Source organism: Paenibacillus sp. FSL R10-2199, assembly GCF_038000235.1.
Taxonomy (GTDB): Bacteria; Bacillota; Bacilli; order Paenibacillales; family Paenibacillaceae; genus Paenibacillus_AQ; species Paenibacillus_AQ phytohabitans.
On the sequence record NZ_JBBOBO010000002.1, the window covers coordinates 346,029 to 1,268,774 of the forward strand.

724 protein-coding genes, 2 tRNA genes, 12 pseudogenes, 4 riboswitches and 1 other annotated feature (2 of these 743 running past the window's edge) are annotated in these 922,746 nt (G+C 51.5%); of the genes and pseudogenes, 187 read left to right on the plus strand and 551 right to left on the minus strand.

All coding sequences use genetic code 11. The features are described from left to right. Nucleotides 1-17 carry the final stretch of a carbohydrate ABC transporter permease gene (locus tag NYE33_RS29610; protein ID WP_042135351.1) on the plus strand. Its footprint begins 874 nt before the window's first position, so the window shows 17 of its 891 coding nt (coding positions 875-891); the start codon falls outside the window, past its left edge; the stop codon is at nt 15-17. Beyond that, entirely contained in the window at nt 17-853 is an 837-nt protein-coding gene (locus NYE33_RS29615) for a carbohydrate ABC transporter permease (RefSeq protein WP_042135350.1), read from the plus strand. The genes NYE33_RS29610 and NYE33_RS29615 overlap by 1 nt, the downstream gene beginning before the upstream one ends. Nucleotides 854-2,502: 1,649 nt before the next feature. Here the strand turns inward: NYE33_RS29615 and NYE33_RS29620 are convergent. From NYE33_RS29620 to NYE33_RS29675, 12 genes are all read right to left on the minus strand, one after another. Next, nucleotides 2,503-4,866, minus strand: a complete 2,364-nt coding sequence (locus NYE33_RS29620) for a beta-galactosidase (RefSeq protein WP_341068935.1) — start codon at nt 4,864-4,866, stop codon at nt 2,503-2,505. Between the two features lie 118 nt (nt 4,867-4,984). Beyond that, complete coding sequence (locus NYE33_RS29625) at nt 4,985-6,565, minus strand: ABC transporter substrate-binding protein (protein ID WP_042140943.1); 1,581 nt, start codon at nt 6,563-6,565, stop codon at nt 4,985-4,987. A gap of 67 nt (nt 6,566-6,632) precedes the next feature. After that, entirely contained in the window at nt 6,633-7,496 is an 864-nt protein-coding gene (locus NYE33_RS29630; protein ID WP_371916259.1) for a carbohydrate ABC transporter permease, read from the minus strand. 85 nt (nt 7,497-7,581) lie between these two features. Continuing rightward, on the minus strand, nt 7,582-8,508 hold the full coding sequence (locus NYE33_RS29635) for an ABC transporter permease (protein ID WP_042135342.1): 927 nt from the start codon (nt 8,506-8,508) through the stop codon (nt 7,582-7,584). 187 nt (nt 8,509-8,695) lie between these two features. Next, nucleotides 8,696-10,255: a response regulator gene (locus NYE33_RS29640; protein WP_042135340.1), complete on the minus strand. Its 1,560-nt coding sequence runs from the start codon at nt 10,253-10,255 to the stop codon at nt 8,696-8,698. Between the two features lie 63 nt (nt 10,256-10,318). Beyond that, entirely contained in the window at nt 10,319-12,040 is a 1,722-nt protein-coding gene (locus tag NYE33_RS29645; protein ID WP_042135338.1) for a sensor histidine kinase, read from the minus strand. 99 nt (nt 12,041-12,139) lie between these two features. Next, nucleotides 12,140-14,518, minus strand: coding sequence for a beta-galactosidase GalA (gene galA, locus NYE33_RS29650; RefSeq protein WP_341068938.1), 2,379 nt, complete (start codon nt 14,516-14,518; stop codon nt 12,140-12,142). Nucleotides 14,519-14,701: 183 nt separating this feature from the next. Next, nucleotides 14,702-15,706, minus strand: a complete 1,005-nt coding sequence (locus NYE33_RS29655) for a CapA family protein (protein ID WP_042140942.1) — start codon at nt 15,704-15,706, stop codon at nt 14,702-14,704. Between the two features lie 58 nt (nt 15,707-15,764). Then, complete coding sequence (locus NYE33_RS29660; RefSeq protein WP_042135335.1) at nt 15,765-16,232, minus strand: YfbM family protein; 468 nt, start codon at nt 16,230-16,232, stop codon at nt 15,765-15,767. 100 nt (nt 16,233-16,332) lie between these two features. Continuing rightward, nucleotides 16,333-16,992, minus strand: a complete 660-nt coding sequence (locus tag NYE33_RS29665) for a class I SAM-dependent methyltransferase (RefSeq protein ID WP_341068941.1) — start codon at nt 16,990-16,992, stop codon at nt 16,333-16,335. A gap of 177 nt (nt 16,993-17,169) precedes the next feature. Next, complete coding sequence (locus NYE33_RS29670; protein ID WP_042135331.1) at nt 17,170-18,192, minus strand: SDR family oxidoreductase; 1,023 nt, start codon at nt 18,190-18,192, stop codon at nt 17,170-17,172. A 29-nt stretch (nt 18,193-18,221) separates the two neighbouring features. After that, complete coding sequence (locus NYE33_RS29675) at nt 18,222-19,160, minus strand: aldo/keto reductase family protein (RefSeq protein WP_042140941.1); 939 nt, start codon at nt 19,158-19,160, stop codon at nt 18,222-18,224. A gap of 168 nt (nt 19,161-19,328) precedes the next feature. Between NYE33_RS29675 and NYE33_RS29680 the strand changes: the two genes are divergently transcribed. Then, nucleotides 19,329-19,673 (plus strand): winged helix-turn-helix transcriptional regulator, encoded by a 345-nt coding sequence (locus NYE33_RS29680; RefSeq protein WP_042135329.1) that lies wholly within the window; start codon nt 19,329-19,331, stop codon nt 19,671-19,673. A gap of 13 nt (nt 19,674-19,686) precedes the next feature. On the opposite strand, the gene NYE33_RS29685 is transcribed toward NYE33_RS29680, so the two are convergent. From NYE33_RS29685 to NYE33_RS29700, 4 genes are all read right to left on the minus strand, one after another. Next, nucleotides 19,687-20,814, minus strand: coding sequence for a response regulator (locus tag NYE33_RS29685; protein ID WP_341068943.1), 1,128 nt, complete (start codon nt 20,812-20,814; stop codon nt 19,687-19,689). Between the two features lie 338 nt (nt 20,815-21,152). Then, on the minus strand, nt 21,153-22,865 hold the full coding sequence (gene ptsP, locus NYE33_RS29690) for a phosphoenolpyruvate--protein phosphotransferase (protein ID WP_341068945.1): 1,713 nt from the start codon (nt 22,863-22,865) through the stop codon (nt 21,153-21,155). Beyond that, nucleotides 22,858-23,133 (minus strand): HPr family phosphocarrier protein, encoded by a 276-nt coding sequence (locus tag NYE33_RS29695; RefSeq protein WP_039307843.1) that lies wholly within the window; start codon nt 23,131-23,133, stop codon nt 22,858-22,860. Before NYE33_RS29695 ends, ptsP (NYE33_RS29690) begins: the two co-directional genes overlap by 8 nt. Before the next feature lie 168 nt (nt 23,134-23,301). Beyond that, the gene (locus tag NYE33_RS29700; protein ID WP_341068946.1) at nt 23,302-23,901 is read right to left on the minus strand and encodes a TetR/AcrR family transcriptional regulator; all 600 of its coding nucleotides are present in this window, start codon (nt 23,899-23,901) and stop codon (nt 23,302-23,304) included. Between the two features lie 118 nt (nt 23,902-24,019). Between NYE33_RS29700 and NYE33_RS29705 the strand changes: the two genes are divergently transcribed. Next, nucleotides 24,020-24,568: a hypothetical protein gene (locus NYE33_RS29705; RefSeq protein ID WP_340947273.1), complete on the plus strand. Its 549-nt coding sequence runs from the start codon at nt 24,020-24,022 to the stop codon at nt 24,566-24,568. Nucleotides 24,569-24,605: 37 nt separating this feature from the next. Here NYE33_RS29705 and NYE33_RS29710 read toward each other — a convergent pair whose 3' ends face one another. The 6 genes from NYE33_RS29710 to NYE33_RS29735 form a co-directional block, all read right to left on the minus strand. Beyond that, on the minus strand, nt 24,606-25,211 hold the full coding sequence (locus NYE33_RS29710) for a DUF1349 domain-containing protein (RefSeq protein ID WP_340947275.1): 606 nt from the start codon (nt 25,209-25,211) through the stop codon (nt 24,606-24,608). A 245-nt stretch (nt 25,212-25,456) separates the two neighbouring features. After that, on the minus strand, nt 25,457-33,157 hold the full coding sequence (locus NYE33_RS29715; protein WP_341068948.1) for a calcium-binding protein: 7,701 nt from the start codon (nt 33,155-33,157) through the stop codon (nt 25,457-25,459). Between the two features lie 13 nt (nt 33,158-33,170). Beyond that, on the minus strand, nt 33,171-33,908 hold the full coding sequence (locus tag NYE33_RS29720) for a hypothetical protein (protein WP_340947278.1): 738 nt from the start codon (nt 33,906-33,908) through the stop codon (nt 33,171-33,173). Between the two features lie 45 nt (nt 33,909-33,953). Continuing rightward, nucleotides 33,954-36,803: a hypothetical protein gene (locus NYE33_RS29725; RefSeq protein ID WP_341068950.1), complete on the minus strand. Its 2,850-nt coding sequence runs from the start codon at nt 36,801-36,803 to the stop codon at nt 33,954-33,956. A gap of 18 nt (nt 36,804-36,821) precedes the next feature. After that, complete coding sequence (locus tag NYE33_RS29730; protein WP_341068952.1) at nt 36,822-38,159, minus strand: HlyD family type I secretion periplasmic adaptor subunit; 1,338 nt, start codon at nt 38,157-38,159, stop codon at nt 36,822-36,824. Nucleotides 38,160-38,161: 2 nt separating this feature from the next. Next, a complete protein-coding gene (locus NYE33_RS29735) occupies nt 38,162-40,330 on the minus strand; it encodes a type I secretion system permease/ATPase (protein ID WP_341068953.1) in 2,169 nt (722 codons plus the stop codon). Between the two features lie 589 nt (nt 40,331-40,919). On the opposite strand from NYE33_RS29735, the gene NYE33_RS29740 reads away from it, so the two are divergent. The 3 genes from NYE33_RS29740 (at nt 40,920) to NYE33_RS29750 (ending at nt 42,440) form a co-directional block, all read left to right on the plus strand. After that, nucleotides 40,920-41,285, plus strand: coding sequence for a MerR family transcriptional regulator (locus NYE33_RS29740; RefSeq protein WP_076242715.1), 366 nt, complete (start codon nt 40,920-40,922; stop codon nt 41,283-41,285). 17 nt (nt 41,286-41,302) lie between these two features. Continuing rightward, a complete protein-coding gene (locus tag NYE33_RS29745) occupies nt 41,303-42,064 on the plus strand; it encodes an SDR family oxidoreductase (RefSeq protein ID WP_076242714.1) in 762 nt (253 codons plus the stop codon). Between the two features lie 163 nt (nt 42,065-42,227). Then, entirely contained in the window at nt 42,228-42,440 is a 213-nt protein-coding gene (locus NYE33_RS29750; RefSeq protein WP_336101263.1) for a hypothetical protein, read from the plus strand. 78 nt (nt 42,441-42,518) lie between these two features. Here the strand turns inward: NYE33_RS29750 and NYE33_RS29755 are convergent, their stop codons facing one another. The 12 genes and pseudogenes from NYE33_RS29755 to NYE33_RS29810 form a co-directional block, all read right to left on the minus strand. Then, the gene (locus NYE33_RS29755) at nt 42,519-43,337 is read right to left on the minus strand and encodes a serine/threonine protein kinase (RefSeq protein WP_336101264.1); all 819 of its coding nucleotides are present in this window, start codon (nt 43,335-43,337) and stop codon (nt 42,519-42,521) included. A 377-nt stretch (nt 43,338-43,714) separates the two neighbouring features. Beyond that, a complete protein-coding gene (locus NYE33_RS29760) occupies nt 43,715-44,284 on the minus strand; it encodes a manganese catalase family protein (RefSeq protein ID WP_039306375.1) in 570 nt (189 codons plus the stop codon). Nucleotides 44,285-44,331: 47 nt separating this feature from the next. Beyond that, on the minus strand, nt 44,332-44,598 hold the full coding sequence (locus NYE33_RS29765) for a spore coat protein CotJB (RefSeq protein WP_076242711.1): 267 nt from the start codon (nt 44,596-44,598) through the stop codon (nt 44,332-44,334). A gap of 3 nt (nt 44,599-44,601) precedes the next feature. Beyond that, nucleotides 44,602-44,817, minus strand: a complete 216-nt coding sequence (locus tag NYE33_RS29770) for a spore coat associated protein CotJA (protein WP_042135306.1) — start codon at nt 44,815-44,817, stop codon at nt 44,602-44,604. Nucleotides 44,818-45,183: 366 nt separating this feature from the next. Further along, nucleotides 45,184-46,620, minus strand: a complete 1,437-nt coding sequence (locus tag NYE33_RS29775) for a hypothetical protein (RefSeq protein WP_336101265.1) — start codon at nt 46,618-46,620, stop codon at nt 45,184-45,186. Nucleotides 46,621-46,719: 99 nt separating this feature from the next. After that, the gene (locus tag NYE33_RS29780) at nt 46,720-47,004 is read right to left on the minus strand and encodes an ArsR/SmtB family transcription factor (protein WP_042135303.1); all 285 of its coding nucleotides are present in this window, start codon (nt 47,002-47,004) and stop codon (nt 46,720-46,722) included. A gap of 451 nt (nt 47,005-47,455) precedes the next feature. Continuing rightward, a pseudogene (locus tag NYE33_RS29785) lies at nt 47,456-47,716 on the minus strand (DUF1989 domain-containing protein); the annotation flags it as partial. Between the two features lie 69 nt (nt 47,717-47,785). Next, nucleotides 47,786-49,144: a hemolysin family protein gene (locus NYE33_RS29790; RefSeq protein WP_042135299.1), complete on the minus strand. Its 1,359-nt coding sequence runs from the start codon at nt 49,142-49,144 to the stop codon at nt 47,786-47,788. 18 nt (nt 49,145-49,162) lie between these two features. Beyond that, nucleotides 49,163-50,305, minus strand: coding sequence for a radical SAM/CxCxxxxC motif protein YfkAB (gene yfkAB / locus NYE33_RS29795; RefSeq protein WP_076242709.1), 1,143 nt, complete (start codon nt 50,303-50,305; stop codon nt 49,163-49,165). Nucleotides 50,306-50,514: 209 nt separating this feature from the next. Further along, entirely contained in the window at nt 50,515-51,618 is a 1,104-nt protein-coding gene (locus NYE33_RS29800) for an HD-GYP domain-containing protein (protein WP_042135295.1), read from the minus strand. Nucleotides 51,619-51,770: 152 nt separating this feature from the next. Then, entirely contained in the window at nt 51,771-52,598 is an 828-nt protein-coding gene (locus NYE33_RS29805; protein ID WP_042211663.1) for an undecaprenyl-diphosphate phosphatase, read from the minus strand. Between the two features lie 74 nt (nt 52,599-52,672). Then, nucleotides 52,673-54,112, minus strand: coding sequence for a bifunctional metallophosphatase/5'-nucleotidase (locus NYE33_RS29810; protein WP_340988189.1), 1,440 nt, complete (start codon nt 54,110-54,112; stop codon nt 52,673-52,675). 152 nt (nt 54,113-54,264) lie between these two features. Between NYE33_RS29810 and NYE33_RS29815 the strand changes: the two genes are divergently transcribed. Beyond that, a complete protein-coding gene (locus tag NYE33_RS29815) occupies nt 54,265-54,990 on the plus strand; it encodes a molybdenum cofactor biosynthesis protein (protein WP_341068955.1) in 726 nt (241 codons plus the stop codon). Nucleotides 54,991-55,056: 66 nt separating this feature from the next. After that, entirely contained in the window at nt 55,057-56,097 is a 1,041-nt protein-coding gene (locus NYE33_RS29820) for an HD-GYP domain-containing protein (protein WP_039300202.1), read from the plus strand. Nucleotides 56,098-56,180: 83 nt separating this feature from the next. Here NYE33_RS29820 and NYE33_RS29825 read toward each other — a convergent pair whose 3' ends face one another. From NYE33_RS29825 to licT (NYE33_RS29835), 3 genes are all read right to left on the minus strand, one after another. After that, entirely contained in the window at nt 56,181-57,638 is a 1,458-nt protein-coding gene (locus tag NYE33_RS29825) for a glycoside hydrolase family 1 protein (RefSeq protein ID WP_039300205.1), read from the minus strand. A 51-nt stretch (nt 57,639-57,689) separates the two neighbouring features. Continuing rightward, entirely contained in the window at nt 57,690-59,552 is a 1,863-nt protein-coding gene (locus NYE33_RS29830) for a beta-glucoside-specific PTS transporter subunit IIABC (protein ID WP_076242706.1), read from the minus strand. A gap of 225 nt (nt 59,553-59,777) precedes the next feature. Then, the gene (licT, locus tag NYE33_RS29835; protein ID WP_042135285.1) at nt 59,778-60,626 is read right to left on the minus strand and encodes a BglG family transcription antiterminator LicT; all 849 of its coding nucleotides are present in this window, start codon (nt 60,624-60,626) and stop codon (nt 59,778-59,780) included. 236 nt (nt 60,627-60,862) lie between these two features. Here licT (NYE33_RS29835) and NYE33_RS29840 point away from each other — a divergent pair, with 236 nt between their 5' ends. Continuing rightward, on the plus strand, nt 60,863-61,111 hold the full coding sequence (locus tag NYE33_RS29840; RefSeq protein ID WP_039300213.1) for a DUF7667 family protein: 249 nt from the start codon (nt 60,863-60,865) through the stop codon (nt 61,109-61,111). A 73-nt stretch (nt 61,112-61,184) separates the two neighbouring features. On the opposite strand, the gene NYE33_RS29845 is transcribed toward NYE33_RS29840, so the two are convergent. From NYE33_RS29845 to NYE33_RS29885, 9 genes are all read right to left on the minus strand, one after another. After that, nucleotides 61,185-63,053: an ABC transporter ATP-binding protein gene (locus tag NYE33_RS29845; RefSeq protein WP_081969908.1), complete on the minus strand. Its 1,869-nt coding sequence runs from the start codon at nt 63,051-63,053 to the stop codon at nt 61,185-61,187. Further along, nucleotides 63,050-64,819, minus strand: a complete 1,770-nt coding sequence (locus NYE33_RS29850; protein WP_039300219.1) for an ABC transporter ATP-binding protein — start codon at nt 64,817-64,819, stop codon at nt 63,050-63,052. The genes NYE33_RS29845 and NYE33_RS29850 overlap by 4 nt, the downstream gene beginning before the upstream one ends. Nucleotides 64,820-65,560: 741 nt before the next feature. Next, nucleotides 65,561-66,109 carry a dihydrofolate reductase family protein gene (locus NYE33_RS29855; protein ID WP_042135283.1) on the minus strand — a complete coding sequence of 183 codons (549 nt, stop codon included), beginning with the start codon at nt 66,107-66,109 and terminating at the stop codon, nt 65,561-65,563. A 185-nt stretch (nt 66,110-66,294) separates the two neighbouring features. Next, a complete protein-coding gene (gene sufB / locus NYE33_RS29860) occupies nt 66,295-67,692 on the minus strand; it encodes a Fe-S cluster assembly protein SufB (protein WP_042135281.1) in 1,398 nt (465 codons plus the stop codon). A gap of 19 nt (nt 67,693-67,711) precedes the next feature. Then, the gene (gene sufU / locus NYE33_RS29865; RefSeq protein WP_042135279.1) at nt 67,712-68,149 is read right to left on the minus strand and encodes a Fe-S cluster assembly sulfur transfer protein SufU; all 438 of its coding nucleotides are present in this window, start codon (nt 68,147-68,149) and stop codon (nt 67,712-67,714) included. Further along, on the minus strand, nt 68,136-69,362 hold the full coding sequence (locus tag NYE33_RS29870; protein ID WP_076242704.1) for a cysteine desulfurase: 1,227 nt from the start codon (nt 69,360-69,362) through the stop codon (nt 68,136-68,138). Before NYE33_RS29870 ends, sufU begins: the two co-directional genes overlap by 14 nt. Continuing rightward, nucleotides 69,359-70,660 (minus strand): Fe-S cluster assembly protein SufD, encoded by a 1,302-nt coding sequence (sufD, locus tag NYE33_RS29875; protein ID WP_336101268.1) that lies wholly within the window; start codon nt 70,658-70,660, stop codon nt 69,359-69,361. Before sufD ends, NYE33_RS29870 begins: the two co-directional genes overlap by 4 nt. 25 nt (nt 70,661-70,685) lie before the next feature. Continuing rightward, nucleotides 70,686-71,468: a Fe-S cluster assembly ATPase SufC gene (gene sufC / locus NYE33_RS29880; protein ID WP_042135273.1), complete on the minus strand. Its 783-nt coding sequence runs from the start codon at nt 71,466-71,468 to the stop codon at nt 70,686-70,688. Between the two features lie 228 nt (nt 71,469-71,696). Next, nucleotides 71,697-72,737 (minus strand): nitroreductase family protein, encoded by a 1,041-nt coding sequence (locus tag NYE33_RS29885; RefSeq protein WP_341068958.1) that lies wholly within the window; start codon nt 72,735-72,737, stop codon nt 71,697-71,699. A 210-nt stretch (nt 72,738-72,947) separates the two neighbouring features. Between NYE33_RS29885 and NYE33_RS29890 the strand changes: the two genes are divergently transcribed. Then, nucleotides 72,948-73,451: a MarR family transcriptional regulator gene (locus NYE33_RS29890; RefSeq protein WP_042135268.1), complete on the plus strand. Its 504-nt coding sequence runs from the start codon at nt 72,948-72,950 to the stop codon at nt 73,449-73,451. Nucleotides 73,452-73,970: 519 nt separating this feature from the next. Here NYE33_RS29890 and NYE33_RS29895 read toward each other — a convergent pair. Beyond that, nucleotides 73,971-74,432, minus strand: a complete 462-nt coding sequence (locus tag NYE33_RS29895) for a Dps family protein (protein ID WP_039307503.1) — start codon at nt 74,430-74,432, stop codon at nt 73,971-73,973. 296 nt (nt 74,433-74,728) lie between these two features. Beyond that, a complete protein-coding gene (locus NYE33_RS29900) occupies nt 74,729-75,031 on the minus strand; it encodes a YunC family protein (RefSeq protein ID WP_039307501.1) in 303 nt (100 codons plus the stop codon). A 215-nt stretch (nt 75,032-75,246) separates the two neighbouring features. Between NYE33_RS29900 and NYE33_RS29905 the strand changes: the two genes are divergently transcribed. Then, nucleotides 75,247-75,771, plus strand: coding sequence for a hypothetical protein (locus NYE33_RS29905; RefSeq protein ID WP_042135266.1), 525 nt, complete (start codon nt 75,247-75,249; stop codon nt 75,769-75,771). Nucleotides 75,772-75,822: 51 nt separating this feature from the next. Here NYE33_RS29905 and NYE33_RS29910 read toward each other — a convergent pair whose 3' ends face one another. Beyond that, on the minus strand, nt 75,823-76,200 hold the full coding sequence (locus NYE33_RS29910; RefSeq protein WP_076242700.1) for a DUF423 domain-containing protein: 378 nt from the start codon (nt 76,198-76,200) through the stop codon (nt 75,823-75,825). 164 nt (nt 76,201-76,364) lie between these two features. Between NYE33_RS29910 and NYE33_RS29915 the strand changes: the two genes are divergently transcribed. Beyond that, on the plus strand, nt 76,365-76,826 hold the full coding sequence (locus NYE33_RS29915; protein ID WP_341068960.1) for a hypothetical protein: 462 nt from the start codon (nt 76,365-76,367) through the stop codon (nt 76,824-76,826). Between the two features lie 102 nt (nt 76,827-76,928). Here the strand turns inward: NYE33_RS29915 and NYE33_RS29920 are convergent, their stop codons facing one another. Further along, entirely contained in the window at nt 76,929-79,586 is a 2,658-nt protein-coding gene (locus tag NYE33_RS29920; RefSeq protein WP_052421757.1) for a copper amine oxidase N-terminal domain-containing protein, read from the minus strand. A 260-nt stretch (nt 79,587-79,846) separates the two neighbouring features. Next, on the minus strand, nt 79,847-80,758 hold the full coding sequence (locus NYE33_RS29925) for a hypothetical protein (RefSeq protein ID WP_042135264.1): 912 nt from the start codon (nt 80,756-80,758) through the stop codon (nt 79,847-79,849). Nucleotides 80,759-81,017: 259 nt separating this feature from the next. On the opposite strand from NYE33_RS29925, the gene NYE33_RS29930 reads away from it, so the two are divergent. From NYE33_RS29930 to NYE33_RS29960, 7 genes are all read left to right on the plus strand, one after another. Further along, nucleotides 81,018-81,581, plus strand: coding sequence for a class I SAM-dependent methyltransferase (locus tag NYE33_RS29930; RefSeq protein ID WP_256703750.1), 564 nt, complete (start codon nt 81,018-81,020; stop codon nt 81,579-81,581). A gap of 150 nt (nt 81,582-81,731) precedes the next feature. Beyond that, nucleotides 81,732-88,451, plus strand: coding sequence for a DUF7507 domain-containing protein (locus tag NYE33_RS29935; protein ID WP_341068962.1), 6,720 nt, complete (start codon nt 81,732-81,734; stop codon nt 88,449-88,451). Continuing rightward, a complete protein-coding gene (locus tag NYE33_RS29940; RefSeq protein ID WP_341068964.1) occupies nt 88,448-90,133 on the plus strand; it encodes a hypothetical protein in 1,686 nt (561 codons plus the stop codon). Before NYE33_RS29935 ends, NYE33_RS29940 begins: the two co-directional genes overlap by 4 nt. A 110-nt stretch (nt 90,134-90,243) precedes the next feature. Further along, a complete protein-coding gene (gene yhbH, locus NYE33_RS29945) occupies nt 90,244-91,404 on the plus strand; it encodes a sporulation protein YhbH (protein ID WP_042135257.1) in 1,161 nt (386 codons plus the stop codon). 318 nt (nt 91,405-91,722) lie between these two features. Continuing rightward, on the plus strand, nt 91,723-92,052 hold the full coding sequence (locus tag NYE33_RS29950; RefSeq protein WP_341068965.1) for a PadR family transcriptional regulator: 330 nt from the start codon (nt 91,723-91,725) through the stop codon (nt 92,050-92,052). Further along, nucleotides 92,049-92,630 (plus strand): DUF2812 domain-containing protein, encoded by a 582-nt coding sequence (locus NYE33_RS29955; RefSeq protein ID WP_076242695.1) that lies wholly within the window; start codon nt 92,049-92,051, stop codon nt 92,628-92,630. The genes NYE33_RS29950 and NYE33_RS29955 overlap by 4 nt, the downstream gene beginning before the upstream one ends. Nucleotides 92,631-92,636: 6 nt before the next feature. Beyond that, nucleotides 92,637-92,954, plus strand: coding sequence for a hypothetical protein (locus NYE33_RS29960; protein ID WP_341068969.1), 318 nt, complete (start codon nt 92,637-92,639; stop codon nt 92,952-92,954). Nucleotides 92,955-93,066: 112 nt separating this feature from the next. On the opposite strand, the gene NYE33_RS29965 is transcribed toward NYE33_RS29960, so the two are convergent. From NYE33_RS29965 to NYE33_RS29995, 7 genes are all read right to left on the minus strand, one after another. Then, nucleotides 93,067-94,572, minus strand: coding sequence for an alpha-glucosidase/alpha-galactosidase (locus NYE33_RS29965; protein ID WP_341068972.1), 1,506 nt, complete (start codon nt 94,570-94,572; stop codon nt 93,067-93,069). A 134-nt stretch (nt 94,573-94,706) separates the two neighbouring features. Then, entirely contained in the window at nt 94,707-95,603 is an 897-nt protein-coding gene (locus NYE33_RS29970) for an AraC family transcriptional regulator (protein ID WP_341070062.1), read from the minus strand. 525 nt (nt 95,604-96,128) lie between these two features. Continuing rightward, a complete protein-coding gene (locus NYE33_RS29975; RefSeq protein ID WP_042135252.1) occupies nt 96,129-96,791 on the minus strand; it encodes a Type 1 glutamine amidotransferase-like domain-containing protein in 663 nt (220 codons plus the stop codon). A gap of 87 nt (nt 96,792-96,878) precedes the next feature. Next, nucleotides 96,879-98,933: a methyl-accepting chemotaxis protein gene (locus NYE33_RS29980; protein ID WP_341068975.1), complete on the minus strand. Its 2,055-nt coding sequence runs from the start codon at nt 98,931-98,933 to the stop codon at nt 96,879-96,881. A gap of 122 nt (nt 98,934-99,055) precedes the next feature. Then, the gene (locus NYE33_RS29985; RefSeq protein ID WP_042135249.1) at nt 99,056-99,904 is read right to left on the minus strand and encodes a sugar ABC transporter permease; all 849 of its coding nucleotides are present in this window, start codon (nt 99,902-99,904) and stop codon (nt 99,056-99,058) included. Continuing rightward, nucleotides 99,901-101,214, minus strand: coding sequence for a carbohydrate ABC transporter permease (locus NYE33_RS29990; RefSeq protein WP_042135247.1), 1,314 nt, complete (start codon nt 101,212-101,214; stop codon nt 99,901-99,903). Before NYE33_RS29990 ends, NYE33_RS29985 begins: the two co-directional genes overlap by 4 nt. Before the next feature lie 142 nt (nt 101,215-101,356). After that, entirely contained in the window at nt 101,357-102,691 is a 1,335-nt protein-coding gene (locus NYE33_RS29995; protein ID WP_042135245.1) for a sugar ABC transporter substrate-binding protein, read from the minus strand. Between the two features lie 737 nt (nt 102,692-103,428). On the opposite strand from NYE33_RS29995, the gene NYE33_RS30000 reads away from it, so the two are divergent. Beyond that, nucleotides 103,429-105,177, plus strand: a complete 1,749-nt coding sequence (locus NYE33_RS30000; RefSeq protein WP_341068978.1) for an alpha-glycosidase — start codon at nt 103,429-103,431, stop codon at nt 105,175-105,177. Between the two features lie 125 nt (nt 105,178-105,302). On the opposite strand, the gene NYE33_RS30005 is transcribed toward NYE33_RS30000, so the two are convergent. After that, entirely contained in the window at nt 105,303-112,979 is a 7,677-nt protein-coding gene (locus NYE33_RS30005; protein WP_341068981.1) for a pullulanase, read from the minus strand. Nucleotides 112,980-113,788: 809 nt separating this feature from the next. On the opposite strand from NYE33_RS30005, the gene NYE33_RS30010 reads away from it, so the two are divergent. The 7 genes from NYE33_RS30010 (at nt 113,789) to NYE33_RS30040 (ending at nt 124,157) form a co-directional block, all read left to right on the plus strand. Continuing rightward, nucleotides 113,789-114,826 (plus strand): LacI family DNA-binding transcriptional regulator, encoded by a 1,038-nt coding sequence (locus tag NYE33_RS30010; RefSeq protein WP_039307469.1) that lies wholly within the window; start codon nt 113,789-113,791, stop codon nt 114,824-114,826. 999 nt (nt 114,827-115,825) lie between these two features. Next, nucleotides 115,826-116,488 carry a beta-phosphoglucomutase gene (pgmB, locus tag NYE33_RS30015; RefSeq protein WP_341068983.1) on the plus strand — a complete coding sequence of 221 codons (663 nt, stop codon included), beginning with the start codon at nt 115,826-115,828 and terminating at the stop codon, nt 116,486-116,488. A gap of 315 nt (nt 116,489-116,803) precedes the next feature. After that, a complete protein-coding gene (locus tag NYE33_RS30020) occupies nt 116,804-119,122 on the plus strand; it encodes a glycoside hydrolase family 65 protein (protein WP_042135238.1) in 2,319 nt (772 codons plus the stop codon). A gap of 326 nt (nt 119,123-119,448) precedes the next feature. Then, nucleotides 119,449-121,134, plus strand: coding sequence for a glycoside hydrolase family 13 protein (locus NYE33_RS30025; protein ID WP_341068986.1), 1,686 nt, complete (start codon nt 119,449-119,451; stop codon nt 121,132-121,134). 150 nt (nt 121,135-121,284) lie between these two features. Further along, nucleotides 121,285-122,145 (plus strand): AraC family transcriptional regulator, encoded by an 861-nt coding sequence (locus NYE33_RS30030; protein ID WP_179093424.1) that lies wholly within the window; start codon nt 121,285-121,287, stop codon nt 122,143-122,145. A 228-nt stretch (nt 122,146-122,373) separates the two neighbouring features. After that, nucleotides 122,374-123,219: a DegV family protein gene (locus NYE33_RS30035; RefSeq protein WP_336102669.1), complete on the plus strand. Its 846-nt coding sequence runs from the start codon at nt 122,374-122,376 to the stop codon at nt 123,217-123,219. A 137-nt stretch (nt 123,220-123,356) separates the two neighbouring features. Beyond that, a complete protein-coding gene (locus tag NYE33_RS30040; RefSeq protein ID WP_336102670.1) occupies nt 123,357-124,157 on the plus strand; it encodes a class I SAM-dependent methyltransferase in 801 nt (266 codons plus the stop codon). 58 nt (nt 124,158-124,215) lie between these two features. On the opposite strand, the gene NYE33_RS30045 is transcribed toward NYE33_RS30040, so the two are convergent. From NYE33_RS30045 to NYE33_RS30070, 6 genes are all read right to left on the minus strand, one after another. After that, nucleotides 124,216-125,895 (minus strand): ATP-binding protein, encoded by a 1,680-nt coding sequence (locus NYE33_RS30045; protein WP_336102671.1) that lies wholly within the window; start codon nt 125,893-125,895, stop codon nt 124,216-124,218. A gap of 228 nt (nt 125,896-126,123) precedes the next feature. Continuing rightward, on the minus strand, nt 126,124-126,816 hold the full coding sequence (locus NYE33_RS30050) for an ABC transporter permease (RefSeq protein ID WP_042135230.1): 693 nt from the start codon (nt 126,814-126,816) through the stop codon (nt 126,124-126,126). Continuing rightward, a complete protein-coding gene (locus tag NYE33_RS30055; RefSeq protein ID WP_336102672.1) occupies nt 126,809-127,726 on the minus strand; it encodes an ABC transporter ATP-binding protein in 918 nt (305 codons plus the stop codon). Before NYE33_RS30055 ends, NYE33_RS30050 begins: the two co-directional genes overlap by 8 nt. Before the next feature lie 142 nt (nt 127,727-127,868). Then, nucleotides 127,869-128,804 (minus strand): sensor histidine kinase, encoded by a 936-nt coding sequence (locus NYE33_RS30060; protein ID WP_042135226.1) that lies wholly within the window; start codon nt 128,802-128,804, stop codon nt 127,869-127,871. Further along, the gene (locus NYE33_RS30065; RefSeq protein ID WP_076242851.1) at nt 128,801-129,544 is read right to left on the minus strand and encodes a response regulator transcription factor; all 744 of its coding nucleotides are present in this window, start codon (nt 129,542-129,544) and stop codon (nt 128,801-128,803) included. The genes NYE33_RS30060 and NYE33_RS30065 overlap by 4 nt, the downstream gene beginning before the upstream one ends. Nucleotides 129,545-129,565: 21 nt before the next feature. After that, entirely contained in the window at nt 129,566-130,465 is a 900-nt protein-coding gene (locus NYE33_RS30070; protein ID WP_076242694.1) for a DUF4362 domain-containing protein, read from the minus strand. Between the two features lie 429 nt (nt 130,466-130,894). On the opposite strand from NYE33_RS30070, the gene NYE33_RS30075 reads away from it, so the two are divergent. Together NYE33_RS30075 and NYE33_RS30080 are read left to right on the plus strand one after the other, a co-directional pair. Beyond that, nucleotides 130,895-131,884, plus strand: a complete 990-nt coding sequence (locus NYE33_RS30075; protein ID WP_076242693.1) for a phosphodiester glycosidase family protein — start codon at nt 130,895-130,897, stop codon at nt 131,882-131,884. A gap of 6 nt (nt 131,885-131,890) precedes the next feature. Then, nucleotides 131,891-132,901: a bifunctional glycosyltransferase family 2/GtrA family protein gene (locus tag NYE33_RS30080; protein ID WP_336102673.1), complete on the plus strand. Its 1,011-nt coding sequence runs from the start codon at nt 131,891-131,893 to the stop codon at nt 132,899-132,901. 84 nt (nt 132,902-132,985) lie between these two features. Here the strand turns inward: NYE33_RS30080 and NYE33_RS30085 are convergent, their stop codons facing one another. The 5 genes from NYE33_RS30085 to NYE33_RS30105 form a co-directional block, all read right to left on the minus strand. Then, on the minus strand, nt 132,986-136,126 hold the full coding sequence (locus NYE33_RS30085) for an S-layer homology domain-containing protein (protein ID WP_341068992.1): 3,141 nt from the start codon (nt 136,124-136,126) through the stop codon (nt 132,986-132,988). Nucleotides 136,127-136,364: 238 nt separating this feature from the next. After that, a complete protein-coding gene (locus NYE33_RS30090; protein ID WP_076242691.1) occupies nt 136,365-136,976 on the minus strand; it encodes a uridine kinase family protein in 612 nt (203 codons plus the stop codon). 142 nt (nt 136,977-137,118) lie between these two features. Further along, the gene (locus NYE33_RS30095; RefSeq protein ID WP_336101518.1) at nt 137,119-138,249 is read right to left on the minus strand and encodes a glycoside hydrolase family 88/105 protein; all 1,131 of its coding nucleotides are present in this window, start codon (nt 138,247-138,249) and stop codon (nt 137,119-137,121) included. A 40-nt stretch (nt 138,250-138,289) separates the two neighbouring features. Beyond that, the gene (locus NYE33_RS30100; protein ID WP_076242689.1) at nt 138,290-139,318 is read right to left on the minus strand and encodes a dienelactone hydrolase family protein; all 1,029 of its coding nucleotides are present in this window, start codon (nt 139,316-139,318) and stop codon (nt 138,290-138,292) included. Nucleotides 139,319-139,336: 18 nt separating this feature from the next. After that, nucleotides 139,337-140,227, minus strand: a complete 891-nt coding sequence (locus NYE33_RS30105) for a pectinesterase family protein (protein ID WP_042135216.1) — start codon at nt 140,225-140,227, stop codon at nt 139,337-139,339. Nucleotides 140,228-140,300: 73 nt separating this feature from the next. Between NYE33_RS30105 and NYE33_RS30110 the strand changes: the two genes are divergently transcribed. Next, nucleotides 140,301-141,167, plus strand: a complete 867-nt coding sequence (locus NYE33_RS30110) for a helix-turn-helix transcriptional regulator (RefSeq protein ID WP_042135215.1) — start codon at nt 140,301-140,303, stop codon at nt 141,165-141,167. Nucleotides 141,168-141,199: 32 nt separating this feature from the next. Here NYE33_RS30110 and NYE33_RS30115 read toward each other — a convergent pair whose 3' ends face one another. Together NYE33_RS30115 and NYE33_RS30120 are read right to left on the minus strand one after the other, a co-directional pair. Then, a complete protein-coding gene (locus NYE33_RS30115; RefSeq protein ID WP_336101517.1) occupies nt 141,200-142,657 on the minus strand; it encodes a glycoside hydrolase family 28 protein in 1,458 nt (485 codons plus the stop codon). Nucleotides 142,658-142,675: 18 nt separating this feature from the next. Next, nucleotides 142,676-144,241 carry a glycoside hydrolase family 43 protein gene (locus NYE33_RS30120; protein WP_336101516.1) on the minus strand — a complete coding sequence of 522 codons (1,566 nt, stop codon included), beginning with the start codon at nt 144,239-144,241 and terminating at the stop codon, nt 142,676-142,678. Between the two features lie 200 nt (nt 144,242-144,441). Between NYE33_RS30120 and NYE33_RS30125 the strand changes: the two genes are divergently transcribed. Then, nucleotides 144,442-146,676, plus strand: coding sequence for an AraC family transcriptional regulator (locus tag NYE33_RS30125; RefSeq protein WP_336101515.1), 2,235 nt, complete (start codon nt 144,442-144,444; stop codon nt 146,674-146,676). A 117-nt stretch (nt 146,677-146,793) separates the two neighbouring features. Here NYE33_RS30125 and NYE33_RS30130 read toward each other — a convergent pair whose 3' ends face one another. After that, nucleotides 146,794-147,234, minus strand: coding sequence for a hypothetical protein (locus NYE33_RS30130; protein ID WP_336101514.1), 441 nt, complete (start codon nt 147,232-147,234; stop codon nt 146,794-146,796). Nucleotides 147,235-147,740: 506 nt separating this feature from the next. Beyond that, nucleotides 147,741-148,001 (minus strand): hypothetical protein, encoded by a 261-nt coding sequence (locus NYE33_RS30135; protein ID WP_042135206.1) that lies wholly within the window; start codon nt 147,999-148,001, stop codon nt 147,741-147,743. A gap of 1,086 nt (nt 148,002-149,087) precedes the next feature. On the opposite strand from NYE33_RS30135, the gene NYE33_RS30140 reads away from it, so the two are divergent. From NYE33_RS30140 to NYE33_RS30150, 3 genes are all read left to right on the plus strand, one after another. Beyond that, entirely contained in the window at nt 149,088-150,068 is a 981-nt protein-coding gene (locus tag NYE33_RS30140; RefSeq protein WP_052421752.1) for an ABC transporter permease, read from the plus strand. A gap of 12 nt (nt 150,069-150,080) precedes the next feature. Further along, nucleotides 150,081-150,965 carry a carbohydrate ABC transporter permease gene (locus NYE33_RS30145; protein WP_341069000.1) on the plus strand — a complete coding sequence of 295 codons (885 nt, stop codon included), beginning with the start codon at nt 150,081-150,083 and terminating at the stop codon, nt 150,963-150,965. A 141-nt stretch (nt 150,966-151,106) separates the two neighbouring features. Then, nucleotides 151,107-152,651 (plus strand): ABC transporter substrate-binding protein, encoded by a 1,545-nt coding sequence (locus tag NYE33_RS30150; RefSeq protein ID WP_341069002.1) that lies wholly within the window; start codon nt 151,107-151,109, stop codon nt 152,649-152,651. 112 nt (nt 152,652-152,763) lie between these two features. Here the strand turns inward: NYE33_RS30150 and NYE33_RS30155 are convergent, their stop codons facing one another. Further along, nucleotides 152,764-153,564, minus strand: a complete 801-nt coding sequence (locus tag NYE33_RS30155) for an AraC family transcriptional regulator (protein WP_336101512.1) — start codon at nt 153,562-153,564, stop codon at nt 152,764-152,766. Nucleotides 153,565-153,708: 144 nt separating this feature from the next. On the opposite strand from NYE33_RS30155, the gene NYE33_RS30160 reads away from it, so the two are divergent. Further along, nucleotides 153,709-155,958 (plus strand): FAD-dependent oxidoreductase, encoded by a 2,250-nt coding sequence (locus NYE33_RS30160; RefSeq protein ID WP_341069004.1) that lies wholly within the window; start codon nt 153,709-153,711, stop codon nt 155,956-155,958. Between the two features lie 101 nt (nt 155,959-156,059). Here the strand turns inward: NYE33_RS30160 and NYE33_RS30165 are convergent, their stop codons facing one another. From NYE33_RS30165 to NYE33_RS30185, 5 genes are all read right to left on the minus strand, one after another. Then, nucleotides 156,060-157,175 (minus strand): glycoside hydrolase family 88/105 protein, encoded by a 1,116-nt coding sequence (locus NYE33_RS30165; RefSeq protein WP_042135201.1) that lies wholly within the window; start codon nt 157,173-157,175, stop codon nt 156,060-156,062. Nucleotides 157,176-157,211: 36 nt separating this feature from the next. Further along, nucleotides 157,212-159,011: a glycoside hydrolase family 2 protein gene (locus NYE33_RS30170; RefSeq protein WP_042135199.1), complete on the minus strand. Its 1,800-nt coding sequence runs from the start codon at nt 159,009-159,011 to the stop codon at nt 157,212-157,214. Nucleotides 159,012-159,069: 58 nt separating this feature from the next. Then, the gene (locus NYE33_RS30175) at nt 159,070-159,951 is read right to left on the minus strand and encodes a carbohydrate ABC transporter permease (RefSeq protein ID WP_052421749.1); all 882 of its coding nucleotides are present in this window, start codon (nt 159,949-159,951) and stop codon (nt 159,070-159,072) included. Between the two features lies 1 nt (nt 159,952). Further along, the gene (locus tag NYE33_RS30180; protein WP_042135197.1) at nt 159,953-160,831 is read right to left on the minus strand and encodes a carbohydrate ABC transporter permease; all 879 of its coding nucleotides are present in this window, start codon (nt 160,829-160,831) and stop codon (nt 159,953-159,955) included. A 95-nt stretch (nt 160,832-160,926) separates the two neighbouring features. Then, nucleotides 160,927-162,243 carry an ABC transporter substrate-binding protein gene (locus NYE33_RS30185; protein WP_042135195.1) on the minus strand — a complete coding sequence of 439 codons (1,317 nt, stop codon included), beginning with the start codon at nt 162,241-162,243 and terminating at the stop codon, nt 160,927-160,929. A gap of 318 nt (nt 162,244-162,561) precedes the next feature. Between NYE33_RS30185 and NYE33_RS30190 the strand changes: the two genes are divergently transcribed. The 3 genes and pseudogenes from NYE33_RS30190 to NYE33_RS30200 form a co-directional block, all read left to right on the plus strand. Beyond that, the gene (locus tag NYE33_RS30190) at nt 162,562-163,479 is read left to right on the plus strand and encodes an ArsR/SmtB family transcription factor (RefSeq protein ID WP_042135193.1); all 918 of its coding nucleotides are present in this window, start codon (nt 162,562-162,564) and stop codon (nt 163,477-163,479) included. A gap of 353 nt (nt 163,480-163,832) precedes the next feature. Next, nucleotides 163,833-164,252 carry a hypothetical protein gene (locus tag NYE33_RS30195; RefSeq protein WP_341069012.1) on the plus strand — a complete coding sequence of 140 codons (420 nt, stop codon included), beginning with the start codon at nt 163,833-163,835 and terminating at the stop codon, nt 164,250-164,252. Between the two features lie 31 nt (nt 164,253-164,283). Then, nucleotides 164,284-165,054: pseudogene (locus NYE33_RS30200) on the plus strand (DEAD/DEAH box helicase family protein); the annotation flags it as partial. Here NYE33_RS30200 and NYE33_RS30205 read toward each other — a convergent pair. The 8 genes and pseudogenes from NYE33_RS30205 to NYE33_RS30240 all read right to left on the minus strand — a co-directional run. After that, nucleotides 165,047-165,580 (minus strand): annotated as a pseudogene (locus tag NYE33_RS30205) (type I restriction endonuclease); the annotation flags it as partial. The pseudogenes NYE33_RS30200 and NYE33_RS30205 sit on opposite strands and share 8 nt — an antisense overlap. 112 nt (nt 165,581-165,692) lie before the next feature. Then, nucleotides 165,693-166,805: an AAA family ATPase gene (locus tag NYE33_RS30210; RefSeq protein ID WP_218639429.1), complete on the minus strand. Its 1,113-nt coding sequence runs from the start codon at nt 166,803-166,805 to the stop codon at nt 165,693-165,695. Next, nucleotides 166,802-168,193, minus strand: coding sequence for a hypothetical protein (locus NYE33_RS30215; RefSeq protein ID WP_341069019.1), 1,392 nt, complete (start codon nt 168,191-168,193; stop codon nt 166,802-166,804). The genes NYE33_RS30210 and NYE33_RS30215 overlap by 4 nt, the downstream gene beginning before the upstream one ends. Nucleotides 168,194-168,204: 11 nt before the next feature. Next, complete coding sequence (locus tag NYE33_RS30220) at nt 168,205-169,887, minus strand: hypothetical protein (RefSeq protein WP_341069022.1); 1,683 nt, start codon at nt 169,885-169,887, stop codon at nt 168,205-168,207. 24 nt (nt 169,888-169,911) lie between these two features. Beyond that, on the minus strand, nt 169,912-170,220 hold the full coding sequence (locus NYE33_RS30225; protein WP_076242675.1) for a hypothetical protein: 309 nt from the start codon (nt 170,218-170,220) through the stop codon (nt 169,912-169,914). A gap of 137 nt (nt 170,221-170,357) precedes the next feature. Then, the gene (locus tag NYE33_RS30230) at nt 170,358-171,413 is read right to left on the minus strand and encodes a hypothetical protein (RefSeq protein WP_076242674.1); all 1,056 of its coding nucleotides are present in this window, start codon (nt 171,411-171,413) and stop codon (nt 170,358-170,360) included. A 5-nt stretch (nt 171,414-171,418) separates the two neighbouring features. Further along, nucleotides 171,419-172,219, minus strand: a complete 801-nt coding sequence (locus NYE33_RS30235; protein ID WP_076242673.1) for a DUF7662 domain-containing protein — start codon at nt 172,217-172,219, stop codon at nt 171,419-171,421. Next, nucleotides 172,206-172,847, minus strand: a complete 642-nt coding sequence (locus tag NYE33_RS30240) for a hypothetical protein (protein WP_076242672.1) — start codon at nt 172,845-172,847, stop codon at nt 172,206-172,208. Before NYE33_RS30240 ends, NYE33_RS30235 begins: the two co-directional genes overlap by 14 nt. Nucleotides 172,848-172,942: 95 nt before the next feature. Here NYE33_RS30240 and NYE33_RS30245 point away from each other — a divergent pair, with 95 nt between their 5' ends. Both NYE33_RS30245 and NYE33_RS30250 read left to right on the plus strand, forming a co-directional pair. After that, nucleotides 172,943-173,269, plus strand: coding sequence for a hypothetical protein (locus NYE33_RS30245; protein WP_341069026.1), 327 nt, complete (start codon nt 172,943-172,945; stop codon nt 173,267-173,269). Then, nucleotides 173,259-173,492: a hypothetical protein gene (locus NYE33_RS30250; RefSeq protein ID WP_076242670.1), complete on the plus strand. Its 234-nt coding sequence runs from the start codon at nt 173,259-173,261 to the stop codon at nt 173,490-173,492. The genes NYE33_RS30245 and NYE33_RS30250 overlap by 11 nt, the downstream gene beginning before the upstream one ends. Before the next feature lie 123 nt (nt 173,493-173,615). On the opposite strand, the gene NYE33_RS30255 is transcribed toward NYE33_RS30250, so the two are convergent. Continuing rightward, the gene (locus NYE33_RS30255; RefSeq protein ID WP_179093422.1) at nt 173,616-174,179 is read right to left on the minus strand and encodes a Uma2 family endonuclease; all 564 of its coding nucleotides are present in this window, start codon (nt 174,177-174,179) and stop codon (nt 173,616-173,618) included. A 181-nt stretch (nt 174,180-174,360) separates the two neighbouring features. On the opposite strand from NYE33_RS30255, the gene NYE33_RS30260 reads away from it, so the two are divergent. Continuing rightward, nucleotides 174,361-175,755 (plus strand): SpoVR family protein, encoded by a 1,395-nt coding sequence (locus tag NYE33_RS30260; RefSeq protein ID WP_042135191.1) that lies wholly within the window; start codon nt 174,361-174,363, stop codon nt 175,753-175,755. Nucleotides 175,756-176,530: 775 nt separating this feature from the next. Here the strand turns inward: NYE33_RS30260 and NYE33_RS30265 are convergent. From NYE33_RS30265 to NYE33_RS30280, 4 genes are all read right to left on the minus strand, one after another. Further along, nucleotides 176,531-177,433: an AraC family transcriptional regulator gene (locus NYE33_RS30265; RefSeq protein WP_231575319.1), complete on the minus strand. Its 903-nt coding sequence runs from the start codon at nt 177,431-177,433 to the stop codon at nt 176,531-176,533. Between the two features lie 79 nt (nt 177,434-177,512). Then, a complete protein-coding gene (locus NYE33_RS30270) occupies nt 177,513-177,965 on the minus strand; it encodes a flavodoxin domain-containing protein (protein WP_336103592.1) in 453 nt (150 codons plus the stop codon). A 103-nt stretch (nt 177,966-178,068) separates the two neighbouring features. Further along, nucleotides 178,069-179,460 (minus strand): group II intron reverse transcriptase/maturase, encoded by a 1,392-nt coding sequence (ltrA, locus tag NYE33_RS30275; RefSeq protein WP_081969899.1) that lies wholly within the window; start codon nt 179,458-179,460, stop codon nt 178,069-178,071. A gap of 531 nt (nt 179,461-179,991) precedes the next feature. Continuing rightward, nucleotides 179,992-180,579, minus strand: a complete 588-nt coding sequence (locus tag NYE33_RS30280) for a TetR/AcrR family transcriptional regulator (protein ID WP_042140920.1) — start codon at nt 180,577-180,579, stop codon at nt 179,992-179,994. Nucleotides 180,580-180,738: 159 nt separating this feature from the next. Between NYE33_RS30280 and NYE33_RS30285 the strand changes: the two genes are divergently transcribed. After that, nucleotides 180,739-181,467 carry a hypothetical protein gene (locus NYE33_RS30285; RefSeq protein WP_052421748.1) on the plus strand — a complete coding sequence of 243 codons (729 nt, stop codon included), beginning with the start codon at nt 180,739-180,741 and terminating at the stop codon, nt 181,465-181,467. A 154-nt stretch (nt 181,468-181,621) separates the two neighbouring features. Here the strand turns inward: NYE33_RS30285 and NYE33_RS30290 are convergent, their stop codons facing one another. Then, on the minus strand, nt 181,622-183,517 hold the full coding sequence (locus NYE33_RS30290; protein WP_039304496.1) for a PrkA family serine protein kinase: 1,896 nt from the start codon (nt 183,515-183,517) through the stop codon (nt 181,622-181,624). A 170-nt stretch (nt 183,518-183,687) separates the two neighbouring features. On the opposite strand from NYE33_RS30290, the gene NYE33_RS30295 reads away from it, so the two are divergent. Beyond that, the gene (locus NYE33_RS30295; protein WP_042135187.1) at nt 183,688-184,479 is read left to right on the plus strand and encodes a DUF2161 family putative PD-(D/E)XK-type phosphodiesterase; all 792 of its coding nucleotides are present in this window, start codon (nt 183,688-183,690) and stop codon (nt 184,477-184,479) included. Nucleotides 184,480-184,782: 303 nt separating this feature from the next. Here NYE33_RS30295 and NYE33_RS30300 read toward each other — a convergent pair whose 3' ends face one another. From NYE33_RS30300 to NYE33_RS30325, 6 genes are all read right to left on the minus strand, one after another. Continuing rightward, on the minus strand, nt 184,783-185,112 hold the full coding sequence (locus tag NYE33_RS30300; RefSeq protein WP_179093420.1) for a hypothetical protein: 330 nt from the start codon (nt 185,110-185,112) through the stop codon (nt 184,783-184,785). 118 nt (nt 185,113-185,230) lie between these two features. Continuing rightward, nucleotides 185,231-186,064 carry a glucose PTS transporter subunit IIA gene (locus tag NYE33_RS30305; protein ID WP_341069033.1) on the minus strand — a complete coding sequence of 278 codons (834 nt, stop codon included), beginning with the start codon at nt 186,062-186,064 and terminating at the stop codon, nt 185,231-185,233. An 83-nt stretch (nt 186,065-186,147) separates the two neighbouring features. After that, the gene (locus tag NYE33_RS30310) at nt 186,148-186,294 is read right to left on the minus strand and encodes a hypothetical protein (RefSeq protein ID WP_156118576.1); all 147 of its coding nucleotides are present in this window, start codon (nt 186,292-186,294) and stop codon (nt 186,148-186,150) included. A 36-nt stretch (nt 186,295-186,330) separates the two neighbouring features. Next, nucleotides 186,331-186,894, minus strand: coding sequence for a hypothetical protein (locus tag NYE33_RS30315; protein WP_156118575.1), 564 nt, complete (start codon nt 186,892-186,894; stop codon nt 186,331-186,333). 232 nt (nt 186,895-187,126) lie between these two features. Then, entirely contained in the window at nt 187,127-188,344 is a 1,218-nt protein-coding gene (locus NYE33_RS30320; RefSeq protein ID WP_042135181.1) for an aminotransferase-like domain-containing protein, read from the minus strand. Between the two features lie 67 nt (nt 188,345-188,411). After that, nucleotides 188,412-189,068, minus strand: coding sequence for a response regulator transcription factor (locus NYE33_RS30325; protein WP_042135178.1), 657 nt, complete (start codon nt 189,066-189,068; stop codon nt 188,412-188,414). A 277-nt stretch (nt 189,069-189,345) separates the two neighbouring features. On the opposite strand from NYE33_RS30325, the gene NYE33_RS30330 reads away from it, so the two are divergent. Further along, nucleotides 189,346-189,753, plus strand: a complete 408-nt coding sequence (locus NYE33_RS30330; RefSeq protein ID WP_039303387.1) for a hypothetical protein — start codon at nt 189,346-189,348, stop codon at nt 189,751-189,753. Beyond that, complete coding sequence (locus NYE33_RS30335; RefSeq protein ID WP_042135176.1) at nt 189,750-190,817, plus strand: phosphodiester glycosidase family protein; 1,068 nt, start codon at nt 189,750-189,752, stop codon at nt 190,815-190,817. Before NYE33_RS30330 ends, NYE33_RS30335 begins: the two co-directional genes overlap by 4 nt. 306 nt (nt 190,818-191,123) lie before the next feature. Here the strand turns inward: NYE33_RS30335 and ltrA (NYE33_RS30340) are convergent, their stop codons facing one another. The 20 genes from ltrA (NYE33_RS30340) to NYE33_RS30435 form a co-directional block, all read right to left on the minus strand. Then, the gene (gene ltrA / locus NYE33_RS30340; RefSeq protein ID WP_081969899.1) at nt 191,124-192,515 is read right to left on the minus strand and encodes a group II intron reverse transcriptase/maturase; all 1,392 of its coding nucleotides are present in this window, start codon (nt 192,513-192,515) and stop codon (nt 191,124-191,126) included. Between the two features lie 542 nt (nt 192,516-193,057). Next, nucleotides 193,058-193,312 (minus strand): AbrB/MazE/SpoVT family DNA-binding domain-containing protein, encoded by a 255-nt coding sequence (locus NYE33_RS30345; protein WP_039303382.1) that lies wholly within the window; start codon nt 193,310-193,312, stop codon nt 193,058-193,060. A gap of 174 nt (nt 193,313-193,486) precedes the next feature. Continuing rightward, entirely contained in the window at nt 193,487-193,951 is a 465-nt protein-coding gene (gene trmL, locus NYE33_RS30350) for a tRNA (uridine(34)/cytosine(34)/5-carboxymethylaminomethyluridine(34)-2'-O)-methyltransferase TrmL (RefSeq protein ID WP_039303379.1), read from the minus strand. A gap of 159 nt (nt 193,952-194,110) precedes the next feature. Further along, nucleotides 194,111-195,202: a 3-phosphoserine/phosphohydroxythreonine transaminase gene (gene serC, locus NYE33_RS30355; protein WP_042140917.1), complete on the minus strand. Its 1,092-nt coding sequence runs from the start codon at nt 195,200-195,202 to the stop codon at nt 194,111-194,113. 106 nt (nt 195,203-195,308) lie between these two features. Then, nucleotides 195,309-196,193: a hypothetical protein gene (locus NYE33_RS30360; RefSeq protein WP_076242661.1), complete on the minus strand. Its 885-nt coding sequence runs from the start codon at nt 196,191-196,193 to the stop codon at nt 195,309-195,311. A gap of 241 nt (nt 196,194-196,434) precedes the next feature. Continuing rightward, complete coding sequence (locus tag NYE33_RS30365; RefSeq protein WP_336102633.1) at nt 196,435-199,179, minus strand: GH36-type glycosyl hydrolase domain-containing protein; 2,745 nt, start codon at nt 199,177-199,179, stop codon at nt 196,435-196,437. Nucleotides 199,180-200,042: 863 nt separating this feature from the next. Next, entirely contained in the window at nt 200,043-201,467 is a 1,425-nt protein-coding gene (glnA, locus tag NYE33_RS30370; protein ID WP_042135170.1) for a type I glutamate--ammonia ligase, read from the minus strand. A gap of 283 nt (nt 201,468-201,750) precedes the next feature. Continuing rightward, complete coding sequence (gene aroF / locus NYE33_RS30375) at nt 201,751-202,797, minus strand: 3-deoxy-7-phosphoheptulonate synthase (RefSeq protein WP_039303367.1); 1,047 nt, start codon at nt 202,795-202,797, stop codon at nt 201,751-201,753. 247 nt (nt 202,798-203,044) lie between these two features. After that, nucleotides 203,045-204,001, minus strand: coding sequence for a 4-hydroxy-3-methylbut-2-enyl diphosphate reductase (locus NYE33_RS30380; protein WP_042135168.1), 957 nt, complete (start codon nt 203,999-204,001; stop codon nt 203,045-203,047). A gap of 56 nt (nt 204,002-204,057) precedes the next feature. After that, a complete protein-coding gene (locus tag NYE33_RS30385; protein WP_341069039.1) occupies nt 204,058-205,503 on the minus strand; it encodes a sensor histidine kinase in 1,446 nt (481 codons plus the stop codon). A 1-nt stretch (nt 205,504) separates the two neighbouring features. Next, nucleotides 205,505-206,191: a response regulator transcription factor gene (locus NYE33_RS30390; protein WP_341069042.1), complete on the minus strand. Its 687-nt coding sequence runs from the start codon at nt 206,189-206,191 to the stop codon at nt 205,505-205,507. A gap of 122 nt (nt 206,192-206,313) precedes the next feature. After that, nucleotides 206,314-208,005, minus strand: coding sequence for a S1C family serine protease (locus NYE33_RS30395; protein WP_042135163.1), 1,692 nt, complete (start codon nt 208,003-208,005; stop codon nt 206,314-206,316). Nucleotides 208,006-208,474: 469 nt separating this feature from the next. Continuing rightward, nucleotides 208,475-209,128, minus strand: coding sequence for a response regulator (locus tag NYE33_RS30400; RefSeq protein ID WP_039303350.1), 654 nt, complete (start codon nt 209,126-209,128; stop codon nt 208,475-208,477). Beyond that, nucleotides 209,125-210,195, minus strand: a complete 1,071-nt coding sequence (locus tag NYE33_RS30405) for a HAMP domain-containing sensor histidine kinase (protein ID WP_039303347.1) — start codon at nt 210,193-210,195, stop codon at nt 209,125-209,127. The genes NYE33_RS30400 and NYE33_RS30405 overlap by 4 nt, the downstream gene beginning before the upstream one ends. Beyond that, nucleotides 210,196-211,281 carry a cell wall-active antibiotics response protein LiaF gene (liaF, locus tag NYE33_RS30410; protein ID WP_341069045.1) on the minus strand — a complete coding sequence of 362 codons (1,086 nt, stop codon included), beginning with the start codon at nt 211,279-211,281 and terminating at the stop codon, nt 210,196-210,198. Nucleotides 211,282-211,524: 243 nt separating this feature from the next. Beyond that, on the minus strand, nt 211,525-211,668 hold the full coding sequence (locus NYE33_RS30415) for a hypothetical protein (RefSeq protein WP_156118574.1): 144 nt from the start codon (nt 211,666-211,668) through the stop codon (nt 211,525-211,527). A 167-nt stretch (nt 211,669-211,835) separates the two neighbouring features. Next, nucleotides 211,836-212,399 (minus strand): 3D domain-containing protein, encoded by a 564-nt coding sequence (locus NYE33_RS30420; protein WP_418793975.1) that lies wholly within the window; start codon nt 212,397-212,399, stop codon nt 211,836-211,838. A 338-nt stretch (nt 212,400-212,737) separates the two neighbouring features. After that, the gene (gene thrS, locus NYE33_RS30425; RefSeq protein ID WP_171718922.1) at nt 212,738-214,675 is read right to left on the minus strand and encodes a threonine--tRNA ligase; all 1,938 of its coding nucleotides are present in this window, start codon (nt 214,673-214,675) and stop codon (nt 212,738-212,740) included. A gap of 440 nt (nt 214,676-215,115) precedes the next feature. Further along, nucleotides 215,116-215,289, minus strand: coding sequence for a toxin-antitoxin system HicB family antitoxin (locus NYE33_RS30430; protein ID WP_039303331.1), 174 nt, complete (start codon nt 215,287-215,289; stop codon nt 215,116-215,118). A gap of 12 nt (nt 215,290-215,301) precedes the next feature. After that, on the minus strand, nt 215,302-216,144 hold the full coding sequence (locus NYE33_RS30435; RefSeq protein ID WP_042135152.1) for an SPFH domain-containing protein: 843 nt from the start codon (nt 216,142-216,144) through the stop codon (nt 215,302-215,304). Nucleotides 216,145-216,328: 184 nt separating this feature from the next. On the opposite strand from NYE33_RS30435, the gene NYE33_RS30440 reads away from it, so the two are divergent. Next, complete coding sequence (locus NYE33_RS30440) at nt 216,329-216,511, plus strand: hypothetical protein (RefSeq protein WP_039303325.1); 183 nt, start codon at nt 216,329-216,331, stop codon at nt 216,509-216,511. A gap of 111 nt (nt 216,512-216,622) precedes the next feature. Here the strand turns inward: NYE33_RS30440 and NYE33_RS30445 are convergent, their stop codons facing one another. Continuing rightward, on the minus strand, nt 216,623-221,044 hold the full coding sequence (locus NYE33_RS30445; protein ID WP_341069051.1) for a bifunctional 2',3'-cyclic-nucleotide 2'-phosphodiesterase/3'-nucleotidase: 4,422 nt from the start codon (nt 221,042-221,044) through the stop codon (nt 216,623-216,625). A 161-nt stretch (nt 221,045-221,205) separates the two neighbouring features. Here NYE33_RS30445 and NYE33_RS30450 point away from each other — a divergent pair, with 161 nt between their 5' ends. Further along, nucleotides 221,206-221,532 carry a hypothetical protein gene (locus NYE33_RS30450; RefSeq protein ID WP_341069054.1) on the plus strand — a complete coding sequence of 109 codons (327 nt, stop codon included), beginning with the start codon at nt 221,206-221,208 and terminating at the stop codon, nt 221,530-221,532. Nucleotides 221,533-221,886: 354 nt separating this feature from the next. Here the strand turns inward: NYE33_RS30450 and NYE33_RS30455 are convergent, their stop codons facing one another. The 4 genes from NYE33_RS30455 to metA form a co-directional block, all read right to left on the minus strand. Next, the gene (locus NYE33_RS30455; RefSeq protein WP_341069057.1) at nt 221,887-222,486 is read right to left on the minus strand and encodes a hypothetical protein; all 600 of its coding nucleotides are present in this window, start codon (nt 222,484-222,486) and stop codon (nt 221,887-221,889) included. Between the two features lie 228 nt (nt 222,487-222,714). Next, nucleotides 222,715-223,851, minus strand: coding sequence for a cyclic dehypoxanthinyl futalosine synthase (gene mqnC, locus NYE33_RS30460; protein WP_042135145.1), 1,137 nt, complete (start codon nt 223,849-223,851; stop codon nt 222,715-222,717). 195 nt (nt 223,852-224,046) lie between these two features. Beyond that, a complete protein-coding gene (locus NYE33_RS30465; RefSeq protein ID WP_341069060.1) occupies nt 224,047-225,213 on the minus strand; it encodes an aminotransferase class I/II-fold pyridoxal phosphate-dependent enzyme in 1,167 nt (388 codons plus the stop codon). 61 nt (nt 225,214-225,274) lie between these two features. Beyond that, on the minus strand, nt 225,275-226,192 hold the full coding sequence (gene metA, locus NYE33_RS30470; protein WP_042135138.1) for a homoserine O-acetyltransferase MetA: 918 nt from the start codon (nt 226,190-226,192) through the stop codon (nt 225,275-225,277). A 119-nt stretch (nt 226,193-226,311) separates the two neighbouring features. Further along, nucleotides 226,312-226,443: riboswitch (SAM riboswitch) on the minus strand. 424 nt (nt 226,444-226,867) lie between these two features. Between metA and corA the strand changes: the two genes are divergently transcribed. Next, a complete protein-coding gene (corA, locus tag NYE33_RS30475) occupies nt 226,868-227,803 on the plus strand; it encodes a magnesium/cobalt transporter CorA (RefSeq protein ID WP_042211571.1) in 936 nt (311 codons plus the stop codon). 91 nt (nt 227,804-227,894) lie between these two features. On the opposite strand, the gene NYE33_RS30480 is transcribed toward corA, so the two are convergent. The 17 genes and pseudogenes from NYE33_RS30480 to NYE33_RS30555 all read right to left on the minus strand — a co-directional run bounded on the left by NYE33_RS30480 (nt 227,895) and on the right by NYE33_RS30555 (nt 247,121). Next, nucleotides 227,895-228,836, minus strand: coding sequence for a 1-phosphofructokinase family hexose kinase (locus NYE33_RS30480; RefSeq protein ID WP_341069063.1), 942 nt, complete (start codon nt 228,834-228,836; stop codon nt 227,895-227,897). Nucleotides 228,837-229,001: 165 nt separating this feature from the next. After that, the gene (locus NYE33_RS30485; protein ID WP_042135132.1) at nt 229,002-230,018 is read right to left on the minus strand and encodes an HRDC domain-containing protein; all 1,017 of its coding nucleotides are present in this window, start codon (nt 230,016-230,018) and stop codon (nt 229,002-229,004) included. A 256-nt stretch (nt 230,019-230,274) separates the two neighbouring features. Continuing rightward, on the minus strand, nt 230,275-231,156 hold the full coding sequence (locus tag NYE33_RS30490) for an ROK family protein (protein ID WP_341069066.1): 882 nt from the start codon (nt 231,154-231,156) through the stop codon (nt 230,275-230,277). Nucleotides 231,157-231,992: 836 nt separating this feature from the next. Continuing rightward, nucleotides 231,993-233,621 carry a cobyrinate a,c-diamide synthase gene (locus NYE33_RS30495; RefSeq protein WP_341070065.1) on the minus strand — a complete coding sequence of 543 codons (1,629 nt, stop codon included), beginning with the start codon at nt 233,619-233,621 and terminating at the stop codon, nt 231,993-231,995. Nucleotides 233,622-233,657: 36 nt separating this feature from the next. Next, nucleotides 233,658-234,812 (minus strand): cobalt-precorrin 5A hydrolase, encoded by a 1,155-nt coding sequence (locus tag NYE33_RS30500; RefSeq protein ID WP_341069069.1) that lies wholly within the window; start codon nt 234,810-234,812, stop codon nt 233,658-233,660. Next, entirely contained in the window at nt 234,760-235,554 is a 795-nt protein-coding gene (gene cobM / locus NYE33_RS30505) for a precorrin-4 C(11)-methyltransferase (protein WP_042140914.1), read from the minus strand. The genes NYE33_RS30500 and cobM overlap by 53 nt, the downstream gene beginning before the upstream one ends. Nucleotides 235,555-235,559: 5 nt before the next feature. Continuing rightward, the gene (gene cobI, locus NYE33_RS30510) at nt 235,560-236,309 is read right to left on the minus strand and encodes a precorrin-2 C(20)-methyltransferase (protein ID WP_042140913.1); all 750 of its coding nucleotides are present in this window, start codon (nt 236,307-236,309) and stop codon (nt 235,560-235,562) included. 234 nt (nt 236,310-236,543) lie between these two features. Beyond that, a complete protein-coding gene (locus NYE33_RS30515) occupies nt 236,544-237,767 on the minus strand; it encodes a bifunctional cobalt-precorrin-7 (C(5))-methyltransferase/cobalt-precorrin-6B (C(15))-methyltransferase (RefSeq protein ID WP_042135125.1) in 1,224 nt (407 codons plus the stop codon). Further along, nucleotides 237,760-238,884 (minus strand): cobalt-precorrin-5B (C(1))-methyltransferase, encoded by a 1,125-nt coding sequence (locus NYE33_RS30520; RefSeq protein ID WP_042140912.1) that lies wholly within the window; start codon nt 238,882-238,884, stop codon nt 237,760-237,762. Before NYE33_RS30520 ends, NYE33_RS30515 begins: the two co-directional genes overlap by 8 nt. Before the next feature lie 863 nt (nt 238,885-239,747). Beyond that, on the minus strand, nt 239,748-240,413 hold the full coding sequence (locus NYE33_RS30525; protein WP_042135123.1) for a precorrin-8X methylmutase: 666 nt from the start codon (nt 240,411-240,413) through the stop codon (nt 239,748-239,750). A gap of 2 nt (nt 240,414-240,415) precedes the next feature. After that, nucleotides 240,416-241,207 carry a precorrin-6A reductase gene (cobK, locus tag NYE33_RS30530; protein WP_042135121.1) on the minus strand — a complete coding sequence of 264 codons (792 nt, stop codon included), beginning with the start codon at nt 241,205-241,207 and terminating at the stop codon, nt 240,416-240,418. Beyond that, on the minus strand, nt 241,204-242,475 hold the full coding sequence (locus NYE33_RS36600; protein ID WP_445669832.1) for a sirohydrochlorin chelatase: 1,272 nt from the start codon (nt 242,473-242,475) through the stop codon (nt 241,204-241,206). The genes cobK and NYE33_RS36600 overlap by 4 nt, the downstream gene beginning before the upstream one ends. Then, nucleotides 242,461-244,140: pseudogene (gene cobJ, locus NYE33_RS36605) on the minus strand (precorrin-3B C(17)-methyltransferase); the annotation flags it as partial. The pseudogene cobJ and the gene NYE33_RS36600, both read right to left, overlap by 15 nt. A 29-nt stretch (nt 244,141-244,169) precedes the next feature. Beyond that, a complete protein-coding gene (locus NYE33_RS30540; protein ID WP_144025968.1) occupies nt 244,170-245,015 on the minus strand; it encodes an energy-coupling factor ABC transporter ATP-binding protein in 846 nt (281 codons plus the stop codon). A gap of 260 nt (nt 245,016-245,275) precedes the next feature. Next, nucleotides 245,276-246,064, minus strand: a complete 789-nt coding sequence (gene cbiQ / locus NYE33_RS30545) for a cobalt ECF transporter T component CbiQ (RefSeq protein ID WP_341069073.1) — start codon at nt 246,062-246,064, stop codon at nt 245,276-245,278. Further along, the gene (locus NYE33_RS30550) at nt 246,061-246,357 is read right to left on the minus strand and encodes an energy-coupling factor ABC transporter substrate-binding protein (RefSeq protein ID WP_042135118.1); all 297 of its coding nucleotides are present in this window, start codon (nt 246,355-246,357) and stop codon (nt 246,061-246,063) included. Before NYE33_RS30550 ends, cbiQ begins: the two co-directional genes overlap by 4 nt. Further along, nucleotides 246,357-247,121, minus strand: a complete 765-nt coding sequence (locus NYE33_RS30555) for an energy-coupling factor ABC transporter permease (protein WP_042135116.1) — start codon at nt 247,119-247,121, stop codon at nt 246,357-246,359. Before NYE33_RS30555 ends, NYE33_RS30550 begins: the two co-directional genes overlap by 1 nt. 274 nt (nt 247,122-247,395) lie before the next feature. Then, a riboswitch (cobalamin riboswitch) is annotated at nt 247,396-247,591 on the minus strand. 162 nt (nt 247,592-247,753) lie between these two features. Here NYE33_RS30555 and NYE33_RS30560 point away from each other — a divergent pair. Next, entirely contained in the window at nt 247,754-248,695 is a 942-nt protein-coding gene (locus NYE33_RS30560) for an ArsR/SmtB family transcription factor (RefSeq protein WP_042135114.1), read from the plus strand. Between the two features lie 105 nt (nt 248,696-248,800). On the opposite strand, the gene NYE33_RS30565 is transcribed toward NYE33_RS30560, so the two are convergent. The 4 genes from NYE33_RS30565 to NYE33_RS30580 form a co-directional block, all read right to left on the minus strand. Then, entirely contained in the window at nt 248,801-249,076 is a 276-nt protein-coding gene (locus NYE33_RS30565; RefSeq protein WP_042135112.1) for a DUF6171 family protein, read from the minus strand. Nucleotides 249,077-249,092: 16 nt separating this feature from the next. Then, complete coding sequence (locus NYE33_RS30570; protein ID WP_076242648.1) at nt 249,093-250,589, minus strand: alpha-N-arabinofuranosidase; 1,497 nt, start codon at nt 250,587-250,589, stop codon at nt 249,093-249,095. Nucleotides 250,590-250,843: 254 nt separating this feature from the next. Then, complete coding sequence (locus NYE33_RS30575; protein WP_076242647.1) at nt 250,844-251,536, minus strand: class D sortase; 693 nt, start codon at nt 251,534-251,536, stop codon at nt 250,844-250,846. Continuing rightward, nucleotides 251,529-252,992, minus strand: coding sequence for an ice-binding family protein (locus NYE33_RS30580; RefSeq protein WP_341069080.1), 1,464 nt, complete (start codon nt 252,990-252,992; stop codon nt 251,529-251,531). Before NYE33_RS30580 ends, NYE33_RS30575 begins: the two co-directional genes overlap by 8 nt. A gap of 265 nt (nt 252,993-253,257) precedes the next feature. Here NYE33_RS30580 and NYE33_RS30585 point away from each other — a divergent pair, with 265 nt between their 5' ends. Continuing rightward, nucleotides 253,258-253,668, plus strand: a complete 411-nt coding sequence (locus NYE33_RS30585) for a peptide deformylase (RefSeq protein WP_076242645.1) — start codon at nt 253,258-253,260, stop codon at nt 253,666-253,668. 124 nt (nt 253,669-253,792) lie between these two features. On the opposite strand, the gene NYE33_RS30590 is transcribed toward NYE33_RS30585, so the two are convergent. The 19 genes from NYE33_RS30590 to NYE33_RS30680 all read right to left on the minus strand — a co-directional run bounded on the left by NYE33_RS30590 (nt 253,793) and on the right by NYE33_RS30680 (nt 273,115). Continuing rightward, nucleotides 253,793-254,734: a 5'-3' exonuclease gene (locus NYE33_RS30590; RefSeq protein ID WP_042135106.1), complete on the minus strand. Its 942-nt coding sequence runs from the start codon at nt 254,732-254,734 to the stop codon at nt 253,793-253,795. Nucleotides 254,735-254,864: 130 nt separating this feature from the next. Then, the gene (locus NYE33_RS30595) at nt 254,865-255,791 is read right to left on the minus strand and encodes a putative bifunctional diguanylate cyclase/phosphodiesterase (protein ID WP_052421746.1); all 927 of its coding nucleotides are present in this window, start codon (nt 255,789-255,791) and stop codon (nt 254,865-254,867) included. A 10-nt stretch (nt 255,792-255,801) separates the two neighbouring features. After that, the gene (locus NYE33_RS30600; protein WP_336102650.1) at nt 255,802-257,514 is read right to left on the minus strand and encodes a methyl-accepting chemotaxis protein; all 1,713 of its coding nucleotides are present in this window, start codon (nt 257,512-257,514) and stop codon (nt 255,802-255,804) included. Nucleotides 257,515-257,599: 85 nt separating this feature from the next. Beyond that, on the minus strand, nt 257,600-258,328 hold the full coding sequence (locus tag NYE33_RS30605; RefSeq protein ID WP_042135104.1) for a response regulator transcription factor: 729 nt from the start codon (nt 258,326-258,328) through the stop codon (nt 257,600-257,602). After that, on the minus strand, nt 258,325-261,546 hold the full coding sequence (locus NYE33_RS30610; protein WP_341069083.1) for a response regulator: 3,222 nt from the start codon (nt 261,544-261,546) through the stop codon (nt 258,325-258,327). Before NYE33_RS30610 ends, NYE33_RS30605 begins: the two co-directional genes overlap by 4 nt. A 144-nt stretch (nt 261,547-261,690) precedes the next feature. After that, nucleotides 261,691-262,191 carry a chemotaxis protein CheW gene (locus NYE33_RS30615; RefSeq protein WP_341069086.1) on the minus strand — a complete coding sequence of 167 codons (501 nt, stop codon included), beginning with the start codon at nt 262,189-262,191 and terminating at the stop codon, nt 261,691-261,693. A gap of 771 nt (nt 262,192-262,962) precedes the next feature. Continuing rightward, entirely contained in the window at nt 262,963-263,328 is a 366-nt protein-coding gene (locus NYE33_RS30620) for an arsenate reductase family protein (RefSeq protein ID WP_042135100.1), read from the minus strand. Between the two features lie 429 nt (nt 263,329-263,757). Continuing rightward, nucleotides 263,758-264,864, minus strand: a complete 1,107-nt coding sequence (locus tag NYE33_RS30625) for an RluA family pseudouridine synthase (RefSeq protein WP_336102653.1) — start codon at nt 264,862-264,864, stop codon at nt 263,758-263,760. After that, on the minus strand, nt 264,861-265,427 hold the full coding sequence (locus NYE33_RS30630) for a cob(I)yrinic acid a,c-diamide adenosyltransferase (protein WP_336102654.1): 567 nt from the start codon (nt 265,425-265,427) through the stop codon (nt 264,861-264,863). The genes NYE33_RS30625 and NYE33_RS30630 overlap by 4 nt, the downstream gene beginning before the upstream one ends. A 140-nt stretch (nt 265,428-265,567) precedes the next feature. After that, complete coding sequence (locus NYE33_RS30635; RefSeq protein ID WP_341069092.1) at nt 265,568-266,332, minus strand: class I SAM-dependent methyltransferase; 765 nt, start codon at nt 266,330-266,332, stop codon at nt 265,568-265,570. A 141-nt stretch (nt 266,333-266,473) separates the two neighbouring features. Beyond that, nucleotides 266,474-267,421, minus strand: a complete 948-nt coding sequence (locus NYE33_RS30640; protein ID WP_042135094.1) for a phosphotransferase enzyme family protein — start codon at nt 267,419-267,421, stop codon at nt 266,474-266,476. Continuing rightward, nucleotides 267,418-268,314, minus strand: coding sequence for an alpha/beta fold hydrolase (locus NYE33_RS30645; RefSeq protein WP_341069094.1), 897 nt, complete (start codon nt 268,312-268,314; stop codon nt 267,418-267,420). Before NYE33_RS30645 ends, NYE33_RS30640 begins: the two co-directional genes overlap by 4 nt. 32 nt (nt 268,315-268,346) lie before the next feature. Continuing rightward, a complete protein-coding gene (locus tag NYE33_RS30650; RefSeq protein WP_179093418.1) occupies nt 268,347-269,036 on the minus strand; it encodes a TetR/AcrR family transcriptional regulator in 690 nt (229 codons plus the stop codon). A gap of 285 nt (nt 269,037-269,321) precedes the next feature. Then, nucleotides 269,322-269,957, minus strand: a complete 636-nt coding sequence (locus NYE33_RS30655) for a hypothetical protein (RefSeq protein WP_341069097.1) — start codon at nt 269,955-269,957, stop codon at nt 269,322-269,324. Between the two features lie 101 nt (nt 269,958-270,058). Continuing rightward, nucleotides 270,059-270,253, minus strand: a complete 195-nt coding sequence (locus tag NYE33_RS30660; RefSeq protein ID WP_336102499.1) for an aspartyl-phosphate phosphatase Spo0E family protein — start codon at nt 270,251-270,253, stop codon at nt 270,059-270,061. A gap of 254 nt (nt 270,254-270,507) precedes the next feature. Continuing rightward, nucleotides 270,508-271,698 carry an aminotransferase class I/II-fold pyridoxal phosphate-dependent enzyme gene (locus NYE33_RS30665; RefSeq protein WP_042135087.1) on the minus strand — a complete coding sequence of 397 codons (1,191 nt, stop codon included), beginning with the start codon at nt 271,696-271,698 and terminating at the stop codon, nt 270,508-270,510. 13 nt (nt 271,699-271,711) lie between these two features. Continuing rightward, entirely contained in the window at nt 271,712-272,212 is a 501-nt protein-coding gene (locus NYE33_RS30670; RefSeq protein WP_039308379.1) for an Lrp/AsnC family transcriptional regulator, read from the minus strand. Between the two features lie 206 nt (nt 272,213-272,418). Next, a complete protein-coding gene (locus tag NYE33_RS30675; RefSeq protein ID WP_042135086.1) occupies nt 272,419-272,814 on the minus strand; it encodes a spore coat protein in 396 nt (131 codons plus the stop codon). 67 nt (nt 272,815-272,881) lie between these two features. Further along, the gene (locus NYE33_RS30680) at nt 272,882-273,115 is read right to left on the minus strand and encodes a hypothetical protein (RefSeq protein ID WP_039308384.1); all 234 of its coding nucleotides are present in this window, start codon (nt 273,113-273,115) and stop codon (nt 272,882-272,884) included. Nucleotides 273,116-273,302: 187 nt separating this feature from the next. On the opposite strand from NYE33_RS30680, the gene NYE33_RS30685 reads away from it, so the two are divergent. Next, nucleotides 273,303-274,541, plus strand: a complete 1,239-nt coding sequence (locus NYE33_RS30685) for an NAD(P)/FAD-dependent oxidoreductase (protein ID WP_076242635.1) — start codon at nt 273,303-273,305, stop codon at nt 274,539-274,541. A gap of 138 nt (nt 274,542-274,679) precedes the next feature. On the opposite strand, the gene NYE33_RS30690 is transcribed toward NYE33_RS30685, so the two are convergent. Next, entirely contained in the window at nt 274,680-276,239 is a 1,560-nt protein-coding gene (locus NYE33_RS30690) for a flavocytochrome c (protein WP_042135081.1), read from the minus strand. A 179-nt stretch (nt 276,240-276,418) separates the two neighbouring features. Between NYE33_RS30690 and NYE33_RS30695 the strand changes: the two genes are divergently transcribed. Next, nucleotides 276,419-276,877: a hypothetical protein gene (locus NYE33_RS30695; RefSeq protein WP_171718893.1), complete on the plus strand. Its 459-nt coding sequence runs from the start codon at nt 276,419-276,421 to the stop codon at nt 276,875-276,877. Nucleotides 276,878-276,983: 106 nt separating this feature from the next. Here the strand turns inward: NYE33_RS30695 and NYE33_RS30700 are convergent, their stop codons facing one another. Genes NYE33_RS30700 through NYE33_RS30715 form a run of 4 tightly spaced genes read right to left on the minus strand, consistent with a single transcriptional unit; the run spans nt 276,984 to nt 281,252 of the window. Continuing rightward, nucleotides 276,984-277,778, minus strand: coding sequence for a PHP domain-containing protein (locus NYE33_RS30700; RefSeq protein WP_042234140.1), 795 nt, complete (start codon nt 277,776-277,778; stop codon nt 276,984-276,986). Nucleotides 277,779-277,812: 34 nt separating this feature from the next. Continuing rightward, complete coding sequence (locus tag NYE33_RS30705; RefSeq protein WP_042135075.1) at nt 277,813-278,646, minus strand: energy-coupling factor transporter transmembrane component T family protein; 834 nt, start codon at nt 278,644-278,646, stop codon at nt 277,813-277,815. Beyond that, on the minus strand, nt 278,633-280,381 hold the full coding sequence (locus tag NYE33_RS30710; RefSeq protein WP_341069099.1) for an ABC transporter ATP-binding protein: 1,749 nt from the start codon (nt 280,379-280,381) through the stop codon (nt 278,633-278,635). Before NYE33_RS30710 ends, NYE33_RS30705 begins: the two co-directional genes overlap by 14 nt. After that, nucleotides 280,374-281,252 carry a hypothetical protein gene (locus NYE33_RS30715; protein ID WP_042234137.1) on the minus strand — a complete coding sequence of 293 codons (879 nt, stop codon included), beginning with the start codon at nt 281,250-281,252 and terminating at the stop codon, nt 280,374-280,376. Before NYE33_RS30715 ends, NYE33_RS30710 begins: the two co-directional genes overlap by 8 nt. A 178-nt stretch (nt 281,253-281,430) precedes the next feature. On the opposite strand from NYE33_RS30715, the gene NYE33_RS30720 reads away from it, so the two are divergent. Beyond that, the gene (locus NYE33_RS30720) at nt 281,431-282,264 is read left to right on the plus strand and encodes a MurR/RpiR family transcriptional regulator (RefSeq protein ID WP_336102490.1); all 834 of its coding nucleotides are present in this window, start codon (nt 281,431-281,433) and stop codon (nt 282,262-282,264) included. A gap of 52 nt (nt 282,265-282,316) precedes the next feature. Here the strand turns inward: NYE33_RS30720 and NYE33_RS30725 are convergent, their stop codons facing one another. From NYE33_RS30725 to NYE33_RS30755, 7 genes are all read right to left on the minus strand, one after another. After that, entirely contained in the window at nt 282,317-283,039 is a 723-nt protein-coding gene (locus tag NYE33_RS30725; RefSeq protein WP_042234133.1) for a response regulator, read from the minus strand. Further along, entirely contained in the window at nt 283,036-284,703 is a 1,668-nt protein-coding gene (gene dcuS, locus NYE33_RS30730) for a DcuS/MalK family sensor histidine kinase (protein ID WP_341069103.1), read from the minus strand. Before dcuS ends, NYE33_RS30725 begins: the two co-directional genes overlap by 4 nt. Before the next feature lie 575 nt (nt 284,704-285,278). Then, nucleotides 285,279-285,533 carry a DUF7660 family protein gene (locus NYE33_RS30735; protein ID WP_042135067.1) on the minus strand — a complete coding sequence of 85 codons (255 nt, stop codon included), beginning with the start codon at nt 285,531-285,533 and terminating at the stop codon, nt 285,279-285,281. 265 nt (nt 285,534-285,798) lie between these two features. Further along, entirely contained in the window at nt 285,799-287,016 is a 1,218-nt protein-coding gene (locus NYE33_RS30740; protein ID WP_042135065.1) for an MFS transporter, read from the minus strand. A 78-nt stretch (nt 287,017-287,094) separates the two neighbouring features. Next, nucleotides 287,095-287,643, minus strand: a complete 549-nt coding sequence (locus NYE33_RS30745; RefSeq protein WP_042135063.1) for a hypothetical protein — start codon at nt 287,641-287,643, stop codon at nt 287,095-287,097. A gap of 137 nt (nt 287,644-287,780) precedes the next feature. Continuing rightward, nucleotides 287,781-288,200 carry a DUF350 domain-containing protein gene (locus tag NYE33_RS30750; protein ID WP_039308413.1) on the minus strand — a complete coding sequence of 140 codons (420 nt, stop codon included), beginning with the start codon at nt 288,198-288,200 and terminating at the stop codon, nt 287,781-287,783. Between the two features lie 24 nt (nt 288,201-288,224). Next, nucleotides 288,225-290,591 (minus strand): endonuclease MutS2, encoded by a 2,367-nt coding sequence (locus NYE33_RS30755; protein ID WP_042135061.1) that lies wholly within the window; start codon nt 290,589-290,591, stop codon nt 288,225-288,227. 152 nt (nt 290,592-290,743) lie between these two features. Between NYE33_RS30755 and NYE33_RS30760 the strand changes: the two genes are divergently transcribed. Then, a complete protein-coding gene (locus NYE33_RS30760; protein ID WP_039308415.1) occupies nt 290,744-291,091 on the plus strand; it encodes a phage holin family protein in 348 nt (115 codons plus the stop codon). A 120-nt stretch (nt 291,092-291,211) separates the two neighbouring features. Here the strand turns inward: NYE33_RS30760 and NYE33_RS30765 are convergent, their stop codons facing one another. Then, nucleotides 291,212-292,243: a GGDEF domain-containing protein gene (locus tag NYE33_RS30765; protein ID WP_341069108.1), complete on the minus strand. Its 1,032-nt coding sequence runs from the start codon at nt 292,241-292,243 to the stop codon at nt 291,212-291,214. A gap of 335 nt (nt 292,244-292,578) precedes the next feature. Between NYE33_RS30765 and NYE33_RS30770 the strand changes: the two genes are divergently transcribed. Then, nucleotides 292,579-292,971: a cupredoxin domain-containing protein gene (locus NYE33_RS30770; RefSeq protein WP_341069111.1), complete on the plus strand. Its 393-nt coding sequence runs from the start codon at nt 292,579-292,581 to the stop codon at nt 292,969-292,971. A gap of 117 nt (nt 292,972-293,088) precedes the next feature. Here the strand turns inward: NYE33_RS30770 and NYE33_RS30775 are convergent, their stop codons facing one another. The 7 genes from NYE33_RS30775 to NYE33_RS30805 form a co-directional block, all read right to left on the minus strand. After that, nucleotides 293,089-294,282, minus strand: coding sequence for a sugar ABC transporter permease (locus NYE33_RS30775; RefSeq protein ID WP_076242628.1), 1,194 nt, complete (start codon nt 294,280-294,282; stop codon nt 293,089-293,091). A 2-nt stretch (nt 294,283-294,284) separates the two neighbouring features. Next, nucleotides 294,285-295,796: a xylose ABC transporter ATP-binding protein gene (locus tag NYE33_RS30780; protein WP_340841441.1), complete on the minus strand. Its 1,512-nt coding sequence runs from the start codon at nt 295,794-295,796 to the stop codon at nt 294,285-294,287. An 88-nt stretch (nt 295,797-295,884) separates the two neighbouring features. After that, nucleotides 295,885-296,940, minus strand: a complete 1,056-nt coding sequence (gene xylF / locus NYE33_RS30785; RefSeq protein ID WP_042140901.1) for a D-xylose ABC transporter substrate-binding protein — start codon at nt 296,938-296,940, stop codon at nt 295,885-295,887. A 29-nt stretch (nt 296,941-296,969) separates the two neighbouring features. Continuing rightward, the gene (locus tag NYE33_RS30790) at nt 296,970-297,137 is read right to left on the minus strand and encodes a hypothetical protein (protein ID WP_156118572.1); all 168 of its coding nucleotides are present in this window, start codon (nt 297,135-297,137) and stop codon (nt 296,970-296,972) included. A gap of 41 nt (nt 297,138-297,178) precedes the next feature. Continuing rightward, on the minus strand, nt 297,179-298,759 hold the full coding sequence (locus NYE33_RS30795; protein WP_042135050.1) for a helix-turn-helix domain-containing protein: 1,581 nt from the start codon (nt 298,757-298,759) through the stop codon (nt 297,179-297,181). Between the two features lie 30 nt (nt 298,760-298,789). After that, the gene (locus NYE33_RS30800) at nt 298,790-300,223 is read right to left on the minus strand and encodes a sensor histidine kinase (protein ID WP_341069114.1); all 1,434 of its coding nucleotides are present in this window, start codon (nt 300,221-300,223) and stop codon (nt 298,790-298,792) included. Next, nucleotides 300,220-301,212 (minus strand): sugar-binding protein, encoded by a 993-nt coding sequence (locus NYE33_RS30805; protein WP_341069117.1) that lies wholly within the window; start codon nt 301,210-301,212, stop codon nt 300,220-300,222. Before NYE33_RS30805 ends, NYE33_RS30800 begins: the two co-directional genes overlap by 4 nt. Before the next feature lie 716 nt (nt 301,213-301,928). Between NYE33_RS30805 and NYE33_RS30810 the strand changes: the two genes are divergently transcribed. Further along, nucleotides 301,929-302,243 carry a helix-turn-helix domain-containing protein gene (locus NYE33_RS30810; protein ID WP_052421685.1) on the plus strand — a complete coding sequence of 105 codons (315 nt, stop codon included), beginning with the start codon at nt 301,929-301,931 and terminating at the stop codon, nt 302,241-302,243. 5 nt (nt 302,244-302,248) lie between these two features. Continuing rightward, nucleotides 302,249-303,181 carry an IS3 family transposase gene (locus tag NYE33_RS30815; RefSeq protein WP_341068915.1) on the plus strand — a complete coding sequence of 311 codons (933 nt, stop codon included), beginning with the start codon at nt 302,249-302,251 and terminating at the stop codon, nt 303,179-303,181. 414 nt (nt 303,182-303,595) lie between these two features. On the opposite strand, the gene zapA is transcribed toward NYE33_RS30815, so the two are convergent. From zapA to pheS, 3 genes are all read right to left on the minus strand, one after another. Continuing rightward, the gene (zapA, locus tag NYE33_RS30820) at nt 303,596-305,767 is read right to left on the minus strand and encodes a cell division protein ZapA (RefSeq protein WP_341069120.1); all 2,172 of its coding nucleotides are present in this window, start codon (nt 305,765-305,767) and stop codon (nt 303,596-303,598) included. 197 nt (nt 305,768-305,964) lie between these two features. Continuing rightward, nucleotides 305,965-308,409 (minus strand): phenylalanine--tRNA ligase subunit beta, encoded by a 2,445-nt coding sequence (gene pheT, locus NYE33_RS30825; protein WP_341069123.1) that lies wholly within the window; start codon nt 308,407-308,409, stop codon nt 305,965-305,967. Between the two features lie 382 nt (nt 308,410-308,791). Beyond that, a complete protein-coding gene (pheS, locus tag NYE33_RS30830; protein ID WP_042135043.1) occupies nt 308,792-309,826 on the minus strand; it encodes a phenylalanine--tRNA ligase subunit alpha in 1,035 nt (344 codons plus the stop codon). Nucleotides 309,827-309,884: 58 nt separating this feature from the next. Continuing rightward, nucleotides 309,885-310,172, minus strand: a binding site (T-box leader). Between the two features lie 271 nt (nt 310,173-310,443). Between pheS and NYE33_RS30835 the strand changes: the two genes are divergently transcribed. The 5 genes from NYE33_RS30835 (at nt 310,444) to NYE33_RS30855 (ending at nt 318,703) form a co-directional block, all read left to right on the plus strand. Further along, nucleotides 310,444-313,101, plus strand: a complete 2,658-nt coding sequence (locus tag NYE33_RS30835) for a hypothetical protein (protein WP_341069126.1) — start codon at nt 310,444-310,446, stop codon at nt 313,099-313,101. 54 nt (nt 313,102-313,155) lie between these two features. After that, nucleotides 313,156-314,667 carry an efflux RND transporter periplasmic adaptor subunit gene (locus NYE33_RS30840; protein WP_341069128.1) on the plus strand — a complete coding sequence of 504 codons (1,512 nt, stop codon included), beginning with the start codon at nt 313,156-313,158 and terminating at the stop codon, nt 314,665-314,667. Next, a complete protein-coding gene (locus NYE33_RS30845; RefSeq protein ID WP_076242620.1) occupies nt 314,664-315,365 on the plus strand; it encodes an ABC transporter ATP-binding protein in 702 nt (233 codons plus the stop codon). Before NYE33_RS30840 ends, NYE33_RS30845 begins: the two co-directional genes overlap by 4 nt. Then, a complete protein-coding gene (locus tag NYE33_RS30850; RefSeq protein WP_039310234.1) occupies nt 315,362-316,534 on the plus strand; it encodes an ABC transporter permease in 1,173 nt (390 codons plus the stop codon). Before NYE33_RS30845 ends, NYE33_RS30850 begins: the two co-directional genes overlap by 4 nt. Before the next feature lie 564 nt (nt 316,535-317,098). Then, entirely contained in the window at nt 317,099-318,703 is a 1,605-nt protein-coding gene (locus tag NYE33_RS30855; RefSeq protein ID WP_052421739.1) for a diguanylate cyclase domain-containing protein, read from the plus strand. Nucleotides 318,704-318,781: 78 nt separating this feature from the next. Here the strand turns inward: NYE33_RS30855 and NYE33_RS30860 are convergent, their stop codons facing one another. Both NYE33_RS30860 and NYE33_RS30865 read right to left on the minus strand, forming a co-directional pair. Beyond that, nucleotides 318,782-319,726, minus strand: coding sequence for an alpha/beta hydrolase (locus NYE33_RS30860; RefSeq protein WP_341069130.1), 945 nt, complete (start codon nt 319,724-319,726; stop codon nt 318,782-318,784). A gap of 37 nt (nt 319,727-319,763) precedes the next feature. Further along, the gene (locus NYE33_RS30865; RefSeq protein ID WP_076242617.1) at nt 319,764-320,618 is read right to left on the minus strand and encodes an SDR family oxidoreductase; all 855 of its coding nucleotides are present in this window, start codon (nt 320,616-320,618) and stop codon (nt 319,764-319,766) included. Nucleotides 320,619-320,791: 173 nt separating this feature from the next. Here NYE33_RS30865 and NYE33_RS30870 point away from each other — a divergent pair, with 173 nt between their 5' ends. Next, nucleotides 320,792-321,169 (plus strand): MerR family transcriptional regulator, encoded by a 378-nt coding sequence (locus NYE33_RS30870; RefSeq protein WP_341069132.1) that lies wholly within the window; start codon nt 320,792-320,794, stop codon nt 321,167-321,169. An 83-nt stretch (nt 321,170-321,252) separates the two neighbouring features. Here NYE33_RS30870 and pulA read toward each other — a convergent pair whose 3' ends face one another. From pulA to NYE33_RS30940, 14 genes are all read right to left on the minus strand, one after another. Then, the gene (gene pulA / locus NYE33_RS30875) at nt 321,253-323,655 is read right to left on the minus strand and encodes a type I pullulanase (RefSeq protein ID WP_341069133.1); all 2,403 of its coding nucleotides are present in this window, start codon (nt 323,653-323,655) and stop codon (nt 321,253-321,255) included. 328 nt (nt 323,656-323,983) lie between these two features. Further along, a complete protein-coding gene (locus tag NYE33_RS30880; protein ID WP_336103834.1) occupies nt 323,984-325,225 on the minus strand; it encodes an MFS transporter in 1,242 nt (413 codons plus the stop codon). Nucleotides 325,226-325,405: 180 nt separating this feature from the next. Next, the gene (gene ptsP, locus NYE33_RS30885; RefSeq protein ID WP_042135030.1) at nt 325,406-327,118 is read right to left on the minus strand and encodes a phosphoenolpyruvate--protein phosphotransferase; all 1,713 of its coding nucleotides are present in this window, start codon (nt 327,116-327,118) and stop codon (nt 325,406-325,408) included. Then, a complete protein-coding gene (locus NYE33_RS30890) occupies nt 327,111-327,386 on the minus strand; it encodes an HPr family phosphocarrier protein (RefSeq protein WP_039309348.1) in 276 nt (91 codons plus the stop codon). Before NYE33_RS30890 ends, ptsP (NYE33_RS30885) begins: the two co-directional genes overlap by 8 nt. 98 nt (nt 327,387-327,484) lie before the next feature. Further along, on the minus strand, nt 327,485-329,542 hold the full coding sequence (gene ptsG, locus NYE33_RS30895; RefSeq protein WP_341069135.1) for a glucose-specific PTS transporter subunit IIBC: 2,058 nt from the start codon (nt 329,540-329,542) through the stop codon (nt 327,485-327,487). Nucleotides 329,543-329,783: 241 nt separating this feature from the next. Further along, nucleotides 329,784-330,662, minus strand: a complete 879-nt coding sequence (glcT, locus tag NYE33_RS30900) for a glucose PTS transporter transcription antiterminator GlcT (protein ID WP_076242614.1) — start codon at nt 330,660-330,662, stop codon at nt 329,784-329,786. Between the two features lie 141 nt (nt 330,663-330,803). Next, nucleotides 330,804-332,432, minus strand: coding sequence for a hypothetical protein (locus NYE33_RS30905; protein ID WP_341069137.1), 1,629 nt, complete (start codon nt 332,430-332,432; stop codon nt 330,804-330,806). Then, the gene (locus NYE33_RS30910; RefSeq protein WP_042234087.1) at nt 332,416-333,123 is read right to left on the minus strand and encodes an ABC transporter ATP-binding protein; all 708 of its coding nucleotides are present in this window, start codon (nt 333,121-333,123) and stop codon (nt 332,416-332,418) included. The genes NYE33_RS30905 and NYE33_RS30910 overlap by 17 nt, the downstream gene beginning before the upstream one ends. Before the next feature lie 89 nt (nt 333,124-333,212). Then, complete coding sequence (locus tag NYE33_RS30915) at nt 333,213-334,787, minus strand: flotillin family protein (RefSeq protein ID WP_042135020.1); 1,575 nt, start codon at nt 334,785-334,787, stop codon at nt 333,213-333,215. Next, nucleotides 334,787-335,323, minus strand: coding sequence for a hypothetical protein (locus NYE33_RS30920; protein ID WP_042135018.1), 537 nt, complete (start codon nt 335,321-335,323; stop codon nt 334,787-334,789). The genes NYE33_RS30915 and NYE33_RS30920 overlap by 1 nt, the downstream gene beginning before the upstream one ends. Before the next feature lie 265 nt (nt 335,324-335,588). Then, complete coding sequence (locus NYE33_RS30925) at nt 335,589-336,752, minus strand: iron-containing alcohol dehydrogenase (protein WP_042135017.1); 1,164 nt, start codon at nt 336,750-336,752, stop codon at nt 335,589-335,591. Between the two features lie 749 nt (nt 336,753-337,501). Beyond that, nucleotides 337,502-339,085: a UDP-glucose--hexose-1-phosphate uridylyltransferase gene (locus NYE33_RS30930; protein WP_341069140.1), complete on the minus strand. Its 1,584-nt coding sequence runs from the start codon at nt 339,083-339,085 to the stop codon at nt 337,502-337,504. A 332-nt stretch (nt 339,086-339,417) separates the two neighbouring features. Continuing rightward, the gene (gene galE, locus NYE33_RS30935; RefSeq protein WP_042135011.1) at nt 339,418-340,404 is read right to left on the minus strand and encodes a UDP-glucose 4-epimerase GalE; all 987 of its coding nucleotides are present in this window, start codon (nt 340,402-340,404) and stop codon (nt 339,418-339,420) included. 1 nt (nt 340,405) lies between these two features. Continuing rightward, a complete protein-coding gene (locus tag NYE33_RS30940) occupies nt 340,406-341,584 on the minus strand; it encodes a galactokinase (RefSeq protein WP_171718864.1) in 1,179 nt (392 codons plus the stop codon). Between the two features lie 196 nt (nt 341,585-341,780). On the opposite strand from NYE33_RS30940, the gene NYE33_RS30945 reads away from it, so the two are divergent. Then, on the plus strand, nt 341,781-342,683 hold the full coding sequence (locus NYE33_RS30945; RefSeq protein ID WP_341069143.1) for an AraC family transcriptional regulator: 903 nt from the start codon (nt 341,781-341,783) through the stop codon (nt 342,681-342,683). A gap of 100 nt (nt 342,684-342,783) precedes the next feature. On the opposite strand, the gene mgrA is transcribed toward NYE33_RS30945, so the two are convergent. The 4 genes from mgrA to NYE33_RS30965 all read right to left on the minus strand — a co-directional run bounded on the left by mgrA (nt 342,784) and on the right by NYE33_RS30965 (nt 346,233). Next, nucleotides 342,784-343,788, minus strand: a complete 1,005-nt coding sequence (mgrA, locus tag NYE33_RS30950; protein ID WP_341069146.1) for an L-glyceraldehyde 3-phosphate reductase — start codon at nt 343,786-343,788, stop codon at nt 342,784-342,786. Between the two features lie 98 nt (nt 343,789-343,886). Further along, a complete protein-coding gene (locus NYE33_RS30955; RefSeq protein ID WP_076242608.1) occupies nt 343,887-344,627 on the minus strand; it encodes an NAD-dependent protein deacylase in 741 nt (246 codons plus the stop codon). A 36-nt stretch (nt 344,628-344,663) separates the two neighbouring features. After that, entirely contained in the window at nt 344,664-345,434 is a 771-nt protein-coding gene (locus NYE33_RS30960; RefSeq protein ID WP_076242607.1) for an HAD family hydrolase, read from the minus strand. A 49-nt stretch (nt 345,435-345,483) separates the two neighbouring features. After that, entirely contained in the window at nt 345,484-346,233 is a 750-nt protein-coding gene (locus NYE33_RS30965; protein WP_047013676.1) for an alpha/beta hydrolase, read from the minus strand. A gap of 201 nt (nt 346,234-346,434) precedes the next feature. Between NYE33_RS30965 and NYE33_RS30970 the strand changes: the two genes are divergently transcribed. Together NYE33_RS30970 and ilvD are read left to right on the plus strand one after the other, a co-directional pair. Beyond that, a complete protein-coding gene (locus NYE33_RS30970; RefSeq protein ID WP_076242606.1) occupies nt 346,435-347,475 on the plus strand; it encodes an acyltransferase family protein in 1,041 nt (346 codons plus the stop codon). Nucleotides 347,476-347,859: 384 nt separating this feature from the next. Further along, entirely contained in the window at nt 347,860-349,545 is a 1,686-nt protein-coding gene (gene ilvD, locus NYE33_RS30975) for a dihydroxy-acid dehydratase (RefSeq protein ID WP_039295667.1), read from the plus strand. A 521-nt stretch (nt 349,546-350,066) separates the two neighbouring features. Here ilvD and NYE33_RS30980 read toward each other — a convergent pair. Next, nucleotides 350,067-351,452 carry a polysaccharide deacetylase family protein gene (locus NYE33_RS30980; protein WP_042134994.1) on the minus strand — a complete coding sequence of 462 codons (1,386 nt, stop codon included), beginning with the start codon at nt 351,450-351,452 and terminating at the stop codon, nt 350,067-350,069. Nucleotides 351,453-351,704: 252 nt separating this feature from the next. On the opposite strand from NYE33_RS30980, the gene NYE33_RS30985 reads away from it, so the two are divergent. After that, the gene (locus NYE33_RS30985; RefSeq protein ID WP_076242605.1) at nt 351,705-352,931 is read left to right on the plus strand and encodes an AI-2E family transporter; all 1,227 of its coding nucleotides are present in this window, start codon (nt 351,705-351,707) and stop codon (nt 352,929-352,931) included. Here the strand turns inward: NYE33_RS30985 and NYE33_RS30990 are convergent. The 3 genes from NYE33_RS30990 to NYE33_RS31000 form a co-directional block, all read right to left on the minus strand. Continuing rightward, nucleotides 352,892-354,697, minus strand: a complete 1,806-nt coding sequence (locus NYE33_RS30990) for a peptidoglycan D,D-transpeptidase FtsI family protein (RefSeq protein ID WP_341069149.1) — start codon at nt 354,695-354,697, stop codon at nt 352,892-352,894. The genes NYE33_RS30985 and NYE33_RS30990 overlap by 40 nt on opposite strands. A gap of 110 nt (nt 354,698-354,807) precedes the next feature. Beyond that, nucleotides 354,808-356,871: a methyl-accepting chemotaxis protein gene (locus NYE33_RS30995; protein WP_336101554.1), complete on the minus strand. Its 2,064-nt coding sequence runs from the start codon at nt 356,869-356,871 to the stop codon at nt 354,808-354,810. 170 nt (nt 356,872-357,041) lie between these two features. After that, nucleotides 357,042-358,064 (minus strand): glycoside hydrolase family 130 protein, encoded by a 1,023-nt coding sequence (locus NYE33_RS31000; RefSeq protein WP_042134986.1) that lies wholly within the window; start codon nt 358,062-358,064, stop codon nt 357,042-357,044. A 266-nt stretch (nt 358,065-358,330) separates the two neighbouring features. Here NYE33_RS31000 and NYE33_RS31005 point away from each other — a divergent pair, with 266 nt between their 5' ends. Genes NYE33_RS31005 through NYE33_RS31015 form a run of 3 tightly spaced genes read left to right on the plus strand, consistent with a single transcriptional unit; the run spans nt 358,331 to nt 361,726 of the window. Further along, the gene (locus tag NYE33_RS31005) at nt 358,331-359,293 is read left to right on the plus strand and encodes a glycoside hydrolase family 113 (RefSeq protein ID WP_076242602.1); all 963 of its coding nucleotides are present in this window, start codon (nt 358,331-358,333) and stop codon (nt 359,291-359,293) included. Nucleotides 359,294-359,339: 46 nt separating this feature from the next. Beyond that, nucleotides 359,340-360,554: an AGE family epimerase/isomerase gene (locus NYE33_RS31010; RefSeq protein ID WP_341069151.1), complete on the plus strand. Its 1,215-nt coding sequence runs from the start codon at nt 359,340-359,342 to the stop codon at nt 360,552-360,554. After that, the gene (locus tag NYE33_RS31015) at nt 360,554-361,726 is read left to right on the plus strand and encodes a glycoside hydrolase family 130 protein (protein WP_340947365.1); all 1,173 of its coding nucleotides are present in this window, start codon (nt 360,554-360,556) and stop codon (nt 361,724-361,726) included. The genes NYE33_RS31010 and NYE33_RS31015 overlap by 1 nt, the downstream gene beginning before the upstream one ends. 114 nt (nt 361,727-361,840) lie before the next feature. Here the strand turns inward: NYE33_RS31015 and NYE33_RS31020 are convergent, their stop codons facing one another. The 12 genes from NYE33_RS31020 to NYE33_RS31075 form a co-directional block, all read right to left on the minus strand. After that, nucleotides 361,841-362,803, minus strand: a complete 963-nt coding sequence (locus tag NYE33_RS31020; RefSeq protein ID WP_231575314.1) for an alpha/beta fold hydrolase — start codon at nt 362,801-362,803, stop codon at nt 361,841-361,843. A 123-nt stretch (nt 362,804-362,926) separates the two neighbouring features. Next, nucleotides 362,927-363,991: a LacI family DNA-binding transcriptional regulator gene (locus NYE33_RS31025; RefSeq protein WP_076242599.1), complete on the minus strand. Its 1,065-nt coding sequence runs from the start codon at nt 363,989-363,991 to the stop codon at nt 362,927-362,929. A 225-nt stretch (nt 363,992-364,216) separates the two neighbouring features. Next, nucleotides 364,217-366,214: a methyl-accepting chemotaxis protein gene (locus NYE33_RS31030; protein ID WP_340947366.1), complete on the minus strand. Its 1,998-nt coding sequence runs from the start codon at nt 366,212-366,214 to the stop codon at nt 364,217-364,219. 810 nt (nt 366,215-367,024) lie between these two features. After that, nucleotides 367,025-368,347 carry a peptidase U32 family protein gene (locus NYE33_RS31035; RefSeq protein ID WP_042134976.1) on the minus strand — a complete coding sequence of 441 codons (1,323 nt, stop codon included), beginning with the start codon at nt 368,345-368,347 and terminating at the stop codon, nt 367,025-367,027. 261 nt (nt 368,348-368,608) lie between these two features. Further along, on the minus strand, nt 368,609-369,541 hold the full coding sequence (locus NYE33_RS31040) for a peptidase U32 family protein (RefSeq protein WP_340947367.1): 933 nt from the start codon (nt 369,539-369,541) through the stop codon (nt 368,609-368,611). A gap of 48 nt (nt 369,542-369,589) precedes the next feature. Continuing rightward, the gene (mltG, locus tag NYE33_RS31045; protein ID WP_341069153.1) at nt 369,590-370,636 is read right to left on the minus strand and encodes an endolytic transglycosylase MltG; all 1,047 of its coding nucleotides are present in this window, start codon (nt 370,634-370,636) and stop codon (nt 369,590-369,592) included. A 134-nt stretch (nt 370,637-370,770) separates the two neighbouring features. Continuing rightward, nucleotides 370,771-371,079 (minus strand): DUF1292 domain-containing protein, encoded by a 309-nt coding sequence (locus NYE33_RS31050; RefSeq protein WP_039295631.1) that lies wholly within the window; start codon nt 371,077-371,079, stop codon nt 370,771-370,773. Beyond that, nucleotides 371,072-371,380, minus strand: coding sequence for a DUF1292 domain-containing protein (locus NYE33_RS31055; protein WP_036696606.1), 309 nt, complete (start codon nt 371,378-371,380; stop codon nt 371,072-371,074). The genes NYE33_RS31050 and NYE33_RS31055 overlap by 8 nt, the downstream gene beginning before the upstream one ends. A 13-nt stretch (nt 371,381-371,393) precedes the next feature. Next, nucleotides 371,394-371,810, minus strand: a complete 417-nt coding sequence (gene ruvX, locus NYE33_RS31060; RefSeq protein ID WP_042140895.1) for a Holliday junction resolvase RuvX — start codon at nt 371,808-371,810, stop codon at nt 371,394-371,396. After that, nucleotides 371,810-372,085 (minus strand): IreB family regulatory phosphoprotein, encoded by a 276-nt coding sequence (locus NYE33_RS31065; RefSeq protein WP_036696603.1) that lies wholly within the window; start codon nt 372,083-372,085, stop codon nt 371,810-371,812. The genes ruvX and NYE33_RS31065 overlap by 1 nt, the downstream gene beginning before the upstream one ends. Before the next feature lie 319 nt (nt 372,086-372,404). Continuing rightward, nucleotides 372,405-375,038: an alanine--tRNA ligase gene (gene alaS / locus NYE33_RS31070; protein WP_076242596.1), complete on the minus strand. Its 2,634-nt coding sequence runs from the start codon at nt 375,036-375,038 to the stop codon at nt 372,405-372,407. Then, on the minus strand, nt 375,025-375,459 hold the full coding sequence (locus NYE33_RS31075; RefSeq protein ID WP_341069155.1) for a hypothetical protein: 435 nt from the start codon (nt 375,457-375,459) through the stop codon (nt 375,025-375,027). Before NYE33_RS31075 ends, alaS begins: the two co-directional genes overlap by 14 nt. Before the next feature lie 81 nt (nt 375,460-375,540). Between NYE33_RS31075 and NYE33_RS31080 the strand changes: the two genes are divergently transcribed. Beyond that, complete coding sequence (locus NYE33_RS31080) at nt 375,541-378,261, plus strand: tetratricopeptide repeat protein (protein WP_340947368.1); 2,721 nt, start codon at nt 375,541-375,543, stop codon at nt 378,259-378,261. 154 nt (nt 378,262-378,415) lie between these two features. Here the strand turns inward: NYE33_RS31080 and NYE33_RS31085 are convergent. Further along, nucleotides 378,416-378,598, minus strand: a pseudogene (locus NYE33_RS31085) (alanine--tRNA ligase-related protein); the annotation flags it as partial. A gap of 467 nt (nt 378,599-379,065) precedes the next feature. Between NYE33_RS31085 and NYE33_RS31090 the strand changes: the two are divergent. After that, nucleotides 379,066-379,142: transfer RNA gene (locus tag NYE33_RS31090), tRNA-Pro, on the plus strand. 384 nt (nt 379,143-379,526) lie between these two features. Here the strand turns inward: NYE33_RS31090 and NYE33_RS31095 are convergent. Both NYE33_RS31095 and NYE33_RS31100 read right to left on the minus strand, forming a co-directional pair. Continuing rightward, nucleotides 379,527-380,234, minus strand: a complete 708-nt coding sequence (locus NYE33_RS31095; RefSeq protein ID WP_042134964.1) for a DUF421 domain-containing protein — start codon at nt 380,232-380,234, stop codon at nt 379,527-379,529. Nucleotides 380,235-380,341: 107 nt separating this feature from the next. Beyond that, nucleotides 380,342-381,760, minus strand: coding sequence for an MDR family MFS transporter (locus NYE33_RS31100; RefSeq protein WP_076242594.1), 1,419 nt, complete (start codon nt 381,758-381,760; stop codon nt 380,342-380,344). A gap of 117 nt (nt 381,761-381,877) precedes the next feature. Here NYE33_RS31100 and NYE33_RS31105 point away from each other — a divergent pair, with 117 nt between their 5' ends. Continuing rightward, on the plus strand, nt 381,878-382,471 hold the full coding sequence (locus tag NYE33_RS31105; RefSeq protein WP_076242593.1) for a TetR/AcrR family transcriptional regulator: 594 nt from the start codon (nt 381,878-381,880) through the stop codon (nt 382,469-382,471). Nucleotides 382,472-382,574: 103 nt separating this feature from the next. Here NYE33_RS31105 and NYE33_RS31110 read toward each other — a convergent pair whose 3' ends face one another. Beyond that, nucleotides 382,575-382,991 (minus strand): MerR family transcriptional regulator, encoded by a 417-nt coding sequence (locus NYE33_RS31110; protein WP_341069157.1) that lies wholly within the window; start codon nt 382,989-382,991, stop codon nt 382,575-382,577. Nucleotides 382,992-383,082: 91 nt separating this feature from the next. Between NYE33_RS31110 and NYE33_RS31115 the strand changes: the two genes are divergently transcribed. Continuing rightward, entirely contained in the window at nt 383,083-383,928 is an 846-nt protein-coding gene (locus NYE33_RS31115; protein ID WP_341069160.1) for an SDR family oxidoreductase, read from the plus strand. A 213-nt stretch (nt 383,929-384,141) separates the two neighbouring features. Then, a complete protein-coding gene (locus NYE33_RS31120; protein WP_341069162.1) occupies nt 384,142-385,119 on the plus strand; it encodes a Gfo/Idh/MocA family protein in 978 nt (325 codons plus the stop codon). Between the two features lie 114 nt (nt 385,120-385,233). Here the strand turns inward: NYE33_RS31120 and NYE33_RS31125 are convergent, their stop codons facing one another. The 13 genes from NYE33_RS31125 to NYE33_RS31185 all read right to left on the minus strand — a co-directional run bounded on the left by NYE33_RS31125 (nt 385,234) and on the right by NYE33_RS31185 (nt 408,626). Beyond that, a complete protein-coding gene (locus tag NYE33_RS31125) occupies nt 385,234-389,274 on the minus strand; it encodes an endo-1,4-beta-xylanase (RefSeq protein WP_341069164.1) in 4,041 nt (1,346 codons plus the stop codon). Nucleotides 389,275-389,914: 640 nt separating this feature from the next. Continuing rightward, nucleotides 389,915-391,300 carry an MATE family efflux transporter gene (locus NYE33_RS31130; protein ID WP_042134954.1) on the minus strand — a complete coding sequence of 462 codons (1,386 nt, stop codon included), beginning with the start codon at nt 391,298-391,300 and terminating at the stop codon, nt 389,915-389,917. 178 nt (nt 391,301-391,478) lie between these two features. Then, on the minus strand, nt 391,479-392,921 hold the full coding sequence (locus tag NYE33_RS31135; protein ID WP_341069166.1) for a flotillin family protein: 1,443 nt from the start codon (nt 392,919-392,921) through the stop codon (nt 391,479-391,481). Further along, entirely contained in the window at nt 392,922-393,467 is a 546-nt protein-coding gene (locus NYE33_RS31140) for a hypothetical protein (RefSeq protein ID WP_341069169.1), read from the minus strand. It abuts the gene before it with no gap. 155 nt (nt 393,468-393,622) lie between these two features. Continuing rightward, a riboswitch (cyclic di-AMP (ydaO/yuaA leader) is annotated at nt 393,623-393,809 on the minus strand. Nucleotides 393,810-394,081: 272 nt separating this feature from the next. After that, the gene (locus NYE33_RS31145; protein ID WP_341069172.1) at nt 394,082-396,484 is read right to left on the minus strand and encodes a glycoside hydrolase family 88/105 protein; all 2,403 of its coding nucleotides are present in this window, start codon (nt 396,482-396,484) and stop codon (nt 394,082-394,084) included. Further along, nucleotides 396,481-397,677, minus strand: coding sequence for a hypothetical protein (locus NYE33_RS31150; RefSeq protein WP_341070069.1), 1,197 nt, complete (start codon nt 397,675-397,677; stop codon nt 396,481-396,483). Before NYE33_RS31150 ends, NYE33_RS31145 begins: the two co-directional genes overlap by 4 nt. A gap of 107 nt (nt 397,678-397,784) precedes the next feature. Continuing rightward, the gene (locus tag NYE33_RS31155; protein ID WP_336103396.1) at nt 397,785-398,585 is read right to left on the minus strand and encodes a polysaccharide deacetylase family protein; all 801 of its coding nucleotides are present in this window, start codon (nt 398,583-398,585) and stop codon (nt 397,785-397,787) included. A 577-nt stretch (nt 398,586-399,162) separates the two neighbouring features. Next, nucleotides 399,163-399,858, minus strand: a complete 696-nt coding sequence (locus NYE33_RS31160) for a DUF1961 family protein (RefSeq protein ID WP_341069176.1) — start codon at nt 399,856-399,858, stop codon at nt 399,163-399,165. Further along, on the minus strand, nt 399,855-402,539 hold the full coding sequence (locus NYE33_RS31165) for an exo-rhamnogalacturonan lyase family protein (protein ID WP_341069178.1): 2,685 nt from the start codon (nt 402,537-402,539) through the stop codon (nt 399,855-399,857). Before NYE33_RS31165 ends, NYE33_RS31160 begins: the two co-directional genes overlap by 4 nt. A 119-nt stretch (nt 402,540-402,658) precedes the next feature. Further along, entirely contained in the window at nt 402,659-405,025 is a 2,367-nt protein-coding gene (locus tag NYE33_RS31170; protein WP_042134946.1) for a helix-turn-helix domain-containing protein, read from the minus strand. An 89-nt stretch (nt 405,026-405,114) separates the two neighbouring features. Then, nucleotides 405,115-406,722, minus strand: coding sequence for an extracellular solute-binding protein (locus tag NYE33_RS31175; RefSeq protein WP_042134944.1), 1,608 nt, complete (start codon nt 406,720-406,722; stop codon nt 405,115-405,117). A gap of 34 nt (nt 406,723-406,756) precedes the next feature. Beyond that, nucleotides 406,757-407,641, minus strand: a complete 885-nt coding sequence (locus NYE33_RS31180) for a carbohydrate ABC transporter permease (RefSeq protein ID WP_039306771.1) — start codon at nt 407,639-407,641, stop codon at nt 406,757-406,759. A 16-nt stretch (nt 407,642-407,657) separates the two neighbouring features. Next, on the minus strand, nt 407,658-408,626 hold the full coding sequence (locus NYE33_RS31185) for an ABC transporter permease (RefSeq protein ID WP_039306775.1): 969 nt from the start codon (nt 408,624-408,626) through the stop codon (nt 407,658-407,660). A gap of 244 nt (nt 408,627-408,870) precedes the next feature. Between NYE33_RS31185 and NYE33_RS31190 the strand changes: the two genes are divergently transcribed. Continuing rightward, a complete protein-coding gene (locus tag NYE33_RS31190) occupies nt 408,871-410,859 on the plus strand; it encodes a beta-galactosidase (RefSeq protein WP_341069181.1) in 1,989 nt (662 codons plus the stop codon). Nucleotides 410,860-411,359: 500 nt separating this feature from the next. On the opposite strand, the gene NYE33_RS31195 is transcribed toward NYE33_RS31190, so the two are convergent. Together NYE33_RS31195 and NYE33_RS31200 are read right to left on the minus strand one after the other, a co-directional pair. Then, the gene (locus tag NYE33_RS31195) at nt 411,360-412,475 is read right to left on the minus strand and encodes a methyl-accepting chemotaxis protein (RefSeq protein WP_340988403.1); all 1,116 of its coding nucleotides are present in this window, start codon (nt 412,473-412,475) and stop codon (nt 411,360-411,362) included. Nucleotides 412,476-412,492: 17 nt separating this feature from the next. Further along, complete coding sequence (locus NYE33_RS31200) at nt 412,493-413,524, minus strand: FIST signal transduction protein (protein ID WP_042134940.1); 1,032 nt, start codon at nt 413,522-413,524, stop codon at nt 412,493-412,495. 306 nt (nt 413,525-413,830) lie between these two features. Between NYE33_RS31200 and NYE33_RS31205 the strand changes: the two genes are divergently transcribed. Beyond that, a complete protein-coding gene (locus tag NYE33_RS31205; RefSeq protein ID WP_341069185.1) occupies nt 413,831-414,016 on the plus strand; it encodes a hypothetical protein in 186 nt (61 codons plus the stop codon). 1,055 nt (nt 414,017-415,071) lie between these two features. Here the strand turns inward: NYE33_RS31205 and NYE33_RS31210 are convergent. From NYE33_RS31210 to licT (NYE33_RS31230), 5 genes and pseudogenes are all read right to left on the minus strand, one after another. Beyond that, nucleotides 415,072-415,203, minus strand: a pseudogene (locus NYE33_RS31210) (ABC transporter permease subunit); the annotation flags it as partial. 213 nt (nt 415,204-415,416) lie between these two features. Then, nucleotides 415,417-416,676: a tyrosine--tRNA ligase gene (gene tyrS, locus NYE33_RS31215; protein WP_341070070.1), complete on the minus strand. Its 1,260-nt coding sequence runs from the start codon at nt 416,674-416,676 to the stop codon at nt 415,417-415,419. A 427-nt stretch (nt 416,677-417,103) separates the two neighbouring features. Beyond that, complete coding sequence (gene ascB / locus NYE33_RS31220) at nt 417,104-418,558, minus strand: 6-phospho-beta-glucosidase (RefSeq protein WP_341069186.1); 1,455 nt, start codon at nt 418,556-418,558, stop codon at nt 417,104-417,106. A gap of 522 nt (nt 418,559-419,080) precedes the next feature. Next, nucleotides 419,081-420,988, minus strand: coding sequence for a beta-glucoside-specific PTS transporter subunit IIABC (locus tag NYE33_RS31225; RefSeq protein WP_042134934.1), 1,908 nt, complete (start codon nt 420,986-420,988; stop codon nt 419,081-419,083). A gap of 129 nt (nt 420,989-421,117) precedes the next feature. After that, on the minus strand, nt 421,118-421,951 hold the full coding sequence (licT, locus tag NYE33_RS31230) for a BglG family transcription antiterminator LicT (protein WP_042134932.1): 834 nt from the start codon (nt 421,949-421,951) through the stop codon (nt 421,118-421,120). Nucleotides 421,952-422,297: 346 nt separating this feature from the next. Here licT (NYE33_RS31230) and NYE33_RS31235 point away from each other — a divergent pair, with 346 nt between their 5' ends. Beyond that, nucleotides 422,298-423,152 carry a CPBP family intramembrane glutamic endopeptidase gene (locus NYE33_RS31235; RefSeq protein WP_341069189.1) on the plus strand — a complete coding sequence of 285 codons (855 nt, stop codon included), beginning with the start codon at nt 422,298-422,300 and terminating at the stop codon, nt 423,150-423,152. A gap of 69 nt (nt 423,153-423,221) precedes the next feature. Here NYE33_RS31235 and NYE33_RS31240 read toward each other — a convergent pair. Further along, a pseudogene (locus NYE33_RS31240) lies at nt 423,222-424,331 on the minus strand (M14 family zinc carboxypeptidase). A 19-nt stretch (nt 424,332-424,350) separates the two neighbouring features. Then, nucleotides 424,351-424,557 (minus strand): DUF2278 family protein, encoded by a 207-nt coding sequence (locus NYE33_RS31245; protein WP_336102535.1) that lies wholly within the window; start codon nt 424,555-424,557, stop codon nt 424,351-424,353. A gap of 424 nt (nt 424,558-424,981) precedes the next feature. On the opposite strand from NYE33_RS31245, the gene NYE33_RS31250 reads away from it, so the two are divergent. Together NYE33_RS31250 and NYE33_RS31255 are read left to right on the plus strand one after the other, a co-directional pair. Further along, on the plus strand, nt 424,982-426,850 hold the full coding sequence (locus NYE33_RS31250; RefSeq protein WP_340947378.1) for a S8 family peptidase: 1,869 nt from the start codon (nt 424,982-424,984) through the stop codon (nt 426,848-426,850). A 203-nt stretch (nt 426,851-427,053) separates the two neighbouring features. Further along, nucleotides 427,054-427,635 (plus strand): LOG family protein, encoded by a 582-nt coding sequence (locus NYE33_RS31255; RefSeq protein ID WP_042134926.1) that lies wholly within the window; start codon nt 427,054-427,056, stop codon nt 427,633-427,635. A 141-nt stretch (nt 427,636-427,776) separates the two neighbouring features. Here NYE33_RS31255 and NYE33_RS31260 read toward each other — a convergent pair whose 3' ends face one another. Next, entirely contained in the window at nt 427,777-428,805 is a 1,029-nt protein-coding gene (locus NYE33_RS31260) for an oxidoreductase (RefSeq protein ID WP_341069192.1), read from the minus strand. Between the two features lie 216 nt (nt 428,806-429,021). Between NYE33_RS31260 and NYE33_RS31265 the strand changes: the two genes are divergently transcribed. Then, complete coding sequence (locus NYE33_RS31265; protein ID WP_341069195.1) at nt 429,022-429,987, plus strand: AraC family transcriptional regulator; 966 nt, start codon at nt 429,022-429,024, stop codon at nt 429,985-429,987. Nucleotides 429,988-430,110: 123 nt separating this feature from the next. Continuing rightward, nucleotides 430,111-431,616, plus strand: a complete 1,506-nt coding sequence (locus NYE33_RS31270) for an amidase (RefSeq protein ID WP_042134919.1) — start codon at nt 430,111-430,113, stop codon at nt 431,614-431,616. A gap of 713 nt (nt 431,617-432,329) precedes the next feature. Here the strand turns inward: NYE33_RS31270 and NYE33_RS31275 are convergent. Further along, the gene (locus NYE33_RS31275) at nt 432,330-432,785 is read right to left on the minus strand and encodes a GNAT family N-acetyltransferase (RefSeq protein WP_336102530.1); all 456 of its coding nucleotides are present in this window, start codon (nt 432,783-432,785) and stop codon (nt 432,330-432,332) included. 214 nt (nt 432,786-432,999) lie between these two features. On the opposite strand from NYE33_RS31275, the gene NYE33_RS31280 reads away from it, so the two are divergent. Next, nucleotides 433,000-433,269: an NUDIX domain-containing protein gene (locus NYE33_RS31280; protein ID WP_341069198.1), complete on the plus strand. Its 270-nt coding sequence runs from the start codon at nt 433,000-433,002 to the stop codon at nt 433,267-433,269. 96 nt (nt 433,270-433,365) lie between these two features. Here the strand turns inward: NYE33_RS31280 and NYE33_RS31285 are convergent, their stop codons facing one another. The 10 genes from NYE33_RS31285 to NYE33_RS31330 all read right to left on the minus strand — a co-directional run bounded on the left by NYE33_RS31285 (nt 433,366) and on the right by NYE33_RS31330 (nt 442,745). Next, nucleotides 433,366-434,271, minus strand: coding sequence for an ABC transporter ATP-binding protein (locus tag NYE33_RS31285; RefSeq protein ID WP_341069200.1), 906 nt, complete (start codon nt 434,269-434,271; stop codon nt 433,366-433,368). 29 nt (nt 434,272-434,300) lie between these two features. Next, complete coding sequence (locus tag NYE33_RS31290) at nt 434,301-435,443, minus strand: taurine ABC transporter substrate-binding protein (RefSeq protein ID WP_341069204.1); 1,143 nt, start codon at nt 435,441-435,443, stop codon at nt 434,301-434,303. A gap of 37 nt (nt 435,444-435,480) precedes the next feature. Further along, complete coding sequence (locus NYE33_RS31295; RefSeq protein ID WP_083705135.1) at nt 435,481-436,380, minus strand: ABC transporter permease; 900 nt, start codon at nt 436,378-436,380, stop codon at nt 435,481-435,483. A 145-nt stretch (nt 436,381-436,525) separates the two neighbouring features. Further along, a complete protein-coding gene (locus NYE33_RS31300) occupies nt 436,526-436,840 on the minus strand; it encodes a DMT family transporter (protein WP_336102528.1) in 315 nt (104 codons plus the stop codon). After that, nucleotides 436,840-437,343, minus strand: coding sequence for a DMT family transporter (locus tag NYE33_RS31305; RefSeq protein WP_340947381.1), 504 nt, complete (start codon nt 437,341-437,343; stop codon nt 436,840-436,842). Before NYE33_RS31305 ends, NYE33_RS31300 begins: the two co-directional genes overlap by 1 nt. Nucleotides 437,344-437,365: 22 nt before the next feature. Beyond that, nucleotides 437,366-438,274, minus strand: coding sequence for a LysR family transcriptional regulator (locus tag NYE33_RS31310; protein WP_042134910.1), 909 nt, complete (start codon nt 438,272-438,274; stop codon nt 437,366-437,368). A gap of 109 nt (nt 438,275-438,383) precedes the next feature. Further along, nucleotides 438,384-438,728 (minus strand): thioredoxin family protein, encoded by a 345-nt coding sequence (locus NYE33_RS31315; RefSeq protein WP_052421732.1) that lies wholly within the window; start codon nt 438,726-438,728, stop codon nt 438,384-438,386. A gap of 2 nt (nt 438,729-438,730) precedes the next feature. Continuing rightward, entirely contained in the window at nt 438,731-440,845 is a 2,115-nt protein-coding gene (locus NYE33_RS31320) for an alkaline phosphatase family protein (RefSeq protein ID WP_336102526.1), read from the minus strand. Between the two features lie 280 nt (nt 440,846-441,125). Continuing rightward, complete coding sequence (locus NYE33_RS31325; RefSeq protein ID WP_336102525.1) at nt 441,126-441,983, minus strand: AraC family transcriptional regulator; 858 nt, start codon at nt 441,981-441,983, stop codon at nt 441,126-441,128. 33 nt (nt 441,984-442,016) lie between these two features. Further along, the gene (locus NYE33_RS31330) at nt 442,017-442,745 is read right to left on the minus strand and encodes a DsbA family protein (protein ID WP_341069210.1); all 729 of its coding nucleotides are present in this window, start codon (nt 442,743-442,745) and stop codon (nt 442,017-442,019) included. A 298-nt stretch (nt 442,746-443,043) separates the two neighbouring features. Between NYE33_RS31330 and NYE33_RS31335 the strand changes: the two genes are divergently transcribed. Beyond that, on the plus strand, nt 443,044-445,743 hold the full coding sequence (locus NYE33_RS31335) for a glycosyl hydrolase family 95 catalytic domain-containing protein (protein ID WP_341069212.1): 2,700 nt from the start codon (nt 443,044-443,046) through the stop codon (nt 445,741-445,743). Nucleotides 445,744-446,242: 499 nt separating this feature from the next. Here NYE33_RS31335 and NYE33_RS31340 read toward each other — a convergent pair whose 3' ends face one another. From NYE33_RS31340 to NYE33_RS31380, 9 genes are all read right to left on the minus strand, one after another. After that, a complete protein-coding gene (locus NYE33_RS31340) occupies nt 446,243-448,582 on the minus strand; it encodes a glycoside hydrolase family 95 protein (RefSeq protein WP_341069214.1) in 2,340 nt (779 codons plus the stop codon). 61 nt (nt 448,583-448,643) lie between these two features. Then, a complete protein-coding gene (locus NYE33_RS31345) occupies nt 448,644-450,470 on the minus strand; it encodes an alpha-1,3-galactosidase-related protein (protein ID WP_341069216.1) in 1,827 nt (608 codons plus the stop codon). 67 nt (nt 450,471-450,537) lie between these two features. After that, nucleotides 450,538-451,824 (minus strand): SGNH/GDSL hydrolase family protein, encoded by a 1,287-nt coding sequence (locus NYE33_RS31350; RefSeq protein ID WP_341069218.1) that lies wholly within the window; start codon nt 451,822-451,824, stop codon nt 450,538-450,540. 154 nt (nt 451,825-451,978) lie between these two features. Then, nucleotides 451,979-453,631 carry an ABC transporter substrate-binding protein gene (locus tag NYE33_RS31355; RefSeq protein ID WP_445669826.1) on the minus strand — a complete coding sequence of 551 codons (1,653 nt, stop codon included), beginning with the start codon at nt 453,629-453,631 and terminating at the stop codon, nt 451,979-451,981. A 121-nt stretch (nt 453,632-453,752) separates the two neighbouring features. Further along, a complete protein-coding gene (locus NYE33_RS31360) occupies nt 453,753-454,658 on the minus strand; it encodes a carbohydrate ABC transporter permease (protein WP_042134901.1) in 906 nt (301 codons plus the stop codon). A gap of 15 nt (nt 454,659-454,673) precedes the next feature. After that, nucleotides 454,674-455,558, minus strand: coding sequence for an ABC transporter permease (locus tag NYE33_RS31365; RefSeq protein ID WP_039307795.1), 885 nt, complete (start codon nt 455,556-455,558; stop codon nt 454,674-454,676). A gap of 1,074 nt (nt 455,559-456,632) precedes the next feature. After that, nucleotides 456,633-458,924 carry a helix-turn-helix domain-containing protein gene (locus NYE33_RS31370; protein ID WP_341069220.1) on the minus strand — a complete coding sequence of 764 codons (2,292 nt, stop codon included), beginning with the start codon at nt 458,922-458,924 and terminating at the stop codon, nt 456,633-456,635. Nucleotides 458,925-459,181: 257 nt separating this feature from the next. Further along, entirely contained in the window at nt 459,182-463,135 is a 3,954-nt protein-coding gene (locus NYE33_RS31375) for a X2-like carbohydrate binding domain-containing protein (protein ID WP_341069223.1), read from the minus strand. A 678-nt stretch (nt 463,136-463,813) separates the two neighbouring features. Next, the gene (locus NYE33_RS31380) at nt 463,814-464,314 is read right to left on the minus strand and encodes a MarR family winged helix-turn-helix transcriptional regulator (RefSeq protein WP_341069226.1); all 501 of its coding nucleotides are present in this window, start codon (nt 464,312-464,314) and stop codon (nt 463,814-463,816) included. 206 nt (nt 464,315-464,520) lie between these two features. Between NYE33_RS31380 and NYE33_RS31385 the strand changes: the two genes are divergently transcribed. Continuing rightward, a complete protein-coding gene (locus tag NYE33_RS31385; protein ID WP_340988433.1) occupies nt 464,521-466,155 on the plus strand; it encodes an MDR family MFS transporter in 1,635 nt (544 codons plus the stop codon). A 98-nt stretch (nt 466,156-466,253) separates the two neighbouring features. Here NYE33_RS31385 and NYE33_RS31390 read toward each other — a convergent pair whose 3' ends face one another. Together NYE33_RS31390 and NYE33_RS31395 are read right to left on the minus strand one after the other, a co-directional pair. Further along, nucleotides 466,254-466,721, minus strand: coding sequence for a MarR family winged helix-turn-helix transcriptional regulator (locus tag NYE33_RS31390; RefSeq protein WP_042134894.1), 468 nt, complete (start codon nt 466,719-466,721; stop codon nt 466,254-466,256). An 82-nt stretch (nt 466,722-466,803) separates the two neighbouring features. Then, entirely contained in the window at nt 466,804-467,238 is a 435-nt protein-coding gene (locus tag NYE33_RS31395; RefSeq protein WP_042134892.1) for a MarR family winged helix-turn-helix transcriptional regulator, read from the minus strand. Nucleotides 467,239-467,356: 118 nt separating this feature from the next. Between NYE33_RS31395 and NYE33_RS31400 the strand changes: the two genes are divergently transcribed. Continuing rightward, the gene (locus NYE33_RS31400) at nt 467,357-467,812 is read left to right on the plus strand and encodes a CBS domain-containing protein (protein ID WP_039309990.1); all 456 of its coding nucleotides are present in this window, start codon (nt 467,357-467,359) and stop codon (nt 467,810-467,812) included. A 74-nt stretch (nt 467,813-467,886) separates the two neighbouring features. On the opposite strand, the gene NYE33_RS31405 is transcribed toward NYE33_RS31400, so the two are convergent. Next, on the minus strand, nt 467,887-468,486 hold the full coding sequence (locus NYE33_RS31405) for a TetR/AcrR family transcriptional regulator (RefSeq protein WP_076242560.1): 600 nt from the start codon (nt 468,484-468,486) through the stop codon (nt 467,887-467,889). Nucleotides 468,487-468,661: 175 nt separating this feature from the next. Between NYE33_RS31405 and NYE33_RS31410 the strand changes: the two genes are divergently transcribed. The 3 genes from NYE33_RS31410 (at nt 468,662) to NYE33_RS31420 (ending at nt 471,690) form a co-directional block, all read left to right on the plus strand. Further along, on the plus strand, nt 468,662-469,549 hold the full coding sequence (locus NYE33_RS31410) for an ABC transporter ATP-binding protein (protein WP_341069228.1): 888 nt from the start codon (nt 468,662-468,664) through the stop codon (nt 469,547-469,549). Continuing rightward, nucleotides 469,546-470,358 carry an ABC transporter permease subunit gene (locus tag NYE33_RS31415; RefSeq protein ID WP_042134885.1) on the plus strand — a complete coding sequence of 271 codons (813 nt, stop codon included), beginning with the start codon at nt 469,546-469,548 and terminating at the stop codon, nt 470,356-470,358. The genes NYE33_RS31410 and NYE33_RS31415 overlap by 4 nt, the downstream gene beginning before the upstream one ends. A gap of 126 nt (nt 470,359-470,484) precedes the next feature. Continuing rightward, on the plus strand, nt 470,485-471,690 hold the full coding sequence (locus tag NYE33_RS31420) for an ROK family protein (RefSeq protein ID WP_336102334.1): 1,206 nt from the start codon (nt 470,485-470,487) through the stop codon (nt 471,688-471,690). A gap of 328 nt (nt 471,691-472,018) precedes the next feature. Here the strand turns inward: NYE33_RS31420 and NYE33_RS31425 are convergent, their stop codons facing one another. Continuing rightward, nucleotides 472,019-472,786 (minus strand): nucleotidyltransferase domain-containing protein, encoded by a 768-nt coding sequence (locus NYE33_RS31425; RefSeq protein ID WP_042134882.1) that lies wholly within the window; start codon nt 472,784-472,786, stop codon nt 472,019-472,021. 361 nt (nt 472,787-473,147) lie between these two features. Between NYE33_RS31425 and NYE33_RS31430 the strand changes: the two genes are divergently transcribed. After that, nucleotides 473,148-474,356 (plus strand): IS110 family transposase, encoded by a 1,209-nt coding sequence (locus NYE33_RS31430; protein ID WP_042138433.1) that lies wholly within the window; start codon nt 473,148-473,150, stop codon nt 474,354-474,356. Nucleotides 474,357-475,220: 864 nt separating this feature from the next. Here NYE33_RS31430 and NYE33_RS31435 read toward each other — a convergent pair. The 7 genes from NYE33_RS31435 to NYE33_RS31465 all read right to left on the minus strand — a co-directional run bounded on the left by NYE33_RS31435 (nt 475,221) and on the right by NYE33_RS31465 (nt 483,387). After that, the gene (locus NYE33_RS31435; RefSeq protein ID WP_341069231.1) at nt 475,221-476,219 is read right to left on the minus strand and encodes an SGNH/GDSL hydrolase family protein; all 999 of its coding nucleotides are present in this window, start codon (nt 476,217-476,219) and stop codon (nt 475,221-475,223) included. Then, a complete protein-coding gene (locus NYE33_RS31440) occupies nt 476,216-477,637 on the minus strand; it encodes an FAD-dependent oxidoreductase (protein ID WP_371916257.1) in 1,422 nt (473 codons plus the stop codon). The genes NYE33_RS31435 and NYE33_RS31440 overlap by 4 nt, the downstream gene beginning before the upstream one ends. Before the next feature lie 28 nt (nt 477,638-477,665). Continuing rightward, a complete protein-coding gene (locus tag NYE33_RS31445; protein ID WP_341069234.1) occupies nt 477,666-478,676 on the minus strand; it encodes a glycoside hydrolase family 130 protein in 1,011 nt (336 codons plus the stop codon). Between the two features lie 36 nt (nt 478,677-478,712). Next, nucleotides 478,713-479,615, minus strand: coding sequence for a carbohydrate ABC transporter permease (locus tag NYE33_RS31450; protein ID WP_042134873.1), 903 nt, complete (start codon nt 479,613-479,615; stop codon nt 478,713-478,715). Nucleotides 479,616-479,628: 13 nt separating this feature from the next. Beyond that, nucleotides 479,629-480,528 carry a carbohydrate ABC transporter permease gene (locus tag NYE33_RS31455; RefSeq protein ID WP_042134871.1) on the minus strand — a complete coding sequence of 300 codons (900 nt, stop codon included), beginning with the start codon at nt 480,526-480,528 and terminating at the stop codon, nt 479,629-479,631. A 69-nt stretch (nt 480,529-480,597) separates the two neighbouring features. Then, the gene (locus NYE33_RS31460; RefSeq protein ID WP_341069236.1) at nt 480,598-482,019 is read right to left on the minus strand and encodes an ABC transporter substrate-binding protein; all 1,422 of its coding nucleotides are present in this window, start codon (nt 482,017-482,019) and stop codon (nt 480,598-480,600) included. A 132-nt stretch (nt 482,020-482,151) separates the two neighbouring features. Continuing rightward, entirely contained in the window at nt 482,152-483,387 is a 1,236-nt protein-coding gene (locus NYE33_RS31465; RefSeq protein WP_341069239.1) for a glycoside hydrolase family 130 protein, read from the minus strand. A 231-nt stretch (nt 483,388-483,618) separates the two neighbouring features. Here NYE33_RS31465 and NYE33_RS31470 point away from each other — a divergent pair, with 231 nt between their 5' ends. Then, nucleotides 483,619-485,124: an FAD-dependent oxidoreductase gene (locus tag NYE33_RS31470; RefSeq protein ID WP_341069242.1), complete on the plus strand. Its 1,506-nt coding sequence runs from the start codon at nt 483,619-483,621 to the stop codon at nt 485,122-485,124. On the opposite strand, the gene NYE33_RS31475 is transcribed toward NYE33_RS31470, so the two are convergent. The 6 genes from NYE33_RS31475 to NYE33_RS31500 form a co-directional block, all read right to left on the minus strand. Further along, nucleotides 485,121-485,963 (minus strand): AraC family transcriptional regulator, encoded by an 843-nt coding sequence (locus NYE33_RS31475; RefSeq protein ID WP_341069245.1) that lies wholly within the window; start codon nt 485,961-485,963, stop codon nt 485,121-485,123. The genes NYE33_RS31470 and NYE33_RS31475 overlap by 4 nt on opposite strands. Beyond that, nucleotides 485,960-487,597 (minus strand): response regulator, encoded by a 1,638-nt coding sequence (locus tag NYE33_RS31480; RefSeq protein WP_341069249.1) that lies wholly within the window; start codon nt 487,595-487,597, stop codon nt 485,960-485,962. Before NYE33_RS31480 ends, NYE33_RS31475 begins: the two co-directional genes overlap by 4 nt. Beyond that, complete coding sequence (locus NYE33_RS31485; protein WP_341069251.1) at nt 487,587-489,350, minus strand: cache domain-containing sensor histidine kinase; 1,764 nt, start codon at nt 489,348-489,350, stop codon at nt 487,587-487,589. Before NYE33_RS31485 ends, NYE33_RS31480 begins: the two co-directional genes overlap by 11 nt. Before the next feature lie 845 nt (nt 489,351-490,195). Next, nucleotides 490,196-490,693 (minus strand): hypothetical protein, encoded by a 498-nt coding sequence (locus tag NYE33_RS31490; RefSeq protein WP_341069254.1) that lies wholly within the window; start codon nt 490,691-490,693, stop codon nt 490,196-490,198. Nucleotides 490,694-491,055: 362 nt separating this feature from the next. Further along, on the minus strand, nt 491,056-491,724 hold the full coding sequence (locus NYE33_RS31495) for an SGNH/GDSL hydrolase family protein (RefSeq protein ID WP_336103671.1): 669 nt from the start codon (nt 491,722-491,724) through the stop codon (nt 491,056-491,058). Nucleotides 491,725-491,779: 55 nt separating this feature from the next. Continuing rightward, complete coding sequence (locus tag NYE33_RS31500; protein ID WP_042134855.1) at nt 491,780-493,390, minus strand: GAF domain-containing hybrid sensor histidine kinase/response regulator; 1,611 nt, start codon at nt 493,388-493,390, stop codon at nt 491,780-491,782. Between the two features lie 298 nt (nt 493,391-493,688). On the opposite strand from NYE33_RS31500, the pseudogene NYE33_RS31505 reads away from it, so the two are divergent. Continuing rightward, a pseudogene (locus NYE33_RS31505) lies at nt 493,689-494,010 on the plus strand (aldo/keto reductase); the annotation flags it as partial. 136 nt (nt 494,011-494,146) lie between these two features. Here NYE33_RS31505 and NYE33_RS31510 read toward each other — a convergent pair. Then, the gene (locus tag NYE33_RS31510) at nt 494,147-495,541 is read right to left on the minus strand and encodes a helix-turn-helix domain-containing protein (RefSeq protein WP_179093412.1); all 1,395 of its coding nucleotides are present in this window, start codon (nt 495,539-495,541) and stop codon (nt 494,147-494,149) included. 150 nt (nt 495,542-495,691) lie between these two features. Next, the gene (locus tag NYE33_RS31515) at nt 495,692-498,445 is read right to left on the minus strand and encodes a YhgE/Pip domain-containing protein (RefSeq protein ID WP_341069257.1); all 2,754 of its coding nucleotides are present in this window, start codon (nt 498,443-498,445) and stop codon (nt 495,692-495,694) included. A 266-nt stretch (nt 498,446-498,711) separates the two neighbouring features. On the opposite strand from NYE33_RS31515, the gene NYE33_RS31520 reads away from it, so the two are divergent. From NYE33_RS31520 to NYE33_RS31530, 3 genes are all read left to right on the plus strand, one after another. Next, nucleotides 498,712-499,239, plus strand: a complete 528-nt coding sequence (locus NYE33_RS31520; protein ID WP_336103669.1) for a hypothetical protein — start codon at nt 498,712-498,714, stop codon at nt 499,237-499,239. A gap of 630 nt (nt 499,240-499,869) precedes the next feature. After that, entirely contained in the window at nt 499,870-502,473 is a 2,604-nt protein-coding gene (locus NYE33_RS31525) for a beta-L-arabinofuranosidase domain-containing protein (protein WP_341069259.1), read from the plus strand. Between the two features lie 368 nt (nt 502,474-502,841). Next, nucleotides 502,842-503,207, plus strand: a complete 366-nt coding sequence (locus tag NYE33_RS31530; protein ID WP_341069262.1) for a hypothetical protein — start codon at nt 502,842-502,844, stop codon at nt 503,205-503,207. A gap of 141 nt (nt 503,208-503,348) precedes the next feature. Here the strand turns inward: NYE33_RS31530 and NYE33_RS31535 are convergent, their stop codons facing one another. From NYE33_RS31535 to NYE33_RS31550, 4 genes are all read right to left on the minus strand, one after another. Next, entirely contained in the window at nt 503,349-505,226 is a 1,878-nt protein-coding gene (locus NYE33_RS31535) for a beta-L-arabinofuranosidase domain-containing protein (protein ID WP_341069265.1), read from the minus strand. A 15-nt stretch (nt 505,227-505,241) separates the two neighbouring features. Continuing rightward, a complete protein-coding gene (locus NYE33_RS31540) occupies nt 505,242-506,147 on the minus strand; it encodes a carbohydrate ABC transporter permease (protein ID WP_042134844.1) in 906 nt (301 codons plus the stop codon). A gap of 27 nt (nt 506,148-506,174) precedes the next feature. Continuing rightward, nucleotides 506,175-507,131 carry an ABC transporter permease gene (locus NYE33_RS31545; RefSeq protein WP_042134843.1) on the minus strand — a complete coding sequence of 319 codons (957 nt, stop codon included), beginning with the start codon at nt 507,129-507,131 and terminating at the stop codon, nt 506,175-506,177. A gap of 112 nt (nt 507,132-507,243) precedes the next feature. Further along, nucleotides 507,244-508,878 carry an extracellular solute-binding protein gene (locus tag NYE33_RS31550; RefSeq protein WP_076242545.1) on the minus strand — a complete coding sequence of 545 codons (1,635 nt, stop codon included), beginning with the start codon at nt 508,876-508,878 and terminating at the stop codon, nt 507,244-507,246. A 453-nt stretch (nt 508,879-509,331) separates the two neighbouring features. On the opposite strand from NYE33_RS31550, the gene NYE33_RS31555 reads away from it, so the two are divergent. The 3 genes from NYE33_RS31555 to NYE33_RS31565 all read left to right on the plus strand — a co-directional run bounded on the left by NYE33_RS31555 (nt 509,332) and on the right by NYE33_RS31565 (nt 512,188). Continuing rightward, nucleotides 509,332-510,186 carry an AraC family transcriptional regulator gene (locus NYE33_RS31555; RefSeq protein ID WP_076242544.1) on the plus strand — a complete coding sequence of 285 codons (855 nt, stop codon included), beginning with the start codon at nt 509,332-509,334 and terminating at the stop codon, nt 510,184-510,186. Nucleotides 510,187-510,327: 141 nt separating this feature from the next. Beyond that, nucleotides 510,328-510,924, plus strand: a complete 597-nt coding sequence (locus NYE33_RS31560) for a sigma-70 family RNA polymerase sigma factor (RefSeq protein WP_341069268.1) — start codon at nt 510,328-510,330, stop codon at nt 510,922-510,924. Next, complete coding sequence (locus NYE33_RS31565; protein WP_341069270.1) at nt 510,863-512,188, plus strand: DUF4179 domain-containing protein; 1,326 nt, start codon at nt 510,863-510,865, stop codon at nt 512,186-512,188. The genes NYE33_RS31560 and NYE33_RS31565 overlap by 62 nt, the downstream gene beginning before the upstream one ends. Nucleotides 512,189-512,925: 737 nt before the next feature. Here NYE33_RS31565 and NYE33_RS31570 read toward each other — a convergent pair. The 5 genes from NYE33_RS31570 to arfA all read right to left on the minus strand — a co-directional run bounded on the left by NYE33_RS31570 (nt 512,926) and on the right by arfA (nt 518,795). Then, nucleotides 512,926-513,888, minus strand: a complete 963-nt coding sequence (locus tag NYE33_RS31570) for a glycoside hydrolase family 43 protein (protein WP_042134833.1) — start codon at nt 513,886-513,888, stop codon at nt 512,926-512,928. A 65-nt stretch (nt 513,889-513,953) separates the two neighbouring features. Further along, on the minus strand, nt 513,954-514,787 hold the full coding sequence (locus tag NYE33_RS31575; protein WP_042134832.1) for a carbohydrate ABC transporter permease: 834 nt from the start codon (nt 514,785-514,787) through the stop codon (nt 513,954-513,956). A gap of 1 nt (nt 514,788) precedes the next feature. After that, the gene (locus tag NYE33_RS31580; protein ID WP_039310521.1) at nt 514,789-515,682 is read right to left on the minus strand and encodes a carbohydrate ABC transporter permease; all 894 of its coding nucleotides are present in this window, start codon (nt 515,680-515,682) and stop codon (nt 514,789-514,791) included. A gap of 193 nt (nt 515,683-515,875) precedes the next feature. Further along, nucleotides 515,876-517,207, minus strand: a complete 1,332-nt coding sequence (locus NYE33_RS31585) for an ABC transporter substrate-binding protein (RefSeq protein ID WP_042134829.1) — start codon at nt 517,205-517,207, stop codon at nt 515,876-515,878. 64 nt (nt 517,208-517,271) lie between these two features. Then, nucleotides 517,272-518,795 carry an arabinosylfuranosidase ArfA gene (arfA, locus tag NYE33_RS31590; RefSeq protein WP_341069272.1) on the minus strand — a complete coding sequence of 508 codons (1,524 nt, stop codon included), beginning with the start codon at nt 518,793-518,795 and terminating at the stop codon, nt 517,272-517,274. A 366-nt stretch (nt 518,796-519,161) separates the two neighbouring features. On the opposite strand from arfA, the gene NYE33_RS31595 reads away from it, so the two are divergent. Further along, nucleotides 519,162-520,121: an ArsR/SmtB family transcription factor gene (locus tag NYE33_RS31595; RefSeq protein WP_042134824.1), complete on the plus strand. Its 960-nt coding sequence runs from the start codon at nt 519,162-519,164 to the stop codon at nt 520,119-520,121. A 150-nt stretch (nt 520,122-520,271) separates the two neighbouring features. Then, nucleotides 520,272-520,430 (plus strand): hypothetical protein, encoded by a 159-nt coding sequence (locus NYE33_RS31600; RefSeq protein ID WP_019912516.1) that lies wholly within the window; start codon nt 520,272-520,274, stop codon nt 520,428-520,430. A gap of 120 nt (nt 520,431-520,550) precedes the next feature. On the opposite strand, the gene NYE33_RS31605 is transcribed toward NYE33_RS31600, so the two are convergent. The 17 genes from NYE33_RS31605 to NYE33_RS31685 all read right to left on the minus strand — a co-directional run bounded on the left by NYE33_RS31605 (nt 520,551) and on the right by NYE33_RS31685 (nt 534,787). Further along, complete coding sequence (locus NYE33_RS31605) at nt 520,551-521,321, minus strand: class I SAM-dependent DNA methyltransferase (RefSeq protein ID WP_042134823.1); 771 nt, start codon at nt 521,319-521,321, stop codon at nt 520,551-520,553. A gap of 22 nt (nt 521,322-521,343) precedes the next feature. Continuing rightward, a complete protein-coding gene (locus tag NYE33_RS31610) occupies nt 521,344-522,261 on the minus strand; it encodes a CvfB family protein (protein WP_341069275.1) in 918 nt (305 codons plus the stop codon). Continuing rightward, nucleotides 522,258-522,605, minus strand: coding sequence for a ribosome silencing factor (gene rsfS / locus NYE33_RS31615; protein ID WP_039308297.1), 348 nt, complete (start codon nt 522,603-522,605; stop codon nt 522,258-522,260). Before rsfS ends, NYE33_RS31610 begins: the two co-directional genes overlap by 4 nt. Then, entirely contained in the window at nt 522,602-523,180 is a 579-nt protein-coding gene (yqeK, locus tag NYE33_RS31620; protein WP_340947412.1) for a bis(5'-nucleosyl)-tetraphosphatase (symmetrical) YqeK, read from the minus strand. Before yqeK ends, rsfS begins: the two co-directional genes overlap by 4 nt. Continuing rightward, nucleotides 523,152-523,754 carry a nicotinate-nucleotide adenylyltransferase gene (locus NYE33_RS31625; protein ID WP_042134817.1) on the minus strand — a complete coding sequence of 201 codons (603 nt, stop codon included), beginning with the start codon at nt 523,752-523,754 and terminating at the stop codon, nt 523,152-523,154. The genes yqeK and NYE33_RS31625 overlap by 29 nt, the downstream gene beginning before the upstream one ends. An 80-nt stretch (nt 523,755-523,834) precedes the next feature. Beyond that, nucleotides 523,835-524,128 carry a ribosome assembly RNA-binding protein YhbY gene (gene yhbY / locus NYE33_RS31630; RefSeq protein ID WP_036697934.1) on the minus strand — a complete coding sequence of 98 codons (294 nt, stop codon included), beginning with the start codon at nt 524,126-524,128 and terminating at the stop codon, nt 523,835-523,837. A 37-nt stretch (nt 524,129-524,165) separates the two neighbouring features. Next, nucleotides 524,166-525,062 carry a shikimate dehydrogenase gene (gene aroE, locus NYE33_RS31635; RefSeq protein ID WP_341069276.1) on the minus strand — a complete coding sequence of 299 codons (897 nt, stop codon included), beginning with the start codon at nt 525,060-525,062 and terminating at the stop codon, nt 524,166-524,168. A gap of 40 nt (nt 525,063-525,102) precedes the next feature. After that, the gene (gene yqeH / locus NYE33_RS31640) at nt 525,103-526,233 is read right to left on the minus strand and encodes a ribosome biogenesis GTPase YqeH (protein ID WP_076242540.1); all 1,131 of its coding nucleotides are present in this window, start codon (nt 526,231-526,233) and stop codon (nt 525,103-525,105) included. Beyond that, entirely contained in the window at nt 526,233-526,757 is a 525-nt protein-coding gene (locus NYE33_RS31645; protein ID WP_042140875.1) for a YqeG family HAD IIIA-type phosphatase, read from the minus strand. The genes yqeH and NYE33_RS31645 overlap by 1 nt, the downstream gene beginning before the upstream one ends. A gap of 95 nt (nt 526,758-526,852) precedes the next feature. Further along, entirely contained in the window at nt 526,853-529,090 is a 2,238-nt protein-coding gene (locus NYE33_RS31650) for a transglutaminase-like domain-containing protein (protein WP_076242539.1), read from the minus strand. Next, nucleotides 529,087-530,337, minus strand: coding sequence for a DUF58 domain-containing protein (locus tag NYE33_RS31655; RefSeq protein WP_076242538.1), 1,251 nt, complete (start codon nt 530,335-530,337; stop codon nt 529,087-529,089). Before NYE33_RS31655 ends, NYE33_RS31650 begins: the two co-directional genes overlap by 4 nt. Nucleotide 530,338: 1 nt before the next feature. Continuing rightward, nucleotides 530,339-531,295 carry an AAA family ATPase gene (locus tag NYE33_RS31660; RefSeq protein ID WP_042134806.1) on the minus strand — a complete coding sequence of 319 codons (957 nt, stop codon included), beginning with the start codon at nt 531,293-531,295 and terminating at the stop codon, nt 530,339-530,341. A 1,067-nt stretch (nt 531,296-532,362) separates the two neighbouring features. After that, entirely contained in the window at nt 532,363-532,599 is a 237-nt protein-coding gene (locus NYE33_RS31665) for a hypothetical protein (protein WP_042134804.1), read from the minus strand. 1 nt (nt 532,600) lies between these two features. Beyond that, on the minus strand, nt 532,601-532,951 hold the full coding sequence (gene spoVAE, locus NYE33_RS31670) for a stage V sporulation protein AE (RefSeq protein ID WP_042134802.1): 351 nt from the start codon (nt 532,949-532,951) through the stop codon (nt 532,601-532,603). Then, entirely contained in the window at nt 532,948-533,982 is a 1,035-nt protein-coding gene (gene spoVAD / locus NYE33_RS31675; protein WP_042134800.1) for a stage V sporulation protein AD, read from the minus strand. The genes spoVAE and spoVAD overlap by 4 nt, the downstream gene beginning before the upstream one ends. A 3-nt stretch (nt 533,983-533,985) precedes the next feature. Beyond that, on the minus strand, nt 533,986-534,483 hold the full coding sequence (gene spoVAC, locus NYE33_RS31680; RefSeq protein ID WP_042134798.1) for a stage V sporulation protein AC: 498 nt from the start codon (nt 534,481-534,483) through the stop codon (nt 533,986-533,988). Nucleotides 534,484-534,616: 133 nt separating this feature from the next. Further along, entirely contained in the window at nt 534,617-534,787 is a 171-nt protein-coding gene (locus NYE33_RS31685) for a hypothetical protein (protein WP_156118565.1), read from the minus strand. Between the two features lie 334 nt (nt 534,788-535,121). Between NYE33_RS31685 and NYE33_RS31690 the strand changes: the two genes are divergently transcribed. Next, nucleotides 535,122-536,195 carry a M42 family metallopeptidase gene (locus NYE33_RS31690; RefSeq protein WP_042134796.1) on the plus strand — a complete coding sequence of 358 codons (1,074 nt, stop codon included), beginning with the start codon at nt 535,122-535,124 and terminating at the stop codon, nt 536,193-536,195. A gap of 158 nt (nt 536,196-536,353) precedes the next feature. On the opposite strand, the gene NYE33_RS31695 is transcribed toward NYE33_RS31690, so the two are convergent. The 8 genes from NYE33_RS31695 to NYE33_RS31730 form a co-directional block, all read right to left on the minus strand. After that, nucleotides 536,354-537,499, minus strand: coding sequence for a mannitol-1-phosphate 5-dehydrogenase (locus NYE33_RS31695; RefSeq protein WP_336103750.1), 1,146 nt, complete (start codon nt 537,497-537,499; stop codon nt 536,354-536,356). Beyond that, a complete protein-coding gene (locus tag NYE33_RS31700) occupies nt 537,499-537,933 on the minus strand; it encodes a PTS sugar transporter subunit IIA (RefSeq protein WP_039308269.1) in 435 nt (144 codons plus the stop codon). Before NYE33_RS31700 ends, NYE33_RS31695 begins: the two co-directional genes overlap by 1 nt. 21 nt (nt 537,934-537,954) lie before the next feature. Then, on the minus strand, nt 537,955-540,021 hold the full coding sequence (locus tag NYE33_RS31705; protein ID WP_042134792.1) for a BglG family transcription antiterminator: 2,067 nt from the start codon (nt 540,019-540,021) through the stop codon (nt 537,955-537,957). Between the two features lie 202 nt (nt 540,022-540,223). Continuing rightward, complete coding sequence (locus NYE33_RS31710; protein ID WP_042134790.1) at nt 540,224-541,666, minus strand: PTS mannitol transporter subunit IICB; 1,443 nt, start codon at nt 541,664-541,666, stop codon at nt 540,224-540,226. 792 nt (nt 541,667-542,458) lie between these two features. Continuing rightward, complete coding sequence (locus tag NYE33_RS31715) at nt 542,459-543,322, minus strand: aldo/keto reductase (RefSeq protein ID WP_341069282.1); 864 nt, start codon at nt 543,320-543,322, stop codon at nt 542,459-542,461. A 123-nt stretch (nt 543,323-543,445) separates the two neighbouring features. Next, complete coding sequence (locus NYE33_RS31720; RefSeq protein WP_042134787.1) at nt 543,446-543,760, minus strand: DMT family transporter; 315 nt, start codon at nt 543,758-543,760, stop codon at nt 543,446-543,448. A 1-nt stretch (nt 543,761) separates the two neighbouring features. Continuing rightward, a complete protein-coding gene (locus NYE33_RS31725) occupies nt 543,762-544,127 on the minus strand; it encodes a DMT family transporter (protein WP_341069284.1) in 366 nt (121 codons plus the stop codon). Between the two features lie 57 nt (nt 544,128-544,184). Beyond that, nucleotides 544,185-544,297, minus strand: a riboswitch (guanidine-I (ykkC/yxkD leader). Nucleotides 544,298-544,379: 82 nt separating this feature from the next. Next, on the minus strand, nt 544,380-546,662 hold the full coding sequence (locus NYE33_RS31730; RefSeq protein WP_341069286.1) for a glycoside hydrolase family 3 C-terminal domain-containing protein: 2,283 nt from the start codon (nt 546,660-546,662) through the stop codon (nt 544,380-544,382). Nucleotides 546,663-546,782: 120 nt separating this feature from the next. Between NYE33_RS31730 and NYE33_RS31735 the strand changes: the two genes are divergently transcribed. Together NYE33_RS31735 and NYE33_RS31740 are read left to right on the plus strand one after the other, a co-directional pair. After that, the gene (locus tag NYE33_RS31735; protein ID WP_052421727.1) at nt 546,783-548,084 is read left to right on the plus strand and encodes a helix-turn-helix domain-containing protein; all 1,302 of its coding nucleotides are present in this window, start codon (nt 546,783-546,785) and stop codon (nt 548,082-548,084) included. A 148-nt stretch (nt 548,085-548,232) separates the two neighbouring features. After that, entirely contained in the window at nt 548,233-548,649 is a 417-nt protein-coding gene (locus NYE33_RS31740; RefSeq protein ID WP_341069288.1) for a hypothetical protein, read from the plus strand. A 108-nt stretch (nt 548,650-548,757) separates the two neighbouring features. Here the strand turns inward: NYE33_RS31740 and NYE33_RS31745 are convergent, their stop codons facing one another. The 3 genes from NYE33_RS31745 to NYE33_RS31755 form a co-directional block, all read right to left on the minus strand. Then, nucleotides 548,758-549,198, minus strand: a complete 441-nt coding sequence (locus tag NYE33_RS31745) for a DUF5680 domain-containing protein (RefSeq protein WP_197074341.1) — start codon at nt 549,196-549,198, stop codon at nt 548,758-548,760. 514 nt (nt 549,199-549,712) lie between these two features. After that, a complete protein-coding gene (locus NYE33_RS31750; RefSeq protein ID WP_341069291.1) occupies nt 549,713-552,535 on the minus strand; it encodes a glycoside hydrolase family 3 protein in 2,823 nt (940 codons plus the stop codon). 180 nt (nt 552,536-552,715) lie between these two features. Next, entirely contained in the window at nt 552,716-553,678 is a 963-nt protein-coding gene (locus NYE33_RS31755; RefSeq protein WP_076242530.1) for a helix-turn-helix domain-containing protein, read from the minus strand. An 85-nt stretch (nt 553,679-553,763) separates the two neighbouring features. On the opposite strand from NYE33_RS31755, the gene NYE33_RS31760 reads away from it, so the two are divergent. Continuing rightward, nucleotides 553,764-554,981: a sugar efflux transporter gene (locus NYE33_RS31760; RefSeq protein WP_341069294.1), complete on the plus strand. Its 1,218-nt coding sequence runs from the start codon at nt 553,764-553,766 to the stop codon at nt 554,979-554,981. Between the two features lie 14 nt (nt 554,982-554,995). Further along, on the plus strand, nt 554,996-555,415 hold the full coding sequence (locus tag NYE33_RS31765) for a response regulator (RefSeq protein WP_042134773.1): 420 nt from the start codon (nt 554,996-554,998) through the stop codon (nt 555,413-555,415). A gap of 77 nt (nt 555,416-555,492) precedes the next feature. Here the strand turns inward: NYE33_RS31765 and NYE33_RS31770 are convergent, their stop codons facing one another. The 5 genes and pseudogenes from NYE33_RS31770 to NYE33_RS31790 all read right to left on the minus strand — a co-directional run bounded on the left by NYE33_RS31770 (nt 555,493) and on the right by NYE33_RS31790 (nt 558,944). Continuing rightward, nucleotides 555,493-556,191, minus strand: coding sequence for an SDR family oxidoreductase (locus tag NYE33_RS31770; protein ID WP_042134771.1), 699 nt, complete (start codon nt 556,189-556,191; stop codon nt 555,493-555,495). A 30-nt stretch (nt 556,192-556,221) separates the two neighbouring features. Next, entirely contained in the window at nt 556,222-556,677 is a 456-nt protein-coding gene (locus tag NYE33_RS31775; RefSeq protein WP_042140871.1) for a VOC family protein, read from the minus strand. 522 nt (nt 556,678-557,199) lie between these two features. Next, nucleotides 557,200-557,411 (minus strand): annotated as a pseudogene (locus tag NYE33_RS31780) (hypothetical protein); the annotation flags it as partial. Between the two features lie 27 nt (nt 557,412-557,438). Beyond that, complete coding sequence (locus NYE33_RS31785) at nt 557,439-558,200, minus strand: metallophosphoesterase (protein WP_231575309.1); 762 nt, start codon at nt 558,198-558,200, stop codon at nt 557,439-557,441. Nucleotides 558,201-558,362: 162 nt separating this feature from the next. Then, nucleotides 558,363-558,944, minus strand: coding sequence for a TetR/AcrR family transcriptional regulator (locus tag NYE33_RS31790; RefSeq protein ID WP_076242526.1), 582 nt, complete (start codon nt 558,942-558,944; stop codon nt 558,363-558,365). 234 nt (nt 558,945-559,178) lie between these two features. On the opposite strand from NYE33_RS31790, the gene NYE33_RS31795 reads away from it, so the two are divergent. Next, nucleotides 559,179-560,669 carry a DHA2 family efflux MFS transporter permease subunit gene (locus tag NYE33_RS31795; RefSeq protein WP_042134765.1) on the plus strand — a complete coding sequence of 497 codons (1,491 nt, stop codon included), beginning with the start codon at nt 559,179-559,181 and terminating at the stop codon, nt 560,667-560,669. A gap of 166 nt (nt 560,670-560,835) precedes the next feature. Continuing rightward, complete coding sequence (locus NYE33_RS31800; RefSeq protein ID WP_042134763.1) at nt 560,836-561,126, plus strand: hypothetical protein; 291 nt, start codon at nt 560,836-560,838, stop codon at nt 561,124-561,126. A 39-nt stretch (nt 561,127-561,165) separates the two neighbouring features. Here NYE33_RS31800 and NYE33_RS31805 read toward each other — a convergent pair whose 3' ends face one another. After that, the gene (locus NYE33_RS31805) at nt 561,166-561,507 is read right to left on the minus strand and encodes a hypothetical protein (RefSeq protein ID WP_042134761.1); all 342 of its coding nucleotides are present in this window, start codon (nt 561,505-561,507) and stop codon (nt 561,166-561,168) included. 160 nt (nt 561,508-561,667) lie between these two features. Beyond that, nucleotides 561,668-564,046: an ABC transporter ATP-binding protein/permease gene (locus NYE33_RS31810; RefSeq protein WP_076242525.1), complete on the minus strand. Its 2,379-nt coding sequence runs from the start codon at nt 564,044-564,046 to the stop codon at nt 561,668-561,670. Nucleotides 564,047-564,295: 249 nt separating this feature from the next. Between NYE33_RS31810 and NYE33_RS31815 the strand changes: the two genes are divergently transcribed. Together NYE33_RS31815 and NYE33_RS31820 are read left to right on the plus strand one after the other, a co-directional pair. Further along, nucleotides 564,296-564,970: a response regulator transcription factor gene (locus NYE33_RS31815; RefSeq protein WP_042134758.1), complete on the plus strand. Its 675-nt coding sequence runs from the start codon at nt 564,296-564,298 to the stop codon at nt 564,968-564,970. Next, on the plus strand, nt 564,967-566,010 hold the full coding sequence (locus NYE33_RS31820) for a HAMP domain-containing sensor histidine kinase (RefSeq protein ID WP_042134756.1): 1,044 nt from the start codon (nt 564,967-564,969) through the stop codon (nt 566,008-566,010). The genes NYE33_RS31815 and NYE33_RS31820 overlap by 4 nt, the downstream gene beginning before the upstream one ends. A 745-nt stretch (nt 566,011-566,755) precedes the next feature. Here the strand turns inward: NYE33_RS31820 and NYE33_RS31825 are convergent. From NYE33_RS31825 to NYE33_RS31895, 15 genes are all read right to left on the minus strand, one after another. After that, nucleotides 566,756-567,436 (minus strand): hypothetical protein, encoded by a 681-nt coding sequence (locus NYE33_RS31825; RefSeq protein WP_341069301.1) that lies wholly within the window; start codon nt 567,434-567,436, stop codon nt 566,756-566,758. Nucleotides 567,437-567,682: 246 nt separating this feature from the next. After that, a complete protein-coding gene (locus NYE33_RS31830; protein ID WP_341069303.1) occupies nt 567,683-568,885 on the minus strand; it encodes an S-layer homology domain-containing protein in 1,203 nt (400 codons plus the stop codon). Nucleotides 568,886-569,153: 268 nt separating this feature from the next. After that, nucleotides 569,154-569,558 (minus strand): DUF4073 domain-containing protein, encoded by a 405-nt coding sequence (locus NYE33_RS31835; protein WP_341069306.1) that lies wholly within the window; start codon nt 569,556-569,558, stop codon nt 569,154-569,156. Nucleotides 569,559-569,884: 326 nt separating this feature from the next. Then, a complete protein-coding gene (locus NYE33_RS31840; RefSeq protein WP_341069309.1) occupies nt 569,885-570,967 on the minus strand; it encodes a Gfo/Idh/MocA family protein in 1,083 nt (360 codons plus the stop codon). Nucleotides 570,968-570,983: 16 nt separating this feature from the next. Then, nucleotides 570,984-572,087: a Gfo/Idh/MocA family protein gene (locus NYE33_RS31845; protein WP_341069312.1), complete on the minus strand. Its 1,104-nt coding sequence runs from the start codon at nt 572,085-572,087 to the stop codon at nt 570,984-570,986. Nucleotides 572,088-572,133: 46 nt separating this feature from the next. Next, entirely contained in the window at nt 572,134-573,738 is a 1,605-nt protein-coding gene (locus tag NYE33_RS31850) for a response regulator (protein ID WP_076242519.1), read from the minus strand. Between the two features lie 94 nt (nt 573,739-573,832). Continuing rightward, entirely contained in the window at nt 573,833-575,587 is a 1,755-nt protein-coding gene (locus tag NYE33_RS31855; RefSeq protein ID WP_341069315.1) for a sensor histidine kinase, read from the minus strand. Nucleotides 575,588-575,688: 101 nt separating this feature from the next. Then, nucleotides 575,689-576,534, minus strand: a complete 846-nt coding sequence (locus tag NYE33_RS31860; protein WP_042134741.1) for a carbohydrate ABC transporter permease — start codon at nt 576,532-576,534, stop codon at nt 575,689-575,691. Beyond that, nucleotides 576,531-577,493, minus strand: coding sequence for a carbohydrate ABC transporter permease (locus NYE33_RS31865; RefSeq protein ID WP_341069317.1), 963 nt, complete (start codon nt 577,491-577,493; stop codon nt 576,531-576,533). Before NYE33_RS31865 ends, NYE33_RS31860 begins: the two co-directional genes overlap by 4 nt. 206 nt (nt 577,494-577,699) lie before the next feature. Continuing rightward, the gene (locus tag NYE33_RS31870) at nt 577,700-579,043 is read right to left on the minus strand and encodes an ABC transporter substrate-binding protein (RefSeq protein ID WP_341069320.1); all 1,344 of its coding nucleotides are present in this window, start codon (nt 579,041-579,043) and stop codon (nt 577,700-577,702) included. Between the two features lie 245 nt (nt 579,044-579,288). Then, nucleotides 579,289-580,164 carry a hypothetical protein gene (locus NYE33_RS31875; RefSeq protein WP_336102133.1) on the minus strand — a complete coding sequence of 292 codons (876 nt, stop codon included), beginning with the start codon at nt 580,162-580,164 and terminating at the stop codon, nt 579,289-579,291. Between the two features lie 31 nt (nt 580,165-580,195). Then, nucleotides 580,196-581,329 carry a DUF4367 domain-containing protein gene (locus NYE33_RS31880; protein ID WP_336102134.1) on the minus strand — a complete coding sequence of 378 codons (1,134 nt, stop codon included), beginning with the start codon at nt 581,327-581,329 and terminating at the stop codon, nt 580,196-580,198. After that, the gene (locus NYE33_RS31885; RefSeq protein ID WP_231575308.1) at nt 581,311-581,868 is read right to left on the minus strand and encodes an RNA polymerase sigma factor; all 558 of its coding nucleotides are present in this window, start codon (nt 581,866-581,868) and stop codon (nt 581,311-581,313) included. The genes NYE33_RS31880 and NYE33_RS31885 overlap by 19 nt, the downstream gene beginning before the upstream one ends. Nucleotides 581,869-582,539: 671 nt before the next feature. Then, nucleotides 582,540-583,247, minus strand: coding sequence for a DNA alkylation repair protein (locus NYE33_RS31890; protein WP_171716989.1), 708 nt, complete (start codon nt 583,245-583,247; stop codon nt 582,540-582,542). Nucleotides 583,248-583,354: 107 nt separating this feature from the next. Next, nucleotides 583,355-584,260 (minus strand): ArsR/SmtB family transcription factor, encoded by a 906-nt coding sequence (locus tag NYE33_RS31895; protein ID WP_042134728.1) that lies wholly within the window; start codon nt 584,258-584,260, stop codon nt 583,355-583,357. Nucleotides 584,261-584,426: 166 nt separating this feature from the next. Here NYE33_RS31895 and NYE33_RS31900 point away from each other — a divergent pair, with 166 nt between their 5' ends. Continuing rightward, nucleotides 584,427-585,917 (plus strand): glycoside hydrolase family 43 protein, encoded by a 1,491-nt coding sequence (locus NYE33_RS31900; protein WP_042134726.1) that lies wholly within the window; start codon nt 584,427-584,429, stop codon nt 585,915-585,917. Nucleotides 585,918-586,074: 157 nt separating this feature from the next. Here NYE33_RS31900 and NYE33_RS31905 read toward each other — a convergent pair whose 3' ends face one another. The 3 genes from NYE33_RS31905 to mobB are packed head-to-tail and all read right to left on the minus strand — an operon-like array spanning nt 586,075 to nt 587,771. Next, nucleotides 586,075-586,560: a molybdenum cofactor biosynthesis protein MoaE gene (locus tag NYE33_RS31905; RefSeq protein WP_042134724.1), complete on the minus strand. Its 486-nt coding sequence runs from the start codon at nt 586,558-586,560 to the stop codon at nt 586,075-586,077. Between the two features lie 4 nt (nt 586,561-586,564). After that, on the minus strand, nt 586,565-587,179 hold the full coding sequence (gene mobA / locus NYE33_RS31910) for a molybdenum cofactor guanylyltransferase (protein ID WP_341069324.1): 615 nt from the start codon (nt 587,177-587,179) through the stop codon (nt 586,565-586,567). Between the two features lie 37 nt (nt 587,180-587,216). Continuing rightward, on the minus strand, nt 587,217-587,771 hold the full coding sequence (gene mobB, locus NYE33_RS31915) for a molybdopterin-guanine dinucleotide biosynthesis protein B (RefSeq protein WP_231575403.1): 555 nt from the start codon (nt 587,769-587,771) through the stop codon (nt 587,217-587,219). A gap of 169 nt (nt 587,772-587,940) precedes the next feature. Between mobB and NYE33_RS31920 the strand changes: the two genes are divergently transcribed. Continuing rightward, entirely contained in the window at nt 587,941-588,654 is a 714-nt protein-coding gene (locus NYE33_RS31920) for a YwiC-like family protein (RefSeq protein WP_076242513.1), read from the plus strand. An 86-nt stretch (nt 588,655-588,740) separates the two neighbouring features. On the opposite strand, the gene ilvB (NYE33_RS31925) is transcribed toward NYE33_RS31920, so the two are convergent. From ilvB (NYE33_RS31925) to NYE33_RS31980, 12 genes are all read right to left on the minus strand, one after another. Continuing rightward, nucleotides 588,741-590,417: a biosynthetic-type acetolactate synthase large subunit gene (ilvB, locus tag NYE33_RS31925; RefSeq protein ID WP_042134720.1), complete on the minus strand. Its 1,677-nt coding sequence runs from the start codon at nt 590,415-590,417 to the stop codon at nt 588,741-588,743. A gap of 84 nt (nt 590,418-590,501) precedes the next feature. Then, a complete protein-coding gene (moaA, locus tag NYE33_RS31930; RefSeq protein WP_341069328.1) occupies nt 590,502-591,518 on the minus strand; it encodes a GTP 3',8-cyclase MoaA in 1,017 nt (338 codons plus the stop codon). Nucleotides 591,519-591,542: 24 nt separating this feature from the next. After that, complete coding sequence (locus NYE33_RS31935; protein ID WP_341069330.1) at nt 591,543-592,793, minus strand: molybdopterin molybdotransferase MoeA; 1,251 nt, start codon at nt 592,791-592,793, stop codon at nt 591,543-591,545. A 93-nt stretch (nt 592,794-592,886) separates the two neighbouring features. After that, nucleotides 592,887-594,377 (minus strand): MFS transporter, encoded by a 1,491-nt coding sequence (locus tag NYE33_RS31940; RefSeq protein ID WP_336102140.1) that lies wholly within the window; start codon nt 594,375-594,377, stop codon nt 592,887-592,889. A gap of 579 nt (nt 594,378-594,956) precedes the next feature. Further along, nucleotides 594,957-595,484, minus strand: coding sequence for a hemerythrin domain-containing protein (locus NYE33_RS31945; protein WP_341069332.1), 528 nt, complete (start codon nt 595,482-595,484; stop codon nt 594,957-594,959). Between the two features lie 23 nt (nt 595,485-595,507). Next, nucleotides 595,508-596,155, minus strand: coding sequence for a response regulator transcription factor (locus NYE33_RS31950; RefSeq protein ID WP_039308190.1), 648 nt, complete (start codon nt 596,153-596,155; stop codon nt 595,508-595,510). Between the two features lie 28 nt (nt 596,156-596,183). Then, complete coding sequence (locus tag NYE33_RS31955; protein WP_042134710.1) at nt 596,184-597,227, minus strand: PAS domain-containing sensor histidine kinase; 1,044 nt, start codon at nt 597,225-597,227, stop codon at nt 596,184-596,186. Next, nucleotides 597,227-597,685: a GAF domain-containing protein gene (locus tag NYE33_RS31960; RefSeq protein ID WP_042134708.1), complete on the minus strand. Its 459-nt coding sequence runs from the start codon at nt 597,683-597,685 to the stop codon at nt 597,227-597,229. The genes NYE33_RS31955 and NYE33_RS31960 overlap by 1 nt, the downstream gene beginning before the upstream one ends. Nucleotides 597,686-597,735: 50 nt before the next feature. After that, nucleotides 597,736-598,422 (minus strand): respiratory nitrate reductase subunit gamma, encoded by a 687-nt coding sequence (narI, locus tag NYE33_RS31965; protein ID WP_340947437.1) that lies wholly within the window; start codon nt 598,420-598,422, stop codon nt 597,736-597,738. Next, a complete protein-coding gene (narJ, locus tag NYE33_RS31970) occupies nt 598,419-598,985 on the minus strand; it encodes a nitrate reductase molybdenum cofactor assembly chaperone (protein ID WP_039308160.1) in 567 nt (188 codons plus the stop codon). Before narJ ends, narI begins: the two co-directional genes overlap by 4 nt. Next, nucleotides 598,978-600,549, minus strand: a complete 1,572-nt coding sequence (gene narH, locus NYE33_RS31975; protein ID WP_042233677.1) for a nitrate reductase subunit beta — start codon at nt 600,547-600,549, stop codon at nt 598,978-598,980. Before narH ends, narJ begins: the two co-directional genes overlap by 8 nt. Continuing rightward, complete coding sequence (locus NYE33_RS31980) at nt 600,539-604,213, minus strand: nitrate reductase subunit alpha (protein WP_341069335.1); 3,675 nt, start codon at nt 604,211-604,213, stop codon at nt 600,539-600,541. The genes narH and NYE33_RS31980 overlap by 11 nt, the downstream gene beginning before the upstream one ends. Before the next feature lie 289 nt (nt 604,214-604,502). Here NYE33_RS31980 and NYE33_RS31985 point away from each other — a divergent pair, with 289 nt between their 5' ends. Beyond that, nucleotides 604,503-604,919 (plus strand): hypothetical protein, encoded by a 417-nt coding sequence (locus NYE33_RS31985; RefSeq protein WP_042134701.1) that lies wholly within the window; start codon nt 604,503-604,505, stop codon nt 604,917-604,919. Here NYE33_RS31985 and NYE33_RS31990 read toward each other — a convergent pair. Further along, nucleotides 604,828-605,364, minus strand: a complete 537-nt coding sequence (locus NYE33_RS31990) for an RrF2 family transcriptional regulator (protein WP_341069338.1) — start codon at nt 605,362-605,364, stop codon at nt 604,828-604,830. The two genes, NYE33_RS31985 and NYE33_RS31990, sit on opposite strands and share 92 nt — an antisense overlap. 422 nt (nt 605,365-605,786) lie before the next feature. Here NYE33_RS31990 and hmpA point away from each other — a divergent pair, with 422 nt between their 5' ends. Then, the gene (hmpA, locus tag NYE33_RS31995) at nt 605,787-606,968 is read left to right on the plus strand and encodes an NO-inducible flavohemoprotein (RefSeq protein WP_341070073.1); all 1,182 of its coding nucleotides are present in this window, start codon (nt 605,787-605,789) and stop codon (nt 606,966-606,968) included. Nucleotides 606,969-607,062: 94 nt separating this feature from the next. Here hmpA and NYE33_RS32000 read toward each other — a convergent pair whose 3' ends face one another. The 5 genes from NYE33_RS32000 to NYE33_RS32020 form a co-directional block, all read right to left on the minus strand. Next, nucleotides 607,063-607,461 carry a DUF488 domain-containing protein gene (locus NYE33_RS32000; RefSeq protein ID WP_341069341.1) on the minus strand — a complete coding sequence of 133 codons (399 nt, stop codon included), beginning with the start codon at nt 607,459-607,461 and terminating at the stop codon, nt 607,063-607,065. A 146-nt stretch (nt 607,462-607,607) separates the two neighbouring features. Then, nucleotides 607,608-608,894 carry a cellulase-like family protein gene (locus NYE33_RS32005; protein ID WP_076242503.1) on the minus strand — a complete coding sequence of 429 codons (1,287 nt, stop codon included), beginning with the start codon at nt 608,892-608,894 and terminating at the stop codon, nt 607,608-607,610. A 31-nt stretch (nt 608,895-608,925) separates the two neighbouring features. After that, nucleotides 608,926-611,286: a beta-galactosidase gene (locus NYE33_RS32010; RefSeq protein ID WP_341069343.1), complete on the minus strand. Its 2,361-nt coding sequence runs from the start codon at nt 611,284-611,286 to the stop codon at nt 608,926-608,928. A 16-nt stretch (nt 611,287-611,302) separates the two neighbouring features. Next, entirely contained in the window at nt 611,303-613,264 is a 1,962-nt protein-coding gene (locus NYE33_RS32015) for a glycoside hydrolase family 2 protein (protein WP_341069345.1), read from the minus strand. A gap of 37 nt (nt 613,265-613,301) precedes the next feature. After that, on the minus strand, nt 613,302-616,685 hold the full coding sequence (locus NYE33_RS32020; RefSeq protein ID WP_341069347.1) for a tetratricopeptide repeat protein: 3,384 nt from the start codon (nt 616,683-616,685) through the stop codon (nt 613,302-613,304). Nucleotides 616,686-617,095: 410 nt separating this feature from the next. On the opposite strand from NYE33_RS32020, the gene NYE33_RS32025 reads away from it, so the two are divergent. Both NYE33_RS32025 and NYE33_RS32030 read left to right on the plus strand, forming a co-directional pair. Beyond that, a complete protein-coding gene (locus NYE33_RS32025) occupies nt 617,096-617,998 on the plus strand; it encodes an AraC family transcriptional regulator (protein WP_341069350.1) in 903 nt (300 codons plus the stop codon). Between the two features lie 72 nt (nt 617,999-618,070). After that, nucleotides 618,071-619,087, plus strand: coding sequence for an alpha/beta hydrolase (locus NYE33_RS32030; protein ID WP_336102148.1), 1,017 nt, complete (start codon nt 618,071-618,073; stop codon nt 619,085-619,087). 86 nt (nt 619,088-619,173) lie between these two features. Here NYE33_RS32030 and NYE33_RS32035 read toward each other — a convergent pair whose 3' ends face one another. Further along, on the minus strand, nt 619,174-620,883 hold the full coding sequence (locus tag NYE33_RS32035) for an ABC transporter substrate-binding protein (protein WP_341069352.1): 1,710 nt from the start codon (nt 620,881-620,883) through the stop codon (nt 619,174-619,176). Between the two features lie 129 nt (nt 620,884-621,012). On the opposite strand from NYE33_RS32035, the gene NYE33_RS32040 reads away from it, so the two are divergent. Further along, on the plus strand, nt 621,013-621,873 hold the full coding sequence (locus NYE33_RS32040; protein WP_042134682.1) for a helix-turn-helix domain-containing protein: 861 nt from the start codon (nt 621,013-621,015) through the stop codon (nt 621,871-621,873). Between the two features lie 57 nt (nt 621,874-621,930). After that, nucleotides 621,931-622,875: an NAD(P)-dependent oxidoreductase gene (locus NYE33_RS32045; protein WP_341069354.1), complete on the plus strand. Its 945-nt coding sequence runs from the start codon at nt 621,931-621,933 to the stop codon at nt 622,873-622,875. A gap of 92 nt (nt 622,876-622,967) precedes the next feature. Here the strand turns inward: NYE33_RS32045 and NYE33_RS32050 are convergent, their stop codons facing one another. Next, a complete protein-coding gene (locus tag NYE33_RS32050) occupies nt 622,968-624,491 on the minus strand; it encodes a glycoside hydrolase family 43 protein (protein WP_042134679.1) in 1,524 nt (507 codons plus the stop codon). Between the two features lie 556 nt (nt 624,492-625,047). On the opposite strand from NYE33_RS32050, the gene NYE33_RS32055 reads away from it, so the two are divergent. Beyond that, the gene (locus NYE33_RS32055; protein WP_341069356.1) at nt 625,048-625,389 is read left to right on the plus strand and encodes a hypothetical protein; all 342 of its coding nucleotides are present in this window, start codon (nt 625,048-625,050) and stop codon (nt 625,387-625,389) included. Next, entirely contained in the window at nt 625,382-625,855 is a 474-nt protein-coding gene (locus tag NYE33_RS32060; RefSeq protein ID WP_341069358.1) for a hypothetical protein, read from the plus strand. The genes NYE33_RS32055 and NYE33_RS32060 overlap by 8 nt, the downstream gene beginning before the upstream one ends. A 22-nt stretch (nt 625,856-625,877) precedes the next feature. On the opposite strand, the gene NYE33_RS32065 is transcribed toward NYE33_RS32060, so the two are convergent. From NYE33_RS32065 to NYE33_RS32095, 7 genes are all read right to left on the minus strand, one after another. Further along, nucleotides 625,878-626,513, minus strand: a complete 636-nt coding sequence (locus NYE33_RS32065; RefSeq protein ID WP_042134675.1) for a serine/threonine-protein kinase — start codon at nt 626,511-626,513, stop codon at nt 625,878-625,880. Between the two features lie 163 nt (nt 626,514-626,676). Then, nucleotides 626,677-627,897, minus strand: coding sequence for a copper amine oxidase N-terminal domain-containing protein (locus tag NYE33_RS32070; protein ID WP_341069361.1), 1,221 nt, complete (start codon nt 627,895-627,897; stop codon nt 626,677-626,679). A gap of 127 nt (nt 627,898-628,024) precedes the next feature. After that, nucleotides 628,025-629,236 (minus strand): sensor histidine kinase, encoded by a 1,212-nt coding sequence (locus NYE33_RS32075; protein ID WP_341069363.1) that lies wholly within the window; start codon nt 629,234-629,236, stop codon nt 628,025-628,027. A 555-nt stretch (nt 629,237-629,791) separates the two neighbouring features. After that, nucleotides 629,792-630,082 carry a hypothetical protein gene (locus tag NYE33_RS32080; RefSeq protein ID WP_042134669.1) on the minus strand — a complete coding sequence of 97 codons (291 nt, stop codon included), beginning with the start codon at nt 630,080-630,082 and terminating at the stop codon, nt 629,792-629,794. A gap of 407 nt (nt 630,083-630,489) precedes the next feature. Then, nucleotides 630,490-636,204: a HAMP domain-containing protein gene (locus NYE33_RS32085; protein WP_076242488.1), complete on the minus strand. Its 5,715-nt coding sequence runs from the start codon at nt 636,202-636,204 to the stop codon at nt 630,490-630,492. Nucleotides 636,205-636,221: 17 nt separating this feature from the next. Then, nucleotides 636,222-637,424 carry an ATP-binding protein gene (locus NYE33_RS32090; protein ID WP_341069366.1) on the minus strand — a complete coding sequence of 401 codons (1,203 nt, stop codon included), beginning with the start codon at nt 637,422-637,424 and terminating at the stop codon, nt 636,222-636,224. 235 nt (nt 637,425-637,659) lie between these two features. Next, the gene (locus NYE33_RS32095; protein ID WP_336101649.1) at nt 637,660-638,730 is read right to left on the minus strand and encodes an SGNH/GDSL hydrolase family protein; all 1,071 of its coding nucleotides are present in this window, start codon (nt 638,728-638,730) and stop codon (nt 637,660-637,662) included. 295 nt (nt 638,731-639,025) lie between these two features. Between NYE33_RS32095 and NYE33_RS32100 the strand changes: the two genes are divergently transcribed. Further along, nucleotides 639,026-640,171, plus strand: a complete 1,146-nt coding sequence (locus tag NYE33_RS32100; RefSeq protein ID WP_341069369.1) for an ATP-dependent DNA helicase — start codon at nt 639,026-639,028, stop codon at nt 640,169-640,171. Beyond that, nucleotides 640,164-640,949, plus strand: a complete 786-nt coding sequence (locus NYE33_RS32105; RefSeq protein ID WP_341069372.1) for an ATP-dependent DNA helicase — start codon at nt 640,164-640,166, stop codon at nt 640,947-640,949. Before NYE33_RS32100 ends, NYE33_RS32105 begins: the two co-directional genes overlap by 8 nt. A gap of 11 nt (nt 640,950-640,960) precedes the next feature. Here NYE33_RS32105 and NYE33_RS32110 read toward each other — a convergent pair whose 3' ends face one another. After that, a complete protein-coding gene (locus tag NYE33_RS32110; RefSeq protein WP_076242485.1) occupies nt 640,961-642,241 on the minus strand; it encodes an MFS transporter in 1,281 nt (426 codons plus the stop codon). Nucleotides 642,242-642,472: 231 nt separating this feature from the next. On the opposite strand from NYE33_RS32110, the gene NYE33_RS32115 reads away from it, so the two are divergent. Continuing rightward, a complete protein-coding gene (locus NYE33_RS32115) occupies nt 642,473-642,994 on the plus strand; it encodes a DUF3231 family protein (RefSeq protein ID WP_042134645.1) in 522 nt (173 codons plus the stop codon). Between the two features lie 116 nt (nt 642,995-643,110). Further along, complete coding sequence (locus tag NYE33_RS32120; protein ID WP_042140865.1) at nt 643,111-643,743, plus strand: LysE family transporter; 633 nt, start codon at nt 643,111-643,113, stop codon at nt 643,741-643,743. Here the strand turns inward: NYE33_RS32120 and NYE33_RS32125 are convergent. Beyond that, a complete protein-coding gene (locus NYE33_RS32125; RefSeq protein ID WP_340947457.1) occupies nt 643,740-645,146 on the minus strand; it encodes an amino acid permease in 1,407 nt (468 codons plus the stop codon). The two genes, NYE33_RS32120 and NYE33_RS32125, sit on opposite strands and share 4 nt — an antisense overlap. A gap of 68 nt (nt 645,147-645,214) precedes the next feature. Further along, nucleotides 645,215-645,667: a MarR family winged helix-turn-helix transcriptional regulator gene (locus NYE33_RS32130; RefSeq protein WP_042134644.1), complete on the minus strand. Its 453-nt coding sequence runs from the start codon at nt 645,665-645,667 to the stop codon at nt 645,215-645,217. A gap of 152 nt (nt 645,668-645,819) precedes the next feature. Between NYE33_RS32130 and NYE33_RS32135 the strand changes: the two genes are divergently transcribed. Beyond that, a complete protein-coding gene (locus tag NYE33_RS32135; RefSeq protein WP_341069375.1) occupies nt 645,820-646,275 on the plus strand; it encodes a GNAT family N-acetyltransferase in 456 nt (151 codons plus the stop codon). A gap of 298 nt (nt 646,276-646,573) precedes the next feature. Here the strand turns inward: NYE33_RS32135 and NYE33_RS32140 are convergent, their stop codons facing one another. The 8 genes from NYE33_RS32140 to NYE33_RS32175 form a co-directional block, all read right to left on the minus strand. Further along, nucleotides 646,574-648,205: an ABC transporter substrate-binding protein gene (locus tag NYE33_RS32140; protein ID WP_042134641.1), complete on the minus strand. Its 1,632-nt coding sequence runs from the start codon at nt 648,203-648,205 to the stop codon at nt 646,574-646,576. A 59-nt stretch (nt 648,206-648,264) separates the two neighbouring features. Further along, nucleotides 648,265-649,164: a carbohydrate ABC transporter permease gene (locus NYE33_RS32145; RefSeq protein WP_042134639.1), complete on the minus strand. Its 900-nt coding sequence runs from the start codon at nt 649,162-649,164 to the stop codon at nt 648,265-648,267. Between the two features lie 14 nt (nt 649,165-649,178). Beyond that, nucleotides 649,179-650,135 carry an ABC transporter permease gene (locus tag NYE33_RS32150; RefSeq protein WP_042134638.1) on the minus strand — a complete coding sequence of 319 codons (957 nt, stop codon included), beginning with the start codon at nt 650,133-650,135 and terminating at the stop codon, nt 649,179-649,181. Nucleotides 650,136-650,365: 230 nt separating this feature from the next. Continuing rightward, complete coding sequence (locus NYE33_RS32155; protein WP_076242483.1) at nt 650,366-652,633, minus strand: helix-turn-helix domain-containing protein; 2,268 nt, start codon at nt 652,631-652,633, stop codon at nt 650,366-650,368. A gap of 211 nt (nt 652,634-652,844) precedes the next feature. Further along, nucleotides 652,845-653,336, minus strand: a complete 492-nt coding sequence (locus NYE33_RS32160; protein WP_231575306.1) for a hypothetical protein — start codon at nt 653,334-653,336, stop codon at nt 652,845-652,847. Continuing rightward, nucleotides 653,320-653,865: a PadR family transcriptional regulator gene (locus NYE33_RS32165; RefSeq protein ID WP_336101653.1), complete on the minus strand. Its 546-nt coding sequence runs from the start codon at nt 653,863-653,865 to the stop codon at nt 653,320-653,322. Before NYE33_RS32165 ends, NYE33_RS32160 begins: the two co-directional genes overlap by 17 nt. 230 nt (nt 653,866-654,095) lie before the next feature. Continuing rightward, entirely contained in the window at nt 654,096-658,169 is a 4,074-nt protein-coding gene (locus NYE33_RS32170) for an S-layer homology domain-containing protein (RefSeq protein ID WP_341069377.1), read from the minus strand. Nucleotides 658,170-658,421: 252 nt separating this feature from the next. Continuing rightward, a complete protein-coding gene (locus NYE33_RS32175) occupies nt 658,422-659,471 on the minus strand; it encodes an NAD(P)-dependent alcohol dehydrogenase (RefSeq protein ID WP_039301254.1) in 1,050 nt (349 codons plus the stop codon). Nucleotides 659,472-659,591: 120 nt separating this feature from the next. On the opposite strand from NYE33_RS32175, the gene NYE33_RS32180 reads away from it, so the two are divergent. Next, the gene (locus NYE33_RS32180; RefSeq protein ID WP_042134627.1) at nt 659,592-659,999 is read left to right on the plus strand and encodes a MerR family transcriptional regulator; all 408 of its coding nucleotides are present in this window, start codon (nt 659,592-659,594) and stop codon (nt 659,997-659,999) included. Nucleotides 660,000-660,275: 276 nt separating this feature from the next. Here NYE33_RS32180 and NYE33_RS32185 read toward each other — a convergent pair whose 3' ends face one another. The 5 genes from NYE33_RS32185 to NYE33_RS32205 all read right to left on the minus strand — a co-directional run bounded on the left by NYE33_RS32185 (nt 660,276) and on the right by NYE33_RS32205 (nt 668,117). Continuing rightward, nucleotides 660,276-660,941, minus strand: a complete 666-nt coding sequence (locus tag NYE33_RS32185) for a YczE/YyaS/YitT family protein (protein WP_042134625.1) — start codon at nt 660,939-660,941, stop codon at nt 660,276-660,278. A 5-nt stretch (nt 660,942-660,946) separates the two neighbouring features. Then, the gene (locus tag NYE33_RS32190) at nt 660,947-663,601 is read right to left on the minus strand and encodes a glycoside hydrolase family 28 protein (protein ID WP_336102360.1); all 2,655 of its coding nucleotides are present in this window, start codon (nt 663,599-663,601) and stop codon (nt 660,947-660,949) included. Between the two features lie 96 nt (nt 663,602-663,697). After that, nucleotides 663,698-664,114: a LytR/AlgR family response regulator transcription factor gene (locus NYE33_RS32195; protein WP_336102361.1), complete on the minus strand. Its 417-nt coding sequence runs from the start codon at nt 664,112-664,114 to the stop codon at nt 663,698-663,700. A gap of 25 nt (nt 664,115-664,139) precedes the next feature. Then, the gene (locus tag NYE33_RS32200) at nt 664,140-667,223 is read right to left on the minus strand and encodes an ATP-binding protein (protein ID WP_341069380.1); all 3,084 of its coding nucleotides are present in this window, start codon (nt 667,221-667,223) and stop codon (nt 664,140-664,142) included. Between the two features lie 294 nt (nt 667,224-667,517). Continuing rightward, nucleotides 667,518-668,117, minus strand: coding sequence for a TetR/AcrR family transcriptional regulator (locus tag NYE33_RS32205; protein ID WP_042134622.1), 600 nt, complete (start codon nt 668,115-668,117; stop codon nt 667,518-667,520). A 163-nt stretch (nt 668,118-668,280) separates the two neighbouring features. On the opposite strand from NYE33_RS32205, the gene NYE33_RS32210 reads away from it, so the two are divergent. After that, a complete protein-coding gene (locus NYE33_RS32210) occupies nt 668,281-669,741 on the plus strand; it encodes an MDR family MFS transporter (protein WP_336102364.1) in 1,461 nt (486 codons plus the stop codon). Nucleotides 669,742-669,935: 194 nt separating this feature from the next. Here NYE33_RS32210 and NYE33_RS32215 read toward each other — a convergent pair whose 3' ends face one another. The 6 genes from NYE33_RS32215 to NYE33_RS32240 all read right to left on the minus strand — a co-directional run bounded on the left by NYE33_RS32215 (nt 669,936) and on the right by NYE33_RS32240 (nt 675,392). Next, nucleotides 669,936-671,015, minus strand: coding sequence for an alkene reductase (locus NYE33_RS32215; protein ID WP_336102365.1), 1,080 nt, complete (start codon nt 671,013-671,015; stop codon nt 669,936-669,938). 42 nt (nt 671,016-671,057) lie between these two features. After that, the gene (locus NYE33_RS32220) at nt 671,058-671,756 is read right to left on the minus strand and encodes an SDR family oxidoreductase (RefSeq protein ID WP_042134616.1); all 699 of its coding nucleotides are present in this window, start codon (nt 671,754-671,756) and stop codon (nt 671,058-671,060) included. 150 nt (nt 671,757-671,906) lie between these two features. After that, nucleotides 671,907-672,485, minus strand: coding sequence for a TetR/AcrR family transcriptional regulator (locus tag NYE33_RS32225; RefSeq protein ID WP_042134614.1), 579 nt, complete (start codon nt 672,483-672,485; stop codon nt 671,907-671,909). Nucleotides 672,486-672,593: 108 nt separating this feature from the next. Then, entirely contained in the window at nt 672,594-673,370 is a 777-nt protein-coding gene (locus tag NYE33_RS32230; RefSeq protein ID WP_042134612.1) for an SDR family oxidoreductase, read from the minus strand. Beyond that, nucleotides 673,367-674,377 (minus strand): NADP-dependent oxidoreductase, encoded by a 1,011-nt coding sequence (locus NYE33_RS32235; protein ID WP_076242464.1) that lies wholly within the window; start codon nt 674,375-674,377, stop codon nt 673,367-673,369. The genes NYE33_RS32230 and NYE33_RS32235 overlap by 4 nt, the downstream gene beginning before the upstream one ends. Before the next feature lie 13 nt (nt 674,378-674,390). Further along, nucleotides 674,391-675,392 (minus strand): NADP-dependent oxidoreductase, encoded by a 1,002-nt coding sequence (locus NYE33_RS32240; protein ID WP_336102367.1) that lies wholly within the window; start codon nt 675,390-675,392, stop codon nt 674,391-674,393. Nucleotides 675,393-675,579: 187 nt separating this feature from the next. Here NYE33_RS32240 and NYE33_RS32245 point away from each other — a divergent pair, with 187 nt between their 5' ends. Beyond that, the gene (locus NYE33_RS32245) at nt 675,580-676,128 is read left to right on the plus strand and encodes a TetR/AcrR family transcriptional regulator (protein ID WP_340947466.1); all 549 of its coding nucleotides are present in this window, start codon (nt 675,580-675,582) and stop codon (nt 676,126-676,128) included. A 135-nt stretch (nt 676,129-676,263) separates the two neighbouring features. On the opposite strand, the pseudogene NYE33_RS32250 reads toward NYE33_RS32245, so the two are convergent. Next, nucleotides 676,264-676,530 (minus strand): annotated as a pseudogene (locus tag NYE33_RS32250) (RNA polymerase subunit sigma-70); the annotation flags it as partial. A gap of 207 nt (nt 676,531-676,737) precedes the next feature. On the opposite strand from NYE33_RS32250, the gene NYE33_RS32255 reads away from it, so the two are divergent. Further along, a complete protein-coding gene (locus tag NYE33_RS32255) occupies nt 676,738-679,911 on the plus strand; it encodes an amidase family protein (protein WP_081969874.1) in 3,174 nt (1,057 codons plus the stop codon). Between the two features lie 558 nt (nt 679,912-680,469). On the opposite strand, the gene NYE33_RS32260 is transcribed toward NYE33_RS32255, so the two are convergent. Continuing rightward, nucleotides 680,470-682,794, minus strand: a complete 2,325-nt coding sequence (locus NYE33_RS32260) for a helix-turn-helix domain-containing protein (protein ID WP_341069382.1) — start codon at nt 682,792-682,794, stop codon at nt 680,470-680,472. 223 nt (nt 682,795-683,017) lie between these two features. On the opposite strand from NYE33_RS32260, the gene NYE33_RS32265 reads away from it, so the two are divergent. The 6 genes from NYE33_RS32265 to NYE33_RS32290 all read left to right on the plus strand — a co-directional run bounded on the left by NYE33_RS32265 (nt 683,018) and on the right by NYE33_RS32290 (nt 689,867). Continuing rightward, a complete protein-coding gene (locus NYE33_RS32265) occupies nt 683,018-683,953 on the plus strand; it encodes an ABC transporter permease (protein ID WP_341069385.1) in 936 nt (311 codons plus the stop codon). 16 nt (nt 683,954-683,969) lie between these two features. Then, nucleotides 683,970-684,842 (plus strand): carbohydrate ABC transporter permease, encoded by an 873-nt coding sequence (locus NYE33_RS32270; RefSeq protein ID WP_341069388.1) that lies wholly within the window; start codon nt 683,970-683,972, stop codon nt 684,840-684,842. Between the two features lie 58 nt (nt 684,843-684,900). Then, nucleotides 684,901-686,460, plus strand: coding sequence for an extracellular solute-binding protein (locus tag NYE33_RS32275; protein WP_341069390.1), 1,560 nt, complete (start codon nt 684,901-684,903; stop codon nt 686,458-686,460). A gap of 29 nt (nt 686,461-686,489) precedes the next feature. After that, a complete protein-coding gene (locus tag NYE33_RS32280) occupies nt 686,490-687,443 on the plus strand; it encodes an MTP-1 family protein (RefSeq protein ID WP_341069392.1) in 954 nt (317 codons plus the stop codon). A gap of 34 nt (nt 687,444-687,477) precedes the next feature. Beyond that, complete coding sequence (locus tag NYE33_RS32285) at nt 687,478-688,488, plus strand: glycoside hydrolase family 130 protein (RefSeq protein WP_336102375.1); 1,011 nt, start codon at nt 687,478-687,480, stop codon at nt 688,486-688,488. 428 nt (nt 688,489-688,916) lie between these two features. Continuing rightward, complete coding sequence (locus NYE33_RS32290; protein ID WP_042134586.1) at nt 688,917-689,867, plus strand: NAD(P)H-dependent flavin oxidoreductase; 951 nt, start codon at nt 688,917-688,919, stop codon at nt 689,865-689,867. 236 nt (nt 689,868-690,103) lie between these two features. Here NYE33_RS32290 and NYE33_RS32295 read toward each other — a convergent pair whose 3' ends face one another. Next, a complete protein-coding gene (locus NYE33_RS32295) occupies nt 690,104-693,187 on the minus strand; it encodes a glycoside hydrolase family 2 TIM barrel-domain containing protein (RefSeq protein WP_341069395.1) in 3,084 nt (1,027 codons plus the stop codon). A 139-nt stretch (nt 693,188-693,326) separates the two neighbouring features. Between NYE33_RS32295 and NYE33_RS32300 the strand changes: the two genes are divergently transcribed. Continuing rightward, nucleotides 693,327-694,175 (plus strand): helix-turn-helix domain-containing protein, encoded by an 849-nt coding sequence (locus tag NYE33_RS32300; protein WP_341069397.1) that lies wholly within the window; start codon nt 693,327-693,329, stop codon nt 694,173-694,175. A gap of 86 nt (nt 694,176-694,261) precedes the next feature. On the opposite strand, the gene sigK is transcribed toward NYE33_RS32300, so the two are convergent. The 10 genes from sigK to NYE33_RS32350 form a co-directional block, all read right to left on the minus strand. After that, nucleotides 694,262-694,963, minus strand: a complete 702-nt coding sequence (gene sigK / locus NYE33_RS32305; protein ID WP_038587424.1) for an RNA polymerase sporulation sigma factor SigK — start codon at nt 694,961-694,963, stop codon at nt 694,262-694,264. A gap of 130 nt (nt 694,964-695,093) precedes the next feature. Further along, nucleotides 695,094-698,327, minus strand: a complete 3,234-nt coding sequence (locus NYE33_RS32310) for a DEAD/DEAH box helicase (RefSeq protein ID WP_341069400.1) — start codon at nt 698,325-698,327, stop codon at nt 695,094-695,096. A 56-nt stretch (nt 698,328-698,383) separates the two neighbouring features. Beyond that, nucleotides 698,384-699,193: a protein phosphatase 2C domain-containing protein gene (locus NYE33_RS32315; protein WP_341069402.1), complete on the minus strand. Its 810-nt coding sequence runs from the start codon at nt 699,191-699,193 to the stop codon at nt 698,384-698,386. Nucleotides 699,194-699,330: 137 nt separating this feature from the next. After that, nucleotides 699,331-700,611, minus strand: coding sequence for a glycoside hydrolase family 27 protein (locus NYE33_RS32320; protein WP_341069405.1), 1,281 nt, complete (start codon nt 700,609-700,611; stop codon nt 699,331-699,333). A 128-nt stretch (nt 700,612-700,739) separates the two neighbouring features. Then, nucleotides 700,740-701,345 carry a pentapeptide repeat-containing protein gene (locus tag NYE33_RS32325; protein ID WP_042211190.1) on the minus strand — a complete coding sequence of 202 codons (606 nt, stop codon included), beginning with the start codon at nt 701,343-701,345 and terminating at the stop codon, nt 700,740-700,742. A gap of 113 nt (nt 701,346-701,458) precedes the next feature. After that, entirely contained in the window at nt 701,459-701,794 is a 336-nt protein-coding gene (locus NYE33_RS32330; RefSeq protein ID WP_042134564.1) for a hypothetical protein, read from the minus strand. Then, complete coding sequence (gene uvrA, locus NYE33_RS32335; RefSeq protein WP_341069409.1) at nt 701,791-704,658, minus strand: excinuclease ABC subunit UvrA; 2,868 nt, start codon at nt 704,656-704,658, stop codon at nt 701,791-701,793. Before uvrA ends, NYE33_RS32330 begins: the two co-directional genes overlap by 4 nt. A gap of 244 nt (nt 704,659-704,902) precedes the next feature. Further along, complete coding sequence (locus NYE33_RS32340) at nt 704,903-705,679, minus strand: hypothetical protein (protein WP_341069411.1); 777 nt, start codon at nt 705,677-705,679, stop codon at nt 704,903-704,905. 196 nt (nt 705,680-705,875) lie between these two features. Continuing rightward, nucleotides 705,876-706,286: a flagellar basal body rod protein FlgB gene (gene flgB, locus NYE33_RS32345; RefSeq protein WP_341069413.1), complete on the minus strand. Its 411-nt coding sequence runs from the start codon at nt 706,284-706,286 to the stop codon at nt 705,876-705,878. A 149-nt stretch (nt 706,287-706,435) separates the two neighbouring features. Beyond that, on the minus strand, nt 706,436-707,065 hold the full coding sequence (locus NYE33_RS32350; protein WP_039301156.1) for a YfbR-like 5'-deoxynucleotidase: 630 nt from the start codon (nt 707,063-707,065) through the stop codon (nt 706,436-706,438). 304 nt (nt 707,066-707,369) lie between these two features. Here NYE33_RS32350 and NYE33_RS32355 point away from each other — a divergent pair, with 304 nt between their 5' ends. Genes NYE33_RS32355 through NYE33_RS32365 form a run of 3 tightly spaced genes read left to right on the plus strand, consistent with a single transcriptional unit; the run spans nt 707,370 to nt 708,530 of the window. Next, nucleotides 707,370-707,588, plus strand: a complete 219-nt coding sequence (locus tag NYE33_RS32355; RefSeq protein ID WP_042134555.1) for a PspC domain-containing protein — start codon at nt 707,370-707,372, stop codon at nt 707,586-707,588. Nucleotides 707,589-707,636: 48 nt separating this feature from the next. Further along, a complete protein-coding gene (locus NYE33_RS32360) occupies nt 707,637-708,311 on the plus strand; it encodes a PspA/IM30 family protein (protein WP_336101193.1) in 675 nt (224 codons plus the stop codon). Nucleotides 708,312-708,320: 9 nt separating this feature from the next. Further along, complete coding sequence (locus NYE33_RS32365; RefSeq protein WP_341069416.1) at nt 708,321-708,530, plus strand: hypothetical protein; 210 nt, start codon at nt 708,321-708,323, stop codon at nt 708,528-708,530. A gap of 22 nt (nt 708,531-708,552) precedes the next feature. On the opposite strand, the gene NYE33_RS32370 is transcribed toward NYE33_RS32365, so the two are convergent. The 8 genes and pseudogenes from NYE33_RS32370 to ltrA (NYE33_RS32405) all read right to left on the minus strand — a co-directional run bounded on the left by NYE33_RS32370 (nt 708,553) and on the right by ltrA (NYE33_RS32405) (nt 720,376). Next, complete coding sequence (locus NYE33_RS32370) at nt 708,553-710,181, minus strand: glycoside hydrolase family 13 protein (protein ID WP_341069418.1); 1,629 nt, start codon at nt 710,179-710,181, stop codon at nt 708,553-708,555. A 5-nt stretch (nt 710,182-710,186) separates the two neighbouring features. After that, nucleotides 710,187-711,926, minus strand: a complete 1,740-nt coding sequence (locus tag NYE33_RS32375) for a glycoside hydrolase family 66 protein (protein WP_341069420.1) — start codon at nt 711,924-711,926, stop codon at nt 710,187-710,189. A 24-nt stretch (nt 711,927-711,950) separates the two neighbouring features. Continuing rightward, on the minus strand, nt 711,951-713,525 hold the full coding sequence (locus NYE33_RS32380; protein WP_341069422.1) for an ABC transporter substrate-binding protein: 1,575 nt from the start codon (nt 713,523-713,525) through the stop codon (nt 711,951-711,953). Between the two features lie 83 nt (nt 713,526-713,608). Then, nucleotides 713,609-714,487: a carbohydrate ABC transporter permease gene (locus NYE33_RS32385; RefSeq protein WP_076242447.1), complete on the minus strand. Its 879-nt coding sequence runs from the start codon at nt 714,485-714,487 to the stop codon at nt 713,609-713,611. A gap of 12 nt (nt 714,488-714,499) precedes the next feature. Next, nucleotides 714,500-715,429, minus strand: a complete 930-nt coding sequence (locus NYE33_RS32390; protein ID WP_341069423.1) for an ABC transporter permease — start codon at nt 715,427-715,429, stop codon at nt 714,500-714,502. 75 nt (nt 715,430-715,504) lie between these two features. After that, the gene (locus NYE33_RS32395) at nt 715,505-717,130 is read right to left on the minus strand and encodes a response regulator (protein ID WP_341069426.1); all 1,626 of its coding nucleotides are present in this window, start codon (nt 717,128-717,130) and stop codon (nt 715,505-715,507) included. 3 nt (nt 717,131-717,133) lie between these two features. Further along, a complete protein-coding gene (locus NYE33_RS32400) occupies nt 717,134-718,966 on the minus strand; it encodes a cache domain-containing sensor histidine kinase (RefSeq protein WP_341070075.1) in 1,833 nt (610 codons plus the stop codon). Nucleotides 718,967-718,983: 17 nt separating this feature from the next. Continuing rightward, nucleotides 718,984-720,376 (minus strand): annotated as a pseudogene (gene ltrA, locus NYE33_RS32405) (group II intron reverse transcriptase/maturase). A gap of 771 nt (nt 720,377-721,147) precedes the next feature. Here ltrA (NYE33_RS32405) and NYE33_RS32410 point away from each other — a divergent pair. Beyond that, entirely contained in the window at nt 721,148-722,152 is a 1,005-nt protein-coding gene (locus tag NYE33_RS32410) for a LacI family DNA-binding transcriptional regulator (RefSeq protein WP_341069429.1), read from the plus strand. 96 nt (nt 722,153-722,248) lie between these two features. Here NYE33_RS32410 and NYE33_RS32415 read toward each other — a convergent pair whose 3' ends face one another. From NYE33_RS32415 to NYE33_RS32470, 12 genes are all read right to left on the minus strand, one after another. Continuing rightward, a complete protein-coding gene (locus NYE33_RS32415) occupies nt 722,249-723,487 on the minus strand; it encodes a M20 metallopeptidase family protein (protein WP_083705119.1) in 1,239 nt (412 codons plus the stop codon). A gap of 5 nt (nt 723,488-723,492) precedes the next feature. Next, entirely contained in the window at nt 723,493-724,830 is a 1,338-nt protein-coding gene (locus tag NYE33_RS32420) for an LLM class flavin-dependent oxidoreductase (protein WP_341069432.1), read from the minus strand. Between the two features lie 29 nt (nt 724,831-724,859). Next, on the minus strand, nt 724,860-725,351 hold the full coding sequence (locus NYE33_RS32425; protein ID WP_341069435.1) for a DinB family protein: 492 nt from the start codon (nt 725,349-725,351) through the stop codon (nt 724,860-724,862). After that, the gene (gene solA, locus NYE33_RS32430) at nt 725,352-726,506 is read right to left on the minus strand and encodes an N-methyl-L-tryptophan oxidase (protein WP_341069437.1); all 1,155 of its coding nucleotides are present in this window, start codon (nt 726,504-726,506) and stop codon (nt 725,352-725,354) included. It abuts the gene before it with no gap. Nucleotides 726,507-726,522: 16 nt separating this feature from the next. Further along, nucleotides 726,523-727,722 (minus strand): amidohydrolase, encoded by a 1,200-nt coding sequence (locus tag NYE33_RS32435; protein ID WP_341069440.1) that lies wholly within the window; start codon nt 727,720-727,722, stop codon nt 726,523-726,525. Then, the gene (locus NYE33_RS32440; RefSeq protein WP_076242443.1) at nt 727,719-728,741 is read right to left on the minus strand and encodes an LLM class flavin-dependent oxidoreductase; all 1,023 of its coding nucleotides are present in this window, start codon (nt 728,739-728,741) and stop codon (nt 727,719-727,721) included. The genes NYE33_RS32435 and NYE33_RS32440 overlap by 4 nt, the downstream gene beginning before the upstream one ends. Before the next feature lie 11 nt (nt 728,742-728,752). After that, nucleotides 728,753-729,505 carry an amino acid ABC transporter ATP-binding protein gene (locus tag NYE33_RS32445; RefSeq protein ID WP_039301123.1) on the minus strand — a complete coding sequence of 251 codons (753 nt, stop codon included), beginning with the start codon at nt 729,503-729,505 and terminating at the stop codon, nt 728,753-728,755. Further along, nucleotides 729,502-730,212: an amino acid ABC transporter permease gene (locus NYE33_RS32450; protein WP_171716848.1), complete on the minus strand. Its 711-nt coding sequence runs from the start codon at nt 730,210-730,212 to the stop codon at nt 729,502-729,504. Before NYE33_RS32450 ends, NYE33_RS32445 begins: the two co-directional genes overlap by 4 nt. Further along, entirely contained in the window at nt 730,212-730,994 is a 783-nt protein-coding gene (locus tag NYE33_RS32455; RefSeq protein WP_039301115.1) for an amino acid ABC transporter permease, read from the minus strand. The genes NYE33_RS32450 and NYE33_RS32455 overlap by 1 nt, the downstream gene beginning before the upstream one ends. A gap of 35 nt (nt 730,995-731,029) precedes the next feature. Beyond that, entirely contained in the window at nt 731,030-731,911 is an 882-nt protein-coding gene (locus tag NYE33_RS32460; protein ID WP_341069441.1) for a transporter substrate-binding domain-containing protein, read from the minus strand. Further along, complete coding sequence (locus NYE33_RS32465) at nt 731,908-732,432, minus strand: GNAT family N-acetyltransferase (protein ID WP_042134532.1); 525 nt, start codon at nt 732,430-732,432, stop codon at nt 731,908-731,910. The genes NYE33_RS32460 and NYE33_RS32465 overlap by 4 nt, the downstream gene beginning before the upstream one ends. 111 nt (nt 732,433-732,543) lie before the next feature. Next, the gene (locus NYE33_RS32470; protein ID WP_042134531.1) at nt 732,544-733,440 is read right to left on the minus strand and encodes a LysR family transcriptional regulator; all 897 of its coding nucleotides are present in this window, start codon (nt 733,438-733,440) and stop codon (nt 732,544-732,546) included. A 280-nt stretch (nt 733,441-733,720) separates the two neighbouring features. Between NYE33_RS32470 and NYE33_RS32475 the strand changes: the two genes are divergently transcribed. Then, a complete protein-coding gene (locus NYE33_RS32475; RefSeq protein WP_042134530.1) occupies nt 733,721-734,281 on the plus strand; it encodes a GNAT family N-acetyltransferase in 561 nt (186 codons plus the stop codon). A 961-nt stretch (nt 734,282-735,242) separates the two neighbouring features. On the opposite strand, the gene NYE33_RS32480 is transcribed toward NYE33_RS32475, so the two are convergent. After that, nucleotides 735,243-736,649: a VWA domain-containing protein gene (locus NYE33_RS32480; RefSeq protein ID WP_081969869.1), complete on the minus strand. Its 1,407-nt coding sequence runs from the start codon at nt 736,647-736,649 to the stop codon at nt 735,243-735,245. Between the two features lie 142 nt (nt 736,650-736,791). Here NYE33_RS32480 and NYE33_RS32485 point away from each other — a divergent pair, with 142 nt between their 5' ends. Continuing rightward, nucleotides 736,792-738,189 carry a TerD family protein gene (locus NYE33_RS32485; RefSeq protein ID WP_081969868.1) on the plus strand — a complete coding sequence of 466 codons (1,398 nt, stop codon included), beginning with the start codon at nt 736,792-736,794 and terminating at the stop codon, nt 738,187-738,189. A gap of 92 nt (nt 738,190-738,281) precedes the next feature. Here the strand turns inward: NYE33_RS32485 and NYE33_RS32490 are convergent, their stop codons facing one another. Further along, nucleotides 738,282-739,238 (minus strand): 3'-5' exoribonuclease YhaM family protein, encoded by a 957-nt coding sequence (locus NYE33_RS32490; protein WP_039301406.1) that lies wholly within the window; start codon nt 739,236-739,238, stop codon nt 738,282-738,284. Between the two features lie 205 nt (nt 739,239-739,443). Continuing rightward, nucleotides 739,444-741,747: an FMN-binding protein gene (locus NYE33_RS32495; protein WP_340947487.1), complete on the minus strand. Its 2,304-nt coding sequence runs from the start codon at nt 741,745-741,747 to the stop codon at nt 739,444-739,446. Nucleotides 741,748-742,234: 487 nt separating this feature from the next. Between NYE33_RS32495 and hemH the strand changes: the two genes are divergently transcribed. Next, nucleotides 742,235-743,296, plus strand: coding sequence for a ferrochelatase (gene hemH, locus NYE33_RS32500; protein WP_042134527.1), 1,062 nt, complete (start codon nt 742,235-742,237; stop codon nt 743,294-743,296). Between the two features lie 599 nt (nt 743,297-743,895). On the opposite strand, the gene NYE33_RS32505 is transcribed toward hemH, so the two are convergent. The 15 genes from NYE33_RS32505 to ggt all read right to left on the minus strand — a co-directional run bounded on the left by NYE33_RS32505 (nt 743,896) and on the right by ggt (nt 763,227). Beyond that, nucleotides 743,896-744,348, minus strand: coding sequence for an IDEAL domain-containing protein (locus NYE33_RS32505; RefSeq protein ID WP_042134526.1), 453 nt, complete (start codon nt 744,346-744,348; stop codon nt 743,896-743,898). A gap of 343 nt (nt 744,349-744,691) precedes the next feature. Further along, nucleotides 744,692-746,500: an adenine deaminase gene (locus NYE33_RS32510; protein ID WP_341069446.1), complete on the minus strand. Its 1,809-nt coding sequence runs from the start codon at nt 746,498-746,500 to the stop codon at nt 744,692-744,694. Nucleotides 746,501-746,746: 246 nt separating this feature from the next. Next, nucleotides 746,747-747,979 carry a pyridoxal-phosphate-dependent aminotransferase family protein gene (locus NYE33_RS32515; RefSeq protein ID WP_042134523.1) on the minus strand — a complete coding sequence of 411 codons (1,233 nt, stop codon included), beginning with the start codon at nt 747,977-747,979 and terminating at the stop codon, nt 746,747-746,749. 83 nt (nt 747,980-748,062) lie between these two features. Beyond that, complete coding sequence (locus NYE33_RS32520; protein WP_042134521.1) at nt 748,063-749,397, minus strand: Zn-dependent hydrolase; 1,335 nt, start codon at nt 749,395-749,397, stop codon at nt 748,063-748,065. Next, the gene (locus NYE33_RS32525) at nt 749,361-750,755 is read right to left on the minus strand and encodes an allantoinase (RefSeq protein ID WP_042134520.1); all 1,395 of its coding nucleotides are present in this window, start codon (nt 750,753-750,755) and stop codon (nt 749,361-749,363) included. The genes NYE33_RS32520 and NYE33_RS32525 overlap by 37 nt, the downstream gene beginning before the upstream one ends. 60 nt (nt 750,756-750,815) lie before the next feature. After that, entirely contained in the window at nt 750,816-751,190 is a 375-nt protein-coding gene (gene uraH, locus NYE33_RS32530) for a hydroxyisourate hydrolase (RefSeq protein WP_042134519.1), read from the minus strand. Nucleotides 751,191-751,431: 241 nt separating this feature from the next. Beyond that, nucleotides 751,432-751,950: a 2-oxo-4-hydroxy-4-carboxy-5-ureidoimidazoline decarboxylase gene (gene uraD / locus NYE33_RS32535; RefSeq protein ID WP_231575304.1), complete on the minus strand. Its 519-nt coding sequence runs from the start codon at nt 751,948-751,950 to the stop codon at nt 751,432-751,434. Between the two features lie 259 nt (nt 751,951-752,209). Next, entirely contained in the window at nt 752,210-753,139 is a 930-nt protein-coding gene (locus NYE33_RS32540) for an ABC transporter permease (RefSeq protein ID WP_042134515.1), read from the minus strand. A gap of 30 nt (nt 753,140-753,169) precedes the next feature. Continuing rightward, nucleotides 753,170-754,285, minus strand: a complete 1,116-nt coding sequence (locus tag NYE33_RS32545; RefSeq protein ID WP_144026223.1) for an ABC transporter permease — start codon at nt 754,283-754,285, stop codon at nt 753,170-753,172. Continuing rightward, nucleotides 754,282-755,814: an ABC transporter ATP-binding protein gene (locus NYE33_RS32550; RefSeq protein ID WP_042134514.1), complete on the minus strand. Its 1,533-nt coding sequence runs from the start codon at nt 755,812-755,814 to the stop codon at nt 754,282-754,284. The genes NYE33_RS32545 and NYE33_RS32550 overlap by 4 nt, the downstream gene beginning before the upstream one ends. 107 nt (nt 755,815-755,921) lie before the next feature. Further along, a complete protein-coding gene (locus NYE33_RS32555; RefSeq protein ID WP_042134512.1) occupies nt 755,922-757,097 on the minus strand; it encodes a BMP family ABC transporter substrate-binding protein in 1,176 nt (391 codons plus the stop codon). 218 nt (nt 757,098-757,315) lie between these two features. After that, complete coding sequence (locus NYE33_RS32560; RefSeq protein WP_052421713.1) at nt 757,316-757,936, minus strand: NTP transferase domain-containing protein; 621 nt, start codon at nt 757,934-757,936, stop codon at nt 757,316-757,318. A gap of 41 nt (nt 757,937-757,977) precedes the next feature. After that, nucleotides 757,978-759,552, minus strand: a complete 1,575-nt coding sequence (locus tag NYE33_RS32565) for a PucR family transcriptional regulator (protein ID WP_042134510.1) — start codon at nt 759,550-759,552, stop codon at nt 757,978-757,980. Nucleotides 759,553-760,248: 696 nt separating this feature from the next. Further along, nucleotides 760,249-761,616, minus strand: a complete 1,368-nt coding sequence (locus NYE33_RS32570) for an amidase family protein (protein ID WP_042134509.1) — start codon at nt 761,614-761,616, stop codon at nt 760,249-760,251. Nucleotides 761,617-761,682: 66 nt separating this feature from the next. After that, the gene (gene ggt / locus NYE33_RS32575; RefSeq protein ID WP_341070077.1) at nt 761,683-763,227 is read right to left on the minus strand and encodes a gamma-glutamyltransferase; all 1,545 of its coding nucleotides are present in this window, start codon (nt 763,225-763,227) and stop codon (nt 761,683-761,685) included. Nucleotides 763,228-763,508: 281 nt separating this feature from the next. Between ggt and NYE33_RS32580 the strand changes: the two genes are divergently transcribed. Further along, on the plus strand, nt 763,509-764,087 hold the full coding sequence (locus tag NYE33_RS32580; RefSeq protein WP_039301445.1) for a chromate transporter: 579 nt from the start codon (nt 763,509-763,511) through the stop codon (nt 764,085-764,087). Beyond that, nucleotides 764,087-764,626: a chromate transporter gene (locus tag NYE33_RS32585; RefSeq protein WP_039301448.1), complete on the plus strand. Its 540-nt coding sequence runs from the start codon at nt 764,087-764,089 to the stop codon at nt 764,624-764,626. The genes NYE33_RS32580 and NYE33_RS32585 overlap by 1 nt, the downstream gene beginning before the upstream one ends. 48 nt (nt 764,627-764,674) lie before the next feature. Here NYE33_RS32585 and NYE33_RS32590 read toward each other — a convergent pair whose 3' ends face one another. After that, nucleotides 764,675-765,052 carry a PH domain-containing protein gene (locus NYE33_RS32590; protein WP_039301572.1) on the minus strand — a complete coding sequence of 126 codons (378 nt, stop codon included), beginning with the start codon at nt 765,050-765,052 and terminating at the stop codon, nt 764,675-764,677. A gap of 427 nt (nt 765,053-765,479) precedes the next feature. On the opposite strand from NYE33_RS32590, the gene abc-f reads away from it, so the two are divergent. Together abc-f and NYE33_RS32600 are read left to right on the plus strand one after the other, a co-directional pair. Next, nucleotides 765,480-767,417: a ribosomal protection-like ABC-F family protein gene (gene abc-f, locus NYE33_RS32595; protein ID WP_341069457.1), complete on the plus strand. Its 1,938-nt coding sequence runs from the start codon at nt 765,480-765,482 to the stop codon at nt 767,415-767,417. Nucleotides 767,418-767,478: 61 nt separating this feature from the next. Beyond that, nucleotides 767,479-767,961 carry an ASCH domain-containing protein gene (locus tag NYE33_RS32600; RefSeq protein WP_341069460.1) on the plus strand — a complete coding sequence of 161 codons (483 nt, stop codon included), beginning with the start codon at nt 767,479-767,481 and terminating at the stop codon, nt 767,959-767,961. Between the two features lie 98 nt (nt 767,962-768,059). On the opposite strand, the gene NYE33_RS32605 is transcribed toward NYE33_RS32600, so the two are convergent. The 4 genes from NYE33_RS32605 to NYE33_RS32620 all read right to left on the minus strand — a co-directional run bounded on the left by NYE33_RS32605 (nt 768,060) and on the right by NYE33_RS32620 (nt 770,610). Then, nucleotides 768,060-768,215 carry a hypothetical protein gene (locus NYE33_RS32605; protein ID WP_156122990.1) on the minus strand — a complete coding sequence of 52 codons (156 nt, stop codon included), beginning with the start codon at nt 768,213-768,215 and terminating at the stop codon, nt 768,060-768,062. Nucleotides 768,216-768,415: 200 nt separating this feature from the next. Continuing rightward, on the minus strand, nt 768,416-769,033 hold the full coding sequence (locus tag NYE33_RS32610; RefSeq protein WP_340947495.1) for an NUDIX hydrolase: 618 nt from the start codon (nt 769,031-769,033) through the stop codon (nt 768,416-768,418). Nucleotides 769,034-769,117: 84 nt separating this feature from the next. Continuing rightward, the gene (locus NYE33_RS32615) at nt 769,118-770,068 is read right to left on the minus strand and encodes a TRM11 family SAM-dependent methyltransferase (RefSeq protein ID WP_340948984.1); all 951 of its coding nucleotides are present in this window, start codon (nt 770,066-770,068) and stop codon (nt 769,118-769,120) included. Between the two features lie 44 nt (nt 770,069-770,112). Then, nucleotides 770,113-770,610, minus strand: coding sequence for a winged helix-turn-helix transcriptional regulator (locus NYE33_RS32620; RefSeq protein WP_341069462.1), 498 nt, complete (start codon nt 770,608-770,610; stop codon nt 770,113-770,115). Between the two features lie 99 nt (nt 770,611-770,709). Here NYE33_RS32620 and NYE33_RS32625 point away from each other — a divergent pair, with 99 nt between their 5' ends. Together NYE33_RS32625 and NYE33_RS32630 are read left to right on the plus strand one after the other, a co-directional pair. Beyond that, nucleotides 770,710-771,390 (plus strand): SDR family NAD(P)-dependent oxidoreductase, encoded by a 681-nt coding sequence (locus tag NYE33_RS32625; protein WP_042134503.1) that lies wholly within the window; start codon nt 770,710-770,712, stop codon nt 771,388-771,390. A 157-nt stretch (nt 771,391-771,547) separates the two neighbouring features. Further along, nucleotides 771,548-772,903 (plus strand): dipeptidase, encoded by a 1,356-nt coding sequence (locus NYE33_RS32630; protein WP_042134502.1) that lies wholly within the window; start codon nt 771,548-771,550, stop codon nt 772,901-772,903. A gap of 196 nt (nt 772,904-773,099) precedes the next feature. Here the strand turns inward: NYE33_RS32630 and NYE33_RS32635 are convergent. From NYE33_RS32635 to NYE33_RS32645, 3 genes are all read right to left on the minus strand, one after another. Next, nucleotides 773,100-773,173: transfer RNA gene (locus NYE33_RS32635), tRNA-Gly, on the minus strand. 77 nt (nt 773,174-773,250) lie between these two features. Further along, complete coding sequence (locus NYE33_RS32640) at nt 773,251-775,374, minus strand: putative bifunctional diguanylate cyclase/phosphodiesterase (protein ID WP_341069465.1); 2,124 nt, start codon at nt 775,372-775,374, stop codon at nt 773,251-773,253. 189 nt (nt 775,375-775,563) lie between these two features. Beyond that, nucleotides 775,564-776,523: an aldolase catalytic domain-containing protein gene (locus tag NYE33_RS32645; protein ID WP_179093653.1), complete on the minus strand. Its 960-nt coding sequence runs from the start codon at nt 776,521-776,523 to the stop codon at nt 775,564-775,566. 250 nt (nt 776,524-776,773) lie between these two features. Here NYE33_RS32645 and NYE33_RS32650 point away from each other — a divergent pair, with 250 nt between their 5' ends. From NYE33_RS32650 to NYE33_RS32665, 4 genes are all read left to right on the plus strand, one after another. After that, nucleotides 776,774-777,016, plus strand: a complete 243-nt coding sequence (locus tag NYE33_RS32650; RefSeq protein WP_042134498.1) for a FeoA family protein — start codon at nt 776,774-776,776, stop codon at nt 777,014-777,016. Continuing rightward, complete coding sequence (gene feoB / locus NYE33_RS32655; protein ID WP_042134496.1) at nt 777,013-779,025, plus strand: ferrous iron transport protein B; 2,013 nt, start codon at nt 777,013-777,015, stop codon at nt 779,023-779,025. Before NYE33_RS32650 ends, feoB begins: the two co-directional genes overlap by 4 nt. Before the next feature lie 43 nt (nt 779,026-779,068). After that, nucleotides 779,069-779,251: a FeoB-associated Cys-rich membrane protein gene (locus NYE33_RS32660; protein WP_039301473.1), complete on the plus strand. Its 183-nt coding sequence runs from the start codon at nt 779,069-779,071 to the stop codon at nt 779,249-779,251. A gap of 108 nt (nt 779,252-779,359) precedes the next feature. Continuing rightward, a complete protein-coding gene (locus NYE33_RS32665) occupies nt 779,360-779,491 on the plus strand; it encodes a hypothetical protein (RefSeq protein ID WP_256704057.1) in 132 nt (43 codons plus the stop codon). Between the two features lie 112 nt (nt 779,492-779,603). On the opposite strand, the gene NYE33_RS32670 is transcribed toward NYE33_RS32665, so the two are convergent. The 5 genes from NYE33_RS32670 to leuB form a co-directional block, all read right to left on the minus strand. Then, the gene (locus tag NYE33_RS32670) at nt 779,604-781,148 is read right to left on the minus strand and encodes a leucyl aminopeptidase (protein WP_341069468.1); all 1,545 of its coding nucleotides are present in this window, start codon (nt 781,146-781,148) and stop codon (nt 779,604-779,606) included. A gap of 145 nt (nt 781,149-781,293) precedes the next feature. Continuing rightward, nucleotides 781,294-782,397: an ATP-binding protein gene (locus NYE33_RS32675; protein WP_042134493.1), complete on the minus strand. Its 1,104-nt coding sequence runs from the start codon at nt 782,395-782,397 to the stop codon at nt 781,294-781,296. A 332-nt stretch (nt 782,398-782,729) separates the two neighbouring features. Next, nucleotides 782,730-783,137 (minus strand): hypothetical protein, encoded by a 408-nt coding sequence (locus NYE33_RS32680; protein WP_039301477.1) that lies wholly within the window; start codon nt 783,135-783,137, stop codon nt 782,730-782,732. Nucleotides 783,138-783,366: 229 nt separating this feature from the next. Then, nucleotides 783,367-783,906 carry a peroxiredoxin gene (locus tag NYE33_RS32685; RefSeq protein WP_039301479.1) on the minus strand — a complete coding sequence of 180 codons (540 nt, stop codon included), beginning with the start codon at nt 783,904-783,906 and terminating at the stop codon, nt 783,367-783,369. A 238-nt stretch (nt 783,907-784,144) separates the two neighbouring features. Then, complete coding sequence (gene leuB, locus NYE33_RS32690) at nt 784,145-785,227, minus strand: 3-isopropylmalate dehydrogenase (RefSeq protein ID WP_039301483.1); 1,083 nt, start codon at nt 785,225-785,227, stop codon at nt 784,145-784,147. A gap of 255 nt (nt 785,228-785,482) precedes the next feature. Between leuB and NYE33_RS32695 the strand changes: the two genes are divergently transcribed. After that, the gene (locus NYE33_RS32695) at nt 785,483-786,463 is read left to right on the plus strand and encodes an aldo/keto reductase (protein ID WP_042134491.1); all 981 of its coding nucleotides are present in this window, start codon (nt 785,483-785,485) and stop codon (nt 786,461-786,463) included. A gap of 102 nt (nt 786,464-786,565) precedes the next feature. On the opposite strand, the gene NYE33_RS32700 is transcribed toward NYE33_RS32695, so the two are convergent. The 4 genes from NYE33_RS32700 to NYE33_RS32715 all read right to left on the minus strand — a co-directional run bounded on the left by NYE33_RS32700 (nt 786,566) and on the right by NYE33_RS32715 (nt 789,370). Continuing rightward, a complete protein-coding gene (locus NYE33_RS32700; RefSeq protein ID WP_341069471.1) occupies nt 786,566-787,654 on the minus strand; it encodes a DUF4097 family beta strand repeat-containing protein in 1,089 nt (362 codons plus the stop codon). A 19-nt stretch (nt 787,655-787,673) separates the two neighbouring features. Further along, the gene (locus NYE33_RS32705) at nt 787,674-788,171 is read right to left on the minus strand and encodes a hypothetical protein (RefSeq protein ID WP_039301491.1); all 498 of its coding nucleotides are present in this window, start codon (nt 788,169-788,171) and stop codon (nt 787,674-787,676) included. 195 nt (nt 788,172-788,366) lie between these two features. Then, complete coding sequence (locus NYE33_RS32710; RefSeq protein ID WP_042134489.1) at nt 788,367-788,831, minus strand: zf-HC2 domain-containing protein; 465 nt, start codon at nt 788,829-788,831, stop codon at nt 788,367-788,369. Beyond that, nucleotides 788,828-789,370, minus strand: coding sequence for an RNA polymerase sigma factor (locus NYE33_RS32715; protein WP_076248693.1), 543 nt, complete (start codon nt 789,368-789,370; stop codon nt 788,828-788,830). Before NYE33_RS32715 ends, NYE33_RS32710 begins: the two co-directional genes overlap by 4 nt. A gap of 272 nt (nt 789,371-789,642) precedes the next feature. On the opposite strand from NYE33_RS32715, the gene NYE33_RS32720 reads away from it, so the two are divergent. Further along, nucleotides 789,643-790,788, plus strand: a complete 1,146-nt coding sequence (locus NYE33_RS32720; protein ID WP_081969863.1) for a response regulator — start codon at nt 789,643-789,645, stop codon at nt 790,786-790,788. 108 nt (nt 790,789-790,896) lie between these two features. Here NYE33_RS32720 and NYE33_RS32725 read toward each other — a convergent pair whose 3' ends face one another. The 5 genes from NYE33_RS32725 to ilvB (NYE33_RS32745) form a co-directional block, all read right to left on the minus strand. Further along, entirely contained in the window at nt 790,897-797,250 is a 6,354-nt protein-coding gene (locus tag NYE33_RS32725; RefSeq protein ID WP_341069474.1) for a SpaA isopeptide-forming pilin-related protein, read from the minus strand. 358 nt (nt 797,251-797,608) lie between these two features. Then, the gene (locus tag NYE33_RS32730; RefSeq protein ID WP_039301498.1) at nt 797,609-799,150 is read right to left on the minus strand and encodes a 2-isopropylmalate synthase; all 1,542 of its coding nucleotides are present in this window, start codon (nt 799,148-799,150) and stop codon (nt 797,609-797,611) included. Nucleotides 799,151-799,255: 105 nt separating this feature from the next. Continuing rightward, nucleotides 799,256-800,248: a ketol-acid reductoisomerase gene (gene ilvC, locus NYE33_RS32735; protein ID WP_039301500.1), complete on the minus strand. Its 993-nt coding sequence runs from the start codon at nt 800,246-800,248 to the stop codon at nt 799,256-799,258. Between the two features lie 182 nt (nt 800,249-800,430). Next, entirely contained in the window at nt 800,431-800,910 is a 480-nt protein-coding gene (ilvN, locus tag NYE33_RS32740) for an acetolactate synthase small subunit (protein ID WP_039301592.1), read from the minus strand. A 5-nt stretch (nt 800,911-800,915) separates the two neighbouring features. Continuing rightward, nucleotides 800,916-802,667 (minus strand): biosynthetic-type acetolactate synthase large subunit, encoded by a 1,752-nt coding sequence (ilvB, locus tag NYE33_RS32745; protein WP_341069477.1) that lies wholly within the window; start codon nt 802,665-802,667, stop codon nt 800,916-800,918. 621 nt (nt 802,668-803,288) lie between these two features. On the opposite strand from ilvB (NYE33_RS32745), the gene NYE33_RS32750 reads away from it, so the two are divergent. Continuing rightward, on the plus strand, nt 803,289-803,735 hold the full coding sequence (locus tag NYE33_RS32750; RefSeq protein WP_039301506.1) for a GNAT family N-acetyltransferase: 447 nt from the start codon (nt 803,289-803,291) through the stop codon (nt 803,733-803,735). 22 nt (nt 803,736-803,757) lie between these two features. On the opposite strand, the gene NYE33_RS32755 is transcribed toward NYE33_RS32750, so the two are convergent. The 5 genes from NYE33_RS32755 to NYE33_RS32775 form a co-directional block, all read right to left on the minus strand. Continuing rightward, on the minus strand, nt 803,758-804,111 hold the full coding sequence (locus NYE33_RS32755) for a hypothetical protein (protein WP_341069479.1): 354 nt from the start codon (nt 804,109-804,111) through the stop codon (nt 803,758-803,760). Between the two features lie 175 nt (nt 804,112-804,286). After that, complete coding sequence (locus NYE33_RS32760) at nt 804,287-805,237, minus strand: ABC transporter permease (protein WP_042134484.1); 951 nt, start codon at nt 805,235-805,237, stop codon at nt 804,287-804,289. Continuing rightward, entirely contained in the window at nt 805,238-806,314 is a 1,077-nt protein-coding gene (locus NYE33_RS32765; protein WP_039301514.1) for an ABC transporter permease, read from the minus strand. Further along, nucleotides 806,307-807,845: an ABC transporter ATP-binding protein gene (locus tag NYE33_RS32770; protein ID WP_341069482.1), complete on the minus strand. Its 1,539-nt coding sequence runs from the start codon at nt 807,843-807,845 to the stop codon at nt 806,307-806,309. The genes NYE33_RS32765 and NYE33_RS32770 overlap by 8 nt, the downstream gene beginning before the upstream one ends. Before the next feature lie 178 nt (nt 807,846-808,023). Next, nucleotides 808,024-809,103 carry a BMP family lipoprotein gene (locus tag NYE33_RS32775; protein WP_042134482.1) on the minus strand — a complete coding sequence of 360 codons (1,080 nt, stop codon included), beginning with the start codon at nt 809,101-809,103 and terminating at the stop codon, nt 808,024-808,026. A gap of 305 nt (nt 809,104-809,408) precedes the next feature. Here NYE33_RS32775 and NYE33_RS32780 point away from each other — a divergent pair, with 305 nt between their 5' ends. After that, entirely contained in the window at nt 809,409-809,951 is a 543-nt protein-coding gene (locus tag NYE33_RS32780; RefSeq protein WP_039301523.1) for an acyl-CoA thioesterase, read from the plus strand. A gap of 118 nt (nt 809,952-810,069) precedes the next feature. Here the strand turns inward: NYE33_RS32780 and rplT are convergent, their stop codons facing one another. From rplT to NYE33_RS32800, 4 genes are all read right to left on the minus strand, one after another. After that, nucleotides 810,070-810,429: a 50S ribosomal protein L20 gene (gene rplT / locus NYE33_RS32785; protein WP_036649386.1), complete on the minus strand. Its 360-nt coding sequence runs from the start codon at nt 810,427-810,429 to the stop codon at nt 810,070-810,072. 31 nt (nt 810,430-810,460) lie between these two features. Then, nucleotides 810,461-810,661 (minus strand): 50S ribosomal protein L35, encoded by a 201-nt coding sequence (gene rpmI, locus NYE33_RS32790; RefSeq protein WP_036696104.1) that lies wholly within the window; start codon nt 810,659-810,661, stop codon nt 810,461-810,463. 57 nt (nt 810,662-810,718) lie between these two features. After that, nucleotides 810,719-811,216 (minus strand): translation initiation factor IF-3, encoded by a 498-nt coding sequence (gene infC, locus NYE33_RS32795; RefSeq protein WP_039301536.1) that lies wholly within the window; start codon nt 811,214-811,216, stop codon nt 810,719-810,721. Between the two features lie 287 nt (nt 811,217-811,503). Beyond that, complete coding sequence (locus tag NYE33_RS32800; protein WP_042134481.1) at nt 811,504-812,742, minus strand: glycosyltransferase family 2 protein; 1,239 nt, start codon at nt 812,740-812,742, stop codon at nt 811,504-811,506. Between the two features lie 408 nt (nt 812,743-813,150). Here NYE33_RS32800 and NYE33_RS32805 point away from each other — a divergent pair, with 408 nt between their 5' ends. Then, the gene (locus tag NYE33_RS32805; RefSeq protein WP_039301542.1) at nt 813,151-813,678 is read left to right on the plus strand and encodes a phosphatase PAP2 family protein; all 528 of its coding nucleotides are present in this window, start codon (nt 813,151-813,153) and stop codon (nt 813,676-813,678) included. Between the two features lie 54 nt (nt 813,679-813,732). After that, on the plus strand, nt 813,733-814,848 hold the full coding sequence (locus tag NYE33_RS32810) for an MGDG synthase family glycosyltransferase (RefSeq protein WP_341070079.1): 1,116 nt from the start codon (nt 813,733-813,735) through the stop codon (nt 814,846-814,848). Nucleotides 814,849-814,980: 132 nt separating this feature from the next. Here NYE33_RS32810 and trmB read toward each other — a convergent pair whose 3' ends face one another. Next, on the minus strand, nt 814,981-815,697 hold the full coding sequence (trmB, locus tag NYE33_RS32815) for a tRNA (guanosine(46)-N7)-methyltransferase TrmB (RefSeq protein ID WP_042134479.1): 717 nt from the start codon (nt 815,695-815,697) through the stop codon (nt 814,981-814,983). 333 nt (nt 815,698-816,030) lie between these two features. Continuing rightward, nucleotides 816,031-816,213, minus strand: a complete 183-nt coding sequence (locus NYE33_RS32820; RefSeq protein WP_039301551.1) for a hypothetical protein — start codon at nt 816,211-816,213, stop codon at nt 816,031-816,033. A gap of 244 nt (nt 816,214-816,457) precedes the next feature. Here NYE33_RS32820 and NYE33_RS32825 point away from each other — a divergent pair, with 244 nt between their 5' ends. The 5 genes from NYE33_RS32825 to NYE33_RS32845 all read left to right on the plus strand — a co-directional run bounded on the left by NYE33_RS32825 (nt 816,458) and on the right by NYE33_RS32845 (nt 820,777). Further along, nucleotides 816,458-817,414, plus strand: a complete 957-nt coding sequence (locus NYE33_RS32825; RefSeq protein WP_039301554.1) for a TIGR01212 family radical SAM protein — start codon at nt 816,458-816,460, stop codon at nt 817,412-817,414. Beyond that, nucleotides 817,414-818,019, plus strand: a complete 606-nt coding sequence (locus NYE33_RS32830) for a tRNA (mnm(5)s(2)U34)-methyltransferase (RefSeq protein ID WP_341069485.1) — start codon at nt 817,414-817,416, stop codon at nt 818,017-818,019. Before NYE33_RS32825 ends, NYE33_RS32830 begins: the two co-directional genes overlap by 1 nt. After that, the gene (locus NYE33_RS32835) at nt 818,020-818,445 is read left to right on the plus strand and encodes a VOC family protein (protein WP_336102975.1); all 426 of its coding nucleotides are present in this window, start codon (nt 818,020-818,022) and stop codon (nt 818,443-818,445) included. A 312-nt stretch (nt 818,446-818,757) separates the two neighbouring features. Continuing rightward, nucleotides 818,758-819,726, plus strand: a complete 969-nt coding sequence (locus tag NYE33_RS32840) for a type I phosphomannose isomerase catalytic subunit (RefSeq protein WP_341069487.1) — start codon at nt 818,758-818,760, stop codon at nt 819,724-819,726. An 88-nt stretch (nt 819,727-819,814) separates the two neighbouring features. Further along, nucleotides 819,815-820,777: an alpha/beta hydrolase gene (locus NYE33_RS32845; RefSeq protein ID WP_341069489.1), complete on the plus strand. Its 963-nt coding sequence runs from the start codon at nt 819,815-819,817 to the stop codon at nt 820,775-820,777. Between the two features lie 558 nt (nt 820,778-821,335). Here the strand turns inward: NYE33_RS32845 and NYE33_RS32850 are convergent. The 6 genes from NYE33_RS32850 to recQ form a co-directional block, all read right to left on the minus strand. Beyond that, a complete protein-coding gene (locus NYE33_RS32850; protein ID WP_341069492.1) occupies nt 821,336-822,199 on the minus strand; it encodes a hypothetical protein in 864 nt (287 codons plus the stop codon). A gap of 291 nt (nt 822,200-822,490) precedes the next feature. Further along, nucleotides 822,491-823,048: a histidine phosphatase family protein gene (locus NYE33_RS32855; RefSeq protein WP_341069494.1), complete on the minus strand. Its 558-nt coding sequence runs from the start codon at nt 823,046-823,048 to the stop codon at nt 822,491-822,493. Between the two features lie 155 nt (nt 823,049-823,203). After that, nucleotides 823,204-823,827, minus strand: a complete 624-nt coding sequence (locus NYE33_RS32860) for a nucleotidyltransferase family protein (RefSeq protein ID WP_341069495.1) — start codon at nt 823,825-823,827, stop codon at nt 823,204-823,206. Continuing rightward, a complete protein-coding gene (locus NYE33_RS32865; protein ID WP_340947508.1) occupies nt 823,784-824,317 on the minus strand; it encodes a GNAT family N-acetyltransferase in 534 nt (177 codons plus the stop codon). The genes NYE33_RS32860 and NYE33_RS32865 overlap by 44 nt, the downstream gene beginning before the upstream one ends. 444 nt (nt 824,318-824,761) lie before the next feature. Further along, on the minus strand, nt 824,762-826,780 hold the full coding sequence (locus NYE33_RS32870; protein WP_341069499.1) for a B12-binding domain-containing radical SAM protein: 2,019 nt from the start codon (nt 826,778-826,780) through the stop codon (nt 824,762-824,764). A 15-nt stretch (nt 826,781-826,795) separates the two neighbouring features. After that, nucleotides 826,796-828,622, minus strand: a complete 1,827-nt coding sequence (gene recQ / locus NYE33_RS32875; protein WP_039299916.1) for a DNA helicase RecQ — start codon at nt 828,620-828,622, stop codon at nt 826,796-826,798. Between the two features lie 187 nt (nt 828,623-828,809). On the opposite strand from recQ, the gene NYE33_RS32880 reads away from it, so the two are divergent. From NYE33_RS32880 to NYE33_RS32900, 5 genes are all read left to right on the plus strand, one after another. Then, nucleotides 828,810-830,459: a spore germination protein gene (locus NYE33_RS32880; RefSeq protein WP_083705118.1), complete on the plus strand. Its 1,650-nt coding sequence runs from the start codon at nt 828,810-828,812 to the stop codon at nt 830,457-830,459. Further along, nucleotides 830,407-831,504: a GerAB/ArcD/ProY family transporter gene (locus tag NYE33_RS32885; protein ID WP_341069501.1), complete on the plus strand. Its 1,098-nt coding sequence runs from the start codon at nt 830,407-830,409 to the stop codon at nt 831,502-831,504. The genes NYE33_RS32880 and NYE33_RS32885 overlap by 53 nt, the downstream gene beginning before the upstream one ends. Further along, complete coding sequence (locus NYE33_RS32890) at nt 831,501-832,727, plus strand: Ger(x)C family spore germination protein (protein ID WP_042134468.1); 1,227 nt, start codon at nt 831,501-831,503, stop codon at nt 832,725-832,727. The genes NYE33_RS32885 and NYE33_RS32890 overlap by 4 nt, the downstream gene beginning before the upstream one ends. A 46-nt stretch (nt 832,728-832,773) precedes the next feature. Next, complete coding sequence (locus NYE33_RS32895; protein WP_042134467.1) at nt 832,774-832,959, plus strand: CLC_0170 family protein; 186 nt, start codon at nt 832,774-832,776, stop codon at nt 832,957-832,959. Nucleotides 832,960-833,041: 82 nt separating this feature from the next. Then, nucleotides 833,042-834,094, plus strand: coding sequence for an RluA family pseudouridine synthase (locus tag NYE33_RS32900; protein ID WP_081969858.1), 1,053 nt, complete (start codon nt 833,042-833,044; stop codon nt 834,092-834,094). Between the two features lie 148 nt (nt 834,095-834,242). Here NYE33_RS32900 and ltrA (NYE33_RS32905) read toward each other — a convergent pair whose 3' ends face one another. The 6 genes from ltrA (NYE33_RS32905) to NYE33_RS32930 all read right to left on the minus strand — a co-directional run bounded on the left by ltrA (NYE33_RS32905) (nt 834,243) and on the right by NYE33_RS32930 (nt 839,529). Then, complete coding sequence (gene ltrA / locus NYE33_RS32905; protein ID WP_081969899.1) at nt 834,243-835,634, minus strand: group II intron reverse transcriptase/maturase; 1,392 nt, start codon at nt 835,632-835,634, stop codon at nt 834,243-834,245. 469 nt (nt 835,635-836,103) lie between these two features. Then, the gene (locus tag NYE33_RS32910; protein WP_156118557.1) at nt 836,104-836,262 is read right to left on the minus strand and encodes a hypothetical protein; all 159 of its coding nucleotides are present in this window, start codon (nt 836,260-836,262) and stop codon (nt 836,104-836,106) included. A gap of 263 nt (nt 836,263-836,525) precedes the next feature. Then, nucleotides 836,526-837,407: a transporter substrate-binding domain-containing protein gene (locus NYE33_RS32915; RefSeq protein ID WP_042134465.1), complete on the minus strand. Its 882-nt coding sequence runs from the start codon at nt 837,405-837,407 to the stop codon at nt 836,526-836,528. A gap of 29 nt (nt 837,408-837,436) precedes the next feature. Continuing rightward, nucleotides 837,437-838,183 (minus strand): amino acid ABC transporter ATP-binding protein, encoded by a 747-nt coding sequence (locus tag NYE33_RS32920; RefSeq protein ID WP_042134463.1) that lies wholly within the window; start codon nt 838,181-838,183, stop codon nt 837,437-837,439. 22 nt (nt 838,184-838,205) lie between these two features. Further along, nucleotides 838,206-838,883 carry an amino acid ABC transporter permease gene (locus NYE33_RS32925; protein ID WP_042134461.1) on the minus strand — a complete coding sequence of 226 codons (678 nt, stop codon included), beginning with the start codon at nt 838,881-838,883 and terminating at the stop codon, nt 838,206-838,208. Continuing rightward, nucleotides 838,864-839,529, minus strand: coding sequence for an amino acid ABC transporter permease (locus NYE33_RS32930; RefSeq protein WP_039299936.1), 666 nt, complete (start codon nt 839,527-839,529; stop codon nt 838,864-838,866). The genes NYE33_RS32925 and NYE33_RS32930 overlap by 20 nt, the downstream gene beginning before the upstream one ends. Before the next feature lie 286 nt (nt 839,530-839,815). On the opposite strand from NYE33_RS32930, the gene NYE33_RS32935 reads away from it, so the two are divergent. The 4 genes and pseudogenes from NYE33_RS32935 to NYE33_RS32950 form a co-directional block, all read left to right on the plus strand. Then, nucleotides 839,816-840,340, plus strand: a complete 525-nt coding sequence (locus NYE33_RS32935; RefSeq protein WP_305954179.1) for a hypothetical protein — start codon at nt 839,816-839,818, stop codon at nt 840,338-840,340. Between the two features lie 24 nt (nt 840,341-840,364). Then, a complete protein-coding gene (locus NYE33_RS32940) occupies nt 840,365-840,760 on the plus strand; it encodes a hypothetical protein (protein WP_171717636.1) in 396 nt (131 codons plus the stop codon). 60 nt (nt 840,761-840,820) lie between these two features. After that, a complete protein-coding gene (locus NYE33_RS32945; RefSeq protein WP_042140838.1) occupies nt 840,821-841,390 on the plus strand; it encodes a TetR-like C-terminal domain-containing protein in 570 nt (189 codons plus the stop codon). Nucleotides 841,391-841,572: 182 nt separating this feature from the next. Beyond that, nucleotides 841,573-843,162, plus strand: a pseudogene (locus NYE33_RS32950) (oleate hydratase); the annotation flags it as partial. Nucleotides 843,163-843,258: 96 nt separating this feature from the next. Here the strand turns inward: NYE33_RS32950 and NYE33_RS32955 are convergent. Both NYE33_RS32955 and NYE33_RS32960 read right to left on the minus strand, forming a co-directional pair. After that, nucleotides 843,259-843,981, minus strand: a complete 723-nt coding sequence (locus NYE33_RS32955) for a DsbA family oxidoreductase (protein ID WP_336102964.1) — start codon at nt 843,979-843,981, stop codon at nt 843,259-843,261. 516 nt (nt 843,982-844,497) lie between these two features. Further along, a complete protein-coding gene (locus NYE33_RS32960; RefSeq protein ID WP_341069505.1) occupies nt 844,498-845,781 on the minus strand; it encodes a glycosyltransferase family 4 protein in 1,284 nt (427 codons plus the stop codon). A gap of 270 nt (nt 845,782-846,051) precedes the next feature. Between NYE33_RS32960 and NYE33_RS32965 the strand changes: the two genes are divergently transcribed. Beyond that, on the plus strand, nt 846,052-846,984 hold the full coding sequence (locus NYE33_RS32965; RefSeq protein WP_042134449.1) for a glycosyltransferase family 2 protein: 933 nt from the start codon (nt 846,052-846,054) through the stop codon (nt 846,982-846,984). Nucleotides 846,985-847,515: 531 nt separating this feature from the next. Here NYE33_RS32965 and NYE33_RS32970 read toward each other — a convergent pair. Continuing rightward, nucleotides 847,516-849,309, minus strand: coding sequence for an SGNH/GDSL hydrolase family protein (locus NYE33_RS32970; protein ID WP_341069508.1), 1,794 nt, complete (start codon nt 849,307-849,309; stop codon nt 847,516-847,518). A gap of 84 nt (nt 849,310-849,393) precedes the next feature. Then, on the minus strand, nt 849,394-849,966 hold the full coding sequence (locus NYE33_RS32975) for a TetR/AcrR family transcriptional regulator (protein WP_039299874.1): 573 nt from the start codon (nt 849,964-849,966) through the stop codon (nt 849,394-849,396). A gap of 244 nt (nt 849,967-850,210) precedes the next feature. Here NYE33_RS32975 and NYE33_RS32980 point away from each other — a divergent pair, with 244 nt between their 5' ends. Then, nucleotides 850,211-851,326, plus strand: a complete 1,116-nt coding sequence (locus tag NYE33_RS32980) for an FAD:protein FMN transferase (RefSeq protein WP_042134446.1) — start codon at nt 850,211-850,213, stop codon at nt 851,324-851,326. Between the two features lie 77 nt (nt 851,327-851,403). Here the strand turns inward: NYE33_RS32980 and NYE33_RS32985 are convergent, their stop codons facing one another. From NYE33_RS32985 to NYE33_RS33010, 6 genes are all read right to left on the minus strand, one after another. Next, nucleotides 851,404-852,114, minus strand: coding sequence for an HAD family hydrolase (locus NYE33_RS32985; RefSeq protein WP_042134444.1), 711 nt, complete (start codon nt 852,112-852,114; stop codon nt 851,404-851,406). Between the two features lie 22 nt (nt 852,115-852,136). Beyond that, nucleotides 852,137-852,598: a GNAT family N-acetyltransferase gene (locus tag NYE33_RS32990; RefSeq protein ID WP_340947516.1), complete on the minus strand. Its 462-nt coding sequence runs from the start codon at nt 852,596-852,598 to the stop codon at nt 852,137-852,139. A gap of 20 nt (nt 852,599-852,618) precedes the next feature. Beyond that, the gene (locus NYE33_RS32995) at nt 852,619-853,125 is read right to left on the minus strand and encodes a metallophosphoesterase family protein (protein WP_076242427.1); all 507 of its coding nucleotides are present in this window, start codon (nt 853,123-853,125) and stop codon (nt 852,619-852,621) included. 185 nt (nt 853,126-853,310) lie between these two features. Continuing rightward, complete coding sequence (locus tag NYE33_RS33000; RefSeq protein ID WP_076242426.1) at nt 853,311-854,324, minus strand: Gfo/Idh/MocA family protein; 1,014 nt, start codon at nt 854,322-854,324, stop codon at nt 853,311-853,313. Between the two features lie 15 nt (nt 854,325-854,339). Then, nucleotides 854,340-855,383 (minus strand): Gfo/Idh/MocA family protein, encoded by a 1,044-nt coding sequence (locus NYE33_RS33005; protein WP_341069511.1) that lies wholly within the window; start codon nt 855,381-855,383, stop codon nt 854,340-854,342. 14 nt (nt 855,384-855,397) lie between these two features. Beyond that, nucleotides 855,398-856,252 carry a sugar phosphate isomerase/epimerase family protein gene (locus NYE33_RS33010; protein WP_341070081.1) on the minus strand — a complete coding sequence of 285 codons (855 nt, stop codon included), beginning with the start codon at nt 856,250-856,252 and terminating at the stop codon, nt 855,398-855,400. 167 nt (nt 856,253-856,419) lie between these two features. On the opposite strand from NYE33_RS33010, the gene NYE33_RS33015 reads away from it, so the two are divergent. Further along, the gene (locus tag NYE33_RS33015) at nt 856,420-857,325 is read left to right on the plus strand and encodes a helix-turn-helix domain-containing protein (RefSeq protein ID WP_076242423.1); all 906 of its coding nucleotides are present in this window, start codon (nt 856,420-856,422) and stop codon (nt 857,323-857,325) included. Nucleotides 857,326-857,399: 74 nt separating this feature from the next. Here NYE33_RS33015 and NYE33_RS33020 read toward each other — a convergent pair whose 3' ends face one another. The 13 genes from NYE33_RS33020 to NYE33_RS33080 form a co-directional block, all read right to left on the minus strand. Then, nucleotides 857,400-861,236 carry a polysaccharide lyase family 8 super-sandwich domain-containing protein gene (locus NYE33_RS33020; RefSeq protein ID WP_341069513.1) on the minus strand — a complete coding sequence of 1,279 codons (3,837 nt, stop codon included), beginning with the start codon at nt 861,234-861,236 and terminating at the stop codon, nt 857,400-857,402. 26 nt (nt 861,237-861,262) lie between these two features. Further along, nucleotides 861,263-862,417 carry a glycoside hydrolase family 88 protein gene (locus NYE33_RS33025; protein WP_256703732.1) on the minus strand — a complete coding sequence of 385 codons (1,155 nt, stop codon included), beginning with the start codon at nt 862,415-862,417 and terminating at the stop codon, nt 861,263-861,265. Nucleotides 862,418-862,422: 5 nt separating this feature from the next. Beyond that, nucleotides 862,423-863,256 carry a carbohydrate ABC transporter permease gene (locus NYE33_RS33030; RefSeq protein ID WP_341069515.1) on the minus strand — a complete coding sequence of 278 codons (834 nt, stop codon included), beginning with the start codon at nt 863,254-863,256 and terminating at the stop codon, nt 862,423-862,425. Continuing rightward, nucleotides 863,241-864,179, minus strand: coding sequence for a carbohydrate ABC transporter permease (locus NYE33_RS33035; protein ID WP_341069517.1), 939 nt, complete (start codon nt 864,177-864,179; stop codon nt 863,241-863,243). The genes NYE33_RS33030 and NYE33_RS33035 overlap by 16 nt, the downstream gene beginning before the upstream one ends. A gap of 32 nt (nt 864,180-864,211) precedes the next feature. Continuing rightward, nucleotides 864,212-865,495, minus strand: a complete 1,284-nt coding sequence (locus tag NYE33_RS33040; RefSeq protein ID WP_076242419.1) for an ABC transporter substrate-binding protein — start codon at nt 865,493-865,495, stop codon at nt 864,212-864,214. A gap of 246 nt (nt 865,496-865,741) precedes the next feature. Next, nucleotides 865,742-867,211, minus strand: a complete 1,470-nt coding sequence (locus NYE33_RS33045; protein ID WP_341069519.1) for a helix-turn-helix domain-containing protein — start codon at nt 867,209-867,211, stop codon at nt 865,742-865,744. Between the two features lie 30 nt (nt 867,212-867,241). Then, on the minus strand, nt 867,242-868,996 hold the full coding sequence (locus NYE33_RS33050) for a sensor histidine kinase (protein ID WP_341069521.1): 1,755 nt from the start codon (nt 868,994-868,996) through the stop codon (nt 867,242-867,244). 327 nt (nt 868,997-869,323) lie between these two features. After that, nucleotides 869,324-869,968, minus strand: coding sequence for a carbohydrate-binding family 9-like protein (locus NYE33_RS33055; RefSeq protein WP_076242416.1), 645 nt, complete (start codon nt 869,966-869,968; stop codon nt 869,324-869,326). A 60-nt stretch (nt 869,969-870,028) separates the two neighbouring features. Continuing rightward, a complete protein-coding gene (locus NYE33_RS33060) occupies nt 870,029-871,234 on the minus strand; it encodes an anti-sigma factor (RefSeq protein WP_341069523.1) in 1,206 nt (401 codons plus the stop codon). Continuing rightward, a complete protein-coding gene (locus NYE33_RS33065) occupies nt 871,227-871,730 on the minus strand; it encodes a sigma-70 family RNA polymerase sigma factor (protein ID WP_341069525.1) in 504 nt (167 codons plus the stop codon). Before NYE33_RS33065 ends, NYE33_RS33060 begins: the two co-directional genes overlap by 8 nt. Nucleotides 871,731-871,898: 168 nt before the next feature. Then, nucleotides 871,899-873,185: an ATP-binding protein gene (locus NYE33_RS33070; protein ID WP_042134433.1), complete on the minus strand. Its 1,287-nt coding sequence runs from the start codon at nt 873,183-873,185 to the stop codon at nt 871,899-871,901. A 1-nt stretch (nt 873,186) separates the two neighbouring features. After that, a complete protein-coding gene (locus NYE33_RS33075; protein ID WP_042134431.1) occupies nt 873,187-874,635 on the minus strand; it encodes an RtcB family protein in 1,449 nt (482 codons plus the stop codon). A gap of 349 nt (nt 874,636-874,984) precedes the next feature. After that, nucleotides 874,985-875,245 (minus strand): YqkE family protein, encoded by a 261-nt coding sequence (locus tag NYE33_RS33080; protein WP_042134429.1) that lies wholly within the window; start codon nt 875,243-875,245, stop codon nt 874,985-874,987. Nucleotides 875,246-875,335: 90 nt separating this feature from the next. On the opposite strand from NYE33_RS33080, the gene NYE33_RS33085 reads away from it, so the two are divergent. Beyond that, nucleotides 875,336-875,683, plus strand: coding sequence for a winged helix-turn-helix transcriptional regulator (locus NYE33_RS33085; protein ID WP_039299846.1), 348 nt, complete (start codon nt 875,336-875,338; stop codon nt 875,681-875,683). Between the two features lie 37 nt (nt 875,684-875,720). Here the strand turns inward: NYE33_RS33085 and NYE33_RS33090 are convergent, their stop codons facing one another. Both NYE33_RS33090 and NYE33_RS33095 read right to left on the minus strand, forming a co-directional pair. Beyond that, complete coding sequence (locus NYE33_RS33090; protein WP_076242413.1) at nt 875,721-876,224, minus strand: GNAT family N-acetyltransferase; 504 nt, start codon at nt 876,222-876,224, stop codon at nt 875,721-875,723. Nucleotides 876,225-876,341: 117 nt separating this feature from the next. Then, nucleotides 876,342-877,184 carry an SDR family oxidoreductase gene (locus NYE33_RS33095; protein ID WP_341069528.1) on the minus strand — a complete coding sequence of 281 codons (843 nt, stop codon included), beginning with the start codon at nt 877,182-877,184 and terminating at the stop codon, nt 876,342-876,344. A 181-nt stretch (nt 877,185-877,365) separates the two neighbouring features. Between NYE33_RS33095 and csaA the strand changes: the two genes are divergently transcribed. Next, complete coding sequence (gene csaA / locus NYE33_RS33100; RefSeq protein WP_076242412.1) at nt 877,366-877,695, plus strand: chaperone CsaA; 330 nt, start codon at nt 877,366-877,368, stop codon at nt 877,693-877,695. Nucleotides 877,696-878,244: 549 nt separating this feature from the next. Here the strand turns inward: csaA and NYE33_RS33105 are convergent. Further along, nucleotides 878,245-879,597 carry a PQQ-dependent sugar dehydrogenase gene (locus NYE33_RS33105; protein ID WP_336102959.1) on the minus strand — a complete coding sequence of 451 codons (1,353 nt, stop codon included), beginning with the start codon at nt 879,595-879,597 and terminating at the stop codon, nt 878,245-878,247. Between the two features lie 186 nt (nt 879,598-879,783). Between NYE33_RS33105 and NYE33_RS33110 the strand changes: the two genes are divergently transcribed. Next, nucleotides 879,784-880,878 (plus strand): M24 family metallopeptidase, encoded by a 1,095-nt coding sequence (locus NYE33_RS33110; protein WP_341069530.1) that lies wholly within the window; start codon nt 879,784-879,786, stop codon nt 880,876-880,878. Nucleotides 880,879-880,946: 68 nt separating this feature from the next. Here NYE33_RS33110 and NYE33_RS33115 read toward each other — a convergent pair whose 3' ends face one another. After that, a complete protein-coding gene (locus NYE33_RS33115; RefSeq protein ID WP_042134420.1) occupies nt 880,947-881,672 on the minus strand; it encodes a queuosine precursor transporter in 726 nt (241 codons plus the stop codon). A gap of 394 nt (nt 881,673-882,066) precedes the next feature. Between NYE33_RS33115 and NYE33_RS33120 the strand changes: the two genes are divergently transcribed. Beyond that, nucleotides 882,067-883,755, plus strand: a complete 1,689-nt coding sequence (locus tag NYE33_RS33120; RefSeq protein WP_341069531.1) for a methyl-accepting chemotaxis protein — start codon at nt 882,067-882,069, stop codon at nt 883,753-883,755. Between the two features lie 434 nt (nt 883,756-884,189). Here NYE33_RS33120 and NYE33_RS33125 read toward each other — a convergent pair whose 3' ends face one another. From NYE33_RS33125 to cobD, 13 genes are all read right to left on the minus strand, one after another. After that, a complete protein-coding gene (locus NYE33_RS33125; protein WP_042134414.1) occupies nt 884,190-884,516 on the minus strand; it encodes a YnfA family protein in 327 nt (108 codons plus the stop codon). 2 nt (nt 884,517-884,518) lie between these two features. Continuing rightward, on the minus strand, nt 884,519-886,072 hold the full coding sequence (locus NYE33_RS33130; protein ID WP_341070083.1) for a cobyric acid synthase: 1,554 nt from the start codon (nt 886,070-886,072) through the stop codon (nt 884,519-884,521). Between the two features lie 263 nt (nt 886,073-886,335). Continuing rightward, nucleotides 886,336-887,145, minus strand: a complete 810-nt coding sequence (cobS, locus tag NYE33_RS33135) for an adenosylcobinamide-GDP ribazoletransferase (protein WP_340988677.1) — start codon at nt 887,143-887,145, stop codon at nt 886,336-886,338. Further along, the gene (gene cobU, locus NYE33_RS33140; protein ID WP_076242408.1) at nt 887,142-887,705 is read right to left on the minus strand and encodes a bifunctional adenosylcobinamide kinase/adenosylcobinamide-phosphate guanylyltransferase; all 564 of its coding nucleotides are present in this window, start codon (nt 887,703-887,705) and stop codon (nt 887,142-887,144) included. Before cobU ends, cobS begins: the two co-directional genes overlap by 4 nt. After that, nucleotides 887,702-888,763, minus strand: a complete 1,062-nt coding sequence (gene cobT, locus NYE33_RS33145; RefSeq protein ID WP_042134408.1) for a nicotinate-nucleotide--dimethylbenzimidazole phosphoribosyltransferase — start codon at nt 888,761-888,763, stop codon at nt 887,702-887,704. The genes cobU and cobT overlap by 4 nt, the downstream gene beginning before the upstream one ends. A gap of 216 nt (nt 888,764-888,979) precedes the next feature. Continuing rightward, nucleotides 888,980-890,167 carry an aminotransferase class I/II-fold pyridoxal phosphate-dependent enzyme gene (locus NYE33_RS33150; RefSeq protein ID WP_076242819.1) on the minus strand — a complete coding sequence of 396 codons (1,188 nt, stop codon included), beginning with the start codon at nt 890,165-890,167 and terminating at the stop codon, nt 888,980-888,982. A 41-nt stretch (nt 890,168-890,208) separates the two neighbouring features. Next, complete coding sequence (locus NYE33_RS33155) at nt 890,209-891,207, minus strand: D-alanine--D-alanine ligase (RefSeq protein WP_341069533.1); 999 nt, start codon at nt 891,205-891,207, stop codon at nt 890,209-890,211. A gap of 14 nt (nt 891,208-891,221) precedes the next feature. Continuing rightward, nucleotides 891,222-892,682 (minus strand): aminotransferase-like domain-containing protein, encoded by a 1,461-nt coding sequence (locus tag NYE33_RS33160; protein ID WP_042134406.1) that lies wholly within the window; start codon nt 892,680-892,682, stop codon nt 891,222-891,224. Nucleotides 892,683-893,198: 516 nt separating this feature from the next. Then, a complete protein-coding gene (locus tag NYE33_RS33165) occupies nt 893,199-894,416 on the minus strand; it encodes a histidine phosphatase family protein (RefSeq protein ID WP_341070086.1) in 1,218 nt (405 codons plus the stop codon). Between the two features lie 11 nt (nt 894,417-894,427). Further along, nucleotides 894,428-895,393 (minus strand): adenosylcobinamide-phosphate synthase CbiB, encoded by a 966-nt coding sequence (cbiB, locus tag NYE33_RS33170; RefSeq protein ID WP_341069535.1) that lies wholly within the window; start codon nt 895,391-895,393, stop codon nt 894,428-894,430. Between the two features lie 52 nt (nt 895,394-895,445). After that, nucleotides 895,446-896,369, minus strand: a complete 924-nt coding sequence (locus NYE33_RS33175; protein ID WP_231575300.1) for an adenosylcobinamide amidohydrolase — start codon at nt 896,367-896,369, stop codon at nt 895,446-895,448. A 146-nt stretch (nt 896,370-896,515) separates the two neighbouring features. Further along, complete coding sequence (locus tag NYE33_RS33180; protein ID WP_341069539.1) at nt 896,516-901,483, minus strand: S-layer homology domain-containing protein; 4,968 nt, start codon at nt 901,481-901,483, stop codon at nt 896,516-896,518. Between the two features lie 724 nt (nt 901,484-902,207). Beyond that, nucleotides 902,208-903,299 (minus strand): threonine-phosphate decarboxylase CobD, encoded by a 1,092-nt coding sequence (cobD, locus tag NYE33_RS33185; RefSeq protein ID WP_341069540.1) that lies wholly within the window; start codon nt 903,297-903,299, stop codon nt 902,208-902,210. Nucleotides 903,300-903,807: 508 nt separating this feature from the next. Here cobD and NYE33_RS33190 point away from each other — a divergent pair. Then, on the plus strand, nt 903,808-904,812 hold the full coding sequence (locus NYE33_RS33190) for a lipoate--protein ligase (protein ID WP_341069541.1): 1,005 nt from the start codon (nt 903,808-903,810) through the stop codon (nt 904,810-904,812). 166 nt (nt 904,813-904,978) lie between these two features. On the opposite strand, the gene NYE33_RS33195 is transcribed toward NYE33_RS33190, so the two are convergent. After that, complete coding sequence (locus NYE33_RS33195; RefSeq protein ID WP_340947523.1) at nt 904,979-905,701, minus strand: metal-dependent hydrolase; 723 nt, start codon at nt 905,699-905,701, stop codon at nt 904,979-904,981. A gap of 231 nt (nt 905,702-905,932) precedes the next feature. On the opposite strand from NYE33_RS33195, the gene NYE33_RS33200 reads away from it, so the two are divergent. The 3 genes from NYE33_RS33200 to NYE33_RS33210 all read left to right on the plus strand — a co-directional run bounded on the left by NYE33_RS33200 (nt 905,933) and on the right by NYE33_RS33210 (nt 908,239). Then, entirely contained in the window at nt 905,933-906,844 is a 912-nt protein-coding gene (locus NYE33_RS33200) for a DMT family transporter (RefSeq protein ID WP_340947524.1), read from the plus strand. A 110-nt stretch (nt 906,845-906,954) separates the two neighbouring features. Beyond that, nucleotides 906,955-907,758, plus strand: coding sequence for a Cof-type HAD-IIB family hydrolase (locus NYE33_RS33205; RefSeq protein ID WP_042134396.1), 804 nt, complete (start codon nt 906,955-906,957; stop codon nt 907,756-907,758). Nucleotides 907,759-907,873: 115 nt separating this feature from the next. Beyond that, nucleotides 907,874-908,239: a hypothetical protein gene (locus NYE33_RS33210; RefSeq protein ID WP_076242400.1), complete on the plus strand. Its 366-nt coding sequence runs from the start codon at nt 907,874-907,876 to the stop codon at nt 908,237-908,239. A 45-nt stretch (nt 908,240-908,284) separates the two neighbouring features. On the opposite strand, the gene NYE33_RS33215 is transcribed toward NYE33_RS33210, so the two are convergent. The 8 genes from NYE33_RS33215 to NYE33_RS33250 form a co-directional block, all read right to left on the minus strand. Continuing rightward, nucleotides 908,285-910,120, minus strand: coding sequence for an ABC transporter ATP-binding protein (locus tag NYE33_RS33215; RefSeq protein ID WP_340947525.1), 1,836 nt, complete (start codon nt 910,118-910,120; stop codon nt 908,285-908,287). A 14-nt stretch (nt 910,121-910,134) separates the two neighbouring features. Further along, nucleotides 910,135-910,716 carry a GNAT family N-acetyltransferase gene (locus tag NYE33_RS33220; RefSeq protein ID WP_042134392.1) on the minus strand — a complete coding sequence of 194 codons (582 nt, stop codon included), beginning with the start codon at nt 910,714-910,716 and terminating at the stop codon, nt 910,135-910,137. 956 nt (nt 910,717-911,672) lie between these two features. Beyond that, on the minus strand, nt 911,673-912,395 hold the full coding sequence (locus tag NYE33_RS33225) for a 5'-methylthioadenosine/adenosylhomocysteine nucleosidase (protein ID WP_076242398.1): 723 nt from the start codon (nt 912,393-912,395) through the stop codon (nt 911,673-911,675). A gap of 4 nt (nt 912,396-912,399) precedes the next feature. Beyond that, nucleotides 912,400-913,677: an iron-containing alcohol dehydrogenase family protein gene (locus tag NYE33_RS33230; RefSeq protein WP_341070087.1), complete on the minus strand. Its 1,278-nt coding sequence runs from the start codon at nt 913,675-913,677 to the stop codon at nt 912,400-912,402. A 126-nt stretch (nt 913,678-913,803) separates the two neighbouring features. Beyond that, on the minus strand, nt 913,804-914,463 hold the full coding sequence (locus NYE33_RS33235; protein ID WP_039296489.1) for a methionine ABC transporter permease: 660 nt from the start codon (nt 914,461-914,463) through the stop codon (nt 913,804-913,806). Continuing rightward, entirely contained in the window at nt 914,463-915,482 is a 1,020-nt protein-coding gene (locus NYE33_RS33240; protein WP_341069544.1) for a methionine ABC transporter ATP-binding protein, read from the minus strand. The genes NYE33_RS33235 and NYE33_RS33240 overlap by 1 nt, the downstream gene beginning before the upstream one ends. Beyond that, nucleotides 915,475-916,689, minus strand: coding sequence for an aminotransferase class I/II-fold pyridoxal phosphate-dependent enzyme (locus tag NYE33_RS33245; RefSeq protein ID WP_336102259.1), 1,215 nt, complete (start codon nt 916,687-916,689; stop codon nt 915,475-915,477). The genes NYE33_RS33240 and NYE33_RS33245 overlap by 8 nt, the downstream gene beginning before the upstream one ends. Before the next feature lie 123 nt (nt 916,690-916,812). Then, nucleotides 916,813-917,670, minus strand: a complete 858-nt coding sequence (locus NYE33_RS33250; protein WP_341069546.1) for a MetQ/NlpA family ABC transporter substrate-binding protein — start codon at nt 917,668-917,670, stop codon at nt 916,813-916,815. Nucleotides 917,671-917,910: 240 nt separating this feature from the next. On the opposite strand from NYE33_RS33250, the gene NYE33_RS33255 reads away from it, so the two are divergent. Then, complete coding sequence (locus NYE33_RS33255; protein ID WP_042134385.1) at nt 917,911-918,366, plus strand: S-ribosylhomocysteine lyase; 456 nt, start codon at nt 917,911-917,913, stop codon at nt 918,364-918,366. A 21-nt stretch (nt 918,367-918,387) separates the two neighbouring features. Beyond that, a complete protein-coding gene (locus NYE33_RS33260) occupies nt 918,388-919,158 on the plus strand; it encodes an SDR family NAD(P)-dependent oxidoreductase (protein ID WP_042134383.1) in 771 nt (256 codons plus the stop codon). Nucleotides 919,159-919,306: 148 nt separating this feature from the next. Here the strand turns inward: NYE33_RS33260 and NYE33_RS33265 are convergent, their stop codons facing one another. Next, nucleotides 919,307-919,654 (minus strand): VOC family protein, encoded by a 348-nt coding sequence (locus NYE33_RS33265; RefSeq protein ID WP_042134381.1) that lies wholly within the window; start codon nt 919,652-919,654, stop codon nt 919,307-919,309. 90 nt (nt 919,655-919,744) lie between these two features. Beyond that, nucleotides 919,745-919,954, minus strand: coding sequence for a hypothetical protein (locus tag NYE33_RS33270; protein ID WP_042134378.1), 210 nt, complete (start codon nt 919,952-919,954; stop codon nt 919,745-919,747). A 334-nt stretch (nt 919,955-920,288) separates the two neighbouring features. Here NYE33_RS33270 and NYE33_RS33275 point away from each other — a divergent pair, with 334 nt between their 5' ends. Beyond that, nucleotides 920,289-920,609, plus strand: a complete 321-nt coding sequence (locus tag NYE33_RS33275; RefSeq protein ID WP_042134376.1) for a MazG-like protein — start codon at nt 920,289-920,291, stop codon at nt 920,607-920,609. 97 nt (nt 920,610-920,706) lie between these two features. Here NYE33_RS33275 and NYE33_RS33280 read toward each other — a convergent pair whose 3' ends face one another. The 3 genes from NYE33_RS33280 to NYE33_RS33290 form a co-directional block, all read right to left on the minus strand. Beyond that, a complete protein-coding gene (locus tag NYE33_RS33280) occupies nt 920,707-921,489 on the minus strand; it encodes an MBL fold metallo-hydrolase (RefSeq protein ID WP_042134374.1) in 783 nt (260 codons plus the stop codon). Between the two features lie 130 nt (nt 921,490-921,619). Beyond that, complete coding sequence (locus NYE33_RS33285) at nt 921,620-922,081, minus strand: hypothetical protein (protein ID WP_341069548.1); 462 nt, start codon at nt 922,079-922,081, stop codon at nt 921,620-921,622. Nucleotides 922,082-922,194: 113 nt separating this feature from the next. After that, a protein-coding gene (locus tag NYE33_RS33290) for a sulfate ABC transporter substrate-binding protein (protein WP_042134371.1) crosses the window boundary here: on the minus strand, nt 922,195-922,746 show its 3' portion. 516 nt of this gene lie beyond the right edge of the window; 552 of the gene's 1,068 nt are visible here — the last part of the coding sequence; the start codon falls outside the window, past its right edge — the gene reads right to left on this strand; it ends in the stop codon at nt 922,195-922,197.

The window sequence follows — 922,746 nt, forward strand, 5'->3', positions numbered from 1 at the left end:
GAGAGGTTGAGGCATAATGAAAACAAACAACAACAAGGCCGGCAAGATCATACTGGAAGTTGTTTTGGTCATATTGTCTCTGCTGTTCCTGTATCCGCTGTTCCTGACGATTATTAACTCTTTGAAAAGCTTCAGCGAGGTTATGACCGACGTTATCGCGCTGCCGAAGCACCTGACCTTCAGCAACTATTCCTACGTCTGGAAATTCATCAACTATCCGCGGCTGTTCCTGAACAACTTCGTGATTACCGGCGTCGGCCTGCTCGGCATCGTCTTCATCTCCTCCATCGCCGCCTATAAGCTGGCACGGACCAAAACCAGATGGAGCGGTGTGATCTACTTCCTGTGCATTATGCCGATGCTGATCCCGTTCCAGTCGATCATGCTGACTGTGCTGCAGACGGCCAAGAACCTGCATCTGTCCGAGAGTACCTGGGGGCTGGGCCTCTTGTACTGGGGCTTCGGCGCTCCGCTGGCCGTATTTATCTACCACGGCTTCGTGAAGGGAATCCCGACGGAGATCGATGAAAGTGCGACCATTGACGGCGCATCCGGCTTCCGCCTGTTCTTCAGCGTCATCTTCCCGCTGCTGAAATCGGTAACCACCACTATCGTCATCATCGACGTGATGTGGATCTGGAATGACTTCCTGCTCCCGCTGCTGATGGTTAACGGCTCGCCGGATACGAAGACATTGACACTGGCCGCTTACACCTTCGTAGGTCAATATACCTCGGACTGGCAGTATGCCATGACCGCCATGGTAATGGCCGTATTGCCATCCATCGTTGTCTTCATCTTCCTGCAAAAGTACATCGTCAAAGGCGTAGTTGCCGGAGCTGTTAAGGGCTGATCCCTGATCCTGCTCCTCCCCCTCGCCTGAGACAAATAAGGCACGGCTAAGCGGATTTCGCTTGGGCCGTGCCTTTTGCTGTTGTGCAGGATCTACCTATGCGTTTTGTGAGGACGCTGCGTGAACGGACCGTTGTTCCCATCGCTCTTGTGTCCAGATTTTATTTATTCTTCTTAGTGGTGAAAATCTGGACACTGCTGCTGCTTCCGAAGTGAGCTTTCCTGCGGAAAGCTTTCAGGCGGCCGCTGTCGCTGATACACAATCGTTCCGTCCTCTCCGCTGTTTAAGCTGGAAAACATCTAAAAACCTCAAACAAAAAAGTCACCCTGACGGGTGAAACTAGCTGAACTTATGCGGCTTATGGAGCCTGTGCAGCTCATGTAAATTCAAGGGCACTAGTGCCCCTCATTTGCTCCTTTGGCACGTATTCAGGGAAATCAAGGGCACTAGTGCCCCTCATTTGCTCCTTTGGCTCTCATTCGGGGAATTCAAGGGCACTAGTGCCCCTCATTTGCTCCTTTGGCTCTCATTCGGGGAGTTCAAGGGCACTAATGCCCCTCATTTGCTCCTTTGGCTCTCATTCGGGGAATTCAAGGGCACTAATGCCCCTCATTCCTCCTTTGGCGCGTATTCAGGGAAATCAGAGGTATTTATCCCTTCGATTTCCCCATTCCGCCCACTTTCGGCGGAATTAGAGGTATTTATCCCTTCGATTTCCCCATTCCGCCCACTTTCGGCGGAATTAGAGGGATTTATCCCTTTAATTTCCCCATTCCGCCCACTTTCGGCGGAATTAGAGGTATTTATCCCTTTAATTTCCCCATTCCGCCTACTTTCGGCGGAATTAGAGGGATTTATCCCTTTAATTTCCCCATTCCGCCCACTTTCGGCGGAAATAGAGGGATTTATCCCTTTGATTTGCCCATGCTGCCGACTTCTGTGCCGGATCAGGCACACACTCGTCCTTCAAACTGTGCTGCTCGAAATTCCAAAGAATCCTATCCACAACAGACGAAGATCATAATTCCCTATACATAAAAAAGCCCGCCCGCCGGCAAGGCGTAACGGACTTTATTCTAGTCGCTCAGATGACTTTACTTTATTTCGCCAATAATGGCCTCTTTTTCTCGTTGCGGCTCAGATGCACTTATCCTGCTGTTTCGGGTCCGAAACGGCGGGAATCAGGAACTTAACGGCTCTCTGTCCGCATGGGCGGATAATGCAGCTTTTCGAGTATAATAACGTCCCTACAGTCCGCACGACCTCCGCCACTCCCTCCCCTTTCAAGCACTCCCATCGTTTGCCTTCTAAGTAAGGACGTATAAAAGAATGGTGCGCCCCATCGTTGCTTCCCAATAAAAGCCATAGTTCGTATGTTACTCATAAATCTTTTACCGCCGTCCACATGCTTCGTCCACTCCAGACAACCAGCCGGATATTCCTGCTACTTTACATACCTTTGCTAATCCACCTCATATACAGTCTACAACCAACCGCTCTTTCTACTCCTCTACCTTCCTTACTCCGTCCAGCATTCTCTCTCTGTTGTGCAATACTTCACCGTTCATTTCTCTGTCCTGCTCTTATCCACATTTTCTCTATATCGTATATCGGTTTTGGCCTTACCCCTTAGTTCTCCCGTCTGCCGACTACTGCAGCTTCAGCGCAACCCGGTACACCGGTGTAGCCGTAACACTGTGGAACACGGCAATGGCTTCACCCTCGAATACCTTCTCTACCGCCATCGCAGCATCAGCAGCCAAAGTTACGCTGCCTGTGCGGCGCGGTGTGGTTTCCATGATGATCTCGCCTCTGCGGAGGACATCGCGGAACCGGGACAAGCCGATCTCCCAAGGCCGGCCGTTGTAGAAATGATCATGGAATAATTGCCCGCCAGCAAAGGCATAGCCCACATTCCCTGTATAGTCGATACTCAGCAGCACTTCCCCGGTTCCTTGAAGAACATCCTCCGGCAGCCCGAGCGCAAGCTTATGGTCATGAAGCCGCCGCGTGGTAAGCGCGATCTCCTTCAGAGGAACCTGCACATCATAGATCCGGAACCAGCCTTCCGTCCGTCCGCTGATAGCTGCTTCAGCCTGCACCGTGCTCCACTGCGCGGCTGGCACCACTGCTCCACCGGCATATTCACGGAACGTGAAGGCATTTTGCCCGCTGCTAAGGAATTCAATGCCCTCGGGGGTCTGAACAAGCGGAACCTCCGAGAACACAATCCGGCTCTGACCGCCGTCCTCCAGCTCCCACAGCTTTGCAGCATCCTCGGCACTCATCGCGTAAATCCGGACTTCCCGGGCTCCGTCACGTTTGATTACGATCATTGAGGACACTTGATGGGGAATGAGCACGTTGTAGCTGCTGCCGTTCCCCTCAATCGTTCCGGCATCGGTTGATACACTGAGAATACCGTCCTGCGCATCCAGCAGGAACTCACCATCCACACCCTCCGGCATCGCGAATAAATAGGTGATGGATTCAGCAGATTCCACAGCGGTGACCGGCTGGGCCGTTGCATATTTCAGGTTCAGTCCGTCCAGTGCGAAGTTGAACGGTAGCAGGAATGCAGCCTTCTGCTTAATATTCAGTGTGCTCCGCTGCGGGAAGCAGATGGTCTCCGCCTCAAGCTCAACCGCAAACACAACCTCCTCATGCCCATCCATCTCTACATGATCCTGATAATTATTGACGAATAAGAACCCGGACCTGCCATCCGTGCGGACGGCATAACGCAGCGTATGCGCATCATCAGGAGTAACAGCCTCTGCACCTTCCGGAAGCACGGTTGCCATAGGGGCAAGCCGGTCTGCGAATTGGCGGAGGAAATAATGCAGCGGGCGCAGCAGGCCGTTAGACTCACGGATCTGTCCGAACTCGCCAATCGGTGCCTGAAAATCGTACGTCAGCTTAGGCGTTGTGCTCTCGTTCAGGTAACCTGTTCTGCCCACCGGATTCGTGCCGCCATGGAACATATAATAACCGATGAAGTTGCAGCCGCCGGCAAGCTTCATCAGGGTCATGGCCAGTACACTTTCCGGTTCTACCTGGAACCGGGACAGATACCAGGTCTGCATGCCGCCGCCCATCTCGCAGCAGGCAAAGGGATATTTTGTCCGGGGATACGGCGGATTGAACTCTCCCCCCGGCGCCTGATCATCATGGAAATTCACAAATACATATTCAGGTGTCGGTGTCTGGGTTTGACCCGGGTCACTGATGCTCCACGGGGTATAGGCATATCCGCCATACAGCGGCAGGACTTCATCTTCCAAGAACGGCGCCTCGCCCCAGCCGGTGCTGGTATAGATCGGCGCAATCAGGCCGGAATCCACCGCATACTCCTTGAGCAGGCGCATATGTGCTGCACCTTCCTCGCCGCCTATTCCGCCGCTAAGATATTCGTCCCCCTGCTTCGCCGTCTGTTCCCAGAGCGCAGCGGCAGCATTGAATTCATTCTCCAGCTGAATCCCGATCACCGGCCCGCCATCCTTGTACATCAGCGCATCAGCCTCCCGGCCAATCTCTGCAAACAATCGTCTTACATAACTCAGGTACCCTTCATCATTGGAGCGGACATCGAATTCCCGCCCGAACAGCCAGTCCGGGAGTCCCCCGTTACGGACCTCGCCATGACAGAACGGACCGACACGCAGGATAACATAGAGCCCGTTATCGCGGCACAGCTCCACAAACTTCCGGAGATTGCGGTTGCCGCTCCAATCGAATTCCCCTTCTATTTCTTCATGATGATTCCAGAAGATATAGGTGGCAATCACATTGATTCCTGACATCTTCATCTGCCGGAGTTCTGTCTCCCAGTCCGCTTCCGGATAACGCGAATAATGGAACTCCCCGCAGATGGCGAAATAAGGCTTGCCGTTCAGCTCCATGTAGTAATTGGTGAAGCTGATCTGGTCACCCTCCGGGTTGCTTCCCCCGAGTCGCAGGGTGGATGGATAGATTTCCTTCGGGGAAATATGGGCTTGTATCGTATGCTTCATGTGATCGGCTCCTCTGCAATTAGCTTGTTTTCTTCGTTAATGTCTATAAAAAACCACCCCAAAGCTATGCTCTGGAGTGGCCCGGAAGCCGTTACATTAGCTTCACCTTATTAAGCTATTATTTCTGCGCTGCCAGGAAAGCGTCAATCTGGCTCTGCAGCTCTGTCTGCACCTTGTCAATACCAGCGGATTTCAGCTGTTTGATCAGATCTGCCTGACCTTTATCCAGATCATCAATCAAGCCGTATTCCAGCGGAATGGCATAACGCAGCATCACGTTGCCGATGTTGGCTACTTCGTTCTTCACCGGTGTGGAGTCGAAGACGAAGGTTTCAAGCGGGAAGTGATAGATGCTGGACTGCCAGCTGTTGAACATGTTGTCTGCTTCTACCGGATACGCCGAATCTTGACGGTTCAGCGGGGAGTTCCAGCCCCAGTTCGAGAAGCCCGTGTAGTTGGCAGCTGCTGGCCCTGCACTGTATTTCTTGTCGCCATCAGGAATATAGTTGGTTCCGGCAATGCCGTACATCGTCAAGTCATGAATTTCCTTGTCATTCTGCAGCAGGTCGATCAGCATCAGGGAACGTTCCACGTTCTTGGAAGTAGCATGGATCGCCATACCGTTCTGAGTCGAAATTGCTGCAATTTTCTTCTTGCCCGGTGTAAGGTCGGCAATCGCCAGCTCCACATCCGGTTTGTCACGGCGCATTTCAGATACGTTCGCTGCTACAGTACCCAGGTTCTGAGCGTAGGAGGAAACTTTTTCAGCTTTGATATCCTGCCATACGTCATTTTTGTTGCTGACTACGTTTTTGGACCATACGCCGTTGTCTGCAAGATCCTTGTAGTAGGTAAGCAGTTCTCTGAATTCAGGTGTGTCATAGATGTTGAAAATTTTGCCGGTTGCATCATCCAGCTTGTAAGCCAGCGGCAGCAGGTTAGCATCTACAAGGTTCCAGTCATTATTCTGCTCCAGCGTAGCCTGGTCAAGCTCATGCCATTTCCAGCCGTCGGCAGGTTTGGCACCGTATGCAGTAATTCCAGTTTCTTCTTTGGCAACCGTTTTCAAGTAAGTGGCATAGGATTCAAGGCTGTTGATTTCAGGAAGATTGTATTTCTTGCGCAGATCCTCACGGTACAGAACCACTTTATCGGTAACCTCAACGTTGTTGTTCGGAACCATGAAGAGCTTGCCGTCCACTTTAGCTTGCTCCCAATTCACTTTAGGCATCGCTTCCCAAGTCTGCGGCATGTAAGTCGACAGCAGATCATCCGTCAGCTCCAGGAAACCGCCTTTGAGCGCCTGATCGTTATAGAGTGCCCAGTTGGCAGTATACACAAGGTCAAAATCTTCATTAGCCGCAAATTTCAGCGGGTACTTCTGTGTCCAATCCGACCAGTCGAGGAATTCTGTCTCCACGGTGGCATTGATTTTTTCTTTCAATTTCGTGTTCAGCTCTCCGAACACCTTATCGTAGTCCCCCGGCTGGCCGCCGATCAGCAGCATCTTCAGCTTCACTTCTTTGGAAGTGTCCGGAGCGCCGGGATTCGCAGCTGCCCCTTCTGTAGCCGTTGCCGGAGCCTTCGTAGCCTCCGCACCTGTATTGGCGTTGTTATTGCCGCCGCATGCACTGAGAATGGTACCCAGTGCCATCATTGTTGCCAGCGTAACTGTAAGTTTCTTTGTCTTATTTTTCATCATGACCGATGTTCCCCCTAATTCAAAATAGTATTGGGTTTATATTGATAACCAGGTTGCCCTGTGATCATCCTTTGACTGCACCAATTGTAAGTCCGGTTACAAAATATTTCTGGATGAACGGATAAGCAAGCAGGATCGGTCCTGTAGCCACAATGGTCATGGCCATCTTCAGACTCTCCGTAGGCAGATCCGTATTTACAACGGCGCCGGAGGCCATCATCGCCTTGCGCATGCCATCCATATTGCCGAGCATTTTGTAGAGATAATACTGCAGCGGCATCAGCTCTGATTTGGAGATGAACAAGAGTGCGTTGTACCAGTCATTCCAGTAAGCCAGAGCAATGAACAGGCCGATGGTAGCCAGGGCAGGCTTGGACAAAGGCACAATCAGCTGCATGAAAATCCGGAAATCTCCTGCGCCGTCAATCTTGGCGGATTCTGTAATGGCATCCGGGATGCTGCTCATGAACGATTTCATGACGATAATGTAGAACACGTTCATCAGCAAAGGCAGGATCAGCACCAGCAAAGTATCTTTAAGATGCAGATAGTTGACAATCATCAGGTACCAAGGGACCAGACCGCCGCTGAACAGTGTAGTGAAGAAGAAGAAGAAGGAGAAGCGGCCGCGCCATTTGAAATCTCTCCGGGACAGCACATAGGCCGTCATTGAAGTCAGGAACAGTCCGAACAATGTACCAATGGCGGTTACCGATATGGTTATGCCGTAAGCTCTGAGCATTTCCTCCGGGTACTTGAACAGCAGGCTGTAGGCCTCTGTTGAGAAAGCGGACGGGAAGATCTGGAACCCTTTTTCGATAATCGTGCTCTCCTCACTCAAAGAGGAGGACACGACCAGAATGAAGGGGAAGATACAGAATATAGCGAGCACAGTAAGCGTTACGTAGCCGATAATGGACAATATCATCTTGTCTTTATTGCCGCGCTTCCGGATAACCTCCGGAGTTTTCATGTTTGCAGTAGTTGAACTCATTTCGGTTGACCTCCTTTTCCTAGAATAGAGCACGATCCTTATCGTATTTACGTACGGCATAGTTAGCCAGCATGATGGTTACGAAACCAAGCAGGGACTGATAGAAGCCGGCCGCAGCGGACATTCCGATCTCATTGGAAGTGGTCAGTGAGCGGAACACGAAGGTGTCGATGACGTCGGTTGACGAGAACAGCAGGCCGTTGTTGCCGACCATATTGTAGAACATCCCGAAATCCCCGCGGAAGACGTTACCGATAGCCAGCAGCACCAGAATGATCACTGTAGGCATCAGGTTCGGAACCGTAATCTTCATAATCCGCTGGAAAATATTCGCCCCGTCAATCTCAGCCGCTTCATACATCTCGGTATCAATGCTGGTGATCGCCGCCAGATACATGATTGTACCATAGCCCAGCGTCTTCCACGCGGATACGACCACCAGGATTACCGGCCAGTAGGCAGCGGTATTATAAATGTCCACCGGCTGCATGCCGAGTCCCTTGAGCAATACGTTAATGGTACCAACGTCGAAGTTGAACAGGTTGTAGGCAATGGCACCAACCACAACCCAGGAAATGAAGTAAGGCAGGAACAATACCGTTTGAGTAATTTTCCGGAACCATTTGCCGGCAACCTCGAACAGCAGGATCGCCGCAAAGATCTGAACCACGTTATTCACAACGATAAAAGCAATATTGTACAGCGCCGTGTTTCGTGTTACGCGCCAGGCGTCACCGGAATTGAAGAAGAATTTGAAGTTATCCCATCCGTTCCATGGGCTGCCGAAGACCCCGCCGGTGTAGTCGTATTGCTTAAACGCCAGTATAATGCCTGACATGGGTATATAAGCAAAGAGCAGGAAGAACAATACCGCCGGTACAAGCATGAGGAGCAAGGATCTGTACTTCTTCACATCATCCCAGAATCCATGTTGTTTCTGTTTCATCTTGAATCCCCTTTCCATCAATCCCTTTTCTCTATAGCTTTATTATAAAGAAGCGCTTTCCTGGTGTGGATTAGGCCTAGCAACTAAAAGTAATACTTTTTCAACGATCGGTTAATATATACCATTCCCCAAAAACAAAAAAACGTTGCCCCCGGTTGTAATAACCGGACTGGCAACGTTTGGCAGGCTATATTTTCTGTTTCTTGCGGTATTCTCCCGGCGTCATGCCTGTGATCTGCTTAAACTGCCGGTTGAAATAGATAATGTTCTTGTAGCCCATGCGCTCGGCAATCTCATAGATTTTGAGTGTCGGATCTCCCAGCAGCTCGAAGACCCGGCCGGTCTTGCGCTCATTCACGAATTCACTGAAAGGAAGCCCGTACTCTTCCTTGAACAGATAACCCAGATAGTTCGGTGTGAAGTCGAAATGGGCGGCTACCTCCTTCAGGGTAATCTTCTTCTCCAGATTCTCCTCCACATAGTTCATAATCTCATCGATCAGCTTACGCTTCTGCCGCTGCCGCTTCACGTACAGCAGCTCCGACAGCTCGAAGAATCTGCGCCGCATCCAGGACAGGATATCGTGAATGGTCTCGAACTGGAACAGAATATCCGGCTGATGCGACTCCCACTGCAGCAGCTCATACAGATTCTCGTTCTGCTGCTGCAGATCCGCATGCAGCTTGGAGGTGATGCGGATGATCAGCTCATAGACATCCTTCTTGCCTGCACTCGTGAACAGCTCCAGCAGCTGGTCGTCGATGGCCACAAGATCATATTGAATGATTGCCTCCAGCAGCTTCACCACAGTCTGTTCCATCCGGGCTCCCGGCGTCCCGCGCGGCGAAGATTCCATGTTATCACGGATCAGCCGGTTCTTCCCGAGCAGCCACTTCGCGCTGAGGGCAGCCTGTGCCTGCTGGTAGGATTCGTGGAGTCCCGCTTCGTCCTGGGCATAACGTCCGACACCAACGGTTAGCGTACAGGGTGAAGACTCTGCCATCTTGCGGATTAGCTCGTCCAGCAGGTTCATGAAGCTGTCCTGCGGGAGGCTGCAGAGAATGACAAACCGGTGATGATGAACAGGAATCAGCGTGCCAAGCTTCCCATCCTCTACGAAGGATTTGATCAAGCCCGCCATTTGCCGCGTCTTCACGCGTGCATCCTCCTCGGACAGATCACGCATTTTCCATTCCAGATCATCGATCTCGACAAATGCAGCCGCCGCCCCTTTCACCAAAAGCGGGGTAAGGGCACTGCGCAGATGCGGCTCAGCGGGTTCAGGCGAAGGTTCTTCGAACCAGCGCAGGATAAGCTCCTTGTTCACAAGGGACAAGGCTTCGCTGAAGGAACGGTTCTGCTCCCTCTCCTGCTCCATAGCTGCGCACAAGGAGTCCAGCATTTCGTACAAATCCTTATCTTCAACAGGCTTCAGCAAGTAGCCGGAGGCATTGATCTCAATAGCCTCCTTGGCATAGCTGAAATCCTCATGGCCGCTGATGAAGACGATTTTGACCTTGGGATGGATGACCTTAGCCCTGCGTGCAAATTCCGTTCCGGTCATAATGGGCATCCGTATGTCTGACAGGATAATATCAACCCGTTCCTGCTCCATGATCTTAAGCGCGTTAAAGCCGCTGTTCGCCGTTCCTACTACTGCAATATCGAGCGGGCTTGCCAGCACCCTGCGCCGCAGCCACTCCAGATCGACAGCTTCATCGTCTACCAGCAATACATTGATACTCATCGCAATCATTTCCTCCTGTGTTTGTACAAGATGCTCTGCCCCGTAACCGGTCAGCGAAATTCCTCACAGGTCCTCGTGATCCTGAACCCCGGCAGGGAGAAGCAGCTGGACCGTTGTCCCTCCTCCGTAGAAGCTGGCAATTGTCACACCGTAGGCGTCACCGTATCTGAGCTTGATCCGCTCATTGACGTTCTTCACCCCGTACCCGCCGGACTGTCCCTTGCCCTGCATCATTTTCTTAACGACCTCCGGACGCATGCCGATTCCATTGTCGATAATCTTCAGCTCAATACTATTACCGACCCTCCGGCCTGTCAGACGGATGGCAATGGACTCGCCAAACCAGGCATGCTTGAATATATTCTCTACAAAAGGCTGCAGCAGCAGCTTAATGACCTGCATCTGCATAATCTCCTCGTCCACATCAACATACAGAGTGAAGGCATCCGCATATTTGACCCGCTGGATTTCCAGATAAGTCGCCACCTGCTCCAGCTCCTTCTCCAGTTCAATGTACACATTGCCCTGATTCAGCGTCAGCCGGTAGAAACGTGACAGGCCCTGGACCATCTCCGTGACCTTGCCGATTTCACCCAGATTGGCCAGGCTGCTTATCGTCGAGAGCGTATTGTAGAGAAAATGCGGATTGATCTGCGCCTGCAACGCCTCCAGCTCCGCCTGCTTCTTCTGAATGCCCTGCACATATACGCTGTTGATCAGCCCCTGGATATTGGCGGCCATATCATTGAAGGAGTCGGCAATCTGCACAAATTCATCATTGCCGGAGAATCGGATCCGCTTCTGGAAGTTCCCTTCCTGGAAGGAACGGACCAAACCTACGATCCGGCTCATCTTGCGCCCGGAAATACGCGCCACCACGTACCCGATCAGGGTCATGACCAGGAAGCTGAGCGAGCAGGCAGCAATAATGACTTTGCGCAGACGGCCGGCATCCTGGGTCAGATACTTTTGCGGGACAAGCGCCTCAATAACGAAATTACTGCCCGGGATCTGCTCATGCAGACTGAGGAAGTTCTGCCGGCCATCGTCATAATTGGCGGTTCCGCGCTGGAACAGAATCGAACCTGTAGTCTGTTCAACCAGCCGCAGGGTAATCCCCTCTTCCACAGGGAAGGTATCGAAGCCGCCGAACAGATCCTCCAGGGAGACTGTAATACGCACATAGCCGATCACCGTTTTGTAATCACTGAAGTTGACCAGCCTGCGGACGTGGGAGAGATTACCCAGCTTCTGGTCGGTATCAATCTGCAGCCATAGATTATCGCGCTTCGAATCCTTAAGCGACAGGTACCATTCGCTGTCCGTAATATCCTCAAAGGGCAGAATATAATAATCGCTGTCATAGATCGGCTCATCCAGATTATCGCCCGATACAATATTAAGATCACTGTTCGGGGTATAGAGCATGAAGCGGATCTTGTTCCCGAACAGCTGCAGCGGTGCGGTGATCTGGGGAACAATCTCATCGATCATAGTCAGATAGATCTCAAACGGTGTCCCCTTTTGCTCAAGCGCACGCTGAAACGGCTGGCTGCCGAACAGGTTGTCCGACATCCGCTGAATTTCATCCATCTGATAGCGGATATTGTTCCTTGCCTGCTCCATTCCCGTCTTGATATTGGACTCGGCCATTTCCGTTCTCGAATCGGTCAGCATGGAATAAGAAATGTAGCCGATGAACACATCGGTCAGCAGGACCAGCAGCAGGTAGGGTATCATCATTTTATAAGTGAAGGGCATGTATTTCTTCAGTTTAGGCATCATTCGCGGGACATCCTCTGCATGGAATTCGTTATTTATATATTATCGTTCCACCCGCCGGAAATAAATAGCCGCTCCACAAGTTCACTTTGCGCCTTATGATTATTCCGCAGTCACCTGCAGCACCACTTCCGCAGAGGCCAGTCCCGTGGACACCGCCCGTACCTGGATGGAGCCCGCTTCCGCTGAAGCCTGAATCAAGGCCAGGCACCAGCCGTTAAAAGCACGCCGCAGCGGAGACTTATCCGGCTCATGGCTGCTTGGATTGCCGTTGCCGACGCCGAGCAGCCCTCCGGCTCCCGACACTTCAAACCGGATCTCGTTGTCGGCCGCAGGAACGACATACCCCTGCTTATCCAGAACAGCCACGCGGACCGGGATCGTATCACAGCCATCCGCCCGGCCCTCCAGCCGGTCAGGGAACAACGCGATCTGGTACGGCTGGCCTGCTGTGACTACAGCCTTCTCGGCAATGGCCAGGCCGCCGCGTTTGCCGGTAGCTTTTAACTCACCCGGCTTATAGATGACCTCCCACGATAAATACCCGGTTCTGTCTGCCTGCTGTTCGCCCAGACTTCTGCCGTTCAGACTCAGCTCCACCGTCTCGGTGTTGGAGAATACGCGCACCTCAACCGGCTTCCCCTCCGAGCCCGGCCAATTCCAGTGCGGCAGCACATGAACCATCGGCTCGTCCTTCCACACCGCCTGCATATAGTAATAGCTGTCTTTGGGGAACCCGCAGGTGTCCATCAGCCCGAAATGCGAGTTAATGCACGGCCACAGATAAGGGGTCGGCTCCCCCCGGTAATCGAATCCGGTCCACATGAAGACGCCGGTCAGAAAACGGTGATTCACCAGATCGCTCCACGCCTGCTGCGGAGTGCAGCCCCAGGAAGGAATGTTCGTGCCGTATTCGGAACAGTAGCCCTTGATCGGATCATCTTCGTAGATTCCCCGGGTTGCCGTGTAACTGGCACATTCACTGCCGATCATCAGCCGCTCCGGATATAGCCCGTGGTCACGGATGTCGATATTATGGGTGTCCCGGTGTCCATAATTGTAGCCGGTAATCTCTACCACATCGTTATATCCATTCTCGTTCCAGCCATGGTTCATCGCCGCAGAGGTCGGGCGGGTTGGATCGATTCTGCGGGTCCGATCCGCGAGCGTCTTCAGTATCCGGGCCCCAGTCACGGTACCTTCAAGAACCTCCTCATTCTCCAGGTTCCAGATGATTACACAGGGGTGATTCCGGTCCCGGTAGAGCATCCGCTCCAGCTGGCTCAGGCCATCCGGGCTACTGTCGAGCTTGCGGTTCTCATCCATCACCAGTATCCCCATCCGGTCACACATATCCAGCAGCTCGGGAGTCGGCGGATGATGGGCACTGCGGTAGGCGTTGGAGCCCATCTCCTGCAGCAATCTAAGCTTGTATTCGATCAGGCTGTCCGGCAGCGCTACGCCGACCCCGGCGAAGTCCTGATGGTTGCATGTCCCTTTGATGAGCCGCGGCTCTCCGTTCAGGAAGAAGCCTTCCTCCGCATCGAAGCGGATGCTGCGGACGCCGAACACCGTATCATACCGGTCTAGCTCTTTCCCTTCATATATAACAGTCGATTCCGCCTTATATAAATACGGCGATTCCGTATCCCAGAGCATGGGCTGCTTCACCTCAAAGCTCTGCTCAATCTCCGTCTCAGCATGCCAGTCCGCAAAGGCATCCGCCGAATGCGCGCAGATCTGCATTCCATCAGCATCATAAATCACCGTGCGCAGCGATACCGGCAGGCACTCAGTATAATCATTGCGGAGGCGTGTGCGGATGTTGACTACGGCCTGCTCTTTGGCCACTTCCGGTGTCGTTATATAGGTTCCATACTCGGCTACATGCAGGCGGTCCGTATTCTCCAGCCAGACATGACGGTAAATGCCGCAGCCCTCATACCACCAGCCTTCACATTCGCTAGCATCTACTTTGACCAGAATGACATTACTGCCTTCCCCGCCATAGCGGAGAACATCCGACAGATCGTAACTGAACCCTATATATCCGCCATGATGCGAGCCGATCAGATGCCCGTTAACCCATACCGTGCTGGTGCCCGATACTCCGTCAAAGCGTACCGTCCATTTACTGCCTGCAGCGTCTGCAGGAAGCTCGAAGGTTTTGCGGTAGAAGCCTGTACCGCCCGGCAGATAACCATGACTGCCGTCCCTTGCGCCAAGCATCTCATCCGGAACATACTGCTGCTCCACACACCAGTCATGCGGCAGGCTGAGTGCGGTCCATTCCAGCTGCTGCTCACCCATTCCTTTATCATTAAAAGCAATATCCAGCCACTCCCCCTCCCGGAGAGCACCCGTATCTGTAATACCGCCTGTCATTCCACCCTTGACTGCATAAGGAATCTGGAGCTCCCCTTTATAAAAGCCCCAGTTCTCATCAAACTTGACTTTGGTTCTAACGGTTCCCGTTCTCACTTCTGCAAAAACCTCCTTGATGAACTAATATTCATATTGTAGAGTAGATTAGCTTTACGCCGTTAGTACAATGCTAATAATGAATAGCACAAAATGAATATGACTTGGCTCCAATGCAAATAGCCCGAAGAAGAGTCTGCTTCTCCGGGCTTTTGAAGTATATCCTCAGCTCTCCCTGTTGCTTCAGAGCTTCTCGCTGACCGCTCCGCCCGCTGTGATCTTCGCATTGAAGGAGAGCTCATTCAGCAGCTTGTAGGTCTCTTTGTTATAGGCTTCACCCATGAAATTGGGCTGTCCGCCAATGATTTTGACCGGAGTAATACTGCTCGTCACCCCGGAATTGCTGACCGTGAAGTTGACCAGCATCGAATGCAGCGTCTTGTCCCCGCCCCGTGTAGAGCGGTTGAACACGAAATTGCCCAGCGAATAGTAGATCGGCTTATGCTTGTAATATTCGATCCCCATCAGACAATGGCTGTGCGCTCCGAGGATAATATCTGCCCCGCTGTCGATCATCTGTTTCGCCAGAGTCCGGGCATACTGTTCAGGGTAGTCCTTGAACTCCTGATTCCAGTGAATATAGACAATGGTATAATCGTTGTCCTTGGCTGATTGCTTAATCGCACTCAGCAGAGGCTCCGCTGTATAGGCGGAAGCTGCACCCGGACTGTTCTTGCCTGCATACCAGGAAGGGTCAGACAATACCCGGCTTACGCCCAGCATGGCGATCCGCTTGCCTTTGACCGTCTTAATGTAAGGTTTAAAAGCCTCTTGTATATTCGCGCCTGCCCCGGTGTGTCCGATCTTATTTCTGTCCAGATGGATCAGCGTGTCGAGCATGGCGGTTTGTCCATAATCCAGAATATGATTATTCGCCAGCGATACTCCGTCAATTCCGGCGTAGCTCAGTCCGGCCAATGCTGCCGGCTTGGAGCGGAAGGCAAACATTTTCTCGGCGGCGTCTCCCCGCACCGAGACCGGTGTCTCCAGATTGGCAAAAGCCAGATCGGCCTTCTTCAGCACTGGCGCCACTTTGACGAACGGGAAATTGACCCCGTATTTGGCAATCTGCTCGCCGACAAAACCGTCCAGCAGAATATCTCCGGCAAAAGCAAGCTGAATCTTGTCCTGCGGAGCAGCCCCTTCGGCACTGAGACCCGCAGCCGGTACTAATAGGAGCAGAATCATAATTATAATGGCGTATCTGCGCAAGTTGTCTGGCTCCTTTTCCACAAATTCAAATGGGTTATGAGATATAGAATACTACATACGCTTGATCAGCGCTTGCGGTCCGGTAGAACTCTTTCATAGCCGTGAAATACGTATACATATAGTCAAAAAACTCTTCCGGTTCATCATCATCCACCAGCGGATAAACCCCTTCGTCCAGCATCTGCCGGAATTGATACCGTTCCCGCATATACGACTCTTCTATTCCCTCCAGGGCGGCAGCGGTTTCTTTCACCTGTTCCGGCTCCATCACAAATACCTCGGCATCGGAATAGTGGCCGGCATAATGCTGGCCATTCATTGGCACAACTGCTCCAAGGGCTGAATCTTCCTCTGTACCCCCGCCTCTTAGTGTATAGTGCAGCGCCTGCCAGGCCTTATCGATATCCAGCTTCGGTTCGATTCCGTGCAGACTGATCTCTTCATCCCGGATGGCCTGAAGCAGCTCCGCAGTTACAGTGATGTAGTTACCAATCATCCCCATGAAGTTGTCTCCTTCTCTCTTCCGTCTTGTGCCTATTCTACTATACCGGAAGGAAACAACCAAATGATGGGGATTATACCTCTACCGTTCTACGCTGGGACTAACCCTGCGCCTTCTTGAGCACCGCCCGGAAGCAGTTCAGGCCACCCCACTGATCGGTATGCACCGCATCTGCAGGAAGATTGAAATCTGTCTCGCCCCAATACTGAAATCCGGCCTGGAGCAGAATCTCATTCATCCGCGGCAGGTTCACGGTCGGATAATCAAAGGTCAGCACGAGCAGACCTTCTCCATTAAGAGTCCTGTGAAATTCCCGCACCGCAAGCACAGAATCCTGCACGGACAGATGCTCCAGTACCGAGATGCAAAAAATCGTATCGAAGCTCTCATCTTCATACGGCAGTGCGGTAAGATCCGCCTGGGTCAGATGCAGCCGGTTCGTTCTTCTGGCCTGCACCTGCTGGGCTGCCAATTCTCCGATATCATCGGCAATACCCTGCATAATCGCTTCCCGTGACAGAATCCGGGCATCAATATCACAGGCGAAGACCTCTGCGCTATAGCCGGCAAGGTAGAATTTAAGCGGGTGGGATATTCCGCAGGCGGCATCCAGCACCACATCATGCGGTGAAATAAAGTTGGTGCACCATTCGTATTCATAGGGACGGCTCCACCAGGATTCCGGCAAATCATAAATCAGCTTCTCACGGCGTACATCGGTATTCACAAAAAAACGGGAGACATATGGATGTGTCGGCATGACCAGGACTCCTTTTATGAGGGGATTTCGGTAGTGAGAGTATATTCACGAATCCGTATTTCATGCTATACCCGGAATAACGGACCCGCCGCTCCTGCACAAAAAAACAGGCACCCTCCCTTTAAGGACGGCACCTGTTTCTACTATTAAATCATAGCTGATACTATTCTTCCCTCATTAAACGTAATACGTGATCAGCTTCGCATCCACTCCATGCCTCGCAATCAGTCCGTCCAGCATCTTGGACCAATCCTGATCCACCGTGCAACATTCAGGATGAGCTTCGAACCAAGCGACCGAGCGCTTCACCCCTCCGGCGAAGGGGACGGTTGCTTCGAAATCAGGAACAAGGCGTTTGATCTTGCTGTTGTCGAACACGCTGCTCACTGCCTGATCCCCAATCAGCCCATCCGCCGTCCCCGGCGGTGTGTTCGCAGCGATGAAGTCGGTAGAGATATGCACAACCTTCGGTTCTCTGCCTGCGGCCTCGCCGATAGCAGCATAGATCTGATTCCAGTTCAGCACTTCGTCAGAGGTAATATGAATCGCTTCCCCGATCGCCTCCGGGTGACCCAGCAGCCCGACGAACCCTTTGGCAAAATCGGAATTATGCGTCAGCGTCCATAGGGAGGTGCCGTCGCCGTGAATAACAAGCGGCTGGCCTTTGCGGATGCGTTCCACCAGCGACCATGGATTACTCCAGCTGGTCAGTGCCGCCGGAATGGCCGTGTCTCCATAAGTATGGGATGGACGGACAATCGTAACCGGGAAGCCGCTGTTCTGATACGCCTCCAGCAGCAGCTGTTCAGAGGCAATCTTATCCCTGGAGTACTGCCAGTACGGATTCACCAGCGGCGTTTCCTCAGTAATGAGATAATTACGCTGCGGCTTTTGATAAGCGGAAGCGGAGCTGATATAGATGTATTGCTTTGTTTTTCCGGTAAATAAGGCAATATCCGTCTGTACATGCTCCGGTGTGAAGGCAATCCAGTCCACCACCACATCGAATTCGTAATCCTTCAGCGCCTCGGCCGACTTCTCCTTATCGCGGATATCACCCTGAATCACCTGCGCGCCTTGCGGCACGAAGCTGCTCCGCTCTCCACGGTTGAACAGATAAAGTTCTATTCCCCGTTCCACTGCCAGCCGGGATACGGCCTGGCTGATGAGTCCTGTACCTCCGATAAATAGAACCTTCATCCTGCATCCTTCCTCTCTTAGCCGGTAATTTAGCCGATAATTTCTTCAATCCGTGTTAATACATCCCCGGTGAGCTCGATACCCGAAGCCTTCACGTTCTCTTCCACCTGCTCCGGACGGCTGGCGCCAACCAGGGCACTAGCTACATTAGGCTGACGCAGAATCCAGGCCAGCGCCAGATTACCTACAGAAATATCCAGCTCAGCGGCAATCGTGCCCAGCTCCTGAACCTTGGCGATTTTTTCCTCCGTGATTCCTTTACGCATCCAGTCGAGCTTAGCGGCCCGGCTATCCTCCGGAATATCGGAGACCGAGCTGTATTTGCCGGTCAGCAGCCCCTGGGCCAGCGGCGAGAATACGACTTGTCCGATCCCTTTGCGCAGGCCCAGCGGAATAATCTCTTTCTCGATATAACGTTCGAACATATTGTAGATCGGCTGGTTGACCACGATATGATCCAGCAGATACCGGTCGGCAACCGCAAGGGCCTCGGCCATCTGCGCCGCAGTCCATTCACTTACGCCTACATAGAGTACCTTGCCCTGCCGGACCAGATCATCCAGCGCCCGCAGCGTCTCTTCAATGGGCGTTTCCGGATCATACCGGTGGCAATACAGCAGATCCACATATTCAGCACCCAGCCGTTTCAGGCTGGCATGACATTGCTCGGTAATATGCTTACGGGACAGGCCGCGGTCATTGGGACCGTCACCCATTACGCCGTATACTTTGGTCGCCAGCACATAGGATTCACGCGGATAGCTGCTCAAGGTAGCACCCAGCACTTTTTCCGCTGCCCCTTTCTCATACACATTAGCCGTATCAAAAAAATTAACACCCAGGGAGTAAGCGGTTTCAATGGCTCTAACGGCATTGTCCTGTTCTACATATCCTCCGTAGGTCAACCAGCTTCCCAGGCTGATCTCACTGACTTTAAGTCCGGTTCCACCTAATCTGCGGTATTTCATGAATCCTTGCTCCTCTCTGAATCCGGCCCTGTTAACCGGTTGCTCCATACACATGTTCATTCTAGAACAGATTGTATATAATAGAAAGAAGTGAAAAATAGTTTATTATATGTCATCCAGTATAGTTGCTATACTCTGGTATAGTGCCTTGGAACAGGAGGAAATCCCTTGAAAGCAGCCAATTCTGCCAGTAATTACATCCCTAAGAATCCCGTCTCTATTGAATGCAACATAGAAAAAACATTGGAGGTACTAGCCGGAAAATGGGCTTTCCTGGTGCTGAGAGAGCTGCAGGGCGGCACGAAACGCTTCGGCGAGCTGCAGCGCAATATCGAAGGCATCAGCCCGCGTGCGCTGACCAGCACCCTGAGACATCTTGAAGATCATGGTGTACTGGAACGCTGCGTCTACCCGACCGTTCCGGTTACTGTGGAATATACACTGACCCCCAAAGGTGCGGATCTGCATCAGATCCTTCATGAAATGAAGCTGTGGTCCGCCAAATGGACCTGAGCCCAGCCCATAGCTATTGTTTAGAGAGCATTTCACTGTACAGCTGCCTTACCGATTCTTTCGGCTCAAGCCCCAGCTCATAGTTTAGCAGTTCCTTCATCGCATGATAATGCCGGATCAGGCTGATCCGGTCTTTTTGGCGGAAATAAATTCCCATCAGCAGCTCATGCGCCTCTTCATCAAGCGGTGATTTATCCAGCAGCAGATGAACCCGGTGCATAGCCTCCTCCAACCGTCCCTCCGCGATAAAGTATCTGCACAGCCTCTTCGACAGCATCACGTAGAATCCGAGCATCTCCGCTCTCTTCGAGCTGCTCCATAAATAATCATCATCCGCGAACAGCTCACCTTGATACAGCTCCAAGATATATTCATATTTGGGTACCCTAAGCGGGGTCAAGGGAGGATTCGACCTGGCAAAATCCTCAAATTCCCATAAATCCCCGGCAGCACCGGCAATCTCCATCCGGTAGCTCCCGCCCTTGAAATGAATTTCCACATGGATTCCCGCTTTTTTGAGTGCAGTCTTCATTTTGTAGATTGTGGTATGCAGATTGGAGTTAGCCTGCACGTCACTGCACTCCGGCCATAGCGCCTGAATAATCTGGCCTTTGGGAACGTAAGCCGGCCCTTTCAGAAACAGGAAGGACATCAGTTCCTTGGACTTATAGGTTCTCCATTTGACCGTATCCTCCCGGCCGCCCGCATTCAGCACATCGAACCCCCCGAAGCTGACAATCCTTGCCTGCTTAAGCGGCATCATCTGTTCTCCGTACAGCCGCCGTTTCTTCTGATAGCGTGTTACTGCCCGGTCAAGCTGCACAGGTGTCGGCGGCTTAAGCAAATAATCCAGGGCTTCAATCCGAAAGGCTTCCACGGCATACGAATCATGTGCAGTCACAAAAATAACCTCCAGATCCCTGAAGCTCTCCAGCAGTATTCCCGCGAGATCCACACCGTTCATCACCGGCATCTCCATATCCAGGAACACAATATCCGGCTGCAGCACCCGTATTTGCTCCAGTGCCTCCTTAGGCCTTTGAAATGCCCCGACAACCTCTACCCGTCCATCCTTTTGCAGCAGGTAATGGAGCACATCCAGTGCCGGTTTTTCATCATCGATAATTACCGCTCTTATCATCCTAATCCTCCAGTGTGCTTCACGAATACGGATAGCCCAATGAAATGAGCTGTGATGTCTGGCAGACAGCTAAGAAATCCAAGAAAAAGGGTGCCCTCAGCAAACGGCACTTAGAGGACACCCGGTTAATGAACAGCCAATCTATATGATGTATTTCATTGCGAATTTGAATATTTTGTGATTTATAAACATTTTATCATGCGCAAATAAGGCTGTAAATCATTGATTTCATATCCTGTCTGAACAGAAAAAAACCGGCATTCCACTAAGAGAATGCCGGCAACAATGAACTGGAAAAAGTGGATTCAAAAACGAACAGCATCATCCGGAGAAAATACTTAATACTTAATAGCCTGCACCAGTGCAGCGACTTCTTCCGCAGTACCCAGCTGCAGTGCCTTGGCAGCCAGCTCCTTCATCTCCGCCGCGGACAGCTTGGCAATCTGGCTGCGTGCCGGCAGGATGGAGGTTGCACTCATACTGAATTCATCGAGGCCCAGACCCAGCAGCAGCGGAATAGCTGTGGCATCTCCGGCCATTTCGCCGCACATTCCCGTCCATTTGCCCTCTGCATGAGCAGCATCAATTACATTCTTGATCAGACGCAGGATGGCCGGATTGTACGGCTGGTACAGGTAGGAGACCCGTTCATTCATCCGGTCAGCAGCCATAGTATATTGAATCAGATCGTTCGTCCCAATACTGAAGAAATCCACTTCCTTCGCGAACTGGTCTGCGAGTACCGCAGTAGAAGGAATCTCAACCATGATACCCAGCTGAATCTGATCCGATACTGCCTTGCCTTCTTCACGCAGCTTAGCCTTCTCTTCCAGCAGCAGATCACGGGCTGCACGGAATTCACCCAGAGTGGCAATCATCGGGAACATGATGCGCAGATCGCCATGCACACTGGCTCTCAGCAAAGCACGCAGCTGGGTACGGAAGATATCCTGGCGGTCCAAACAGAGCCGGATCGCGCGGAACCCGAGGAAGGGATTCATTTCCTTCGGAAGCTCCAGGTATGGCAGCTCCTTGTCGCCGCCGATATCCAGTGTACGGACAACAACCGGCTTGCCTTGCATATTCTCAAGCACGGTGCGGTAGGCATTATACTGAATTTCCTCGGAAGGCAGCTTGTCGCGGCCCATGTATAGGAACTCTGTGCGGTATAAGCCTACACCTTCGCCACCATTGTCAATGACGCCTGCAACATCATTCGGCGTACCGATATTGGCTGCCAGCTCTACATGCTTGCCGTCTGCGGATACCGTAGGCTCTTCGCGGAGCTTTTTCCATTCTGCGATCTGCAGGTCGTACTCCTTCTGCTTGGCTATGTACAAGGCTACTTCAGCTTCGCCGGGATTCACCAGCAAATCTCCGCTTAACCCGTCTACAATGATAAGGTCTCCGGCTTTCACCTCAGACATTACATGCTTTGTTCCAACGACTGCCGGTATTTCCAAGGAACGGGCCATAATTGCCGAGTGCGAGGTACGTCCGCCGATATTGGTAGTGAAGCCTTTTACATATTTACGGTTAAGCTGTGCTGTATCTGAAGGCGTCAGATCCTCAGCAATTACAATAACCTCTTCGCTGATTTCCGCCGGGCTGACATAGGAAATTCCCAGCAGATGGTTCAGCACACGCTTGGTTACATCACGCATGTCGGCAGCACGTTCCTGCAGATAGGTGCTTTTCATATTCTCGAACATTTCGATGAACTGGTTAGCGACCTCCTGCAGCGCATAATCCGCGTTAACAGCTTCCTCACGGATTTTGTCCATCACCGGGCTGATCAGCTCCGGATCTTCCAGAATCAGCAGATGGGATTCGAAAATCTCTGCTTTCTTCTCTCCCAGCTCTGCCAGTGTACGCGACTTAATCCGCGCCAATTCACCCTTGGATATCTCCAGGGCGCTCTCCAGCCGGACAATCTCAAGCTCCACATCGCTTATGGCGGTCTTCGTGATCGTGTAGTCCGGATGCTTCAGGATAAACGCTTTAGCAACAGCAATACCTGCAGAAGCCGCGATGCCTGAAATCTTAATCATTGAGCTCGCCCAAGCCCTCTTTAATCATTACATCCTGAAGTGCGCCAAGGGCTTCTGCTTCCTGGCCGCCTTCAGTGATCAGGGTCAGGGTATCGCCGCTTTCCAGTCCGAGTGACAATACACCTAGAATGGATTTCAAAGTAACTTTCTTACCCTTTGCTTCAGCAAAGGCTTCAGTGTCCTTAAACTTGGTAGCTGTATTGACCAGCGCCGTGGCCGGACGTGCGTGAATTCCGTCTTCGTCGATAATTCTGAATGTTGTTTGCATGCTTCTCTCCAACTCTCTTTATAGTTTTTGGTTTCAGCTATTACTGCAGAATAAACAAGAAAAGGCAAAACCACACCTTTGATAAGGTAGCGGTTTTGCCTGATTTAACAGTAACAACCCGAAAAATATACACTACTTTTTATAACATAACTCTAGCAATATAGCAAATTACTGTGCCTCTCCGCTGTTACAAATAGAATCCAGATGAACGTTCAGCACCCGGATCATCCGCTGTGAATTCAGCCGTTCAGGCTCCAGCATGGCGTGCAGGGCCAGTCCGTCGACCACGGCATACAGCCGCTCAGCTTCACTGTCCTTATCCAGCTCCTGCCGGAGCAGCTCATGCTGGTCCAGATAATCAATCAGCTGGATGACCAGGGGATAGATAGCGTCATGACGCTCATCGTTATGTTCCCCGGCGGACTTGAGATGGAAGATAAACGCGAACCATACCTCCATTTCCGCCATGCTGCCGTCGTCCGTGGGAAGCAGCTCCAGCAGCACCCTGGCAACCTGTTCCCTGGGTGGAAGGTCTGTCTGCATGATGTCCACGATCCGTGCAGTGACACGTTCCTTCACCAGATTCATGGCAAACACCAGCAATTCATGCTGGGTGGTGAAATAATGGCGCAGCGCTCCCAGAGACACACCCGCCTCAGCAGCAATATTACGCACAGTTGCCCCTTTGATTCCCTGATGGATAATGACACGCCAGGTCGCTTCTGCAATATTCGATTTTCGCTCTGAATGATCTACTATTTTTGGCATGCCCATATTGTAGCATAAGCAGAATACGAAACACAATTTAAATAATACGGTTGTATTGTTTAAAATTCACTGCTATACTTCCGTTATTACCACAAATAATCCTGACAAGAGGTGCATTATGAATCTGGTAGCGTGGGCAATTGTTACGTGCGAAGTATTATTCTGGGTGGTCATTCTTGCCGGTTTCACGGCACGATATATTTTCAAGCGCAACACGCTGGGCCTGATACTCCTGGCGCTGACTCCGGTGCTGGATATTATTCTGTTAGTCATCTCCGGTGTGGATCTGGCCGGGGGAGCTTCCGCTACGACAGCGCATGCGCTTGCGGCTGTGTATATCTCAGTATCCATCGTGTTCGGCAAAAGCATGATCGCCTGGGCCGACGAACGCTTCCGCTACTATGTCACCAGGCAAGGGGCACAGCCGGTCAAACGGTACGGTATGGAGCATGCCCGCCATTATTTCAAAGGCTGGGTGAAGCATCTGCTCTCTTTTGCGCTCGCCGCAGGCATTCTATATGGACTCATCGTCTGGATTGACGATCCCGCCCGCACGGAAGCGCTGTTAAGCATTCTGACGGTATGGTCCGTTGTAGTCGGCATTGACTTGATCATCACCGTTACCTATTTCATCTGGCCCAGACAGATAAAGGGCAGCGCACGCTGAAACATTTTCCAGACCTTCGTTACAGCTTATTCACGGCTTATTCACCCGCTCTTATATTTTTGACCGTCCGGTTCTCCAGTGTGAAATTCCGGTAGATTCGCTCTCCGCCTTCGCCTGTAGGGGCTTGTGCCAATAATCCTACTTTGATCGTTTCTCCCACCGGTAGGTTAAAGAAGCGCATCATATCAAACCTTACACCATCTGTCGAATAATGAAAAGCGAAGGCATTACCGGATCTGGCGGCCTGCAGCCATACCTCATTGCCGTCGATATTACAGCCGTTTGCATCATCCGAGGTCTGGTTCGTCACTACACTGACTACAGCGTGGGTATCGAAATCTGTCAGCTCAAAGCAGGCTTTGGCCCAGACCGTCAGGTCCTGCATCACCATAATGGAAGAGGAATCGTAGGTATCCCGGAAGTCATGACTAACCTTCACCCGCAGCACGAAATCACCGGACACTTCTGTATAGAAGAAAGGCGCATTGGTCAGACTCTCAGGGGTAAGCCCTTCTTCGGCTATAGCACCGTTGTTGCAGAAAAAGTCGCTGTTAGCAGTGGCTTCTAATATAATAGCATCATCCTCAAACCTGATGTTCCCCTCATTCATCCACTTGTAAGTATTGAAATCCGCTAATGTCATTCATTATTCCTCCCATTTTTGGATAATTCTTATTTATTGCAAACGCATTCTCTTACTATAGCAAAAATGGTAATTCATCTCAAAACTATATTTCGGCAGTATGAAAAGGCCAGCCATGATCGTATTGGATCATGGCTGACCTTTAGTCTTTATACAATGCATTATAAATCAATTTACAATTAGGACCTGCTCCGTTCAAAATTTCATTTTGAACGGAGTAGAAAACTGTTAATTCAAAAGATGATTTATATTTTCGTCCAAGATTCCGTTAATACTGGAAGCTCAGTATATCTTTTTTCACTTGCAAATTGCGACGTATCCATATCGGAAGTGGCCGAGAACGTTGACATCGCTTGGATGAGCTGTTCAGTTTGAGCCGAAATTGCTGCTTGACTAGCTGCTTCCACATTGTATGAATTATTTTTCAAAAGGTTAGCATTCTTTGCAGCAGCTTGCGTAATTACATTGAACTCAAGCTGGGTTTGGGTCCAATACGTTCCATCTGCGAACGTAACACGTTCCACTTTGTAATATGAACTCGTAAAATAGGAGTTCACCCGGATCTTTTCTCCTGTCTCTTTGATCCGAATCATCAGGTCCATGTTGTCCTGCATCACATCCACTTCCTCTGGACCAACGAGCATTTGGATCGTGTCTACATTACTTGAACTATCAACATCGTAGATTGTATCCTGTCCGTACCCTTTCCCAAACACGTACGTATCGTTTCCGTTACTATTATATGGTGAATTTGAACTCAATCGATCCCCGTACAGTTTGTCATCTCCAGCCCCGCCGTCGAGCACATCGTTTCCGCTTCCCGCATACAGCTTGTCATTTCCTGCCAAACCCTGCATCCAGTCCACATAGCCATCCACTCCTCTCAAACTATCGTCACCTATCGTCCCCTCTGTTATCACTTTTGATTCCAATTGGGTTTGAGTCCACACTGTTCCGTCTGCGAACGTAACCCGTTCTATTTTGTAGTATGAACTGTTAAAGTAGGAGTTTACCCGAATCTTCTCACCTGTCTCTTTAATTCGGATCATTAGATCCATGTTGTCCTGCAGCACATCCACTTCCTCTGGATTCACTAGCATTTGGATCGTGTCTACATTACTTGAACTATCAACATCGTAGACTGTATCTTGTCCGTACCCTTTCCCAAACACGTACGTATCGTTTCCGTTACTATTATATGGTGAATTTGAACTCAATCGATCCCCGTACAACATGTCATCCCCGCTGCCTCCGTCCAGCACGTCGTTTCCGCTTCCCGCATACAAGATGTCATTCCCTGCCAATCCTCGCATCCAGTCCACATAGCCATCCACTCCATACAGGACGTCATGGCCCTCGGTTCCCTCCGTAATCACTTTTGATTCCAGCTGAAGTTGAGTCCACATCGTTCCGTCTGCGAACTTTACTTGTTCTATTTTATATTTCGTGCCACTAAAGTAAGAGTTTACCCGAATCTTTTCGCCCGTCTCTTTAATTCGGATCATTAGATCCATGTTGTCCTGCAGCACGTCTACTTCCTCTGGATTCACCAGCATTTGGATTGTATCAACATAGCCGCTTACAGTATCAACATCGTAGATTGTATCCTGTCCGTACCCTTTCCCAAACACGTACGTATCGTTTCCGTTACTATTATATGGTGAATTTGAACTCAATCGATCCCCGTACAGTTTGTCATCTCCAGCCCCGCCGTCGAGCACATCGTTTCCGCTTCCCGCATACAGCTTGTCATTTCCTGCCAAACCCTGCATCCAGTCCACATAGCCATCCACTCCTCTCAAACTATCGTCACCTATCGTCCCCTCTGTTATCACTTTTGATTCCAATTGGGTTTGAGTCCACACTGTTCCGTCTGCGAACGTAACCCGTTCTATTTTGTAGTATGAACTGTTAAAGTAGGAGTTTACCCGAATCTTCTCACCTGTCTCTTTAATTCGGATCATTAGATCCATGTTGTCCTGCAGCACATCCACTTCCTCTGGATTCACTAGCATTTGGATCGTGTCTACATTACTTGAACTATCAACATCGTAGACTGTATCTTGTCCGTACCCTTTCCCAAACACGTACGTATCGTTTCCGTTACTATTATATGGTGAATTTGAACTCAATCGATCCCCGTACAACATGTCATCCCCGCTGCCTCCGTCCAGCACGTCGTTTCCGCTTCCCGCATACAAGATGTCATTCCCTGCCAATCCTCGCATCCAGTCCACATAGCCATCCACTCCATACAGGACGTCATGGCCCTCGGTTCCCTCCGTAATCACTTTTGATTCCAGCTGAAGTTGAGTCCACATCGTTCCGTCTGCGAACTTTACTTGTTCTATTTTATATTTCGTGCCACTAAAGTAAGAGTTTACCCGAATCTTTTCGCCCGTCTCTTTAATTCGGATCATTAGATCCATGTTGTCCTGCAGCACGTCTACTTCCTCTGGATTCACCAGCATTTGGATTGTATCAACATAGCCGCTTACAGTATCAACATCGTAGATTGTATCCTGTCCGTACCCTTTCCCAAACACGTACGTATCGTTTCCGTTACTATTATATGGTGAATTTGAACTCAATCGATCCCCGTACAGTTTGTCATCTCCAGCCCCGCCGTCGAGCACATCGTTTCCGCTTCCCGCATACAGCTTGTCATTTCCTGCCAAACCCTGCATCCAGTCCACATAGCCATCCACTCCTCTCAAACTATCGTCACCTATCGTCCCCTCTGTTATCACTTTTGATTCCAATTGGGTTTGAGTCCACACTGTTCCGTCTGCGAACGTAACCCGTTCTATTTTGTAGTATGAACTGTTAAAGTAGGAGTTTACCCGAATCTTCTCACCTGTCTCTTTAATTCGGATCATTAGATCCATGTTGTCCTGCAGCACATCCACTTCCTCTGGATTCACTAGCATTTGGATCGTGTCTACATTACTTGAACTATCAACATCGTAGACTGTATCTTGTCCGTACCCTTTCCCAAACACGTACGTATCGTTTCCGTTACTATTATATGGTGAATTTGAACTCAATCGATCCCCGTACAACATGTCATCCCCACTGCCTCCGTCCAGCACGTCGTTTCCGCTTCCCGCATACAAGATGTCATTCCCTGCCAATCCTCGCATCCAGTCCACATAGCCATCCACTCCATACAGGACGTCATGGCCCTCGGTTCCCTCCGTAATCACTTTTGATTCCAGCTGAAGTTGAGTCCACATCGTTCCGTCTGCGAACTTTACTTGTTCTATTTTATATTTCGTGCCACTAAAGTAAGAGTTTACCCGAATCTTTTCGCCCGTCTCTTTAATTCGGATCATTAGATCCATGTTGTCCTGCAGCACATCTACTTCCTCTGGATTCACCAGCATTTGGATTGTATCAACATAGCCGCTTACAGTATCAACATCGTAGATTGTATCCTGTCCGTACCCTTTCCCAAACACGTACGTATCGTTTCCGTTACTATTATATGGTGAATTTGAACTCAATCGATCCCCGTACAGTTTGTCATCTCCAGCCCCGCCGTCGAGCACATCGTTTCCGCTTCCCGCATACAGCTTGTCATTTCCTGCCAAACCCTGCATCCAGTCCACATAGCCATCCACTCCTCTCAAACTATCGTCACCTATCGTCCCCTCTGTTATCACTTTTGATTCCAATTGGGTTTGAGTCCACACTGTTCCGTCTGCGAACGTAACCCGTTCTATTTTGTAGTATGAACTGTTAAAGTAGGAGTTTACCCGAATCTTCTCACCTGTCTCTTTAATTCGGATCATTAGATCCATGTTGTCCTGCAGCACATCCACTTCCTCTGGATTCACTAGCATTTGGATCGTGTCTACATTACTTGAACTATCAACATCGTAGACTGTATCTTGTCCGTACCCTTTCCCAAACACGTACGTATCGTTTCCGTTACTATTATATGGTGAATTTGAACTCAATCGATCCCCGTACAACATGTCATCCCCACTGCCTCCGTCCAGCACGTCGTTTCCGCTTCCCGCATACAAGATGTCATTCCCTGCCAATCCTCGCATCCAGTCCACATAGCCATCCACTCCATACAGGACGTCATGGCCCTCGGTTCCCTCCGTAATCACTTTTGATTCCAGCTGAAGTTGAGTCCACATCGTTCCGTCTGCGAACTTTACTTGTTCTATTTTATATTTCGTGCCACTAAAGTAAGAGTTTACCCGAATCTTTTCGCCCGTCTCTTTAATTCGGATCATTAGATCCATGTTGTCCTGCAGCACATCTACTTCCTCTGGATTCACCAGCATTTGGATTGTATCAACATAGCCGCTTACAGTATCAACATCGTAGATTGTATCCTGTCCGTAACCTTTCCCAAACACGTACGTATCGTTTCCGTTACTATTATATGGTGAACTTGAACTCAATCGATCCCCGTACAGTTTGTCATCTCCAGCCCCGCCGTCGAGCACATCGTTTCCGCTTCCACCATACAACTTGTCATTCCCCACTCCACCCTGCAAAACATCATTTCCACTCGTACCTGTTAACGTAACTCCTGCCGCTCCCACCGCAGGAGTTATAGCATTATTCAAGACATAGTTGTAATCCCACACCGTTCCATCAGAGAAACTTAGCGCTTCAACAACACTACTAGTGGCTCCGAAATAATTGATAATCTTTAGTTTGTCACTAGTCCCTGTAACGACCAGTTCCAGGTTAGTTCCGTTGCGTACGATGGTTATTTCATTAGGCAACAAGCCAGCATTAAATAGCACACGATCGTAATTACCTTCCGTAGAATCACTGTCTATAATAGTGTCGCTGCCGTATCCTTTGCCGAATATGTAGGTGTCGTTGCCGATTCCACCATCAAGATAATCATTACCTGTTCCACCATCTAACGTGTCATTGCCGGATTGCCCGGCGAGATAATCATTGCCCGCTTCACCCATTAGGGTATCGTGGCCCGCTCCTCCAAAAGCGGTGTCGTCACCAGCACCTGCTCTATATTTATCGTTATTTGATGTTCCATAGAAAGTATCCAGTTGATCTGTTCCATTAGTTTCAGTGAACGCATGATTTAATATGTAGTCAACATCCCAGATGTTCCCGTTGGCAAATACAATACTTTCAATTCTTTGCTTCTCGCTCTTGAAAAAGTTCCTGACATTTATCTTGTTAACACTATTATCAATAGATACTACCAGGTCATATTGATCTCTGCTCAACTTCACGTTATCTGGTAAAATGCCTTCACCAAGCAGTATTTTGTCTGTATTCCCTGCTGTAGCATCTTCTTCATAGATTTGAACGGTCCCGCTATCTTTGCCGATCATATAAGTATCATTGCCAAGACCACCGAATAGCGCATCGTTTCCTTTATTCCCATGGAGAATATCATTTCCATCGCCACCGGAGATTGCATCGTCCCATGCTGTCCCTGTTAATAGTTCCCCTTGGGAAGTACCCATAATGCTGCTCTTTAAATTCGATTCTACGATCCAGGCCCATTCAATATTTTGACTCGAAAAATAGTTTCCAAACTTACTCAGTCCAATAGCATCCGCATTATACAATTGTTTGGCCGTGCGCATGAACTCTCCCAGTTGTAGCTTGGCTAAACTACTTCCACCTAGTAAGGAAGACTGCAGCCGAGTCTGCACTCCCGACAAATCCACAACAAACTTATCATTTCCCCATACAATAGATACTTCATCATAAAGAAATGCCAGATGGGTCTGTGCCATTAACTGGGCATATACATTTTCTTTAATATCGTTATAAAATTCTAGAATTGTCCCGGCAGTATCACCGGGTGGAACATACCCAGGTTGGCTAACACCATAATACTTCTCGATAACAACCAGCTTCTGTGCGTCAACAATCCCTCCACGACTATCAGGTTCCACCTGATCTGCACCAGTCCACTTATAGATCATTCGATCAAGCAGGTTATTACGAACCGACAAATCTGTTTCCGTCTGAAATTGTTGTATCCAGAGTTTAAGTTGTCCACTTGTATCTCTCATCATCGTTTGATGGAAAGTATATAAAAGCCCACTGCCAGCCACATCGGGCACCAATTGAATGGCCTCTGGCTCTTCCAACCATTCATTTGCCACCGTATCGTAAGGTGCTATTTTTAGACTGTACTCAATCATTGGGTGGTAAGTTTGGTCACTTGTACCGTAAGTTGCTTGTCCAACCTCAATATTTCCAGTCGTTCCGTCTGGCCATTCTAGATTTCCATGATCAACTAGATTAAAAGCTGTAATTCCTCTTTCATTTAACGTTATTAACTCACCCTGACCAGTAATTCCATCTGCATTGTCATCTTGCCATATCCTAAGCTGTTTGAATGCAGTATCTAGCTCATTAATAATTCCGTCACCATTTCCATCCAAATCTAGTAATGCTTCAAAACCACTCTCAGCAAGTGAACCATCACGCAGTTGCGTGTATTGTCCAAATAACTCAGAACCATTATTAATAATTCCATCCTGATTGATATCTCTTACTAGCAGGCCGTCTTCAGGATTAACCCATCCTGTTTTTTCAGCAAATCCATCTCCACCGTGATCAAAATGAACTCCGCCATCATCAATACCCACTGTATTATTATTAGCATTTCCATCCAAATCTAAAATAACCGGCTCAATATAAGCTTTTTGGGGGTTATATAGACTGTCGAATAGAGCGTCTAAGCCATTTCTTACATTAAATTTAGGTGAGTAATTTTCAAGAACACCTGTAATTAGCTCTTTCATATCTATTGTTTTTATAATCTCGTTCGTACTTATATCTGCAAGAGATACTTTTTCAACACACCCCACAAGGTCATTAGAGCTATAACTATATTGTAAGGTTATACTATCTGTCGATCCTTCAAAAACAATCTTAATCTTTCTATTCATTGAGGATATACCTTGACCAGACAGGAATACAACTCTCATGCTGTCATAAGAATGACCATAGATAATCAATTTATCTATCGTATTTTTACTATCTCTTATTTCATTAATAGTATCTTGTCCATTTCCAGCAAAAAACTTGTATGTATCCGATCCATCACCACCTTTTAAGATATCATTACCAGCTCCGCCGACAATAGTATCGTTAGTTGCTCGTCCTTCAATATAATCATTAACATCAGTACCATAAATATATTTTGAATCATAATTACCATTATCATCAAAATAATATTTAAAAGAATCAAATGCGTTATGCTTAGTAATTGGATCTACAGCATTATTAACCTCACGACTATAAGGTAAATATACTTTCTTTCCATAATGCGTTGAAAAAGGTAAAAAACCAAGGCCATATGGTGGATCATTAGGTACAGAAGGGAGTACCGAATTCAGAACCTCTCCTTCAGTAATATAATTCGTTATATTATAGTCAGTATATGGTATAGAAAGAAGATCTTTACCCCTTCCCTGAGTAGGAGCAGCATTAAATAGTACAGTTCTCCCCAGATCACTTCTACGTACATCTGTAAATGTACCTCTTTCTTCATAACTATCTATAAACAATTGCTGTGCCAGTTTACCGCCTAGAGAATGTCCAGCATAATTTAAAGTATAAGTTCCAAGCTTTCCTCCCGATACCTCACTCTTTAATATAGCAGTAGTCGTATTCAATAATTGAATTGCACTTTCATATTCTCCAGTAAGCCATTTTAGATTGAGATTTTCAAGCCAATCTCTTTTTTCATCTGTACCTTTGCAAGCCAGTATCACATCTCCTGTTAATTTCCCATCCCGCATAAGTCCGAAAGAAGCTCCTGTGAAGTATACACCATCAGTAATAGAAAGTACTTTCCATTTTGATGAAGGAACTCCTCGAAACTCATCCATTGTTATAGTTTGATCTTTGTTAAGCTTATAATCTTTCTGATAGATTAATCGACATAATTCCATGAATTGATAATCTGATAATTGAGACATTTTTTACGTCCTCCTAATTAGATGAAGTACAATCAAGTTCAATATCTTTTAGCGTTTTAACTTGGGGTAAGTTAGAGATACGACAAATTTCATCAATATTCTCTTCATTTGTAGAAGCTAAATTGCCTAATGGTTCAGAATACATTTTTTTTTCATCTATATAACTGGTGATATGATATGAAACTATAAGTACATCAGATATCTCTAATTCTTTTATTTTTTTGATTAGCTTGAAATAATCATTTTTGCTCTTTATTTTCTCATCTGCATCATTAAAAACAATAGTTAATTGTAATGTTAAATTCTCCCCCCTTTTTAAAAAGATATCGTCTGGAGAGCTTCTATTCCAATTATGATTAAATAAATTAGGTGCCTCAAAGCGAATTTCATAAGCATAAGCATAGGATAGATAATCCTCTAATACAGGTTTCGCCCAAAGCTTCAATCTATAATCATCCTGTAACTTCAATCCATTTTTCAATTCATGTCCACTAACGCTAAAATAAAGCCCCGTTTCTTCAGAGTAAATACGTCCAGCATATTCCCCTTTAAGGCCATTTTCTCTCATATAAATCACTTTGAATTCTTGATTGTACTTTTCTTTCAAATACGTCTGAGTTTGACGAATTAGAGAACTTTGACCAATGGGTCGATCCAATATAAACATAGTTGCTAACCAAAAATAAGGATTAATTATATAAAAAAATAATATTAATGATCCTATGATAATAATCACTTTTTTTTTACTCATAGTGCTTCTCCCCAATTCACAAAAATATTTCCCCCTCAAAAATCATTATTTCACAAAACTCACCCCCACCACCTGTTCCCCGATCAGTTTCTTCTCCCCCTTATAGCTCAGGTACACCTTCACTTGTAGAGAAGGTGTGGTGAGGTTTGTTGAAATACCCTCTATCTTGTATTTTCTGGAGAGAACAGTGAAGCTGCTTGTATCTTCCGCCGTATTTAATCCGTATTCTTTCGTTGTGATGATCTCTCCGGCATTTTCTAATTGAATGATGATTTTGTGTTCTGTATCAAATGAGTCAAACGACAGTTGTTTCGTTAAGCTTGCCGTAAATTCCATTGTTCCGTTGTAACCAGAGACCAGTTTGGTCTGCGTATTCGAGATATCCAGACTATAAGGACCCACATTCATACCGATAAGCCCAGCAGCTGCAGTTCCCGTATCCTCTACTAATGTGAAAAACGCAGGTCTGACAAAGGCGTCTGCATTACCGCTGGTTCCGGCGACTTCTTTATCATTGATCGCTAGACCAAAGAGCAGTTTTAAATCCGCCAGATTTGTACCCTTAGGCACTTTGCCAGCTAATGATTGAATGGACACACTTCCATACTTCACATTCTGTTCAGCATTTGTTTCATAATCCAGAGGGTAATAGCTTCCATCCTTGCTCTGAAAGTAACCATATAAGGGATTATGAACTAAGGTTCTTTTGTTATTATTCCTCTGAATCATCTGTACTTCCACCAGATCTTCACTCATTCCGGGATACACCAGAACTTTATACAATTGTGTTTCTGATTCTCGGCCAGCGATCTTCAGGGAATAGGTATCATTAGCATCATATTCTGGTACTGTATCCATACTATCAATCAGAAATTGACCAATGCTCCGTTCTGCCCCATCTTCATTTACTTGGAGCAGCATATTCACCTCACCTGTGCTCATTGAATACGGTACTTTCCCGATCACCTGCAAGGAGATTGCGGTATCCGGTGAAGTACTGATTACTTTATCCAACACGAGCGGCTGGGCCTCTATGGAAGTATGATTCACAGTATAAGCTGCCTTAAATTCAGGTAACGTTTCGTTTTGACGGGAGCTGCTATATAATTCAAATTCAGTCACAACTGCATCTTCCCCGTCTACAGGCAGACGGTAAGTTGATATCCTTTTAATTTTGAAATCCCCGTCCTTTGTTGAGAAATACACCCAATCCTTCGCTGTCATCTGCGAATTCTGTAATCCCTGAAGACTAAATGAGGCAACGGGCCGATACAACTTATCATTCCCCTGTAAAAAAGGTTCTTCCAATGACAGTTTAAAATCCTGCAGTCCTGCGTTCTTAGGAAGCTGTATTTGAAAAGTCTGGCTCATCTGATCTTGCGGACTTAAACCATTCACCGTTTGAGTATCTGTTAAAGTTCCTTCATAGCTGTATTTCTGGTCTACAGAACCCTTAAGTTTAAACTCTGGTAATTCAATTTTTTGCTGACCATCATTTGTGAGAGTAATCGTACCTTCGACTATTTGGTATTTCCCGTCCATATACCCCATGACGTTACTCACACTTATTGAATACGGTGAACCGTCTTTGAGTGCCGTCTTGGTAATACTATCTACTTTGGTTTGTTCTACTTCTGCGGCTTTGTTAAGCGGTATTTTTAATAGTGGTTTATACACTGGATGTTCATCACCGCTCAGTACTTTGGCAATAATCAGGCTCATATTGTATTTGCTTAACGATTTAGGCATATCCGCAGAAAGAGATATTTTTAGTTGTTCAAGAGCTTCCAGTGTTTTCTCAGCTGTAGTATCGCTTGGAGTCAGCACATAGGTAATATGGTTTACTTCAACGAAATAAGCCAGACTCGGTGTAACGACACTGAGTTTATTATTATTTTTAAGTATGATTGTTGTTCCTACATCCATTTGAGGCAAATCGGTTTCGGTTATGTATAGCGGGTCTACTTGCAGAGAGAATTGATCTTCATCGGGTCTGATATAATGTCCCTTCTCCATGTTTACAGGAACTGATGTCCAAGCTCTGGCTTGTGCCAGCTTAAAAGCATGAAGTGTCAAATTCAGACTGTTTTCTGTCGTAGTCAGGAGTAATTTGAAGTTTTTGGCTTTGGATGCCTTGGGAATGGTCGCATACAAATCAACAGCAGCTTTTTCCTTAGGGTTCAATGTACTGTCATCACTGCCATCAGTCTGAAGCGGATAAAGGTCACCTGATTCTGCTTGCAGCCAATAGCTGTATTTAGGAAGCTCAACCGGCTGTGTTCCCCAGCTCTCTTCAAGAAGTGTCAGAGTGTACATCCGGTCATTTGCGGTTTCATAACTAAAGAAATCACTGAGTGATATCCGGATTTGATTATTCTGCAGCACTGATATTTTGCTGTCACCAGATGCTACAGTATTCGAATAATTACTTGGTATCTTAATTGTACCCATCGACTTACTGAAGCCCGCATAAGCAATGTTCCACTCCTTCACATCAAATTGCACGCTGGTAAGCTGCGTCTGATTAGGAACTGTTGCGTAGAAAGTGAAGTCTCTGCTGGATTGCGGCAATACCTTTGTATTTGTCTGAGATTCTTTAACCTGAATGGCATTCCCCGGATTTCCGGCATTTGTCTTCACAGTGATTCCATATCTCAACAAATCCAGAGGGGCTCCGCCTCCGTTAAATAGCCGAACCTTGAAAGACAGCACATTATTCTTGCCCCACTGCACTAAGTAAGGTTCGATAATCTCGATTGAACTATTTTTGTTAACACTTACTTTCCCCACAGTACCGGCTACCACATTCTTACTTTGAGCAGACAAGGCCCCCGGCCAGAACAATAGAGTGATAAGCATGCTTAATAGGATACTGGTTGCAAATTGCTTCTTCATCGTACTTCCCCTTTGTTGTTATCTTAGCGTGAAGCTCTCTTCAGCAACTTTTTTGAGTGGTGACAGGAAGAAATCAATGATTCGTCTTTGCCCTGTCTTTGCCTCTACGGATACAGACATCCCTGGACTCAAACGGATCTGATTCCCGGAAGATGTCTCCGCAGACATCACTTTGAGCTTAGCTTTGAAAACAGGTCCAAGCTTCTCATCTTCAAAGGCATCCGGACTCACATAGATAATTTCACCTTGCAGGTAGCCGTATTTCTGAAAGGGAAAAGTATCTACCTTCACATTGGCAGCCTGACCCTTTTTAATAAATCCAATATCCTGATTGGCGATAGTTGCTTCTATAATTAGAGGCGTATCGTCCGGTACAATCGAGATGACGTCCTCCCCTGAAGTCACCACACCACCAATGGTAAAAGAAGACAGCCCGTGCACAGTTCCATCTACTGGTGAAGCTAACTGCTGTAGTTCAAAGCGCTTTTCTGCTTTGGTGAGTTCGGACTCGAGAGTATACAAGGTCTTTTCATTTTCTACAAGTTCATCCAGAACAGTTCTGTTGCGCTGCTTCTGAATGGAGATAACGTTCTCTTCAGCCTCAGCCAGAGCATCCTCTGCTTTGGCAATTTTCTTTTCCTGGGAATCTATCTCTAGTAATGTTTTATTCAAATCATTATCTGCCTGGAGAAGATCCGCACTTTCCGTGAAGTTCTCATCTCCACCGTTTTGTGACTTCATCAAGGCGAGCGCATAGTCTTTGTTGGCTAACTCCAGCGCGGACTGTTCCAAATGAAGCTCCTGCCGGGTCTGGGATACAACGAGTTCCGCTGCTTTAATCTTACTGTCAAACTCCTCATCCCTTGCCTCACGCAGTTGCATCTGCACTTGCAACACTTCCTCTTCATCAACAGCAGAACCCGCCAGGGGAGTTTCTCCCTGTTCTATCCCATCAAATGCTTTGCCTGCAAGTTCTGCTTCCAGCATCGCCTTTTGCAGCTTGGCTACATATAGTTGCTTGACCATCTCCTGAATATCCGCCTCAGAAGTCGTAGAATCGAGTTCAATAAGCAGTTGCCCTTTCTCTACATGTTCCCCTTCGGTTACCATAACTTCCTTGATAGTTCCCCCTTCAAGTGGCTGCAGCACCTTGGTCCGGCCATCCGGAATGACTTTTCCACGGGCCACCGCTACTTCATCAACCTTCCCCAGGTATGACCAAACCAGTACAATAACAAATAAAATAATGATCGTCCAAATCAGCCAGCGTCCAAGTGGCGCCGGAGGAGTTTCTTCAATTTCCACTGCTGCAGGTAAAAACTCATATTCTAACCGATCCGATTTGTGTCCAAACATGTCTATTCCCTCTCCTGCTGGTTGTAGAGATAGTGGTACAGCCCTTTGTTTGCCAGCAAGCTTTGATGTGATCCAGCTTCAATTAGATGTCCTTTATCCAGCACGATAATCTTACTGGCTGTTCTGAGTGTAGAGAGCCGGTGCGCGATAATAATTACTGTACGGCCCGCACAGATTTTCTGCAGATTATTCTGAATGATGCGTTCTGATTCATAATCCAGCGCGGAGGTCGCTTCGTCGAAGATAAGAATTCGCGGGTTCGACAGCAATGCCCGGGCAATAGCTATTCTTTGACGTTGGCCGCCGGATAACCCTTCTCCCCGTTCGCCAACCATCGTATCGTAGCCTTCTGCCAGCTCAATAATAAAGTCATGTGCCCCGGCCAAATTAGCCACCCGCACAATATCTTCAATTCGGGCAGACGGGTTATTTAAAGCGATATTCTCCCGGATCGTTCCGCTGAACAAGTAGTTCTCCTGCAGGACGACACCGATCTGTCGGCGTAACCATGAGGGATCAGCCAAAGAAATATCTACCCCATCAATCAGAATTTTACCGGACTCAGGCACATAGAGCCGCTGGATTAACTTCGACACCGTACTTTTCCCGGAACCACTTCGGCCTACGATTCCCACGACTGTTCCTGGCGGAATAGCAAAAGACAGATCTCTTATAATCTCCGGGCCACCCACTTTATAGCGGAAGGTGACAGCCTCAAAGGCAATCTTCCCCTGAATCCGAGGCAACCTAGTTTTGGATACGGAGACCGCCGGTTCCGGCTTGACCTCAAAAATATCTTTTAATTTGTTAATGGAAATTCCGGTCTGCTGAAAGTCCTGCCACATTTGTACCAGCCGTAATACCGGATCACTTACACGTGAGGCGAGCATCTGAAAAGCAATCAGTTGTCCGACAGATATTGTCCCTGCCAGAACCAAATGTGTGCCATAGAACAAGATAACAAGATTAGAGATTTTTTGTATGAATTGGGCAAGAGAACCCGCCGTACCGGATAACAGGAGTACTTTAAATGTAGCTCTCGTATAATTGGATAGCAGTCCTTCCCACTTCTTCTGAGAAATGGGCTCAAGCGCGAATGATTTGATCGTCTGAATTCCGGACACCGCTTCAACCAGGTAGGATTGAGATTCTGAACCGCGTTGAAATCGTTCCTCTAGCCTGTTACGCAGTAATGGAGTAAAGATTAAAGACAGCAGAGCATATAAAGGCAACGTACCCAACGCAATAAAAGTTAAATTAGAACTGTACGCAAACATGACAGCTATGTATACAACAATAAATAACAGGTCAAGTACAGCCGTAAAAGGCGATCCGGTAAGAAATTGGCGAATATTCTCTAATTCACGGACCCTGGCAATAGTTGCACCTGTTCTTCTGTTCTCAAAATAGGATAAGGGGAGGCGAAACAAATGACTGAACAGCTTTGTGCTGAGAGTTATATCCACACGGCTGGTCGTATGGGTGAAGACATATGTACGGCTGATTCCCAGAATTAATTCAAATGTGATTATAATCAACAGACCAACTGCTAGCACATTCAAGGTCGAGAGTCCATGGTGAACTAGTACCTTATCAATAATGACTTGAGTAATTAAAGGAGAGACAAGCCCGAATAATTGAATGAATAGAGACGCCAGCAGGACCTCCGCAAGTATCTTTTTATGCTTCCATAGCGCAGGTAGAAACCACTTGATTCCGAACTCTTCCGTATGCTCCGTTTTCACTTTAGGAGAGAATAAAATGATGTCGTTGCTCCATTGCCCTATCAATTCTTGTGTAGAGAGAGAAGACGGTTTACCGATCAGCGGATCGAAAATCAGAAATTGATCTTCGTTCACTTTAGCGAGAACCAGATACTCCCCCTCTTTGGTAATCAAAACCGCAGGTAATGGCAGCTTGAATAATCGCTTCAGTTGAACCTTTGCCTTCTTAGATTTTAGACCAAGTTCTGCGGATGCTTTAAGCATCTGCAACGTATTCATCCCATCATCATCAATTGCAAAAGAATGTTTAATCTGCTCGTAATCTGCTGAGATGTTATGGTAATTAGCTACCAGAATTAAGCAGTGCAGCCCAGTATCGATTTTCCTAATCCTCTCCTCTTCGTTGAGCTGAGTACTCTTTTCTTCTAAGACTTCTGCCTTCATCATTTGCACCCTTTGTAATGTAGTCAAATCCGAATTTATACTATATGTAATTAAAACAGGATTTTGGATTAATCATTAACTTTTTGAATGGAAATGATTGTAAACCATGAGAATGTCGGTTTTCCCGAGGGTTGACTGGATTTAATAACTTCAGCTTGCCTACCGGGTAGTTTGCTTTAATCCCCGGGGGTCTTTGTACCTGGATTAGTTAACATTTCTTGATTGTTCATTTTTTCATTACCACTGGATAGGAATTTTGGATTACGGAGATATCAATTAAAAATTTAAATAAATATGTATATTTTCATTAAAATGGAATATATATTATGTTTTATCGGCAACATTATTAAATAGTTTATACTCATATAACATTTTTTGTTATTATAGTACATTAAACCCTTATGAGTTACAGGAACCTTTCGCATACTTAAATTACCAGGGTAATAAGATGTAGTTCATTAGTAATGTTTTTATTGCATTACCATAAATCATCTCCCCCTCCCCCCCTCCAAAAAATTCCATTGACTTAAACCATGGTTTAAGTCGTATCCTATTCCTGTCGACAAGTAAACAACCCCATGGAGGTCTCCAGATGAAATATGTTTCCATTAGCGAAGCTGCAGCCCAGTTAGGGATTCCGGAATCAACGATCCGTTATTATGAGAAAAAGGGTTTATTGCCACAGATGGAGCGTGATGAAGCCGGGAGGCGGATATTCTCGGAGAATCGTATTGCTTTCCTTAAGATCATTATTTATCTGAAAAATACGCATATGCCCATCAGCAGTATCAGGCAATATGTGGACTGGATATTAGAAGGGGAGAGCACGACTGAACTCCGGCTTAAAATGTTTCAGGAGCACAAGCAGGCTGTGCTGGCGGAAATTGCACTCATGACAGAATCCTTGCAGGGCATCGACAAGAAAATTGCCCGTTATACAAATTATTTATCAAAATAATGAGAAGAGGTTCTAAAATGAAACTTACAGGAAACACAATCCTTATTACTGGCGGAGGCTCGGGAATCGGTCTCGCTTTTGCCGAACGCTTCATCAGCGGCGGAAATACAGTCATCATTACTGGACGGCGTGAACAGGTCCTACAGGATGCCAAGGACAAGTTCCCCGGCCTGATTACCCGTGTAAGTGATTTGAATATAGAATCCGAGCGTACCGCCTTGTTCGACTGGGTAACTGCGAACTATCCCGAAGTGAATGTGTTAGTGAACAATGCCGGGACCCAGCAGCGCTTCAATGTACTCAAAGCAGATGCGAGAAACAACTGGGCTTATTTCAATCAAGAAATCACAACTAACCTTGAAGCCCCTCTTCATCTGGCTATGCTATTCGCTCCATTATTCGCAGCACGGGAAGCGGCGGCTATCCTCAACGTCACCTCCGGCCTGGCCTTCACACCGTTTGCCATTGGCCCGATCTATTCAGCGACGAAGGCGGCGCTCCATTCCTTCACGATGAGCCTGAGACTCCAGCTCTCTGATACCTCTGTAGAAGTGATCGAGATTGCACCTCCGGCAGTAAATACGGATCTCGGCGGAAGCGGGCTGCATGTGCACGGCGAACCGTTAGATGCGTTCACGGATGGAATCTTCCAGGGATTAGCGGAGGGACTGCAGGAAATCGGCTATGGCACTTCAGTGGACCGGCTGCGCATGTCGCGGGATAAGATCGATGAATACGCGGTCAATATGTATCAGGCAATGAAGAGTTATATTGAATAACATAATCATCGCGCTCATTACGCTTGGTATACAAACAACCCCGCCGCAAATGGACGGGGTTTATTTTTATTGAAACCTGCCGGGTACGGAGGCCGTAGTTAAGGGTAACTAACGATTAAAGCCGCACTGCAATGGCTACTACAACCTAAGAGGAGGAAACAAGATGTTTAAGAAAATTCTTGGTAAAGTCCTGCACTCCGTAGAGCAGTCCAAACATGGCGGTCACCGCAGGCATTCGAGCAGTCATAAAGGGAGGCCAATCTCCAGAAGGCATTCAAGCAGCAGCCACGGATACAAACGGCATTCCTCATCAGACGCCCGCCGCGGAGGAACCGGACATAAATACTATAAGAACCGTTACGGCAGTTCAAGCTGATGTCAGCTTGATTACTTCCTACACATTCATAAGGCGCCTCCCAGCATTTGGCTGAGGGCGCCTTTTTTTGAACAGATATCAACGCAGCAGACTCTTATACAATTCTTCAGCCTCACGAATAAACACAGCCGTGTCCGTATAGGCCTCCTGCTCTCCAAGCAGACGGGACAGCATCTGCAGCATTCCCGGCGACAGCTCCAGCTCTTCCCGCCAGCTCCGCTCCGCCCCTCCCCGTACAGGCTTATAACCGGAATACAGCATGAACAGCATCAGTTGTCCTACATCGTACAAATCCGAGGTGATCTCTGGTGGCCTATGTTCCGGCAGCCCTTTCTCCCTCGGCTTCAGCCGCCCAGGCACGGTATCCGCCTCTCCAATCTTTGCTGCCAATCCGAAATCAATTAAGTACAGGTCTTCATTCTGGAGAATCACATTGGGAATCCGCAGATCCAGGTGAACGTATCCGCGAGAATGGACATGGGCAACCCGCTCCATCAGCTTCAGTGTCGTGGCCAGACACTCCCGCTCACCGTAGACAATCCGCTCATCAAAGATCAGATCCTCCAGCGTCTTCCCCGCAATGTAATCGGTAACCAGCCAATTCGAGCCTTTATATTCAAAATAATCACGGCAAGCCGGAATGTTAGGATGCTCCATTACCCGTAGAATTGTACTCTCTCTGGCAAGCATCGCCCGGCCAACCGCTTTCTTACTGGGTCTGGACTGTTTGAGTGCCAGAGGCGTCCCGTCTTCAGGACTCCGGGTAAGGTACGTCAGCCCGTAGCTGCCTTCTCCCAGCAATGCCTCTATTGTATAATTCCCGCCAATTACAGCCCCTTCCGGGAAGGGATAATCCCGCCAGGCCCGGATGAACCCGCGCCACCGTTCAAATGCCATAACCATTACGCCCCCTCTCCGCTTCCTGCACCAGATAGATTATCAGTAGCAGTATTATCTCACAGATGACGGTATCTGGCACCGGAGTCGAGGCAAGGCAGCACTTAAGCAGGGAGTTAGCTACAGGAAAAAGAGGCTGTCCAACCAGCCCATTTCATGGCTTTGGGAACAGCCCCTTAGTTATGTATCAACAATGTTGTACGTTTTGCAGCTTTGACTCCAAGATACCTGAGGGTTCGCGAGGATTCATGTATGAAATACAACAATGATCCCGCATAGCCGCGTAGACAAGCAGAAATCCTGCCTTTTGTACAACAATTTCCGGTTAGGCTCGAATTCATGAGCGAAATGTTGTATTTTGGGCAGGATTAAGCTCCTCAGAACACCTTCTTCTTATCCCGTTCCTCAATCAGAATCTGCACAGACTCCTTAAATCTTAGCGCATGCACAATCTCCCGCTCCCGCAGGAACTTGAGGCTGTCCTGCAGATCCACGTCATCCGTCATATCGATCAGCCACTGGTATGTAGCCCGGGCCTTTTCTTCGGCGGCAATGTCCTCGTAGAGGTCAGCCAGCGGATCACCTTTGGCCTGGATATACGCAGCTGTCCAGGGGACCCCTGCTGAATTCTGGTAGAACAGCGCGTGGTCACGCTGTGCATAGTTCGGGCCAAGCCCGGCAGCTTCGAGTTCACTGATCGATGCATCTTTTGTCAATTTATATATCATTGTAGCAATCATTTCCAGGTGTGCGAATTCCTCGGTCGAAATATCGGTCAATACACCGATAACCTTATCCGGTATTGCATAGCGCTGATTCATGTAACGTAGGGCCGCCGCCAGTTCCCCGTCCGCACCGCCGTATTGCTCCATCAGGTAACGCGCCATCCGCACATCGCATTTGCCTACACGCACCGGGTATTGTAGCTTCTTCTCGTAGATCCACATTCGTGTGCTTCCCCCTCCTCAGACTTTTATGTTCTCCGTCCTACGGTTCAGACTTGCCACGGCCAAGGGCTCTGGCTCCATTCCCATGGACACTTGGAGTAGGCGCGCCCGAAATTCTGCAGGGGTCCGTAAAGCTCCTGAAACTGGTTCGCCAGCTTGGTGCGTTCGAAGGTCAACTGATTGAACTGCTCTATGGCCTTCAGATCCTCCGTGTGGGTGTCCAGGTACAGGTTCAGCTCAACAAGTGCGAAATCGAGCACCTGCAGTTGTTCCAGCATTTCATAATAACGGGGTTCGCAAGGATTAGCTTCCATCGCCTACTTCCCTCCTTTGGACTTGGACTCATACGGGCTGAACAGCGCGGGCCACAGCGTTCCGTACTTCAGCGCTTCCGGCAGGGAGAACTGCGGCAGATTCGGGGGCTGAAAATTAATGAATTGGTTCGGCGGTACTACATACGTCTTGAACGGCACCGGCGGACAAGGATCAAACGGTCCCCTGTACGGCGTCCATACACGCTCCTGGGAGTTCAATGATCATTCCTCCTTATAGATTAATGGTATACCTTTATTATTCCAGATCTCACCTTCCTAACTAATTTATGACGGCTCCAGAGAGGAATAGAACCCCTTCGCAAAAAAGGGAACATCAAGCAGCCCTGTAATGGCTTCTTTATGTTCCCGTTAAAATATAGCCGCTATTTCGACGATTCTCTCGCTTATCTTTATTTTCCTCTGCGTCTGTTTTAGTCATGGACAGAGCTCGGTAAAAGAATACGGATAATATGTAGTTATGTGAATCCCTCTACTCAAAGCCCCGTCTAACGGCATATCAAAATTGTCTTGTTCATTTTCGATAAATCTGACCTTACGCTTTCTGCAGCCGCCGACAAGAACTTTTCACTGTCCAGAATTTCCTAAAGACAATAAAAATTTGGGTCCAAATCCTTTTCCCGCACTTTGGGCAGACCGGAGCCCGTGATCGGAAAGGCTGTCTAACACAACAACATTCTCTGGGTATATTTTCCCGAGCAAGGCCCACAGCACAAGCGGATTTCCTCCGGCGGAGATCACATGGATGCCTTCCTTATCCGTGACCAGCCCCGGCAAGCCGAGAATATCTGCTGGACGGTGTCCGGTAATATCCGCATATTCTGCGGGGCTTGCTGGCAGCCCGGGTTCAACCTGACCGTTCGGCCGGTACATAAAGCGATGCCCTCTGAAGATTTGACCCAGGTCCACCCGATAGGTAACCCCATCCAGCTCCAAATCATAGTTAAGGAGTACACGATCTTGAACCGTAATCGGGACGATACGTGCTTCGGTGACATGCTGCAATTGCTGTGGATCAGGCTGAGCCAGATTCCATGCTTCCCCCGCAAGGACCTGGCTTCGCGGTGCCGCAAAATACTCCTCTTCCCCGTAGCGGAAAGCAACAGGCACAGCTGCACCTGCAGCATCCGCCAAAACCGTCCATACGGGATACCACTGAAGAAGATAGCCCGGGGCAGTTCCCGGATGTCCGTTCAGACTCGCCGGAAGAATCGTCCCCAGCCGGTATTGGAACCCGTATCCCACAGCGGATAATTCAGGACTTAACCAGCCTTGTGCGTATTCAACCAACGCTTTGTGCGTGATTTTCTTGCTCATAATTGCCGTGAGGAACTTGGCACGCGGTTGTTCAATAAATCTTACTCCTCTGTCGCTGCCTGCCCCCTGCCTGATCTCAATCGGAACCTCTTCCCAATTCTCGAAAGGAAGCAGCGCATCTCTTAGGAGAATGAACTGGTGCAAATATTCATTGAACATCTGCATAACAACAGGTCCTCCAGCCGGACCCATCAATAAATCCGCTACTCTGTGCGTCCAAAGATGGTTCTCGCAATGGCTTCGGAAATACACATTTCCCAGCGTTTGAGGGTCATGCTGTCTGGCAGCTGACTTCTCCACATTATATTCGCGGGCCCAAAGGGACAGCTTTTCCCCAATCTGTCTGGCTTGGCGGGTCACTTCAACTCCGGCTTTTCCTGTAAGTTCCAGCTGACCCAGCGGCAAATCCGCTTCTCTGCCCTCAATCGCCAGATTAGCCTGCAGATTATCCAGCAGCAGCCTGTGATCCGCCGCTTCACCAAGTCTAAGCAGCACAGCTTCCAATAAAATATCCAGTTCTCTTACAATATCCTTGGCTACATATACTCCCTCGGCAAGACGCCAATCTACGCTCCCATCCTCCTGCACTGTAAGAATAGAAGGCTTGGCACGGAGTAACGGAGCAATCTCAACAGAAGTTCCCCACGTAATTTTCTTATTGTCTGCTGTTAAGGTATAGCTTGACATATTTGAACACCTCCAAAGTGATATAAGATGAAGCGGACGGTTACTCGGATATCCCTCCTTTAATACATTTAAATATATCGATATATTGAGCAAAAAAAATTACATTTCAAACTCTGCTGAAATATAATTTTTAAGTGTTGCTTGGTTTAGCTTATAGATATGATAGGTTCCTTCTTTTCTTACCAGTTCAAGCAGGCCGCACTCCTGCAGTTGCTTCAAATGATGGGAAAGAGTTGAACCCGGAAAGTTCAAATGCTCCCCGATCCCGGAACAGCTGAGTTCCTCATGCTTGCTGAGCAGAGCAACTATTTTCAATCGCGTAGGCTCCCCGAGGGCTTTATATATTTTCACCGCATTTTTTAGCGTGTTGTCGTCAAGCTTCATAGCAGGCCCCCCTTTCCATATATTAATACATTTATATATATCGATATATTAACGATGCATGTAACAAATGTCAAGGGCTCTATATTTATCCCCTTCCAGAAACGCCTATAAAATCAATTATTCTGCTGATGGTGCTGTTAATTACATAAGTTACTTATGCGGGATCGATCGAAGGGATTGTCCGCTGCAGCGAATTCCTAGGACCGATTATTATGATCATGGTCCTGCTTGTCCTGCTCGCCAACGCTAACATTATTCACTTGAAACAGATCCTTCCTGTCTATGTGGATAGCGGTGCGTAAGGTGAAGGGCACTCTCTAGAAAATGTAGCCAGCCCTGATGTAATAATTTTTTGAAATTGAAGTTCTTTACCGGTCACGCCAAAAAGCAGCCCGTCCTTAGACTGGCTGCCAAATGTATTCGTTAACGTATGCAATATAATCCAGCTGCTCTATTCGTTCCAAATAAGCACTTGGACCGGCGTAGGATTATAGGCGTTGCATGGATTGTTCAATTGAGGGCAATTGCTGATCAGCACCATGGAATGGCAGCTGGATTGGAGCTCCACATAACATCCTGGTCCGGATACGCCATCCTCAAACGTTAACCCGCCCTCAGGCGTTACAGGTACATTCATGAAAAAGTTAATGTTCGGAGACAGGTCTCTTTTTGCATAACGGTGGCCTTCCGGAAGTTTGGCAAGCTCCAGCATTTCGTAATAGCGGGGTTCGCAAGTGTACCCTGTTACATTTTAACTGCTTCATTTCAGCAATTGCCCTGCTTACTCTTTATCTTCTTCCGTATCTTCTGCATCCTCTGCGGACTCCGGCGGATTCGCCCGGTGAATATTAATCCGGGTAATCCGCAGCCGGGTGGACTCCTCTACCTCAAAGGTGACGTCGCCGACCACCACCTGTTTGCCTTTGGACGGATTCCCCTCCAGCTCCTTGAACAGCCAGCCGCCAATCGAATCCACTTCTTCATCCTCGATGATGACGCCAGTAAGATCATTCACGTCTTCGATCAGCATGCGGCCTTCAACGGAAATATATTCTCCGCTATACTCCACACTCGGGCGTTCATCCTCGAATTCGTCATGCAGATCGCCGACGATCTCTTCCAGAATCTCTTCGGCGGTCAGCAGCCCCGCCGTCCCGCCATATTCGTCTACGACCAAGGTCAGCTGGGCTTTGTTCTTCTGCATCAGACGGAGCGCATGGCTGATCTCCATCGATTCCGGAACATTCAGAATCGGCCGGACCAGTGAAGCCAGGTCATTCTGCTGCTCTAGCGGTGCGAAGAGAAGATCTGTAATATGGATGAAGCCGATAATCCGGTCCTTATCCTCGAAGGCTACCGGATACCGGGAATGCTTCGTTTCCGTAATGATCCGCATATTCTCCTCCAGCGGGAGATTGCTGTACAGTACATCCATATCCGTACGCGGGAGCATCACTTCACGGGCCAGCAGATCGGAGAATTCGAAGATGTTGTCCATCAGCTTCATCTCGTCCTTGTCGATAACCCCGCTCTTCGCACTCTGATTCATCAGGATACGGATCTCCTCTTCAGAGTGGGCAGCTTCGGCTTCACTGGCCGGTTCAACACCAACCAGCCTCAGCAGCGCATTAGCTGACGCATTCAGCACCCAGATGAAGGGCAGGAACACGTTATAGAAGAACATCAGCGGAGCGGACAGCAGCAGCGCTGAGCCTTCAGTTTTTTGAATCGCCAGGGACTTCGGTGCAAGCTCACCCAGCACAATATGTAAGAAGGTAATAATCGAGAACCCGATAATCACAGATACCGTAGAGATCAGGGTCTGATCCGATACGCCAAGCTGATACATCAGCGGTTCCACCAGCAGCTCAGAGATCGCCGGTTCTCCGACCCAGCCGAGTCCCAGCGAGGCGAGCGTAATCCCGAACTGGGTGGCAGACAGATACGAATCCAGTCTTTTATTGACCTTCAGCGCATACCCGGCCATTTTGTTGCCTTCGCTGACCAGCTGGGTCAGACGTGACTGTCTGACCTTTACCAGCGAGAACTCCGCCGCAACGAAGATCCCATTCAATAATACGAGCACCAGAACGAGCAAAAGATTAAGCACTAAGCTTCCTATGTCAAATTCCGTATGCACTATAATAACGCCCCATTTCTACAGAGTGATCGCTTTTCTTGTCTTGAAATCAACCTCAGGATAATACATATCGGCTACCAGAAGGTTGGGCCCGCAGCAGCCGGCGGCATCGCAGTAGCAATTCACTTTCTGATTCAGCGGATGCTTAGTCTGCCACTCGGTGAAAATGTCATCCAGCCTGGTGCTGCTGATATTGCCAAATGCGGAAATATCGGCGAAATCTGTTACGAATACATCGCCCGTAAATAAATTTACGTTCACCCGGTTTCTTCCGTCCGGGTCATTGCGCAGAGTAACATTCTTCTCACTGCGCAGTCTGCGCAGCAGCTGCTGGTCTTCCTCGAGGAAGCTGCAGGCGAAGAACGGCAGCGTGCCGAACAGCATCCACATCTCAGGGTCCCGGGCATCCAGCAGGGAATGAATGGCTGCATTCATCTCTTGGAGTGACAATACGGGCAGCTTCGAAGCGAAGCTGGAGGCATACATCGGATGCACCTCATGGCGTCTTGCCCCCATCTCCCCGATCAGCTTGTGGATCTGCGGGAGCTTGGTATGCGTACGGTAATTAATCATCGACTCCGCCGAGATAAGCATACCGTCATTGCTAAGCCGGCGGGAATTCTCCAGCATGGTGTCATACAGACGGTAGGCGGCTTCCTTCGAGACCGGATGCCCGCTGTTCGCGAAGCCCACCTCATGGAAGTCATCCCCGTTAACATAGTTGAAAGAGATATGCATGACATCCAGGTATGGAAGCAGCTGCTCATAACGGGAATACGGCATGGTAAGATTCGAGTTGATCTGAGAACGGATCCCCCGCTCACGTGCATATTTTAGCAGCGGCACGATGGTATTCTCCACCGTTCCGGCACGGAACATCGGCTCCCCGCCGGTGATGCTGATGGTCTGCAGATGCTCTACCTCTTCCAGACGGCGCAGCATATTGGTGAGTGGCAGCAGCTCCCCTTCTTTCATAGTCAGGCTGTCTCCAACTGCGCAGTGCTCACAGCGCATGTTGCACAGATTGGTCACCGTCATCTCTACGCTGGTCAGCACATGCCGCCCGTGCTGGCGAAGAGAGGTAATCGGATCCCAGGGATCGTACTCCGGCGACAGCTCTTGTACAGGTATTGATGATGATGATGGCTCTAATATACTCATTTCTTAATGCTCCTTTAATGCTTATTCCTTATTATTAACCCAAAACAATTGAAAAAGAACGATAACTTACGCTATATCATACCACGACAAGCGAAAAACTGCGCATCTGCCGCTTATTTGCTTTAATTTCAAAAAAACAGCAAGGCTGAGAATACAGCTCCGCAGCCAAGCGGACACCTGTATTCTTTCCTCGCTGCTAACAACGCTAATCAAGTGCTCTTCACTATAAGCTCTCCCCCGTCAGTCACATCAACAATGACCACAGAGAGGGCTTTGCCAAGATCATGCTCATAAGGGGTGACCGGTTCCCCTTCCGGGCCGTTAAGCACACGTACAACGGGTCTGTGCGGTATGCTGGGATCAATCTTGACCACAACACCGCTCTCGCCGGTGCTAAGCTTGACGGTAAGCCCCAGAGGATAGATCGCCACACGGTCTCTGAAAATCTCCAGCTGCTTCTGCTCATACAGCGTGCCGGAGCCGACGTACAGCGCCTCGACCGCCTGATGCGGCAGCATGGCTTTTTTGTATATCCGGTTGGAGGTCATCGCATCATAGGAATCCGCCACACCCAGCCACTTCGCATATTCATGAATCTGCGGACCAGTCAGACCGCGCGGATAGCCGGAACCGTCGATCCGCTCATGATGCTGCAGTGCACAATGGGCCGCGAGCAGCGGGATATTCGGCTCTTCCTTAAGAATCCGGTAACCGATCTCGGTATGCGCCTGCATATGCTTGAATTCATCTTCACTAAGCATCCCGGGCTTCTGAACAATTTTGACCGGAATCTGTGTCTTGCCGATGTCATGCAGCAGCGAACCGAGTCCAATGACCCGCAGTTCTTCCTTGCTGTAGCCATGGGCAATGCCAAGCACCAGTGTGTAGAGGCATACGTTCAGGGAATGCACATACAGATAGTTGTCTGCGGTGTGCATATCCAGCAGCATAATCATCGGATCTTCCTGAGCCGACATATCGTCCAGTATGGAATCCATCACTTTGGAGAATTTCTTATCCAGGTGGTAGAAGCCTTTGGTAATTCCCGAAGCGCCGGACATTTGCTGAAATTGATTTCTGATTACCTTGAGCGCCTGATTTCGCGTCTCATCCTGCAGCATTCCGGGAATCACGACATCTTCCGTGACGGAATCCTCTATATAGATATAGCCGATATCGATCCTAGCGAGCCGCTTGATCAGGGCATCAGTAAGCTCTACTCCATCAGCGAGCAGAACCAGTCCTTCATCATTATAAATTTTTTTACCCAGCTTCATTCCCGCCTGAAGCCGATTCACGGATACTAAACGCACCTTGGCTCACTCCTGCCTTTAACGGTAAATTGCTATTCTGTTTCGGAATCCTTGGGTCAAACGCTGTGCCTATACCGTTACCTTGAGCGACCGGACAAGCGCATGTATGTAAGACTGCATCTCCTGCCCGGTGATATGCCAAGCCGATGAGCTTAACGCATAATGAACAGCCAGAAGACAGCCGCAAGTATGAACCGGTAAATCGCGAAATGGGTCGGTCTGATCTTCTGGATCATCCGCATGAACAGAACAACTACCACATAGGCCACCACGAAAGAAATCACGAAGCCAATGGCGAAATACCAGATCGTATCATTCGTGAAATTGCGGTAGGAATCCAGCAGTTCATAGCCCGAGGCCGCACACATAATCGGAATCGCGATGAGGAAGGAGAAATCCGCCGAAGCCTTGTAGCTGACCCCGCTGAGCATCCCCCCGGAGATGGTCGAACCGGAACGGGAGAACCCTGGCCAGAGTACGGAAATGATCTGATAGAGTCCTATCGCCAACGCCTGCCCGTAGGACAGATCATCCAGCTCATGCGCGGTCACGCGAATCTTGCGTTTGTTGACCCATTCCGCGACGATCATCAGAATCCCGCCGGCCACCAGTGCCCAGAGAACCGTAGATGCGCCGAACAGGCCTTTGATGAAATCACGGGCGAAAAAAGCTACGGCGAGCGCAGGCACTATACCCAGCAGCACATGAATCAGGTTCAGGCGTGATGCCGGCATGACTCCGCCTCTGCTTCTGCCGCTGCGGCCGATCCCCAGCAGATTCAGAATCCGCTGGCGGTAGACAATGGCAATGGCCAGAATGGCCCCAAGCTGAATGACAATCTCATACGTCTTCATAATGGAATCCTGCTCGTCAAACCCCAGCAGCTTCGTGGTAAGAATCATGTGTCCCGTTGATGATACCGGGATAAACTCGGTTATTCCTTCTACAATTGCCAGAATTATTGCTGTAATTGTATCCATATAATCCTCCTGATCTAGTCAATGAAACCTGGTGCAGCTATGACTTCTAATGTTTGAATGAATTGCGGGATGTATCAGGTGGCCAGGCTCACCCAGCGGGCAACTTCGCTCTCATCGAGACTCCCCGGGCGCTGGAGCTCCATCCGCAGCAGATCGCGCAGAAAATGGGGCAGCAAATAGACAGGCTCCCGGCCATTCGCTATACTCTCATACCCGGTGCGGAATGTAAACATATCCAGCGTGCCGACGCTATACTCCCGTCCGTCTTCCAGCTTCTCTCCGCCGACAAAAATCGCAATACCGTTATCATACGGCATGACCCTTGGATCGTACAAGATTTTTAATCCGTCGACAGCCAGACTGCCCAGCATATTCCCCCGGAATCCGTAGCCGTAGATTACCTTGTTGCGGTATTCCTCCATTAGACTCTGTTCCAGCGCAGTGCGGATATCCTTGCCGGTGAGCTGTACAATGCACGGATTAATCGGGGAAGGGCATAGGGCATGCAGCATGCCTGCCGTAATATTACCCTCCGGCAGGGAGCCGAGCAGCTGCCCGGAATTGACAAGCGAGAAGGAGCTGCCCGTGAAGCGGCGGACAGCCTGTGCGAGCAGGTTGCCAAACGGTGATTCGCCCTGCAGGTCGAGCGGCAGCCCGCGGTCGCTGATGGCAACGGTCTCCTGCAGCACCTCACGGCCGCGCTGCAGGTGAATTGCTGCCGCCGGAGCGATGATCTCTTCAGTCAGCGCGCCATTGACTGCGGTACATCCCCCTTCAGCCAGCCGGAAGACTCCGTCCGGCTGATCCCGCTCAAATACCAGCCGTCCGAGGTACCGGCCGAATTTGCCGGCGCCGCATACAGCCGTGCCGCCTATCATCTGCGGCTTCTCAAGCATGTGGTGGGTATGTCCGCCCAGAATGGCATGTACACCTTCCAGATTCTCTGCCAGCTTCTGGTCTGCGGGCAGCCCCAGATGAGACAGAATGATTAGGATATCCACTTGCGGTGCCAGCAGTTCACACTGCTCACGCAGCGCTTCTTCAGGGTCAAGCACATCCCATCCCAGCAGGGAGTAGAAAGAAGTGAACGCTGCCGTGGCACCGGTCAGCCCGATCTTGATCCCGTCCTTCTCCAGGATAGCATGGCGCTGCATCCAATGCGGAGGCTCTCCGGTTGCAGACTCCAGGAAGTTGCAGCACACCACAGGACACTGGATGCCGGTAAATATAGCCGAGAGCATCTCCTGTGAGAAGGTAAGGCCTTCGTTGTTGCCGATAGTTACGGCATCATATCCGGTCAGATTAATAATATCGATGTTAGCCTGCCCCATCGTGCCTTCCGTCTCTACGGCAGCCCTGTCCATATGGTCGCCGATATCCAGCAGCAGCACCGGACCTTCGCCTGCAGCAGCCTTCATTGCAGAAATCTCTGCCGCGACAGGACTCATCATTTCAAAATGGCTATGTATGTCATTGGTATGAAGAATGGTTAATCTTTGCGGCTCAGGCTTCATAAGCTTGCTTCCCTCCCACTTGTACAGCCGTTTATAGTGTAAGCGGCAGGCTTGTGCTCTTCTAGAGTTAGCATAACATTTTCAGGCTCATTATGGTATATTGTAATCATTATAAGCTGTCCTAACTTATGTAATTACGAGGTGATTTAATCATGCATGTGTCCATTCGACTGTTTGCGGGTCTGGCCGAAGTCATCGGCTCCTCTACTCTGACATTTCATGCCCATGAGTCGCCTTTGACAGCCGGCAAACTGAAAGAACTGCTCTCCGCTTCGTATCCCGATGCTGCTCCGCAGATCAATGTATCCCTGGTTGCCGTTGACCGGGAATATGCCCCAGATGATACAGAGATTGCCGAAAGCTCCGAGGTGGCATTGATCCCGCCCGTGTCCGGCGGAGAACCTGAAGCTGCCGCTGACGAGACAGCAGACGGCCTGTACAGCATTACTGATCAGCCCTTGAAGGCTGAGCTGCTCCTGGAGAAGGTACAGGATGTTAACCACGGAGCCTCACTCCTCTTTGTCGGCACGACCAGGGAGATGACTGGAGATCAGCAGACAAACGCCCTTCATTATGAAGCTTACGTGCCCATGGCTCTGAAGAAGCTGCAGGAAATAGGCCTTGAGATTCAAGAACGCTGGCAGGCTCACTGCGCAATTGCACACCGGATCGGGCTCGTAGGGATCAAAGAAGCCAGTGTTGTCATTGCCGTGTCCGCACCGCATCGTGATACCTGTTATGAGGCCAGCCGTTACGCCATTGAGGCGCTTAAAGTCTCAGTCCCCGTATGGAAAAAGGACATCCGGGATTCAGGCTCACAGTGGCTCGGGAAAGATCCCCAGGCTGAAGAATCCTCCAGCTATAAACAGTACTCCTAAACCATTGAATATTCCCGGCTTTGTTGCTATGCTGGAAAAAATCGCTATAGTAAGGTGGCATATTCATTGAGAGTACACGTCATGGATCTAAAACCGGGTGATCATCTGCGGATGGATACCTTCAGCTCACGCGGGCTGCATGTACTCCCCAAAGGATCACGGCTTCAGTTGGAGGAGATCGCCAAGCTGATACAGCATGGCGTAGATTATGTAGATATTGAAACGGTGCAGGAAGAACCCGCACCCTCAAGCAGGTCCTCAATCATCCAGGCTGCTTCCGGCAGCTTCGACATCATGATCGATGGTTTTGAATCTCTATATATGGAAGCACTCACTAAGGGAAGCTTCAATCAGTCCGTTGTAGACGATATTCTCCAGCCGACGTTATCCACGCTCGACAAACACAAAGATGTCGTCTCACTCCTTCTGCTGCTTGACCGGGAAGACAATTATACCTATAACCATTCCCTGCAGGTTGGGATGCTATCTTATTATATTGCCTCCTGGCTGGGATATTCCAAGGCGGAGTGTTATGAGATCGGCCGTGCAGGATACCTGATCGATATCGGCAAATGCCGGATCTCCCCTGATATTCTGAACAAACCCGGCAAGCTGACCGCTGCCGAATTCGACGAAATCAAACTACATACGGTTTACGGGCACGAAATCATTCAGAATTCCATGAATGATCCTTTCACAGCTTTAGTCGCCTTGCAGCATCATGAACGTGAAGACGGATCCGGCTATCCGCACCAGCTTACCAAGAACGATATTCATCCTTATGCCCAGATTGCAGCGGTAGCCGATATATACAGCGCCATGACCTCCCACCGGGTCTACCAGTCCAAGCAGGAGCTGATTTCCGTACTGCGCGAGATCAACTCGCTCAGCTTCGGCAAGCTGAACGGCAAACCGGTACAAGCCTTCATTCAGCATCTAATGCCTAATTTTATCGGCAAACGCGTATTGCTCAGCACCGGAGATATGGGGGTAATTATTATGAACAACCCGCTGGATGTCTTCCGGCCGCTCGTGCAGAGCGAAGGCAAATTCCTTGATCTGTCGCGCGAACGCAAAATTGCGGTCGTAGAGATCTATATGGAATAGGCCGGCTACATATACATTCATGCAAAAAGGAGATTCCTGAACCCGGATACGGGTCAGCGAATCTCCTTTTCTTTTAACGCAGGCTATAGCTCTTCACCATTGCTGGCGATGACCTTTTTGTACCAATAGAAAGAGTCTTTCTTCGAACGGTCCAACGTCCCGTTACCGTCATCGTCCAGATCCACGTAGATGAAGCCATAGCGCTTCGACATTTCCGAAGTAGACATACTCACCAGGTCAATCGGTCCCCAGCTTGTATAGCCGATCAGTTCCACACCGTCCATAATGGCTTCCTTCATCTGGGCAATATGCTGTCTTAGATAATCGATGCGGTAGCTGTCATGGATGGAGCCGTCCGGCTCAACCTTGTCATACGCCCCAAGCCCATTTTCAACGATAAACAGCGGTTTCTGGTAACGGTCATACATCGTGTTCAGCATAATCCGCAGCCCGGTCGGGTCGATCTGCCAGCCCCATTCCGAGGCTTTGAGATAAGGATTTCTTATCCCGCCGAACAGATTACCCTGCGCCCGCTCGCCTTCAGGACTAACTGACAGCGTGAGGGTCATATAGTAGCTGAATGCCACATAATCCACCGTGTACTGCTTCAGAAGCTCATCATCGCCCGGCTCTTTGTGAAGTTCAATATTGTGCTCTGCAAAATAACGGTCCATATATTTCGGATATTCGCCGCGTGCATGGACATCGGTAAAGTACAGGTTCAGCTGATTCTCATGCTGGTTCAGCCGCACATCCTCGGGATTACAGGTAGCCGCATAGCTCTCCATCCGCGCCAGCATACAGCCCATCCGGGAACCGGGGATAATCTCATGCACCAGCTTGGTAGCCAACGAGCTCGCAATGAACTGGTGATGCAGGGCCTGGTATATCGTCTGCAGCTTATTCCCGGCACGGTCAATGACAACACCGCCGCCGGTGAACGGGCTAAGGGTCATCATGTTGATCTCATTGAAGGTGATCCAGTATTTCACTTTATCCTTATAACGCCGGAACACCGTTTCGGCATAGCGGGTGAAGCAGCCCACAAGTTCGCGGGAGGCCCAGCCGTTGTATTTCTGCGTCAGACCGAGCGGGGTTTCGTAATGCGCCAGGGTAACCAGCGGCTCTATCCCGTATTTATGCAGCTCATCGAATACATCGTCGTAGAATTTAAGACCGGCCTCATTCGGCTGGGCATCATCGCCATTCGGATAGATTCGGGCCCAGTTGATCGACAGACGGAACACCTTGAAGCCCATTTCCGCAAATAAAGCGATGTCCTCTTTGTAGCGGTGGTAGAAGTCGACCCCTTCTCGTTTCGGGAAACGTGCGTTGAATTCGCCGGACAGAATTTGCGCGATCCGCTCGGAGCTGATTTCGATGGCATGATCATTGCTACGCTCTGCTTTGGGCACGTAGGCTACCATATCCGCACTGGACAGGCCTTTGCCGCCCTGATCAAAAGCGCCTTCCAGCTGGTTCGCGGCCGTAGCCCCGCCCCACAGGAAGTTATCCGGAAATTTCTGTTTGAAATTAGTCATGTGTATCTCCTTTTTATAAGTCGTAAGTACCTGCTCATTGGAGCACGGGCTCTAGTGTATTAGGGTTAGCAAAGCTTCGCCGTTTGTTACTTCGCTTCCGGTATTCTTCAGAACATCGAGGTATTCTGCCGAGTTGGTGACAATGACCGGAGTCGCTGTTACAAAGCCTGCCGCACGGATAGCTTCCAGGTCAAATTCCAGTAATAGCTGACCCTGCACGACCTTATCTCCCTCTTGTACCTTTTTGTCAAAATGTTTCCCTTTCAACTTCACCGTGTTGACTCCTACATGGATCAACAGCTCTGCGCCGCCATCCGAAGTAATGCCAATCGCATGCCCTGTCGGGAATACCGTGGTTACCGTTCCGTTCACCGGGGAAGTCAGCTTTCCGGAGGACGGCTCGATGACAATGCCTTTACCCATTGCGCCGGAAGCAAAAGCTTCATCGGGCAGACTTTCGAGCGGCTGCAGCGCTCCTGCCAGAGGACTTACCACCATTTCTTTGTCAATCATAGTTGGCGTAGTTGGGTTAACCGGTCCGCTTGAGTTAACAGAAGCTGCTGTATCGGCTGCCGGGTCATCAAACCCAAGCACAAATACCAGAATAGCAGCGAGTACGAAGGCTACAAGTATGCCGATGATTACCCAGATGAATCCGGTTCCGAAATAAGTCGGCAAGGCCAGCAGTCCCGGCAAGGAGAAGGACAGTGCTCTTGCGCCGCCTTGTGCAATAATCGCCCCGCCGATCGCACCGGAGATACAGGCATAGATGAACGGTTTCTTGAGCTTCAGGGTAACCCCGTAGATTGTCGGTTCAGTAATCCCGAAGATGGCTGCCAGTGTGGAAGAACCGGCCAGAGCTTTGAGCTGCGGGTTCCTGGATTTCAGGAATACGCCGAATACTGCACCGGCCTGAGACAGAACTGCTGCGCAGAGTATTGGCAGCATCGTATCATACCCCAGCGTAGCAATGTTGCTGAGCATGATCGGCACAAAGCCCCAATGCACGCCGAAGATCACGAATACCTGCCAGAATGCCCCGGCAATAGCTCCGGCAACCAAAGGACTAAGATTGTACAACCAGGTATAACCGGAAGCCAAACCGTCACTGATCAGTGAGCCTACAGGTCCGAAGGCCAGGAACGTAAGCGGAATTACAATTAGGAGCGCGAACATGGGAACCAGAATATTTCGGACCGATTCATGAATGAACGAACGGAACCATTTCTCCACATAGGATTGTACCCATACCGCCAGAATGATCGGAATTACACTGGAGGAATAGTTAATCAGCACAATCTTGATCCCCAGGAAGTTCAGCGGGTCCGGCGAACCCACAGCAGCAATTACCGAAGGGTATATCAGCGCCCCGGCTACAGCTATGGAGACAAATTGATTGGCTTTGAATTTACGCGCCGCTGTAACTGCCAGGAACACAGGCAGGAAGTAGAACACGCTGTCCGACGCTGCATTGAGAATCAGATACGTACCGCTGGTACCGCTGATCCATTCCAGCGAGAGAATCAGAGCCAGCAGGCCCTTGAGAATCCCTGCGCCGGCGAGCGCCCCGAGAATCGGAGAGAAGATGCTTGAAATAATATCAACCGCTTTGCCGAGTACACTGGTACTTTCGGAGCTGTCGTCATTACCGCTTTTCTCTGCATCCTGCAAAGAGGTTTCCTTCATAATCTGTTCAAACACCTGGCTGACATTATTGCCGATGACGACCTGGAACTGGCCGCTGTTCTCCACCACGGTAATGACTCCCGGCGTTTTTTCAAGCGCTGCTTTATTGGCCTTGCTGTTATCCTTCAATTTGAATCTCAGGCGCGTTGCACAATGGAATACGGAATTCACATTACCTTCTCCGCCAACGAGTGTAATAATCTGTTTGGATAAGTCTTTATTGCTCACTTGGGTATGCTCCTTTATATTTCTCGATTGATTAAACATCGCTGCAGAGGCGGGTTGTGCCAGCAAGTTCTATTATCCCCCCCTGCAAACAAGAAAAACCTGAACTCAGGGCAAAAGGGCGTCAAAAAACGCTAGTTTTGCCATCAGTTCAGGTTTTGCCTGCATTACCAGTTACACCCTGTAAGATGGAAAATATGAAGTTAGAGGGTTCGCTTAGGGAATGTGTTATTCCAGACTGTTACGGTCCGTCACCCGCTGGATGTGAATGGTCAGATAGACATATTCATCCTTGCTTAAGCTCTGGCCATGGGATTTCTCCAGATACTCATTGATCTTGCTTGCACATTCGAAGGCCTTGACATAAGTCTGCCTCACCTGGTTATACAGAAACTCCTCGCCGCTGTTATTGGTCTCCTTCTTCAGGATCCGCATGGAGAAATACTGCAGATGCGTCAGGAACCGCGAGTAATTCAGCGAAGTCTCATCAAGCACCAGCTTGTAGTGATAGGTAACAATATTCAGAATATTCTGCACGATTTCCGTCATCTTGACGGTTGATCTCATCTCATTGCCGCCATCCATTCTGGCATTCACCAGATGCAAGGCAATAAAACCGGCTTCATCTTCACCAAGCGCTAGGCCCGTTGCCTGCTCGATAATCTTAAGGGCATCCAGCCCGATCTCATATTCCTTCTTATAAAAGCGTTTGATTTCGAACAGCATCGCGTTCTTCAGCATGATTCCCTTATCGAAACGCTGCAGCGCAAAATGAATGTGGTCCGTCAGCGTCAGGTACAGGTTATCACTCAGCTCTGTGCCCAGCACCCCGTTCGCATACATCACGATCTCATTGGCCAGCTCCAGATGCACCACTGGAATATCATTCAGCAGCTCCGTCAGCCGTGCCGTGAATTCGTTCTCATTGAGCAGGAAAATCTTGTCCACCTTAGCCGGATCCACATAATCCCCTGCCACCTTGTTGAAGGAAATCCCTCTGCCCATGACAATGACTTCCTTGCCTTTCTGATTCTTGGTCAGAAGTACATTGTTGTTCAGTACCTTCTCGATAATCATCTCTATCTCACCTCCCGCCATATAGTTTGTACAAAAAAAGCCTAAGTTGATCCCAATATCATTAAGAAAATGATACTCGCATCAGCTTAGGCATTGCCCGCGTTACCGGTCACAATCCTGTATTACTGTTATTGTAGCATAAAAAAAAGCGATTTCAAGAACTTTATTTTCCCCGGTTTGAATCCCGGCCTCCAAGGCTAGGCTGATAGCAAAAGATCATTTGGAGGAGATAACCTATGCTTGCAGTTCATCAGCGCCTTGCGGAGCTGTATACTCTTAGTCTGAAGCGGCCGCTGGCCGCAGCGGAACGTGACGAGCAGCAGCACTGCCTTCATGTCAACACGGTGTACTGCTGGGAAATGGCCCGGCTGAATAATGAAGCCATGCTGGCGGCACATACGAAAGACTCTCAGTGGCAGCAGGAGATCAGTGCACAGATGCTGGAGGTCCGGGTAACCGGCAGAGCCGCCAAGCGGCAAGGGTGAATTTCTATAAAAATAACAGTAGCCCTCCCTGCTAATTAAAGTGTGCCGGGGAGGGCTTCTGTCTGTCATTCTGCTATAAGAAGCGGAACTGCGCTTCAATTAAACCGTTATAAATGCCGTCACGCTCGGTAAGCTCGGCGTGATTGCCTTCTTCCTTGATCTCGCCATGATCCAGCACCACAATCTTATCCGCATGGCGGATGGTGGAGAGCCGGTGGGCTACGATGAAGGAGGTCCGGCCCTGAAGCAGTAGCTTCAGCGCTTCCTGGATCTTGATCTCCGTCTCCGTATCGATACTGGCTGTCGCTTCATCCAGAATCAGAATCCGCGGATCGGCGAGCAGCGCCCGGGCGAAGGACAGCAGCTGGCGCTGGCCCATGGACAGTGCGCTGCCGCGCTCTTCAACTTCGGTCTCATAGCCGCCCGGCAGCTTCATAATGAAGTCATGCGCGTCCACTGCCTTGGCAACTTCTTCAATCTCCTCATTTGTAGCATCCAGCCGTCCAAACCGGATATTGTCCCTTATCGTTCCTGAGAAGATGAAGGTATCCTGGAGCACGATCCCGATCTGTTCCCGCAGACTCTGCAGGGTTACATCACGGATATCTCTGCCGTCGATCGTGATGTCGCCACTCTTGATATCATAGAACCGGCCGATGAGGTTGATGATCGTGCTTTTACCGGAGCCGGTATGGCCGACGAGGGCAATCGATTGGCCGGCTTTCACATCGAGATCAATGCCTTTGAGCGCGGCGCGGCCTTTTTCATATTCAAATACGACCTTGTTAAAGTGAATGTCCCCCTGAATCTTGGACAGCGGCGTTGCACCCGGCTTATCCTGAACCGCAGGCTGCTCATCGAGATACTCGAAGATCCGCTCCGAGGAAGCCATGGCCACCAGCAGCTGATTGTACATCTGGCCGAGGCGGTTAATCGGGTCCCAGAAGTTACTGACATACGTACTGAAGGCCACCAGGAAACCAACGGTAAGCTCACCGGACTGGATCAGATAAGCCCCGAACCAGAAGAGGATCATCGTTCCGAAGCCGCCGGTGACTTCAATAATCGGACCGAACGCCTGGTTCATTGCCGAAGCCTTGTTCCAGGATTTCCGGCTGTCCATGTTCATGGCATCGAAATAATGCATATTTTCTTCTTCCTGAGTGTAGGCCTGGGTCACGCGAATCCCCTGAATCGACTCATTCAGATGGGAGTTGATCCGGGAATTCTTCATCCGCACATCCTGCCAGGCGATCCGGATCCGCTGCCGCAGCTTGGTGGAGATCAGGAACATAACCGGTACAGTAATCATTACCGCAAGTCCCAGCTTCCAGTTGATCAGCAGCAGAATGACCATAATGCCGACCAGCTGGACGCAGTCGATCATCAGGTTGACGACCCCGTTCGTGAACAAATCCTGCAGCGAGTTGATATCATTCGTCACCCGAACCAGTACTGATCCGGCCGGTCTTTTGTCGAAGAAGTTGAAGGAGAGCTTCTGAATATGGCGGAACAGATCCGAACGCAGATCATAAATGACCCGTTGCCCGATCACATTCGTATACTTAATCCGGTACACACCGGCGATCCATTGAATCAGATATAGCACAATAACACTGGCTGTCAGCGTGTATAGCAGCGTAAGACTTGAGTTGCCATCCTCGGGAGCAATCGCCTTATCGATTGCCATACTTGTCAGGAACGGAACCGTCAGCTTCGTCACTGTACCCAGAATCATCATTACCGCGACGAGCGGCAGCATCTGCCTGGCATACGGCTTCATATAGCCGAACAGGCGGGTGAACTGCTTCCAGTCAAAAGCCTTGTCAATCACGTCATCATCCTTGTAGACGAAACGCTCCTCCAAAGTCTGTTCCTCTGCCTTGCTGTTATCCTTCTCTAATGCCGCACTTGCGGTCTGTTTGGATGTCTCAAGATTCATGCCGGATCACCTGCCCCTAGTTCATTATCCCTGGCCAAATAATCGGCATATTGAATCCGGTATACATCCTGGTAAGGTCCCGGAACCTCAATCAGTTCCTTATGCGTACCTTGCTGCACCATCTTCCCTTCATTCATAACTATAATCTGGTCGGCATGGCGCAGAGAGGATATCCGGTGGGCAATGATCAAGGTTGTACGTCCGCGCATAACCTCCTGGAATCCTGCCTGAATCTCATGCTCCGTCTCCATGTCGACCGCGCTGGTCGCATCATCCAGAATGAGAATCCGCGGGTTCTTCAGCAGCGCACGGGCAATGGCAATCCGTTGCTTTTGTCCGCCGGAGAGGCCCATCCCGCGTTCACCTACCACGGTATCATAGCCCTCCGGCATCTCCATAATGAACTCATGCGCCTTCGCCAGCTCGGCGGCACGGATGATTTCATCCATGCTGACATTTTTGAGTCCATAGGAGATATTATTGCGGATGGAGGAGGAGAACAGGAACGTCTCCTGGAACACCGTCGAGATCTGTGCCCGCAGACTGCGGACCTGGAATTCACGGATATCCACCCCATCGAGCTTGATACTTCCTTGATTCACATCATAAGCGCGCATCATCAATTGGGTAATGGTGGATTTCCCGGAGCCGGTTCCTCCCAGGAATCCGATGACCGCACCTGGCTCAGCATGGAAGTGAATATCCTTGACTGCCGGCATCTTGTTCCCGTAAGCAAAAGTAACATGATCGAAATCCACTTCGCCTTTCACTTCGGACGGTACAAGCTCACTTGCATTCTCTTTATCCTTCACATCAATCTGCTGATTAAGGACTTGAAGCACGCGTTCTCCCGATGCCTTGGACTGGGTATAGTTGTTGATTTGGAAGCCAAGGCCCCATACCGGGCCGATAATATACCAGATCAGGCTGAAGAAAGCGACGAGTTCTCCGAGCGACATATGCTTGTTAATGACCAGTGTACCGCCAACCCCCAGCAATATCGCTACACTGACCGAAGCGAGCAGCTCCATCACAGGGAAGAATTTACTCCATAGTTCGGCGGCAAAAATCTGATTATCCTTATAACGTTCATTACGGTGTGAGAACTTCTCAACTTCGTAAGCCTCTCTGGCAAACGATTTGACTGTTCTCACCCCGGTGACATTCTCCTGTACAGCCGTTGTCAGGGAGCTTAACGCCAGACGCATCTCCTGAAAGGCCGGGTGAATCTTGGATTCGAATCTGAGTGCAACTACAGCCAGGAACGGCATAGTGATCAGAGTAACCAGCGTAAGCTGCCAGTTGATTGTGAACATCATGATGGAACCGAACAAAACCATGAAAAACACATTCAGCAATTGGGCAAATCCGAAGCCGATGAACATCCGGATCGCTTCCAAATCCCCGGTCAGCCGGGACATCAGGTCACCTGTCTTCGCCGTATCATAGTAACGGAAGGACAGGAATTGCAGCTTCTCATAGCAGGCATTGCGCAGCCGGTAGGCCAGAAAATTCCCCAGCCGTCCACCGAAGAAGCCATGGGCAAATTGCAGGCAGGCCTTAACAATAATTACAGCAAGCACACTAAGAGCGAGTACGGGCACCTCAGTAAACTTTAGGGGAACAATAACATCATCAATCAATCTCCTTAACAAATTGGGGGTAATAAGCCCCACTGCAGTTGCGGCCGCCAAACATATAATCGACAGAATCAAATAGTGCAGTTTCTCCCGATAAAAGCCCCGCAGTTGCCTGAGAACATCCATATCTCTCCTCCTTAAAGCTTTACGAAGTAAAGCTACTTCGTAAGCATGGTCTTAGCTTTACGAAGTATAACCCGCTTCGTAAGCATGGTCTTAGCCCCAAACCTCACATCTTAAGCCACCTTTTTATGCGCTTTCAATTTAGGGACTTTAAGCAGTTTATCACCCATGATTTAATGCGGCAAAGGGGAGAAATGAGCATTTTCCTTGTTTTTTCGGAAAAAACTAGGCTTAAGCAGGTAGTAAAGCCCTCCCATAGCTTTAATTCCTCCTATTTCCTCGTAAATACTGCTCAATTAAGATATAGCAAGATTCAACCCTGCGAAACTGCTTTTTGGCCGTCCGTTAAAAGGAATATTATGTATTAATATTACAAAAGCGTCGCTGTAAGCCTTTAACGGCCCCCTTCCTGCCTGAGGCGGACTGACATTCCGCTAATCGTGCAAATCAGGAGAATTCGCCTGTCACCCGGACTCACATTCCTTTATTTGATCGCGCGCCCCTCCTTTCAGGCGCGAAAAGACAATATAACGGAATCTCAGTCCGTTTCAGCGACAATATGGGTCTTTTTGAACAAATAAGCGCTTCTCAGTCCACTTCATCGTGTCTACAAACAAAAAAACACAAGCAGCAGAGCATAACAGCTATGCTCCGGTGCTTGCGCTAATTCGCTAAGTCTATCCGCTAACCCTATTAGTAAAACTTATTCAAAATCTCTTTACGCCATTTGCCTGAACATTAATCCTAATCCTTAACCGGCTTGTAGCTGGCAACAACCACACCCGGGGAGAATCTCAGGGTATCTGTCAAGTGCAGTCCCTGCTCCTTAAGTCCTTCACCGAATAGCCGTTTGCCGCTGCCAAGCAGCACCGGGAATACCATCAGGCGGAATTCATCCACAAGACCCAGGCTGATCAGGCTCTGGACCAGCGTACAGCTGCCGAATACCAGAATATCTCGGCCCGGCTGCTGCTTAAGCTTATTAATCTCCTCCAGCAGGTTGTCCTTAATGAGACTTGAATTGTTCCAGGTGACTTCGGAGAGCGTTGTGGAGACGACATGTTTGGCATAACCGTTCATCATCTCGCCGTATTCCCCGGTCTGCTCCAGCATATTGGGCCAGGCAGCAGCAAATGCCTCATACGTCACACGGCCCAGCAGCAGAGCATCGGCATCCTTCAATTCACCGAACTTGTATTTCTCCTGTTCTTCACCACCATAGGCGAAAGTCCACTGCGGATTCTCCATTACTCCATCCAGCGTCATAAACTCTGATACGACCAATTTTCTCATCGGGGCCTCCTTAAGACCGGAAAGATATAACTTACACGGTTGCTCCTGTGTCCACTACATTATTTCACATTGTATAATTCCCCATACCACATAAAAATGCCCACAGATCTTAGACAATATTGCGTCAAGAATCTGTGGGCACGTACTGGATATTGCGTGGTTATAATCGAAGATCGAAGCTCCTGTTAACCGATGGAGCCTTCCATCTCGAATTTAATCAATCTGTTCATCTCTACCGCGTATTCCATCGGCAGCTCTTTGGTGAACGGTTCGATGAAGCCCATAACGATCATTTGCGTAGCTTCAGCTTCAGTCAGGCCGCGGCTCTGGAGATAGAACAGCTGCTCTTCAGAGACCTTGGATACTGTAGCTTCATGCTCAAGCACAATGTTATCATTCATGATCTCATTGTAAGGAATCGTGTCCGAGGTGGACTCGTTATCCAGAATAAGCGTATCACATTTGATATTGGATTTCGCGCCTTCTGCCTGACGGCCGAAGGAAGCGAGTCCGCGGTAAGTCACCTTGCCGCCGTGCTTGCTGATCGACTTGGAGACGATCGTGGACGTGGTATCAGGTGCCAGATGAATCATCTTGGCGCCGGCATCCTGATGCTGGTTCTTACCCGCAACCGCAATGGACAATACGGAACCTTTGGCTCCACGGCCCTTAAGCACGACTGCCGGATATTTCATCGTCAGCTTGGAACCGATGTTGCCGTCAACCCATTCCATTGTCGCATTCTCTTCAGCAACCGCACGTTTGGTTACCAGGTTGTAGATATTCGGTGCCCAGTTCTGAATGGTTGTGTAACGCACACGCGCATTCTTCATGCACAGGATTTCAACGACTGCACTATGCAGGGAGTTGGTGCTATAGATCGGAGCCGTACAGCCCTCAACATAATGCACGAAGCTGTCTTCATCTGCGAGAATCAGGGTCCGCTCGAATTGTCCCATGTTCTCGGAGTTGATACGGAAGTACGCCTGCAAAGGCACTTCACATTTCACACCCTTCGGAACATAGATGAAGCTGCCGCCGGACCACACTGCACTGTTAAGTGCGGCGAACTTGTTATCTGCCGGAGGAATGATGGTACCGAAGAACTTCTTGAACAGCTCAGGGTGATCACGAAGTGCAGAATCCGTATCTGTGAAGATTACACCTTGATCCTCAAGGTTCTTCTGCATGCTGTGGTATACAACCTCAGATTCATACTGTGCCGAGACACCGGCAAGGAATTTCTGCTCCGCTTCGGGAATACCCAGCTTATCGAAGGTTTCCTTGATCTCGGAAGGCACTTCTTCCCACGTCTTACCCTGCTTCTCCGAAGGTCTTACATAATATTGAATGTCCTCGAAATCCAGATCGTCCAGATTGCCGCCCCACTTAGGCATCGGCATCTTGCGGAACTGCTCCAGGGATTTCAGACGGAAATTAAGCATCCATTCCGGTTCATTCTTAATTGCGGAGATTTCCCGGACAATTTCTTCCGTGAGTCCTTTACCAGACTGAAATATCGATTTGTGCTCATCACGGAATCCATACTGGTACTCTTCCATATCAGGCGCTTTCTTAGCCATGGTGTCAGCCTCCTTGTTTCTAATGTTGTGGGTGATTCTCTTCCGTATCTATGCCTTTGCGTAGCGCGTTCCAGGCCAGTGTGGCACATTTGATCCGCGCCGGAAATTTATTAACACCGGACAGGGCTTCAATATCTTCGTAGTCTCCGAAATCTGCTTCTTCACCCTTCATCAGAGAGGAGAAGCTGTCCGCCAGTTCAAGCGCATGCGCTACAGTCTGACCTTTGACCGCTTCCGTCATCATCGAAGCCGACGACATGCTGATTGAACAGCCTTCGCCGCTATAACGGGCGTCCTTGACGACGCCGTCCTCTACCTTAAGCTGAAGCGTAATGCGGTCGCCGCAGGTAGGGTTGTTCAGCTCAATCTTGAGTGCATCATCTTCGAATGAACCACGGTTCCGGGGATTTTTGTAATGATCCATAATTACGCGTCTATATAAGTCATCCAAGTTCATAGGCGAAATACTCCTTTGCCTTGATTAAGCCTTGAACCAGCGAATCTACATCCTGTTCCGTATTATACAGGTAGAAGCTGGCCCGGGCTGTAGAGCTGACCTCCAGCCAGCGCATCAGCGGCTGGCAGCAATGATGTCCGGCGCGGACAGCAATGCCCTCCGCATCCAGCACCGTAGCTACGTCATGCGGATGGACATCGCCAAGATTGAAGGTTACTACTCCTACCTGGCGGTTCCGTGGGCCGTAGATCGTCAGATCACTGATCTCTGACAGCCGCTCCTCCGCATACGCCGCAAGCTGCATCTCATGGCGGTGAATATTATCCAGTCCAACCTCCTGCAGGAAATCAATTGCTGCTCCCAGTCCAACGGCACCCGCAATAATCGGTGTCCCGCCTTCGAACTTCCAGGGCAGCTCTTTCCAGGTCGATTCGTACAGGCCTACATCATCAATCATCTCGCCGCCGAACTCGACAGGCTCCATGGCCTCCAGCAGTGCCTTCTTACCGTACAAAGCGCCGATTCCGGTAGGGGCGAGCATCTTGTGACCGGACAGTGCATAGAAGTCACAGTCCAGATCCTGCACATCCACCTTCATATGCGGTGTGCTCTGTGCTCCGTCCACCACGATTACAGCGCCGTTGCGGTGAGCAATTGCTGCAAGCTCTTTGATAGGATGGGTAATCCCCATAACATTGGATACATACGCGATAGCTACGATCTTGGTCTGAGCCGTAATCGTCTTCTCGGCATCCTCCAGTGTCACTGTACCATCCTTCTGCAAAGGAAGGAATTTCAGGGTTGCCCCTGTCTTCTTGGCCAACTGCTGCCAGGGAATGAAATTGCTGTGATGCTCCATCTGGGTAATTACGATCTCATCGCCCTCTTGCAGGACGGAAGGTCCATAAGATGAAGCTACAATATTAAGTGCACTTGTAGTACCGCGTGTGAAAATAATTTCCTTGGTGCTGCGGGCATTAATGAACTTAGCCAGCTTCTCGCGGGCGCCTTCGTAAGCATCGGTTGCCCGGCTGCCCAGTGTGTGCACCCCGCGGTGAACATTGGCGTTATCCCATTCATAATAAGACTTGACCGCCTCAATGACCTGGCGCGGCTTCTGTGAAGTTGCCGCGCTGTCCAGATACACCAGCGGGTGTCCGTTAATATTCTGATTTAAGATGGGAAATTGCTCCCGAACTCCGCTGCTAATCATTGGCCTAACTTCCTTTCCACAAGAGATTGGAGCTGATTGCGCAGTCCCTCCAGTGGAATTTGCGACACAACAGGAGCCAGGAAGCCGTATATGATCAGTGTTTCTGCGTCATGCCGCGTAATTCCCCGGGACATCAGGTAATAGACTTGCTCGTAATTGACCTGTCCTACGGAAGCGGCATGGCCTGCAGTTACATCATCTTCATCTATAAGGAGGATCGGGTTGGCGTCGCCGCGTGCTTTGGGACTCAGCATCAGAACCTTCTCGGTCTGCTGTCCGTCCGCTCTTGTCGCACCTTTCTCGATTTTCGTAATTCCGTTAATAATGGAAGTGGCCGAATCCCGCATCACTGCGCGGGTAATCATATCACTCGGAGTGTTTCTGCCAAAATGCTGAGCCTGCGTAGTGTAGCTCAGCTTCTGGGAACCGGTACCTACAGCAATTACTTTGGCATCCGAGCTTGAGCCGTTACCCTTCAGCACAGACTTGGTGTCGCTGGCGGTATCGCCATAGTTCATCTCACCGATGATCCATTCGATCGTTCCGTCATTCTCCACTACCGCACGGCGGTAGGTAACATCCGTGGTGTCCTGCCCAAGCTGATGCACCGTGGCATAGCGTACTGTGGCACCTGCGCCTACAAATACCTCAACGGCCCCATTATGCAGACCCGCTTCGGACTTATCTGATACATAGTTATCCACGTAGGTTAATGAACTATTACTATCGGCAACAATCAGAATATGCGGAACAAATGCAGCCTCGGCATCATCCGTTAACAGCACCGCCTGCAGCGGGGTTTCGATGATGACATTCTTCGGAACATAGAGGAATACCCCGCCGTTCCACAGCGCTGCATGCAGTGCGGCGATGGAATGCTCTTCAGGCAATACTGCCTTATGCAGATAACGCTGCACCAGATCTCCATGCTCTCTGACTGCTGTCTGCAGATCGGTGAATATCACGCCTTGCGCAGCCAGCTCAGGAGCCAGACGGGCATATACGGCTCCCGAATTGCGCTGAATGATCAGGCTGCCTTCCTCCTGATCCTTAATCAGAGCGGCAATTGAAGCAGGTGCTTCGCCAAGAGATGTGAAAGTTTGGCTTGCCTTGTACTCTCCGTAGTTGTTAATGTTCCAGCGGTCAATCCGTGTCTTCTCCAGCTTCGGCAGGGCAAGCTCAGCGGCAAGCTCCAGTGCCTTCAAGCGGCTGTCCTTCAGCCAGCCCGGTTCGCCGCTGCTCTGCGATAATTCGCTGAGCTTCAGGGCATCCACGGGAAGAATGGTTTGCGTCGTCATAAGTGGTTTCCTCCTTCCAGCGTTTCTAAGCTTCTTGTCCTACAGTTTCATCTTCAATGCCGAGCTCTTCCTTAACCCATTCATAACCTTCTGCTTCCAGACGTTCTGCAAGCTCAGGGCCGCCGGATTTCACAATCCGTCCCTGCATCATGACATGTACATAATCAGGTTTGATGTAGTTAAGCAAACGCTGATAGTGAGTGATAACCAGGAATCCGCGTTCCGGACTGCGCATGGAGTTCACACCATCGGCAACAATTTTGAGTGCATCAATATCAAGGCCGGAGTCGATTTCGTCAAGAATGACGATCTTAGGGTCCAGCATCATCATTTGGAGAATTTCATTACGTTTCTTCTCACCGCCGGAGAAGCCTTCGTTCAGGTAGCGGTGCAGGAATTCAGGATTCATATCCAGTTCCTTCATCTTAGCTTCCATCAGCCGGATGAAACGGATCAGGGAAATCTCACTGCCCTCTTCACGACGGGAATTAATTGCACTGCGCAGGAAGTCGGAATTGGTTACCCCGCTGATCTCGCTCGGATACTGCATAGCCAGGAACAGGCCGGCACGGGCGCGTTCATCAACCGCCATCTCCAGCAGATCTTCACCTTCAAGCACAGCTGTGCCTTCTGTAACCACATACTTCGGATGACCCATCAGGGCTGAGGCCAAAGTACTTTTACCAGTACCGTTCGGTCCCATGATGGCGTGAATTTCTCCGCCTTTCATTTGAAGGTTGATCCCCTTCAGAATTTCTTTTCCTTCAATCGTCGCTTTCAGTCCCTCAATGACAAAATCTGCTGCCATAATTATTATTCCCTCCATTGATCGATTTGCGAAATCAGAAAGTTGTATTGTCACAGGATTTCCCTGATTACAAGCAATTAGATTTTATATCACATTGTAATTATTATAAATTGAATCAGGTTGATTATCAATGATTCTCACTAATTTTATTACAAAGGTCCGATTTTTACAAATACCGACTTATAATTTTATTACTCTGTCGCCTGTATCTACAGCTAATAATAGTGATTATTGCCCGGGACCGCTCCCCCTGCTGTACTGTTCGACAACCACTGGAGCAGACACGGCATTAGAGACTCTCTTGTCTCCCCCCAGTTCAAGCACAGCAACGATCCGTTCCCGGGGGCGAATTCCAAACGAACTGCACTGCTCCGTGTCATAAATCCATTCCGGAATCAGGCGGCGCAGGTTCCATGGCTCGGACTTGGCCAGCAGCTGAAAGTTCTGGATCAGACAGCACACCGCCGCATAATCCTCTTCCTGCCGGTGAAGATCCGATTCCTCCGTGGCCACGACCATAAGGAATGGTGTTGAAGCTTCCTCTCCGGAGGATCGCAGTTTCCGGGCAGCTTGACCACCCGTTACATAGATAAAACGCCAGGGTTCTCTCATTCCGTCATTAGGCGCCCATACGGCCTCGTTGAGCAGTTTCAGGACGCTTTGCGCAGAAACAGGGTTGAGATCCGGATGGAATCTGTCGTCCTCACCTATTATACTCCAACTCTCCTCTGCCGGCGTTCTTTTCCGGGCCCTCGGCGTCTTCTCAAAGTAGCCGATTTCCAGCATCCCGGCGAACCGTTCTCCTTCCTTCAAGCCCATTTTCTCAAAAAATGACCCGCTGCAAAACATGGAATCCGTGTACCACAGCATTCCTAGCCCTTGTTCCCAGCCCAGCAGTTGAACATTCTGCATAATGCTGCAGACGGCGGCGTAATTTTCGTCGCACTGCCGCTGCGTTTCGGCGGATTCAGCGATGAAAATGATGTGGGCGGGAGTAGCAGTGATTTGTTTTTTTAGAAATCCGGTCATCCTGGCAGGAAGGAGTTTTCCCAGATGACTATCCTTCACCTTGGCAATCATGCTCTCAGCCAGCTCTTCACGTGACTCCGGTGTGCCGAAATAAAGACAGCGCCAATGCGGCGTCCCCTCAGCTTCGTACAGGCTTGCCGCCTCATTCAGCAAAGCAACGATCACTTCTTGTTCGACCGGCCTTGCGCTGAATTTCCGGATCGTCCGCCGTTCTCTTATCGCTTGAGACACATTCTCCATCCTTATCCTCCCCGGAAAATTGTTAACATTCAACAATTTTAAATTGTTTACCAGTAAACTATATTTCGCAATATTAGAGCTGTCAATCTAATTATTAGAAAATAGACTGAGCTTTAATAGCTAAACAGTGAAATCGCACGTTAGTTTACAAGTGAATAATTTCGGGGTAGGATAAAGATAATTTTGCATAACAGGGAGATGCCCAGCCTTATGAACTCATCCGAAGGACTTAAGCGGCTGCTGTATGGCCGATTACTCCACTTAACGCATCTAAACGAACAGCTTTTTGCATCCGAGCTCGATGCTTTCGCTGATCTTACCCGCCAGTACGGGCTGACTTTCACTTCAAACTCTTTGACGAGCATTCATGTCATTGATTGCATCGGCAACCACGAGCCCATAAACAGCACCTCGATTGCCGAAAAAATGAAATTGTCCAAGGCAAGCATTACAAAAATCAGCGGCAAGCTTCTACAGGAAGGCTGTATTAAGCGCAGCCGGATGAATGACAACAAGAAAGAAGTCTATTTCAGCCTTACGCCCAAAGGCAGGCAGCTCTTCATCGTTCACGCCGAGATGCATGAAAGCCTTGAGCAGAGCTTTATTCAGGGTTTGAACACCTTCTCGGAGGCGGAACTGCAGGCTTCACTGAAATTTATCCAAACGGTGATTAGTCATAGTGACACAATGATTAATAATGACGAGAGCTCCTAGTCAGTATAAGGCTTACTTAAGATTTGAACTTGAAGCTTAACCGTCACTGCGGTAAACATAGGGAGCTCCTTAAACAGCATCTGATCTAAACTAATAATAACTAATTTTGTAAATCGCTTGCTGATGGTTTGCTTGCAGTGACCCTATTCCGGTATATGCGTATGCTTAGTTGTACTTTGTACAACTAAAACGTCTGATTTCCAGCCAATTATCCGTTTAGTTGTATTTCGTACAATTAAACTGCCTTTGGACCTTGGTTCTCACCCATTCGGGCAGATTTAGTTGTACAGAATACAGTTATAAGATGCGGGCAGCCCTTTTCGCTGTTTTTAACTGCACAATATACAACTATTACTGAATTTCCACTTGGAACTGAATACATTCATTGCTGCAATATTAAATGAACTCTCTTCTTTAGTTCGTAGCATAAACAAAGCCTCCCGCATGGTATTATCCCAGGGGAGGCTTTGTTTATACTTTTGTCTCAAACTTACACAGCAAGGATTAACCAGCTATCACTCAGCCCAGGAAAGAGCGCAGCATCCATTGGTTCTTCTCAAGATCAGTGCGGATCTTGATGAACAGGTCGGCAGTCGGCTGATCGCTGACTTCTTCCGCCAGTTCGATGCCTTCAGTCAATTCTTCCGCTACTGTAGCGAAATCTTCGATGAGTGCCTGTACCATTCCCCGTGCATCTTCCTTGCCGGTTGCTTCCTGAATAGTGGCAATTTCCAAATATTCTTTCATCGTCGCTGCAGGACTGCCTTTGATACTCAGAAGGCGCTCGGCAACCTCGTCCATTTTGAGCGTGATATCATCGTACAGTTCTTCAAACTTCACATGCAGGGCAAAGAACTGCTCACCTTTCACATACCAGTGATAGTTATGCACTTTCACATATAGAACGTTGAGGTTAGCTACCTGACGGTTAAGTACTTGTTCCAATGAAGCGGTATTTACTTTGTTTGATGCTTTAGCCATGAGTTGATCCCTTCCTTATCCATATATTTTGCCGGCTGCTTGTCCATCATCCGGCTATGCAGTAGTCTATTCTCCATTTACCCTTCTGCCCGCAGGGCGAAACAAAGGAGGACACGGGACAAGCAGCTTTTTCCCCGCCGCGTCCTGCCGCTTCCGGTCCTAACCCGTAGGATGAGCCAAGAGTCCTTGCCTTATGCTCCGGGACATGTGAAACAACCGGAATTATTATTATTCTTATCCTCAGACAAAAGGAGGGCCGCCGGCCCCCCTGCTGAACACTAATCCAGTCTGCTGTCCTACACCATCAGAAGCAGGGCTTCCGCCCCAGTCATTCCCGGAACGATGCCAAGCTTCTCCGCCTCTATTGTAACGGATTCCAGCGGGGCAGCCAGCAGCTGCGGCAATGTGCGCACCCCTACTGCCCGTGCAGCAATAATCTGCCGGTCACTCAGCGTATTATTGAGCAGTCCTATATCCAGCGCCCCGCACATGATATATCCCCGGCTTGTGCTGATGCTGAGCAGCGTAGTTTTGGGCAGCTTCACTTCAACCCCGACCAGGACATAATCGCCCACCTGTACAGGCTCCAATGTTACCATTTGCAGCACCTCCTATTATCACGTTCCACGATCTAAGTTATGCGTCCTGCTACAACGGCGTGTGGACGATGGTCCTAGTTCCTTTATAAATTAGAGGGGTCATAAGTCCTTAATTCTCTGCCGGAGGGTATATAAATTTTGCTTGTTTAATGGTATAGTTTATATACTTTATAAATACTTAATGAATCGTGTTAAACGATAAAGCTGGGGGATTAATGGACAAGAAACTACAACACACCGACGGCAACTATCTCTTCAATGTTGACATCCTGATTAATGCCCGTACTAACCCGCTTGCACTGCAATACTTACTTGAAATGTTGAACAACAGCGATAAAATCACAGATTTCAACATTAACTCCGGTCTGGAGCTTGGAAGAACTATAGACACTCTGCTGCGCTCGGCAAAGCTGGCTCTAAAAAACGAATCTTACACTCCAACGCCGGTTTCAGTGAAATTGCCAGAGAAGCCTGCGGACAAGCCCGCCGAAAGACCTCCCGTCAAGAAACCGCCTGTTGTGACACCGGCGGAAACGCCGGCAGACGTGTTCGGCAAGATCAGGCAATATATTCAGAATAACCAGCTGGTCCGGCTGAGAGCGAACCGGCACGGGAAGCAGGTATCAATGCCCTGCCGTATTCTGAACTTTGATGAAGGCGCTAACTCGCTAAGCGTGTACCATGTTGACGAGAAGCAGGTGTACACTTTCAATCTCAATGAAATCGACGAATTCCTGTAAGCAAGCCCAAACAAGCACCCGCCCGGGATTCCGGGAACGGGTGCTTGTTTGTTAGTCCTTACGCGAGAAAGCCTCCACGGCAAAGCATATCCAGCCGGCAAGAAAGCATACGCCGCCGATGGGTGTAATGGCTCCAAGAATTTTGATCCCGGAGGTGCTGAGGATATACAGGCTGCCGGAGAACAGAATAATTCCCGCCCCAATCAGCCGGCCTGCCCAGGCAAGCCGGGCACTCTCTCCCCACTGGCCTGCTGTCAGGCCGATAAGAATCAGAGCCAGTGCGTGAACCATATGATACTGGACACCGGTCTCGTACACTTTCAGGTACTCTTCACTGATCACAGCCTTCAGCATATGTGCTCCGAACGCTCCGATTCCCACGGACAGCATAGCCAGCACAGCTCCCCAGGCTACCAATCTTCGTTGCATGGATATACAGCTCCTTTGTCTCTTGAACTCCTCCTATCTTAACGTATCCGCATGGCTGATTTCCAGCAGCAGGATTTACGGATAATTCTGCCGTAATACTTGCTTTTAGAGCCATCTTATGGAAAAGTGGTACTATCAATCTTTTATCCCAAGGAGTGCAGCCCATGGACCATAATCCTCCACCCAAACCGGAAACCGCACCATCCCGGCCCGCAGAATGGGGCTCATCAGAACAGCCAATACATGCTGATCCAGCATACGTGTATCAGGAGAACAAACGCGACTTCAAGCACTCAGGTCCCGGCATCGCTTCTTTTGTCATCGCTCTGATTACTCTGATCGGTTATGCAATTGCGTTTGTGTATGTCGGTGCACAGGCTTCCTCCATCATGAATGAGAATAATAAGCTGATTGCCGATTCAGCGGAAGCGATTATGTATTTGGGCTTATCCGTGCTCATCCTGGCTGCTGTTAATGTGATTGGAGCTGTCACCGGCATTGTCGGGCTTACACTCCGCAGACGCCGTAAGGTATTCGCAGTCCTCGGGACCATCATTAACGCCGTTATCCTGCTGGTGTTCATGCTGCTGATTTCCATGGTTCTGGTGAATGCAGGCGCTGCCTAGGCAGGCGTAATGAATTACTCAAAAAACACAGCACCTCCCCATTTACTGGAGACGTGCTGTGTTTGTGTTTTTCAGCTTTATTTACAGCTTAGAACCGGGCAGTTATAGCTCAAATTCCTCGCTTGAATCTGAAAGACCGCCATTCTGCACACCATAATTATTGGCTACGGCAAGAACGTACACCTTGTACTTAATCCCGCTCGCAACTGCATTTCCGTTCACATCTCTGGCTGCAGCTGCAACTGTCGGATTCGATCCGTTTGGAGCCACCGCCTTATACTGTGAAGCCGGCACTCCGAGCGCATCCGCTGCACCAAACCCTTGCTTGGAAGGGACTACATATACCCGGTATTCCAGGATATTAGCCTCGTTCGATGATTTGGTGAAGCCGATCAGAAGGTTACCTTTGTCCACACTATAAGTTACATTCGTAACAGAGGTGAGCGGGGTTTTGCCGGCCAGGGTAATTACTGACGATTCTCCGGACAACACGTTCGGGCCCGCATAATTCGCAATTCCGACGGACAACACATACACTTTATAGCTGATTCCATCTTTGATTGTAGTACCGCGCACATCTCTGGCTGAGGCGTCTAAAATTATGCTGGTGCTATTGCCGGATGTACCCGCTGAAGTGTACGTGGAGACATTATTCGCATCAGACAAGCTGAAGCTGCTGTAATAGGAAGTAGGCACCACCAGAATCCGGTACTCTCTGATGTAGGTTTCATCCGAAGCATGAGTAAAGGACACCTTCAGATCACGGCCGTCACCGAAATCGGTAACATCGCTGACAGCTAGGCCGGAAACTGCGCTCACACTTGAGGAATTCAATAACGTAATTACCGATGAACCTGACGAAAGTACACCAGACCCCGCGTAACTTCCGCTTCCAATAGATAATACATACACCCGGTAACTGATCTCATTCTTAAGCAGATTCCCGCGCACATCTCTGGCGGAGGAAGTTAATACCTGGCTGGTCGTGGAGCCCGATGTACCTACTGAGGAATAATTTGCACTTGATACATTATTCGCGTCAGACAAGCTGAAGCTGCTGTAATAGGATGTAGGCACCACCAGAATCCGGTACTGGCTGACATAAGTCTCATCTGAGGCATGGGTGAATGACACCCTCAGATCGCGGCCATCCCCATTATCGTTAACGTCAGTCACACTCAGGTTAGTCACAGCACTCATGCTGAAATCATTCCATAGCGTAATTTCGGCAGAGGCAGGAGAAAGAATATTGGACCCTGCATTCCCCCCGCTTCTGACAGATAAAATATACACTTTATAATTGATTCCGTTCTTCAGCAGCGTCCCGCGCACATCTCTGGTGGACGAGGTCAGCACTAGACTGGTAGAAGAACCGGAAGTGCTCACAGCAGTATAGTTGGCTCCCGATACATTATTCGCCTCAGACAGGCTGTAGCTGCTGTAGTATGATGTAGGCACCACCAGAATCCGGTACTGGCTGATATACGTTTCGTCAGCGGCATGGGTAAAGGACACCTTGAGGTCACGGCCGTCATTATAGTCGTTAACGTCAGTGACATACAGGCTCGAGATCCCGATGCTGGATAGGGTAACCGGAGACGAAGCAGCGGATAACACATTATTGGCGGTATTGCTGCTGTCAACAGCCATGGCGAATACCCGGTAGCTTACCCCTGTCTGAATCAGTGCTCCGTCTGTATCCCTGGCTCCTGAGGAAAGAATCTGGGTAAGATTAGCACCTGTCTTGGTGACTTGTGTGTAATAGGCACTGACGACAGAATTGGCTTTGGCCAGATTAAAGGCTGAATAGTTCGCCGCTTTAACCACAAATATCCGGTAAGAGCTTATCTTGGTCTCATCTGCCAGCTTGTTGAAGCTGACGGACAGATCGCGCCCGTCACCGTAATCGCCATTATCGGTCACTTGTACATTGCTTATTACCGGTGCAATATTATTGGTCAGAGTAATGGTGGAAGAACTGCCGGAAAGCGCGCTGAGGTTACTTCCTTTGCCTACCGTAAGGACATAAGCTTTATACCCTTGACTGCTTTTAATTACTTCTCCATCTGCCGTTCTCGAAGCAGCTGTCAGTTTAACCACAGGATTGGCGCCTGTTACCATAACTGAGGAGTAATTAGATGCGGGTATAGCCAGTGCTGACGACAGATCAAGCGAATTTCCCGCTTTGACGATCAGAACGCGGTAATGGTCCACCAGGGACTCATCGGCCACCCGGTTGAAGCTGATCTGCAGGTCGCGTCCGTCACCGAAATCACCGATATCCTGCGTGGTTACGCCGGATACCGGAGCAGTATTAACACCGGCCGGTACCGGAGTGGTTACCGTCACAACCTTGGTGGTCTGATTCCAGCCCACTTCCCGGCCCAGCGCTTCACTTACGAACCGCGTCGGAACCATAGTTCTGCCCTTCAAATTCTGACCGGGCACATCCAGGCTTACAGACCGATTATTAATCGTAGCTGTCTTAGAGCCGATCTTCAATATAACCGTTGTATCCTCCTGCACCGCCGTTACAGTCTGCGTCTTCTGATCCCACTTGATAGCGGCATTGAAGGCTTCGAAGATTGCACGCAGCGGCACCATCGTCCGTCCGTTCACCATTACCGGAGGCTGATCCGTAGACAACTGGACTCCGTCAATAATGATGCGGATCGGTGTGACTGCCGCCTTGGCCGGGGCTTGAAATAGTAACGGAACTATCAGCAACCCCACTACAATAGAAATCCATAACTTCTTCACAAACTCATCCTCCCAGATAGGAAAAAAATCTCATCTATTTCTATCTCTTTGACGTAAGATCACGGGTAAAAGTTTCTCGCAAACCGGTTACAATAAAATAATCTTTTGGAGGTTGAATCATGCCGCAGGCAAGTGAAAACGGTAGCGCCCCTTTAATAAGGACACTACCGTTTCCATGGTAAAGATTAGGATAATGGATGGCGTGAAGCCTATGCATTCTTATCTTGTAAGCTGGCGTTGCCGCTTCGCTGCTCCGTGCTTCACTGATTAACCAGTGAATCCAGTGAAGCATACACATGCGGCCCGAAGCCTTCCGAAGCTTCCCGCTGCGGAATGTTCAGCCTGATGAGATAGCCTTGGCCATCAACTTCCTTCACGGCAACCTGGCGGGTCAGGCCAGAGCCCATTGCGGTAAGATACAAGCGGATGCCGGACATCCGCCGGTCCCGCTCTTCCCGGGTAAGCGCCGTAACCTTGCCTGTAGCCGCAAGTTCAGCCTTCCCCTCCTGCTCTATGGCATCCAGATCGAAATCGGCAGGAAGCTTGATAATTTCGGCGTAATACCCCGGGTCTACCTTCATCGCCAGCTTGCCGCTGGCCGCGTCAAAGCTGAAGATATCGAATACATACAGGGAGTACCCTTCTCCTTCGGCAAGTGCCGCCGTCTTCTCTTCCTCCATCCCTTCCAGTGTCAGCCTGAAGGTCTGCGTATCCGGGAGCGCACTGGCCGCCGGTGCGGCCCCTCCGCCCTCTGCCTTGGACAGGCTGGACAACACACGCTGGACCGCGGTCCCATCGCTTCCGACCACTTTTTCCACATACGCAAAAACAACGGCATCATCCATTTCGAGCAGCTCCGGCGCATCCTCCGTGCCGGCACCCAGCTCAAAGGCTGTGGGTCCTTCTTCAGTCTCAATCTCTACGGAATGATTATCAATCTGTCCGATATATACGCCGGATCCCTGAATAACCTGTGCCTCTGCAGCTCCGGTAGGACTTGGCGGGAGAGCAGGGCTGGGGCTCGGCGCAGCTGCGCTCTCTACAGGTGCAGATGACGGGCCTGCTGAGGGTAGCCCCGGCGCTTCAGCCGGATGATTCCCGCCGCAGGCGGTTAAGGCCAGCATTAGTACAGCGACTGCTGCGATAGCAGGCAGCGAACGTTGTGATCTCATAGCCTTACCTCCTCCATATCTCACGGTAAGCCCTGAGTCTGCTGCTTACCTTATTAACGATTACCCCAAAGGCCGGGGGGCATAAACTTACCGGACGGGGCTGGGCATCCGCCGTACGCACAGAACCGCAGATTTAATACAATGATGGAGAGCCTTATTCAGCACCTTGAAGGAGTGATTTCCCCTGAGAATCGATATCGGCTGCGGTCCCGGCAAAGAATCCGGTTATCTGGGAATCGACCGCAAGTTATACCCCGGTGTGGATATTGTCTGCGATATTTGCGAGGGCATTCCCCTGCCTGATAATACCGCCGAATTCGTGATGGCCAGCCGGGTAATGCCCTATGTAAACGACTTGTTTGCAGCATTGTCCGAGATTCACAGAATCAGCACGCATAAAGCGGTCATCTGCATTCTCTCACCCTATGCCCATAGTTTTCCGCATATCTCCAACCCTATGTTCAAACAGAAGTTTGACGAATATACACCCCGTTATCTGACCGGCAGCTTTTTTCAGCCTTCTCTCAGCCCAATCTCCCCGGAGATTCCGGACTATCCGGCTCCTGCGCCGCCGTTTGATTTCAGACTGCTGCGGATGGAGCTGTTCTATCAGTATCCTTTTGACGACTCGCTCTATGAGACGGAGGAGCTGGAGGTGCTCAAGACGCTGCAGTCCAATGTCGTCCATGAAATCATGTATCATTTTGCCGTAATTAAGCGGGAGATCAGCCGGGAAGAGCTGGAAGCCATGAGCAGAAAAGTCTATCCGGAACCGCGCGCGCTGTTCGAACGCCGGCTCCGGTCGCAGAACAGACATAATTAATGAAAAAGAATCGCAAATGGACATACAATAATGCCTTGCACCGCACATAGGCTAATACCACACAAGAAAGATGGCACATCGACCTCAAGCAGGAGTCGGTCTGCTTTTTTTCGTTGTCTTCCGATTTGAATTCAGCACTCCCAAAAGGAGGTGAAAATCATTCCTCTAGTCGTTCGGTCTACGGTTAATGCAACAGGTGCCATTACTTTTACAGGCAATACATTGGGGTTAAGCCGGTCCGATACGCTTGGGGTTCCGGGTACCCAGGATAGTATCGGGGCCTTCTCCACGGTGAATACAGCCTCCATATTCGGCACTTATCCTGCTGGCACTACAAATCTGTACCAGAGCAACAGTTCAGCAGCGGTCCTGGTGCTTCCGGCGGGGAGCACGGTCCTGTATGCAGAACTGATCTGGGGCGGTTCCTATGTTAACGGGAACGTCAACCTCACTGCGGCGATCAACAATCCCGTTTCTTTCATAACACCGCTCGGTAACACGGTCAGCGTGTCCCCCGACGCAGCCACTGCCAATTCCGTAGATCTGGGAGGCGGAGCGCTCGCCTATGTCCGTTCCGCCAATGTGACCAGCATTATTCAAGCCTCTGGAGCCGGAACCTATATCACCGGAGGCGTAGTCGGCACCATCGTTATCAACGGTGACGCTACTGCTAATCATGCGGGGTGGACGCTTGCTGTCATCTACCAGAATCCGTCACTCCCTTTCCGCAACATGTCTCTGCGGGCGGGGGCCGTACTTGTCCAGTCCACCTCTGCCCCGGTTGTCACAACGATTACCGGATTTGCCACACCTGTCACAGGAGCACTCGGCGGCCGCATCATGTTCAGTGCCCAGGAAGGAGATGCCAACCGTTCAGGAGATCAGGCGCTCTTCGGGCCCACCTCCGCGACCCAGGTCGCTTTGTCAGGCCCGAACAACTTTGCCAACAACTTCTTCGCTTCACAGATCAATAATGATACCGGCAACCTGAATACCACCGGTACGTTCGGAAACCGCAACCAGACGAACGGCAGTCCCGGCTCCAACATTGTCGGCGGCCGGCAGGGCTGGGATATCACGAACGTGGATGTTGGCGCGCGCCTGGTTAACAATCAGTCCTCGGCTTTGCTGACACTGACTACGTCTGGCGATGCATACGTCGTTAATGCTAACGGGCTGCAGATTGATATCAATGCACCCAGAATCTCATTAACCAAGGCCTCCAATGTCGCCGGTACAATCGTTGGTGATCTGGTCACGTACACCGTTACCGTCAGCAATACCGGCACGGCAAGCGCAGCCAGTGTTGTACTGTCAGACACGCTGCCGCCAGGCCTGACCTTTGTGGCCGGAAGCGTTGTGGTAGCCGGGGTTTCCCGGCCGGCTTTTGACATAACATCCGGCATCCCTCTCGGATCTCTGGCCCTGGGTACTTCAATCACGATTACATATCAAGCCAGGGTTACATCCTTGCCAAGCACACAAATTGTCGCCAACACAGCCAATGCCGCATTTACGTTCCAGAGCGTAGCGGGCGGCCCGATTGTGAGCGGGGTTATTCCCTCCAATACAAGCTCGCTGCCGGTCTATTCTCCGGTTCTTGGCATCGTCAAAAGCGCAAATACGACCAACGCTACCGTCGGTGATCAGATTATCTATACGCTCCAGATTGCAAACACCGGTAATATCGGCGCCACAACTACACTCACTGACAATATTCCTGCGGGCAGCACCTATGTTCCGGGAAGCTTTACGGTCAACGGCACTCCGGTTGCAGGCAATCCCGCCGCCGGCATCCCTATTGGCACCATTGCTGCCGGGGCAACCTCAACTGTACAATTCCGTGTGCTAGTAAACAGTCTGCCATCGCCTCCGCAGCTGGTCGATCAGGCCACGGCAGCCTATAGCTTTATCGTTCCCGACGGCCGGACCGTTCCCGGAACGGCAACCTCCAACACGCTGACCATACCGGTCAGGCTGCCGAGTGTCGCTATTGTCAAAAGCGCCAGCTTCCCGGATGTTGCCGTAGGTGACACCCTGGTGTATACATCGGTGGTCACTAACAACGGAATTGTCGCAGTCACGAATACCGTACTCTCTGATCCGATCCCCCCCGGGAGCACCTTTGTGGCGGGAAGTGTCACTGTAGCAGGTAGTGCACGGCCGACTGCTGATCCGGCTTCCGGGATTACCATCGGAACCATCGCTCCCGGAGCCAGTGTAACCGTTACGTTCCAGGTGAATGTCACTTCCGTGCCGGGAAGCGGCCAGCTCTCCAACCAGTCGTCCGCTTCGTACAGCTCGGGAGCATTTAATGCAATCACCCAATCGAATACAACCCTAACCCCTGTATTTCAACCCGTAATCGGTATCGTCAAAAGCGCGAGTCCGGGCAGCGCGACGGTCGGGGGCAATGTGCAGTATACGCTGGTAGTGAGGAACACAGGCAATATCGCCGCAACGGTGAGCTTGACCGACACGATTCCGGCCGGGTCCGTCTTCGTTGCCGGAAGTGTTACGGTGAATGGCGTTGTCCGCCCGGCAGACTCACCCGTTAGCGGAATCCCGCTGGGGTCAGTAGCACCCGGAGCAAGCTTTACGGTGACTTTTCTGACGTCGGTTCAATCTCTGCCGTCTCCGGCAACCTTGACCGACCAGGGAAGCAGCAGCTATACGTACCAGCTGCCCAGCGGACGTGCCCTGTCCGGCGGAAGTGTGTCGAACACGGTTACCATTCCGGTATCTGCACCTAACATCACGCTCCTCAAGAGCGCCAATGTCACCGCTATAGCAGTAGGGGAATATCTCACCTACACCGTGTCGGTATCCAACCCCAGCGGTGTGGCGGTTAACAATGTCGTTCTGTCCGATCCCGCCCCTGCCGGGAGCGCCTTTGTAGCGGGAACCGTCACGGTGAACGGGGCTGCTGTACCGTCTGCGAATCCGAATGCCGGGATCGCCCTGGGTACGCTTGCTGCCGGAGCAACGAGTATTGTAGTCTTCCAGGTCAACGCCACTTCTGTTCCAAGCCCGCCTCAGCTGAACAACCGGGCGAGTGCTTCTTTCACAGCGGGTGCATTCAGTGGAACAGCTCTTTCGGACACTATACTTACTCCAGTCTTCACCCCGGTGATTGGGCTAGTCAAAAGCTCCAGCCCTGCACAAGCCTCGGTGGGCAGTCTGCTATCCTTCTCCATATTCGCCAGCAATACCGGCAATATTGCCGCAACCCTGAATCTGACCGACATTCTGCCGCCGCAAACGGTCTTCGAGACCAACAGTGTAAGCGTAGGCGGAACGCCGCTGCCCGGCTTCAGCCCGCTGACCGGAATTCCGGTAGGCCCGCTTGCTCCCGGAGACAGCGTCACCGTCAGTTTTCTGGTTACCGTTACGTCACTGCCGCCGAACCAGCAGGTGGTCAATTCAGCGGCCGCCTCCTATACCTTCACGCTGCCGGACGGACGGCAGCTCGGCGGAAATACCGTATCGAACGCTTTGACTGTTCCCGTCTCTGCCCCCAATGTCAGTGTGGTCAAAAGCGTGAATGCCATCGATGCCGTAACCGGCGACATTCTTACGTTCACCTCCGCGCTGACCAACAACAGTATTACATCTGTCAGCAATATCATTCTCAGCGATCCTCTGCCTGAGAATGCGGCTTTCATTCCCGGAACCGTAATTGTAGGCGGCGTCTCCCAGCCGCTGGCAGTTCCGTCCGCCGGCATTCCAATCGGCAGTCTGGGCCCTGGGGCTTCAATTGCCGTAACATTCGAGGTGAGGATAACAATGCCGATTCCTTCACAGGTCAATAACCAGTCAACCGTCAGCTTCACCTCCGGGGTCTTCTCCGGCTCTTCATCTTCCAACGTCACTACCACACCGGTAACGCAGCCGCAAATTTCTCTGGTCAAAAGCGCCAACGACCTGAACGCCACTGTCGGCGACACGGTCATCTATACCATTCTTGTCAGCAATGCCGGCAACGTTGCAGCCAATGTAACGTTAACCGATAATATTCCAGCCGGCACCGTCTTTGATCCAAACAGTGTCATTGTCGGCGGCTTCCCTCAGCCGGGTGCGGCACCGGATACAGGCATTGCTGTCGGGGTTGTCGCTCCCGGCGCCAGCGTCTCTGTCAGCTTCACCGTCTTCATTGTCTCCCTGCCATCACCGCAGCAGCTGGTGAATCAGGCGGCTTCCACCTACACCTTCACACCGCCGGACGGGCGGCTGCTGAACGGAAGCGCCGTCTCCAACACTGTAACGATCGCTGTCTCCGCTCCTAATCTGGCGGTTGTTAAGAGCACGACTTCAACCTCGGTGGCACTGGGCGATACTATCGCCTATTCGGTAAGCATCACGAACAACGGAATAGACCCGGTTAATAATGTAGTGCTCAGCGATCCAACGCCAGATGGGGCAGCCTTCGTGCCGGGCAGCGTATCTGTAAATGGCGTGCCATTTCCAAATGCCCATCCTTCTACAGGAATTCCCATTGGCACACTGGCATCCGGTGCTTCCGCAATTGTCTCCTACAGTGTTACGGTAACATCGGTACCAGCAGATACTTCGATTGATAATCAGGCGACTGTAACTTACACCTCCGGTGTCTTTACAGGCTCCACCTTCTCGAACCCCGTGGCGGTTCCCGTCTTCCAGCCGAATATCGCCGCTGTCAAAACCGCCAATACCGCGAACGCAACGGTGGGTGATACAGTAACCTACACTATAACTGTCAGCAATACAGGCAACTACGCAGCAAGCCTGACAGTAACGGACAACATCCCAGCCGGGACTACTTTTGAGGAAAACAGTGTTCTGATCAACGGGCTGCCTCTGCCGCAGGCCAATCCCACCACCGGCATCGCTGCCGGAAGCATCGCTCCGGGCGCAACCGTTGCTGTCTCATTCTCGGTGGTGATCACTTCACTGCCTACACCGCAAACACTGGTAAATCAGGGGACGGCAGCCTACAGCTTCACCTTACCTGACGGAAGAACCCTTGGCGGATCGGTGCTCACCAACACACTGACCATCCCTGTCTCGAATCCGAATCTGGCGGTCGTCAAATCGACCACAACCACCGCTACCAATGTTGGCGATACGATTACGTATTCGGTCAGTCTGACCAATAACGGGATCGCTACCGTTAACAATGTCGTATTTACAGATGCCTTACCTGCAGGAACGGCCTTCGTTCCCGGCAGTGTAGTGGTAGACGGCGTCCCTCGTCCGGCTGCTTCACCTTCTACCGGGGTAACCATTGGCAGCGTCGCGCCAGGCGCTTCAGTAACTGTAGTTTTCAGTGTGACTGTAACGTCCCTCCCTGTCTCGGGAGTGCTTAACAATCAGTCATCGGTCAGCTTCACTTCCGGGGCACTGTCCAGTGTTGCCTTCTCGAACATTGTGACCACTCCGGTCTTCCAGCCGATTATTGCGGCAGCCAAAAGCTCTAACTCTGTAAATGCAACCGTTGGAGACACCATTATTTATACTGTCAATGTCAGCAATTCGGGTAACTATGCGGCTGCTGCCACTCTGACCGATACGATTCCTGCAGGTACAACGCTTGTTCCTAACAGCGTGCTGATCAACGGCTTCCCGGCACCGGGTGCAGATCCCGCCACCGGAATCCCTCTGGGTACGGTTGCTGCAGGTGCATCGCTGGCGGTAACATTCTCTGTCGTCATTGCCACACTGCCAGCCAGCCAGCAGCTCAGCAACCAGGCCATCATCGCCTTCAGCTATACGCTTCCTGACGGACGGACCTTCAACCAGTCGGCCAGCTCGAACATCAATCAGATTTCGGTATCATCGCCAAATGTACTCGTTGTCAAAAGCACTACTGTAACCGATGCAGTTCCGGGAGATACCGTTCCATACAGCATCAGCGTTACCAACAGCGGCATAGCGCCGATCAATAATGTTGTACTGAGTGACCCGATTCCGGCCGGCTCTTCCTTTGTTGCCGGAAGCGTAGTTGTGGACGGTACTCCGCTGCCGGGAGCGAATCCGGCTAACGGGATTTCACTGGCAACAGTGGCCCCGGGCGCGACGGTCCTGGTTACATTCAATATTCTGGTCAACTCCTTGCCTAATCCGGCCATCCTGAACAACCAGGCTTCGGTAAGCTTCACTTCCGGTGCATTCTCTGGCGCATCTTATTCCAACAATCTCATTACTCCGGTATTCCAGCCGATCATCGGCATTGTAAAAGCTGCGGATACGGCCAATGCGACGGTTGGGGATACCGTGACCTATTCCTTCAGCGTTACCAATTCAGGCAATCTGCCAGCTGTCGTAACCTTAACAGACTCTATCCCGCCGGGAGCTGTATTCATTCCGAACAGCGTACTGGTCAACGGCCAGCCTGTTCCGGGTGCAGACCCGACTACCGGCATTAATCTCGGCACCGTTGCAGCCGGAGCAACAGTCCTCGTGACAGTCACCCTGCAGGTCACGGTAGCTTCCCTTCCTTCTCCGCAGCAGCTCGTGAACCAGGCCGCCGCCACCTTCACCTTCACACCGCCGGATGGCCGTCTGCTCTCAGGTTCTGCACTGTCGAATACGCTGATTATCCCTGTCTCTTCACCGGACGTAACAGCAGTCAAGAGCACTCCTGCAATCGATGCGGTAGTAGGCGACATTATTACCTATACCATTGTTGTGACCAATAACGGTATCGTTCCCGTCAACAATGTTGTACTGGTTGACCCGATTCCGGCAGGCAGCCAATTTGTCGTTGGCAGTGTTGCCGTAGACGGAGTCTTCCGCCCTGGTGCGAACCCGGCTGCCGGTATAGTCATCGGCACGATTGCCGCCGGGGCGTCCACTACAGTAACCTTCCAGGTTCAGGTCATTGTAATATGACAGAAGGCTCACGGCTTCAACCTGTCGTAAGCAACCAGTCTATGGTCCTATTCAGCTCGGCAGAGGGTATTAACGCCATTACCTATTCCAATACCGTCAATACTCCCGTCGTGGGCCCTGTTCTATCCCTTCTCAAGCTTACGGATCACACGAGCGCCTCCCTGGGGGAGACGCTCGTCTACACCGTATTCGCCAAGAACAGCGGCAATACGTCCGCACTGGTCACCATCGTTGATGTCCTTCCTGCGGGTGTATCCTTTATTGCCAACAGCGTGCTTAGAGACGGAGTCCCCCTTCCGGGGGTCACTCCGTCTTCCGGCATACCGGTAGGCACTCTCTCTCCGCATTCCGGAGTTACGATCGCCTTCCAGGTCATTGTTGTATCGCTCCCGCCTTCTCTGGCCTTGCATAACAGGGCAGTCGGCACCTATTCCTTCTCCACACCCGAAGGACGAACGGTACGCGGGGAAGTCCGCTCCAACCCGGTGATTGTCTCCCTGCTGTCTTATCAGTTGTCCACGCTTCTCTCTGCCAGCACACCCACTACCTTTGTCGGCGATGCCGTGACGTATACACTGCAGCTCAGAAATGAAGGCACCCGGCCGCTGGCCGTGATTATCGCCACCATTCCGGTTCCGGAAGGTGCTATATTCATCCCCGGCAGCGTCATTGCAGGCGGGGTCTACCAGCCCGAGGCCGATCCGGCCCTTGGCATCAGGCTGGGTTCCTTGAGTACAGGCTCGGCTGCCGAGATTTCCTTCCGTGTGCGGGTGGCCGCAATCCCTCCGGACCCGGTATTGCCGGCGAAGGCGTTGGTCACCTATGAGGTCAATGACAACAGGAATACCGCTGAGAGCAATACAGTCCTCATAACGATCGTCCAGCCGGGAGTATCCGCCAGCTTGAAGGTAGATCTCTACAGCGCCGCTCCCGGCGATAATCTGCGGTATGAGTTCACCGTGCGCAACAACGGAAATCTGGCTGTAGAGGCTCTGTTGACCGACTTCATTCCGGCAGGTGTTCTATTCATCTGGGACAGCATCCATATTGACGGTGTTCCCCAGAAGGGAAAACGGCCTGCGGACGGCATTCCGCTCGGAACGGTAAGAGCAGGCTCGGCGGTAAGGGTTGATTGTCTCGTATCCATTCCGGGCGCCACCGATATCCGCCAGACTCCGGCCATTCAGAACCAGGGCAGTGTCCAATACACATTCACCCTTCCGGATGGACGCAATGTCCGGCAGATCACCCGGACCAATGCTGTGACTACGCTGCTGTTCTCGCCAATCGTCTCCATTCAAATACAAGGAGAGCCGCCGGTTGTCGAGCCTGGAAGCATTGCCGAATTCCGGATTCTTGTCACCAACAGCGGGAATTATCCCGCAGAGGTCTCTGTGGTCCGGATTGTGCCGCAAGGAGCAGTAATTGATCCGGATATCGTTACCATCAGCGCCATCACTGTACCCGAAACCCCGTACAGCGGAACTGTGGCTCTGGGAACACTACAGCCCGGGCAGACCGTCACCCTCACTTATTTTGTGAAAATCAACCTTGATTATATGGGCACATCGCTTCAGGGATCCTCGACCGCCCTATACTTATTCACGATAGACGGACGAAGATACTCCGGCGAAGCCCGCTCGAACAGCTATAAACTGCTCATTGAGGAAATCAGTGAATAATACAGCTCACATATCCCCCATCCCCATGAATATACTTTAGTTACAACCAGCCGCACCCGTCACAAGCGTAGCCTGTACCAATTTCAGAGAATCATGGGAGGTGGTCATCCTTGCCCCAGCCAACCGGTCCATACGCCTTTGTTGTGTCTAAAGAAGACTGGTCCCTTCACCGCAAAGGCCATCAGGATCAGGAGCGTCACCAGCAAAAGGTCAGAGAAGCCATTAAGGACAATCTGCCGGATCTCGTTACTGAGGAGAACATTATTTTGTCGGGCGGCAAGCAGATTGTGAAGGTGCCGATCCGCAGTCTGGATGAATACCGGATTATCTATAATTTCCGCAAGCAGAAGCATGTCGGCCAGGGGGACGGGGAGAGTCAGGTAGGCGATGTGCTCGGCCGCGATTCGCAGTCCGCCCAGCCGGGCAAAGGTGACAAGGCGGGGGATCAGCCCGGGCAGGATACTGTCGAAGCCGAAGTGGATATTGAGGATCTGGAGGATATTCTGTTCCAGGATATGGAGCTTCCCCACCTGAAGCCGAAGGACAAGGAAGAAATCGAGGTCAAATCCATTGTCTTCAACGATATCCGCAAAAAAGGCATGATGTCCAACATCGACAAAAAACGCACACTGATGGAGAATCTCCGGCGCAACGCCAGCAGCGGGAATCCGGGAATTCACAGCATCAGCCCGGACGATCTGCGCTACAAAACATGGGATGACATTACCGTCCCCCATTCCAATGCCGTAATTATTGCGATGATGGACACCTCAGGCTCCATGGGTACTTTTGAAAAATACTGCGCACGCAGCTTCTTCTTCTGGATGACCCGCTTTCTGCGCCGCCAGTATGAGAAGGTGGATATTGTATTCCTGGCTCATCATACCGAGGCCAAAGAGGTCAGCGAGCATGACTTCTTCACGCGCGGCGAGAGCGGCGGCACCATCTGCTCCTCGGCTTACCAGAAGGCGCTGGAGATTATCGACAGCCGCTATCCGCCGGCCAAATACAACATTTATCCCTTCCATTTCTCGGATGGCGACAACCTGACCTCCGACAATGAACGCTGCGTCAAGCTGATCGGTGAACTACTGAAGCGCAGCAACATGTTCGGCTATGGTGAAGTGAACCAGTACAACCGCAGCAGCACACTGATGTCCGCCTACCGCCACCTGAAGCAGGAGCAGTTCATGCATTATGTCATTAAGGATAAGAAGGAAGTCTATCAGGCGCTGAAGACGTTTTTCGGTAAAAAAACTACCGGGGCATAAGCTAAGATGTTTCCCATGGCTTACAGCAACAAGAAGTTGTCAACGTCATGCAGCACGCTTATTTCGGCATTGTTTCCCCCTTCCATCTGCTATCCAGGCCAAAAAGCGTCCCCTTGCGAGCTTTTCATCCATCGCAAGGGGATGCTTTTTGCTTTTTGCTTGCTTGTATTTTCCGCAAAATACTCTTGACTGCTATATCGGCGACCGATATAATATGTATATCGGTTGACGATATAGCGTCAGGCGATGTAACGGTGATTGCTATAACGTCAGTTGATGTAACGAATCGTTAATACTAGACTAAGGCAGGTGAGGCATTTGTCAGGAAGCAATGAATACGGGGCGCTGACAGAGGGCGTATATTATATTCTTCTGTCACTGTTCACCCCGATGCACGGCTACGGAATTATGCAGAATGTGAAGCTGCTGAGTAACGGGCGCGTGGAGCTTGGCGCCGGCACGCTGTATGGCGCGCTTGGCACGCTGGTGGAGCGGGGCTGGATTGAGCCGCTGGCTGGCGGGCGGGATTCCCGCAAGAAGGAATACCGGATTACGGAGTCAGGCAGATCTGCACTGCTGAGCGAAATGACCAGGCTCGATGAGCTGTTGTCTAATGGAAGAAAGCTAATAGGAGGCGAACCGGAATGAGTCATGTGGTACGCAAATATTTCGCGGATTTTGAGAAGGAAGAGCAGTGGCTGAATGACATGTCTGCCAAAGGTCTTGCGCTTGTCGAATACTCCTGGGCCCGTTATGTATTTGAAGAGAGCGCCCCGGGGGAATACATCTACAGGCTTGAGCTGCTGGAGGAAGATCCGAAGAAAGCCAAGTCTGCCGAATACCTGCAGTTCATGGAGGAGACCGGAGCCGAGCGTGTGCCAGCCGGCAAAAAGCCGTCGGGCAAGACTGTATATGTCAACCCGCGCTGGGTAATCTTTCGAAGAAAAGCAGCGGAGGGTGCCTTCACCATTTATTCGGATACCGATTCCAAAATTAAGCATTATCAGAGAATATTCCGGTTATGGATTTCGCTCGCGGTGGCGGAGCTGATCATTGGCGTCTTTAATATATCCCTGATGTTTGTGAACAATCCCACCGCCCTCAACAGAATCAACCTTATTATGGGCCTGCTGCTCATCGTTCTGGCCCTGTTCTTCATTTCATTAAGTATGCCTATCCGCCGCAAGATTACCAAGCTGCAAAATGACAAGCTGGTCCGGGAGTGAGCCTTAATGCTCCGCAGAGCGTTCTGCGGTGATGATCCGGGCGTTGGCGGAGTGTTCTGCGGTGACGATTCGGGCGTTGGCGGGGCGTTCTGCGGTGATGATCCGGGTGTTGGCGGGGCGTTCCAACAGCGCGTTCCCCACTCCGGCTCCATTCAGCTTGTGAAAAGGACTGAGATTCCGTTAATTGACCGATCAGGCTTCATTTGTGGCTCATTTGAACAAGATAACGGAATCTCAGTCCGAATCAGCGGCAATATGAGGCTTTTGACCAAAATAGCGTCTTCTCAGTCCGCTTCATTCCGACTACGCCATCTGCACCAGTAACTCCCCCAATTTTTTCATTTCCGGCTTCAATCTAAATTGTGTGACCTTCACGTCCCCGAACATCAACAAAAAGCCGGAAGCAAACGCGCTGCTTCCGGCCGAATTAACTTATTTAGTGCACCTTCTCTCTATCCTTGCCCTTATCGGACTCCCCCGCGTTTTTGTTCGCGGCCTCACGGTCCTGCATCATCTCGTCCACCGTCTTCACCTTCAGCCGGGCAGCGCCTTCGTTGCCGGCATTCGTCGGGATCAGATTACCGGAAGCGAGGCGTTCCTTCGCTTCAGCTATAGCCGCACCGTACTGCGGCAGCCAAGGCTCTCCGGCAACCAGCATCTCATCCACCATCTGCCAGATCTCCTTCGGATTACATACCGCACCGACCAACGGGTCCATCATGAAGGCCTGGCGCAGCAGCTTGTCATCGCCATGCACGGCTGCTTCCACGGCCAGCCGCTGCACGGAGATGCTTACATTGCAGACAGCCGCCGGGCCCAGCGGCAGGTCGCCGACCAGCGGCATCGAGATACCGTTGCGGTCTACATACCCCGGAGCTTCAATAATGGCATCATCCGGCAGATTGGAGATCACCCCGTTATTCACCATATTGAAATGCCCTCTGTATACGCGGCCCGTCTCAAGTCCTTCTATTATATAGGAGCCATGCTCCTCGCCACGGTTCTCCCGGGTATACTCCAGAGCCGGTTCCTTCATCCAGTTCGGGAAGTCCGTTTCGAACCAGTTGCGGCCTTCTGTGCAGACCCGCAGGTATCCGCCTGTCTCGCCGTTGATCCAGCTGCCCAGATCGATCCAGTCCAGAATCTCGCCGCTGCGTTTGCGGTACCAGGGAACATATTCACTCAGATGTCCGTTCGACTCCGTGCTGTAGTAGCCGAAGCGCCGGAGCATATCGATCCGCACCTTCTCGGTGCGGCTGAATTCCGGATGCTGCTCGAAGGCCTCCAGCAATCCGGCCGTCAGATCCTTGCCCTCATGCTTCGCAGAGATGTACCAGGTCTGGTGATTGATTCCGGCGCAGATAATATCCACCTGCGACTTCTCCAGCCCGTAGACTTCGGCGATCTGATGATGTCCGTGCTGTACGCCATGGCAGAGTCCGATGGTCCGCACACCGCCATATTTATTGCAGGCCCAGGTGAGCATGGCCATGGGATTCGAGTAATTCAGGAGCAGCACATCCGGCGCAGCCGTCTCCCGGATATCCCGGCAGATCTCCAGCATCTCGGCAATGCCGCGCTGTCCGTACATGATCCCTCCCGCACACAGCGTATCACCTACGCATTGGTCCACGCCGTATTTCAGCGGAATGTCCACATCGGTGGCGAACGCCTCAAGGCCGCCCATGCGGATAGTGCAAAATACGTACCTGGCATCCTTCAGCGCTTCTCTCCGGTCCGTGGTGGGAGCGATCACAATATCCAGGCCGTTCTCCTTAATATCCCGCTGGCACAGCTCGGTGACCATCTGCAGATTATGGCTGTTTATATCCATGAATGAGACTTCAATATTCCGGAATTCCGGTACTGTAAGCAGGTCGCGCAGCAGCCCGCGTGTAAATCCGATACTGCCCGCCCCGATAAAGGTTACTTTAAAAGACATCGTTATCATCCTCCGGCAAAGAATAGTGGGTTCCTGTCCATTGTAGCAAGGAGGCTGCGGGAAGCGTAACCAATATCATGACCACTTTGCCGTTATTGTGTCAACAATTCTCACCTTTAGATCCAGAAACCCATCTATTCCTCACTCCAGGAATGGCGGTCCAGCGAGTTGCGGTATTCGATTGGAGTACAGCCGGTATACTTTTTGAACAGGAGATGAAAATACTGCCTGCTGCTAATGCCCACATAATCGGCAATCTCCGCGACTGGAATCTCACTCTGCCCAAGCAGCATCCGGGCCTTCTCCATTCGCAGCCTGTTCAAGTAATCGGTTAAGGTCTGGCCGGTATGTGTCCTGAAGATCCGCTGCAGATAACCCGGGTGGACATTCACAGTGAGCGCAACTTCCTTGACTTGAATACTCCGGTCATAGTTCTGGTGCAGGAACTCTACCGCGCGCCGTACATAGAGCTGTGAGGGCTGCTGGCTGGCCGGCAGCGATTCCCGCCGCAGTCTGGACAGACGCAGCAGCAATTCCGAGAACAGCAGCTGAACCATACTGTTTCCGCTCTTGCCCTGCTGATCCAGCTCCAGCACCAATGCCTTTAGTACATGAAACACCTCTTCCTGGTCTGACAGCACCAGACTATCGAAGGGACTCTGCAGCAAATCCGCCAGCGTCTCCTCCTCCCGGGCCAGCCTGCCTACCGAGGGGGCTACACCGACGTACTCTGTGAATGCGAACTCCACATTCAGCATCCGGCAGGAGGACCCGTCTTCGACGATCAGCCTGTGCGGAACGCCCGCATCCAGGAGAATCATTTCTCCCCGCTTCAGCCGGAAGGGGGTATGGCCTCCCGATTCATCCCGCACCTCGACCACACAGCTGCCTGAGATGAGATACATAATTTCGGTGGAATTATGCTGATGGTAGGCCATTGTGTAGTTGCTCCACTGCTTGTAATAGTAGGCCAGGAATCGCGGGCTGTAATCCCCGTCAAGCAAGGCCTGCTGAAAAAGACTTCCGTTCAACTCCGGCATCCCGCATGCCTCCTTCGCCAGTATTCATAGCACAAGTGTATCCCTTGAGCTCCGCCAGGACAAGAAGCTGGCCGAAGTCCAATACTGGAATAAATATCTTTATAAGTTAATCATTCTTGTATGTAAATTAGAATTTCAGGTGAGGATCACATAGATTCAGAGCTCCCGCCTCGCAGATAATCAAATTTTTTTCAGTACTCTCTATTCGCGTTAATGTTGTAAGTATTACAACTTTAGTTCATATAGCCGGGAGTTGTCCGGAGTATTGTTGTATGAAATACAAGAATTGGTTCATTAATTCGATTGGATTAGATAAAATGCTGTATTTAATACAATATTTTTCCATTCAGGCTAATTTGATGAGGAGATTGTTGTATTTCGTGCAGGATTTTCGCTTATTTTTTATGTGCAGCAGAGAGAAGAACGCAGAATAAACAAGAGCAAAGGCACGAAGCGCTCTACTCTTGTTTTCAATAATCCTATCTAAGTGTCTATCCCTACCCTTGTTTTCGATCATCAATGAAGCTTAGTCAGAACATCATTCACCACGCTATACACTCCGCCGCCCTCCGCCATTTCCAGCGCTCCGTTCAACAGGTAGATCCCTGTTTCTTCATCGATCCCGTAATTCGGAAGCTCACCGAACGTACGGACGGCGGTTCTTAAATGATCTTCGTCATCCCACTGGGTAAAATGTACGGACAGCAGCAGCTCAGGGATCAGATTCAAGCCCTTGCGGTGATCAAACAACCTGCTCTCATTATCCTTAGCGGAAATAATACATAGTTCAGGGCTGATTAAAGCTCCCGCCGAGAACCCCGCAACCGGAACGCCAGACTCATACCTCCGTTTAATAGCGCCGCCGATCGCGGTATCTACAATATAATCGGCATACAGGTCCGTATCCCCGCCTCCGATGATAATGCCCGAGCAGGTCTCTATGCTCTGAACAACAACATCCGCAGGTGTAGCGGGCAGCGGCAGATAACGGAACTCTGTTAACCCTGCATCAGCCAGCGGACGCGTATAGACCGGCACGTAATCTTCCCAGCTCTCCCCACGCTCCACGAATAATACAACAACAGGACCTGCGCCTTCACCCACTATATCTTTAAACTTTCTTGCCAGATCCGGCGTAAACGGCGGGCCCCCGCCATTCAGAAATAAGTGCTTATCCATGACATCACCTTCAGTTTTTTACAGACAACTATAACGACAAGTGTAAGTTCTGGCAATAGTACTTCACTTTATCAACTACACACCGGCTTATCCCTGAAAAGAAACCATCGACTGCTTCAGCTTCTCCGCTAACACCTCCAGCTTGCCTGACAGAGCCACCAGCTCCTCGCTCACTATGAATTGCTGTGAAGACATCGAGGCCACCTCCTCCGTTGAGGCACTGGTCTGCTGCACGACCGAGATTACGCTCGCCATGGATTGCCCCAGCTGCTGCCGGTAACCGGTCAGCTCCTTAACCGCCGCCGAAGACTGGCTTAGATAACCGCTGAACACTTCCATCTCCGCCCGCACACTTTCAAAGATAAGCGAAGATTCCCGGACCGAGGTTATCTGCCCGCTGAACAGCGGTGCTGCTTCACTCACTACCTTAACCGTGTTCTCGATATGGCCGCTGATCTCCTCCGTAATTCTGGAGACAGACGCAATTGACTGGCTGGATTGGTTAGCCAGTCCCCTGATCTCATCGGCAATGACATTAAAGCCCCTCCCCGCAGCCCCCGCACGTACAGCTTCAATAGAAGCATTAAGAGCCAGAATATTCGTCTGCTTGTTCATGGCAATCATCGGGGAGAGAATGCTGCGGATCAGCACCATGCTGTCACGCAGCATGGCCGAGTTCTCCTGAATCAGATTCATCATCTTCAGGGCAGATTCGCTTTGATCCACCAGCTTCTTCATCAGCTCCGCTCCCTGATCGCTTACCGCCATGACCTTTCCTGCGGAATCAGCCATGACTGCATTCGTCCCCGCTACTTCGTCCGTCTTGTCTCCCATCAGCTCCACCTTGCGGTTGCTGCTCTCCGCTTCTGCCGCCAGGCTGGCTGCCCCGCCGGCGATCTCGCCGGTTGCGGCAGCCACTTCCCTGGCATGAGTACGGGTCGCACCCGAAGCAAGCACCAATTGCTCGGACGTGGCCAGCACCGCCGCCGCCGAACTGCTGCTCTGGCCGGCCAGCCGGGAGATCTGCTCCATCATCCGGTTGAAGCTGTGTCCCAGCCGCCCGATCTCATCCTGGCCCTTGAAGCTCGTCCGCACCTGCAGATTCCCCTGTTCGCCTTCCTCCATCAGCCGGGCCAGCTTGCCGAGCGGGCGGCCGATCAGCCGCACCAGCACATAACCAATCACCAGCGCAATCACAGCCGCAGCCAGCACAACCAGCAGTGTAATATAGAGCAGCCGGTCTGCCGATTTAGTGAAATCACTCACCGGCGCATAACCCAGCAGTGTCCAGTCAGCTGTCACCAGCGGCTGATAGACCACAAGCTGTGAGCTGCCCTGCTCATCAGCCGCAGTGAAGGATTGCTTCTGCCCTTCAACCCCGGTATCCGCTGCCTGTATGTAAGAAGGCTGTCCGAGCAGCCCGTTATCCGCCCCGTACACAATATTGCCGGCCCTGTCAAGGATGCGGATCTCCCCGGCAAGTCCGATATGCAGATTGGATAATACGTCGGTCAGAGCTTTACCCTTCAGCTCAATCAGCATATAATACTCCGCTGCCGGGTTCTGGATATTCCGCAGCAGACGGCCCATTGTCATAGAGGACTCACTGTAAGCATCGAAGAAGCCTTTGGCCCGTGCGGGGAACCAGACGGGGTTGCCTTTGCCGTTATCGATCGCCTTCATGCGGGCAAGAACGCCTTCATCACTGCGCACACCACTGATGCCTGTTGATTTGTAGGATTCAGCATCCACCATGCTTCTTGCGACCAGCCGGACGCCCAGCAGGCGCTCATCGGAGCCCCGGACGGAATCCAGCTTACGGCGGATCCGGTCTTCAGCTGCCACCTTGGCTACCGTTCCGGCACCGGGATTATGGATGGTCTCCATATCTGATTTTAGTGCAGAGTCTACTGCGAATTGTCTTGAAAGCGCTTCATATTCAGCAAACAGGAAGTCCAGCTTGTCCGCCGCCTGCACAATAGACTGTGAGGATGCCGCTGCTACCTCGTTGGTAATGATTCTTTTAGCAGCATAATAGGAGGTTAAGCCCAGCACAGAGGACAATAGCACAATTGTACAGAACAGAATCACAAATAAATTGACGCCAACCGATCTGAAGTTTAATTTCCGCTGCCGGTTCATTCCGCTCTCCCCTTATTTGTTCGATAAAAAATACAGGTGCAGCCCTTCGTTGACTGCATAAAGGCCGCACCTGTTATTCATAATGAGATCAGCATTTCTTATTATCCTAATTCCATAAAGGCTTACCCCTTGCTCGCCCCTGCGGTCAGACCATCAACAAGCAGGCGCTGCAGGAAGCCGAACAGAATCATTATCGGTACAGAGATCAATACTGCACCCGCTGCGAACAGCGTGAAGTTGGAATTCTGCATCGTATTGACCATATCCCACATTCCGACCGCGACGGTCCAGTTCTCCTTGGTCCGCAGAATCAGCTTGGCGAAGATGAAGTCCACCCATGGGCCGACAAACTGGGTCAGTGCCATATAAGTGATCATCGGGCGGGACAGCGGCAGGATAATCCGTGTGAAAATCCCGAAGTTACTCGCCCCGTCAATCCGCGCGGCTTCATCCAGCGAACGCGGAATCGTATCCAGGAAGCCTTTGGCAATCAAGGTCCCTCCGAGCGGTGCTCCGGCAGCGTACACGATAATCAATGCCAGATGGGTATCCAGCAGATTGAACTCCTTCAGCAGCAGATAGATTGCAATCATACTCATGAAGCCCGGGAACATCCCGAGGATCAGCAGGGTTGACATGGTCGTCTTGCGGCTTTTGAACCGGAACCGGGATAAGGCGTAACTGGTCAAAAGCGTCAGCACCACGCCGATCAGCATGGAGAACACGGCAATCTTGAGCGTATTTGCGTACCAGGTTCCGAACATATAGACCGGTGAAGTGAACAACTCTTTGTAATGAGCCAGTGTAAAATGGTCGGGAATCAGCGTTTTGCTGTATAGGGATTTGCCCGGACGGAAGGATGCCAGAAGAATCCAGAGTGCCGGATAGATCGCAGCAATCGCCAGGATAACCAGAATGATGTAGCTGAGGCCCAAACGAATAAAGCCCGTAAGCTTGCGTCCGATGATCATTGAATCATATCCTCCTCTTTGAATGATTTGGTCCGGCGGTAATTATACAGGGAGAACCCGGCAACAATGATGAAGAGTATAATGCCTATTGCAGAAGCCATATTATTCTTATTCTGATCCAGCGTCAGCTTATACAGCCACGTTACCAGCAGGTCCGTTGACCCGGCATACTGATAGTCACCTTTCACCGGACTGCCTCCGGTCAGCAGGTAGATCGCGTTGAAATTGTTGATATTTCCGGCAAATTGCATAATCAGCGTTGGCGCGGTAGAGAACAGAATCATCGGCAGGGTGACAATCCGGAACTTCTGATAATTCGTAGCCCCGTCCACTTCGGCTGCTTCATACATATCCCGCGGGATTGTGGTCAGCACGCCCATGATGAGCAGCATAGATACCGGAATACCGACCCACATGTTGACGATGATAACCGTGACCTTCGCCCAGAACGGATCAGTCAGCCACGGTAGTCCGCCAAGTCCGAAGTATTTGAGATATTGGTTAATCGGGCCGAACTGCCCGTTGAACAGGTTGCGCATCAGCAGGAGGGAGATCATCTGCGGGACGGCGTAAGGGACGATCAGAATCATTCTCCACAGTCCCTTGAAGCGGATCCCCTTTTGATTGATCAGCAGGGCAACGAGCATCCCGCCGAAGTAAGTAGTTACAGTCGATAGAACCGCCCAGATAATTGTCCAGGTAAGTACTCCATAAAAGGTCTGGCTCCAGGATTTCAGCACCAGCAGGTTACGGAAGGTTTCAAAGCCTACCCAGTCCACCAGCCTGGCCGGCGGGATGTGATCGGGTGCGGCGTAGTTAGTGAAGGCCAGCATGATCATAAAAATAATCGGCATGATGGTAAAGAACAAAATACCGATACCCGGAAGCAGCAAAAAGCTCTGGGCAAATTTGTAATCCAGAATATAGCGTACGGATTGCTTGAATGTATTCGATGGACGACCGGTTTCGCGTTCTGCTCCGATTTTAAGGGCATCCCTAATATTCATGTACCAGACAATCAGGAATAAAACCAAGAACAGCAGGGTAATTAGACTTTCAATCAGAATGACGATGGAATGATCACCGGGAACCATTTTTGCGATGCCCTTAACCTTCTCAAGGCGGCTTGGAGATTCCCCGAGTGTGGTGATGCCCCAGAAGGCCCTGCCCAAATTGGTAATGAAATAGAATAGTGCGGCTGCTTCTACTGCTATGAAAATAAGTCCTTTGATGAATTGGCGGTTATATATTTGTCCCAATCCCATAAAAATGGCCGACAGTACTGCGGCTCTAGCTTTGTATCGCTGCATTTCCCTTCCGTTCTCCTCTCCGCGCGGAATTCAGGAAACTGCCCGCCGCGAGCTATGCGGCGGGCGATTTGATTCCACTGTGTGCTGATGGTTGTTTGTTGCCTCAAGGGCAGCTGATGATTACACTGCCGGAGAGCTGATTTTACTGGGCAGATGCCCCGTTATTCAAATCCTTAATTTGTTCTACTGCTTTGTCCATAGCTGCCTTAGGATCTGCGTTGTTATCCCAAATTTCAGGAAGTGCCGCATTTACCGGGCTCCATACGTTACCCATTTCAGGAATCGAAGGCATTGGCTGGGAGTTCTTGGCCTGTTCAGCAAAAGCGGATATGAACGGGTCGCCGGTGATTTGCGCATCCTGCAGCGCTTCGTTGTTCGTAGGCACGGAACCGACCAATTTGTTCAATGTCAGCTGAGCGTCTTTGCCGGAAGCAAAGCGGGCATACAATTTAGCCGCATTCGGATACTGACTATAAGCGTTGACTCCGAAAATTTTAATCCCGGAGAAAGTAATTGCCGTTTTGCCGTCGATGGTAGGAATCGGAGCAATTCCGAGGTTGTCGCCCAGAGCTTCTTTATAACCGGCAAGCTCCCAAGGTCCAGTGATATCCATGGCCACATCGCCAGTGTTGAACAAGCTGCGCTTGATGTCCGGGTTAATGTCGCCGCTCTTAATCGGCAATATTTCTTTCAGCTTTACAAATTCACTCAGACCTTTGATCGCGCCTTCATTGTTCAGACCGATATCGTCTTTATCCGTACCGTCTTTGCCGAACAGGTAACCGCCGGTTGTAGCGATGAACGGATAGTTGAAGTACATGTTGCCGACTTCCCACATAATTCCGTATCTGTTCTTGGCTTTATCAGTGAACGTTTTACTGAAGGCAATCACGTCATCGAAGGATTTAGGTGCTTCTTTGACCAGGGATTTGTTGTAGAACAGGGCATAGGTTTCTGCCGCTCTCGGATAACCATACAGTTCACCCTCATAGGACGAGCCTACGATGGATGCTTCTGTGTTCTCAGCTTTGGTCTGCTCACCGAAAATATCGTTTGGAAGCAGCAGGCTCGCGCTTGCAGCCTTACCCAGATTATCGTGAGGAATGAGGACAACGTCTGCAGCCAGACCTGACGGGCCATCTTGTGTCAGCTTGCCGACCTGATCGGGCGGTGCTACCTCTTCAATTTTGATGGGAACGTTGTACTGCGCGGTGAACTGCTTGGCGATTTCTTCAGCAAATGCTCTTTCTTCTTTACTCTCCCAGATCACCAGTGATGCGCCGTCTTCAGGCACAATCTCATCTGTTGCCGGAGCATTCCCGCCGTTTGTGCCAGCGTTGTCTGTTGCTGCTGCATTATTCGCAGGAGCATTGGTTGCTGCTGCATTTCCCCCGTTATTGTTGTTTGAGCCGCACGCCGTAATCGACATTGCCATAGAGAACGATGCGGTGAGAACCATGAGTTTTTTCAAATTCATTGCTTTTAACCCCTCCCGATTTGTATATCACTTGATTTGAACATGATGCCTCCGACTTTGCGCAAACGATTTCAGAAGACTCAAAAAAAATTCAAGTTTTGCAGATTGACCCTTCCTTATGTGCTCCGCCAAGTTTTAGAAAGCGCTTCATTCCTGAATTCATAATACATCAGCGGGCAAGATTGTTAAAACGTTTGCACAGAGTGTATTTAAGCAAATTCAATGATTTTATGTATATGATTTGTTATTTCCTTCTAATTTCACAGGATTTCTTCAAATATCTCTGTATATCTTATTAATAAAATTTACAAACCGCATTTTTTGCTGTATTTTAGCGAATTATGTAATTTAATTTCCATATAATCTCATTTTCCAGGCTTTGGAAATCGGTTTCCTGCCTGTCGGTATTTGTGCAAATGTTTGTACAAACATATTGAACCTCAATTTATTCCATGCTATAATCCAAAACATTAAGAACGCCCCTGTTCTTCACATAATCCAAAGGCAATGTTACTTCAATTGGGTACAACCTCGGACAAGCTACCCGGCGCCGGTTGTGCCTGTTTGGTATGCGCAGAATCTGAATGATTAGTGCGATTGTGGCACAGCTGCTGTGCTAATCATGCACTTGCCAGATATAGAACTGTGTTTGTAAAATGCTTGCTTCCGGAGCCAGCGCTGGTTTGCCCGGTGTTATTCAGGGGTGTTTGGTTCACTAAACCTTAGGAGGAATTAGTATGTTGTTAGAAGCTGTGTATCATCGTCCGCGCCTCAATTGGTCTTATGCCTACGATCATGAAACGATCCACCTGCGTCTGCGTGCCAAGAAAGGGGATTTAACCGAGGTATTCGCCTGGGCCGGGGACAAGTACGCCTGGGACAACACCAAGGAGTTGATTCCTATGACTCTTTTCACTTCGGATGCGATGTTCGATTACTGGGAGTGCGAGTCCGTCCCCCTTTACCGCCGGTTGAAGTACGGCTTCCTGCTGCAAAAGGGCCATGAGCGCATCTGGATGACCGAAAGCGATTTCCAAACCGAACGTCCCGCCAATCCAAACCGGCTGTTTGAGTTCCCTTATATCAACCGCGGTGACGTGTTCATTCCTCCTGCGTGGGTGAAGGATGCTGTCTTCTATCAGATCTTCCCTGAACGTTTCGCGAACGGCGATTCCAGTCTGAATCCGGACAATGTACAGCCATGGGGCGGCACTCCTAAGCCTGACAACTTCTTCGGCGGTGATCTGCAGGGGGTCATTGACCATCTGGATCATCTTACTGAGCTGGGTATCACGGGCATCTATTTCACACCAATCTTCACAGCTACCACCAACCATAAATATGACACGGAAGACTACATGCAGGTTGATCCGCATTTCGGGGATGTGAAGACGCTGAAAAGGCTGGTCGACGCCTGCCATGAACGCGGTATCCGTGTGCTGCTTGACGCTGTATTCAATCATGCCGGACGTACCTTCGCCCCGTTCGTGGATGTGCTGGAGAAAGGTGAAGCCTCCGCTTATAAAGAGTGGTTCCATGTCCGCGAGTTCCCGCTTCAGGTTGTGGATAACATTCCGAATTATGACGCTTTTGCCTTTGAGCCGCTGATGCCGAAGCTGAATACGGAGAATCCTGAGGTTAAGGAATATTTGCTGAAAGTCGCTGAGTATTGGATCCGGGAGGTCGGCATCGACGGCTGGCGCCTGGATGTGGCCAACGAGGTCGATCATGAATTCTGGCGCGACTTCCGCAAGGTGGTGAAGCGTGCGAATCCCGAGGCTTATATTCTAGGTGAGATCTGGCATGAATCCGCGCCATGGCTGGAAGGAGACAAGTTCGATGCAGTGATGAACTACCCGTTCACGGATGCGGTGCTCGACTTCTTCGTGTATGGCAAGCTCGATGCGGAGGGCTTCGCCAACTCCATCGGCAAACAGCTGTCGCGCTACCCGCTGCAGGCCAGCGAGGTTGCCTTCAACCTGCTGGACAGCCACGACACCCCCCGTTTGCTGACGCTCGCGGATGGGGACAAGAATAAGCTGAAGCTGGCTGCGCTGTTCCAGTTCACCTTCATGGGAACTCCCTGCATTTATTACGGGGATGAGATCGGCATGGATGGTGAAGGCGATCCGGACTGCCGCAAGTGCATGGAGTGGAATCCGGCGATGCAGGACCGCAGCCTGTTCAATTATTACCGCAAGCTGATCGAGATCCGCAGCAGCCATCCGGCACTGCGCACAGGAAGCTTCACGTTCCTGGAAGCCGGACCCGGGGGCACCAAGCTGGCTTATGAACGCAGCCTGGGCGATGATCTTATTCTCGTGCTGATCAATACTGAGGAGACCGCGCAGACCTTCCGGGCAGACGTACAGGAACGCTCCTGGAAGAACCTGTTCACCGGCGAACCGCTCCGTGCGGAACGCGGCAAGCTGTCGCTCAAGCTTCCGGCTTACGGTTATGCAGTACTGCAGGCTAATATGGCCTAGCCTCCGTCTCAGGAGCTCCATTCATTGGATTGAGTTATATTCCAGGCAAAGCAAACAGGGTATTCCGCAGCCGTTATGGCTTGCGGAATACCCTGTTTATGTTCTGATCTGATTCGTTGCGCGTGCTATTTGCCGAGCAGCTTGTAAATCACCTGCGCACTCTCTGCACGGGTTAACTGTCCTTGCGGCGCAAAGAGATGATGGTCTCTGCCTTGCACAAGTTTAAGCTCTACGGCAGCATTCACATAAGCATGTGCCCATTCACTGATACTGGAAGCATCCGCGAATAAGACCTGGCCTGTTGAGGATGCCAGAACCTTGCCCTGTTTGAACTCCAGAGCACGGATAATCATCACCGCCATTTCCTCACGGCTGATTGTAGCATCCGGGGCAAAGGCAGTGCTGCTGCGCCCGTTAACAATGCCTGATTTGACGGCAGCGGCTACATAAGAGGAGTACCAGGCATCCGCCCGGACATCAGTGAATAACGCTCTCCCTTCCCCTGACAGTCCGAGTGCACGCATCAGCAATGCTGTAAACTCTGCACGCGTCACGTTTCTTGCAGGTTCAAATTCAGCAGCCGATACTCCTGTTGCCACCTGTTTGGCTGCAAGTGATTTAATGGCAGCAGAAGCCCAGTGGGTATCAGGCACATCCTTGAACACTGTATTTATCTGAAGTGCTGCATACTTGCTGAAATGTGTAACTGCAGCAGTAAGTGAACCATCCGCTGGTGCTGCGCCCCCAATATACTTCAGCTCACCGTTATCTCCCAGATAGAACACACCTGTCCAATCCTTAACCGGGTTGCCCTGAAGCTTAAGCGTCAAAGTAACCGGCTGCTTGAACGTTGTAACAGGCAGGCTGGTCCCGTCTTTTTTGATAATCTGCAGTTTAAGGTCGTATACCCCGGATGCAGCAGTAGCAGCCGTGTTCTCCTTACTGAATCTCTTGACTGCATCCTGCGCTGCAGCTTCGCTAAGCGGAGTCAGCTCCAGCAGGATATGTGAACTGTCCGCATCCGCACCTGTAACCATGGCCTGAATATCAGCCAGCACAGCATTCGGGATTGTAACGGACAGCCCCTCCGAGTGAATAACCAGCCCGTTATTCCCCAGCAGCTTAGCTGCCTGGACCGGCAGCAGCACGGAAGTCTTGCCCTGATCCAGACTGAGTTCTACTCTGCCATCCTTGCCATTTCGAAGATCCTGGTCACTTATAATCTGTGTACCTGCCGGAACTGCCGTTGGCCCTGGCGTTGGTGTTGGCTTTACCGTTGGCTTTACAACGGAACTAGTTTCGGATTCTGCCGCTGGTGTTGGCGTTGGTGTTGGTGTTGGCGGTACTACAACTGTCTCCGCCGCCAGAATCACCGTCCCCCCGTCATCTCTGCCCGGCAGATCAATCCTAATCTTCCGGTCAGCCGATACCGTATATAGTTTGCCGCTGTACTCATCTCTCACAGAAGACAAGGCCGCAAAAGGCACGGGAATCTCTGCACTCAGACCTTCCTTCTTCGTGTTGATTACCGTAACCACGTTATCGTTCCCGTATTGCTTGTTGAAGGCCAGATATCCCAGATCATCGGAGCCCGCAAGCTTGGTGCGGATACCTTTGGCATATAGCTGCGAATATTCCGCCCTAATGTTCAGCAGCTTCTGATAATGATCATGAAGTCCCTGCTCTGCAGTAAGCTGATTCCAAGGCATATCGCCCCGGTTCTCGCTGAACTTGCCGCTTGCCATATCCCCGGCATTTTTACCGGACCGGCCCAGCTCTTCCCCATAGTAAATCACCGGCTGGCCCTTGGCCGTGATCTGCAGCGCGGCAGCGATCTTGAGCTTACCCTTGTCCCCGTCAACGTAGTCCGAGAGGAAACCATCCTCATCATGGCTGCTGAGGAATTGTGCCATCACCCCGGTATTGCTGATCTTCGCTTCGCGCTCCTGCAGATAAGCATCCACAGCATTAATGGTGCCGTCTGCGAACAGCTTGGCCTGATCATTAAAGCTAAAATCAAGCAAACCGTCCATTTGCCCGCTCTGCAGCATGCCGCCGTCATTATCGGCGGTTCCGCCGAAGTATTCGCCGACCATTTTGAAGCCCGGATCTATAGCCGTCAGCGCATTTTTAAATGCTTTCCAGGTTGCGCTCTCCACATGTTTGACCGTATCAACGCGGAAATAGTCGATTGTATCTCCCCGCTCTGTCCGGGCATTATCCAGCCAGCCTGTCTGCCAGGCAATGATCTGCTTGCGTACCGCAGGATCTTCCGTCTTGAAGTCCGGCAATCCGCTGAGCTCGCCTTTGATGACATCCGTATCGGCTTGAACGCCGTCCGTACGCAGCATTCCCGCAAAACGCGCTTTGTCCTCTGCAGCCACCTGCGGATTGACGTCATCCTCCTTCAACCCGTAGCCTGTATGATTAAGCACTACATCGACCATAATCTTGATGCCCTTGTCATGCGCCTTCTCGATCAGCTCCTTGAAGGTCTCCATGTCCCCAAGATGCTCATCAAGCTTAGTGAAATCCTTGGCCCAATACCCGTGATAAGCATATTGTTTGCCGCCAAAGCTTAACCCCTGGTTGAAATCAATATTGTCTACAACCGGCGTGATCCAGAGCGTGTTGATGCCCAGCTCCTGCAGATAATCAAGCTTGCCGATCATCCCCCTGAAATCGCCGCCATGATAGGCTTCAAGATGTGCCTTGTCCACATTCTCATTGTTGTCAGGGTCACCGTCCTTGAAGCGGTCGGTCAGTGCGAAATAGATCCGCGCCTCATCCCAGTCGAAATCAAGCTTGGAACCGCTGTAGGTTCTGGCTTTCACCTCGATTTCAGCAGACTGTCTGTGCAGATTGCCATACTGGTCTACAAGCACGATTGGAATGCTTTTGATACCCGCCGGCACGTTATCCTTCACTGCTATGGTCTGCTGCATAAGCTCTGTATCGAATTTGACCTTGGCTGGTCCTCCCAGAGCGGTAAGATCCAGATAAGCGTCTTTATAGGACACTTCCTCTGTGGAGACAGCCTTCACCGTTACTACAGCATTCTCATTGGAGGTTACAGCCGTCGGATTCACCGTTGCCGTAATGTTAACCTCCGGTTTGTGATAGTACAGGGAGGATTCTCCGCCCACCGTGTTGTGCGGGTCGCTGAACTCGCGGGTCACTCCGTCCTTAGTTACGATGAAGGTATACTTATAAATGCCTTCCTCCAGACCGCTCAGCCTATAGCTGAACCATTCCTTGGCCGGATCATACTCCATCGGATATTCTTTGCCGTTCACCTTCACTTTAATGTCTGTTATCGCAGACACATCGCCGCCGCGGAACAGCTCGTCATCACGGTAAAGGAAGGTTATGGCTTCATCCTGCATCAGCGGACCGCTGATGCCCGGAGTGATTTCCAGCTCTTTGACCATGCTGGTTACATGGACTTTTGTGAAAGCCTCTCCGGGAGTCAGAGCAATATAGCGGTCATCTGAAATATCCTGCTTATTGTCAGGCCACTCCAGACCTTTTATGAGAACAAAGCCTACCTGGGTTGCGTCTTTGCCTACTTCAATCAGAACCGTCGAGCTTGCTGAATCTCCTGCGGGCTCGGGGAGCTTCACCTCACCGTCTGTTGCCCCGGTATACCACAGCCATACACTCCAATCCTTATAAATCCTGTCTTCCCGGGTGTAAGTGAACTGCACATACCGTTTGGTTTCTACTGGCGGGCTGGTTACTTCTACAGTCACATTCGCGGACACGCCGCCATAGGTAATGGTAAGGATCGCTGTTCCAGCCTTAATCCCCTTCACCAGCCCTTTGCTTGTCACTGTGGCTACTTCCGGTTTATCGGATGCATACAGCGCTTTGGCGGTCACTTTGCTTGAAGTGCCATCCGCATATTTGGCCGTGACCACAGTCTGATGCGCGGCCCCTTCCTTCAGCGAATAGCTAGCCTGGTCAGTCTCCAGCAGAGACACTACTGCTGCGGCTGCATCCTTGCGGATAATTACAGATGTGAGCGGGTCGAGGGTGATGGAATCCGCCGTCAGGCTGAATCCGCTCTGGTCCGCAGCAGAAATCGCATCGGTCCCGGCTTCGTCATTGTCGGCAAGCACAGTACCGTCACTCAAATTCTCCGGCAAAGTAAGAACTCTTGTCTTGCTGTCACCGTTCATGAAGACATAATAGATCCCGGTTCCATCCGTTGCCTTGCTTGTATAACCGATCACCAGATCATCCTTCTGCATTTCAGGTGACTCGATAAGCTTGACATTGGAATTCACGAGACTGATGTCGCCCAGCCGGAAAGCGTTGGTAGACTTTCTGAGCTTAATCAGCCCGGCCGTGTATTCTCTGGTCGCATTCTGCACCGGAAAGTTCACTTCATCCGTTGCTGCGGCCCAGTCGAAAGCATTGACCGCATCCGACGAATCGTAGGAATCGTTGATGAAATAACTGACCGATTGATCAGCCGCATCGCGGACTTCGGTATATTTCTGCTCGGGAATCCCTTCAGCCAACCATTGCTTGGTACGCCCGTACTCCTGACCCGCCTGCAGGAATGCGGTTCCCTGCGAAGTCAGCAGCAGCATATTCCCGAGCCTGATCCGCTTCTGGATCTCCAGCTCATTCGCCGCGTTCTGCGGATTCTTGTGAAGGGCCAGGGCAATGACATCATGGAGCGTCAGATTATCATGCGCTTCAATGTATTGCACGATATCTCCTGGATCATCTGCCGGAATATTGGAAGGCTGCGCTTTGATATTGTTCAAGATCGTCGTCAAGGGGCGCGCTCCGCCCGTAATGAACCGCGGATCTCCTTCGGAGCCGTACCCGGATTTCAGCTCATTGCGGAATTCATCGGAGAATACGCCGACACTGTCCGTCTTATCCATCCATTTCTGATCAGCAGCCTTGCCTTTGAGGGATGGATCCGAAGCCTCGCCCCCGAAGGTAATCCAGCCCTCCCCGATGAACAGCGCCTTGGGATTAATGGCAGCCGCAGCGTCATAAGCAGCCTGAACCGCATCTGCTGTGGCATCGCCCATCATGTCCCACCGCATCCCGTCGATTTTGTACTCCTGGAACCAGTATTTTACGGAATCGACCATCAGCTTCTCGGCCATCTTATGGCTGGTTGCCAGATTGTTGCCGAAACCGCCGATGAAGTTGCCCGCCGGGTCCTGGAAGGCATAATAATTAGGCACGATATCGTTCAGGAATTCTTTTTTGGCCATATGGGTGTATACAACATCAAGAATGACGCCCATCCCGGCTTCGTGTACCGCATCGATCAAGCCTTTCAGCTCTTTGATCCTCTCTTCCGGATCTGCCGGATTGCGGGAATACGCCCCGTCCGGAGAGAAATAGCTGTGCGGATCATAACCCCAGTTATACTCATTGCCTTGAGCGGAATAGTCCAGCTCCCTGTCTTCCATCCCGGTTTCGTCCCCGTAATACCAGGCCATCACCGGAAGCAGCTGAATGTGGGTGACACCCAGTGATTTGATATAATCCAGCTTCGACTCAAAAGCCGCATAAGACCCCCAGCGTTCCCCGCCGAGGCTCGACTGGATTGCCGGATCGGAGGTGAAGTCTCTGATATGCGCCTCATAGATAATGGCGTCCTCACGATCCTCATAGCCGGCAATGTCTGCAGCCTGGAAGCCCTCGGGATCCGTAGCGCTTAAATCCACAATGGCTGCCTTGCCCACCGTATCACCGCCTGCACCTGCCTCTCCCGCCGTATTCACGGTGAATACAGCCATGGATTTGGCATAGGGATCAAGCACCTGCTTAGTTACTCCCTCATTGGTCACTTCATACTGGTAATAGAAGTCTCTGACATCCTCTGCGCCGGGTGCACCGGTCAGATCAGCAGGAGTCAGCTCCGCTGTCCAGACTCCTTTGTCACCCAGAGTCAGTCCGGCGCGGCCTACGGTGAGATTAGCGTCAGCTTTATCGTAGACCACCGCAGTTACTGAGCTCGCTTTCGGTGCCCAAAGCTTCAGGGTTGCCGACTTGCCGGCCTTATGGTACGTGGCCCCGAGATCGTCACCTGTGTAATTATATAGCTCATCCATCATTCTCCAGCCGGCGGAAGCGGATACAGTTTTGCCTGCATACGTTACACTCAGCGGGATTTTCTTCAGATCAAATGCACCGGTAGTCACTTCAACCGAAGTTGCGCCGGTAACCGCCACACCTGTAACAGGAACAGAGGCTCCTTCCGAGTCCTTTATAGAAATGGCTGTTTGTAAAGCATCCGCCGTGAGCCCGTCCGTTAACGTAAACCCGAGCCATAGTTTGCTTGCGGACAATATATCTGCGGATAACAGCCCAACCGGTGTCTCGCCAAAAGGTGAAGTATAGACGTTCGGGTCATTCTCCTTCACCCACAGCTGATTGTAACGGTCCAGAAAAGCGAAGCTTTTGTTCTCATTGCCCGCCGGACCGTCTTTGTCTCCGTTTGCAGGCTTCATAACGATGAAACTGATAGTCTTGGCATTCTCCTTCAGCGGAATATCCGCATAGGCTCCGAAGGAATCCCTGTGTTCGGGCGCAAAAGGAGTTGCGTCTTTGGGCCACACATTAGACGGCGTCACCACATCATCCCACAGCCACAGGCCGTATTGGCTCTGATTGTTGTCGGCCCGCATATAATGAATCCGCACTGTATTCGCCGGAAGCTCCACCGGTTCATAAGGGGTTACTTTATTCGAGCCCTCCGTGATCCAGACCTCATTGGTCTGCGGGGTACTGATGATGATGGTCTTGTCCCCGTCCTCCATTTCCTTAACCCCGGTAGTCCGGTCTACCACGAGGAACGAGATCGTCTTCGCCCCATCCTTCACAGGCAGATCGACATAAGCGCCGTAGGCATCGGTTTGTCCATCAGGGAAAGGAACGGCATCCTTAGGCCAATTCACGGACGGCGATACAACATCGCCCCATGTCCATAAAGCCTGACCGGCATAATCACCGGCAGCACGGTGGTAATGAACTCTTATATGTCCGGCAGGAACAGGCACGGCCGTACCCGGTTCAGCAGGAACCGTGTAATGGGCAGACACACTGTTGTCCTGCGTTTTATACTTGAATGTTACAGGTAATGCGGAGGGAAGCTTAAGCTCCTGCGCCGTATCCGGATAGGAGACTCCACCCGATGGGTCAGCGCCCGGAAGATAAATCTGGTAGGTATAACTGCCGGCAGGAAGTAAGGCCGTCTGCTCATAGACCCCGTCGAAGTCAGGATCGGTTAGCAGTGTACGGGCATCTGCCGGGGAGTCATTCTGCTCATCTCCAAGTGCAGTCTGCAGACTGCCGGTCACCCGGGGTAAACGGTCCGCAGGCACCGGTGAATAATACGTGGAATCTGCAATCGCTTTGGTAATGTCATTATAATAAAAGGTTACACTTGTCTCCTCACTTAATGTAATCTGAATGTTGCCGTCAGCATCTGTTCCGGCGGGATTAGTGTAGCTGCCATATCCGTAGTTTTCCGTCCACGCACCGTTAAGAGCCACTTTATATTGATAGGTCCCCTGCGGCAGCATGCCGGTGAAGGTGTACAGACCCTCCCCCCTGTAAGTCATTTGGGTTACGGTCGATTTCTCGTTCCAGTCCGCCGTTTCAGCAGGGTCCAGCCCTGTGAACTTACTCTGCAGGTCACCAACCAGCACAACCTTTGTCGTTTCTGCGCTGACTCTGGGCAGGTTTATGCCAAAGCCCGAGCATACAAGAGCGATAACCATCAAGATTGCAAAAGCTTTTTTTATCCGTAAAGCAAATTTCATTCCGTCAATCCCCCCATGAATGTTATGAACTTCAACCGCTTGAACGGCAGAATCCCAATCTCCGGTTGCAGGATGTCTGCTGTAAAGATGGCTTGTCAGGCCCAAGCGACCCCGATCCTCCTTGTCAAATTCCAAAATCGTGCCATCACGCCATCACACCATCACGCCATCACGCCATCACGCCATCACGCCATCACGCCCTCAATTCGCCCTTCCCATTGTGCAAACGTTTGCAATCATTTGTGCACAAACCTTTATCCATTGACTCAGGGCAGCGACATAAATATTCTGCATAAAAACGGACTTTGTAAACGCTTGCTTCATTTCGATTTCATACTAATCCGCCGGTAAAGTTATTGTCAACTAGTAATTTTCCAGAATATTCTCAAATATTTGCTTATAGTTGCACAATAATTAAGTCATTAATTGCATTAATTTGCACACTTCATAATCATCCACATGCTTTCGTTAATAACAAAAAAGCTGAGAAAGTCTAAATAAATCCTTATTTTATAAAGGAATATTGAAAATAAATTAGATATATCATCATCTGCATCAATCTAACAACGTTTGCACAGTTTTGGTGCAATGTCCGGGATGCCTCCAAACTGCCTCCCCCCACGGAAACCACTCCATTCATAAACATCCAGTGAATCCCTGTGGAAAGCTTGTGGCCTGCGCAGAAAAAATGTTCATTTCATCACTTTCTATGCCAGTATTGTGCAACACACCGGGTTTATCTATTTACAATCATCAGCACTTCGATTAATATTACTGTGTAAAGCAAACGGTTCCATAAGGAGGTTTCTATGACAGTTACCATTAAGGACGTGGCCAAGAAAGCGGGAGTTTCTCCCTCCACGGTCTCCCGGGTGTTGTCAGGCCATCCCAGAATCAGCCTAGAAACTTCCCGTAAGGTTAAAGTGATTATGGAGGAAATGGGCTACACCCCGAACATGATGGCCAAAAGTCTCGTTTCCAAGACAACCAACAGTATTTGCATCATTCTTCCGAAACCGGCTGAAGAGCTGTTCTCCAATTTGTTTTTTATGGAATTAATCCGCGGGATCGTCACCCAGTCCAGCCGTTCCGGCTATGATGTGCTGATCAGCTCCGGGGCAAATGAGAAGGAAGAGCTTGAAGCCGTCTCACGCTTGCTCAAAGGACGCCGCGTGGACGGCGTTATTCTGCTGTATTCCCGTAAAGATGATGCGGTGATCGATTTTCTGGAATCAGGCGGCTATCCCTTCGTGCTGGTTGGACGAAGCGACCGCTATGAGGATATATTGTCAGTCGACAATGATAATATCATGGCTGCTTATGATGCAACGAACCACCTTATTTCCATGGGTCATGAACGCATTGGCTTCGTCAGCGGCCCGCCGAATCTTATCGTTTCGCGCGACCGTCTGGAAGGCTACCGTAAGGCAATGCAGAATAAAGGTCTTGAAATGAAGGCGGAATGGATTGTCGAAGGCGAGTTTCTGCAGGACAGCGGCTACCGGGCGATGTCCTTCTTCATGAATCTTCCGAACCGTCCGACGGCACTTGTTGCGGTGGATGATATGGTCTCTTTCGGGGTATTGCGCGGACTGAATGAGCTGAAATACAAGGTCCCTGAGGATCTGGCGATTGTCAGCTTTAACAATATTCCGCTCTCGGAATTGTCCAGCCCGCCAATCAGCAGCATTGATATCGGAATCTATCATCTGGGCTATACGGCCTCACAGGTGCTGATTCAGAGTATTCAGAAGCCGGATAATCATGACGGATATACTAACCGTTTTGTCATTCCCCACCGTTTAATCGTACGGGAGTCATCGATGTATACTCCGGGTAAGCAATGATGCACAAGCAGCAGTGATTTTACATGCAGATAAATGAAGCTAATTACGCTTCATTTATTTTTTGGAGCTTTGTACAAACGTTTGCGCTAAATAGAATCGCACCACATTTGGATAGGATTTTCCGCCCTAGCCAAGCTTTAGCCCACGCCGGGAGCGCTGAGGGTGTTTCGCAGATGGATTGTTGTACGTAGTGCAACAATTCCACCTTCCGAGGGCGTTTTGCAGACAAATTGTTGTACTTTATGCAACATTTCCGCCCAACTGGAGCGTTTTGCAGACGGATTGTTGTACTTAGTGCAACATTTCCGTCCAACTAGAGCGTTTCGCTGACGGATTGTTGTACTTTATGCAACATTTCCCTATTTAACCAACTTTTCTTTTGGATTGTTGTACGTAGTACAACAATTCTGCCAGCCGGAGGCGCTCGCCCGAGGATTGTTGTACTTTATGCAACATTTCCGCCCAACTGGAGTGTTTCGCTGACGAATTGTTGTATCTGGTGCAACATTTCCGCTATTTAACCAACTTTTCTTTTGGATTGTTGTACGTGGTACAACAATTCTGCCAGCCGTAGGCGCTCAGCCGAGGATTGTTGTACTTTATGCAACACTACCGCCCAACTGGAGCGTTTCGCTGACGAATTGTTGTATCTGGTGCAACATTTCCGCAATTTAACCAACTTTTCTTTTGGATTGTTGTACGTGGTACAACAATTCTGCCAGCCGTAGGCGCTCAGCCGAGGATTGTTGTACTTTATGCAACACTACCGCCCAACTGGAGCGTTTCGCTGACGAATTGTTGTATCTGGTGCAACATTTCCGCAATTTAACCAACTTTTCTTTTGGATTGTTGTACGTAGTACAACAATTCTGCCAGCCGTAGGCGCTCCACCGATGATTGTTGTACGTAGTGCAGCATTCCCACCCATTTATTGTGACGCGCCCATTCGGCGCGATTCTCAAAATAGATTATATCCACTTACATTTTAGGAGGTTCATTATGTCAGAAATCAAAGCTTGCCTGTTCGATCTGGACGGTGTACTCGTCGACACCGCCAGATACCACTATATTGCCTGGAGAGAGCTGGCGGAAAAGCTCGGATTCGTCTTCACCGAACACGATAATGAGCGGCTCAAAGGCGTCAGCCGGGCCGCTTCCCTGAATATCCTGCTGGAGATCGGCGGTATCGAGCTTGGAGAAGATGAGAAAGCAAGACTAGCCGAGCAGAAGAACAACCGCTATGTCGAATACATCGCCAAGATGGACAGCTCAGAGATTCTGCCCGGCGCGCTGGACTTCCTGAAGGAATGCCGGGAACACGGCATCAAGGTAGCCCTGGGCTCCGCCAGCAAGAATGCGATGACCATCCTGAACAATACCGGCTTGACCCCCTACTTCGATGCGATCATTGACGGCACGCACACCAGCGTAGCCAAACCTGATCCGGAGGTCTTCCTGCTGGGAGCACAGGCAGTCAATATCGCTCCTGAACACTGCGTAGTCTTCGAGGATGCCGAAGCCGGCGTCCTGGCCGCCACCCGTGCGGGCATGCGCAGCGTCGGCATCGGTTCGCCCGAGACGCTGGGCGCAGCGAATCTGGTGGTCCCTTCTTTGCAGCAGATCAGCGTTGCTGCACTCCGGGAATCTTTTGCTGCCATTTGACGAATATTAACAGCTGCTGCGTAATATGATTCCTTGTCTTCTGCCCTACTCTTTATAAAAGAACTGAAAATGGTCATTAAAATTATGGGGATGAAGCCGCGGAGCGGAAGTTTGGAACTGTAGGAGCGTTAGCGTCCGCCTTTATAATCAGATTTCATCAGCTGAATATCGCTTACTAATAGAGAAATCTGATTATAACAGCGGCCGGAAGTCCAAACATTCCGCGCAGTGGCGACGGAGGCACCGTAATTTTAGTACAACAGGTTTAGTTCATTTTATATACCTCATTCCCCCATCTAAAAGGAGCCAATAACAATGAAACAATACCTCAAAATTGATGAATGGTCCATCATCGAAGAATCCTTTGATCCGCAGACCCAGGAAATTTCCGAAAGCGTATTTAGCATCGGGAACGGGTACATGGGCGGCAGAGCCAACTTCGAAGAACAATACAGCGGGCACAGCCTGCAAGGCAGCTACATGGCTGGTGTATACTACCCTGACAAGACACGGGTCGGCTGGTGGAAAAACGGCTATCCGGAGTATTTTGCCAAAGTCCTCAACAGCACCAACTGGATCGGCATCAACGTTGAAGTTGACGGCATTCCGCTCGATTTGGCAGCCTGCACAGTCAGCGAATTCCGCCGTGTACTTAATATGAAGGAAGGCACTCTCTCCCGCAGCTTCACAGCCACGACCGCAGACGGCAAAGAAGTGAAAGTGGAGAGCATCCGCATCGTCAGCATGGTCCGCCATGAGATTGGCGCGATCCGCTACTCCATCCAGCCGCTCAATTTCTCCGGTGAGATTACCGTGACTCCTTATCTGGATGGCGATATCAAGAACAAGGATTCCAACTACGACGAGAAGTTCTGGAACGAGGTCGAGAAGAAAGCGGAACCGGCGGGCGGACACCTCACCCTGAAGACCAAAAAGCTTGATTTTCACGTAACCTCAGCCTATGTCTATGACATTCTGGTCAACGGCGAACCAACAGCCGCAGAAGCAGAATCTATCGAGCAGGAGAAATATGTAGGCAGCAAAGTAACGATTCCGGTACAGTCCGGCGATCAGGTGGTTATTTATAAGTATGCCGCCAATGTCACCTCCCGCAATTACGGGCTGGGCCAGCTGGTAGACGCCGCACGGACCGCCTTGCAGAGTGCGCGTGAAGCCGGATTTGTAGCGCTTTTGACCGAACAGGCTGCGGCTTGGGGCGATAAGTGGAAGGAAAGCGACATTATTATTGAGGGTGACGTGTCGGCGCAGCAGGCAATCCGGTTTAATATTTTCCAGCTGAATCAGACCTATACGGGCGAAGATGACCGTCTCAATATCGGACCGAAGGGCTTCACCGGGGAAAAATACGGCGGCAGCACTTACTGGGATACGGAAGCTTATTGTGTGCCTTTCTATCTCAGTACCGCCGACTCCTCGATTGCCCGCAATCTGCTGATCTACCGTTACAAGCATCTGGAGAAAGCCAAAGAGAATGCCCTAAAGCTCGGTTACAAAAAAGGCGCACTCTACCCGATGGTGACGATGAATGGTGAGGAGTGCCATAACGAGTGGGAGATTACGTTTGAAGAAATTCACCGCAACGGCGCGATTGCTTACGCAATTTACAACTATGTGAACTATACCGGCGACAAGGCTTATCTCGGCCAATACGGGCTTGAGGTGCTGGTAGAGATCTCCCGCTTCTGGGAAGAACGCGTGCACTATGTGCCGCATAAGGACAAATATGTAATGCTCGGTGTAACCGGCCCGAATGAATACGAGAACAATGTCAACAATAACTGGTATACGAACCGGATTGCCGCCTGGACCATGGAATATACCCTGGAAGCGTTGGCGTACCTGCAAGAGAATGAAGGCACACGTTATGCAGAGCTGGCCGACAAGCTGGAGCTGCTGGAGAGCGAAACGGCGCAGTGGAACGAGATTATCGCCAAAATGTACTACCCGGCTGATGAAGAACGCGGCATCTTCCTGCAACAGGATGGCTTCCTCGACAAGGAGATTATCCAGGTGAAGGATGTGCTGCCGGAAAACCTGCCGCTGAACCAGAAATGGTCCTGGGACCGCATCCTGCGCTCCTGCTTCATTAAACAGGCGGATGTGCTGCAAGGGCTCTACTTCCTGGGAGACCGCTATGATCTGGATACCAAAAAGCGCAACTTCGACTTCTATGAGCCGATCACCGTGCACGAGTCCTCCCTCTCCCCTTGTATCCATGCCATTCTGGCCTGCGAGCTGGGCTACAAAGAGAAGGCTTATGAGATGTATCTGCGCACTTCGCGGCTGGATCTCGATAATTACAATAATGATACGGAAGACGGCTGCCATACGACCAGCATGGCGGGTACATGGATGTCAATCGTACACGGCTTCGGAGGACTCCGGGTGCTGGGCGACCGGCTGACCCTGAACCCTTCCAACCCGGGACACTGGACCTCTTATTCGTTCAAAATCATGTTCCGCGGCTCCCGTCTGAAGGTCACAGTTACCGATGTACAGGTTACGGTTAGTAATGAAACCGATGTTCCGGCATCCCTCACGATTCATGGCAAGGAGTATACGGTGAACGGACTGAGCAGTGTGACTGCTGACGGCTCTTCGGTAACTGTGTAGTCTCTGTCTCCCCAGCCCCGGAGGCATTAAGCTTCTTCGGGGCTTTTTTTATAAGTTGAACTTGTGAAGACAATAAAAAGATGAAAGTAACGGAGGGGAATTTCGGAACTGTAGGAGCGGTAGCGTCCGCCTGAAAGCTTTCCGTAGGAAAGCTCGCTTCGGAAGCATGTGCTGTCACCGGATTTCTACCGCGATCAGCGGTTTAATCAGGAAATCTGGGGACAACAGCGGCCGGAAGTCCGAAAATCACCGCAGTAACGGCCAACATCAGCATTGGAGTATCTCTAGGTCAAATTCTAAATAAAATCTCAAAGGAGCCCACCCAAATGAATAGAGCCTTTTGGAAAGAAGCCGTAGTCTATCAGATCTATCCCCGCAGCTTCCAGGACAGCAATGGAGACGGAATCGGGGACCTGCAGGGGATCATCTCCCGGCTGGATTATCTCCAGAAGCTGGGCGTCGATGTCGTCTGGCTGTCGCCGGTCTACAAATCACCGAACGATGACAATGGTTATGATATCAGCAACTACGAGGATATTATGGATGAATTCGGTACGCTGCAGGACTGGGAGGAGCTGCTGGCCGGACTGCATGCACGCGGCATCAAGCTGATGATGGATCTTGTGATTAACCACTCCTCGGACGAGCATGCCTGGTTCGCGGAATCCCGCGCCTCCAAGGATAACCCCTGCCGCGATTATTATATCTGGCGTCCCGCCGGACCGGATGGCGCGCTGCCGAACAACTGGAGCTCCATCTTCAGCGGACCGGCCTGGGAGAAGGATGAGGCGACGGGCGAATATTATCTGCATCTGTTCTCGCGCAAGCAGCCGGATCTGAACTGGGAGAATCCGGAGCTGCGGGAAGCGCTCTATAAAATGATTGCTTTTTGGCTGGACAAAGGTGTAGACGGGCTGCGGATGGATGTCATCAACATGATCTCCAAAGTAGAAGGGCTCCCTTCCGCACACCATGAGGGCCTGGCTCCCGGTGAGCTGGCCGGTGGCGGAGAGTATTATATGAATGGACCGCGGGTTCATGAGTATCTCCAGGAAATGAATCGTGAAGTTCTCTCCAAATATAATGTAATGACCGTCGGCGAGACGCCGGGAGCAACTGTAGAAGACGCCATTCTCTATACTGACGAAGATCGGCATGAGCTGCAGATGGTGTTCCAGTTCGAGCATATGGATGTCGACTCCGGCCCGGGCGGCAAGTGGAATGTGGTTCCGTGGACACTGAAGGGGCTGCGCGATATTTTGCACAAATGGCAGGTAGGCTTGGCGGACAAAGGCTGGAACAGCCTCTATCTCAATAACCACGATCAACCGCGGATGGTCTCCCGGTTCGGGGATGACGGCAAATACCGTGTGATTTCGGCCAAAATGCTCGCTACCCTGCTGCACACGCTCAAAGGTACACCTTATATCTACCAGGGTGAGGAAATCGGCATGACCAACGTGAAATTCCCTGTGCTGGAGGACTACAAGGATATAGAGATTCTCAATATGTACCGGGAAAAGGTTACGGAAGGCGGAGGAGATCATGAGACGGTTCTCCAGGCGATTCACACGAAAGGCCGCGATAACGCCCGTACCCCCATGCAATGGGACTCCTCAACGAATGCCGGTTTCACCGCTGGTACACCTTGGCTCAAGCTCAATCCGCGCTACACAGAGATCAATGTGGAACAGGCGCTGGCCGATCCTGACTCGGTATTCTACTATTATCAGCGGCTGATTAGCCTGCGCAAGCAGCATCTGATCATGGTGTATGGTGAATATGAGCTGCTTTTGCCGGAGCATGAATATATCTACGCGTACACCCGGACACTGGGCGGTGAGAAATGGCTGGTGCTGCTGAACTTCTGTGACACACCGCAGACTGTAGAGCTGCCTGACGAGCTGAACGCCGTAACCGAAACGATTATTGGTAACTATCCGGAGGAGCCGGCGCCCATGGACCGCAGTACGCTGCGTCCGTATGAAGCGAGAGTCTGCCGGTTAGGCTAGTTTTGCCGGAAGCTGACAAACCCCTTGAAATATGACATCATAGGATCATAGACTGTAGGCCGTTGACTGTACCTGTCTCAGATGAGCAGAGAATAACAGGACCAGCCCGTAGGCCGCGTGATAATATGAACTTAAAGGGAGATGGCAAACTTGGAATGGCTGATCCGAATGAAGAATGCGCTGGATTATATGGAGAGCAGAATGACCGGACCGCTGCGGATCGAAGAGATTGCCGCAGTGGCATATGTCTCCCCTTTCCACTTCCAGCGCATGTTCAGCATGCTGACCGGCGTCACCGTAGCAGACTATATCCGCAAACGCAGATTGACTCTGGCCGCTCAAGAGCTGGCCATTTCAAACATCCGGGTGCTGGATGTCGCACTGAAATACGGATATGACTCCCCGGAGTCATTCGCCAAAGCGTTCCGCAAAGCGCATGGGCTTACCCCCTCTGCCGCACGTGAACCCGGGGTACAGCTCAAAGCCTTCCCGCGCCTCTCTTTCCATCTGTCATTGAAGGGAGATCAGGAAATGGATTACAAAATCGTGAATAAAGAAGCTTTTACCGTTATCGGCAAATCAATGGAGGTTACCTGCAAGGACGGGGAGAATTTCCGCAGAATTCCGCAGTTCTGGAATGAATGCAATGAAGACGGCACATCAGATAAGCTGATTGAGTTCGGCTTACGCGAAGAATGGCTCGGCATCTGTATGAATATGAATATGGAGACGGAAATGCTGTCTTATTGGATCGGAGTTGAAGCAGACGCGTCCACTGACCCGCAGGCGTATGAGACTACAGTGGTTCCGGCTGCGACCTGGGCGGTATTCAAATCCGTAGGAGCTATGCCTGATGCAATTCAAGGGGTCTGGCAGCGCATTTTCCAGGAATGGTTCCCGGGAACGGGCTACGAGCATACAGGCGGACCCGAATTTGAGCTGTATCCGCCAGGCGATACATCAGCAGAGGATTATGTCTGCGAAATATGGATTCCTGTAATGAAGAAATAATTGTTCAGGCTGTACCGGAAACGGCTTCGTTGTCCCTACAAGGACGATGAGGCCGTTTTTGCATGTGCGGAGGCTTAGTTGAGATCGGCTACTGAAGAAGCGGTATCCCCGCAAACCTCACAAGCTAGCATTTTTTATTTTGAGATTCCAGGTAGGCTTGGTATAATAAACAGATTATAGGGTCTTAATATAGTGTATTGTCATCCAAGATTGGTGAAGGAGATATTCATGTCTATCGTAAAAATCTTTTCAGACAGCACTTCCGATTTGCCGCAAGGCTGGAAGGAAACGTATGATATCGGCATTGTCCCGTTATATGTAGTTTTTGAAGACGGCACCTTCAAGGATGGTGTAGAGATTACACCCGAAGAAGTGTACCGCCGTGTCGCCGCAAATGGTGCATTGCCCAAGACGGCAGCCCCTTCCCCGGCTGATTTCATTGCCGCTTTTCAGCCGGTCGTGAGCGCTGGCGGAGATATCGTCTATATCAGTCTTTCTTCTTCTTTATCCTCTACATATCAGAATGCCCTGCTGGCCGCAGGCGAGTTCCCTGAAGGCCGGGTACATGTTGTGGATTCCCGGACGTTATGCGGCGGGATCGCCTTGCTGGTCATGAAAGCCGCCCGCGCCGCAGCCAAAGGCCACAGTGCGGCCGACATCGCCGCTATGATCGAAGCCTCCCGTGAACGGGTGGAATCCGAGTTTGTCGTCGATACGCTGGATTACTTATATATGGGCGGACGCTGCTCAGGCATGCAGAACTTTATCGGCAGCCTGCTGAAGATCCGGCCTGTGCTGCGGCTGGTGGACGGGGCGATTGTACCTGTTGCCAGAATCCGCGGCAAGAAGGAAAAAGCTGTAGAACAGATGCTTCAGCACGCACTTGCGAATACAGCCGATATGGACAAGGAGCTGCTCATTGTTGCCCATACCCTTGCTGAAGAGGATGCCCGGTATCTGGAGAAGGCACTGCGAGAGCAGACAGGTGTGGATGAAATTGCCGTAATCCATGCCGGCTGCGTGATCGGCAGCCACTGCGGACCTGCTACAGTTGGTCTCATGTATATGCACTAGAATGATTAGGCTTTACCTTAGACGAATCCTTATCTGCAGCTTATGCAGATAAGGATTCGTTTTTAGTTGTTGCATAGTAAACAAAGTATAGTAAAATCAGAAAGCAGCAATTTCCATTTTTATCAAGGAGTCATTATATGCAGGAGCAGATGGCACGTGCGAATAAGACGGCTTGGGAAACGAAAGCATATCAGGCCTGGATACAGCACCATGGATCACCTGAGGAGCTTGCCGGGCGGTTGAAGCAGGATCCAAGGCACCCGTTGCGGCATTGGCTGAAGTACATAGGCAACCCGGCAGGATTGAAGGTACTGAACCTGCTCGGTTCTCACGGAATGAAGGCGATTTGTTTCGCTTTGCTGGGTGCTGAGGTGACTGTCGTGGATATATCCGAAGAGAACCGGCTGTATGCCAGAGAAGTAGCGGCAGCGGCGGGTGTTAAGCTGAACTACATCTGTGCAGATGTCTTAAATATCCCCGGTGAGGAAGCTCTGGGAAGCTTCGACGTTGTCCTGATGGAGTTCGGGATTTTGCATTACTTTACGGATTTAAATGCTATTTTTTCTGTGGTCAGCAGAAGGTTAACGGCAAACGGCCGGCTCATGCTGACGGATTTCCACCCGTTCGCCAGGGCATGGATGACAACCCGGAATCTTCAGCATCCTACGGGTAATTATTTTGACGATACACTCAAGGAAGGTGAGGTTGCCTTTGCCAAGCTGCTTCCCGAAGAGGAACGGTCCGGATTAGCACAAGTGGTGACGCGGGGCTGGACTGTGGGCGATATTATCACTTCAGTAGCCTCTCAGGGGCTATATATCCGTACCTTTGAAGAAATCAGGAGTCCAGGGGACCCGAGATTCCCTGAATTCTACACGCTGATTGCGGATCATATTGAGGGGCAGCTGAACTCGCTATATCCTGGAACATCAGGCTAGCAGGCCGGCCGCAAAAACAAACAGCAAGTCTCCTCCCGGAGGCTTGCTGTTTGTTAGGTTAAGCCTGTTCAACTCCCGCTTCCGCTTCAACCTCTTCCTTCACAAAAGGAAGCATGAACCGGAAGATCGATCCCCGGTTCTCTTCGCTCTCCACGAAGATCGTTCCGCCCATCAGCTCCACCAGCTGCTTGCAGATCGCAAGCCCTAGTCCGGTGCCGCCATATTTACGGTTAATGGACGGATGCAGCTGGGAGAAGGACTGGAACAGCAGGTTCAGCTTGCTGTCAGCAATACCTACCCCTGTATCACGGACAGAGAACTCCAGCAGGTATTCCGGCGAGGCCGGCAGCGGAATATTCTTCACCGACAGAGTCACGCTGCCCTGATCGGTGAATTTCAGCGCGTTGCCGACCAGATTGACGATAATCTGCCGCAAGCGGCTGGGATCGGTCGTGACAATATCCGGCACGCTGGTATCCGCCCACCAGCGCAGGGCGAGCTTCTTCTCCTCCGCCTTGGGAGTGAACAGATCAATGATGCCCTCCAGCATCTCACGCAGATCAAATTTCTCCGATTGCAGCGGCATTTTGCCGGCTTCCATCTTGCTGAAATCGAGAATATCATTGAGGATCTGCAGCAGACTGTAGCTGCTGCTGCGCAGAATCTCGGCATAGCTGCGCTGCTCTTCCTCCAGGTTGGTTTCCAGCAGAAGATCAGCCATCCCGATCATGCCGTTCATCGGGGTGCGGATCTCATGGCTCATCATCGCCAGGAAATCAGACTTGGCCTGTGCAGCCTGCTCAGCTGATTCCTTGGCCCGGAGAATCTCCCGTTCGTTCGTAATATCACTGAAGGAGACGACCACACCGCAGATCATGCCTTTATCCAGCAGCGGGGCAATCCGGTAGTTCACGAAGAAGCTGGTCCCGTCCTTGCGCCAGAAGATTTCATCCGCCTTGCTGCGGGTAACGCCATCTTGAATGGTGAGCCGGATGGGACATTCCAGCGGTGAATGCCGGGCTGCACTCCCGCGGATATAGTGAATCATTTCCATCATCGGCAATCCGGCCAGCTCTGACGGCTCATAGCCCAGCATTTCGGCCCCTTCACGGTTGATGAAGATCGTCCGGCCCAGCGTGTCCAGTCCGAAGATTCCCGCCGAGACGGAATTGAGAATCAGACTAAGCCGTCTATCCTCCGCCATCTCAAAAATAAACTCTGAAACCGGCAGTTCCTCCTCTGTCAGCAATTCCTCGTCCGTCAGGGGAGGGAAGTCCGCGCCCTCAAGTCCAATGCGTTCAGCACCGGCAGATTCCTGTCTGCTCATGCGTTCCCAGCTTTGCAGCAGCAGAGAGAGCGGCCGGTTCCCGGTATCATGAACGATGGCAAATACACCGGCAATGCCTTCATCTGTATGAAGCGGCACATACCTTACAGAAACTGCATTACCCCCGGAATTCCCTGCTTTTACTCCGCTTTCTTCATCCGCTTCCACCATTAACCCGAAGCTGGATGTAATACCGGCCAGAGCAGATGCGAAATAGCCCTCGCCGGGAGGATGCATCCGGCATTCGATCAGCCTGGCTGCATCCTCTGCACTTAAGGTCCGGTTGCTGTCGGCATAACGCCCCTGTCTGTCCAGCACGATAATGAGATCCGGATGATGATCGAACAACGCTCTATAAGCACTTTCTTCAGAAAGTGCCCGGCCCAGGATAGAAGCCCAATCTTTATGCATGGCCCACCTCCTCTGCTGCTTCATTCCTGCTATATTATAGGACCATAGATTGCGGAGAAACTCTGATTATGTAGAAATCTCTGAATTATTTACTATTATAACAAAAAAACCGCTATAGGTCGCCACAAAAACGCCGGATTGGAGCGCTTGTTCAACTAAACAGAAACAATGCCGCCCCTGAAGGGACGGCATTCATCTCATACAATCACAGCGGCTCAGCCTTGCCCGTCAGGCAACATCCTGATGCTCGATATTCCGGATCGACAGATACGCGATTCCCCCACCGACCAGCGCCAGCGAGAGTGAGATCCAGATCAGATTGCCCATCCGGAAGCTCCCGTTTCCGAAGCCGGATGAGATCAGCATGACAATCAGGACGGCGGAGACAATGGTAGCCGGTACGGATTTGCGGCGCATCCCGAAGTATAACGGAATCAGTGCAATGCCTGCCGCGTAGAGCGCATCCGTTCCGGCCTTCAGCAGGTTTGCGGTGATCAGATCCTGTGATACAGTACCCTGAATCACGTCAGACATGAAATAATCAATGCCGGTGAGGATACTGCTGATTGCAATATCAGACAGGAAAATGCTCAGGAACGTAAACAGAAAGACGATAATCAGCTTCGCAGCCAGCAGCATCTTGCGGGGAACCGGGTACATGAACAGCACAGTGATCGTATTATTCTTGTACTCGTCGATTACCAGCTTGCTTATCAATACGGAGGCGAAGATGATAAATGTTGCTTTTACAAAAACGAACACACCATCAAACAAATCAGGATACGTGCTGAATTCCCCTTCGTTAAGCGATGTAAAGGCGATAAGGACCATGAAGCCCAGAATGGCGAGATCGGCAATCAGCACACTTTTGAGAAAATTGAATTTGTTCTTACGCAGCTCCAAACGAATTAGCTTAAGCATTGTGGGAACCTCCCATCAGTTCTACAAAATGATCTTCCAGCGAATGATGTTTCTTGCTCATACTTTCCAGCTCCACATCTGCTTCGGCCAGCGCCTTGCTCAGCTCCAGCTGCGGAATATCATCATAGATCCGGATGGTGCGCGGGTCGAGCACTTTATAATTGGTTAAGCACAGCTTATGCTCCAGGATGTAGACGGCCTTGGTGCACTCGCCTGTAATCAGCTCAATGTACTGTGTATTCTGGTTACGGATCGTATCCATCGCCAATTGCTCCACCAGCACGCCTTCGCGGATCACGCCGATCGTGTCGGCAATCTGTTCGATCTCGCCCAGAATATGACTGGAGATCAGCAGGGTCATGCCGTATTCCCGGCTCAGCATCCGGAACACCTCGCGCAGCTCCTTGATGCCGAGCGGGTCCAGCCCGTTGATCGGTTCATCCAGAATGAGCAGCTCCGGCTTGGTCATCACCGCTCTGGCAATGCCCAGCCGCTGCTTCATCCCCAGGGAGAATTGCTTCACCGGTTTCTTGTCCACTGCACTCAGCTTCACCAGCTCCAGCGCTTCCTCCATCGCTTGAACATCATAATATCCCATGTATTCACCATGCAGCGCCAGGTTCTCGCGGGCACTCAGCTTGTCGTAGAAGACCGGATATTCAATGATGCTGCCCATGCGCTTTAGCATTTCATAAGAGCGGGGGGTCATTTTGTCTCCGAAAAATTCAATCTCGCCCGCCGTCGGCTTCACCAGATTCGTAATCATTTTCATCACCGTCGTTTTGCCGGCGCCGTTGGGTCCCAGGAACCCGTAAATTTCACCCTGCTTAATCTCCATATTCACGCTGCGTACAATTTCCTTATCCTCATAGACTTTGGTTAAATCCCATGTCCGGAGTATCGTTGTCATGTCCGTTATCCCCTTTGACTTCTTCTTTGTCTTCCTGGTATTTATTCTACAGGGCGGAGTTTGCTTTTTTATTACTTGAATCTTACGAAATTCTTAAGCTGCGTAAGGATACGCAGACCGCCCCGCCAGAACCGGAATTATTTCAGAAGGTCAGCCGCTGAAAAGAAAGCGTAAATGCCGTCCGGACGTACGGCTTGCTGCTTAAGGAAATACGGCCGTTCATCTGCTCGGTGAGCCGCTTGGTGATGGTCAGCCCCAGGCCGCTGCCCTGGTAGTCGCGGTTGCGTGAATCCTCCAAGGTATAGAGCCGCTCGAACACCTTGTCCTCATGGCCTTCGGCAATGCCCTTGCCCCGGTCCCACACTTCTATACACACCTGACCGGCATCGCTGTACAGCTTCAGCCCCAGCGCCCCTCCGGCATCACCGTAGGCAATAGCATTCGACAACAGATTGGACAACACGCGGTCCAGCGCATCATCGTTGCCCATCATATAGAGCGGCTCATCCGGTATCTCGATCTGCACATCAGCACCTTTGGCACTGAGAATATCGTAGAAAGCAAGAATATTCCTGCGGCAGACCTCACCCAGCTCCACACGTGACAGCGGGATATCCCGGTCCCCTGACTCCAGCTTGGCCAGATCAAAGAAACGGTTCATCAGCGTAATGACTTCCCCCGCTTTGGCATGAATGGTACGCAGAATACGTTCCTGCTCTTCCGCTGGCATGTCTTTATCATGCAGCAGGGTCTCAATATACCCCAGCACCACCGTCAGCGGGGTCTTCAGGTCATGGGAGATGTTAGCCAGCATACTGCGCATAGACTTCTCCAGTCTGGCCCGTTCTACAGCTCCCTTATGATTGACATCCAGCAGCCGGTTCAGATCGGTCAGCAGGATTTGCAGCTCCGGACTGCTGCTCATCAGAAGCAGCCGTTCATGCGAGCCGCGCTCCACAATACTCTCCAGCTTGGTATGAATATATTTCAGCTGGCGTGCGTGCTGCCGCGAATGCATTACTTGCAGGACAAGGACCAGCAGAAGCAGCGCAATGATGATAATGAACAAGGCTGTCATTGCTGCATATCTCCGAGCTTATAGCCGATGCCCCACAGCGTTTTGATATATTCCGGATGAGAGGGATCGTCCTCAATCTTCTCGCGCAGTCTGCGCATATGTACATTAATTACATTCTCATCCCCGAAGTAGTCATCCTCCCAGACCAGACTGTAAATCTGCGCCTTGGTGAATACCCGCCCGGGGCTGCTGACAAACAGCTTCAGGATATGGAATTCCTTGGCGGTCAGCTTCACTTCTTCCCCGTTCTTCTGCGCCGAGAAGTTATCCAGATCGACCGTTAGTCCACGCAGCTTAATCACCTTCGATGCCGGCTGCGGCTCCTCCCCGGCAGACGCCTGACTGCCGGCGGCAGCCTGGCTCCCTTGCGCTGCGTACCCGGCCCGGCGGATCGCCGCCTTCACCCGTGCTGCCAGCTCAATCATCGAGAACGGCTTGGTGATATAATCATCTGCGCCGAAGCCAAGCCCCAGCGCCTTATCTACATCACTGTCCTTCGCTGACATAATCAGCACCGGCACAAGGCTCCCGCTGCGGATCATCTGCAGCACATCCGTACCGCTGCGCTTCGGCAGCATCAGATCCAGCAGTACCAGATCATATGACGGACCGCCCACAAACTTCTTCACCGCCGCCTCCCCGTCAAATGCCGTCTCCACCTCATAGCCCTCTTTAGTCAAATATGAACCTACCATTTCGCTGATTGCCTCATCGTCCTCAATCAGCAGCACCCGCTGCAGCATATTGAACCTCCTGTAATCCTATTTGACGCCGCCTGTAGCAGCAGGCAGCTGTAAGTAACTATCCCCGGCTTCTACAAGCCCGATAATGTAATCTGCGGCCTCCGTCATGGTCTTGCCATCCCTCCCGGTATCACATTCGCTCCAGGCATAATGCCGCTCGGCACTATTGATCAGCACCGTCAGATCATAGCTCTCATACGGCTTGAGGTTGCAGCTTGTACTAAGCTGCTTCTCCCCAAGATAATTGGACAGCACCAGCTTCCGGTAAATGCTCTGTCGGTCTTCAACCGGCAAGCCATAATCGCTGATTTCGATGACAGTACCGTCCAGCATATCTTTTACCAGGTTCTGATTCACCGTATTGATCTCATTCCTGAGATTAAACCCGTATTTGAGGATAAATTCAAATTTATCCTGCCGGCCCAGATCGAAGTCAACAGTGAGTATATCCTGATTCACGGCCTCTCCCTCGCAGCCCTTCAGGGAGTACTTCAACTGATGCTTCTCCTCCGTCCGTACAAGCTCATCACAGCTGTAAGTCTTCACTTCACGGGGTCCGAAGGCATCCTCAGTGGTATCATAACTCAGCTCCAGCCGTCCGCCTTTATACCGCGTTTCAATAAAGATCGGATCGCCTTCAATCGTATACTGCACTATCCGCTGGCTGCCGCTTCCCCGTTCCATGAAACTGTCCAGCTTGTCCAAATTGCTGATTACGCCGCCGTTAGAGGATATGACATCCTCCTGCTGGTCAATCTTGTGACTGATGGCGGATGAGCCGCCACCATCAAATAACGAGCAGCCTGTAACCAGAACCAGCAGAAGTAGCGCCGGAAGAGCTGCCCTGGACAACCTTTTGAACAGTACAACCATTATTCTCAGCTTGCACAGCAGTTTTGAGACAGGCTTTACTTTCACGGCTGATGACCTCCCTGAAATCATGATCGGATGGAGCTTTTGTTAAAGTATACCAATGCTGCGGGCGCGATTCTACTACATTACTTTTTTATAAAATCATGCCCATAATACAACATTTTGCTTATAAAAGCGGCCGTAATCCGGAATTGTTGTATGGAATGCAGCTTTTCCCCTCCTCTAAGCGGTTTATCCTGACAATTGTTGTATTTCCTGCAACAATCCTCCCGAACACCAGCTATTTGCAATGCCAAGTTGTAGTACGTACAACATTAATGCAAATACAGCTCAACAGATTAACACATCATCAACAGATCAACCCTTGGTTACTCGCACATTCCGTTCCCCGCAGATACCGCCAGTTAAGATTCATTTAAGGAATGGCACTTATCATGAGCCTTAAGAACTTAATTGAAGAGGTGGTGCTTCGGTATGAAGTCACGCAACACACGCAATACAGGCAACACTGCAATCCGTACCGGCAAACGAAAATTATTGATTATGATCCTCGTCATCCTCCTGTGCCTTGGCGCAGTGGTATATCGTCTGGCAGACCGTTATCTGATTGAGCATGTTGAGGTCGTCGTCACAGACGATACCGCCGGAACCGCTGGTACCGGCAGCACAGGCACAACAACAGCAGCAGCAACAACAGCTGACGTGAATGCAACATCGGATGACTGGAGCTACAGCAGTGACGATATCCAGGTAAAGATTGATCAGGTCCAGACGGGAAGCGGGTCAGACCAGATCACTTATTTTGTCGCAGATGTGGTCCTGAAGGATGCCGGCAGCCTGCGGTCCGCTTTTGCCGATAACAGCTTCGGTACGAATATTACGGAGGACACCTCGGTGATTGCCTCCGCTAATAATGCGATCTTCGCCATTAACGGAGATTACTACGGCTTCCGTGAAGACGGCGTGATTATCCGCAATGGAACCGTGTACCGGGATGATCCGGTGCGGGATGCGATGGCTCTGTTCGGAGACGGAACGATGCAGACCTATGATGAGGAGGAAGTCTCTTCGTCTGAGCTGCTGGCTGAAGGGGTTACGAACACCTTGTCCTTCGGACCGATTCTGATTCAGGACGGCAAGATCGTCAGTGATTTCAGCAGTGTCAAAATCGATAACAATTTCGGCAACCGTTCGATTCAGGATGCGAATCCCCGGACCGCCATTGGCATGATCGCCCCGAACCACTACGTGTTCGTTGTAGTTGACGGACGCAAGGAAGGCTACAGCCGCGGGATGACCCTTGCCGAGCTTGCTGATGTGATGGAAGGCCTCGGAGCTGCAGAAGCCTACAATTTGGACGGCGGCGGTTCCTCCACCATGTACTTCATGGGCCGGGTCGTGAATAATCCGCTGGGCAAAAACCAGGAACGCGGCGTCAGCGACATACTTTATATTAAGGAGTGAACCCGGATGACTGTACTAATCCCCGCCTATGAACCAGATGAACGGCTGCTGGATTTAATTGTGCAGCTGAACGAATATCCGCTAGGACCCATTATACTGGTCGATGACGGCAGCGGCCCGGCTTACCGGGGAATCTTCGAGCGGGCTGCGGCATTCGGCTGCACCCTCCTGACCCATAGGACCAACCTCGGCAAAGGTGCCGCCCTCAAAACAGGCTTCCGTCATATCCAGGAAACCGGACTGCACGGTAATGTGATCTGCGCTGATAGTGACGGACAGCATCTGCCCCATGACATCAAACGGATTGCCGAAAAGCTGCTGCTCCAGAGCAAACCCGGCATTGTTCTCGGGAGCCGCCGGTTCAGCGGAACCATTCCGCTGCGCAGCCGGTTCGGAAACACCGTGACACGCTCAGTCTTCGCACTAACTACCGGCACCAAAATCTATGATACCCAGACCGGCCTGCGCGGCTTCCCGTTCCAGATGCTGGACTGGCTGTGCCGGATTCCCGGCGAACGGTTCGAATATGAGATGAACATGCTGCTGAGCGCCCACAAAGAGGGTTATACTATTACTGAGGAGTATATCGATACCGTCTATCTGGAGGATAATAAATCCTCCCACTTCCGGCCGCTGATCGACTCCTTCCGGATCTATCTGCCGATTCTGATGTTCAGCACCTCCTCGCTGATCTCAGGCCTGCTGGACTTCGTACTGCTGTTCCTGTTCCAGAGCCTGACCCATAACCTGTTCCTGGCTGTCGCGGCCGCAAGATTATGCAGCTCAGTCTTCAACTACTCGGTAAACCGGAAGTATGTATTCAGCGGCAGCCAACAATCGCGCCTCCAGTCACTGCCCAAGTACTTCTCCCTCGTAGTCCTTGTGCTGCTGTTCAATTACGGGCTGCTCTACTTCTATAATGAGAAGCTGATAATTCCGCTGGTTGCAGCCAAGATTCTGACAGAAATTTCAATCTTCGTATTCAGCTATTGGGCGCAGCGGAGGTTTGTATACTGAATTAATGCTACACGCAACAGAGCAGCGGCTCTCCTGTGACGGGAAGCGCTGCTCTGTTTTTTCATAGACTGCTGTATTCGTTTATTATTCCTTAGCCAAAGTAACGTCCAGGGGATCAACAAGCAGGCCCTCTTCAACTTTAAATTTACAATTTATTTCGATTCTATTAAGATGCTCGGCATCCCAATAGATGAATACATCGTATTCCCCATCCGGAAAATCAGCACCGAAAACCCCGTTTTTCAGCTCAACCGTTTTGAGATAATCCTTTCCGCCAAGACCACTGCCTAATTCAATATAGCCGTCCGGCAGCGGGGTCCCATCATCATATTTCAGAGTGCCGGTAACATTATTAGATGGCAAATGAATTACAAGCTCTTGCGGATCAGACTGCCCGTCCAGCACCGAGAAACTATAATACGGGAATTTGGCATTGTAGATGGAGTACATTTTTTCCGCTAAAATAAGTACCCGGTATGAGCCATCAGGCAAATAGAAATCATACAGGCCATTCTTAATCGTTGCTGCATACAGAAGCGGTGAAGCAGTGCCAACCTCTGTGATCACTAATATACCATTAGCATATGGAGTTCCGTCCTCATTATAGATCTTGCCTGATATTGCTAAAGGTACTTTGATATCAATAGGCCCTGAGGCAGGTTCACCATTAACAATCTTTATCTGTGTACGTAAAGGTATACTTTCTGAATCCTTAGTGTTCAGCGTCTGTATGCTATAGTCGCCATCAGGCAAATAAAGATTGAACTTACCAGCAGTAACATCAACCTTATAAAGCCCGGTATTCACTGCACCCATATTACTTATTTCCAGCCAGCCATCGTGCATCGGGGAACCATCCACGAAGCTAATACTTCCTTCAATTTTGGGTGGCAATTTTATATTCAAATTGCTTTTCCCGTCAATGACCTCAAATGAATGATTAATGGTTAATTGTTTGTTAGTTTCGCCATAGATTAAGACTTCTACATTATAATGACCGTCCGGCAAATATAAGTTAAACTTACCTGCTTGGATTTCGGCACTATACCAGGCAAGCGGTCCGCTGTCTAAGCGCTTTACAATAATTTCTCCATTCTCCACCGCGGTCCCGTCCGAATACTGCATCGTGCCCGCCTGCTGCTCAGGAATGAGAATATGCACCTCTCTATCTGCCTTGCCATTCATAACGTAAAACATATAGTAGAGTGAAATAATCTCCTGTGTAGTTGTGGAACGCATGGAGTAAATCTTGTAGGGCCCGTCCGGCAAATCTATAGAGAATTCACCATTCGTTAGTACAGTGCTGTAAATCATATGATCGCTGTCCCGTTCCAAATACAAGGTACCGGAATCGGCAGCCTTCCCGTCTGCACGCTCAATGACCCCTTGTACAACCCCATGATCTACAATGGGCGGTGTGGGTGCCACCGTTGACCAAGGTGTGGATATCGGTGTAACTATCGGCCACGGCGATGGTGACGGCGAAGTCGCTGCTGTTGGTGTAGCTGATGAAACCGGCGTTGCTGCCGCTGTTGCTACCGGCGTTGCTGCCGCTGTTGCTACCGGCGTTGCTGCCGCTGTTGCTACCGGCGTTGCTGCCGCCGTTGCTACCGGCGTTGCTGCCGCTGTCGCTACCGGCGTTGCTGCCGCTGTCGCTATCGGCGTTGGCTTTGCTGTTGGTACCAGCGTTGGCTTCACTGTCGCTATCGGCGTTGGCTTCACCGTTGGTACCGGCGTTGGCTCTTCGGTTGGTTCCGCCGTTGGTTCAGGCGTTGGTGCTGCTGTTGGCGCCGGCATTTCTGCCGCACTGCCTCCGCCTCCGCCTCCACCCCCGCCGCCAACTAATACGGCCGCTGTTGGAGTTACAGAAGACGCAGCAGCCGTTTTATCAGAACCGGCTATATTGATTTTCACATCTGCCGGAACGTCGCTGCCCATGGTAATTTTCTCTGGCGCATTCTCTATTGTAATGCCCGAAGCGTTGACGACTGCATTCCCGATGTTGCCTTTACCTGAAATTTGTATACCGGCGTTCATTATCATAGACTTGATACTGCTGCTATTGCTCAATTTATTACTGCCCGCTGTTTTATCAACATTGACTGCCTCCACAGTGCCCCCGCTGATGTCAATGTTAAGACGTGATGCAAGAATATTCACAGCCTTGAAGTTACCTGTCAAAAGGATACGGGCATCCGCTGGAATTTCACGGGATAACGTGAGGGCGCTGATTGAAGCTCCGCTGAGTGTTTCTACGGCTGCAGCGGACTTGATCTGAAGATCATTGATTTGGGTCTTTCCTTCAGCAACCAGTCTTACACTGCCATCCTTCTTGTCAATACGCACAGAACCCAGTGTCGAATCCGCAAGATGAATACTATTCGCCCCGCCGCCTTCAATCGCGGTGTTACCTCCTACCGTTACATTCAGGAGATGCACATCGCCTTCAGCTATGCCTTCTCCCAGCAGCAGATCTCCAGTAATGTTCATATTACGGAGTGTGATACCTGGCACATTAATTACTACATCACTGTCTACTTCGGACATTCCCGACATCGGACCGTATGTACCCGGCGAATCATAGATGATTACATATTCCCCGGAATCTGCATCGGGCAAGGATAAAGCTCTATCCAGGATGACTACCGTTTCCGCACGGGTTGCATAAGCAAGCGGGCGAAAATTCCCATCGCCGGAGCCTGTCATGATCCCCTGCTCGCTTACAGCCCGGATAGCACTTTTGCTCCAATCAGGACTTCCGGCAATATCCTTAAACTCAGGAGCCGCAGCCGATGCTGTCAGCTTGAGCAATTTACTGATGATAACAGCCATTTCTTGACGGTTAATCTTCTGGTCCGGCTTAAAGGTCCCATCCGCATAGCCCTGAACGTAACCCGCGGCATTGGCCTGCAAAATACTTGAATAATACCACTTACTGCTGGAGATATCGCTGAAATTAACTTTCTTAGTCTCAGTGAACCCAAAAGCCCTATTAATCAAAACCGTTAATTCAGCCCGCGTGACCGGATGATCCGGCTTAAATTCACCATCCGGGTAGCCGGAGATCAGACCTTGATCCATCCACTTACTGATGTGCTCCTTCGCCCAGTTTCCGCTGAGATCCGATACATTACCCGCAAAAGCTGCGCCGGCCGGCAGTATGGATAGACATACAGCTAGTACTCCTGCGATTACTTTGTTCCTTACCCTTTTTTGAATGAACAAGCTAATACCCCCGACTATGTAGTTATAAAAGCGCACAAATTATAAGTTACCTTCCCTCATCTATTACTTAAGACCTATTAATCCGTTAAAATTATAGCATGATTCCGGTCAATAATTTGCATAAATTTATCAGATTTTATTGTGTCAGTTCCATGAAGCACAAACGGCCCCAACTCTCCATTTCACCGGAAGGCTGGGGCCGTAGCTGTGTATGACTTTCTTTTCGCCGAAACTAAGCTTAATCTTGATTCCTGATTACAATATCGAACTTCTCATGATACGGATGCATGAATAATTCATACTGAATTCTGCGCTGTTCATGGGACTTCATTAAATACTGAATATCCGTCCCCCGCTCAGCCACATCACGGATTCCCCTTCGCCTCAGCTCGGTCTCCCCATCCGTATATAAGTAGACTTTGAGATCATACAGACTTGGGTCCGTAAAAGCCACGCTCATGCCCTCTACAATATTAATCCTGTTGTCAGAAGATAACAGCGCACTCTTGCTATAATGCGTACCGATGGTATACAGATCCAAGCCGTCCCGCAGCATACGGATGTCTCGCTCCAAAGCAGCCACGTTATGGGCGGCAGGGTGACAGGCGGTCATTTTATCACGATATTGTTCATTGTTATATTCGTAGTCAATCCTTGCGTACCGCCTAAGATCAGATCCGATAATGTAGGGGTCAGTATTGAGAACATTCAAGTTCTCCTGCCCCAAAAGAGTGATCAGATGATGGGCAAACGTCGTCTTTCCCGATGCCCCATGACCCGAAATCCCCACGATCACTCTCTCTGCCTGACTGTTAATCCACTCAGCTATTCTGTGCAATTCCTGATTCATAGCTTCCTCCGCATGTCCTCTATTAGAAGTATCCAATATCCTATACTATCACAAAAGGCGGACCGGGATCGGCTGCTATTATAACGATGTTGACGCTCAATTCACCGGTATTCATGTATTCGTCTGCTCCGACAGCAGCAGCCTATTGCCCGTCAAGGTACTTCTCCACCTCAAGGGAAGCCAGCAATAATGGCGCAACACCCATTGGCGCATCAGAGACTATCGCCTCAGAAATGTAGTAATCATAGGAACCGTTCCGGTCCTTGCTGAGTCCTGCCCCGTGGCAGATCTGATGCAGATGAACGCCTTGTTCATCTTCGGTAACCAGATGCGTGAGGATGCCCTCATAGCCTTTCAGCATCGCTTCCTTGAACGAAGGCTCCAGATAACGCAGCCGCAGCGCTTTGGCCATCGCATAGACGAACATGCAGGAGCCGGTGGCCTCGAGGTAATTGCCTTTGCGCCCTGCCTGATCTAGCACCTGATACCACAGGCCGGTCTCCTGGTCCTGAACCTCAAGCAGTGCACCGCACATCCGCTGGAAAATCCCGATGATCGTTCCCCGCTGCGGATGGGTGACCGGGAAATGCTCCAGACAGTCCACGGCGGCCATGGCGTACCAGCCCATCGCGCGGCTCCAGAAGTGGGAAGAGAGGCCGGTGGTCGAGTCCGCCCATTCCTGCTCTTTGGATTCATCCCAGCCGTGATAGAGCAGGCCGGTCCGCGGGTCACGGGTCCGGCGCTCAATCAATAGCAGCTGAAGAGCAGCTTCATCTATCAGCTCGGGACGCTGAAATACGGCCCCGTATTCGGCAAGAAACGGCGAAGCCATATATAGTCCGTCCAGCCACATCTGGAAAGGATACACCTTCTTATGCCAGAATCCCCCTTCTGAAGTTCGGGGTTGCCCAATAAGCTGCGCTGCCAGCAGATGAGCCGCTTCAGCGTAACGCGCTTCCCCGGTCTGCGTGTACAGGTAGAAGAGATTCTTACCCTGGTTGATCTGATCCAGGTTATATTCCTCCAGCGAATAGGAGCGGATCGAGCCGTCCTCCCCGATGAAGCTATCCATATGCCGCTGCATGAAGGAGAGATATTCGAACTCCCCATGCTGCACACCGGCGCGGGCCACTGCCATCAGCAGCATACCGGGCACATAGGCCCAGCGCTCCAGGACATACTCATGTTCCCCGTGTTCATTGCATTGACTGATGAAGGTATCCGCGATTCTGCGGGACAAACCTGACGTTGTTGTTTCTGTGATAGACATCATTATTCCTCCTGTCGCTTATGTTCCAAGCCTAAGTCTGAGCTCAGGCACCGGCAAGCTGCTTCCGCAGCCAGGCATACGCCGGCTCCCCGTGTATTTCATGCCCTCCAACAAAAAAATCCGCCTCCACCTGTCCGCCATGCCCCGCTGCGTTATAGATCGCCTCCAGCCGGTCCAGGGCTTGCTTCGCGCCAGCCGGACCAAACAAAGGGTCGGCATCTCCCGACTCCACGAACAGGCCGCGAGGTGCAATTAACCCAAGCAGATCAGGCATTTCCGCTTCCAGCAAAATGCCCGGAATATAATTATCCAGACAATGATTCCGCGTCAGTATACTGTCCGCAAACGTATTGGCATACCCGCTGACGACCGCACAGGTGAGCCTCTGATCCAGTGCAGCTGTGAAGCCTGCGACCAGCCCGCCGCCGGATATGCCCATAATGCCTACTCGTTCACCGTTAACCTCTTCCCGCGTCAGCAGATAGTCGAGCGCCCGCATACTTTCATAGATCCGGTAGCCTGCCATCGTCTGCCCCGCCATCAGCAGCGCGGAGGATAGGCGGAAGCAGGAATTACGCCCGGGCTCACCGCTCTCCATATCCTCTGCCAGCCGTCGGCCGCCGAATCCTAGCACCTCGGGAGCAGCGACCACGAAGCCCTGCTTCACCAGCGAGACGGCAAAATCCTTATGCAGCCCCGGGTCACCCTGCCGCTGCGAGCCGTCCGGATTGAGGCCGGTAATCTCACGGCTGCCGTAGCCATGCCCATGAATAGCCAGAACAGCCGGGCAGGGAGAGGATAACGGCTGCCCCGGAATCAGAAGATACATAGCCATTCTAAGTCCTTCATAAGTGGTAATCTCCACACGCTCACGTATATATCCGTTACAGGCTACCCGCTCAAGCAGCACAGGTGCAAGCGCTGCCCGTTCCTCCGGAAAGCCGCCAAGCCGTCCGGTAAAGCTTGCAGTAAGCTTTGCCCGCCACTCCCCGTGTGGAATGTCCTCACGGAAGGCAGCGTCCTGCGCTGCGGAAGCGGTCAATTGCTTCATATATTGTTCCAATGATTCCATCAGGGTTCCTCCTGGTTCTTAATAGCCTTCAGGATGCCAGCCGTCCAGAACGGTCAGAACCCGGTACTCCGCAGCTTCCTCTGCAGTTAACTGGCGCGACCATGCAGCGCGGCTCTCGGGACAGGCCCCTGGCCCGCTGCTGCCGTATTCTTCATAACGGCTGGTCTGCTCCCTGTCCGGCTGCCCCCAGTTATGCCAGCCTTCGCCGGTAACCGATTCGTCCATAACCGTACGGATGAAGGCTACATGTGCATAAGGCCGCCAGGGCCGTCCGAGATACACCTCACTGACCCCTTCGCCGCCGGTAATCCGGCAATTCAGGAATACATAGCCGAATGCAGCTCCCTCCGGTGTTGAAGCGGCTGTAATATAACCTCTGGACCGCTTATTGTGCAGATGGCAGCCCTCAAACAACGCCGTGGCGGCACCGAAAATATAATCAACATCGCCTTCAATATAGCAGTCGTTGTAGTATTGCTTGCCCTGCCCTGTATAGAGTGTATCCTGGTCACCCAGCAGACGAACACGCCGGAACACCGCCTGTCCGGCATCAACAAAGGCGGCCACCGCCTGTCCGGTTCCCGGACCGGAAGCGTTCCGGATGGTCAGATTCTCGGCTGTGAAGCCTTCCGCGAACACATTCAGGGTGCCGCTGCGGAAGGTACCGAGCGGTTCACCGTCCGCTCCCAGAGTGTGGGCATTATCATTCCAGGTAATCACGGTGGAATGCGGGTCCTCCCCCAGCAGCAGAATGGGCGGGGCTTCACGGACGATTGTAATCTTTTCCTCATAAATGCCGGGCTTGATCCGGATGGTTACGGCCTGCTTCTGCTGCGGCGGAATGGAATCCAGCGCCTCCTGCAGACTGCTGTATCCTTCCCCCGGACTCTTCGATACTGTAATTAACATGTGCGGCTCCTTTCATGGCGACCTCTATTTATTCTATAATAACCGTAACGGTTCATATGAGAAGAGGAGATTTATGACCAGCGTGACTAGCCCTAATCCGAAATATCATATAGAAGAAGGACGGTTCAGCATTCAGCATATGAAGCGCAAAGGCATCACTGCGATGCCGCGCCCCCACAGCCATGAACTCACCGAGCTGTACTATCTGACAGAGGGTGAGCGCGTATACTTTGTGGATGACCGGGTCGTTACGGTTCACAAGGGCGAGCTGATTCTGATTCCCGGCCGGGAGCTGCATGCTACTGCAAGCTCCGAAATGGCCGAATTCGAACGGATTCTGATCAATTACGACCCTGATCTGCTGCCCCTTGTGCTGCAAGGTGAAGCCTTGTGGTTTCAGAACCACCGCTACCGTCTGTTCAGGCTGACCCTGCGCGAACAGAATGAGGCGGAGACACTGCTGAACCGTATTTTGGAGGAAGCACGTGTTCAGCGGCCATTGTATGAAGCCATCATCGTAACTTTGTTCACCGAGCTGATGATTCTGCTCCAGCGCTCGGAGAGTACGACACAGGCCGGCGGAACGAAGCACCCGCTGCATCATCTGGTAACCGATGTCGCCACTTACATCCGGGGCCATCACCGCGAAGCGCTTACGCTGGAAGAGACTGCCGGACACTTCTTCATCAGCCCGTCTTACCTGAGTCGCGTCTTTCACCGCCTGACCGGGTTTCATTTCCGTGAATACATTGTTCATGTCAGAGTCCGTGAGGCCCAGCACCTGCTGGCCGGAACCTCCGCCAAGATTCAGGAGATCGCCTCCACAGTCGGCTTCGAGCATCTGTCCCACTTCAATAAAACTTTCAAAAGATCAACCGGGCTGACTCCGCTCCAATACCGCAAGGCATCCAGGTCGCGGGCGTCGTCCAAGTCTGAATGAAGGATAGAAGAATAGCGCGCCTCTCCCGGACATTAGCCTGGGCTCTCCGTGATCACGAGTTCTCCGGACCGGATGAGCTCTACATGGCTGCATTTATGCATCTTCACGGGCTGTGCTTCCTCTGTCCTTAGCCGGATCCGGTCCAGCTTCAGATTGCTGGCGTACCGCAGAACCATTCCCCGCTTGCTTATGGCGCTGAAATTCTCCACCGTCAGCTCAGCAAGCGGCATCTCCGGCAATCCGTTCACCAGCAGCGCAGTTGCCGCACCATGGCAGGTGATATTCCGGAGTGTGATATTCCGGAACTGCGGAGTCTCCTCCGTAACGGGGAAGGACTGCTCATCGTAGCCTTCAGAGCCCTCAACTCCCGCATAGAACATATGGAAAGAAACCGCCTCATGGATAATGCCTGTCATCCGGATATTCTCCATCCGGATATCCTCTACTACGCCGCCTCTTCCCCGGGCGCTTTTGAAGCGCAGCCCGATGTCCGTGCCGATGAACAGGCAATCGCTGACTCTGACCGCATGCACTCCGCCCGACATTTCACTGCCGATCACCACTCCGCCATGTCCGTGATATACCGTACAATGCCGGATCGTAATATACCGGCAGGGCATCCCTGCTCTGCGGCCTTCCTCGTCTTTGCCCGACTTCAGGCAGATGGCATCATCCCCTACATCGAACCGGCAATGCTCCACAAGGGCATGTGTGCAGGACTCCAGATCCAAGCCGTCCCCATTCTGTGAGTACCATGGATTACGCACCTGGATGTGCCTGACGGTAACCTGCTCACAGCCCATAGGATGAAGGCACCAGGCAGGTGAATTCTGGAAGGTGGCTCCCTCCAGCAGCACCCGCTTGCAGTTCCGCAGGCTTAGCAGTGCAGGACGCAGATAGGCCCGGGCAGGCAGATAAGCTTCCATTTCAGTCTGCCCTTCCTCCAGCAGCCGCCGGTAGTAGGCCTCTCCCACCAATGCTTCTCCAGAAGGCCACCACATCTCATTCTGCTCATCCAGTACTCCCCCGGAGGCAATCAGGCTCTGCCACTTGAGTTCCGTCATCTTGAAGCGTTTCACCGGGCGCCAGGCCTCGCCGCTTCCATCGAATATCCCTTCGCCGGTAATGGCTACATCACTGAGAGCTTCCCCATCCAGCGGAGCCTGACAGCGCCAGCCGGCATTCCCCTCATAATGGGAGAAGAGCAGCGGATACAGCGCGAAGTCCGGTTCGAAACATACGAGTGCCCCGCGCTCGGCATGCAGATTAATCCGGCTGTGCAGCGTCAGCGGTCCCGTACGCCATATTCCCGGCGGGATGATGACCGTTCCGCCTCCTGCAGCAGCGCAGGCATCAAGCGTATCCTGTATGGCAGCAGTGCGCAGCAGCTCTCCGCCTGCTGCGCCATAATCTGTAATCCTGAACGTCCGCTCCGGAATTCGCGGCAGTTCAGGTACAGGATAAGGATTGGAATCCTGCTGGCTGTTCATAGGCCACTTCCCTCCTGTCTATTCAATTTCTTCATAGCTGAACCAGTCGAAATCGGCATAATTGGTGCTTGGCGCCCCTTGGGAACTCGCATACATGCCAATGTACGCTCCTGTGAATCCTCCGGCCAGGTCCGTGCTGAGCACTCTTCCGTCAGCCTGTTCATGTAATGCCGTCCATGAGCCGAATTCGTCGGCTCTATAATAGAAGCTGTAGACCTGTCCTCTGGCCTCAGCCTTAAGCTGCACCTTATCCTGCGGATAAGGCGCCGATGCCAGCAGCCGCTCGTCCCCTCTGCTGCGCACAATCAGCTGCAGCACCTGCTTCCCGTCCTCCAGCTTCAATTCATAGCGGAAGTGGTTGTCCGCATTCTGGATCAGGGCAAGTCCGGCGGTTTCACCTGGTGCCCCCGGTTTGAAGACCATTTCAGCTTCTGCTCTGAAGCTTAAGTGCTGCTGGCGTCTTCCAATGAAAGACGGATTGCTGATCTCTGTCAGCTGCTCCGGCTTGAGCTGCAGCCGCAGATGTCCCGGACGTTCAGTGAGGCTCCAGAATTCCCCGCGCGGTGTCCGCAGGAAGTTCCAGATGAGACTGAGTCCGGCTGCATCGAAATCATCACGCGCAGGCAGCTGCGGCCACTTCGTTTCCGGCAGATCAGGCGCTGCCGCTTCCAGCTCCAGCACGCCTTTGCCCGGATTCACTACAGGCCATTCATTCTCCCATTTCACCGGGGTCAGGAACGTTTCACGCCCGAGGTTGCGGTAATAGCCGCCGCAGGTCCGGGAAGCAAGACAGAACATCCACCAGTCTCCATGCTGCGTCTCCACCAGTTCTCCATGGCCGACATTCACGATTGGATATTCTCTGCCGAGATGGCGGTGGGTCAGAATAGGATTCGCTTTATGGCCTTCATAAGGGCCGGTCACGTTCCGGCTTCTGGCAATCGTGATAGCGTGGGTATGGCCGGTGCCGCCTTCGGCAATCAGCACATAATACCAGCCGCCGATTTTGTAGACATGGGGTCCCTCCTGCGCATGCCCCACCTTAAGGGCACCTTGCCAGATGCTGAGCTTCGGACCTGTCAGCTTGCCTTGCTCCAGGTCAATCTCCTGCAGCCAAATGTCCATATGCTTCGGATAATCCTGGCCTTCGGGAGGAACACGGTTGCCGGTGTAATATACCTTGCCGTCTTCATCGAAGAACAGGGAGGAATCGATACCCGGTGCATCCTCCAGCCAGACCGGATCTGACCAGTCTCCGGCCGGATCGGCGGCAGTCACATAGAAATTATGCTGATCCTTATTATTGTCCACGTAGGTTGTAATCATATAGAAGAGACCTTGATGATAACGGATGGTAGGGGCCCAAATGCCCATCGACGGAATCGTGTGGTCCAGATTAAGCTGGGACGGACGGTCAAGCACATGGCCAAGCTGGCGCCAGTTCACCAGGTCCTTGCTGTGGAAGATAGGAACACCGGGGAAAAATTCAAAACTCGACGTGACAAGATAATAGTCCTCACCTACGCGGATAGCGGAAGGGTCAGGGTAAAAGCCCGGCAGCACCGGATTGCGGAAAGTTCTCAATACAGAAATCCTCCTTCAAACGAGCAAAATGTAAGCATAACCAATTATAGTTCGTATAAGTTTAACTTTCTTGCTCTTTCTATGCTCTTTTTCCCGTTTTTTATACTTTCATGCTATTTGGGTCTATCTCCCTTCTTGTCAATGAATAGCTTGTCCCACTAGAATAGGTGTAGTAGGATTTACATAAAGGGGCGATCATCTTGGGAAAGAGAAAGAAACTGTATACCCGCTTTTTTATGAGCCTGACCCTGATCTCTGTCTGCTGTATTCTGGTACTGGCTATGGCGATATTCTACTGGTACCGGAATATTTCGATTGATAATGTCGACAAGGCTAACCAGAATGTGCTGTTAAATACTGAAACCGTATTCACGAACTATAAGGAAATTGTTCAGAACTATACGATGGACTTCTATGCCAACCCGAACATCAGTGCCCTGATGCGGAGCGGAGAGACGGACTGGAGTGACCAGCTCTACAGTGTCTTAAGCCAGATTCGCGGTGCGCTGGTCGTTAACCAGTATCTGGAGAACGCCTATATCTTCGGGGAGAAGGAACCTTCTGTCATCTATGAGAACATGCCGCTAAGCCCGGAAGCCAAGCTGGAGCTGGCCCGGAGGATGCGGAGCAGCCGTATTATTGAATCTCCCTTTGTGTGGCAAACCACCCAGAACAACGGCACGCCTGTCACCCTGCTGACCGTCTTTTATAACGACCGGGCCTTTGCAGACAGCGAATATTACGGCGCAGTTGCGCTGACGGTCAATCTCGCCAAGCTCCAGAACAATCTGTTCACTCAAAAAGAAGGCGGAACTACACGTTATGCCGTCATTGACCGGAATGGCGAAATTCTCATGCACAGCACACTCTCCGGCAGCACCTTACATCCGGAGATGCTGAAGCAGGTCGCTGCCTCCACCTCTGAAAGTGGCTCCTTCGTCTATAAGGGCAACGGAGACAAGCAGCTGATTACTTATGTGTATTCCGCGCAGGATAAGCTGTGGTTTGTATCAGAGATGTACTATAAAGACAGCATCCGTGAGCTTGCAAATGCCCGCAATCTGATGATTGGCCTCTGCCTGGCTCTAATACTGGCTGCTGCTGTAACTGCCAACCTGATTTCCCGGCAGATCTATAAACCGATCGGCAGGCTGTTTGGCAGCATCGCTAATATCTCCGGCAATGAAGAAGCCTTGAAGGCCGGCAGTGACCTGGATACCGTGAATCTGGAGCTGGAATCTATAGGTGTGAAGCTGGCACAGCTCAAGAAGGAGAGCGACGGCAGTGCCCTGATGCGCTGGCTGCTCTCCCCGCGCGGTGCGGCAGACCCTTCCGGCGTCCTCCCGATGATGGGCATCGGCGCAACGGAAGGTGCTTATTGTATCTGTGTACTGGCCGTGCTGGAACCGGGACAGACCGGGAATGCCCCGGAACCTGTACAGGAAGTCATTCACCGGATTCAAACTGCATTCTCGGAGCTGGCCGAGGTTCAAATCTTCCGCCCCCATCAAGGGTCGGCCGTCCTTATTCTGAGTGAGCTCTATAGCGGAAGCTTCGGGGATTATGCCCATTACCGCAGTACATGGGAGGAGCTCGCTGCACTATGCCTTAAGTCCGGCGGCCGCTGCGCGTTCGGCATCAGCGGGCTGGAAAGTGATCTGGGCCTGCTGAAGTCCAAATACGCTGAAGCGGCAGACTGCATGCAGTATCTTAAATTCCATGCACAGCAGAATATCATATTCGCCGACGATACCGTCCATCTGAACAGCAGCCCGGTTCCAGACAGTGCGCTTGAGCCGGTACTGCAGGCGGTAAAACAGCCGGAGCTGGCCAGCCACATCCCGCAGGCTGTGGAAAGACTGCTGGCGGTAGCCTGCAGCTACCGTGCAGAGTCTGCTACCGTTGCTGTATCAAGGCTTGCCTTTGAGCTGAACCGTACGGCAGATCTGAGCAGCGGGGGCAACCGCCATTCCGGCTTTCTGGATGATTATCAGCAGGTCTGGCAGATTCAGAGCTATGACAAGCTGCGCGAGTGGATTGAATACAGTTGCAGCGCAGCCGTGGGCCGGATTGCCAGCATGAGTGCGGTGCAGACCCGGAGCATTGCCGCTGAGGCTGCCGCTTATATTAGGGAGCATTATAACGACCCCGCCCTGTCGCTTAATGCGCTGGCCGAGAAGCTGTCGGTCAGCCCTGCCTACCTCAGCAGGCTGATTGCCGAAGAGGTGGACAGCAGCTTCCCGGATTTCGTCAACCAGCTGCGGCTGGAGCAGGCAGAACTGCTGCTGGTCACGGATCTTACGCTCGATATCCGCGAGATTGCCGGACGGGTCGGATATAACAGCAGCACTTATTTTACAACCCAGTTCAAAAAACGTTATGGCGTCACACCGTCCAAATGGAGAATGAATCATATTTTGCAGCAGAAGGAGTAGTGGGGGCTGGAGAGGGATGGATAGGGGGAAATGGAAACAGCAGCAGCCAAGGACGGATGAAGTCCTGGGCTGCTGCTGGTTTGTTAAAAGAAGTTTTTCACTCCTTATGAATAAGGTTTACTTCTCCCAAGGGAATTTAAACCCGCCTAATCCATATGTACTATTAATTTGTTTAATATAATCTTCCTTATCAAAGTGAAACGTTTTTGAGTTATTGATTAATTGTTCTCGGCCGTCAATGAAAGTCCAAGTTACAGTGTCGTTATTCATTTCAATAAATGAATATACCGCCCCACACCCCAGATCAGCACATGCAGGGCATATATATATTGAATTCTTTCCATTAGGAAAATCTGGCTGACTCAATAATATCAACCTTGAAATGTGTTTTTGCTGAAAATCCTCACTGCCCCACCCTAAACATGATACAAAGTCATAATACTTAGCATAACTATCATATAAGGATTGTCCGTCAACTATAAAATCCGCAAAACGTATGGGTCCCGGGTAACCATCCCTTAGACGCATTTTAAATTCAATTTCCGATTTTTTAATCATCCTCACCTCTTATAATAAGTGCTCATGGAATCAATCTGATTTTATCAATAGTTTATTGAAAATTTGTGTTACCTCTGCATATCCGACGATCCTAGTGCCCTCCTGCGTAAGAGTACCCATTAATTATTGCGGACTAGGTCCAGCTTTAAGCCATAACACGTCATACCCCATATTCTCAAGTATTTCTAACCCATCACTGAACTCAATTCTGTTTGATCCATTCCACCCATTTTCCAGACCATACACTATAAACTGCTTCACTACTCCCGGGTAATTTAAGTTAAAATCTTCAATATCATCCGAGGCCGTCTTCTTTAAGTGAGCACCAACTAGCAGAGGACTTCCTGAGATTGGGCCATCCTCTTCATATATTCATCACCTATTGGAAATTCTCCGTTTGCAACATAATCTTCTTATCCAAACTCCAAATCATTCTTAGCCAGATCCAAAGCTGCGTTCTTGATCAAATTTCTATTACAAACACTTCAGTTATGTGAGTCTTCTTCCTACTTCCCTCTTACAGCATCTATAATTGCTCTCTTCACATCATCACGGATTAAATGTATAGATTTAATAGACACATCCAATTTTTCTAGAGTTGTATCATTGTACAGCTGCTTTTCACCAAGTGAATTAAGCTCGCCAACCAGTTCGTCACCTAAGGATGGGAGCCCGCTCCGAACCTCTATTATGGAGAAATCATGGTCTTCAGTCTCTACAGCAAAAATCCCTAAACGCCGATACTCTGTATGCACACGACCTCTCATTATTTTATCTCCCTTCAAATTAAAACAATTGAAATTATTTATCTTTTTCTATGCGGAAAAGGATTATTTCCCTATGAACGGTTGTGGATTTTGCCCAAATCTGTTGGCTTATCCTAACTAACTCTCATAGCTTTTACACGGTACAGGTCTGTAAAGACTTAAATGTTGTACATATTACAACTCGGCGACCTATATACCCGGGTGTTGGGGCAGATTGTTGTATGAAATACAACAATTGTCCTGCTAAACCGCGTGGAGGAGGAGAAATGCTGCATTTTATACAACAATTTCGATTTACAGCCGAGATTTTGAGGAAAATGTTGTATTTTATGCAGGATTTTCGCGCCAGCCCCATGCTATCTTCCTCAAGTCTATCATTTAACTTTTCAATCCACCATTTCATTCTCCACAGCTACGCCTCTAATATAACGTCAGAAATAAATTAATGAAAACCACATTGGCAAATTGCCTAGTGAGGGTTTGTGGTTTGCGGTTTGCGGTTTGCGGTTTGCGGTTTGCGGTTTGCGGTTTGCGGTTTAAAGTAACCAGCTACCTGTATGCATTAGACTTAACTGCACTTTGTACAACTAAATCGTCTGATTCCCCGCCAAATCTCCGTTTAGTTGTATTTCGTACAATTAAAACTGGCACTTGTTGATAGTTTCTCCCGTTCGGGCTGATTTAGTTGTACAGAATACAGTTATACGATGCAAGCCTACCTTTTCGCTGGTTTTAATTGTACAGAATACAACTATCTCCGAATTTTCAGTTGGAACGCTGGATACCTAAATTGCTGCATTGAACGAACTTACCTCTTTAGCTCTGATGTTGTATTTATCTCCATACAAGGCACTTCCCCCCTTTCACATCCCTATTCCCCCGCTTTTATCAGGCATTTAACCATCCCAATTCAGAAAACTTCTGCTTTTTCTGTTTTTTTAAGCCCGCTTATTCCGCATTTTTTAACTTTTTCCCGTTTATTATGATAGCGTTTACATTCTGCGGCGGATTATGATTTGCCTTGTAAAGCGTTCTCCTGAATCACGGGATGAAATGATAACGCTAGCATAAAGGAGTGGACTGTATATGACGCAAGAGGCAACACCCGGCACACCGGGACAGCTTGTCCCGGCTACGCGGACTGTCAGCGCCCGGCGCTTCCGCAAATCCCTGAGGAAGGACAGCTCGCTGTATCTGCTCGCCTTGCCGGGCATCATCATTCTTATTTTATTTGCGTACCTGCCGATGAGCGGACTGATTCTCGTCTTCAAAAACTACAACTTTAACGACGGAATTTTCGGCAGCCCGTGGGCGGGCTTCTCCAACTTCGAGTTTTTCTTCTCCAGTATGGAGGATGCCCTGAGGGCGACCCGCAACACAGTTATGCTGAATGCGCTGTACATGCTGACCGGCACTTTTTTCTCGGTGGCTATCGCCATTATATTGAACGAGCTGCGCAGCAAGTGGTTTATCAAAATCACCCAGAGTGTCATGTTCTTCCCGTATTTCATCTCCTGGATCATTATCGGAGCCATCCTGTTCTCCCTGCTCGACTATGACAAAGGGATTCTCAACCAGCTGCTGCAATCGCTTGGCCTGTCGCAAATGGACTGGTATTCTAGCCCGTGGCTGTTCGTAGTGATCCTGGTGCTGGCGAATATCTGGAAAAGTGCCGGCTACGGCGCGATCATCTACTATGCGGTGTTACAGGGAGTGGACACCTCCTATTATGAAGCAGCCCGGATCGACGGTGCCTCCCGCTGGCAGATTATCACCAAAATCACGATACCCATGCTGATTCCTTCAATCATCCTGATGACACTGCTCGGAATCGGAGGCATGCTGAAGGGCGATCTGAGTATGATCATGGGCGTAACGTTCCTTAATCCGCTGCTGCTGCCCACTACCGATATTATCGACGTCTATGTATACCGCACGGCCATCCGTTCCGGTGAATTCGGCTTCGCATCCGCCATTACGCTCTATCAATCCGTCTTTGGATTCATTCTGGTGCTGGTAGCCAACAAGCTGGCCGGCTGGTATGACAAAGACAGCAAACTATTCTAGGAGACCGATACGATGCAAACTACTGAAAACAAAGGGCTGGTTATTTTCTTCTATGTCTGTATTGCGGTATTCTCGGTCATTTGCCTGGTGCCGTTCGTGCTGGCGGTATCCGGTTCTCTATCTACAGAGTCGAGAATTGCTGCGGAGGGCTATTCCTTCTGGCCCCGGGGGTTCACGTTCGAAACCTATGAATTCCTGTTTGGCTCCAAAGCAGAGCAGATTCTGCGGGCCTACTCCATGTCGCTGGTCGTAACAGTACTCGGCACGCTGACCGCTGTACTGGTGACTACCGCTTATGCCTATGTCATTTCCGTCCGGAATTTCCGGCTGAAGAACTTTTTCGCCTTCTTTGCCTACTTCACGATGCTGTTCAGCGGCGGCACACTGCCGTGGTATCTGCTGAGCACCAAATACTATCACCTTGGCGATACGCTGCTCGGCCTGTTCATTCCCTATGTGCTAAGTGTGTTCCTGATGTTCCTGATGGCCAACTACTTCCGCAGCATCCCGCATGAGATTGTCGAGTCGGCACAGATCGACGGGGCAGGCCATCTGCGGATTTTCTTCAGTATTATGATTCCGCTCGGCCGGGTCGGACTGGTGACGATTTCACTCTTTTATGCGCTCCAGTTCTGGAATGACTTCTATCTGCCGCTGATGCTGGTTAACAATCAGGATCTCTATACGATCCAATACCTGATGTACAACATGATGGCGAACATTCAGTTCCTGGCCTCCGGCAATGCCGCACAGGTGGGAGGCGCTATTATTGCCCCGCCGCTGGAGACTGCGAAGATGGCGATGACCTGTCTGACCGTTCTGCCGATCGCTATTTTGTATCCTTTTCTCCAGGGATTCTTCGTTAAAGGTATTATCGTGGGTTCGGTGAAAGGCTGATCCTCCGGACACATTGACCTAATATTGGTTGCATCAGGTGTGTGCTCCCATGCTCCGACATGTTGTACAATAAGCTTACGGGAGCACCGCCTTGGCAATATAAGCCTCACAGATTAATTCTAATTCAGGAGGGTGTTCATCATGACAAAGAAAAAAGGCTGGTTAAGTTTGCTCCTGGCAACTGTATTCCTGGTAAGCGGCTGTTCGCAGGGCAATAATGAAAGCGCTAACCCTGGTAATACGGACAGCAACAGCAATGGAGGCTCAGCACCGGCAACGGCGGCGGGCAGCGGGACTGAAGGCACGGCTCTGGCGCCGGCCAAGCTGAAGATCGTGCTGTACGGGGACGAGTCGAACCGGATGAAGGAGCTGGCCAAGACGGAGTTCTATGATGTGATCAAAAAAGAAATCAATGCCGAGGTTGAATTTCAGTTCCTGCCCTGGACGGAATACGGCGGCGGCAAAACGGACCTGATGCTGTCGACCGGCGAAGATTTCGCGACCTATACGGATGCCAACTATATGGTGAAATCTGTCGCCAAAGGGCTCTACACGGACCTCACTCCCTATATCTCTGCAGCAGCAGCGGATTTGAGTGCGGCAGTGGACGAGGCTTCCTTCCGGGCCTTCCAGCTAGAGGGGAAACAATATGCGGTACCTGTAGGCAACAAACCGAATTCCGCTGAATTTTACAGTGTGCTGGTCCGGCAGGATCTGCTGGAGGAAGCAGGAATGACACAGGTCTCCTCCCTTGCGGAGCTTGAGCAATTTTATGATAAAGTCCATGCGCTACATCCCGAGCTGATCGGATACGCCAACACGGACGCCCGCAGAATGCTGCAATATGACTTCACCGACAAGAATCTGTATTGGCAAAATGATTTCATCGCCCTCGATGAGTCTGCCAAGGATGATCAGATTATCAGCTGGTTCGAATCCCCAGAATTCAAGACCTATGCCGGTCTGATGCACGGGTGGTACGAGAAAGGGATCATTCCGAAATACGCCGCAACCAATGTGCCTCAGCTGCAGTCTGACTGGAACTCCGGCAAAGCAATGTTCTGGGCAGGAACCGCAGCACGTCCGTTCGAAGGCGCAGCTACCATCTCGCAGGCAGTGCCTGAAGCCAAGCTGGTCAATTATTTCCTGGGCACCGGCCGTCCAAAAATCAGCAGAGGCACCTACAGCACCGCCTTCTTCGTCTCTGCCGCGGCCAAGGACCCTGAGCGTTATGTCATGTTCTTCAACCTGCTGCAAAAAAACCAGGAGCTGTACGACCTGTTCGCCTATGGTATTGAGGGAACCGATTATACGCTGGACGCTAACGGCCGTCTGACCAAAATCAATACCGATTCACTGATTCCTGATTGGCTGCTGATGAACAAAAACTTCATGCGCTTTGACAACACCGTACCGGATGATTTCATTGCCGATTACAAAGCATGGGATGATGGAGCAATTATCTCCAAGGGCGCAGGCTTCAACTTCGACAATACTCCGGTCAAGAATGAAGAAACCAAGCTGAACGGCGTATTCACCGAATACCTGGCCCCGATCGGCAGCGGTTTCAGTGATTATGATTCTGCTTTCCCTAAGGCCCTTGAGCGGTTAAAAGCGGCCGGTATCGACAAATACATCGCCGAATACCAGAAGCAGTTCTCTGAATGGTATGCGAAGCAGCAATAGAATTCAGCCTCAGCTGCACAGCGGTGTGACGATGACAGCCTTAATATGAACTACCGGCAGCGCGCCCTCCTTATTCGGAGAGGCGCGTTTGTCGCGTTTGTTTGGTGAATTCTTATAGCCGGTGCAGCTTGCGGTACTTCGAGGGGGTTAAACCAAGCTTCGCACTGAACACGCGGCTCAGGTAGAAGCCATTCTCATAACCGCACTGCTGGGCGATGATTTCAATGGACTGTGTGGAATCTTCAAGCAGCAGGCAGGCTTTTTGGAGCCTGATTCCGGTCACAAATTCTGAAGGTGTCGCCTGATAAGCTGCCCGGAACCGCCGTGTTAACTGCACCGGTGTGATACTAAGCGCGGCCGCCAGCTCCTGCATCGTCATAGGGGTGCAGGCATGCTCAAGCAACCATTGCCTTGCCTTCTGCATATCCTGATCGGAACTCTCCCCTTCGGATTGCTCTTCCTCCGCCGCAAAGCTGCGCTCGATATCAAGGAGTCTCCACAAATCCTCCAGCATATGCTTCATTCGTCCAAAGCCCGGCTCCTCCTGAATGCTTCTTCCGATGTTCCTCATATAACGGTAAGTCGACAGCAGACGCTCCACATCCCTGACCGTCCACCTTCCGCCTAGCGTTGCAGCTGCTTCTTCAAGCCCCGGCTTCTCCTCCCATTCGAACTGGATGAAATGAAAGGTTAAAGTTGTCACCGTTCTCCGGTAAAAGGCCGTACCCGGCGGACATACGATGATATCCCCCCATCCGGCTTCTCCCTCATGATCTCCGAACCGGTAGGCGAATTGCCCTTGTTCCACCGCAAATATCGTCCACACAGGATACGTGTCATACTCCAGCAGGAACTGTTCCTTCTTCTCCCAATACGTATAGGCTACTGGATGAACTGACCAATTAATTCGCATGCACTGCTCTCCCTCCAACCAGTAAATGAAATGAAATGAAATAAAGTATATATCAAAAGAAATTATATGCATGTTATTTGATATACAGGTGATTTATTATGAAATTACGGATATATTATCATAACTCAGGGGAGAGATTCAACCATGCGGAAAGAAACGGTAAAAACGGATGTAACCGTTGTAGGCGGCGGTCTGGCAGGAGTATGTGCGGCGATTGCAGCGGCACGTCTGGGGCAGACGGTCGCACTGGTCAACAACCGTCCAGTGCTTGGCGGCAACTCCAGCAGTGAGGTGCGGGTATGGGTGTGCGGCGCTACCTCACACGGCATTCACCGGTATGCCCGGGAGACGGGGATAATGGGGGAGCTGTTTGTAGAGAACCAGTACCGCAACAAAGACGGCAATCCATATTTATGGGATATGGTTGTGCTTGAGGCCGTGCAGGCTGAACCGAATATCCAGCTGTTTCTGAACACGGATGTGCATGAAGCCGAGGCCGGTGAGGAAGCGGACGGCGGGCGGCAGATCCGGTCGGTTACCGGATGGATGATGGGATCAGAGCGGAGCATCCGTTTTGAGAGCCCGGTCTATCTGGACTGCACCGGAGACGGGCTGGTCGGCTTCCTGGCTGGTGCAGAATTCCGGATGGGCCGCGAAGCGTGCGATGAATTGGGCGAAGAATGGGCACCGCTGGTTGCAGATGATATCACTCTCGGCAGCACCCTGCTCTTCTATACCAAGGATGCCGGTCATCCGGTCAAATATATAGCTCCGGCTATGGCCATCGATATTACACAAACGTCAATCACCGAGAACCGCATCATCCGCAGCGGCGACAATGGCTGCGCATACTGGTGGATTGAGTTCGGCGGCGAACAGGATACCGTTCATGATAACGAGGCCATCCGCGACGAGCTATGGTCCATCATTTACGGGATTTGGGACTATATTAAGAATTCCGGTAAATTCGATGCCGGGAATATGACGCTGGAATGGGTCGGTTCGCTTCCGGGCAAACGGGAATACCGCCGCTTCGTAGGCGATTATATCTTGAACCAGAACGATATCCTTGCGCAGCGTGAATTCGCGGACCGGATTGGCTTCGGCGGCTGGTCGATCGATCTGCACCCGCCGCATGGTGTGTATGCTACCGAATCAGGCTCGAAGCATATGTATTCCGACGGCAGCTACCACATTCCGTTCCGTTCACTGTATTCAGTGAATGTGAACAATCTGCTGATGGCCGGCCGCGACATCAGCGCATCGCATGTCGCGTTCGGGACGACACGCGTTATGGCTACCTGCGCGGTCATCGGCGAAGCTGCAGGCACCGGCGCTGCACTTTGCGCGGCCAGGGGAATTACGCCGCGTGAACTGCATGCGAACCACCTGCAAGACCTGCAGCAGACCATGCTGCGCCAGGATGCATCCGTTCTCGGCCTGCGCAATGAAGACGAATCCGACCTGGCGCTCCAGGCAGCCGTCAGTGCCTCCAGCGAACGGAGCCGGTTCGCAGTAGAGCATCCGGCATTCAGTGTCCCTCTTACGACTGACATCGGCATCACCCTTCCGGTTGATCCTCTGCTTGACGGAATTGAGCTGCTGATCGATGCGAGCGAAGCAGCGGAGCTGACCGTCCAGCTATGGGAGACCGGCCGGCCCGAGAATTATGTTCCGTATGCGCATCTGCAATCCGCATCGGCTTCTGTCAACTCCGGGACGCAGCAATGGGTGAAGCTTGACCTGCGCTGGCAGCCGGAGACGCCGCGCAATGCTTTTCTGATCATCAAGGCTAATGCGGCAATCACCCTGCATATGGCAGATCAGCCGACTTCAGGGATGCTCGCTTATGGGCATAGCAACACACCTGTAGTATCCTTGGATTTCCAGAATCAGCCCGCACAGCCTGTAGTGCTGTGGGACAAAAAGAAATTCGATCACACCGCACCATGCATCCGCCTGTCTGCGCCATCACAAGCCTTCGCTGCGGTCAAAGCAACGGACGGATACCTCCGTCCTTACGGCGGTCCGCACCTGTGGTCCTCTGACCAAATGAACTCCGGCCGCCCGGAATGGCTTGAGCTTTCTTGGAGCGCACCTGCCTCCATCCGCCAGGTGCAAGTCACCTTCAATGACGATGTGAATGAGGACCTGATCAATCTGCATCATCACATCACGCCTTACGAAATCCTGCCAACGCTCGTCAAGGATTATCGTATTGAAGCTTACATGGACGGCAACTGGACGGCAGTCGCCGCAGGAAGTGACAATCACAAGCGCAAGCATGTGCACACACTTGCCGAAGCTGTAACAACTGATCGCCTGCGCGTTGTGATCGGGGCGACTAACGGAAGCCAGTATGCGGAGATTATTGAGGTGCGGGTTTACGAGTAACTGGGTAAAGAAGATAAAACAGCCTAATCCTTTGGCGTAAATGCTCAAGGATTAGGCTATTTGTATCCAAGAAAAGATGAATAAATGAGTTTACGCAGGGTTTATTTTAAAGCTTCATACAAGGCAATAAGAGCCAAGGACTGTCCGTATGCCATCGGCATGAGGGTAATGTTCTTGTAATGATCCTTATCCATTCCCATCCCGGTTCCGGCCGACACATTCAGTACGGTTCCATCTCCGCTAATATTTTGACATACCGACTGAATGGCCTTGTCTGCCGCAGCCTGATATGAGGAATCCAGAATACCGGCTTTAATGCCTTTTAGGATACCTGCGGCAATTGCGGCCGACCCGGATACCTCTTCATAGCTGGCCCGGTCCTGCAGGACTGTATGCCAAAGACCGGAAGCTGCCTGAAGTGAAACCAAGGCATTGACCTGAGCTTTATACGTATCCACCAGAAATTTCCGGATGCCCGGGCTAATCGTATCCTGGCAAGTTTCCAGGTAATCGACGATGCCATAGGTGAACCAGGAATTGCCGCGGCACCAGAAGATACTGCCGAAATTATCATTGCGTTCGAAGCTCCAGCCGTGGAAGAACAGGCCGGTATGTTTGTCGAACAAATACTTGATATGGAGCAGAATCTGGTGTTCAGCTTCATGCTGCCACTCCGGCCGGTTAAACTTGCGCCCGGCCTGGTTCAGAAACAGAACCGCCATAAAGAGCGTATCAATCCATAACTGTCCATTGTGCAAGTGAATTCCATCCCGATTGCCAATGGCAGTGACCGTATGCTGAAAGCCTCCTTCTTTAGTTTTGGGCAACTCATGAAGGAGCCAATCCGCATGTTCCCGGCATAGCTGTTCCAGTTGGCTGGAAGGCTCAAGTTGATCCAGGAGCAGAACCAGACCCAGATAAGGAGCTGTTGTATTAATGTTTTTTGAAGGCAGCCCAACCTCCAGATTACGGGTATACCAATTCTGAAAAAATTCCTTATAGCGGTGATCGCCGTAATAATTCTGCAGCTTGTAAAGACCATAAAGACCGACGCCCTGCGGCCAGTCCCATTCTTCAATTCCGAAATCCCGTTGTACAATCCCTAATTTCGTATCGGCCTGAACCACGGTTTTATCCTTTTCATAGTCGCTACCGCCCAGATTCATAAGCTTGTCTACTACCAGTCCAATTTTTTGAAGCAGTTTTTCATTTGTCATGGATTCATAAACTCCTTATCATTAAATTTATTCCGATTAAATTGTCCGTAGATGCCATTGACTATTAATTTCTTTAATTAACGACATATCGCATTTGGGTGTTCGATCATATGCCAATAGACCGTTAATTTCTTGCTCAACATCTGTTAACTGCGTATAACAATAACCATAAATAATCTTAGAAGCGTATACAGCCTTCATAATTCTTTCATATTCTAGAACAAGATCCTCTGAAGATTGTGCACTGGTATATCCCCAACCATCGTCAGCGCCAGCCTTATAGCTTATACCACCAAATTCAGTTAACAAAATTGGCTCTCCCCGATGCTCATAACCATCTGCATATACACTGCGGGCTGATGGCTTTGAAGCAAGCATCGTTTCCTTCGTGGACAGAATCCGCTTAAATTCTTCATACTTATCGGGCTCATCTGCTCTGCCATGCTGATAATTGTGTACCGCACAAATGTCAGTTCGTGTCATTTCCCATCCATCGTTCGATATCACTAATCGGGTATCATCCAATGAATGAATAAGACTATACATGGCTAAGCTGTGGTACTGCTGCTGCTTATTCGATTTCACCATCGGAATTCCCCAGCTTTCGTTAAGCGGAACCCATGCAACAATAGATGGATGATTGAAATCACGGTCAATAATTTCAATCCATTCTTTGGTTAACCGGGCCACAGCATCACTATTAAAAGAGGCGCTCGCAGCACATTCTCCCCACACAAGGAACCCTATTCGATCTGCCCAATATAAAAACCGCGGATCCTCTACCTTTTGATGCTTACGGCAACCGTTGAACCCTAATTCTTTAGCTAATTCAATATCTTTCTTCAGGTGTTCATCCGTTGGCGCAGTAAGTAATCCTTCCTGCCAATAACCTTGGTCGAGTACAAGCTTTTGATAATAAGGTTTGTTATTCAGATAGACCATACCATTCTCTGTATGAACTTTCCGCATGCCGAAATACGATTGTATACAATCCACCTCAACCCCATGATCGTACAGCTTCATTTCAACATCAAACAAATTAGGAGTTTCCGGAGTCCATGTCCAGCCGGCATGATGAAAGTTTGTCCGGAATGTTTTCAAACCAAATAGCTCTACTGTTCTACGTGTTATTGGCTGCAACAATCGTACTTGATCCTGAATAACAGGTACTCCCCGAAAAGAAATACGAATATCCAAATCTAATTCCTCTGATCCATATCCCTCAGATTTAACTTCTATTCCAATGCTCCCTTGATCTAAATCGGGCTCAAACTTCACCTGATGAATATAAACAGGGTTTACCGCCTCCAGCCACACGGTCTGCCAAATCCCTGTCGTGCGGGTATACCAGATGCTTTCTGGCTTCTCTAACCAGAACTGTTTGCCCCGGGGTATAGTTTCATCCTGTGAAGGATCTTCAACATGTACAGTCACCTGTTCCTCCTGCCCGGTTAATGCATGCGTAATATCAAAAGAAAATGGAGTGTGTCCTCCCTCGTGCATGCCGATATAATGACCATTCACATACACCCAAGCTCTATAATCTACCGCTCCAAAATGTAATACAACAACACGCTTCTTATACCAACCTGGATCAAGTGTAAAATTACGCTTATACCAGACATAGTCATGAAAAGAGGTATCGTGTATTCCACTTGCAGGGGTTTGAAAAGCAAAAGGAACTTGAATGGTCTGACTAAAATTTTCACTTGGATCAAACCATCGCTGTGCAGCTCCAACATTCCTGTCATCAAATTCAAATTGCCATGCTCCATTTAAGTTAAGCCATGCGTCTCTAACTAACTGTGGACGCGGATATTCCATCCGATGTGACATCTAGCTTCATCTCCTATCCATTTATATGTTGTTGCATTGGTCAGTTCTTTATCTGTTATCATCCCTTAATTCCGCCTGCTGTAGAACCGCCAATAAAGTGCTTTTGAGCAGAGAAATATACAATAATCGAAGGTATTAACCCTATAATTGACATAGCAATATTTTTATTCCAGCTAAAATCAACAGATGTCGTATCCATCGCCATTCGAAGCGCAATTGAAACAGGATACTTCTCGACTGAAGAAATATAAATTAAAGGACCCTGAAACTCAGTAAATGTCCACATGAACTGGAATAAAGCTACTGTAATAAGGGTAGGTTTTAGAATAGGGAGCAATACTTTAATTAAAATATTAAAAGAGTTACACCCATCTATTGTTGCTGCCTCGTCCAGCTCCCCGGGAATCGTTCTTAAAAATTGAACCAACATATATACAAAAAATGTATCACAAGCAAATGCAGAATTGGCAATTAGAGGGATATAAGTGTCCAAAAGATCTACATTCTTCCAAAAAATATACATCGGTACTCTAGTAACGATTCCTGGAAGAAAAAGAGTAGCGATCATAACCGGAAACAGCACTTTTTTCATAGGAAAGTTAAATCTTGCAAATCCATATGCAGTCAGAATACAAGAAATCAAGGTTAATAACACTTTTGGAATTACAATCAAAAAAGAGTTTAAAAAGTAGGTTCCAAATGTATACTGGCTAGAAGTCTTCCATCCTTCGATATAAGGTGTGAAATCAAAAGACTTAGGCATAAACCATATTGATTTAAAAATCTCTGTATTACTCTTAAAAGATGCCCCAAATAACCAGAGAATCGGATAAAGCATAATTAAGGTCCCTATAATCAAAAAGAAATATTTGAAATATAAAGCGATTTTTCTTTTATGGTACTCACTTCTGTTATTTTTGTTTCTCATTGCTTGCTCCATGTTATTTCCCTCCGTCAGCATAAAACACCCATTTACTTGACGTTTTGAACAGGATGGCCGTGAATATCATAATCATAATAAATAACACCCAGGACAAAGCACCGGAATATCCCATGTCAAAGTTTTTAAAAGCACTATCGTATATATACATTGGTAATAGGTAGGTGCTCTTCATTGGACCTCCACCCGTAACTAAGAATGGCCCCTCAAATTCCTGGAAGGCTTGCACAAGCTGCAAGATTAAATTAAAGAATATAATTGGGGTTAGCTGGGGTATTGTCACTGAAAAAAACTGTCTAAACTTTGAAGCTCCATCAATGGAAGCTGCTTCATATAAATCTTGCGGGATTTCCGACAACGCATTCAAAAAAATCACCATCGCAGAACCAAACTGCCAAATACGTAATAAAACAATAGTAAACATTGCTCCACTTGTGCTAGAGAACCACCCGATGCTTTCCAGACCGGTCATATTTAACGCCATATTGATTAACCCATCACTTTTAAATAAGAACTGCCATAATACTGCAATAGCTACATTTGCACCTAAAATAGATGGAATATAATAGGCGGTTCTAAAAAATCCGATTCCCTTTAATTTAGCATTCATAATATAGGCAATAAGCAGTGCAAATGCTAATTTAAATGGCACGGTAAAGAATACAAATTTGATCGTGGCTTTCACCGAGGTCCAGAAGGTGGGGTCACTTGTAAACATCCGTGAATAATTATCCAGTCCAATAAAAGCAGGCTTATCCAGCAGGGAGTAGTCTGTAAAACTGTAATACAGTGACATGATAAATGGGTAGATTACAAAGAAACAAATCCCTATTAACCATGGTGTTAAATAGAATAAGCCTGTATACCTATTTTTATTCATGGCTATTCGCATTCCTCTCGTGACATTCAACGCCCAAAATTGGAATAAACTTATGTAAATAATTTTGGGCATTAAATGATTGTGTTCATTTATGTTTACTTTTTAAAGCTTTGTTCTTGTTCCTTGTAAGCCGCATACAGTTCCTTTGCAGCTTCTTTCGTATCGACCTCACCATAATCCAGCTTAGTGATTACATCCAGTGACACATCATTCAACTTTGCTGTATCCCATTTGAACATAGTAGAAAGCTTGCTATCATTTTTTTCATCGCCTAATTTTGTGATTTCAGCTGTTAACGGAGTAATCAGATTGTTTTTTTCAAGCACCTCTTTTCCCGCTTTGCTGTCGGGAACACCATTTTCAAGCATTTGAATCTTATTTGCTTCTTCACTATTCATTAAAAAGTTAATTAGCTTCGCAGCACTTTCTTTGTGTTTTGTTTTTTCAGGAATGGAATATACCATGGCAGGCTTCGTCCAGACACCCGTAGATTTTTCTTCTTTCATTGAAAGAAAGCCAGCCACCTCTAAATCAAAGCCTTGTTCTTTTAGCTGATTTTGTATGGTATTCGTATTCGATGTAAACTCGAATAAGCTAACCCACTTTCCTTCCATTATTTCTGTTGCTGTCGCACCTTCTATTGACCCTGAGTTATCCACTTCTTTTTTGGATGGCATAATTCTTTTCTCTACCAATTCGCGATAGAAAGATAGCATGTTCTCAAAATCAGATTCTTTGTAATTTAAATTTCCATTATCATCAGAAAGCGGAAGTCCGGTTTGCTGTGCTAAAATTGAGAAAAATACGATCGGGGACGCATATTTTGACCCTACCAAATTCGCCATCGGATAATGATCCTCTGGCAACTTATCTCTCATTGCAAAAAGATCATCCCAAGATTGGGGTGCTTCAATTCCATATTTATCAGTCACCGTTTTGTTATATAGTAACGGTCTATAGACAGTTGAAAGGGGAAGCCCTAACAGTTTACCGTCCTTTTCTAAGGGCGCAAGCACATTTTGTGAAAAATTAGAAAGACCCAGTTCTTCGCCCAACTCTTTCAAATCTGATAATTGATTTACATATTGATCCACCCACATGGAATCTAAACGAATAACATCAGGAGCAGTCCCTCCAGACAATTGGGTAGTCATTTTTTCTTGATAACCAGCATATCCGGCGAATTCCGCCTTAACTTTAATATTAGGATTTTCTTCTTCAAATTTACTTATAGCTTCTTGCACAGCTTTATTACGCGAATCGCCTCCCCACCAACTGATGCGAAGCTCTTCTTTTTTGCCACTTTCTTTTCCACCATTACTAGCTGAATCACTGGTTTTCCCACACCCTGAAAGAAGTGAAACTACTAATAGTCCCGCAACAATAATAGTTAACTTTTTTGTGTGTTTCACAGTAAACCCTCCTCCAAATAACTTATTTTTCTTTGTTTTACTTGTCCAAGCAAGCAAATACTATCATGATGAAAACGTTCTTTCAAGCTTGTATCAACGTTATTTCTGATTTTCAACTTTGTGGTATACAAAAAAAAGTCACCGCTTAACTAGACCTTTTATTGTAAACAAAAAAGTTAACAATATGTTATACACTTGATTTTTCAGATACGGAAAGTATTGGCGGGGTACGAAATGTGAGTTATAATGTTCAACAGCCGCTAGAAGCTAGATTTATGAGAATTGATTCCGCTAGTAAATCCGAGTGAGGAGGTACATATGTTCTTAGAACTCGATGAGAATGGTATTTCTGTTTTGAAAGCACTGGCATCTGACACAAGAGCTTCAATTCTCAAATTATTGTTACATACGCCTCTTAATGTTAGTGAGCTCGCCAAAAAACTAAAATTAAGCAAAGCTATCGTTTCACGCCATATCCGATTACTAGAGGACGCCAAGATAATCAAGCTCCAGGAAAACTTAGAGGTTACCGATAGCAGAAAGAAGAATTTTATTCTTGCTGTTGATCATATTTCCATCAACTTACCAGAAAAACTTCATCTTCCTTTTAATGTGATTACTAATGAAATCAAGCTTGGATACTATTCTAATTTTTCAGTCACCCCTACATGTGGATTAGCTAGCCCAACTAAAGTAATCGGAAAGTTAGATGATCAACGGGCATTCGTATCCAATGACCGGATCGATGCTTCATTACTTTGGTTTGCGGAGGGCTTCGTTGAATATATTATTCCGAATGATTTTAACAAAAATTTTACTGCAGAATTATTAGAGTTATCCCTGGAGCTTTCTTCAGAGTTTCCTGAATCCAACAATAATTGGCCAAGTGATATCGCGTTTTATATAAACGATGTTTTTTTAGGCACCTGGACGGCTCCAGGTAATTTTTCAGATGTACGCGGAAAATTAACACCAACCTGGTGGGATAACAAACTTAGCCAGTACGGCCTTTTAAAACATTTAAGAGTCACCAAGAATGATACCGGAATAGACGGTCAAAAAATATCATCGGTTACACTTGCCAATTTAAAGATCGAAGATTCCCCCTTCATCAAGTTGAAGATTAGTATTGATGATCATTCTAAAAACAAAGGTGGACTTACTATTTTCGGGGAGCACTTTGGAAATTATTCGCAGAATATTCTACTTAAAATATTCTATACCGAAGCAGAATAATGAATGTTTAGGCTATATAAGACGCACTTAAGACTTGAACTTGAAGCTTCATCGTCACTGCGGTGAACATTTGGACTTCCGGCGCTGTTGTCCCCAGATTTCTTGATTAATACCGCTCTTCGCGGTGGATATCCGGTGACGAAGGCGGTCGCTACCGCTCCTGCAGTTCCAAATTTCCACTCCGCTTCTTTTGCTTTTGTTAGTTTCTTTAGTGCTTCTTATATAGGCTTCGAATCTCTAAGGTGCTTACACAAAAAGGCTCTCCATGAACGATATACATCGTTTTGGAGAACTTTTTTATGGATCATATTCTGATACAATATAAGGACAAACCAAATTGGAGGTGCCAGCCCATGCAATGGGAAGAGGTTCGGAAGATTTATCCCAATCAATACGTTAAGCTGCAAATCCTTGCATCACATACCGAAGGCAACACTAAGTTTGTGGATGAAGTCGCACTGATCCGTGCTATTCAAGACCCCCAAGAAGCGACTAAGGAGCAGCTACAATCTAAGGATGGCGTGATTGTGTCACATACCGGAAATGATGATTTGAAGGTTGAGATTCGTGCTTCTAGTAGACCAAGAGTGGCTCCAATGACCAGAATACTTACAGATGAACAAAAGAAGCAAATGACTTCGGTTATCTTCAAAGATGAAGGTGTCCTCTCTCAACTTCAACAAGCTCAAAAGGATCGTAGAGATGGAATTTCCACTTACAGTGACAGCGAAGAGGAGTTTGCCCAGTTACTGAACAAGACCCAGAACAAATAAATAGCCTAACCTCTTAGCATATTCGCTGTGGGTTAAGAAGAAAATATTATTTTTAGCGGACAGAAATGTATTGGTAGACCAAACGATATCAGGTGATTTCAAGCCATTTGGCGGTAAAATGACAAAGGTTGAGAACAGGATCCTAGACAGTTCCTATGAGATTTATCTTGCTCTGTATCAGCAGCTTTCAGGTGATGACGGAGAAGAAGCCTATCTGCAATTTCAACCGAACTTCTTCGATCTGATTGTTGTAGATGAGTGTCATAGAGGCAGCGCAAAAGAGGATTCTGCATGGAGAAAAATCTTGGATTACTTTTCATCAGCCACTCATGTAGGATGTACTGCTACACCTATTGAAACGAAGGAAACCTCAAGCCAAGCTTACTTTGGTGAGCCTATTTACGAGTATTCTTTAAAGCAAGGGATTGATGATGGCTATTTAGCCCCATATAAAGTGATAAGAATTGGCCTTGATAAAGACCTTGAAGGGTATCGACCAGAGATTGGGAAAGTCGATAAACATGGCTATGAAATTGAGGATAGAGAATATAATATCAAGGATTATGACAGAACCTTGGTTATTGATGACAGGACGAGGGTGATTGCAGCCAAGATTACTGAGTTTTTAAAGAAGACAGACAGATTTAGCAAAACGATTGTTTTCTGTGTGGATATTGAACATGCAGAGCGAATGAGACAAGCTCTAATTAATGCAAACAAGGATTTGTATGCTGCAAATGATAAATATATTATGCGTATAACAGGGGATAATGACGAAGGGAAAGCACAACTGGAATATTATCCACAGTTCGATTAATAGCTATACGCTGATAATATCTAGGGATCTTGTAATTAGGCACATAATAATAAGGTTCTAGAAGCACCTTTTCTTCTGCATCGGTTACATTCTTATCATTTAAGTATCGTCTATATAAGTCCTCTGGTTAGGGGAATTCTCCAAGGCTTAGTTCACTTACTTCACCCGTGATTAAATTTTGCTCAATAAATCCATCCCCATTGGTTGCATATACATAATAGATGTCGAGTGCTTTTGCATAGGCAATGGCTTGCTGCAAACCTGCACCAACTGAATGATTGTTATCCTTTGCTTCAATGACAGCTAGAGGAAAATTGTTTTTATAGAACAGAACATAATCCGCTCTTTTCCTCTTGCCTCTAGTTGTGACATTACCACGAAGTATGATTCTGCCAACCGTAAAAGCATATTCCAGACGAATTTGTTTTTTTATATCCCATCCTGCATTAGTGATTGCTGGTGTGATATATCTGGCTTTGATATCTTCCTCAGATAAATTTTTCTTTGCCATAGGCTCAGTCCTTTCCGTCTGATTTTATCTGGATGAATATTATGAAGTTCTTATTAAACGTGGTTATTTATATTAGCTAACTATCGGAATTGGTTTACAATGATCACTACGACTATCCAAATATTATATCTTGAGAGACATCTTCTTTAGTAATTAACATCAACGATTCTTTAGTAATATGCTCCGTCAACCTAGAGAGTCTCTTTGATTGATTCAGCGTTATGTCATCAAACAAATTCCGCACAAGACGACCATTTGAAAAGTGATCATTTTTTTCATTTAATTTCATTTGTAACACATTACGGACTTTTTCAATTGCCTCCTCTTGGGCAACATAATCATTTTGATTGCACGTGTAATTGAATATTTGAACAAGCTCATCGAGTGAGTAATCACTGAATGAAATAAATGTATTGAATCTTGACTTTAATCCTGGATTGGATTCAAAGAACTTCCCCATTAAATTTGTATACCCAGCTACGATCACAACTAGGTCATCGCGATAATCTTCGAGAGCTTTTGTTAACTCAGTAAGGCTTTCTCTCCCATAACTATCGCTATGATCATTCTCTGTTATGCTATACGCCTCATCAATAAATAGGACTCCACCTTTTGCACGATTAATTAATCTTTTCACCTTAATTGCTGTTTGTCCTTGATACTCAGCAATTAAATCAGTCCTGCTCGCTTCAATGAATTGACCTTTACTCAGTAATCCGATAGCTTTGTACATTCTCCCAACAATACGAGCCACTGTAGTTTTAGCTGTACCAGGATTTCCAAGAAACGCCATATGTAAAGTTTTGTTAGACTTCTTTAGTCCGTTTTTCTCCCGTAAATGTTGTACTTGATTAAAATCAATCAAATCACGGACTTGCTGCTTCACATTTTCGAGACCAACCAAATCATCTAATTGGTTAAGTAGCACATCTAGTGAGACATTGGACGACTCTTTTAAGTCCTGGAAAATTCCATCAACTTTTGATGCTCCAAGATATTTATATAACATCTCAACAATTTTTTCTTGCTTTTGTTCCATGTTAGGTAAGGATTGTTTCTTAGTTAAGATACCTAAGTTTTTGATTAACTCTAAAACAGCCCTATCATTTTGTTCATCAGTTATTTCTCGAACTAATCGTTCAAAATCAGATGTTTGTCCCAAGAAAACATCTAACTGCTTTGTTTCTTTAATCAGCTGGTATTTGTAATTCTCTGAAATCATCATAAAACCTCACTTATTATCAAAACTACTAGAATACATATGATAGTGATAGTTGTAAATGAAATAATTTGAGTAATCTTCAACGTTTCTGATAAATTTCTTGTCAACAGATTAAGCTCAACAACCTCATTTTTGGCCATTGATAATTCAGATTCAAAATATGCTGATATACTTTCTGCTTGTTGCTCTATTCCTACATTGAGTTTCTTAATAGCATCTTCAATATCTTTCTTGTTTGTTATGACTTCGTTAGTCATTAAATCCAGTTTAGCATCAAGCTCCGAATTTTTTCGATCGGCTTTTTCAGATAAGATCTGGATATTATCCTGAATCAATCGTTTCATATCATTGAGCTTCTCTTCATGGATATCAATTTCTTTATTTAGAGTTTTGATATATGCAGATATACTTTCTGCTTGTTGCTCGATTCCACTATTGAGTTTCTGAATAGCATCTTCAATATCTTTCTTGTTTGTTGTGATGAATTCGTTAGTCATTAAATCCAGTTTGGCATCGAACTCAGAATTGTTTTGAACGACTTTTTCAGATAAGATCTGGATATCATCCTGAATTAATCGTTTTATATCAATGAGTTTCTCTTCATGAATATCAATTTCTTGGTTTAGAGTTTCGATGTTAGTCTTATTTTCTGTAATTATTACTTCGATTTTAGATATATTTTCATTTTGATTTGAAACTGCTTGAAATTGTTCAACTTGAAATTCTTTTAAGTAATTGAAATCATCTTGAAAAACTGAAAGTGAAGATAAGAATGATTTCACTTCATCGGTAAGATCGGCTAATGTCAGATCTTGAGCCTCAACCTTGGTTTCAAATGCTTTAAGTTTACTTTGCATTGTTGAAAGATTACCGAAAATTATATCAACATCGGTTAAGTGTTCGATCTTCTCTATTTTTTCTTTGAATTTTTTCAAAACTTGGATGACTTGCTTCTGCTGATTAATTATTTGTGTGATCTCATTTTGATTTGTTTGAACGCCTTCGATTCCTTTTAATGCTTTCGCGTTAGCTTCTTCAGCTGCTTTCAATGAGATCAAAATTCCATGAATATATTCTTTATCTAATGCGGAAAACGTATCGTAGATAGTGTTGAATTCTTTAATTGTTCTAACAAGAACTTGATTCTGTTTAATCATTTTATCCTGAATATTTTGAGTCAGCCTATTCAGGTCATCACCCGTTACTTTATAATCAAACAACCCAAAAGGTCCCCTTGAACCTGGAACACTAGGTAAAATCTCTTCTTTAGGTATTTTTTCACTAAATTCTTTTAATTTATTTTTCTTTTTATTGAAATCATTGGTGCTGTTATTCATAATGGCTATCTGGTTTTTATTTTGATTATGCTTTGTCTCGGTTTTAATTGACATTTCTGATCACCTCAAAGTAAATCTTCTAAATCATTTTGCATTTGAACTAAACTTTTCTGATTATCACTAATGATTTCTTTATTTTTTTTATCATTGGCCTTATCTCCAGCAAATATCTTAGTAAGCGATTGTTGCATTATGTCCTTCGCTAATGTGTGATTCTCTGAAATTTCGCTCATAACATTTTCTTTACTTGCGGCTACATAGCTTTCAGCTGCAAATAGTTGTACCTGCTGAAGATTTATAAGCTTATTTTTCTTATAAATAATTTGCTGATCAATCTCTTCTTTTGCCTTTCTGGAGATAAATTTATCGATAAGATTTAGTACGATTGCGCCAACTAATCCAGACACTAAGCTTGATAAAAACAAACCAATCATATTCGCAAGAGTGCCAATCAGTGGGATCTCAATTTGCATTCCAGGAACTGTAGTAAATAAGAACTTTTCAAAAACCTCTCCTAAGAAAATTGCACTACCACCAACTAATCCAACTGTTATTATTTTTCCAACTTGTGCTACCTTTACGGACAAAGGTTTTTCCTTATTTTTCTTATCTCGAAGAAAATTAACGGCTTCAACAACAGACGATATCCCTTGCTTAATAAAACTTGATAATTTCTTGAATAGACTTACTATAGGTCCGAAAATTTCAGATACTATTGTGCCGATTAAAGTTGATGCTCCCGTCTGAAGAACACTGTATATTTTGGAGAAGAATGATCTTATAGATTCTTTCATATTAGATAAGAATCCATTAAGCGACTTAGATTTCCCCTTGAAAAAACGGACTAAACCATTCATGATTTCTTTCAACAGTGTAAAAAGCGCTGAGATAGCCATTGTCTTTAAGGCATCTTTCCCAGCTTTTTTCCCTACTTCTTTAGCTACATCCAATCGAATATCTTTATTAATTGCTTTTCTTGCTCCGTTATCAGCTTTCATCATAAGATCGTCATCAGCAGCAATTTTATTGTTAAAACGTTTGTTATTTTCTTCTTTTTGCCAACGTTTATCAGCATCGGACATATTTGATTCATCAATCTTTTTATTTGCCTTTTCGTTTTGTTCAACCAGAGATTTTTCCCTAGTCTCACGGGTTTCTGTATACTCTTTGTTACTCTTGGCTCCTTTACTTTTATTTAAAGATTCGTTTGTCGGCTTTAGGTTTTCCCCTTTGTTGGCAAGGCTAGCTACATCTAAATTTGCTTGCTTCCTTCTTTGATTATCGAATAGCTCTTTTCTTGATACGACATGATCTAAATTAGCCTTTTCTCCAAGTTTCAAGTCTTTTCCTGTGTACTCATCCTTCAAATTTCCAGTTTGTTGTTGCTCCTTCATTGCCTTATTGGCATCTTTGTATCGTTTATCTTGCATAACGGAATCGGCAATATCCTTATACTCTTCAGGATGCTCTCTATCATATTTTTGAATTAATGTTTCATTAGTCATGTCGAGACCAATTTGATTCCCAAACTGTTTCCAAACCTCATCCAAGACTATTTTCCCTAAAGAATCAGGATCAGATAATTTTTCTCTATCACCTTCCAGTAGCTCTAAATCAGAAAAGCTTTCTTCCAACTGTTTTGATAAAAAACCTTCAATTTCTTCAAAATCAAAGTCAGTTTCAATATTATTAATTTCAATATTTAAGATTTCATTTTTATTAGCCACAGATTCAAACAGTCCTTCCAAATAAATTTTTATAATTATACTGTTCTACAGAAGGAACGCCTCATCGTCATCCAATGTCGGGAGTTCAAAGATCTCCGTAGACGAATGATAGCTTTCCAGCTTGGGATCTTTGAACGCTGCTTCATCTTGACGGTTTAGGGTGCCTAGCTGTCTGCCTAAATTATAGCTCTTCTGCTTCATACCTGGAGTTAACTCAAATTCACCTATGTATTTCGTTATCGTTTCTCCCCAAACATACCAAGCTTGCTTAATTAGAGAAGTATTCGGGTTAATATAAACGTTCCGCTCAGCCATTTTGGCCAGATCGGATAGAATGTTCCAATGGTTCGACAAGAAAGTTTAAATTGCTATTACTCATACCATTCACCTCTGGATGATTTATTCTTGAAATGTAAAATGATGCATAGGAAAATATTCCTAAGTCCATAATAACATGTCTAAATACAAGGGGAGTATTAAAAAATGAGGACTCAAATTGAGTCCCCTACATTTGTTTCATCTATACGTCTTAGCCATGCATCGAAATAACTTCTACTGAGGTTCTCCACCCAATGATTACATAATAGATAATCATAACCATAGATCAAATACGGATCAGCGTAGAATCTGGGTCGTCCGTTGATATTCCGCTGTTCGGTCAAGGAAAGGTTAGGGTCGACCTTCTTCAATACAGGATAAGTGATGTTAAATGTTTTCTTCGAGTAGTCCAGTCGCTGCAACCGCTCAATCTCTTGCACAGTTAATACATCATTCGCAATCAAGCGTTCAAAACTGGATTTAACAAAAGCACCAATCTTTATTTCCTCAGATCCTTTAAAATCAGCAGGTAATTTCTTTGTTTTCACTGGCGATTTCGGTAGGTTTACTGGCTGTTTATCCTCCGCGAAAAGATTATACATTTGTATACTTCGCATAAACAGCTCCGAAGTATCTGACACAGAATTAGATAAGGCTGTTACAACATTGAAAATTTTCTCCTTGAAGTCCTCATTGCAGAGGAGCTCAAAGCGAAAATCTAAACCTTTTGCATGGAACAGATCCTGGAGTTCGGCTATGTAGAGTTGCAGCGGTTCACGTATTGCTCCATATATTTTTGGAGCAGCAAATATAATATTTCCAGCATTCAAATTGAAATACCCATGAATTGCCATAGCAGTGCGAATCATTTTCTTCAGCACTCTGGAAATTGTTTCTTCCTTGGAGCCGTAATTCAGGCCATACTCATGAAAAGCTACATCTATTCCGTATATACTCTCAACACCATTTAGCCCTCCAACTTCCATACCCAAAGCATCAATCTCCGCCTGTTGGAGTAGTTGAGAGAATGAACTGTTTTGCTTAAACAAATCAAGGCTGTATTTCTCTTTAAAATACAGGTCTGAATCTTTCATCATACTTTCGACGACCGCTTCGTTATGAATCTCCCACGACTTCACCGATGGCTTCCAATTCAACTGAACAAGCTGACAATTCTTTGCATGTCTCAGCCATGAGAGCATCAAGGATTCTCCGATTTCTATTTTCAACAGAGCTACACCTCATCGCCTATTTTTCTGAATGCAGTCTTCTCTCCAAGCGTGACTGAATCCACTTCCCAACCAGCGAGCAGCCAAGATTTAGCTTGTGTATTCGTCAAAGCATTAGCCCACCACGGACGATATTTACTTGCAGATGCAGGCAGTGCGAAACCTAGTACCGTCTCGATTTGGCCTATAGTCATAATCACTTGCTTACCTTCGGTACTCAGTAAATATCGATAGAGTGAAACGTATTTCCCAACGTTATTCTCCATAAGATTCTTCGGCTGATCTCTATGCTTTTTCAAAGTAGGCCGTACATTAACTTCAGACGGTGACTCCAGTGAATCTCCAGATATCTCCTCATGTCCTTCCAGCGCTCGGGTCAACCTTTGCAGCATATAGCCGATCCCCGTACAATCGCTTAGAGGAAAGAACAATTCCTGTCCTTGATTAAATACAGCCTTAGCTCGATCCGCATAATGCTTGCCGCCCAGCACCGTAATCTCCTGATATTTGAATAATCCCTTGCTTTCAGCCTGCTCTTTCAATTGAGCGATAAGAATGGTCTCACTGGAAGGCTTAATGAAGGACACGTTATAGTCCTCTGGAATCATATCCTCAGGAAATAGAAAACCATATTTTGCAGACAGAATCACCCAATGATCGAAGAAGGTTTTAGCATACCTTTGACAGGCCACGGCAAAAACACCTGTATAAACGTTCTGCGCTTCTACAGGTCCAATTGAAGGCTGTTTATCCCATATTTTCGCGGCACCGCAGGGAATAATACAAAGCGATTTATCTCGATTCACTGGCGAGTACCTCGATTCTGTCAAAATCTTGGTTATTCAAGGGTTCTTTATACAACTCGTTCACTTGCCAAAGTCCACTTCTTCTTATTTTTTCATGGGGTGATGACATCCCAAGCCATTGAACAGAAGGAGCGCACTCATCACATAACGATAACGTAGATATGAGCCTGGATTCCAAAGATAAACGCTCTTGTTTATCTTCTATAGCCAGCACACAAAATGAGAAATGCTTCTGTATATAATCACTGACTCTGTTCTCGATATTTGACTGATATGCTGGATCTACCAGATGACCATTATTAAGTTTAGCTTCCCGAGTTGTAAAATCGAGTTCCCATACACTTGCGTATGGATCTTTGTCTCGGTTCAGCAGGCACCTACCTATGTTCTTGCGAAATATACTTCTATCCTTATTCTCCTGAACAAAATGCTGCTTCAAACGCGACCTAAGTTGATTAAGGCCTGTATGGGTACCAACTCGAACGATCCGTTCCGCATCATGCCCGTATTCCCCCGTTTCAAAAAGCAAATAGACCCCATTTCTGGGGATCACGTTGTCCTCGAAGGGAAAATGATGCCGAGTCATTTTATGGACGATCTCATGTAATTCACAACAGTGTTGGCTCATACAGATTGGCCCCCTTTAGATCTAGAAAATCATGATATTCAAGTGTTAATAAATGTAATCTTAACACAATAAGATTGCTATTGGTTTATGATATAATGAGCGAAAGTAAGGTGAGCAGAATGTCCATTTCCAAGGAACAATTAGAACAGAGCTTTCAGGGCAAATCTTACGTAGACCTTAAAGACTTGGTCCCGCTAATTGAAGAAAATTTTGGATTTAACGTTACTCTGCAAAGGAAAGATGAGCGGCCTACATTTACAGATGAACAAAAGAAGCGAATGACTTCAGTTATTTTTAAAGATGAAGGTGTTCTGTCTCAACTACAGCTAGCTCAAAAGGATCGTAAGGAAGGGATTTCCACATACAGTGACAGCGAAGAGGAGTTTGCACAATTACTGAAAGAGGCCCAGAATGAAATCTGACCAATACAAGGTTCTCTGGACTACTTACGCTCGGGTAGCACTTGCCCATATGAAGGAATTAAAAGTAGACCCTATGAACGTCTTTAGGCGTTCTAAGTCTGTTTTGGCTGATGAACCCAAATATAAAGCTGATGGAGTTTCTGACTTCCCTGGTTTTGAGTTTAACGGATACTACTGGGTGTTAATCGGTAATGTGATCATTATAAATAGCCTAACCCATTAGCGTATATCGCATATGAGCTAGGCTTTTTCTATATCCTAATTTTTCCCAGATCATATCTGGCCCGATTCTGAGTACAAAAACAACCGGCCAAGGATATATCCCGCCGGCTGATTGTATTTGTTGTTATAAACTAAATAACGTGTTCATTGGAATTTGTAAATCTTTAAAGACGATGGATTTAACCGATTCCTGCTCCGTATATAAATGACGTACCTGGTAACTGCCATCCTCCAAAGTATATACATGAACCGTTCGATTCCCAGGATCCACAATCCAATATTCCGGAACTCCATGCTTCTGATATAAATTGAACTTCTCATTAAAGTCCTTAAGTGCAGTAGATGGTGACAGCACTTCAATAATTAGGGTTGGGGCACCGTTACAGCCGCTCTTGGATATTTGGTCCTTAGAACAGACAACGGAAATATCCGGCTCAGTGACATGATCAGGTGATTGATACTCTTCACTTTCACTGAAGAACACATCAAATGGGGCCACAAACACATAGCAGCTCCGGTTCTGGAAGAATGTCCTTAGGGCGAAATGAAGTTCTCCTACAATATATTGATGCAATGAGGTCGGAGCTGGAGACATATTATAGGCTTTGCCGTTAATTAACTCCCAGGTTCCTTCCCAGGTTAGCCAATCTTGATAGGTATGAATTTTCTTCTCATCCGGATTTGACACAATGTCTGGCCTCCTTCTGATTATGTGTACGAGCTTTAACTAATTGTACCATGTTCAAACGAATCGTTGCTAATTTCCACCCGGCCGTACAGACAAGTTCAATATCCCGCCATCATACTCCCTCCCCTCCGCCCATATACATAAGAAGAACGGTTCACAAGCTGGAAGGAGAGATGGATGCATGCCCGGTGATGAGATTAAAGCGCTGGAACGGGCGATTGCCGAGATTACGGAGATTGCTACCGGGTTCGGCCTCGATTTTTATCCGATGCGTTATGAGATATGTCCTGCGGATATCATTTATACCTTCGGTGCCTACGGGATGCCCACCCGGTTCGGACACTGGAGCTTCGGTAAGACTTTTCATAAAATGAAGTCGCAATACGATTTCGGCCTGAGCAAAATTTATGAGCTGGTGATCAACTCAAATCCGTGCTACGCCTTCCTTCTCGACGGCAACTCCCTGGTGCAGAATAAGCTGATTGTCGCCCACGTGCTGGCGCACTGCGACTTCTTCAAGAACAATATGCGCTTCTCGATGTCCAACCGGGATATGGTCGAGAGCATGTCGGCCACCGCTGACCGGATCGCCGATTATTCGGTTACCTATGGAACCGATACGGTGGAGAACTTCATCGATTCTGTGCTGGCGATTCAGGAGCATATTGATCCCAGCCTGATCCAGCCGCGCAAGCTGGGCAAGACCCACCTGCTCGAAGCCAAAATGAAGGAGCGCAAGGATTCCCCTCCCGGCGGTCCCGGTCCTGCAAATGCCTACAGTGAGCTATGGGATCTGGAGAAGAGCGATGTCGCCCCGCCAACGCCGGAAACTGCAGGCAAACGAACCTTCCCTCCCGAGCCGGAAAAAGATATTGTCTGGTTCATCCAGCAATATTCCACCGCCCTCGAAGACTGGCAGCGCGATATCATGACCATGCTGCATGACGAAATGCTCTATTTCTGGCCGCAGATGGAGACCAAGATCATGAACGAGGGCTGGGCTTCGTACTGGCATCAGCGGATCATGCGGGAGCTGGATCTGACGGCCGAGGAAACGGTGGAATACGCCAAGCTCAACTCATCCGTAGTCCAGCCTTCGCGCCAGAGCCTGAACCCTTATTACCTGGGGCTGAAGATCTTCGAGGATATCGAACGCCGCTGGGACCGGGACAAAATGTTCGAGGTGCGCGAGCTGGATTCCGACATTTCTTTTATCCGCAGCTACCTGTCGAAGCAATTGGTTAACGACCTTGACCTCTATGTCTTCGAGAAAAAAGGCCCGGAATGGAAGATCACCGACAAAGCCTGGGAAAATGTGCGTGACCAGCTTGTGCTGGCCCGGGTTAACGGCGGTTCACCGTACCTTGTTGTCCAGGATGCCGACTATGAGCGTAACGGCGAATTGCTGATCGCCCACCGCTACGAGAGCATCGAGCTGGATCTCAAGTACCTGGAACGCACCCTCCCGCATATCTACTCATTGTGGGGCCGCACCGTGCATCTGCAAACTGTTGTGGAAGACAAAAAAGCCCTTTTTACCTATGACGGCAAAAAGGTGCAGCGGAAGTTTATGTAGCGTGTCCTCTTAGCACAGCTCAACCTGAGTCCGGAGAGTACTCTATGATGTATTACAATACTAGCAATTGTACTTTGTGCAGTAGAATAATGCTAATTCCTCTGAAAAACAGCATCTATTGTACTTTGTACAATTGAATTTAGAGAATAGGCTGTTTTTTACTCTAAACGCAGAAATCTAATGCACGAAATACAACAGAATGCAGTTCAGTAACAAATATAGGGGTTTCTAATGTACAAAGTACAACCAGCTTGTAAAAGTGGAATCCCAGCGGGGAATTTGCTCGCGTGATGACCTGTGCTAACACATAACTGCTGGCATTCAGTCAGTTCCGGCTAATTTCCCATGATAAAGTGGTTAGTGGTTGGTGTTTTGGTTGTAGTTTTGGTTGTGGCTGTGGTCACACCCGCCCTGTACGAAGTGCCAGCGGGTGTAGCCGCGGTTTACCGGTTTACAAAATCCAGGCCCGCCTGCACATTGGAATGTGCGCTGCGGGCCTTCCTTGCGGCCGCCACCACCAAGCGGCCGGAACAACAGGACTAATAAGCAGGCAAAGACTGGGCGGTGGGAGTAACGGAGGGGATTTTGGAACTGTAGGAGCGATAGCGTTCGCCTGAAAGCTTTCCATAGGAACGCTCGCTTCGGAAGCATAAGCTAAGATTGGATTTAAACCGCTGCCCAGCGGTTTAAATCCAATCTTAGCAGCGACCGGAAGTCCAAAATCCCCGCAGTTACGCCTTCACCGCACAGCCTTTGCCTCCGCCGTATTTAGCTCCTATTTTCCCCGCCGCTCAATCACCGGAACATAGATCTCCATCACCGTATCTACCCGCGCATGGCACCGCTCGTCGTAGTACTCAAAGTTCAGCTTGTCCTCGTCATGTACATAACCGCTTTCCGGGAACCATTCCTCGAAGATATATTGCCACGTAGACTTCACCACTTGGGCAAAAGTATCCGGGTTCTCCTCATCGCTGAGATCCACCGGCGGTGTCGTGAATACCGCATACTGCGCAGCAGGCACAACAGCGGTTAGCATTTCCTCAGCCACAAGGCTGAAGTCCTCCACTATAACCCCCAGCAGGTAGACGGCGTTGCCGCCATCGTCTGCCGGAATACATAAGCCAACCTCCCCGTGCTTCAGCGGGTTCAGCTTGGCGTACATTTTATCCTCCAGATTGTCTCCGTCATAGTAATACCAGAAAGAAGCGACGTCCTGCGTATAGCTTCCGGCCTCCACGTTCGTTTCGATGCCATAACCAGCCACCCTAAACGCCGGTTTGCTCACCATCACGGGCTCCCTGATATAATCCCCGATTTGGTACACTGTTCTGTCCCGGAGATACCCGTCCATCCGTGCCGCATACTGCGAGGGACTATAGCCGAAGGCCTTGCGGAAGGCTTTGGCGAAGCCGCCGGGGGTCTCAAAACCATACTCCAGCGCAATATCCGTAATCCGCCGCCCGCCAAACAGCTCTACTGCTGCCAGGGACAGCCTCCTGCTGCGCACATATTCCATGACCGGCATCTCCCGGCACTGGCTGAACATCCGGCAAAAATGATACAGCGAATACCCCGCCTGTGCGGCAATCTCCTCTGCCGTCAGGTTCTCCCGCAGATGCTCCTCAATATAATCAATACTCCGCTCGATCTCCCTGCTGTAATTCAGGTGCTCCACCAGCCTTTCCCTAACACAAAGCTGATTCCATTATAACAACCGGCAGCCAGCCGGTCTGTTCCAGATTTGCTGCATTACTTTAGCTGATTAAGGAAGCTTTATCTAATAATCCAGCTGCAAACTTGCGGGCAGCCGCGAAATCCTGCACATTGGGATGCCCTTTTTTGTCCAGATTGAAGCCCAGCGGACTGAATTCCCCGGGACAGTGGAACTCAGCGATGACGTTGCAGCCTTTAGCCGCCAGCTTTGCCTCAACCAGCGCTTGATTCTTGAATACCCCAGATCCGGATGTGCAGAAAATAAAGACATTCTTGTCCCGGAGCGGCATCTTTTTGATGAATTTGAACATCCTGCGGTGGATTTTGGAGGCGTAAATGCCTGAACCCAAGCCAATCAGGTCATATCCGGACAGCATCTCCGGCTTAACGTCCTCCACTTTGGCCAAATCTGCACCCAGCACTTCAGCCATAGCGGCTGCAATCTTCTGAGTGTTCATGCTGCGGCCTGATCTGTAAATAATGATAGTCTTCATAATGACGCCTCAATTCGTTATATTATCGAGTAGGAGGGGGCGGCAAGCCCCCGTCCTCTCACACCACCGTACATGCGGGTCCGCATACGGCGGTTCCAAAAGGTTAACAAAGTTCCAGATAGCGTGAAAGTAAACTCTTCAGCCCTTTTGCTTCCCAATAGGAAGTCGAAAGGGCGTTATTCGTGTTCCGGGACATTTCCCACGCGCCTCGCCGCGAGTTGGCCATCTTAAAACAAGCCCACTTTGGAACCCCGAGTGCTCGAAGCTCGCGGATTCGTGTACGTACTCGTTTCCACTGTTTCCACAGACACATTCGAAGTCTCCTCCGAATCCACTGGTCCAGTGTTTGGAAGTGTGTCTTCGCCGAGGCTAGACGGAAATAACCGAGCCAACCCATCAGATAGCGGTTCAGTCGGTAAATCCTTTCTTCCATGGAAATGGACCAGGTACGTTTCGTTAGCTCTCGAATTCTCCCTTTAAAAGCTGCGAGACTCTTCGGAGCAATCCGAATCGTTGCCTGTTTCTGGCTCAGGAAACTGAATCCTAAGAACTTTCGGTGCCAAGGTCTCGCTACCGCACTTTTCTCCCCGTTTACTTTCAGTTTTAGCTTTCCTTCTACAAACCGACTTACCGATTCCATGACACGCTCGCCTGCTCGTTTACTCGCCACAAAGATATTACAGTCGTCCGCGTAGCGTACGAATCGCAAACCTCGCCCGGTCAGTTCCTTGTCCAGATCATCCAATAGAATGTTTGCTAGAAGCGGACTAAGCGGACCGCCTTGTGGCGTTCCCTCCCGGCTACGCTCCCATTTTCCATCCACCATAACTCCGGCGTTTAAGTAAGCACGGATTAGCGTCAGCACTCTTTTGTCCTCCACTTTCCGCGCCACTCTTGCCATTAGCATGTCGTGGTTTACCTTGTCAAAGAATTTCTCCAGATCCAAATCCACGACCCATCTGAGGCCGCCTTGGATATATCTTTGGGCTTGTTTAACGGCGTCATGCGCGCTCTTCCCCGGCCGAAAGCCGTAGCTGTACCACGAGAATTGTGCGTCAAAGATCGGGTTCATGACTTGTAAAAGTGCTTGCTGGAGGAAACGGTCCATCACAGTCGGGATGCCTAGCTGCCGTACACCGCCTCCAGGTTTGGGGATTTCCACCCGTTTGACTGGCGCAGGTCTGTAAGTTCCCGTCAGAAGTTCAGTTTTCACCGATGCCCAGTGCGTATTCAGGTAAACTTGTAGATTCGCTACCGTTACACCGTCCACACCGGGCGCTCCTCCATTTTGCACCACTCGTTTGTAAGCGAGTCGAAGGTTATCTCCTTTGAGCATTTGCTCCAGCAAGTTGTTCTGGTCTTCGCGAGAGGAAGGGACGACTTGTGCCGACGAAGAACTCGGCGCTCCGGCATACCCTGACGGCTTCACCGCTTCTCTTTGCCGCAAGCTCCCTTGCGAGATATTCTGCTGTCGTTGCTCTTCATGCGAACGCATCGCTTTCCTCTCTCCTTTCGGTTCAGCCCTTCCGTAAATTGTTGCAACAGCTTACGTACTATGGCTTCTGCTGACTCCTGCCAGTTCAGCGCAGCCTCTCAGCTACGGTTACAAGTTTTTTTTTCTTGCTTATCTGACAGGTCTCCCCAGATAAGAACGTCATCTGTCTGCCCGCGACCACTGGAGTATACCGCGCCAGCCCTTGGCGGCTTTGGATTTCGTCATGTTTAGGTGACTCATCCGACTGACACAGCCTCAAATCCAGTTCGTGTACCTTGGCCCGTGCTTTTGCCTCCGGCTTCCTTCAGATTCCACCTCACGGTGGACACCCTTGCCCTTGGCTAACGGTAGGCGCTCGCCAGCCCCCGTTCGGGACTTTCACCCTAAAGATGACGCCCATGCTGGGCGTACTAAAATATGAATGAACATAATTATATTCATTCATTTCAAACCGGAATAAAATGCCCAGTACATCCACTGAACATTTAATAGTGTATTCTGCCGCCGGCCAAACGAAGCCGGAGACCTTTGTCAATGCTGTGTATCCGTCAAGCCTTTCATGATAAACTCGACTAAATAATCCAGAATCTGCGGGAAATAGCTAACCCCGATCTCTTCCTTGTGGATGTCAATATACGGCACGGAGTTGAACAAGGCAAGAATCATGCCGTCCTCCAGATCCTCTCTGATCTTCCCCTTGGTCTTCCAGTGCCGGATTAATTCCAGCGTGCCGCTGTTCATCATTTCATGAATGCCCTCTATACCGCCATGCTCATAGAATTCCTTCTCCAGCTTGCTGAAAAGAGCTTTGTTGTACCATTCCTTCAGGATTGGATTCGTATGGATCCCGCTGTAATTAAGCGCCATGATTTCTTTGAGCACTTTGGCAGGCTCGTCATCCAGATTGACCGAAGACTGCAGGATGCTCCGCTTCAGCTTCTCGTTCTCCTGCAGATAAATATCGATGAACAGCTTCTCCTTCGAGGCGTAATAATTGTAGAACGTGCCTACGGCGAACCCGCACATTTTGGTAATGTCGGAAATATTGGTGTCCTTGAAGCCCTTGGAGCTGAACAGCTCTTTGCCGCATCTGAAAATCTCAGCCTTCTTATCTTCCATCTGTAAGCCCTCCGCGCCTGAGTGAATAATATTAAATTCATTCATAATGTAGCACAGCGCTGCTGTCATTACAACACACTTTTAAGTCCCCTGAATCGTATCACTTCAAGGGTGAGATGAATAGGCTGTTGTAATTAATTGAATAATGGAGGTACCCTTATGACCTTTGATAACGAATATCCGAACAGTCAAGCTTATCCATCCGCCTATCCTTATTCTCCGCGTAACACTTCCTTCCCTTACTCGCATTACTACCACCATCTGGTCCGCTCAGAACCCGGTCACACCCTTCCGGCAACAGAAAACCAAAGTGTAAAAAATGAATTCGTAAAAGGGCATATGAACGCAGATGTCGGCAGCGGGCAAGGGATTCATGTAGATGCCGGAGGTGAAGTAGGCGGTAAACACGGCATCGGTGTAAATGCCGGCGGCAATGTTAAATACACCGGTGCTGGTATGCATGCAGACGGCCACATCGGCAACACTTCTTATGGAATCCAGGCGCAAGGTAACACCCATCTGGACAGCGGCCAGGGTCTTGGACTTAATGCAGATGCCCAGGCCTTCGGCAAGTACGGGCTGGCTGCCCAGGCAGCTACCCAGCTGGGCGGCGGCCAGGGAGCCAACTTTCATACGGGGGCGCAAGCCGGAGGTGAACATGGTCTGAGTGCAGAGGCCGGCGGCCATCTGGGCTTAAGTCAAGGTGCCGGACTCCAGACCCAATTGCAGCTCGGCGGTGACAATGGGCTCGGTGCCCAGGCCAAGGCGCAGCTCGGCGGCGGTCAGGGCGCAGGCTTAGGCGTTACCGGACAGGTAGGCAAATATAACGGACAATTAGGCTTTACTATTGGCGGCAAGAATCAGGAGGCCAAGGAGCTTCAGGAGTAAGCCGGGCCCGGTCTATCTTTATAAGGGGAATATCCGAGCGAAGTCATGATTATGGCCGGGTATTCCCTTTTATACGAACCAGCACATATTTAGCCGTGACGGGAAAAAGGACTACCTTCCGGCAGTCCCCAAGTTCCGGCAAGCTGCGTCCCCGTCAGCGGTTCAGCAGGCTTCCGACATATTTCAGCAGCTCATTGGCGCAGATCGGGCAGTAGTTGTGCTCATCAATCAGGCGGCGGCTGACTTCGTTGATGCGTTTCAGCTGGCTCTCATCCGGCGTTTTGGAGGAGGTGGTGATTTTGACAATATCCTTCAGGTCGGTGAACAGCTTCTTCTCGATCGCTTCCCGCAGCCGGTCATGGTTGTTGTACTCGAACTTCTTGCCTTTGCGGGAATAAGCGGAAATGCGGATCAGGATCTCCTCGCGGAATGCCTTCTTGGCATTCTCGGAAATGCCGATCTGCTCTTCAATGGAGCGCATTAGCCGCTCATCCGGCTCCATCTCCTCATCCGTGAGCGGGTCGCGGATTTTGGACCAGTTGCAGAAGGCTTCGATATTGTCGAGATAGTTCTCGAACAGTGTTTTGGCGGATTCTTCAAAAGAGTACACAAATGCCTTCTGCACTTCGCTTTTGGCGAGAATATCGTATTCCTTGCGGGCAATGGAAATGAAGTTCAGGTAACGCTCGCGTTCCTCCTTCGTAATCGAAGGATGCTGGTCCAGGCCGTCCTTGATCGCCCGCAGCACATCCAATGCGTTCATGCACTGCAGGTCGCCTTTGATCAAAGCGCTGGAGATGCGGTTGATGACATAACGCGGGTCGATGCCGGACATGCCTTCGTCCAGGTACTCGGTCTGCATTTCCTTGAGATCGGCTTCCTTGTAGCCCTCTACCTCTTCGCCGTCGTACATGCGCAGCTTCTTGATCAGGTCCATGCCCTGCTTCTTGCTCTCCTTGAGCCGGGTCAGGATTGAGAAGATCGCCGCCGCCCGCAGCGCATGCGGGGCAATATGCACATGCTTCATATCACTCTGGCCGATGAGCTTGGCGTAGATTTTCTCCTCTTCCGAGACCCGCAGATTATAAGGCACCGGCATGACGATCATGCGCGACTGGAGAGCCTCATTCTTTTTATTGGAAATGAAGGATTTATACTCGGTCTCATTGGTATGGGCAATGATCATCTCATCCGCCGAGATTAACGCGAAGCGCCCGGCCTTGAAATTACCCTCCTGGGTCAGCGACAGCAGATTCCACAGGAATTTCTCATCGCATTTCAGCATTTCCTGGAACTCCATTACCCCGCGGTTAGCCTTGTTCAGCTCCCCGTCGAAGCGGTAGGCGCGCGGATCGGATTCCGAGCCGAATTCCGTGATGGTCGAGAAGTCGATACTGCCCGTCAGGTCGGCAATATCCTGCGACTTCGGATCGGACGGGCTGAAGGTCCCGATACCTACCCGTTCTTCCTCCGACAACAGCACCCGGACAACTCCAACCTGTTCGATATCACTCTGGTATTCATTCTTCAGCCGCATCTGGCAGGATGGGCAGAGGTTGCCTTCGATGCGTACACCCAGCTCCCGCTCGATCTCCGGACGCAGCTCCAGCGGAATCAGATGCAGTGGATCCTCGTGCATCGGGCAGCCCGCGATGGCATATACCGCACCTGCATCCGTACGCGAATATTGCTCCAGTCCGCGTTTGAGCAGGGTGACGAGTGTTGACTTGCCTCCACTGACCGGTCCCATCAGCAGCAGGATCCGTTTGCGCACATCCAGCCTCCGGGCGGCGGAATGGAAATATTCCTCCACCAGCTTCTCCACCGCACGGTCCAGCCCAAAGATTTCCTGTTCAAAAAACTTATACCGTTTACGTCCGTTGATGTCCTCGACGCCGTGTGACTTGATCATGTCGTATACGCGGGAATGAGCCGTTTTTGCGGGAGAGGGATCTAGTCTCAGCAGTTCTATATAGTCCTTGAAAGTGCCGCTCCACGCCAAACGGTCGTTCTCAGCCCGATACGAAGCTATACGCTCAAAAATATCCATGGCTCGCTGCCTCCTCTTGCGCTCCTACTTGCTCCACCAAGCTTAGAAAGTGTATTACATACCTATGCGGCGAGCCCGGAATAGTTGACCTCTTTTTTGCTGTGCTATAATAGAGAATCATGATTTCCCTTAAATAATTATGCTGCATTAAGAGCGCAGGAGTGAGTACAATGGCGATCAAACAGGAAACGGAGCTGTATGCTCCTTTGAAGAGTTTTTTTGAGCGGCAGGGCTATGACATCAAGGGTGAGGTACGGACCTGCGACCTGGTGGGCATCCGGGAAGACGAGGATCAGCCGCTGATCGTGGAGATGAAAAAATCGTTCAACCTCGCCCTGCTGCTGCAGGGGGTGGAACGGCTGCGCCTTAGCCCTAACGTCTATCTCGCCGTGGAACGCGTGCGGGATAAGAAGGGCGCGGTGAACCAGCGCTGGGGCGAGCTCAGCGGGCTGTGCCGCCGGCTCGGACTCGGGCTGATCACCGTCGTCTTCTATAAGACGAAGGCCCCGCTCGTCGAGGTGCTCGCGGAGCCGGGCGAGGCGCCGCCGCGGGCCCGCAGCGCTGTACGCCGCCGCGAGCGCTTGCTCTACGAGTTCCGCGAGCGCAGCGGGGACTACAACACCGGCGGCAGCACGCGCGTCAAGCTCGTGACGGCCTACCGCGAGAAGGCGCTGCGCGTGGCCGCCGCGCTGCAGGCCCTCGAGGCCGAAGCCGCTGCTGGCGCGGCCGGCCTCGCAGACGGGCGCGCCCCGCTGGGCGGCGCGCCTGAGGCTCCGCGCGGCGTGACCCCCGCCGCGCTGCGCAAGCGAAGCGGCGTGCCGGGCGCCGCCGCCTACCTGCAGAAGAACTACTATGCGTGGTTCTTCCGGGTCGGGCGCGGCCGCTACACGCTCACGGCCGCCGGCACTGCAGCGCTGATCGAATACGCCGCGATCGCGGAGATCAGCGCAGGCAAGCTGTAGGCGGCTTGCCCCGCTGGAGCGGGGACTATGGATTCGCGGCTCACCCTCGGCTGGGGAGTCGCGAATCCATGATTACCGCTCCACCCTCCGGCCCCGCCGCAGCAGCGATGCCGTCCTTAGCATCTTGAACAATCCCGGACGGAGCGCCAAGCTCGCGCTTGTATGTCTTCGTCCTAACGCTGCGGCTTTATTCCAGCGCTTCTGCGCCTAGAATTCACGCAGGAAGGCTCATTCCTATTCTACAGCCACCCAACAAGTGGAATAATAGCACTTAACTTCATGACTTTATCCCGTCAGAACGGTTTAGTTGGATAAAAAGCATCTAATTGATCTGATTTCGAATCGAATGGCCGATTCCGAATCAATAGATGTATTATTTCCATTTAAATTCCTGAAATCTCCAGTTTCAGAAGAATTAAATGCTCTTTTTCCACCTATTCCGTGAGGAAGGGCAGAGCAGAATTGGGCAGAGCAAAAAGGCACGCATACGCATACAGATACAAAAGGAGTCATCCCGAACGCAGACCCCCTGCGTGGCGAGACAACTCCTTTTTTCCAACCTAGTTCTTTCACTTGTTCTTGTAATCGTTCTTCTAGTCGTTCTTCCAGTCGTTCTTCCAATCGTTCTTCCATTACTTTCGCGCCAGACTTACAAGTCTCAGCCCTACATCCTCCCACACCTTGCAGTCACACCCGCCTTATGCTTTTGGCTTTTCGGCTATCTAACTTTTCAGCTTTCCAGCTACCGTGCCTAAGCAAGCACCGTATACAGCAGCTCCTTCTCCTTAACAGAGGAGCGGCCGGAAGGCAGGATTGAGTTATACTGCTGGATGTTCGTGATAATGACCGGCGTGATTGTGCTGTAGCCCGCCTTCTCGATCTCAACATGATCGAATTCCATCAGCAGATCGCCGACAGACACCTTGGTTCCAGCGGTAACCTTAGGCGAGAAATATAGTCCCTTCAGCTTCACGGTGTCGATCCCGATGTGGGTCAGCATTTCGGCTCCGCTGTCACTGACCTGACCAATCGCATGGCCGCTCTTCGACAGCGAGAACACCGTTCCGTTGACCGGAGATACCACGCGGCCTTCGGAGGGCTGAATGGCAAAACCCTGACCCATAATTTCTTCGGAGAACGCCGGATCATTCACTTCACTCAGCGGCTTCACTTCACCTGCAATCGGACTGAACACTTCTTCATTAACCATCGTCGGTTCCACCCGCGTTACAGCAGACGTAGCCGTCACGCTTGCTGCTGCCCGAGGTGCTGCTTCCACAACCGGCGCTGCAGCAGCTTCAGGCTCATCTTCAAAGCCCAAAATATAAGTGACGACAGCCGCAACCGCAGCACCAATCGCAAAGCTGATGACCGAATAGACGAAGGTCGCTCCAATAACCATCGGAATCCGGGAGAGCCCGGCAAGTCCGCCGATGACATAAGCTTTGACTTTGAACAAGCTGAGGAACGCACCGCCGACAGCTCCGCCGATCAGGGCAGAGATAAACGATTTCTTAAGACGCCTATTTACGCCATACATAGCAGGCTCTCGAATCCCCATAAAGGCCGTAATACTTGTGGACATGGATAGAACGTCCCCCCAGACCCCAGCAGCGTAGTACCGTTGGATGCAGAATCGCAGCCCCTATTGCTGCAGCAATGTACATATCACTGCCTAGCTTGCGGGCAGCCCGCCCCATCCGGTCCCCACAGCCCTACGATTCTCCCCTTGGGAAGGGCCAGGCTGAGGCCGTCCAGTGCAACCTTCCTTCTGTATCCTTTGGCCAAATTGCTGCACTCCAGTATGTTCTCCATTACATCACTCCTGCTCATCGGAAACTTACAGGTGTGTTATTTCTGCTGGAGCAGAATCATTGATTTCGCTGCATCCTCAAAATCCTTCCGGTCAAACATTCTGGCTGAGAAGATTTCAAAATGGGTGTTATCTATTTCACCATACAGATATTCCACCGTACTTTCCTCCTCGCTAATCCACTTTCCTTCCAATTGCGGGGACAGCTGCACCTTGGTAACCATTCTATTTCCGCCCCCAGGCTCCAGCTCCTCCATAGATTCAGTAATCGCCATCCGGATGAAATGAAGGGTCAACCGGTTTCCGTCCACCTTGGCCTCTTCAAAATAATCATCCGGACCGCCGCCAATCTCAGGAATATATACGTTCGCCAAGCCTGCTTTTTGCGCCGCTTCCCGGATCTCCTGGAGCTGATTCCGGCTGTAGTGCAGCTTGTTGACCGGTTCCTCACATACAGGAGTATCTAAAGCCGTAAGGCCCGTTGCCCCTTTGCCAGCAGCAGGTCCTGCGGCTTCAGCGGTTTCGGTGGGTACAGCCGCATCCGGTGGTTCCGGATTACTGCTGCATCCTCCCATTAGCAATACTGCAATGCAAGCTGCCAACCTATATGTTTTGTTTATTTTCATTCTCTTTCAGCTCCGGTTCCTTGGGTTTGGAATAAATTTGACACTCAGCCCAAGTATAGTTCCTTCTACAACACGATAAGTTTCATATTTTTCCGATTCTAAAGACATCTTTGTAAATTCAGTTCAAAAAAAGAAGGACAACCGCCCGCCATTCCATGGCAAGCAGTCATCCTTCTTCTATATCATGCTCCGGTTATTCCCGTCACTCTCAGCTCCGCGCCGTAAACTCCGATACCGCTTCACTCATCAGATTCATGCCCAGCAGCAGCTCATCCCGGCCGGGGTGGCTGAAGTTAAGCCGGATCCGGTCCGAGCCTCCGCTTACACTGCAGAGCGGTCCGGGCAGAAAGGCTACGCCTTTAGCCAATGAGGCACGCAGCAGTGCCATGGCATCCAGCCCCTCCGGCAGCGTCACCCAGAGGAACATCCCGCCAACCGGCATATCATACACGCTGCTTTTCCAGGCCGGGCGTTTCAGAAGCTCGGCCATCAGCTTCAGGCGGGTATTGTATTCCCGGTTCAGCAGGGTGATATGCTCCCGCAGATCAAAGGCGCTTACACTAAGCAGATGATGCAGCAGCCGCTGGTTCAGCGAGCTGGACTGCCAGTCCGCCATCTGCTTCGCAGCGGTCATCATCCCGATCAGCTCGCGGCTTCCCGCCGCCCAGCCCGTCCGCAGCGCCGGCGCAACCGTTTTGCTGAATGAACCGATATACAGCACATGCCCGCCCTCGCTGACATTCTCCAGCGCGTAGAGGGAAGGGTATCTCAGGGAAGGATGCTCATCATATCGCTGGAAATGCAGATCACCGTAAGAATCATCCTCTATAATCAGCACGTTATGCGAGGTGCACAGCTCAAGAATTTCCTTGCGCCGTGCAAGGCTCCACAGCACACCGCTCGGATTGGTAAAGCTCGGCGTGGCAAACAGCATTTTGGGCCGGTGCTGGCGGATTCCGCTGCGCAGATGATCGGGCAGCAGGCCGTCCTTATCCCCCTGCACCGGAATGATCACGGCACCCTGCATCCGCAGCGCCTGCAGAATGCCCGGAGAGGTCGGATTCTCGACCAGCACCCGGTCACCGGGATCTATATAGACTCTGGCCAGCAAATCGATGGCCTGTTGGCTTCCCGTTGTCAGAAGAACTCCGCCTTCGGCCACATTTACCCCTTTGCCTCCCAGCCAATCTCCGGTAAGCCACTCCCGCAGCGGGCCATAGCCCTCGGGATCGCCGTACTGCAGAGCTCCGGCATCTGCCGATATCACCGTCGACGCCGCTTCAGACAGCAGCGGCAACGGGAATAACTCCTCCGCCGGCAGCTCTTCCGCCAGCGAGATCAGCGTGCCGCGCCGCGTCTGTTTACGGATGCTCAGCAGTGGTGATGACAACAACGTATGTGCGCGCGCAGAGAATTCATACTTCATACGCTCCCCCCTTTACTCTGGTTTAAGAATATTCCAGCCCGGACGGCATTATGTCGTTATACGGGGATCAGGCGTAGATTTGCTTGTTCTGTCTTGAGAATAGGGCGAATTTCTCAATCGCCTGTGCCCTCGTAGATACTTCCAGCTTAACATAAATCTTGCGCAGATAGTTATCGATCGAGCGGCGGCTGACTTCAATCTCCAGGGCGATCTTATCGTATGTAATTCCTTGCACAATGCGTTCCATAATAAACATCTCTGTCTGTGTCAGCTGCATTACAGCATCCAGTCCTCTGGAAGAGGTCACCGGACGTAACCCCTTCTCAATCCATTCGAGCGGAATGGAGAGGAAGCCTTCACGGATTCCGCTAATCATCTGCAGCAGCTGATTCGGAGTCGCCCCTTTGGACAGCACTCCGCTGGCCCCAAGCTCAATCAGCGGCTGAAACATATCTTTATCATTCTCTTCGGTCATAATTATAAAATGGGAGCTCTGTGAGCTCTTCTTCATCTCTGGCAGAACATCCTCTACCGTTCCTTCCGGCATTTGATAATCGCTGAGTACCAGGTCCGGCCCGGTATCGCGCACCATGGAAACGCATTCGCTCCAGGTGGAATACATACCTGCAACCTCCAGCTCTCCCCCTTCTTCCAGAATCAATTTTGTTCCCAACATACTTGTGGGATGACATCCCACGATGACCACCCGCCAGACTTTCATCAATGCCCAGACCTCCTGCTATCTATATAATTTACCAGAATGGAAAGCGCGATAAGCGTTTCCGGTTAACACGCAAGCAAGGAACTATGATGTCTTGTCTGTTCTTCCTACTTTTACCTTGAATACGCCCCTCAGATATTCCAATCTATAGAAATTGTATCGCAGTAGTTTAACAGGATGCAATTACTTTTTCTTGTTTTCACAAGCTCTTTCACTTTTGCGAAAATAGTAAAAGTCTGATAGAATGGGGACTTGAAAAAAAATGGCTTGAGGTGATGAAATGCAACCGCTAGCGGAATCGACCCGGGTACACTCGCGCCGGAGCGCAGAGAGAAGCGGACCTTCCGTAAAATGGTTTCTACTGTTCTGGATTTTGATGATTGCACTCGGCGTTTATGCCGTGTACAGCTACACGAACCATCTGAAAGATCAGGTGCTGAGCGAGCTTGGATCACAAAGCCAGCAGCAGCTTACCGTTTTGAAGACCGATTACGAATCCAAGATCGCCGTCCTGACCGAACAGGTGAAGGAACTGCAGAGCACGGTGCAGACCTTTAATGAATTATTGACCTTCACCAAAGATAACGCCAGCAACAAGACGGACAACAGCAACAAACTGTATACACAATTAAGCGAGGTCAAGAAACAGCTGGATGCGCTTAAGAAAGAGATGGATCTGCTCAAATGATGACTCCTGTCAAAAGAGTAAACCGCTTCTTCATGCTCCTGACCGCGCCGCTCTTCGGACTGCTGCTCTGCCTGTGGCTGTATCAGCCGCCGCTCGACCTCAAGCTCGATACCGGACCCTTTACTGCTGTCTCCGGCCCTGTTAGTGAGACCGCTAAGCTTAAGCAGGATCTGGCCGTAGCCAAGAGGTATGCGTCTTACACCATCGATTCGATCAGCGCCAGTGCCCTGCTGTACAAGCAGACCACGAACGCCATGAATGCGCTGGTCAGTACGGCCGCAGCCCAGACCTCCCGCCCGGAGCGGATCTACAATAACAGGATTACCTCCCGGCTGGGCATACCTGCCGATGTAATTACCAGTGACCGGATTACTATTGAATTGTACCGGCTGAACCCCGGAAACTATAAAGCATACGCGTTAAAGATCAGGCTGAAGGATCCTGCCGCCATGAAGATGAGTCTGGCCGGTGACGGCACTGGCGCATCCGAGACCACCATGCAGGCCGTGAACCGCTATGGTGCATCCGCAGGCATCAACGCCGGCGGGTTCGCCGATCAGAACGGCAAGCGTTATCCGCTGTCTACAACCATTGTCGGCGGCCAGTATTTGTATGGCTTCGAACCCAGCTACAAGGATCTCAGCTTCGTCGGCCTGAATAAGTCCGGGCAGCTGATCGGCGGCAAGTTCAGCAGCCGGGCACAGCTGGATCAGCTGGAGCCCGTTTTTGGCGCCACCTTCGTCCCGGTTCTGCTGAAGAATCACACCAAGACTGTGATTCCGCAGAAATGGCAACTCACTCCTAAGCGTGCACCGCGCACCGTGATCGGCAACTTCAAGGATGATCAGCTGCTCATTCTGGTGGCCGACGGTTATGACGAGAACGGCAATTCCGGGGCTACTCTGGCAGAGCTTCAGGACAAGCTGTATAACCTTGGCGTCATTGATGCCTACAATCTCGATGGAGGCGGATCTTCCTCGCTGATCTTCCGGGGGAAGGTCATCAATAACCCTTCTGACGGCAATTTGCGGCGTGTACCGACGAACTTCCTGTTCTTCAAGTAAGTAGCTGGAGTTCGTCAATGCCATAAATCACATTTTCATTTATTTTTGCGGAATGAAAGCGTATAATCAGATTAACGAATAACAGTCACTAACGGAGGTGCACAGCATGTCGTTCTCCCTGACTTTTTGGATCGTGACCCTGGTTTTTCTGCTGTTTCTGGCCGGCATCCTTACTTCTTCCTACAACGACGACAAGACCAAGGGCTTATAAGAGTCCGCTGAGCGTTATCGAGTAGGAGGGGGCGGCAAGCCCCCGTCCTCTCACACCACCGTACATGCGGGTCCGCATACGGCGGTTCCAAAAGGTTAACAAAGTTCCAGATAGCGTGAAAGTAAACTCTTCAGCCCTTTTGCTTCCCAATAGGAAGTCGAAAGGGCGTTATTCGTGTTCCGGGACATTTCCCACGCGCCTCGCCGCGAGTTGGCCATCTTAAAACAAGCCCACTTTGGAACCCCGAGTGCTCGAAGCTCGCGGATTCGTGTACGTACTCGTTTCCACTGTTTCCACAGACACATTCGAAGTCTCCTCCGAATCCACTGGTCCAGTGTTTGGAAGTGTGTCTTCGCCGAGGCTAGACGGAAATAACCGAGCCAACCCATCAGATAGCGGTTCAGTCGGTAAATCCTTTCTTCCATGGAAATGGACCAGGTACGTTTCGTTAGCTCTCGAATTCTCCCTTTAAAAGCTGCGAGACTCTTCGGAGCAATCCGAATCGTTGCCTGTTTCTGGCTCAGGAAACTGAATCCTAAGAACTTTCGGTGCCAAGGTCTCGCTACCGCACTTTTCTCCCCGTTTACTTTCAGTTTTAGCTTTCCTTCTACAAACCGACTTACCGATTCCATGACACGCTCGCCTGCTCGTTTACTCGCCACAAAGATATTACAGTCGTCCGCGTAGCGTACGAATCGCAAACCTCGCCCGGTCAGTTCCTTGTCCAGATCATCCAATAGAATGTTTGCTAGAAGCGGACTAAGCGGACCGCCTTGTGGCGTTCCCTCCCGGCTACGCTCCCATTTTCCATCCACCATAACTCCGGCGTTTAAGTAAGCACGGATTAGCGTCAGCACTCTTTTGTCCTCCACTTTCCGCGCCACTCTTGCCATTAGCATGTCGTGGTTTACCTTGTCAAAGAATTTCTCCAGATCCAAATCCACGACCCATCTGAGGCCGCCTTGGATATATCTTTGGGCTTGTTTAACGGCGTCATGCGCGCTCTTCCCCGGCCGAAAGCCGTAGCTGTACCACGAGAATTGTGCGTCAAAGATCGGGTTCATGACTTGTAAAAGTGCTTGCTGGAGGAAACGGTCCATCACAGTCGGGATGCCTAGCTGCCGTACACCGCCTCCAGGTTTGGGGATTTCCACCCGTTTGACTGGCGCAGGTCTGTAAGTTCCCGTCAGAAGTTCAGTTTTCACCGATGCCCAGTGCGTATTCAGGTAAACTTGTAGATTCGCTACCGTTACACCGTCCACACCGGGCGCTCCTCCATTTTGCACCACTCGTTTGTAAGCGAGTCGAAGGTTATCTCCTTTGAGCATTTGCTCCAGCAAGTTGTTCTGGTCTTCGCGAGAGGAAGGGACGACTTGTGCCGACGAAGAACTCGGCGCTCCGGCATACCCTGACGGCTTCACCGCTTCTCTTTGCCGCAAGCTCCCTTGCGAGATATTCTGCTGTCGTTGCTCTTCATGCGAACGCATCGCTTTCCTCTCTCCTTTCGGTTCAGCCCTTCCGTAAATTGTTGCAACAGCTTACGTACTATGGCTTCTGCTGACTCCTGCCAGTTCAGCGCAGCCTCTCAGCTACGGTTACAAGTTTTTTTTTCTTGCTTATCTGACAGGTCTCCCCAGATAAGAACGTCATCTGTCTGCCCGCGACCACTGGAGTATACCGCGCCAGCCCTTGGCGGCTTTGGATTTCGTCATGTTTAGGTGACTCATCCGACTGACACAGCCTCAAATCCAGTTCGTGTACCTTGGCCCGTGCTTTTGCCTCCGGCTTCCTTCAGATTCCACCTCACGGTGGACACCCTTGCCCTTGGCTAACGGTAGGCGCTCGCCAGCCCCCGTTCGGGACTTTCACCCTAAAGATGACGCCCATGCTGGGCGTACTACAAAAAAAGGAGCACCGCACTGATGTGCGGCGCTCTTTTTGGTGTGAAGAAAAGCCTTACCCAATCAGCAGCCTGTTACAGGACGCCGTTCAGCGCTTCTCCTATGTAGATAGTAATGCTGTTTTGCACTTACGCGTGTCTTGGCAATTGAGTCATTTCCGAAAGGCAGCTTGCACAAATATAACGGTCTTTATATTCGCTTACGCCTTCCATACCTCCGCAAAAGACACACTTCGGACGATAACGCTCCAGAATGATATGATCGCCCTGAACCAGAATTTCTACAGGGTCGCCTTCATTCATTGAATACCTTTTACGCAGGGACTTAGGCAGAACAATTCTACCCAGCTGATCTACTTTACGTACAACGCCAGCAGGTTTCATATCTAACTTACACTCTCCTGTTCAACTGATAATTAGTAGCTGCTAAGATAAACTTAAGAATGAGAACTTTCATTCTTAAGTTCACTTTCTATACTACTTATTTCGGCACTAATTAACTATTTCGTTACTAAAATGTCGAATCCTGCTGAAAAAAATAAAAATTGATGTCAACTTTTAGAAAAGTTGCGGGAAATCCATCTGCCGGAGTGCTTCATAAACAATAATCGCTGCAGAATTAGATAAATTAAGCGATCTTACTGCTTCGCTCATCGGCATGCGCATTCTGGTTTCCTTGCCGGCTTCCAGAATATCTGCCGGCAGTCCCTTGGTTTCCTTGCCGAACACAAAGAAGTCACCATCCTGAAAGGTGAAATCCGTATAACGCTTCTCCGCCTTTGTGGTGGCGTAGAAGAAACGGCCCTCCTTATACTTCTCAAGTACTTCACTGAAGGAATCATGATACTCAATGGTTACCGCATGCCAATAATCGAGTCCGGCACGTTTCAGTGTTGCATCATCTGTACGGAAACCGAGGGGACGCACGAGATGGAGGTGGGTTCCCGTAGCCGCACAGGTGCGGGCAATGTTGCCTGTGTTCGCCGGAATTTCCGGTTCTACGAGCACAATGTGTAATGCCATAATTCGGATGCTTCCTCTCTGTAGGGTCCTAAAGACGTACTTGGCCCTGTAATGAATTCTTGATGATGGTTCCAGGCACAGGCGCAGCCCGGAAATCCTGAGCTGCGGGCAAGAAGAAGACCCTCCACCGCCAGGCGGAAGGTCAGGAGCGTTCTTTCATTAACCTTGAGTTTGCTGGAAATGCTTCATGAAATCGGCAAGTGCCTTAACACTCTCATGAGGAACCGCATTATAGATGGAGGCACGCAAGCCGCCAACGCTGCGGTGGCCTTTGAGGCCAACGAATCCTTCCGCTTCGGAAGCTTTGATGAACTGCTTCTCCAGCTCCTCCGATTGCATCCGGAACGTTACATTCATAATGGAACGGCTGCCTTCTTCCGCAACTCCGCGGTAGAAGCCGTCACTGCCGTCGATATAGTCATAGAGGAGACCTGCTTTATCACGGTTCTTGGCTTCGGTACCGGCAAGCCCGCCCTGTTCCTCAATCCATTTTAACACTTCATTAACCATATATACAGAGAAGGATGGCGGCGTATTGTAGAGAGAGTTGTTCTTATAATGTGTATCATACCGCAGAATCGTCGGAATATTCGCAGGAGAACTGGAAATCAGCTCTTCCTTGGCGATCACTACAGTGACGCCTGAAGGTCCCAGATTCTTTTGCGCACCTGCATAGATCAGACCGAATTTGTTGATGTCGAAGGAACGGCTCAGAATGTCACTGGACATATCTGCGATTAGCGGAATAGAACCGGCATCCGGATACTCTGCGTATTGTGTCCCTTCAATCGTTTCATTCGAGGTAACATGCAGATATGCGGCATTGTCAGCAGCCTTGATGCTGCTAAGCTCCGGAATCGCCAGGAACTTCTTATCCTCTGAGGATGCGGCAACATGCCCGCCGCCTGTCAGCTTGGCTTCCTTCAGGGCCTTGTCCGCCCAGCTTCCTGTCATAACATAGCTGCCGACCTGGCCTGCAGAGATGAAGTTCATCGGAACCATGGCGAACTGTGTGCTTGCTCCGCCTTGAATGAACAATACCTTATAGCCTTGCGGATTGCCGAGGAGCGAAAGCAGGCGTTCCTGAGCTTCATTATGCACAGATTCGTATATAGCCCCGCGGTGCGACATCTCCATAATGGACATTCCGCTCTCCCGGAATTCAACAAACTCCGCTTGTGCACGTTCCAACACTGTAAGCGGCAGTGCCGCCGGACCGGCATTAAAATTGTATGCTCTCTTGCTCAAAATTGCTCCCACCCTTTCTCTCCTATGAATATGGATATCGCTATGATAGCAGATAACATTAAACAGCAGCAAGTATAATTATTCACATAGGAGGTAAGCTAGACAGGCTTCAGGAGGCAAAAAATTGATAGCTGCGCTTCCAACCCTTGCTGTGACGCGGTAAAATGGTGATGTCAATAAAAACTTCGGGAGAAATTACATGTTTCTCCCCCCATAGAATGATCCGTTCCGCCGTGAAATCCCCGCTCTCCCGGATTCCGGCGCCGCTTGGCTTATGGACGAGCTCCCAATAATGATCAGCCGCCGCGTTCTCCCAGCCCTCCAGCCGGCAATAGAAGGGACGGTCCGGCGCTTCCTTCCATGTAAGACTGTTACCGGACACGCTTAGCAAATTGTCCGTATATGAGGATTCCGGCGCTTCAATCCGGAGTTTGCCCGGCAGCCTCAGCTCATATTCCCCCCCGACAGCCGCGCCGTTGATTCCGACAAAGTTATGAATATATTCCTCTATGCGCAGCGGCTTGTCCCCTACATTCTCAATCCCGTAGGCAATATCCAGCCGGTCCTCATTCAGCGTAATCGTCTTAGTCAGCCGCATACTGTAGCCCCGGCATTCCATCGGCTGGACGGTGTAAGTGACCGAATGCCTGCTGAGCTCTTGATTTATGGTGAAGGGAATAAGCGGATACTTCCCGAAAAAATCGTATGCTTCATCGCTCTGCTTCTGCAGCAGCCCGACCCCGGGCTTCGGGAACCACTCACCGGCAGCGGCATCCTCATAGCCGATTGCCCGGGAAATGGCGAACTCATTGCACAGGCCTATGCCTCCGCTGCCCTGTCCCGGAACCAGACTCTCCGGCACACAAAAGGTATGCCCCCCCTGCTCCAGAGTCACTCCTGTAATAAAACCGCTCCAATCAAACCGGGTGCCGCTATATGCTCCCGGCTCTGCTATCTCCACTGTAAGTATTCCGTTTGATAGAATATGTGCCACTTAATGCCCTTCCTTTCTACTTTCTATGTTTGGCCTATGATCGACCTATGCTTAACCTATGGATTCTAAGCTTACCCGTTACTACGGGGAATACACAAGCTTCCGGCTGCAATTTCCTGCCGGTTTCCTGAAATTACGCTCTTGTCCGCAGCTACTGCACCGTTTATAGGGCATCTCATATGAAAACGCCCGCTCCCGGCGGACCGGCAGAGCAGGCGTCTTAAATTCCTATCGTCCGGCGTTACGCCAGTTCAACCTCCAGCAGATGGACTTGGCCTTCAGGCAGGGCGCTCAGCAGGCTACGCGAGATCACAACCCCTTCTGAGACGCGCTGAAGCGTTACCTCAGCCCCGTTCAGCTTCACAGCATGTATTTGGTACTCTCCGTATTCAGCGCTTCCTGAAGCCGTATAGACGACTTTCAGCTCGCGTCCGGCAAAGATAGTTTTGATAGAAGCACGGCCTTCGGCATCAAACTGTTCTTTAACCAGCTTCGGCTGCAGCAGCAGATCGCCCAGCTTGCCTTTGACACCAAACACCTCTGTGACCATTGTCAGCAGCATCCAGCTTGCCGAACCGGTCAGATACGTATACATCCCTCTGCCCTGCTCATTGATATATTCCGGGATACCGGGGTACATCCGGCTGACTTCAAAGTCCGCGCTCAGGCTGTACAGCGAATCGAGTACTTTACGGCCTTCTTTAACAAATCCGCGTTTATACAGCGCGTTTCCGTACATTACAGTCATGTGGCTGAACATGGCTCCATTCTCTTTATGGCCAAAGGCAAAGCCGAACGCACGGCCCAGATTCTGCTGAATGCCCCCGAAGTTGCTGTTCAGCCGGTAGCCGATTTTGTCATCGAACAGATTGCGCTCCACCGCCGAGACAATGCTTGCAATCTGTTCCGGTGCAGCAGCATGACCCAGCAGCGGGAAGACCTGCCCGGTCAGCGTCATACGGGTACCTTCAGCGAACTCACCCTCCACACGCTCCCCGTCATTATTATAATAGCCGTTGAACCAGCCGTCGCCATGCCCGCTTGCTACCCATTCATTGCGGCGCAGGTGATCGAAGATCCATTCCGCTTTGCGGGCCAGATCCGCCGCAACCTGCTCCAGTTTCAGCTGGGTACGGATTCCGCTAACCTTATTCGGTGCTGCGGCATAGTAGCGGTCCAGCAGCCCGTGTTTGGCAGGGATAGATTCATAATCAATAGATTCGCCAAGCGAATCCAGCAGCAGCTTCATTTCTTCCGCGAGTTCCAGGGTGTCTCCCCCGGTACGTTCCTTAAGCGTGATCAGCAGCCGGGAGAGATCCAGCAGATTGCTGGCATAGAAGGCGGTGAAGGTTACACTCTCACCCCGCTGGGCGGCCATATCCAGGCCGTCATTCCAGTCTGCGCCTTCAAGCAGAATATTGTTATGCTCACCCACATTGAAGAATGGAACCAGGTTCTGCAGCAGGATATGCTCCAGAATGGTGCCTGTATACACTTCACCTGCTGCAGTCCGCAGGCTGCTGCCGGCTCCGGGCTCCCAGGACGTATCGCGTTCCTTGCAGCGGCTCATGAAGGAATCCCGGAAATAGGACTGCTCCTGCAGCAGGAAGTCGAGATCACCGCTCTGATCGAGGTACAGCATCGTAGTAAGGAACGGCCATGCGCCGTGATCCATCCAGACGCGGGGAATATTATTACGGTCCGCTATGAATTCACCAGGCTGCTGCCCGATAATCGTTGCATTACTGCCGTCGATTCTGACACCGGCATAATTGTTCAGCAGCAGGCTGCGCACATCAGCAGGCTCCATGATCAGCAGAGCGAGACAGTCCTGCCAGAGATCACGCCAGCCGCGGCCGCCCCTTCCATAGTCATGATAAGGCAGGAAGGAGTTGCCGTACAGTCTGCGCAGCACGGGCTGCAGAGTAACCCATTTCATCCATTCATCAGCCGCATGATCTCCCGTATGGAACTCTACCGTATTCACTTTTTCTGCCCAGAAGGTCTTATTCTCCTCCAGTAGCGCATCAAAAGCAGCGGTTGAGCCATACTTGGCCATCAAAGCCGGCACGCCGATTCTGTCATTCTCAATCGCAAGTACAACTACATAGGAATGGCTCTGTCCTGGAGCTAGTGTAATCTCGGCAAAACGCAGTCCGCCAAGCGCTTCATACCCTTCCTTGTGTATTCCGCCCCCTTCACCAATCTCCGGAGCCAGATTGCGCACCACCGCTTCCGGCCAGTCCAGGCTTCCGCCTTCACCGATGAACTCCTCCTGCACCGGGAAGAAGCCAACCGGCTGTGCTCCGCCTTCCGCAGCACCAAATACCCCGTAAGAGGTATGATTCACCCGGTGTCCGCGTTCGTCGAAGGAAAGTGCCGGCTGTACCTCCACTCCGTAAGCGGAAGTATAAGTCCGGTTCAGCAGCGAAGTAACATGACGGTGATCCCGCAGATCATCTGCAGAACGCGCATACAGCGGAATGGCAGCCGTTGGAGTCAGCGTGAGCTCCTTCGTGCCGCTGTTTGTCAGCACAACCTTCATCAGCTCTACTTTGTCATTGCCGCAGGGTACGAAGCTCGTGATCTGTGCTCCTACCCCCAGCTCCTTATTGCCCCGGGTCACTTTATGCCATAACAGTCCGGCTTCCAGCAGAGATTCATCAGCACCCTCGCCATATACTGCGGCATTCTGCCGGGCGGAGTCTCCCGTAGCTGACCATGCGCCTTGTCCTTCGATATATACCCAGAAATTGCGGGAAGCGCGGGAATTATGCAGATCCTCCACAGAGAGCGGCGGAGTAAGGAATGTATTATGACCTGAAGTCACCTGACCATGCAGCTTCGGGCTGACCGAGGACATCATGCCCCCCTCATTCACCAGCGGAAAATATAAAAAACTGCTCCGGTCCGGCTGCTCCAGTCTGAAATCCCCATTATTGCCGGTGAAGCTCCAGCCTGATTTTATCTTGTGATCGTGATTCACTGTATTCATCCTCTCTCTACTACAAAGATAGATTGCATTTTAATGGAACTTTCCGAAATCGGTTTCGTTTTTCATTATTGCATCGTTATAAATCTTTGTAAAGTTTTTTTTCATGTTCTTTGATGTGCAAAATTGTTACCATAAAAGCTGATATTACAGCCTTTATTTGAATCCCACTATTCACGAAACCACTTTCGTTATCGGTCTTATATTTTATATAAATCTGACTTAAACATAGTACAAACACGCCTGAAATTTTACACATCTAAAATACATACAAAATGTAAGCGCTATATATAATCTAGTTGAGATTTTATAGGATATATTCTATTAAATAACACGAAAAATCACGAAATCACGACCACTCATAAGACCATGCCGGACTGGGATCTCCACGCTCCCTAAGTTAGTGAGCTGGAATGAGAATCCGTTATTTGAACAAATCCGGGGGATTCACGGTCAAACGGACTCAGATTCGCTTAAATTAGCATCTCCTCCTCCTTTCAGTCACGAATGAACAACATAACGGAATCTCTGTCCGTTTGGGCCCCGTTAGGTGGCTTTTTGACGAAATAGCGTCCTCTCAGTCCGCGTTAGTTCATTGATGATCCTCCGCCCCGGCCCGATCAGCAACCCAGTTTTTGCAGCAACCCGCCTTTGCAACCGCCCTGTTTCCGCAATGCCGCTATCCTACAATCATTTGTGGCCATACCAGTTACTTCCCCGTATAGATACAGAATAGCTCGGCACAACTGGTAGGCGGGACAGGTACAGCTTTGGTATCCAGAACACAACAGAAAAAGCCCCCGGAATCCAATGATCCCGGAGGCTTCTTCATCAAGCTCTATTCAAGTTAACTTATCTTATACATCAAAGTACAGGGAGTATTCATGCGGATGAACACGAATCGCAACGGCTTGAGCTTCGGAACGCTTCAGAGCGATGTAGTTATCGATGAAGTCCTTAGTGAATACGCCGCCTTCTGTAAGGAATTCGTAGTCAGCTTCCAGAGCGTCAAGTGCTTCGTCCAGTGTACCTGGTACGCTGCGGATCTTCTCTTTGTCAGCATCAGACAATTCGTAGATGTTCTTGTCCAGTGGACCGTAACCCATTTCTTCAGGGTTGATCTTCTTCTTGATTCCGTCCAGACCCGCCATCAGCATTGCGGAGAATGCCAGGTAAGGGTTAGCCGTGGAGTCAGGTGTACGGAATTCGATACGACAGCCCTTAGGTGTTACAGCAGCTACCGGGATACGGACAGCAGCGGAACGGTTACCCTTGGAGTAAACCAGGTTAACTGGTGCTTCATAACCAGGAACCAGACGTTTGAACGAGTTGGTGCTTGGGTTAGTCAGCGCGATCAATGCAGGAGCATGATACAGGATACCGCCGATGTAGTGCAGAGCCAATTCACTCAGGTTAGCATAAGAGCCTTTTTCGTAGAACAATGGCTCGCTGCCGTTGAAGATCGACTGGTGAACGTGCATACCGCTACCGTTATCACCGAACAGCGGTTTTGGCATGAAGGTTGCTACCTTGCCGTATTGGCGTGCAGTGTTCTGCACAATGTATTTGTAAGTCAGGAGATTATCAGCTGTTTTCTTGAGGGTGTCAAAACGGAAGTTGATTTCCGCCTGGCCTGCAGTCGCCACTTCATGGTGATGGCGTTCGATTTCCAGGCCTGCTTCAGCAAGCAAACGGCACATTTCACTGCGGATATCCTGTTGGGAATCCACTGGAGCTACAGGCACGTATCCGCCTTTAACGCCAACTTTGAATGCCAGGTTGCCGCCTTCGTCTTTACGGCCAGTGTTCCAAGCTGCTTCTTCGGAATCAACGAAGTAGGAAGAGCTGTTCATTCCGCTCTCATAACGAACATCGTCGAAGATGAAGAATTCAGACTCAGGTGCGAAGAATGCCGCTGTACCTACACCGCTGGATTGCAGGAATTCTTCAGCCTTCACAGCGATACCGCGCGGGTCACGCTCGTAACGTTCGCCATCCGGTGTGAAAATATCACACATGATGTTAAGCGTTGGGTGAGCTGTAAAAGGATCGATGTATGTAGTGCTTGGATCAGGCATCATTACCATGTCCGACTCTTCAATACCCCGGAACCCTGTAATGGAAGAACCATCAAATGCTACACCATTCTCAAATGTTTCTTCTTCAACTGCGGATGCTGGCAGTGAGATGTGGTGAGCACGTCCACCCAAATCTACAAACCGGAAATCCACCCATTCGATATTGTTCTCCTTGATCGTCTGCAATACTTTTTCAACCGACATGCTTTATTCCTCCCCAAGTTCCGAACATTAGGCCGCTCACAGTATCAAATGTTCTTGTTTTTATTTTTTTGCTGTCGTCATTATAAATCTCAAACCTAACATCGTCAATGCTTATGTCAGGTATTTCTTACGACAATGTAAGATATTCTGACGCTTTGGTGAAAAAACTCAGTTCATCCGATTCCCATGTCACCTTTGTCCTATATTCAATAAAAATAGCCCCCTTCCTCCGCCCAAAGCGGGAGAAGAGAGCCTGTAAGAAGCTAATTTCGCACTCAGAAATTTAAACTACCGGGGCTGCTTCCAGTGAAGGAGAGAACTTGCGTCCGACAAGCGGCGCCAGCTTCTCAAGATCTCTAAGCAGGCTGTCGAACTGTTCCGGGAACAGAGACTGCACACCGTCACCTGTCATGGAATTATCAGGGTCGGTATGCATCTCGATGATCAGACCATTGGCTCCCGCAGCAACCGAAGCCTTGGCCATAGGCGCAACCAGCTCACGGCGTCCGGTGCCATGGCTTGGATCGGAAATCACCGGCAGATGGCTGAGATTCTGCAGCACAGGAATAGCTGATAGATCAAGCGTATTGCGTGTGTAGGTTTCAAAAGTCCGGATTCCGCGCTCACATAACATAACATCACGGTTGCCCCCGGCGAGAATGTATTCCGCTGCGTTCAGCAGCTCATCGTAAGTCGCACTGAAACCGCGTTTCAGCAGGACGGGACGCCCGCAGGTTCCCAGCTTGCGCAGCAGGTCAAAGTTCTGCATGTTACGTGTGCCTACCTGCAGAATATCCGCATGCTCTGCACAGATATCCACATACTCCGGCGTCATCACTTCCGTGATGGTCAGCAGGCCGTGGCGCTTGCCGGCTTCGGCCATCATCGTAAGACCTTCTACGCCTACACCCTGGAAGCTGTAAGGTCCGGTACGCGGCTTGAAAGCACCGCCGCGCAGCACCTGGCCGCCGGAAGCTTTAACAAGCCGTGCGATTTCATCAATCTGCTCCGGGGATTCCACGGCACAAGGACCGCCCATAATAACGAGATTCTCTCCGCCGATCTTCACCCCGCGGATATCGATAACCGTATCCTCCGGATGGAAATCACGGCTTGCCAGCTTATAAGACTTGGTAATCTTCACGACGTTCTCGACGCCCTTCATCTGGCGCAGATGCTCGGCCAGCTTCGGCGTCACGCCGCCGACAAGACCGATTACGGTATGATCTGCTCCCCTTGAGAGATGTACCTGCAAGCCTTCTTTTTCAATTACGGCAATAATATCATTTACCTGATCCTGCGGTGTTTGGTTGGATGTAATAACGATCATATTATAGCTCCCCTTTTTGGACACTTATTCTTATAAACGGGTATAATCAATCAAATTTAATACTATCTCGCTACGACGCGTGTACGCTTTTAAGCACTAAAGTGATTTTACCGCAAGTTTCTGTTCCAGTCAACCCCAATAGGCTATATATAACAAAACCGCTTTGGGACGAAAAAAACGGCAGCACACCTGAATACAGGCCGCACTGCCGCTATACCTATTCTATAAGTTCATTTTTGCTATCAAGTCAGGTAGCACTCGCACTCTTGTTCTTCACAGGCGGTAGAAGCTTCGCCATATTCACGGTGCGTATGATCTCCCAGGTCGCAGGATTTGCTTCGTCATACTGCTCCAGATAATTGATAACTTCCTTGGTAATCGGTGTTGGCGTAGACGCACCTGAGGTTACTCCCACCTTGGTAATCCCCTTCAGCCAATCCCTATTCAGCTCAGATACATCTGAGATCCGGTGAGCCGGTACGCCGGCAATTTCCTCCGACACCTGTGCCAGACGGTTAGAGTTATTACTGCGCGGATCACCGACAACAATGACCAGCTCACACTGGCCTGCCTGCTCCGCTACCGCTTCCTGGCGGACCTGGGTCGCCATACAGATCTCATTATGGACCTCGGCTCCCGGGAAGGTCTCCAGCAGTTTTTTCATAATATGCTTAATATCCCACTGGCTCATGGTGGTCTGATTCGTAATTACAATACGCGAGGAAGGGACCGAGAGACCGGCAATTTCATCTTCCTTCTCAATCAGATGGACATGTTCAGGGGCAATCCCCACCGCACCTTCCGGCTCAGGATGACCTTTCTTGCCGATGTAGATAACCTCGTAGCCCTCTTCAACCTTTTCCTTGATGAGGTCATGAGTCTTTGTTACATCGGGACAAGTGGCATCGACTGTGGTTAACCCTTTGGCCCGTGCTATCTTGCGTACCTCGGGCGACACACCATGAGCAGTGAAAATAACCGTCCCGCTTTCTATTTTATCCAAAATATCCAGACGGTTATGCCCGTCCAGCGTAATGATTCCGTCATCCTCAAAGGAGTTCGTGACATGGCTGTTATGCACAATCATGCCCAATATATAAATCGGCCGTGGCAAATCAAGATTTTGTGCGGCCTGCCGTGCCATTACCATAGCATCGACGACGCCGTAGCAATAGCCCCGGGGAGAAATTTTGATGACTTCCATGATTCACCGCTTTCTGCTGTCAATGACTGCTGTAATAGGAACCGTTTAATTATACCCTATTCCAGCGGCGGGGCAAAGAGAAGCGGCATCCAGATCACAAAAGTCGTCCCTTCCCCCTGCCGTGTGACCACCTCTACAGAACCGCCGTGCTCATCAATTATCCATTTGGCGATGGACAGTCCCAGACCGATCCCTTCGGTAATTCCTCTGGATTCATCCGCACGGTAGAAACGGTCAAAGATATGCGGCACTTCGTCTTTGTCCATCCCGATTCCGGTATCCGAGATACGGATTCCCACCTGGTTCTGATAAAAGACGGCATCCAGCGTAACCTCACCCGCAGGCGTGTATTTAAAAGCATTATCAATGAAGATGAACAGCATCTGCTGCAGATAGTCCTTGTTGCCAAGAATATATTTGCCGTTCAACTGGCCCATTTCGCCCACAGACCACTCCGCCTGACGCGGCAGGAAGGAAGCACGGCGTGCTACTTCGGTCATCATCGGCTCCAGCGCTACCGGCTCTATATCAAAGGTCCGGCCTGTATCCGCTCTGGCCAGAGAGAGCATATCCGCCACCAGCCGGCTCATACGCTTGGATTCATCAGCAATATCCTTCACCGATTCAATGGAGAGCTGGCGGATTTCCGCCTCGGTCATCCGGCTGTCATCCGGTTCCATCTCCCATATCTTCTCCAGCAGATCAATATTTCCGCGAATCGTTGTAAGCGGTGTCCGCAGCTCATGCGAAGCATCCGAGACGAAGCGGCGCTGCGTGGCATAGGCCTCCTCCAGCCCCGTATAGAAGCCTTCCATCCGCCCGAGCATACTGTTCACCGTATCGATCAACCGCCCGATCTCATCCTGCGGCCCGTCATATTCAATACGCGAGCTCAAATCCGTCCCGGTCTGTATCCCGTTTGCCGCCTCAATAACCTTGCCGATCGGACTCATTGCTTTGCGGGCCAGGAATAAGCCGAACGTAAAGGCTGCAAACAATGTGGCAAAGGAGCCTACCAGCAGGATATTCTTAAGTGTCAGCAGCAGCCGGTCCTGTTCTCCCGTATATACAGCAACTTGAAGTACAGCAGGAAGCATTCCATCGGTCGTACTCACATCAGTTGATATCTGATAGATCAGAAAGGGATTGCCCTCATAGCTCGCTTTTATAAACCCTTGCTGATTCTTAACTGCAATCTGGTCGGGGATTTTAAACTTAAGCTCGATATTCTCCATATTGTCATTGGTAAATAATCGTTCCAAGTCGTATATATACATTTGTGCGAACAGATTCTGCCCTTCCGGACCGCCAATCACAAGCTTCAGCTTTCCGTCGCTCCACGCCTGTCCCAGAACAACTTTGTTTGACTGCTCTTTAAGCCGGTCTTTGATGTCACCATAGCTGTAAAAATATACAAACCCGTAAATTGCAGCAGACAAAGCCAGCAGCATAATGGCCAGAATCCCTGAATACCAGGCAGTCAGCCGCAAACGTATAGACATATTAGTCACCTCTTAGGATGTAGCCGGCTCCCCGGATCGTTTGAATCAGCCTTTTGCCGCCTTGCTCTTCCGTCTTCTGGCGCAGCATTGCGATGTATACCTCCAGCACGTTGGATTCACCGCTGTAATCGTAACCCCAGATCTTGTCCATAATCAGATCACGGGACAGCACCCGCTTCGGATTCTGCATGAACAGATGCAGCAGTTCAAATTCCTTCGCCGTCAGCTCCAGACGTTTGCCTGCACGCGTCACTTCACGCGAATCTACATCCAGTGTGATATCCTCATAGGAAACCGCCTGGTCCGAGCCTCCGCCCTGCTCACTTTTGCGCCGGAGCAGTGCCCGTACCCGGGCAAGCAGCTCCTCCAGAGCAAACGGCTTCACCAGGTAATCGTCCGCACCCAGATCGAGCCCTTTGACCCGGTGTTCAATCTCATCCTTGGCCGTCAGCATAAGTACCGGAACACTGCTTCCGCCCTCACGCAGACGGCGGCAGACCTCGAACCCGTCCACTTGCGGCATCATTACATCCAGGATAACCACATCCGGATCACTGTTCAGAACAGCACGCAGCCCATCTGCCCCGTTAGCGGCTGTTTTGACATCATACCCTTCAAAGGCAAGCCCGCGGCGCAGCATGGATATAATTTTCTCATCGTCATCAATAATTAAAATATTCGGTCGCATCAAGCAGCCCCCATTGTTCAGTTCATATATCTATATTGTATCATGAATCCGTTTATCCGCAGCCTATGCAGCAAAAACGGAAGGGTCTCCCCTTCCGCTGCGCTGCTCACCGTCCGGTGTGTTTATTGCTTCTGAGTTTGAGTCGTATCAAAATCATTTTTGTTGCCGATTGTTACCGGAAGATCCAGCTTCTTACCGTCACGAACCACATTCAGTGTCACCTGATCGCCAACTTTGAGCGTCTGGATGTAAGTAATCAGATCCTGGCTGGTGGCATAGTTCGTACCGTTCACACCTGTGATGATATCGTAAGGGCGGAGGTCGGCGGTATACGCTGGAGATTTGAAGACAATCTCGGCGACTACGGAGCCTTCTTTAAGGTCAGTGCCCATTTGCTTAGCGACTTCATCGGTAATGGTCATCAGCGAAGCGCCGATGAATGGTACCGGTTCTTTCGGAATTTCCTGATTGGCTTCCAGTTTCTCTACAACTTCTTTAATGGTATTGACCGCGATAGCAAAACCGATACCCTGGGAGTCTGTGCTAACCGCCACATTCATCCCGATGACCTGACCGTTCATGTTAAGCAGCGGCCCGCCCGAGTTCCCGGGATTAATCGAAGCATCCGTCTGCAGCAGGTTCTTGTAATTGCGTGTGCCGCTTCCGTCTTCTTCATTAATATCAATGCTGCGGCCCTTAGCACTCAGTACACCTGCTGTAACGGTGTGATCAAAGCCCTGCGGGTTACCAATCGCTACGACTTCTGAACCTACCTTAATGCTGTCGGAATCACCGAGCGCCACTGTAGGGAAGTCCGTTCCTTCAATTTTGAGCACTGCCAAGTCCAGATCTTTGCTGGAGCCGAGCAATTTCGCTTCATAAGGTTTGGTATTGCCGTCAACCGTAACCTGAATGACATCTGCATTATCCACCACATGCTGGTTGGTCAGAATATAACCGTCTGAATTATAAATGAAGCCTGTGCCGATTCCATAAGGAGTAAGCTGGGATGAATCCGAATTGTTTGATTCCGGCTGGGATTCTGAATTGGAGCCGGAAGATCCGCTGCCGCCGAACTGATCACCGAAGAAGAACTGGGAGAACGGATCGCTCATATTCGGATTACTGCTGCTTCTGCTGCTTGATTTAACCAGCGTCTCAATTTTGACAACTGCCGGTCCCACCCCATCCACTACGCTGGATACATCACCCGATCCGGTAACCAGTGCTGCTGTGGAAGTGGAAGGCGTAATGGTAGCACTTCCGTTCGCTGTCTTAGCTGCTGTATTCGTAACGGCTGCTGTAACTGCCTGATCGCCTGTGAACCAGTTGCCCCGGTCCGCCATGAACATCGAACCCGATAATACAATCATTCCGGCAAGAAAAGAGATAAGTACCGCCTTGACCGGCTTCTTCGGCTTACGGTTATACTGCCAGCCATTACTTCCCTCAGGAGGGTTACCGCCGCGTCCGCCATTTCCGCCATTTCCGTCATATCCGGTTGTGCGGAGCGAAGTGCTGTATGGTAAAGGCTTGACCGGCTGCGGAGGTGAAATCTCTACACGTTCCGGCTCCCGGCGGTTGTAATGCTGCGGATCTTCACCATTCATCTCATCATTGTTCAAGGATTTGAACGGCCCATAGGAATAGTAGTATGAAGAGCCTGCTTCGGTTGATGAGTTACTGTTACTGTTGTTACTGCCATTGTTGTTAAAGTTACTGCTATCATTACTGTCCCATTCCCGCTGCGGTCCCGGTTCATTATCACGATTAAAGTTGTTCTCACGATTGTAGTTGTTTTTGTTATCGTCCATGTTTTCTTTCCTCCCGCGCCTTGCCGCATCCGGCAAAGTGTTATTTGTTTTCTTGTTCTTATTTTGTACTTTAAACCTTAAGGTCACATTAAAAACAATTTAAGCGGAGATAAAAGATATGAACAATTAAAAGAGAATATGAGGGAGAAGCGCAGGAAATCCGGTTGTTGAGGCCGTTGAGGCAATTGGTGAACGTAGAGGACAAATAAATACCCCGGCGCTATAGCGCCGGGGTATTGCAGGTTACCGCTTCACGCATACGTACAATAGGCATGAATGTTGTACATATTGCAACTTTGCTTCTAGATAACAGGGGTGTTAGGGAGAATTGTTGTACGAAATACAAGAATTGCCCCGTTTAGCCGCTCGAAAGAGGTGGAATGCTGCCTTTCGTACAACAATTTTCGATTATAGATGATATATAGAGGAAAATGTTGTATTTTGTGCAGGATTCACTGAACTGAAGGAGCTAACTCTGCGCCCAGCCCTTACGGTGGGCGTAGATAGCCAGCTGGGTGCGGTCATCCAGCTCACACTTCATCAGCAGGTTGCTGACATGCGTCTTCACCGTCTTGATGCTGATATGCAGCTCCTCGCCGATATCTTTATTGGTTTTGCCCTCAGCGATCAGCAGCAGCACTTCCTTCTCCCGCTCGGTCAAGCCGGAAGAGTCGCCCTGTACGGTACGCTGGCGGATGCCCCGGGTCAGTGCCTGCGAGACATCGCCGGTCATCACCGGCATGCCGCGGTACGCGCCTTGCAGCGCGTAGATCAGCTCTTCTGCCGAGACGGTTTTGAGGACATAGCTGACTGCCCCCGCCTCGATCGCGTCTACAACAAGATCATCCTCCAGGAAGCTGGTGAGGATGACAATTTTGAGACCCGGGAATTCGGCCAGCACTGCGCGCGTTGTCTCCGCCCCGTTCATGACCGGCATCATCAAATCCATCAGCACCAGATCCGGCAGGGCCTCATGCCCCAGTTCACGCAGCATGCCAAGCGCCTTATGCCCGTTCTCTGCCTCACCTATAACTTCAAACATCGGATCAAGCATCAGATAGGTTTTGAGACCCATCCGCACCATATCATGATCATCCACCAGCAGCACTTTAATGAGACTCATTCTGTACTCCCCCTATCAGGCTCAGATTCGGCATCAACCGGCTCCGGGATGCCCTGCACAAACTTTGGTATATGTACGCGGATCGTAGTTCCCGCCCCCTTGCGGCTGATAATCTCAACCTGGCCGCCGAGCTTCTCGGCACGCTCGCGCATGGTGGTAAGTCCATAGGAGCCCTGTTTATGCTGCACCTGCTCGAAGCCCTGACCGTCATCGCTGATGCTCAGCACAACCTGGCGCGGCACCTCGCGCAGCGACAGGCTGACTACCCGTGCTCCGGCATGCTTCACGATGTTCGCCATCGACTCCTGAATAATCAGGAACAGCTGATGTTCAATCGCCTCGGACAGCTCACCCTGCAGTTCAAGCTCCTTTACTCCCTTGAGCCCGTTCTGGCGGCAGTAATCCGGGAACCATTTCTCCAGCGCCTCGAACAGATTGCGCCCCTCCAGCTCCACCGGACGCAGCTGGGCGATCAATGCCCTCATTTGCTTCTGCGCCATCTGGGACATGCTGATCAGCTGGTCCATGACCGTCTGCCCATGCTCTGCGCTCCGTTCAAGCACTTTAGGCAGCGAAGAAGCGGACATGTGAATCGCAAAAAGCTGCTGGCTCACCGTATCATGCAGATCCCGGGCCATACGCCTCCGCTCTTCCAGTACCGCGCTCTCCGCCGCCTTTTCCTTCTCGATGACTTCCTGTTCACCCAGCTGTTGCAGAAGTTTCATCTTCTTCTCCACAGTATCCATCATGATATTGAATTCGTGATATACCCGGGCAAAAGACTGGTCTTCGCTCTCCGGCATCCGTACGGACAGATTGCCTTTGGCTACCTGCAGCATATTCAGGTCCAGATGGTCGATCCGCCGCTGAATCCGCTGTCCGGCAATATAGCCGATAGTCACGGTGAAGAGCACAATGCCCAGACACAGGTACAGCCACATGCTGGTATCCACCACCCGGATATAGCCCAGGCATGTCCCGGCATACATCAGTCCGGCAGTTACTCCGCCGCTAAGCAGGAAATACACCAGCAGCATCCACTTGGTATTGCTGAAGATCGTCCCCATTTAGCCCACCGTTTTGACTTTAATGTCACCGATGAAGCAGCTGACGTTAATACGGACTTTTTTACCTGCTTCCTTATAATAAGGCGTCTTGCACTGTACATTGCTCATGAACCCGCTGCGCGATTGCTCAAGCACCTGCATATCACCAATGAACGAGCTGCCGATAACCGATACACCAAGATTCATATCATCCGGAATATAAACCTTAATATCACCGACAAAAGCGGAAATGTTGATCTTGGTCTCACCGTAAGGAATTTGCGCATTGGTCAGATCCAGCACTGTATCCCCGATAAACTGCGAAATATTGGTTTGCTTTAGCTGGAAATGCTCACGTCCCATATGGACATCTCCGATAAAAGCCGAGCGGTTCGTCGTTTCTTTATCCTGCCCGGAATCCTGAAACTCCTCATGCCATTCGCCGTGGCGGCGGGCATGGCGTTCCTGGCGCTCCTGGCGTCTGCGTTCATGGCGTTCCTGCTTCTCCTGCCACCGGGCATCCGCAGAAGAGGAGGGTACTCCCTGTTCTCCGTCTTCATCCTCAGTGTCTTTGTGCAGATAATCATTCCAGTCCCGCCCGCCGGCACCGGCAGATTTGCCGAACTTCTGCTCAAACTGCTCATCGAGCGTCGATTCCAGCGGTGCGGGAGGCTTCGTATCCAGCGGGCTTTTGCCCGGTCCGGGCGGATAGAAATTCGGTGGTGCAGGCGGTGCAGGAGGAACTGGCGGCGTTGTACCCCGCGGCTTGAAAATAACAGCTAAACCGCCGCCGATCAGCATAACCGGGATCAGCATTTTGAAGAAATCGCCTGCCGAGAAGTCAAACCATTCTAAATTCCGTCCCAGAAAAAACACGCCGATGGCCAGAAAGAAAAATCCGCCAAGTGTTGCAGAGAATCTCGAATGCTCATCGTCCGGGGACAAAAAGCGTTTAACCCCTAATATAATCAGAATAACCGGCCAATACGTAGATATCAGTGAACCCAGGCTGAAATCAGTGTAGCCCATCTGTCTTAGCAGGAACAGGCCTCCGAGACCGATAAGGATCAGTCCGCCGAGAACCTGGCTGGTGAACCGTCGTTTCATATGTCATTCCCCCCAGTAGTTAGTGTAACTCTTGCTTCTTCACGCTTATAGTCCTAGTCTACAGGAAGAAAGCTGCGGGGAACAGCGGCGTGAGAAGGAAACAGGCCTCAGTCTCCAGACCGAGACGGCTGGAATATTCCGTTAATTTTATGATGCCCATAAAAAAGCTGCCCTTCCAGCCCATAATCCGGACTTGAGAGGACAGCCTTGACGCTTCAAATGCTCATACCGGCAACCCCAGCATTACTGCTGCGGTTTTTGTACCGGTTTGGAGAACGTGTTGCTCTTAGTAGTTGCACCGTCGTTCTCAACGGCAAACTCAGCATTGTATTTTTCATTCGGTGTTTTGTAGTTCTCTTGTACCTTTGGTTTCTTGGAATTAGCCACGGAAATCACCTCCCTTTTCCTTCAGTACAGCCCGTCAGAGCTGACGAAAAAGATTATATCGGAAGAGGCAAGTCGCTTTGCCCCAGTCGATATTATGGGAAATGTGACACCGTATTATGCATGCTTACGTGAAAAATAATTCAAACTCAGTGAGGCCAGCCCAACCCTTAAATAACCTCTTCCAGCAAATATTGCGGCACTGCGTTATAGGTCTGGATTGCATGTCCAAGACTTTTCAGCATACTCTCCGTACATTTTCCGTTGCCTCGTTTGATGAGCTGGACGACAACAGTCTTCTTGCCCCATTCCTTATACACCTGCTTGGTGGTGCTGAAGTACAGGTCAATCTTCCGCCCTTTAATCGCCGAACCGGTGTCGGCCACTATAGCATATCCGTAACCCGGTATATATAAAATACTTCCCAAAGGCAGAACTTTCGGGTCTGCAGCAATGGTGGATACGGCATTCTTGTCCCGGCGTACCTTGACACCCGAATACGTAATTCCGTACTGCGGATGCTTCGCGGTCTTGCCTGTGGATTCGTATCCGGCCGTATAGCCGGTCGCTGTTACTTTCATTGAAGTGATGATCTGCTCCGGCGCAGGTGCAGCTACCGGTACCGAATCCGGCTGCTTGGCGGCTGCCTTCGCCTTCGGCTTACTTTCCGGCACCTGTGCTGGCTTAGGAGCCTGGACGGTAACCGGCTGTCTTAACCGCGAAGAGCCTCCCAGACGGGATGCCGAACCTGCCTCTTGATGCTGTACCTGAGAATTCGTGGTGACTGCACTAAGTTGTCCTGCAGTGTCTCCCGTCCCTCTTGCCTGTGCCGATTTGCGCGAATCATCCGGGTAGATCCCGGCTGCTGTCAGCAGAAGCACGATGGTGACGAAAAGACACCAAAACCTCTGGTATAAGCCCATTTTGTTCATTAGTTAAACCTCCCCATATAGCGAAGGTTTCCCGTTTCACAAAATTTTATACCTGACACCGGATAATAGCGGTCCCACGCGGCTTATAACAGAGGTTATTTATTGGTAATTATACGTACTATTAACAGCTTGTGTATGCTTTAGATTATACGTTCCGCAATTTCCTGTCCAAGCGAATCGATGACTTCCTGCAGCGGTTTGGCGCCGATGTCGCCTTCTCCGCGTTTGCGGATCGATACGCTGCCGGCATTCATTTCATTCTCGCCTACAACGAACATATATGGAAGTTTCTCCAGCTGTGCTTCACGGATTTTGTAACCCATTTTCTCATTGCGCAAATCGACTTCGGCGCGGATGCCGCTGCGCAGCAGCTTGGCAGCCACTTCCTTCGCATATTCATCAAAGGCCGAGGATACCGGAATAATCTTCACCTGCTGCGGCGACAGCCACAGTGGCAGCGATCCGGCAAAGTTCTCCAGCAGGAACGCTACGAAACGTTCCATGGTTCCAAGAATCCCGCGGTGCAGGACAACCGGACGGTGCTTCTGTCCGTCATCACCGACATATTCCAGCTCAAAGCGTTCAGGCAGCAGGAAGTCGATCTGTACAGTCGACAGCGTTTCTTCCTTGCCCAATACTGTTTTGATCTGAACATCCAGCTTCGGACCATAGAAGGCTGCTTCGCCTTCGGCTTCGTAGAACGGCAGGCCAGCTTCTTCGACAACCTCACGCAGCATGCGCTGTGCAGTCTCCCACATTTCATCATTGGCATAATACTTCTCTGTATCCTTAGGGTCCCGGTAAGAGAGGCGGAAGCGGTAATCTTCAATCCCAAAGTCGCTGTATACCTGCTTGATTAGCTCCAGCACGCGGATGAACTCGCCTTTGATCTGGTCCAGACGGCAGAAGATATGGGAGTCATTCAGCGTCATCGAACGGACACGGTGCAGGCCTGTCAGGGCTCCCGACATTTCATATCGGTGCTGGATACCCAGCTCGGCAATACGGATCGGCAGATCGCGGTAGCTGTGCATCGAGCTCTTATAGATCATCATGTGATGCGGGCAGTTCATTGGACGGAGCACGAACTCCTCATTATCGATCGTCATCTTAGGGAACATGTCTTCCTGGTAGTGTTCCCAGTGTCCAGAAGTCTTGTACAGCTCTACATTACCCAGTACAGGAGTGTAGACATGCTGGTAACCAAGGCTGGCTTCCAGATCTACAATATAGCGCTCCAGAATGCTGCGCAGCTTGGCGCCCTTAGGCAGCCAGATCGGCAGGCCTTGTCCAACCAGCTGGTTGAAGGTGAAGATTTCCAGTTCCTTGCCCAGCTTACGGTGATCGCGTTTCTTCGCTTCCTCCAGCAGGCGCAAATGCTCGTCAAGCTGGGCCTTCTTGATCCAGGCTGTTCCGTATACGCGCTGCAGCATCTTGTTCTTGCTGTCTCCGCGCCAGTAGGCACCGGCTACGTTCATCAGCTTGAACACTTTGATCTTCGCAGTGGACGGCAAATGCGGACCACGGCAGAGGTCGAAGAATTCGCCCTGTTCATAGATTGTAATCACACTGTCTTCCGGCAGCGCCTGGATCAGCTCCAGCTTGTAAGGATCAGCCAGCTCGCCGAATCTGTCCAGTGCTTCCTGGCGGCTCACCTCATGGCGGACAATCGGCAGGTTCTCTGAAACGATACGCTCCATTTCCTTCTCAATCTTCAGCAGATCCTCCGGATTAAGCGGATGCTCCAGATCCATATCATAATAGAAGCCGTCTTCAATGACCGGACCTACTCCGAGCTTAACTTCCATAGTCCCGAACAGGCGTCTTACCGCCTGGGCCATAAGGTGAGCTGTACTGTGACGCATCACTTCCAGGCCTTCCGGGGAATCCAGGGTAACGATTTCTACAAGATCGCCTTCCTGCAGCTGAGTGGACAGATCCACGACGATTCCGTTGATTTTACCTGCTGCGGCATTCTTGCGCAGTCCGCTGCTGATCGAGGCTGCTACATCATCAATGCTGCTGCCATCGGCATATTCCCGGACCGAACCGTCCGGAAGTTTGATATTTACTGACATTTTTCTTCCTCCTAAAAGTTAGCTTCTGCACACAAAAAACACCCGTCCCGCAAAGGGACGAGTGATTGCACCCGTGGTTCCACCCAAATTCGATACCATTATGCAAAAGCTGCTGCAGAGCAGCGGCATTGCAGAATAGAGTCCTTCGTCAGCATGGAGATAACGGCCATGAACCGGCGGTTCTTACTATCCTGCGTAATGATGTCCGCAAACGGACATCCCAGGAATTCATAACCGCAGCTACAAAGGGGTAAATCAAAAGCCGGTACCGGAGGAAATTGCAGCCTGGGGTTTCCTCTCTCTGAAGCGGTCCTGAACATCGATTCATATCTTTGTCGAAGCTGATAACGTGAATTAGGGTAATTATAAATCTCAGCTTATCTTCCGTCAAGTGGAACCGGCATGTCATACAAGTCTGAAGCGCCGCCGCCCCAGGCTGTTCATTCTTCTTCCCGGCGTTTCTTACCCGGCAAGCGGCCTGCGCGCTTCAAAGACTCACGCAGCAAGTATTCGATATGTCCGTTTACGCTGCGAAATTCTTCTCCCGCCCAACGTTCCAGCGCTTCGTGCAGTTCGGGATCGATCCGCAGCGGAAAGCTTTTTTTGGCCGCCATAATATTACCGCCTTAGTACAACGAGCCGGCGTTAATGACCGGGCTCGCACCGCGCTCCGACACAATCGCCACCATCAGATTGTTGATCATCGCCGCCTTGCGTTCTTCGTCCAGTTCAACTACACCGCTCTCTTTGAGTTGGCGGATCGCCAGATCCACCATGCCGACAGCACCTTCCACGATGATCTGGCGTGCAGACAGAATGGCCGAAGCCTGCTGGCGCTGCAGCATCGTACTGGCAATCTCTGTGGAATAGGCCAGATGGGTCAGGCGGGCTTCAATCACTTCTACACCGGATAAGGACAGACGCTCCTGCAGCTCCACCGCCAGTTCTTTGGCAATCTCATCGGCATTGGCCCGCAGGGACATGCCGGTCTCATTGAAGTTATCGTAAGGGTATTTGCTTGCCACATGACGCAGCGCCGTTTCACTCTGAATTTCCACAAACGCCATATACTTATCTACATCAAACAGCGCTTTGGCCGAATTAATGACCTTGAATACAATCACCGCAGCAATCTCAATCGGATTACCTTCCACATCATTGACCTTCAGCTTCACGCTGTTGAAGTTGCGGACCCGCAGCGATACGGTCTTGCGGATGCTGAACGGAATGACAGCGAACAACCCGCTGGTTGCAATCGTACCGACATATTGGCCAAAGAAGGTCACGACCACTGACTTGTTCGGCTGAACGACGGTAATACTCGTACATAGAATACCGGCTGCAACAAACAGGATGACAGGCAATGCCACGTATTCCTGCACGGCACCGTAAATCCCGCCCCCGATACAAATGGCAATTAGAGCCACAACCCAGAATCCGCTGACAGGATGCAATGTTTTCTCTTTCATAAAGATGCCTCCATTAGATATGTATTTGATATAATTATGATATCACTTTTGGATACAACTGTAAACTGATATTGTAAAAAAATCACTGCCTCTTTACCGTTATTCTTTTATAATTTGTCTGACATTACGAATGTTACGAAGATAAGAATGGACCAAATCACAATGAACAAAGGAAGTGTAACTCATGAGTGTTAAGGATCAAGTACTGGAAATCATTAAAGCTTCAGCAGCTCCTGTAACTGCAGGTGAAGTTGAAAAGCTGTCGGGACTGGAACGCAAAGCGGTCGACAAGGCCTTCACCGAGCTCAAAAAAGAAAATGCGATCGTCTCCCCTATCCGCTGCAAATGGGAAGCTGCAGTGAAATAACGGGACGTATTATGGTCTGGGCTGGACAAGCCTGAGCATCCTCGCAAACGGAAAGGCCCGCGCACAATGTGCACGGGCCTTTTGCCTTATTCAATTGTATTCATATAGAAATCAGGAAGCTTTGTTCTCCAGCATCCGGTAGATAATGACCGCTGCCTGGGCGCGGTTCGCGATACTCTTAGGCGCGAATTTCTGCGCGTCTACACCGTTGACAATCCCCAGCTGGGTCAGCTGTGCTACAGGCTGCTGCGCATAAGCTGCAATCTTGGCCTTGTCAGCAAACTTATTCAGAGCAGCAGGATCAACCGGCTGCAGCTGATCCTTGAGGGCATTAGCGATCATAATCGCCATTTCCTCACGGGTGATCTCACGGCCCGGCTCGAATTTACCGTTGCCTGAACCTCTCACCAAACCGGCGTTTACGGCAGCAGCGATCGTATCTGTATACCAGACACCTTGTTTCACATCAGTGAAAGTAGTTGCTGATGCAGTATTGCTCAAGTTAAGTGAACGAACGAGCATAGTTACGAATTCAGCACGGGTTACACTCTTCACGGGTGCGAAGTTCGTGCCGTCGATGCCTTTTACAATACCTTTAGCCGCCAGTGCTTTAATAGCTTCTGCAGCCCACGCTACCTTACCCAAATCCTTGAATGCAGTAACAGGAACGGCCGGGCTCTGTGTTGGAGCTGTGGTTGCAGCCGGAGCCGGAGTAGCTGATGCGGCTGGACTAGGAGAAGCTGATGGTGAAGCAGTCGGTTTAGGTGTCGCCGTTGCTACAGGCCCTGTGCCAGTACCAGGATTAGTACCCGGGTTAGTGCCTGGATCTGTTTCTGGAGCAGCTTTGTTGGTAATCCGTCCTTCAATTGCAGCAGTAATAGCTCCGCCATTGAATTTCTTCACAATATAATCATAGAATACATCCAGATCGATTGGTCCGGCCAGCGATTTACTTGCCTGGGTCAATACCTTATAGTTGTCTCCGCCTGCAGCCATGAAGTTATTGACGACAGCTGTGTAGCTCTTGGACATTTCAATCGGTGTTCCATCACTTTTGGTCAGGTTAACCACACGGCTGGCAACCGGCAGATACATATTGGCCGTATATTTCAGGCCGGAAATTTGCAGTGTCTTGATGTCTGCTGTTCCATCAGCCTTAACTGCCCATTGCTGCTGCAGCAAGGTTTTGATCTGTTCACCGGTAAGCGTCAGCTTCACCAGCGTATTGCCGAAGGGCTGGATTTTGGCCAGATCACCGAAAAGAACATTCCCCTTAGGAAGATCGGCACGGATACCGCCCGGATTCATAAATGCAAAGTCAGCAGGACCAGCAGCACCGTCTTTGAAATCAGCCTGACGCATAGCATCCGCAATCAGGTTGCCCAGGGGAGCTTCCTTCAGATATACATCTGTACGGGTAACTGTGCCATCTGTAGTCCCTACAGGCTTAGCCAGCTCAGGATGCAGAGCCAGATAATGATCAACCAGTGCTTTGGTTTCAGCATCCGGCGTCACATTCTCCTGGAAGGTAGTAATTACTTCAGCAGATTTGCTCTTAACCTCTCCGGTCTCCGGATCGATAGCCAGGCGGATGTCTTCATAGGCAGTACCGTAAGAGTAGGCCTGAACAACCAGTTTGCCGTTCACCATATCATTAGCGTAGGCATGATTGTCACCAGCCACAATAACATCTACCGGAGAATTAGCCGGGAGGGCATTCGCCAAATCTACAGCCTCACCTGTGGATACATTTTTCTTCGTTGCAGCATCAACCTTCGTGGTTGCCGGATCATGGGCAAGCACGATAATCGTGTTGACCCCTTTACCTTTGAGCTCTGCAGCATACTTTTCGATGGCAGCTACTTCTTCCTCAGCACTCAGGAATTTCACACCGGCTGTACCGGCTGGGGATACCTTACTTGGTGTTGCCTTGGTTACTACGCCGATAAACCCGATTTTTACACCACCGATTTCTTTAATCGTGTAAGGCTTGATCAACGGCTCTCCAGTCTTCATGTCGATCGCATTGGCATTAATGTAATCGAAATTCACAGGTGCATGGACAATGCTCGGGTTAACCGGGTCCGCACCGCCGAAAATTTGTGCCTTCAATGCTTCAACACCCTGGTCGAATTCGTGGTTACCCAAGGTTCCCACATCGAACTTCATCATGTTCATCCATTCAAGGGTCGGCTTGTCACGCTCCATGGAGGATACCGGAGCCGAAGCACCGACGGAGTCCCCGTTGTGGACTAGCAGGGTGTTATCGTATTTGGCACGGGCATTCTTCAGGTAGGTTGCCAGAATCGCCGCAGTTCCTACAGGCTTGCTCTCAGTACCCACAGTTACAAAGGATGTCGTATCCAATTGTCCATGAAGGTCATTGATGCCGAGCAGATGGACTTTGACGCTTCCGCTCAGGTCGAGATTGTAAATCTCGTCACCCCGGAGATTCTGGGTTCCGGTATCGGTAATATTATCATGTTTAGGAAGTGCATTCTTAGCCTTAGGTGAAGAAGTAAAGGTAACCTTAACATCGCCTTTGACCGGAGCGATCGACCAGTTATTATCGGCCGGCTGGTTAACGTTTCCTGCTTCCTTGATGTAATCCATCAGAATCTGACGATTCTCTTCCAGGGTATCCAGCACCATCGTAAGACCGGCAGCACCGGTTTTGACACCCGGGAAATTCCCGCCGCCGCTTGCCCGGTAATTGTTAGTCACTACGATGAAGTCCTGATTCATATCCAGCGGCTTGTCATCGTAGGTAATGGAGGTAACCCGCTCAGAAGTGAGGTCATTCACCGTGCCGTCCGGCTTGTATCTTGCATTTTTGGTGACATCAATCGTGTATTTAATTCCGTCGATAACATCGAAATTAAATACGGAGAATGCGGAGTTGAGCAGCGGCTGCTCCGTAGTCACTGCTGGGTCAATACGGTTATAGGCACCAGCGCTCATTTCAACCCATTCTTTTACAGTCTCACCCTTGACCTTAATGGCCTTAAGCGTGTTGTCATAGAGATACAGGTCGCTTGCGCTGCGGATGGTCAGATCTCCCGCTTCGATTTCTGTATACTCATCCGGGTTATTGCGTCCGGCCTTGAAGGGTGCGCCAACGCTCAGGATGGGCATTCCCTGGTAAGCTGCCAGGTTAGGATCACTGTTGATCAGCTTCTCAACATAGTTTTTCTGGGCATAGGTTACGATCTGAACAGTCGGATCATCCTGCACCATAGCGAAAAAGCTGTTCATCGGTACATCCGTGCGTCCAAGGGGTTGATTGACATAAGCAATCGTAGCCTGGTGATCAGCGGCAACCACTGCATCCAGCTCAGCATCCGGCTCTACGTTTGCAATATTAACCTTGTTCTCCGTTCTGTAGATTGAACGGGTGGATGAAACCGAAGCGCTCTTGTCCACCATAAAGTGTCCGCTCCGCTGTGGGTCCGGAACGATTGCCAGGTCGATCAGACCCAGATTGGCGCCGCCGAATCCCGCCTGAACGGCTGGAACATTGTTGATCTGGCCTTTGGCATTATCGATGCCGGGCAGTACAGCTTTACCCGTAGAATCCTTGAAGGATGCGTCCAGCGCTTCCACAGTCGCAGCCGGGAATACCTTATGGGTATGCGAGAACGTAATCGCATCAATCCCCGGCACGAGACTTAGTGATTTGATGTCATTTTCAGATTTGGTTCCGGGTACTGCATTATTATCATATCCGGTATGCGCCATCGCAACGATAATATCCGCACCGTCTTCCTTCATCTGAGGAATGAATTTAGCAGCCGTTTCGGCGATGTCCTTAGTAATGACTTTACCATCGAGGTTGACCTTGTCCCAATCCATAATCTGCGGAGTAACGAGACCAATCAGGCCCACCTTAACATGTTGTGTAGCTCCGTTGCTGTCGGTAACTGCCTTGTCGATTATTTTATAAGGAGTGAAATAGTTCGGGTTATTGGAATCATCCTCGTCCCCGTCTACGGCATACACATTCGCATTAATAAAAGGAATGTCTGTATACTCATATGTGGCTGAAGTCGCAGATGTAATGCTCTCCAGATAAGGAAGTCCATAATTGAATTCGTGGTTGCCGAGTGTCGCAGCATCATAGTTCATGGTATTCAAAGCTGCAATCATCGGATTGATCTGTGTAGTCCTGCCGTCTGCATCAACCTGCTTCGAAGCGTACGTACCCAGCGGTGTACCCTGAATCAAATCTCCGTTGTCGAGCAAAAGGTTGTTAACACCCTTCTCCTCGGCTCTGGCCTGCTTCACCAGCGTAGCCGTCCGGTCCAGTCCAACCGTCAGAGACGGTTGATTCTTAAAGTAATCCCAGCCCATCACATTGGTATGCACATCTGTAGTACTCATCAGCCGCAGGTTGATTGCGCCTGACGCAGGTTCAGCTGCTGCCTTCCCGGCTCCCAGTACTGAACCGGCAACGACTCCGCCCAGCACCTGCGCTGTAATCACAGCGGTAGCCAATATTGAAGCAATAGGCTTATTCCAACGTTTTTGTACCATAGAATCTTATACCCTCCCAGTTAATCTCTTTAAATTGACCGTCAAAGCGTAACATATCAACTTATTCCTATCTATCAAACTGGGTTAACTAGAATTGTGAATTGTGTAAAATGTAAAAAAGGATATGTTGCATTCATATTTTTATAAGGAGAGGGTTGACTATGGACGAGGGAAAGAACACACATGAAGAATTATTCTGGATCAAAGACGAGAACCGGAGCACTAACCGGAAAGATATCCGCTGGTTTGAGGAAATGCTCACCTTTGATACTTTACGGGAAGCGGAAGAATGGGTTATGAGTGATGCCTATAATAAAATTGGCGGAGACCAGTTTGACGGCTATTGGACTGGTGATCCTAAGCTGGCGTTTGCGCTGGTCTATAACCTGACACGCCTGAAGACTCTGGGCGACGCTTCCTTTAATGATATCTATGCTGATGAAGAGAACCGGGAAGGTCAAACTATATTTAAGGTCTGGGTGAGTTGATGGGGGCTGGTGCCACTACCGGAAAAGCTGAGCGAAGGCTCGCACGTGGCTCAATGAGCATAATGTATGCGAAATTTCGAATACAATTGGCTTCCACGTAGCTAAATGAGCCTGATGTATGCGAAAAACCGAATACAATGGGCTCTCACGTAGCTCAATGAGCATAATGTATGCGAAATTTCGAACACAATTGACTTCCACGGCTCAATGAGCATAATGTATTCGAAATTTCGAATACAATTGGCTCGCCCGTAGCTGATGCTAGCGGTGCCGGTGGAATAGATGGAAAAAAGACATTGATAAACAGCCCTCTTACACATCTAATATGTGCTGAAGGGCTATCTTTCGCTTTTACTAAATCTCAAATACTATCTCGTCGCCTGTCTCGCTCTTCTTGAAAGGGTTGATGTATTGTGTGAACCTCAATTGCAATCCTGAAGCATCGTCAGGTAATGGCGGGGAGACAACGTATTTATAGGCAGCATGATCAGATCTGCTCCCCCCACTAATCATCCGGGAGTCATATTGTTCGCTAATGTATAGCTCATAGTGGCTATGTTGATGAGATTTGGATTCAATCTCCGGCTCATTGTCCCAATCTATACTAAGTGTTAGTACACTTGCATTTGTGTATTGCCGTATAGAAGTTAGAGTATAGAACCGCTCCCCTATCACGACTGACTTCAGGATTGCAATGTGTTGTCTAAATCCCGCTGGTTCAATTAATGGTTTATATTGTTTTTCATTCATCATACTTCCAAATATCGACTTTAAGAAATCCTCATAGAGTCCATAAGTCTCTGACCATTTAGAAATATACTCAAACGGAGGATAACCTGGATTATTACCAGAGATTTCCTTCCTTCGCTTTATCAAAGAACAAATTTCTTTATCGATATCGGTAATTCCTTCATCATAGTGATCTGTTGGGCGTTCAAATGATATCCGTTTCATCTTCAGCCTCCCATGAGCTTATTTAAGTGATTTCACATTCAAATATTAACATATAATTGATTTTATGGATAATCGAACCTTTTCCAGACGACAAAGAACGCATATTCAATTGAACAAATGTTGTAGTTAAAATAATAAAAATAAACGGGTAAAAACTACATAAAGTGTAGTTTTTACCCGTTTTCTCACCTTAGTAGGGTAACAACACATCAGGTGTTGTTCTACCCTCTAGTTTTGCATGATGAAGTCATTGTCAATCTTAGCATTGGCGTCCTCGAACGTCCGCAGGATGTCATAACGCGTGTTGCGCTGCGCCGGAATCTTGCCTGCTTCGCGGATCAGCTGGGTAATGGACTCGATGTTGACCTTGTAGGTTGCGCCCGCCGAGGAAACTACGTTCTCCTCGATCATCGTACTGCCGAAGTCATTACAGCCGTATTGCAGGGAAAGCTTACCGACCTCAGGGCCCATCGTGACCCAGGAGGACTGGAAGTTCTTGATATTATCCAACACCAGACGGCTGATTGCCACGGTCTTGAGGTATTCTTCCGGTGTCTGCCGGTCCAGCTTGAGGTTCGTATTATCCGGCTGGAAGGTCCAGGAGATGAAGGCCAGGAATCCTTCGGAGTCATATTTGTTCGCTATGCACTCGTCCTGGGCTTCGCGGACACGCAGCAGATGCAGCGCCCGCTCCTCCATACTCTCACCCAGACCGATCACCATCGTGGCTGTCGTGTTCATGCCGATCCGGTGCGCGGTCTGCATGACATCCATCCACTCCCGCCAGGAGCCTTTGAGCCGGCTGATCTTGCGGCGCGTGCGGTCATCGAGAATCTCCGCTCCCCCGCCGGGCAGGGAATCCAAGCCTGCGGCATGAATCTCACGCATGACCTGCTCCAGCGGCAGTCCGGATACCTCGACCATCTTCATGATCTCTGCCGGTGAGAAGGAATGCATGGTGATCTCCGGGAACCGCTGCTTAATTCCGCGCAGGATGTCCGTGTAATAGCTGAACGGCAGATTCGGGTTCGTTCCGCCCTGCATCAGAATTTCAGTCCCGTTCACGCTGATCGTCTCGGCAATCTTCTGATAGATAGTTTCATCGGGAAGCACATAACCTTCCTCCGAACCCGGTCTGCGGTAGAAGGCGCAGAAGCGGCAATAGACATCACATACATTGGTGTAGTTAATATTACGGCCGATTACAAATGTAGCCAGCGGGTCCGGGTGCCAGCGCTTCATAATAATATCCGCAGCCGCGCCCATTTTCTCAATTTCATTGCTTTCGAACAGCGTGATTGTGTCTTCTAATTGAAGACGTTCACCTTTAAGTGTCTTATCCAGAATAAGATCAATTGCACTCAACGTTCGCAGCCTCCTCTTAATCCTATGAAGTATAGTAGATGAATTTAATTTAAAAAATAAACAAACTCGTTCCCCCATCGTATCACAATCGGATGAGCTTGAAAAATCTTTCGCCAAATAAAACAGCAGCACCCCGTTGGCGCTGCTGTTCAATGTATACAGTGATTCTATCTGGCTGCTAAGGTTCCAAGATGCCTATTCCAGCTCGGTGCGCGCGGCCTCCAGTGCCTGCGTAAGATCAGCGATCAGATCGTCCACATGCTCGATGCCGACCGAGAAACGCAGCAGCCGGTCATCTACGCCAACCGCATCCCGGATTTCCGCCGGAATATCGGCGTGAGTCTGTACCGCCGGATAGGTCATGAGCGATTCCACACCGCCAAGACTCTCAGCGAATGCAATCAGGCGGATATGGCGGAGCAGCGGCTCCACGTATCTGGCATCCTTCACCTTGAAGGAGAAAATCCCGGTGTTGCCGGAGGACTGGCGCTTCTGGATTTCGTATCCCGGATGATCCGGCAGACCCGGATGGAAGACTTCGGCTATGGCCGGATGCTCCAGCAGATAACGGGCGATAGCCAGCGCATTACTCTCATGCCGCTCCATGCGCAAGGCAAGTGTTTTCATCCCCTTCATCAGCTGGTAGCTGTCGTTTGGTGCAAGGACAGCGCCCAGTGAATTATGCAGAATCGCCATTTCTGCAGACAATTCAGCGCCTTTGGTCACAATAAGTCCGGCAAGGACATCGTTATGTCCGCCCAGATATTTGGTCGCGCTGTGAACGATGATATCTGCTCCAAGCTCAATAGGGCGCTGGAAGAACGGGGTCAGCAGCGTATTGTCGACAATCGTGAGCAGCCCGTGGCGGCGGGCCCATTTACATACCGCTTCGATATCCGTAATCATCATCAGCGGATTGGTTGGTGTCTCAATGAATACACCCTTGGTGCCCGGCTGGCGCGCAGCTTCCAGAGCATCCAGATCATTCGTATCCACATAGGAGGCGCTGATGCCGTATTTGGACAGAATCCGTTCCAGCAGACGGTACGTTCCGCCGTACAGGTCGAGCGAGACAACGAGATGATCACCTTGTCCAAACAAAGCAAACACAGTAGTCAGTGCAGCCATACCCGAGGCGCAGGCGAAGCCGGCATCTCCAGACTCCAGTACCGCTGCCGCATCTTCGAGCACAGAGCGGGTAGGATTTTTGGTGCGGATGTAATCAAAGCCCGTGCTCTGTCCGAGTCTCGGGTGACGGAATGCCGTCGCGTTGTACACCGGATAATTAATCGCCCCTGTCGCGGGGTCCTCCATCGAACCAATCTGTGCCAGTCTGCTCTCAATTTTCAGTTTCTCGTCCATTTCCATTGCCTCCTAAAAGTTTTGTGCGTGTAACCATTGCTTCTATATATAAATAATTTTTTTAAATAAACGCTCCGATATCGTAGGGTGTCTCCTGGTATACATAGTAATTGAGCCAATTAGCGAATAATAAGTTAGCATGGGCGCGCCAGACGGCCGGCGGTGTACGGGTGGGATCATCTTTTGGATAATAGTGCTTCGGAATCTCAATATCCATGCCCTTGGCGATATCGCGGTCATACTCCCATTTCAGGGAGAACGGATCATATTCTGAATGTCCGGTTACAAAAATCTGCTTGCCGTCATGCGCAGAAACCAGGTACACACCGGCTTCCTCTGATTCCGCCAGAATCTGCAGATCCGGATTATTCTCTATATCTTCACGGGAGACGTCGGTGTGACGGGAATGCGGCACATGGAATACTTCGTCGAAGCCCCGCAGCAGTTTCACATTATTATGGCTCAGCGTATGCGGAAACACTCCAAAGCATTTATCCGGCAGACTCACCTTACGCACGCCGAAGTGGTGGTACAGTCCTGCCTGCGCGGCCCAACAGATATGCATGGTCGAGGTTACGTTCTGCTTGCTCCATTCAAAAATCACTTTCAGCTCTTCCCAGTAGTTGACATCCTCGAACTCCATTTGTTCCACCGGAGCCCCGGTGATGATCAAGCCGTCAAAGCGGCGGTCACTGATTTCATCAAAGGTTTTGTAAAAGCTCTTTAAGTGCTCTGCCGAAGTATTCTTCGAGGTATGGGAGCTGGGATGCAGCAGAACAACGTCCACCTGAAGCGGTGAGTTCCCGATAAGGCGCAGCAGCTGCGTTTCCGTGGTTTCTTTGGTCGGCATCAGATTCAGGATGGCGATCCGCAAAGGACGGATATCCTGATGAAAGGCATGGCTTTCATCCATTACAAAAATATTCTCACCGGATAATACTTCTTTGGCCGGAAGACTGTCGGGAATTTTAATAGGCATTGCTGTTTCCACTCCTTAACTGAAATTAGGTTCCGCTTGGCGGTTAAATCTGATGTAAAACAACGAAAAAAGACCTTTCTCGGGCGAGAAAGGTCATATATCTGCAGTCATATGCGCCTCTCTCATCTGCCAGAGAACTTCCGCCGGACGAATAACGTCCTGCAAAGCTTCCGCAAGAATTAGCACCGTGCGTTCACACGCCGGTTGCCGGGTTTCATCGGGCTAGTCCCTCCACCTGCTCTTGATAAGATTTAGCTGTATTCAGTTGGGGTTATTCCAAAGCATCCGCGGATACTTTTCTTAAAATTCACTTTAAATCATGAACCTCCTTTTCGTCAAGTCCATACAATGCTTAAGGGGCCTGGAGAATGAAAAGAATTTCTCTTGAAAGAGCCATACCCCGGCGTTATACTAGACAAGTGTTTCAACCATAAACGGCGAAAAGAAGAGGTGAGAGAAGAATGGAAGGCGACCCGGGCTCGCGAATAAGCGTGCAGAAAGAACAACCACACAGGATTAACATCAGCTTGCCGGCGGCGGGGGCAATTCTTCTTCATGCTCTCGGACCGTCTTTTGGCCTTCATCCATGATTGTACCACCGGCCAAGCTGATTTTTTCTCTGTGCTTTAATTAGCATATCCCTGGAGAAGACCAGGGACAGAAGGAGTGAATCAGATGAAAATCCGGCTGGTGAACGCAGGGGTTTTTACGACTATTGACAATATTGAGGATACACTTACCGCACCCGCTGAGGGTTTCTACTGGATTGATGCAGATGTTGAGGATCTCGTTGAGCTTCAGCCTTTGTACAATCTGCATGATCTGGCTGTCGAGGACTGTCTCAGTGAAGAGGATCAGCGCCCGAAGCTGGAGATCTATGAGAGCCATTATTTTATCGTAGTTAACAGCATCCGGTTTGATGACGAGGAAATCTTCCTCCGCGCGCTCAACGTATTCCTGGGCAGACATTTCATCATCACCGTTACGAAGCAGAAGATCCATGAGCTGCGCGTCCTGAAGCCCATTCTGTGGGAGCAGGAGGTCAGTGAGCCGGACCGCTTCCTGTACCTGTTAATCGACCTTGTGGTCGACAACTTCTTCTCGGTCGGTGACCGGATTGAAGCGCGGATTGAGAAGCTGGAGGAGGATATCCTCATGCACACCAAGAAATCGCATCTCAGCGAGATCATCGGTCTGCGCAGTGAGATTCTCTGGCTGAAGAAGATGCTGGGCCCGCAGAAGGAAGTTATCAACACGCTCAACAAAAAAGACCTCCGCCTGATCGACGATCAGCTGCAGAAGTATTTCAGCGATATTTATGAAAATGCGGTCAAGATCTCTGAAACCTTTGAAACGTACCGCGATCTCATGGGCAACTTACGTGAAGCTTATCAGTCCAGTATTGCTAACCGCGCCAATGAAATCATGAGAGTATTTACGGCAATTACTACGATATTCATGCCGCTGACCGTTATTACCGGTATCTACGGTATGAACTTTGACAATATTCCCGAGACCCATTCCCAGTACGGCTATTATGGAGTCATCGCCGTCATGGTGACGCTCGGCTGCGGAATGCTGGTGATCTTCCGCAAGAAGGATTGGCTATGAAGCACAGCGGACGAATACGCAGGACGAAGGCACCGGATACCTCAGGGTATAGGGAAGCCTTCGTCTTTTTGGTATATGGCGGCCACCAAACTTACATGTGTCCGGCTGCGCCGGTATCCATACCGGCAAACAACCGCTCCGTATCCTCGCGCTTGCAGAGCTGACGCTCCGGATTCATGACCGCCGCAGCTCCGGAGGCAATGCCGAACTGAACGGCTCTGCGCAGCGGCCAGCCCCGTTCCAGACTGTACACGAGTCCCGCAACCAGACTGTCGCCAGCGCCTACTACACTGAGTACAGGAACTTCAGGTGCCAGCAGATGCTCGCAGCCGTCTTTGGTAATCAGCAGCGCCCCGTCCCCGCCCAGTGAGACTACTACTACTTCCGTCCGGCCTTCTTCAATCAGCTGCAGTGCGGCTGCCTTCACTTCCTCATCACCGGTTATTGCATGCCCTACCAATTCTTCCAGCTCACGTGCGTTCGGCTTCAGCAGATATACGCCGGTATCAGCCGCAAGCTGCAGCGCTTCGCCGGAAGTATCGATAATAACCCTGGCCTTCCAGGACTTCGCAGCTGCAATGACACGCGCATAGAAATCAGCGGGACAGCCCGGGGGCAGACTGCCGCTGGCTACAAGATAAGCAGGTTTATCCGGCAGCGCCGTTAATTGCTCAAGGCACTCCTTCCAGTCACCTTCGATGAACCGCGGGCCCGGCATGTCGAACCGGAACTGCTGCCCGGTGGATTCCTCCACGACAATCAGATTCTCCCGGGTCTGCCCGCTGATCGGAATCTCCTGATGCCTTACGCCCTCCTGTTCCAGCATATGGTGCAGCAGCTGACCATGAAGTCCGCCTGAGGCATACAGTGCAAGGGAATCCCCGCCCAGTCTGTGAATTGCCCGTGACACATTCACCCCGCCGCCCCCCGGTTTGTACGAGGCTTCATGGCAGCGCAGCTTATGATCGGGAACAACCTTACTTATACCCGTACTGGCATCAACGCTAGGATTAACCGTCAATGTTACTATCATATGTCCCACTCCTTTTTAACTGCATACAGGTATAGTACCGCTAATCGCCCCTTTCTCCTAATAATTTGCAGGCACTGCCGGCCGCAGATAAAACCCTAAAGCGCACTTCCTCACGGGAAGGGGGGAAGCGCGCTTCAGGGTAAGCTCCGGGAAGAAGGCTGCTTCCTACAGGTTCGTCGCCAGCCCCAGACCGGCCGGCTGCTCCCGGCGGAAGCGGATACGGATCAGCCGCAGGCGCTCATAGTACATATCGAGGCCTTCTGCGGGGGAGAAATCCTCGCCATAGGCCTTATAGAGGACGGGCTTCAGGAAGGTATCACCGATCAGCTCATAGGCTGTCCATATATTGTTCTGTTCCTGGGAAGTAACTTCACTGAGTTCAAGAGCAATGAGCTTCTCGACGGAATAACCATCCTTCTCCAGTTCTTCTACAGCTTCAAGAACTTCACGGCGGGAGACCCCGCTGAGCCCCTTAAGCTGCTCCATTCCCTGCCCTTCTTCAATCCCCTGAAGCAGTACACGCCGCAGTCTCAGCCGCTCCAGCTGCTTCTTGTATTTCAGCTCCTTCTGTTTGTACAGCCAGGAAACAAAGCTCTCTTCGTCGATCGAATCACTTACCCAGCCCAGCGGATATTGATGCTCACGCTGCACACCGGAGGTAATACTGAGCCAGTCGGCGCCATATTGCGAGGCTTTACCTTCACCTACGCCGGGAATCTGCAGCAGCTCTTCCGCCGTATGGGGCAGAAATGCACTGATCATCCGCAGCAGACGGTTGCTGGCCAGGATGTAAGGTGCCTTGCGTTCGCTGGAAGCCTTCCCCCTGCGCCAGGAGCACAGCTCCTCATATACGGTTTCATTGGCGTACTGCTCACTGTAATACTGCAGCTTAAGCTGCTCCTGACCTCGGCTGTTAAGATGCTCATCTTCATGAAATACACCATCAATCAGGGGGCGGTAACCGTCTCCCATCTTCATTGCAAGCTCATGCCGGTACACACACAGCATCTCATTCCATGAACCGCCTTCATACCATAAGCTGTCACCCATTTCCTGTTCTCCTGAGAAGTCGCGCCAGCCCAGGCGCCACACCCCCTCCTCCTCTCCAATCCACAATTGGGCAAATACCTCCTGATCCACACCTGACATTCTGGACAAACGGTTCATAAATACGATCTGCATATGAATCCCTACCTTCATCGTCTTACAGTATGCATGAGCTTTGTGCGGACCGGATTACCTGCCCCCGCCGATACCGTTTCAGCGGGAAAGATAAGGAACATTTATTGCGCGGAGCCTATAAATTCTTATCTTTGCACAAAAAAAAGCACCTCTCCCACGAAAATCCGTGAAAGAGGTGCTTCCTCTTAAATGCTATACTGTTAAAACCTAGGATACCACATATTGCGAAACAGTCAATGCCTTTTTGTAGGATATTCTACTGTCCGTCAAGCGCCAGCTTCGCAAGGCCAAGCGCACCGGAGAGTCCCGCATTATCCCCGAGCTGAGGAGGGACAATATAGCTGCCGATGGCTTCATTCAGCGCCGGATGCTGCACATATCCGCCAAGCAATTCCTGCAGCTTGGTATGGATCAGCGGGAAGAGCTGGCTCTGCTTCATCACGCCGCCGCCCATCACGATTCTCTGCGGCGATAGGATCAGCACATAGTTCATCAGGGCGTGGGCCAGATAGTGGGCCTCCATCGCCCAGGCCGAATGATCCGATGGCAGCTCGCCCGCAGGCTTGCCCCAGCGCTTGCCGATAGCCGGACCGGCCGCCAGGCCTTCCAGGCAATCGCCATGATAAGGGCAGAAGCCTTCATAGTGATCTTCCGGATGGCGGCGGACCAGAATATGTCCCATCTCAGGGTGGGACAGCCCATGGATCAGCTTCCCGCCGACCACTGCACCGGCGCCGATGCCGGTGCCTACTGTGATATAGAGGCAGCTATCCAGCCCTTGGGCTGCTCCCCAAGTGTACTCGCCCAGGGCGGCTCCGTTCACATCTGTATCGAAACCTACCGGAACATCAAGCTGCTCCGTCACGGCTCCAACGAGATTATATCCGCCCCAGTGGGGTTTCGGTGTGGTTGTAATATATCCGTAAGTAGGGCTGCCGATCACCGGGTCAATCGGTCCGAATGAACCGATGCCAATGGACTCCACCTCTTTAGCGGAGAAGTAATCTAATACCAGCCCCATCGTTTCTTGAGGGGTTGTGGTCGGAAAGCTCACCCGGTCGATAATCGTCCCGTCCTCATTCCCGATTCCGCATACAAACTTTGTTCCTCCTGCTTCAATCGCTCCCAACAATTTCACTGCAGCGTGCTCCCTTCTCCATTACCATCATTAAGTGATTGCTTCCAGACTTTGAAATTCAGCAGCATATAATCCAATCTATCCCCTGATAAAAAATAAGCCGGTAACCTGCCAGCAGGGTAATAAAGCGCTCTCTTGATCCTATTATACGAGGCTTACAGATGTATGACAAGCGGTTGACACACTGTATGCCGTTAAAAAAGATTATACAATTTGAGCCCTTTGTGGTCACTGCATAACCAATCAAAGACGGCTGTGGCCCGAATTTATTCTGATCCATCCCCCCGATTAGTGGATTGAAGGGAAACAATAGACAGAGGAGCCGAATGTATGCGAAAAACCGAATACATTGCGTCATCGTCAAGCCAAACGGGAGAAATGTATGCGAAAAACCGAGTACATTGCGCCATCGTAAAGCCAAACGGATGGAATGTATGCGAAAAACCGAGTACATTGCGTCATCGTCAAGCCAAACGGGGGAAATGTATGCGAAAAACCGAGTACATTGTGCCATCGTAAGCCAAACGGGGGGAATGTATGTGAAAAACCGAGTACATTGCGCCATCGTAAAGCCAAACGGGTAAAATGTATGCGAAAAACCGAGTACATTGTGCCATCGTAAGCCAAACGGGGGGAATGTATGCGAAAAAACTAAGTACATTGCGCCATCGTAAAGCCAACCGGGTGGAATGTATGCCTTGCTTATACTGGTTTTTTAGCATATAAAAAGAAGAACTTCCCAAAATCCCCAAAGATATAGCTTGAAAAACCAACATCCGAGAAAGAAAAGAGGTAATCCCCAGCCATCTATATCTATTAGAGTAGAAGAGATGGGGCTAAAGTTTGAGCCGCTGCTCCGCTTGCTTCTTCTGTTCCCGATAAGTGCGGCAGGCTTCCACCAGCCGCCCGGCGGCCGGGAAATGGGACGCCAAATGAATATGCGCATAAGCAGCCATAATGTTGCCGCTGATGTAGCCCTCCGGCTGACTGCCCCCTCTGCCTTTGCTCTCATAGGCATAAGTCCTGGCTTCGCCGGGAATGTAGCTCATGCCGGAATAATGGAATTCATGGCCGCGCAGTCGCCCGCCCTGCTTCAGCAGCAGGCAATCGTGAAGGGCTGTCACCTCACGGTACCCGAGCGCGGCGCGGCGTTCCTGCATTACGGTGTGCGCCGGAATGATCCCGGCCATCTCATGCACAGCGCCGGAGCGGTCGGTCAGGCTGCGGGCCAGCACCATGTAGCCGCCGCATTCCGCATACAGCGGCATTCCGTCTGCAGCTGCAGCTCTTACGCCGTCCAGGAAGAGCGAATTCGCTGCAATCACAGCAGCGAATTCTTCCGGAAACCCGCCGCCGATATAGATTCCATCGGCTTCCGGCGGGATTCCTTCTCCGCTCAGCGGGCTGAACATAACCAGCCGCGCACCTGCGCGCTCGAGCAGCTCCAGATTGTCGGCGTAATAGAAATTGAACGCCGCATCCCGGGCTATGGCTATAACCGGCTGGACAGGACGGTGTGCCGGCCTGTTCGTATCCGCCGGCATTATCCGTGCTGCCGGTGAAGACAAGGTTGGCCCTGCTGACACAAGCCGCTCCTGTGATGCAGGCTCCATTGCCGGCGGGCTGCCCAAACCCGGAGTCTCAGTCGCCGTAAACCCCGGCATTCCCGGCTCCAGTATACCCGGGCAGCCCTGCGAGGGCCCTTGCGCCTGCAGCGCCGCAACCGGTTCCGGCGGATACTGCAATGCAGGCGCAGCAGCGGCAAGCTCCAGCAGCCGCTCCAGATCGGTGCCTTCCGCCAGCAGGTCGGCGGCATGCTCGAACAAAGGCTCCAGCTCTCCGCGCTCCACAGCGGGAAGCAGACCCAGATGCCGCTCCGGGATATCGAGACCACCGTCGCGCGGCAGCCAGCCGATGACCGGAATGCCGCAGGCCGCTTCAATCGCTGCCCGGACCATCCGGTAATGGCCCTCACTGCCGCAGTGGTTCACTATGACCGCAGCAATCCGCAGCTCCGGCTCCAGCTGCTGAAAGCCGAGCACAATGGCCGCAGCACTGCGTCCCATGCTGCGGACATCGACTACAAGCAGCACCGGACTGTCCGTCAGGATGGCGATTTCTGCCGTTGATCCGCTGAGTGCTGTGTCCTCTTTGCCGTCATACAGCCCCATCACACCTTCGATGACTGACAGATCCACATCCTCCGATACGCGCAGGAAATATTCCTGCAGATAGCTGCTTGAAGTCATCCAGGAGTCCAGGTTGCGGGAAGAACGGCCAGTGACTGCAGTATGATACGCAGGATCGATATAGTCTGGCCCGCATTTGAAGCCCTGTACCTTCAGGCCGCGCCGGGCAAACACCCGCATCAGTCCCAGTGTGACCGTTGTTTTGCCGGAGCCGCTGCCCGTGCCTGCTACTACAAAGCGCGGGCGTGTCTGCAAGAACGGCTCCCGGTCCTTCATTTCATTCCATGTCTCTCTCACTGCTTCTCCCCCGCTCTAACCGGCATAGACAACCCGCGCTACGGCGATTGTCACATTTCCGCTTTTATGTTTGCGCTGCAGCAGCGCCTGCGCACCTGAAGACAGCAGTGCGGCAGGCTCACAGACCCCGTACGCTCCGGTTGCTCTGAACACTACCTCCGAAGGATTGTCCAGAGTGACGGTGTTCAGCTGGTCCGGTGAATACAACGCCAGCTCCCAGCCGTATTTGGCACACAGAGCCAGCAGTCCAGCCTCATCTCCCTTTATTCCGGCGGTCGCCACATTCCGCACACTGTAGAGCGATAGCCTGAGCTCTGCCAGCGTATGCAGCACTACAGCTTCAAGCTCCTCCGCAGAGGTTCCGCGGTTACAGCCCAAACCGAGCACCAGACTGCGTGGACGATAGACTACAGCGCATTCAGCAAGCACGGCCTCCTCCGGCTCATCTTCATCCGGCAGCCGGTCACTCACCAGGATCGCTGCACAGAAGCGGAAGCCGCTGCTTCGCAGCTCATCCCTGCTGGCAAATACGCGTACATGCTCCGGCAGCACTGCCCCCGGCGGCAGCCAGTCCGGCTCTCCGCTCTCCTGGACAAAGGCTACCGAGTCCCCGTTGACGAGCGCAGCACTGACACTTTTCATACCGGTAAAGCTGTCTGCGCGCCAGCCGTATTCCCGGCCAAGCAGATCCACAGCGAAGGTGCCCTGCACATCAGAAGCCGTTGTAATTACCGGATGACTGCCGAGCAGCCCGGCGATCTGCAGCGTCAGTCTGTTGGCCCCCCCGAGGTGGCCGGACAGCATGCTGATGACATGCTCCCCGCGCTCATCAATGACGATGACGGCAGGATCGGTTCTTTTGTCCTGCAGCAGCGGAGCAATCAGCCGGACCGCGGCGCCCAGTGAGAAGAACAGAATAACCCCCTCATAATCCCGGAAGAGCCGGGGGAGTAAATCTTTTACCGGCCCCTCAAAAAGCGAAATCTCCCCAGCCCGCATCTCCAGCCCGCCGCTATACTTGGCATAACAAAAGACCTCCGTCTCCCCGAGCATCGCTCCCAGCTTCAGCGCCAGCCCGATGCCGTTTCGCGTGATCGCGACCGCTGCATACCGCCGCTTACTCACCAGAGCCAATTCCTTCCCGGCAGCCATGGGTAAATGCCTTGTCATAGAGCTTGGAGCGGTGCTGATCGCGGTCTGTCAGCCCGGGGTCCAACGCCCAGCCGGCCAGGATCATGGCATGCATGGTGATGCCCGCTCCACGCAGATCTGCTTCCAGATTCTGCACCGTTGTCCGCAGAATCTGCTGATCCGGCCAAGTCGCCCGCTTCACTACAGCTACCGGTGTATCCGGGCTCCAGCCGGCAGCCAGGAATTCCCCGGTCACATGCCCGGCCAGGGAGGCACTAAGAAACAGCGCCACTGTACAGTGATGCTCGGCCAGCTTGCGCAGCTGCTCGCGCTCCGGCACCGGTGTGCGTCCTTCCGCACGGGTCAGAATTACCGTCTGTGTCAGATCAGGCACGGTCAGCTCTGCACCAAGCGCCGCAGCGGATGCAAAGACCGAGCTTACACCCGGCACGATTTCATAGCGGACGCCGCATAGCTTCAGCAGTGACATCTGCTCCAGAATCGCGCCGTACATGGACGGGTCGCCCGTGTGGACGCGGGCTACGCTTTTACCAGACTGTACTGCTGCCGCCATCAGCTCCACCTGCTGCTCCAGATCCAGCCCCGAGCTTCGCAGTACCTCTGCACCGGGCTTCGCACTGTGGATCAGCTCCTCACTGACCAGAGAATCGGCATAGAGCACCAGGTCCGCTGAGCGCAGAATCCGGCTGCCTTTTACCGTAATCAGCTCAGGATCGCCGGGTCCGGCACCCACAATGTATACTTTAGGTTCGAGCACGATATCTGTCATTTGCTCACCACCATCAGACTTAAGTACTCCAGCTCCTTGCCCCGCAGATCCCGCGCATCGCGCCATACCGTTTCATAAGGCGAGGTTACCTTAGTAACGACGGATGCTTTGCCGGACAGTCCCAGCTCATCCAGCACATCCAGCACCAGATCCAGCACCTTGGCCACCTTGAGGAATACCACCGTCTCGTGATGCAGCAGCGCTTCCTTCAGTGCCTCACGGTCATCTGTCGCCGGGATGATTCCCACCCGCTGATCTCCGTCCGCCAAGGGCTGCTCCAGGGCAGCAGCCGCACCCAGCACCGAGGAAATCCCCGGTATGGAGACGATCGGTACACCGGGATGCAGCTCCTGCATTAACCGGGCCAGGTGAATAAAGGTGCTGAACAGATTAGGGTCACCCTCCGTCACAAAAGCCACATCCCGGCCCTGCTTCAGCTCACTCCAGCACAGCTCCACAGTGCGGTTCCAGCCGCCTGCCAGCAGCACCGGATCTTTCGTCATCGGGAAGATCAGTCCGAGCATGATTTTCTCATCCGGCTTCACATGCATCTCGATGATTTCGTGGGCGTAGGATTTGCCGCCTTTTTTGGTTGCCGGGTAGGCAATCACCGGACATTCCCGCAGCAGCCGGCAGGCCTTGAGTGTAATCAGCTCCGGATCACCGGGGCCGACACCGACACCGTACAACGTCCCGATCGCCCGGGGAGTCAGCCTTTCCTCCAGCTTCAGCTCTTCCTCATCCATAGCATCATAGAGCGCACTTGCGGCCTGCATCGCCGCTTCTGCCAGCTGCGTTTCAGCGGCAATTCCTTCTCCCTCAGGTGCTTCCTGCCCGTCCACAGCCTGTACTGCCCGCTGACTCGCCTCCGTTACATGGGTCTTCATCGCGTATTCCTCCTTTGTTTCTGCTCGCTTCTTGCTTCCTTATATCTGAATATCTAATCTAATCTGATCTAATCTGTTCTGTTCTGATCAGCCTCAACTCTTCCGTCCACTAACCACATACACGGGATTCATACCCTCGAACCGGGTCATGCCGAGAATCGGCTTACCGCGTGATGCCTGAAGCATAGTTACCCCGCAATCCAGGCCTGCCTGCTTCAACGCCTCCATGCTTCCATATAGCGTCTCAATGGTGATCGCTCCAACGACAATCCGCCCTTCCGGCCGGAGTCTCGCGGCGCAGAGCGCGATAATATCCGCCAGCTCCCCGCCGCTGCCGCCGATGAACACTCCATCCGGATCCGGCAGACTCTCCAGGCCCTGCGGCGCTTTTTGATGTATGATCTGGAAATCGGCGCGGAACCTCCGGCGGTTCGCTTCCATGTTCGGCAGATTTTCCGCTCCCTTTTCCAGGGCATAGACCTTGCCGAGCCGGGCAATCCGCGCACATTCCGCCGCAACCGCACCGGAGCCGGAGCCGATATCCCATACCACCGCATCCTCGGACAGATTGAGCTCCGACAGGACGAGAGCCCGGACCTCACGTTTCGTGATGAGGCCTTTCTCCGGCTTCCGCTGCTGGAACTGCTCATCCGGATAAGCGAAGCCGCGCCGCAAAGTGGAGCCGGTTCCCGGCTTTCTGCGCAGGATAACTACATTCAGCGCCGCAAATTCACTGGTCTCCATCTCATCCAGCGTCCAGAAGCGGCAGATTTCTTCCGCTCCCCCCAGCCGTTCGCACACAAACGCTTCATATTCCATCATCCCGAACTCACGCAAATAAGCGGCAATCACCGCAGGCGTATTACTCTCGTCCGTTAGCAGAGCCACCTTGTGCTTGCCGTCTATGCGCTGGGCCAGTCCCTGGATGGGGCGCCCGTGCAGACTGATCAGCTCGGCATCCTGCCAGCTGTCCCCCAGCCGGGCAAACGCGAGCTGCACACTGCTATAGTGCGGAATAACCTCAACATGCTCCGGCCCGAACTTGCGGACAAGATACCCCGCGATGCCAAAAAAGAGCGGGTCCCCCGAGGCCAGAACCACGGTCCGCCGCTCCCTCCACAATCCCTCCAGCTTATCTGTAAAGGGCTTCAGCCCGCCTTGCAGAATGATTTTCTCACCGGTATATCCGCCAAAAAAATTCAATTGCCGTTCTCCGCCGAGCAGCACCTCACTGTTATTCACTTTGCTTAAGCTATCCGGTGTCAGGCCGCCGGCGCCATCCTCACCGATACCGATAACATAGATCAGGTTACCCACAGATTTCCGCCCTTCCCAGCACTCGGCCCTTCATCGTCATCAATACCATTTCCACAGCCATGCCCCCGTTCATAGCTTTCAGACTTTGTTCACAGGCATGCCGGCACAGGCTCTCAAAAAAAGCGGAATTCCCCGCCTCGGTCATCATATCCACCACCTGCGAGGCAGTATTGGCGGCGGCAATCTCCTGCACCTGCTTGTCATCTGCCCCGGCCTCCGCCGCCACGGCTGCCAGAAATCCGAAGTCAACAGGTGCGTTCTTCGAGTGGATCAGCATGGCACCTTGAGCGACCTTGGAGAATTTACCGGCCATGCCCACAAAGGTAACTTTCTTGATCCCATAGGCCTTGGCATGCTCCAAAGAGAAGCCTACATACTCCCCCATTTGGATAAAAGCTTCCTCCGGAAGCCCGGCAAACATCGCCATCGCATATTTCTCACTGCTGCCGCCGGTGGTCAGAATAATCTGCCCGTTCCCCGTCGCGGCCGCAACCGAAATCGCCTGGACCACACTCGCCTTGTAGGCTTCGGTGGAGAACGGGGTAACCACGCCCCGCGTGCCGAGGATAGAAATGCCGCCGATGATGCCGAGCCGCGGGTTCAGCGTTCTTAGGGCAATCGCTTCGCCTTCCGGCACGCTGATGACCACCCGCATCCCCCGCGCCGCGCCATGCTCCTCCAGCACACCGGACACCGCCTCCAGTATCATCCGCCGCGGCACCGGATTAATCGCCGCTGCTCCGACGGGCACCGGCAGCCCAGGCTTCGTCACCCGGCCGACGCCACGGCCGCCGTCGATCTCCACACCGGGGTGATCCAGCCAGCTCACCGCTGCTTCAATCCAGGCCTGATGCGTCGCATCCGGATCATCTCCGGCATCCTTGACCGTGGCACAGATTGCCGAGTCCGCTCCTTCGCACTGCCAGCCTGTAAGTTCAAAGGAATGCCGGAAGCCCGCCGGGAGATCAATATCCACAGCGGGAAGCCTGTCGCCTGTAATCAGCAGCAGTGCCGCACCCTTGGCTGCGGCGGCGGCACAAGCACCTGTGGTGTAGCCCCTGCGCAGAGGGGCAGCAGGAGTTGAGGAGGCAGGAGCAGCGGAAGGTGACGATGACAGACCGCCTGGTTCCGCACCTCCTGAGTCACCGCCGGACTCCGCAGCTGTGTCCGTCCCTGCCAGCCGGGATAGGGCAGGAGATGTTGGCTGTGCTTGCGGTCGCTGCTGAGGTTGCGGTTGCAATTGCGGTTGCAGTTGCAGTTGCGATTGCAGCTGAGGTTGCGATTGCAGCTGGGGTTGCGGTTCAGCTCCTGCAAGGGTACGGCAGTATTCTTCAATATTTTCCGATTCTCGTTTTGCTGCATACTTTGCATACTCTGTATCATGCTCAGGCCCGCGATTCGCTGCGGACTCCACATCATGCTCAGACACCCGCTTTGCAGTGTACTCTGCCGCGGACTCATTATCATGCTTCACCTCCGTTTCCTCCTATTCTGATCTGCCCGGTTGTCTGCTGTTTCCTCGCTCATGGCAATCCCTCTTTGTGATGATATGCAACCTATTTGGAGCATCGTAGATATATTTAGACACGCCAACAATTAAATAAGCGAGTTCAATCAACAATGCAGTCATTGATGTATTCAGTTCCAAGTGAAAATTCCATAATAGTTGTATACTGTGCAATTAAAATCAGCGAAAAGGTAGGCTAGCATCTTATAACTGTACTCTGTACAACTAAATCTGCCCAAATGGGTGAGAACAAGCAAAAAACAGTAGTTTAATTGTACGAAATACAGCTAAACGGATAATTTGTTGTAAATCAGACGTTTTAGTTGTACAAAGTGCAGTTAAGTAAGCATACCTCATAAGCCTAGACATATGGATTAGAACATGTTCATATCCTGTTCAAAACCCGCTCAGACCCAACCCTTATAGAGTTTTGGCCCAGCGCTAGCACAGGTCCCGCTTATTCCTGCGCAGGCCTAATTCAATTCGCCCGCAGCCCGGCGGACCGCCAGCAGACTCAGTGCGTTGACCGCTGCAACGACGATTGTGCTTCCGCCTTTGCGGCCGATATTCGTGATGTAAGGAATGTCGAGCTTGCGCAGCTCATCCTTGGATTCCGCTGCCGAGACGAATCCGACCGGCATGCCGATGACAAGACCCGGCTGCGCTGTGCCTTCTTTTACCAGACGAATCAGTTCCAGCAGGGCAGTCGGCGCGTTGCCGATCACATAGATCCCTCCCGGAGCCTGTGCACAAGCTTTGCGCGTAGCCATAATGGCCCGTGTAGTCCCGAGCGCCTTCGCTTCTTCCATCACATCCGGATCAGAAATATGAACCCTGACTTCCCCGCCGTACCGCTGAATCCGCTCCTTGGCAATGCCCGCCTCCACCATCCGCACATCGGCAATAATCGGCTTGCCCTGCAGAATGGCGCTGATCCCCGCCTCAATCGCCCGCGGGTGAAAAACAAGACTGCGCCCCAGCTCAAAATCGGCAGAAGCATGAATGATCCGCTGTACTATTTTGTACTCCAGCCTGCTAAAGGAATGTTCACCAATCTCTTCAGTAATCATCTGAAAACTCAGACCTTCTATTTCCTGCGGCTGTACTGTCACCGGCTTGAAATCCGTACCAAAATCCACAGTTACCCCTCCTTGTTCATTTGCAGCGCAGTTCTCACGGCCTCCGTAATCTCGTCAAAAGAGTCAAACACCTTCCCGCTCTCTCCAAAGCTCAGCTCCGGCCGCATAATTAAAATGACGTAAAGCCCCATATCCAGCGCGGCATGCAGCTTCTCATCCACCGAGCCTTCCGCCCCGCTCTCTTTGGTAATCATCACCTGTGTGCCATATTGCCGGTAAAGTGCCTCGTTCATCTCTCTGCTAAAAGGGCCCTGAAGCGCAATAATATTCCGCTGCTCAATGCCAAGGGACAGGCATTTCTCCATATTCTCCAGGCAGGGCAGCAGTCTGACCGTCAGCCGGATATCCGGATCTCCCAGCAGCGCTTCCGCAAACACCTCAAGTGTCTTGCCGCCGGTCGTCAGCATAACGGAACCCTTGAGTTCCCTGGCCTTGCGCGCAGCCTCTTCATAGGAATGCACAACGATCAGCCGGGGGTGGCTGTCATAGATAAGACTTTGCCGCTCGTAGCGAAAATAGGGCAGGCCCAGCGCTGCAGCCGCGCCCATAGCATTGGCGTGTGCCTCCAGCGCAAAAGGATGGCTGCCGTCCACTACTGCACGATAGCCGCCCTCCTGCAGCAGCGAGATCATGGCCGGCTTATCCAGCCTGCCGACCCGGGAGCGGATTGCTGCGGCTTCCAGCCGTTCAGCCGCACTGGGCGTTACGACAGAGGCCTGCAGCGGCAGGCCTTGTCGCGACAGGTTCAGGGCCAGCTCCCGGGCATCGCTGGTGCCGCACAGCATGAAGATCATCGCGGCTGGCGCAGATCCCGGTTGTCTGCCGGAGCCGCTGTTCCGGTTACATCATGCCGGTCTTGATGCCCATGGTCATGATCCGCGCGATCGTGATGCCCATGCCTATGATGCCCATGACCGTGATGCCCGTGTCCGTGATGCTCATGCCCATGTCCTCCATGTGCGTGATCCCCGTGATCGTGTTCCTGATGATCGTGGTGTCCATGATCATGTTCCCCGTGCTCATGCCCATGATGTTCATGCCCGTGATGCCCGTGCCCATGATCCCCATGTCCATGCCCCTCCTCACCATGGTGATGATGATGGTGGTGGTGCAATGCCGCTTCATCACGGTACTTGCAGTTATCGCAATTGCTGAAAGACTGTCCCTCCATCGTCTCCTCAATGCGCTCTGTAAGCATATCCACAAGCAGCGGGTGCGTGCCGAGCTGGCGGCCGAGCTGCACTTCAATTTCCGGATGCTCTGCGGCGAAATGAGAAACCATTTCTGCGAACTGCTTCATCAGCACTCCGGTGAACAGCAGATACGGCACAACTATAATCTTACGCGCACCCAGTGCCAGGCAGCGTTCAAGCCCATCCGGAAGCGACGGCTTCGTGATGGCGATGAAGCAGCTTTCAACGCTTTGGTAAGACGTTCTTTCCCATAGCAGCCGGCCCAGCTTATAGAAATCACTGTTGGCATCCGGATCACTGCCCCCGCGCCCCATAAGCAGCACGATGGTATCCTTATCCTCTGCTGCAGATGTTGTACAGGCTTGGGCTTCCTGCAAACTCAAGTCTGCAGCTCCGGCTTCATTACTGTCTTTCACAGAAGCAGAAAGCGGTTCAGCTTCCCGTATCCGGTCCAGCACAATATCGACAGCCCGCTCCTGAACACCCAGCGGACGCCCGTATACAAACTCCACCCCCGGATATTTCAGCTTGGCTTCATCGATCGCCATAGGAATATCCAGCTTGGAATGGCCCGCCGCGAACAATATAATCGGCACAATATAAATTTGCGTCGCACCGCCCTCCACGCATTTGGCAATTCCGCCCGCGATTGAAGGTGAGGCTAGCTCTATGAAGCAGGTCTCAAACTTAAGCTCCGGCTTGCGGGCGGCTAGCTGGCTGGTGAATTGCAGCAGCTCATCATTTCCCGCTTGAATCCGGCTGCCGTGTCCAACCAGTAATACGGTTCTCATCATGCGTACTCCCTCTATGCTGTCATTATTATCTATACTTCCTGCAGTGCTGTTCACCTGTTCTTCAATACTGCCCATCCGTTCATAAAAAGCATGAAACCGCTCCTTCTCCCGGCCTTGCGCAGTATAATGCTCTACTGCCGCTGCTACAGCAGCCACGGCTTCATCTTCATCCATACCTTCCCGGACCAGAGTGCCGGCATGCGCTCCCCGGCCCGACTTCTTGCCGCCCAGATAGAGCTCATAGCTGCCCCGCGAAAGGACCAGCCCGATGTCATCCAGAACAGCCGAGCTGCAGGCCATTCCGCAGCCCGCCACGCTGATATGCAGCTCTTTGGGTACAGCGAGCCCGTGCAGCAGGGTATGCAGGCAGACCGCCGCGCTTAAAGCGCCGCTTCTCCGCAATTCACAGAACCCGCAGGTTTTTACTTTCACATAATCACCGGGTATACTAACGCTCAGTCCTGCCTCTGTAAGCTTCGCCGCCACCTCAGCACGGTGACCCGGATGGCTCCGCAGCAGAAAATGTCCGTCCTTCGTATAGATCAGCTGCCCCTCATCGCCTGCCAGCTCCGCCAGCAGTTTCATCTGGATACCGCTGAATCTGCGGCTGCCGATGACAGGAGAAACCTCCAGCTCGAAGGTTTCATCAGCGTGTTCCGCCAGCTGAACTGCAGGAATACGTGGACGCTCCACGCGCGCAGACGCTGCCAGGCTTAGCACCGCAGCCTCCTCCGTCCGTCCCCCGTCAGTTGGAGCCATTCTCTCTGACACCAATCGCTCTACCTGTCCGGTTTCACCGGCAGCTGCACCCGGTGCCACTGCTCCATCTATCCGCTCCGCCTCAGCAGCCACACTCTCCACCGCTGTCCCTTCAGACCGTCCCGCCTCAGCCGCCACACTCTCCGCCGCAGCCAGCGACCAAGGTTCGGCCGCAGTGCGCAGCCGCTCATGCGGCTTCAGCGCCTGCGTCTGTGCACCTAGATTGTACTTGCGCTCGTATCCGCGCGGCGTAACCATTAGACCCTCGTAGACCACCGTCGCGGAGTTGCCGACGACAACCGTAGAGAGCATGCCGATCTCATGCTCCAGCATCTCCTGCAGCGTAGTGACGATCGTCTGCTGACGGTCACGGTAGGCGCTTTTGACAATGCCGACCGGCGTGGAAGGATCACGGTAACGCAGCAGGATATTGCGTGCTTCTTCAATCTGGCGCGTCCGCTTGCCGCTGCGAGGGTTATAGAAGGCGATCACGAAATCCGCAGCGCCCGCCGCTTCTACACGCGCGGCAATGCTCTCCCACGGGGTAAGATGATCGCTGAGGCTGATTGTGCAGGAATCATGCATGATCGGCGCTCCCAGCAGGGAAGAACAGGACTGGATCGCCGATATTCCGGGGATCACCTCGACCTCTACTCCGTCAGCCCGGTTCCAGCCCCGTTCAATCAGCACCTCGTAGACGAGACCCGCCATGCCGTATACACCGGCATCGCCGCTGGATATTACGGCAATGGTCTGGCCGTCCTCGGCTCGGCGGACGGCCTCCTGCGCCCGGCTGACCTCTTCGGTCATGCCGGTGCCGACAATCTCCTGATGCCGCAGCAGCGGTTTGATCAGATCCACATAAGTGTTATAGCCGATTACAGCCTCACTCTCTTCGAGAGCAGACAGCGCCCGGCCGGTAATATGCTCCAGCGCTCCGGGACCGAAGCCGATAATCAGCAGCTTGCCTTGTTTCTTCATCCTTCTTCCCCCGTTCATGAATACCTGTATTAACTATTCAGCAGCCTGTTTAGTACAGCTTTGAAATCTCCCGCCGTGCGGGGGGCTGGCTGGCCGGCGGTGTGCCGTGCAGGCAGGCTGTACCACAAGTCGGCCAGCAGCGGCAGACCGAGGCCGATGGCCTGCAATTCTTCCGCCCCGGCAAAAATCTCCTCCGGCGTCCCCTCAGCCCGGCACCTCCCCTGATCCAGTACGATAATCCAGTCCGCCCAGCGGTACGCCAAGTTCATATCATGCGTAGCCATAACTACGGTTGTGCCTTTTTCATGTATAAGATCAAGACCCTGGAGCATCTGTGTCTCGGATAACGGGTCCAGATACGAGGTCGGCTCATCCAGCAGGATCAGCTCCGGCTCCATCGCCATTACTCCGGCGAGTGCGGTGCGTTTTTTCTGCCCCAGGCTAAGCTGGTGAACCGGTTTGTCACTCAGCTCCGTCAGGTTCAGCAGTTCCATGACACTGCGGCAGCGCTCAGCTATTGCGGCTTCGTCCATCCCCGTTCCCCGCAGCCCGAAGGACACATCCTCCAGAGGTGTGCTCAATATGAGCTGCTGCTCCGGGTCCTGAAAAACAAGACCCACACTGCGCCGCAGCGCGGCCAGCTCTTTTTTGGCATAGGACAATGTCCTGCCTCCCTGCTGAACCGTACCCTTCTGTGGACGCAGAATGCCGACAGCATGCAGGAACAGGGTCGATTTGCCCGAACCATTGTGGCCGAGCACCGCCGTTTTGCGGCCTTTGGGAATGGAGATGGTTAGTTCACGCAGCGCGGCTTCCTTCGTATCCGGGTAATGAAACACCACCCCGTCAAAAGCCAGACTATATTCCATGTCCATGACGTACTCCTCTAATGTGATTTGGCAAAGCGGTATCGGATAAATGTTGTACGTTTTACAGCTTTGAATCCTGGATACTCCGGCCTTCTGGGGGATTGTTGTATGGAATACAACAATCTTCCCTCAGAGCCAACTAAATGAAGTGAAATGCTGCCTTTTGTACAACAATCTTGGAATACATCCGATATTCCGGGGAAATTGTTGTACTTTGGGCATGATTTCAACAAAGCCAGCAGATTTCCTGCACTAAAATCTTAAATTCAACCCCGCAGCCACAGCCAAAGCTGCGCCAGCGCCAGCACAGCGATCCCGGCATACGCCCGGACCGCATAACGCCGCGGCACAGGCCGCGCGGTATACGGCGGCAGAATGATCTCCCCCGTGAACCCGCGGGTCAGCAGCCCCTGCGACAATCCGTAATAACGGTGCATCGTATTGCCGAAGAGGGCCGCGGTCATGGCCGCAGTCTCCTGCAGCCTGGCCTTATACCCTCTGCGGCCGCCGCGCAGCCTCCGGGCCAGCATCAGCCCGTGCGCCGCATCATTCAGCAGGAACAGGAAGCGGTACATGATCAGCATCAGCTCCAGCACAATCTGCGGCATACGCAGCCTGCGCAGCACCTGCAGAAGCTCGCTGAACGGGGTGGTGAACATTAGGAAGAAGAAGCAGCTCATGCAGGCCGAGACTCTGGCCAGCAGTTCACCGGCCCGCTCCAGCCCTGCTGCCGTGATATATACCGGAAGAGGCGGCCCCGAAATCCGGAATATGCCAGCTTCCCCGGCAGCCGGGTGGCCGAATTCCACGAGCAGCGCCGGTACACTAAGGCAATAGAACAGCAGCGCCGTGCCAAACAACAGCCCGTAGGCGCGATAGGGAATTTTGGCATGCAGGATGCACCAGGACATCATCCACAGCGTAATCACAAGCTGCAGCACCGGATGCACGGTATAGGAGAGCAGGAACATCAGTGCCGCGAACGAGCTTTTCCACATGGGAGACAGCTGCCTCAAGGCATTATTATAAGAAAGGACATCAATTCGTCTGATCACTTGCTGATGCTGTTCTGCTTCGCCTGGCCTTGTTTCCCTTTCAGCAGCCCCAGTGAATATCCGATCACCCCGGCGCCAATCGCCGCCTGCAATGCGAACAGCATACTCTCCGTCTCACCCGGAAGCTCGGTCAGCGGCTTGAACCAGGGTTCATATTCGGGGTTAATCTCTGTGATCACACCCTCGGCAGCATCATCGGCCCCGCCGAAATCACCACTCACGAACAGCAGCGGCAAGACACACAGCAGGACAACAGCCAGCAGCATCAATCCATTTTTCCATTTATTGCTCATTATGCATTTCCCCCTTTGACCTTACGTTTCAGGAGCGACATTTCATTCGGACTGTACGATTTCAGCCAGTTCCACAATAATACGGTCAGCAGCCCTTCGCTGATGGCCAGCGGAATCTGCGTCACGGCAAAGATCCCCCCGAATTTGAGAAAAGACGCCAGGACTCCGCCATCCGCAGCCGGAAAAGCCACCGCAAGCTGGAAGGAAGTCACTACATAAGTCATCAGATCGGCAACCGCCGCTGCACAGAATAAGGCCAGCTTCTCGCGGTCCGGCAGCTTCATCATCAGCTTATAGACTGCATATCCGGCAAAAGGCCCCGCGACCGCCATCGAGAACGCATTCGCCCCCAGCGTAGTGATCCCCCCGTGCGCCAGAAGCAGCGCCTGAAACAACAGCACGATCGAGCCGATCACGCCCATCGGCAACGGTCCCAGCATAACTGCGCCAAGTCCGGTACCTGTAGGATGCGAGCTGCTTCCGGTAACGGAAGGCATTTTGAGCGCCGATAAGACGAAGGTGAACGCCCCTGCCAGACCGAGCAGCAGCTTCAGCTCCGGATTCTCCCTGGTCATCGATCTAAGCCTGATAATCCCGAGTATGAAGAACGGTAAGAACGCCACCCACCAGAACACGGCCCAGCCTACCGGCAGAAACCCTTCCATAATGTGCATAGCCTGGGCCGTTCCCGGTTCATTCAGCATAAAGTACACTGTAAATCCGGCAATCAGCGCCGCAAAACTCCAAAATCCGCGTTTCTTCATTTGTCAGCCTCCAAGTTTCTTTAATATAGCAAACCCAAAAAACTCCCGCCCTTCAGGGTGGGAGTGTATGTACGCAGGTATGATTCGATAGAGAGCACTGCCGTGCGCCAACAAGGGGTTCTGCACCCGGTCGCTCCGCATGGGCCGCTCAACGCTGTGTCTGCATAACATTGAACCGGCTCTGATCTTGATCTTCAAGATTCCCTCCGGTCCTGCAGGCACATCGCTTCATCTCATTAACCTATCCGTACACCGCTCCTATCCGCGTAGAGTCGTGGTGTGCGTAATCAAGGTAGGTCTCCTGGCTTGGAATACGGGCGCTATATCCTTCGTCTTCCCCGGGGTTCTCCCCGAGTGACATCATGAAGTTCAGCTCTTCCTTACAGTGGCGGGACCGCTCGGGACTTGCACCCGATTCCCTGTTATCCCTTGCCTGATCCGGCAAGAGCACCTTGTTACATCGCTAATCCATCCTACATCATAGCGGAACAGGCTCTGCATGTCTGTGATAAAATTGGAGCGGCTGCGAGGCGCAGTATTCATTTGCTTGTAAGGCAGCGTTCATTTGCTTGTAAGAATGTCATTTGAGTAATATAATTATTAACTATATAACCTGAACGTGGAGGCAGCGCATGAAACTTGATCTAACCGACCAATCTTTACCCGTGTACGAAGCGTTATCCAGTGCTGTGCGCCTGCAGATGCTGCGGCTCCTGTCCGAACAGCCTATGAACGTCAAGGAACTGGCCGGGGCGCTGAAGCTCAGCAGTGCCATTATGACGATGCATGTGCGCAAGCTGGAAGCTGCCGGACTGATCCGCAGCCACATGGCTCCCGGGCGCAGCGGACTACAGAAGATTTGTACACTGGCCGCCGAGAGTGCTGAGATTATTTTCCCTGGACAAGCCAGAACACAGCGCAGAGGCTACCGTAAGGAAATACCCGTGGGCCACTACTCTGATTTCCAGATTGAACCGACCTGCGGATTATCTACAACCGAGCGGGTAATCGGCAACTTTGACGATCCGCGGTATTTCTGGGATCAGGAGCGGGTGAATGCAGGCATCCTGTGGTTCGGCAAAGGATTCGTGGAATATAAAATCCCGAACTTCCTGCTGTCCAGCCAGAAGCCTGAGGAGCTGGTCATCACGATGGAGATTGCCTCCGAAGCCCCGTCCATCAATAATAACTGGCCTTCCGACATCACCTTCACACTGAACGGACAGCGGCTCGGTTTCTGGACCAGCCCCGGCGACTACGGGGACAGCCCGGGCAAATACACTCCTGCCTGGTGGCCTGCGCTCACCAACCAATATGGACTGCTTAAGCAGCTGAGGATTACTCCGGCGGGCACGTTCATGGACGGTCAGAAGCTGTCAGAGGTTACACTGGAGCAGGTCGGTATCCGTGATAAGCAGTGGACGTTCAAGGTCTCTGTGGAAGAGGATGCGGAGCATATCGGCGGCCTTACCTTATTCGGCAAGGGGTTCGGCAACTATAACGAGGATCTTGTGTTTGAGCTCTTTTATACAGATGCAGTTGATGCTTCGGCAAGTGCCAGTCTGGCGGAATGACCCAAACAGGATGGTGCAGCAAACAGCGGCAGCGGGAGACCTTAAGCTCAGGTCCCCCGCTGCCGCTGTTGTGGTTACGGGTGTATTGCAGGACAGCTTTGCAGTTTAACCAGTCACCGGCTGCCACAGGCCGCCGCCCGGCAGCGGACAGCCGCGTGCCTTCAGCCGGGCTACAACCGGTATAATACAGCCGCAGGCAATGCAGGTTACGCCATCCTGCAGCTTGGGACAAGCTCCGCATAGGGCAACCCGCTCGGCGTATACTTCGTCCGGGGCTGTATTCTCCGGATTGAACATGGAGGAGGCGAGAATCCGGGCAATCTGCGCTTCCGTCACCTTGTACTCTTCCCGGCATCCCTTGCATGCTGAGGTTGTAGTCATGCTGCGCTCCCTCCCGTTAAGCTCCCGGAGTAATTGCCAGTACTGTCACCGACATTGGCGGCAGTTCAACCGTAAGCGTGTCGCCTTCAAGCTGGAAGGCGGTGAACGGCTGCGGTACTACCGCTTCCGGCTGCCCGAAGGTATTGTGGGCATCGATGGAAGACCCTGCAAGTGTAGTGCCGCTTACGGCTGCTGACTGTCCAGCCAGTCCGCGCAGCTCCAGCGGCAATACTGCCGGTGCAGCGTGATTCAGGTTGCACAGGCTGACGTGAATGACGCCCTCTGCTGTTACGGAAGCTGAAGCAGATACTTCAGGAATCTCCACGCCCTCATAGCTGTAAACCGGGCTGTCGATCGTCAGATCCAGCAGCTCCGCATCCTGATGTACTTTATACATATTGAATACATGGTAGGTTGGAGTCAGAAGCATTTTCTCGCCTTCGGTCAGAATTACAGCCTGCAGCACGTTTACAGTCTGGGCAATGTTCGCCATCCGTACACGGTCGCTGTGCTTGTGGAAGATATTCAGGGTCAGACCGGCAACCAGCGCATCACGGATCGTGTTCTGCTGGTAGAGGAATCCAGGGTTCGTACCGGGTTCCACATCATACCAGGTGCCCCATTCATCAACGATCAGGCCCACTCTTTTGTCCGGATCGTATTTGTCCATAATGACACTGTGGCGGGTAACCAGCTCATCCATGAACAGCGCCTTCTTCAATGTGTTGAAATATTCATCCGTTCCATAGCCGGTAGCCGCACCTTTATTAGCCCAATCCGAAGTCGGCAGGGTGTAGTAATGCAGGGTAAGCGAATCCATGAAGCGGGTGGCTTCGCGCATCAGTACTTCGGTCCAGTTATAGTCATCCGAGTTCGCACCGCAGGCGATCCGGTGAATCTTGTTATCCCCATAGTTGCGCACATAAGTCTGATATTGGCGGTACAGGTCAGCATAATACTCAGGACGCATATTGCCGCCGCAGCCCCAGTTCTCATTGCCCACGCCGAAGTAAGCTACACTCCAGGCCTCTTCCTGTCCATTCTTCTGGCGCAGCTCAGCCATCGGCGATACACCGTTAAAGGTCAGATACTCAACCCACTCGGACATCTCCTGTACCGTTCCGCTCCCTACATTGCCGTTGATGTACGGCTCACATTCCAGCATGGCGCAGAGCCGCATGAATTCATGTGTACCAAAATGATTGTTCTCAACCGCACCGCCCCAATGGGTATTGATCATGCGCTTGCGTTCTTCACTTGGGCCAATGCCGTCCTTCCAGTGATATTCATCGGCGAAGCAGCCGCCCGGCCAACGCAATACGGGAATCTTCATTTCCTTAAGCGCTTCCACCACATCGTTACGGATACCGTTCGTGTTCGGAATCGGTGAATCCTCGCCAACCCAGATACCTTCATAAATACAGCGGCCCAGATGCTCAGCGAAATGTCCGTAGATGTTGCGGTTAATTGTGCCTTTGCGGATGTCAGTGTTCAGTAAAATGCGTTCTGCCATTTCAGTTAACGCTCCTCTTTAAGTTAATATATTTGTTAATCATTTAACACTTATATTAATATTATAGTCAGGCTTCCGCTGGTTCGTCAATCTTTAAATTAAGTGGCTCGTGCACCGTTTCTTAAGAATCCTTCCATCCATCGCTGCAGTGGCGCATAGGATAAAGTACTGCTTTGGGTGGTCAGACCCGTTTTCCCTCCAAAAAAATCCCTTGACACCGAGCTGTCAAAGGATAAGGGTAAGCCGAAAGATCTTCATGTTGTGGGGGAACGGACTTCAGCGATCAGGTCTGCGACGAGAATATAACGGTCGGGAGCCGCGCCGATAAAGTGAAAGGGATAGCAGGTACTTACGGTTAGGACAGCGTGGTCTGTAGGTACAATAATCGTTTTATCATCTTTATCAACAATCCGTATAGTACTTATCTTATAGGTGAAAGAACCCGCTGATGTATCAACGACAAGCTCGTTCCCTATTTCCAGTTCGCCTAATTTAGCAAAGACAGTATCCCGGTGTCCGGATAGAACCGAATTGTTATTCTCACCCGGCAGGACGCTTTCCGAGAAATGTCCAATTCCCTCCTCCAGCTCATCCTCGTCTGTCCCGTGTATAATCGGAAGAATTTGCTGTAAAGCCGGAATTTTCAGCTTTCCGATAACATCGCCTTCAAGCGGCCTTATGGGATAAAGGATATCCTCCTGCGGCGGTATGCTGCTGGAATCGCTTCCTTCTACCGGAACGGCGATGCTGCTCTTTACACTATTGCGCAGATCAGCCTGAATTGGGATTCGATCAGTATTCTCATTATAATCAACGGGAACGGTTTGCGCCTGGATATGAATCAGGGCCCAAGAGATAGACAAGATCCCCAGAATCATTGATCCCAGGGAGATAATGTATATCTGTTTTCCGGCTTTTACTTTATGCTCAGTGTGCCGTTTATTCACGAAGCTTTCTCCTCCATAAGATTACTCCTCCCATTATGGTTAATAGAGATCCGGAGAGAAGCAAGTTGTACCACGGCGTCGCGGTAGCCGGAAGCTGGCCTCCGGTGACTGTAGGTACAGATACGGGAACCGCCTCAAACTTAAACACTGTTCCGTTATGGGAAGTGAATCTCACCAGAATATTATAAGTCCCTACCGGTGCTTTAGCGATCCTATAATTGACACTTTCAGTTCCTTCTATATTGTATAACTTCCCCCCCAGATCGAAATTCCACACTCCTGTTTCTTCTTGATTATCAGGGAGCTTTGCATCAATAATCATATCCCCGTCCGGAAGTAAGCCTACTTTAACCCATTCCGTTTCAACAATCCAAGCAGGCACTGCCGGCAGCTCCGCAGGAGATGAAGCAGCAGGAGTATTAACAGGTGAAGCAGCGGGGCCTGGCGTTGCTGTAGCCGGCATTGGTGTTGCCGTAGCCGGTATTGGTGTTGCCGTAGCTGGTACTGGCGTTGCCGTGGCCGGTATTGGTACTGCCGTAGCTGGTACTGGCGTTGCCGTAGCTGGTACTGACGTTGCCGGTACTGGCGTTGCCGTGGCCGGTATTGGTACTGCCGTAGCTGGTACTGGCGTTGCCGTAGCTGGTACTGACGTTGCCGTAGCCGGTATTGGCGTTGCCGTGGCCGGTATTGGCGTTGCTGTGGCCGGTATTGGCGCTGGTGAATCTGTTTCTACAGGCGGTTGTACCGGTGGTTCCACAGGCGGCTCCTGTACACAAGCTGGAACGGTAATGTTAGACGGGCCCGGGCCAGTGAATGTAACTGCATCTTGTGACAGAATTCTGCCATTTATAATAGTATTGATACCAACCGTTGTTGCTGAAGATTGACTCAATAAACTGCCTTTGAACTCCGTATTTGCCGCGAGTGTCGTGGCCCCGTTTACCACCCAATAGATATTACAGGCTTGTGCCCCGTCTGTTAATAGAATCTTCGTACCGGCTGTTGTATCCAATGTCCCTGCAATTTGGAAGATAAAAATATCATCACCGCTAAGAGTTACATCAGCACTGATATTAACTGCACCTGGATAATTATATATACCGGGCAGTAGGATTTCGCCTCCCAGATCCGCTCCAGCCGTTCCATTAACAGTGGGCACCTGTGAATTTGCATACCCAATCACATTTCCCAAATCAATGTCAGCAGCATGATAAACACTATCATCTAAATAATTATTCCCATTCGTTATATGTGGAATTACGGTCTGAGTAATAGCTCCCGTATCTCCGGAAACGGAAGTCTCAACCGTTGTCATCGTCTTTGCGAGTAGCCCGAAAGTGGCCGCTGAACCCAAATTCATGTCTATTACCGCAGCTGAAGCGGGCAGCAAAATTCTGGAGAACGACAGCGTGAAAACCAGCACAATTGCGGTGAGTCCTAGATATTTCAGTTTCATACGCATGCTCCCTTTTTGTTACCAATTTTTACCATTATATACTTATTAATTCTACAGTAGTCTTGTCGAATAAGCAAAGTAAATCTGTAATTCCGCACCATACACGATATCCCCCCTGCTGAACCCCAATGCACTGCAAAAAACCACCAAATACCCGAAAGTGTCTGGCGGCTTTACATTATTGTTCCGGCAAGATTCATTTCACTGTCCATACAAAAGATGATATTATGGCAGTGGCAACCAAATAAAACACATGGAGAATACTATGATCAGACCCATATGTAAAGATATGACGATTCTAAGCCAGAAGTCCACACCGGCAACTAAAGAGGATCTGCCGGTGTTAGATGACCTTCTGGATACATTGCGCGCGAATGCAGACCGGTGTGTCGGCATGGCGGCTGATATGATCGGTGTCAATAAGCGCATCATCGCGTTCAGTATCGGACCAGTGAATGTCCCCATGATTAATCCGGTCATCACGGGGCGTAACAGTCCTTATGAGGCTGAGGAGGGCTGTCTCTCACATGATGGCGTACGCAGAACTATGCGCTATGATTCCATTGAGGTAGAGTTCCTCGACCGTAATTTCAAACCGCAGAAGCAGACCTTCACCGGATTTGCGGCGCAGATCATTCAGCATGAGATCGATCACTGCGACGGAATTGTAATCTGAGCCCGGCATATGGTATTCAGTTGTCAGGGATAACACAAAAAGACCCCTATCGCGAGACTTTCGCGAGGGGTCTTCTGCTTATTCAGGAGGCTCTGGCCTGCCTAAGCCTATAACTAAGCTCTTCTCAGCCCAAATCTCCGAGTTCAATCTGTACGATTCCCCGGTCATCCCGGACCTCGGCGATCCCGCCGATCAGATGCATCAGGCTGCCGAACTCCAGCTCATTGAACTTGCGTGCCGCAGTATCCCGCTGCAGTGCCCACAGACAGTCCGCCAGTTCGCAGACCACCGGCACATCGCAGCGGATTTCCGCCAGCTCCCGCGAGAGATGCAGCATATCGAGGTCAGCCTCGATTTTGGCCCGCACGCCTTTGGGCAGCAGATGCAGGTTCTCAATGACACCTTCCACGGTGCCGTATTCGGTCAGCAGCTTGGTGGCTGTTTTCTCACCGATGCCCTTAACGCCGGGATAATTGTCGCTGGTGTCTCCCATGAAGCCCTTCAGGTCAATCACCTGTGCAGGGGTGAGGCCACGTTCAGCAAGGAGCTCCGCCGGATCATACACTTTATAGTTGGAGCGGCCTTTTTTCATAATCACGACCTTGACGCTGTCATTCACCAGCTGCAGCATATCGTGGTCACCTGTGAGAATATAGACCTCTGACTCCCCGCTGTAGCACGAAGCCAATGTACCAATGCAGTCATCTGCCTCATAACCAACCAGACCGATATTCGGCACGCCCAGCTCGGCCACTACCTCTTTCACGAGGTCAAACTGCGGAATCAGCTCCAGCGGCGCATCAATGCGGTTCGATTTGTAGCCGTCATACTTCTCCGTACGGAACGTACCCTTGCCCATATCCCAGCAGCAGACCACATGTGAAGGCTCAAACGTACTCACCGCGTCGAAAAAATACTGCAAAAATCCATACACCGCATTCGTCGGAAGCCCGGCGCTGGTCTTGCGGATATATCCTCCATAAGAGGTAGCATAAAAAGCCCGGAACAGCAGAGCCATTCCATCCACGATCATTACCCGGCCCTTAGTTTCTGTTACTGTGCTCATGTGTAACCTCTCCTTGTGCATACAATTTGCATTGCGCCTCTAGGAGTATTCTATCAGAAAACTAGTAATCTTATAAGAGTGCATCCAGATTCCCACAGCTCCAATCATTGGGAGGCCCGGCCGGAATTAACTACTGTAGCACCAAATCATAGTTAAAAATCCCTTCGGACGCCAGTAAATCTTCAAAGTCTCTCACCGCTAAGGGCTTACTGTACAGAAATCCTTGAATCTCATCGCATTTATAATCAGACAGAAGCTCTAGTTCTTCCATTCGTTCCACCCCTTCAGCTATGACCTTCATACCCAGATTGTGTGCCAGGAAGATTAAAGATGATACAATCGCCTGATCACAATTGCTGCTTATCATTTCACGAATGAAGATCCGGTCAACTTTGAGTGTATCTATTGGAAAATACTTAAAATAACTTAAAGAAGATTGTCCGCTTCCAAAATCATCTATCGCGATATTCACACCGGTTGCTTTGATACTTTCTACGGTTGCTATCATGCTCTCCGTATGTGTCAGAAATCCGCTTTCTGTAATTTCAAGTTCCAGCCTGCGAGGATCTACGTTGGTTTCACGTATAATTCCAGAGAGGATACTTGGAATATCATCCATCATCAGTTGCCTGACGGACAGGTTTACTGAAATACGAATTGCTGACGTTAAATGCTCCTCCCATTTGTTCAACTGTCTGCAGGCAGAGAGGAGCACCCATTCACCAATCGGACAAATGAGCCCCGTCTCTTCAAGGATAGGAATGAAAATCTCGGGGGAGATCATTCCGAATGTGGGATGCTCCCAACGGAGCAATGCTTCAGCGCCCACAATTTTCTGTCTGGGAACATCGACCTGTGGTTGATATACGAGAAAAAATTCTTCATTTTCGAGCGCATGGTGTAGATCTTTCTCAAGCTGCTGCCGATAAAGAGGCTCCTCTGCTTTTGGGACATTGCTGATAAGTTTCCGAGATGACTTCCTGTAAGCAGTTACTCGTAAAAAAAGATAAATACAAATACCGGCGGATACAATGAATTTCAGAATTATTATCAGCATATTCTTTACCTTAATTCCTATAAATCTTGAAACCGTTTAAATTGTCGTACAAATCCTCGGCCATTTGGGCTAAGGAAGCTGAGGATGCTGATATTTCTTCCATTGATGCTAGCTGTTCTTCTGTTGCTGCTGCAATATTCTGCGTGCCGGAGGCAGAAGTTTTGGCAGAAGTATTGATCTCTTCCACCGAACGAAACACTATTTCTGTTCCTGCTGCCAGATCCTGAACTTCATTTGTGACTTCCCTGATCTGGGCGGCGACGTTATCCACAGACTCTTCAATCTGTGCAAATGCTTGCCCTGCCGAATTCACAATCTCGATCCCGCTCTCAACCTCTTTAGACGTGCGTTCCATGGATCGGACAGCTTTGCCTGTTTCCGACTGAATCGTACTGATCAGGACAGATATTTTTTGGGCCGATCCTGCTGATTGCTCAGCCAGCTTGCGGACCTCATTCGCGACAACCGCAAATCCCCGGCCATGTTCTCCAGCCCTGGCCGCTTCGATTGTTGCGTTCAGCGCGAGCAAATTGGTTTGTGCTGAAATCCCTGATATAGTGTCTACAATCTGACCTATCTCTTCTGACTGCTGTTCTAAACCATGAATAATGCTGTTCAGCTCTTCAATCGCCGCATAGATTGAACTCATTTGACTCACAGCTGTATGGACCGCTTCATTTCCCTCCAATGATAGATCTGAAGTCTGTGAGGCTGTTTCAGACATGTTCTGAGCATTCCGTTCAATAAGCTGAATACTGTCCTTCATATGTTCCATTGTTCTGGCCGTTACTTCAACCGCATGAACCTGTTGATCTGCACCTCCCGCTACTTCTTGAACGTTTGCCGCAATATTTTCACTGGCTGTGCTGGTCTGTTCTGCATTTGCCGTAAGCTGCACAGAGAACGCCGCAACCTGCTGCGAAGTCTCTGTAATCTGCCCGAACAGGTTTCTTAATACCTCGAGCATAGTATTGAGAGAATGCGTCAGTTGCCCGAGTTCATCTCTGGAACGATAACTTGCTTCTCCGGTGAAATCTCTGTTCTCCGCTTCTTTCATAAGCTTCTGTACAGCCTGCACCGGTTTTACAATCATCCTTATGATGATAATTCCGACAACAGTGCAGAGCAGACAAAAAGCGATGGACAGGATGTTTGATAACAGAATGCTTTGCTCCCCTTGTTCGCGGACCAAAGTGTTAATGGCAGCGGCACTATCCTTAAGTTTGTTTTCCAATGTGTCACCTAAAGTAACCATTACATTCATTGTGGGTACAACATTATTTTTATAATAATCATAGGCTTCCACATTGCGATTAACAGCCCCCAAAGCAAAGGCTTCCTGCATGGAACGGATGTATACAATAAATTCAGTTTTAATATCTTTTACAAGCTTTTTCTCCTCTTCGGTGATCCCATTCACAAGCATTCTATCCAGAATATTTGAATTCGCATTCACAAGGCTATCGAATTTTATTTTTAATTCGTTCGCCTCTTGATTTGTACTAGTCTGCATGGATTGGAACAGAATGCTTTCCATCGCCCGGTTGCCGGTACGGTAATTTAGAAAATCTGCTTCCGGCACCATCCGATCGAAATACATCGCGTTAGAATTATCAACCATTTTCGTCAACGATACATATCCAAGAGCAGATTGTGCAACCATGGCTACAATAAAGACTCCGATCAACAGAAACAGTTTTGTTGCTACTTTTAGATTACGCACAGTTCTATCCCCTTCCTATCACTTACATCTCCCTTTCATGATAGTGCAGAGGTATTAAAACATTTCTTGTAAAAGTATTAGGAATCTATGTCTTTTCTTCATATTCATTGAATTTATTCAGCGAAAATTTATAGCCTATTCCCCAAACTGTTTTAATATATTTCGGATTTTTTGGATCTAGTTCAATTTTATTTCTGAGCTTCATAACATGCACATCAATTGAGCGTTCATTCACTAATGTATGGATTCCACGCAGATAAATGATCAGTTCCTCCCGCGAGAACACCCGCTCCGGATGGTTATAAAGGAGTTTCATAATTTCAAATTCGGTAAAGGTTGTCTCTACTATTTTCCCTTGAACTTTAATAGACCGGTATTCATGTTCAATAACAATGCTTTTATCTTCCGGTCTGGAAATTGAATGACTTCCATCAGCCTCTTTATAATTTGATCTCTGATACGCTCTCCGTAAAATGGCATTCATTCTGGCTAACAGCTCCTTCATGCTGAAGGGCTTGCATAAATAATCATCCGCCCCGGCGTTTAAGGCTTCGACACGGCTCATGACTTCGGTATTCATAGAAATAATTACGATGGGCACCACAGATTCTTTACGAATCTCTCTGCAAACCTCAATGCCGTTTAAGTCAGGCAGCACTAAATCAATGATCACAAGATCGGGTTGCTTTTCCTCAATAAGAGCAAGTCCTCCGGTTCCTGTATCTACTCTGTAAACAATATTGCCTTCTTCTGCAAGATACATCTTTATCATGTCACCGATAATCATGTCATCCTCAATAAGTATTACTTTCATAATAAAACCCTCTCATGATCAAGTACATCCTTGCTGTCACCAGGATATGCATTATCTAAATAGTGCTGTATAGAAGAGATGATCCCCAGAAGCTCATCCTCCAAATTGTCCAATCCATTCTGGAGATCAGCATCCTGCTCTAGTTCTAATTCAAGCCTCATTGCAGCTGTCAGCAGCCGGTCGGCACACAGATTCCCTGCCACACCCTTAAAGGTATGAAGCATCCGATGATATCCAGTTAAATCGTCATTGTTCAGGGCATCCCGCAGTTGTTCAACAAAAAGCTTATAGTCACGAATAAACACAGTGAACATATAACGTACAATATATTCTTTTCCGCTAACTCTTTGCAAAAGCAATTGATAATCTATTCCTTTGACACGTCTGTTCAGTAACGCAATTAGTGCATCGACCTGAAGCGGCTTGGTCAATACACCGTTCATCCCAATGCGGTAATACATTTCATGCTCTTCCTTTACAGTATTTGCGGTCAGGGCTATGACGGGCAGGTGGTCATACTCGCGGTTCTGCCGTATCTTCTTCGTCACCTCAATTCCACTAAGTTCAGGCATATGAATGTCCAGTAAAAGCAAGTCCCATCCCCCATGTTCCAGTAAAGCCAGAGCCTCCTTACCATCATTTGCTGCGGTTACCTCAAAGCCGTATGAAGTCAGAAGCTCTGTGACAACAAGCTGATTAATTTCGTTATCTTCTGCTAACAGAATTTTCCGCTGAATCCCGGGTAAGGAAAGCTTCCCGCTACCCTTAATCTCATGCGGTGAATCCGGTTCATTCTTGAACAAGGTGTACATGGCCTGGTACAGGCCGTTACGGCTAACGGGCATTAGAATTAGAGCATCCGGCTGCAGACTCGCAGGCAATTTCGAAATCCCATCACGTACCTCTGCCGTTGAAATTGCAACATAGCGAACGGGATGTGTATGATGTATTTTCTGAAGCTGCAGCCAGTCGTTCAACCCTTCCCGCTCATTCATACTTAAATCAACCACAATCACTTCAACAGGCAGATGAGAATAAACAAGATCCGATTGTTCACATGCCGCAACATCAAAGTTCATTGATTCCAGCATAGAGCATAACCCGTTTCTAACCGCAGCATTGTTCTCAATGACAAGAACTTTGGTTTGTGAAAATTCCATCCGCTCCTCCAGCTGAAGCAATTCATCCGGTCGTGCATATTCAAAGGGAATGGTAAAGGAAAACTTACTGCCCTGTCCCGGCTCGCTGCTGATTTCAATATCTCCTCCCATCAGTTCAACAAAGTATTTGCAGATCGGAAGTCCCAGGCCGGTTCCTCCACCCATCTGTCTGGAATAATGTCTGACCTGCATGAAGGGTTCAAACAGATGATCGATCTGATCGCTCGTAAGCCCGATGCCCGTATCTTCTACCGAGAATTCCAAATGAATAATATCTTCTTCATATCTTACGGGTTCAACCTTGACGTATATATGCCCCCTATCCGTAAATTTAATGGCATTGTTTATCATATTGATAAGAATTTGTTCAACGCGCAGAGAATCACCATAGAGCATCTCCGGAATATCCGCCGATGTATCAATAATGAACTTTAGCTGTTTCGATCCGAGAAGCACGGCAAGAATATCCGATAATTCCTGCATCAGCTGATGCAGATTAAAATTAACCTTTTGCAGTTCAATTTTACCGGCCTCAATCTTCGAGAGATCAAGAACATCATTAATAATACCAAGCAAGGTATGGGACGAGGAGAGAATTTTGTTCAAATAATCTTTTTGCACCGGAGACATTTCCTGTCTAGTCAAAAGCTCCGTGAGACCTATGATTCCGCTAAGCGGGGTACGTATTTCATGGCTCATGCGGGCAAGAAACTCGCTTTTTGCCTTATTAGCTTCGTCAGCCGCCCTGCTTTTCTTCACATGGGTAATATCATGCCCAGTGGTTATAACCCCTATTACTTCCTCTTTCATGTTAAAGAACGGAGACAAAGTGACATCATATTGATGTTCTCTCCTGGCTGATCTAAAGCTGTATTCAAATCTCTCCATCGTTCCATTTGAGATGACCTGTCTGAAGTAATAGAGCCATTGCTCAACATGCTCACCCGCTGGCATCTGTTCTGTTATCATTGTCCCAATCAGGCTCTCAGGCGATATTCGAAGCGTCTCGGCCACTTTATTATTTACAGATGTAATTCGTCCCTGCACATCAAACCACACTATGAAATCCTGGGTGCTCTCCACAAGCGAACGGTATAACTCCTCACTCTCTTTAAGCTTCTTCTCTGATTCCATGCGCTGGGAAATATCTATAACAGAGCCGATGATAGCGCCAACGATGTTGTCATAGAAAACTGGATTCAGATTGATAAGCAGCGTATGCTCCTTAAATAATATTTCAAATGTCTGCGGTTCTCCGGCCCAGGCCTTTTCCTTTTGAATCTTCATAAAAATACTTAGATCCTCAGGGAATAAATCCAGTCTATCAAGTGTCTTGCCGACGAGTTCACTGGAGGAAATCCCCAGTTCAACACACAAGGCACCTCCGGCAATTTTATATTTGAATTCTTCATTTTCTCTGGTCAATTTATAGATAAATCCAGGTTGCAGATGAAGAATCTCTAACAGATCGCTTTGCATCTCATCGAACCGTTGCTTCAGCCTCTGGGCATTGCACATATAGAATAACTTTGCCGCGATAAATAACCCGGATGCCTCATACACGGCCAAAAATTGCAGACTGGCGGATAAAGAATGTGAGTTGTCAATATAATTATAAAATAATATCAACAGAAGATTGGTCACGGTGACTAAGATGATCCACTGCTTCCAGAAGGAGTGAATATAGCGGATGGTTATATTGCAAACAATAAAAATGATGGACACATCAATAATCCCCACTATCATCATCTTTATGGATGGCTCATAAATAAGACGGGGAAGGATAATTAACAAAGCCGCCAATGCTGATGCGAATGGGCCGCCAATGGAAGCAGCAATGAGTATGGGGATGGTACTCAGGTCCGCAATCAGGCAATTATTAAAGGGATGACTAACAGAATATATTAGAATGACGCCCACAAGGCCCTGGTATATCCCCACTTTCCAAGTGTAGCCTGTTAAAACCCCCAGATTAATGTTTACCCTCATCATAAAGTGCTCGAAAAAAAACGTAAAAATCGTCAACAGGCAAAAACTGAGAATCAAATCACGAATCAACTCACTACCACCTTATAAATACATTATTGGTTTGTATTTGGCAATTTTAAGATCAACATGATTATATACAAAAAATGTCGAACAATATACACCGTTCGACAAAATGCCACACATTTCAACATTTGTTTGATATTTTACAAACACTTAGTCAGCAGATATAGTCTCTATCACTTTTTCAAAGTCCAGAAGAACAAGCAGCTTCCCCTCGACTTGCACAATCCTCTGACTAAACCCGCGCTGCACTTGTAAGGCCTCAAGAGTCTGATTCATCTTCGCCGGATTAAACTGATTGATTCTCAATGCCTCATGGACATGAAACGCGGCAGCCTTATTATTCTTCATCTCAGCAATAATATATTTGCCCTGTATCTGTCCAGTTCTCCTTGCAGAAGGATACCCGAAACATTTAGCCAGGTCTATGACTGCAATGGCTTCTCCACGAAACTGAATCAGCCCCTCCATGTAAGGATGTGCTAATGGAACTGGAGTAACCGGAATAGTATTAATAACCTCCCTTACTTGCTGCACATACGTACAATACAGATCATTGCCTAGCAGAAACTCAACAATTCCGACTTCTTCTGTATCCGTTACTGGTAATAATCGCCGTACTGTCATTTCCTCGCCCCATTCATTCAATATCATTGACACTATGTATAGATTGAACTTGGAAACTTGAGGAGGAGGAAGGAGTGACGAAGGGGGATTTTGGAACTGAAGGAGCGATAGCAATCGCCTTAGTCTGCGGATTTCCACCGCGAACAGCAGTATAATCATGAAATCTGCAGACAACAGCGGCCGGAAGTCCAAATATTCACCGCAGTGGCGACTGATTCTTCACTCTAAAATCTCAAGTACAATCTATATTGTTTTAACTATAAATCCAAATTGTTATATAACATGTTTATATGCTATTTAATTTCTGTTTGATAAATTAATACAAAATACATATTACCCTTGCAATAAATTCAGGATTGCTCATATGCAGACAAACAATTTGCATCAAAATTTATATATAAGTCTTTGAGGGCATGGATCTGAATCCATAAACAAGGAATGGGATTTCTTTGGGCTGGAGGAAGATATCCAATATAAGCGCGGCAAAGTGTGGAAAGAATTTCAAAAATGTATATGGCTTCGAACAGGGGGACTGGAGACTATTACAATAGCAATCCTGCAACTTTCCGAATGGAATTAGGACTGGTTCTAAGGGATATTCTGGAGGTTCCGTACGTATGCCGTTATCTTCCCCTTGCTGCTTTTTGATGCTCCGGTGATCATACGAAGCAAGGGGACAAGAAAGGGCAGCCAAACATAAACATGATATGGGATCCAGTATTGCTGCAATGCTTAAACAAGAAATAAAAAAGGAAATCTTATGGAACGCTGCATTAATCGTCTGGATCGCACCGAATTTTAGGTGTTGCTCCAGGCTTCAGCGTACTGCTCATCTTTGTAGCCGACTGTAACCTTCTTGCCGTCAGTGACAACCGGACGCTTGATCAGCATCCCGTGGCTGGCGAGCAGCTCAAGCTGCTTATCTTCACTGAGACCGGCCAGCTTGTCCTTCAGATTAAGTTCCTTGTAGACCTCACCGCTCGTATTAAAAAACTTCTTCAGCGGCAGTCCGCTGTTCTTCAGCAGGACGCGCAGCTCCTCCACTGTGGGCGGCTGCTCGGCAATATGCTGCAAGTCCAGCTCATGCCCCTGCTCCTTCAGCCATTTCACTGCGGCGCGGCAGGTGCTGCATTTCGGATATTGATACACCTTCAATTGACTCATATGGTTCTCCTTTTATTATAAGCGCAGCGGCAATGTTGCAGTACGCTGATTATTAGGGCTGCCGGCGCAGCCGCGTTCACGGGCCGGATGGCCGGAAGTCAAACATTCTCTGCAGCCACGGCTAATCCCCACAGTGGAATTTTCCCATTTTAATCTAAATAGATGGAAATTGTACATTTATTTAGCGTGAATTAGCAGCTTAATAGGAATTAGTTGGATTTTCAACACTTAATTTGAGCGCATTCGATACTTTTCGGCCAAACCTCTTAGATTAGTTGTACTTTTTCCACTTGTTGGATTTAGAGTGGAGAAACAGCTAAGAATAAGTGCAGCCTCGCACTTATTTCATAATCTCACGCTGGCGCCTGGCTGTACCCGCCAGCGAAATCTTCAGCATCCCCTTATATCACGGCCAGGCTGCTGAGACAGTTATTGCCCTGCACCAGTCTCACGCAGCTTCGCCTGCAGCTGCGCCATATCCGGCGGCAGCGGAGCCTCGAAGACCAGATCGGCATGCGTGACCGGATGCCGGAAGGACAGGCGCACCGCATGCAGCGCCTGGCGCGGAATGGACGCGTCCAGCTCCGCGATCTCTGCCAGCTGCGCCGCTTCCACGGGCGACAGCTCCGCCTCCTGCCTCTCTCCGCCCGGCAGCGTCAGCCTGGCTTCTTGCGACTCGCCGCCGGGCAGCACCAGCCCGGCCTCCCGCTCTCCGCTGCCCGGCGGAACGAGCCCGCCTGCCGCCTGCCCGCGGGCATACAAAGGGTGACGGTACATGCCGTCACCGATCAGCGGGCAGCCGATCGAGCTCATATGCACCCGGATTTGATGGGTGCGCCCGCTCTCCAGCTTCAGCTCCACGCGCGAAGCCGCGCGCGGATAGACCTCCTTGACCTCGTACCGGGTCAAGGAAGGATAACCATCCGGCGTCACAATCCGCCGGTGCGGCTCCAGCGGGTCGCGGTCGATCGGACCGGCGATGTCGCCGCTCTGCAGAGCGGGAACCCCGTGCACAAAAGCAGCATACCGCTTGTCCACCGTCCCGGCGATCATCTGCTCGGAGATATGCTGATGGCTGTACGGGTTCTTGGCAATGACCAGTACACCGGAGGTCTCCTGGTCCAGCCGGTGGACAGGGCGGAAGCGGACCCGCTCCCCCTTCTCCGCCCAGTAATGCACCACTCCGTTCGCGAGCGTCTCCGTGTAATGGCCATGGGTCGGATGGACAATGATCCCCGCGGCTTTGTTCACGACTAGCAGATGGCCGTCTTCATATAGAATCTCAAAAGGAATCGGCTGCGGCAGGATATCCTCTGACGTTTCTTCCTCCATCCGGATCTCTACACGGTCACCGCTGCTTACCTTGACGCTGATATAGACACGCTCTCCGTTCAGCGTAATCCCGAGGTCTGTCATCTTCAGACGGGACAACAGCTTACGGGAGACATCCATCCGCTTCTGCAGTATGGTTTTGAGCAGCCAGCCGTCTTCATCCGGCGGCACAATATAGGTAATCGGCGGATAGTAGCTGGTCATTTGTTCCGGAACACCTTTTTGCTGCGTAAATATTCCACCTCAGCAACCTCCAGCCGTGTATTGGCGGCACGGGCCAGCGCGAAGAAATAATCAGAGAGTCTGTTCAGATAGACAACAGCCTCCGGGTTAATATCCGCACTGCGTCCAAGGGTCACAGCCCGGCGCTCCGCACGGCGGCAGACCGTCCGGCAGACATGCAGAACCGAGGACAGCTGGCTTCCGCCGGGCAGAATGAAGCGCTCCAGTACCGGATTCTCCGCCTGCAGCACATCGATCCAGCCTTCCAGACGCGCGGCCATCTCGCTTTTCACCTTATATTTGTTCTCGCTCAGCTTCACGAACGCCAGGTCCGAACCGCAGTCAAACAGCTCATGCTGAATCTCCAGCAGCTGCTCCCTAACATCCGCGAACCGTTCATCCTCCATCAGACTCCGTGCCTGGCCGACAAAACAGTTCAGCTCGTCTATGGTGCCATAAGCCTCGACGCGGACATCGTCCTTGCCCACACGGCCGCCGATGACTGAGGTTTCCCCTTTATCCCCCGTACGCGTATAGATCGCCATAGTATTTCCCTCCTAAGTTGCAAATCACATAGTAATAGTGTAATCGTTCTTATGTATGTAGGCAAACAAAGATCAGCATTTCTGACATGTAAATAACTCCCTAATGAGCTAATATGGAATGCACCCGATCCCCACCCCGCCTACGGCTTCCGGAAAGTAATACAGTACATCAGGCCTTTGCATACTTCCTTATACTCGATCTCCAGCATATCCTGCGGAATGAGTCCAAGCACCCCTGGCAACTCCTCCCCCTGCTGAAAATACCCCTTAACCACCGGCACCTTCCCGTACGTTCCCTTTACCAGCTTCTCTGTCTCATCGGCAATCATCAGTCTGGTGCCCGGCTTCGCCACCCGGATCATCTCCAGTACCGCAGCTCCCGGATCACTGAAATAATTGATACCGCCGACATGATAGACACAATCGAAGACGTTGTCCTTAAAAGGCAGCTTCTCCGCCTGTCCCTTGAACAGATGTCCCTGAAGCTTCCAGCGCCGCAGATTGCGCACCGCCTGCTTCAGCATTCCGCTGGAGATATCCAGTCCGTACAGCTCTGCCTGTACACCCAGATAGGGGAAATTATCGCCGCTGCCCACCGAGGTCTCCAGCACACGGTCACCTTCCCGCAGTTCAAGCGAAGACAGAAACTGTCCTCTGTAGCTGCGTTCCCCGCCGAATTTCAGGGCGAAATAGGCTTTGTTGGACAGCCGGTAGAAACGGGCTATCCGGTTGTACAGCTCAAGGTACTTTTTGTTGCTGCCCTCGGCATCCGCTTCTCCCAAAAAGGCGAGAAAGCCCTGCTTCAACGGGTACTTACGCCCGCTCTCCGGATTAACGGCTCCCGTTCCTTCGAGCTTCAGCTCATCATACGTATAGGGGTCCCGCAGTATATCGGCTTGTAACATGAATATCATCCTCTTTTTCCGGTACGCTGCAGAAGAGCCCGTACCTTTAGAATCATCGTGAGTATTCATTATATCCCTGCCGCAGGAGTCCTCCATCGGGCCCCGGGTCCACCTCCTCCTCCGCCCCGGGACGTACAAGCATTACAGCAGCCTGAACCCCAGGCAAGGTTCCCCGGCTTCGATCGTCCGCCTCATTCGGGCAAGATATGCCTTCTGGCCGTCCGTAAGCGCGCCCGGATCTGTGTGCACCATATGATAGGTATACGAATAAAGATGCCGGTAATCTATAAAGTAGCCGATCTGAGCCATGAACCCGGTATCTGTGTTACCCCTGCGGTAGCCTTCCATAAAAGCGTGATAAAATGCCAGCACAGCGTCCTTCTTGCCCGCATCTTCCGGCACAGTCTGGGCCATATGATAGACGGCAATGGCAATATCATACGCAAACCAGTGATATTCCGCATCCCCGAAATCTATCACTGTCAGCGAGCCGTCATGCACCAGGAAGTTATGCGGATGAAGGTCGCCATGAATCAGGCCGAATTCATTCCCGGAGGTGCCAAGGCGGCTGAATTCTTCCTGGTATACCTTCCACTTTTGCAACAAAAGAGCGTCTGTTTCTATCCTCTCCGCCAGCAGAATTATATTCTCCTGCCCATGTGGATGCGGATGGACTGCCTGGTAGCTCCGGGCACAGGAATGCAGCCTTCCCATCGCCTCTCCCCAGTGCTCGAATAACAGCGGATTCCAAACCGTCTTATCTTCCCGATTCACATGTGTACCTTTAACCTTATGGAACAGAATATAATAAAAAGGCTCTGACACCGGGTAAATATACTTCCCGGACTCCAGGCACAGCGGGCGGATCGCACTCACTTCACTCTCCTGCAGGTAGTTCAGCCATTCCATTTCCGGCAAAATGTGTTCCTTGGGGACCACGCTGTGATCCAGTATTTTGACGACGATATTCTCGGCTCCTGCCCGTTCAAGCTCAAATACATTGTCATTATACCCTCCAAGATGCTTGACCGCTTCAGGAGGACAGCCGAGCTCTGTGAACACCTGCTGCCGGATACTCTCTGGAATCATCGCACTCCCCCCTGTCCCTGCAAAAACTGTATCAGCTCCCGGTTGACCCGCTCCGGCTGTTCCATATTGATGCCATGGCCTGAGCCCCCGATCACCTTATAGCGGAAATCCCCGTCCTGAAGTATGCCAATAAAATCCTTCTTATGCTGCAGCTTGTAATCCCCGATCAGAAAATACAGCTTATCCCTGACTATAGCCGCGCGGGCCTTGTCATAGAGCTCAGTTCTCTGGATAAACATCGCCTGTTGGTTATGATTCTTCATGAGCAGCACCACATGCTCGGCCAGTTTAGGATGTTTTTCTACAAGTCGTGATTCCGGCGAACTGAGCTTATTAAATACCTTAAGCAGATTTTTGCGCGTAGGTACCATGATTTCCGGGAACATCATCAGCAGCGTCTGGATCATGCTTTTTAACGGAGCCGTGACCATCCCGCCTTCCATACAGACTGCCCTAAGAACTCGTCCAGGCTCGTTAATCACATAATTGAAGGCCATGTACGCTCCATTCGATACACCTGCCACATAGAATTGTTCCAGTTTCAATCCATCAGCTACGCTGTTAATCCAATCTACCTGATTAAAATTCTGATTATTGAACCTGGCACCCGGCAGGCTCTTCCCAGGCCCTCCCAGCGTATCCACCGCAATGCAGCAGAAATGCCGGGACAGCTCCCGTATATTCAGCAGCCACATCACCGCCGAATTATCGCCTACCCCATGGAACAGGAGCAGGGGCGGCAAACCGGCCTCTCCCGCCGTTATACAATGTGTTGTCCCGTAAGGAGTCTCGATATCCAGCTCCCGAACCTCCGTCCCCCAGTCCCCGAGCAGCTCATCATAGGAACGGAGAACCTGTTCCTTGCCGGCATCACTTTTAAATACCTTGACCATGGCTAATTCCACCTTTTCGGATATGGGATGGGCTAATGATCTCTTTTCATGAAGCGCAGAACCAGTTCGGTTGAGGGAAAAGGAGCGGCAGCTGTGGTCTGTATCCTCGCTATACCAAGCCCCTGGATGAAGGAGAAATAGGCGACGGCGATTTCCACCGGATCACCCTGGATAATCTCCCCTGCCTCCTGCCCGGCGATGATCAAGGGAACGAGATGCTCGAATGGCTTCATAATCTTCTCCTTCGCAACAAGCTTAGCCGCCTCCGGAATAGCTTCCGAGGTTGCCGTCTGCAGAAGAATGAGCCGGAAGTGCTGCAAGGCAATACTGCCTTGCGACAGGAATGCCTCGGTCAGCCAGGTAATCCGCTCCAGCGGGGTTCCGTCCAGCTCTGCTGCATATTGCACCGACATTCCTGCTCCGTCCGAAGCCAGCTCAACAATTCTGGTGAAGATATCGTCTTTGGATTTGAAATACATATAGACATACCCCTGGCTGAAGCCTGCACTGGCGGCGATATCCTTGATTTTGGTCCCGGCATAGCCTTTCCTGGAGAAGACCTCGACAGCATGATAAATGATCTGCCGGATCGCCTTGTCCGGAGCCAATAGCTCAAAACCCTCAATGAATTTACGTTCCAGCAATTTGCCGTTGTCGCTCTTGCTGTTACCACTCTTGCTGTTATCACTCTTGCTGTTATCACTCTTGCTGTTATCACTCACGATTCCCATCTCCCTTATAATGAATGACTGTTCATTCATTATACTGTGAAAGGATATTTATGTAAATTAAAAGAGTAGACCTGCTTTGCCGCAGAAAAGTTATAGCATCCAGCAAATAAGTTCATTCATATATTCAGTACAAACTCACCCTAACTGGTGAATCAATCTGAAGCTTATGCGGCCAATGTAGCCAGTGCAGCTTATGTAGATATTAAGGCCACATCGCGATGCTTCACTCAGACTATTTACTGGGCAGTCTTCGGCGAAATCACACGCCAGAGCTTCTCATTTCCTCCTTTTGCGTGCAAACTGTGAAGTGCTCCTCTTTCCCGCATGCCGTCCGCTTTCGGCGGATTCAGGGGCACTTTTGCTCCTCTTTCCCGCATCCCGCCCACTTTCGGCGGATTCAGGGGCACTTCTACCCCTCATTTCCTCCTGCCGCCCGCTTTCGGCGGATTCAGGGGCACTTTTGCTCCTCTTTCCCGCATCCCGCCCACTTTCGGCGGATCCAAAGGGATTTATCCCTTTATTTTCCCCATCCCGCCCACTTTCGGCGGATCCAAAGGGATTTATCCCTTTATTTTCCCCATCCCGCCCACTTTCGGCGGATTCAAAGGGATTTATCCCTTTATTTTCCCCATCCCGCCCACTTTCGGCGGATTCAGAGGGATTTTTCCCTTTATTTTCAGCATCCCGCCCACTTTCGGCGGATTCAGAGGGATTTATCCCTTTATTTTCAGCATCCCGCCCGCATTCGGCGGAACCAGAGGGATTTTTCCCTTTAATTTCCCCATCCCGCCCACTTTCGGCGGATTCAGAGGGATTTATCCCTTTTATTTTCCCCATCCCGCCCACTTTCGGCGGATTCAAAGGGATTCCTGATACAAGAATAGTTCTGTCCTTCGGATGGATAGCTTCCAATTACGAAAATCATAATCACCTACACGGTGCGACTGTGAGGCGCAATAAAAAACGGACACCTCCCGCAATGGGATATGTCCGTTTCAATATAAATCAGCCGGTTAATCGTTCTTACGGTGGCGGCCTCTCATATACTCATTAATCTTCAGGTCCAGCAAGCTGCTGATGGCAATTACATTATCCGAGGTAAAGGATTTCTCCTGTATAAAGAGCTGTTCCATTCTGCTGCGGAGGACCTGTATTTCATTTTCCAGCGAGAGCCTGCGTGCATTTGCATCACCCCTGGGAGGATGTATCCCGCTTCCGGAACTACATTCCCCGCCATAGGAAGGTAAGTAATAATCTGCGCTCAGCACAATCATCCCTCCTAATGTATTATTGCGTGATATCCGGATACCTGATACTGAATTCTTCCTATCCGGACTCTGCGCCCTATTCTAGAATAAGACCTCCATGTAAGTGTATTACAGGTGTTTCTTGTCCTTAGAGTAAAATAATACCATATAGAAGAGTGATCGGCTATAGTTCAATTTACTTCATTCTGTTTGCATTACTCTGCCCGCTCGCGGGCCAGCTGTGAGACAAATGCCCCAATCCGTTCAACTGCTTCGTTCAGCTGGGATACCGAGGTTGCATAAGAGCAGCGGAGGTATCCTTCACCGCCCAGACCGAATACACTGCCCGGAACCGCAGCTACCTTATATTCCAGAAGCAGGCGCTGGGCGAATTGATCGGAGGTCAGCCCGGTGCGCTGAATACTCGGAAAAGCATAGAACGCGCCTTGCGGCTCATGACAGTCCAGCCCGGCATCGCGCAGCCCTTTGACGATCAGCCGGCGCCGCTGATTATAGGAATCCGCCATCCGGTCCTTCTCTTCCATTCCATTGGTCAATGCCTCCAGAGCAGCCACCTGGCCCATCGAAGGCGCGCACATGACTGTGTACTGGTGAATCTTCAGCATCGCGGAGATCAGGTCCGGGTGACCGCAGGCATATCCCATCCGCCAGCCGGTCATGGCGAAGGCTTTGGAGAAGCCGCTGACCAGAATGGTCCGGTCAATCATGCCCGGAAGGGAGGCAAAGCTTACATGATTGCTTCCATAGGTCAATTCAGCATAAATTTCATCGGAAATTACTATGAGATCATGTTTCTCTACCACTTTGGCAATCGGTTCCCAATCCTCACGGCTCATAATCGCACCCGTCGGATTGCTCGGATAGCAGAGAATAAGAATCTTGGAGCGCGGGGTGATCTTGGCTTCCAGATCAGCCGCCGTAAGCTTGAAGTTATTCTCTCCGAAGGTCTCAATACCGACCGGAATCCCGCCGCCGATTGCTGTTATCGGTGAATAAGAGATATAGCAAGGCTCGGGAATCAGAATCTCGTCTCCCGGTGAGATCAAGGCCCGGAGCGCCAGATCTATCGCTTCACTGCCGCCGACGGTGGCGATAATCTGGTTCGCAGGATCATATTGCACCGCGAAGCGGGTCTGCAGATATTCGGCAATGCCTTCTCGAAGCTCCGGCATGCCGGCATTGGAGGTATAACCGGTGAAGCCGCGCTCCAGCGAGTAGACGCAGGCTTCCCTGACATGCCAGGGAGTCTTGAAATCCGGTTCCCCGACACCCAGTGAAATAATATCCTTGCTGCCTGCCGCCAGATCAAAAAACTTGCGGATGCCCGAGGGCTGTATCTGCTGGACCAGCGGGGCCAAATAGGAATTCATCGACTTCGTAATCATGGCATTACATCCTTCACGGAGATATCATCAGACGGTTGTCTTCTTCATGCTCTTCAAAGATGATACCGTCCTGTTTGTATTTTTTGAGCGTAAAGTTAGTTTTGGTAGAGAGTACTGCATCAATCGGCGACAGCTTCTCGGAGACGAAATTGGCGACCTCCCGCAGATTGCGGCCTTCCACTTCGACCAGCAAATCGTATGCGCCGGACATCAGATAGACCGATTTGACCTGCGGATACAGATAGATCCGCTCGGCAATGCCTTCAAAGCCCCGGCCGCGTTCCGGTGTAATCTGAACCTCGATCAGCGCAGTCACGCGTTCATCGTCCACTTTATCCCAATTAACCACAGTCGCATATTTCACGATGACATGATCCTGTTCCATTTGTGCAATTACGGTTTTGACATCTTCTTCTTCCGCACCAAGCAGGGTTGCCATTAAAGCTGTAGAGCTTCGCGCGTCCTCCTTGAGCAGTTCCAGCACTTTCCTCTTCAAATCATTCATTTCCTTCATGCCTTCCCTCCGGATAGTTCGCCAGTCCGGTACCCCTGCATCAGGGCAGAGCGCCTGCGAAAAGAGTTTAGTATTAATATGACACGAAAATGACAGTTCTGCAAACAAAATAACCCCGCCTGGGCGGGGTTACAATGGATCTTTTTATTTGTGTTTCTCTACACCAGCGGACGGCAGTCCTATGCTTCATCCGCCCCGCGTGAGGGTTACATATAGTAAGAACCGTTATTGTGCTGGACATTGGCCTGATGCAGCGGAACATTGGAGGCCTGATTGTAGGCACCGGCTCCGCCTGTTTTCTCTCGCACGAACTGCTGGCATTTCTGCTGGGTCTGCTGGGCAGTCTGAATCTGCTTGTCTACATCCTGACGCAGCGCTTTCCCCGGAGCAGTATACATGTTCATTTGTGACATTTGGTTATACAGCTCTCCCTGAAGTCTGAGCGTATCCATCGTCAAATCATTGAATACCCGGCGTACTGTAGGACAATTCGATTCTGTAGCTGCTGTTGTATATTCACGGACTGTCCGCTTCAAATCAGCTAAAACCGTGTTCAGTAAATCCTCATCTGCCATGAATGGCGTTCCGTTTTGTGCGTACACAGTAAAACCTCCTTAAAGTTTGTGGGATATGCTTCCCGGCATCAAATTTGTGTGCGGCCAGTAATAATTATTGCGGCTGGGTTGGTGCATATTGCTGATGCTGATGCAGCAGCTGTACAAGCATATCCATATGGTGGGTATGACTTTGAATTTGCTGTACACAGATTCCTTGCACCGTGGAGTTTTGAGTGGTTCCGGCTGTAGCGGCCAGCTGCTTAATCAGCAAATCTTCGTTGGAAATGGAATCTGCGATATATTCCAGTTCTTTTCCGCTAAGCGCCTGCATTTGGTTAGATTGCATGTTCAGTATTCCCTCCTTCTGGATGTTCAAGCGTTCCTTAGTATGCCGCAGAGCAGAACACTTTATGTGCCAAAAAGCGCAAAGCTGCTTCTGCAAAAATCGGATTAACACCTTATATACCGCGCATGAGCGGCTGCCAAACTGCAAACAATACCTTACCTGGATTATATAAAGGAGCGACCATACCATGAAACTCATCAGCGGGCAGCTGCCCTGGGAGAATACACTGCTTCAACCGCCGGTGTATCCGGTACTAAATGAAGATATTACCTGTGACTGTCTTATTGTAGGCGGCGGCATGGGCGGGGCGACGATGTCCTACCGTATGTCCCTCAGCGGAGCGGATACCGTTCTCATCGATAAAAGAGCAGTGGGCAGCGGAAGCTCCCACGCCAATACGGGACTGCTGCAGATCGCGAACGACAAGTCGCTGACCGCCTGCATGAATACCTTCGGGGAAGAGAACGGCGTGCTGTTCTATAAGCTGTGCCAGCAGGGCGTCCGCGCGATTCTCGACCTGCCGGGCAAGCTGGATATTGATCCGCAGATCATAGAACGCAGCAGTCTGCTGTATGCCAGCGTCCCTGAAGATGTACCCGCCCTGAAGCTGGAAAATGAAAACCTGATCCGGCATGGATTTGATTCTGAATTCTGGGATGAGGATAAAGTACGGTCGCATTATTCCTTCTCCAAACCGGCTGCGCTCTTCTCCCGAGGGGATGCCGAGACCAATCCGCTGCGGACTGTGCACAGCCTGATTGACAAGGCCCACTCCCGCGGAGTCCGCGTCTACGAGCATACCGAAGCCCTTAATTACGAATATAGTGCTGACGGCGTGGTCTGCCATACAGCGAATGGCCGGATTTTTGCGAAAAATGTTGTGTTTGCCATGGGGTATGAAACGCAGGATATGAAAAAGGACCGGGGCGCGGAGCTGATCAATACATATGCCATCATGACGAGGCCTCTTACGGACTTGCCCAAATGGCATGAGCAAAGTCTGCTCTGGGAAACGGCCCGGCCTTATCTGTACTTCCGGACCACACCGGACGGACGGATCATTGCCGGCGGCAAGGATGAACAGCTCACCAGTCCCGAGCGCCGCGATGTCCGTGTGCTCTCCCAATGCCAGCGGCTGCTGGAGGAGCTTGTGGCCCTGTTCCCGGAGCTTCAGGGAATAGAGGCTGAATACTCCTGGGGAGCGGTCTTCGGCTCTACCCGTGACGGCTTGCCTTATATTGGGCCGCATCCGGAGTACCCGCACTGCTATTTCATTGAAGGCTACGGGGGCAACGGAACCGTCTACAGCATGATCGCGGCCGAGCTGCTCGCAGATACCCTTGCCGGCAAGGTGCGCCCCGAGCTGGAGCTGTTCTCGCTGACCCGTACAGCGAAGCCTGCGCCGTCTCCGGCAATTCAGGCGTAAGCAGCTGAGCCTGCGGGAGCCTGAATTGCCGGAGACGGCAGGAGCAGCAGCAAGTACACGCTGGAAAGGGATGCTCCGCAAGCCTGATGGCTGCGGAGCATCCCTTTTATAATAAAGCTGACAATATGGAATAATAGCTTATTGTGCTTTTACAAACTCAGCAGATTTGATCCCTGCCTGCCGTCCAAAGATAATAATCTCGGCTACAGAATTCCCGCCGATCCGGTTCTGGCCGTGTAATCCGCCGACTACCTCACCTGCTGCAAAAAGTCCTGTGATCGCTTTGCCGTCTTTGTTCAAGACCTCTGTATTGGTGTTAATCACCACACCGCCCATGGTGTAGTGAATTCCCGGGCCGATTTGGATCGCGTAATACGGTGCGCCGGACAGATCATTATCCATGCCTGTTGTTCTGCCGAATTCCGCATCCGACTTATTCTTCACTGCGCTGTTCCAGGTATCTACGGTCTTCTTCAGCTGATCTGCCGGAACGTTCATTTGTTCTGCCAGCAATTCGATGGTATCCGCTGTTTTGACTACACCCATCTTGATGTACTGGTCCACCGCTTTGACGCGGGATTTCACGCCGGAATCAAACACCAGATACGCTGATTTCTCCGGAAGTGTATTGATGGAAGCTGTCACTTTATCACGGGTATCCATTTCGTTGCCGAAACGTTTGCCCTCGCTGGACACCAGAATTGCACCTTCGCCCCGGACCGCTTCACCGATCAGGTAGGATTTCTCCTGTTGTACAGTCGGGTGAACCTGAATCTGATCCAGATCTACCGTTGTGCCGCCAGCCTGTTCAATCATCCGGATGCCGTCGCCGGTGCTGCCGATCTGGTTCGTAGTCACATAACCCTCGAGGTCAGGTCTGACTTCGGTAATCATCTCCATATTGGCGCCGAAGCCGCCGGTTGTTACGATCACTGCTGATCCGGTAATTGTTTTCTCATCGGCCTGGTTGAACAACACCTTGACGCCGTTCACCTTGCCATCCTGCACTGTAAGTTCCTTCACGTCCGCATTAACGAACAAGGGAATCCCTTGCTCTTGTACATTTCTTACGAGTCCGGCAACCAGATATTGACCGACTGCTGAGCCGTCTTCCGGACGGTGGGTGCGCTTCTCTTTCATTCCGCCGGTAATCGTAATATTGTTCAAACGGATTCCGATCGAATCCAGCCAGTCAATGGCACTTGCGGAATTGTCCACGAAAAAGCGGAGCAGCTCCTTGTTGTTCGTATCATGGCCGCCTGCCAGTGTCTCTTCATAGAACAGATCATTGGTATCCTCGATGCCCTGCTCCTTCTGGAACTTCGTCTGCGAAGCGTTCATACCCGAGGAGGATTTGGTAGTATTACCGCCGGCAACCGGCATTTTCTCGAGAATAACCGGGTTCATGCCGTTAGCCTTGGCTTCCAGCGCCGCCGACATTCCGGCGCCGCCTGCGCCGACAATGATGATATCATATTTATCTTTTAACTGATCGTACGGTGTATAGCTCGCTTCGGATGCTCCCGATACGGCTTCGGCTGTCTCTTTAGGTGCAGTGGTTGCTGCTGGCTCTGTGGTTGCGCTGTTCTTACCCTTGCTCTCATTGACACTGCCGTTAGCATTGTTGTTACCGCAGCCTGCGATAACCAGCATAACGGAAAGAACGAGTATAAGAGTCGCTGCATATCTCTTTTTCATAGTAACGCTTGCCCCCTTGTGCATATTTTCACAATTATCATATCCGCAAAAGGGCTATCCTTGGAAGCTTACGTAATTAAAGAAATCATTAAGTAATTAAAGTAAGTGAATTTGCGTGCGGATGTTTATAGTTTTATAATTGGGACTTACACAATCGTATGACTGGGAGGAACTGAACCATGGACAAAAGCAAAAAATATATGCTTGCCGGCGCCATCCTGACCGCAGCTGGTGTTTCTCTAATGACCTATACAGCAAACCGTTACACTTCCTTCAAAAAAGTGGTGGCCAGAACCATCCGGCTGGAGGATATCGCCTCCCTTGAAATTACCCGTCTGTCCTCTGTTCCCGGTGAACAGAAGGATATTGTGGTTACGGAGCCGGAGGCCATCAAACAAATATGTGATGATTTCGCCGACGTCCGGTTAATGAAATCAGCGCGGAATGTAAGCACAGACAACAAATACAGCTATTATATTACCATCGTACAGGCTGACCGGAAGCAGCGGTTTGATATCATTCTCAAGGGCAGGCAGCATATGATTATTTACGATAATGATATGAACAATCCGCATTTAAAAGCTTATAAAATTATGGGTTCCTTCCATCCGCAGGCATTGAAGCTGGCTTTTGCTTAAAACCGCAAGGCGTAGCGTAAATCATCCCCGGAAGCATAGAAGACATTACCTATGAAGTCATGGCCGGAGGAGTCCGGACATGACTTCATAGGATTTCAGGGCCGCTTTAAGCCAGATAGCCAATCTCCGCTTCATCTCTGGAAGGCGCTTCGCCGGCAAGCTGCTTCAGCAGCTTCTTCATCATGACCGAAGCCTTCACCTTGGTATGGAGACACGGTGAAAGCTCCATCTCATAGTCCCCCTGCTTAATAGCCTCCTTCAATTCCTCAACTGTAGAGCAGGATACATGTAGCCGGTTCATTACGCTGCCATACTGCAGGCATTGATGACTGTCACTGCCGGCAACCACAGGAACGCCAAGCTTCTCTGCAAATGGCGTAATCAGGTTCTTGTAGGCTTCAGCCCCCTGCACGTAAATGTCTTTAGCATTGAAATCAAACGCATCCAGCCGCTTAAGCAGCTGAGGGTCCAATTGATGAAGTGGAGTAGAGGTGCGGAACGGATGGGCCCCTATTTTCCACAGATTGAATTCATCCGCCAGATCCAGCAGTCTTTTGAAAGGAATAAAGCTACACTGAGCAGTGTAATCTTCCAGCAAAGAACGGACAGCAAGAACATTCTCCTTAAGCCCGATCAGCAAGATGTGGCCTGTCTCGGCAATATCCACTTCCATTCCCGGAAACAGCTTCAGCCCGTCCACATCATAGTAATGTCCGTTATAGGGATACATCTGATCCAGTGCCTCGTACATTGCGAAGAAATTAGAAGTATTAAAATGCTCTGTCAAAGCGGCTGCCTGCAATCCGTTCACTTTAGCTTCCGACATCATTTCTGCGAAATACGCCGGGGAAAATGCTGATTTCTTGGACAATTTTCCGTGTGTGTGCAGATCAATATTCATATAGGTTAGGCTCCTTTTAAGTTTGCAGATTAGGTTAATACACCAGCTCAGGGTACAGGGTTCCAAACCAGAACAGCAGTATAATGTAAATCGTTGAACCGGATAAAAAAGCCCAGTCCGGCCTCTTCATCCGCAAATAGGACAGCTTGATCTTCTTCACCTTCGGATTGCTGAGACCGTAGCTGAATCCGCGTGTCTCCAGTGCTTCAATCGTGGTTCGCGACCGTTTGGCTGTATTGAGCATGAGCGGGTAGAAGACCAGCACCACAATCCGCAAGTAATACGCAGCTGTTCTCCAGTAGAACACCCCGTGACGATGCGGTCTTTGCCCCCTGAGTCTGAAGGACAACAATATCTGGTGGAATTCTTCCAGCAAAGTAGGCAGAATACGATAACCGTAAGATAAACTAAATGCAAAGGCATCAGGTATGCCTAAGGATAAAAGTCCGTCACTAAGCCGTTCGGGGTCCAGACTGGAGAATACAGTGATGCTCGCCAGTGAAATGACAGAAAGCTTCAGCGTCAACGTTAACATTGGCAGCAGGGATTCACTCCCCCCTCCGAAAAAAAGCGTCAGCACGAACATCCAGCCGATCTGGCCGGTCAGGCCAAGGCACAGGATACAGATGATTAGCGGACTAACCCGTGACAGGACAGTTGTTATGACCATGAACACGAACATTCCTAATAAGATTGTCCGGTTATGCACAAACCAGGGCACGATGGCAAAAAACAAATACCATAACAGCAGTGTCCGGGGGTCAAGCCTGCCCAGAAAGGTAGCGCTGTTGTTATACGCGGTCCCCAGTAATTCCAGCTTGATCTGTTCTACAGAGATCCGGTCCAGCGCTTTTTTAACAGCCTCCATAGATTCCGGCCACCTCCTTCTGTAGCTCCACTTGGCTCACAAACTCGTCCAGGCTGCAGCAAATGCGCGGCAGGCCGAGTATGCGGCTTAGCTTCATTAATTGTGTCTCTGCCAATCCGGCACGCCTCAAGAGCATTCCGTCAGCAAATATTTCATCCTTCGTTCCGTCAGCAATGATCTGTCCCTGATGCATAACAATAATTCTACTGGCCCATTCAGACACAAGCTGCATATCATGAGTGGCGATTACCACCGTCTCCACATGGCTCCGCAATGTCTCAAGAACGCTAACCATTTCCTGCTTGGTCGAAATATCCAGATTCGCGGTGGGCTCGTCAAGCAGCATAACTGCAGGGCGGACAGCGGCACCGATTGCCAGGGATACCCGCCGCTGCTGGCCGCCGCTCAGCAGACGGGCATCCCGCTCAGCGAGCTCACTAAGCCGGAACGCCTGGAGCATCTCTTCTACTCTCCGGTCTGTATCCGCTAACTTCCGGGCCTTCAGATAATAGGAGATTTCTTTGCGTACAGAATCCTCGATAAACATATCCTCCGGATTCTGAAATACATAAGCAACCGTACCGGACAGGCGCTCGGGCGGCACACCATTGACTTCTATGCCTTTCACATTAACCGTTCCTGAGGAGGGTCTGGCAATACCTGAAATCAGTTTCATTAAGGATGATTTCCCTGCACCGTTGTTACCGATAAGGGCAACCGATTCCCCGTGTTTGAGCTCCAGCTTTACCCCGTTCAGAACAGGATGAAGTGTCTTGTGAATCGTGCGGTACGACAGGTGAACATCCTTCATTTTAACGATAGAATCCACATCTCCTACGCCTGTGGGGATCTGCCCGCAGACTGGATAGGCGGACCCGGCCTGCCCAGCCGGCCCTTTACGGCGGATCATCCGGTCAAGCCCCTCTTCAGGGGTCAAAGGGAACTGTCCTGCATTCCGGTCATTCTCCTCCAGCATCCAGACAGCTCTGGTCACATCCGGCGGATAAATGCCAAGTTCCAGCAATTCTTGTACAGAGGACAAAGCATCACGTACCGGCTTCTGCCAGCGTATGGATCCTTTATCCATTAGGATAACGTTCCTGCAGTATTCTGCTATAAATTCGGCATGGTGCTCAATGACTACGATGGTCTTCCCGTGCAGCTCATTCAATTGCCGCAGGATATCATAGATATGACGTGCATGCTGCGGATCAAGCTGGGCTACCGGCTCATCTATGACCAGTATTTCCGGATCCATTGCCAGTGCTCCCGCAAGAGCCAGCAAGTGCTTTTGCCCACCGCTAAGCTGCCAGATAAATTCATTTCTCAGTTCGCTAAGTCCGGTCAACGCCAGCGCCCGTTCTCCCCGTTCCTTGTAGTCCGCAAAACCATAGTTCAGCGGGGTAAAAGAAACATCATCAAGCACGGTCGGACGCACCAGCTGGTTCTCGAAGTCCTGATAGACATAACCGATATGCCTGGATAGTTCAGCGACACTCCGCCCTTCCGCCGGTTGACCGCAAATCACCGCTTCTCCGGTGAAATCTCCTGTGTAATAATGCGGGATTAATCCATTGAAGCATTTACAGAGTGTGGATTTGCCGGATCCGTTGCTGCCGATCACGGCAACAAAATCCCCTTTCTCCAGTTGCAGGGATACATCCCGCAGTACAGATTGTTCCGCCCCCGGGTAAGTAAAGGACACTCCTCTAAGCTCCAGGACCAGTTCATGCATCTGCCTGTCCTCCTTCCTGACGCCTGCGTGCAGCACGCCGGATTAGCGATAGAATGGTCACAACCGCAATGATGACGGCAACCAGCATGCTCAGCCAGATCAGCTTTTCCTCACCTGATTCAGCCCAGGCAAATTCAAAATCACCGAAGTTCCAGCCTGATTCCGACAACAATTCAGAACCTAGCGCAACCATGATCAGAATCGTACCTGAAATGACAAGCTTTGGCGAAAGCCAGACCCCGGATGCATATTTCATATTCCGCTCACGCGGCTTCATGCCGAGCAGCGGCTCAATCTTGCCGTACAAGCGGGGAACCAGATACATCGTAGGCAGAAGGGCGAACAGAATGCCCGAGAACAGCACATCATTCAGAAATCCGACACCTTCGATGATGACGATACTTTCCGCCAGACCCTTAACCGCTTCCAGTTCCTCCACACCGACCCATACCTTCAAGATATCTACCGCTGAGCTAAAAAACTGGTGAATCGCCACTCCGGTAATTGCGGCTGCGCCTACCTGTCTACGGTTCTTCGGATCGGATACCATAAGGCCTGCTGTATACATCGCAAGAGAGAAGGTAATGAATTTCTCCAATTCGCCCAGTCCGCCGAATTGACCCAGCATCAGCTCACCAAAGATCACTTCGCCGACAGCCGCTCCAACAGCTGCATACAACGGGTGAAACAGCATACATAAGGTCAGAGGAATGAAAGCGAAATATTCAATCGACAATTCAACCGGACCCAACTGGATGCTAGGCACCAGCTCCGTAAACATATTAGACAAACCATACAGCGACATCGACAGCACAAAAATCATCATTTTTTGAGATTGGGTCAGCGTGTAGCGGGTCTTTAACGTGCTCATAAACAGTTGGCCTCCCTACAGGAATTTATCTTTATTATAAAAAGGCCATGTCAGCACAGGTTTTTCCATTTGTTAAGCCGGAGTAATATTTTTTTCAGAATTTTTAACGCTGTAAAAATATTTACAACATCTTCAAGCGTTATATTGTGTAAAAAGAGCACATCCGGAGGAAACGCATATGTATAAAGACTGGAATCACCGCCCGTTCTCACCCAACCAGCGGATCATCGCCGATTTTATCCAGAAGAATGAGCAGCGGGTTGTCTATATGACAGAGCAGGAAGTTGCTGACGAGCTCCATTTGAGCATCGCCTCCGTCTCACGTTTCTGGAAAGCAGCCGGCTACAAGCATGCCAAGGATTTCAAAAACCGGCTACGGTTCCGGTTCGAATCTACGCCCTCGGTTAAAATGCGTGACGCAATGGAGCGATCCGATGATAGTTCACTCCCCCAGCTGCTGCTGAATAATTCCCTTCACCATCTGCAGGAGACACAGCGTTATTTAAATGAGACGTCGCTGCAGTCCGCGGTAAACAGTCTGTCTGCTGCACGGATTGTATATGTTTATTGTCCCGGCCCCTGCGGCGGACTGGCTGAACTGATGATCTACCGGATGGCGCGCTTTGGTCTTCAGATGAAGCGGATGGCTCCGAGCGGCCATGAGCTGCTGGAGACCCTAATGCATGCTGACAAACAGGATGTGGTACTGGTTTTTGGATTTGTGCAGCTGTTACCTGAAATCGAGGTGATTCTGGACCATTCACGGGAGGCAGCTTATCAGGTCATTCTGATCACTGACAGACTTGTATATCCCCGTTCACAGGATGCAGATATCGTGTTGTATGCCGGAAGAGGCGAGGTTTGGGAGTTTCATTCAATGGTCGGCCCTATTTATATCATTGAGAATCTGATTCTCGGTGTAGGACTGGTCAACCGGGATCATAACCTGAGCAATCTTGACAAGCTCCAGCAGCTGCGGGCGCAGTATGGAGGGAAGCTTCCGCGTACCTGAACCCGCAATAATAAAAAAAGGACCCGAAGGTCCCCGCTAACACGCTTGCCGCTTATAAATATTTACTTATATAGTCCTTCCCCTCCGGCTTCACCTTGTACATATATACCGGTCTGCCTACCGCGCCGTAGCTGAGCTCCATCTCCAGAATGCCTGCCTCGGTCAGAAAAGCCAGATATTTGCGGACAGAAATCCGCGAAATCGGCGCCTGGCTGCTGATATCTTCAGTGGAGAATACCGGGTTCTGCAGCTGCTTAATCGTATCCCAGATGCTCTCCAGTGTGCCTTCGGTAAGACCTTTGGGCAGGCTCTGCGCCCCACTCTTGTCTTCTTCAGCCTCCGGAGCGGAATGGCGCAGCAGCTTATCCAGCTGTTCCTGGCTCAGATGTTCCTTGTGCATTAACCGAAAGTCTTCGCGGTATGCCGACAAAGCCGCCTGAAAACGGGCAAACTCAAATGGCTTGATCAGGTAATCCACAGCCCCGTTCTGCAGCGCCTTACGGATGCTTGCATTATCGCTGGCGGCGGAGATCACAATGATATCCGCCTTGCTTCCCTGCTCCCGGAGCGTGGACAACAGCTGAAGCCCGCTGGTACCGGGCATATAGATATCCAGCAGCAGGAGATCGATCTCCTGTTCCGCCAGCATCTTCAAGGCCTCATCTCCTGAAGCCGCCCAGCCCGCGAACTCGAAGCCCTGGACCTGTTCGAGATAATGGCGGTTGAATTTCGCTACCATCGGGTCATCTTCTACAATCAGCACTTTAATGTTCATTGGCTCTCCTCACCCTTTGCAGCATATGGCACATCAACGATGAACGTGGTTCCCTGCCCGCCGCCGCAGGCGGCAATCTGAAGATGTCCCTGCAGTTTATCTACACTCTTCCTGACCAAATAAAGTCCGATTCCCCGGTGTTCCCCCTTGGAGGAGAAGCCCTGGACGAAGATCTGCTCCCGGAGTGCCTCCGGAATCCCCGGGCCGTTGTCGCTAACCTCACACAGCAGCCTTCCCTCTTCATAGTGAAAAGCAAGCCCGATCCGCTTATTACTGTGTACATCTCTGCCGTGTACATCTCTGCTGTATACATCGCTGTTGTGTTCATCAGGCCCCGGGCCGCCCAGCGCTTCCATCGCATTGTCCAGCAAATTCCCGGCAATCGTAATCAGCTCATGAATAACCTGCGAATCTGCCGATTCCGGCAGATAACTGTCCGCAGTCAGCAGCAGTTCAATTCCCGTCTCGCGCGCCCGGCTCAGCTTACCCAGCAGAAAACCCGCCATAGCCGGGTCCTTAATCTGTCTCGTGATGGCCCCGATCTCCTGCTGGTAGTTATTTGCCGTTCCCAGAATATACTGCTGCAGCTCGTCATATAAGCCCATATGCGTCATGCCCATAATCACATGCAGCTTGTTCATGAATTCATGGGCACCTGCCCGCAGGGCGTCTGCATAGACAGAAATACCCGATAGCCGTTCGGCCAGAACTGCCAGCTCAGTCTTGTCACGAAATGTAACGATGGCTCCGGCAATCTCGCCGCCTACGCGGACCGGCAGGCTGCTTACGAGCAGGGAGATACCGCCCAGCTCCAGCTCCTGGTCCTGCCTGCCTTCCCCGCTGGCCAGCACATGCTCCAGACGCAGCTCTGGCCAATAATCGGCAATCTGCCGGTTTACAACGGCGCCGTTGATCCCTGCCGCCTTGAGAAGCCGGTGCGCCTCCATATTGATAAGCGTAATGCGCGCTTCCTGGTCAATCGCAATAATCCCCTCGCGAATGGATTCCAGCATGGCGCTGCGTTCCTGCAGGAGTCTGGAAATATCGGCAGGCTCCATGCCGAACATCATTTGCTTGATCCTCCTCGCCAGAACAAAGGCGCCTCCGGCTCCAAACAGCGCGCCTGAGACCAGAATGGCAATAATCGTCCATTCATTCTGCCTGACCAGACGCTGCACCCTGTCCATTGACAGTCCAGCTACTACGACCCCGAGCTGATGCCCTCTGCCGTCATAGACCGGCACGAATGCCCGCAACGAATTCCCGAGCGTCCCTGTTCCTTCGGAGATGCTCTCTTGTCCGCGCAGCGCAGCCTCCTGCCCGCCTCCCACGAAGGGCAGTCCTACCTTGGAGGCATCCGGATGCGAATACCGGATGCTGTTCATATCCATCACCACTACAAACAATATATCATTACGGCGTGTAATCTTGGAGGTGTAGGCTTGAATCCCCTTGCTGTTCCCTTCGCTTAAGCCCTCTGAGAGCAGCGGCATCAGGGCAATCGTGCGGGCAATCGTAATGGCCTTATCCTCCAGCGCATGCCGGGTCTGGGGAATAATCTGATTGCGGAATATAATATATAAGACCAGCAGCACCAGGACTACAACAGCAGATACCATCACCGCTACCGTTGTCCTTAGGCTATAGCTTTTTTTCTTGGCCAAGGATGCCCATGCCTCCTCATCTTCAATGAACTGCTACAAAGACTAGAATTATTTAAGGTAAGCTAGAAAACTGGATCACGCTATTCTGAATTTACCGATCTAATAACAGTACATGAAGGGAATTTATCTTTCAATCTTTTAGATGACTTACAGAAGTTTCAATTAGTTATTTATATCCTTTCACTGCTTCGCTAGGAAAAAGGATTGGATATACGATAACAAAAAAAGGCCATCATGGTGACTGACCTTACGACAAATAGGCAAAAAGAAACCTTGATAGACCGGAAGCCATTTAAGGTTTCAGTTTTATTAAAAATCATATGGGTCAGCTATTTCAAAATCATCTTCATGCACACTTTCGTATCGATACAATACCTGGTATTTTTATATTTCTCCAATCATCCACAGATTTCACCTTACCTTCCTCAAACGATACTATTGAACCATCTGGTGCTAAGTCTATATATTTTACATATCTTTTCAATCCATCATTCGGTAATCGATAGACTCCACCAAAGAAGTACCTTGAAAGGCTGTGAGCCAATCAAGATTAAACAGACATTTATTAGCACTTATTATTCATACACCCTCCCGACATAAAATAAATTCGCAAGAAAGTTCCAATCTATAACTTGAGGTATTTGTAAATTGTTATTTTCATAATAACCTTCCATATCCTCTACCCAAGACTTTATTCCTTCGAGAAAACTCTCAATGTCTCTATTTTCCCAAACATCAGGGTTTAATTTAAAATCCTTAATTAACATACCAATAAATTCTGTAAAAAGATCTTTATCACTAACTTTTTTTATTTCATTATATAATTCCATGTTCCCCTCCTACTGTATCGCAAGATTAATTCCATCGTCTATTTCCATTCAATTTAATTTACACCTTTTTTGTTATATTATTCCATTTTTACTTTCAACCATTTTTTTAGTAACCCATTGTACTGGTATTTTTCAGTACCGGCAATTCTAAATGCGGATAATCTTCGATAATCCAACGTTCATATATTTCCTGCATCATCTTTCCAAACACAATGGTTTTTAAATCACTTGATGAAAATCCCCTTGATTTAAGTGCGTCAGCAAATCAGTTAACATTGTTCTTTTTGTGAACATTTAAATCAAGCAACCGCCGCAGCACCAGCCAGCCCCCCAGCGGAGCCGTTCCCAGCAGCAGCATAAGCCAAGTGACAGCCTGCGGGGACTGATTGACCGACAGCACAGCAATGAACACAAGCAGCCCCATCAGCCGCCCGGTCATCAGACTCAGCTCTCTAAGCACAACCAGCTCCACCCGTTTGCCGGCACTCTCTTCAGAGACACCCATCAGGTCGAAGCTGGTAGACGTCATCGGCAGCATGTAGAGCGGGATGCACAGCGAGGTTCCAATACCCATAATTAACAGCGTGGCGTAATTCACCTTCCACAGAAGCGGCAGAATGAAAACGGCCAGCAGCAGACTGCCTGCCAGCATCCCCCTGAAGCGGGTTCCAGGCTTGAACCATTTGCCGGCCGCATAGTAGCTGATCAAAGAAACTGCCGAGGTAATCAGCGCGAACTGCCCAAGCTTACTCTCCTCACGGGCGGCAATATAGACCAGCAGTCCGATCAGGAACGAGAATACGCCCTCCCGTACTCCCTGGAACAGCAGCGCCGCCGCAGCAGGCCGCCAGGGACTCTCCTTGCGGCTAAGCTCGCGCCAGGGCTCCAGCCACAGGTAAGTTCCGCCGCGCGGCCGCTTCTCCAGCCCAAAGCTGAGTACAGCAGCCACTCCATAGATGCACAGGGACAGGATAAACACAATACGGTAGCCCTTGTCCCCATGCCACAAGGAGATCAGACTACCCGACACCCACGGACCTACAATGCCCGTCAGCGAACCCAGCAGTCCCATCCAGCCGTTGAAGAAATCGCGGTTGTCCGCCTCGGTAATCTCAAAGAAAACAATATTAAAAGCCAGCCAGTAGAACCCGATGGAAAGACCGAGAATGAGTCCCAGCGGCCAGATATAATGCACCGCTTCTCCGCGCAGCCAGAGCACCAGCAAATAAAAAAAGCCCGAAACGGCAATTCCCAGCCGCAGGGCATTCATTTTGTTATGCTCCTTCACCCATTTGCCGCCCAGCCAGAAGCTTAGTCCGACTGCGAGCTGCTGGGCAACCGTAAACCAGCCGATCATGGCGAAGTTCTGCCGGCTTTTCCACAAATATACGTTCAAAAAAGTACCTGCCAGCACCGTAGCCAGCAGGTAAAGCCCGCCCACAGCGAGCAGCAGCGCCGCCTGGTTCCGTAATAACCTCCTCATGCTATACCTCCCTGCTATTCTGGACATCTCATGTAAACATAACATGTCCAAATTACAGGGAAAGCATGAATCCTAGGCTTACTCCGATGCAGTGCTGAGATTGCGCACAAGCTGAATGCGGTCTTCCTGTGCCAGACTGTGCTGCACATGGAAGCAGGAAGGACATACGAACAGATTCAGCGAGAACGGCGGCTTCAGTACCGGTCCGCCGCCCAGCGCTTCCGGCGTTGCCGGGGTAAATCCGCTTACCTGCTGAGTGCCGGAGTGAAGCATCAGCTCATGGCATTGCGGACATTCCGGTGCTTCCAGCTGCGCGGCCAGCAGGCTGGCGACACTCTGCTCATAACGCGTCAGATCATAGTCATCACCGAACTGGATTAGCGTATTAAATATGGGAACCACACTATCCTTGTCACCGTCGTCATCCCACAGATCCTCGTCGCTGACCTCTTCCTGTACGGAAGCGTCCTCAGTGTCCAGCTCTTCATCTTCAAGATCGTCAGCGCCTATTGTAATTGTGCGGTAACCGCTAAGCTCATTATTGCAATGAGGACAAGTGTCCTCCGGGCCAAACTCCTCATCCCATACAATCTCGGTATGGCACCAAGGACATATTGTCGTTTCCATCTGTATAATCTCCTTCGTTCCTCACATTAGGTTCACTTTCAATGCAACATTAAATAAATAATCCCGGCCGCTATAAACGCCAGAGCGGAAATGAACAGAACCCGAACCAGAATCTTCATAATTTCCTGCTCCCTAAATCAAAATATAGCGGCGCCGATGACATAGGACAATGAAACGGAGATCAGCAGTGCTGTCAGTCCCACGGCCCGGTTATCCGCAGCAATCTCGTCATCAATCGAAAAGACGGGGGTTAGAAATTCAAACAGGAAGTACGCCAGCAGCAGCAGGAGGAAACCCACAACCGACCATTTCATCGTCTCATAGATCGATGCTCCCGCTTCAATGCTGAAGCGCAGAATATTGCAGATGCCGAAGATCTTGCCTCCGGTTGCCATCGCTACGGCCACATTCCCCTTGCGGATTTCTTCCCAGCAGTTATATTTAGTCACCATTTCAAAGAAGGACAGGAATACCACCAGACCCAATATGGCCACAGTGAAGTAGCCGAGCAGCGCTCCCAGCGGATGATCCAGCAAAAGATCAATATTATCTTGCATACTTCTCCCTCTTTCTGCCGGACGCTACTGCAGTTCAGCCACGGTTACACCCGCGCCGCCTTCGTTGTAATTCCCGAGCCGGTAGCTTTTGATATGCTTATGCTTGCGCAGATATTCCTGTATCCCCGTCCGCAATACCCCCGTGCCTTTGCCGTGGATAATCGAAATCTGCCCAAGGTTGCCGAGGAACGCTTCGTCGATGAAGCGGTCGGTCTCCATGATGGCCTCTTCCAGATTGGCCCCGCGCAGATCGAGCTCGGTGCGGACATTCTCATCCCGCGTACGCTTGACTGTCGTAGCCCGGCGCAGAGCCGGCGGAGGCGCATCCGGTGCAGAGGCCAGGAACTCCAGATCAGCAAGGTTGACCTTCATCTTCATAATGCCGAACTGCACCACGGCTTCCTTGGCACCGCTAAGCTCTACAACAAGGCCCTTCTGATTCACATTAGCCACCTTGACTTCATCCCCGGGCTGAATCTTCCGCGGCGCCTTGGTGCTGCTGCGGGCAATAACCTTCTTACGCGGTGCAGGCTCCGCTTCATCCAGTCTCCGGCGCGCTTCAATCAGCTTGTGCTCCTTGACGGACGCCCCTTCCTCCATTGCCAGGCGGCGGAGGTCACTGATGATCTCCTCGGCTTCCTTACGCGCCTTGGCGAGGATATCGCTGGCATCCTTCTCTGCCTTCTCCAGGCGTTTGTCGCGCTGGCCTTCCAGCTTCTCCAGCTCCAGCTGCTGCCGCTTGCGGAATTCTTCCGCTTCGCGGCGCAGGCCCTCGGCCCGTTCACGCTCATTCTCTGCGGTGAGGCGGTTCTCTTCCAGGGAAGCGATCATGTGCTCGACGCGCATGTCTTCTTCCTTGACTTCGCCGCGCGCATGCTCAAGAATGGCATTCGGCAGGCCGAGGCGCTCGGCAATAGCGAACGCATTGCTTCGTCCCGGCACACCGATCAGCAGCCGGTAGGTAGGACTCAGACTGGCCACATCAAACTCCATACTGGCATTGATGACGCCTTTGCGCTCATACGCATAAGCCTTCAGCTCACTGTAATGCGTAGTTGCCACCATCCGGCATTCTGTACGGTGGATATTCTCCAGAATGGCAATCGCCAGGGCCGATCCCTCCGCCGGATCCGTTCCTGCTCCAACTTCATCGAGCAGAATCAGACTCTTCGGCGTCATTCTCTTCAGAATGGAGATGATATTGGTCATATGGCTGGAGAACGTACTTAGGCTCTGCTCAATACTCTGCTCATCGCCAATGTCGGCATAGATCGCATCGAAGACGCACATCTGGCTGCCTTCCTCTGCCGGAATGAACAGTCCCGACATCGACATCAGGCTGAGCAGACCGATGGTCTTCAGGGTAACTGTCTTACCGCCGGTGTTCGGGCCGGTCACGATAATCGAGGTGTACTGGTTGCCCAGCTCCACATCCAGCGGCACAACCTGCTCTGCGGGAATGAGCGGATGGCGCCCTTTGCGCAGACGCAGGTAGCCGCGGTCATTCATACGCGGCTGGGTAGCCTTCATGTCGCGTGCCAGGCGCGCTTTGGCGAAGATGAAATCGAGTTCGCCGAGAATATCGATATCATAAGCCATCTCTTCGGCAATATCGCCGACAAGTGCCGTCAGGCGGTGCAGGATAATCTCGATCTCCCGCTCCTCGCGCAGCCGTGTCTCGCGCAGCTTGTTGTTCATCGCCACAATCGATTCCGGCTCAATGAACAGCGTCGCCCCGGAGCCGGACTGATCATGAACAATGCCGCCGAAATGGGCACGGTACTCCGCTTTGACCGGAATGACAAACCGGTCACCACGGATCGTCACAAGCTGATCCTGCAGCATCTTCGATACCGAAGACGAGCGGATCATGGAATCCAGCTTCTCGCGGATGCGGGTCTCGCCGCCGCGCAGCTCCCGGCGGATGGAGGCCAGCTCTGTACTGGCCGAATCCATGACATCCGCATTCTCGTCGATACACAGGCGGATGGCATCCTCCACATGCTTCTGCTCCGAGAGCAGATCACTCTGGGCGAAGAGGGTAGGGATCTTCTCATCCTCGTGCATCGCCCCGAGGAACCGCTTCACTCTGCGGGCTCCGCCGATCGTGTTGCCGACAGAGAGCAGTTCAGTGGTGCCCAGCATTCCCCCGATCGAAGCGCGTTTCAGGGCGGGCTTGATGTCAGTCACACCGCGGAAGGAAGGAATTCCCTTCAGCCGGTCAACATTAGCAGCCTCATCCGTAGCCTGCAGAAGCAGCTTCACTCCTTCGAAATCCCCGGAGGGCTTCAGCAATTCGGCAGTCAGCCGTCCCATCGGTGTCTGCGTATACTGCATCAATTTATTTAAAATCTTGCGATATTCAAGCGTATGCAAAATTTTGTCGTCCAATTACTGTCACAGCTCCCTTCATAGATGGTTACATTATACCTAATTTAGCCCATTTTCGCTATTTGGGTATGATTTCTGGGCATAGAAAAGCGGCTGCGGGCCACAATAACAACGCACATATCCTTACGCGAACGCCAAAGGAGGTTAGTTAGGTGAGATTCTTAGGTCATGTGGTACGTTTCGTGGTCGCGGCAATCGTTCTGATGGTGGTCGGCTGGATTGTCCCGCAATTCACGGTCGGGGGGTTCTGGAGCGCGCTTGTGCTTGCGCTGGTTATCGCTCTGCTCGGCTGGGTGGTTGAGGGCATTTTCGGCAAAAAAACAACACCCTTCGGCCGCGGTATCGTCGGCTTCCTGGTCAGTGCCCTGGTGATCTGGATTGCCCAGTTCATTGTGAGCGGAGTCAGTGTCACCATTCTCGGAGCGCTGCTCGCAGCCCTGGTCATTGGTATTATCGACCTCTTCCTGCCGGTATCCACTCCGTTTGAAGCGGCCAAGTAGAAACGGCTGAACCACCCTTAGGGGACGGTATCCGTTTCAGCGCACAACGAAACCCCCAATCCCCGGATTATACCGGATACTGGGGGTTTTTTGTAATTAAAAAATTTTTATAACTAAAAATTACGCATAGGACACAACCGGATCATCGCCATGGGTGACAGCAGCCGTGACGACAGCATTTTTACCGCCCCGCTTGGCGCTGTACAGCGCTTCGTCCGTCTTGCGGAACAGCATTTCCTTGCCGTCCCCCAGCTGATAATCGCAGAATCCGATACTGACCGTAATCGGCTTGCCTCCGGCATACGGATGCTCCATAGCGGCTATACCTACCCGCATCTCCTCGACGGCAGCATAGGCTTCCTGAAAGCTTTTATCCGTAAAAATCACCGCGAACTCTTCCCCGCCGTATCTCGCCGCGAAATCATTCAGCCCGATCAGACCATTCACCTTTGCTGCCACCTCCTTAAGCACGAGATCGCCGACCCAGTGTCCGTACGTATCATTAACACGCTTGAAGTTGTCGATATCAAACAGCGCCAGCTGCAGCCTCAGCCCGTTGCTCTCGCACTGCTCCAGCAGGGAGTCCAGATATTCATGAAAGGTTTTGTGATTGTACAGGCCGGTAAGCGCATCGATCTTCAGCAGCTTGTCGGAAATCGCCCGTTCCACCATCAGCCCCTGCTCCGACTTGGTCAACTGTTCCAGATATTCGCGGGTCTCACGGGCCCTGACAATGACAGCCTGCGCCATCACGGCGAACACAATAAACACACATTCCACCATCAGAAATTCCAGCAGCGGTTTGTCCAGCAGCGGCTGCTCCAGCCCGAAATAAATCCCGCTATAGAATAGCGTGCTGAATACCCCGAGATAGTATAGCAGCCGCTGGTCGAAATAGATCAGGGCAATCATAATCGGCATCATAAGTGTCATCTGGGCACCGTCTACAAAAGGCTCCAGCACAAAATACATCAGATAAGAAACGATGAATCCGCAGATCACAACGGCCTGCTTATGATAATGCTGCATCTTACGCAGCCAAATCTCGGCGGAAGCCATAGCTATAATGATCATCAGATTACAGGCGATGAACAAGTGGCCCTTACTGGGGATGAGGATGGTCTTAGTCTCAGTGGAATGGGAGGACAGCATAAAAATAAATTGGGCTGCCAGCATACAGAGCACAATAATCCAGTATCCGGTTAATATTCTGCGGTGCCATTTCTCCGAACTTTGCGATTCGTGGGCTAAAATAATGTGGATCCCCTACTTCTAACCAAATAATATAAAAGTTAAAATTATAATAGCTTTAATTATAATAAATTTTAATTGTTTTTGCATCATATTTTTGCATTTTTCGACAAAGTTTGGAGTCAGCTTCCGGTCAAACAATTTCTCACAGATTATCCAAGACAACTATCAGGATTTGAGCTATGCTAATGTCATCTGTTATCACAATTCATCACGAACCTTTTAGGAGGATGCTTATGATCAGGAAGGCGGCTATTCTTTGTTCCATTGTATTTGCACTACTGCTTACGGCTTGCGGAGCCGGCGGGGGCAGCAGCAATTCTGACAGCGCTAACAGCCCGGCTGCTGACACCAATCTTACGGCGGAAGAAGAAATCGTCATTACAGCAACCAACTACAGCTTTGACCAGAAAGAATACCACTTGAAGAAGGGCGTACCTGTCAAAATCATCTTCAAAAACGAGAGCGGCAACCACGGCATTCTTGTGCCTGAGATGAAGCTGCGGCTGGATGCCAAAGATTCCTCCAAGGTGATTCTCCCCGAGGAGGCAGGAACCTTCGATGTCACCTGCGCGATCATGTGCGGCTCCGGCCACAGCGGAATGAGCGCCAAGATTATCGTTGAATAGGCAGCTCTATACGCATAGCAAAAAAGCCGGCCAAGGACAACTGTGGGACTGACCCCATTGTCCTTGACCGGCTTTTTGGTTGTTCTGCTGAAAGTTGTTAACCGGCTGAAGCTGCCGTTACTTCACACCCTTGCTGCGATTGGAAATATCCAGCCAGACGGCAATGACCAGGATTGAGCCTTTGACGACATACTGCCAGAAGGATTCCAGTCCCATCAGCGACATTCCGTTATCCAGCGAGGTCATCACCAGCGCTCCGATAATGGCACCGATGACTGTGCCGGCTCCGCCCATCAGGGAAGTGCCGCCAATGACGCAAGCGGCGATAGCATCCATCTCAGCCATATTACCTGCAGTGATGGTGGCCGAGGCCAGGCGTGAGGTGAGTACGATGGCGGCGATCGAGCCCAGCAATCCGCTCAACACGAAGATCAGCATGGATTTGCGCTTGATGTTAATGCCGGAGAGGCGTGCCGCCTCAATATTGCCCCCTATTGCATAGATATGACGGCCGAAGGTGGTCTTAGTCGACAGGAAATAGAAGATGACTGCCAGGACAATTACGAAAATAATCGGGAATGGAATCCCCTTGTAATTATTCATCACGGCTACAAAAGCCACCACCAGCAGGGCAAGTCCGGCCACCTTGGCGATGTCCAGGCCCAGCGGGGCGATTTCGAAGCCGTATTTCCTGCGGGAACGGCGTTTATTGAACGCACTCCAGAGCAGCAGTCCTACTGCGATCACACCAAGGATGATCCCGAAGCCCGGAGCAAAATAAGCATTGCCGAGCAAGGCCAGCACCGGATCAGACACCGGAATGGTCATCGACTCTGTCACACCCATCAGCACGCCGCGGAACACCATCATTCCCCCGAGGGTGACAATGAAGGCGGGGATCATTTTATACGCCACCAGCCAGCCCTGAATCAGGCCCAGCACCGCACCTGCGGCCAGTGTACCAAGAATGACTACAATAGCCGGCAGCTCCAGCCAGTTGCTGAGAATAGCTGCCATGCCGCCGGTCAGTCCGACGATGGAGCCGACAGACAGATCGATATGCCCTGCCACAATGACCAGCACCATGCCGATGGCCAGAATGGAGGTCACCGACATCTGCGTGAACAGATTGGACAGATTCCGCGAAGTCAGGAAGGTCGGATTCAGTACTCCGAACAGCACCCAGATCAGTATTAATGCACCCACCATCGTATAGGCACGCATATCCATTTTGCCGAACAAGCCGCGTAAGCGCGATCCTCCGGCTGCCGGAACCGCTTCAGGTTCCCTAAGCTCTTTTTGCAGCTGCATCTCTATCTACCTCCCGTAGCGGCCAGCATAATATTCTCCTGCGTCGCTTCCCGCCAATCATATTCCCGTACGAACTGTCCTTCACACATCACCAGAATCCGGTCGCTCATGCCCAGTACCTCCGGAAGCTCAGAGGAGATCATAATAATGGCAACGCCCTGCTCTACCAGCTGATTCATCAAATTATATATTTCGTACTTCGCCCCGACGTCGATGCCCCGGGTAGGTTCGTCCATAATCAGGATTTTGGGGTCTGACATCAGCCACTTGCCGATAACCACCTTCTGCTGGTTCCCCCCGGACAGTGTGCCTACCAGCGTTTCCAGCGAAGCTGTTTTCGTCTTCAGATCCTGCACGTACCGGTCTGCCCACTTAATTTCCTCATTCTCATTGATGACCCCCAGCCTTGCGACTTTGCCCAGTGTGGCTAAAGTGGTGTTACGTTTGACATCCATCCCCATGACCAGCCCCTGGCGTTTACGGTCTTCTGTAACCAGGGCAATCCCCGCCTTGATCGCCTCGGCTATGGAACGGATCTTAATGGCCTTGCCTTCAATCAGCACCGTTCCTTCGGCCCGGCCCCCATAGGCGCCGAAGAGGCTGCTGACAAGCTCCGTGCGTCCGGCGCCCATCAGCCCGGCAATACCCAGTATCTCACCTTGACGAAGGCTGAATTCAATATCGCGGAGCACCTTCTGCCGGCGCTTCTCCGGGTGCCATACATTATAATCTCTGACCTCAAGCACCTTCTCCCCAGGCGAATGCTCCACGCGCGGATAACGCTCCGTGAGTTCACGGCCAACCATTAGGGATACAATCTGGTCGTCATCTGTCTCACTGCGGTCAAGTGTAGCTACCGTCCGCCCGTCCCGCAGCACGGTGATGGAATCAGCCAGTGCGAACACTTCAGGCATTTTGTGTGAAATATAGACACAGGTTACCCCTTCGCGCCGCAGCTGGTTCAGAATGCCCATCAGGATAGACACCTCGCTCTCGGTCAGAGCTGCCGTCGGTTCATCCAGAATGAGAATCTTGGTATGCTTGGAGAGTGCCTTGGCGATCTCGACCAGCTGCTGCTGGCCGATGCCGAGATTGCCGATCTTCGTGTCCGGAGACAGATTCAGCCCGACCTTCTTCAGCCATAGCGAAGCCTGATGGTACAGCTCATTCCACTGGATCGCCCCCCGCTTCACCGGCTCTGCCCCCAGAAAGATATTCTCGCCGACCGTCATTTCCTTCACGAGTGCCAGCTCCTGGTGAATAATCGCGATACCGGCCTTCTCCGCATCCGTTATTCTATGAAAAGACTTTTTCTCCCCATTGATCAGGATTTCCCCGCCGTATGTCCCTGCAGGGTATAGTCCGCTCAATACCTTCATCAGCGTGGATTTACCAGCGCCGTTCTCGCCGCATAAGGCGTGAATCTCCCCTTGCCTGACCTTGAAGTTCACATGGTCCAGCGCCTTAACACCGGGGAATGTCTTGCTGATCTCTACCATTTCAAGTACATTCATGCCTTCCGCTCCTCCTTCCGGCCCTTAAACCTGCAAGCAGATGCGGTAACGCCACAGGCGCCGCATCTGCTTGACGGACAGGCCGCCCTTATTGTTTCGGCCACTGGTCCTTCGGAACGTTCTTGTAGACATCCTCAAGCTTGTGGAAGCCGTCCTTGATCAGTACGTCCAGGTTATCCTTATTGACCGCTAGCGGATCGAGCAGCACAGAAGGAACATCAATTTTACCGTTGTTAACTGATTTTTCAGTCGAAATACTTTCGCCTTTGGCAGCTGCTATTGCCATTTCCGCAGCTTTGGTTGCAATCGCGTTGATCGGCTTGTAGACCGTCATCAGCTGCGTGCCTTCAGCGATACGCTGTACCGCAGCAAGGTCAGCATCCTGGCCGGATACCGGTATTTTACCGGCCATGCCCTGAGCCGTGAGCGCCTGAATCGAACCGCCTGCAGTCCCGTCATTGGCTGCTACCACACCTTGAACATCATTATTGTTCGCGGTCAGCGCATTCTCCATATTTTTCAGCGCTTCTTCCGGCTTCCAGTCCTTGGAGAACTGGTCGTAGACAATCTTAATGTCGCCTTTCTCTTCAAGCGGCTTCAGAATATTCATCGCCCCTTCTTTGAACATATGGGCGTTGTTATCCGTATCGGCACCGCCGATATAGACGATATTGCCTTTAGGAGCCTTATCAATGACCGCCTGCGCCTGGAACTCTCCGACACGCACGTTATCAAACGAAATATAATAGTCTACCTCGGCATTATTGATCAGGCGGTCATAGGCAATGACCTTGATGCCTTCCTTGTGAGCCTTCTCTACGATCGGAGCCGTTGCTTCCGCATTATGGGCAATAACCACAAGCACATCCACACCCTGGGAGATCAGCTGTTCCGCCTGGCTTAACTGGGTAGCATCATCGCCGTTTGCAGCCAGCACCTTCACTTCACCGCCAAGCTCCTCCACTTTTGCCGTAAAGATATCCCGGTCCTTCTGCCAACGCTCCTCCTTCAAGGTATCCATCGACATGCCGATGACAATTTTGTCCCCGTCCTTCGCAGCGCCGGATGTCTCCTTCTTCTGATTATCACCGTTTGAGACCACCCCACAGCCCGCCATTGACGCTGCCAGCACTAACGCTGCCATCCCCAGTGAAATTGCTCTTCCGTATTTTCTCACTCTGCCCTTCGCCCCTTTTCATTAGCCGCATATTTGATTGCGCTTACAAAAAAAGTGTAGCATGGATCATCCGCCGCAGGAGCCGCTATTCCCAGCACTTTCTTGCTCTCCGCCTGCATTCCATCCTCCTCTCCTGTAATGTAATTCTTCCCGGCCGCTTTCATAGGATTATCCGGGGCCGGAGCACAAAAAAGTCCTTGCTCTGTCAGCAAGGACCCTGCTTCTCATGCTGCTGCCGGAATTCGCTTGGCGTCATGCCGGCCGCTTTTTTGAAGACCCTGCTGAAGTAATTCGGGTCCTTATAGCCTACCTCGTAACAAATCTCCTTGAGATTCAGCTGATCTCCGGTGATCAGGCGCTTCGCTTCGTTGATTCTTAGCCGTGTGACGTAATCAATGAAGGTTTCACCCGCATGCTGCCGGAACAATTTGCTGAAATAATGCGGGCTTAAATTCACATATTCAGCCGTCTGCTCCATTGATATGTCTTCTTTATATTTCTGGCTGATGTAGAGCAGCGCCCGCTGATGGACATGGGAACGGTTATGCTCCTGTTCCTGCTCCAGACTGTGGATCAGCCGCTCCAGCCAGGATTCTGCGCTCAGTCTGAGCGATATGGGATCCTCTGCTGTATGCAAGGAGGCCAGGATCTCCGCTCCGGCTGCGGAGTGAACGCCTCTGGCGAGGAACAGCAGGAGCCCGGTCACCTCTCCCCGCACTTCGGGCAGCGGCCGCCCGCCGCCTTGCTCGAAAGCAGCATACAGAATTCCGAAGCGTTCTATGGCTTCCTGCTTGCTCCGCTGCAACAGTGCATCCAGCAGCCGCTTCTCCTCATCCAGGGATACGGCCGTCTGCCCGGAGCTTTGGAGGATATCATCATAGTGGTGCACGCTGAAGGAATCATGGTGATCCGCACAGACACGGACCGCTTCCCGGTAGGATCGGCTAAGCCCGTCCCAGCCCTCGCGGATCGAGCCGATGCCTATGCTGACCGGCAGACCGAACCGCTGCTCTATCAGACTGCGGAGCCGCTCCCCCCAATCCATGGAGCTGACGCGCTGTGAGTAACCGGTCCGCCCCGGCGGCAAGGGAATAAACAACGCCAGCTGATGCCCGATCAGCGGTCCGGACAGGCAGCCGAGCCCTGCTCTGGCAACCTGCTTGACCGCCTCATAGATCTCCCGCTTGCCCTGCTGGAATTCTTCCCAAGCTGCGCTAGAATGCCTCGGGAATGACAGCACCATCGCATAGCCTTTGGCCCACTGCAGCTCCAGCAGACCGGCCACTTGTTCCAGCTCCAGGTCCTGCACATGCTCCAGCATGAGCATCATTGTCAGCTCGTTCTCCGCCAGCGGAAGCAGGTGGGCCAGCTTCTCCTGCAGCTCCAGCTGCTCATTCCTGCGCCGCTTCTCCTCCTGGATCACCGCCATCAGCTGCTTCAGTACATCCGCCACTTCGTCCCGTCTGGCCGGCTTCAGCAGATAATCCCGCACGCCCAGCAGCAGCCCCTCCTTGGCGTAGGAGAAGTAATCATGAGCGGTAATCATCACGATCTGCGCGGAAGGGAGCTTGGTGAGAATCTGCCGTACGGCCTCCAGTCCCTGAATGCCCGGCATCTTAATGTCCATGAAGATAATATCAGGCCGGTGCTCCTCCGCGAGCTGAATAGCCTTCCGTCCGTTCTCGGCATGCAGAAATTCAAAACCATCCGGGAAAATATGGCGGATCATCAGCTCCAGCCCTTCCCGTTCCAGCGCCTCATCATCGGCGATCAGCAGTCTGTACATAGTAAATCTATCTCCTTTCTCACCTGCGGCTCAGGCAGACGTGCGGAAGGGTACTTTGAACAGCACCGCCGTCCCCTGCCCTTCACTGCTGTCAATCTCGATCAGCTGCTGCCCGTCAAAGAACAGATGCAGACGTTTGAATACATTATGTGTCCCAAGTCCGGTGGACTGGCCTTTACCGCTGAAATACGGGGCCTCTTCCTCGATCGATCCCATCAGCCTCGCTACAGTCTCCCGGTTCATGCCCACACCGTTATCACTGATCTCAATCTCTACAAGTCCGTTCCGGTAGCGGATCGACAGTGACAGCACCGCCCCCTCCTCCATTTGCTCCAGCCCGTGGACAAAAGCATTCTCGAAGATCGGCTGAAGGGTCAGGCAGGGAATCATTCCGCCGAGCGCCTGCTCATCAATATCCATCTCAAAAGCGATCCGGTCACGGAAGCGGGCCCGCTGAATGTTAATATACTCGTTCACATGCTCTACTTCCTCGCGCAGCGGTACAGCCTGGTCAAGCTTCTGCAGGTTATACCGGAGCAGGCGGGATACCGATACCGTCAGATCGCTGGTCCTTGCCGCTCCTTCCAGATACGCCAGCTTGGCGATGGAATTCAGTGTGTTGAACAGAAAATGCGGATTGATCTGGCTCTGCAGCATTTTCAGCTCCAGCTCCTTGACCAGCCGGTCCTTCTCCACGTTCTTGATATTCTCCTTCATCAGCTCCTGGATATTATCGATCATTCCGTTAAAAGCCCGGCACAGGATGCTGATCTCATCGTTGTTAACACTCTCCGGCGCTTTCGTATCCATCCTCCCCTTGGAGATCTGCTTGGCGGTGGCCACGAGGCGGCGGATAGGTCCTGTGATGCTCCCGGACAGCCAGATCGCCATACAGATACTAAGCAGCGCAGCGGTAATTACCAGCAGGCTCCCCAGCCGGTTCAGCTTGGCCGTCGTGGACATGATCTCCGCATAGATCGGCTTGTACTGGTCCAGTTCCAGGTCAACCAGCTCCTGTGCTTCCTCGCGGATGAACCGCTGCGTCTGCTCCGCCTCGATATAGGCACCGGCCAGTGTGTTGGAGTCCTGACCATCAATCTCTGTAATCATCTGCCCGGCCTGCTCCAGAAACGTATCAATGATATGGCTGTAGTTCATCAGCGGAAGGCCGCTTCCCCCGATGGTCGCCATTCCGTCCAGCTTCGCCCGCAGCTCCTGCACAGCGCTCAGATGCTTCTGCACCTCCGGGAAGCTGTCCGCGTCCACCTGCATAATGAAACGGTTCAAGGAGCGCATATTCTCCCCTACCTCATAGGATACTTCCTTGTACAGCATGATCCGGTTCATCATCAGATGGTAGCTCTCCTGCACTTTCTTTCCGCTCTCAAAAAGCACAAAAGAGACAGAGCTCATCAGCAGCACAAGCAGCGGAATGCAGATGAGCAGCTTATGGCGGATACTCATAGGCTCTCTCCCTCCTGCACATTAGACTTGTCCAGCACCTTCACGCCGGTGAAGTATTTGGACTCCAGCTGCAATCCCTGAAAATGCTCATGGAGCAGCCGCACGGCCGTAGCCCCCATAAGATAAGGCTGCTGTGCCACTGTGGCCGTGATATCCCCGCGGCTGATGGCAGCAAGGGTCTCTGCCTGGTTATCGAAGCCAATAATCGTCATCGGGACACGCTTCAGGCTCTTGGAGGCCTGCAGTACTCCCAGCGCATCCGTTGAGCTGGTGCCGACCATCACATCAATCTCCGGATGAAGCCGCAGCATATCGGCTGCCTGCTGGATTGCCTCCATATGCGAGATATTGGAGCTGCGGACATCCACAATTGCAAGGCCGCTGTAATTTTTCACAATATTACTGAGGCCGTTCAGACGCTGAACCTGATTCTTGGCCAGCTCGCTGCCGATGATCACGCCGATCTTCCCTTTACCGCCGGTCGTCTGCACCACCATCCGGCCCAGCGCCTCGCCGGCTGCAACATTGTCGGTCCCAACATAAGCCAGCCGCCTGCTCGCCGGAGCGTCTGTATCAATGGTGATTACCGGAATCCCCCGGTTCACGGCTTTATCAATTACGGGGGTGAACTTCTCGTCGTTCAGCCCCTGCACGATGATCGCATCCGCCTGTGCGGCAATCGCTTTTTCCAGCAGGCTGATCTGCTCCTCCATGTTATTGCGCACCGGGCCGGTGAACTCGATATCAATTCCGTATTTCGCAGCAGCCTCTTTGGCACCCTTCTCGACCATTTCCCAGTACGGATGGTACCGCTCCTGTTCAATCAGCACAATATGATAGCCCGAATTATCCCCGCCGGGATGCCCGCTTAATTCATTGACAATATTGCCCATCCGGCCTGAATGATTGGCAAAGTCTATAAACAGATATGCCAGCAGCAGAAAAAGCACAATAACCCCCGCGCCGCTGACCCATTTTTTATCCATCATGCTCACCTCAATCAACATCCTACCCCGAGTTGTAAACGGTTGCAATATTTAATTTATGAATAGCTTATTATGTGAAACCTATACATTCATAATCATTAATTGCGGGAGTTGCCTAATCGCGGCCAAACCCGCCCGATGACGGAATAAGCGGCACACCAGTGTTTGGCTTATCTCCACTTGCCCATTACGAGAGTCAAAAGGGATTTATGATTTCCTCAGTCCCCTCCACCGTCTACCTCCGGCGGATCCAGGGGCACTTCTGCTCCTCATTCCCTCCTGCCGCCCACTTTCGGCGGATTCAGGGGCACTTCTGCTCCTCTTTTCCTCCTGTCGACCGCTTTCGGCGGATTCAGGGGCACTTCTGCTCCTCTTTTCCTCCTGCCGACCGCTTTCGGCGGATTCAGGGGCACTCCTGCTCCTCTTTTCCTCCTGTCGACCGCCTTCGGCGGATTCAGGGGCACTTCTGCTCCTCATTCCCGCCTGATGCCCGCTTTCGGCGGATTCAGGGGCACTTCTGCTCCTCTCGGAGGCTCAATGTATTCGGTTTTTCGCATACATTCGGCTCGTTTACCCTCTCGGAGGCGCATTGTACTCGGCTTTTCGCATACATTTGGCTCATCTACTCTATCGGAGGCGCATTGCTCCACAGCCCCCTAATGAAGTTGGAGTCCTCCCCCATAAAAATGTAGACTGAATACAGGAGGAGGATGAACACAATGGGACACTTAACGGGAACAAGAGAGAAGGCAGCGCAAGAGGTGTTGTCTGGCATTAAGGCAGCGGTGGTTGCCCGAAAATATGGGGTGACCCCAGCGACGGTGAATCAGTGGGTGAGAGATTACCGAGGGGCCCATGGGGAACAAGATCATCCGTATCCCCAGGAGCAGGTGGAGGAACTGAAGCGCCTCCTGGAAGTGGAGCAGAAATACGAGAAGGCCGTCAAGATACTCGGCGAAAAGGAGTTAGAGATTGAGATTCTGCGTGAACTGCTAAAAAAGCCAACCCCTGCTTATCCGAAAAAATCGAGGTAGCCGACATGTTCATTAAGCAGGGGAATACCGCAGCTTTGGTACTGCGTCTCATGGGGCTAGCAGAGTCCACGTACTACGACCGTAAGAAACGCAGGTCACTGTCCCCAAAGGCCGATCAAAGGGGGCGTGGAAGACCCCAGCCAGGCTACTCCTTTAACGAGTCTGGGGAAAAGATTAGTGACGAGGAGATCCAGGAATGGCTGCTGGAATTAATCGCTGGAGAAGAGCACGTGTACGGGTACAAACTCCTGGCCAAGTGCTTGTGGAACCAGCGCCGGTTGAAGCTCAATCACAAGAAAAGCTACCGGCTGTGTCAGGCGCTGGATATCCTGCAGCCCCAGCGTCAGAAGCGCTTTAAGCATCCCCGGAAGCTGCCGGAGAACCGAGTCATTACAGGAGCGAGCCAGCTCTGGCAGATGGACATTAAATACGGGTATGTGGAGGGACGTGACCGGCATTTCTTTGTCCTGAGCATTATCGATGTGTTTACCCGTGTCATCGTCGGCTACCACCGGGGATCGTCGTGTGAGGCCAAGCACGCCTGCCAGACGCTGGCGCGCGCCATGGAGCATCACTGCGCCCCTGAAGGCGCTCGCCCTGTGATCCGCACCGACAACGGCCCACAGTTCATCAGCCACCTGTTTGGCGACATGTGTGAAAGCTGGGAAATGACCCATGAACGTATTCCGCCTCGAACGCCGGATTTAAATGCTTTTATTGAATCATTCCACAGTAATATCGATCGGGATTTGTTCCGCAAAGAGGCATTCGAAACGTTCGAAGAGGCCTATGAAGCGGTGGACCGGTACATGGACTTTTACAACAATCGCAGAATGCATACGAGCCTTCGTAACCTGCCGCCAGCTACCTTTGCAGAGTGGGTGCTGACCCTAGAAGACCGCTCCCGCTTCTTCTGGCCGAGAGAAAAAGCGAAATAAAGAGCATATCTACAACAAGTACTGATTTTATACGGAGGACTCCGGGATAAGGGGGTCGCACCGATTGTATTCGGTTTTTCGCATACATTTGGCTCATCTACTCTATCGGAGGCGCATTGTACTCGGTTTTTCACACACATTCGGCTCATCTACGCTCTCGGACGCACATTGTACTCGGTTTTTCGCATACATTCGGCTCATCTACTTAGCCTGCCGCCTATCTACTTGCGGATTCCGGTGCATTTCGGCTCTTCATTCCCGCCCTTTGGTCCGCTTCTGAAGAAATCAAGGTTGCTTTGATTCTCCTTACCATTCACTTCAGGTGGACTCGGTGGGACTCCCCCCTAAAAAGCAAAAGAGCTGTTCCAAGCAGCACCCTGCTTAAAACAGCTCTTTCGTTAATGCATCCGCCATTCAACTGTCCTGTTCGATCAGTTGAATCCATTCATTATATTCACTCTGCAGCTTGGCATATTCCGCCTGCAGGCTGCGGTGCTCCTGGGAGAGCTTGTCCAGCTCACCCTGCTGCAGCTCGAACTGGGCCTGAACCAGACGCAGCTGGCCCTGGACGAGCTCGTAGCTCTCGCCGATCTCCCCAAGCTGCTGCGCAGTCTCACTGCGCGAGCGGCTCACGGATTCCGCCTGGGCTTCAGCATCCCCGGCTTCCTGCTGCCAGATCTCAATCTCCTCACGCAGCTTCGCCTCCTGCTCGCTCCACTGCTGCTCGCGCTGCTGCAGCTCTTCGTACTTCTGCTTCCATGAAGCTTCGTACTCCCTGGTCTCACGGAGCGCTTCCTGCTGCTCCGCCGCCGCTGCGGCAGCTTCGCGGCCCGCCTCGTACAGCTCTTCCAGACGCCGTGCAGTTTCCTCGCCTTCGGCTTCCAGCAGCTCATAACGTTCCTTCAGCTGTTCGCCATCCTGCAGAATTTCATCATACTGGGCGATCAGCTCTTCGTAGCGGCCGCGCAGCGCCGCCAGTTCCTTACGGGCTGCCTCTGCCGCTTCCTGATGAAGGGCAGCTTCCTGCTCTGCCTCAGCACGAAGCTGGGCTTCCAGGTCAAGCTGCTGCACCATTCCATCCGCCTGTCCGCGGAGGGTCTCGACTTCACGCTGCAGCGCTGCCGATTTCTCCCCGGCTTCCAGAAGGTTCATCTCCAGCTCGCCGATATCCTCCATATGCTTGTTCGCCAGCTCCTGCCAGGAGCTGGCTTCAAGCGCGGTACGGTCAAATTCCGCCTGTGTCCGGCTCAGATTATCCGTCGTCTCCCGCAGAGATTTGCGGAGAGACGACGCTTCTTCCTGCGTCAGCTCATAACGCTGGCGCAGCCCCTCCAGCTCATCATTCAGCAGACCGCTGAGCTCATTGGCAGTCTGCAGTTCTTCCAGTGCTGCACTTAGCTTGTCCGCTGTTTCCTGCAGCGCACTGTTAAGTCCGGCTGCTTCATCCTGCGCCTGGACGTAACGCTGGCGCACTTCCTCCAGCTCTGCGCTATGCTGCTGCCCTTGCTCTGCCGCAAGGCGCAGCTCTTCGCCAAGCTGCTCTTCCCGCTTCAGCACAGCTTCGTACTGCGCGAGCAGCGTCAGGCGCGCATCGCGCTCGCCTTTGAGCCCGGCTTCCGCCGCGCGCAGCCGGGACTGCAGCTGCCCGGTTCCGCCGCGCAGCTCACCAAGCTGCTTCTCCAGCTCCTGAAGCTGCTGCTTGTGCCTGTGCTCCTGCGTCCCCTGGGATTGCCGCAGCTCCTTATTCTTGGCCAGCTCCTTCTCAAGCGCTTCGCGCTCTCCGCTGAGCTCACTGGTGAGTGCTGCCTTGGTATCGGCAAGCTCCTTGCTCAAGGTGGTACGGATCTCAACAATCTCACTGCCCATAGACTCCCGGGTCTGGATCAGCTCCTGCTCCAGCCCTGCCAACGTCTCCGCTTTCTCACGGGTCAGTGTCTCCCGAAGCTGCTCCAGCTCCTGCAGATGAGCGTCCTTCAGCTCTTCAAGCTGCTGCAGCCGTAAAGCTTCAGCAGCTTCCAGCTCCTGTCTTGAAGCTTCGCGGCTTGCAGCCTGCTCTGCTTCGTAAGTCTCCCGCAGCGCTTTCAGCTCCGCTTCGCGCGCCTGCAGTTCATCTGTCAGCTGCCCGCGGCTGGAAGCAGCAGCCTGCTTCTCTTCCTCCAGCAGCTGTGCGTGCATCTGGCGTTCCTGCTCCTGCAGCTCCAGATGCCTCGCGCGTTCTTCTTCCACGGCGGCAATCAGCCGCGCCGCTTCTTCCTTGGCAGCCGCTTCAAGCTTCTCGTATTCTTCCTGCCGTTCGCGCTGCGCCTCCTGAAGGCGTGATACCTCCACGCGCAGCTCGGTACGTTCACCGGTCAGCATATTCAATTCATTCTTGAAATCCTGAACCTGGATAGCCTGCTCTGCCATATGTACAGCTGCAAGCACCGCGATCCGCGGGGTATCCAGTCTGGAATGTGATTTGGATATTGCACGCATATGCTCATCGACATAACGGGCAACCTGCTTCATATATTCAGTGCTGCTTCCGACAAGTTTATAGGAAGTTCCGTATATCTCCACGGCGACACGAGTCCGGTCCATAGCCACAGTTGTGCCCTCCTTTGTATGTGTGCGGATTCTAAGCTGATTTCCTTACTGCTATTGTAGCGTTATTCCTTAACCTTTGGCAAAAAAAACGTGTTCATTTCATAGATTTAAACCGGACTCCGTACTTCACAAGGGTACAGCAAAGCCGCAGCGAATCGGTTTCTAAATGGATTCGCTGCGGCTTTGCACAATTCCTGCTATTTTCTTAATTCTGCGCCAAAAGTTTGCTCCAGAGCAGAAACGACTCTGTCATGCACTTCCACAACCTCTTCATCGGTAAGTGTACGGTCCGTATGACGGTACAGCAGCGAGAGGGCTACGCTCTTCTTTCCAGCTTCCATTTTGCCGCCGGTGTAGACATCGAACACTTGCACATTCTGCAGCAGTGTTCCGCCATGTTCACGGATGGAAGCTATCAGGTGCCCTGCAGGAACTTCTGCGTCTACAACTACCGAAATATCCCGTTCCATCCCAGGGAAGCGGTGAAGCTCACTGTACTGTAGTTGGGCACGCGCCGCATCATATAGCGGCTGCAGCAATACTTCAGCTACATAAGTATCCTCCAGATCCATCTGGCGCTGAAGTTCCGGATGCAGCTGTCCGATGGTACCGATCTTATCGCGGCCTTCAGCCTGCAGCAGGTAGACCGAAGCAGAGCGTCCCGGATGGTAGCCTTCAGGAGCATCCCCTTCATAGATTATGCGGTCCGTAAGGCCAAGGTGGGCAAATACAGTTTCAAGCGCCCCCTTAAGATCGAAGAAATCTACAGGCTCAGCCGCTACGTTCCACTGCTTGGCAGCACGGGTGCCGCTCAGCAGCAGTCCAAGTACCGGCAGTTCACCGGGCTGGCGGGTGAGCACTTCTTCATCGGTGAAGAAAACATTGCCGATTTCGAACAGCGCCAGATCGCCTTGACGGCGGTTGGTGTTATAGAGGGCAATGTCCAGCAGCTGCGGCAGCAGGCTGGTACGCAGCACGCTGCGTTCCTCGCTCATCGGCATCGCCAGCTTCACGGAGAGCTTGCCGTCCGCAAGTGCCGGGAAGAGCTTGCTCTGTTCCGGCTGGATGAAGGAATAGCCCATAACCTCCTGATACCCGCCAAGAGCCAGCAGGCGGCGGAGCTCACGGCGCAGGAACTGCTCTCTGGTGAGTGCCCCCGGTGTAGTAGTCCCTTCAATTAGGGTTGTCGGGATGTTGTCATATCCGTACAGGCGGGCAATCTCTTCTATGAGATCCACATCATAGCTGATGTCGCCTCGCCGCGTGGGAACCTGAACTTCAACGATTCCCTGGGCAGCATCACCGCACTTGAAGTGCAGACGGCCGAACAGGGTCTTCACTTCCAGCAAAGACAGCTCGGTACCCAGATATTGATTCAGCTTCTCCAGCGACAGGGTCAGTACTTTCTCCCCGGCAGAGGCACTGCCTGCCTGAACAATACCTTCATGCACAGAGCCGCCGGCATAGCGGGCGATTAGAGCAGCTGCACGGTTAAGTGCAGGAATGACGGCATTCGGATCGACTTCCTTCTCGAAGCGCTGGGAAGCTTCAGAACGCAGACCCAGCTGACGCGAGGTCTTGCGTACAGTCCCGCCGTCGAATTTGGCGGATTCCAATACGATATTGACGGTATTTGCTGTAACCTCAGTCGATAATCCGCCCATAACGCCAGCCAGGCCGATAGCTCCTGACCCGTCAGCGATGACAAGCATCTGCGGCTCCAGCTTGCGCTCCTGGCCGTCAAGTGTTGTCAGCAGCTCGCCTTCATGAGCGAACCGTACACCAATCGTTCCGCCTGCCAGCTGATCGCCGTCAAACGCATGCAGCGGCTGTCCGTATTCCAGCATCACATAGTTGGTAATATCGACGATGTTGTTGATCGGGCGTACCCCGGCCGCCATCAGGCGGTTCTGAATCCACAGCGGGGATGGAGCTGTCTTCACTCCGGCAATATAACGCACTGCATAATGGCTGCAGTATTCTTCATTTTCAATATTGACAGTGATGGAATCCGCTGCCCGTCCGCCTGCTTCCACAAGCTCTGCCGCCGGATCTGCCAGCTGCAGGTCACGGCCCAGAATTGCGCTCACTTCATAAGCAGCACCGATCATGCTCAGACAGTCGGAGCGGTTAGGGGTCAGATCGAAGTCCAGGATCTCATCGTTCAGGCCAAGCACCTTCAGAATATCCTGGCCGACTTCCGTATTCTCAGGCAATACGAGAATGCCTTCCTGAAGCTCTTTGGGCAGCAGCTTGTCGTTCAGCCCCAGCTCTTTGGCCGAGCAGATCATCCCCTGCGACAGCACGCCGCGAAGCTTAGCTTTCTTGATTTCCAGTCCGGGCAGCTTAGCGCCAACCAGTGCGACCGGAACCTTCTGTCCCGCTGCGACATTCTTGGCACCGCAGACAATCTGCAGATCCTCGCCCTGTCCGGCATCCACGATGCAGATGTTCAGCTTGTCGGCGTCCGGATGTTTTTCTTTGGATTTCACATAGCCGGTTACGATTCCGGAAATCCCTTTGTTACGGCGTTCAACTCCGTCAATCTCAATGCCGGCGGTAGTGATTTTGTCCGCGAGTTCATCAGCGGTCACCCCGTCCAGCGATATATAATCAGCCAGCCAGGCGGTTGATACTTTCATTTTCGCACACTTCCTTTTGTTTCAGATGTATATATCTCCATGCCGCCCTATGCTTGGCTTGCGGAAACGGATAAGGAACAAGCCACGATGCCAACTTCGTTCTATTAAAATTTCTGTAAAGCAGTGTTCCTACAGAGAATATTTGGACTTCCAGCCGCTGTTGTCCCCAGATTTCTTCATTTATACCGCTTTTCACGGTTGAAATCCGGTGACTGCTTATGCTTCCGAAGTGAGCTTTCCTGTGGAAAGCTTTCAGGCGGACGCTACCGCTCCTACAGTTCCAAAATTCCCCTCCGGTTCATTTTTAACAGGTATAGAAACAGCAATTCAAAATCTACTGCAACCCTTTCGGCCCCACGCACCCCGCACACCCGCCAAATCTCTAAATCCCCTTGAACTGCTTCACAAAACCCATATCATTCGTGTAGAAGTAGCGGATGTCATCGATGCCGTACTTCAGCATCGCGATCCGTTCTGCGCCTACGCCGAAAGCGAAGCCGCTGTAAATCTCAGGGTCGTAGCCGCCCATCCGCAGCACATTCGGATGTACCATGCCGGCACCGAGGATTTCCAGCCAGCCGCTCTGCTTGCAGAGACGGCAGCCTTCGCCGCCGCATTTGAAGCAGCTCACGTCTACCTCAACACTCGGCTCGGTGAACGGGAAGAAGCTCGGACGCAGGCGGATGCCTGCTGTAGGACCGAACATCTCCTTCATGAACTGCAGCAGGGTGCCCTTCAGGTCGCTCATGCGGATATTGCGGCCAATAACCAGGCCTTCAATCTGATGGAACTGGAAGGAGTGGGTCGCATCGTCGTCATCGCGGCGGAATACTTTGCCCGGACAGATGATTTTGACCGGAGTTTCGCCCTTCATAGCCTGCATGGTGCGGACCTGCACCGGAGAAGTCTGTGTGCGCATCAGAAGATCTTCTGTTAAATAGAAGGAATCCTGCATATCGCGGGCCGGATGGTTCTTCGGCAGATTCAGAGCCTCGAAGTTATAGTAGTCTGTCTCTACTTCCGGACCTTCTTCAATCCGGTAGCCCATGCCGATGAAAATATCCTCAATCTCCTGAATTACGCGGTTCAGCGGATGAATACCGCCTTGCGGCAGGCCGCGGCCCGGCAGCGACACATCGACCTTCTCCGCATTCAGGCGGTTCTGTGTCTCCTGCTGCTGGAAGATTTCCTGCTTAGAGCCGATTACCTCTTCAATGGCACTGCGCACCAGATTGGCCACCTGGCCGATCACCGGGCGTTCTTCCGCGCTGAGTCCGCCCATACCGCGCAGAACCTCCGTAAGCTCACCTTTTTTGCCAAGGTATTTGACGCGCAAATCATTCAGAATCTGCGGATCGGTTACCTCCTGCAGCTTAGCCAATGCCTCGGCCTTCAATGCTTCCAATTTCTCTTTCATGCTTTGTACTGCCCCCTTAAATCTCGTATTGTCAACAAAAAAAGGCCTTTCCTCCCGGTAAAGGGACGAAAAGACCGTGGTACCACCCTTGTTAGACAGCTGCGACGCTTCCCTTAAGAGCAATATTCCCTCTTTCGGACCGGCGGAGACCTGTCTCACTTTAACAGAAATAACGGTCTGCGGCCGGTATCCCCTACTGTGTCCCTCAAGGAAGCCTTGAATGGAATTCAGGGAACTGCTCCGGAGTGAACTTCGGCAGCTCTGCTCTCTTAGAAACGCTCTCAATCTGCGGCGCTTCCTCCCTGTAAGCCAGGCACTGCGTACTCTTCTCCATCAATGCATTTATGCGGATTGTGTCAAATACATTCGATCTTCCAGTTCGGAAGATATGTCTATTTATTATATGCAATAACGGCGCTTTTGACAAGTTGCACAATTTTAGGTTAATTTTTATCTTCCTTTAAGCTTCCTTTAAGCTTCAGTGCGGTTTTGGGGGCTTTTTTTCAGCGAACGTTCAGCCGAATTTGATATTTTCCCTTTTGAGATAAGCCTGGCTGTCCTCATTAGAACAGGGCGGCTTTTGAATAGTATCGGCTTTTATACAGGGAGGGAAATTCATGCTTAAACGAAGAAAAGCATTTGTTCTGCTGTTACTCAGTACATTTGCTGCAAGTCAACTCGCGGGGAGCGCGGGAACCACGGCGTTTGCTGCCTCGGCCAGTACAACCACTGCCAAAACAGCTGCCACAGTAACGGAAGTCTCCAGTCTTACAGGCCTCAGCGCAATCAAGCTCGGCACCACGCTTAGTGTGAAGCTGAGCCATGTAGGCATTCAGAGCCAAACCGGAGGTAATATTCTCATCTATACACTCACTTATACTAACAATGCTGGCAGTAGCGTCAATCTGGTTGACTATTTCTCCAAAATTGTGACTACCGGCGGAAGCATCATCAAGGGAATCCCGGTCAGCGCAGATAGTGCTGTCAAAAAAATCGCTGCGAAGCAGAGCACCAGCATTACATATTATGCGAATATTGGAACAGCCGCCTCGGCCAAAGGGCTTAAAGTAAACATGTACGGCTGGAACTTCAGTGCCGCCAATTATGAACAGCGCATAGGCACTTTTACCGTTCCTTCTAACTACTCGCTGTCCGCCCTTACGGGTGAGACCCGCAAAGTTGAACTTGGCAGCATACCGGTCAACACCAAAGCTGAGTCTGCACAAATCTACAAATATAACGGCAAGGTCTATGCCAAGGTTGGACTCAGTATAACGAATCTGGGCACCAAAGTACTCACAGACCCTGGCTACAGCCTATACCTGAAATCCTCGGGCGGCTCTACCTTCACGCTCACGCTGGATGACAGCAGCTCTGAATACAAGGTTCAGCCCCAGGAGAAGAAGACGCTCTACTATATGACTGAGATTCCCTCCTACATGAACGTCACCAAGATGACACTGCAGATCGCCAAGCTGGATGAAGGGCTGAAGCTCTATCTTCCGGTCTCCTCCTATTCCCTTCCTGCTGCGGGTACAGCTGATTTCACCGTGGCGGCCGGCTATACCAAGAAAATCTCCATCGACAGCAATATTGTAGACATGAAGCTCGCGGACGCAAGTGTGCATGCAGACAATGGCAATGCCGTATGGAGTTATCAGCTCACCCTTAGAAATGCCGGCACCAAAGCAGTGACTTTGCCTGCGTATGAGCTTGCTGTCAAATCCGCTGAAGGTTATACCTTCCCGGTAACAACGACTGCGTTCAGCTCCCTTACCTTGAAGCCGCTGGAAGAGAAGCTGATTGAACTAACCGCCAGCGTTCCGCTTGAGCTGGCTCAGGATACGCTCGAACTGCAAATGGTTGCCCCTGCGGGCAGCAGCATCAGTAACACCAGTAGCACCAGTAGCACCGGCAGCAACAGCAGCAATGGCAGCAGTGAGACCAGCACCAGTTCAAGTAAAGTAATACTGCCTGTAGCCTATTTCAAAATCCCTTATTCCCTGGCGGGCAACACTCATATCACTACAGAGAACAGCATTACCAACAGCTACGGCACCTTCGGCGTCACACTGAATTCCCTGCAGCGTCTGCCGTGGGGCAGCGAAGATATCGTACAGGCTAAGGTCACCATCAGCAATCATTCCTCCAAAACAATTACTCTGCCTGCACTTACCGGTGTGCTGAAAGTGGACCTGACGGATTTGAGCTCGTCCTCACAGCTATATACGGAGAGTACCAGCACGGTTCTTGCTCCTGGAGCCAGCACGCAAGTCTCGGTTCTTGCCCGCGTGCCTTATACGCTCGATTTCAGCCAGGCCCAGATCATTCTTCAAGAAACTTCCGGCACCAGCACTACCCAGTTCCTCTCCCTTGGCACAACGGATGGGCTTAGCAGCGGTATTACGCCTCTGGCTGTGGGTGAATCGTTCAAGATTACATCGACCGGCAAAAAAGCCAGTGTGAAGGAACGTTCAACCCTTGTATACAGCGGAACCAGCAATAACCTCATATACAGTGAAGTAGAAATGAACAGTGAAGAAACCCGGCAGACTGACCTCTCCCGGCTGTATGGACAATTCAAAACCTCAGACGGACAGTATTTCGAGGCAACTGCGATCCAGTCGGAGAGTTCCACAAGTCCGGCAGGCAAGACTCTGGTTAACTTCTGGGCTAATATACCGGCTGCCGTGGACACAAACGGCCTCCAGCTGTATGTCAGCCAGGAGATTGCAGACGGTAAGCTGACTTCAGCCGGAACCGCGGCTACAGCTTATGTGAATACATCAGCACTGACACTGGCTCCTGTGGTGCCTACGCCTGCTGGTAACCTGACTTCTGTGTCCCTGTATCCTTACACGCTGGCCATATCAAATTCTACAGGCACCATTACATCAGGCACTACCAGTCTTGCATTGGCATTTAACTACAATCTCTCGCGGGATACAACTTACCAGATGGGAGCATTCGACCATAAGCTGATTCTGCACATTACTGACCCGTATGGACAATATTTCGAGAAAACGCTGTCCCTTGGAACGGATTTGGCAGTAGGAACTTATGGCTCCTACACAACGACCATTACCAACTCACTGTTCAAGAACTTAAGCGGAGGCACTTACAAGCTCACTCTGTACGACGAATTCCAAGGCCAGCGGACAGAGCTTGGCGGACAGGTCTACTCCGTCGATGTTGTGACCAAAGCAGCTTCAACTACGGATACCGGCACTACAGCGGCCGCAGGCAATGGCAGCACCGAAGCAAGCGGTTCTTAAGATTCTCAGGTACACCTGGCCCCTTATATTATTTGAGTAAGATGGAGGATCGGAATGAAAAAGAAGAAGAAAATGATTATCGCCTCAGCCGTTGTTGTTATTGCTATTGCAGGTATTCTGGGCTATGTATTATGGCCGGATCAGAACCCGCAGGTCAATGCCGCTCCCATGAACACCTCAACGGTGACCAAGGGAAATATCCTCGTTGGTGTCTCCGGCTCTGGTTCCGTTTCGGCAATCAACAGTGAGAGCATCCGCACCAAAGAAGCCGGTGAAGTGGATACAGTCATGGTTAAAAAAGGCGATGTCGTCAAAAAAGGCGATGTGCTGATTACCTTTGTGGCGGGCGATTTCGACGACAAGCTGAAGGAAGCCAACAAATCGCTGGAGAACCTCAAAACCGAGCTTACGAACAAGCAGGAAAACTACAAAACGATCGCGATGAATAATGCTACAGATGAAGAGCTGGAATCGGCAAAAACAGCTATTGATAAAGCCAAAAGCGATATTGCCGATCAACAGGATTCCATTGCTGCCATCTATGAGGATATGGTTCCGCCAGATCCGTTAACGGCTCCTATCGACGGAACGATTACAGCTGTAAATATTACGGACGGCGAACAGGCTCAGAATGGTACAGAGCTGTTCACCATGACTGACTACGTTAATTTGAGCGTAACTGTACAGGTGGATGAACTGGATATTCCTCAGATCAAGCTGGATCAGGTGTCAACGATTACGCTGGATGCGCTTGAGGATAAAGAGTTTGCCGGCAAGGTTATTGATATCGCCAAGGAAGGAACCTCCTCAAACGGCGTCTCCCTGTTCAATGTCACTGTAGGCTTGAATAACTCTGAGGGAGTACTGGTCGGCATGTCCGCAGAAGTGGCGATTACCATTGAAGAGAAAAATGATATTCTGACCGTGCCGATCGAGGCGGTATCCGAAGTGAACGGCAAATACTACGTGAATGTACCTGTGACCGAAGGCGGAGAATCTGCGGCAACGGACAGCGGTGCCGCAGGCGGTCAGGCTCCGAGCGGCGATGCGGCGGGCGGTCAGGCTCCGGGCGGTGATGCGGCAGGCGGGCAAGCTCCGAGCGGTGATGCGGCGGGCGGTCAGGCTCCGGGCGGTGATGTGGCAGGCGGCCCTCCTAGCGGTGAATGGCAAGGCGGAGAAGGCCAGACCGGCGGCCGGGGCATGCGCAGCGGCGGTTACGGCGGCGGCGGTGGTGGCGGCTACGGCGGAGGCGAGTTCCCGGGCGGCGCATCCGGCGGCAGAACCGCAGCAAGCTTAGCATCCGGCCAGAAACGGGTTGCCGTAGAGGTAGGCATCCACAATGAGAGCAGCATCGAAATCGTGAGCGGCTTAAATGAAGGTGATGAAGTGATCATTCCTACTGTGATCTCTACAGGCAACACTTCCACCCAGCAGACACAGATGCAAGGCGGTATGGGCGGCGGCTTCGGCGGCGGCGGAATGACCGGCGGCTTCACTGGCGGCGGTGCTGGGGGCGGAATGACGGGCGGCGGAGGCGGCTTCTCCGGAGGCGGTGGCGGACGATGAGCACCTCCGAACCGTTAATCCGGGTTCAGAACATGCAGCACAGCTATACCATGGCCGGAGAATCAATGGCGATACTCAAGGGCCTGACCTTCAACATCGATTACGGTGAGTTTGTTGCGATCATCGGACCCTCAGGCTCGGGCAAGTCGACCCTAATGAACATGCTGGGATGCCTGGATGTTGCTAATGAAGGTGATTATTTCCTGGACGGCCAGGAAATCCGCAAGCTGTCAGACAACAAGCTGGCCCAGATCCGCAACGAGAAAATCGGCTTTATCTTTCAAAACTTCAATCTGCTGCCGAAATTATCGGCAGTAGAGAATGTGGAGCTGCCCCTTATCTACCGGGGAATGTCTCACCGGGAACGCCGAGAGGTTGCCCGCAATGCTCTGGTCAGGGTAGGCCTGGAGAGCAGAATTGATCATCGTCCGTCCGAGCTGTCCGGGGGTCAGCAGCAGCGTGTGGCAATCGCCCGCGCCCTTGCCGGCACTCCTCCTATCCTGCTTGCCGATGAACCGACTGGTGCGCTTGATTCCAAGACAGGCAAGGAAGTTCTGGAGATGATCAAGGCGCTTAATGAACAGGGACATACTATTATTCTAATCACGCATGACCTTGAAATCGCCGAGCAGGCCAAACGGATTATCCGGATTCAGGACGGGGATCTCGTTGAGGATCGGAAGGTGTCCCACTCATGATGTTGTATCAAAGCATGAAAATGGCTTTTAAAAGTATTCTCAGCAGTAAAATCAGAGCCTTCCTCACAATGCTGGGCATCATTATCGGTGTATCCTCCGTAATCGCCCTCGTCTCGGTAGGACAGGGTACGACTTCGCAGATTACGGAATCCTTAAGCTCTCTTGGAACCAACCAGCTGACGGTTAACATTATGGGACGCGGGGCAACGACTTCCTTAACCTACGAGGAAGCTCTGGCACTTGGAGAGATTGAAGGGGTGGAGAATGTATCTCCCGTAATCACGGGGAATGTTACCGCCAAGAATGGGACCGAGAACGTTTCAGTATCCGTTGAAGGGATAACACCTGCCTATGAGGAAGTCCAGGATTTCCATGTGCAATCCGGACGGTTTCTGCTGGAGATTGATACAGATTACCGTCAAAAGGTAGCCTTGATCGGAACAGATACGGCTGAGGATCTGTTCGGCACGGATGACCCTGTGGGCCAAAAGGTACAGCTCAACGGAAGCAGCTTCAAAATCGTCGGTCTGCTGGAGAGCAAAGGCTCAACCAGCGGCGGCTCCAGCGACGAGAAGATTCTGATTCCTATTTCAACCGCTGAACGGTTCCTGCAGAGTAAGGGGGTCCGCTCGATTACCATCACAACTACTTCCAACGATAATGTGGAGGATGTAAAAACCGAGCTGGAGTCTACGCTCGATGCCAAATTCAGCGGTGCGGAGAACTCCTACTCTGTCTTCGATTCTCAGGAAATGCTGGAAACGGTAAACGAGACCAGTGATACGCTCTCTATGGCACTTGGCGGCATTGCCGGCATTTCCCTGTTCGTCGGCGGCATAGGAATCATGAATATCATGATTGTCTCCGTTAACGAGCGGACGCGGGAGATCGGAATCCGCAAGGCAATCGGGGCCAAAAAAATCAACATCATGATGCAATTCATGATTGAGTCTGTAGTCTTAAGCGGAACAGGGGGCCTGATCGGAGTCGGGCTGGGGCTTGGTGCCAGCTGGGCCGTGGGGAAATATACAACCATGAATGTGGCGACATCCTGGAACATGGTCCTGATCTCCTTCACATTCTCCCTGATCATCGGAGTTGTCTTCGGAATGATCCCTGCTAACAAGGCAGCCAGAATGCGGCCTATCTACGCGCTGCGAAACGATTAGCATTCCTGTATTAACGAGCCTTATATCTTATTTACTCCATCCGTCCGTCTCACATTTGGTTGAGGCTGGCGGATTTTCCTGTTCCATCCAACCCCTCCGGGTAAACTGGAGCTGTTTCAGCAAAATTAACTTTTAATTGATCCCGGGAGGGTATCGTTTGCAATAAATGTGGGTAATAGGTCTCAAGGGTAGAATACTTATAGTAGTCAGTTATACATAAATCTTCGTATAAGTAGCACGTTATATGTCTCAAGCAATTTCCTTCCCGGTTTCCCGGTTCGCTTGACGACCCGTAAACCCGGCAGCAGGAGATGATGAGGCTTATTATTTTTTTCAGCAATTGCTCTGCATGAAGGTAGTCCTATATACTGGTGAAAAGAAACCGCGGTTAAACCGGGATTTTTTCTTTCATTTCCCTCCTTCTTCCCCTGCTTTTAGGACTCGCTAACATAAACTCTCTTTATCATGCCAGCAAACAGCCATTTGCCGCATAAGGATAAATTCCGCATGCACCCAAGGTACACCAATGAGATTCGCAAAGTTCTATGCGGGGAGAGGATGACAGTGGCAGTTTTTTCCGAAATCACAAGTACACGCAGATTAATCCTATTATTCACATCCATCTCCGTTCTTTTGGTTGGCGTCAGCGTTGCCTCCCTGTTATATCTGAATTATACGATGAATAAACTATCGGATTCCTTATACAGTGATGTATACCAGAACTCCGAGCTCGTGCTGAATGCCGACCGTGATCTGCATCAGTCTGCCATCGCGCTTCAGACTTCGCTCAGCGGCAATATAACCGATGCGCAGCGCAGTGTGCTCTCGCAGGAGTTCGAGGACAATAATGCCCAGGCGCAGCAGCGGGTCAGTACTGCCCGTTATAATCTGGATTCTGTAGAGAGTCCATACAATGGAATGAAGCAGAGTGAGTTGCTGCTGGGTGAGCTGAGAAGTGAGCTGGAGCAGTTCGAGACCTCACTAGAGCTCTGGAAGGATAGCGGAAGGGAACTGATCTCGCAGCGGGTTCAGAGTGATTGGAACCCCGCGGCCTACTCCCCGCTGGCCGTTCATACCCAGCTCACCCAGGTAAGGGGGACGCTGGATACCGCCGAGGGTCTGATTGACAGCTATGCCCGGCAGGTTATTCTCGAGTTCAAGAATCTGAAAAGCTCGCTGTTTGCCGTCTATTCAGTATTCCTGTTCCTGCTGGTCCTGGTTATTATTTATCTCTGCCGCAGACTCATCTCATTGCAGAATGAAATGCTGGAAGAGAAATCACTATACCAGCTGATCGGCGAAACCATGTCCGATTTCATTATTTTGACCGATCACAATGGCCTGATCCTGTACGCATCCCCATCACATTCAAGTGTACTTGGGTATGTTCCAAGCAAGGGCGCCCCTCTCTCCAATTATATCCGCGAAGCCGAGATCTCCTGGGCCAAGCTGAAGAGTGTAGTTCAGGCTTCACCGCGGATTTCCGAGCTGCGTATGCGTTCGGCAGAAGGGCACTGGGTATGGCTGGAGACCAAAGTCACACCTATTCCGGGAAGCCGGGCTTTCCCTGCACAATTCATGCTGGTATCGCGTGAGATTACCCAGCGCAAGCAATATGAGGAACGGCTGCACAAGCTGGCCTTCTATGATCATTTGACTGCCATTCCCAACCGGGCACATTTCAAAATGTACATGGAGAATCTGATTAACCAGCCGGAGGAGCGCCGGCAGGAGATTGCCGTAGCCCTGCTGGATTGCGACCGGTTCAAGCAGCTGAATGATACGCTGGGCCATCTGGCAGGCGATGAATTCCTGCAGTTGCTCTCACGGGAGCTGCAGCAGACCGTTAAGGGCTCAGGCCAGGCGTTCCGCATCGGCGGTGATGAATTCGCGGTGGTGCTGCACCGGTTCACAAGTCCGGAAATGCTAGATGAAATGCTGGCGCGTCTGCTCCAGCTGTTCAATAAATCCTGGTCGGTCAACAAAGGCTCCAGCTTCCATACCTCTGCCAGCATTGGTGTAGCCCTCTATCCACAGCATGGCAGCAGCATCAATGATCTGCTCCGCGCCGCCGATCTGGCCATGTACCGCTCCAAGAATCATGGCGGCAATGAGGCCAATCTGTACAGCGAGAATGTGGATGAAAAATACACCCGCCAGCCGAAATAGCCTAAGCCCTTAGATAGAGGGGGCGCATTCCATAGCGAATGCGCCCCCTCTATCTGTTATGCTGAAGAAATCAGCTGTTTATTTGTATAAGGCATGCTTCAGAGCCGTGTAATATTCTTGCACAACTCTCTGGCTGATCTCCGCAGAAGGAAAGTATTCTTCGAACCCATGAAAACATCCGGGGTACAAATGAAATTCAGTCGGCACACCCGCCTGCGTGAGCCTTAACACATACTGAATCGTTTCATCGCGAAACGGATCTAAGTCACCGACGCAGGTGTATGTGGGCGGAAGTCCTGACAAATCGTCTGCCCGTGCCGGAGCGGCATACAGGGATTCTTGGCCTTGTTCTCCTAAGTACATTTCCCAAGCCAATTGGCTTTTGGCTCTGTTCCATACTCTGTCATCTGTTATTTCGTTACTGGACCTTGTAAGGAGCTGATCGTCAAGCATCGGATAGAGGGGCATTTGAAACATAATCGGAGGGCCGTTTCTATCTCTTGCCAGCAGGGAGAGAGCAGCCGTCAATCCGCCGCCGGCGCTTGGGCCGAATACTGCGATTCTGGATGAATCGCTTCCCAGTGATTCTGCGTTTTCGGAGAACCAGGTGAGTGCAGCATAGCAATCTTCGAGAGGAGCCGGAAACGGATGCTCCGGAGCCAGCCGGTAATCCACAGAAACAATGACACAGTCGAGCTCTGATACCAGCTGCTGCAGGGTAAAGTCCATCATATCGGCGGACCCCAGAATATATCCTCCGCCGTGAATATATAAGACACCCGGGAGAGATTGATTTTTCACTCTGGGCTCGTATATTTTGATGCGGACATCCGGCGCTCCTTCTGCACCTGGAACCTTTCTTTCTGAGATCAGCACTTCATCATTAAAGGGCAGAGATGCCGCCATTCCGGCAGTAAACTCCTGCATCTCTTTCCTCTGGGCTGCCAAATTCTCTCGCGTATATACAACTTTTGGTAGAGCAGCAAACATATTTTGAAGTTCCGGATGTACTTTATCCTCCATTGTCCAACCATCCTTTGTGAAGCAGAATTAGTATTCTTTATTGAATACCGGCTTGTCCATTTCGCCACGCTGTTTGCCCCAACAGCTCCCGCATGGTCTTCATGTACTTCTCTTCCGACTGGGACCATCTCAGCCCGGCTGTTTCTTCAGCGTCCGGACCTGCCAGATAGCGCAGCCGCTCAGACGGATCGCATGCAGCGGCATACACCTGATCTGCAGCCTGATTCTCATCTGAACTCTCAAACGGATAGTCCAGCATACAGTTCATCATATGTTCGTAATAAGGCTGGTACGCTTGCGGAACGGACAGGTTTTGAGTTGCGGCCATGGTGTTCGATGAGAAATTCGTAGTGATCATGGCTCCGGGTTCCACAAGCTTGACGGAGATATTCTGTGATTCCAGCTCGTACGAGAGTGATTCGGACAGCCCCTCAATGGCATGCTTGGTTGAGACATATACGGCCAGAAGCGGGTTGGAGGCAAAACCTACGTTTGAAGTGATATTGATGATTGTGCCGCCGCCTTCTTCGCGGAAATAAGGGGTGATTGCCTGAATGACGTTCATGACACCGAAGACATTCGTCTCGAAAATCCCGCGGGTAATGTCCATGGGGGTTGCCTCAAATATCGAGAGGATACTGACTCCGGCGTTGTTCACGACGGCGTCGATCCGGCCGAACCTGTTGATCCCTGCCGCAATGGCCGCCTCGATGGAAGCGGGCTTAGTAACATCAAGCCCGGTGACGAAAATCCGTTCGGGATTCTCCTCAGTCAAGCGCTGGTCCGGTTTGCGCATCGTCGCAATCACATTCCATCCTTCCTTCGCAAACTTCTTCGCTGTTGTATTTCCCAGTCCGGTCGAACTCCCGGTGATCAACACTGTTTTGGGCATTGAACATCCTCCTCATTAGTTTGTTGCTGCTCTCAGCTTAGCGGATTGAAGCGGCTCTAAGTCAAATCTATCAATTCAAGCCTTTTATATAGGGATAATATGGACTGGAGGCAAGTCCGGATTGTAGAATATACTAGAGTCACTCTAACATTCAATAGGCGGTGAAACATCTTATGGCGTATACGATTAGGGATGTCGTTGAGAAAACGGGCATTACTGCATATACATTGCGTTATTATGAGAAGGAAGGCGTATTGCCGGCTGTTGACCGGGATACAAACGGGGTCCGCCAATTCAACGATCACTACATTGAGTGCGTTGAGACGGTTCAGGCTCTTCGTTCGACAGGGCTGCCGCTGTCAGAAATAAAACAATACGTTGAGCTGTACAAGCGCGGAGACCGTACACTGGACCTGAGAAAAACGATGCTGTTCACCCAAAAGAGCAAAGTGGAGGAACAATTAACACGGATGATAAAAATGCTGGAAAAGATCAATTACAAGCTCGCTTTAATCGATGCCCAAGAAAACAAGTTTGACAGACTTCCCTGATAAGTGAATTTTCATGGTGTGCCTTATAAAAAAAGCTGATCTGCCGTCCCCCGGGGGACGATACAGATCAGCTCTTATTCTATTTAACTGGTTCGCTGCAGCGGATCAGCCGCCTCACCGTCGTGCTCCAGCTTACGTTCCCGTATGGTTACTTTCAACACCTGCTCCTCGCTGCCGGAGCAGTCGATGAAGCGGTCTCCGGTACCGTCCTTCTCCTCCCAGTCATTCAGCCGGAGGATGTACCCGATAGACGCTGTGCCTGGCAGCACCTCGATCCGCGCTACTGCGTGACCGTCCTCCATGTGCTGGAAGTCCCGTTGTCCATCCTGAATGCCTGTACCCCATACCCAGAGATTCCAGCCCCGGTAATCGCCGTCCGGCCGTTCATAATGAACTTCAACTACCTTGGATCTCGGTTCAGGCTTGCCGTATTTATCGTAGAGCACCATCATAGACAGCCCGGCCACTTCAATACTGCCGTTCTCCGTCTGCCGGAAGGCCTCCGCTCCTGCATGGGTATGATCGACAACGATATTCCAGCAGCCGGAGGATTCAGGCAGACACTGGGTTACCGGTCCCATATTTGCATTGTAAATCACGACAATATTATTCCAACCATCGCCGCCGGCATGATTCTTCAGCACATAGGCAATGACTCCGCTGTCACAGCGCAGGAACTCAAGGCTGCGCTCTATCTCCTGACGTCCATGCAGACGGAAAGCCGGATGTCCCCGCCGCAGCTCAATCAGTCCTTTGTAATATTGAAAGACGGGAATGAACTTCTTCTTGTTCTCCCAGCGGATGGCATTGATGCAGTCAGGACTGCGGTAGCTGTTATGGTCCCCGTATTTGCTGCGCAGAAGCTCATCACCGGCGTGCAGGAATGGTATTCCCTGCGAGGTCAGAATGATTCCGTTAGCCAGCAGAGAACGCCGTACAGTCTCATTCTCCAGCACATCAAGAGTATCAATCGCGAAATACGGGTCAGCCTGCTCCACAGCGGTTTCCAGATCCCCGCCGCTCCGCAGCCTGCCATTTTCAAGCTCCAATAAACGCGCTTCCTGGCGTAATCCCTGGGTAGCCAGAATTTTGTCCCACAGATTGAGATTATCATGTGCTGTTACATAGTTCACTGTCTCTACAGGCGAATCGGTGAACTCATGTATGGCTCCCTTGATCCCGGAAGCAACCGCACCTTCTTTACCGTATTCTCCGGTAGCGAAGCCCTTGCCCCAGCCGTCACTGTCTCCCTTGATGGCAGAGCGGAAGTTATCATTGAAGACGGCATAACCTTTGCCGCGCTGCACACCCTTCAGGGTCTTGGTGGCAAGCGGAGAGTCTCCGCCTGTCCAGGGCTCACCGTAGAGCAGCAGATTCGGATGAATCTCCAGCCGCAGCTCTTCCGTGATCTCGCGCATGGTCACACTGTCCATCAATCCCATCAGATCGAAGCGGAAACCGTCGATATGATACTCTGATGCCCAGTAGGACAAGGAGTCTTTAATGTATTTGCGGACCATCGGCTGCTCGGTAGCCAGCTCATTGCCGACACCCGAGCCGTTGGAGAGCCGTCCGCTATAGTCATGGCGGTAGTAATAATCCGGCACCAGCGGCTGGAAGGGCCCTTTTTCTATAGAATACGTATGATTGTAGACCACATCCATAATGACAGAGATACCACGGCTGTGCAGGGCCTGCACCATCTCCTTGAACTCACGGATACGGGTAGGCGGACTGGCCGGGTCTGTGCTGTATGAGCCTTCTGGTACATTATAGTGCTGAGGGTCATAGCCCCAATTGTAGTCTGTGAATAGCGGAGATCTCGGTGCTTCACCGGGAGCCTTCAGCTCATCTACCGTCTGGAAGTCGAATACCGGCAGCAGATGCACATGAGTAATCCCCAGCTCAACCAGATGGTCTATGCCCAGTGCATGACCCGCAGTATCCCGCAGTCCCATCTCAGTGAACGCCTTGAATTTCCCTTTATGGGTAAGACCCGAGCCCTCATGAGCCGAGAAATCACGTACATGCAGCTCATAAATTACAGCATCAGCCGGATGCGGCAGAACAGGAGAAGTGTCCTGATCCCAGCCAGCCGGATTCGTATCCTGCAAATCGATGACCGCCGTCCGCACACCATTAGCCGATACAGCCGTTGCATAAGGGTCTGCAGCTTCATTGATGCTTCCGTCCGCAAATACAGCCCGGTACATATAATACCTGCCCTTAAGATCACCGGAAACCCTGACTTCCCAGATTCCACCGTCTGAGCGCTGCATGTTGATAATCCGGCCGCTGTCCTTGTAATCTCCGGTATGACCGGCTGAGATGCCATTCCCGCCGGTAGCATACAGCACCAGCGATACTGCAAACGCGGTCGGCGCCCAGACTTTAAACATACTGTACTCCGCAGAATACGTTAAGCCGAGGTCTTTGCCTTCATAGGTCTCCATTACTGATTCTGCATTTATATAATTGCTGCTCATTCATATTCACCATCCTAATGCTCTCTGCCATCCGGCCGAAAACTGATCACTCTATTTCAACCAAGCTATTTCCACATATCACCAATCTAATACTTGCACAGCTCTGCAAGCGGGTATTGCTGAGAATTCTTACTCACGGTTCATCTTATAATATGTAACATTATGTTCACAGGTTTGGGTTACGGGGTAGAATTGCATCTGCTTGCTATATCCTATATCGGCATGAAGTCCCGGGTATTTAAGCTCATGAGGTGACCGCTGCGAATCTACCCGGAAGTATACTTGTCCTGCTGCCAAATAACAACTGTTAAATGTTGTTTTGCTTCCTTTAGCGCTTACGCATGACCTTTCCGAACAGCGCCAGAATTGGAAGCAGCAGGAAGCCGGCAGCCAGAATGGAGGCCCTGATCGAGAAACGGCTGCCTATATAACCAACAACCGGACCGCCTGCGGACTGGCCGAGTGCATCCGATTGGCTAATCATCGACAGGACTGTGGCCCGGTTCCGGCTTGGAAGCTTCGAGTTCAGCCAGGTAGTGTAGATAGGATCGCTCACGGAGCCGGCCGCCCCCAGGAGAAGCACCGCAAAGATCGCGGCCGAGAAATTCGGCGCAAGCGCAAGCAGCAGGATGCAGCCCATGCGGATACAGGTCAGTATGAACAAAGCGGCAGAGACCTTTCGTTCCAGGAGCAGGTCCATTCTTTTCCCGGCAAAACGCACGGCCAGCATCCCCAACATTGTAGCCGCTGCACTGATCAGGCCGAACCATACCGCCATTGACACGGAGGCATCCGGGAAGCCGATTTCATCGATCAGGTGGATTTGCCACAGGCGGTCATACCCTTCAGACGCAGCCCCGTTAAATAATGTTACAACAGTCAGCAGCAGAAGCAGCGGGTGATGTCTGAGTACGGATACGCCGCTTACCCAGGTCTTGCCCAGTTCACGGATTGGTGAGGTGTGCGGCTCCCGCTCACGCCGGATAAAGCCCGTTTCCTTCATATAACGGATCAATACCAGCCCAAGTATGAAATAGACAGCTCCTCCTGCCAGAAACGGCATATTAGGCGCAAGCAGTGATAATCCTACACTGACAGCAATGCCCAGTAGAGATGCACTTAGCGCAAATACTTTGGAACGCATAAAAATCGCCCCCGTCTGCTCCTCATCCAGCTCGTCTACAATCCAGGCTGTGTCTGCACCGCTGACGAACGTCCAGCCGATTCCAAACAGCATCTGGGAGACTACCAGCCACCCAAATGCGGGCAGAAAGGAAGCAGGTTGCATGATCCAGATAATGCTCCCTTCCAGCACAAATGCACTTCCCAGCACAAACATTCCAATAATAACCGACAGTCTGCGGCTGTATGTATCGGCAACCACCCCGGTAATTCCTTCGAATATAAGCACCGTTATCTCCAGTACCGTCCCGACCAGCACCAGCTGAAACGGATTTAACCCTAGCTCAGTAACATAATAAATGCTGTAGGTTGTAAATATGGTGCTGCCCGCTAAAGACATCATAAAAACCATGAACATATACAGCTGCGAGGCACTGAACTTCTGCAAAATGGTTCCACCCTTCGGAAGTAATGGACTCATTATATATAATGCTGCCGGAAAGGGCGGTTCCGTTCTTGCTGAAGTGGATGCATGCTCACAATTCAAAAAAAACCGGCCTCCTGTAACGGAGACCGGCTAAAGTAGTTGGAAAAGTGGAATTGCCTCAAACAGAAAACCAAAAACGAATTAATTCACACGGCTTTGCACAAGTGCGGCTACTTCCTCGGCAGTGCCGAGCTGCAGCGCCTGGGCAGCCATTTCCTTCATGTCAGCAGCAGACAGCTTGGCAATCTGGCTGCGTGCCGGAAGGATGGAGGTTGCACTCATGCTGAATTCATCCAGGCCAAGGCCGAGCAGCAGCGGAATCGCTGTAGCGTCGCCGGCCATTTCACCGCACATGCCGGTCCATTTGCCTTCGGCGTGTGCTGCATCAATGACGATTTTGACCAGACGCAGAATCGCCGGGTTATATGGCTGATACAGGTAGGATACCCGCTCATTCATACGGTCCGCAGCCATTGTATATTGAATAAGGTCATTGGTACCGATACTGAAGAAATCTACTTCTTTGGCGAACTGGTCAGCCAGTACAGCTGTCGAAGGAATCTCAACCATGATGCCCAGCTGGATGTTATCGGATACTTCCTTGCCTTCTTCACGCAGCTTGGCCTTCTCTTCCAGCAGCAGATCACGGGCTGCACGGAATTCGCCAAGAGTCGCGATCATCGGGAACATAATACGCAGATCGCCGTGGGCACTGGCTCTGAGCAGGGCACGCAGCTGGGTGCGGAAGATATCCTGACGGTCCAGACACAGACGGATGGCACGGAAACCTAGGAACGGATTCATTTCCTTCGGCAGATCCAGATAAGGCAGCTCCTTGTCGCCGCCGATATCCAGCGTGCGCACAACTACCGGCTTGCCTTGCATGTTCTCAAGCACGCTGCGGTAGGCATTGTATTGAATCTCTTCGGAAGGCAGCTTGTCGCGGCCCATATACAGGAACTCTGTACGGTACAAGCCTACGCCCTCGCCGCCATTCTCGATTACACCCGTTACATCATTCGGTGTACCGATATTGGCAGCCAGCTCTACATGCTTGCCGTCAGCCGACACGGTTGGTTCGTCGCGGAGCTTCTTCCACTCGGCAATCTGCAGATTGTAAGCTTCCTGCTTGGCGGTATATTCAGCGACTTCCGCTTCCGTAGGGTTGATTAGCACGTCCCCGTTCAGACCGTCGACAATAATCAGATCGCCGGCTTTGACGAGAGACAATACGTTCTTAGTTCCTACAACAGCCGGAATTTCCAGGGAACGGGCCATAATTGCGGAGTGGGAAGTACGTCCGCCGATATTGGTCGTGAAGCCCTTTACGAAATTACGGTTAAGCTGTGCTGTATCCGAAGGCGTCAGATCGAGTGCAATAACGATAACCTCTTCACTGATTTCAGCCGGGCTCACATAGTGAATGCCAAGCAGATGGTTCAGTACGCGTTTGGTTACGTCACGCATATCGGCTGCGCGCTCCTGAAGGTACGCGCTCTTCATGTTCTGGAACATTTCCACGAATTGATTAGCTACTTCATTCAAGGCATAGTCCGCATTAACCGATTCCTCGCGGATTTTATCCATTACAGGCGTGATCAGCTCGGGATCATCAAGAATCAGCAGATGGGATTCGAAGATCTCTGCTTTCTTCTCGCCGAGCTCTGCCAGTGTCCGCTCTTTGATGCTCTGCAGTTCGCCTCTGGATTTGTCCAGGGCGTCAGTCAGCTTCGCAAGCTCAGCGTCCACATCAGTGACCGCTGTTTTGGTAATGGTATAGTCCGGATGTTCCAGGATAAAGGCACGGGCTACTGCAATACCTGCGGAAGCCGCGATTCCTGAAATTTTACTCATGAACTTCTCCCAGCCCTTCTTTAACCATGATCTCCTGCAGTGCGCTGAGGGCTTCAGCTTCTTCACTGCCTTCAGTAATAAGGGTCAGGGTATCTCCTGCTTCAAGGCCAAGGGACAGAACGCCCAAGATGGATTTAAGGGTTACTTTTTTACCTTTGGCTTCCGCAAAAGCCTCAGTGCCTTTGAATTTTGTAGCTGTATTTACCAGCGCTGTTGCCGGGCGTGCGTGAATTCCATCTTCGTCAATGATTCTGAAAGTTGTTTGCATAATAATATCCAACTCGCTTTCTATTAATTAGGATAGTTGCTTATGGTGAAGGCCGCGCTCCCTTTAATTATAATGGAAGCGCTTCGCCTTTGCACATTTTACTGAATGGTGATGATATCCTTATCACCGATGGATACTTTGCCCGGTTTCTTCAGGGTGACAGAAGAGCCTTCAGGCAGGTTGGAGAAGATGACCGGAGAAATGACGGAAGGTGCATTGGCCTTCACATACTCCAGATCCACTTCCATAATCGGCTGTCCGGCAGCTACCAGATCGCCTTCTTCTACAAGAACCGTGAAGCCCTGGCCTTTAAGCTTAACGGTATTGACACCGATATGCACGAGTACTTCCTTGCCGCCGTCGGACATAATGCCGATTGCATGCTTGCTCGGGAAGACATTGAACACCTTGCCGTATACCGGCGAGGCAATCTTGCCGTCATCGGACAGGAAGGCGAAGCCGTCACCGGTCATTTTTTGCGAGAAGACCGCATCAGGAACCAGTGTAATATCCATCAGCTCGCCGTTTACAGGGGATACGATATCCTCAGGGATAATAGCCTCACCCTGCTCGCCGGCCTGCTTCTCAAGCTCCGGCTTCGGCGCTACAGGAACAGCAGCCGGTGTTCTTCCGTTCATGACATCCTGAATCTGCGATTTGATGGTGTCCGAACGGGTTCCGAAGATCGCCTGTACGTTGTTACCCACTTCCAGAACTCCAGAAGCACCCAGCTTCTTCAGCCGGTTCTTATCAACGCCCGCTTTATCCTTGACTTCAACACGAAGACGGGTGATGCAGGCATCCAGATGCGTAATATTCTCTTTGCCGCCCAGAGCGGACAGAATGTTGCGCGGCAGATCGTCGCCCGACTTCGATACACTCTCTGTGCTTATTTCTTCCTCGTCGTCAGATGCATCTTCGCGGCCCGGAGTCTTGAGGTTGAACTTGCGGATCACGAAGCGGAATCCAAAGTAGTAAATCACCGCGAGCACCAGACCTACCGGAATAACCAGCCACCAGGCTGTACGGTTCGGAATGACGCCGAACAGCACATAGTCGATGAAACCGCCGGAGAAGGTCATACCGATTTTGACATTAAGGATGTGCATGGTCATGAAGGAAAGACCTGCAAATACCGCATGTACAGCGAACAGCAGCGGAGCCACGAACAGGAATGAGAATTCCAGCGGCTCGGTAATACCTGTCAGGAACGAAGTCAGCGCTGCGGAAATCATCAAGCTTCCGACAACCCGTCTGTTCTCAGGTTTGGACTCATGATAGATCGCAAGGGCGGCTGCCGGAAGTCCGAACATCATGAACGGATATTTACCAGTGGTAAATGTACCGGCTGTGAAATCCACACCGTCACGAAGCTGCTGCATGAAGATCCGCTGGTCACCGCGGACCAGATCTCCTGCCTTGTCCACATAACTTCCGAATTCATACCAGAACGGCGAATAGAAGATATGGTGCAGGCCGAAAGGAATCAGGGAACGCTCGATGACCCCGAAGATAAAGGCCGACAGCGTCAGGTTGGTGTTGATCATACTCTGCGATACATAGTTCAGGCCGTGCTGGATCGGCGGCCATACCAGTGTGAGCGCAAGACCGAGAATCAGGGAAGTTACCGCAGTCATGATCGGTACGAAACGTTTACCCGCGAAGAAGCCGAGATAAGACGGCAGCTCTATACGGAAGAACCTTTTGTACATGGATGCGGCCAATATCCCCACCAGGATACCACCGAACACCCCTGTCTGCAACGTAGGAATCCCCAGCACGCTGGAGTAGGCGAAATCTTTCCAGGTCAGGACGTAGGCGTTGACGCCAACAACCGTACCCATGGTTACGTTCATAACCAGGAATCCGATGATAGCTGCCAGACCCGCTACACCTTCACCTCCGGCCAGCCCGATGGCTACGCCGACTGCGAACAGCAAGGAGAGATTATCAAATACAATTTGCCCCGAGTTCATCAATACGGTAGCAATAGCTTGAACTACATGATTTTCCAGTGCCGGCACATACTGCAGGAAATCCGGATTAACGAGCATGTTCCCGATCCCGAGCAGTAGCCCTGCTGCAGGCAGAATGGCAACGGGCAGCATAAGCGCTTTACCAACTCTCTGCAAAACGCCGAATAACTTTTTGAACATTGAGGTCACTTCCTAATCCTAAATTTCATTCAAAACAGAAGCCAAAAAAGGCATGAGCAATACAGCACACAGATTGTCGTCTAACGCTAACGTTAGAGTACCCCGAGTTGGGGCAAGACAACCATAATACTGTAAATCACTCATGCCTGATCGTATCAGTTACACGTTTGTATTCTGTTTTGTTAATAACAGGGATCATTGTAGCACTGATAATTTGAAGTTGCAAGCATTAATTAACAGGCTAAATGCTGTCCTGCTGTTCCATACCGGATTCATCTTCCTTCTTCTGGGCAAGACGCTGCAGATGAATCGTCAGATAACTCACCTCGGCAGGATATACCGGGATATGCACGCGCTGTTCGATAACCTTGGTCAGCTTCCAGGCAAGCATATACATCTCGGGATATTCACGTTTCATCAGCCCGTCAAGGGAGGAAGTCTCACGTACAGTCTCCCCCCGGCGCAGCCTCTCCAGCACAAAACGCAAATGAGTCACCAGACGTGAATAGTCCAGGGAGTCACGCGGAATGCGGTATTCGAGGTTATCCTCCACCAGTCCCACCATGTCCCCGATCAGCTGCGAATGCTGCTTAACCTCCGAGATATGCCGGTTGCTGAGTGCACTGACAATGTGAAGTGCCACAAATCCGATCTCATCCGGCGGCAGTGAAACCTTCATGGCTTCGTTAATCCGGTCCACTGCATATTCGGCCAGCCTGTATTCCTCCGGATAGATCTCCCGGGTCTCGTACAGAAAAGGATTATGTATGGCTATATGCTGTTCACTCCTGCGGATGGCAAAGGAAATATGGTCAGTGAGCGCGATATGGATATGCTCGTTAAGTGCCTGCCGGCTGCTCTGCATAATATGCAGGACAATCTCCTGGACCACCTCAATCAGCTTCTCGTCCACCTGGGGCACAAGCTGCTTATACTGCTCCTGCTCCTCCTGGCTCCGCAGGATGAACATTTTTTCCACAGAAGAGAGGTTGATCCGGTCCCGTGTCTTACGGTTGAAGCCGATACCCTTGCCAATGACCACTACCTCGGCATACTGGGGATGCTCGGCAATGATAACGTTGTTATTCAGTACCTTGGCCACTGTTATGCTGCTGCTCACTTGCGACACCTCTTTTAATTCTGAATACCCGATCTATTAAGGCAGCACGATACACGTATCAGCATGTGAAAATTAACCTTGAGCTACTATCATAACATCAAGAATCTCAAATTAGAAGTGTGCGGCAAAGAGCCGGGAGGCTCATTTCACCCGAAACGTCCGCCCTGAGAATTTGTAGACCAATATCAGGGCCGCCAGCATATAGACAACAGCAGAGAGTACTACGATAAAAGCAAAAATCCCTGGCTCGCTCTTGAACTGTATGGCTATAAAACCGGCTGCCAGCACGATACTGTTCACAATCGTAAAGAACGGATTCTTCACATTCAGCTCGGTACTGTACGGCTGGAAGATGTAATACATGAACAGATGATGCACCGAGAAGAACAGGGACAGTGCCACAATCGTCACGCAAAAGATAACCGCATCCGCCGCGCCCCAGCTCTCACCCGACAGCAGGATCAGCAGATTCACCCCCAGGCAGATCGCTGCCGCCGGAATCAGATTAAGCAGGCTGATGCGCAGCAGCCGGATCCGGAAGTTGCTCAGGATCGCCGACTGTTCACGGTAGAACCCGTAACGCAGCAGACTGAGATCACAGTTGTAGAACATAGCCTTGCAGACACGTTCACCGATGGAGGTGTAATTCATAAGGATCAGAAAGGTCGGCAAAGCACTGATCAGATAATGGGCCATTCTGTTAAAAGCTGCTTGTGAGAACAGCAGCGTCAGCAAAGCAGCTGCGAAGAGTGCGCCAATAATTACCAGACGCCGCTGCACCGGATGAATGAGTAACCGCCGGTGGCGCGAGAAAAAAATCGCATTAAGATAAGCATACCCGCTTTTGCCTGCGAATTGTCCGGGGTTCAGTTGCTCCGCCGTGTACTGCTGCTCCCGGGTTGCGACATCCTTCACCCGCGCCTCCTTCATCATGCGTCCCATATCCAGCAGCGGATCATCAATTTTGGTAACGGCATCCACTGCATTGCGGTAATCCGGATAACGGGCGATGTAGACCGCACATAAGGCTCCCAGCACAGTGACACCAAGCACCAGAGGCAGACTGAACAACATGTGACTGTCCACCAACGCAAAGCCCGGGAGCAGAGGCACAAAAGCCAGCAGGTAACCAGCACCAATGGCGGTCCAGACCCAGCTTGTTTTTTTGACTACGACAATGCCGTATTTATCAAAAATCCACAAATGCAGGGCCTCACAGGCAATACGCCAGAAGGTCAGCAGCAGAGCAAGAACACCTCCCTGCCACAGCGGAGCCCCCAGAAGATTCCCGAAGACCATCATCGCCGGGATAAATGTTACCGCAAAGCTGATCCCGCGCAGCGTCAGCGTAACACGCATATATCTCTCCGCGGGGAGCCTCATCAGCTTCACGAAGATATACTTGTCCCGTTTGGGCTCTAGAATAACCGCGCTGGAAACTGCAGCGACCAGAAAGCTTAAACAGAGCAGGACCTGCAGGTACAGCTGATATTGTGCTGAAAGCGTTAAGGTTAATTCACTGCCTGCAAGCTTGACGGGCAAATAGACCATAAGCCCCAAATAGGCAAACTTGGACAAGAAAGCCCAGATGGCTTTGAGGATATAGACAATTACCGATAAAGTCCGCTTAAGCGCCGTCTCAGCATAGGCCGAGGCCGGTAACAGCTTGCCGATAACGGGGATTTTTCTGAAATAGAATATCAGCCGGTTAGCGCCGGACATCCCGCGAATCTCCATGATCGCCTTCAGCGTGCTAATCATGGTCTCCATCCTTCAGCAGCGCGATAATCTGCTCTTCGAATTCCGGACTGCGCAGCGTTTCCGCGGGAATCTCACGGAGTGAGCCATTATTCAGAATCACCAGCTCATCACAGAGATCGGCAGCCAGCTGCAGAATATGAGTGGAGAAAATAATAATATGCTTCTGCTTCATCTCACGCAGCAGCTTCTTGATCTCCAGCGCGACCACTACATCAAAGGAGGTCAGCGGCTCATCCAGCAGAATCAGCGGCGGCCGGGAAATGATGAAGCAGAGCATCTGGATCTTGTTCTTCATCCCGTGGGAGTAGCCTTTGATCAGGCGGTGGCGGTCCTCCTCCTCAAAACGGATGATATCAAAATACTCTTCGATACTTCTGCCCGGTTCAATTTTATCCTTATTGATATCCATGTAGAACTTTACAAACTCATACCCCGTTAAGAAATCCGGCAGAATCGGCAGGGAAAAGACATAGCCGATCTCCTCTTCGCGAAGCGGAAGACTCACTTCCTCCCGCCGCAGGAAAGCCCCGCCGCTGTCCATGCGTATCTCACCGCTGAGGCAGTTGAACAGTGAGGTTTTGCCGGCACCGTTGCGTCCCAGGAGCCCGTAAATCTTGCCTTGCTCGAAGGTGAAGTCAATTCCCTTCAGCACTTCCTTACCGTCAAAGCTCTTCCGTATATTATCCAAAATGAGCTCCATGCCTGCACCTCCGTTTCCTATTGCCCTAATTCTATAAAAAAGGTATGACAGGCGGTTAAACCTGCCGGCCATACCTCGGTGATACGCTATTATTCCTCTGGTTGTTCAACCGGGGCGGCCGGTGGTATTACGGCCGGTTTCGGTTTGCTTGGGAGGGCGGTTACTGGCGCTCCGGTATACTCGGCAGCTGCCGCCAGCTCCGGCTTGCCCTTAGTCTGGGTCAGCCCTTTAATCAGAGCCTCAACATCAATGCCGGACACACTTTTCAGCATCTCGGGGGCTGTCGCCATCAGCTGGGTCACATAATTGCTGACCCGGGCCGCACCTTCACCGTTGCCGGTATCCACAACAGTCAGCTTATCGATAGAAGCCAGCGGCTCGGCGATCTTTCCGGCCAGCTCCGGCAGCATTTTGACGATAATATCGAGTACCGCCGCTTCGCCGAACTTCTGGAAGGCTTCCGCCAGCTTCTCTTTGGCTTCCGCTTCGGCCAGACCGCGCAGGCGGATAACTTCCGCTTCCGCTTTACCTTTGGCCAGCTCGGCATCGGCGACCGCCTGCCCTTCCAGACGTTTCTGCTCGGAGGTAGCCTGAGCCTGCTTCTCAATACTATACTGAAGCGCATCGGCTTCACGCATCCGCTTGGCCTTGTCGGCTTCCGCCGCCTGCTCCACCGCGTAACGGTCCGCTTCCGCTTTCTTCTTCACTTCCGCATCATACTGCTTCTCGCGAACCTGGATTTCCTTGGTCTGCAGATCAATTTCGCGTTCCTTGCGGACCAGCTCGACCTTCATCTGCTCTTCAACCACCGTCTGCTTGGCCCGCGCCTCCTGAATATGGTACGCCTGGTCCGCTTCCGCTTTGGCGGTATCCTGATCACGTTTGAACGCCGCTACTTTCAGCTGGTTCTCCTTCGAGGCTTCGGCGATGTTGGTATCACGCAGCAGTTCTGCCTTCTGCCCCTGCTCTTCGGCATTGGCCTTCTGAATCCGCGCGTCACGCACTGCTTCGGCTTCGGCAATCTCTGCATCCCGCTTCACTGCGGCAATCCGGGGTTTACCCAGCGCTTCCAGATAGCCGTGCTTGTCACGCACATCCTTAATGGTGAACGAGACGATCTGCAGCCCCATTTTCTTCAAATCACGGGCCGCAACGCCTTGAACCTCCTGGGCGAAACGGTCCCGGTTGCGGTAGACCTCTTCAACGGTCATCGAGCCGAGAATCGCCCGCAGATGGCCTTCGAGCACTTCCTGGGCTTCGCTCTTCAGCGCCTCAATCGGCTTGCCCATGAACTGCTCGGCTGCCGTCGCCACATCCTCGGTCGAGCTGCCCACCTTGATGATCGCCACTCCATCGGCAATGACCGGAACGCCCTGCTCCGTGTAGACCTCCGGGGTCGTCACGTCTAGCTTGTGGGAGAGCAGTGACATGAACTCGGCCTTCTGGAAGACCGGCAGGATGAATGCACCGCCGCCGCGGACGATTTTGATTTTGCGGCCGGAGCCGTCATCTGAGATATGATTGCTGCCCAGGAAGGAACCGGTGACGATCATACCTTCATCAGGTCCTACCGTTTTGTAACGGGCCCAGAATGCAATCCCCAGTACAAATAATACAGCCACAACGACTGCGGGAATAAACAAAAAATCAGGAATACCGAACATTAAGAATCCACTCCTCTTCTGTCTTCGAATTCTGACACAAGGGCTACGCCCTCCCGGACCTCTACCACCACAACTTTAATGCCGGCCGGCAGCGGATGCTGTTCGAAGCTGGCTGCGGTATGCAGACTGTTGCCTGCACCGAATTTCACCATAATCTCACCATAGCCTGATGCAGGAACCGGAACCATAACCTCACCGATTCTTCCCGGCAGATCGTTCATGGAGAACCCGTTCGACATTTCGCTGTTCCTCATTGGCTTCACTACAACAAGATGCAGCACCACTCCCATAAAAGCCGCAATCAGCAGGGACAAGGCAAGAATTGCGCCATCTTCCAGTCCGCTGTAGCGGCTAAGCAGCACCCCCGCTCCGCCGAACACTGTTACTCCGCCTGCCAAGATGGCAGGATTGACGAAATCAAAGGATACGAAGTCAAAAACCCCGTGCAGAGCGCCTCCGATCAGGTCGCCTACAAGTACACTGACTACGGCAAAAATAATGCCCAGCGCCAAACAGCCCAAATACAGCGTTTGCATATTGGTCTCCTCCCGTCTTTACTTCCGGACTGTCATACTAGTTTAAACGCAGAAACCATGTCCTTGGTTTCACAAAGTTGGGTATTAATCTCATTATTGTATCTCCGGAGAGAGAACATTAAGGGATTTCCATGTTAAAAAGCCGCTCCCGGTGAACGGGAGCGGCTGATCTTTGGGTGCAGCAAATATGGTTAACCATTGCCGGTATGTCTATCCAGCTGCCTTGCAGGACCGGCTTACAAGGTTAACTGCTTGTAAATGCAGCTTACAGAGCCAGTTTGTAAATCTCTACAACATCCTCACGCTGCAGCTTGCGGAAGTTGCCAAACGGGCCGAAACGGACAGCCTTGTCCGCCATATTGCCGATTTCGCTGTCATCTATGTCATAATCACCAAGCGTCTTCGGAGCTCCGATGGAATCCCAGAAGCTGCGAAGCGCCTCGATGCCTTCCAGACCGACTTCCTCATCGCTTCTGCCAGCCGGATCAATCCCGAATACGTTCACTGCCAATTGGCGGAAACGGGCAGGATTCGTACTGAGGTTGTATTTCATCCATTGCGGGAACAGAATCGCCAATCCTCCGCCATGCGGAATATCGTAAACGGCGGATACGGCATGCTCAATATTGTGCGTAGCCCAGTCTCCGGCAAAGCCCATGCTGACCATCCCGTTCAGTGCCATGGTGCCGCAGTACATGATGGTCTCACGCAGTTCATAGTTGTTCAGATCTTCGATCAGCTTCGGTGCAGTCTCGATTACTGTACGAAGCAGGGTTTCACAGAAGCCGTCTTGTACTAGCGTATTGCCGTCTGTGTGGAAATAATGCTCCAGTGTATGGGACATGATGTCCACCATACCGTAGACCGTCTGGTCACGCGGCAGGGAGAAGGTGTTCTCAGGATCAAGAATCGAGAATGCCGGATAGGCATGCACGCTGCCCCAGCCCATTTTCTCCTTGGTCACTTCATTCGTAATTACCGAGCCGTTGTTCATTTCCGAACCGGTAGCCGCCATAGTCAGCACAGTCCCCAGCGGAAGAGCTCCCTGAGGCGCCGCTTTGCGCTCCACGAAGTCCCACATATCCCCATCGTATTTCGCACCGACAGCTACAGCCTTGGCACAATCCAGCACACTGCCGCCGCCGACGGCGAGGATCAGTTCGATCCCGTTCTCGCGGCATAAATCCACGCCTTTATGTACGGTAGACAGGCGCGGGTTAGGCTCCACTCCGGCCAATTCCGTAACTACAGCTCCGATGGCATTCAGCTCAGCAATTACATTGTCGTACAGGCCGCTGCGCTTAATGCTGCCGCCGCCGTACATCAGCAGTACATTCTTGCCGTATTTCGGCACTTCGGTGCGGAGTGCCTGCAATGTCCCTTGTCCAAAAATCAGCTTGGTAGGGTTATAGAACTCAAACTTACGCATATGGGTAAACCTCCATGAGTATATGAATGTGACGCACTTGTATATTATAGACCTCCGGCTTGCCGCATTCAAATGACTACAGAGGAGCGGCAAAAGGTCGGTATCGTGTTTAAAAGACACGGCGTTCCCTTAACGCCTGCCTAGCACAAATTCAAAGGGATTTATCCCTTTATTTTCCGCTTGCCGCCCACTTTTGGCGGAATCAGAGGGATTTATCCCTTTAATTTCCTCATGCCGCCCACTTTCGGCGGAATCAGAGGGATTTATCCCTTTAATTTCCCCATGCCGCCCGCTTTCGGCGAAATCAGAGGAATTTATCCCTTTAATTTCCCCATGCCGCCCGCTTTCAGCGAAATCAGAGGAACTTCTGCCCCTCATTTCCTCCCGTCGCCCACTTTCAGGGAAATCAGGGGCACTTCTGCCCCTCATTTCCTCCCGTCGCCCACTTTCAGGGAAATCAGGGGCACTTCTGCCCCTCATTTCCTCCCATCGCCCACTTTCAGCGGAATCAGGGGCACTTCTGCCCCTCATTTCCTCCCATCGCCCACTTTCAGCGGAATCAGGGGCACTTCTGCCCCTCATTTCCTCCCGTCGCCCACTTTCAGGGAAATCAGGGGCACTTCTGCCCCTCATTTCCTCCTGCCGTCCACTTCCGGCGGACACATCATTGCATCGTAGTTTCCCGCGCAACAAAAAATGCCCCCGCCGACACTCCGGCAGGGACATCTCATTAACAAGACACAGCGGTCTTAGTTAAACCCGCTGCTGTTCACGAACCGGCGGAATGCCGCCTGGCCTTCCGGTGTGCGTTTGTAGACTCCCGCATGCTCCAGAATATGCGTGAACTTGGTGCCTACCTCGTTCTGCACCGTCTTCACCGCTTCCTCGCGGCTCAGGGAGGTGCCGAAACGGCTGGCCAGCTCCGCGATCCAGGAGGCATGCAGCGCGAGCGGATGATCAGCGCCCTGGCTCTGGACTGCTTCCAGCAGTGCGGTGTCTCCGGCCAAAACGCCAGCGACAGCATCGAGCTCTTCCTTGAGGCGCCCCGGCAGAATCGCCAGGCCCATAACCTCGATCAGGCCGATGTTCTCCTTCTTGATGTGGTGCATTTCCCGGTGCGGGTGGAAAATCCCTTCGGGATATTCTTCGCTGGTCCGGTTGTTGCGCAGCACCAGATCCATCTCATAGCCGCCGTCTTCTGCCCGGCGGACGATAGGTGTAACCGTGTTATGCGGCACGCTCTCCCCGGCTTCTTCACTGAAGGCCAGGACATCAGCTGCCGGATCGCTGTAAGTCTTCCAGGCCTCATAGATACTGTTGCCGGCTTCCAGCAGCACGGCAGGATCTGCCCCGTGCATCCGCAGCACAGACATCGGCCATTTCACAATGCTTAGGCTAACGCCTGGATATGCAGCATGGGTGAAGCTATCCTCTTTGGGCGCCTTCTGGATGGGGAAGGTGTGGCGTCCGCCCTGGAAGTGATCATGGGTCAGAATCGAGCCGCCGACAATCGGCAGATCGGCATTCGAGCCGATGAAATAATGCGGGAAGGATTCAACAAAGCTAAGCAGACGCTTCAGCGTATCCTTCGTCAGCTTCATCGGTACATGATCATGGTGGAACACGATACAATGCTCGTTATAGTACACATACGGCGAGTACTGGAAGAACCACTTCTCATTATTCATTGCAAGCGGAATCACGCGCAGGTTCTGGCGCGGCGGATGATTGACCCGTCCGGCATAGCCGACATTCTCGCGGCAGAGCTGGCATTTCGGATAGACCGGCGGCGGGAGCAGCCGGGCCATGGCGATTTCCTTCGGGCTTTTCTCCGGTTTGGAGAGATTGATCGTCATCTCGATATCCCCGTAAGTCGATTCCTGAAGCCAATATACGTTCTTGGCCACCCGGTCCATACGGATATAGTTGGAATCAATGCTCAGCTTATAAAAGCGGTCAGTGGCCGCCTGAATGCCCTGCTCCGCCTGGATCGCGGCAAACTCCGCATTTACCTCAGACGGCCGGGCCATCAGAAGGCCCATGATCTTGGCGTCCAGCAGATCGCGGTATGTGTCCGTATTCTCCGGAATCAGCCCGGACTCAAACCCGTAGTCGATCAATTGATCCAGCGGGGCCTGCGGACTCTCAAGCGGACCTTCAGTGAATTCACCGGCATACGGCTCACTGAAGCCGAACTGGTCCAGCAGCTCATTGCGGCTGTAATCAACGTCAGCCGGCTGAATCAGCCCCTTGTGCTGCGCGAACAGGACCAGCTGCTCAATCGCATACAATGCCTTCTCAGAGGCTGCAGCCGTAATATTATCGTTCTGCATTTCAATTCTCCTTATTTGCTGCAACCTGTATAGCTGAACTTAAGATATTAACTTAAGCCATAGACGTCACTACGGTGAATATTTGGACCTCCGGCCGCTGTTGTCCCCAGATTTCTTGATTGACCCGCTGATTGCGGTAGAAATCCGGTGACTGCTGATGCTTCCGAAGCGAGCTTTCCTGCGGAAAGCTTTCAGGCGGTCGCTAACGCTCCTACAGTTCCAAAATCCCCCTTCTATCCTTCTGGCTTTTTATTTTTCTTTTGTTCATCTTAGGATTGCTTATTCTTCAAGCCAGGCTTCCGTACTATTCACAACAAAGTACATTGGCAGGCTTAGCCGCCATACCCTTCCGGATTCGCGGAGTGCCAGTTCCAGGCGCTTTGAATGATGCCTTCCAGATCGGCATGCTGCGGGTCCCAGCCCAGGATCGTCCGGGCTTTGGCCGAAGAAGCGACAAGTACCGCCGGATCACCGGCGCGGCGCTCCTGGATTACAACCGGAATGTCCAGGCCGGTGACCTTCTTCGCAGTTTCAATCACCTGCTTGACGGAGAAGCCCAGGCCGTTGCCCAGGTTGAAGATATTGCTTGCACTGCCGCTGCGCAGGTAGGTTACCGCACGGACATGCGCATCCGCCAGATCGCTGACATGGATATAGTCGCGTACGCAGGTTCCGTCTTCTGTCGGGTAGTCTTCGCCGAAGACCGCGATGTTCTCCCGCTGCTTAAGTGCAGCCTGGAGCACCAGCGGAATCAGGTGGCTCTCCGGACGGTGGTCTTCGCCGATTTTGCCGCTGGCATGTGCACCTGCAGCATTGAAGTAGCGCAGCGCTACGTATTTGATGCCGAGTACCTTGTCGAACCAGGCCATCATGCGTTCCATGGTCAGCTTGGTCTCCCCGTACACATTCGCAGGTTCAGTGCGGTCCGTTTCTTCAATCGGCACCTTTTCCGGTTCGCCGTAGGTTGCGGCTGTGGAGGAGAAGACGATTTTGTCCACTCCGGCATGCTGCATCGCTTCGAGAAGACACTGTGTACCATACACGTTGTTGTCGTAATATTTTACCGGATCCTTCATGCTCTCGCCCACCAGGGAACTCGCTGCGAAATGGATTACCGCTTCAATCTTGTTCTCGGAGAAAAGCTTGGCCAGCAGTGCCTTGTCGCGCAGGTCTCCCTCATACAGCTTGCCGCCCAGCAGCGCCTCGCGGTGCCCTGTCAGCAGATTGTCGATAACTACAACCTCTTCGCCCCGGTCCAGCAGCTCCGCCACTGTGTGGGAACCGATATATCCTGCTCCGCCCGTTACCAGAATCGCCATCTTACTTCACTCCTTTCAGTTCTTCAACGCCGTTGCCGATCGTGCATACATAGAACTCGCCCGTCAGACCGGATCTCTTCTTGTAAGCTTCGCCGACTTCGGCAATGAACCGCTGCACATCATCCTCATGCACCAGAGATACTGTACATCCGCCGAATCCGGCACCTGTCATACGCGAGCCGAGTGTTCCCGGAATACGCTGTGCTTCTTCAACCATGATGTCCAGCTCTTCGCAGCTGACTTCATACAAGTCACGCAGGGAGACATGGGAGTCGTTCATATAGAGTCCGAATTGCTTCAGGTCATTGTTCTTGAGCACTTCAACCGAATCGAGCACACGCTGGTTCTCTTCCACCACATGGCGGGCGCGGCGTCTGACGGTTTCGTCGGTAATTTTATGCTGATGAAGCTCGAATTGTTCAGGTTTAAGCTCGGCCAGGTAAGACAGAGTTGGCACCTCTTGCTTCAAAATAGCCAGAGCCTCCTCGCATTGGCTGCGGCGCTCATTGTACTTGGAGTCCACAAGGCCGCGCTTCTTGTTCGTATTGCCGATAACCAGCTTATAAGAGCCGGTCACAAAAGGTACCAGGCTGTACTCCAGTGTGTCACACATCAACAGGATGGCCTGATCGCGTTTGCCGTTGGCGACAGCGAACTGGTCCATGATGCCGGAGTTTACACCCACATACTGGTTCTCCGCACGCTGGGACAGCAGGGCGATCTCTACAGTATCCGTGTCTCCGCCAAGCAGCGTCAGGAAGGCATAACCTGTTACTACCTCGATGGAAGCGGAAGAGGACAAGCCTGAGCCGTTCGGAATCTCTCCGTGGAACAATAGGTCATACCCTCCGGATACCGGAAGATCCTTCTTGGCCAGCTCGACCATAACACCCACCGGATAGTCAACCCACTCGCCGGTTTTGGCTTTGCCGATTTCGCTGTAGTCGATAGAGGCTTCATAAGGGAAATTCGTTGATGCGAATTGAACCTTACCGTCCGAACGCGGACGTACGATAAGGGTAGTTCCGAAGTCCAGTGCTGCCGGGAACACATAACCGCCGTTGTAGTCCAGATGCTCTCCGATGAGATTCACACGGCCTGGTGCATAGAATACCCGCGCCTCTTCGCTGCTCTCCCCGTATTTCTCGATAAATTTACTGTTAAGTTCCTGTACGCTCATTATTGCCACTCCATCCTTTCGCTGCTTGTGCTTGGGCTTTCAGCTTGCTTTTAAACTTGCTTCCTTCATGCTTACATTATAATAAAATCAGACTTGCCCTGATAATGCAATCATGTGTGCAATACATGGACAAATGTGACTTCCAACCGCCGGGAGGATATACTGGAGATAAAGATTCATTTCTGCGCTTCCCCTCATGCTAAGCTATGATAGCGTTATATTCAAGAAAGGCGGATGGCCGTTGGAACATACCTATTCCGTAGGATCAAATCCCGTGTATTTCGATCAGCAGCTTCTGCATGTGCTGTTCGCCGGGGAGAGCCAGACGCTTCCGCTGCATCAGGCCGGCCCCAAGATCTACGATTATTATCTGCTTCACTACATTGAGGCCGGCTCCGGTGTCTTCCGGACCGAGCAGCGTAAATATGAACTGGGAACGGGAGACTGCTTCCTGATCCACCCGGCCCAGCTGGTCAGCTACATCTCCGATCAGCAGCAGCCCTGGCGGTACCGCTGGGCCGCCTTCACCGGAGCGGACGCGGAGCAGCTCGCCTTGCAGGCCGGCTTCTCCCCGGAGAAGCCAGTCCTGACCTCGGCTGAAGGCAGTGTGATCCCGGGCGCACTCGCCGGGATGATGTCCGCCTTCTATGCGGGCAAGGAGAGCGCGCATCTGACCTCGCTCGGCTATCTTTACCTGATCATCGGCGAAGCATCCGGTCTGCTGATCTCCTCGTCACGGTTGCCCGGGGCAGAATCGCAGGTCAAACGCACGGTGAAGCAAATGATCAACTATATGGCTTCCCAATATGCCCATCCGGTCTCCATTGAACAGATGTGCGGCAGCCTGGGCTATAACCGCGCTTATCTGTCGCGCATCTTCAAGCAGGAGACCGGCCTCTCGCCGGTGACCTATCTGCTGAAGCTGCGCATTGAGAAGTCCCGCCAGCTGCTGCGCGAACGCCCTGAGCTGTCAGTAGAGCAGGTCGCAGCCTCCGTCGGCCTGACCGATGCCCTGTACTTCTCCCGGCAGTTCAAACGCTTTTGTGCCCAGTCTCCCAGCACTTACCGGCAGGCAACTGCCAATCCCGGGGAGAAATAGGCTCAGGAGAACATCCGGCGTTCTACCAGAACTCCGCTTAAGCCAACAGCCCGTTTCCTGTTCCGGAAGCGGGCTGTTGCTTGTCAATTCTATAGATTACTCAGGCTTCATCCTCTGTTCCAAGGATCGTCTCAATCCGTTCCAGCTCTTCCTGCGAGAAATCACCATACGCCAGAGCGGCAATATTCTCCTCGATCTGGCTTACCCGGCTGGCGCCAATCAGCGCCGAGGTCACCTTGCCTCCGCGCAGCGTCCAGAGGAGCGCGAACTGGGCCAGGCTCTGGCCGCGCGCTACCGCCATCTGGTTGAGCGCGTGAATCTTGCGCAGCACCTCCGGCGTAATCCGGCTCTCGTTCAGGAAGGCGGATGGCCCGGCAGCCCGGGAATCGCCGGGAATGCCGTTCAGGTATTTGCTGGTCAGCAGGCCCTGAGCCAGCGGGGTAAAGGCGATACTGCCGACGCCATGCTCCTCCAGCACATCCTGCAGCCCGCCTTCGATCCAGCGGTCGAGCATGGAATACCGCGGCTGATGAATCAGAAGCGGTGTTCCGAGCTTCTTCAGGATGCCAATTGCCTGCTCCGTCTGCTCAGCCGTGTAGTTGGACAGGCCGATGTAGAGCGCTTTGCCTGAACGCACGGCATGATCCAGTGCTCCCATCGTTTCTTCCATTGGTGTTTCCGGGTCCGGACGGTGGGAATAGAAAATATCCACATAGTCCAGTCCCAGCCGTTTCAGGCTCTGGTCCAGGCTGGATAGTATATATTTGCGTGAACCCCAGTCTCCGTAAGGGCCGGGCCACATGTAATATCCCGCCTTGGTGGAGATTACCAGCTCGTCACGGTACGGAGCCAGATCCCGGGCGAGAACCTTGCCGAACATTTCCTCTGCCGAGCCTGCCGGAGGACCATAGTTGTTAGCCAGATCGAAATGGGTAATTCCGAGATCGAAAGAGCGGGTGATCATCTCACGGCCATTCTCATAGGTATCGATACCGCCGAAATTATGCCAGAGGCCCAGTGAAATAGCCGGAAGCTTGAGGCCTGACCTGCCAGTGCGGTTGTAACGCATGACTTCATACCGTTCATCGTTAGCCACATATACCATTGCTTATCCCTGCCTCTCGGTTCATCAGTTATTGCATTACCCTAATTTAAACTCCGGACAGACTTTGTAATCTTCTCACGGGAAAAAGCTTGAAATCCTCATCCGAGCAGCCCTTGTATTCTGCCCATCACATCGCCGATCCGGTCCGTAATGATCAGATCTGCCTGATGGTCGTACGGTGTCGGATCACCGTTGAGCAACACCGTATGCCTTCCCCGGAAGTAGGTGATCAGACTTGCCGCCGGTTGGACGGTGAGCGAGGTGCCGCCAATCAGCAGCAGATCTGCTGCCGCAATCGCCGCCACTGCGTCGACCAGTACATCATGATCAAGCGCTTCCTCATAGAGCACCACATCCGGCTTAATGATGCCGCCGCACTCCGGGCACAGCGGTACAGCAGCCGTCTGCTCCAGAATCTGCTCCAGACCGTAATAGGTATTGCAGTCCATGCAGTGATTGCGGTGAATTGAGCCGTGCAGCTCCAGCACCCTGCGGCTTCCCGCCAGTTGGTGGAGACCATCGATATTCTGTGTTATGACCGCCTTCAGCTTGCCTTTCGCTTCAAGGTCAGCCAGCAGCTTATGTGCCCCGTTCGGCTTCGCCTCCGGATGAATCATCTTGCTGCGGTAGAAATCAAAAAAAATGTCCGGCGAGGACATGAAAAAGCTGCGGCTCAGCATGACTTCAGGCGGATAAGGAGAGTTGTGCTGAGTCTGGTAAAGACCGGCCGCCGAACGGAAATCCGGTATGCCGCTCTCCGTTGAGGTTCCGGCGCCGCCGAAAAAAACAATATTCCCGCTGTCTTTGATCCAGGAAGCCAGTAGCTGCAATTGATCCATAGAGTCCACACGTTTCCTCTCTGTACAGAAATAAAATCAGAATGTTAACCGGAGCTGCGGATAGCCGGAAACAACAATATCCGCATCCAGCAGGTGGGCTGCGGCCCCGTCTGGAGACAGACCCACAGCAAGACGCAGTCCGGCTCCCTTACCAAGCTGCATATCCGCATTACTGTCACCGATAATGACCGTCTCCCCGGGCAGCAGGCCCAGCTCCCGGCAGGCCGTCTCGGCCATCTCCGGTGCAGGCTTGCCGTGCTTCACTCTGTCTCTGGTGACGACAGAATGAAAATAACCGGATATCCCAAGCCACTCCAGCTGCTCACGGGTAGTGGCCATATTGTCTGAGGTCACTACACCGAGTTTCAGCGAAGCGGCCGCACACTGCTCCAGGAAATCCGGCAGCCCCGGCATTGCCACCGCCCCCCTCCGCCGGCGCAGCTCGTTCATAGCTTCCTTGGAGATCGCATTCACCCGCGTTACCGCTTCATTCCAGGGAACGCCGGCAGCATACAGCTGCCAGGCCAGAATCCCGGTCGTTTCTTCGGCGGTCGCCATGGAGAGCGGCCCGGCGGGATCATAGCCGGTCACCTTGCCGTTGGCATCATGAACCGTACCCAGCACAGAAGCAAGCTCCGGCCCGGCTCGCGGCAGGCCGCCGATGAATGCCAGCTGGCTGCCCAGCCCCTCCAGAATCAGATCAGCCCAGCTTCCCCAGGTGGCAAGCAGATCCAGCAGCGTTCCATCCTTGTCGAACAAGATGCCCCTGCACGGAACGGATATCTCATTAATATGCAATTCAGGCATTCAGACTGACACTCCTCTCCCAGGCGGAGTTACTTCCGTCATTCGGTGCTCACTTGCTCTGACGCAGATTCCCTATCCAATCCAGCAAGGCCCGCGCAGTGCGTGTCTGCTGCTCTTCCTCTGTGATGGTGGCTATGCCGTCACCCTTCTGGGGGCCGTAGCTGCCGAACTGGGCATGATTGCCGCCGTTGACCGGCGTGTATACAGTGTTGCCCGGAAGATAAGCCCGGCCTTCGTTATAGCTCTCCTGATCAACCACCTTGTCCTCCGTACCCAGTACCGACAATACGGACAGCGTGGTATCCTTCAGACTGCCTTTCTCATCCGGGTAGGAAGCCAGAAAAAAAACGCCTTCCAGCTGGTCGGCATGATCTGCAGCGAAGCGCGAAGCCATTACCCCGCCAAGCGAGTGTCCGCCAAGCACAAAGGACTGCTTCGGATGCACGCGGATGATCTCTTCGGCAGCATTCCCCTTGATCACGGCCAGATTGAGCGGCATTCTCGCGATATAGAACGGGTGGCCGGCTGCTGCGATTTTCCTGGCAAGCGGAGCATAAGCTTCCGCCTCGACCAGTGCGCCGGGATAAAAGATCACGGCGGTGCCGAGTGCAACCGATGGCTCGAACGAGATCCAGTTGTCATTCTGCTCTACTGTAACTCCCCCGGCAGAGACAAGTGCGGATTCGGCTCTTTCAGCAGGCTGATACGGAGTCAGGTACTTCCATATAAACACCCCTGCCACCAGCAGAATCAATACAATTCCTATAAGCACATTACGTTTGGTACTGCTTTTTCTCAATAGAATTCACTCCCGGATACTGCATACAGAAAATTATAGTGTAATCAATGAAATCAAACAACCTTCAACACTTCGCCACATCTGGCGGCCATGAGAGCGCTTACCATTGTGATGTATTTCACAATTTATTTACCGGAAATCATGTATTTTAAAATTAAAGTATTAAGCATCGCGCAAACCGCATTTATTGGAGGTAACGTCATGACCCGGGAAAGCTCGCTCGACACGCGTGGAGAAACGTTTTTTCTTAATTTGCGCTTCATGCTTATTGTAACTGTCTTTGTGGCCAATGCGATCGAACCCCTGATTCTTGAAATGAGCGGACTCCACACCCTGTACCAATGGATCTTCAGCTTTCATATGCCGCTGTTTGTGCTTGTGACCGGTTACTTTGCCCGTAAAAGCTTAAATGGCGCGGCCGGCCGTAAGGTGCTGCTGCAGATCGGACTGCAATATATTATTTTTCAGAGCCTCTACTCCGCACTCGACATTTCCTTATTCCATGTAAATAACATACAGCATTCCTTCTTCGCTCCTTACCTGCTGCTGTGGTTCCTGGCCAGCCACGCCTTCTGGCGTCTGCTCATGCTGGGGATGAGCCGCTGGAGCAAGAGCGCCCAGTTTGCCTTCGCCATCGCCGCAGGTGTGGCTGTAGGTTATCTGCAGTTGGATGGAATCTGGTTCAGCATCAGCCGCACCTTTGTCTATCTTCCCTTTTTCGTCATCGGATTTCATTTCTCATTCGGAGCTTTCGTTAAGCTGTATCAGCAATATGTCAAAACCGCTGCCGCTGCCGCTTCCCTCCTGCTGCTTATAGTGATGGGCGTAGCGGGACGCGGTCTCCCGATGGGCTGGCTGTTCGGCAGTATGACCTATATGCAGCTCGGTGCCCATGAATGGTATGCGGGGGTGTTCCGGCTCGCTGTGTATGGTCTGCAATTTGCCGCTTCCCTGGCGTTTCTGGGCCTGGTCCCTTACGGGTTAAGCCGCATGACAGACTTGGGACGCCGCACCCTCTACGTCTTCCTGCTTCACGGATTCATTGTCCGGGCGGCTGCCGTTTCCGGCCTGTATGCCTATATCGGAAATGCTGCCGGAGCCGCTCTTCTGATTGCAGGCGCAGTATCCTGCACGGTGCTGCTGGCCCAGCCCGCTGTCAGACGTATGCTGAACCCGCTGGTTGAGCCGTCTGTGGACTGGATGATCTCGCTCCAGCGCGCCGCAATCCGGCGTTCACTTTAGTAATTATTCACAGAAACCTCTTCCCTTATTAATATGTAGAAGCCTGTCCCGCCGCGGATAGGCTTTTTGTGTATGAATTCCTGTGGAGGACAGTGTAGCCGTTTCCATGGGTCTGCCGGGAGATTACCGCGACAAACTTCACATTGCCCGGTAGAAAAATGAGGTTTTTTGTGATAGACTCTCTATTAACGTTCGTATCCAATCCGCTTGTTTTATAGAAACGGCTCCGCCCTACTTCTGTTTACTGCAGGAAGCTGGACCTTGTACCTTCTATAAACCGCAGACACGCAGCTTTTGGGATTGCAATGCGTTAATGCGGCACTATATTTGTTCTCACCGTTCCAAGAGGTTAGGCTCACAATACTTTTAGGGGGAAATTTCATCATGGCAAACAAGAAAATGCGTTCAGACATGATCAAAAAGGGCTTTGACCGTGCTCCACACCGCAGCCTTCTGCGGGCCGCAGGCGTTAAGGAAGAGGATTTCGGCAAGCCGTTTATCGCAGTCTGCAATTCCTATCTCGACATTGTACCGGGTCATGTGCATCTGCAGGAATTCGGCAAAATCGTTAAGGAAGCTATCCGTGAAGCCGGCGGGGTTCCGTTCGAATTCAATACCATCGGCGTTGATGACGGTATTGCCATGGGACATATCGGAATGCGCTATTCGCTCCCAAGCCGCGAGATTATTGCCGATTCTGTGGAAACGATGGTTTCCGCTCACTGGTTCGATGGAATGGTGTGCATTCCCAACTGTGATAAAATCACCCCGGGCATGATGATGGGCGCACTGCGCGTCAACATCCCGACGATCTTCGTCAGCGGCGGACCGATGAAGGCCGGCGTAGACAGCAAAGGCAAGAAGCTATCCCTGACATCCGTGTTCGAAGGCGTTGGCGCCCATCAGGTCGGCAAGATCAATGACGCTGAACTGCTTGAACTGGAACAATTCGGCTGTCCAACCTGCGGATCATGTTCGGGTATGTTCACAGCCAATTCCATGAACTGTCTGGCTGAAGCTATGGGCCTTGCTCTCCCGGGCAACGGCACCATTCTGGCTGTTGCCGAAGAACGCAGAGATTTCGTCCGCAAATCAGCTACCCAGCTAATGGAGCTGATCAAGCTGGATCTGAAGCCGCGTGATATCGTAACCCATGAATCATTGGACAATGCCTTTGCGCTGGATATGGCTATGGGTGGTTCCACCAACACTGTGCTGCATACCCTGGCACTAGCTCAGGAAGCTGAAATTGACTATCCGCTGGAGCGCATCAATGAAGTAGCCAACCGCGTGCCTTACCTGGCCAAGCTGGCTCCGGCATCCGATATCTTCATCGAGGATGTGGACCGGGCGGGCGGCGTCAGCGCTGTGCTGAACGAGCTGCTGAAGAAGCCGGGCGCCATCTTCGGCGACTGCATGACCGTAACCGGCAAGACTCTGGCCGAGAATGTCACGGGTCATGAGATTCAGGATACGTCGGTTATTCATACAATAGACAACCCTTATTCCCCGGTAGGCGGATTGGCTGTACTCTACGGCAACCTGGCTCCGGAAGGCTCCATCATCAAGGTTGGTGCCGTAGATGCTTCCGTTGGCGGCTACCACAAGGGCCCTGCCATCTGCTTCGACTCCCAGGAGCAGGCGCTGGAAGGGATCGCGAACGGCAAGGTCAAAGAAGGCCATGTCGTTGTTATCCGGTATGAAGGTCCGAAGGGCGGACCGGGTATGCCGGAAATGCTGGCACCGACTTCGCAGATCGTCGGTATGGGTCTTGGCGCCAAGGTCGGCCTGATCACCGACGGCCGGTTCTCCGGAGCGTCCCGCGGTATCAGTATCGGCCACATCTCGCCGGAAGCGGCTGAGGGCGGACCGATTGCTTTTGTCGAGGATGGCGACATCATCGAACTGGACCTGATCAACCGCAAGATCGAGCTGCTGGTTGAAGAAGAAGTCCTGGCTGTCCGCCGCAGCGGCTGGAAAGGCTTCGAACCGAAGGTGAAGACCGGTTACCTGGCCCGTTACTCCAAGCTGGTTACCAATGCAAGCAAAGGCGGCGTGCTGAAGATCTAATCGGCCGCAGCCTGAGATAGAAAGAACGAACTGAAAGAGCAGTCTCCTCCGTTAATGCGGCGGGACTGCTCTTTTTGACATGTAAGGACCGATTTGCGACTAGAATTGCACAGTTCCAGCAGATGTAGGGACCACCCAAATTGTCTCTATCGCTGTTCGCTAGGGAAATGTTGTACGCTCTGCAACTTTGATTCATCGATAACGGGTTGTTCCGGAAGATTGTTGTATGAAATACAATATCTTCCCGCTAAGCCGCCTGGAGTAGGTGAAATCCTGCATTTCATACAACATTTTCCGGTTATCTCCGATTTAACTCGGGAAATGTTGTATTTCGTGCAGGATTTCCACATAGGATGGAGGTCTCGGGATCTCCGTCCGACACAGGCAGCAAACATATCGGCAATAGCTCCAGATATATAAAAAACCCCGCCAGCCCATTCAGGCCAGCGGAGCATAAGAAGCAGCTTCAGTTGCGATATTGATAAATATCAAAATTTATAAGTGCTGTCTGCCTGCTGCATTCAATGAACAACCGTTGCTCCGGGTAGTTCAAGTTCAGCTTCAAGGGAATGCTCCTCTTCCCGCATCCGCTCCCGCTGCTTCACCGGCTTCTGCGGCCGCTGCTGGTTCATCTGGTCGAGCAGCTGCGACACGGGCATCAGCATCATTTTGGGTACCAGCAGCTCACTGCGGACTTTAAGTCTCGCTCCGCCTGACGGATGAATGACGCTGAGCAGAATACTGAGATAGAATTTGGTGGAACTTGCGAACAGGCCGCTTGGCAGATCCAGAACCATGAATCCGAATTTCTCCGGCCCGCGGTTCAGCATGCTCACACCGTAGAGCGCTTTGGCTTCCGCCAGATCCACATCACCGGCAATCCGCTCCGCAAGCACCGGGAGATCCTTCTCCATGCGGCGGATCATGCGGATGGCAAGCTGTGCCGAGGAACGCGAATGCACCCCCAGCTCGAACAGCTGCCTGTTGTCGATATGCAGCTCAATCACCTTGTCACCTTTGCTTAAGGTCTCGCCGTTATCCATCTGCACGGGATTCCCCTGATACTTACGCAGCCGGTAATGCAGGAACGGATCTGCCGGAGAGATCGTCTTGATCTGGAACAACAGCTGGAATACCTGTTCCCAGGCCAGCCATAAGCCGACAACCAGCCGTTTGCCGAAAGACAGACGCGTGATAGGTGATTCCTGCACCGCCTTGATCATCTTGTCAATCCGGATACTTCGCAGCCCCCGCCTATCCGCTTCTTGAAGCATCCGCTCCAGGGCAATAAGCATATGCTCCGGTGCATGCGGATCGGCACCGAGCGTAGTACCGCAGTCATGAAGCAGCATGACTTCACCGGGGCCCAGCTTGGAGATCAGCTTGTCGGTCAGACGTTCCGCCCCCAGCTTCTCCTTCCAGTCGCCGAACATGGCCGACCAGAGTACAATCTGCACCTGCCGCCGCTTCGAGAAGTCAAACAGGTTCACAATTCCCCACGGCGGACGGTAATAGGTACTGCGCTCGCCGGTTATTTTGAAGATAATATCATCGGTCCGCTGAATTTGCTTCCTCACCGTTGCCGGACGCATCAGCCAGTTCGTCTTGTGCACATAATTGTGAATCCCGATGAGATGCCCTTCATCATGCATACGCTTAATAATCTCCGGATGCGCTTCAGCATGAGCACCTACCACGAAGAAAGTCGCCTTAGCTCCATAGCGCTTAAGCAAATCCAGCAATAACGGTGTATAATGCGGGTCAGGTCCGTCATCAAAGGTCAGGCCATAATCCGTGCGCCCGATTCCCTTCCGAAAGACACGATAACCAAATATACGGCTGATCATTCCAGGAATGAAAGCATAAAAGGTAGAAATGTAAAATAGCCAGAGCAGCAAAGTCTGCATGTAAATTCCCCGCTTTTCCAGAGTTGACTTTGGCTCGTCTTACGTGTGATACGGCCAAGTAGAGTAAGTAGAAGCGTCTGCTGTCCTGCAAGAGGACAATACCGTTGTGGCGACAAGTAGTACATTCAAAAAAAACGTTACCCCCTATTTTAACACAGCTGCCAAAGAAATAGACGCTTTTTTATTAAAATCGTGTACAATGAATTGAAGTGATTATTGTAAATTTATCTAAAAAAGGAGTCGTTTATCTCTATGCTGCCGCTGTACAAAAAATATTGGCGCACTTTTTTCGACATCGGATTGGTTATTCTGACGCTATATCTCGTGATGCTGGGATTCAGTAAGCTGTATCAGCTGGCCGCTCCTGTGTTCCTGTCCTTTTTTGTCTTCCTGCTGATTGAGCCGCTGGCCCGGTTCCTGAACCGCAAGGGAATGGCTAAGCCTTTCGCCTCCGCTATCTCCGTGGTACTCTTCTTAGTGATCCTGCTTGGCGCATTATTTGCTGCCGGACTGCTGATTACGACTCAGGTCATTCAATTCCAGGACAATCTGCCCAGATATACATACATAGTCCAGCAGCATTTTACTGAGGCTACCACCTATCTCCAGCAAAAAATTGATGCGCTCCCGCCCGATCTCACAGACAAACTGAACGGTTATTTCACCGATGCGACCAATGTCCTCTCGACGTGGATGGTCACCTTCTTTAAATATATGATCGGTGTGCTTGGCTCCTTCTCTTCTTTTATGGCTAATTTTGGCATTGCGATTATTCTGGCCTTTTTCCTCAGTATGGAGATTAAGGACTGGCGCCGGATCGCCCATGACAAGCTGCCCAAGACCTTTAAGACGGCTTACGCTTTCCTGCAGGGGAATGTGTTCAAGGCTATAGGTTCTTATCTAAAAGCCCAGCTGATTCTGATCAGCATTACCTTCGTGATCGTTCTCGCCGGACTGCTGATTCTGCAGACTGGAAATGTTCTTACTCTGGCTCTGATCTGCGCCTTGTTCGACCTGCTGCCGCTACTTGGAGTACCGGCGATTCTGATCCCCTGGATTATTTATTTGTTCATTGTCGGCAATACCTCACTTGCCATTGGTCTGATCATTCTGCTGGCAGTGGTGATGGTTATACGGCAGCTGCTGGAGCCCAAAATCACCGGAAATTCGATCGGCGTCTCCTCGGCGTTCCTGATGTTATCTTTCGTAATTCTGTCTTCCTCTGTATTTGGCATCGCTGGCCTTATTCTGTCGCCGATCCTGCTGATCCTGCTCAAGGAGCTGATTCAGCAGGGGTATCTGCAGCGCTGGATCTATCTGCCGCAGGAGGAATTCATCGTGTCTCCGTTTGCCGCTTCTGAACCCTCCACAGCCGGCGGCCCTGTACCGGGTAATACGGCTGGTACAGCTTCGGCTGGTACAGCAGGCACAGTCGGTACTCAAGCCCCCGTTGACCCGGACAGCAGCTCAAATACTTGACCGAATAATTTGGCAGCTGCCTGCGGACTGCTTGGAGCCACGTTCTCGACAGCAACGGATACAGCATATCTCGGATGGTCTACCGGGCCATAGCCGATGAACCATTGATTATTGCGGGCCACGCCTTTGACCAGAGTCTGCGCTGTGCCTGATTTGCCGGCGACCGGCCATTCAAGGCCCTGCAGCGTCCGGCCTGTTCCTTCTGTCACCACTTTACGCATCATGGACAGCAGCACGCGGGCGGTTGCCCCGGATATTCTGCCCTGCGGCGCAGGGGCCAAATGTCCCGGAAGCTCCTTCAGCGTCTGGCCGTTGGCAAAAGCAACCCGCTGCAGAATACGCGGCGCTCTAACCTCCCCGCCATGCAGCAGCGTGACTACGAGATTCGCCGCCTGCAGCGGTGTAATCCGCACATCGCGCTGGCCGATTGCAGTCTGCACCCTGACCCCGCCGTCATCCGGCAGCAGCGTGGTGAAGATCGTCCCCGCCTGCTCCCCGGAGAGCGGCCGGAGCAGCGGCAGGCCCAGCGTATTCTCCGCCTGCCAGCCGATGTCCCGGCCAAGGCCCAGTGCCAGAGCAGCAGCATTAAGCTGTGCTCCACTAAGCCGCTCGGCAAGCGTGGCGAACACGGTATTACAGGACACGGCGAACCCTTGCGCCATCGTAAGGGCGCCGTGTCCTTTGCCGTTCAGGCAGGTTAATCCGTATTTCCCGTATTCTCCTTTACAATAGAACGGTTCCTCCGGTGAAGTTAATCCGGCCTCCAGGGCAGCAGCGGCAGTGACTATCTTGAAGATGGACCCGGGTACCGCTGCCTGCAGCGCCCGGTTGTTCCATTCGCCCCCTTGCGGCGAGATCTGCTCCGGGTTGTAGAACGGCAAGGAGACCATCGCGGCAATATCGCCGTTCTGGCTATCCAGGACTACAACGGCTCCCTCCTTCACGCCTGCTTCTGCGGCCAGCTGCTCAATACTCTCCTGTAGTTTCTTATCAATCGTGGTATATAAAGACAGCGGGTAATAAGGATTCCCCGGTGCTTTGACTACAATCGGACTGCCTGGAACACGGTTGCCCCTGGCATCCACCTGGGCAACCGCCTCTGTATGCCCCACTCCCTGCAGCAGCGGCTCCAGTGTTTTCTCCAGCCCGTCCGTACCTGTACGCGGAATCCGCAGACCTGTCGGTGATTGCCGGAGGGCTTCACCCGAAGCTTCAGACAAATAACCAAGCCATTGCCGCCCTGAAGCGGCTCCATCATATCTGCGGGCAAAGGGCAGCGCCTTAACCCCCTCAATTCCCAGCTCTTCCACTTCGCGGGCCTCTGACAACGACAATGCCAGCGGAGTGTCCCCCTTGCCGGAGGGCCAGAGCAGCGGCTCCTTAAGTCCTGTGCGTCTGGATTGCAGCTGGTTGTAGCTGACCCCAAGGATTTCTGCCAGGCGGTGCAATTGGTTATCCCCGGCAGGCTCCCCGGTAACCGTATGCAGCGGAAGTGACTCTTCCTGCGGAAACAGCGCCGCTGTCCACACAGTCTCTCCGGCCAGCGGTTCTCCGTTCCTGTCATAGAGCCGGCCCCGTCCGCTGTCCAGCACTGTCTCCCGCTCGCTCTGAATTTCAGCCATCTGTGCCATCGTGTACCCGCTGCTGCTTACCTGCTGATTCTTCAGCAGCAGCTGGACCCAGGCCAGTCTGATGATCAAGCCTGCAACGAGCACAGACAGGATCAGCAGACTCCAAAATATACGTTTGTGAACCAGCTTCTGCAAGTGTTATTCCTCCATCAAGTGGGCTGCGGAACTATGGGTTCTATTATGCCCACCCCAAACCGCAAAAAAACCGCTTCCCCCGAAGGAAAAGCGGTTAATACACTTGCAGCTTACACGCTGAATTTAGACAATCGTTCTTTGAGTTTGGACGAGGCATTCTCCAGTTTGGCGGAGAGATTGACCAGATATTCACTTACGCTCTCCTGCTCACCGGTGAGGGATGCAACCTCCTCGGAGGCGGCAGAGGATTCTTCCGCAAACGAGCTGACATTGCCAATCGTCTCGGACAGCACTCTCTGCGAGTGGTTCAGTCCGTCAATGGATGTTGACACGGAATCCAGCCGGGTAATCAGATGATTCATTTGCCCCTGTACACTGACGAAGATCTCGCTGGTGCTCTGAACATACGTCATCTGTTCTCCAAACAAAGGTGCCACCTCGGATAATGCGGCTACAGTCTCATGCATGTCATTCATGATTCTGTCGGTAATCTCAGCAACTACTGCAATGGAACGCTTGGACTGTTCAGCCAGCTGACGGATTTCATCAGCGACCACGGTGAAGCCTTTGCCTGCTTCGCCTGCCCGGGCTGCTTCAATAGTAGCATTAAGCGACAAAATATTAGTCTGCTGGGTAATGTTCTGCATGACCTCAAGCACCCGGATGACTGACGAGGTGGTATCCTTCAGTTCATTGACCTTAATGACGAGCTTCCCTGTCATATCGCCGGTCTCATGCGTTCTGCCCAGCAGCTCCTGCAGCTTGACGACACCTTCCCTGCTGGACGCCTGTACGTTATGTGCGGTCCCGCCAATCTCCTGGGCCGCAGCAATCACCGCATCCATCCGCTCGGAGATCCGGGCGGTCATCTCATTTCCGCGGTCTGCTTCCAGCGCCAGATTTCCTGCACCGCCGGCAATCTGTTCAGTTGCTGCGGCAATATCCTGTGCGGCCACTGCGGTCTCACGGGATGCATTGCCCAGGGCATCTGCGGTCTCCAGTACTTCACGTGCAGTCTCATTGGTGTGCACGACCAGCTCTGTGATCCGTTCCATCATCATATTGAAGGAGCCTGACAGCTGGCCGATTTCATCATGCGAGACTACCTTTGTACGCACGCGCAGGTCACCTTCTGCCCCTTGGAACATGAGGTCCCGCAGGCGTGACAGTGGCCGTGAGACCATCCGTACCATCCAGAGGCCAATGAGAATGGCGATGACGGCAGCGGCAGCCACTGCTATGTAAGTGGTGTTGAGGATACGGCCCGCATCTTTAATCAGATTCTCGGAAGGGACAACGCCAAGCAGTCTCCAGCCCGAGCTCTCCAGCGTACCATACACGGCAAGAATGGATTTGCCCTTCTCATCCTTGGTCGGCAGGGAGCCTGAGCTCTCGCTGAGTCCCTTGAACAGGGTGCCTCCCAGACGCAAGTAAGTGTCTGTCTCCTGATGCTGGGAAGAGGCAATCATCTCATCTTTGGTAGTCAGCAGCTGGATATAAGAATCCATCCCCAGATCGACTTTGCTGAGGTGGCTGGCCAGCTCCGTAGTCTTGATGTCACAGACCGCTATGTATCCTAAGCTTCCCTCTTCCCCCGCTACGGACTTGGCGAAATGGACCACGCCTTCTGCTTCCCCTTGCTTCTGGGCCTCGGTAATCCACAAGCCCTGCGGCTTATCCTGCAGCTGCTTGTACCACGAAGCTTCGCGGACACCCGCCAGGAATTCATTGTCCACAGCCCCCGCTGACGCGGCAGGCAGCGCTTCATTAAGAGGAATCAGATAAACCGCTTGCACATTAGTTACTGCAGAGAGCCAATGGTTCAATTCGCCGCTGATCACAGCGGCCGGTTCCGTCCCCCCGCCTGCAGCAGCAGTACTTTCTTCCGAGACTGCCTGCCGGATATCCTTATTGTAGAACAGCTGGCCCAGATTATCTTCAAAGCGCAGCAGAGTTACATCAAGCTTCTCTGCCGTTTGCTCGACTGTCTGCTGATTAGCGGACAGTGCATTGTTCTCGATTGTTTGTTTGGCAACAGAGTAGGATGTATAGCCCAAAGACAGGACGATTCCCATCGTCGCAACGAAAAACACGAGAAAGAGCCGCACCCCCAGCGACTTGGAGGGATGCAGCCGAGTAAGAATACTTTTACCGCGAACTGTTGACTTGCTCAAAAAATCACCGCCGGATCTGCTGTATTCTTGTAGGGAATGATTCCGCACAAGGCCAGTATTAATAATATACCATCAGATCTTGTAACGCTGTGATTTTGTTGTATGAGATGAGTAGCATAGAATGCAGACCAACGGTGTCAGGTGAAAAGGCCTCTGCTGCCTTATTCGACCTAGATTTTGCCTAAATCCGCATCATCGCCAACCTCTTCATGAGTGTCGATCACGTAGTTGACGATTTCCTGCACCGTCGTATACGCAACACCTACATAAGTGTCAGCCGCCCCGTAGTAGATGGCAATGCGGCCCGTTTCGGCATCATTCAAGGTCGCGCACGGGAAGAGCACATTGTTCACGAAACCTCTCTCCTCATACCATTCTTCCGGTGTAAGTACGAAGTTCCTGGAGCGGTATTTGACTCTCGACGGCTCGTCTTTATCCAGAATAACCGCACCCATGCTATACACCAGCCCGTTGCAGGTTCCAGTTACACCATGGTAGAACATGAGCCAGCCTTCGGAGGTTTCAATCGGGGCGGGACCGCCGCCAATCTTGGTGCTCTGCCACCAGCCCTGTCCGCCTCTGCTCATCACATGACGGTGTTTGCCCCAGTAGACGAAGTCAGGACTCTCACTCAGGAAGACATCGCCAAACGGGGTATGACCGCTGTCGCTTGGACGGGAGAGCATCACGAAGTTGCCGTTAAGTTTCTTAGGGAATAGCACGCCGTTGCGGTTGAACGGCAGGAATGGATTTTCCAGGCTGACGAAGGTCTTGAAGTCCTGCGTTCTGGCTACACCGATGGCGGCGCCGTAGAAATCCGTACACCAGATAATATAGTACGTATCTTCAACCTTAACCAGACGCGGATCGTAGGCATATCTCGGCATGTAGGGGTTGCCTTGTTCATCAATGAACGGAATGGGAGCGTCTTCAATTTTCCAGTCCAGTCCGTCATGGCTATGGCCCATACGCAGATGAGGGCGGGTCGTATTATCCTCTACCCGGAATACGCCGAGGAAGCTTCCTTCATAGGCAATTACCGCACTATTGAAAATACGTGCAACCCCTTTGGCCGGATTGCGTTTGATGACCGGGTTGTCACTGTGTCTCCATACCGGATTCTCATTTCCTTCCGGTCTGTCCTGCCAAGGCATATTCGGAATGTTACTTCCGGTCAGTTGAACTTCTCTCATAGCAATAGTCTCCTTTCAGATTGGCGCAGCCGCGGCTGCAGTTGACTGATGATTCCGTCCACTCCGCAGAATGGACATACATAGAGGCCGGTTTCAGGCTTCCCGCACAATTCCCCCTTGAAAACATTCATAAAAAGCGTTATAACTTAATTGTATTCTTGTTATCGTTAAATAACAATAACATAATAACAAAATACAAAAAAATTATTATTTTTGTTTTATACACTATATTTTTTGTTCATTCTACAGCAAAGCGAGGTTACCACATGTCACTGCTTAGCGAGTATATCGGAGGCGTAACCTGGGGGTTCATGGGCAGACGGGGAACCTGGGCCAATGATGCAGCGGAGTCTTCCATGGAGCTGATGAAAAGGTCTACCGGTGCGAACTGGACCGCCATCGCATTCAGCGCACTTCAAGCTACCCCGCAATCTACAGAGATCCCCTATTGGTCAGAACCCACGGTCAGTGATGAAGAGGTACGCTGGGCCATCCGCCAGGCAAAATCACTTGAACTGAAGGTCTGCCTGAAGCCCATTGTGAATTGTGCAGACGGCACATGGCGGGCTCATATCAACTTCTTCGACAAGGATGTTCCCTGCGAGCCGAAATGGTCAGAGTGGTTCCGTTCCTATACAGCCTTTATCCTTCATTATGCTGTGCTTGCCGAAGAGAGCGGCTGCGAGATGTTCTGTGTCGGCTGTGAGCTGGTCCAGACGGACCGGCGGGCCGCAGAATGGCGTGCCCTGATTGCCGAAGTCCGCAAGGTATACAGCGGTGTAATCACCTACAACTGCGATAAGTATCAGGAGGATAACGTGAGCTGGTGGGATGCGCTTGATGTAATCTCTTCGAGCGGCTATTATCCCGAGCAGGACTGGGAAGTACAGCTTGACCGGATTGAGGCGGTGGTCATGAAACACGGCAAGCCTTTCTTCTTCATGGAAGCGGGATGCCCCAGCCGGACCGGCAGTGCCGCCATCCCGAATGACTGGAGTCTTAAGGGCGGACCGGATCTTGAAGAGCAGAGCCGGTTCTACCTTGCCATGTTCGGCGCCTGCGGGAAGCGGGACTGGGTACAGGGCTTCATGCTGTGGGATTGGCCGGCACAGCTCTATCCGCTGGACGAAGCAACAGGCAACGATGATTACTGCATGTACGGCAAGCCGGCGGCAGGTATTATTGAAGAGTATTACAGTTCCAAGACGAAATCCCCGCCTACCTTATAGCCTTGATTTCAATATCTACCATTACTGTTTAGGAGTGAACAACCATATGACGAAATCGCCACAGATTTGGCGGAATGAAATGGAAGCAGAGCTGAAAAATAATATCCTCAGCTTTTGGATGAAGCATACCCTGGATGACAAGTATGGCGGATTCGTAGGTGAAATAGATAACCAGATGAATATCAATCCGGAGGCCGGAAAAAGTCTGGTGCTGAACGCGCGGATTCTGTGGACCTTTGCGAGCGCTTACCGCATGTATGGCAACGCTGAATACCTGACTATGGCTGAACGGGCCCACGCATATTTGCTTCAATATTTCACCGACGCCGAATACGGCGGCTATTACTGGATGGTAGATGCGCTGGGCGCCCCTTCCGAACGCAAAAAACAAATTTACGGCCAGGCCTTCGCCATCTACGCCCTGGCTGAGTTCCATCATGCTACTGGACGCCAGGATGCACTCGATCAGGCTGTGGCACTGTTCCGTCTGGTCGAGCAATACGGCTATGATCCGCTTAATAAAGGTTATATCGAAGCCCTCTCTGAGCAGTGGCAGATGACAGAGAATTTAAGTCTCAGCAGCAAGGACATGAATGAGAAGAAATCGATGAACACCCATTTGCATGTGCTGGAAGGCTACACCGGCTTGTACCGTGTGTGGAAATCCGAAGAGCTGCGGACCCGGCTGGCTGAGCTGATTGAGGTCATGCTCCTCCACATCATTGATAAGGAGGGCAAGCATTTCCATCTGTTCCTGGATGAAGAGTGGAATATCAAGTCCGACCATATCTCCTACGGTCATGATATCGAAGGCAGCTGGCTCCTGGTCGAAGCGGCTGAAGTGCTTGGGGATGAGGAGCTGCTGCACCGGGTGCGCAGTGTGGCTTTGTCCATGGCCGAAGCAACATTGGCTGAAGGCATTGACGCTGACGGCGGAATCTGGAATGAGGCGGATTCGAACGGGCTGCTGGATAAGAATAAAGACTGGTGGCCGCAGGCCGAAGCGATCGTCGGCTTCTATAATGCCTACCAGCTATCCGGAGATCCGAGGTTCCGCGATGCTGCTGAGGCAGCCTGGACGTTCACTAACAGCTACATGGTCGATCATACATTAGGCGAGTGGTTCTGGGCCGTTGATGAATCCCTGCAGCCGCTGGCGCATGCATCCAAGGTCAGTGCCTGGAAATGCCCTTATCATAACAGCAGAGCCTGCTTTGAAATGATCGGAAGACTGACAACAACCTCAAAGGAGACTAAATAATGAGCACATTATTCACAGAACGCAAGGCGCAGTTAACAGAACGATATGAATCACTGATTGGCCGCAAAAATGAGAAGGTTCCCTTTGGCAACGGTACCTATGACCGTTATCAATACCCGCTGCTCACAGCGGAACATGCGCCGCTGATCTGGCGTTATGACTTTAACCCGGCAACCAATCCTTATTTCGCTGAACGGATCGGCGTGAACGGCATCTTCAACCCGGGGGCCATTGAGCTGGACGGCATGTTCTACATTGTGGCCCGTGTCGAGGGGAATGACCGCAAATCCTTCTTCGCTGTAGCCGAGAGCGACAGCGGTGTAGACGGCTTCCGCTTCTGGGATCATCCGGTTGTCCTGCCGGAAACTGAAGAACCGGATATCAACGTCTACGATATGCGTCTGGTGAAACATGCCGACGGCTGGATCTACGGCCTGTTCTGCACCGAGCGCAAAGATCCCGCTGCCCCGCACGGCGATCTGTCCAGTGCAGTTGCCCAGTGCGGAATCACCCGCACTAAGGACCTGAAGACCTGGGAACGTCTGGCTGACCTCAAGACCGGCTCTGCCCAGCAGCGTAATGTAGTGCTGCATCCTGAATTCGTAGACGGCAAATATGCCTTCTACACCCGCCCGCAGGATGGGTTCATTGATGCAGGCTCCGGCGGCGGCATCGGCTGGGGACTGTCCGATACCATTGAGAATGCTGTAATTACCAGCGAATCCATTATGGATCAGCGTTATTATCATACGATCAAGGAAGTGAAAAACGGCCAGGGCCCGGCGCCGGTCAAAACCCCTCAAGGCTGGCTGCACATCGCCCACGGTGTCCGCAACACTGCTGCGGGACTGCGTTATGTACTGTACGCATTCCTGTCCGATCTGGATGAGCCGAACAGGGTAACCCATGCTCCCGGCGGACATTTCATCGCTCCGGACGGTGAAGAACGCGTCGGCGATGTATCCAACGTTGTATTCTGCAACGGCATAATCGCCCGGGACAACGGGGACATCTATATCTACTACGCTTCCTCCGACACCCGGATTCATGTGGCTACCACTACGGTAGATCAAATGCTTGATTATGTGCTGAATACTCCTGAAGATCCGCTCCGCTCTTATGCCTGTGTCCAGCAGCGCATTGCCCTGATTGACCGGAATCTCCAGCTGTAATTACAGCTGTAATATCCGTCTGAGGGCAGATTGCACGAAGCACTTATACCAGTAAAAAGGCAGTACCGGCAGAATGCTCTGCCGGTACTGCCTTTTATTCGTTTGAGCCGCTGGCTATAAGGTATTCAATAATTCGGTGACGTATTTAACGACAGTCTCCGGTCTGTGAATGGGAATGGAATGCCGGGGATCTTCTTCGGTAATATGCTGTACATTTGGGGTCAGCCTGGCTAAGCGCTGCTGGCCTTGCTTCCATTCTTCATCCGGACTGCCTGCGCTAAGCACCGTAATGGGCAGCTTGCTGCTTAGCGGCTCTGCCGCCTTCAGCTGCAGGGCACTCTCTTCCGCGCAGAGCAGTTCTGCATATGCGGCCCGGTAAGCACTCTTGCGGTATCCCAGACTTGAGGCGTTTTTTTGGATAGCTGCCGGGAGTCTCCGCCCTCCTACAGGCCTTCTAAGCAAGCGGGGAATCCCCGCAGGCGCCAACAGATAACCCAGCTTATATTGCCGTCTGTTCGCCTCCCGCTGCTGTTTCCGGCGGTTGCTCATTTCATCCGTAAGATAACGGCTCTCATGTACAGCATCAACCAGCAGCAGCCCCTCCACTTCATCCGGATATTCCCCCGCAAAGCATCTCACAATCATGCCTCCATAGGAATGGCCCACCAGAATATAGGGAGGCTTGCAGTCCATTGCCTTCAGCAGTTCCCTGAGCTCCCGGACGTATTTCCTGCAGGTTGCACTTTCCGGCTGGCTGCCGCTCCCGCTCCAGCCCAGGCCTGCCCGGTCATACGAGACTACCTTGGCATACAGCGACAGCTCCGGCTGCACCATTGACCAGTCCAGGGATGATCCGCCCATACCCGCTTCCAGAATTACGGTGTGTTCTCCCTTTCCCATAACATGGGCATGAAGGCAGGCATCCTGCACAGGAATCATTTCTCCAGGAGGCTTGTAGGTTAGAGCATCACGCTTCGTAAGGACATATTGAACGATGGACAGCGGTGAACAGATTATTGAAATGAACCGGTGCAGAGCCTGCTCGTTCTGCGGAATCGCGGCCATGTGTAACGTCACACCCTTCTCTTAACTGATGTCCAAATTATATAGGCGTGTGCTCAGGCCAAAAAGAGAAACTATAACCGGGACATTTCCTATTTCACCTTCGATTATCCTGCACGAAATACAATATAATTCCAACTATGCTCTTGGTCCAGCCACCGAATCCCGGTGGACAATGTCGGCAGCAATCAGGATCTTCTCCAGCGGTGCGGCAGGGTTATGGATACGGTTCAGCAGCTTCTCTACAGCCGCCCGGCCCATTGCCTCTTTCGGAACATGAACAGTAGTGAGCGGGGGAACCCCCCGTGTGGCGTCCTCAATATTGTCAAAGCCGGTTACCGAAACTTCACCCGGGATGACAAAGCCTTCTGCTTTGAGCACATCACTAATGGTGAGCGCAATGAAATCATTGGCACACACTAGTGCGGTTGGCAGACTTTTGGTTTTCTTGCGTCTCTGCAGCCATTGCTTAAAGCTCTCATCAAAAGTTCCATCATCCATTCCCTCCAGCTGCAGCATTTCATCATCGCCGGCAGGCGTCTTCATTCCATTCTCTTCCAGGGCGCTGCGGAAGCCGATCCAACGGTCACGGAAGCTGCGGGAATAGCGGATATTTCCGATAAAATGCAGCTCTGTATGCCCCGTGCCCATCAGGTGATTGCTGAGCCGGGTCATGGAATCCGTATTATTGGCGAATACGGTATCGCTTGGAATAAGCGGATCTTCATGGTCAATCAGCACCATCGGCAGGCCGATGCGGTGCACCTCCAGCAGCAGTGAGGTCGAGATCTGGCCCACGCCAATCAGCCCGAGCAGTCCGTTAGGGTTGAGAATATTGACGAAGTTATCCGTCCGGTGCTCAGAGACTATGACCATACCCAGACCTTCCTGGTCCAGCGCCAGTGCAATGCCGTCTACAATCTTCCCCCAATACAGGGAATCCTGGGTTTGCGAACGGATATTAGGCATCAGCACCAGCACAGACTGTTTGTTCCGGTCACTGTCCGCAGACTGCGGAGGACGTTTGATGCTTTGAACATAGGCATTCTTTTGAGTGAAATAGCCTAATTGCGAAGCCGCCTGAATGACCCGCTCCCGGGTAGTTTCGTTGACGCCGCCTTTGCCGGACAGGGATTTGGACACGACAAACTTGGAAACGCCGAGATGGTCGGCGATTTTTTGCATAGTGACTTTCTTAGCCATATATAAGACCTCCAGATACTGTTCACGGTTTCGCATAACGAGCTTTATTCAGTGTTGCTAACTTTTTCGGAAATCATAACATTTAGCTAACAAAATAATTATACGGGGTCGCGAACCGATGCACAAGCATAAAGAAACCGCTCCTTCCCGGATGGAAAGAAGCGGCGGAATGCAACATTTATATACCTGAAACTATTCAATTTGTTATTGTACGTTGCCGCCTGACTATATCTTAAACAGTGACAGCTTGCTCTCCAGCTGTGTCGATGCACTCTGCAGCTTACCGGACAGCGATACGAGCTGATCACTAACATTCTGCTGCTCATTGCTGAGGGAAGCAACTTCTTCAGAAGTAGCAGAAGACTGCTGTGCAACCGCACTTACATTGCTCATAGCATCGGACAATACGCCTTGGGAATGATTCAGGCTGTCAATTGCACCGGTGACCGATTCCAGGCTGGTAATGAAGTCTTCCATTTGACCCTTCACCGATACGAAGATATCACTGGTACTCTTGACTGAACTCATCTGTTCCTTGAACAGCGGGGCCACTTCTGACAATACGGCTACTGTCTCATCCATTTCAGCCATAATCTTGTCTGTAATGCCGGCAACCAGGGCGATAGACTGCTTGGATTGGTCAGCGAGCTGCCGGACTTCACCAGCTACGACCATGAAGCCTCTGCCTGCTTCACCCGCTCTTGCCGCTTCAATCGTTGCATTTAGAGACAGGATATTCGTCTGCTGGGTAATATTCTTCATGACATCCAGTACCTTAATCACCGAATATACCGTGTCCTTCAGGTTGTTGACCCGGTCCACCAGTGCGCTGGTCATCTCACCGGTGCGGCCCGTCTGTTCCAGCAGCTCTTCGAGCTGGCTGGCACCGTGTCCGCTGGCTTCCCCTACTCCGCGGGCGGCCTGGTCCATCTCGGCATTAGCAGCAATCACACTCTGCATCTGCGTAGCAATCAGATCCGTCAGCTCATTGCCGCGTTCCGCTTCCTGCGCCAGGCTTCCGGCACCGCCGGCAATCTCTTCCGTAGCAGCAGCAATCTCCTTGGCAGAAATCGCCGTCTTGCGGGAAGCGTCGCCCAGATCATTGGCTGTTTCAAGCACCTCGCGCGCAGTTTCCGTTGTCTGGGCAACCAGCTCGGTGATCCGTCCCATCATCAGATTGAAGGAGGCGGACAGATCTCCAATCTCATCCTTCGAGACATACTCTGTACGGACGCTAAGGTCACCCTGAGCCCCCTGAACCATAAGATCCTTCAGACGTGCCAACGGCTTGGCAATCATCTGTACCATCCAGAAGCCGACCAGAATGGCAAGCAGAGCTGCAGCTCCAGCCGCTATGAATGTTGTGAACAGAATCGGAGTGGCAGCCTTAACCAGCTGGCCGGTAGGAACAACTCCTGCAAGCTTCCAGTCCGCCTTCTCCATCGGGTTGTAGACAGCCAGGACATCTTTGCCATTCGCATCCTTAGCTTCCTGACTCTCGCTGTTCTTCTTGCTCTCCATAATAAAGTTAAGCTCTGAGACCTTGCCGTCCTCTGCCGGTACGGAAGAAGCAACTACCATTCCTTCCGGTGATACCAGCTGAATCCGCGAACCGTCCCCAAGCTTCACGCTCTCGAAGGCTTCTTCAAGCAGAGTGCTCTTAAGCTCAAGCAAAACAACATAACCTGCATTGGAGCCCAGGTTCTTGAGCGATCTGACCATTGCGATATTCTTGCCGCCATCGCCTTCAACGGAAGTCGGGAACCAGTAGTTCTGTGCGGACTTCGCTTCCGAGGTATAATATGGCTCATATGAGGTTGAATTTTTGACTGCAGTCTTGTACCATTCCTGATCTCTTAAGCCGTCCACGGTAAGACCGGAGCTCCCGCTCGATATGATCGTCATCGCAGGATCCTCTGGAATCAGTGAGATCGCTACGATATTGGAATCTGTTGTAGTCTGGCTCGAGAGTTTCTTGCTGATGGCATCTGTAGCCACAAATTTATCATAACTGCTCGCAGCAGCGGCAAGCTCAGTCAGATTCGATTGCATTTGCGTATCGAAATACAGCTGGAGTGCCAAATTTTCATACTGCTTCAAGGTAATATCAAGCTTCTCGGAAGTCTGGATAATCGTCTGCCGGTTGGCTTCGGAAACATTATCCTTAATGGTATTCTTGGCTTTGTTGTAAGACAGAATCCCCAGGAACAGTACAACAATCACAATAGAAGATAAGAATATCAGGAAAAGCTTAACACCAACTGATCTCAGCGGGTTAACTCTCTTAACCTGGCGTACTGAACCATTCAGTACGTTCTTTAAAGTTAGTTTTTGAACTGCCGCTTTACTTGTTGACTGGGTATCACCTGCTTGGCCTGTCTCAGCCTTTTGTATAACCTTAGGCTTTTTACTGTTCTTTCCCACTTTAATCCTTCTCTCTTTCGGTTTGTCTCTGTCGCTCTCCGGATTTGGAGCCCCCATTACAATCACCTGCCAATTAGATTAGAAGACGTATGTAAGCGTTACCTGTGATATATATCGGCACAAAGGCTCATTTTTCTTAGTATTTGATAGAAATTACTTCAGAATTTTTATGTTTTTGTCGAACTGCATAAGTATTTTGGTCTAGAACTAAAATCCCCCTACGGGTTAATCGAACCGGAGCGTATGAAGCTCCCCGGCTGCATGATTTTCCAGCCGGAACCTGGCAGACGCTCCATGGACGTATCGGCTTGTGAGGAGGACTGAGATTCCGTTAATTGCTCTGAATCAGCTCATTTGAAGCTTAGAAGAACAAGATAAAGGATTCTCAGTCCGCTTCATCCAGATTAGGCAGGCTTTCAGCAAAATAACGGCATCTCAGTCCGGGTTCAGGAAGAGGAAGCATTCTACTCCCGGGAGAGCAGCCGGAAAGTTCATTCCACATTCATCCTTATTCAGAACCAGCCTGCTTTCCGGCGGATTCCAAGGAATATACGCAAAAAAGGACGCCCTTCCAGAAGAAGGGCATCCCTTTAAATCATTCTTATGACTTTATTTTCTTTTACGCATCATGTCAAAGTAAGCTACCGGCTGGTCGACCTTCATTCGCACCCGCTGTAGCGGATGACGGGCAACGTCCAGCGGATTCCCCGCCTCGTCCCACAGCTCGCCGACAGTCTGCTTGAAGAAGGTGTCATCCGGTCCGAAGAATTCCACTTCCTGGCCCGGCTTGAAGTTATTGCGCTGCTGGACAAGTGCCATGCCGCTCTCCGCATCATATTCCAGCACCAGGCCGGCGAAATCATAAGGTGCCGCTTTTTCCTCCGGCTCATAAATATGATCCTCATGATCCGGAGTATCGTAGAAGAAGCCTGTATTGAGCGGTCGGTTAGCGGCCTTCTGCAGCTCCTCCAGCCATTCCGGCTTCAGCACATAACCTTCCGGGTCCGCCATATAGGCATCAATCGCTTTGCGGTAGGCATTGACCACCGTTGCCACGTAATGGATCGACTTCATCCGGCCTTCGATCTTAAAGCTGTCAATCCCGGCTTCGATCAGCTCAGGAATACTCTCCAGCATGCACAAATCCTTCGAACCCATCGAGAACGGATTATCCTCCGGCTGATGCAGCGGCAGTTGGGTTACGCCAGGCTGCAATGCCTGAGGCGCCACTGCCTGGTCCTCTTCCGATACCCAGGTTCCTTCCGGACGGCCATCTTCGAACAGGTCGTATTTCCAGCGGCAGGACTGGCAGCAGCCCCCGCGGTTGGAATCGCGGTCTGTAAAGTGATTGGACAATACACAACGTCCGGAATACGAGGAGCACATTGCACCGTGGATGAAGCTCTCGATCTCGATGTCCACATGCTGCTTGATCTCGGCAATCTCCTCCAGGCTGGTCTCCCGGCCAAGCACGACCCGCGGCAGTCCTTCCTGCTTCCAGAAAGATACTGCCTGCCAGTTGAGCGTGGACTGCTGGGTGCTGAGGTGTACCTCAAGACCCGGTACCAGGCGAAGCGCGGTATCCACAATCACCGGATCCGCTACAATAATGGCAGCAATGCCGGCTTCATATAAGTTACGCAGGTATTCTTCAATTCCGGCGATGTCTTCATTGTGAGCATAGATATTCGTCGCTACGAATACTTTGGCGCCATATTTCTTGGCAAATTCAACGCCCTCGCGCATTTCCTCAAAAGTGAAATTATCCGCTCCCGAGCGCAGGCCGTATTTCTGTCCTCCAATATATACTGCATCCGCACCATAATGCACGGCGAATTTCAATTTTTCTAAGTTTCCTGCCGGAGCCAGGAGCTCCGGTTTGTCCAGACGGTAACGTTTGCCCTTGAATTGGGGCTTGGTCATAGTTCCCATTCCTGTTCTCCCTCCTAATTGTCTCAGCTGCTGCAAGATTGAACGGCCGGCATTTGGTGTGAGGGCGCAACTGCGGGGAATGTTTGGACTTCCGGTCGCTGTTGTCTGCAGATTTCTTCATTTATACCGCTTAGCGGTTGAAATCCGCAGACAAAGGCGAACGCTGGCGCTCCTCCAGTTCAAACTTCCCCTCCGCTGCTTACACCATAATGTAGCCTAGACAATCCATTGCAAAAGCTGAGACAATGCTTTTTATATATTTTAATATACCTGTTCTTTGTAGAAGAAGCCGAACGACAGTTCACGCTCAGGGTCCTGCAGCGCCCGGATGTCATCCATCCAGGCCTCATCGTAAGCATATTCAGCCGGATCAGCGGAATACAAGTCAATGGCATGGCGGTAAGCCTTAACCACAGCTACATTATAAGCCACCGGCTTCAGCAGCCCTTCAATCTTCAGGCTGTGCACACCAGCCTTCAGCAGGAAATGCAGATCCTCAAGAATACAAATATCGTCCGAGCTCATAATATGCGTTCCATTCTCATCCTCATATATCGGGAACTTCTCATTCGGCCGTTCCGCTTCGATCAGGAAAAGCCCGCGCTCCTTGCCAAGACTGCCGCCATCACCCGGCCGCCCCTGATGAGACATATAGCTGGCTACCAGCTTACGCTTGGAATGATAAATATTCGTCATGCCATGCACCTGGACCTGAGCCTCGACTTGCAGATGAGGTACCATTTCGGTCATTTCATCCATATTCAGCTCACGTGCCAAGACAACCCGCGAAGCTCCCTTACTGCCCCAATAGTTGGCTGTGGCGTAATTGGTGGAGGTCATTTCCGCATTCCAGTGCAGCTTCAGCCCTGGCGCTTCAGCCTTCACAGCTGCCAGGACAGCAGGGTCTCCAAATTCGACCCCGTCTACACCCAATTCGCCGATTGCTTTGATGTAAGCCGGCAGCTCTTCCAGCATTTTATTGGAGATCAGCCCGTTTATGCTTACGTACACCTTACCGCCTGCATCATGTGCAAGCTTTACAGCTGCTGCAGTATCTTCCAGCGAGAAATGCCCGGCGAGCCGCATGCCGAAACGGTCATCTCCGATCAGCAGCGCAGTTGCGCCTGCCGCAAGCAAAGCTGCCGCTTCTTCCAGCGAGGCTGCTGTCGCCAGCAGCTCCGGTTTGTTATTCATTGTGTTACCTCCTGTGCCTATCGCATCAATACTATTGTAGCTCTTTTCCTACTGATTTTGTTTGCTTTTTTCGATATTGGCTAAATGTTCCTTGTAGGTCTTGGCGAATAAATGCGCCTGGGAACCATCCTTCTTGGTGACATAGAAGAAATACTCCGATACCTCCGGAGTCATTGCGGCTTCAATAGAAGCAAGCCCCGGGCTGCTGATCGGTCCAGGCGGCAATCCTTCCTGCTTGTACGTATTATAAGGGCTGTCCACCTTCAGGTCCTTCTCGTAGAGCCGCTCCTTCTGCTTGTCCAGCAAATACTGGACCGTAGCATCAATCTCCAGCTTCTGCCCCTTGTCCAGTCTGTTATAAATAATACCGGCGACCAGCGGACGTTCCTCGTTCACTACCACCTCACGCTCTACGAGCGAAGCAAGCGTCATCAGCTCATGCAATGTAAGTCCACGGTTCGCCAGCTTCGCCTTCCACTCAGGGATCGTGTCAAGCTTCTTCACCAGCTGCTCCAGCATGGCTTCAATGACCTCCTGCGGAGTACTGTCCTTGGCCAGCTCATAGGTTTCCGGGAACAGATACCCTTCAAGACGGTGCCGCAGCTCCTTATTCTCCGGGATTCCTAAAGTCCCTACTGCCTCAAGGCCCGCACCTGAGTCAATCAACTGCAGGAAAACCTCTGCCTTCTGGTTCCACGCTTCAGCCAGCTTATCTGCAACCTGAGTCGCCGTATACCCTTCGGGTATCGTGAATACAACGGTATCTTCCTTCACGACATCCCCTGCATTCATCCGGCTGATCAAGGTATCATAAGTGTCGCCCGGACTCACGTTATAGGTTCCTGCCTTGAAGCTGGAGCCTTCCTGGACCCATTTTAAATACCCTTTAAAAAATAATCCGTTCTTGATAATTCCCTTCTCTTCGAGCAGGTCGGCAATTTGCGAGCTTCCCATACCCTTCTCTATCGTAACCGTCACGGACGGCCCTGCGGGCTCCACCGGCTGCATTCCATTCCAGATATACCATGCTCCTCCCCCTGCAGCAGCTGCCAGGACAAGGATTATAATAAGCACAGTGCGGATCACGGCTTTCAAATGTTACGCCTCACTTTCCGACTATAAAGTATAAAATTGTATTGTCTTAAATTCAACACTTTTTTATTTTTCTGCATTCCAAGCAAAAAGAGCGCGGAAAAAAATCCGCCCTCTTCCGTGCTAATGCTATGACTTTATTCGGTATCTTCAGCCGGGAAGGTAAGCTCATCGTACAGCTCGGAAACATCCTCCCACTCTTCATCGTCCATAATGCTCTCCAGCTCAGGAAGCCCGTCAGGGGAAACCACGATCCGCAGAATTTCCTGCTCCGCAGCTCTTCCTGAACCGGCCAAAACAGCATAAGCACGGTCACCGACAGCAAATTCAGCAATAATATCGTAAACGGAAGACTTGCCCTGCTCATCTTCCAGTTCTACTGTTTCTCCGTATACTTCTTTAAGCTTCGAAGTCCATACCGCTTGATCAGCGGAAAAATCAGTCATTCTCCGCTCCTCCATCCAGCTCGTCTACCAAAGTATTGAAGGTTTCTTCTACAATAGCCCATTCCTCGTCATTCTCAATCATGAACAGCTGCAAGTCGTCGCCGTCTTCTTCGTAACGGAACGCATAGACTTCATCAGTCTCTTCATCCTCAGAATCCAGTGGAACCACCATCATATACTTCGCGTCCGATCCGTCGACTTCAAACTTCATGATGACCTCAAATTCCTCTTCATTACCTTCCTCATCAGGAATATAGATAATTTCCGGTTCTTCTTCTTGGCCGATCTGCTCGTTTGTCATATCCGCACACCCCTCACCTTTTACTGTTAGCATCCAAAAAATTTTGCAATATCAGGGCTGCGGCCATTTTGTCCACAATCCCCTTGCGTTTCTTCCGACTGACGTCCCCTTCAATCAGCACCCGCTCAGCAGATACCGTCGTCAGACGCTCATCCCAAAGGTGTACGGGTAAATCAAGTTGCTCCCGCAGCTGGTCTGCGAATTCGATGCAAATTTCACCACGGGGTCCTACTGAGCCGTTCATATTCTTCGGCAGCCCAACGACAATCTCACCGATTTCGTACTCCTTGACCAGTTCACGGATACGGTCGAATTCGTTGCCGTTTCCGCGCCGCTCAATAGTCTCCAAAGCCTGCGCTGTCCACCCGAAAATATCGCTTGTGGCGACACCGATTCTGCGGTCGCCGTAATCCAGTCCCAGCTTCTTCATCATTTCGGCTGGTCCACCCGATGATTGGCCAGATAGAACCGGACCAGTTCCTCAATCAGCTCATCACGTTCTTTTCTCCGGACCAAACTTCTCGCATTGTTGTGGCGCGGAATGTAAGCCGGATCTCCGGAAAGTAGATACCCTACGATCTGGTTGATCGGATGATATTCCTTCTCCACCAGCGCGTCGTACACGGCGAGTAAAATTTCCTGGGGAGAAGCTTCCTTTTCGTCGCCCTTCACATTGAATTTGACCGTTTTGTCCATGGAGTCCATTTGTGACACCTTCCTTCTGCAAAATCACCCCTATTCGGGCGGCTTCGCAAAGTTGCTGCTGTACAGCTTACTTGCTGCCTTCATCATAACATATTCATGGCCCAACGAGGAAATCCTGCCACTGTAAAAGCGCTTTTTTTGGTATTTTATCTACAAAAATAGATGTTTTTTTGGGTTTTAAGCTATTGCAAGCCCCGGGTCAATAATGAATAACCCCAAAAATTATACATTTTGTGAATAAAGCAGCGGTACTGATATGTTGCCCTCAGTACCGCTGTATCTTTATCCGGGGAATTTCTCAGCTATTTCAGGCAATCCGTTAAGCCAATGCAGCTACAAGCTCTTCGGCCTTCTTCAGGGCTTCGCCCAGCTTGGAGGCATCCTTGCCGCCAGCCTGTGCCATGTCCGGACGTCCGCCGCCGCCGCCGCCGCAGACCGCAGCGATTTCTTTGACCAGCTTGCCGGCGTGGAAGCCTTTCTTCACCAGGTCCTGCGGCACAGCAACCACAAAGTTCACCTTGTCATCCATTACTGCGCCGAGCACCAGTACGGCATCCGGAAGCTTGGATTTCAGTTCATCGGCAGTCGAGCGCAGAGCATCAATATTGCCGGCTTGCACGGATACTGCCAACAGCTGTGTGCCGCCGCCAACTGTAATTACACTGCTGGTCAGCTCAGCTGCAAAGGTTGCGCTCAGCTTGGACTGCAGCGATTCGTTCTCGCGGCCCAGCTCACGAACCTGGGCATGCAGGGCTTCGATCCGCTTAGGCACATCGCCCAGCGAGGACTTCAGCAGTGCTGCCGATTGCTTCAGCAGATCCAGCTGGCTCTCCGTGAACTGGTAGGCGTAGCGGCCGGTCACCGCTTCAATCCGGCGCACACCGGAACCGATGCCGCTCTCGCTGAGCAGCTTGAAGATTCCGATCTGCGATGTATTGGCTACGTGGCATCCGCCGCACAGCTCCAGGCTGTAGTCGCCGACCTGCACGACACGGACGATATTGCCGTATTTCTCACCGAAGAGCGCCATCGCTCCCATAGCTTTGGCTTCATCAATCGGCTTATTCTCAATGACAACATCGAGGCCGCGCCAGATCTGGGCGTTCACGCGTTGTTCGATATCGCTGAGCTCCTCCGGAGTGATGGCTCCGAAATGCGAGAAGTCAAAGCGCAGGCGTGAACCTTCTACTAAAGAACCTGCCTGGTTGACATGGCCGCCAAGCACTTCCTTCAGCGCTTTGTGCAGCAGGTGGGTTGCCGTATGGTTCTTCACGATATCCTCACGCTCGGCACGGTTCACTTCCGCACGGACCGTATCTCCAACCTTCAGGTCTCCGGCTTCGACAGTAACCAGATGCACATGCTGGCCATGCGGAGCTTTGAAGAGTCCGGTAACCTTGGCAGTCACAGAGCCGCCGGTCAAAAGTCCGGTGTCGCTGACCTGGCCGCCGCTTTCCGCATAGAACGGAGTCTTTTCAAGGATAACCTGGCACTGGGCGCCTTCACTGACGACATCAGCAAGTGCGCCGTCAACTACAATCGCCAGCACTTTTGACTCGGTTACCGTGTCATTATATCCAACAAATTCACTTTTAACCGTCAGCTCGGCAAGTGCTCCGCCCTGAATCTTCATGCTGGCGCTGTCCTGGCGGGCTGCTCTGGCGCGGTCACGCTGCTCCTGCATCGCAGCATCGAAGCCTTCACGGTCTACCGTAAGCCCCTGCTCGGAAGCGAAGTCCTCTGTCAGGTCAAACGGGAATCCGTAAGTGTCATAGAGCTTGAACGCATCAGCGCCGGCAATGGTACTCAGTCCGTCCCCTTTGGCTTTGGCGCTGATCTCGCCCAGGATAGCCAGACCGTCGGACAGTGTCTCGTGGAAGCGTTCCTCTTCCAACCGGATGATTTTGGCAATATATTCACGGTTCTCCACTACGGAAGGATAATACACTCCCATGATGTCGCCCACTGTCTCTGTCAGCTCATGCAGGAACGGGCGGTCCAGTCCCAGAGTCTTGCCGTAGCGCACGGCACGGCGGAGCAGACGGCGGATAATGTAGCCGCGTCCTTCATTAGAAGGAAGCACTCCGTCACCTACTGCAAAAGTAACGGTACGCACATGGTCGGCAATGACTTTGAGCGCGATATCCTGTTCAACATTATCCTTGTAGGTTACTCCGGCAAGTCCGGCAGTCTTCTGGATAATCGGCTGGAACAGGTCAGTGTCGAAGTTGGAGTCCACATCCTGCAGAATGGAAGCGAAGCGTTCCAGACCTGCGCCGGTATCAATATTCTTGTTAGGAAGCGGTGTGTAGCTGCCGTCCTTGTTATGGTTGAACTGCGAGAACACGAGGTTCCACACTTCCAGCCAGCGTTCATTCTCGCCGCCCGGATACATCTCAGGATCACTCATATCACTGCCGTAAGCCTCGCCGCGGTCATAGAAGATCTCCGAGCAAGGGCCGCAAGGTCCTTCACCGATGTCCCAGAAGTTCTCGTCGCCCAGCTTGATGATACGTTCTGCAGGCAGACCGACTTTTTCATTCCACAGCTTGAACGCTTCTTCGTCCTCGGCATATACCGTAACGGAAATCCGGTCGCCGTCGAAGCCGATCCATTCCTTACCGGTCAGGAATTCCCAAGCCCAGGTAATCGCTTCTTCCTTGAAGTAATCGCCGATGGAGAAGTTCCCCAGCATCTCAAAGAACGTGTGGTGACGGCGCGTCTTGCCCACGTTCTCAATGTCATTGGTACGGATACATTTCTGCGAGTTGGTCAGGCGGGGATTCTCAGGAATCTCCCGGCCGTCGAAGTAGGCCTTCAGCGGTGCCATGCCTGCGTTAATCCACAGCAGCGATGGATCGTTGTGGGGCACGAGCGAGGCGCTCGGCTCAATGCGGTGACCTTTACTCTCAAAAAACTGCAGCCATTTGGAACGGATTTCACTTGCTTTCATCATGTACAGCTCCCGTCTCATCATTTAATACGGCACTTTGGCCGGAAATCTCATTGTTGCCCCAAAAGTTACCCGAAAAATCAAAAACAAAAAACGCCCCTGAATTAGATTCAGGGACGATGATTATCGCGGTACCACCCTGGTTATCGCCTTGTTCCGTGAGAAAACGGACTATTGCAGACGATCGCCTTGTGCGGCTGTTAACGGGTGCCCCCCGGCGGGATTGTCCCCGCACTCCGAAACTAGCTTTCTGCCGGCCTGTCTTCAAGGTTCTCACAGCCAATTGCGGGGAATCCGCAAAGGAACCTGTTCTCTGATGGAGCCATTCTCCGGCGTACTTGTTTTCATCAACGTTTTTTCCGATTTGCATTTTAACATTTTCAGTATAGCCAGCGGCTTTGGTTCTGTCAATCTTCATCAAGAGATTTACAGCTCTTCCATGTCCGAATATAATCAAATTATTATTTAGCAATTCATTCCATTTGTCACTGGGGGAGCTTTCTTGGAAATCAGTAAAAAAGAACTGTCAACGGTCAATGAGATTATTTATAAGAATATGGACCTATGGCTCAAGAAGCTGAACAAACGCATTCACCTCAAGCTATATGCGCTGGTGTATGACAACAATGACAAGCTCACCAAAATCGTTCGTGTCAAAAAAACAGTACCCGCTTCCAATGGTGAGCCTGGCGTTGCCCAGGATATATTCCCGGAGGTGGACTTGCAGACGGTATTTGATGAGCTGCGTATTCTTCCAGCCGATGAAGGCAAACTGCCCGCTACAATTGAGGTCTTAAAGTGCTTTCTGGATAAACAATGCTACAAGTCCCTGGCGGATTACAAACAGAAGAGTGCCGAGGACAAAACAGAGGAAAGCGAGGTCAAGGCGCAGCCAGAGAGTGAAGATACAAGGCTACTCTATGCTAATCATTTTCAATACCTTGGGGCCAAGAATACACAAGTTACGCTTTCTTACCTATTGGAAATAAGGAATGTGGATGCGGTGTCGCGGGAGCTATTCTTCTCCAGGCCTCAGTTCTCGTTCCTCCGGATGTCGCTGGACTATTTCTTTGGTAACTATTTCTCGGTGAATCCCAAAGGAGAAATTACACTGCAAGACAACAAGATCCAGAGCCGCTTCGATGAGGACCCCCTGCTGTTCAACCGAAGAATGTCACGTTTATTTTTTGGCAAAATGCAGGAGTACATCCTTAGCAATAAATCTGCTGACGTTCCTGAATTCAACAATGACTTAAAGTTTGATTATTCTATACATAGCCTAATGGAACAGATGGACGAAATCTCCAGCCTCCCCTATGAGAATGCAAGCCCGTTCGGCTCCATCCTGTTTCTGAACAGCCAGGCCATCGACTTGCCGGGATTGATCCGCTTCAGTATCCAGTTCAAGGAGACGGGCCGAATTCTGCTGGACGATGCCAAACGTATCCGTAAGCTGCTGGAGCTGACCAATGAAGATAAGGATCTGTATCTCATTGCGGACCATAGGCATATTTACGGACTGGGCGAAGTGAACTGGAACCTGCAGCATAGCACCCTTGCCGTTCGTCTTGATTTCAACGGCTTATCCAAATTAAAGCTGGTTCTGGTTCACACCGAAGCTGAATTGTCCAAAGGCGGGGAACTCATTGTAGAGAATGACAAGCGTTACTACCGTTCAGATCTTGCCATGGTGGAGCAACCGCTGATTTCATTAAGCTCCAAGAATCCCAGACTGGGCGAAGAAGGCTACAGCTCTGAACGGTTCATGAAGCTGCTGGAGAATACGTTCTGGAAGGGGCAGTCCACTGCTGCCCACCAATCCAGCATTAAAGCTCTGGACCTGATTGTCCGAAAGGCCAGGGAACAGAAGCACGGAACTATGGTCGTTATTACAAATCCCGATACGGCCGAGCAGGAGCTTACCACCTTAAGCAAACAATCCACGCCCATTGAGGAAAAAGCAATTCATCCGGATCATGTTAAATTTCTGACAGCGATTGACGGCGCGATCTATTTCGACACCCAAGCCCGGTGCCACGCGCTTGGAGTGATTCTGGACGGCAATGCCAAACCGGACATCGGCGATCCCAGCCGCGGCGCCCGCTTCAACTCGGCCCATCGCTATCTGCATAAGCTTAAGGATAACGGTGACCAGAAATGTGTCATTGCGATCATTTCCGAAGACGGCATGGTTAATCTGATTCCCGAGAATGAGAACGAAGACCTGCTGCTGGCCACTGCCGAAGAGATGATTGACCTCATTAATGTGGATGAGCCGGATCTGAACAAGCTGGAGGCCAAGGGGAAACTGCTGCTGGAATCCAGCATCGTCGATAGTGAGTGGTTGTTTAAGGTGGGGAGAGCTTGCTGGAATGCGGAAATGTATGATAAAGCTTTTGAATTTGCAAATCACGCCGAGGACCAGGCGAAATCGGAATTTATATCCGCATCCAATTATAATCTGATCGGGATTTGCTATTATGCTAAAGCCCATAATCAAGACGATGATCAAGCGAATATGAAGTATTACGAAAAAGTTATTGAGATGTGTGAGAAGGCTGTTGAAAATTCACTTCATGGTAAGAATCGGTACCACATCTATAAGCAAAATATAGGTTTTTCTTGCTATAAATTATTCCAAATATTAAAAAATAACTCGGATGATTATTATGCAATACTGGAAAAAGCCATCTATTCATTAAGTGAGGCGATCGAGGAACGGAAACGCAGATCTCTTGAAAACAGTAAGCAACTATATTTTAGAAGAGCCTATTGTCTTCAGGAACAAGCTGAATCGGAAGAGAGTGAAGTTACTAAAGAAGCCCTATATAGAAAGTCGATTGATGATTACAATCTTTCATTGGAGCTTGAACCCAAAGATCCGGATTCACTCTGGAATAAATTCCTCATCCATGAGTATTTAGTTGAGCTGAATGATGCCGTAGAATGTCTCGCTAGAGTCTTAGTACTTAAAAATGAAGAAATATATATGGAACAATTAGTTGAAATCATAAACAAACAGCCCGATCTGATTCTTGTGGCAAGAGCTGCTTATACCGCGCAAACCGGCAGCGCTTCACTCCCATCGGAATTGGACAAGCTCTACGAAGCCTATCTGGGTAAATTGGAGGCCTTCGATCTAGAAGGTGTGGCAGCTGCCAAGGAGGTGACCTCTCATCCGAAGCCGGATTCGGACGGGGATGAAGAGTTGGATTCAAACTAACGTGCTGCGAGTGCGAAAGGGGCGTTACACCAGAACGGGACTCTTGTCCATTCTGGTGTAACGCCCCTTTGTAGCGCCTATTGTTACAACCTTCTGAATTCTACGCCAGCAGCCGCAGCAGCACGATCCCGCTCAGGGCGAGTACAAGGTCCCGAACCACCCGGCCTTCGAAGTTAGCCTTCAGCGGTGCCATGCCTGCGTTAATCCACAGCAGCGACGGATCGTTGTGCGGCACGAGCGAGGCGCTCGGCTCAATGCGGTGCCCTTTACTCTCGAAAAACTGCAGCCATTTGGAACAGATTTCACTTGCTTTCTTCTTGTACAGCTCCCGTCTCATCATTAGTGCGGCCCTCCGGCCGTAATTCTTGACGTTACCCAAAAATCAAAAACAAAAAACGCCCCTGAATGAAATTCAGGGACGATGATTATCGCGGTACAACCCTGGTTTTCGCCTTGTTCCGCAGAATCACGGACTGTAGCAGACGATCGCCTTGCGCGGCTGTTAACGGGTGCCCCCGGCGGGATTGTTCCCCGCACTCCGAAATTAGCTTTCTGCGTTGATTTTTAACATTTCCAGTATATCCAGCGGCTTTGGCACTATCAATCTCGGGCAGGAAAATTGCAGGAAGGGGAGCTGAAACTTATGTAAAATGATATTTACAGCGCTTACATACGAGCGTATAATTTAATAATATAGCTAGAACATTGCTGAACTGGATACCTAGGGTTTATTGGTGATATGAGAATGCTCAAAGAATTGGAGCAATTGTATTTTATGCATCAGATTCTACTAATTTCAAATGTCGAGACGTAGCTCAGCTTGGTAGAGCGCTTGCTTCGGGAGTAAGAGGCCGCAGGTTCGAATCCTGTCGTCTCGACCATACAGTTAGTGCCGGAACCCTTGATTTATAAGGGTTTTTGTTTGGACTCTTTATGATCATCCTTTGTATGTTTATGCATGAGTCTTAACCAATTAAGGCAATTACATCTTTTTCTCCACATAAAGGAGTACCTTCAATTCAGGCTGCCAGTTAATTCAGCCAGCCACAAACGAGCAAGTTGAGGCTTTATTGGAGAGAAGGATTATGATAAACAATGCTGTTCATCCTCCATCTGGAAAGCTGAACGGCGTTGTTTATTTTTGATTATTCCGGCAATTGCGAAGCATAACCATAGCATAATCACGAGGAGCTTGTAAAGGAGCTAAGACGCCACGAAATCAAAGACCAGAACTGGGAACGGAATAATTAGATATGCATATGATGTCACTCTTTATCCAGCGGATTGCGGATATCATCCTTGTAGAAATCGAAAATGAGCTGCTGCTGCGTTCCTCTCACTGCATAGAACACGTCGGAGATATGTTTTCCTTTGCGTCTTAGCTCGTTCTCCAGCCATTGTGCCGTAAGTCCGTAATTCTTCAGATTATCCTCCATTACGATGCCATCCATAATTAATTCCACCGGGAAGGCTTGCGGATGGGACGGCAGCTTCATATCCTTCTTCTGTACTCCCTGAAAGGCCTCCTTTTTCAGTACGGACAACCTTCCGTTATCTTCAAGAATGGCATACTCCACCTCTTCTATATCGAAAATATCTTTCTCCCGCAGCGACTGATCCAGTGAATCCATCGTATATTTAAGCTTGCGCATGTTGCCCTCCAGGATCTTCCCTCCTTCAATCAGTACCGTGGGTGAACCGGAGATCCAAGCTCTCCACTTATGGCTTTTCAGCGCGATCAGCGACAGCAGAAAAGAAAGGGCGGCAACAGCGACAAGGGCCAGAATCAAATAGACCGATTTCAGGCTCTCATTGAACGCCAGGTTGGCGGCTATCGACCCCAGCATGATGCTGGTGACGAAGTTATGAGAAGTCATGTTCGATATCATCTGCTTGCCCAGCAGCTTAGGGATAAACAAAAGCAGAATGACGGAAATTATCGTGCGGACCAGAATATCCATATAAGCATGCATAGCGCAATCCCTCCTCCCTCCATTATTTCCAATACGAACCGAAACAAACGATTTGTACGGGAGGAGACAATGAATTGACCGTAATTATATTGTGACTTAGCCCGGATTTATCTTTTTATTCTCGGCAGAAATGCCGCCGGAATCAGCGCCAGTGTAGCGAAGGCAATCGACCAGATAAACGTATGATCGAACGCAACAGCCATAGCTGCCGGGTCATGGGACAGGACTGAATTAAGCTCGTTCTGCAAAATAATAGCGATAACCGATACGCCAAAGGCGCCGCCGATCTGCTGCATAATACGAGTGGTGCTGCTGGCATGCGGAATTTGCTTCGAAGACAGGCCGATATAGGCCGAAGCCATGACCGGCAGAAAAACAGCCCCTAATCCTGCCCCACGCACGATCAATGCTGCGCTCAAATAGTAATAGCTCGTATCTCCGCTAAGCTGCGTAAGCGGCCATGTTCCAAGTATGGTAAGGAGGGTTCCGGCAAGAACGACGGGTCTCGAACCGATCTGATCGGTTAGTTTGCCGGCAAGTGATCTTGTCAGCAGCATCCCGATTCCTTGCGGAACGAGCAGCAGACCGGATATTAGCACGGATTCGCCGCGGACTTGCTGGAAGTACAGCGGCAGCAGCAGCATCGCCCCGTAAGTAGTCAGACCGGACAGGAATAGCAGTGTCGAGGATACCGTAAAGGGACGCACCCGAAACAGCTTAACATCAAGCAAGGCTTCGTCACCTTTGCGGTATGCATAAATGACAAACACTGCTAAAAGCACTAACCCGGCTATAACGGGAACGAGAACAGCGGCATGACCGTAACCGTGGCTCGAGCTTACCTCTCCTAGACCATAAATAATGAGAATGATAGCTGGGGACAACAGCATCAGTCCCGGCAGATCCAGCCGCAGTGTCCGGGTTCCGCGCTCTTCATTGGGCAATCCCTTCCACGCCATGAGGATGGCAACGATGCAGAGCGGAATATTCACAAAGAAAATCCATCTCCAGCTCAGATGATTGATGATAAGGCCTCCCAGCACTGGCCCGAGTATCGGCCCAAGCAGCGCCGGTAGAGCCACCGTGGCCATTCTTTTGCCCATATTCTGTCCTCCGGAGGCGCGTACGGCCAAGGTCTGCATAATGGGCATCAGCAATCCCCCGCCGATCCCTTGAATGGTACGGAAAAAAATCAGGCTCTCCACATTCCACGCCATGCTGCACAGCACAGAACCAAGCAAGAACATGCCTAGCGAAAATAGCCACATCGGCTTGCCCCCGAACCGCTCCACCGCCCAGCCGCTAATAGGAATGACCATTGCAAGCGCAAGCAGATAACCGGTCATCACCCATTGAATGGTTGACACCGAGGTGTTAAATTCCCGCACCAGTGTATCAATAGCCACATTCGTGATCGTCGTGTCGAATAACGGGGCCAGAATGCCCAGCATGAGAATCCACAATAATTTCTTCGCGGCTGCCTGCTGTTCAGCCGATTCTAGCACTGCGGTATCTTGTTTTTGCAAAATAGATTACCTCCCTGAGATTGAGAAATAAGAAACAAAAAGTTTCTTATTTGCGCTTATGATATACTATCCCCATATGAAACGCAACGAAAATTTCTAAAGGAGTATGAGACCCATATGTCTACTTCTCAACATCAGGATAAATTGAAAAACAGACGCAGAGGCAAAGAGCTGGAAGCGGCTATACTGCAGGCGGTAAGGGAAGAATTGCATGAACAAGGCTATTCTAATCTAACGATGGATGGAGTAGCGGAGCGGTCAGGAACAAGCAAAGCCGTGCTGTACCGCCGATGGGCCAACCGTGCTGAGATTGTACTGGCGGCGGTCCGGGAACGCGTGCCTCTGCCGCTGGAGGAGGTACCCGATAACGGGAATTTGAGGGACGATGTGTGCGGTGTGCTCCGGTCCATGAATCAGAACAATATCGAAGTGATGATGAAGGCTTTCTACGGGCTTGTAACGGAAATCGGCGCCATGCCGCTTGCCTCCTTGATATTCCCAGACGGGCGTCAAAACAGGACAATGACGATTGTACTGCAGCGGGCCGTTGAACGGGGAGAGGTATCGGCCGAGTCCGTTACGCCCCGGATGCTTACTTTGCCGGCAGATCTGGCCCGCCATGAGCTAATGCTGTATAACAAACCAATGTCCGAGGAGACCATTGCCAATATTGTGGACGAAGTGTTCCTGCCGCTCGTATTAAAGCGTTGATTACCATATCCAAATAGAAAAACGAGAGGAGATACGCCGCCAATAATTCGCCGTAAATATCACTCTCGCCTGATTTCAACATACAATTTGATGTCTCCACCGCTCAACCGGATGAGCCTGCCTGCCAGCGCTTCATCATCTCCTGCGCCTGCTGCGGATCTGTCATGAGCAGGGTCCGGTACTCCAGCATCCAGTTCAGGGTATTCAGCATTTGGTCGTATTCTTCCTTCTTGTGTTCGATCTCCCTCTTCTTGCTGCGAATCCAATCTATGATCTGCTGGTTCGTATTCGCATTGGAATCGTGGTCCTGCAGAGCTTCCTTCAGTTCCGCCAGTGAACAGCCGATGGACTGGAACTTCTTGACGAGCTTGAGCCGCTGGACAGCCTCTTCCGAATAGTTGCGGTAATTATTGCTTTCCCGCCGGACATGCCGCTCATCCAGCAGGCCTTCCTTTTCATAAAAACGGATCGTATGGATCGTGAGTCCCATCCTGTCCGCCAGTTCCTGAATTTTCATCATTATTTCTCCTTTGGACCGCTTGCCCTAGAGTTCACTTCATAGTTTATGCTTAACATGATCAGGCAGTCAACTTATGAAGGAGGATATCATTATGCATGTTTTTGTTACTGGAGCAACGGGGTATATCGGTTCTGCGGTCGTCAAGGAACTGATCAGTGCGGGACATACTGTGACGGGTCTTTGCCGTTCTGAAGAGAAAGCCGCGGGACTAACTGCGGCGGGGGCCACAGCGCTGTACGGTACTCTGGATGATCTAGAGACTCTGAGCAGCGGCGCTGCTGCTGCGGACGGCGTGATTCATCTGGCGTTCACCAATGATTTCTCCGACTTTGAAGGTGCGCTGGCCCTGGATTTGGGGGCCGTTGAAGCTATGGGAGCGGCGCTGGAAGGCTCCGGGAAGCCGTTTATTACCACGGCTCACGCAAATGGACATGCCGTAGATGCTGCAGTGCTCGCAATGGCAGAGCGGGGCATCCGGGCATCCATCGTCTCGCTTGCACCGTCTGTGCACGGCGAAGGCGACCGGGGTTTTGTGCCGATGATGATCGACATCGCCCGGGAGAAGGGCTTCGCCGCCTACATCGGCGACGGAAGTAACCGCTGGCCGGCAGTCCACCGCCTGGATGCGGCGGTGCTGTACCGCCTGGCGCTGGAAGCCGCCCCGGCGGGCTCGCGGCTGCTGGGCGCCGGCGATGAAGGCATTCCGCTCTGCAAGATCGCCGCAGTCATCGGGCGGCAATTGAGTGTGCCGGCGGCCAGCATAACCCCTGAAGAAGCCGCCGCCCACTTCGGCTTCCTTGGTGCTATCGCGGCAATCGACATCACAAGCTTATACAACACTGCGCAGGCAAGCCTGGCAACGCGGGAGCTTCTGGGCTGGCAGCCGGTACAGCCCGGACTGATCGCCGATCTGGAAGAAGGGCATTATTTCGCCTAGCTCTGTAACCCGGATTCATAGACACCAGGGTGTCCGGGAGAATTGTTGCAGAAACTGCAAGATTTCCCTGCCAAGCCGCTCGGAGGCGCAAAATGCTGTCTTTCGTACAACATTTCAGGAATATGGTTGATATAATGAAGAGAATGTTGTATTTAATGCAGGATTTCAAAGCAAAACCCAAAAGCAGGACTAGATGCGGAGGAGGATACTGAGTTGAGCAAAATCATTCACTGGGGCATTATCGGCTGCGGGGATGTAACCGAGGTTAAGAGCGGTCCGGCCTTGCAAAAGGCCGGAGGATCGCAGCTCGCGGCCGTCATGAGGCGCAGCGGAGAACTTGCAGCCGACTATGCGCGGCGGCATGGGGTACCCCGCTGGTACGACGGGGCAGCCGGTCTGATAGCCGATCCTGGCGTGGATGCCGTGTATATCGCTACACCGCCGTCCACCCATATGGAATACACCTTAGCGGCAGCGCAGGCCGGAAAGCCAGTCTATGTGGAGAAGCCCATGGGTCTTAATACGGCGGAATGCGAAGCCATGATTGCTGCCTGCGGGCAGGCGGGGGTTCCGCTGTACGTCGCTTATTACCGCAGAGGGCTTCCGCGCTTCCGCAAGGTTAAGGAGTGGCTGGACACGGGAGCGATCGGTGAACCCCGGTTTGTGCGCACCCTGCATATGACTAAGCCGCTCGCAGCGGTAAGTGAGGAGAATTGGCGGGTGGACCCGGAAATTTCCGGCGGCGGGTTATTGCTGGATGTGGGCAGCCATACGCTGGATCTGCTCGATTTCCTGCTTGGCCCGATTGAAGATGTCAACGGACATGCGTCCAACTTTGGAAGCCCCTACAAACCTGAGGATACCGTATCCGGCAGATACCGCTTTGAGACAGGCGTTCATGGGACGGGCATCTGGTGCTTCAATGCCTTTACTAACGAAGACGTTACTGAAATTATCGGCAGCCGTGGCAGTATCACCTTCTCCACCTTTGCGGAGCAGCCGGTTATTCTCCGGACCAAAAACGGGGAGTACCCTGAATTTATCGCCCACCCGCCCCATATCCAGCAGCCGCTGATCCAGTCCATTGTAGATGAGCTTCTGGGATGCGGCACCGCTCTAAGCACCGGCGATACCGCTATCCGTACCAGCCGCGTGATGGATGAACTTGTACGGAATTACAATGGACGCTGATTGCAGGCATACTAAAAACTAAAATAAACCTGCAGCATAAACAGCCAGCCTCCGGGAATCCGCCCGGCGGCTGGCTGTTGCTGCGCTCAATCAGAAGAAAATTCTAAGTCCTAATTACAGCTTCCAGATCCGGTACAGAATGACCGCTGCTTCCGCCCGGGTAAGAGTATCGTCCGGGGCAAGCCTGCCGTTCTTACCGTTCACAACTCCATATTTCAGCAGAGCTTCCAGACTGCCCTTGGCGTAAGCGGAGATCCGCTCTGCATCCGCGTAAGCATCCAGAGTTCCGCTGCCTTGTGCCGCTATCCCTGCTGACTTCAGCGCGCGGGCGGCGATCACCATCATCTCCTGACGTGAAATCGTGCTGTCCGGCTTAAAGGTGTTATCTGCATAGCCGGTGACGATGCCGAGCTGCTTCGCGGCGGCAAGCTCCTTGAAATGCTCCGCATTATTCCCGACATCGCTGAATCCAGCACCTGCTTCAGCAGCAGCTTTGAGTTCAAGCACCTTCAGAAGGGATGCGGTGAAATCTGCTCTGCTCACTGGAACAGCCGGTGAGAAATTGCCGCTGGAGGTTCCCAGGACAAGATCACGCGCTGCCATAGCAGCGACAGCCTGCTTAGCCCAAGACAGATTCCCCAGATCCGTGAATGTCAATGGAGCATACGCCGCTGCAAAAGTGCCGAACTCTGATGTCTGGAACACAAGTGATCCGTTCGCCGCATTATAACGGCTGTTCACGACAGCAATCATCTGGCCATCCTCACGGAGCTGGCGCACCAGCAGTGAATCGGGGTAACCCAGCTCTTCCATTGCCGGCTTGTAAGGAATTGAAACAGTTATAGGCATATCCGGGCTGCTCCAGGCCATCTCCCGGCCTCCGGCCGACAACTTCAGCTCCACTACCGGACGACTGCCGGTCAGACTGCGGGCTGCCGCATCCGGACTGGCCGCCGGGGACTCTTTTACATGAATGGAGATGTATTCACTGTTTGCTGTAATGCCAGCCAGTTGCCCGCCTGGGATTGCGAGCGTTGCAGGGCCTGTCTTGATCACAAGCACGAAGTTCGCCTGCCCCTTCAGGCTTTGCAGCGGCAGTTCAACTTCGTATGAGGCTGCACCCGTCTGCTTCGGCAGGTCGATCACGATTTGTTTCATGCCGTCTGCTGCCGGGACTGCCTGCTCCAGCGCTTTGCGCAGAATATCGCCCGTAACCGTGGCCTTTGCCTCTCCTCCCTGATTCTTGATTTCCGGTCTGATCGTAACCACGCCGTCCTTACTCTCAAGATTCACAGGCTTCGGTGTAGGTGTGCTATTGACATAGTTTGTTCCGCCAGATACCGGTGCCGGGGTTGGTGTAGCTGTTGGTGTTGGTTCTGCTGTTGGTTCCGCAGTTGGTTGTGTCGTTGCTGCTGGTGTCGGCGTTGGTGCCGTTGTCTGTTCCGGCTCTTCATCCCTGCTCTTGAGAGTCAATATGCCGTACACAGACGTGTCCTGATAACCGTTCCCGGTGGTATCATTCCAGGCGGCAACACTTTGCCGGACGCCGCTCTTGGCATCGTTAATCTGAGTGTCGAAGCCGACCTTGGTGCCGCCGGCCGGGGTGATTTTTTTGAACGGAATCTTCATTTCAAGGGTATAGCTTGTTCCGGCTACCTTGGTTGCCGACTCGAAGCCTGCACCGATGGCTGCCGGACTGAAGGAGGCTTCATTGTCATAATTGACCCGGAACTGTCCGTCATCGTCCTGATAGAAGGTGGTGCGGCCCAGATTCTCATCCAGGAAGACCTCAACCGAGTCTTGCTCCCACGCATTCGCGTTACTCTTGTCCAGCTGGGCATCGCTGACCTGGACCAGTACATATAGATTCTGTTCATCCCACAGAGTACGCGCGGTTCCGCTTGCACCCTGCCAGGCCAGCTGATACCGGTTCACTGCCATCTCAGGCGCTGAGGACCAGATTGCATCCGCTGTTCCGTCAATGACCGGTGTGCCGTAAACGGCCTCAGACACATTAGCCTCTGTCGTGTTCGGTTGATGCTCTGACATATATTTTGCCGGATCAATGACGCCGTAATATGCCGGTTTGGCCTGCAAATCCCTGTCAAACAGCAGCGGACTTGAGACAGCTCTCCAGCTGGTACGGTCATCCATTCCCCAGAAGGTAACGCGCTCGATATTGGCGGCATGTGCCTTGTAGAGATCCATCAATTTCGCATACAGATAGCCCTGGTCGACCAATTCCTTCTCCGTTTGCTTATTGTCGCTTCCGGCTTGAATATCGAGCTCGGTAATGCTGACCTCTACTCCAAGCGAGATGAATTTCTCCAGCGACAGCTTGACGTTATCGGGATTCGTGTTGATATTGTAATGTGCCTGCATCCCCACACCGTCAATCAGCAGCTTCCCGGGGTTAGTAAGCGCGTACCTGTCGTTGATTTCCTTGACCATACTGTAGATGGCCTGGGCTTTGTTCTGGTTATCATCGTTGTAATCATTGTAATACAGCTTGATATCCCACTCTGGATGATCGTCCAGCACCTCTCTGGCCGCCAGGAAAGCCTGCTCTACATAGTCCGCACCGATGGCATCATACCAGTGGGATTGACGCAGAGCCCCTTGCCAGTTGGACGGGTTGGACGGGTTATCATTCATTGCTTCATTAACTACATCCCAGGAGATCACCCTGCCCTCAAAATGCTCCATAACCTCCCGGATATGAGTTCTAAGATTGGTGAGTGCTTCGGCACGTCCCAGAGGAACGGTATTGCCTGCCGCATCCGTGGTCAGGTTCATCCAGTCAGGCGACTGCTGGTACCATACCAGCACATGCCCGTGCATCTTCATCCCTTCCGCCAGCACCTTGTTCACCATCGCATCTGCCGCTGTAAAAGTGAAATTCCCCTTAGTCGGCTGCAGCGCATCCGGCTTCATGGCATTGCCTGCGGTAGCAACGTTGTGATGCAGCTTCAGCAGATCCAGCCGGACACCTTCCAGATCCTCGGCTGAAATCGCGTTACCGATCAGGAAGTCATTCTGATAGGCTGCTTTTAGAGGAACCAGATCCCTTTGAATATCCACCGGGCCGGTGCCTGTATGCTCAAAAGTGATATCGTCGATATAAAAGGAGGCTGCTGTGTTGTTGGAGCTTTCAATATAAAGGGTCAGATATTCGCCGCCCACACTGTTATAGCGGTAGCTGCCCTCAAATTTCACCCAGCCGTCAGCAGTGCTGATCGTCTTGGGGGACAGGGCCACATAACTCGCACCACTGTCATTGCCCACCTGCGTAGACAACTGGAGCTGCGAGCTGGCAGGATCGATCAGCTTGACCCAGGCAGAGATGTTGTATTCGCTGCCCTTATCCACGTATTTCTCCACACGCAGGGAAGGCCCGTGCCAGGTAGAGGTTCTGCCTTCCACCTTCAGCGCGTAGGAACCATCAGCCGTATGATTCTCTTCACCGGTTACAGTAAGCAGCTCGGTTCCCGCTCTGCCGGTGAAGCCGCCTGCCGTCTGGTCTTCAAAGGTGATCGTATTGAATGGTAAAGCCGGGTCCCGGACAGGTTCTTCCCCGCCGCCTGGAGTGCCCTCTTCAGTGAACAGAATATCTCCAAGATAAAATGGCACTGCGGCCCCGGCCTCGTTAGAATTGATGCGCAAGCCATAATCCTTCTTGTCGGGGTCCACGGCACTGGTATCCACAGTGAATGTTTTCTTCAGTGTGACTGATTGGCCTGCCACATAGGGTACTGCCGTATAATTCCCATAGCTTTTCACCGTCTGGAGCGCCGCCGCCGCATCGTCCGGGACCGCTACATTAGCGTCAACGTAGACGACAGCAGTGACGGTGTATGTGTGCCCGTTCTTGAGGCCGACATCCGAGAATTTGAAATCAACCGCATCCCAGTTATTTACCCGGTTGTTTACGTATAACGCTGCTCCATCGGCATTTCCGTCAAAAGGAACTCCCGTGACTGCACTGAGGCTGGCGCCTCCGGATTGGACTGCCTTGCCTGTGCCGCCCGCAAAGCTTTCGTGGTATACCGTGGCCGGGGCCTCTGCTGCCTGAGCAGCCGGAATATACCCGCCTGCCGGAAGAAGCAGGACGGCTGCCAGTAATACGAGAGAGACTTGCTTGATTATTCGCTTCATGCATTGCACTCCTCTGTATGAATTTGGGTTTCTTTTGAGTTAAGCGCTTACAGTTATGTGAAAGCTGCCCCCCTTCTCAACCCAAATCGTAGCATAATGCAAAAAAAGCGTCTTACCCGAAACTAAAGATTGTACCGTGCTTTTTATAGTTCATTTCACTGGAGTGTCAGAACTAAGAAGCACCTGTCTGCCACTTTATAAGCCGGATGCTATAGAGGCCGGATTAATAGCAGTTGGATTTACTACACTTGCTGATGAGCGAATGTCCCCCTGCTTAATCAGCAGTTGAATAAACAGCACTTAAATCACTCCATTTCATCCAAAGTAGTGAAAACTACCCCTATTAGATGTTGTTTTTCCACTTGCTTCCGCACATCGCTCAGAAATTGACGAATTAAGATACGTTTTTCCACTTGCTGGCCTGAAGAAGCCACTCCTACCGGAGAACACTTGGACAGCCCGACGCGGCTCGACATCATATCGCGCCAGCCTTCACTTCATTACACCACGTGCAGGGAATCTGCACGCGATACAAAAAACGCAGAGCAGCGCCACTTAATAACGGGCAACGCTGCTCTGTTGTCTTACATTTATGGGAAAACTACTTACGGGACAGCCTTTAGATCAGCAGCCACAGCGTTCATATCAGCTTATGCGCAAACCATTTGTCGCCTCTGAAGCGCCATAGAAACACAAATCCCCGGACGGCCCACTCGCAGTTCATCGCCAGCCAGACCCCCAGCACACCGTAGCCTAGGACGATCCCGAGAATGTAACCGAATACGACCCGGAACAGCCACATCGACAGCATGGAGGTGATAGAGGTGAAGCGGGAATCCCCCGCTGCCCGCAGCGCGGACGGCAGAATGAAGCTGACCGCCCACAGCGGAATCTGGGCAATAGCATTCACCAGCAGGACTACAAACAAGTCGTCAATGATCTCAGGAGGCGGAGAGAAGATTGACACCAGCGGATGGAACAGCGGCATCAGGAGCAGGGCGACCAAGGCATACGAGGCTGAACCGATCCAGAGGAAGGACTTGATGAATTTTCTGGCATCTGCCACATCCCCCCGCCCGATGCTTTGGCCGACCACCGTCACGATCGTCAGAGACAACGCACTGGCCGGTATCTGAAACACCATCGCCAGCGAGCCGGCAATAGCATTGGTCGCAATCGCATAGGTGCCCATACTAACAATAAAAATCTGGGTCAGCAGCTTGCCGCCATTGAAGAACATCTGCTCAGCTGCAAATGGAACGCCGATGAACATAATTCTGCGCAGCATAGAGACCGGAACATGGAACAGGTCGCGGACCCGCACACGCAGTACCGTGTCAATCTTGAACAGGTACACCAGGGCAAAGATCATGCCCGCATACCGCGCAATATTGACCGCCAGCGTCATCCCCAGCACACCCATGTGCAGCAGGTTAATGAAGACTACGTTCAGGAGTACGTACAGCAGATTCATGATCAGCGACAGCATCAGCGAAGCCCGCGTCCTGCCGACGCCGCGCAGCGCACCGCACACCGCCTGAACCACGGCGATCCCCAGATAAGAAATACTGCTGCCGATCATGTAGATCCGGGCATTATCCAGCACATCGGCGGAAGCTGTTCCGAACAGCAGGTTCAGTATCGGCGTGTGGAAGCCCATGAGCAGAAGTCCGATTCCCACGGCGATCAGCGATACCGAGGTAACCGAACCCGCCGTAGCCTGGGATACCATCCGGTCGTTGCCGCTGCCTTTGTACTGCGCAACGACCACTGTCCCGCCGGTAGCAATGGCAACGAATACGTTGATCAGGAATATATTCAGTGAATCTACCATATTCACCGCACTGACCGCCGCCATGCCGGATGAGCTGATCATCGCAGTGTTTACCAGATTAAGCCCGATGATGAAAGCCTGGTCAATCAGGATCGGAATAAATAAAGCTACAATTTGCCGGTAATCCATCCCTTCCCCGGAAAGGTACTTCTCCAGCCATTTTTTGGCCGGCAGTCGAGCCTGAAGCTGCATAAATATATCACATTCTTTTCTGTAGAATAATTGCGAGCAGACAGTACATTCCTTCCAGTTTACTACAAATCCAGCTTCACGTCTGTGACCAGTGAGAAAAACCGGCACACAAAAAAGCAATAAATCCGCAATTCTCCATTAACGAAAGAACGGCGGCTTTATTGCTGCTGTATATGAATTACTGCTCTTTATCCCGGCCAAGCAGTCCGCTGAGCGCTTCGGTCACATTCATACCGGTAAGCGTCTGGGTCAACTCAGGAACCTGGGCCATTATTTTGGCAATATCACCGGTAATTTTGTTCACGCCTGAGGTAGCTCCATCCTGGGAAATCACTGTAATCTTATCCACCTTGGCGAGCGGGGAAGCAATTTTCTCAGCCAGCTCCGGCAGTATTTTCAGGAATTCCACGGTAAGCGCAGCTTGTGTGAACTGTTTGTACGCTTCGGCTTTCTTCTCCAGGGCTCCCGCTTCCGCCGCTCCGGCCAGCTGGACAATCTCCGCATTCGCTCTCCCTTTCGCCAGCTCAGCTTCCGCCGTGGCCAGTCCGCGCTTGGTCGTTGTCGCTGCCTCGGCTTCCGCCTCAAGAATCTGCCGCTGCTTGGCGGCTTCCGCTCTCATGACCGTAGCCTGGTTCTCCGCCTGGGCAGGCTTGATCACCGTTGCCTCCAGCTCCCGCTGTCTCAGCTCGACTTCAATTTCCCGGACTGTGCGGTTGGCCTCCGCTTCCATCTGCGTGATTTTGACCTGTTCGGTAACGAGCGATTGCTTAATTTTGTTCTGCTGCAATTCATACGCAAGATCCGCCTGTGCCTTCTTCACTTCTGTCTCCAGCTTGAAATCCGCCTGCTTGATGTTCAGTTCCTTCTCAAACAGGGATTCCTTCGCGCGGGCGGCGGTTCCCGCTTCAATGGTGGCCTGATGCGCATTGGCTTTGGCAATGGAGGATTCCTTCTCCGCCTCGGCCTGCTTGATCTGAATGTCGCGTTCCGCTTCCGCCTTGGCAATGCTGGCATCGCGGCGGATGCGCTCAATTTCCGGAACCCCCATATTGTCGATATACCCTTTGTCATCCGTAATTTTCTTGATGGTGAAGCTGACGACCTCAAGCCCCATCTTGTCGAGGTCCTCCGAGCAGGTCTCCCTCATCTTGCTGTTGATTTCATCAGGCGTCTTGAGGATGGATTCCACCGTCAATTGCCCGATCAAGCCGCGCAGGTGGCCCTCCACCGAATGCAGGATAATCGTCTCGCGGTCTTCTTCCGGCCGGTCGATGAACTGCTCACTGGCCGTCAGAATAGCGGTGGGATCGCTTTTGATTTTTATCTGGGCGACCGCCTCCAGGTTGAGCTTGATGCCCTGCCGGGAGAACATCGCCTGCGCCGGAATGACATCGAAGCTCATCAGCATCATCGAGATGGTCTTATTGTTCTGGAAGCCGGGGATGACGAACGTACCGCCGCCCTGCACCACTCTTTTACCGCCGAGACCGTATACAATCATCGCCTGATTGGGCGGGACTTTTTTATAAGCGGTCACGATACTGAACAAAGCCAGCAGAATAACAACAACAATGCCCGAGATTAAATAAAGAATAACCATTTGGTCCGACACTCCCGTCATTTATAATTCTCCGAATTCCCTCTCGAAGAGGGTTACTTCCGCCATTCCCTTATCCACCTTCAAAATAATCACCCTGTCGCCCCTCACAAGCTGCTGGCCGCTTGCTGCCCTCACTCCAATGGAGCGCATCGTTCCGTGCAGCACATATTTCATTTCCCCGGCTGTCCCATCTGCTGCAGGTACACTGATGTACCCAAGCTGCCCTGCCTGCTCATAATCCAATTCATTCATGCTGCTGTCATACCGGGTCATCACCCGGGCCAACACTGCATACATCAGACAACCTGTCAGCAAGGCAATCATGGTGCAGATCAGCACTACTGCAAGCACGCCCATTCCGCTGAAGCGGATAAGCACATAACCGGAGCCGCCCCAGACTGTGACAAACACCATCAGCGGGAGTATAGGCACAAAGCCCGGCCCCCCGGCGTCACCGCCCCCCGCATGCAGATGACCCGCCAGGCCATGCCCGTGAAGTCCGCCGCTGAGGAGCAGGAGCAGTCCGACCCAGAAGCACACGATAAATATAGTTAAGATAACGATCACCTCCTTAGGCAGTTCAGATCACATTATAAATACACTTTCCCGTTGTTATATGAATTGTTATTTTTGATTCAGACCGTCTTCCACTGCTGCTGCACAGCAAAAAGACCACAGCAGCAACAGGGCTCTCCGTGGTCGGTTAATCGATCATGGCGCTCATCCTCTCTCTTCGAGGCTTACGGGGTTAGCTGACGGATTCGGGCAGCGAGATTGCCCTACCTTGCCGGAGCACCGTTACAGCATGCAGCAAGGATTCACCCCAGGTGAGCGGCCGCTATCTGAGCAAAAGCCGTAATCACCGTTGGTTCCCCCGTTCCCATTACTGGAATTCAGCCATTTGAGAACAGTTAAATTTCATTCGGTTGTTGATTTGAATCTTACGCCTGCAGCCATTTAATGTAAAACGCTGCGGTTGACAAAAGAAGCCAAAAATGCCGTCCCTGCATGAATGAAGGCGTATTCTTTGCTTTCGTTCTTAAGCGGCCGATGATTTACTCCTTCTTGCTCCGTTTCTCTGGAGCAGTGCTGTTACATAGCAAAGAGGCTGTCTAGTAAGCAGTGAATCTGCTTACTAGACAGCCTCGGCCAGCAAATATTATCAATACAGTATAATTTCTTTATCGTTTCTGTGCTTCCAGCTCCCGCGTAAGCTCCAGCGCTTCAATACCGGCCAGCAGTACTATGCCAATTCCGTGAGTATCGTTGAGCTGCCAGGTGAGCTGCTCCTTGTAATAGAGCTTATTGAACGAGTAGCCTGATCCCCGGCAGACGCCGTAGACATTCCCCTGCTTGTCGATGCAGTATTCGGCAAGGGCGTGCCAGCCGCGTATTGCCGCAGCGGCGTAGGGGTGCGGCTTGAGCAGCCAGCCTCTGCGCACCCCTCTAGCGAAGGCATACACGAACATTGAAGAGCAGGATGCCTCCGCATAGGATTCAGCATCCGTCAGAACTTGATGCCATAGCCCTGCAGCATCCTGTAGCCGCAGATACCCTTCACACAGCTCCCGGAAATAATCCAGCAGCTCCGGCCGCTGCGGGTGCTGCTCCGGCAGAATCTCCAGCAGCTCGGTCAGTGAGAACAGCACCCAGCCGTTGCCTCTGCCCCAAGGCACACCATTCGGCTTGCCGAATTTATAGTCATAGACATGGTGCATAATGCCAAGCTCCGGCTGGAACAGCCGCTCGCGGTAGTGCAGAAACTGGGCCACGGCGTCATCCAGATAGGCAGCATTTCCGGTTAGCTGATAGTACCGGACCAGAAAAGGGGTGCTCATATACAAATCATCACACCACATTGTTCCCTGCATGAAATCGGTCGTGCCCCGGGTGCGGTAGAGCGCACCCGCCTCGTCACGGGACTGTGTCCCTTGAATGTAACGGGCAATGTATTCTGCCGCCCCGGCTGCTCCAGGCAGCGGCTGCACGCTGTGCGCTGCCAGCATCGCCGCACCGAATGAGCCGCAATCATCCAGGGAGTCGATTAGCGCCAGCTGCTGATTAATTCCCGGAGCGCCATAACGGCCCGTGTCCCAGAGTGAATATTCATGAAGCCGTGTGCACTGCTCAATATGGCCTCTGGTATAAGCGGTGTAATGGGAATCATCCAGCACTGTCCCTGTGCACAGCAGCCCGTATAACGTCACGCCCAGCGGATAATTCCAGCGTCCGTACAGCGTGCTCTCCAGATACGGCCTGACCGCTCCGCCGGGGCGGTCTACCCGCCAGAAGCAGCTCTCCGCCCCTTCCCCAAAGGGAGTATCCATCATAGCCGCCGCAGCAGCCTCCGGTGCAGCCGATGCAAGGAAGGTCCCCAGATACAGCCAGGGTCCTGCCTGCCCTTCCACAGGATGCGGCAAGACCAGGTTCACGGTGTCCGCTTCCGCTTCTCCCCCTGCGTCCGCCGCTTCCAGCCGGAAGCCCCAGTCCGGGCCGCCGCAGACGGCCTCGACCAGCAGATCATGGCTGCCGAAGCCCAGCGGCAGCACACATTCAAGCCCGGCACTCCCCCCGGGCTGGATGGCGGCAAGCCTGCCATCCACATAGACCCGGAGTGCCGCCACGTCCCGGCTGCGGAGGCTCAGCCGGGTGTCAGTGAAGCCCGGCGCTGTCACCGCCAGCCGGCTCCAGGCCAGCGCCTTCGCGCCGGGAACCTCGCCGAAGATACGCGCGAGATTCCCGGCGCAGGCCACGGTATCCGGCCATCCGGCCTGCGGATACCAGGCACAGCGGGACGCGAGCGCCGCTTCGGCCGCGCCGCTGCGGAATGCGCTTTGCAGCGGCTCCGCCTGGAGTGCTGCTGTTCCTCCCTGAGGAACGCCGGCGCGCTCGCACTCCGGCTGCAACATCCATCTGCTCTGCTGCGGCGCGCTGTAAATCCAGCCCTCACAGCCGCTGCGCCCGGCTGTCGGGGCCAGGAAATGCAGCGGCGCGCCTTTCACGCTGCCCGTGCCGAAGATGCCGCCGCAGCCCGTGCCGACTGCGGTGAATTCCAGCAGCACATGGTTCCAGCCCTGGCTTAGCCCGGTCCGGAAGTAGGCCCTGCGGTCCGGAAATACATCGTCGTTCAGATTGGACTGGAACACGGCGGAGCCATTGACATAGACCGTTACCGGACCGAAGCAGCTGACAGCCAGCGGGATATCGCTCTCTGCTTCGCTCCACAGCTTGCCCCAGACATAGACAAATTCCCCGTCCTGCAGCTCCGGCAGCCGTTCCTTCAGATTCATCTCATACCGGCAGTCGGATAGCCGCGGAAAGCTGTCCTCCAGATGCACCCGGTACACCGGAGGCTGCGGCGGATTGGCACCGATATAGCGATTGGCTACGATCGCAAGCACGGATTCGGTATGCTCTCCAGCCGTACGCACGATAGAATTCTGCGGATCAAAATATGCCGGAACACCAGCCTCCACAGTCTTGCTGTTCTTCACAGTCCCGCCAGCCTCCACAGTATGCCCGCTCTTCGCTGCCTCACCACTCTTCACCGTCACCCTTCCATTGCCTGCCTCACCGCCTATCACAACGCCACCTCACCGCCGGGATAGAGGGTGGAGCTGTACAGCCGCTTGGGCTGCGGCAGCTGCCGCCCGGGATGCACCGCCTGCAGCGGGAGCGGTTCGCCGGCATAGACGGCCGCAAGCTCATCCGTATAAATAATGACCTGCTCGGTCCCGCTGCCCAGCAGGTCCCCATGCACGGCGTATCCCTGCTCGGCAAACCGGGCAACGATATTCATATAGCCGTCATAGAGCGCGGGAAGCACAGCTTCGCCCCGGCGGTAAGCAAGAATATAATCCGGCGCATCCTTCCAGAAATGACTTACGGCTTCAACGATCGTCAGCCAGCCGTCCGTGGTGCGCTCTTCCTTCCACAGCTCCTGACCGGACTGGTCCAGCAGAAACATCGCGTCTTTACCGCGCAGGCCCTTGCCGTCATCTTCACGGACCATACGGTCGAGACCGGCAATCTGCAGACCCGGCAGGTCGGGACGGAACCGTCCGAGCGCCAGATGCTGCGATTCAATGGAGCCTTCATACCGCCACAGCTCATGCCCGTCACGGTCATACATCACCGTCACACTGCCGCCGATCACCAGCTCCGGCACTCCGTCTCCATTCACATCGCCGACCCACAGGCAATCCGCATGATCCTCCAGATCATGGCAGCTCCACAGCCGGTTTCCGTCCGCATCCAGCAGATCATATCCGGCCATGATCTCATCACGCCCGTCTCCGTCAAGATCGAACACCCACGGATAATGCCCCACATTGCCCTGATGGGTCCAGAGCAATTCGAAGCTGGAGTTCAGTGCCCACAGCTGATGATAGCGGTCTTTGAGGATAATGTCGGAAGGATGTCCGCTGCCCTTCAGGTCGGCAATAATGATACAGTCATGGGCTTCCTTGGCCGGTAGCGGATGGACCGACTTGACCTTGCCCGTCGCCCCCTCCAGAATCTGCAGCCGGTCATCCATCACACACAGCACCTCAAGCGCGCCGTCTCCGTCAATATCGAAGATTTGGGCCGGATAATCCGACCCTGAGCTGCCTGCACCCTCATCCGGCTTCCCGGTCTGCCACAACAGACGGCCCTCCAGATCATAGGCAGTCAGGCACTGCACCTGATGCGGAATATAACGGACATCCTGGCGGTTATCCGGCTGAACCAGCAGCAGCTCTGCCCTGCCGTCCCCGTCCAGATCACCGAGCAGCATTTTACATCTTGGACCGGCGGCTGAAATATCGATTCCGGCCAGCCGATGCAGCGATTGATTCGTTTTTTTCACAGTAATTCCTCCTTATCTCTATCCCAGTCCTGTAATCAGCCTAACTCCACAGTCTGTCCTCCAGGCACCCCGACCACAGTTCCGGCAACCTCCAGCCAGACGGCAGCAGCTCCCGGATTGTATACAAAATCCCGTGCGGCAGAAAAAACCAGACCCCGGCAGGCCTTCATATAATGAACCAGCTCGAGGTTGGTCACATACCAGATGTCGTCCCGGCCGCCGGCCATGGCACAGAAGCGCTCCATCAGCTCCCAATTGTTATCATTGTCGAATTCGTAGCTATGGCCCCACACATACATCAGATAGAGATACTGGCGCTTATGCAGTCCTATAAAAGTCTCGCCGAGGGCAAGCAAATCCCGGTTATGGTGACAGGTGGCCTGCCACTCCAGCCAGTCCTCCGGGAGGTCGAACCCGCCGCTGCTCTGGACAGTACGGGCATATTCGATGCCCAGATGGGGCAGCAGCCCCTTGATCTCCGCCGTATAGGACCCGTTCGGATAAGACATTCCGCGGACCGGCTGGCGGATTAGCCCTTCCAATACTTTGCGGTCCTCCATAATCTCCTCAACAATATACTCCTGCGGGCAGCGTGCCATGGTCGGATGGCTCCGCGTATGCGCGCTGACTTCATGACCGCGGTACAAGGCGGCGACTTCCTCTGCCCGAATGCGGTCGCCTTCTCCAAGCAGTCCCGAATTCAGGTGAAAGCTACCCTTGATTCCGTGCATGTTGAACAGGCTGACCAGCCGTTCATCTGCCCGTCTGCCGTCGTCATAGCTCATCGTCAGCGCCTTATGCCGGCCTTGCGGATAGCAGTAATACACTCCGGACATTACGGTTAAGCCTCCTTTGCATATGAGAATGAATGATCTATATAAGACACACTTAGGATCTGAACTATATGGCTTGAACTTGTAAAAGACTTCCTCTGCAGAACCTTGCGCTAGCAGGTCTGTTGAGTGTAATAATGAGGAGCAGATAGCAGTTATAGAATGATGGCCAGTTGATGGACGCCCCCCCCTTGCGGAGCAAGGACTTCGTCCATGAAGCAAGTCAGATTCTTAAGCTCACTCTATATAGTTGTATTTCCTGCACTTAAAAGACGGCAAAACACGGGTTTTGCCGGGTTAACTGTATTCTGTACAATTAAAAATGGCGAAGCGTCTTCTTTTCCAAATATGTGTACTTTTAACTGCATGAAATACAATTAAAGCTCTCGCAGTGCAATAATCGATCGCTTTAGTTGCACAAAATACAGTTAAAGCTTAGGCCCTAAGGCAGCGTCACAGAAAGTCAGCATTTCAAGCAAGGAACCCGGTGCTAATACGAAAGATTACCGGTTCAATCCTCCTGCAGTGCGAAATTCCCCCTATCTATCGCCTCTTTTTTTCTTTTCGTTCCTCCGGGCAATCAAGGAGCATAGACAACCAGATCACTATACTCTGCAATCAGCGGTGCCATTTGCCGGAAGCCGATTCTGCCGCCTGCCAACAGCGGGCCGAAGGACGAACCGTCATCCACCCAGTGCAGCAGCGGCAATCCGTCCACGGCAAAGGTCACCGCAGGACCCTGCTTCACGGCCAGCATGCGGTAGGCTCCGGTCATATCCGCAACATCCGGCAACGGATCAGCGCCTTGCGCGACAAGGTGGAAGCCGTAGCTTTTGCGCAGATTACAGGTGTGAAAGGACCGCTCTTCTTCCCACATCCGGCGGAAATAGGAGATATGGAAAGCATTCATCTCCCCATGATGGTACTGGTCATACTCCCCCGTGCGGACCGGCAGGGACGGATCAAACAGATCCTTGCCCCCGGCGCCGGCAGCAGCGAAGAACAGAATAGCCAGTCCCGGTTCCCGCAGCGGGCGGAACTTCCACGATACCGCAAGCTCCGCCGGACAAACCTCCGGGCACCAGAAGACCACATTCGCCTGCTGCCCCTCTTTTGCATCCCGTTTACTCTCCAGCCTTAAACGTCCCTGCGGAAAGGTGGCTATGCCGTCGCCTTCCATCCGGAAACCTTCCATATGCCCGGGTCCTTCCAGAGTATTGCGGTAGATCTCCCGCCAGCCTTCCGGAATCAGCGTCAAGTCCTGCTGCGCAGTCACTCAGCCGCCACCGCCTTTCCGGCATCCGCCTCTGCTCCTGCTCCCCGCTCCGGAAGAGCTTCAGCAATCAGCTCCAGGGCAATGATCGTGTTCAGCGACCACTGCGAAGCTTCATTCGTATTCATCCAACCGATCTCATTGATCGGTTCCAGATAAGTAACCTGCGTCTGCTCTGCCTGAAGGTCAACGGCTCCGAACGGATTCTCCAGCAGGATGTTCCAGCAGCGTTCAGCAGTAGCCCGGTCATCCTTGTACCATGCGCCATAGGCGGCAATAGCCACACTCAGCACCGGATGCTCAAACCGCAGCCTGCCTGTAATCGCTCCTCCGGTAATGACATCCTTCTCTTCCTGAGGCAGGTTGTAGAACACGCCGAATTCCGCGAGCATATCCTCCCACTCCGGGTCCTCCAGCATCATCGCCAGCTCGAACCATACCTGCGGCCCGCCCATGCTGATCGCCAGATGCCGTCCCCAGTTGTCATCACCCATAGCGCTCAGAATTCCCGTCTTAGGGTCGTAGCCATAGGTTGGACCGGAGATCAGCCGCAGATTGGCCGCTTTGATGCAGTTGATTCCCGTTATGATTTTGTCGCGGTAGGCCGTATCTTCATACCGTTCCCAGCGGGTCATCCAGTTGGAGCTAAACGCCGCCCAATCCGGGCCTACCCGCACATGGGTCGGAAATTCATCCTTCGGAAAATAAGCCCGCATCGGGTCCAGCGTCACCGTGGTATAATCCGCATCCTTCACACTGTCCATGATGTCGCCGGTCCGCTCATCGCCGGTCAGATAATAGTAGTAGCGGTGCAGTCCGGCCATAGCTATCCGTGCTTCCTTGCAGCCGCAGCCCCAGTGCACGACATTATGCCGTGAGCCAAGGCCCGCATATTCCCCGAAATGATAAACATCCACCTCGCTGGTGTGCCGGGTCATCGCTTCCGCCATGCGGAATAGATCTGCACGCCCGGTCCGCAGGAAGCTGAGCCACAGCCACATATTCGGCACCAGCTCGGCATTCTGCCAGGCGCAGCCGCCCAGATCGTAATTCCAGACATGGCGGACCGGATCATAGCTGTGCATGAAGTCGCCATAATCCCAGAAGCCGTACCATTTCCGCTGCCCGATCTCCGACTGGTAAAAGGAGAGGATGCCGTCCAGCCGGTCCTCCAGGCAGGCCTTGACCGGTGTGCTCCGGTCCGGCAGGCTCCACAGGCCGAACGCCCGGCTGCGGTGGTAATACTCCGGAGCGCAGACCAGCAGCGCCGGTTCATCCGCTTCCTGCTGCATCTGCAGCAGCTGTGCAGTTCCCGGCGTTTCCGCGGTGCACCACAAGGTCAGCTCGTTCGTGCCCGCAATACCATACGGCGTAGCACGCAGTTCATCCGCGCCTTCGTAGGAGGACTCCACATGCGTCTTCGTATCGTAGTGGCGCAGGTCCATGGCCGGAACCTCCGGCGACCAGAACCAGACCGTTAACGCTGCTTCACTGCCGGAGGTTCCGGTAATCTCCAGCCCGGACGGGTGCTTTCGCCAGAAGTTCTTCACTCCGGCGGCCAGACCGCCGCATTCCGAGCCGACATAGCTTAGCCCTCCTGCCCGCCGGCCATCTGCCCCCTTAATCCAGGTGCAGCCCGCCCCTGTCCGCTTATGGATTACATAATGCTCGGACGAATCCTGAACGAGCTTGAAGCTGTCCCATACTGCAGAATCCTGAAGCAGTCCCGTGAAATAAGCATCCTCCCCCGGGTCAAACTGCTGGAGCTTTCCTTCCAGCTGCCCGGCGAACATGACAGCGTATTTGCCTTTGGTCCTGCGGGTATGAAGCGTCTTGGGCGACTCGCTGAAGATTCCTTCACTGCCACCCAGCCGGACATGGCGATTGTACAACGGACCGCTTAGCGGCACCTTGAACACGATGCCCAGCCCCTTAATGAAATCCTGCTGCGGATTGCCGTCATAATAAAAGGTATGCACCAGCCGGATGGAATCCAGCCCGGCATAGAAGTATAGCCGCAAAGTATAAGGAAGCCATTCTCTGGCTCCCCTCACACTTCTATGCCTGCCTTCCAGCCGAACCACAGCACGCAGCGGTCCGGCTTCTTCCAGGCTTGCCCTGCGGGTCACGCCTGTAAAGCGTTCCTGCCGCAGTGTTAGCTCACCGCTGAGCGTATCGCGCTGCTCGCGGAGGCAGACCAGCTCACTTCCGCTGCACAGGAGCTGCTCTGCGCCAGCCTCCGCAGCTCCGGAATATCCATGATCGCTGCCGGAGCCTCCGGATTCCTCCGGAGCCCGGCGGATAATCCGGGAGACTGGTCCCGCCCCCCGCTTGCCCACGGTACACAGGATGGTGCCGGTATCGATAAAATAGGCTTCTTCTGTTTCTTGAACGGACACCTGCAGGGCTGCCGGCATATCCCCCGGCACTGCAGACCGCTCCAGCGTATAACCCTCCGTACTCCCGTCGGGGCATACGGCCGAATGAAACGACCACTTGATGCTGCCGTCCGGCCAATAGGCAGCAGGGCGGCTCTGCAGCGGCAGACTGGAACCTTCCCCCGTCCCGTTAAGACATAGGGCGGACAGGTCCCCGCGCTTCAGTTCTCCCTTGGACCAGGGTACGCCCCAGGTAACCCCCGCAGCAGCAGCTGGCTGATTCAACCAGCGTAATTGTATTGGCATGGCTGAGGACAAAACGGTCATCTCCTTATGTGACATCACCGATCACAGAGACTAATGATCCGAGCCGGAGAAAGCTGCTTATTCGTGTACGGCAAATGAGAAGCCCTTTGGTACCTGTCTCACCTGATTCCGTTCTCCTTCTCCCCTTCATGCCGGCTCAGTTCACGGTAGCGTGTCGGAGTGATGTCCTCCTGTTTTTTGAATATCCGGTTAAAATAGCTCTGCTGATAGCCGACCTGCTGGGCGACATCGTTCATTTTCAGATCCGTATCGCGCAGCAGCTCCTTGGCTTTGTCCAGCCGCAGCTCTGTTAAATAATCAATAAAATTAATTCCGGTTACCCGTTTAAAGGACTTGCTGAGCAGAAAAGGGCTGGTTCCCGTATAATCCGCACAGCTGTCCAGCGAAATATTGTCCATATAATGCTGCTGAATGTACAGCATGGCCTGTTCAACCGTCCGCCGGATGCCGGCGTCAGAACGTTCGCACAGCTCCTTCAGGAAGGGGGCCACCACATGCCCGCGGAACCACGAGAGGATCAGGCCCGGCTCATGAATCTGTGACAGGCTTGCATACAGGTTCTTGCCCTTGAACAGCTGATTCGGGGCAATCCCTGCCTCAAGCACCGCATGCAGGATCGCGCCGAGCAGATGCAGCATTCCCTGCTGCACGTCAATGACCTTCGCGCCGCCCTCGGACAGCGTCTTCAGGAACTCCTCCAGCAGCCGGTCCGCCTCTTCCGCTTCGCCGGTACGCAGCGCCTGAATCAGGCCGCGCTCCAGCGCGAACGAATACTGCGGCAGCTGCGTGCCTTGCCCTTCCCGTTCCAGCTGCTCCAGGCTGATCACCTGGTTCCCGCCTCCATATCTGCGGTGACTGGCTGCCTGCTTCGCCGCTTCGAACGAGCGCGGAATGCCGGAGATGCTGTTCACCTCTGCACTGTACGCTACAGTTGCCTGCAGCTTAAGCATCCGGTTGATCGTGGCTGCCAGTTCTTCACCGAAAGCCTGAACCCGCTCCGGCTCCGGGCCGCTTCCCTGCTCAATCAGCAGAATGCCCGACGTAAGGTCATGCAGATTAACGGTCTCGGCCCGCCCGAAATGCTCAGCCGCCAGTTCGCCGATAATGTTCACCGCCGCGAAGGACACCAGGCTCTCGTCACCGCTGCGGAACTTGGCCTCCAGGCTGGAGATTCCTGTAAGCTGAATATACAGCACCACAAAAACGCAATTGTCCACTTCCCACTTGTACTGCTTCATCCGGCTCAGCAGATCCTGTTCGGAATAAGCATACAGATAACCCTGGAACAATTGATGCAGAAAGCTCTGCTGCACATGCGGAAGCTGCTCCGAAAGCGTGTATTGGAGGGCATGCCGCTGCCCGTGAAGATTCTGCCAGTGCCGCTCAATCAGCGTCATCTCGTCCACCCGGCCCCCGGAGGCCGCATGCTCGGGAAGCAGCGTCTGCAGCAGGCGGCGGACAGGCGAGTAGATTTTGCGGGAAGCAATCCAGGAGAGGACTGCCGCAAGCAGCAGCGCGCACAAGCTGACCAGGATGATCATCCGGGATAACCCCACCACCGGTGAAGTCACACTGGATATCGGAGAAGCCGACACATACATCCATTCATTCGCAATCCGGGAGAAATCGCCGTAGGTCACCGCGAAAGTAACTCCGTCCCAGTCATACAGGAACGATGTGCTGTCTTTACTGCCTCTGTCTGCTATCGCCTTCTGCAGCGCAGTAACAAACGGTGTGGCTGCATCGATCCCGTTCCCGGAGATGAACAGGCCCCCGGACTTTTGCTGCATGAATACTTCCCCCGTGTTGTACGGGGTCATGGTCCGCAGCATCGCGGATACCTTCTCTGTGTCCATCCGCAGCAGCAGTGCCCCGAAGGGCTCCAGGCTTCCGCCGGGAATATGATGCACCAGTGTCAGCTCCTTCTGCTCCGGCTTGGCCGGATCAAACGCCCATTCCGTCCAGTAGGTACTGCGCTCCTGCTCCAGCAGCTTCCCGTACACTGCATCTTCTTCGGGCGCCAGTGTCCCGTATTCCGTGCCGAACAGTACCGGCTGATCGCCTGCCAGGTACAGCTCCACCTGCCGCGCCATCGAATTCGAGCCCTGCATAACCACCAGGGTTTTGGTAATATCCCAGGCCCGTTCATGATTCAGGGTGAAATCCATGTTGCTCAGGCTGTAGTCGAACTTCGGCTCGAACGCCCAGTGGGCCAGCATCAGCTCCAGATTGGACAGCTGGTCATTAATGTTGTCCGCACGCTGCTCGATCTGGCGGTTATGCATACCCAGCAGCTCCTTCTCCAGATTGCCCCCTGCCATAAAGTACACCAGAGACCCGATGATCAGGCCGGGGATAGACGAAACGATCAGCACAATAATGAGATTATTGCGGTAATACCGGCCCTTCCGGCCGGTACGCCCCCCTGTATATCCCTTTCGTTCCCCTGCCGTTCCATTCTCCATATCATTCACCAGCCGAATCCATAGTTTAGAGTTGCAGCCTTACGGCTATAACGGGTATAAACCGGCTGGTGCCTGGAGCAGTGCCGGACTTACTTGCCCGTCTTCGAGTACAGTTCGTTCATTTCATTCACAAGCTCGTCCCCGCCTGTCTTCCGCCATACCTCAAAAGCCGACTTCAAGCCTGCTTCGTCAATCTGGCCGACAATGAACTTGATGCGCGCATCATTGATTACATTATCCAGCTGCGAGCCTTTTTGCGTATATACTGCAGAGATCAGCGCTTCGGCAGGATTGGTCACAATCGTCGCTTCATTAGCCTTCTGTACCTCTGTCTGCTTCAGCCGCAGGGCAGTCTGCTTCACCAGCTTCGCCTTGTCCTCCGGAATGAACGGCAGCATCTGGTTGAGACCTTCCACTTCCGATTCCAGCAGAACCGTATCGCCTGAGCGTTCAATATATCCGTCCACCAGATTATAATGGACACCTTCAATTCCGTAGTTCAGCATCGTCTGCAGATCCTCTTCGTTGAGCCGGTCCAGGAAGGTCAGCACCTGCTTCAGCTCTGCTTCAGTCTTGACCGACGACTTCGGTATAGCCAGCATGCCGGAGAAACCGGAAGTCGGAAGGGTATGCAGTGCTCCGTCCGTTCCTGTCACACCGCCGATGACATCCATATAATGACGGTCAGGCTCATCCGTGCCTTCCTTCTGGAGTGCAGCATGAATCTTGTCATCGAGCCGTGCCCCGTTGTCCACCACATCGACAATGACACCGGCCTTGTTGTTGACCACCGGATCATTCCACTTGGAGCTGTCCATCACCGCGAAGTCGGAGTTGATCAGCTGCTCATCATACAGCTTTTTCATAAACTTAAGCGCTTCCAAGTACTGCGGATATTCATGCTCAGGAACCAGCTTGCCATCCTGTACGCCCCATTTGTTCGGGGAACCGAACCACAGCTTGATTGTATCGAAGCCGCTGGCCCATCCGCCGGTCCACTTCACCAGCACCATGCCGTAGGTATCCGCCTGACCGTTGCCGTCAGGGTCCTGTTCTTTGAACGCTTTTAGCATATTGTAGAAATCATCCACGGTCTGCGGAGCTTCAAGCCCCAGCTTCTCCAGCCAGTCCTTCCGGAAAACCACGCCGTTGCGGCCCAGCGCCCGTCCTCTGTAGATTCCATAGTTCTTGCCGTCGATGGCTGAGTTGCTCAGAATAACTTCCTTCGCTCCGCTCAGATTCGGATAATCCTTCAGGTACGGACCTACCTCCCAGAAAGCGCCCGATCTTGCCGCATTCACGAAACTTGAGGCTTTGACATCGCCCACATAGATAATGTCAGGCAGCTTGCCGGAAGCCAGCGTGATATTAAATTTGTCGGTATAGGAAGCGTTCGGTACCCATTCGAAATGGATCTTGGTGTTCGTCAGCTCCTCGAGCTTAGCGGCAACCGGACTGCCGTCCTTCGGATAATTCGTTTTGAAAATCGGCAGCATCAGCGTCAGATCCAGCGGTTCTGCAGCTTCAGCTCCGCCAGGCGCATTTCCTTCACTTGAGGCAGATTCCTTCTGCCCTGCAGCATTATTCTCCTTATTGCCGGCACAGCCGGTGAATACACTTAAAATCATAATAGCAGCTAGTAACATAAACAACCATCGTTTCAAATGTATGGAACCTTCTTTACGCGCAATCTTCATTACTTAGCCTCCCTTTGTATGTTGGCATACCCTTTTACCCTTTAACCGAACCGAGCATCACCCCTTTGGCAAAGTGTTTTTGCAGAAACGGATAGACGCACATAATCGGCAGTGTGCCGACCACGATAACTGCCATTTTGATCGACTGCTCAGGCGGCTGTACGAAATTCGGGTCCATCGAGCTGAGATCACCAGCTGCCGACTGGGACAGCATAACGATCTGGCGCAGCATCACCTGCAGCGGCCACTTGGACGGATCATTAATGTAGAGCAGCGCCGAGAAGAAGTTATTCCAATGCCCGACCGCATAAAAGAGAGTGAACGTCGCCAGCACGGGCTTGGAGAGCGGCAGTACGATTTTCCACAGCAGCCCCAGCTCGGTACAGCCGTCGATGCGGGCCGCCTCCTCAATCTCGACCGGAAGCTCCTGGAAGAAGTTTTTGACGATAATCAGATTGAAGGCGCTGATCGCACCCGGAAGAATTAACGCATTCAGCGTATCCAGCAGCTGCAGCTCGCGGATCACCAGATAGGTGGGAATCATCCCGCCCCCGAACAGCATGGTGAAAATAACCAGATTGAGGATTACATTGCGGCCCATCAGATAACGTTTGGCCATCGGATACGCCATGGTTACTGTGAAAAACAGATTGACCGCCGTACCGATCACCGTCACATACAGCGATACCCCGATACTTCTTACAATGGTATCCGTGGAGAAAATGAACCGGTAGGCATCAAACGAGATCGTAGTCGGAATCAGAAAGACAGCGCGTTTCGTAATTTCCGCCTCGGTTGCGAATGAACCGGAGACCACGAACAGAAACGGCAGGATTGCGGCAATTCCGATAACTCCCAATACAAAATAATTAAATACGTCAAACGTAATCTCTCCGGGGCTCTTATAATGTTTAGCCACGCACACAGCCTCCCTTTCAATAAAGTCCCGATTCGCCCGATTTCTTGGCGAGCCAGTTGGTGCCGAGCACCAGTACAACCCCTATCACCGATTTGAACAGTCCGACTGCGGTGCTGTAGCTGAACGCCCCCTGTGTGATCCCTAGTGCATATACGTAGGTATCAAACACCTCGGCCACCTCACGGTTCAGCGCATTCATCATCAGATAAATCTGCTCAAACCCATTATCCAGAATGGTTCCCATCCGCAGAATCAGCAGAATGACAATGGTGCTGCGGATCGCCGGCAGCGTAATATGCCAGGTCTGGCGCCAGCGGCTGGCCCCGTCCACTACGGCTGCTTCATATTGCTCAACATCAACACCGGCCAGCGCCGCCAGGAAGATAATCGTCCCCCAGCCGCATTCCTTCCAGATGGTCTGCAGGATGATCAGCGGGCGGAACCAGTCGGGGCTGGCCAGGAAATCGATCTTGCTCCCGGTCACGGAGTACAGGAATTCGTTGACAGCACCGCCCTGTGTAGTCAGGAATACATACGATATACTGGCGACGATGACCATGGATATGAAATGCGGTACATAAATCATCGTCTGAATCGTCCTTTTATAGAAGGACAGCCGGACTTCATTCAGCAGCAGGGCAAGTATGATCGGGGCCGGAAAAAAGAACACCAGATTATACAGCGACAACACGAGTGTATTGCGCAGCAGCATGAAGAAGTCAGGATTCTGGAAAAACGTGCGGAAATGCTCAAGACCGACCCAATCGCTTTTCCAGAAGCCCAGAAAGGGCTGATAATCTTTAAACGCGAGCAGCACTCCCCACATGGGTACATATTTAAATACGAGAAAATACAGGAGTCCCGGGGTCAGCAGGATGTAGAGCCATTTGTCCCGCTTCAGACGTCTGAAGCGCAGCTCCCGCCTGCTGCGGTAGGTTGCAGCAGCATGTATATCTGCTGTCCCTATTGCCGCTCCTTGCTTCATTACATTCACCTCCACATAGATAAGCAGCCTTGCGTTGCCGTGCCTTGGCTGCGCTTCCTATTATGGTTTCAGCAGATTTTTCCGGCAATCGGACTTTTTGGACAGGGGCCTGTCCTGCCCTGATCCGCTCCGCTACAATAAAGTGCAAAGCCGGCAAAACTTTACTATTGCCTGCTGCACGGGGGGCAACTATGATGCCGGGAGACCAAAACGCTCATAATGGGCTCCCCGGGAGGTAAAGCAAGTGAATCATAAGCTATATTACGGCGCTGCATGGTACCCCGAGCTCTGGGGGGAAGCTGAACGGAAGCATGACCTTCAGCTTATGAAGGAAACCGGCATCAATCTCGTCCGGATGGGTGAGTTCATCTGGTCGGAGCTGGAGCCGGAGGAAGGCTCCATTGATATCCGGCCCTTCGCTGAGCATATCCGGCAGCTGCATGCCTACGGCATCGACACCATAATGTGCACCCCGACGGCCACTCCGCCGGTCTGGCTGACACACGGGCACCCGGAACGCCTGGTCATCAGGGCGGACGGGGCGGTTATGGGCCATGGGTCCAGGCAGCATGTCTGCACGAATCACCCTTATTTCCGGCAGCGGGCTGCGATAATCACCGAACAGCTGGCAAAAGAGCTGGGGCAGCTGCCGGGTCTGGTCGCCTGGCAGCTCGATAATGAACTCAAGGCACATGTGTCAGAATGCATGTGCGGGACCTGCAAGTCACTATGGCATGAGTGGCTGAAGAGCCGCTACGGCAATATCGGGAAGCTGAATGAAGCCTGGGGAACGGGAGTCTGGAGCCAGACCTATCAGCAATTTGATCAGGTGCCGCAGCCGGTGGCTACTCCCTTCCTGCATAACTCATCTCTTGTAACCCTGTACCGCCTGTTTCAGATGGAGACAACCGCCGGATTCGCGGCTGAGCAGGCAGCGGTTCTCCGCCGCTATTCGCCAGCTCCCATAACCCATAACAGCAGCGTCGCTTTCCACGTGGACAATGAACAGCTGTTCCGGGAGCTCGATTTCGCCTCGTACGACACCTATGCCTCCCAGACCAATAAGCACGCCTATCTGCTGAACTGTGATCTCTGGCGTAATATCAAGCCCGGACGGGATTTCTGGCTGCTGGAGACCAGCCCGGCCTATGCCGGTTCGCTCATGAGCTACGGCGAACCCCATCCGGACGGCTATCTCACCGCTGAGGCTGTGTCTGCCTATGCGTTGGGGGCAGGAGCCTTCTGCTATTGGCTGTGGCGGCAGCAGCGCACCGGCAGCGAGCAGACGCACAGCTCCATCATCAGCGCCTGGGGGCAGCCTGCGCTCGGCTATGACAATGTGCGGGAAGCCTCCGCAGCGCGTCTGCTGATCGAGCCGCACCTGCTGGCTACCCGGCCGGTGCAGGCCGAGGTCGCAATTACCTACTCGGACCGGACCAAGGCGTACCTGGCGACGGAGCCGCACCGGAAGCTAAGCTACCGCTCCCTGCTGGGGGACTACTACAAGCGGGTACTCGATATGGGCATACACCGTGACCTGCTGCCCGAAGGCGGAGAGCTTAGCGGCTACAAGCTGCTGTTCACCCCTTTTGTGCATTATCTGTCACCGGAATATATGCAGAAGGCTCTCAGCTTTGCAGAGGCTGGCGGCATCTGGATCGCCGGTCCGCTGAGCGGAGGCCGCACAGCCGACCATACCCTGCATACCGATGCTGCACTGGGCGGGTTGGAGCGCATCGCCGGGGTAAACACCAGATATGTCTACCCGATGGAGGGAACGGGCAGCATTGGCGAGGCCTTCGGCCTCTCCGCACCGCTGTCCCTGTGGAGCGCGGTCTTCGAGCCGCTGCCGGGCGGTGCAACCGTGACCGGCAGGATCACGGCAGGCCGGACGCCGGGCCTGGCCTTCCTGACCGAGCAGCCCTATGGCCGAGGAGCCATCGTAATGCTCGGCTCCCTGCCCTCCGGAGAAGCGGGGGACAAGCTGCTGTGCGCGCTGATCGATCATTATGCAGCCCGGGCCGGTGTGACTCTGCGGAGCGATGTCACCGCGGGGACGGTCGTCTGTCCAAGACACGGAGCGTCCGGTGAACTATGGACGATCGTGAACATGGACGGACTCGGAGGCAGTGTAACCCTGCCGCGGGGCGGACAGGATGTGCTGAGCGATGAGCACGTGCCAGCCGGTCCGCTGATGGTCGGTGCTTACGGCTACAGACTTATTGCGTTGTAGGCAAGGGCGCCAAGCGGGCGGGGGAGAATTCATCCGGGCTGGAGCTGCTCCTATCTGAGACCGGCAGTAAGCAACAGAGTTTACTGCCACTCCTCAGCCTCCTCAGCCTCCTCAGGCCCAGGCCCTAATCGCACATCAGCTGCTCTGGCGGACTCACAATCCGCTAATCGGGCCCATCAGGCTGAATTGCGGGATAAGCGGACTCAGATTCCGTTAATGGGCCAGCTGGCCATCATTTTGGGCACGAATGAACAGGATAGGTGATTCTCAGTCCGCTTCGGCCTCAATATTAGGGTTTTCCGGGAAATAAGCGCTTTTCAGTCCACTTCACTCTGCTGACGACCACTTGCTCCAGCACACTGTACCTTATCTTCGCAATCCTCTGCCTGATAACCAAAAAGGCCAGCCAGAAGGTTCTGGCTGACCTAATCATACGAAAGACTACACCACAGCATTCCCTCTGCAGGTTGTAGTCTTTTTTATCGGATACCTGCTTCTGCTTATACGCCCATCTTCTGTGCTTCATCAAGCTGCTGCAGCTGCTCTATCTGGTGCAGATGATTAAGCAGCTGCTGATAGTGATCGGCTTTTTTCTGGACGGTAAGCACCATCTTCTGGAACTGCCCTGCATCCTGTCCCGATTTCTCCAGAATGCGCAGGAGATCGCCATTGATCTGCTCCACATCCTCCATGCTGCTCTCCTGCGACTCCTGAATCTTCTCCAGATGCTGGAACACCTCTTCCTCCGCCTCCACGATCTCGTTCATATATACCGTGGACTGGCTGATCTTCGCATTCGTCTCTGTCATCGCTGTTGTCCCGTCACCGGACTTGCTGTGTAGCTGCTCCATCACCTGGGTCATCCCCGAAAGGGAGCCCATGATCTCCTTCACATGACTGCGCGTGCTGTCGGCCAGCTTGCGGATTTCTGTGGCAACCACCGAGAAGCCCCGTCCGTGCTCTCCGGCCCGCGCCGCCTCGATCGCTGCATTCAGCGACAACAGATTCGTCTGCTCAGCAATATCCGTAATGATCTTCGCCAGCTGCTCGATGCTCCGGAAATGCCCCCGCAGGTCCTCATTCAAGGTGACAAATTCAGTAAATACCGCCGAAGCCTTCTGCATTTCAGCCGAGATCTGGATATTGGACTCTTTGGCGAATTCAATTTTATTGGAGGAAAAAGAGAGGCTGCCATACATTTCATTGATGAGATCTTCGGTCTGCCCGCTGTTGGTCTTCAGATGCTCCAGCAGCTGCTGGGTCCCGCCGATCTGGCTGATCAGCTCACCGCTGCCCGCCCGTAAAGCCGCAAACTCCTCTACCAGCTGTGCCTCTTCCTTGAGAATCTCGTCAGTTTCGCGGCGGATCTGTCCGGCCAGGGTATAGGCGTGCATCCCATAGGATTCAGTGGCCGAAGCGGGGGCATCGTCAGCTGTCCCGCCAGTATTCTCTGGAGGCTCAGGAGCATTTGCCGCTGTTCCAGCTGTCTTTAGCGTCCCGGCTGATGGTCCGGAGCTGTCCGTTTTTTCAAGAACGGCTAGTGTATTATGACTTTGAACACCTCCGGCAGAGGTGCTTTTGCCCCATGAAGTGCGTAATCTGGTTATCCACTGCATAATCAATCTACTCTCCCTTATTCAACCAGCAGCAGAATCATGGTCTGGTTGGCATGCTTTTTATAATATTGCTCTCCGTAGCTGATGAAACCTGTAGTGTTGCCGCAGAATCCGAGCATCGTTCTGTCGAAATCCGCCCACAAACCGTCCCGGATGAAGAGCTGATCCCGCAGCGTACAGTTAATGTTGAGCACAAAGGATGGCTTGTACGGGCTCCCGCCCAGCGTCTCCTCCAGCACAGCAAGCGGATCTGCCGCGCTCAGCACCTCCACATAAGTACTAGACATAACCTGGCTGTAAAACGTGACAGAGCCATCCGGGTTAATTGTCATCGGTGAGGCGATGATCAGATCGTCTTCGTATCTTTTGCCCAGCGGGCTGCTCAGGAAATGCTCTTCCAGGTCCGCCTCCGGGATACCAAGCACGCGCGCGTATTCTTCCGCAGCAGGACGTCCGTTGAAGGAATACACCGTTCTGCCGAACACATCGGCTTCTGTCACCAGCAGCGTTGTCCCGGTGGGAACATAAATATTCTCTTTAACCAGTGCGGTACGGCCCGGCATATTGAAAAAAATTCCCAGGTTCCGCACCCGGCGGCTTCCTATGTAAATATAAGTCTCTCCATGCTCATCATCCGCTGCACTTCCCCCGATAATCTTGAATTCCGGGGCAATGAAAAACAGCGAGGAGAGGAGCGTCTCCTCCATCGCGCCTGTACCGTCACATAGCAGCAGCAGAAAGGCATTAGCGTTGCCTTGGACTTTGTGATATGAGGCACGTAGTATATTGCCGCTAAGCACGGGCGGATGCAGGATCTCCACAATATCGGCTATCCCTGATTCGTATTCGAACCCTGTGACTACGCCGCTGCGGTAGCCCTGCGGGGTATATTCGCCTTTGGTCGAGCACAATACCGCCCGGGAGGGTGCATACCGGGACAATTCGCTGACTGCCGCAGCGGAAGCGAACAGCACCAAGCCTCTGCTGCTATCGAGTTGTTCCAGATACCGCCTGGCTTCGCCCGGTGTGTTAAAAGATAAAGCTTTCATTATGTATATCAACCTTCCTTCGCGGGATCTCTCCCTGCAAACGTTACTGAAAAATTAAGCTTTAATTTTCAATACTTCTTATGGTAAAACCAGAACCGGGCCTACTGTCTGTGAATAATGTCGCAATTCCATCGGCAAAGCCTTATTTCCGGCGCAAAAATACTGCTTTCACGGGTGACTAAGGTTGAGCCGCTCACAGAAAGGCTGTATCATGAACATACTGTAGATACGATTGAACGATGGATACGATGGATACGATGCCCATAGCCGGGCATCACAATACTAATAGAAAGGAAGTGTGGGACCATGACTTATTCACAGCGTTCCAGTCACCCTGCTGCCGCATCGGACTACACCTATCTGGAATACCAGATCGAATTAGCTGCAGAAGAATTGGCGGTGGCAGTAAAGGCGCAAGACGAAGCCCGGGCAGAGGCCGTCCGCGAGAAAATTGCCAAACTCGAAGACGAGCTGGCGCTGCTTGAGGATTAAACCTGATTACATCTGATTACGCCGATTACACCTGATTACACCTGACTAAGCCGATTATTTTAGTACCGTCACTTCTCGATTCTATCTCTAACAATAGATCATGTGATAATGATTATCAATGACAAAAAGATGTAGATTCCAGCAGCGCCGCAGTAGGCACCTGATTTCTCAAGCAAACCGATAGTCATTCGGTGCCGGGCTTCCGGCTGCTGCGGGGAATATGGGGTTGTTCTGGGTGTGCTAGGGTGTGATGGGTAGGTGCTGGGTACGCTGAGTGAGTGCGGGATGGGTGCTGGGTATGCTGGGTGAGTGCGGGATGGGTGCTGGGTGAGTGCTGGGTAGGTGCTGGGTGGGTGCTGGGCGTTGTGTGTGTTGGGCGTTGTGTGTGTTGGGCGTTTTGTGTGTGCTGAGTGCTGGGTGCGTGCTGAGCGTTGTGTGTGCTGGGCGTTTTGTGTGTTGGGCGTTTTGTGTGTGCTGAGTGCTGGGTGCGTGCTGAGCGTTGTGTGTGCTGGGCGTTGTGTGTGTTGGGCGTTTTGTGTGTGCTGAGTGCTGGGGGCGTGCTGAGCGTTATTCCGAGCGTTCTGCCCGGCAGCGAATGAGTTTTTGAGCAAAGATTACACTTTACAGCCTTGTCCAGGCAGAAATGTTGTACGTATTACAACTCTGCCCCCTAGTTTCCAAGGAGTTTGAGGAGATTGTTGTATGAAATACAACAATTGTCAGGCTAAGCCGCCGGAAAGAAAGGAAATGTTGCATTTCATACAACAATTCTCAATTTGAGGCAGACATAGGAAGAAAATGTTGTATTTTGTGCAGGATTCTCGTCCAGCAGGCACTGTCCGCCCGGCGAGTCCAACCAATTATCCCCACAAGAGCGGGGCTTTTGCTCGCTGACTACCTCGCTCCCTACCACGCTGATAATTGATCACCTCACTCACTACCACCCTGACTACTGGTTACCTCCTCCTTACCACGCTGACCACTAATTACTTGCCCACTACCGCACTGACTACTAGTTACCTCCTCCCTGCCACGCTGACTACTGTTTGACTACTGTCGAACCCTACCTCCATCACCCGTCCCATAGCGAGAATCAGCATGATGACGATGGTCGGGCTGATCCCTGGCAGTGTGATGTTGCGGATCTGCTTCCATTTGCCCGCCCCGTCCATACTCGCCACTTCATACTCCCTATCACGCTGACAACTCAGGTACTTTGCAGGCACCCTAAAACAAATAAATCACCTTACAAAAAAGAGGCTATCCCCGTCATTGCTGACACAGCGGGATAGCCTCTTATGATTTACCTATTTACCTATTTACCTTTTTACCTATTTACCTTTTTACCTTTTTACCTATTTACCTGTTTACCTAAGGACTTCCCAGCCAGCAGCTAGGGCTTAGCCCAATTTCACCAGGCTGTAGTTTTTCTTGCCTTTGCGGACGATGATGAATTTGCCGCCGATGGCAAGCTCAGCGGTAATCTCTGTCTCCAGCTCGTTGACACGTTCGCCGTTAATGGAGATTGCACCTTTGGTAATATCCTCACGCGCCTGGCGTTTGGATGGCTCGATGCCCAGGTCGACCAGCCAGTCGACAATGTTCTTCGACTCCTTAGTGGCGGTGAAGGTCGGCATTTCCTTGAAGCCTTCTTCGATTTCATCGGCAGTCAGGGAGCTGATATCCCCGCTGAACAGCGCTGCGCTGATGCGTTTAGCCTGCTCCAGCAGCTCTTCGCTGTGGACGAAGCGGGTCATTTCCTCGGCAAGTGTTTTTTGGGCCTCGCGTTTATGCGGCTCCGTCGCCACCTTCTCGGCAAGCGCCTCAATTTCCTCCTTGCTCAGGAAGGTGAAGTATTTCAGGTATTTCACCACGTCGCGGTCATCGGTGTTCGCCCAGAACTGGTAGAACTCGTAAGGTGTGGTCTGCTTCGGATCCAGCCAGATGGCGCCGCCGGCGGATTTGCCGAACTTGGTACCGTCTGCCTTGAGCATCAGCGGGATGGTCAGGCCGAAGGCTTTGGCTTCGTTGCCTTCTTTTTTACGGATCAGATCCAGGCCGCTGGTGATATTGCCCCACTGGTCCGAACCGCCGATCTGCAGCTGCACATCCTCATGCTGGTATAGATGCAGGTAATCCATTGACTGCAGGATCTGGTAGGAGAACTCGGTGAACGAGATTCCGCTGTCCAGGCGGCTGGAGACTACGTCCTTAGCCAGCATCGTATTGATGCTGAAGTTCTTGCCGATGTCGCGCAGGAATTCGATGACGTTCATGTCCTTGGTCCAGTCGTAGTTGTTAACCATCCGCACCTGATTGTCGCCTTCAGTAATGAACAGCTTCTTCATCTGGGCCGTCAGCGCATCTACATTCTCCTGTACCTGCTCCAGCGTCTGCAGGGAGCGCTCACTCTGGCGTCCGCTCGGATCACCGATCGTTCCGGTAGCCCCGCCGATCAGAATGACCGGACGGTGTCCTGCCAGTTGGAAGCGTCTAAGCATCATAAAAGGAATCAGGTGGCCGATATGCATAGTGTTGCCTGTAGGGTCCACGCCGCAGTACAGCGATACAGCCTTACTCTCTGTTAATTCGCGCAGTCCGTCCGCATCTGTCTGCTGATTAATGGCGTCGCGCCACAGCAACTCGTCGATAATGTTCAACATGTACAGCCCCTTTGGTTTGTTTTGTGTGTAATTGGTATGCATTGATAAACAGCCGGCTTACCGGGTAACTCTGCAATTCCCGAATTTGGGCAACAAAAAATCGCCCCTTGTCTATTCAGACACAGGGACGATTATCATTAACCGTGTTACCACCCAAATTGCACAGACATCATCATTCAAACATGTCCGTACCACTCTTCCGCGAGTTATCGTTCGCTTAGCTCCGCTTGGCATTACCCAAGATACTCCCGAGGTGTAATTCGCAGTCCATTGTATATACCGGGTTCCATCAACCCCCGGCTTTCTGGGAACAGGGACAAGTCTGCTACTGGCTCGTTCAACGTATACCAACTATAAGATTACAGAAAGTATAGCCGCTTCTAAAATTGTTGTCAATGCAGAGGCAGCGCCAGCCAGGAACGGCCTACTCCAAATCCGCTCCATTGCTGGCAATTGCCTTCTGGTACCAGTAGAAGCTCTTCTTCTTCTTCCGGTCAAGCGTTCCGTTTCCGTCATCGTCCTGGTCCACATAGATCACGCCGTAACGCTTGGACATCTCCGAAGTCGACGCGCTGATAATATCAATCGCCCCCCAGGCGGTGTAGCCCATGACTTCGACTCCGTCCAGAACCGCTTCCTTGACCTGGGTAATATGCTTGCGCAAATAATCGATCCGATAATCATCCTGGATGGAACCATCCTCTTCGACCTTATCCTTTGCACCCAGCCCGTTCTCCACCACAAACAGCGGGAGCTGGTAACGGTCGTACAGCTCTTTGAGCACAATCCGCAGGCCAATCGGGTCCAGCTGCCAGCCCCATTCGGTAATCTTCAGGTTCGGATTCTTCACGGTGCTGAACAGATTGCCGCCGGTAACACCATATTTCTCAGGAGTAACTGTGGAAATAAGCGACGTATAGTAGCTGAAGGAAATGAAGTCCACCGTGTTCTCACGCAGCAGCTGCTCATCGCCATGTTCAGTCACAAGCTGAATATGATTGTCGGCAAAATAACGCTTCATGAACGGAGGATAGCTTCCCCGCGCCTGCACATCGGTATGCATCAGGTTGAGCTGATTATCGATCTGGGCCTGCAGCACATCCTCCGGATCACTGGTCGCCGGATAATGGATCATACGCGCGAGCATGCAGCCGATGCGGAATTCCGGATTAATCTCCCGCCCTTTGCGGGTCGCGAGGCTGCTGGCGACGAATTGATGATGCAGCGCCTGATAGGACGCCTCGCGGATGTTATCCACCGTATCCTCTACTACCCCGCCGCCGGTAAACGGCTCGATGATGGTAGTATTGATCTCATTGAACGTCAGCCAATATTTCACTTTGTCGCGGTATCTGGTCATGACAGTCTCAGCATATTTCTCATAAAACGCAATCACCGCGCGGTTCCTCCAGCCCCCGTAATTCAGCACCAGCGACATCGGTATCTCATAGTGGGAGAGGGTAACCAGCGGCTCAATGCCATATTTACGCATCTCGTCGAACATATCATCGTAGAATTGCAGGCCCTTCTCGTTAGGCTCGGCATCATCCCCATTCGGGAAAATCCGTGACCAGTTGATCGACATGCGGAACACTTTGAAGCCCAGCTCGCCGAACAAGGCGATATCCTCTTTGAACCGGTGATAGAAATCAATCCCATACCGTTTCGGGTAGCCTTCCGCTGAGGCATGCTGCATTCCGCGCTCGATCGTTTCACTGGTGACGTGCATCAGCTCTTTGAGGTTGGTGTAATCTTTTTTCTTGTAGTATGGCACCATATCTGCCGTGGACAATCCTTTACCGTCTGCGTCAAAAGCGCCCTCTGCCTGGTTAGCGGCGATTGCTCCGCCCCATAGGAATCCATGTGGAAAAGTGGTCATTTTGTCATCTCCTATTGTTCGTTATAAAAGGCAGGCCGTAACTGCGGGAAAGTTTGGACTTTCGGCCGCTGTTGTCTCCAGATGTTCTGAATTGTACCGCTATTAGCGGATAACATCCGGAGACAAAGGCGGACGCTATCGCTCCTACAGTTCCAAACTTCCCTCCGTTACTAATAGCCTTTTGTTAGGATGAAGCGGATTCGGAGGTGACAAAATTCTAAGCCAACCCGATCGCTTCGTTCCGAAATCACTAAGCTCAAACTCAGGCTAAAACCAGAGCTGGCGCCTGGAAATAACTCAGGCTAAGCTCAACATTGAAGACCAAAAACTAAGATCCAAATTAAAGACCAAAAACTAAGACAAAAATCAAAGACCAAAAACTAAGACCAAAAACTAAACCCAAAAACTAAGACCAAAAACTAAAACCGAAAACTAAAACCGAAAACTAAAACTAAAATCGAAAGTCCAAATCGAAGATCCAAGCTAAAGATCCAAGCTACGATCAAAGCTAAACCGGCAACCTTACAGCTCAGCCTTCAGCACCGGCTCACCGAAAGCAACCTCGCCCAGCTTAAGCGGCAGAATCTGCTTGTAATCGGCCGTATTAGTCACGACCATAGCGGTCGTAATATCATAATTCTGGGCAATTTGCGCCAGATCGAAGGTAAGCAGCTTGTCGCCGGCCTGAATCGGATCACCGGCCTGCACATGCGCTTCGAAGAATTGGCCGCGCAGCTTCACGGTGTTAATCCCAACGTGGATCAGGAGTTCCATGCCGTCAGTATTGCGGATAACCATAGCATGCTTGGTTTTGAAGACATTCATTACGGTACCGCTGACTGGAGATACGAGCTCGCCGACCGTAGGGACGAAGGCTATGCCTTTACCCATCAGCTCATCGCCGAAGGTAGGGTCATTGACCTCTTTTAACGGAATCGCCTTACCGGTCATTGGTGCATAAGCTGTGCTGTCTGCGGTAGCGGATGCCGGTTCTACCTCAACCTCTACCGGTGCGGGAGCTGCCGGGGTCACATCTGCCGGTTTAGCGGCGATACTGCCGGAAATCTGCTCCGCATCATCAGCCTCTTCCTGGAAGCCAAGTAACACTGTAACAACCGCTGCAACTACAAAGGCAATGACCATCCCGCCGAAAGCGTACCAGAAGGTCTGTCCAACCAATCCCGGCAGACCCGGGATACCGCCGTTACCAGCCAGGGCGTATGCCTTGGCGCCGAACGCCAGCGCGAAGCCGCCGCCTGCCGCACTACCAATCATCGCCGCGATGAACGGCTTTTTGTATTTCATATTGACACCGTACATGGCCGGCTCAGTAACACCCATAAGTGCGGTGAAGCTGGTGGACAGGGCAACGGATTTCAGTTTCTTGTCTTTAGCCCGGAAGAATACGCCCAGAGTAGCGCCCGCCTGACCCATATTGGAAATGAAGGTCAGCGGCAGGAACTTATCGAAGCCGAGTGTAGCCAGATTGCTGATAATAACCGGAACCAGTGCGTAGTGCATACCCGTCATAACAATCAGGGACATCGCCCCGCCAAGCACGATCCCGGAGATCAGGCCGCCTTCATTCAGCAGCCAGTTAATGCCGCCGGACAATCCGTCTCCGACGAAGGTTCCCAGAGGTCCAATCGCAATCAGCGTGACCGGAACCATCACCAGGAGGGAGATCAGCGGAACGAGTAGCAGCTTGAGAGAGGGTATGATGAAGCGGTCCACTGTTTTTTCCACGTAAGAAAGAATCCAGATTGCGAGCAGAATCGGAATTACGGAAGATCCGTAGGAGACCGCTGTTACCGGAATACTGAGGAAGGATACGGGGTTACCGCTGGACAATAGTGCGCCCATATCCGGATACATCAGCGCCGCGCCGACACCAACTGCTATATACGGGTTACTGCCGAATTTACGCGCTGCGCTGAAGGAGATCAGCATCGGCAGGAAGTAGAATACGCCATCGCCAATCGCAGACAGGATACGGTACGTGTCTGTTCCCGCTGACAGCCATTCCAGGGTCACGAATAGAGCGAGCAGCCCCTTCAGGATACCGGCAGCCGTGATTGCGGGCAGCATCGGTGCGAATACACCGGCGATTGTCTCAAAAATCTTCAGAATCACATTCTGTTTCTTCCCGTCCGCCTGCTTATTTCCTTCCGCTGTCTGCTTGAGCGCCGGGTACTCTTTAACCATTTCGTCGTATACCTTAGGCACATCATTGCCGATAATGACCTGGAATTGCTCGCCCGAGATGTTGGTGCCCATTACCATATCCAGCTTTTTGAGCGCGGCCTGATCCGCTTTATTGTTGTCCTTCAGCTCGAAGCGCAGACGCGTTACACAGTGGTACACCGACTTCACATTGGATACTCCGCCCACCGACTTGACGATTTGCTGTGCTGTTTCCTGATGTTTCATTCGTCTTTCCCCCTAAATTGTAGGTCATAAAATCTAATAAAAAAACCCGAATGAACACGTGCATACGTAAAGAAGTGCATGCCGGTTTTCATTCGGGTTTTGCCTGATTGAACAGTAACAAGCCCCTTGTTATTTGGTTTTCATCAGCCTCTCCAGATGCAGTGTCAGATAGAGCTGCTCGGAATGGGTCATGACGTACTCGTAGTTCTTCAGGATAAAAGATTCAATCTTACGGATGCATTTGAAGGTGTCCGGATAATTCTTCTTAACCACCTTGTACAAATACTCCTCGGTATCGTCATGGCTGGTATGGGTGATGACCCGCTGGCAAAAATATTTGAGATGCGTAATGAATCTGAAATAGTTGACGCTGTCCTCGTCCAAATCCACGCCAAAATGATATTTGATAATGTTCATAATCTCCTGCAGCAGCTGCATCAGATGCGTCACATCGTTCATCGAATCATTGACTTCGGCATTGATGAAATGCAGCGCGATATTGCAGATCTCATCCTTGGGAAAATCAATCCCCAGCCGCTCCCGCAGAATCGTCAGCGCTTCCTTCGCCACATCGTACTCGGCTTTGTAGAAATGCTGTACCTCCCAGGATAACGGGTTGCGGACAATCTGCTCCCGCTCCATCCGCTGCACAGCGAAATGGATATGATCCGACAGCGATACATAAATCCCGTCACTGATCTGCTTATTCAGCTGCATGCGCGCCAGACTTACAATATCATCTGTCACCTGCAGGATTTCAACCGGCATTTCCGTAACAATCGCCTTGAAGCGCTCATAGATGGAGGAATCCTGAAGGCGGAAGACTTTCTCAATCCGTGCCTCGTCAATGGGGTCCCCTGCCCGGAACTGGAAACCGATACCCCGGCCGAGGATAAGCAGCTCCTGATCCTTGTCATCTACGGTGCTGACGATATTATTGTTGAAAATCTGTTTGATTATCACTTTCAGCCCACCTGCTTTTGAGGAATAAAAAAGGGCAAAACAACAACGGAAACGAATCAATCATTCCCATTGTGGTTTTGCCCGCATTACCGGTAACAAGCCTCGGAAACAATTTAACATAAGCTGAAAACGGTGTCAACCGTCAGTATCAGAAATCAGCTTTGCTAATTATGCCCATAGCAGCGCTCTTTTTATGACTGGCAGGATTATGGCAGTGCAGCGGTGTGACTTCAATACTTCTGTGACTGTTGTGACTTCTGTGACAGTGAATCCTTTTCATAGCCAATATAGTAATAGTGAGGGATTTACTGGTAAATATTTCTTCATCCAAAGGAGTGTAACTTAGGTGCAGCTTAAGACAGGGGAACATGCAGGGATTTTTACAGGAAAACGTATTTCAGCCAGGTTTATCGTTGGCCTTATTATTCTGGAGATTATTTTCGCGATGACAGTGAACCTCCTTTTCTTTGAAAAGGGGACCTTCGATGACATTAACCGGCTGACCCACGGGTGGATAAATGCCACGTTATGCGCGGGGCTGCTCGGTCTCATGGTAATTGTCATTATTTATTTATGGGCAATGGTCCGGATTCCGCTGCGGGATCTGGGACTGAGACGGGAGAAGCTGCTGGCCGGATGCCTATGGACATTTGTGTTCTGGCTGGCTGTCAATGTAATGAGTGCCTGCATCAATCTCATTGCCGGTACAGCACTTACATGGAATCATAACCTTGCCGACTTTCCAAATCTGTTTCTGGGCGCTTTGCTCGGGCAATTGTTCGGCAATGCCTTGCTGGAAGAGATCATCTTCCGCGGCTTCCTTTTTGTGCAGATCCATCATTGGTTGTCTGGAACGGGTAAGCCTTCTTCCCGCATAGTTAAGGCGCTGCTCATCTCGCAAACGGTCTTCGCCCTCATGCATATCCCGAACCGGATTTACGGCGGACTTAGCGGAATGGAATTTGTGTATGATTTTATCCAGCTGGTTATTCTCGGGATGCTGTTTGCACTCCTCTATGTCCTGACCCGGAATCTGTTCATCGTAGTGGGCGTCCACTCGCTGCTGAATGTGAATCTGGTGATCTGGACTAACAGCTACGCCACAACGGCTTCGCTTACCTGTATGGGCTTTGCTATCGGAATTCTTCTGCTGCTGCGGAGAAAGAAGATACATAACCGGAAATCCGTGATACATTATTGACGGTTTAACTGTAAAAAAAAGCAAGACCCTGTTTGCGGACTGAAGCCGCAGGGTCTTGCTTAATGGGTTCTAATTACCCGGACGAACAGGCTCTAGTGCATTTATCTGGGATACCGCGTAAGTCAGCTCCGTTAACGCAGAACTTAAATCAGCAATGATAAGCTGCATCTCCTCATAAGGAGGGACAAACGTGGTACCGAATTCAAAGGTGTAGCTGTAAATCTTAGGCTTGGAAGGGTCGCTTAAATGACGGCTGTAGGCATAATCCTGTGTCGTCCCGCTGGTATAATACAACTGGGCTGACTCTTCAACCTTGTAGGATTTGCCCCGTACGGCTTGTAAAGCTCCGTTCATCCGGTTCCCTAGATCACGCTCCAGCTTCTCATCCTGCGGCGCAATGTATTCTTTGTAGCGGTCCCTCATAAACTCAGTAGTTCCACGCATTCCGTCATACTGATGATTCAAGAAATTCTGGCCGGGGTCAGTGGTTTGGTTATTATCATCCCCCCAGTTGTACATAATTTTCTCTCCAAAGCTGTGAATATCCACATAAAAACGGATTTGATTGTACGTATCCAAAAGATACTTGATATTTTGTGATTCCGGCTCGGAGAATGGGGCTGGACCAAGGTAAATCAGACTGTTTTTATCTGCTGAGGTACCGATTGTACTCCCCCACAAGAAATCAAAATTCCGGTTCAAATCAACGCCCATCGGTCTCCCGTTCTCATCAGGCCGGCGGTTCTTCCGCCACCAGAAGCCATTACCCGCCAGCTGATCATTCAATGAATCCTGCTCATGGTTTTCCTGACAATACACCTTGCCATCCGGATTAACCTCCGGAAAGATAATCAGGTCTACAGATTCCAGCGCCTGCTTAATTTGTTCATAAGTAAAGCTTTTGTTCCCATACTGAATGGGCTGTCTGCTTGTATACCCCTGGGTGAGCTTGGTTAACAAGTTAATGCAAATGTCAGAACCACCCCACTAACGCGCATGCACATTGCCAGTAATCAGAATGGCCGGTTTCATTCTGGCTTGTTGTGGAGCGGCACTGAGCTTAACCGCACGGCATGTCCGGCCCTCCCAGGTCCGGTTAGGAAGAGTGATCAGCGAGACCAGCCCGGGGTTTTGCCGGCTAAGCTGCAGCAATGTGTTATCGATTTCGTCCACAGTCATATAACCGCCCCGCACCGACTCAGCTGTGAAATTCGCGGCATTTATCTCCGACCAGGTATAACAGCTCTGAAGGCTGCTCTCTGGATTGAACGTTGATGGCCAATTTGTATTCTCTGCCGTCAGCCTTGACTACTGCATGATAATGCGGGGTGCTGTCACCTGTGGGTGGTGCAGGTATTCCTCTGATGATCTTTCCTTTTAACACTCCGTATGGATTCAGCGGCATAATAATCGCTCCTTTTTAGTGTGTAGTTTGTGTTGTATGTGCTTGCTTCAACCGCTCAAGTGCCCATTTGGTTATGGACATATCCTGCTCAAGCAGCAGCTTAGCCTCTTTGAACAGAGTAATGAATTGTTGATGCTTACTGTTTATATTTTCTCTGGTACCTCCAAAAAGGAATGGAGCTATTATGTGAAAACGTTCACTCAATGATACTTGCTTTTATTTACATATTTGTTTGTTTGTCATTATCTACTTATGTATTTAATCAGAATGACCGTGTATAAAGGGCCATAATTTTCATGCTGTACTCATCACACCCCTTATGACGTCTCTACTTGAATATAATGGATTTTATAAAAATTCAAATTAGTGAAAGTATATGGACGTTGTATTTTCCAGCACACTAGCCAGCTAAAGGAGACATAACATGAAACTCAAAGAAACCACGAATGAAATCCCCGCTAACCTTGATCCAAGACTGCAGCGGGTCATTGCTTTCAATCAAAGTGAACACAAAGAGGCTCATCCGCATTTGTTCAACGCAGAATCAGCGGAGACAGCGGATGCCCGTGAAATCGCGGTTATCGCCAAGGTAAAGGATATTGAGGCGTGGAAAAATCTGTCCGGAGTCCGGCAAATTGCCGACCTGGGCAGCGTGCCTGAGGAGCAGGAGAATGTACGGCTCGTCACCGCCCGGATTGCCGCAGACCAAATTGAGCAGATCCGCAAATCACCGGCCGTAATGAGCTTGAAGGCATCACAATTGTTAAAGCCCCAGCTCTTTAAGACCATTGAAGAAACTAAAGCCCGGGCGGATTTGCTGAATCAAAATACTAAAAGCAACGGCGGGAAAGGTGTCGTCATCGGGATTGTGGATTATGGATGTGACTTTACCCATAAGAACTTCATCCATTCAGACGGGACAAGCCGTATTCTTAGCTACTGGGATCAGACGCTTCCTGATTCCAGTAATAGCGAGTTTGGATACGGCAAAGTCTTTTCTCAAGCGCAATTAAGCCGTGCTCTGCAAACAGATGCTCCGTTCGCGGCGTTACACCTTCCTGACCCTAAAGATGATATTGAAGATTGGCACGGAACCCACGTTATGGATACTGCTGCGGGCAACGGTAACGGAACCAATACACCCGGTCCTGCCCCTCAGGCAGATATCGTATTTGTGCAATTGAATGCCGAGGATGTTCCATGGTCGGGACCGGACGCGGTAAAAGGAGATTTCGGGAGTTCGGCGCATCTGCTGGAGGCTCTGCAATACATCTATAAGCTCGCCGGAAACCGGCCGTGTGTCACCAATATAAGCCTGGGCACCAATGGCGGACCGCATGACGGCACTTCTCTGGTTGAGGTAGGATTCGATACACTCCTTACTGCTGCTAACAATCGGGCCATCGTATTGGCCGCCAGCAACTCTTATACCCATGGTATACACGCCAGTGGCATAATCCGCCAGAATGAGGTGAAGGATCTCCGCTGGATCGTGGAACAGTCAGACCGTACCTCTAATGAAATCGAGCTTTGGTACGATGCAGCAGATGAATTCTCCTGCCAGTTAATTACTCCGGATGGGGAGAACCTCGGTGAGGTTAAGCTCGGCACGACTCACCAGGCGGTCGGGAACCGGAATGAAATCCTGATCTTCATCTCCCACCGGAAACAAGATCCGAACAACGGTGACAACGTCATCAATATCTTCATGGAGAGAGGTTTACCGGCCGGTGCATGGACACTTAGACTGCGCGGAGAGAATATCCGGTCGGGGAAATATCATGCCTGGATTGAACGGGATGATTTTGGCCAGTCCCATTTTGAAAAACCACTGGATAATACCCATACCCTCGGTTCAATCTGCTGCGGCAAAAAAACAATCGTTGTCGGTTCATACAGCGCCAAAGAAGCAGGCACACCACTTTCCTTCTTCTCCAGCGCCGGCCCGACACGGGACGGAAGACAAAAGCCCGAGATCAGCGCACCTGGAGGAAATGAAACCCAAGATGAACCTGTGAAATTCAAAGTTATGGCCGCTAAATCGGGATCAATAGATGGTGTTACTCCTATGATGGGCACCAGCATGGCGGCCCCGGCAGTAACCGGCATTATTGCCCTGATGCTCGCAGAAGCGTTGGCCCACGGCATTTCTTTATCCAGTGAAGAAATTCACGAGATTCTCCGCAAATCCGCAAGACCTATGTCGGGCAGCTGGCATGACCGTTATGGCTTTGGACGCATCGATGCTGCTAAAGCCGTACAATTAGTCGCCGAATTAACGCCCGTCCATTAAGCTCATCCGCAAGGGGGCCAACAACTTCTGTTGGCTCCTGTTGTACATAAGACTCTTATGTAAATTGAATGTAATCCAGAGTTTAAACATTAAGTATATCCTTCTACCACACGACATCGTGTGGTATCTTTGATGTAGATACAGGTGCAATATCATACATGAAGCTATTTCTAGATACTTAGGCAAAGGAGAGTCAGCATAATATGAAGAGTATCGCTGTTTTTTGCGGTTCGAATGACGGCGCTTCGCCCGTATACAAAGAGTATGCTGTTGCTCTGGGCAAAGAGCTGGCTGCACGGGGCATCACGCTGATCTATGGCGGAGCTACTGTCGGCTTAATGGGCGCTATTGCAGATAGCGTCATGCAGGCGGGGGGACGCGTGATCGGGGTTCTGCCCCATTTTCTCAAGAAAAGAGAAATCGAGCATACCCGTCTAACCGAACTGATTATGGTGGACTCCATGCACGAACGGAAGCTGAAGATGTCTGAGCTTGCCGACGGATTCATTGCCATGCCGGGCGGGCCGGGCACGATGGAGGAGTATTTCGAGATCTTCACGTGGGCGCAGCTCGGTCTGCACCAGAAGCCCTGCGGGCTGCTGAACGTCAACGGTTATTACGATCCGCTGATTGCCCTGTTCGGCAACATGGTCCAGGAGAAGTTCATGCAGGAGAAACAGCATTCCATTATGCTGAACGATACGACTGCGGAGGGAATTCTGCAGCAACTCGCTGATTATACCCCGCCTCCGGTGAAGAAATATCTTACGGATGAGCGGACTTGATGGACACATAGTGTTATTGAGCATAGTAAACCCCCTGCGCGAGCCTCTCTGCAGGGGGTTTGTTCTACCGTTCCATATACCGAGATACCGGGTAAGCGCCGCTGTCTGAATCTCAAGCGCCCGGTCAATACCCCGTTGTCATTATTGCTCTCCCTTAATTGTGAAATCCACATTCGTCAGCTGCTCACTCAGACTCCAGAGGCGGTCCGCCGCTTCAGGGTCGACTGCGTGCGGCATCACGCCAAGTGCCAATGAGCCGATACGGCGGGCAGCCTCGTTACGGGTGACAGCTTCGGCATTCTCCACCAGCGGGGCAATATCGCAGTTCTCACAGTAGACGCCGCCCCTCCCTTCCAGCTTCGGGCTTACCGCGCACCATACACTGGTCGCTGCCCCCTGCTGTGCTGTTTTGAGATTCCGCGAAGGATCTAGAATAGGGTTGCCAGCTCCGTCAATCACACCGGCGGCTTGAAGTTCTTGGAAAGACAGATGCTCCCCGAGGCCCGTACCGGCGATGCTGCCCGGATGAACGGAGAAGGCGCGCACACCTTCGTCCCTGCCGCGCTTGTCCAGCGCCAGCGCGAACAGAATATTGGCCGTCTTCGACTGGCCGTAGGCGGACATGCGGTCATAGCTGCGGTGTACGAAGTTCGGATCTTCAAATATGACCGGGGATTGCCGGTGTCCCCATGAAGATACCGAGATAACTCTAGCTCCTTCGGCCTGACGCAGAGCGGGCCATAGACGGGCCGTCAGCTGAAAGTGTCCCAGATGATTGGTAGAGAAGTGAGACTCGTATCCCCTCTTATCGCGCACCAGGGGAGCAGCCATAATACCCGCACTGTTAATCAGTATATGCAGCGGCTGGCCTGTGGCAAGAAACAGTGCTGCGAAATCATCAATGGAGCACGGGTCCATCAGATCCATCCGCTCAATTCTGACATTGTCTATTCCGGCAAGTGCAGCTCCCGCTCTGGCGGTATCCCGCGCCGGGACAAGGACCTCTGCACCGGCCGAAGCCAGTGCGCGCACCGTTTCGAGCCCAATCCCGGAGTATCCGCCGGTAATAATGGCAGTGACGCCGCTGAGGTTTGTGCCGTGCAGAATCTCCTCGGCAGTTGTGGAGGCTCCAAAACCGGAGCCGATAGGTTGTTGCTGGTTAACTGTCATGATCCAGGACCTCCTTGAATAACATCTCAAGGCTATTATCGCTTGCCCTCCATGGACATCATAGACCGTTTCTGCCTAAAACTTGCCTAAAGCTGCAATCACTCTTTTACCATCCCATTCTGCCTATTGCTTCCGTACAAGTTACGGCTATACTGTACACTAACAGTACAGGCTAGAGAGAACTGAACCTATATAAACAGGAAGGCGGGATGTACAATGACAGAGCAACAGCTCGAGACCCGCTCCGCTCCTGGACAGAGTACCGGTAATTATCAGGAGCAGATCGCCGGGATCATCGCGCAGACTGAGAAAATCACCCTTGCGGACGGACGCCATCCCACTGTGATCCCGTATCTTTCGATTTCCCGCAACAGCCGGATAACCCCGCTGATTCCAAGTGTCTTAACGCCTTCCTTTTGTCTGATCCTACAAGGCATGAAGAAGCTGCACTACGGCTCAACCAGTCTTGAATATCTGCCGGGAGACTACATGGTGTCCATGATCCATCTCCCTGCCTTCGCGCAAATTGCCGGGGTCTCCAGGGAAATGCCTTATATCGGTCTTCGCATTGACATCACTACACAGGAAATCGCCTCTGTAATGACGCAGGCTGGAATCAGCATAAAGCCCAGAAACAAGAAGGTGAATAATGCCGCCTTTATTGGCAAAGCCGACTCCAGCCTTCTGGAGGTGTTCAGCCGGCTGCTGAAGCTCACAGGCAACGGCAGTCCCCGGGAAGCCGTCTATCTGTCCGGACTCATCAAGCATGAGCTGATCTTCAATTTGCTGACCGGCGATTACGGGCATTTGTTCCTGCAGGAGGTGCTCTTTGACCAGAAAGCCGGAGGTATCGGCCAGGCCATCGAATGGATTCACCAGAATTACAGCCGCTCCTTCACCGTCCATGAGCTTGCTGATGCCAATAATATGAGCGTGTCCGGCATGCACCATAAGTTCAAAGCCATTACGGCAATGGGACCGTTGCAGTATCAGAAGCAGCTGCGCCTCCAGGAAGCCAGACGGCTCATGCTGAGCGGTTCCATGGGTGCCACGGCTGCTGCCATGGAAGTAGGCTATGAGAGTGCCTCGCAGTTCAGCCGCGAATACCGCAGACTGTTCGGCCTCCCGCCGCTCAAGGATATCCGGGCTGTGCGAAGAAGCATCGACCCAGGTGAATTCTAGCAGCCGATTGGGAAGTCTGACGCTCCCGAAGTATACTAGAGATGCTGGTCCCAACTATTACTATCCGCAGACGCATCTATAGCGATTATAGCCTGCACACCCTGCCAGAAAGAGGTTGTTCACATGTCGTTGTCTTCTTATTCCGCTCATGATGCTCTGGGGCTTGCCGCCCTTGTCAAGGCACGTGAAGTCTCACCCCGCGAGCTCGTGGAAACCGCCTTTGCCCGGCTCGATGAAATGAATCCGCTGCTGAATGCAGTAGTCCGCACCCGGCGGGAGGCAGCGCTGAAGGAAGCGGATGAGATGCCGGTTCTTGATGATGACACTTCCCGGCCGTTTGCCGGCGTGCCCTACCTGCTGAAGGATATCTCCCAGGCGATCGGCGGAGAACCGCTGACTTCGGGTGCCCTGCTCATGAAGGACAATATTGCCAAGCGGGACTCCAATTACGTAGCCCGTATCCGCCGCGGCGGCTTCATACCGCTGGGACACACGAATACCCCGGAATTCGGCCTCAAAAATATTACCGAGCCCCTGCTCCACGGCCCGGCGCGTAATCCGTGGAACCCCGCCTATTCCCCCGGCGGTTCCAGCGGTGGTGCTGCTGCGGCCGTTGCCGCAGGGATCGTTCCGGCCGCCGGAGCCAGTGACGGCGGCGGCTCCATCCGCATACCGGCCTCGTTCACCGGCCTGTTCGGACTGAAGCCGACGCGCGGGCGCACGCCGGTCGGCCCTGGCGTCGGCCGCCAGTGGCAGGGCGCGTCGATCGACTTCGCCCTGACGCGGACTGTGCGCGACAGTGCCGCGATGCTTGATCTGCTGCAGGTGGTGCAGCCGGAAGCTGCTTTTCAGACCCCGCTGTATCCGGGGGTCTATCTGGATGATCTGCTGAAGCCTGCGCAGCGGAAGCTGCGGATTGCGTACACTACAGCTTCGCCGGTGGGTACACCGGTATCGGAAGAAGCTGTACAAGCTGTGATGAACACTGTAAAGTGGCTGGAATCGGAAGGCTATGCAGTCGAGGAAAAGCTGAGTCCGGTTAACGGGGTCAGACTGATGGATAACTACTATACAATGAATGCCGGAGAGGTATCGGCAATGTTCCTGTCGCTCGAGAGCGGTATGGGCCGTACGATTGCGGCAAGCGAAGTGGATATTGTTACCTGGGTGCTGGCCGAAGCTGGTAAACAGGTCTCAGCTGCAGAATTCGTACACAGTCTGCATGAATGGGATGTGGCCGCCGCGCAGATGGCGGCGCTGATGGACCGGTTCGACCTGTACATCACGCCTGCGAATGCGGATTCCGCACCGAAGATCGGAGAGCTGACCCAGACGCCTGAGGAGATTCAGCAGCTGCTGGAAGTCAGCAGTCTGTCCAAAGACGCTCAGCGGCGGATGATCTACGAGATGTTCGAGCCCAGCCTAGCCTATACGCCTTTCACCCAGCTGGCGAATCTGACCGGTCAGCCGGCGATGAGTGTTCCTGTGCATCTCACACCAGAGGGGCTGCCGATCGGAGTTCAGGTCATGGCCTCCAAAGGCCGCGAGGACCTGTTGCTTCAGCTGGCCGCTTGTCTGGAACAATCACCGCTGTGGGTGGGAATGAAGGGGAACCCGTTGTTTGCCTGATATGTATTTGCTGAGGCTGTGTGTGTAAAGCTGGACGAGATGCAGACTGACTGCGGCTGCGTGCGATGTACGCTGGCGGAACGAGGGCTATACGACTAATAAGTGGAATAACAACACTTAATTCCCTCGAAATTTGCGAATATGAGATTTTAGTTGGATAAACGACACTTAATTCCATGCATATTGGCTGATATGAGCATATTGGGCACAATTAAGTGTCATAAATCCACCTAATTCCGATTCAGCAGATGGCGCGAAAAATTAAGTGTCATAAATCCACTTATTACAGCTTCCGGCTGTAATTTATCATAGTTCTGTCTATGAACGGATTAGCTGAGTATTATGAATATGCAGATTAGCCTAGACGCAGCTTCAGGTTGCTCACTGTGCATATGAATTGAAAGGTTACTCTTAATAGCAAAGGGTGTCCCGGCAGGAATACTTTACATTTCATAATTCACATCATCATGTAGGCTTGCCTGCCGGAACAACCTTATAATTGAAGCACTTAGCGGGGCCGCAGCCTGCGCAGGGGTTACGCCAAAAAGCACATAAGAATAACAAGGAATCCAGCAGGCCATCCCGCTGCTCCCGGACCGCGAAATATGCTTTTTAACATCTGCTTCATTACATATACTTCCTCTCACGCTCATTGTCTTGGTGCCAGCAACGCTCATTCAAAAGAATGACCGGGCAGGCTTCCCTGTTCTCCATCACTTCACCGCCAGCCGCAGACATCTCATATTAGAGTACTCATAGCCCGCCGCTTCATAAAAATGCAGCGCCCGCGCATTCTCCGCATCGGCCAGCAGGCTGATCCGCAGAAATCCGCGCTCTTTGGCGTAAGCCACTATGCCGTCCATGAAGAAGCGGCCGCTGCCCTGCCTCCGCTCTTCAGCTGCTACAATGAAATCCTCCAGCATAATTACCGGCCCGCCTTCAAACGTGCTGAACGCAAACACCAGATTCACCATACCGGTCACCTTATCTCCCTGTTTGAGCAGCAGTAATTGACCGCGTTCCGGATGCGCCAGAATCAGCCGCAGTCCCGCCCTCTGCTTGTCCAGGTTAGCCGCACCGGCGAAGTCCTGCTCCATTTCAAACAGCTCCTGCAGCAGCAGGCACATTTCTTCCAGATGCTCTGTCCCGGCTTTGGCTATCGTCAGCATAGTCCCGTTTCATCTCCGTTTCCATTTTATTGGGATTGGCTTAAGGCTCTGATGATGCTGAAAATAGCGTGATGATTAATCTCTTGCCCTATCATAAATGATTCCTGCCGTAATCAACTGTGACTTTTCCCCTGTGAACAAGAAGGCCGCTAAACGATACTGTATGTGAGATTCATGCAAGAAGCAGCCTACTACGAATAAAAGGACTGAGATCATGACCAGAAGTATTATTGTTACAGGCGGAGCCATTATTAAAGATAAATACGGCCGGATATTATTACAACAACGGTCTGATTACGGGGATTGGGAATTGCCCGGCGGGGGAATGGAGGCCGGAGAAACGATTGAAGAGACCATGATTAGAGAAGTTAAAGAAGAAACCGGACTTGAGGTCAATCACTATAATCTACTCTCCATTTATACAGGAGCAAGAATGATGTACACCTATCCTGATGGAAATGAAGTTGTGTTTGTCATGATCTGAAAGAAAAGGCCATAGGAATTCTAAGAACCTGATCATGTTCTATAAAATAACAGCAGGCGCCATGGACTTTGTTGTGTCCATGGCGCCTGCTGTTTCCTACGGCACATCCATCCGCGAGACCAGATACTCGCGCAGACTGCTGTACTCCCCGCCGCTGCGGATGTCAGTGAAGGAGCGGCTGATGCTGCCTTCCGTCAGCGGATTGGCGAAGTCCTCGACAATTCTGCCCGGTCCGGGATGCATGACAACCAGGCGGCTGGACAGCAGCAGGGCCTCATCCACATCATGGGTGATGAAGAACATGCACTTCCCGGTCTTGCGCCAGATCTCCCGCAGGTGGCTCTGCATATTCTCGCGGGTCAGGGCGTCCAGCGCGCTGAACGGCTCGTCGAGCAGAACGATCTCCGGCTCTGCAGCCAGGGTGCGGGCGATGGCCGCCCGCTGCTTCATGCCTCCGGAGAGCTGGTGGGGATACAGTCCGGCCGAGGCCGTAAGGCCCATCAGCTCCAGGAAATAAGCGACACGCTCCCTGCGTGCAGCATTGGGCTGGTTCTTCATCCGCAGCCCGAACTCAATGTTACGGGCTAGCGTCAGCCAGGGAAAAAGGTTCGCCTGCTGGAACACCACGCCGACCTCGGAATCCGGCCGGGTATGGCGTTTGCCGTTAATGGCGATGCTGCCCTGCGAAGGCTTCAGGTACCCGGCGATAATGTTCAGCAAGGAGGTTTTGCCGCAGCCCGAAGGTCCAAGGACTACAACGAATTCGCCCGGTGTCAGCTGCAGATTAACCTCCTGCAGCACCTGCCTTGCTGTGGCCCCTCTGCCATAGGTGAGGCCGATGCTCTCCAGCAGGATGCCCTGTCCGCTGCCGGTGGAGGTTACCGGTACCGCAGCAGCTCCGGCCATACCGGAAGCCGCCCCCCTGCGTCCGCTCTCCCCGTAATTCCCGGCATTGAGCACACCTGTACCACCGGGACCATCCAGTTTTTCTTCCAAGATCATCGCGCCACCGCCTCCTTGTCATTGCTGGTCTAATTACCGGTATACAAATCGCTCCGCAAAGCCTGCTGGTAGACCGAGAGGTCCGGTGAATCGGTGATCGACTTCTGCTCTACAAGGAAATCACCCGTGTCCTTCAGCAGCTGTCCGAATGCGCCCGGCTGATCCGGCGTGCCCATATATTCAGGGGCTGATTGCTGCGAGGCATCCAGCACGATAATTTCATTCATCGCCTTAAGGGTGGCTTCGGCGCTAAGTCCAAGCTCAGCAGACATCGCTTCCGCCGACTCCTGCGGGTGATCCCGGTAATATTTCACCGCTTCATCCAGCACAGCGATATAGCCCTTAACGGCATTCGGATACTTCCCGATGAAATCCTTGTGCACCACGCCGAACTCTCCGGTAATGCCGCCTTTGGCCGCCACATCGGCTGAGGTGATGATGACCTTGCCGCCATCCTCCACCAGCTTCGACTGGCTCGGCTGCCAGGTATAAGCGCCGTCGATATCGCCTCTCTGCCAGGCGGCAACGATGTCGGGAGCCTGCATATCAAGTATGGTAATGGATGCAGGATCAATGTTCTCCTGCTTCAGTGCCGACAGCAGGCTGAAATGCGAGGTGGAGCCGAAGGTGGTAGCGATCTTGTGGCCTTTGAGCTCGGCGAGGGAGCTGATTCCGGCAGCACTCTTGACTACCAGCGCCTCACTCTCGCCGATGACATCATGAATATAATAGATTTGATCCGGCAGACCTTGGGCCACACCGGAAGCTCCCGGAGGGGTACCCAGCAGGCCGAAGTCGATTCCGCCGCTGGCAATCGCCACGTTCACGTCGCGGCCGGAATCGAACTTGAGCCAGGATATTTTGATATCGGGATATTTCTTCTCCAGCAGGCCGAGGGACTTGGCCAGCAGCTCTCCGTTCGGTGAGACCTGATAGCCTATGCGGATTTCCGTCGGCAGCTCTTCCGCCGCGGCAGGTGCGGGCGTAGCTTCCTCAGCCACCGCCGCAGCTGCCTCCGTAGCGTTGGCGTTCTCTGTGGCAGCCGCCGCTTTCGCTGTATTGCCGCTGTTCCCGCTATTACTGGCAGAATTGCCGCAGCCGGATACCACCACCAGCAAAGCGAATATTGCCAGAAGGGTCCCTAAGCGAAACTTTGAATGAAGCTGTTTCATATATTTTCTGCTCTCCTTTTATGAAAACCATAGTTATTCATTGCTCCGTCCAAGGCGATACACGCCGGATTAAGCTGCGGATAATCAGATCAATCACGATGGCGATCAGTGCCATGATGATAATGCCCAGATACATAATATCGCTGCGCAGGAACTTGCTCGCATCCAGCACCAGCCAGCCGACTCCCGATACTGCAGCCACCATCTCCGCAGCTACCAGCGTGGAATAGCTTACCCCGACTGCGGTCCGCAGTCCGGTTAACAGCTCCGGCAGCACCGAGGGAAAGATCACGAAGGCATACAGCTTCCAGCCCCGTGCGCCCAGCGATCTGGCCCCGTTGATCCGGTCCGGACTCAGCCGCTGCACACTGAACACAGCCGTAATGAAGAGCGGAGCGAAAGCCCCGAGAAACAGCAGCAGCACCTTCGACACATCTGTAATGCCAAACCAGAGAATGAGCAAAGTGTAGTAGGCAAGCGGCGGCAGCGGCCGGTAGAATTCGATAAAAGGATCAATAACCGCACGCAGCACCCGGTAACGGCCGCATAGAATCCCCAGCGGCACAGCCGTAACAAAGGCTGCGGCGAGCGCCAGAAACAGCCTGCGCATGCTGGTGCCGATATGGTTCAGCAGCGTTTGGCCTTTGTACCCTTCATGCAGAACATCGGTGAAGGCTGCCCATACGGTCTGCGGCTCCGGCAGGAACAGCGGATTCACCCACTCTCTGGCACTGACCAGCCACCACAGCAGCAGTGCGGCAAGCAGGGAAGCCACCGAAATTCCCCGGTACAGCCATTCTTTGGACCAGCCTGCTGCTGCAGGCGGTAACGCGGATGCCGTTGATTCAGCCGGATTCCGGCCGTTGCCCTTTGGTTCGCTAACGCTGATACTCTGCCCTTCCTCAGGACGCGCTGCCTTCGGTGTATTGCTCTGCATGTTGCGGGTCTCCTCTCTCTTGCCGGCATACAAAAAGGCCTGACTCCGGCAAGCAGGGCAGTTTCCGCCCTTGCTCCGGCTAATCAGGCCTCCGGCTGTCCGGTAGGCTTGTACCTGAATTTATGAATTTATTATTCTGAACCCGTTACGATGTCAGCCTTATGCCGATCATGCCGATAATAATGATGGCCAGGCATATCAGTTTGGACGGTCTAAGCGATTCTCTATACACCATGGCCCCCAGCACGACCGCTCCGCAGGAGCCGATGCCCGTCCACACGGCATAGGCCGTCCCGACAGGTATCGTCATTACCGAGCGCGACAGGCAATAGAAGCTAAGTGCAAGGGCGGCAACTGCGGCAACAGAGGGCCAGAGATGCCGGAATCCCCGGGAATATTTTAATAGAGGAACACTGGCGACCTCCGACAATCCGGCAATGATCAGGAGCAGCCAGCCCACTAGCGCAGGCCTCCTTGTTCACGGTCTGCCGGGGACGTCGTTGACAATGGCAGGAAGTGCCCTTTCTTCAGTGCCCGGCCAGGCTCACCGCCCCGAAGCGCTGCATCTGCTTCACCGCCGCCTTCCTGCGCCTCACTCTCATCCCCAGCCGTCAGCTTCAGGCCGATCATGCCACAGAGCAGCAGCAGAATGAAGAAGATCCGCCAGAACCCGGCGGGCTCGTTCAGCAGCAGCATTCCGGCAGCGGCAGTGCCTGCCGCCCCGATGCCGGTAAATACGGTATATGCGGTTCCAACAGGCAGCCGCATCATGGCTTTTACATATAAGGTATAGCTTATTCCAATGCAGCACAGGACAAGCAGGCTCGGCCAGAACAAGCGGAAGCCTTGACTGTATTTCAGCCCGGTGGCCCAGAAGATATCCACCAGTCCTCCGGCAACAACATAGAACCAGGCCGACATGCTGCGGTCCTGCAATGCAGAAGTCTGTTTCAGTACATTCATATCTGTGCTTCTCCTTATCCGTCTAGCCGATGAACTGGAGCATGGAGCTGAAGGATTTGATCGTTTCCATCATTTCTTTCTCCATTAAGGAGAGATGGTGCCGCTTCGTCCAGGCCAGGACAATCGACACATCCAGCTCCGTATCGGCAATATCGAGCGGCACAATGCTGCCCTTGTTCAGGAAATAATCACTCATGAATTTCGGGGCAAAAGCGGCGCACAGGTTCTGGCCGATCACATTCTCCAGCATCGGAAAGCTGTCCAGCCGGTAGGCTACGTTGTAGTCTCCGTGCTTCTGCAGCAGCTCGGACACCCAGCAGTCGGTAGCGAACTCCGTATTATACAGAACCAGCGGCTGGGCCAGCGCTTCCTGCAAGGGAACTGCCCCCCGGCCTGCCAATTCTGAATCCTTGCTGACAAGCAGCACCAGCCGGTCGCGGAACAGCTCTTTGATGCAGAGATCCTTCTCCTCCGGTTGTCCGCAGGTCTTCATGACGACACCGAAGTCCGCCTTGCCGGCCGCAATGTCGCGCAGATTATTGTTCGATTCCCCGACCTTCATCAGCACATTGACACCCGGATGCCTATATTTGAACGTAGTTAGCGCATTGACCATGATCGTGTTGCTGATGAACGGCTCCACCGCAAGATGGATACTCCCGGTCATGGCCTGCGTATTCTCCTCAGCCAGTGCCTTGATGTCTTCCAGCAGGTCGATAGCTTCCATCGCCTTCTGGATTACAGCCCGACCGACATCGGTCGGCTGAACCCCCTGGTTAGTCCGCTTAAACAGCAGAATGCCGAGTTCAACCTCAAGCTTGGACACCGATGAGCTCAGCGCAGGCTGGGAAATGTAGGAGCGCTCGGCAGCCGTCGATATGGAGCCCGTTTGGGCTATCGCCACAATATGATAGAGCTGTTCCAGACGCATGGCTTCTCCCTCTTGATTCTTAATAGCCTCATTATATAACTATAAAACCAATGTGACTACTAGGAAAAAAGTCTGCTTCATCTCCTGATGCGTCCTGCTGCGCCGATGTTCAAGGCACCCATTGCTCCAGCTGCTCCACCAGTACCGGAAGCGGGTGATACCCGCCGAGACGCAGCTTGACCTCGCCGTCCAGGAACAGCACCAGCTGCGGGATGCCCCGCAGGCGCAGACTCTGAAACAACAGCCGGTATTTGCCGGCATCTACGCCATACACATTCATCCGGCCCTGGAAATCATGGGCTATGGCCTCGGCTACCGGGAACAGCTGCCTGCAGATTTTGCAGCGCCGGGAGCCGAAGAAGACAAGTACAGGACCTTCACTGCCGAAAGCGAGCGCTTCGAATTCACTGTCCGTAATATGGGAGACCGGCCTGCGCGGAATTTCCGGGCGCATGCTTACACTCCGCCCCCCGCACCTGCTGTCACTGGCTCTCCCGCCTCTGCGGGTTTTCCTGCCGCCGGGATCTCTTCCTCCGCAGAACCGGCCAGAATCTGATAGATGATCCCGCCCTCAGCATTCTCCGGTACCGGGGACCCGGTAAGATGGCAGATGGTCGGCACGATATCAACGACTTTGACTTTGCGGCCGATGACTTCCCCGCTCTTCACCCCGGCTCCCAGGGCAATAAACAAAGCTCTCATGGAGTACCCCAGCAGAGTGTGGTTGCTGAGGCCGTTGCCGTGGCAGCGGGTGAAGTCAGCCTCAAGGATGTAGAAAATATCGCCGGAGTTCTCTCCGCCAAGACCCACTACTTCCATGTCATTGCGGTTCAGCGCGAAGCTGATGACTCTTCTGCCTGTCTTGGGATCACGGTAACTGTACAGATCATCGATGATCTTCGCTACCGTGCTGTCATAGTCTGCCGGATCAACAATTCCCTGTGGATCACGGCCTTTTACATTGAGATAAATGAAGGTAGCGCGCTGGGCAACAGCTGTCGTCCGGCTCCAGTCAATCTCATAGCTGCCTCCGTTTTCCTTAAGCTGCGTGTACCCGAGGTCACCGAGAATGCCGACGTTGATGCCCCACATGTCGCCGATCAGCGGGTGATCAGTCTCCGGATTCTTCGCGACTCCTGCATGGTCCGAGACAATAAAGGCCGCCGTCCCGCCGTCCAGCCGGTCCAAAAGAGTGCTGATGAAGCGGTCGCTGATCTCATAGATTTTATAGATAATCTCCTGATAACGTTCATACTCCGCAGACGCAGCGGGCAGCGTATGGTCCAGGTAGAAATGATTGAACATATCAATACCATGCATGTGAGTGTAGAACAAATCCCACTCGTTGTTATCCAGCAGATGATTGATCGCATCTACATGCCAGCTGTACATTTCCTCAATCGATTCCAGCAGCACCTGATCCGCCTGCGGATTCAGACGGCTGTAATTGGAAGGCTGTAGCATCGGCCCGACTTTGCTGTATAGCTCCTCCCCGATATTTTGCGGATAAAAGTATTTGCCCGTCTTCAAATCGAGCACATATGAGGCGTAGAACTTAAAGCTGTTACCGGCGGGGTCCAGCTCCAGCACACGGATTTTGTAGGCGACTGGAATGTCCGCGCCCTCAATGCTGTAGGTGTCATAGATCCAGCCGCTCCATTCTCCGGGTCCGGCTTCACCGAGAGGCACCGCTGCCGTTTTGGAGGCATAAATCTGAACCCGGCTGTAATCCCCTTGATCATCGGCAACCAGCAGACCGTACCGTCTGGCCTGCCCGTTATTTACCGGAACCGCGAACTCACGCGCTCCTGCCGGAGCAGAAGTCCAGCCTTCAGCCGGTCTCAGCGGCGTATAAATCTGATCCGCAGTCGGCACATCTGCAGACAACTCTCCATCCTGGGTCGTTGTGACCAGCCCCGGCTGGGTATAGCCATAGCCTTCGTAAGTATCCTTGCTGATCTCGGCCTTCTGCGACGTTTCTTCTCCTTCAAACCGGCAGTTGGCCCCGGTATTATCCACGACATGGGGGATTTCAATTAGCTCGGCATATTCCGCGCGGCCTTCATATACTTTCTCATAGTCAATGTAACCGCGCAGATTGGTGTAGATGCTCGTTCCGTCCACATAGATTGCATCCTCCACCTGCGGCGGCCAGGACGTTGGATAGTTGAAAATAATACTCTTTTTGCCCGCCCGTGCATAAGCCTGCCAGATCGTCTCCGCCTTCAGCAGCCCCGAGTCAAAGCCATAATCCAGCACATCCAGCTCATTGCCGAGCGTATGGTTCCAGAAGCAGGTAATGCCGTGGGTCGCCGGATACGCGCCCGTAGCAATGGATGCCCAGTTCGGCGGCGTTATCGCCGGAAGCACGCTCTGCATACCCAGATCGCTGGTGGTTACACCGGCATCGAGCGCTCTTTTGAAGCCCGGAAGCTTGCCTTCTGCCACATATTTGCGGATGACTGCCGGATCTGCGCCGTCAAGACCCAGCAGCATTACCTTCTTCGCTTTGCTGTTATTGTTGTTGCTGTTGTTGCTGCTGCCGTGAGCACCGTCTTTGCCGTTTGCCATAACCTCACTCCGTCCAGGGATTTTTAGATATTCCTATGTGATAACTAGGAATTAATCTCTGTGGTCATTATAGACGGCAGCCAGTGCGCTTGTTAAATAGACGTTGCTTATACGGGTATAAGCGGCGCTTATCCCCGCAGAACAAGTGGAAACGGCTTTGCCGACCTTATAAAGGGCGGGATCGTTTCAGCGGGATCGTTTCAAAGCGAAATATCCCGCCCCATTACAGGGGCAGGATATCCTCTGGACTCGCTATTCCGCTTCAGTCCGGAAGCTTAGCTCAGCGCGTGCGGAACTCCCGTGGAGTCTGGCCGGTCTGGCGGTGGAAGAGGCGGGAGAAGTAATGGAGTGAGCTGAAGTGGTATTTCTCGGCAATCTCAGTAATACTCAGCGGGCTATGCAGCAGGTCTTCCTTGGCCCGGTTGACCCGGAAGCGGTTCATATACTCCACAGGTGAGGCCCCGGTAGATTTGCGGAACAGCTCGAAGAAATGCCCCCGGCTCAGCTGAAGACTGCTGTAATATGCCTCCAGCGGCTTCGGTACATCATGCAGCAGATCCTGCTCCATCTGCTCGAGCAGTGAGCTGATCCTCCGGTCCGGAATGGGCTGGCCGCTCAGCAGCAGATGCAGCAGATCATCAATAAACTCCTGGAAATGACGCTGAATCGTCAGATTGCGGATGAAGGTCTGCTCATTATCGAACTCTCCTGCCTTATAGAACTTCTGAAACCGCTCTGTCCACCCGCGCAGCAGCCCCACATCCATGGACAGCGGAAGCGGATACGGGAAAAGAGGTCCCAGCAGCTCCTCCTTCAGTTGCTCCGGCTTATAGCAGATCGGGCAGGCCCAGTCGAAGACACCCTCCCGGTCCACAAGATGCCAATCGAAATAGCAGCACAGATGAACCATGGGTTCGGCAGCATCAGCACGCCATTCATGAAGCTGCCCGGGCGGGAGATGGATCAGCATTCCCGGACTGACCCGGTGGGACTGTCCGCCGGCTAACAGCGTCCCGTAGCCTTCGCTGATCAGGTAAACCGAGCTCATGTAGCAAATTCTCGGTGAGCTGGATTGCCCTTTGGCAAAGGGATAGCGGGTAGCCAGATAGACGTAAGGATGTATCGCGGAAAAGTTCATACCGGTTCCCCTCCCTTCCTTTCGTTGATGCGGTTACTCTGTAACGTTCGAAGCCTGCGCGGCTTCAATGGCAGCTGCCAGCTCTTCGTAAGATGAACCCGGCAGCAATTGGCCGTTCACCATAAACTTCGGTGTCCCGTTCACCCCGTAATTTCCTGCGGTTTTGAAATCCTCCTTGACCGGAAGCATGTAAGTACGCGCCTGCAAATCCTTCGCGAAGCGTTCATAATCAATACCGCTGATGTTGTCCTTCACGAAATTAAGCATAAACTGCGGGGTAGCCCAAATCTTCGTCTCATCCCCCTGATGGTCGTACAGCTTGCTCATGAATTCCCAGAATTTATCGTTGTCCAGGGCAAATACCGCTTCGCCTGCGCTGGCCGCCATTATCGAATCCCGGTCGATGAAGGCAAAGTTAATGAAGAACAGCTCTGCCTTGCCGGTATCTATGAATTCCTGTTTGAACTGTTCAAAATAGGTCTCCTTCCACTTCTTGCAGGCCGGACACTTGAAATCTGCGAATTCAATCACCTTGGCTTTGGCTGTGGTGCTGCCGAGATGCGGCTGCTTCTCATATTTCAGGCCATTCGCATCGTAGTCTCCTCGGATTTCCGTATAATTGGGCAGTCCGTCCAGCCCGCCCGCCGCCTTGGTCCGGGTAAGGAACACCACGGATACGGCCAGTACCATCACACAGATTACGATGACCGGAACTGCGAAACCGGAACTTTTCTTTGTTTGTTTTACCTTCGATTTAGCCATTGCTGATTATCCCCCTAGATAAAATAGATGCCGCTTATTGATAGCGCTTTCTATGCTGAATATAAGCTGGAGGATATTTCAGCGTAAAGGTACACTTGCGGCAGCAGGGTACCTTTCCCCCGTTCAGACTGGGCGTGACAGTCCAGCGTCAATTCACCCGCCGATCGTGCAACAACCGGACCCTACGCTAAATACTTTCCGGCGGGATTCGCCTACGATTTATGTCAGGTAAACCCTATAGACGGTTTAGTACATTTAGAAAAACAGGTCAATACAGCTTGGAGGAGGCATAACTAAGATGAAAAAAACTAAGGTATCATCGGTGACGGAGGGTGCGGAGGCGGCGAAGGCGGAGGTGGAGACGATTGAGGCGGAAGTGATGGTGGAGCTCGAGATGGCTGGGGCGGTAGCTGCGGTGACGGAGATGGTGGAGGCGGTATCGTCGGTGATGGAGGCAGACCCTATGGTGGTGGAGGAAACTGTGGAGGTGATTGGAGCGGTGACTGAGATGGCAGAGGCGGTAGCGGCGACGGAACCGGGACCAGCAGCAGGTTATGCAGCGGCAGGTAGTCTGCTTCATGCCCAAGAGCAGGCGGGGCGGCATAATATTACCTTCAGCGGTCCGGCGGCGGATTTCTTCGAAGGGGCGCTGCTGGGCAACGGCGGGCTTGGTGTGGTGGTGACCACCCGGCCGGATGCGGTTATACTGCACTTCGGACACAACAATGTCTGGGATATCCGGATTGCCGAGCATCATGCGGAGGAGATTCTGACCTTCCAGGAAGTGTACGACCGCTTCGCTTCGCTTCCCGCTAATCTCGGCCAGCTTACGGACAACCCGTGGTACCGCGAATACTGCGAAATGGCCGGAGACAACTACAGCAAGCCCTACCCGCGCCCGATGCCCTGCGGCTCGCTGCTGCTCCGGTATGACCGGCGCCGCGCGGAGGTACTCGGCCACACGGTGCATATTGGCGACGGACGCTGCACGGTTGATTTCCTGATCAACGGCAAACCGGCGGTGTTCGAGCTGTTTGTGGAGGCGGAGCAGGACCGGGTGTGGATGTCGGTAACAGATACGGCGACCGGTTCGCAGGTTCCACTGTTCCATGAGGCCAGGCTCATTCCCGATCCCAAGACACCGCAGGAGTTCCCTCCGGCGTCTTGGGAAAACGATGCTGGTGCTGGCCTGATGTCTTTTACACAAATTCTGCCGCACATGGAGTTCCCCGCTTCGCCTTACCTTCCGCATGAGCGGGACAAGGCGTTCCGGCTGGCGGTCCGGCTGCCTGGAGCAGAATTCATTGGCAGCGGCAGCATTGCCCGTCTGGATAGCTCAGGGAAATCCGGCGGATTTCTGGCCTGCGCAGAATTGCGGGAGGGACCGGCAGCGGAGATAGCGACTTTAGCTGACACAGGAACTGTAATCGGTGCTCAACCTGGACCTAGCGCATCTGCCAGGATGAACGCGCCGACACGCGCCGGTTACGACCACGCGCTGGCGCACACCCGGGAAGCATGGCGGGAATACTGGGGGCATTCCTTCATCGCCTTGGAGGATGAATTCCTGGAGCAGATCTGGTACCGCAATCTCTATTTCCTGAACTGCTCCGTCAAAGCGGGAATAACCTGCCCCGGCCTGTTCGCCAACTGGAGCTACGGCTCCATCGGAGCGGATTGGCACGGAGATTATCATATGAACTACAACACCCAGCAGCCATTCTGGGTGACGTTCTCCAGCAACCATCTGGAGAAGCATCTGCCCTACGCAGACATGGTGGATCATGTACTGCCGGTCAGCCGCAAATGGGCACGCGAATATTACAGACTGCCCGGCGCCTATTTTCCGCATTCTGCCTACCCTGTAGAAATGAGCATGATGCCTTACCCTGTTCCGCATTGGGGCTGGGAAATATGCGAGACTCCATGGACTGTACAGAGTTTATGGTGGCATTATCAATATTCAATGGATGAGGAATTCCTGCGCAGCCGCGCCTTCATGCCTATGAAGGAAGCCGTCCTGTTCATGACGGCTTATATGAAACGTCCCGAAGCTTATGGTCAGCCCTGGAAGGACGGCTGCTATCATATTTTCCCGACGGTGGTGCCTGAGTTGTATGAGATCACGCCGGGATTCGCCCGCAACAGCGATTGCCTGATCGATCTGACGCTGACCAAATTTATCTTCCGGGCATTCATCAGTGCCTGTACCGTTCTGGGTGAGATTGAAGCAGAAGGAGCCCTGCTGACTGAAGTACAGGATATCCTGAATCACTTTCCGGAGTATCCGGAAGCCGAATCCGCTTCGGGCCGTGTATTTGTATCCGTAGCTGGCGAAAATCCGGACACCGTCTACAATGTTCCGGTTCCGCTGACCACTGTCTTCCCCGGCGAAGAACACGGTCTGCATTCTCCTCCGGCAGAGTATCAGACGGCGGTGAATACTTACCGCAATCATCTCAATGAAGGCGGGAATGAGCTGGTGTTCCAGCCCCTGGCCGGGGCGCGGCTAGGTATTCTTGATCTGGAGCGGTTCAAGCGGCAGATCCGGTACTGCCTGCTGCCTAACGGCACCTGCACAGATAAAGTGCTGATGAGCGGCGGACGCTACTCCGATACGGACGACTTCAGCTTCATGGCGCGCATGGGTATCTGGTTCGAGAATTTCGCACTGCCCGCCGTTATCAACGAATGCCTGCTCCAAAGTTATAACGGCGTGCTGCGCTTTTTCCCCAACTGGCCGGAGTATGACAGCGCAGAATTCCGCACCCTGCGCGCGGTAGGCGGCTTCCTCGTCAGTGCGTCCATCCAGGCTGGTGAAGTGCAGCAAATCGAGGTTTTCAGTGAAGCAGGAGCTCCGTTATCCTTCTATATTCCTTGGGAGCAAGGGGCCGAATGTACCCGTTCCTCCGGGGAGATGCAGACCTTCACAGGTATGGACGCGGATATACAGACTTCTGCCGGGGAAATTATCCGCATCGTTAAAGCGGGGGGATAGCTCCTAAACAAATCAATCGCCAGAGAACAAACTAGGAAAAGCCACTTTGGCAACTTGCTTGCTGAGGATTTGCAATGACTGGATTACGGTATATGCGGCAGGCTTAATCTTAGTTGCACTTTGTACAACTATATTATCTGATTTAGAACGGATTATCCGTTTAGTTGTATTCCGTACAATTAAACTGCCGTACTTAGATGGTTTTTACCGATTCGGACAAATTTAGTTGTACAGACTACAGTTATAAGAGGCGAGCAGCCCTTTTCGCCTTTTTTAGTTGTACATTATACAACTATCACGGAATTCGTTGGAACTGAATACTCAAATTGCTGCATGTATGAAATGTTTGAATGAACTCACTACTCTAGCTCTGATGTAGTACGATTCAGTCGACAGTTCCATAGCGCCATAGTCCCCTAAGGCTTCATTCCCGCCAAGAACACACGGTTATCGTGCAAAAGCAGCAAATAAGCGGGGGCGAAATTCGCCCCCGCTTCTCTTACGCCAACAGCTCCAGCCGGCTGCCCAATTTGTAGCTTCCGCCCGCTTCCGCCTGGAAGACTGTTCGTACCTCACCCCATCGTACCGTCACCATTCCCGGAGAAAAGGTACGGACCTCGGCTGCAGTCAGCTGGCCGTTATCCCAGGCAACATCCACTTCCGCATTCCCCTTGGCCCGCAGGCCGGATACCGCTCCAGTGCTCCATGCCGCAGGAAGGGCAGGCAGCAGATGAATCTCTCCCGCGTGGCTCTGCAGCAGCATCTCAGCAATCAGCGCTGTACCGCCGAAATTCCCGTCGATGACGAAAATATTGCTCTCCGCTCCGGCAATGCCCGATTTGGAGTAGGTGAACAGATTATCGAAGCACAGGCCGCCGATCAGGTGAGAAATATGCTTATAGGCATCCTCCCCGTCATGCAGCCGGGCAAACCCGAGTCCGAACAATGCCGCCGTGAACTCCACATCCTCCAGCTCGTTCTGTTGCATCCGGTTCTCCAGCGTAACTCTGGCTGCCCTGCTGAGTTCCGGTGTCCGGCCGGGAGTAATCCGATTGCCGGGATACAGTGCGAACAGATGGGACAGATGGCGGTGCTCCGGCTGGGCTTCCTCATAATCCTCCAGCCACTCCTGCAGCTGCCCCTTCCTGCCGATCTGAAGCGGTGGAAGCTTAGCTGCAGCCGCCTGAAGCATCTGCCGGAACGCTTCATCCCGGTCCAGAAGCGCTGCCGCCATCAGGCAGAATTCAAACAGCTCCCGGACCAGAATCTGGTCCATCGCCGGACCCATGGACAGCTGCTGTGCTCCTTCCCCGGCATGACCGGGATAGAAGCTGTTCTCCGGTGAATTCGCCGGTCCGGTAACCAGCCAGCCATGCTTGGGGTGGATACACATGTAATCGAGGAAGAATACGGCCGCCTCTTTGAGCACCGGATAGGCCTGGCGCGCCAGGAACTCACGGTCCAGACTATATTCATAATGCTGTATCAGATGTGTGGCAAGCCATAGTCCGCCTGTAACATTAAGTCCCCATGAAGTCTCCCAGCCGGGAAGCGTAAATCCCCAGACGTTCGAAAATACATGCGCAACCCAGCCCTTGCTGCCGTACAGATTGCCTGCCGTTGATTTTCCCGCCTGTGCCAGCTCTTCAACATAGCGCATCAGCGGAAGATGGCTGTCCCCCAGATTCGTAATCTCCGTAGGGTAATAGTTCATCTGGGTGTTGACGTCCAGGTGATAATCACAGCTCCAGCCCATCCGGCAGGCTTCCCCGTCATTCCAGATCCCCTGCAGATGCATAGGCAGCGGCGAATCGGCCCGTGAACCGGCGATCGTCAGGTAACGCCCGTACTGCAGGAACAGTGCGAACAGCTGGGGATCATCCCCGCCGCCCCGGGCCAGGGATTGAATACGCTGACCGGTGGGGAGATCCGCCTTATCTGAGCGCCCCAGGTGAATATTCACCTTGTCATACTGGCTGCGGTAATCGGCAATATGCTCTTCTCGCAGCAGTTCATAGCCCTTGCCTGCCGCCTGATCAATGGTGCTGCGGCTTTCTGATTCCCAGTCCGCATCTGTACGGCGGTAATTCGTGCTGACGGCGAAGTAAATCCAGGCTTCATCCGCTCCGCTGACAGTCAATAGGCCGTCACCGCTATGAATCGAACCGCCGGATATCACCACCTTGACCCATCCTTTGGCATAGACTCCGCAAGTGCCGTTGCTGTGTATATTTTCTGTTGCCTGGCTCTTGAATTCCAGCATATCGCCTTCCACGGCTGTCGCTCTAAACTGCCCCGTCCCGTTCACCAGACTGAGCGAAAAGGACACTGTACCCGGCAGTCCGCCCCAGATCCTTGACGCTACCAGATCACCCGCATGCGAGGCAAAAACCTCACGGTGCAGCGTTGAACTCTTACCCTGATGCACCGCTCCGGCCACCGCATTCGTCAGATCAAGCTCCCGCCGGAATTGTCCGCCATCTCCTGATTCCTGCTCCCGGTTCTGCATCTGCTCTGCAAAATCAATCACCACCTCGCATAGTCCGAGGTTCGTGCCGAAATTCTGCTTCTTAGGCTGCAGATGCCGCTTAGCCAGACGGTCGCCCCCTTCGTAATCCCCGCTGAAGAAATGCTGGCGCATTTCTTCCAGCGCAGCCTTACCCCCTCCGGAGGAAGGTACCGGGTCGCTCTGCCCCGACCAGTAGGTGACCTCGCTCATACTCCATACTTCGCGGTGTGGAGCAGCCATCACGACTGCCCCTAATCTGCCGTTCCCCAGAGGCAATCCCTGGGCCCAGCTCACTGCCGGCTCAGAATACCATAATTTGAAATCATTCATACCGCATTCTCCTGTCTGTCATAATCTGCCCGCCTCCAGCAGGTTCAAGGCACGCTTACATTCACTGTTCCTCTATGCAAAAAGAATTCGCTGTCACGTCTACCCCGCTACAGGCTGTAAGCCGGACAGCATTCTCAAGGCTTGAGAACCTTTCCTCGTCCATGCTCTTGTCCTTGTCCTTGTCCTTGTCCTTGTCTGTGTCTTTGTCCTTGTCTTTGCCCATTTTCCTGTTTCGATCTCCCGCATCTGCCGCCGCAACAACCACACGGTTATGCCTGAACGTTAATCCCTCCGTGCTTCTGGCACTGAGAACGGGGGTATCCCCAGTCTCAAAGAGATTGTGCTCTATGCGGATATTCCGGTGCACAGGCGCCCCGCTGTCCGCTTCCTTCTTCTCCGGGGCTATGTGGATGACTGGAGCTTCACTGCTGCCGCAGGCAATGAAGGTGTTCCCGGTAATGGTCATATCTCTGACAGCACCAGACTCATACCAGGACTCCGCATCGGCAGCAACCAGAATGGCGCTCATCTGCATCCGCTCGAATACGTTATCCCGGATTACTGTTCTGCGCCGCGTAGCCGCCAGAATCCCTCTGGTCGGAATCCGCGAGAAAACATTCCCCCTGATCTCCACCTCAGGAGTCCAGGTGACATTCTCAATGACATCATTTCCGCCGATGCCCGGCGGAACCGGCCCTTCCAGCGTTAACTCCAGTTCGCGCGGATTCAACTGCCGGACACCGGCAACCCGGCTGGCTGCATAAGCTGTCAGGGATTCCGCACGGACGAACTCAATCTCATCGCCCGGGTGAAAGGCCATGAACCCATACGTTTGCGGATGCATAAAGCGGACCCTCAACGTGTTTCCGGCAGACTGCCCGGCAATCCGCAGATAGGTGCCGTGCACATTGATTGCATCATCATGTGCCCCGCTAAAGCGGCTGTCTTCGATCAGAAGCTGTCCCCTGCAGCCGGACAGATGAATGAAATCGGCGAATCCGGCCACAGTCCGCCCGGTTTCAGGGCGCGGCGACAGATCCAGCTGCCGGAAGAGAAGATCCCGGCTGAACTGGCCCACGATCCCCAGCCCATGCATGAAATGCACACCTGCGTTCTGAAACGTCACGCCGGAGCACTCCGTGATGAAGATTCCGGCCTGATCCCGGATGCCGTCCCGTACCTGCAGGACATTCCCCGGGGTAGCCTCCGGCCGGAAACCGAAACAGAATCGCAGCCTGTGAGGGCCGATCTCTTCGACCTGCCGGGCCTCTGCCAGCCAGTTCTCCGTCCGCCAGGTTATGTTCTGCACGGGATCATAAACCTGCATCGGGCCTTCACGGAACCGCCAACCCTCGCCTGTCCAGTCCAGCCTGCCGCCGATCAGCTCATACCGAGAATCCGGGTGCACGGTGACTTCGCAGAAGTCTGCACCGCATTGCTCCACGGTCATCTCGGCTACTGTAGGCTGGACATAATCCAGATGCAGGTTGCGGATCTCCATGTCCGTGCAGCCGTCCAGAATCAGCATCGTCTGCTTCCCGTGGAAGAGGAACAGCGAGCCGTTCCCGTCCAGTGTCAGCTGACGCTGCCCCTTCAGCAGTAGCCCGGCGGTTTTGGTCACATCGGGAAGCTCTTCCTCGCTGGCCGTGTTGGTAATGTAATAAGGAACCCGGAGCGCTGCGTCCGGGTAGAAATGATAGCAGCCCTGCGGGCAGTCCAGCAGCACCGGACCCTCCAGCCTGCCTGCGGCTTCTATCGCCCGCCGCATCGCAGGCTGGGTATCCCCGTCCGAATCCGGGACGGCGCCGAAATCGGTGAGGCACAGCACCGTCCGGTGAACCGGCTGATCATCGTCTACGGGATGAACTTCGTGATGAATATCAAACACCTCCCGGATGAATGGTTATGAAGCAGACGGCTCATGAGTTGCCGGACTGCTCAGCTGCGGTGCTGCATCAGTTGTGCAGTAGCTTAAGTACCCGCAGACCGGTCCCGGTACTCCGGCTGTCCTTGTGCACTGTATTGCGAATTGTAACCTGCAATACGCCGCGTTTCTCTTGAACCGGGAATAGTGCCAGGATTGGACGGTAAGCATTCAGGCACCAGTCATCGAACAGATTGACTTCAGCGTAAGGCCCGCCGTTCAGCGAATATTCCACAATACCCGAGTCCGGCCCGTACAGCAGCACCAGTCCGGCACCTTGTCCCGTCACCGTGAAGCTGAATTCTGCCTGCGGATCATCAGTATAGGCATGCTCTGTAGAGAACCGCCAATTCATCAGCGGCTCCCCGGGCTCCAGCTCCTGGGTGCGGAAGCCTGCGGAATAGGCGGCGGCACTGTAATCCAGCAATCCGCCGTACTCATAATTCCGGCTATCCAGCGGAATGGGCAGCAGCGCTTCCTCTCCTGCTTCCTGTATCAGCTGTACCGTCTCTTGCGCTTCTGCTTCCTCTCCAGGTACTGCTGCTTCCCGCCCCGTTTCCTTTTTCAGCACCGCCGTCACTTGTGCTTCTGCTTCCTCTCCAGGCACCCCCGCTTCCGGCCCTGCTTCCTCCAGCCATCCCGGCTGAACGCCGCCTGGCACAATCGCCTGCTGCAAGTACTCCTGCACCAGCCCTGCATACAGCGCATGCCCCGCATCAAGCGGATGGTATCCGTCCGGAGCGAACCTCTTCCAATTCAGCTCACCTGTGTGGATCATGGTATACACCTTCGCCGCACAGTCAATCGACGGGATGCCATAATGATCGGCCACCTCCTCATGCACGGCGATATTAAAAGGCTTGTAGCCGGTCAGGTTCTTGTCGGCTGCCGTGTACACGAAGATCAGCTCCGTCTCCGGTGACAGACGCCGGCACTGGCGGACAATTCCCTCCATACCGCGGATGGACTCCCCGCGGTCTTCCCCGTCATTCACGCTGAATTCAACAAACAGCAGGTCTATTTCCCCGTGGCGCAGCACATGCTCCTGCAACCGGTGTGCACCGAAGGTGGAGGTGGTCCCGCCGACCCCGGCATTGATGCAGTTCACGGGATGGCCGGCGCAGAGCCTTTGCAGATATGCTCCGGTCAGTGCACGCCAACTGGTGGCCTCCGCATCCGAAGCACCTGCCCCTTCTGTAATCGAGCCGCCCAGAAACGCGGCTGTAAGCGGGGCAGCCCCCGCAAGCTTGCTTCTCATCCCGGGCAGTCCCCGGCGCGGTTCAATACCCGGAATGCCTCCGCTGTTCTGGTATTGCATAATTCCACCTCTTTACCAAATGAATAGGCCTTAGCCTTACTTGCGGTGAATACTTGAACGTGTTTGAACGTCCCTACAAACAGCAATGCCGGCCAAGGAGGCCGGCATCCGTTTTGCAGCGGTTAGGCCGCCCGCGTTTCCGCGCTATCCGGCTTTATTTCGCTGACACATCATAAGCCTTCTGCAGAATCTCCAGATAGCGGTCCAGCTTCAGGTCTTTAAGACCTTTTACATAAGCATCCCAGTCCTTGTTCAGATCCTTGTTGCCCGTAATGAACTGCAGCTCGTTCTGCTCAATGTAGTTTCTGAGGTTCGTCTGCAGCATGCTGGCTTCGTCGATGTCACTCGGGTCAATCCAGATCGACCAGAGCGGGAACAGGTCCTTCGGTTCATGGCCCTCATACAGCAGCGTAGCATCATAGAGTCTGCGTTCATATCCGTTGGAAGCATAGATATCTGTTCCCTGGACAAAAGTATCGCGGTACTCCTTCGGCATATAGAAGTGGCCCATTCCGCTCCAGCCCGCATTGCGCGGCGCTTCGCCTTCTGCCATCGGAATCTGCTTGATCACCGGCTTCGAATCCTTGCCGAGTGCCACATCGCCTTCACCCGGATCGGTCCAGTCAATGCCTTTCATTCCGCTGGCCGAGTTGGTCTGGCCTTCCGGGGTGAACATATAATCGACCATTTTGATCAAAGCAATCTGTGCTTCTTCACTCGCTTTGTTGGTAATGACAAACTTGGCTCCCGGCGATACACCGCCTGCATCATGGGTGGCGAACGATACGCCGGAAGGACCGGTAAGCGGAGCAAGCGGGTTGTAATGCGCTGAACGCGTGTTGCCCGGGTCAATATTGATGAAGATGGCAGGGTGCATGCCCGCACCGGCGCCAAGAATTTCCGCATCGGCGTTCTCGCCGATTTTTTTGAACGCTTCAGCATTCTGGGTAAAAGCCCCCGGATCAATCAACCCGGCATCGAACAGGGATTTGATATAGGTCAGGCCCTCTTTCCATTCCGGCTTGATGGCTGCCGATTCGACCTTGCCGTCCGGTGTCAGGTTGAGGTAATTACGGTCATCGTCATAGACGAAGCTGTTCATCAGATAAGGAATAATCCGTACACCGAAATCTTCAGTGGAACCGCTCAGTGGCACTTCATCGGCCTTGCCGTTGCCGTTCGGGTCCTGTGTCTTGAAGGCTTCCAGCATCTGCTTGAACTCTTCGGTAGTTTTCGGTTCTTCCAGATTCAGCTTTTTAAGCCATTCGGTGTTGATCCACATTTTATTCGGATAAGAGCAGTGGAAGCATTCCGTGTAAGCACCCAGCCCGTAAATATTGCCGTCCGGCGCTGTGTTCAGCGTCTTCAGTGCAGGTGTTTTTTCCATTGCTGCCTTAATGTTCGGTGCATACTTGTCAATCAGATCATTCAGCGGCACAAGAACGCCCTGCTGGCCGTATTTCAGCACATCGCCCTGCGAGAATTCATCAATATAAGCGGTGAGCAGATAAGCATCAGGATAGTCGCCACTGGCCAGCGAGATCTGTCGTTTCTCTTTGGCCCCGTCGGACGGGTTGATCTGCCAGTCGAACTTAATATTGAATTTGTCCTGAAGGAAGGTGGTGAATTTATTGGTTGGAATATCAATGCCCGATTCCTGGACAGCAAAGACGCTGACTTCAACAGGTGCTGCCGCAGCCGGTGTATTTCCGCTTGCATTCCCGCTGGTGGCCTGGGCGCCCGAAGGGCTGTCTGTATTTTTGCCCGAGCATCCGCTGATCACAACTGTAAGTACCGTTACCAGCATTAACAAACTAATAAGGCTTTTCTTCAAAATCAATCACTCCCTTTTTTTGAGTTGAACAGGGTGGATATTTCTTGCTGCCGGCTGATGAACTCACCCCCTTTGCAGGTGTACATGCCAGGCCTCAGCCCTTAACGGACCCGACCAGCATCCCTTGAACGAAATAACGCTGCACAAAAGGATAAATCACCAGCACAGGCAGCGTAGCCACAACAATCAGCGCATATTTCAGAAGCTCCGCCATCTGCTGCCGTTCCACCATCGCCATTGCATCCATCGCTCCGGAGCTGTTGTTCTGGATAATAATACTGCGCAGCACCAGCTGAAGCGGGAACAGATCCGCCGTCTTCAGATAGATTAGTGCGTCGAAATAGGAGTTCCACTGCCCTACGGCATACATCAGCACCAGCACCGCAAGGATCGGCTTGGATAACGGAAGCACTACACTGCGGATGAACCGCATGTCACTGCAGCCGTCAATCTCGCTGGCTTCAAGGAGCTCCTCTGGAATTGAGGCCTGGAAGAAAGAACGGGCGATGATCACCTGCCACACCCAGATGGCATTTGGAATCAGGAGCGCCCAGCGGGTATCGATCAGGTGCATCTGCCGGACCACCATATAGGTGGGGATCAGCCCGCCGCTGAAGATCATCGTGAACGTAATTACCATCATTAACGCATTCCGTCCAAAAAACGCTTTGCGCGACAAAGGGTAAGCAATCATTACCGTCAGCGTTACGCTGATCAGTGTGCCAGCCGCCGTATAAAAAATTGAATTGGCATAACCGGAAACAATCTCATGCGTGCTGAACAGCACCTTGAACGCCTTGAAGGAAATATCGACGGGCCAGAGCCACACACGGCCGGAGGTTACAGCCGCCGGGCTGCTGATGGAGCTGCTGATAATGAAGATAAGCGGGTACAGGACGGCTATCACCACAAGGATGAGCACCGCATAGACCACAGTGAGGAAGATCCGGTCACCGGTGGATTCTTTGATTTTTTGGGAAACTGCTGCCGAAGCGGCCATACGAGCACTCCTTTCCTACCAGATGCTGTTGTTCGTGATTCGTTTGGCCAAGCCGTTAACCGTAAGCAGCAGGACCAGATTAATTAAGGAATTGAATAAGCCGACGGCGGTGGCGAAGCTGTAATTGGCATTCAGCAGACCGATCCGGTACACATACGTAGCGATGATCTCGGAATTGACGATATTCAGCGGATTCTGCAGCAGATATACCTTTTCGAAACCGATCGCCATCACATTGCCTACATTTAGAATAAGGATAATCACAATTGTCGGCACGATGCCCGGAAGGTCGATGTGGCGGATTTTCTGGAACCGTGAAGCTCCGTCCACCTTGGCTGCCTCGTACAGCGTAGGGTCGATGCCGGCCAGGGCGGCCAGATAGATGACGGCGCTATAGCCTGCGGTCTGCCAAATATCGGACCAGACATAAATCGAGCGGAACATGCCGGGCTCCCCGAGGAAATTCACCGACTCCAGCCCGAAGAAATTCAGGGCAATATTGGCGAAGCCGAGGCGCGGAGCGAGAAACAGCATAATAATCGATACCATGACCACCGTCGAGATAAAATAAGGTGCGAAGGAGACCAGCTGGACAAACCGTTTGAACCGTCCGCCGCGGATTTCGTTGATCATCAGTGCCAGCAGGATGGGAATCGGGAACCCCGCCAGCAGCAGGAAGCCGCTCAGCAGAATGGTATTCTTCACCAGCGTCCAGAACATCGGATTCTCGAAAAAGAGTTCAAAGTTCCTGAATCCTACCCATGGACTGCCCCATATGCCTTTGATGACGTTATAATCCTTGAACGCCAGAACCGCATTCGCCATCGGATAATACTTGAAGATCAGAAAAAACAGCAGAGGTGGAATGACCAGCAGATGGAGCTGCCAGTGCTTCAGCATGCTTTTTCCGGCGTTAGAGAGCCAGCTCTGGCCTTTCCTCCGGGGCGCCGGCTTGTTGTTTAATATCAGATTTTTCTCCAGATTAATCCCCCCTAAAGTTGCGCCAGCGTGTACTGCGTTGGTTTGTGTCCATGATTGTACCTCGTGCAAAAATCGCTGCGGAAGCGTGTGATTGGTTTTCGTGTTGCTCCGTTGGTTCATTTTGCGTAAAACTTGTTGTGGAAGCAGGTCCTTGGTAGTGCTAAGTTGCTTCACTTGGATTGCTTCAAGCAGAACTTGCTGCGGAAGCAGGTGTTTAAGTTTGGCTGGCTAAATTGTGTGATAGCGCTTTCTCCACGACTCGATCATAAGGCCCGGCTGCGGGTCTTGAACAGGTACATTTCCGTATTTTGCGTACAGTTCACCCGGATTCCGGGGTCCATTGCATACGCTTACATCCCGCATTCCGCTTATACCTTGTCCAAACCAGGGGCACTTCTGCCCCTCATTTCCTCGGCTCGCCCACTTTTGGCGGATTCAGGGGCACTTCTGCCCCTCAATTCCTCGTCTCGCCCACTTTTGGCGGAATCAGGGGCACTTCTGCCCCTCGTTTCCTCGTCCCGCCCACTTCTGGCGGAATCAGGGTCACTTCTGCCCCTCGTTTCCTCATCCCGGTACTTTTGGCGGATTTAAAGGGATTTTTCCCTCTCATTCTCCCGTCTCGCCCACTTTCCGGCACATTTAAGGGGATTTATCCCTCTCATTCTCCCGTCTCGCCCACTTTCCGGCGCATTTAAGGGGATTTATCCCTCTGATTCTCCCGTCCCGCCTACTTCCGGCGCATTCAAAGGGATTATCCCTCTTACCCTCCCGTCCCGCCCACTTTCCGGCGCATTTAAAGGCAGCTGCTATTTCCGGCTAACTCAACTTGGTACTAATTTAAAATGAGAAAATTTGTTTTATCAACATTTATCTGAATGGTGTTCTTTTCCTAATGGTGTTCTTTTCTAAACGATGTACTTTACCAGACAATAAAAAACGGCCGCGCGTCCGGACCATGGACAGCTGCAGCCGCTTAAGCATGTGAAATCAATACTATTCGCCATGCGATTGTCGGTAGGTGCTCGGCGAAATGCCCGTCAGCCGCTTGAACGCCCGCCGGAAAGAATGTGAGCTGTTGTAGCCGACTCTGGCCGCGATCTCATCCACCGTGTACCGGCTCTCTCTCAGCAGGATTGCCGCCTCATCCATCCGCACCTTAATCAGGTGATCCGAATAATTCACCCCCGTCACTTCCTTGAACAGCTGCGAGATATATTTCTCGGGCCGCTCCACATGCTCGGCGACGCGGTACAGGGTGAGCTCGGTATCGGCGTACATTTCTGCAGTATACTGGTACATCTGCTTGATGATCTGGGTGTGCGCATCCTTCTTTTTGTTGGTGATGAATCCGCACAGCTCTCCGGTCAGCTCAAGGAATTCCGTCTGGATTCTCTCCAGCGGCGCCGAGGTGTCAATGTCGATAATCTGCCGTTTGACGCTCTCCCCCAGCGGGGACTCCATGAATATTTTTTGATCCAGCAGCTTGAGGAAGGTGCCCTTCATCTCCCCGATCAGCTGATGCTTCATTTCCATAGACAGCTCGCGGGGCCCCAGATTCTGTGCAAAAGTAGCCTCCATAATCCGCTCCGCCTCGGCCAGCTCGCCGGCGCGGATCGTACTGATCAGACGCTGCTCCGTCTCCAGAGGATAATAATAGGTCGTATTCTCAATCTGCACCTCCTGATGGCGCATGACTCCTTTACGGTTCGTATATACGGCATATTCCAGTGCCTGTCTGGCCTGCTCGAAGGACTGGCTAACCTCAGTAACCGACGAGAAATACTCCCCGAAGCCGCCCTGCACCGAAATACGGTATTCCTCAAACACCCGCTGAACCCCCTGATCCATCAGGCGTTCCATCCCATCTTCCTTGCCCGCCGGGCCACCGTCAGCTGTGCTGGAGAAGAACAAAATGACTATTTTGTCAGAGCCCATATCCGTCATCGGGAGCGGACCCGCCAGCTCGGCAAACGTCTGCTTCAGCAGGAGCCGGGCCGCATTCAGCTCATTCAGGATTTCAACACTGTCCATACCGGAATACCCTTTGATCTGCAGAATTCCCGCATACCCGGTTCCTTCACCCAGTCCGATATCCGCCTGCTCGGCTGCCGAGACAATCTCCTCCCTGGATTCGAATTCCCCGGCGATCAGCCGTTTGAGAAAAGCATCCCGGACCAGCGGCAGCTGACGGTTCAGCTCGGTCTCCAGCAGCTTGTTCTTCGTTATCATATCAGCGATATTCCCGCTCAGGAAGTCGAATTCATTGCGCTCCGGACTGTCCTCCTTGCCGAACTGCTCCTTCATCACGGCCAGCAGACGGTTAATCGGCATACTGTTTCTGTAGGCAAGCACAAGCCCGGCCAGCAGACCGAGGAATAGAGCGCCGGCCGTAATCAGCCAGGTCATATGCTTAATTTTATTGGCATTCTCCATCAACACACTGCGGGGAATCCCCGCCTGGTACACCCAGCCGTTCGTGCCGGAGCGGGTCGTGATCACGAGATCATCCCTGTAGAACTGGCTTACCTTATCCCCGTCAAAAAAAGGATCAGCAGCCAGCTTATCCACGTAACCATCATTTTGCCCCTGCAGCACTATGGTATTGCCGTCCGCATCGCTGATATGCACCCAGCCGCCATCACGCTCGGTCAGCCCGGACAGCAGACTGGCGATAATCTTCTCGTCAATATTAACCACCACGACAGCCGGCGAAGAATTATTGAAGCTATCCAGCGGCAGGGACTGCATATAGGTGATTACCGAGGTAGGTGTACCCTTACTCACAAAAGCGCTCAGCGGCTTAATCTCACTCCGGTGCGTACGGTCCAGAATCTCCTTTTTCCACTCCTCCAGCGGGAGATCCTTGTAGTGATAGATCTCGTAATAATGATCCGGGCGGTAGGAGGAGCCGGCAGTCAGCACCAGATCATAATTGGCCAGATAAATATAATAGTCCTGCAAAAAATCATTCGTCTGTCCGAAGGTCAGGACATTGCGCATGGCTCTCCAGATCCCGAACACATTCGTTTCACGGCCTTGTTCATTCATCAGAACATTCAGTTCCTGATTAATGGCCAGCTGCCGGGTAAGCCCTTCAACCTCAGCCATGCGGCGCTCCAGAATCTCCTGGCTTTTCTCCAGCTGGGTCACGCTGTTCTCAATCGAAATGGACTGGGTTACAGAGATTGAGGTGTGGTACGACATATAGCCCCCAATGCTGGGAATAATTAAGATGACCAGATAGGAGATCAGAAATCTGCGGAACACCTTGGAGTACTTGGGCATGGTAAGATTCTCCCCTCTATTGGTAGCGCTATCATAATATTAGCTTAAAACAATTTGCCGCCCAGTCAAGCTTTTGTCCTGCGCCTCCGCGCGGCGGCAATCGGGAATTTAATAAAAAGCAGCGATGCAGGCGGGCATCACTGCTTTTTATTAGTAATTCCGATCTCGCTGCAGACAACTGCCGCCCGGCGCGAGATTCGCGCGAGCGGCAGTGCAAGCGGATGATTAACATTAGTCAGATGTTAGAAATCCAGGAATCAGGAGCCGCTGAACTGCTCACCGCCTCCGTCTGCAGGCTTCCAGGCATGATTCACCGAAGCCTCCATGATATCGGCATAAGCCCAGTGGGTAAGCGGAACATCCCGCCACGGGGTAACTGCCATCCCGCGCAATGGTCCTCTGCCGGTAAGTCTGTTAATCACCGTAACCGCCTCTGCCCGCGTTAACGGATTGCCGGACTTGAAGCTGCCGTCGCTGTAGCCGCTCAGTATTCCGGCACCCTGCGCCTTCAGGATGGCTGCCTCTGCCCAGTGCCCGGCAATATCCGGGAATCCGCGGCCTGACGCCGTGTCTGCCGGGTCTGCCGATATCAGTACGGCTGCAAGACTCGCCATCTCGGCACGGGTAATCAACTGCCCGGGCCTGAAGCTGCCGTCACTATAGCCGGTCATCACCCCGGCTTCGGCCACAGCGGATATCGCCGCCGCTGCCCAGTAATCTGCGCTTACATCACTGAACGATGCCGCTGATCCGCCGGCCTCCGGTGTGATGGCTGCGAAGAGCAGCGATGCCATCTCGGCGCGGGTAATCTTCTGGTTCGGCTTAAATAAGCCGTCCGGATATCCTTTGGCATATGCGGAATGATGTTCCTCTGCAATGCCCGGCGTAGAAGATGGAACCGGCGCAGATGTCGGCGATGGTGCTACAGTTACTGCAGGCGAAGCGGTTGCAGCCGGAGCCGGATTACCTCCGGTTTGCGCAGTAGCTCCGGGCTGTGGTGTGGCTGTAGCTTCCGGCGTTGCAGCAGGTTCCGGTGTTGCACTTGGAGCCGGTGTTGCCGTCGGCTCTTCCCCCGGACCCTCGTCAGCAGCCGGCAAGGTGATTCTTACCTGATCGGCCAGCATAAGACCGCCTGATTTTTTCACAGCCTTCAGCACATGCGGTCCTGCCTCCAGTCCCGTAATCACGGCAATACTCTGCAGGATCTGCCGGTTCGCGCTATAGGCGCTGGCAGTCTGCTGCAGTTCACCGTCCACGTACAGCTCAATGTCGCCCAGTTCCGGGCCTGTTGGCCCTACAAGCGAAATCCCGCTACCCGTGAAGGCATATTCGAAATAGTCTCCATCATTCTCCGTGTAGTGCACATCATTCTGATAATCACCGCTGAATTCAAAGGTCAGCGTAAGTGTTCCAGCCGGCTGAGCGGCCAGATAGGACTTCGCGAGCGTGACTGTACTGCCGGAGAGCGTATAATCCGTATCCTCTACCAACGTGTAAGACCCTTGGCGGATGCCGCCGAACAGTCCCGGCTGCCGGAGCAGCGTCACGTCTATATCCGCCTGAGCCGCAGCTGCCTTGTCGAAGACAGCTTCCACAGGATTAACGAGGTCGGGAATTTCCACCTTCAGCATATCCAACAGCATGAACCGGCCTGACTTCTTCACTGCCCGCAATGTATGAATGCCTTCCGGAAGACCGGAAATACTGTACAGATTCTGCTGGGCCAGCCGCCCGTTCCGGTACGCGCTTACGGTTTCTTTGAATTCTCCATCGACATAGATATCCATATCCCCCTGCGAGCTGTCTACTTCGGTATACAGACTGATCCCTGTCCCGTTGAAGGCGTACTCAAAGGAATCACCATTAAGCTCGGTGTACTGCACATCATCCTTGTAGTCTCCCATGTTTCTTCCTGTGCTGCGCGACCAGGAGCCATTATAGGTGATTCCCGGATCATCATTGTTGATCTGTTCGTAGCGCACTGTAGAGGAGCCTGTTATCTGGACAGTGAACAGCTCGCTGCTTCCACCGTCGAAGCTAAGCGCCAGTTCTGTCCGGCCGGATGGCTGGTTGAACAGATACTCCTTTTTCAGGATGACTGTGCTGCCGTCAGCAGTGTAATCGGCGCCCGGCAGCAGGGCAACGCCATTATTCGTGATTGCCAGCAGCGAGTCGCTGCCGGCTGCCAGTGCAAGCTCCAGATCCGCCTGGCTGCCAGGGGCCTTGTCGAAGCTACCTGCCTGCGGATTAATCAGCTGGCCTGCCGTAATCCGCAGCGCATCAAGCAGCATATATTGGCCGGAGTCCTTGACCACCTTCAGAGTATGCTCACCTTCCGCCAGCCCCGAAGCGCTATATACGATCTGCTGGGCTTCCTTATCCCCGGACGTATACGTGCTCACCCGGTCCGGACTTGCGGCATCGTCCAGATACACCAGTATATCGCCTTGTGCGGGGTCCTTCTCCGTCAGCAGCTCAATTCCCGTACCGCTGAAGGTATACTGGAAATAGTCACCGTTCTGCTCCGTATAGTGCACATCTGCCCTGTGGTCCCCGGCAGATCTGCCGGTCGAGGAAGACCAGGAGCCGCTGTAGGCAATCGCCGGATTGCTGTCATTGACATAGACCGAGCGGGTAACCGATGCTCCGCTGCCTGTTTCCGTATCAATCGGATCTGCTCCAGCACCGCCCCCCTGTTGCCCGCCGTCCCCCGGATCTCCCTCACCCGGAGCCGGAGATGTATCAGTGATGCTGATATTCATATCCTGGCTGCCGGGAACCTGCTCTTTCCCGCCATTACGCTGCCAGGAGCCAGTGTAGCGCAGCCCGGTATCATCATCATTAACAATCGAGGTGCCCTCCTTTGCTGTCACCTTGAACATCCGCGAAGCATGCGGTTCAAGCGTACCTGCACTGTAACCGTCCCCGAAGGTTCCAAGCTCCGTGTGGCTCCAGAGATCGCGGACAGAAGCGGGGCCTTCGAGTCCGATATCACTCCACTTCACATCCACTGCTGCACTGCGGCTGCCGAGATTAAAAAGGGCCACATTATAGGTACCGTCGCCGTTATTCGCGTACCAGACCTGCTGCTTCGTATCCATCGACACCGGATGGGCAGGACGCCCGGACTGGTTGACGGCAATGACCTCGTCATTCGTCAGCAGCTGCAGGCCATAGTCGTCAAGCCGGGTCATGTCGTTGCCGATATAGAGCTGCGCCGCAGATACGGCCCAGAAGGTCATGGCTGTCTGCCGTTCATCCTTGGTCAGACCGTCCATTGCCCCGTTTCCGACATTGAGCGAATCGAAGTCATTCCATCCGCCGGGACCGGCATCCCGCCACCATACGGCAGCATCCGGGAACAGCCGGGCGATATTGGCCCACTGGGTTAATCCCACATTGCTGTCGTAGGCTTCAACATCCCACTGGATCCGCCAGCCGTTGGCGTATTTCTTCCAGAAGTCAACATAATTATGATCGAGCGCCCAGGAGAGCTCAAACCAGATGCCATTCCGGGCCAAAGCCTTGGACCAGGCTTCCACATCACCGCGTGCATCAAGACTCAGATTGTTGATTCCCGACCCCGGAGTCACGCTGTCAAATTTGACGAAGTCGATCCCCCATTCGCCAAGCATATCGGCGATGGAATCAATATACTTTTGCGCGCAGGGGTTGCTGAAATCGATCTTGTAGCTGTAGGCATTCCAGGCATCCACAATCTTGAGCGGCTGCACGGCAATGTCCTGCATCCGGCATTCACCGGCAGTTCCGTAGATTTCCAGATTCTGATTATAGGCATCGATAGACAAGCCGGGGATCAGGTAGATTCCGATTTTCTGCCCGTTGTTGTGGACATAGTCGATGACCTCCTGGAACCCGTTCGGGTAACGCTCAGTACTTGGAATAGGCCTGCCGTATTCATCCATACTTCCGTTCCAGCCAGCGTCAATATTAATATACTCATAGCCGTGCGACTGCAGCTTCTCATGCATGGCATCCGACTGTTTCTTGATGCTGTCCGCCGATATCCAGTTCCCTGAAGGCTCATACACCTGCATACTGAAGCTGCTCCAGCCCATATAAGGCTTCTGTGCCAGCTCCTTGTCAGCTGCCTCCGCCACATTCTGCCTGGTTCCCGCAAGTCCGGTTTGCGCTGCTGTCATGATCAGCATCAGCAGGCACAAGCCGATTTTCTTACCCAAAGACTTCAAATATCCCAGCTCCCCTCGGCAATTTATAAAGCGCTTTCTATTTCTGCCGCAACTTGCTCACTGCATGCTCATTGCATGCTCTCTGCTTACCCATGGTGGCACGACGAATAATGGTAGCGCTTTCCATACGAGTTGATCATAGGCGGTTGCCGCCCTCCTTGGATAGGTACATCTGCGGTGTTCGGCGTACAACTGCCCCTGTTCGCGGGGGACAAAACTCAGGCGGGCATCCAGTTTTCCTGCAGTTATTGCTCCTTGTGATGGTGAATGGCGCCCCAGAGATTAGTTGGGTTCCCTCCACTTCCTAAGGCCTCACGAGTAGCCTTACCGATTTTAGCTGGATTTTTTCCACCTAATTTTCCCTCCTCCCTCGTTCTTCTCCGATCCGTGTAGCAGCAAGTGCTATTTCTCCAACTAATTTACTGTATACAGAGGTTTCTGCAATATTAGATGTCGTTTTTCCACTTAGCAGGCTTTCTCTTCTTCTCTTCTTCTCTTCTTCTCTTTGCGTTGGCCAAAACAAAGATTGCCTGCTGTGGAGAGGACATTGGCACAATCTGCGGGACATCAAGCAACAGAAAAACCGCCTGAAATCAGACGGTTAGCAAAAGTGGAATTTATGGTTTAAAGTCTTCATCACTTACAGGTTTACAGGTTTACAGTTACCCGGATTACGGCTCATTCGGACGCATTCCCCATTACCCGCGGCCGTACCTCGTTCACGGCTTCCATCAGCCGGCCGCAGGTTGAGATCAGCTGATCAATCTCCTCCCGGCCCACCTTTTCGATAATCTCGGCCAGCACATCTGAATAACGGTCCATTCTGCTGCCGAATACCGCCTGGCCTTTGGCCGTCAGGCAGATATAGATGACCCTGCGGTCGGTTTCGGACATCACGCGTTCAATATAACCTTTCTCTTCCAGCGTACTGACCATTTGTGAAGCCGTCGGCCGGCTGACCTGCATCAGCTCACTTAATCTGGAGACCATCAGGCCGCGGCACGGGCCTCCCCGTTCCTGTTCATCTGCCTCCTGTTGCTTCATGGCTGCATGTATGACAAACATCGTTACAAATTCTCCATGCGGGATAGAGTCCATGCTCTGCTGACGGGGGGTTAGGCGTTTTATATTTTCCAGTGTGATAAGCAGCTGCCTTTCCTGACTGTCCTGGATACTCATGAGACACCTCCGTTCTATATCATTAGATTACCTACCTAACATGTGAAAATCAATACAAACCGCTATTATCTTCCGATAAAAAATAAAATTATTGTGATGTTTAAAATAGTTGTGTATTATACATAAAAGGTAGTTTGGCTACCTAATTAGAATATCATAAAAAGCCAAACTATAATACGTATAGGATCAAAGGAGAGTACCCTGCCATGGAGCATCTCACGCAAAAAAAGAAAGTAACCATTATGATCGCCTTAATGGCGGCTATGTTCTTCGCGGCGATCAACCAGACAATTGTCGGCACCGCAATGCCCCGGATTATTGCCATCCTGGGCGGAATTGAGCATTACACCTGGGTAATCACCATCTATATGCTGACCTCAACCATTGCCACGGTGCTGGTCGGTAAGTTATCCGACATTTACGGCCGCAAGCCCTTCCTGCTCGCCGGGATTGTTATTTTTATCATTGGGGCCTTCCTGTCGGGCTTGTCTGACAACATCTATCAGATGATCACCTACCGCGGGATACAGGGCGTCGGCGGCGGAATTCTGATGTCGGCCACCGTCACTGCCGTAGGCGACCTGTTCGCTCCGCGGGAAAGGGCGAAGTGGACGGGAATTATGATGGCCATGTTCGGCTTCTCCAGCGTAATCGGTCCTACCCTCGGCGGATTCATGGTCGATCATATGGATTGGCGCTGGATCTTCTGGATCTTCCTGCCGCTCGGGATTGTAGCGTTCATCATGATCTGGAGAATGTTCCCCAAAGGAACGCGCGCAACTTCCGAAACGATTGACTATCCGGGCTCCATCTTCCTGTCCCTCAGCATCGTCGCCCTGCTGCTCGGCTTCTCCTGGGCAGGCACCAAATATGCCTGGAGTTCACCGGAGATTCTCGGACTGTTCGCGGCAGCGATTGCCGGTGCAGTCATTCTGATTCTGATTGAGCGCAAAGCCAAGAGTCCGGTGCTGCCGCTCTCCCTGTTTAAGAATTCGATTGTCACCATCTCGATGATTATCGGCTTCCTGATGAATGCGGGCATGATGGGCGCCATGATCTATTTGCCGTTCTTCGTGCAAGGGGTCGAGGGCGTGTCCCCGACCAATTCCGGCTTCATCAACATGCCGATGTCGCTGATGATGATTGTGCTCAGCACACTGGCCGGACGCTGGATCTCCAAGTCTGGTAAATACAAGCGCTACGCCATGATCGGCATGCCGTTTATGGTCGCCGCCATGATCATGATGGCCTTCATGAACAGCATAATTATGGCTGTGGCCAGCATGATCGTGTTCGGGATCGGACTCGGGCTGGCGATGCCGGTATTCACGCTGACCGTGCAGAACGCCGTGGCTCCGCAGATGCTGGGCGTAGCTACAGCTACCACAACTCTTTTCCGTAACCTTGGCGGTACTATCGGGATTGCCGTTATGGGTACCGTGATGAACACAACTCTTACGCATAAGCTGGAATCTGCAGTGGCCTCCGGCAAAGGTCCCGACCTGTCCAAGCTTGATCCGGAAGCCGCAGGGCAGCTTACAGCCTTCATGAATCCGCAGCTGCTGCTAGACCAGCCTAAGCTGAAAGAGCTGCATACAACGCTGCCGGAGCAAATCCGGCCGCTCTTCAATCAATTGATTGAGATGCTGCGCGGGGCGCTGAGCGACTCCCTGACGGTAGTGTTCCTGAGCGGTACTGCGCTGCTCGTTATTGCAGCCGTCCTTGTTCTGTTCCTGAAGGAGATTCCGCTGCGTTCCAGCGAATCCAAGACAGAGGCTGCCGCAGAGGAAGCCGGTGCGGGGAGCAAGCTGCGGAAGGAAACTGCGCCTGCAGGGCATTAACAGATTCACAAGTTAATCCTATAAACAACAAAGAGATGTCCCGGAACAGCTACAGCTGCGGGACATCTCTTTTTGTATACAATGCCCAATATTACTGTTCAGAAATCATTCTGCTGGCTATTCAGCTGCTCGAAATATTCGTATACCCCGTTCAGCAGCTCGCTTAAGGTCTCACTTCGTTCTTTGCCGAGATGGTCAATCATCCCCTGGAAGGTCTCCCGGGATTTCGCCACCGCCATATCGGCAAGATGCGCACCCTTGTCTGTTAGTGTAATGTCGCTGATTCTGCGGTCCTGGCTATCCGGCGTGCGCACAGCGTACCCTTGGGCAATCAGGCTGTTCACCATCTGCGTGACCGTGGGAGAAGTCACTTTGAGGAGCTTGCTGATATCGGAAACCGTCCGCCCCTTGTTGCCTTCCTGCTCCATGCCCTTTTTGATCGAGACCAGCACACGGATTTCACTCGGCTTCAGTCCCCAGAGCGTCGTCTTGCGCCAATTCATCCGGGCAAACTGCTGAAAAGCCTCTATTAAATCATCAATATGTTCATATTTATCTTCGTTCATCGGTACACCCCATAAGCTTTATTAACTTAAGTATAGCCCAAAATAGCCCAAACCCTCCACTCAGGAAACGGCGTTGCCCTGGTTAATCCTCTTCCAGAAAGGTCGCATTGAATTTCCGCAGCAGCTCCCCGAAGGAATCTCCCTCTTCATCCGACCAGTTCGCCAGCAGCTTGCCCATAATTTCCTGCCGCATCTGCCGGTTCTCATCCAGAATTTCTCCGCCCAGCTCCGTAATCTGCAATGTATAGGCCCGTCCATCCACAGGGTCCGGTACACGGATGATATATCCCTTGTTCTCCAGTGCAGCTGCCTGCCTGCTGACGGTGGAGATATCCAGCTGGAATTCATCGGAGAGCATCTTCACTCCGGCAGTTCCGTTATTGAAAGCAATCTGATGCAGCAGCAGATAGGCCGCCCGGTCGAGATTGCCGATTTTTTTGTACGTGGTAAGTGAGGTCAGACGGCGGACAAGAACCGCCATTTCCAGCTCTATCGTCTCTATTGAACGTTTCTCCATGCAGTCCCATCCTCTTCTCTTTCTTCATTGACATCGTTCTTTCCACTTGTATAATACAAGTATATACTTTCATTATGCAACTTATTTGTGCATGAGATACTTTTCAGGGGGAACCTATATGAAAGCCCATGAGTTCATGATCCGCCAGGTCTACAAGGTCAAGCAGGAAGACACTGTACGGACTTTTATTGAGAAATGCATCACCCACCGGATCAGCGGCATGCCTGTAGTCAATGACCGGAACGAGATTGTCGCTTATTTGAGCGACGGAGATATTATGCGCTATATCGGCAGGCATGAGGATCTGATTGTGGATTCTTTTTTCCAGATCAATGTATTCGTCGGGGATAATGATGAGTTCGAAGAACGGACGCGCAAGCTGCTCAATCTGAACGTGATGGCCATCGCCAAGAAGAAGGTGGTCACTGTGCACTACGAAGAGGACATTGAACAGATCGCCACCATTCTCGGCAAAAAGCAGATCAAAAAGGTCCCCGTTGAGCGTAACCGTGTGCTGGTCGGCATCATCAGCCGCGGCGATGTAATCCGCCATTCCTTCAAGGCTCTGCTCTAGCCAGATGCTGTGTTCTGCTGTATTCTGCATTCTGCTATGCAAGCTGCCTTACCGGACTGTTGCCGGCGCCGCGTCTATTGCGGCTCCCGGCCGCACAGCCCATAGAAGAAGATGTGAATAAGCTCCTCCAGAAACGCATCCTTATCCTCATGCCCTGCCAGGCTGCCCAGCATCTCTCCCGAGCTCTTAATATATAACTGTATGGTCAGCAGAACCGCCTTCACTGACACTTTATCCGAAATTTCTCCCCGGGCTTTGCCTTCTTCCACCATCTGTACCATCAGCGGTACAATTTGCTCCTCATATTGCCGCTGAATATATACGTACATCTCCTGATCATCAACCATAATCTCCTTGATTGACGCCGGCGGCAGGCTGGAATAGGTCTCCTTCTCTTTAAAAAGGCTATAGGCAATCAGTTCCTTGAGCGATTGCTGCCGCCTCATTTCCTCCCTGAACTCATCAATAGCCTGCTGGATAAAATCCTTGAAAGATTCGCTAATCAGCGCCTCTTTACTCCCGAAATAATTATAAATCGTTACCTGTGACACGCCGGCTTCCCGGGCAATGTCCGCAATTCTCAGCCGCTTCGGCTCCCAGGTGTTTAGCATGGAGATCGTTGTCTTCATGATTTTGTCCTTGATTAGAGCCGTGCGCTTCTCAAAACCGTTCATTTCCTTCACCCTAACTTGACGTTGTAGCCGGGCTGTTTCCCTACCCGAAAAAATAATGAAATATATGAATGTTTTCATTTCATAATTATATTGACTTAGGCGTAGCCTGGGACTATTATAACATCTGAAATATCCATTCAATACTATTTCATTATTTTCTGTCGGGGGTGGCAGCATGCTGCAAGTGGAAGGTTTAACGAAACAATTTTCAAACGGCAAGGGGATTCGCGATGTCTCATTTACCGTGAATAAAGGTGAGGTATTCGGGTTCCTCGGCCCCAACGGCGCCGGCAAATCCACAACGATCCGGCATATTATGGGCTTCATGCGTCCAGACCGCGGCTCGGTAACGATCAATGGACTCGATGCCTGGAAGGGTCAGGGCCAGGTGCAGCGCCATACCGGTTATCTGCCGGGTGAGATCAGTTTCATCGACGGCATGACCGGAGCAAGCTTCCTGCAGTTCATGGCCTCCATGCAGGGCGTGAAGGACACAGCCAAACGGGAGATGCTAATCCGGCGCCTGCAGTTTGATGCGGCCACCCCGATCCGCAAAATGTCCAAGGGCATGAAGCAGAAGGTCGGCATTGTCGCCGCCTTCATGCACAGCCCCGAAGTAATCATTCTCGATGAGCCTACCTCCGGCCTGGACCCGCTAATGCAGAAGATCTTCACCCAGCTGGTGCTGGAGGAAAAATCAGCCGGAACCACCTTCCTGATGTCCTCACACAGCTTTCAGGAGATTGAACGGACCTGCGACCGCGCAGCGATTATCAAAGACGGCAGCATCGTCGCTGTGAAGAATATTCATGAGCTGCAATCCATGCAGCGCAAGCTGTTTGAAATCCTATTCGAGACCCCGGAAGACGCACAGCGGTTCGCCGCCTCCGGCCTGATAATAGATTCTATCGCAGGCAACCGGGTGAGGATTGCCGTGCAAGGCAATTATAATCCGTTCACCGCTGAGCTTGCGAAATATCCGGTCCGCAGTATGGATATCTTTACCCAGAACCTGGAGGACATCTTCATGGACTATTATGACCGGGAGGCGAAGGTGCAATGAATCTGGCCCTATATAAGGAAATGATGCGTGTCAACCTGCGGGGGATTATGAATTACGCCGGGGGCTCGGCTTTTTATATTCTGTTCATGATCTGGCTCTACCCCGGCCTGGCAGATAACACGAAGGCGCTGAACGATCTGGTGCAGGCGATGCCGGAAGGCGTAGGCAAGGCCTTCGGGCTGAATAACGGCTTCTCAAGCGCGGAGGGCTTCATCTCGGGCGAATATTACGGGCTGATTCTCGTCCTGATTCTGGCTATAGTCTGCGTACAGATGTCCACACAGCTGGTGGCCAAACTTGTGGACCGCGGCTCGATGGCCTACCTGCTGGCTACACCGACAACACGGAGCAAGGTGGCCATCACCCAGGCGATGGTGCTGGTTACCTCCCTGTTCATCATAATGGCTGTGACCACACTATCCGGCTTCGCAGGCAAAGCCTGGTTCCTCGGCAGCGGCTACGAGTTCGGAATTGCCCGGTTCAGCCAGCTTAACCTGGTGGCATTTCTGCTGTTCTTCGCCATCGGCGGATTCTGCTTCCTGGTCTCCTGTGCCTGCAATGACGAGAAGAAGGCGCTCGGAATCTCCGGGGCGGTCACTTTCGGGTTCTTCACCCTCGATATTCTCGGCAAAATCAGTGATAAGCTGGATGTGCTGCGCTTCTTCACCCTATTCAGCTTCTACCGTCCCGGCGAGATTGTGCAGGGAACAGCAGCCTGGGCAGAGGTCTCCATCTGGCTGCTGATGATTGGGCTGGCCTGTTTCACGATCGGCATACAGCTGTTCAGACGGCGGGATTTACCGCTATAACCGGATGGAACCCTGCAAGTCTATTCTCTCCTTGGGGTAGTTGCGGCACCTTGCTTTTTGTGTCATTGTAAAAGCAGGTCTTGTCTATTCATCAGGTTTAGTATATTCATAAGGAGAGAACCGTCTTTGCTGCTTATTCATGAACTTATCGCCAATCCCAAAGCCAGGGAAATCTATTTCACTGTAAGAAAACACGGCACCGTCTCCAAACAAAGTCTGCTGGACGAAAGCGGACTGACCATAAGCACGTTAACACGCATACTGGATGAATTGCTGTCCCTGGAGCTGCTGGTTGAAGTCGGCTTCGGCGAATCTACCGGAGGCCGCCGCCCCACCCTCTATGAGACTAATCCGGCCTATGCCTATCTGCTGGGACTGGAGATCTCCCGTACCCATGCCAAGCTCGTATTGATGGACTTTCATCTGCAGCTGCTGGGCGAATATACCTGGAACATGGATACCGCCCTTACCCCGGAGCATCTGATGGAATCCTTACATAGTCAGGCACTGCAGATGCTAGCTGCAGCCTCCATTGATCTTGGCCGGGTCGCGGGACTTGGCATCGGCGCAGTCGGCCCGCTGGACCGCCAGGCCGGAGTTATCCTGAATCCGGCACGATTCACTGCGCCGGGCTGGTCTCAGGTACATATTAAGGAGCTGCTGGAACAGCGGCTGGCTGTGCCGGTATATCTGGACAATGGAGCCAATACGGCTCTGCTGGGCGAATACTGGGCCAGCAGTAACCGGATGCAGCATCATCTGCTCTACCTCCATGCCGGAATCGGCCTGCGCTCCGCCATCATGAATGATGGACGGCTGCTCTATGGCATGATTGATACCGAGGGGGCTGTCGGACAGATGATCATCGAAGGCTCCGGGCTGCCGCCGCATATTCCCGGCGGCAACGCCGGTGCGTGGGAGAGCTATGTGTCCATCCACACCCTGGAGAGACAGGCGCGTGAAGTCTGGCGGCTGGGCAGCAGCGGGCTGCTCCGCAGCCTGGCCGAGAGTGCAGAACAGCTGGAATTCGCCCATCTAATAGAAGCGCTCCATGCCCGTGATCCCGAGGTTGTCCGGTTGTTCCACGAGATGGCTGTCTACTGCGGCATCGGGCTGGCCAATCTGATCAATATCCTCCATCCCGAGGAAGTCATCCTCGGCGGCCCGCTATTCCTCGCGGCCGGTGATTTCTATCAGGAGGCGACCCGGATCGCCCTTGAGCGGACCTATTACCGCGAGCAGTATAACGTCCGCTTCACCCGCAGCAGACTGGGTGAACGCTCGGTCGCAGCAGGCGCTTGCGCTATGGTGCTGCACCAGTTGACGAACTAGGGAACAGTGCCGGTATCACTCTAATGCCCCAGTAATCACTCTTACGCATCGATAGTCAACGTACCGGTTGTTCGGTGAAAATAAAGTCTTAGACTGATCCATTAATAAAAGCAGCGGCAGTCTAAGACTTGATAAATAAAGTCTTAGACTGCCGCTGTTGTCGTTCGACTAACGTTTCCGGTTAGCTTAATCGTCTTATGTTTTAATTAGAGTCGCTGCTTATAGCTGTGAGGCTTGCCGAACACCTAACGCAGTGACGTCCCGACGGGCTTAGGGGGCTGGATGTGGTCACTCGCTTCTCAGAGTGACCCGGAGCGTCAATATGGTTTTAGCCGAAGGAAGTTCTGGAAGCAGCCATTGCATTTAAGGCGTTCTCAAAATAGCTATATACTTCATCTGCAACTCCCAGAAACTCTTCAACAAGTACATTACTATCCAAGTAACAAGCATACAGATAATCAACTAAAGCGGAGTCAATCTCACAATAGTTTAATATGGCATTCTTCATCTTAAAAATGTCATCTTGCCATACACCTGTATCTTCTATAACCAAAGAGTATAATGCACGAATTAATCTCTTAGAGTAACCTTTAATATATCTAGCTTTCATTGTGTTATCACTAGCATTAGAAAGTGAACTATGTATACGAGCTACTTCCTCCTTGGTCTCTGTATTTAAGTCTAAAATGAACTCTGGAGAAATAATTATCGGTGGCACTTTTTCACCAACGTCATGACCATATATGCAAACACAAATTATCTTTACCCAAAAACCCCACTCATTTGGTTTACTTAATACATCGTCAATCGGGCAAATTATCGTATCAATCTTAGTTACTACTGGATATTCTTCCAAAAGCCTGTCTTTAATATTTGACAATTTTTCGTAATCAATATCTTTGGGATTTACACATACAATAGTAAAGTCTGCATCTGACTTAAAAGGTTTAGCAGTTCCTTTTGGAATCGAACCACACATATAAATGCTATGAATCTTATCTTTAAATTCGGTAAGTATATTATCTATATACTTATCAACAAAATCCTTATATTCACTTTGTATTACAATTCTATTTATAACTTTTTCTAATATCATATAGACTCCTCCTAAACTAAGAACTTCTTTCGGCTAACATCTTTTTGCTAACTTCGTAAATTCGTCATGACTTAAGTTATTCGCGTAATCATTCAACTATCCTGCCCGTTCGTATTATGAGATCAACCAGTTCTTTCTGGTTGATCCTTTTTTCATTTGCATAGAGGATTAAAGTAGCCTGGTCGAACGTACCTGCCCGTGGGACTTGATCCCGAGCGCTATAATGTTCACCCTACTTGTCATGACCATGATTGAGGCTGGTTGGGACGTAAGATCCCGTATAACAAGCGATGCTATGGAGCGACAAGAAGAACCGTAGGGATGCCGGTGAATTTAAACTTACAGGGAGAGATGAGATGAAATGAATCCAGTTGTCGGTCTAGATATTTCAAAAGAAGAAAGTCATGGACAAGCCTTTTTAGCGCGCGGAAAGCTCTTCAGAGGGACATTCCACTTCGAGCACACTCGTGATGGCCTAGCAAATCTACATCAAGTTTTAAAGGACGTTGAATCGGTATCCAAACAACGTCCTTTGCTTATTCTAGAAGCAACAGGACATTACCAAAGCCCTGTTGTTCAGTTCTTAGAGGAACATCACTATATTTACATTGTCATTAACCCGCTAATCTCCAATCGGCTTAGAAAGTCTCAGCTTCGTAAAGTAAAGACGGATGCTGCTGACGCTTACCTATTGGGTGAGTTGTACTACAGGGAAGAGTTTGAACCTTTTAAGAAAAGAGGTGTGCAACTTCTCAATCTGCGCTATCTTACAAGGCAATATGAGACTCTTTCAAAGATGTGTGTATCGACTAAACTGCAATTCCAAGCTGTTTTAGATCAGGTTTTCCCGGGTTATAAAGGCGTGTTTGGAGCTATGTATTCCGGTGTTTCACTGCGGTTTTTAAGTGAATTCCCAACCTCATATTTAGTTTTACAGACGGATGAAGATACACTTAGAGCTAAGATGAAAGAACTGCTTTCTTCGAAACGGGGGCGTTCAGAGGACTGGATTAACCAACGGGTTCAACGATTAGTAGATGCGGCAAAACAAAATCCATTTCAGCAAACCATGTATGCAAGTCATTTAATCAATATGAGAGTTCTTATTACCCTTATTCTTCAATACCAAGAGCATCTTGCTGAACTGGAACAGAACATAGATGCTCTGGCTGAAGAAATTGAAGAGTATGAATTAATTCAGTCGATTCCCGGGATTGGGCATAAAATTGCTGCAACAATTTTATCCGAAATAGGAGAAGTCGAACGATTTGATCATCCTAAGAAGTTAGTCGCCTTCGCAGGCATTGACCCGAGTGTCTTTGCTTCCGGTAAGTTTACAGCGACTCGAAACCGAATCACGAAACGTGGTTCCAGGCAGCTGCGTTACGCACTGGTGATGGCTGTTCAGTGTGGACTTATACGCTCCCGAAATATGCGAATCAAAGCGTTCTATGAACGTAAGAGAGCTGAAGGAAAACCACATAAAGTAGCTCTAATCGCATGTGCAAATAAACTCGTCCATTGGCTCTATGCGATCTTAAAAAATAAAAAGGAATTTCGTCCAATTTAAAAAATATTATTGGCATAACCTTCCAAGACACAAAGAAAATTGGAGGGTTTTTTGGCATGCCTCATTTTAACTATACCACATGATTTAGAATCACTTTACTGGTAATGTTGACAAGCTATTAGCTGGTATAGCTTAATGAAGTATTGCCAGTCTAATACTTTATTTTCTCAGTCTAGAACTTTAGCTTCAGCCTCATAAAGTGGCTTTTGGGAGATATAGCGTCCTCTCAGTCCGCTTCATTGGCAGGTGTGAGTGATCAGCAATTGTTCAAGCGACAAATGATGCAATTGCCTTAACAAGGACAAAATCTATTCGACTTTTCGCATACATTTGGTCCAGTTACCTTCGCGATAGCTCATTGCGTTCGGTTTTTCGCATACATTTGGTCCGGTTACCTTCGCGATAGCTCATTGTGTTCGGTTTTTCGCATACATTAGGCCTGATTACCTTCGCGATAGCACATTGTGTTCGGTTTTTCGCATACATTGGACCCGGTTACCTTCACAGTAGCTCATTGTATTCGATTTTTCGCATACATTAGGCCTGATTACCTTCGCGATAGCACATTGTGTTCGGTTTTTCGCATACATTTGCTCCGGTTACCTTCACAGTAGCACATTGTGTTCGATTTTTCGCGTACATTAGCCAACCTTTGGCCCGCTTACCAGGAGATTCAATGGGATTACGGATCTGCTCCTAATTCCAAGGGACTTATTTGTCCACAACTGACATATATCAGAATTTCCTATACAACAGGAAAGGCAGCAGCCATCCCTTAACCGGGAAGGCTGCTGCCTTTTATAGTTGTCTTTCACCTGCTGTTATACTCGCCCAATGAATCCGCTCAGGCGCTTCATCGCCTGGCTACACCCGCCCCACCTGAAGCGCTGCCGCCAGCCTGCTGCCGAAACGGCTTCCCAGCAGCTCGTAGCCTTCGGCTCCCGGATGCAGGCCATCCGTCAGCAGCTCCTCATCTTCCGGGCCGAACCATTCCAGGCCATCCAGGTAATGCAGATGGCGGTCTCCCCGCTCCTGCAGCAGCTTCACTGTCTCTACGATCTGCCGCCGCATGAGCGGCAGGGTGAAGCCGAGCTTGTTCTCCTCCGTCTCCCGCTCCGTCCCGTAGATCGGAGAGATGACGGCCAGTGGCGTCTCCTTGTGCTTCTCACGGATCGTCTCGAGCATGCCGATCAGCAGCGGCTTGAACATCCGCGGGCTGGAGGCTGCTGCACCATATATATTGACTCCTACGCACAAGGTAATCAGTTCAGCCGGCAAATCCCGGATCAGCCGGCCCGCCATCGGCTCCATCAGGCAATTGCCCGAGAAGCCGAGATTGGTCAGATGATAGCCGCACTCCCCGGCGGCAATGACCGGCCAGGTGCGCGAAGGGCTGGATGCTGCCACACACTGGGTGATGGAGCTTCCATAGGTGATCCACCTTGGCCGGTGATCCGGCAGCGGTTCAGCAGCCGCCTCATCTTCGATCCGCAAGCCGCTCAGTGTAATGCCGGTATTCTGCGGCAGATAGACTTCCAGCTCCTTCATGCCGGGCGGAAGCCCGGTGAATAAGGCTTCCGTGCCGCCCGCAGCAAGTCGGAGCTTCTGGAACAGCACGCCGCCAATAAGACAGTCCAGTGCGGCAGCCTCCGCAAGCGGACTGAACGACAAGGCCAGTGCCTTGGAGCCGGTGGCCAGCCGCAGCCGGATACCGGAGCAGATTTCCGCCTTGCCATCGATCCCGTCCGGCGGATACAACTCATAATCCCGGTAAGGAATACGCCAGGGCTTGATCCCCTCCTCCCGGTGCTCCAGTGAAACTGCGCCGTGGAACCACTCATCCGTCAGAGGAAGGTTCTTCAATGCCCTTCCCCCGCTTCCCTGCTGTCCGCCGCCCCGGTGCCCGGAACGAAACCCTCCCCGAGCCATACATCCTGATCCAGCAGACGCTGCTGAAGCTCAGGGATCGAGATGCTGCGGGAATCCGCGCCATCCCGGAGCGCCAGCGATGCTGCCGTTCCGCAGGCCTGGCCCATCGAGAAGCAGTTCGGCATCACCCGCAGGGAGCCTTGAACCGCCCGGTCCGAGGACACGGAGCGTCCGGCCACCCACAGATTGCGGATGCCTACGGGAAGCATGACCCTGTAAGGCACGCCGTGGGAGACGCCCGGCGGCAGATGATTGAAGGTCATATCACTCTTGCTGGTAGCCAGGTGGATATCAATGTAATAGGCATTGCGGGCGATATCATCCGGGAAGGAACGCGCCGCAATGAAGTCGTCTACGGTCAGCATGTAATCGCCCTGAATCCGCCGCGTCTCCCGGATGCCAAGCTGCTCACCGCTCGCCACCAGATGTGCCGCCCCGAAGCCCGGCACATACTTGCGGAAGAATTCCAGTTGCCGCAGCACGGTCCGGCGGCCTTCGATGGCTCCGCGCGTAAGCTCCTCGGCCTTCGTTCCGTCTACCCCGAACACATGGCCGAAGTTGACCCCGACCAGATAATCACTCACCCAGGCCAGGCCGGAAATGGACTTGCGGCCTTCCGGCAGTGCCCCTTCAGCCATAGCCTGCTCAACCGTCCGGTGCAGCTGCCCCGTATCCCCCGTTTCTTCCAGGAACCGGCTGAACTCCTTGCGGTCCACATTCGCCAGCAGATAACACATGCTGCCCGGCTGAAGCTCCCCTTCCCCGCCGCCTTTCTGGAACGGAACGCCCGACAGGGCAGCGATATCCCCGTCACCCGTGCAGTCGATAATATACCGGCAGCGGATGAAAGACCGACCCGATTTATTGACAATAATCACGCCCTCGATACTCTGTCCATCCGGGGACAGCACAACATCGTAGACAAAGGTATGGAACAGCGGCGTCACACCGCTCTCAAGAATGGCATCGTCATAGACGCGCTTAAGTACCTCAGGATCAATCGGCACCCAGTCCAGCATTTCGCGGTATTCCTCCTGATAGCCAGGCGCGCAGGCCTGCTTCATCCGCTCCATCAGCTTCAGGCCGAGGCCGCGGATAATCGGCTTGACCTTGTCCGTGTAGGGACAGAAGGCAGGTACAAGCGCTACAGTCCCCATGCCGCCAAAATAACCCCGCTGCTCCACGATCATCGTGCTTGCACCGCCTTCGGCAGCGGAGATAGCGGCAGCAATGCCCGCCGCCCCGCCGCCGATCACCAGCACATCTACCTCGCGGGAGACCGGCACAGCTGCAGATGGCAGGGTAATCTGTCCGTAATTCATATCTCCGTAATTCATATGTTCCTGATTCATAATCGTCCTCCTTGTAAGGCCGGTTTAGTTATTCAGTCCCCTTCTCCAGACACTGCCGGAGCAGGTCATCTACATGCGCAGTCGCCAGGCATTCAACCGTATCCGCAGCACCGTAATAAATTTTGACCTCCCCGGAATCCTCCAGGATCATCCCGCCGGGAAAAATCACATCGTTGCGGAACCCGCCCGAGGTCTCATACAGCGCCTCCGGTGCCAGCAGCGGCGCTGCCGCCCGGCCGATGATCCGGCCCGGATCTTCAAGATCAAGCAGCATAATCCCGGCGGTATAGCGCTTCTTCCAGCTGTCTTCCCAGCCGTTCTTGCCCCGGCTGCGGTCAAGATCCACGGCATGGAATGTCGTCAGCCAGCCCTTGTCCGTCTTAACGGGAGGGGCGCCGGGACCCACCTTGTCATTGGCATACGCCACATTCTCGACAGCCAGCAGCAGCTTGTGACCCCCCCAATACTTCAGGTCCGGGGAATCACTCATCCACATGTCAAAGCGGTCCAGTCCTCCCCGGCTGTAGACCGGCAGCGGACGCTCAAGCCTGACATATTTGCCGCCGATCTTCTCCGGGAACAGTACCATATTGCGGTTATCCGGCAGCGACAGGCTCAGCACCTCGAAGGAGCGGAAATCGTCCGTCACGGCGATCCCGCCGCGCAGGCCGTGAAGCGTATCGACCGCGAAGCACAGATAGCAGCGTTCGCCAATCACGGTCAGGCGCGGATCATACACCCGGACCACTTCCTCATCATGCCAGGACCAGCACGGCTCCGGCTGCACCTCCCAGCTTACTCCGTCGTCGCTGAAGGCGAGTCCCAGATTCGTTGTATGGTGGGGAGCGACGATCCCCTTGCTCTGATCCCCGTAGTCATTGCGGAATACCATTACATATCTGCCCTTGAATTTCGTCACTCCTGCGTTAAATACCATGGCCGGCCCGTACGGGACATCCGCAGGCTTCAGAATGGGGTTAAGCGGATGCCGGACCATCACCGGACTTGAGGTAAGTGTTCCTATCGTCAGATCGTTCATTATGGAAGATTCTCCTTTGCACATACAAGATTATAGCTACCCTTTCACCGAACCGGCCGTAACCTGAATGAATGTCTTGTTCGCCAGAATATATGCCAGCAGCATCGGCAGAATGGACAGGCAGGCCCCGGCCATCATCAGATGGATCTGCATCGCGGCCGAGGAGCCGTAGCGGAGATTCGCCAGCCCGACAGTCAGCGTCTGCAGCTTCGGATTGGTCATCGTGAATACCAGCGGCAGGATGTATTCGTTCCAGGAATGGCGGAAAGCGAATAATCCGGCTACACCAAGGCCGGGAGTCAGCAGCGGCAGAATGATGCGGAAGAAGGTGCGGATGAAGCCGGAGCCGTCGACCATGGCAGCCTCATCCAGCTCTCTCGGAATCGCTTTGAAGAAGCCCTGCAGCATGAAGAAGGTACTGGAATGGGCACTGACCAGAATCAGTATGACTCCCCACAGCGTCGTATTCAAATGCAGCGCAACCATCAGATCGAACTGCGGGCGCAGCACAATCGCACCAACCGAGATGAACATCATGGACGCCTGCACCGTGACATATATCCGTTTGCCGGGGAACTCACGCCGGTCCACCACATAGGCGGCCATTGAGGCTACCAGCAGCGTCCCCACCGTAACCATTACACTCATAAAAGCACTGTTCCAGGTATAGCGGGCGAAGTTGGCCTGTTTCCAGGCTTCCGCATAGTTGGCGAATTGCAGCTTCGCCGGAAGCAGGCTGCCGCCGGTCATCATTTCTGCCCCTGTCTTCAGCGAGCCTGCCAGCGTCATCAGCAGCGGAAACAGGGTCAGGAGCGCTGTTGCCAGCAGGAACAGCCACATCACCGTCCGGACCGCTATTCTTCCGGCATGGCCGCCGGGCTCCCGGGGGACGGACTGCTTCAGCCCGGCCGGCTGCTTGGATATCACATGTTCGTTCATTTGAATCAACCTCCTAATACACCTTGTTCATTTTGCGGCTGAAGAAGAAATACAGTCCGGTAACCGCTCCGACAATAACGGCGGAGGCGAAGCCCACGGCACTGCCGTAGCCCAGCTGCTGCGCTACCGGCGAACCGGTGGATACAGGGAACAACAGCTTGTAGAGATAGAGATACATGACCTCGGTTTTGCCGATCGGTCCGCCTTCTGTAATGACCATGATGCTCTCATAGCCCTTCAGGGAAGCGATAATCGCCAGCATAATGACCATCTGGGCAACCGGAGCCAGCATCGGAAGCGTAATATTCCAGAAGCGTCTTCCGGCGTTCGCCCCGTCAATGGCCGCGCTCTCGTACAGATCCTGCGGAATACTCTGTAGCCCGGCGAGAAAGAGCAGCATATAGTTGCCGACCGCACCCCAGACCGCCACGATGATAACCGTCAGCATCGCATGCTTCGGACCAAGCCAGTCAATCGGCTGTGAGACCAGGTGCAGCTTCATCAGAACCGTGTTAACCATCCCGTTATATGAATTGAAGATGTTATAAAAAACAACGGAGATCACTGCCGTACTGATCACGGTCGGCATGAAATAGATGCCCCTGAGCAGATTAGACCCGCGCAGTTTGCCATTCAAAATAACCGCCAGCAGCAGGGACAGCGGCAGGGTCAGCAGCAGCTTGCCTCCGGCAAAGACAAAGGTATTGCGGACCGATTCCCAGAACAGGGCGTCCCGCAGCAGCCGGCGGAAATTGTCCAGCCCGATGAACAGTGCCTCGCCATATCCGGCATAATCATAGAACATATAGCGCAGCATCCAGAATAAAGGGTAGATGCCCAGGGTAATCGTCAGAATAATGCTTGGCGCAAGGAACAGGGAATTCTCCCCGAGCCTTCTCCATTTGTAAATCATATGTGGTCCTCCTTCGGGGAAAGCAAAGGGGCTGCGCCGGGAATCCCGTACAAGCCCCTTCCTAACCTGTTATTCTCCCTGCGGTTTCAGCGGATCAAAGGCAGGGTCCGGCGTAACGGTAACCTCGCCCTTCTCTACCGCTTTGGTCAAGGCGGCATTGTATCTTGTGTTCAAATCTTCAGTAATGGCCTTGGCGTCTCCGCCTGCAAGGATATATTTGAAGAAAGCATCCGCATAGGTAGAGCCCTCAGGAGTAACACTTGGCACTGCAGGCCAGAGCGAGTCATGCTCGCCGACCAGGAACCCTTCCATGCCGTTAATTTCGGGATTGTTGGCCTGTTCTACAATGGTTGGCACTACGGCAATCCCGAAGCCCTTCTCATGATACGTCTTCAGAATATCGTCACCGTACATGTATTGCATGAATTTCCAGGCCGCCTCCTGATGCGCTGATTTGGCACTGATGCCGAGCCAGGTACCGGCGGATACGATTTCAGAGGTTCCTTTAATCTGTCCATCCAGTGTTGGAGCCAGGGCACCTGCCCAGTTGATTTCAGTCGGGAACTGGTCCTGATACACGCCCGGCTCTGTCGAGAAGGAGAGGTACATCCCGATTTTGCCTGCCGCAAACTGGGCGCGCAGCGGGTCGATGTCCAGTGTCTCTGCACCTGGCAGAATGCTGCCGTCTTCATACATCTGCTTGAAGTACTCGATGGTCTGCGAGTAAGGTGCGAAATCAAACTGCCCTGTCTTCAGGTCAAAGCCGAGTCCCTGATAGCCGCTCAAGGACAGAATCTCCCGGATCGAACGGTCAAAAGCCGATTTCGGACTTTTGAAATTCAGCGCGAAGCCATAGACACCTTCGGATTTGCCGGCTTCGGTAATTTTGCGGGCATCATCGACCATTTCCTGCAGCGATACCGGAGGATTGTCAATACCCGCTTTAGCAAAAAGGTCCTTGTTATAGATCAGGCGCAAGGTGAGGCCGGTATTAGCTAATGAGTACACCTTGCCGTCAAAACGGTTAACATTGTCGATGATTACGCTGCCGAATTTCGTTTTGATGTCATTGGTAAGATAACCGTCAATCGGTGCCAGATATCCTTTTTTGACAAATTCGGCTGTATTGCCGCTCTTCAGACGGAGCAGATCCGGTGCCTGATTGCTGGTAAAAGCGATATCGACGCTCTGCGCGTAGTTCTCGGACATCACCGTCAGCTCCACCTGGATATTCTCGCCGTTCGTCTCATTGAACTTGTTGATCAGCTCTTTGATATATTCCTGGTCATGACGGTCGTCCGTCCAGTATTTAAGCTGTACAGGCTCGCTTGTGGCAGTATTGCCGCCAGCAGCAGCCGTTGCTGCTGGAGCTGCCGTACCCGCTTCAGGTGCTTCAGTTGCCGCACCCTTGTTGCTGTTCCCGCCGCCGCAGCCTGCGATTCCTGCCGCCAGCATAAGGCTCAAGCTGAGACCCAACCATTTTTTCTGCATACGTTCTACCCCTTTGATTAACATTTGTATTGTGAGCTCGTTCTCATTATAAGCCCCCTCCCCCGCAAAAGGAGTGCGGCAGTCTCACTCTCTAGGGACAGAAATCCATGGTTCTTAGCTGCTGAAGCTTCCTTATCCGGTCAGGTTCCCGTTCTCATCGTATTTCCGGATATACGCCAGCAATTCTGCAAAATTAACCCACGATATCCCCGCCTTCTGATCTGCCGCGCCATAAGACATGATTAATTCTTCGCCCAAGACAATGCCTCCGGTCGTAAACAGGCAAGGTGTCGGGTAATCCTCCGGCATTTCCCAATCCCGCTCGGCATACATCAGACGGTCGGAGCACCGGTGAATAACAGCCGGGAAATCATTATCCTGCTCCTTGAGGATCATGAAGGATTGCGTGTACCCGAACTGTACATTTTTCTTCGCGTGATAGGGTACCAGCCACTCTCTATTCCCCAAGGCTATCGGCGGCCAGCTGGCGCCTACCCGGTTCTCCTCCCAATCAAAGACCGGATAAGCCAGCAGTCTGTGCACCGCTTTGGGCGAGGCCAAATCCGCTATGGATTCCGCTGCTGCCATATAAATCGATGGCTTACTCGCCTTCTCTCCCCCTTCAAAGGGGAGGACATTCATCGGCCGGTGCAGCATAAGATATTGCATTTTACCGGCAATCTTCATTTTCCGGGGAAACAAAAACACGTCGCGGTTATCGCTGACCTGTCCCTCAGTGAGCGGACCTACATACTGAAAAGCGCTTTCATATTCACCCTGCTTCAGCTTATCCAGATTAAGCTTGTAGAGCACACTGACGGTGTCATTGGCCCGGGCCGATTGAATGAACGGGTCTGCCTCATCTCCGGCAAAAATCCAATCGGGAACATATTCAAACCGCGTCTGCACCGGAGGCTGCTGGCTGCTGAGCCAATAGGGGCCAGGGGGAAACGGCCGGCAGGCCACCGTGACGTATAACTCCTCTTCGACATAAAAGATACGCGGGTCCTCCACACAGCCATTGGCATAATTCCGCACTTCATTTCCGTAAATATCCGTGATGTACAGCTCGTGCTCCTCATACCCCAGTGCGGGCGCCAGAGCGGGTCTAGAGAAGTCTGCCTCCCAGGTTTCTCCCGCATCCCTGCTGCACGCATAACCCAGAAAAATCGGATACGGATCATGACAGCCCTCTCTTCTTTTGTGCGTCCATGGTCCGGTGGCCCGGAATAGCATATGGATTTCATCAGAATCAGGGTCTTGAATAATAGCCGGATTCAACACCATTTTATCCGCCCAGTCACAGCCTGGTACAGGCTCAAGCGCCGGTTTGTCCAAATAGCGGAATTTCGGTTTCTTCGGTTTCATAGTTTCATAGTTCCTCCTGTTATACATCATAGGATAAGGGCGTTTCCCGTTTTTCAGGAATCACCTTATCATACGAAACCCCTGATTTCAAAAGCCTTTTGCTCTAAAAACAGCTTCCGGATGAAAACAGTAAGATCCGTCAAATCAAAAAGGAAGATCCATCATTCCCGCCTGGCCGGCCAGCGGTTATGATAATTTCTGCAGGTGAAATCAGGCATTAGGAGGCTTACTATGAACCAGGAAAAGGTGTATGATATTGTCATTTACGGCGGAACGGCTGCAGGGATTACAGCTGCGGTCCAAGCCGCAAAAATGGGCAAAACCGTGGTGGTGATCGAGCAGGGACAGCGCATCGGGGGCCTTACCAGCGGAGGTCTGGGAGATACGGATGTCGGGATGAAGCAGGCGGTCGGCGGCCTGTCCCTGGAGTTCTACCGGCGGGTAGCCCGGAAATATAATCAGGACGGGGCACGCTGGCTGTTCGAACCCAAGGTGGCGCTCGAAGTATTGCAGGACCTGGTAGCCGAACACCAAATCGAAGTTGTCTGCGGTGATAGGCTTGAGCTTCAGGAAGGGGTGACCAGACAAGGCACGACAATCACTTCTATACGCATGGAATCGGGGAACATCTATAGGGGCAGGATGTTTATTGACGCTACGTATGAAGGCGATCTGATGGGCAAATCGGGTGTATCCTATACTGTCGGCCGGGAGCCGAATTCAGCTTACGGAGAGACGCTAAACGGTATTCAGCCCGGCGACGAGCTGAATGAGCTTCCAGCCGGTATTGATCCCTATATCATTAAAGGAGTACCTTCAAGCGGCTTGCTTCCGCGTGTCAATGCTGCCCGCGGCGGCGGCATCGGTGACGGTGACAACAAGCTTCAGGCATATAACTTCCGCATGTGCCTGACGGACAATCCCGGCAACCGCCTGGAGATTGGAAAGCCTGAGGGGTATAACGAGGCCGATTATGAAATTCTGTTCCGGGCCATTGAGCAGGGACAGCGCTCCCGTTTCTTCAAATTAAACCGGGTTACTGCAGAGAAGACGGACTCCAATAACAATAGCGGCATTTCAACGGATTACAATGGAATGAACCATTGCTATGCGGAGGCGGATTATCCGGCAAGAGAAGCAATATGGGAGGCCCACCGCATCTATCAGCAAGGTTATGTCTGGACTCTGCAGAATCATCCGCGGGTGCCGGAGGACATCCGGGCGGTCTACAAGCCGTGGGGGCTGCCGCTTGATGAATTTACGGACAGCGGCCACTGGACGCCCCAATTATATATCAGGGAATCCCGCAGAATGATCGGCGATTATGTGGTTACTGAGCATGATGTCAGACTGGACAACCCGGTGCCCGATTCCATCGGAATGGGCTCCTTCGCCATGGACTCGCACCACACCCAATACTATGTGAACGAAGACGGTCATGTAAGCACAGAGGGCGGATTCTATGTGAGGCTGGCTGCGCCTTACCCGATCAGCTACCGGGCGGTTGTGCCGAAACGGACGGAATGCACCAATCTGATCGTACCGGTATGTGTATCTGCTACCCATGCAGCCTACGGCTCGATCCGTATGGAGCCGGTCTTCATGATCCTGGGGCAATCGGCTGCTGCGGCTGCCGCGCTGGCGCTTGATGCGGACGGGATTGTTCAGAATATTCAGGTGGAGAAGCTGCATTCCATTCTGCTTCAAGAAAATCAGGTTTTGTATACAGACGTCTAATCTGTGCAGCCCTCCGGATGGAAGCGGAATCCGAATCTGCGCCGGTATTCTCCCGGAGAATGTTCAAAGTGTCCCCGAAACATCCGGCAGAAATGGGCATAGCTCTGGAAGCCCGTTTTGTCGGCAATCTGTTCAAGCGTCAGACCACTGTACAGCACCTGCTGCTGCGCAAGCTTCAGTCTGACGCTGATACAGTAGGCGAACATGGATTGGCCAAAAGAAGCCTTGAACAGATAGGAGCAGCGGGACACACTTAACCCGGCCGAGGCCGATATCTGCTCCAGGCTAAGCGGTTCATGGGCATGGTTGTCTATGAATAACTTAAGCTTGTACGCGGTATCCGCTCCCTCGGTGCGCGGACTGACCCCAATCACATGCTCCAGGGTCAGGCAAAACGTTCTCAGAAGATAGTCCATGATCTCGTCCAGGTTTTGCATCATTTTTTTCTTCTCGCTGATGATATGCTTCCATAGCGTAAGCACCGTATCGTCAAAACCGATATTCGTTTTTACGGGCAGGCTTGTGTTAGCCCACCACGAGTCCAGCCACTCCCCCTTGCCGGCCAGGAAATAGTCCGAAGCAGGCTGAGTCTCACCCGATGCTGTTAGGTTTCGGGGCTGAACGTTTAGTCCGTAGGGCTGACCGGGAGGATAAATGAGCAGGTCTCCGGGGATGATGGTCTCGTAATTGCCCGCCACCAGCGCCCGGCAGGTACCTTCCGCCTGAAACCGGAACAGATAGTAGGTCAGCCCCTCTTCGTACTTAACGGAGTGGGGCTTCGTGTGTGCGAAATAATTAGCATAAATGACGCCGGAACGATGCGGATCTGGCTTCGTCATCGGTAAGGTTTCTCCTCCGGACGGTCAGGATGATAGCCTGCCCTGAATTCCGAAGGTGTCTGCCCGGTGATCTTCTTGAACATTTCGCTGAAATACCGCCGCTCCTCGTAACCTGCTGCAAGGGCGACCTCCTGCACCGGCATCCCTTCTACCAGCAGCGCTTTGGCCTTCTGGATCTTCTCCATGGTCACATACTGGGTGACCGTCATACCGGTCACCTTCTTGAAAAGACTGGAGTAGTAGCTCGCGCTGAGATGGACGTGAGCGGCGCAATCCCCTACCGTTATATCCTCAGAGAGATGGCTCTGAATATAATCGAGTGAGGCATAGATGACCTTCTGCCCCTCTGACAGGCTGTTCTTGCGCACCAGTGCGGCCCCTTCCACGCATAACTCCAGCAGCTGCCGCTGCAGAGAGGCCAGCGGCAGTCCGGCTGTTCCCTGAACAGCCCTGAATCTCTGGATCAGCGGCTGGATATCCGCATACGGAATCAGCTCATAGAAGCTCCGGATCGCCGAGGCAGCCAGCTCATCGTATAAGCTGAGCAGATAATCCGGATTCTGCCGGGAGACCAGACTCTGGAGGCCCATCGAGATATCCTCCAGAATAGCCTCTGCCTTGCCGGCATTGCCGGAGCGCAGCGCCAGCAGCAGCTCGTCCTTGTATTCCAGGGACAGCGGCTCCTGGCTGCCGGCCGGGAGAATATCGTCATAGCGGATGGCTGCATTGCCTTCTGTGAACAGATGATAGGCCAGCGCCCGGTTGGCCTGCAGATAGGAATCAGGCAGCTCACTCGTCTCCTCCACCCTGCCTCCGACCCCGACCGATACGGTGAACTTGGTGTAGCGTTCAATATTCCGGCAGCAGCGTTCCGCAATCTCCACTGCACTGACCGCGCTGCAATCATTCATAACCGCCAGATAGCGGTTATGTCTGGCGCGGAAGACCACGCACCGCACATGCTCGGCAATCGTCTCCTGCGTGATATTGAGCAGCGAGAAGCGGATCAGCTCCACCTCGCGGATGGACAGCTCGGCTGCCCGCTCCTGAAAGTGATCGATCTCAAGCAGCATTACCACAAACCCCTGCGGGTTCAGATCGATATTCAGGAATTCCCAGCGGGCCGCCGCCTGCTCCCAGGCTGTACGGTGGCTGACCAGCAAGGCAAAATATTCCTGCCGCAGCACCGGCAGACTCTCCCGCAATCTTTTTTCCATCTCCCGCAGGGTAAGCAGCTTCGACCGTTCTTCCATAATCTCCGCCTTCGCCCGCAGCACCGCCGTCATAATATCCTCTTCCGTAAACGGCTTGACGACGAAGTCAAAAGCACCAAGCTGGACAGCCTGCTGCGCATATTCAAAATCGGCATAGCCGCTGATCAGAATCACCTTACAGTCCCGGTGCCGTTCCAGCACGGCCCGCAGCATGGACAGTCCATCCATCCTCGGCATCCGTATATCCGTAATGACAAGATCCGGGCGCAGCTCCGAGATCATGTCCAGCCCATCCTCCCCGTTGGCTGCCGTACCCGTCACCCGGATACCCTGCTGCGCCCAATTCATGCAGGTGAGTCCTGCGACTACGCTTTTGATATCGTCTATAATGCACAAGCTGATCACACCATTATCGTCCATCCTGATGCTCCTCTCTCTTGGGTAAAGAAATGATGACCGCCGTTCCCCTGCCTGGCCCGCTGTCCACCCGGAACACCGCACCGTCCCCGTAATACAGCTGCAGCCTGCGGATCAGATTGGACACGGCATACCCCTTATCCGATTCCCGCCAGAACAGCGCACGGACCTGATCCTCCTCCATGCCTGCTCCATTGTCGCGGACAGTAAGGCACCAGCGTTCTCCCTCATCCAATATCTCTATATCAATCACTCCGCCGCTCTCCAGATCGCAGAAACCATGCAGGATGCTGTTCTCCACCAGCGGCTGCAGCAGAATGCGCGGAATAGGGAGTGTATTCAGCGCTTCATCCTCTACGTGGATTTCATAACGGAACAACCCTTCATAGCAGCTGCACTGCAGCTCCAGATACTGGCGGACATGCTCCAGCTCCTTGGACAGCGTGGTGATTTCCTGCCCCTTATTCAGCCCCAGCTGAAACAGCCGGGACAGTGACACTACCATTCGCTGCGACTGCTCCACCTGCTTCAGATTCAGCTTCCAGTAGATCGTATTCAGCGTGTTGTACAGGAAGTGGGGGTCCATCTGCGCCGACAGCGCCTTGATCTCCGCCGAGCGTTTATTCGTCTCTGCCTCGGTGACTTCACCGATCAGCACCACAATCTGCTCAAGCATCCGGTTGAACCGGATACCGACCTGAGCCAGCTCATCCCCGCTGCTGCTCTCGAACCGGGCGGTCAGATCGTTGCTTTCCACCTTTTTCATCACCTTCATCAGCCCCTGCAGCGGCCTCAGCAGATAACGGGTAAATGCGCCGGATACCATCATTGTGACTGTAAAGGCGGCGAGGGCCACCACCACAAGCATCCACTTGACATAGATCATATCCTTCAGCACGCTGGCTTTGGACTGGATTGTGGTCATCGTCCAATCTGCGATGCCCAGATGAGCATAGTTCAGCAGATAGGATTCACCGCCTAGCTTAAACGTATTGCTGAGATCCCGGCTGCTGCTGATCCTACCGGTCAGATGACCGCCCTCCACCGCCTGCCGGACCAGCGGGTCCTTCACAGAATACACAGGCTCACCTGAAGCGTTCAGCAGGAAGCTGCGCGCCCCGCCCCCGGTACCTCCGCTTACCAGCTTGCGGAAGCCGTCTTCGCGGATATTGACTACGATATAGACACCGCTGACCGGAGTATCGAATATGGGCTCCAGAATCAGTGAGATCACCCGGTCCTTGCCGGAGAACAGCATATCCTCATGGCCCTCGATCCACAGGTTCTTCTTCTCCTGTTCAATGCGCTCATATAGAAACGTATCCTTGAATTCCGTCAGCCGGTTGCGGTTCATCGACGACGGGTAGAACTCCCCGATCGGCGTGGACACATAGATGGACTGAATCAGCGGCTCGGCAATCCGCGCCTGCGAGAAAACGTTATCAAGATCATTCAGATGGGTATAATATCTGCCTGTGTCCCCGGAGACGACATCCCTCATCATATCGTGAAAAGGCTGGCTGATCATAAAGGTCATCATAATCAGTGTCAGCTTGTTCAGCTTCTCGTCGATGATCTGTGCCGATTTGACGACGGTATCCTGGGTGAGCTTCAGCGCATTCTTCTCCAGGATCGCCGCCGAGATGGAATAGGACAGTCCACCGGTCATCAGCACAGAGAGGAGAATCACAGCCAGGAATGCGGTTTTTAATTTACTGCGGAACGATTGCTTCCGGAAATAGTCCAAGTTCTTCACGCCTTCCTCTGTACATGCCTGCTCTTCGATTATGTCACCCGGACCCGGGGCCGGGCAATAAGCGGCTTAAGATACAGTGAAATCACCGTATGCGGAGCATGGATTTACCGTATGTACAAGGGGAGGGGAACCAATTTCCCCGCTCCAATCTGATTCGAGGGGATTTCCTCCGCTCCAACCCGATTCGAGGGAATTGTTCCCGCCCATTCCACCAGTTCCCCGTCCCAGCCGGATTCAGAGGGATTTCTCCCTCTCCTTTCGGCAGGCAGCCTCTTTCTGAAAAATAAAGTCGAGTTGGCACCCTAATGTATGAGGTTTTATGGCTGAAGCGGATTTGCATGTTAGCACTTCCGCATGTTCTCTGCAAGTGCTTGGCGGAGCTTATCAAAGCCCATCTGCCCGGACAACCAACTAATCAAACGGACTGAAAATCCGCTATTTGCCCAAATCTGGCAGATTTGCTGGCTAAGCGGACTCAGATTCCATTAATGGGCCCGCCGCCCAATTCATGCCCAAATGAACAAAATAGCTGATTCTCAGTCCGCTTAAACCTCAGAAAAGGGGTTTTCCGGAAAATAGGGTCTTTTCAGTCCGCTTCATCTGCTGACGGTACGCTTACCTGCTCCAGCAACCAACAACCAACAGCCAACAACCAGCAAGCAACAGCCAGCACCCAGTAGCCAATAACCAGCAAGCAACAAGCAACAAGCAACAAGTAACAAGTAACAAGTAACAAGTAACAAGTAACAAGTAACAAGTAACAAGTAACTAGCAACTAGCTTATTTCGCCAGCTTCTGCCCGGCAAAGAAAAAAAAATCACCCGCAAGGCAAATTGAGCTGGAGCTTATAAAATTATGGAGTTGATGGAGTTGATGGAGCCTGTGCAGCTTAAGTAGATTAAGGCCACCCACGCCACGCCACTCCACTCCAGACAGACTACTTCCGGGCAGCCGCCGGTGAAATCAAGTGTACTTTTGCCCCTCATTTCCTCCTGCTGCCCACTTTCGGCAGATTCAGGGGCACTTTTGCCCCTCATTCCCGCCTGCTGCCCGCTTTCGGCGGATACAGGGCCACTTTTGCCCCTCATTCCCGCCTGCTGCCCGCTCTCGGCGAATTCAGGGGCACTTTTGCCCCTCATTTCCGTCTGCCTCCAGCTTTCGGCAGATTCAGGGGCACTTTTGCCCCTCATTCCCGCCTGCCGCCCGCTTTCGGCAGGTTCAGGGGCACTAATGCCCCTCATTCCCGCCTGCTGCCCACTTTCGGCAGATTCAGGGGCACTTTTGCCCCTCATTCCCGCCTGCCACCCGCTTTCGGCGAATTCAGGGGCACTAATGCCCCTCATTCCTGTCTGCCTCCCGCTTTCGGCGGCTTCAGAAGGATTTATCCCTTTGACTGGCAGATCCGCTCCACATCCCAATGAAACTTATCCGCAACAGGCGAAACTCATGATTCCCTACAGTAACCTAACCAAAAAGCCCGCTTGAATTCCGGTAACATCCCGGCTTCAAACAGGCTCTAGTGCTGCGGTATTTGTATACTTTGCTGCAAATACCCTACAATTGCTTTTACTTTACTTTACTTTTGCTTTTACTGTTACTTTACTTTTACTCTTACTCTTGCCTTTACTGGTGTTGCTCTTATTTCTGTTGTCACTGTTGTCACTGTAATCCGAATTTATCTAAGAGGAGCTGAGAACGGGCTGGCTTACCCTTGCAGAATCCCGCTCTGCCCCACAATTCTCAGCCACTCTGCAGCGATCAGATCATGCCCGGCCGCCGTTGGATGCACACCGTCCCAGACCCAGTATACGGCATCCGTTCTTGCTGCGGCCGCCTCAAAAACGTCCTGAAGCGGTACATGCACAGCCTCGAACTCCTCCGCAAGGCTGCGGACAACCTCCTGATAATGAGTCAGGATCTTCAGCCATTCCGGCCAATTCTCTGCCGGTGCCCCTACCTTCAGGAGAAAGGGCTCGCAGAGTACAAGCCGGGTCTGCGGCAGCACTTCGCGTGTCTCTTCCAGTACATGGCGGTAAGCGCGTTGGAAGCGGTCCGTGATGCCGCCCGGGTCGCCCATCATCGTTCTCCAGATATCATTAACCCCGACCAGGATACTGAGCACATCCGGCTGCAGATAGATCGCATCCTCATTCCAGCGCGCATACAGATCGGAGATCCGGTCTCCGCTCACCCCGCGGTTATGGAATACCGGCCGCTGCTCCGCCAGCTCATTGCCTAATTTGCTGCCAACTATGTATGCATAGCCGTGCCCGAGGATATGGTTAAGATCATTGCCCCGGTCACGGTTGCCATCTGTAATGGAATCCCCTTGAAACAGAAATACCTTGTTAGCTCCGGAAATGGATATAGACATGTATACTCACCTTTCGCCTTATAATTTGATTCAATTATATCAGGAGAATGCGCAATTAGGATTCCGGCTTACTGTGCTTCAGCAAAGCCAATATGTTATTGAGCAAATGCACCTTGCGGATGGGCTTGATAATGATGGAGGCGAACTGCGCTTTGGTCTCCTCGTCCAGATTCGTTCCCAGGGGAGCAAGCAGAATTACGGGCAGCTTCCTGTCCGGAGCAAGCTGACGCATTTGCTTGGCAATCTCTGTAGCCTCTGTGCCCTCAATATCCTTGTCCATAAGGATCAGATCATAATCGTTGTTAGCTGCCAAAAAGTCCATTGCCTGCTTGGCAGTCTCGGCGGAGGTAACTGCCACACTCCAGTCCTCGAGTACCGAAGAGATGACATGCAGGCTGGTCTGATTATCATCAACAACCAGGATTTTAATTGCGTCAAGCACATCTTTCTCGAAGGGAATCGAGGGCAGGCTTGTATATTTTTCGAGATACAGAGTGACTTCCAGCTTCGTCCCTACCCCTTCCCGGCTCTCAACGGAGATCTCTCCCCCCATCAGCTCCACCAGTTGTCTGCAGATTGCCAGTCCCAGTCCGGTGCCTCCGTAATGATGAAGCTCGCTGCTCTGGTGAACCTGGGTATATTTGTTGAACAGCAGCTTCAGTTTGTCTTCCGCAATACCTATTCCAGAATCCTGCACCGTAATCCTTATCCCTATTTCTTCACCGCGGACAGGCAACGATTTCAGCTCGATAAGGATTTCCCCGGCGTGGGTGAACTTCAGGGCGTTGCTTACTATATTCATGATGATCTGGCGTACCTTGGGGGCATCACCCAGAACATACAGGGGAATTTCCGAATCCACATTCAGAATGACTTCCAGATTTTTCTCAAAAGCCTTGGTGGAGAACAAATAGACGCTCTCCTCCAGTGCGGTAATAATATCAAACGGTTCCTTTTCAATGACCAGCTTGCCCGCTTCCATCTTGCTGAAATCCAGAACATCATTCAAAAATTGCAGCAGCTTGGCATTACTCGACTCAATGATCTCCATGTAATACTGCTGCTGCTCGTCCATTTCAGTCGTCATCATCAGATCGGTCATGCCGATAATGCCGTTCATCGGGGTGCGGATTTCATGACTGAGCATGGCAAACAGGTCCAGCTTGGATTGGCTCTGCCGTTCTATGAATTCAACTTTTCGTTCCAAATTCATAATATAGGTGAAAAAATAGGCCATGGCGCTTATTATATCCAGGTCTTCCTTCGTATGCAGGCCGGCTGCAGGGTCCATCAGACAGATCGTCCCCACAGACTCCCCTTGCTCCGTGATCAGAGGAACGCCAATGAACGAGTGTATGCCCCGTGCATGTATAAATTCAAGGGCAGTGGACCCGGGATGATTATGCGTGTCAGCGACCAGTGTCGGCTTATTGTCATTAAGAATAACCAGACTGCGAATAGGATCAAGAAGGGCGAAATTGTCCTCCTCCTTCATGATAGGCGCTTCCCGGTTGAAGGTCCGCAGCAGGGGAACCAAGCCTAAACCGTGAATCGTAATCATAATCGTATTTGACGTAAAAATCTGGCTTAGCAGTTCAATCATCCGGTCTGCAGCATCCTCTAAATTGCAAATGACCGGACTCCGGGTATTCATCTTCTCCATCATCTTTCTAGAACTCCATTCCAAAATCCATATTTACTATTTTACTTATTTTTAATTTCCACAGTGTATGAACTTTGCCCGTTATTCCTATTTGTCACCGTTCATCTTGCACTGCCCGATTGTCCAGTCAGAGCCGGCATTATAAGCCATTGGGATAAGTTAGATAGGAAACTCTCTATGTTCTTACTCTTAATTAAGAGGATATGTTACGATCAACTGGACTGGTCCTCATCATAACAGAAAAAACACAGAGACAACCTAAAAAAGTGCACAAAAAAACTATGAAAGGAATGGGAAGAAGATGAAATACAGAAAACTGGGCAATACAGGACTTAAAGTCAGTGAAATCGGCCTGGGCAGCTGGCTTACTTATGGCACGGCGGCGGAACAGAAGGCGGCAGAATGCCTGTGTTGCCAAAGCTTTTGAATGCGGTATCAATTTCTTTGATACAGCTAATGCCTATAACTGCGGTGAAGGTGAAAAAGCAGTCGGCGCCGCCCTGCGCTCCTATACACGGTCGGATTATGTGCTTAGCACCAAGGTGTTTTTCCCGATGGGCGATGGTGTGAATGACCGCAGGTGGCTGATTTCGCACCTGCAAGATAAGCACCTGCGGGAGGAGAATATGTCATATTGTGTTCTTATACGGCATAGCCCGCCCTGCAATTCAATTTGCACCAAATACCTGCACTTAAAAGCACCGTCCGGAAATGGGACGGTGCTTTACTGTAGCAAGCCTATAGCGGATAATATTCCTCTTACAATTTGCCTGCCGGCGCGAGGTGTCTGCTGGCATGGGCTGTCTGTACTTTATTGATCAGCTGCTTATAATCCTCTTGCTGCGCAGCCGAAGCCTGCGGCCGATATTGCTCAAACAATCGCACACAGCGGATCACACAGGTCTCGCTGCCCAGTTCCGCCGAAGCCTCCAGGCTTAGGAATAAGTAGCGGAATCCTTGCTCCTGTTCTCCGGCACGCAGGTAATATCCCGCCAGTTCATAGAGCAATTCCGCGTATTTATCCCGCAGGTCCGCTCCCGGCTTGCCATGCCCCGGGGCAGACCACTCCTGCTCTACCTGCGGCAGGAACCGCCCGATCAGCTCATCCACATTCCAGTGAAACCGGTTGGCTGCCTGAACGGCCTTCAGCATTCCGGGGAGCAGGCCGGTGCCGCCCGTGCCGATATACTCCACATAGTTATGAAGCACTTCCAAATCTCCGCACATTAAACGGAACAGATAAGTATTAACTATTGCCTGACTGCTGAAATACTCTTTAATTTGCCGGACTTCCTCTGAATCTTCCACAATCCAGTCCATTTCTGAATATAAAGTTACATAATGCAAAGCACGCTCATATTCGCCCCGCCCGTCACATACCACGGACTGCAACCAGTAGGCGTATAAAATATAGAAGCATAACGGCTTCGGAGGTTCCTTCAGCTCTTTCTGCTTTCTGACTTTGTGATGCTTAATCTCATATTGAATCGCTGTCTTACGGTACAGCTCTTCGGCCAGCAGCCATACCTTATCCCAGTACTGCAATGACAGATAGACATCGGCCAGCTGCTGCAAAGCGCCTAATTGATCGCTCTCATCCAGCCGCTCCACGAAATATTCGAACCGCGTGGCTGCACGGAAATCCGCCTCCCGGTCCTGGCCGACCCTAATGGTGAACAGCCGGTACTGGCATAAGGCCAGACGCTCCGAATGCTGGTATTTCTCACTATCGGCAACGCCCTCATAGAGCAGAGCCGCCGCCTGATAGTTGCCTTGCCCGTAGAATTGCTCCGCTGTATCAAACAGCACAGGGGCATATGTAATATTGTCCATTATAATAAGGACGACCTGCCGGATACACTCCAGTTTGTTCAGCTCCGCGCAGCGGTGGAGGAATGGGCCCAGACGCCGCCAGTCGGGAGTGGAATGAATGACACATTCATCTATATAGAGTTCGTAAAACGCCCCTTCAGCCAGCCCCATCCCGGAGGTAATCCGGTCCAGCTGCTGCATGGCAATGGGACGGTTGCCGTTAATAATACTGCTCAGTGTTCCGGAGTTAACGCCGGATACCCCTGCGAATTGATTAATCGTCATTCCTTCATTTCTTAGGAAAGCGGCCAGTTCCGCTTGAATTGTAGTCTTATGGTGCAAACCAATACCGCCCCTCAAAAAACCATATATTCGAATATTAATCCAGATATTCCTATATAATAAGTCCCCCAATTATACAGGTCAATCCGGTTTGAACGGTTCAAAATAGGTTGACAAAGACGGAATAAATGTTATATATCCCCATTTTATCTACGAAATCAGCTTCGACTCTTCTGCCTGCGCGGCCGCTTTGCGGATGAAGCCCTGCAGCGGCTTTTGCAGCGTAAGACCCAGCAGCAGCGCAAGCACGCCGAACAAGACCAGCAGCAGCGCATCACGGATCGCTACCTCCGGCAGCAGACCGCCTACAGCTTCACGCAGCAGGCTGATCGCATAGGTAAAGGGCATAAACGGATTCAGTACCTGAAAGAAGTGTCCGGTGGTACTAATAGGAAAGGTGCCGCCGGAGCTGGAGAACTGCAGCACCATAAATACGATGGCAATCCCTTTGCCGATACTGCCGAACACCGAGACCAGCGTGAAGACAATCGTCACGAATACCACGCTGATCAGTACGGCAAACAGGACAAACCATACCGGATCAGCAACATAACAGCCTAGCAGGAAGATATTGCCCAGCACTGCCACCAGCGCCTGAAGAATACCGACTGTAAGAAAGGTCAGCAGGCGTCCGGAATAGAGCTGATACCCAAGGTAGCGGATTCCGCCGGTATCCACTGCCGTGCGCAGCAGCGAGATCAGCAGGGTACCGCCTACCCATAGGGACAGCACGACATAAAAAGGCGTCATCGCCGATCCATAGTTGGGAATCGGATATAACGTCTGCTGCTTCAGTACAACCGGATTCGCCAGGAAATCACTCTGGCTCTGGATATCGCCGCCCAGCAGCTGGGCAATCTCCTCCAGATCAACCTCCTCCTTGATATCGCGGAGTGTTGCTGCCGCTTTGCGGACCGATGCCATCAGCGCAGGCAAGTCGCTGCGCACCAGCTCCGCCGCACGTTCCACTCCCTGGTCTGCCCGCGGCAATCCGGCAGTAATGAAATCCGCTGCCTTGCGGAACCTCACCTCCGCCGCAGGCAGTCCGGTTCTGGCAAATTCGGCCGCTTCGTGAATCTGCGCCCCGGCCCCCGGCAGTCCTTCCTTAATACGCGGAAGTACGTTAGTGACCAGATTGCTGAATGCCGCCATCTTTTCTGTCATGCCCCCCGCTGCGTTATGCACCTCTTCGCGGATGGCCGGCAAATCCTGCCGCAGGGCTGCCAGGCCGGATTGTCCATACTGGATGGCGGTCCCCGCCTCCTCCAGTATGGTGTCCAGCGCGGCCAGCCGCTGCGGAATATGCTGCAGCGCTGCCGCAGCATTCCCCGCATCCGCAGTCAGCTGCTGCAGCACCTGCTCCGCTGCGGGCAGAATTCCCGCGTTGTACCGCGGGATGACCCCCTCCAGGGCAGCTCCCGCCTGCCCTGCCGCTAGGCTGAGCTGGTCCAGCTCAGCCTCCGTGGGCTGCGCGCCTGCCTGCGCAGCCTGTGCCAGTGCCGCCGCCTGCGCAGCTGCGGCGGCATAGGGCTTCCGCGCCGCTTCGACGGCGCGGAGATCACTTGCGCCCGCGGTCCCGGGCGCAAGTGTGTTCAGGGCGCCCAGCAGCTGCGCTGTGTGGGCGAGCCCTTCGCTTGCCGCGGCCAGCCGGGCCGAGGCAAGCTGCAGCTGCCGCGCAGCAGAGCGCTGCGCGGGCTCCTGCTGCACCGCACTCTGGTGCAGCGCCTCGCTTGGCTGCGCAGCATCTTGCCGCAGCGCTTCATTTGGCTGCGCGGCATCTTGCCGCAGCTGCGCGGTCAACTGCACGGCCGCTTCCCCGGCCTGCTGCAGCAGATACAAGTTCTGCTGCAGGGCCCCGGGGACAGCCGCAAAGGCTGTGCCGTTCCCGGCCAGGAACTGCTGCAGCGCAAGCCCGAAGCTGCTGCCGGCAGCGTTGATCCGGTCAGCCTGCGGCAGAACCTTGGCCGCAGTGTCCACTGCGGCTGCGGCCTCTTCCAACCGGGCCTCTGCCCGGTCCAGCACACCATCCACCTTGCTGAAGTTCGAATCCAGCTCGGATACCAGCAGGGTAGCACGCTCAATCCGGGGCAGCTTCTCCTGCAGCTCCTCCAGATGTCCTGCGGCAGCCGTAATCTCCGGCCAATATTCGTCGATCTGCTCCACGGCTTTTCCCGCTTGCTCTACCTCGGGGAGCCTGGAGGCCAGTCCGGCAATCCGCTCCGCAGAAGAGGAGATCTCCGGCCAATCCTGCTGCAACTTCAGTACCAGCCTGCCGGCTTGCTCAATCTCCGGCAGCTCCGCCTCCAGCTTGAACAGCCCGGCCTCCACTCTGCGGATAGCGGGCAGCTCGGACTGGAATTCCTCATCTACCCCGCGCAGGGCGGTCAGAACCGTACTGCTGATCGTTTCCGTGAAGTGCTCGGTGATCTGCGTGGTGATCGTGGAAGCACCCTTGGCTGTAATTTTTGGAGCAATCGCATTAATTTTTTCATTAACGGTATATTCAATCTCCGGCTTCTCCAGCTTACCTTCAAGAATTCCGGTCATCCGCTCAGAGAAGTCCGCCGGAATCACAATGCTCGCATAGTAATCCCCCCGCCGCACCCCGTCCACCGCAGCCTCCGCATCTGTAAACCTCCAGCCGAGTGACTTATTGCTCCGCAGGCTTTCCAGTACCTCCGCACCGATATTGAAGCTTGTACCCTGCACGGCCGCACCTTCATCCAGACTGGCTACGGCGATTTTGATCCCGGAGGTGTTGCTGTACGGGTCCCATACGGCCGCCACATTCACCCAGTCATAGACTGAGGGCAGCACAACAAGCGCTGCAATCAGCAGCATGGCCACAGGTATCCTGAACAGCCTCAGCCAATCCCTCTTGTATATTTGCCAGATCTCCTTCAATCCCAGTCACCTCTCAGCCGATAGTTGGATAACTTAATATGCCCCGGATTAAGGCTTTATACGACGATAACTGGCAACGCGATGATGCTGGAGGTAAGCAACCCAATAATTGGATCGGCTCCTGCAGGGAGATCTGAAAATATATTTGCAACATTTTTTGAAAATCAACGTTATTAGGGTATGAACACGTTTGAGAACTATACCGAAGGGTAATTAGGTATATAGACTTACACCGTGTCATATTATGCCAAGGGGGAAATTCCACAATGTTAAAAAACAAAAATGTCTATCTGTTTCCTGTATTGGTCCTGTTGTTCCTCTCCCTCGTGACTACGGCCAGCACGACCATGAAGACCGCAGAAGCCCAGAGTAGCAATCATATCCAGCACTTGACGGTTTACATACACGCACTCGACACCAATAAGGGTCAAACCACCCTTACCGGAGACGAAATCACATGGTACGAAGGCGCAGCGGCCGATGCTATCTTCGCTGAACGTGAGCCTGAAGCCGCAGCCGAAATCGGCGGTGTACCCGACGGTTACTATATCGTGAATGACAGCGATTCGCTGACTTCCTACCCGGTAGCCCCTAATGCTAAAGTAACTATGCAGATCTACGACCACACTGGTAATATTGAGGAACTGGACATTAACTGGAACGAGGCGCTCAGCCTGCAGCAGTTCACTCAGGAATTTGCCAAAACTGATGTTTTCGATCTAAGCCAATCTCCTTACCACATCACCATCCAGAACGGACAGATCGTCTCCATCGTGCAGCAGTACACACCTTAAGTAAGACATATGGGTTCAATAAGCTTTATTGTCTATCACACGCAAGCCGCAGTCTGTTGCCCTAAGCAGCAGCTGCGGTTTTTTTGTGTGCTTTTTAGCCGGCTAGATCAATCAGCGGCCCTAACGATTCTGCGGAAGGGCTGAACAGAAAGCCTGACCTCCAAAAAGCTTCCGCCCCACGGATTCACGAATCGGCTCCGAAGAGTTGAATCGGCAGGGAAGCGGACTGAGATCCCTTATTCAGCTGATTTTCGCTGTTTTCACCTCCACGCGGACTGGAGATCGCTTATTTTCTCTGGAAACAGAGATTTGGACGATGATTTAGAGCATAACGGAACTGGAGTCCGCTTCAGGCTGAAAATAGCTAGTTTCAAGAAAATAACGGCTCTGGAGTCCGCATAGGGTTTTGGATGCCCATATTCCAATGATTGATGACAACGCAGTAGCAAACATCAGGGGTTGGGGATTCGGGGGTACTTTTCTCTTGTCCCACTCCCCCTTGAAAATCTAACCTTTTCACACATATTCGAACCTATCACTATTTACCGACAAGTCCTTTAAATATAAGCTTATTCATAGGATACCAGCCTTGCTTTAACATTATAGAATCCATAGGAATGGTGATAAAAAGTGACAATTACACCCCAAACGCAGTCTGCGGCCCAGACTCAGGGCAAACCCATGTATCAGGAGTACCGCATGCATCAGGTTTCCATCGCCGATCCGTATATCGTCAACGCCTTTGCCAAAGAAGTAGCGTACCTCACCAGCTTGGAACCTGACCGTCTGCTGGCCGGCTTCCGTGAGAACCGGGGACTCCCGAAGAAGAGCGAGAAGTATCCGGGCTGGGAGAATACCGAAATCCGCGGGCATACGCTGGGCCATTATCTCTCTGCCTTGTCCCAGGCTTATGCCACCTCCCAGGATGATGCGCTTGCGCTCAGACTGGAATACTTGCTCAGTGAGCTTGCGTTGTGCCAGCATGAGAGCGGTTACCTGTCAGCGTTCGATGAGCAGTTGTTCGATAATATCGAGAATAAACAGCCTGCCTGGGTGCCTTGGTACACAATGCACAAGATTATCGCCGGACTCACCGCCGCCTACTCTGCCACCGGCAGCGCAACAGCGTATAGCGTAGTGAACAAGCTGGGGGATTGGGTGTACAACCGTACGGCTTCCTGGTCTGACGAAATACAGCAGCGCGTATTATCCGTCGAATATGGCGGGATGAACGACTGCCTTTATGAGCTGTACAAAGTCAGCGGCAACTTTAACCACTTAAGCGCCGCTCATAGCTTTGATGAGCTGACTTTGTTCACTCCGGTCCATGAAGGCAAAGATATCCTCAAAGGCAAACATGCCAATACAACCATTCCGAAGTTCCTCGGGGCGCTGAACCGTTACCGGACCCTTGGGGAGAGTGAGGTCTTTTATCTGGAGGCCACCGGGCAGTTCTGGGATATGGTTGTGCATCATCACAGCTACATTACCGGCGGCAACAGCGAGTGGGAGCATTTCGGCGATCCGGATATGCTGGACCGGGAACGCTCCAATTTCACAGCGGAGACCTGCAACACCTATAATATGCTGAAGCTGACACGAGAGCTGTTCAAAATCACCGGAGACTCCAAATACGCTGAGTTTTACGAGAATACCTACCTGAATGCGATCGTGTCCTCACAGCATCCGCATACCGGGATGACGATGTATTTTCAGCCTATGGCAACGGGTTACTTCAAAGTATACTGCTCACCGTTTGAGCATTTCTGGTGCTGCACCGGAACCGGCATGGAGAGCTTCACCAAGCTGAATGACAGCCTGTATTTCTATGATGCCGCAAGCATTGTGGTCAATCAGTACCTAAGCTCCACCCTCCACTCCAGTGAACACGGGCTGAAGCTGACACAATCGGCCAATTTGCCTTATAGCGATGCTGTACAATTCACAATAAATACCCTGCAGCCTCAGGCCAGCCCCCTTGCGCTCAAGCTGCGCCTGCCGTACTGGCTGGCCGGGGAAGCGGAGCTCCTATTGAACGGGGAACCGGTCAATGTTGTATTCAATGAGAGCGGAACATATGCTGTAGTGGGCAGAGTATGGGAAGACGGCGATACTCTGCAGCTCCGGCTGCCGATGAAGCTTGCTTACTTCAATCTCCCGGATGCCCGGCATGTTGCAGCCTTCAAATACGGGCCGGCAGTGCTCAGCGCCGCACTGGGCCGGAGTGATCTGGCTGTGTCTGCCACAGGTGTGGATGTCAGTGTGCCGACCCGCAATATGCTGGTGAAGGATTTCATCACCACGGTGAACGAGAGTCCGGAGATGTGGCTGGAGAAGTTGGCAGACCGCTGTGTCCGCCTGGAGCAGAATGAACTGGCGTTTGCGCTTCAGGGAACGGATGAAGACAACCGGCTGGTATTTACGCCCCATTATAAGCAGCATAATGAGCGTTACGGCATCTATTGGCGGCTGGTGGAAGCCGATTCGGCGGAGCTGCAGCAGCATATTCTGCAGGGCAAAATCCTGCAGCGTGTGCAGGATGCCACCCTTGACAGTCTGCCTGTCGGCAATGACCAATACGAGCTGGAGCACGGAATTCAAGGGGAGAATACCTCTGTGGCTACATGGGACGGATACAATATCCGCAAGGCGGAGAATGCCGGCTGGTTCAGCTACAGGCTGAAGGTGGCACCACAGAGTGACAACTACCTCTCGGTTACCTATTTCTCCGGCAGCAACGGCAAGGAGCTCGCTATTTATGCGGACGGTGAACTGATCAGCCGCGAAATTCTGCACACCGATCAGGCGCGCAGCTTCTACAACCGGAGTTATCTTATCCCGGCTGAAGTCATCAGCGGCAAGACCGAAGTGGAGGTCAAATTCGTCATTCCGGGGCAGGAAAATGGTATATTCGATCTGCTGCGCATGATGACCGGCTACAGCCGTAGCGCAGGGCTGCGCCAGCTTGCTTTTAGCGAAGGCACGCTCTCGGCTCCCTTCAGCAGCGGCGTAACCGCTTATACCCTAACCGTTCCGCAAGCGGCCGGCAGTGTACAGCTGAATGTCACACCAGAGCATAAGAATGCCCTGGTCTATGCGGGCGGAATCCTGATCGAGGACTCGCTCCCGCGCCAGGTTAAGCTGACTGAGGAACGCACGACGCTGAACCTCACGGTTAAGGCAGAGGATCATACGACGGAGCAGGAATATGTGATTACAATCGTGAAAGAATAAGTACGCTATATAAGCTGCACTTTAGACAACACACCTGCAGGTTACCGGTCAGTCACAGCGAGGCTGGCGGAATACGTCAATGCCCTGTACTTAATTCGTGACCTGCAGAAGAATAGAGACCTCTTCGGAGGGACTGTAGACATAAATGTTGTACGTTGTGCAACTTGGATTGATGGATAGCCGGGTATCCGGGAGGATTGTTGTAGGAAATACAACAATAATCCTCCTAAACCACCGGGAAAAGCTGAAATCCTGCATTTGATACAACAATTTTTGATTTCGGCCGATAAGACGAGGGAAATGTTGTATTATGTGCAGGATTTTATAAAAGTCGGTGCAAGTCAGCTGATCTCTGCCACAGAAAGCGGATGAATCAAGGGCTTCCTGCAACAACAGGCGAACCCGTACCCTCACACATACCCATACTCATACTCATACTCATACTCATACTCATACCCATACCCATACACATACCCATACTCATACTCATACCCATACTCATACTCATACTCATACTCATACTCATACTCATACTCATACTCATACTCATACTCATACTCATACTCATACCCCTACCCATCCCCATACTCGTACTCATACCCCTACCCATCCCCATACTCCTACCCATACTCGTACCCATACTCGTACCCATACCCAGGGAGGTACTTCTACTCTTTCACACAAACTTCTTGACGCTACGCCGGAGGTTCAAATATTCACAAGGTGAAGGTTAGTTTTATGTTAAAATTTCATGTTCAAGTTTTATGTTAAAGTTTTATGTTAAAGTTTTTTCAGGTTTCATGTTAAAGTTTTATGTTCAGCTTATCTAGCAACGCTCGTATTACGATTCATAACCACAACAAAGAATCCAGCCGCTAACGCGGCTGGATTTCGTTATACATATAATACCACTGCATTTCGCCGATCTTGTAATAAGGCTGGAAGCTGCGGGTCAGGTGGCTGTATCCTGCCACATGGCCTTTGTCCGTCTCAAAGGTATACGGCTGCCCTTCAGCCGGGTGTATCCAGCCGGACGGGTCGGCGGTGTCGCCGATGAACCGGGTCATCTTATCGGCTACCAGCACCAGCGGGCCGTAGCTCAAGGCGGCAATGCCGGGATTCGCAGCATCTACGGCTCTGAAATAGAGCGGGAACGGGAAATCGATCTCCACGATGTCACCATCGCTCCATTCCCTGTGGACTGAAGCCCACTCACCGGGCACAACCGCCGTCTCCACCTCTTCCCCGTTGATCTTCAAGCAGTTCAGTCCTGTGGCCCAGGCCGGAACGCGCAGCTTCAGCCCGAACTCTGCACTTCCCTCCAGACTGATCCGCAGCTTGACCGGACCCTCTACTTCCGGATACTGCGAATAGTTTTCCACCGTAATATCCATGCCGTCTTTGGCCCACTTCACCCGGGAAGGCAGATACTGCGTTACATACAAGCTATCCTCGCTGTGATAATAGAGCATATTGCTATACTCCGCGACATCCTGCGGGAAGGTGCCAGTGCAGCACTGCCACTCGAAATTATGCCCGCCCTCTTGCAGTCTCCGGTCCTCTACCGTCTTCACTGCACCATCCAGAAAGTAGTTGGCATAATACATCACTCTTCCGTCCGGCTTCACCGGGAGCTGCGCGCCCGTTCCGTTATACAACAGCTTCTCCACCCATTCGCCGTACTTGGCTTCCCCGGTATACTGCAGCAGGTAGCTGCTGAATTTGAACACCGCCCAGGCACAGCAGGAGACCTCGCAGCTGCCCCAGGTGTCATTGCGGGTGACTTCCGTCCCGGCGAAATTGGTATAGGTCAGGCTCGACAACGTAGAGTCCCAGGTGGATTTCAGTGAATCCCCCAGGTAGCCCTCCTTCTCCGTGAACAGGCATTCCGCAGGCCCATAGCCGCCGGTGGCAAAGATATGATGGGCCGTAAGCTCATCGTAAGCAACCTTCATCGCTGACAGATAACGTTCATCCCCGGTCACTTCATAGGCGCGCGCCGCGCTGGATAGACTATTCACCTGGCTGTAGGCATGACGCGGGCCGATCGCGAAATCACTGTTGTTCAGCTTATCCCACAAATAATCGTAGTCCCATACCTTGGCGAAGTCCTTGTACTTCTCTTCTCCGGTCAGCTGATACGCACGGTACAGATTCTCCGGCAGCGTGTACCATTCGATCATATGACTGGACCACAGCCCGTGGTCCTGCAGCCCGTCCCTGGCAATATCCTGCTTGAAGCGGGCCATTGCCGCCTCCGTCAGCTTCAGCACATAAGGGAGAATCCGCTCATAGCCCAGATATTCATACAGATCGAGGAAGCCGCCGAGCAGCTTCTCATAGACATAAGTATCATTGTCGAATAATTCAGCGGACTGCTCGGCGCAGGCGATCCACTCATCTGCGAGCAGCTCTGCTTTTTCCTGCAGCCTGAAATCCCCGGTCACCCGGTACAGCTTCGCATACGCCCCCAGCTTCTGGCCGAAGGTGCTTGCCCCCGCCCCGTACCAGCCGGCTAAACCGTCAGCCTCCGAGGGCACACCCGCCTTGACCCGGAAAATATGCAGCAGATCCTCATCCGGAATGCCCAGATACATCTCGATGGTCTCATCCTGCTGCTGTTTCCAGTGGCCGGGCTTAAGCGCGACATGGCTGTAGCCGAAGGCCTGCATGGCAGGGGTTATTTTTACCGTACCCGGCTGGTACAGCATGCCTGAGTTTACTGCCGCATTATTATTCGTATCTGTGTTCATCACTCATCCTCCTCTTTAACCTTTGACCGAGCCGATCATGACCCCTTTATCGAAGTACTTCTGGATGAACGGGTACACAATCAGAATCGGCAGGGTAGATACGATGATGACTCCATACTTCACCTGATCCGCATACTGCTGGGCATAACCTCCGGCAGAACCGCCCGCTCCCGCCCCTTGCGAGAATACCTGGTTGGATAGCAGAATATCTCTCAGCACTATCTGCAGCGGCTGCAGGTTATTGCTGCGGATATAGATCAGTCCGGTGAAGAAGTCATTCCAGTGGGCGACCAGATAATACAGTCCGATAACGGACACCACCGCTTTGGAGAGCGGCAGGGCGACCTTCAGGAAGAATTTGAAATGCGTACACCCGTCCATCGAAGCCGCCTCAAACAGCTCCCGCGGGATCGAATTCTCGAAGAACGAGCGGGCAATAATCAGATTATAGACATTCACGCAGAACGGGATAATGAACACCCACATCGTATTCGTCATGTGCATATCCTTCATCAGCAGGTAGGTTGGAATCAGTCCGCCGTTGAAGAACAGTGTGATTACGAACGTCAGCATCAGAAACCGCCGGGCCCGGAACTCCTGTCTGGACAGCACATACGCCGCAGGCAGGGTGAATAGCAGGTTCACGGCCGTCCCGAGCACCGTATAGAGCAGCGTATTGCTATACCCTGTCCAGATCCGCGAATCCTTGAAGATTTCACTATAGCCGAAGAAGCTTATATTCTTGGGGAAAATCGTCACCTGACCTGTCGACACCAGCGTGGAGTCACTGACAGAGGCGATAATGACGAAATACAGCGGGTACACAATGCTCAAAAAGATGAGCAGGCAGACCAGATATACGACAGCATCGAAGAGGATGTCGGTTTTATTTTTACCTTTACTGTTAGTGATTAGCTGCATGCTGCTCCACTCCTTCCGTAAGCTCTGCTACCACAGGCTGATATCCGAGGACTTGCGGGCAATCATATTCATCGCGTACAGGAACACAAAGTTGATCACGGTATTAAACAACCCGATGGCGGCGGAATAGCTGAACTGGTTGCTGATAATCCCGATTTTGTAGACATAGGTTGCGATGACCTCGGACACCGGAAGGTTCAGGGCATTCTGCATCAGGAATACCTTCTCGAAGCCTGTACTGAGCACATTCCCCATACTAAGCACGAACAGAATGATAATGGTCGGAATCAGCGCCGGGATATCGACATGCTTGATCGTCTGCCAGCGGCTGGCCCCGTCGATTTTGGAGGAGTCATAGAGCTGCGGGTCCACAGTAGACAGTGCGGCCAGATAGATGATGCTGTTCCACCCGCAATGCTGCCAGATCTCCGAGAGCACATAGACCGGAACGAACGTCCCCGTCGAGCCTAGCAGATTGACATCACCCAATCCGACCGAGCTGAGGATATGTCCGATTACCCCCGAATTCGGGGAGAGCAGTACGTTCAGCAGACCCACCATAACGACGATGGAGATAAAATGCGGCAGATACACGGTCGTCTGAAGTGTTTTTTTGGCGCGCTTCCAGCGCACCTGGTTGATCAGCAGCGCCAGAATGATGGGCGCGGGGAAGCTTAGAATTACAGTGGCGAGACTGATCGCTACCGTGTTTTTCATCAGATCGGCAAACATATAGCTGTCAAAAAACTGCCGGAAATAGAACAGTCCTCTCCACGCGCCCCCGGTGAGCCCTTTGCTGAAATCATAATCGCGGAACGCCAGCTGAATGCCGTACATCGGGATATAGTTGAAGATAAAAATCACGACAATGGCCGGAAAAATCATAATCCACAGCTGATGATCCCGCTTGAAGGTATTCAGTACGGTGGGCTTCTTATGCGCCCTTGGCTGAGCCGGATGCTCATACAGATTCTTCGATATCATCAGAACCACCCCTTCCATCAAGGAGCCGGAACAAGCAGTCTCAGCCAGATTGTCCGCTGACGCTTCTTCCGGTCCCGGATTCTCTTATAGCACTTACGGTGCTTATCTGCGCTTACTGATTCTTTTTGTAATCGTCATAATATTTCTGGATGATCTCAATATTCTTGTCCACACCGGTCTTCCCGATATTCTTCACATAGTCATCCCACTCGGCATCAATGCCGCCCTTGGTAATCCATTGCGACCATTTCGACAGGGCGAGTGACATCATACCGGTGTTATTCAAGCTCATCGTGTTGTTATCCGCCGCGCTGTACTTGATGAACATGCTCGGCAGCACATCCGTATCCTTATTGATCCCGTCCAGCGCTGCTTTGAGCGGCTCGGTCTGGCTGCCGACAGACTGCATATCCGTACCCAGCGTCAGCTTAAGGGAATCGGCAATATACATAGCTCCGTTATCCGCCCAGGAGGAGGTCCATTTCCAGGTACCAGGGTCCATCGCGGCATCCGCAGGAGGCAGAATACTGTAGCTGCCGTCTCCGTTGTCACCGATATTCGTTCCGAGGGAGCCGAATAGCACCTGCATACTTACAGTAGGATCATACAATTCATTGATGAACTTCATGGCCGCTTCCTTGTGTTTGGATTGGGCGGACATCTGTACTGCATTCACCCCATAGTTCAGGGAGTTGTAATCATAGCTCCAGGAAATCTTGCTGGTTGAATCAGCCGATACTTTGAGCGGGGACATCGAGGCATACTGCGGAGCCAGCGTATTACCGACTCTGTCCGTGACCTCCCAGCCCCAGGTGAAGCCGACGGCTGCTGTCTCACCGTTGCCGCGGGCAACGGACTGGTATTTGGTATAGTCCTGGGTGAACACTTCAGGATTGATCAGTCCGGCGCTGAAGCATTTGTTCAGGAACGCGACCAGTGTTTTGTAGCGCTCATCCGTGAAGAAGTTCTTCACCTTGCCGTCTTCGACGAAATAACCCAGTCCGCTGTTATCCGTCAGCGTGATCCCTTCGCTGCCCATCAGCACGGTCGGCATAAAGGCTCCGAACGCCACAGTTCCTGTAGGGGCAAAATCCATCGGAATTTCGTCATTCTTATCGCCGTTTCCGTTGGCATCCTCATCCTTGAATGCTTTTAGCACATCGAACAGCTCATCCCAGTTCGTAGGCATCTGCAGGCCGAGATTGTCGAGCCACTTCTGGTTAATGAACTGGCGTGTTGTGGTTTCCGGCCAGAATCTCTGGTATTTGGGCAGGCCGTAGATTTTGCCGTCCAGCTGTGTGGCAATCACCTTGGTCTCCGGTTTGGCATCGAACATCGCCTGCACGTTAGGGCCGTAATCCTTGATCAGTCCGGTCATATCCTCGAAGAGGCCCGGGAACTGCGAGAAGTCGGCATCCGTAATGGAATTCACGCCTACAATCAGGTCAGGAATATCGCCGCTGGCAAGCAGTGTGCCCTTCTTCTGATCCCAGTCCGCCGTTACCTCCTGCCACTCAATTTCAACGCCGGCGCGTTCCTCGGCCTCCTGCAGCCATTGCATTTTGGAGAATTCCTGGGTCAGCGGATGTTTGGTCATAATTGCTGTAAGCTTCACCTTCTTGCCCGTATCTCCGCCACCGGCAGCATCTGTATTTGTATTTGTATTTGTATTGTTGCCGCCGGAGCATCCCGATAACGCCGCCGCACCGAGCATAAGCGCGAGCATACCCGTTAGTAACTTCTTCATTTTGTATCCTCCCTTTTTCTGTCCGCCTCTATGGTCAAGCAAGATATATTTCAACATTTGTTAAAATTAACCGAAACCGCTTCTGTTTTTCCGGATTTTTCCTCACACATTTCTGATCCAATTTGTTTCCGGCTTTTTGCCCGCAAAAAAATGTATACGCTTACATAAGACTCTAAAAAAATATGCCCTCGCCATTTGTAGCGCAAATGCCATATTTCACAAGCTTTTTGCCTCATCTCCTTTGTTTGAATATGGGTTAAGTTTGTCTGTTTGTCTTATCTACAGCTTACCCTTATTTCAAATTCGGATAAATAGTTTAATGTTCGAATATGTGTAAAAAGGTTAGTCATTACCTAAACTTTTTATTTGGGAAGCGCTTTACTTCATGCCGGGATTAAGGAATAATAAAGGTTAGAAGAAGTGTACTAAAGTCAGAAAAAAGGGGACATGCAAATGACTGCCTTCGAGCTGATTGTGGATAAGCCAGTGAATCTGGAGATTACCGGAAAGTTTGTCGCCCCCTCTGCAGAATGGGTCCATCTGAGCAGGATTTTGCAGGATTATGAGCTTATCGTTATGACCGAAGGGGTGCTCTACCTGGCCGGTGACAACCAGCAATTCGTGGTCTCCAAAGGAGAGTATCTGCTCCTCCCCCCGCTCACCAAGCAATACGGGTACAAGTCCTCTGAATGCAGTTTCTACTGGCTGCACTTTCATTCCACCAGCGGGATTCAGGTTACCGATCTCTCCCCGCGCACCTATGACAAGGAAGATAACCGGATTCTATTGCCCCAGTACGGAACCCTCCGGAGCCTGGAGAAAATCATCGTAATGATGAAGCAGCTGCAGGATTCGGTGCGGGGCTACAATCAGACTACACTCAACAACTACATGGCTACTGTGATTCTATGCGAGCTGTACAACCAGACCTGCAATGCCGATGCTGACCCGCTCAAAAAGACGAAGCAGGAGCAGCTCTATAACGATATTGTGGACTACATCAAGTGGAGCCGCAGTGAACACATCAAGGTATCGCAAATCGCCGCCTACTTCGGCTACAATGAGAAATATCTCTCCCATCTGTTCACCGTGATCTCCGGGATCTCCCTGAAGCAATATATTCTGCAGCAGAAGATGGAGCTGGCGAAATTCCTGCTGGCCGACACCAACCAGAATGTCAGTGAAGTCTCGCTGCAGCTCGGCTATAAGGATTGCCATAATTTCATGAAATCGTTCAAAAAGATCGTTGGCCTCACCCCCACCGACTTCCGCAACGCTTATGCCAAACGTCTGCTGTTCTACGAATGAATTAAGAAAGCTCATCATACCAATTCCTCCGCGGCTTCCCAGGGGCTACTCATTCCCCCGAGAACAGGCTGTGGAGATTTTTTTGTGCATGATGAACTTTTAGAACCTCTGCGGACTCTTATCTATGAAAGAGGTGAGAACATGAATGTAAGCCGTCTTGTGAGACAAGCCCAGCGGGGTAACAAAGAAGCCTTATTACAATTAATTTTAGCTGAACAGGACGCTTATTACCGGCTTGCCTACAGCTATATGGGCAATGAGCACGATGCCATGGATGTCATGGAAGATATGATTGTTACACTTTACGAGAAGCTGGAGCAGTTGAACAAAAGGGAGGCCTTCTACAGCTGGAGCAAAACGATACTCGTGAACCGCTGCAAGACCGTCCTCCGCAAGCAGGAGCGTTATCTTCCTCTGGACGGTGAAGACGACCTGGAGCCTTCACTTGCCGCATGGACTGCAGATAACCCCTACCGCTATACGGAGTCTGAGCTGGACATGTCGGCGCTGCTTGCTCACCTGAACCCGCGGCAGCGGGAAGCGATTGAACTCCGCTATGTTCATGATCTTCCCTATCAGACAATTGCCGAGATGACCGATTCACCGGTGGGTACAATCAAGTCAAGAATCTCGCAGGGCATACAGAAACTAAAAGCCATGATCGGAGGTGACCGTTATGAGAACGATCGAGGAGAGATTACCGGAGCATCAGCAGACCATGACCCCATCAGAACTTGAGGGCAGACTTCGAACAGCGCTTGAGCGTGTTCCTGTGAAGACAAGAACCCGGAGTAGAGTGAGAACCTGGGTTGCCTCAGCAGCTGCAGCCTTTATTCTGACGGTGGGCATCTATCAATATCCTGCATTTGCTTATTACGGCGGGAAGCTGTTTAGTAAAAGCGAACTGGATACCATGGCCTTCACTGAATTGGCGGATCACGGATACGGTCAAAGCGTCCATAAAAGCAAAACGTTAGATGACGGAACGGTTATTACCATTAACGGGGTAATTGCGGACGACAACGCCCTGACGATGTATTACAGCATTGATCCGGCTTCAGGCAGTGTATATACTGGCGACTTCCCTGCCGGCAACTATTCTCTCCGTTACGGAGTAGATAAACTGGAAGGGTTCCTGACGGATTCAGATCCCCTGGGGGGGAGCGGCGGCAGCAGCAAAGACGGTACCCGTTTCGAGGGAGTATACAAATTTGAGCCGGCCAGCCCCTTCTCCAGAACATTGACCGTTACATTCAGCGAGTGGCTGGAGAATGGAACAGTGGCACACTATCCTGTCTCCTTCAAATTTGAAGCGAACCAAGCCATGAAAAGCCTGCTCACAGCGGATATATCCCAAGCTGTTCCGGTTGATCAGGGAACTGTCCACTATGATTCTATTACAGCTTCTCCGACCTCAACCCTTGTGAAGGGGCATTATGAACTGGAAGATGGGGAGACTCCGAGATTCTCGGCTGTAACCAAGCTCTATGTGAATGGGATTGAAGTGAATTACTGGTCCATGCGTTCGGCACGTTCCGGCAAAACGGGACTCACGGATTTTGAAATCGAATACGATGTGCTCCCGACAGACAAGCTGCAAAGCGTTGAACTGGTACTCGATAATTTCACCGGATATGAGCAAATAGAACAGCCTGTCTCCCTGGCCGCACCCTCTGACCGCTCCATTCTGCTTGGCGAGGAGAAGCTCTGGATCCGCAGTGTTACCCGGACCGGTACCGGCTATGATATCGTGATCGCCGGGAAGCAGTTCACCTTCCTCGACACAGAGACTTTAGCTGTTCAAGCCGGAGGAACCACAGTTCCCGTTGCTTCTATATCCCAGTCCCGTCCGTGGGACTTGAAGAACGGCAACATCCTGTGGGAACGGACCTATTCGTTCAATACGGAGGATGCGCCGCAGTTCCTGCTGCTGGATGGATACCACTACATTAAGACTTATAACAAGACCATTACAGTTCCTATAGATGGCAAGAAACATTAGAAATACACTATTGTCTCCGAAGTGCCGCGCCGGGCAGCAGGAGTGGAGTGAGCTTCCTATGTTCGGTGTTCGGTGTTCGGTGTTCAATCCACAATTCGCGGCACAGAGCTTCACCTAGGCATAAATGTTGTACGTTTTACAACTTGGCCCCCTGTATATCCGGATGTTTGGGAGGAATGTTGTACGAAATACAAGAATTATCCGGCTAAACCGTCTGGCGGAGAAGAAATGTTGTATTTCATACAACATTCTTGGATTAGGGGCCAATATCCTGAGGAAATGTTGTATTTTGTGCATGATCTCGCATGAATTCAATAGACCACTCAGAGCACTCACACAAACGTCAGGTTATCAAGAATATCTTAAGAGTAGCTACTCTCACCGATAGTTGTATTCCGTACACTTAAAAGACGGCCCCTAAGCAAATTCGGCCTCTTAATTGTATTCTGTACAACTAAAAGTATAGAAAAGTGCTCCTATGCGGCACAAAGGTCAATATAGTTGCAGAGAATACAACTATAATACTTACCGCGCAATAACTGGTGACTTTAGTTGTACTAAATACAGTTATAACCCATCAACTAAAAGCAAGACGCAAAAAATCCCGCTCCCCTATCAGGGTTGCGGGATTTTTGTGTCTACATAAGCTGAACTTAAGTTCACTCTATATAGCAGAAACTTTCTGCATCCGCAGGCCCGTCATCTGCCATTGCGGCTCCGGGACGGGAACCGGTCCGTTACTTCCCGCCGTCCTTCACAGGCACGCCGAAATCCGGCGTGCCGTCTTCATTCCAATGCAGGCGCTGGGCCCGGGTGTGGCGGTTCGGATCGTACAGCGGGTCTCCGGTAATCTCTTTATAGTTGCGGGCATGGTAGATCAGCACATCCTCACCGTTCTCATCCACTGTGAAGCTGTTATGCCCCGGGCCGTATTGCCCATTCTCCTCACTGGTCTTGAAGACCGGCTCAGGATGTTTGGTCCAGGAGGCCGCGTCCAGCAGATCGCTGTCCTCATCCGCCGTGAGCAGGCCCATGCAGTAATTGTAGTCAGTGGCGCTCGCGGAGAAGCTCATGAAGATCTTGCCGTTGCGCTTCAGCACTGCTGCGCCTTCATTCACCCGGAAGCCAATAATCTCCCACGGATACTCCGGCGTGGCGATCATGGTCTGCGGACCTGTTAACGTCCAGCCGTTCGCCATGGCCGAGATATACAGGTTGGAATTCCCCTCGATATCGGGGTCTTTTTGCGCCCATACATAGTACCGCACTCCCTTGTGCTCGAACGAAGTGGCATCCAGGGCGAAGGATTCCCAGGCAGTCTTCATCTGGCCTTTCTCTACCCATTCCCCTTCCAGCGGGTTCGCCGAAGCATTCTCCAGCACGAACATGCGGTGGTCGAACAGCCCTTCCTTCGTTTCGGTGGTCCGGGCGGCAGCGAAATAAATATACCATTTGCCGTCAATGTAATGAATTTCGGGAGCCCAGATATTGGCACTGAGCGGACCACTCTCATATTTGCGCCAGGCTACGACTGGTACCGCTTCTCTCAGCCCTTCAATTGTTGCAGCTCTGCGTACTTCAATCCGGTCATACTCCGGTACGGAAGCCGTGAAATAGTAATAGCCGTCTGTATGTTTGTACACCCAAGGGTCCGCCCTCTGCTCTACAAGCGGATTACTGTACTCTCTATTTGTGCTCATCATGGTTTCTCCTTTAATCTGATCTTTTTATCTAAGAATTCATCTAAGAACATTACAGGCAAGCCTTACCCTTTCACCGCTCCTGCGGTCATCCCGTCGATGAAATACTTTTGGAAGGCCAGGAATAAGGCCAGAATGGGAAGAATGGAGAAAAAAGAGCCGACAATAAGTAAATCATAATTGTTGCCATATGGAGTCAGGAGTGTCTTGAGTCCGATAGGCAGGGTATATTTGTGCTCACTGCTAAGCACCATGAACGGCCAGAGGAAGTTGTTCCAGCTGTTCATACCGTTCAGGATCGCCATTGCGGCGAATGAAGGCTTCATAATAGGCAGAATCAGGCGCAAATAAATCCCGTATTCACTGGCCCCGTCCACTCTGCCGGCAGCAATGATTTCCTTCGGAATTCCGCTTAAATATTGTCTGAAGAAGAAGATCGTCGCTGCACCGGCTATCCCCGGCAGAATAATTGCAGAGTAGCTGTTCATCAGCCCCATATTATTGGTCAAGGTATACAGAGGCAGCAGCAGAATCTCAAATGGAACCATCATGATAAGAAGCACACATATAAAAAGGAAGTTCTTCCCTCTGAATTCATATGCCGAGAAACCATAAGCCACTGTGGCACTTACCAGCAAGGTCAACGTTACCTGCACCAGCGTAAGCACCACCGAATTAAAGAACCATGTAAAGTAGGCATGATCGCCTGTAAACAGGTACACGAAGTTATCGAAATTCATTACCGAAAGGTCGAACTTCAGATTCAGCCCATATCGGATCAAATCTTCACCAGGCTTAAAGGAGGCAATCGTTACTGCATAGAACGGTATCAGGATCAGGATGCATACCACCGTAAAGAAGGCAAAGAGGACGATTTTGATTGCAGTTTCTTTTTTCATCTTAATCCTCCTTCTTAAACATGCCGCTAAAGGCCAGTTGTGTCAGGTTGATCACCATAGTAATCAAGAGCAGCACAATACCCACCGCAGCCGCATATCCAAGATTGTTCTTTTCAATTCCCTGGCGGTACAGATACCCGACAATGGTAAGGCCTATATTCTTCGGGGAATTATTGCCGTTCCATAACATCATGCTCTCAATGAACATAGCCAGACCGGCGTAAATACTGATCGTCAGTACATATATGGTGGTAGGCTTCAACAAAGGCATGGTGATTCTTGTGAATTTCTGAAAAGCTGACGCTCCGTCAATCGATGCCGCTTCATAATAATCATCCGGAATATTCTTGAGGCCGGATAGAAAATACAGCATATTGACCCCCATCCATCTCCAGCTGGCCAAGGCGACCAGGGCGATAAATCCCGTGACCTGCCCCTTCAGAAATTTAACCGGCTCTACACCGAATACGCCCAGAAGGCTGTTGATCAGCGAGCCCTCCATTTCACCGAACATTAATCTGAAGATCGTACCGGCTACAACCACTGAGGTAAGTGCCGGAAAGAAGAAGGAGGATTTGAAGAATTCCCGTCCCCACATAAATTTATTGTTGATCAGGACCGCGAACAGCATTGGAAAAGGAATGAGAATAAGCAGGGTCAGGATCATATATACGCCGCTGTTGCGGACGGCCTTGAAGAAGATCGTGTCGCTCATCAGCTTAGTATAATTATCGATTCCTACCCACTGCGCCTCCTGGCCTAGTGTTACCTTTTGAAAACTCATACCGAACGAGCTAAGCAGGGGATATACCCAAAAAATGAGGAACACCAGCACAAAGGGCAGCACGAACACGTAAGGAGCGACCTTTTGCGAGTACAGAAAGTTTTTAAACATTGCTCTACTCCTTTCATGGTGGAACTTGGATAGTGCTTTAGTTCAAGTGGAAACGGCTTTGCTGTCCTCATAAGGACGGTATCGTTTCAGCGAGAAATAGAAGGATAAATTAAGGTGTGAAACATATAAATTCTTATATTTTTAAATAGAGCTACTCTGCCCGCAGAGTAGCTCTCCCAGTTTAACTATCCGGTTATTTCAACTCTTGTTCAATTTGTGCCTGTGCATCATCGAGCGCCTTCTGTACATCCTTGCCGTCCTCGAAGATTTCATTTAGGGTAACTGTGCAAAGAACATTATTGATGGTCGGTGAAGCCGATGTGGATTTGATCAGCTGGATTTCGTCTTTAATTTCATTTAATACATCGAACGGGTTGTTGACAAAATACTTCACAAACTGATTCTCAGGATTATGAGTCACGTCTTTCATATCCCATACGCTCATGTTGATCGGGTCAAAGCCGAGAGTGTTCCAGATTTCGATATTGGCATCCAGGGAAAGCTTCGCATAAGCAATGAAGTCTTTAGCCAGCTGCACATCTTTGGCTGTTTTGGTTACGACAGTACCGGTTCCGCCGCCGCCATACGATCTTGGCATTCCTTTCTCAAACACCGGAAGCGGAGCAATGGCAATCTTGCCCTGCAAGTCCGCCATGTAGTTCGTGTATCTCGACATTTGCCATAGCGGCATGAAGGCTGCTGCATAGTTACCGGAGTTGTATTCACCATAAGCTTCTTCTGTATCCGGCTGCCCTCCGGCGATGGTGGAGATTACATTGTTGTCCTGCAGATCCTTGAGCATAGTAAGGGCTTTCACCAGCTCCGGTGAATTTACCTTTGGATTGCCGGCTTCATCGGTGAGGTCAGAGCCTTGCTGTGCCAGAAGGAGCGACTCTTGCCAGATAGCGCTTGTGTCAGCGGTACCCATGTATTTGCCGGTTTTTTCGTACACTTGCATGCCGGCTTTCTTGAAATCATCCCAGGTTACGATCGTCTTGTAATCGACTCCTGCCTGTTCGAGAATTTCTGTGTTATAAAAGGCAACGGTTGCCCCTACGTGAGTAGACAGGCCGTAGATATTACCTTCTTTGCTGTACAAATCCAGCTGGGATTGCACAACTGTACCCTTGAAAGGCTCAGCTACATCATTAAGCGGTTCCAGCTGTGGTGTTCCGGCCAGGAAGTCAGGAAATTTACCCAATTCAATATCGGCAATATCCGGTGCGCCTACGCCCGTCTGCACGGCAATCGATAACTTGTTGTGCATATCGTCATAAGGCATTACTGTAACATTCAGCTTGATCTGACGATCAGGATTGGCCGCATTCCATTTCTCTAGCATTTTCTCAAAATGCTGGCCGTGTAATTCAACGAATGTCCAGTAGGAGAGTTCAGTCGCACTCTCGCCGGCACCGGCATTAAGTACCGAACTTTCTCCGCCCTCTTCCTTCGATGACCCTCCACAGCCCGCCAGGAATACTACCATAGCCACTACCATTAATGCGAGAAACCCCTTCTTCTTCATCCTTAAACCTCCCTTATTTGTGTACAAAATATCAGTTATATAAGAACTGCTCTTACAGTCCGGCTCACAAGCCTGCGCTTTTCTTCAGCCGGATTACGTTCCACGAAGCTTTGGAGAGAAGTGTGTCTACGTAACCATCCTTGCATACGGTACCGGCAGCCTGCACCGGCTGTACCTTCTGTTCTGCGGGCGTATTCACAGCTTTCAGGTCATCATGCTTCAGAACGATATGCTCAAGCAGGGTATACCCCTCGAAGCCCCGGATATCGGCCTTCAGGTGCAGGCCTTCCTCCAAATGACGGTTCACCGCAAAAATAGTCAGCTCCCCCTGCTCCTCATTATGTACAATCGCGCTGTCCAGGTAAGGAACATCAGTGTAATCCTGTGCATCGTACTTCGGTGAATTCACAATCGGCTGAAGCGAAACACCGCGGCCGTATTTGGAAGCATGCAGATAGGGATAGAAAATCGTCTGCTTCCAGGCAGCACCGCCTGCTTCTGTCATGATCGGTGCGATAACGTTGACCAGCTGGGCCAGACAAGCCATCTTCACCCGGTCCGCATGTCTCAGGAAGGTTATGAGCATGCTGCCGACCAGCAGCGCATCCTCGAAGTTGTAATGATCCTCAAGCTGCGGCGGACCGATGGTCCATGGATCAATCTTCGTATCCGATTCGTTCGAGTGGTACCATACATTCCATTCATCGAAGCTGAGATACATCGTCTTCTTGCTGCGTTTCTTCGCCTTGATATAGTCACAGGTGGCTGTGACCGTCTTGATGAAATGCTCCAGGTCCATGCTGCGTGCCAGGAAGTTCGCCGAATCGTTATCACGGTTTCCGTAATATTGATGCAGTGAAACATAATCGGCTACGTCGTAGGTATGATCCAGAGTAACCGCTTCCCATTCAGGGAAGGTCGGCATCGCCGAGCTTGAGCTTCCGCAGGAGACAAGCTCAATGTCCGGGTCTACCAGGCGCATCGCCTTACCTGTCTCGTAAGCCAGACGTCCGTACTCCACAGCCGTCTTCTGACCGATCTGCCAGGGTCCATCCATTTCATTTCCCAGACACCAGGTCTTGATCTTATGGGCCTGCTCTACTCCGTGACTCCGCCGCAGATCACTCCAGTACGTTCCTCCGGGATGATTGCAATATTCCAGCAGGTTACGTGCTGCATCTACTCCGCGTGTTCCGAGATTGACTGCCATCATGACCTCTGAACCCGCTTCTCTGGCCCAGTTCATGAATTCATTGGTACCTACCTCATTAGGCTCAACCGTCCTCCAGGCCAGTTCAAGACGTCTGGGACGCTGTTCTACCGGACCTACACCATCCTCCCAATTGTAACCGGATACAAAATTTCCTCCGGGATATCGGATAATTGGCACATCCAGTTCCTTCACCAGTGATTTCACATCGGCTCTGAAGCCGGAAGCGCCTGAAGTGGGATGTCCGGGCTCGTATATTCCGCCGTAGACCGCCCGCCCCAGATGTTCTATGAATGAGCCGTAGATCCGCTTATCCACTTCAGCAATTACAAAGGATTTATCTACAATCAGCGTTGCCTTTAATGCACCAGAAGTCATATCATCACCAACCGTTTCATATAATAGTGAAATAATTAGAAAACATTTGAATGTATTCGCTTACAGGTATAAAATAACATATGTAAAGGTCTCTGTAAACAGAAAAATATAAATCTATTCATACATATTCAAACTAAAATCAATAAATGGCTTGTTTTCTGAAATACAACCTCGTTTTTCGCAATATAACAGCTTAATTCATTTGTATAAGTATAAAGTAAACGTATACTTTAAATCGTATTTAGCTGAGTTTTTAATTATAAACTACAAATAAAGGAAGAAATCTTTCCTTTTTAACTCAAATGGTTTATAATTTTATAAAATAGTTTGTTCTAAACGACCTCACTGGAAGAAGGTATCCTAAATATGATTTACATTAAAGATCTGATGAGCGGGATTGATATTTTCAAGGCGCTCAGCTCCGAGATCCGGATTCAGATTCTCGAGCTGCTGGCCACCAACCAGGCGCTGAACCTGAATGAAATTGCCAAGAAGCTTAAACTAAGCAATGGTGCAATTACGATGCATATCAAGAAGCTGGAGGAGAGCGGCCTGATCGAGATCAACACCTCGGTAGGCAAGCATGGCATCCAGAAGGTCTGCTATCTGAATAAAGATAAGCTGATGGTGGATCTGCGCAGCAAGGATGTCGACAATCTATACGAGGTCGAAATCCAGGTTGGGCATTACAGCAATTATCAGGCGGTCCCTACCTGCGGACTGGCTACCAAAGACAGCATTATCGGTGACTTCGACGAGCCGCGTTATTTCGCCGATCCCCAGCGGATTGATTCCGAGATTATCTGGATGGCCGAAGGGTTCCTGGAATACCGGATTCCGAACTATCTCAAAGCCAACCAGACCTTCCGGGAGATTCAATTCTCCATGGAGATTGGCTCTGAGGCTCCCGGATTCAACGACAACTATCCTTCAGACCTGTACTTCTATGTGAATGGAATCGAAATCGGTTTCTGGACCAGCCCCGGCGACTTCGGAGATGCCCGCGGTACCTTCAATCCCGACTGGTGGCCGCCTCATCTTAACCAGTACGGCATGCTGAAGCTGATCCGGATCAACAATGAAGGAAGCTTCATTGACGGCTGCCGCATCTCGGACATCACCCTTGACGATATCAAGCTGGATTACAAAAGCGAGCTGACCTTCCGCATTGCCGTCACCGACAAGCCGGTCAACAAACGCGGCTTGACCATTTACGGCAAGCATTTCGGCAATTACAGCCAGGATCTGCTGGCGCGAGTGCTCTATAATGTGCATGAGGTGGACGATCCCTCCCGCCCTGTGACAACGGCGGGGGCCATAGACTGACCGGCTTTGCAATCAGCAAGACCATCCTCCCAGGCGGAGGATGGTCTTTTATTTATGCGGACCGCCGGGTAAAGAACTCCCTGCATAATTGTTCCCTCCTTAACCCACACTAACGAATGTCTTTCAAACTACCGTGAGGGAGTGTTTCGAATGCGTGAAGGGTTAATACCCGCCGTTCTTGGAACCGTAGTAACTGCTTCCAGCGCAGCTTTTCTAGGCAGCAGATATAAGATGGCTGCAACAGGCATTCTTGGATTTGGTCTGGCGCATATTGTACTCGGCACCATCGATTTGTTCGAACACAGGTAAGCACATTGGAAGATGCCGGCCCGCACGATGCTGCGGGCCGGTTCCTTTTATCACAATATAAAGGAAACAACAAAAAGGCCCCCACCCTCTTACGGGTAAGGACCACTGTATACATAACGTTTATTTCACAGCTACATAAAACAGCCGCTGGGCGGAATCGTCAGCTTCGATCCACTCGAAGTCCGCATAGATCTTAACGTCCTTGAATCCGGCCTTCAGCAGCTCCTGCTTCATCCAGTCCGGATCATAGGCGCGCTGGGTATGCGTCTCTTCAAAACGCCGGTACACATCCTGGCGGCCCTCTTCACGGGCGAAGATGGACAGGTGATGCTCAATCTCACGGCGCGGCACATCGAGCTCACAGGTCCAGATATACGATACGTTCGGCTCATCCTGCACGAAGGGCTGTTCTTCCTCGTAGCGCGTCAGCGTATTCGGATGATGTACATCGAACAGGAAGGTTCCGCCCGGCTTAAGTCCGGCATAGGTACAGGCAAATACATCCTTGACATCCTGTTCCTCCAGTACGTAATTGAGGCAATCGCAGAAGGAAATAACCGAATCCACAGGCTCCGGCATCTCCCATTCCTTCATATTCTGTCTAACCCAGCGTACACTGCCTTCCCGCAAAAAGCGCCGTCCCTGCGGCTGCTGCTCCAGCTTGCGCTGAGCCACAGCCAGCATATCCGAAGAGAGATCAATCCCCGTCATATGATAACCTGCCGCGGCCAGCGGAATGGTCAGGCTGCCGGTACCGCAGCCGAGTTCGGCTACTGTACGCGGCTTGCCGTATTTACTCCATGCTGTCTCTGCGAAGGTCAGCCAATCCGGATACGGCATATCCGCCATCAGCTCATCGTATACATAAGCAAATTTCCCATAGGAGGACACTGCGTACACCGCTTTCTATAAACTATTGGTTGTCAGATTCAGGCTCCGAATCGGCCTCTTCCTTGCCGGCCAGATAGGTCCAGTTCTCTTTCTGGGTAACCAGCCCTTCCTTCATCAGCTTGCCCAGCGCACGCTTGAAGGCTGACTTGCTGATGCCGAAGCGCTGCTTGATAATATCCGGAGGCGTTGCATCCGAATACGGCATGCCGCCGCCCGGACGGGTAGCCAGGAAATCCAGCAGTGCCGCTGAATCCACATCACGGCCCACTTCCTTGCGGTGGCCCATGCTGAGGTTGACGCGGCCATCCTCACGGATATGCGCTACCCGTGCTTCAATCACTTCACCCAGACGCAAGAGCCGGCTGCGCTCAGAGGAATGAACCATACCAATGATGCCGAAGCCGAGTACACCAGCATCTACAAGCACAAAGGTCCCCATCTGCAGAGGTTTGTATACCCGCGCAGTTACAGTCTGGCCCTGCCATGATTCAGGTGCAGGCAATGCCAGCGGCGCCAGCTCCTGCTCTCCGGCCAGCTTGGCCCGAAGACGCCCCTGCTTGTCATGCTCCATAATGGCGAATACCTTGTCACCAATCTGCGGACGCAGCTCCACCAGCTCCGGAAGCTCGCCGATAGGCAGGAGCAGCTGGCGTCCAAGCCCAATCTCCAGGAAGCAGCCCAGACGCGGATGAATATCGGCCACTTCAAGCAGCGCCATTTCACCCAGCGTCAGGTAAGGCTTCTTCATTGTAGCTGCAGGACGGTCCTCGGTATCGAAGAAGATGAACACTTCAACCTTGTCACCGATCTTCGGCTTGCTGCCGACCAGCTCGGTGTAGTGAAGCATGATATCCTGGTCACCGGCGCTCAGGAAGTACCCGTAAGGGGATACCTCCCGCATCACTTCAAGCGTAACCGTAGTTCCAGCTATCAGACTCATACCGTTTCCACAACCTTGGCATCAGACCACAGACGCTCGATGTTGTAATATTCGCGTTCATCGCGGTGGAAGACATGGACGATAACATCCCCAAGATCCATCAGTACCCAGCGGGCTGCGTCCATACCTTCGATGCCTTTGATCATTCCTCCGGCTTCATGAACTACCTTGCGAACCTCAGTAGCAATCGCTTGCACCTGGGTATCCGAATTACCGTGGCAGATAATGAAATAATCACTGATCGGTGACACGCTGCGCAGGTCCAGTGCCACCACGTTCATTGCTTTTTTGTCCTGAACGGCGTTTAGCGCCAGCTCCAGAAGTTTGTTTGATTGTACACTCATATTTTATCCTCCAGTATTCTTACTAAATCGTTGCGCGCCAGCACCGTAAGCGGGAACACGATCCGGCGCTTCTCCAGCAGCAGGCTGATGGTAGAATCCAGTCCCGCTACCAGCCCTTCCTCCAGGCTGACCTTAGCCAGCCTGCGTATCTCATCCACACCGGGGAAATCCCGTCCAGGCTCAATATAATCGGCCAGACAGACGATTTTTTCCAGCAGGCTCATGTTCTCCCGTCCCGAGGTGTGGTAGCGGATGGCATCCAGTACCTCAGTATCCGTAATTCCATAATCATGCTCAGCGGCAAAAGCGCCCACCTCAGCATGCCATAGCTGCTTGTCGTATTTCAAAAGCTCGGTGGATAACCCGTTCTGTTCAATGATCTCCCGCATCCGCTCTACAGGCCAGTACTTGGCGACATCATGCAGAATTGCCGCTGTCTCGGCCCGTTCGGGATCAGCACCATAACGCTGCGCCAGCTTCACAGAGGATTCCATTACGCCGAGTGTATGCTTCCAGCGTTTGTCCGGCATCTGGTCAGAAACCGCTTCAATCAGCGCTTCGCGGCTGTACCCCATATAATCCACTCCTTTGAACATAATCAAACACAGCGTCCGGCACCATATAGCGGATGGATTTCCCTTCGGCAGCCCGGGCTCTGAGCATTGTGGAGGAGAGGTCCACCAGCGGCATATCCGCCAGCACTACCCGCTCCGCAATGAAACCGGGCAGCAGCCCAAGATCAAGCGGAGTCCCGGGACGCCCGACACCGATGAAGGTCAACCTCTGCACCAGTTCCTCAATCCCCTGCCATTTGGGCAAATACTGAACCATATCCGCTCCGACAATGAAAAAGAACTCATGCTGCGGATACTCCTCCTGCAGGCTGATCACCGTTTCCAGGGTATAGGACACTCCGCCTCTGACCACTTCCCAGTCGAGAATGCCAAAAGCAGGATGGTCCTTAACCGCTTCCTGCACCATGGACAGCCTGTCCTCGCCGCTCGCTCCGGCCTCGTGCTTATGAGGCGGAATATGCGAAGGCATAAACCAGACCTCCTGCAGACCGTAGCTCTCCCGCGCGGTTTCCGCGGCCATCATATGGCCGATATGCAGAGGATCGAAGGTTCCTCCCATTATTCCTACTTTCAAGAGGTTACCTCCCCCTATTATCCGATGAACTTCATCCGGCTGCAACTCTCGCACAGGTGCGGGAGCTGCGGCATCAATCCTTAGCGGGGAAGCTCAATCGTTTTGTTATCACGTGATTCCTTGTACAGAACGATCGTCTTGCCGATTACCTGAACAAGCTCCGAACCGGACTGCTCGGCAAGCGCGGCACCAATTTCCTTAGGATCATCGGCATTGTTGTTCAGCACACTGATCTTCATCAGCTCGCGTTTCTCAATAGCTTCTTCAATGTGACGGATCAGATGATCATTGACGCCGCCTTTGCCGACCTGGAATACAGCATCCAGATGATGGGCCAAAGAGCGGAGATAGCGTTTTTGTTTACCAGTTAACATAAATGAACAAACTCCTTAATTAACATATATTATTACCTTACCTCGCCGAAATCATTTCCCCGGCACTCCCGCCGAGGCAATCCACAATAGTCTGCCGCATGATATCTACGGGTGCAGCGAGTCCTGTCCAGTACTCCAGCGCATAGGCACCCTGGTAGACGAACATTCCCAGCCCTCCGTGAATGATGCAGCCCCGCTGCAGGCTCTCCGTAAGCAGCCGGGTATGCAGCGGATTGTATATCAGATCGCTTACGATCATTCCTTCATGAAGCCAAGCCGGATCTATCGGCATCCCCTCCATGTGGGGGTACATGCCTACTGAGGTCGTATTGATCACAATATCCATGCTGCCAATGACGGAAGGAACGGCTTCCATGCCGGCTCCGGCTACGTTTCCTCTATTCCGGAAGCCATCTGCCAGCTGATGGGCCCGCTCCTCATTACGGTTGGCGATGAGGATAGACGCCGGACGCTCCTGCAGCAGTGCCGAGACAATGCCTCTGGCTGCCCCGCCGGCTCCAATCACCAGAATACGGGTGCCTGCGAGTTCGGGTGCAGCCTCCGCCTTGAGCGAACGGACATATCCGATTCCATCCGTATTGAAGCCGGTCAGCACACCGTTGTCGTTAACAATCGTGTTGACCGCACCGATATCCACCGCGCTGGCATCCAGCTTATCCAGATAGTCCATCACCGCAACCTTGTGCGGAATGGTTACATTCACCCCGCGGAAGCCGAGGGTCTTGACCGCCTGCACGGCATCCCCCAGCTTGTCCGGAGTGATATGCAGCGGCACATAAGCGCCGGAGAGTCCAAGCGCCTTCAGCGCCGCACCGTGCATCAGCGGAGATTTGGACTGGGCAATCGGGTCGCCCATTACGCCCAGCAGAAGCTCCGGGTTTCCATCCTTACCATTCAGGCCTGTCTCAGCCATAGTATCGCCCTCCTGCAGGTTCTGTCAGCATCCGCTTAAGTTAGATCAGCGAAGGACGGGTAAGCACCTTAATGCCGCGCGGCACATGTATGGCCACAACCGCACCTGCCGTACCGTTCACCTTGATCCAGCCCAGGCCGGAGATGAACAGGTCCGTCTCACTATTCCTGGCGATGCGGAATTCATGACGCTGCCATTGCGGCAGCTTATCCATATCCGCCGTTCCCGGAGGCGACAAAAGCTCGCCGCGGTGGTCCTGATACAGCGAATCGGCGCGCTCCAGCTTCGTGCGGTGAATCTTCAGCGTACTGCTGATATAGCAGGTGAAGGATTGGCGTTCGCCCTGAACGAAGTCGAAACGTCCCAGTCCGCCGAAGAACAGCGATTGGCCCTCATTCAGCTGATACACTGCAGGCTTGAGCGGATTCTCCGGCATTACAGCGCCCAGATCCTTACGTTCAACCAGTTCACTGTACCGCCAAGGATAGACAATCCCCGGAGTATCAATAATGTAATGGCCGTCATCCAGCGGAATCTTGACCATATCCAGCGTTGTGCCCGGATAACGAGAGGTAGTCAGCTCCTCTTCCAGGTCGCTGTAATCGGAGATCAGCCGGTTGATCAGCGTAGATTTGCCTACATTGGTCGCTCCGACGACATAGACATCACGCTGTCCGCGCAGCTCGGTTACTGCCTCCAGCAGGCGGTCGAAGCCCTGGTTACGCTTCGCGCTGACAAGCACAATCTCCGCCGTGCGCAGTCCCTCTTCCTTGCAGCGCTGCTGCATCCAGTTGCGCATTCTGTTCCAATTGGTCACCTTAGGGAGCAAGTCGCTTTTGTTGACCGCCAGAATAACCTGGTTATTGCCGACAAACCGCTGCAGCCCGGAGATCAGACTGCCTTCGAAATCAAAAATATCCACAATGTGGATTACCAGTGCGTTCTTCTCGCCCACTCCGCTGAGCAGCTTCAGGAATTCGTCCTGGTTCACCGATACGGAAGAAGCTTCGTTGTAATTCTTAATCCGGAAACAGCGCTGGCAAATTACGGGTTCCCGTTCAAAAGCAGTCTCCGGAATATACCCGGGAAGCTCCTTGTTTACAGTCTGAAGCTTGATACCGCAGCCGCTGCATTTCTCAGGCCGTTTCTTGTCGTCGTTCACTACATTCATTAAGATTTATCCTCCTCTTGCCACAATCCTTGCTTGCGCAGACGTGTCAGAGCAATCTGCTCCACCCTGCGGTTGATTCTTGTGCCCACGCCTTCATCTTTGACGGAGATCGGCAGCACGAGCACCGTATACAGGCCGAGCCGGTTGCCGCCGTATACATCTGTAAGCATCTGGTCGCCGACCACCACCGTCTGCTCCGGCTTCAGATCCATCAGCTTCATCGCCTTCAGAAACGGGGCATTGCTCGGCTTACGGGCCTGATGTACAAATTCAATATTTAGCGGCGTTGCAAAGCGCGACACCCGGTCCATATTGTTATTTGAAACAATGATCAGCTTGAAGCCAAGCTCCTTCACCTTCGTGAACCAGAGCAGCAGCTCAGGCGTAGCCAGAGGCGCCTTGGCGCCGACCAGCGTATTATCCAGATCCGTAATAATCCCGCGGTATCCTTGACGGAACAGCTCTTCCAGATCAATATCAAATACCGTATTTACCCGGAGTTTGGGAACTAACCTTTCAAACAATACTTTCACCTCATTTTCATACGGAAAACTTGTATCCAGCGCTATATCCAACTGTCAAAATCCACCTGTTAGCGGTACTTTATGATACTGGAGCATTACTTGCCGGATTTCATGCTTTTTCGCAGCCGCAAAGCTTCAGTATACACGCTGTGCCAGTCTTTGTCTTCAATAACCTCAGGGCTGTAATTCGCCCGCTCGAACATGCCCAGGAGTGTGGACAGATTTGCCGCCGCCGCAGGCCGTTCAAGGCTCCAGCGTTCCACAGATTCGCGCAAAGTTTCATGCTCTTTCTTCAGCATACCCTTACTTCGGACATACCTTACCCAGCGCTGCGTTTCTGCCACAACTTTTTGTACCGGAGTCAGCTGATGGCCGATGCGCAGACGCGTGATCAGGAACCGCAGACTCATGCGCCGCTGCCAGAGCAGGAAGCCGCTCCAGAGCAGAAGAACAACCGCCGCTCCTGTTACTACCCAAACACCAGGATGGAATCCTTCACTTCCGGCGGCCGTATTTGCCGCTTCCTGTTCAGGCTCCGCTTGCTCTTCCTCCTGCACTTCTGGTTCTGCTACGCTGTCTTCCTCCGTCTGGGTCAGCACCGGAACATTGAAGCCGGGCGTGGCTTCCACCGGAACCCAACCATAGTCACCGAAATAAATCTCTGCCCAGGAGTGGGCATCTGCGTTCGTGATCGTATAGTTATTATTCACCAGACCGCCTTGCTGAAGCGCCAGATTATCCGGGATTTCTGCCTGTTCCCCGGGCGCATAGCCCTTGACCCAGCGGGCCGGGATATCCAGGGAACGCACCATTGTGACGAGTGCAGTGGAATAATAATCGCAGTAGCCTTCCATAATCTCAAACAGGAAGCTCTCAACCATATCCTTGCTTCTTGCGCGTGAGACATCCGGCTGATTCGTGTACGGGAAGGTTTGCTGCAGATATTGCTGCAGCAGCATGACCTTCTCGTACGGCGTCTGTGCTCCGGCAGTAATCTCCTCCGCGAGCGCACGGACCCGCTCCGGGAAGTTACCCGGCAGCTGGAGATACGGGTCAAGAACAAGATCTCCGTACAGCTGTTCATAAGTCTGTGTGCTCAGCTCCTGAAACGGTACCACTGGCACCTCCGAGGTCACCACATAGGTCTGCGGGTAAGAGCGTGCACTGCCCGCCGCGTTCCACAGCAGCTCGCTGTCTTCACCCCGCCATGACAGCCCGTTGCTCTCCGCCACTCCATCCACAGAATTCACTTTTACAATCGAGTAGCCGCCGAAGAGCACAGGATAGTTGTTGCCGCCCAGCAGCTTAACCGTCTGCGTCAGTGTCCGGGTCTCTGTCTTAGGGGCCGCAACAGGCTCCAGCGGCTCTCCTACCTGGACTGTCCTGAAGGTTCCCCGGCTGAATGTATCATCGTCACTCCAGCCTTTTCCGGAATACGTACTCCGGATCTCTCCGCGCATATAGGTGCGCAAATCGGAGGTCACAGTCATTACGGGCGAATAATCAAAGTTAAAGCCGCCGCCAAGATTATCATCATTCAGACTGTAGCCGGAGGTGGTTGCTCCTCCCGTTCCTTCACCGCTTGAACTTTCACCGCTGCCGCCGGCGGAAGTTCCGGAGGAAGGTGTATTTCCGCTCCACTCCTGCCAGACCGTATAAGGGTCAGTCAGTGTAGGGCGTACATCCGGCATATTTACTCCGGCAATAATGACAAGTGAGAAGATGATCGCTATATTAAGGGCTACTTTGAAAGGATATTGGAGCAGATAGGTCCAGCCCCGCGGATAATGCAGTTGGAAGCTTCTTAAATGCCTGGTGACCAGCCAGCCCATTCCGGCAAACACGGTCCAGGCTACTTCCTGCCATAATACAGATGTTGTAAAAGAGTCCAGCGCGGCGAACGCCGTAATATTCATCCCGATGAACATGAGAATCCGCGCCTTGCCATTCACCCACCAGGATGAGAGCAGCATCAGCGCCCAGGCACCCAGCGCAAACCAGATGTACGGATTCATATGTGTGATGATATCCGGCAGCCGTTCACGAAGTGTGGGCAGCCAGGGATTCGGAACATATTCCCCGTAATGCAGAAGAATACGATACACGAGATACACTATCGCCGCACCTTCAAGCATGAGGCGGTAAATCCATTTAACAGGTATAATAATTTCAATTAAGGCTACTGCAACAAGAGTCAGCAATACAGCGGCTGTGGTCTCCTCCAGCCAGAAGGGCTCAGTGTAGGAAATCCACTGTAAGGCGATGATCATCAGCCAGAGCAGTGTCAAAGCGTGATGCCATGAGGATTTGACTCCGTTCATCCAATGCTTCATCGTATAGGATCACCTCCAAGTACCGCAGGGAGCTCATGAAGCGAGCTGACATTATAGCTGGTGATCCCGCGTGATTTGAGAACCTCCGCCCATTCTTCCCCCCGGTTCTTCGCGGCAGGATTGCGGACATGAATATGCGAAGGGGTCAGCCCCCGGCTGTCTGCCCAGCGCAGGGTATCCAGCACCGGCTTGCCGCTCTGCGGGCTGATCAGCACAAAGTATGCGCCTTTGGGGAACATCCGCTGAGCCTTGTCCAGCCTTGTAATCAGCGGCCCCCGGCCCTCCGCATTGATATCAATCAGATACTGGATCATCTTCTGCCGCTCGGCACTGCCTTCTGCCGGACTGAACACCTTCGTATCCTTATCCAGGCAGCACAGGCCGATCCCGATTCGCTCGCGTATGCCGAACCCGAGCAGTGACGCCGCAATCGAAACCGCCAGCTCGAACTGTCCTGAGCTGTAATATGCACCTGCACTGCCATCGAGCACCAGAATGGTCCGGGGGACCGATTCATGCTCGAATTCCTTCGACTTCCAGGCCCCTGTCTTCGCGGTAGCATTCCAGTGTATCCGTGTCAGCCGGTCTCCGTAGACATAATCACGGACACCGTTGATTTGCGTGGTCTCGCGCCGGGACTGGAGCAGCGAGGCTTGAGGCCCGGACAGGCGCGCTCTCCGCTCATACAGCTGCCAGCGCGGCACTACGACTGCCCGGGGCAGCACGCGGAACCGTCCTTCGGCCTTGAATGTGCCTTTGTGCTCCATCAGTCCGAAGATATCCTCACTGAGGATATCCGTGCTCTCGAAGGTGTAGCAGCCCCGCTCCAGCACCGGTGTCTGGAACAGCAGCTCTCCCCGCCCTCTCAGGCTGGGGACCAGACTCTCCTCGAACACCCAGGATTCCCCGTTATGGCGCTTCAGAATTTCCCGCACCACCACATAAGGCAAAGGCAGAAAACCCGGAATGTTAACATTCAGCTTCACCCGCAGATAACCGCCTGCGTAGAGCAGATCAGGCTTGTCCTGCTCCGAGTAGAGGCTGCGGGTGCCTTTGGCCCGCCGGACGCCGCCCAGTCCCCCAATGATTAGATACAGGATTAGAACCGATACCATAATGAACAGCATGAACGAGGTTTTGCCGCCCTGAAACAGCACATAGAGCAGTGTGATGACCCAGATCGCAAGCACGCCCATGAACTTCCTTGGCTGAATGACAGCGGCCGCTCCCGCTAGGATGCTCCTCATCTTATTGCCTCATGGTTACAGGCACATGAATGCTCTGCAGCAGCTTCTGCAGCAGGGAATCCACGCTGACATTATCAAGGCGTGATTCCGGCCGCAGCAGAATGCGGTGTCCCAGCGCATAAGGTGTAAGGGTCTTCACATCGTCAGGCAGAACATAATCGCGGCCTTGCAGGAAAGCATAAGCCTTGCATGCCATCATGAACGACAAGGATGCCCGGGGGCTTGCGCCAAGGAGTACAAGCGGGTGCTCCCGCGTCTGCCGGACTACATCCAGCAGATAGTTCAGGACCGGATCGCTGATATAAATATCGCGGATCTCCTCCTGGATGGCGGCAATGGTGTCCATTCCGGTGACCGGAATCAGCTTGTCCACCGGTTGGCCCTGCTGATGGGTAATCAGCAGATTCTTCTCCGTCTCGGCATCGGGATAACCCAGGCTGATCCGCAGCATGAAGCGGTCCAGCTGGGCCTCGGGAAGGGTATAGGTGCCTTCGAAGTCTATAGGATTCTGTGTTGCGCAGAGCATGAACGGATGCGGCAGAGGATAGGTCTCCCCGTCAACCGTCACATTGCGCTCCTCCATGACCTCAAGCAGTGCGGACTGGGTCTTCGTGGTCGCCCGGTTAATCTCATCGGCAAGCAGAATATTGGTCATGACCGGCCCCGGGCGGAAGTGAAACATTTCATCGCGCGGATGATAGACAGATACACCGGTAATATCACTTGGAAGAATATCGGGATTGCACTGAATCCGGCGGTATTCACCAGACATGGAACGGGATAGCGCCCGGATCAGCTGCGTTTTGCCAGTCCCCGGAACATCCTCAATCAGGACATGTCCGCCGGCAAGGAGTGCCGTGAGCAGCAGTTCGATTTCGAAGCTTTTACCGAGTATACAGGATTCCAGATTAGTACGGACAGCGTTCATAATTTGCGTAGATTCTTGACGTACGGGCATATATGGTAAACCTCCTATGTCAGAATAAGCAGTAATATATACATTTTACATGATTCGAGTAGTGAAAGTACATGTTAGGGGCCGTGAAATTATAGAGCGGCTTACGAGATTTGTCAAAAAGAAACACTTATGGGGCGCAGCAAAATAATGCACCGCCTGCAACACCACTTCGCCATGCCTAGGTGCGTCTTCTTGTTGAGACTCCCAGTAGCAGGGGCGGGCGCTAATAAATCGCGCTATGGGGAGCCATCACTGCTGATTAAGCGCTAATCTATCATTTATGTATCATTTATTTGCTTGTGTGGCTTTCATTTGCTTTTATCGCCGTTATGGATCAATTCGTAGGAAGCTACACTTCGTCCAGTGGCAGGAGTATGTAGATAACTGGCGGGGGGAGCTGGGGCGTTGAGGGGCGGGTACGTCGGTGAGTTGATGTGTTTATTCGAACCTTGTGGTTAGTGATTGGGTAAGCTGATGTGTTTATTCGAGCTTGTGGTTAGTGTGTTTGGTGAGCTGATGTGTTTATTCGAGCTTGTGGCTGGTGTGTTTGGCCGGGCTGGGGGTGGGCGTATCAGATCAGGAATTGTTGTACTTTTTGCAGGATTTCCGGCGGCTGGGCGGGTCAAATCGGGTATTGTTGTACTTTTTGTAAGATTTCTGTCGGTTTGACCGCTCAGAACCCTGGATTGTTGTATTTCCTGCAAGATTTTTGCGTTTCGGCAGATTTGATCTCTGAATTGTTGTAATTTGTGAAAGATTTCTGTCGGTTCTTCTTAGCGCTCCGCTAACCTGCCGGTCCAGAGTTACTGCTATATCCACTTTTGCACGCTAAGCTCACTTCATACCCTTTCATTAGCACTTCTCATTCTCGCACTCAGCTAACTTCCAGCCCTTTCATTAGCACTTCTCATTCTCGCACTCAGCCCACTTCCAGCCCTTTCAGCGGCACCTCATTTTCTCTAATAGCCTATTGAATCCAATTCAAAGTTACCTCTACCTCACATTCCAGCATCTAGCCTATACCTCAAGCTCACAGTCAGACGTACTTACACCTCACATACCAACACTTAGCCTATCTCAATTTCTCTCAAAGGTACCTCTACTTCCCGGAATATCAAAGCGACTCTCTCCCTTCCCTTATTCCACCCACTCTCCACCGCAATCGCATACCGCAAATTTATAGTTACTATCTTTAAAATCAGTTGACTTTGTTCAGGTTTACAGGCTAATGCCAAAGTAAAAAGACCGCCAAAGGCGGCCTTCCTATTCTCACTTATCCTCATCCCAAAACCATTTCCGTTCACCCTAGCCCTTCGGCCGGACAACAAGCGCCGCCAGGAATGAGAAAACAATCGCGGAGGATATCCCCGCACTGGTTACGTCGAAGATCCCGGTGACTACCCCGACCCATCCGTCCCGCTCCAGCTCTGTCAGCGCGCCATGGACCAGGGAATTCCCGAAGCTGGTAATGGGGACGCTCGCCCCCGCACCGGCGAACTTCACCAGCGGATCATAAATCCCGAACGCATCGGCCACCGCACCGAGTACGACCAGCGTACTCATGGTATGGGCGGGCGTCAGCTTGAGCACATCGAACATCAGCTGCCCGATAACGCAAATGGCTCCCCCGACCAGAAAAGCCCACAAATAAATCATGCTCCTTCACCTCCGCTCTCCAGGGCTACCGCATGGGCTACGCACGGAATACTCTCCCCTTGCTGATAAGACAAAGGTGATAGCAGTGCTCCGGTCGCCACAATCAGTACCCGTTTCAATTCACCTTTTTTCAACCGGCTCAGAATGTGCCCGTAGGTCACTACCGCAGAACAGCCGCAGCCGCTTCCTCCGGCAATGACATATTTCTGCTTGTCCAGGTCATAGATCATAAGACCACAGTCGTTAAAGACTGTCTGCTCCATGGGAATGCCCTCTTTGGCCAGCAGATCTTTGGCAATCGGCAGACCAACGGAAGCAAGGTCCCCCGTCACGATAAGATCGTAATGGCCGGGCGACAATCCCGTATCCCTGAAATGTGCTGTAATGGTATCAGCAGCAGCCGGTGCCATGGCGGTTCCCATATTGAACGGGTCCTTCAGGCCAAGGTCCATAATACGCCCAAGCGTCGCTGATACCACAAGAGGGCCCTTTACAGTACCATCATTAACACCAATTACTGCACAACCTGAGCCTGTAACGGTATATTGGGCGGTTGGGGGCTTCTGGGAGCCGTATTCTGTAGGATAACGGAATTGTTTCTCCACCGTACAGTTATGGCTTGATGTGCCTGCCAGTGCGTACTTGCCGCCGCCGGAGTCGACAATCATGGAGGCGATAGCCAGACTCTCCATGGAAGTGGAGCAGGCGCCGAAGACGCCAAGATAAGGCACGCCAAGCTTCCGCGCGGCGAAGGAGCTGCTGATGATCTGGTTCATTAGATCACCGCCGACAAAAAACTCCAGCTTCTCCTGCTCCAGATTCGCGTTCATGAGCGCGAGCTTGGAAGCTTTTTCGAACAATGCGCGCTCTGCCTTCTCCCATGTCTTCTCGCCCATTTCCAGTGAGTCGTAGATAAAATCAAAGCTTGAAGCAAGCGGGCCCTCTCCCTCCTCCGGACCTACTACTGCGGAAGAGCCTAGAATGACCGGACGGTTGGTAAATTCCCAGGTCTGACTGCCGAGCTGCTTCATCGTTTAATGTGCACCTCCCCAGCCCATAACGGCATACACTACACCTACAACAAATGCGGCAACCACACCGAACACAATGACTGATCCGGCCAGCTTGAACATATTGCCGCCAACGCCGAGTACGAGCCCTTCAGCCCGGTGTTCAAGAGCAGCGGAGCACATACTGTTGGCGAAACCTGTGACGGGCACCGCTGAACCCGCACCGCACCACTGGGCAAGCTTGTCATATACACCGAAGCTGGTGAGAATGACCGAGAGCAGAATCAGAATAGCAACTGTTGGACTGGCTGCTTCGCGGGAAGTCATATCGAATATTGCCATGAATGCTTCCTGGATGCCTTGTCCAAGCACACAGATCAAGCCGCCGGATAGGAAGGCTCGCATACAATTCTTGAATACAGGACGGGATGGCACATAAGGCTTGGCCAATTCCTGATAATCCTGCGGGGTCAAAGTATCAAGCCGCAGCTTGACGCCTGATTTCTTTGTTTTCGCCGGCAATTTAGACACCTCCTGTAGGATACGAAAGGGAGCGGGCAGCGGGATACGCATTTCCCGTCCCTCCGGGTTGTGCTTCAATACAATGTTTTTCCTTATTGTTCACTATAGGCGGCCCCGTTATGTCCCCTTAAGCTCAGGAAAAATAAAGCAGCACAACAATCAGCAGCATAAACAGCACCAGTATCAGCACAGCTTCATTGTCCCGCCGGTACCGGCGGGGGTACCGCTTGTGCAGCCCGCGGGCCTGCACCTTCCTGGGCACTCCCCGATTGCCTGCTGCGGCTACGCTTCCTGATAGCCACATTCTCCTCGCTTCCTTTCCCGGCTCCTGCCTGCAGAGCCCTTACAACATAGTATTCGCTTCCCGGGTCACTGTGTTCATATGCCCTCCTGCCATGGACAATCGGCGTAACAATGTTCATACTGGGTAAGATGAACAAAAGAAAATAACCAAAAGCGAGAAGGAACTGCAATAACACCTGATCCTGACAAGTGGAAACGGCCTTGCCGTCCTTTTTAGGAAGGTACCGTTTCAGCGAGAAAGATAAGGATAATTTATGCGCGGAGCATATAAATTTTTATCTTTTATCGATAACTTAAGTTCATCCTATATAAGTGTAAAAAGGAGCGATATGTGTATGAATCCAGAAACACTCGACTTGTTCAAAACATTGACTGAATTTCCTTCAGCCCCCGGCTTCGAGCGTGAATTACGCGCTTACGTCAAAGAGGCGATGATGCCTTACACCGATGAATTCGTGCAGGACCGCCTGGGCAGCCTGTTCGGCGTACTGCGCGGTGAGGCGAACGGCCCCAAGATCATGGTCGCCGGACATTTGGATGAAGTGGGATTCATGGTTACCGGCATCACGGACAACGGAATGATCCGGTTCACGCCGCTGGGCGGATGGCTTGCTTCGGCTGTGGCTTCGCAGCGGCTGCAGATTGTTACCCCAAAGGGTACATTGAATGGCGTTGTCGGCAGCACACCGATCCACCTGCTGAGCGCCGAAGAGCGGGGCAAGACCGGCGATATCGGCAAAATGTACATAGATATCGGAGCGGACAGCCGCGAGGAAGCTCAGAGCTTCGGCGTTGCCCCGGGGCAGCAGATTGTGCCGGTCTGTCCGTTCACCCCGCTGGCCAATCCGAAGAAGATTATGGCCAAAGCCTGGGACAACCGCTATGGCGTAGGTCTGGCGATTGAATTAATGAAGGAATTACATGGCAAAAAATTACCGAATACCGTCTATTCCGGCGCCACCGTCCAGGAAGAAGTCGGACTGCGCGGTGCGCGGACCGCGGCCAATCTGCTTCAGCCGGATATTTTCTTCGGCCTGGATGCCAGTGCTGCTGCCGATATGACCGGCGACCGTCAGGCCTTCGGCCACCTGGGACAAGGCGCGCTGCTGCGCATCTTCGATCCTACGATGATTACCCACCGCGGGCTGATTGAATACGTTCAGGATACGGCGGACACTCACCGGATTAAATACCAGTATTTCGTCTCCCAGGGGGGAACGGACGCCGGTCAGGTGCATGTCAGCGGGATCGGCATTCCTTCGGCGGTTATAGGAATCTGTTCACGCTATATCCATACGGCTACTTCCATTATTCATAGCGATGATTATGCAGCAGCCAAGGAGCTGCTGGTCAAGCTGGTTGAAGGCCTGGACCGCACTACACTGCAGACGATTCTTGAAAACAGCTAAGCAGTGCTTTAATTCGGCGGGTATGGTTATGCCAGCCTTACTTACTACGGTGCCTCTCTTACAAAGGGGGCGCCGTATTTGTTATGCCGTGATTATACGCACCGGAAGCGCAAAAAGCCGCAGGGATAGGTTGCCCCTGCGGCTGTACTTCTATTGATTTATTTCAGCTTCGCATATTGCTCCATCGCGGACTTATGAACCGGATGGTCAGCAGCAATGCCGGTATACTTCGCCAGAGCAGCTTCTGCGCCTAGCTCGGCAATCGCTGCCTGCAGTTCCACTGCTTCCGGGTCATCGCTGACATTGAACAGCAATGCGCCGGCCATAGAGCGGGTCAGGGCAGCATAACTGAGTCCTCTGTCATAAGCCTGGAGAGCCGGTGACACCAGACGGTCATTCGGCGACAGCTTGCGCAGCGGCGAACGGCCTACACGGGACACTTCATCGGTCAGCGCCGGGTTGCGGAAGCGCTCAAGGATTTTGTCGATATACTTGCTGTGTTCTGCCTGATCGAAGCCATGCTTCTGGATCAGCACTGCGCCGGTTTCTTCCAGCACTTCACGGACCTGTGCAGTCAAAGCTTCATCTGCCATAGCCTGCTGGATGGTTTCGTACCCGCGCAGGAAGCCAAGATACGCTGCGGAGCAGTGTCCGGTATTCACGGTGAACAATTTACGCTCGATATAAGGCTCCAGGTTATCCACGTAATGCACACCTTCAACCGGTGTATAGCCCGGAATCATCTGGGAGGAATCTACGACCCACTCATAGAATGGCTCTACGACTACCTTCAGAATATCCTCATGCTGCTGCAATGGAACAATCCGGTCCACAGCTGCGTTCGGGAAGGCAACAGAAGCGTCCGCTTTGGCGCGGGCTGCTTCATCAAGCTTGGCATACACCAGCTCTTTGAGCTGGGCACTGCCGCCAATCGCGTTCTCGCAGGCAATCACATGCAGCGGTGCGGAAGAGACCGCTACCCGTCTGCTGATGCCATCAGCCAGAACCCCCGCAATATGCTTCAGAATCGACACGCCGACAGCTGTGGTAACCAGATCGGCTTCAGCAATGGCTGCGGCAACTTCTTCACCGTGAGTTACGCTGCTGAGTGCAGTTACATTTTTGACGACTACCGTTTCCTGACCATCGCTGGCCAGCGTTACCGGATACTCGCCGCGCTCCTGAAGCTGGGATACAAACGCCTCATTTACATCCACGAAAGTTACTTCATACCCTGCCTGCGACAGCAGCAGTCCGATGAAACCTCTGCCGATATTGCCCGCTCCGAAATGGACAGCCTTCATTATTCCATGCCTCCTTCGAAGATCGCGATCACATCAGCAGCCGTTGGAGCATTCATTACGCGCTCAATGGCATCATCTTCTGTGAAAATCATCGCCACGTTGGTCAGGACCTCCATATGCCCGTCGCCTGCGGCAGCAATACCGATCACTATGAATGCCGGCTCATCCCCGCCGAAATCCACACCGTCCGGAAAACGGATTACAGACAGTCCTGTGGATTTGATGAACGGCCGTGCTTCCTTGGTACCGTGGGGAATCGCCAGCCCTCCGCCCATGTAGGTGGACACCACTTCCTCGCGCTCCAGCATCTTGGGAATATATTCTTCCGTTACGTGTCCTGCATCGACAAGCAGCTTACCCGCCATAGTGATCGCTTCGTATTTATCTTTAGCGGCACCGTGCATAATTACTTTATTTTCTGACAGTATACTCATATGGTTTCTCTCACTTTCAAATTAAATTTTATTTTGGAAAAAATGAAGCAGCTCCGAGGACAAATATCCCCGGATCTCAGGCTCCGTACGCTCCTCCAGCAACTGTACCAGTTCGGAATTAAGCAGCAAAGCGCTGATCTCGCTGAGCACCTCCAGACTCTCCTTGGACAGTCTGCGCGGAGCCAGCATAAGCAGAATCACTCTAACCTCAGTGTCTCCCTCCAGAATCACAGGCTGGCGCAGCCGGTACAACGTAAGCGATGACAGATGAATATGGCTGCTCCGGGTGTGGAAAAGCGCCAGCCCCGTGTCCGGTATTACCTGACTGGTCATCCGCTCCCGCTCCAGCAGGCGCTCCAGCACAATGTCCGCATCCCCAATTACGCCGCTTCCATTCAGCAGTGCCAGCATTTCCACCAGTGTTGCAGACAAATCCATATCCTTGTTGTCAATGGGATGGAACCGGAACCGCTCCAGCAGGCTGACCATTTCATCAAGAATCCCCTTGTAGCTCTTCAGCCGCTCCAGTGAAGCCTCATCCCGCATAGTCCGGTCCTGCTCACCTAATGGGCCTGATTCCCGCTCACGCAGCGTTGTATTCTGAATATAATTCAGCAGTTTCTCTATCTCTTCCCCTGTGAGCAGGGGGCTGATTTTGATATAACGTTCCTTATCAATCGGCAGATCAATGGTAGATATAATCAGGTCGTAGTCCACATCCGGCAGCCGTGCGGCTTCATACCAGGAAATATTGCCGAGAATCTCAATCTGCGGCATTTCTTTGGTCAGCCGGGTAGCCAGCAGACGGGAGGAGCTGAGTCCGCTGGCACAGACCAGAATGGCTCTGACATTACGCCTTAGCTGATTAAGCCGCTCGACGGAAGCCCCGAAATGCATCACCAGAAATCCGATTTCTTCATCCGGAATTTCAAGCTCAAGCTGCATATCCTCTACGGAGGCACGGACGATGTTGAACAGATACTCATAATCCCGGCGGATCGGCCCAAGCAGCGGATTGCGGATGCGTGTGCCTTCCCGAATCCGCTTCAGGGCGGGATCGATATGCTCCAGCAATCCTTCGCGCAGGGAACGGTCACTCTGGAAAGGAAGCCCTGTCCGTTTGACCACACTCTCCGTCAGCTTGTAGACGATCTCCATTAACTCAATATCGCCGTAGGCAAAGCCGGCAGAAGAGAATGAATCCTGCACCCGGTCGAATAATCCAGCGATATACAAGACCTCTGCCCGAGGAATTTCCATCCCAAGCGCCGCTCCGAGCTGCTGGACAAAGTTCTCGGACCCGGCAATGTTGCGGTGATCAGACATTCTGGAATACCCCGCTTCTTCACCGCTGTCAATGCTCCGGCCAATTTCAATCCGCCTGGTCGTCACGGCTAGACCCAGCAGCATTTCCATGTAGACAATTTCCGGAAGCTCAGCGGTCCATTTCCATTCCATATCCCACAGGGTATTCTCTACCTCCATGAGATTGGATTTCCCTACCGTAGACAACAGAACACGGAAGACCGGGTTGCTCTCGGTCTGGGAGCCATGGCCAACCAGATCAGACAGATCCAGATGCTCGGCGGCCAGCCGGCCAATCGCCCGGCGCTTATCGATCTCACTGCCGGTGATTTCAACGCCGTAGCCTCTTCTGCGGACCAGCTCCAGGCCGAATTTACGGACCCATTGCTCCAGTTCATCCAGATCGTAACTTACAGAAGCGACTGTTACCTTAAGTGAATGCGCGAGCGTGAACAGCTTCACCGGCTCTTCCGCCTCCAGCAGGGCGCAGAGCTCATACACCTTGCGGTCTTCTCCAGAATATTCCGCCGGCTTCTCTTCCCGCAAAAACAGGCGCAGCTCCGCAAGACCGGCCTCCGGGCCGTTCAATTGTATGCCTTTTCCCGATTTTTTGATCAGATTCACACCAAAATTCTTCAGCGCAGACTCTATGTCCTCCATCTCCCGGTGAACGGTTCTTACACTCACACCGGTAGCCTCAGCGATTTCAGCAGCCGTAATTTCTCCGCTGACTCCGAGCAGAAGCCATATAATCTGGCGCTGTCTGGCGGTAATTTTCCTCATATTCCGCGAACACCCTCCGCCCTACACCAAGTAGAAACGGCTATGCCGTCCTCTAAGGGACGGCATCCGTTTCAGCAAGAAATATAAGGTAAAGTATAGTGGAACATATACTTTCTTATATTTGGGGACAAACGCTGGCTTTGGCGGCCAGCGTCTCCTTATTTGACATTATGCTTATTAATTTATCTTACACTTCTGCGTCTTACTTCAAACGTTCCACGAGCTCATCATATTTCGGGCTCTTCAGGAAGTTGTCGATCGAGATGTGCTCAGCGTTTGGATTCACGGCAATGGCACGGTCAGTAAGTGTCTTCTGCGTAACTACGATGTCGGCATCCGCAGGAATTTCACTGACAGCAGAGTTCACAACCGTAATGTTAACCCCTGCGCTTTGCAGTTTCTTGCGCAGGACGGAAGCGCCCATCGCACTGGAACCCATCCCTGCGTCACAAGCGAAGACGATTTTGTTCACATTGGCTTTAGTGCGTACATTAGCAGCTACAGTAGTTGCAGTTGCCGCAGTTTGAGCTGCAGTTCCGGCAGATTTCATGTCTTTCACCTTGGCTGCTGCTTCCTCAATATCCATTTCTTCTTCGTCGTTCTTCTTAACAGTCTTCAACAACAGGGCTGCAAGAGCGAAGGACACGACGGTTGCAACGATAACCCCGGCCAGCATTGGAAGATATCCGCCCTTAGGTGTCATCGCGAAGTATGCAAAGATACTGCCTGGAGAAGGAGAAGCTACAAGACCTGCACCCAGCATCTGGAAGGTGAATGTACCGGATACACCGCCACCGATAACGGCAAGGATCAGACGCGGGTTCATCAGGATGTAAGGGAAGTAGATTTCATGAATACCGCCCAGGAAGTGAATGATGATTGCGCCCGGTGCGGAAGATTTAGCAGAGCCTTTACCAACCAGCCAGTAAGCAAGCAGGATACCAAGACCTGGACCAGGGTTCGATTCAAGCATGAATAGAATAGATTTACCTACCCGTTGTGATTGTTCAAGCGCGATTGGTCCAAGTACACCATGGTTGATCGCATTGTTCAGGAACAATACTTTGGCTGGCTCAATGATAATATTGATGAGCGGCAGCAGATTATGATTTACCAGGAACTCAACACCATTGGACAATATGTTGGTCAAGCCTTCAACCAGAGGTCCAATACCTTTAAGTGCTCCAACGGATAGTAGGCCACCGATAATACCAAGTGAGAAGTTATTAACGAGCATTTCGAAGCCGGCTTTGATTTTGCCGTCAACCGCTTTGTCAAATTGCTTCAATACCCAGCCAGCCAGCGGACCGACCAGCATAGCTCCAAGGAACATCGGAATAGAGGATCCGACAATAACCCCCATTGTAACTACTGCCCCGATAACACCGCCGCGTTTGCCGTGAACCATCTGACCGCCGGTATATCCGATCAGCAGCGGAAGCAAATATTTGATCATTGGATCAACCAGAGCTGCTAGGCTTTCATTTGGATACCAGCCGGTTGGAATAAATAATGCTGTAATTAACCCCCATGCGATGAATGCGCCGATATTCGGCATAACCATACCGCTGAGCATGCGTCCGAATTGCTGGACTTTTACCCGCGCACCACCGGATGAAGTTTGCTGAGTTGCCGTTGTGGCCATTTAAAATGCCCCCCTAATTAATTGAATGAGACCCCTTCGTTTACTTCTTTGTGAAAGGTTATCTCCTATGAACACATCGTAAATCAAAGCGCTTTCTTTGTCACCAAATTGAAAACACGGTTTCGTCATGAATGTTGTTGACATCATTTAAGAGTTCCTGCCAAGGGGCTTAAGTATGGTGTTTTCACTACTCCGAATGACCTATTGCTGGCCTGTTAATAAGGATACTCCGCTCTGTTGACAAAACCTTCTGTCCGCCGCATTCCCCTTTTAGGATGCACCCGAATACCGTTATTTATCATATCCGCCAGCCTCGCCGCACAAAATAACCGCACAAAGTTGCTGGATTGCCAGTTGCTACTTATGCTCCTCATTTCTTCTAGGGATGCAAATTGTATTCGGTTTTTCGCATACATTTGGCCCGGTTATTCTCGCAGTAGCTCATTGTGTTCGGTTTTTCGCATACATTTGCCCGGTTACCCTCGCAGCGGCTCATTGTATTCGATTTTTTGCATACATTTGGCCCGTTTACCCTCGCAGCAGCACATTGTATTCGGTTTTTCGCATACATTTGCCCGGTTACCCTCGCAGTAGCTCATTTTGTTCGGTTTTTCACATACATTTGGTCCGGTTACGCTTGCAGTAGCGCATTGTATTCGGTTTTTCGCATACATTCGGCCCGTTTACCCTCGCAGAATATCATGATTTCCAAACAACAAAAAAACTGCCTCCTTTATGAGGACAGCCTTGTCTTGTGATGTTTGTCATGCGTATCATACTTAGTTCTCGTTCTCAAATCATATCCAGCGGAACCTTCCATGACGGCTGCGGAAAAGCATCGTCCAGCTGCCAAAGCTCATCCGACGTAAGCACAAGCTTGCCGGCGGCTGCATTCTCTTCCACATGCTGGCGGGTGCCCGCCTTGGGAATCGCCATCACCTCTGCTTCACGGATGCTCCAGGCGAGCAGAATCTGCAGCGGAGTCGCTTCATGGTCCCGGGCAATCCTCTGCACGGTTTCATTCTCCGTCAATCCTTTTCTCAGCGTTCCCGCCTGGGCCAGCGGAGAATACGCCATTACCGGAATCTTGTGTCCGCTCAGCCATGGCAGCAGCTCATGCTCAATGCCTCTGGAGCCGAGATGGTAGAGCACCTGGTTCACTGCGCAGTGATTGCCGCCGGGAATACGCAGCAGCTCCTGCATGTCGGGCGTATCGAAATTGGAGACGCCCCAGCGCGCGATTTTGCCGGAAGCGACCAGAGCCTCCATTCCCTCTACAGTCTCCTCAAGCGGAAGAGTCCCCCGCCAGTGAAGCAGGTACAGATCCAGATGATCGGTGCCCAGCCGCTTCAGGCTTGCTTCACAGCTGCGGATTAGTGCGGCTCCTGCAGCATTATGCGGATAGACCTTGGAGACCAGGAACACCTTGTCACGGATTCCCTGCACCGCTTCACCGACAAGCTCCTCGGAACGGCCGTCTCCATACATTTCAGCGGTATCAATCAGATTCATTCCCAGCTCAACACCGTGGCGCAATGCAGCAATTTCTTCAGCCCGGTTTGCTGCATGCTCGCCCATGGTCCAGGTTCCCTGGCCCAGTCTGGGCAGCACAGCTCCGTCCGGCATAAGGATAGTATCAGATACAGGTTTGCTCATAATAATGGAAGTCTCCTTATAGGATGAATGGTGTGGCTTGCTACTTACTATACTTACCATATTAACCTTCCCGAAACATCCGGCAAGTGTCCAAATCATAAACTTTCAGCAGAGGCAGCGAAATCAGCCGATCAGCTTTAGCCCGGCTACAGCTCCAAGAATCAGCACAATGCAGAAAATGCGCCGCGGATCGCGGGCCTCACCATAGAACACCATACCCATAATCGCCGCTCCAGACGCGCCAATCCCTGTCCAGATTGCGTAAGCTATCCCCATCGGCAGGCTCTCCATCGCCAGTGAAAGCAGCAGGAAGCTTGCACCAAAACCGAGCACAAGCAGGCCTGCAGACTGCCAGTTGCGGTTCTTATGCAGCTTACCAATCATGGCCACCCCGAACATTTCACATAACCCGGCAGCAATCAACATTACCCATGCCATATTAATTCAGCTCCTTTGCTTGCTTATCCGGCCCATCCGCAGGCGTGGCCAGCTTCAGACCGACGACTCCGGCCAGCAGCACCAGTACCAATATCAGCTTCAGCGGACGCAGCGGCTCACCGAACAGGATTCCTCCGGCCAGAACGGTTCCCGCAGTCCCGAGCCCGACAAATACAGCGTAGACTGTACCGACCGGCAGCCTGCCGCTGGCCCATATGAGGGCGTAGAAGCTGACCAATATTGCTACTATCGTTATCGCCCATTCCCAGGGGGCCACAGCGTGCTTCAGCCCGATTACCCATACCACTTCAAAGCAGGCGGCACCTGCAATCATTGCCCATGACTTGCTGTTGTTATTTTTGCTCATTTCTCTTCTGCCTCCTGAAAATAAAATAAGCCCGGAAGGTTATCGTCGTATGACGATACCTCCCGGGCTTTTATCCCTCCGTGTATACACGGCCATGGTACACTCCGTGCGTTCTCCCTCGGACCAGACCAGTATCGCACAACAGCTGCGGAACCCTAGAGAACAAATAAAGCATTATTAAGTTACATCGTATGTTAGCAAATTGCGCTGCGAAAAGCAACCCCTATATTCTTCCGGCACCGCTGCTGCGTCTTACTCCTGTCCGGCCAACACGTTCAATTCACGCAAATCCTCAGCCAGATCGGCTTCGGTATATTTTCCCTGGCCGAAGCCGATCAGCGCGCGCAGCGGCATGTATTTCATCATGGCCAGGAACATTTCGGGATTATCTCCCATCGCTTCTTCCATCCCGAAGATACTGCCGTAATTCTTGGCTTTGCCCTCAGTGAGCGGATTCGCCAGCAGATCACCAACCGTAGAGTTACGGTGGAACCTTACGGCCAGTTTCGTCGTCGATACTACCTCCAGCTCTGCGGTGAGGCGGATATCCCGTGAGGATGAGCCTACGGCGATAGTGAACACTCCGCTCTCCACATGCCAGTCGGCCAGCTTCACATTGTAATAGGCAAAGGAGCGCTTATCCAGTGTAAAGGTTACCTCGCGCTCTTCCCCCGGCTGCAGTTCAATCTTGTCGAAGCCCTTCAGCTCCTGCAGCGGACGGATTACGCTGCTCTCTACATCGCTGACATAGAGCTGCACGGTTTCTTTACCTGTTCTGCTGCCGGTGTTCTTAACAGTGACCGAAACCTGTACGGTGTCCGTATCCCTGATGCTGGTCTGATCCAGCGACAAATTGCTGTACTCGAATTCTGTATAGCTGAGTCCGAAGCCGAACGGGAACAGCGGCTCAATTTCTTTTTTATCATAATAGCGGTAGCCTACAAACAAACCTTCCTTATACTCCACAGTATCGCCTTCCCCGGGGAAGTTCAGGAATGAAGGATTGTCGCTCAGCTTCTGCGGGAACGTCTCCGCCAGCTTGCCGCTTGGGCTTACTTCACCAAAGAGCAGATCGGCCACCGCGCCGCCAAAAGCCTGCCCCCCGAGATATCCTTCCAGCACGGCCTTCGTCTGCGGCAGCCAAGGCATTTCTACAGGAGATCCGTTGCTAAGCACCACGATAATGTTACTCTGAACCTCAGCCACAGCATGGATCAGCGCCAGATGGCTCGCCGGAAGCGACAGATGGCTGCGGTCATATCCTTCCGATTCATAGCGGTCAGGCAATCCGAGGAACAGCACGGCAGCATCCGTCTTCCTTGCTGTATCCCGGGCTTCCTGCAGCAGCTCCTCATTAACCTCATCGCTGGCCAGCTCATACCCCTGTGCGTAGAGGAAGCTTGCCGCATCACCAGCAACCGCCTGCATCTCGATGAAAGCATCATCCAGCTTCGTCGGATTCACATGCGAGCTGCCGCCGCCCTGATAGCGCGGTGTCTTGGCGAATTCACCGATGATTGCAAGTGTGCCGCTCTTCGCGAGGGGCAGAATGCCATCCTCATTCTTCAGCAGCACCATGCTCTCCCGGGCCACCTCACGTGCGAGCGCATGATGTTTGTCCTGATCGAAGACTGCCTCTTCGTCCCGGCTGTCCGCACTCTTGAAGATAAAGGCCAGCATCCGCTCTACCGCAAGATCCAGAGTCTCCACGGACAGCTCCCCGTTGTTCACTGCAGCTACGATCTTGGCGTCGCCGATGCCTCCGCTTGACGGCATTTCCAGCTCCAGACCCGCCTGCAGCGCCTTCACCCGCTCATTGACCGCGCCCCAGTCGGACACAACAAAGCCTTCAAAGCCCCACTCGTCGCGAAGCACTTGCGTCAGCAGCTTGTGGCTCTCTGAAGCATACTCACCGTTCACCTGGTTATAGGAACACATAACGCTCCAAGGCTGGCTCTGCTTCACCGTGCCTTCGAAGCTGGCCAGATAAATCTCGCGCAGGGTCCGCTCATCAATAACGGCATCCACGGACATCCGGCGGTGTTCCTGATTATTGGCGGCAAAATGCTTCAGTGAAGTGCCGACACCCTGGCTCTGCACTCCCTTCACATGATACGCGGCCATCTCCGAAGCCAAATAAGGATCTTCCGAGAAATATTCAAAGTTCCGGCCATTCAGTGGTGAACGTTTGATATTATTGCCCGGCCCGAGCAGAACGGCGACATTCTCGACCTGACACTCAACCCCCAATGCCTCGCCTACCCGGGCAATCAGCTTACGGTCCCAGGAAGAAGCCAGACCCGCTGCTGACGGAAAACAAGTCGCCGGTACGCTGTTATGCAGGCCCAGATGGTCCGCACTTCCCTGCTGCTTGCGGAGACCATGAGGCCCGTCCGTTACCATCAGTGAAGGAATGCCCAGCCGTTCAATGCCTTTGGTATTCCAGAAATCATGTCCGGAGCAAAGTCCGGCTTTCTCTTCAAGTGTCATTTGTGAAATAAGCTGCCGGATATCCGCCGCTGTTGCCGTTGCCATAATGTAGCCCTCCTAAGAATGCGTTTTCTTTTCTTTATTTTAAACGACTTGTTCCGGAATTTATGGCATTTTAATTGGATTTTTGGTAATTTGATTATATGAGAAAAGGAAGTGTTAGTTATGCCCGAGGACATGGAAGAACGCGAAGGAATAGAATATATCTGCAAGCTGATATATGAGGCTTACCGGGTTCCGGTCATGTGGCTGGATGCCGCAGACACTCCCCAGCTGACCCTGCCTCCAGCATTCGAATGCCGCCAGGCCGTCCAGGGAGATCACGGCCTGCTTCTCGAGGTCATGGATATGGCACGCAGGAGCAGTCATGCGGCAACGGCTGCCGGGAAGGCTGCCCGCATGACTGCTCCGCCGTATCTGCATACCACCGGCTTCCTGGAGAATTTCATCATTCTCCAGCTGCCTGAAGCAGATCGCACCGGTGGGGCCATCGTCATCGGTCCGGTACTAAGCGCACCGGTCACCGGAGATAACGCGGCCAGTCTGATGCGCGATTACAACATTCCGCCGGGGCAGCAGGATGGCTGGCTGCAGTATTACCGCAGCTTGCCCGTGCTCAGCCGGATGCGCTGGTATCACGCAGCGCTGCTGCTCTACACCCTCGCTACCGGTGAGGCATTGTCCATTACGGAGCTGCTGCTGGCTGCGGGCAAGGCGGATCAGTCTGGCCCGCAGCCGGATGACAGCCCGGATCTGGACCTGTCCTACCGCCGCGAGAACACCTGGCTGCACCATGATCCGATGCTGGAGCGGGAGATGTTCCGCTATATCCGGAACGGGGACAAAGCAGGGCTGCTGCGGACCCAGGCTTCTTTTTCGGAAGAGAGCTACGGACGGTTGTCGAAGAAAAGCCAGCTGCGCAGCAAAAAAAATCTGGCCGTCTCCTCCATTACACTTGCGACACGCGCAGCGATCGAAGGCGGGCTGTTCTGGGAGATTGCCTATACCCTCAGCGACTTTCACATCCAGCATATTGAAGAGCTTCACGATATTCCGGCCGTGGACCGCGCCCAGCTTGCCGCTCTCTGTGACTTCGCCGACCAGGTGCTGGGCAGCCGCAGTTCGAAGCTCTCCCGCATCTCCGCGCTGTGCCAGAATTATATATACAATCATTTATATGAAGAGATTCCGCTCAGCAGGCTGGCCGAATTCACCGGACTGAACGCCAGTTATCTGTCCCAGCTGTTCAAAAAAGAGACCGGAACCGCCATCAGCGATTATATCCGGCAGGAGCGGATCGAAGAAGCCAAACGGCTGATGGAGCTGCCCGGCATTACGCTGTCGGACATCGCCTCCCGTCTGCATTTCAACGACCAGAGTTATTTCACCAAAGTGTTCAAGAAATACACGGGCCTCACTCCCGGACAATACAAGCAGGATTCAGAGCGGTTCTCCCGCTTCACCTAAGCAGACAGCTGAAATAAGCTTCTGATTATTCCGAGTTATTCCGCGCCTGCGCTCTGCCTTTCCGTACAATCACAGCATAGATTTGCAAAATTATGGTATGATCCGGTTAAGGACGCTTTTATACTTTCTTACAAAGGAGCGATTCAGCATGATCGGTAGCATTGTATTTGTTGGAGTAGTTGTATATGTCGCTGTGCTGGGGATTAATCACAGTAATCGTCTTCAACGCAAGAACAGGCATTACGGGAACAGAAATAATTCCGCTGATAATTATTTCTTTCCGGGGCCAGATCTGAACAACTCTGCCGGGGACAGCCGCAGCGATGATCACCGTCACAATGACGGGCACAGCGGAGCCAGCCATCACCACGGGCATCACAACCACAGCCATGGCGGCAGCAGCTGGGATAGCGGCAGCCATCACGGCGGCCACGGCGGCTGGGACAGCGGCGGTCATGGAGGACATGGCGGCGGCGATTTCGGTGGTGGTGGTGGCGATTCCGGCGGTGGTGGTGGCGATTCCGGCGGTGGTGGCGATTCCGGCGGCGGCGGTGGCGGCGATTGACTGAACAATAGAGTCTCCTCTAGGCCATGAATGGGCTGCTTGGGAGGCTTTTTGTGTATGAGCATGATGGTTCGGGCGGGCGTTTGGCAGGAAAGGACGTTCCGCGTGCTACTCCTTAATTACACCGCCATGAAACATACATTCATAGACCATTATATCTCCGGCCCAAATCACCTCTGACCCGTTGAACCAGGAGAAGTCCCCGTCTACTGAGCATTTATAGATGAGATGGCCATCCGTATAATGCTCCGGACCGCGGAAGGGTTTATCCTCCGGCACCAGGAACAATGCGGCTTTCAGGAAGTCTCCGCTGAAGCCTTCCGCGGTCACACGCCCGGCGTAATTCATCGCCCACAGCGGCTGGTCATCCTCCCACAAGGCTTCCTCTCCGGCAAACTTCTCCGAACCGAGGTAGGTGTCTATGTATTTCAAGTTCCCGCGCACAAATTCCAGATCATGAGACGCCGGACGGGACGGGGTTAACTCCGGACCCTTACCTGCATAGGTTGCTTGCTTGGCCTCCATCAGAAACTTGATCTTGTCCATCATAACTATCATCCTCCCGGAAAGTTAATCCAACCACTCCATAATAGAACATACGTTCTGTACAGTCAGTGACTTATCTCCTAATATATGTATCTAAATTGGGGGGACTTAAAAATGTACCGGGCATGAGTGACAGGCCACTGGGAAGCAAGGTGTACTTGAGCTGGCACTGCGGAGTGCATAGCGGATAGTTGTATTTCGTACAGCTAAAAACCGGCGAATAACCGCATGAGCAGGAATAACTGCATTCTGTACAGCTAAAAAACGGAAAAGTGTCCTTTTATGGCATAGGAGAGTTAAATAAGTGTACAGAGTGCAATTAAACCTCCGCCTGCACAAAAATAGCCTACTTTTTGTACAAATTACAGTTATCCCATGAACAGGGGTACGCTAAGGAAGGAATTACTATCCAATCCAATTAAAAAGCCCCCGAACTGCACGAAGGCAATTCAGAAGCTTTTTGGACATCACATATAATAGTTAGCTTAAGCTGTAATAATCTGCTACGCCCTATCTTTTACAAAGTAAACTGAAAGCGGCTGAGCAATACCTCACCAGTAAATACCAGATACACATCGTCGGTTCCGGCATCTACACCCGCAATCGCGGACTGGCTATGCCATTTCTGGGCTTCGCCTGCCGGGATCTCCAGCGTTGCTGCCAGCTTGCCTGACGGACTGCCGGTTCTGACTTCAATGCTGCCGCCCTTCACGGAAGATACGAGCACTTCGACGCCAGCTGCGCCTTTGGCAAACTGTACATTATTGAAGGCAATCCAGGCCCCATCCTTCACCGGATGTACCGAAGCTCCGCCTGCCTTGCATTCATCCAGGAATACCGCTTCATAGTCATCGTAGTTCTCGGCTTTGACGGCTGTGTACAGGTTACGCGCCGGTACGGTGTCACCGTGTACTCTAATCTTGGCCGACAGCTTGATATCGCCGGAGGAACGGCCCACGAGAATGTTATATTCTCCATCTTCCACACAGTATTGCTCACGGCTTACATCCCAGAAGGAGAGATCAGACACCGGCAGAGTAAAGGCTACGGTCTGCGATTGTCCTGCGGCCAGATAGATTTTGTCAAAACCCTTCAGCTGCTTGAGCGGGCGTCTGATACGGGTCGACAAGGACTGCACATACACCTGAACCACTTCAGCGCCGTCTACGCTGCCGCTGTTCTCCAGCTCTACCGTCAAGCTGATCGTGCCATCCTCCTGCACTTCTTCTGCTTCCAGCGACAGCTTGTTGTAAGCCACCTGCGCATAGCCCAGACCATGGCCGAACGGATACAGCGGCTCCCCGTCGAAATACAAGTAGGTTCTTTTGCCTTTGATGATGTCGTAGTCCATGAATTCCGGAAGCTGATCCACAGAGCGGTACCAGGTCATATTCAGTCTGCCGGATGGGCTGTAATCGCCGAACAGGACATCTGCCACCGCATTGCCGAGCTCTTGCCCGCTATGGGAGGTGTACAGCACCGCCGGAATATGCTCATCGATCCAGGTGGAGGAGATCGGATAGCTGCCGACAATGACAACCACCGTATTCGGATTGGCGGCATAGACCGCTTTAACCAGGTTCTCCTGCTCTACGGGCAACACGATATCCGGCCGGTCAATCTCTTCCTTCCCGTTCAGCAGCGGATGGTTGCCGACGAATACGACCGCAACCTCGGCGGCTTTGGCCGCTTCTACCGCAGCTTCTACGCCGTTCACTACAACGTTCTTATGGAATAGCTCAGCTGCGGCAGATGTTTCTTCTTCAGCAGCGCGAATGGTTCCGTCCTCATCACTAATAAATAGCGGCTTATTGTTCCAGGTCCGCAGCGATACCGTACCTTCCGCTTCCGGCACCAGATTCAGCGACTCCTTCACATACCAGCCGTAGATCTCATCAGCGGAAGCTGTCAGTGTGCCGGCATCCGTCAAGGTGACATACTGCCCCCGGCTTGTAGCCTCCAGGGTATTAGCGGTCCAGCCCCAAGCCGTATGGCGGAACAATTCTCCGCGCTCCGGCTTGTCATGCAGCACAGCCAATCGTCCATCTTCGCCGGTAATGCCCACCGTCCGGCCGCTGGCCGCTGAGGTTAAGAGAATCCGGTCACTGCCGCTCTCGAAGGAGACCTGCTTGCCTGCCAGCTTCTTGGTCACTCCCTGCAGAGGTGTCACCGCATACGGCAGTGTGCCGGAATACCAGTCTCTGAAGGCTTCGTCCCCCAGCGGGCCGATTACGGCTACCTTGGACAGCGCGGATGCACTCAGCGGGAGGGCTGCGTTGTCATTCTTCAGCAGGACAATGGATTCTTTGGCCGCTTCAAGAGACAAGTCGCTATGCGATTTACTGAGAATGACGGAATCATCAATTGCCGCATAAGGATTACCTTCCTCCGGATCGAACTCACCCAGCCGGAAGCGGATGCGGAATGTGTTCGCCAGCGCACGGTCCAGATCTGCCTCGGTCAGCAGGCCTTCATGGAGCGCCTCATGGATGACTTTAATGGTCTCCTCCGTCTCTTCAGTTACACTGTCAATCCCGTTCTTGATCGACTCAGCCATCGACTGGGCGAATGAATCGTAATACTTATGGTCCTTCACAATCCCGAACAGGTCCCCGGCATCGCTTACAATGAACCCGTCCATTTCCCATTCACCCTTCACAATCTCCATCACGGCCGGGTGCAGGATAACCGGCACGCCATTCACGGAGTTGTAGGCGGTCATCATGGATTGTGCTCCGCCTTCCTTGAAGGCCGGCTTGAAGGCTTCCAGATAATATTCACGCATATTCCGCGGATCAATGCTGGATGAAGCCACACCGCGGTCAATTTCATTGTTGTTGCCGAGGAAATGCTTAAGGGTTGCTACCGCTTTCAAATACACCGGATGATCGCCCTGGATGCCTTTGACAAGCGCGGTGCTCAGCTGTCCCGTCAGCTCAGGATCTTCCCCGTAGGCTTCCTCTGTTCTGCCCCAGCGCGGGTCCCGCTCCATATCCACGGTTGGTGCCCATAAGGTCAGGCCGTTAACGGTTGGATTCTTCCGGTAGAACGCCCGGGCCTCATCGCCGATCGCTGAACCGATCCGCTGCAGCAGCTCCGGGTTCCAGGTACAGGCCAGTCCGCTTGGCTGCGGGAATGAGGTTGCTTTGCCCAGCCACGAAATCCCGTGCGCCCCTTCCGTACCATGCTTGTAACCGCCTACACCAAGACGGTCAATCGCCGCCTGATATTGCGGCATCAGACTTACCTTCTCCTCCAGCGTCAGCCGGGAGAGCAGATCCTGAACACGTTCATTCAGCTGTACTTCAATTTGTATAAACGGATATGTAGCTGTTTCCATTAATAATCGCTCCTTCAATCTTTATGATAACGGTTTCATCTCATCCAAAGCCAGGCGTTCACAATCCTCCGCACAGCCCGGTTGTTCTATCCTTCCCCATCATAAAAGATTAGCGCTTACAGCAACACCTGAACAATTGACATAAAAATCAGTTCATAATTAGAGAATCACCAGCTGAAATCAGGAGTTGCCGGGCTGCGGGGGATCTCCGTGCGGATAATGAAACTTCAGCGCATCGGCCGACAATCCGGTAAATTTAAGGTCCCCGCTCGTAATTACATAATCCCCTTCCGGCTTGTTCTCCAGCGGCCGCTTGCGGATCTCTTTGGGGGAGATGCCGTACCTGGCCTTGAATACTTTGTGGAAATAGGAATAGGTCGCGAAGCCGCAGGCATTCGCAATATTCTCCAGACTGAAGTCGGTATAACGGATACGCTCCAGGGCGTTCGACAGCCGGATTTCCTGCGTGTATTGAATGATGGTATACCCCGACAGCTCTTTGAAAAGATGCACCGCACGCGACACGCTGAGCCCGGCATGATCCGCAACATCCTCTACCCGCAGCGGACTGAGCGCATGCTCGTTAATGTAGCGGCGCATTCTCATCACCATTTCATTGGACCGCTTCGGCGCATCCTCAACATTGGCGGCTTCCACCGACAAGCGGTCAAGCGACAGGCAGAGCGCGCAGAGCAGATGGCGGATCAGCTCGGGGCTGTCCTGGACGATCCGGTGCTGCTCCATGCTGAGCTGCTGCCACAGGGACAGCATGCCGGCATCCAGATGGATCCGCTGATGCAGCAGACGGGGCCGCGATTCCCACCACTGCTGAATCCACGAGCCTTCACAGAGCAGGTAATAATCGCCGCTCTCAATCCTGCCGTCCATTTCCTCCACCACCAGATGATAAGGCTCTCCGGGCTGATAGATGAGCAAATCGCCGGGTTGAATGGTTGTCATTCTCCCGTTGACCAGCGCCTTGCAGCTGCCTACCACCTGCAGCCGGAAGAGGAAGAACGGCGGGGGAGTGAATGAGGTTTTGAAGGGCAGCGTATGAAAAGAATACGCGCAGGCATGCAGTCTCACGTCCACAATCGTCACCATCCCAGCCAAATAGTATATTTTTATGATCAGATAAAACATTCAATATTCCCAAATAATTAACTATACTATAACCAAATCAAAGATAAGTCCGCAAGCTTATGCCGAAAGGAACTCCACTGCCTCCATGTTGAAAAGAACCTATGCTCTGCTTCTGATTCCAACCTATCCGATATTCATGCTCTGCATGCTGCTTCAGGGAATGGCCATCTCAATCAGTGCCCCATTCCTGGCTGTCTACTTCACGGAAGAGCTTGGCGTATCCGCCGGAACCTTCGGAATCTTCACTGCCGTGACGCTCATCAGCGGTGTCGTTATAAGTATGTTAATTGCCAAACGCTCGGATACCGGCCTGAGCCGCCGCAAGCTTATGGTCATCTGCATGACGTTTAATGCCATCGCTTTTGCCGGATATATATTTATTCATGACTTCTACCCGCTGCTGATCTATATGACTGTGTTCACCGCAGCCGGTGCCCCGGCGATGCCGCAATTATTCGCTAGTAGCAGGGAAGCTGTGAACGCCAGCGCGTCCGCTGACCATGCCTTTGCTAATTCTACCTTACGCTCTATGTTCTCACTCGGATTCATCAGCGGTCCGCTGGCAGGAGCCGTTCTGCTGGGCCATTTCGGTTATCAGGGTGTGTTTCTGTCTACCACCATAATTTTCTTACTCAATGCGCTGCTTGTATTTAGTTTCGTACGTTTATCCGCAGCCGCAGCCGTCAGACAGGCCAGCAAAAGTGTACATAAGCCGGTACGGCTGCACCGGAATACCCGGGTGCTGGTGCCTTTTCTCGTCCTGACCCTGCTCTATGCCGGACACTGGGCCAACAACCTGAACATTTCACTCTTCATCATCAATACGCTTGGAGGCAATACGCAGAATGTGGCTTCGGTTGCAAGTATATGCGCACTGCTGGAAATTCCGTTCATGTTCGTGCTTGGCTTGTTATCCGCCAAATATTCTAACAAGCTGCTGATGGGCTGGGGAATCGCGCTCGGTGCAGTCTATTACCTGCTGGTGCTTGGAGCCGGAGAGCTGTGGCAGCTCATTGCCGGACAGGTGCTGCTGGCTTTCTTCGTAGCCGTAATCTCAGCGATTGGAATCAGCTATATCCAGGACCTGCTGCCGGACCTCCCGGGCTACGCATCAACGCTGTATACCAATGCTACAACGATTGGCAGACTGACCGGAAGCCTGGCAGGCGGAGCAGCCGCACAGTGGGTCGGCTACCGGCATTCTTACTGGCTGTGCCTGATCCTTATTGTATGTTCACTGGGACTGCTGCTATGGCCGCAGCGTTCCCCGGAAGAGAAGATTACCCATCAGATGGCATCCTGACAGGAGGAATTCCTATGCAAATACTACTCATTGACGATAACCCTCATGTACGTGATCGCCTGAAGCACATGCTGGAGCTGCTCTTCCCCGAAGCGGCGGATATTCTGGAATCCGGCTGCGAGCCTTCAGCCCTGCGGCTTATTCAGAAGCATAGGCCTGAACTCATTATTACAGATGCCAGGCTGCTGCTGCTTAGCGAAGATATGCCGCTCGACCAGTGGTATGATCAGCAGACAAACGGCAGAATCATCGTCACCAGCAGCCATGAATTTGTCCTGAAGGCCTTCTGCCAGGGGGGCATCGATTCTCTGCTGAAGCCTATTGAACTTGGTGCGCTGGAAGAAGTACTGTTTGGATCAGCAGGCATGAGCGGCGGTTATGATCATCCCTATCTCGAACAAGCGGAGCTCCAGCGCTCAGACCAGATGATATGACCTAAAATTACGGCAGGACACAAAAAGAGACCGGCGGTGAACGATCCGCTGATCTCTTTTTCAATATATATATAAGTCTAAATCTCCATATCCTTACCCGTGTAATCCACGAACATGAAGTGCCCCTCCGGCGCGGTGCGCTGCTCAATCAGGCTGATAATGCCTTCGGCACTGATACGCGGGCTCGTTGGCGCTTTCGCTCCGCCCATATCGGTGGGCATCCAGCCGGGGTGCACGCTTAGTACATGTACACCACGCTCTTTCAGGGTAACATGCAGCTTCTGCGAGAACATATTAAGTGCTGTCTTGGAGATGGTGTACGGGTAGTTGCCCGGGTAAGCATTCGTAATGCTGCCCGCCTCGGACGAGATGTTGATGATCGACGCATCCGGCTCTGTAAGCAGCGGCAGGAAGTGCTTGACCACCCGCATCGGTCCATACAGGTTAATATCGAGCGCAAGCTGCATCTCGGCAATATCCAGCTCTTCAAGCGGAGTATCCGAGGCATTCAGCACGGCAGCATTATTAACAATGGAGCCCAGCGTCCGCCCCTCTTCCTTGAGGCTGGCAGCAAGCGCCGCGATCCCCTCTTCGTCCGTAACATCGAGCGCAGCCACCGTCAGCTTGTCTCCATAATCTGCGGCAAGCCCGGACAATGCCTCTTGTCCCCGGCTCAGATCACGCACACCGGCAATGACTGAATGTCCGCGTTCCAGCGCTATTGCAACAAGATCAATCCCCAGTCCGCGTCCGGCTCCTGTAATCAGTATATTCATAAGATCATCCCTCCTCTATGACACTCTTACTTATTTATCGTTCTCCAGCAGCTCCAGGATCACCTTCAACTCTTTGAACGTATCCATATAAGCATAACGTCCTCCGGTGTACTCCCCCTTCTGTTGAAGCGGGAAGCCCTTGCCTTCGAGCAGCATAATCTTCTCCTTCATTCCCTCCACTGCAAAAGCAATGTGGTGAAGCCCTTCCCCGTGCTCATTCAGATAGTCGCGCCAAGTGCTCGGCTGATGATCCGGTTCAATCAGTTCCAGCTGCAGGGAGCCCATATCGAAAAAAGCGAGCTTCGCCCGAGCCTCCGTCGCCCCGCCATTATAGTTAGTCTGAGCAATATCTGCCGTATCTGTAATGCCGATCTCCGGTTTCTCGATACCAAAGAAGTCCGCATATGCCGCGCTTACCTTCTCGATATCATTCACCAGAATTCCAATCTGCGTAATGAAGTGATTCCCAAGCAATCCTGACATCAGGCTATACCTCCTTCTATTCTGACCAGACTACCATACCCAAACCATGAAAGGGCTGTCAAGCCTGGCACAGAGAAGTTTCACGGTAAATGACTACAGACAAGAATCACCGACTTAACCCTCCGGATGTGCCGGAGACCCCGTGACTGCCGACAAAAGTAATGAGCCAATCTGAATTCCTGCATAGAATACAACATTCTGCCCGTCAATACGGCCGTAAGCGGGAATTGTTGTACGAAATGCAGCAATTCTCGCTATCCAAGCTGATTAATGAAACAATTCTTGTATTTCGTACAACAATCTGCTCAAATACTCCGACATCTGCGGACTAGAGTTGCAAAATATACAACAATTCTCCAGTCGTCAACTTGAGAGGGCCTCATTATCAGCAAATTATATAAGGCACACGACTTCTCCCATTACCTATGGATTGGCACTTGGCTGGCTGGTTATAGCCTTAAATGCGATGCACCGGGCCTCTCTTCTGTTGTCTTAATCTTCCGCTCCCGGCTTCATCCGGTACTTGCGGTAGTTCCGCAGCTGGGTCAGGAAATCGACGAATTTCATATCGAATTCCTCTTTGAACAAATGGCTGGCATATTTGCCCGAGATCTGGAACCGGTCGCTTAGATGCTTAAGCGAAAGATCGGGATTATCGAAATTCTCTTCTATATATACCTTCATATACCTTCACATACCTTCATCTCGCTGATCATCGCCCGGTAGCTCTTCGATTCTAAATATAACCTGGAGCCGGAACAGACTCAGTGTGCAATATAAGCGTCGACTTTATATCCCGAGCCGCTGCTGGTTAATTTGGCATTATAATAACCCATGTTTCCATCCGGCTTGCATTTATAATCCCCGGAGCAGCCGCAGACGAAGAATTTCGTCCGTGGGTATCCCGGATTAATATTGCTAAGCTTCCGGTAGAATTTATGTCCATGATGTGTGAAGATAGCCAGGACCCTGTCTCTGGCTTTTACCGGAATCGCCGAGAAGAACCTGGATGTCTCCGCAGCGCTGAGCACATGACTGGATTCAACCGTAATTCCCTGCACTCTTAGCGGCCAGTGGAAATCAATAATATAGAAATAGCGGTCATCCAGATTGCGCAGCAGAGTGATACTTGCCGGAGTGAATTGTCCCAGAGCACAATCAAGCCATACATATTTCACCTTCCCCTGTGTGCCCGGGAAATTCATCTGTCCGGTAACCGCCCCCAAGTATTGCGTAAATAGGGACCGGGTGCTTGCCTCCCAATTTCCTATAGAGGCCTTATACGGGATGCTTCCAAGTGTGCTTGTTACTGAATCTTTGAAGTCTTTGTAATACGCGTTCGCATTGTTCCCGTGATCCGCTCCTGCCTGTGCATTATCTCCGCCAAAGATGAAAAAGCGCTTATTGCCGCTACTCACTGCTTTGGGCAAAAGACTTTTAAAAATACTCAAGCTGTTTCCGTATCCTACATGGCTGTCGCCAAACACCGCAAATTCGACGGTCTGAGCCTTTATTCTGCGTTTCACTCCGGGCACAGCCTGGCGCTTTGCAGGAAGCACCCTTTTCCGTTTTGGACCTGTCTGCCTCTTCACTTGGAACCACCTCATATCAATAGATTCGCGATGCACAGTGATATCTACTATATATATGCGGAATGAATTGGCGGTTCTTGGACCGATGGACCTTCCTTAGCTCGAACGCAGCGAAGTGATCTGTTTGGCCAGATACTGCGGCGAATAGGGCATATCCTCCCGGAGCCAGGCGATAATCGTACCAATGAGGGCTGCAGAGCCGTACCATACGGCAATGTCCTTCTGAACCGTTACTTCAGAAGCGTTGCGGGTAGCCAATCTTCTCTCCACCCGGGTGGAAATGATATCCGCCATCAGCCTGAACAGACGATCGGTGAATATCGTACTCTTCCGCGACGTTAGCACAATTTTATAGAATTTGGCGTTTTCCGCAATATGCGTCAGCAGGCGCTCCAGCATCGGCCATTGTTCTCCTTCTGCCGCTTCCGGATTCTCCATATAACCGCTTACCACTTGAAGCACGTCCTCGGCCATATCATCCGCCATCTTCTCCATCATATCGGGGATATCCCGGTAATGCAGATAGAAGGTCACCCGGTTAATTTTGGCCCGTTCCGCGATACGGTTGACCGTAATTTTCTCAATGCTCATTTCTTCCATCAGATCAATTACAGCATCTCTCAGCAATTGGCGTGTACGCAGGACACGAGGGTCCGTGTGCGGGGGAGCTTTCGTCATTTTAACCACTCCATTCTTCAACGTTCAAATCGCAGACTACACTTTTCAATAAAATGTCGTTTATCACCTATATAAACTACGTTAATGTCATAATCGTAAACTAATATACAGTTTTTCAGAAATCGTTGCTTGATTACATGAAAATTTCATCTATAATCTACTTTATACATTGTAAACTATACAACACACTGTAAATTTAGTCCATGATTCGGCGATTTGAAAGGATGGAGAATAGTGAGTAACAAGACAGACATTAAAGACAGTTCCATCAAAAAGGGACCTATTCTTTTCGTAATGATTCTCGGTGCCTTTCTGGCCACACTGAATCAGACGATAATGAGCGTTGCCACACCGGAGTTAATGCATGACTTCAACATCACGGCTGCAACGGCCCAGTGGCTGACCACCGGGTATATGCTGGTTAACGGTGTACTGATTCCAATCACAGCTTATCTGATGCAGCGTTTCACTACACGTGAGCTGTTCCAGGCATCTATGTTTATCTTCTTCGCAGGAACGGTCGTTTCCGCTATGGCGACAAGCTTCCCGATTCTGCTTACCGGACGTATGATTCAGGCAGCCGGTGCCGGTATTATTATGCCGCTGCTGACCAATGTCATCTTAACCCTGTTCCCGCGTGAGAAAAGAGGCGCCGCCATGGGTATGGTCGGGCTCGCCATTATCTTCGCCCCGGCGATCGGCCCAACTCTGGCCGGATATATTATGGAACACTACTCTTGGGAGACTATGTTCTACGGCATGCTTCCACTCACAGTCATCGTTATCGTATGCGGATTTATTTATCTGAGAAATGTAGCAGAGCGTTCTTATCCAAAGGTCGACTTAACCAGCGTGGCCTTGTCCACCATCGGATTCGGAACCTTGCTGTACGGCTTCAGCCGGGCGGCCAGCGCAGGCTGGTCGAGCGCAGAGGTGCTGTTGTCGCTTGCTGCAGGTGTGATTTCCCTCGGCTTGTTCGTATGGAGACAGCTGGCTTCGGATAGCCCGCTGCTGGATCTGCGGGCCTTCAAATATAATATGTTCTCCCTGACCACTGTTATCAGTGTCATGGTTACGATAGTGATGTATGCAGACATGATGCTGCTGCCGCTCTACCTGCAGAACGCACGCGGCTTCACGGCGATGGAATCCGGCCTGCTGCTGCTTCCCGGCGCAGTCATCATGGGCTTGCTCATGCCGGTTACCGGCAAGCTGTTTGACCGCTTCGGAGCGAAGTGGCTGGCCATTATCGGCCTGCTGATCACGATCCTCGCTACCCTGAGCTTCGTGAATCTGACAGACTCGACAAGCTATGCCTATCTGATGCTCATGTCCACCGGACGCCGGATCGGAATGGCGCTGCTGCTCATGCCGATTCAGACCCTGGGCCTGAACCAGCTGCCATCCAAGCTTAATTCGCATGGTACAGCCATCTCGAATACTGTAAGACAAGTGGCTGGCGCTGTGGGTACTTCCCTGCTGGTTACCGTAATGACCAGCCGTACCACTACCCACATGAAGGATATGATGGTCAGTGGCGTGCAAGACACCAAAGAACACATGATTACAGCAGCTACCATCCAGGGGATCAATGATGCGTATCTGGTCATCGTGGGTATCGGCATCATCGGCCTGCTGCTCTCCTTCTTCATCAAGAAGGTAGGCCAGGCCTCGGAGAAAGAACCCGAAATGAAGCTGAAGACGGTTGTTGCCAAGGAAGTCTAGGTTATGCAAAAGGGGCTATCCCAAAAGCCATGAAATGGCTGCTTGGGATAGCCCCTTTTTTGTTGACGTCACAGTAGGTACTGCCTGCCTCCTCGCATAAACCAAACGCTTGTAGTACAATAATATCTTGGCTATACAATATAGAAGAAGAGTAAGAGGTGCCCGGATGGCTATTAGCTTCACGAAATCTATGCTTAACCGCTTAAATCAGGAAATTACAGAGATGGAATCGGGTATAGCAGAGCTACAGAAGAAGACCCACAAGACCCGGCTCAAAATTACCCAGATCGAAAAAGACTGCAAATTAAGCACTTCCCCCAGCGCACTTAGCAGCAAAATGAGCCGGATCACCAAATTACAGGCAGAACTCAAAAAAATCTCCCAGCAGCATTTAGAGCTGTCCAAGGAGATTAACAAAAAGAAGTCCACGCGCGCCCAGCTGCCGCCTGCGGAATAGCCCGTTTCCTGGCTGATCGGTTTAACCAGAGCCCGGCAGTTACCCCTTCTGGTCTTGCCGGACACGCAGCCAGGCTAGCAAATAGATCACGCATAAGAAACCCCAAAAGTAATTAGCGAATATACTCTGCCCTAATGCTGCGGAGAGTAGGATATGATACAGACAAGTAAATACAAAAAATGACGCTAATACCACGGTCATGGTTCTGGCGGATACCTGCTTCGGAATGGCGCTTCTTGAAATGAGGTAGGCAGCGGCAACAGCGATGGCTAAAGACAACACTATCCTCAGATTCTGATTCTTGAACATATCCTGCATTGTAATCACAGCCGCCAGTCCAACAAAACACGCAATGATTTGGATGATATTTCTCGTTTTCATTCGATCCCTCCTGTGCACTTGAATAACTCTCATTTATGTTATTTTATCCCATACAATTCTTGCTTGTCTGTGATTAATGCAATTAACGCACAAAGAACCAAAGGAACGGATTCCCTTGGTTCTTCATCATTTCATTCAGATGGCTCAGGACTAAGGCTGGTTATTCACTGCGCAGTGCAGCAACCGGGTCCTTCTTTGCTGCCATCTTGGCCGGAATCGCACCGCCGAGCATGGTCAGCAGGACGCTGATCACGCCTAGAATGAGCGCATGCAGCGGGTTAAGCTGAGCCACATTCTTCAGCTCGGTCAGGTTATACAGAATCGCGTTAACCGGAATGGTCAGCAGGTAGGTAATGCCGATCCCCAGAATCCCCGAGCAAGCCCCGATAATGAAGGTCTCGGCATTGAAGACCCGTGTAATGTCCTTCTTGCGGGCACCCAGCGCACGCAGTACGCCGATCTCCTTCGTCCGCTCCATAACGGAAATGTAAGTGATAATCGCAATCATAATCAGTGAGACCACGAGGGAAATCGCTGCAAAGGCAATCAGCACCATCGTGATTCCGTCCATAATCCCGCCGGAAATGTTGGTGACAATAGCCGCCAGATCGGTATACTGCACCTGATCCTCCGTTGCCTTCCCTTCATTCCATTTGTCCAGATAGGCTGTAACGGATTCTTTGGCACTGAAATCAATCGGGTACAGCGAGACTGCGCTTGGAATTTCAGTTGCCCCCAGAGCGGCAAGTGCATCGTCTTTAGTCAAGGAAGCCATACTGCCTGCTGCTGCCATACCAGCGTTCATGAGGGGGGAACCGCCCATTGCGCCACTCGAACCCATGCCGGCTACCCCTTCTGACAAGGCCTGCCCTGTCAACACATTGATATCTGCGGCTTCCTGTGCAAGCACAATCTCAGATTTCTGTGCATCGGCAATGAACGTTGCGGCCAGCTCATCGGAATAGACAATGCCGGGAGACAGCGTAGAAATGCTGGAACCTTCCTGCCCGCGCAGAACACCAACAATGTTCAGCGTCACGGCATCTGGACTGTTGTAGAGAGCGGTCAGATCAGCAGCTGTTCCATTGACAACAAACTGCTCGCCATTTTTCTTATAATAATCATTGTTCATTACCAGCTTCAATTGAGTTCCGACAAGATCGCTCAGATTGATGCTCTTAGCTTTATAATCCAGACCCAGAGCATCCACTGCTGCATCGGTCAGACGGTTGTATTCATCCACGATGAGCACAAGATCGGTCTTCTCTGTAGGGAATGATCCTTCCAGCAGATCGTAGTACTGCTCCAGATAGCTTCCCGAGGCACTGCCCTGTTTGCTTGGATATGGGGCTACAGTGATATTGCTTTTATCCAGCGTGGTTGCCTTGTCCCCATCCATAACCAGCCAGTTCATATTCACGGTACGGGTATAAGAGACGCCGTCAATCAGCTTAGGATCGATTCCATCCAGATACTCGATATACTCCTTGGTCAATACATTCGTATGCATGGCTGAGTTTACGGTCGGGTCATACGGATAGAGCTTTTTATCTGCCGGATATGAGGTAAGTTCCGTTGACTCTTGACCCGGAGGGCCTGCGTTCTGCAAATTAATCGCCGTCTGGTTAATAGAGATCGGGAAGTTGGACAAGGCCCCGGTTTCATACGAGCTGATCTGTTTATCGAAGCCGTTGGACAAGGACAGGATCAGCGCGATGCCAATAATTCCGATACTTGAGGCAAAAGCGGTCAACCCCGTACGCCATTTCTTGGTGGCGATATTTTTACCGGATAATTTCAGTGCTGTGAAAAAGCTCATGCTCGTTTGTTTCAGCTTATAAGCACTTGAGGTCTTCTGCGTGGCCAGCGGATTGCTGTCCGAGATCGCATGACCGTCCGAGAAGCGGATGACGCGGTCTGCATAGCTCTCTGCCAGCTCCGGATTATGGGTAACCATGATCACCAGCTTATCCTCCGCAATGGTCTTGATCAGCTCCATGATCTGCTCACTGGTCTCTGAATCCAAGGCGCCTGTAGGCTCATCCGCCAGGATAATGTCCGGATTGTTCGCCAGCGCACGGGCAATCGCTACACGCTGCATCTGTCCGCCTGACAGCTGATTCGGCTTTTTGTGCACATGATCCTTCAATCCAACCTTCTCCAGTACTTCAAGCGCCTTGCGGTGCTTCTCGGCTGAAGCTATCCCGCTGAGCGTCATCCCCATCTCCACGTTGTCTGTAATGCTCAGATGTGAGATCAGATTATAGCTTTGAAAAATAAAGCCGACACTATTATTACGGTACGCATCCCACTCGCTGTCTTTGAAGCGCTCTGTCGATTGGCCGTTGATGATCAGCTCTCCGCTGTCATACTGATCCAGCCCGCCGACGATATTCAGCAGCGTGGTCTTGCCCGAGCCGCTTTGGCCCAGAATCGCAACGAATTCACTTTCCCTGAAATTGAGATTCACTTTATCCAGTGCAACCTGTGTAAATTCGCCGGTCTTGTAGCTCTTGGTGATGTTTTTTAATTGCAGCATTGTCCGATCTCCCTTTCCATCCCTGTAATCATTAGTCTCTCTGAAATCTTCTAGTCTTACTGTACCCCAGTATAGCCGCCCAATATAAACTAAACCTAAACTCCCAGTTGAGACTGGCTTGATCTTGATGAGGTATACTAAAACAAGTACTTTGGCTTCGAGGGTTACTCCGGTACTTTGCGGGGAACCCATAACCATATAAACAAGCTATACGTTGAATAACATGGAACCGTTCCAGGAGGAGACCTTATGTTTAATATTCTTGTGGTTGAGGATGATGCCAAGTTACGCCAGCTTTTCTGTACCGTGCTCACCAGAAATGGATACCAGGCCTTGCCGGCCGTGAATGGCGAGGATGCGCTGGACGTGCTGGATAAGGAATATATTGATCTGATTATCTGCGATATTATGATGCCCCGGATGGATGGCTTCGAGCTGACGCGGACGCTTAGGGACAACAACCAGCAGCTTCCCATTCTTATGGTGACCGCACGGGAGAATTTTGCCGATAAGCAGCAGGGCTTCCTCGTCGGGATCGATGATTATATGGTCAAGCCGATCAATGTGAATGAGATGATCCTGCGTGTCGGGGCGCTGCTGCGCCGGGCCAAAATCATCAGCGAGCGCAAAATCGAATGGGGAGAAACCGTGCTGGATTATGATACGTTAACTGTAATTCAGGGGCCTGAGAGTATCCTGCTTCCGCAGAAGGAATTCTATCTCCTCTACAAAATGATCTCTTATCCCAATAAAATCTTCACCAAGCAGCAGCTGATGGATGAAATATGGGGGATGGATTCCGAATCCGATGAGCATACGGTGGTGGTTCATATTAACCGCCTGCGTGAGCGATTCAGGGATAGCGCTGATTTTGAAATCGTCACCGTCAGGGGGCTTGGCTATAAGGCGGTGAAACGGGGATGAGGAGCGGCAAAAACAGCGGCCTGTGGTGGTATTTTGTATCCATGGTATTTATCATCATTCTGTCGTTTGTCTTCATTATGGCTGTGCTGGCCTTCCTGTATTTCCGGGTAGAAAATAACACCTGGGAGCACGGGAACCCCTTTCCGCCTATTCTGACTATGGTGTTATTCAGTCTGGTCATCGGGACCACCATCAGCATTATGGTAGGCCGCAAAATATTGTCCCCGATTACGGACTTCAGCAAAGCGGCCAAGGAGATCGCAGGCGGCAACTTCGATATCTATTTGAATGAGTCGCACCGCGTCAATGAGATCAGTGAGGTGGCACATCACTTTAACCTCATGGTCCAGGAGCTGCGCAGCATCGAGACCCTGCGGAATGATTTCGTTGTCAATGTGTCTCATGAGTTCAAGACCCCTATTGCAGCTATCGAAGGCTACGCCATGCTTCTGCAGGAAGAGAACCTGAGCAAAGAGGAGCATGACGAATACACCGGGATGATCATCGAGAGCTCACGTCAGCTGTCCAATCTGTCCGGCAATATCCTCAAAATATCCAAGCTCGAAAACCAGGAAATGCTTACCGAGCTGGCTGAATACCCTCTGGATGAGCAGCTCCGCCAGGCGCTGTTGCTGCTGGAGTCCCTCTGGTCTGCCAAGCAGCTTAATCTTAATCTCGACCTGGAGGAGCAGCGCTATTATGGAAATGAAGAGCTGATGATGCAGGTATGGCTCAATGTGCTTGGCAATGCGATCAAATTCACGCCGGAAGGCGGTGAAATTTCGGTCTCCATTCAAGCGGACAGCTCCTGGATCTCCGTAATGATCTCCGACACCGGGATCGGCATGACTCCGAAGGTGCGTAAGCATATCTTCGAGAAATTCTACCAGGGCGACCCCGCCCGCGCGGCCGGAGGCAACGGCCTCGGGCTGCCGCTGACCGCGCGCATCATCAGCTTAAGCAAGGGAACCATTGAGGTGCGCAGCGAGCCGGGGCAAGGCTCGGCGTTTACGATCAAGCTGCCGGTTGCGGGAGAGTGAGCGGGAGCGGCAGACGAAGAGGAGGGGAGAGCGGGGGAAGAGGAGGGTAGCGGCGGAGCAGTTGCTCCTCAGTGTCACCTGACCGCCGCTCTCGGCGGAATCTGGGGCACTTCTGCCCCTCTTTTACGCTATACCGCCCACTTGGAGCGACATTAGTGGGATTTATCCCTCTAATTCCAGCATTTCGCCCAGTCGGGACGGCATTAGTGGGATTTATCCCTCTAATTCCAGCATTCCGCCCGTTTGGGGCAGCATTAGTGGGATTTATCCCTCTAATTCCAGCATTCCGCCCGTTTGGAGCGGCATTTAGTGGGATTTATCCCTCTAATTTCAGCATTCCGCCCGCTTGGAGCAGCATTAGTGGGATTTATCCCTCTAATTCCAGCATTCCGCCCGTTTGGGGCAGCATTAGTGGGATTTATCCCTCTAATTCCAGCATTCCGCCCGCTTGGAGCGGCATTAGTGGGATTTATCCCTCTAATTCCAGCATTCCGCCCGTTTGGAGCGGCATTAGTGGGATTTATCCCTCTAATTCCAGCATTCCGCCCGTTTGGGGCAGCATTAGTGGGATTTATCCCTCTAATTCCAGCATTCCGCCCGTTTGGAGCGGCATTAGTGGGATTATCCCTCTAATTTCAGCATTCCGCCCGTTTGGAGCGGCATTAGCGGGATTTATCCCTCTAATTTCAGCATTTCGCCCACTTGGAGCGGCATTAGTGGGATTTATCCCTCTAGCGTTAGTACTCTACCATAACTCTAGGTCCATAAAAGATGGAATAAGCTCATACCGGCACACTCTGTTACCCCCCTGCACCAACACAGGTTTAAACTTACCTTTTCCACATAGAGAATTCATATATTTCTTTACTGTACGTTGATCAATCGCAAGTTCGTTCACCACCTCCACTGGCCGGAGGAACCCGTTCTTACGGCTGGCGATCCGCAGAATATCCAACTCTATCCTCGTAAATTGTCGGCTTCCCTCATCCGTATTTTTCAACAAACATGGAGTAAGTAAGGATTTCAGCAGAGAAATTGTCAGCTCCGGCGATGATTCCAAATCATCATAAGGGATCGCGACCACACGGTACCCGGCAATTTGCAGATATGTTTCCCTATTAAGTTCCTGGCGGTATCTGGTCCGGTCTGTGTTCTGAACATGCGGCCCGTATCCTTTCACCTCAATAGCTACCTTAACCTGACCCGGCTTCCATACATAGTCAACAAAATAAGGTCTTCCCCGCCAATCCGCTACCTCATACTCCGGGTGAAGATCGTCCATATTACCAAAAATCGGCCACCACACCCGCTCCACAAACATTTGCTCACCATGCCGGTGTCCCCGTTCCAGCCGGTCCAGACGTTCCCCGGTTCTCCGTTTCTTGTGATACTCCAGCCATTGGTGATACTCTTCAGCGAACCCCATTCCTCTATTCCTCCTCTGCAAAATCCCCCGCCCCCCGCAAAGAGGAGCCTTGTCTTCTTTGATTGCCCGGTTGCTCGGCGTAGACTCCAGAACCTATAGTTTCTGGCGCAGTAATGCACACAAAAAATCCCGCACCCAAAAATCCATGGGTACGGGATGTGCTTCATCCGTTTTATAGATTATAGTTCTTGCTGCTTCCCGGCGTCAATGAACTCGTCGGCCTCCGGTAACAGCCGGAATCGCTGATCAGTTATCGTCAGGGTATATGGCCCGCTGGAGCGTAGATAATTTCATATGTGTTACTTTTAACGTCTCCTCATCGAAGCTAAACGCCATGACATATCCTCTATCGGAATTGACCTTATCGCCTGGAAGCAGGCGCGGGATCAACACCCCGTCCATATTCTCAAATGTGTAGCTTAGAATAACTCCATATGTGTTGCTTACTTCGGCATATGTACCATACGCCTTCAGCACATCCTCCAGCGTACTTACTCCGGGCCGGATATGCTGCAAGGTAGCGGTCAAAGCCGGTCCCCCAGCGTCTTCGTCTGCTTTTACCGACCATGAATCCATCTTGCCTGACGAATCATAATGGACGTATACATCCTTATACATCTCATTATTAAACACATCTTGTCCGGTGGAGGCTCCAAAATATTGTTCAACCAGAGACCTCGGGCTGCTCCATTCCATAATGAGCTTCCCGTCCGGATCACCTATCCCGAAATCCGCCTCAGTAACAGGTACCGCTGTGAAATCCTTTAATCCCGTACCCTTGTCCGGTAATGGGGGCAGCAACTCTGGGTCTGACAGCTCCTGCGGCCGGGGTTTCAATATATTTCCTTTCAGCTTCAACATCCTGATCCACTCCAACGCCTCTGCCCGGGTTAACGTTGTGTTCCCCTTGAATCCCTCCACAGTAGGCTCTTCCGGAAGCGGAAGCAGCTGATTTCCAAGCAGAAAAATAATGGAATCCCTTTCACTATAGTTTTTGCCCAGAGCAGAAGCTATAAACTGCGCTGCTGTCTGTCTGGTTATAGGCGCAGCTTGTGCCTGGGGGTCCTGAAGACCCGGGATGGGATGCTTCCAATTTTTCGCCATTCGATAAGGTCCAGCGGTCCACTCTTCCCCAAAGATCGTTGCCTTCGGATAGCCGAAGGAGAGATAGTACACCTTCAGAAATTCAGCTTCCGTAATCGGCTGGTCCGGCCGGAAAGTCAGGTCTGAATAACCGGTTATATACTGATTCCCCAGCGCCCAGCGTACCCACCGCTCCGACCAATGACCTTGAATATCCGGGAAAATAGGAGAGGTGACTCCCGTGTCATTGTCATCCGCTGTTTCCTCATAGCTCACTGAATCCGCTCTAACCGGATAATCCGGTGTGACGGCACCCGCAATCGTACCCGCAATCAGTCCGGCAACCACCAGTTTGATTGTTCTCAATCTGATCTATCCTTTCGTGAATATATTTTAATTTATCCTCTGCTTCCACATTATAGCAACCGCTGGGGATTAGGGATATGGTGCTTGAGGCAGTAATTTCTAAGGCTAAATCCTTGCTTACTCCGCAAAAAAAGAGATCAGCAGATAAAGCCTGCCAATCTCTTTGGGTAGAGCATTATCACCTTATGGCTGCTCCGGTATCGCAGAAATCTGTTCCAATGAGCGTCGAACTTGAGGGTCTCGCGTTGAACTAGATGGGGAGCTAATATTAATCCGGCGTAAAGGTCAGCGTTGTGATGAACCCTGCCGGAATGTAATTCACGCTGTCTCCCGCTATCCGCACCAGCACCGTTACCGCACCGTAGAAGACCGGCGGGTTGACTGGATCATAGGCAGTCCAATTCAAGCCCCCATCGCTGGAATACTCCATCTTCTCGTTCGCACCTGTAATGGTGTTCGCAACATCATCCGCAGTTACATTGGGCGGCCATGGCGGCTGAGCGAACAGAGTCACGGACAAGGCAGAGCTATTCCCTGCTGCCAGGGTGAAGTTATCAACTGCATAATCCGCTGCATAGGCCTTCGTAGTACTTACACCCAGACTGGCTGCACCCGCAATAAGGATTCCGATTAAAGAGAGACGGATGCATTTATCGACAGTTCTCCTCATCATTTCAACCTCCACATCTTATTAAATGAGAAATATAACACAGATCATATTATATCTTATTCTGGATAATTATTCCTTTAAAATTGTAAATTTAATATAAAATTTTGGATTAACCGCAGATTCACTCTTTAGTCTTAATCACTTTGCTAAGAAAGAGGCATCTTACCAGTGTCAAAAGTACAATAAAATAGGCCAACCAGAAGTCTCTGGCAGACCTAAAAATACGAAGAGATTCCCGCAGGGCGGAAATTGCTACAACACCCGCGCAAGGAAATCTCTTATTGAATAGGTTAGCTGATACAGACTTTGTGGAATCAAGTTAACTCGTGTTATCTCTCAACCGCCCAGCACTGCCGCTCAGTTCTCACGGTATCACCGGTCTGTATTGCCTGCTCAATCATCAGCCCGAGGTACACGTCCTGTGAAGCCTCGTCCAGTCCATAGAATCCGGAACCTCCGGTGGCATAGGCGGACATCTTGTCCAGGCAAGCCGCAATCGCGATCTCATCATCGTACAGTCTTGCAGGGGTGAACGGATTGTTGTAGAGCCATTGTTCCCCGCAGATTATCCCTTGAAGATAATAGCCTTCGGCATTCTCCTGTTCCCCCTTGTTAATGCGCTTCAGCTCCAGCTGAAGCGGAACCAGGTTATCCTGCTGGATCAGCACACGGTTGTCGAAGATTTCTCCCCGTTCTCCGCGCACGGAGAGGTGATTCGAACGCGTCCAGGAGCGGTGCTGATCCTTGGTGAAGTCGTAAATCCCCAGCCGGTCTCCGAAATCCAGCCAGGCAAGGTCTCTTTGCAGAGGAATCAGCTTGTCCTCAGCCGGAGGACCGCTGCGGGTAGGGCCGTTAATCCAGCGGGACCCGAACCGCATGGCCCTAATGTTAGCTTCCTCGAAACCGAGCCCAAGCATCCTGCGGATCAGGCTTGCTCCATGATACATATGCGAAACAGACACCGTCGTTTCCGTGATCCGTCCGAGTCTGCCCGAACGGATCAGCGACAGCCGCGCCTCTTGCACCGGATGATAAGGATACTGCTCGGCTACTTGAACCCGTGCACCGTGTGCAGTCAATTCCTTGTGCAGCTGCTCAAGCTCCTCCAGACTTGCGGCAGGCGGCGTCTCCGTCAGCGCCGGGATGCCTCTCTCTGCCAGGCGGTACAAATAATCCAGAGAGGCCCGGCCGCTGACTGAGACAAGCACGAAATCCGGGGTTTCGCTCGTAAGCAGTTCTTCAAGAGAACGGTAAGTCTGAACCCCCCATACTTCTTCCATGGCTCTGCCTTTGGCAGCATCCCTTACCACAAGCCCGCTAATCTGAAAGCGTTCCGGCAAGGAACGGGCGATTCTGAGGAAATATTGTGCGCGGAAGCCCGCTCCGCCGATAATGCTGAATTTCACTGTCATAATCTTACCTCCCTTATCAGCTGCCGAGAGGGAACCGCGGGGCATTGGCGAGAATACCGTCCCTCGTATACAGCATACTGTCCTTAGTTATTGGAAGAGTTACCGGCCGCCCGGTTATCGAGGCTTCATAGATGGCGGTGACCAGCTCCAGCGTCTTCCTTCCTTCATGCCCGTCAATCAGAACACGCCGCGCCGGGTCCCCGATCGCCTTCAGCATATCGTCCATTTGTCCGGCATGTCCCGTATATTGCAGGGGGGCTATGCTGCTGCAATACCGCCCGATCTCTTCCTCCAGCCCGGTATTCCGTTCCGGGAATCCATCTTCACGAGAAGTAGAGGCATAAACCTTCCAAGGTGCTGAGATACGCGCCTTCTCCCCCTGAAATACCAGCTGCTGTTCTTCTCCGTGATGAACGATGGAGCTGGTAACCTGGGCCAAGCCGCCTCCCGGATAAGACAGAATGGCGATTGACAGATCCTCCAGCTGCGACTTGTCATGCGAAGTATTCCGGATGACTGCCTGAATCGTCTCCGGCATGCCGATCATCCACAGCAGCAGATCCATTTGATGTACTCCATGGCCCAGCGTAGAGCCTCCCCCTTCTGCCTCCCAGGTTCCCCTCCACCATACATCATAGTAGCTCTGCCCTCTCCACCAGAAGGAATCCGCCTGGGCATGCACAATCCTGCCCAATATTCCGGAGTCCAGTGTAGCCTTCAATCTCCTGTTGGAATCCAGGAAACGGTTCTGTCCAACGACGGACAGGATACGGCCCGATTCAGCCGCAGCAGCCAGCATGCGGTCGCACTCTTCAAGCGACAGTGCCATAGGCTTCTCCACCAGCACATGCTTGCCAGCCCGCAGGAAGTCGGCAGCAATCTGCGCATGGGAATGAGGGGGTGTGCAGATGGACACCATATCCACTTCCTCATCGTTAAGCAATTCGCGGTAATCCTGTACAAACCTGCTCTCCAGCCGGAATCGGTCCCGGAGCACATTAGCCCGCTCTTCCTTGTTGTCCGCCAGCGCAACTACTGTGCAGCGGTCTGCAAACATGGTGAAGGCCTGCAGATGAACAGCCGCTATTGAACCCGTACCGATTATAGCTATGCGAATCATAATCTCTCACGCTCCCGAATTTCCAAATGTTACATTTACTCTTTACTTAGTTGATCAGCTCTGTAGGGTTCATGCCGGTAATTTTCTTGAACAGTGTGCTGAAGTAAGGAATGTTTTTGTAGCCCACCCTTTCCGCCACTTCGTAGACCAGCATCTTCCGTTCCATTAACAGCTCTCTTGCTTTCTCAATCCGCACCCGGGTCAGGTAATTGTTGAAGGTTTCACCGGTAATATTCTTGAATATAATGGACAGATGATTCCGCGAGATATATACCTTGTCTGACAGATCGGCCAGCGTAAGCTCTTCCGCATAGTGCTCATGAATGTAACTGGTCATGAAATCAACAACCTGCCTGTGTTTACTGCTGCCTTTCCATTGCCGGCTGGCGCAGATCACGGTTATTTTGGCGGACAACCAGCCTGCCAGCTGGTCGGGCACTGCCAGATTGCCGATCTCTTTGGCAATCTGGTCATTGGTGAACAGATCATCCAGTACCAGTCCCGATTCATACAGCGAGTAGGTTATGATCCCCCACAGTTCACTGCCAAGCATCTGCACGTAGCCGGCTGAGACCCCTTGCTGTTTCTGCAGCTCGGTGACATATTCGCTTACAAGCTGCTGCGCTTCGGCTTCCTGTGTAGCCTTCATCGCAGCAGCCAGCTTATAGGAGAACTTGACCGGAAACAATGCCCCCCTCTCCTGCCCGCCGCTGCTGCTCTCCCGGTACTGATACACTTCATAAGCCGGATTCATCCGCAAGGCTCCCTGATCCATCGCACGGAAGGCCTCTTCCGTCGATTCGGGGATCTTCATCCACGTTTCCTTCAGTCCTCCGATTCCGATACGTATTACCAGTCTCAGATACGAGCTGATACTGTCGATCAGCCGGGTTCCAAGCTCTTCCAGCTGCTCCGCACATTCTTCCCCGGGATGAATAATTAATAATGCCCTATAGCTGTTCAGCTCTGTATATTCCATGTCCGTGAAAAACCTGCGCGCAACCTCACAGGCAATATTGCTGACGGCGAAGCGAAACAGATTCCAGTCGGAGACAGAGAAGGAGCTGGCCCGCTCATCGCGGATCAGCTCAATACCGATGGTGGCATGCTTGCGTTCCAGCCAATACTGATAAGAAGGCGGCAGGTGGGTATTGTTCCGGTAAGAGGGGTCCAAGGTGCCGACTGCTGCGGAACGAACCCATTCTTTCTCGACAAAGGGCTCATACAGCAGCATCTTCAGCTCAAGCTCCCCCTGTCTGATCCGCTCCTCCTCCTCCTTGATCAGCTCCTCAATGATCTTGCCCAGTATCGACTTAAGCGTCGGCAGACTGATCGGCTTGGAGACATAGTCACTTACTTGAAGCCTGAGTGCTTGCCTGGCATGCTCAAAGTCTGAATATCCGCTCAAAATAATAATCTTGCCCTTGAAGCCTTCCTTCCTCAGATGCTCCATCATCGTAAGGCCGCTCATCACCGGCATATAGATATCGGTGATCACAATATCAGGACAGGCTGCGCGGATCATCTCCAGGCCATCCTCCCCGTTAAGTGCTTCCCCGGCCCATTCTGCATCCAGCTCATCCCATGGGATCGCCCGCTTCATCCCCTGGAGGACCTGGCGCTCATCATCAATAATGGCGATTTTCCACATCGTCTATGCCTCCTTAAGTTTCCTTGCTATCACTATCCGCTGCAACGTTATCTGCCCTGCACAGCAAGGGAAGCGCTGCCACATATGCTTCCACTTAGCTCTTTCTATGCTCGCTTAGCCGCTGCCCCGGGGCCTCTGTAAGCAGAGGCAGACTCACCTCTACTCTGGTTCCGCCTTCTTCACGTTCCTTCAATGTAACCCCATAGTCATTGCCGAAATATCCGGCAATTCTCTCCCGCACATTGCGAATGCCATAGCCGCCGGTATGGCGGTTACGCGGCCGCTCTTCCGGCTGCTTCAAGCCTGCTCCGTTATCATCAATAATAATCTGCAGCGTCTCCTCTGCTCTGCCTATATAGACAGATACAACACCGCTGCTCTGCTTATTAAAGCCGTGTACGATTGAATTCTCCACGAACGGCTGCAGGGTAAGCTTCGGAATGTACACATCCTGCAGCCCCGGGGCTGCCTCTATCTTGTATTCCAGCCCTCCCCCCCAGCGGAGCTGCTGGATTTCGAGATAACACCGGATGTGCAGCAGCTCTTCAGAAATCTTAATGAAGCTCGCCCCGTTGGATAAGCCGATCCGGAACATCTGTCCCATCAGCTCCAGAATCCGGCTGAGCTCCTCCTGCCCGGCATCGATTGCCATCCAGTTCAGCTGATCCAGCATATTATAGAGAAAATGGGGATTGATATTGGCCTGCAGCGCCTCAATCTCGGCTTTCCGCTGCTGCTCATAACGCTGTTCCAGCGAGAGATACAGCTCCTCAATCCGCTCATTCTGCTTGCGGTAGCCGGAGAATAAATAACCGAATTCATTCTCATAATCTGTGGGCAGCTCCTCCTTATGCCCTCCAACAGAGTACATCTTCATAGCGCTTACAAGCTGCTTGATCGGCTTGGTAAACTGCTTGCTCAGATAATGCGTCAGCAGCAGCACCAGCAGGATCGCAGCAATACCAATCAGGCCAATCCACTCCGCCAGCTTCAGACTGCTTGCCGTAATCTGCTTCCATGACGTGAACTCGATCAGCGTCCAGATGGAGTTATCCATTCGGGAATAGACCAGCAGAGTGTTGCCGGAACCTGCTTTGCCCGGAATATGCACATAGCCCGACTTCTTACTCTTGAGATCGATCCACTTAGACCACTCGTTCTGTTCGAGCGTCTCCCCGATCCTCAGAATCTGCTTCCCTTCGCTGTCGGCCATGATGCGGTTTGACCCGGAGGAATTGCCGGTCAGCAGCTGCCGGATTTCCTTGGCCTTAATATGGACGACCAGCACGCCCAGATAGTCATTCTCATACATGATTTTCCGGGCGAAGCTAAGCACCGGGACGTCCCCCTGAAAGCTGGGAATGGTATATTCCCCGGACCAGGCGAAATCGCTTTTCACCAGACGCTTGGACCATTCCTGCTTATCCAGATCAATAATATTCCGGAACTGGATGTAGCTTTGGCTCTCACTCGGCATAGGTTCATCCATATACAGATCAATTCCCTGAATTAAAGGAATGGCATAGGTCAGATTGGCGAGCGCACTTTCTACGCCTACACGCCTGCGGTAGCGCTCGAAATCATCCTGCCTGTTCCGGAGAAAAGTGGTCAGTTCGTTGTCCCGTGAGCTGGACAGTGAAATCTGCTCAATCATATCCAGCCGCGTTGTGATTTCATTATTCAGTTCGTCCAGCAGCCGCTGCTGGTAATGGGAGGTCGTCTGCACGAGGGCTTTGGATGAATTGCTGTAGCTTGTCCATGCTGTAACTGCGATTACTAGAATGAGCACAATAGCAAAGCTGTGGAAAAACAGGCGGTCGATCCTGAATTTTTTAAAAGGATTGGTCAAGTCCTTACCTTCCTTCACTTCCGGTTCACACGAAAGAAACGGTAAAGCTGCGAATGAGGCTCGGGCGCTTTACCGTTATGTGACGGATGTTTTTTTACATCTTATCCCTTTATCCCTGTTGTAGCAATCCCGTCTACGAAATACTTCTGCAGGAACATGAAGACAATAGTAGCCGGAAGAATGGATACAAGCGACATAGCAAGCAGCTGGCCCCACTCCGCCGCGGATTGGGAATCGTTGATCATGCGCAGCGCAAGGCCTACTGTATACTTATCCACCGTGTTGATGTAGAGGAGATGGCCCAGGAAATCATCCCAGTTCCACAGGAAGCAGAAGATGGTCACCGTAACAATCGCCGGGAAAGCCAGCGGCATAACGACTCTCCAGAAGATGCCGAACCAGGAGCATCCGTCGATTTTGGCAGATTCATCAAGCTCTCTTGGAACCCCGCGGATGAACTGGATCAGCAGGAAGACGAAGAAGCTCCCGCCCGCCCCGCCCGCCAGCAGATGGGGAATGATAAACGGTAAATACGTATTGACCCAGCCCAGCTGATAAAACAAGGCATATTGCGGGATGATCAGCACCTGTCCGGGCATCATCAGGGTCAGCATCAGAATGGAGAACCAGAAATTCTTCAGCGGAAAATCCAGTCTCGCGAAACCGAAGGCAACCAGCGTGCAGGATAACAGGGTTGCGATAATCACAGCAATTTCAAGCCCGAAGGTGTTGAGATAAAAGTCCGTAAAGGTATGGCCGGGAACCGAATTCCAGCCCTTGGTGAAGTTGTCCCAATGCGGGACCGCCGGGAAGATCCCCGGTGAGCCAAGCTCGGTGCTGTCTTTCAGCGATGCTCCAATCCACCAGACAATCGGATAGACCATGACGAAGCTGAAGAGAATCATGAACAGATGACGGATTGCCGGCTTCCATTTCAATGTTGTCATTTACGTTGTTTCCCTCCAGTGTCTGTTTCATAGAATACCCAATACTTCGAGGTGTAGGAGATCAGGACGGTTGCAGCAACGATGGCGACCAGCATGATCCAGGCCAGTGCGGAAGCGTAACCCAGCTCGTAACGGCTGAAGGCCCTCTCATACAGATACATTGCATAGACATAGGTGGAGTTCATCGGCCCTCCGTTCGTAATCACAAAAGCGGAAGTGAACATCTGGAAGGCGCCAATAACAGCCATGATAAGATTGAAGTAGAGGATCGGTGACAGCATCGGCAGGGTGATTCTGAAGAATTGCGTTCTCTTGTCGGCCCCGTCAACCGAGGACGCCTCGTAAAGATCATTCGGGATCTGCTTCAGTCCTGCCAGAAAGATTACCATGGTGGAGCCGAATTGCCAGACGGTCAGTAGAATCAATGTGCCAAGAGCTGTGTCGGGATTGGTAATCCAGCTTTTACCCTCTATTCCAAACACAGCAATCAGCTTGTTAAAAATCCCTTCTACCCCGAAAATGTTACGCCAGAGCAGGGAAACTCCGATGCTGCCGCCGATAAGCGACGGAAAATAGATAGCCGTACGGTAAGCACTAATTCCTCTCACTGCTTTGCTGAGAATCATGGCAACGAATAGAGCGGCTGCCAGCTTCAGGGGCACAGATGCAAGCACATACATGACGGTTACTTTGGCAGATTGTATAAATTTCGGGTCCGCTGTAAATATCCGCTCATAATTGCGGGACCCGATCCATTGCATCGGCTGCATCAAAGTGTAGTCGGTAAACGAATAGTACAGCGATAAGAATAACGGATACGCCGTCAGCGCCAGAAACCCGATCAGCCAGGGCGCAATAAACAAATAGCCCGCAAGCGGAGCGTTCCATCTGCTGCGAAAGTAGGAGCTTTTTTTCGGCAATGGAGCCGCTTCGGCTAAAGTCGTTGTGGAACGGTTCATCTGTGGTCACCTCTTGTGGTCAATTTGGATAACTCAAGTATATAATTGGCCCACACCCGGCTAAATGAGGGGAATGCTCGAATTCTTTCAAAATATAACGGTAATTCCAGGGAACAAAATAGTCCGGAATAAAGCCCGGGACAGGGCTGTCCCGGGCTTTTCGTTCAACTATAGAATTTATATGCCTTATGCTATCAATAATCCTTCTATTTCTCGTAGGATTGCGCTGCTTCCTTAAGCTGCTTATAAGCTTCCTCCGGCGTGGATTTCCCGAAGCTGAGCTGGTCACGGACAAGCACCCAGTCTTTATCCACGAAGTTGGTCCAGCCTCCGGCTCCGGCCGACCAGGTCTGGCCATCAGGCTCGGTAGCACGAAGGAGTCCTAACCCTACTTTATCCAGTTCACTCATGTTCGCTTCCAGAAGGGCGGCATTATCCTTATTGGCCGGCAGGCCGCGGAAGGTTTGGGTGACTTGGGCTGCCTCCGGATCATTCACGAACCAGTTGATAAATTTCTTGGCTTCTTCTGCATGCTTAGAATTCTTCGAAACGGCCAGGAACATGGACGGCTTCAGCCAGCCTCCGGCTTCTTCGGCACGCGGCATCGTTACAAGGGCGTAAGCCCCCGGTTTAATACTGTCCCAGGTTCCCAGGTTGTTAGAGAAGCTGTACCGGAACAGGACTTTCCCTGCTGCCAGCAGGTCCATTTGCGGATCATTCTCCTTATCGGATGCATTCACATCCGCCGGAGGAACCAGGCCTTCTTTACGCAGCTCCTCAAATTTCCGGGTCCATTCCAGGTACGTGGCTTCATCCACATTGAAATGACCTTCATCCGTGATAACCTGCCCTTTCCCCCTGGCGTATTGGTAAGCCGAATACATGAAGTAGTTCCCAGCATAGTCCAGGGTGAAATACTGGCCGTCCGGCAGCTTTGCTTGGGATTCCTTGGCTAAGGCAAAGAAATCATCCCAGGTCCAGCCGTTGGCCGGATTGGCAATCCCCAGCTTATCCATAGCGGCTTTATCATAAACCATACCGAAGGCTACCGAGCCCAGCGGAACGGCATACTGTTTGCCGTCCAGTTGGCCGCCGGCCAGCAGCTTCTCATCGAATTTGCTGACATCCACCTCTGGCGCCAATTCAGTGAGTTGCTTGCGGGCCATCCAGTCCGGCATCCAGCCCGGATCGAGCTGCACGATATCCGGAGCGTTATTGGCCGCAGCCTGGGTAGATAATTTGTCCAGATATCCGTCCATCCCGGAATACTCCGGCTCAAACGTTACATTCGGATTATTCTTCGTGTACAAGTCCAGCGCAGCCAAGGTTGCCTCGTGGCGCGGCTGGGAGCCCCACCACATAATCCGGAGTTTGACAGGTTCACCACTACCGCTGCTAGGAGCTGTAGTTGCCGCAGCATCAGTACTGGCAGGTGCCGCAGTAGAAGCTCCTGCATTGTTTGCTCCATTCCCTCCGCCGCCGCAGGCAGCCAGTGTACCCAATATAGCTGTTATGGCCAACACCGAAAGAGAACGCTTCCATTTCAACATCTTTAACCCTCCTGTATAAATCTGTATTCTCTTACTACATTGTTATAGTAACAATTAGGATTTGAAGTTCATATAAGAGCAATGCACGAATTATTATAAAATCTCCCGGAAATGAAGTCTGCGTGCACACAAAAAAACCTCCAAGGCTGTCCCCCATCCTAGAGATAGGGGGCAATCTTGAAGGTGCTATCCGGCAGGTCTTCACGTAGCGGACCGGGTAATTGTCAAGCAAGCAGAACCTGCGGCTATTTCGATGCCTCCATAACCTGTCCCGCCAAAGCCAGCAGTTCCTCCTTGTTCAGATGCCCGCGGTCTTCCCGGAGAATATAATTGACATGTGTTTTTGCATTCATCCATACCACCGACTTGTGCTCCTGCTTATCGTTAGCGGTATATATCACCTCTTGCCCATCGACTTTCAGCTTCTCCGACTGCGGCTGTACCGGCTCCGATTCAACCGCCTTCCCTGCAGCCCCTGCGGGCTCGGCTCTGATAGCGAGGACCCCTGTTATTCCATTGACCGGAGCGGTCATCGTATAGATTAGCTCTATGGAAATACGCTTCTCCTGCAGCTTCTTAACATATATTTTCTTGCCGGATGCCTTCCCTTCAGCAATCACCTGGTTGAACATCTTCTTCTGTTCGGAAGATGTTTGATAGGGGGCAATTCTTGCCAGAGTAAAGTTGTAGCCATGCGGGAGCTCTTTCAGCTCCAGTGGCATTGCGGTCTTGCCGGCTGCATTCTTCTTGGTGTATTCATCATAATTTCTGAATATAAGCGAATAAGAGTTACTCGCATAGGGCGAGCTGCTGGGACTGGCTTGGTATTCCTTGTCATTAATGTACACATACCTGATCTCTCCAGGCTGATAAGTACCACTTAACGCTTTCTTCTGCTGGTCCAGGAGACTCTTGAATTTCTTCAGCTCCTGCTCCGCTTTCGCCTTGGCTTCCTCCTGACTGACTTGCGCCATATATTTAGTGTCCGCCTGGATGGCAGGCAAAGCTGCTGCAGATTGAAGCCTGGAAGGGTCAGCAAATGCCTGTCCGGAAGCCCCGTACCCTATACCCAGCAACAGCGCTGCACTCGTCATAGCCATGATTGTTTTTCTGTAATTCATTAAGATTCCACCTTTCTCTATTTGCAAATACTTAATTCATCATACCGGCAGCAATATGGATAATTTCATCTTTGGTTAATGTGGTATTCTCCGGTGGGGCAGTCACATCATAGATCATCCGCGTTTCCGGATCAGCCCAGATAAGTCTATACTTATAGCCTATTTTGAAATCTTCGTTATTGGAGGGTTCAAGATAAATCAGCTGCTTTCCGTTGACATGAATGGTCTCTACGTTTGTAGTTTTGGTCCACATCAGAGTTTCTACAGGTCCGGTATTCTGCTTCATACGTTTGGCGCTAATTCTTACCTTACTTTCACCATTCTTATACTCCAATGCAGCGGAATCAAAAGTAATGTTATCCGCAGGCTCCCGTCTCCAGGTCACCCGGAAGCCGCCTTCAAGCTCAATTCCGCCGGACAGGGCAAGCAGTTCTTCCTCATTCATCTGTTTGAACGAGGGGGAAACATAGGCCTGGTCAAAAGTATACCCGTCCGCCATATATCCAGGCTGCTTCAAAATCGGAGCTGTGTGCTTCTCTGCACTGGTCACATAACTGGAATAGTCAGTAAATATCATCAGCGGGCTAAATATGCCAATCTGAGAACGTCCGTCCCCGCCTTCATGTCTTAATACGAATGTAGCGTATTCTCCGGGAAGCAATAATTTCCCGATCGCCTCGTAGCCTTCCTTATATTTGGCACTCATCAGCTCATCTTCTTTACTAGGCTCCGCCTGGGGAAGATCAGGCCCGGGGGTTAAAGGCATTTTCATTATTTCTATCGTTCCGCCTTCCTCCGTCGCCTGAAGCGGCTCATAGGGCTGCACTTCATATTGGAATTTGGCTGCCTGCCGGGGAACGGAGGAATACAGGGAATAGCCGCCTCCCAATAAGACAATCAGGATTAGCGCTGCTGCCCAGCCTCTAACCGGAATCCTTAATATCCGTTTACGGCTGCGCTTTATCCCGGTTACCGTCTCTATCCTCTGCATAATCTCAGGAGCGTCCCCATCATGCAGCGATGCCTGCAGATCGGCAGTAAGGCGTACCTTACCGAACCCGATGGCTTCCATCACAGGGTCATGGACATCAACGGGCGGAAATTCAGCAGAACGATCTCCATCTTTTACAAATTGCTCTTCTGAGGTCAATTCGCCCTTGCCCATAGTTGTTTCTCCCTCCGCTCGATAGCTTTTTTAAGCTTGCCTCTGGTCCGTTCATATCTTTTGCGTACCGTAGCTGTGCTGACACCCAGAATCTCTCCGATTTCCGCAAAGGATTTATCTTCAAAAATACGCAGAATCAATAAATTCCGGTCTTCCATATTAAGCTGCTCCAAAGCGGCTGAGACCGGCTCACTGAACAGGCGGTTCTCTAGTGTTTGTTCGGCGCTTGTCACCGTAACCTCCTGCCTGAGTAATTTCCGCAGCTGATGCTGAAATTTCTGCCGGCGCAGCTGGTTTAAGCAATGATGATAAGCGACCTTGTAGAGCCATGAGACGAAATCCGCCTGCGGCCTGAACTGCCCGATGTTCTGATAAGCCTTGATGAGGACATCCTGCACTGCATCCTCGGCCTCTTCCTTGTTGTTCAGCAAGCGGAAGCAGTATAGGTAAATGCGCTGCTGGTACAGCCTGATAATATCCGAAAAAAGGGAAGCTTCACCAGCCTGTATCCGCCTGATCTTCTCTTCTATAGAGTCCACGTTTGTCTCCTTTCTGCTATCAATATAGATATAACACTTGAGCAGGGGATTGCGTGACATTTTTTTCCGTTTCAGGCGTTAAAAAAGAGACCAACAGATAAGACTCTGTTGATCTCGTTATGTAAAAACCATGCGTTACAACTAGCGGTCCAGCCATAGCACTACACGGGCGGCTCCCCGGTTCCCGGGGCGAGCAGCCGCAGGCATAATCCGTCCATCCTTTCGGACAATGGCTGCGGCCGCCGAAGCTTAGCACGGAAATGTTGTACGTTCTACAACTCAGACGCCCAAAAACCGGGGAGTTCGGGAGAATTGTTGTACGAAATACAAGAATTTTCCTGAAAAGCCGCTTGAAGGAGGAGCATTATTGTATTCTATACAACAATTCGCGATTATGTCCGGGATTAAGAGGATTATGTTGTATTCTGTGCAAGATTATTAAGGCAACCGGATTCCAGCTGCGCAAAAAACAGGTTAAACGTGGGTTGAGCATGTGCTGAACAGGGTTGACGTGGGTGGAAAAGGGTTGACGTGGTGGAACGTTAGTTAAACATTAGTGGAATGTATTTTGCAGACAGCATACAATCGTGAGCTTCGCGCCAACAAAAAAAACACCTGCCCACGTTAAGAGGCAGATGTTAATTAAAGTACCAGATTCAGCGGATACCCGCCTAGCAGCGCACATGCTTGCGTTTAAATCCGACGCGGCCTTTTTCGACCGCCTTTTGAATATTGTCGTAGGCATTAATGGATTTGCCTGCAGGCTTGTCCTTGCCCACCTCTACCGGACCTACTTTCTTCGCTGTCTCACTCGCCAAGTCATGCAGCGGCGAATAGGATACGGCTACTGTGTAGAGGAAGTTGTTCATTGAATATTTGGTGCGCTCCGGCGCCTCATGAATACTCTTGCTCACCAGCTCCAGCATACCCGCCAGCTTGCTCTCAGAGAATTCCTTATCCGGGCGGCTTCCCAGCAGCCAGCAGTAACAGCTCCAGCCCGCCGACATTCTCAGGTCCTCCCCGCTCGCGATCCATTTATCGGCAACCTGCTGGGCAATATCCGCCTCCGCCAGAGTTACGGCCACCACGAAATCAGACAGCATATAGAAATAAGCCCCGTCCATCCACCGGTCATAATCGGCTTCCGTCATCCCGTTAGGGTCGGCAATGATTCCGGCAAAATACATCGCGTCATAATTCCCCGTCGCATATAGCTTTTCAGCCAGCGGCTGATTAATTTTAGTTTTTTTGAAAATCGGCTTCATCGCCCCGGTAGCTACACCAAAAAGCGGTTCCTGCGCGCCATTCGAGCTGTATATTTTCTTGGTTCGTTCCTTGCCGAGCTCTTCCAGCTCCTGCATGACCATTTCTGCATTCATTATATAACACTCCCTTTATCCGAAGTATTCTCTTCAAAGTAATCCCTTAAGCCTGACCGGCATAACCGGCTACTGAAATTGTACTGTACGGTTCGCGCAGCCGCAACCTACCGGAGATACACCCGAACCACAATATCCTGATCATGATTGCCGAAGCCCGCTCCATACAGCGTCAATCCGCCTACATGTTCTGCCTGCTCGTCCACAGTGAACCGAAGCGTCCAGAACGGCTCCTGCAGCTTCACCTCCTGAATGGTCACCTCCGACATCTGCACTCCATCTATAAAAGTACCCGAAGCGTCAATGCGGATCGTCTTGAGCAGCCCGTACTGATTCACATTCCGGTGCCACCATTCGGGCGTGTATCTGCCGCGTGCCGCTCTGCCGAAATCCGCCGGACTCGTCCAGGCTCCAAGGAACACACCGTTAAACGTGAAGCCGATATCCGACGGCCATTCGTCCCTTAAGCCGGGCGCTTCCGAAGCCAGCTCCATGGAAATTTCAAGGAAGTCCGCCGTCTGTCCGGCGGCCAGATAGTTGGGCATTTTATACTCCACGTATCCTCTGCCAAACCATAGAATAGCGGCGTTAACCCGCTCGGGATCCAAAAAATAACGCGGATCATCCCACACCCCGATCTCCATCTCATGTGTACCCAGCCCGCAGGTTGGATGAACTTCAAACGCCGTATAATGACCCACAGAAATACTCTGCTCGAGCATCTTCGCGTCCTTGCGGGCAGACGGCAGCTGGATATCAATGCTTGCTGCTTTGAGGAAGCACAGCTTATGCGTTCCCCCGTTCAGCCGGACCCTGCGGCTCCCCGTCAGCCCGGCGGCTTCGAGCTTCCGGATGTGCAGGGTGACGATGGACGGGCTGAGCGCAAGCTTATCCGCGATATCCTTCACATTCATTTCACGCTCGGCAATAAGGCTCATAATTCTCCACCTGACTTCACTGGCCAGCGCCTCGTATAAAGGCATGTACTCCGGTTTCCCGTCCGCTTTTATCATCATGATTATCTCCTGATCACTGAATTCATATTTCTATTAATTTAACCGATTTAAATCCCGCAGACAAGCTTAATCTATTGCTATGAATCTCAAGTTGGTGTTTAATTTCCTTAGAAGTGATCATATTGAATTTATATATATATGAATTTATAGAAGAGGTGTATGTATGAAATACAACAATCCCGTAATCAAAGGCTTCTACCCTGACCCCAGCGTATGCAAAGTAGACGGCATCTATTATATGGTCTGCAGCTCCTTTCAGTATTTCCCTGGAGTGCCTATCTTCGAGAGCACAGACCTGCTTAACTGGAAGCAAATCGGCCATTGCCTGACCCGCGAGAGCCAGATCCAGCTGGGTACGGTGAGCAGCTCCGGCGGCGTGTTCGCCCCTACCATCCGCCACAATAACGGCTGCTTCTACATGGTGACTACCAATGACACGACCCGCCAGAACTTCTATGTCTGGACGGACGATATTTACGGCGAATGGTCGGAACCGGTCTATGTCGATCAGGGCGGAATCGATCCGGATTTGTATTTTGAAGACGGCAAGACTTTGTTTATGAGCAACGGGTTGGACGATAACGGCACTCCAGGTGTGATTCAGTGTGAAATTAACATTGAGACAGGCAGCAAGCTATCGCCGAGCCAGTCTATCTGGCAGGGAACGGGCGGACGTTATCTGGAAAGCCCTCATCTCTATAAAATCAACGGGTACTACTACCTGCTCGCAGCCGAAGGCGGAACCGAATACGGACATATGGCGACTTATGCGCGGGGGACTTCCCCTTCCGGCCCATTCGAGGCCTATGCGGAGAATCCTGTCCTGACCAACCGCAATCTGGGCGGTTACGAGCTGCAGGGTGTCGGGCACAGCGATCTGATCCAGGATGACGCAGGGAACTGGTGGCTCTTGCATCTGGGATTCCGGCAAACCGGACGCTGGCTCACTTACCACCATCTGGGTCGCGAAGTGTTCCTGACTCCGGTGACCTTCGGCGAAGACGGCTGGTTCACAGCCGGGCATAACGGAACGGTGCTTCTGAGCTTCGAGACTGACCGCATTCCGGACACGGTGGTTCAGCAGGAGAAGAAGAGCTATACTTTTGAGAATACCGGCTGGAATCTGGACTGGGCTTATCTCCGCCATCCGGCCACAGAGAATTATCTACTGGGACAAGACAAGCTGACGTTACGAGGTACAGAGGTAACGCTGGATGTTCCGGCATCCCCGACCTTTATAGGCCTCCGCCAACGGGATTTCGACGCGGTGATTACCTGCAACATAACGCTGACAGGCGGAGAAGCCGGCATCACGCTCTATATGGACGAGAATCATCATTATGATCTGGCAATCCGCCAAGACGAAGCGCAGTACCGGGTGATCGAGCGCCTCAATATTGGAGATGTAAAATCCATCCAGCATGAAGTGGCTCTGGGCAGTAGCAATCAGGCCACGCTGTTGATCAAATCCGGTAAGGAGCGCTACAGCTTCTTCATTAGTAATGAACACGGGGAAATCCCCCTCGGGTCGGCCCAGACCAGATACCTCTCTTCCGAGGTTGCCGGAGGATTCACGGGTGTCCTGATCGGACTGTATGCATGCGGGGAAGGTTCATCGGCGGAGTTCACGGAGTTTAAGTGCGAGTATGTGTAACAAGCAGAAGCAGAGCCTGCGGGTATCCGCGCTCTATCTCTGCACCGCTTTGTGTATATCCGGAATACCCAAAAACAGGGAGCCCCGTTACGGGAGCTCCCTTAATGCATTCAGATCAGCGATCCGATAGTTCATCAGATAGTGAATTGCGGCTTCTTTACTTCCTGTCTTCCACAGGAATATCCGGCAAGAGGGGCCGCCCTTCCGGATAAGCACATTGATTCAGCTGGTCGCCAATCCATGCTTTGCCGTCTTCGCCCGTTTCTTTTTTCCAGATCGGTACAATCTGTTTAATCCGGTCTATCACATATTCATTCGCTTCGTAAGCAGCCTTACGGTGCGGAGAAGATACAGCGATCACCACAGCGATATCCATAATTTCAAGCTTTCCTACCCGATGTGTCACAGCAACCCTGGTATCCGGCCAGCGTTCTCTGACCTCCTGCCCGATGCGTTCCAATTGCGTGAGCGCCATAAGCGGATACGCTTCATATTCAAGATATAATGTCCGCTTACCCTGCGTGAGCTCCCTTACCGTACCTATGAATAAAGTGACCGCTCCCGCTTCTCTCCGCAGAACTTTATCAGAGACCGCCTGCGGCTGAATCGGGTTGTCTGTAATTTCGAATAATGCACTGCCCAAGTGATCACTCCCTTTCCATATCTGCGTGCAGCAAGTCCTTATATTGCTCAGGTGTATCAATATCTGCAGTGAAATCCTCATGTATACCCGCACCAGTAAGATCGTCCTTGTCTACCCCTAACCAGTGCATCGAATCTAATAATCCGGATAGCCGGTACTGCCGTGTATCCAGTCTTTCAATAATATCTGCCAGGATCCGGTGCGGCCAGTATACTCCATGGAGCATCTGATGTTTGCCATTCATCAGGGGAAGAACAGCCTCATAGTCCTCTTCCATGAGCCGGGTAAGCATCCACGAAGCGGCGGGAGCGGAAATCTTAGGGAGATCACAGCCCACAACCCAGGCATATTCCGTCTCCACCCCGGCAAAAGCAGCATGAAACCCGCTCAGCGGTCCAAGCCCCGCACAGATGTCCGGAATATACCGGATATCTCCTTGGGGAGGGTAGTCCATGTACGGAGAAGCATCGTTCGTAACAACAATTATTTTAGAGCAGACGGTTCGCATTTCCTTCAGCTGTCTATCCACGAAACGCTCCCCTTGATAGGTCAGGAGCGCTTTATTCCGGCCCTTCATCCGGGAATTCTGTCCGCCTGCCAGTATGATTCCAGTCAGCAAATCAAGCACCTCCCGTAAGTATTCCGGCTCCATTTGATTAGAGAAGTGAATAAGCCAGAGAAAGAACTTCTTCATCAACAAGCACTTGATCCTGCAGCGGCAGTACAGGGATAGTATTCGGGCTGACCGGAGAGGCTGCACGATGCTCAACCGCGTTCTCCTCCCAGCTCAGCCATAGGCATATATTCGCAGTCTGGTTTCGCAGCAGGCTCATCTCGTCTGCATTGCGGATCAATGCGATTTTGGGATAATCCGCAGACTTGAAGCCTTCTGCAACCAGCAGATCAACCTTACCGTACATAGACGCTGCGATATCTTCCAATGAGGTTTCGGATTTCCGCATGATTCTTGTAGCTTCTGACGAGGTCAGTACAGCTTCAACTGCACCGTGCAGCAGATGCTTGCTGCTGTCTGTGCCCGGATCATCCAATTCAAAGTGGTGGGCATCATGTTTGGCCGACCCGACACGCAGCCCACGGGCGGATAAGGCGCGGATTAAACGGCAGGCCAGGGTTGTTTTTCCGCTATTCTTATAACCGACAATTTGCAGTACAGGAACCGGTCCGCGTACTGCTGCATGATGAGATTCCATAGTCACGTTGCAGCCTCTCCTTCGTCATAATAACGTTCAGTGATAACCCTGGGGAGCAGCGCATATCTTGTGCTTCAAATCACCCGCGTCCCCCATCAAAAAAAGTATAGTTAAGGAGTCTGGCATCCTCACATGCCGTGATAGTTCAGGGTAGGAGGTCATGTTTAGTATGAAGAAATATATCCCTAACCAACACGGCGCCTGGGCGATGCTCGTTCTGCCCTTTCTGTTCGGGGTAGCCGCATCCCGGGGGCAGCTTATACATATTCCGCTGTTTGTCTGCTGGCTGCTGATCTATTTGTTCAGCTTTCCTTTGCTGCAGGGGGTGAAGACAAGGAAATTCAAGCGTTATGCCCAGCCCTTGAAGCTGTATGGCATTCTGCTGCTCCCTTTGATCATCTATCTGGTGGCAGCTGAACCTGTGCTGTTATGGTTTGTTCTGCCGCTCGTGCCTTTGTTCGCTGTGAATCTCTATTATGCCAGAACCAAAAATGAACGGGCCCTGCTCAATGACATCTCGGCCATAGTGGCCTTCTGCCTGATCATCTATCCGGTCTTCTATGTCGGTCAGGGCGGGAGCTGGCAGACTGCGACCGAGCTGTTCGTGCTGGCCGTGCTGTACTTCACAGGAACCGCATTATATGTCAAAACCGTCATCCGTGAACGGAACAATAACCGCTTCTATTACGGATCGGTGCTCTATCATCTGCTGGTTGCAGCAGCCGGACTCTTCCTGTTTCCGTCTTTGCTGGTTCCGCTGCTGATCCTGCTCCTGCGGGCGGCCATCCTGCCTAAGACGGGCATCACTGCCAAACGTACCGGAATCATCGAGATCGGCTTCTCCGTTATGTTATATGTGTCTGTGCTTGTGCTCTACTTCTAGCGTATAAAATAACCCCAAACGTATAAAATCAGGAAGCTCTTCTGCCGGTAATCACGGTAGAGGAGCTTCCTTTTTGCTGCGTAATGCTATTCCACAATCATATCCTGATTGCTCGATCCCGGCGGCACAATGGGGTATACATTGCTCTCCTCGGTAATATCGAACTCCATAACAACAAGCCCCTCCGTATGCAGCGCAAGTTCAATAATCTGCTCCGCTTCAGCAAGCGTGTGTGCCCGGAACCCGTGGGCGCCGAAGGACTCCGCCAAAGCGACAAAATCCGGCGAGCTGATCCGCACCGAGGAATACCGCCGGCCCAGAAACAGCTGCTGCCACTGTCTTACCATCCCCAGATACCCGTTCTTAAAGATCGCAACCTTGACGTTCAGCCCATGATCAACAGCCGTCATAATCTCCTGCATATTCATCTGAAAGCTTCCGTCGCCTGTAATACAAACCACATGGCGGTCAGGAAAAGCAACAGCGGCGCCGATTGCAGCAGGCAAGCCGTACCCCATGGTGCCCAGTCCGCCGGAGGTCAGGAACGACCGTGCTTCCGAGAACTCGTAATGCGTAGCCGTCCATATCTGATGCTGGCCGACATCTGTGGCTATAATCGCATCGCCCGCTGTAGCCTTTTGAATGCATCCGATAACCTCCTGGGGAGTCATCTTGGCATCCTGGCCCTTGCCTGATTTCACCGGACGCTTCAGCCAGGCCATGATCTGCTGATCCCAGGCGGAATGCTCCGCTGCCTGTACTTGTCCCCGTAATCCGCTAAGGAAATCTGCACAAGAACCGGTGACCGCAAGATCTATGGGAATGTTCTTGTTCAGCTCGGAGGTATCCAGATCTACTTGAATTTTATAGGAACCCGGCGAGAACGCCTTACGGTTGCCCGTTACCCGGTCACTGAACCGCACACCGAGACACAGCACAACGTCAGCACCCTGGAGTGCACGGTTGGCAGCCACTGTTCCATGCATCCCGACCATGCCCAGATGCAGGGAGTGTCCGGACGGGAAAGCTCCGAGGCCCATCAGCGTGCTGGCTACAGGAAGTCCCAGCTGCTCGGCGAATTCCTTCAGGAGTGCCGGGGTCTCCCCTTGAATACAGCCTCCGCCAATAAGCACAAGCGGCCGCTGCGCACGGTTCAGCCGCTCTGCCGCCAGCTGAATATCCGCAGGATCTATGAAATAATCGGTCTGGTACCCCCGGATAACCGGCGGGGAGGACTGAACGGAGAAGTCACCTGCTGCAGTGAATTCCGCATTCATGACATTTTTCGGCAGATCGATCAGAACCGGACCGGGCCGTCCTGTTGTCGCCACATGGAACGCCTCATGTATAATTCTTGGAAGCTCCTTGATCTCCCTAACGATATAATTGTGTTTCGTAACCGGCATCGTCATTCCGTAAATATCCACTTCCTGAAAGCTGTCCAGACCAATAAGCTCGGTGGATACCTGGCCGGTAAGGACAATTAACGGAACCGAATCCATGAAGGCGGTAGCAATTCCGGTGACGGCATTGGTTGCTCCAGGACCGCTGGTAACAAGGGCTACCCCCGGGCGTCCCGTCGCTCTTGCGTATCCGTCCGCAGCATGGACCGCAGCCTGTTCATGTCTGACCAGCACATGCTGAATCCGGTCACAATCATACAGCGCGTCGTATAAAGGCAATACGGCACCGCCGGGGTAGCCGAACAGGGTCTCAATCTTTTTCTCGATCAGCATCTCAATCAGCAGCTGTGCTCCGTTCATAAGTTCAGTTCGTCTCCCGCCATATATAATGTAGTTACAGGCTGCATTCCTGCCCGCTCAACCGCTGAATAATGCGTTCTGTGCTTAACCTCCAATATAGGACATGCCGATCTTGGTTCTGTTCCCCGCGGTCTGTTCTGTCCGCTCATCGGAATAGCGGTCAGCGCGCTTCTCCCAGACGTCTCTAATGGCAGCCAGCAGATGTTGATCATCCGCACCGCTGCGGAGCATTGCCCTGAGATCAAAGCCCTCCGATGCGAACAGGCAGGTATACAGCTTGCCGTCGGAAGACAGCCGGGCCCGCGTGCAGGAGGAGCAGAAGGATTCGGATACGGAAGTGATAAAGCCGATCTGCGCCTGACTGCCCTTGTAGCCATAACGCTGCGCAACCTCGCCGAAATAATGGTGCTCCAGGGCTTCCAGCACAAATGTACCCTGGAGGCGCTCCAGAATTTCTTGTTTGGTAACGACCTTCTCATAGCTCCAGCCGTTGTCGTTGCCGGCATCCATGAATTCGATGAAGCGCAGCGTTATATTTCTATCCTTGAAGTAGGCCGCCATCGGCACAATCTCCGATTCGTTCACCCCTCTTTGTACCACCATGTTTACTTTGACCTCAAAACCTGCTGCTATGGCATAATCAATATGTCGTAAAATCGCTCCAGGCTTGTAACCCCGCCCGTTCATTCTGCCGAACAGCTCAGGCTCCAGAGCATCCAGGCTGACATTCAGCCTGCGGAGTCCCGCAGCATAGAGCGGCATTGCCTGCCCTCCCAGCAGTACCCCGTTCGTCGTCAGCCCCATATCTTCGACACCACTTATAGCGCGGATTCCGGCAACAAGCTCGGGCAGGCTCCGCCGCATGAGCGGCTCGCCTCCGGTAAGTCTGATTTTGCTTACGCCAAGGGAGACGAAGAGCTTCGTCAGCCGGAGAATTTCAGCAAAGGTAAGCAGCTCGCTTGCCGGGAGGAAGGCATAATCCTCTCCGAACACTTCCTTCGGCATGCAGTAGGAACAGCGGAAATTACACCGGTCCGTTACCGAGATCCGCAAATCATGGATCGGCCGCCGCAGCTGGTCCTGCAATGGATGAGCAGTCATATGTCTATCCCCCTTCCGGTAAGCTTACAGCACCCATTCGTCCGTACCTTCTTCAACGCCGAGGAGCAGTACATCCACAGGATCGCCTGCAACATAACCTCTTGTTCCGCCCGGCAGCACAATCAGCGAATTCCCGCGTGCGATGGAGGATACCGCATTTGATTTATTGAAGCCGGCGGGACGCACCGAGGTCCGGTCATGAACAGCCCGGATAAACCGGGTGAACGGATTGGCCTTCGGGAAATCCTCTGCCAGTATTGCTGTCGTACGCGGCAGATAGACTTTATCTGCCCCCATCATCGTTAGCAGGGCGGGTCTGACAAACAGCTCGAAGCCTGTGAAGCACGCAGACGGATTGCCGGACAATCCGAACAGGCACTTCTCCCCGGCAACTGCGACTGTAGTCACGCTGCCCGGACGCATCGCCACCTTGTTGAACAGTACATCGGCCCCGAGGCGCTTGTATATTTCCGGCAAGTAGTCATAGTCGCCGACAGATACGCCGCCTGTGGTGATCAGGCAGTCTGTTTCTGTCATCGCCTGCCGGACCGTCAGCAGGCATTCTTCCAGCTGGTCCGCTGCCGTATCGTACATCCGGTAAGGGATCCCCATCCGGGCGAGCTGGGCAGCGATCATCGGCCCGTTGCTGTTGCGGATTCTACCGGGTACGAGCGGAGCCGTCACCTCCAGCAGCTCGGTTCCCGTTGACAATATGCCTACAACCGGCCGCTTGCCGACCCGCACCTCCCCGTACCCGAAGGTAGCCAGCAGCGCCACAGTTCCGGGATGAATGAAGCTGCCTGCCGGAACGATCCTTTCTCCTGACCGCATATCTTCACCCTGCAGGGACAGATTCTCCTGCGGGGCAAAGGCTTTGCGGATGGTAAACGTCCGGCCCGCTTCCGAGGCCTGTTCGAACATGACTACCGCATCTGCACCCGCCGGCAGCGCGGCTCCCGTCATCAGACGGACGGCTTCGAATGCCCCAAGCGTAACCTGAGATATCTCCCCTGCGCCGATATGATCTACAACCGTGAAGCTGATCCGGCTGTTGCCGGAAGCACCAACTGAATCTGCCGAAGCAATTGCATACCCGTCATAGGGGGACCGCGTAAAATGCGGAACATCATGGGTTGCCGTCAGCGGCTCCGCCAGGATGCGTCCATAGCTTGCGGCAAGCGGCACTCTTTCTGTACCTGTGCAGCACACTCTTTCGGTTACCCGGAATACAGCCTCCGCCACGGTAACCGGATTTCTGGTCTTTTCCACCTTCATCTGCTCCTAACTTGATGCCGGACCCAGTAGAACCGGCTATGCCGTCCTGTATGGAAAGGGATTGGCTCAGCGGTTCAACGCCACTTCCTCCGGTTATTTCTGCGTAATATCGCTGAATGTGCCTACATACCGGACATCCTCGCCGGTGTCATCCTTCACAGCGCTGATGTTCAGCCACTGCAGATACTCTTCCCCGTTCTTGCGCCTGTTCCAGATCTCCCCCTGCCACATTCCCTTGTCCCTGACCTCCCCCCACATAACGCGGTAAAATTCTTTGGATTGGCGGCCTGACTTGAGAATGCTGGGCTGTCTGCCGAGAACCTCGTCTTCCGTATAGCCGGTGAGCTTCGTGAAGGCCGGATTGACGGTCTTAATCAAACCGGAAACATCGGTAACCAGAATCCCCTGTCCGGTAGAATTGAACACTTCAGAGGTAAGCGCAAGCCGGTCCTGGAAATAGAGCCACACGACCAGCACCAGACTGGCCAGCGCCACCTGGGAGAGCAGCATGAACCCGATGGAATATTGCCCGGTCGCCGAATAAATCACCGACAGCATGATCGGAGGGAAAAAGCCGCCCAGGCCGCCCATCATCGATACAATTCCGTTCGCGACACCCGCCTGCTTATTGAAGTACAGCGGAACTAATTTGAAAATGACTCCGTTACCGATTCCTGCACTGAACGCAATCGCAAGGCATCCGGCTGTATATAATCCCATATCTGGCATAAAGGCCAGGATAATAGCTGCAATTGTATAGATACTGAATGTGCCGGTAAGCAGGAACAACGGCTGGAACTTGTCGGCAAGCCAGCCGCCTACCGGACGGAAGAAGGTCGCAACGGCAATGAAGCCGGCTGTGCGCATCCCGGCATCTACCTTGTCCAGCCCGAAATTCGATACCAGAAAGTTAGGCAGATAAATCGTGAAGGCCACAAAGGAGCCAAAGGTAATGAAATAGAACAAGGAGAACAGCCAGAGCTTCTCATTTTTGGATACGCCTTTGATCTGCTCGATAATCGGTGTTTTGAGCTTAGGCTCATGACGGTCCCCGAAGAAGAAATTCAAGGCGATGAACACCAGCAGCAGAATCAGATACATTTTCACCGCAGGGGCCCAGCCTATCTGTGCTGCCACCATCGGAGCCGAGAAGGTTGTGACCGCCGTGCCGATATTCCCGATCCCGTAGATTCCGTTGATCAGACCATGCTTATCTTTGGGGAAATATTTCGGCAGAGAGGTCACCCCCACCGAGAATACGGCCCCGCCGATTCCAAGGAACAGGCCTCCGATAATCAAGTGAGTAACCGTGGACGCTTCACTGATGAAGTAGACCGGAAACAACAGCAGGATAAAGCTGGACATAAAAATAATGCGTGCTCCCAGAATGTTCGCATAATAGCCCAAAGGAATTCTTAGAATCGAGCCAAGCACCACCGGAATCGCTGTGACCATCGCAAGTCTTCCCGGAGGGATGCTGATGTCCTCGGAAATAAAGGGCATCAGGGAAGAGATGATCACCCACACCATGAATCCGGTAATCAAGTTTAAGGTTTGTAGCGGCAATTGCACTTTTTTAATCATTCGACTCACCTTTTCGCCGTTTATTCTCTTGATTATTCGTATGAATACTTCCTGTACTCATTGTATCCGCCGGTCCCCCGGCTCAGATATAGGGGAGTCCCCTTTCCCTGACAGGGGAAACCCTAAAAAAAATAACCCCCCACAGCGGGGCATTGCTCCAGACCTTATTCACTCCTGCAACTCCTGCCACAAACGAAACATTTCACAATTTCTCTTATCGCCTACTTCGGGCTTCGGCCTCTGTTACATTAGTTGGAAAAACGTATCTTAATTTTATTATTCCGGATCATGTAAAGGAATTAGTTGGATAAACGTCACTTAATTTTATTTATTTCCTCTAATCTGACTGTTTGCAGCATATTAAGTGCCGTTTTTCCAACTGCTGTTTGACAGGGTAGGCTTTGTTCACTAACAAGTGGAGAAAATCCAATTATTTTCGGAAGAAGCTGCATTTAAACCTAACCCATGCTGTTACAAGTGACTTAATCTGCCTCCCCCGATTTATCCACATTTCTTGTTGTCTAATTTCCTGTGCACAAAAAAGGCCGCCCCACATAGGAGCAGCCTATTCATGCATTCTCACGTAATAAGCGTATTCAGCTGTTGGCTTAACCGCTCTTTGTCCTTCGTGCTAAGCTGGTGCTCGGCCATCGGAAAGATAACCGCCTCTTCTTTGACAAAGTGTACCGTCAGCACCTCAAAGGCTTCCCCTGCATCCTTCACCGCAGCACGGATATCCTCAAGCGTCATCAGTTCGGCATTGCCCTCTGTGTGATGCAGGAAATGTCCAATATACCCTTCAATCTCGCGGTGCTCATCCTGAAGGCCGGCCAGCGGCCCTTGTTCATAACCGATGTAACGGCCCAGCAGCGGAAAAAAATGCGTTTCTTCCTTCACGGTATGCTTCTTCAGCGGGCCCGTAAACTCCAGAACCGCCTTACGCAGCTTATGAAGCTGAGCCCTGGCTTCTTCCGGAGCGGGCTGCTCCCTCTCAAACCAAAGTACGATCTCATGCCATTCTTCCATCAAAAAGGATAAATAGCGGTGTTCATTCTCAAGAATGCGCATAGCGGGCACCGTAAACTTGAGCCCTGCATGTTCCGGCATCAAGGCTTACCTCCATTCGCCGGTCAGAAATCCAGCATTTTTTTCCTCAAAGCATACTCGACCAGCTCCGGCCGGCTCTTAAGGTTTAATTTCTCCATAATTTTTGCCTTGTGGGCCTCCACTGTTTTCACTGAAATGAACAGCTTCTCGGCGATTTCCTTGTTCCCGTATCCCTTGGCAATGAGCGGCAGGATCTCGAGCTCCCGCTTGGATAACAGCTCGAACAGATCCTCTGTGCCTGCCGTTTTATCCTGCTTGATGAACTCACGGACCAGCGAGGTTGCCATCTTGGGATGAATATAGGTGCCGCCTTCATAAATGGTCCGGATGGCCAGCAGCAGCTCCTCGTCCGGCGCGCTCTTGAGCACATAACCGGAGGCCCCGTTCTTCAGCACATGGAAGAGGTATTCATCATCATCATGCATCGTCAGAATCAGGATTTTGGTATCGGGGTAATCCTCTTTAATCTTGCCGGTAGCGGTCAGCCCGCTCTCTCCCGGGGGCATGCTTAAATCCATAATCAGAATGTCCGGCCGGAATTTGGCGACCATAGTGTAAGCTTCCCTGCCGTCTGCCGCCGCCCCGATCACTTCAATGTCATTCTGAAAATTGAGAATCATGGAGAATCCGCTGCGTACGATCGCATGGTCGTCTGCAATGACGATCTTCATCAGAAGCTCATTCCTTTCCTCGCGCAAATCATACAGGCACCTGTAAAATAATCACCGTACCCCTGCCTATCTCTGAATCTACGCTGAAGGTGCCGCCCACCAGCTCCGCCCGCTCCTGCATGCCAAACAGGCCAAGTCCGGTTCCATCCGGCTCGTCACCCTGATTAAAGCCGGTTCCCTTATCCTCTACCCGAAGCAGCAGTACGCCGTCCTTTTCGGTAAGGGAAACTTTAACACTGTCAACCTGCGCATACTTCAGGGCGTTCAGCACCGCCTCCTGGCACACACGGTACATGACGGTTTCGATCTCACTCCCATACCGTTTCTCGGAGAGCCGGGACTCATAATCAATCACCAGGCCATAGGTTTGCTCCACCCGCTTGAAGTGTGACCGGAATGCGGCCTCCAGACCGAAATCATCCAGGGCCGCCGGCCTAAGCTCTACCGAAAGGTTGCGGATATCATTCAGAAGCCGGGTCATGGAGACCTCGGTCTGCTTCATCTTCTTCAGCAGCTGCTCATCCGCTGTCATATATTTCAGCACACGCAGATCAATCACGGCACTCATCAGCTCCTGGGCTACGCTGTCATGCAGTTCCCGGGAGATCCGCTTGCGTTCATTCTCCTGCGCCTCAATGATATGCTTCATCATTTTGTTCTGGTAGAACTTCTCTTGCGTCTTGAACTGTCTGGTCAGATCCCTAAGCATAAATACTCTGATACCCTTCTCGTCATCTATGGTGTGAAAGGTGGCGGCATAAGGGACAATCCCCTTATCCTTCGTCTCCAGATATACCTGGTATGAGGTGAACTCCTCGGAGTCCGGTGTATGAAAATAACAATTGAGGCAGGTACGGAGCTCCGTCTCACTCGTGTATCCCCGGCAGGTCCCGCAAAGCGCCTCAGGATTCCCCTGATACAGCTGCTTCAGAATATCCTTGTCCACGATGTTCTCGGCAGCCGGATTCATGGCCAGGGCTTTCCCTTGCCGGTCAAAAAAGAACATCGCCTCCGAGCTGTTCTCAAACAGCTTTGTCATGAGCAGACTCTGCAGATCCGTTCCGGGTGTCATCAACTGAGCAACAATTCCTTTCCGTTCAAGTCTCCAATCCCCTTACGCGCTGCCCTGTCCAGGTCCCCCAGCATGTCAGGGCTTACCTGCCGTTCGCCCCTGAAACCGCCAAGAAGCACGCCTGCAACACGGGCATCATTCCACACCGGCACAGCCCCTATGCTGCTCAGATTCTCCATCTTGGTAATGGGATAGTTAAACAAGGTGTCCGGCTGCACATCTGTCTGCACAGACGGGATTAAGAAAGGCTTGCCGGTCTTGAACACGATGCCGGCAATCCCTCTGCCGGATTGAAGGACAATCCGTTTGTAACGGTCCGTTGTGTTCCCTGAGGCGTATTTCCACCGGATGACATAGTCATATTCCGCCGGTTCAGCAAAAGCCAGCGACATGAAGTCATATCCCAAAGCTATGCGCATCCGGTCAAGCTCGATTTGGTAATCCACCTTATTGTTCATCGTTTCTCTCCTCATTTGAACAGGGAAAGAAATTCACCCGGCTCTTTCCGTTAATTCGATTTATTTCTTCTGTATAGGATATAACTTCTGCCTACATAATTCAACGGAACACTCCATACATGGACGAGCCGGGTGAACGGCCAAAAGGCAAAGATCGCAAACCCTGACAGAATGTGAAGCTTGAAGGAAAACGGCACCTCACCCATCAGCGACGGGTCCGGCCGGAACATGAATAAACCGCGGAACCAGACAGAAATCGTATCACGGTAATCAAACTCAGGCTGTACGGCATTCGTTACAATCGTGGAGTACATCCCCATAAACACGATGAACAGGAGGAGGGAGTTGACGATCAGGTCCGATGCGCTGCTGAGCCGGCGGACGTTCTTCAGCGTAAAGCGCCGCGAGGTCAGGATCAGCATCCCGAGCAGGGTAGCTGCGCCGAAGATTCCCCCGATATATACCGCGCCGATGTGGTAGAGATGATCACTCACACCGACGGCCTCCAGCCAAGTTTTCGGGACAGCGAGCCCGCCGATATGGCCCAAAATAACCGGCATAATGCCGAGATGAAACAGAATGCTGCCGAATTTCAGCTGTTTCTTTTCAATAAATTCACTTGATTTAGCTGTCCAGTTGAATTGATCCTTACGGTAACGGAAGATATGGCCGCCGATAAAGACCACCAGACACATATAGGGGAAAATGACCCATAAAAACTGACCTGACATATTCATTGACTCAGGGCCTCCTGTTCAACACAAGCTTTGAAGGTTTCGCGCAATCCCTTAACCAGATGGTAATAGGGACTTTCATTCCGCTCCAGCGCCTTGAGCAGATGGTAGGTGCCGTCCTCAAGAATCGCCATCAGCATCCTGAAATTCTCCGGCGCTCCCGGGACCTCCAGCCACTGCGCGGCATATATAAATTCACACATCAGCGGTAAATAATCAGGCAGCTCCCCCTCCGGCATGGCAAGGCCGAACATTTCGTACAGAAGCTTCAGCTTGGCGAGCATCTGCCCCCGTTCCTTGGCCTCCTCGAATTTGAAATAGGTCATATACAGCGCGCAGTCCTTCTGAAAATCAAAGGTGGCCGCATAGCTCTCCTGAATCTCATCCAGGCTGAAGCTCTGCATTTGCTTCCAATAGGCATGCACGTGGGCATAACCCGGATGAGTGCTGTCAAACGCCTCTTCCAGAAAAGCCGGATGAAAGTCCAGCTTCTCCGGATACATCAGCTGCAGGGCGAAATAACCGAAGGATTCCTTGTAATCATGCAGTTTGATCAGATCAATCACGCCAAATCCCCCCGTAGAAATTCTCTTCATACATTTCCTTGCCGGTCTTCATGGTGTCGCCGGAAGGGCTGGCCGGTCCGCACCCGTCACAGCCGGAGCCGGAGCCCATGTCTCCCATCCCGCTGCCGTAACCTGCCGAGCCTTGGGCACGGTAAGGATTCATGTGCTGCTCCTTGTGGGAGGTCGGGATGACGAAACGGTCTTCATATTTGGCAATCGCAAGCAGCCGGTACATTTCCTCTGTCTGCTGTGCGGTCATGCCAACACGATCCAGACGGGTAAGATCGAATTCCCGGCCGGTGGACTGGGCGCGCATATAGGAGCGCATCATCGCCATCCGTTGCAGGGCTTCTTTGACCGTTTCCGTGTCGCCGGCCGTCAGCATGTTCGCCAGATACTGGATCGGCGTGCGCATCTCCTCGATGGCCGGGAAGATCATATCGGGATTCTTCAGCGAATCCTTGCCTTCGAAATAATTCATAATCGGGCTAAGCGGCGGTACATACCACACCATAGGCAGTGTGCGGTATTCCGGGTGAAGCGGGAAGGCCAGCTTGTGCTCAATCGCCAGCTTATAGACCGGCGAGTTCTGGGCGGCTTCCAGCCAATCCTCGGAGATGCCGTCTTTTCTCGCCTGCGCCATAATCTCCGGATCATGCGGGTTCAAGAACAGATCACATTGCGCCTTGTATAAATCCTTCTCGTCCGGCGTGGATGCCGCCTCAAGAACCTTGTCGGCGTCATACAGCAGTACCCCGAGATAGCGGATCCGGCCGGTACAGGTCTCAGAGCATACTGTAGGCAGCCCCGCTTCCACGCGCGGGAAGCAGAAGGTGCACTTCTCTGCTTTGTTCGTCTGCCAGTTGAAATATACTTTTTTGTACGGACAGCCGGTCATGCAGTATCTCCAGCCGCGGCAGGCTTCCTGATCCACGAGGACAATGCCGTCCTCATCCCGCTTGTACATCGCACCGGAAGGACAGGAGGCGACACAGCTTGGATTCAGGCAGTGCTCACAGAGGCGCGGCAGATAGATCATGAACGATTTCTCGAAGTTGAATTTGATTTCTTCTTCGATCTTCTGGATATTCGGGTCCAGCGGGCCGGTTACATGGGCTCCCGCCAGATCATCCTCCCAGTTCGGTCCCCATTCCAGATCCATCTTCTCACCGGTTACAGCGGAATGGGCCCGCGCCACCGGGGAATGCTTTTGTTCCCCCGCATTCGTCAGATGCTCGTAGTTGTACGTCCACGGCTCATAATAATCCTTCATCTCCGGCATGTCGGGGTTGTAGAAGATTTTGCCGAGTGCGATCTTGGACAGCTTATTGCCGGATTTCAGCTCCAGCTTCCCTTTGCGCAGCTGCCAGCCGCCCTTGTAGAGCTCCTGGTCCTCCCAGCGTTTCGGATAACCGATACCGGGCTTCGTTTCCACGTTATTGAACCACATATATTCCGCACCCTTGCGGTTCGTCCAGGTCGTCTTGCAGGTCACGCTGCAGGTGTGGCAGCCGATGCATTTATCCAGATTCATTACCATTGCCACTTGCGCTTTAATTTTCAAGCCAGTTGACCTCCTTCATTTTGCGGACGGCTACGTAGACATCACGCTGGTTGCCGATCGGACCATAGTAGTTGAAGCCGTAGCTGAGCTGTGCATATCCGCCGACCATCTGGGTAGGCTTCAGATGAATCCGGGTAGGCGCATTGTGGCTTCCGCCGCGTGTATCCGTAATTTCAGAACCCGGCACCTGAATGTGCTTGTCCTGGGCGTGGTACATGAACATGGTACCTCTCGGCATCCGGTGGCTGACTACCGCGCGTGCCGATACGACACCGTTGCGGTTATAGACCTCGAGCCAGTCATTATCAGCAATCTGATGGGCCGCAGCATCCTCATTATTGATCCACACCGTTGGACCGCCCCGGAACAATGTCAGCATGTGCTGGTTATCCTGATAGGTTGAATGGATGTTCCATTTCCCGTGCGGTGTCAGATATCTCAGAACCAGGGCATCGGTTCCGCCCTTCACTGCCTTGTCACGCGGGCCGAAGACCATCGGAGGCAGCGTCGGCTTGTAGACCGGCAGCGCTTCGCCGAACTGCTGGAAGATCTCATGGTCAATGTAGAAATGCTGTCTTCCCGTCAGGGTCCGGAACGGAACGAGACGTTCAATATTCGTGGTGAACGGGGAATAACGCCGTCCCTGCTTGTTCGAGCCGCTGAATACCGGGGTCGGAATCACTTCGCGCGGCTGTGCGGTAATGCTCTGGAACGTAATTTTCTCGGCCGCCCGGTCTGCCGAGATATCCCTCAGCTCTACACCTGAATCCTTCTCCGCTGCAGCATAAGCCTTCTGGGAGACGCGGCCGTTGGTGGCTGAAGACAGATGAAGAATGGTATCTGCGGCCTGACGGGCGGTTAGCAGCTTCGGCAGTCCGTTCTTAATCGATTCATCGTAATGCACGCCGCTGATCTTCTTGAGTTCCTCATATTCTTCAGCGACAGAGAAGCTGATGCCGTGCGCGCCTGCCTTGCCGGTTTCCAGATTCGGTCCAAGTGAAGTGTATTTGTCATGAATCTGGGTGTAATCCCGCTCCACAATGGTGAAGTTCGGCATAGTTTTACCCGGAATGGCCGGCACTTCGCCCTTGGCCCAGTCTTTGACCAGACCCATCGGCTGCGAAATTTCGCTGATGGAGTCATGGCCCAACGGTGACATCACAACATCCTTATAGACGCCGGGCAGCTGCGACTTCGCCATCTCGGAGAATACCTCTGACAATTGGCGGTAGATATCCCAGTCGGAACGGGATTCCCATAGCGGATTCACGGCCGGATTGAACGGATGCACAAACGGATGCATGTCGGTGGACGACAGGTCAGTCTTCTCATACCACGTTGCGGCCGGCAGCACGACATCCGCATAGAGCGGTGTGGTGGTCATCCGGAAATCCAGGGCAACCATCAGGTCGAGCTTGCCCTCCACATCCCCGCGCCAGACAATCTCCTCCGGCTTCTGCTCTTCATTCGGCTCGGCCAGGAGACCATCGGAGGCTCCAAGCAGATGCTTCATGAAGTATTCCTGCCCTTTGGCAGAGCTGGAGATCAGGTTTGAGCGCCAGATGAACAGGGAGCGTGGGAAGTTCTCCGGTGCGCCGGGATCTTCCACGGCAAACCGTGTTTTCCGCGAGGTGATCTCTTCCACGGTGTGGCTGATAATCTCTGCATTCGTCTTCTTGCCCTGCTGCGCAGCCTCCTCGGCGAACAGCAGGCTGTTCTTGTTAAATTGCGGGAAGGAAGGCAGCCAGCCGAGACGTGCAGCCAGCACGTTATAGTCCGCCGGATGCTGGTAAGCTACATCCCCGCCCGTCGGTGATTTCAGCGAATCAGTGCCGCTCTCCTCATAACGCCATTGCTCTGTGGCAAAGTAGAAGAAGGATGTCGCGTTCTGCTGGCGTGCCGGACCCTGCCAGTCCTTGGCAAAGGCAACCGTTGACCAGCCTTCAATCGGGCGGCATTTCTCCTGGCCGACATAATGCGCCCAGCCGCCGCCGTTAACACCCTGGGAAGCGGTCAGCACCACCAGATTCAGAATGGAACGGTAGATGGTATCACTGTTGAACCAGTGGTTGATCCCTGCGCCCATGATGATCATGGAGCGCCCGCCCGTATCCAGCGAATTCTGGGCGAATTCGCGGGCAATCTGCACGACGACACTCGCCTTCACCGTCGTAATCTTCTCTTGCCAGGCCGGGGTGTACGGAGAGGATTCATCCTCATACCCCTTGGCATTAAGCGGGCTGTCTGTACGCGCCACGCCATACTGGCTCATCATCAGATCATAGACTGTGGCGGCATAACGTTCTGTGCCGTCGGCGAGCCGTATGGTCCGGGCCGGAATCATCCGTCTGAACGTGCCGTTGCCCGCATTATCAAAGAACGGGAACACGATTTCCGTCCACTCTTCCCCATGGCCCTCAATGGTCAGGGCCGGCTCGACCCTGCTGCCGTCCTCCCGCTCGAGAATCAGGTTCCACTTCTTGCCCTCTTCCCAGCGCTGCCCCATCGTACCGTTCGGAACCATCATCTCACCCGCTGCTTCGTCGAAGATGACCGGCTTCCAGTCCGAGTGCGGGGAGGTATCTCCTAGATCACTCGCCCGCAGGAAACGTCCGCCCTTCAGGGCATCCTCATGAGGGTCAAGCAGAATCAGGAACGGCATATCTGTATATTGCTTCGCATAATTCAGGAACATCGGCTCCTGTCGTTCCTGGTAGAACTCCTGCAGGATGACATGCGTCATGGCCTGGGCAAGCGCAGCGTCCGAGCCTGGATTCGGAGCCAGCCAGTTGTCGGCGAATTTGACGTTCTCGGCGAGATCCGGCGCGACCGACACGACTTTGGTTCCCTTATAGCGTACTTCCGTCATAAAGTGGGCATCCGGCGTGCGGGTTAGCGGTACATTAGAGCCCCACATCATCAGGTAACCGGCGTTGTACCAGTCCGAAGATTCCGGCACATCCGTCTGCTCCCCCCAGATCTGCGGCGAAGCCGGAGGAAGATCGGCATACCAGTCATAGAAGCTCAGCATTTGACCGCCGAGGAGGGAGATGAACCGCGCCCCCGAGGCGTAGCTGACCATCGACATAGCCGGAATCGGGGTGAAGCCCGCGATCCGGTCGGGGCCGTATTTACGGATTGTATAGATCAGCTGTGCGGAGATAAGCCGCAGCGCGTCGTCCCAGGCCACACGGATATGGCCGCCTTTCCCGCGCGCCTTCTTGTACTGGCTTGCCTTCTCAGGGTCTTCAACAATGCTGGCCCAGGCATCGACATAATTGTCATGCTCCTGGAGCGCCGTCTGCCACAGCCGCCACAGCTTCCCTCTGATATACGGGTATTTCACGCGCAGCGGGCTGTATTCGTACCAGGAGAAGGTAGCTCCGCGGGGACAGCCGCGCGGCTCAAATTCCGGCATGTCCGGTCCGCAGGAAGGATAATCAATCTGCTGGTTCTCCCAGGTGATGATTCCGTTCTTCACGAACACCTTCCAGCTGCAGGAGCCTGTACAGTTGACACCGTGAGTGGTGCGCACTACTTTATCGTGAGACCAGCGCTGGCGGTACATATTCTCCCAATCTCTGTTTTTCTCTTCAAGAATGGACCAGTTCCCGGAATAGCTCTCCACCGGTTTAAAAAAGTTAAGGCCGAATTTCTTCTTCATCGCTCAGGAACACTCCCTTCAAAATCTATTCAGTTAAGTCCATTATGGATCTCCCCGGCCCGGCTTCCCATTAGGGAAACACCTATTGAACCTCGGGAATTCCCTTGATCTGAATCCAATGCAAATAAGCCTTTCCCGCTGAGGAGAAAAGCTTGGTTCTGGCCGTTTATTGTACCCGGCAGGGGGCCTGTTAGGGACTTCCCTCTTTCTTGTCCGGGGAATGCCTTAGCGGGAATTGCACTACAAATCTGTATGCTATACTGACAAAAAAACGGGAGGATGAAGCAACATGCCAGGACCCTCACTGCGCCAATTGCACGCTCACCATGCCATTCATCAGGGCGGGCTCTCCGGCGCTATAGCCAAGACGGAAGAAATGGAGGAACTGCTGGAAGCGAAGGAATTCGAAGTGGCGCACCAGGCCGCCGAGCATTTAATCGAGTACTGGGAGACGCGGATTATCAGCCACGCCGATGCGGAGGAGGACGGATTCTATCAGGAGATGGCCGGGAAGAATCCCGGCCTGCAAGACGCAGTTCTCCGGCTTGCACGTGATCATGATTTACTGCGGATTATAGTTCAGGATGTCAAAGTAATGCTGGCAGAAGAAGGTCTCACTCCTGAGGTTGTTCACCAGTTCCACGCACTGCTGGTAGTGAACGCGGTTCATAGCCGGGATGAGGAACGTCTTCTGTTCGCGGAGTAGCACGGCTGCTGCTCTCCTGCAGAATGGCACGCAGATCATCTCTATTCATCAACAGGTCCTCAAGCGTATACTCGCCCAGTACCTGCAGATAAGCTTGCAGGGCTCTGCCCAGCACGCCTTTGAGTCCGCACACCGGGGAGATCGGACAACTGCCGCCTGAAGGATGGAAGCATTCGACTAGATAGAAATCATCCTCCATCCGGCGCACGACCTCCCCGATATTGATCTTCTCCGGCGCAAGCGCAAGCCTGATCCCTCCCCCGCGTCCTCTGACCGTTTCAATATAGCCCGCCTTGCCGAGTTCATGCGAGACCTTCATCAGATGATTCTTGGAGATGCCATATGCGCCGGAGATATCCTGTATAGTTGTCAGCTCTTCCCGCTGCTTCGCTCCGAGATACATGAGGATTCGCAAGGAGTAGTCGGTATATAACGTCAGCCTCATCTCTTCTCTCCATTCTGTTTACAAATGCAATGCAGTCAACGGATTGCTGCCGCGAACAGCGGCTTCCATCAAGCAGAACAGGCTTTGCCGGCCTTTTACAAGGAAATTCGATGTCACACGGACAGATACAACGTCCAAGCAAGAAGGAAGTTTAGCAAGTCCCCTCGGCAACAAAACAAGCAAGTGGAAAAACAGCATCTATATAACGCCGGTTTGGCCTCTTTGGAAGAATTGTGATTATTTAAGTGCTGTTTATCCATAAGCGAAGAAAGAGAATGCGGATTCCGCCTTATGTAAGTGATATTATTTACAGATGATATCATATTTTTTGTCTATTTTGTTAAAGTGGTATTTTAAATATATCTTTTATCTTAAAAAGCGTATATATTAATTTTGTACTATATGGAGAGGGGATGACCGTTATTTTATCACAACAAACCCGTGACATTGTCAAATCCACAGCGCCAGTCCTGGCGGAACACGGCACCACTATTACAACGGTGTTTTACCGGAATCTGTTCGAAGCCCACCCGGAACTGCTGAATGTATTTAACCATGCCAACCAGGCGCAAGGCCGCCAGCAGGCGGCACTAGCCAATGCAGTCTACGCAGCGGCGGTCCACATAGATAATCTTGAGAATATTCTGCCGGCGGTAGTGCAGATTGCACACAAGCATGTCAGTCTCGGCATCAAGCCGGAGCATTATCCGATTGTCGGGGAATTCCTGCTGAAGGCGATCAAGGAAGTGCTGGGCGAGGCAGCTACGGATGAGATTCTTACAGCCTGGGAAGAAGCATACGGAGTTATTGCAGGCGCTTTTATCGGCGTCGAAGACAGCATGTACAAGGAAACGCGCGAACAGGACAATGGCTGGAACTTCTTCAAGCCTTTTACCGTTGTGCGTAAGGTTCAGGAAAGCGGCAGTATTACATCGTTCTATCTGAAGCCGGCGGACGGCTTAGGCGTACCGGATTACAAGCCGGGCCAGTACATCTCTATCCGTGTGTTGATTCCTGGAGAGCAATACACCATGATCCGCCAATACAGCCTGTCGCAGGCTCCCCGGGCAGATGAATTCCGTATTTCCGTGAAACGTGAAGAGACGAATGATCCGAATGGTGTGGTTTCCGTCTATCTTCATAACCAGGTGAACGAAGGAGACATTGTTGAAGTCAGCGCTCCGGCAGGCGAATTTCTGCTCGATGTTACCAAAACCACACCTGTAGCGTTCATCTCCGGCGGCGTGGGTATTACCCCCATGATGAGCATGTTCGAGGCTGTTGCCGCAGTAACACCGGACCGGCCGGCGGTATTCCTCCATTCCGCGCGGAACGAGGCGCTTGCCGCCTTCCGCCGGGACATCGACAGACATGCGGCTGCCATGAGCAGCGTCAAGACCAGATTCTTCTACTCCGGCGGCCCGGATGGCGTCATCACCGGCGAAATCCTCAAGAGCTATGTAGATGTTACCGGAGATGCTTACGTATGCGGCCCTGTTCCTTTCATGGAAGCGATGATCGGAGAGCTGCGGGCACTCGGGATGAAGGACGAGCAGATTCATTACGAGTTCTTCGGACCGGCCCTTCAATTGAGCAGCAGATAGATTGCGGGTCTAGTACGCAGCCCATGAACCCGGTATACCAAAAAGGACACGGACCGCCTTCCAAATCATTAAAGATTCGGGGCGGTCCGTGTGCTTATTGACGGGAAAGCAGCCATTTATATAGTACCTGCGCATGATTGTGTATAGGGTCCTTCGCGGCATATATCAGTGTAACGTCCTGCGCCAGCGCCAATTCTGCGATCTTCGCAGCAAGTCTTCCCCGTGCCGGATCTTCCTCCAGCTCCCGGATATAGCTGTCACTGAATGCCGCAAACCGCTCTGGTATATGGCCGAACCATTGACGCAGCCCGGGGCTCGGAGCAAGCTCCTTCATCCACTCGTCTATGGCAGCCTGCTGCTTAGTAATTCCCCGCGGCCATAGCCTGTCCACCAGTATCCGGTACCCGTCCTCCGGAGCCGCCGGCTCATAAATCCGCTTCAGATATATAGAGTAAGGAAGGTCAGCTGACTTCCGGCAGGAATGCTCCAACATCTATTCTCCCTCCTGTTATCCATACTGGAACGGACCGTTGTTTAGTACACCCAATATACCATGGAGCAAATTGCCCTGCCAGTGACAGGCTGTCCATAAGATTGCAATACCGTAGCAAGCAAGGCAGGGCTGCCCATATGCAGCAGCTATTCCGCCTCAAGAATGAAACGGTTCCACTTCTGCTGCCAGGCGATGTCGTTCCAGAATGGATGATGCGGTGCACAGTTGGAGCATAACGTCATTCCCCAGAAGCCCAGCGCCATACCTTTGCGCAGCGAATACTCGGCAATGAATTTGCCGACCGGTCCTTCCTCGAAACCTGCATGCAGCGGGGTATAACCGACATAACCTTCACCTATAACGACCGGTATGCCGGAATGCGAGGCCCACTCATGGGCTTCTTCCAGGCGCATATCCGCCTTTTGCAGCATAGCCAGCTTATGGGCACCGTAACGGTCATATAAATAGAGGTCCCACCGGTCCGGATCGGCCCAATCATGCAGGTAGATGAGCTTCATCCCGACCGGATTGCCCTCCATCCGCCATTCCTGCCCTGCCGGCAGTGTCCACTTCTCAAAGGGAGGCGCATCCTCTCTTAATAAAGACCGGACAAAGGCGTTCGGAAATGACATTTGTTCATCATTTAATCCGGCTGCATCCATGAGTTCATTTAATACGCCTTTAATATAGAGATGATAATGGGCGACCTGCATATTGCGGGCCACATAAGCCTTCGGATAGGCTTCATTCAGCGTATAGCTGGCCGTTATCAGGATGTCGGGATGCTGTGCCCGGAGATAATCCACCGCTTCTTCTATGTAAGGCTGCATCGCTTCTACCAGCTTAGGCGTATCCGTCTCTCCGATTCCCTGCTCCACGCCGACAGCGGTAAGCTGTCCGAATTCCACCTCGTTATGCAGCTCGGCATAGACGATCTGACTGGCGAAGCCTTCTTCTTTAACCAACCGGATGAGCTGATCCATGGAGCTGGCGATTGCCATAAATCGTTCCTTAGGAGCGATAGCGGCCAGTTCGTCGCGCAGCGCGGGATACGCCAGGAAGCTCGGACTCTGCTGATATTCCCAGGAAGACAGCATGATGTAGACGCCATGTGCCTTGGCCTGCCTGAACAGCTCCAGCAGGTGGGCATGCCCGTCCAGCTCGGCACCGCCCCGGCAATTATACCAGCGTGTCCGCTGCCCTACTTCTCCCAGGCTGCCGAAATGCAGCGGTCCCGGCCGTTTACCTTCCGCCGTGAACAATAAGAACGGCATCGCACAGATCCGGACCGTATTGTAGCCTCTATCCACCGCTTCCTGGAAGCGTGCGGCCAAATCGTGATAAGGCTCGCCGGGCAGGGTCATCGTGTACCAGGAGAAATCCCACATGGTGATGGTCAGTTTGCGCGGTAACTTTTGAATGACTGAATTCATTATTATCACTCCTAATTTGGGGATTCGCGTCTTATTCCGTTCTAATCACAAGCTCATACACAGGAACTGCACGAATGGAAGCAATATAGGCAATCAGCTCAGCAGCGGTCTCATTCCAGCCTGCCATCGTCGTATTACTAGTCACGACAGTACCTTTGCGGATCGGTGATACATAGAGATACATTCCCTTGTCAACCAGCCGCTCTTCAAACCGCTTGAGTCCGATTTCCCAAGTCGTGTTGTTGCAGAAGTTATCATTAATGAGATCACCGTCAATGAAGGCATAGCCGATATCGCCGGTATAATCTATTTGGAGCAAGGCTTCTTTGACACCGTCCAGAGAGCCGGATGCGAATTCAAGAACCGCCCGTTCTTCCTTGACCTTCGTCCATGTAAAAGCAATATCTTTCTTCGGTGCGAGCAGTTTGTAGGTTGTGAATAAACCGTCCTTTGATGCTTCCACCAGCTCTCCGCCCGATACCGAACCTAAACCAGCTTCAAAATCAGGGAACACACTTAGCGTGACTTCCTCCCGATCCGTGGATTCCAGCTTAATCTCATCCCCCGATACGAGCAGATTCGAGTCCGTGAACAGGACACGCTGCTTGCCGCGGACTTCGGTTTTCCAGAACCCGAGGCTCTGCTTATCCGTCATAGTGTAGATGACAACTTTCTTGCCTGCAGCAGACACAAGACGCACGATGCCCGAAGTCTGCTCTTCCACTTCAATGATCGTCAGATCATCAAGCTGCCTGGTATGACCGACTTCGGTCTCAATACCCGCCACATCGTCCGATTGCAGCGCATAACTGCCCTTCATTCCTTCCGGCACAAAGAAGAAATAATACACTTCTTCTTCCACATCCAGCTTCGTAATCAGCTGCGCGGTTGCATATTTCAGCGTAATACCGGCCAGATCGAAGTTATACGGCAGAATCGCAAAGCTCTCGCTGCCCAGCGTCAGCTCACCTTGAGCGGGAATCGTTATCGTCTCACCGGGAAGCTCAATGCTGACGTTCATATCCTGCAGATCATGATTCTCCACATGATCCTGGAAATTATTCAGGAACAGGAAGCCGGAGCCTTCATGTGAACGGATGGCATAGCGTAATTCACTCACATCGTACGGATCTTGCCCGGAGGTGTCCCCCGGCAGAATCGTCTTGGTCAAAGCGAACTGATTCTGGAATTCAGTGAACAAATAATGCTGCAGCTTTGTCCGCTTGTACGATTCGCGCACTTGTCCGAATTCACCAATCATCGCATTGAAATCATAGGAAATCTTCGGTGTCGCCAGATCGTTCGTGAACGGATTCACCTTTCCCTTAGGATTGCTACCCCCGTGGTACATATAGTATCCGAGCATATTGCAGCCCTCCGCCGTCTTCATGACAGACATGGCCGGAACGCTGTTATACGGAAACTCGAACCGGTATTTATAGAACTGAACCATCCCGCCGCCCATCTCACAACAGGCATACGGATAGTCTTCCGGCTGGTAGAAGGGCTCGAAATTATAGCTCTTTAGAAGTTCGTTATTATGTTTGTCGCGGAAAATATACTCCGGCGTTGCCGGATGCTCCTTAATCCCGTCAAAGCGGTCCGTTTCATAGTAAATCCACGGCCAATAAGCGTAACCGCCCCATAGCGGCAGCATATCCGGTACTGTTGTCGTAGCGCCGCCCCAGCCAGTACATGTATAAATAGGCGTATCGATTCCCGACTCAATCGCCAGATCTCTTAGCAGCAGCATGTGCTCATTCCCGCCGCTGCCGCCGTTCAGCCACATATTGTTAATGCCGGTCGTGAGGCCCCACTGTGCCGAAGAGTGGTTATGCTCATTCTCGATCTGTGTGCCGATAATCGGCCCTCCCTCTTTGTACAACAAGCCCTGCACCTGCAAACCGATTTCCGCATACAGCCTCCTTACATAGGCCAGATACCCTTCATCATTGGAGCGGACCTCAAACGGGCGTCCGAACAGCCAATCCGGCATGCCGCCGCTTCTCATTTCCCCGTGACAGAAGGGGCCGATGCGGATCATGACATAAAGTCCATGCTGATCACACAGCTGAATGAACCGGCGCAAGTCTTTATTGCCCGCCCATTCATATATGCCTTCGATTTCTTCATGCAAATTCCAGAAAATATAAGTCGTGACGATGTTAACGCCACCCATCTTCATCTTAATAATCTCATCTTCCCAGTAGGCTTCATCATACCGGGAGAAATGGAATTCACCGCACACACCAAAAAACGGCTCCCCGTTCTTCTCCATATAATAGTTCGTAAAGCTGATCCGTTCGCCCGAAGGGTTCACGCCGCCAAGCTTAATATGACCTGAGAATATATTCTTTTTATCATCGTTTACTTTGATCGGGTAGTTCTTCATAAAGGTCTGACTCTCCTTAGTTCAATTCCCGTTCAACTACACTAAACCCGTTCGGCCGATACACGGTAAGCACTTGCTGCTGTCCGGGCGCTGGTTGCACAGGGAGGTTCAAGGTCAGGAGATCTCCCGGCTGCATATCTGGAATGACTAATCTGGTTCCTTCCTCGCCTGCTGAGGACACCGTTAAATAATAATCCCGCACGGCATAGCTGGGAATATCCTTCCGGCATGTCAGGGTTACCTCAAGCTCATCTCCGTGCCATACAGGAGCTTCTGCCAGCAAGAGCGGTGAAGAGATCTCACGCAAGGCAGCAAACGACGGCTTCACCCGGTTATAAATGTCTACAGAACCATGGATCCGCTGCTTCAGCTTCCCTTCACCCTCTTCACCCATTTGCGTACGGTAATCATTTAGGCTGAAGAAGATTAACGCCGCGAACTGGGGATACTGGCGGTAGATTTCTGTTTTTTCGATAAGCAGCCGGGTTCTTCTGGCGTCCCCGCCTTCAAACACCGGTTCACAAAGCCCATATTCAGCCACAACAATGGGCTTATCAGGATAATCGGCAATAATCTGCCGGATGACCTTATGCTCATCCAAATCGCCATGCCACGTTCCGATATATTCGTTCCACATCAGCAGATCACCCGCACCAGTGGCATCCCTGTCAGGCTGATAAAGAACACTGTTGCTTACATAATTGATCAGCCGGCTCGGGTCCAGCTGCAGAAGTTCCGCCTTCAGCTGCTCCATATAATGCAGGGTCACGGCAGACTGGCCATCCAGCTCATTTCCCATTCCCCAGGCAAAGATACAGGGATGATGCGCATGACTATCAATCATCTCCCTGGCTTGAGACAGGGCAAGCGCGAAGGTCTCCTTCCCCGGCTCTGCCGGCTGCTGCCAATGCGGAATTTCCTCCTGAACCAGCAGGCCATTGCGGTCACACCAGTCCAGCAAATCATTTCCCTGCTGCCAGTGGAATCGTGTAATGACACAATTCGCTTCCTTCAACCGCTCAAGCATCGCAATCAGATCTGCCTGCTTCTCAGCCATTCCAGTCGCCGGATTCGAACCAGGCATCCACTCCACACCCATCAGCCGGACCGGTTCGCGGTTCAGCCACAGCTCATGTCCCTTCACGACTATCTCCCGGAAGCCAAACGGGCGGACTACCCGGTCCTGGACCTGATCCCCAGTGCGTAGTACAATCTCAAGCTCATACAAGTCCGGATGGTCAAAATGCCACAAATCAACCTCCGGCAGCAGGATGTCTGTGAAGCTCCAGGATAAGGCCCCGCCTGTGATTTCTTCTGTCCCCTGCCAAATCCGCACTTCATTGCGGTAGACGGCAATGTATGCACTAAGCGCGTCGGCGGATGGTTCGCAAAGCTTAATAGCGGCGGATAGTCTGCCGCCTGTATTTCCGCCTTGGTCAGCGAAGATGACCAGCGGTTCCACCTTGAGCTGCTGAATGGACGCCAATCCTGTGACGACAAGCGTTACCGGCCGGATCAGCCCGCCGTCATCGGCCCAGTCAAAGCTGTTGCCTTGGGGCAACGCCACGTCACTGTTGCTGTTGTCCACTCGAATCACAAGCCGGTTCCCGCCTCCCGCATGAATATACGGAGTCAGATCCGCTTCAAATGGGGTATAGCCGGAATTGTAGTGGCTGCCTGCCTCTACACCATTAACCCAGATATCCGTATCGCGGTAAGCCCCTTCAAAGGAAAGCCGTATCCGGCAGTCCTTCCACTCGTCAGGGACTGTTAACATTTGTTCATACCAGCCTGCCCCGCGGTATTCCTCCAGACCCTCCTGTACATTCCAGGTATGCGGAACGGAGACCGTAACCTGGGACGGCAAGCCTGAAGCCTGCCATCCTTCCTGCTCGCCTCGGTTTACAGGACCGGGCTGGAACTTCCAGCCCTCTTCCAGTCTTGCAGTGTAACGCCCTTCATTAATCAGGATACCCACGTCCTTTCACCTGTGTATTCTAACCCGATCTGACCCTTCACTTCTGTACACATAAGCGGCGGTGAATCATCGCACCTTGATGATTAGGCTCCATGGATAGAGCCGTTTCCAGCTCCTCAGCAGCTTCTAGGGTACGTCCGAGTCCAAGCAATCCCAGTCCGCGCATATACCGGCAGTGAATCACATTGCGGCGGTCCAGGTTATCCTCAAATACCAGGAAGTCCGGCAGCGACACCGCAAAGTAGTCCATTTTGATCTCATCAAAAATATGCTTCTCCGCATAATCAATCAGTTTATTGAAGCGGCATTTGGCTTCCTTCTCATTATGCAGCTTCAGCCACGCCAGCCCCTGGTAGAAAATCATTTCCGGCGGCTGATCGTTGTAGAACATCGCGCTTGCCGGTTCATCCAGTCCCTGTGAAGCTATGGCATAACTGGCGATGGCTTCTTGTTTCTGCTGCAGAGCTTCGTAGGCCATACCGAGGTAATAGTAGATATTGTTCTCCCGGGCACCCTCCAGCTTGCCTTCACCCAGATTCAGCGGATAGACGAGAGCCTGCTTGAAGCGGGCAACCGCTTCCCCGTAAAGTCCAGCCTGCAGATGCTGTTTGCCAAGCTCCGTATGGGCGAACTTGTATTGTCCGGTTACTTTGCCTTCCCCGCCTTCCCAAGGGTGGAAATTCCGTGAGCTTAAGGCTACGAGAGCTTCATCATACCGTTCAAGATTGTTAAGCAGCGTAACATATTCGACGAAAAGATCATCACGCCGCTCCACCTGGCCGCGCTTCGTTTCAAGAATGGCGAGGCGCTCTGCTGAGGTCCAGGCCAGCTTCTTGCGGAGCTGGTCCAGTTCAAACAGTATCCGCACATCTTCCGGAGAGCAGGCGTACGCTTGCTCAAGCGAAGCCATGGCCGCCTGCGGGTTGTCCTGCTTGTTGAAATAGGCGAGTCCCAGGTTACGGTGAACAGTAGCGTAATCCCCCCGAAGCTCCCGTGAACGCTCCCAGCTTGCGATAGCCTCCTCCGGGCGTTTTTTATCATAAAAGAAGTTGCCCAGATAGTAATGCGCCTTGTCATCTTCCGGACTGGCCTCAACGGTGCTCTCCAGCAGTGCCAGCTCAAACAAAGTGTTAGGGAAGCAATAGGCTGGATCTGCGGACTGGCCGGCACGGCGCTGCTCTTCTGCCTTCTGAAGCTGCCCCGTACGTGCATACAGCTCTCCAAGAACGTAATGCAGCACCGGATACACGGAGCTTCCGGCAGGAACAGCTCTTTCGCCAATCTCAATGGCTTCTGGCAGCAGGCCGCTGTCCATATAGTCTGAGATCAGATTAAGATAGTTGTGTGCGTCCCTGCGCATAAGCAGATGCAGTTCGGACAGAACCTTTTCAGCACCAGCAGTGTCTTCCAGTGCACGCAGTGCCAGCGCCAGCTCGTTATAGGCACCGAAATCAGCGATATCCAGACCCATAGTTTCCATAGCGAATGCCTTGGCCTGCTCCAATAATCCAAGCTTGCGGAGCATAGCTGCCTTCAGATTACGGGCTTTGTAATTGCGTGAATTGCGGATCAGCGAACGTTCCGCCTGGTCAAGCGCTTCCGCATACTCTCCCTTGTGACTTGAAATTTGCGCCAGAGAGTAGTAACCTGCATCCTGCCAGGCTGCCGACCAGACTGATTTGTGAAAAGCAGTATAGGCCTCGTCCAAACGGTTCTGGCCGCGAAGTGCGGCACCCAGCTGATAGTAAGCCTCGCTGTCATAAGGGTTAGGGTTCCGCCAGGTCAACCGCTCGATCGCTTTGCGGAAATGCTGCTCACCGTCCTTGTAAAGTCCGCGGCGCAGCAGCAGGATTCCATATGCCACATTCAGCCGGATATCTCCGCTGTCCCGCTTCAAGCCCTCCAGATAGTAGGCTTCCGGCTCGAACGTAGCGTGCCGGTATTGCTCCAGATGCTGGCCTGCCAGATACAGCTCCTCTGCTGAACGCAGCTCTTCCGGCGCCGCGAGCGGCTTGGCAGCATCGGGAATACGCTCAATATCCGGACGTTTCGGCTGATAGGAGATCAGCAGTCGGCCTTCCGCATTCCGGACGGACAGCTTCAAGTCATGCTCCTGCTCACCGTTCTCCAGTGTTATAACTGTCTGATACACATCCACCGGGGACACATCCACCGTCTCACGCAGGTAGCAGTTGGCTGCCCCGCTAAGTTCTACGACTGCCTGCTTCAGCTTTGAGGTCGCATACACCTTAACCAATGCCTGACCGGATTCAGCATCAATCTCCAAGTTGACAGCTGCGTCAATTGAAGCATTTTTCACGACCCCAATTTGCTTGTAAGGCATGAAATATTGCCTGAAGGTCTTCTCCTCATAAGGCTGCAGCCAGGTAAAGTCAGGCTGGTTGTCCGTGTATACGCCAGTCATAAGCTCAATGTACGGGCCATCCTCATCGGTCAACTGACGGTCCCACGCCTGGCCGAACTCTCCATTGCCCCAGGTCCATTGCTTCTTGCCGGGCGAAACATGATGATTCGCCACATGCAGCAGCCCAGCTTCTACGCCGTGATCATAGCCGCCGACGAAATTATAATCGGATTTATAAGCCATATAAGAAGTCGGGACCGGGATATTCTTGTAGCGGGAAATATCTACACCTTCCGAATAATCCTGTTTGTAATAGGTGCCGGTCGCGATCGGGAACCGGGATACATCGCGCTTGCCATGGTCGAATACGGCAGTTACATCCGGAGGAAACACCGATTGCGTATGATTATTGACCGCCACAGCCGGATTCGCCCACCACAGGAAGGTCTGCGGCTGAGGTGTCCGGTTGTAAACTTGAGCATTAATCTCCAGGTAAGCTTTGCCCGGATATAGCTTGAAGGCGGCGGTAACCTTGGTGCCGTACATCCGGTCAATTTCACTGACCCATACTGTAGCGCTTCCATCTTCGGTTTGCTCATACCGGTATTCTACCGGACCGAAGGTATTCGGGCGGTGATGCTGCGGCCAGTTGAATTCAATCCCCCCGGAAATCCAAGGCCCGGCCAGGCCAACGAGTGCCGGCTTGATGACCCGGTTATAGTAGACGAAGTCGTAATTATTGGTCTTGTCGAGAGCCCGGTAGATTCTGCCGCCAATTTCCGGCATAATTTCAATCCGGACGTATTCATTCTCCAGGATCACCAGCTTGTAGTTTTTATCGGCCTTCACATCCGAGATGGACTCGATTACCGGGTGAGGATACACGCGGCCTGAGCTTCCCTGATAGACTCTTTTCTCCAGAAACATAGGATTGGGGTCAGCTTCTCCCGCCTCATACGTAGGAATCAACACACTTGTCTCCCACACCCGAACTTGGATTTGGCCAGATCCGGCTGGAGACGCCTCCAATGTATGCTCTACAGCTTCTTGCTTCATGCTTAAACTGCCTCCCTAGTCTTGATAGTTATACTTTAGCGTCTGCCGGGGAAGGTTCCAATTGACGAAATGCGGGAAGTGATGGATTATATTCTTATTCAAATTAATTCGAATAACCCTTTGATGGGTTAGAGTGGGGGATCTGATTACTTTAATCCTGCACATAATACAACATTTCGCTCATGATCTCGGCCATAATCCGAAATTGTTGTATCAAAGGCAACAATTCTCCTCTTTCGGGCAGCCTAACGGGGAAATTCTTGTATTTCGTACAACAATTCTCCCTAACCCCCCGGTATCTAGGCATCCAAGTTGCACAACGTACAACATTTCTATGTCAATAGTGGGTTACTTGTTGGGTTGTAGTCTATAATGCAATTTACATATAGCCTTACTTAGGAGGGACTGGAATGAATCATGACCATGACCATATTCGCAAGCCTGAAGGGTTTGTCGAGGAGAAGCTATATGTGCTTCCGGAATACTGGATGAAGGAGCTGGAGCAGGAGGAGCTGACTGCTTCCTTATTTATTACGGACATCGGTTATTTCCCTAACGCCCAGTATCATTTCAGGGAACGCCTGGAAGGCAGCCCGTCGCATATCTTTATCTTTTGCGAAGCCGGAGCGGGCTGGATCGAGCTGAATCATGGAGAACGCATGCACCTGCAGCAGGGAGACATGATGATTATTCCTCCCGAAACCGCACACAGGTATGGGGCAATGCAGGAGAACCCCTGGAGTATCTACTGGTTTCATTTCAAAGGAAGCCACGCGAATAGACTGGTGCAGCTGTTCGGTTTATCTAATGCTCCCCTCTCATTATCACCAAGCGGTAAAGCCCGTTTAATTGAATGGTTCGTCCCTGCCTTTGAGATGCTGGCCGAACGGACTTATGCCCTGACTACACATATACATGTTGCGCAGACCGTAAGGCAGCTGCTCTCCGGAATTGGCCTGAGCGCCGGGAAATCCGCACAAGAGAAGAAACGCGAAACTTATCTGGAGCAGGCGGTTCAATACATGAATGGACACATGGGCGGCTCCATTTCACTCATTGAGCTGGCTAACCATGTAGGAGTATCGAAACAGCATCTGATCTATTTGTTTAATTCCGAAACCGGAGTCTCTCCGATTGAATATTTCCTGCGGCTCAAGATCCAGCGGGCAGGTCATCTTCTGGATCTTACTGAACTGAGCATTAAAGAGGTCAGCTCGGCCGTGGGTATTCATGATCCTTATTATTTCTCCCGGCTCTTTAAGAAGATTTCGGGCTTCTCTCCTTCAAGCTACCGGAAAATACCAAAGGGCTAACATTCCTTCACAACGATTAATGTACCTTTTAAATTCCGGTTCGACCCAAAGAAATCTCATTAGGAGGGCACCATGAACATATCAGTTCAAAAATTCAGGATCGGCAGGAAAACCGGAATCACATTAAGTATTATAGCTATCCTGATCATCGCAATTGTCGTTGTAAACCAGCTAACACCGCGTCCTTTTGTGGCTATTTTTAGAGCATTAATTAGTACCCAGGAGAATGCTGTAAATGTGGGTCCGTACGCTGAACAAATCATAGATGTTGAAGTTAGTGACGTAATCAGTATTCCTGTCGAGGGTTTACCCGATGCGCAGATAACCATGTATACCTTTGGCGTTGAATCAGACAAGCCTAAGCCCCTGATTTTATTCATACATGGCGGCGGCTGGACCGTAGGTACTGCGAAACAAGTGGGTTCCTTCTCGAAACTCTTAACGTCGGAAGGATATGTTGTGGCTTCCCTGGATTATTCGCTCGCTCCTGAGTACAGATATCCGGCTCCCATACAGCAGGCCGCAGCAGCAATCCATTATCTGCAGACTCATGCTGAGGAATACAATGCAGATCCTGCAAAGCTCTTCATCGGCGGTAACTCAGCGGGTGCGCAAATATCAAGTCAGCTGGGAGCGATGATTACTAATCCCACTCTTGAACAGCAAGTCGGGGTAAATTTGGATATACCGGCTGCAAACGTGAAAGGCTTACTGTTATTGAATGGTGTATATGACTTTGATACTGTAGCACGGGATAACTTCCCCGGGTTTAGAAAATATGCCTGGAGTTACACTGGACAGAAAGATTACGAAAACTACTCCAGATTAGACGAGCTTTCAACTGTAAAAAATATCACCTCCGAATATCCGGCAACATTTATAACCGCAGGTGATGCTGATCCTCTGGAACCTCAAACCTACGAAATGGACGCCGTTCTCAGAGCTAAGAGTGTTGACGTTACAAGTGTTTATTGGACAGGCAGCGGAAATAAATTGCCTCATGATTATATCTACCAACTACAGACGGAGCCTGCGCAAATCGCCTATGAAGAGGTTGTCAAATTTCTAAACGATAAATCGCAGCCATAGAAATTGAGCGCGGCAGCTAAATCAAACAGCGGCAATCCGGGACCTTATTTCCCCGTCCCGGATTGCCGCTGTTTCTTCATATGCTCCTACTCAACATCCTTCCCGGTAAACAGCTCCACTCTCGCTTTTACCAGCTCCGTATATTCCTTCTCCATCTTCTCAGCACCGGCTTTGTTCAGCTCTGCAATGAAATCATCGTAGATTGTATCGAACTCGGCTGTGCTGGCGAGGATGGCTTCCGGTATGCGCTTGTGGACGATATCCTGTGTTTTTTGATAGATGACCTGGTAGTCCCCATCGGTTGGCACCGGCATGTTGTACAGCGCGCCCCACTCTTTGACCGGGAATTCATCCTCCGCAGGGAAGAGATCCTTCCAGGTTGTCGCTTTATAAGCGGCCAGGCTTTCCTTCTCTGCATCCGAATATTCGGCAAGGATCTGTTCGGGGAAGTTCGTGGTATAGTAATTATCCGTGGAATCCTTCACCCCGTCACCGTAGCGGACACCCAGGATGGAATATAAGCCAATCCCTGTATTCTTGGTGAAATTTGCGGCATCGTTAACCTTCTGGTCGAGAATGTCAGCAGGAATGACACGTTGTCCATTGTCCACATTGTATTGTTTGCCTTCGATGCCCCAGTTTCTCAGCACCTGGCCTTCTTCCGAGGACAGCCAGTCCAGGAATTTAATTGCGCGGACCGGATCCTTGCAGGCAGTGGTGATGCTGATGCCATAGCCGTCCACTCCTACTGACTGCATCGCATGATCCTTATACTTCTCACTCAGTGTCACCGGGAAGTGCGCATACGTATACTCATCTTTGCCAGCCGCTTTGAGGGCATTTTCCGCATCCTGATATTCCCATTCTACAGAAGTGAGACCCAGTACCCGGCCGCTGGCGATTTTGGCTTTGTATTGATCATCCTTTTGGACAAAAGAGTCCTTATCGAGCAGCCCTTCATTATACATATGGTTCAGCCAGCGGAAGTACTCCTTCTCCTCCGGTTTCTTATAATGCAGCATCGTCTCGTACGTTTCCGGATTCACATAATATTCGCCGTCATTGGTTCCGCCTGTAGTGACATCCCCCTGATTGGTGACGGTTATCATAACCTTCCAGCCGTCCGCGTTCACCGTCATCGGGATGGTCGGCTGCCCGTCCGTGGTCGGATGCTTGGCCGCATATTCCTTAAGCACATTCTCATAATCCTGCAACGTTCTGACCTCCGGATAGCCAAGCTCCTTCAATACGCGGTGCTGAATCTGAAAGCCGTTGGTTGCATCAAAATTCTGGTTATCCACACCGACATTGGTCGGGATCGAGTAAATGGCCTGGTTGTCGTTACTGTATTTCATCCGGTTCATGTTATCGCCCATTACTTTTTTGATATTAGGCGCGTATTTGTCGATCAGATCGGTCAGATCAAGGACGGCTTCCGCATCCACCAGCTTGCCCAGCTCGCCTTTGGCATAGATGAGTTCGGGATAATCCCCGCTGGCTGCCATCATGGAGATTTTGTCCTGACCGCCGCCGCTGCCGACATCGAATTCCGCATTCAGGGTAACCCCTGTCTTGGCAGTAATCTCTTTGCCGATATCATCCTGCATCTTGTTCCAGTTCGGACTGGCATCTGCACCAAAGAAGGTAAAGGTGACCGGAGCTGTATCATTTCCGCTGGTATTCCCGTTCGCAGCATCCCCGGCGTTATTGCCCGCATTGCTGCTGCAGCCTGCCGAAATGAGCAGCGTGCCTGCCAGAAGCGCCGTGCCTAGTTTTCTTGAAAGTGTTGCCTTCATCTCTCTCATCCCCTTTTGCTGAATGCGTTTACAGTCTCATTTTAGCGCCGATGTTGGCGGATAACCTTGATTTTCGAGTCGCAGACTAGCATTATATAGACAAACACGTATTTCAGAGGTGGGAGCTTTATGAGCAATGTATATTTGAACTGGTTCACGACCGATGAGCATTTCCCGTTCTTTATTCAATACGGCGGCCATGAGGAAGATATGGATCTGCATATGCATGCGGATTTCTCGGAGCTTGTGATTGTGCTGAAGGGGCATGCTTCGCATATCGTCAATGATGAGGAAGCCTTTATCAAGAAAGGCAATGTATTCGTCATTAACGGCGGTACTCCGCATGCGTATAAGGACCCGTATGATTTCAAGATCTGCAACATTATGTACAAAGCCGATATGCTCAAGCTGGCCGGACCGGACTTAAGAACGCTGAACGGCTATCAGGCGCTGTTTGTATTAGAACCCTTTTACCGCAGCATTAACACCTATAAAAGCAAAATGAACCTCCCCATCGTCAGCCTGGAATATGTGTCATCGCTTGTGGCCGGCATGATTACCGAATATGAGCAGAAGCACCACGGCTATCAGACCATGCTCGCCTCCAGATTCATGGAGCTTGTCGTTTATCTGTCCAGACATTATGACACTCAGGAGAAGGGCGTGGACAACAGCCTGATGCACCTCGCCAGTGCGATCTCCTATATCGAGGATCACTATCATGAACCGGTTACCCTTGATTCCATTGCCGCCAAATCCGATATCTCTGTCCGGCATTTGAACCGGATCTTCCAGGCGTATTATCAGACTACACCGATTGCTTATATTCAGCGCCTCCGGCTGGAACAGGCCTGCTCTCTGCTCAGGCAAACCAGACACCCCATTACCGAAATCTCCTATAGGTGCGGATTTAATGACAGCAACTACTTCACCCGACTCTTCAAAAAAACGTACGGCAGGTCCCCGAAGGCTTACCGCAATCAGCAGTAGTATTTGTGTTTTACAAAATTATTCAGTATGTTTAAAAATATGAAAGGTGGTTAAGTAATGAAGATTCTCATCGTTGGCTATTTTAACGAGACCGCAAAATCAAATATTGTAAGGTATTTTCCGCAAGACTGGAACGTGGTTATTGTACCGCCCGGAGAAGAAATGCTGCATCATATTGAAGACTGCCAGGTACTCATCCCTGAACATATTAAAGTGGATCACAGCCTGCTTGCTAACGCCAAAAAACTAAAATTGGTACAGACGGGTGCAGGATTTGATAATGTAGATATCCCTGCCTGTACACAGCTTGGTATTTGGGTGGCCAATGCTGCAGGAGTGAATGCACAGGCAGTGGCCGAGCACGTAATGGCACTGATATTGTCTTATTATAAAAACATACCGTTTCTTGATCATTTCATGAAAAACAAGCTGGATGAACATCAATTGGACTATACAGGGAGTGAATTAATCGGTAAAACGATTGGGATTATCGGTTTGGGCGCTATCGGACAAAAAGTAGCTGCGTTTTGCGGGGCTTTTGATATGAATGTGCTGGCTTATGCGAGACATGCTGCTCCTCAATCTGACGGTTTGGTGAAAATGACAGATTTCGATACTCTTCTAAGCACATCGGACATAGTCAGTGTACATGTACCCTTGACTCCGCAAACCAAACAGCTGATCAACAAAGCGGCATTGAGCAAAATGAAGAATACCAGTCTTTTCATCAATACAGCCCGGGGCGGGATTGTCAACCAAAGAGATTTGATAGATGCCTTAAAAAACGGGGATATTTCAGGCGCATGCCTGGATGTGTTTGAATCGGAACCGCTTCCCATTGACAGTGAGCTCCGGAATCTGGGTAATGTGATCCTTACTCCTCATACAGCAGGAATGCCTGATGGCCGAAAATTCCATAAAAAAAGATATGATTTCTTCATAAATAATATAAAACGTGTAGGAAATGATGAAGAGCCTGAAAGCAAGCTCAATCAGTTATAGTTTAAACTCCAGCGGGGACGGGTGACCCCGCCGCCAGGGCAGCAGTTGAAGCGGTCCATACAGCAGATATGCATGAACCGCTGCTCCATACTCTATACCGCGGGCTGATCCAGCGGCTCATAATCGAACCAGTCATACGCCGCCGGAGTAGCCAGCCCAGACCCTGACGTTGCATACATCGCAACGAATACGCCTGTGAATCCTCCGGAGATTTCTGTGCTGAGATGATGTGTCTCTCCGCTGCCAAGTTCCGTCACCCCGGACTCCGGGCTTTGAACCGAGGCTTCTATGCTGCCGGGCAGCGCCTTAATCCTCAGAATAACCGGTCCGGCCGGACATTCTTCTACATGCTCCACCCGAAGCGAACCGACCGTCCGCCGGAACACGGCGACTCTCCGGCCGTTCGCAGTGCGGAGGACCAGCTCATAATGATGCCTCTCATTCTTATACACCGTAAGCCCGGCTTCTTCTCCTTCATGCTGCGGCTCATAATCCAGCGCTGCTGCTATATTGGCCGTGAAGTGACTAAGCCGGCGGCCAACAAAAGCAGGCGCAGCCGCTTCATTCAGCGTGGCCTCGTGGCCATGCAGCACCAGATGGCCCGGCCGTTCCTCCAGCGACCAGCTTCCCTCTGCGGGATTGCGCAGAAAAGTCCAGTCCAGGCCAAGCCCGGTGCCGTCAAAGTGGTCCCGCACAGGCTTCTCCGGCCAGCGAACTTCCGGCAGCAGCGGCGAGTCCATAACCGGCTCGATGTGGCCGCCGTTCCCAATCACCGGCCAGCCTTCAGCCGTCCAGGTCACCGGAGCCAGAAAAGTTTCCCTGCCCAAATGATGCCCCATCGGATAAGAGACCGGTCTGATCCCCAGGCAAACCGCCCACCAGCTGCCGTCCTGCGCTTCAATCAGGTCCGCATGACCCGTAGCGTGTATGCTGCTGTGCATACTGCGGTTGGACAGAATCGGGTTATGCGGACAAGCTTCATAAGGCCCGTAAGGCTGGCGGCTTCTTGCGATAGTCTCCATATGCCCGTATTCCGTTCCGCCCTCGGCGATCATCAAATAGTACCAGCCGTTATTCCGGTAGACATGCGGAGCCTCGGGATGAGCGCCGCCGGTTCCCTTCCAGATCAGCATACTCTCTGTCAGCATACACCCGGTTTCGATATCAATCTCACACTGGTAGATCCCGTTCCCCTGCTCACCGTCCCGGGCGGACTGAAAGTAGACGCGTCCGTCCTCATCGAATAACAGGGAAGGATCGATGCCGCTCTGCGCAACCGGGTACGGCTGTGACCAGGGACCTTCCGGGTTCTGTGTCTTGACGAAGAAATTGCCCATTCCGCTAACGTTGGTGGTCACCATATAGAACCAGCCGTTATGATAGCGGAGCGTCGGGGCGTATATTCCGCCGGAGCTCCCTGCATTCTCCAGAGGCAGCTGTCCGGCCGTTGTAAGGCAGTGTCCAATCTGACGCCAATGAACAAGATCCCTGCTGTGAAAAATGGGTACTCCCGGATAATATTCAAATGTGCTGGTCACCAGATAATAATCGTCACCTGCCCGGCAGATGCTGGGATCGGGATGAAATCCTGGGATTACGGGGTTGGTATATTGCATTGGCCGCGCTCCTGTCCATTTTCAATTAGCTGTAACTATCCCTACCATTGTAAATGGAGCCGGCTATATCAAACCTTAATTTTCAAGTCACCCGATTAGGAGAATATAGACATTGCCCGCTTCGAGAGCCTCACCCATTTCGGCAAGGTGTTCAAGATGATCTCCGGCCTCCCGCCCCGGGATTAAGAACTTATAAGACTATTCTGCCATCAGTTAAGATCCCGTTAAGAAGGCAAAAAACTAACGTATACGGAAGAAAAACCATGGTGACACCAAGAATAAGCAGGATTATTCTCACTTTCTGCCGGGATATGTGCTATGGCTGACCTTTAAGGCCGGTTGCGCTTTTTACATGGAATAGAACTGCGTGTATGATTCCCATTAACACCTATGCTGAGTTCCTGTGAGCAACTGGAGGGAGTCTTGAAGAGTGGCAGAGATACAGACAGCGAAAACCTATTATTTGGGCATTCATCCGCATATGCTGGATCCGGTAAGTCTGGAGTATACGAGCTTTGGGGTACTGTGGTACGAAGAGGGCAAGTAACGGTATGTTGTGTCCTGTTCGATTGAACAGGTGCTGTACAATATTTACACTAGCATCAGAGACAAGCAGCAGGAACGTGACTGGCAGATGCGCAAGCGCCTGGCTTTTTGGACAGCCTTCAAGGAACCCTGGAAAAGTATGCCTTATGGCTGGTATGTCCTCCGGTCCCGTGACAAATTCCCCTTGCATCTGTCTGTTGTCCGTAAAACTAAATATAGTATCTGGCTGGAGCATGCGGCCGTTTGCGAGAATGAAGCCCAGCTTACCGGTTATCTGGCCCGGGCGAAACGAACCCATCATTTAACATCAATAGTGCCTATGGAACTTCAGGAGGGCAGTATCCATGAATAGTAACAAGCTATCGCAGATTGAACTCTTTGCATTTGATACCACTCCTTCGTTCGCCGACAGACCGGTCCGGGCCGGTTCATTATATCTGCTGCTGCGGCTCACCTGGGGAGAACAAATTCATTACGGGGCATGCGAGATCGAGATTACACGAAGTGGACAATCCTTTGATTTGACGAAATGGGGGGCTCCTCTGAGATGTATTCACCATTCAACAGTGGAGGAGATAGTGGTAACCTTGCGCCGCAAGGAGCAGGAGTGGGCAACAGGTCAGCTTGGATTGCTGCAATCCGCCTTATCCGGCATTCTTCAGGCCAGGGTTCCTGTTACCGCGGGGCACGGAAGACATGCGCATCAGGTAAACTCTCATGCCGCCTTTACTCCATACCCGGTAAACAGCCGCTTCCGTGAGTTGACGTTATCCCGCTTGATCGACGAATCGGTCGCCTACTACTCCATCCTCCGGTAATAGAAATAAGTGACCGCCCAGCTTATTCCTTCAACCGCCGCCACAACCGGTAGCCCTTGCGGACGATCTCCAGAATGGGCCGGGGAACCGGAAACATCCAGCGGGAGGCAACAGGCCGGTACAGGTGATAATACGCCTTCTTGAAATCCTCCCACATGCTGCAGTCCTCATCCTTCAGGAAATCGGATATATCTACGATCAGGCCGCGGCCGTCCTGAACCATCACATTCTTGGCGTGGACATCATGCGGGTGGAGTCCGCGGGACCGGGCATAACCCAGCGCGCTGTCAATATCTTCTATGGCCTGCGCGGTGATGAGAATTCCCCGTTTCATCGAGTCATAGAAGGTAACTCCTTGCAGCCGTTTCAGGATCAGAAAGTCCGGTCCGCTGTAATAGCATTCGGAGAATGCCGGATGACGGCCGAGGCGGCGGTACACCTCTGCTTCTTCTGTAAGGCCCGGCCTGCCCGGGGCGTACACCTTCACTGCATAACCGGGAGCTTCCGGATGATAGAATACGGCAGCGTAATTCCCGGTTCCCAGCACCTTCCAGGGCTTCGGCACGCTGCGGACCTTCACGGGTTCCAGTGGATCAACACTCTCTATCGTTGCTTGTGCCAATAACTCACCCTTGATCCGTTCTATCAGCTTCTCCATTCCACTCACCCCGCAGCTCAGTTCGATAATTGCTCTATCCTTCCAGTGTACGCCAAAACATACTATTGAGCTAATCCATGCCGGGAGCAGCATAAAAACCGGTCAGCAGCAGCTAACCGGTCCTTCAACCTGGAGAAATCCATTACGCTAATATAAATAATATTTACTGTAAAGTTATAGTCATTTCACTATCCACCAGTTCCAGTAAGCTGTGTACTGTCCAGCGCCCGTCTGCGGTTTTATCCATACGAAACATTACGTCAACCGGTACTTCCACGAGATTATCGTTATCATCCCATTCCTTATGCAGTTCAGCTGCGTACACGACAGCATGATCAGCGCTTAGATAAGGAATATAGGTTCCAGCCACTTTCTGTTTCTCAGAGCCGTATGCTTGCTGGGCCATCTCATCCTCAAATTGCAGGCCAGTCTCGCTTTCAAATTCGCTTATGTAAGCCGGTGATGTTGACTGAATGATTGCAGCTGCATCTCCATTTGCCCATGCCTGATTATATGCATCCAAACCCGACATAACTGCTGCAGCCTCACCGCCCTGTCCGGCATTGACTGTACCTCCTGCAGTTGCCTCCTTGGCCACCTCATATTTGGGGCCTTCCAAATATAAACGGGCTAACTTCCAATCCTCTTTTTCTTTGGTGACGGTGAATATAAAGTCAATCTCCCGTTTAAATGCGGCGGATGCTGATTTATACGCTACTCTGACGACAGCTTTATTATCTGAGAGATATCCAATTTTATCTACTGAGACAGTGGAGTCCTTTAAAGGAAGGAAGTTGAAATCTACACCCATCTCCGAATCAATAGTGGTATAAATATCCCATCCCTGACCGGTAAATATCTCACGCGATGGATTGATCTGACCCTCCTTAAAGAAGCTGTCGAATAAAGGACGGATCTTGTCTCCTTCATCGGTTATTGTCTTCGTTAGAAGAATAGTCTGCTCGTCCACATTGAATTTTACCTGATATCCTAACATTTCACTGATTGAACGGACAGGCATATATGTAAGATTTCCGATTCGCCGCACAGGTGCCGGGAGTGTCAACTCTTTATCCTTATACATTACTTTTTTGCTGCCCAGCCATAAGGTAATCAGCGGTTTGGCGTCTTCCTCCCCACTGTCAAAAACATAAACTCTTCCTAATTCCACATTCATATCCACGGTCATTCCCAGTGACTCAAAGAAAAACCGGTAGTACACAAGCGTGTTCCCCTTCTCCACATACAAAGGCTCTGAACCAGCAAGCGAAACTCCATTAACCGCGATGTTGACATCTGGATATTCTGCAGCAGCAGAACTTTGTTGCGGGGCAACCATAAACAGCAGACAAGCCAGTATAAAGATAATAAATTTTTTATTCATCAAATTCCCCTTTCAAACTAGTAATCTTATCAGCGGCCAAATCACCTTACAAAGAATACCACATGAATGCATAGGAATTTGTCGAATTATGTTATTTTTAAAAAAGCAGCCAACACACCAAAGCTCCCTAATGGGCATTTAACAGACCACCCTCCACACGCTCATTGGATTCGCACACCCACGGCAAAGTTACCCTCACGCTGGTTCCCGCCTGAAGTTCCGAATCTACCCTAATCTGACCGCCGTACATTTCAATTAATTGTTTACAGATGGACAAGCCGATGCCTGTCCCTTTTTGCTTGGTGGTATAGAACGGATCGAAGATCCGTTTTAATTTATCCGGCGGTATCCCTTCGCCATTGTCTTTGAAGATCAGCATGATTTCATGGGTCTCATCCGCCGTGGTCACTGTAATATCTATCCTGCCTTGGCATGCGGTGAAGGAATCAATGCTATTCTTCAGAATATTCAGGAAGACCTGCTCCAGCTGTGAGGCATTTCCGAAAGTCAGAATAGTCTCATCCGAATAATCCACTGCCAGAATAATATCGCCGCTAAGTATGAGCTGATTCACAATGTTGTTCACTCTATGTATAACCTCGATTACATTAAACACTACGCCGCTGTTCTTCGCATGATCCCCTTTCCGCGACAGCATCAGGAAGTCCGTAACTAAGCCGTTCAGCGTATCGATCTCTTTAATTGTAATATCCATGTAGGCACGCAGTTCATTAGCTTTGATCTCAGGCTCATTAAGCCTATTATTCACAAGCTGGGCGAAGCCCTTGATTGAAGCCAGCGGATTACGGATTTCATGTGCCATGCCTGCGGCCATCTGTCCCATAACCGCAATTTTTTGTTCATGCAGATTGTCGATCTGCTGGTTTTTATTAGACAAATAACCTTGAGCGAAGCCGGTAAACCGGGTCCAGTTGGATTCCATCAGCCGATTATAGAAAAACAGCCGGTTCGCCGAATCATCCACAAGCGCTTCAATGGTCCGAAACATCATATTCTGGGCGGTTAAGTTCAAATCTTTGCTCATTTCAAGCAGAATATCAAAATGGTCGCCAAATATCTCTGCAGTATAAGCCCCTTGCGTAAACCCCTCTTGCTCCTGTGTATGCAGGTACTGCTCATAATCAGAAGGCCCCAGGAACAATGCTTCTATTATAGACATTAAGGTCATAGTGAAGGTTGCATCCAGCAATTCCTTATGCGTCTCTATGAACCAGGCGGATTGGGGGTTTTTCATGATTACAGAGTGATAATGAGTGTTCAGAATCATTGAAACTGCCGGTGTTAATGACGAGCGCAACTGATTTTCACTGTATCCCATTTCCATCCTCCCTCTTTGCTTGATGTATTCAATATATGTTTATATTTTCCTGCTTAAAAATAAAGCAAATCCATATTTATTTCAATTTTAAAATATACATCTGTATAAATATAGAACACCCCAAGCCTTCCGCTTAGGCGGAGTAGTTTGGGGTGTTGGTAATCATCCTCTGGATACTTTAAAATCTTAATAGACGATCATAATTATACTTTTCCAATTTCAGTTAAAGGAGGATTTACTTGCTTTGATCAGACTCCTCGCTTCTTTACTTTCTGCATTACTTCTGTCGATTGTATTCACAATGATCATATCCTTGTAACTCCTGCTTCATTGTATATAGATAGAGCCATCAAACACCGCAACATGATTACACATGTTTTGTTATATTTCATAATTGGAGCCATACTGGGTGTATTCATCCTCATAATCAATTCTGCGAATAATGTCCAGGCTTCTATACGGCTAGTATTACTTTTTGGAATCAGTGCGTCTGTATTTTCTCTATTTGCGGGCCTCTTTACATTTATAATGAACACATCAAGGCGCTAAAGCTGTTCAAAAATGTATAACCTTATGTTCCTCAGCGCTTCTGTACGTTTCGAATACAAGCTCCAGCGTCTTCAAATTGTCTTCTCCGCTCGTCTGGAATTCCCCGCCCGTATTCAGGCAGTGAATGAAATGTGACTGCAGGCGGTAGTGGCTCTCTTCGAAATCAAGGCCGTTGTTCTCCGAAACTATAGTCTCCACACCCTTGTTATCAATCACGCTGATGGTGCCGCTGCTGTATAGCTTCACTGTGGCCTTATCGCCCTCGATGATCAGCTGCTCCAGATGATTAGGCAGCACAGGTGCCGTTAGCTTGCCGCAGATTCTAAGCTATACCTGGTATAACGTCAGATTTAAATCAATAAAAACCACTTTGACAAATCACTTGCTGAGGGCTTGCAATGAACCGATAAAGGTATATCCCTCCGGTATATTTAGTTGTATTTTGTACAACTAAATCGTCTGATTTTCAACCGATTATCTGTTTAATTGTATTTCGTGCAATTAAATTTCCATTTGCAGATTGTTTCACCCGTTCAGGCAGATTTAGTTGTACAGATTACAGTTATAAGATGCAAGCATACCCTTTCGCTGTTTTTAATTGCACATTATACAACTATCGCTATGTTCCCCCTTGAAACAGGTAAAGGAGCCTGACCCAAGCAGCCTTTTCACGGCTTTGGGGTCGGCTCCTGTTTTTATAAGTCTTAGTTACCGTTATCCAGCCATGTACGCATCATAGATAACAGCTGTGCACTGTTGACTGGTTTGGTAATGTAATCCGAGCAGCCTGCTTCGAGGCACAGCTCCCGGTCTCCCTTCATCGCTTTCGCCGTCAGCGCAAGAATGGGGAGGTCCTTGAATTCCGGCTTGAGCCGGATGGCACGGGTCGTTTCATAGCCGTCCATCCCCGGCATCATGATATCCATCAGGACAATTTCGATGTCCGGTGTCTGTTCCAGAAGAGTGATGGCATCCTGGCCGTTCTCCGCAGGGATGACCTTCATCTGATGACGTTCCAGAATGGAAGTGAGTGCGAAGATGTTCCGGATATCATCATCCACTACAAGCACTTTCTTAGACTCAATCATTTCATCCGAGTGATGCAGCTTAACCAGCTTATCCTTTGAACCGGACGGCAGGTTCTCCGCCTTGCGGTGCAGGAAGAGGGTCGTTTCATCGATCAGCTGGAGATTCGATTTCACCTCTTTGAGCACCGCCATTTTGACCAGCTCATCCCAATCGCTTTCTTCCGCCGGTGTCAGCTTCCTGCTCATGTGGACCAGGACGGGAACCTTTTTGTTCTTCGCGTTCTTGTACATATCCCGGATAAACCGGATGAGATTCATCTCCGGCAGGCTGCTGTCCAGTACCACACAATCGAATTCTTTGGTATTGATCTGGTTCAACGCTTTGCGTGCCGTGTCCACTGCCGTAAGACTGATATCAGGGTTGCTTAACAGCTCAATGATTTGCTTGCGCTCTTCCTCATTCTGGACCGCCACCAGCAGATTCCTGGTCTTCTTATCCGCAAACTGGTTCAGACGGTCGAGCGCATTCTCCAACTCTTCATTGGTCACCGGTTTGCGGAAGTAATCATGAGCGCCCCGCTGTAACAGCAGTACCTCATCCTCATCGACCGTCATCACACAGACCGGAATATGCCGCACCTCAATATCGTTCTTCAGCTGCTCGAGTACCAGCCAGCCGTCGGCGTCTCCGCCAAGATGCAGATCGAGTGTTATAGCAATCGGCTGGTACTTATGAACAAGCTCCAGCACATCATAGCCGCTGGATGTAATCACGGCTTTGATACCTTTTTTGTGGAGCATATCCAGCATAATTTCATTGAACTTCTGGTCATCCTCAATAATCAGGAAGACACGGTCTCCCGGCACGATCTGATCCCGGTCATCAAGGAACGTATCATCTGCCGGCTTAGCCAGATTACTTCTGCGTTTGGATGGGGTGATATCGATCACCTCCGGAACATGTGCCTTGGGGATCTCCGGTTCGGTGAATTCCGCTTCAGTAGGCAGGTACAGATTAAAGACGCTCCCTTTGCCCGCTTCACTGTACAGGGTGATTTCTCCGCCTAACATCTCGGCAATCTCGCGGGATATGGCAAGACCCAGGCCTGTCCCGCCGTATTCCCGGTTCGTGCTGCCATCCGCCTGCTGGAAGGCTTCGAAGATAATCTGCTGCTTTTCAGGCGGGATACCGATTCCCGTGTCGCTTACAGAGAAGCAGATCACCGTTTTGGCCCGCGTCAGCGATTCATTCTCCGGATGCCAGCCCTCGCCTGCTTTGCGGATCTGCAGCATGATCTGCCCTTGCTCCGTGAACTTGAAGGCGTTGGACAGCAGGTTCTTCAGAATTTGCTGCAGCCGCTTGAAATCCGTTGCTATTCTGGCCGGTACGCCGGAATCAATGATGATCCGGTAGTCCAGCTTCTTGGCATCCACCATATGGCGGAAGGTACGGTCCAGCCCGTCTGTCAGCTCTGCCAGAGAAACCTCGCTGTAATCCGGCGTAATCGTGCCCGATTCGATTTTGGACAGATCCAGAATATCGTTGATAAGGTTAAGCAATTCAAGTCCGGAGTCCTGAATGGTCTTCGCGAACTTCACCTGAATCTCATGAAGATTCTCATCCGGGTTCTCGGCCAGCTGTTCTGCCAGGAGTAGCAGGGAATTCAGCGGGGTTCGCAGCTCATGCGACATGTTGGCCAGAAACTCGGATTTGTACTTGGACGTGAGCGCAAGCTGTTCCGCTTTCTCCTCCAGATAACGCTTGGCTACCTCTACCTCATGATTCTTGCTCTCCACTTCCGCCTTCTGCAGCACCAGCAGCTTCGCTTTATCCTCAAGCTCGTCATTCGTACTCCGCAGCTCCATCTGCTGCTTCTGGAGCTCCTCGGTGAGCGACTGTGATTGGATCAGCAATTCCTCCGTACGCTGGTTCGCCTGCATGGTATTGATCACAATGCCGATGGATTCTGTAAGCTGATCCAGGAAGGCGATGTCGATATCACTATAAGGGCGGAAGGTGGCCAGCTCCAGTATCGCCAGCACCTGATCTTCGAAAATAATCGGCAGCAAAATAATATTAAGCGGGGTAGCTTCTCCCAATGCGGACGAAATTACAACATAGTCGCCCGGCACATTGGTAAGCAGGATCCGCTGCTTCTCAATCAGACACTGGCCGACCAGCCCTTGCCCGGCCCGGAATTCATTGGCCAGATGCTTGCGGCTCTGGTAAGCATAGCTGGCGAACAGCTTCAGAACCGCTTCACCGTTAGAAGGCTCATTGATGTAGAAGACCCCATGCTGCATAGATACAAGCGGAGCCAGCTCGGACAGGATCATACGGCTCACCGCATACAAATCTCTTTGCCCTTGCAGCATCCGTGAGAATTTGGCCAGGTTGGTTTTGAGCCAATCCTGCTCTGTATTGATCCGGGTCGTCTCCTTCAGGTTCCGGATCATTTCGTTAATATTATCTTTGAGTGTCGCGACTTCCCCGGAGGCGGATACGTCGATGGCCCGTGACAGATCGCCATTCGTTACCGCCGTGGCAACATTCGTAATCGCCCGCACCTGCGTGGTAAGCGTACTCGCCATGTAGTTAACGTTGTCTGTCAGGTCACGCCACGTTCCTGCTGCTCCAGGCACACTGGCTTGTCCGCCCAGCTTCCCTTCGGCGCCTACCTCCCGCGCCACCGTGGTCACCTGGTCGGCGAAGGTCGCCAGTGTCTCGATCATATTATTGATGGTATCAGTCAGCTCGGCGATTTCGCCTTTGGCTTCCACGGTCAGCTTCTGCTTCAGATTACCGTTCGCAACGGCAGTCACAACCTTGGCGATCCCGCGCACCTGATCCGTCAGATTGGTCGCCATAATGTTAACGTTGTCGGTCAGATCCTTCCAAATCCCCCCGACGCCGCGCACCTGGGCTTGTCCGCCCAGCTTACCGTCTGTACCGACCTCGCGCGCCACACGCGTAACCTCGGAAGCGAACGAATTCAGCTGGTCCACCATCGTATTAATCGTGTTCTTCAGCTCAAGCAGTTCGCCTTTAACGTCTACCGTAATCTTCTTGGACAGATCGCCGTTCGCTACCGCTGTCGTAACACCGGCAATGTTGCGCATCTGAATGGTCAGATTGCTGGCCATGTAGTTGACCGTATCGGTCAGATCCTTCCAGGTACCGGAAACATCCTTAACTTCCGCCTGCGCCCCGAGTTTGCCGTCCGTACCGACCTCGCGCGCCACACGCGTAACCTCGGAGGCGAAGATCGAGAGCTGGTCCACCATGGTGTTGATCGTATTCTTCAGCTCCAGAATTTCACCTTTGACATCTACGGTAATCTTCTTGGACAGATCCCCTTTGGCTACCGCCGTCGTAACGTCCGCAATATTCCGCACCTGGTCCGTCAGATTCCGGGCCATATTATTTACGCCCTCGGTCAAGTCTTTCCAGGTTCCGCCGACGCCCTTCACCTGCGCCTGTCCGCCCAGTTTGCCGTCTGTACCTACCTCGCGGGCCACACGCGTCACCTCGGAGGAGAACATCGAGAGCTGGTCCACCATCGTATTGATGGTATTTTTGAGCTCCAGGATTTCGCCCTGGACATCGGCAGTGATTTTCTTGGACAGATCTCCGTTCGCTACTGCCGTCGTTACAACAGCAATGTTACGCACCTGATTGGTCAGGTTCGAGGCCATATAGTTTACACTCTCGGTCAAATCCCGCCAGGTCCCGGCAACGCCCTTAACCTGGGCCTGTCCGCCCAGCATGCCCTCGGTACCCACCTCACGCGCCACACGGGTAACCTCGGAAGCGAAGGTAGAGAGCTGCTCCACCATGGTGTTAATTGTGTTCTTGAGCTCAAGGATTTCTCCGGTCGCATTTACCGTGATCTGCTTGGACAGGTCGCCCTTGGCCACCGCCGTCGTCACTTCAGCGATATTACGCACCTGATCGGTCAGGGTACCCGCCATAAAGTTAACGCTGTCCGTTAAATCCTTCCAGGTGCCGGATACGCCCTTCACATCCGCCTGACCGCCGAGAATTCCTTCCGTGGAGACCTCCCGCGCCACCCGTGTCACCTCAGAGGCGAAGTTGCTGAGCTGATCCACCATAATATTGATGGTGCTCTTCAACTGGAGAATTTCGCCTTTCGCATCGACAGTTATCGTCTTGGATAAGTCGCCCTTAGCGACAGCGGTTGTTACTTCGGCAATGTTACGCACCTGATTGGTTAAGTTCGAGGCCATGTAATTTACGCTTTCCGTCAAATCCCGCCAGGTGCCGGATACGCCTTTGACATCTGCCTGTCCGCCAAGGATCCCTTCCGTACCGACCTCACGCGCCATCCGGGTAACCTCGGAAGCGAAGGTCGACAGCTGATCCACCATCGTGTTGATGGTGTTCTTGAGCTCAAGGATTTCGCCCTGGACATCGGCAGTAATCTTCTTCGACAGATCGCCGTTTGCGACCGCAGTGGTCACAACCGCGATGTTACGCACCTGGTTGGTCAGGTTGGAGGCCATGTAGTTTACACTTTCGGTTAGATCGCGCCATGTACCCGATACATCCTTCACGTCTGCCTGCCCGCCAAGCTTACCCTCCGTGCCAACCTCTCGCGCTACACGAGTAACCTCGGAAGAGAACATGGAGAGCTGATCCACCATGGTGTTGATCGTATTTTTGAGCTCAAGGATTTCTCCCCGTGCATTTACTGTAATTTGCTTTGACAGATCACCGTTCGCCACAGCAGTCGTTACCGCCGCAATATTACGCACCTGATCCGTAAGGTTAGTCGCCATGTAATTCACGCTGTCTGTTAAGTCTTTCCAGGTTCCCGATACCCCTTTGACATCTGCCTGCCCGCCCAGAATGCCCTCCGTGCCGACCTCGCGTGCTACCCGGGTAACCTCGGAGGCAAATGTACTAAGCTGATTCACCATCATGTTAATATTGCTTGCCGTCCGCTGGAATTCACCAGTGAGCGGCCGCCCTTCGATCTCCAGCTCCACCTTCTGGGACAGATCGCCTTTGGCTACGGCGTTAATCACCCGGACCATCTCGCTGGTCGGTTGAATTAAGTCAATAACCATCCCGTTCAGCGAATCGGTAATGGTCTCCCAGGAGCCGCCCAGATTCTTCTGCACGAATCTGCGCGACAGATTACCTTCTTTACCGACCACCCTGGCTACTGTCTGGACTTCATTCACCAGACTCTCCTGAATATCCATGATCTCGTTGAAGGTATCCGCTACCTTACCGGCTATTCCCGTGCGGTCATAGGGCATTCTGTGGGAGAAGTTTCCTTTCTTCATCGCCATTAAGGCGTTGAGCAATTCGCCGGCATCAATCTGATCCCCGCTTATCTCTTTGCTTTGGTTCTGATCGCTCATAGTATCAACCCTGCCCCTTATGCATTATTTACTTGGAATTGTTTGACTGCAATTGTAAAAACAAAGGTGGCGCCAGGTTCATTCGACGGTTCTACCCGGATGCTGCCGCCCATTAATTCAACTAAAGATTTGCTGATCGATAATCCAAGCCCTGTGCCTCCGAACCTGCGTGTTGTAGAGGCATCCAGCTGGGAGAAGGGCTGGAACAGCTCGTTTATCTTATCCGGGGGAATTCCGATGCCCGTATCTTTAATTGTAAATTCAAGCGTAAGCGTATTCGCCTCTTCGGACAGCTTGTTAACCATTATGTATATACTGCCTTCATGGGTGAATTTCACTGCATTGCCCACCAGATTATTCAATACCTGACGGAGGCGGGTCATATCACCCGTTATATAAGGCGGAACCGAAGGATCTACGGTCACAGCCATCTCCAGTTTCCGCTCCCTGGTTTTGGCTGTGAACAAATCTATCGTTTCAGCCAGGCAGTCCTGAAGGGAGAACGGCGCCTCTTCCACTTCCATCTTTCCGGATTCAATTTTGGAATAATCGAGAATAGGATTGATGACCGAAAGCAGTGCATTGCTGCTCGTGTGGATAATTCCTGCCATCTCAGCGTATTCTTCCGGCAAATCGGAGGTGAGCAGCAGATCAGACATGCCTATGATCCCATTCAGCGGAGTACGGATCTCATGGCTCATCATGGCCAGAAATTCCGATTTCACACGGGATGCGATTTCCGCCGCTTCCTTAGCCTCTCTGAGCTCCTGATTCGTTTTCTCCATCTGCTTCGCTTGTTGCTTGAGCATGTCGCTTTGGATCTGCAGGGTTTTGTTAGCTTCATACATACTGACATAGCCCTCGATTTTTGATTTGAACAGCTGCGGGACGAAGGGCTTCGTCATATAATCCATAGCGCCGACCGAATAGCCTGCGAAGATATCCTCCATTGTATTACTGGTCGCTGTCATAAAGATGATAGGCACGTAATTGTTTTTCTCCCGGGTCCGGATGAGGCGTGCCGTCTCCAGCCCGTCCATTCCCGGCATTTGCACATCCATGACGATGACGGCAAATTCTTCTTCCAATAAACAGCGCAAAGCCTCTACCCCGGAATATGCCCGAAACAGATGATATGGTTCTCCGCTTAGAATAGCCTCAATGGCAAGCAAGTTTTCGGGGTGATCGTCTACGAGAAGGATGTTGACTGGGAAATCCATGAGGACCCTCACTTTCCGACTTGTGGCTTGCTGACGTTTATATTTCGAAAATATAGCTTATATACCCATAATTTCAAATAACGAAACTCCCTTTACCCTTATAGCTTTCCCATTGTTCTCTATGTATTCACCAGTGTAGGAAAAACAAAAAAGCGATCGTCCGGAGACGGGCCGCTTTCTTCCTTTAGGCAATATTCAGAGCAGATATTATTCTGCCCAATCAAGCTTCCCTGTATCACCACTCCATAAGCCCCTTGATATGAGCCGTCAGCTTCCGGGCAGCTTTACTGTGCGTAGCTTGGGAAGGGTGGGAGTCGGAGGCGTATCCATCCACTGCCTCCTGCACGTCAAATTTCATGGCAGAAATGTTGCTGTCTCCTGTTTCTTGCATATATCCCTTCACTGCCTGTTCGACATAAGGATACAATCTGTCTCCCATGATGCCCAGCGTACACAGAATGGGTGTGCGGGGGTTATTGCGTCTGACCATTTTGAGGAATTCAGCATACTCCCTGGCATATTCCGTCTGCTTGCCGGTATCGTCTCTGGTGTAGGAATCATCATTCGTTCCGAGATTGATGACAATCAGATCGGGCACAAACCTGTTGAAATCCCAACGAATATCCTGGGGCAGCAGAACGCCGTCAAATTTACCCTCGGACTTGCCTACCCGTTCATAATAATCCGGGAGAAGATGTGTCAGCAGCCGTTGATCGGTTTCCGTGTATCCTGTAATAATGCCATAGCCGCTATACGAAACCATACTATAGTCCGCATCAAGATGGCGGGCCGTCAGATAAGCATAGCTTTTGGTGACATCTTCTGTAGCTGTGGAGAAGGAATGCAGCCCGTCCTCATCATCCACGCCGTAGCCGCAGGTAATGGAATCGCCGATGAATTCGATCTTATGTACTTTTGCCGGAGCGGGTTTGATTCCATCCGCTGCATGGACAGCAATCTCCTGAATCCCTGCCGTGGACATTGCCGCCTCAGACAGCTTGGTGACCTTTACCCTGACCTCCTGCTCCGTCTCGCTCTCAAATATCGTATACGTTCTAAGCAGCGTGTCCAGCTGGTCGTCAATGACCCGTACTCCGTTTACACAGATGCCAATCCTGGCCAGATTATTACCGGTTAAGGCAATAGTATCAGCTTTCAATGTAATCTCCGCTTTGGTGCCATAGAATGAAAATTCGATACCGCTGCCGGAGAGTGCCAGCCACAGCACATCATTGCTGTAATGCGTCCGGCCGGTCAATTTCACATGTGTCTCCGCAGGTTTGAATACTTGCGCGTGTTCTGTCATCTTTAAACCTTCCTTCCCGCTCTATAACAGTAACAGTAGCAGGCGCGCCTTTTGTTTTCAAGAACTGTCTGACAAAGAGACTGGAGCATTCCGCGAATCTGTTACATTCTAACCCTTGACTGTTAGCGCTTCATCTATGATAATAACAACCTCACCCAAATAGATTCGGGACAGGCACATCATTGATTATAGAAAAGGGGCGGTCGTTATCAGCTGGTTAAATGATCTCTATAAATTACAGAAGCGGGAGCTGAAAAAGGACATCGAACCCGCTCTGGTCAATGCCATCTTCCGGATGTATGACCGGTTTCCGAGGATCGGCCTCACAGAGAGGCTCGGCCAGCAGGATATGTCTCTGGATATCGCGGATGCTTATGTACATAGCCGCAATGCGATGATTGAAGCCGGAGTCGGAATCGGCAAGTCTTTTGCCTACCTTATCCCCGGCCTGCTCATTAACCAGATCTCCCGGCAGCCGGTCATTATTGCCACCTCCTCCATCCAGCTCTCCGAACAGATCCATAAAGATCTGCGGTTCATCGGCAGCCGGCTCGGGTTCACTTCAGTCCGCTCCGTAGTCGGGAAAGGTATGGGGCAATATGCCTGCCGGTACAGGGCAGCTGAACTAATCAAGCCGGATGCTGCTGCTTCCCCCCTGTCTGCGCTTGCCGAACGTATTGTGAATTACGGGATTGATGAGCGGGCAGATATTGAGGGCGGTGTTAGTGACGCGGTATGGTCCGGCGTTTGTGTGAATGATTGCAAATTTGAGCAATGCCATTACCGGAGCACCTGCTCGTTCTACGAGATGAGGGCCAAAATTAATGCCGCCCCCGGCGACATGGATTTCATCATCGTTAATCAGGACCTGCTTATCCGTGACCTGATTAAGAAGAAGGAAGGAACCAAGGGCTTAATTGCGGAACGGCCGGCGCTGATCGTAATAGATGAAGCACATAATCTCGAAGCAAAGGTCAGAGATGCAAGAACGCTCGAATTCACCTTCCGGGGAACCTGCCGCATACTGGAGGACGCCTTACAGATTCTTTTCAGGCAATCCGCAGATAAGGAGCTAATGGCACAATATAAATTTATAAAAAGATGCGCCGGGGATATTTTCAGACAGGTAGAGGCGGATCTGCTGCACACAGCCAAGCAGGACAATGACCGGATCAAAGTATCGGAGATTACAGGAGTCCCGCTGCAGCGGGGAATTCAGGTATTGAGAGAGTTCAGTCTCAGCCTGTCCGTCCTCACTTCCCGGCGTGAGCGGGAGATTGACAATGCTTTTGAAGCCATGAACGGACTTATCGGCCTCTTTGCTGTACTCGCCGGAGCGGAGGACAACTATCTGATCTGGGCAAGCCATACGCGGGGGGAGAGCACGGTCAGCATCTGTCCCAAAGGCATAAAGCCAGTTCCTGAAACACAGCTTGTTTAACGGAAAGACCTCTGTCATCTTAACGTCAGCAACCCTGTGCCAGACCGGAGATACGCTGGAGGAACAATATGCTTATCTGACAGAGTCGCTCGGATACCGGGGAGATTATATGGAGCGCCAGGCTTCACCGTTTGATTACGATAACCACACCCTGATGTACATTGCCAGGAACGTTCCCTACTATAACCATAACAACCGGGAAGCTTATCTGGAAGCAGCGTACAAGGAGATGCTGAGACTCTGCAATTTGACGGACGGGCGGACACTGGTGCTTTTCTCGGCCAAAGAGGATATGAAGTACATTCATCAGAAGCTAAGCGCCGAGAAGCTTAACTGGGCGCTGCATGTGCAGAGGGAAGGCTCGTCCCAGGATGGGGTAATCGCTGAATTCCGGGCCAGTAAAGGCGTTCTGCTGAGTACGGGGGTATTCTGGGAGGGCGTAAATATCGCAGGCTCCGATTTATCGCAGTTAATTGTGGTCCGGCTCCCTTTCCCGGTCCCTGCCGATCCGGTCTATGAATATAAGGCCTCTTTGGCTGAGAACCCCTTGAAAGACGTATTCGTCCCGGACATGCTACTCCGGTTGAGGCAGGGCACGGGACGTCTGATCCGCAGTGAAACGGACCTGGGTGTGCTCAGTATCCTCGATTCCCGCCTGTCCGCCGGAGCCCGTAAGGACTACCGGGATAAGGTGCTGGGAGCTTTGCCCTTCAAGCGGGTTACCGAGGATTTCAGGGTGCTGGAGAAGTTTGTACAGGAGAAATTTGATAAGATTTGATATCAACCGCTCTAACGGACACGCTGGCGCATCGGATTTGCTTTTTTATGCTTCATGCTGGTTTGCTTCAGATTGTTCTCGCCTCCAGCCTCTCCTTTGCTTGGAGTAACGGCGAAAAAGGACAGAAGCCCGCCAGCCGCCCCTACGGCTGCCATAGTACCGAATAAAACCCAATGTCCCCGGTTCATTAGAAGTGACACGACCGGCGGGCCCAGTGCAACCCCGATAAATCTCATGCTGCTGTATAAGGAGGTGATTGTACCACGGTTCTCTTTTTCAATCCCCTCCGTGATCAGCGCATCCATGCAGGGCAGAACCACACCAATCCCGACACCGCTTAAACTTAAGAAGCCTACCATGAAGTATATATTCTGGCTAAAGCCTGTTATCAGCATAGCTGCTGTAAGCACCGCCATACCTCCGAAACCGAGCCATTTCATTAACAGCTTGTTTTTGCCGATGATTTTGCCGCTTCCGTAAGAGGCCAGACACAGAAGTGCAAGGGGAATGGCCAGTACAAATCCCTTGGAGGCCCCATGCAGGTTATACTCCGCCTCCAGCGTCTCCGATAAATAGAACAGCACGCCGAAGGTTGCGAACATACAGATTCCGCCTATCGCAAATATGGCATACAGCCAGCGGCCCCTTTCATGCAGGATTTCTTTAATGCCGGTTAAGAATTGCCCGATGCTTTTCTTTTCGGCCTTCTCCTCTGACTTTGGTTTCTTGACGAGAAACACAACAAGCACAAAGGAAATCAGACACAAGGCCGGAATCGCGATGAAGGGTGCATACCATAGCAATGTACCGAGATACGCGCCAAGGATCGGACTTAATACTTTGCCGAAGGTGTTGGAGGTTTCAATGATTCCCAATCCTTTACTAACCTCTTTCTCATCCTTGAACAGATCGCCTACGAAGGGAAGGACGATCGGAAAGGCTCCTGCGGCTCCAATCCCCTGGACTAGACGCCCTCCGAGGATGACCCAGTAGGCAGTTACTCCGGTTAAGAACCAGGCAGCGGCAACACAAATAGCTCCGCCTATGGCCGCAAGGATGAGACTGGGCAGGATAACGATTTTACGTCCAAAGCGGTCTGACAGATAACCGGCAACCGGAATCATCAAGATGGCGATCAGGCCATACACCGTGATGATCATACTGACCTGAAAAGCATTGATACCAAGCTTTTTGGAGATCTGCGGCAGAATAGGCAACAGCATGGAATTGCCAAGTGTCATGATTAACGGGATGGAAGCAAGTGCAATTAATGCTCCTTTTGAACCTTTCATGGCGAACCACCTTCTTTGTAATCACATCCTGCTTATTGTGGTTCATACAGCATTATTTATACACCCTGCAGGGAGATATTGATGCTGTTCATTGAACAAAAAAGGGAGGTCCGGCTGAGATTATGTAGCAATATTATGAATTTAGATTGTATCGGTGAAAATGCTGCAACATCCATGTTCTTTGCGGGCATGCTAGTTCTTGTTCAAATCCAACAATAAAGGAGTTTATTTATGACAGGAATTTTAGGCGGTAACCCCAAAGAAGAACCGATGCACTATGGAGAAATCTTCACGGTCTGGCAAGCCTCGATGGTAGCCAAGGGAGCATTGTCGTGTTACAGAGCTTATATGTATCACGCTGGCGATAACGATCTCAAAAAAATATTAGGAACATTAATTGATCAGGCAGAGCTGGAAATCAGTGAGTGCGACACTCTGCTCACCGAGCAGGGTCTTGCCTCTGCACCGGTAATGCCAGACCGGCCGGATGCCAAGCTTGAGGATATCCCTGTTGGGGCACGGTTCACAGATCCTGAAATAGCTGCCAAACTTGCTGCTGATACCGCTACAGGACTGGTAGCATGCAGTCAGGCTATGGGGCAATCCATCCGCGAAGATATCGGGGCCTTATTTGCCAAATACCACCTTACCAAAGCAGCCATAGGCGTTAAAATTCTGCATTTGAATAAGAAGAAGGGCTGGCTGATTCCACCGCCTCTTCTAACTAAAAGACCTGAAACCGTTAGAGTGTAAACTGTTTACACTCAACATCCCATAAAGAGGGCCCGCGATCTTTCGCGGGCCTTCTTTTGGTTGTCCTATATCCGCCTTTACCAGAATATGCTATCTGTATAAAGGGGGAGGACAACATTAACGTATTTATAGGTTATATCTTTCTGGGATTATCTCTTTCCGCACCCTTGGGGCCCATTAATGCTGCACAGCTGGACAAGGGACTCCGCGGAGGATTCATGCCTGCCTGGGCTGTTGGCCTGGGGGCGGTCAGCGCAGATATTATCTATATGCTGCTTGTCTATTTCGGCCTAATTCACCTGCTGGACGATCCGTTTGTGAAAGTATTCTTGTGGCTGTTCGGGTTCTTTGTCCTCGTCTATACAGGGGTGGACAGCATCAAGAATACAGGAGACATTTCAGTGGCCGGCCTAAGGGGAAGCGATGCCTCACTGTCCAGGTCTTATGTGTCGGGATTTCTGATGTCCTTATTCAATCCCCTGTCCATCCTGTTCTGGCTGGGGATATACGGCTCGATATTGGCTGAGGCTGCCAGTAATTATCCGATGCAGCAGCTGCTGATCTACAGCGGGGCAATCGTCCTCGGGATTCTGCTCTGGGACGTAACCATGGCGGCCGCCTCCAGTCTCTTCCGTAAGTTTCTGACGGTCAGGGTATTACAGGTGATCTCCGTACTGTCCGGCCTGTCGCTGATTGGCTTTGGTTTTTATTTTGGTGTACAGGCTGCACGGCTGCTCTTTTTTCATTAAACCTTGTTTTTGCGCAGCCTGATCCCTGTGATCCGGAACTCAGGACCGCCCTGCAGGGAATGGGATTCATGGGTACCGCCTTTTTTGCCGCGATAGTGTTGAACAATCCAGTCACTCAGCGCAATCAGTGAAACAATCAGCAGACTGATGTAGAAGCCCGGACGGCTGAGCGCATGAAACAGTGTCCCTGCTACAGCAGCCGCAATCAGCACCAGGCCCGTCCAGCGTTTCACTCCGCTGAGAAGACTGGGCTTAAGCAGCCGGCCGGCTGAGAGTAAGATAAAGGACCAGTTATACAGGATCATGAGGCCCGCAGCCGTGGTAATGTATTCATATACTTTTCCCGGCAGCCACAAGGACATCATGATAGCACCTATTAGACCGGCAGCAATCAGACATAGTGCGTAGAACGGATATTTATCCTTCCATTTCTTCGAGAATAACTTGGGCGCATCGCCTTCCTGCGCAAGAGTGATCATCATTGAGGTAATGGCATACAGCGAGGCTGTCATCGTGGAGAATCCGGCAATAATCAGCACCCCGTTAAACAAATGCGGCACGAAGGCCAGATGATCGCTGCGGAGTGCAAGAACAAAAGGACTTTCCTTCGGGTTGAAGGCGCTTAACGGCACCATAATCACCGCAAGTCCGATCGACAGGACATACACCCCAGCCAGTCCGAGCAGCATCACCTTCCCCGCTTTTGGAGCCTCCTCAGGTTTCTTGAGCCTGTAGGACATAATCCCCAGCACCTCAATGCCGCCGTAAGCATAAAAAGCAAAAATAAAGGCCGACCAAAGTCCGATGCCCCCTGACGGAAACAACGCCTTATACCCAAGGGGTACCTTCGGTGTGAACTTCCCCCCACCGATCCAGCCAGCCAGAAGCGCAGCAGCAATCACAAGAAACATCAGGATCGCCGCCACTTTGATGACAGCCAGTATATTTTCAACCCGGTCAAATCCCTTATTCCCGAAAAACACAATCAACAGGCTCACTGCGGCAAACCCGGCAGCAAAAACCCACATCGGTACGGCCGGAAACCAAAAACGCGAGAAGATGGATAACGCTGTAAGTTGGCTTCCCATAATCAGCAGCTCCGAGAACCAATATACCCAGCCGCTTCCGAACCCTGCCCAGCTGCCGAACGCTTTCTTGGCATAGGACCGGAAGGAGCCCTGCTCCGGATGTTCTGCCGTCATCCTTGCCAGCGCATCAAATACAACATAGGTTCCGCCAGCCGCCAAAATGTAGGCCAGCAGCACAGCAGGACCGCCCATGGAGATGGCCAGTCCCGAGCCCAAAAAGTATCCGGTTCCTATAGTCCCTGCTATGCCCAATAAACTGAGCTGCCACCATTTAAGCTTCTTGTCCTCTTCGGTTTTACTGGAGGTTTGCTTCATGAATTCCGTCCTCATCCTGATTCGAATTTGAGAGTTCTCATCTCTACAATTCCCCTCGGGCGGACAAATTAGTACTCTCTTTTATTCCCCTTCTTCACATACTCCCATTCAACCTCAATATTTTTCCGGACTCTCTGCAGAAGCTGAAATAATAGTTCTGATTCTTGTCCGGAGAACCCTGCTAAGGCAACCCTGTCCGTATGATCCCCTTCTCTTTTCAGAAAAGAATAAGCCTGATCACCCTTTTCAGTTGTAAACAGCCTGTTGATTTTTTTGTTTGTTTCATCATCCTTCTTCTCAATGAAGCCTTGGACTTCAAGCTTCTGCACTGCACGTGCGGCGGTTGTCCGGTCTACCTTGATCATTTCGGACAGCTTCTCCTGAATAATTCCCGGATTCTCATAGATGCGGACGAGATATAAATATTGCCCCTTAGTCAGATCTAATTCCTTGAACTCTATATTACTTATAGAATCCAGTGCCCTCGCAATCATTCCAACCTCACGCAGTATCTCTTTCACTTGATCACCTGCCCGTCCAATAATGTTGTATTTACAACAATAATAAATCTATATATACTAATGAATATCGTTATTTCATTATGGCGTTTCTGGCACAAAAAACAAATGTAGAATGGCCCTGGATCGTCATCTTACACTCAGGAGTGAATAACATGGAGATTAGAATCGATAATTTGACTGGAACTGAAATCATAGCATTGATCAGCGAGCATTTACAGAGCATGTTTGAGCAATCCCCGCCGGAGAGTGTACATGCACTGGATTTGGACAAATTACGGTCACCGGAAATCACCTTCTGGAGTGCCTGGGAACACGGCGAATTGTTAGGTTGCGGGGCGCTTAAAGACCTTGGGGACCATCATGGTGAAATCAAATCCATGCGGACATCTGGCAGGCACCTCAGAAAAGGCGTCGCCTCTGCAATGCTTGCCCACATCCTTAAGGAAGCTGTGCAGCAAGGCTATGTGCGGCTGAGTCTGGAAACCGGATCAACGGAAGGCTTCGAGGCGGCCCGGAAATTATACGAACGATTCGGGTTTGAGGCCTGCAGCCCGTTTGCGGATTACATTGAGGACCCTTACAGTGTGTTTATGACGAAGGCATTGTGAGACAACAAATTGGAGTCAGATAGACGATTGAGCTCGTGAGAACGCTGCGCGAACGGATCGTTGTTCCAATCGCTGTTGTGTCCAGATTTTTTTAATTTTCCTTAGCGGTTAAAATCCGGACACAAAGGCGACCGCTGCCGCTTTTCCGCGGGTCGTTCCGTCCTCTCCGCTGTTTAAGCGGAATGCGAATTCCGGTCTTCATAACATAAAAAATGCAAGCTACAAAATGACCAAAAATGCAGAGCAGCGATCCTCCAATAACAAGAGAATCGCTGCTTTTTGTCGTTATAACTTCAAATTAACGGAACTGGCCCGCATCGATAGCTGCCTGCTTCTCATCAAGGATTTCCTGATATCCAGCATCAAGGAAGCTCTTCTTGGCATCTGCATAGGCTGCATCGAATTCAGCTTCCGGAGCCAGAACGGTCTTCACATACAGATCCTGGAACAGCGAGTTCAGATCCGCTTTGTATTCATTAACCTTTTCGAGCACTACACTGAACATGGCATCAGGTGTACGGAATTCCGCAACCTCGTTGTAGTATTTCACCATATCCTCGGCGAGATATTCATAGCCGGCCGGTGACCAGTTACGCAGATTCGACTGGAGGGTCTTCTCTGCATCCGGATATTGTGCAATTTCAGTCACTAGTCCCCAGTAGTCTTTATTGTTGTTCGTGGAGAGGACAGATTCGCCTTTGTAATCCGGGTTCTTCACAGCAATGCCTTCAGCATCAAGTGTATAGTTCTCGCCTTCAATACCGTTCTGGAATTTGAACAGGTTCTCCGGCTGGCTCAGCCACTCGAGGTACATCCAGACGGCAGCACGCTCTTCATCCGTAGTCTCATAGTTGATGCCCATGATGAAGCCGAACGGCCAGTAAGCGCGTCCTTGAGGCTTGTAACCTTCCGGCACCATTGCATTCGGAGGAATTACCGCAAATTCGGCATCCGGGTTGTTGGCCAGCGTAGCTGCGAAGACATCGGCATTGTTGGTCAGATAGAATGCGTAGTTACCCGTTTTGCCGGCAACGAATTCAGATTTGATCTTGTTATCATCACTGCGCAGATAGAACTCTTTATCCACGAGACCGTTATTGTACTGATAGTTCAGATTGCGCAGGAAACGTTCGGTATCAGCGCTGGTGAAGTCAGCAACACTTACATCCGAATACAGGGCACGATATGCCTGATCCACCGGCCATTCACGAAAAGCATAGTTATAGCTGTAGAAGTCCTTAATCAGATTCCCCGCAGTCACACCAAGTCCGGCTTCTTTCCATTTCGCCAGCATCTCATTATACTTCTCCAGGGAGGTCAAATCCTCCACCTTCATGCCAACCTGCTCCACCCAGTCTTTACGGATGATACTGACGAAGTTATCGGCTTCAGGACGTGCAGCGAAGAAGAAGGTATTCTTATCGTCCACTTTGCCGTACTGCTGGATCGTTTCACCCAGATTTGCCCAGTAAGTTGGAGCATAATTTTCTATTTCTGAATAGTCAAGCTCCTGCATCACATCTTCGCCGTAATAAGTAAGCGCTTGAGGCATATCGTAGTGGAAAATAATATCCGGCGCCTTATGCGATGCGAGCAGCTGCTCGTAATCAGTTACTTCACTGCTGCGGGAGATAGGTACAAAGTTAACATCGATATTGTATTTGTCACCGAACTCCGCCTGAACCCAGCGGGTGTAATAGTTATCACTTACATTCCAGCCCTCGAAAGCGCGTTCATAGACCGGAATATCAATCGCAACCTTCTCTTTAAAGCCTTGTGAATAATCTGCAAAGCCCTCACTCTGGTTGCTGGAAGCTGCAGGCGTGTCCGTTCCGGCACTCTGTTTATTATTTCCGCCGGAGCATCCGGCAAGCATGCCGGCTGTCATGACAGATGCCATCATTAATGAAGCAAAACCTTTTTTGTTCATCGTAATTCCCCCATTTTTAATTTTCGGGTGCTATTTACTGCTGCTTGCGGAACATACGGCTACTCCTTAACGGCTCCTAGCATAACTCCTTGCACGAAGTATTTCTGAACGAAAGGATACACGCAGAGAATCGGCAGGGTAGCAAACACCACGACGGATGCTTTAAGCACTTCCGGGTTGCTGAGTGATACTGTGGTGGCTTCCAGCTGGAAGCTTTCACTCGCCTGAATGACCAGATAATACAGCTTCAGCTGTAGCGGCCGGAGCGAAGTCTCATGCTTGATGTAGAACAGTGCATCCTGGTAAGCATTCCAGCGCCCAACTGCGTAGAAGAGGGCAAGTGTCGCCATAATCGGCTTGGACAACGGCAGGACGATGCTGAACAGAATCCGGAAATGACCGGCACCGTCGATGCGCGCCGATTCTTCCAGACTCACCGGAATCCCGTGCGTTAGCGATGTCTTCATAATCAGCAAATTGAAGGCACTGAATGACAAGGGCAGAATCAGTGACCAGATCGTATCCATCAGTCCCAGATTATTAATGTTCATGTAATCCGGGATGATCCCCCCGCTAAAGTACATCGTGAACAGGAAAATGAAGGTGATAACCCGGCGGCCCTTGAACTGGGCTCTCGACAACGGATACGCAGCGCATATCGTCAGAATCATTCCCAGAATCGTGAACAGTACGGTTACAATTACCGAGATGTACAGGGAACGGAGGATGCTGGCATCCGCGAAGATTTTCTTATACGCTTCGATGGTGAAGCCCTGCGGCCACAAGAAGACCTTATTGGCAATGACGAAGGAGTCAGAGCTCAGGGATTTCGACACGACATGCAGGAACGGCAGCAAACAAATTAGTGAAACAACAATTAAGACGATGCGGATCAGCACATCCCAGATGTCCAAACGTCCTTTACTTAGTGAGGCCGAACGGACTGTTGATGCTCTCATGGTTTCCCTCCCTTCTATAATATTCCATCTTCACCGAGCTTTTTAGCGACGCGATCTGCCGTTATTACAAGAATAATTCCGATAACAGATTGGAATAATCCAAGCGCGGTCGCCCGGCTGAAATTACCGGATTCAATCCCCCAGCGGTATACCAGAACCGGTATGGTTGTTGTGTACTCTGTGGTAGCCTTGTTCTGCAGAGCGAAGATGCGCTCGAACGAGCCCTCCATTACTTTCCCCAGATTCATGATCAGCAGGGTTACGATGGTTGCACGGATAGAAGGTACCGTAATATTCCATACCTTTCTCCAGCGTCCTGCTCCATCGACCGTAGCCGCTTCATACATCTCCGGGTTGATCCCGCTCATCGCCGCCAGATAGATAATCGTGCCCCAGCCCATGCTCTGCCACACACCGATAGCCAGATAGCTGATCAGCCAGTTCGTGTCTTCCTGCAGGAACGGAACGCGGGTACCGCCCATCAGTTCAATCAGATTGTTAATCACACCGCCGCCTTCACTAAGAAGCTGATATGCGATGGCCCCGATAATGACCCAGGACAGGAAATGCGGCAGGTACAGCAGCGTCTGATTGATGCGTTTGAACCGGATACTTTTGACCTCATTCAGCAGCAGCGCCAGCAGAATCGGCATCGTGAAGCTGAAACACAGATCCAGAATATTCAGCAGCAGCGTATTGCGGACAGCAGGAGCAAAGTCAGGCTTGGCGAAAATATCCTGGAAGATTTGGAGGCCCACCCATTCACTGCCCCAGAAGCCTTTTGCAATTTTGTAGTCTTTAAAAGCGATTACAAGTCCGGTCATCGGCAGATACTTGAATACGATTACAAAAGACAGTGGAATCAATACCAGGAAATAGAGCTGCCAGTCACGCTTTAAAAAATACCCGGGCCCCTGTTTCTTTCTTAATAGAGCATTTTGATTTGTCTTTGAAGCGTTTGCAACTTTCAAAGTCTCACCTCCTACATCATTTTATCTCTGTGCCAGTTGCATCCACCGGCCTGAGCTCTATGCTATCTCCATTAGCCGGTTTTGAATACGATGAGTAATGCTGCTGGCCATTAAAACTGACAACCACGCGGTTTATAAGGCCTCCGCAGCAGCAATATGATCAAATATGATAGGCTAAAACGTTTTCATTAAGAGTCATGAATGGAATAATTACGGCCAGAAGCAGGCCTTTAAGAGCTTTTGGTCTTGGCTGTTTTGTAGCTGCTCGGCGGCATGCCCTCGTATTTGCGGAAAAACCGGTTGAAGCTCTGTACATTAAAGTAGCCCACCTCTGCCGCAATCTGTTTGATCGTCAGGTCGGTATCCAGCAGCAATTCCTTGGCCTTCTCGATACGCAGCTGGTTCAGATAATCAATCATACTCTTGCCGGTTAAGTCATACACAATCTTGCGCATATAGGAATAGCTGATGCCAAAATCATGGCTCATATCCTTCAATACAATTTCTTCACGGTAATGATCCTGCAAATATTGAATGATCCGTTCCCCATGATTGGCTTCACGGGTACCCCGGTCCAGGTCCTGCACGATTTCTTGGAAGAACCCGTGCAAATATTCCTCAAGCTCATCCAGCGTATCCATCGATGCCAGAAGAGTGTAGATGTTGCCTTTCCCCATAATCATTCTTCCGGTACTGATATGATTCTCACGGAGATGCTTGATCGTCGCACCCAGCAGCTGGTGATAAATGAACATAATGTTATCGTAGGAAATATTCTCTGCTGAACCGATCTGGCAGCGGATGACCTGGAGCTCCTTAAGTATCCCGTTCAGATCGCCGGCATCCAGGAAGTTGAGAATCCGCCGCTCACTGCTCTCGGAATCCATATATTTACGGCTGTTCTCCTCTTCGTCCTGCCAGTACATCACGCTTCCGGCTCCCTTAATCATCCGCTGCTTAATCAATTCCATCGCCTCGAACAACCGCTGGGCTACCCTTTCGGGTGCATCTGCCAAGCCGCTTACCCCTATGGTGACAGAATGCCCCAACAGCTCTAGCGACTCCTCCCGGATTCTGTCCAGCGCCTGATGGATGCGGTCACAACTCTGCTCATCCCCGCCCGGAGCAAAGTTGATTACAATCACAATACATCCGTCACTATGATAGACAGAACGGGCCAGAACCCCCTCCGGGAACAGGCTCTCGTACTTCGCGTTCAGCAGGTATCCGTGGTAGCTGCGTGTCTCGAGATTCGTATTGCCAACGTACACTCTATACTGGTCGATGGAGACCACAGCTATTCTGTAATACAGCTCAGGGAAGATCTCCGTAATCCGGGGCGGAATCTCTCCGCGCAACAGGCGGTGAACGGCGAAGCTGCGGGTGTCCTGTTCGCGCTCCTGCAGCAGCTGGAACAGGCCTTCCTCCTCCTCCTGCATCCGCTTAAACGCCACATTCAGAAAGGCAAGCTCATTCTTATTGACTACCTCCAGATTACTTTTCGAGCGTATCATCCGGACTAATTGCCGGAGTGGTCTGGACATCCAGGTAGCGAGAAAGACCGCCAGTACCGTTCCCAGCACAATAATAGCTCCGGTAAGCAAAATAATATTCCCCTGCATATCCCGTGATTTGGTCATCAGCTTATCCATCGAGCTCCAGCTTACATTCCACCATCCGGACAATGCCGAGCGGCTCCATGCGTAAACCATCCGGTTGCCGTCCAGCTCGCGGAATGTATAGCCCTCGCTTGAACCCTCATCCAGGATTTCCTGTAGGAAGGGCTGCTCAAAGCCGTCGGTGAGCAGCAGCGACTTGTCACTGTGTGATATTACTTTTCCGTCAGATCCAAGGAGCAGGGAATGGCCGTCCCCGGCCTCTGCCGTATTCAGATATTTGCCGATCTGACTCTCCCGCATATTGACGACAATCAATCCGTCCGTCGTGGAGGAGAGACGATTGAGAGGGTACACATAGGACACCACATGATCGCCCGTGCCCAGCACGCGGGGTACCCACACACCGCTGATTCCTCTCTGGCCTGCCAGAGCTTCGGATGTCCAGCCTACCTGCTCATACCGCTCCAGCTTCGTAACCGCATTGTCTGTAGAAATAACATAATCGGAGTTATTCAGATAAAAGTATGAGGAATAAACACCGTCTACACGGCGGTTCAGGTTCAGCAGTTCATTCATCACAGACAAGGCCTTGGTCACGTTAGTGTAGCTTGCGTTCACCTCGTCATACGTCTCGAAGCTGCGGATGCGTTCAAATACATTGGTTGCAGCCAGACGCGCCGTATCCTGGGCGAGATTGGCCAGTGCATTCTCATTTAACTTGCGGTTGGCATTGAGACCGGCAAGTGCAGATTCACCGATGGCTGTCTCTGAGTTTTCTATGATCTGTGCCCCGCTATACCACGTCAAGATCGCTGCCGGAATGGCCATGATACAGAATAGAATCAATGCCAGCTGTAGCATCATCGGTGTTTTTTTCATGGTGTGCCCCCTGTTCCTACGGTAAATTTATCTAAAATAAAGAAGCCCAGCATACACTGGGCTTCTCTGCTTATACCTTTAGATTGATGAAGAGTAGCTTACCTGCGTAAATACTGTTCTATGATAATACCATAAAATAGGGTTCTCGGTCTGGTCATTTGCTCATAGATTGTCGAACATTGTATGTGTACACATGTACTATCTCCCAAGCTCAGCGTGTACTGGCTTTGTTAAACTTCTTTTCAATATTTTCAGCAAATTTCACGCCCTCACCGGCCAAATGTTGTCTCATAAAGAACCCCCCAAGGCCGTTTATCCAAGCTGCCATAGCCAGCAACCGTGAGGGGAAGTCTGCACCAATCGTACAGCTGAATTCACAAGAGTTACGGTCAATAGGCGTAATCTTCATTTCCCATGGCACTCCGACAATGGCGGGTATCCACCGCATGATATAGGCTTCTGTCCGGTCAGAGTAGAACCGCAAATGATCCTCTGCATGCTCTTTTAACTGATAGTGCTGAACAATCATCTCATTCCCCATATTCTCCACATTAACCATATAGAACTCACCTTCTTCAAAATAACTGCCCATTGCCTTGTGGCCCTTAGAGAATGATTCATATTCACCTGGAGTCATCTCCGTCACCCATTTGTACAAATCCACCTTGTCCGCTGCAATCTGCAATTTAAATTTCTTCGTCATTCTCATTGTTATCTTCCTTCTTTCCTGTAATTTCGCTAATGAGTTCCTCGTGCCAATTCATAATCATCTGATAATATTCTTTGCCAAACCTCAACGTCGCGTGTTCGTATACACCCATCTCTTGAATGTGCTTCTCTTCTATTAAAGTAAGCTTGTTGTATTCACTGGCGACAGTGGTGCGGAAGCTGGCAATCAGCCGGGCAACCTCATGCTCGTCAAGATATTTATAGAAGAACAGCTTATTTAAATACTCATAATTGAACGGGGAAAATGTACAGGGTGTCTGTAGCCATTCCATAAACTCACCCTTCCCCTTTTCCGTGATCCCATAGGCTTTCTTGAATCTGCCCTCCTCTACCCCTTCTTCAGCCTTGACCAGTTCCCCCTTCTCCATTTTCTTGAGCATAGGATAGATGCTGCCGAAGCTGGCATCAATAAAGTTGGAGGTGCTGCGTATCATCTTCTGCTTGATTTCATAGCCTGTCATATCCTTTTCACACAGAAACCCGAGTATTACATATATAAGCATTCATTCCCTCCTTCCTCAGCACGACATATAGCGGATTTATATATAATATATTGATATATATCGTTTCGATATATTGAATATATGACTTCATGGCCGGTTTGTCAATGGCATTTGCTGTGCATACAAAAAAAGCCCCTTAAAGTTCCATCAGATAACTCAAAGAGTTATCCAATATCACTATAAGAGGGGCTTTTAATACTGCAGTTGGTTCATCATTCCGTTATTTGGATTCAGTTGATAAATAAAGTGTTATCAAATAAATAATAAAGGTTTCCCTTATCATCATAGAAGATGTTGGTCGCACCAGCTAAATTAATGGATTTGACCTTTTGGAAGGTTGTAAGGTCATAGATTCCGTTTCTCCCCAGTGCCGTATTACTCGCTTCATCCACTGCATAAATTGGTTCCGGGAATGTCCCCTTAATTTCCTGCAAGTTATCCTTATTAAAAGCCTTGTTCTTCACAATGATCATTCCCAGACTTTCCACTAATAAGGCCGGCGCATCCATCGGTTCTCTGGTTAGGCCCGGATATTCCAGAATGGACTCATCAACCTTGATGATACTGCCATCTTCATTAATGGAGTAGGCGTACACATCTGAACCGGCATATCCGGCATCCCATCCATACTGACTCCAATAATAGAATTTGCTGTTATCACTGGTGAATACCATATCTCCGATACCATCATCAGTTATTATATTATCTCTGCTTAGCTGGAAAGTCGCTTCATCAAAAACCAACAGCGTTGGAGACCAGTCACCTAATACGATATACAGATGGCCTGACTTGTTATAAATATGGCGATCTGAGAAGTCCCGGGAATCCGGAGGATTCGGATACACCAAAGTCCGGGTGACTGAATAATCACTTAAGCTCACCTCAGTAACCAGATTATCAGCGTCCTTATTCACGATATACAATTTTGTTCCATCTTCTGATACAGTCAGCCCTGCCGGCTTATAAGGTAGAGATACTTTTTCAATAACGGTTTGGCTTGCAGTATCTACTACAATTAATTTTCTGAACGCTTGATCAATAGCATAAACCTTAGCGTCAGCAGAGTCGTATACAGCGTCTACAACCGTACCGCCCAAATAAATCCCCGGTGTACCCACCGGCGGTACTTCCTCCGTAGTTGGTTTATCAGCAAATTCAAGAATCGTCTTACCTTCTAAGGTAGTCAATGCGAGCAATTGATTGTTTCCGTCAAAAATCCGCTGGCCGGCTCCATCTACTGGAATAGTCTCAACTTTGCTGAAATTACTGTAGTCATAAGAGTTGATTAGATGATCTTGAACAGTATAGAACCTGTCATGCTTCAAATCGAACACCATATCCTCATAATTCCCATCCAGTTTATACACAAAGTTCATATCACCAAATCTGTCATACGTGGTTGAGAATATGGTTCCTGCACCATTGAAAAGATACTTTCCGTCCGGCGATAAATGAATCTTCGTCGTCAGCGGGTAATCTCCGTGATAAGGAGAATCATAACTGCCTATGAATTCGCCATATTTGGCAGTAAATGTTCCAATATCTCTTGGAAACGAATTTGTATTAACGGTGTACAGCTTATTCATTGTCGGGTGCATAAGAATGTGAGTTGCATGACTAATGGTAGAAGATCCGATGGGTGTAAAAGAATCTCCAGAATAAGACCGGATTTTCGTCCACTGGCCTGAGCCGGATGAAATATACACGTAGCCTTCACGGTCCACTGCAATGCTATAAGGGTCCAAATTGATATCGTAGATATGGCTTAAGCTGAGAGTTGCCGTATCCACAACAGCGACAGCACCTTTTTGCTGTTCATCAAAAATGTACGGAGAATGCTCCGCTTTCAACAGACCCACATACAATTTGCCATTCGCATACGCTATACTTTCGGGAGGCAATTCAAACGGAATAACAGTTGTCTCCCGGGTCTCATAGTTAATGGCAACTAGTTTCTTATTTTGTTTGTCTGTTGCATATATAATTGGTTTGCTCGGGTCTTGAACGCTATCAGTAACATTGAAATCTAATTGCATATGCTCATTCATAAACGTTGTAGCTGAAACGGAACTGCTGAGTGCCGATGCAGTATCATTTGCCATTGCCATTACTTTATAGTAAACCGTTGTGTTCGGTGCATACCCGCTATCTGTATAAGAGGTTCCGGTTACCTGAACATTGGCTCCTGAATTATCCCTAATAGGACTATAAGTTCCATCTACTGAACTGCTTGTGAAAATATGGTAGTACTCAGCTCCAGACACTGCATCCCACTTAATTTTGATATCTGTTTTGGAGGAAGCAGTTGCGGAAACAAGCGCCGGGGCCGGTAAACTATTCACAATCCCCTGATAAACCCATTTTTTGCCCAAACCATCCCATTTTGCTTTTATAACCAGATAATCCCCGTAGAATACTTTAATTACATCACCATCCACCAAAGGAGTGTTGTCCGCAGAAGCCTGAGCTGAATGCAGGACAATACCATTCTGATTTACTTGGAAGTGGACATCGAGCACCCCTGTGTAATAAACAGCAGGATAATAGGACCCATTCATAAGTGATTTGCTAATCAATAGAGTAGGTAAAAAGTCAACGTATTCATCATTGGAAATGGCAGCAATATATTCAGCCGGAGGGAGAGTACCTCCCTTTACCGTATAGACCCCAACTTGTTCTGCCGTATTCTTGTAGGTTGTCTCATAACCTGTTTCAGCAGTATCATCAAACAACTCCCATTGCAGTTTACTATAGTTACCAGTTTCCTCAAACCTGGCATACAATTGATCTTCAACCAAGAACACTCCCAGCACTTCTGGAAGTTCAACGGGCTGCGGCTGAGGAGTAGGGCTCGGGCTTGTTCCGCCACCGCCACCGCCACCGCCTCCACCGCCACCGCCTCCACCGCCACCGCCTACTGCTGGGGCAGCTGGCAGTTGTACGCTTGAGGCAAGCTGCTGTGCGGCAGCTTGCTCCGCGCCTACTTCTTTGCCGTTAATAACAACCGAAAAGCCTTTGGCCACAACATAATCCTTAATTTCCTGTTCGAATTTAGAACCACTGGCATTAATGAATGTCTTTGCAATCGTGCCTTTTCCCTTTACTAGGGCAGAAGCATTCAAGGTTAATTGTTTCAGCACACTGCTTTCAGCTAAATTCAACGTACTCGCCGCCGCCTCTTTGGCTACCTCGAGCGCACCAATCTCAGACTTCTCAAGAACATTAACTATTGAAGGTTTCTTTATTGCTATAGTTTTGAAGCTGCCGCTTAAATCAACAAATTCATCTGCCTTTGAAAGATCTAGTTCAATGGATTCAAAGCCGGATTCTTTATTGGTCCCCTCCAGCTTGGCTCCTGTTTTTACAATTGTTGTACCAATCCGGGTATTGCCTTGAGCTACTATGCGGACTCTCCCCGGCTGCCTATTCACAAGCATTTGGTTTAGTTGGGAGTCCAGCAGATGAATACTATCCTCCCCGCCGCCTGCTACAACTGTTCTTCCCGATACAGTCACCTGATCGAGGTTCACTTCACCAGCACCAATACCCGCTGTTAACAGTAAATCCCCTTCAATTTTGGTATTCTTCAAGGTAACCCCTGGCGTGTTAATAGTTAAATTTCCCGATATTGTTGTTAATTCTGTTCCGCCAACGGTCCCTTTGTCCATAACAAGAGTACCCATTACTTTATCCAGTATGGCAACAGCCTCTGCCCTCGTAATCGTCTGGATAGGTCTTAATGTGCCATCCGGGTAACCATTTATGTATCCTTTACTCACAATTTCATTCAAATAGGTTTTGCTCCATGCCGGTACTACGCCGTAATCATTAAACGCCTTTATTGCTGAATCATCATTAGAACCCTTAAGCTGCAGCAGCATGTACAGCATTTTTGCGGCTTCCTGCCTGCTAATTGCTGCCTCAGGCCGGAATGTATTGTCTTCAAATCCGGAAATATACCCGGCTGACTTCGCTTTTCCAATTTCGGAATAATACCATTTATCTGAACTTACATCTTTAAAAGCTTCCTGCGACTCGTTCTTAAAACCAAACGCTTTATTGACAACCGAAGCAAACTCAGCCCTTGAAATGCTTGCATTCGGTTTGAACGTATGATCTACGTATCCCGAAATCAAACCCTTATCCAACCATCTAGAAATTTGGCTGCTTGCCCAACTGCCATGAATATCAGTCATGTTGTCAGTTGACTGTGGTGCAGCAGCAAGTGCAATTCCTTGACTTCCAAAAACTAAATTCACTAGAACGATCATCCCTAACACAACACTCAAAATTCTTTTGCTCATAATTCCCCCCTGTGATTCCGACAGACTAGATAATCTTAAATTAGGTCCATCGATCCAATAGAATCATATAATAAACAAATATCCAAGTCTATACAATAAACCCATAACTCTAGGTAAATATTATGACAGTTAGCATGAACGAATACGGCTGCTTAAACGTACAAAAAAAGCGGCCGCCCCCTTGCTAAGCAAGGATGCAGCCGCTATATTAACTGAAGCAGAAAAGATACATATTATTAAACAATACGCCCCTTATTCCTTACCCATCGTGCTGATATCAATGACAAACCGGTAACGGACATCGGAAGCGAGTACACGTTCCCACGCTTCATCAATCTGGTCGGCAGAGATAACCTCGATCTCAGAGGCAATGTTATGTTCGGCGCAGAAATCAAGCATCTCCTGCGTCTCACGGATTCCGCCAATCATCGATCCGGCAAATGAACGGCGGTGGCCGATCAGCGAGAATACGTTAACGGCCAGCGGGTCAGCAGGCGCACCGACATTGACCAAGGTACCATCCAGCGCCAGGAGCGATAGATAAGCATCGATATTAATCTGCGCGCTTACCGTATTTATGATCAGGTCGAACGAACCGGCAAGCTGCTTGAATGTCTCCGCATCGCTAGTCGCATAATAATGATCCGCACCTAGTTGCAAACCGTCTTCCTTCTTCTTCAATGACTGTGACAGAACCGTAACCTCAGCCCCCATAGCATGAGCGATCTTCACAGCCATGTGTCCAAGTCCGCCAAGACCTACTACAGCTACATTTTTGCCTGGAGCGGCTCCCCAATGGCGAAGCGGTGAATAGGTTGTGATTCCGGCACATAACAGCGGGGCAGCAGCGTCTAGCGGAATAGCGTCTGGAATCCGGACCACGAAGTCCTCTGTCACCACAATATGGGTGGAATACCCGCCCTGTGTATAGTGACCGTACCGGTCGGTAGCTCCATAGGTACCCGTATTTCCATGCAGGCAATACTGCTCCTCGCCTTTATGGCAATTACTGCACTCTCCACAGGAGTCGACCATACAGCCCACCCCTACCCTGTCACCAACGGAATACTTTGTAACTCCGGAACCGACCTGGCTGACAATCCCGGCAATCTCATGGCCTGGAACGAGCGGATACTTGACTGGCCCCCACTCCCCGCGGGCGGTATGAATGTCCGAGTGGCAGATCCCGGCGAATTTAATCTCAATCAGAACATCCTGCGGCTGAAGCTCCCGGCGCTCAATGGTCGTTAGCTTGAACGGGCCTTCCTGGCTGAATGTAGCGCGTGCATTAACTTGTATCATGGTGTAACCTCTCTTCTTGTTCATAGTAGAATCCGTAAGGACGACTTTACAAACCATATGATATTACTTAAAGTTAACTCTAAGTCAAGCACAAAATACAATTGAGACTGGAGATTCGTGATGAAGACATACTCTATAACTGAGGCTGCAGAACATTTCAATATGACACCGCATACTCTGCGTTACTATGACAAGGAAGGTCTGATGCCCTTTATCGAAAGGACCTCCAGCGGAAGACGCGTGTTCAAGGAAGCGGATATGGAAGCTCTAAAAATAATTGAATGTCTGAAATCATCCGGGATGCCGATTAAGGAAATCAAACATTTCATTGAGTGGTGCTCTGAGGGAGATTCCACATTGCAGCAGAGATATGACATGTTCCTGGAGCGGAAAGCCTCAGTTGAAGCACAGATGGAGGAGCTGAAGAAAACGATGGAAGTCATCGAACATAAATGCTCTTATTATAAGACTGCCTTAGACAGCGGTACGGAAGATATTCATAAAACCAAAAAGGTGACCAGCTTTTAACGGGAGGATGTGAATCGGGAAAAGCAGAATTTGGTGGTTCACCCGGCCGGGCGTTCACCCTATACCTGAAGCCGATTCAAGCCTGAACGATGAAAAAGGGGCCTCTGGCAAGCTGGACGAAATTGTGGGTGCTCTGATGGGTAATGATCCGGAGGTGTCGGCTCCCGGTATTGCACCGGATCACAAGGATAAACGGGAACCCAAGGACTGAGTATACGACAAAAGGGTAGCCGGGCTTGCAATATTTTGCAGAGTCCGGGCTACCCTTGTTTAATGTTAACTCAGCGAAATAGAATCTTCATTTGCTGGCGGACCTTTTTTTGCCAGAAGCTTGTTCGTAAAACTCACATTAAAGAAATGAATGATCGGGCCAAGGCCCAGTGCGGACACCAGCGTCCCCAAACCGATGATGCCTCCGAACAGGAAGCAGATCAAAGCACAAAAAGCGTCTGTAAACATCCGGTGCCAGAAATAAGAGATTGCCGGAAACTTATTTCTCATAATCAGGGACAGGCTGTCATAGGGAGCGATTCCCACATCCGACGTCTGATACATGGATACCCCGAAGCTGCAGATCACCACACCAATCGCCACTGTAACCACCCGCTGCCACAATAGCTGAGGTTCGCCGAGCAGCTCCAGCCAGGTACTATGAAAGAAGGTAGCGATGTAACCCAGCAAAATGGCGTTTACGAAAGTTCCGGCTCCAATATACTTCCGTCCGGTAATAAATTCGATTACAAACAACACCAGGTTCAGTAAGATTAGAAAATTCGCATAGGCGAGCCCGCTGGAGTCTGCAAGTGCCATCACCATTCCGCTGAAGGGATCATTCCCCATTCCGGACAGCTTAAAAATGCTGATGCCCATCCCTAAGAAAACATTCCCGATAAGCATAATGATCAATCGTTTGGGGTCTACTGAATTCATATATCTTTTCATATAGTTCATCCTACAACCTTAATGCTGACATTCATCTTGACTGGGATTATCCCGTCATCAGCAATAAAAGTGGCAGTGTAAGGTTCATCACGAACCGCAGCAGCAGCAGGAGTCCAGCTAAACATACAAGCCAGGCCTGGTATAAAAGAGGCAGTGTCAAAAGTTGTCCCCTCAGGCAGATTGCCCGTTGTTACAGTCATCGGCTCAGCAATCCCCTTTACTGCCGGGTCCTTATCCGGGCTGGTTTCATTATAAATCCTGCCATCCGTCTCCCGGGACGAAGTCTCGAATGCAGGCTGTCTGGCTACAACAGCAAAGGATAGCGTCTCACCTACCTTTACGCTCTGTGCCGGAACAACTGTGAAGAAGGGCCGGAATACCGTTTGAGGCAAAGGATAATCTTCGGTTGCAGACGGATATGTATAGCCGTTTCCGGGAATTGCAACAGTTTCATACGGATACAAGCTGTCCTTCGGCGTGCCTGGAGCAGGCGCCTCCACTTCTATCCTTTTGACGGACAGATTGCTGTCCATTGTCACATTCTCAACTGCAGTCTGCTGATACGGATAATCCGGCACATATTCCAGGCCTGCGGGCCGTTTGAAGCTGCTGCTTACCAGTACGACTTCTTCTACCCCCTGCGCATGGCTGGCATGAATATGTTCAAGAGTGCCACTTACAACATCATCGAGCACAATGGGATACCGGGTATCTTCCGTCATATAGCGCAGCTGAATCTCCTTCAGATACAGATTGTCCACATGTCTGGCATACAGACCGTAAGCCGGCAGGATCCCCCAGTTGCTGGGCTCAGGATATACCTCCGGCAGCTCTGGTACGTTGAACGGCGCATCCTTCCACGTTCCTGCTCCTGGATTCCATTCCACCCGGGGCAATAACCCTTCATTTTTCAGGAAAAAGGTGTTCACCAGCCACGGCAGCAACTGAATGCTGCGCTTCGGACTGCCGTACTGGGTATATTCCCAGTTCGTATTCAGCTGGCGCTGTTCCACCGCATGCTCCAGACTTAGACCACCGCGGTACTCCACTTGAATATTGGAGATCGAGACATTCTTAATCCGGTTGCCTACCAGCCCCATCAGTTCAATGGGATAGCGGGGGTCGACATTCTTAGCGGTAATATTGCGGATGATAATATCGTGAACATTGGCTATACGGCCGCTACCATTGGCATTGCCATACAGCTGCAGCTCGCTTTCCTGTAATTCCTTAGTGTAGTCAGGCACATACTTCTTCGAGTGCTCATCGTAGCGGACAGCAAACCATTTGCCGCCCTCTTCATGATAGTTAGCAGGGTTCAACCGGCAAGGCTGCTCAGGGTCTACAACATTAAAAGCAGACACACCGTCCGCAGAAACCTTGCGCGCCCTGTTAAAGGCTGGCAGATAGCGCCTCGCCGGATACACCTGATACGATTCCTTGGCCGGCAGCACCCAGTTAGGCTGGTCCAATCTTACATTTGGTGCTGCATCCCGTGCCGCTATCAACTCTTCCCCGGTGCTATTCCCCGTGACCGGGAAACGTCCCCGGTCTCCTATTTTGATGAAAATAGGCGAGCTGCTGATATCCTCCATCGTGGAATCCTCAAAAATAATATGGCTTAAGTCCGCCCCGTCGACGGCCTCAAGGGCAAAACCTCTCGACCGTTTAAACGCTACGCGGCGGACCGTGACACAATCATAACCACAGGTAGATTCCGTACCCAGCTTGACGCGGGCGGTAGGACCGCAGCGGTCTGTTGCAATCAGCTTGTCCTGTGTATACGTTCCCGCATATACGGAGCCTGTGTCGTAGCCGCTAACCACACAGTCTTCAATCAATACATTGCGGAGCGGCATAAAGATTCCGCCGCCATAGGAGGCCTTCAGCACAATAGCATCGTCGGTTAATGAATTGAAGGTGGAATGAACAATGGTCACATTCTCGCAGCAGTCCACATCTAACGCATCCCGGTTCGTATCCACAAGAATATGCCCGACATGCAGATTCTTCACACAGGTTGCTATAATGGCAAAATGGCCGCCGGCCAGGATAGAAAAGTCGCAGAATGCGACATTCTCGCACCGCACCATCGCAATCGCCTTATTGCCGAACCATTCACCGCGGTGACCGGGCTCGTCCCGGCGCAATGGCTCATGCGGGTCCCCGCCCATCAGAACCTGCTCCAGTTCTCCCTCATCATTCAAAGAACTTCCATCCAGCAGCCCGGGCCCATAAATCATCACATTCTGGATATCCGCGCCATAAATCAGGCTGTTGGCAAAGTACGTATGACCGTGATCCTGCAGACCAGCATATAAATTAACCTCAGGCTCTTCATAATTGCCGCCTTCCCCGTTCTGCTGCTCATAGGAATGACGGATATCCGTTCTTGCTGCAGAAAGTACGCTGCCTGCCGACAAGTACAGATTGACGCCGCTTAAGAGACGAATCGTGTATACCCTGAAGCTGCCTTCAGGAATTATCACAGTGCCGCCTTCTGCAGATGCTGCCTGAATAGCGCGGTTAATCGCCTTGGTATTCTCCACAGGCGCATTCTCCGGACCCGCCCCATAATTGCGGATATCAAATGTATGCGTTTCCTTCATTAAATAGCCTTTGTCAAAAGGACACCCTGTTGCTTCCGTTACTTGAAACATAATAGCCTCCAATGGATTAGGAACCATCCGAACCGGATCATCCTGGCAGTTTTCTCTTATTATATCTTTTTGCTGTTTGATCTGCAGTTTCATAATTTATAAACCTGAGTCCAAGTCAATTGATTTTCCTGCTGCGACCGATGGAAAATCTTTTGTAATATAATTGTTGAGCCGTTGAAGGGTACGTGCCAAAGCATCCTCGTCAACCGGCTTAGGCAGGTAATCGACAGCATTTACGCGGAAGGCCTCCAGTGCATATTGGTCATAAGCCGTAATAAATACAATTTCCAGGTGCTCGTCTAGCTCAATTAAGGAAGCGGCCAATTCGAGACCGTTCATTCCCGGCATATCAATATCCAGAAAGACCGCATCAGGTCTTAGCCGGGTGAATTCATGCAGCAGATCTGTATATTTGGTATATGCCCCAACCACTTCGACATCGTCACGGCACTCCAGGATTTGTACAAGCCGCTGGACCGCCAGCCGTTCATCGTCAACAATTGCAACTCTCATGAATGACCCTTCCCTCTTCTAAGGCTTACGCGTAATGCTGAATTTTGAACTGAAACCGCACGCTTGTCCATTCCCCTTCTTCACTGGATACCTGTAATGCTTCTCCATAGAAATGCTTCAGTCTCCGCTGAATATTTACGAGTCCAACTCCCCTTCTTTCGGAAGAAGCCCTTTCGCTTGTCCATAAGGCTTGGATTCCCGTCTCACTGATACCGCCCCCGTTATCCCACACCTCCACATAAACCGTATCCTTGTCCAGGGAGATGGAGATTCTGACCGTTCCTCCCTCCATTTTCTTCGTTACCCCATGCCGGATAGCGTTCTCTACCAAAGGCTGTATCGTCAGCGGCAAAATCTTTCGCTTCAGTACCTGCGGGTCCACATCATATACAACCGTAAGCCTCTCCTCAAACCGGGCTTCCTCAATTTGCACGTAAGCATCAACCAGCTGTAATTCGTCCTCAATCCGGACAAAGCTGTCAGGCTTCGGGTCAAAGCTTCTTCTTAAGTAATAGCTTAAATGCATAATCAGCTTCTCTGCACGCGCGCCGTCTGTCCGGCATAAGGCAATAATCGAGTTCAAGGAATTGAACAAGAAATGCGGTTTAATCTGCGACTGGAGAAAATCCACCTCTGCCTTCAGAGCTTCTTCCACTGACTTCTTAAGCTTCAGGAGCGTTTCCGTTCTGGCCCTGACCTCTGCAGCATCAAACGGCTTGATGATATAATCATTCGCCCCTGCCTTGAAGCCGGCAGCAATATCGCTATTGCCGTAACGCGCCGTCAGCAATACAACAGGCAGCTCAAATAGGGAATATTGCTCGCGGATCTCTCTGCAGACTTCAACCCCCGACATTTTGGGCATCATTACATCGAGCAGAACCAGGTCGATATCAGAGCGTTTCTTCAACATTTCCAAGGCCTCCAGCCCGTTGGTCGCCCAGATAACCTGATAAGGCTCATTGGCAAAAACCCGGGACAGGACCTGGAGATTGGATGGTTCATCGTCAACGGCCAGCAGCGTGAAGGTGCTCTTGCTCCGGCCTGGTAATTCCGCCATGCCCCATTCTTCGCTTATGGAGGCAGATTCCTTGGCTGCTTCGTAATCCGGGAGTGAATTCCGGGCTGCTTCGGCAACCGGAAGTGTAAAAGCGATGCCCGTCCCCTGCTCCGGCTCTGACCATTCTACCTTGATGGTACCGTCCATCAAATGCAGCAGCTTCCTGCAGATAAACAACCCCAGTCCTGTTCCCCCGTACTCCTCTGGAGAGTGTGCTTGCTCAAAGGGCTGGAATATAGCCTCCCAGTCAGATAAGCTCATCCCCACTCCGGTATCCTCCACCACAACTTTGACCTGACCCTCTATCACCTGAGCATGAATCGTAATCATACCCTCATGAGTAAATTTCACCGCATTGCCGACCAGATTGTGGAGGATTTGCCTGAGCCGGTTCTCATCCGCATAGACGAGGGGCAGATGCTCCGGTACGGCATTGACAAATCTGATTTTTTTACCAGTAATCAAACCCTGGAATAAATCGAATACGAGGGAGACAGACACACGGACATCCACACCGGTTAGTTGAACCTTTAGCTCGTTACGTTTGATTTTCTCCATATCCAGAATGTCATGAACCAGTCCCGAGAGCCTTCTGGAGGTATCTCTGATCAGGGACAGATTCTGGATATGGCTTGCGCTGAGTTCTCCGGCTTCTGCTTCTGCTCCGGCTCCTGTCTCCAGCATGGATTGGGATAAATTAATGATTCCGTGAAGCGGAGTCTGGAATTCGTGAGAGGTATGCAGCAGGAACTCGTCTTTCTGCTTATCCGCCTGCTGTAGCATTACAGCCATTCCTTCTATCGTCTTATACGCTTCCGAATACCGGTAAGACAGGAGGAAGGAGGCCAGAAAACAAAAAATCAATATGGAGCAGTATCCTATGGTGTAAGTGGGTGTCAGGCTGCTCAGATACAACCCGTAATCAAACAGCCCTATTACATATCCGCCTAAGGCCAATATAAAGAGGAGCAGTGTCCGTTTGCTGAATTCTCCATACCTGCCCTTCAGGTATGAATGAAGCATCAATCCCAGAATGATGACATAGATGAATAGCTGCAGATAGCTGAATACCGCATTGAAACGCGAATACCATTGAAACGGCGTGAGCAGCACAAAGCCGATGTACAATGCCGTCACACCGACAACACTATTAATTAACCACTCAGGAATCATGCTTTTACACATAGTCTTAATAAACATGACCATCGTGATCAGGGAGAGATACAGCGATACGGCTTGAATCTTATAATAAATCTCATGCGGCAGATTCACATACTCAACCAGAATCCGGTCACCGTTGCTGGCAAAAGACCAGGCGATAATAATGCAGCTGAGTCCGAAATAAAGAAGTCCTCTTTCCTCTCTCCGTATAATAAACACACTAAGCTGATAACACCCGAGCATAAGGAGAGATACAATCAGAATTAAATTGAGAATGGTTGTATGGGTATTCAGCTTAAGAATTCCCCCGGCGCTCCCGAAATAAAGGCTATAAGGAATCCCGCCCTGCGAATTCTCATAATTCGCTGCATGGATAATGATCTCCGCCGTATCTCCCTGTACCGTAAAAAAGGCATTGTACGGTTTATTCTCATACCTATACAGGCTTTCGGATTCCGCGGGCTTACCGCTGCCGGCAACCCTGTCCCCGTTCACGTAGATCTCGCTGGCCATGCGGATGTTGGATATTCTAAGCCCATACATCGTTGCCGAAGGCTCAAGCTTAACCTTCAGACGGTAGGTAACGGCTCCTTGGCTATTTAGACCCCCGTCTTCATTCGCATGCTTCCAAAAACCGGGTACCTGCATATATCCAGGAGAAACAGAAGGTGCTCCCCCCGGCCTGAGCAGCTGATCCCAATAAAATTCCCATTGTCCATCCAGCGAAACGACCTGTTCTCCCTGAAAATTCCATGCGCTCAAATCCAGTACACCATGCCGGGCGGGAGCGGGGTTCTGGGCTTTATGATCAGAGGCTTTCACTAGGCCGAATAATATAGCAAAACATCCGAGGCCCACTATAATCAGGCCCATCAGCATTTTTCTCATCTTGAGGATCTACTCCGTTTCTCAGCCTTATCTTTATTCATTTCAATACAGCTTTAGTTCCATCATATCATCTGTACCATTTAGCGGCATGTCCTTTTCTTGTGCATGCTCTATTACGATTCTCCATAGGAACAATTCGTAGAAATTGTGAAGATTATGTAGATTAATTAATTGAAATAAAGCCCAATATTAATGATCACACAAAAAACCAGCAGGATTGAGACTTCAATCTCTCATTCCTGCTGGTTATCTTTAATTCTCCAGCTAGTTCCCTTATCGCCTAAGATCAACAGATTAAAAACGAACATGAGCAGAACCAAGTCTCGAGATTTGTGAAAATAAAATAGCCATCTCAGTAGGCAATAATTGAAAATCCTGTTGAATCCAAAATTGCATGGTCCCCACATAAGCTGAAGCCAGGTAGGCAAACAAATAATACTGTTTATCGGGAACATCGCTCGGCTTAATCTGCTTATGCTGCAACAGATAAGCATGGAGAAATTGTTTTTTTAATAATTCTGTCAGTTGTAACGAAAACACATTATCTCCTGTTGACCCCATAAAAACTTGGAAAAACCTTTTTTGTTCTATGACATACTCGAATGGCCGTACATAACCGGAAGGAGGCTCCATAAGAGGCTGAGTACTTCCAATAGGATGACTAATTTTTTTTATAATTGCCTGAAATTCTTCTAAGATATCATTCTTTAGTTGTTCATGAAAATCATGGATGTCCTGATAGTGTAGATAAAAAGTACCTCTATTTAATCCGGCATGTTCTGTTAGTATTTTTACAGTAATGCTCTCCAGAGGCATCTGCATAGCCAAATCAAGCAACACATCCCGCAATTGATGCCGGGTTCGCAAAATACGACGGTCTGTTTTCTCTTGCACTGCCTCTCCTCCTAAAAAAAACAGGATTTACTGATCATTTCAATTCCGGCTGTTGATTAATAAACACAGATCCGGGAAATGTTCATCGAATTTTTATACGTTTTGATTATAATCATCTACAAAGATTTAATCAACACGACGTTCACTAAAAGGAGAAAAAGAGATGGCAGAACAACCTATTTATCTTAACGAACCTACTACGAGAGAGAATACCGCTTTACCCAGAAAAACATTTATTTTTATGCTAATGGCAATTATACCCGGCATGATGATGGTGATGATTGACAGTACCGCAATGAATGTGGCAATTACCAATCTAAGCCATAATTTCAATGTCTCTTTTGACACTTTGCAGTGGGTGATTACAGGTTATATGCTGGCTATGTCGGTTACGATTCCGCTTTCGGGCTGGTTTTCAGACAAAATCGGTGCAGCAAGAGCATTTATGGTTACAGTCACTTTTTTCGTTATCGGCTCAGTGCTGTGTGCAATGGCCCAGGATGTACATCAGTTAATTGTCTTTCGGATCATACAGGGCTTGGGTGGGGGGATGATCCAGCCCATTGGCATGGCTATGATCTTCCGTCTTGCTCCTGACAATAAAAAGGGACAGATCATGGGGATGCTTGGCATTCCGATGCTGCTCGCTCCCGCTTCCGGCCCCGTCTTATCCGGCTGGCTGTTGGAGTTCATAAGCTGGCATTGGATCTTCTGGATTAATGTCCCGATCGGAATGATTACATTAGCTTTAGCAAGCCGTCACTTATTGAAAAAAAATCCGCCCCGAATATCTGTTATCTCCAAAGAAAAGAAATCCTTGGATGCGCTCGGCCTCTTCTTGGCTCCTTCTGCATTTGTTCTGCTTGCACTAAGCATTAATCTTAAATCCAGCCTTTGGGCAGGATGGCTGATGGGAGGAGCTGGTTTCCTGCTACTGGTTTGGTTATGGTTTCATGAACTGAGACATCCCCATCCCATTCTCGAAGTGCGTGCTTTTCGTGAAGTACGATTTAGAAGAGGGATGCTGATCAGCTGGATACAGTATATAGCGCTCAACGGCTCGCTCGTATTCATCCCTCAATACTTGCAGAACTTCAGAGCCTATAGCCCGTTCGAGGCTGGGTTAGTCATGAGTATGTTAGCGGTAACCTCAGGACTTCTAATGCCGGTTGGCGGCAGGTTGTTTGATCGCATTGGAATTCGTCCGCTTGCTGGATCAGGGCTCAGTGTAATCGGTTTAGCCTTGTTACTGTTATCTCAAATGAATAAGGATACAAGCGGTATGATGATTGGCGGAATAGTAGGATTGATGGGTATTGGCATGGGATTATGTATGATGTCACTTAACACTTACATTCTGCAATCAGCACCTCCTGAATCCATCAGCCGAGTTACGCCGATGACCTCAGCCAGTGCTGATCTAGTGATTCCCCTCGCTATCGCAGGTCTTAATAATTTCCTTTTAATGCGTACCACGATGCGCGAAACTGAAACTGTGAGCAGTGCATCAGCCGGACTGGGTGCATATTCCGACACATTCATGTTAGCTGCTTGTATTGCTCTTGCCGGAGCATTGCTCAGTCTACTTCTCAAGCCCAATCAGAAGAATTCAGAACCTCAATAGTAATCCGAATTTACTAACAAAAAGCAACTTATCCGCGGATAAGTTGCTTACTTAATCTTGATTAATAACGGATAATATTTCGAATCATAATTCAAATTCCTATCAAGGACTCCAGAAACCGGCGGATTAATTCCTTTACAGGCTCTTGCTTTTCAAATAACCAAAAGTATCATAGATACTTCTACAATATATCCTTAGCCCTTCTGCAATTCCAATTCTTTCAACGTAGGATAGTCCGTATACCCCTTGCTTCCACTACCATAAAATGTTGCAGGATCTGCTTCATTTAATGGAGCGCCTGCTTTAAGTCGTTCCACAAAATCCGGATTAGCCAATGACCATACCCCAATAGGTGCCAGATCAGCAAGACCACTCTCGATATCAACACCAATATTCTCCAGTCCCCGTCCAGCCCGATTGACTAACAACGGATTCTTCCACAAGGAACGTATATCCTGAAGCAATTCTTCATTGCCGAGGTGCATCACATGAAGATACGCTAAATTCAGTTTCGCTAATTCTTGCGTTAAGTAACGGTAAAGATCAGGACCTTGTTCGCCATCTTGAATCCCGCCAAGAGGGGTCCCTGGCGAAATGCGGAAGCCGGTTCTCTCTGCCCCGATCTCGTCAACGATGGCTTTTGCTACTTCTATCGCGAAGCGAGCTCGATTTTCTATTGATCCACCATATTCATCCGTACGTTTATTGGAATTTTCACCGATAAATTGGTTGATTAGATAACCATTTGCTCCATGAATTTCAACGCCGTCAGCGCCTGCTTCAATAGCAGCGGCCGCAGCTTTACGATAATCTGCAATGGTTATTTGAATCTCTTCTTTACTTAACTCACGTGGTACGGGGATATCCTGCATGCCTGTAGCCGTAAACGTTTCTACTCCTGGTGCAATTGCAGAGGGTGCAACGGGCTGCCGGTGATGAGGCGTATTGTCAGGGTGCGACACACGACCGACATGCATTAATTGAATATAAATATACCCGCCTGCTTCATGCACTGCATCCGTAACTTTCTTCCACCCTTCAATATGCTTCTCCGTATAGATCCCAGGTGTTCTTAAGTAACCTTGACCATCATCGGATGGTTGTGCACCTTCTGTAATAAGAAGTCCCATCGATGCTCTTTGAGCATAATACAGGGAGTTTAATTCTCCCGGTGTACCATCTTCCTCTGCTCTGCTGCGTGTCATTGGTGCCATCGCCAAGCGATGCGGTAATTCCAGATTGCCAACTTTTGTTTTAGTCCACAGTTTTTCCATTATTAACACTCCTCTTTAAATTTGTTTAACAAGAAATTATGATTAAGTAAGATGTGGGTATATTGCAGCAACACCACCTGCAAGTCCACCTTGTATCATTCGGCTGTTATCATCAGCAAGAATTTCAAAGCTGCCAGATTCGATGCCATCAATAGCTATTTTTGCGATATCTGAAGGGTTGGATTTGGGAGCATCTATACCGGTTGTCATATCTGTCTCCATAAAGCCTACATGTAATCCAGCTACTCTAATATTACGAGGATACAAGTTTAAACGTAAATCGTTCGTCAATGCCCAGGCTGCAGCCTTCGCAGCTGTATACGCACCGGAAGCTCCCATACTAAACCAAGATAGTACGGACAGAATATTCAAAATCGATCCTCCCCCGTTTTTTTCAATGATTGGTGCAAAAGCACGAACCATGGACAGCGTACCGAAGAAATGCGTATCAAATTCCAATTGTATTTTCCCCACATCTCCTTCCAGCAAAGAAGCGCCTGTAGATGATCCTGCATTGTTGATTAAAAGCGTAACATCTTTAGCAAGGATTGCTGCTGCTGCAACCTCATCCGGTTTTGTAACATCAAGCTTTACAGGTGTAACTCCAGGAATATCAATGGTCTCCGGATTTCTTGCACCAGCGTATACTTTAGCCCCTCTGGATAGAAGTTCAAGAGTAAGCTGACGGCCCAGACCCCGGTTTGCTCCAGTGACAAATGCTACTTGTTCAGAAATGTTCATTGTATTAGCTCCTTTTTGTTTTGATTACAATTCTTCATTCAAGGGATAGAACGGCGTTCTCATTCTAGAACGATCATACTAGAATAAACACAGGCAATTATACTAATATCTTTCTAGGCTGAATCTTCAAATTAGCTTAAGTATAAATAATTACTTAGATAAAAGTTTAATCGATAAATTGGCTAGACGGTGTAATTTTTCTTTACGTATGGAGGTCCTTGTCATTACCCTTAACCCTACATAAACTGCATGCAGATGTTCCGCTAGATCGTTGGCATTATAATCTGAGCGAAACTCTCCATCCTGCTGTCCCCACAGAATAATATCTTTGAACAGCTGTTCTGATAATGTAAACAATTCTGTGGTCTTTACATCCACCTCAGCATCACGCATTGCCAATTCCACCGCTGAATTCACCATCAAACAACCTGAAGGTGAATCTTCTTCACCACATATCACGAAACTAAAAATAAGCTGAAGTGCCTCAGTTGCAGTCTTAGAGCGTTTAACTTCTCCTACAAGCTCAGCACTTACTTTATCGCGAAATCGGTCCATTGCTTTTAGAAACAGCGTATGCTTGTCGCCAAAAGTGTCATATAAACTTCTCCGATGGATTCCCATCTGCTTGACCAGATCCGTCATAGATGTCTTCTCGTAACCCTGTTCCCAAAAAAGCTTCATCGCCTTTTCTAATACCACGTTCTCTTCGAATTCTTTGCTTCTTGCCATTCTATTCCCTCCCTGTTAATCAATATAACATATTGAGAACGATCGGTAAAGAATTTTATGAATGGTAAAAACCATTAAGAATCCCTACTAAATTCACACTATTCTCGTTTAATTTGATTTAAGAAGCATTTGACCCCAAGTATGCGTAATGAAATCCGGAGCGAACTTCATGGAAAAGCGCATAACCTTAGTAAAACCTGCATTTACGCGTATTTTGTTTTTTTCCATCCCTTTAATACCGACTTTAACAAGCTTCGCTAATGGCAAAGAGATCACCTTATTCATGAAACCTTCGTCAAAAGTGTCCGTGAGATTAGTTTCAGAAATAACAGGTGGACAAAGTTCCATCACATGAATGTTTTTTCCTTTGGCCCGGATTTGCTCACGTAATGCATCACTGAACATGTGGATGCCAGCCTTCGTTGCAGAATAAGTCGGTGCGTTGGCAACTGTAATATTAGCAAGTAGTGAACTAACGTTAACAACCATTGCCTCCTGTTGTTTGGCTAACAGTGGCAACAGAGCCTTGGTGATATAGATTGTCCCATTCAAGTTTGTGGCGATTTCTGCGGTTATGTGCTCGTAGGTAATAGTTTCATCAAACAAGTCAAATTCGTGTATAATACCAGCGTTATTGAAAATAATATCCAGTTTCGGATAGTGAATCGTCAGGTCTTTAGCAAGCTGCTCAACGCTTTTGGGATTACTAACATCTGCCGTCATCCCGATAAGTCCGGGATTGTTCTTTACTATCTGGTCGATGCGTTGTTGTGAACGCCCCGTGATAATCACAGTATTTCCCATGCCGAGAAAACTTTTAGCAAAAGCAAAACCAATCCCGGAGGTCCCACCTGTCACCAATATCGTTCTATTTTTTAATTTCATTCTGCATCATCTACTTTCAATATGACTTTCCCTTGGCTATGCCCTGTCGCAATCTTAGCAATCGCGGCATTCACTTGTTCAAAGGGGTACTCGGAATCAATCACCGGCTTAATGTTTGTTTTTTCAAGATACTGTGTGAAAGCTGCTAATTGCTGACCATTCGACTGCACGTATAAGAAGTCATACCTTTTCTTTTGCCATTTGGCAATTCCATCAAAAGGTGCTCCCAGTAAACTGAAGAGAATCTTCTTCGCCGTTGCCAAGTCTGTGCTTTGATTCGCGAATCGGGCATTGGGACCAGCATTTAACGACAGTAATTTGCCGCCAGGCTTCAGTATCTTAATTTGTTTACTAAATTCGCCGGCGCCCCGCGTATCAATAACATAATCATAGCCTGTCAGTATGTCAGTATAGTCCTGCGTTGCATAGTCGATAAACTCATCTGCCCCGAGTCGCTCCGCCAAGGCACGTGCTGATCCACTACCACTAACGGTCACAAACAGCCCTTGTGACTTCGCGTAAGGAACGGCCATCTGACCAAAGCCTCCCGTACCGCCGGGGATAAATAATTTGCCGCCTTGACGAGTATCTAAAATAGCTAGCGCCTGAACGATCGTCAAAGCAGACAATGGCACGGCCGCTGCTTCTTTAAAAGAAAGATTAGCTGGCATCTTAGCCACAATCGCCGCATCTACTGCGACATATTCGGCAAACGCCCCCATCTTATCTAACGATGGCATGGTGTACACATGATCCCCTACCTTAAAATCCATGACACCGGCTCCGACTTCGATCACTACTCCGGCTAGCTCGTTGCCCAGAGTCAATGGAAAGTCGTAATGATCAAACAACTTAACTTTGCCTGTAATCGCCAAGACAAGGTGTGGATCAACACCTGCTGCCTTAGTCTTGATTAAAACCTGTGTTGGTGTGATGGATGGAACAGCGACTGTGTTAATTTGTGCTTCCAGTATCTTGGAATACCGCGAAATTTGTGCAGCCTTCATAAGGTAACACCCCTTAAAATCGGATAATGACTTTTCCTTTAGGATGACCTGTAGCAACAAGCTTTAGTGCTTCATTGATATCATCAATGTGGAATTCTGTGGGGTCCACCGCTGGAACAATCCCGTTATCTTCAATAATCTTCGTAATTTTCTTTAATTGATCGCCATCGCTGCGAACAAAAATGAAATGATATTGAATCTTCTTTTTCTTCGCTTTGTGATCATACTTGGCCCCGGCAATGGTGAAGAGCTTTTGTTTCCAGCCTGGCAAGCCCATATGCTCGGCGAAACGTTTGTTAGGGCCGGTCCGCAGGGAAAGAAGGCGACCGCCTGCTTTTATAATCGAAAGTTCATGATCAAATTCGCTTGGTCCCAAGGTATCCATCACATAATCAACATCACGAAGTTGTTCCCAATAGTTCTCCATCGTGTAATCCATATATTGGTCTGCTCCAGCCGCCATTGTCCGTTCACGTGCTTGCGGATTTCCACTAACGATGACCTTCAGCCCCATGCTTTTGGCGATAGGAATGGCCATTTGGCCAAATGAACCAGAACCCCCGGGAATAAACACGCTTTCTCCAGCTTTGGCAGCCAATTCTTCATGCAAACCTTGATAAGCAGTCAATCCTGTTAATGGAGCAGCAGCACCGGTCACAAAATCCAGATTAGCGGGCAAGTGCCCGATGGCATCCGCATGAATCGCCGCGTATTCTGCAAAGGCACCGATTTTTTGTAGTGGCAGGCGTGAATAAATGGCCTCACCAACTTCAAATCCCCGGACGTTTTTACCGACCTTTTCAATAACACCCGTCAGCTCATTACCGAGTACTAATGGAAACTCATAATCCTGAATCAGCTTGACGCTTCCGGTCCCGATGAGCAATTCCAAATGATTAACCGCCGCTGCTTTCACCTTGACCAAAACCTCGTTTTCACTTATTTCCGGGACTGGAATATCATTGACTTCTACCGTGAACTTTTTTGAATACTTGGTAATCTGCGCCGCTTTCATAATTAATAGCCTCCTATGCGCTGAGTAATAAGTAACATTTTATTGTTTTTGTAACTTATGCATCAAGCATAATATCAAAGGTTACAAAAGTCAACAATTGTTACCTAACATTTTATATGATAAAATAGAGACAGGTGTATAAACGATTGATAAGGAATTTATCGAAGAAAGAAGGGTTGGAAGCGCGGTGGCTAAAATCACACAAGAGCTCATTATTGAAACAGCGGAGGCATTAATTGAACGCACGGAAAAATCCGAAGTGACCCTTTCACAAATTGCGGATGAATTAAGTATCACCCATGCCGCGCTTTATAAACACTTTAAGAATAAGCAAGAGCTCTGGGCAGCCGTGTCTAAAAACTGGTTCAACCGGATGATTTCAGAACAAATAAAACTAGATAATACAAATTTGATGAATGCACAGGACCTGCTCCATGATTGGCTCTGGGCATTTGCTAACGCCAAAAAACGCGCCTATAACGAAAATCCCAAAATGTTCGCCTTGAATACACAATATGTGGATAGCAATCCCCTGGTGTTACGCGATGTTCTATGGGATTCCTATCAAATTATTGACGGCTTCATGGACTATCACGATCCCCGCTTCGAACGGGCAGAGGCAATTCTCTCCGCATTTGCGGTGTTTAGCCTCCCGTCCTTCAAAGAATCCTGGAATCTTCCAGACTACCAAGACAGGTTCGAACGCATTTGGAATTTAATCAAAAAGGGTCTTTGAATCCTCTAGTTGGATTCAAAGACCCTTTTCACCGTGAATCCCTGGCTTTAATTTTTCACAGCTATAATAACTACAAATCCGCTTTCATCTGGTTCACCTAAAAAACCTTCTGCAGACAAATCGCTTTCAGGCTGTAATCTCCCGCTGCGTCCGCTCTCCCCCTCCGGTATCCAAACCAATCCGCCCGGCCACAACCTCCTTCTCCCGTTCATCGAGAATATCGAGATTACGATATATCTTGCTATTCTCAATCTTCAGATCCCCTTCCTTTATCACATCGTCTGCCTCTGAGCCGAGAGTATCAATCAGCGTAATCTCGTTGCCCTCTTTATCGGTCCCAATCGAATCGTGCAGTGACACGTCCTTTCGGGTCTCTTTCAGCGAACGGAGGTACATCGGTATTCAGAACCATACGTATCATATTATGTTAGTTAATATATCTGATAGTTACCATATATATTATAGATTTTAATAAATATAGTATTTAATCTATATCAGAACTCTAAAAATATATTAAATTTTTAATAGTTATTGACTGATAGAAATAATGATGTTATATTTCCTAACATTAATTAATAAATATACATACAGGAAGAGGAGATTACTGAAATGAATAAGCTGAAACGTCTAAGTAAAACTAAAAGAAATCATTCTGGTTCCCCCCGCTCCGAATATTCACCAGCAAAAAATAATTGGAGTAAAAAGCAATTTATAGCTACGTCCATTGCGTTATCTGTTATCGCTTCGAGTGTCATTCCGTTTCAGACCGCTGATGCTTTAACTCGGGTTACTTCAGCAAGCGGCACAGTATGGGAGATTCATGATGTCTTTGCGCCTAGCTTAGACACAGGAAGTTTACGTACCGTCGGTACTACACAAGTACAAGGCTTTGGTAATATCTTCGTTAAAGTGTCGTCGCCTACAGCTTCACTGATGAATGGTCAAATGATGCGCGGGTTTGACTTGAAATACGATGGTGTGAATAGATTCACTTCGACTCAGTCTGTAAATCTGGGAAATGTAACGGTTACTCGTGATGTGTATGTCGATACTATAAATAATCGTACGAGATTCTTTGATACTTTTACTAATAAAAATGATATGAACGTAAAGGTTGATGTCTCTTTCGGCGGCTCTCTGGGGTATGGTACAGCAGCAAATGCTTCAGTAGTCAAGGCAACCTACTCCAATGATCTGGAGGTGACTACGGATGATTCATGGATTGTTGTAGACAGCAGTGCCAAAGACAATAAGCCGCTGGGCGTTGCAGTCGGGTCTCCACATCCATTTGAGAATGGATTAACTAGCCTAGGCAATCAGCAGCAGAATCCATTCACAACACCATTAGCTAAGTCCGGAAATGATGCGAATTTCTACGGGTTCATTAATACATTAAATATTGAGCCGGGTCAGTCGAAATCCCTGGTGCATTATGTACAAGTGGGCGAAGCCGGTGAAGAAGGCCTGAAGAATCTGGTGACGATGCTAAACGGGCTTAATAGCCAGCTGGATATATCCGGATTAACCAACGCACAAATCCGTTCAATCAGTAACTGGGATATCTCTGCTATAGAGGGACTGGATACTGGAGATCCCCTGGTGATTCCTGAGGCTCCTGCTGCTAAAGCATTCATCACTTCTTCCCCCTATGATGTTACGAATAAATCCATTGCACAAATGCAGCAGGATATGATTAGCGGTAAAACTACTTCCGTGCAAATTACTCAGGCTTATTTGGATAGAATCAAGGTATACGATGAAGGCCAGCTTGGCTTCCATGCCTTCCTGCATGTCTCTGAAACTGCGCTTACCCAGGCACAAGCTGCTGACAACGCCCGCGCACAAGGTGCAAAGGGGGATTTGCTCGGTATTCCCATTGCGATAAAAGATATCTATGATACCAAGGATATGCCTACTACCGGCGGCAGCAAAGCGCTTGAAGGCTGGCGGCCTGATTCAGATGCATTCCAGGTCAATAAGCTGCGGGAAGCTGGAGCTGTCATTATTGGTAAAGTAAATACTTCCGAGTTCGCCAACAGCGGAAGCTTTAGCGAGAGCGGCTGGCAGCAGACATGGAATGCCCTGTATCCATCGAAAACCTCCTTTGGCTCAAGCGGCGGCTCGGCAGTATCTGTTGCAGCTGATTTTGCAGCAGCAGCCATGGGATCACAGACAGGGGTATCTCTCTATGCACCAACTACAGGCGCCAGCTTAAAAAGCTTCCGTGGTACAGACGGCATGGCAAGTACTACAGGTGTATTGCCGCTCACTTGGGGACAGGATTATGCAGGTCCCATTGCTAAGACAGTAACTGACCTGGCCATCATGTTGAATGCTACAACGGGTACAGATCCACAGGATATCTTCACAGTGACTGCCGATGCAGACCATAAGCGTCCGGCTGACTGGAAGGAATCTCTGGATACTAATGCATTGAAAGGAAAGAAAATCGGATATATCCCTGCTTCCTTTGTCTCTAGTTATGCCGATGATGATACCGGACAAGCCGTAATGAATAAGTTCTCCGAGCTTCAGGCAGCGGGTGCGACAATGGTTGAAATGTCAAAAATACCGTCAGCGCCTAGCCGTCCTTCAGGCATTAATGGATCTACTGAAGGTTGGGCGCGCTATATTGAGCTTCATAAGAACTTCCCTTACATTGATGGAGCAAGTGTACTGGCTTCAGACAAGGTGCTTATCTATAATCAAAGAGGATATACAGAGCCTACCCGCATGACTGAACAAGCTGTACAAGATTACATCAAATATAGAACGGACTATAAGGAAGTTATTAAAGGCTGGATGGACGAGAATGGCGTGGATGCTGTGGTTTATGCAGGTTTTATCAGTGACGTATATAACAATGACGCAGCAGCCTCTCAATTAAGCTCTGACCGCAACACGGGCGTATTAACGTCTAATGTCGGCCTCCCTACGGTAGTTGTTCCTGTAGGTACGAACGACAGCGGATATTCTATCTCCATGCAGCTTGTTGGCAGAGCATGGGACGATGCCAAAGTTCTAGGTATGGGCTATGCTCTTGAGCAACAAAGTCAAGCCAGACTGCTTACAGCCTATGCTCCAGCACTTCAATACGTCTCTAACCCTACTAATCCTGATCCAGTAGATAATGAACCAAGCAATCCAAGTCCTGGAGGAGGTACCGTAACTCCCCCGGTAACAGCAACGCCCACACCAACACCGGCTCCTACAGCAACACCAGCACCTGCAGAACCAGCAGCACCAACACCTACGCCGGAAGTTGTCAGTTTCGCAGATACCATTAATCACTGGGCAAAAGCAAGCATTGATGTGCTTATAGCCAAGGGATTACTTACGGGTTATTCTGATGGAACCTTCCGTCCGGATTCAGGGTTGACCCGTGCCGAATCCATCAAGGTCATTGCAACGTACATGGGGCTGGAAGGACAGGCTAGCAGCTTTACAGATGTATCTCCAACACATTGGGCTAATACGTATATCGGCGCAGCAGCCGGAGCAGGCCTGATGAACGGATATAGCGATGGAACCTTCCGTCCGAACGGCAAGATAAGCCGCAGTGAATTAGCGGCACTGATCACTAGAGCCTTTAAGCTTACAGGTACTGGAAACACATCCTTCAAAGATGTTAATAGAAATGCATGGTATTATGATTCCATTGATGCACTCGCATCCAATAATATTATTACTGGCTACGAGGATAGTACCTTTAAGCCTGGAAAAGATATTACCAGAGCAGAGTTTGCAACAATGGTCTCCAGATTACTGGAGACTGCGAATTAAGAAGCTCAAGGAATAAAAGACAAGAGGCTGTCCCAAAAGCAGATATTCTACTGACAAGTCAGATTCTCAAATTTCTCAAAAGCTTCAAACGTTAAAAAAGCAGCGATTCTCCCGTTATTGGAGAATCGCTGCTTTCTGTTTTTGGTCCCATTGCTCAAAGAAAACGCTCCTTTTGAAGTGATTGGGTGGTACCTCCATTTTACCAAAGGACAGTTTCTTTTTGTGATTTTAGAAAGATTTGAAGAACCTTTTCCCGCTTAAACAGCGGAGAGGACGGAACGACCCGCGGAAAAGCGGCAGCGGTCGCCTTGGTCTCCGGATTTTGACCGCTAAGGGAACTAATTGACGGAGTGCACAAAAGGTTTGGCGATTATACCCTATTTCCCTTGGACCATCCCGTCGGTATTTCAAAGCACCGGTTCCTTACAGCTCAGCAGTATATTGATACTTGCGTATACAGGGATCATCGGAATAGCCGGAACCTTTGCCTGGTGGAGATATGCGGAGCAGCCGTAAACAAGTGAAGATACATCTGCTGAAGAGCAGATGTTTTTTATATCACTCCTCATCACTCATAGTGCTCTTCATCGCCTCCTGTTCCCGGAACGCCGAAGGTGTCAGCCCGTACTTTTTCTTGAACAAGGTGGAGAAGTAAGTGATGTTGTATATCCCTACCGCTTCACTGATCCTGGCCGCAGTCTCAGAGGTAGAAGCAAGCAGATCCTTTGCCTTTTCCAGCCGGGTGTTGTTCAAGTATTCACTGAAGGATTGCCGGGTCGCTCCTTTGAACAGTTTCCCCAGATAGCTGGGCGACAGTCCGGCGATGCTCGACACCAGATCGAGGGAGATGTTAGGCTCGGCATAATGTTCATGAATGTAATTCTGTGCTTTTTCGATGAGGATATTATGCTTTTGAGCGTTCAGCCAGTGATTCTTGTCTTCAATTAATGTGCAGATGGTGCTGCAATAGCGGTTGAATAGGTTACGGATCTCCGTCAGATCTTCAGCCCGTTCAATATCGGTTATTGCTTGCAGGTAATCATTGAAATTAGATTCCGGCACATGCTGTAAATAGTCAAAATGTTTAAGCAAAGACAACATGAGTTGAGTGCTAAAGGTGATAACCTGATGAACGGAACCGCTGGATATTTTATCTATAAATTCTTCGATTGCGCTAACCATTGGTTCCGGCTTGCCGTCCTGTACAGCATCAATCAGCTTCTTCTCGTAGGCGCTGGGGTAACTCAAGGCTGTCAACACATGGCGGCGTGTCGCTATAGCATCCAGAATCGCTTCCTTCCCATAGATGAGCCGGTATTTCACATACTGCTGTGCAGAAGTGTACGAGGACGGAATATTCCCCTTTCCACAGGATATATCTCCTATCCCTATAGATACCGTCACCTTGAAGTAGCGATTCAGGAAGCTTTGAATATTGCGCAAGGCAGGCCCCAGTTCTTCCGGGAGCTGATTGTCCGTGTATTGAAGGATGGCAACAGCTTCACTTCCTCCCATAATGAGAACATCACATGGGCCGATATGCTCCAGCATCTCTTTTGCGATATTCCCAAGTGCGAACCGCAGCAAGGACTGCTGTTTCCCCTCTATCCCCTCCCCTAGTGGTTCAAGCTCATTGATTTTGAATACCAGAACGCCAAAATAAGGCCCTGCTACCTCCTCGCCGATATCCTTAATAATTTCGTTCGAAACCGAGTACTCCAGTGAATGACCCCGCAGCAAGGCATGCAGGTAATGCTCCCGGACGGTCCGGGACGAGTGGGTAATTACAAACTGCATCGACTTCTCACGTTCATGATAGGACTGGAACACCTCGGTCATCAGCTTGTATTCATCAATAGGCGCCAAACCGGATGCCGGATTGGCCGGGTTAGGCATGACTTTTTCGAGCAGTGCCGATAAGGGTCTATTCATGTTGGAGGTCAAAAGGACAGAGAGCAATAGACCTGCGAGTACAATTCCGGCTGTAACCAGCAGCGTAATCCCCCGGAGCTGGTCAATGTTAGAGATGAGCTCGGAATACGGTGAAACGCTTACAAAATACCAGTCCAGTTCCTCTGACTTCACATAAGTGACCAGATTCCTTTGGTCTGAAATCGTTGTGGTGAAGCTGCTCTCCTTATGGTTCTCGATTAATATCTTCCGCACATACTCCTCTTCGGATAAATCCTCCAGAAACAGGTTGGAATCGGTATGAGACAGCACCTTACCTTCATTATTGATTACAAAAACATTATTAGCGGCGTCCGCGTTGCTAATCTTGCGGATGGTCGTCAAAATCGACTGCTCCTCCACATTGATATAGATCAGCGGATTGCCTGTGGTCCGGGGTGAGAAATTCGGGTACAGCAAGAAGGTCAGGAACTGTAATGACTTCCCGTTGTTGCGGCCCGGGGCTTTCAGACTGCGCGGATTGAACTCCATATACTGCTTCGCGCTAAGGGTGGTAAGAGAAGAATCAAACGGAAGCCCGGCTGTATCAATGGTAGTTCCTGTAGAAGGCCGATGTATTCCGATACTGTGTATATATGGGTTCACATTTGTAATTTGTTCGATCTGCTGAAAAATATGATAATTGCTTACCTTGTCCTCCACCGTCTCATTCAGAAATGACAGGATTTCCGGTTGAATAAGCAGTGTATTTCCTATAGTGATGACCTGATTATAGACTACATCGGAGGCGTAGGTAACCTGGGATAACATCGCCCGGGAATTACGTTCTATCTCCTTTATGGCACTTCTGGAGAACAGGGAGAAAAGTACACCGGATAGCAGGCTTACGGTCAGAAGAACGAGAAGGAAATATGAGATGGTGAGCTTTTGAAATGCCTTGTATCGAACAAGCCGGTTGATGGTTGTCCGCATGCTGAATTCCTCCCAACACTGCTCGTTATCATTTCTAAACTATAGTACATTTTGGGCCGAAAAGGTACTGAATCAGGCCAAAATGAAAGCCATTCCGTTTTTTTGAAAGCCTTGAATTTGAATTTGAAAGCGTTATCCTGGTTTTGAAATAGACACTTTGTGATGCGATGGCTAATCTGGAATCAAGGCAATCGTCATTTATAACAAATGGGGGGAACAGGAATTGAGAAAAAAACGGCGTCCGGGATTAGGCATTTTTTCTGACATCCGCAGGAATGGTACATCCTATTTGTTGGTTTTGCCGGCAATGGCCTACACGTTTATTTTCGGCTATATGACGTATCCTTATATGGTCATTGCTTTCCAGCGTTTTAATTATACCAAGGGAATATTTCATAGCGAATGGGTGGGATTCAAAAACTTTGAGTTTTTCTTCCGGTCCAACAAAGCGCTTACGGTCACCTTTAACACCATTTACCTCAATTTACTCTTTATTATTTTTGGTACGCTGATGGCACTGGCCATTTCACTGGTTCTAAACGAACTGCGCAAGAAGCTGTTTGTGAAGATCAGTCAATCCCTGATGTTATTCCCGAATTTCATCTCATGGATCGTCATTAGCTATGTGCTGTATGCGCTCTTCTCAATGGATATGGGAATTGTGAACAAAACGCTGAACCAGCTCGGCATGTCCTCAGTGAACTGGTATACCGAGGCACAGTCCTGGCCGGCGATTCTTACCGTCATGCATGTGTGGAAGGGGGCCGGAATGAGTGCCATTATCTACTTGGCGACCATTACCGGTATCGACGAGACGTTGTATGAAGCAGCCGAGATTGACGGGGCTAACCGCCTGCAGATGTGTTTTCGGATTACGCTTCCGCTGATGATGCCCACGGTTATTATCCTGACGATGCTCTCTGTCGGCAAAATTATGTACGGCGATTTCGGGATGATCTATGCGCTCATTGGTGACAACGGCACCCTATATTCGACCACGGATATCATTGATACGTATGTATTCCGGTCCCTGCGGCAGATTGGCGACCCCTCCGAAGCCATGGCTGTTGGACTTTTCCAGTCGGTCATCGGATTCATCCTTGTCTTTGGGACAAATGCCATTACCCGCAGGTTCTTCAAAGATGGCGCATTATACTAAATCCGGAGGAGTAACTATGAAAAAATTGTCAATCAGCAAGACGGTCATGTACACGCTGACTGCGGTGTATTCGGCGCTTTGCCTGCTTCCGATGCTGCTCGTGCTGATGATCTCTATCACGGATGAGGATGCTATTCTTAAGAACGGCTACAGCCTCTTTCCGGAGAAATTCTCTCTATATGCCTATAAGCTGATCTTCACGGGCGGCTCCCAAGTCATTCAGAGCTACGGAATTTCTATCTTTGTCACGGTCGTCGGTACCACGCTGGCTATTCTGATTACTTCTATGGCAGGCTATACACTAGCGAACAAAAATGTGAAAAACCGCAATCTGCTGGCCCTTTACTTCTTTATCACCATGATTTTCACAGCCGGGATTGTGCCCTGGTATCTGATGAACCGGTCGCTCGGATTAACCAATAATATCTTGGCCCTGATTATTCCATCGCTCCTGTTCAGCCCGTTCAACCTCTTCCTTGTACGTAACTTCATGAACGGAATTCCCGACTCGCTGCGGGAATCAGCCACCATAGACGGAGCGAGTGATATTGTGATTGCTTTTAGGATTTACCTTCCGTTATGTAAGCCGGTACTCGCGACGATTGCCCTCTTCTATGGACTGGATTATTGGAACAACTGGTGGAATGCGATCATGCTGATTGACACCAAAGATTTGTATCCGCTGCAATTTATGCTTCTGCAGATGCAATCGGAGATCAGTATGCTGAACGAGATGGCCATGCTGGCCGGAACAAGCGACGTTACGCTTCCTTCGGAGTCGGTCAAGATGGCGACAGCCATCGTGACGATCGGACCGATCATCTTCCTCTACCCGTATCTGCAAAAGTACTTCGTGAAAGGTCTGGTTATAGGTTCAGTTAAAGGCTGATGTCATCCCTTAGGGGTTAACATAAATAAGGCATAAAAAGAGGAGGTCTATATTATTCATGAAAAAACATTACGCCATTCTATGTGCTGTGGTGCTTGCCCTTTCTACACTGATCGGGTGCGGCAAGGCGTCCGACAGCCCGGCTGCAAACGGGGAGAATAATGCTTCATCCCCGAAGTCGGACAATAATAATACTTCTGAGGTCGTCCGGATCAAATACGTGGTTCCCGGCACCGAGCCCAAAGATTACCAAAAGGTGTTCGAAAAAGTCAATGAGAAGCTGGCTGCAGATGGTGTCGGCGTTGAAGTGGAGAAAATCTTCATCCCCTGGGATGCGTGGAACCAGAAGCTGAACCTGATGCTGTCCACCGGTGAAGAGTTCGATCTGTTCCATGTCATGCAGGACCGCACTCCGTTCTCCAACTACTATACCCGGGGGGCGCTGGCAGATATCTCAGAGGAAATTGAAAAATATGGAGCAAACCTGAAAAAGCATATCCCGGAGGATATATTCAACGGGGCAACCATCGGCGGAAAATATTATATCGTCCCCTCCTACTGGGTTGAAATGGCTAGCGAGGGGCAATTCAATATCCGCCGCGACATTCTCCGCGAGAACAATCTGAAAGAGCCGACAACTCCGGCTGAATTGATTAGCACCTGGGAGATTGTGATGAAGAACTGGAAGGGCAAAAACAAGCCTTATCTCGGCACCCGGGCCGATTTTGACCCGATATCCCTGCATACCTCTATCTTACACCGGAGTTATGACAGCTTCCCGTTCACCGTTAAGGATAAGTTCTTTTATGTCAATCAGAACGGTGAGGTCAAATCCTGGATTGAGACGGAAGAATTCAAGAAGGATGCCGCCTTCATGCGCGAGCTGTACACCAAGGAAATTACGAATCCTGATATCTTAGTTATGAAGCAGGAGCAGGTAGATGCTCAGCTCGACAGCGGGGAGTGGTTCGTACGCCTGGGAACCGGCGGAAGCTTGAACGGGCTCCAGAAATACAATCCCAAAGCTACAGTAGACGATATCGGAGTGGTATGGTTTAACCCGGAGAAAGAATATCTGCGTCCCCTCTCCTTCAAGAACGGAAATGCCGTACCGGCGAACAGCAAACATCCGGAGGCAGCCGTGAAATTCATGGATTGGATGCTGGCCAGTCAGGACAATTATGATCTGGTTCAATATGGCATAGAGGGTGAGCACTACACCAAAGATGGCGAAAAGGGCCTCAAGCCGATCAAAGATCCGAATAACAATAACAATCCAAGGTACAGGGGCTCCGATTCGCAGAACGGGAATGTGAACTTTATGCGCTTTGACCTGGAGAATAGTATTCCTGACAATAACAAAGTCTTATTTGAGCCAAATCCCAAAGCGGTCAATAGTATTGCGGCCAACTTTATTTTTGATCCAACGAATGTGAGAACCGAATATACTAATATTCTCTCGGAGGCTTCAGCCAGCATTACTCCGATCTATATGGGGGTTCTGGACTACGACACAGCCTTCACCGAAGCACTGGACAAAATGAAGAAAGCGGGTCTGGACAAGGTAGTTGCGGAATACCAAAAACAGTTTCAGGAGTATCAATCTTCTCTTCAATAAAAAGAGCTGATACAATAAAGGAGTGGGAAATGTTGAGCCTGCATCAGCAAAAAATAGAATTTGAAGCGTCAAAAACCATTTATGAAAGCGCAACCTTATCATTTAAAAACGTGGAAGGGTTTGATGTCTATAATATTTCGATTCCTTTTGAACGGGATGGCAAACGTTACTTGTTCGGCCGGGTAGAACGCCGCGAAGAATGGGCCCGCTCCTGGGTCCGCCTCTTCGAGGAGACCGGTCACGATGAGTGGACCGTGGTAGATAATAGCATGATTTATACGCTGGAGGACCCGTTTATCAGTGAAATCGGTGATGAGCTTGTCCTGGGCGGAACGCATGTGCAGTATCAAAGCGGAAAATACAGCACGTTTTTCGGGTATTTTTACCGGGGGACTGACCTCCACGATTTGTACTACTTCACTACCGGTCCTAACAAAATGAAAGATATTCGCCTTGTTGCTCTGGCGGACGGCAGGATTGGTGTCTTCTCGCGCCCGCGGGGCAGCGAGATGAGAGGCCAATACGGCAGCGAATCCATGATAGGCTTCACCGTTATTGACAAGCTGGAAGAGTTGACTGCAGACGTCATTGAGAATGCACCTTACATTCATGGTATTTTTGGTGCAGGCGAATGGGGAGGCGTCAATCAGGCTTATCTGCTGGACAGCGGCAAGATCGGGATTATCGGCCATATTTGTTATCAGCATAAGGATGAGAACGGACAGGAAATCAAGGTATATTTGAATATGGCCTTTATCTTCGATCCCATCACCCGGGAATCCCATGACCTGCATCTGATTGGCAGCCGTTCCTGCTACCCGCCGGGACCCGCCAAGACACCGTATCTGACGGACTGCGTCTTTTCTTCGGGGATCGTGATGCGGGGGGACGGCAAGGCTGATCTGTACAGCGGCGTTGGTGATTGCCAGGCCGGACGTATTACGATCGACTATCCGTTCGCACCCTATGGAAGCATTGTCTAGCACGCAGTTCATAATCCAAGGAGGATATTCTACGATGACTAATACAAATACATCCATCATAGGAGCTTTGGCATCCAGTCCGCTCATTCACCGTCATCCGGCCAACCCTGTGCTGGATGCGGCCCGGGTCCCTTATCCCACCGCACTTGTGTTCAATGCAGGAGTGGTTAAGTTCGGCGGCCGGTATGTGATGGTATTCCGTAATGACTATGGCTCACTCGACAAGCAGACCCTTGAACCGACTAATACAACGGATCTGGGTATCGCCTTCAGTGAAGACGGCATTCACTGGACGGCAGGGCCCAAGCCGGTATTCAAGCTGCATGACGAAGAGGTTGTGCGCGCTTACGATCCGCGTCTGACGGTAATCGACGGCCGTTGCTACATGTGCTTCGCTGTAGATACACGTCATGGTATCCGGGGAGGGGTCGCAGTCACGGATGACTTCGAATCCTTTGAAATATTGAGCTTGTCTACGCCGGACCTGCGGAATATGGTACTGTTCCCGGAGAAGATCAACGGCAACTATGTGCGGCTGGAACGGCCGTTCACCGTATACAGCCGCGGAGGCAAGGACCGGTTCGATACCTGGATCTCGGAGTCGCCGGATCTGATCTATTGGGGACGTTCTGATCTGCTGCTGGCGGTAGAGCAGGTACCGTTCGCCAATGACAAGATCGGTCCGGCAGCGCCGCCAGTGAAGACGGATCGAGGCTGGCTCACCACCTTCCATGCGGTGGATATCGATCCCGCCAGAGGGAAGCACGGCTGGGAGCCGTCCTGGAAGAAGCAGTATACCGCAGGTATTATGCTGCTTGACCTGGACAATCCGAAGAAGATTCTCGGGATGAGTGCCTCGCCGCTGCTTGCACCTGAAGCCCCCTACGAAATAGACGGAGGCTTCCGCAATAATGTCATCTTCCCCGGCGGCATGATCCTGGAGGACGATGGCGAAGTCAAAATCTATTACGGCGCCGCCGACACCGTAGAATGTCTGGCTACCGCCCATGTCGATGATCTGATCCGGCTTTGTTTGGGACAGTGAGACTGGCATCCTAACTAACAGAAGCGGGTATCATCCTTGAATGAGGATGATACCCGTTTTTTCAAACTATGCTTCAACAGCTTGCGGTAACGTTCTTTCGTATTCCTTATGTAACACATAACGCTGGACGCCTCTCGAAGCGCTTACTGCTTCCCTGGCATGAGTGATAGCAGTTTCGCTATTACCTGCTTGGAGTTCAATTTCTGCGAGCAGCCGAAATAAACTGCAATGCTCCAGCGAAAGCGTTTCATTCTAAATCTCCTTTGAATATCATCATTAACAAGCAATACTTCAATTTAAAATATTGTATCACAAGTGGAAAGACATGATATTTAACATAGTTTGAGCATGTTTACAGTCACATCCAGGAAAGACTTAACTGTGTTACGATATATCGTATTCCTTCAACTTGCGAAAGAGGTGTGTAATTGAAACTTCCAACAATCCAATTCGGACATATTAAATCGAGAGTTCCTGTTATTCAAGGTGGAATGGGTGTAGGCATATCCTTAAGTGGACTAGCCGCTGCTGTAGCCAATGCAGGCGGGATCGGCACCATCTCTGGTACAGGGATCACTGCTGAAGAGCTGAGAATGCATATTCGCAAAACAAGAGAACTCTCTAAAGGAATTGGCTATATCGGTGTGAATGTACTATTCGCAGTGAAGGACTTTGCCGAGAAAATGAAGGTTGCTTTGGAGGAAAAGGTTGACTTTATTATTTCCGGAGCCGGAATTTCTAGAGATATATATGCTTGGGGTAGAGAATATGGTACTCCTGTCGTAACTATTGTTTCATCCGCCAAATTAGCCCGAATTTCCGAAAGACTTGGTGCCTCCGCAGTCGTTGTGGAAGGGTTCGAGGCCGGGGGACATTTAGGTACAGACAGACCCATGTTTGATATCCTTCCTGAAGTCTTAGAGGCCGTTTCGATTCCGGTTATTGCTGCGGGTGGAATTCTGACAGGGGATGATATCGCAAAAGCCCTTCGGATGGGCGCTTCCGGTGTTCAAATGGGTACCCGTTTTGTGGCAAGCCACGAGTGTGATGCTCCCTTAGCCTTCAAGCAAAGGTATGTAGATGCTCAGCAAGGAGATACTGTCCTAATCAAGTCTACTGTGGGTCTGGAAGGAAGAGCGATTCGAAATGAATTTACAGACCGGATCAGTAATGATGCCAAATTAAAGATAGCCAAATGCTATGATTGTCTAAAGGTTTGTTCACATCGCTTCTGTACAATGGAATCCCTGCTTACTTCCCTTAGAGGAGATGTTAAGAACGGATTGGTTTTTGCCGGGTCCAGAGTTCATGAGATTAAAGAGATTTTGTCCGTACAGCAGATTATCGACAATTTAATGAATGAGTATCAAAGGGCATAAATATTACCTCTATCTTATAAGTCCTTATATTTATCTCATTTTCCTCTAAGCTATTTCGTTTTGAGAAATTCCACGTTGCTCCCTTAAGCTTAAGTAAAAGCACAGAAACCGGAATTCGGCTTCTGCGCTTTTTTTGCCTACATAGTTAGAATACCGGTTATTTGAGATAAGCCTGTGGATCTTTCATTCTAGTCTGGTTTATACAATGGTTTCAGCGGATGCTTCTATTTCGATTTTTAAGAAATGATTTCTATAGTTACCGTATAAACATAGATACCTTTCTTAATTTTATATGGATCGTGAATATTTTTGGTCCAGCCGGTATCTCCGCCAAGACCTGCATGTTTGTAATCAATATTAAGATAAACAGAATCTGAATTTCCCAGCTCGTCTTCATAGGCGGCGTTGTCATATTGCTCAATACTGTGCCCATGAATATCAAAATGGAAATGTCCCGCTGCCGATACTTTTACTGCTTGTTCTTGGGATGACAAATATAAATACCGGACATCCTCCTTACCACCGCATTCTACCGGTAAGATATAGGGTACGTGCTGCTGTTCTACAGTGCTTTCATATACTCCAACGAATGCGGCAGATTTACGATCCGCGTAGTTTTCCCATGGCCCGCGGCCGTACCATTTCATATTCTTCCAAGCATCAGAGAACTTAAAGCTAAGCCCAATTCTCGGGAGGGTGTCGACCTTGGCATTGTTCACAACGGTATTTGTGATTTCTATACCTTTGCCGCCGACGGTATAATTGGTTTTGGTTTCAATGCATCCATGATATACACCATGAACTTGAATGATAACAGCAGCCGGTGCTGCAAATACCCGAATCTTTTTGATTTCTTTCTCATTGGAATGGAGCCCGAGAGCTTTCCATTCATCTGCATAATTGGACGATTCAAGATGAATACCTCCATCAATTCCTGTTGGAGGGCGATAGAAGTTATTGGTTCCTCCCGTGAAATAATTCTTGTGATTGTATTTTACAGAAATGAACTCTGCCGTTTCTTTCGAGAAAAGAACCGTTGTATTTTCATTATATATACGAATTTCATTTGTTGTTTCATCATACTTCAAGCTATCCTTTTCAATATCTCCGGTATGCACTTTATTAACAGAATCTTTAATCTCTATCTGGCAGGCATAAATACAGGTTCCCTTCTTAGAATAAAAGGTGTCCTCGTCCAAATAAGCATAGAAATTAAGAAAAGCTTCCCCGGAGACTTTAGACGAATCGTATGGCGCTTGAAGCTTATCAACGGATCCGGGTGCTGTGTGATATCTAGGCAAACTACCGCTTTCCATCACATTGCCATCGCAAACCAGCTCCCAAGTCATATTCAAATGGCTTAAATCCCGATGCGTGTAATGATTATAAATTCGATAGCCATCATTCCCAGGCATGTAATCCATTTGGATAGGTGATTGTACATTTTTTATTTCATTCGCAGCCGGCTTGAGAGTGAGATCAGGGAAAACAATACCATTCAGGCACATATCAGGAGCAGGATCAGTGACTTCTTCCTGGAATGCCCCGCCATAGACATACTTTTTATTTCCGTCTTTATCATGCTTAACCAGCGCTTTATCCTGAAAATCCCAAATGAATCCTCCTTGAAACCGCGGGAATTTATGAATGAGATCCCAAAATTCCTTAAAGTTTCCGTTACTGTTACTTTTCGCGTACGCATATTCACACATAATAAAAGGACGCAAATCTTCGCTTTCCGCCATGACATCCAGGATCCAATCTTTCTGAGGATACATAGGCGCCATAATATCGGAGATGTTTGCCGGAGGATTCAGAGACTCATACTGAACGTACCTTGTTTTGTCATACTCCTTAATCCAGCCGTACATCGCAGCATGATTCGCTCCATAACCGGATTCATTACCCAGAGACCAGAGAATAATGGATGGATGATTCTTATCTCTCAGAACCATCCGTGTAGCCCGTTCCATATACGCATGTGTCCATTCGGGGGATGCGCTTAACTGGCCGCCAAGACCGTGTGTTTCAATATTGGCTTCATCCACCAGGTAAATGCCCAGTTCATCACACAGGTCATACCATTCGATTGCGTGCGGATAGTGACTTGTTCTTACCGCATTGATATTCAGCGATTTCATGACCTTGATTTGCTCGCGCATATATTCTGTTGTTACGACTCGTCCTGATTCAGGACAAAAGGCGTGAAGATTGGTTCCCCGTATAATGAGACGCTTCCCGTTAATTCTCAGAACCCCTTTTCGATCGATCTTCACTTCACGGAAGCCGACATTCGCACTCTCAATATCAACTACATTTCCAGACAAATCAATCATTTCTAATACTAATTTATAGAGATAAGGGCTCTCGTCGCTCCACAATTGAGGATTTGAAATGGTTTTCGTAACCTTTGCTACATATTTTTCTCGCAGGTAGAAATCACAATCCGCAAACTTTGGCGTTTCAAACTCAGTAACCAATTTCTGTTCGCTATCATACAGGGACAACCGCACATGGGCATCACCATAACCATTCACTTGATTATTAGGTGCAACCGTCACTTTTAATTCGGCATTGTTGTAATTCCCTGAAAAGAGGGTTTCGATCTTATAATCATGAATGCGCATACGTGGTTTTGCATAAATGAGAACATCTCGGTAGATCCCCGAGAGATGCCAGTAATCCTGATCCTCCAGATAAGTACCGGCTCCAAACCGCATCACCTGAACCGCAATACGGTTTTGTCCCTTTTGAATGTAATCCGTGATATCAAAAGAAGCGTTAAGCTTACTGTCCTGAGAATAACCAACCATTCTGCCGTTTAACCAAAGATAAAAACACGATTCTACACCTCCAAAATCGATAAATATATCCCTTTCGTTAAACTGTTCGTCAACTTCAAACGTAAGGACGTAACAACCGGTAAGGTTACTCTCTGGCACATGAGGCGGATTCAAAATGTATTCATTATTCCTGAGTTGAATTTCGTGACTTGAACCCTCCCCTTTTTGAACAAAGGGATACAACATATTGGTGTATACAGGTTTTCCATACCCCGAAAGCTCCCAATTGGAAGGAACCGGAATATTATCCCAATGGGAAACATCATGTTCAGGACTATAGAATTCATCCGTTACTTCATCGGGAGATCCGAACAATTTAAACTTCCACATTCCATTCAGGCTTTTTACGTATTTAGACTTTCTCCGGTCTCCGCTTAAAGCCTGTTCAACGGTTTCGTATACTCCGTAGGGCTCATGCATGGGATAACGGTTTTTTTGAGTAACATATTGATTTTCCCAATCTCTGCTTAGCTTCATCGGCTTAAATAACACTCCCGTCCATTGTTCTAATTGGTTGATCTTTCAATGTAGACACCCCTATAATATAAGGAAAATCCCTTATATTAAATGTTGATTATGGTATTTCATTTATCCATTTTGGTAGGAGTGTGAATACATGAATTTTGAAGACATTAATGAAAATGATGTAATCTACCGCTGTATCGGCAAAGATTTTAATCAGGGTATTGTATCTTGCGGCTTTATGCGGAAAAGATCAGCAGAGCGTTCTCAATATGATTTTAAGATAGGCTATTACAGCTGTTTTGTAGTCTTGCAAGGCAGCGGAACGTTTATTTCGATGGACGGTACCGTTACTCCTATGCAAGCAGGTGATCTTGTTCAACGTTTACCTGAACGTTTGCACTCTACTGTAATTGAACCAGATGGGAATTGGATCGAGTTTTATATCAGTGTCGGGTATCCTGTCTATTCATACTTAAAGACACTTGGAATTATTAATTCCGATAAGGAAGTCCAATCGACACTGTATACGAATGATTTTTTCTTTGATTTTGTTTCCTTGCTGAAAGCCTTGAAAAGTGCAACAGATGAAAGTCTTCCCTCCCTGCTAATGAAGTCTCAGGATTTGATTATCAGATTACACAGTAGCATTCATAATGCTCATAGCAATGAAAATGATAGTAAAATAACAAAAGCCTGCGAGCTGATTAGTGTCTCCAATGATATTCACTTTGATATTCAGGAAGTGGCATCTGCCGTGAATATGGGCTACGAGAACTTCCGGAAATTTTTCAAAGAGACTACGGGGATTTCCCCTAAGCGTTATCACACTGAACATTTAATGAGACAGGCCAAAATGATGCTGCTATCCGGACTTCCCATCAAACACGTAGCCGTTAGTCTTGGTTACGGGGATATATATTCATTCACCAAACAATTTACGAAGTCAGAAGGGGTATCTCCAGGACGATATATCCGTAAAACAAAACCTGTTCAAAATTAAGTTTGAAAAACAAAAAGCAACTCATCCGCAGACAAGTTGCTTTATAAATGCTCTATTGTTAACGGATATTACCTTGTGATTAGAGTTTACCGCTTCGCCTTATAAAACTCATGATACAGCTTCATCAGCGCCCTCTTCTCAATCCGCGACACATAACTCCGCGAGATCCCCAGATCCTTCGCAATCTCCCGCTGCGTCCGCTCTTCTCCGCCGGTGTCTAGCCCAAACCGCCCCACCACGACTTCCTTCTCCCGTTCATCCAATATATCCAAGTTCCGATATATCTTGCTCTTCTCGATCTTAAGATCCACCTCTTTAATGACATCATCTGCCTCTGAGCCAAGGATGTCGATCAGCGTAATCTCATTGCCCTCTTTATCAGTCCCAATCGGATCGTGCAGGGACACATCTTTGCGGGTCTTTTTCAGCGAACGGAGATGCATCAGGATTTCATTCTCTATACAACGGGCCGCAAAAGTCGCTAGCTTCGTGCCCTTATTCGGGCGATAGCTCTCAATAGCCTTGATCAGCCCGATGGTGCCGATGGAGATGAGGTCCTCCATGTCTTCGCCGGTGTTGTCGAATTTTTTGACTATATGGGCAACGAGCCGCAGATTATGCTCAATTAGCAAATTTCGTGCTTTGGCGTCCCCCTCGGCCATCATCCCTAAGTATTTGCTCTCATCCTGCTCCGATAGAGGCTGGGGAAAAGCATTGTTCCTTACGTAAGATACCAGCAGCGTCAGTTCTTTGATCAGCAGCGCAATCGTGCTTATGATTCCAGGCAACTTGGCGACACCTCCCGCACATGTACAATGAAACCGATCTGCAAGCGAGAACTACGGGTTCATGGTCCTTTTATTGTATGTGGGTAGATGCCTAGAAGTGCATGTACGGGTAAAATAGGTACGGGCTTCCTTACATCCTAAGCAGTTCACGGATATCCTCTTCCGACAGCCGGGTGGTCTTGTTCTCTCCAGCTTCGATGACTTCTTCGATGAGATCCTTTTTGCGCTGCTGCAGCTCTAGAATCTTCTCCTCGATGGAGCCTTCTGTGATAAGCCTGATCACCTGCACCACATTCCGTTGCCCCATCCGGTGCGCTCTTCCGATGGCCTGCTCTTCTACTGCCGGATTCCACCACAGGTCATATAAAATAACGGTGTCCGCGCCGGTCAAATTAAGGCCCGTTCCGCCAGCTTTGAGCGAGATTAGGAATACTTCGCCTTCGCCTTCATTGAAACGCCTGCACAGCTCTACCCGTTCCCTGGCCGGAGTGGAGCCGTCGAGATAAAAGGGCTCCACACCCGCATCCACCAGGCTCTGCCGGATCAGCTCCAGCATGCTGGAGAACTGCGAGAACACCAGCATTCTTTTGCCCGAATCGCGGCATTCCTGCACGGTTTCCAGCAATTGCGCAAGCTTGCCTGAGCCGCCCGTATAATTCTCGATGAACAATGACGGGTGGCAGCAGATCTGCCGCAGACGGGTGATTCCCGCCAGAATCTTCATCCGGCTCTTTTGGTAGCCTTCAGTTAGCAAATCCTGTTCGGTATCGTCACGGAGCCTGGATAAGTATGCGAGATACACTTGCTTCTGCTCATCCAGCAGTTCTGTGCGCTGCACGGTATCGATGCGGTCCGGCAGCTCCTCCAGCACATCTTTTTTGAGCCGCCGCAAAATAAAGGGAGATACGATACTGGCGATGCGTCCGGCAGGCAGCTCCTTAAAGGTCGAGCGTCCGGCAAACAGCGACGGGAATACTGTACTGAAGATAGCTTCCAGCTCATCCACCGAATTCTCAATCGGTGTTCCAGTCAGGGCGAATTTCCGGCCAGCCATAATAGATTTAACGGCCTGGGCCGTTTGGGAAGCTGAATTCTTGATCGCTTGGGCTTCATCCAGAATTAGCGCATGAAAGTTGGTGCCGGAATACAGGTCAATATCTCTCCGGAGCAGCGGGTACGAAGTAATAATTACATCCGCTTCCTCCATGGCTTTACTCTCCAGCAGTCCGCTGCGCTCCTCCTTCTGCCCTGCCGCTACCAGCACTTTAACCTCTGGAGCAAACTTGGCAAATTCATTCCCCCAGTTATAGGTCAAGGAGGCCGGACAGAGAATCAGCACCGGAGCTTTCACCTGCACCTCAGTCTCCGGCTCAGCCAGTTCGGAGCAGATATAAGCGATACTCTGAATGGTTTTACCCAGTCCCATATCATCCGCCAGAATTCCGCCGAATCTGAACTTCGACAACGTCTTCATCCACTGGAAGCCTCTGACCTGATAGTCACGGAGCACAGGCTTAAGCTCAGCCGGCAGCTCGAACTCCAGACTGTCCGGTTCCCGCAGCTGCTCCAGGAATACCCGGAGAGACTTGCCCCACTTCGTATGCTTGAACCCCTGCCCCCGCTCCGGAAGCTGCAGCGCCTGAACGGAAGGCAAGCGTATCACGGATTGCTTCAGCTCTTTCCGCTTTAGATTCAGCCGCTCGGCCACATTACCGAATTCGCTGAAGCTTTCATCTGCAAGGGACAGAAAGGCCCCGCTGCTAAGCCGGACATATTTCTTTTTCTCCACGATAGCCTGCATGACGCGAACCGTCTCCTGTTCATCCAATCCCTCCAGCTCAAACGAGATATCCAGCCAGTCCAGGCCCTCATTTAAATTCGCTTTGACTTTGGGATAAGATTTACGCGCCAGCACAAGTCCCTGAACAGCCGGGGTAACCAATAGTTCTGCATAGTCTTCCAGCACTGGAATAACCTCATATAGCGCCTCATAAAGAACCGGTTCATTTACTGAAGCCCAGTGCTCCCGCTCCCGCCTGAGTGGAGAATTATCCAGAACCGCGATGATCTTATTTTCCTGCTGAACATTCCTGATCAGGATCTTCTGCTCGCGGACTGCGTCATCAGGTTTCTCTTCCAGCGGGTTGATAATAATCTCGTCATAATGAAATTCCAGCCGAAACGTCAATGTGCCGTCCGCATAATCCAGATACAGCTTTGCCTGCATGTCCGGTTCCACAATCCGCTCGCTTACTGCCTGCTCCACCCTTACTTTCCCTAGCTTTCTTAAGGCTGGCAGTACCTGCTGAACGACCGATTCGATTTGTCCGGGAGCGATCTCAATATTCTGCGATGCCGCAAATTGCTGTTTTAATAGTGAAAGCATGCTTATAACATCACTGTTCATTGAATATATCTTCCCATTCATGATTACAGTGGAGTAGTCCGGAAACAGCATCAGATGATCCAGTGCTGAAGCTGACAGAACATAGTCCTGTCTCTTCCCTGGTCCAATCGTAAATTCAAGCGGAGGCGCCTCTTCTGCAAGCTCAGCCCGAATTCCCGGGTTCCCCGGTCCCCCCATAATGACATTCACCTCCGGAAAAAGCAGTTTAAGCTTGTCCCAGGCCAGCGGGGTAACGACAATTGTTTTCCCGTCCTTTAAGGAGTTATTATAATAGCTGGGGAGATCATTTCTATAAATTTTTTCAGTGTTTTTCATTAGAATCAGCAGTTCAAGGAATTTCATATCCGCAGGATTAATGTGCTGGTTTTCAGCATCAAAGGTAAATATACTCTTGAAGTATAACGGCTTACGCTGCTCGAAATGCTCTAGAAACTCGTTTATTTTGGACACTACATACAGGCGTTTGATTCCCACACGCATTTCAACGGAGAATCGCGGACTGCTGCTGTAACCATTAACGTTAAGCGTGAACTCAAACTGCAGCGGCTCTGCAAGACCAAATAGTACAGGCTCACTCTCACGGTTAAAAACCGATTTCTGAAAAGAAGAAATAAGGTGCTCCGTCTGGTTGTATTTGGACTTGTTTACGCGTCTGGATGGAGCAGCTTGTGCATCGGCAGGCTCCTTAATCTGCTGCATGTGTATAGCAATAAGTGTTGCCGCTACATGTTTACAGCAGCTATAGTTCTCATAGGCAGGACAAGAACAGTCTGCTTTGAAGGTATCCGTACGGTCATAAATATCAATATTCACCTCATATACTTTCCTTCCCTTCACCTGTGCTTCATAGCTGCTATCGCCCGGGTAAAAGGTAAGGCTGCGGACACACCCCTGTTCATAATAAGACTTCCCCCGGTTATAAAAGTCAGTCCCGCAGAAGTCTCTAATGGCTCTCATAGTAATCTTCATAATAATCACCTTCTCAATATAAAATTCACCTTCATAATATATAGCTAATCACTAGGCATCGCACCATTTCTGCCATTATCATAACTCCAGGCAACAACTGTGGCGCTGTCCCGGCCTAACTGCTGATGCACATCTGTCAATACATCTTGTACACACTTCTCCAGCTCCTCTTCACCTGCAAAAGCAGCATAAAGCCTGCGCGGGTCCTCAAGTACTCTTGCTCCTACCTCCAACAGACCGTCCGTAGTCATCACGATTACGTTATGCCCCTGCCGCAGCTCACGGATTCCGGAAGAATAGCAGGCAACCGGCTGGTCGAAGGTGTTCACGAATCCGATCCATTCATAGTAATTGCGCTGGTTCAAAGCATATTGCCCGCGGGCGGCCAGATCCGGATGAAGCAGATACAGCGAGTTATCTCCTACAGAGAACCACCAGATGTAATTCTCCATACGCACGCTAATCAGACACGCGGTCTCCCCTGTAACCTGCCTGCACTTCCTTATGAAATCCTCCGACTTAAAAATAGACAATAGAAATTCCTCCAGCGCATGAAACGCCTGAAGAACCGGCAGCGAGAGCAGCCTTATGATTTCACCAGCTCCACTGTCGATTGTGCGGATCAGTAGTTCCGCGCTTTCTGCAGTGTTATGGGCATCCAGGAGCATGACAAATTCCCAGCCGCCGCCTGGTTCATTTAATACGTAAGCACCATCCTCATTCTTATCAGCGCCCGCTACCGTGTTCCCGCCGTAACGGCCGATCACCGTACTCTTATATGTAACTGTTACCGGATTGTCGAGATGCATCTCGTCACTGCCCGTCCAGCTGAACTTAAATATCTCTTGTTCCATCGTGACCTTCCCGCCCTTCCAAGCAGATTCTATGTTTATATGATTATACACTTTCTCTATCTAACCCGGTCACGCAAAAAAAGAGACCAGCACCCTGCTGCGTCTCTTCGTAACGTGAACTCTTTTCCTATATTAGCTTACTCTGCCGCAACACGGAACAATGCTGCTCCATGGGGTGGAATGGCTGCACTCAGTGTATCTGCAAGCAGGCCGGTTTGCTTCCCGGTCCACAGCTCCTTGGCCTTAACCCCGCTGCCCATTCGCAGATCGGCAATAGCTACAGACACTTCCGCCAGTAGCTCGCCTGTGTTGAACAAAGCTACGAAGCGCTCGCCTTCAGGACCTTCAGCTAACCACACAATCTGATCGCCGCGACGGCTGATCTGCCGGGCGCCATAACTGTGACGGTGCATGTTCAGCACATCCTGGTTGGTCAGAAGAGACAGCGTCCATTCATCGTTATCACGCATCTCACCGCCGAACATGAGCGGGGAACGGAAGAGGGTCCATAAGGTCATCATCGTTACTTGCTCGTCCTTCGTGAAGTTCGTCCAGCGGTCATGCTGCACACCGCGTATTCCGATACGCCCAAGCGGCAGCATATCGCAATCCGGCCAGCAGCCGGGTTTAGGCCGGCCTTCCCAAGTGGAACAGCGGTCGAACATATCCAGGAGGAGCGGCCAGCGGTCCCAGAAATCATCCGTCATTCTCCATACATTCGCATGGTTCTCCAAGAAGTCAGCATGCTTCACAGGTGCAGGTCCCGGCGACAGGCTCAGCACAATGCTGCGGCCAGTATGGTCAATGGCTTTGCGGATCAGCTCGATCTCGGCCAGATGGGGGCCGCCATGCAACCAGGAATCTGCGATATCATCCACCTTGATGTAATCGACATCCCATGACGCGTACAGCTCGAACAAAGAATTGTAATATTCCTGGGCACCTTCCTTGGAAGCATCCACACCATACATATCCGTATTCCAGCCGCAGAAGGAACAGGTATGTGCGATATCGCGTGCAGTCACCGCCGTTCCCATGATGGGTGTATTGTCGTGAACCGCCTGACGGGGAATACCGCGCATAATATGAATTCCGAACTTCAGGCCAAGACTATGTACATAATCAGCAAGCGGTTTAAACCCAAGACCGCCTTCTGCCGAAGGGAAACGGTTCACCGCAGGAATCAGCCGGGAATATGCGTCTGTCTCCAGCCGGACAAAAGGACGATACTGGTCCGACACGGCCCCGGGCTCATACCACTGAATATCAACCACTATATATTCCCAGCCATGCTCCTTCAGGTTGCGGGCCATGTATTCAGCATTCCCCCGTACCTCTGCCTCCGTCACCGAAGCACCATAGCAATCCCAGCTGTTCCAGCCCATTGGCGGTGTAGGGGCGAATTCCCGATGATTCATAAGTTATGTGACCTCCATTTGTGAATGAATTGTATTTTATTGTGGATACAGAATCATTGTATCGGCTATTCCTGTCTGTTTCCACCGTAAAATTGATTCACAAATAGCACAAAATTGCTGTCCGAGGTTCAATCCACCTTCGCCCCGTAGGAACGCATAAACAGAGCAGCCTGCTCCAGATCCATCCGCGCGCCTTTCACATCCAGTGCCTTCAGGTCAACACCCTGTAGATTCGCTCCCCGCAGGTCGGCCCCTGCAAGCTTGGCCCGGCCCAGCGATACCCGCTCCAGATTGCAGTCTCTGAGATCAGCCTTCGTCAGGTCGGTATCGGTGAAGTCGGCCTCGAAGAAGCGCACTCCGCGCAGGTCCTGCTTGCTCAGATTGGCATGCCGCAGATTCGTGTACGACCAGTCTCCACCGTCAATGGTAATGCCGTCCACCTGGGCGCCGGAGAAGTCCGAGCCGGTCATTTTGCAGGCGATAAATTTGGAGACAAAGAGATTCGCGCCGTTAAACTTGCAATTCTCAAACGCAGACTCGTTATGAATCGAGGAGTTCAGGCTGACACCCTTGAAGTCGCATTCAATGAACCGGCAGTAGCTGGTATCGATCTCCTCCATAGAAGTGTTCATGAAGGTGCATTTCTCAAAAGTGCAGCTGATCAGCTCACCATAACGCAAATCCTGCCCGTCAAAATGGACACGGGTAAATTCGCGGTCTTTATATTGATACATGGGTTAACCCTCCGGTATATAGTATTTATTGTGTACAAAAAACTTGGCGGCCCTCACCAGAGAACTCCCCGGAAAAGACCGCCGACACTTATTAAAATTATGTTCCGTCTCTATTATAGAACGCTTTTAGCCTTCCGCCGCGATTTGCTCTTATCATTCTTTATTCGGAGCTTCTCTTCAGCAAGTCTTGCATGCTCTGCCTCCCGCTGCTGTTCCCTCACGAGCTGATCTGCTGCCCGCTGCGCAGCTTTTAGCTGCACTTCCTTGCCGATCTGAGCCTGCAGCACCGGATCAAGAAGGCGCAGATGCTGCTCAAAAGCCTCCGGGTACAAGAAGCTTTTCTCGCCCGTATCTCCGGAGAAATCAATGATAATCCGCTCTTCCACTTGACCTACGACAGTTCCCGCTCCATATTTGCTATGCTCAACCTGCATCTGGATTAAGTTCATCTTCTCCCCATCTCTTGGTTCAGATATTTGCCCGTATAGCTCGTCTCATGCACCGCAACCTCTTCAGGAGTTCCTGTACAGACGATCTCTCCCCCGTCCGCGCCGCCCTCCGGGCCGAGATCAATAATGTAATCAGCATTCTTGATCAGCTCCAGATTATGTTCAATGACCACTACGGTGTTGCCGGCATCGGTCAGGGAATGCAGGACATCAATTAACTGGTGCACATCGGCAAAATGCAGTCCGGTCGTTGGCTCATCCATCACATATAGCGTGGAACCGGTAGCGGGCTTAAGCAGCTCTGCCGCCAGCTTCACCCGCTGCGCCTCGCCGCCTGACAAGGTCGTGGAGGATTGGCCCAGCTTGATATAACCGAGGCCAACGATGCAAAGAGCCTCAAGCTTTTTACGGATTTTCGGAATATTGCCAAAGAATTGGACGGCTTCCTGAGCGGTCAAGTCCAGCACATCCGCGATGCTTTTACCTTTATAATGCACCTCAAGCGTCTCCCGGCTGTATCTCCGTCCTTTGCAAATGCTGCACTGCACATACACGTCCGGCAGAAAATGCATCTCCACCTTGATCAGTCCGTCTCCCGCACAGGCTTCACACCGGCCGCCCTTGATATTGAAGGAGAACCGCCCCGGGCCGTAGGCACGAACCTTGGCCTCATTCGTCAGCGAGAACAAGGTGCGGATATTATCGAATACCCCGGTATAGGTGGCAGGATTAGAACGCGGAGTACGCCCGATCGGCTTCTGATCGATATTAATAACTTTGTCGAGATGCTCTATCCCGTCGATGCTCTGATGTTCCCCGGGAATCGTATGAGCCCGATTAAGTGTAGAAGCCAGCTTCTTGTACAGGATTTCGTTGACCAGACTGGATTTGCCTGAGCCGGAAACCCCGGTCACACAGGTTAACGTGCCTAACGGAATAGATACCGTAATCCCCTTCAGATTGTTGGCGGCAGCTCCGGTAATCGTCAGCTGTTTGCCGTTCCCGCTCCGCCGCTCTTCCGGGACGGATATTTGTCTGCTCCGGGACAGGTACTGGCCGGTGATCGAGCGGGATTCGGCCAGTATATCTTCAAGGGTACCCTGCGCCACAACCTCTCCGCCGTGTATTCCGGCATTTGGACCTATATCGACAATCCAGTCCGCCTGGCGGATCGTATCTTCATCATGCTCCACTACAATTAACGTATTGCCGAGGTCGCGCATCTTCTTCAGAGCCAGCAGCAGTCGGTCATTATCCCGTTGATGCAGGCCGATCGACGGCTCGTCAAGAATATAGAGGACGCCCATAAGACCGGAACCCAGCTGTGTGGCCAGACGAATGCGCTGGCTTTCACCGCCTGATAACGTTCCGGCAGCTCTCGAGAGCGTCAGATAATTTAGTCCGACATTATTCAGGAACCGGAACCGGGCATCAATCTCCTGCAGGATGGTACCGGCAATCTCCGCATTCGCAGCAGTCAGGCTAAGCCCGGCAATAAAGTCTACTGCAGCCTCCACCGGTAAATGGCAGAACTCTGCAATGCTTTTACCGCCGACCTTCACACCAAGCACAACAGGCGACAGACGGTCACCGTGACAATGGGGGCAAGGCAGAACGGACATGTATTCCTCCAGTTCCTTCTTCATCGCTTCGGATGGAGTTTCCCGGTAACGCCGCTCCAGATTATTGACGATTCCTTCGAAGGCTTCTTTGACATAGTTCCGGAGGGCATCACCGGGATGGTGCACTTCAAGCTTCTCGCCGTTAGTCCCGTACAGCAGCACGTTCATGGCCTCTGATGATAGCTCCTGCAGTGGTGTGCTGAAGTCGAAGCCGTACTTTTCACCCAAGGCCTCATAGTACATTTTGCAAAAAGAGTTGGTCTTCACATTACTCCAGCCGTTCGCGATAATCCCGCCGGATTGGATGGAGCGGCTGGTGTCCGGCATGATTTTATCCGGATCAACCTTCAGATGTGAACCCAGACCTGTACAGGCCGGGCAAGCCCCTTCATGGTTATTGAAAGAGAACATGCGGGGGGATAGCTCCGGCAAAGACACTTCACAATGCGGGCAGGCGTAGCTCTGCGAATACGTTACCTCTTCACCGCTGGCACTCTGGTGAATGATCACCAAATCCCCGGACAGGGCAAACGCATGCTCCAGAGAATCGGCCAGCCGCTGAACATCCATGTCTTTCACGATCAGCCGGTCGATAACAATTTCGATGGAGTGCTTTTTATTCTTGTCCAGGGAAATGGGGTCTGTTACATGATGGACCACGCCGTTCACCCGGACACGGACATATCCGCCCAGCTTAGCCTGCTCGAATATATGCTGATGCGCACCTTTTTTGTTCCGGACCATGGGCGCCAGCACCTCATATTTGGTTCCTTCCGGCAGCCCCGCAATCTGTTCTACAATCTGGTCCACGGATTGCCGCTGTATGATCCGCCCGCAGGACGGACAATGCGGGGTTCCGATCTTAGACCATAACAACCGCAAATAGTCATAAATCTCAGTTACCGTTCCTACGGTGGAACGCGGATTGCTCGAGGTAGTTTTCTGTTCAATGGCGATGGCAGGTGACAGCCCGTCAATGGCATCCACATCCGGCTTGCCCATCAGTCCCAGGAATTGCCGGGCGTAGGATGATAAAGATTCCACATAACGCATCTGTCCTTCGGCGTAGAGCGTATCAAAAGCCAGGCTTGATTTACCCGAGCCGCTCACTCCGGTGAACACTACTAACTGATTACGCGGAATGTTAAGGCTGATATTCTGCAGGTTATTTTCTCTTGCTCCGCTTACCGTTATATATTGATGCAATAGTAGTCCTCCAGTATTGACCGGAAACCCGGCCATTTCAGTTCATCTGCGGCTCCCAGGCCATTTGATAATAATCACCTATAAATAAATTGTAGCATATGCCTGTCAAGTCTTTTTACCATATAATGTTATAAAAACAATAATTATTTTCTCCCTTTTTTTCTCCATGCTCTGTAATTCCATTGTAATCCAGCACTCGCTTATGAGCAGATAGGACCACAGCAAAGCGGCCCCCGGCCGTCATTACGGTCCAGGGGCCACTTTATGTTAGTAGATTGAGTCAACGTTCACTGCCGTCTCTCTCCATGTACTCTATTTTCTCCCGGCTGATTCTGTAGAGCTTATCGTCCGGGCCCGGATTCAGGCTGTCACTCGCTGCCACGAACCTTCTATCCGTATCCCGCAGCATATACACTCCGGTTAGAACCTCTCCCCCGGTCAGCTTAATGTTCATTCTGGAGGCCTGGTAATAATTCGCGGCATACCAGCTGTACAGCGGCCGCATCAGCAGTTTGCCGATCACGAAATAGAGTGTAACCATGATCAGCAGCAGCGAGTAGACCACTGCCTGGTCCTGTCCATAGACGAAATAGAGGATATCGAACTGATCCGTCATATTCAGGTTATAGGTAACAATGAGCTTACCCATCAGCAGCATGCCGAACAGCAGATAGAAGCTTATGCCAAGCAGCACATGTATCAGCAGAATCCAAGGCCGGTAAGGCGAACTCTGCTTGCGCATACCGGATGTCAGACAATACGTAACGAGCAGTCCTGCGGCAGCCAGTGAAATAAGCAGAGGATTCCTCAGCAGATGAAGAACGTACAGAAGCAAGCCGTTAATTCCGGCAAAGATAAGAATATCCGCCAGTATGGATTTGGTACGCTCTCTGAGGCTGCCCGCCGGAAGCTGAACCGGGGAGCCGCCCTGCAGGAAGTCTACCGTCCACACGATCAGGAGCAGCAAGCTAAACCAGGTTAGTGTAATTGAAAATGGTATCAGATTGAAATACTGCAAGAACGAAACACCATCCTTATTTTTCCTTAACCATAGCATTCCGGCCGTTCTCCCTGCCGTAACATTCGTCTCCTTCATTATTGTTCTGAACACACTTTCACTACTACCGGAGGGTAACCATTTATGCTGTTGCTGGAATCATGCGTTATTGCGTTATTGCTGTCTTTTTCATACAAAATGCAAAAAAAGAGTACAACCGCATCTCGCGCAGCTGACTCTTTTTTTGAATTAACATTTATTTAAGATCCTGCATGAGCGTTCTTATCTTGGAATAATGACCGCTTACCCGATCGGCCAAGTAATTGTACATTAGCTGATTTTCCGCAAGCTTCGCCATCTCCATATCCATGTCCACATTATTGCCGTTATTATTCATCGCAGTATGGCTGTTCGTAATCATGCGGTAAGGGATTAAGGGTGCATCAGCATCCTTGATCTGCAGATGTTTGTGATGGGTCTGCTTTATTTCCAGCTCATCCTGAGTGTCATTCTGGATAGCACGCCTGAGTTCCTCCTGGAACTCAACGGTTTTCTTCTTGTAGTTGGGGGTGTCTGCATTGGCTATATTCTCGGCTATCGCTCTGTGCCTTACATTGAGTACATTTAATAGGGATTCGTTAATTTTTGAAGAGCTGCTCTGAATCAAAGTTGAACCTCCTTCTCCGTCCATCAAGCTGTATAGTTTAAATTTTAAATAATACCCTTTTATCTTACAATACCATGACCCAAATATAAAGCAGCATCCAGCCTGGCACATATTCATTTATGTATAAGAAAAAAAGAGCCACAGCTCATCTACAGAGCCAGCGCCTCTTCCGTAATTCTTTTAATATCAATGGAGGACAGTGTTTCTTCATTCACCATATCCGGCAGGATTTCTGCCAGGAAGTAATCCACACATCTCAGCTCAATATTCTTGATCTTGATCAGGGCATTGCGGTACATCACCACAAATTCCTTCTCCGTGTTCCCTCTTTGCAGCTCGGCAAAAGCTTCATATACCTGATCCATCTTGTCGGCAACCTCCAGAATCAAGCCTTCAATCGACTCGTCCTTGCCCTCGCGCAGCTGATGGTAGAAGATGCTTTTGAACTCATCCGGGATATGCTCCTTGATGAAGTTGTCGATCATGCCCTCCTCGACCTGCTGAATCAGCGACCTTAGCTGGAGTGAGGAGTGCTTCACCGGAGTTTTGATGTCCCCGATAAAAATCTCTCCGTAATCATGGCTGCTCGTAATCTCGTACAGCTTCTTCCAGTCGATGACCGCACCGTGTTTCTCTTCAATATCTGCCAGTGTTTTGGCGTATTGTACGACCTTCCAGGAATGGGCCGCTACGCTGTGCTCCTCGAATTTGAATTTGCCCGGACAGCGGATAATGCGTTCCAGTTCATTCAGTGAGCGAAAATACTTGTGAATTCCCATGAGGCCAGTCCTCCCGTATGTTTATGATAGGCTACGCTAGAGTACAGTTTAATCCTCCAGTGTTAACCCCGAATGAACAACAAGACCTCTTTGTGTAAAGAGTCCGTGTTTTTCCTGGATTAATCCGTGTTTTCCCGGCCTCTCCCCGTCCTATTGCGGTCAGCATCCCCGACTAAGGTCGGGAACAAAGAACAGTCTGCAGGCTGTTTTGCTGCGCAGGATAAATTCGTACAATACATACATAGACAACGCAGTGAACACGCCGCGAACCGGCGCTCACCATAGAAGAGAGGAAGATATCACTATGACAAAAAAATTAACCCGCTCCGTAACAGACAAGAAGCTCACAGGTTTATGCGGAGGACTGGCACGCTATTTCAACGTTGATACGACCCTTGTAAGATTGCTTGTTGTTGCCGCTACGTTTTTCAGCTTCGGTACTGTTATTTTTCTCTATATCATCGGCAGTCTCATTATCCCTCAGGAATCCTACGGCGGCTTCACTGACGGTTTCGACTACTAATCACTCGTTCCAGAATACCCAACCCTAACTAAAAAGGAGATTATAACCATGAGTATATTCCAAAGAATCACAACGTTAACCAAAGCAGCTATCCACGAGGGACTGAACAAACTGGAAGATCCGATGCTGCTTACCGGACAATATCTGCGGGATCTGGAGGATAAAATCACCGATGCCGAGAGCAAACAGCGTGAATTCAAAGCCGCTGCCAGTGTGCTGGAGCGCCGCATCTATGAATATCAGGTGCTTGCGGAGCGCAGCGAAGCGGAAGCCGTTCAAGCCATGAGCGAAGGCAATGAGCCGGCAGCCCGCGCTGCAGTAATGGCTAAACTGCGCTATACGGAGAGCGGACAGGAATGCACAGCCGGACTGCAGGAGACTCAGGCCACACTCGCCTCGCTTGAGGTTCAACTGGCGAATGTGAAGGAAGAACATAAACGCCTCAAGGCCAAAAGAGCAGAGCTGGCGGAACGTGCCCGCAAAGCGGCAGAGATTAAGCAGGCGGCTCAAGCAAGCGCCTCTGGTTCCCCGGCCGGATGCCGCGGCCAGGTCTTGAACGCCGGCAGCGCATCCCGCGGCTTCGAACGGATGGAGGACAAGATTGCCATGCAGGAAGCCCTTGCTGAGCAATCCGGACTGGCCGCAGCAGCTGCTGCCGCTCCTGAATCTCCGCTGAATAGCGCGGTTGAGGCTGAGCTTGAGCGCCTGCGTAACCGCAAATAAGCTGACGGTGTGACGTCAGCAAGACAACAAAGACAACAAAGACAACAAAGACAACAAAGACAACAAAGACAACAAAGACAACAAAGACAACAAAGACAACAAAGACAACAAAGACGCAAAGACAACAAAGACAACAAAGACAACAAAGACAACAAAGACAACAAAGACAACAAAGACAACAAAGACAACAAAGACAACAAGGATGCCTCCCTTTCTTAAGGGAGGCATCCTTGTTTGGTGTCTATGCGAGTATGACAGCAAAGGCTTCGTAAGGCTGTAATTGCAATTGCTTAAAGTCCACATCATCTCTGGGATAGTTGCCGATGATGAACCCGGCCTGACCCAGCTCCGGCAATTCCAGCGTGATTGGCTCCCCTCTGAAGTTGGCCGTCACCAGCCAGGTCTGTCCTTCATAGCGGCGGAAGTACATGAACACTTGATCCGGCACGCCGGTCACCAGTTCGAAATCACCCCATACCACAATCGGGTTGTTCTTCCGCAGTTCAATCAGCTTACGGTAGCAATGGAACACAGAATCCGGGTCCTTCAGATTTGCCTCCATATTAATTTCCTTATAATTCGGATGGACAGGCAGCCATGGCTCTCCGGTTGTAAATCCTGCGTTACGGGTGGCATCCCATTGCATCGGAGTCCGGGCGTTATCTCTTCCCTTGGCATTAATGGAATGAATGATAGCTTCCTTGGCATAGCCTTGCCCGATCCGTTCATGATACATATTGATCGCCTCAATATCCTGCGCTTCGCTGATATCCTGAATCGGATAATTAGTCATTCCGAGCTCCTCGCCCTGATAAATGTAAGGCGTGCCCTTCATCAAATGCAGAAGAATGGCGAACATTTTGGCGCTCTGCACACGGTACTGTTTATCATTGCCCCAGCGCGATACAATTCTCGGCAAATCATGATTGTTCCAGAATAGACTGTTCCAGCCCTCGTTCCCCAGCTCGGTCTGCCATTTCGCCAGCACCTGCTTCAATTCGCTTACATCCAGGGGCTTCAGATCCCACTTCTCTCCCCCGTCCTGCTGATCCAGACCGATGTGCTCGAACTGGAACACCATCGACAGCTCCTTGCGGTCCGGATTGGAATAGAGCTTGGCTACTTCCGGAGTCGCCCCCCAGGTCTCTCCCACCGTCAGAACATCATGCGCTCCGAAGGTCTCCCGGTTCATCGCCTGCAGATATTCATGAAGCTTAGGACCATTTCCTGTGATCTCCTGATCGGGAATTTTGCCGACCAGATCAATCACGTCCATGCGGAATCCGCCGACGCCCCTATCCAGCCAGAAATTCATCATGTCCCATACCTCTTGACGGACCTTGCTGTTCTCCCAGTTCAGATCCGGCTGCCTGCGGCTGAATAAGTGCAGAAAGTACTGGCCGCTGACTTCGTCGAGCTCCCAAGCCGATCCGCTGAAGGTTGAACGCAGGGCGTTGGGAACGCCGCCGTTGACCGGGTCACGCCAGATATAATAGTCACGGTACGGGTTATCCCTTCCTTTACGGGCCTCAATGAACCATGGGTGCTCATCCGAGGTATGGTTGACGACCAGATCCATAATAATCCGGATATTGCGCTGCCTGGCCTTCTCGATTAATTCATCCATGTCATCCATGGTTCCGAATTCGGTCATAATATTCTGGTAATCGCTGATATCATAGCCGTTATCGTCATTGGGTGATTTGTATACGGGACTAAGCCAGATTGCGGTAATGCCAAGCTGCTCCAGATAGTCCAGCCTGCTAATAATCCCCCGGAGATCGCCGATTCCATCCCCGTCGCTGTCTTGAAAGCTTCGGGGATATATCTGATAAATTACAGCGGTCTGCCACCATTTCGTATTGTTCAACCCATTCACTCCTGTATGCTAAATTTAACTACAACCATGGACCAGATGCGCAGGGACGGCAAAGTGAATCTGGCCGCAAGTCCTTGCCCGTGCGGAACCACCTCGTAATCCAGGACAATCACTTCCTGGGCCTGATCATCCGGGCTGGCCGTGTAAATGCATTCAATCGGCTGTTCGATTAATAGTGTGCACACTACACCATTTTGAGCTTCAGGCCGCTGTTTCTTGCCATGCTCCCAATAATCATCTTCAAGCCCGGCAAGATTAATCAGCTGCAGGATCTGATAACCCGGCTTGCGCTTAATGATCGTCCAGACAGAATCAATATCTCCGTTCGGTGCAAAAGGCACATTGCCTTCGAAGGTAATCTCGGTGTTAACCCCGGCGGTATAGGTATAAGACACATCTTCCAATTGCGCATCATGTATCAGCACTCCAAAACGCACGATGAAATCATAGTAACGTCTGACCTCAATGGCAAATTCAGGCCGCATCACTGCATAATCGGGATAGTAGGGCATGGTCAGCATTCCATGATCCTCACCCAGCAAGAGGTGATATCCCCCGCTGGCGAATATGGAGGCCATCGTCAGCAGCGCTCCGTTCTCAGCCCATTCCTTGTCATGTCCGGCTTCCGGGTAGAAGGAGGGCAGATAGGCGGAGAGGATCACCGGCTTGTGCGGGTCCAGTGAGCGCGCATTATCTATCAGTCCTTTGAGCTCACGCAACCGGACTACAGGCGGCCATACTTCAATATAAAGCGCCTCCTGATCCGCCGAAGCCGTCTTGTTGATAGGGTAATTGCCCACATTATTGAAAATAACCCCGGCCTCTGCCTTGATTTCCTTTACGGCCGCATGGGTCCGGTTGATCAGTGCCGGATAACATTCCGCCAAATCGACCTGTTCTTCTTTCCCCCCGATCCGGCGCACAGCTTTCTTCGGAAAACCGTATTGATCCATATGAATTCCGTCGAATCCGGCCTGTACGGCCTGACGGAACTGTTCAACAATATGATCGGTCCAAGGCGAATCCGGTGTAATATCCATAATATAGAACAGATCTATTAATTGAAACGGTTCTCCCTGGCGGTTATACAGTCCCCATTCCGGACGCGCCTGCAAGAAGTCCTTAAGACTTGCATATACCGCTCCATAGGCCAGGGCCGCCATCCCTTTATCGTGTACGGCTGTGACCTTTTCACGGACCACCTTATAGGACATCGTCCGGCCCATCGGATCAATAAATTCATCCTCTTTTGGAACCAGATCATCATGCCGGTACATCCAGTCATAGAACTGTATGACATTCAAGTGGAATTTGTTCATGCTGTCGACGTCACGGGTGTCTCCGGATTCTTCACTCCGGAAATCGCTCAGAAATCCATACCGCGGCGCCCGGCCCCAATGATCGGCAATATCGTATGAGGTATAGGCGGTTGAGACTACAGCTTCATTGCAGAGAACTGCAGCCTTGACCCCATAACCCGCCCACTCTGTAGCTTCAGTGAACAAGGGAACAGGCACTTTTTGTCTCAAGCCTGGTTCCGTAAGGATGCTAAGTCTTTCTTCAGCAACCTGCTGCTCCAGCTTGTAGAAGCCGACAACCAGCTGCAGAGTCGCCTTCTCCCGGGTCTCCACTTCAATGATAATGCTGCCGGATTGACCGGTTTTGTACTGGGCCTGATCGGGATATATATCTATATGCGTCAATACGCCATTGTCCATATGAATACTCCATTCCATGTAGATTGAGCTTAGCCATTCCGCTTATTTCTTGCCGTTTTCAGCCAGCCAGGCATCCAGCTGCTTTTGCACTTCCGCGAGTACTTTGTCTGCTCCCGCCGCTTTTTGTTTTTCCAGCATTTTAGGAAGAGACTCTTCCGGATCGAGCTGACCGGACTTCAGACCGTCAACAAAGGTTTTGTTGGCGTTGTCGATCGAGATCAATTCATTTTTTACCGGCTCCGGATCGAAGACAAATCCAAATATCCGTGAAGGATTAGAAGAAACCTGTTCGTTGAACTTCTCGTAGTTCTGGTATTTATTCGGATCCTCGCCTACACGGGTATAGTTGAGCATTTGATTGCCGAGCTGCCACATAATATCGTGATAGTAGCCGACATTATCTGTAGTTTTGCCTTCCGGCAGCGCAATTTGTCCGTCTTTGAGCACATAATGGGTTCCCTCAATCCCGAAGTTGAAGAGGGTCAGCAATTCCTTGTCCTTATAGAAAAGGTTAAGCAGCATCATGGCACGTTCCGGATCTTCAGAGCTTTTTGCAATCGAATACATGGTTGCTGTCATTTTCCCTGTCTGCAAACGGTCAATATTGAGCGGAATTTGCAGCATCTCACGGCCCGCTTTAATCGAACCATTCGGTGATACGGCTGCTTTGCCGATCTCCATATCCGCGATAATATCCATATCAGAGACAAAGGCGAAGCCTTTACCCGCTTGAATCTTCTTCCAGGCATCCAGACCAGGTGTCAGTGCATCCTTGTTAATGTATCCTGCCTTGTACCATTTGTTGGTAAGCTTGGCAAGCTCCAGATACCGCGGAGTCGTGTAGGAATTGATAACTGTATAATCATCTGCCACTGTTCCCACGGTGTTAATCGCTGCAATACTCACTATAGAATCCAAATTCGTGGATGAATAGTAAGCTTCGAGAGGAAAGCTCGGTGCCACTAAAGGCGTAATCCCCGGTTCGTTCTCCTTGATGGTTTGAAGCATGGGCTCCAGATCCTCGACTTTACCAGACTTCAGTGCAGTCAGATCAAAGTTATATTTGTCCACAAGCTCTTTGTTCAAGTAGACCCCTTGTGCACCGCCCAGCTCCTGGTGGGTATGAATACCGTATAGCTTGCCGCCGCGTTTAGCCGGCCCGTGATAGTCCTTCTCTACAGCTTCGATGTCCGGGCCGTATTTAGCGAGCAGCTCATCCAGCGGCAGCAAGCCTCCCTTGGTCACCTGTTGCTGGAACCCGAGCCAATCCGCCGTAAACAGCAGGTCCATTTTGTCGCCGGAGGCCATCATCAGGTTCGTTTTATCACTCCAGGCACCCCAGTCGATAGGATTCAGCTTGACCTTCATGTTCATTTCCGGATAAGTCTTCTTCAGATAATCATTCATCGCATCCTGTACCCGCTGATTATCATTTTGCGGCGCATCGGGGAATACCATTACAACTTCGTAAGGCTTCAATCCGGAGCTGGCCTCGCTTCCCGGCTGGACTGTGCCCGCCGGTGAATTCGCACCATTATTCCCGCCGCAGCCGGTTACTACAACTGAAGTCAGCACAAGCGATGTCAATACAACAGAACTCTTTTTCAACCACTTCATAAATAGTAGACCTCCCTGGAATCCTTCTGTATTCTGCCTCATCATTCTGAACTTGCTTATACTAATCCGGTCATATACCGGGATCAGCCTTTCACAGCGCCTACGGTAAGTCCTTTGACGAAATACTTTTGCAGGAAAGGGAATACCAGCACCAGCGGTCCGATTGCAATCATCGCCATCGCCATCCGGATGGATTCAAGCGGCGTTGTGACCTGTGCGGTTGAGCTGTAAGCCTTATTGGCAATCGTCTGCAGGAACGAAGCGTTCATTAAGGTTTTGGTCAAAAGATATTGCAGCGAGAACAGCTTCTCATTCTGGATGAAGACCAGGCTTGTAAACCAGTCATTCCAGTAGGATACGGTGGTGAATAACCCGATTGTAGCCATTACAGGCAAGGACAGCGGCAGAATAATGCTGAAGTATGTCCGGAATTCACCTGCCCCGTCGATCTGAGAGGAATCAATCAGGGAAGGCGGGATGCTGTTCGTGAAGAAGGTCCGCATGATGATTACATTGAAGCCGCCGATCAGACCCGGAATGATAAGCGCCATCAGCGTATCCTGAACATGCAGGAACCGGGTGTAGACAAGATACCAGGGCAGCAAGCCGCCCGAGAACAGCATCGTGATCAGGATGTAGAAGCTCAGGGCACCTCTAAGCGGGAACTCTTTCCGCGACAATGCATAAGCCATGGCCGAAGTCACAAACAGACTGATGACAACTCCAATGAGCGTTACCGAGGCAGACACACCGTAAGCCCGCAATATTTTCCCGGCATCTTCAAACAAATACTGATAAGCGACAAGACTGAATTTGCCGGGCCAGAAGCTGTATCCATTCGCAGTCACCCAGTCTTCATCAGCAACCGAGATCATAAATACAAGCCAGAACGGGATCAGGCAGGCAAGACTGAACAATGACAGGACGATAAGGATAAAGGGATTAGTTCGTTTTTTCTCCATGGTGTCCTCCTTCTAGAACAAAGCATTTTCTTTGCTGAATTTACGGACGGCCAGGTTGACAGTAATGACAAGTGTAAAGCCAACCACCGATTGCAGCAGCCCTGCCGAGGAGGCGAGTCCCGTATCACCGGTAACCATTAACGCCCTGTATACATAGGTATCGATAACATCCGTTGTCTCTTTGATCATGCCGGAGGCCATGGTTGCCTGATAGAACAGACCGAAGTCAGCGTTGAAAATCCGGCCGATCGCCAGCAGTGTCATGATGATAATGATCGGAGCAATCAGCGGAATTGTAATTTTCGTCATTTGCTTCCAGCGGCTTGCCCCATCAATGACGGCCGCTTCATAATATTCAGAGTCTATCCCGACAATGGCTGCCAGATAGACGACGGCCGAGTAACCCACACCCTTCCAGGTGTTAACAAGGGTCAGGATATAAGGCCAATGCTCTGCTTCCGCATACCAGTTTCTAGGATCTATCCCGAAGGGCTCCAGAATGAATTTATTAATGAATCCCAGCTCCGGATTCAGAAATCCATAGACGATATAGCCGACAATGACCATGGAAATGAAATTAGGCAGGATCACTGTGCTCTGAAAGAACTTGGAGGCGAACTTATTTTTGACCTCGTTAAGGAGAAGTGCCAGCATCACCGCAAGTATCGTATTGATGATCAGGAAGCTAAGGTTGTACAGCAAGGTATTCCTGATGATCAGCCAAGCGTCGTTCGAAGCAAACAGAAACTTAAAGTTGTCCAGTCCGATCCATTTGCTGCCCCATATTCCTGCCGTATAATTCAGGTCCTTGAAGGCCAGGAAAATACCGAACATGGGCAGGTAGTTATTGATCAGCATCAGCAGCACACCAGGCAGAGCCAGCACGACCAAGGCCCTGTACTTCCATATGCTTTTCCATTTTGAGTTGCTTTCCGAAGCCATAGTTCCACACCTTCTTATTGGGTTATGGCTTCATTATAAGGAGTTGCCTGCAGCTGCTCTGCCGTTTTTATAACCTTAGTCTATTCGTTTTGTGACCTTCCGGTATTCCTGGGGATTGACGCTGAACTGCTTGCGGAACATTTTGGTAAAATGAGAGAAATTGCTGTAGCCCACCTGCTGCGCGATCGCGCTGACCGGCATATCCGTGGTGTCCAAAAGCTCGCGGGTGCGGTCCAGCTTCACTGAAATCAGGAAATCGATAAGAATCTGGCCGGTCTCTTTCTTGAACAGCCTGGAGAGGTAAGCCGGGTTCAAGCCCACATAATCAGCGACACTGGCCCTGGAGATCTCTTCCTCCACATGCTGCTGGATGTAGCGGATGGACCGCTCAATCAGACTCCCCTTTTCCTGCCGCTCGAATTCCGCTTCCATGACCGCCGATACGATCCCTTCCGCCCAATGCCTGTATTGAAGCAGTCCCCGTATCCTAGCGGTTGTCCAGTCTGTAAACAGAACTATGCTTCCCGCATTGATTCCTCTTACCTGCAGGAAGTGGTATATAATCTGCAGGGTATCCTGATGCAAGGCGTCCAGATGTCTTCCCTGAAAGCAAGGATTGGCTTCCAGCTTCGCTGTCAGATTATGAATGAACTGCACAGCGGACTCACGTTTGCCGTTCAGCATATAAGAGATCAAGTCACCCAGCAGGATATCCTCCGAATTAGAATTAGTTGATAGCATCTGGTCCTGCGGTAAGTATAAGAGTACGGATTGGGTCCGGGAGATATTGTCACGCTCCATGATCTTTAGACTTTCGCACATTCCCGGCAGCTCCTGCAGGGGTTTGAACGAGCCGACATAGCAGGTTACGATGCTGTAGAACAACTCCTGGCAAGCTTTGATAAAACGTTTACCTATGGCCGTGAGCTTCTGCATGCTAAGCTTCCTAGTCTCCCTTTCTCCCTCCGCACCTTTGGCATACAGCAGAATGAACAAAACTCCGCTTTTATCCGTAACGGCCTCTCCCGGATGCTCTTCGGTAAAACATTCCTCCGCTGCTTTCTTCACAGCATATTCCATAATTTCCTGATCACGCGGACTGAGCGGTTTGGACCACTCCTCAATACTGATCAGAATCGGGAGCACCTGATCCTCAGGATTTAACCCTACCCCCGCACCCGCCAGCTCCCTATCAAAGAAATCCCCGAACGACAGGATGCTGCGGGACAACAAATCCTGCCAGAAACGTTCCACACGCTTCGGCTTTTCTTGTTGCCACAGATTCAGATACTTATGATACATTTGGTTATAGGACTCATACTCTTCCTTCTCGCGGATAGCAGCCATCATTCCCGATACGGCAGACAACAGCTCATCCGTGTCAACAGGCTTCAGCAAGTAATCAAAGCTCCCGAGGTTAACAGCTTTCTTGGCATAGGAGAATTCGGAATGGCAGGTCAGAAAAATCGATTCCGTCCAGGGAGAGTGCTCCCTCACCCAGCCAACCAGGGAAAGGCCGTCTTCATCCGGCATTTCAATATCGCAAACCAGCAATTCTATTCTGTGATTATTCAGCAGCTCCCTTGCCTTGTCGGCCCTGTTCGCCGTCAAGACCTCTTCAATCCCATACGCCTTCCAGTCGCAGCAGTAGAGCAGCCCCTCCACAGCGAATTGTTCATCATCTACAATCAATAATCGCATTGCTCATCGTTCTCCTTCTGTATATTCAATAGGCAGGCTAAGCCGCACACGAAATCCGGATGGCTCATTGTCGCTGAAGTGAATTTCAGCTCTTCCCTGATAGATCATCGCCAGCCTTTGTTTCACATTCCAGATCCCGATATGCCCTTCATCTGTAGCCGGGTTGTAATCCTTTGAATTCAGCTCCCGCAGCTTCTCTGCACTGCTGCCTTTTCCGTTATCCGCGATTTCAATGATCATGGTACCGGCTGCTTCTTCTGAGAGACCAGCCGAAATCTCCAGATGAAAGATCCCGGCTTTCAGGCTTATGCCGTGAAGCATGGCATTTTCTACAAAGGGCTGTACCATCAAGGAGGGTATGGAGGCACGGCTAAGCTCTTCGGCTATGGTGATCTGAAACTCAAACGACTGCTGGTAGCGCAACTTTTGAATTTCCAGGTAATTGCGGAGATGTTCAAGCTCTTGTCCCAAAGTAATACGGTTATCCTTGACCTGAAGCATAAAGCGGAAATACTGCACCAGATGCCGTACTGTCTTTTTGACCAATTCGAAACGTTTCAGATCGGCAAGCTGAAAAATAATATTGAGCGTGTTCAAGAAGAAGTGCGGATTAATTTGCATTTGCAAATGCTTCATTTCAGCTTTTTGCGCATTGATCCGTTCCTCATAGATATCAATTCTCAGATCTTGAATTTCTACAACCATATTATTAAAGGCCTGATTCAGCGCCTGGAACTCCACCAGGTTAGAATCGGGAAGCTTGGTTTCCATGGCGCCGTTGCGAATCCGGTGGATGCCGCTCAGCAGATCCAGAATCGGGCGGATGACCATACGGCGGAAATAATATAAGTAAACCAGTAAAATGAGCAAAATAATAAAGGGCAGTACATTAATAATCGTCTGGAAGGTATTGAGTCCCTGGAGCAGCTCGGAAGCGGGGATGACCACAGACAGATTGATTCCCAGGGCGGATGACTGGCTGGACACCACAAACCACTTCAGGCCATCATGTGTAAAAGAAAAGGAAGAATTCAGATTCATCTTCTCACCCGGCAGCTTGAAGTCGTAGCCCATGGATGCCGAAGGACGGGTTAAGATATTCCCTGCATTATCCACAATAAGCACATCACCGCCCGATTGCAGGTTCAGATTGCCCAGCGGTGAACGCATAGAGTCGATTCGGATCAGAGCGCCAATGCAGGCGGTATTGCCCAGATTATTGCTGACGGTCCGGTTTAAATAGTAATCTCCGGCAATTTTAACGATCGTCCATTTGTACTGAAGCGGCTCCAGATGATCTTCATTTTGAACGTTTCTCGTAATCCAATCTCTTATCCGGTCCATATCATCCTCTGTCGTTCCTAATACATTGGATAGTGTCAAGGTATCATTAACGCCGGAGTACAGATAAAACATGTCCACACTATGGTAATAGGCCTGGTAGGCCTGATTTCTCTGCATAATCCCCATACGGGCAAAATAATATTCGGATTCTGTCAGCCCCGGCTGGTTCAATTGAAGAAAATTCACATCATGATCAACAATATCGACCAGATTAATTGTTATGTCCTCCAGACTGCTCTCCATCATCTCAAGATTGGAGTTGACCAGATTCTGATAGGATCTGGATACCTGGTCGAGCACAATTCCCTTGGCATAATATCCCCCGGCAAAAAGAACGGCGAGGAGCGGAATCGTTATTGCAGCAGACAGCTGAATCAGTTTTACACCCAGTGAGTTTTTCCTGTTTTTCATAATGCTCCTTTCTATAACTATCGAGTAGGAGGGGGCGGCAAGCCCCCGTCCTCTCACACCACCGTACATGCGGGTCCGCATACGGCGGTTCCAAAAGGTTAACAAAGTTCCAGATAGCGTGAAAGTAAACTCTTCAGCCCTTTTTGCTTCCCAATAGGAAGTCGAAAGGGCGTTATTCGTGTTCCGGGACATTTCCCACGCGCCTCGCCGCGAGTTGGCCATCTTAAAACAAGCCCACTTTGGAACCCCGAGTGCTCGAAGCTCGCGGATTCGTGTACGTACTCGTTTCCACTGTTTCCACAGACACATTCGAAGTCTCCTCCGAATCCACTGGTCCAGTGTTTGGAAGTGTGTCTTCGCCGAGGCTAGACGGAAATAACCGAGCCAACCCATCAGATAGCGGTTCAGTCGGTAAATCCTTTCTTCCATGGAAATGGACCAGGTACGTTTCGTTAGCTCTCGAATTCTCCCTTTAAAAGCTGCGAGACTCTTCGGAGCAATCCGAATCGTTGCCTGTTTCTGGCTCAGGAAACTGAATCCTAAGAACTTTCGGTGCCAAGGTCTCGCTACCGCACTTTTCTCCCCGTTTACTTTCAGTTTTAGCTTTCCTTCTACAAACCGACTTACCGATTCCATGACACGCTCGCCTGCTCGTTTACTCGCCACAAAGATATTACAGTCGTCCGCGTAGCGTACGAATCGCAAACCTCGCCCGGTCAGTTCCTTGTCCAGATCATCCAATAGAATGTTTGCTAGAAGCGGACTAAGCGGACCGCCTTGTGGCGTTCCCTCCCGGCTACGCTCCCATTTTCCATCCACCATAACTCCGGCGTTTAAGTAAGCACGGATTAGCGTCAGCACTCTTTTGTCCTCCACTTTCCGCGCCACTCTTGCCATTAGCATGTCGTGGTTTACCTTGTCAAAGAATTTCTCCAGATCCAAATCCACGACCCATCTGAGGCCGCCTTGGATATATCTTTGGGCTTGTTTAACGGCGTCATGCGCGCTCTTCCCCGGCCGAAAGCCGTAGCTGTACCACGAGAATTGTGCGTCAAAGATCGGGTTCATGACTTGTAAAAGTGCTTGCTGGAGGAAACGGTCCATCACAGTCGGGATGCCTAGCTGCCGTACACCGCCTCCAGGTTTGGGGATTTCCACCCGTTTGACTGGCGCAGGTCTGTAAGTTCCCGTCAGAAGTTCAGTTTTCACCGATGCCCAGTGCGTATTCAGGTAAACTTGTAGATTCGCTACCGTTACACCGTCCACACCGGGCGCTCCTCCATTTTGCACCACTCGTTTGTAAGCGAGTCGAAGGTTATCTCCTTTGAGCATTTGCTCCAGCAAGTTGTTCTGGTCTTCGCGAGAGGAAGGGACGACTTGTGCCGACGAAGAACTCGGCGCTCCGGCATACCCTGACGGCTTCACCGCTTCTCTTTGCCGCAAGCTCCCTTGCGAGATATTCTGCTGTCGTTGCTCTTCATGCGAACGCATCGCTTTCCTCTCTCCTTTCGGTTCAGCCCTTCCGTAAATTGTTGCAACAGCTTACGTACTATGGCTTCTGCTGACTCCTGCCAGTTCAGCGCAGCCTCTCAGCTACGGTTACAAGTTTTTTTTCTTGCTTATCTGACAGGTCTCCCCAGATAAGAACGTCATCTGTCTGCCCGCGACCACTGGAGTATACCGCGCCAGCCCTTGGCGGCTTTGGATTTCGTCATGTTTAGGTGACTCATCCGACTGACACAGCCTCAAATCCAGTTCGTGTACCTTGGCCCGTGCTTTTGCCTCCGGCTTCCTTCAGATTCCACCTCACGGTGGACACCCTTGCCCTTGGCTAACGGTAGGCGCTCGCCAGCCCCCGTTCGGGACTTTCACCCTAAAGATGACGCCCATGCTGGGCGTACTAACATAAGAAAGAGTCACCTCAGTGACCCTTATCCTATGAATTTTTTTCACAAGAATTGTTTTTCTTTTAACGTAAACGTTTACTCAAATATGCAAAAAACATACCTTTATAAGATCTTCCCCACCTCCTCCAAAAAAATCTATGGTGTGAATTTATACGTTCACTTGAATGTAAGTTATGTATTTTTGTACCTACAATCTTAAATTCCCATTACGTAAACGCTTACTATAAAAGTTATCTCGTTTATTTTTCCTTGTCAATGCTTATTTTATATAATGTTTAATTCCGGTTGACAAAGAAAAGGCAAGAACTTATATTTTCAGTAAGCGTTTACTGCTAAACGACAGGTAGGAGAGTCTATGAATCCCACAATTAAAGATGTTGCCCAAAAGGCGAACGTATCCATTGCCACCGTCTCAAGGGTTCTGCATAACTTAGGCGGATATTCAGATAAAACGAAGCAAAAGGTAGATCAGACCATCAAAGAGCTTAAATATCAGCCGAACGCTATCGCCCGCGGACTGATTAACAAGCGTACCCAAACCATCGGCGTGTTATTTCCTGATGTGTCGAGCGCCTTCTCCTCCGATCTGCTCCACGGAATCGACGAATTCGTCCATGACCGCAATTACAGTGTGATGGTCTGTAACACCGATCAGGACGGCAAACGTACGCTGAAGTATTTGCAGCTGCTGCGCGAGAAGCAGGTTGACGGGATTATTTTTTCCAGTGAAGTGCTCAAGAAAGAGTATTATGACATGCTGGAGAGCATGAAAGTTCCAGTGGTGCTGGTCTCTTCCCAAACGGATTTTGCCAACGTACCTTATGTGAAGGTCGATGATTATCAGGCGGCCTATGACGCTGTCCATTATCTGATCACCAAAGGCCACCGCAGAATCGGCATGATCAGCGGAACCAAGGGCGATCCCATCGCCGGAACTCCACGGGTCGAAGGATACCGCAAAGCGCTGGAAGCACAAGGTATCGCCTTTGATAGCCGTTACCTCGTATATGGAGACTTTTCATACGAAAGCGGCTGTAGAGCCATGGAAGCCATATTACGGAGAACACCGGAGGTTACTGCTGTCTTCGCGGCCAGTGACGAAATGGCGATTGGTGCCCTTTCCACCGTTACGAAGCATGGAATGAATGTGCCTGAAGATATCTCCATCATGGGATACGACGATCTCCGGTTAGCCCGGATGGTCAATCCGCCATTGACTACCGTGCGCCAGCCGCTATATGACATTGGAATGATCGCTTCCGAGAAGCTGATCGGCATGATTGAAACAGGGGAGCCTGCGAAGAGTCAAATCTGTACCCACTCCATTGTGGAAAGGCAATCCGTTCGGGCAATTACCTGACCAAGGACATGTAACCCGTTCTTTCGGAAAAATAAAAAGGCTGCCCCTAACGCCGTATTGGCGAAAGGAGCAGCCTTTTTCCTGTATATACCTGATTTAATCTCTCTCGACAGCAAGCCTCACCAATACTCTGGCGCCCTGTACCAGCACAGCCTCATCAATGTTGAACCGGGGCTGGTGTAGCGCATGGGTTATCCCCCGTTCCGCATTGCCGCAGCCGATAAAGGCAAACGCCCCGGGCACCTGATCGAGATACCAGCCGAAATCTTCCCCGGCCAGGCTCGGCTGCTCCAGCAGATACGCCTGCTCATCTCCCAGCACCTTGCGCGCTGCGCCGAGCATCTGCTGAACGGCCAAGCCGTCGTTCACCACGGCAATGCCTTCGCGCAGCTCCAGGCTGCTGCTGCCGCCATAAGCCGAGGCTATCGCTGCAGCGTGGCGCTTCAGTCCTTCCGTAATCCGGCTGACGGTTGATTTCGTGAAGGCTCTGAAGGTGCCGGTCAGCTCACTGTGCTCAGCAATGACATTGATTGCTGTTCCAGCACGCAGTGTGCCGAAGGCCAGCACCGCCGCTTCCGACGGATTGATCCCACTCGCCATCAGCCCGTTCACCTCGGTAACAAACCGTGCCGCCATCTGTATAGCATCTACCGCTTCATGCGGCGCACTGTGATGTCCGGCGGTGCCCCGGAATTTCACGGTGAAATGGCTGGAGGCCGCCATGGCATACCGGGGATGAATGCCCAGCGTACCAACGGCAAGCTCCGGCATCACATGCAGCGCATAACACTGGTCCACACCTTCCAGAATGCCGTCTTCGATCATATCCCTGCCGCCGGAGAGCAGGCGCCCGTCCAGCGAACTGCGGCTTGCGCCTTCCTCCGCCGGCTGAAAGACAAAGACCACCGTGCCGCTCAGCTGATGGCGGAATGCCGCCAGGGTCTGCGCGGCCCCGAGCAGCATCGCCGTATGGGCGTCATGCCCGCAGGCATGCATAACACCAGGATTCCTGGACTTATAGTCCACCTCATTCAGCTCAGCAACCGGCAGCGCGTCCATATCCGCCCGCAGCAGAATTACCGGTCCGCTCCCTGCCGTTCCCCGCAGCGTCCCGGTGACTCCCATCCCGAAATGCCGGCCCACATTCCGCCGCACCTCAATGCCCCATGATTCGAGGAGTTCGGCAACCTTGCCGGAAGTGCGGGCCACATCGTAGAGCAGCTCCGGATGGCTGTGCAGATCACGGCGGATCGCGATCAGCTCCGCCTCCAGCCCGCCGGCATACTTCATCATGGCTTCAAGATCCGGTTTCAGACGGTCTGCACCGGACTGCATTTGCGTCACACCTGCCCTGCCGGTTCAGAAGCCTTAGAGTAACGGTTCTCCGGCACTGGCAGTCCGAGATTACCCCGCAGCGTATCGCTTTCGTATTCGGTGCGGAACAGTCCGCGTTCCTGCAGAATCGGAACGACCAGATCCACAAATTCCTCCAGACCGTTCGGTACGGCAGCTGCCAGCATGAAGCCGTCGGCTGCTCCGGCCTCGAACCAGGTCTGAATCTGATCAGCCACCTGCTCCGGCGTGCCGATGAAGCTGCTGCGAGGCGTAGCAGACTGCAAGGCTACCTGCCGCAGAGTTAAGCCCTGTTCTTTAGCATCCTTTTTGATTTTGTCCGTGCCGCTCTGGAAGCTGTTCCGGCCCAGATCACCGACATCCGGGAAGGGCTCATCCAGCGGATACTGCGAGAAATCATGATGCTCGAAGAATCTGCCCAGATAGTTCAGCGCATTCTCGATCGTCACCAGACCGGCAACCTCCTGGTATTTGCGTTCCGCCTCCTCAGGGGTAGCTCCCAGAATCGGTGCTATTCCAGGGAAGATCAGCACTTCTTCGGGATTGCGCCCAAACGAAGCTACGCGGGTTTTCACATCCTTATAGAATTCCTGGGCAGACTCCAGCGTGTCATGACCCGTGAAGACGGCATCCGCTACGCCCGAGGCATAATCCTTGCCGACCTCTGAGGACCCTGCCTGGAAAATAACCGGCTGCCCCTGCTTCGAGCGGGCGATATTCAGCGGCCCCTTCACAGAGAAGAATTCACCCTGGTGATCCAGCGTATGCACTTTCTCCGGATCGAAGAAGACGCCCGTCTCCTTATTGCGGACAAACGCATCATCCTCCCAGGAATCCCACAGCCCGCGCGCCACCTCCAGATATTCGGCGGCAATGCGGTACCGCTTGCCATGATCGGGATGCTCCTTCTTGCTGTAGTTAAGGGCAGAGCCTTCAAGCGGTGAGGTTACCACATTCCAGCCGGCCCGTCCGCCGCTGATGACATCCAGCGAGCCAAATTGCCGGGCTACAGTAAACGGTTCGCTGTAGGAGGTGGACAAGGTACCCACTAGACCAATGCGGCTGCTGACCGCTGCCAGCGCACTAAGAATTGTCAGCGGCTCGAAACGGTTGAGGAAATGAGGGATAGACTTCTCATTGATGAACAGACCATCTGCAATGAAGATCAGATCCAGCTTGCCTTCCTCTGCTTTGCGCACCCATTCCTTGTATAACTCAAAGTTCACACTGGCATCGGGCTTCGCATCGGGATGACGCCACATGGAGGTGCTTCCTCCAACCCCGTGCAGCAGTGCCCCCAGCTTCAATTGTCTCGGTGTAGTCATGTTCATTCCTCCTCAAGGTTGTGTATTCATTACAAAGTGGCTTGCTGTGCAGAGAGACCGGCTTCCGCTCCCTGCTTGATCCGCTCGATCTGGGCCAGATGGGTCTGCACATGGGCGGTGAAGCTGCGGACGATATCGGCAATCCGGACAGTGTCTCCCTTGACATTAATTCCGCTTTTCTCCCATTCTGCGGCACTCAGTCTTCCGAGCAGGAGACTATTGTAATGCAGCAGGCTGCGGAACAGCTCCAGGCTGTCTGTCGCCTTCCCCTGATTGCTGTGCTGTCCGTTGACCCAGGCATCCTGATTGAACGCCGGAAGCTGCACCTTCGTATCCGCCAGAATATCACGAATGCGGAAGGAGACCACGATGCTGTGATCAGCCAGATGTGCCAGTACCTCGGTTACGCTCCAGTTGGCCGGTTCTGCCTTCCACTTCAGCTGCTCATCAGATAAGCCTTCCAGTGCCTGCACCAATTGCCCGTGCGTATTCAAGTACTCTGTTAGCTCCACACTGCTCATTTAGATTCCCTCCAATGTAAGTTTCGATGGCGGCTGGTCAGGCCCGGTATTGAAGCGTGACAGCGCAAAAGGCGCAATATTCTGCCTCGTATTTCCCTGCACAGCCAAATCTGCGAGGATCTCTCCGACTACGCTGGAGAATTTGAAGCCATGTCCCGAGAAGCCTCCAGCCAGCAGTACATTGCTGTATTCCGGGTGGCGGTCAATAATGAAATCCTCATCCGGTGTATGCTCATATTTACAGACGGAGCCTTTAAGCAGCTTCCCTGCTGCGCCAGGCATATAAGCCTCCAGCACGCGGCGGAGGTCGCCTTCATCGCTCTCCAGACTGCCGAACGGTGCCAGCGGTTCGCCAGGCCTCCATTCCTCGCCTGTATCATGGCGGCCGATCTTCAGTCCCGCCCCGCCGATGCCGGGGAAGCCGTAGAACCCGCCTTCCTCAGCACCCAGCGTGAAGCCGGGGAACCTCCCGGCCTCGAAGTCCGGCGTACTCCCAAACCAGCCCACTACCTTGCGGATGGCCTTAATCGGCAGGCTGACAAAGGGTGATAATGACTTAAACCAGGCACCGGCGCTGAGAACAGCAGCCGCTCCATGGTAATCACCGTTCTTCGTATGAACCGTGACACTCCCTTCGCGGGCGGTCACATTCAGCACGTTTGTATTCGTCAACAGCTCCGCACCGTGAGCCAGCGCCAGCTGCCGGTAAGCTGTTATGCACCGCTCGCTATAGAGGTAACCCGCATCCGGCTCATACATCGCCTCGAAGGATTCTGGAACGTTCAGCGCCGGCCAGCGGCGGCGGATTTCGTCCGCATCCAGCTGCTCGGCCCGCACCTTACGCTTATGCGCTTCCTCCAGGCGGCCGGCGAAGGAATACACGCCTCTGTCAGCCAGATTGAGCACGCCTGAAGGGACAAGCAGCTCCGTCCCGCTCTCCGCTTCGGCTTCTTCCCATAGCACCTGGGCACGGAGTGCCAGGTCAATATAGGCCGGATCTCCGCTATAGGCATGCCGGATCAGCCGGGTCTCCCCGTGATGGCTGCCTTCGGTATGCGGCGGATCAAAGGCATCGATCAGCAGCGTCCTCACGCCGCGCCGGGCCAGATGATAACCCGCGCTCATGCCCATCGAGCCTGAACCGACTATAATCACATCATATACGGGATGGTCAGCTATGATCCGCACCCCCTTCAGCCGCGAAATGCTCCAGCACCCGTACCGCCAGGCTGCTGAAGAATCCGGCACCTACAGGCAGAGCCGCTTCGTCCAGATCGAACGCCGGGTGATGCCATTCCCGGCTTCCGGCCGTGCCGGTGAAGACAAATAAACCGGGAACCGCCTGCTGGTAGAAGGCGAAATCCTCCCCGGCCGGTGAGGGCACCGGCTTCACGGAGGTGTAGCCCAGGTTCGCAGCCGTTTCTTCTCCCAGCAGGGCCAGCAGCGCATCATTGATAACCGGCGGCGGCCCGCCGATCCAGCGCACGCTGGCTTCCGCCCCCAGTGCGGCCGCAACACCTGCCACCACCTCTTCGAACCGTTTCAGCACTCTGCTGCGCACCGCTTCATCGAAAGAACGGATCGTCCCTTCCAGCACCGCCGTCTCCGGGATGATATTCCACGAGTTCCCGCTGTGAATCTGCGTAACGCTGATGACAGCACTGTTCAGGCTGCTCACATTCCGGCTGACGATGGATTGCAGCGCCGTTACGATATGCGAGGCCGCCACGATGGGATCTATACCGGCCTCCGGCACTGCCGCATGGGTTCCGAACCCGCGGACCTCCGCGATGAAACCGTCAGCGGCTGCCATCAGCGGACCTTCCTTAATACCGATGGTCCCTACCGGCAGATCCGGCTTATTATGCATCCCGATGACCGCGCGGACATTATCCAGCGCTCCGGCAGCGATAATCTGCTGCGCGCCTTTGGCTTTCTCCTCGGCAGGCTGGAACAAGAAGCGGACCGTTCCCTTGAGGCTGTCTTCCTGCGCCTTCAACTGATATACCGCCCCCAGCAGCGCAGCCGTATGAAAGTCATGCCCGCAGGCATGCATTTTGCCCGGAACCTGTGAGGCATAAGGCAGCCCGGTTTCTTCCTGAATCGGCAATGCATCAATGTCGGCCCGCAGGGCAATCACCGGACCGCCCTGCAAGCCACCGATCTCGGCAATCACTCCGGTCTTCAGCCCGTAATCCACTATTCTCACTCCTGCCTGCTTGAGCAGGGAGGTGATATATTTCGTAGTTTCATATTCTTCATTAGAGAGTTCAGGATGCCGGTGCAGATGACGGCGGATCTGGGCCAGCCGCTCATTGAACGGTAATGTATTTATTGCCTGTGCAGCGGATTCTGCAGCTGTGCTTGTCATGATGAGGCCTCCGCCGGAACCCCGGCGAGCGCTTCAGCCAGCAGTTCGAAAGAACGCAGCCGCTTATCGAAGGGCTGCACGTTGGTCGTTACAATGAACTCCTCTACCCCGGACGCCTCAGCCAACGCCTGCAGCTGTCCGCGGACCGATTCCTTCGTTCCTTTGGTAACCTCAGGCTCCCGCTCTTCCAGGGTGTAGGGCTCCGTGCTCTGGCGGGTGAACTCCTCCGCCTGCTCGCGGGTAGCCACCGTCAGCTTCTTCCCGCTGGCGAGGTGAATGCGGATCAGCTTATGCGCTCCGCCCAGCTCTTTGGCCTCCTCTTCCGTATCGGCCACGATTACAGCCAGCGCGATGATCACTTGCGGCTCCTTCCCGCTGCTGATATTGAAGCCGCTGCGGTAAGCACGCACCGCTTCCAGGGCAACGGCCTGATCGCCGCCGATGAACAAAGAGAATACATACGGCAGCCCCAATTCCGCAGCGATTTCGGCGCTGGCGACACTTGCACCCAGTACATACAGCTGCGGCGGAGTTCCCGGCAGCGGGCCAGCCTTCAGCCCGGTGAGCGGATGATCCTCCTCCAGCCGGTTATGTACATATTTCTCCAGCTCTATGATTTTATCGGTCAATGAAGGAGCCTCGCCGCCCCCCTGCTGCAGCGCCTGCGTACTGCGCGGCAGCCCGCCGGGAGCGCGCCCGACGCCCAGGTCTACACGGCCCGGGGCCAGCGCAGCCAGCACGTTGAAGTTCTCCGCCACCTTGTACGGGCTATAATGTTGCAACATAATCCCTCCGGAGCCTATGCGGATGCTCTCCGTCTTGGCCAGCAGATGCGAGATCAGCACCTCCGGTGAAGATCCGGCCACCTGCTCGGAATCATGATGCTCGGATACCCAGAACCGGCGGAAGCCGAGACGCTCCGACAGCTGCGCCAGCTGGACTGTATGCTGGAAGGCCTCCTCCGGCGTCTCTCCCGGATAAATCGGGCTTTGATCCAAAACGCTGATTGTAATCGCCATAGTTATGCCTCCTAGATGGAATAGTTCAGCTCCGGCGTAATCCGCTTCAGGAACTGCTTGGTTCTTTCTTCACGCGGATGGTTGAACACCTCGGTGGGTGTGCCTTCTTCGACAATCACGCCGCCGTCCATGAACACCACATGGTTCGCCACATCGCGGGCAAAACCCATCTCATGCGTCACCACAATCATCGTTATCCCTTCCTTGGCAATCTTGCGGATCACCGCAAGCACTTCGCCTACCAGCTCCGGGTCGAGTGCAGAGGTCGGCTCGTCGAACAGAATCACTTCCGGCTCCAGCGCCAGTGCCCGGGCTATGCCGACCCGCTGCTGCTGCCCGCCGGACAGCTGGCTTGGATAGGCATCCAGCTTGCTTCCTAAGCCGACCTTTTCCAGCAGTGCGATGCTTCTCTTCCGTGCTTCCTCCTTCGGAAGCTTCTTGACGATCAGCAGCCCTTCCATCACATTCTCCAGCGCCGTTTTGTGGCGGAACAGATTGTACTGCTGGAAGACCATGGCCGTTTTTTGCCGCAGCTGGTGAATATCCTTTTTGCGGGCATGCCGGCAGTCCAGCTTGAACTCACCGATCGAGATTTCGCCGCCGCTTGGCTTCTCCAGATAATTCACACAGCGCAGCAGGGTTGTTTTGCCGGAGCCGCTGGGGCCGAGAATGACGACAACTTCCCCTTTGGACACCTTCAGATCAATATTGTTCAGCACCTGATGGCGCCCGAAAGACTTCGATATACGTTCCAGCTTAATCATGCGACTCCACCCCGGTTATACAGATTTATCCGTTTTTCGATCAAGGCGGTGGCCCGCTCAATGAGGAAGGTCAGCCCCCAGAAGATCAGCGCCGCCGCCAGATAAGCCTCGAAGAATTTCCAGTTTGTCGAAGCTACGATTTGCGCCTGGGCATTGATATCCACGACCGATACGGTAAAAGCAAGCGTAGACCCGTGCAGCATTCCGATCACGGAATTCGACAGATTGGGCAGGCTCGCCGCCAGCGCCTGGGGGAATACGATCCGCCGGAGCGCCTGGGGAGTGCTCATCCCTATGGAATGGGCGGCTTCGATCTGACCGCGGTCCACCGCCAGCAGGCCGGAACGGACGACCTCGGACATATAGGCTCCTGCTGTAATGGAGAAAGAAATGTAGGCGAAGCCGATCATCGGAATCGACACCGAGCGGAAGCTCCAGCCGAAATATGCGCCAAGCCCGTCGATAATCATCGGCAGCCCGAAATAGATCAGCAGCAGATGCGTCAGCATCGGGGTACCGCGGATGAAGGTGACATACCCCACCGCCAGCGGATACAGGACAGGTACTTTATAAATCCGGACCAGTGCCACCACAATTCCAATCGCGAAACCGGCCAGTACCGAGACCACCGTGATATACAGCGTTGTAGGAATGGCTCCCAGAATCTGCAGGAACGCCGTCCAGATAAACGATGGGTCCAGCTTCATTACGCGCCGCCTCCTTTACCCGGTCCCATGTCCGCAATGATATGGCGGTAGGACGCTTTTTTCTGCAGGCTGAATTTCCGCTTCACCGGACTGCCCTGGTCTTCATGCCGGAGTAACCGGCGTTCCGCCACCAGCAGCAGCTTCTCGATCGTAAAGCTGATCACGAGATAGATGAGTGCAAGTGCAATATAAGTTTCAATAAAATGCTGGGTCACGCTGCCCAAAGTCTGCGCCTTACCCGTCATCTCCATCACGCCCAGCGTGAACGCAAGCGAAGTATCCTTCAGCAGCGCAATGACCAGGTTCGAGAACACCGGAATGGCAATCCCCAGCGCCTGGGGCAATACGATCCGGGTAAAAGCCTGATAAGAGGTCATTCCCGTAGCATAAGCCGCTTCCACCTGGCCTTTATCGACAGCCGTTACCGAGGCGCGGATCATCTCCGACATGAAAGCCCCCGTATGCAGCCCGTAGGTCAGAATTACGAATACCAGCACCGGCGTCCGCGTCATATCGAGATTGACCAGCTTCAGCACCTCGGGCAGACCGTAATAGAACAGGAACAATTGGATCAGAATCGGCGTTCCCCGGAAGAATGAGATGTACACCTCGGCTAAGGTCTTCAGGACCGGCACCTTGTACAGGCGGGGAAGGGCAATGATAAATCCGACAATCACACCTGCCAGCAGCGAACAGGCTACGATCAGCAGTGTTGTGCTCAGCGTAGTCAGCAGCTTAGGCAGAAAAGAGAATACAAAACTAAGATCAAACGGTGCACCCATCCTGCCCCTCCTTCTCCGCTATAACGGCAGCCTCATCATTGAACCGCGGATGTGGTGACGTCAGCCCCCAGCCACTGCGTACTTATTTTGCCCAGCGTGCCGTCTGTCTTCAGCTCTGCGACCACTCCGTCGATGGCATCCGACAGCTTCTGCGACGGGGCATCATCCTTGCGGAACACATACAGAATGTCAGCGGAGGACAGCTCAGCACCTACCGCCTGCAGCTTGCTCTGCGGATCAATAATCGGCAGTACGAAATCCGCAGCGAGCGTGGCATCCACACGGCCCGAGTCAATCTGGCTCACCGTATCGTTGGCTGCACCGTTCTGATAGACAATTTTGATCGAATCCGCGCCGTGCTCCTTGTTGTAATTCTCGAGAATTTGCGCTTGTGCGCTGGTTGCGCCTGTCAGCACCTTTTTACCTTGCAGATCGTCCAGCGTCTGGATCGAATCATTGCCTTTGGCTACAATAATGCGGTTTCTCCAGTGGGCATAAGCTTCTTTGTTAAAAGAATACTTCTGCTCCCGCTCCGGGTTCTTCTCCATAACATGGGCTACCAGATCAATCTTCTTGGTCTCCAGGCTCAGCAGCAGATTGCTGAAGTCCATCGTCTGGAATTCGAACTCATACTCCGGCAGACGGCTGTCAATTTCCTTCAATAGCTCTACATCAAACCCGGTCAGTTTGCCGTTCTCGTCAATGAAGCAGACATTCGGAAAAGCGGTGCCTGTGCCCACCACGATCTTGGTCACCTCTGCCGGTTCTGCGGCTGCAGTCGTTGCCTCCGCACTGGTCTGCGGTGCTGCTTCCGCCACATTCCCGCTGCTACTGCTGTTTGCAGCGTTATTGTTGCCGCAGCCGGCGATCACCAGCGTCAATGCCAATGCAGTTGTGAGCGAAATGGTCTTCTTCATCTCTCTATCCCCTTTAGGTTGTAGTATGGTTGAGCGGTAAGTGTCTTTCTCATCAAATACATAATGCCGTCGCCATTCTGCGCATCCAGCTCCAGAATCCGTTCATACCCCCGGCGTTCATACATGGGAACCAGCCAGGGATGCTTCTGTGCCGTAGCCAGGGTTACAGCGGGAGCACCCAGCTTGCCGTGAATAATATGCTCCTCCACCCAGTCGAGCAGCTTGCCGCCGTAACCTTTGCCGCTGCGCTCGGGATTCACTGCGAACCATTTCACAAAAGGCAGATCAGTTACCGCCTTGACCTCTCCGCTCTTCGAGAGGGTGATCGTCGCCTCCACGTTGCCGTCGATCTCCAGCACATAACACTCATTGGTGGCGATGTTATCCTGAATTAGAGCCAAATCGGCGTTTGCCGCCGGCCAGTGCAGTCCAAGCTCGCGGATCAGCTGATAGGCACGATAGGTCACATCCAGCAGCTGTTGGGCGTCCTTCTCTACGGCCTGCCGGTATACCTCGCTCATTTCATGCCCCCGTTTCTCAATTTAGATAATCCCTATCTGTTTAGTTGTGATTATATGCAATTAACTTTATCACTGCATGTAGCCATGCGCTAATAGAGTTTTTTAATACTGTTATACAAGAAGTCGATCCGGCTTACTGCGGCCCACCGCCAGTTCTAGCAGCGACTCAATGAATTCCGCATTCTCCCCGTTCAGCGAGATCAGGCTGGTCCGCAGGGAAATCCCTTCCGTCTCAGCGATATCCACCCTGATCAGCGTTCCCGCCTCCACTTCCTCCTGTACACTGAGGGCCGGAAGGAAGCAAATCCCCGCTTGCCTCAGCACGAGCTTCTTGGCTGTCTCCAGATTATCCACCTGATACACAATGTCCGGCGGCTGCTCCATGCTCTCGAATACCCGGTGCAGGCGCATCCAGTCCAGCGAGCCGCACTCGAAGAATACAAGAGTCTCCTCCCGGATCTCCTGGATAGAGGCACGGCCCTGGCGGGCCAGCGGATGACCGGCATATACATACAGCGAGATTGGATCCTCACAGAAGGGGAACGACTGAATGGCCGGATTGACCACTTTGCGGATAAAAGCGAGATCAATCTCCTTCGCCTTCAGCTTCTCAATTAATGAATCGGTGGATGAGGTCGTCAGTTTAAAGCGGATATGCGGATATTTCCGCTTCAGGTGCTGCAGGAGCTGCGGCATCAGATAATTAGAGACCGATACCGTACTGCCGATTCTTAATTCATCCGGGATCTGGCCCTTCGACTGGATCTGATGTTTGCCGTTCTGGTAGACCTGCAGAATCTGCTGCGCGTAAGGAAGGAACTGGCGGCCTTTATCCGTAAGGTTAATCTGCTTGCCCAGCCGGTCGAACACTCTGCAGTCCAGCTCCCGTTCAAGCGACTGGATGCGGGCCGTCACGGTCGGCTGGGAGATGTAGAGTACATCTGCCGCTTTGTTGAAGCTTCCGTAGTGGTTGATGTAGACAAAGGCTTCAATATTCTCGATGTTCAAGCGTAGTCCTCCTCCACAACTCTATTTAAATTAACTATTCCAATTGATTAACAAGGAATTAATGCCGTACGGGTGTATAGATTTTGTTTATATCTTAGTCACCGGCCCTTTTTTTGTCAACTGACTTATCGTGTAATATACAGCAAAAACCATTACATAGATCACAAAAACAGATAGAACTTTTCTATCTGTTAATCGGTTTTGTTAAATTCCTCTTATATTCATCGGAATTATGGATTATAATAAGCGTCACATCCCATTTCTGAACAGGAGGTACCCGATGAATCATTCAGCACAAATTGTAATCCGTGAAGCCGCAGAGGCTGACCGCGAGGCTATCGCAGGAGTTCTGCTTGAGGCTTACAGCGAATATTCAGCCGTGCTGCCCGAACCTTTTTGGGTGGAGTACCGCGACTCCATTCTTGATTCCGTCCATGGCAAGGCTCCGGTCTCGCGGATTGTAGCGGAGCTGGATGGGCAGATCATAGGCAGTGTGCTGCTGTTCACCTCTTCAGAGGCCGCTTACGGCAGACCGGAGCTCGGTATCCACACGCCGATCATCCGTCTGCTCGCTGTTTCTCCGGCTGTCCGTGGACGCGGGGTTGCCAGGCTGCTGATCAGCGAGGCCGCCAGACAATCGGTGCTGCTTGGAGCAGCCAGCCTGAATCTCCACACTTCGGACATGATGGCATCCGCAATCAGGCTGTACGAGAAGCTCGGCTTCCGGCGGGCCTATGAAACGGATATTAAGAACGGGGACACGCTGGTCAAAGGATACCGCCTGGAGCTTCCCGTCTCCGCCGGCCTGCAGACGCAACAAACCTCCACCTCCACAGCCTGAGCAGAAACGTCCCGCCGTCCTTTAGGGGACGGTAACCGTTCCAGCGGGAATATAAGGATAAAGTATGCGGGGATTGTGCTGAAAGAAACCCGCCTGCAAGATAAAACCCGAGCAGGAGTACTTAGCTGCGCTGATTGGCGGCGAGGCTGATTGGCGGCGGGGCTGATAGGCGGCGGGGCTGATAGGCGGCCGAGTTGATAGACAGCGGCGCTGACAGCCGACGGGGCTGATAGGCGACGGGGCTGATTGCGGCAGCGCTGATAGGCAGCGGCGCTGATTGGCCGCAGCGCTGATGGGCGGCCTAGCTGACAGGCGGCGGCGCTGACAGGCGCGGCGCTGATAGGTCGTAGCGCTGACAGGCAGACTTTTATTTTGGGCAGGAGCCTATAGCTCCGCCCAGGCGGGGAGGTTTAGTTTATTTTAGCCGCAGATATGTAATCGCTGATAGTAGTGGAGTCCAGTGATTATGGTGGGGATCAAATTATGATGCAAATCCGCTAATTATGATGGAAATCCGGGATATTTAAAAAATCCTGCACAAAATACAACATTATCCTCATAATCTCGGCCCTAATCCAAAATTGTTGTATAAAATACAGCATTCCTCCTCCTCTAAGCCGCTTAGCGGGAAGATTGTTGTATTTCATACAACAATCTTCCCGAACGCCCACCTATCTCCGAGTCAAAGTTGTAAAAAGTACAACAATAATGCCTATACAGTGTGAAGGTAGAATATTGGTGAGCGCTATAGTGGTAAATACGGCTAAAATAAACGCTATCCAGCGTAAGCGCCATACGGGTGAATAGCTATGAATGAACGCTATCCAGCGTGAGCGCCATACGGGTAAATAGCTATGAATAAACGCTATCCAGTGTGAGCTCCATACAGGTGAGGACGGCTATAGATAAACACTATACTGCGTAAACACCATACAGGCGTACGCCATACTGGTGTTCGCTGCTAGAGAATCCGCTTCGCCTTCGCCGCCTTCAGCCACTGCGGGAATTCATTCAACAGCTGATCATAGAGCTGCTCGTCGTTCACTTCTTCTATGCGGTCCAGATGGATGAAGTTTGCGTTATCCACCAGCCTTCCGCCCATCGTGTCGAGCTGCTTCAGTACCTCGAAATCAGAATCACCGATCCCCACAAACTGCCAGAAGATCGGCAGCGAGGAAGACGCCATAATTACTTTTTTGGTTGGCTTCACTACGCCCCCGTCATTAATAAAGATAATGAAAACCGGGGTTGTATCCTTCTCCTCGCGGGTGTATTTCCGAATCACATCCTCCATCACCGGCGGCTCATTGTTGCGTCCGAACTTATGGATTGAATCGTTGTTCATAATATGAGTGAAGACATAGCTCCCGAGATCCCGTTCCGTTACCGGCGGCAGCCTGCTGAATTCCGTATCATACACCCACACATCCAGCGAACCGTTGTCATCCAATTGACAGGCTACGGCCAGAATACGTTCCACTACTTCCTGCACGATACCGCTGGAATAGAGGTTTCTCATGGAGCCGGTGATGTCCAGCACAATTCCCACTCTGGCTTTTACATCGGTCAGCTGTTTTTTGACCAGGGTGAACCCGACAATTTTCTTGCGCAAATCTATGGATGACAGGACGTTGACATCGGCGGCCGGTGCAGTCTGCGGAAGGATGGTCTCCGACTTTTCTACATTCTCTACTTTCTCTACTTTCTCCGCCTTCTCTACTTCATCTACCTCCCCCTCCGCCTTCTCCAATACCTTCTCGATCGTCTCCGTCTTCTCCACCAGTTCGGCTGTAGCTGCTGCTTCGTTACCTGCCTCCGGTTCAACCTCAAGCCCATAGCTCTTGCAGAGCGCAGCTAATCCTCCGTTAAAACCGCTGCCGACCGCGCTGAATTTCCACTCTCCCTGATGACGGTACAGCTCCCCGGCCACCACTGCTGTCTCGTCGGACAGATCCGTTCCATAATCGAACCGGTATAATTCCTCACCGTTCTTGTGGTCCATCAGTGACAGCTGCAGTCCGGACAGCTCCTTCATCCGCAGATTCTGCTGCTCCCCCTCGTAGATCGTCAACGTCACCGCAATCCGGGCATATTGCTCCGGAATTCCGGATAATGAAATCAAGAGGCTCTCCTCGTTCTCCCCCTCTGCCGTATGACTTACCGTTCCATCCCTTGATACCGGATTACCGTAAAATATAAAATCCTCGTCCCGTTCACACCGGTTCTGCCCCGACAACAAAAAGGCTGCTGCATCCACACTGATTCCGGCATGCTCCGTATTCCAGCGCAACCGGATAGTTAGATCACGGACGCCCTTTCCCTTGGTGATATCTACTTTTTGGCCTTTTAACAGCTGCAAGTCTCTCATCTCCCCGTTATAGCAGCATATTCCAGCAGTTCATAGATAAGGCATACCATATCCGCTGCGTTTTGTACATTCTGCTGGATTGTAATTCTCTCTGCGCTCCTTTAATATGAACCTTATACATGATAGATAAGGGGCTTTACCTATGGATTTTACAGCAATAGACTTTGAAACAGCCAATTCCAGCCGCTCCAGCGCTTGCGCATTGGGGCTTGTTCAGGTTAGAAATGGTGTGGTCACCGCAGAATATGACTGGTTGATTGACCCGCGGCAGAGGTTCGACGGAATGAATATCGCGATACACGGAATTACGCCCTCAATGGTTAAAGGCAAACCTACCTTCGCAGAGCTGTGGCCCACGATTGAACCGCTGCTGCAAGGCGAGATTGTGATTGCGCATAATGCTTCCTTCGATATGAGTGTTCTGCGTTATTGCCTGGATGATTCGTTATTCAGCTATCCGGATTTCAAATATATGTGTACCTACCTGCTGGGCAAAAAAATGCTTCAGGAGCTGCCCTCCCATAAACTGAATGTAGTCTCCGAGCATTTCGGCATTAGGCTGAAGCACCATGATGCGCTGGATGATGCCAGAGCTTCGGCACTCATTCTATTGAAATTGATGGAGCAATGGCAGCAGTTCGATCCCCTCCTCTTAGCCGGCAGCCAGGGCTACCAGGCAGGCACGATGTATGCGGGCGGTTATACTGCCTTCAAGGCATCCCCCAAGAAAGCCGCCAAGAAACCGGCGGCCCCGAAGACTGCTGCAGCAAAGACGGAAATTCCCGTAAGCGCGGCTGTACCGGATCGCGGAGCTCCCCTCGTACCCACTCAGCGTCTGACTTCTTCTGCAAGTCTCCCGGCTGCAACACCGTCTGCCCCTGAAGTTCAAGCTGTACCCGTGCTGGTGAGAGGCCAGCGGGTGGATATCGGCGGTAAGCTCAGTGCTTCGAGAATTCTCATGTCTGTGGAGTGGGATTCAACGCTTTCCGCCATGGAGCCGGACACCTCTGCTTTCCTGCTTCGAGAGACAGGACGCTGCGGACAGGATCAGGATTTTGTCTTCTATGGAAACATGGAAGACCCCAGCGGTTCTGTATTCTACTCGAAGCCTGCTCCAAACGCGGGACATCTGCATCTTCAACTGGCGAAGCTGCCTGCGTCCATTACGCGGATCGCTTTGACCTTCACACTCTATGGGGAGGCTTCCGGCCAGAACCCGGGCCAGATCAATAACGCCTCCGCTTCACTAATTGATTCCCAGACGGGAACCAGGCTGGCCTCTTTTCCCTTTGGCCTGGGCTTAAACCTTGAGACGGCAGTAGTCATAGGCGAGTTCTACAGGCACAAGGACAAATGGAGATTTGTTGCCATTGGAGAGGGATTCCCGGGCGGACTCCGTGCCCTGTGTAATCATTATGGTCTTGAGGTGGAACCTCCTGAAGCTGCGGCTGAGTCTGCTGCTGAATCAGCCGCAACAATAGAAACAGCAGAAATAGTACGAACAGCCGGCAGCATTCCTCCGTCTGCCCGCAAATCATAGAATTCATGCCCCTTATGGCATGAACAAACACCCCCAAGCCGCAATGGTGGCTTGGGGGTGTTTGTTATTCTCTTATGCGTTACAGCACAGCCTCAAATTTTCATCCGGTATACTGCCTTATTCTCCAGCCCGCGGATGAACGGTGTCCATTCCTCAGTTTCCGGAGTGGTATCAAGAGCATCCTCCACCATCTGTAGCTTGGCGTCCATGGCATCTATATGATGCAAAGCGACTGCTTCTGCGGTCTGCGGCTGCACCGGACTTCCCCATTCACCCAGATTATGATGTGATAGGACCAGATGCTGCAGGGCCAATACCTTCTCCGACTCCAGATCAATGCCGGTGCGGATTGCTGCCTCTGTAATCCAGCTTGACGCCATCGATATATGCCCGATCAGCTTGCCCTGCACACTATAATCCGACACTATGCCGAATTGTGAGATCATTTCCTCCGGTTTGGCAATATCGTGGAGGATAATTCCCGCTCTCATAAGATCAGGATTCAGGAACGGGCGCTGCTTGCACAGGAAATCCCCGATCTCCAGCATCCGCACCATATGATAAGCCAGTCCGGCGAAATAAGCATGATGATGCGTTTTGGCCGCAGGATAGTGCATCAGCTTCTCTTCAACCTTGCCTACACAGAAGGATACGATCGATGCGACCTCCTGGTCGGTTATACTGGCCATTGCATTCTTAATCGTGTGGATCAGATCCACAGGACGCACAGGGGCTGAACGGATGAACTCGGTAAGCGACACGCCATCGGACTCATCCGCCAGTCTGATTTTGGTTATTTTGACCTGCAGCTTCTCCCGGTAAGTATGGGCAATCCCGCGGACCTTCACCAGGGCCATCGGGAAAAAAGTTTCTTTATCCGTTACACTTACATCCCAATATTTAGCCGACAGCTGGCCGCTGGAATCACCAAGTACAATATCAAAATAATCCTTTGGAGGAGTACCGTTTGTCTGTTTGAGCACCAGTTCCCTAAGCAGATAGAAGCCGGTGAATTCATCCTGTGGGGATAGCTGTTTAATTAATGTCATGAAGAGCCTCCTATTACTTACAGGCTTTGAACCTGCGGTGTATATTAAAGTTTAGACATTCACATCCGAAATCCCTTTAAATTACTATACGATATCCATTCTTAATTATGTCCATCCCCCCTTGCAGCCCGTTCGTGCAAAAATAAAAAAGGGATGCCCCCAACCATTTGCATGGTCGAGGACGCCCCTTTGTGGTTAGATTCAATTATTTGCCAGCTGCTTCAAGTGCTGCTTTGATAGCTTCAATAGCTTTGGCAGAGATTGCTTTCTGAGTATCATTCGTTCCGAATGCTGCAGCACGGTATCCGTACTTGTGCAGTCCTTTGCCGTTAGAAGTATTCTCGATTTCGTATTTCACGAGCAATTCGTCTTCCGTCAGGTTGTATCTTACTTTACCTTTATCATCAAGGTAGTAAACAACCATAGTTACTGGAACATTGAACTTAGTAGTAACCATTACATTTACGGATTTGTCAGCACTGGCACCGATGAAGATCCCGTCGAAATATGCGGCCTTTTCGGTTTCAACAACTTCAGCTTTACCGTAAGCTCTGTCAACGGCAGCTTTAAGTGCATTGCTGCTGCTGGTAGCGCCGGATACAGCATCTACTTGTGCTACACCTTCTCTTGTGCCTGCAGCCAGGAAGTTAGCTGTCAGCACCGGAATTGCTTTTTGAACTTCAGCGTAAGCGGCTTTACCCAGGTCTACCATGTTCATTCCTACACGGGAAAGAGCAACATTTACGATCTTGCCGTTACGCAGGGTAACGTCAGCTTTGTTTGTACCCTTGTCATAAGCGTCACCGTAAGCGGTGAACGTGCCGTCTTTATAAGTGCCTTGTACTTTGGAAGCATTGGTCAGGGCATCAGTCAGGGCTGCCTTTGCTGCAGCAGATACAGCTTCCTGGCCAGCGATATCAGCAGTGTCCACGCCGTTTGCAAGCAATCCGGCTGTCAGTTGATCCACAAGGGATTTCTGTGCATCCGTACGCTTATCGTCAGCAATAATCTTGCCGTCTGTACCGAACATGCTCAGTTTGATAGCAGTTACTTGATCGTCAGCAACATCTACCAGCAGAAGAACTTTAGACTGGTTATCCACTCCGGCAAATTTTCCGTCGAAGTATTTACCTTCTGGCGAAACCTTCAGAGCCTTCTCGAAAGCTCTTTCTACTGCCTGGTTCCAGCCGTGGCTGCTCTCAGTAGCGCCGGAAATTCCGTCTACCTTCTCATCATAATTAGCGATATAAGAACCGTTAGCAAGCAATTTAGCAGTCATAGGAGCATTAGCTTTCACTACTTCAGCATAAGCAGTTGCGCCTCTGTCAATCAGGTTAGTGCCAAGTCTGAACAATTTCACATCAACCAGCTTGCCGTTACGGATTACAACATCAGCTCTCTCAACGCCTACGCTTCTTGCTGTACCGTAGGAAGAGTAGAATCCGTCCACATAAGCGGAAGTGTTGTTGATGCTGGCATTTTGTTCAGCATCCCAGAATGCGTTGATGGCAGCTTTGGATTCAGCTTCGAAGCCGGCTACAGGCTTAGCCGCAGAACCATTGGCCAACAGCACTGGTGTAATTGCTGCAATCGCTGCAGTTTGTTCAGCAGTATAAGTCTTCTCATCTGCGAAATCTCCAGTTGCAGTCAGCGGATACAGCTTAACTGCAGTCAGCTTGTTCGCATCATAGCTTGCGAATACAGCGTATTTGGCTTCAGGGTCTACACCCATGTGGTCGCCGGCGAAATAAGTAGCATCAGCCGGTTTATCCTGCAGCGATCTTTCGAACGCTCTGTCAACCGACAATTTCCAGCCGTTGCTGGAGCGGGTTGCTCCAGATACAGCATCAACAGCTGCTGCGCCGTCTCTTGTTTTGCCGATCAGTCTGTCTTTCATCAGACCGTATGCCACCCATACGCCGCTGTAATTATCACGGGCGTTGCGGTCGATAATTTTCGGGCTGGTTCTCAGCAGCTCGATGTCGGCAATTTTGCCGTCTTTGATTGTAACTTTAGCGCCTTCAGTACCTTTGGAGTAAGCATCGCCATAGGCTACATAGACTCCGTCTTGATACACGGCTTCTTTAACAGTAACCGGTGCTGCTGTTGCAACAGGCTTAGCTGTAGCAGCTGGCTTAACTGTTGCTGCTGGTTTAGCAGATGCTTTGGCGGATGCTGCAGGTGCAGCGGTTGCTGCCGGTTTAGCAGTTGCTTTAGGTGTTGCTGCAGGCTTTGCGGTTGCTTTAGGTGTTGCTGCAGGCTTTGCGGTTGCTTTAGGTGTTGCTGCCGGTTTAGCAGTAGCTTTAGGTGTTGCTGCAGGCTTTGCAGTCGGTTTAGGAGCTGGTTTGGCAGTCGGTTTAGGAGCTGGTTTAGCAGTAGCTGCCGGAGCTTCTTCCGAAGCTGCTGAAACCGCATCCACCTTCAGGTTCAAGGCCGGTGCGTTAATCGTGTAGGCGATTGGCGCGAGCAGCAAGGCTGCGCTTACAGTCAAAGCAATTAGTTTTTTCAAATGCGTATTCTCCTTTATTATATCCCCAGTAGTATGTAGCTCTTGTAAACCGTTTTTCCCGTTCATTCCATTCCTTCTTACAAAGAGTACCCTGACTCTTCATAAGAGGTCATCCCCCCTTTCCCGTTCCTGCGCGACCCATCCCGTGTGCAAAAAAGATGCATCCATTTATACAATCTTTTAAAAGGTGAAACAATTCACATAAAAAGGTGAATAAATTCACATAAGATGATTTCAGGCTGCTATCGGTAATTTCTGGCTTGATGGTATCAAAATTGAAACACTTTTCTCTGTATATAAAATCACACACCCTATAAGAAACATCACTATTTCGCAATTAACTTCAAAACTACAATTCTTCTAACTCTCAAATTCTCCCATTTACACCGTCATATGATAATAATGTGATACAACACATAGTAACTCTGCCTCTATATGTGATATTTTTAAACGATGTCATGTTCATGGAAAGGAGCCGCTGCTGCTCATGAATCAGCCTCCCGTAGGAGTTATTCTTGCTCAGATCGGAACACCTGACGCGCCAAGCGCCAAGGCGGTTCGTCCATATCTTAAGCGCTTTTTGTCTGACCGCAGAATCATTGATTATCATCCGCTGCTCTGGCAGCCTCTGCTGCGCGGCATCATCCTTCGCACCCGGCCGCGCCGGTCTGCGAAGCTGTATCAGGAGATCTGGATGAAGGAAGGTTCCCCGCTGCTCGTCCACTCCAGGGCTCAGCAGACTGCGCTGCAGTCACTGCTTGGCAGCCGCTACCAAGTGGAATTAGGTCTTGCCTATAGTGAGCCAAGCATGCAGCAAGCCTTCCGCAAGCTGGAGGCTGCAGGTATTACACGGATCATTGTACTGCCGCTGTTCCCGCAGTATTCCTCGACCACAACTGCGTCGGTCTATGAAGCTGCAAGCTATGCCGCACTGGGGCGGCATAGCCGCTCAGGGCAGGTCTCCAAACGTTTCGTGCCGGCTCTGCGCTTCATAGAAGCCTATCATGATGCGCCGGACTATATCTCGGCGATGAAGTCGCTGCTGCTCCGGAAGCTTGGCGAGCTGGACGAAGAACCGGATTACTATATTCTGTCCTTCCATGGAATTCCCCGCCGTTATGCCGAGACTGGGGATCCGTATCCGCAGCAATGCCATGAGACCGGCCGCCTGCTTGCAGAGGCTATGAATTGGGCACCGGAACGCTGGCAGATTTCCTTCCAATCCCGCTTCGGACCCGAGAAATGGGTCGGCCCTTCTACTGCTGATACGCTCAAAGAGCTCAGCGGACGCGGAATCCGGAGGCCTATGATTTTCTCCCCGGGGCTTGTAACCGACTGCCTGGAAACGCTGCATGAGCTGGCTGTAGAAGGCCGGGAACTCTTCGCTTCAGGCGGTGGAACAGCTGAGAATTTAACTGTCGCCCCCTGCTTGAATGACCACCCGGAATGGATAGACTTCCTCGCCCGGATGGTGAACCGCACAGCGTTAGGCTGGTTCCCAGCTGCAGAAGCTGCGGAATCATCCACTCCGGAGACGTTCATTACCTAAGAGGAAGCGGCTATGCCGTCCTTTGAGGGAAGGCTTCCGTTCCAGCGGGAAATATAAGGATAAAGTATGGCGTAAACATACTTCCTTCTATATTTAAAGAAAAAACCACCCTAACGGGTGAATCAAGCCGGAGCTTATGCGGCCTGTGCAAGTTTATACGGCTAGAGCAGCTTATGCAGATTAAGCGCCGCTTCGCATTACTCCATTCAGACTACCTCTTGGACAGCATCCGGCGGATTCAGAGGCACTTATGCTCCTCATTTCCTCCTTTGGGCAGCATCCGGCGGAGTCAGGGGCACTTTTGCTCCTCATTTCTTCCTTTGGGCAGCATCCGGTGGAATCAGAGGGATTTATCCCTTTAATTTCCCCCAACCGCCTACTTTCGGTGGAATCAGAGGGATTTATCCCTTTAATTTCACCCAACCGCCCACTTTCGGCGGAATCAGAGGGATTTATCCCTTTAAGTCCCCCCAACAGACGAATATCATCATTTCCTATACAACAGAAAAGCCGCCTGGTCCGCAGGCTGACTTCCCCTGCGGCCCGGACGGCTTCATCATATGAATTGTATTCAGGCAGCTTATCCTTCCGCATAATATTTAAGCGGTCAGCTGTTTATATTTGGCAGTCAGTTCCTCGAACCACTGTTTATCCTGCAATGTCAACGCAAAATCAATCAATTCGGCAATCTCTCCCGGCTGCAGCTCCGGCGAATCATTGAAGCTGATTTCAGCAGTAGCAACCGCTGACCCATCTGCCCCATCCGCAAAGTCATATGAAAACTTCAGCTTGATATCACTCTCCAGAAACTCATTCCGCAGGAAGTAGAGCACCTCGCACATCAATACAGGTCTGACATGACTGTCGAAGACACAATCCATTACTTTGGCCCAATAATGCTGGTTGCTGAGATGCAGCTTATCATTGGTCAAGAGATACTGCTCACCCTGAAAGTCGTTGACAAATCTCAGTTCCACCGGCTCCATTTTAAAAATACCGGTAATTTGCTTCTTGGTGATATTCACGATGTCCTGTGTTTCTAATCTCATCATCTCATACACCCCGTTCCTTATATTTGGACTTTCAGTATTTTTCCGCAAATACACGATTCGACAATAATTTTAACTAATTTAAAAGTATTATCGACTATTTCTCACAATTTGTTAATGTTTTTCATTAAAATTTTAAAAAAATATGTTTCTAATTGTGATGAAATGGTTAATTATATGCCCCGCACCGGATTAATGTCATTATTTTAGCAGTAAAGACTATTCTGACAGGAGAAATCACATGCAAAAAAGGATGCTGCCCAGGCTCTGTAATGAGCGGGCAGCATCCCTTTTCGGTGATGTCTGTATGATCCGGCAAGACTTTTGCCGGCTTCTGATCGGGGATTTAGCTCACAAACAATGGAACCAGCTGAATCCCCTCTTCCGGCGAAATCCGCACCAGCCCTTTATCCGAGATCCGCAACGTCGGAATGACAGCCAGTGCAAGCAGCGACAAGGTCATAAAAGCATAATTCAATGTGCAGCCTGCATCATACAGCGCTTTGCTGATGGCCGCAGACTGGGCTGCCGCAATCTCGAACGGCTCTGCCGACATCAGTCCGGCAATTGCCAGCGGGAACAGAGTTGTTCCGGAAGCGGTAATAACCGCAACACCGCCCTGAGCTTCAGCTACTGCACCCGCAGCTTTAGCCATGAGGTTATCATCATTGCCGATGACCAGCACATTATGGCTGTCATGGGCTACAGTCATGGCAATCGCAGCAGGCTCATGGAAGCCGATCCCCTCAACCACACCAACCGATTTGTTGCCGGTTCCCTTATGCCGCTCCAGGACGGCGATTTTGCACAAGCCCTCCTGAACCAGCAGCCTGGACTCAGCCACCGGCAGATTAATGATCAATTCCCCGGTCTCCACATGATTCTCGATCACTTTGATGACCCGTGTGGCCAGAGTACCTTCAGCAATTGGCGCATGGATCACGAAGTCCTCCGGAGCCGGAGGCTGCAGCAGATGCACGGAAGCCAGCACTTCCTCCGGGTAGGTGTACGGACTCAGCTCAGCGGTCATGATCCCGTTCTCCGCTACGACCACTCCGGCCGCAATCGTCATGACAACATGAACATCAGCCAGATTTCCGTCCAGCAGAATGATATCTGCACAGGAGCCCGGAGTAATTGAGCCGATATCACGGGCTACCCCGAACCGTTCGGCGGTATTGATCGTTGCCATTTGAAAAGCCGTGACCGGCTTAAGGCCCTGGGAGATGGCGTGCCGCACCACAAAATCCATATGACCTTCATCCCGCAGCGATTCTGAGCTGCGGTCGTCGGTCACCAGCATCATCCGGCGCGGGTCGAGCCCATGCTCGGTGTGCGCGGTGATGGTCTTCGCCACATCATGCCAGGCGGAGCCGCGGCGCATTTTGGCATACATCCCAAGACGGACGCGTTCGATTACATCCTCCGCCGTCACACACTCATGATCGCCGGTTACTCCTGCGGCGGCATAGACCGGGAGTCTCCAGTCATCCGCCGGCCAGGTGAAATGACCGTCCACATAGCGCCCCGCACGCAGGGTCGCCTGAATTTCCCCGAGCATTTTCTCATCGCCGTACACCACGCCTGGGAAATTCATCACTTCGCCCAGCGCAATGACATCCTCGCCCCAGGTAAAAGCCTCGGCTACTTCCTCCGGTCCGATCGATGCGCCGGTCGTTTCGAAATCCGCTCCTGCTGAAGGTACGCAGGAGGCAACCTGCATATAAGCCGCCAGCGGAGTTTCACGCATCTCATCCAGCATCAGCTTAATGCCCTTCAGCCCGAATACATTGGCGATCTCATGGGCATCAAAGAATCCGCCGGTCGTGCCCATAGGCAGCACTGCACGGGCAAACTCAGTCGCCGTCAACTGTGTACTCTCGATGTGACAGTGCCCGTCAAGCAGACCCGGGGCAATGTATTTGCCCGCCGCATCAATGATCTGTGTCCCCTCACCGATCGTATGCGAGACATCCTTGCCAACGTAGGCAATGCGTCCACCCTGTACTGCTACAGACATACCCTCCAGAATCTCTCCGGAGCATACATTGACCAGTTTGCCGCCAGTAATCACCAGTGTCGCCAGCTGGTCGCCGCGGGCTGTAGCCACAAGCCCGGGCACGCAGTCCGCGAGTGGTTTTCTTGTATAAGTCATAATACACACTCCCTTCCGGTTAATGATTTCCTATATTTATATTCTATTTAGCAAAAACGGCCCTGACGCCCCTCACGGGTCGCAAGCCGTTGTTTGAACTACCGCCAGGAGGATAGACCTGACTGCTAATCTAAGCGGAGCTTAACGATGCTTATACAGAGGTACTTAGCTAAAATACAAGCCGTCCGGCTGCTCCGGATCGCAACTTGTGCTGCTTACCTTTCACCACTTAGCGCATTTTTATGATTATCTTACTTTTGACTCGTATACGTCAAGTGCCGCCTGAACGCCCTGGCCGGCCGGAACGGAGAATCCGTGGCGTACAAGCGCCGCCTCCAGTGCTCCAAGCAGACGCAGCACATTATTCTCCCGGCAGCTGAAGCCCATCGTGCCGATGCGCCAGATCTGGCCTTTTAACGGACCGAACGAGCTGGCAATCTCTATCCCGAAATGGTTCAGCAGCATGAAACGCACCGCTTCCCCGTCCACTCCCTCCGGAATCAGCACACAGGTGACTACCGTCAGCTTGCTCTCCGGATCACCGTACAGCTCCAGACCCATTGCGGTCAGGCCAGCTACAAGGGCTCGCTCATGATGCTTATGACGGGCATGACGGGCCTCCAGCCCTTCTTCCAGCACCAGCCGCAGCCCCTCACGCAATGCGTACAGCATGGAGGTCATCTCCGTGTGGTGATTCAACCGCTGGGGACTCCAGTAGTCCTGCAGCATGCCGAGGTCAAAGTAGTTGCTGCGGACAACCGGCAGCTCGCTTGCCTCATCGCCGCCGGTTCTAAGCCCCCGCTCCACCTGTTTGCGCTTCAGCAGCTTTGCTTCGGCACGCTCGTTATAGGTGACCGGGGACATGCCCGAAGGGACAGACAGACATTTCTGCGTTCCACCGACCACGGCATCAAGCATCCAGGCATCCGTCTCCACAGGCACCCCGCCAATGGTCGCCACCGCGTCCACAATCAGCAGGGCATCCTGCTCACGGCACGCCCGCCCGATCTCGGCCAGCGGCTGCACACGTCCCGTAGAGGTCTCCCCGTGGACAATCGCCACCACATCCGGCTTGAAGCTGCGGATCGCCGCGATCACATCCTCCGGCGGAAACACGCTGCCCCAGGTCTGCTCTATAGTGAACACCTCAGCACCGCAGCGCTCGGCAATCTCATGCAGCAGATGTCCAAACCGTCCGAAGACCGGAATCAGCACCCGGTCTCCCGGAGCAATCAGACTGACCATTACCGCTTCAATCCCGGAGCGTGATGTACCGTCCACCGGATAGGCCCACTTATTGCCTGTGGCAAACAGCTCCCGGAGCATCTCCATCGTCTCGTTCATAATATCTGTAAACTCGGGATCGAATTGACCCAGTACCGGATAAGACATGGCCCGCAGCACACGCGGATCAACCTCTACCGGTCCCGGAGTCATAATACACCGCAAGGACGGCGACAAATCTTCGTAGCGCTTCATCACTCTCTCCCCCTCTCGTCTCTCTGAATCTCCTGAATCTCCTGAATCTCCGGAATTCCACCCTCTTATGAACCCCCTGAGCTTCAGTTCTCTGTATAAGCCATTTTATATAAGATTGCCGTCAGTACTTCGAGTCCCGCAGCCAGCTCTTCCGGTGACGTATATTCATCAGGAGAATGGCTGACCCCTCCCCGGCTGGGCACGAATATCATTGCCGACGGGCAGCGCGGTGCGAACAGCTGGGCATCATGCCCCGCCCCGCTGACCATGCTCCGGTACGACCGCCCCTGCTCCACACAGATTTGTTCCAGCGACAGGCATAGCTCCGTATCCATAGGTGCAGGAGTTGTAGCCAGCAGAGGCAGCACCTCCAGAATCAGACCGCGCCTGCCGGCAATCGCTGTGAACTTATCAAGCATCCCTAAGCAAAAGCGCTCCAGTGTCACGGCTTCGCTATGCCGGATATCCAGCGTGAACTGCACTTCGCCCGGAATGACATTCGGCGTCCCCGGATAGACTTCCAGCCTGCCCGTTGTTGCCACCAGCGGGTCCCCTTCTGCCACAGCGGAACGCTCCAGTGCCAGCAGCATTTCTGCGCTGCCTGCCAGTGCATCCTGCCTCAATCCCATCGGCGTTGTTCCGGCATGATTGGCTGTGCCGCACACCTTGACCTTGTATCTCCGCTGACCGGCGATCGCCTGCACCACCCCGATCTCCTGGAACGACCGTTCCAGAATAATCCCCTGTTCAATATGCAGTTCAACGTAGGCGGCAATATCACTGCGGACCGGACTGTGTCCGAAGGCAGTGCCGCCACTCTCTGAAGTATTATAATGGCTAGCTCCGGAGGCTTCAATGCTGCCGCCCAGACCGCAGGCAGCCATCGCCGCTCCGAGCGTTACCCCTTCGCCGTCTGCACAATTCTCGCGCTCACTCCCGTCGTAGAGCCCTGTAACATTGCCGGAACCCCAGAACGTCAGCGGAAAGCGGCTGCCCTCCTCCTCGCAAAAGGACACCACCTCCAGCGTCCGCAGCGGCTGGCCAAAGGTCATCTGCAGATAATGCAGTGCAGTTACAGCAGCAGCTACTCCGTAAGCACCGTCATAACGTCCGCCGTTCACCACCGTATCGATATGTGAGCCGGTTAGAATTACTTTATCCGTTACCACTGATCCGGCCAGCTTGCCGTATACATTTCCGACCTCATCCGTTCTGACCTCAAGTCCGAATCCAGACATTCTCTCCTGCAAAAAATGCTGGACCCGGTACCACTCCGGCGTGTACAGCAGCCGGGTAACCCCCGGGCCGGGAGCACTGAAGGCTGCGAGTTCATCCAGCAGCTTCAGCATCTCTCCGGCCGGGACATGCCGGACCGGCAGCTTCACCGGGCCGGCTGGCGGCTGGAGATCCGCAGCCATTCACCGCCATCCGCTGCAACAAGGCCTTCTCCGGCGGTATAAACCACATTGCCGCGGGAGAGGGTTGCCGTTACCTTGCAGGATAAGGTCATACCGGCATAAGGACTATGCTTGTGGCGGTAATATAAATCTTCCGCCTGCAGGGTATAATTCGCATTCGGGTCAAGCAGCACCAGATCGGCATCCAGCCCCGGAGCGATGGAGCCTTTGCACTGCTCCAGCCCGAAACGCCGGGCAGGCAGCTCCGACAATAGCGCAGAGATCTGTGTGACCGGCAGGCCGCGCACCTGGACACCCTCGTGGAACATCAGCTCCAGACTGCTCTGCGCCCCCGATATCCCTCCCCAGGCTTCAAAAAAAGACAAGCCGGGCGCCAGCTTCAATTCCGCCGGACAAGGGGAATGATCCGAAGCAATCAGATCCACCAGGCCCGCAGCCACCGCATGCCACAGCCGTTCCCGCTCCCCGCTGCTGCGCAGCGGCGGAGCACATTTCGCCAGCGGCCCCAGCTCCTCCATGCTGTCCTCGTTCAGAATCAGATAATGAGGGCAGGTCTCCGCTGTCACATCCAGCCCCCGCTGCTTGGCCTCGTGAATCAGCTCCAAGGCTGCGGAGGTGCTAATGTGCACGAAATGCAGCCGGCAGCCGGTCCGTTCACTATATAGGAGTGCCCGGGCAACAGCCTCAAGCTCCGCTTCGGGCGGGCGGGAGGCGGCGAAATCACGCGCAGTGCTCCGCCCCTCGCGGAGTGCAGCTGCTCCGAGCGCCGAGGTCATCTCTTCACTCTCCGCATGCAGGGCGAGAATGCCGCCGATTGCGGCGATGCGGACCATTCCCTGATACAGGGTATTGTCATCCACCTCGCGGAACCGGCCTTCGCCTTCACCGCCGGGATTCGAGATAAACGCCTTGAAGCCGGTAACACCTGCCGCCGCCAGCTCCTCCAGGTCCTCCAGATTGCCGGGCACGAGTCCGCCCCACAGCACATAATCCACCGCCGAATTCCCGGCTGCAGCTTCTGTCTTCAAGCGGAGTGCTTCTATATTTACAGTCGGCGGATTACCATTCAGCGGCATATCCGCATAACAGGTACAGCCTCCAGCGGCAAGGGAAGCCGATCCGCTGCGGAAGCCTTCCCAATGGCCGAACGCCGGCTCATTGAAATGAACGTGCATATCAATCATGCCGGGGAGCACATATTGTCCTGCTGCATCAATAATTGTAGTGGCAGGTGAGCCGTGCAGCGCTTCGCCCAGGGCAGCGATTCTGCCGTCCTTCACACCGATATCCAGCTTACGGACTTCTCCGGGGAGTACAACATCCCCATTCCTGATAATAAGCTCATAGGATTCCTCCATGAAACGGCCACCTCCAGTCTAGTGGTATTCGTAATGGTATTCGTATTTGTATCGTTACATTTAACTGCCGCGGTATGTGCTGTATCCTCCCGGTGCAACCAGCAGCGGCACATGATAATGCTCTGCCGGGTCCGGAATGTTGAAGCGGATCGGGATATGCTCAAGGAACATGCTGCCACTCCCTACCGGTTCACCGCCAGCACCCGCCTGAGCACTCCTGAAGTAGTCGCCGGCCATGAAGACCAGCTCGTAGCTTCCGGCCAGCAGCTCTTCCCCTGCCAGCAGGGGAGCGTCCAATCTGCCGTCACTGTTCGTGACAGCCTCACATATCAGCGCGGGCATTACCTCACCGAATCTCCATAGCTGAAGCGACATGCCCGCTGCAGGCTTCCCTAGCGACAGGTCCAGCACATGAGTCGTTAACCGCCCGCTCATGACAGGTATCCTCCAAGCCTGCATCTATTGAAGCAGCGGATTTCCGATTCCGGCAGAAGCATTTCTGCGTTTTTTCCCGCATACTGACTGCTGTGCCTTTTGCTTATTTTTTTGTTCATTCTTCTCTCCATACTAAGGATTAAGCCGCTGGTTCCGGTCATGAACGACACCTCCTGCTGATTTGTTAGAAGCAAGTATGCTGTAGAGTGCGGATCGGATATGAGGCCTCTTGCACTATGTCCTATGCCTCCGCCAGCAGATCCTCCAGCCGGAAACGGGTAATCTTGCCGATCTCCTGCAGCGCCTGATCCCATTCTTCCTGCAGGCTGCGGTCCACCCGATCACGGATGGCGTTAATGATGTCATCTTTATTTTTGCCGCGCACAGCCAGAATGAACGGGAACTGGAATTTCTCGGTATAGGCGGCATTCAGCTCCGTAAGCTGCTTGAATTCCTCCGGTGTCAGCCGGTCCAGACCGGCCCCCTGCTGCTCTGCCGCCGATAGCGGAGTGACCTGCAGCCTTGTTGCCAGATCAGGGTGGGCTCTAAGCAGCGCAAGTACCTGGCTACGATCCGCCTTACGCACCGTTTCAACCATAGTGTCATGCAGCTGCTGCACGGATTCAAACGGACGCTCACTATAGGCGCCTTCCGCAACCCAGGGCGAATGTTCGAATATACCTCCAAGGCTCTCTACAAATTCCGGTTGTCCCATGCTGTTGATCTGTTCCAGTGTCACAATATCCGCAGGTGTATTCAATGGCTCATCCTCCATCCATCTAATTTGCATAGTTTAAATTCAAACATTCTTTAGGGTAAAAAAAGCCCATTTCCGCATTCAAGCCATCTACTTTGCCATCAGCACCTGAAGTACCGATCTCTCAGTGATTTAAGATGTTCGAACTGCATGAAATGGACCATACCTGTGTTACTCCATAAATCCGCGTGATAGTTATAGTACTTCCTGCTCGCGTAAACTTACTATCTTATATTGTACCTTCTATGCAGCATTCAGCAACTCAGAACCGCTGTTCACGGACATAAGGTGTTCCCAGCGATTCCGGCGTGCCGGAAGGCTTGTTGCGGTTGCGGTATCCCAGATACATCAGAACCAGAATCGTAACGACATAAGGAATCATTTTGAGGAAATAAGACGGCACCACACTGCCCAGCAGCTGTATCCGGAAGCCCAGGGAATCGAGTGCCCCGAAGAAATATGCGCAGAAGAGCGCACGCAGCGGATTCCATCTGGCAAAAATCACCAGCCCGACGGCGATCCAGCCCCGGCCGGCCGTAAGGCCTTCATTCCAGGTCGGTGCATAGGCCAGCACCATGTCTGCCCCGGCAAGACCAATCAGTGCAGCTCCGGCTGTAACGTAGCCATAGCGGATCAGCTGTACACGGATGCCCATGACATCCGCTGTAGCCGGATTGTCTCCGACTGCCCGCAGATGCAGCCCCCATGAGGTATGGTGGATCAGCAGATGCAGCACCAGCACAAGCAGCAGGCTGAACCAGGTCAGATAATCCATCCGGCCGAAAATATCCCCGATCACCGGAACCGACTTCAACGCCCCCAGATCCAGCTTGGGTGAAGTGCCCGGAAGCGGAATACCGCTGATAGACTTGCCGAGATAGGCGCTGAGTCCGCTGCCGAACAGCGTCATGGCAAGACCTGACATTGTCTGGTTCGCCCGGAGGGTAACTGTAAGGAAGGAATGTACCATACCCAGAAGCGCAGTAATGGCCACAGCTGCGAGCAGGGCAAGGATCAGATTCCCGCTGCGTATGTAGACGATACAGGTCGTCACCGCCCCCATCAGCATCAGCCCTTCCGCACCGAGCTGAATGATTCCGGCCCGTTCGGTCAGAATGCCTCCCAGTGTAGCCAGCAGCAGCGGTGTTCCGGCGGATATGGCGGCTATTAATAACTGTGTAGTGAAATCCATGGGTAAACTCCCTTCTCTAAGCGAATGCTGTTATGCGCTCCGGCGGATGCGGAAACGGTGAATCATGTCGCCGGCAATCAGGAAGAACAGGATCGCACCCTGCAGCATTTCCGATATGGACGAAGGCAGTCCGATGGTCTGTACACTATACCCGCCGACGATCAGGCCGCCGAACAGAACGGAGGTGACAATCAGACCCAGCGGGTTCAGCTTGGCAAGCCAAGCCACGATGATTGCCGTATAGCCATAACCGGGTGATATCCCCTGCATCAGCTTATGTGTAACCCCCGAGACCTCAGCCATGCCGGCAATACCGGCCAGGCCGCCGCTGATCAGCATGACGATAATGATATGCTTCTTGATATGAATCCCCGCGTAGCGGGCAGCTGTTGGGTTGGCACCGATCAGGCGCAGCTCATAACCCCAGCGGGTGAATTTGATCATCAGATAATAGATAAGGACGGCCACCAGCCCGAAGATCAGCCCGATATGCAGCCGCGTGCTTCCCAGAACCGGCAGCGACTGTGCAGCGGTGAACATAGGTGAACCCGGGAAGTTGAAGCCCTTCGGGTCCTTCCACGGTCCGAAGACCACATAGTCCAGAGCCAGCAGAGCCACATAGTTCAGCATCAGCGACGTAATCAGCTCGTTGACACCGAAATGCGTCCGCGGAACGGCGGTCATCAGACCCCACAATGCCCCGGCCGCCGTACCGAAGACCAGCATTAGTGTGATTGACCAGAACGAAGACAGATCAGGGAAATAAATCGTTACCGCTGTAGCCGCCATAGCACCTACAGTCAGCTGGCCTTCCGCCCCGATATTCCAGACGGAAATCCGGTAGGCCACCGCGATACCAAGTCCGCATAGCAATAGCGGAATAGCTTTTACCATGGTTTCTGTGAAGCCGTAGGAGGTTCCGAAGGCTCCGCGGAACATTTTTTCGTATACCACAAGCGGGCTCATGCCATTGGCGGCAATGAACACCGCACAGAGCAGCAGCGCCAGAATAACTGACAGAACAGGCGTCCACCACGGTGAACGGGTACGGCTTGAATCGTATTCCAGCCTGAGGGAGTACCATTTCCCGCTTTTCCCCGGTGAGGGCTCCAGCACTGCAGTATTGCTTCCAGTATCCGGACTCATACGGCGCTCCCCTCCATGTTCCGGATTCCGGCCATCATCAGTCCGATTTGTTCCCGGTCCGCATGCTCATGATCGCTTTCACCTATAATTGAACCGTTGTATATGACCAGAATGCGGTCAGACAATTGCAGCAGCTCATCGAGATCCTCAGAGATCAGCAGCACGCCGCTGCCGGAGCTCCGCAGCTCCATCAGCAGCTCGTGGACACCGGCTGTAGCGCCGACATCCAGCCCCTGGGTCGGATGAACGGCAACCATCAGCTTCGGCTGGTGGCTGACCTCGCGGGCGAACAGCAGCTTCTGCTGGTTTCCGCCCGACATCTGCTGCACCGGGGTATCCAGCTCCGGTGTCTTCACATTGAAGCGGCGGACCAGCTCCTGTGACCAGGAACGGTTCTTCGCAGCCTTCAGGAAGCCGAATTTCGAATGCTCATTACTGCGGTAGGACTTGAACAGCAGATTATCGACGGAGCCCAGGCGTCCGGCCAGACCGCTCTTCATCCGGTTCTCCGGCACATGCGAGATTCCCGAATCGATGGCGCCTCTTACCGAGGCTGTTTTTACAGGACTGCCGTCAAAAATAATCTCGCCCGTCTTCCACGTTCTAAGCCCGGTCAGTACCTCGGCCAGCTCCTTCTGACCGTTGCCGGCGACACCGGCCACCCCTACGATCTCGCCTTCACGTACGGTGAGCGACAGAGCATCCAGCGCTTTGCGCCCGTGATCGGCAGCAACATCCAGGTCCTTAACAACCAGCAACGGTTCCCCTGCTGTAGCCTCGCGCTCCTGACGGCTGATCGTGACTTCTCTGCCCACCATCAGCCGGGCCAGCTCCAGCTCATCCGTCTTGGCCGTCTCCAGAGTAGCAATCATTTTCCCTTTGCGCATCACCGAGATCCGGTCGGAGGAAGCCATGACCTCCTTCATTTTATGGGTCGTCATGATTACCGTCTTCCCCGTCTGCTTCATCACCTTGAGGGTTTCAAACAGCTGCTCCGCCTCTCCCGGTGTCAGCACCGAGGTCGGCTCATCAAGAATAATAATATCTGCACCCCGGTACAGGGTTTTGACGATTTCAACACGCTGCTGTTCACCGACAGACAACTGCCAGATCGGCCGGTCAACCGGAAATTTGAGGCCAAACCGTTCTCCAAGCGCCTCAATCTCTTCATGTTTATGCTTGATCCACTTGCTGCCACGCCAGAAAGACGACTTTTCGCCAAGCACGATGTTCTCCGCTGCCGTGAGACTTTGCACCAGTCTGAAGTTCTGAAATACCATGCCTACCCCGAGGAGTGCCGCATCTTTCGGAGAACGGATTTTGGCTGGTTTGCCGTGAATGAGGATCTCCCCCGCATCCGCCCTGTACACACCTGACAGCATACTCATGACTGTGCTTTTTCCTGCTCCGTTCTCACCAAGCAGCGCGTGAATCTCACCCGCATTTGCCGAAAAATCGACTTGATCGCTGGCCGTTACAGAACCGAACTTCTTCACTATCCCGCGCATTTCAACCGAATGGTCCTGCATTGTGGGAAGCTCCTTTCCTTTATAGTTGTAGTACGGGTGGGGAAGATTCCGACATACGGAACCCGCCCCACCCATAAGGCCGTGCTGTATTCAATTCAAAGCTGCTGTTATTGCGGGATGGTACCTTCTACACCCTTAACCAGCCAGTTCATGGAAAGCACTTCTTCAAGCGTCAGCTTTTGGCCGTCTTGAACCACTACATTTCCTTTGTTGTCCGAGATCGGGCCGGTGAATACATCCAGCTCTCCGCTGATGATTTTGGCTTTGGCATCTTCCACCAGTTGCTTCACATCATCCGGAACCTTGCTGCCGAACGGCGCAAGCTCAACCATACCATCGGCCATATCACCGGAGTACTGCTCGCTCTTCCAGGTTCCATCCATAACGGATTGAACGGCTTTTACGTAATAAGGGCCCCAGTTCCATACAGGGTTGGTCAAATAGTTGTCCGGTGCATATTTGCTCATGTCAGAGTCATTTCCTCCGGCAAAAGCTCCGCGTTCTGCAGCAGCCTGCAGCGTAGCCGGTGAATCCTGGTAAGCCAGCAGAACATCTGCGCCTTTATCCAGCAGGCTGATTGCCGCCTGACGTTCAGTAGCAGGGTCATACCAGGTGTTGGTCCATACTACATCCACTTTGACATCAGGGTTTACACTTTGTGCTCCCAGGGTAAAAGCATTTAGGTTATAAATAACTTCGCTGATCGGGAAGGCTCCAACATAACCAAGATGATTTTTTGTCGTCATTTTGCCTGCCGCGATACCGGACAGATAACTTGCCTGATAGTTTTTGCCGAAGTAAGTACCCATGTTATCGGCTGTTTTGTAACCGGAGGCATGAAGGAACTTCACGTTAGGGAATTTACCGGCTACGTTCAAGGTGAAATCCATATATCCGAAGCTTGTGGTGAAGACAATGTCATGATTCTGGGCGAGTTCAGTGATGATGCGTTCCGCATCGGCGCTTTCCGGTACATTTTCCACGAAATCCGCTTTAATGCCCAATTCCTTCTCCATGTATAGGCGGCCTTGATCATGCTGATACGTATACCCGCCGTCACCCGGAGGCCCGATGTATACAAAAGCAACCGTCGGCTTCTCTGCTGCCGGCTCTGTTGTTGCCGCTGCCTCTGTGGCTGCTGCCGCATTCGTTGCCGCAGGCGCCTCAGTAGCCGCCCCATTCGTGTCGGGCGCCGTATTGTTGTTGCCGCACCCCGTCAGAACCACCGCTAACAGGAACATGGTTACCAGGCTGAATTTAAATCCCTGACCCCTTCTTTTCATAATTCTCCTCCTCCAGGATATCTCTCCTAATGGCTCCAGCCATTAATGTATCTCTACTATACTGAGACACAGCAGTTACGTAAATTTATATAACATAGCTTTGTGTCATTTTATAAGAATCGCTGTCGTTTTTGTGTTTTGTGCACTAGGATACCTTGAATTATGCTTAAAATATGTGATATTCCCTAACATAATTTTGGAAAATGGCGATTTTGCTGTCAGTTGTCCCTTGGCACACTCCATTCTCTGCGAATCTCCCCAAAGCTGACCGGCAGCTCCGCATCCGTGAAATCCCGTTCGGAATCACTCTGCAGCATCATTCCCTTGTAGCCGGGAGAATGAAAAATAGCCGATAACCCCCTATCGCCGTCCAGTGCCTGAAGCTCCGGAAACACAGATTGTGCGAACAGCACAGGGGGATTCACCACACCTTCATTTATGCTTGCCACATAGTCGAGTCCGGGATTCTGCTCAAAGGCATCCGTCAGCCGGTTCACCAGCGCCGCAGGAATAAACGGCTGATCCGCGTGAGCGATGACAACGGCATCAGGCTGCAGCGATGAAATGGCATTCAGGCCGCAACGGAGAGAGAAGGACAGCCCTAAATGAGCCGTCAGGCAGGTCTCCGTACGTCTGCTGCTCCGGGAACTGGCGGGAGGCATCCATTTCAGAGGATCATCTGCCCGGACCACCACAATCAGCGGATCAAGACCGCACCGCTCCAGCTCACTTAGCGTGGCTGCTCCAAGCGTTATTCCACCCGGCTGCTTCAGAGAACCACTCCCGGCAACTGCTTCCTTGCTCCGGCTTGCCGCCAGATAGATTCCGGCTACTTTCAAGTGCACTCCACTCCTTCCGTTAATTTGTAGGCATACTACAGCTATTCACGTTCCAGCATTCTGCGGAACAGGAATACCAGCTTCAGCCTCATGAGATCATTGATTTTTTTGAAATCGACATCCAGCAGCTCACTAAGCTTCTCAATCCGGTAAGTGGCGGTATTGCGGTGGATAAACAGCTTCTTCGCAGTTTCATTCACATGGCCGTCATTATCCAGATAGACCTCCAGCGTATGGAGCATTTCCTTGACGTATTCCGGTTCACGGCTGAGCAGACCGCGCAGACTGCCGCTGCAGTATCTCTCCATCGTCTCCGCCGGGATCTGGTTCAGCAACAGATGGAGCTCAAGCTGCCGGTAATGCACCACATTTCCGTGTGCCCCCCACTGCTGGACCACCCCCATACATTCCTTAATCTCGGCAAAAGCTTCCTTCAGCCCTTCCGGCTTCACCTTCACCCCGCTGACGGCAGCCCGCGGATAATAGCCTTTATCAAACTTCAGATTGTGAAAACATTCATTAATCAGCTCCCGGAACTGCTCCGGGGCTAGCGGGCCTGCCGGATAGAGGGAGAGCAATCCCTCTTCCATTATCAAATGAACCGCCTGCAGCCCATGCAGCACCGGATGCTCCAGATATTCCTCTTTCAGCCGCAGCAGCTCAGCCTGCCTTGCTTCCCCAGCAGCGGCTACGTCGGTCAGCAGAAGCTGGAACGGGGCTTGCAGCAGCTGCACATCCAGCTTAAGCGCCGCCTGGGACAGCTCCGCACACGACAGCCCGCCGTTCAGACAACGCCGCAGCAGCCCGCTGAATTCCCGGTGCTCGGCATGCTCGAAATAATCCTCAAACCCGGCATGGATATGATATGAAATAAGTTCAGCACCCTGGATGAACAGGCTTTCCTCGACCGGCAGCAGCAATGGATCAATCCTGCAGTACAGAAGATAACCCGAGCATTTCTCGCCTTGCATCAGAGGAATCCGGTATCCCGAGCACTCACCCATGCGGAAGCGCTGATTCCGGTTCTGCCAGGGCCAGCCCTCCAGCAGCTGGCTGTCGGAATAACCGGAGTTATTGAAGACCGTAGCGCCCCGGACGCTGATCACCGCCAGCGGATAGCCGATAACCTCAGAGACCGATTCGAGCAGCGGACGGCTGCGCCCGGAACGCAGGGCGAAGCGCATGAGCTTGCGCTGCTTCTCCATAATGGCCTGCAGCACACTTGTGCTGCGCGAGAGTTCGGCGCGGAACAAGCCGTTCATCTGATCGGAGAAGGTGAACTGGAACGGCAGCTCAATCAGCGGGAAATTCAGCGTTTCCGCTTCGGCAATCAGCTTCTCCGGCACCGCATCCCAGAAACGGCCCAGCTTGATGCCAAGACCCGCCGATCCGCGGCGGTTCAGCGTCTGCAGCAGTGCCGAGGCATCCTCGAGACTGTCTTTGATCAGATAGGCGGTAGTCAGCAGCATTTCCCCTTCTTTGATCCAATCCGAGATATCCGGGGCATCCATCACGTTGATGGATTTGACAATCCTGTGTTTCCCTTTGGAGCCTGCAATGAGTTTCGCTTCAGATAAAGGATAAATGGACAACGCTTCTTCAACCGTAAGATGCATGCCATCCCTCCTTCTATAGGTTCATCTTCTTCAATTCTTCTTTATGTTACTTTATGTAACATTATAGATAAAATGACCCTTCATGGAAAGAGGAAAGTGAAAATATAAACCATGAATGTTAGGTAATATCACGTAAGTCACAGAATTTTAACGATTGGGTTGCTGGTAAAAAACCAAATTATCGGTGAATGGCCATCTGTAAGGCCTCAGTAAAGATTTTGATAGGATGTTCAATATGAAAAAAGCCCTGATTCTCCGTCAGGGAGAACTAGAGCTTGCTCTATGTGTAGTGCCATATTAATATGGCTTATGTTTGGGCTGTACGCAGCCGCTGGCGCTGCCTCCAGGATGATCCGGCGGCAATAACACCGGTTTGGCCAATTAGCTAAAGGTCTGAAACCGATAGCCGTGAAGCGTTACGGACTGGAGAGCCTTTATCGGGACGGATTACAGCATTTCACAGGTTATGCGGACACAGATGCCCTTAAGTAACCACTTTCTCCTCATTTTGAGCTCCAAATCAGAGTATAAGGGCTCCTGAGTCCGCAACCGGCAGAATAACAGGTTTTTGGGAAAAATAGGGTCTTCTGAGTCCGGTTCACTCTGCGGCTGCCCGTTTGCTTAAGTATCGTCCACATGGTCAGCACATTCTTCTTATTCCTCTATTACTCTCTTACTCTCCCAGTACTCAGAGTATCACCGCTCCCATTCCTCCTGCACCCATGACAGGAGTTCGAGATCCTGCCCATACCCGCCGATAATGGACAGTCCAAGCGGCAGGCCGCCGGGTCCCGCCACCGGCAGTGTAACCTGCGGCAGCCCGGCCAGTCCGGCAATGCAGCTGAGCATCATGGCGCCGCTGCGGTTCAGCTCCAGCTGCGCGGGATCTCCGCCGCGCAGCGGCGCCGGGCCGGGCACGGTCGGGATGACGATGCAGCCGTCATTCCCGAGCAGCCCCCGCAGCCGCTCCGTGAACTCCCTGCGCAAGGAGCGGGCCCCGCTGTGGTCCGCTCCGGCCAGCCCCGCCGCCCAAGTGAACCGGGCGGCAATATCCGGTCCGAAGACCGGCCGCTCCCGCTCAATCCACGCGCCATGCGTTGCCCATATCTCGGCGCCCTGAAGTTCACGGAAGACATCCATCCATGTCTTCAAGCCTTCCGGGGCAATCTCCATCACGGCAGTCTGCAATGCGGAACCTGTCTGAAGCCTATTCAGTCCCAGCTTCAGATAGCCGCCGCACTCCTGACCGGCTAATGACCAGCATTCCGGCGGGATGAACATCCGGGACAGCCTGTGCGTATTGGTTTGCTTGTCGGTTTGCTTGCCGGTTTGCTTGCCGGTTTGCGTACCGCTTGGCTTAATGTTGTGCGGCTCGGCTTGCCTACCGTTCCTCATATCGTTCCTCATACCGTTCCTCATATCGGCTGGCTCACCGGTTTGAGCATCCGTCTGCTTGCCCATTTGGATCTCACCAGGCTGATCCTCCACGCTCACGGGCTGTCCCAAGAGCACCTCACCAGCCTTCAGCAGCAACTCCGCGCTGCCTGCAATCCAGCCTACCGTATCAAACCCCGGGGCCAGCGGGATTACACCCTCTATATCAACCGCTCCATGCGTTGGCCGAAAGCCGTATACACCGCAATAGGCAGAAGGGACACGGACAGAGCCTCCGGTATCTGTGCCTAAAGCAAAATCCACACTGCCGGAGGCCACCGCCACCGCTGAACCGCTAGACGAGCCGCCGGGTATCCGGCCCTCCCCGTGCGGATTCACCGGGGTGCCGTAGTGATAATTCTCCCCGCCCAAGCTGTACATCAGCTCATCCGTATGGGCCGCCCCGCGCAGCGCAGCTCCGGCTTGCAGCAGCCTGCTCACAGCCGGAGCATGGGCAGCCGCCGGTTCATGGGTGCGCAGCCAGTCCGGGTTGCCGGCGGATGAACGGTGTCCGGCTACCGCGAATACATCTTTAACGGTGAAGCTTAAGCCATACAGAGTTCCGTGTCCGCTGCCGGGAACCGCAAGCTCCGGAACTCTGAACGCACCGTGATGATTATGTAGAGCCATGCTGTTCCCACCTTTCTTCCCGGACGGACCGGGTGCCTCTGTTTCCTTACAGCTACCGTTAATCCGCTACCAGCCGATGGCTGAACCGTCACAACGCGGGTCCGTACCGCCGCTGCGGTAGCCGTTGCCGTCAATCGAGATGGCGTGGGCATGGCCCATAACACCATCATAGCTTCCGACCGCACGGACCAGATGCCCCGCTTCTGCCAATTCGGCCTGCACGCCTGCTGCCACCCGGCTCTCTATCTTCAGCTCCTGGGTGGGCTCTCCCCAGGTTCTGCCCCAGACGAAGCGGGGTTCATTCACTGCCGTCTGCGGGTCCATACCGTAATGAAGCATCCGGGTCAGCAGCAGCGTCTGGGTCTGTGGCTGACCCTCGCCGCCCTGCGTGCCATAGAGATAGGCAGGCTTGCCGTCCCGGCAGGCCATCGCCGGCATCAGTGTATGGAACGTGCGCTTATGCGGCTCCAGCGTATTAATATGACCGGGATCAAGCGAGAAGAAAGAGCCTCTGTTCTGCAGCAGAATCCCCGTATCTCCGGCCACAACCCCGGAGCCGAATTCGAAGTACAGGCTCTGGATGAACGAAACCGCGTTGCCTTCCCCGTCCACGACTGCTGCGTAGGCCGTATCCCGGCCGACCGGCTCACTGCCGATAGCCAGCGCCTGCTGCGGGGAGATGGATGCCGCCAGCTGTGCTGCATACCCCTTATCCAGCAGCTGATCCAGCGGAATCCTGCTGAAGGCCGGATCGGTCAGCACCCGGTCCCGGTCACGGAAGCTCAGCTTCAGCGCCTCCGCCAGCAGATGATAATACTCATACGAGCCGTGCCCGATGTCGGCAAAGTTATAACGCTCCAGTATATTGAGTGCCATAAGTGCTGTGAAGCCCTGCGAGTTGGGCGGAACCTGATAGACCTTGTGCCCGTGGTAGTCCGTAGACAGCGGCTCTTCCCAGTTCCCCCGGTGATCGGCGAAATCATCCCGGGTGAGATATCCGCCCGACGCCTGCATATACTCACTTATCTCTTCCGCGATCTTTCCCTTATAAAAAGCATCCCGGCCTCCGGCGGCCAAGGCCCGCAGCGTCCCGGCCAGCTGCCGCTGCACAAACCTCCCGCCCGCCGCCGGAATCCGGCCGCCGGGAAGATAGATCGCCGCTGCCTCAGGAGACAGCGCGGCTCCGGCCAGAACGCTGCCACCGTGCTGGTCCGGTGACAGCGGAAATCCATCGGCGCAGTAGCCGATTGCCGGCTCCAGCACCTCAGCCAGGGTCAGCCGTCCATACTCACGCTGGACGGCCTCCCAGCTGTCCGCCATTCCGGGTACCGTAATGGCGCTGCGTACACCCCGCCGCGGGATGGCCATCTCCCCCGCGTAACAGTCCCTGCGGACGGCGTAGCCGGATCGTCCGCTGCCGTTGTAGGCCCGGACGCGCCCTTCACCGGCGCTGTAGCCCAGCCAGAAGGCGTCGCCGCCGAGCCCGGTCATATGTGGATAGACTACAGCCAGCGCGGCGCTGACTGCAACCGCCGCATCATAGGCGTTGCCGCCTTTTTCCAGCATCCGTGCTCCGGCGGCGGATGCCAGATAATGGGGACTGACCACCATCGTTTTCGTGCCGATTACAGGTCCTGTCGTCAAGCTGACCATCTCCCATTCCGATGTCGTTCAAGTTAGTGTCATTTAACAGTACGCTCGAAACCTTTGTCAATCGGTTCCGGGAAACCGTAAATTCACGCTGTTATTTTTGTGAGCCATGCACAAAATTTACGTCTATAAGAGCCTGTAATATAGAACCGGGCATATGAATTGTATAGAATAAGCTGATCAAGCGGCCAAGCACCATTCCGCGCTGCGGAATCCACTTACGAAATGGGGCCTATCCTCTAATGAAAACTACCGGTAACGAATACATCCAGATTGCTATGGCTATGTCCAGAACAGGCATCCTCGGCTATGGCGGCGGACCGTCCGTCATCCCGCTGATCCGGCATGATGCCGTAACCCGCTATGGCTGGCTGAGCGATGAGGAGTTCGGCGAGACGCTTGCCATTGCCAATGCGCTGCCGGGTCCGATCGCTACCAAAATGGCCGCTTACCTCGGCTATAAGCTAAAAGGCGTCCGGGGAGCCATCCTCTCCGTGCTGGCACATATCTTTCCCAGCGGAATTGCGATGATCGCGTTGTTATCTGCCGTAAATTACTTAAGCGGTTCCAAGGTTGTAGCCGGAATGATTGCTGCGGTTTCCCCTGTGATTGCGGTTATGCTGGGAATGATGGCTTATGAGTTTGCCCGTAAGGCTTTTAAGGGCCTTGGTGTAATGATCGGGGCTGGCTTCCTGCTGCTTGCCCTGGTGCTGCTTGAAGTGCTGCATCTGCATCCAGCCATAGTCATCGTGCTATACCTCGGTTATGGAACGGTCCATTACCGGATACTCGCGAAACAGAACAAAGGGGGGACCGCCTAATGGAATGGCTCAAGCTGATCTACGGTTTTTTCATGGCCAACCTGCTCGGCTACGGCGGCGGCCCCTCCTCCATTCCGCTAATGTACGAAGAGATTGTGCCGCATTACGGCTGGCTGACCGATGAAGAATTCTCCAATATGCTGGCGCTCGGCAATGCGCTGCCTGGGCCGATTGCCACCAAAATCGCTGCTTATGTAGGCTACGATGTCTATGGCTGGCCCGGACTGGCCGCTGCACTGCTGGCGACGATTGTCCCTTCCGCTGCTGCGCTGATCATCCTGCTGAACGTGATGCAGAAATACAAGCAGTCGCCTGTCGTCAAAGGCATGACGCTGCTTGTCCAGCCGGTTATCGCCATTATGATGGTTGTGCTTACCTTCAAAATGGCCAAAGGCCCGGCAGATTCCATCGGCATCTGGCAGACCCTGATCATTGCCGCAATAGCCTTCTGGGCGCTGAAGCACTTAAAGCTCCACCCCGCGCTGGTTATTCTCGCTGCTTTTGCCTATGGCGGGCTGGTGCTGCAGTACACGGTCTAGCTGACTCTCACGTTCCCCCTGGCTGACAACCTTCTCCGCAGCCGACGCTCACTTCAGAATATATTGCGACAGCACCGCCTGCACCTCATAGATATTGACGGACTTGTTGAAGGTTTTCTTCAGCGGGACCGCCGCACCGGACACATAGAGGCACAGCTCCGCATCGAGGTCGAAATGTCCGGCCGTTTCCACCGAGTAATGGGTGATGCTTTTGTAGGGAATCGAATGATATTCCGTTTTCTTGCCGGTCACCCCCTGCTTATCTACGAGGATCAGGCGTTTGTCCGTAAAAATGAACATATCCCGGATCAGCTTGTAGGCGCGTTCGATCGTTTCCTGCGGGGCCAGAATCTGCGCATATTCCCGCTTCACATCTTCCAGCGGGACCTGGGAAGCATTGCCCAGCAATCCGTTAAAAATCGCCATCATAATCCCCTTTTCCTATAATAGATTGGCAGCAATTCCTCCTCCGCCATAGTCCATACTACTTGCGGATTTATGGATTTATACCAGAGTAAGGGGATTTCCCCCTTGCTTATTCCCGGCTTATTGGTTAAAATGACTTTAAATTTAGAAAAGGAGGTGTAGGAGAATGGATCACAATCGGACCAATAGTGTTAGCAGCCGGCTGATTAATATTATGGCTGGCATCGTTCATGTAAATGCCCACAACGGGAGAACTCTGTCCATTTACACGAACTTAATAACACTACAACATTGTGAAATGCCTTTCTCGCCTACACTTCAACGGATCTCATAAACCGGAGAATACTCAGGCCGCGGGGAAATTTCCCTGCGGCCTTTTTATGTTGTTTTGTAGTAGTCAGGGCGTTCCTATAAAAGGAGAATATCTATGATCATCTCATGCCAAAATGTCCAAAAATACCACGGTGCCCAGCTTGTTCTGGAGAACATCACCTTCGATATCCGCCAAGGCGAAAAAATCGGCCTGATCGGCCGCAACGGCTGCGGTAAGACCACCCTTTTCCATCTGCTGAGCGGGGAAGAACGTCCCGATCAGGGACAGATCTCCATCCGCCGGAACAGCGTCATCGGACTGCTCGCGCAGATCCAGGAGGCGAGTGACGATGAAACCGTATATGCGGTTCTGCAGCGCAGCTTCGCGGAGCCCTTGCAGTGGCAGCGCCGCCTGCGGGAGCTGGAGCAGACAATGTCCGCTTCCGGTGCAAGTGACGATGAACAGGCCTGGAACCGGCTGCTTAAGGAATACGGCAACCTGCAGGAGAAATTCGAAGCCGCTGGCGGATATGAAATTGAATCCTCCATCAGCCGTATTGCCACCGGCCTTGGCATTGGAAGCGGCCAGTATGACCGCCGGTTCTCTTCCCTCTCCGGCGGGGAGAAAACCAAGGTTGGCCTCGCCGAGCTGCTGCTGCGCCGTCCAGATATTCTGCTGCTCGATGAGCCGACCAACCACCTCGATATGGATGCTATCGAATGGCTGGAGCAGTTCCTGCAGAGCTATGACGGCACTGTGCTGGCCATTTCCCATGACCGTTATTTCCTTGATGCCGTCGTTAAGAAGGTCATTGAGATCGAAGACGGGGAAGCCTTCACCTTCCATACGAATTACAGCGGCTATCAGGTCGAGAAGGAGGCCAGACTCCTGCAGCAGTTCGCTGACTATCAGGAGCAGCAGAAGAAGATTAAGCAGATGCAGGAGAGCATCAAGCGGCTGATTGAATGGGGAAAGCTGAATCCGCAGAACGTTTCGTTCCCCCGCCGCGCAGCCTCCATGCAGAAGGCGCTGGACCGGATGGTCAGAGTCAAACGTCCGGTTCTGGAGCGCAAGTCCATGGATCTGCAGCTGGAGCAGGATGACCGGACCGGCAATCAGGTCGTAATCCTTGACCAGATTAGCAAAGCCTTCGGAGAGCGCAAGCTCTTCTCGGCAGCCAGTGACATTCTCAGATATGGAGAGACTACGGCACTGATCGGCGGCAACGGCGCAGGCAAAAGCACGCTGCTGCGGATTATTCTCGGGCAGGAAGCCCCGGACAGCGGCAGCTGTACGCTGGCTTCCAGAGCCGTTGTCGGCTACCTGGCCCAGGAAGCTGTACCGGAGGAGAACGGCCAATCCGTGCTCCGTTATTTCCGCGAGGAAGCAGGACTTGAAGAAGGCGAGGCCCGCGGGCAGCTGGCCCGGTTTCTCTTCTACGGCAGTGATGTATTCAAGAACATCACCAATCTCTCCGGCGGAGAATGGACACGGCTGCGCTTCGCGGTGCTGATGCACCGCCGTCCGAATCTGCTCATTCTGGATGAGCCGACCAACCATCTCGATATCGATTCCCGCGAAGCGCTGGAAGAGGCGCTGGAGGAGTTCCCCGGGACCGTGCTGGCTGTATCGCATGACCGTTATTTCATTAACCGCTGCTTCGGAAAGCTATGGAATATTGATGGCGGACAATTCTCATCCTTCTCCGGGAATTATGAATATTACAAGGAGAAGCAGGCTGAGAAAGCCGCGGCTGCCGAACGGCAGGCTGCAGCTGCAGCAGGTAGTATGGCTGCTGCCGTCATTAAGCCCCGCCCATCCGGTGGTGCCGCATCCGCCGCTCCTTCCCGCAAGCCCCGTCCAGCCATCTCCTGGGAACAGGACATTGCTGCTGCAGAGGCTCAGCTCAGTGTTATCGACGGCGAGATGCTGAACCCGCAGTTTGCCAGCGATTCCGGGAAGCTGGCTGAGCTTATGACGGCACGGGATGCCGCGCAGCAGAAGCTGGATGACTTGTACAGCAGCTGGTTAAGCGAAGCGGATAACTCTTAATTCGTTTATGTTAATTCTTTTGCATTTATTCTTTAGACTGATTTCTAATCCCATAACAGAGGTGAGCAAGGTGACATTAACCCCGGCGATAGCACAATACTGGGAGTCTTATCTGCAAGACCATCCTAAGGCAGCGGAGAATTTCGACAGCGCCTGGGCTTTTGGCGACAACCCCCGGCTGGCCGATGAACTGCTGGAGCTGGTCCTGGCTGGGATCAAGACCGGAACGGCACAAAATTATGAATTGAATGAAGCACACGGTACGCCTCTGCCCTTTGTGGGCGGGCTATCCGTGCTGCTGGACAGTACGGGGCTGCCGCGCGGAATCATCGAGACTACGAAGGTTGAGATTGTTCCGTTTGCGGATGTAACGGCTGAGTTCGCGTATTCTGAAGGGGAGGATGACCGCAGCCTCGAATCGTGGCGCTACAACCATGAAGTGTTTTTCACCAGAGAACTTGAGGGTGAAGGTAAGCCATTCGACCCGGGTATGCGGGTCATCTGCGAGACCTTTAAGCTGGTGCATATCAATAAAGAACTGTAAATCCTAGCACTTAAAAAGGCTGCTTCTTCGTAACCGAAGAGGCAGCCTTCATTGTATAGTTGCAAGTTAGTATAAGGTTAGAGCTTCAGCGATGAATCTTAAAATTTCCAGATGCCCGTAATCCAGCCGATAACCGAGATCCATAATGGAATACTGATTAGGACGCCCCATACCAGGCCGGTGGCAATATTACCTTCTGCAGGACGTGTTACACCTTCCTGCGTCAGCGGAAGTCTTAACTCTTCTTGTTCCATGCGATCCCCTCCTAAAATTGTTATCGACACAGCAGAGGAAAAAATGTAGACCGCCTGGCCCAAAAAGTTGTGTTTCTGATAAATTTTTAGATATAAAGGCTCAGCGGTTGATTAATGCAAAGGCTTACATAAATAATATTAACCAATTTTTGTCTACTTTAAAACTTATATACTCCTGGTCATCTATTATATGCAGTACTTTAGTCCAATATTACTGCCTTTTCAGGATTATGTAAATATTGGAACAGTGTGTGCAGCTGCTCCGCCGTATTGCGCTCCTCAGACAGTTCAGGCAAGGCATCCTCGGCAAAAAAGCCTACCCCGCTTGTCTCCACACCCGCTTCCGCTGCCCCGCCGGTAATCCGGCACAGGATGAACATTTTGTAGACATGATAAGGCTCCGGGGGATGCTGGTGAAACTTCTTGTCCAGCACAGCGAGCAGACGCACGGCCTCTGCCTGATAGCCGGATTCCTCGGCAATCTCTTTAACAACTACCTCGCTTGGAGACAAGCCGATGTCCGCCCAGCCCCCGGGCAATGCCCATTTCCCGTCCAGCTTCTCGTGTACCAGCAGAATCCGGTTATCCTGAAAAATCACTCCGCGGATATCCACTTTCGGTGTGCTGTATCCGCCCTCTCCCGCGAAGGAGAGCCGGATACGTTCCTTGCTCTCATACGTATAGTTAGCCAGAATATCTACGCTCAGCTCCCGCAGCGCCTGGTAACGTTCGATATCATATACATCCTTGGCATAGGTCAGACCGGTCTGGGCAATCCCCTGTATTTCTTTGGCCCAGGTTAACCATTTCTGTTCCATAAGTACACCGCCTTTAATCAGATATGGGATAGAACATACTTTTACAGAACTCCAGCAGCTCCATTCATTATATTAATATTAGAGCTACTCACACAGCATCAGATGACGGGAGAACGCGCCCTTCTTCGCAATACAACGGTCGATGATCGTGAAGCCGGCGGAGTGAATCATTTCATCCATCGCTTCAATCGCCACAATCACAACCCGGTCAGCAATCCGGCGGGTATGGGTGAGAATGGCAAACTGCTCCTCAGGGGTAATCCGCGAATACAGATTATAAGGCATATCCACAATAGCAACATCGTAATGCTCCGTAATGTCGGCAATATCCCCGAGCGTGACTTCACTCTCGAAGCCGAAATGGGCGATATTCGTCCGCGCTCCGGCAGCAATAAGCGGGTTAATATCACGTCCTACAATATCAATCCCCATAGACAGTGCCTCAACCATTACTGTACCAATCCCGCAGCAGGGATCTATCATCTTCACTCCGGCTATGCGGGGAACCGCCATATTGACCGCCGCCCGTGCCACCCGCGTGCTGAGTGCTATGGAGTAGCTGCGCGGCTTTTTCATCTGCCGGAACCAGGTTGCCTTATTCTTATGATAAGCGCCGAAGTACCAGCGTCCGCCCAGCGTTACAATTCCATACACCAGCTCCGGATGATTCACATCCGCCTCGCCTTCAATCCGCAGGCCGATTTCCCGTTCAATCACTCTGCGCTCATCGTATTCAATTTTATGCTCAGGTGCCAGATCATTCGTCTTCACAAAAATAACCTTAAAGGTCTTCCCCTCCAGCTCCACCTGCTCCGTCTGCCGGTAGATTTCCGGGAGCGTGTCCCCTTCATACATCACATCAATCCGCTCTTTGATAAAAGGGCTGCGGCTGACGTCCACCCGGGTCCCGCTTGAGAATATAGCCGGCGGGATCTCCCGTCCAAACAGGCAGCGCAGCTCCATACCGCATAGGGATGTCTCATCCTCAGAATGGGCGTACGTATAGATATAAGACCTGTTTCCGGACTGGGGCATTTGTGCTTCATATTCAAGACTTGCTGGTACATTCGCTGACACTGTTATTCCGCTCCTATCGCTTCCGCCGCTGGCGGCGCTTCTGTTTCTGATTCTATACTCAACTTTTCCGGGCTATCGGCCGGTTCAACATCCTCATGCCCGCTATCATAGTTGATCCTTGCCTTGGCGATTTCGCCACGGTTTCCATTCACCCATTCTACCAGTAAAGTCAGCGGGCCAAGAAGAGATTCACCTAGCGCTGTAAGACCGTACTCTACAGTTAAAGGGACTGTGGGGGTGGCCTTGCGCCAGACCAGCCCATCACGTTCCAGATGGCGGAGCGTCTGGGTCAGCATACGCTGAGAGATACCGCTCGAACGGCGCTGCAGTTCCTTGAAACGCAAAGACTGCACACCAAGGTTCACAATAATCAGCATACTCCATTTATCGCCAACACGGTCTAGGATCTGCCGGGTAACCGCGCAATCCTCCAGCATAGTCAGTTGAGAGACTGCTTGTAATCCATCATTCGATTGATTGTTCAAGGTAGTTACCTCCATGTAACCTAAGCAGCTAATAGTGCCTTCTTGCCGCTTAAGCTAACTAAGTCTATCATGGTTACTGTTAGTAATCAACAACCTGAAAGGAACTGGTGAACCATGAAAACAATCGCTATCGTAGGCGCAGGACCGGGTCTGGGGTTATCCATTGCCAAGAAGTTTGGCGCACACGGCTTCCGTGCCGCTTTGATCGCCCGCAACGCGGACAAATTAAATAATTTAGTAGAGAAACTCGCAGCACTGGGCATTGAAGCTGCTGCCTTTCCGGCGGACATCTACAATAAAGAGCAGCTGACCGCTGCCTTCCAGGACATCAAAGACAACTACGGCTTCATTGATGTCCTGGAGTTCAGTCCAACCAGCGGCAGCTATCCGCCGACTCCGGCAACGCAGGTTACGGAACAAATTGCCCTTGACGCGTTCCAGTCACAAGTCATCGGCGCGATCCGCAGTGTGGAGCAGGTACTGCCGGAGATGCTGGAGAAGAAAACCGGCGCTCTTTTATTCACAACCGGCCTGTCTTCCCTGTACCCGATCCCTATGATGGGCAATATGGGAATCGCACTCAGCGGGCTGCGCAACTACGCGATGAATTTGCACTCGGATCTGGCCCCGCAGGGCATTTATGTAGCCCATCTGGCTATCGGCGCATTTATCAGGCCGGGAACTGCGGCCGATCCGGATCTGATTGCCGATGCATGGTACAATCTGTACGCTGCCGGAACCGAGGCCGAAGGTACATTCCCCCAAGGTGTTACACCGGCCACCATCCTCTGGTAAGGGGCTTGAACAATCCTTTTTGATCCCTAATGATATCTCCAGTATAATGGATGCATTACACTGCCGAACCTAAGCCGTCCGGACCTGTTATCTTGCCCTGGCATGATACGGGTCTTGGCGGCATTATGCAGCGATTCCAAGGAGGTACATAATTACTATGTCTTACGAAACTTATTTTCAGACTGAGCGCGAGGCTCAGCTAACCGAACTCAAGCAATGGCTGGCAATTCCCAGCATCTCGGCTATCTCTACCCACAAGGAAGATGTGAACGCCGCCGCAGGCTGGCTGGTAGAGACCCTGAAGCGTGCCGGACTGGACAATATTGAGCTGCATCCCACTGCAGGCCATCCTGTTATATATGCAGACTATCTTCATGCCCCGGGCAAGCCGACGATTCTGGTGTACGGACATTACGATGTACAGCCGGTTGATCCGCTGAATCTGTGGACTACCCCTCCGTTTGAACCGGAGATCCGTGACGGCAAGCTGTACGCGCGCGGAGCCACTGATGACAAAGGCCAGGTGTTTATGCACATCAAAGCCATCGAAGCCATTCTCAAGCAGGAAGGCACACTTCCGGTCAACATCAAGCTGTGCATCGAAGGCGAGGAAGAGATAGGCAGCGTGAACCTGCCTCCATTCCTGGAAGCCAACCAGGACAAACTTGCGGCAGATGCCGTACTTGTCTCGGATACCTCCCTGCTGGAACGCGGACGCCCTGCAATCTGCACCGGACTGCGCGGACTGTGCTCACTTGAAGTCACTGTGAATACCGCACTGACAGATCTTCACTCCGGCTCTTACGGCGGCGGCGTTCCCAATGCGCTGCATGCCCTGGTGTCGCTGCTCAGCTCGCTTCATGATGACAAGGGCCGTGTGTCCGTTGAAGGCTTCTATGAAGGCGTGCCTACGCTCTCCCCGCTGCTGCGTGAGGAATTCGCCAAGCAGGGCGTAGATGAAGACAAAATCAGAGCAGGCCTTGGCCTGGAGCAATTATACGGCGAGGAAGGCTACAGCTTCGTAGAACGGGTTGGCGCACGTCCGACGCTTGAATTGAACGGCGTGTACGGCGGCTTCCAGGGCGAAGGCAGCAAGACCGTTATTCCGAAGGAAGCCCATGCCAAAATTACCTGCCGTCTTGTCGGCGACCAGGATCCGCAGCATATCCTGGATGCTGTAGAAGCGCATCTGCAGGCTAATATCCAGAGCGGCGCGAAAGTGCATGTGAAGCAGATGGAGAAAGCCCGCGCCTTCAACATCGATCCTTCTCATCCAATTCTGCAGACTGCTGCAGATGCTTACGGCAAAGTGTACGGCACCCGCGCCCTCTTCACCAAAGACGGCGGCTCGATCCCGATCATGGAGAGCTTCTCCCGCATCCTTAAGGCTCCAGTGGTTCTGATGGGCTTTGGCCTCGACGACGAGAACCTGCATGCTCCGGATGAGCATTTCAATCTGGAGAATTTCGATAAAGGCCTGCTGACGATTGTGGAGTTCCTGAAGACCGTATAATCCGGCACAGCAATTTCCAAGCTGATCCACAATAGCTGCAACAGCAAAGCCAGGCTCCCGGAGAATCGGGACCCTGGCTTTTTGAGGATCATAATACGTGATACGTATGACTGCCCTATAATCCTATTCTCGCCTGTTGTATAACGAAAACAAACAACAAAAAAACCCTTGCGGACAAGGATTTGCAATATAAATATGGAGCGGGTGATGGGAATCGAACCCACGCTATCAGCTTGGAAGGCTGAAGTTCTACCATTGAACTACACCCGCAACTCAAATTGAGTACAAGAAACATTGTAGCATTACTACGAATAAATTGCAACCCTAGCAGGATCTCCAAGATCACATTACGATGGCATTTCCAGCAGCGGCTTCAGAAAAGACAGTTCGAACTCCTCTGCCTTGACCGGCTTGCTGAACAGAAACCCCTGGGCTTCATGGCAATGCTGCTGGCGCAGGAATTGCAGCTGTTCCTTATTCTCAACGCCTTCCGCAGTTACCTTAAGCTTCAGGTGGTGAGCCATGGACGTTATCGTGGAGACAATCGCCGCATTGTTGCTGTCCTCCATCACTTCCGAGACAAAGGAGCGGTCAATCTTGAGCCGGTCAATCGGCATGTTCTTGAGATAATGCAATGAGCTGTAGCCTGTACCGAAATCATCAATACTGATACATACGCCAAGTCTCTTCAGGCGGTTCAACTGGTCAAAGGCAGTCTCCTTATCCAGTGTCATGCTCTCTGTAATCTCCAGATCAACATAGCTGGGATCGAGACCGATCTCCTGCAGAATTGCCCCAATCTTACCAGCCAGATTCGGCTGCAGGAACTGACGCATCGATAGATTAATAGAGACACAAATGGGCCGATAACCGGCATTTTGCCATGTTTTATTCTGCTGGCAGGCCGTTCTGAGCACCCATTCCCCGATTGGAACAATCAGCCCGCTCTCTTCTGCGATTGGAATGAAATCAACGGGAGAGACGAGTCCGCGTTTGGGATGATTCCAGCGCAGCAGCGCCTCCATGCCGACAATCTCTTCAGTCTCGAGCAGTACTTGAGGCTGATAGACGAGATAGAATTCGTTACGCTCCAGGGCTCTGCGCAGATCATTCTCCAGCTTGAGGCGTTCCTTCGCCTTCATCTGCATAGCCGGAATATAGCGGCGGATATCCACCCCTTGCTCCTTGGCATTGTGCACAGCAGTATCCGCGTTCTGAATTAGCTGCTCTGCCGTATCACCGTCTCCGGGGAAGATGCTCATCCCCAGACTAAGCGAAATGTGATATTCTCCGGACTCGAGGCTTACGGGTGTCTCGAACAGCCGCAGCAGCTCATTCGCCCGGACCAGACAGTTCTCAAGACCGGTCCGTTCTGTCATCAGAAAAGCAAACTCATCCGCTCCCATACTATAGAGCTCTTCATTCACTCTAACCTGATTCCCGATCCGCTGGGCGACCAGCTGCAACAGCAAATCTCCTGCATAATGTCCGAGGGAGTCATTAATATTCTTGAAATGATTGATGTTCATGATGACCAGGCCCGAGAATCCGCGGCTTTTGTCCTTCTCACTCTGGATCACGATCTCTTCCATACGCTGCATCAGGCGGCGTCTGTTCGGAAGACCTGTAAGATCATCGTGGAAGGCCAGATAATTAATCCGGGCCTCTGCCTGCTGGTTCTCCTCAAAGGGCTCCTCTATCGTCAACCTGTAGACACCTGTGAGCAGAAGATAATAAGCCACTCCGCTGCTGAGCATCCCGAACAGATAATCCATATCTCCGACACTGAACAGATTCATGAAGAAGACCTGGCCTAGTGCAAAGAATACAAGGGAGCGGATAATAATCAGCAACGAAGCCGACTTCTCAATTTTGCCCGGATATACAATAATTCCCACTCCAAGCAGATAAACGAAAAGCACGGCCATATTCACCAGATCTCTTACTGTCTCCACCCACGGATAACCCGCCAGTCCAGGGATAATCAGGTTGCCGGCGCCAAACGCTGCCGCAGATAGCAGAATTAACATAAATGAATTCCGGAATACCTTGTGCTTGCTGTCAACCGACACCGGCTGATCTGCCCTGCAGAAGATAAGTACGATCCCCAGCGCACTGGCAAGCCGCGAGAAGGTCAGCAGCCATAGGGACTGTCCGGGACTAATATAAGAGGCAACTCCGGGAATGCCTACAAAACTGAGAACATGCAGGAAATCAAAGATGCTTACACCCAAAAACAGCGCGGATGTATAAAGTCTTGCTTTGGATAATTTATTGGAGAATAACAACCTGCCCTGGGCAAAAATCGCAAAGCCGAAAGCCACAGTGCAGCAGCCCGAAATAAGATAGAATGCCAGCAGTAAATCTTTATCCTCTATATGGCCCAGCGGTGTACGAAAAATCTGGATCAGAAGGAACAGCGCAGCCCCTATAACCGCCGCATGAATGGTCTTTCTCTCTTCTTGTCTCATAAGTCCCTCGCGTCTAAAAATGATATCTATAATAACTAGTCGATGTGTATTATGTCCTATGTATAAATATCGGTTGAATACCCCCGTAAAGTTACATCGTTCATCCTACAATATTATAAAGAAGCCATCTCTGGCAGAAAAAAAGCACCTTCCTCTAAATAGAGGTCAGTGCTTTCTTCTTCCGGACGTTTATTTATCCCCGAAATTAACCTCAGGTGTAGTCAGCTTGTCATAGAAGTCAACCGCCTTGTCTTTATCGGCTGAAGAACGCAGCGCCATCGCCGAGCGCGGATGCTCGTCCAGTGTTCCCGTAATCATGTATGGGATGATATATCCCCACTCTTCCTTCTCGCGCAACGGAATCATCAGGTTCTCAACGATATCCAGAACGGGACGGAGGGTGTATCTGGTGTTCTTCAAATGGGTAACCAGCAGCTCTGTAGGACAATTGCCGGCAGCACGGCCCATGCCGTAGCAGGAAGCGTCCAGCAGTTCGACACCTTTTTCCGCTGCAATCAGTGTGTTGGAGAAGGCCAGCTGCAAATTGTTATGCGTATGTACACCCAGGCGCTTATCCGGCAAATGTGTTCTGAACTTCTCTACCAGGTAATGGATGTCATTGTGATCCAGACTGCCGTAGGAATCTACGATATATACAACATCAACAACGCTTTCGCGGATTTGTTCGAACGCTTCCAGCAGTTCATTCTCCATGACATTGGATAGAGCCATAATATTAATCGTAGTCTCATACCCCAGATCGTGGAAGGTCTGCACCAGCTCAAGCGCCTTGTCCACATCTTTGCTGTAGCAGGCTACACGAATCAGATCCAGCATACTCTCACTGCGGGGCAGGATATCATTCACGTCTACACGGCCGATATCGACCAGTGCCGACAGCTTGGTGTGGCCTTTTTGCGGAATAACCTTGCGCAGGAAATCATCATTCAGAAAACGCCACGGACCGGCACCCTCCGATCCTTTCAGCAGCTTCGGTGAGTTTTTATATCCGATTTCCATATAATCAACACCGGCTTCATTCAAACCAGCGTATAATTTCTGAACAAATTCAATACTGAAATCCCAGTTATTCACCAATCCCCCGTCACGGATGGTACAATCGACAATTTTGCTATGATTAGTCTTCACAATCTGTTCTCCCTTCGGGCTTAGCTTCATATTATATCCTCATAATAAACAAGGCCACAAACTTACTATGCTTACATTATCGTTCAATCATACTTTAATGAAGAATAAATTGTAAAGAAAATTTCAGTAATTTCCATATAGATTTCAGGAGACCAATACAATGATATTAGTCACAGTAAAGTTCCTAACAAAATGCTACAGTACAAGAAATAATTGAGATTGATTATCAATCTCTCTCGGAGGGATTACAATGGCTTCTGCATCCTGCTCCTTGCTGCGTTTACAACCGGGCACTACCGGCTCTATTTATAGAATCGAAGGCATGAACCCCATCTTGCGCCGCCGCCTTGCCGATCTGGGAGTATCCGAAGGTGTAATGATCCGCCTGAAGGGTAAAGGTCCTTTTATGGGCCCCATTACGCTGGAATGCAACGGTCAATTATTCGCTATCCGCCGGAAGGAAGCTTCGATGATTGAGGTGAAAGTTTCATGAGCTCCATCGCCCTTGTAGGGAATCCAAACACCGGAAAGACCTCGCTTTTCAATACACTCACATCTTCGTATGAATATGTCGGGAACTGGGCAGGCGTTACTGTTGAGAAGAAGGTCGGCAGCCTGAAGAACGGAGCCGGCAAGCTGATCGACTTACCCGGAATCTATTCACTTCATCCGCTCTCCCGCGATGAGGGCGTAGCCGCCCAATATCTGATCGAAGAATCACCCGAAGCACTCATCAATATTGTCGATGCATCACAATTGGAACGAAATCTGCTGCTTACCCTGCAGCTGCTCGAATACGGCAAGCCGATTGTACTCGGATTGAACATGATCGATGTTGCCAATGCCCGCGGAATTCAGGTCAACCCTGAAGTACTGCAGGCACAGCTTGGGATAACCGTGTTACCGCTGATTGCCAGAACAGGCAAAGGCAGCAGCCAGGTGCTCAGCGTTCTGGAGAAGCCGGCTAATATTCCGCCTGTGAGCTTCCATCTGAATTATGGTGAACTCGTTGAAGCGACGATAGCTTCTATTTCAAATCAACTGCAGCAGATCTCCGGGCTGCCTAACCTGCGCTGGGTTTCCCTGCAGCTGATGGAGCAGAATCCGGTAGTACTGGAGCTGCTCAAGAAACGTATGGATACTTCTGAGCTGATGCTCCTCTGCGATGCCTGCCAGACCCAGCTGCAAAAGCAGAAGCTGGCGCTTACCCTCCCGCAATGGATCCGCTCCATCCGCATGGACTACATCCGCAGTGTATGCGCGGCGGCCATCGATGCGACGAAGCAGAAGCCGCATAATCTGACGGAGCGGCTGGATTCCATCCTGACTCACCGTTTTCTGGGATTGCCTCTGTTTATCGTCTTTATGTATGCTATGTTCAAAACGACCTTTGACTGGGCAGGCGGACCTTTATCGGATCTTCTGGACGGCTTTATTGGGGGCCCTCTCAGTGACGGAGCCAACTCATTGCTGCAGGCGATCGGTGCATCAGGCTTTACTCATGCTTTGATTGTCGATGGTATTATCGGCGGTGTCGGCGGCGTGCTTGTCTTCGTTCCCCAGATTTTCATTCTGTTCCTGATGATCTCCTTCCTGGAGGATTCCGGTTACATGGCACGCGTCTGCCTGCTGATGGACAGCACGATGGAACGGATGGGCCTGAACGGCAAAGCCTTTATCCCTTTCATTATCGGCTTCGGCTGTAACGTGCCGGCGATTATGGCTGCGCGCAGTATCGAACAGCCCAAAGACCGGATGCTGACAACACTGCTTATGCCGCTGATGTCCTGTTCAGCCCGGCTGCCGGTGTACCTGCTGTTTGCAGCGGTCTTCTTCCCGGCCCGGCAAGCAACTGCGGTGCTGGCGATGTATGTGATGGGAGTAGTCTTCGCCCTGATTCTGTGTAAATTATTCTCCAAACATCTGTTCAAGAATGAATCCTCCATCTTCATCATCGAGCTGCCGCCTTACCGGATGCCGCAGTTCAAGACACTAGGCCGCAGCACCTGGGAGAAGGGCAAAGGCTTCCTGCGTAAAGCAGGAACCATCATTCTTGCCGGTTCGGTCATTATCTGGCTGATGTCCTACGCGGGTCCTGCCGGATTCAATGTAGAGATGGACCACTCGTTCCTGGCCAAATTCGGCGGGCTGATCGCACCGCTGCTGCAGCCGCTCGGCTTCGGCACCTGGCAGGCCGGTTCCACACTGGTTCCCGGCTTCCTCGCCAAAGAGGTTGTGGTCTCCACCATGAATATCATCTACCATGCGCCGGATAGCGCAGGGCTGGAAGGACAAATTGCTTCAGTCTTCACACCGCTTAGTTCGATCAGCTTCATGGCCTTCATCCTGCTCTATATTCCTTGCCTGGCCACGGTCGGAGTAATCAGGAAAGAGACGGCATCCTGGAAATGGACCTTCTTCTCCATGGGATATTCACTGGTACTGGCGTATGCCGTGTCACTGGTTATTTTCCAGGGCGGCCGGCTGTTGGGATGGTCGTAGAGGCAGCAAGTCCAAGATTTACTGAGAGGAAGCGAGAGCAGCAATGATAGTCAATATTCTGATTGTAGCGCTTATCTTCGGGTACTCCGGCTGGATGCTGTACCGTCATGTTCAAAAGGGCAAAGAAGGCGCCTGTGCCGGCTGTGACAAAAGCAAAACCTGTTCGGCCGCATCGCTGGATTCACCTTTGTCCTGCTGCGGAACTACAGCCGATCCCAAACACTAGATCCGTCTGCGTCTCTAGAGAAAAGAATACAATTCGTTTAGAATCCTTGGCATGCGGGTATGTTAGTTATAAGCAATTACAGCCAGACCATACCAAGGAGGAATTACCATGAACACCAAAAAGACATTGTTTACTACGGTAGCATTGGGAGCAGCCTACTTGCTGAAGAATAAGAATACGCGGGACAAGATCATGAATGGGGTCCAGTCCTTTACTGCACAGATGAAAGCCAGAAAATAGGATGTAACTCAAACTAAACTCGCTTCTTTCAATAATAGTCCAAGCTTAAACAGCCGCAGTCCCGGGAATCCGGAGACTGCGGCTGTTTAGCTACATACGGGTCATAACAAGTTTATGAAGAGAACTGTGCAGTATCTGCCTCGAATCCAGAGCCAGGAGCTAAGCGGAGCAGATATTCCAGCAGCGTACGCACCATCACACCCGTTGCCCCCTTGGGGTTCACTCCCCGCTCTTTCGACAAAAATGCCGTTCCGGCAATGTCCAGATGAATCCATGGCAGACCTTCGGCAAATTCGCCGATGAATAATCCGGCTGTAGTAGCTCCGCCGTATCTTCCGGCAGCATTGCGGATATCGGCGACCTCGCTTTTTAGCATCTCGCGGAATTCCGGATAGACGGGCAGGGCCCATATCTGCTCGCCTGACAGCCTGGAGGCCTCCAGAAGCTCCGCCAGGAACTCTTCATCATTCGTTACAGCGCCCGTAGCCACATCGCCCAGAATGGACAAGACGGCCCCGGTTAGCGTGGCGACATCAATAATCCGTTCCGCCCCCCACTCCCGCGCGTACGTGATTGCATCTCCCAGAACCACTCTGCCTTCCGCATCGGTATTCAGCACTTCAATCGTTCTTCCGCTGAGGGAGGTTATAATATCACCAGGTTTAAAAGAATTGCCTGCCGGCATATTCTCCGCCGACGGAATAAGCATGACCACGTTGATCCGGGGGCGCAAACGCCCCAAGGCCTCCATGACTCCGAGTACTGCGGCTGCACCGCCCATGTCACTGATCATATCCTCCATCCCAGGAGCTCTTTTGAGCGAAATACCTCCAGTGTCGAAGGTGATGCCCTTGCCGACAATCCCCACCACATTCTCCCACTGATTGGTTCCCTGATAGCGAATGGCTATCATACGCGGCGGATTCACACTGCCTTTGCCTACGGCCTGTAATCCGCCCATTCCCTTAAGCTCAATCTCACGTTCATCCAGCACCTCAGCAGGAAGGCCGTGGCGTTCGGCTACTTCTATGGCTGCTGCCGCAAGCTCTGAAGGGGTCAGCAGATTACCCGGGAGATTGGTTAAGTCCCTGGCCAGATTCGTCGCTTCCCCAAAAGCCTGCCCCCGCAACACGCCTGATTTCCAGCGCTCATCCTCTGACTCTTCGGTCTGACGCTCCATATGCAGCCTTACGGCGCTTAAGCCGGCGTAGCCCGGCTGCTCCAGCTTGTATTGTCTACGGCGGTAGGCCCCAAGGACCAGGCCTTCTACAAGGACCTGGCCTGCTGTCTCTGCCTTCAGGGCCTCAGGCAGCTGGTTCAGCTGATCGGGGATCTGCACGATCAGGGTAGCAGCCTTCAGTCTGTGAGCCGCCCTGGCGGCCTGTGCCATCATCAGCCGCAAGTCATGGGCTGATGCGCTGCCATTGCCGCTTCCGGCCAGAATCACAACCGGCAGCTCCGGACGGCCAGTCACCGGCAGCAGGTGAATTTGCCCCAGCTTGCCGCTAAACAACCCTGCCCTGGACAACAGGATGATCCTCTCCGCCCATTCGGCCGAAAGTCCTTCTCCCTGCGCCTGTGCCTCCGAGACTATGAAACATAAGGCATCGCCTTGCAGCGAAGCTGCCTCTGAACCGCTGCTCCATTCAATATTCATGCTGCATCCCTCCACTGACTCACTGTATTATTCCAAATAACGCAGACAGGGCTGATCTCCCGCACATGACCGTGCACTGCAGGAATCAGCCCTTAATATATTGATTATAACCCGGAAGCCTGGAAATACCGAGTCTATTGTTAGATTAATGAATGAGCGGAAGCGAAATCACGAACCGGGTTCCCTCATTCAGCCGGCTGCTGACAGAGATGCAGCCTCCATGATTCTTGATGATACGGTCACTGACCGAGAGTCCTAATCCCGTACCATTCTCCTTCGTGGTAAAGAAAGGATTGAACAGCCTATCCAGTGTGCAGATATCCATGCCCTTGCCATTGTCAGAGATAAAAATCCGCACCTCTGTTCCTTCTTTGCGCGCTCCGACCTCTATTCTGCCCATGGAATCATCCGCTCTCTCCGAGATCGCTTCCATAGCATTCCGAATCATGTTTAAGACGACCTGCTTCATTTGTTTCGTGTCTCCGGAGATGAACAGATCTTCCTGAAGCACCTGCAGATTAATCTGGCAGCCCTTCATCAGAGCTTCACTCTCCGTAAGCAGAACGACTTCCTTAAGGAGCGCCGAGACAGGAATCATACTGACCTGTGGCACCGAAGGCTTGGAGGAAGTCAGAAATTCATGAATAATGTCATTGGCACGATCAATCTCAGCCAATATAATCTTCGCATACTCCTCCTTGCCGAGCAGGTGAAGATGGGGATGCAGCAATTGAATAAAACCCCGGATCGCAGTCAGCGGGTTGCGGATCTCATGAGCAATTGAAGCCGATAATCTGCCGAGCATCGCCAGACTGTCGTTCTGGTATGCTGTCTGTTCAATCAGCTTGAAGTCTGAGATCTCTTTGAGCGTGAACAGGTAGCAGCCCTTCATCTGCTCACCGCTGCAGAGAGAGGCGCGCCAGTAACGGCCATATTCATCTACAAATTCATAGCTTGGCTTACCTTTGACCACCATTTCACGGTAGCTCCGCAAAACGAGCTTCTTCTTAAAACGGCTTAGTTGAATATGGCTTATCAAATGAGTCAGGGTGCAGCCAAGCAGAGAATGACGGCCCAGCTCCAATATGCCGTACATCTGCTTGTTTACAAACGTCAGAACTCCCTCTTCATCAAAAAGCAGAATCCCGCTGTCGATATGCTCCAGTACATCCTCATATGTAGTATCCATCGGTCCGGATTGAAACGTTCTTGCCGGTAAAAGCAAGCTTTCCTGATATTGGCTTATCACGATACGAAGTTCCCCCTTTTACTGCAATTGACGAAGACGCTTAAGCGACATCAAATTACTATGTATATGAGTATATGACGAAGCCGCCAGAACATTCGGAAATCGTATTATATTATCCAACCGTTTCAACTATATTCCAATCATATCCAAGAGAAGAAGACAACGCAATCGGAGAAACTGTCGAATGATAAAAATATTCTTAAAATGATTCTTAAGACACATTAAATATCGTTAGAATGTTTCGTTTCCTGCAAATACAATGAAAAGAGCCTCCGCATTTCGCGAAGACTCTCCTCTTTTATGACATTGCGTGGAAGCATTAAGCTCGGTATTCAGGCTTTCTGCTGCAGCCGGTGGCGCCGCTGACTCATAACCGCCAGACGCTTCTTCAGTTCACGTTCCCATTTGGTATCGCCAATTTGTTTGGCTACGGCCAGCAGGTCAAGCGACATGTCGATTTGGCTGCGCACAATAGCGAGCGGATCCTCGCTCTCCATATTTATCACATTCTCGAAGATTGCTTCCTCATCTTCCATTACATAATCCTGGAAATCAACATCCGTAACTCCGTCGCCATGGGCATATTCTGCCAGGATTTCATATTCATTTTCGACTTTATAATGTACCTCTACCCGGTGGCATACCGGACAAAAAAGCAGGGGAACATTATGGACTTGCGTGCGATAATGCTTTAGGGTCCCCTTAGTTCCAACCATACTCGCTCCACAGCAAAAGCTCATTTTTGTTCACCCTCCTTGATTTTTTCCGTTGAATTCCTATTATTATATTACACAATGGCAGGAGAGATTCCTCTCCTTGAAGCTATATATTAACCTTTACGCCCATTTTCAAACGGCTTGTCCGCTAAGGATGGGCCGTTTTGGTGCAAAAAACCCCCTTGCCGGGAAATACTCCCGCAAGGAGGTTCTCTTCGTATATCAAAGATCGCAGCTGATGAGGACCGGCAGCTTACAGATTCTTGTCGCCCGGTTTCCAGTTCATAGCGCACAGCCCGCCGGATTGCAGGGCCTGCAGTACACGCAGAGTTTCTTCCACACTGCGGCCTACATCATTGTGGTTAACCACTTGATATTTCAGTTCGCCGTCAGGATCGATAATGAACAATCCGCGGAGTGCGATACCTTCTTCTTCGATCAGGACGCCGTAATCGCTGGCAACCTTCTTCGTGATATCAGACGCCAGCGGGAAGTTAACCGGACCAAGGCCATTCATATCCTTAGGGGTTGTCAACCAGGCTTTGTGGCTGTGGATGGAGTCGATGCTCACACCAAGAATTTCTGTATCGAGTTCTGCGAAATCAGCCGCAGCATCACTCAGTGCTGTAATTTCGGTCGGACATACAAATGTGAAATCAAGCGGATAAAAGAAGAATACAAGCCATTTGCCGCGATAGTCGGACAAGCTAACCTTACCGAAATCCTTACCGTCGCCCGTTACTGTCTCCATGAAGAAATCAGGGGCTGGTTTACCTACCAAACGTTCTGCCATTGCTTAAATCCTCCTTTGATTATGTAAGAAAAACAACTACGGTGCCGTTAGCCGGTGCAATATGCTTTTCTTGATTTTGATGGGATGGTTACATTGTTGCTGCTACAGAACAAATGTTATCATCGTACAAAATCAAAGTCAATATTACATTGATTACTTTTTTATAATTATTATAAATAAGCAACATTTTGTGAAGTTTTTCTTCTTTCTGCGTCAAAGGAGGGCATATGTGGTAGAACTAGGCTTTGCGGATAGCGGCAACAATCAGATCGCCCATCTCTGTAGTACTGATTGCCTTGCTCTTGTCTACAGCGATATCGCTGGTCCGGTGGCCGGCATCGAGCACCTCAGCGACAGCTGCTTCTATGGCAGCCGCTGCCTCTTCGTAGCCGAAGGTCATGCGGAACATCAGCGCAAGCGACAGAATCGTCGCGATCGGATTCGCGAGCCCCTGGCCGGCAATATCAGGCGCAGAGCCGTGTACCGGCTCGTAGAGGCCGTAGCTGCCTTCTCCCAGTGAAGCCGAAGCCAGCATACCGATGGAACCGGTCAGCATCGCTGCTTCATCACTCAGGATATCTCCGAACATATTCTCAGTAACGATGACATCGAAGCTTGAAGGACGGCGCAGCAGCTGCATTGCACAGTTATCCACCAGTACATGCTCCAGCTCTACCTGCGGATATTCCGGCGCCAGTCTGTTCACTACCTCACGCCAGAGGCGCGAGGTCTCCAGGACATTGGCTTTATCGACACTGGCCAGCTTATTGCGGCGTTTGCCGGCAATCTCGAACGCCTGGCGTACAATGCGCTCTACTTCTGTTACGTTGTATACGCAGGTATCCACAGCTTCTTCCCCGTGTTCACCCTGACGGCGCAGCTTCTCACCGAAATAAATACCGCCTGTCAGCTCACGCACCACCATCAGGTCCGTGCCTTCCAGTACTTCCGGTTTCAGCGTTGAAGCATCCTTCAGGCAGTCGAAGACAACTGCAGGACGCAGATTGGAGAACAGACCCAGTGCTTTGCGGATGCCCAGCAGGCCCGTTTCCGGACGCAGCTCCTTCGGATTGTTGTCCCACTTCGGTCCGCCAACGGCTCCCAGGAGTACGGCATCTGCACTGCGGCAGATTTCCAGCGTATCCTCCGGCAGCGGTGTTCCCCGCTCGTCAATGGCAATCCCGCCGAAGAGGGCATGCTCCGTTTCAAAAGCAAAGCCGAACACTTCTTCCGTTCTTTTCAATACTTTTTCCGCTTCTGCCACAACTTCAGGTCCGATACCGTCCCCGGCAATTACGGCGATTTTCTTAACCTCGCTCATTCCTGTCACTCCTTAGGTAGTCCTGCTGCTCGCAGACATAGTTCTTCTGTATATTGTTGTATCATAACAACAGACAAAGGACAAAGATATAGATTCTATTGAACTGATAGGCGAAGCCTATAGGAGTACGGTTACCGTATCTTGCACTGATAAAAACTGCACCGCAGTTTGCTCTTAATTCTTAAGTTGTTTACAATTAGTATGCAATTGTTGTATATAACCGTTAGTCCATCTTAATGAGGGAGTGATACTAAGGTGCAATATACTAAGCTTGGCAAGTCCGGTATGAAGGTTAGCCGCCTCTGTCTGGGAACGATGAATTTCGGGCCGATTACCGACGAGAAGGAAGCCTTCCGCATCATGGATGCTGCGCTGGACGCCGGAGTCAACTTTTTTGATACTGCTAACGTGTATGGTTGGGGTGAGAATTCCGGCCTGACCGAGACCATTATCGGGCGTTGGTTCAAGCAGGGCGGCGGACGCCGTGAAAAGGTTGTGCTCGCCACTAAGGTCTATGGCGCAATGAGTGACAAGCTGGATGGTCCAAACGATGAGGCCGGCCTCTCTTCCTATATTATCCGCAGGCACCTGGAAGCCTCTCTGCAGCGTCTGCAGACCGATCATGTTGAACTCTACCAGATGCACCATATCGACCGCAACGTGTCGTGGGACGAGCTGTGGGGTGCCTTTGAGCTTGCTGTCAGCCAGGGCAAGATCGGTTATGTCGGCTCCAGTAACTTTGCCGGCTGGGATATTGCCGTAGCCCAGCAGGAAGCGAAGGCCCGCGGGTTCCTGGGTCTGGTATCGGAGCAGCATAAATACAGCCTCACCTGCCGTCTGCCGGAGCTGGAGGTTCTGCCTGCTGCCCAGCATCTCGGTCTTGGAATTATCCCGTGGAGCCCGCTTGACGGGGGACTCCTCGGCCGCAATGCCTTGAAGAAGATCGAAGGCAGCCGGAGCGGGGGCAATTCAGAACGTGTAGAGCAGCATAAGAGCCAGCTGGAAGCCTTTGCGGAGCTGAGTCTGGAGCTGGGCGAACCGCAGGATAATATCGCACTGGCCTGGCTGCTGGCCAATCCTGCGGTGACGGCTCCGATTATAGGACCGCGTACGCTGGAGCAATTCGAAAGCGCGCTGCGCAGCCTGGAGATCGTCCTGGACGAGTCCGTGCTGAAACGTCTGGATGAGATTTTCCCGGGACCCGGCGGTGCTGCTCCGAAGGCTTATGCTTGGTAAGCAGAGTTTAAGAAGCCATATCTGATTCGTATTCTGTTCTATACCAGGTCATAGAAAGAGCTGTTCACCGGCAATTATCCGGTAAACAGCTCTTTGTGCAATTTATTGTGCGGTGTCCACCGTCACAGAACCATTGCTGGTGGACAATGTAACTTCATGGGTTCCGCTGCCAAGCACGGCTGTTCCATTGTCATCATCGCCGTCCCAGGTAACATTCCCTTTAAGCGAACCATTGCTCGTATCCGCATGGATTGTCGCATCCGTAACAGCCGGCAGGCCCACTACAATCTTGCCATTGCTGGATTTCAGCTCCCAGTCGCCTGTCACCGCAGAATTGACCGTAATCTTGCCGTTGCTGCTCTTGGCAGATAAGGAACCGTCGATATTGCCCAGTGTAATCGCCCCGTTCGAGCTGACCAGCTCCACTTTACCCTGTATATTCTGCACGGTTACTGTACCATTGCTGGTGTGAGCCTCCACGCCTCCGGTAATATCATGGATATCCATTGTCCCGTTGCTGGTGTCCACATCCATGCCTGCTGTCAGACCGGCAGCTTCGATGGATCCGTCGCTGGTCTCTACCTGGGCGGCTAAATTCCGCGGGATGCTAACATTCAGGTAAGGAGCTTTGACATTAATTCCGAACTGGATGTTCGCGAGCCAGCCGGAATCTCCTTCCAGCTCCATGACAAGCGTGTCGCCTTCGGTCGTCACTTTCCATTTACGCTCTAGTGCGCTTGCTGCTTCACTGTCCGTATTGCCCGGCAGCTCCAGCTTTCCTTCATATTCCAGGGTGTTTCCTTGTACGCCTTCAATCTTAACCTTGCCGTCAGGCAATTCAATCCGTACATTCTTAATTTCCTGATTCACTTCTACCGTCCCGCTTACCGGGACAAGCGTTGTATTGCCCAAGATACTGCTCAGCGAGCCGCCAGCCAGCACCGTCTGTGCCCCGCTTGCCGCGACAAGCACGATAATCAGCACAATCGCCCAGCCGCTCACACGGCTCTTGACATCCGATTTAATGAAGAGCCTAAGCAGCATCTCCAGCCCGAACAGAATAAGCAGTGCCGGCCAGATATAGCCCAGCGCCTCGTAAGTGATTACATCGTACTGGGCAAGTACTACAATGACCCCAATCACAATGCAGCCTATTGCGGCGGTAAAGCTGCCGATTTTCCATCTCCCCATAATTCATTTCCCCATTTCACTATACTTTAGAATTGTTCTTCAGCATTCTCAGTCCATATCCGATCAAGGCAAGAGACAGCACGATCGCCCCGATGTTCATGTCATTGAGTATTCTCCAGAGGGTTGGAAATACCGTAATGAGCATTAGCATAATACCCGCTATGACACAGCCTATGCCTACCCATACCGGATTAACATCATCATGCGGATACACCGGAGGTGCCGGCATTCCCATAGTCCAAGGTGCCCCGAAGCTGTCCGGATGGAACATCATCCGCTCATGCTCAGCCGCAGAGAGCTTCATCCAGGCCGCTTTTTGCAGCGCATCGAATAGTTGATAGAACCAGAGTGCTGCCAGCGCGAACGGAAATACGGTGGGCATCGACGGAATGAACATAATACACAGCGATGCTCCAAGCATATACTCAAGACCCAGTTTTTTAAAGCCTAAATACATATGGCCCAGTCCCGGAACCATCGCCAGGAGAAAAGTGAGCCAGCGTCTTTTCTTAATCATATAATACCCTCCTAAAAGTTTTGCGGAACATCCGCTTCTTCGAACTCTCTTTACAGCAAAACTGCTTCGAAAGCATCTGCTGAGTTTTGCGGAACATCCGCTTCTTCGAAATCTTCTTTGCAGCAAAGCTGCTTCTATCGTACGCAGGTTTTAATTAGTATGAATTAGCCGGAATAGCCCCTGCGGATTGTTGGATTATTTGCCTTGAGGGCCGAACCAGGCGCTGACTGAAGTGGACATTTGCCCATTAATTTCGGTAATGCCGTAGGCAAGGTGTTCGAACACACCGAACTGCAGCAGGAGAAAAGTCAGCCCCACGGCAACGCCATAATGCATCCAGGAGGTTCCCGGGGCGGTACGCCGTCTGGACATCGTTGCTTTAATCACCCGTTCCCTGCGGCCATTCTCCATACGGTCAATCTTAGCCATCACATCCGCTGTAAGATCAGGGAAGTCCATAGGCTGCATTGCTTCCTGGCCAAGGCCGTCCAGCCCGGCTTCCATCTCATTCCACAGCGCCGCGAGACCGCGTGCCTCTTCCAGCCATTGCGCGCAGTCGGGACAGGACTCGGCATGCAGGCGGATTGTCTGCTGCGCCTCAGGCGGCAGCTGGCCATCGATATAATGCGGCATCCATTCTTTTACTGTTGCACAATTCATCGCCATTCCTCCCCGCTTTTGCGCATCATCTGTCTGGCCCGATACAGCTGCGATTCAACCGTTTTGACCGAAATCCCTTTCTGATCGGCAATCTCCTGATACGAGTGTCGCTGAAAATAGTACAGCTGCACAACCGACCGGTACGGCTCTGTCAGACTGTTCAAATTCTCATCGAGCTCCTGGGAGGCTTCCTTGCGGAGCGCCGCCTGCTCAGGCGTTTGCGAAGTCACCCAATCATTCTCCGTGTAGTCCGCAGTGCTCCGGTGCCGCCATTCCCGGTCATTGGCCCGTTTCCAGTCCAGACAGGTCCGGTAAGCAATCCGGTACAGCCATGTGGAGAATGAAGACTGTCCTCTGAAGGAGGGAAGAGCCTTATAGGCCTTGATGAAGACTTCCTGGGCCATATCCTTGGCCGACTCGGCTTCTCCTGTGATTTTGATGCATACACTGTATACCATGCCCTGATAGCGTGTCACCAGGTGCCCGAAGGCCTGATGCTCTCCGCTGAGCACAGCAGTAATCCACTCCGTCTCTTCCAAGTAATTCTTCCCTCCTTCAGTTACATAACGTTAGACGCCGGGCAGGCTGATCCCCCTGCAGGACATGCGAAATTTTTAAAAAATAATTTTTGCAGTCTATTTTACTTTACTATATCCTACATGGGGCTTATCCTCTACAGAAAGGGAATTCCTTTTTCTTGTCGAATTCATTTATCATCATGGCTAGGCAGCATACAAATAGAAACGGCTGCTCCTCCTTAAGAGGATGGTATGCGTTTCAGTGATAAAGATAAGGAAAGCGGTGGACAGAAATGATTCGAGCTATGCTAGTGGATGATGAACGTCTTGCACTTATAAAACTTCAGCTCATGCTTGAAGAATTAACGTCAGTACAGATCCTTGCCGCCTTTACAGACCCTTATGAAGCGGTAAAAGCAGCACCGGAGCTGGACCCTGAAGTTATTTTCCTGGATATTGATATGCCCGAGATGAATGGAGTTCAAGCTGGTGAAATCCTGCAGAATCTTTGCCCCCGTGCCAAAATCATATTTGTGACTGCATACAATAACTACGCTGTAGATGCTTTTGAGCTAAACGCACTTGATTATGTATTGAAGCCGGTAAGCAGAAGCAGGCTGGTGAAGACTATTCAGCGTCTGGAGGAACGGATCGAGCTGGAGCCCGACAATAAAATTACAGATCATCAAATCATGATCCGCAGCCTCCAGTCCCTGCGTTTCGAGCGCGGCGGACAGCCGCTAAGCAATATTCGCTGGCGTACCTCGAAAGCCCAGGAGCTGTTTGCTTATCTTTTTCATAACCGTAACCGGTTTGTCAGCAAGGACAGCCTGATCGATCTCCTGTGGCCTGATTTCAATCTCAAAAAAGCCTCAACCCACCTGTACACTACCATTTATCAGGTAAGGCAGTGCTTGAAGCAGGGAGAAATCGATCTCCCCATCAATAATGTCAGCGGCGGAGAAGGCTATACCCTGGAGACCGGGGGCGCTTTAATTGACAGCTACGAATGGGAGAAAGGCCTTCTTACTCTGGAGCCGGTCAGCGCAGGCAATATTCAAGAGCATCAGCGTCTGCTGGATTTCTACACTGGTGATTATTTGGCCGACTACGATTATTTGTGGGCTGAGAGTGAACGTCAGCGGCTCCGGACGATCTGGCTGCATCATGCGCTGAGTCTGGCAGCGTTCTATATAGAGACCAGCAAACTCCCGGAGGCTGTTACGATATATCAGCGTATTGTCCGTCTTCAGCCTTACTTCGAACAGGGATATTTCGGGCTTATGAAAACGTATGATATCATCGGTGAACGCTCAGGGGTCGAGGAGCAATATAACACGATGACAGCTCTTTGGAACGGGGAACTGGGGATTGGCCTGCCGGCAAATATAACCCGCTGGTACGAGGAATGGAAGCAGCATAATTTCAGAAGTCTGTGAATTAATCTTATTCTTCTGCTGAATATAAGAACAAGACAACCCGCCCGTAGCATTTGCTTCGGGCGGGTTGTCTGTATACCAGTATAACCTTATTTATGCTATCTCTGATTACTCCGGTTTATTGCGTGTCTTGAATCTGCGTGCCAGGATAATCCCCAGAACGATCAGTCCCCCACCCATCAGATACAATGGGAGCGGGCTTTCTTCCCCTGTCTTAGGGAGATCTCCAGGCAGGCCATCTTCACCGGAGGTTGTATCAGTTACCGTACCTGTCGGCACCTCGTCAACACCCACCTCAATAATGATATCCTGATCATTGCCGTCTTCATCCGTTACAGTAATGGTGAACTTATCCTTTCCGGTATATCCCGGATCAGGAGTATAAGTCCATTTGCCGTCTGGTGTAATGACTACTGTACCATGTGACGGTTCCACACTAATGCTTGGAATGCCGCCCAGCGGAATCTCCCCATCGATTGGAATATCCTCAACAGTCGTTGCTGACGTAGCCTGTGGCGTCGGTGCGCTGCTTACTGCAGGTGCAGTAGGACTTAAGGTCGCTATTGGTGTAGGTCCCGGTGTAAACGTCACGCCAGGTACTCCTGTTGCGGAAGGACCTGGTGTACTAGTTACACCTGGCGTTACCGTACTAACCGGAGTAGGTGTTGGAGTAACCACCGGGTTCGTTCCGGGTGCTCCTGTCGGTGCCGGTATGTCTTTATTCGTAATTGGGGCCAGCACCTTTTGTACCTTCGAATCAATGATGATGCTGCGCTCCGTTGAATCCAAATAATAGCCGGTTGGAGCCACGGTTTCCTGCAATGTGTATACTCCAAGCTTCAAATCCTTAAATTCAATCTCACCATTCACGTTGGTAATCCCAGTTGCCACTACGCTCTTGCTGGAATCATAAAGCTTAAACTCAGCCCCGGCGAGCTTTCTCGCTGCGTTACCTTCGGCGATCTTAACGAGCTTGATTGAACCCAAGGTCTCTTGGTTTGTGATTGGTGCCAGCACCTGCTGTACCTTTGAATTAATCGTAATAGTGCGCTCCGTTGGATCTAGATCATATCCCGCTGGAGCCTTTGTTTCCTCCAGCGTGTACGTACCCAGCTTCAAATCATCGAATACAATTTCACCGTTCGCATTGGTAGTTTTCGTTGCTACAACAATCTTGCTGGAATTCGTGAGCTTGAACTCTGCTCCGGCAAGCTTTTTCGTCGCGTCAGCAGCGTCTACCTTGATGAGCTTAAGTGAACCCAGGGTTTCCACGTTCTTAATAGGAGCCAGCACCTGCTGGGCCTTCCCGCTGATTGTGATGTTATGCACTGTCCCATCAAGATCATATCCGGCCGGAGCTTTGGTTTCCTCCAGTGTGTACGTACCCAGCTTCAAATCATCGAACACAATTTCACCATTCGCATTGGTAGTTTTCGTTGCTACAACAATCTTGCTGGAATTTGTGAGCTTGAACTCTGCTCCGGCAAGCTTTTTCGTCGCGTCAGCAGCGTCTACCTTGATGAGCTTAAGTGAACCCAGGGTTTCCACGTTCTTAATCGGTGCCAGCACCTGCTGGGCCTTCACAGTGATTGTGACGTCCTTCGGCGTTGAATCCAATTCATACCCGGCCGGAGCCTTTGTTTCTTCCAGCGTGTACGTGCCCAGCTTCAAATCATCGAACACAATTTCACCGTTCGCATTGGTAGTTTTCGTTGCTACAACAATCTTGCTGGAATTCGTGAGCTTGAACTCTGCTCCGGCAAGCTTTTTCGTCGCGTCAGTTGCATCGACCTTAACAAACTTAATCGAGCCGATGGTTTCTATATTCGTAATCGGGGTCAGAACAAGCTGATCCTTCGAAGTAATTTTGACATTGCGTACCCTTGCATCCAAATCATATCCGTAGGGGGCCTTGGTTTCCACCAGGGTATAGTCCCCAAGATTCAGATCTGTGAATTCAATTTCACCATCGTTATTCGTAACACGCGTTACCGCCACATTTGTGCTGGTACTCGTGAGTCTGAACTCTGCTCCGGCAAGCCTCTTATTCACATTATTATAATCTACCTTACTTATCTTGAGTGAGCCCAAGGTTTTGGTGTTCTTGATTGGGTCCAGCACCAGCTGATCCTTTGAATCAATCTTGATAGTACGCACCGCTCCATCCAGATCATATCCGGCCGGAGCCTTGACTTCCTCCAGTGTGTACGTTCCAAGCTTCAAATCATCGAATACAATTTCACCATTGGCATTGGTAGTCCCTGCCGCAACCACAGCATTGCTGGAATTGTATAATTCGAACTTTGCTCCTGAGAGCTTCTTCGTTCCGTCCGCTGCATCCACCTTTATAAGCTTAAGTGAGCCTGTGGTTGCTTTATTGGGGATTGACGGCAGAATCTGCTGTACTTTCGAATCAATCTTGACATTACGCACCGTTTCATCCAATTCATACCCGGTTGGAGCTCCGGTCTCCTTCAGTGTATAGTCTCCGAGCTTCAAATCATTGAATACTATTTCACCATTGGCATTGGTAGTCGCAGTTGCCACCATAGCATCGCTGGAATTGTAAAGCTCGAACTTCGCTCCGGCCAGCTTCTTCGTTCCGTCCGCCGCATCTACCTTAACAAGCTTGAGCGAACCCAAGGTTTCTTTATTCGTAATTGGAGCCAGCACCTGTTGTACTTTCGAACTAATTGTGATGTTGCGCACCGTGGAATCCAAATCATATCCGGCCGGAGCCTTGGTTTCCTCCAGTGTATATGCTCCAACCTTCAGATTATCGAATATAATTTCACCACTGGCGTTAGTAGTTGCCGCTGCCACCATTGCATTGCTGGAATTGTATAGCTCGAACTTCGCTCCGGCAAGCTTCTTCGTACTGTCAGCTGCATCTACCTTAACCAGCTTGAGCGAGCCCAGAGTTGCTGTGTTCTTGATCGGTTCCAGAACCTTCTGCACATCCGAGTCGATCGTAACGCTCTGCTTTGTTGAATCCAGTTCATATCCGGCCGGAGCAGCAGTTTCCTGATAGGAGTAGGTTCCGAACTTCAAATTACTGAATACAATTTCCCCGCTGGCATTGGTAGTAGATGTTGCCACTAGAGTATTGCTGGAATTGTATAACTCAAACTTTGCTCCTGCAAGCTTCTTCGTTGCATCATCTTTATCTACCTTTATTAGTTTAAGCGAACCTTGAAGTGCTTCATTAGTAACCGTCACAGCATTTTGTTGAGCCGGATCAATAGTTACGGGAACACTATTACCATTAAGCTTATATCCAGCCGGTGCTTTAGTTTCTTTGTATGTGTAGCTTCCTCCCATTAATTTCGTAAAAATCACTACGCCGTTTGCATCGGTAGTTCCCGTTCCTACCAATTTATTTGCTGCATCATACAGTTCAAACTCTGCACCTGCAAGTTTTTTGGACGAATCATCCTGGGCAACCTTAGTCAGCTTGAGCGAGCCGTTATAATCATTCGTAACGGTCAGCAGAACAGGTGTAGAAGAATTAATGGTTACTGTCCGCGCTGTAGTATCCAGTGCATATCCGGTGGGTGCCTTTGTTTCCTTTAGAACATATTTACCGGCCCGCAAATTAGTGAACTCCAGATTGCCAGCTGAATCACTGGTTGCTTTCACTGTATCCTTCAGTTCTGTACCTACAATACGACCCAGGGAGAACTCAGCACCCTGAAGATTTTTAGTTTGGTCTGCATTTGTTTTCAGCACCTTAAGCGAGCCTTTCACACCGCTGCCCGTACCTCCGGTATCAACAATGGTGAAGCTTTGGGTGAATGGAAAAGGTTTACTTACCTGCTTGGCACCCATTCCGCTAAATGCAACATTATTGGTTACAGCTACAGTTCCTACTGCTGTAATAACAGACTGATACTTGAGAATATAGGGTTTGGTAATGGGGTTCGTAAACGCCAGCTTAAAGATGTCTACCCCGCTTGGGTTTGTGGTGAATTGGAGCGTATAATCTGTACCCTGAACTAATTTCGTGCCAGTCTCAGCAACTGTTCCAGCCGCGTTAACTGTAGTATTAAAGACCTGAAAACTTGCAGGCAATAACACCTGATTGGTACTCGGAGTATCTACAATCTCTGCATTGCTCACTGCGGATTGGTTAGCGTTAATGGTCATCGTCCAATTTATTAACGTTTGATCTGAACTATCAACCACACCTGTTTTAGTTACATATTGTCCACCATTCGGTATAGTGAGGGGGGAATTCTGGAGCACTCCCGAGACTGCCGTGCCCTGCGCATTATACAAGGTGGCTTTATTGGTGAGAGTCCCCTCGCTAACATCTCCTGCTATAAATTCTGTTTTGAAAACTACATAAAAGGCATAATTAATAGCTTTCTTAAATTTAACCTTCAGCTGAAGTCCATCGGCAGTTACACTTGCATCATAATCAGCAGGACTCACAGGATCTCCCTGTTCAGGATTTCCACTTGCATTGTAATTTAACTCATATACCTCTACAGTCCCAGTATCTCCTCCAGCCATCTGTTGGCTTGCCGGAAACGTGTCAACTAGTTCTGCACCTGCAGCCAGTTCTCTTTTGTTATAATTGGCTCCAACTTTCCAGGTGGTTCTCTTGCTGGCTGTATCGTACGAGCCTTCCTTGAATCCATTATTCTTGACTTTAACGTTCGGATCAAAAGTAGCTGAGGACGTCTGTGCTGGTGTGCCAACAGCCTTCTCTTGCCATACAACCGAGGCAGTGTTAGTGAAAGTAGTTGCGTTAGTTTTCAGCTTGTAATAATCGAAATTGGTACTGTAAGTGATCGTATACGCCTGAGTGATGGGTTTTAAAAATTTAATTTCGAAACCATCATTTGTTTTGAAGTCACTATTTCCCAGATTGGTAATCTCATAATCGGTACCCTCAACCAGCGCAGGAGAAATAACCGGCTTCCCGATCAGCTGCAATCCGGCATTTCCGAATTTATCAGTCAATACCAGATTGGTCATTGTTTTTTTGTCTTCATTAATTTTAATCGTCCATTTAACGGTTTTGTTCCAATAATCTATGTTTGACGGTGATTGTTTAGTTAAAACACGTTGGGTAAGCGAAGTCGTAGCTGTTACGGGCACCCCGTTATAGGTGACTGTATTCGTAACATTCCCGGTAGTATAGACGCGGTCTGCTACCTTTGTTTTGTATACAATCCGGTAGGCAGACTGTATGTCGTTAATGAATTTAAGCTCAAACCCAGCTTTGGAAGTAGTGTCAGCCAGTTGGGTTACGGTATAGTCCGTACCTAATATCAACTTTGCGCCATCATCCGTACCGTTTCCGTTTTGATCCAGCTTTACTTTATAAATTTCCATTGATCCGGCAACATAATCCTGAGTGATGTCGAAAGTATCGGTTAGAACAGCTTTATCCGCTGTTATTACCTTTTCATTATAGTTATATTTGATTTGCCAAGTAATTTCCTCTGAAGTTGAATTATAACCCAAAGATGATTTTTCCAGCGTTTTGCCCAAGTTAATATTAACCTCTGCAGAGGCAGTTTGAGGTGAGCCATTAGCAGTCAGTGTAGCTGTATTATTAAACTTTGTTTGCTCTGTAGTACTTATGTTCTTGGTAGTAAACTTTATCCGGTAGGCTTCATTTATTGAATTATTGAATCTCAGATCCAATTTGGTCAGATCGCTTGCGGTCGTGTCATAGAGTGCAGAACTGACCTGCCCGCCAAGGGTTAAGTTTCCTTTAACATCCACCGTCAAGGCATATACAGCAATAGAAGCCGGGTCCAGCTCCAAGCCTGTCTGCATGGGGTCCGTAATTACAGCATTATCAAGTTTGTTCAAAAGCGTATTTACATCAACCGTCCAGTCAATACTGCTGGCATTATATTTTTGCGGCATGGGTGTTCCGGTTTTGGTGATAGCTTTGCCGTTACTGGGTTGAACCTGGAGTGTAATTGAGTTATTGGCATTTCCCGCTATCGGAAAATGGAGCACCTGCGTTGTGCTGCCGGTAACTGTAGTTGAGCTTAGGGTGGATTCAACCCAAAAAGTTCCTTTTATATCCAATAGCCCTTCAATATTTTCATTAAAAACAAATACGACTTTATTATCTGCACCTACAGTATAAGTACCAATTCCATTAGCGAATTCACTATTAACCAGCGTACCGGAGTACGTTTGATTAATTTTTAATTGGGAAGGAAGGGTGTACGTGTACGTAGCGCCTTCGTCATACTTTGCATCCGGAAGCTCATAAGTCAAATTCAGCTTAACCATAGAATCCAGCTTGTACACACTATCCGTAACCTGCGTCCCATTTTCGTATACCGAGAGTGTTACAGTTTTAACAATATCTTCGGTAATTTCTGTGTTCATTGCATCCGCATTGACATTGGTGAAGAAACCCATTGCATTAGCGAATGATGTTATAAACAGTATTATTCCAAGCCCCAGTGCCCATTTTTTCTTTTTCATTAATCTCAAGACCTCTCCCTCTTTCATATGTATAATTTGTTCTTACATCAGTCGTGGAATGATCAGATAAGACATTAGAGCAGTGACATGAACAATTTCTGAACAGCTAAGTAATTTCTCCATTTCTCACTCCAATTTCCTATAAACCGCTTAGTATTGACAAAGAAAGTGCCAAAAGGTGTGATTATGACAAGATAAATTGTAACTAAAGTCACTGATAAATCACTGACAAACGGCTGATAAACTCATAAATCCCCCTAAGAAAAACAAAAAAGCCATTGGGCCAGCAGAATGTTCTGCTGGCCCAATGGCTTAAACTCAGGTTTTACTTTAGTGGAAAGCTTCTATATATACCGTTTTAAAGGCTGGCTTGGTCGGCCGGGAGCAGCGTCTTACGCTTCTCAATCAGCTTGTTAAGTGCATCCAGATAGGCTCTGGCACTCGCTTCCAGGATATCGGTACTGAGTCCGCGGCCCTGCGCTGCGATCTCGCCTTGGGACAGCACAACATGAACCTCACCCTGTGCGTCTTTACCTCTGCTGACTGCCTTAATCGAATAGTCGCCCAAGGTGACTTCCTCACCAGTAGCCTGATCAATGGCGTTATAGATCGCGTCTACGGAACCATTACCCTCGGCAACTGCCACAATCGGCTGCGGCTCCTGCCCGTTAATAATAACTTTGGCCGTTGGCGTAGCTTCATTACCATAAGTCACATATATTGTCTGCAGGCTGAAGGTCTCCGGTGTATCGATCAGCTTCTCTTCCAGAAGAGCCAGAATATCCTCATCCGAGACTTCCTTCTTCTTGTCCGCCAGATCCTTGAACTTGGCAAAAGCGGCATTCAGCTCTTCCTCCGGGACGTCATAGCCCAGATCACTGAGCTTGTCGCGGAAGGCATGGCGTCCGGAGTGCTTGCCCAGCACCAGCTTACTTTCTTTGAGGCCGATCGTTTCAGGTGTCATGATCTCGTAGGTGGTCTTCTCCTTCAGCATGCCATCCTGATGAATACCAGATTCATGCGCGAAGGCGTTGGCCCCGACGATGGCCTTATTCCCGGGCACTACCATCCCGGTCAGCTTGCTGACCAAGCGGCTGGTACGGGATATTTCCGACAGGACCAGTGAAGTTTTGGCGTCAAAAAATTCGCTGCGGGTCTCCAGCGCCAGCGCTACCTCTTCAATAGCCGTATTTCCTGCCCGCTCACCAATGCCGTTAATGGTCCCTTCGATCTGATCCGCGCCATTCTGAATGGCAGCAAGCGTATTGGCGGTAGCCATCCCCAGATCATTATGACAATGTGCACTGAGCTGTACCCGTTCGATATCCGGCACCGTATCCTTCAGGAATTTGAAAATCGCTCCGTATTCCGAAGGATTCAGATAGCCCACAGTATCAGGGATGTTCACCACATTGGCTCCTTCACGGATCGCCATCGACACCATTTCAGCCATGAAATCACGTTCTGTCCGGCCGGCATCCTCCAAAGAGAACTCCAGCTTGGGGAAATATTTCTTGGCATAACGGATAGCCGACTGCGCAGTTTCCAGTACCTGTGCTTTATCCATACGGAGCTTGTGCTGGCGGTGAATCGGTGATGTAGCAAGGAAAATATGAATACAAGGATCCTGTGCTCCCTGCAGCGCTTCCTTAACCGCATCGATATCACTCTCTCTGGAACGGGAGAGGCCAATCAAAGTGACGTTCTTTACGGCTCTGGCCACTGCGTTAACCGCAGCCAGATCTCCGGGCGATGCCGCAGGGAATCCGGCTTCCATCCGGTCAATTCCCAGCTTCTCCAGCTGATAGGCGATTTCCACCTTCTCGCGCGTGTTGAGGTTCACACCCGGTGACTGCTCTCCGTCACGCAGCGTCGTGTCGAACACATATATTTTCCGCATGCTGAGCACCTCCTGCAAATTGTCCATAAATCCCCAAATGCGGCTCGCAAAATTACGGCCGCATCTGAGAATCACCTATGGTTCATGTAGTCTTAAGTATATGTCCTATTTCTTAATCCAGTGCATCATTTCACGCAGCTGGCTTCCTACCACTTCTACCGGATGAGCGGCTTCGTTGCGGCGGGTAGCTGTCAGGAAGGCACGGCCGGATTGGTTCTCAAGGATAAAGTCGCGGGCGAATTTACCTTGTTGAATATCGGACAGCACTTCTTTCATTGCTTTTTTGGTTTCATCCGTGATGATGCGTGGTCCGGTTACATAATCACCGTATTCAGCTGTGTTACTGATGGAATCGCGCATAGTGGCAAGTCCGCCTTCATACACCAGGTCCACGATCAATTTCATTTCATGCAGACACTCGAAGTAAGCCATCTCAGGAGCATAACCGGCTTCTGTCAGTGTTTCGAATCCGGCTTTGATCAGTGCAGATACACCGCCGCAGAGGACAGCTTGTTCACCGAACAAATCTGTTTCTGTTTCTTCGCGGAAGGAAGTTTCGATAACTCCTGCACGGGTACAGCCGATACCTTTGGCATATGCTAGTCCGATCGCCTTGGCATTACCGGTTGCGTCCTGTTCAATGGCGATCAGGCCGGGAACTCCGAAGCCTTCAACATAAGTACGGCGAACCATGTGACCCGGGGACTTAGGTGCTACCAGCAGCACGTCTGCATCCTTAGGAGCAACGATTTGACCAAAATGTACGTTAAAGCCATGGGAGAACATCAGAGCCGCGCCGTTCTTCAGGTTCGGTTCAATTTCATTCTTATATACGGATGCCTGTGTTTCGTCCGGCATGAGAATCTGCACTACATCTGCACGGGATACTGCTTCTGCTACAGACAATACTTCAAAACCGTCATTCTTGGCAGTTTCAAAAGATTTGCCTTCACGCAGGCCGATGACAACCTGAAGTCCACTGTCACGCAAGTTTTGTGCCTGAGCATGCCCTTGGCTTCCGTACCCGATTACTGCAATTGTCTTTCCTTTTAATACGCTAAGCTCTGCATCCTGTTCATAGTACGTTGTAACTGCCATTGTCAATATCCTCCTTTAATTTGGACCCATCGTAAAGAGCGGGTGCTTCAAGAGCGCGGTGTTTCCTTACCTATGCATTGCCGTGCTCCTCAAGCCCCCGCTCTTTCGCGGGAAAGCCTAACCATATCTTAATAAATTAATGCAAGCAAGCAGTAATCCGTTAAAGCTGTAAATTGTGACGATCACGCATTACCGCGGATCATCGCCGTTACACCTGTTCGTGACAGTTCCTTAATGCCATAAGGCTTCAGCAGCTCAATCATAGCATCAATTTTCTGGGTCTCTCCAACCACCTGTACTAGTAAGCTTGTTGTTCCGATATCCACTACCGAGGCCCGGAAGGTTTCGACAACACCCATAATCTCAGGCCGTTCAGCCGGATCAGCCTTGACCTTAATCAACGCCAGCTCACGGGCAACCATGGGCTTGGAGCCAAGATCAATAACCTTGATGACATCGATCAGCTTGTAGAGCTGCTTCTCAATCTGCTCAAGCGTATGCTGGTCTCCAAGAGTAACGATAACCATCCGGGACAGCCCAATCTCTTCAGACTGGCCTACAGTTATACTCTCAATATTGAACCCCCGGCGGCCGAACAGTCCGGATACCCGCTGCAGCACACCTGGCTGGTCATTTACAAGCACGGAAATCGTATGTCTCATCACCGCTATTCATCCCCCATCAGCATTTGATCAATGGTTGACCCTTGGGTTACCATCGGGTAGACATTCTCGTCTTTAGGGACAACGAATTCTACCAGGACGGGTCCAGGTGTTTCCAGGGCTTCTTTCCACGCAGCTCCGGCTTCCTCTTTATTCGTAGCCCGCAGACCCTTAACTCCGTAAGCTTCAGCCAATTTCACAAAATCCGGACTGCCGGCAAGATCGGTATAGCTGTAACGCTTCTCATAGATGAGATTCTGCCATTGCCGGACCATTCCCAGTACCTGATTGTTGATTACAACGATTTTGACCGGAATCTTATTAATCGCACAAATCGCAAGTTCCTGTGAACACATCTGCATGCCGCCGTCACCATTAATGGAGACTACCAGCCGCTCCGGATGTGCCATTTGCGCTCCGATTGCCGCAGGGAAGCCGAAGCCCATTGTACCAAGACCACCTGAAGTAATCCATGCGCGCGGGTGATTGAATTTGTAATATTGTGCAGCCCACATCTGGTGCTGTCCTACGTCAGTAGTAACAATTGCCTCGCCTTTAGTGGTGTCATTAATCATTTGAATTACCCATTGCGGTTTCAGCTCTGACTCTGAATCTTTATAACGCAGCGGCTGATCCAGCTTCCACTGGGCGATTTGCGTTCTCCAGGCATCCGCATTCGCGGCCCGCTTAACATCAGGAATCAGCATTTCCAGCACGGTTTTGACATCGCCAACGATTGGAATATCAGGCGATACATTCTTGCCGATCTCCGCCGGATCGATGTCGATATGAACAATCTTGGCTTTGGGAGCGAAACCATCCAGCTTACCGGTTACACGGTCATCAAACCGGGCACCAATATTAATTAGCAGATCGCATTGTTGAATCGCATTGTTCGCTGTATAGGTACCGTGCATGCCCGGCATTCCCATCCACAGATCCTCCGCACTCGGATAACAGCCCAGACCCAGCAGTGTTGTAGTAATAGGAATTTCTGTACGCTTCACGAATTTATACATCGCTTCATGCGCTCCGGAGTAAATGACCCCGCCGCCTGCAATAATGATCGGACGCTCTGCAGCAGCAATGGCCTTCACCAGCTTATCAAGCTGAAGCTTGTTAGGCACAGTGCGCGGGTTGTAGCCGCGAAGGTTAACGCCTTGCTGCTGAACCGGCGTGAACAATGTCTTAGCAGCAGATACATCCTTCGGAATATCAATCAGTACCGGACCCTTGCGTCCCGTATTCGCGATATGGAAGGCCTCATGAATAATTCGCGGCAGGTCTTCAACATCCCGTACCAGATAGCTGTGCTTCGTAATCGGCATCGTTATACCGGTAATATCCGCTTCCTGAAAAGCATCTGTGCCGATCAGGCTGGAGAATACGTTCCCGGTGATTACCACCAGCGGAACAGAGTCCATGAATGCAGTAGCAATTCCTGTTACCAGATTAGTTGCCCCCGGGCCTGAAGTAGCGATACATACGCCTGCTTTTCCGCTCGCTCTGGCATATCCGTCAGCTGCATGAATCGCTCCCTGCTCATGGCGTGTCAGAATATGTTTGAAATCATCGAATCCATAAAGAGCATCATAGATATAGAGTACAGCCCCGCCCGGATATCCGAATACAGTATCCACACCTTCCAGTACTAGACTGCGCAGCAGGACTTCGGAACCTGTAATCACCTCAGGATTTTTCCATTTCTCACGTAACTGCTCTATAGACCGCACTTCTTCCGGTAATTGCGCGCTCATCAGTATTCCTCCCTTCGATTGTTCACATTCATTATTCAAATGACAGGACGTCTTTTATACAACATTTAATATTGACGAACAGGCTGTAAATCCTCCCTATTCAACAAAAAAACCTCTCGCCTCCCACGCGCAGAATAAGCGCGTGAGGGACGAAAGGTTTAGCTTCCGTGGTACCACCCATGTTTGCATTACATCTCACGATGAAATGCCTTATCAGGATACAAAAATCCATCGATGTAGGCAGGGCCCAAATCTCTGTAACCTGAAGTCCCTAACGCGGACCAAACGATTCCCCCTAATAATTCCACCGCTCTTGCTGATGGACCTTTCAGGGAAACAGCTCCGAGGTGAGCTCGTATATAAGGGATTTTGGTGGAGGTTGCAGCAGTTCCTCTCACTCTCTGAACAAAAGAGCCCTTAAAACTTCGTCCTCTTCATCGCCGATACATGTATGTTCGTTAAAATGTTTAGACACATTATATGATTTCCTCACACGGTAAGTCAATACCCATCTTGCGGATATATATTAAATTCTTCACAAAATGTTGTTCTACCCTTACCGGAACGCCCACACCAGGCAGGGCATATGATGTACGACAATGCGTGGAAAGGGGGCATTTTATGATTCGTTACCGCAGACCCAAGCAGGATGACACCGTCATTTTTGACTTGATTGAAAAGCAGCTTGTCCCGCTATCCCATCTTCCACAGACGATTATCAATCAGGTCAGAAAAGATCTGCCCCGCCGTCTGGGGCAAGGCGTTACTCTCGTGGCTTGTCCTGACTATGAGAGTGATCCGCTGGGGTTCGTACACTTTATGCTGCATGGAGATTTGTTATATATCGATATGCTCGCCATTGCGCCTAATGCAAGGCGTAGGCGTTACGGGAATATGCTGATGGACAGAGCGGAGCGGTTTGCACTATCACGTGCATGCCGGCGGGCAAAGGTTTCTGTGGATACCGGGAATACAGCCGGTCTTGCCTTTTATGAAAAACTGGGCTACAGCGTAGCCCGTTATCAACCGCAAAACTACTGTTATGAGCTTGAAAAACAGTTCATCTGATGAACTCAGGCTGTTCTACAGCTTAAAAGAATCCAATAGGTGGGACACCATAACCGGAACCTGGACCATAACCGCCGTAAGGACCGGGAACAGGCCCTGGGCCATAGCCATAACCGCCTCCATATGGGGCACCGCCATAGCCATAGCCTCCACCGCCATAGCCATATGGAGCCGTACCTATAGCCAGCAAATCAAACAATACAAGCGGAATCAATGCTTTGGTTTGTACTTTTTTACCACTGATACGCTGTAGAACAAGACGGTTGCCCGAAACACGGAGTAACTTGCCCATCACCTTGGAGCCGTCTTTTTTTACTGCAACGATATTTTTACCCACCAGCTTCATGACTTGTTTTTTCGTAACCGGCTGTGCCATAATATCCCTCCTAATGAGTTTCTTAAGCAGTCTATTCGCCTCGGCCGGTATTTGCCTGTACATCTGTCCTGCCCGAATCATGAAGGAGCAGCATCACCGCTAACAAAAAAACGCATTTCCGGATAACCGGAAATGCGCTCTGCAACGAAAAAGAATTAAACAGGAGATACCGACCCTAGCGTTTGCCCGGATCGTATGGTTCCCCCAAAGCCTTAGGTGCCGAAGAACGTCCGACTGCACTGACCAGGACGATGATGGTTAGTACATAAGGAATCATGAAAATGAATTCCTGCGGGATACTCTTGGACCATTCAAACAATTGCACATAGTTACGGATGGCCTGGGACAGACCGAAGAATACGGCTGCTCCGAAAGCACCGAGCGGATTCCATTTACCGAAGATCATCGCCGCAATGGCAATGAAGCCTTGTCCGGAGATGGTATTGTGTGCAAATGTACCGGTAGTTGTCAAAGTAATCGTAGCTCCGCCGATACCAGCCAGCAGGCCGCTAAGCATTACACCAATATATCTCATCTTGTTTACATTTACACCAAGTGTATCTGCTGCACTCGGATGTTCACCGACTGCACGCAGACGGAGTCCAAACGGAGTTTTGAACAGGACGAAATAAATAACAACTACCAATATAATCGCTAAGTAGGTCGTTGGATAGGAATTAAAAATCCCTTCTCCGATCACTGGTATCTTGGAAAGCCCGGGAATGGCTACTTTGCTAAAACCGTCGATCAGCGGAGTTTCACCGGATCCGTCGAAGATTAGCTTAACCATGTACAGTGTACTGCCTGCGGCAAGGAAGTTGATGACCGTACCACTTATCGTCTGATCGGCCTTGAAGGTTATCGAAGCCACCGCATGAATCAGTGAACCAATCACACCCACAGCCATGGCACTAAGCACACCAACCCATGGCGCCCATTCACCCATTCCTGCTTCCTGAGCATAGTACCCGCCTACTGCTGCAGCAAATGCACCAAACATCATCAAGCCTTCAAGTCCGATGTTGACGACACCGGATCGTTCAGAGAAGATGCCGCCAAGGGCGGCAAATATAAGCGCCGTGGAAAAAACAAGCGTTGTATTGAGCAGTTGGCCTAAGACTTCCATCTATAACACCTTCTCTTTCTTGCGCTTGAAGTAAAACGGTTTGAGCACCCAGCGTACAATGCCTTGCGCAGCAATGAAGAAAATAATTGAACCGATGACAATACGGATCAGCTCCGGAGGTACATCAGCACCAAAGCTCATCCCTGCAGAACCATACGTAAGCGTACCGTATAGAATAGCAGCGAGAATGACGCCGAGCGGATGAGTCAGCCCGAGCAGAGCCACAGCGATACCATCGAATCCATAACCAGGTGATGCCGCGAATACCGATTGATAATGGAACACACCCAGTACCTCACCAGCTCCCGCCAATCCGGCGAACACACCACTGATGAACATCGCTTTGATCACATTGCGTCCTACATTCATACCTGCATATTCTGCAGCATGCGGGTTTAAACCTACCGCACGCATTTCGTAACCTTGCTTGGTTTTCCACAAATAGACGTAGAAGAATGTAGCTGCTGCAAGGGCAATAACCGTTCCCCAGTGCAGACGGGCATTGTCGAATGTGGAGAACAGGAAGGTCATCGACAGCGATGCCGGGTTATCTTCCGAACGGTTCTGTCCCTGTAAGAGCAGGAAGGTCCGGACAATATAGTTCGACAGGAAGAGCGCAATCCAGTTCAACATGATCGTAGTAATAACTTCGTTGATTCCGCGTTTGGCCTTCAGATAACCGGCAATCCCTGCCCAAAGTCCGCCGCACACACCCGCTGCAATCACCGCAAGAGGTACAAGCAGGAATGCAGGCAATACGCCGCCAAGCTTGATGCCGACTACTGAAGCAGCCGTCATACCAATCATTACCTGACCATCCGCGCCAATGTTAAACATCCCAGAACGGAAAGCAAAGGCTACCGCGAGACCTGTGAACATTAGCGGAGTCATCTCGCGCACAGCTTCACCGAAATCGTATGGACTGCCGAATACGCGTTTGAATAACGCTGAGTAGGCTGCAACCGGATCGTATCCGCCAATCAGCATAACGATAGCGCCGACCAGGAAACCCAACAGAATCGCAATAAGCGGAATAATGTAGGTGTCTGTAGCGAATATTTTTTTGATTCTAGACATCCGCGTGGCCTCCCCGCTTCAAGCTTCCCGCCATCATCAGACCCAGTTCCTGGTCATTCGTATCCTGCGGGAATACTTCTCCGACAATCTGCCCTTCATAAATAACGGCAATTCTGTCGGATACATTCATAATTTCGTCCAGTTCAAAAGAGATCAGCAATACGGCTTTGCCCTGGTCACGCTGGGCAATCAGCTGCTTCTGAACAAATTCAATGGCTCCGACATCAAGGCCGCGTGTAGGCTGTGCTGCAATCAGGAGCGTCGGATTTTTGTCTATTTCCCGCGCAATAATCGCTTTCTGTTGATTACCGCCGGATAATGACCGGGCCTTGTTCTCAATTGAAGGCGTACGCACATCGAATTGCTTCACCAGATCTTCTGCATGCTTGTTGATAACATCCTTATTCAAGAATCCGTTCTGATTGTACGGGCTCTTATAATACGTTTCCAGCACCATATTCTCACTCACGGTGAAATCAAGTACCAGTCCATGCTTGTGCCGGTCTTCCGGGATATGGGAGACATTCATTTCAGACACCTTACGCGGAGAGAGGTTGGTAATTTCCTTGCCCGAAACTGTAATTGAACCGGAATCGATCTTGCGCAAACCGGTAATCGCCTGAATAAGCTCACTTTGTCCGTTGCCGTCGACGCCTGCAATCCCCAGAATCTCGCCCGCTTTCACTTCAAAGCTGAGGCCATTCAGCACAGGGACCCCATCCTTGCTTTTACTTCTGACATCAGACAGCTTCAGGATGCCTTCACCAATATGTGCCGGCTGCTTGTCTACTTTGAAGGTAACACCGCGTCCGACCATTTTTTCGGCCAGCTCGTTCGGATTCGTGCCGGAGGTCTTAACGGTATCAATTACCTTGCCCCGCCGGATAATGGTTACACGGTCGGAAATCTGCATAATTTCTTTCAGCTTATGGGTAATAAGTATAATGGACTTGCCTTCGGCAACGAGCCGCTTCATAATCGCCATCAGTTCAGTAATTTCCTGGGGCGTAAGTACAGCGGTAGGCTCGTCGAATATAAGTATATCCGCTCCGCGGTACAGGGTTTTCATAATCTCTACCCGTTGCTGCATGCCTACCGAAATGTCATGAATTTTGGCATTTGGATTGACTTGAAGACCGTACTGCTCCGATAGCTTACGAACCTGCTCCGCAGCGGATTTATAGTCGATTTTAAGACCTTTTTTCGGTTCCATGCCAAGAACAATGTTCTCGGTTACCGTAAAAGGCTCTACTAGCTTGAAATGTTGGTGAACCATACCAATGCCAAGCTCAATAGCCTTATTGGGGTTATCGATAATAACCGGTTTCCCGTCGATTTCGATGCTGCCTTCATCGGGCTGGTACAGTCCGAATACGATATTCATCAAGGTTGATTTGCCTGCCCCATTCTCACCAAGCAGTGCATGTATCTCGCCTTTTTCCAGCGTCAGACTGATAGAGTCATTCGCGACAATACCGGGAAAGCGTTTTGTGATTTGCTTCAACTCTACGACAGGAGCCGCAGCACTCATGGTATCACCCTCATCACAGAATATATAATACTGCCTTATAGACACGGCTGTACCGCCCTATGCAGGACGGTACCGCTGTGTATACCTATAACAAATGTTGTAACAGAGAACAAGGCCAGCTCAAGTAACCGGCCTTGTTTCTTGATATGGTTAAATCCAGTAAAGGTGATGCAAAGAATTACTCGGAAGGAACAGTGATTGTTCCATCGATGATTTGTTTGCTGTACTCGTCAACTTTAGCCAGGATTTCTGCAGAAACGTTAGCCTTGGATGTTTCAGGAAGGCCTACGCCGTTGTCTTTCAGACTAAGAACAGTTGTAGTGCCGCCTTTGAATGTTCCGTCAACCACTTGTTGGGAAACCTTCTTAACCGCTTCATCAACACGTTTGATCATGGAAGTCAAAGTTACGTCGTCGCCAAATTCCAGGGATTGGTCTTTGTCTACGCCGATAACCCATACTTTAGTACCGCCAGCTTTGTTGCGGGATTTAGCTTCATTGAATACGCCGTTACCTGTAGCGCCGGCAGCCGGGAAGATGATGTCATTGCCTGCATCATACAGGGTTGCAGCCAGGGATTTACCAGTATCAGGCTTGTCATAAGCACCTGCATAAGTAATCTTCACTTCTGCCTTAGGGTTTACAGCTTCTACGCCGGCTTTGAAGCCAACTTCGAAACGCTTGATAACCGGGCTTTCCATACCGCCGATGAAGCCTACTTTGTTAGTTTTGGTTGTCAGACCTGCAACAACACCTACCAGGAAGGATCCTTCGTTCTCAGCAAACGTAACAGATTCAACGTTAGGAGCTTCCACTACGCTGTCAATGATTGCCAGGTTAGCAGTCGGGTTCTCATTAGCAACCTTCAACACTGCATCGCCAAGGTCAAAACCGATACCCCAAGTCAGATCATAGCCGCCTTTAACGAATTGGTTAAGGTTTGGCTCATAGTCTGCATTGGATTTACTTTGCAGGTATTTGATTTCAGCGCCAGATTCTGTTTCCAGAGCCTGCAGGGCTTCCCAAGCGGATTGGTTAAAGGATTTGTCATTAACGCCGCCCACGTCAGTTACGAGACCGAGTTTGACAGCCTTAGGAGCCTCAGTTGCTGCTGGTGCTTCTGTTGCTGCTGCATCTGTCGTTGGTGCAGTAGTTGCTGCTCCAGCATTGGTGTTTGCGTTGTTATTGTTTCCGCATCCTGCCAAAATAACAGTGAATGCCATAACCATAACTAAAGATAGTTGGTAAAACTTCTTCATCGAATGTGATCCCCCTTAGAAAATTGGATGTCTTCTGTGTTCTGCTTGGACATACCATTAGAACAAATTATACCTGCAAAAAAAGCTAAAATCCAGTCTATTAATGACCTCAGGTCAATAATAATTTGCATTTTTCAACAAGAAACCGCTTACCATGACATGGCATGTAACCGCTATGTATGGTAGGTGTCAGGAAACCTCGAAATTCATCTTGTGATACCCGCGCATTAACGTTATTATTGCACAGTGATGGCTTTTCTATTATCATGAATGTTTACATATTGTTCGCAAAGGGAGTTACTGAAATGGATCAAGAAAACAAACCTCAAGTTGTACCGGCCTCTAAATACTGCCACGAATCCCGCGTATTCAAAACCGGCCGTGTCTTCCCGAATGATGTTAACAACCACAAAACATTGTTCGGCGGCAAACTGATGAGCACAATTGATGAAGTTGCCTCTATCTCGGCCATGCGCCACTGCCGTACGAATGTGGTAACCGCCTCCGCTGATTCTGTAGACTTCCTTCTGCCGATCAGGCCAACTGATTCTGTCTGCTTCGAATCCTTCGTCTCCTGGACGGGACGCACCAGCATCGAGGTATTCGTCAAAATCATCTCGGAGAACCTCTATACAGGTGAACGTGCTGTTGCAGCTACATCGTTCCTTACCTTCGTTGCAGTCCATGAAGATGGCACTCCATCCCCTGTTCCGGCCATCATTGCCGAGACTGAGGAAGAGAAGCTGATCTGCCAATCGGCCAACGAGCGTTCGGAGCTGCGCAAGATCAGACGCGCCAGCAGCAAGAAGCTGGCTTCACAGCTTAGCACAACAAAGTACTGGGAATAGCACTCTCCGGAATTCTGTTCCTTCAATATAGCAGGGAGCAGCAGCTCAGCCTTACGGCACAAAAAAGCACCGTCACACGGGACATCCCGCAGGCGGTGCTTTTCGGTTTATATCATTCTTACGCGTTGATCTTCTCTTTGGCAACTACAGCCAGGGAGTTGAATGCGTTCAGATCATTCACTGCCAGATCAGCCAGCATCTTACGGTTCACTTCTACGCCAGCCAATTTCAGGCCGTATACAAGCTTGCTATAGGAAAGACCGTTCAAACGCGCTGCAGCGTTGATACGAACGATCCACAGTCTGCGGAAGTTACGTTTAGTCTGACGACGGTCACGGTAAGCATAAACCATCGATTTCATTACTTGCTCTTTAGCTGTTTTGAAAATGCGGTGCTTGGAACCGAAGTAACCTTTTGCCAGTTTCAATACTTTTTTATGTCTACGACGAACTACAAATCCGCCTTTAACTCTTGCCATATTAATAAACCTCCCAAAAATGTGTAATTAACTATTTCAAGTTAGCAAGTCCTTGTTTCAAACGTCTTACATCCCCAGGGGCCATTACTGGATTGCCGTTCAATACGCGTTTTGCGCGTTTCGATTTGTGGGACAGCAAGTGGTTCTTGTGAGCTTTGTAACGCAATACTTTACCAGTTCCAGTGATCTTAAAGCGGCCTTTCAGGCTGCTATGTGTTTTCATTTTAGGCATGGTGTTTCCTCCTTGAATATTATGCGGCGCCAAATTGCTGTGCAAGTGACTCCAGGATTATTGGGCTTTAGGAGCCAAAATCATAATCATGCTGCGGCCTTCCAGCTTAGGCTGGCGCTCAACAACAGAAATATCTTCCACTTCGTTCTTCACACGCTCCAGGATCTTCTGGCCGATACTCGCATGGGTAATCTCACGTCCGCGGAAACGAACGGAGCACTTCACTTTATCGCCTTCGCCCAGGAACTTGATAACATTGCGGAACTTGGTCTGATAATCATGTTCTTCAATGTTAGCACGGAACCAGACTTCCTTGATATCCACGATCTTCTGGTTCTTGCGCGCTTCCTTCTCTTTCTTCTGCGTTTCATAACGGAACTTGCCGTAATCCATGATGCGGCATACCGGCGGTTTCGCCTGCGGTGCTACATTGACTAAATCAAGATTAAGATCGATCGCCATCTGCAACGCCTCGCGGATCGGTTTGATCCCGATTTGTTCACCTTCTGCTCCAACCAGCCGGACCTCTTTGGCCCGAATTTCATCATTGATCATATGTTCCTTACTGATAATACTCCACCTCCGGATCTTCTTGTAATGCGGTTCTCCATAAAAAAGGGATGCCGGTAACTCCCCGACACCCCGTTTGATCAACGTTCATGAATTATAACCATTCATAAAGCATTGAGATCAAAACCAGTCGGCAATTTAGCCGTTCAGGTGAGAAGCCGGTGCTTCTGCTTGCAATCCCTATGTTTTGCATACTTGAATACTATACAACACTGAGCGAACGGTGTCAATATCTTCCCCAAAAAATACTTAGATAACAATCAGGCATTATACTACACTTGCTTGCTCTGCACTTCCTCAAGCCGCACCACACGCGTGTGCTTGGTATGGCTCCATTGCTTGTTGTTCTGCGTGAAGAACGCGTAGAACGTAATGGGGTACCACGAGAGCAGATAAACCGGGAAGGCCAGGAGGTACAGATATACCTTCTTGAACTTCACCTTCTCCAGCGCCATGGCCAGCAGGAAGGTCAGAATATTGGCGCCAATGGCAAAGTAGCTCAGCCAGAGCGGCAAATGACCGTAAATATTAGCAATGTGCGGACCATCGAACATGGAGTTGTCGATCCACATTACCGCCGTCATCAGGAACGTCAGCAGCACAATGTAGACGTTCGCTCCATAGAGCGCCAAGTCAAACTTCGTCAGGCTGCGTTCTTTGATGCTCTGCCACAGCAAAGGGAAGAAATAACGGCGGGCGACTGTGAAATGCCCCTGCATCCACCGCAGACGCTGTCTGGAGGAAGCCTTGAACGTAAGCGGCTTCTCATCGAAGACTTTGGCATCATAGTTGAATCTTGGATACACACCCTTAGAAGCGCTGCGCATGGTGAATTCCAAATCCTCCACCAGACTTGTGGCCCCCCAGCCCATCTCTTTGAGCAGGTTCGTCTCGAAGCACATGCCTGTTCCGCCGAGGAAGTTGGCCATATTCAGATTATGGCGCGACAGCTGCCAGAGCCGGTTGATGTACCAGTAGGATACGCCGTAAGCAGCGGTAATCCATGAATCCTCCGGATTCTTGGTATCGATATAACCTTGAATTACACGGCCGCCTGAGCATAGATCATTATTCATTTCGGTCAGGAATTCGGTATGCGCGAGGTTGTCGGCATCAAACATCACGACAGCATCATACTGGCGGGGCAGCGCCCACAGCTCCTTGAGCATCCACTCGATAGCATAACCTTTTCCGCGAAGATTCGTGTTGGTACGTACACAGGCATTCATGCCGTGCTCCCGTACGATGGCTGCTGTATTATCCGTACAGTTATCGCAGATGACAAATACATCGTACAGTTCCTGGGGATAATTAAGCTGCTTCAGATTTTCCATTAACGCGCCGACTACTTCTTCCTCGTTGTGCGCGGCAACCAGTACGGCAAATGACTTTTGCGGCGCATACTTAACCTTGTTCTTTTTCTTGTGCAGCCCAAACAGTGAGAATGCAAACTGATAAACTGCAATTGCCGCCAAGATCACTTGGAGCGTAACAAACAATGCGTCTGTCATGATCTTTTGATGCCCCCTTTTCCAAGTCTAGATGTTCTCTTTCTCTCTCAGGCTTGTTAACGTTCTTTCTGACCCTTTTGTTGCATCCCTTACAGCAGACAAGAATTATCCCTTTTTCTCGGGCAGGCTTCCGAATTGTATATAGCCCCGTTCCTAAGATATGAACATGGTATCCGGATCATGGCCGAATCCTTATTTCTCTGTTACCTTATAAACGGGATCTTCCTGCTTGAATCATTGTAGACGCATTGGGGTACACAAGTCAAAACTGGCATTTTTCGAGTGATTCCGAGCTTTTTCTTGAAATGGACTGCCTTAAAAAAGTATGATAAAGACAGCTTCAGGTCTTGGAACCTGCTGCTTAAGCTGCGCCAAATATCTTTAGCCGGACTAACGGAGGGACAAGATATGAGACCTTTTTTCAAGAAACTGCATCTCTTGGAGCGGCTTCTCTTTCAATGGATTAACGGACGGCTGCACAACCGTTTTCTGAACTTCTGGCTCTGGTACCTCACTCATCTCGGAGGAGCTACGAGCTCCATCGGTATCAATATTCTGATCTGGGCACTGTGTCCACAGCCATGGAGAACTACAGGACTGCAGGCACTGACAGCACTGGCTGTAAGCCATCTGCCCGTTGCCGTTGCCAAAAAGCTCTATCCGCGCATGCGGCCTTATCTGGCGCTGCCGGGCACCAATACGTTTCATAATCCGCTTAAGGATCATTCTTTTCCTTCAGGCCATACTACAGCTATCTTCGCCTCTACGGTTCCTTATATGATGGCCTACCCTGCCCTGACCTATATCTTGCTTCCGCTCGCCTGCACGGTCGGCTTCTCCCGGATCTATCTCGGGCTGCATTATCCGTCCGATGTCATCGCTGGTGCGGTAATCGGCTCCGGCGTTGCCGCAGGCACGCTTGCGCTATGGGTCTGACGCCCTCCCGGCTGCGGACCCCTGAATACCACTAAAGAACAGGTGAACTATACATTGCGCAAAAAAAGAGTATTATTGCTGTCGGAAGGTTTCGGCGCAGGGCATACCCAGGCAGCATACGCGCTGTCGAGCAGCCTGCGCAAATTGTCGCCTGATGTGCAGACGAAGGTGCTGGAGCTCGGAAGCTTCCTCAATCCCAAGATGGCGCCGATCATTGTCTCTGCCTACCGCAAAACGGTGATCTCCCAGCCCCGGCTGATGGGCTATGTCTACCGGCACCAGAAATCATTCAATCGTCTTACCACACTTGCCCTGCACCGCATATTTTATACGCATACGCAAAATATTGTGAAGCAGCTGAAGCCGGACATCATCGTCTGCACTCATTTCATTCCCGGCGCTGTGGTTTCCCGGCTGAAACGGCTGGACCCGTCGCTGAAAGCGCCGCTGATCACAGTCATCACGGATTACGACGCCCATGCCAGCTGGATCAGTCCTGAAGTATACCGTTATCTGGTCTCTACACCGGAGGTCAAGGCCAAGCTCCGCCGCCGCAGTGTTGCTGCCGCCAAAATCCGGGTAACCGGTATGCCGGTACATCCCGATTTCTGGGAACATCCCGGCCGGGAAGAGATCCAGAAGCAGTTCAGCCTCCGGAACATGCCTACGGTCATGGTCATGGGCGGCGGCTGGGGCATGATGAACGATGAGGTGGTGAACGAAGCCCTCGCCGGCTGGCGGGAGAAGGTGCAGCTTGTGTTCTGCCTCGGACAGAATGACAAGCTGCTGCGCGGAATGCAGGAAGACCCGCGCTACAGCCACCCCAACATCAAGCTGCTGGGCTTCACCCGTGAAGTCGATAAGCTCATGGAGGTCTCGGACCTGCTGGTCACCAAGCCCGGCGGAATGACCTGCAGCGAAGGATTGGCCAAGGGCATCCCTATGCTCTTCCATTCACCGCTGCCGGGGCAGGAAGAAGAAAACTGCCGTTATTTCACGGCCGCCGGCTTCGGGGAACCGATAAGCTCCCTCGATGTGGTCGACCGTTGGATGGAACGGCTGCTGGGCGACTACGGGGATGTGCGGGCCAAACGCCAAGCCCATCTGGAGGAGATTTCCCGGTTCAACCCGCTGCAAAGCGCCCAGAGCATCATTGACATGCTGGAATAGCCCCCGCATTCTTATAGAACAATGGGACCTAAGGCATACACCTCCTTATATTGGATGATAAACGGCAAATGGCAGCCTGGGAGAATTCCCCGGACTGCCATTTGCACTATACAGCTAATAATGTCGAAAGGACTACAGGCGGTATTTGTCCAGCCGGGAGGCCTGATACTGCTTCAGCGCCTCTTCCCCGACAATGGCCTCGCAGCGCTGAATGTTCACACCGCGTCCGTAAAATTTGGTTTCATATTCCGTCATGACATGCTCTTCATTGATCACGCCGCCTTCATGCAGATCAAGGGAAATGTTCTTCATCTGCAGACCATAGTCGGCAAAAGCATTCAGGGAGAATTCAAACAGGCTGCGGGAATCCGTCTTCAGGTGGATTTCGCCAAGCGGACTAAGCAGCCCGCGGTATTTGTCGAGAAAACGCGGATGCGTCAGACGCCGGCGGGCATGCTTACTCTTCGGCCACGGATCGCTGAAATTCAGGTAGATCCGCTCCAGTTCACCCGGAGCAAATACTTCCTCCGCATAATCGATATTGGCCAGTGCCACTCTGACGTTCGGCGGCGTCTCTTCCCCTGCCGGCTCCCACACATTTCTGGCCTTCTCGGCTGCACGCCGGACCAGTTCATCGTACATATCAACGCCGATAAAATTGATACCGGGATATTTGAAGCTCATCTGGCTGATGAACTGCCCCTTGCCCATTCCGAACTCCACATGAATCGGATGATCATTGCCGAAAAGCTCCGACCAACGGCCCTTCAGGCTGCGTGGATCAAGGATGACCAGGTCAGTCTGCTCCTCAAGGCTTTCACGTATTCCTTTTCTTCCGCGTAAACGCATTAGGTATTCCTCCGCTTATCTCTTATTGCATTATCTGTGAATAGGGAGCTGCGAGGAAATTAGTACCCGCTTTTGTTGACAAAATCTCCACGGTTTTGGGAGTTTTGTCAACAAATTAGCGGTACTTTATTTCGTCGCAGTCTCTAGGATAACTGCCACTTGCAATATTGTGCCGAACTTGCCGTCAAAAGTAAAGGGATTTAAGCAGGAAGCTGAAAATATCCCTGCAAAAATTCAAAAAAAAGGATTCCCCGTCCAGCCTTAAAAAGGCCGGTTGGAAAATCCCTTTTTGTTGTATTTGGAATTGGGGTCCACTTTTCAACAGTACATAGTCTACCTTGCCGGAGCGTTAAAATCAAATGTCTTCTCGAAGGCACTGCGGATCTTGCGCTGCGCTTCGGTCTTAATCTTGTGGTTGCCGTTAAATTCCACGCCTGTCAGGGCAAGGGCCTCATCGGGAGTCAGCTGCACATCAATCGAACCTTTATTATCGGGAAACACCGTTGGAGAATTCATCGTTATCACCTCTATGGTTTATTATGGACCGGACGACACGAAATTATGAATTCAAAAATGTGATTGTGGTTGCTGCAGCGGCTTTTTTACACTTTAAATATAACATATTGTGTAAGCATTTACAAGCGAAATCCCGGCTGTTTCCTGCCTATTTCTAGCTCTTTTCCGCCGGATTTCCGGGAGTAATTGTTACGCTCTTCTTTGATTTTTGATACAATGGGAAGGTTAATGAAAGGAGCTGCACATGTCTAATCTTCTACAGACCTCCTCTCCGCTTCTGTGGGGGGATAAACGGTTCCATACCTGGAACTATGAAATGCGTGATCAGATGGATACCAAGGTGTTCAAGGTCATGCTGGATGCCGGCTTCACCTGTCCAAACCGTGACGGTTCCATCGCCAAAGGAGGCTGCACTTTCTGCAGCGCCAGAGGGTCTGGTGATTTCGCCGGAAGCCGCCGCGATGATCTGGTTACCCAGTTCAACAATGTACGTGACCGCCAGCACTTGAAATGGCCAAACGCCAAATATATCGGCTATTTCCAGGCCTACACTAATACGTACGCTCCCGTTGAGGAGCTAAGGGAATATTATGAGGTTATCCTGCAGCAGCCGGGTGTGGTCGGTCTCGCCATTGCTACCCGGCCGGACTGCCTGCCCGATGATGTGGTCGAATACCTTGCCGATCTGAACAAGCGCACCTATCTGTGGGTGGAGATGGGTCTTCAGACCATCCACCAGTCCACCTCCGATCTGATTAACCGGGCGCATGATACAGCCTGTTATACCGAAGCCGTTGCGAAGCTCCGCCGTCACGGTATCCGGGTCTGCACCCATATCATTCACGGGCTTCCGCAGGAAACGCATGAGATGATGCTGGAGACTGTATCTGCTGTTGCCAACATGGGCGTGCAGGGGATCAAAATCCACCTGCTTCACCTCATGCGCAAAACGCCGATGGTGAAGCAGTACGAAGCCGGCCTGCTGCGATTCCTGGAGCAGGATGAGTATGTGAAGCTGATTGCCGACTCGCTGGAGATTCTGCCGCCGGACATGATTGTCCACCGCCTGACCGGCGATGCTCCGCGTGATTCCCTGGTTGGCCCGATGTGGAGCCTGAAGAAGTGGGAAGTTCTGAATGCCATTGACCACGAGCTGATTGCCCGTGATACCTGGCAGGGTAAGTACTGGAGGAAGGGCTAATGGGCTTCATGTCCGTCCTTAGCTTTGCTCATAAATTAACCGCCGAGCGGCTCGCCCCCGGCGGACGGGCCATTGACGCCACCGTGGGCGCAGGTAGCGACACCCTGTTCCTCGCCAAGGCGGCGGGGCCGCGCGGCGGGGTCTACGGCTTCGACATCCAGCACGCGGCGCTGGCTCTTGCCGGAGAGCGCCTGCGGCTGGCCCGGGAGGAAGCGCCTGCTGCGCTGTCTCCCGTAACGCTGCTGCAGCGGAGCCATGCAGCAATGGCTGAAGCCGTTCCGCCCGATTGGCGCGGAACGGTCTCGGCGGTGATGTTCAACCTCGGCTATCTGCCTGCAGGCGATGCCGATAAGACCATCATCACCGAGCCGGAGAGCACGCTGGCCGCGCTGGAGGCCGCGCTGCTGCTGCTGCGCCCGGGCGGGATCATCACGGCCGTGCTGTATCCCGGCCACGAAGGCGGCGGCCTTGAAGCTGCCGCCGTGGAAGCCTGGGCCGCCGGACTGGCCCAGCCGGACGCGCAATCCATCGTGTACCGCCAGCTGCAGCGCGATTCCGCCCCGTATGTTGTAGCTGTAGAGAAGAAAAAAGGAGCTGATCATTAAATGGCAGTAACCAAAATGGAGCATGTCGGCATTAAAGTGGACATTCTTGAGCGATCACTGCAATTTTACCAGGAGGTCATCGGCTTGACGCTTCAGGGTATTCTGGGCCAGCCTGGAGATGAAGTGCGTCTCGCCTTTCTCAGCTTCCCCGGACAGGCCAGTGTTGAGATTGAACTGATTGAACGGGCATTCGAGGGTCTGCCGCAGGAAGGACGGGTAAGCCATACCGCCTTCACAGTCGATGACATTGAGGAAGAGCACAGAAGACTTGCCGGACTCGGCATCCCGGCACTGACCGGTATTTCAGAGCTCGCGAACGGCAGCCGCTATTTCTTCTTCGAGGGACCGGACAGTGAGAAGCTTGAGTTCTTCCAACCGGCGCATAGTCCTACAAATCCTGCACGAAATACAACATTTTCTTCATAAATAGCGATTCCCATCCAAATTGTTGTACAAAAGGCAGCATTTCTCCTCCTGCAAGTATTTTAGCGGGAAAATTCTTGTATTTTGTACAACAATGCTGCCAATCACCCTGGTATCGCTCAATCAATGTTGTAATAAGTACAACATAACCATGATGCTGCCAATAATGTGTGAGCTTAAGCGTGTCACATATGATCCGGCTTGGTTGACCAGGGTCTGACCAGCGTTTGACCGGTTACTTATTGGGTTATAGTCCGATGTACCGTTTAAATATGAAGTCTTAAACATTCTATAATCAGGAAGGAAGATGTTGTAATGACAAAACCATATCCTCTGAAATTTCAGCCGGAGTTCAAAGAACGTGTCTGGGGAGGCCGTGCGCTGGAGAAATTCGGCCTGGAGCTGCCGGAAGGCCATATCGGCGAAGGCTGGATGATCGCTGACCACCCGAACGGAACCTCTTCTGTTGTGAACGGCGAGCTCGCCGGACTAGGTCTGGATGCCATCCGCGAGCAGTTCGGACATGAATGGTTCGGCAGCAAGGGCATTACGGAAGACGGCGGAAGATTCCCGCTGCTGATCAAGCTGCTCGATTGCAATGACAATCTTTCCGTACAGGTACACCCTACTGATGATTATGCCGGATTACCCAAGGGCGAACTGGGCAAAACAGAAATGTGGTACGTGCTGGATGCCAAGCCGGGCGCCAAAATCATCTACGGTCTGAAAGAAGGCGTAACCCGCGAAGTTCTGCAGGATGCACTTGAGAACGGGACCGTTATGGACAGCCTGCAGGAAGTGACTGTAGCGGCAGGAGATTCTTTCTATATTCCCGCAGGCACCGTTCACGCCTTGTGTGCAGGTGTCGTTGTAGCCGAAATCCAGCAGAACTCCGACACTACATACCGGATTTACGATTACGACCGTCCCGGCCTGGACGGCAAACCGCGCGAGCTGCATATTGAGGATTCCCTGAATGTTACTGCCTATGAAGGTGCAGGCGCGACCTCGATGAAGACAGACGGTGCAGTGGCCGGTGAATGGCTTCAAATCGCCTCCTCCCCTTATTTCATCGTTGAAAAAGGTGTGGTCGCCGGTGAATGGCAGCTTGCCACCACGGACGACAGCTTCACTATTCTGGTGATCTGTGAAGGCAGCGGCCACCTGATCTGGGAAGGCGGCTCCCAGCCTTATGCAGCAGGCGAATGCTACCTGCTCCCGTCCAGCCTCGGCGCCTACAGCATCGAAGGCATGTCCACGGTTCTCCGCTCTTATCTGCCGTAAGCAACCATAACTGGTATACCGGGCAGATTTAGTTTAACGAAGTACTCTTACGCTAGGATTGCTGAATTTAACTTTCAGGAGGACGGCGATGACAGAGAACACTTTTACGATGACCGATCCACTAGGTGTCAAAATCCATGTCTATGAATGGTTGCCGGAAGCTGGAGCTGACGTCAGAGGGATCGTGCAGATCTCTCACGGCATGTGTGAAACGGCTGCGCGTTATGCCCGTTTTGCGTCCGCGCTCACCGCAGCCGGTTATGCGGTGTATGCCAATGACCACCGGGGCCATGGCCTCACCGCCGGCCAAGTCAATCTGCTAGGCGATACCGGGGAGAACGGTTTCTACTGGATGCGCCGCAATCTGCTGCAGCTTGCGGGAATCGCCTGCTCCCGGCATCAGCATGTGCCGATTTACCTGTTCGCCCATAGCATGGGCTCCTTCCTGGCCCAGAAGCTGATGTGCGAAGAAGGTAATGAAATTTACAGCGGCTTCATTCTCAGCGGTACCAACGGTCCGCGGAGCATGCTGCGGCTGGCAGAATCGCTGTCGGCAATGCAGCTAAGGCTGCAGGGAGACCACCATCGCAGCGTATTGTTGAACGGCATTGTCTTTGGCGCTTATAACCGTGCCTTCTCTCCTGTCAGGACCGCCTTTGACTGGCTTAGCAGAGACCCGGTGGAGGTGGACCACTTCATCTCCGACCCGTTCTGCGGGGCGATCTGCACTACCCGCTTCTTCCGGGATTTCTTCCATATGCTGCGGGAGCTTCATACCAGGCCCACCCTGCGAACCTTGTGCAGAGATAAACCTGTCTATCTGTTCGCCGGGGAGAAAGACCCCGTGGGGATGAACGGTCAAGGGGTGAAGCGTCTGGCCGAACTGTACCGCAGGCAGGGAATACAGGACGTAGAGTGCAAGCTGTACCCTGAAGGCAGGCATGAGATGCTGAACGAGGTCAACCGGGATGAGGTCACCGCCGATGTGCTGGACTGGCTTGCCCGCCACCTCCCTGCCGGCTCCATGCGGCTTCAGCCTACGGCGAATTAGCTTCAATGGCGCTTTGACTCTGGCGCCCGGGCTGACCATTCGTGTAATCTGCAGGGGGAAATGCTGAGAAATGTCAGTAGCTTAAATCGAATGTATCCAAAATAAAACGAGGCACCCCGTACCTGACGGAGTGCCTCGTTTTCGGTTATGCTGCCAAAGTTCTGCTGCTACCCAGGGTGTCTCCACCTGATTGACATTGCAGCAGCAACTATTGCTGTATTTTCTGCAGGATCCCCGCGGAATTGCGCATCCCGGTATGAGACTCCCCCTCAAGCTTTAACTGTAAAATGTACAACTAAAACGATCTTTTTCTGCGCAGAAGGAGTTTTAATTGCACTCTATACACTTATAAAATGCTCCTATGCCATAAAAGCGCATTATTCTCTAATTTAATTGTACAGAATACAGTTATCCCTGCTCATCCGGCTTTTCGCCGTATTTTAACTGCACGAAATACAATTATTTGCTAGGCTCTCTGCTTGAGAACGGTATCGGTCATCCCTGATTGGACTTTCTGCAATAGATTCACGAGTCTGATGGCTCTTAAGTTAAGCCGTACTAAACAGATTCTTTTTCCAGGCCAAAATGTTCTGATAATATCTTCACTAAAACCTCTCTGTACACATCTAAATCATATGAAGAATTGTTCACTTTTGTCTTAGCTATATTTACGCCGTTAAAGATCCTTTCTTCCAGTCCCCTTCTTGCCTTAAGCACCTTCAGAGTTCCTTCCAAACCGGTGTAACCCTGTTTTTTGCCAAACCCTTGTTTGGTGTAATAGTCAATAAACCCTTCTGACCATTCCCGGGGTCTTTCTTCAACAGCCTTGCCGAAGGAGTAATCAAGATCGTTCTGGTCAACGTATATCAGAAGCGGATTCAGCGTTTCTACAATGGCTGCCAGTTCAATAACATAACTTGTGACGTCTTCCTTGGCGGCATCATGTTTGATCATTCCCATGGTTACAGGATTCTGTATGAAGCAACAATCAAAAATATAAAGGTCAGCGCCATTTAAGGCACTCTCCGCAAACTGCTTCCATTTTGCCGTAATCAGTTCCCTATTTCGGGGTAGCGGCAATTCATACACATCGTGCTTCACCAAAGTATCCAGCATTTCATTTGGAATACTTGAACCGTGTGCATTGATTAGTTTCCGGTATTCCACGAAATAACTATTCCCTTGATTCCATGTATATGGGCTTAATAAATCCCTAAACTCCTCATAGGCGCTCAATAGATCATCGTATTCAACTTCATCTAGACAAGCGACTCCATCATAATCAGCAGGATGATCCAAATTTCCTTCAAGGAATAGCCTGGCCTTAAGATTTCTCTCTGTAAGAATTTCATGTACCAGCTGAGCCGCGGTTGATTTCCCGGAGCCTGGTAAGCCCTCGATTAAGATCAATTTAGTTTGCATATAGTAGTTCCTCCATTCATTTTTAGGAGGATAGGCAGGTAAGAATCAAGGGAGATGCGTTATTCCCGTAAAAATAAAGCGGATACCCAAAGGTATCCGCAGAAGTGGCTTTATGACACACCTTATCCTGCATACCCTGTAAGATTAAAAAAAGACATGCCTAATACAATAGTGCGTTCACTATTACAGGCATTCTTTAGACTTGTTAATCTTTACAGAGTTATCCACATGATACGGTTTATGCTCCTTTATAGGCATCTCATTCCTGATATTAACACCGGATACCACCAATTACAATTGCGTTGTTTCTATTACAGCCTGCGTTTTATTATATCCGGTAATCGAAGCATGCGGAATTTCTTCCACCTCTCCTACTAGGGTACGAAAAGCCATGCCGTGTCCGGTAATGATCACTTTTTTATATCCGAGATATCTGTCAATTACCTTCTCAATGCGGTTCTTCAGCAGTTCTTTGGACTCCCAAAGCTTGGTTCCCCCAGGAGGATACACTCCATGATTAGTATCATAATCGTTCCCCAGCTCTGCAAGCCGCTCCAGGGAATCATATTCGAAGGTTAAGTCAGGCTGCCATTCCCTTAAATCCAATTCAACCTTTATGTCTAAACCGAGTTCCTTGGATAAAATAGCGGCCGTTTGAAGGGCTCTCGTGTAGGGAGAAGAGACAATCACTTCTGCTTCTTTTAAACGCTCATCCTTTGCTGTCCAATATACCTGGTTCACTCCTGCTTCCGTAAGAGGTACCAGATCCCGGCCATGGCCCTTTAATTTGTACTGCTCATTGATGTTCCACTCGGGTTCCCCATGGCGAATGAGATAAAACTGTGTCATTGAAATCCCCCTGCCTCTTTTTGGTACTAAATCTATTCGCTCCTCCTACTACACAATCCTACCCGGTCGAATTTCTTAATGGAAGCCTGCCACGCTCTTCATATCGCATCTGCTGAAGTAGTAGATCGTCATGAACACAGCAAAAAGCCGAAGCTTCACTGCCCCCATGGGACAACCGTAAGCTCCGGCCATTTCGACTTCCATTTCCGCGTCTTATTCAAGTAGACATCCTCGCTGATCAGCGCCTTGTTCGGCCTCAGGACTAATTGAAACAGATCTTCCAGACCGAACGGTGCGTATACCTGCCACTCCCCCTCGCTGCTGAGTCTCGCCCCCAGCGATGTGACCGTTGTCGGCCAGCTGTTAATTGCATCTTCCAGGGAAGCGTAGGGTACCAGCTCTACACCGAACTTATCACGGTACCACAGATGAACCCGGGCCTGGTTCTTGAGATCCACCGGAATAGAAATACCTGCAAACAGCTCACGTCCGTTGGCGATCATCCGGTCCTCCGCAGCATAGCTCAAATCATGCCCATCGTAGTAGATTATATCAATATCACCAATTCCGTAATCCGGATCCCGCCCGGTAAGCTCGTTCCACACCGACTGAACCAGACACCCTGCTCCAATATAATAAGGAAAAGGTGCCAGCCCTTGCGCACGCTTGAAAATATCCATCAGCAGCGCACTGCGGGAGAACAGCTCCGTCAGACGATTGTGAAGGATCTCCCCCTCATCCATGGGCAGCCGGAGCCACGGGCTCAGTAGCCAGCTCATATTGTAAAATCAGCTGCGGCCCTTTGCTCCCGCTGCGCCGCAGCCCGTAATCCTGAAACCCTGCCCGGGCGTATAGCTGTCCGGCAGGGATGTTGCGCTCATTAACGGCCAGCACAATCTGCTGTGCTTCCGGGTAATGGCGGCGGACGAAATCAGGCAGCAGGGCCATCGCTGCTTTGGCGAAGCCCTGTCCCTGGCAGGCAAAATCCATCAGAAAGGCGCGCAGAAGCACTGCGCCGGAGTAGTCTTGGAAGAAGTCTGCGATACCTTCGCCTGTATGAAGAACGAAGAAGCCTACCGCCCGGTCTCCCTGGGCAATGACGACTCCCATTTTGCCGGCATCCGTGCAGGCATCCTGCAGCGTCTGCTCCGGCAGTCCGGTAAATTCCGCCTGCTCCGGAGGAAGCTGAAAGCTCAGCAACTGGTCCTTGAATGTCTCCTCATGCTTCTCTTCATACCTGAACAATGTAATGCGCTGATCCAGCCTCATCCTTACATCCCTCCCCCAAACAGCATCTTTCCCATGAGCCAAACTTAAGCTGTTTACTATTACTTTTCTTGAAATGCTGCCCAAAATACAACATTTCCCTGATAATACTGGCCTCAATCCAGAATTGTTGTATAGAATGCAGCATTTCTCCTCTTCCAGAGCACTTACGGGGAAAATTCTTGTATTTCATACAACAATCCGCCTGAACACCCTGGTATTTAGGAATCCGAGTTGCAAAACGTACAACATTTATGCCGATACAAGCGCGAACTTAAAAAGTTTAATTCTGCCAGCAACGAATCCGGGAATCAGTATGAGGAGTCGGGCAATTCCGGCTTGTCCCATAGCCGAAGCGATTGATCAGTTACTTGTTTGATTGGGTTGTAGTCCCCAGTGCGGGTTATATAGCCGCAAGTTTATGCTGATTCAGCATCTGGCTTCCCGCTATATAGGCAGCGTGTAATACTGCGCCCGCTGGCTCTCGTCCTGCTGATAGAGCACGATCAGCAGCGTATTGCCGCCACTGGAACCGGGATGCGCATTCGTCACAGCCGGCACTATGTCCCCGGCCACAGCTACCGCCGCATTCTCTGCCGCTTCTGCTACGGCCGTACTGCCCGCCCCTTTATCCGCATGGCTGCCTGCTATGTCCGTTGCAGCTCCCGCCCGTTTATCCGCGAGGCCACCTGCTGTTTCTGTTGCAGCTCCCGCTCCCGGCTTGCTATCCGCGCTGTCCGCTGAACTCTCAAGCGTGCCAGCGTTTTCGCCTTCAGCACCAGCCAAGCCGTCAAATCGCAGCCCGCTGATCGAATCCAGCACCGGCTCCAGCCGGAACGGCAGGACATCCAGTACGATGTACTTCTGCAGCTCACGCTCACTTAAGCCCGCCTCGGCCAGCTTGGCCGATATCAGCTCCGGCTGCCCGGCAATCTGTTTCAGGTATTTGGCCCACTCTGACTTGCCCATCACCTCATCCCACCAGATTTTGCGCGGCTTGTACTTGTGGCCGAGGAAATAATCCAGCTTCATCAGTCCGGTGATGATGTCCATGGACGCCGTCCCCCGGTCCGTGAGGAAATTATGCAGCCGGGTGAACAGATCCTCGAGCTGATGCCCGATCTTCTGCCAGCCCCTCGCTTCCCAGTAGTCGCCGAATTCCTGGAAGAAATCGAATGGTGACGGGAAGACATGGCGGATCAGATATTTGACCGAATGAGCCAGGCGCTGGCTGTTCCAGTACTTCTCCAGCACGTCCTCCAGCCGCTTCAGCCGGATAATGTCAGAGAACGGCATGACATGGCTGCTGAGAATTTCGTACGGCGCATGCTCCATGTACGTATAGTCGTATTTGGCTGCCTGGGAGCGCAGCCCGGTGCCGCGGAGCATTTTGAGGAAACCCAGCTGCAGCTCCTCCGGCTCCATGGCGAATACATCATTGAAGGTCTTGCGGAAGGTCGAGTAATCCTCCATCGGCAGTCCGGCAATCAAATCGAGATGCTGGTCGATATTGCCGCTGGCCTTGATCTTCATTACCGTGCGGGACAGCTTCGTGAAGTTCTGGCGGCGTTTGACCAGTTCGTTGGTCTCATCATTGGTCGACTGCACACCGATCTCGAAGCGGAAAACTCCGGGCGGCGCATTCTGCGCCAGGAAATCCAGCACCTCCGGACGCATAATATCCGCTGTAATCTCGAATTGGAACACACAGCCCTGATGATTGTCGATCAGGAACTGGAACATCTCCATCGCATAATTGCGGTTGATATTGAAGGTGCGGTCGAGGAATTTGATCACCTTGGCCCCGCCTTCAATCAGATAGAGCAGATCGGATTTCACCCGTTCAATATCGTAATAACGCACGCCTACCTCGATGCTGGACAGGCAGAACTGGCAATTGAAGGGACAACCCCGGCTTGTCTCAAAATACACAATCCGCTTGCTGAGCTCCGGCAGATCCTCCGCGAAACGGTGGGGCGTCGGCAGGGTATTAAGGTCGCTTTTGGGACGCGGCGGGTTGACAATCAGTTCCTCCCCCTTGCGGTAGGCAGCGCCGTATACGAAATGATACTTGTGCTCATCCCGGATCTCCTGCAGCAGATGATGGAAGGTCTCCTCCCCGTCCCCGTTGACTACGAAGTCGATTCCGGCTTCCCGTTTCATCCAGTACAGCGGCTCATAAGACACCTCCGGCCCGCCAAGTACGATCTTCACCTCCGGCATCACCTGCTTGAGGATCGCGACCAGCTTGACCGTTTCTTCGATGTTCCAGATATAACAGGAGAAGCCGATCACATCCGGCTGCTTCTGGAAAAGGTCCGACACGATATTCATCAAGGGATCTTTGATGGTGTATTCCGCCAAAAGGATATCTTCGAATTCATGCTCGCTGTACGCCTTCAGAAGCCGGATCGCCAGCGACGTATGAATATATTTGGCATTTAATGTGGCCAGGATGATTCTCATGCCTTATAACCTTCTTTACATTTCATTTTGAAAAAACTCCAGGAATGCCTTGCCGTATTTACGGTACTTCACTTCGCCGACACCCTTCACCCTCAGCATCTCCGCTTCCGTCTGCGGGCAAACCACGCTCATCTCGCGCAGCGTCGCATCATTGAAAATGATGTAGGACGGCACATGCTCGCGCCCCGCCAGCTCGCGGCGGATCAGGCGCAGCTGCTCGAAGACCGTCTCGTTGACGGCCGACGGCGAATGGTCGCGCGTACGGCTGCGGTCCCGCGTGCCGGAGGTGACAAGCGTGCGGGCCACGCGCTGGTGGACCTCACGCTGGCCGCGCAGCACCTCGGCTGCCAGCGGCTGCAGCCGCACGACCGGATACTGGCCTTCGGACAAGGCCAGATAACCCTCCGAGATCAGCACATTGATGCTCTCGGTAATTTCCTTCTCGCTGCGGCCGGACATCGCCCCGTGGGTCGGCAGCTTCTCGAAGCCGTACTGCAGCACCTTCTGATTGCGTGAGCCCTTCAGCACTGAGGATACCAGCGCCACCCCGTAGCGTTCACGCATGCGGTGGATGCAGGAGAAGATCTTCTGCGCATCCACCGTCATGTCTACCAGCTGCCGTTCATCGGTGCAGGAGCTGCAGATGCCGCACGGATCATCGTCATGATTCTCGCCGAAATAATCCAGCTGTGCACTGCGCAGGCAACGGGTGGTGTAGCAGTAATCAATCATCTGCTGCAGCTTGCGGTATTCGTTGGCTTTGCGCTCTGTGTCCTGCGGATTCTGCTCAATCAGGAACTTCTGCGTCATAATATCCTGCGCACTGAAGAGCAGAATACAGTCACTCGGCTCCCCGTCGCGGCCGGCACGTCCGGCCTCCTGGACATAAGCCTCCATATTCTTCGGCATATTGTAGTGAATGACATAACGAACGTTAGATTTGTCGATCCCCATCCCAAAAGCATTCGTGGCAACCATGACGCGGATATCGTCATACAGGAACCCTTCCTGGCTCTCGGCCCGTTCCTGGTCGCTCATCCCGGCATGGTAGCGGCCGGCGGCGACTCCCGTCGCCTGCAGCCGCTGATAGAGATCATCCACCTCTTTGCGGGTGGCGGCATAGACGATACCCGGCTGATGCGAATGCTGCGCCGTGTAGTCCAGTACGAATTCACGCTTATTCTCTCCGCGCAGCACTTGCATGGCCAGATTATCACGGCCAAGTCCTGTCATGAAGACGCCCGGATCGCGCAGACGCAGCAGCCGGACCATATCCTCCATAACCTCAGGTGTAGCGGTAGCGGTAAAAGCAGCCAGAATCGGCCGCTGCGGCAGCTCCTCTACAAACGGCGACACCGCCAGATAGCTGGTACGGAAATCATGGCCCCACTGCGATACGCAGTGCGCTTCATCGACAGCCACGCAGGAGATCGACAGCCCTGCCATCTCCAGGCGGAACCAGTCCAGCTCCAGACGTTCCGGCGCCACATAGAGCAGCTTCAGCTCGCCCCGGCGGGCGGCGCGGATCCGGTCATTCACTTCCTTGCCGCTTAAGGTGCTGTTGATATAGGCAGCCGGAATCCCGGCAGTAGTAAGGGCGTCCACCTGATCCTTCATCAGCGAGATCAGCGGGGATACAACAAGTGTAAGTCCCGGCAGCAGCAGTGCCGGAACCTGATAGCAGATCGATTTACCGCCTCCGGTAGGCAGGATGCCCAGCGTATCGCGGCCTTCGAGCAGATTGTTCACAATTTTCTTCTGGCCTTCCCGGAAATCGGGATACCCGTAATATTTTTGCAGTTCAGCCTGCGCTTGCTCCATTAGTGATCCTTGCATCTTCATATCTCTTCTGACTCCTTAAGACTTTCTACCTTTAGTTTACCGGGCAACAGGGTACTTAGGCAACCGCTTGAAGCAGATATCCTCGCACTCCTTTTGGGCCTGTTACATAAAATTTACATAAAAATCACGCGATCAAGCAACACTTTATAGAAATACATTCGAATTGTACTGCTGAGGAGGCCGCCATTTGCAAGCCTGGAAAGATAAATATACCGCTTATGTGCATAAGCAGCAGCAAGCTTCTCCTCCGGAGCCTGACAAAAGTCCGCTTACAGGAAATCTGCAGGCCGATTTACAAGCGCTGCAGGCACGGCTTGGTGACAACGGCGACCTCGTAGTCCGCGACTTCCAGCTCTTCGGAGCCCACCAGGCCGTAATGCTCTTCTTCTCTTCACTGGTTAATACGGAGCAGGTGCGCGAGCATGTCCTTAAACCTTTAATGGCCGGGCCCACCGGGCATAAGGAAATTCCGGAGCATATGGCCGGTATGATCCATTATATCTGGAGCACAGCCGTCCAGGTAACTCAGGGAACAACCACTACAGACATTTCTGTGCTGCCGGACGCTGCCGTGAAGGGTGAGCTGATTCTGCTGATAGAGGGAGTGCCCGAAGCCCTTGTGCTCGATATGCGCCAGATTGATATGCGCGGCGTGGAGCAGCCGCAGACCGAGCAGGTCATCCGCGGACCCCGTGAAGGGTACGTAGAGAAGCTGGAGAACAACCTGTCCCTGCTGCGCTACCGGCTTCAGAGCACAGATTTCCGGATTGAAATCAGCCCGATCGGAACCCGTACCCAGTCGAGAGTGGCCTTATGCTATATCGAGAGCATTGCCGACAGCGGGCTCGTTGCTGAAGCGATGCGCAGAATCTCAATGATTGATACCGACGGAATTCTTGATGCCGGATACATTGAGCAGTTCATTGAAGACCAGCCGCTGTCCCCGTTCCCGCAGGTGCAATGCACAGAGCGGCCCGACAAGACGGTTGCCGCTCTGTTGGAAGGGCGGGTTGCCATGCTTGTCGACGGTTCTCCCTTTGCTGTAATCGTCCCTGCTCTATTCAACCAGTTCTTTCAGACGGTAGATGATTACACAGAGCGTTTCATTATGGGCAGCCTGATCCGTATAATCCGTCTCATCGCGCTGTCTTTCTCACTTTTTTTCCCTGCGTTATATGTTTCTGTGATCTCGTTTAATCCCGAATTAATGCCGACGGATTTCGCTGTGGCTATCTCGGGCGGAAGAGCAGGTGTGCCGTTTCCTGCCGTTCTGGAGGTGCTGATCATGGAGGTCTCCATGGAGGTGCTGCGTGAAGCTACGATCCGTCTGCCGCAGATGATCGGCGGCGCCTTATCCATCGTGGGCGTTCTCGTGATTGGACAGGCAGCAGTAGGTGCCGGACTCGCCAGTCCGATTACCGTGGTGATTGTGGCGCTGACGACCATCGGTTCTTTTGCCACTCCAGCCTATAATGCCGCTATTGCCTTGCGGATGCTAAGATTTCCGCTGATTATACTGGCCGGAATGTTCGGTCTCTACGGTGTGATGATCGGTACGATTCTCATTCTGAACCATCTGCTGTTCCTGGAATCCTTCGGCGTCCCGTATATGTCCCCTTTCATTCCCGGCAAATGGCGTGACCTGAAGGATACGCTGGTACGTGTGCCGCTGTGGTGGATGCGCCGCCGTCCGAGCTTCCTGCATGCCCAGAATAATGACAGGCTGTCCCGCAATGTTCCCGCAGTACATGTAGATCAGATCCTCAGGCAGGAAGGTGAACCCAGTGAACAGTCTCCGGCAGATCACAACGCTACGCGCAGCCGCCGTCATCAGTAGCACCATTATCGGTGTCGGGATTCTCAGTTTCCCCCGTTACATGGCTTTAGCCGGGAACAGCAGCGCGCCCTTCATCGCATTCAGCGGCGTCGTCCTGTCTTTCCTCAGCTATTGGCTGCTCGCCTCCCTGTGCCAGCGTTTCCCCAAAGAGTCCCTCTTTGTGTTCAGCCGAAGGCTGATCGGACGTCCGCTAGCCACCGTCTTCACCGCCGTAATTCTGATATTGTTTATTACGCTGACAGGGATCACTACACGCCAGTTCGGAGATGTCGCCACAACCGTGCTGTATAAAAAAACACCAATTGAAGCCACCATTTTTCTGATGCTGCTCGTTAGCCTGCTCTCCTCCAGACGCAATGTTGTGAAGTTCTCGTATATCCATTTTTTCTACCTGCCGCTGATTGTCGGCTCCATCGTACTCACGATCCTCATCTCCCTGAAAAGCGTTGATCTCCTTAATCTGCAGCCCATTCTAATGTCACCTACCCTCGAATTCTGGAATGGTGCACGGGAGGCAAGCTATCTGTTCCAGAGCTCCTTCGTGATTACACTGCTGATTCCTTTCATGGAAAAGCCGAAGCACGCATTCCGCGCGGGCGCGCTGGCCATAATCATGTCGGGTGCCATCTATGTACTGATCGTGATTGCCTCTGTGGGAATGTTTGGTGCGGAGGAGACCAAGCTGCTGATCTATCCCACGCTGGAAATGGCGCGTTCCGCAGCATTTGGTGAGGGTTTTCTTGAACGGCTGGATGCCATCTTCATCATTATCTGGGTCATTTCGGTCTATACAACGGTGTACACTACGTATTACATATCCGCTTACCTGATGCAGAACCTGTTCGCTCTCCGTGATCAGAGTATGGCCGCAAGTATACTGCTGCCGCTGATCTTTGCTCTGGCGATGCTGCCCCCCAATGTCTTCGAGGCCTATGAATGGATTCTTCACCTGGGCAATGCGGGAATGGTACTGATGATTGGATATCCGCTGCTGCTATGGATGGCCTACTTCATCCGGCGCGCCGGGAAGGAGGCCTCCTCATGATCAGAAGGCTTCCGCGCTCATTCGCCCTAATCCTAATGCTGGCTATGGCTGCCCCTGTTCTAAGCGGTTGCTGGGATCAGGTAGAAATTGAAGACCGGGCGCTTGTACTCGGGTTGTCCATCGATAAGATCTCGGCCGAAGAGGCAGAGAAAGGAGACGAAGTCACCCATATTAACCATGATAATCTGCCTGCAGAAATGATCAGTGTGACCGCACAGATTGCGGTTCCCGGCAGAGTTCCCCTGGGTCCCGGAAGCGGAGGAGGCAACCCGGGTGACGCCAAGACCAGCCCGGTCTGGGTAGTTAGCGTGCGCGGCATTTCACTCGACGATGCCATGAATAATCTGCAGCAGCAGATTGCCGACCCGCGTTATCTGGTTCACCTGCGGATCATTATCATCAGCGAGGATATCGCCCGGGGCAATCTCGAAGAACTCAACGACTATCTCCGGCGCAATCCGGAAATCCGGCGCAGGACCTGGCTGCTGGTATCCGAAGGCAAAGCTTCTGATTTCATGGATGTGAATCCGCCGCTTCAGCGTGTGCCCACACTTTATATTTTGTCCATGATGGAGAAGTCGGTGTCCTCCGGGAAGTTCCCCCGGGATTATATCGGCACATTCTGGTCGGCGGATACCAAGTGGGGCCAGAGCGCGTACTTGCCTTATGTCGCACTGCGCAATAGAGATAATATCCTGATCAAAGGATTGGCTTATTTCAGCGGCGGAAGAATGGTCAACAAGACCGCTCCGATTGAAATCGGCGGCTTCATGGCACTCCAGGGAATCGACCCGGGAGGTTATTCTACCCTCTTTCATACCAATAAGATGGGTATCGTCATGACCAAAATCAATGAGCGTTTCACCCGGACGCGGAGCTACATCAAGGACGGCAAACCCGTTCTGTCGTATCAGGTCTTCCTGGAGGCCGATCTCGATGAGCAATATGGCAGCAATATCCCTGTCGACTCATCCGCCAAGCTGCAGGAAATTGAACGGGATTTCGAGGAACAGGTCCGAAGCATACTGACCGGACTGGTTAAGCAGACCCAGAAGGATCACTCCGATATTTTTGGCATGGGCGAAATGATCCGGAGTCACCATCCTGCCTACTGGAAAGAGCATATCCATGACAAAGATGACTGGGAAAGCCTGTATGGCAGCATTGAGATAGACATTCAAATGAAGCTTCATATCCGGAGAGTGGGACTGAAAGACCAATAACCAGTAATTAAGTTCATGTATCTATATTTAAAAGGGAGCGATCCGCATGGTCCGCCTGTTCGGAAGTCTGGTTATCATAATGTTAATCTCCACACTGATGCTGCTGGCGGTAGATGCCCGGATTTACAACAGCAAAGGCTGGCTCCGGGAGAAAAAATACGCTATGGTTCTGGGATGGGCCTACGGCGTCATCTCCCTGGCTATCCTTATCGGGCTGATCATTTATGTATAGCTGTCCCGGCACCCTCCGTAGTATTTCTTCACGGCCCATGGTATATTGAGGAGTACAATATTACAGGACGGAGAATGCAGGCATGAATACAAGAAGAAATCCGAAAGAGGGTTCCAAGCGGGGCGTGAAGCCCGCAGCAGCCTCCAAGGCTCAGCCTAAATCAGGAACCAGAAATCAGGGGAACAAGACCTCTAACCATAAACCGGGGGCAAGACCGGGAGCACCTGCCACAACAACAACCAAAACACCTGCACAGATAAAATCCTATACGGTGTCCGAGCCCGCAGAGCTGCTGCCTTACCTGCTTAAGACGATTACGAATAAGGGACGGAATGCGGTCAAGTCGATGCTGTCCCGGGGACAGATATCGGTAAACGGCAAGCCGGTAACCCAGCATAACCATCAGCTCCATCCCGGTCAGACCGTGACTATTGATCAGGAGAAGCATGCAGAAGCCAAAGAAATGCTCGGGCTGACCATTGTCCATGAGGATGATGATATCATCGTCATTCAGAAGGATGCCGGACTGCTGTCGATTGCTACCGGAGAAGACAATGAACTGACAGCTTACCGCCAATTGATGGAGCATGTGCGCCTGACGAATCCTAAGAACCGCGTCTTTGTGGTACACCGCCTGGACCGTGATACCTCAGGAGTCATGATGTTTGCCAAAAGCGAGGCGATTCAGCAGTCCCTGCAGAACAGCTGGAAAGAGACCGTCAAGGAACGCTCCTACGTGGCGCTGGTGGAAGGCGCAGTCAAGAAATCCGAAGGCACCATCAGCTCCTGGCTGAAGGAGACGTCTACGCTGAAGATGTACTCCAGTCCGCATGAAGGGGACGGGCTGCATGCCGTAACCCGTTATAAGCTGATCCAGGCCAACCGGCATTTCTCCCTGCTGGAAGTCCACCTGGAGACCGGACGGAAGAACCAGATCCGTGTCCACATGTCAGACATCGGGCATCCAATTGCCGGCGACAAGAAATACGGCGCCGAGACCAAAGCTGTCGGCCGTCTCGGACTGCATGCCCGCGTACTTTCGTTCGTTCATCCGACTACCGGGGAAATCCTCACCTTTGAGAGTCCTATTCCAAAGACATTCCTGAAGTATACCGCACCTGCGCCGACGAACTAAACAAGCTGGGTAATTTCTTTGTCAATTACTAGAGTTTGATTCCACTCCAGACACTTTTATTTGCGTAATATCGAGTAGGAGGGGGCGGCAAGCCCCCGTCCTCTCACACCACCGTACATGCGGGTCCGCATACGGCGGTTCCAAAAGGTTAACAAAGTTCCAGATAGCGTGAAAGTAAACTCTTCAGCCCTTTTGCTTCCCAATAGGAAGTCGAAAGGGCGTTATTCGTGTTCCGGGACATTTCCCACGCGCCTCGCCGCGAGTTGGCCATCTTAAAACAAGCCCACTTTGGAACCCCGAGTGCTCGAAGCTCGCGGATTCGTGTACGTACTCGTTTCCACTGTTTCCACAGACACATTCGAAGTCTCCTCCGAATCCACTGGTCCAGTGTTTGGAAGTGTGTCTTCGCCGAGGCTAGACGGAAATAACCGAGCCAACCCATCAGATAGCGGTTCAGTCGGTAAATCCTTTCTTCCATGGAAATGGACCAGGTACGTTTCGTTAGCTCTCGAATTCTCCCTTTAAAAGCTGCGAGACTCTTCGGAGCAATCCGAATCGTTGCCTGTTTCTGGCTCAGGAAACTGAATCCTAAGAACTTTCGGTGCCAAGGTCTCGCTACCGCACTTTTCTCCCCGTTTACTTTCAGTTTTAGCTTTCCTTCTACAAACCGACTTACCGATTCCATGACACGCTCGCCTGCTCGTTTACTCGCCACAAAGATATTACAGTCGTCCGCGTAGCGTACGAATCGCAAACCTCGCCCGGTCAGTTCCTTGTCCAGATCATCCAATAGAATGTTTGCTAGAAGCGGACTAAGCGGACCGCCTTGTGGCGTTCCCTCCCGGCTACGCTCCCATTTTCCATCCACCATAACTCCGGCGTTTAAGTAAGCACGGATTAGCGTCAGCACTCTTTTGTCCTCCACTTTCCGCGCCACTCTTGCCATTAGCATGTCGTGGTTTACCTTGTCAAAGAATTTCTCCAGATCCAAATCCACGACCCATCTGAGGCCGCCTTGGATATATCTTTGGGCTTGTTTAACGGCGTCATGCGCGCTCTTCCCCGGCCGAAAGCCGTAGCTGTACCACGAGAATTGTGCGTCAAAGATCGGGTTCATGACTTGTAAAAGTGCTTGCTGGAGGAAACGGTCCATCACAGTCGGGATGCCTAGCTGCCGTACACCGCCTCCAGGTTTGGGGATTTCCACCCGTTTGACTGGCGCAGGTCTGTAAGTTCCCGTCAGAAGTTCAGTTTTCACCGATGCCCAGTGCGTATTCAGGTAAACTTGTAGATTCGCTACCGTTACACCGTCCACACCGGGCGCTCCTCCATTTTGCACCACTCGTTTGTAAGCGAGTCGAAGGTTATCTCCTTTGAGCATTTGCTCCAGCAAGTTGTTCTGGTCTTCGCGAGAGGAAGGGACGACTTGTGCCGACGAAGAACTCGGCGCTCCGGCATACCCTGACGGCTTCACCGCTTCTCTTTGCCGCAAGCTCCCTTGCGAGATATTCTGCTGTCGTTGCTCTTCATGCGAACGCATCGCTTTCCTCTCTCCTTTCGGTTCAGCCCTTCCGTAAATTGTTGCAACAGCTTACGTACTATGGCTTCTGCTGACTCCTGCCAGTTCAGCGCAGCCTCTCAGCTACGGTTACAAGTTTTTTTTTCTTGCTTATCTGACAGGTCTCCCCAGATAAGAACGTCATCTGTCTGCCCGCGACCACTGGAGTATACCGCGCCAGCCCTTGGCGGCTTTGGATTTCGTCATGTTTAGGTGACTCATCCGACTGACACAGCCTCAAATCCAGTTCGTGTACCTTGGCCCGTGCTTTTGCCTCCGGCTTCCTTCAGATTCCACCTCACGGTGGACACCCTTGCCCTTGGCTAACGGTAGGCGCTCGCCAGCCCCCGTTCGGGACTTTCACCCTAAAGATGACGCCCATGCTGGGCGTACTAAAGGAAAATGAGAGGCATTTATGCCTCTCATTTGTCGCTTTCGGGAATTCCCCGATTCATCCGCTTTTTGAGGCAGAGATCCGGCACCATTCTATGAAATCCTGCACATAATACAACATTTCCCTCCTCATACCGGCCCAAATCCACAATTGTTGTACAAACTGCAGCATTTCATCTCTTTCAAACGGCTCAGCAGAATTATTCTTGTATTTCATACAACAATCCTCCCGATCACCCGGCTATCCATCAATCAAAGTTGCAAAACGTACAACATTTATGTCTACAGTGTTTCTTGCACACTCTTTCGATTCACTATCATCCAATTTTAAACTTAGTATATAGGATTAGTCTGCTTAACTCTATTACCATCCTGTGAAATCCTCTTTCACCTAAAAAAGACACCCGCAAGGGTGCCTTTTCATGCTCACTATCTGATCTCGTACCAGTTCCTCAGACCTGACGCCATAGCGCGGCTAAATTACTCTACCTTACCGCCTTCAACTACCAGCTCGTCAGTATAGCCTTCTCCATAGACCTCATTCAATGTATCGCTATAGGCCTGATGAATGAATTGCTCTTTGCCGATGGTTTCAAGCTCTGTATTGATCCAGTTCAGCAGCTCCGTGTTGCCTTTGGCTACTGCCGGGGCAATCGTATCCTGTCCCCCAAACGCCGGGATGCTTACCGTGAAGCCGGGATTGGACTTCGCCCAGGCGATCAGCTCGGTGTTATCGTTGGCAATCGCTGCACCGCGTCCGTCTTTGAGTGCTGCAAAGATCTCTGTGTACTGGTCAAATTTCAGCAGCTCAATGTCCGGGTACTCTTTGGTGAAGTAAGTTTCTGCTGTAGTTCCTTTGGCAACAATAAGCTTCTGGCCTTTCTCCTTCAGCTGGTCAATCGAAGTAACCGGTGCACTGTCAGGGGATACGATCCCGAAGGACAGCTTCATATACGGATTGGCAAAATCCACTTTTTCTTTTCTTTCATCCGTTACGGTGAAGTTAGCCATAATGATATCTACTTTATTGGATTCCAGGTAAGCGACGCGGCTGGCCGCATCTACCAGAACGAATTCCGCCTTGGATTCATCCCCGAGCAGGTCCTTGGCGAATCTTTTGGCGATATAGACGTCGAAGCCCTGATTCTTGCCGTCAGCATCCACATATCCAAATGGCGGTTTATCCGCAAAAACACCAATCCGGACCTTGCCGTCCTTCTTCAGCTGTTCAATAGAAGCAAACTTGGATGATGCCGACCCTGCACTATTGTCCTTGTTATCCGAATTACCGCAAGCGGTTAAGCCCACCAGCAATAAACCCGCTGCTATAAGTGATCCTGCCAACTTCAATCCTTTTCTCATTCCTCTTCATCCCCTGTTTTCTATGATTTTTAATACTGAAATATATCCAGAAAGTGCTGTGCACGCTCTGTCGCTGGTTTGGTGAAAAATTGCTGCGGCTCCGCGATCTCACAAATGCTGCCCTGATCCATAAATACGATCCGGTCACCTACAGACTTGGCAAAGCCCATTTCATGGGTCACGATAATCATCGTCATGCCCTGTTCGGCAAGTCCCAGAATAACATCCAGCACTTCGCGCACCATTTCAGGATCAAGCGAAGCCGTTACTTCATCGAATAACATAATCTCGGGGTTCATACATAACGCCCGTACAATCGCAATCCGCTGCTTCTGTCCTCCGGACAGCTGCCGGGGATAAGCATCCTTGCGGTCCAGCAGCCCGACCCGGTCCAGCAGTTGCTCTGCCTGCTGCCGCGCTTCTTTCGGTTCTCTCTTTTGCACCTTGAGAGGTCCGAGCAGAATGTTGTCCAGCACCGTCATATGCGGGAACAGCTCATAATTCTGAAACACCATCCCGATGCGCTGCCTGACTTCACGCCAATTCACCTGGGGTCCGGCCAGATCCTGGCCATGGTAGCTGATTCTTCCGCCCTGCACGGGCTCCAGCCCGTTAAGACATCGCAGGAGCGTGCTTTTTCCGCAGCCGGACGGGCCGAGAATAACTGTTACTTCCCCTTTAACCACCTGCAGATCAATGCCGCTTAGAACCAGCCGTTCTCCGAAGCTTTTCTGCAATCCTTCTACCTCCAGCAACAGTTCGCCGGTATTTATCATGATTATCGTTCCTTCCTAACGGCTAATTCTGCCATCTGCGTTCCACTCTCCGGGAAATACGGGATAACGGGAAACATACGGCAAAGTACAGGATAAAGATGAAGCCATACACCCAAAACGAAGCGTTTGGCGCTTTGATGACCCCAAGCTCAATGATCTGCTGCCCGATCTTCACGACCTCTATCACTCCAATCAGCACAACGAGCGAGGTGGTCTTGATCATCCGTGTCGCCAGGTTAATTGCGCCAGGCACCATTCTGCGGATAGCCTGAGGGATAAGAACATACCGGTACAGCTGCCCCCGGCTGAGTCCCAGCGCTGCACCCGATTCCTCCTGATGCTTCGGCATGGACTGCAGCGCACCCCGCACAATGTCGCCAATCTCGGCCGCTCCCCACAGGCTGAACACCAGAATGGAAGTCGTCTCACCGCTAATGTCGATATTTAATAGAGGTGTGAAGCTGAAATGCACAACGTAGAGCCAGACCAGAATCGGTATGATCCGGAAGGCCTCCAGATACAAACGTAGCAATGCCTGCAGCGGCTTCACGTTCAGCGTCCGGAGCAGCCCCATCACTATGCCCAGCACCGTCCCGATCACAATGGAAACAAACGAAATTTCAATGGTGACCAGCAGACCGCCGAGCAGACGCTCGAAGTTCGAGCCTTCAAACAGTACCTCAATCCCCGAATTCTGCATATCTTACCTTCCTTTCCAGCCAGCTCAGCACAACCGACAGAGGAAGCACCAGAATGAGATAAGCGGCCACCAGCAGCAGCAGGGATTCCGCTGTTTTGTAATGCATGCCGATCAGATCCTTCGCCACATTCATCAGATCCATTAAGGCGATTGCTCCGACAATGGAGGTCTCCTTGAGCAGAAAAATCACATTCGCTCCCAGTGAAGGAATGCTGATGGCAAAAGCCTGCGGAAGAATAACATATCTGGCGAGCTGGGTCCGGGATAATCCGATACTAAGTCCCGACTCCACCTGTGTCCTGCTTACAGCTTCCATTCCGCCGCGGAAGGCCTCGGTCATATAACTGCCTCCCAGGAAGGTCAGCCCGACAATGGCACATGTGACCTCACTCATCCGAAGGCCAACCTTGGGCAAGCCATAGTATAGGAAGAACAGCTGTACCAGCAGCGGGGTATTCCTCGACAGCTCGATATAAGCTTGAATAATGAAGCTGATGCCCCTCACTTTGTAATACAGGATAACGCTGAATATCAGTCCCAGCACCAGCGAGAACAGAATGGCCCAGAAGGCCAGCTTCAAGGTCAGCCACATTGCGTCACCATACAGCGGCAGGCTCTCGGCGATAAACTCCCAATCCAAATTCATAACCATTCACAACCCTTTGTCTGTAAATAAAATCCCCCATGAATGCAGCTAAAACTAACTATTCAAATGTGAAAACCCCACTTTATAGGCGGCTTAAGACGCCTTTGGATTTTTGTGAGCAACGATGATTGCCCTATGTACAATTCTGCCAAACTATTTAAAATTCTTACAAAAACCTCACATACTGTGGTAATCATCTTATTCACATAATGCCTACTTGTCAACTATGTTTTCTTAATTTTCACTCTTTTCCGCGTCATGGTACAATACAGAGAAACGTTAGAAGGTGCCGCTCTTGTTCCATCCTACTGTATTTGACAATATTAAAATTGCTTTTGAGAACCAGATCTACGACTATGATAATCTGGATGGAATCCTTGTCGTGACGGACCGGTCGGATTTGCTGAACCTCGCGCTGATGTCACGGGAGTTCAGTCTCTCTTTCAAATTGACTGAAGGCAATAATGTAACCTCCGAAATTATGCTGCAATCTTCGGTGAAGGATCTGAGCGACGAAATTATGGAAACACCGGGGAGTGATCCCGGTTGCACTCTTCTATTACGCTTTTATATGGAGATTGACGATGTGAATGTGCAGTGTCCAGCGGCGGAGAAGATTCTGTCTACGATCTGGGGGCCGGATTTCCAGCCTGTCCAGTCCCTCAGCTTCCGCTACGGCCAGGAAGGCGATACGTACAATAACTGCATAGAACTGCAGTTCAAACGACAAATCACTGAAGAACAGATGGAAGATATTCCGAACCTTCTGAAGTTCCTGCTGCAAAGCGCCGGGGAACTGGAGGAGGTATAATTCTTAAGGCGGGGTGAACTGCATATGAATTTTCTGCCTCCTGCAAGGACGGGCCGCTGGCTCTGGTGGTATGTCAGTTATGCGCTGATTGTGTGGCTGCTGCTGATTCTGCACCGGTTCGTGCTGCTCGGCGAGAGTTTCGATCTTCTGATCTTACTTCGCTGGGCTGCTCTTTCTATCGTGCTCTCCGGTATTATTAACAGCTTCGGCTGGTATGGCGCCCGGCTGGTGTGGATATTCTCGACCGCAGGCGTTGTGCTCGGGATCAGCCTGATGTTCATTTACACTTCCCGCGATATGTCAGGCTGGGAGGATCTTGCGGGCTTTCTGTCTTTTCTCCTGTTCACGGCGGGTGGTTTCGTCCTTGGTTTGCTTGTGGAAGGCAGCCGACTGCTTGTTCAATATTTGCGCAGACGCTGATGCCTTCTGCTGGCCGGACTCTACCCTTATACAGGATTACAAGAGGAGCTGATGACCCTGATGTCCAATTCCTTGCTGACCAAAAATGCGCTCGCCCGCTCCCTGAAAGAGCTGATGGCACATATTCCGCTGAACAAAATCTCCGTCAGGCATCTGGTGGACGACTGCGGAGTGAACCGGCAGACCTTTTATTATCATTTTCAGGATATCTTTGACCTCCTGGGCTGGATCTACAAGACCGAGGCGGTCGAGAGTATTGCCCAGTACCGCAGCTACAGCACGTGGACGGACGGATTTCACCGGATTTTCTGCTATATCGAGAGCAATAAAGCCTTCTGCTGCAACACGCTGGACTCACTGGGACGGACACATCTCGATGCCTACTTGTATGAAGTAACTAATGATCTGATCATGGGAGTCATTAACGAGCTGGCCGCCGGGATGGATATCAGGCTGGAGGATAAGCAATTTATCGCTAACTTCTACACGCTGGCCTTCACCGGGCTTGTGATTCAGTGGATGCGCGACGGTATGAAGGATCAGCCGAAGCATATGATTGAGAAGCTCAGCGTGCTGATCGAAGGGAACTTCCTCAAGGCGCTGCATAAATATGAACAGGCGATGCCGTAACCCTCCGGGTTGCGGCTTTTTTAATGAAATAATATGTTTTGGGGTTATTTTCCTGTCCAAAAACTATACACTTTGCTCCATATGACCAAATTTCATACACTCGCGGACTTTTGATGATACCTTCCACAGCGGCGCTATATTACACTCGGTTCAGGTACAGCAATCAAGCAAACCTATGGAGGCGACAATCAGTGAAAAAAGAGTACGGTAACGAGCAGGTGTATTTTGTCGGCGGCGGAATTGCATCACTTGCGGGTGCGGCATACCTCGTCAGAGACTGTGGTTTTCCCGGACAGAACATTCACATTATTGAAGAGATGAAGATCCTCGGCGGCAGCAATGACGGCTCAGGCAATGAGGAGCACGGCTATGTGATCCGGGGCGGCCGGATGCTGAACGACGAAACCTATGAGAACCTATGGGAACTTCTAAATACGATTCCATCGATTGACCAGCCGGGGCTGACGCTGCGGGAAGAAATCACCCAGTTCGATGATGCCAATCCAACCCGCTCCAAGGCGCGCCTGGTCGACAGCAAGGGTGAGATTCAGGATGTCAATTCGATGGGCTTCGATATGGCTGACCGCCTGGCCCTCGGCAAGCTGATCATTACTCCGGAGGCCAAAATGGGTAAAGCACGGATCAATGACTGGTTCGGCCCGCATTTCTTCACCACCAACTTCTGGTATATGTGGGCGACTACCTTCGCCTTCCAGCCTTGGCATAGTGCGGTTGAACTGAAACGCTATATGATCCGCTTCATTCATGAATTCCCGAGAATTCAGACGCTCGAAGGCGTAACCCGCACCCCTTACAATCAATATGATTCGATTATTCTGCCGCTGCACCAGTATCTGGAACCGCTTGGCGTAGATTTCACGTTAAAATGTACGGTAACTGATCTGGAATTCAAAGAAGGCGACGGCATTACCGTTACGAAAATGAAGGTCTCCCGCCAAGGCGTGGAAGACGTGATCGAGATTAACGAAGGCGACCGTGTGATTATCACCAACGGTTCGATGACCGAAGGCTCCAGCCTCGGCTCGATGACCTCGGCGCCGCGCCTGAACGGCAAAGGCAGCTCGTGGAAGCTGTGGGAGAATATCGCCGCCAAGAAGCCGGGTCTCGGCAATCCTTCGTCTTTCGACGATCATGTGGACGAGTCCAAGTGGGAATCCTTCACGGTTACCTTCCAGGACTCGAAGTTCTTCGACCTGATGGAAGACTTCACGCGCAACCGGGCCGGCACCGGAGCACTCGTGACCTTCAAGGATTCCAGCTGGCTGATGTCCGTTGTATTGGCCTTCCAGCCGCATTTCCGCAACCAGCCGGAGCATGTCAAGGTATTCTGGGGTTACGGACTGTATCCGGACAAGGTCGGCGATTATGTTCACAAGAAAATGTGCGACTGTACCGGCGAAGAGATCATGCAGGAGCTGATTGGCCATCTCCATTTCGAGGCGCATAAGGAAGAGATTATGGCTACTGCCAATTGCATTCCTTGCATGATGCCGTACATTACGTCCCAGTTCATGCCAAGACTGAACAGCGACCGGCCGCAGGTTGTGCCTGAAGGCTCCACCAACTTGGCCTTTGTCGGCCAATATTGCGAAATCCCGGACGATGTGGTTTTCACGGAAGAATATTCCGTCCGTGCAGCCCGAATCGCTGTCTACACCCTGTTCGGCATTAACCGTCCGGTGGAGCCGATCAAGGAATACCAGCATGATGTGCGCACGCTGTTATCGAGCCTTGTGACTTCGTTCAGATAGTACGGTTATATGGCCCGGAATAGGCAAACGAAATACCCCGCTGCATGGAGAGAATCCATACAGCGGGGTATTTGTGTGCAGTCTGCCTAAGCGGAATCAGATGCTGCAGGAGCCATCATCACAGCCGTCAGCATCTTCTGCCTTGGACTGCGGCTTGCCGACTACCTGGAGCACAGGAGCATTCTGTTCTTCGGCCCATACGGTGTCCAGGACTTCGGTGAATACCGGACCCGGCTGCGCGCCGGACACCGCGTATTTGTTGTTGAAGACGAAGAACGGCACGCCGGTGATATTCAGCAGCCGGGCCGCATCAATATCTGCATTTACCTGATCAGCATAAGCGTCGCTCTCCAGCACCGCAGCCGTTTCAGCCTGATCGAGTCCGACCTCTGCGGCCAGCTCAGCCAGTACCTTGCGGTCACCGAGATTCAGCGAGTCGGTGAAATACGCGCGCAGCAGCCGTTCGGTCATTTGCGGGGCTTTACCCTTTGTAGCCGCGTAATGGCTTAAGCGGTGACCGTCGAACGTATTGGTCGACTGGACCGTATCGAAGTTGAACTCAAGACCCACACCCTGCGCTTGTTCGGCGAGCTGTGCGTTGGTAGCTTTAGCTTTGTCACGGGTCATGCCGTATTTGGCAGCCAAAATGTCGTGAATATCTCTCGTTTCGTCGGTGCGCGCATTCGGATCCAGCTGGAAGCTGCGGAATACGACCTCCACTTTGTCACGGTCCGGGAACTGGCTCAGGGCGTGCTCCAGCCGTCTTTTGCCGATATAGCAGAACGGGCAGGCATAATCGGACCATATATCTATTCTCATGGGAATTCCTCCTGAAATGTATTGGATGCAACGCTGTCCTACAATTGACGAGTCTTACATGTCACTTACTATTATATAGTTAAAAACCGAAAATTACAAACAAACTTTCTGCCGGGATGCAGATGGCGTTGTACCGGTGCTTATGGATCATTACATTGACTAATTGGTGATTAGACGGCAGGTGAATTCCATATCAAGTCCGCAGATGTATTTAGGGAGGCGTTCCATTGTTCAGAGAGGATTCCGGGGTGATCATCCGCAGATTGGATGCTTGCTTATAGCGGGTCTGTTTATATATGCGGCAGCTATCCCAAAATAATCGCCCCGTTCCGCAACAAGCTGCTGTATGCCTGTATAGCCTCTATCGGCCTCTATCCAGGTATACAGCAGCTATAGGCTTCTATGTAGTCGCAGAGCATCGGATCTGCAACGGGTTCGCCAATTAGAGGAGTGACCATCCGCCGTATTCCGGCAGCCGCGGCCTCAGTCACAACGGCACAACAATAAGACAGCGGTCTACAAGGGAGACGTTAACTCCGGAGCATACCCGTCACCGAAGAGCGGTACGGACGGATCAAGCCCCAAGCTCTCCTGAAGCAGATTGTAGAGTCTGGCTCCGATAATCTCTTCCGAATATTCGGAACGGACGATCTGCAGCGCTGCTGCCCCCATCTCCCGGCACATATCAGGATTGCCGAGCAGCTGATCCAGGGATGCAGCTAGTTGAGCCGGGTCAAGCCCTTCAGCAAGCAGTCCGCTCTCCCCGTGGCGTACCAGACCTCTGACCCCCATCACATTAAAAGCAACGGTTGGAAGACCGCAGGCTCCCGCTTCCAGGATAACCAGCGGCAATCCTTCATAACGCGAAGGCAGCACAAACAGCTCAGAGACGCTGTAATAGCTGGCCAACATATCCTTGTTGCGGATTGTACCGAGCATGATGAAGCGGTCCTCCAGCCCCTTGGCCCGGATCAGATCCTTCAGACTCTGTTCATCCGGACCGCCGCCGGCAACCAATATTCTAAGGTCAGGGTGCTGCTTCAGCTGCTCCATGGCCTGCACCAGCAGCGAATGGCCCTTTTGATGTTCAAACAGCCGTCCAACGGTAATGATATATCTGCAGCGGGGGTCCAGCCCCAATGCGGCTATCGCCTCATCCTTATCCCGCCGGTAAAAGATCGCCGAATTCACGAAATTCGGCAGCAGCCGGATCCGCCCCTCCAGATGCGGAAAGTGGCGCACCATGCTGTTCTGCTCATCTTCGTTAAGCGTAGTCATGAATGCTGCCTTATGAAGCGTATGCTTCTTGATCGGCAGAATCCACTTATGGATGCTGCCCCCGTGGTAAGCGGCAATGATCGGGATGCTCAGCTTCTTCGCAGCGGCAGCCAGCCGCTCAAACCGTCCGGAAGCATATTCCTGGGCATAAATCAGGCTGATTCCGTCTCCCCGCAGAATATCACACAGGTCTCTCTGAATCGTGGATATATATTGTGATACGAATTTGCCGATCGGTGTCCGGTGGGACAAGGGAATGACGGAATACCATTTATACAGCATGCCCACCGGGATAAACTTAATCGTACAATCCACGATTCCGTGCTGATAGGTGCGGACCTCACTCCCAATCCTGGTGAAATTGTAGATGGTCGTGCGGATCCCCTTGGTTTGCAGAAGACGCGCATAGTCGAAAGAAAAATCGTTATGATACGAATGTACATATTCCTCTTCACTGAGACCCAGACCCTTTACGAAGAAATCTTCAAAGTAATTGGTATGCATAAAGATCCCGACATGCATAACGTCCCCTCCTAAAAGTTTTGTTAGCTTTGCTTCTTCAGATGATACTTCGTACAAAACCTGCTTCGGAAGCATCCGCTTAGGTTTTGAAAGCATATACATTCTGAAATTAATTCTATTATAAGCGCAACTGTACTAAATAAAAGTAAACCAAAGTGGTATATACGGCCTACAAAAGGGGGAGTAAAATTAGATCAACACGTACTTTCGGTGCATTGTAATCTAAAATTAAAGCGGACAGTCTAGGACGTCCCGGGAGGAGTCAGCGGTATGCATGATCTGTCTATAGTAATTCCTACACGCAACCGGATCAGCGATCTGACCCTGTGCATTGAATCCATCGGCAGGCAGACAGAGCTGGAGGATGTTTCAATTGAATTGCTGATTGTGGATGACGGCGAGATTGAGGAGAAAGTGCTGGAGTATTTCCGCAAGGTACTGGGGCGTATGCCTCAAGCCGAGCTGCGCTATTACCGCAAAACCAAACCCGGCGTCTGGCTCTCCCGCTATGAAGCCCTGGGGCTTATCGACGGTGAGATTCTGCTCAGCTTCGATGACGATGCCGAGCTGGATGATCCGCTCTACATCCGCCGGATGCTGGACACCTACGCTTCGGACCCGTCCATTGCCGGAGTTGGCGGCATCGCCAAGGGCCTCTCCAGCAGCAAGTCCGGCAAACTGCTCGGCAGGCTGACCTGCCAGATGTCGGCTTCACCCGGTAGGCTGTCGGCAAGCACACTGGCAGGCTCCCTGCTGCTGTGGGGGGAGACCGAGAATATTTTCGAGACGGATTTCTTCCATGGCTGCAATATGTCCTTCCGGACGTCTGCGCTGCAGGATATGAAGCCTTACCCCTGGATGACCAGCTACGCGGTGGCTGACGATATCTATATGTGCCATCTGGCCAGCAGATACGGCAAGCTTGTCATCAACCCGGAGATGAAGATTATGCATCATGAATCTCCCAGCTCCCGCGATAAGGCAGGCCGGGTGGCCCGGGCTACTGCAGTGAATCATTATTATTTGCTTAATCTGCGCAAGGCACCGGTGAAGAATTATGCCGCATTGCTGTGGACACTGACCTATTTAACCGGCAAGGCTACCCTCAAGCGGAATTTCAATGCCGTCTCGGGCTATGCCAGCGGAATTCTCTTCGTACTGAACCCCCGCAAGGATAAATACAGGGAATTTATGCTGGACTAGCAGCGCCAGATTCAACCTATATAGATTGAACTTGTATTTTTTCTATTATGGAATTGCCGTGACTCCAGAGAATGTTTAACCCTCCGGCCGCTGCCCGTCTGCCGATTTCTTGAATTTAACCCGCTGTTCGCGGTGGAAATCCGCAGACAAAGGCGGACGCTGTCGTCCTACAGTTCCAAAATTCTCCTCCGCCACTACTGAAGGTTTGCGGTGACCGGATTACAGTGATCGGATTACGGTATCCGATATGCTTAATTGTACTTTGTACAACTAAATCATCTGTTTACCAACCCATTATCCGTTTAGTTGTATTTCATGCAATTAAAATGCCGGTTGTAGAGGGTTCTGTCCGATTCGGGCGGATTTAGTTGTACAGACTGCAGTTATAAGACGGAAACAACCCTTTTCGCAGGTTTTAATTGTACATAATACAACTATCACTGAATTTCCACTTGGACTGAATACATAAGTTGCTGCATTGTTTGAATGAACTCACTTCTTTAGTCCTGTTGTGTGCCAGTTCTTAAACCATCACACTGTATAACCGAAGCCCAGTATCGTAAAGCATTTGTCCTTATCTTCCTTCGCCATGCGGATCTCAATGACATGCTGCTGACTCTGCTCATTCTGGTACAGAATGACCGGATTGCAGTGCGTCCAGCTGTTCACATGCGGATCAGCAGTCAGCACAAGGCTGCCATCGACGAAGATATCTGCTCTGCCAAACTCAGGGCTGCCCGAATCCTTGTATACGAGGATCAGAATGCTGCTGGTGAGGGTCATCCTGAAGCTATCCTCACCGGATGCTGCCGTATGCAGCCAGTTATGCGGAAATTCCGGGGTGCCGAAGGGATCGGCATCCAGCTCTACCCGCTGCAAATCCGTGTCGGTCGCCCCGAAACCGCCAGCTTCCACTCCGATATCAGTGAGACCAGTCAGGCTCTTGCGGTCAAGCAGCCGTATATTCGCGTAATCATTTCCGAGAACCGGCCGTTTAGCGGTTGTAATATCCTCTTCGTCCCGGAGCGACCGGCAGGTCTCGGAGAATAAATAACCCAGACAGTCTGCCATTACCCGGTGTCCGTCATTAGCAGGATGATAAATATCGTAGAAAAATTGCCGTTTCGATATGACGTTCCCCTCAGTCTTGCTCAGACGGAATTGTCCGGTTACCGCATCTTTGATGCTGACCATCGGGAGGTTATAGTGCCTGCCCACAGGAGCGAGCCGTTCCTGAAGGTTCCAGTCATTCACAAACACACTGAACAGCAGAATCACGGCGGGCCGGGCCGGGTCAGACAGGATTTTTAGACAAAGGCTCTCGAAGCAATTGCCCTTCGTTTCATCACCCTCGTCATTCACTGCAAATTCCACCACTACGATATCCGGCGTTACCGCACCCTCCCGCAGAATATCTCTTTCATAACGGATTACTCCAAGCTCAGAAGGCGTCCCGCCTACTCCGGCTTTCACATAATGGATATTCTCTCCACCGTCCTTACCGAACAGCTCCTTGAACTGCAAATAAGACTGGTAGGCATAACATCCGGTGTGGGTCGGCTTAGCCCCTGCACCCTGGGTGATGGATCCTCCAATATAAGCAATGGTGACATCCTCACCCTTAATTGCCTTGTCTATTGCTGTTCTGAGCCGGTAATTATTGCCCGAATGCAGCAGAGACTTAGCAATCATTGCGCGGTATTCCAGTGAACCGAAGTCAACCGGAGCTTCCATTGTAGCTTCTGGCGCAGTATAGCCATCATTCAAATAGAAAATAATACTCGCCGTTGCCAGCTCTCCTTCACGGCCAAATTCAAAAGCGAATTTGCCGGGACTTACATCGTCCCCGGACCACATGACCTCCTCCAGCTTCAGCAATACCTCCGTCCCGTCCCCCGGACAGGGGACACGCAGCTGCGTTCCTGTCTCATACTTGCTGCTTCTGCCCCAGTTCTGCATAAGAAAGGAGACCGTTCCCCCTTCACTGCCGGTACCGGTCTTCACGGACACCCCGATGCTATGCACCAGTTCACGGAACCCCGCCCAGGTTGTCAGAAGCGCCAGCATCCCCTCATCCGTAATCCCGCCTATGTATCTTGCCTTATCCGTCAGATAATTGCCTTCCAGATACACTTCCTGGGATGGACTGCCCTCCGCTCTGGCTGTCGCCTCGATCGCTGTTTCGAACATGACGAAGAAGCCGCTTCTTCTCTCCTCCGGATCTTTGGGGGCCGCCGGACCTTCCAATCTGCCGCCGGTAAAATCAATGTTATTGCCCTTCACTTGGATCAGCTCGCTTTCCGGTATATATGAAGACGCTCTCATTATAGACGGGAGGCGGACTACGCTCAACCGGGAAAGACGGACTTTGTTAAGTTATTACAATAATTCTCTAGTTTGTCCACCATACTATAGTAAAATCCCTGTAGAAATGAATAGGATCATATGCTCTTTAATCCGGTTTTTGTCCAGCGGCTCATGGGATTTGTTCCATTCCGTGGTGAGCGCCAGGTACATTCGCAGAATCATAAATGCCGCAACACTGGAATCACAGGGCTTCACTTCACCGCTGCCGATGGCTTCCTCAATCTGCTGTCTCAAGAAATCCAGCGCGTATGCCTCCATCCGCTTAACACCTTCCAGCGCCTGGGCTGTTCCGATGTCCCGCACCTCCTGGGCGAGCTTCACAAATAGCTCATGATCAGACCGGAATTCCAGAATGGAATCCAGCAGATTAAGCAAATTATGCACAAAGGTCGTTTGTTCCGCCGCTACACGGTTCATCACCGACATTAATTCCTGCGAAGCCTTGTCCAGAATTTCCTCAAACAGCTCTTCTTTGGTTTTGAAAAAAGTATAGATCGTGCCTTTGCCCACATTGGCGATTCTGGATACCTGATCCATAGTCGTAGCTTTATAGCCAAATTGTACAAAGGACAGGGTCGCTGCCTGGAGGATCAAAGCCTTGCGGTCAATGGACATAGTAAAACTCCTTTCTTTCTGTACGACCATAAATTGACTGAATTTAATTTTTGGTCACTAAGTCACAAATCAATTTACCATGTCCCCGGGAAGAAGACAACTTTTTGATAAAAGTTTCAATCCGCTTCCGTTCTGCAAGCTGCTCTTCTGCACAAAATGTCATGAAATTAGTATCCCTTGCCATTCTTTCTGGGGTATGATAATAAAGATGTGATCAAGAAACTAACTTTATGGATGGTGGAATATGTTTAAGAACAAGAAATCCGGCGTTATTCTGGCCGCTCTCGTCATTGTTATCGTCGCAGCTGTGGGCATCTGGCTCTTGGTGGGCAACAATGGAAAAGACAGCACAACTACTGAAACCCCCGGCGGTGCAACGGTCACAAAAGATGGCGATACGAAGTCCCTGGAACAGACGTTTTATATTTATGATACGGTCGTGAATATCAAGGTCTTCGGTGATACTGTAGAGCAGAAGAATATGGATGATATTCAGGCGATGCTGGAACGGATGGACATCGAGTTCAGCCGCACCAAGGAGAACGGGGAATTATACGCTGTGAATCAGGCAGCCGGTAAAGAAGCCGTAGCCGTATCCGACGAAACGCTAGATATCGTGAAGCTTTCCCTCAAATATGCCGAAGAAATGGACGGGCTATATGATCCGACTGTTGGACCGCTCGTTGACCTCTGGGCAATCGGTGAAGGCGGAGAGCATGTTCCCGATCAGGCAGCGATTGATAAAGCCCGCAGCCTGACCAATTACAAGGATGTTATTGTGGATGATGCCGCGAAGACGGTGAAGCTGGCCAAAGAAGGCATGGTGCTGGATATGGGCGGGATCGGCAAAGGGTATGCCGCTGACCGGATCGCCGACTATCTCAAGGCGCAAGGTCTGGACAGTGCGATGATCAATCTCGGCGGCAGCAGTATTATTGCGCTTGGCAACAAGCCGAACGGCTCGCCGTGGAATATCGGCCTGCAGGACCCCGATCAGAGCCGCGGTACACAGCTGGGTACAATCAAAATCTCTGACGAGGTTATTGATGCATCCGGGGTATACGAACGTTTCTTCATGCAGGACGGTGTGCGTTACCATCATATTCTGGACCCGCGGACGGGCTTCCCGTCCCAGAACGGGCTGAAGAGCATTACCATTATGAGTCCGAACGCAACAGATGCGGATGCCCTGTCAACCGGTGTATTCCTGATGGGTCTCGAAGACGGCATGAAGTATCTTGAAGCGCTCCCGGAGAAGGTCGATGCCTTCTTCATCACAGACGACAACAAGATTTATGCCACCTCTTCGCTGAGAGAACGGCTGAATCTGACCGATCCTACGTACAGCTTCGCTGATTGATACCGCGCAGTGATGGATGTGCAGCATCGTATGCAAGCAGAAAAGGTGCCTTCCTTTGGGGGAGGGCACCTTTTTTGTCATACCAGCGGCAGCTCACTGAACTCCTTATAATTGGTGAAAATATAGCTTGGCGTGTGATCTCCACCCGGCTGCCGGCCGCGCGGGTTGTACCAGCATACCTTCCAGCCTGCCGCAAGCGCACCGACCACATCATTAGCCCATGTATCACCTACATAGAGGCTGTTCTCAGGTGCAGTTCCCGTCATCTTATTGACATGGGCGAAGATGGCCGGGTCGGGCTTAGCCAGACCGACAGCATCCGAGATGAAAATCATCTCCTGCGGAATGAGCTTATCTATACCCAGCCCGCGCAGCTTGCCCATCTGGTGCTCCAGCGGGCCGTTGGTGATAATGCCTACCGGATGCCCCAGGCTAATAAAGCGCTGAAGCTGCTCCGCCACGCCTTCGATCATCCCGATCGTGTACTGGCGGGCAATATAGGAGGCCTGAACTCTGGTTGCCTGCTCCCGGTTCAAGGGCAGGCCATATTCGGCAAAAGCCAGCTCCAGCCGCATCACCCGGGTCTCCTCCAGCTCAAGCTCCCCGCGCAGATATTTCGGCCATAGTAAATCACTGTGATGCCTGACGGTGTAGAACAGCTCCGCATAATCCAGCTTGTCTTCGTCTGGCGCCAGCACCTCGCGCACCGCTTCCCGGAAAGGCACCAAATGGTCGTACAACGTATCATCCAGATCAAAAAACACGGCTAGCTTATTGCTTGTCTCCACGTAAACTCCCCTAACTATATCTTTAGAAATATAAATGATAAGTGAAAAAGCTCTCGTCCCGGATGTAGCCTTGGGCTTCATACAAACGCTGTGCGCCGGTATTATGCGTCAGCGTTGAAAGCGTCAGTCCCTTCGCACCAGTACCCTGCGCAAATCCGCGCACGCCTTCAAGCAGCAGTGAGCCAAGTCCATGCCCGCGCTGCTCCTCCGTCACAAACAGATCGTTCAGAATCCATACGGGCTGAACTGTAATGGAGGAGAAGGAAGGGTACAGCTGTGCCAGGCCATACGTGCGGCGTTCTGCACCCTCACCGGCAACGGCCATAAAAATAACGGATTCCTCATTCTGCAGCCTCGCCGCCAGGAACTCCCGGGCAGCCTCCGGGTCCGGAGCCTGCCCATAAAAGCTGCGGTATTCGTCAAAGAGTGGAGCAAGCTCCTCTACATCTGCAAGCTCCGCCCGTTCAAAACGGTAATTCAACATAGCTGCTCCCCTGCTTTCCCTTAGTCTCTCGAATCGTAAAAGACATGACGGGCTGTGATCTTCCCGTCTTCAATGTCCATCAGGCCGAAGGAATACTGCTTCTCCCGGCGTTTGTCCGTAGGAGAGCCGGGGTTGAACAGCAGAATACCATTCTCCCGGCGCATCAGCGGCTGATGGGAATGGCCGAAGAGAATACAGTCCACCTCCTGGCCTTCAAAGGCCAGCAGCGCATTTCCATCCGTCCCCTTACGGGAATACGGCGCATGTCCGTGAATCATCCCGATACGCATGCCCTCCAGCGTAACGATCTTGCTCTCTCCGAAGCGCTGAATAATCTCATATCCGTCGTTATTGCCGGCAATCCCCTCTACCGGAGCAAGCCCGGCCAGCAGATCGTAGATCTCCAGCGATACCCAATCGCCCAGATGCAGAATCATATCCACCTTGCTGAATTCTTCCATAAGCACGGAGGGCAGCCCCTTGGCCCTGCTTGAGAGATGTGTATCCGATACCACGCCTACCTTCATCTGCATCCACTCCCCATTCCTATTGTCATCCTACCCGGCATTTCAAAAAACACAATGGCCGAGAAGCGCTGTAAACTGCGACTCTCAGCCATTTCATGTTCAGATCCCAAGTTTACGTCCTATAATTGTACGATGTGCAGGGGGGAGAAGCAAGCGGGCAGGGGATGCGTCAGGTCATCCTTGCATCAATCCAGCACAACCCATTCCCCTTGAGTATCTGCCGATTGTACTTCCGCTTCAACAATTTCAAGCGATTCTGCCGCACTCTCCGGGGTGCATACCACAATCGGCTTATCGTGAATAACCGCATCCAGAAAATAAACCAGCTCCCGGTAGTAGCCGGTATCCGGTGAGAGCTCAGCAATAAAGCCCGGTCCATCGTTCGGGTTCACTTTAAGCTGATTCCCGTCAAATACAAGATTCCCCTTCTCAAAGTTAACCCGATAACCCATATAGAAACCGAAATCTCCTTCCAGCGTCCAATCGACCTGGGCATTGACTACTTTTCCGTCCTTATAATAGTAATGGGTGGAGCAAAGATCATAACCGCTGCCAGGTAAGACATTGCGGGCAAGAGTAGAGACTTTATCCGGCTTGCCGAACAGGTAGCTGATCATATCCGTATCGTGAATATGCATATCCAGAATACTGCCGCCGCTGAGCTGCTCATCCAGGAACCAATCCTTGGGGGCGCCGGAGCCGCGGTAGAAATATCCCTCGGTCACCTCACCGAATTGGCCTGACTCCACGGCCTCCTTCAAGTACTCATATCCCGGCCAGAAACGGAGACATTGTCCAATCATAAGCTTCCTGCCGCTGCGGTCTGCCGTTTCCGCCATCTTCCGTGCTTCCGCCGAAGTTCTGCCCATCGGTTTCTCGCAGAAAACGTGATATCCGCGTTCCAGCAGCGAACAAGCCATCCCGGCATGCAGATAAGTGGGCACGCAGATATCAATAACATCCAGTTCTTCCTGTTCAAGCATTGTTTCCAGGTCATCATAAAGATTGTAAGAAGACAAATCATAGACTTCACGGGCCGTGCTCATATTCCCGTCTGCTTTGCCGCCCTTGAGTTCCTCGATCCGCAGATCACATATCGCACTTAATTCAACCGGATAGCCCTCCTCCGTCAACCGGACATAATTGTCAAAATGCATCCGGCCCATAAATCCGAATCCGATCAAGCCTACTTTCAGCATAGGAATGTCCTCCGATTATTCTGAATTATATTTCTTCATATCCGCTCCATGCAGGGATACCCAGGCTCCCTGCCGCCCTGCGGACTCCATCTCAGCCTCAATGATCTCAAGCGATTGTGCAGTGCTCCCGGGCAGACATACTGTGACCGGATTGTCCTGCAGTATGGCATCCAGGAAATAGACCAGCTCTCTGTAATAGCCGGTATGCGTGGAGAGTGAGGCAGTATAACCCGGTTGCCCGACAGGATTGACTGCAAGCACATTGCCGTCAAACACCGCATTCCCCTGTTCAAAATTGACCCGGAAGCCCATGCTGAACCCGAAGTCCCCTTCCAGCGTCCAGTCGGCCTGGGCATTGATTACCTTGCCGTCCTTGTAATAATAATGGGAAGACACAATGTCGTAGCCGCTGCCCGGCAGGACATTCCTTCCGAGCGCCGAGACCTTGTCCGGCTTCCCGAACAAATAATGAATCATATCGGTATCGTGGATGTGCATATCCAGCATGCAGCCGCCGCTCAATTCATCGTTTACCAGCCAGCCTTTCGGTGCACCGGACCCCCGGTAGAAGCAGCCTTCGGTAACCTGGCCGAATTCCCCGTCCTCCACAAGCCTTTTCAAATATTCATATGCCGGCCAGAACCGCAGACAATGACCAATCATCAGCTTCTTGCCGCTGCTTCGCGCCGTTTCCGCCATCTTCCACGCTTCATGGGAATGCCTGGCCATTGGCTTCTCGCAGAACACATGGTAGCCCCGTTCCAACAGAGAGCAGGCCATCTCAGCATGAAGAAAGGTAGGGACCGCGAGACTGACCGCATCTAGCTCCTCATTGGCCAGCATATCCTCCAAATCTTCATACAGGTTATAGGAGGATAAATCGTATATCTCCTGGTCTGTGTTCATATTCCCGCCGGACTTCACCAGCTTCAGCTTCTCAATCTGCGGGTCGCAAATCGCAGTCAACGTAACCTCGTACCCGTCTTCGCCAAGCCGGACGTATTGATCAAAGTTCATCCGGCCCATGAATCCAAACCCTACCAGACCCACCCTGAGCATTTCTCTCACCCCGCTTATGCCTTATGGCTGGTACGTCCCAGAATGGCGTCCATGGCCGCAGAAGTATTGAAAATAATCTGTTCCGGATGATGGGTGTAAGCCGGGATCATTTCACCTGTAACATAGTTGTCGTATCCAATCTCCCGGAGCGCATCCATCACAGCCGGATAGTTCACATTCCCGGCAAGCAGATCAACAAATCCGTGCAGTCCTCCCGCTTCCCGGCGGTAATCCTTGAAGTGAACCTTCTTGATCCGGTGGCCCAGAATTCTTATCCACTGCTCCGGATAGCCGGAATGTACAATATTTCCCACATCCAAATAAGAACCTACATAGCTGGAGCCGACCGAATCAATGAACGAACGCATTTCAAGCGGGGACAGCAGAAATTTATTCCACACATTCTCGATCCCTATGGAAACCCCAGTCTTCGCTGCCTCCAGCGCCAGACCGCCAATCGCCTCTAACGCCCTGTCATAAGCTTTGTCGTAATCCACTACCTCACTGCCGGGAATGAAATCCACCCCGACTGCACCGGGTATCACAAGAATCGTATCCACGCCAAGCACAGCAGCAAGCTCCAGTTGTTTTTTGCATACGTCGATTGCCTTGGTCCGATTGGCCCCGGATTCGCTGGTCATCGCGTAAGACCAGTACAGTCCCGTTGCCAGTCCGGCAATTTCCAGGCCGGTCTCGTTAATGGATTCCTTGAGCTTCAATGCTTCCTTCTCACCGGTTTCAAGACTGAGTTCACCCGTTTCATTCAAAGCCAGTTCAAGCCCGTCGAACCCTACAGTTTTAGCTAAGCGCACACATTCCGCGATCTTCATACCTTCGGGAAAAGACCAGATATTAATTCCTTTTTTCATCATTACCATCCTCATTTTTGTTATTTTCCGTTTTTCAGGAATCCTGCGATAATGTTCTTTTTTCCTTGATATATTTAAATTATAATGGTTTTACACTTCTATTTATTTAGGGGATATAGATAACTTTTGGATGATTCCGGTCATATTTCTAGTCAGGAGGATTGATCATGTCCGAGACAGAAACATCCTATCCTTTGAGCAAACAGGTACCCTCCCGCGAATGGTCACCTGGAATCCATTATGCACAGTTGCAGACCCTTGCCCCCTGCACTTTTCCAAGAAGAAGGCTGTATGATTTCGAGCTGCTGTACATCCGTCAAGGGAGTTTGTTGACCCGAATGGACAACAAGGAATTCCTCCTCAGCTCTGGACAACTCATTTTTCTATCCCCTGGTGTTTACCATCAGAACATAATCGTTTCGGCTTCCGACACCAAGCTGCTGGGCATCCACTTCGACTTTTTTGGCGAATCCGTCATTACGCGGGAAGAAGACATGCTGGTCAACGAGGATGAGGTGCTTCCCCATAAATTCGCTCTGGAGGCCGTAACCGCCCCTTTTTTACCGTTGTCAGAAGAACCTGTGTATACGCCCTCTCCCGAATGTGTCCATGCGATGGAGCAGCTTGTTCATGAGTTCACCATGCGGCAGGCCGGTTATGAATGGGTCTGCCGGGGCTTGATGCTGGGCATTCTGACTTCACTTCTGCGGTCCCAAAGCTCACGGCGGCTGGCTAAGTCTTCCGTTCACGGGGAGCGGATCAGGGGGCTGATTGACGGAATGGAGCTTCAGCCGGCAGGCCGCTGGACTAACAGGTCTATGGCTGCAACGATGAATATGCATGAGGACCATTTCTCCAAGCTGTTCCGGGAGATTGCCGGGATGCCTCCCGGCGAATTCCTCCGGTCCATTCGCCACCGGGAAGCACGCAAGCTGCTCCGCGAGACGGATGAGTCGATTGAAGCTGTGGGAGAGCGGGTCGGCTATCCCGATATCCACTACTTCAGCAGGGTATTCACAGCCAATGAAGGGATTTCTCCACGTGCCTACCGCAAGCTTTCGCGCATTCTGTGAGGCATCCAAGATGCCCAGGCCCGCTCACAGCAAAGAGACGAGCCACCGGCCCGCCTCCTGATCGAGTTGCTAGTTTACTTATTCGCGGATGCTGTTTGCAGCGTTATCAGCATCGTTCGCCCGAGTGTGCCTGCCGTATGGATCTTCAGCTTCACCTTCGGCGACAGTTGCGTGACCTCGATCCGGTCATCTTTGCTGAGTATGCCTGCTGCCTCCGCCTCCAGCTCCAGCTCAATAACCCCCTGGTTCTCCAGTGTAGGATCGGACACGGCAAGCTTAGTGGTGCCAGCGTCGGCATTGTTCCTGATCAGGACAGAGGCTGGCTTGTTCGAGGTCACACCTCCTGCTGAAGTCAGAGCATCCGTCCAGAAATTATACCCGGTCACGTTAAGCGTGTTCTCCCGCACAGCTTGGACCGCTGGTGAATTGGCGAGAATAGTGACATCCGGCGAATCGGCATAGGCTTCCGTGGCCTGCCTGCTGGCATTCGGCAAAATCATATATTCATACCGGCTGTCAACAGGATTACTCCCATGATCCATCCACATCGTCAGAAAGTAATTCTGCAGCAGTCCGGTTGGCGTTGTGGAGGAAGGCGGATTGCTGAGATTGATGTCGGACCATCTTCCCTCTTGAACCTGTCTGGTGAGCTTGATCGATGAATTATCCGGAAAAACATAACCAATATTTGAATCTGCCGCATTCCCTTCGAGATAAGCCCATGACGGGTTCTCTATCTCCTGACCCGGAATGTTCCCATTCAAGGTGTCACCATCCAGCACGAAGCTATTGGAGTTATCTTCCTTCAGCTTCCGCTGCTCAATGACAGTCTCTACCGGAAGATTATCCGTGCTTGTAATCCCTGCACCCAGCGCAACAATCTCATTGTCAAAAGCAAACCAGGATTTCCGCGCCTGCATCTGCGTGCCGTTCTGAATCAGATTCATGCCGGTTGCCCCAAAAGTATCCAGTGTTGTTCCGCCCGCCCAGGAGTTAAGCGGCGCCGTCTCGCCGTCACCGTATTGATAATCGCCGGCATTCCTTGGACGGGAGACAACCGTTGTGCCCGGCAGCCGGTTCCAGTTCACCGTGGCCCAGAAGCTGCCTGTATACTGGGACAGATCGCGGTTGTAGAGATAGGTCATTCCATCGCCGGTGTACCAGCCCTTGGGATTTTCTCCGTTCGTCAGCTCATAGGTCGCAATACGCTTTGAGCTTTTGCTGACTCCGAACAGAAAGTCCTCACCCCGGTGCACACTGCGGGCCATGCCGTTCAACTCGTAGTGCGCCTGAATATCGGCGGCAGGAACAACCGCAGGATCATCCACCCACTGCCGGATCGTATCCGCCAGATCCAGCGGGAATTGATAGTAGGATGCGCCCTGGCTCAGCTGATACCCGATATGATACTTAACCAGGCCCTTTAATCTCAGCGAAAGCTCCGGGGGCGAGGTCTGCGCTACTCGGGCGATGCCGGCCAGAATGTTTCTGCCGGAATAATAGGCATCTGCAGCCGGTCTCACAATCGCGCGGCCTCTCGTCATATCAATAGCCTGGCCTTTGTATAGGATAGGAGCAAAACCTTCGCCGATCCACCTGTAGACATTGTTCACCCCGGGAACCACAGGCTCCCAGGTGCTACCGTTCAGCAGGAACAGCAGGTTCCCCATCCCCTGGATCAGAACCTCCCCGTAACTTCCCGTGTAGGCTATCGTGCTGTGTTGCACATACGAGCCGTCCTCATAGAACCCGTCGCCTGCCGCCGTGTATTGAAACAGCTCGCTCATCCCGTCCCTGGCCTGAATCAGCCGGTCATAGCTATGTTCGACAAGTCCCATACGGATCTGAATCAGCATAATGTCGGAGCGGTTGGCACCTGTCTGTGTAAAAGAAGGGGCGGTGATATCTCCGATATAATGATCGATGCTTGCCGTATTCCGCAGGATTTGCTCTGGCGTCAGCTCGTCATACATCAGGATCAGAATATCAGCCAGCCGGTTGGGAACACCGATATCCCAGTTCCACCAGTTGCCGAATTCGCTGCCCGAATCTGTATATAATTCATCCAGCATCCAGTCCATGGCCTGCAGCAGATCATCCTTCAGACCGGAATTATGGTAAAGCGGGGTGCCTTGGGTCTGATAAGCTAAGGCCATTGTCTTCAAACGGGTATAATGGCTGTTTACAAAAGCGGAGTCGCTGGTGGAAGCAGGCAGATCCGTCCAGAGTGTTGTTCCGCCGGGTATGAGCTGCATGCTCTCCCAATACCCCTGAGCAGCAGCTGCATTGGCCTGAAGAATGGCTTGGACCGCCGGATCATTTACATCCAAAGAATCTTTACCGGTCAGCGTCTCCTTCCAGCGCAGCCTGATCTCGTCGTATTCCTGGGGATTATCCGGCTGGGCGGCTACGACCACGAGGGTAACCGAGTCCGCCACTCCGTTCACTGCACTTGCAGACACCGTAGCCGTACCGACGGAAATCCCCTGCAATGTGCCATCCGCAGCCACACGTACGATATCCGGGCGATTGGAGACCCAGGTTAGCTGTGAGTCTGTCGCATCCGCCGGTTCTATATCCGCGATAAGCTGCAAGCTGTCGTATTTGGAGAGCTGCGGGGGCGAATAGGTAATGGTAACGGCGGTAACAGGGATATATGGAGTAACAACAACGGTGACGGCTGCGGAGACTGCCGGATCAGCTTGTGACACTGCTGTAATCTCCGCAGACCCCACCGACCTGCCGGTGATTTCTCCGCTGGCATCTACAGTTGCAACGGCAGGATCGGCAGAGCTCCAGGTCACAGCCTGATTCGTTGTATTTGCGGGCTGGAACCCCGGCTTCAAGGTTTGTTGGCCTGTTACCGTCAAGTTGACTTCATTCGGAAGCGAGATGCCTTGCGGCAGCACGGGCTTGGTTACCGTTAACGGGACGGCGAGCGAATAATCGCCCTCATAAGTACTTACCATCACTGTAGTGCTGCCTTCGCTGAGTGCGTGGACGGTGCCATAAGTAACTGTGGCTACAGAAGGATCAGCCGTGGTCCAGAGCAAGCGCTGGTCGGAAGCATTCTGCGGCAATACCTCAACCGCAATATTGGCGCTGGTACTCTCCGCCAGCTCAAGTGTTCCCACTGAAGTGCTGATTCCCGTAAGCGGCACGTAATCCGCAAGCTTCAGATCGTCGACCAGCCATTCCCCCTGCTGGCCGCTCTGAAAGTACTGATTGAGGTAGATATGTCTGATATTCAGCCAGCCGGAAGGCAGCGAAGCTTCCCCTAAATACTGGTCATTCATGAAATAGGAGACGGTGCGGGCCGTACTGTCCACAAACATTTTCAATTTGTACCATGAATTCTTCTCGTAGCGGGCCAGGAGCTGATTGCCGGCACCCCGGACTTCTCCTGCGGCGTTGAAGGTAAGGGCGGCTATATTGGTAGTGAGTGTAGCGGGAGAAGGGGCATTCAAGCTTCTGAACTGAATCTCCCGGCGGTGGGTTGTGCTGTTCATATAAACCGAGGCTTCCAGCACCAGCTTCCCGGCGATGCCGGTATTGCCGGTCGCCGTTCCGCCCAGATTGTTCCTGCCTGTATTTACATTTTTGGTATTGGAGACGATTTTGAGACTGTAATCCTCACGCTGGGGAGAGTTTGCTATAGTCACATAATCTGTTTCCAGCGCAGAATTATAGATGCCCCAGCCTCCCCCGGCCGAGCCGCTGTAGGTAGAGCCGTTATAGAGCTTCGTATTCTTGGTATTTCCGCTCTCATCATAGTTCACATTGACATATACGGTACCCGCCGCTTCCGCCGGCGGCAATGCCGCAGCGGGAAGGATGAGAGACAGGACAGTTACCATTAGGATCAGACGGACCAAAAACGGCTTGACGAATGGCCTAGTGAACAATTGCATGGCTACCCCTCCATGATTCATAGTTTTCAGGCCTGTTCCCGCTCATACCAATATCCGGGAATCTGCTTCTCCAGACGCAGAAGGGCTTCCAGATAATAATAGTCGCCCCAGATCATATAACCATCCAGCCCATAGTCGCCCCTGACATGATAAGAGCCATGGTCGATGAGGCCTTCGTCTTCCTCAGCCATGCCCAGCGAGGACTCCGCCAAGGCCGTCATGGTCAGCATGACCGCAGCCTCCAGACGCGGACGGAGCGGATCGGCGGGCGCCAGATGCTCAAGCAGTTCAAGCATGCCGCAAGCGGCAATGGCGGAAGCAGAGCTGTCCCGGCTGGTAGAGCTGTTCACAGGAACATCGAAATCCCAATAGACAATCCCATCCGCCGGTATCCGCTCGATGAAATAGACGGCAAGGCGTTTCGATGTCTCCAGGAAATCCATGTCTCCCGTATAGCGGTAAGATAAAGCAAATCCATAGATCCCCCACGCCTGTCCGCGTGTCCAGGTAGAGCCGTCGCGGTAGCCCTGATGCGTCCCCCCTCTGAGCGAATTTCCACTTCCGTCAAAATAAAAGGTGTGATAGGACGAGTCGTCTCCCCGCACAAGGAACTTCCGCGACAGCTTCGCGTGCCGGGCGGCAATCTCTGCATAGCGGGGATCGCCAGTTGTCCCGGAGGCCCAATACAGCAAGGGAAGATTCATCAGACAGTCGATGATAATACGCCCGCCATTCTCCGGATCACCCTCCGGTCCCCAGGCCTGGATGAGCCCGGCAGCCTCCCGCCAGCGGCCCAGCAGATGGTCGGCGGCGCGCAGCGCCAGCGCCCTGTGCCGCTCGTCCTCTTGGACAATCCAGCCCGCCATTGCAGACAAGCCATACAGAAAACCGATGTCATGGTGTTCCAGAGCGTGCTTGGCCTGAAGCCTGCGGTCAAAGCTGTTCATCTGGGCTTCGGCCTGCAAGCGCAGATATTCGTCCCCGCTGTACTCGTAGCATAACCAGACCATCCCGGTCCAGAAGCCTTCGATCCAGTCGTCGTTCTCTCCCCATTCATAACGCTTGTCATTGGAGATATGCGGGAATTGCAGGTTATGGCGGGTCAGATTGCGTTTTGTTTTGAGCACGGCGAAGTCGATGGCCTCTCGCCACTTCACGCCCGGTGCAATTATTTCCTTCACAGGTATCATCCTTTCACAGAACCGGCTGTAATGCCCGAGATAAAGTACCGCTGGAAGAACAAAAAGACGGTGACTACCGGAATAAGCGACAATACGGTGCCTGCCATAACCAGCTGGGTCTGCGAGGTGAACTCCCCGTTCAGACTTGCGAGGCCAAGCGGCAAGGTCTTGAGGCTGTCGCTGGTAAGATAAATAAGCGGAGCCTGAAAGTCATTCCACACCCAGGAGAAGGCGAAGATGCCAAGTGTCGCCAGCGCCGGCTTGGCCAGCGGCAGGATAATCCGGGCGAAGATGCCGAATTCGTTGCAGCCGTCGATCCGGGCCGCTTCCGAAAGCTCCTTCGAGATGCCGGAGAGGAACTGCCGTATCAGGAACACGCCGTAGGGGCTGAAGATTTCCAGCAGAATCAATGCCCAGTGGCTGTCCACCAGGCCCAGCTTCTTGATCACAAAATACTGCGGGATCATAATGACCTGATAAGGGATCATGAAGGCCGCGAAATACATGATAAACAGCCGGTTTTTCCCGGGGAAGTCCAGTCTGGCGAAGGCATATCCAGCCAGAGAGCAAGTAATAAGCTGGCCCAAAGTAACCAGAACAGAAACCTTCAGTGAGTTGAAATAGTATAGCGGAAAGGGAATACTGGTCCAGACCTCGGTATAATTCTCGAAGTGAAATACCTGCGGAATCCACTGGATCGGATACTGGAATACTTCCTCCTGCAGCTTGAAGGAGGTGGAGAGCATCCACAAGAAGGGCACGATCATGATCAGCGAGATCAGGATCATGAACAGATGCGACAGTGATTTTGGCACGGCACGGCCTAGTAGTTGACCCATCGTTTCTCCCCCTTGAATTGAACGTAAGTAATCGCCAGAACGATCAGGAACAGCACGATGGCTTCGGCCGAAGCGTAACCAAATGCGGAATTGCGGAACGACTGGACGAAGATGTCATAGACGAGCAGCTTCGTGGAACGGCCCGGCCCGCCGCCGGTCATGACATATACCAGATCAAAGGACTTGAACAGATTAATAATGCAGGTGATGATGACAAAGAAAGTGACCGGAGACAGCATCGGCAGCGTGATGTTGCGGAAGCGCTGCAGTATATTGGCTCCGTCGATGTTGGCAGCTTCGTATAACTCTTTGGAAATTCCCTGCAAGCCGGCCAGGAACAGCAGCATATAGTAGCCGGCCATCTTCCAGGCGGAGACAAGGATGATGCTGAACAGAGCCCAGTCTGAGCTGATCAGCCACCCGGGCGGATGATCCATGAACTTGCCAAGGAACATATTCAGCGGCCCGAGCGTCGGATTGAAGATGGCCTGCCAGACCACTGCCACCGCGATAAATGATGCGATATGAGGAAAGAAGAAGGCTGCTCTGTAGAGCGACATCCCTTTCATTTTCTGGTTAACAAGCAAGGCCAGGGACAGGGAGGCAATGATAACGAGCAGACAAGAGCCGAAGGTGTAGAGCAGGGTATTCTGGAGAGCAATCCGGAAGTTCTCGTCCTGCACCAGCCGGACATAATTGCTCAGTCCGGTCCATTTCACCGGATTATAGCCGTCCCATTCCGTGAAGCCGAGCCCGAGCGCCATCACGCTCGGAACGGCAATGAACAACAGGAAACCCAGCAGATTAGGCAGGAGGAAAAGATAGGCTGTTCTCGCTTGCGGATGCATCATCCGCTGCCACAAGGACGGTTCCCTGCCTTTTGCCAGGCCGGCTTCTTGCGCAGCCGGTACGCTTTTATTCAAAGAAGACATGTCATCACTTCCCCGTTCTTGATCTATTGAATCTCCTGGTCTCTTCTCTTCTTAATGTTCTCAATCGCCTTCTCTGGTGTGGACTCGCCCAGGAGCGCCAATTCCCCTTCTTCTGTAACAATCGTATTCATTTGGGTAATCCCTTTGCGCAATTCCCGTTCTGGAACAGACGTAATATTGAAGATGGCATCCAGATTCACCGCATCATTGGTAAAGGCTGCTTTGTACTGGTCCTTGACACTGTCGGCTGCGGAAGCCGGCGTCTGGTATTTAGCCACAATCTGCTGTCCCTCTTCACTGGAGATGAAGCCGATCCACTTCTTGGCCTCCTCCGGATGTTTGGAATCCGAGCTAACGGCATGGACAACCACCGCGGTCATTGTGGTGCCCTTCTGTACTCCCGGCGGATGCGGGACATAGGTCATTCCCCAATCGAAGTTCAGCTTGCTGTCCTTCTTATCCTGCTCCAGCATCCCCGGGAACCAGGTTCCCGTCACAACCATTGCATATTTACCGGTCAGGAAGGCCGTTCTGTAATGCGCATTGGTGGCCTTGTTCTCGGCTATGGAAGGCTGTGCGCCGCTGTCCGATAGTTCTTTACGCAGCTTGAGCCCTTCAATATAAGGCGTTAGATCCTCACTGTAGAGCGAGGCGCCAAGCTGCTGTCCGTATGAATACCAAGTCTGCGCCCAATCTGGCATGAAGGAGCCGTAAATCTTGTCCTGTCCGCTTCCGCTGGTCATCTGCTTAGCCAGTTCTAAATATTGTTCCCAGGTCAGATCATCACCCGGATAGGCAACCCCTGCCTGATCAAAAAGATTCTTATTATAGTAGAGCGCCCAGCCGTCTGAGCGGAAAGGCAAGCCATACAGCTTATCGTTAATCTTGAGGTTGTCCAAGGAAGACTCCACGCCCGCCAGCCCGGCGCTGTTGGCAGCCGCATAATCATCGAGCGCCAATGCGCGTCCCGACGAGGCCAGCTTGTAGTACTCGTCCAGACTTTTAAAGGCAAAAGCGTCAACTTCTCCGCCGCCTGTCAATGTTACCGTCAACCGTTCACTGTAGGTATTGGCATCGCTTTTGGTGAAATCAACGGTGAGACCCGGGTTCTTCGCTTCGAACGCCTGGGCCAGTTCATCATACATCCGCTCTGAGGCGCTATCATTCCACAGCATGAACTTAATGGCCACCTCTTGCTCCGAAGCCGGGGTCCCCTTCGCTGCCTGATCTGTTGTGTCCGGGCCGCAGCCTGCCAGAAGTACCGCACTTGCCGAAATTCCAATCAAAGGCTTCATCCAATTTTTCATGTATTCCCCTCCAAGGTCGATTGTGTAAGTGTTCCTCACTTGATGTAAATATAAAGCAGTTTAAGGCGGTTGTCTTTGCACACAACTCAGTACAATTGTTGATTCCTTCATAATAATAAAGTTGTGTTTGCGCTTTCAGTAACTTTCATGTACGTTTTCATAACATTGATGTGACATGATCGCACAAAAAAAGGGATGTTATCCCTTGACTAGTCCGATATTCAGTTTTGTATTCTATAATACAGATTATCCGCGATATTCGGAGGGAGTCTGTCCGGTCATTTTTTTGAATACCCGCGAGAAGTGGCTTAGATTATGCAGACCTACCTGCTCCGCAATCTCCTGGACACTCCCCTCGCGGCGCTTGAGCAGCTCCTTGGCCTTCTCTACACGCAGACGGGCCACGAAGGCCATTGGCGTCTCGCCTGTCTGCTCCTTGAATAACGTGGCGAAATAATTCGGATTCAGGTGCGCCGCACCGGCCAGGCGGCCAAGCGTCAGCTTCTCTGCATAATGCTCCTGCGCATAGCGGAGTGCAGCTTCCACATCCATGGTTACCGGACGGTCCTTGTCCTGCATCACCGTCCTCAGAGCAGATGACATACGCTCCATGAATTCACCGGCGGTTGTACAGGAATGAATGCGGCCGATGGCTTCCCCCCACACGGCGGTATGCTCGCGCTGAAGATATTTACCGGGGATATTCCGCGTCAACAGCATCGTAAGCGCCTGGATCAACCGCTTCGGATGAACGCTGCGCCGCTGCGCATCCAGCAGCAGCTCATCCAGGCACTCCAGGATCGCATTGGCATTGCCGACCGCAAGCAAAGCTATCAGCTTATCCTCCTGATCGCCCGTCAGCGCCGGACCAGAGACTTGATAGATACGCTTGTGTTCATACTCCACCGCATGGTTCCAGCCCGTATAGAACAAATCTGCCTGCAATTCTTCAGCTTCACGGTAAGCCTTCTCCCACTCCTCCGGTCCAGCCACCCTGGAGCTGATCAGGATGCCGGTATCTTCATAACGTTCCAGCAGCAGGCGCGGCACTTCGATCTCGTCCTCCATAATAAGATGCAGCCGCTGCTCCGCATCCACGAACAATCGCCGCTCCTTAATGACCTCCGGATACGGGAATTCCTCCAGCCAGGCATGAATATCCGTCTGCTCCCACATCTCCCGGTTGATCAGCATAATGACCCATCTCCAGCCTGCACACTCCCGCACATGTATCCTGAACTGCTTCAGCCAGGCAGAGGGAGATTGCAGCTCAAGACTCCGCACTTCCAGCTGCGGCTCTCCCGGAAGCGTGGAAACGCCACGCTCGCGGGGTTGCCCCTGAAAGGTCATATACAACCTTTCCAGACAGTGTTCGATCTCGCCGGATGACAGATTCAGCTTGTCCAAATATTCGAATACGCCGTATCGGATGCCCTGCCGGGCGAGCTGAAAGTCAGTATGACTGCTTAAGATACAAATCTGCACCGTCGGCGATATCTCGCGGATACAGGCAATCAGCTCCAGCCCGTCCATGCCCGGCATGCGAATATCTGTAATCACCACATCCGGCTGCAGCCGGATAAACATGTCGAGCGCTTCACTTCCATTGCCCGCCTCACCTGCAATTTCAAAGCCGTACCGCTCCCAGGGGATGGTCTTCAGCAGTGCCTCCCGGATCAGCCACTCATCCTCCACCAGCATCGTTCGAATGGTCATGTTGCCCCTCCTTATGTAGAGTTCTTCTGCTTATTGCCGCTTGGGCAGTGTGATCTCCACCTGTGCCCCGGCTCCCGGGCGGCTCTCGAAACGCAGGGTCCCGGCTCCGCCGAAATACAGGGCAATACGTTGCCGGATATTGGATAACCCAATGCCGGAGTATGCGGTCACCCGCTGCGTATCCTCCCCTTCTGCGCCAGCTTCAAACGGCTGCTTGGCTGTGCCTGCCCCGTTGTCGGCTACGGAAATGGTGAAGGTGGCGGATATATCATAAGCCTGAATCCAGATATGAATGGCTTCATCGTTCTTCATTCCGTGATAGATACTATTCTCCACCAGAGGCTGCAAAGTAAAACGGGGAATATGCTGTCCAAGCAGCGCATCCGGCACATCAATCAGGACATGAATCCGGTCCGGGTAGCGAATCCGCATAATGGTCAGGTAGTGCTGCAGCGCATCCAGATCTTCTTCAATGGTGACAAGCGGATTCTCCGGGTAGATCTTGGAGGATAGAAAATACCCCAGCGCATGGACGACCTCGCGGATCTGCTCCGTCTGGGCGCGCAGTGCCAGCCCGCTGACCACTGCCAGCGTATTCTTGATCATATGCGGCTGAATTTGCGCCAGCAGCGATTCCAACTCCAGCTCCAGCTTCTGCTGCTGCTCCACCTCCATGCGTTCCTGCAGCTCCTTCAAATCGGAGGTCATGCTCAGAAATGAACGCTGAAGCAGGTCAAGCTCCGGATCAGTGCGGATCAGCGGAAGGTGCGCCCACTCCCCTGACCCAATCCTTCTCATGACCCGGACCATCTGCTTAATCGGCCGCAGCATCCGGCCGGTGAACAAATGCCCAAGCAGAATAGACAGTAGTACACAGAGTCCGATGACCAGCAGCATGATATTGCGGACCTCCCCAAGCTCTGACAGTAGACTGCGGTAGGGAATCTCCTTGACGACAACCCAATCGTTCAGCAGCTTCGCGGATATATAAAGTGACTTGTTCATGCTCTCTCCCCGGTTCAGCACAGCAGCGCCCTTGCTGTAAGAGGTTGCAGCCGCTTCCCCAAGAATGGCTTCAGGCACGGCGGTGCCCGGAGCTGAGTACACCAGTGAACCCTCCGGCTTCGCGATGATAAACCGGTTATTGGAAGCCAGATCCTCTACCAGGGCGGTTAAGGAACCCGAGATTAATATTTTGCCCCACTCTGTACCGTTATCTGCATCCGTATATCCGGCCACATAGGAGAACATCGGCTCGGCCGCACTTGACAAATCGAATACGGAATGCGGAGCGGCCCATACAAACCGCCCGGCGCTGCCGGCCTTCAGCACTTTCCTGAATTCCGCATTGCTGTCCAGATAATCGGCCAGCCTGGTGCCGTCGCCCCCCCAGCTCGTGAACACTTTACGGTTATAACCGTAAATCACAATCGATGGCGTCTCTTCAAATTTGGAGAAGACCAGCTTGCTCAGCAACTGGTTGAACATATCCCATTCCTTGACATACCGCTTCAGATCATCCGGCGACGATTCCGGATCAAGCATTTGGTGCACATTGTCCTCCTGCACGAACGATCCGGCAAGCATTTGGTACATGGACAGCTCACTGTCCACGGAGGCAACCGTCTGCTCCAGTAAGCGGGACTGGATCTCCACAGCCTGATGAATAATCGAACGCTTGGAGGCATCATAACCGGCCCAACCGATAACAAGCATGGGAAGCACACCGAAGAGCAGCAACATCACAATGAATTTGGAACGCAGGGTCCACCTGGTGATTCCCATACCCGCAACCTCCCCCTGTAAGGCCGAAAAAGTTCGCCCGCCATGCCTCATAAACTACAGTAAATAAACTTAAGTATCTTTCATATGACCCCAGACTTCAAGAAAAAACGACAGGAAACGAGTCATTGATGAATGAACACATTACAGCGCAAACATTAGCTTCTTAAAGATAATTATACTAAAACCCTGATCATGGATATTTAGCCGATCAAGAGATTAATTGCATAATCCCGCTTTTTTCGACTCATTCTGCAATAAATCCACAAAAAAACAACCCCCATCTGTAATCAGATGAGGGTATAGCCAAGCGGCTGCGATTAAGCTTTACTATTGAAACTTCAATTCACCGAAGCAGGAGCTCAAATGAAAGTTCGGCGAAGCTGAATCTACCCGGTTCCAGCATCCGTAATGGGGCATATCCGTCTCATCCCCGCATTTATAGAAGTTACCGCGCAGAATCTGCCCGGATGCTACCGTGAAGTCAGGAAACAGGCTCTGCAGCCAGGCAAAGGGAATCGAAAATTCCAGTGTCCAGCAGGTGTTCTCCCCGGTTGTTTGCCCAGCATTCACATGGAGGTCCCCCTTGATCTGAAAAAGTTCAGTTGAATCCTGTGCAAGCGGAATCCGCTGCTCTCTTCCCTCACCCAGCTGCAACAGAAGGACGCCTGCCGCATTCAGTTCAAAATTCAGGTAGCGGGCATCCGAATCGGGAAGCGGCTGGATAAAAAATTCGACGCAGCTGTCCTTATATACGGGATCGCCGGGACTATTGCAGCGAATGAGCGGGTTCTCCTCATAGACTTGAAATCTTATATGCAATCGCTCATCTGTGAAACAAAGCTTGACCTCGACCTTCGGCTGGTATCCATTGTGAAGCCACAGATAATAATCTACTCCTAGGGGGCCAATCTCATTCCAGTTAACCGGAAGTTTACTCTCTTGGACCAGATAAGAACGCAATTTCTTTTCCATGGGAAATCTCCTATTCTCGTAGTCGTTAGCTCCACTTTGGCAGCAGGTGTATTCATCAAATCATTCCCGCCAATTCCAGAGCCGGACTTCACCCACCCGTATATAGCTGACCCAGGAAGCCTCGCGCAGCTTCAGCAGTTCCTTGACCGGCCCTGTAGCAACGGCTCCATAGATCTGAACTCCGTGCTCCTGAAGATAGGAGAGCGAAGTATCCAGTTCAATAAACGGCGCTGCCTTCCTGGCCAGTGACCGATGCTTTTGCAGCAGCTTAAGCGTTTTGATGAAGTTGGCATCACGCAGTGCCCCATCCCCATAGGGTTCAACAGAAGGCGATACGCTGCTGTAGGAGGAGACCGAGCTGAACCAGCCTGTTTTTTGGGTGGTGACCTCTGATTTCAACATATCATCGTCATGCCAGATCGGATCATAGGGAAATCCCAGCGGAGAAGTAACCACCTCATCGTGGGTAGACGGACCCGTATCTGCTCCGAACCACACAGGCAGGATATTCAGCGGCTCAAACTCCTTGAGCAGCTCCTCCGTGGTGTATAAGTGGTCGAACGACAGATAAGCTTCGGCAACCGTACCCTCGGGAAGCTTATCCAGCTTGTTCCACTCATCGCTGTTATCCCCGCTGCTGACGGAACCATCTGCTGACGGATAGTAGAAAATGTAATTACTCGCATTCCGGTCATCCATCCAGTTGAACACTCCGGGATAGGATAGCCCCAGGAGAAAGGTCTGGTTGTAATTACCCATCTGAACCTTCTCCCCGCCTACCTGCTTCAGCAGTTTACCGGTCAGATTCATCCGGAAGACCGATTTCGCATTGCTGGAAAGATATGTGGTTGTGTTGGGCCGGGTCACGGCAATCGCCGAGGATACAACATCACTATAGGTCTCACCACGGTTCCCGGTGCTGTAGAATACTATAGTAATAATATTACTGATGATCATGAAGACAATGAAGGCCGCAAATACAGTAAGGGTGTTCACGAGCCGCGCCTTCCATTTGCCGCGGCGGATAATGGACTTCTCTCTTCGCTTCGCCTTCCTCTTCGCCTTCTTGAGCCCTGTAGCTGCCCCTCCTTCCGGGTCCGCCTTGGTCCACTGTCCGCTGGTCTGCTCTTCCCGCTCCATTTGCTCCTCCAGATACAGCTGATAAGCCTCCAGCTTCGCAAGTTCACTCTCCAGCGCCTCCCGCTCTTCCTCCGGAAGTGTTCCCTCACTATATTTCCTCAGCTGTTCTTTGAACTCCTCACTCATGCTCATTCCTCCTCCGGTCCGCTTGACGCAGCTTCTGCCTGGCGCGGAATACCAATATCTTGTATTGGGACAAACCTACGTTCATGATGCCAGCAGCTTCCTTGTAGGTCAGCCCATGATAATCATGCAGCAGCAGCGCATGGCGCTGCCCCTCCGGCAGACGGCTGAGTGCCAGTGCTGTCTCTTCCCAGCGTTCCTGACGCAGCAAAGTCCCCTCCGTGGTCTCGGGATGGGGCAGCCCGCTGAAAAACCCGTCATCCTTGGACACACTCCGCTTTTCCTTGCGCTTGTAATCCACGAAGGCATTGTAAGCCACGCGGAACAGCCACGGCTTAATCCGCTCTTCCCGGCAATCCTCCAGATACAGATACGCCCGGTAAAAGGTCTCCTGCATCAAATCTTCGGCCGCATGGTGGTCATGGCAGAGGGAGCGCAGATAGCGGTAGATGTCCGCCACATAATTCTCATATAGATCATCCAGCGTATTCGGCTCCATCTCCTCCCCCCTTAATCCATCCACGTATGAGAATGCCAAAAGTTACAGCTTCCAGCCAGAAATTTCAGGAATCATCCATCTTACTATAGCAGATTTATCTGCATCCCCACGCAAAAAGGGAGCCTCACGGCTCCCCAAATCTTCCCTTTACAGTCGCTTCTCTCTTACTTAATAAAATCCGATACTGGACGAAGCATCCTTCATCCATTCACGCTTGCGACCTTTGTCCAGTTCGCCGCGCATGCCGCGCACCAGCGACTCGACATCAGCCGTGCCATTCTCATGCCATTCCAGTGCCGCACTGACATACAGCTCGCCAAGCTGGGTCAGGGAGAAATCTCCTGTCAGGCGCGCAGCGGTGGCCGTACCCTCTTCACCTGCGAAGGCGGAGAACCCGCGCAGCTGCAGATATTCGAGGCGCAGCGCCTCATTTGGCATCTTGATCTCATAAGCCCGGTCGAAGCGTCCGGCGCGGTTCATGAGGCCCGGGTCGATTTTCTCCGGATAATTGGTGGTGCCGATCAGGAAGATGCCTTCCTTCGAAGTAGCCCCGTCCAGCGTGTTCAGGAAAAAGGACCGGACCTCCTGCGGCATGGAATCGATGTCCTCAATCACCAGTACCATCGGCGCCAGCCGGGCCGCAGCCTCGAACACCTCATTCACTGACTCGCTGCTCGTATATTCGGTAATCTGCCAGTAGATCACAGGTCCCGGTACACTTCCGGCGATCGATTTGACGAGCGTAGTCTTGCCGTTGCCCGGATGCCCGTAGAGCAGAATGCCCCGCTTGTACGGGATATCGTAAGTGACGTAGAAGCTGCGGTCCGAATCAAAAAACTGGTCGAGCGAACGGTAGATTTCTTTCTTGATCCCCGCGTCCAGCACGACCTCCTCACGCCCGACAGAGCGGGTGATGGGTTCATCCTCACGGAAGATTCCGTTACGCCGGTCAGTGAACACCGTCACCTTATTGATGTTCTGCTCCCGCTGCCGGGTACGCACATTGGCCAGGAAGAATTGCAGCTGCGCGTCAGATGCCGCGAACACATAGTCCTGGAAGTTGATGCCGTTCTCCTGGAACACAGGCACCCGCGCCAGAGCAATGCCCATGGCAGGATACGCCAGCACATTATTGCGGATCGAGAGATGGATATTGTACTCCGGCTGCTCTTTATCATCGTCATACACAAACGTCCGGTCCTCCAGGCGGTCAAAAATCCGCGCCACATGCTCCACCCCGGCATTCCCGCTCTGCACATCGTTCTCCAGCAGCTTCCAGTATTCACTGTTGGGATCATCGCTCGCATACAGCTCATAACGTACGCCGTAGCGGCTGTAGAGCGCTTCAAGTATACCGTCAACCAGGCGTGCGTACACATCATAACCTTTGATGATTCCGGCTCTGTCTTCATCGTATTCGTAGATCACAGTAGGTTTCTTAATCTCCTGCTCCATCCTATTTCGTCCCCTTTATCGCTGCGAGCGGCTTGCATTTGGCTACAACAGCAGCCAGGCCGGCGCCCGTAACGCTTTCTATAATCTCATCTACATTCTTATAGGCCTGGGGAGATTCGTCAATGATAGATTCCAGGGAATGCTGATTCACTACAATCTCGTCTGCCGTCCCCACCTTCATCGACCGGGAGAATTCATGGACAGACACCAGACGCTTCGTTGCCGAGCGCGAGCGGATGCGTCCGGCACCATGGCAGATCGAATAATAATTCTCTTCTCCTCCGGGCTGGCCGACCATGATGTAGGAAGCGGTGCCCATCGAGCCGGGGATCAGCGCCGGATGCCCCGTCGCCGCGTAAGCCCGCGGATTATCCGCATGGTCTGCAGGCAGGGCGCGTGTCGCCCCTTTGCGGTGAACAAACTTGGTGCCTGAGGAGGTCTCCTCTTCCCACGCATAATTGTGCATCAGATCGTAGAGGGTGCGCAGCTCGCATTTCGTGCCGAAGACGTCACGGAAGCCCTCACGTACACCATAAGCGATCAGATGGCGGTTCACCACCGCATAGTTCAGCGCCGAGTACATCAGATTAACATAGCGCTGAGCCTGCGGATGTGACAGGGGCGCATAGATCAGGCGCGGGTCAGCGCTGCCCAGTCCAAGCTGGCCCATGACCTTGGCGAAGGCCGGGGTACAGAACTGATTGACCATGCCTCCCCAGGCCCGGGAGCCGGAGTGGATCATCACGGCAATCTGCCCGTCTCTCAGGCCCCACGCTTCAGCCACCTCCCGCTGCTCCTCGGCGATTTCAATCGCCTGGATCTCAACGAAATGGTTGCCGCCGCCAAGGGTGCCGAGCTGGCGGTGACCCCGGTGCCAGGCCATATCCGGCAGCTCGTTCAGAATCTCGTCATCGAAGGCAAGCTTGCTGATCTCCACATGGGACAGTGCGCTTGATTTCTTCGGAGTGTAGCTGTCCGGAACATATTTGCTGGGCAGGCCGTGCAGTCCCTTGCGCACGATATTCTCCAGCCGGATATCGCTGTAATGGCCGCGCTGCTGAGCCTCCATGGGCAGATACTTCTCAATTGCACGGACCAGCTTCCGGCGCAGCTTCACTTCACGCAGATCATCCATATGCAGATTGGTCAGATGTACACGCATGCCGCAGCCGATATCGCTGCCTACAATGGACGGCGATACATAACCTGACGCGGCATCCCAGACCGCGGTAGTCCCGATACACGTTCCGACGCCTACATGTACATCAGGAGTGTAGCTCATATATTCAATATTTGGAATCTGCAGATTGTTGTTAGCCATTTCCAGGACCTTATAATCAAGTGAGCCAAACAATTGCTCACTTGCATATACTTTGAGGTCGCCGCCCGGAAGGGCTACCTCATGTTTGTAGCGGGATATCTCCCCCGCTTGCTGCTTCATGCTATTCATAAATGTTTTCATTTCCTCTCAGGTTGGTAAGATAATTTCCAGTTTTGTGGTACGCAAAAAGAGCCGCAGATCAGTTCTGATCATGCGGCTCCCGGAGCGCTGGGTGCAGCTTCGAATTCAAGCCGGGACACCCGTATGCAGTTGTGACATAATAAGCACGCTGCGTATTATGTCTTCCGGACGAAGGCGATGAGATCAGATTGTTCATATGCGGTTGTAATGTGACTGTGCGGCGTTCTCAAACCATTTGTTCCAATCATGGCCCATCGGCCTCCCTTCTCTAAATGATAAACCCAATAATATATGGCGCTGCTGCAGATTGTCAACCCTGAATCTGGTAAAGTTTGTTTTATTTGAATTTCGACCAGTCCTGATTGCTGTTCTCCAGCAGGTGGCCGAAATCATTCTCCAGACGTTTCTGCTCTGCCTTGCGTTTGTCCTCCGCATCCTTGAGGGCGGCGTCTTTCTTGCCTTGCTCTTCGGCTTTGAGCGCATCGGACTGCGCCTTCAGCTTGTCCAGCACCTCGCGGCTGAGCAGGTCTTTGAGTGTTGCCGGAGCATCGGCCGCAGCAGGGCGCGGAGCCGGAGTTATCTTCTTCTTTTTAGCCAAGGGAATCATCCTTTCAAGTAGTGCAAATAGTTCAAATTTGTTTTAGTTATAGGTCTTTTCGTTTATAATGTACAGTAAGAGGTGAGCCTAATGAAATCCACAGAGTTATGTCCAAGGTTACAAAAAAGCATGGATATTATCGGCAGACGTTGGACGGGCTTAATCATCTATCAGCTTCTGCAAGGTCCCCAGCGCTTCGGCGCCATTGAAGCTTCGCTGCCGGTCAGCGGCAGGCTTTTGTCCGAGCGGCTGAAGGAACTGGAGCAGGAGGGTATCGTCCTGCGCGAGGTTTTTCCCGAAACACCTGTAAGAATCCAGTATTCGTTAACTGACAAGGGCCGGGCCCTGGAATCCGTCATCCGTGATTTGCAGGTATGGTCGGAAGACTGGATTACGGAAGAGGAATGCCGGTCTGCTTCAGCTGCTCCTCCGCAATAAGTTTCACACACTGTTTCTGCGAAAGCCTTATATAAATTTACAGCTTGCGGCCTACGATAACAAGGTCACGCGGAATGCCGTCCAGCACGGCGACACCCGGCAGCAGGCCCCATTGTCCGAAACCAAACTTCCGCAGCAGCGCAAGACTTGGCTCATTATGGCCAAACACAAAGCCGACCAGGTTCTGCAGACCAAGACGCGGACATTCCTCAAGCGCCTTGGTCAGCAGGATACTTCCGGCGCCGCTGCCGCGGAATTTTTCACTTACATAGACGCTGATCTCTGCCGTTCCATTATAGGCCGGACGCCCGTAGAATGACTGGAAGCTGAACCAAGCCGCAATTTCGCCGCCAAGCCGCAGAACCCAGAGCGGACGGTGATGGCTGTTATGCTCATGGAACCACTTCACTCTATCCTCCACGGCTACCGGCGTAAGATCCGCTGTTACCATTCTTCCGGCAACCGTCGTGTTATAAATCTCCACAATCGCTCCCAAATCCTCAATTGCTGCATCCTCTATGCTGTTCACTTGCCAATCCATCTGTTATTCCTCCTAAAAGTTGTATGTGATATGTGAACAACATTTCCCTCATCCTACGGCTCAAATCCAAAGTTGTTGTACAAAAGGCAGGATTTCAGCTTTTTCAAGCAGCTTAGGCTAGTTCAGCCCTGTCTGTTCCAGACTCCACTTCCACAGCCGTGCGGCTTCTTCTGTATTCTTCGCCCTTGGCGATAATTCCTTGATCTCGCGGCGGTAATAATACTGCCCGCTAACTTCGCTCAGCTCCGGCGCAGCCGCCAGATAAATGGCCGTGTCCGCACCTTTCTCAGGCGTCAGGAAGAAGTAGGACAGCAGCTTCAGCAGCGAGCGCCCAAAGCCTGTCTCCCGGTTCACTCCGATGCTCGTCCCCACCGCTCCCGGATGCACACAGTTCGCAGTAACCCTGGTACCCTTCAGGCGTGCAGCCAGCTCGCGGGTAAACAGGATGTTGGCCAGTTTGGAACGGGCGTAAGCCTTAGCCGGGTTGAAGCCGCGTGACAGCGTATGATCCTCCAGATGCAGCTTGCCAATCTTGTAAGCACCTGAAGCCACCACCACAATCCTGCCCTGTTCAGCATGCTTCAGATTATCCAATACCAACATGGTGAGCAGAAAATGACCCAGATGATTCACGCCCAAATCCTGCTCGTAGCCGTCTGAAGTAAGCTCACGTCTGATGGCGACTACGCCAGCATTATTGATCAGAACATCAAGCACCGGATAGCCGGCCGTGAATTCCTCTGCAAAAGCGCGAATGCTTGCGAACGATCCCAGATCGCACAGCATCAGCCGGATTTGATCAGAGCCGCTCTGGCGCACTGCTTCCGCAAGAGCTTCCTCCCCGCGTTTGCGGCTGCGGCAGGCCATGATTACATGGGCTCCTCTGCGGGCCATTTCCACTGTCGTAGCCAGTCCCATGCCGGAATTCGCACCGGTGACAAGCACGGTCTTTCCCTTCATGGACATCTTCCCCTCTCTTGCGGGCCAGCCAGGCCGGGGCATGGCGTAGCCTTTTCAGAGTATATGTTTTATGATAATGTTACATCATTTCTGAGGGTTAAAATAGCCCCTGGGCATGGAATAACTTCTCAAGAAGTTTATTCCCGTTAGAAGCAACTTATCAATTACAGGGGGCGAGTACATGGCTACTATTGAAGATTTCTTGAAGCTGGATATACGCATTGGAACCATTCTGTCCGCTGAGCCTTTTCCTGAAGCACGCAAACCGGCGATTAAGCTGCAGATCGATTTCGGTGAACTCGGCATTAAGGCCTCCAGTGCGCAGATCACCAAACGTTACACTCCGGAAGAGCTGATCGGCCGGCAGATAGCCGCTGTCGTCAACTTCCCGCCCAGACGGATTGCCGGCTTCCTCTCGGAAGTGCTCGTCCTCGGCGGCGTGCCGGAGGAAGGCGATGTGATCCTGCTGGCTCCGGAGCAGCAGGTTCCGAACGGAACGCCGATCGCGTAACGGACCCGCTGAACCGGCCACCCCGGGTAAGCCGCTTGCACTGCGTAGTCTCGTAAGCTCGCAGACCTGACGGTATAGAATATCGTCTGCAACTGGTGCACGGTATGATGGCAGCCCGCAGGTACTGATCGGTTGCTTGCGGGCTGGCTGTAGCCGGAGTTTGCACGCTGCAGTCCCATAACTGGAAAGGCTGTCCTCTGTGCAGGTGATCTGCAAGGAGGACAGCCTTTGTTTGTTACATAGTTACATAGTTACATAGTTACAGAGTTATAGAGTGAAACGGACTCAGATGACGCTATTTTGCGGAAAAGGTTACTTTTGACGTTTATCCGGACTCAGAAGCCCTTATTCGGAATATTATAGACCCGAACACGGTAAAACTGAGCCATTAAGGTCATCTGAGTCCGCAACGGACAGAAACCGGGCTATTATCCGGAAATAACGGCTTCTCAGTCCGCATCAGCGGCGGATGGCCGAGAAATCCCTTCTCCATTAGCATAGCCTGGTAAAGTGCCGGAGGAAGTACACGGAAAATTCAGCTAACAGCCCTTATTTCCAATTCGGCCGCAGCGCAAGCAGCTTATCATCCTGTGCGCGCGGGTTGCCTCTGCCATCCCGGTTATTGGTCATAATATACAGGGTGCCGTCAGGCCCTTCCGCCACATTGCGGATTCGGCCATACTTCTCTTTGAATAAAGCCGTAATCTTAGGCTTGCCGCCCGAAGGAGACAAAGATACCCGCAGCAGCTGCTGCCCCGCCAGACCGGCAACCAACAGTTCGCCGCTCCACGGCCCCTGCGTAATAAAGGTCATGCCCGACGGCGCCCAGGTCACCTCACCGCTGTGTGCCAGCGGAGCCTTCAGCTTCAGCTTAGCGGCTCCGGTCTCATCGCCTTCAATCAGCGGCCAGCCGTAATTGGTCCCGGCCTGAATACGATTGATCTCATCATGGCTCGACTGGCCATGCTCCGAGCTGTATAAGACTCCGCTCTCCGGCTGCCAGGCCAGACCCTGCGGATTGCGGTGGCCCATGCTATAGACCGGAGACCCCGGCCACGGGTTATCTTCAGGGATGCCGCCGCTGGTGGTAATCCGCAGTATTTTTCCGCCCAGACTGGTCTTATCCTGCGCGAGCTCAGGCTCATAGCGTTCACCTGTGGTGATGTACAAGTAGCCGTCCGGTCCCAGCTTGACCCGTCCGCCGTTATGATTGGTGTCCCCTGGTATATTATCCAGCAGAACCTGCTTGATCTCCGCTTTGCTGCTGCCAATCTTAATCCGCAGGACCCGGTTTGCCACTCCGCCCTCCGCATTGCGGTAAGAATGATATACATACGCCAATCCGTTGCTCTCAAACTCCCGATCAAGCGCAAGTCCCAGCAACCCGCCCTCTCCCTTACTGATAAAGGGGGCTTCAAGCTCCAGCAGCGGGGCCTCACGAAGCTTGCCATTCTCTATGACCCGCAGGCTGCCCGGCCGTTCGGTGAAAAAGATCCGCCCGTCCGGAGCGAACGCCATCTCCCAAGGCACATTCAATCCGTCTGCCAGCGTATGCGCGGTATAAGGGAAGGCTGACGAAACTGGCGGCTTCGGCGCGGCAGCCGTTACTTCCGGTGCCTGTGTGCTTCCAGAAGCACCAGGTGATGCTGCGCCAACCGGCGCACCCGTTCCTGCACTCGCAGACGCTCCCGGTGTTCTTGTCACCGGCGTTTCGGTCATCGTAGTCATCGAAGATGGAAGAGCAGTGCCGGCAGGCTGTGCGTCAAGACGCGGATTCTCTCCTGTCAGCTGCCCTTGCATAGTATCTTGTTCAGAAGAGGTGCAGGCTGACAGCAGGCCCATCAGCAGGACCAAAGTTCCGCGCAGCAGAAATGTACGGAAGAGGACCGATGTACCGGACATATTCATAACCTCCTGTTAAGTGAAGCGGGAATAGAAACCAGAAATGATTGTGGCAACTATTACCCGGTGCTTAACTTCACTAAACCCCCTTTAGCATCCGCTCGAGGGACGTGCAGCCTCCCGGATTATGAATTATAATGAGAATAATGCTGTTTCACGCGTGTATATGAAAGGGGAATTATTGCAATGAATGAAGCTCTGCTTAAACTGGAGCAAGGACTTACAGAAGGGGGCTTGGATGCTCTCCTCGTAACCGATCCCAAGCATGTATACTATCTGACCGGCTTCGCCAGCAACCCGCATGAACGCTTTCTGGGCCTGCTGCTAATCCGCGGCGGGGAGCCTGTGCTGATCGTTCCGGCGCTGGACGCCGAAGCGGCGCATGCCGCCTCCTCGGTGAAGACTATTCTGACGCACAGCGATACGGACAACCCGTACGAGCTGCTCAAATCCCGCTTCGGCGGCGCTGCTCCGGGCAGCTTCGGCATAGAGAAGGAGCACTTCTCCGTCAGCCGCTATGAGTTGCTGGCAGACGCCATCCCAGCGGGGGCATTCAGCGACATCGGCCATCTGCTCCGCGCTATGCGCGCCATGAAGACGCCTGAAGAAATCCGCATTATGAAGCATGCCGCCGAGCTTGTGGAGGAAGTTCTCCGCCGGGGCCTGTCGCATGTCAAAGCCGGTGTCAGCGAGAATGAGCTGGTAGCGGAGCTTGAATACCTGATGAAAAAAGCCGGAGCCTCCGGCCCCTCCTTCGACACCATGGTGCTCTCCGGCCCGAATACAGCCCTGCCGCATGGCGTACCGGGTGAACGCAAGATTCAGCCGGGTGATCTGCTGATGTTCGATCTTGGCGTATACGCCGCAGGCTATGCCTCCGATATCACCCGCACCTTCGCTGTAGGCGAAATAGACAGCAAGCTGATAGATATCTACAATACTGTGCTTGCTGCCAATGAAGCTGGTATTGCCGCTTCTGTTGCCGGAGCCACCTTCGGTTATGTTGACAAGGCTGCCCGGGATGTTATTGAAGCCGCCGGCTACGGCGAATACTTCATGCACCGCGTTGGACATGGTCTCGGCATGGATACCCATGAATATCCATCACTGCATGGACTCAATACGGATATTATCGCAAACGGCAACGTTTTCACCGTAGAGCCGGGGATTTATGTGCCGAATCTTGGCGGCGTGCGCATTGAGGATGATGTGCTCGTTACGGCAGAGGGCCCGCAGACGCTGACCAGCTTCCCCAAAACATTGACTGTGCTGAGCCTGTAATTCAGAAATCCAAAAAAGTCCCAATCTCCAGATCACTGGAGGTTAGGGCCTTTTTATATAAAACTATTCTATGAAATATTGCGCTTGGTCTCCTGGGAGGGGACGGTCTGCTCTTCTTCAGCGAACTTAAAGGAACGGGCAAGGTATAGCACCGGTGTTCCTGCACCTGTAAGCAGGAATTTGGCCAGATAGGTAGTCAGCAGAATCTCTGTCCATACCTTCAGGTCATAGGTTCCGGCAAAAGCAATCGTACAGAAGATTAAAGTGTCAACAAAAGAGCTGATCATAGTGCTGCCGTTAGAGCGGATCCAGAGCTGCCGTGAGCTGCCGTAGTACTTGCGGATCCATGCGTATAAGCGCACATCCAGAAACTGGCTGATAAAATATGCGGTAAGACTGCCCAGTGCAAGTCTCGGCATCAGGCCGAAGATCGTCTGGAGTGAGGATTGGGCAATATCCGTCTCCTGCGGCTCAAATACAAGCACCATCTGCATAATGACGGTAGTCATCAGCAGAGTGAAGAATCCGAACCAGACGGCGTTCCGCGCTTCAGCCCGCCCGTATCTCTCATTCAGCAGGTCACTGGTCATATATAACGTGACATACATCGTATTTCCAAGCGTCATTACAATATCGAAAGGCATCGCAATTGTCTTGGCGACTTGTATATTGGCGACCACGGTTGCCATGCCGACCCAGGCATAGAGCCCTTTTTTACCGAACAACCGATAGCAGAGCAGAAAAAACACAAAATTAACAACAACAAACAAAATCCCCCACAACAAATTAAACATATTTCGGTTAACTCCTCCTAGTTTTGGTTACGCGGGATGGTTACGAACCGCGGCTATCCACTCTTATAGAAACAAAACATTAATACTCTACCACAGAAAAAGCTAACATGCTATGAAATTTAAAATTTTCATGAAAACAGCGTATAATTCATTTTTTTCGGTAAATTGGTGATAGACTCGTTAAATATTCAATTTTTTCTGAAAAATAATGCAGTATAGAGCAAACTTTCACTATTCAACCTGAGGTTAATTCTATAGAATAGTTATCAATCACAATTCCCGTTCACAGATAGCTTCATATATGACCTACACCAATGGAATATATTGCTGCTTGCCTGGCTCTTTGTCTGGCTTGGGATATTCAGATGCAATTGACAGAAAAGGAGAGAAAGAAATGTTCCGTTTCAAAAAATCAATTAGCCGCAAGTTTACGCTTCTGCTGTTTGTCGTTCTGTTACTCACTTCTCTTTTGCTAAGCATCAGCTTCTACTTCATATCCATTAATATCATCGACAGCTATGTGATGCCGCAGATCAACAAGTCTCTGACTGCCTCAGCCCAGGATGTATATAAGAATCTGAATGCTACAAGCGCGCAGCAGGCTCTTAACAAGAATGAACAGGCGGGGACCAATGTAGAATTCTATTTCGAGGAAAAGCGGAAGCAGCACGATGTTGAAACCATTTTCCTCATTGACCTGAAGGAAGGCAAAGCTACTGTTCTGGTCGCGGATCATAGCGCCAAGCTTCAGCGTGAAGAGTCCATTGAGGTATTGCCTGCCATGGAGCAAGCCTCCAAAGGAAAATCCGGACTTAGTGAAATCTATAGTGATAGTCATGGTATACATAAGACTGCATTTGTTGGCGTTCCCGGCACCACCATGCTCGTTGGCGTAAGCTCGGATGTCGGCTTTATTCAAGAAAAGATGAGCAGCATTCTGTGGACCAGTGCGGGAATCACCCTGCTGGCACTTATTATCGGACTCTCCGGCGCCACACTGATGAGCCGCAGAATCATCCGTCCGATCAAACTGCTGGCGGCCTACAGCAACAAGCTGGCCGGAGGCGATTTCACCGAAGCACTTACGATCAAAGGCAACGATGAAGTAGGCCAGCTCTCCGAGAGCTTCCGGATCATGAGCGAGCGGCTCAAGGAGATGATCGGACATGTGCTGGATACATCGGGCGCAGTAGTTGCCGATTCCAATGATCTGAAGGAACGTGTTCAGATTCTGAACAATATGGCTGAGCAATCCGCTGTCTCTGTAGAGGAAATCGGTAAAGGCAGCACCACGATTGCGAGCAGCGCACTCGATAATTCCCGGGCCATGGATGAGATCAACATCGGCATCCAGCATATCGCTTCCGCCGCCGGTGAGGTCACGGAGCAGATCAGTGAAGCCTCCGCCGAAGCGATGGGCGGTAATGACATTGCCCAGAGTGCTGTGCAGCAGATGCGCCAGGTGGAACAGGCCTCGGTACAGTCGCTGGAGCAATTCCGTATCATGAATGAACGCTCGCTTATGATCGGGGAAGTGGTGCAGGGCATTACCGAAATCACGAAGCAGATTCAGATGCTGTCGCTTAACGCATCTATTGAAGCAGCGCGCGCCGGAGAGCATGGCCGGGGATTCGCTGTCGTGGCCGGTGAAGTGCGCAAGCTGTCTGAGCAGTCCAAGGAATCCAATGAGCAGATCCGCGAATTCCTGCTCGGACTTCAGGAAGATATGAACCACTCGGTATCCGAGATGAACCACGTGAATACAGAAGTAGCTTCAGGTATGAACAAAGTGGTGGAAGCAGGCAATGCCTTCAATCATCTGCTGATTCTTATCCAGAGCATCAACCACAGCATCCAGTCCGTATCTGCCGCTACCCAGCAGATTTCGGCAGGCACCGAAGAAGTCAGCGCCTCGGTGGAAGAGACGGCACAGATTACAGCCAAGTCGCAGCAGAGCGCCGATACGCTGGCCGGCAACTCTGCCCGCCAGCACCAGGAGCTGGATGGCCACGCGCTGACCGTAGAGCATCTGCATGAGCAGGCCGTGAAGCTGCAGAAGGCTGTCGAGCAGTTTAAGATTTAGCTTGTTCTGTTCAATCAACACTATAAAGCTGTTTAATAGTAAATATAAAAAGCAGCTCCAAAGGCCACGTGGCTGTTGAAGCTGCTTTTTTGCATAGGGACAAGCACAATCCTTCAATTCCTCAAATTTGATTCGTAACCGGCAAATTGGGTTTGTTAAGTTCACGCCATTTCAGCATAAATGTTGTACGATTTACAACTCCGATTCATAGATACCAGGTTTTTTAGAAGGATTGTTGTATGTAATACAATAATTTTCCTGATTCCCTGTTTAGAAAGGGAGAAATCCTGCCTTCCGTACAACATTTTTGAATATAAAAGCGATGTAATCCGCAAAATGTTGTATTTTGGGCAGGATTCATAGAATAACAAGGTTCCATCACAATCCGTGGATGAGAATAAAGGGATTCGTGCGATAACTGATTAGGACCATGCTCAGTGTCTCGGTGCCCACAAGATGACAGAGACCCCAATCACGCAGATGCCGGCGCCGATCCAGTCGTAGAGATCCGGTGTTTTCCGGTCCACCAGCCAGCCCCACAGCACAGCAAGCACGACGAATACTCCGCCATAGGCGGCATATACCCGGCCAAAGGAAGGAAACTTCTGCAGCGTCGGGATAATACCATACGCGATCAGGATGGCAGAGCCTGCCAATCCGTACCACAGCGGCCGCGATTCCCGCAGCCAGAGCCAGACCAGATACCCGCCCCCGATCTCGGCCAGTCCGGCAACAATAAACAGCAGAACCGCAATAAACATCCCTATTCCTCATTTCTTGGCAAGCCCATAATATTGTACACGGCATTCATGTCCAGATGTGACCTTACAGCATCCGCCAGCCGGTCAAATTCCTGCTCACGGAGCGCAGCAGCCGAGAAGGTTACGGATAGCGGTGCGAGTCCTTTGGCAATACGCAATCCGTCCAGCCAGCTGCGGCGCAGCCCATCGTTGTGGAACAAGCCGTGCAGATAGCTGCCCCAGATTCTGCCGTCCGGGGTTCCCCAGCCTTCCGGCAGAGCCTGTCCTTCCAGCCCGTCCAGACTGAACAGACTGCGTACCGAAGCAGCATCATGATTCGTCGTCGTTCCCATATGTATCTCGTAGCCGGTAATGGGCATCTCTCCGATTGAGGCGGGCGCCTGTGTGCTTAGTTGCAGCGGATGATCCGCAGCCAGTGTTCCGCTCACGCGTACCGTGGTCTTCTGCTGCAGGAACGCCGTTGACAGCGGCAGATACCCGAGGCCCTCACTCTCACCCGGTTCAGCACTCTCAACCGCATGAGGATCAAGCAGCTGCAACCCCAGCATCTGATACCCGCCGCAGATTCCGGCAAGCTGCTGCGTCCCCTGTCCCAGTGCACGCTCTATGGCCTCCGGGAACCCCTGCTCCCGCAAATACTGCAGGTCGGCAGCTGTATTCTTCGTGCCCGGCAATATAATGACATCCGGCGTTCCAAGCTCGTCTGCCGACAGGACATAGCGTACGGCAGCATCCGGCTCATCCTCCAGCGGATCGAAGTCGGTGAAATTGGAGATGCGCGGATAACGGATGACGGCAATATCAAGTTCCCTGGCGGATTCTTGGTGCACGCGGCCTGAGGTTCCTTCCAGAACTACGGAGTCCTCCGCCTCAATCCGCAGCTGCGGCAGGAACGGCAGCACCCCCAGCACCGGAATGCCTGTACGCTCCTCCAGCCAGTCCAGCCCGGGCTGCAGCAGCGAGACATCGCCGCGGAATTTATTGATAATGAAGCCTTTGACCCGGGCCCGTTCATGCGGCTCCAGCAGCTCCAGCGTGCCTACAATGAAGGCAAACACGCCGCCCCGGTCAATATCGGCAACCAGCAGCACCGGGGCATCCGCCCAGCCTGCCAGATTCATATTGACGATATCCCGCGCCTTGAGGTTGATCTCCGCGGGGCTGCCTGCGCCTTCCATCAGCACAACATCATAGGCCTCCCGCAGACGGCCAAGCGCATCCATCACCGTCCCTTTGGCTTTGGGGAGAAACTTCTCACGGTATTCTCTTGCACTGAGCGCGGCATGCGGCACACCATGCACCACAATCTGCGCGCTCATCTCACCAGATGGCTTCAGCAGGATCGGATTCATGTCGCTGGTAGCCGTAATACCGAAGGCTTCCGCCTGCATCCCCTGGGCGCGGCCGATTTCTTTGCCGTCTGCTGTAACATATGAATTCAGCGCCATATTCTGCGACTTGAACGGTGCCGTACGGTAGCCGTCCCGGGTCATAATCCGTCCGATGGCGGCGGTGACGAGGCTTTTGCCGACATCGGAGGCAGTTCCCTGCACCATCAGCACAGCGGCGGGGTGCTGCTTGCCGCGTCCATCTGCAACCCCCGGCGCTGCCTGGACGGTAACTGGCTGCTGCTTATCCGCTCCCCGAGCAGCTCCCGTCGCTGCCTGAAGCGCGGCCTTACCTAAGGCTGTATCTTCCATGTTCATCTTCTTCGCTTCCTCGCTTTCTGGCTGCTTGCCGGTGTTCAGGGCGGTGCAGCCCTATAGCCCTATTGGGGCGCTGTGCGGCGCTGCCCTAAGTGCATTGCGGACGCTGTCCGCTACAGGTTGTGCTGCAGCAGCACCAGCACAAGCAGAACCACCGTCTCCAGCAGCTCACCCAGCGCGCCGTAGACGTCGCCGGTGAGCCCGCCGAGCCGGCTGGCGATCCGCCGCGCTGCGAGCATGCCGCAGGCTGCCGCAGCCGCCGGCGCCAGGACGGCCGCCGCTGCCAGCTGCGGCCAGGCCCCGCTGCCCGCGCCGAGCGCCAAAGGCGCCGCGGCAGCGGCCAGCGTAAGCAGCGCGGCGGTTAGACGCGCTCGCCGCTCCAGCCGGGCAGGCAGCCCGCCGAAGCTGGCGGCCAGCCCTTCATTGCCGCGGGCCAGCGGATAGCGGGCCATGGCCCGCACCATGTACCAGCGGCTCCAGACCGGCGGCAGCAGGAGCAGCGGCAGCATGCTGTAGCTGCCGCCTTCAATCAATGCCGCCAGCAGCGAGGCCTTCAGCAGCAGGAGCAGCACGCAGGCCAGCACACCCATAGCGCCTACGCGGCTGTCCTTCATAATCTCCAGCATCCGCTCCCGCGAGCGGTAGCTGAGCAGCGCATCGGCGCTGTCCATCCAGCCGTCCAGATGCAGCCCGCCAGTCAGCCCCACCCACAGGATGAGGGTGATGACAGCGGCAGGCCAGGCCGGCAGCAGCCAGGCGGCGGCAGCTGCGCCAAGCGCAGCGCTGAGGCCGATCGCTGCACCGACCAGCGGATAATAGACTACGCTGCGGCGCAGCAGCTCCGGCGAGAAATCCGGGCTGTATTTGACCGGAAACCGCGACAGGAACTGAAACGCGGCAGCGGCATCCCCCCGCGCGCTCACAGGATGTACTCCCGGCTCTTTAGCTCAACAGGTATTCCGGCCGTAACCAGGAATACCTGCTCACACTGCCGGGCAAGCCGCGCATTCATTCGTCCGGCCAGGTCACGGTACAGCCGGCCGAGTGAATACTCCGGCACAATGCCGTCTCCTACTTCATTGGTAACCAAAATTAGCGTTCCCTGGAAGCTGGAGACACTCTGCTCCAGTCCGGCAATTGCAGCTTCCACCAGCTGCTGCCGGTCACTGCGTTCCTCCACAGCCAGCAGCTGGTTGGACAGCCAGAGCGTCAGGCAGTCCACCAAGACTGTCTGACCGCTGCCGCTGCCGGACAGCCGCCGGAGCAGCGCCGACAGTTCAAGCGGCTCCTCCAGAGTCTCCCAGCGGAAGCCGCCCTCCTCCCGCTGCTGCCGGTGCAGGGCAATCCGGGCCTTCATCTCTTCATCGAACGCTTGCCCGGTCGCCACATAGACCGCCTGCTGCGGGTCTGCCAGCTTCTTGGTTAAGCGCTCGGCGAAGCCGCTTTTCCCGCTGCGTGCCCCTCCGGTTACAAGGATGCTCATACGCTCTCCGACCCGGAGACCCCCGCACTCTCGAAGGTCGCCATCTCCCGCATAATCCGGCAGACCGCTTCAATGAAATGCAGGCACAGCGCGCCGCCGGTGCCTTCACCGAGGCGCAGTCCGAGATCCAGCAGGGCCTCCAGTCCGAGGCGGTCCAGCATCAGCTTATGCCCCTGCTCGCCTGAGACATGGGAAGCAATCATATAAGCCGTGGATTCCGGCGCTAATGCCTTTGCTACCAGAGCTGCCGCTCCGGAAATAAAACCGTCCAGAATGACCGGAATCCGCAGCGCAGCCGCTCCCAGAATCAGACCGGCCAGGCCGGCAATCTCAAGTCCGCCTACCTTCGAGAGTACATCGATCGGGTCAGCCGGATTCGGCGCATTAACCTTCAGGGCGCGTTCGATCACCGATATTTTGTGGCGCAGCCGCTCGTCGTCGATGCCTGTTCCACGTCCGGCTGCCGTCTCTGGCGGAATACCTTCCAGTGCGCACAGCACCGCAGCACTGGCCGTAGTGTTACCGATTCCCATCTCACCGGTAATAAAAATCTCCGTTCCGTTCTTCACCGCTTCCTGGGCCACCTGAACCCCGGCCAGAATCGCACGCAGCGCATCATCGCGGCTCATGGCCGGACCTGCCGCCATATTGTCCGTGCCGCGGCGCACTTTGCGGTCGATCAGCTGCGGATGGCTGATGTCACCGTTAATACCGATATCCACGAACTGCACCTCTGCACCGCCTTGGCGGGCCAGCACATTCACTGCGGCGCCGCCGCTCAGGAAGTTATAGGCCATCTGCATTGTAACCTCCTGTGGAAAAGCACTGACCCCTTCACAACAGACCCCATGATCCGCTGCCATAACTACTACCGTACGTTTGCTGTAACAGGGCTGTTCTACTTTGGAGATCCCGGCCAGCCGGACGGCCAGCGCCTCCAGCCGCCCGAGGCTTCCCGGCGGCTTGGTCAGGCTGTTCAGGCGGAGCACCGCGCGTAAGGTCGCTTTTTCATCAGGCGGAGCGATCCGTCCGGTTACTTCTTGTATGGCTGTGATCATGATATTACCTCCTGTTATCTATTGTATATTCTATTGAAAACAATCTACTGAAAACAATCCACTTCTATCTGCTCTGCATACTGTCATCAGAACACAAAAAAGCTCCCCTGCTCTGAAGAAGGGAGCTTCCGCTGACTTGGCTGCAAGCCAATTGAATTCTAACATATCCCTATTTCTTCCTTAAAGGATTATAGGTGATATAGATTGATCTTACAATTAGATTTTTACCTTCATGAAGCCTTCCAGCCGCTCCAGCGCCTCGGTCAGCTTCGCTGTAGAAGCCGCATAGGAGCAGCGGATATACCCTTCTCCGCCAGCCCCGAACACATGGCCCGGAACAACTGCGACTCCCGCCTCCTTCAGCAGCCTTAAGGCGAATTCCTCCGAGCTCATGCCGGTGTGGGCAATGGACGGGAAGGCGTAGAATGCCCCTGCAGGCATATGGCAGTGCAGTCCGGCATCGCGCAGCCCCTCCACAAACAGCGTCCGGCGGTCCTTGAAGCAGGCCTTCATCCGTTCTTTATCCGGCAGAGCACTGCGCAGGGATTCGGCAGCGGCGATCTGTCCCAGCACAGGCGCACACATGGCTGTGTATTGGTGAATTTTGAGCATAGCCGCCAGCAGTTCGCGGTTCCCGCAGGCATATCCAACCCGCCAGCCGGTCATGGCAAAAGCCTTCGAGAACCCGCTGATCACCACCGTCCGCTCCTTCATGCCCGGGAGTGAGGCAATACTTACATGTGTGCTGTCGTAGGTCAGCTCGGCATAGATCTCATCCGAAATCACGATCAGCCCATGCTCCTTCACCACCTCAGCTACCGGCAGCCAGTCCTCATAGGTCATTACCGCCCCCGTAGGGTTGCTTGGAAAATTCACCATCAGCAGCTTGGATCGCGGAGTGATTGCCCGCTTCAGTGCTTCGGCCGTGAGCTTAAAGCCCTGCTCCACAGTCGTCTCCACCGTGGCCAGCGTTCCGCCATTCAGATAGGCGATAGGCGCATAGGCGACATAACCCGGGGAAGGAATCAGAATCTCATCGCCCGGTGCGATGAAGGCGCGCAGCGCCAGATCCACGGCTTCACTGCTCCCTACAGTAACCAATATTTCGTCCGCAGGATCGTACTGCAGGTCGAAGCCCTTCTGCAAATACCCGGCAATCTCCTCCCGCAGCTCCATCCTCCCGCTGTTAGGCGTATACATCGTCTCCCCGCGGTCCAGGGCGCGGATACAGGCCGCTCTGACCTGTTCAGGAGTAGCGAAGTCGGGCTCACCAACCCCGAGTGAAATAATATCGTTGTTACCCGCAGCCAGATCAAAAAAAGCGCGGATGCCCGAAGGCGGGATCTCCCTTAAGCGCGGAGTAATGGGGTCGCTGTGCAGGGAGATGCCAGTGAGGCTCGGGATGCGGGGGTGGCGGTCCACAGGCAAAGCAGATTGTTTTCTGTTCATAACCCGCCACCCCCTTGCTGTACCAGTTGTGCTTCCGGTGCTTCCGGTGCTTCCGGTGCTTCCGGTGCTTCCGCTGCTCCGCTCATCCCCCCACGCTCCCACAATGATCCGCTGATAATCTCATCGAGCAGCCGGGTGAAGGAAATGCCAGACGCCCTTGCACTTTGCGGCAGCAGGCTGGTTGCGGTCATGCCGGGCAGCGTGTTCACTTCCAGCACATAAGGAATGCCGTCCTTCAGCAGCATATCCACCCGTGCATACACCGCGCATTTCAGCGCCCGGTAGCAGGTAAGTGCCGCCGTACGCACCAGTTCCTCGACCTCCGCAGGCAACTGGATGATCTGTTCCTCCGCCCCGCCCTGCTCATATTTGGCGCTGTAATCGAACCAGTCGGCACCGAGCGACTGAATCCCGATTACCGGCAGCAGCTCTCCACCGAGAATGGAGCAGGTAATCTCCTGCCCTGTTGTATAACGCTCAATCAGCACCGAACAGTCAGCGGCAAAAGCCTTCTCCACCGCCCCGCGCAGCTCCTGCGGATGATTCACCTTGGTCATGCCGATGCTGGAGCCGCCGGAATTCGGCTTGACCATCACCGGATAACCCAGCCGGTCCACGGCTTCAGGTGCATATTCATTGATATTGTCCCAGCACAGCCAGTCGGGTGTGGGGATGCTTTTGCTGCGGATAACCGTCTTGGCCAGCCCTTTATCCATGCAGAGACTGCTGGACAGCACGCCGCTCCCGGAATAAGGAATGCCTAGCGTTTCAAGCGCACCTTGTACGGTGCCATCCTCGCCGTAAGTCCCATGCAGGGCGAGCAGAGCGAAGTCCAGCCCCACGACTCCCTCCAGCAGCTCTTTACGCGAGGTGATGGGAACCGGAATCCCGGTGTATTTTGCCGGATCCAGCGCCTTCAGCATCTCCCTGCCGGTATTCATGGACACCTCATATTCAGACGATACGCCGCCCATAATAACTCCCACTCTAATCATATCCGTACACCCCTTCATCCCATAAGTTGCCGTGCTGTCCTGCCGATAATTTCGATCCCTCTGCGTATATCCTCATCCGCCACTCTGGAGAAGCCCAGCCGCAGCGTGTTCTGCCCTGTACCGTCTGTGAAGAAGATGTCCCCCGCCGTAAAAATAACCCCCTGCCCGTGGCACGCCGCCAGCAATTCCCTTGTGCTGAAGCCTTCAGCGAACGTTACAAACAGATGTAGCCCCCCGTCCCCCGATAATGAGGCATACGGAATATGCTCCTTGCAGCAGGCCAGCGTCAGCTCGTATTTGCGTTTATACTCCAGCCGGGCCTTCTTCAGATACTTCTCCAGATTGCCGCCCAGGAGATATTGATACAGGATAGACTGGTCGAGCGTTGAGGTATGAATGCTGCGTGCCCTTTTGACACTTTCGAGATAATAGATCAGCTCCTGATCCGCCAGCACCCAGCCCACCCGCAGTCCGGGGAATAGCACTTTGGAGAAGCTGCCGAGGTAGATGACACTGTTCCCACTGCCCGCCGCCGCCATTAACGGAGCCACATGGGCACCCGAATAACGCAGCTCCTCGTTGAAACCATCCTCGATAACCGGCACTTTGTAATCCGACATGAGCTTCATCAGGCCTTGTCTTTTCTCGGGAGACATGACAATTCCGGTAGGATTGTGGTAGGAGGGGACCAGATATGCACAGTCGTATTCCCGCTCTTCGAGCGCGCGCTTGAGTTCGCCGAGGTGGATGCCATCCCGCTCCATCGTTACCCCGTGAATCCCGAAGCCGTGCAGCTTCAGATTCTTAATCGCCGTATGATGCGTCGGGTTCTCACAGATCACAGCGCCATGCCGCTTACCCAGAGCAGACAACACTATGTCGAAGCCCTCCGTGAACCCGTTCGTAATCAGCAGATCCTTCCCGCGCATATCCACGCCCTTGTGCTCCATATATTGCCGCAAATAATCTATTAAAGGTTTATATCCCTTGGCATATCCATAATTCAGCAGAACGTTGCCCTCCACGGACATGCGTTCCAGAAAAGCTCTTCGGACATGATCCAGATCGAAGAGGCTCTCATCCGGCGCGATACTGGTAAAAGAAATCGTTCCTTTCCCCGCGCGGATTCCCCGCTTCATAATGTCCAGCTCTTCCGCGAGCAGCGCCTGGCCGCTGAGCCGCTCTTTCCAGTCCACGCTCCAGGATGCCGCTTCCGGATCTCCGTGCCCCGCTGCTGCGCCATGTGAGACATAACTCCCCTGGCCCTGCACCGTATACGCGAAGCCGTCATCCTCCAGACTCTCATAAGCCGAGATAATCGAGTTGCGGCTGACCTTGAGGAGTGTGCTGAGTTCCCGTGTTGAGGGGAGCTTCTGCCCGCCCTGGAGCGCGCTTTTGATAATAAGATGCTTCATGTAATCCTTCACCTGGATATATACCGGACGTCCGGCAATGAGCTTGAAATCCTTAAACATACCGCTATCGCCCCCATAGCTATCATGGCACAGACGCCGCCGTAAAAAAAGAACCACAGCCCCGGGATTTTCTTCCGGCTGTGGTTCTAAGGGGGATAATGTAGTCGGTTTTTCGCATACATTTAGCTCGTTACCCCTGTCGGCGGCGCATTGTATTCGGTTTTTCGCATACACTTGGCTAATTAACCCTATCGGCGGTGCATTGTATTCGGTTTTCGCATACATTTGGCTCGTTAACCGTATCGGCGGCGCATTGTATTCGGTTTTTCGCATACATTTGGTTCGTTAACCCTATCGGCGGTGCATTGTATTCGGTTTTTCGCATACACTTGGCTTGTTAACCCGAACAGCGGTACATTGTATTCGGTTTTTCGCATACATTTGGCTCGTTAACCGTATCGGCGGCGCATTGTATTCGGTTTTTCGCATACATTTGGCTAATTAACCCTATCGGCGGCGCATTGTATTCGGTTTTTCGCACCCGAGTTGTAGCGGTCCCTAGTCCAGCTGCGGTAGCTACACTTCGCGTGGCATCATGCGCCAGGCTCCTTCATCCTTCCGAAGATTCAGTACAGTGACTTCACCCGGAGCGGGTGCAGCTACTGTATAGAAGGTTACTCCTTCGGTCAGACGCGCCAGCAGCAGCCGGATGATGCCGCCATGAGTCACAATCAGCACGCGCGGAGGCGGGGGATTGGGTGATGAGTCTGGCACTAGTGAAACTGCCGAAGATGAAATTGGTACTGGTGAATCTGCCGCTGGTGGAACTGCCGCAAATGGAATCGGCACTCGTGAATCTGGTACTGGTGGAACTATCACAGATGAAATGGGCACTGGTGAATCTGCCGCTGGTGGAACTACCGCTGGTGGAACCACCCTTGGTTCGCTGGTTTCAATCCAGGGCATCCCCCTGTTAATGCTTGTATGCTCCAGTTCCTGCTCCAGCTGAGTCCAGAAATCATCCACCCGGGCTTCAAATTGTTCCCACGCTTCCCCTTCCGGCGGTGTTACTAATTCGGGGTGGTCAATCCAGCTGCGGTAATGCCCGTTATCCTTCAGCTGCTCATAATCGCCGCCTTCCCAAGCACCAAAATCCAGCTCGCGCAGCTGCGAATCATAGATGGCCTGCCGCTCCAGGTGTGGAGCCACAGCTGCCAGCGTCTCCCTGCACCTGAGCAGGTCACTGCAATAGACACGCCAGAATTCCCCGCCGAGCGCCGACTGGTCGCTTAGTGCGGACAATTGCTGACGCGCCTCCGGCAGCAGCGGCAGATCGGTGCTGCCCAAATAACGGCGCTCCTTGTTCCACTGCGTATGCCCATGGCGGATAAGCACCAGCTCTAATTCCAGTTGAGGTTCCTGCTCCTGCTCCAACTCCAGTTCTAACTCCTGCTCCAGTTCCTGCTCATGTTGAGGCTCCCGCGCCAGCTCCTGCTCCAACTTCTGCCCTAGCCCCAGCTCTTGCTCCAACTCCCGCCCTAGCCCCAGCCCCAACTCCTGCTGCGGTGCCGGGTTACTTAGAACGCTGCGAGCTACCAGAGCCGAATCCTTCAAGTGGCTTATCTTGTCATTGTCCGCATCCTTGTCCTTGTCCTTGTCCTTGTCCTTGCCCTTGTCCTTGCCCTTGCCCTTGCCCTTGCCCTTGCCCTTGCCCTTGCCCTTGCCCTTGCCCTTGCCCTTGTCATTGTCCTTGTCATTGTCCTTGTCCGTATCCTTACCCTCGTCCTTGTCCATCTGCACTCCGCTCAGCCCCCCATCCCCTGCCATAACAAGGCAACCGCTGCACACAGGCAGACAAATATGGCTGAAGACAGCATCATCATCCGCGAAGTCACGATAATATCCTCCGGCTCCATTGTCCGCAGGGGATCTCCCATGTAGGCGCGGAAGGAGGTTACGCCGTGGTATACATTTTCTCCGCCCAGGCGGATGCCCAGTGCTCCGGCAACTGCCGATTCCGGGTAACCGCTGTTCGGGCTGGGATGAAGACGAGCATCCCTCCGCACGGTACGCCAGCATCTCCGCCAGTCCAGCCGCAGCAGCGCCGCACATAAGGTTAGTAATAGCGCTGTAAACCGCGCCGGTATGTAATTCACGACATCATCCAGACGGGCGGATGCCCAGCCAAGATCCCTGTACTTGTCGTTCTTGTAGCCGACCATGGAATCCAGCGTGTTCACCGCACGGTAAGCCATAGCCAGCGGAGCCCCGCCCAGCAGGGCGAAGAACAGCGGCGAGATGATCGCGTCGACGATGTTCTCCGCCACTGTTTCCACTGTGCCGCGGACGATCTCCGGGCTCTCCAGATGCGCCGTATCCCGGCCGACGATCATTCCCAGCGCTCTGCGGGCAGCGGGAATATCTCCTTGGCGGAGTTCTGCGAATACCGCCAACCCTGCATCCTTCAACCCTTTGGAGGCAATCGTTGTGGAGATCAGCCATACTTCGGCAGCCCCGGCCAGCCAGGGGGATATCTTATAGAGTAGCATGACAAGCAGCGCTGTCAGCACCCATGCGCCTCCTGCTACCAGGAGCGGAAGCAGCAGCCCCGCCCGCTTCAGGGCACGGGGCGCCGATGCGAAGCGGCGGATAAGCCGCTCTATCGAGCTGATGGCCTTCCCCATATAGACAACGGGATGGGGAAGATTACGCGGATCGCCGACAATCCGGTCCACAACATAAGCGGCCAACAGTATGATGGCAAGCTTCACCTTGGTTCACCCCGCTGCGGTTCCTGGCGGTCCTTCTTCATCATTCCAGACATTATTCCCGGCCGCCCTTCATCAGATGGCCGGGCTGCCCATTTAGTGCTTCTTGAGGCGGTAACAGTTCAGCTGCCACTACTGCTTCGACTGCAACTGCTTCTTCTCCACCCGCAGCTTGCCCAGTTTCCGCAGAAGCTGCAAGTTGCTCTGCCTGCGCCAAGTTAGCTAGTTCCGCTCTCCGCGCAGCCTCTGCCGCCTTCACCGAACTCAGACTTTCCGTCACCGCACTGTACACCAGCCTGCCGATGGCTCCGCCCAAGTCAGTCGCAGTTCCGGCGTAGACATGCTCCGCTGCGTAGCGGCGGCTTCCGCTCACCGCGAGCACGATCGCATCCGTGGTGGTTCCGGTTGCGGTTAGCCCATTCTCGGAATCCGTGATTCCGAGATCCGCCAGTGCGGCAGCCTTCGCTTCCGTGGCCGTCATCACGGCGTTGACCATGGCAGACGGCGACAGCCAGCCGTCAATGCCAAGCATGATGTTGATCGTGCCCGGGCGGTAAGCCGCCAGCACGCTGCGCTGCGATCCGGCGCGGGCGGCATTGCCCGCAGCCGCTGTCACGCAGCACATTATCCCCGCAGAGCCGGTATTCTCCTCGGCAACTGCAGCATGCTCAAGCGGAACTGCCGTCATCAGTCCGGCACAGCCTTCCAGCGGATAACCCCACTCCTGCAGCTTATTTTCCATATCCCGTACCGGATTGCTGCATTCGTAGTCCCGGGTGACATATTGGTTCACCGCCCGCTTCAGGCGGCCTGTTCCTCCGCCATACACTGCGCTTGATATACTGTCTACCTCAGCCGGAAATTCCAGCAGCAGATGGCCTTCCCGCCACTCCAGCGTTAGTCCCTGCCAGACCCTGCTCTGGTACACCGCCAATCCACCGTCAAGATTAAAGGGTAGGTTCACATTCACTTTTTTCACAATACATCCGCTCCTCTCGCGCAGTAAACTATTCCTAAACCGACTATATCATTATATAGTATCTCGTTTTCTCTGTATCAATGTTTGTAGCCTGCAAACAAAAAGCTGACGCCGGAAATCCGGACGCCAGCTTGCTCTGCCGTATGCTACTGCTGTTCAGTTATGTCTAACAGTCTTAGAATCAGGGTTACTGCCTCTGCCCGCGTTGCCTGATCATTCGGAGCCAGCCGGTTATTGCCTTGGCCTTCAACCAGACCCGCTTCATAGGCGGCTGCCGCATACGGCTGACCCCATGAAGGAATAAGCTCCGCATCTACAAAAGCTGCCTTAGCCTTGGAGTCTGTCTTCCATTCCAGCGCCCGGACAATCATGGCAATCATCTCCAGGCGGGTAATCTTTCCGCCGGGCCGGAAGGACTGATCCGTATAGCCTGTAATCCAGCCGGATTTAACCGCAGCGGCAACATACGGCTCCGCCCATGGCTGAATGCTGCCTTCATCCGTGAAGGAAAGTCCGGATAGCGCAAGGTCCACCTGTAAGGCGCGACCCAGGATCACCGCGAATTCACTGCGCGTAACGGCTCCGTCCGGACGGAAGGTTCCGTCTGCATAACCGTTCACCAGCTTGCGCTGCGCCGCAGTTATAATGCTCTCTTTTGCCCAGTGCTTCTCTACATCCTTGAACGCAGGCTGAGTAGCCATACCGCCATCGCCTGTATCTCCTGCGCCGCCTATGCTGCCCGTATTGCCGGTGGTTACGATAGTGCCGATAGTACCGGTATTCCCCGTGTTGTTACCCGCATTCCCATTATTGCCGTTGTTGCCGTTATTACCGTTGTTACCGTTGTTGCCATTGTTCCCTGTATCCGTGCCTCCGTCAGGCTTGGTGTCTGCCTTTAGCACCGTCAATACGAAGCTTTTCTGGGCCTCTGCCCCGTCTTTCTTCAGAGTGGCCGTCAAAGTCACCCCGGTTGTGCTCGCCGAACGTTTAACCTCCCCTTTACTGGAGATGATATCGGGATTACTTGAGGTCCAGGTAATTTCACTTCCATGTTCGCCTGCTGCCGGCAAAATAACGTCTTTCGTAACCGAGGTCTGGAGGTCTCCATCAGCATAAACAATTTCAAGCTTATCCTTATCTAAGTTAACAGCCAGCGGTTTCGGTAAATCCCCTAAAGTTATCGTTACTGAGGCTGTATTTAACGGGACCGTAACGATACCTTTGCTGTTATCCATTATGCCTGCAGATACATCCGTAATATTGTTCACCATGCTTGGCAATTGGACACTGAAGCTGGCCCCTCCGGCCTCTACCTTCGCCTGACTCAAATCGCTGCTGAAGGTCACCACGAGCTGATTGTCTTGTCTTACAATGCTGTACCCGACTCTGCCGCCCTGCAGAGCGGGGTAATTCTGCACACTGGCCACCACATTATTGTTCTTGGCAGCGTCCTTGACCCACTCCTTAGGGATCCCGCGGCCTACAATAATCTCAGCCTTCTGATTCTGATCATAAATCCGCTCGGCAATCAGGGAATCAATGAGCACCTTGGAGTTCACGGATTGTCCCCACATATGCTGGGCCGATCCGCCGCCGCCCGGTGTATTCTGAAGGTTCAGCTGATCATTCGTCTGTGCCCAAGGGCTTCCTGCGACAGGATAATTGATCCCTTCCCACCAGCTGAACGGCCCGCTCATCGAATTTTCAATCATGAATTCATACGCTTTGATGCCCATATCCCGGTATTCTTCTCCGCGCAGTGCAGCGCTTCCGTAACCAGCATTATATGCGCTTGAGTAGAAGCCATGCGGATAACCCCCGAAATTGTAAGGAGAATCTGTCGTATCCTCCTGGATACGCCGGTTGATTCCATAGGAATACGTATCATCCAGCAGCTTCAGGTTGATATTATCCTCGGGCTGCTCTGCCCCATACAGATACCCGTCCCAGTGCCATCTGCCGAACAGGAACATGGAGGCCCAGTTCGCATCTCTGGAGTCTCTCATCCGGTTCTCATCATTGGTCTCAACGACCGATGCCGGAATATAATCAAGCCCTTCTTCGGTTATCGTCTGCTGCAGCTTGGCTGTGAATTTGGCCAATAAGTCGTCATACCTTGCTTTTGCCCACTCCGCTTCCTGCAAATAGGTTTCATCATTTTTTAAACGGTAGAGTTCGCGGGTTACATATTCATAAGCGGTCAGACCGGTCAGGGCAGAGTAATTGTCGATCGTCCAGTTGCCCTCGGAATCAATCGCATACGTTTTTTTCATAATTCCGTCAGCGTTGCGGTCACTCTCAATGGTTCGCGCTCCGAATTTAACCCGCTTCTCAAATACGGTGCCGGTAGAGCCGTCATCGGCGGTCATCTGCTCATCGAAGATAGAGGCGTCACCGGTTTTACTTAAGTAAACAGCGTAGGCCCATGGAATTTTCCAGTTGGTATCCCAATACAGATTGCTGTCCACCTGACCCGTCTCAATGTTGATTCCGCCTGTCAGCGGGATACTCTTCAGATAATCCTGCGCATGAGCGAAATCCCCGCTCTGAATCAGATTTACCAGAATGCCCAGCGTATCATGGGAGAATAACCGGGCATAGCCGTTTTCACCCACATGCAGATACGTATCATCTTTAATAATCAGCGTATCGATATAGCCGGATTTGAACGCATTCTCAAGCTCCCGGTTCGGCAAGCCGATATCCACTACTGCGGAGAGTCTATTCAGCCAATAAGCTTTCATCTCACTGTAGTTGGCTTCGAAGGTTCCCAGACCCGCCACCTGCTCTTTGGTCAAGGAAGTAAACCGGGTCACGTTCTTGTCAAAATATTCATATTTATCAGCTTCAATTGCATATTCCCTGACAACGCTCCCGCCCGGCTGAACGGTGTACATATTTACAGCGTCCGCATTGATTGGAACCAGATTGCCCGAGACGACCGGCAGCAGCATGAGCTCGCCTGAATGATTCGTAGCCGTGACTCTGGAATAGTTGACGACATAATCCTTCTGGTCCACCGTGTGCTTGTTGGCGAAGGTCTCAATCTTGTAGTCTACTTTATTCTTCGTATATTCACTGATCATTACAGGTAAATAACCTTCCCCCTTGGTCCACTGGATGTTGCTTGTATCTGCAACTCCGAACGTGACCATTTGCTTAGGGGCTACCGGACCATGCTGCTCCGGACGGCTTCCGCCGATCTGATATGATCCGTCCAGAAAAGCAAGCGAAGCATTCTTGTCGCCTTCGAAGCCGAAGGCTGCTGTCATTTGCGCATGCGTATCGTACTGGTATTTGCCTGCGGTCTTCAAATTATGAACCGCTTCCAAAACAGTGGAGAAGGCGGTCAGCTTCTCGTTATCCGGAGCGTTAACATCCAGCGCCTTGGCGGCTTGCACAGCTGCATTCAAGGTGTTCAGGGAACTGAGGGTGTAGCCTTTGATGACGGCCCGGCTAATAAGATCGATCTGCCCGGCAATCGCCGCCATATCCATATTAATCTCCAGCTGGCCCCTTGCCTCCTGTAAATGGCTGAGCGCTGCATTGATCTCCTCCGGGTCAGCGTCAAAATCGTTCAAAACCAGGCCGGCATTAGCCAACGCAGCTTCGAGTGCAGACCACGACTGCACGGTGTACAGCCTGCTGTTGTAGTTAGATTTGGCAATATCATCGATTAAGGCCTGTAAGGCGGTTCTGTCCACATCCGTATTCTTAATAATTCTTAAGATGCCGGTGCCCAGATGTGCTTCGGATTGGAAGGCACCGGAGACACTTTTGCCGAAAAATTCACTTGCCGTTTCCCCGTTCTTATTCATGACCATCCAGCGGTATTTGCCGGCGGACAGATTCTTCTGCGATAAAACCAGAGCGTACCGTGTATTTCCGGCGAGACTATAACGGAGTGGAATCGTAGTCATTTCACCGTCCGCAACACGGTCACGGCTGACCACTGTTTCTGCAAGAAGAGTACCTGCCGGGAAGCCGGAAGGGTCTGTCCCATATAGCTTCACGGTCAAGTCGCTTACGCTATTGGACATTTTTCTCACATTTACTTGTGCGTACTGCATCTCGAAGCTCTCCTGAGCCGTAAAGGTCTGATATCTGTCCTGCTGATCCCCATTACTGCCGAATTCGTATTCATTCTCCGCAGCACCTGTGTAATCGATCATCAGATTGGTTTCTCTTCTTACCAGAGCCGCTTGCTTCTGCTCCAGAAGCGACAGGGCACGGTCGATTTCCTCCTGTAGGGCATCCTGCTTGTCCAGAACCTCCTTGGCTTCAATCCTTGCCTTGGCAAAGTCCTGCCAGGATTCATCCGTGTATACACCTTGGAGTTTGTCCTTCACCTGATTATAGGGAAGGTGGAGCATGCTTTTATCGGCTACCTCCTTGCTGCTTACCGCAAGTCCCGAGAAAGACATGTTACCGTACCTCGAAAGGGTTTCTGCCTGCAGACCCTCAACTCTTAGTTGCACATTGGCTGGCACCTTAATCTGATACTTATATACTTCCGAAGTCCCACCCGCACTGATCTCCTTCGTCTCCATGAGGTTCATATCTGCATAGATCCTCACAGCAGCTTTCGCCTGCCATAACCCGATGCCGAATACGACCGTTGACTCCTGCGGCTGCGGGGCAACTTGGAAGGTCCAGCCTACATCCCCGTATATCCCCGAATCTCTGTTCTTGGGGAAAAACACGCCGAATCCGGTATCCTTGACAGCCCTTTCATAACCTGCCATGCCGTCATTCCAGGAATAGGACAAATAATTCCCGTCATTGCCCCTATCTGGCTTCCCTTCGGTACTTGTCGTACCGTTCCCGTACACGCTGAAGGTTACAGAGCTGGGAACGGCCTTTTTAATCTGAATGATGTCATCCGGGCCGTTGCCTTTCAGATGCAGCCAGTCTACATTCCCAACCTCCGACAGATCCAGCGCATACTCACCTTCTACTTTACTTTGGGTAATATCAAGTGCGGGGGAGCTTATAGCGGCGTCTGCACCGTCTGCTCCATAGGCGGCCTGGGGCTGGCCAAGCGGGGTTGAGGATAGGACCAGTGAAGCCAGCAATATCAAGACGGGGATTTTTCGTAAGGGTATTCTGAGCATTCTTTAACCTCCTTGTGTATTTGATTTAAGCATATAAAAACCCGGCAAATTTAAACATACGAATATCTTTACATCCAGCCGACTTTTTTTACCTCTTTACGGCCCGGCCATCCGGGTAAACATAATGTTTGGGTTCATGCACGCTTAGTAACAAGTCTGCGGGTGAACGCGTGGCGAATTAACTTTTCGGTAACATACATACTTCAAAACAACACAAAAAAAACCGTTCCTGTAATTAATGGAGGTACTACCCGCCATTTCAAAAGGAGCGATTTCTTTGTACATTAATAGATGATGAACCCTTCTGGTAAGAGACGGGTTCCGTTCCGTGCTAAAGCCGGCTAAATAAGTGGATTTATGACATTTAATTATATGATTTAACCGTATATGCGTTTATTAAGTGGAAAAATGGCATCTAATTCTCTTGATTCCGCCTCCAAACGGGGATGCGGGACGAATAGATGTACTTTTTCCAACTGCTGTCCCGAAATTGTCTGGTTCAGGCTAAATAAATGCTCTTTTTCCACTTATTTCTTGTGGAGAGGCTGCGTGCACACCGAGCGAAGTGAGTCGGAGAACCTTTGACGGCTGGCTCGCTAACTGTTGGCTTCTGGCCCCCTGCGGCTAGCTTCTGGCTGGCTTCTGGCTGGCTTCTGGCTCGCTAACGGCTGGCGGCTGGCTCACTGGCGGCTGGCACGCTCTCAACTGCTGCAGCTCTCAGCTCTCAGATCCCCGCCCGCAGCAGCGCCCCCAGCTCCCGCAGCAGCCGGGCATTGTCCGCCCGGCCCTTCACCGCGACGCGCATATGCCCCGGCTCAAGGCCGGGGTACATCGCGCAGCTGCGGACGAGAATGCCGCCCGCGCCCAGCCGCTGCTGCAGCTCCTGCGCGCTCCACGGAGCGGGCAGCCGCAGCAGCAGGAAGTTCGCTTCGCCCGGCGGCACTTCGCAGCCGAGCTCAAGCAGACCTTGGCGCAGCAGCTGCCGCTCTGCTGCGATCAGCGCGCGCGTCTCCTGCACGTAGCCGTCGCCGCTCTGCAGACAAGCTTCCCCGGCCAGCAGGGCCAGGCCGTTCACGCTCCAGGTCACCTGCTTGCCGGTCATTGCCGCGGCAAGCTCCGGATGTGCGGCAGTGAAGCCCAGCCGCAGCCCGGGAATGGCGAAGAACTTCGTCATCGAGCGCACCAGCACCATATGACGGTAAGCCCCCAGCTCCGGCAACAGGGATTGCCGGTCCGCCTCCGGGATGAAGTCAATGAACGCTTCATCCACGGCAAGAATCGTCCCGCAGGCTTCCGCCCTGCGGGCCAGCACCCGCAGCTCGTCCAGCGGATACTGGACGCCGTTCGGATTATTCGGCTGGCCGAGGAACAGCAGATCCGTCTGCTCCAGCAGGCCGGAGATCTCGTCCACGGAGGCCCGGTAATCGCTGCCGCGGGTCCCTTGAACGGACAAAACCTCTGCACCGAACTGCTCCGCCAGCTGGCGGTATTCGGAGAAGCAGGGCTCGACGATGCCTACGCGGCGCGGGGCCGCCGCCAGCAGAAGCAGGGCCATCGACTCGGCGGCTCCATTGGCAACGGTAATCCAGTCCATGCCCACTCCCAGATTTTCCGCGAGCAGCGCTTTCAGCCTCCGGTGTCCCGGATCAGGATAAGCTGTAATCGCGGAGACCGCATCCCGCAGCAGCGCGAGCACCCCCGGCGGCGGGCCCAGCGGATTAATATTGGCGCTGAAATCCAGGAAGCCGCCGCTATTCTCCCCGTATAGCTCGGCCGCTGTCAGCAGATCGCCGCCGTGTCCGTATTTTTCAAGCATGAGTACACTCCCTTTACGCTCAATCATTACTTCATTAATTTAATTGAACTACACTTATTTGAGTAGCGGATCAGCCGCTGCAATAATCCTGCCCATAATACAACATTCTCCGCATGATCCCGCCAATAATCCAGAACTGTTGTATAAAAGGCAGCATTTCGTCCCCTCCAAGCGGTTTAGCAGGACAATTCTTGTATCTCATACAACAATCTGTGTGAAACTTAGCAATCCTTCACCCAATTATCGGCCTATTGCCGGAAGTACGTCAATGCTCTTACAGCAACGCACAGGTGCGCCCGGCATGATGATCCCAGGCACTTATCAAGCGGAGAAGTACCGGGCGAAGCTTATTCTGCCGGCAGAAGTCCGCTTGCAGCCTCAATGGAGGGTAAACTGGCGGCCCTTGCGTAACGCCAGCCGGATAAGTTAAACTTTCGATTTTGTGGAAATCTCTCTTTTAGTTTAGAATAAGTACAGCAGTTTACTATGGCCAAGCGGAGGAATCACTATGCTTTTTATCGATAACACCGGAATTACAGACGCATCGGTCAATCTGGCAATTGAGGAATTTGCACTCAAGAACCTGCCGATGGACGAGAGCTATCTGCTTTTTTATATCAACAGCCCGTCGATTATTATCGGCAAGCATCAGAACACCATCGAAGAGATCAACCAGGAATATGTGAAGGACAACAATATCCAGGTCGTACGGCGGTTATCCGGCGGCGGCGCAGTCTATCATGATCTGGGCAATCTGAACTTCAGCTTCATTACCAAGGATGACGGACAGTCTTTCCATAACTTCCTCAAATTCACCCAGCCTGTGATTGATTATCTGCAGTCGATGGGAGTGAATGCCGAGCTGAGTGGACGCAACGATCTTCAGGTCGGGGAGCAGAAAATCTCCGGCAATGCCCAGTTCTCCACACGCGGACGCATGTTCAGCCACGGCACATTGATGTTTGACCTTAATCTGGATGATGTGCAGGCTTCACTCAACGTAAATCCCGAGAAGTTCAATTCGAAGAGCACCAAGTCCGTACGCAGCCGTGTAGCCAATATCAAGGAGCTGCTGGGCAACCCCGATATGACGATTGAGGAGTTCCGCGAAGGTCTGCTGCGTTCCATCTTCAGTATGGAGGCGTCCGAGGTTCCCCAGTACAAGCTGACAATGGATGACTGGGTACGGATCAATGAAATCTCCAAGGAACACTACCAGAACTGGGACTGGAACTACGGCCTGTCGCCGAAGAGCAATGTGAAGCACACCCGCAAATTCCCGGCCGGTCTAGTGGATATCCGCATGGACATTGAGGATTCCATCATCCGCGAGATCAAAATCTACGGGGACTTCTTCGGTGTCGGCGATGTGGCGGATGTGGAGAACGCGCTGCGCGGCAAACGTTATGCGGAAGCTGAGGTCAGAGAGGCACTGGCTGATCTCGATCTGAAGCATTACTTCGGCCGCATTGAGCCGGAGGACTTCATCGGTCTGGTATTTCTTGAGGAGTAGGGCTCTGCACCGCAGACACCACTCCGGCAAGCAGGTACTTATACAGTAAAAAGAACCCCGCTATCCTGCCGCATCCTGCGCAGCTGATCGTGGGGTTCTTGTCTTGCCGTCCATCTCTTATCTCGTTGTTCATCTCTTAAGCTGCTGCCCAGCTCTTGCTTGCCCTTTACACCAAAGAAGGCGTAAGCACAAAAACATAGACAACCAGCGCCAGCGTAAGCATTACGCACACCTTCTCCACTGCATTACCTTTCTTCGTGCCGGTGCTCATCAGCTTCAGCCGCAGCTTGACCGGCAGCGGGGGCAGCGGCGTAATTCCGCGCTGGGTCAGGGAATCGGCCAGCAGATGCAGGCCGTAGGACATACTCCCGGCAATCCAGAGACTGCCGCCGTCATCCATGCCCATTGATACAAAATACAGCAGCGCCCCCCAGCCGGCCACGGCATACAGCGTATGCGTGATTCCCCGGTGCGGGACAACGGAAGCTACGACCAGCACACAGGCGGCAATATAGTTCCATGGATCATAGGCATCGGCAAAAGCAAACAGCGCCAGCGCAATCAGCAGCATCACCAGATGCCTCAGCCTGCGGCCCGGCAGGAAAGACACACTGCCGACCAGCAGAGCCAGGGCAATATTCCACGGCGGAGCAGCGATTCCGGCAAAATAAAGATAAATAGCTGCCCCGATCAGGGATACCTGCAGGATACGCAGCAGAAACTCGGGAACTGCCTTGCGTACCAGCAGTGAATTCGGCTCGTCGATATCGGGCAGCAGCGAGCTGACCACCGCAACGGCGACGGCCGGAAGAGTGATTTCAAGCCCAAGCAAACTCATGGCGGACAAGGTAACCCCGGTGCTGATAACTAAATGGGATTTGCCCATCATGGTGAATCCGCTCCTTCATATGAGAGTATAATGATTCTGGATGCCCGAAATAAGAACAAGTGTGCGGTTATCGAAGTATACCAAGGCTTTCCTTTTTTGTCCAGCGTATAACGGGCTACAGGCCTCCTTCATCCCGTGCGGACACGGCCGCTACGCAGTTTCGGCTTGTCCTGCCCCCTGATTTAGGATACAATTTGGACAACTCATACGGCCCTGAAAGGATGACACCCTGTGAACCGCTCCCGAATCGCCGATCTAAGTCTGCTGCTGGTGGCGATGATGTGGGGATGTACGTTTCTTATTGTGCAATCTGCCGTCCGGGTACTGCCGCCACTTGCCTTCAACAGCATCCGGTTTACAGGCGCCGCCCTGCTGCTTGCACTAATTACCGCCGTCTTCTACCGTCAGGAATGGAAGAAGCTAAGCTTACGTATGGTTCTGCATGCTCTGCTGCTGGGCCTGCTGCTCTTCCTGGGCTATGGCTTCCAGACCATGGGACTGCTGTATACCACCACCTCCAATACAGGGTTCATTACCGGACTGTCGGTGGTACTTGTACCTTTCCTGTCTCTGGCGCTGCTGAAGCATGCCATATCCCGTTACACCTGGTTCAGTGCCGGCCTCGCAGCGGTTGGCCTGTATCTGCTGACCTTCACCGGCTCTGCGTTCTCCCTTAATAAGGGCGATGGCCTGATCCTGCTCTGCGCTGCCTTCTTTGCGCTGCAGATCGTGTATACCGGCATATATGCGCCGCGTTATCCGGCCTTGCCGCTGGCCGCGCTGCAGCTTGCCTTTGTGGGCCTGTTCAGCGTTATGGCCACCCTTCTGGTGGATGGCCCCGCACCGCTTATGCACAGCGGGGAGCTGCTCGCGAAGCCGGAAGTGCTCTGGGCCATGCTAATCTCCATCGGCCCGACCAGCGCCTTCGCCTTCTGGATTCAGACCGCCTGCCAGAAATACACCACCCCGTCCCGGGTGGCGATTATTTATGCCACAGAGCCGGTATTCGCTGCAGTAACAGGCCTGCTCTTCGGCGGAGAGACACTCGGCCTGTCTGCTGCGCTAGGCTGTGGATGCATTCTTGCCGCCATGCTGATGGCGGAGCTGAGTCCTGATCCGGCGCGGACGCAGGCGGAGGGCTAGCAGCATTTTATAGTTACATGCTTCAGACAAAAAGTCGTGCTTCCGTTCCCCTTCTTATAGAAGATTCCCCGGAAAGCCGGACTAAACCAACCTTTTAGGAGAGAACCCAAATGTACAAATTGATTGCTATCGATATTGACGACACCCTGATTAATGACGACAAGGAAGTTACCCCTGCCACCCAAACTGCGCTGGAACAGGCTGTTGCCGCTGGCGTTGTGGTTACCCTCGCTACCGGACGCGCTTATGCTTCCGCCCAGGCGATTGCCCGCCAGACCGGACTGAATGTGCCGATCATCACTTATCAGGGGGCACTCGTTAAGAATCTGCTGGACGAAGAAGTGCTCTATGAGCGTTATGTCCCGCAGGATGCGGTGCGTAAGCTGTTCCAGTACTGTGTGGAGCATGACCTGCATCTGCAGACTTACATTGACGACAAGCTGTATGCCCGTGAGGAGAACCAGAAGCTGATCGATTATGCTGCCTTGAACAAGACCCAGTACTACATTGAGCCTAATTGGGAAGAGAAGCTGGTCCCGCAAAAAACACCTAAAATGCTCATCATCGACGATCCGGCCTTCCTGGATGAGCTGTCCCCGATCCTGCGCAATCTGCTCGGTGATTCGGTTCACATCACGAAGTCCAAGCCGCATTTCCTGGAAATCATGCATCACGAAGGCACCAAAGGCCTGGCGCTTGAATTCCTGGCTAAGCATTTCGGCTGCGAGCTATCCGAGACCATCGCTGTCGGCGATTCCTGGAACGATCACGAGATGCTCGAAGCCGCCGGCCTCGGTGTCGCTATGGCGAATGCCATTCCTGCCCTGAAGGAAATTGCCGATTTCGTTACCCTCAGCAACAATGAGGACGGCGTGAAATTCGCCATCGATAAATTCATTCTCGGTGCAGAATAACAGGCATTCCTCTCTGAGCGGATATCTTATATGACAAAGGTGGCTTACCGCCGGTTCAGTTTATTGAACCGCTGTAAGCCACCTTTTATAATCCAAGAAGAAAGGAGGGTCATCCATGGAAGAAGTATCTGCTGCGGACCAGCTCGAATCCATTAAATCCTGGCAATCGACCATCAAAAAACTCGAAAATGCCTTTGCGCAAATGACTCAAAAGGGCACAAACATTTCGCTGGTAAAGAAACGGCTCAATGCTTCACACATCGGCTTAGCGGTTCTGGAGAACGTCTGGAATCAACAACCTCATCAGTACTCCCATGAAGATATAGCAGAAGCCCGCAAAGTTCTGATTGAAATAACCCCATCTGTTGAACATAGTTACGCTAAATCCAAGGCTGGCAGTCCACAACAAACTCTTTTAGAAAGAAGACTCCAAGCCTTGAAGCTGGCTGTTCAAGCGATTGACGCTCTCTCTGCCAAGTAGCGCGTAGCGCATGCTGAAAGCCAAGAACATAGCTGAAGAAGACTATTATAACGTACCTGCCGCAGCTGTCTCCTGCTTGAGGGGGGTCGTTCCGCCGCTGCTCAAGCTCTCACCGCCCAGAGAAGAATATTGCCCTTCCTCCACTGCTTCCTGCTCCAGCTGGGAATTATACAGCTCAAAGTACCGTCCCTCTGCCGCCAGCAGCTCCTCATGTCCGCCCCGCTCCACAATCTCCCCGTTCTCCATCACCAGAATAATATCGGCATTCTGGATGGTTGAGAGGCGGTGGGCGATGACCAACGTTGTTTTATCCTTCATCAGCTTGCGGATCGCCTGCTGGACCATTTTCTCCGACTCATTGTCGAGTGCCGCCGTAGCTTCATCCAGCAGCAGAATCGGCGCGTTCTTCAGCATCGCTCGGGCAATGGAGAGACGCTGTCTCTGCCCTCCGGACAATCTCGAACCATGCTCACCAATATCGGTGTGGATGCCTTCCGGCAGCTCCATCACGAAATCATAAGCGTTCGCCTGCCGCAGCGCTTCTATAATCTCTTCTTCCGTAGCCCCCGGTCTTCCGTTACCGATATTATCACGGATGCTTCCAGTATACAGACCCGACTCCTGGGGAACATAGGCGAAATAACTTCTCAGCTGCTCAAGCGGCATCCCGGCAATCGCCTGATTATTAATTGAAATCCCACCTGCATCCGGTTTGTAGAAACCGAGCAGCAGCTTGAACAGTGTGGATTTACCGCCGCCGCTCGGACCCACCACGGCCATCTGCTTTCCGCGCGTTAACTCCAGGTTAACCTTGCTTAGACTCTGCTTCTCACTCTCCGGATATCCGAACGACAGGTCTGCGAGCTGTAGCACATTGAAATCAGGCTGCTGCATCTGCTGGTCAGGCAGTACCTCAACCTCGGGAGCAGCATCCATCACTTCAAAAATCCGTTCCGCCGCACCCAGCGACTGCTGCATGGAAGCGACCAGGCCCGGCAGTACCGAGAACGGCCCCACCAGATAATTCATCAATTGGATGAAGGCAATCATCGCCCCGACTTCAAGCGAACCTTTGGCCACAAACCACCCGGCAATGACCAGCGCAAGCAGGAAGGTAAGGTTGCCCAGTACAGAGGAGATCGCCCCCGTTGCTCCTTCGATTCTCGCCTTCTTCTTCTCCCCGGAGGCAATGCTCTCACTATATTCTATATACTGCTTCTGCAGCCTGCGCTCAATCGAGAACGCTTTGAACACCATGCTGCTGCCCAGGATATCATTCAGAAAAGCCGTCGTTCTGCTCATATTTTCCTGTACCCGCACACTGTTGGCACGCATCGCATTGCCGAATATTTTGCCGGTCAGGAACAGCAGCGGCCCTACGGACAGACAGATCAGCGCAAGCAGCCAGTTGATATAGATCAGATAAGCGAAGGAGGCCACCGCCAGCAGCGGATTGCGCAGCAGGTCCATCATGACATGTCCGCAGGCTTCACCGACCGACTGATTGTCGTTCGTGAACCGGGACAACAGATCGCCTGAATGATTGCGGTCGAAATAAGACTGCGGCAAAGCCAGGGTATGTCCCATCATGTCCTGGCGCAGTTCATTTCTGATTTTGGCCGAGATATTGGTTTTGAGATACACACTTAGAAAGGTGTTGATTCCGGCGACCGTCAAGAATATAACTCCGAACCAGGCAAGGTCTGTAAAAGCCTCTACGTCCAGACGGACCGCCGCATCCGTAATCCGGGACAGGAACCAGGCCATCGTCAGATCAAGGACAATACTAAACAGGGTAACTAGCAGTAATATGCTATAAATCAGCTTATGTCTGAGCATGTATGTACTTAATCTGGCAAAAGCACCTTTCTTCTTCTTCACATCATCATCTCCCTTTAGAATTCAACACCCCGCACCTTAGCGTACACTTTGCTGTCATGGAGTTCCCCGTCCGCCTCGCGTGTGCTCCGGCGCAAAATGCCGTCCAGCGTGAACCCGGCACGCTCGGCGACAGCAGCGCTTTTGGCATTCCGCGCACTGCAGCGGATCTCAATCCGGCTGGCCTCCAGCTCTCGTATTGCGAAGGCGGTAATTCCGTTCACCGCTTCCGTGATGTATCCGTTGCCCGCGCAGGAGCTCCTAATCCAGTAGCCTGTCTCGAAACGGCGGCAATCCCAGTCGATATGATGCAGGCCGATGTTGCCGATATATGTGCCGTCCACCTTGCTGTAGATCTGCATATTCAGTGTCGAGCGCTTCAGATACGCTACCCGCGACTCCCGGACATAGACCTCGGTCTCTTCCACCGCCGGCATGCTCTGGGCAAAAGGCATCCACGGCTTCAGCTCGTTCAGGCTCTCTCCGATCGCCTTATTCATTTCCGCCCCGTCTCCCGGCCGCGCAGCCCGGACGAGCAGGCGCTCCGTTTCAAAGCTCTCTGGAATATCCAGCAGAATTGGAAGCAAATTCTCACTCATACCAAATTCATCCTCCACTATAATCGAATATCGTTATATTATAGTGCGTCCTCCTTTTCTTGGAAATAATGAAAAATACACATTAGTTGCTTAAAATTGGAAGGCGGGCTCATTGTTTATTTACATTCCGTGCTTGGATGCCTTTAGTTTACAGAGCTTGCGGGAAAGCGCCCAGCGGCGGCAGGCGGATTCGCGGGTCGGTCCTGGGGCTGAAAAATGTCGCTACTGCACAGCAAAAACCGCCTTTAAAGCCACGAACAAAGCTCTTCAGCAGCTCCGTTCAGTACTCACAGGCGGTTCCGGGTAGATTGAACTTGAAATTATTCCAATTGGGATGTTGTTCATAACTGCGGTGAATACTTGGACTTTCAGCTGCTGTTGTCACCAGATTTCTTGATTGTTACCGCTTTTAGCGGTAGAATCCGGTGACAAAGGCGGTCGCTGGCGCTCCTACAGTTCCAAAATCCCCCTCAGTTATTCTCATCTGTTATTGTCTTCTTCAATTTAAGCTACACAAGTTTATTATATTCAACTCTATAGGCTGAACTTGAATACTTACGCATACTTAGCTTTCCTCAGTGAATGTTGTACGGAATACAACAATTCCTTCCTAATATCGAGCGAAATCCAAAATTGTTGTATAAAAGGCAACATTTCCGCTCATCCAAACGGTTTAAAGGGACAATTATTGTATTTCATACAACAATCTGTCCAATCATGTTGGTTTCTGGGGAGCCAAGTTGTAATACGTACAACAATTGCAGTGTTGACCGGTTACTTGTTTTGGTTTTGATCAATAGTGCGGTTTATAGTAGTTGTTCTTCTTAGTAAATTGGCCGATAGTAGTTGCTCAGGCCAGTTGCTCACTGTTAATGGTCTGTCCACTTAGTATTTAGTCACTTAGTATTTAGTCACTTAGTATTTAGTCACTTAGTATTTAGTCACCTATCAGGCACTCACTTCGCGCCACGAGTCTCCGCCGCCGTATACAGTGCCAGAATCTCCGTAACGATCTCCGCCGAGTTGGTGGCGGCGAGCTCCAGATGCGACTTGAATAATCCGGCCGCTTCTGATCCGGCTATGTCGGAGATCGCACGGACAGCAAGGAACGGCACACCGAATTGGTAGGCGGTTTGCGCAATCGCTGCACCTTCCATATCTGTAGCCTTAGCTGCAGGGAAGCGGCTGCGGATCTCATCGGCCCGCTCCGGTCGGCTGATGAACGAATCCGCCGTAGTAATCAGTCCGGTGACGACTGCCTCCGCCCTGGAAGTGCGGGCAATCACCTGCTTCGCCGCAGCCAGCAGATCGCCCGCGACCGGATAACGGTCCGGCATCTGCGGCACCTGCCCATAGGCATAGCTGAATGCTGTTGCGTCCACATCGCTGTAGATCAGTTCCTCGGCGATGACCACATCGCCAACCCTAAGCTCCGGAGCCAAGCCACCGGCAGCACCGGTATTAATGATGAGCTCACAGTGGAACCGCTCCAGCAGCAGCGTTGTAGTTACTGCCGCATTCACTTTGCCGATGCCGGACTGCAGCAGAACCACATCCAGCCCGTTCAGCCTGCCGGAATGAATTCTTCCCACGCCTGCCTTCAGGCTGCGCACCTCCGTCATCCGTGACAGCAAGAGCGCTACTTCCTCTTCCATTGCGCCGATAATCGCAATACTCATGATGTTACTGCCCCCTGACCATGATATTTTGTTGACGCACACCGGACGCCGTCTGCCCTCTTTGATAGCTATCGTCCGTGTCCACTTTCCAGCCAGCTTCGTCCACATACCCTGCTCCTGCAGTATCGTTTGTCTGTGCCACTTCACCGGTACCTAACGCCCGTCCCGGTCCTCCGGCGGAATCCCGGCGCCAGCTGCCAACGAACCGCTCCAGTTCAGCCGCCGCATCCGCAATCCGCGCGGCAGTAATCACGCCGTGCATCCTGTGAATGGAGGCCTCCGGCACCGCCGCCCGTTCTCCCAGCTCCAGCAGATCGCCCGGAGTCAGGAAGTCCAGCCCCATATCCGCCAGACTGGCTGGCAGGCCGATCTGCCGGTAGAACGGTAGCAGTTCTTCTATCTCCGCGAAGTTCTCTTCCAGCGCAAGCTGAACCAGCACACCGTAAGCCACCTTGCTGCCATGCAGCAGGCTGTGGGCCTCCGGGATAGCCGTAAGCGCATCATGGACGGAGTGCGCACCGGCGGTGCGGCCGTAATCTTCGCCGAAGCCGCCGACCAGACCGCCCACCATGATGATCGTTTCTACCGTCCGGGTTAACGCATCATCCAGCACGCCCGCCGAGACGGCCGCGAGCGCTGCTGCGCTGTACTCCAGCAGGTGATCACGGCATTTGCGCGCCGTGAACCAGGCCAGCTCCACTTCAACCGGAGGCGCAGGCAGATGGCGGATGATGGCGTCAGCCTCATACCATTTGGCCAGCGTATCGCCAATGCCGGCTGCCAGCAGCTCTGGCGGTGAAGCGGCGATGACAGCCGGATCGAGCAGCACCAGCGCGTTGCTGCGCGGGAACACATCGAAGCGGATGTAAGCGCCCTGAGCATCGTACATCACACTCAGTGAGGACCAGGCGGCGCAGGTAGCGGCCAGCGTCGGCAGAATAACCGCCGGCAGATTCAGCTTGGCTGCAGCAGATTTGACCACATCCGTGATCTTCCCGCCGCCTACAGCAACAATTGCCTGCAGCTGATGCTCGGCCGCGTAACCGGCTATGGCATCACGCTCCCCGTAGGTGCATTCTCCGCCATAGACATGATAATGGATCTCCGTTCCGTCAAGCTGCGGCCAATACCGCCCGGCCGCCGCCCAGGACTTCACACCGCGCACCACCAGTACCCGCTCAATTCCCCGTCTGCGCAGATGCTCCTCCAGGTCATTCCAGCTGCCCTCCCGGCAGACGAATTCCTGCGGTGCCGCGCGCACGATAAGACGTTCCGCCATAATGGTCCCTCCTTAAAAGTTGTGTAAGCCTACGCTTCTTGAATCACCTTCATACAAAACTTGCTTCGGAAGCATCCGCTTAAGTTTTGTAAGCCTACGCTCAGCCTAACAACCGCCTCAGCCTCATTCCTAGTCCCGCCGCGCCTTACGAGCCAGCCGGTTCCCTGCAGACTGAATGCCCTGAACGAAAATAATCAGAATGGCCACGGTAACGATCATGACGAAGGTGTCGAACCGCTGGTAGCCATACGAGATCGCCAGATCGCCGATCCCGCCGCCCCCGACCGTTCCCGCCATTGCTGTGGCCCCGACGAGTCCGATCATCGCCGTGGTCATCGTCAGGATCAGCGACCCGAACGCCTCCGGCAGCAGGAAATGCCAGATCACCTGAAACGTAGTCGCGCCCATCGCTTCCGCAGCCTCCAGAATCCCCGGGCTAACCTCAAGCAGAGAGTTCTCGACCAGGCGTCCAATATAAGGCGCTATGTATACAACAAGCGGTACAATCGCTGCGCTGGTGCCAATAGAGGTGTGCACAAGCAGCCGCGTGAATGGAATAATAGCTACGAGCAGAATGATGAATGGCAGCGAACGGACAATATTAATGATCGGATTAAGCACCGAATAGATAATTCTGTTAGGCAGAACACCGCCCGGACGTGTAATAACAAGGATGATGCCGATAGGAATCCCCAGCAGCGCTCCAAAAAACAACGAAACCCCAACCATAACCACCGTTTCCCTCAGTGCCTGAAACAGCTGCTCCGAGGTAATCACTGTATCCAGCATTAAACCTCCACCTCCTGAATGTCCACACCCTGGCTGACGATAAAAGCCGCCGCCTGATCAATCACTGTATGCTCGCCGTGCAGCTGCAGAATCATTGTCCCCAGCGTTGTCTGCTGGATTTCCGTCATGTTGGCGAACAGGATATTCGCATTGACTTCGAATCTGCGGATCAGGCTGTTAATAATCGGCTCCGAGGCTGTGCATCCAACGAACTTCAGCCGGAACAGCCGCCGCCCCGGTTCGGCCTTCAGCGTGTTCAGCACACTTTGCGGCACACTGTTATGAATAACCGTCTGCACGAAGCTCTGCGTAGTGGGGTGATGCGGACTGCCGAACACATCCAGCACCTTGCCCTGCTCGATGATCTCCCCCTGCTCCATCACGGCAACCTTGTTGCAGATCTGCTGTATGACAGCCATTTCATGCGTAATGATCATGATAGTGATGTTGTACTCTTTATTTATTTTTTTGAGCAGCTCCAGAATGGATTTGGTCGTCTGCGGATCAAGCGCCGAGGTCGCTTCATCACATAGCAGGACGGACGGATTGGTAGCCAAAGCCCGGGCAATGCCCACCCGCTGCTTCTGGCCGCCGGACAGCTCCTTGGGATAACTCTTCGCCTTATCCTCCAGCCCGGTGAATTTCAGCAGCTCGGTGACCCGGTCCTGTATCTCCTTCTTGCTGCGCTTCAGCAGCACCAGCGGAATCGCGATATTGTCGAATACGGTCTTGGATTCCAGCAGGTTGAAATGCTGAAAGATCATGCCGATCTTCTTCTTGGCCGCACGCAGCTGCGCCGGATTGTACTCCGCCAGCGGCTCACCTTCCACGAGCACCTCTCCGCTTGTCGGCCGCTCCAGATAGTTGACCAGCCGGATCAGGGTGCTTTTACCTGCACCGCTGTAGCCGATGACGCCGTAAATATCACCCTTGTCCACATGCAGGCTTACCCCGCGCAAAGCTTCAATGGATTGGCCCTTCCGTTCAAATGTCTTGTAAATATCCCTTAGCTCAATCATGCTGAGCCGCCCCCCTTAGGTCCGTGACCACTGTCTGCTTGAAAATACCCGCCGCGTCTATCCGGTCTACCGCTTCGTTCAGCCTGTCCTCGCTGTTCACCAGGCTAAGCCGCACATACTGCCTTCCTTGTTCTCCGAAGCCTTCCCCCTGCGCCACAGCCACCTGCGCTTCATCCAGCAGCCGCTGGGCGAAGGTTTCTGCTGTATAGCCTGAAGGCACTTTGAACCACGCGAAGAAGGTGCCCTGCGGAGCCGGAACCTCCCAGCCGATGCCCCGCAGTCTCTCTACCAGCACATCGCGCCGCCGCTGATATAGGCTTCCCAGCTGCCTCACCGCATCCTGCGGTCCGAGCAGAGCCGCCGCCGCCGCATCCTGCACTGCACCGAACACGGTGCTGTACGCCTGCGTATGATAATGCTTCAAGGCAGCAATGATCGAAGCGTTGCCGGCGGCGAAGCCGAACCTCCAGCCTGCCATGTTGTAGGTTTTGGACACAGTATAGGTTTCAATTCCATAGGCTTTGCCGTCCGCATGCTGAAGCAGGCTAAGCGGCTTGTGGCCGTCGAAGCCGAACGCGCCATAGGCAAAATCATTCAGCACCGGGAACTTATAGCGGGCGGCAAGCTCCAGCGTCCGTTCCCAGAATTCCCCCGTAGCCACCGCCCCGGTCGGATTATTGGGATAGTTCAGCATCAGCAGCTTCACCTGCCGGAGGATCTCTTCAGGAACACGCCCGTACTCCGGCAGGTAGCCGTCCTCTTCATAGACAGGGAGGGTATGAACCCGGGCTCCCGCCAGCTGGGCAGCGGCATGATAGGCCGGATAAGCCGGATCGGCGGTAAGCATCAGATCCCCCGGATTCAGCAGACTCTGAGGGATGCCGACCACCCCAATGCCCGAGCCAGTGAACACAGCGACCTCATGCTCCGGGTCAAGCTCAACGCCATACTCCCTTTCATAGAAGACGGCGATGGCTTCTAGCGTACTTTTTTTACCGTAAAACGGCGGGTAGCCCTGATTCTCCGGTTTATCGATTGCCGCTTTCAGGGCATCAATTATGGGCTGCGGCGTGGGCTGATCCGGGTTGCCGCTGGCCAGATCGATCACGTCTATCCCTTTGCTGCGGTAATCGGCGATTCTGGCTTTCAGCGCGTTAAAGTAATTCCCGGACAACTCTTTTACAACATTAGCGGGTTCAAAATCCATACACTTACACCTCTTCACAAGATCTCTGAGACTTCAAGCTTCAGGCTGGAATATACAAAGGCGATCTGCCACTTCTCCCAGACAGGGAAATGACAGATCACCAGGCAGCGCTATAATGGTTTGTTATTTCGTAAAGTAGTCCGGCAGCTTGTAGCCTTCATAATCCGGATTCGACGTGATGTACTCCTGGAACTCAGCAGAATGGTAGCCTTCGATAATATCTTTGACAAATTGGGCATCCTTGTTCTTGCTGTCGACCGCCACGATATTCGTGAACGGGTCCGTCATGTTCTCCAGCTGCAATGCCGTGGTCAGCTTAATATTATTGGAGACGGCGAAGTTCCCCTGAATAGCAGCGTAATCCACATCCTCCAGTGCGCGCGGGCCCTGGGCCGGCTCAGTGGCGATGAACTTCAGATTGTGGGGATTGGATGTAATATCTGCCAGTGAAGTCTGCAGCGGATCAATATCCTCCTTCAGTGTAATCCAGCCCACATCCTTCAGGACGTTAAGCGCGCGGAGCATATTCACCGGTTCGTTCGGCAGGTTGACCTGATCGCCGTCGCTGACTTCATCCAGGCTGGTGTGTTTTTTGGAATAGAGGCCCATCGGCGGAGTAGGCACCTTCACCACACCTACCAGGTCGATTTTCTCACGCTCATTGATAGATTCGAGGTACAGCGAATGCTGGAACACGTTGGCGTCAATCTCGTCATTCGCTACGGCAACATTGGGCTGGATACCATCGGTGAATTCTTTATAAGTAATGGTGTAGCCCTTGCTCTCCAGGTAGGGTGCAACACCGTTCTTGAACTGGTCACTGTAAGGTCCGGGATTGAAGCTGATGCGCAGCGTCTTCTTCTCTTGTCCGGAGGAATTACTGCCTGAACCGGAAGCTTCACTGTTATTACCGCAGCCTGCGATAACCAAAGTGGTGGCAATGACTAACAGCGCGGAATGAATCCATTTTTTCTTCAACATGTAATTTCTCCCCCAATGTAGATATTTCTGCAGAAACCCAAGCCAGACGATCCGGCAACAACAACCGACAATTAAACCTAGTAAAAGCATCAGAATTAAGTTGATTCATATGTTACAATGCATTAATATTCATGTCAACACATTTTAATTAAGATGATTGGATTAATCGGCTTTGTCTATTTACATCTTTTATACGTTGTGATAGTTTGATATGAAAAGCTTGAAAGGAAGAGGAATAACATGGCGAAGGTTGAAAGTTTCCAATTGGATCATACGAAGGTAAAGGCCCCTTATGTGCGGGTTGCAGGTACGGAGAAGAATGAGAAAGGCAGCACCATCCAGAAATATGATTTGCGCTTCCTGCAGCCGAATGCGGATGCATTGCCTACTGCCGCTGTCCACACCCTGGAGCATTTGCTGGCCACTTATTTGCGTGATGAGCTGGAGGGCATTATTGATATCTCGCCGATGGGCTGCCGGACCGGCTTCTATCTGATTATCTGGGATGAGCATAACCCTGCCGATGTTGCTGCCGCGCTGACCAAAGTTCTGCATAAAGTACTGGATACAGAGGTTGTTCCTGCGGTCTCTGCACTGGAATGCGGCAACTATAGAGACCATTCCCTATTCAGCGCCCAAGAGTACGCCAGACAGGTCCTGGATGCCGGAATCAGCGATGATCCCTTCAGAAGCTAGAATGAGAGGAAGCCTGCTGCCATGCTGAACATCGATTTTACTGGAAAAACGCTGGTAGTCACCGGGGGGCTGACCGGAATCGGCAAAGGCATTGCCGATTTATTCCTGCAGGCTGGTGCGAATGTCGTGATTGGCGATATCGCCTGTAAGCCTGGCGTGGAACAGATCCATGAGCGGCTGGTGCAGATCCGCATCGATGTCACGTCAAGTGAGGATGCCGCGCGGCTGGTTGAATGTGCGGTGGATTCTTTTGGCCGGATCGACTTCCTGGTGAACAACAGCGGGACATCGACGATGGACTTTGCCGTTGACATCAAGGAGGAAGACTGGGATAAGGTAATGGATATCAACGCCAAGGGCGTATATCTGGTCTCCCAGGCCGGGGCGCGCCAGATGCTCCGCCAAGGCGGCGGCGGCCGGATCATCAATATTGCCTCACAGGCGGGCAAGAACGGCTACCGCTGCATGGGCAATTATGTAGCCTCCAAGCATGCGGTCCTTGGTTTCACCAAGGTCATGGCGCTGGAGCTGGCCCGGGAGCAGATTCTCGTGAACGCGGTCTGCCCGGGGATCGTCGAGACGGACATGAAGAAGCGCGAGCGTGTGGAAGGTGCTGCCCTGCGCGGAATGACACCGGAGGATATTCTCGCCGAGGACCGTTCGCAGGTCCCGCTCGGCCGGACGGCTGAGCCGGAGGATGTAGCGAACGTAGTGCTGTTCCTCGCCAGCCCGCTCGCCTCCTACATGACCGGCCAGGCAATCAATGTCACCGGCGGCATGACGATGAACTAACGCAATCCCCCCATAAAGCGGGGCCTCTCATGGACCCTGATAACTTTTCAAATTTATTATTACAATAAAAGGACTTCACCTGCGGCAGGCGCCGCCGGGTGAAGTCCCTTTTTAACAGATTCGCCGTATGAAATTGAATTTCTACCTTCTATTTCTCCCAAAGCTCAATCAGCCGCCCGTCAGGATCTTTAATCCACACAAACTTGCCGTATTCGCTGCTCTCTTGTTCCTTGGCAAGCGGTACGCCTATTGTTTCGAAGTGCTGAATAGTCTCGTTTATATCATACACCTGGAAATTCAGCATCACCTGTTGGTCGGTTGGAAAATAACTGTCATCCTCCGCAAAGAACGAAAAGATCGTCTCATCCCCGGATTGGGGATTAATCACAGTCCCATTCCAGTTGTTGATTTCAAGCTTCAGCACATCACTATACCATTTTTTTACAGACTCAAGATTAGTAGTTCTCCAGAATATTCCTCCGAAACCTTTTATCATCGCATCCGACTCCTCTCCATCATCACATTGTCAGCTAGCCGATTACGTTAGATATTCGAGTTCTGAAGCGGAGTTCCTTCTGACTAAGCATTAAATAAAGTCTATCTGAATTTGCGGAGGCTGCGTAAGAATGAACGTTGAGGTGCGCCGCGAATGCTGCCGTCCTCCCACCACTACCTCATTCTCATCATACCCGTTCACACGCCCTCCGCCAGTCATCTTCCCCTCTGTTATAACCAGAACATAGCTGCCGAAAAAAATTGCATTATCCAGCTCAAAATCATGCTGCAGTGTTGTCATGTATATGTTCACCCGCGCTTACAGCAGATCTGCCGTTAACGTATTCATGTAGGCCTCGACGTCGTGTGCATTGGAAGCATCCATATAATCAATAATAACCTGTGGTATTAATGGTTCATTTTGACTCATTAGTATACTCACTCCTGTCCGTCATCTTCGCTGCCAGCCCGGCTACCGGCCAAGTTCACAAGTCCACTATACGCCCTGTAACAGGACTACATTATGTCATATTAGGCAGGAGTCATATTCTAATATGACATAATGCCGTCTAATTAGGCGTGCTATATTGGGCAGGCGATATACTAACTTGCCATAGGGGAGAAGTGCAATAGATATGAATATTAACGAGGCGGCATTACGTTCCGCTCAAATCAGACAGCTCTATCATCAATTGGAACGGCAGCATCATGATAAGGAGTGGACAGTCGAAGAGGATGCACTGGCATTCCTGACAGATGCCGGATTGGTGGGCCGTCTGACCATGTCACAGCAGGGGCGCTGGCTGGCTCAAGGGGATACTGCAGCTGAACTGGAGCATAAGCTTGGCGAATGTGCGTGGTGGCTGATGGTTTTGGCTGAACGGATGAATATTGACTTCGCTGCAGCACTGGATACCTTCTTATCCAAAACAGAGAAGCTGCTTGGGCAAGAATAATTAGGGTTGCATGTTAAGAAGCTCCGGGAGATCCGGAGCTTCTTTGTTTGTATATACACGGATCGTTCATGCTGAAGTCACCCGCTGATCCGGCTGTTCAAGACTCCTCGCGATACAGCGGAAGCCTCATCCCGGTAACGGCAAGGGTGACCTTCTCCGGCAGAATATAATCCTTCTCCAGATTCACATCATGGGACATATGCGTATATACCGCGCGGCGCGGCTGCACAATCTCCAGCAGGTCTGCTGCTTCTGTCATATCATATACAGAACGCGTAGACAATTCTGCCGCCTCGTAATAAAAGCTTGTTCCCAGCACCAGCAGGTCTGCTCCGTGCATATGTTTGGTTTCCTCCGGTGTGAGGGAGATGGAGTCCGGACAGTAGACCCAGACATAACCTTCTTTCTCCAGCCGGAAGGCGTAAGAGTAGCCGTTCTTGCCATGGTTGACCCGCCACGTGCTGATCTGCCAGCCGTCCAGTGTAATGCCGTCATCGCAGGGAATCATGTCGATATGAGCACTTAGCCACGGGTATTGGCGCAGGATCACGGGAATCACCTCCGCCGGAGCGTAGAGCTCCCCCCTGAAGCCCATCCAGCGGCAGCTGTCCGCCCATTCCGGCAATCCGCCGATATGGTCAAAGTGAGCATGCGTCACCAGCAACCGCTGCATGCTGCGGTGCCCCAGTAGCTCCATCTGCTTGCGCCAGTCTGGTCCGCAGTCAATCGTCAGAAAGCCGCTGCCGTTATCTATAAAGACAGAAGAACGCAGCCGGTTATTACGGCCGCTCGTTCTTGCTTCCGTGCAGGTTTCACAGTCGCAATAGACCCGGGGTACGCCCATGGCATCCCCTGTTCCCCCAAAAATCAATGTATCCATAAGCCCGCCCTCCTTCATTGTGCTATTTCAGAGTATCTCAATCTGTATATTATAAAACAGCAGCCGTCCCTTTGCATCCTGCATCCCGATTCCCGCCGCTCCCCCGCCCGCAACACGAAGACGAACAAACTCATCGGCTTATGCAGCCTGTGCAGCTTATGTAGATTATAGGCCGCCTACTTTCGGCGGATTCAGGGGCACTTTTGCCCCTCATTTCCTCCTGCTGCCCACTTTTGGTGGATTCAGAGGGATTTATCCCTTTAATTTCCTCATACCGCCCACTTTCAACAGAATCAGAGGGATTTATCCCTTTAATTTCCCCATACCGCCCACTTTCAACAGAATCAGAGGGATTTATCCCTTTAATTTCCCCATACCGTCCACTTCCAGCGGAATCAGAGGGATTTATCCCTTTAATTTCCTCATACCGTCCACTTTCAGCGGAATCAGAGGGATTTATCCCTTTAATTTCCTCATACCGCCCACTTTCGGCGGATTCAGAGGGATTTATCCCTTTAATTTCCTCATACCGCCCACTTTCGGCGGATTCAGAGGGATTCCTATACAAAAACAAAGAGCCGTCCGGCAGCATCCGCCGCAGACCAGCTCTCCTAATCGCCCGCATTTCACAAAAAGTAGGAATCACGAATCATCCGATTCCCGTAAGCAATCAACCGTCATACCGTATCCGTCCGAACTTCCCAACTAAATCCCGGCCAACACCTGATACCAGATTCCACGCTTGGAATAGAGGGTCGTACGGACTTCTTCCCAGCCGCCAAGGTAGCTGATATCGAACAGTCCCGCAGGAACCGGATACTGGCTCTCATGCTCCGCATAGACCTGCTCGTTCACCGGACGGAAGCCGAATTTGGCGAAGACCTCCTGCGCCTCCGGCGTGGTCAGATAATCCACCAGCGCCTCTGATGCCTCGCGGGTGCCATGCTCATCCGCATATTTGTCCACCACTGCAGCGGGGTTCTCGATCAGGATTGTATTCTGCGGGATGATCACCTCATACTTCACCCCTTGGGCTATCCGCGCCAGCAGCTCATTCTCATAAGTGACGATTACATCGCCTACCCCGTATTCGAAGGCCGCCATCGAAGCGCGTCCGCTTTTATCCAGAGACTCCACGTTGGCGTGTATGCTCTCCAGAAAAGCTTTCGCGGCAGCAGGGTCTTTCGCCCCCTCCTGCGCCTCAGACAGCTTCAGACCCGCCCCGTAGATCGCATTGATGTCCCACTGCGCACCGCC

Bases quoted from the DNA above. Each gene is read 5' to 3' on its own strand.
- NYE33_RS29755 (WP_336101264.1), bottom strand. From the start codon at position 43,337: ATGGCATTTGAACGGTGGCGCGGGTTCATCCGGGCCTGGCGGGATTAT.
- NYE33_RS29965 (WP_341068972.1), bottom strand. From the start codon at position 94,572: ATGTCTTTTAAAGTAACCTTTATCGGGGCGGGCAGTATCGGATTTACA.
- yhbY (WP_036697934.1), bottom strand. From the start codon at position 524,128: ATGTTAACTGGTAAACAAAAACGCTATCTCCGCTCTTTGGCCCATCAT.
- NYE33_RS29775 (WP_336101265.1), bottom strand. From the start codon at position 46,620: ATGTCAAGCTATACCTTAACAGCAGACAATAAGAAAATTACGTGGGGA.
- NYE33_RS30725 (WP_042234133.1), bottom strand. From the start codon at position 283,039: ATGAACATTAAAGTGCTGATTGTAGAAGATGACCCGATGGTAGCGAAA.
- NYE33_RS29675 (WP_042140941.1), bottom strand. From the start codon at position 19,160: ATGAAATACCGCAGATTAGGTGGAACCGGACTTAAAGTCAGTGAGATC.
- NYE33_RS30060 (WP_042135226.1), bottom strand. From the start codon at position 128,804: ATGACAGCCTTGTTCATTATCATCATTGCGCTGCTTCTGCTGGTCCTT.
- NYE33_RS30795 (WP_042135050.1), bottom strand. From the start codon at position 298,759: ATGTACAGACTGCTGATCGCCGATGATGAGGCGCTGGAACGGGAAGGG.
- NYE33_RS32710 (WP_042134489.1), bottom strand. From the start codon at position 788,831: ATGAATTGTGCAACAGTAAAAGAATGGATGCCGCATTATATCGATGGC.
- NYE33_RS31050 (WP_039295631.1), bottom strand. From the start codon at position 371,079: ATGACTGATTTTTCCGCTGATCAAGCGGTATGGACTTCGAAGCTTAAA.
- NYE33_RS30835 (WP_341069126.1), top strand. From the start codon at position 310,444: ATGCTTAAACGAAGAAAAGCATTTGTTCTGCTGTTACTCAGTACATTT.
- NYE33_RS31565 (WP_341069270.1), top strand. From the start codon at position 510,863: ATGAGAACGATCGAGGAGAGATTACCGGAGCATCAGCAGACCATGACC.
- NYE33_RS30335 (WP_042135176.1), top strand. From the start codon at position 189,750: ATGATGACTCCTGTCAAAAGAGTAAACCGCTTCTTCATGCTCCTGACC.
- NYE33_RS31845 (WP_341069312.1), bottom strand. From the start codon at position 572,087: ATGATTCGCATAGCTATAATCGGTACGGGTTCAATAGCGGCTGTTCAT.
- NYE33_RS32765 (WP_039301514.1), bottom strand. From the start codon at position 806,314: ATGTCTAGAATCAAAAAAATATTCGCTACAGACACCTACATTATTCCG.
- NYE33_RS31440 (WP_371916257.1), bottom strand. From the start codon at position 477,637: ATGAATCAGGAACATATGAATTACGGAGATATGAATTACGGACAGATT.
- NYE33_RS31155 (WP_336103396.1), bottom strand. From the start codon at position 398,585: ATGTCCGGAGTGTATTACTGCTATCCGCAAGGCCGGCATAAGGCGCTG.
- NYE33_RS31200 (WP_042134940.1), bottom strand. From the start codon at position 413,524: ATGAAAGCTTTATCTTTTAACACACCGGGCGAAGCCAGGCGGTATCTG.
- NYE33_RS30075 (WP_076242693.1), top strand. From the start codon at position 130,895: ATGAAGTCACGCAACACACGCAATACAGGCAACACTGCAATCCGTACC.
- NYE33_RS29825 (WP_039300205.1), bottom strand. From the start codon at position 57,638: ATGACTAATTTCAAACAGAAATTTCCGGATAACTTCCTGTGGGGCGGG.
- NYE33_RS30620 (WP_042135100.1), bottom strand. From the start codon at position 263,328: ATGAGTCAATTGAAGGTGTATCAATATCCGAAATGCAGCACCTGCCGC.
- NYE33_RS31810 (WP_076242525.1), bottom strand. From the start codon at position 564,046: ATGCTGCAATTAAAAAACATCACCAAGAGCTACAAGACCGGCGAATTT.
- NYE33_RS32970 (WP_341069508.1), bottom strand. From the start codon at position 849,309: ATGAGAGCGTCTTCATATATACCGGAAAGCGAGCTGATCCAAGTGAAG.
- NYE33_RS31655 (WP_076242538.1), bottom strand. From the start codon at position 530,337: ATGAGGAGCATCCTAGCGGGAGCGGCCGCTGTCATTCAGCCAAGGAAG.
- cobD (WP_341069540.1), bottom strand. From the start codon at position 903,299: ATGCTTGAAAAATACGGACACGGCGGCGATCTGCTGACAGCGGCCGAG.
- NYE33_RS32410 (WP_341069429.1), top strand. From the start codon at position 721,148: ATGAATCCCACAATTAAAGATGTTGCCCAAAAGGCGAACGTATCCATT.
- NYE33_RS30590 (WP_042135106.1), bottom strand. From the start codon at position 254,734: ATGAGCACAGTAACAGAAACTAAGGGCCGGGTAATGATCGTGGATGGA.
- NYE33_RS30735 (WP_042135067.1), bottom strand. From the start codon at position 285,533: ATGGAATTATATAATGAAATAAAAAAAGTTAGTGATAAAGATCTTTTT.
- NYE33_RS33260 (WP_042134383.1), top strand. From the start codon at position 918,388: ATGCTGAACATCGATTTTACTGGAAAAACGCTGGTAGTCACCGGGGGG.
- recQ (WP_039299916.1), bottom strand. From the start codon at position 828,622: ATGAAGATGCAAGGATCACTAATGGAGCAAGCGCAGGCTGAACTGCAA.
- NYE33_RS31545 (WP_042134843.1), bottom strand. From the start codon at position 507,131: ATGATATCGAAGAATCTGTATGAGCATCCGGCTCAGCCAAGGGCGCAT.
- NYE33_RS31585 (WP_042134829.1), bottom strand. From the start codon at position 517,207: ATGAAGAAGAAGGGGTTTCTCGCATTAATGGTAGTGGCTATGGTAGTA.
- NYE33_RS30710 (WP_341069099.1), bottom strand. From the start codon at position 280,381: ATGCATGAACTGGTCCTGGAGCTTAGAGGAGTGTCCTTTACTTACCCG.
- NYE33_RS31040 (WP_340947367.1), bottom strand. From the start codon at position 369,541: ATGAATAACAAACCGGAGCTGCTGGCGACAGCAGCCTCGCTGGAAGAA.
- NYE33_RS31940 (WP_336102140.1), bottom strand. From the start codon at position 594,377: ATGATTAAAAAAGTGCAATTGCCGCTACAAACCTTAAACTTGATTACC.
- NYE33_RS31980 (WP_341069335.1), bottom strand. From the start codon at position 604,213: ATGAAGAAGAAATTCGGCCTTAACTTTTTTAAACCGGTGGAGAGCTAT.
- NYE33_RS31560 (WP_341069268.1), top strand. From the start codon at position 510,328: ATGAATGTAAGCCGTCTTGTGAGACAAGCCCAGCGGGGTAACAAAGAA.
- licT (WP_042135285.1), bottom strand. From the start codon at position 60,626: ATGATTATCGAGAAGGTACTGAACAACAATGTACTTCTGACCAAGAAT.
- alaS (WP_076242596.1), bottom strand. From the start codon at position 375,038: ATGAAAGCAAGTGAAATCCGTTCCAAATGGCTGCAGTTTTTTGAGAGT.
- NYE33_RS31095 (WP_042134964.1), bottom strand. From the start codon at position 380,234: ATGCATGCTTATATGGATATTCTGGTCCGCACGATAATTTCCGTCATT.
- ggt (WP_341070077.1), bottom strand. From the start codon at position 763,227: ATGGTGGTCAGTCCCCATTATCTGGCATCCGCCGCCGGAGCACGGATG.
- NYE33_RS33075 (WP_042134431.1), bottom strand. From the start codon at position 874,635: ATGAATAGCATGAAGCAGCAAGCGGGGGAGATATCCCGCTACAAACAT.
- NYE33_RS32510 (WP_341069446.1), bottom strand. From the start codon at position 746,500: ATGACTTATACAAGAAAACCACTCGCGGACTGCGTGCCCGGGCTTGTG.
- NYE33_RS32625 (WP_042134503.1), top strand. From the start codon at position 770,710: ATGAAAACAATCGCTATCGTAGGCGCAGGACCGGGTCTGGGGTTATCC.
- NYE33_RS31275 (WP_336102530.1), bottom strand. From the start codon at position 432,785: ATGCTGACGATAGCCAAAGCCGGGACAGAGCATCTGGAAGAAATGTGC.
- NYE33_RS32330 (WP_042134564.1), bottom strand. From the start codon at position 701,794: ATGAACTTAATCCAGATGCAGGTTGAGCATAGCAAATATGGAGCGGGA.
- NYE33_RS31005 (WP_076242602.1), top strand. From the start codon at position 358,331: ATGTCACTGCTTAGCGAGTATATCGGAGGCGTAACCTGGGGGTTCATG.
- NYE33_RS30095 (WP_336101518.1), bottom strand. From the start codon at position 138,249: ATGATGTCTATCACAGAAACAACAACGTCAGGTTTGTCCCGCAGAATC.
- NYE33_RS31390 (WP_042134894.1), bottom strand. From the start codon at position 466,721: ATGAACGAAGATAAATATGAACATATTGATGATTTAATAGAGGCTTTT.
- rsfS (WP_039308297.1), bottom strand. From the start codon at position 522,605: ATGAGTGTACAATCAAACAAACTTCTGGAGCTGGCGCTAAACGCCGTT.
- NYE33_RS32195 (WP_336102361.1), bottom strand. From the start codon at position 664,114: ATGAGAGTTGCAATTGTTGACGATGAACGGCTGGCGGTCCAGCGGCTT.
- NYE33_RS32380 (WP_341069422.1), bottom strand. From the start codon at position 713,525: ATGAAGTGGTTGAAAAAGAGTTCTGTTGTATTGACATCGCTTGTGCTG.
- NYE33_RS29700 (WP_341068946.1), bottom strand. From the start codon at position 23,901: ATGCCAAAAATAGTAGATCATTCAGAGCGAAAATCGAATATTGCAGAA.
- NYE33_RS30430 (WP_039303331.1), bottom strand. From the start codon at position 215,289: ATGGCGGCCAAAAAAAGCTTTCCGCTGCGGATCGATCCCGAACTGCAC.
- NYE33_RS31720 (WP_042134787.1), bottom strand. From the start codon at position 543,760: ATGGCATGGGTAATGTTGATTGCTGCCGGGTTATGTGAAATGTTCGGG.
- NYE33_RS32840 (WP_341069487.1), top strand. From the start codon at position 818,758: ATGACAAAACCATATCCTCTGAAATTTCAGCCGGAGTTCAAAGAACGT.
- NYE33_RS31575 (WP_042134832.1), bottom strand. From the start codon at position 514,787: ATGAAAAAAGAAACTGCAATCAAAATCGTCCTCTTTGCCTTCTTTACG.
- NYE33_RS32490 (WP_039301406.1), bottom strand. From the start codon at position 739,238: ATGACATTAATTAAACAGCTATCCCCACAGGATGAATTCACCGGCTTC.
- NYE33_RS31370 (WP_341069220.1), bottom strand. From the start codon at position 458,924: ATGCCCAAGTACTCCAAGGTGTTCCGCAGATTTCTGATCTCCTATCTG.
- NYE33_RS29840 (WP_039300213.1), top strand. From the start codon at position 60,863: ATGCTTGCAGTTCATCAGCGCCTTGCGGAGCTGTATACTCTTAGTCTG.
- NYE33_RS32550 (WP_042134514.1), bottom strand. From the start codon at position 755,814: ATGCAGGACCATTCGGTTGAAATGCGCGGGATAGTGAAGAAGTTCGGT.
- NYE33_RS29845 (WP_081969908.1), bottom strand. From the start codon at position 63,053: ATGAATCTTGAGACATCCAAACAGACCGCAAGTGCGGCATTAGAGAAG.
- NYE33_RS33265 (WP_042134381.1), bottom strand. From the start codon at position 919,654: ATGATAAAAGGTTTCGGAGGAATATTCTGGAGAACTACTAATCTTGAG.
- NYE33_RS30270 (WP_336103592.1), bottom strand. From the start codon at position 177,965: ATGAAGACTATCATTATTTACAGATCAGGCCGCAGCATGAACACTCAG.
- NYE33_RS31705 (WP_042134792.1), bottom strand. From the start codon at position 540,021: ATGAGGAAAATTACCGCCAGACAGCGCCAGATTATATGGCTTCTGCTC.
- NYE33_RS30850 (WP_039310234.1), top strand. From the start codon at position 315,362: ATGATGTTGTATCAAAGCATGAAAATGGCTTTTAAAAGTATTCTCAGC.
- spoVAE (WP_042134802.1), bottom strand. From the start codon at position 532,951: ATGATTTATTTGTGGGCTTTTCTGGTCGGGGGAGCCATTTGCGTTATC.
- NYE33_RS32750 (WP_039301506.1), top strand. From the start codon at position 803,289: ATGATTCGTTACCGCAGACCCAAGCAGGATGACACCGTCATTTTTGAC.
- NYE33_RS30285 (WP_052421748.1), top strand. From the start codon at position 180,739: ATGACCTTTGATAACGAATATCCGAACAGTCAAGCTTATCCATCCGCC.
- NYE33_RS30080 (WP_336102673.1), top strand. From the start codon at position 131,891: ATGACTGTACTAATCCCCGCCTATGAACCAGATGAACGGCTGCTGGAT.
- NYE33_RS30700 (WP_042234140.1), bottom strand. From the start codon at position 277,778: ATGAATATTGATCTGCACACACACGGAAAATTGTCCAAGAAATCAGCA.
- NYE33_RS30400 (WP_039303350.1), bottom strand. From the start codon at position 209,128: ATGAGTCTCATTAAAGTGCTGCTGGTGGATGATCATGATATGGTGCGG.
- NYE33_RS31285 (WP_341069200.1), bottom strand. From the start codon at position 434,271: ATGATCTTGGAAGAAAAACTGGATGGTCCCGGTGGTACAGGTGTGCTC.
- NYE33_RS31175 (WP_042134944.1), bottom strand. From the start codon at position 406,722: ATGAAGATTGCGCGTAAAGAAGGTTCCATACATTTGAAACGATGGTTG.
- NYE33_RS30770 (WP_341069111.1), top strand. From the start codon at position 292,579: ATGATCAGGAAGGCGGCTATTCTTTGTTCCATTGTATTTGCACTACTG.
- sufB (WP_042135281.1), bottom strand. From the start codon at position 67,692: ATGGCTAAGAAAGCGCCTGATATGGAAGAGTACCAGTATGGATTCCGT.
- ilvN (WP_039301592.1), bottom strand. From the start codon at position 800,910: ATGAGACATACGATTTCCGTGCTTGTAAATGACCAGCCAGGTGTGCTG.
- cobI (WP_042140913.1), bottom strand. From the start codon at position 236,309: ATGGATGAGGAAGAGCTGAAGCTGGAGGAAAGGCTGACTCCCCGGGCG.
- NYE33_RS30150 (WP_341069002.1), top strand. From the start codon at position 151,107: ATGACAAAGAAAAAAGGCTGGTTAAGTTTGCTCCTGGCAACTGTATTC.
- NYE33_RS29655 (WP_042140942.1), bottom strand. From the start codon at position 15,706: ATGATTCTGCTCCTATTAGTACCGGCTGCGGGTCTCAGTGCCGAAGGG.
- NYE33_RS30500 (WP_341069069.1), bottom strand. From the start codon at position 234,812: ATGACAAGGCATTTACCCATGGCTGCCGGGAAGGAATTGGCTCTGGTG.
- NYE33_RS31340 (WP_341069214.1), bottom strand. From the start codon at position 448,582: ATGAATGATTTCAAATTATGGTATTCTGAGCCGGCAGTGAGCTGGGCC.
- NYE33_RS30705 (WP_042135075.1), bottom strand. From the start codon at position 278,646: ATGGAGGCTGTTAAAAAAGCGCTGGACCGGATCTCTGTAGAACAGATC.
- NYE33_RS31010 (WP_341069151.1), top strand. From the start codon at position 359,340: ATGACGAAATCGCCACAGATTTGGCGGAATGAAATGGAAGCAGAGCTG.
- NYE33_RS31790 (WP_076242526.1), bottom strand. From the start codon at position 558,944: ATGACGAAAGCTCCCCCGCACACGGACCCTCGTGTCCTGCGTACACGC.
- NYE33_RS30320 (WP_042135181.1), bottom strand. From the start codon at position 188,344: ATGAAGTATGAATTCTCTGCGCGCGCACATACGTTGTTGTCATCACCA.
- cobU (WP_076242408.1), bottom strand. From the start codon at position 887,705: ATGAGCATCCTTGTAACCGGAGGGGCACGCAGCGGGAAAAGCGGCTTC.
- NYE33_RS32825 (WP_039301554.1), top strand. From the start codon at position 816,458: ATGTCTAATCTTCTACAGACCTCCTCTCCGCTTCTGTGGGGGGATAAA.
- NYE33_RS29990 (WP_042135247.1), bottom strand. From the start codon at position 101,214: ATGCAGCGATACAAAGCTAGAGCCGCAGTACTGTCGGCCATTTTTATG.
- NYE33_RS32220 (WP_042134616.1), bottom strand. From the start codon at position 671,756: ATGAACATTTCTGAACAAGTAGCATTTGTCACTGGAGCAAACCGGGGT.
- spoVAD (WP_042134800.1), bottom strand. From the start codon at position 533,982: ATGAAGCAGCTCGGCAGTCAGACCTGGGAATTTACCAACCGTCCGGTC.
- NYE33_RS32445 (WP_039301123.1), bottom strand. From the start codon at position 729,505: ATGATTAAGCTGGAACGTATATCGAAGTCTTTCGGGCGCCATCAGGTG.
- NYE33_RS32945 (WP_042140838.1), top strand. From the start codon at position 840,821: ATGTCCAATTCCTTGCTGACCAAAAATGCGCTCGCCCGCTCCCTGAAA.
- NYE33_RS32865 (WP_340947508.1), bottom strand. From the start codon at position 824,317: ATGAGGCTGGATCAGCGCATTACATTGTTCAGGTATGAAGAGAAGCAT.
- NYE33_RS30145 (WP_341069000.1), top strand. From the start codon at position 150,081: ATGCAAACTACTGAAAACAAAGGGCTGGTTATTTTCTTCTATGTCTGT.
- NYE33_RS32435 (WP_341069440.1), bottom strand. From the start codon at position 727,722: ATGACAAGCACAGCTGCAGAATCCGCTGCACAGGCAATAAATACATTA.
- NYE33_RS31480 (WP_341069249.1), bottom strand. From the start codon at position 487,597: ATGGACGATAATGGTGTGATCAGCTTGTGCATTATAGACGATATCAAA.
- NYE33_RS33275 (WP_042134376.1), top strand. From the start codon at position 920,289: ATGAATATTAACGAGGCGGCATTACGTTCCGCTCAAATCAGACAGCTC.
- NYE33_RS32965 (WP_042134449.1), top strand. From the start codon at position 846,052: ATGCATGATCTGTCTATAGTAATTCCTACACGCAACCGGATCAGCGAT.
- NYE33_RS32100 (WP_341069369.1), top strand. From the start codon at position 639,026: ATGTATGACCGGTTTCCGAGGATCGGCCTCACAGAGAGGCTCGGCCAG.
- NYE33_RS29895 (WP_039307503.1), bottom strand. From the start codon at position 74,432: ATGGCTAAAGCATCAAACAAAGTAAATACCGCTTCATTGGAACAAGTA.
- NYE33_RS30290 (WP_039304496.1), bottom strand. From the start codon at position 183,517: ATGGATATTTTTGAGCGTATAGCTTCGTATCGGGCTGAGAACGACCGT.
- NYE33_RS31135 (WP_341069166.1), bottom strand. From the start codon at position 392,921: ATGACGGGAGTGTCGGACCAAATGGTTATTCTTTATTTAATCTCGGGC.
- NYE33_RS32140 (WP_042134641.1), bottom strand. From the start codon at position 648,205: ATGAACAAAAAAGGTTTTGCTTCATTAATGATGGCATCTGTCATGACA.
- NYE33_RS32570 (WP_042134509.1), bottom strand. From the start codon at position 761,616: ATGGCTCTACATAATCATCACGGTGCGTTCAGAGTTCCGGAGCTTGCG.
- NYE33_RS32270 (WP_341069388.1), top strand. From the start codon at position 683,970: ATGAAAAAATTGTCAATCAGCAAGACGGTCATGTACACGCTGACTGCG.
- NYE33_RS33015 (WP_076242423.1), top strand. From the start codon at position 856,420: ATGTCCGAGACAGAAACATCCTATCCTTTGAGCAAACAGGTACCCTCC.
- NYE33_RS31110 (WP_341069157.1), bottom strand. From the start codon at position 382,991: ATGATGAAAATTCAGGAACTGGCGGACAGGATGGGACTCACGATCCAT.
- NYE33_RS33005 (WP_341069511.1), bottom strand. From the start codon at position 855,383: ATGCTCAGGGTGGGTCTGGTAGGGTTTGGATTCATGGGCCGGATGAAC.
- NYE33_RS32180 (WP_042134627.1), top strand. From the start codon at position 659,592: ATGAAGACATACTCTATAACTGAGGCTGCAGAACATTTCAATATGACA.
- NYE33_RS32160 (WP_231575306.1), bottom strand. From the start codon at position 653,336: ATGACGAAGAAATTTAAATTGCAGATTGCAGCGGACAAGGTGGATTTG.
- NYE33_RS30580 (WP_341069080.1), bottom strand. From the start codon at position 252,992: ATGAAACTGAAATATCTAGGACTCACCGCAATTGTGCTGGTTTTCACG.
- NYE33_RS30780 (WP_340841441.1), bottom strand. From the start codon at position 295,796: ATGAATGTACTTGAAATGGTAGAGATCAGCAAGACATTCCCCGGTGTT.
- mobB (WP_231575403.1), bottom strand. From the start codon at position 587,771: ATGGAATCTCATCATGCAGCAGTACGCGGACCGGTTCCTGTACTGCAA.
- NYE33_RS31360 (WP_042134901.1), bottom strand. From the start codon at position 454,658: ATGGCCGCTTCGGCAGCAGTTTCCCAAAAAATCAAAGAATCCACCGGT.
- NYE33_RS32605 (WP_156122990.1), bottom strand. From the start codon at position 768,215: ATGGAACAAGAAGAGTTAAGACTTCCGCTGACGCAGGAAGGTGTAACA.
- NYE33_RS30130 (WP_336101514.1), bottom strand. From the start codon at position 147,234: ATGATTAAAAAATCGGAAATTGAATTTAAAATGCGTCTAAGGGATGGT.
- abc-f (WP_341069457.1), top strand. From the start codon at position 765,480: ATGATCATCTCATGCCAAAATGTCCAAAAATACCACGGTGCCCAGCTT.
- NYE33_RS33205 (WP_042134396.1), top strand. From the start codon at position 906,955: ATGTACAAATTGATTGCTATCGATATTGACGACACCCTGATTAATGAC.
- NYE33_RS32210 (WP_336102364.1), top strand. From the start codon at position 668,281: ATGGCAGAACAACCTATTTATCTTAACGAACCTACTACGAGAGAGAAT.
- glnA (WP_042135170.1), bottom strand. From the start codon at position 201,467: ATGTCGGTTGAAAAAGTATTGCAGACGATCAAGGAGAACAATATCGAA.
- NYE33_RS30040 (WP_336102670.1), top strand. From the start codon at position 123,357: ATGCAGGAGCAGATGGCACGTGCGAATAAGACGGCTTGGGAAACGAAA.
- ltrA (WP_081969899.1), bottom strand. From the start codon at position 179,460: ATGCGTTCGCATGAAGAGCAACGACAGCAGAATATCTCGCAAGGGAGC.
- NYE33_RS29640 (WP_042135340.1), bottom strand. From the start codon at position 10,255: ATGAGTATCAATGTATTGCTGGTAGACGATGAAGCTGTCGATCTGGAG.
- NYE33_RS29810 (WP_340988189.1), bottom strand. From the start codon at position 54,112: ATGAAGCCTGAGCCGCAAAGATTAACCATTCTTCATACCAATGACATA.
- NYE33_RS29980 (WP_341068975.1), bottom strand. From the start codon at position 98,933: ATGAACCGGCAGCGGAAATTAAACTTCAGATCGGTTGGCGTCAATTTA.
- ruvX (WP_042140895.1), bottom strand. From the start codon at position 371,810: ATGAAGAAGCTGGGACTGGATTACGGCGACCGCAGAATCGGTGTCGCC.
- arfA (WP_341069272.1), bottom strand. From the start codon at position 518,795: ATGACTTCTGGTGCATTAAAGGCAACGCTGATTGTAGATAAATCCTTT.
- NYE33_RS32565 (WP_042134510.1), bottom strand. From the start codon at position 759,552: ATGCATCTTACGGTTGAAGAAGCGTTGTCCATTTATCCTTTATCTGAA.
- NYE33_RS31860 (WP_042134741.1), bottom strand. From the start codon at position 576,534: ATGACAACATTGAAATGGAAGCCGGCAATCCGTCATCTGTTCATGATT.
- NYE33_RS29910 (WP_076242700.1), bottom strand. From the start codon at position 76,200: ATGCAACGAAGATTGGTAGCCTGGGGAGCTGTGCTGGCTATGCTGTCC.
- NYE33_RS32025 (WP_341069350.1), top strand. From the start codon at position 617,096: ATGAATCATGACCATGACCATATTCGCAAGCCTGAAGGGTTTGTCGAG.
- NYE33_RS30390 (WP_341069042.1), bottom strand. From the start codon at position 206,191: ATGCGACCGAATATTTTAATTATTGATGACGATGAGAAAATTATATCC.
- yqeH (WP_076242540.1), bottom strand. From the start codon at position 526,233: ATGAATGTAGTGAACGACGACAAGAAACGGCCTGAGAAATGCAGCGGC.
- NYE33_RS32775 (WP_042134482.1), bottom strand. From the start codon at position 809,103: ATGAAGAAGTTTTACCAACTATCTTTAGTTATGGTTATGGCATTCACT.
- ilvC (WP_039301500.1), bottom strand. From the start codon at position 800,248: ATGGCAGTTACAACGTACTATGAACAGGATGCAGAGCTTAGCGTATTA.
- NYE33_RS32455 (WP_039301115.1), bottom strand. From the start codon at position 730,994: ATGGGTGCACCGTTTGATCTTAGTTTTGTATTCTCTTTTCTGCCTAAG.
- NYE33_RS32045 (WP_341069354.1), top strand. From the start codon at position 621,931: ATGAAGATTCTCATCGTTGGCTATTTTAACGAGACCGCAAAATCAAAT.
- NYE33_RS32185 (WP_042134625.1), bottom strand. From the start codon at position 660,941: ATGAAAAGATATATGAATTCAGTAGACCCCAAACGATTGATCATTATG.
- NYE33_RS30595 (WP_052421746.1), bottom strand. From the start codon at position 255,791: ATGCTGATAATAATTCTGAAATTCATTGTATCCGCCGGTATTTGTATT.
- NYE33_RS31740 (WP_341069288.1), top strand. From the start codon at position 548,233: ATGATCGGTAGCATTGTATTTGTTGGAGTAGTTGTATATGTCGCTGTG.
- NYE33_RS32800 (WP_042134481.1), bottom strand. From the start codon at position 812,742: ATGACAGACGCATTGTTTGTTACGCTCCAAGTGATCTTGGCGGCAATT.
- NYE33_RS29720 (WP_340947278.1), bottom strand. From the start codon at position 33,908: ATGAGTAAAAAAAAAGTGATTATTATCATAGGATCATTAATATTATTT.
- thrS (WP_171718922.1), bottom strand. From the start codon at position 214,675: ATGTCAGTAAATATCAAACTTCCGGACGGTTCGGTCCGGGAATATGCC.
- NYE33_RS30170 (WP_042135199.1), bottom strand. From the start codon at position 159,011: ATGTCACATCGGATGGAATATCCGCGTCCACAGTTAGTTAGAGACGCA.
- NYE33_RS33190 (WP_341069541.1), top strand. From the start codon at position 903,808: ATGCTTTTTATCGATAACACCGGAATTACAGACGCATCGGTCAATCTG.
- NYE33_RS32700 (WP_341069471.1), bottom strand. From the start codon at position 787,654: ATGGGGAGATGGAAAATCGGCAGCTTTACCGCCGCAATAGGCTGCATT.
- NYE33_RS31895 (WP_042134728.1), bottom strand. From the start codon at position 584,260: ATGATAAAAGCGGACGGGAAACCGGAGTACATGCCTTTATACGAGGCG.
- NYE33_RS30300 (WP_179093420.1), bottom strand. From the start codon at position 185,112: ATGGAAGAACGATTGGAAGAACGACTGGAAGAACGACTAGAAGAACGA.
- NYE33_RS30165 (WP_042135201.1), bottom strand. From the start codon at position 157,175: ATGACAAATGAAAAACTGCTTCAAAAAATTGGACTGGTAGTAGACAAG.
- NYE33_RS31065 (WP_036696603.1), bottom strand. From the start codon at position 372,085: ATGGACTCCATGGACAAAACGGTCAAATTCAATGTGAAGGGCGACGAA.
- NYE33_RS31555 (WP_076242544.1), top strand. From the start codon at position 509,332: ATGACTGCCTTCGAGCTGATTGTGGATAAGCCAGTGAATCTGGAGATT.
- NYE33_RS29850 (WP_039300219.1), bottom strand. From the start codon at position 64,819: ATGGATGTTCTCAGGCAACTGCGGGGCTTTTATCGGGAGAAACTGCAC.
- NYE33_RS31295 (WP_083705135.1), bottom strand. From the start codon at position 436,380: ATGCAGAGCAATACACCGAAGGCAGCGCGTCCTGAGGAAGGGCAGAGT.
- NYE33_RS31950 (WP_039308190.1), bottom strand. From the start codon at position 596,155: ATGAAGATCGTCATTGCAGACGACCATGCGATCGTACGCAGCGGATTC.
- NYE33_RS30190 (WP_042135193.1), top strand. From the start codon at position 162,562: ATGTTCTTAGAACTCGATGAGAATGGTATTTCTGTTTTGAAAGCACTG.
- NYE33_RS32665 (WP_256704057.1), top strand. From the start codon at position 779,360: ATGAACACCAAAAAGACATTGTTTACTACGGTAGCATTGGGAGCAGCC.
- aroF (WP_039303367.1), bottom strand. From the start codon at position 202,797: ATGATCGTTATTACATCCAACCAAACACCGCAGGATCAGGTAAATGAT.
- NYE33_RS32050 (WP_042134679.1), bottom strand. From the start codon at position 624,491: ATGCAATATACCAACCCCGTAATCCCAGGATTTCATCCCGATCCCAGC.
- NYE33_RS31445 (WP_341069234.1), bottom strand. From the start codon at position 478,676: ATGAACGATCTGACGATAGGAACACTTACCTCAAGTCCGGTGATGGTC.
- NYE33_RS32520 (WP_042134521.1), bottom strand. From the start codon at position 749,397: ATGGCTGCGGATCTCCAGCCGCCAGCCGGCCCGGTGAAGCTGCCGGTC.
- NYE33_RS32990 (WP_340947516.1), bottom strand. From the start codon at position 852,598: ATGTTGAATTACCGTTTTGAACGGGCGGAGCTTGCAGATGTAGAGGAG.
- NYE33_RS30055 (WP_336102672.1), bottom strand. From the start codon at position 127,726: ATGACAACGATACTCCGGACATGGGATTTAACCAAAGTCTATGAGGAT.
- NYE33_RS31125 (WP_341069164.1), bottom strand. From the start codon at position 389,274: ATGAAGCGAATAATCAAGCAAGTCTCTCTCGTATTACTGGCAGCCGTC.
- NYE33_RS32915 (WP_042134465.1), bottom strand. From the start codon at position 837,407: ATGAGAAAAGGATTGAAGTTGGCAGGATCACTTATAGCAGCGGGTTTA.
- NYE33_RS29635 (WP_042135342.1), bottom strand. From the start codon at position 8,508: ATGAAACAGAAACAACATGGATTCTGGGATGATGTGAAGAAGTACAGA.
- NYE33_RS32615 (WP_340948984.1), bottom strand. From the start codon at position 770,068: ATGCCCCAGTCCGGAAACAGGTCTTATATCTATACGTACGCCCATTCT.
- NYE33_RS30480 (WP_341069063.1), bottom strand. From the start codon at position 228,836: ATGATAGTAACATTGACGGTTAATCCTAGCGTTGATGCCAGTACGGGT.
- NYE33_RS29900 (WP_039307501.1), bottom strand. From the start codon at position 75,031: ATGGTAACATTGGAGCCTGTACAGGTGGGCGATTATGTCCTGGTCGGG.
- NYE33_RS33270 (WP_042134378.1), bottom strand. From the start codon at position 919,954: ATGACAACACTGCAGCATGATTTTGAGCTGGATAATGCAATTTTTTTC.
- hemH (WP_042134527.1), top strand. From the start codon at position 742,235: ATGAATCAGCCTCCCGTAGGAGTTATTCTTGCTCAGATCGGAACACCT.
- narI (WP_340947437.1), bottom strand. From the start codon at position 598,422: ATGAATATGTCAGGTCAGTTTTTATGGGTCATTTTCCCCTATATGTGT.
- NYE33_RS29665 (WP_341068941.1), bottom strand. From the start codon at position 16,992: ATGCCGACACATCCATATGTCTCCCGTTTTTTTGTGAATACCGATGTA.
- NYE33_RS31450 (WP_042134873.1), bottom strand. From the start codon at position 479,615: ATGAACGAACATGTGATATCCAAGCAGCCGGCCGGGCTGAAGCAGTCC.
- NYE33_RS31185 (WP_039306775.1), bottom strand. From the start codon at position 408,626: ATGAAGCAAGGAGCGGCAATAGGGACAGCAGATATACATGCTGCTGCA.
- feoB (WP_042134496.1), top strand. From the start codon at position 777,013: ATGAGCTCCATCGCCCTTGTAGGGAATCCAAACACCGGAAAGACCTCG.
- NYE33_RS33225 (WP_076242398.1), bottom strand. From the start codon at position 912,395: ATGAGTATTGCGATTATCGGCGCAATGGAAGAGGAAGTAGCGCTCTTG.
- NYE33_RS31495 (WP_336103671.1), bottom strand. From the start codon at position 491,724: ATGTCTATATCCATTTCCGGAGCTAACAAGGTATTTCTGTTTCAAGGG.
- NYE33_RS30640 (WP_042135094.1), bottom strand. From the start codon at position 267,421: ATGATTCCAGAGAGTATCCGGCAGCAGGTGTTCACAGAGCTCGGCTGT.
- NYE33_RS32805 (WP_039301542.1), top strand. From the start codon at position 813,151: ATGAGACCTTTTTTCAAGAAACTGCATCTCTTGGAGCGGCTTCTCTTT.
- NYE33_RS32275 (WP_341069390.1), top strand. From the start codon at position 684,901: ATGAAAAAACATTACGCCATTCTATGTGCTGTGGTGCTTGCCCTTTCT.
- NYE33_RS30750 (WP_039308413.1), bottom strand. From the start codon at position 288,200: ATGCAAGATAATATTGATCTTTTGCTGGATCATCCGCTGGGAGCGCTG.
- sufD (WP_336101268.1), bottom strand. From the start codon at position 70,660: ATGACGACGCAAACCATTCTTCCCGTGGATGCCCTGAAGCTCAGCGAA.
- NYE33_RS32235 (WP_076242464.1), bottom strand. From the start codon at position 674,377: ATGAAGGCTGCACAAATTTCGCGGTATTCCAAGATACTGGAAGCACAA.
- NYE33_RS31770 (WP_042134771.1), bottom strand. From the start codon at position 556,191: ATGAATATACTGATTACAGGAGCCGGACGCGGACTGGGGATTGATCTT.
- pgmB (WP_341068983.1), top strand. From the start codon at position 115,826: ATGTCAGAAATCAAAGCTTGCCTGTTCGATCTGGACGGTGTACTCGTC.
- NYE33_RS30000 (WP_341068978.1), top strand. From the start codon at position 103,429: ATGTTGTTAGAAGCTGTGTATCATCGTCCGCGCCTCAATTGGTCTTAT.
- NYE33_RS32175 (WP_039301254.1), bottom strand. From the start codon at position 659,471: ATGATACAAGTTAATGCACGCGCTACATTCAGCCAGGAAGGCCCGTTC.
- NYE33_RS30615 (WP_341069086.1), bottom strand. From the start codon at position 262,191: ATGATATTGAATGAATGGGGCGAGGAAATGACAGTACGGCGATTATTA.
- NYE33_RS32890 (WP_042134468.1), top strand. From the start codon at position 831,501: ATGATCAGAAGGCTTCCGCGCTCATTCGCCCTAATCCTAATGCTGGCT.
- NYE33_RS30260 (WP_042135191.1), top strand. From the start codon at position 174,361: ATGCCCGGTGATGAGATTAAAGCGCTGGAACGGGCGATTGCCGAGATT.
- NYE33_RS32115 (WP_042134645.1), top strand. From the start codon at position 642,473: ATGACAGGAATTTTAGGCGGTAACCCCAAAGAAGAACCGATGCACTAT.
- NYE33_RS31955 (WP_042134710.1), bottom strand. From the start codon at position 597,227: ATGACACCCGGAACGGATCTGCAGAGTCTGCTCATGACAAAGCTGTTT.
- NYE33_RS29760 (WP_039306375.1), bottom strand. From the start codon at position 44,284: ATGTGGATCTACGAGAAGAAGCTACAATACCCGGTGCGTGTAGGCAAA.
- NYE33_RS31540 (WP_042134844.1), bottom strand. From the start codon at position 506,147: ATGCAGCTAATCACTAACAGTAAAGGTAAAAATAAAACCGACATCCTC.
- NYE33_RS32020 (WP_341069347.1), bottom strand. From the start codon at position 616,685: ATGAAGCAAGAAGCTGTAGAGCATACATTGGAGGCGTCTCCAGCCGGA.
- NYE33_RS32030 (WP_336102148.1), top strand. From the start codon at position 618,071: ATGAACATATCAGTTCAAAAATTCAGGATCGGCAGGAAAACCGGAATC.
- NYE33_RS29615 (WP_042135350.1), top strand. From the start codon at position 17: ATGAAAACAAACAACAACAAGGCCGGCAAGATCATACTGGAAGTTGTT.
- NYE33_RS30740 (WP_042135065.1), bottom strand. From the start codon at position 287,016: ATGAGGAGGTTATTACGGAACCAGGCGGCGCTGCTGCTCGCTGTGGGC.
- NYE33_RS30435 (WP_042135152.1), bottom strand. From the start codon at position 216,144: ATGAAAGAGAAAACATTGCATCCTGTCAGCGGATTCTGGGTTGTGGCT.
- NYE33_RS30485 (WP_042135132.1), bottom strand. From the start codon at position 230,018: ATGCAGATCGTATTTATGAACCGTTTGTCCAGAATGTCAGGTGTGGAT.
- leuB (WP_039301483.1), bottom strand. From the start codon at position 785,227: ATGAGCGAGGTTAAGAAAATCGCCGTAATTGCCGGGGACGGTATCGGA.
- NYE33_RS32770 (WP_341069482.1), bottom strand. From the start codon at position 807,845: ATGAGTGCTGCGGCTCCTGTCGTAGAGTTGAAGCAAATCACAAAACGC.
- NYE33_RS29885 (WP_341068958.1), bottom strand. From the start codon at position 72,737: ATGGAGAATGTGTCTCAAGCGATAAGAGAACGGCGGACGATCCGGAAA.
- NYE33_RS30245 (WP_341069026.1), top strand. From the start codon at position 172,943: ATGAGCGAAAGTAAGGTGAGCAGAATGTCCATTTCCAAGGAACAATTA.
- NYE33_RS31415 (WP_042134885.1), top strand. From the start codon at position 469,546: ATGAATCTGGCCCTATATAAGGAAATGATGCGTGTCAACCTGCGGGGG.
- NYE33_RS32835 (WP_336102975.1), top strand. From the start codon at position 818,020: ATGGCAGTAACCAAAATGGAGCATGTCGGCATTAAAGTGGACATTCTT.
- NYE33_RS30195 (WP_341069012.1), top strand. From the start codon at position 163,833: ATGCAATGGGAAGAGGTTCGGAAGATTTATCCCAATCAATACGTTAAG.
- NYE33_RS32925 (WP_042134461.1), bottom strand. From the start codon at position 838,883: ATGCAGAATTCGGGGATTGAGGTACTGTTTGAAGGCTCGAACTTCGAG.
- NYE33_RS31835 (WP_341069306.1), bottom strand. From the start codon at position 569,558: ATGATGAGGAGAACTGTCGATAAATGCATCCGTCTCTCTTTAATCGGA.
- NYE33_RS32995 (WP_076242427.1), bottom strand. From the start codon at position 853,125: ATGAAGGTAGGCGTGGTATCGGATACACATCTCTCAAGCAGGGCCAAG.
- NYE33_RS31610 (WP_341069275.1), bottom strand. From the start codon at position 522,261: ATGAGTCTGATAGCTGGAACTACGGTTACGCTTGAAGTGATGCGGGAG.
- NYE33_RS32755 (WP_341069479.1), bottom strand. From the start codon at position 804,111: ATGGCACAGCCGGTTACGAAAAAACAAGTCATGAAGCTGGTGGGTAAA.
- NYE33_RS31765 (WP_042134773.1), top strand. From the start codon at position 554,996: ATGCAAATACTACTCATTGACGATAACCCTCATGTACGTGATCGCCTG.
- galE (WP_042135011.1), bottom strand. From the start codon at position 340,404: ATGGCGATTCTGGTAACGGGCGGAGCAGGATATATCGGTTCCCACACA.
- NYE33_RS30280 (WP_042140920.1), bottom strand. From the start codon at position 180,579: ATGGAAGATAAGAAGGCTGAGATTTTCAGATGCGGCAAAGAGCTGTTC.
- NYE33_RS31490 (WP_341069254.1), bottom strand. From the start codon at position 490,693: ATGAGGGGCATTAGTGCCCCTGAATTCGCCGAAAGCGGGTGGCAGGCG.
- NYE33_RS32300 (WP_341069397.1), top strand. From the start codon at position 693,327: ATGAATTTTGAAGACATTAATGAAAATGATGTAATCTACCGCTGTATC.
- NYE33_RS29735 (WP_341068953.1), bottom strand. From the start codon at position 40,330: ATGATGAAGGCAGAAGTCTTAGAAGAAAAGAGTACTCAGCTCAACGAA.
- NYE33_RS31270 (WP_042134919.1), top strand. From the start codon at position 430,111: ATGTCGTTGTCTTCTTATTCCGCTCATGATGCTCTGGGGCTTGCCGCC.
- NYE33_RS32280 (WP_341069392.1), top strand. From the start codon at position 686,490: ATGTTGAGCCTGCATCAGCAAAAAATAGAATTTGAAGCGTCAAAAACC.
- NYE33_RS30810 (WP_052421685.1), top strand. From the start codon at position 301,929: ATGGGACACTTAACGGGAACAAGAGAGAAGGCAGCGCAAGAGGTGTTG.
- NYE33_RS29815 (WP_341068955.1), top strand. From the start codon at position 54,265: ATGCATGTGTCCATTCGACTGTTTGCGGGTCTGGCCGAAGTCATCGGC.
- NYE33_RS31960 (WP_042134708.1), bottom strand. From the start codon at position 597,685: ATGAACAATAAGGTGGATTACCAAATCGAGCTTGACCGGATGCGCATA.
- NYE33_RS31650 (WP_076242539.1), bottom strand. From the start codon at position 529,090: ATGAAGCATTGGATGAACGGAGTCAAATCCTCATGGCATCACGCTTTG.
- NYE33_RS30800 (WP_341069114.1), bottom strand. From the start codon at position 300,223: ATGAGTATCCGCCATAAGCTGCTCATCTGCATTCCGCTGCTTGTGCTG.
- NYE33_RS32440 (WP_076242443.1), bottom strand. From the start codon at position 728,741: ATGGCGATTACAATCAGCGTTTTGGATCAAAGCCCGATTTATCCGGGA.
- NYE33_RS32860 (WP_341069495.1), bottom strand. From the start codon at position 823,827: ATGAGCTGGCTACTGAGCCCGTGGCTCCGGCTGCCCATGGATGAGGGG.
- NYE33_RS30960 (WP_076242607.1), bottom strand. From the start codon at position 345,434: ATGCCTGAATTGCATATTAATGAGATATCCGTTCCGTGCAGGGGCATC.
- NYE33_RS29995 (WP_042135245.1), bottom strand. From the start codon at position 102,691: ATGAATTTGAAAAAACTCATGGTTCTCACCGCATCGTTCTCTATGGCA.
- NYE33_RS32395 (WP_341069426.1), bottom strand. From the start codon at position 717,130: ATGCGATTATTGATTGTAGATGATGAACAATTCGCTGTGGAGGGGCTG.
- NYE33_RS32980 (WP_042134446.1), top strand. From the start codon at position 850,211: ATGTTTAAGAACAAGAAATCCGGCGTTATTCTGGCCGCTCTCGTCATT.
- NYE33_RS32525 (WP_042134520.1), bottom strand. From the start codon at position 750,755: ATGGAGGAATCCTATGAGCTTATTATCAGGAATGGGGATGTTGTACTC.
- NYE33_RS32075 (WP_341069363.1), bottom strand. From the start codon at position 629,236: ATGGGATACAGTGAAAATCAGTTGCGCTCGTCATTAACACCGGCAGTT.
- NYE33_RS32225 (WP_042134614.1), bottom strand. From the start codon at position 672,485: ATGGCAAGAAGCAAAGAATTCGAAGAGAACGTGGTATTAGAAAAGGCG.
- liaF (WP_341069045.1), bottom strand. From the start codon at position 211,281: ATGAAACGACGGTTCACCAGCCAGGTTCTCGGCGGACTGATCCTTATC.
- NYE33_RS32240 (WP_336102367.1), bottom strand. From the start codon at position 675,392: ATGAAAGCGGCGCAGATTACCAAGTATTCAAAAAAGTTCACGGTAGAA.
- NYE33_RS30865 (WP_076242617.1), bottom strand. From the start codon at position 320,618: ATGCCCAAAACAGTGTTGATCACCGGGAGTTCGACCGGACTGGGAAAT.
- NYE33_RS32895 (WP_042134467.1), top strand. From the start codon at position 832,774: ATGGTCCGCCTGTTCGGAAGTCTGGTTATCATAATGTTAATCTCCACA.
- NYE33_RS33030 (WP_341069515.1), bottom strand. From the start codon at position 863,256: ATGGGTCAACTACTAGGCCGTGCCGTGCCAAAATCACTGTCGCATCTG.
- NYE33_RS31550 (WP_076242545.1), bottom strand. From the start codon at position 508,878: ATGAAGAAGTTACTAACGGGTATGCTCGCGCTTATGCTCGGTGCGGCG.
- NYE33_RS32340 (WP_341069411.1), bottom strand. From the start codon at position 705,679: ATGCTATGGTTAAGGAAAAATAAGGATGGTGTTTCGTTCTTGCAGTAT.
- NYE33_RS33045 (WP_341069519.1), bottom strand. From the start codon at position 867,211: ATGACCATTCGAACGATGCTGGTGGAGGATGAGTGGCTGATCCGGGAG.
- metA (WP_042135138.1), bottom strand. From the start codon at position 226,192: ATGCCTATTAAAATTCCCGACAGTCTTCCGGCCAAAGAAGTATTATCC.
- NYE33_RS31815 (WP_042134758.1), top strand. From the start codon at position 564,296: ATGTTTAATATTCTTGTGGTTGAGGATGATGCCAAGTTACGCCAGCTT.
- NYE33_RS29685 (WP_341068943.1), bottom strand. From the start codon at position 20,814: ATGATAAGAGCGGTAATTATCGATGATGAAAAACCGGCACTGGATGTG.
- NYE33_RS32590 (WP_039301572.1), bottom strand. From the start codon at position 765,052: ATGGCGATTTTTAACGGATTGCTGGGCAATGCTTCCCAGGTCCCGCTG.
- NYE33_RS33050 (WP_341069521.1), bottom strand. From the start codon at position 868,996: ATGGGAATCACCAGGTGGACCCTGCGTTCCAAATTCATTGTGATGTTG.
- NYE33_RS32230 (WP_042134612.1), bottom strand. From the start codon at position 673,370: ATGAAATTAAAAAATAGAACGATATTGGTGACAGGTGGGACCTCCGGG.
- NYE33_RS32010 (WP_341069343.1), bottom strand. From the start codon at position 611,286: ATGAAGAACTACCCGATCAAAGTAAACGATGATAAAAAGAATATATTC.
- NYE33_RS32650 (WP_042134498.1), top strand. From the start codon at position 776,774: ATGGCTTCTGCATCCTGCTCCTTGCTGCGTTTACAACCGGGCACTACC.
- NYE33_RS32425 (WP_341069435.1), bottom strand. From the start codon at position 725,351: ATGAGCAGTGTGGAGCTAACAGAGTACTTGAATACGCACGGGCAATTG.
- NYE33_RS32070 (WP_341069361.1), bottom strand. From the start codon at position 627,897: ATGAATAAAAAATTTATTATCTTTATACTGGCTTGTCTGCTGTTTATG.
- NYE33_RS31325 (WP_336102525.1), bottom strand. From the start codon at position 441,983: ATGAACTTTTCCGCGATACATCCTTACGTCTATCTGGCTACCCGCTAT.
- NYE33_RS29985 (WP_042135249.1), bottom strand. From the start codon at position 99,904: ATGATCATCGGACGCAAGCTTACGGGCTTTATTCGTTTGGGCCTCAGC.
- NYE33_RS30050 (WP_042135230.1), bottom strand. From the start codon at position 126,816: ATGCTTAAGCTAATTCGTTTGGAGCTGCGTAAGAACAAATTCAATTTT.
- NYE33_RS31315 (WP_052421732.1), bottom strand. From the start codon at position 438,728: ATGCGCCCGGAAATTCCGCGCAGGCCGGTCTCCCATATTACGGACAGT.
- NYE33_RS31755 (WP_076242530.1), bottom strand. From the start codon at position 553,678: ATGTTTTATCTGATCATAAAAATATACTATTTGGCTGGGATGGTGACG.
- NYE33_RS30940 (WP_171718864.1), bottom strand. From the start codon at position 341,584: ATGAGCGTACAGGAACTTAACAGTAAATTTATCGAGAAATACGGGGAG.
- NYE33_RS31350 (WP_341069218.1), bottom strand. From the start codon at position 451,824: ATGCAATACCAGAACAGCGGAGGCATTCCGGGTATTGAACCGCGCCGG.
- NYE33_RS33165 (WP_341070086.1), bottom strand. From the start codon at position 894,416: ATGGACAAGGACGAGGGTAAGGATACGGACAAGGACAATGACAAGGAC.
- NYE33_RS31920 (WP_076242513.1), top strand. From the start codon at position 587,941: ATGAAGAAATATATCCCTAACCAACACGGCGCCTGGGCGATGCTCGTT.
- NYE33_RS30005 (WP_341068981.1), bottom strand. From the start codon at position 112,979: ATGAAATTTGCTTTACGGATAAAAAAAGCTTTTGCAATCTTGATGGTT.
- NYE33_RS30670 (WP_039308379.1), bottom strand. From the start codon at position 272,212: ATGAAGGAAATGAATGATTTGAAGAGGAAAGTGCTGGAACTGCTCAAG.
- NYE33_RS32315 (WP_341069402.1), bottom strand. From the start codon at position 699,193: ATGGAACAAGAGATATTTAAGTTCAGCTGGACGGGCAGTGACGAGATG.
- NYE33_RS32705 (WP_039301491.1), bottom strand. From the start codon at position 788,171: ATGATTAAGAAAAGACGCTGGCTCACTTTTCTCCTGGCGATGGTTCCG.
- NYE33_RS32850 (WP_341069492.1), bottom strand. From the start codon at position 822,199: ATGCAAACTAAATTGATCTTAATCGAGGGCTTACCAGGCTCCGGGAAA.
- NYE33_RS31470 (WP_341069242.1), top strand. From the start codon at position 483,619: ATGAACCAGGAAAAGGTGTATGATATTGTCATTTACGGCGGAACGGCT.
- NYE33_RS31105 (WP_076242593.1), top strand. From the start codon at position 381,878: ATGTCTACTTCTCAACATCAGGATAAATTGAAAAACAGACGCAGAGGC.
- NYE33_RS33070 (WP_042134433.1), bottom strand. From the start codon at position 873,185: ATGGAGCAGGAGATTAAGAAACCTACTGTGATCTACGAATACGATGAA.
- NYE33_RS30020 (WP_042135238.1), top strand. From the start codon at position 116,804: ATGAAACAATACCTCAAAATTGATGAATGGTCCATCATCGAAGAATCC.
- NYE33_RS30155 (WP_336101512.1), bottom strand. From the start codon at position 153,564: ATGCGAATTAATTGGTCAGTTCATCCAGTAGCCTATACGTATTGGGAG.
- NYE33_RS31595 (WP_042134824.1), top strand. From the start codon at position 519,162: ATGATTTACATTAAAGATCTGATGAGCGGGATTGATATTTTCAAGGCG.
- NYE33_RS32460 (WP_341069441.1), bottom strand. From the start codon at position 731,911: ATGAAGAAGACCATTTCGCTCACAACTGCATTGGCATTGACGCTGGTG.
- NYE33_RS33280 (WP_042134374.1), bottom strand. From the start codon at position 921,489: ATGGATACATTGATTTTTGGGGGAACAGGGGATGCCATGGGCGTACCC.
- NYE33_RS32955 (WP_336102964.1), bottom strand. From the start codon at position 843,981: ATGAGAATAGATATATGGTCCGATTATGCCTGCCCGTTCTGCTATATC.
- NYE33_RS31035 (WP_042134976.1), bottom strand. From the start codon at position 368,347: ATGGGAACTATGACCAAGCCCCAATTCAAGGGCAAACGTTACCGTCTG.
- NYE33_RS32310 (WP_341069400.1), bottom strand. From the start codon at position 698,327: ATGAGAGCCATTAGAGACTTCTGCGGGACTGACTTTTATAACCGGGGG.
- NYE33_RS31840 (WP_341069309.1), bottom strand. From the start codon at position 570,967: ATGACAGTGAAATTCAGCATTATCGGCGGAGCGGGCTTCCGCGCACAA.
- NYE33_RS31745 (WP_197074341.1), bottom strand. From the start codon at position 549,198: ATGATGGACAAGATCAAGTTTCTGATGGAGGCCAAGCAAGCAACCTAT.
- ilvB (WP_042134720.1), bottom strand. From the start codon at position 590,417: ATGAACGGAGCACAGCTGCTGATTGAGATGCTGATCGAGAAAAAGATT.
- NYE33_RS32090 (WP_341069366.1), bottom strand. From the start codon at position 637,424: ATGGATTTCCCAGTCAACATCCTTCTCGTAGACGATCACCCCGAAAAC.
- NYE33_RS31660 (WP_042134806.1), bottom strand. From the start codon at position 531,295: ATGCCCGTACGTCAAGAATCTACGCAAATTATGAACGCTGTCCGTACT.
- NYE33_RS33125 (WP_042134414.1), bottom strand. From the start codon at position 884,516: ATGTTTATTGCGGTTCTGCTGTTTATTGTTGCCGGACTGGCCGAGATC.
- NYE33_RS32910 (WP_156118557.1), bottom strand. From the start codon at position 836,262: ATGAAATACAAGAATAATTCTGCTGAGCCGTTTGAAAGAGATGAAATG.
- NYE33_RS32725 (WP_341069474.1), bottom strand. From the start codon at position 797,250: ATGAAAAAGAAAAAATGGGCACTGGGGCTTGGAATAATACTGTTTATA.
- NYE33_RS31025 (WP_076242599.1), bottom strand. From the start codon at position 363,991: ATGGCTAAGAAAGTCACTATGCAAAAAATCGCCGACCATCTCGGCGTT.
- NYE33_RS32845 (WP_341069489.1), top strand. From the start codon at position 819,815: ATGACAGAGAACACTTTTACGATGACCGATCCACTAGGTGTCAAAATC.
- NYE33_RS31850 (WP_076242519.1), bottom strand. From the start codon at position 573,738: ATGTGGAAAATCGCCATTATTGATGATGAGCGCCAGGTCCTCCAGGGG.
- NYE33_RS29710 (WP_340947275.1), bottom strand. From the start codon at position 25,211: ATGACATTAGCGGATTTCAATACTTACAAGTGGATGAATGAGGGGAAC.
- ptsP (WP_042135030.1), bottom strand. From the start codon at position 327,118: ATGAGTAAAATTTCAGGAATCGCGGCTTCCGCAGGTATTGCAGTAGCC.
- NYE33_RS30840 (WP_341069128.1), top strand. From the start codon at position 313,156: ATGAAAAAGAAGAAGAAAATGATTATCGCCTCAGCCGTTGTTGTTATT.
- NYE33_RS32145 (WP_042134639.1), bottom strand. From the start codon at position 649,164: ATGAGAGCATCAACAGTCCGTTCGGCCTCACTAAGTAAAGGACGTTTG.
- NYE33_RS33250 (WP_341069546.1), bottom strand. From the start codon at position 917,670: ATGTTGAAGAAAAAATGGATTCATTCCGCGCTGTTAGTCATTGCCACC.
- NYE33_RS31535 (WP_341069265.1), bottom strand. From the start codon at position 505,226: ATGAACACAGATACGAATAATAATGCGGCAGTAAACTCAGGCATGCTG.
- NYE33_RS32000 (WP_341069341.1), bottom strand. From the start codon at position 607,461: ATGTTGGAGCATTCCTGCCGGAAGTCAGCTGACCTTCCTTACTCTATA.
- NYE33_RS32670 (WP_341069468.1), bottom strand. From the start codon at position 781,148: ATGAATATTGAATGGAGCAGCGGTTCAGAGGCAGCTTCGCTGCAAGGC.
- NYE33_RS30395 (WP_042135163.1), bottom strand. From the start codon at position 208,005: ATGGACGATAACAAAAACAACTACAATCGTGAGAACAACTTTAATCGT.
- NYE33_RS30295 (WP_042135187.1), top strand. From the start codon at position 183,688: ATGGCGATCAAACAGGAAACGGAGCTGTATGCTCCTTTGAAGAGTTTT.
- NYE33_RS31710 (WP_042134790.1), bottom strand. From the start codon at position 541,666: ATGGCCACAACGGCAACTCAGCAAACTTCATCCGGTGGTGCGCGGGTA.
- NYE33_RS30495 (WP_341070065.1), bottom strand. From the start codon at position 233,621: ATGAAGGACCGGGAGCCGTTCTTGCAGACACGCCCGCGCTTTGTAGTA.
- ptsP (WP_341068945.1), bottom strand. From the start codon at position 22,865: ATGATTAAGATTTCAGGCATCGCGGCTTCTGCAGGTATTGCTGTTGCT.
- uvrA (WP_341069409.1), bottom strand. From the start codon at position 704,658: ATGGCCGGGTTTCCGGTCAATACTGGAGGACTACTATTGCATCAATAT.
- NYE33_RS31430 (WP_042138433.1), top strand. From the start codon at position 473,148: ATGAATCCAGTTGTCGGTCTAGATATTTCAAAAGAAGAAAGTCATGGA.
- NYE33_RS32005 (WP_076242503.1), bottom strand. From the start codon at position 608,894: ATGAATTCAGTCATTCAAAAGTTACCGCGCAAACTGACCATCACCATG.
- NYE33_RS30690 (WP_042135081.1), bottom strand. From the start codon at position 276,239: ATGAAAAAGAGATATGCAGCGACTCTTATACTCGTTCTTTCCGTTATG.
- NYE33_RS32515 (WP_042134523.1), bottom strand. From the start codon at position 747,979: ATGAAGCGCTACGAAGATTTGTCGCCGTCCTTGCGGTGTATTATGACT.
- NYE33_RS30805 (WP_341069117.1), bottom strand. From the start codon at position 301,212: ATGATGGATAAAAAATGGGTCAGCGGCGCGGGGGTTATTGTGCTTTTT.
- NYE33_RS30450 (WP_341069054.1), top strand. From the start codon at position 221,206: ATGGACGAGGGAAAGAACACACATGAAGAATTATTCTGGATCAAAGAC.
- NYE33_RS32855 (WP_341069494.1), bottom strand. From the start codon at position 823,048: ATGACACAGTTTTATCTCATTCGCCATGGGGAACCCGAGTGGAACATC.
- NYE33_RS32630 (WP_042134502.1), top strand. From the start codon at position 771,548: ATGTCTTACGAAACTTATTTTCAGACTGAGCGCGAGGCTCAGCTAACC.
- NYE33_RS32295 (WP_341069395.1), bottom strand. From the start codon at position 693,187: ATGAAGCTAAGCAGAGATTGGGAAAATCAATATGTTACTCAAAAAAAC.
- NYE33_RS30665 (WP_042135087.1), bottom strand. From the start codon at position 271,698: ATGATTACGAAGTCGATGAATTCCTATTTGGCCCCGCTGGTCCAGCAG.
- trmL (WP_039303379.1), bottom strand. From the start codon at position 193,951: ATGGCATTACACATTGTGCTCGTAGAACCGGAAATTCCGGCGAACACA.
- NYE33_RS30630 (WP_336102654.1), bottom strand. From the start codon at position 265,427: ATGGCGATCTATACGCGTACGGGGGATAAAGGGGAAACCTCAGTCATC.
- NYE33_RS33220 (WP_042134392.1), bottom strand. From the start codon at position 910,716: ATGAGTGAGAATTTGCTTCCAATTCTGCTGGATATTCCAGAGAGCTTT.
- NYE33_RS33195 (WP_340947523.1), bottom strand. From the start codon at position 905,701: ATGATGGGCAAATCCCATTTAGTTATCAGCACCGGGGTTACCTTGTCC.
- NYE33_RS31690 (WP_042134796.1), top strand. From the start codon at position 535,122: ATGAATCCAGAAACACTCGACTTGTTCAAAACATTGACTGAATTTCCT.
- NYE33_RS29745 (WP_076242714.1), top strand. From the start codon at position 41,303: ATGAAACTTACAGGAAACACAATCCTTATTACTGGCGGAGGCTCGGGA.
- NYE33_RS32485 (WP_081969868.1), top strand. From the start codon at position 736,792: ATGGATTTTACAGCAATAGACTTTGAAACAGCCAATTCCAGCCGCTCC.
- ltrA (WP_081969899.1), bottom strand. From the start codon at position 192,515: ATGCGTTCGCATGAAGAGCAACGACAGCAGAATATCTCGCAAGGGAGC.
- NYE33_RS31380 (WP_341069226.1), bottom strand. From the start codon at position 464,314: ATGAGTATCCAGGACAGTCAGGAAAGGCAGCTGCTTATCACACTGGAA.
- NYE33_RS31805 (WP_042134761.1), bottom strand. From the start codon at position 561,507: ATGAAAACGAGAAATATCATCCAAATCATTGCGTGTTTTGTTGGACTG.
- NYE33_RS29705 (WP_340947273.1), top strand. From the start codon at position 24,020: ATGAATCTGGTAGCGTGGGCAATTGTTACGTGCGAAGTATTATTCTGG.
- NYE33_RS33090 (WP_076242413.1), bottom strand. From the start codon at position 876,224: ATGGATTGGCAAGTGAACAGCATAGAGGATGCAGCAATTGAGGATTTG.
- NYE33_RS30860 (WP_341069130.1), bottom strand. From the start codon at position 319,726: ATGGAGGATAAAGTACATCCGGAACTTCAAAATATGTTTGCTGCTCTA.
- NYE33_RS32585 (WP_039301448.1), top strand. From the start codon at position 764,087: ATGGAATGGCTCAAGCTGATCTACGGTTTTTTCATGGCCAACCTGCTC.
- NYE33_RS30240 (WP_076242672.1), bottom strand. From the start codon at position 172,847: ATGAGCCAACACTGTTGTGAATTACATGAGATCGTCCATAAAATGACT.
- NYE33_RS32975 (WP_039299874.1), bottom strand. From the start codon at position 849,966: ATGTCCATTGACCGCAAGGCTTTGATCCTCCAGGCAGCGACCCTGTCC.
- NYE33_RS30540 (WP_144025968.1), bottom strand. From the start codon at position 245,015: ATGGACATGGAATATAGTCTGGCTTTTGACGGGGTGGTGTTTCATTAC.
- ilvB (WP_341069477.1), bottom strand. From the start codon at position 802,667: ATGAGCGCGCAATTACCGGAAGAAGTGCGGTCTATAGAGCAGTTACGT.
- NYE33_RS31195 (WP_340988403.1), bottom strand. From the start codon at position 412,475: ATGCAGTGGATAACCAGATTACGCACTTCATGGGGCAAAAGCACCTCT.
- NYE33_RS32060 (WP_341069358.1), top strand. From the start codon at position 625,382: ATGAATAGTAACAAGCTATCGCAGATTGAACTCTTTGCATTTGATACC.
- infC (WP_039301536.1), bottom strand. From the start codon at position 811,216: ATGATCAATGATGAAATTCGGGCCAAAGAGGTCCGGCTGGTTGGAGCA.
- NYE33_RS30910 (WP_042234087.1), bottom strand. From the start codon at position 333,123: ATGGAGCTCATTTTGGATAATATACGGAAGAGCTTTGACGGTAAGGAA.
- NYE33_RS31985 (WP_042134701.1), top strand. From the start codon at position 604,503: ATGCCAGGACCCTCACTGCGCCAATTGCACGCTCACCATGCCATTCAT.
- ascB (WP_341069186.1), bottom strand. From the start codon at position 418,558: ATGACCACTTTTCCACATGGATTCCTATGGGGCGGAGCAATCGCCGCT.
- pheS (WP_042135043.1), bottom strand. From the start codon at position 309,826: ATGAAAGAGAAATTGGAAGCATTGAAGGCCGAGGCATTGGCTAAGCTG.
- trmB (WP_042134479.1), bottom strand. From the start codon at position 815,697: ATGCGTTTACGCGGAAGAAAAGGAATACGTGAAAGCCTTGAGGAGCAG.
- NYE33_RS32040 (WP_042134682.1), top strand. From the start codon at position 621,013: ATGAGCAATGTATATTTGAACTGGTTCACGACCGATGAGCATTTCCCG.
- NYE33_RS32930 (WP_039299936.1), bottom strand. From the start codon at position 839,529: ATGAATTTGGATTGGGAGTTTATCGCCGAGAGCCTGCCGCTGTATGGT.
- NYE33_RS30385 (WP_341069039.1), bottom strand. From the start codon at position 205,503: ATGTCTATACGTTTGCGGCTGACTGCCTGGTATTCAGGGATTCTGGCC.
- NYE33_RS32640 (WP_341069465.1), bottom strand. From the start codon at position 775,374: ATGAGACAAGAAGAGAGAAAGACCATTCATGCGGCGGTTATAGGGGCT.
- NYE33_RS31695 (WP_336103750.1), bottom strand. From the start codon at position 537,499: ATGAAGGCTGTCCATTTCGGAGCGGGCAATATCGGCAGAGGTTTCATC.
- NYE33_RS33020 (WP_341069513.1), bottom strand. From the start codon at position 861,236: ATGCAATTGTTCACTAGGCCATTCGTCAAGCCGTTTTTGGTCCGTCTG.
- NYE33_RS32580 (WP_039301445.1), top strand. From the start codon at position 763,509: ATGAAAACTACCGGTAACGAATACATCCAGATTGCTATGGCTATGTCC.
- NYE33_RS33180 (WP_341069539.1), bottom strand. From the start codon at position 901,483: ATGCTCAGAATACCCTTACGAAAAATCCCCGTCTTGATATTGCTGGCT.
- NYE33_RS31250 (WP_340947378.1), top strand. From the start codon at position 424,982: ATGAAACTCAAAGAAACCACGAATGAAATCCCCGCTAACCTTGATCCA.
- NYE33_RS30635 (WP_341069092.1), bottom strand. From the start codon at position 266,332: ATGTTACAAGCCGATATACTGCGGGACCCCTATACGTATGATGAGCTG.
- NYE33_RS32095 (WP_336101649.1), bottom strand. From the start codon at position 638,730: ATGACAGAACACGCGCAAGTATTCAAACCTGCGGAGACACATGTGAAA.
- NYE33_RS30010 (WP_039307469.1), top strand. From the start codon at position 113,789: ATGACAGTTACCATTAAGGACGTGGCCAAGAAAGCGGGAGTTTCTCCC.
- NYE33_RS32505 (WP_042134526.1), bottom strand. From the start codon at position 744,348: ATGATGAGATTAGAAACACAGGACATCGTGAATATCACCAAGAAGCAA.
- NYE33_RS31935 (WP_341069330.1), bottom strand. From the start codon at position 592,793: ATGAAGGTGGAAAAGACCAGAAATCCGGTTACCGTGGCGGAGGCTGTA.
- NYE33_RS30925 (WP_042135017.1), bottom strand. From the start codon at position 336,752: ATGCGTAAGTTTGAGTTCTATAACCCTACCAAGCTGATTTTTGGACAA.
- ptsG (WP_341069135.1), bottom strand. From the start codon at position 329,542: ATGTTCAAAAAGTTATTCGGCGTTTTGCAGAGAGTTGGTAAAGCGCTT.
- NYE33_RS31750 (WP_341069291.1), bottom strand. From the start codon at position 552,535: ATGGAAACAGCTACATATCCGTTTATACAAATTGAAGTACAGCTGAAT.
- NYE33_RS29715 (WP_341068948.1), bottom strand. From the start codon at position 33,157: ATGTCTCAATTATCAGATTATCAATTCATGGAATTATGTCGATTAATC.
- NYE33_RS32760 (WP_042134484.1), bottom strand. From the start codon at position 805,237: ATGGAAGTCTTAGGCCAACTGCTCAATACAACGCTTGTTTTTTCCACG.
- NYE33_RS30845 (WP_076242620.1), top strand. From the start codon at position 314,664: ATGAGCACCTCCGAACCGTTAATCCGGGTTCAGAACATGCAGCACAGC.
- NYE33_RS30790 (WP_156118572.1), bottom strand. From the start codon at position 297,137: ATGAAAGCGGCCGGGAAGAATTACATTACAGGAGAGGAGGATGGAATG.
- NYE33_RS31730 (WP_341069286.1), bottom strand. From the start codon at position 546,662: ATGGCAACGGCAACAGCGGCGGATATCCGGCAGCTTATTTCACAAATG.
- NYE33_RS32660 (WP_039301473.1), top strand. From the start codon at position 779,069: ATGATAGTCAATATTCTGATTGTAGCGCTTATCTTCGGGTACTCCGGC.
- NYE33_RS30330 (WP_039303387.1), top strand. From the start codon at position 189,346: ATGCAACCGCTAGCGGAATCGACCCGGGTACACTCGCGCCGGAGCGCA.
- NYE33_RS31500 (WP_042134855.1), bottom strand. From the start codon at position 493,390: ATGATGGAGAAGATGAATACCCGGAGTCCGGTCATTTGCAATTTAGAG.
- mgrA (WP_341069146.1), bottom strand. From the start codon at position 343,788: ATGGTATATGTGGCTAACGATGAACGGTATGAAGTCATGCGTTACAAC.
- NYE33_RS30550 (WP_042135118.1), bottom strand. From the start codon at position 246,357: ATGAGCAATAAATGGAAAAATGGATTGATGCTGCTGGCTGTTGTCCTG.
- NYE33_RS33285 (WP_341069548.1), bottom strand. From the start codon at position 922,081: ATGCTGCCGGACGGCTCTTTGTTTTTGTATAGGAATCCCTCTGAATCC.
- NYE33_RS31280 (WP_341069198.1), top strand. From the start codon at position 433,000: ATGACCAGAAGTATTATTGTTACAGGCGGAGCCATTATTAAAGATAAA.
- NYE33_RS32820 (WP_039301551.1), bottom strand. From the start codon at position 816,213: ATGAATTCTCCAACGGTGTTTCCCGATAATAAAGGTTCGATTGATGTG.
- yqeK (WP_340947412.1), bottom strand. From the start codon at position 523,180: ATGGGGTACAGCCGCGAAGCGCTGATTGAAGCGGTTTCTGACCAGATG.
- NYE33_RS30440 (WP_039303325.1), top strand. From the start codon at position 216,329: ATGAGTGTTAAGGATCAAGTACTGGAAATCATTAAAGCTTCAGCAGCT.
- NYE33_RS32325 (WP_042211190.1), bottom strand. From the start codon at position 701,345: ATGTATCAATATAAAGACCGCGAATTTACCCGTGTCCATTTTGACGGG.
- NYE33_RS32035 (WP_341069352.1), bottom strand. From the start codon at position 620,883: ATGAAGGCAACACTTTCAAGAAAACTAGGCACGGCGCTTCTGGCAGGC.
- NYE33_RS32320 (WP_341069405.1), bottom strand. From the start codon at position 700,611: ATGAATCATCGGGAATTCGCCCCTACACCGCCAATGGGCTGGAACAGC.
- NYE33_RS31290 (WP_341069204.1), bottom strand. From the start codon at position 435,443: ATGAAACAGCTTCATTCAAAGTTTCGCTTAGGGACCCTTCTGGCAATA.
- NYE33_RS30305 (WP_341069033.1), bottom strand. From the start codon at position 186,064: ATGTCCACAAGTATTACGGCCTTTATGGGGATTCGAGAGCCTGCTATG.
- NYE33_RS32165 (WP_336101653.1), bottom strand. From the start codon at position 653,865: ATGCTTATATATGTAATACTCGGGTTTCTGTGTGAAAAGGATATGACA.
- NYE33_RS32960 (WP_341069505.1), bottom strand. From the start codon at position 845,781: ATGCATGTCGGGATCTTTATGCATACCAATTACTTTGAAGATTTCTTC.
- NYE33_RS36600 (WP_445669832.1), bottom strand. From the start codon at position 242,475: ATGGGCAGTATTGAAGAACAGGTGAACAGCACTGCAGGAAGTATAGAT.
- NYE33_RS30625 (WP_336102653.1), bottom strand. From the start codon at position 264,864: ATGACCAGCTACTATCCGCCGATTACCTATATTGTGCCGCCGGATGAA.
- NYE33_RS32475 (WP_042134530.1), top strand. From the start codon at position 733,721: ATGAATCATTCAGCACAAATTGTAATCCGTGAAGCCGCAGAGGCTGAC.
- cobK (WP_042135121.1), bottom strand. From the start codon at position 241,207: ATGATCTTCATGCTGTGCGGCACCAGCGATGCCCGGGAGCTGGCCCTG.
- NYE33_RS29955 (WP_076242695.1), top strand. From the start codon at position 92,049: ATGAGTCATGTGGTACGCAAATATTTCGCGGATTTTGAGAAGGAAGAG.
- NYE33_RS30210 (WP_218639429.1), bottom strand. From the start codon at position 166,805: ATGATGATTTCAGAGAATTACAAATACCAGCTGATTAAAGAAACAAAG.
- yfkAB (WP_076242709.1), bottom strand. From the start codon at position 50,305: ATGAGTATATTAGAGCCATCATCATCATCAATACCTGTACAAGAGCTG.
- NYE33_RS29805 (WP_042211663.1), bottom strand. From the start codon at position 52,598: ATGGATACAATTACAGCAATAATTCTGGCAATTGTAGAAGGAATAACC.
- NYE33_RS29925 (WP_042135264.1), bottom strand. From the start codon at position 80,758: ATGAGATCACAACGTTCGCTGCCTGCTATCGCAGCAGTCGCTGTACTA.
- NYE33_RS31580 (WP_039310521.1), bottom strand. From the start codon at position 515,682: ATGTTTAAAAACTTTCTGTACTCGCAAAAGGTCGCTCCTTACGTGTTC.
- NYE33_RS31395 (WP_042134892.1), bottom strand. From the start codon at position 467,238: ATGGAGAAACGTTCAATAGAGACGATAGAGCTGGAAATGGCGGTTCTT.
- NYE33_RS30745 (WP_042135063.1), bottom strand. From the start codon at position 287,643: ATGGAAACGACAATATGTCCTTGGTGCCATACCGAGATTGTATGGGAT.
- NYE33_RS32350 (WP_039301156.1), bottom strand. From the start codon at position 707,065: ATGGGAATTCACAAGTATTTTCGCTCACTGAATGAACTGGAACGCATT.
- NYE33_RS30815 (WP_341068915.1), top strand. From the start codon at position 302,249: ATGTTCATTAAGCAGGGGAATACCGCAGCTTTGGTACTGCGTCTCATG.
- sufC (WP_042135273.1), bottom strand. From the start codon at position 71,468: ATGGCAGCAGATTTTGTCATTGAGGGACTGAAAGCGACGATTGAAGGA.
- NYE33_RS32255 (WP_081969874.1), top strand. From the start codon at position 676,738: ATGAATAAGCTGAAACGTCTAAGTAAAACTAAAAGAAATCATTCTGGT.
- NYE33_RS32355 (WP_042134555.1), top strand. From the start codon at position 707,370: ATGACAAAAAAATTAACCCGCTCCGTAACAGACAAGAAGCTCACAGGT.
- NYE33_RS31945 (WP_341069332.1), bottom strand. From the start codon at position 595,484: ATGCCGGAACATGCAGGGCTCAAGTTTACGGTGCCCGCTATGCGCATT.
- NYE33_RS32200 (WP_341069380.1), bottom strand. From the start codon at position 667,223: ATGAGAAAAATGCTGATGGGCCTGATTATAGTGGGCCTCGGATGTTTT.
- NYE33_RS32680 (WP_039301477.1), bottom strand. From the start codon at position 783,137: ATGAGCTTTTGCTGTGGAGCGAGTATGGTTGGAACTAAGGGGACCCTA.
- NYE33_RS32385 (WP_076242447.1), bottom strand. From the start codon at position 714,487: ATGGAGAAAAAACGAACTAATCCCTTTATCCTTATCGTCCTGTCATTG.
- NYE33_RS29645 (WP_042135338.1), bottom strand. From the start codon at position 12,040: ATGATGCCTAAACTGAAGAAATACATGCCCTTCACTTATAAAATGATG.
- NYE33_RS33085 (WP_039299846.1), top strand. From the start codon at position 875,336: ATGAAATCCACAGAGTTATGTCCAAGGTTACAAAAAAGCATGGATATT.
- NYE33_RS31115 (WP_341069160.1), top strand. From the start codon at position 383,083: ATGCATGTTTTTGTTACTGGAGCAACGGGGTATATCGGTTCTGCGGTC.
- NYE33_RS33000 (WP_076242426.1), bottom strand. From the start codon at position 854,324: ATGCTGAAAGTAGGCTTGATCGGATTCGGATTTATGGGCCGGATGCAT.
- NYE33_RS30215 (WP_341069019.1), bottom strand. From the start codon at position 168,193: ATGTCAATTAAAACCGAGACAAAGCATAATCAAAATAAAAACCAGATA.
- NYE33_RS32545 (WP_144026223.1), bottom strand. From the start codon at position 754,285: ATGAGTCCGGATACTGGAAGCAATACTGCAGTGCTGGAGCCCTCACCG.
- NYE33_RS32415 (WP_083705119.1), bottom strand. From the start codon at position 723,487: ATGCAGTCCGGTGCAGACCGTCTGAAACCGGATCTTGAAGCCATGATG.
- NYE33_RS30715 (WP_042234137.1), bottom strand. From the start codon at position 281,252: ATGAGCACGTTAAAGACCCGCTACACGCTGACCCAATCTCAAAAAATG.
- NYE33_RS29960 (WP_341068969.1), top strand. From the start codon at position 92,637: ATGCTCCGCAGAGCGTTCTGCGGTGATGATCCGGGCGTTGGCGGAGTG.
- NYE33_RS30980 (WP_042134994.1), bottom strand. From the start codon at position 351,452: ATGCAGACTTTGCTGCTCTGGCTATTTTACATTTCTACCTTTTATGCT.
- NYE33_RS33240 (WP_341069544.1), bottom strand. From the start codon at position 915,482: ATGATTGAGCTAAGGGATATTTACAAGACATTTGAACGGAAGGGCCAA.
- NYE33_RS31405 (WP_076242560.1), bottom strand. From the start codon at position 468,486: ATGAACGGTTTTGAGAAGCGCACGGCTCTAATCAAGGACAAAATCATG.
- NYE33_RS32215 (WP_336102365.1), bottom strand. From the start codon at position 671,015: ATGGAAAAACTGTGGACTAAAACAAAAGTTGGCAATCTGGAATTACCG.
- NYE33_RS32940 (WP_171717636.1), top strand. From the start codon at position 840,365: ATGAATTTTCTGCCTCCTGCAAGGACGGGCCGCTGGCTCTGGTGGTAT.
- NYE33_RS31890 (WP_171716989.1), bottom strand. From the start codon at position 583,247: ATGAATGCAGAAATGGTCATGCAGGAGCTGGAAGAGCTCGGCAAGGAA.
- NYE33_RS30250 (WP_076242670.1), top strand. From the start codon at position 173,259: ATGAAATCTGACCAATACAAGGTTCTCTGGACTACTTACGCTCGGGTA.
- NYE33_RS31320 (WP_336102526.1), bottom strand. From the start codon at position 440,845: ATGGCAAACGGCAAAGACGGTGCTCACGGCAGCAGCAACAACAGCAAC.
- NYE33_RS30685 (WP_076242635.1), top strand. From the start codon at position 273,303: ATGAAACTCATCAGCGGGCAGCTGCCCTGGGAGAATACACTGCTTCAA.
- NYE33_RS31225 (WP_042134934.1), bottom strand. From the start codon at position 420,988: ATGAAACATCAGGAAACAGCACAGCAAATCGTCAAGTCGGTGGGCGGA.
- NYE33_RS29780 (WP_042135303.1), bottom strand. From the start codon at position 47,004: ATGAAGCTTGACGACAACACGCTAAAAAATGCGGTGAAAATATATAAA.
- NYE33_RS31425 (WP_042134882.1), bottom strand. From the start codon at position 472,786: ATGATATTAGAAAAAGTTATAAATAGAATTGTAATACAAAGTGAATAT.
- NYE33_RS33120 (WP_341069531.1), top strand. From the start codon at position 882,067: ATGTTCCGTTTCAAAAAATCAATTAGCCGCAAGTTTACGCTTCTGCTG.
- NYE33_RS33130 (WP_341070083.1), bottom strand. From the start codon at position 886,072: ATGGTGCAGGGAACTGCCTCCGATGTCGGCAAAAGCCTCGTCACCGCC.
- moaA (WP_341069328.1), bottom strand. From the start codon at position 591,518: ATGACTGCTCATCCATTGCAGGACCAGCTGCGGCGGCCGATCCATGAT.
- NYE33_RS31130 (WP_042134954.1), bottom strand. From the start codon at position 391,300: ATGCAGCTTCAGGCTCGACTGCCGGCCAAAAAATGGCTGGAGAAGTAC.
- NYE33_RS31880 (WP_336102134.1), bottom strand. From the start codon at position 581,329: ATGGGCAAGGGCGAATTGACCTCAGAAGAGCAATTTGTAAAAGATGGA.
- NYE33_RS32610 (WP_340947495.1), bottom strand. From the start codon at position 769,033: ATGGAACAGAAATGGTTAACCTGGGCCAAAGAAATACAGGGGATTGCC.
- NYE33_RS30765 (WP_341069108.1), bottom strand. From the start codon at position 292,243: ATGCTGTCCTCCCATTCCACTGAGACTAAGACCATCCTCATCCCCAGT.
- NYE33_RS32110 (WP_076242485.1), bottom strand. From the start codon at position 642,241: ATGAAAGGTTCAAAAGGAGCATTAATTGCACTTGCTTCCATCCCGTTA.
- NYE33_RS31265 (WP_341069195.1), top strand. From the start codon at position 429,022: ATGACAGAGCAACAGCTCGAGACCCGCTCCGCTCCTGGACAGAGTACC.
- NYE33_RS30310 (WP_156118576.1), bottom strand. From the start codon at position 186,294: ATGGAGAACATACTGGAGTGCAGCAATTTGGCCAAAGGATACAGAAGG.
- NYE33_RS32390 (WP_341069423.1), bottom strand. From the start codon at position 715,429: ATGGCTTCGGAAAGCAACTCAAAATGGAAAAGCATATGGAAGTACAGG.
- NYE33_RS31990 (WP_341069338.1), bottom strand. From the start codon at position 605,364: ATGAGGCTGACGTTATATACCGACTACTCCTTGCGAATCCTCATGTAT.
- NYE33_RS29660 (WP_042135335.1), bottom strand. From the start codon at position 16,232: ATGGGGATGATTGGTAACTACATCACTGTAACTGCGGAGCTGCTTCAG.
- NYE33_RS32190 (WP_336102360.1), bottom strand. From the start codon at position 663,601: ATGTTTCAAGTAACGGAAGCAACAGGGTGTCCTTTTGACAAAGGCTAT.
- NYE33_RS31355 (WP_445669826.1), bottom strand. From the start codon at position 453,631: ATGCTGGTAACGGTACTTACAGTTGTGATCAGCGGATGCTCGGGCAAA.
- aroE (WP_341069276.1), bottom strand. From the start codon at position 525,062: ATGGCTGAGACAGGCCTGAATGGTAAGGATGGAAACCCGGAGCTTCTG.
- NYE33_RS31410 (WP_341069228.1), top strand. From the start codon at position 468,662: ATGCTGCAAGTGGAAGGTTTAACGAAACAATTTTCAAACGGCAAGGGG.
- NYE33_RS31400 (WP_039309990.1), top strand. From the start codon at position 467,357: ATGAAAGCCCATGAGTTCATGATCCGCCAGGTCTACAAGGTCAAGCAG.
- NYE33_RS32730 (WP_039301498.1), bottom strand. From the start codon at position 799,150: ATGCGGAAAATATATGTGTTCGACACGACGCTGCGTGACGGAGAGCAG.
- NYE33_RS30090 (WP_076242691.1), bottom strand. From the start codon at position 136,976: ATGAATCAGGAATTGCACAGAATAGCTGAGTGGATTAACAGTCAGGCA.
- NYE33_RS30025 (WP_341068986.1), top strand. From the start codon at position 119,449: ATGAATAGAGCCTTTTGGAAAGAAGCCGTAGTCTATCAGATCTATCCC.
- NYE33_RS30585 (WP_076242645.1), top strand. From the start codon at position 253,258: ATGATCAGACCCATATGTAAAGATATGACGATTCTAAGCCAGAAGTCC.
- NYE33_RS30445 (WP_341069051.1), bottom strand. From the start codon at position 221,044: ATGGTACAAAAACGTTGGAATAAGCCTATTGCTTCAATATTGGCTACC.
- NYE33_RS31150 (WP_341070069.1), bottom strand. From the start codon at position 397,677: ATGCTGCTCGGTGATCTGGACGGGGACGGCAGGGCAGAGCTGCTGCTG.
- NYE33_RS32870 (WP_341069499.1), bottom strand. From the start codon at position 826,780: ATGAGAATCATCCTGGCCACATTAAATGCCAAATATATTCATACGTCG.
- pheT (WP_341069123.1), bottom strand. From the start codon at position 308,409: ATGAAAGTATCAACCGCCTGGCTGGCTGATTATATATCGCTGGACGGG.
- NYE33_RS33115 (WP_042134420.1), bottom strand. From the start codon at position 881,672: ATGTTTAATTTGTTGTGGGGGATTTTGTTTGTTGTTGTTAATTTTGTG.
- NYE33_RS33060 (WP_341069523.1), bottom strand. From the start codon at position 871,234: ATGAGTGAGGAGTTCAAAGAACAGCTGAGGAAATATAGTGAGGGAACA.
- NYE33_RS31305 (WP_340947381.1), bottom strand. From the start codon at position 437,343: ATGAATGTACTGAAACAGACTTCTGCATTGCAGGACCGCAGCATGTCG.
- NYE33_RS31015 (WP_340947365.1), top strand. From the start codon at position 360,554: ATGAGCACATTATTCACAGAACGCAAGGCGCAGTTAACAGAACGATAT.
- NYE33_RS32170 (WP_341069377.1), bottom strand. From the start codon at position 658,169: ATGAGCAAAAGAATTTTGAGTGTTGTGTTAGGGATGATCGTTCTAGTG.
- NYE33_RS30455 (WP_341069057.1), bottom strand. From the start codon at position 222,486: ATGAAACGGATATCATTTGAACGCCCAACAGATCACTATGATGAAGGA.
- NYE33_RS29975 (WP_042135252.1), bottom strand. From the start codon at position 96,791: ATGGATAAGCACTTATTTCTGAATGGCGGGGGCCCGCCGTTTACGCCG.
- NYE33_RS30140 (WP_052421752.1), top strand. From the start codon at position 149,088: ATGACGCAAGAGGCAACACCCGGCACACCGGGACAGCTTGTCCCGGCT.
- NYE33_RS33040 (WP_076242419.1), bottom strand. From the start codon at position 865,495: ATGAAAAATTGGATGAAGCCTTTGATTGGAATTTCGGCAAGTGCGGTA.
- NYE33_RS33160 (WP_042134406.1), bottom strand. From the start codon at position 892,682: ATGTTTAAGGATTTCAAGCTCATTGCCGGACGTCCGGTATATATCCAG.
- NYE33_RS33255 (WP_042134385.1), top strand. From the start codon at position 917,911: ATGGCGAAGGTTGAAAGTTTCCAATTGGATCATACGAAGGTAAAGGCC.
- NYE33_RS30605 (WP_042135104.1), bottom strand. From the start codon at position 258,328: ATGAAAGTAATACTTATTGAGGATGACATGATTATCGGTGACATGATA.
- NYE33_RS31170 (WP_042134946.1), bottom strand. From the start codon at position 405,025: ATGGAGAATGGAACGGCAGGGGAACGAAAGGGATATACAGGGGGGCGT.
- NYE33_RS32830 (WP_341069485.1), top strand. From the start codon at position 817,414: ATGGGCTTCATGTCCGTCCTTAGCTTTGCTCATAAATTAACCGCCGAG.
- NYE33_RS32400 (WP_341070075.1), bottom strand. From the start codon at position 718,966: ATGCGGACCCGCATGTACGGTGGTGTGAGAGGACGGGGGCTTGCCGCC.
- cobT (WP_042134408.1), bottom strand. From the start codon at position 888,763: ATGATCACAGCCATACAAGAAGTAACCGGACGGATCGCTCCGCCTGAT.
- NYE33_RS31900 (WP_042134726.1), top strand. From the start codon at position 584,427: ATGAAATACAACAATCCCGTAATCAAAGGCTTCTACCCTGACCCCAGC.
- NYE33_RS31715 (WP_341069282.1), bottom strand. From the start codon at position 543,322: ATGAGCAAACCTGTATCTGATACTATCCTTATGCCGGACGGAGCTGTG.
- rpmI (WP_036696104.1), bottom strand. From the start codon at position 810,661: ATGCCTAAAATGAAAACACATAGCAGCCTGAAAGGCCGCTTTAAGATC.
- NYE33_RS31870 (WP_341069320.1), bottom strand. From the start codon at position 579,043: ATGTTGAAATGGAAGCGTTCTCTTTCGGTGTTGGCCATAACAGCTATA.
- NYE33_RS30380 (WP_042135168.1), bottom strand. From the start codon at position 204,001: ATGGAAGTCATCAAAATTTCTCCCCGGGGCTATTGCTACGGCGTCGTC.
- NYE33_RS30570 (WP_076242648.1), bottom strand. From the start codon at position 250,589: ATGGCAGAACGCATTTTACTGAACACTGACATCCGCAAAGGCACAATT.
- NYE33_RS31365 (WP_039307795.1), bottom strand. From the start codon at position 455,558: ATGCTGAAGCACTGGCAGCTCCATCTGCTGGTCATTCCACCTCTGCTG.
- NYE33_RS29765 (WP_076242711.1), bottom strand. From the start codon at position 44,598: ATGGAAGCTAATCCTTGCGAACCCCGTTATTATGAAATGCTGGAACAA.
- NYE33_RS30775 (WP_076242628.1), bottom strand. From the start codon at position 294,282: ATGCAGCTGCAAAAAGAGCTTAGGGAACCTGAAGCGGTTCCGGCAGCC.
- NYE33_RS30920 (WP_042135018.1), bottom strand. From the start codon at position 335,323: ATGCAAACGCTGTATTTGGGCTGTTTGGCGCTGGGCATTATTTTTGCC.
- NYE33_RS32900 (WP_081969858.1), top strand. From the start codon at position 833,042: ATGAATACAAGAAGAAATCCGAAAGAGGGTTCCAAGCGGGGCGTGAAG.
- NYE33_RS33105 (WP_336102959.1), bottom strand. From the start codon at position 879,597: ATGTCCGGTACATCGGTCCTCTTCCGTACATTTCTGCTGCGCGGAACT.
- NYE33_RS31055 (WP_036696606.1), bottom strand. From the start codon at position 371,380: ATGACAAACGAGCAGATCGGCCAAGAAGAAGAACCGGAAATTATCTAT.
- NYE33_RS31865 (WP_341069317.1), bottom strand. From the start codon at position 577,493: ATGAACCGTTCCACAACGACTTTAGCCGAAGCGGCTCCATTGCCGAAA.
- NYE33_RS31455 (WP_042134871.1), bottom strand. From the start codon at position 480,528: ATGATTTACAAATGGAGAAGGCTCGGGGAGAATTCCCTGTTCCTTGCG.
- NYE33_RS32540 (WP_042134515.1), bottom strand. From the start codon at position 753,139: ATGGATTTCACTACACAGTTATTAATAGCCGCCATATCCGCCGGAACA.
- NYE33_RS32720 (WP_081969863.1), top strand. From the start codon at position 789,643: ATGATTCGAGCTATGCTAGTGGATGATGAACGTCTTGCACTTATAAAA.
- NYE33_RS31165 (WP_341069178.1), bottom strand. From the start codon at position 402,539: ATGCCAATACAATTACGCTGGTTGAATCAGCCAGCTGCTGCTGCGGGG.
- NYE33_RS31255 (WP_042134926.1), top strand. From the start codon at position 427,054: ATGAAGAGTATCGCTGTTTTTTGCGGTTCGAATGACGGCGCTTCGCCC.
- NYE33_RS30680 (WP_039308384.1), bottom strand. From the start codon at position 273,115: ATGCAATCTAACCAAATGCAGGCGCTTAGCGGAAAAGAACTGGAATAT.
- NYE33_RS30970 (WP_076242606.1), top strand. From the start codon at position 346,435: ATGACCCGGGAAAGCTCGCTCGACACGCGTGGAGAAACGTTTTTTCTT.
- NYE33_RS30135 (WP_042135206.1), bottom strand. From the start codon at position 148,001: ATGAGAGGTCGTGTGCATACAGAGTATCGGCGTTTAGGGATTTTTGCT.
- NYE33_RS31600 (WP_019912516.1), top strand. From the start codon at position 520,272: ATGCGTGAAGGGTTAATACCCGCCGTTCTTGGAACCGTAGTAACTGCT.
- NYE33_RS32465 (WP_042134532.1), bottom strand. From the start codon at position 732,432: ATGAGCGAGGTATACCGGCAGGCCGTAGAGAAGGACGCCCAACAGCTG.
- NYE33_RS31685 (WP_156118565.1), bottom strand. From the start codon at position 534,787: ATGTGGCTATCAGGAAGCGTAGCCGCAGCAGGCAATCGGGGAGTGCCC.
- NYE33_RS30465 (WP_341069060.1), bottom strand. From the start codon at position 225,213: ATGGACGAGAAACTGAAAATTGAGAGCAGACTGGCACAGATTGGTTCG.
- NYE33_RS33010 (WP_341070081.1), bottom strand. From the start codon at position 856,252: ATGAAAAAAGGAATTAATATCTGGTCTTTTCCCGAAGGTATGAAGATC.
- NYE33_RS29750 (WP_336101263.1), top strand. From the start codon at position 42,228: ATGTTTAAGAAAATTCTTGGTAAAGTCCTGCACTCCGTAGAGCAGTCC.
- NYE33_RS29915 (WP_341068960.1), top strand. From the start codon at position 76,365: ATGGACCATAATCCTCCACCCAAACCGGAAACCGCACCATCCCGGCCC.
- NYE33_RS32375 (WP_341069420.1), bottom strand. From the start codon at position 711,926: ATGGAATGGAGTATTCATATGGACAATGGCGTATTGACGCATATAGAT.
- NYE33_RS30870 (WP_341069132.1), top strand. From the start codon at position 320,792: ATGGCGTATACGATTAGGGATGTCGTTGAGAAAACGGGCATTACTGCA.
- NYE33_RS30645 (WP_341069094.1), bottom strand. From the start codon at position 268,314: ATGGTCAAGGTATTTAAAAGTGATGCCGGCAAGGAACAGGTTCTCCGT.
- NYE33_RS32555 (WP_042134512.1), bottom strand. From the start codon at position 757,097: ATGAAAAGAAGGGGTCAGGGATTTAAATTCAGCCTGGTAACCATGTTC.
- NYE33_RS30180 (WP_042135197.1), bottom strand. From the start codon at position 160,831: ATGAATAAAAATAGGTATACAGGCTTATTCTATTTAACACCATGGTTA.
- ilvD (WP_039295667.1), top strand. From the start codon at position 347,860: ATGGCAAACAAGAAAATGCGTTCAGACATGATCAAAAAGGGCTTTGAC.
- uraH (WP_042134519.1), bottom strand. From the start codon at position 751,190: ATGAGCGGGCGGTTAACGACTCATGTGCTGGACCTGTCGCTAGGGAAG.
- NYE33_RS30345 (WP_039303382.1), bottom strand. From the start codon at position 193,312: ATGAAACCTGCTGGCGTTGTACGTAAAGTAGATCAGCTGGGTAGAATT.
- NYE33_RS32135 (WP_341069375.1), top strand. From the start codon at position 645,820: ATGGAGATTAGAATCGATAATTTGACTGGAACTGAAATCATAGCATTG.
- NYE33_RS31260 (WP_341069192.1), bottom strand. From the start codon at position 428,805: ATGACAGTTAACCAGCAACAACCTATCGGCTCCGGTTTTGGAGCCTCC.
- NYE33_RS31385 (WP_340988433.1), top strand. From the start codon at position 464,521: ATGGAGCATCTCACGCAAAAAAAGAAAGTAACCATTATGATCGCCTTA.
- NYE33_RS30110 (WP_042135215.1), top strand. From the start codon at position 140,301: ATGACCAGCGTGACTAGCCCTAATCCGAAATATCATATAGAAGAAGGA.
- NYE33_RS31820 (WP_042134756.1), top strand. From the start codon at position 564,967: ATGAGGAGCGGCAAAAACAGCGGCCTGTGGTGGTATTTTGTATCCATG.
- NYE33_RS30560 (WP_042135114.1), top strand. From the start codon at position 247,754: ATGAAACTTGATCTAACCGACCAATCTTTACCCGTGTACGAAGCGTTA.
- NYE33_RS33155 (WP_341069533.1), bottom strand. From the start codon at position 891,207: ATGATTAGAGTGGGAGTTATTATGGGCGGCGTATCGTCTGAATATGAG.
- NYE33_RS32085 (WP_076242488.1), bottom strand. From the start codon at position 636,204: ATGAGCGATCAGAACCAAAGCAAAGAGATAAGCGGGGATCAGATTGAT.
- NYE33_RS29670 (WP_042135331.1), bottom strand. From the start codon at position 18,192: ATGAAGGTTCTATTTATCGGAGGTACAGGACTCATCAGCCAGGCCGTA.
- NYE33_RS32685 (WP_039301479.1), bottom strand. From the start codon at position 783,906: ATGGCAGAACGTTTGGTAGGTAAACCAGCCCCTGATTTCTTCATGGAG.
- NYE33_RS30115 (WP_336101517.1), bottom strand. From the start codon at position 142,657: ATGAACAGCCAGCAGGATTCCAATCCTTATCCTGTACCTGAACTGCCG.
- xylF (WP_042140901.1), bottom strand. From the start codon at position 296,940: ATGGCAGCGTTAGTGCTGGCAGCGTCAATGGCGGGCTGTGGGGTGGTC.
- NYE33_RS31875 (WP_336102133.1), bottom strand. From the start codon at position 580,164: ATGAATTACAGAAAAACAATCATGGCTATGACGAGTGCAGCGCTGTTG.
- NYE33_RS31465 (WP_341069239.1), bottom strand. From the start codon at position 483,387: ATGAAACCGAAGAAACCGAAATTCCGCTATTTGGACAAACCGGCGCTT.
- NYE33_RS33055 (WP_076242416.1), bottom strand. From the start codon at position 869,968: ATGGAAAAGAAATTGCGTTCTTATCTGGTCCAAGAGAGTAAACTTCCG.
- NYE33_RS31700 (WP_039308269.1), bottom strand. From the start codon at position 537,933: ATGAGTATACTGTCAGAAAATAAAGTAATTATGCACGGTGCCGCTAAA.
- NYE33_RS30105 (WP_042135216.1), bottom strand. From the start codon at position 140,227: ATGTTAATTACAGTATCGAAGAGTCCGGGGGAAGGATACAGCAGTCTG.
- NYE33_RS33095 (WP_341069528.1), bottom strand. From the start codon at position 877,184: ATGAAGGGAAAGACCGTGCTTGTCACCGGTGCGAATTCCGGCATGGGA.
- NYE33_RS31570 (WP_042134833.1), bottom strand. From the start codon at position 513,888: ATGAGCACAAATAGAGAGTACAGTAATCCGCTTGTAGAGCAGAGGGCG.
- NYE33_RS31530 (WP_341069262.1), top strand. From the start codon at position 502,842: ATGAATCAAGGGCTTCCTGCAACAACAGGCGAACCCGTACCCTCACAC.
- NYE33_RS32450 (WP_171716848.1), bottom strand. From the start codon at position 730,212: ATGAAGCTGGACCCATCGTTTATCTGGACGGCGTTCCTGCAGATTCTG.
- NYE33_RS30905 (WP_341069137.1), bottom strand. From the start codon at position 332,432: ATGGAGACCATGATTAGCACGCTGAAGGCGATCATGGAGATTCGCGGG.
- NYE33_RS30985 (WP_076242605.1), top strand. From the start codon at position 351,705: ATGCTGCCGCTGTACAAAAAATATTGGCGCACTTTTTTCGACATCGGA.
- NYE33_RS30405 (WP_039303347.1), bottom strand. From the start codon at position 210,195: ATGGGGACGATCTTCAGCAATACCAAGTGGATGCTGCTGGTGTATTTC.
- NYE33_RS29890 (WP_042135268.1), top strand. From the start codon at position 72,948: ATGAACTCATCCGAAGGACTTAAGCGGCTGCTGTATGGCCGATTACTC.
- NYE33_RS30915 (WP_042135020.1), bottom strand. From the start codon at position 334,787: ATGTTCGGTATTCCTGATTTTTTGTTTATTCCCGCAGTCGTTGTGGCT.
- NYE33_RS31245 (WP_336102535.1), bottom strand. From the start codon at position 424,557: ATGCCGCTGAATCCATACGGAGTGTTAAAAGGAAAGATCATCAGAGGA.
- NYE33_RS30720 (WP_336102490.1), top strand. From the start codon at position 281,431: ATGTATAAAGACTGGAATCACCGCCCGTTCTCACCCAACCAGCGGATC.
- NYE33_RS30035 (WP_336102669.1), top strand. From the start codon at position 122,374: ATGTCTATCGTAAAAATCTTTTCAGACAGCACTTCCGATTTGCCGCAA.
- NYE33_RS32620 (WP_341069462.1), bottom strand. From the start codon at position 770,610: ATGGAGGTAACTACCTTGAACAATCAATCGAATGATGGATTACAAGCA.
- NYE33_RS30100 (WP_076242689.1), bottom strand. From the start codon at position 139,318: ATGGAATCATTGGAACAATATATGAAGCAATTGACCGCTTCCGCAGCG.
- NYE33_RS32125 (WP_340947457.1), bottom strand. From the start codon at position 645,146: ATGAAGCAAACCTCCAGTAAAACCGAAGAGGACAAGAAGCTTAAATGG.
- NYE33_RS29740 (WP_076242715.1), top strand. From the start codon at position 40,920: ATGAAATATGTTTCCATTAGCGAAGCTGCAGCCCAGTTAGGGATTCCG.
- NYE33_RS29730 (WP_341068952.1), bottom strand. From the start codon at position 38,159: ATGTTTGGACACAAATCGGATCGGTTAGAATATGAGTTTTTACCTGCA.
- NYE33_RS32285 (WP_336102375.1), top strand. From the start codon at position 687,478: ATGACTAATACAAATACATCCATCATAGGAGCTTTGGCATCCAGTCCG.
- NYE33_RS30175 (WP_052421749.1), bottom strand. From the start codon at position 159,951: ATGGAGCAAGCAATGAGAAACAAAAATAACAGAAGTGAGTACCATAAA.
- NYE33_RS29870 (WP_076242704.1), bottom strand. From the start codon at position 69,362: ATGATTAGCAGCGGAGTTCGGGAGCAATTTCCCATCTTAAATCAGAAT.
- NYE33_RS29620 (WP_341068935.1), bottom strand. From the start codon at position 4,866: ATGAAGCATACGATACAAGCCCATATTTCCCCGAAGGAAATCTATCCA.
- NYE33_RS32260 (WP_341069382.1), bottom strand. From the start codon at position 682,794: ATGCGGACAACCATCAACCGGCTTGTTCGATACAAGGCATTTCAAAAG.
- NYE33_RS31335 (WP_341069212.1), top strand. From the start codon at position 443,044: ATGAAAAAAACTAAGGTATCATCGGTGACGGAGGGTGCGGAGGCGGCG.
- NYE33_RS31310 (WP_042134910.1), bottom strand. From the start codon at position 438,274: ATGCGTCTGGAACAGCTCTATCATATTGTGGCGATAGCCCAAACGGGC.
- NYE33_RS33245 (WP_336102259.1), bottom strand. From the start codon at position 916,689: ATGGATTTTGAACCCGCTAATGTTGTAAAAGAGTTGTCCGGGAATTAC.
- NYE33_RS31475 (WP_341069245.1), bottom strand. From the start codon at position 485,963: ATGACGAAGCCAGATCCGCATCGTTCCGGCGTCATTTATGCTAATTAT.
- NYE33_RS32780 (WP_039301523.1), top strand. From the start codon at position 809,409: ATGGATCAAGAAAACAAACCTCAAGTTGTACCGGCCTCTAAATACTGC.
- sufU (WP_042135279.1), bottom strand. From the start codon at position 68,149: ATGAACTTGGATGACTTATATAGACGCGTAATTATGGATCATTACAAA.
- ltrA (WP_081969899.1), bottom strand. From the start codon at position 835,634: ATGCGTTCGCATGAAGAGCAACGACAGCAGAATATCTCGCAAGGGAGC.
- NYE33_RS32920 (WP_042134463.1), bottom strand. From the start codon at position 838,183: ATGATAAATACCGGCGAACTGTTGCTGGAGGTAGAAGGATTGCAGAAA.
- NYE33_RS31735 (WP_052421727.1), top strand. From the start codon at position 546,783: ATGCCCGAGGACATGGAAGAACGCGAAGGAATAGAATATATCTGCAAG.
- NYE33_RS30565 (WP_042135112.1), bottom strand. From the start codon at position 249,076: ATGACTACAACCTCAGCATGCAAGGGATGCCGGGAAGAGTACAAGGTG.
- NYE33_RS30890 (WP_039309348.1), bottom strand. From the start codon at position 327,386: ATGCAAACAACTTTCAGAATCATTGACGAAGATGGAATTCACGCACGC.
- NYE33_RS31725 (WP_341069284.1), bottom strand. From the start codon at position 544,127: ATGAGCAAAAATAACAACAGCAAGTCATGGGCAATGATTGCAGGTGCC.
- NYE33_RS32480 (WP_081969869.1), bottom strand. From the start codon at position 736,649: ATGAGAGACTTGCAGCTGTTAAAAGGCCAAAAAGTAGATATCACCAAG.
- NYE33_RS31330 (WP_341069210.1), bottom strand. From the start codon at position 442,745: ATGGCTAAATCGAAGGTAAAACAAACAAAGAAAAGTTCCGGTTTCGCA.
- corA (WP_042211571.1), top strand. From the start codon at position 226,868: ATGAAAATCCGGCTGGTGAACGCAGGGGTTTTTACGACTATTGACAAT.
- NYE33_RS31825 (WP_341069301.1), bottom strand. From the start codon at position 567,436: ATGGGGTTCGCTGAAGAGTATCACCAATGGCTGGAGTATCACAAGAAA.
- NYE33_RS32420 (WP_341069432.1), bottom strand. From the start codon at position 724,830: ATGACTACACCGAGACAATTGAAGCTGGGGGCACTGCTGCACGGGGTT.
- NYE33_RS29695 (WP_039307843.1), bottom strand. From the start codon at position 23,133: ATGCAAACAACATTCAGAATTATCGACGAAGACGGAATTCACGCACGT.
- NYE33_RS31460 (WP_341069236.1), bottom strand. From the start codon at position 482,019: ATGCAGAAAAAATGGTTGGGTCTCAGCTTGAGCCTTATGCTGGCGGCA.
- NYE33_RS33210 (WP_076242400.1), top strand. From the start codon at position 907,874: ATGGAAGAAGTATCTGCTGCGGACCAGCTCGAATCCATTAAATCCTGG.
- rplT (WP_036649386.1), bottom strand. From the start codon at position 810,429: ATGGCAAGAGTTAAAGGCGGATTTGTAGTTCGTCGTAGACATAAAAAA.
- NYE33_RS29855 (WP_042135283.1), bottom strand. From the start codon at position 66,109: ATGAGAAAATTGGTCGTATCAGAGTTTATGACGCTGGATGGAGTAATG.
- NYE33_RS31760 (WP_341069294.1), top strand. From the start codon at position 553,764: ATGTTGAAAAGAACCTATGCTCTGCTTCTGATTCCAACCTATCCGATA.
- NYE33_RS33235 (WP_039296489.1), bottom strand. From the start codon at position 914,463: ATGCTGGATACAGTGATTACCTCGGAGCAGCTGTTTCAGGCACTGAGG.
- NYE33_RS29940 (WP_341068964.1), top strand. From the start codon at position 88,448: ATGACAGAAGGCTCACGGCTTCAACCTGTCGTAAGCAACCAGTCTATG.
- NYE33_RS31000 (WP_042134986.1), bottom strand. From the start codon at position 358,064: ATGAGAGAAGTTCAACTGACCGGAAGTAACATTCCGAATATGCCTTGG.
- NYE33_RS29630 (WP_371916259.1), bottom strand. From the start codon at position 7,496: ATGATATTGTCCATTATCGGCTACGTAACGCTTACTGTGCTCGCTATA.
- NYE33_RS30160 (WP_341069004.1), top strand. From the start codon at position 153,709: ATGCGGAAAGAAACGGTAAAAACGGATGTAACCGTTGTAGGCGGCGGT.
- NYE33_RS29625 (WP_042140943.1), bottom strand. From the start codon at position 6,565: ATGAAAAATAAGACAAAGAAACTTACAGTTACGCTGGCAACAATGATG.
- NYE33_RS32065 (WP_042134675.1), bottom strand. From the start codon at position 626,513: ATGGAGAAGCTGATAGAACGGATCAAGGGTGAGTTATTGGCACAAGCA.
- NYE33_RS29725 (WP_341068950.1), bottom strand. From the start codon at position 36,803: ATGAAGAAGCAATTTGCAACCAGTATCCTATTAAGCATGCTTATCACT.
- NYE33_RS31205 (WP_341069185.1), top strand. From the start codon at position 413,831: ATGACTTATTCACAGCGTTCCAGTCACCCTGCTGCCGCATCGGACTAC.
- pulA (WP_341069133.1), bottom strand. From the start codon at position 323,655: ATGAGCAGCAATTATATAAATGCAGAATCAGTAATGGAGACCTATGAA.
- NYE33_RS33065 (WP_341069525.1), bottom strand. From the start codon at position 871,730: ATGGAGCCGAATACGCTGGATGATCTATATGAGAATTATGTGGCGGAC.
- NYE33_RS33110 (WP_341069530.1), top strand. From the start codon at position 879,784: ATGAATGAAGCTCTGCTTAAACTGGAGCAAGGACTTACAGAAGGGGGC.
- csaA (WP_076242412.1), top strand. From the start codon at position 877,366: ATGGCTACTATTGAAGATTTCTTGAAGCTGGATATACGCATTGGAACC.
- NYE33_RS31800 (WP_042134763.1), top strand. From the start codon at position 560,836: ATGGCTATTAGCTTCACGAAATCTATGCTTAACCGCTTAAATCAGGAA.
- NYE33_RS32155 (WP_076242483.1), bottom strand. From the start codon at position 652,633: ATGAAAAAAACACCGATGATGCTACAGCTGGCATTGATTCTATTCTGT.
- NYE33_RS30695 (WP_171718893.1), top strand. From the start codon at position 276,419: ATGGACAAAAGCAAAAAATATATGCTTGCCGGCGCCATCCTGACCGCA.
- NYE33_RS30955 (WP_076242608.1), bottom strand. From the start codon at position 344,627: ATGGATCAATTGCAGCTACTGGCTTCCTGGATCAAAGACAGCGGGAAT.
- NYE33_RS30045 (WP_336102671.1), bottom strand. From the start codon at position 125,895: ATGCATAAAGATTGGGCTTCTATCCTGGGCCGGGCACTTTCTGAAGAA.
- NYE33_RS32360 (WP_336101193.1), top strand. From the start codon at position 707,637: ATGAGTATATTCCAAAGAATCACAACGTTAACCAAAGCAGCTATCCAC.
- NYE33_RS31520 (WP_336103669.1), top strand. From the start codon at position 498,712: ATGTTAAAAAACAAAAATGTCTATCTGTTTCCTGTATTGGTCCTGTTG.
- NYE33_RS30555 (WP_042135116.1), bottom strand. From the start codon at position 247,121: ATGAAGAAACGCGGATTTTGGAGTTTTGCGGCGCTGATTGCCGGATTT.
- NYE33_RS30930 (WP_341069140.1), bottom strand. From the start codon at position 339,085: ATGCAGAACGATAATATTACGGCTGCAGCCTCTGAGAAGGCATTGTAT.
- NYE33_RS29905 (WP_042135266.1), top strand. From the start codon at position 75,247: ATGGACAAGAAACTACAACACACCGACGGCAACTATCTCTTCAATGTT.
- NYE33_RS30945 (WP_341069143.1), top strand. From the start codon at position 341,781: ATGCTAAGCTATGATAGCGTTATATTCAAGAAAGGCGGATGGCCGTTG.